The sequence below is a fragment of the Rahnella sp. BIGb0603 genome (genome assembly GCF_024808755.1).
Classification (GTDB): Bacteria; Pseudomonadota; Gammaproteobacteria; order Enterobacterales; family Enterobacteriaceae; genus Rahnella; species Rahnella contaminans.
The window spans coordinates 1-710,724 of the sequence record NZ_JANUEX010000002.1 but is presented as its reverse complement, the minus strand read 5'-3'; the positions used below and the strand labels follow the sequence as shown (position 1 = coordinate 710,724).

Here is a 710,724-nt window from a genome sequence, read left to right as displayed (position 1 = left end):
CAAGCCGGAACGGGCGCAGGGAAGGTAATACCCTTGGGTTATGTACCGTGGATCCTGGTCTGCCCGTTTCTTACGGAGAATTTTATGTTTAGCGGAACGCCAATTGATTACCAGGATGAACCGTTAACGAATGACGGATTTTGGCCAGATTTGAATCTGGCTGATTTCCAGGAACAGCGCAGCATCCCCGCCGATGTAGACGCCGGGACAGTAGCCGAGGCGTTGCTGACGGCGGCCGGGGAGGTGAATGACCTGTTGCAGACCGTCAAGGATGGGTATTTGGCCAAGGGATTTGGCCAGGCCAGCGCGGTGCCGGGTATCGGTCGCCCTGGCGAAAACCTGCTTTGTGCTCGTTACAAAAAAGCAGTGTTTGCCCGCGCAAAGGCCGATTTGATCCCTGAGTTCGCAAGCCAGGGGCGCAGGGAGTCGCACCCAGGACAGGAAAGCGCGGAAACCCGCGCCGGATTACTGGCCGAGGGGTCGATCATCATCCGGGCAATCAAAGGATTGCGCCGCGTGACAGTGAGAAAGATATGAGCCAGCTGGATGCGTTGAGTGATTTCATCACCAAAAGTATGCCCGCCAGGACGTTCAAGGGGGCAGGTTTTTCAAGCTATATGGATGAACTGAGTTTTATCCCTGCGCAACGGGATTTAGGACTGGAACAGTACCGCCTGGCGGTGATCCGTTACAACGCGGTATTGGCCTGGGACAGATTCCCTTACCGGCTGTATGACCCGCGCAACTTGGCGGCGCTGCTGCTGGTGTGGCTGATGGAGTCTGACCGGGAACTGTTTGAAGAATTCGGCATAGACACCGAGTTACCTGATTTTGATATCGATCTGGTGGATGAGGAAACCGCCGTGGTGGTTATCACCTTGCCGATGGTGGAAGCGTTAAACCTGGTGAAGGACGTCAAAGGCAATATCCCCCTGGACGGGGAGCAATGGCGACTTGCGGATCCGACTATTTGGTTTGCCAGTGAAGCCGTGGTGTACGGCGTTGATGAACAAGGCGCACCGCTGGGCAGTGAAAAATGATTATCCGGGGTGAGTTAGACCGGGCGCAGCTCAAGGCGGTACGTAAACAGCTGGACAGCCTGGAATTGCCCCCGGCTAAGCGTAAACGGCTGATGTGGCGGCTGGGGAAATACGGACTGATCCCGGCTGCTAAACGTAACGTCAGAAATCAGGCCAGCCCGGATGGCCAGAAATGGCAGGGACGCCAGACGAAGCGCAAAGGCAAGATGCTGCGCAATATGCCCAAGCTGCTGCATATCCGGGAAATGCCGGAAATCGACGGGGTGCGGATTTACCTGAGCGGCGGCGGTTATCGCAATGGCAAAAAGAGCGTGGCGGCGGGAACGGTGGGTTACGCCCAACAAAACGGCATGAATGTGACGGTCAGCCGTCGTCAAGTTGAACGCAAAGGCAGGGCGGAGAGTTTGCCCGCAAGTCTCAGACAGGCCAAACGCCTGCGGGCGCTGGGGTACAAGGTTAAAAAGGGTAAGCGCTGGCGAAAGCCGCCGTTTAAAGAAATTCAGGAAGGGTTGACGATGGCCAAAGCCGGGCTGTTGATCCGGACATTATCGGGGAAAGCGGCGAAAGCCTCCTGGTCAGTCGATGTTCCATCCCGTCCTTTCCTGGGCATCACGGAAGACGATTTTAATAAAGCGTTAGCGCGGCAACTCCAGGGCATCGGATTTGGCGCAGACGCAGGACACTAAGGGGAAGTTATGGCGTGGCCAAAGGTCGATGTAAATCAGGTCAATCAGCTACAGGGTGAAACAAACGAGATTGAGCGCGTGGTGCTCTTTGTCGGTACGGGGACAATCAACGCTGGTAAGACGCTGGCGGTGAATACCCAAAGTGATTTTGATGCGCTGCTGGGAACACAAGACAGCGTTTTAAAAAGCAACGTGAACGCGGCCATGCTCAACGCTGGATCCAACTGGAGCGGTTATGTGCATGTGCTGGCAGAGGATGCTGGGGAAAATGCCTGGGCGGATGCGGTGCTGGCCGCGCAATCTCTTTGCTCCGTTGAAGGTGTGGTATTGCTGGACGATATCGCCACGAAAACGCCTATCAACAAAGCGGCGGAGCTGCGTGCCAAATTGCTGGCCAGCTTCTCACGCTGGAACTGGTTCATTCTTTCCGTGCAGGCACCGCAGGCCGAGGAAGATTGGGCTGAATATTTGGTTCGCATGGTGGCGTTACAGGAGCAGATTTCTGCCCCGTCCGTGCAGCTTGTGCCGCGTTTGTTTGGTAATGAGCCTGGCATGCTGGCCGGTCGCCTGTGCAGTCGTGCGGTGACTATTGCTGACAGCCCGGCGCGGGTAAAAACCGGTGCGCTGGTATCCCTGGGCAGTGATGAAATGCCCAAAGATGGCACCGGCGCGGCGCTGGAACTGGCCACCCTGGAGGCGTTGCAGGCGCAGCGTTTTAGCGTGCCAATGTGGTATCCCGATTATGACGGCTATTACTGGGCTGATGGGCTGACGCTCGATGCGGAAGGCGGTGATTACCAGGCGATTGAGTACCTGCGTATTGCCGATAAGGCCGCCCGCCGTGTGCGTTTGCAGGCGATTGCCAAAATCGCAGATCGCTCGTTAAACAGCACGCCGTCCAGCATTGCCGCCCACCAGGCGCTTTTTGCCAAGGTGCTGCGTGAAATGTCGGCGGCCAGTCAGATTAACGGCATCACGTTCCCCGGCGAGGTTAAGCCGCCGCAGGATGATGATGTGACGATCACCTGGCAGTCAGCCACCAAAGTGGCGATTTATATCGTGATCCGCCCGTATGAATGCCCGAAAGGCATCACGGTGAGCTTGTTGCTCGATACCAGCCTGACAGGGAGTAATCAACGATGAAACGTATTTCAGGCCAGTCAACCGATGTGCGTATTGATGGTGACCTGGTTCACATTGAAAAGGTCAGTTTAGATATCACTGACAACACGGCGGCGGCATCTACTCAGGGTGTGCCTGATGGCCATGTGTCCGGGGATGTGGCGGCCGAGGGTGAAATTGAAATCTCTACCAAAGTGCTGACGCAGCTGACCGCCATTGCACGGCGTGCCGGTTCATGGCGCGGTATTGACCCGGTGGATCTGATGTTCTACGCCAAGGCCGGTAGTGAAGAGCTGAAAATTGAAGCCTTTGGCTGCAAATTGGTGGTGAGCAACCTTCTGGATAACGATCCGAAAGGCGGCAGCACGCTGAGCCATAAAATCAAATATATGGTCACCAGCCCGCAGTTTGTGCGCATTAACGGCGTGCCGTATCTGGAAGATGAAGATACCCGCAACCTGATTGGATAAGGACATTGCACGGATGCAAGAGCACGAAAAAAGTTTGTTAAGCCTGATCCTGCTGGGCGCACTTATCGCCCTGGGACAGATGTTGGTGAGCAGTGAGCCAATGACCGGAAAGCTGTTTTTTGGTCGCATTATCCTGGGTTCTGCCACCTCAATGGTGGCGGCGGCGGCGCTGATTTGGATCCCGGATATTTCCCCGCTGGCCATTGCGGGGTTGGGTGCCGCGCTGGGGATTGCTGGCCACCAGGCCGTTGAAATCTGGCTACGCAAAAAGGGAAGTCGTTATTTACCAGGGAAAGGAAAACTGAAATGACACTGAGCGAAAAACAACAGTTGTTCACGCAGCTGATTGCCCAACTGATTGAATGGGCAGGTAATCACGGTTACCGGCTGACTTTTGGCGAAGCCTACCGCACGCCGGAACAGGCCAAACTGAACGCCAAAAGCGGCGCGGGAATTGCCAATTCGTTGCACACGCAGCGTCTGGCCGTGGATTTTAATCTGTTTATCAATGGCCAATACCAGACTCGCACCGAGGCATATTTGCCGCTGGGTGAATATTGGGAATCCCTGGGCGGCGTGTGGGGCGGTCGATTCAAAACCCGCCCGGACGGCAACCATTTCAGCCTGGAACATAACGGGGTGAAATGATGGGAAAGCAGCTGGTGATTGCCGCTCTGGCGTTGTTGGCTGCGTTCGCAGCGGGCTGGCAGGTCAATGCCTGGTACAGCGATAGCCTGGAATTGGTGATCAGCAATGTCGCGCACGCGGCGGGGGAAGCCTCCCGCGTTGCCGGTGAGAGGGTGGCCAGTGAATCCGGCCGCAGGCTGGAGGAAAAATTGGAGGCGTTACGCGATGCGCAGCCTACGGAAATTCGAACGGAAATACTTAAACCAGTTTTTATTAATGAGTGTTTGTCTGCTGAGTTTGTCAGCCTGTACAACACCGCCGCCGATAAAGCCGAGCGTGCCTTATCAGGAAAATCTGTTAACCAAATGCCCGATAAAACTCCCGCGCATTAAGGGGGTAACGGGCAAAGATATTGCAGAAACTTTATTAATACTCACGCCGCAATATTCAGAGTGTGCGGCACGTCATAATCAATTAGTCGATGAAATAAACCAACGGAAGGAAATATAACAATGAGTAAAGTTACTATGGCTGTAAATGGCACCGCGCTGACCTTTGAACCAAACGCGACGGCTTATAATAAATTCATTAACGAAATGTCGATGGATAATAAAGTGGCACCGGCAAATAACTACCTGCGCCGTATTGTTCACGTTGAATGCAAAGAAGCGCTGGATACCATTCTGGATATTCCCGGATCTGCCCTGCAAATTTGCAGCTTTGTGAATGACCAGTTCGCACCGAAATTAGAGATTGAACTAAAAAACTAACGGCGCGGGTACGCGCAATTGAAAATAATGGCCTGGAACAATACCTGATTTTACGCCGCCATTATTTACCGCATGAAAATGACGACCCCGAAAACTTAGCCCGTGCCGTGTGGCTGGATAACCGGCATTGGGAGAATCAACGCATAGCTGTAGCAAATGGCATTGCCCTGGCATTTAAAGGCGAATAATGGCTGATTTAGATTTTACACTCAGTTTAATTGACAACATGACGCGCCCCCTTCGCCAGGTGCAATCCTCTGTGAACGGATTCGCTCAGGAAAGCGCGGCCGCTTTTGGCAAAGTGGCCATCGGTGCCGCTGCGCTGTGGGGCGTGGGTGCCTCCATCAAGGCCGCGTTGGATCCGGCCATTCAGATGTTTGACGCCATGCAGGAAGCCAGCGCGCGCGGTATTAGTGATGATGCACTGGCCAAGGTCACGGACGACGCCCTGAAATTCAGCGTGCGCTACGGGGAATCGGCGGTGGAGTTTGTGAAATCCTCCGCGGATATCAACGCCGCCGTGGCCGGGCTGACGAACGCCGAATTGCCCCGCGTTACCGTGGTGGCCAATACCGCCGCCAAAGCGCTGAAAAGTACGGCCGGGGAAGCGTCGGAGTTTATGGGGCAAATGTTTACCCAGTTCAGCGGCTACGCGGCCGAGGTGGGCAAGGTGCAGTTTGCGGAAGAACTGGCGGGCAAAATGGCCTACATGAAAAACCAGTTCGGCACGGACATGGCCACCATTAAAGACCTCATGGAAGGGGCGCGGGGTGTCGGTTCCAACTACGGCGTGGGGATGGATGAACAGCTGGCCGTGTTGGGTGAGTTGCAGCGTTCACTAGGCACGGAAGCCAGCGGCTCTTATGAGGGATTCCTGAGCGGTGCCGCAGCCGGTGCACAAAAGTTGGGGCTGAGTTTCCAGGATGCCCAGGGAAAAATGCTGTCCATGCCTGCCATGCTGGAAAAACTCCAGGGTAAATACGGTAAGAGCATTGAGGGCAATCTCAAGGCACAGGCTGAATTAGATGCCGCCTTTGGTGACAGCGCGGCGGTGATTAAACAGCTTTACGGCAACGTTGATCTGCTGAAACGTAACATTACCGAGCTGGGCAGCAATGACGGCATGAAACGCGCCACGGAAATGGCCGAGAAAATGACGCGCCCCTGGGACAGGCTGACGGCGATCTGGTTCGCCATGCGTGCCGCCATCGGTTCCACGCTGTTGCCGGTGCTGTATCCGCTGGTGAATAAAATTGCGGACGGTGGCGAAAAGCTCACGCGCTGGATGCGGCTGTTCCCCAACATTGCCCGCGTGATCGGTTATGCCACGGTGGCGTTGCTGAGCTTTGCGGCCGTGGGGGCAATCGCCAATATCGTGATGGGCGTTCACGGGTTCGTGATGATGGGCGTTACGCGTTTGCTGGCACCAATGGCCAGGCTGTTGGGGATTAACCGGCTGGCGATGGTGGCCAGTAATGCCGTGACGCAGTTATTCAGTGCCGGATTGCGTGGGCTGCGTGCCACCTTGCTGGCCGCCAGTATTGCCGCCCGCATGGGTTCAGCGTCCTTTCTGCTGATGATTGCGCCGGTGGTGGCCATCGCGGCCGCCATTGCTGCGGTGGTTATTGCGGTGATCAAGTTCTGGCAGCCTATCAAAGCGTTCGTGAGCGGGTTTATCAGCAGGTTCGGCCAGGCGGCCGGTGCGCTGTCGCCTTTCAGTGGCTTATTTTCCGGTATTGCCAAGGCGGTGGGCTGGGTGTGGGACGGCGTGAAAATGCTGGTGGGCTGGTTTGGCAACCTGCTGACGCCGATCCAAATGACGGAAGGTCAGCTGACCAACGTCACCAGCGCGGGCGAAACGTTCGGGCGGATTGTGGCGGGGGCAATCAACATCATTCTGACGCCGTTTGAGCTGGTGTATAACGCGATCAGTCTGCTGATCGATTTGTTCAGCATTGTGATTAAGGGCTGGATTGATGTCGTCAAATCCTTTGATATCAATTCCCCGGTGGAGTCCTTTGAAAAAATCGCCCGCGTGATCGGGGACGTATTCGGCAAGCTGTGGGACACGCTGAAATCGTCTTTCACCGGGACGTACAACTGGATTGTTGAGAAGTTAAATAACATTCCTGGCGTCAATATTGAGCTGAAAGAAGTCCCCGTGGCGGCTACTCCAAAAGGCGTGCCACCGGGTAGCGCGATGCCAAATCCAGTGCCGGGACTGCCATCGGCCAGCGTGTTGCCAAATCCTGTGGCGGCGGCTGGTGCACCTGCGGCCGTACCGCCAGGGTTTAACGGCGTGACAAATCAAATCAACGTGGCAGGCAATAAAAATCCGGTGCTGCAACCGCCGCAGCCGATAGGTAACACTATTTTGACGGGGGGAACGGTCAAAGGGGTGGAGCGTGGCGGATTGAAAAAGGAAATCAATACCAATACGGAAACCACAATTGATAACAGTAAAAAAATCGGCACCGTGAATATTCATCCTTCCAAAGGATTAACACCGGCCGAGCTAATGGAATGGCAGGAATTAAATTAATGACGGATTTGCTGTATGTCGATCTCCTTATTACCGGGCGTGATTTCACGCTGAACGCAGGTAATGAACCGGGCTTGTGTAATAACCGTATCAGCATTGCACAGGATATTGTCCACGCCATTATTGAAAGCGGATTAACCACGTTATTAGTGGCAGAGCGCAGCCCGACATTACGCGCCGATGTGATCACCCAAATGATTCTATTAATTGAAAGTGATGAACGCATTATTCCTGGCACGGTGAATATTGCGGAGGAATCCGCAAAACGTCTGTGGGCAACGGCGGAAACCTATGATTTCGGCAAAATTGAAGCCGGGGTGAATTATGAGTGAAAAACCTACCATTGATTTTGAGGCGGTACTCAAAGAAAGCGGGATGCCGGTCACTCAAGAGGAAATCAGCCAGCAGTTTACGGCCATCGTGAAAGCGGAAGGGATGATTACCAATACGTCCCGCATGTCACCGTTCTGGCGACTCATTACCGCCATTGTGACCACGCCCGTGCTGTGGATTAAAGATGTTTTAGTAAATACCGTGCTGGCCAATATGTACCTGGCCACGGCCAGCGGTGCCATGTTGCGGATGCTGGCCTGGGGCGTAAACCTCACGGCCAAGCCCGCCAGCGCGGCGCAGGGCGTGATCCGCTTTTACAAAGAAACCGCCAGTCAGGCGGTGACCGTGGCGGCCGGAACCCTTATCCAGACCGAGCGAATTAATGGCGTGACCTACGCGGTGGCGGTCGATGCGGATGTGACGCTGGCGGCGGGCGTGGCCAGTGCGCTGATCCCGGTCACGGCGACGGCGGCCGGGAACGCTTTCAACCTGGCACCCGGCTATTTTCGTATTTTGCCGGTGGCGGTGGCCGGTATCAGTAAGGCCGTGAATGAGGATGATTGGCTGTTAGCGCCGGGCGCGGATGAAGAATCCGACGACGATTTACGGGACAGGTGCCGCAATCAGTTCAACCTGGTGGGCAACTATCATACCGATGCGGTGTATCGCAGCATGATTGCGGGCGTGGTCGGGCTGAGCGTGGATCGCATTTTCTTTGTGCATGACGCGCCGCGCGGTGCCGGAACGGCAAACGCCTATTTGCTGCTTGATAGTGGTGAAACGTCCCAGCCGTTTATTGATGCGGTGAATGAGTACATCAATACGCAGGGGCATCACGGCCACGGTGATGATTTGCAATGTATGGCTATGCCGGAAACGCAGCACAATTTGACGGTCACGGTATACGTGACCAACCCGGATAATATGACGGCGGAAGAAAACGCCGCGCTGATTTCTGGCGTCAGCAATCTGATCCGCAGCGCATTCCGGCAAAACGCCGAATATGACGTAAAGCGAACCTGGCCATATTCGCGCTTCTCTTTTTCCAATCTGGCCAGGGAGCTGCATAAGCAGTTTGGTGTGGTGGAATCCCTGTCATTTTCCCTGACCGATATCGTCAGTGAACTGAGCGTGCCGCGTCTGGCCACGCTGAAAGTGGAGGTGAAAGGTGCCTGATTTCGCCACAAAAATGAAAAGCCTGAAATTGCCGTCCTGGATGAACCGGGGCGAACCGGCCAGGTTGCTGAAAGCGGCCGTGAATTTCTGGACGGGTATTGTGGAGTGGGTGACCTGGCCATTACAGCAGTTTGATCCGCTGGCCTGTGCCGAACCGCTGTTAAACCTTCTGGCCTATGACCGTGACATTGCACGGTTTAATGGTGAACCGCTGTCACTGTTTCGCAAGCGTGTGGCGTTCGCGTTTATCAACGCGCAGGACGCGGGTTCAGTTTCCGGGTTTATTGCCATCTTTGAGCGTCTGGGAATTGGTTACGTCGAATTGCTGGAACGCCAGGCGGGCATTGATTGGGATGTGATCATTGTCCGGGTGACCGATAGCCAGATTTCAGACAACGCAGATTTGCTGTTGCAGATTATCCGTCAGTACGGCCGCACCTGCCGCCGTTATCAGTTTGAAGTGATCACCACGTCCGGGATACGCATTCGCGCCGGATGGAACCAGGGCGAATACGTTTGTTATCCCGCCAGCCTGGGTGTGAGTGAAACAGGAACCGCCACGTTTGGCGCAAAGTTATAAGGAAATAACATGTCACAGACCGTGATTACGACTGCGTTTGAGCAGTGGAAAGCCGCGCAGGCCGCCAATGGCCAGGCGGTTGTCCTGGATGAATTTGTTTTTGCCAACGTACCAAATCTGGACGTTAACAAACCGATTGATCGAGCCGAGGGCGTGCCACCTGCCGCGCAAATTGTTTACCGTCAGGCGGTTGAAAAAACCGGTTTGGTCAATCAAAACGCCGTGGTGTATTCGGTGACGCTGGGCGCGGACGTGGGCGATTTCTCGTTTAACTGGATCGGGCTTATCAATAAGGCCACCGGCAAATTGGCCATGGTGGTGCACGCGCCGCTACAAAGCAAAGTGAAGAACGCCAACGGTCAGCAGGGCAACGTGTTAACCCGTTCTTTCCTGATGGAGTACAACGGGGCGGAAACACAGACGTTGATCAGCACACCGGCCGAAACCTGGCAGATTGATTTCACGGCACGCCTGGCGGGCATGGATGAATCTCTGCGCCTGGCTAATCTGGATATTTACGGCGCCGGGGCATTTTTTGATAACGGCTTTTTGGTATCCAAAACCGGTACGCAATTCTTTGTTACGGCAGGATTGGGCTATGTGGGCGGGCTGCGTGCCAGCCTGGCGGCCAAAACCAATATCACCGTGACAACCAAACCAATGAAGGTGTGGGCGGATGTGAGCTATCACGGCACGCTGACCAGCGAATATAAAACGGATATCAAATTCACCCTGGCCACGACGCTGAAAGACTACGTTCAAAGCGGGATTGCGCACTACGTGTTTGCCCTGGCCAGCATCGACTCCAACGGCGTGATCACGGATTTGCGCCCGCAGGGCAGTAGCTTATATCTGCGTCGGGATATGAACCTGGCGGACATTGCCAATGGGGCTGCGGCGCTGGATACGCTGAACGGTGTACCGAAAACGCGCACGGTCAATAAAAAGCCGCTAACCGCTGATATTAGCCTGACCCCGGCAGATGTTGGCGCAATCAGTAATGTTATGCCTAACGTGGATAACACCACGATCACCAAGCTTTATGATCCATCTATCGTGGGATTATCCGGGGGTGTGACATTGGCAGGATATTTTGACGATCATCCGCTTGGGGCAACCTTTCAGGCGGCTGACACGCTGGTGAGCCATCGCCGCTGGTATAACGCCGGGGCGGCGCTCACGCAGTATTTGCATTGCCGGACGGGCACCGTTTACGTGCGTGTCGGAAACGTCAGCACGGCTGATGTAAGCGGCTGGGCTTGGGTGCAGACAGGTGCCACCACGTTACCGTTTGGGTGGAGAAAGCTTTTTGACAGCAGCAGCCTTGAACTGGCCGATTTAACGCGGCTGGGTGTCGCAAGGGCGGGCGATAACACAGATATTGTCAGCATGGGCAAACTAACCAGCATTGCGTCCAGTGTGAAAATGGCGGCCAACCTTGAGGTAGCAAGTTCGATCCAGGCTAATTATCGGGTGGGTATTCTGCGTGCAAATGACTATGAAGCTTATATGTCATTCACAAGCCGCGTAGGCACAATTTCGGCAGATAATTTACCGAGCGTTTTAACCTCAATGGGCAACATGTATTTTCGTGTGACTAACACGCTGACAGATACAGACCCGCACGCAGGGCGTGCCTTAGGTGGCCTTTCCTCTGCCATTTATCCTGCCGGTGAGGGGGTGATGCGCATGGATGCCAGGGATGAAACCGGCGCAATTAAAGCCCGTATTGTCCTTGATGGGCAAACCGATAGCGTACATGTGTCCAACGGTGTTTTACGGCCAGAATGGGGTATGACTCTTAGCTCTACTAATGCCAACTCAGTGATCCGGGGGCGTAATGATGCCGTCATTTTGCGTGATCATAACAATGGCAATATTACCCTGTCCGCCAGTCTGAAAGACGCGGGTACGCAAATTGGCGGGACGCTCTACATTGGGTATAACCGGCCGGAAGCGAATATTTTCACCTCTGCGGTTTCCATCGACTCGCCTGTCACTGTTAACGAAACTATGAAGGTCGTTAAAGATGCCGCTTTTGCCGGTGCCATGACGGTGGCGGGTGGGCTGACATTAAACACCGCGCTGCCTGTTTCCAGCGGTGGCACCGGTGCAAAAACTGCCACCGACGCATTAAAAAATCTGGGCGGATTACCGAGCAACGGCACGGCAGTAGCGGCCACGAAACTGGCCACAGCCCGTAAAATTGCCGGTGTAGCCTTTGATGGCACCAACGATATTGCACTGAATGCGGATAATGTTGGCGCATTTCCCCGCACGGGTGGGGATGTAAATGGTGGCGTTACAGCGAACTTCCTCCGCGCAATAACCCTTCCTCAGCCAGGCAACGGACAAGGGACGTACCTGGGATGGAATGAGAGTAACGGGCAGGGTGAATCTAACTTTGTTAACAACAAAGGGGGCGGTATTGGCGGATTTGTTTTCCGTACCGTTAACGTCAATAACTCGGTGCAAACGGGTTACGTCAGAATTTCCGGAACGGGAGACTTGAGTACGCAGGGGAATTTGTACACTGACGGCGGCGGGATTTATGAGATGGGGCAACGTGTATCCACTCAGAATGATGCGCAAAACCGGGCAAATAATGCGGAAAATAACGCCCGTAACTGGGCTTATGGAAACTGCGTGCAGGATATTCGTTTTGGTGCGTCCACCGAATTTAAAGAACGCAACAACAATGAAAACATGAACGGTGGCGTGATGACGTCCTTCAAAGATGCGGGGAGTTCAAACTATTGGATCCGGATGCGTCCTTTGCAGAAAGCCGTGGGTGGCAACTGGTATACGGTAGGTTATGCATGAAAGCGAAAATATATGAGCAGTTTTCTCTGCGCGAAAATCTGAATGAAGCAGAAACGTTACTGGCTACATCACACGGCGTGATGTTCCTCAGTGATAAGAAAGGAAACGACTGGTACGAGCTGCAAAAGGGTTTTTCGGCCAACACGCTGAAAATTGTTTTTGATGAAAATGGCGTGATTAACTCCGCCAGTTATGACGCGTCTACTCTGTGGCCGCAGTCTTTCAGCCTGGCCGAGGTTGATGTTATTCCCGAAAGCTTTGATATCCGTTCTCGCGGCGATAAATGGGTGTTTAACGGCAAAAAGATAATTGAACGCGTTTATTCAGCCGCTGAAATCACTGAACAGGCCGAGGCGATGAAAGGCAGTTTGCTGGCCACGGCGTCACAAAAAATCAGTCCGTTGCAGGACGCCAAGGAATTAGGAATTGCTACAGATGCCGAGCTGGCACAGCTAAAGCAATGGATGCTTTATCGGGTATTAGTTAGTCGCGTTGATACTGCTCAGGGGAAAGAAATGACCTGGCCAGAGGTGCCAACCGATGTGGCGTAAGGCAACGCTGAGCATCCCGGCAGATATGAGCGCATTAACCTGTTCGGTGCTGCCGGTTCATCCGTGGGTTTACGGCGTTGGCCAGGCCGCGGGTGATAGCAGTTATTTAAGCCCGGTTAACGCCACTGAATACCTGGCCAAAAAACTGGAAAGCGTCAGTGATGAAACCAGCGTTGTGGTGCATATGCTCAATGCCCCAACGCACGCGGAATTTATGACGATGCTGTCCGATTATTCCAGCGTGCTGCCCTTGCCGGTGATTGCCCAGGTGAAGCGCCGGGCAGAGGAAGCGGCCGCACTGGCCATCACCAAAATGCAAATCCCTGCAAAATTATCCGGGGGATTACCGGCAGCGCTGCCGTTGTCCACGTCCACCAATCGCCTGGCGGTAAACGCCCAGCGCATTGCGGCCGCTAAGGCGGAGGCGGCAACCGGTGCCAGTGCGGCCAGATTGCTGTCTGCCCTGAAAGACTTCACAGCGGCGCGGGGATCTGCCCTGGCGGCGGCGGCCGATGCGTTATCCGCCCTGAAAGGCAAAACGTCCCCGGCGTGGGTGTTTACGGCCAAAGGGAACGGCGCGTTCCTGGCCGGTGAGCTGCGCAAAAACATCCCGAATCAGGATTCGGTGTATACCCTGGCCACGTTGTTTAGCGGGGCGGATTTATCCACGTTGGAGGCGATGATCCATGACGATAACCACACTGGCACTTAATGGCGAAGCCATCCCGCTGATGAATCTGAAAGTCACGCCAACGATGCAGTTTGCGGAAAAAGACCAGTCCGGGCAGTCATCGAGCACGGCCAATGCTGAGCAGGGGATTAAGGCCAAAGAATTGCGCGTTTCGGGGACGGTATCCTTTCGGGACGCGGCGACGTTAAAACGGTTGTTTGAGCTGGCAGAGGCAAAATCTGCCAATGGTTCGTTGCAGGTTTACCGCGTGGCTAACCTGATCGCCCAGACGATTAATTTTCGTGAAGGGACTTTTACCGGCGCGATTGATGCACCGCAGCAGGATAATAAAATGGCCTGGCTGGTCACGTTTACCCTGCGCGAAAAAATCAGTGTAGCCGAGAAGAAAGAAGCCCGCGCAGGCAGTAAAACAGCGGCAACAAAACAGGGGGCGGCCGGTGCCAATGGAAGCGGCAACGCGGCGGCCGAAAGTGACGAAAAACTGACGTGGTTTGAGCGTAAAGTGCTGAAACCGGTCAATGAGGCATTGGGGTAAAGGGATGAAACCCATTAAGCGGTTGTATTTGTCGAGCGCGGCCACGCACCTGGTGGACGCAAACCTGGCGTTAGAATTAAATGCCTGCGGTCGGGGATTTATCACCGCGCAGACGGATGAAGATTACACCGGCAAACTGGTGCGCCTGGACGTGGGTTATCACGATCTGGTGCTGCGCTGGTTTACCGGTTTTGTGGAGCGCTCGCAGCCAGCGGAGAACGGCTATCAGCGGCTTTTTGTCCGGGAGCTGGTCGGCATATTTGAGCGTCTTTGGCCGTGCTCTTTTCAGCATCCCACGCTGCGACAAATCACCGGCTGGCTGACCGAGGAAAGCGGGCTGGAATTCACGCTGGCCAGCGGTGCGTCCTACGCCGATACGCCGATCCCACATTTCACCCATTCCGGCACCGGATATCATCTGTTAGCCAACCTGGGCAAAGCGTTCAGTATTACCGATTACGTGTGGTATCAGCTGCCCGATGGTGGCGTTTTTGTCGGTGCGGCCGCTGATGCACTGTTTGCCGGTAAGCCGGTAGAAATTCCCGCCGAATTTAACCAAAGCGTAGCCGGTGGCAATGTCATGACCGTGCCGCTGATCCAGTCTTTACGTCCAGGCGTAGAGGTGAACGGTCAGCGATTGACGAAGGTCAGATTGCATAATGATGATATGGAAATCACCTGGACGCCGCGCAATAAAGCCACCGGCCAGGCATTGCAGAAAACCCCGTTTCAACGCCAGGTTGAAAGCAGTTATCCAGAGCTGGCCAGCGGCTTGCACCTGCCGCAGTTCGCCAGGGTGGAAGCGCCCAGCGAAGATGTGAGCAACGGAAACATTGCCGATCCGTTCAGGCCGCGTTATGCCGTGGACTTGCAGCTGTTAGACGCAGACGGCAATCCGGCAAAAGATACGCCGCTTTATCCGGCCGTGCCGTTGCCGCTGCCAATGGCGGGCGGGGAATCCGGGATGTTCCAATTCCCACCGCCAGGCACGTTGGTAGAAGTCGGATTTAACGGCGGCCGCGCCGATAAGCCGTTTGTCCGTCAAACCCTTGCCCAGGGCAACAGCCTGCCCGCCGTTACGCCCGGCGAACAGCTGCAACAGCAGCGTGATGGCGTATCACAGCGGGTGACGGTGGCGGGCGATTGGGAACGCCAGACGGATCAGGTTATCCGTGAAACGTCCATGAGCCGGGTTGTCACGGCCGATGATGAAACCCGCACGCTGGTGGCCAGAGAAACAACCGTGCAGGCCACGGACAAAACCACGGTGCTGGGCAAGGCCACGTTGTTGGCCGGTGCAATTCAACAGATTGCCCAGGGAGATTACAGCCTGGCCACGCAGGCCAATTATGTGGCCAGTGTCCAGGGCAATGCGGAGACCAACGTGATTGGCCAGCTGATTGAGAAGGTCGGTATGTTACGCAGCAGCGTGGCGGGTGTGCGTCAGGAAGTGATTGCGCCGGTGGTGTGGATTGGTAGCCAGTCGGTCAATGTGTGCCAACTGATGCTTGATACCCTGGACGTGGTGAAACAGCTGGCACAGCTGACAGCCGCGCACACTCACAACAATACCGGCACGCCGCTTAATGCTATGGCGATTACCGACACCGGCACCAAGGCCACCACGCTAAAAGAGAAATACGATCCGGTTATTGGATAAGTATTTCATGCCCACGAAAGCCCGCCGTGTGCGGGTTTTTTATTGCCCGCAGATAACCCGCCTCAATCGCACGCAGTGCCGTGCAGTATCGCATTCAACGCCCTGAACCCTTTCAAAACGATCAAGCCGCCTGAGTGAGACAGCGCGGCCGTGCGTCCACGAAACAAAGCAAGACCAGACGGAAATTGCACTACACCGCACCCGCCTGCGCTTTTTGTGTAGGTAATTTTTTTCAGTTTTAAATTTCTACAAACCAACCCGCCAGGCCGCGCCCTGCCTGGGGTTTTGCGCGTGATCCCAAACTGAAAAGATTGAAAGGAATTTCAGTAAATTTCAGTTTTCTGGATCTGAGAAGGATCGAAGGAAAATCACAACGCCATGAAATAAAAGGTTTTTATTTTATTTTTGTAAGTTCAATAGATCGTTAAGAAGATCAAATTTGCGAGCCAGTGGAATGAGGTGAAGCCAGGCGCGGCACGGGCTGCGCGTAAGTTTAAGCCATTATATAAAACTGAAATTTGTGTAATTGGGATACTGTAATTATGGACAGTTAAATCAATTCAAAGATGGCAGAGCAAAGGCGGCAACTGTCTGGAAAGTTTTCATACATCCTGCAACTCTTGGAGCGGGATGGTTATGATAGCGCAGTTGGTTATTATTGTGATCTTTAGACTGTTTATCGAATATGATAATACAATCGTGCGTGGTTTCTAAAGGACACTTATTATTCTCACCTCTCTGGTTTTAGAATAACCACCGCCTGTTTTTGGATACATATATAATTTGTCTTAGGTGAGTAACTAAATGTATTCTCTCCGTAGGTTGCAATATATCTGAATGGTTCTTTTGTATGATTGGAGCAATCTCCTGAGTCCTGTATCAAAAAACTTCCTATTCCTTTCGATAGCCTATTACCGGACTCCATACCCCAACTAGCTATAAAAGTGGGTAGGAAACAAATGATGAAAATGAAAAATGCTCTATAAAAAAAATTAAAATTAGGTAGAAATTTGTTGAGCACACATAAAGCTAACGAAATTGCGAAAGATGCACCAAAGGCGTAAGTAACACCAGCACTTCCAGTTTGATCGATAGGCCCCAATATCCAGTGGCTATAGGCTATGCATGCGAAAAAAAATAGAACTGATACAATAATTATGAAAATCTGAAATTTGAACTTCGTTTGATAAGATATAGTGTTAAGTGATAATTTACTGTGCCAATCTATTTTGAAAAAGTTTAATAGAAATAGAATTGTTAATATAACAGCAATTATAGGTACTATTGCCGATTTTAAGATATCAGTAGTTGAAGTGAAATAAATAACTTCTCTGATACCAATTGGGAAATTAGACCAAAACCCTGATAAATATGAGAATCCGCACAGTAGTGCATATAACGTAAGACTTGCTGTTACTGACAAATCAAACTTGAGCATCGAATGACCTCTAGAAAAAAATTATTTAGAATGAACTCTTATTGAAAAATTAATAATTAACACGTAGGTCAGCATAAGTTTCAATAGTTGTTAAGAGGGAGAGGGCTTCGCTTTAACTTAAACTCCCTTCTTTGAAGCAGTGCATTTTGGGGAGTTAAACCCCATTAAGAGGCACGGCAGATACGTAATTAGTTAAGTAACACTGTGAGAAAGTTAGCGAAAAGAAACGCGTGGTGCAAATTAGTTTTGGCGCGCTGTCGCCATTTTGTCGCCAATAGGCATGGATCTGTTGCTTAACTGATTGTTTTAAAGGTGTTTTTAAAACAGAAAAGAAAAAACCCGGCAATCTTGAACCTAAAAAGGCGGGATTGACGGGCTCTCCAAATTTGGGGACTTCAAAGAAAAGCAGTGGCACTAATTAAGACTTCGCTCCCCTTTAAAAGTTCGCGCGATGTGGCAAAAATATAAAAAAATTATTGATTTTTTTTTGCCACATTCGGGATCAACAACTTACGTCACGCTCCCGGCCAGATGATGACGATCAGTGTCCCCGCGAGTGTCAGTAATACGTTAGCAATGGCATAGGTTCCTGCATAACCCAGTGCCGGAATGTTGCTGCGGGCGGTGTCGCTGATGATTTCCATCGCCGGTGCGCAGGTTCGTGCGCCCATGATGGCGCCGAACAGTAATGCCCGGTTCATCCTCAGTACGTAGGCGCCGAAGATGAAGCAAATCACCACCGGCACAAGGCTGACAATCAGGCCGGACAGCAACATTTGTCCGCCGACGGCGCCAAGCCCGTTGTTGATCCCCGCACCAGCGCTGAGGCCGACACCCGCCATAAATACCATCAGACCGAACTCTTTGACCATATTCAGCGCACCCTGCGGAATGTAGCCGAAAGTAGGGTGGTTTGCGCGCAGAAATCCGAGCATGATACCGGCGAACAGCAGGCCCGCGGCGTTACCAATCCCGAAGCTGAAGCTTTTGAACTGGAAGGTGATCAGCCCGATCATCAGGCCGACAATGAAGAAGGCGCAGAAGGCGAGTAAATCGGTGAGCTGGCTGTGAACGGAGATAAAGCCGATGCGCTCTGCCACGCTTTTTACACGACGCGCGTCGCCGCTGACCTGCAACACATCGCCTTTGTTGAGCACGATGCTGTCGTCGATCGGCATTTCAATCTGGCTGCGGATCACGCGGTTAAGGAAACAACCCTGATCGGTCAGATTGAGCTGGCTCAGACGTTTGCCGACGGCGTGATTGTTTTTCACCACCACTTCTTCCGTCACGATGCGCATATCGAGCAGGTCACGGTCGAAAACTTCTTTCCCGTTACGGAAACTCGGATCAAGGCGTGAGTGCGCGTCCGGATAGCCGACCAGCGAAATTTCATCGCCGACCTGCAACACGGCGTCACCGTCCGGCGTCGCGAGAATTCCATTACGGCGGATACGTTCGATATAACAACCCGTCTGGCGATAAATCCCCAGTTCACGCAGGTTTTTGCCATCAGCCCAGGCGACCAGTTCCTGCCCGACACGGTAGGCGCGGATCACCGGAAGATAAACTTTTCGCTTACTGTCTGTGTCCAGACCGCGTTCGCGGGCGATTTGCTGCGCACTGGTTGGCAGATCCTGATGTTGCAGTTTTGGTAAATAGCGTGCGCCGAAAATCAGGCTGACCAGCCCGATAAGATACGTCAATGCGTAGCCGAGGCTCAGATTATCCAGCGCGGGGCTGAGCGTATTACTGCCCGCGAGGGTATTGCGCAGCGTGTCTCCCGCGCCCACCAGAACCGGCGTGGAGGTCATGGAACCGGCGAGCATACCGGCGGTGAGACCGATGTCCCACCCGAATGCCTTGCCAAGACCGAGCGCGAGAAGCATCGCGCTGCCGACCATGACCAGCGCCAGCATCAGATAATTTTTGCCATCCCGGAAGAAAATTGAAAAAAAGTTGGGTCCGGCTTCGACGCCCACGCAAAAAATAAACAGCATAAAACCGAGGTTGAGCGCTTCCGTATTAATGCTGAAATGTTGCTGGCCTAAAAGCAGGGAAACCACTAATACGCCAATAGAATTTCCGAGCTGAACGGAGCCCAGGCGAATTTTCCCCAGGCACAAGCCCAGTGCCAAAACCACAAATAATAACAGGATGTAATTCCCGTTTAACAAACTAGCGACGTTTATATTCACAAGGATAACTTATTGTTTACCAACAAATTCTTGATATAGGAGAATGTAAAGGATAAATTCAGATCCAGAAAATTCCTACTTTTTTAAACACCTTTGGTTTCTCAAATCGTGAATTAGAAAAGCAGGTTTCGGGCGTCATTTTAGTCATAGAACGTCTCTTCAGCCAGAGAAAAGCCCGTATAAATCAACTGAACGCTTTTTTTGTGTTTCGCGGGATTGCGGAACGCGTCAGGGAAGTGAGCCGGCAAGGCTCTGTCAGGTAAAAATGAACGCATTGCATGCAGTGCAGACGGCCTGTGAATCTCGCCAACTTTAAGGAGGAAGTCAGATGGCATTTTGGCGAAAGTTAATAGCCCCGCTATTTTGTTGCATTATTTTTATAGTTATTTTTATTTCGTTAAAAAATAGCTGGATAGTTGTTAGAGATATAACACCTGGTCCGGAATATGGTCTGTTATTATTTTTATTGCCGGGTTTGCTGACCGGGCTGATATATCGCGATTCGCCGATATTTTCATCTTTGATAGGTGCGCTGATTTCTGTGCCGGTTTGTACCGCGCTGCGTATGGTATTTTATCCGCGCGTGCGTCCGCTGGTGCAGGAAGTGGCTTACGCAACCAGCGCGATTTTCTGGTGTGTGCTGGGCGCGATGCTGATTCAGCTGCTCTTTACTGCGTATAAACAGTTCAGACAGCACCGGTAAACATTTTCCGATGCCATAAAAAAAGGCGCTCAATGAGCGCCTTTTTGCTGAGTTCAGAAACACTTAGTTGCTGAACAGAGCCAGATGTTCTTTGGCATAGGCTTCAAAATCAGTGCAGCCGCCGATGTGTTTCTGATCGAGGAAAATCTGTGGAACAGTTTCAACAGGTTTACCCACTGTTTTTTCCAGGTCAGCTTTGGTGATGCCTTCCGCATGGATATCGATGTAGCGGAAATTGAAATCATCACGTTCTTCAGTCAGTTTTTCAGCCAACTCTTTAGCACGTACACAATAAGGACAGCCAGGACGCCCGAAAATTACTGCAAACATGGAGACTCCTTTGTTAATACCAGCGAGATAAATGAAAAGGGAGTGACTATTTTTGTTATGCACGTCACCTTTTTGATGCCGCTACTATGCCTGTTGCAAGCCACAAAAAAAAGCAGGAATTACCTGTCGGTCTGATACCTTCTGCCTATCCAAATGATGAATCAGGGATTTTTCGGGTGCGCATATTGTTACAGCATTTGATGTCACAAGCCTTGCAAACAGGGCGCGCAGCATGAATGATTGCAACATCTGTTTTCGCTTTTTCATCCGTTCAGGAATTTTTTTAATGACGCCGACTATCGATCTTCTGCGCTCACACCGTTCCATCCGTTCTTTTACCGGCCAGCCGGTATCCGATGAACAGCGTGAGGCGATCATTGCTGCCGCGCAATCTGCCTCAACTTCCAGCTTTTTGCAGTGTTCATCGATTATCCGCGTTACCGATCCGGCGCTGCGCGAAACGTTGGTGCAGTACACCGGCGGGCAGCAATACGTGGCCAGCGCCGCTGAATTTTGGGTTTTCTGTGCCGATTTCAACCGCAACTTGCAGATTAACCCTGAGGCCGAACTGGGGCTGGCGGAACAATTGCTGCTCGGTTGCGTGGATACCGCGCTGATGGCGCAAAATGCCATGACCGCCGCCGAATCACTCGGGTTGGGCGGCGTATTTATTGGTGGGATCCGTAATCAGGTGGAAGACGTTGTCGCGCTGCTGAAATTACCGAAATTCGTGATGCCGTTGTTCGGTTTTTGTATCGGCACGCCTGCGCAGGATCATCAGGTCAAGCCGCGGATGCCGCAGTCCATGCTGGTTCACGAAAACAGCTATCAGCCGCTGGATAAAGAACTTCTGGCGCAATATGACGAAGAACTCAGCGCGTATTATCTGCAACGCGACAGTAATGCCCGCCGCGATACCTGGAGCGCACTGATTATCCGTACCCTGAAAAAGGAACAGCGTCCGTTTATGCTGGACGCATTACATAAGCAAGGCTGGGCAACACGCTAATCGGCGATGGAGTGTCGGATGAAGATTGCAATTCTTTCCCGTGACGGGTCTTTATATTCGTGTAAACGGCTGCGGGAAGCCGCAGAGGCCCGGGGGCATGAGATCGACATCATTGATCCGCTCTCCTGCTATATGAACATCAATCCGGCCGCGCCGAGTGTGCATTATCGCGGGCGTCAGCTGGATAAATACCAGGCGGTGATACCGCGTATTGGTTCTGCTATTACGTTCTATGGCACCGCGGTATTGCGCCAGTTTGAAATGCTCGGGAGTTTTCCTCTCAATGAATCTGTGGCGATTACCCGGGCGCGCGATAAGTTGCGTTCGATGCAGATTCTGGCGCGTGAAGGCATAGATTTGCCGATCACCGGTTTTGCTAATGCGCCGGACGATACGTCAGATCTCATCGCGCTGGTCGGCGGTGCGCCGCTGGTGGTCAAGCTGGTTGAAGGCACGCAGGGCATCGGCGTGGTGCTGGCTGAAACCCGTCAGGCGGCGGAAAGCGTGATTGACGCCTTCCGCGGGCTGAATGCGCACATTCTGGTTCAGGAATATATCCGCGAAGCTGAAGGGCGCGACATCCGCTGTCTGGTGGTGGGAAAACGCGTGGTGGCGGCGATTGAACGTCAGGCCAAACCGGGCGATTTCCGTTCCAATCTTCATCGCGGCGGAACCGCGACCAACGTCAAAATCACGCCGGAAGAGAAAGAAATTGCGGTGAAAGCGGCGCTGACGCTGGGGCTCGACGTTGCCGGTGTCGATATTTTGCGTGCGCACCGAGGGCCGCTGGTGATGGAAGTTAACGCATCGCCGGGGCTGGAAGGCATCGAAACCACAACCGGCCTGGATATTGCGGGCATGATGATTGATTACATTGAACAGCGGGCGAAGCCGGGATTCAGGCTTAAATCTGGCGGTTAAATCTTAATTACCGGCGCTAATGTGCATCAAAAGGCCTTTGGTCGTAGCGCTGACCGGTAATATTCCGTAAGCTATGACCCCCTTCGTAACGCTGCGGGTGTTGCGAAGGCGTGGTTATTCTCGTTGTTTTGAACTTGTGAGGCATTCTATGGATTCGCTCATCGTCCCTGATTTGGCGCTGCTGCGGCGCTGGCTGGATCAGCTGGGCATTTCTTTTTTCGAGTGTGATTCCTGTCAGGCTCTCCATTTGCCGCATATGCAGAATTTTGATGGCATTTTTGATGCCAAACTCGATATCGTGGACAACGTAATTTTGTTCTCCGCGCTGGCCGAAGTGAAACCCACGGCGCTGATCCCGCTGGTTGCTGATTTAAGCTCGATTAACGCCAGCTCGCTGACCATCAAGGCCTTTGTCGATATTCAGGATGACAATTTGCCGAAACTGATTGTTTGCCAGTCGCTGACGATCGCCGTGGGCGTGACCGAAGAGCAATTCGCTTTCTTCCTGCAACAGGCGGAAGAGCAGATGTCGATGATTATTCTTGAAGCCCACGCCAACGATTTACTGTTCCTTGGCGACGATGAAGAAGGCACACCGGCCGTTTCCGTGAATCTGCCTTTATTGCATTAAACCCTGTTAGTTATTTTTCTCCCTCTGAAGATCCTTTCCTGCGAGCCGTGTTTATTGCGGCTCCGCTGCCTTTATTCGCTTTCGCCATAAGTTATGCTGCGTTTGTGCCGGTGTTGCCAGATATTTCACTTTGTTAAAAGCCAAAATGCCAGACGGTATAGACCAAATCTGCATAAATAATCGATAAACGCCGGTTTTGTCTCAGGAGGCTGGTACACGGGGGTTGCAGGCGCTATGCTTCTGACTCTGCACCACGCGTGATTACGTCGTAAAACCAAACGGTTAATTCGCAGGCAGCGTATGCGTCAGCGTTGAATGCCTATGCAAGTTTAATGGGTGAGCGTTGGCATTGTGTGAAAGGTTTTGTATCAGTCTGAGTGATACAAATTCAATTTATATTCCCCTGTCTTGGAGGTAGTAACGGATGTTCACCCTGCGTAAAAAGTGGTTATCGGGTGTTGTCGCCGGTCTGGTTATGGCCGCGTCCGTCACAGCGTCTGCGGAAGAGAAAACGCTGCATATCTACAACTGGTCCGATTATATCGCGCCAAACACCGTGCCTGATTTCCAGAAAGAAACCGGCATCAAAGTGGTTTACGACGTGTTTGACTCCAACGAAGTGCTGGAAGGCAAACTGATGGCAGGGAGCACCGGTTTCGATCTGGTCGTGCCGTCGGCCAGTTTCCTTGAACGCCAGCTGGCGGCGGGCGTTTTCCAGCCGCTGGATAAGAGCAAACTGCCAAACTATAAAAACCTCGACCCTGATTTGCTCAAAATGGTCGCGCAGCATGATCCGGGCAACAAATACGCGATTCCTTATCTGTGGGCGACTACCGGTATCGGCTATAACGTCGATAAAGTGAAAGCCGTGCTGGGTAAAGATGCGCCGGTAAACAGCTGGGATCTGGTGCTCAAACCTGAAAACTTAGAGAAACTGAAAAGCTGCGGCGTTTCGTTCCTCGACGCACCGGCTGAAATTTACGCCACTGTGCTGAACTACCTGCATCTGGATCCGAATAGTACTAAAGCGTCGGATTACACCGGTGCGGCGAATGATCTGCTGCTGAAACTGCGTCCGAACATTCGTTATTTCCACTCTTCCCAGTACATCAACGACCTGGCTAACGGCGACATTTGTGTGGCGATCGGCTGGGCGGGCGATGTGATGCAGGCGTCTAACCGCGCGAAAGAAGCGAAAAACGGCGTGAACGTGGCGTACAGCATTCCGAAAGAGGGCGCGCTGGCATTCTTCGACGTCTTCGCCATTCCGGCCGATGCTAAAAACCTCGACGAAGCCTATCAGTTCCTCAACTACCTGATGGAACCGAAAGTGATCGCGCAAATCAGTAACACCGTCTACTACGCGAGCGGCAACAAAGCGGCTACGCCACTGGTGAATGAAGATGTGCGCAACAACCCGGGCATTTATCCACCGGCAGATGTGCAGGCCAAACTCTTCAGCCTGAAAGTACAGGATCCGAAAATTGACCGCGTTATCACCCGTTCGTGGACTAAAGTAAAAACCGGAAAATAGTACCCGTTTTAGAAAAGGTCAGGAAGACTACAGCGGCTCCGCACAACCCTGCGGGGCCGCTGGCATTTTGTTCCAGGCCACTTTTGGGCATAGAAATCAGGCACTTTTCCCCCTGACTGTTATGCTTATTTGATACAGCTTTATTTTGATACCGGAGATTCCTCTGAGTGAACGACGCCATTCCACGCCCTCAGCCTAAGTCCCAGAAAGGTTTCACGCCTTTGCTGGAGATCCGCAATTTAACCAAGTCTTTTGACGGTCAGGCCGCCGTGGATGATGTCAGCCTGACCATCTATAAAGGGGAGATTTTCGCACTGCTCGGCGCGTCCGGTTGTGGTAAATCGACACTGTTGCGCATGCTGGCCGGTTTTGAACAGCCCACGCAGGGACAGATTGTGCTTGATGGCGTGGACCTCTCGCAGGTGCCGCCGTATCAGCGGCCGATCAACATGATGTTCCAGTCCTACGCGCTGTTCCCGCACATGACGGTTGAACAAAACATCGCGTTCGGACTTAAGCAGGACAAATTACCGTCGGCAGAGATCAAAAGCCGCGTGGCAGAAATGCTGACGCTGGTTCACATGCAGGAATTCGCCAAACGTAAGCCACATCAGCTTTCCGGCGGTCAGCGTCAGCGCGTTGCCTTAGCCCGCAGTCTGGCGAAACGGCCAAAATTATTGCTGCTCGACGAACCGATGGGCGCGCTGGATAAAAAACTGCGTGACCGTATGCAACTCGAGGTGGTCGATATTCTCGAGCGCGTTGGCGCGACCTGCGTGATGGTGACGCACGATCAGGAAGAAGCCATGACTATGGCGGGGCGTATCGCCATCATGAACCGCGGCAAGTTTGTGCAAATCGGTGAACCGGAAGAAATCTACGAGCATCCGACCAGCCGTTTCAGTGCCGAATTTATCGGCTCGGTGAACGTGTTTGAAGGCGTGCTGAAAGAACGTCTGGATGAGGCTTTAGTGCTCACGTCGCCGGGGCTTTTGCATCCGCTGAAAGTGGATCCGGATGTCTCGGTGGTGGACGGCGTACCGGTGTTTGTCGCGCTGCGTCCGGAAAAAATCATGCTCTGCGAAGACGTGCCGGAAGACGGCTGCAACTTTGCGGTGGGCGAAGTCGTGAACATCGCGTATCTGGGCGACCTGTCGATTTACCACGTTAAACTGCACAGCGGTCAGATGATTACGGCGCAATTGCAAAACGGCCACCGTTTCCGCAAGGGCATGCCGACCTGGGGCGACGAAGTGCGTCTGTGCTGGCAAGCCGACAGCTGCGTCGTGCTGACAGTTTAAGGGGACGATGATGTCTTTGATTTCTGAAGTGACCACCGCGAAACCTCCGGGCGGATTCAAAGCCCTGACCGGACGTCTGCAACAACGTCATGGCCGTAAGCTGGTGATTTTATTGCCGCTGGTGTGGTTCCTGCTGCTCTTTTTACTGCCGTTCCTGATTGTTTTTAAAATCAGTTTCGCCGAGATGGCGCGCGCCATTCCGCCGTATACCGATCTGGTCACCTGGTCAGACGGCATGCTGGATATTGCGCTCAACATCGGTAACTACATCGGGCTCACGCAAGATCCGCTTTATATTGATGCCTATCTGCAATCGCTGGAAGTGGCCGCCATTTCCACGATTCTGTGCCTGCTCATTGGTTATCCGCTGGCGTGGGCCGTGGCGCACAGCAGCAAATCCATGCGTAACATTTTGCTGTTACTGGTGATCCTGCCGTCGTGGACGTCATTCCTGATCCGCGTTTACGCCTGGATTGGCATTCTCAAAGACAACGGTGTACTGAACAACGTGCTGCTGTGGCTGCACGTCATAGACCAGCCGCTGGTGATTTTGCACACCAATCTGGCGGTGTATATCGGGATTGTTTATTCGTATCTGCCGTTTATGATCCTGCCGATTTACACCGCGCTGACCCGCATGGATTATTCGCTGGTGGAAGCGGCGTCCGATCTTGGTGCCCGGCCGATGAAAACTTTCTTCAAAGTGATTATGCCGCTGACCAAAGGCGGGATTATTGCCGGCTCCATGCTGGTCTTTATTCCGGCGGTCGGCGAGTACGTGATCCCTGAACTGCTCGGTGGCCCGGACAGCAACATGATCGGGCGCGTGTTGTGGCAGGAATTCTTCAATAACCGCGACTGGCCGGTGGCCTCTGCGGTGGCGGTGGTCATGCTGTTACTGCTGATCATGCCGATCCTGTGGTTCCAGAAATACCAAAATAAAGAGCTGGGAGAAAAAGAATGAATCAGTTACCGGTTGTCCGTTCGCCGTGGCGAATTCTTATTCTCGTGCTCGGCTTTACGTTTTTGTATGCGCCGATGCTGATGCTGGTTATTTATTCGTTTAACAGCTCTAAGCTTGTTACGGTCTGGGCGGGCTGGTCTACCCGCTGGTATACTCAGCTTTTCCACGATTCTGCGATGATTAGCGCGGTGGGAATGAGCCTGACGATTGCCACGGCGGCGGCCACAATGGCTGTGATTGTCGGTACGCTGGCTGCGGTCGTGATGGTGCGATTCCAGCGTTTTCGTGGCTCGACGGGTTTTGCGTTTATGCTGACGGCACCACTGGTTATGCCCGACGTGATCACGGGTCTGGCGCTGCTGTTGCTGTTTGTGGCGATGGGGCACGCTTTTGGCTGGCCGGCTGAGCGTGGCATGTTTACCATCTGGCTGGCGCATGTGACGTTTTGTAGTGCGTATGTGGCGGTGGTGGTGTCGGCGAGATTGCGGGAACTGGATCGTTCCATCGAAGAAGCCGCGATGGATTTAGGCGCGGCGCCCGTGAAAGTCTTCTTCATTATTACACTGCCGATGATCCTGCCAGCGCTAATTTCCGGCTGGCTGCTGGCGTTTACGCTGTCGCTCGACGATCTGGTTATCGCCAGCTTTGTCGCCGGGCCGGGCGCAACGACTTTGCCAATGCTGGTCTTCGCCAGTGTGAGAATGGGCGTTAACCCGGAAATCAACGCACTGGCAACGCTCATCCTGCTGGTGGTGGGCATCATTGGCATGATTGCCTGGTGGTTTATGTCCAGAGCTGAGAAACAGCGGATCAAGGATATCCAGCGCGCACAGCGTAGCTGAATATAAGATAATTTCAGGGCGGATATTTCCGCCCTGAACGTAAATGGAGATCCCAAACGGATTTATGAAACTGGCATTTATCCCTGTTCCCGTCATGATTGCAGCCTCGGCGATTGTTGCCACGCGCTGCCTTGAGTTTATTTTGCTGTTTGACGCCATGGGTTTTTCAGGGATGATGAGCTTTATCGAAGTCAGCGCAGAGTCGTGGCTGAACTGTTTTATCCTGCTGGCGAGCCTGCTGATTGTGCTGATTGAATGCCGTGCAGCGTACGCGATGATGCGTGCGCGGATTTGGGGGCGCCGGGCGTTTATTGGCTGCCAGGTGATTGTCGTCGGTTACATGCTGCTGGCGTCTTTCGAATGGTTCGGACCGCGTATTTTTCGTTTTGATGTCGACACCCAGGGTGAGTTTCTCACCGCGCTGCTGGTGCAAAAAATCCCCGATATTGTGGTTCTGCTCCTGCTTTTCGTGCCAGCCAGCAGCCGTCGCTACTTTGCGAAACGTAAATAGCACCTGCAGCAGGTGAGCCTTTCAGGCCGTGTGGTGATACACTGCGCGCCAGATTTTTCTCCGTATTCGATGACCGGAATTCTTTCATGCACTGCGCACTTTATACCGCCGGAACCTGCCGCTCATGTCAGTGGCTCGACACGCCTTATTCGCAACAGTTAGCCGACAAACAGCGGGATTTACACTCTCTGCTGGAAGGTTTGCCGGTCGGAGAATGGCGCGAACCGGTGACCGGGCCGGAAAGTGCTTTTCGAAATAAAGCGAAAATGGTGGTCAGCGGCAGCGTGGAGCGCCCGTTGCTTGGCATGGTGCACCGCGACGGCACGCCGGTAGATTTATGCGAATGCCCGCTGTACCCCGCCAGTTTCCCTGCTGTATTTTCAGTGCTTAAAACCTTTATTGCCCGCGCAGGCCTGACGCCGTACAACGTAGCGCGTAAGCGTGGCGAGCTCAAATTCCTGTTGCTGACCGAAAGCCAGAAAGGCGGCGGTATGATGCTGCGTTTTGTTCTGCGTTCAGAGGCCAAACTGGCCCAGCTGCGCGCCGCGCTGCCGTGGTTGCAACAGCAGTTGCCACAGCTGACCGTGATTTCTGCCAACATCCAGCCGGTGCATATGGCGATCCTCGAAGGTGACACCGAAATCCCGCTGACGGACGTGCAACGTCTTGAAGAAGAATTTAACCATGTGCCGCTGTTTATCCGTCCGCAGAGCTTCTTCCAGACCAATCCGCAGGTTGCTGAACGGCTTTACGCCACCGCGCGTGACTGGGTACATGAGCGCGGCAATATTGCCAGCATGTGGGATCTGTTCTGTGGTGTCGGCGGTTTTGGCCTGCATTGCGCCACGCCAGACATGCAACTGACCGGCATTGAAATCAGCGCGGAAGCCATCGCCTGCGCGAGAGAATCAGCCCGCCGTCTGGGGCTGAAAAACGTCGAATTCCAGGCGCTGGATTCCACCGGTTTTGCGACCGGAAAAGGCGACGTCCCGGATCTGGTTCTGGTGAATCCGCCACGGCGTGGCATCGGCAAAACGCTGTGTGATTACCTGAGCCAGATGGCGCCGGACACCATTTTGTATTCCAGCTGTAATGCGCAGACGATGGCAAAGGATCTGGCTTTATTGCCGGGCTACGCCATTGCGCGCGTCCAGATTTTCGATATGTTCCCGCATACCGCGCATTATGAAGTGATGGCGATGCTGACGCGGGAAATATAAGAGTATTAATAAGCTGATGTTATTACGTTTCCCTATTATAGATTTCTCCTAAAAGAAACGGCAAAGAGATCAGCTGTTAATTTCCCCGCCTGTTAAGAAAAAGCTTATATTGCGCGAAATAAATTTGATTCGCTTCACAGAATTTCCTTTTAATCCTTAAATCCATCCTGCGGCACTGTTTTTTATTCTCAAACCGGTTATGTTTATTCCCGGATTGTTACTGCATAGGCAGGCAAAACCTGAACTGAAATTTCCCGCTCCCCGGGAGATATCGGCTCAGGTTTTTTTTTGCCTTTTATAAATGCACCCTGAAAAACATTGGCCTGATGGAACATTCGCTATGGAAAAGCACGCTCTGGCACTGATAACCGGTATTCTTTGTTCACCTTCGCTGGCCTTTGCCGGTATAGATGACCTTGCGGAATCTGGTTTTATAAAAAACAGTTCCCTCGATTTAGGAACACACAATATATGGAAATATCTTGATGAAGGTGAAACAGATAAACGTAATGTCCACTCCGCATGGGGACAGGGGCTTGCACTGGATTATAAGTCAGGCTATTTAGCTGACGTTGTTGGTGTCGATGCCTCTTATTATGGCGTGATTAAACTGGCGGCTGCCGATAATTTCGCGTCAAGAGGGATTTTGTATGATGACGATGGTCAGGCCAAAGGCTTTAATAAACTGGGACAGTTTTTCGGTAAAGCGAAATTCTCGCAGTCAGGCGTCGAAGGCAATCTGTATGGCGGCTGGAAACTCATCAAACTGGGTGTGCTGACCACCTCAATGCGCGCCGCGCCCAATACGTATAATGGCTGGAGCGGCGACCTGACTTATGACGCCTACCGCCTGCGGCTGGCGTATCTGACCAAATCGCTGAACCGTGATTCGCCGGATAAAGTGAATTTCATGACCAGCGACGGCCATGCGATTGACACGATTTACACCGGCGATGTTCAGTTCAAAACAGATAACCTGACGGCGCTTTATTTCTACGGTGAGAGTGAAGACTATTTGCGCAGAAACGGGCTGGAGCTGAATCTGAAACAAAACAAATCGTTGTCCTACGGCGTGCAGATTTATATGACGCAGGCGCTGGATAAATGGGACAGCATGGCGAATAACAAAAAGGACTTCGATCATCGCGCCAATCATTATGCCGCGGACATGACGTGGAAATATAACGGCTGGACAACCAAAGGCGGGCTGGCTTATACCGACGCGAATAAAGAAGGCGGGATCGGCATGTATCCCCGTCATATGAGTAAAAACTCGCGCGGTACGTTTAATTCGATGACCACAGCCGGGCTGGATTATATGCGCGACGAGGAAAAAGTATTGTCGCTGGATGTGGGTTACCACATCACGCCGGAATTAGTCCTGGGCATCAATACGCATTACGGCTTCTTTGATTTCCAGGGACAGCCGGTGAAAGAGGGAGAATTTAACGTCTACACGTTGTGGAAACCGGCGTCAAAAAAACTCAAGGATTTATCTGTTTTCGCTATGATCGGACCCGGCAGAACCTATGAACATAAAGGGACTTCACCGATTGTCGATCATCATGGAAATATCAAAAGCGCCGACAGTTTTGCGGCGGAGTTTCGTCTGGATTACAAATTCAACATATTTTAATCAACACATTAAAAGGACATTATGATGAAAAAAACGCTCTGGAAAACACTGATCTTATTTTTAGTCTTCGGTTTCATCAATGCGCAGGCCGCGCCGGTACCTGCGTCTTCGGCACAGGCGACGGCGGAGAAAGACGTCGTCACGTTTTACATCACGCGTCACGGCAAAACCTTATTTAACACCGCGCACCGTGCGCAGGGCTGGTCTGATACGCCGCTCACGGCAGCCGGTGTTTCCGTGGCAGAAGATCTCGGGCGTGGCCTGAAAGGCATTCCGTTTACCGCCGCCTATTCCAGTGACTCCGGCCGCGCACGTCAGACGGCAAAAATCGCGCTGACCTTCGCCGGGCAGACGTTACCGGTGACGGAAGATGAGCGTCTGCGCGAAACGTTTTTCGGCCCTTATGAAGGTGAGCTTGACGCTGTCATGTGGGCACCCGTGGCAAAGAAACTGGGTTTTGCAGACCTCAGTTCTGTAACGCAGGCGCTCTCAAAAGGGCAGATTACTCTCGAAACCATGATGAATACGCTGGCCGCCGTTGACCCTACGCATACCACAGAAAACGCCACGCAGGTAAAAACCCGTATGCAGGCCGCGCTGCATGATATCGCGCAGAAAACCCTTGCCGAAGGCGGCGGTAACGTCCTGATTGTGTCGCACGGCATGGCCATCATGGCAATGCTGCAAGGTATGACGCCCGAAGAAAACCTGCGCGCACCTTTGCAAAACGCCAGCGTTACGGTGGTCACTTACAAAGACAGCAAATTCACCGTCGGCAAAGTCGGGGATATGCAGTTTGTGGAGAAAGGGACGCGACAAAACTAATCCGCTGCAAACTGATTCATGATCAACACCAGCTTATCCAGGATTTCACTGAACAGATGCTCGCTGAAAGGAGCGAGCATAGGCATCATCAGGCCGATGGCCAGAATGCCAATACTGAGGGTTAACGGGAAACCAATAACAAATACGGAAAGCTGCGGTGTGACGCGGTTTAACAGGCCGAGCGCCATGTTGAGCGTGAGCAGCAGGGTTACAATCGGCAATGCCAGCATCAGGCCACCGCTGAAAATAATGCTGCCTGCTTTCGCCACGGCCATAAAACCTTCGGCGTTGACCGGATTCGGGCTGATGGGAAGTGTGTGAAAACTGTCGGCGAGCAGGGAAATCAGCCAGAGATGAGCGTTGAAACTCAGGAAAAGCAGGACGGCCAGCAGGTTCAGAAATTGCGCCAGAAGCGGGGTATTCAGGCGGTTGCTGGGATCGTAAAACGTCGCAAAAGAAATCCCCATTTGCAGCCCCATGATTTCACCGGCCATCCTGATAGCGGCAAACGCCAGCTGCATTGTGATGCCCAGCGCGGTGCCGATCATGATTTGCTGCATCGCCAGCCACAGCGCAGGCGTGGAAAATATCGGCGTATCGACAGGCGGCAGCGACGGCGCAATCAGAAACGTGATCATCATGCCCAGACCGAGCTTTACGCGGTTCGGGACGGATTTCTCGCTGGTAATCGGCGCGGTGCTGATCAGAGCCAGAATCCTCAGCAGCGGCCAGAAATACATGCTGAGCCATCCGGCAAGTTGCGTGCTGTCGAAGGAAACCATGGGTTAACCGATGATGTAAGGCAGGTTGGTAAACAGCGTACGCATGTAATCGAGCAGCAGATTCAGCATCCACGGACCGGCGATTACGATAGTCGCGACAACGGCCAAAATTTTAGGAATGAAGGACAGCGTTTGTTCGTTGATCTGCGTCGCCGCCTGCAACAGGCTGACGATAAGCCCGGTGACCAGCGCCGCGAGCAACAGCGGTGCAGCAACGGCCAAAGCCACTTTCATCGCCTCATTACCCAATGCCATTACCGATTCAGGAGTCATAAGATTCTCGTAAAATGCGAACCTGCTTGGGCTAGCTCACTTGCCATTTTGTCCTCCGGCAGTGCTCACACTCCTCACGTACTTATGTACGCTGCGGGTGCTCCGCGCTGGCGGCGAACAAACTGGCTGCGACGCTGACGCCCATTAAGTTTGGCGTTTTGAATTAACTGTAAAAACTCTGCGCCAGTGAGCCGAGCAGCAACTGCCAGCCATCGACCAGCACGAACAGCATCAGCTTGAACGGCAGTGAGATGGTGGCCGGTGGCACCATCATCATCCCGAGCGCCATCAGCACGCTGGCGACAACCAGGTCGATAATCATGAACGGAATGAACACGGTGAAGCCAATCTGGAATGCCGTTTTCAGTTCGCTGGTGACATAAGCGGGAAGCAGAATACGCATCGGCACTGCTTCGGGGCCAGCCAGAGGCGGGATGTTTGCCAGACGGGCATACAACGCGAGGTCGCTTTCACGGGTCTGACGCAGCATGAACTGGCGCAGCGGCTGAGCGCCTTTGTCCATGGCATCCTGCATGGTGATTTTGTTTTCGGTAAACGGCTGATAGGCATCGCTGTAGATTTTGTCGAAAACTGGCGCCATCACGAAAAAGGTCAGGAACAGCCCGAGACCCAGCAGAACCTGGTTTGGCGGCGCGGACGGCGTACCCAGCGCATTTCGCAGCAGGCCGAGCACGATAATAATGCGGGTAAAACTGGTACACATCAGCAACATGGCGGGCAGCAGCGTCAGCGTGGTGATGAACACCAGCGTCTGAATTGGCAGCGACCAGTTCTGGGCACCATTGGACATCTGCTGGCTGATAATACCGGGCAACTGTGCGAACGCGGCCGGGCTAATAAAGAGCAGCAGCGGCAGGCACAGGCGGACGACCAGACGAACAGGGCGCTGACGGGCAGCGGTAAAGGCGGATTTCATCAATTGGTTCACGGCGGACTGGGTCATGCCTGCTTTCCCGGACGTTTCAACATTTTCTGCATCAGCTGACGGAAATCCGCAGGCTGACTGTCTGTAGTGCCTGAATCCGGCGTTTGTACTTCCGGCGGCGCGCTCAGCGTGTGCAGCGGGGTGATGTTTTGCGCGGTCACGCCCAGCACCAGCCAGGTATTATCCACTTCCACGATCACCACTTTTTCGCTGCGGCCAACCTGAACACTGGCCGTCACTTTCAGCAGTTTGTTATTTTTTGACTGCGGCGCGAATCCGGTACGTTTGGCCACCCAGCCGATGCACAGGATCAGCAGCAGAATGCCGCCGAGCACCGTACTGACCTGTGTCAGCACAGAACTGGCGGGCAATGCCTGGGCTGAAGTCTGCGTCGTTGCGTGAGTCTGAGCCCCCTGAACGTACGGAGAATCCGTGGCCGCAGTCTGGCTCATCAGCGGCTCAACCGGCGCATACGCTCTGACGGCGTGATGATGTCGGTGATGCGCACGCCGTATTTGTCGGCGACAACCACCACTTCACCCTGAGCAATCAGATAACCGTTGATGAGAATATCCAGCGGCTCCCCGGCCAGGCCATCGAGTGCGACGACGGAACCCTGCGACAGGCGCAGCAGTTCTTTGATGGTCATTTTGGTACGGCCTAATTCAACGGTCAGTTTCACCGGAATATCGAGGATCATGTCGATATCCTGCAAACTGCCCGCTCCGTCCTGGGCACCCAGCGCGGCGAAAACACCCTCGGTTGACGCTTTGGCGCTGCCCGCAGATTGTTGTTCGTTAAACGCATCAGCCCATAAATCGTCAACGTTATCCGATCCGGCGTCAGACGGTTTATTGGTGTCACTCATGGGGCTGTTCCTCATCTAGAGAATTTAAAATTGGGTTGATCAAATGTTCAACGCGCAGGGCGTATTGTTCGTTTATGGTGCCGTACTGGCTGGTCAGCACCGGAACGCCGTCGACGTGTGCAATCAGACGATCCGGTTTTTCAATCGGCAGAACATCACCCGGTTGCAGTTTCAGGATCTGAGACAGGCGCAGCGGGATTTCAACGAAATTCGCCACCAGCTCCAGTTCAGATTGCTGAACCTGATGCACCAGGTTTTCACGCCACTGACTTTCTTCATGACGCGAGTTTTCGACCGGCGGATTGGTCAGCAACTCACGTAACGGTTCAATCATGCTGAACGGAATACAGATGTTGAAATCACCGCTCAGCGCACCGATTTCCACGTGGAACGGCGTGGTGACCACGATATCGTTCGGGGAAGAGGTGATGTTGGTGAACTTGATCTGCAATTCAGCACGGACATATTCCACGCTCAGCTTGTAAACGCCACTCCACGCATCTTCGTAGGCGTCGAGCGCCAGCGTCAGCATGCGTTTGATGACGCGCTGTTCGGTATGAGTAAATTCGCGGCCTTCCACTTTCGTCGGGAAACGGCCATCACCGCCAAACAGGTTATCCACCGCAATGAAGACCAGACTTGGCGCGAACACAAACAGCGCCGTGCCGCGTAAGGGCTTCAGGTGGATCAGGTTCAGGTTGGTCGGCACCGGCAGGTTGCGGGCGAAGTCATGATAAGGCTGGATTTTGATCGGCCCGACCGTGATATCCGGGCTGCGACGCAAGAGGTTAAACAGCCCCATACGGAAGTGACGGGCAAAACGCTCGTTAATGATTTCCAGCGCCTGCAACCGCTCACGCACAACGCGACGTTGCGTCGTGGGGTCAAAAGGTTTTACACCGTCGTCCGACGCTTTGGCTTGTGCCGCGCTTGCCGACTCGGCTGCGCTGTCACTGTCGCCATTAAGCAGTGCGTCGATCTCGGCCTGTGAAAGAATGCTGTCGCCCATAATTTGTTTATCGCAGTATGAAAGCAGTGAAAAGCACGTCGTTGATCACCTGAGGTGGCTGACCTTTGACCAGTGGCGCGTCCAGAACCTGTTTGATGTCCTGCACCAGTTGTTGTTTACCGGTTTCGCTGACGAGATCCGCCGTCTTCTGGCGGGACAGGAGCAGCAGCAGACGGCTGCGAACTTCAGGCAGGTATTCATTCAGAATAGCCCGATTCTGTTCATCGGGCAGACGCAGGGTCAGGCCGATGTACAGCACGCGGTCAGGATCGTTATCCGGCGTTTGCAGGTTAACGGTAAAGGTATCCAGTGCCAGGAAGATCGGCGCCGCAGGTGGCTCGCTCTTCTTCACTTCAGCCGCGCTACCGTTCGCAGGCTGCTGTTTGTGCATCATCCACCAGGCGTAACCGGCCGCACCACAGGCTCCAAGGGTAATGAGTAACAGCAGAATCATCATTAACGGCCGCTTTTTTTTCTTACGCGACGCCGTGAGAGCAGAGTCAGACATGGATGGGGCGATTTCCTGTAAGTATGAGCAGACTGGCGTGAGGAGCACCGGACTGCTGAGTCAATTCTGAGAATGATTATCCCGCTTATCCTGTTGTTCAATAGTCAGAATAGGCGGGATAAATAAGGTCAGCTCTGCCGTTTGAATTAAGGGAGAACTGACCGGCTGCAATTATCTGAAACAATTTTGCGAGGTTTTACGCATCTGCAAAACGCTACGCAAAGATATCCACGCTGTTATTTCCCCCAATCCGCTGCGCAATAGAAGCCGGAACGGGCAGGGCGTCACTGACCGACGTGCTGCTGCCGGAATTAAAAGCCGCCCAGCTTGACGCATCACCCTGAGGCGTGCCGGACTGCGAACTTTGCTGCTGAGCCTGCTGCCATTGCGAACTGTCGCTGCCGACGCTGCTTTGCCCCAGGCTGATGCCGCTGTCGGCCAGCGCGGTTTTCAGCTCTGGCATGGCGGCTTCAAGGGCAGAACGAACGCCACTGTGGCCGGACACAAAGTGCAGCTGCGCCTGATTGTTCTCAATCTTCATGCTGATCTGAATGGAACCCAGATCTTCAGGATGCAGACGCAGTTGCGCCGTCTGTTGTCCCTGACGGTTAAACATCATCACCTGCTGACCGAGCTGTTGCTGCCATTCCGGTGTGCCCAGCTGGGCGTTCAGCACCGGCGTGGACGGCGCGGTGACGACGCTGGTGGTAGTTGGCGTCGTTGGAACTGAAGCAGAAGACACGGCAACGGCGGCGGTATTGAGCTGATTCAATGCCGTTGAATTGCTGTCGAGCGTACGGCTGTCGTTTTGCTGAACGGCTGCGGTGCTGTTTGCCGCCGCGCTCATTGACGCCAGTGCGCTGCTGAAATCAGCGGCATTGGTGGACGCCGTGCTTTTGCTGCTGGCGGCATGCTGTGAAGACGTTGTGGCGACAGAGGCCGCATTACCCGAAGCGGTTGCCGCGGTTTTCGAATCGGTGTCGGTCACCACGGCAGTTTTACCGTCGCCGGTCAGCAGCGATGACGCCGTGACGTTCAGGCCGGAAAGCAGGGTGCTGGCGTTCTGCGCACGCGTGGTGTCGTCGCTGGCCGTCTGTGTTGCAGCCGCGGTCACGGTCTGAATCTGCTGCGCAGGCTGTTGCTGTACCGCCAGCTGGGCGAACAACGCCTGAATGCTGGCATCCGCAGAATCGGCATCTTTGTCTTTGTCACTCAGCGCGATGTCTTTCACCGACGTTCCCTTCAGGCTGCCGGTCGGCAAAACCTGAATGACGGCGATCATTTTGCTCAGATCGCTGTCATCGAGCATCAGACTGCCGTCTTTCTCGCCGGTGGTGACCGCCTGCGTCAGCGTATCTTTATCCACCGTTTCGCCTTTAGCGCTGATTTGCTGCCCGAGTTTCGCCAGCGCGCTGGTGAGTTTCGGATCCAGTTTTGAGCCCAGCTGGGCTTCGAGCTGGCTGGCAAAATCTGCCGGAGACGACGCGGTGCTTTCGCCAATAGCGGTGACATCCGTCGTCGCCGCGCTGGTGGCGGACGAACTGCCGGTCGCTGCGCTCGTGGTCGTCTTTGCCGTGGTAACGGCAGCAGGCAAAATATTCAGATTCATGGATTTTTCTTCCTGTGTGCGCTGCGCTGGGCGAACTCATCGTTCTGTTTTTGATCAATCTTGTTTTCCAGAGAACGTTGCTGCTCGCTGGCACGGGATTGCAATGTCTGGTACGCGTTCAGCCGCTGTTGCTTTTCCTGCCACTGGTGAACGGCGGCATTGAGCCGCTGATCCCACAGTTGTAATTGTTTGCGGTGCTGGTCAATCGCCACTTCCAGCGTGCCGATGAACTGCTGGTAGTTCTGCCAGGTGTTCGCCGCTATGCCGCCGGTCATGGTGGAATTGAGTTTTTCGCGATATTCACGCTGGTAGTTGAGCAACATCGTGAGTTGCTGTTCAGCCTGATTATGCGACTGCCTGATCTGGCCTAAATTGTTGGTCGCCTGATCCAGCGCTTTTTGCGCAAGAGAACAAAGAGTAATTAATGGCGATGAACTTTCCATTCGACCCCCTTAAGTTAATTAACCCGGGAACAACATATTGAGTTCCAGACAGGCGTCTTCGTAAGTGCTGCGTTCCATGATGTCCTGCTGGAGAAAATTCTCCATTTGCGGATACAGCTTGATGGCCCGATCCAACATCGGATCGCTGCCTGCGGCGTAGGCGCCGACGCTGACCAAATCACGGTTGCGCTGGTAGCTGGACAACAGTTGTTTGAAATTACGTACGCGCCCGTACTGGGCGTCATCGATCAGCGATGTCATGGCACGGCTGATAGAAGCTTCGATATCGATGGCCGGATAATGGCCGGATTCGGCTAAGCGGCGTGACAGCACCACGTGGCCGTCGAGGATGGCGCGCGCGGAGTCGGCGATAGGATCCTGCTGGTCATCGCCTTCGGTCAGCACGGTATAAAATGCGGTGATCGAGCCACCACCGGTGATACCGTTACCGGCGCGTTCAACCAGCGCGGGCAATTTGGCAAACACGGAAGGCGGATAGCCTTTGGTCGCGGGCGGTTCGCCGATGGCCAGCGCGATTTCACGCTGCGCCATGGCATAACGGGTCAGGGAATCCATGATCAGCAAAACGTGCTGGCCGCGGTCGCGGAAATCTTCAGCGATGCGTGTGGCATATGCGGCACCCTGCATGCGCAGAAGTGGCGAAACATCGGCGGGCGCGGCGATAACCACCGAACGGGCACGACCTTCGTCACCTAAAATATTCTCGATAAAATCTTTAACTTCGCGGCCACGTTCACCAATCAGCCCGACCACGATGACGTCGGCTTTGGTGTAGCGCGCCATCATGCCGAGCAGCACGGATTTACCGACGCCGGAACCGGCGAACAGGCCCATACGCTGCCCGCGCCCGACGGTCAGCAATGCGTTAATCGCGCGTACGCCGACGTCAAGCACATCGGTGATCGGCGTACGTTGCAGCGGGTTAAACGGCGGAGTGATCAGCGCGGCGCGATAACCTGTATCCGGCGGCGGTAAGCCGTCGAGCGGTTTGGCGCTGCCGTCGAGTACGCGACCGAGTAACTGCGGGCCGAGCGGAAGTTGTTTACCGGCTGTCTGGCCGTCGGCGGCAATCCGGGCATAAACCCGTGCACCCGGCAAAATCCCTTCGACTTCTTCGAGCGGCATCAGAAACAGGCTCTGGCCGTTAAAACCGACCACTTCACTTTCAACTTCCTGCACAACCGGGCCGTCGTGACGTTCAATAAGACAGGTCGCGCCCAGCGGTAACTGCAATCCGGTGGCTTCAAGCACCAGGCCGGTCGCCCGCGTCAGACGGCCGTAGCGGCGAACGGAAGGCGTGCGGGCCATGCGCTTTTCCGCATCATCCAGCGTTTTCAGCAGGCGGCTCAGGCGGGCAGTCATCAGAGATCCCCCGGTGCCGCGAGGCGGCACAGCTCATGCCAGCGGGTAGCCAGCGACGCATCCATATCGCCATCCTCCGCGCTGACTTTGCAGCCACCGGTGTGGATCTGGCTGTCGGCCAGCAAGCGCCAGCCGTTCATGCTCAGGGTGGAACCCAGCTGTTGTTCAACACGTTCGAAATCTGCCGGGTTAACGCGCAGCTGCGGTTTGCCCTTGAACATCGGTTCCTGCTGGATCAGCTGCTGGATCTGGTTGAGCAGGGCAGAACCGTCGCAAATCGGTGCCTGTCCGATGATTTGTTTCGCGGCAGTCAGCGCCATCTGCATCAGGCGCGAGGCGATCACGCTGTCCAGCGCGTCCAGCGTTTGCTGGAAATCGGACACCATGTGCTGCCAGTGTTCGGTCAGAACGGCCTGCTGTTGCTGGCCTTCCTGCATTCCCTGCTGTTGTCCGGCTTCCTGACCCTGCTGAAAACCGGCGGCGTAACCCTGTTTTTGCCCGGCTTCCAGACCTTGCTGGAAACCCTGCTGTTCAGCGCGACGTTGCAGGTTCAGCAACTCATTCTGATCCACCTGAAGTTTTGGCAGACCGTCGTCCTGTTCTTCTTCGCCTTCGGCCAGCAAAGGTTCGTCCGGCGTGGTGAACACCGGCACGGCAAGGTCACCCGGTTTCCAGGGCTGCCACGGCAGGGCGTTGATGCGCTCGGCATTACGCTCTTCGGCGGTTTTCTTTTCCGGCGCGGGCTGGCCGGACATCGGATTATCAGACATAAGAATCCTCGCCGCCGCCAACCATCATTTCGCCGGACTCTGCTAAGCGGCGAACCGTTTGCAGAATCGCTTTCTGTTCGTTCTCGACCAGAGACATACGCATCGGCCCGCGGTTTGCCAGGTCGTCGCGCAGGATATCCGCCGCACGCTGGGACATGTTGCGCAGGAACTTGTCGCGCAGTGGCTGTTCCGCACCTTTCAATGCCACCAGCAACGATTCGCCTTCGACTTCCTGCAACAGGCGCTGGATGCTGCGGTCGTCCACGTCCACCAGGTTTTCGAACAGGAACATCTCGTCGATAATTTTCTGTGCCAGTTCGCCGTCGTAACCACGAACCGCTTCGATAACGGCTTCTTCCTGCTGCGTTTTCATCAGGTTGATGATTTCTGCCGCAGTACGAACACCACCCATCTTCGCGCGCTTGAGGTTCTGGCCGTCGAGCAGGTTGTTCAGTACTTCTGTCAGTTCCGCCAGCGCCGCAGGCTGGACACCGCCGAAGGTGGCGATACGCAGCATTACGTCGTTACGCAGACGCTCGTCGAACAGGGCCAGAATATCGGCAGCCTGACCGCGTTTGAGGTGGACCAGAATGGTGGCGATAATCTGCGGATGTTCGTCGCGGATAAGATCGGCCGCCATCTGCGGTTCCATAAAGTTGAGCGTTTCCATACCGCTGGTGGTTTCGCGCGATTCCAGAATATCTTCCAGCAGGCTGGAGGCACGTTCCTCGCCCAGTGCTTTCGTCAGAACCGAACGCAGATATTCGCTGGTGTTGACGCTCAGCGCGGCGTACTGCTCTGACTCGTCCTCGAACTCATTCAGAACCTCAGCCAGCTGCTTGTTAGAAATCTGATGGATATTCGCCATCGCGCCACTGATTTGCTGAACTTCGCGAGGGGAGAGGTGCTTGAACACCTCCACCGCACGGTCTTCCCCCAGGGTTATCATCAAAATGGCGCTTTTTTCGGTGCCGGTCATAGTCATGATTGTTCGGTACTCATCCATTGGCGGATAACCAGGGCGACGATACGAGGATCCTTATCGGCCAGCTCCTGAACACGTTGGGTCTGAACTTCGACGCTGACTCGCTGCTGAGAACGTTTACGTTTCTCCAGCTCGTCGTTGCTGAGTTTGACCGGCTTGCTGCCTTCAGGCTGTGGCATCGCTGCTGCGATGGCCGCTGCGGCTGCCGCATCTTTCTCTGCCTGCTGTTTGCGCAACATTGGACGAACCATCTTGCGCCACAGCAGCCAGGCAACAATCAGCACCAGCAACCAGCGACCTGCGTTGAGCAGTTGATCGAAGAACGCCTGTTGTTTCCAGAACGGCAGCTCACCGGAATCATCAGCCGCTTCGTTGAACGGTGTATTCACCACGTTCAGCGTATCGCCACGTTCCTGCGAGAAGCCCATGGCTTCACGAACCAGATCATCAATTTTCTTCAGCTGTTCGTCGGTCAGCGGCTTCGCTTTGCCATCTGTCCCGACCTGATAGTTGACGACCACCGCCGCGGACAGGCGTTGTACGGCACCCGCGCTGTGTTGCGTATGGGTGATTGTGCGGTCAACTTCGTAGTTGGTGGTTTCATCACGACGGCTGTTCGACGGAACGGTTGAACGGTTTGCCGTGTTGTTTTGCGCATTGTTCTGTGCGTTGTTACCGGCCTGATTCTGTGCCCCGTTGGCATTGTTCGCCGCAGGAGGATTGGTGACCGGCGCGGTCGCAGCCGGTGCAGGCTGGTTGCTTAATGCACCCGGTACGCCGCCGACGGCAGTGCCACCAATCTGGTCACTGGTGCTCAGCTGGCGTGAACGGACAGCGGCTTTTTCCGGCGTGCCGTTTGGCTGATAATTCTCGTCAGTTTGTTCGCGGCTGGCGTAGTCGATTTGCGCGGTGATTTGCGCGTGAACGTTACCATTGCCGACCACCGGCTGGAGGATAGATTCGATACGACGTTGCAGACGGCCTTCCACTTCGTTGGCGTATTTCAGCTGGGAAGCATTCAGGTCACGTCCATTGTTGTCCGACTGCGTCAGCAGATGTCCGCTCTGGTCGACCACGGTGACGTTGGCAGGTGGTAAACCCGACACGCTGCTCGACACCATATAAACGATGGCGTTGATCTGACCGTCATCCAGCGCACGACCCGGTTGTAAATTCAGGGTCACGGAAGCGGAAGGATTTTTCTGTTCGCGGACAAACAAGGAAGGTTTTGGAATGGCTAAATGGACGCGGGCGCTGCCGACCGGGCCCAAAGTTTCGATAGTGCGGGAGAGTTCACCTTCCAGCGCACGCTGATAGTTGATCTGTTCGCTGAACTGGCTGATGCCGAATTTTTCCTGATCCATCAGCTCAAAGCCGACTGCGCCACCTTTCGGTAAACCGGCGGAAGCCAGTTTCAGACGCGTTTCATACACTTTATCTGCCGGGATTAACAGGGCTGCGCCGTTTTCTGAAAACTGATAAGGGATGTTCATCTGCGTCAGCTGGGTGACGATGGCACCGCCGTCCTGATCGCCCAGATTGCTAAACAGCACCTTATAGGTGGGCTGTTTTGCCCACAGCATCATGACAACAACAATGGCCAGGGCAGCCGCAGCGGCGATGGCGATAGGAATTTTTGGGTTGGCGCGCAGGCGATTAAGCAACGCAGTTAAACCGTTTGGAGAGGTTTCTGCGCCGGCTATTGCGGAACTCATACAAGATCCCTATTTAGCTGTTGAATGGTGATGTTCATGTTGTCTCTTAACAAAACAGACTCCCAAGTGCGCAATCGTTGAAGCGTGACATTTTTCAGTCCTCCGTACAGGCAGGCCTATTTTCTAGGTGAGCCATTATTTGCCGCTAAAGGCAAAGTTAATGGCCCGATAAGCCATGGTTTTTAGGTTCAATTACCGCGTTTAGGAAAAAACTGATGTGATAGGGTGTCATTCCATGAAAGAAGCCCTTTGTTCACCGACACAGCAATAAGCGGAGAAAACATGTCAATTCAAGGCATTGAGAGCGTTTTACAGCAGATGCAGGCCACCGCCATCAAGGCAGGCGCTACCCCTCAGACGGATACGACGTCAGAAGCGGGTTTTGCCAGCGAACTGAAAGCGGCATTAGGCAAAATCAGCGAGACGCAAAACAACGCAAAACTGGAATCTGAAAAGCTGGAGATGGGCGTTCCCGGCGTAAGCCTGAACGACGTGATGGTGGATTTGCAGAAATCATCAATTTCACTGCAACTGGGTATTCAGGTGAGAAATAAACTGGTGACGGCGTACCAGGACGTGATGAACATGTCGGTGTAATACGCTAACCTGCTGAAAATTATAGAGATGAGTGGTTACCTGTGGCCTGAAAGGGCATGGCGGGGACAACGTCATGGTTTTTTGGTAGGAAAAACAAAAATGAAGGTCACTGCGAAGAATTACGCAAAAAAATTAATAATCATCTTCCGAGTCTTTTGCTGCCGACCTGAAGATGAACCAGGCTGCCAACCCGATAATCGCCAATGCGATGAGTACAACAAGAATAATTTTCACTGATATGCCCGCTCCCAATTTTCCGCGATCGTCTCGCGAATAGGCCTGTAATTCCAATGGGTATAACCGATCATTATCACTATTTTGATCGTCAGGACCGATCAATACTGAGAGCATTCACGCCATGCGCGCCATATATTCTTCTCAGTCTGGTTTGTTATCGGACATTACCATGCCAAACATTATGTTTCCGTTACCGTTTGTACAAAGTGATCACCTGCGCTTGTAAAAGAAAACCGTGATTTTCAAAATAAATGTTACCGGTGTCACAAAATTGTCCTTTGCATGTGCAGGTTTATTTGCAAGAATCGCAAAAAAAATCGCTTCACCTGCAAAAGCACCTCCATAAAAAATGATAATCCGTCCTCCGCGTCACTGGTTCTTGCGTTTGTTCGCCTGGCATGGCTCTGTGCTGCCCAGCATTATGTTCCGCCTCAGTCTGAATTTATTGATGTCGCTTGCCGCCATTCTCAGCCTTCCCTGGTATGAGACGCTCGGCGTTAAGCTCACGCTGGCGCCGTTCAGCTTGCTGGGGGTGTCGATTGCGATCTTCCTCGGTTTTCGGAACAGCGTAGCGTATTCGCGCTACACAGAAGCGCGTCAGCTGTGGGGCGGGTTACTGATTGCCTGTCGTACGTTACAAAGTCAGGTAATGGCGGTGTGTCCGGGCGAAGCGCAGCGCGTGACGACGCTTTTGCTGGCGTTCTGTTACAGCCTCAAACATCAGCTGCGCCACAGCGATCCGCGGCCTGACCTCGAACGTCTGTTAGGGGAAGATGCGGAAGATATTCTGTCACGCCGCGCGCCGACCAATATGGTGCAGCTGCGGATGTCACAGTGGCTTGCCGAACGGCGCCGCAGCGGGGATTTGTCGGATATCGTCTATACCCACATGGACACCACGCTGTTGCAACTTTCGCAGGTCGTCGGCGGGTGTGAGCGTATTGTCAGCATGCCGATCCCGTTTGCTTACGGGCTTTTACTGCACCGAACGGTCTATCTGTTCTGTAGCTTATTGCCGTTCGCGCTGGTGGTGGATTTGCATTACATGACGCTGCTGGTTTCAGGTTTTATTTCGTACAGTTTCCTGTCGCTCGATACGCTGGCGGAAGAGCTGGAAATGCCTTTCGGCTATGCCAATAACCATCTGCCGATGGACGCGATGTGTACCAATATCGAAATTAACCTGCGCGAGATGAACAACCAGACGCAGTTGCCGGATACCCCCGTGCCTGATCGCCATTACCGTCTTTCCTGAGTTTTGAACAGGCGCACGGAATGGACATTTTATGCGCTAAAACGTAGCACTATTCTGAAGGTTCACGATACTGTCATAATGATGAAACAAAAGTGAAATAGGATATTCGGGCAAATACAACTCCCTCCATTTTCACGAGGTATTTATGTCAGTCGTTCAGGCCAAATCATTAATCGAAGCCGAAGAGCTGCTTAATTCCGGTATGGTGAAAAAAGTCGAACTGGCTTTTAGTATTAACAGTGATGAGTTTTTCAAACTTGCGCTGGAATGTGGCGACCGCGGTGCCAAGATCACAAAAGGCAAAAAATTCTTCGTTATCACCCTGAAAAAATGGGTTATTCCTTCCAATGAAATTCCTGCATCGAAAAGCAATGTCCTGATGTAATCTGCTTCTCGCGTCTCCATAACCCTGTCACGAGGCAGCGTTATGGAGATATTTTTCTGCATTTCTCCCGGCATTTTCGCACCGTATCAGGCCACCGATTTCATCATATACACGCTAAGCGGATCCGGTGAGAGACGATAATCGCCAAACGCTTCTGTGCGCGCGTACCCCAGCTTTTCATACAGGGTAATGGCTTTTTCCTGAAACACGCCGGTTTCTAAAAACAAATCCCGATAGCCCAATGTTTTCAGTTTGCTTTCCATTTCATCAACCAGCAGTGAAGCAATACCCTGACCGCGGTACAGCGGATTCACGTAGACCCGTTTCATCTCAGCAATCGGTTTTTCATGCCCTTCAGGCCGCGAAATATACAGACATGCGCATCCTGCCCAGTCATCGTCTACCCGCGCCATAAAACAGAAAATTTCACCGTCTTCGAGCGTGGAGACGTTAATTCCCTGAAAGGATTCCGGCGGGTAGAGCGGGTATTGATAAGCATCCAGCTCTGCAATCAGTCGTGTCAGATGCGGATGATTCGCATCGGTTTCAAAAATCTGGGCACTCACAGCGCGGGCTCTCAATGCAACAAAATGGATTCATATTCTTAACCGAAATTACATCGAAAACAAGCGGCTGGGGGAGAGCAACGAAGCCTGTATCCGGCATTCGCCCCGGAAGAGTGTAAAAATTGATGACGTCTTGTGCATGTCTGTCAGAGTTGTCTGATTTGATCAAATATTGATCTTTTTATCGCGTATCTGTACTTCTTTTATGCAACATTTATCGGGAGTGATTAATGTATGTAATGAAATCACTCGGTGTGATTAATAGTTGATGTATGATTACTTCTGTAGGTAAAGCAGTACATTATAAGAGCATGATTGAAAGGATAAAATTATGGCTGTCTATCCTGTTGGCGTTTTTGTCACGCTTACTTTTACACCAGGTTTGTTTGAAGTTATCGCTGTTCTGGATGAGGTAACGCCGGTGCAGTATCAGGTTATTAATGTGGAAACGGGAAATGTGATCCGGGTGAATGAGAATTTCATCCGCGGAATTGTCAAACCGTAGTCACGCGGGTTAAGTCAGGTATCAGGCCGGCAGAGGATACTCCTTTGGCCGGCCTTCTTGTTATCAGTCTGGCATTAAATTGTTAAAATCGTCCTCATAGAGCGCCCGACATTCCTCAATAAATTCCGGGTATCCCAATTCTGACGTCTGAACTTCACGCCCCAGTCGTTTTTGCAAGTCTTCGTGAAATCCTTCGAATTCGCCATGCAGGATCCCGGTAAATCCGGTCAGGATAATGCATTGCTCTGGCGTTAATTTTTTCACGGTGGATCCTTATCAATGGTGTAGAACTACGTTTTTATGCGGCCACGCGAGGACAACAGCGGTGTACGAAACGTCGTTCATAAAAAAAATGCGTAAAGAGAGAAGTGCTTCACGCCGGTATCCGGCAGGACGCGACAACATATTCTATCCTGTAATTAATCCCACTGGAAAACAAGGAGTCACCTATGGATCAGGATCTGTTTGAACAGGCACCACTGCCTCTGCTTACCCGGTTTCAGGTGGGCGATCGCGTAAAATTACTCACTTTCCCGGTGGGCGTTCATCCGGCCAGTTATCAGCTGGATGTGGCGATTACGCAAATTCAGGACGGAGAATTTGAAGGGCAGATTGTCCGTATCGCGCCGCTCGGACGTTTAGGGCACCACGAAGCGCATTTCACGATCGGTGGGCACGTCGCCTTTTACGCCCGAAACATTCAGGGCATGGCCGCCTGAATTCATGGGCTGAATGTCTGACGGCCGAAAACCCTCAGAAAGCAAAAACCCCGCTTAAAAGGGCGGGGTTCGTTTACGATCGTACTTTTCAATTTACTTTTGTTTCTTACATCATCGGCTTAACGTGTTTGGTGAGCGCCTGGGTGGTCAGTTCATCGGCCTGAATTTTCGAACAATTTCCGCAATAACCGACCAGATACCAGTTTCCGTCAGCCCCTTTTTCAGGCTTCACTTTATAGCGCTCGTTCTGTTTACCGTAAAATTCACGTTCTGCACTTTGTGATGCATCTTCCCAAAAACACAACGAAAACTGATGTTGTTTATCAACATGACGTTGTCCGTTGCGGCTTCCACCTATCAATAAATAATGATACTCAGACATGCATCCTCCTTTTCCCAATGGGGGGTAATAATCCTCACTACAGTGTAAAACTCATTTCACCTGGAAAACTCACCCGAAAGACTGCACAAGAAGACAACAAAAGGGCGCGCAAAGGCTGCCCGGCAGAAAACTGTCTTATTCCTTAAAATTATAGAGTACAGACTCAGCAGGGTACTTAAATCCTGAAAAACTGTGACTGCTGTCACTCTTTATTTTTTTACCACTGTGATGCGCTTCTTACAATAAATCCATTTGTTGTGGGTCAGAATTTTTTGATTTTGCTTTCCGCGGTTTAGCGGCTGGCGCGGGCCGCTGCATTTCCTGATGTATCCAGTGCAGGATCACTGCAACCGTATAATCCTGCTGCGTTTGTGTCATCTCAGCGTGTGCCGCAATACGATGCCATTTTTCCAGACATCCGCGACAGCAGGTGGCGGTGGCGTGCTGGGCGATAAACACCGGATGGCCGCGCATCGGCGTCTGCCTGCCGTCGGCCTGAGGTTCCGCAGGCGCGAGCCGCCGGCTAATGAAATCGGCGGCGTGCTGCGCCACGGTATCGGGCCCGTGACTCATACAATATTCGTATTCTTTCGGGCCAAGATGAAAGCGCTGGCGAAAGGGGGAAGACGCCAGACGCTGAAAAACGTCGTCGGTTGAAAACATAGTGATGGTGTCCATGCGCAGGTTAGACGCAGAAATAGCGGGTGTTTTTGCATCAGCTGTCGGCTTTGACCGAACTGTTGCCATGCTAGTCTGGTTTTAATGACTTTCCCACCGACTTTTCACGACAGCAGGAACACGCTATGGCAGAAAAACACGTAGTCGATTTAGTGATGTCGGTTAACAAACATGCCGAAGAAACTGCCATGCAACATCTGATGCTGCGCAATTTTATCATCGTGATGTGCCGCAATATGACGGACGAGCAAAAAACGCAGGTGAGATGGCAGATGCGCCAGATCCATCAGATAACCGATGCCGAGTACCGCGCAGGCGATGTCGAATTGCTCGATAAAGTGCGTCGAGACGTGGAAATTATGCTGGACATGATCAATTAAGTTTCATCTGATAGGCGGCTTTGTTTCCCTGAACTATCATTAACTCAATGATAACCAAAGGGAGATGAACATGGGATTCTGGAGAGTTTTGATCACCATCCTGGTACCGCCGTTGGGCGTGCTAATTGGTAACGGATTTGGCGGTGCTTTTTTGCTGAATATCATCCTGACACTGTGCGGTTATCTGCCGGGTCTGATCCACGGCTTTTGGGTGCAAACCCGCAATTAGCAGCAACGTAAACAGTAGCAACAACAGTTGTACAGAACCCGGCCTGAAAGCCGGGTTTTTTAATGAGCGCAGTTTTACAGCGTCAGAACAGAGAGAAGAGCAGAACGACGGGAAGGCTCATCGGCCAGGTAAACCCGATAATGCCGGACGTTAACAAGCGTATTTTAATCGTGTCGCGGCTCACGAGAAGCGTCACCAGTGCCGCAATACCCAATCCACCCCAATAAATCGTTTTAATCACTTCCCACCAAACGTGCACTGCCAACCCCTGATCACGCGTAAATTAACGGCGTGTATGATATTCGGTTAACATCTGGTAATCAATTATTGTGTGATGTTACTCATGATTTAGCATTGTAGTGCTTAGGAGTTAGTTGTTATAAGTCATCGTTTGTGCTGAGAGGGGGCGCATATGCCCGCGGATCGCGGTAGGCGCGAAGCCAAAACGCTTCCGAAAACGTTCCGCAAAACGGGAGCCACTTTCGTAACCGACCTGATGGGCAATGTTGGAAATCGCCAGATCGGTGCATTGCAGTAACCGCAGTGCCTGTGTCATGCGGACATCAATCATCAGATTGCGCAGGACACAATCCTCGGCCGCCAGCCGGCGGCGAAGCATCACTTCATTCATCATCAGCTGTTCCGCCACTTCTGCGGCGGTAAACGATTTATGCAGATTATCTGTCAGCAATTCGCGCACACGTTGTGCCATGCTTTCGCTGTGTTGCAGCGAATAACGTACACCCAGATGCGACAGCCAGAGCAATTGTTCCAGCATACGATGGCGGGTAATGGGCGCGGGCAGGCCGTGATGCCAGAGAATGGCGCTGTGGGTATCGGTAAAACTCTGTTTAAAAGCCACCGGGATATGCGGAATAACCTGTAGCGTTTCAACGGAAAGCAGTGGGGCTGAAAAGCCCGTGGCATGGAGCCCCGCATCACTGAGCAACTGGTGATCCCAGGCCATAATGGCGCAGCTGAAAGGGCCATTGTCTGAGAGATGGTGGGTGAGACTCAACGTTTGTCCACTGTTGAGCACCAGCATTTCCCCCGCCTGTAGCGAGAATCGCTGTTCCTGGTTAGTAATAGAAAGACTTCCATTCTGCACGAGGATTAATTGCGGCTTATTAATATAGACATCGTGAATAAAAAGCTCACTATGCTGAATAAGTAGCGAAATAGTGCCTATCCCTGGAGTCACTTTTATTTTACGAACCATATCGATGATGCCCGAAATGACGACCGCAACCTGTTGTTTGCTGCCTGATATAAAACTTCCCGCTTATGCCAATACAAACAGGCTGCCGGTTTAGGCGAGTGTTACGGAAGGAGACAGAGAGAATCAGCCCTGGTAGCCGTATGCTCTCTGCCCCTGAAACCTTATTTTTGCACAAGAAATATTGGAAAAAAATAAATCAAAAGAAGTACTTTAATAATTATTGGTGATCGCCAAAAGCAATCGAACGGAGATCAATTTTTCCGTACGTCGTGTTCACTTGTTGTTGTCGGGACGACTGACCAATCAGCTGGGTGAGCGTATTCATCCGAGCCTGTAATAACGTTTTAATCAAATTTTCATTGTCGAGAATGATACGTAAATAACGGCGAATATCATTCTGAACCATTATCGAGGTCTGTTCTGACATCGGTAATTTGGTGGTCGCTTCCACGGCTTTCACATAACTGACTTCGAGCTCGACCAGCTCATCCCATTTTTCATCTTGCGCCAGCCGCAACATCTGCTCGCTTAAAGACAGGATCAGTTGATATTCATTAACCAGATACTGATGTTGATCCATTATATTGGTCCTGCGACGGGTGGTGGTTTGGGCCGATTTGCCGCCAGGCATCGGCGATATTTTCAAGCAAGGCCAACACCTCGGTGATGGCCTCTTGATCGTTGTGTAAATTTGCATGTAATAAACGGCGGACCATATAGGAATAAAGCGCTTCCAGGTTATCCACTAATTCAGGGTCCCCTTTATCACGGCTTAATCCGGCTTTTAATCCGCTGTCGATAATATTAATCGCCATGGACAGGGATTTCCCTTTTTCGGCAATGCTTCCCTGTTGAATGAATATGCGTGCACGGATCAGGGCGCTGCGCGCCCCGTCAAATAACATCGTGACTAACTGGTAAGGCGACGCACTCATGACTGCGCTTTCTACGCCAACCTGGGCGTAGGCCTGTGTTCCTTTAGCGTTATACATAATCTGTTTCCTTACTAGCTTGAACTTGATGAGGACATGGCTTCGAACTGCTGCGTCAGGTATGTCGCCGTGCTGTTGAGCTTTTGAATCGAAACATCAAGTGCAGTGAATTGCGTTTTGTAACGGGCGATGGTGGTGTTGATGCTGTCATTCACCTTGTTGTACTGATCGGTCAGTCCTTTCAGGGTGGTGTTAACCGCCGTTTCTGCGTTAGCAATCGTGCCGTTGGTACTGTTCAGGAACCCGGTATTCAGGTTGCTGATATTGGTCATCACGCCAGTGGTTTTACCGTCGCCGACCATCATGGTCTGCACTGCATTCGGATTACTGGTCAGCGCGGTGCTCAGTTTGGTGCTGTCAATTTCCAGTTTGCCGGTATCCGGGTCGGTCGTAATGCCGATGCTGGATAAAGAGCTGATCGTGCCGGAACCTGATGCTGCAGTGACGGCGGATTTCAGACGCGTCTGAATAGTGCGCAGCGCACTGTCACCCAGTAATGCACCGTTGGTGCTGTCAGCCGTATCAGTATTCGTCGCGGTCGCGGTGAACTTAGTCAGACTGGCGAACGTGTCCTGTAATGAGTTGTAGGCATCAACGAAAGTCTGAATGGCCGTCGTGGCTGTACTGGTATCTTTCGCTACTGTCAGGCTGGCCGCGGTGGAAGTAGTTCCCGTCAGATTTAAGGTGATCCCATCCTGTGCGTCGCTGATGGTGTTGCTCTGACGCTCCAGATCGATGCCGTTGAACGTCAGCTTGGCATTCATTGCCTCAGCATTTTGCGTCATCGCACCCGTGCCGGTAGAAGAGTCATAACCAATAATGTTATTGAGCTGGTCATCACCGGTCACGCTGACGGTCATCTCAGAATTGGTGCCGGTATTGTTGGCGCTCAACACCAGCTTGTAGCTGCTGTCGGTCACTTTAACGATACTCGCCGTGACGCCGCCGCCGGCTTTATTGATTGCATCGCGAACGCCGGTCAGTGAAGTCTGATCGTCCGTCAGTTTAATGCTCAGCGGAGTACTGCCGTCGCCCTGGCTGATGGTCAGCGTGCGCGAGTTACCGGTAGTGGTTGAGCCTAATGCTGCCGTACTGCTGCTTTGCGTGGCAGAGATTAAAGATTGAGATGCCGCCAGCTGTGTCACGTTAACGGAATATTTACCTGCCGCCGCGCCGGTGCTGGTGGTCGCGCTGAATGCCGAGGTGTTGTTAGACGTTGCCGTCGTCGCGCCGTAAGTATTGGTAGACGACAATGCCGTCGCCGCATCGGCAAAGGTTTGTACTGCGCTTTTCAGCGTGCCGTAAGCGGTCAGCTGAGCACTGTAACTGGTCTGTGCCGTGGTGATTGGCGTGAGACGCGCCTTTTCTGCGGTGGTCAGGTTATCCAGCAAAGTGGAGAGATCTAAACCTGAGCCGATACCTAATGAAGAGACAGTGGCCATATGTATCCTTGTACGGGTTGTATAAGAGTCTTTAAGCCCTATCGGCACGACGGAGAAAAAGTTTAATAGATCGCAACAAAAAGTAATGGCGTGAATAGCGCCTATAAGGAAGGGTAATTCTCAAAGTAAGAAATCGGGTTTTTTTGAGAAATAATTCTAAAGGTTGCCGGAGTAGCGCCGATACAAGTTTGGACGGTGATGAACGCCGTGGGCAATAAGCCCGAACCCTTAACCAGATTTGAAGGAATACACTCATGGCTCAAGTTATCAATACCAACACGCTGTCTCTGATGACTCAGAACAACCTGAACAAATCCCAGTCCGCTCTGAGCACCGCTATCGAGCGTCTGTCCTCCGGTCTGCGTATCAACAGCGCAAAAGACGATGCTGCTGGTCAGGCGATTGCTAACCGCTTCACGTCTAACATCAACGGTCTGACTCAGGCTTCACGTAACGCCAACGACGGTATCTCCGTTGCGCAGACCACTGAAGGTTCACTGAGCGAAATCAACAACAACTTACAGCGTATCCGTGAGCTGTCAGTTCAGGCTGCCAACGGCACCAACTCATCTTCTGACCTGACCTCAATCCAGGACGAAATCACTTCACGTCTGTCTGAAATCGACCGCGTATCTGGTCAGACTCAGTTCAACGGCGTGAACGTACTGGCTTCTAACCAGACGATGAAAATTCAGGTTGGCGCAAACGACGGCCAGACTATCTCCATCGACCTGCAAAAAATCGACTCTACTACTCTGGGTCTGAACGGTTTCTCTGTATCAAGCAACGCTCTGAAAACCAGCGATGCTATCACTCAGGTTGGCGCAAGCGGCTCCCTGAAAAACGTTGACCTGTCTGCAGCTGCCACTTCTCTGGGCCTGGACGCAAGCAAACTGTCTCTGAAAAACGTTCAGACAGCAGCAGGCGCAGCCACTGCAACTTACGTTGTTTCTGATGGTACTAATAACTACGCAGCCTCTGTAGATGACGCTACTGGTGCTGTAACTCTGAACACCACTGACGTTTCTTACACTGACACTGACAACGGTGTTACTGCAGGTACTCAGACTGGCAAACTGGTTAAAGTTGGCGCAGACGCGACTGGCGCAGCAGTAGGTTACGTGACCGTTCAGGGTAAAGACTACAAAACTGCAGCAGGCGCTATCACTGACGGCGGCGCTACTGGTACTGCTAACGTGGCAAGCACCATCGGTGACATCTCTGATACAGCTAACACCAACGCTTACACCGGTGTGGCAACTTCTGATCCACTGAAAGCAATCGACGCTGCAATCGCTAAAGTTGACACCTTCCGTTCTTCACTGGGTGCGGTTCAGAACCGTTTCGATTCTGCAATCACCAACCTGGACAACACCACCACTAACCTGTCTTCTGCACAGAGCCGTATTCAGGATGCTGACTACGCAACAGAAGTTTCTGCAATGTCTAAAGCACAGATCTTGCAGCAGGCGGGTACTTCAGTATTGTCTAAAGCTAACCAGGTTCCTCAGTCTGTACTGTCCCTGCTGCAATAATTGTCGCTGGCGACAATATAAGCAGTCCGGTTACAAACAGAACAAACCCCGCTCCGGCGGGGTTTTTTTTAACCAAAATTTACCTTTTTCCACGATTAATGAAACGCATTCGCTGGTATAATTTAGGATAATCTTTATGTTGTGATTGTTTTTTAGGCGATTGCGATCCTGGTAATCCTGCGGGTCTGAAACAGAAAGTGCGAGACATAATCAAAATAACCGCGCTTTTCAGTCCTTATTCAGGCGATTGAATGGGGATTACCACTGGCACAATGATACTGACCCTCAATTTGCCAGGTTACGACAGTGAGCGATCTGTATACCGCCGACGGCGTGATAGACAAAAATTCTTTGTGGCAGCGCTATGTTCCGCTCGTGCGCCATGAAGCCCTGCGTTTGCAGGTGCGGCTTCCCGCCAGCGTAGAGCTTGATGATCTACTGCAAGCGGGAGGGATCGGCCTGTTAAATGCGGTTGAGCGTTTTGATGCGATGCAGGGTACGGCGTTTACCACTTATGCCGTCCAGCGTATCCGTGGCGCGATGCTTGATGAGTTGCGAAGCCGCGACTGGGTGCCGCGCAGCGTCAGACGTAACGCGCGTGAAGTGTCTCAGGCGATGCATAACGCAGAACAAAAATTAGGGCGACCACCGAGTGAAGGAGAGGTGGCGCAGGCACTGGATATTCCCATCGAGGAATACCGGCAGATATTAATGGATACGAACAGTAGCCAGTTGTTTTCTTATGACGAATGGCGCGAAGAGCACGGCGATACTGCCGAGGCATTGATGGAAGGGCACGAAGAGGCCAACCCGTTACATCATCTGTTGGAGGGCAATTTACGCCACCGGGTGATGGAAGCTATCGATGCGTTACCAGAACGGGAAAAGATGGTACTTACGCTTTACTACCAGGAAGAGTTGAATTTAAAAGAGATCGGGGCGGTACTGGATGTCGGGGAATCCCGCGTAAGCCAGCTCCACAGTCAGGCGATTAAGCGTTTACGCAGCCGCCTGGCCAACGACCACTGATCCGCTTTTTCCTGGCCGGTTATACATTTTATATCCCTTATCAGGAATAAATTTATGCCAGCGGGAATCAAAACAAGGCCTTTAAGCCGTTATCTTAAAGATTTTAAACACAGTCAGACTCATTGCTCACAGTGTGCAAAAGAACTCGACAGGATGGCACTGGTGTTTCGCGGGCAAATCATCAATAAAGAGGCCATCGCCAAGATGGACCAGCCTATTGATGATGACGTGTGGCACAACCTGTCGCAGGAACTGACCGCTCTGTGTCGTTTTTGCAGTGAGATAAGCTGTAACAGCCATTCGTCATATTTTGACATCATGGCGTTTAAGCAATATCTGTTTGAGCAGACAGAGATGAACCACAGCACGGTGCGCGAGTATGTTGTCCGCCTCCGCCGTCTGGATGAAATCTTGTCAGCAAATAACTATCCTCTCGATAAGCTTTCAGGGGACAGCATCCACCAGCGGATCATCAGTGATTTGCCGGTGGCGGGCCACGATAACTACCGTATTGCTTTGCGCAAATACGACCAGTATCTGGCCTGGCAGAAATCCGCGTAAGCGGCGCTCTTACAGACTGACACACAAAACGCAAACAGGCTCCTTCGGGGGCCTGTTTTTTTGTCTTGAATCTGTCCGCATAAAGTATTAATTCTTTATATACTTATTTCATAACCATTCTGCGCAAATACATCTGCTTCGACTATCACGACTTCGCCGGCCTTGCGGCTGTGCGTCAGGGGAACACTGTGCCTGCTAAAATTGCTTTGCTTAAAACCCGGCTGGAAGCCTTTGATCGTATTGATTTACTGGGCAACTGCACGCCATTAGAAAAACTCCACCGTCTCTCTGAGTTCACGGGCCGTGACATCTATATCAAACGCGATGACATTACGCCGCTGGCGATGGGTGGTAACAAGCTCAGAAAACTGGAATATCTGGCCGCCGCCGCGCTGGCAGAAGGTGCGGATACGCTGGTGACAGCAGGCGCGATTCAGTCCAACCATGTCCGTCAGACGGCGGCAGTGGCGGCGAAACTGGGCCTGAAATGCGTTGCGTTGCTGGAAAACCCGATTGGCACCACCGAAGCCAATTATCTGACCAACGGCAACCGCCTGTTGCTGGATTTATTCAATGCCGAAGTGGTGATGTGCGATGAACTGCACGACCCGACGGCGCAGCTGGCAGAATTAGCTGAGCGCCTGGAAGGGCAAGGTTTTCGTCCGTACGTTGTGCCGGTCGGCGGCTCGAATGCGCTGGGTGCGCTGGGATATGTCCGGTGTGCGCTGGAGATTGCTGAACAGTCTTCCGCGAGTTTCGTCGATTTCAGCGCAATCGTGGTGGCGTCCGGCAGTGCGGGGACACACGCCGGGCTGGCGGTCGCATTGCAGCATTTAATGCCGGATACACAACTGATAGGCGTGACGGTGTCACGTAAAGCCGGCGCGCAGCGTCCGAAGGTGGAAACCATTGCCCGTGACGTTGCTGCCAGTTTGCAGTTTGATGAAAAAATACCGCAAATCGTTTTGTGGGATGATTATTTTGCACCGCGCTACGGTGAGCCGAATGAAGCGGGAATGGCGGCGGTGAAATTGCTGGCGGAGCAGGAAGCGATGCTGCTGGATCCGGTATATACCGGCAAGGCAATGGCCGGTTTGCTCGACGGCATCGAACGCGGATTATTCCCGGACGAAGGCCCGATCCTGTTCATCCATACCGGCGGCGCGCCGGCACTGTTTGCGTATCATCCGCAAGTGTGATGCCATACAGTACGCTTATGCAATTTTGCACTAAGATTATGAAATTATATTCCTGATAACTCTCGCGGCGGGTGCTACTGTGCGCAAATCGTCAGATATATAACTTTCTAACATCGATAATAACTGAGGTGTATATGGTTTTTTCCACATTGCGTCGTCGTTTACTTCTGGGTGCTGTGGCCGTCAGCCTGACAGCCGGTATGGTCACCAACAGCTTTGCTGATGAAGGCTTACTGAAAAAAGTGAAAGACCGCGGCACGCTGATCGTCGGTCTGGAAGGGACTTACCCTCCGTTCAGTTTCCAGGGTGAAGACGGCAAACTGACCGGTTTTGAAGTGGAATTCGCCGATGCGCTGGCACAGCATATGGGCGTGAAAGCGAAGCTGCAACCGACCAAATGGGACGGCATGCTGGCTTCTCTGGAATCCAAACGTATTGACGTTGTCATCAACCAGGTGACCATTTCCCCTGAACGTGAGAAGAAATATGACTTCTCCACGCCGTACACCGTTTCCGGTATTCAGGCGCTGACCAAAAAAGGTAACGAAGGCTCAATCACCAAGCCGGAAGATCTCAAAGGTAAGAAAGTGGGCGTGGGTCTGGGCAGCAACTACGAACAATGGTTACGCGCGAATGTTCAGGGCGTGGACGTTCGTACCTATGATGATGACCCGACGAAATATCAGGATCTGCGCGTAGGCCGTACCGATGCGATTCTGGTTGACCGCCTGGCCGCGCTGGATCTGGTGAAGAAAACCAACAACACCTTAGCCGTTGCCGGTGCGCCGTTCTCCCGTCTGGAATCCGGTGTTGCGATCCGCAAAGACAACCCTGAATTACTGGCCGCCATCAACAAAGCGATTGCAGAAATGCAAAAAGATGGTTCTTTAGCCAAAATTTCCGAGAAGTGGTTCGGGGCTGACGTCACCAAATAATTATCCGTTAAACCCGGAGCTGATCTTGCTCCGGGTTGTTTCAGGATACACATCCAAAAGGTCTTTATCGGATGCAAGAAAGTATTCAACTGGTGCTGGATTCAGCACCATTTTTATTGAAAGGAACCCTGTTTACCCTCCAGCTGAGTCTGGGCGGTATGGTCTTCGGGTTAATATTAGGCTTTATGCTGGCGCTGATGCGCCTTTCGCATTTCTGGCCACTGTCGTGGCTGTCACGTTTTTACGTCTCCGTATTTCGCGGTACACCGCTGATTGCACAGCTGTTTATGATTTACTACGGTTTGCCACAGTTTGGTATCGAACTGGATCCTATTCCGGCGGCTATGATTGGCCTCTCACTCAACACCGCGGCTTATACTTCTGAAACCCTGCGAGCGGCGATTTCGTCAATTGAAAAAGGGCAGTGGGAAGCGGCGGCAAGTATCGGCATGAACCCCTGGCAGACGATGCGCCGCGTGATTTTACCGCAGGCGGCACGTACTGCGTTGCCACCGCTGGGCAACAGCTTTATCGGATTAGTGAAAGATACCTCCCTGGCGGCGACCATTCAGGTGCCGGAACTGTTCCGTCAGGCTCAGTTGGTCACCTCCCGCACGCTGGAAGTGTTCACCATGTATCTGGCCGCATCCATTATTTACTGGGTGCTGGCGACCGTTTTATCCTTCCTGCAAAACCGTCTGGAAGACCGCGTTAACCGCCAGGATCAGGAGCCTTCATGAGTACCATTGACGTTAAGCAACTGACGAAGAAATTCCACGGCCAGACGGTTTTGCACGGTATCGATTTACAGGTCAATGCCGGTGAAGTCGTCGCGATTATCGGGCCGAGCGGTTCGGGAAAAACGACGCTTCTGCGCAGCATTAACCTGCTGGAGGAGCCGGACGGCGGCACGATCAAAGTCGGCAATATCGAAATTGACGGCAACAAGCCGATCAGCAAACAAAAAAATAAAGTCCGCGAACTGCGTCAGCAGGTGGGCTTTGTGTTCCAGAACTTCAACCTGTTCCCGCACCGTTCTGTGCTCGAAAACATTATTGAAGGCCCGGTGATTGTGAAGGGCGAACCGAAGGCGAAAGCCATCGCGACGGCGCGTCAGCTGCTGGAAAAAGTCGGATTAAGCGGCAAGGAAAACGCTTACCCGCGTCGCCTTTCCGGCGGTCAGCAACAACGCGTAGCGATTGCCCGCGCGCTGGCGATGAGCCCGGAAGTGATCCTGTTCGACGAACCGACCTCTGCCCTCGACCCGGAACTGGTCGGCGAAGTGCTCAACACCATCCGCGCGCTGGCGCTCGAGCACCGCACCATGGTCATCGTGACCCACGAGATGAGCTTTGCGCGCGATGTTGCGGACAGGGCGATCTTTATGGATCAGGGGAAGATCGTAGAGCAGGGGCCTGCGAAGGCGCTATTCTCGAACCCGCAGCATGCGAGGACGAAGCAGTTCCTTGAGAAGTTTCTGGCGCACTAGATTCAGTTTTGTGCACAAGCCGCTGCACAAGGCGGCTTTCAGTCACTGGATCGGGAAGATTTAGGTTTCTCACTTGCAGTGAGGGCTGACAGCTGACCGAGTAAATTTCGGTTTCGGCGGTAGCCGCTGAGCGATCATTGCAATTGAAAAACCGAAACTTTCGCGATCCAGTTAAAACCAGATGCCACGTTGGATGGCAATCCAAAACAATGGTTTTGAGCCGCCAAAGCAGCGGCCTCCTGCTTATTTAATATTCATTGCTTCCCGCATGGTATAGAACAAATCCGTCTGGTCGGTCAGCCCGACGACGTTTGCGGCGTGTGGCCCGAACGCGGCGATCCGCAACTGAGTCCCGGTGTGACCCTGCGAGTCATCCTCGGAATTCCCGTAACTGATGGTCATCGGCGCGCCATCTTTGGTGGTCAGCGTTTGCGTGAGGCCGGGGGCTTTGGCGTCGGCTTCGATAATCTGGCTGGAATGCGCGTGATCGGCGGTCACAATCACCAGCGTATTGCCATCCTGACGGGCAAATTCGAGGGCTTTCTGCACCGCTTCATCCAGATCTACCGTCTCACCAAACTGACCGCAAGGGTTGGCAGCGTGATCTTGCTTATCAATCGACGCACCTTCGACTTGCAGGAAGAAGCCGTTCTGATTGGTTTTCAGCAGGTCGATCGCTTTTTCGGTCATCGCGGCCAGCGTCGGGATCTCTGCGGTGCGCTGCGGATTGGCTTCGCAGGTGACGGCAGGTTTATCGATATTGCCGTGATACGTGGCTTTCGGACCCTGCCAGCGTACCGGCATATTGCCGTCGGCGAATAAGCCCAGCAGCGGTTTTTTCTGGTCGGCCTGTGTGATAGCGTTCAACTGGTCGGCGTTTTCTACCCACACATAACCTTGCGCCAGCGCCTGGTCTTTCAGAGATTTACCGCTGAATTCGCCGGCTTTCGCCAACTGACTGAAGGATTTTTTGCCGCCGCCCAGCGTGACGTCGGCGCGTGCCTGCAACAGCTGTTCAGTGATGGAACCGCGTCCGCCATTTTCCAGCGCGTTGCTGGCGCATTTTTCGGCCGTTTCTTCCGGGCCATAGCATTTACGGGACGTGACATGCGCGATTTGGGCGGCTGGCGTGGCGTCCTGCAATTCTGCCGTCGAGACGTTGCCGGTCGCTTTGCCTGCGGCTTTGGCGATCTCGAGAATGGTCTGGTGATCTTTACCGTTTACGTCCACCCCGATCGCGCCGTTATAGCTTTTTACGCCGGTCGTCCAGGCGGTGGCTGAGGCGGCGGAATCCGTCACATAGCTTGGTTTCTGTGTCTTTTTATCCAGAGAATAATGCGTGTACTGACCGGTCAGCGGCAGGGCATCGATGCCTTTGAAATAACCGCCTGCGCCTTCTGCATAATTTCGTGCGGAAGTGATTTCAGAATCGCCCATTCCGTCGCCAATCAGCAGGATTACGTTCTTCACCGTTTTATCCGAAAGCGAAGCTTTCAGCGCTGCCGTCTGGTCACCGCTCAGACGACGAGCGCCACCCGGTTCAGTCAGCACGCCTTTTGCTGCGCGGTCTGTCAGGGCGTCCGGCTCAGCGGCGAAAGCGCTGGCGGATGTGGAAACCAGCAGGGCGGCAGAGAGTGCGTGGGCAAGCAGGGAGAGAGGTTGTTGCATGGTCAAAACTCCTTTTGATAAACCGTCAGAAATAAAAAAACACAGATTGTTGTATTTTGTTACCGGTAGGTTAAGTCAGAGTTATGACGTTTTAATGACAATTCGGTCTGCTGATAAGCAGTTCGAATATGATCGAGGTGTTTCCTTGTGAAGAAGCCGCGCACATGGCGGCTTTCGGTTACAGGACCAGGAAAGTTTCGGTTTTTTTACTTGCAGTGAGGCACCAGGACTCTGACCGGGAAGTTTCGGTTTTTCAAGAACAGCTATCACTCAGAGGCAGGCGCCGAAACCGACCAAAAGGGGAAAGTGCTTTTCCCCTTTTGGATTTCCCCACGCTTTTTCAACACGCGCTACGCTCGCTGGCCATGTTTCAGCAACTCCGGTTAGTGCCGCAAACGCCGCCGCTGCGCGGTACTCTCACTTCAGGTTCGAACCTGCTTGAAAAAAGACTCTCGCTGTTTCTCACCGTTCATTCGACGTCGTTTTGAAAGCGGCCAGGGGCTTATCTAAATTCAAAAGCAGAATGGTTTATCTTTTAAAAAAGCCTCCAGCCGCTTTCAGAAAGCTTGCCGAGCTAAGTGTTTCGAGACCTGTGGCTCGAAACCGAGTGAGGGTACCGCGCAGCGGCAAGTTTTCGCGGCAATAGCGCTGGCCCCTGAAACATAGCCAGCGAGCGATAGCGCGCAGTTAGAAAGACGCGGAGATTCCAAAGAGGCCCCGTCCTGGGCCTCTTTGGTCGGTTTCGACGCAGCAGGTTAAGTGAACACAGTTATTGAAAAACCGAAACTTTCCCGGTCATAGTTACAGCCCCTCACTGCAAGTGAAAAACCGAAACTTCCCCGGTCAGAGTCCTGGTGCCTCACTGCAAGTGAAAAGCCGCCCAATTGCAGCGGCTTCTGCAATCTATCACCCGATTGTCATCAGACTCGCATTCCCGCCCGCTGCCGCGGTATTCACACTCAGTGAACGCTCATGCAACAGACGCTCCAGCAGGATGTTATCTTCGCCGCGCGCAAACCCTTGTACTGAAATAATCGCGCCAGGGCGCTTGGCGATAAGCTGACAAAGTTCGCGGAGCTGATCGGCGTCGCCGTGGTAAATCACTGCGTCAAATACCGGTGCCTCGTTCTGCCAGTCTTTGGCGAAATCGACACGTTCCTGTACCGCTTGCGGTAACTGGCTGAACAGTTCGCGCTGTAACGGCGCATCCGGCCAGAGAATACGGCAACCGGTCGCGGTGACGGCGGCGAGCTGGGTCAGCGCATCATCCTGATTGTCTGACAACGCCAGAACGCGCTCACGCGGCAATAATGCGTAAGTGTTACGTTCCCCGGTTGGCCCCGGCAGGGTACGCAAAGTGCCGCCCTGACTGGTTTGTGCGAAGCGCTCGCACACGGCAATCAGGTCTTCGCGATGTTTCTGCTCCGTCGCCCATTGTTGCAACGCGCGGTGCGGTGCCAGTAACGCTTCGCGTACAGACGTGTCCAGCGGCAGTTCGCGATCCTGACGCAATAACGTTTGCTGCACGGCGTCCTGCGGGCGGCTGCTCAGCAGGCGGTACAGGTATAGCGGACCACCGGCTTTCGGGCCGGTTCCGGATAAGCCTTCACCGCCAAACGGCTGCACACCCACGACAGCGCCGACCATGTTGCGGTTCACGTACATGTTGCCGACGTGCGCCTGCTGCGTCACGCGGTGGATGGTTTCGTCGATGCGGGTATGGATCCCCAGCGTCAGGCCGTAACCGGCGGCATTAATCTGACCGATCAGCTTATCCAGATCCTGACGGGCATAACGCACCACATGGAGTACCGGGCCGAAGATTTCTTTCTTCATTTCATCGAAGCTTTCCAGCTCGATAAGCGTCGGTTTGATGAAGGTTCCGCGCGTCCATTCCTGCTGATCGGCGGCAAATTCCTGCGTGGCCTGATACACCGTGCGGCCTTTGGCGCGCATGGCATCGATGTGTTTCTCGATACCGGCTTTGGCTTCGGCGTCGATCACCGGCCCGATATCGGTACACAACCGTTCAGGGTTGCCCATGCGGCATTCGGCCATCGCGCCGCGCAGCATTTGCAGCGTATGGTCGGCGACGTCGTCCTGAATACACACCACGCGCAGGGCGGAACAGCGCTGACCGGCGCTGTCGAAAGCTGATGCCACGACATCGGTCACCACCTGTTCGGTGAGCGCGGAGGAGTCCACAATCATCGCGTTCAGGCCGCCGGTTTCGGCGATAAGCGGCGTCGGACGCCCCTGCGGATCCAGACGACCGGCGATGTTGCGTTGCAAAATTCCTGCCACGTCGGTGGAACCGGTAAACAGCACGCCGCGGACGCGTTCGTCGTTCACCAGTTGCGAGCCCACGGTTTCCCCCTGGCCCGGCAACAGTTGCAGCACACCCGTCGGAACACCGGCTTCATGCAAAATGCCCACGGCCAGCGCGGCAATCAGCGGCGTTTGCTCAGCCGGTTTTGCCAGCACGCTGTTGCCTGCGGCGAGGGCGGCGGCAATCTGCCCGGTGAAGATCGCCAGCGGGAAGTTCCACGGGCTGATACACACAACCGGCCCGAGCGGACGGTGCGAGTCATTGGCAAAGTCTTCACGGATCTGGCCTGCGTAATAGTGCAGGAAATCCACCGCTTCACGTACTTCGGCGATAGCGTTATTAAAAGTCTTTCCGGCTTCACGCACCAGCACGCCAAGCAAGCTTTGCAACTGCGCTTCCATCAATTCTGCGGCGCGTTGCAAGATTGCGGCGCGCTCTTCGGGAGGCGTCGCAAACCAGATAGCACCGGCGGCGGTGGACGCATCCAGCGCACGGCTGATTTCGTCCTGCGTGGCTTCACGCACGTAACCGACGATATCGCCGTTTTCAGCCGGGTTAATGACTGGCAGGAATTCGCCCTCATCGGTCTGTGCATCAATCATCGGCTGGGCCTTCACCGGATGGCTGGCGCTTTGCAGCAGGGCGCTGGAAAGCGACGCCAGACGGTGTTCGCTCGACATATCCAGCCCGGCAGAGTTCACGCGTTTGTCGCCGTACAAATTGCGCGGCAACGCGATACGCGGATGCGGTAAACCGACCTGACCTTCGCTGGCGGCCAGCGCTTCGACGGCCAGAACCGGATCGGCAACCAGTTCGTCAATCGGCAAGGTGGCGTCAGCGATACGGTTAACGAAGGAGGTGTTCGCACCGTTCTCCAGCAGACGACGCACCAGATACGCCAGCAGCGTTTCATGCGTGCCGACGGGGGCATAAATGCGGCAAGGGCGGTTCAGTTTGCCCTCGCTGATTTTGCCGACAACCTGCTCGTACAGCGGTTCGCCCATGCCGTGCAGGCACTGGAATTCGTACTGACCGGGATAGTAGTTGTTACCGGCCAGCTGATAAATTGCCGCCACGGTGTGCGCGTTATGTGTCGCAAACTGCGGATAAATCAGGTTGGGCACCGCCAGCAGTTTGCGGGCGCAGGCCAGATAGGAAACGTCGGTGTAAACCTTGCGGGTGTAAACCGGATAATCTTCCAGTCCGTCCATCTGGGCGCGCTTAATCTCGCTGTCCCAGTACGCGCCTTTAACCAAACGGATCATCAGGCGGCGACGGCTGCGCTGCGCCAGATTGGTCAGGTAATCGATGACCATCGGGCAGCGTTTCTGGTAAGCCTGAATAACGAAGCCGATGCCGTTCCAGCCCGCCAGTTCCGGCTCAAAGCAGAGTTTTTCCAGCAAATCGAGGGAGATTTCCAGACGGTCGGCTTCTTCGGCGTCAATATTGATGCCGATGTCATAACTGCGCGCCAGCAGCGTCAGCGAGAGCAGGCGCGGATAAAGCTCTTCCATCACGCGTTCGTACTGCGCACGGCTATAGCGCGGATGCAGGGCGGAAAGTTTGATTGAAATGCCCGGCCCTTCATAAATGCCACGACCGTTTGAGGCTTTACCAATCGCGTTAATCGCCTGCTGATATGACTGCAAATACGCCTGCGCGTCTTTTTCGGTCAGCGCCGCTTCACCCAGCATGTCGTAGGAGTAACGGAAACCTTTTTCTTCATGTTTACGCGCGTTAGCCAGCGCTTCCGCGATGGTTTCGCCGGTCACGAACTGTTCGCCCATCAGGCGCATCGCCATGTCCACGCCTTTGCGGATCAACGGTTCGCCACTTTTGCCGATAATACGGTTCAGGGATTTCGACAGGCTGGCTTCATTGTGTGTCGCCACCAGTTTGCCGGTAAACAGCAAACCCCAGGTCGCGGCATTGACGAACAGCGACGGGCTGCGGCCCAGATGTGAATGCCAGTTACCGTTGCTGATTTTGTCGCGGATTAACGCATCGCGCGTTGGCTTATCGGGAATACGCAACAATGCTTCGGCCAGACACATCAGTGCCACGCCTTCCTGCGAGGACAGGGAGAATTCCTGCAACAGGCTTTGCACCATACCGGCGCGGCCGTTTGCACTTTTCTGGTTACGCAGTTTGGTGGCGATCTCGGCGGCCAGTTTCAGGGCAGCGTCGTTGAGCGGAGCATGCAGACGGGCCTGTTCGAGCAGCATGGAAACGGCTTCCGGCTCCGGGCGGCGATAGGCGGCGGTAATGGCTGAACGACTGACCGACTGCGGCAAAATCTGCTCGGCGAAATCAAGGAACGGCTGATGCATTTCCTGCACCGGCTGACCGGCGGGCTCTTCCGCGTCGCCAGGCGCTGCGCCATTAAGCGCCGGGATCTCCGGCAGCGAATCGCCATTTTCCAGACGTTCCAGATAGGAAAAAATCGCCTGTTTGATCAGCCAGTGCGGCGTGCGGTCAATCTGCTGAGCCGCAATTTTTAGCCTGTCGCGTGTGCCTTCGTCCAGCTTCACGCCCATCGTCGTCATACCCATACGCAACCACTCCATATGAAAAGGTTCAGGTGAATTCATTATCTTTATGGCAAGCAATATCTTCTATGTTGCAACCTTGTGCAACCCTGTTAATGCGCGAAGTATGCCTGATGTGATTTATTTGGCATTTTTAACATTGAATCAACGTAGGAAAGACAGGTTATTCGCGGTAACCGCCTTAATAACCTCAAAGTTAAAGGTGCAACTGAGGGAAATGTAACGTGCAACCCGCTCTCATCATAAATGTGATGCGTCGTAAATTTTACGTATCCAAAATGTTAAAACATTTGAAATGTAGCGATCACTCAACCAGTATCGCGACCGACAGTTAATTTGAATAAAAACCACATTAAGTACGCTGAAAAAGAAAAAAAATGGAGAGTCATGCTGCATCCTTCGCGGGTTTCAGCCATCATCTCGCCCCGGCATGATTTTGGCCGCCTTTTGAAAAAGGTGTGTCAGGACAGACAGATGCCGGCCTGCATTGCAAACACGTATCGCAAAAAATAAGAAAGTGGAGAAGGACATGACAATGAACACACCGATGCTGGTGACGTTTTGTGTTTATATTTTCGGGATGATTTTGATAGGGCTCATCGCGTATTTACGGACCAAAAACTTTGATGATTATATTCTGGGTGGCCGCAGCTTAGGCAGCGTGGTGACGGCACTTTCCGCCGGTGCTTCTGACATGAGCGGCTGGTTATTAATGGGTTTACCGGGCGCGATTTTTCTTTCCGGTATTTCCGAAAGCTGGATTGCCATCGGCCTCACGATTGGCGCGTATCTGAACTGGAAGCTGGTGGCGGGGCGCTTACGCGTTCACACCGAGGCCAACAATAATGCGCTGACGCTGCCGGATTACTTCACGCACCGCTTCGAAGATTCCAGCAAATTGCTGCGTATTATCTCGGCTGTCGTGATCCTGGTGTTCTTCACCATTTACTGTGCTTCCGGGATTGTTGCCGGTGCGCGTTTGTTTGAAAGTACTTTCGGGATGTCTTATCAGACCGCGCTGTGGGCGGGTGCCGCAGCGACCATCATTTATACCTTTATCGGCGGTTTTCTGGCAGTCAGCTGGACTGACACGGTGCAGGCCAGCCTGATGATTTTCGCGCTGATCCTGACGCCAGTGATCGTCATCCTCGCGGTCGGCGGCATTGACAGTTCGATGCTGGTGATTCAGGCGAAAAATCCGGAATACACCGACATGTTCAAGAATATGAATCTGGTGGCGATTTTGTCCCTGCTCGGCTGGGGACTGGGGTATTTCGGTCAGCCGCATATTCTGGCGCGTTTTATGGCCGCCGATTCGCATCACACTATCCGCAGCGCACGCCGTATCAGCATGACGTGGATGATTTTGTGTCTGGCGGGCACCATCGCCGTGGGCTTCTTCGGGATTGCGTATTTCAGCAATAACCCGGCAGTAGCGGGCAATGTGACGCAAAACGCTGAGCGGGTATTCATCGAGCTGGCGAAAATCCTGTTCAACCCGTGGATTGCCGGGATCTTGCTGTCGGCCATTCTGGCGGCGGTGATGAGCACCCTGAGCTGCCAGTTGCTGGTGTGTTCAAGTGCGATTACCGAAGATTTGTACAAGGCGTTCCTGCGCAAAGGCGCAAGCCAGCGTGAGCTGGTGTGGATTGGTCGCGCGATGGTGCTGGTTGTCGCGCTGGTGGCAATTGCGCTGGCCGCCAACCCTGAAAACCGCGTGCTCGGTTTAGTCAGCTACGCCTGGGCAGGTTTTGGCGCGGCATTCGGGCCGGTGATCCTGATTTCCGTGATGTGGAAACGCATGACCCGCAACGGCGCGCTGGCCGGAATGGTCATCGGCGCCGCGACGGTGATTCTGTGGAAAAGTTACGGCTGGGTTGAACTGTACGAAATCATTCCTGGGTTTATTTTTGCTTCGATCGCCATCTGGGTGGTCAGCCTGATGGGGCGTAAACCTTCCGTGGCAGTCGAAGAGCGCTTCAACGCTGCCGAAGCGGAATACAACACTCTCTGATTTTCCCCGCGTTATCGTGATAAACCGGGATCGTCCTGATCCCGGTTTTCTGTTTTTTCGTGCGCATTTCCCCGACAGGTTTCAAAAAAGAGCCCGTCACCTCTTGTATTTCTTTTTCCAGGAATGATAATCAATATCGTTTCTTTTTACCTTTCTTTACAGAGTCCTTACACATCTGTAAGTCTTCAGAATTCAGGGTTCGGGAGTTTCCGCTATGTTCGTTCCGTTTCTCATTATGTTTCGCGAAGGGCTGGAGGCGGCGCTGATTGTCAGCCTGATCGCCAGTTACCTTAAACGGACGCAGCGCGGGCAGTGGCTCGGTGTGGTCTGGATTGGCGTGTTCATTGCTGCAGCACTGTGTCTGGCGCTGGGGCTGTTCATCAACGCCACCACCGGCGAGTTTCCGCAAAAGCAGCAGGAGTTGTTTGAAGGCATTGTGGCCGTCATTGCGGTGTGCATTCTGACCTACATGGTGTTCTGGATGCGCAAGGTGTCGCGTTCCATCAAAGTGCATCTGGAAGGCGCGATTGATAACGCGCTCAATTCCGGTCGCGGTCAGGGCTGGGCGCTGGTAGCGATGGTGTTTTTCGCGGTCGCGCGTGAAGGGCTGGAATCGGTATTTTTCCTGCTGGCGGCGTTCCAGCAGGATGTCGGCATTGAAGCACCCATCGGTGCGTTACTCGGTCTGGGCGCGGCCATCGTGCTGGGTTTCCTGATTTACTACGGCGGCGTGAAGCTGCATCTGGCGAAGTTCTTCAAGTGGACCAGCCTGTTTATTTTGTTCGTCGCGGCAGGTCTGGCGGCCGGCGCTATCCGCGCTTTCCACGAAGCCGGTTTGTGGAACAGCATGCAGGATATCGCGTTTGATTTCAGCGGCACGCTGTCCACGCATTCCCTGTTCGGTACCTTGCTGGAAGGGATGTTTGGTTATCAGGAAGCGCCGACCGTCAGTGAAGTCGCGGTGTATTTCCTGTACCTGATCCCGGCGCTGTTCCTGTTCTTTATGCCTCAGGGAAAATCAGCCGTCACGGCTCCGGCCGGACAAAAAACACAACGCTGATTTTTAACAATATTGTTGTTCATACATTCTCTATTCACACAGTTTGTCACGGAGTGGTACATGTCATATTCATCCCCGCTGTTTCGCCGTAAAGCTTTACAGGTCGCGCTGCTGTCACTGCCCGCTTTTGCGCTGAGCGCTAATGTGCTGGCGGCTGATGTCCGTCAGGTCAAAATTGCTGTTAACGACAAACAATGTGAACCGATGGCGCTGACCGTGCCGGCCGGTAAAACGCAGTTTGTTATCCATAACAACAGCCAGAAAAACCTGGAATGGGAAATTCTGAAAGGCGTGATGGTGGTGGAAGAGCGTGAAAACGTGGCGCCGGGCTTCACGCAGAAAATGACCGCCAATCTGGAGCCGGGCGAATACGACATGACCTGCGGCTTGCTGAGCAATCCGAAAGGCAAACTGACCGTCACGGCGGAAGGCGCGGCGACCTCCGCAAAACCTGACGCCATGGCGCTGGTTGGCCCGATTGCGGAATACAAAGTGTATGTGACGCAACAGGTTGCTGAACTGGTTTCCCACACCAAAGCGTTCACGGATGCGATTAAGAAGGGCGATCTGGCGAAAGCGCAGGCGCTGTACGCCTCTACCCGCGTTTATTACGAACGTATCGAACCGATCGCCGAGCTGTTCTCAGACCTCGACGGCAGCATCGATGCCCGTGAAGATGACTTCGAAAAGAAAGCCGAAGACCCGAATTTCACCGGTTTCCACCGTCTTGAGAAAATCCTGTTCGCCGACAAAACCACCAAAGGCGCTGAGCCTTTTGCTGACAAGCTCTATACCGACACCGTTGATTTGCAAAAACGTATCACTGACCTGACTTTCCCGCCGAACAAAGTGGTCGGCGGTGCAGCAGGCCTTATCGAAGAAGTGGCATCGAGCAAAATCAGCGGTGAAGAAGACCGTTACAGCCGCACTGACCTGTGGGATTTCCGTGCAAATCTCGACGGCGCGCAGAAAATCGTGAACCTGCTGCGTCCGCTGCTGGAAAAAGCCGACAAGCCGCTGCTGGATAAAATCGACGCGAACTTTAAAACCGTGGATACCCTGCTGGACAAATACAAAACCAAAGACGGTTACGAAAACTACGAGAAACTCTCCGACGCTGACCGTAATGCGATGAAAGGGCCGATCACGACGCTGGCAGAAGATTTAGCCAAGCTGCGCGGTGTTTTAGGTTTAGATTGATACTCCTCCCCCTGCGAAGGGGGAGGCTGGGAGGGGGTTTAGCAGACCATACAATGGCTGATGCACACTTCAACTTTTTGATTTTGCTTTAATACCCACCCCAACCCTCCCCTTCGCCGGGGAGGGAGCTTTTAAATTCCTGAGGCATAGCAATGAGCAATAAAAACGATAATAAGTCCGTACAACAGGACGCGACTTCTTCTTCACGCCGCCGTTTACTCAAAGGCGTGGGATTGTTAGGCGGGGCATTTGCCCTCGGCGGCGCGGCCGGTGCGCAGGCAGAAAAAACACCGGGTGCCAAAAAAGAGTACACACCGGGAACCGTTTCTCCCGATGAACGCTGGGGCAAGCAGCCTTATTACGGCGAACATCAGGCAGGGATTTTAACGCCGCAGCAGGCGTCAATGATGCTGGTGGCGTTTGATGTTCTCGCGACCACCAAAGCCGATCTCGAGCGTCTATTCCGTCTGCTCGATACCCGTTTTGTCTTTCTGACTACCGGCGGCACGGCGCCATCGGTAGATCCGAAATTCCCGCCGATGGATTCGGGCGTAATGGGCGCGGAAATCTACCCGGACAATCTGACCATGACGCTTTCCGTGGGCGATTCGCTGTTTGACGAACGCTTCGGGCTGGCCGCTCACAAACCGCTTAAATTGCAGCGCATGGCGCGTTTTCCGAATGATTCCCTTGATGCCAAACTCTGCCACGGCGATTTGCTGTTACAGATTTGCGCCAATAACAGCGACACCGTGGTTCACGCGCTGCGCGACATCATCAAGTACACGCCGGATTTGCTCAGCGTGCGCTGGCGTCGTGACGGATTTATTTCTTCCCACGCCGCGCGCAGCCAGGGCAAAGAAACGCCGGTTAACCTGCTGGGCTTTAAGGACGGCACGGCTAACCCGGATGCCAAAGATAAACCGCTGATGGACAAAGCCATCTGGGTAACTGCCGATCAGGGCGAACCGGGCTGGACGACCGGCGGCAGTTATCAGGCGGCGCGTCTGATCCCGTTCCACGTTGAGTTTTGGGATCGCACGCCACTTCAGGAACAGCAGACGATTTTTGGTCGCCACAAAGCGACCGGTGCGCCGCTGGGCATGGAAAAAGAGCATGATGTGCCGGATTACAGCAAAGATCCGGAAGGGAAGGTGATCCCGCTGGATGCGCATATTCGTCTGGCCAATCCGCGCACCAAAGAAACCGACGACAACCTGATGCTGCGTCGCGGCTACAGCTATTCGCTGGGCGTCACCAATTCCGGGCAACTGGAAATGGGGCTGCTGTTTGTCTGCTATCAGCACGATCTTGAGAAAGGTTTCCTGACGGTACAAAAACGCCTGAACGGTGAACCGCTTGAGGAATATATCCGGCCGGTCGGCGGCGGTTTCTTCTTTACGCTGCCGGGCATCCCGGATGAAAATCACTATCTGGGGCAAACCCTGATCGAAGCCTGATTTGTTTTCCTCCTCCGTTCCCCGCGGGGGAGGAATATTACCGGTCATCTTTTTTACCGTTCGTTACCGAATTCACGCCCTGTTAATACACCCGCGCACTCCTGAAAACGTCAGTAATGTCATGATGATAAATCGTTAACGGCTTTATCACGATGCCTGCCCTGAGACTGCTATGACCATCAACCATTCCCGCAGAAAACTGCTGATTTTCGGCATTGGCCTGTCGCTGGCGACACCGCGCCTGTACGCCGCACAAAAGGCCGTACGCGTTTCAATGATGTCCGATGCGCGCCAGATTACCGTATCCCTGCCCGCCGCCGATAAACGCAGCCGCGTATTCAGGCTCGGCGCACCGGAACGGGTGGTGATCGACATGCCGGTGGCGTCATTTCCGCCTGAACTGGAACATGCGCTGACCGTGGTCCGCCAAAAATTCCCGTGGATTGAGGAAGGGCGCATTGCCCATTTCAGCCCGGACGTGGCGCGTATTGTTCTGACGGTGAAGGGTAAACCGGTGATCACGCGCACCACAGAAAACGGCGTGATGAAGGTTGTCATCACGGAGGAAGGCCTCGCTGCACAAACGGCAGCGCAGGCTTTGCCTTTAGCCACCAAAGCGCCACTGGCGGAAAAACCCCTGCTGGTGATGATTGATCCCGGCCACGGCGGGAAGGACCCCGGCGCGATTGGCAATGAAGGGACCTATGAAAAACACGTGGTTCTGCACATCGCCAAACGGCTGCAAACCTTGCTGGATCAGCAGCACGGTATTCACGCGGTGCTGACGCGGCAGGATGACGTTTTTATTCCGCTTTATCACCGCGTCAGCCTGGCGCATCAGCACGAAGCCGACCTGTTTATTTCTATTCACGCCGACGGATTTACTAACGATCAGGTATCCGGCGCATCGGTTTTTGCGCTGTCAGAACACGGCGCGGGCAGCGCGATGGCGCGGTATCTTTCGCAGAGCGAGAACAGCGTCGACGTGCTGTATGACAATGATTTTAAGACCGACGATGAGTATCTGAAGGAGACGCTTTTCGACCTCGATCAGCACGAAACCATTCACCGCAGCATGGATTTCGGCAGCCATCTGGCGGCGAACATTGTCAAAGTGCATCACATGCACAGCCCGCATCCGGAACAGGCGGGCTTCGCGGTGCTGAAATCCCCGCGCATTCCGTCGGTGCTGGTGGAGACGTCCTTCATCACCAACAAGCAGGAAGAAAAACTGCTCGGCGAACCGGTCTTTCAGGAAAAGATGGCGAGGGCGCTGGCGGAGGGCATTAACAGTTATTTTCTCAACGAAAAGAAAAATAACTTGCTGAGCTGACGTGCGGTTTAACTGATGTTTTGTAAGCTGTTTAGAGAACCCAAACATCAGATATTAATGCGGAGTGCCTGCGTTGAATAATTCCGAAATTTCCAGCCCGTTATGGCGGCTGACGGCAACGACATTGTGTACCGGCGTGCTAGCCGGTCTCGGTGGCATGATGCTGGCGCTGATCCTGCACTACATCCAGCATCTGGCCTTCGGCTACAGTCCGGATTTTATCATCAGCAGTGAAAGCTTTTTGCAGGGCGTCAGCGAAGCCACGCGCAGCCGGCGGCTGATCGTGCTGATTATCTGTGGTGCGGTTGCCGGCGCAGGCTGGTGGGCGCTGTACCGCTGGGGAAAACCGCTGGTGAGCATTGCCGCGGCGGTGAAATCAGAAAATCCGCGTATGCCGTTTGTCAGCACGACGATTCATGCGTTGCTGCAAATTATCACCGTCGCGCTCGGTTCGCCGCTCGGACGTGAGGTCGCGCCGCGCGAAATCGGTGCGGTCAGCGCAAACTGGCTGTCGCTGCGCTTCAGGCTGACGGCGCGCGAAACGCAAATCATGATTGCCTGCGGTGCAGGTGCGGGGCTGGCGGCGGTGTATAACGTTCCGCTTGGCGGCGCAGTGTTTGTGCTGGAAGTGCTGCTCGGTGCGTTCCGCTGGCCGCTGTTGCTGCCTGCAATAGCAACATCTTCTATTGCCGCGCTGGTGGCGTGGACAGGGCTGGGTAACGAATCGCAATATCACCTGATGCAGCTGAACACCACACCCGCCTTGCTGGTCTGGTCGGCGGTCATGGGGCCGGTATTTGGCGTTGCGGCTTACGGGTTTACGCGGATGACCAACCGGGCGAAAGCGCAGGCCCCGCGCGATGCGCGTCTGATTATCTATAACCTGCTCAATTTTGCGTTTATCGGCATTCTGGCGGGCTGGCTCCCGCAATTACTGGGCAACGGCAAAGGCCCGGCGCAGCTGAGTTTTGATAACCAGATTACCGTAGCGTTAGCGGCAACCGTGCTGGTGGGGAAACTGGTGATTACCTGGAGCACATTACGCGCCGGGGCGCAGGGCGGATTACTGACGCCGGGATTATCCAATGGCGCATTGCTGGCCTGTATTTTGGGCGCGCTGTGGAATATTTTCTGGCCGGGAACATCGCTGGGCGCATTTGCCATTATTGGCGCGGCGGCATTTCTGGCGTCCTCAATGAAAATGCCCGTCACCGCTATTGTGCTGATAATGGAGTTCACGCGGGTGGATCATGACTTCTTAATTCCGATCCTTTTTGCCGTCAGCGGGTCGGTCGCCTGCTTTACTTTATGCAGTAAAATCACGGATAAAAAATAACCAGGGCGAGGATAGTAAAAAAGATCCTCATGATCCTATTGACGACAGTCACAAATTTTTTTACATTTTGGTAACGCAAATGTTTCAGCTGTCATTATACTGAAATTATATCGCGGTAGTTTTCAGGATATACGGGATAAGTTTTCACGAGGTGTCCGGCAACTGCCGTTAATAACACTGCGGGGAGCGCGAATGGTAAAGTCCATGTTTGGGCTGTTGATTGAAAATAACATGCTTCACCCACTGACTCGTTGTTGTAGCGTAAAAGCAAACGAGGGTAAGGCCTCCGACTCTCCAATATTAACCAAAACACTTTCAGTATATTCCTACCGCTTTTTAGAGAAGTTATCATCCACGCACCATCAACCCTGTTCTTTAACTGACTCTTTCATCCCTTTTAAAACAACTGCGAAACGCATTGGCTTTTATTCTGGCAATTTCACTGTGCGGGTCAGCGGTTTGTCATTATCGAGGATTTTACTTTCATTGAGAGTTTTATTTTCGGTGGATATGACAATGCCTCCTTGTGAACAGAAAGCAGCCAAAAGATTATCTCATAATCGCTTTGGTCTATTTTCCTCTTCACGATATTCAATGGCTGTACTTGGTCTAAAAGGAGACCAAAACCTCATTTGTTAGTGAAACATAACCGTGCGGGCATTATGCCTTAGCGTTAAGTGAATCAAACTGTAAGGTGCCACTATGGGAAGACAGAAAGCAGTGATCAAAGCTCGTCGTGAAGCAAAACGTGTAATTCGTAATGATTCACGCAGTCACCGCCAGCGCGAGGAAGAATCTGTGACGTCATTGGTACAGATGGGCGGTTTGGAATCGATTGGCATGGCTCGCGACACTCGCGATACGTCCGTCATCGAAGCGCGTACTGAAGCTCAGGGTCATTACTTATCAGCCATAGAGAATAAGCAGTTAATTTTTGCTACCGGCGAAGCAGGCTGCGGCAAAACATTTATCAGCGCTGCGAAAGCGGCAGAGGCATTAATTCACAAAGAAATCGACAGGATTATTGTTACCCGTCCGGTTCTCCAGGCCGATGAAGATCTCGGTTTCCTGCCCGGCGATATATCAGAGAAATTTGCACCTTATTTCCGTCCGGTCTACGACATTCTGTTACGTCGTCTGGGGTCTTCCTTCCTGCAATATTGTTTGCGGCCGGAAATAGGGAAGGTTGAAATTGCGCCATTCGCTTATATGCGCGGGCGTACTTTCGAAAATGCGGTGGTTATTCTGGATGAAGCCCAGAATGTCACGGCCAGTCAGATGAAAATGTTCCTGACGCGTCTCGGTGAAAACGTGACGGTTATAGTTAACGGTGATATTACCCAGTGTGATTTACCACGTGGAGTTGTATCGGGGCTCAGCGATGCACTTTCCCGCTTCGAAGAAGACGAGATGGTCGGCATCATTAAGTTTGATAAACAGGACTGCGTCCGCTCTGAATTGTGCCAGAGAACGCTGAATGCTTATTCGTAATTAACCTTATTCCCACCACAATGCATCACATAATGAAAAAGGCCGCTCCTGTGAGCGGCCTTTCTTATAATGCTTCACCCCTTCGCAGAGATTCGCCGATGTTAAAGCATAATAATCATCATATAGGCGCAGAATAATGCCAGATGCGCCGTGCCGTTCAGGACATTGGTACGGCCTGTCGAGAAGGAAATCTGGCACAAAATCAGCACCGACAGCATGACCACGATGTTCGCCGGGTCCAGCCCGAAAATTAAATTCTGGCCGGTCAGGGTGGCGATAACGGTCACCGCCGGAACGGTCAGAGAGATGGTCGCCAGCACCGAACCGAAGAACAGATTCATGGCGCGCTGTACCTGATTTTTCAGCACCGCTTTTAACGCACCCAAACCTTCCGGGGAAAGAATCAGCAGCGCCACCAGGAAACCGGTGAACTGCGCAGGCGCGTTCAGTTCAGTCAGCAGGCTTTCCAGCGGATTGGCGTTGAATTTGGTGACGGCAATGACCAGCACCAGATGCACCAGCAGCCACAGTGTGTGCGTCAGATTGCTTTTTGAAGAAGGCTTTCCGTGGCCGTCTTCTTCGCCTTCATCTTCATGTTCATAGATAAACAGGCTCTGGTGCGTTTTGGTCTGAATCAGCAGGAATACGCCGTACATGGCGGCGGAAATCACCGCAACAAACAGCGCCTGCGGCGTGCTGAAATTACCGCCCGGTAAGGCTGCGGGCAGAACAAGTACGATCACCGCCAGCGGGAAAATCGCCATCAGATACTGTTTAATGCCGCCGAGATTGACGTATTGCGTCGCAAATTTACGGCCACCCAGCAGCAGGGCGACGCCCACCAGCCCGGCGGTCACGATCATGATGATGGAAAATAATGTGTCACGCATCAGCGCGGGCGCGGCGTCACCGGTTGCCATCAGGGCCGAAATCAGACTGACTTCGAGGATGACCACTGAAAGGCTGAGGATGAGCGAGCCGTAGGGTTCACCTAAGCGGTGAGCCAGGACGTCGGCGTGACGTACAACGCTGAATGCGCTGGCGAGAATACCGACCAGCGCAATTAAATTGATGCCCACGACGGAGGCGAAGTTACTGCTGTTGCCCCAGAGGACGAGAACAATCAGGGCGGCAATAGGGAAAATCAGGGAGTATTCCTGATGGCGGGTTTTGATTTTTGGATGTTCCTGTGACGACACCATGATGATTATTCTCCTTATAAACACTCACGAAGTAACAACCGCCTGTCCCCGGTTGTCAGTAAAATGCATAGCAGCATAAAGATGTAACTCATTAAGTATAGTAGATAAATTAATCTGTTAACAGAAAAAAGTTGATGTTAGTCATTGAAATATCAGTTAGTCAGTATTTGTTGGTGGATAATTTGCATTAACTGTGCTTTTTTCTTTACTTAAATTTTATTGTTAATAAATTAAAGTTATAAATAACAGTTAGTTAGTTTTTGTTATGTGTTTAATGCTGATGATGCGTCAATTTATGTAAATGATTACTATACCCATAAGGTTAGTGCGCAAAAATCAGCTTTTTTTTCCCGAAAGAACAGAAACGCAGACTAATCTGGCAGGATCCATTGAGGGTAGCAGCTAGACTTATTATTGTGCACAGACTGAGCACACAATGAATGTGATGAAGATGAACGTAATGAAAAAGGAGAATAATCATGCCTTATCAGAATCGCTCAGCGCTACCCGATTCCGTGCGAAATGTCCTTCCTGCTCACGCGCAGGACATCTATAAAGAGGCCTTCAACAGCGCCTGGGACGAATATGCAAAAGCCAAAGACAGGCAGGGTGATGATTCGCGTGAGGAAACTGCGCATAAAGTGGCCTGGGCTGCGGTAAAACATGGCTATGAAAAAGGGGATGACGACAAGTGGCACCCCAGGAAATCCTGATATCCCCCGGCAGGCACCCGGACGCCGGGCCTGCCGGACTCCTCCTCCCAAACACTATTTCTCACGCCCGTTTTTTCTGATCCCCTGCTTAAAAGTCAATATTCTTACAATGTTCACAAAATAATCACTTTATTTTCGTTTTGTGATCCCCCGCAACCTTGATTGCAACGACAGAAACGAATAAGGTTTCAACAAACACGGGAATACTAAACTTCCTAAAATTTAAACGGCGGCCTCAGTTAAATGCCGGGCTTGTCCGATAACAGATATCACTCGCACCCACGACAGCGGAGAACACAGCGTTAACAGCATGGCATGTTCAAAAGTAAGTGGTACAGAAGGGGGGAATGAATGTTAACTCGAGATTTCCTGCGTAACGCAGATTGTAAAACAGCATTCGGCAATATCGACGAATCGATGCTACTGACCCCTGAACAACGCGCCGCCTCATTAGGTTGTGCTCTGGCGCGTCGCCCCGACAACAGCCCGGTGTGGATTTTTGGCTACGGTTCACTGATGTGGAACCCGGTCTTTGATTCCGAAGAGGCGCGTCCTGCCACCCTGCATGGTTATCACCGTGCATTCTGTTTACGTCTGACTTCCGGGCGAGGAACCCATGCCCAGCCGGGCCGTATGCTGGCGCTGCGCGACGGCGGAAAAACCACCGGTCTGGCGTTCCGTCTGCCGGAAGACAAACTGCATGAAGAGCTTGAACTGCTGTGGAAACGCGAAATGGTGACCGGCTGCTACCGTCCGACGTGGTGTGAGCTTGAGCTCGACGACGGGCGCAAAGTCACTGCGCTGGTTTTTATCATGGATCCGTCGCATCCGCAGTATGAAGCTGACACTGACTATCAGGTTATCGCACCGCTGATTGCGCAGGCCAGCGGACCGCTGGGCACCAACGCGCAATATCTGTTTGCGCTGGAAAAAGAGCTGAATAATTACGGCATGCGGGATGACTGCATGAGCGAGCTGGTGAAACAGGTGAGAATGCTTCTGTCTGTTTCACCCGGTTTTGATGTTCCCGGCCTGAGCTGATTTTCCTGAAACACGTTTTTCCGCTGCGCGGGCTCCCTGCGCAGCGTTTCCTTTCTCCGCCGTCGTTTTTATCTTTCTGAATTCAAGCGATTAGCCTTAGTTTCCTGCCGTTATGATTTCCGTTTGATACTTAAAACCCCCATTAACATCCTGTTTACTATGATTTTTTAACGAAAAGTCAGTTGCAATTGCAAAACGCCTGAGCATAATCCGAATGGTTTTAATAATTATTCTCATTATCGATTGAACTTTTCAGGGAATCCTCAATGCGCGCTCAACGTGAAATTTTTCACACGCCTGTTTTCGCCCGTAAATTGCTGCCAGTGGTGATCTCTGCCGCACTGGCGGCGGTTACGCTGCCTGCACATGCGGCCACCATCACAACACCTGCGACTGACGCTGTTGATACGGCGTCGTCTAAAACCGGCGACACTATTACTGTCACTGCCGCACAGACCGATTTTAAAGCGGGCGGCGAGACACCGGTGCCGGCATATCTTGACGGCGACGTGGCCAACGGCGGGCGTCTCGGCGTTCTGGGTCAGCAGGACGCCATGAATGTGCCGTTCAACGTCATCAGTTTCACCAACAAACTGATTCAGGATCAGCAAAGCCGCACGCTTGGTGATGTACTTAATAACGACGCCAGCGTTCAGACCGGTTACGGCTACGGAAATTACGCGGAAACCTTCAACATTCGCGGGTTTGCGTTAGACGGCGAAGACATTTCCTACGGCGGCCTGTACGGCGTATTGCCGCGGCAGCTGGTGCCGATGGAACTGGCAGAGCGCGTGGAGCTGCTCAAAGGCTCCAGCGCCTTTCTTAACGGCGTACCGCCGGGCGGCACGGGCGTGGGCGGTAACGTCAACATTGAACCCAAACGCGCCACGGATACGCCAATCAACCGCGTGACTGTTGATTACACCTCATCTTCTCAGGTGGGCGGCGCGGTGGATGTCGGTCGTCGTTTTGGTGATAACAACCAGTGGGGCGTACGTGTCAACGCCGTGAACCGTGAAGGCGAAACGGCTGTTAATGACGAACACCGCCGCCTGACGATGGGCTCCGTTGGCCTCGATTATCGCGGCGATCGTTTCCGCTCTTCCTTTGATTTTGGCGTGACCAAACAGACTGTTCACGGTGGTCGTCCGGTTGTCTATCTGGGCAATGCGACCAAAGTGCCGGATGCGCCTTCAGCGACCAAAAACTACGGGCAGGATTTTGCTTCCAGTAATCTGGAAAATGAATTCGGTATGCTGAAAGCCGAATACGACGTGGCAGACGACTGGACCGTTTACGGCGCGGTGGGTATGAACCATGACCGTGAATACGGTAACTACAGCTCTCCGACGCTGAAAGATGACAACGGCAACGCCACCATGGGCCGTCTCACCGTGCCTTACGTCTCTGACAGCGTTGCCACGCAGGCGGGTGTCCGCGGTAAATTCGACACCGGCTTTATCAGTCACAGCGTGAATCTGGGCATGTCGAGCGTGTACCGCAAATACAAAACCGCGTACACCATGTCGGCATCGTCGATCAATACCAATATTTATGATCCGGTTGACGCCAGCTCTCCGGCCACTTTGTATGCGGGCGGTAGCATGGGCGATCCGGCGCTGCGCAACCGTGTCCAGAACGTCGGCGTGTCGGTTTCCGATACCTTATCGATGCTCGACGACCGTCTGCAACTGATTGCCGGTCTGCGCCGCCAGAACGTCATCGTGAAGGATTACAGCTACACCGGAACCGAAACTGACTCCTTTGAGCAGATGAAAGTCACGCCAGCCTTCGGCCTCGTCGTGAAACCGTGGGAACACGTTTCCTTCTACGCGAATCACATCGAAGCTTTGCAGGCCGGTGAAGTGTCAGGCACCACATACAACGGAAAAGTCGTCACCAACGGTGGTCAGGCTTCCGGCATTGAAACCTCCAAACAGGATGAGGTCGGCGTGAAAACTGACTTTGGCCGTATTGCGGGCACATTGTCTCTTTATCAGATTAAGAAACCGGTCGGTATGTATCGCGCCACCGGCGAAACCTATGAATATGGCACATACGGTGAAGTCCGTAACCGTGGCGTAGAGCTGAACGTGTTTGGCGAACCGGTGCTGGGTGTGCGTCTGAACGGCAGCGTGACCTGGATGAACCCGGAAATGACCCAAACGCAGGACGGTGCTTACAATGGCAAAGATGCGGTGGGTATTCCGCGTTACCAGTGGGTGCTTGGCGGCGAATGGGATATTCCCGGCGGCAGCGGTGTGACGGCGCTCGGCAAAGTGATCCGCTCCGGTTCGCAATATGCCGATGAAGAAAACAGCCTGAAAGTGGACGGCTGGACGCGTCTGGATCTTGGTTTGCGTTACGTGATGCCGGTCGGCCAAAACACGCTGACATGGCGTGCCAGTCTGGAAAACGTCACCAACGAAAAATACTGGGCATCAGCGACGGGCGGTTATCTGACGCAAGGTGACCCGCGTGAATTTAAGCTCTCCGCGACCTACGACTTCTGATTTTAACGCACTCCCTTTCCTGTGCCGGGGAAGGGAGTTTTTTCACGTATTTTGTACAGTAACAATCCCCGGCAAACGCCCGTCCTGACTCATTAATAACCAATCAGATAACGTTATGCAAAATATGCATAACGATAGTATTTATCAGACTTTCTGGTAGGTTGAAGAAACTTTACACTAATAAGACGTTAGCAATTTCGCTACATTGGAGAGTGTTTCTTGATGAAAGCTTTATTACCGTCCGTCCTGTTTACGGCTATTGCGGCCAGCTTCTCTGTTCAGGCTGCCACGCCGCCGGACACACTGGTTATCGCCCAATCCATTGATGACACCTCCAGTTTTGACCCGGCTCAGGGTTTTGAGCTGACGACGGTTCAGGCTTTCAACAACATTTACCAGCGCCTGGTGCAGTCAGACCCGAAAAATCCAATCGATTTAAAACCGACGCTGGCGACTTCATGGGAAGCCGCGAAAGACAACCGCAGCCTGACGTTTACACTGTCGCCAAAAGCGGTGTTCGCCAGTGGTAATCCGCTGACCGCCGATGACGTTATTTTCTCGCTGTCGCGCGTGGTGAAGCTGAATCTTGAGCCCTCATTCATCCTGACGCAACTGGGCTGGACCGACAAAAACGTCGATACCTTCCTGACTAAACTCGATGACCATCACGTCAAAATCAGCTGGACCGCCGACGTCAGCCCGTCATTCGTGCTGAGCCTTCTGTCTGCGCCGGTGTCTTCCATCGTTGACAGCAAACTGGTGAAAACCAATGTTGCCGCTGACGATCTCGGTCACCAGTGGCTGAGCAACCACTCCGCCGGTTCCGGCCCGTACCAGATCCGTAACTATATTCCGCATGAAGTGGTCATTCTTTCCGCGAACCCGACCTCACCCGAAGGCGCGCCGAAGCTGAAAACCATTCTGATTAAAAACGTGCCGGATCCGGCTGCACGCCGCCTGCTGATTGAACAGGGTGATGCCGATATGGCGCGTAACCTCGGCTCCGACCAGATGGCTGCGCTGGAAGGCAAGAAGGGCGTGAAGCCGCTGGCGATCCCTTATGCTTCCCTGTATTTCCTGCAATTTAATGCCAAAGCTTCTCCGGCGCTGGGCAATCCGGCTTTCTGGGAAGCGGCACGTTACCTGTTTGACTACAACCACATCGCGCATGATCTGATGAAAAATCAGTTCCAGGTGCATCAGGCATTCCTGCCGGAAGGCTATCTCGGCGCGGTAAATGACACGCCGTACACCTATGATCCGGCCAAAGCCAAAGCGATTCTGGCTAAAGCAGGTCTCACGAATGTAAGCTTCACGCTCTCCACGTCTAACCAGCCACCGTATCTGGACATCGCGCAGGCCTTGCAGGCCAGCTTCGCGCAGGGCGGCGTGACCGTGAAATTGGATCCGGGCTTAAGCCAGCAGATCTCCACCAAAGTGAAATCACACGATTACGACGCGTACATGTCTTCGTGGGGCCCGGATTACTTTGACCCGAATACCAATGCCTCTGCGTTTGCGTTCAACCCGGAAGATGGCAGCAAAACGCTGGCATGGCGTGCTAACTGGTCAATTCCTGCCCTGAACAAACTGACGCTGGCCGCTATTGCAGAGCCCGATCAGGCAAAACGCGTGGCGGATTATCGTCAGCTGCAACTCGAAGTGCAGAAAAACTCACCGTTTGTCGTTGGTTTGCAGGCCAAAAGCCTGATTGCCGTGCGTGACAACATTAAAGGATATGTTCAGGGCATCAACCCGGACATGGTCTTCTACAGCAAGGTCACTAAGTAATGACAGACAGTTCAACGCCCGCCGGATTCGTCCGGCAGGGTTGGCGCTGGTCAGGCCGTTTGCTGACCGGCGTGATTTCGCTGGCGCTGACATTGCTCGGCTTGCTGGCGTTCACCTTTACGCTTTCCCATCTTGCCCCGATTGACCCGACGTTGCAGGTCGCGGGCGATCACGCCAGTGAGGCCACCTACGCGCAGGTACGTCGCGATCTGGGGCTGGACCAGTCGGTTCCCGTGCAGTTCGCCAAATATCTGGATCACCTCGCGCATGGCGATATGGGGATTTCCCGCATCACCGCGCAGCCGGTCGCCAGCGATCTGATGCGCACCTTTCCGGCGACGGTAGAACTGGCAACCTGTTCCATTTTGCTGGGCGGAACGCTGGGGATTTTGCTGGCGCTGCTGGCCGTGTGGAAACCCGGAAGCTGGCTGGATAACATCGCCCGGTTTGTTTCGCTGCTCGGTTATTCCGTGCCGATTTTCTGGTTAAGTCTGCTCGGCCTGCTGCTGTTTTACGCCGTACTGCACTGGGCGGGCGGCCCCGGACGGCTCGACGATTTGTACATGTACACCATGACGCCGCGCACCGGTTTTGTGCTGATTGATACCTGGCTTTCCGGCGACCGTGACATGTTCTACAACGCGATCAGCCATTTATGGTTACCGGTGACGGTGCTGGCGATGCTGTCGATGGCAGGGATTACGCGCCTTTTGCGTGCGTCCATGCTGGGCGAAATGAACAAAGAATACGTGATCCTGGCGCGCTCAAAAGGTGCGGGCAGGGTGCGCGTGTTGCTGTGCCATGTCTTCCCGAACGTGCTGGGCACGCTGATTACCGTGCTCACCCTTTCTTATGCCAGCCTGCTGGAAGGGGCGGTACTGACGGAAACAGTGTTTGCCTGGCCTGGCGTCGGACGTTACCTGACCACTGCGCTGTTTGCAGCGGATACCCCGGCGATTCTCGGCGCAACATTGCTGATCGGCACCTGTTTCGTGCTGCTCAATGCGCTGGCTGACGCCCTTACTTATTTGCTCGATCCGCGGACCCGGTAGTTTTCGCTTATGACTCAACAAATGATCCCTGAACAACCGGCGCAGGTTGACGCCGGGGCTAACGTCTGGAAGCCCGCGCGCCGTATCACTGCGCTCTCGGTCGGCCTGGTACTGGTGGCAATTCTGGTGCTGACCGCGCTGCTCGCACCGCTGCTTGCGCCTTTTGACCCCAATATTCAGCACATCGAATTACGCCTGCTGCCGCCGTCCGGCGCGCACTGGCTGGGCACTGACGGCTTTGGCCGCGATCTGCTTTCCCGCGTGATTTACGGCGCACGTCCGACACTGCTGCTGGTGTCGCTTATTCTGATCCTGACCATCCCGGTGGGGCTGTTAATCGGCATCAGCGCCGGGTATATCGGTGGCTGGTTTGAGCGAATTCTGATGCGCCTGACCGACATCGTGATGTCATTGCCGAGTCTGGTCATGGCACTGGCACTTGTCGCTATTATGGGGCCGGGGCTGATGAACGGCGCACTGGCGCTGGCCTTCACCAGCTGGCCGCCGTTTGCGCGTCAGGCGCGGGCGGAAACGCTGGCGCTGCGGCGCAGTGATTATCTGGCGGCGGCGAGAATGCAGGGCATCGGCGGTTTGCGTCTGATGTTCGGCCATATTCTGCCGTTGTGTCTGCCCAGCGCGGTCGTGCGCGCGGCGCTCAGTCTGGGCGGAATTATTCTGGCGTCTGCCGGTCTGGGGTTCCTGGGCATGGGCATTCAGCCACCGACCGCCGAATGGGGCTCGATGGTTGCCGAAGGCAGTAAAGTGATTTTCGACCAGTGGTGGGTAGCGGCTGCGCCGGGTGGCGCAATTCTGTTTGCCAGTCTGGCTTTCAACCTGCTGGGCGACGGCCTGCGTGACAAAATGGATCCACGACATGGCAACTGATGCTCAAACGCTTCATCAGCAACACAATCACCAGAAGACGCAGCACACCGACCGGCTGACGGCGAAAGATCTCACCATTTATCTGCCGGGCGAACGCCCGCTGGAACTGGTGAAATCGCTCTCTTTCAGCGTCGGGCAGGAACGTGTGGCGCTGGTGGGGGAATCGGGTTCCGGTAAATCCCTGACCGCGCGCGCCCTGATGGGATTACTGCCGCACCCGTGCAAGCTGCGCGCTTCCGAGCTGACGCTCGGTGACAATGATCTGACCACGCTGAAAGAACGCGAGTGGAGCCGTCTTCGCGGGAACCGTGTGTCGATGGTGATGCAGGATCCGAAACATGCGCTGAATCCGACGCAGAAAATCGGCAAACAGGTGGAAGAACCGCTGCGCCTGCATACGCGTCTTGGCCGCAAAGAGCGGCAGGAAAAAGTCGCCGATATGCTTAACGCTGTCGGCCTGCCAAATCCGGCCTTCCTGCAACAACAATATCCGCATCAGCTTTCCGGCGGGATGGGCCAGCGCGTGATGCTGGCGATTGCGCTGATCAACGATCCGCAATGGCTGATTGCTGATGAACCGACGTCTGCGCTGGATTTCGACATGCGCGAACAGGTTCTCGGGCTGATTGAACGGCTGGTGGAACAGCGCAACATGGGGCTGATTCTGATCAGCCACGACCTGCAACAGGTTGCGCACCACTGCGAGCGCGTGCTGGTGATGTACAAGGGCGAATTGCTGGATGAACTGCCGGCAGACCAGCTGGCGCAGGCGACGCATCCGTATACGCATACGCTGTGGTCATGCCGTCCGAGCAAATTTACGCACGGAGAACGCCTGCCGGTGCTGGATCGCGCACTGCTGGCGTCACTGAAAAAGGAATCTCGCCATGACTGAAATCGTTGCGGAACTGGATAAGCTGAGCGTTTCGCACCGTCAGGGTTACGAAGTGCGTACCGTGGTGCATAACGTCAGCCTGACGATTAACAAAGGCGAATGTTTCGGTCTGGTCGGGCCGTCCGGCTGCGGTAAATCCTCTTTGCTGTGGGTACTCGCCGGGCTGAACGGCAACTGGGACGGCAGCCTGACGCTGCTGGATCACAAAGTGAAACCGGGCAAACCGTTTACCGGCAGCCTGCGCCGCGATGTGCAGATGGTATTTCAGGATCCGTATGCCTCGCTGCACCCGAAACACAAGCTGCTGCGCACGCTGGCGGAGCCGCTGAAAATCCTCAAAGAGCAGGATATTGAACAGAAAATTGCCGAAGGTTTCCGTCAGGTCGGGCTGGATCCGGCGCTGATGAACCGCTATCCGCACCAGCTTTCCGGCGGCCAGCGTCAGCGCGTGGCGATTGTGCGTGCACTGTTGCTTAAACCCAAACTGCTGCTGCTCGATGAACCGACCTCCGCGCTGGATATGTCGGTACAGGCGGAAATCCTCAATCTTCTGAATGACCTGAAAGCGACCAGCGATCTGACCATGATTCTGGTGAGCCACGATGCGGATGTGATTGATCATATGTGTGATCGGGCGGTGCATATGGCGAAGGGGTATGTGCTGAGCTGAAGCTGTTGAGGGTTTTAAGTTCAAATTCAAGGCCATATTTAAGGTCAAATTCAAAACCGCGAGCGTCGGCCCTCAGCGACTTGGGGGCGGCATATCGCCGCCGTTCCTCAGGTCTCCGGCACACTCCGTTCAGCAAGATTTTGAGCGCGCCATAGTGGCTTTATAAAAACCTAGTCTTTTTCATTCCTTAATCTATTTTATTAAAATACATAGCTTTATTTCATTGTTCTTGCCTTGCCGCTGCACCTCTACACTCGGAAAAACTGTCTTTTCACCTGTGGAGATCGACCTCAATGAAAGTACGTGTTCCTTCCCTGTTATTCCTGCTGCTGATGGCCGTGACCCGCGTGGATGCGGCGACGCCAAAAGATACACTGGTCGTCGCAGGTTCGCTCGAAGGCATTATCAGTCTGGATCCGGCGGAAAGTTTTGAAACCGTCAGTTCCGGCAATCTGGTAAACCTTTATCAGCAACTGGTGCAATCCGACCGGCAGCATCCCGATAAGCTCGACCCGGACGCCGCTGCCAGCTGGCAGCCGGGGCCGGACGCGCACAGTCTGATCTTCACCCTCAAGCCTGGCCAGAAATTTTCCAGCGGCAATCCGGTGACGGCCGACGATGTGATTTATTCGTTTACCCGCGTGGTGAAACTCAATAAAAGCCCGTCGTTTATTCTCGGTGAACTGGGCTGGACGCCGGATAACGTGGACGGCAATCTGAAAAAAATTGCTGACGACAAAGTGCAGCTTAGCTGGCCGGCCGATATCGGCAGCGGGCTGGTGCTGAGCATTCTGTCCGCGCCGGTCGCCGGGATTGTGGACAGCAAATTGCTGAAAGAGCATGTCGATCAGAATGATTTCGGCAACAGCTGGCTGCGTTCACGCTCTGCGGGCAGCGGCGCGTTTGAAGTGCGTAACTATGTGCCGCACGAAGCGCTGATTTTCAAACGTAACCCGAACGCTAAACCGCTGGCGAAGATTGAGAATGTGCTGTTTAAAAACGTGGGCGACCCGTCAACGCGCCGTCTGCTGGTGCTGAACGGCGATGCGGACGTGGCTTACGATTTGGGTGCTGACCAGTTCAGCTCGCTGCAAAAAGAGAAGGGCGTTCACGTTGCGCAATTCCCGGCGGCCAAAGTGTTCTATCTGGCGTTTAACGTTGGCGATACCACGCAACCGGCGCTGGCAAACCCTGCGCTGTGGGAAGCAGCGCGCTGGCTGGTCGATTATCAGGGGATTTCTACCGACCTGCTGAAAGGCCAGTACGGTATTCATCAGACCTTCCTGCCGGACGGTCTGGCGGGCGCGATTGACGATCAGCCCTATAAATACGATGTCGCCAAAGCCAAAGCGATTCTGAGCAAAGGCGGGATTGCGCCGGGCACCAAAATCGATTTAATCGTGATCAACCAGCCACCGTATTCTGATATTGCGCAGGCATTGCAGGCCAGTTTCGCCAAAGCGGATATCAATTTAGTGGTACATCCGCTGGTGGAAAGCGACGTGCTTACCCGCATGCGCGCGCACAAATTCCAGTCGATCTTCACTTACTGGGGCGCGGATTACCTCGACCCGAACACTAACGCCAGCACCTTCGCCTATAACGTGCCAAACGGCCCGAAAACGCTGGCGCAACGCATTCAGTGGGTGATCCCGGAAATCAGTAAACAAACGCGCGCAGCCGCGGCGGAATCTGATCCGACCAAACGTAAAGCGCTGTACGCCGATTTACAACGCGAACTGCAAAAAAACTCGCCGTTTGTGGTGGCGCTGCAAAGCAAATTGCTGGTGGCAATACGCGATAACGTGAAAGGTGCAAGCCAGAACGTGGCGGGCAGCCAGTTGTATCTGGATACGGTGACGAAGGAATAAGGGGCTTTATGAACCCGTATTCCTGAGTATTGTGAAAATTTAGGTTTCGCACGAACGGTGATTACTCCGCAACAATGGCCGAAACTGCCCAAAGGAGGAAAGTGCTTTTCCTCCTTTGGATCCCTCCACGCCCGACTTTTTTTGTCCTACTATTACCTCACATCCCATCACTAAGACCTCCATGCAGACTCGATCTACTCGGCAAAAAACCGGTGCGGTGTGCTTCGCCCTCGGCGGTATTCTGTATTTACTGGCGGAAAAAATCAGTTCCACGGGCTGGCGGGATCCTTCCTATTCCTATCTGCATAATTACATCAGCGATTTGGGTATTGCCTCGTGTGGCATGACGCCAGACGGCCGCGACATTTGCTCACCGCTGCATAACGTGATGAACGCGGGTTTCGCGGCCGAAGGCATTCTGTTCTTTATAGCCTGCTGGCTGCTACGCCCGTTATTCAGCGGTCCGGGTCGCAACGTATTTCTCTTATCCGGTTTGCTGCATGCTATCGGCGGTGTGCTGATTGCGCTGTTCCACAGCGGTGGCAGTACGGGCGGCGTGACGGTTCATCAGGCCGGCGCGGTGCTGGCGATTGCGGGCGGCAATGTGTGTTTGCTGTCGGCGGGCTGGATGAAACGTCGCCGCAAAGGATGGCGGGCATTTTCACTTTTCAGCCTGACGCTGGGCTGTACCGGGCTGGTCAGTATGGTGACAATCTCATCCGGCATTCTGCCTACCGGTCTTGTCGAGCGGATGTCCGTTTATCCCATCACGTTTTGGCAGATACTCTCCGGGTACTGGATCCTGACGTCCAGAAAGCAAAGTGCGTGAAAACCAAAAATTTCACCGTTTCGTTGTAAATTGATACTCTTACCCCGCCAATGTTCAGACCACTGAGACCCTATGAGCCTGAAAGCCCTCAATCCTGAATCCCTGCAAAAGAGCGACCTGATTAATTTGCTGATTGCCATACCCGCCGGGATCGTCGCCGCGCTGGTGACTATTGCGTTTCGTGGGGCGATTTCCGGCATCAACGGTCTGATGTTCACCGACGGCAGCGATATCACCAAAGCGTTCAGCGAATACCCGCGAATAGTCTGGCCGGTGATCACCACGGCGGGCGGCGTGATTGCCGGATTCATTTTGCTGTGGGCGCTGCGCCACGAAAGCAGGCACGGCAAGATGCCGGATTATCTGGACGTCATCGATCAGCGTTTACCGGGTATTCCGGTGGTGAGTACCGTGCTGCGCGGGCTGTCGTCGCTGGCCAGTATCGCCAGCGGCGGTTCTATCGGGCGGGAAGGCGCGATGGTGCAGCTTTCTGCGCTGAGCGGCAGTCTGCTCGGGCGGTTCTCGCGTTTTCAGGGCGTTCATCAGTCAGATATTATCGCGATGGCCGCGGCGGGCGGGCTGGCGGCGGTCTATCATGCGCCGTTTGCCGGTGCGCTGTTTGTGGCGGAAATCGCCTTTGGCGTGACTGCCGTTCAGCGGCTGATCCCGCTGTTTATTTCGGCGTCAGTTGCGGTGCTCACGGTCAGATCACTGACGGATTACGCGCCGCTTTATCTGTATTCTTCCGTGTCGTTCAGCCCGTCGTTTGGCGCGATTTTCACTGTGCTGTTTATCGGTGTGGCGACGGGCATTCTCGGGCCATTATTCATCTCGTCTATCGATAAAGTCCGTCAGTGGATGAAACCCATTTCGCATCCGGCGCTGCGGCTCGGGCTGGGTGGCCTGGGCGTCGGGCTGGTGGCGATGATCTCGCCGCTGGTGCTCGGCAACGGTTTTGAAGTGATTGATTTAATACTCAATAACGGCGATTTACAGACGCCGCTGCTGATTTTGCTGGTGCTGAAAATCGTGGCGACGGCGATCACCATCGGTTCCGGTGCGGTCGGCGGTTTGTTTACGCCCTCGCTGCTGATCGGCGCGGCGGGAGGGGCGCTGGTGTGTACTTTTCTGCAATGGCTGGGGTTTGATCCCGGTCCGGTCGGGCTGTATGCCGCCATCGGCATGAGCGCACTGCTGGCGGCGACCAGCCATGCGCCGCTGATGTCGATCATGATGGCGTTTGAAATGACGCTCAACAGTTCGCTGTTATTCCCGCTGATGCTGGCGACAGCGATTTCTTATGTGGTGGCGTCGCGCCTGAAAGTGGGTGGAACCTATCCGGTGCTGGCGCGGCACAACGCGCGCTTTGCCGCAAAAAATGCGTTTGAATACAGCACGGTGGCCTCGCTGATTACGCCGTGCTCAAAAATGTACGTTGACGCCACGCTTTCGGAAGTGGTGAGTGAAGGGCTGAAACAGCGCACGCGGTATGTGTACGTGGTGGACAGGGAGGAACGCTTTCTCGGGGTGGTGCCGACCAACGTGGTCGCCAGCGGGATTATTGACGGCAGCCTGAAAGCCGGCAGCGCGATTGACCCGTTTATCGAACAGGAATTTACCACACTCTTTCAGCACGTCAGCTACGAACAGGCCTGGGCAATGTTCAGCAATTCACCGCTCGAACGCCTGCCGGTGCTGGAAAACGCCGAATCACGCCGTTTGCTGGGTGTGATCACCAAAGCGGCTTTGCTCAGTAAAGCCAAAGACTTTCTGTAACCGCGCAATCCACTAGCCGTCGTCGCGGCGTTTAAACGCGTACCAGCCCGCCAGAAGGGTGAATAACCCGACAATCACCACCAGCAGGATAAAACCGTGGTGATTGCCGGCGAGCGGAATTCCTCCCACGTTCATGCCGAAAAAGCCCGCCACAATGTTGATGGGCAACGCCAGCACGGTAATGACGGTCAGCACGTACAGCGTGCGGTTGCTTTGCTCCATCTGGCGCGAAGTGATCTCTTCCTGAAGCAGGCGGATACGTTCGGTCAGCGCAATCAGGTCATTGAGCACAACGGAAAACTCTTCGGCAAACTGGCGTAAATCCTGCACCACGCCTGGCGCAATCCAGGCCGGAGGGCGATTGAGCAGGCGGAAAAGCGCCGTCGGTTCCGGGGCGAGTAAACGCTGGAAACGCAAAAGCATCCGCCGTAAACGCCCCAGATTGGCGCGGTTCTTTTTGACGTGATGGCTCAGCAGGCGCTCTTCGATGGTGTCCACGTACTGATTGGCGCGACGGACAATCTGCTCAAGCAAATCCTCCTGTTCTTGCAGCAGATGCACCAGCAGCGCCGTCGGCGTGGTGATGTTCAGATGCTCCAGGCGTTTGAATAACTGCTCGATCAGCCGCACCGGTTTGTGGCGCGCGGTAACCACCAGTTGCTGATGACAACTCAGCCACAGCGTCGAGACTTCATCACTGGCTTCATCCGGGCGAAAAATGACGTCGTTGAGCACCGCCAGTAACGTGTCATCGAGCCTTTCGATGCGCGTACTGCGCGAACCTTCACGGATTTCTTCAAAGAAAACCTCGCCGACGCCGAAATGCTTTTTCAGCCATTTTTCGGACATGGCGTGATTAAGATTAACGTGGATCCAGACGAATCCCTGATCGTGGCAGATCTGCTGATACGCTTCCTGAACCTGCTGCGAGGAAACGCGTTCAGCGGGGCGGTGTGGGCGAAAAACGAAGCCGTAAATCATTCCGGTGACTTCATCGTTGAAATTAAGAACGGCGGGTTTTTCTGTCTGCATTAAGGGTTTCTGGTAGCCAAAACGGGTCGCTCCATTACGCCAGACATCGGCGTAAATACAATATCCTCCTGCGTGATTTCACAATACTGTCACATTCAGACTCCCTTACCCCCAATTTTCCTCCTGAGGGCTTCCTCCTCTCATTTTTGTTCTCCTTATGAAATTATTATTTATTAATCATAAAGTTATATGCAATGAATTTTATACCTCTTTGGGGGTATCTGGCGTTATGTAAATAAATACATGACGCGAAGGCGTTGATCGCAATCAAGTAGGCGCGCGTGTGGGGTGCATACCCTGAGGCCAACGTGAGCAATGAAGTTGTATTCCCCGCCATTCACATAATGACAAAGCGCCTCAGGCCTTTGCACAGGAGAGTCCCGGATGAGCAAGTTTCTTGACCGGTTTCGCTATTTCAAACAGCTAGCTGAACCTTTCGCTGACGGCCATGGCCAGACGCTGAATACCAATCGTGACTGGGAAGACGGCTACCGCAGCCGCTGGCAGCACGACAAAGTGGTCCGTTCCACGCACGGTGTTAACTGCACCGGTTCATGCAGCTGGAAGATTTACGTCAAAAACGGTCTGGTTACCTGGGAAACCCAGCAGACAGACTATCCGCGCACCCGTCCGGATTTGCCGAACCACGAGCCGCGCGGTTGCCCGCGTGGTGCCAGTTATTCCTGGTATCTCTACAGCGCAAACCGCCTGAAATATCCGCTGATGCGCAAAAAGCTGATCCAGTTATGGCGTGAAGCCAAACTGAAACACAGCGATCCGGTCGATGCCTGGGGTTCGATTATTAATCAGCCGGAGAAAGCCAAAGAATATAAAGCCGCACGTGGTCGCGGCGGTTTTGTCCGTTCGAGCTGGCAGGAAGTGAATGAACTGATTGCGGCCTCTAACGTTTATACCGCCAAGACTTTCGGGCCAGACCGTATTATCGGTTTCTCGCCCATTCCGGCGATGTCGATGGTGTCCTACGCGTCCGGCGCACGTTATCTGTCGCTGATCGGCGGCGTGTGTCTGAGCTTTTACGACTGGTATTGCGATTTGCCACCGGCTTCTCCGCAAACCTGGGGTGAGCAGACCGACGTGCCGGAATCGGCCGACTGGTACAACTCTTCTTATATTATCGCCTGGGGTTCGAACGTTCCGCAGACCCGTACGCCGGACGCCCATTTCTTTACCGAAGTGCGCTACAAAGGCACCAAAACGGTCGCCATAACACCGGATTACGCCGAAATCGCCAAGATTTGCGACCAGTGGCTGGCACCGAAACAAGGCACCGACAGCGCGCTGGCGCTGGCAATGGGCCATGTGATCCTCAAATCCTTCCATATCGATAATCCGAGCCAGTACTTCACCGACTACGTGCGTCGTTACACCGATATGCCGATGCTGGTGATGCTTGAACCGCGTGAAGACGGTTCGTACGCCGCAGGCCGAATGCTGCGTGCGTCTGATCTGGTGGACAACCTCGGTCAGGAAAATAACCCGCAGTGGAAAACCATCGCCTTTGACGAAAACACTGGCGAGCTGGTGTCTCCGTTAGGTTCCATCGGTTACCGCTGGGGCGAAAAGGGCCAGTGGAATCTGGAGTCCCGCGAAGGGAAAGATCATAAAGACGTCAGTCTGCAACTGAGCCTGCTTGATAATCACGATGAAGTTGTGAACGTCGGTTATCCGTACTTCGGCGGCGCGGTCAGCGAGCATTTCAACAGCGTGGCGCTGGATGAAATCCTGATGCACAAACTGCCGGTGAAACGCCTGCAACTGGCTGACGGCAGCACCGGTCTGGTCGCCAGTGTTTACGACCTGACGCTGGCGAACTACGGCATTGAACGCGGCCTGAATGATGAAAACTGCGCGCAAAGCTTTGACGAAATTAAAGCCTATACGCCAGCCTGGGCCGAGAAAATCACCGGCGTTTCGCAGCAGAACATCGTGCGTATTGCTAACGAATTTGCTGATAACGCCAACAAAACGCATGGCCGTTCGATGATCATCGTCGGCGCCGGGATGAACCACTGGTATCACCTCGACATGAACTACCGCGGCCTGATCAACATGCTGATCTTCTGCGGCTGTGTGGGGCAGAGCGGTGGTGGCTGGGCTCACTACGTCGGACAGGAAAAACTGCGTCCGCAAACCGGCTGGCAGCCGCTGGCGTTTGGCCTTGACTGGCAGCGTCCGCCACGCCACATGAACAGCACCTCGTTCTTCTATAACCATTCCAGCCAGTGGCGTTATGAAACCGTCGCGCCGCAGGAACTGTTATCCCCGCTGGCGGATAAATCCAAATTCACCGGCAGCATGATTGATTTCAACGTGCGCGCCGAACGTATGGGCTGGTTGCCGTCTGCGCCGCAGCTCAACGTTAACCCGCTGCACATCGCGGAACAGGCGAAAGCCGCCGGTCAGTCTCCGGCAGTTTTCACCGTCGCAGCCCTGAAAGACGGCAGCGTGCGTTTCGCCGCGGAACAACCGGACAACCCGCAGAACTTCCCGCGTAACCTGTTCGTCTGGCGCTCCAACCTGCTGGGTTCTTCCGGTAAAGGCCACGAGTACATGCTGAAATATCTGCTGGGCACCGAACACGGTATTCAGGGAGAAGATTTGGGCATTCAGGGCGGCGTGATGCCGGAAGAAGTCGAATGGCAGGCGCAGGGCGGTGAAGGCAAACTGGATCTGGTCGTGACGCTTGATTTCCGTATGTCCAGCACCTGTCTGTATTCCGACATCGTTCTGCCGACTGCGACCTGGTATGAAAAAGACGACATGAATACCTCGGATATGCATCCGTTTATTCATCCGCTGTCTGCCGCTGTGGATCCGGCGTGGGATTCGAAAAGCGACTGGGAAATCTACAAAGGCATTGCCAGAGAATTCTCACGGGTTTGCGTCGGGCATCTTGGCGTGGAAACCGATGTGGTGACGTTGCCAATCCAGCACGATTCTGCCGCCGAACTGGCGCAGCCGCTGGGCGTGGAAGACTGGAAAAAGGGCGAATGCGACCTGATCCCGGGACGCACCGCGCCGCATCTGATGACCGTTGAACGTGATTATCCGAATACCTATGAACGTTTCACCTCAGTCGGGCCATTGCTGGAAAAACTCGGAAACGGCGGTAAAGGCATCAGCTGGAACACTGACAGCGAAGTCGATTTACTGAAAAAGCTGAACTACACCAAGCCGGATGGCACCGCCAAAGGCCAGCCGATGATCAACTCCTCGATTGATGCGGCGGAAGTCATCCTGACGCTGGCACCGGAAACCAACGGTCAGGTGGCGGTGAAAGCCTGGGCGGCGCTGAGTGAAAATACCGGCCGCGACCATACGCATCTGGCGCTCAATAAAGAAGACGAGAAAATCCGTTTCCGCGATATTCAGGCTCAGCCGCGCAAAATCATCTCCAGCCCGACCTGGTCAGGTCTGGAAGACGAACACGTTTCTTACAACGCCTGTTATACCAACGTGCATGAGCTGATCCCGTGGCGCACGCTTTCTGGCCGTCAGCAGCTTTATCAGGATCACGCGTGGATGCGTGCTTTCGGTGAAAGCCTGCTGGTGTACCGTCCGCCAATCGACACCCGCGCGGCGCAGCCGTTGCTGAATGCGAAGCCAAACGGCAACCCGGAGATGGCGCTGAACTTCCTGACGCCACACCAGAAATGGGGCATTCACTCCACCTACAGCGACAACCTGCTGATGCTGACCTTAGGCCGCGGCGGCCCGATTGTCTGGCTCAGTGAAGACGATGCCACAAAACTGGGCATCGAAGATAACGACTGGATCGAAGCTTTCAACGCCAACGGCTCGCTGAGCGCCCGTGCGGTGGTCAGCCAGCGCGTACCGGCGGGGATGACCATGATGTATCACGCGCAGGAACGCATCGTGAATATTCCGGGCTCAGAAATCAGCCAGCAGCGCGGCGGTATTCACAACTCGGTGACCCGCGTTTGCCCGAAACCGACCCACATGATCGGCGGTTACGCGCAGCTGTCTTACGGTTTCAACTATTACGGCACCGTCGGTTCTAACCGTGATGAGTTCGTGATTGTCCGCAAAATGAACCGCATCGACTGGTTAGATGATGAAGGTAACGACTACGTGCAGGACGTAGCGTCACAGGAGAAAGCCAAATGAAAATTCGTTCACAAGTCGGCATGGTGCTGAATCTCGACAAATGCATTGGCTGCCACACCTGTTCCGTGACCTGTAAAAACGTCTGGACCAGCCGCGAAGGGATGGAATACGCGTGGTTCAATAACGTGGAAACCAAACCGGGTCTGGGTTATCCGCACGACTGGGAAAATCAGGAAAAATGGAAGGGCGGCTGGATCCGCAAAATCAACGGCAAACTGCAGCCGCGCATGGGTAACAAAGCCAATCTGCTGCATAAAATCTTCGCTAACCCGCACATGCCGGAAATCGATGATTACTACGAACCGTTTGATTTTGATTATCAGCATCTGCACACCGCGAAAGACGGCAAACATCAGCCGGTAGCCCGTCCGCGCTCGCTGCTGACCGGCAAACGCATGAAGAAAATTACCGGTGGCCCGAACTGGGAAGACGATCTGGGCACGGAGTTCAGCAAACGTTCTGCCGATCAGAACTTCGCCAATATGCAAAAAGAGATGTACGGCGAGTTTGAAAACACTTTCATGGCATACCTGCCGCGTCTGTGCGAACACTGCCTGAATCCGGCGTGTGTGGCGACCTGTCCGAGCGGTGCGATTTATAAACGCGGCGAAGACGGCATCGTACTGATCGACCAGGACAAATGCCGCGGCTGGCGTATATGCCTGACCGGTTGTCCGTACAAGAAAATCTACTTCAACTGGAAAAGCGGCAAGTCAGAAAAATGTATTTTCTGCTATCCGCGCATCGAAGCCGGCCAGCCAACGGTCTGTTCCGAAACCTGCGTGGGTCGTATTCGTTACCTTGGCGTGGTGTTGTATGACGCCGACCGTATCGCCGAAGCGGCGTCAGTCGAAAACGATAAAGACTTGTACGAAAGCCAGATGAGCATCTTCCTCGATCCGAACGACCCGGAAGTGATCGCTCAGGCTGAAAAAGACGGCATTCCGCTTTCTGTGATGGACGCTGCGCGTCAGTCGCCGGTTTACAAAATGGCGATTGAATGGAAGCTGGCGCTGCCGCTGCATCCTGAATACCGCACGCTGCCAATGGTCTGGTATGTGCCGCCGCTGTCTCCGATTCAGTCCGCTGCCGACGCCGGTGCTTTGCCGCACAGCGGCGTGTTGCCGGATGTCGAGAGCCTGCGCATTCCGGTGCAATATCTGGCGAACCTGCTGACCGCGGGCGACACCGCGCCGGTGCTGCGTGCGCTGAAACGTATGCTGGCGATGCGTCACTTCAAACGTGCTGAAACGGTGGAAGGCGTAACGGACACCAGCGCGCTGGAACAGGTCGGGTTGTCTGCGGCGCAGGCCGAAGAAATGTACCGCTATCTGGCGATTGCCAACTACGAAGACCGTTTCGTGGTGCCTTCCAGCCACCGTGAACAGGCCCGGGAAGCGTTTCCGGAAGCCAAAGGCTGTGGTTTCAGCTTCGGTGACGGTTGTCACGGCAGCGATACCAAATTCAACCTGTTCAACAGCAAACGCATTGATGCCATCGACATCGGCGCGAAAACAGAAAGGAAAGGCTAATGAACAGTTTACGCATCATCGGCCTGCTGCTCGATTATCCGTCTGAAGATCTCTGGAACCATAAGATGGAGCTTCTCGAGGCGGTCACACAGTCAGCAGAACTGAACTCAGAGCAGCGCCTGGATCTGGCGCTGTACATCACGGATTTCTGCCAGAAAGATTTACTCGACGCGCAGTCGGCGTACACCGGTTTGTTTGACCGTGGCCGCGCGACATCGCTGCTGTTGTTTGAACACGTTCACGGCGAATCCCGTGACCGAGGGCAGGCCATGGTCGATCTGATGGAGCAATACCGTGAAGCCGGGCTGGAAATCGACAGCCGCGAGCTGCCGGATTACCTGCCGCTGTATCTGGAATACCTCACCACGCGTGATGAAGCTCAGGCGCGCGAAGGGTTGCGGGATATCGCGCCTATTCTGGCCTTGCTCAGTGCCCGTTTGCAGGAACGCGACAGCCATTACGCCGAACTGTTTGATTTACTGCTGGCGCTGTCCGGCAGTGATATCGCCACCGAAACCGTGCGCGAAGGGATCAAACAGGAAGCCCGTGATGACACACCGGCTGCGCTGGACGCGGTCTGGGAAGAGGAACAAATCAAATTCCTCGGTGAGCAAAGTTGTGCGTCGGGTGAAGAAGCCGCGCATCAGAAACGCTTTGCCGGTGCGGTTGCACCACAGTATCTGAACCTTGATGAAATGCCTGCGGGGGAACCACGCAAATGACCGACTTCCTCAACAACTTCTTTTTCAATATTTACCCGTACCTGTGCGGCACGGTATTTCTGGTCGGCAGCTGGCTGCGTTACGACTACGGCCAGTACAGCTGGCGCGCCGGTTCCAGTCAGATCCTTGAGAAAAAGATCCTGCGCATCGCTTCGCCGCTGTTCCACGTCGGTATTCTCGGTATTATCGCCGGTCATGCCTTCGGGATGCTGACGCCGCACTGGATGTACGAATCCTTCCTGCCGGTGCCGGTAAAACAGCAAATGGCGATGATTGCCGGGGGTGCCTGCGGGGTGATGACGCTGGTCGGTGGCGGTATGTTGCTGTGGCGTCGTCTGAGCAACGAGCGCGTGCGTGCCACGTCCAGCTTTGGTGACATCATGATTATCGCGCTGCTGGTTATCCAGTGTGCCCTGGGGTTGAGTACTATTCCGTTCTCTGCGCAGCATATGGACGGCAGCGAAATGATGAAACTGGTCGGCTGGGCGCAGTCTGTGGTGACTTTCCACGGCGGTGCGGCAACCTATCTGGATGGCGTGGCGTTAATCTTCCGCGTGCATCTGGTGCTTGGGATGACCTTATTCCTGCTGTTCCCGTTCTGCCGTCTGGTGCATATCTGGAGCGCGCCGGTGGAATATCTTACCCGTCGCTACCAGCTGGTTCGCAACCGCCGCTGAAAACCGGCTGAAGTTGTGAGCAGTCTGTTTTGACATAAAAATCAGGGGCGCTATTATGCGCCCTTATCATTATTTTTTTGCTCAAGGACGCACTGATGGCCACTCCAAGACAACCTATGACTGTCGCCCGTCGTTTATTACGCAACAGCCTGATTTTACTGGTAATCGGCGTTGTCGCCACGCTTCACGGCCTGATTGTGGGCAGCCCTGAAACCCCGCCGGGTGAAATGGCACCGCAGCTGATGCTCGGCATCTGGTTCATCTTTATTGGTGTGGTGATGGCGCTGATCAGCTGGCTTGTGATCCGCAATAAAAAGAAGAAAGGCGAAATGTGACACCTTCGGGTGACTTTCTGAAAAGCGCTCAACGGAGCGCTTTTTTTATGCGCCGGACACCAGAAACCTGCGTTACGTCAACATCGCCTGCTCAGTTTTCACGCAGTTTATTCCTGTGACTCAGGTAAGCTAATAAAAATCCTATTTCAATTTGGCCAGGAAAAATAACATGACCAGAACGGTATACCTCAACGGGGAGTTTGTTGCCGAGCAGGATGCGAAGGTGTCTGTCTTTGATCGCGGTTTCTTATTTGCGGATGCGGTGTATGAAGTGAGCGCCGTCCTGAATGGCCGGTTGCTGGATAACGCCGCGCATCTCGCCCGGCTGGCGCGTTCGTGTCAGGCGCTGGATCTGCGGCTACCTTGCGCACCAGAAGAAATCGAAATCCTGCAAAACCGGCTTATCGCCGAAAATAATTTGCGCGAAGGGGCGGTTTATCTGCAAATAAGCCGTGGCAACAGCGGCGACCGTGACTTTGATTTTCCCGGCGAAACTGTCAGCCCGACTTTCCTGATGTTCACGCAGGCCCGTCCGCTGATTCATCACCCGAAATCCCAAACCGGCATCCGTATGGTTTCCGTGGATGACATCCGCTGGCAGCGTCGCGACATTAAAACCGTCGGTTTGTTAGCTCCGTGCCTCGCCAAAGAGTACGCGCATAAACACGATGCGGACGACGCGCTGCTGGTCGAAAACGGTCTGATCACCGAAGCCAGTTCCAGCAATGCCTGGATCGTCGATGCCGGGGGCACGCTCATCACCCGTCCGCTGAGCACCCATATCCTGCACGGGATCACGCGTCAGGCGCTGCTCGAACTGGCGAAACAAAACGATCTGCGATTCGAAGAACGTCCGTTCACGCTGGAAGAGGCGCAGTCTGCGCGGGAGATTTTCATCAGTTCGGCCACCACCTTTATCTGGCCGGTGGTGAGCCTGAACGGGAAGGCGATCGGAGATGGGAAACCGGGGGATATTACCGCGAAATTGCGGGAGATATATGTTCGGATGGCGGTTGAGGTAACCGGGGGAGTTGGGCGTTAAATTCAACTTCAACTTCAACTTCAACTTCAACTTCAAGGTCGTGGGCGTCGGCGTCGGCCCACACCGACCAAAGACCCGTTTACGCGCGGGTCTCTGGACTCTGCGCTTTTTTAACTGTGTGCTATCGCCAGGTCGACGGACGTGTTCTGTTATCCCGGCGTGTGGCGCGAAATCTTGCCGCTGCGCGGTGCCTTCCCTGCGGGCTTCGAGCCTTGCGGACTCGAACCCTCGGTCAGCAAAATTTCTGAGCGCGCCAGATTGCCTTTTCTAAAAGATTAAGGCCAGCCTGATTTTGAATTTAAATAAGCCTCTGGTCGGTTCCGGCGCGAAAAGCCATGTGATCACCGCCCGTGAGAAACCGAAATTTTCTCGATCCCGATTAAGCCTTCACCGCAAGTGAAAAACTGAAACGTTCTCACTCCGTTGGGCCCGTTTGGGCGGCGGGCCCATGAACATCACTCTTCCCCCAAGGGCAGTTGATTCCTCTTCATTCCCTCGATCCCGATCAGCATCTGATACAACGGCGCTATGCGCAGAAAATCAGCCCTTAAAATCCCCACCAGTTCACTGCTCAACACCGGCTCCATATCCCTATGGGAACTCATCAGCGCAAAGGATTTTTTGTTGTACCAGGCCGCCAGCGCCGGATCCTGATCTTTAATCAGCGGGCGTTTATAACTGTCGCCTTCGATGGTGAAATTCGGCTCGATGCATTTCGCCATTTCCAGAAACTCTGCGGGCTTTTTCAGAAGCTGCTGGCGGAAAAGGTCCATCGTGGTTTTTGACGCGCTGTAATAACCCAACCCGTAACGCCACCAGTCCTGACCGAATTCAAAGAAGTACACCGGCGCATCGGTCCAGTTTTTGCGGGAACGCTTGAAGGTCAGCCACAAATTGCAGCGGTAGACTGACTTATCGTGAGAAAAACGCGTATCGCGGTGCATTCTGGAAATGGTTTTGCCAATCGCCGGACGCGTTTCAAACAAATCATCAATGATGACCATGTCCTGACTCAAATCTTCGACCAGCTTGCGCATCGGTTCGAGAAGATGTTCCTGATAAATATCACGATTTTCGTCAAACCACTCTTTATTGTTGTTCTGGCGAAGCGCCTGCAGGAAGTTCAGGCCAGACTGCGTAAAACCGGTAAATTCTCCCATGACGTGCCCTTATTCTTTCGCAATGATTGTTTACTGTGTATTTAAACAGTATCCCCGATTTTTGTAACCAGATCAAAAGAGAATGCCGGTTTGCCTGGAACGCGTCTCACACGCAGGCACATAAAATTCTCTGATTGATAACAATTTTCATCTAGACTGGTCGCTTCGCCTTTACAGGCTGGTAATCTTAATTAGAGGATGCATGATGCTCCGCCGTTTTTTCTCTTATTACGCGCCTTATAAAAAACTGTTCTTCCTCGACTTCGGATGCGCAATCCTCGCCGGATTGCTGGAACTTGGTTTTCCGATGGCGATCAAAACTTTCATTGATAAGCTTCTGCCTGCTCATGATTGGGTGCTGATCATCGGCGCGACAGTCGGCTTGTTGCTGATCTACCTGTTTAACACCGCGCTGATGGCGATTGTGAACTACTGGGGCCACGCGCTGGGCGTCGGGATTGAAACTGACATGCGCCGTCAGGCTTTCAGCCATTTACAGAAACTCTCTTTCCGTTATTACGACAATACCAAAACCGGCCATATCATTACGCATGTGACCAAAGATCTGGAAGAGGTCGGGGAAGTCGCGCACCACGGGCCGGAAGACGTGTTCATTGCGGTGATGACTTTCATTGGTGCCTTTATTCTGATGGCTACCGTGCATATGCAACTGGCGCTGATGACCATCATTATTGTGCCCGCGATGACCTGGATGGTCAGCCGTTACGGGGCGCAAATGACAGAAACCTGGCGGCGGCTGTTCGGGCAGGTGGGGAATTTCAACGCCCGTATAGAAGAAAGCATCGGCGGTATCCGCGTGGTGAAAGCCTTCGCCAACGAAGAACATGAGCAAAAACTGTTCGCACATGACAACGATAAATACCGGACGACGAAGCTGAAAGCCTATCAGATCATGACTGCCAGCCTGACGCTGAGTTATCTGAGTACGCGTCTGGTCCAGCTGATCGTGATGGTCGCGGGCACCTGGTACGTGATCAATGACCAGCTGACTTACGGCGGTTTCGTGGGTTTCCTGCTGCTGGTGGAAGTGTTCTTCCGCCCGGTGGCGAAAATCAGCTCGGTTCTGGAAAGCTATCCGAAAGGCATTGCCGGTTTTAAACGCTTCACGCAGCTGATCGATACGGCGCCGGATATCGTTGATCGTCCGGACGCGCAGGTCGTCAGCCATCTGCGCGGCGACATTCATTATGACAATGTGGTGTTCGGTTATACGCCTGCCAGCAAAATTCTGAACGGGATCACGCTGTCGATTAATGCCGGTGAAACGCTGGCGTTTGTCGGGCCGTCCGGTGCAGGTAAAACCACGCTGTGCTCGCTGCTCCCTCGTTTCTATGAAATTGACAGCGGCAGCATCACGATCGATGGCATCGACATCCGTGATATGACGCAAACCTCGCTGCGCCACAACATCGGCATTGTGCAGCAGGACGTCTTCCTGTTTGGCGGCACAATCCGTGAGAATATTGCTTATGGCAAGCTGGATGCCAGCGAAGAAGAAATCCGTCTGGCCGCCAGCCGTGCGCGCCTTGATGATGTGATTGATGCGCTGCCGCTGGGGATGGACACGGTGATCGGTGAGCGGGGTGTTAAACTGTCAGGCGGCCAGAAACAGCGGCTTTCCATTGCCCGCATCTTCCTCAAGAATCCGCCGATCCTGATCCTGGATGAAGCGACCTCTGCGCTGGATACCGCAACTGAACAGGCCATTCAGCAATCGCTGGCCGAGCTTTCCGAAGGGCGAACCACGCTGGTCATCGCGCACCGCCTGGCGACGATCCAGAATGCCGACCGCATTATCGTGGTCGACAAAGAAGGCATCGTCGAGCAGGGCACACACGAATCTCTGCTGTCCCTCCGGGGGCGCTATGCACAACTTCACGCCGCGCAGTTTCGTTAATTAGCGGCCCCCTCCTTTATAGAGAGGAGGGGGCAAAGAGGTATTACTCATCCTCTGTTGTAAAAACCTGCAAATTCCTCCTCCCTTGAGACGACTTCCCTTCGCAGCAAAACAATATTCACAATTTACAAAGCCCGTTTTGAATAAAAAAAGCACAATACGGTCACGAAGGAATAAACATTTTTGTTCAATTCAATCACCCGCGAAATTATTTTTAGATTCAATTTGGCTTTATTTCTCTCAGGTAATTTATTAAAAGTTCGAATGCAGATGAAATTGCGTAGTACAAAAATCTTATGGTCGCATTTTCTATTTATTTGCTAATGAACTTATCAATAAAATAATTACCATGCTATGCACTATTTAAATGCACTACTCATTTTCCTATTGTGAATTCATTAACGATTGTTAACAGTAAAAAACCTTTTGAGAAAGGTGATCCCGCTTGCAACTGCTTTACAAAAGTAAACCTTAAATGCACCAAAATAAGGCGTAGCACCATAATGGTGCAAAATGTTATGCGAAAACCGCATATAATCAGGGGGTTAGAGACTTATAATAGAAATATTTAGTTACATATCTTTACTCAAAAAAGACTTAGTGTGGCGAACTTTTCCATTTTAACTTTTTGTGCTCAGTGTTAAGGTTCAAATCGTTTTACAGACAGACGCATTTAAAAACATGTACAAATACTCAGAGCCCGATATTCAGATATTTAAATAAAGCGGGCATGAGAAATCCTTTATAAAAAATCAAGGAATCTTAAATAATGATGAAGCGCAGTGTGTTGGCCTTAGCGGTCTCTTTAATTGCAGTGGGAACTACCGCAAACGCAACCGAAATCTATAACAAAGATGGTAATAAACTGGACCTTTACGGTCGCGTAACCGCTAAGCATTATTTCTCTGATGACGCTGGTTCTGATGGCGACATGACTTATGTTCGTCTGGGCTTTAAAGGCGAAACACAAATTAATGACACACTGACCGGTTATGGCCAGTGGGAATATAACGTTCAGGCTAACCATGCTGAAAGCCAGGGCACGACCGGTACTAAAACCCGTCTGGGCTTTGCAGGTCTGAAAGTTAAAGATTTCGGTTCTATCGACTTCGGCCGTAACTACGGTGTGGTTTATGACGCACTGGGCTTCACCGATATGCTGCCAGAGTTTGGTGGTGATACTGCTAACTCCGACAACTTCATGGTTGGCCGTGCTAACAGCCTCGCAACTTACCGTAACCAGGACTTCTTCGGTCTGGTGACTGGCCTGAACGTGGCCCTGCAATATCAGGCGAAGAACGAAAACGATGGCCGTGCTAACAACAAAGGCAACGGCGACGGTTACGGCGCATCTATCGATTATGAAGATATCGCAGGTTCCGGTATCGGTGCTGTTATCGCAGGTTCTTCTTCTGATCGTACCAATGGCCAGACTAACTCTCAAATCGGTGGCGGCGATAAAGCTTCTGCATGGGCGACTGGCCTGAAATACGATGCAAACCAGGTTTACCTGGCAGCAATGTATAACGAAACCCGCAACCAGGCGCCGATCACTGTTAACGGCACTGCCGGCTATGCAAACAAAACTCAGGGTTATGAGTTAGTTGCACAGTACCAGTTCGAAAACGGTCTGCGTCCGTCAATCGGTTACGTTCAGTCTAAAGCGAAAGATGTTGGAGGCGTGGGCGATGCTGACCTGGTCAAATACTTCGAAATCGGTGCGACTTACTACTTCAACAAAAACATGTACACCTATGTTGACTACATGATCAACCAGATCGATGACAACAACAAACTGGGCGTAAGCTCTGACGACATCGTTGCTGTTGCACTGACTTACCGCTTCTAAGTTAGTGAACAAAATTATTACCCCATTCTGTGTCTGAAAAAGGTAATCGCAAAGGCAGAGTTCATTGGCTCTGCCTTTTTTTATTGCTGTTTTTCCGTGAATTCCCCGTACTCAGTTTATTTTTCCTCTCTCCCTGTACGTCATAAATAACCCCATAAATTCAATAAACTGAGCCCTATAGCCTGAGGTTATACCCCAGCGCTAAACAAGTATTCGCCGGGTTGTGTCGCCCGTGGAATAGTGACCTCCGGCCTGACTTAAAACACATTCTAAAATTCATTTCCGGAGAAACTGACATGCAGCAAATACCCAAGCCTTACCTGTTATTCCTGGGCGATGTGATGGATCCGCTGGCGGCGAAAACGGCGCGCGGGATACACGTCTGGCGCCCTGAAGCGTGCGTCGGGCAAATTCGTCTGGCGACTGACTCTGTCTCCCTCGGGCTGCCGGATCTGGATATCGACACAGCGGTGGCGCAGGGCGCAAAAACCATGGTGCTGGGTACGGCGAATTCGGGCGGTAAATTACCGGCGCACTGGATTGATTCCATTAAAACGGCGATCCGCGCCGGGCTGAACGTGGCGAACGGTTTGCATCAGGGGCTGAACGATATTCCTGAGCTGGTGGAACTGGCCGCTGAGCATAACGTGCAGCTGTTCGATGTTCGCCATATGCAGCCTGAGCTGGATACCGGTACCGGTAAGAAGCGCAGCGGTAAACGTATTCTGACCGTCGGCACGGACTGTTCCGTCGGCAAAATGTATACCTCGCTGGCGCTCGAATCTGCCATGCGTGAACTGGATTTGAAAGCCGATTTCCGCGCAACCGGCCAGACCGGCGTGCTGGTGGCCGGTGCGGGTATTGCGATTGATGCTGTGATTGCTGACTTTATTTCCGGTGCGGTTGAAGCGCTGGCACCCGCCAATGACGACGATCACTGGGACATCATTGAAGGGCAGGGTTCGCTTTATCATCCGTCATTTGCAGGCGTCAGCATGGGCCTGATCCACGGCGCGCAGGCGCATTTGCTGGTGATGTGTCATGAACTTGGCCGCCCGCACATGCGCCATCTGCCGCATCAGTTTATGCCGACGCTGCGCCAGTGCCTGGACACCAATCTGGCGGCGGCCAGCCTCACCAGCCCGGACGTCAGAATTGCCGGTTTCTCGCTGAACACGTCTGCCGTGAGTGAAGAAGAAGCCAAAATCGCGCTGGCCGAAATCAGTGAAGAATTCGGCGTTCCGGCGACCGATCCGGTGCGTTTCGGCATCAAAAACATCGCGCAATGGATCAGGGATAACGGCTGATGACTCAGATGACTTTCCTGTCAGCCGAACTGCCGCTGGCTAAGCCTTTTGCGATTTCACGCGGCACCCGCACCGCGGTGACGGTAGTACGTGTGACCCTGACGGACGGTGAATTTACCGCAACCGGCGAATGCACGCCCACCGCGCATTATCAGGAATCCCCGCAAAGCGTTTGCGAACAGCTGGATTTGATCCGTCCGCGGGTTGAAGAGGGGCTGACCCGTGAAGCGTTGCAGGAAGTGATGCCGATCGGCTCGGCGCGCAATGCCCTCGACTGTGCAATGTGGCGTCTGGATGCGGCAAAACAGGGCAAAACCTTGTGGCAACTGCTTGATATGCCGAAGCCTGTTTCGGTGATTACGGCAGAAACGCTGAGCCTGGATTCTCTGGAAAACATGGCGAAAGCGGCCGGGATTGCCGTGGCCGGTGGCGCGCAGTTGCTGAAAATCAAACTCGATCGTGAGCAGATTATCGAGAAAGTGGCGGCTATCCGCGCCGCAGCACCGCTGGCGACGCTGGTCGTGGACGCCAACGAAGCCTGGCAGGGTTTAGATCTCGGCAGCCTGTTTCAGGCACTGCACGAATTTAACGTGGCGATGATTGAACAACCGCTTCCGGCAGGCAATGACAAAGATCTGGTGCGTTGTTTGCATCCCATTCCTGTCTGCGCCGACGAAAGCTGTCACGAACTTTCGGATATCGCCGGTCTGCGCGACCGTTACGAGATGATCAACATCAAACTCGATAAGTGCGGCGGGCTGACCGAAGCGCTGGCGATGACCGAAGAAGCCCGCCGTCTGGGGTTGCGGATTATGGTCGGGTGCATGCTCGGTTCTTCTATTGCCATGGAAGCCGCGCTGCCGGTGGCGGTTCAGGCCGAACGTGTCGATCTGGATGGCCCGATCTGGCTGGCGCAGGACGCTGAACCGGCATTGCGCTACGAGAACGGCGAAGTCTGGTTGTAATTTTGCCCTTATTTAAAGGAGACGTTTTTTGATTAATGAACAGCCATCGCCAATCTTGCAGATTAACGATTTGTCGGTCACGTTTTCCGGCCGTCAGGGCAAAACTCAGGCGCTGAAGGGCGTTTCCTTTTCTATTAATAAAGGTGAAGTCGTCGCCGTGGTCGGCGAAAGCGGCTCCGGTAAATCTGTCACGTCGCTCAGCGTGATGGGCCTGTTGCCGGATTCCGCCCATATCAACGGCGGCAGCGTGAATTTTTTCGGGCGCGACGGCACACGCCACGCGCTCAATTCCCTTTCGGCAGAATCGCGGCGCAAACTGCGCGGCCGCGAAATGTCGATGATCTTTCAGGAACCGATGACGTCGCTCAACCCGGTATTACGGGTCGGCGATCAGCTCACGGAAGGGCTGATTGACCACGGGATGGCGACCAAAGCCAATGCACTGACCAAAGCCCGCGAACTGCTTAAACAGGTGCGTATCCCCGACGTTGAACGCATTCTCAAATGTTATCCCCACGAACTTTCCGGCGGTATGCGTCAGCGCGTCATGATTGCGCAGGCGCTGGCCTGCGATCCGGCATTGCTGATTGCCGACGAACCCACCACTGCGCTGGATGTCACCGTGCAGGCGCGCATTCTGCAAATTCTGCGTGACCTGCAACAGGGCACCGACATGTCTGTCCTCTTTATTACGCATGATATGGGCGTTGTCGCCGAAATTGCCGACCGCGTGGTAGTGATGTATCAGGGCAACGTGGTGGAACAGGGCAGCGTGACCGAAATTTTTGCCCATGCGCAGCACCCTTATACCCGCGCGCTGCTGGCCGCCGTGCCGAAACTGGGCGACATGCGCGGGCTCAAATGGCCTCGCCGTTTTCCGCTGCTCAGTGCGCCTAAAAATGATGCGAATAAGCAATCGATTGCAGGTGATGGAGCTCACGTTTCAGTCGCCGACGGCGATCAGAAAACCGCGAATTACGACGCGCCGCCGCTGCTGGATGTGCGCGGGCTGCGGGTCTGCTATCCGATCCGTTCCGGCGTGCTGTCGCGTGTGACCAAAGAAGTTCACGCCGTTGAGCAAATTGATTTTTCAATCTGGCCGGGCGAAACGCTGGCGCTGGTCGGCGAAAGTGGCTGTGGAAAATCCACCACCGGGCGAGCGATTTTGCGTCTGGTCGGCAGCGAATCTGAAAGCATTCATCTGGAAGGCAAAGAAATCACGCTGATGCGCGACACGCCGTTTCAGGCCGTCCGCCGTCAGATCCAGATGGTGTTTCAGGATCCCTATGCCTCGCTGAACCCGCGTCTGACCGTCGGTTTTTCTATTGCGGAGCCTTTATTACTGCACGGCCTGAAAAAATCACTGGCAGATGCCACGCCGGTGGTAAATCAGCTGCTGAAAAGCGTCGGGCTGGATCCCTCTTTTGCGCGCCGCTATCCCCATGAATTCTCCGGCGGCCAGCGGCAGCGTATTGCCATCGCACGCGCGATGGCGTTGCAGCCGCAGGTAATTATTGCTGACGAAGCGGTGTCGGCGCTGGATGTTTCTATTCAGGCGCAGGTGGTGAATCTGATGATGGATTTACAGCGCGACACCGGCGTGGCGTGGCTGTTTATCTCGCACGATATGGCAGTGGTGGAACGCATCGCCAACCGGGTTGCGGTGATGTACAGCGGGCAGATTGTGGAGATTGGTCCGCGAGATGCTGTATTTAGCAATCCTCAACATTCATACACCCGTCGCCTGCTCAGTTCGGTGCCGGTGGCGGATCCGACGCAGCGTGCATTGCGCAATTTTGATGATGTGGAAGTGAAATCGCCGGTGCATCCGGCCGGTGTACAGATAGAAAAACTCAGGTACAGCCAGGTTTCGCCGCACCACTGGGTGGCTGAACAACAGGCATAACGTTAATTTTTTCTTTTTTGGAATACACAGGAGAAGTTCATGCACTCAACGTTCCTACGTAAAAGCCTGCTGGCCGCAGGGCTGGCGCTGTGTTTTGCCGCCTCTGCTCAGGCGAAAGATCTGCGCATTTCCATGTATGCCGACGTGACCGGTTTTGACCCGCACGACACCACGGATACGCTGAGTTATTCCATTCAGAGCGGCATTTTTGAACGTCTGTTCCAGTTCGATAACAAAATGGCCGTCGTGCCAGTGCTGGCGACCGATTACACCAGTAACAGCGACGCCACAGAATTTACTATTAACCTGCGTCACGACGTGACCTTCCAGGATGGCACGCCGTTTAACGCCGATGCGGTGAAAGCAAACCTCGATCGCCTGGCGAATCCGGCCAATCATCTTAAGCGTAACTCACTGTTCAGCATGATTAAATCGGTAGATGTAGTTAGTCCGTACCAGGTCAAAATCACGCTGAATAAACCGTTCGGCGCGATGATCAACACGCTGGCGCACCCGTCTGCGGTGATGCACAGCCCGGCATCGCTGAAACAGTATCCGAATGAGCAGGATCTGAGCGTGCATCCGGTCGGTACCGGTCCGTTTAAATTTGTCGAATGGCAGCAGGGCAAAGACGTCAAACTGGTGAAATACGATAACTACTGGCAGAAAGGCTGGCCGAAAGTCGATTCCGTGACGCTTTACCCGACGCCGGAAGATTCCACGCAGGTAGCAAAACTGAAATCGGGCGGCGTGGATGCGGTGTATCCGCTGCCGTCTGATCTGGTGGAAACCGTGAAAAGTGATCCTAAACTCGATATCGCGCAGGATCCGGGCATCTACCTGTATTACATCGCCTTCAACACGCAGAAAAAAGAGTTCTCTGACGTGCGCGTCCGTCAGGCGATTAACTACGCCATCGACCGTAATCTCTGGCTGAAAGTAGGCTTCGCCGGTTTAGGTTCGCCGTCCACGTCGCCGCTGCCGAAAAACGTTCAGTTCTACCAGAAGCAAACTACGCCGGATTACAGCTACAACATCGCCAAAGCAAAAGAGCTGATGAAAGAAGCCGGGTATGAAAAGGGCTTCGACGTGGAAATGTGGAGTTCCAACAAGACCGACCGTATCCGCAGTGCGCAGTTCCTGAAACAGCAACTCTCACTGATTGGCGTGCGTGTGAAACTGGTGCCGATGGACGCCGGAACCCTGACACAGCGTCTGTGGAGTACGCCGAAACCGGCAGATGCGAAAGTTGAAATGTATTACGGCGCATGGTCGGCCTCGACGGGTGATGCTGACTGGGCGCTGCGTCCGCTGTTCGCGACCGAATCGTGGATCCCGTCGGCGTACAACGTGTCGTACTACAGCAATAAACAGGTTGATGCGGCGATCACCGCCGGGCTGCAAACCGCCGACGTTGAAAAACGTAAAGCGGCCTATGCCGATGCGCAGAAACTGCTGTGGGCCGATGCGCCGATGGCGTATCTGGGCGTACCGGACAATCTGGTCGGTAAGAGCAAAGCGTTGTCCGGCGTCTACATGCTGGCCGACGGTTCTCTGATTTTCAATCAGGCACAGTTTAAGTAACAGAGGTGCTGTTTTACTCCCTCCTTTTTATCGGGAGGGAGTTTACTGAATTCAGGGGATCCCTTTTATGCTGACCTATTTTCTCCGCCGGATATTGGAAATGATCCCCGTTTTACTGGTGGTGTCGTTACTGGTTTTCGGCTTTATCAAGCTGCTGCCGGGGGATCCTGCGCGTATTTACGCCGGTCAGGATGCGCCGATTGAGGCGGTTGAGTCAGCGCGGCAACTGCTTGGACTGAACGATCCGTTGCCTGCGCAGTACTGGCACTGGCTGAACGGCATGATACATGGCGATCTGGGCACGACATACCGCACGCGTCAGCCGGTGTTAAGCGTGATTGAAAGCGGATTTATGCCCACGCTGCTGCTGGCGCTGGCCGGTTTCGCCTGGTCGGTAGTTTTGGGGCTGGTGATTGGCGTGGTCTCGGCGCTGAAACGCGGCAAATGGCAGGACTGGGCGCTGATGAGTATGGCGGTCGGCGGGATTTCCATGCCGCCGTTCTGGCTCGGATTGCTGCTGATTCAGTTTGTTGCCATGCCGTTTGGGCTGTTTGCCGTCAGTGGGTTTAACCAGCCAACTGACATCATTTTACCGGCGATTACGCTTGGTTCTTCGGTCGCAGCGGTCATGGCGCGTTTCACCCGTTCGGCGTTTCTCGATGTCGCGCAGGAAGATTACGTACGTACTGCCAACGCCAAAGGCTTACGGGCGCGGCGGGTGACCTGGAAACACATCATGCGCAATGCGCTGATCCCGATACTCACCATGCTCGGCTTGCAGTTTGGCTTCCTGCTGGGCGGTTCAATTATTGTCGAAAGCGTCTTCAGCTGGCCGGGGCTGGGCTGGTTACTGATCGAATCCATCAAAACGCAGGATCAGCCGGTTATTCAGGCGCTGGTGATGCTGTTTGTGTTTGAATTTATTCTGATTAATCTGCTGGTGGACCTGCTTTATGCGGTGGTTAACCCGGCGATTCGTCTGCGCTAGGAGCTGTAAATGACCGAACCTGTCTCAGTGCCTGGAGAAAACCAACCGGCAGCGGTTGCCCCGCACAGTGATGATATCCGCTCGCCGTGGTACGACTTTTTTCAGACGTTTATCCGTCATCCGATGGCGCTGGTGTCCGGCGGATTTATTCTGCTGCTGATCCTGGTGGCCATTTTTGCGCCGTGGCTCGCGCCTTATGATCCGATGACGCCGGACTGGATGGCGCTGGGCGTCGGCCCGACGCCGGAACACTGGTTTGGCACCGATGATTTAGGCCGCGACGTGCTCAGCCGCATTATTTATGGCGCACGGATTTCCCTCTACGTCGGCATTTTCTCGGTCACGCTGGGCATGATTGCCGGTGTATTGCTCGGGTTACTGGCAGGCTATTATGGCCGCTGGGCCGACATGCTGATCATGCGCGGATCCGACGTTCTGTTTGCGTTTCCCGGTATGTTGCTGGCGATAGCCGTTGTCGCCATTCTCGGCCCCGGCCTGAATAACGTGATTATCGCCGTGGCGGTGTTCAGCGTACCGGTTTTCGCCCGCATCGTGCGCGCGGCAACATTATCCATCAAACAAAGTGCATACGTAGAAGCGGTGCGCTGCGTCGGTGCGCCTGACCGCGTGGTGATTTTGCGCCACATTCTGCCGGGCACGCTGTCGAATGTGATTGTCTATTTTACAATGCGTATCGGCACCAGCATTCTCACCGCCGCCAGCCTGAGTTTTATCGGTCTGGGACCTGAGCCGGACGTGCCGGAGTGGGGGAACATTCTTGCGATGAGCCGTAACATGATGATGGCGGGCAAATGGAATGTCAGCGTTTTCCCCGGTCTGGCGATATTCCTCACGGTTCTGGCGTTTAATTTGCTCGGCGACGCGCTGCGTGACACGCTCGATCCTAAACTGAAGAAGTAATTTCTGACTGAACTCATGACATGAAACGGAAGACTGATGCACCCGCAAGATAATGAAGATGAATTCACGCAGCAGGCGCTGGCGGCCTTGCTGCAACGCTGGCGCAAAACGCGTCAGATCTTCCACCCGCGTTTTCCCTGCGGGCCGGCCAATTCCATCACCGACGTCGCGGGCGTGACCGTCGGCCACAGCACGCTGGCGGCAGGGGATATCCAGACCGGCGTCACCGCGATTGTGCCACCGGGCGATAATCTTTATGAATACCCGTTGCCGTGCGGTGCGGCGGTGTTGAATGGTTTTGCCAAACCGATGGGGCTGATCCAGATAATGGAACTGGGCGAACTGCAAACACCGGTTCTGCTCAGCAATACCTTCGCCACCGGCACCCTGTTCAACGCGCTGGTGAAACGCAGTTGCGAACAGTTTCCGCAAATTGGCCGACCGGAGGCGACCATTAATCCGGTGATCCTCGAATGTAATGACTTCTATCTTAACGATATTCAGGCGATGGCGGTCAGTGAAGACGACGCGCTGACCGCACTCGACGGCGCGACAAAAGCATTCGCCCGTGGCAGCGTGGGAGCAGGGCGTGGCATGAGCAGTTTCGGCCTGAAGGGCGGGATTGGCTCGGCGTCGCGCTGGTGTGAAGAGCTTAACGCAACGCTCGGCGTGCTGGTGCTGGCGAATTTTGGCAAGTTGTCCGAACTGACCCTCGACGGCGTGCGCGTCGGGGACGCCATCGCGCATATCCATCCACAACTTGCTCCGCAGGTAGACGCCGGTTCCATCATTATCATCATGGCTTGCGACCGTTATCTCGACAGCCGCCAGCTCGGACGGATCGCTAAACGCGCCGGTGCCGGGTTAGGGCGTCTGGGCAGCTACTGGGGCCACGGTTCGGGTGATATCGCGCTGGCATTTTCAACAAAACGTGACGGTGTCACGTTGGCGGATGCAAAATTAGAACCACTGCTGGCGTGCGCGGCAGATGCTACAGAACACGCTATTATTGATGCCTTACTGAATGCAGAAACCGTCTGCGGATTCGACGGACATTACCGGCTGGGGCTGAGTTATCTCCTTGATAATCTGGCAAAGTAGTCGTTTGCAAAACCCCCTCCCGACCTCACCTTTACAGGGAGAGGAGCAAATAAACTGAAAGGGAACCCATTATGAAAATCTTTATCTCTGCTGACATCGAAGGTATTGCGGGTGTGATGCGTCCGGAGCAATGCAGCCCGGGCAATGCGGATTACGAGGCCGCGCGGGCGCTGATGGAAGGCGAAGTGAATGCTGCCATTGACGGCGCATTTGCCGGTGGCGCAACCGAAGTCACGGTCGCTGACAGCCACGCCATGATGCAGAACCTGCGTGCGGACAAAATTGACCCGCGCGCCCGTCTGGTTCAGGGCAAACCGCGCGGATTATCGATGGTTGAAGGCCTGCAACAGCAGCAATACGACGGCCTGATGTTTGTCGGCTATCACACCGCCGCCGGAGAAAACGGCGTACTGGCGCATACGATTAATGGCCGCGCCTTCTATCGCGTCAAACTCAACGGCAACGTGGTCGGCGAAAGTGATTTGTATGCCGCCGCCGGTGCCGAACTGAATGTTCCGCTATGGCTGGTGACCGGCGACGATCACCTCGAAACCTGGATCCGCCGCCATTACCCGGAATCCCAGTACGTCTGCGTAAAACGCGCGATTTCCGCCAATGCCGCCGAATCCGACAGCCCGTCAATTGCCTGCGCCAAAATCCGCAAGCAGGCGACGATAGCCGTCAGCAAACCCGCACCGCTCACCGCCGGAAGATTCAGCGGGCCGTACCATCTGGAGCTGATGGCCGCCAAACCGGTTCTGGCCGACTTGTTCAGCCTGATCCCAGGCGTTGAGCGCATCGACGCCGTCACCGTCGGCTATCACAGCCCGAACGTTGCCAATATTATCAGCCTGTTAAGCGCATTTTCTTACCTTGCGACGACGCAGAAATAAATGCGCTTACGCCACATTGAAGTCTTTCAGGCGGTCTTACAGGCGGGAAGCGTCAGCGGCGCGGCGCGCCTGCTCAACGTTTCGCAGCCCAACGTCAGCCGCGTGTTGAACCACGCCGAGCAGCAGCTGGGTTTCACGCTTTTTGACCGCACGCCTCAGGGACTGATCGTCACGCCCGAAGGCCGCCGTCTGATGCCGGAAGTCGAGGCGTTGTTCAGCCATATTCAGGCGATTGGCGAACTGGCAGAGCAGCTGCGTCAGGGCGAGGGCCAGCATGTGCGCATCGGCTCTGCGCACGCGCTGGGGCACAGCGTGATGGCACCGGTGCTGGTGGATTTTCGCCGCCAGACGCCCGGCGGCAGCGTCGAACTGGTGACCGGGCATTTCAACACGCTGAGTCAGGATCTGCTGCAATACAAAATGGATTTTGCGCTGGCGTTCGGCGAGCAGGCCACGCAGGAACTGGTGGCCGAGTCGATTTATCAGGCCAACATGGTGGCGCTATTACCGAAAGATGCTGAGGTCGAAGGCCCGGTATCGCTGGCGTGGCTGTGTGAAAACGACTTACTGATGCTCCAGCAGCAGGATCCGCTCGGGCAGGTGCTCAACCGCGTCCTGCGCGAGAACGGCCTGATGCCGCATTCCGCGTTGTTCATCAAAACCTATTCCGTGATTGCCGACATGGTGCTGGCAGGCGGCGGTGTTGGCGTCGTCGATACGTTTACCGCCCGGCGATACGTCGATCAACTGAAGATTGTGTCCGTCGTGGAAGCATTGCCGTTTGAGGTGATCCTGCTGAGCAGGAGAGATCAGCCGGCTTCACAGGCCGCGTTAAGGTTGAAACAGCTGATTCGGCGGAAATTGTGGGAGCTTGGGGAGGAAAAAGGGGGCTTTTGAATTCCTGAGTTCAACACCTTGGGTTGCCACCCAAACTGGCCTTAAGAGGCGCCTGTCGCCGCGCCTCTTAAGAATCTCCGGCTCTTTTACTGCGCGCGACCGCTCGCTGGCCATGTTTCAGCACCTCCGGCTAGTGCCGCAAACGCCGCCGCTGAGCGATCACTGCCACTAAAAAACCGAAATTTTCTCGATCCTTCTAAAGCGCCTCACTGCCAGTGAAAAACCAAAACCTTCTCAATCAAGCTTATGAAAACGGCTCCTAGGGTAACCCCTAAAAAAATCCCAAAAAAAAGCCCCGAAACAGTTTCAGGGCTTTCTAAGTCAGCAACCAATCAATGTTAGTTGATTTGCACCGGCATACCTGCACGCATCTCGATTGCGCGCTGAACTACAGTCTGGTTAACAGACGGAGACGATGCAACGGTGTTTGCGCTGCCGGTCAGCGTAATCGGAATCGGCTGCTGGGAATCAAACTCTTCCTGGTTGGAAGACAGCGGGTTGTGGATCTCAATATAACGTTTGCCGTCCGGCTCAACGGTGGCTTTCACCGGCTCGTTGATGAACTGAACGCGGGTATCTTGCGGCACATTGTCGTACAGCCATTTGATATCTGCGTCACGCAGACGCACACAACCGTGGCTTACGCGCAGGCCGATACCGAAGTTGGCATTGGTACCGTGAACCGCATACAGACGGCCAACGTACAGCGCGTACAGCCCCATCGGGTTGTCCGGGCCGGCAGGGAAGACTGCTGGCAGGAACTCACCACGGGCGGCATATTCCTGATGCATTTTTGCAGTCGGGGTCCAGGTCGGGCCCGCTTTTTTACGCTGTACAGTCGTCACCCAGTTCATCGGGGTGTCTTTGCCCAGTTCGCCGATACCGATTGGCAGAACGACAACGGTATTGGTGCCTTTCGGGTAGTAATACAGACGCATTTCAGCACTGTTGATGACGATGCCTTCATGTGGCGTTTCCGGCAGGATCAGTTGCTGAGGAATGGTCAGCACGGTGCCCGGCGTTGGCAGGAACGGGTCAACGCCAGGGTTGGCTTCGAGCATGTTGCTCAAACCCATCTGGTATTGCGCTGCAAAATGTTCCAGCGGCAGGCTGCTGCCCTGCGGAACGGTTACCGTAATGTTTTCACCGACCAGACGACCATTGTTCGCCGGAAGAGGATAGACCACAGCAAAAGACGCCTGGCTATATGCAGCAACTGCCAAAACCAGGGTAAGGATTGCGCGAATGCTCATTTTCATATTTTCGTTGGTCGTTAATGCCACACTGGCAGTTGTTGTCAGGATGTTGATTTCCCCCCGATGCGGAAGTTTCCGCCCGGAGGAATAGTGTACTTGCACATAGCTCTTGAAAGGGACTCAGTAACTGTAACGAATCGCATTTCAGGGCCGCCAATTATAAGGATTTATTTCAAACAGGCCAAAGCTTTCTCACCCTGTTCGAAAAGTTCCCTCCGGCAACCGCATTTTTTGCGGCTGCCTGCACAATTGCTTCACATTTCCACCCTCATTTACGGCAAAACGGCACCATCACCAGCGCAGCAATGAACATCCACGCCATGACCTGGAAGATATCGTTGAAAGCCAGCGTCAGGGATTGCGCCGCCACTTTTGCGCCGAACAGACCTTTAGCCATCAGCAACGCGTGTGCGGTGTCCGGCGTCAGGTGGCCGATTTTTTGCGCCAGCGATCCAATCACGTCCTGCGCGTGGTCGCCGTATTGCCCAAGACTTTCACCGAAACGCGCCGCGTGAACGCGCGTCCAGTCCTGCAACCAGGTATTCACCGTCGCAATACCGACAGCGCCGCCCAGATTTCGCATCAGGTTAAACAAGCCTGAGGCATAGCGCAGTTCCGGCCCCTGAAAGGCAGTCAGCGCCATATTCACGCTCGGCACGATGCACAACATAATGAATAATCCGCGCACGACCTGCGGCCAGAAAAACTGTTCCGCGCCCCAGTAAGGTGTGACGGCGGTCGTCAGCCATAAGCTCAGCGCGAAACCGGATAATCCCACAGTGATTAATATCCGGCGATCGATGCGGTTGATTAATCTCGCGGCGATCAGGGTACTGAAAAACTGCCCGACGCCAACGACAAAGACCGTCGTGCCAATTTCCAGGCTGTTGAAATCACGGATACGGCCGAGGAAAACCGGTGTCAGGTAGGTCGAGGCGTACAAACCAAAACCCACGACCAGATTGAATAAACAGGCGAAGGTAAAGGTCGGATCGCGAAAGGGCGTCAGGCGTACAATCGGGTTTTTGGAATAGAAGGAACGTTCGAGAAACAGAACAAAGGCCACCAGCGAAAACCAGGCTGAAATTTGGATCTGCGGATCGCTGAACCAGTTTTTACGCGGGCCTTCTTCGAGCACGTACTCCAGGCAGCCGAGAGCGACGGCCATCGAAAATAAATGCACCCAGTCGATACGTTTGAGCATCGAAAAATCGGCTTTATCGACGTGGATGAACATCACCGCGCCGGTCGCCACCAGCACGCCGGGTAATATGTTGATGAAGAAGATCCAGCGCCAGTCGAGAACCTGCGTCACCACGCCGCCCACGGTCGGCCCAAGCGTCGGTGCCAGCACGCTGACCATCCCGAGGATCGCCGGAATGATCGCCTGCTGTTTGCCCTGAAACATGGCGAAGCCGGTTGCGAAAACCGTCGGCACCATCGCGCCGCCGGTAAAGCCCTGCAACGCGCGGAAGAAGATCATCGACTCAATATTCCAAGACAATCCGCAGCCGATGCTGCTGAGCGTAAACAGGGCGGCGGACGCGCTGAACAGCCAGCGGGTCGAAAGCGCCTGCGCCAGAAATGCCGAGAACGGGATCATCACCAGTTCGGCGATCAGGTATGAGGTTTGCACCCAGCTGATTTCGTCCGGCCCGGCGGAAAGCCCGGCCTGGACATCATTAAGCGAAGCGGCGACGATCTGAATGTCGATCAACGCCAGAAACATGCCGAACGCCATTATGCTGAAAATCAGAAACTTGCGTGATGTCGGGTAATCCGCTGGCGAGATCGCGGCGGGGTGATTCAGGGTGGCTGACATTTTTGTGAGATCCCGGGACTTGTTTATATGATGATCATCATATTAATATGATATCCATCATGCAATGAGGTGCGAGAAAAAATGAGCGAAGCAACAGTGAGTGGTGAGGTTGTCCCCCCGCAGTCAAAAGTGAATAAGCGATCAAAACGTATCTGGGTGGTCAGTGCGGTTGCGCTGGCTGTGGCGCTCGGCGGGGCGGCCTGGCTGCTGGCGGCGCCTTCTTCAGAATCCACCGACGATGCGTATCTGACGGCCGACGCGACCACCGTTGCGCCAAAAGTGAAAGGTTTTGTGTCGCAAGTGCTGGTGCGGCATAACCAGCAGGTTCATGCCGGCGATAAACTGGTGCTTATCGACAGCGAAGAATTTACGGCGCGTCTGGCCGCCGCGCGGGGCGATCTGGATGATGCCCGTGCGCAGGTCGCGCAGCAGCAGGCGGCGCTGCTCAGCCAGCAGGCGCAGGAACAGCTGGCGCTGACGCAAATCGATGCGGCGCGAACCGCCATCCGCTCCTCGAAAGCCGAACAACAGCACGCCGAGGCCGAGCAGCAAAGGTATCAGTCGCTGGCGGTCAGTGGCGCGACGTCCCGTAATGATGCGGATCGCTATAAAACCGTGGCGGTGACGGCGGAACAGACCTCGGCACACGCGGCTGCCATGCTGAATGTCGCGCAAAATCAGGCGGCGGTGACGCACGCGCAGCGCGCTGAAATTGAAGCGGCGCTGGCGCTGGCAAATGCGGCGGTGGTGAAAGCGCAGGCGGCAGAAGATCTGGCGCAGCAGGATCTCAACCATACGACAATTTTTGCGGCGGTGGATGGCGTGGTCGGAAACCGTCAGGTGCAGGTCGGCGATTATGTGACACCCGGCCAGCGGCTGATGGCGCTGGTGCCCGATGAAGGGATTTACGTCACCGCCAATTTTAAAGAGACACAGACCGGCAGAATGCAGCCCGGCCAGAAAGCCGATGTGCAGGTGGATGCGTTGCCCGGCGTGACGTTCCGCGGGGAAGTGGACAGCCTTGCGCCCGGTTCCGGATCAACGTTTGCCCTGCTGCCGTTTGAGCCCGGCACCGGCAATTTCACCAAAATTGTCCAGCGCGTGCCGGTGCGTATTCGTCTGGATCCCGGTCAGCCGGAAGCCAGCGCACTGAGGCCGGGTCTGTCTGTCGATGCGCGCGTTTCGTTAACGGAACCGGTCAGGTAAACTGAGGCAGCAATTTATTCGATTATCAGGGTCTTACTATGCGCTACGAAAGTGAACATAAGCCTAAAATCCGCGAGCGGATTGTGAAGGAAGCTGCGAAAGCCATCCGCGCCAAAGGGCCGTTGCAGGTCAGCGTGGCAGGCGTGATGAGCAAAGCCGGGCTGACACATGGCGGGTTTTATGCGCACTTTGCCTCGAAAGACGCCCTGATCGAAGCCGCCATTCAGCAGATGTTTAATCAGGTGATGCTGCGCTGGGAGAAAAATAATCAGGGACTGACCGCGCAGCAACAACTGGCGGGCTATATCGATTTCTACCTTTCCCCGTGGCATCGCGACAACCGCGCGCAGGGTTGTCCGGTTTCCGCGCTGGCGTCAGAAACGCCCCGCATGTCGGCACCTTGTCAGGCTGAATTTGCACGCGGGATTGAAAGAATCCGCAGCATGATTATCCGGCAGCTGACTGAAATGGGCGTGGAAGATCCGCAGACGACGGCGGTGTCAGTCAGTTCGGAGCTGATGGGCAGTTTATCGCTGGCGCGATGCGAACCCGATCGCGAGGCGTCGGATGCGTTGCTGGAAAGTGCGAAGAAAGCGCTGATGGCGCGGCTAAATTTGCCGGAAGAATAAACTCTCAGAATCGCTCCCTCCCCTGCGAAGGGGAAGGTTGGGGTGGGGTATTAATTTCTAAATCAAAAAGTTAAGGTTTTCTTAAACAAGGTGTTAGCCCTTAAAACCCCCTCCCAGTCTCCCCCTTCGCAGGGGGAGGAGCTGAAAAAGCTATCAGAAATCATAACCGACAGTGGCGACCACGGTACGTTCCTGACCCCAGTAGCAATAGCTGGTGCCGTAACAGGCCGCGACGTATTTCTTGTCGAACAGGTTGTTGGCGTTCAGCTGCACATACGCGCCTTTCAGCTGCGGATTGAACTGCACCAGATTCATACGCAGTGACGCATCAACCAGGGTTGCGGAAGGCATGTGACGGGTGTTTTCGTTATCCGCCCATTGTGTGCCGATGTAACGAACGCCAGCGCCCAGATCCACACCGATTGGCGTGTTGTACTGACCCCAGATGGAAGCCATCTGTTTTGGCGTCACGTACGGCGTGTTGCCGTTGTTTTCCGCCGCGTCGCGGATACGGACTTTATTGTAGGTATAACCCGCCATCACGTTGAAACGCTCGGTGACCTGTTTCTTGGCTTCCAGTTCCAGACCCTGTGAACGGATTTTACCCGCCGGCTCGTAGTAGCTGCCCACAACCACGCGGTTACCCACGTCTTTTTGCGTCAGGTCATACAGCGCCGCGGTGTACATATCGGACGTACCCACCGGCTGGTATTTGATCCCCGCTTCGTATTGCTCACTCTGCATCGGTTTCAGCAGCGTGCCATCTGCGCCCGGCAGGGCAGACGGCGTCATTGCCTGGCTGTAGCTGACGTACGGAGAAATCCCGTTGTCGAACGCATAAAGCAGGGAAGCGCGGCTGCTGAAGTGTTCGTCTTTACGTTCGCTGTTGGAGGTTTGCGCGTAAATACTTTCGTAGCTGCGGCTCGACGTTTTCAGGGTGTCGTAACGGCCGGATAATGTCAGGAACCACTTGTTCCAGTTCATTTCGTCCTGCAGATAAGTCCCCATCTGCTCGTAACGGTTTTTGCCGCGTGAGTGGCTGTAATAATCCAGTGCATCACCGCCAACGCCGGTGTAGGGATTGAGCGTTTCGGCGTAAGCGCCGTCAGATTTCACGTCGTTTATGAAGTGAGAATAGTCAAAGCCCAGCACCACTTTGTGCGCGACTTCGCCGGTGGCGAAATCAGCTTCCAGCTGGTTATCGATAGCAAACGTATCGAGGGACGATTTCTCACCGGAATAGTAACGGTTCATCAGCGTGCGATCCGCGTTCCAGCCTGCCTGATACACCTGATCCAGTTCGGTATTGGAATGGGTGTAGTTGGTGTTCTGGCGGAATGACCAGACATCGTTAAACGTGTGCTGGAATTCGTAGCTGTAAATTTGTTCCCAGCGTTTGAACTGGTTGTAGGTGCTTTCGCCGTCAAAGAAGCCACGGCTCAGTTTCTGGCCATACAGGCTGCCGTCGGCCGGAACGGCGGCGTGATAACCCCCGGACGGATCTTTTTGCAGATACGCGCGCAGCAACAGGGAAGTGTTTTCATCCGGCGTCCACAGCAGTTGCGGGGAGATCGCATAACGTTCTTCGCGCTGATGATCGTACTGCGTGTCGCTGCTGCGGGTCATACCGGTCAGACGGAATGCCAGCGTATCGCTGAGCGCATTGGTGTAATCGAACGCGCCGCCTTTGGTGTTTTGCGTCCCGCCGGAAAGCTGGAAGTGACCTTCTTCGGCAAATTGCGGACGTTTGGTGGTTTCCATCACCACACCGCCGGGGATGCTCTGGCCGTAAAGCGCAGAAGACGGGCCTTTGACCACATCAATACGCTCAAGGAACCACGGATCAACCTGAATGGAGTTGTAGGTCGCGCCGTCGCTCAGAATACGCAGGCCATCAAGGAAAGTGTTGTTGACGTCACCGCCGTGGAAACCGCGCAGGGAGATGGTGTCATAACGCGTTGCACCACCGGCAAAGTTGGTGAAAACGCCCGGCGTATAGTTCAGGGCCGCATTGACGGTCGTGGCGTTCTGGTCAGTCATTTGCTGACGCGTGACCACAGAAACCGCCTGACCGGTAGTGATTAACGGCTGATCCGTTTTGGTCGCGCTTTTACTGGTTTTCGCACTGTAACCCTGCGTCGGAGCATCTGCGGTATCAGCAGGCGCGGCTTTGACAACGACGGTATCTTCGGCTGCAAGAGAAGCTGCCGGAACGGACAGCGCCATAGCGCACAGAAGCACCGAGCGTTTGAGGGGGAAAGCCAACAACATATTCATAGTCCCTATAAATAACCCGATAAATAATCGAGTAATTAATTGATGCGAGTGTATTGATGCGTGTGTGTAAACCCAAAAGCCAACAACGTTCCGTACTAAAGCGCCTGTACAGAAAATGACAGGGATTAACTAAAACGAGACGAATGTTAAACTTAATGATAATTGTTATCATTGTTATTTTACAAATTCAAGTGAACTTTCTGCAAAAAGTGTGAAGTGGCGACATTTTATCCGCATGAAATGAATGGCCTTTTTGTTTGTTTAACGAGCAGAGGGAAAGTTTTGCGGGCTGATGTCTGTTACAAATGTGCGGGAGAACCGGAGGGAACAGGGCCAGTTTTCAAAAGCACCATCCCGGCAGATGCCGGGACGGCAGGAAGTTGAAAGACAGTTTACCGGGCGAGACCAAAGCCAATCTCAAACAACGGTGATTCGCTGTCGTGCGGCATATCCGACTTCTGTTTCAAAACGGCTTCCATCGATGAAGGCAGCTCGAACGGCAGCTTGCCGGTGTAAGCCTCACCGCTGGTGAGGCGGCTGAACAGCACCGCGTCGCTGACGCCGAAGTTACCGATAACCGCTTTCGCTTTGTCATTCACGTTAGTGAGAATGGCCGGGCGGTCGAGATACACCGTCACCACGGTCGGCACTGCTTTGCTGGCTTTCACGATGGCCTGATAATCGGCGTTGTCATCCGTAAAGGCCAGCGAACCTTCGTGGTGACGTTTGCCGAAGAACCACTGTTTATGCGTTTGCTCATAAGGCGCATGGGCGCGGATCAACGCGATATCCGCCTTTTCGGGCGCATCCACCACGATGAAACCTGCGGCCTGTGCGGCTTTCGGGTCAATGCCATACAGCCAGACTTTCTTACCTTTTTTCAGCGGCAACAGGTCACCGGTATTTTGCAGCAAAACCAGGGAGTGACGTTGCGCCGCATCGGCTTCTTTCTGCCAGCTCTCGCGGCCCACGGTTTGCACCGCTTTCTGTGCGTCCACATACGGATTTTCAAACAGGCCGGTCTGGAATTTCTGTACCAGAATGCGGGTGACGGATTCGTCCAGACGTTGCTCTGTCAGCTGTTTCTCATTAACCGCGTTCACCAGCAGTTGCGAATCGGTCACGCCACCGAACTGATCGACACCGGCTTTCACCGCTTTAACAAAACGTTCTTGCGGCGTCAGGTTTTCCACGCCCCACGACATGCCGCCCGGCACCGGTTCTTTTCCTTCCGGCGCACCGTTGAGGCATTCATCGCTGCAATCATTGGTGATCAGCCAGTCGCTGAGGATCACGCCTTTAAAACCGTATTGCCCGCGCAGAATATCGGTCAGTAACTGATGGCTGAATCCGGCACCGACCTGTTCCAGCGGTTTGCCTTCAAACATGGCATTTTTCAGGATGGAATAGGTGGGCATGACGCTGGCGACGTTGGCTTCAAACGCGCCGGTGAACGGGTAGATATGTTCTTTGAGATTATTGCCGGGGAAGACGGCGTTCTTGCCGTAGACATTGTGGCTGTCGTAGCCGTTTTCCGCTGCGCCGTAACCGACCCAGTGTTTGACCACCGAAATGACGCTGCCGGAATTGAGACCATCGCCACCGTTTTGCATCCCTTCAATGTAACCGCGCACCATGTTATGCACGCGCGCCGGGTCTTCGCCAAAAGTTCCGCTGATGCGCGCCCAGCGGGGTTCGGTTGCCAGATCCGCCTGCGGCGAAAGCGCTTCGCGAATACCGACGGCCAGGTACTCCTGACGCACAATATCGGCGTAACGGCGGGTGACTTTTTCATTATTAATGGCCGCCAGCCCGAGCGTTTCCGGCCATTGGGTAAATTTGCCGGAAGCCGTGCTCGCGCCGGTCAGATATTCAAACGAGTTACGCGGGTCACTGCTGATAGTCACCGGAATACCGAGCCGCGTTTTTTCAGCAATCTGCTGCAATTTATTATTTTCTTCGGCCATCAGCGCCGGGTCTTCAGCGGAAAGGCGGGTGATCAGGCTGTTGACCTTTGCCCCGGAAATCATCTTTTCCGCCGCCTTCATATCATAATGCGTACCGGCGCCGATCGGGCTGTCAGCCGTTGGCGCGGAACCGTGCATCATGACACCGGCTTTTTCTTCAAGCGTCATGCGTTTTACCAGATCCGCTGCGCGTTCTTCAGGCGTCAGCCGCCAGTCCTCATAGGGTTCAAGTTTGCCGGTGTGACTGAGGTCTTTGAATTTCAGGCCGTCAACGGTCAGTAACGTGGTTTCACGCTGGCTGAGTTCAGGCTGAGTGTCACTGGCGAAAACGGGCGGGGAGGAAAGTAGCAGGGCACAAACAGCCAGGCTCAGAGGTTTGATCTTCATTATCATCCTTAATGATTGATATATATAGATACTCAATCATCGATCAATAACCTATTTGCGGGCTGGATATTGCGACCGGGTTCGCAAATAAAAATCCTCAGGGGATAGGGGCATTGCGCCCCGTAAAATAATTCAGCCCAGCACCATCCCCAATACCGCGCCCACCGCCAGTACCCACAGCGGGTGAATGCGTTTGTTAAGCGCCATCAGGGTACACAGCGCAATCACACCGGCGAGGGTCATTGTGGTGGCGGAGGCTTTGGCGATTAACAATCCGCTGGAGACTACCAGCCCGACGGTGACCGGCACCAGCCCGCGCTGAATAAGCTGACGCCACGGTTTATCTTTGTAACGCTTCCAGCCGCCCATGACGATAATTGTCACGATGGAAGACGGGCCGAATTTTGCCAGCGAAGAAACCAGCAGCCCGGACCACCCGGCAACCTGCCAGCCAATCAGGGGCACGATCATCATATTCGGGCCCGGCGCGGCCTGCGCCAGGGCAAACAGGGCGCTGAATTCCTGCGCGCTCATCCAGTGATGGATATCCACAACCGCGCGCTGCATCTCGGGGAGAATGGTATTTCCGCCACCAAACGCCAGCAGCGAAAGCTCGGTAAACAGCAGGGCGAGTGAGAGTAAAACGGCCATCAGTATTTACTCCTTGCGCAGATAAAAATACTGACCGGTGCCAGCACCAGCATGACCGGCAGCATCGGGATACGGAACGCGGCGATGGCGATGACGCCCGCGGCGACCAGCGCCAGTTGCAGCCATTTTCCCCACAGCGGCGCGAGCATTTTGAGTCCCGTGGATAACAGTAATCCCGCCGCCGCCGCGGCCATACCGGCGAACAGATGTTCTACCAGCGGCTCATTCTGATAACGCGCATAGACCAGACCCAGCAGCACGACGCAAATCGTCGGCGCGAGAATAAGTCCGAGAATGGCGGAAAGCGCACCGCGCAGCCCGCGAAATTCCATCCCCAATGCGACCGACAAATTGATGATATTACCGCCGGGCAAAAACTGGCACAGCCCGAGCAATTCGGTGAATTGTGCAGCGGTCAGCCAGCGGCGTTTATCCACCAGCATGTGCCGTGCCATCGGCAGTACGCCACCAAAGCCCGTCAGACCCAAAATGAAAAAGCCCATGAAAAGTTGTCCGCAATCGGGTGCGGGCGCAGTCTGGTCTTCGGTACTGAGCATGATTTTTTCCTGCGTGTAATCGGCCATCTCGACACTCTCCCTCAAATGTAATTCAAAGCCGCCAGAGGCGTAAATTTCGTTACGGATCATGCGCGCAGTCGTGACATGATGTCTAATGCCTTTAATAACGCGGATAGATACCCTGTGAGTATGGCAATGATCGAACTGAAACGGCTTAACGCCTTTGTCACCGTGGTGGAAGCCGGCAGTATTACCCGCGCTGCCGAACTATTGTTTATTCAGCAGCCGCCATTGACGCGCCTGTTGCAGGGGCTGGAGCAGGATTTCGGCGTGCCTTTATTGCAGCGTTTGCCGCGCGGGGTGATCCCGACCGAAGCCGGTGAGGTGTTGTTGCAGGAAGCGCGCGCCGTACTGGCGCGGGCGGAGCAACTGAATGCAGCGATGCGCCGCGCGGCACAGGGCGAACAGGGGCGCATCCGGATTGGGTTCACCAGTTCGGCGGCATTACATACGTTTGTGCCCGCGCTGTTACGCCGGTATCGCGAGATTTATCCGTCTGTCAGCACGCAGCTTGAGGAAAGCGGCAGCGGCGAGTTGCTGGAAGCCGTGGTGGCCGGGCAACTTGACGTGGCGTTTGTGCGCATGCCGGTCAAAGACATGCCGGAGCTGGAGATGGAAAAGGTGCTGGAGGAGCCAATGTGGGTCGCTGTTCCCGCCGGACACCGGCTGGCTGCGCGGGTTTCCGGTCAGCCGCTGAAACTCGAAGAACTGAGCAACGAACCCTTTGTGCTTTACCGTCGCCGCGCCGGGCAGGGGTTGTACGATGCGATACTTGCGGCGTATGTCCGCGCCGGATTCAGCCCGCATATTGTGCAGGAAGCGCCACGGCTGACGTCGTGCCTGAGTCTGGTCGGCGCGGGGCTGGGGATTTCGATTGTTCCGGCGTCCATGACGCGGCTCGGCGGCGACGGCGTGGTGTTTTTGCCGCTGGATGCCAGTACGCGGCTCAGCGCGCCGTTATATCTCGCACGGCGGGAAGACAGCCATGCATCGTCTATAATAAGTACGTTTTGTCAGCTGGTCAGAAAGCAGCTGGCCGGAGATTAAAGGTGTTGCTCGGAGATGTGTTTTTGCGTGGATTCGACGGTAATGCCGTCGGATTCGATGGCGCTGAGCAGACAATCGAGCAGGCCGGGGAAGCGGGCGTCCAGATCTTCACGGCGCAGGGAAAGTAAGTTCGCGCGTCCGTCCGGACGCTGCCAGATCACGCCGCTGTCACGCAACACGCGCCAGTGGTGAGTCAGCGTCGATTTCGATAAGCCCTGCAAAAGGGTGCCGCAGGGGTGTTCACCGCCTTTCGCTAAGGTGCGGATCACCGCCAGACGTAGCGGATTTCCCAGCGCAGTCAGCACATTTTCGAGACGGATCTGCTCGCGTTCAGGGTGGTTGGCTATCATCGGACTTTCCTTACTTAGACGTGTGTTAACGCGGCCGCGCAATATAGCCTATCCCTCTGCTGCTGTACAACGCGACGGCCTCTGACCAATTTCATCGATAGAATAAATTAATTGTACGAATATACACGTACAATTGTAGTATACTCTCCGCACTAAGAAGTTTAGTACTCATTACTTTGTGACGGGACGTGAAAACCACTCTCCGCCAACTTAGCCATCAACCAGTAAGGACGTTATATGGCTCGCAAAACGCCAATCGAGCGCTACCGCAATATCGGTATCTCAGCACACATCGACGCAGGTAAAACCACCACCACCGAGCGTATTCTTTTCTATACCGGCATGAACCATAAGCTGGGAGAAGTGCATGACGGCGGTGCGACCACAGACTGGATGGCTCAGGAACAGGAGCGCGGCATTACCATCACGTCTGCTGCTGTCACCTGTTTCTGGCGCGGGATGGATCACTCGTTCGATGAGCATCGCATAAATATTATCGACACGCCGGGGCACGTGGATTTCACTATTGAAGTGGAACGTTCCATGCGCGTACTCGACGGTGCGGTGATGGTGTATGACGCCGTGGGCGGCGTGCAACCGCAGTCTGAAACTGTCTGGCGTCAGGCCAACAAATACAAAGTGCCGCGTCTGGCGTTCGTCAACAAAATGGACCGCCAGGGCGCAGATTTCTTTCGTGTCCGCCAGATGATGGTGGATCGCCTGAAAGCCAATCCGGTACCGGTTGTTATTCCGATTGGTAAAGAAGAGCATTTCGCCGGCGTGGTGGATTTGCGCAAAATGCGCGCCATTTTGTGGGACGACGCGACACAAGGTATGACCTTTACCTATGAAGCGATCCCGGCAGAGTTGCAGGCGCTGGCGGAAGAGTGGCGCGAGAAAATGGTCTCGGCTGCTGCGGAAGCCAACGACGCGCTGATGGATAAATATCTTGAAGAAGGCACGCTGACGGAGGATGAAATTACCCAAGGTCTGCGTCTGCGCACCATCGCCGGGGAAATCCAGCCGATGCTGTGTGGCAGCGCGTTCAAGAATAAAGGCGTGCAGCGCATGCTTGATGCTGTGATTGAACTGATGCCGTCTCCGCTGGATATTCCGCCGGTTGCCGGTACGGACGAGGACGGCAACGAAGTGTTCCGTCATTCCGACGATAACGAGAAGTTCTCGGCGCTGGCGTTCAAACTGATGACCGACCCGTATGTCGGGCAACTGACGTTTGTCCGTGTTTATTCCGGCGTGCTGAAAAAAGGCGACAGCGTCTACAACCCGGTGCGCGGCAAGAAAGAACGCATCGGGCGTATCGTGCAGATGCATGCCAACGACCGCATCGAGATAGATGAAATCCGTGCCGGTGATATCGCGGCCTGTGTGGGCCTGAAAGATGTGACGACAGGTGAAACACTGTGTGACCCCAGCGACATTATCACGCTGGTGCGTATGGAATTCCCGGATCCGGTGATTTCGCAAGCCATCGAGCCGAAGACTAAGGCTGACCAGGAAAAAATGGGCATCGCGCTGTCACGACTGGCATCAGAAGACCCGTCGTTCCGCATCCGGACTGATGAGGAATCCGGCCAGACGATCATTTCCGGAATGGGCGAACTGCATCTGGAGATTATCGTTGACCGCATGAAACGTGAGTTCGGCGTGGAAGCCAACATCGGTAAACCGCAGGTCACGTACCGCGAGACGGTGCGCAAAACGGTGAAAGATGTGGAAGGGAAATTTGTGCGTCAGTCTGGCGGTAAAGGTCAGTACGGTCATGTGGTCTTTACGCTCGAACCCTTGCCGGCAGGCACAGGCTTTGAGTTTGTCGATGCGACTAAAGGTGGCGTGGTGCCGCGCGACTATATCCCCGCTGTAGAAAAAGGGGTCACGGAAGCGCTGAACAACGGCATTCTGGCCGGTTATCCGGTGGTCGATGTCAAAGTGACGCTGACGTTCGGTTCATACCACGAGGTCGATTCTTCGGAAATGGCGTTCAAAATGGCGGCCATCTTTGGTTTCAAAGAAGCAGCTAAACGGGCAGATCCGGTTATCCTCGAGCCGATGATGAAAGTCGAAGTGGAAACCCCGGAAGAGTACGCCGGTGGCGTGATGGGCGATTTGTCGTCGCGTCGCGGTACGGTGCAGGGCATGGAGGAGATAGCAGGCGGTGGTGGGAAAATTATCAAAGCCGAAGTTCCTCTGTCGGAAATGTTCGGTTATTCCACCGTTTTGCGGTCGATGTCGCAAGGTCGTGCAACCTACAGCATGGAGTTCAATCACTATGCCGAAGCACCGCGCAATGTTGCAGAAAACATCATTGCATCGCGTGGTAAATAAGTAAAACCGGCGTAATCTCCGCTCAAGACAAAACGGTCCGCAAGGGCCGTTTTTTTTAGTCGTGGAAAGAGTGCTGAACCTACTAAAGGAGCTTGTGATGAGGTGCTTACGAAAAGGAATGAAAGGCGCACACTTCTGCGCCTTATCTTATGCGTTTATTTAACTGACCAGTTTACTGACAATGGTCGCCACGTGTTTACCCTGATGCACGGCAATCCGCAGCTCTTCTGCACTTGGCTGACGTGAACCGTCGCCACCGGCGATAGTGGTCGCGCCATAAGGCGTCCCGCCGCGGACCTGTGAAATATCGAACAATTCAGGGGTGGTGTAGCCGATTGGCACGATGATCATGCCGTGATGAGCAAGTGTGGTCCAGGTGGAGGTGATGGTCATTTCCTGGCCGCCGCCGGTGCCGGTGGAACTGAATACGCTGGCGACTTTTCCTGCCAGTGCGCCTTTGGCCCACAGGCCGCCCGTTTGATCGAGGAAAGTGCGCATCTGGCCGGTCATGTTGCCAAAGCGGGTTGGTGTGCCGAAAATGATGGCATCGTAATCGCCAAGTTCTGCGGGGGAGGCGACTTCCGCCGTCTGACCGGTTTTGCCACCGGCAGCCTTAAAGGCTTCTTCCGGCATCGTTTCAGGAACGCGTTTTATCGTGACTTCAACACCTGGAACGCTGCGTGCGCCTTCTGCAACACTCTGCGCCATTGTTTCAATATGACCGTACATAGAATGATAAAGAACCAGTACTTTTGCCATTTTAAACTCCTGTTGAGGTGATGTTTTTACCGTAGCCGGACTGGTTTTAGCGCCGGTGATACGGGCGAAAAATTCACTTAAAAATCCCACTTTTACTCCTGCGCCTGTCATGAGTAAGAGAGTTCATCGTCCGCCCAAAACGCATGAGTTACAAACGCAAATTTTTGAACAGGCTCGTCAATTAATTAGGGGAATTAAGCCTGTTTTATACAACACCATTTACCTCCTGGGGCACAGATGGAGCTTAGTTGCTTAGCTTCTGATTCAGCATTGTTACCTGCTCAGCACTGCTTTCCGGCATCCAGCTGCCGTAAACGTTAAACACCATCTGTGCGCTCGATTTACAGTCTCTGGATCAGCCGGACATGGAAACATTGATCGAGGGGGGCGACTTTGAAGGGGAGGAGACAATCATTGTCGGCATTGTTACACATTATCAATGATGCCTCGACAGATGAGTTTGACGATATTCCGTGCATGTGATTATCACCGGATTCATTCTGCCAGTCTCCGACCTTGTGTTTAGAGCGTTATAATTCTGCCCACGAATTCCAGAGTACACCATCTATTTTTATACTCAGCAGTTGGTCTGCCGAAGGAAAATCTCATTTCCTTTTCTTTCCTTTGGCACTCCCTGCTGGCGTCGTTAAGATTCAACCATGTAATCAAGGTTCCAAGAGAGAGTTTGGAATACGAAGTATCTAAGCCAATATTAATATAATCATATGAAATTATTTCCAGACTTTCAGCCTTCATTATTAGCTGAAACGCTACAGGGGAGTCATCTATAAATAGTATGCATCCGAAAATATGAGGCTTTAGACATTCGAGGAAATTTATCAATTCACTTTTGTTCTTCATTTTCTTTGACCTTCTTTTGAAAAACAGTGTGGAGTAAATTTCAACGAGTTCCGATGTGGTGAAGTCTTCAACGCGGTGTACCTTCCCGCCGCTCTCGATGAATTTTTTATATTCTCTTTTACGGCTTTGTCTCGTTTTAACGGAGAGTTTGCCAATATCTTTCGCCACACAAATACGCCTTTTCGCATTAATTGAAAAGGTTGAGTTAATTATATTTGAGCTATGTTTAGACGAGATTATCTTGCTTTTGAATGGCAGTATTATATGGCTGCTCCTACTGATGGGTAAAATGAGTTCATCTTTAGCCACCGGAAGTGCCAATGATTGTGTAAGACGGTCTGAATCGTAGTCATTTGCAAGCATATTTCCATCCCATACACAAATTCCTCCCTGTTTATCTCCTCTGCCATTCGTGCGAATAAAATAACGAGCCCCTAAATTCAACATATCATTTTGGGTTTGGACTGCGTCGGGATGAGTGGAAAAATTACCACCAAACTGCTCATAGCATTCCCTGTATTCTATAATTGAGCCTTCTTCCCATCCTAACAGTTTAGCAATCAGCATCTTGTAAATTTCGCAAGCGGTTAATGTGCGCGAAGATTGACGATAATAGGCACAGTAATCAAATGGGTATTACCGATCGTTTTATTGTTATCGATCGTTTTCACCGATCGTTTGCAATATTGTTAATTTCAGTGTGAATAATTGTGATGATTCATAATGAATGTTAGGCAGCCCGGCAATAGCTAATATCTGTAAAGCATTAAGCTAAAAACGGTTTCGCTAACATCCAAATTAACGACAGAACGGCGGACGAATTTGACAATTTTTTGTGCATTTAAACCCTACACTTCATCAGGACAAAATTGTAATATCGCCACTTAAGTAAAATTAATGTGAGAGGTATTTATGGCTTTACAGGGAAAGTTCGTCATTAACGATGCCGATTATTCGCCGCTGTCGTTTCCGGGTGTTGGAACATTCATGGCGTTTTCTGGCAATGGTGCATACAGAAACCGAGGTGGGTGCGGCAAAATCGCAGGAAATGGTCCGCTCCCCGCCGGGCGGTATTACATTGTAGATCGTGTCAAAGGCAGTATGGCAAACAGGGTTCGCGCCTGGGGGGTGGATACGTATAAAAGCGCATTTTATTATCCAGTGGATCATAGTAAATGGTTTGCTCTGTATCGCGATGATATGGGTATTGACGACTCAACATGGATAGATGCCGTTGAACGAGGCGGCTTTAGGTTACACCCTGGACAAATTTCAGATGGTTGCATCACTTTGCCGCATCAGTCAGATTTTGAGCTACTACGCAACGCAATCCTCAGAACATCAAAGGTTCTTGTTCCATGCATGAAAAATTTAATGACATATGGCGTTATTGAGGTAATAGCTAATGGCACCACTTGCCCGTAAATTCCTGCGTCTATTCGGCTTTCTGGTGTTGTTCTCCGCCATTTCCAAAGGTTTTTATATTCTGTTTGGTGATGCCCCCATAATTAGCAATGAAACTGCGATGAGGGTAGCGGGTTGGATTTCGACACCATCATCACCAGAAGATATTTATGACGTATTTGATTATGCCGTCATTATTCTCAACGCTGTGATATCCATCATTGTTTTTTCAGTGATAGTCCAATTCATACCATTTAAAAAAATGCGAGATAAAACGGCTGGAAAGCATATTACTGAGATAACTAAAGGGATTTTGGGAATGGGGCTGAGAGTTTTGGTCGTGACCGCTCTTTTCTTAATTTTTCTCACTGTCGTGGATTATGACAAATTCCTACCTGCGGACGCCGGTTATAGCATGCCGATATGCGTCACTATAACCATATTGCTTACAGTTTCCGCATATTGGATGCTCTTGCTAGTTGGGCGTTGGTTAAAGGTTAAATATGGGGCATAGCGCCCCATTTGTTATCCACGATCGTTCCAGTCATCGGTGTATTGCACGTTACCATCTACATAACGCCAGGTGATTTTATCGTACATCATGGAAATAGATTCCATGTGGTTGATCTGAGAATTTCCTGACATTTTAGCGTTTGGCATTCCCGGATTCACGCCGGTAATTTTCACGCCTTCGATCGTCATAATAAAATACGCTTCTTCCTGACCCGCGTCATTGATGCGGTACCAGCGGATCTCCGCAGACTTTAAAGTCTGGCCTTTTGCGACAGCTTTGTAGAGATACGGGCTTGAAGAGTCGAATTCCTTCTCGAGCATCATTGGTGAATGAGAGCGAGTACCTGTTATTTTCCCGGTGTTCCCATCAACGGGGATGTTCAGGCCATGGCTAAATCCCACAACCTCAATACTTCCCTCGCGATCTTTTACATCAACTGAACCTTTGATGTCAGCGCCGCCGTCATCTTTAAGCCATAGATAAGCAGGAATTGCCATTTTCAAATCTCCTTATTGAAAGTATGGCTAATGTTAATGCAAGCAGAACGGTACTTACACGGATAATTTGACTTAAGTTTGAATTGCGGCTCGCACAGATTAGTAAACAAAAAGCCGGAGCAGCTTACCTATGATTTGAAATGATGGAGTCTAATTCAGAAGGAACAGTAAATTAATGGAACGAGTTATGGGGCACCCATGGGACAAAAATTAGCGCCAAAGTTCGCCACAGTTCATGATTGAAGATTTTTACTGTTTCTAACTATCTGTTATGCAAAGCGGTCTTTGATGAACTTTATCGAATTTTTAAGTTATTTGGTCACGGTTTCAATATGACCGTAAATAGAATGATAAAGAACCAGTACTTTTGCCATTTTAAACTCCTGTTGAGGTGATGTCTGTTCCGTACTTTGTTCCGGTTTCTGACCGGCAATACGGGCGAACAATCCGCTTAAAAATCCCACATTAACTCCTCCGCCAGCACGGCGGTTGTGGTGAGCAAGAGACTCCATCGTCTGCGCACAGGCAGTCAGTTACAAACGCAAATTTTTGAACAGGCTCGTCAATTAATTAGGGCAATGATGCAGGCAAGGCGTATTTCGCACCTCTACATACTAGGATAGAAGTGCAGTTTTGGCAGGCGCAGGGGGGCATATAAAAGGTAGTCAGAGCGCATTATTCTCTTTCTTTTTCCCAGCTGACAAGTACTGAGACTTCATCCGGTTGAGCGATGAATTTACTGAGTGTGGCGGTATGACCATCTTTCATTATCACCGACACCGCAACGCCAGTGACACCGTGAGACAAGGGTGTTTCTTCAACACGTTGCAACATTTTCAGGCAAGTAAACTGCTGCTCGGGCGCAAGATGTTTGAACTGGTCGGTGTGGTGTTTTTTCATATCGGCGTCCTTCCGTAAATCTGTCCGTTACGCATTAAAACCAGCTTATGGGTACGCTTGTAATAAATCGCTGTGAAAATACCTTTGCGATAAACCTGAGCATCCGCGTTATCTTCATCAAGGTATGCGGCAGTCCCTTCGATGTACCCTTGTTTATCTGCGGGAAAGATTTTGACATCTATCCCCTTAATGCGGGCATGCACAATTTTCTTAGTGGCCTGAGCATATTGCTTCTCCGAGTTTTCCATCGCCTGCTTCAGCGCTGCACTCTGAATTGCAGTCTGACGGTTCTGTTCCGCCATATAACAGGTATCTTTAGATATGCCCTGCGACTGACAGTCCGCCATTCTGGATGCCTGGGTGGAGCAGCCGGCGAGGAGGGTCAGGGCGGCAATGACTAAAAGTTTTTTCATTTTGATTTACCTGAAGAGAAAGAGGGGAGACGAGTCTCCCTGAATTTGTTACCAGCCGACACTCACGCCAGCGCCGTAGCCGACGTTGCTTTGTGAATCGTCAGACACCGACATTTTCACGATAGTTGAATGGCTTGCATGGAATGAAGCACCGACGGACAGTGCATTCTGTGAATCGTAACCACCGACACCGGCACCGACTGCAAATTGCTGCGACTCCTGCACCTGAGGGATGTTGGCCTGAGCCATGGCAGAAGCAGAACCCGCAGCCGCTTCTTTCTTGTTGCCATCAACCTCCGATTTCAGGTTGTTGAATCTTTTGTTGGTGTAATCATTTGCCTGACTCAGGGTATTCGCATCACCCACCGCGCGACGGTGTGATTCAGCCAATACTTCAGAGTGATTTTGTTCGGCTTCAGCATTCAGGGCAGTGATTTGCTTGTCGTAATACGTTGAGCGAACTTCTTGTTTGACAACCGGTCGTTGAGCAGGTGTTGAAGTGACTTGCCGTACGGTCTGAATTGCAGGATTTTTTTCGGAAGAAGGGTCGCTCTGATCACTCACCTGAGTATCTACAGGGATGTCCGTTGGATCATTGTGCTGATAAGTTGCAACTTCAGCAGATTGCTGAGCGACGAACTTTTCTTTTTTCAACTGCAGAGCTCGTTTGGTTGCCTGTGCTTCTGAACTTCCATGGTCGCCGTCAAGGTGCGGAGTTGGTTCGGAAGCATGCTGGTCAAGTTTGTTTCCAAGATCCAATAAAAGATTTTCATGCCCCTCGTTACGAAGCCCTTCACGTACTGTTTCCTGCTGACTTGTGGTCATATTTATCCAGCTGTCAGCAAAACTCTGATATCCCTGTTTTGTGTAATCCTGTAACAGATCAGCATGTGCAGCTGAGGCTGCAGTCATTCCCATCACAATTCCCGCCAGAACTCTCCGTACTGTAGAAGCGGACACACCAAAGTATCGCGCCAATTCCGTTTTATTAATGTTCCCTGCTGTGTAAGCAGCAATGATTTGTGCGTTGCGTTCTGTTACCTGAGCGTTCATGAGTTTTTTCCGACATTGAAATAAGTATCTGTTAGCGACAAATAAGAAGCGTTATCAGAACGCTGTTTTTGTCTCTTTTCGAAAATCATACATGCCGTGAATGTGACTTGCTTCACGCATTCACCGGTCATTTGACTTATGTCAAGAAACGTAAAGTTATAGCGCTACATGAAGATGTTTCACTTAGCGCGCTTATTTGTAGCTAATGGACACAAATCGACGTGTCTGAAATGTAAAAACATAGGGATTTTCGTAGCGAATAGCGACGGGATGAAATATCTACGGGATTCTTGTACAATGTTCGGGGTTTATAAAACGGGAGATAAGTGGATGGCAGATAACGCAAATGACTTCCTGGACTATGTTCAGCGGCTGGGAATCGAACAACCCGCGTTGTGTATTCTGCTGGGGTTGCCACGCAGCACTTTAAACAAGTGGATAAACGGCACAGTGACACAAATTCCTCAGGTGGCCGTAACGGCAATCAGAATGCTATGGTTTATGCGTGAAAGTGACCCTGAGATGTTTGAAAAGTGGGCCATGGTGCAGGATTTTGGTGTGACGGCGGAGTATGCGGTCAACGACAAGGCGCAGGTATTTTTACATACCATCAGGCGCGAACCGAGTGCTCCTATCAAACGGTTACTGACGAAGTAATTTCTGCTGAAGAAACTTGCGTTAAAACGATCATAAAGACGGCCACTCTGACCGTCTTTATCAGTAAAAAGGGTCAGGCACTTTTAGGGACTGTGGAAGGCATTTTGCGTAACTCTTCCATTAATTCGCGGATACTGTTCTTTAATTCGGCGATTTCAATATCTTTCATTGCATCTATTTTTTCATGCAGCGCATAGAGTTCAAGGTCGGTTTTAACGTTGACGTTGGATTCCATTTCGGCGCGGCGACTGTCGTTAATATTCTGGCGTTTCTGGCTCATCATAATTGCCGGAGCCGTATATGCCGCCTGGAATGACAGGAACAGGTTTAATAAAACGAACGGGTAGGGATCGAATCCAGTTTTTTTAATCGCAATATTATAAGTCGTCCAGCCGATGATAATAGCAGTCTGGATGAGTATGAAAGTCCAGGTAGCGATACCGCCGGTAATTGCATCGGCCATGCGCTGACCGAAAGTCTTCTCCTGCTCGCAGTCAGCGGGGTCTGCCAGCAGTTCTTCGTGTTCCTTCTTACTTTGTTTTCTTAATACAGTGAGCTGACGCCGCGATTTTGTATCCATGATGGTGCTTTCATACGGTGATTAGGTTATTTAATCGTAGTCAATAACACCGGATAAAATAGCGCGCAGCCCGCAAAAAAACTTTAATAAGCAGAATAAAGTTTTACAAGGTGTAACCTCTATTCTGACTTATTGTTTTATCGATAAACGTTGACGGCGCGAAGCGTTTTATGTGATGAAAAAATGCCGGTCAGACAACCACGTCAAAAATCATCTTCACCGCTTCGATATTGGTAAAGTTCGCCACGTCTGCCACGAAATCCTCCACATTTCCCTCCATGCCTTTAGCGAAATCTTCCATCGAATGGCAGTAAATATGGCAGGCAGCGATGAACGGGGTATCAGCAGGTGCGCCCGCCTGGATTTTATCGACAGAGTAAGAATGACAATATTCACCCATACGGCTTTTGATCAGCGGCAGATGCACGTCGCGATAGTAATCGTGATCAAAGTAGCCGTTTTCAATGTTTGGGTATAACACGCTGTATTTAATCAATTTCAGTGCAACCTTTTTTCAGGATAAAAATTCATTTTAGCGTACAGGTAACAGACGCGCCGCGCGATTTGTGCCCGATGCACTTTATCTGAAAAATCACCCAGTTGATGACATGTACTAAGCTTAAGAGATCAATACTTATTATGGGTTACGCATGGGATTTTTAGGTTGGACAGCGGCAGTCGGAGGATTGCTCTTGATTATGTCACTGGCGTCGGGATGGATTTCCCGCGGACCGGTGACGACTTTTGGATTGTATCTGGCGGCGGGGATTGTCTGCGGCCCCTGGGTTTTAGATTTACTTCATGTCGATCTGGTAGTGTATTCAACGCTCACCGCGCGCTTTACTGAAATCGCGATGGCGGCTTCGCTCTTTATTACCGGCCTCAAGCTCCGGTTGCCTTTCCGTTCGCAAAGCTGGCGCGTCGGCGCGGTGCTGGCGTTCCCGGCGATGCTGCTGACGGTGTTATGCGTGACCGTGATTACGCATTATATCACCGGAATGTCCTGGCCACTGGCGCTGGCGTTGGGGGCGATTATCGCGCCGACGGATCCGGTTCTGGCGAGCATGATTGCGGTCAACGATGCGAATGACGATGACGGCCTGCGGGTTGCATTGTCGAGCGAAGCAGGAATGAATGACGGCTCGGCGTTGCCGGTTCTGATGCTGGCGTTAATGTTATTTACCGCGCACGAAGGGTTGTCATCAGAAGCCATCTGGCACTGGGCGTGGCGCGATGTGGTCTGGGCACTGCTCGGCGGGCTGGGGATTGGTTTTGCGATGGGGAAACTGGTCGGGCTGAGCGCCACACGTTTTCACAGCAGACAGCGGACGGTTGCGCCGAGTGATTTTCTTGCGCTGGCGCTGATTGCGCTGAGTTATGCCGCCGCGCAAAGCCTTGATGCGTCCGGATTTCTGGCGGCTTTTGCAGCGGGTGTCGGTTTGCGCAGCGCCGAGGTGCGCGTGGTGTCGCTGCATCCGCCGGAAGATCTGGAAGAAGGGCGGCGTCCACCGCCAGCGGAAGGGATGGTGAATCCGCATCAGCGCCACAATATGCAGGCGGAAATGCCGCAAAATTCTATCGGGCTGATGGTTGGCGATGCACTCTCATTCGGCGATACCATCGAACGGTTGTTTGCCGCCGGGATTGTGATGGTGCTGGGGATTACGCTGGCGGAACACTGGGAACCAATGGGCCTGCTGATCGCCGCGATTTTGTTTATCGTTGTCCGCCCGCTGGCCGTTTATCTCACGACGCTTGGCATCCGCGTGCCGCACGGACGGCGGCTGATGATTGGCTGGTTTGGTATCCGTGGGATCGGCAGTATGAATTACATCGCTTACGCCTGGACGCACGGACTGCACGGCGCAGAAGCCAATTACATGGCCAACATTGCCTTTACGGTGATTGTTGCCAGCGTGGTGATCCACGGACTGACGGTGTCGCCGGTGCTGCACTGGCGTCAGGCGAGGCAGGCGGCGAGGGCGCAAAAAGAATAATAAAGAAGATACAAATGAAAACGGACGCTCAGGGCGTCCGTTTTTACAGGCGTTTCTGCAATGATGTTACCGTCAGGCAATCTGCTTTTTGCCGAGGCTGAGCATAAACAGCACGGCGGCGGAAAGCACCACGGACGGGCCCGCCGGTGTGTCGTAGAAAGCCGAAAACGTAAGCCCCGCGGTGACGGCAACAATGCCAATCACAATGGCGACTGACGCCATCTGTTCCGGCGTTTTCGCAAAGCGGCGCGCCGTGGCGGCAGGAATAATCAGCAGCGACGTGATGATCAGCGCACCGACAAACTTCATCGCCAGACCAATTGTCAGCGCTGTGACCAGCATCAGAATAATCCGCGAACGTTGCAGGTTTACGCCATCGACATGCGCCAGTTCCGGGCTGATGGTCATGGACAGTAACGCCCGCCATTGCCAGCAAAGTACCGCAATCACGATGGTAACGCCGGCGGCAATCATCCAGATATCGCTGTACGTTACCGAGAGCAAATCACCGAACAGATACGCCATCAGATCGACGCGAACGCCGGACATCAGGCTGACCACCACCAGACCGAGTGATAATGCGCTGTGCGCCATAATCCCCAGCAGGGTATCGACGGCCAGATGCGGTTTGCGTTCCAGCGCCACGAGTAAAACTGCCAGCAGTAAAGTCACAGCAATGACGGTGTAAAATGGATTAACGTTGAGCAGCAGCCCAAATGCGACGCCGAGCAGGGATGCGTGAGCCAGCGTATCGCCGAAATAGGACATACGGCGCCAGACGACAAAAGAGCCCAGCGGACCGGCGGCAATCGCCAGCAAAACACCGGCGATCCAGCCGGGTAATAACAGCGCGATCATGCGTCACGACCTCCGGTGTTGCGCAAAATAATCTTCCCTTTTAAGTCGTGGCGATGATTATGGTTGTGGCGGTAAATCGCCAGTTGCTCCGCGCCCCGGTTGCCGAACATCGCAATAAATTCAGGATGCGTGGACACCACTTCCGGCGAGCCGGAACAGCAAATATGCTGATTCAGGCACAAAACCTCGTCAGTTTTCGCCATCACCAGATGCAGGTCGTGCGACACCATCAGGACGGCGCAGCCAAGCTCACAGCGCAGGTTGTCGATAAGGTTGTACAGCGCAACCTGGCCGTTGACGTCCACACCTTGCGTCGGTTCATCAAGCACCAGAAGCTGCGGGCTGTTCAGAAGCGCACGCGCCAGTAAAACGCGCTGGTTTTCACCGCCGGACAGTTTTTGCATCGGCTGATCGAGAAGGTGCGCCGCCTGAACGCGCTTCAGCGCAGGCAAAATGTCGCTTTTCTTCACGCCCGGTTTCAGGCGCATAAACCGACTGACGGTCAGCGGCATCGTCGGATCAAGATGAATTTTTTGCGGAACGTAGCCGATCCGTAAACCCGGCTCGCAGGTCATCGTGCCTTCTGTTGGCGCAATCAGGCCAAGCACAACGCGCACTAACGTTGATTTCCCTGCGCCATTCGGGCCAAGCAGGGTCAGTATTTTTCCGGGTTGCAGGCTCAGCGATATGTTGGACAGCACGCGGCGAGAACCGAAAGTTACCGAGATATTTTGAAGCGTAGCTAATGTGGGCATGTCATAGGGTCTTGCAGAACAAATCGGATGTTATAATATTGCGTTTCGCGAAAAATAACCAGTTTTCCCCCAACACGAAGATGAGTTCACCCCGCATGATACAGAAAAAAAGCGTTAAACGGATGTTACTGGCAGCCGCAATCCTCAGTTCCGGTGCGGTTTACAGCGCTCAGGCCGCCGTTCTGGCCTCCGTTCGTCCGCTGGGATTTATTGCCGCCGCCATTGCCGACGGCGTAATGCCGACCGATGTATTATTGCCGGATGGCGCGTCGCCGCATGATTTTGCGCTGCGACCTTCGGATATTCAGCGTATGCGGACCGCGGATCTGGTGGTGTGGGTGGGGCCGGAAATGGAAGCGTTTATGACCAAATCGGTCGCGCAGTTGCCGCCGAACCGTCAGGTGGAAATCGCCGCGCTTCCGGCGGTGAAACCGATGCTGATCAAAGGCAGCGATGATGATGAACATGAACATGACCACGATCATGACGACGGGGACCATCATCACGGCGAATACAATATGCACGTCTGGCTGTCGCCGGAAATCGCCCGTGAGACCGCCATTGTCATCCATAACAAACTCGTGCAGCTCGTGCCGCAGAAAAAGCAACAATTAGATGCAAATTTGTCGCATTTTGAAGAGGGCTTGACAAAAGCTGACAAAAACCTTGGTAGTATTCTGCAACCTGTTCAGGGTAAGGGATATTTTGTTTTTCACGATGCCTATGGCTACTTTGAAAAACACTTCGGCCTTTCGCCACTTGGTCACTTCACGATCAATCCCGAAATACAACCTGGCGCACAGCGTTTACATCTCATTCGAACACAGTTGGTTGAGCAAAAAGCGACCTGCGTTTTTGCTGAGCCACAATTCAGGCCGGCCGTCATAACGGCTGTTGCCCAGGGAACAAAAGTGCGTATGGGCACATTGGATCCGCTGGGGAGCGGCATTGTACTGGGCGCGGACAGCTACGTGAATTTCCTGTCACAGCTGACGAACCAGTATTTGAGCTGCCTGAAGTAAGCTAAAAGGACAGAATTTAAGTGCAGCTGATAGCCCGATCTATCGCTCTGGCGTATAGCAACCTTCCACGGCCCCACCGCATTATGCTGGGGTCGCTGACCGTCGTCACACTGGCCGTCGCCGTCTGGAAACCGTTAGCCTATCACCCGGACAATGACCTTTCCGACACCAAACCGCTGGTTAAAAACATCACGTTAGATAACCAGCAATTGCGTTCGCTGCTTCCCGAAGCCAGTGAACCTATCGATCAGTCGCCTCCGGCTGACGATGATATTCCTCAGGACGATCTGGACGATAAAACTGCGAACGAAGCGGGCGTTCATGAATACGTGGTTTCTACCGGCGATACCCTCAGCAGCATTCTGAATCAGTACGGTATTGATATGTCTGAAATTGCTGCGCTTTCGGACGCTAACCGTGATTTGCGTAACCTGAAAATCGGCCAGCAATTGTCATGGACGTTAAACGATGCGGGCGATTTACAGCGCCTGACGTGGGAGAAATCCCGCCGTGAAACGTTCACATTTGACCGCTCCGGCAATACCTTCAAATCTTCACTGGAAACCCTGAAAGGCGAGTGGAAAGACTCGGTCATTAAAGGCACGCTGAACGGCAGTTTCGTGACCAGCGCCAAAGCGGCCGGGCTCACCAGCGGTGAAGTCAGCGCGGTTATCAAAGCGCTCCAGTGGCAGCTCGATTTCCGTAAATTGCAGAAAGGCGATGATTTCGCGGTGCTGATGTCCCATGAAGTGCTGGAAGGGAAAAACGAGCAGAGCGAATTGCAGGCTGTGCATATGCGCTCCGGCGGCAAAGATTATTACGCCGTGCGTGCCGAAGACGGTAAATTCTACGACCGCACCGGCAGCGGGCTGGCGAAAGGTTTCCTGCGTTTCCCGACCGGTAAACAGTATCGGGTTTCCTCTAACTTTAACCCGCGTCGTCTGAATCCTGTAACGGGCCGTGTGGCGCCACACCGTGGTGTCGATTTTGCGGTGCCTGTCGGCACGCCGGTGCTTGCTGTGGGCGACGGCGAAGTGGTGGTCGCGAAAAACGGGGGTGCGGCCGGTAACTATGTCGCTATCCGTCATGGTCGCCAGTACATGACCCGTTATATGCACCTGCGCAAACTGCTGGTGAAACCGGGCCAGAAAGTGAAACGTGGCGACCGCATTGCGCTTTCCGGTAATACTGGCCGTTCAACCGGCCCGCATCTGCATTTCGAAATGTGGATTAACCAGCTGGCCGTCAATCCTCTGACTGCCAAATTGCCTCGTACAGAAGGGCTGACAGGTAAAGATCGCAGTACTTACCTGGCAACCGTCCGCGAAGTCGTCCCTCAGCTGAAGCTGGACTGAACCTCAGGTTTTACTGATTCGCTGCCGTGATTTATTGCAAAATAACTCACGGCACTTATCATTGAACCAGAATTTGTCATAAGAGCCTGAGCATGCAGCCAGAAAAAGAAAAACGATCATCCGTAGAATTTATTCCGCAATTTCAGAAAGCCTTTTACCATCCGCGCTACTGGGGCGTCTGGCTGGGCGTCGGAGCGATGGCCGGTATGGCTTATCTGCCCGCGAAAGTCCGCGATCCGATTTTAGGCAGTCTGGGCCGTCTGGCCGGAAAGTTTGCCAAAGGCGCACGTCGTCGCGCGCAAATCAACCTGCTGTATTGCCTGCCTGAAACGCCGGAAGCGGAGCGCGAACATATCATTGACGAAATGTTTGCTACCGCGCCGCAGTCAATGGTGATGATGGCGGAACTGGCACTCCGTGACCCCAAAAAAATCACCCAGCGTATCCACTGGCACGGCAAAGAAATTGTCGACCAGATGCAGCGCGAAGGCAAAAATGTGATTTTTTTGGTGCCACACGGCTGGGCTGTGGATATCCCGGCGATGCTGATGGCGGCCAGCGGTCAGCCTATGGCTGCCATGTTCCATAACCAGAAAAATCCGCTGACGGATTATCTGTGGAACAGCGTGCGTCGCCGCTATGGCGGGCGTTTGCATGCCCGAAATGACGGGATCAAACCGTTCATCAGCTCCGTGCGTCAGGGTTACTGGGGATATTATCTGCCGGATCAGGATCACGGCGCGGAACATAGCGAATTCGTTGATTTCTTTGGAACCTACAAGGCGACTTTGCCTGCGGTAGGGCGTCTGATGAAAGTTTGCCGCGCGCAGATTGTTCCGCTTTTCCCGGTGTATAACGGCAAAGAGCAACGTCTGGACATTTTTGTGCGGCCACCGATGGATGACCTGGCGACGGCTGACGATAACCAGATTGCGCGCCGTATGAATGAAGAGGTGGAATTGCTGGTCGGGCCTAACCCTGAGCAATACACCTGGATCCTGAAATTGCTGAAAACGCGCAAACCGGGTGAACCGGAGCCGTATTCCCGCAAAGAGCTTTTCCCGAAAAAGTAAGCGTCAAATATCGGACAGATGAAAGAGGCTGAGCAAATACTCAGCCTCTTTTGTATTTGTTATCCTGCTTTTACCGCGCGTTTCAGAAACAGCGCAATCAGCAGTGTTCCCGCTGTACCGGACAGCAAACCAGCCAGCATGAAAATGCCGTAGCCCTGTGCGAAATAAAGTTGTTTCGCCAGTTCAATCCCTGTCGCAAAAACCACAATGGTGATCAGCCCGAGGGCCGCCGCTACCGTGCCTTTGCCCGTCGGGCTGGAGAACAGCGTCAGCCGGTAAAGCCCGGCATTGACCAGCCCCGAGCCCAGCGCATACAGGCTCAGCCCCGCCGTTATCCAGTACCAGGCATGCACCATAAACAGCGCCGCATAAGCGCTGATGCAAAGTCCGAGCACAATCGGCAAAATTCCCAGCCAGACCGGCGTGCGGATATGCACTTTGCCACTGAGTTTACTCAGCGCAACGTTGCCGGTGATAAGCCCTGTGAATACCGGAACCTGAAGCCAGCCGTATTGTAACGGCGTCATACCCGCGTCCTGAATAAGCAACACCGGCGACTGCGCCACCCAGGCCAGCAGCGGCAACGTGATCAGCCCGATCGATAACGAGCCGGTGACCACGCCAGTATTGGTGAACACTTCGCGGTAATCCGCCAGTAAGCGGCGCATCGAGAAACGCCCGTCACGACCTGACGCCGTTTCCGGCATGCTGCGCCACAGGCCCCAGAATGACAGTGCGGAGATCAGCGCAAAAAGCGCAAACATCGCTTTCCACGGCGCGTATTGAATGAACGCCGCACCCGCCAGCGGCCCGAGCAGCGGCGCGATCAGCGTGATATTGGCCATCAGCGCCATCAGCTTTACGCTCAGGGCTTCGCTGAACGCTTCCTGAATGGCGGCGTAACCTACCGCGCCGATAAAGCACAGACTCATGCCCTGTAAAAAACGCATCAGAATAAATTGTTCGATGCTTTGCGTGAATACCGTGAGAAAGCAGGTGACGGTGAAAAAGGCCACGCCCGTCAGCAAAACCGGCCGGCGCCCCAGCCGGTCAGAGAGCGGCCCGAGCAGCCATTGCAGAAGAATTCCGCCACACAAATAGGCGGTCAGCGAGGTGGAAACCCAATCGGCGCTGGCGCTGAAGTCGCTGATCACCTGCAGCATACCCGGCTGAATCATATCGTGGGCAATATAGGTGGCGAATTCGAACATCACCAGCGACAGCGGAAACAGCCACTGACGCCAGCTCAGCTGAGAGGCGGGTTCAGAAACGGACGACATAGCAAGACTTCTCCATTGCTCAAAAATCAGAAAAGCGCGACCCTCTCAGGCCGCGCTAAAAAACGTGCTTAAGTGCGGGACTCAGTATTTATTCGCATAGGCCGCAATCGGGTTTTCCAGCGTCCCGGCAAACTTGAGGTTTTGCGCCGGATCCGACAGGTTGATCATCTGCTGATTATTCGCCAGTTGCAGACGGTTCAGGCAGGAATGCGTGAACTCGGCGCCAAACATGTCGTAACGGGCAAATTTCTCTGCCAGCTCCGGATACTGAATCTGGTAATCGCGGACCACTTCCGCCACTACCTGCCAGAACTGACCGGCCGGATAATTGCCGTTTTCTTCCAGGATACGGGCGATAAAGCGGAACACACCCGCAAACACGTCGGTGAAGATCGACAGGATTTTCAGCTCTTCCGGCACGTCAACGGCCAGTCGTTTGGCTTTTTCCGGCAGATGCGCATCCGGGTTCATCACGGCAATTTCTTCCGCGATATCTTTCATAAAAGCGTTAACCGGAATGTTGTTTTCGAAACGCAGGATCAGGTTTTCGCCGTGCGGCATAAAGACCAGATCGTACTGATAAAAACAGTGCAACAGCGGGCTGAGGTAAGCGTGCATGTAACGCTTTAGCCAGTCGCCGGTCGCCAGACCTGAGGATTTGATCATCTCAACAATCAGGGCGTCGCCGTGTTTGTCGGTATGTAAAAGCGCGGCCATGGTCATCAGACGCTGGTTCGGTTGCAACTGAGCCACCGGGTTCTGACGCCACAGCGCGGCAAACATTTTTTTATACGCGCTGTCGCCCTTAATCGCTTCTTCGAAATAGTGGTTGTGATAACCCAGTGAAGCCACTTCCTGAAGAATGCTGAAGCCGGTGGATTGCAGGTAGGAATCGTTTTCGACCAGCTCCGCCAGCCATTCGTTGATGCCCGGCGTGGTCGCCATGTAATACGGCGAAAGGCCGCGCATGAAGCCCATATTCAGAATCGACAGCGCGGTTTTCACATAGCGGGCTTTCGGGCGGCTGGCGTTATAGAAGGTACGGATTGATTGCTGCGCGAGATAATTATCTTCGCCCTCACCGAGGTAAATCAGGAACTGGCGGGCGATGTCCGGCGCAAATACCGTCAGTAATTTATTCTGCCATTGCCACGGATGCACCGGCATGAAGTAGTAGTTTTTCGGATCCACACCTTTATCGACCAGATGCTGTGTGAACGCGCAAATCTGCGCATCGCCCAGTTCTTCGGCGATCAGTTTTTCGTAAGGCAAACCTTCCACGCTGGCGAAATGAGCTTTGTCGTGATGCACCGCGACCCAGACCAGTTGCAGCGGATTTGCCGCTTCCGGGGCATAACGCACGTAGTCACCGGCATCAAAACCGATACGGCCATTGTTGGCGATAAAGCTTGGATGGCCTTCGGTCATGCTGGTTTCCACCGTCTGGAAATCAGCTTCAGAAAGTTGTTTTGCGGTCGTGTGATTGTTCGCCAGTTTGTACGCGCTGCTGTAAAGCGTGCTGCTGATTTCTTCCATGTAGGTCGGCAACATCGCCTGTGAAATACCAATCTGACCGGCAAATTCAATGATGAATTTCAGCGCATCCAGCGGTTGCGGCGTGAAGTTATCCAGACGCTGAATGCTGTCGAGATCAATCATCCAGTCGTTCAGCGGTAACTGGCGTGCACGGAAGCGGTATTCAATTTCAGAAGCCGGAACGGCCAGCTGATAATCGGTCCAGGTGCCGCTATTTTGCAGCGCGACCGGCGCGAGCAGGCGTTCGTGCGTCAGCTCAGACAGGCATTTGCGTAACAGCAGGGCATTAGCTTTCGCCCAGATTTCCGGTTGCAGATGCTGGCCGGATTGCAGCTGAGATGAAGTCATGGTGTTTTTTTCCTTCTGGCGGGCCTGCAAAAAATCTTCGCGCTGGCAGAAAGCCAGCCACGCGGTTTTATGAGTCAGTTGAATTTGTTTCTGATAGCGGAAACCTGCGCGCTTATTCAGTTTGTGGATCTTTTCGTTACGCACGTCCGGCTCAACCACCACGCGCGTCACGTCAGGCTGGCTGAACAGATATTCCATCACGGCTGAAAAGACCTGCCAGCTGAAACCGGAAACGGGTTTATCCGCCGGAGACAGCAAAATGTGCATGCCCATATCGCCGGGCTGAACGTCGTAGTGTTCGCGTAATGGATCATCCTGCACCGGATAGCATTCGATCAGAAAACGCGGCTGCCCGTCGATTTCGCCCATCAGCGCGGCCAGCGGTTTTCCGGCAGTCAGGTCGCGGTAGAAAACATCAACGTCGGCCACGCTGCTGTTTTGCATTCCCCAGAAATGCGCGTAAGGCTGCGTCATCCACGCATGCAGGATGGCGGCGTCATTTGCCAGATGCAGCGGGCGTAATGTGAGCTGCCCGGCGTCGCGATGGCAGGTGAACAGGGGGGCGGGTATAAGTTCAGACATGGGTTATTTCTCCGTTATCTGTCTGCAAGGCTGCGGGCGCAGAAAGTCTGGAAGGCGATGGATTTTTCCACCGGATAGACTTCCTCGCCGAGCATTTCGCGAATAATGGAACTGTTGCGGTAACACGCCATGCCCAGATCCGGCGTGACGAAACCGTGGGTATGCAGTTCGGCGTTCTGGACAAAAATCTGATTGTTCGCGTCGATGCTGTAATTGCGGTTGACGGCGTAACGGCCGGCGTCATCCCACTGAATCCGGTTGTAAATACCTTCGATAAACTGCGGCGGCTGATAACCGTAACCGGTGGCGAGCACCACGGATTCCGTCTGGTGACGATATTCCTGCTGCTGTTCGTGGTGAAGCAGCGTCATCTCCAGCTCGCCTTTGCGGTTACCCGTCAGCGCGGTCAGCTCCGAGTGCGTGTAGAGATTGACATTCAGCGGGCCGTCGAGGCGTTTGGTGTACATTAGATCGTAGATGTCATTGATCAGGCTGATGTTGATGCCTTTGTACAAGCCTTTTTGCTCGCGGTTCAGCTGGTCGCGCTTGCTCATCGGCAGGGCATGGAAGTAATCGATGTACTCCGGCGAGGTCATTTCCAGCGTCAGTTTGCTGTACTCCAGCGGATAGAAACGCGGCGCGCGGGTCACCCAGGTCAGGTGATAATCGTACTTGTCGATTTCTGAAAGCAGGTCGTAATAAATTTCCGCCGCACTCTGGCCGCTGCCGACCACGGTGATGGATTTCGAGCGCTGCATCCGCTCTTTGTTCGGCAGGTAGGCGCTGGAATGATGAACGTTGCTGCCCGCTTCCCGGGCACACGCCGGCATCCACGGCGACGGACCGGTGCCCAGCACCAGACGTTTGGCGCGGTAAATCTGTTTATCGCCGCCTTGGGTCGAACGCGCCTGCACCAGGTAACATTGCGTTGGCGCGTCCCACGTCACCAGCTCCACGCGCGTGGAAAATTGCAGGCTGGTCAGCTGTTCGCACGCCCACTGGCAATACTGGTTGAACTCTTTGCGCATCATGAAGAAATTTTCACGGATGTAAAAAGAGTACAGTTTTCCCTGCTGCTTCAGGTAGTTGAGGAAACTATAAGGGCTGGTCGGATCGGCCAGCGTCACCAGGTCGGCCATAAACGGCGTCTGCAAATGGGCGCTTTCCAGCATCATGCCGGTATGCCAGTCAAAGCCGTCATTTTGATCTAAAAACAGTCCGTTCAGCGCTTTTACTGGCTCCGTCAGACAGGCCAGACCGAGGTTGAACGGGCCGATGCCAATCGCAATGAAATCGTAGGTCTGTTTATCTGCATTCAGTTCAGGGGAATTAAGGCTCATGGTGCAACTCCTGTTAGCGGTTCTTCGCGGCGCTCAGCGCGGCGGCGGTCAGTTCTTTACCGTAATGCGTGATAAGGCTGATCACATCGGCGACATCTTCCGTGGTGGTGGTCGGGTTGAGCAGGGTGAATTTCAGGTACTGGCGCTGATGTACTTTGGTTCCGGCAATCACTGCGCTGCCGTCGCGGAAAATGGCTTTGCGGATGTCGGCGTTGATGGCGTCAATTTGCTCCTGACTCATCGACATGCGCGGGACAAAGCGGAACACCAGCGTGCTCAGTTCGGGTTTGTGCAACACTTCAATGTTCGGGTTTTGTTCCATCAGCTGATGGGTTTCGGTGGCGCGTTCCAGCAGCACATCGAAGGATTCACCCAGCGCCTGCTGGCCCATGATGCGCAGCGTCAGCCACATTTTCAGGGCGTCGAAACGTTTGGTGGTCTGGATGCTTTTGTTGACCAGATTCGGCGTGCCTTCCAGTTTTGCACTCAGCGGATTCAGGTATTCCGCGTGGTGAGTGACGTGTTCCAGATGGCGGTGGTCGTTGACCAGAAACGCACTGCAACTCACTGGCTGGAAGAAGGATTTGTGATAATCAACGGTCACGGAATCGGCCAGATGAATACCTTCGATACGCTGGCGATGCTGCGGGGAAACCAGTAAACCACAGCCGTAAGCGGCGTCGGCGTGCATCCAGATTTTCTCTTTGCGGCAGATTTCCGCGATTTCATGGAGCGGATCGATACTGCCGAAATCGGTGGTGCCCGCCGTGGCCACTATGGCAATCGGGATCAAACCTTCTGCGTGACAGCGTTCGATTTCCTGTTTCAGCGCGCTGATATCCATACGGAATTTGTCGTCACAGGCGACCGGCACCACGGCGTCATAGCCGAGGCCGAGCAGGGCGGCGGATTTCTGAATGCTGAAATGGCTGACCTGTGAACTGAAGATGCGCCAGCGGTTAGCTTCCGGCGGCAAACCCTGATATTTGATGCTGTGCTGAGGACGCGTGCGTTTGCAGTGGCTGTCGCGCGCCAGCAACATTGCCATCAGGTTTGATTGCGTGCCGCCGCTGGTAAAAATACCGTCCGACTGTGCGCCAAAGCCAATGCGTGCCAGCGTCCAGTCGATGACCTTTTGCTCAATAAGGGTGCCACCTGCGCTCTGATCCCAGGTATCCACAGAAGAGTTGATCGCACTGATAAAAAGTTCGGCCAGTTGCGACGGAACGACGGTCGGGCAGTTGAGATGTGCGAGGTATTTCGGGTGATGGAAATAAACAGCGTGCTGAAGATATAAATCATCCAGTTCTTCCAGCGCCAGCCGCGTTCCGTCTAATGGTTTGGTTAAATCAATATGGCGAAACTGTTCGGCTAATTCGGCAGGGGAGACACCCGAAAAAGGCTTTTCGGTCTGATTAATATGTGACTTAATTAATTCAATACCTTGCTCAATCTGTGCCTGCCAGTCCGGGGTGCTATTTTGATTAAAGATATAACCCTGATTTCTGCTTAATTTTTCCTGAGCAGGTGTGAGGTTATTCGCGCTGTCCTGCATTAATTCCCAATTATTTATCTGGCTCATTCTGGATCCTTTTAATCTGACCTTTTCATCGGAAGCAGGCGCGGGGCGGCCTCCCGAATGTATTAAGGAAATTTCAGTGAACGTAAGCGTTAGCAGGCAGGGTTTATGCCCACGCCTGTTAAGTGTATGGTTAATTATTTTTCTTTATCAGAAATTGAAGGTTATTTGTCTTGTCTGTTTTCCTTTGTGCGGATTTATACAAGGTTTTAACGATTGGGAATCATTATAAATGCAAATCATTATCATTCAATAACGACATTGAACATTTAGCAAATACCTGTGTTTTTGATGTTTTTATGTGATCTCTATCACATAAAAATGTAAATTTGGCTTTGGATACTCTTAATCCTATGAGAGAAGTCTGTATTTGTTATTCAATTCAGTACTCTCACCTGTGGCATTTAGGATACAAAAAGTTATATTTAGCCATAATAAGTGCAGGTGTAATTTGTTTTTATCACGAAGGTATTGTTGAGATGCAGGGGAGTATTTCCACCAGATGGCAAAATAATGATCAAATTAAGAACGTTAAATGCCTTCGTACGGCGGGGAATAAAAGGAGTCAATGCAGGGAAATAAAAAGGCCGATCATAACAATCGGCCATTACGTTATATTTTATTACATTTAGAGATTAATCAACACGCAACAGGCGGCTGGTATTGGTGGTGCCGATGGTGCTCATGACGTCGCCCTGAGTGATAATCACCAGGTCGCCTGAAAGCAGATAACCTTTATCACGCAGCAAATTCACCGCGTCCTGAGCGGCTGCGACGCCGTCGTTAACGCTGTCGAAGAAGACCGGCGTGACGCCACGATAAATGGCGGTCAGGTTAAGCGTGTGCTCATGGCGGGACATGGCAAAAATCGGCAGGCCGGAGCTGATACGTGACAGCATCAGCGCGGTGCGGCCAGATTCAGTCATGGAGATAATCGCCGAGACGCCTTTCAGGTGGTTGGCGGCGTACATTGCAGACATGGCAATGGCTTCTTCGATGTTATCGAATTCCACGTCCAGACGATGTTTGGAAACGTTGATGCTTGGGATTTTTTCCGCACCGAGACAAACACGCGCCATCGCAGCCACGGTTTCTGACGGATACTGTCCGGCAGCCGTTTCAGCAGAAAGCATCACGGCGTCGGTTCCGTCGAGCACGGCGTTCGCGACATCCATGACTTCCGCACGGGTTGGCATCGGATTGGTGATCATCGATTCCATCATCTGCGTCGCGGTAATAACAGCGCGGTTAAGCTGACGGGCACGGCGGATCAGTTTTTTCTGAATACCCACCAGTTCCGGGTCACCGATTTCAACGCCCAGGTCGCCACGGGCCACCATCACAACATCGGAAGCGAGAATGATGTCATCCATCGCCGCGTCGGACGCGACGGCTTCAGCACGTTCAACTTTAGAAACGATTTGCGCATTACAGCCGGCATCGCGTGCCAGACGGCGTGCGTAGTTAAGATCTTCGCCCGTGCGTGGGAATGAAACTGCCAGATAATCTACGTCCATTTTGGCCGCAGTAATAATGTCTGCTTTATCTTTTTCAGTCAGGGCTTCAGCGGAAAGACCGCCGCCCAGCTTGTTGATGCCTTTGTTGTTGGACAGCGGGCCGCCAACGGTAACTTCGGTGAACACTTTCATGCCTTGGACTTCGAGCACTTTCAGCTGCACGCGGCCATCATCAAGCAGCAGAATGTCGCCCGGCACCACGTCGGCAGGCAGACCTTTGTAGTCGATACCCACTTTCTCTTTATCGCCTTCACCCTTGCTCATGTTGGCGTCGAGCAGGAATTTGTCGCCGACATTCAGGAACACTTTGCCTTCTTTAAAGGTCGATACGCGGATTTTTGGCCCTTGCAGATCGCCAAGAATAGCCACATGGCGACCAAGACGGGCGGCGATTTCACGCACTTTGTTGGCGCGCAGAATGTGGTCTTCAGGGGTGCCGTGGGAGAAATTCATACGTACAACGTTTGCACCGGCGGCAATAATTTTTTCGAGGTTATTGTCGCGGTCAGTTGCAGGACCGAGGGTGGTAACAATCTTGGTTCTTCTGAGCCTTCTGGACATGCCTTACTCCGTTAACTGGTGAAGCAATTATTGTGCAAAAAACAGCGGGTCCACATTGGGTCGAGGTGTAATTGTAATACAAAAGGGTTTCACCTGTGTGACCCGCTGACCTCATGTCTGACATTTGTCCTGCGCACTTTGCGCGTAGATTTTCCGCCAGACTCCCTATTAAATCGTTGGTGCTCAATTAATATGTTTAATGAATGATTTGCTGCCTGCCGCACAGGGTGATGTCATTCAGACAGGTTAGGGACGACAATCCCCTTATCAAAGCGCGATTCTTTCAACGCTTCTTTGACCCGCTTCAGGTTATCTCTGAATTTTGCGCCACGGCGCAAGGTAAAACCGGTGGCGAGCACGTCGATCAGCGTCAGTTGTGCAATCCGCGAGACCATCGGCATATAAACGTCGGTGTCTTCGGGCACATCGAGCAGCAGGGCGAGCGTGGCTTCGTGCGCCAGCGGCGTATTAAAAGAGGTGATAGCAATGACCGTGGCATCGTTTTCGCGGGCAAGGTGCGCGAGTTCCACCAGATTTTTGGTACGCCCGGTGTGAGAAATCAGCACAACGACGTCGCCTTCGCTGGAATTCATGCAACTCATGCGCTGCATAACGATGTCGTCGAAATAGACCACGGGAATGTTGAAGCGGAAAAATTTGTTCATGGCATCATGCGCGACGGCGGCGGAAGCTCCAAGCCCAAAGAAGGAAATCTTCTTCGCCTGTGTGAGTAAATCGACGGCGCGGTTGATGGCGGCGATGTCCAGGGTGTTTTTCACCTGATCGAGGCTTGCCATAGCAGATTCAAAGATTTTGCTGGTGTAAGCGCTGACGCTGTCGCTTTCATCCACGTTACGGTTCACATAAGGTGTACCGTTTGCCAGACTTTGTGCCAGATGCAGTTTAAAATCTGGAAACCCTTTTGTGTCGAGACGACGGCAAAAACGGTTTACAGTAGGTTCACTGACGTCGGCCATACGGGCGAGAGTGGCAATACTTGAATGAATAGCAATGTGCGGCGATGCGAGGATAACTTCTGCAACTTTGCGTTCTGACTTGCTCAGAATGTCAAGGCTGGTCTGGATTTTTTCCAATGTATTCATAAGCATGCCACTCATAGGTTTCAACGATTTCTTTGAAAAGAGGAAATCGTTCTGATTTGATGAAAATATACTACGTGCTTCAGGCCGTTGGCAGCGTCAGTCAGGCGAATTTACGGCTTTTTTTGTCAGAGTTTGACCGAGATCTAACTTTCAGTATGGTAAATTCTGTTCAGTTTTGTCATAAAATTACAGAATGTGGTCGGTTTTAAGCAGGTCTGGAATTCGTATGATAAAAACAGGGTTTTATCAGCAAGTTATCACGCTGTCAGATCAAGGTTTACGGCTTACGGGCAATCAGAGTACATTGTTGCTGAAATAAAATTACAATATGTACCCGAGATAATTCGAGTTGCAGCTCACGCAAAGGCAACCAGAAATAGATTAGGTATTCCTGCATTGAGGAGAAGAACATGGCGGTAACTCAGACAGCCCAGGCTTGTGATCTGGTAATTTTCGGTGCAAAAGGCGATCTTGCGCGTCGTAAGCTGTTGCCTTCCCTGTATCAGTTAGAGAAAGCAGGTCACATTCACCCTGACACCCGCATCATCGGTGTTGGTCGTGCGGAATGGGACAAAGCGGCCTATACCGAAGTGGTTAAAGAAGCACTGACCACCTTCATGAAAGAAAAAATTGATCCGGAACTGTGGGATAAACTCAGTGCCCGTCTTGATTTCTGTAACCTTGATGTCAATGATCTGAAGCATTTCAAAGTGCTGGGCAAAATGCTTGACCAGCAAAACCGCGCCACCATCAACTACTTTGCGATTGCGCCAAGCCACTTCGGTGCAATTTGCCGTGGTCTGGGTGAAGCCGGGCTGAACAAAGAACCTGCGCGCGTTGTGATGGAAAAACCACTGGGTCACTCTCTGGAGTCTTCTCAGGTCATCAATGATCAGGTTGCGGAATACTTCGCCGAATCTCAGGTTTACCGTATCGACCATTACCTGGGTAAAGAAACGGTACTGAACCTGCTGGCGCTACGTTTTGCCAACAACCTGTTCGCCAGCAACTGGGATAACCGCACTATCGATCATGTGCAGATCACCGTTGCGGAAGAAGTGGGTATCGAAGGCCGCTGGGGTTATTTCGATGACGCAGGCCAGATGCGCGACATGATCCAGAACCACTTGCTGCAAATTCTGACTATGATTGCCATGTCGCCACCGGCGGATCTGAGCACCGACCGTATTCGTGATGAAAAAGTCAAAGTGCTGCGTTCCCTGCGCCGCATCGACCAGTCAAACGTGCGCGAAAATACAGTGCGTGGCCAGTACACAGCCGGTTTTGTACAAGGCAAAAAAGTGCCGGGCTATCTGGAGGAAGAAGGCGCGAAAAAAACCAGCAGCACCGAAACCTTTGTGTCTATCCGTGTGGATATCGACAACTGGCAGTGGGCTGGCGTGCCGTTCTACCTGCGTACCGGTAAGCGTCTGCCGACCAAATGTTCAGAAGTTGTGGTGTACTTCAAGAGCCCGGCGCTGAACCTGTTCCGTGATTCTTACCAGCAGTTGCCGCAGAACAAACTGACCATCCGTCTGCAACCGGACGAGGGTATTGAAATCGAAGTGCTGAACAAGGTTCCGGGTCTGGAACACAAACATCGTTTGCAGACAACCAAACTGGACCTGAGCTTCACCGAAACCTTCAACGAGCAACACATCGCTGATGCTTACGAACGTCTGCTGCTGGAAACTATGCGTGGGATCCAGGCGCTGTTCGTGCGTCGTGACGAAGTGGAAGAAGCCTGGAAATGGGTCGACTCCATCATGAATGCGTGGGCAGCGGAAAGTGAAGCACCAAAACCGTATCAGTCCGGTACATGGGGACCGGTGGCTTCTGTGGCCATGATTACCCGTGACGGCCGTTCCTGGAACGAGTTCGAGTAACCGGTCATCCTTTAAAAACGCTGCCTGTGCAGCGTTTTTTTATGACACATCAATTCTTTTAGCAGTTAGGAATAGTAGTATCTCGTCCAATCGGGTGTGGTCGGTTTCTGGCAACGTTTTTTCTTTCTGAAAAGTTGCCAGACCCTGTGGCAGGGGCGCGCCATCAATCACAACGATGCCTGCGGGCATGAACGGAGAACAAGATGAAAAACTGGAAAACAAGCGCGGAACAAATTCTGACCTCAGGGCCGGTTGTTCCTGTGATTGTTATCAACAAACTGGAACACGCCGTTCCGTTGGCGAAAGCGCTGGTTGCCGGTGGTGTGCGAGTGCTGGAAGTGACGCTGCGTACCGCCTGTGCGATGGACGCAATCCGTGCGATTGCCAAAGAAGTGCCGGACGCCATTATTGGTGCGGGTACCGTTCTCAATCCTGAACAACTGGCCGAAGTCACCGAAGCGGGTGCACAGTTTGCGATTAGCCCAGGCCTGACAGACGCTTTGCTGAAAGCAGCCAACGCCGGTTCTATCCCGCTGATTCCGGGCATTTGCACCGTATCGGAACTGATGATGGGTCTGGATGCCGGTCTGCGTGAATTCAAATTCTTCCCGGCGGAAGCCAACGGCGGCGTGAAAGCGTTACAGGCGATTGCCGGTCCGTTCCCGCAAGTGCGTTTCTGCCCGACCGGTGGGATTTCACCGGCGAACTACCGGGATTATCTCGCGCTGAAAAGCGTGCTATGTATCGGTGGATCCTGGCTGGTGCCAGCCGATGCGCTGGAAAGCGGCGATTACGCGCGTATTACTGAACTGGCAAAAGAAGCCGTTGCGGGTGCTGGCGCCGCCGTCTGAATTGATGCGTAAAAACATAAAACCTCCCGCGGGAGGTTTTTTTATGTCTGAAATTCAGCGATTAACGTGCAGCGATAATCTTGATCTCAATTTTGTATTTCGGGTTCATCAGGTTTGCCTGCACGGTGCAGCGAACCGGCGCGTTACCCGGAGACACCCACGCATCCCAGGCTTCGTTCATTGCCGGGAAATCTTCCTTGTGAACCAGAAACAGCGTGGCATCGAGAATTTTGCTCTTGTCTGAACCGGCTTCTGTCAGTACGGCATCGATGATGGCCAGCGTTTCAGCGGTCTGATCTTTTGCATTGGCATCCAGATTTTCCGGCACTGCAGTGTAATAAATGGTGTCGTTGTGGATGACCACATCAGACATGCGCGGCTCAGGTCGGATCCGTTCGATAGTCATACTTTTGTGCTCCTGTTAGTCACTTTTTATTGATGGTGGTAAGGGTAACACAAAGGTTTGCTGCGTTGGATTGGCAGATGGCGGTGGCGGTGAGGGCGTTCGGTTGGCATAATCACTGCTGATCCGTACAGGTAGAGAGACAGAGTGACAGACGATTTCGCAACAGACGGCGCACTGGCGCAGAAAATTGAAGGTTTTAAACCCCGTGAACCTCAGCGTCTGATGGCGCAGGCCGTCAGCAAAGCCATCAGCGGTAAGCAAGGCCTGGTGGTGGAAGCCGGTACTGGTACCGGTAAAACGTATGCGTATCTGGCTCCGGCACTGCGTTCCGGCAAAAAAGTCATTATCTCAACCGGTTCGAAAAACTTACAGGATCAGCTGTATTCCCGCGATTTGCCCAAAGTGGCCAGTGCGCTGAATTTCAAAGGCCGTCTGGCGTTGCTCAAAGGGCGTTCTAACTATCTGTGTCTGGAACGCCTTGAGCAGCAATCACTTTCCGGCGGCGATCTCGCCAGTCAGGCACTCAGCGAACTTGCGCATCTGCGTCACTGGTCGAGCAGCACGGAAGAGGGCGATATCAGCACCTGTACCGTAGTGCCGGAAGATAGCTTTGTCTGGCCGCTGGTAACCAGCACCAACGATAACTGCCTGGGCAGCGACTGCCCGCTGTACAAAGAATGTTTCGTCGTCAAAGCCCGCCGTAAGGCGATGGACGCGGACGTCGTCGTTGTTAACCATCACCTTTTTATGGCTGATATGGTGGTCAAAGAGAGCGGCTTCGGTGAGCTTATCCCGCAGGCCGACGTGATGATTTTCGACGAAGCTCATCAGATCCCCGATATCGCCAGCCAGTATTTTGGCCAGCAGGTAACCAGCCGTCAGTTGCTGGATATGGCGAAAGACATCACCATCGCTTACCGCACGGAAGTGCGTGATTCGGTGCAATTGCAGAAAAGCGCTGACCGCCTGAGCCAGAGCACAATGGATTTTCGTCTGGCACTCGGTGAGCCGGGTTTTCGCGGTAATCTGCGCGACGTGCTCAATCAGCCCGCTATCCAGCGCGCTCTGCTGTTGCTCGATGACGCGCTGGAGCTTTGCTACGACGTGGTCAAACTGTCTCTCGGACGCTCGGCCTTGCTGGACGCCGCCTTTGAGCGCGCCACGCTGTACCGCAACCGTCTCAAGCGCCTGAAAGATGTTTCGATTCCCGGCTACAGCTACTGGTACGAATGTAATTCCCGTCATTTTGTTCTGGCACTGACGCCGCTGTCGGTCACCGATAAATTCAGCGAAATGATGAAAGAAAAGCCGGGTGCGTGGATTTTTACGTCCGCAACGCTTTCGGTGAACGATCAGCTCCACCATTTTACCGAACGTCTCGGACTGGACGAAGCCGAAACGTTGCTGCTGCCCAGCCCGTTTGATTACGCCAAACAGGCATTATTGTGTGTACCCCGTTTTCTGCCTGAATCGAACGTGAACGGCAGTTCGAAACAGCTGGCGCGTATGCTGCGTCCGCTGATCGAAGCCAATAAAGGCCGCTGTTTCTTCCTGTGTACGTCACACAAAATGATGCGTGAACTGGCCGAGGAATTCAGGGCCAGCCTGACGCTGCCCGTTTTATTGCAGGGCGAAACCAGTAAAGGCCAGCTATTAGCGCAATTTGTCGAAGCCGGTAACGCCTTACTGGTCGCGACCAGCAGTTTCTGGGAAGGGGTGGATGTGCGCGGCGATGCGCTGTCCTGCGTCATCATCGATAAACTGCCGTTCACCTCGCCCGACGATCCGCTGCTCAAAGCCCGTATTGAAGACTGTCGCCTGCGCGGCGGCGATCCGTTCAATGACGTACAATTACCGGATGCGGTCATCACGCTGAAACAGGGGGTCGGACGTTTAATTCGTGATACTTCTGACCGGGGTGTGATGGTGATTTGCGACAACCGGCTGGTAATGCGCCCGTATGGTGAAGTTTTCCTCAACAGTTTGCCGCCGACGCCGCGCACACGTGATCTTACACAAGCGATACGCTTTTTACAGAACGTGGAAGAGCAGAAATAGCCTTCACGTTATGTTAGGATAGCGCCCCGAAAAAAGGCCCTAACTTATTCATTTCCCCGCCTGAGGTTTGGCATGTCCACGCGAATTTTAGCAATTGATACGGCGACAGAAGCCTGTTCGGTTGCGCTATACAATGAGGGCGAGACGCTCGCTCATTTTGAACTCTGCGCCCGCGAACATACGCAGCGTATTTTGCCGCTGGTGCAGCAGATCCTCGCCGAAGCGGGCCTGACGCTGAATCAGCTCGATGCTCTGGCCTTTGGCCGCGGGCCGGGCAGTTTTACCGGCGTACGTATCGGTATCGGCATGGCGCAGGGATTGTCGCTGGGCGCTGAATTGCCTTTGCTGCCGGTTTCCACTTTACAGACCATGGCGCAGGGCGCTTACCGCCAGACTGGCGCTGAAAACGTGCTGGCCGCCATCGATGCGCGCATGGGCGAAGTGTACTGGGGCGAATTCTCCCGGAACGCTCAGGGTGACTGGAGTGGTGAAAACACCGAGAAAGTGATCAAACCTGAACAACTCATCGAACAGGCCGGCTCACTGACCGGCCGTTTTGCGACCGTCGGCACCGGCTGGGAAGCTTATCCACATTTGCTGGGTGAATCTCCGGTTGCAGAATTATTTGATGGCAAAATGTTACTACCGCACGCGGAAGATATGCTGCCGCTGGCGCTCCAGCTCTGGGAAAACGGCGTTCGCGTAAATCCTGAAGATGCTGAACCCACTTATCTGCGCAACGAAGTTACGTGGAAAAAGCTGCCGGGCCGGTAAGTTACCGCAACTTGTGTACTTAAAAGTGGTCAAAAAAAAGAGTATGCACAGGAGTCATCGCAATGCGTAAGTGGTCAGCAGTCCAGCAGTTTTCGGTTCAGACAGGTAAAAAATGGGCGTTGAGCGCTGTTGCGCTAAGCGTTCTGGTGTTGTCAGGATGTGTCACCGTTCCGGATGAAATCCGCGGGACCACGGCAACGCCGCAAATGAATTTACAGGCGGTGCAGGGCGCGCCGAGTCTGTATGTCGGTCAGGAATCACGTTTTGGTGGCAAGGTAGTGGCAGTCACCAATTTGCAAAATAAAACGCGACTCGAAATCGCTACAATGCCGCTTGATGACGGGGCACGACCTATTCTGGGCGCGGCGTCGCGTGGCCGCATCATGGCTTACATCAACGGTTTCGTCGATCCGGTGGATTACCGCAATCAGCTCGTGACCGTGGTTGGTCCGATTACCGGCGTTGAAAAAGGCACAGTAGGGCAGTCGTCCTATGATTTCGTGACTATCAGCGTAAACAGTTATAAACGCTGGCGCATCGAACAACAGGTGGTGATGCCGCCTCAGCCGATGGGGCCGTGGGGCTGGGGTTACGGGGGACCGTACGACAGCTGGGGGCGAGGGTTTGGGCCCGGTTGGGGGCCCGGCTGGTATGACATGGGGCCCGCACGGGTCCAGAGTGTCGTCACCGAATAACCGGCACAATTACGGCGCGCCGCCTCCGCACCGGGCTCCACCTCCGGCTGCGATGAGGCCGGCACCGGGACATCCGGTGCCACCGCCGCCGCCGAAAAAGTAAAGACAGACAAGATCGTTGTTAAGGCGGCTTAATTGCCGCCTTTTTCTTTTTAAGCCACGGACGGTTTGGCTAACGAAGGGCGCAGAAAAAGTGACCCGCCTCTCAACCTCGACATTGTTTGAAACACAACTGGTAAGCTGAGTTAAAATATTGTTAAAGACGTGATAAAACTCGTCGAATTGAGATGGCAACAGTACATGATTTCAGGAGTGATACCTTGGAAAAGGTTTGGCTAAAACGTTATCCGGCAGATGTTCCCGAGAACATCGATCCTGACCGCTACAGTTCGCTGGTCGAGATGTTTGAAAATGCCACGCTGCGTTATGCAGACAGTCCGGCGTTTATCAACATGGGCGAGGTCATGACGTTCCGTAAACTTGAGGAACGTAGTCGTGCTTTTGCGGCCTATCTGCAAAACCAGCTAGGGCTAAAAAAAGGCGACCGCGTGGCCCTGATGATGCCCAATCTGCTGCAATATCCGATTGCGCTGTTTGGCGTATTGCGTGCGGGCATGGTCGTGGTGAACGTCAATCCGCTGTATACGCCGCGCGAGCTGGAACATCAGCTCAATGACAGCGGTGCCAGCGCTATTGTGATTGTGTCCAACTTTGCCCACACGCTGGAAAAAGTGGTCTACAAAACACAGGTTAAGCATGTGATCCTGACCCGTATGGGCGATCAGCTTTCTGCGGCAAAAGGCACGCTGGTTAATTTTGTCGTCAAATATGTCAAAAGGCTGGTGCCTAAATATCACCTGCCGAATGCGATTTCCTTCCGCAGTGCCCTGCAATACGGGCGCCGTTTGCAATATATCAAACCCGATATCATCAATGACGATCTGGCGTTTTTGCAATACACCGGCGGAACTACCGGCGTTGCGAAAGGCGCGATGCTGACACACCGGAACATGCAGGCCAATCTGGAACAGGCAAAAGCAGCGTACGCACCGTTGCTGCAACCTGGCCACGAACTGGTGGTAACGGCGCTGCCGCTGTATCACATCTTTGCGCTGACAGTGAACTGTCTGCTGTTCCTCGATCTCGGGGGAAAAAGCCTGCTGATCACCAACCCGCGCGACGTGCCGGGCATGGTGAAAGAGCTGTCCAAATATCCGTTCACCGCTATCAGCGGGGTGAATACGTTGTTCAACGCGTTACTCAATAACGAAGATTTCCGTGAGCTGGACTTCTCGACGCTGCGCCTATCGGTTGGTGGCGGAATGTCAGTTCAAAAATCGGTGGCCGATAAATGGGAAAAACTGACCGGCAAGCATTTGCTGGAAGGTTATGGCCTGACGGAGTGTTCGCCGCTGGTCGCGGGCAACCCGTACGACCTGAAACATTACAGCGGTAGCATCGGTTTACCGGTGCCCTCTACGGAAGTGCGTCTGGTGGATGATAACGGCCAGGATGTTGCGCCGGGTAACCCCGGAGAGCTGTGGGTACGCGGGCCGCAGGTGATGCTGGGTTACTGGCAACGGCCTTCAGCGACCGATGAGGTGCTAAAAGATGGCTGGTTATCGACGGGCGATATCGTTACAGTGGACGAGCAGGGCTTTTTGCGGATTGTGGATCGCAAAAAAGACATGATCCTGGTTTCCGGTTTCAACGTTTACCCTAACGAAATTGAAGAGGTGGTTTCACAACATGACAAGGTGCTCGAAGTTGCCGCCATTGGTGTGCCAAACGAGTCGTCAGGTGAAATCGTCAAAATTTGCGTGGTGAAGAAAGACCCGTCACTGACCAGCGAAGAACTTCTGGCACATTGCCGCCGGTTATTAACCGGTTACAAAGTACCGAAGATTGTTGAATTTCGCGATGAGTTACCGAAGTCAAATGTCGGTAAGATCCTCAGACGCGAACTTCGCGATGAGCAGGCAAAACCGAAGGACGATCCTAAGCAGGATGCGGCGTAACGTTTGCCCGCTGCGCTGTGATGGTCACTCTCAACGCCGGATTTGTCCGGCGTTGTCACGTTATAACGCATTAATATTAAGAGAATTAAGATTTGAATTATCAGTTGATCACGACCAATGACGCGCTGGAGCAGGTTTGTCTTCAGGCCAAAGCGCACAGCAAAATTGCGCTGGATACCGAATTCGTCCGTACCCGCACTTATTACCCGCAACTCGGGCTCATCCAGCTGTTCGACGGTGAACGGCTGACGCTGATTGACCCGTTGCCGATTACCGCCTGGCAGCCTTTTATCGATTTGCTGGTCAATCCTGATGTCGTGAAATTTCTCCATGCCGGCAGCGAAGACCTGGAAGTTTTCCTGAACGCTTTTGGCGTGATGCCTTCTCCGCTAATTGATACGCAAATTCTTGCCGCCTTCAGCGGACGTCCGCTGTCTTGCGGGTTTGCCCGTCTGGTGGCAGAAACGACCGGCGTGGAGCTGGATAAAAGCGAATCGCGCACCGACTGGATTGCCCGGCCTCTGAGCGAAAAACAGTGTGTCTACGCTGCTGCCGATGTCTGGTATCTTCTGCCGCTGGCCGACAAGCTGATGCGTGAAACTGAAGAAGCTGGCTGGATGGATGCCGCGCAGGATGAATGTCTGGCGTTGTGCCGCCGTCGTAAAGAGGTTCTTCAACCTGAACTGGCTTATCTGGAAATCGGCAATGCGTTCCAGCTGCGTCCGCGTCAACTGGGTTGCCTGAAGTTGCTGGCCGCCTGGCGGCTCACTCAGGCACGTCAGCGTGACCTGGCCGTCAACTTTGTGGTGCGTGAAGAAAACCTCTGGCAGGTAGCCCGTTATCAGCCTAAATCGCTGGGTGAGCTTGAAGCGCTTGGCCTGAGCGGCCCGGAAATCCGTTACCATGGCCGCACGTTGCTGGCGCTGGTGGAAGAGTCTGAGGCATTGCCGGAAGACGATTTACCGGCTCCCATTTCGAATCTGATTGATCAGCCGGGTTATCGCAAAGTCTTCAAAGACATCAAAGCGCTGATCCAGACCGTGAGTGAAGAAAGCGGGTTAAGCGTCGAGTTACTGGCCTCACGTCGCCAGATCAATCAGTTATTAAGTCGTCACTGGAAGTTAAAAGAGAAGGAATCACAGCCGGAATTAATCGGCGGCTGGAGAGGAAAACTTCTTGCTGAAAGGCTGAACGAAATTCTCAGTCAATATTGATGAGCTTACCGCGTTCAAAATAACTGAATACGAAAACTTAAATTAAAAGGCGGAGATTTTCTCCGCCTTTTTGTTTTTGGTTAACCGCATATTTAAATAATAGCGCCCGGGAAATGTTCGCGGATGAAATCACATTAAGGATATTAACCGCCAGGCTAAATGGGATGAGTCTTAATCATAATTTTAGATAATAAATAGAGCAGAGCGCGGAACAATCTCTTTAGTGGGGATACATACAGTGGTGTTGCCAGGGGAAATAAGCAGGTGGGCGGAAATCAGGGAAAAAAATTGAGTAGCCCCCTGAGTAAACAGGGGGCGCTATGCTGAAAGAAACACCTGCAGGCAGACTGCTGTCATTTAGGCGCGTCTTCCGATTCTGACTCTGGCAAGGTGACGTTGAGTTCCAGTACGGAAATATCGTCACCTTTTTGCTCGAACTGAACCTGCAACATTTCGGGGTCAATCTTAATGTACTTACAGATGACCGCCAAAATATCACGTTTTAATTCAGGTAAATACGACGGTTCACTATCCCCTCGACGCCGTTCGGCTACGATGATCTGTAGCCGTTCCTTGGCTATATTGGCTGTCGATTTTTTGCGGGACAGAAAGAAATCTAACAATGCCATGGTTTATCCCCCAAAAAGGCGTTTCAGGAAACTCTTCTTCTCTTCCTCAATAAAACGGAACGCACGTTCTTCACCAAGCAGACGGCTAACGGTATCGTCGTACGCTTTCCCTGCATCAGATTCCTGATCCAGAATGACCGGTTCGCCCTGGTTGGACGCACGCAGTACGGACTGATCTTCAGGAATTACGCCGATCAGAGGAATACGCAGGATTTCCAGCACATCTTCCATGCTCAGCATGTCGCCACGGCTGACACGGCCCGGGTTGTAACGGGTGAGAAGCAGGTGTTCTTTAATAGGCTCTAAGCCTTGTTCCGCACGACGGGATTTTGAGGACAAAATGCCCAAAATGCGGTCGGAGTCACGCACGGAAGAGACTTCCGGGTTGGTCGTAATGACCGCTTCGTCGGCGAAATACAACGCCATTAATGCGCCGGTTTCAATGCCCGCAGGGGAATCGCAAACCACGAAGTCAAATTCCATTTCGGCAAGATCGTTAAGGATCTTTTCTACGCCTTCGCGGGTCAGTGCATCTTTATCACGGGTTTGCGAAGCCGGAAGAATGAACAGGTTTTCAGTGCGTTTATCTTTGATAAGCGCCTGATTCAGCGTGGCATCACCCTGGATCACATTGACGAAATCATAAACCACGCGGCGCTCACAGCCCATAATCAGATCGAGATTACGCAGACCGATATCGAAATCGATAACAACGGTCTTTTTACCTTTTTGAGCTAAACCGGTAGCAATGGCCGCGCTTGAAGTGGTCTTGCCAACGCCCCCTTTACCCGATGTAACAACTATGATGCGTGCCATGAATGGATTCCTTGTCGAAAGGGCTTAGTTTAAAGGTTGTATGGTTAACACATTATTTATCAGGCTGAGGCGCGCGGCCTGACCGAGATAATCGGTCGGGATTTGATCACTCAGCCAGTATTGCCCTGCGATAGAGACTAGTTCAGCGCCTAAATGGGTGCAAAAAATCTGACAATTTGCATCACCTGCTGCACCAGCCAGCGCTCTTCCTCGCATCATACCGTAGATGTGGATATTGCCATCGGCAATCAGTTCCGCACCTGCGCTGACACTACTGGTCACGATGAGGTCGCTGTTACGGGCGTAAATTTGTTGGCCGGATCTGACCGGAGAACTGACAATGCGGGTTTTCGCCGGAGCATTGTCGGGCACGACAGGAACCGGTGGTTCTGCGGCGATGCGCTGTGCACGGCCTTCACTCAGCAACGGCAAACCGGTGCGGGAAAGTGCGCGTTTCTGCCCTTCGTCTTTACAACCACTGATGCCCACAACGCGAAAACCTGCAGAAGCGACAGCCTGTTGAATGTCTTTCCAGTTTGCTTCGCCGCTCAGCGAGGCAACGTTGATAACAACAGGGGCATTTTTTAAAAAGGCCGGAGCTTGCTCCACTTTTTCCTGTAATGCCTGATAAATAACCTCCGGTTGTGAACTATGTAAATGAACAACCGATAAGGTAAAACTGCTGCCTTTTAGTTCTATTGGCGATTGTGACATCTATCCTGACTCAGTCTCAGCAACTCTAAATCCCCGGAATACCACTCGGGGGGCGATATTCCGATGTACGTTAAGCATGTTATAGTTACAGTTATATCTAGGCAAGCCACCGTTTCAATAAAATAGAGTTAAAAAAATGCTTTGTGTGATCTATAGAAGTACTAAACGCGACCAGACTTATCTGTATGTCGAAAAAAAAGACGATTTCTCTCGTGTACCTGAAGAATTACTCAAAGGTTTTGGCGTGCCGCAGTTCTCAATGATGCTCAATCTGACCGGACGTGAAAAATTAGCGTCTGCGGATATTTCAAAAGTGCGTCAGGCTCTCGAAGAGCAGGGTTATTATCTGCAGGTTCCACCGCCGGTCGAAAGTTTATTGAATATTCATCTGACTGACGCCAGTAAATAACGTATTCCTGACGTTTGTTTCGGCATTTCACGCACTTTCGGACGTCATGACTTGCAATCATCGCTGGAGTACTCAAAGCTTACAGCGATGATTCAATTGCAGATGTGATAAGGAAGAATTTGATGAAATTGTCGGCACTGGCCGTGTTAACACCGCTGATTATCCTCAGCGGTTGTGCAGCGCAGAAGGCAACCTCAGGACAAAACACGCCGCAGACTGCGGCAACGACACAACCTTCAGCCGCCGCGCCGGCTCCTACGCCCGGTAAAACATCGCTGGCCGAACAGGGAAGAGACCCCGCAGAGTTTCCCGCTTATGTTGAAAAACTGAAAGCGCAGGCTCTGGCGCAGGGCATCAGCCAGCAAACAATCGATGCCACTTTCGCGAACATCCATTTTGTTGACCGCGTGATTAACTCCGATCGCAACCAGCTGGAAAAGAAAATCACGCTTGATGATTATCTGACCCGTGTCTTGCCAGAGTGGAAAATCAAACAGGGCCAGACCCAATATCAGAATAATTTGCCCGCGCTCCAGCAGGTCAGCGACCGTTACGGCGTTCAGCCGCAATACATCGTGGCGCTGTGGGCGATGGAAAGTAGCTTCGGCAAAATCCAGGGCAAGGAAGATGTGTTCTCCGCGCTGGCAACGCTGGCCTTCGAGGGCCGTCGTGAAGCGTTCTTCACCAAAGAATTTATGGCTGCGTTGAAAATTGTCGATTCCGGTCATGCCACCAGCGATATGATGAAAGGATCCTGGGCTGGCGCAATGGGGCAGTCGCAGTTTATGCCGACGTCCTATCTGAATTACGGCGCCGACGGCAACGGCGACGGCAAAATCGACATCTGGAAAAATACCGATGATGTCTTTGCATCTACCGCGAATTATCTGTCGAAAGAAGGCTGGAAACGCGATCAGGGCTGGGGGCAGGAAGTGAAATTGCCAACAGGCTTTGACGGCAGTCTGGCGGGCCTGAAAAACAACCAGATGCATCCGGCTACCTATTGGCAGCAAATGGGCATCACGCAGGTAGACGGTAGCCCGCTGGCATCTGCGGCAACCCGCGCATGGATTATCACACCAGACGATACGCAAGGGCGCGCATTCCTGGTTTACGATAACTTCCGTACGATTATGCACTGGAACCGTTCAACCTATTTCGCACTGAGTATCGGAATGATGGCGGATGGCATTATGGGTTCGCAGGCGCCGGTTATTTCAGGTGAAACCGCACCGGCGGCCACCTCTGCGCCTTCCGTACCGTTAGCGCCAGCCCCGCGTAATCCGTTCAGCGGCTGATTTTTCCAAAAGGAGTGGCTGTATGTATCAACACAGAGACTGGCATGGCGCGTTACTGGATTTCCCGGTGAACAAAGTCGTGTGTGTGGGCAATAACTATGCCGAACACATCAAAGAAATGGGCAGTCAGATTTCCGCCGAACCGGTGGTGTTTATCAAACCGGAAACGGCGCTGTGTGATATCCGTCAGCCGCTCGCGATTCCGAAAGATCTGGGTGCGGTACATCACGAAGTTGAGCTGGCCGTACTAATCGGCACGCCGCTCAAACAAGCCACGGAAGATCGCGTTGCCAATGCTATCGCCGGTTATGCGCTGGCGCTGGATTTAACGCTGCGTGATTTGCAGACGAAATTCAAAGCGGCGGGGCAGCCGTGGGAAAAAGCCAAAGGCTTCGACGGTTCCTGCCCTATCAGCGGATTTATTCCGGTGAGTGAATTTGGTGATGCGCAGCAGGCTGATTTGCAGCTGTTCGTTAACGGTGAAACACGGCAGGAAGGCAATACCCGTAACATGCTGACGCCGCTGTTGCCGTTGATTGCTTACATGAGCCGTTATTTCACGCTGCGCGCGGGCGATATCATTCTGACCGGCACGCCGCAAGGCGTCGGGCCGCTGAAAGCGGGTGACGAAATTGTAGCTACACTTAATGGTAAGTCTGTTTCAACCCGCGTGATCTGAAACAAACCCTCTCTCCGCCGGAGCAGCTTTCCGGCGGCTTTACTTGCATCTGCAGGCTAAAGCGTCTATATAAGCACCCTCATTTTATTTATACCGGATGCACATTATGACTGAACCCGCTTTTTGGCAGCAAAAAACGCTGTCTGAAATGACTGACGAAGAATGGGAAGCATTGTGCGACGGCTGCGGACAATGCTGCTTACATAAGCTGATCGATGAAGATACCGAAGAAATTTACTTCACCAACGTTGCCTGTAACCAGCTCAATATCAAATCCTGTCAGTGCCGTAACTACGAGCGCCGTTTTACGCTTGAAGAAGACTGCATCAAGCTGACCCGCGAAAATCTGACCACCTTTGACTGGCTGCCGCCGACGTGTGCTTATCGTCTGATTGGCGAAGGGCGCCCGCTGCTGCCGTGGCATCCGCTGCTGAATAAAGCCTCTAAATCAGCGATGCACACCGCACAAATCTCCGTTCGTTATATCGCGGTTCGCGAAGACGATGTGGAAGACTGGCAGGATCACATCATGAATAAGCCAAGCTGGGCGAGATAACCCGCTGATAGGAAATAAGAAAGGATTTCAGGCATGAGAGTGTGGGGCAGAGACGGGGTATGGCCCGCTACGTGGAGTTCAAAATCCTTCTGATTCCCTGCCTCTCCCGCGTAACCGGGATGCAATGATTTACTTGAAAATTCCGTAGACTACCATTCCTGCAATAACCCAGAACGCGACACAGGCTGTCACGCAGATTACCCAAACGGCCCAAACGGGGAGTTTGTTTAAACGTTCTAACCCCATATTTGCTATCACCTCTGATTTTAGACATAAAAAAGCCCCGGCGACCGCCAGGGCGTAATTCCTATCATACATTCATTTTTATATTTCTGAATCGGGTCTGACGCCATTTAATGCATTCAGCGCTTCCGCATCCAGTTCCGGATCGGCTTTATCGATCAGTCGCGTAATTTCAATCAGCGCCTGGAATTGTTCAAACAAAAGTGTGGCATCCGATTTAAGCACATCATCTGCGGAATCCAGCACGGAATTGATCGCTTTGTTCACGCTTTCGATGGCTTCCTGCGGACCGCCATTTTTGCCCACGGTAAGGAAAACAGCACTCAGCAAAAGCGACTGAGCCTCAACCTGTGCGGTCAGCTGCTTTGCATCCACCTCCATCCGGGAAATCTTTGCGACCATGCTTAAGATAATATTTTTCATTGCTACCCCTTCAGAGACAAATGTTGAATCGCCTCCACATTTCTACGCCAGGTTCGAAAATCTTCATAATGAAATTTGAAAAAAATGAGCGACCACACAGGCCGCTCACTGATAGGGGTAACCCGGTAGTCGTTTACGATGCGGTTTTATCCGCGTCCGGATGGTTTTTCCCTTCTTCTATAAAGTCTTCGTCAATCATATCGGTATTATTCTGATGCTCACGCCCGGAAAGAATATTCCAGCAGGCGATGAACAGGGCAGCAATCAGCGGACCGATAACAAAGCCGTTGATACCATAAACTTCCATCCCGCCCAGCGTGGTGATCAGAATGAGATAATCCGGCATTTTGGTGTCTTTGCCGACCAGCAGCGGACGCAGAATATTATCGACCAGGCCGATAACCACCACGAAGAAGACGATGAGGAAAATCGCCTGCCACAACATTCCTGAGGCGAAGAAGTAGATCGTCGCCGGTACCCAAATGATCGCCGAACCGACCGCAGGAATAATCGACAGAAACGCCATCAGCGCGCCCCACAGCAGGCTGCCATCGATACCTGCAATGTAGAATGCCAGCCCGCCGAGCGCACCCTGAACGATCGCAACTACCACCGTGCCTTTCACCGTTGCGCGTGAAACGGCGGCAAACTTCATGAACAGATGATGTTTCACATGGCGGGAAAGCGGCAGGGCTTCCAGCGTCAGATTAACCAGATACGCGCCGTCTTTAATCAGGAAAAACAGGATATACAGCATGATGCCAAAACCGACAACAAAGCCGAACGTGCTCTTACCAATCACGAAAACGCTGCCTGCCAGATACTGACTTCCCTGTAATGCGACGTCTGAAAGTTTTTTCTGAATCTCAGCCGTGCTGTCTAAATTGTGATCGGCAAGGAAATGGCGCGCCCATCTTGGTAAATGGTGAATGGTGTCAGACACCAGCGTAGGCAGCTGCGATTCATTACCCTGAAGTTTGGTGTAAACCGTATTGAATTCTATGGCCAGTGAAGAAGTAATAATCGCCAGCGGTGTGAAAACAATCAGACAAATAATCAGCACGGTCAGCAGTGAGATCAGGCCGTTGCGGTCACCGATAAATTGCTTCAGCCGGTTTTTCATCGGATTAAAAATTACCGCCAGAATGATCGCCCATAGAACGGAAGAATAATAAGGCCTTAATACATCCAGGAAGGCCAATGTCACAATAAAAAGGATCATAATGAAGAAACCCTTTGAAAACCCTTTAACCACCATATCTCTTCCTCTGTTGAGCGCATAAGCTCTCGTAGCATAGAACTCATTGACGTTTTTACAACTATCGCTCTTTTTTCGTGCGGCAGCGGTTTTAATTTCCGCTGAAAAACGCCATAAAAAAAAGCGCCCTGAGGCGCTTTTATCGTCGACATGTCTGGAATTAACGACCGAACAAATCACGACGTTTTGGTTTTACGAACTGGGCCAGTAACACCAGGATCCCGATGATCATAAAGACGCTGAAGATAACAACCAGCCACTGAGGCATACCCAGAGACAGAAATTCCCACTGTTTTTCAGCACAATCACCGCTGGCGATGAACATCCACGGGAACCATTTGTCCAGTGGCAACCAGGTCGGGAAGCGGGCTGCAAAATCGCAGGTGGCGAACGGAGAAGGGTGCAACTGAATCATGGTATGTTCCCATGACAGGCGGATCCCTTCATACGCGCTGTAAAGCCAGATAAGGATACCGGCGTAACGCAACCAGGTCGCCGGGGCTATTGCGCCCACCAGACCTGCAGCCAGTATGCCCATCAGCGCACAACGTTCGTAGATACACATGACGCACGGTTTCAGCAACATCACGTGTTGGAAATACAACGCAACCAGCTCAAGCGCCAGAGCGGTCAGAGCCATCAGAAGCCATGCACCGCGGCCTTGCGAGCAACGGTTAAGATATTGCAACATAGAAATTTTTTCCCTGCAGTTAGCTACTGACACGCAGTGTAAACCAATTGGACCCCGCTGCCAGCCTGTCTCCATCAATATTCGATAAATAATTAATATAAATCGGACAATTCGACTTTAAATTCGGCTATTTTCTGAGTCAGAGCTTAGTCACAGAATTACCGACCTGATCCTCGTGCCGGTCAATGTAATGGGGAAAATGTCAGCCATCCCATGTCGGTGTACCACTGCGTCATTTCCGGCAGAAGGAATTGCACACAAAGCAGACCTGCGAGCGTCATCACTATTGTGTATGGCAGTGCCATCCATACCATCCGGCCATACGAAAGGCGGATCAGCGGCGCAAGGGCGGACGTCAGCAGGAACAGAAATGCCGCCTGACCATTTGGTGTCGCGACGGAAGGCAGGTTTGTACCGGTATTAATGGCGACCGCCAGCATCTCAAACTGTTGCAGATTAATGGCACCGTTTTCCAGCGCGGATTTCGCTTCATTGATATAGACCGTGCCGACAAAGACATTATCGGAAACAGAAGAAAGCAACCCGTTGAACAGATAGAACAGCGAAAGCTGATTGGCTGGCGCAGATTGCAGAACGAAATTCACAATCGGGCTGAATAAGTGCTGATCGACAATCACTGCGACAACCGCAAAAAATACCACCAGTAGCGCGGTAAACGGCAGGGAATCCTGAAATGCTTTGCCGATAGCATGTTCGTCCGTCACGCCGCAAAATGCCGTTGCGAAGATAATTACGGACAGCCCGATCAGCCCGACTTCGGCCAGATGAAACGCGAGCGCGATAATCAGCCAGACGCCAATCAGCGCCTGCACGGCCAGTTTGATACGTTCCTGACGGGTGCTGTTTTCGGTGTTTTTCTGGTCGTACTTTTTGAGAACCTCGAAGACCGGTTGTGGCAACCGTGCGCCATAACCAAACAGGCGGAAACGTTCGACCAGCGCGCAGACGATAAAACCGCAAATGAACACCGGCACGCTGACCGGTGACATGCGGATCAGAAAATCAGTGAACTGCCATCCGGCGGCTTTCGCGATGATCAGGTTCTGTGGCTCGCCTACCATCGTCATGACGCCGCCCAGCGCGGTGCCGACGCCGGCATGCATCATCAGGCTACGTAAAAAGGCGCGGAACTGTTCCAGAACGCCGCTGGTTTCGGCATTTCCGCCCTGAGCGGACGCGACGTTGTGATAAATCGAATAGAAACCTACGGAAACGCTGATGACCACGGCAATGACTGTCAGCGCATCCAGGAAGGCAGAAAGGAAAGCGGCGGCGAAACAAAACGCAAGCGAGAGGGCGATTTTATTGCGCAGATTCAGCAGGAGTTTGGTGAAAACTGTCAGAAGCAGCTGCTTCATAAAGTAGATACCGGCGACCATGAAAATCAGCAGCAAAATCACTTCCAGATTGCCCGCCACTTCTTCGCGAACTCTTTCAGCACTTGTCATACCTATCATTACGGCTTCAATGGCCAGCAAGCCGCCCGGTTGCAGCGGATAGCATTTGAGCGCCATGCCGAGCGTGAAGATGAATTCGATCATCAGTAACCAGCCCGCTAAGAAAGGACTGACCAGAAAGAACACCAGCGGGTTAATAATCAGAAAGGCCAGAATGGCTATTTTGTACCAGCCAGGGGATTGCCCGAGAAAGTTTTTAATAAATGCGTGGCGGAAGGTTGTATCCATAATTCCCAGCGGTCCTTTAGGGTTATTTTGCTGCGGTATCAGAAAGATAGAACAGTGTAATACTCCGGTGAAAAATTTTCTCCTGCAGCGGGGTAATATTAAGTCCTTAAAAAAAGGGAAATTCTGCCAACCCCTGCACAGTTTCAACATTAGTTCCGTCCGGGCGCTATAACCGCTGATTTTCATCTGGTATGATGAGCTCAACTATATCCCTGATAAATGCCTCACACGGAACGACAAACACATGGTTATTAAGGCACAAAGTCCTGCCGGTTTTGCCGAAGAGTACATCATCGAAAGTATCTGGAACAGCCGGTTTCCGCCGGGTTCAATCTTGCCTGCGGAGCGGGAACTTTCAGAACTCATTGGCGTAACCCGAACCACATTACGTGAGGTTTTACAACGTCTTGCCCGCGATGGCTGGCTGACCATTCAGCACGGTAAACCGACGAAAGTGAACAACTTCTGGGAAACTTCGGGGCTGAATATTCTGGAAACGCTGGCACGACTTGATCACGACAGCGTTCCGCAGCTCATCGACAATCTTCTGTCCGTGCGTACCAATATCGCGACCATTTTCATCCGCAAAGCGATGCGAACGAATCCCGAAGAAACACAAAAGGTGCTGGCGAAAGCGGCCGAAGTGGAAGATCAGGCCGAAGCTTTTACCGCGCTGGATTACGGTATTTTCCGCGGTCTGGCCTTTGCGTCCGGCAATCCGATTTACGGTCTGATCATTAACGGGTTACGCGGATTGTATACCCGCGTCGGACGCTATTACTTCTCCAATCCTGAAGCACGTAAACTGGCGATCACTTTCTATAAAAAGCTGTCTGACATCTGCCACGAAAAAAGCTACGAGCAGATTGTGGATTGCGTGCGTAATTATGGCCGTCAGAGTGGTGAGATCTGGCACAGCATGCAGGGTACAATGCCGGGTGATCTGACTGAACAGAAACGCTGATTTTTACGGGTTCTGCTGAAATGAGAAAGGGCGCTTAGCGCCCTTTTTTAATGCCTGAACTTGCCTGCTCTGAATGGTACGCCGGTCAGAGCGGCGTTGGCCGCGGCGGGCAACGTTCCAGCAGTTCCACGCTGCCGTCTTCGTTGAGTTGCTCGATAAACACATCGAAGCCCCACAGCCGGTGAACGTGTTTCATCACTTCACGACGGCTCTTGTCCAGCGGCGCGCGGTCTTGCGGAATATAGCGCAGCGTCAGCGAACGGTCACCGCGCAGATCGACATTCCAGACCTGAATGTTTGGTTCGTGGTTACTCAGGTTGTACTGCGCCGACAGTTCCTGACGGATGGCGCGATAACCCTCCTCATTATGGATCGCTGCGATTTCCAGATAGTTATTATGGTCGTCATCCAGCACGGTAAATAACCGGAAATCACGCATCACTTTCGGCGACAGAAACTGGCTGATAAAGCTTTCATCTTTGAAGTCCCGCATCGCGAAATGCAGCGTCGTCAGCCAGTCTGAACCGGCAATATCCGGGAACCAGTAACGATCTTCTTCGGTCGGTTCCTGACAGATACGTTTGATATCCTGGAACATCGCGAAGCCGAGCGCATACGGATTGATCCCGCTGTAATAGGGGCTGTTATACGGCGGCTGATACACTACATTGGTGTGGCTGTGCAGGAACTCCAGAATGAAACGATCCGAGACTTTTCCTTCGTCATACAGATGATTCAAAATGGTGTAGTGCCAGAACGTCGCCCAGCCTTCGTTCATCACCTGAGTCTGTTTTTGCGGATAGAAATACTGGCTGATTTTACGCACAATGCGCAAGATTTCCCGTTGCCAGGATTCAAGCAGTGGCGCGTTTTTCTCCATGAAATACAGCAGGTTTTCCTGTGGCTCAGAAGGGAAGCGGCGCGCCTGTTCAGGGGCATCCACGCTGTCTTTGCGCGGCAGCGTTTTCCACAGCGAATTCACCTGACTTTGCAGATATTCTTCACGACTTTTCTGCCGCGCCAGTTCTTCCTGCAAAGAAATCTTCTGCGGGCGTTTATAGCGGTCCACGCCATAATTCATCAGCGCATGGCAGGAGTCGAGCAACCGTTCGACTTCATCGACGCCGTAGCGCTCTTCACATTCGCTGATATAGCGTTTGGCAAACAGCAGGTAATCGACAATCGAACTGGCGTCGGTCCAGCTTTTAAACAGGTAGTTATTTTTGAAGAAAGAGTTGTGGCCGTAACAGGCGTGCGCCATAACCAGCGCCTGCATCGTGATGGTGTTTTCTTCCATCAGATAGGCGATACACGGGTTGGAGTTGATGACGATTTCGTACGCCAGCCCCTGTTGTCCGTGTTTATACAGTTGCTCGGTTTCAATGAATTTCTTACCGAACGACCAGTGTGTGTAATTGATAGGCATGCCGATGCTGGAATAAGCATCCATCATTTGTTCAGAAGTGATGATCTCGATTTGATGTGGATACGTCTCCAGCCGGTATGACTTGGCGACACGGTCAATTTCTTCGAGATAGGTTTGTAATAACTCAAACGTCCAGTCAGGTCCATCGCTAAGACGTTTGTCCTCAGTTTTTTTCTTTTGGGTCACTGTCGTCATAAGCCGCACCCTCATTCAGTTATGGACGCTACAGAGTGTTTGATTCACAACCTTTTCTTAAGACTTCGCACGTCCTTTGATAATCGTAGCTCAATCTGAGTGTGCTGCAGGATAAACACCATGAATCCATTCCTCATCAAATCTATATCCTGATGGAAAGAGGCTGTCAATCGGTGCGCGATGGAGACCCAAAGCCGCAAAGAACCGGGCTTTGGGTCAGTTTCAGACAGGTGAGGACGGGGTAAACCCGCTATTAACTGCGGATAAACTCTAATAAATCTTCATTAATCTGATCCTTATGTGTGCTGCATAAACCGTGGGATGCGCCCGGATAGACTTTGCCTTTTCCGTGTGGAAGAAGCTTGAGCGCGGCTTCGCTGGAAGAGGCCGGGGGCACAATCTGGTCATCGTCACCGTAGATGACCAGCGTCGGGATAGTCATTTTTTTCAGGTCTTCACGCTGGTCGGTTTCAGAAAAAGCTTTCACGCAATCATAAAGTGCTTTGATTGACGCCTGCATGCCCTGACGCCAGAAACTCTGACGCAAACCTTCTGAAACTTTCGTTCCTGCGCGGTTAAAGCCGAAAAAGGCATCTGGCAAATCCAGGAAAAACTGCGAACGGTCTTTTTGAACACCATCACGGATCCCGTCGAATACAGAAAGCGGCAGACCGGCCGGGTTGAAATCCGTTTTGACCATAATCGGCGGCACCGCACCAATCAGCACGGCTTTGGCAACGCGCGCCGTACCGTAGCGGCCAATATAACGCGCTACTTCGCCACCGCCGGTCGAATGCCCGATATGCACAGCGTCTTTCAAATCTAAATGGCCAGTGAGTTCGGCCAGGTCATCGCCGTACTGATCCATATTGTGCCCGTCCCACGGTTGCGAGGAACGCCCGTGTCCGCGGCGATCATGCGCAATCACACGGAAGCCTTTATCCGCCAGAAACAGCATCTGATCTTCAAATGCATCGCCGGACAACGGCCAGCCATGGCTGAAAACCACTGGCTGGCCGCTACCCCAGTCTTTGTAAAAGAGTTGAGTGCCATCTTTGAGTTTCAGAAAATTTGAGTTATTCACTGGTGACTCCTTATCGCTGAAATGAACGGTACAGTTTATGAAACTTTCGAAGTGTAGGTCACTAATTGAACGATTGCGATATTGCTCACATTTTGAGCTGGCACTGCAGGCGGACAGTTTTGCCAGAATAAACCTGATACTTAGCAGGGTTAAGATATTGAAACCCGGTTTTCAGAGGGGTAGCATTTATCCGCTATTGTTTGTTACTGATGCTGAGGAGGTCAAAAAATGGTAAATACATTTACTTATGACAGATATAGAAACCGGATCGGCCAGGGCACCCGCGTCATGGATGCTGAAACAGGCGTAACGGGTAAAATTGCCGCGTTTCGTGTGCAAAACGGTTCTCCGGAAGAACTTCGCCGGGAAAATTGTGTGGAACTGGTAGGGCAAAAAGGCCTGTTTAAACCTGTTTCACTGATGAGACTCGAAGCCACAACAGCCTGAAAATATCTCTCCTGATGTTGTCCTGCACAGCCAAAGGCCACTGTTAAAAGTGGCCTTCATGTTTTCCGATGATGGGAAAAAATTCTCCCACCCAGACCGTGCGTGAAAAACTCGCTTTATAAACTCCCTGCAAGCATTAAGCCCGTTTCATGTACGGGATATCAGGTAATGTCACACACCGCCTTTATATTAGTGAATTGTGCTGAAATGTTGCTTGTATACAAGAATAAAAGACCACGGCCAAACCCGCCGCGAAAGTGGAGGCGGCTGATGACATCAATGCAGTCATTGCTATCAAAAAACCATAACTTTCTCTCTGCAAAGCCGGAATGTTGCAAGATATCGTTATTTATTTGCAGCTGTTGAAAAAAATGCTGCCATGAACGATAAATAAATGTGAAATAACTCACGGTTATGAACGCCTGTGTTGGCGAATTTTCGCAGTCAGGTTAATTTCCTGTCATCAGAATATTATGCTTTGTTTTGTCGTGGAGTGGAGTCGATATGCGTGTGGTGATTTTAGGCAGTGGTGTGGTCGGTGTCGCCAGTGCATGGTATCTGGCTAAAGCGGGACATGATGTGACGGTTATCGATCGTCAGTCCGGGCCTGCGGAAGAAACCAGTGCGGGGAATGCGGGGCAGATCTCACCGGGCTATGCTGCACCGTGGGCGGCTCCGGGTGTTCCTGTTAAAGCAATCAAATGGATGTTCCAGAAGCATGCGCCGCTGGCAATTCGTCTGGACGGAACCCCGTTCCAGCTGAAATGGATGTGGCAAATGCTGCGTAACTGCGACATGAACCACTATCAGACCAACAAAAGCCGCATGGTCCGTCTGGCAGAATACAGCCGCGATTGCATGAAGGCGTTGCGCGAAGAAACGGGTATTCAGTATGAAGGCCGTCAGGGCGGTACGTTGCAGCTGTTCCGTACGGCGCAACAGTTTGAGAGCGCGGCGAAAGATATCGCAGTGCTCGAAGACGCCGGTGTGCCGTATCAGTTGCTGGAATCCAGCCAGCTGGCGACGGCAGAACCGGCTCTGGCGCAGGTCGCGCACAAGCTGACCGGCGGTCTGCGTTTACCTAATGATGAAACCGGCGACTGTCAGCTGTTCACCCGTACGCTGGCAAATATGGCGCGCCAGGCCGGCGTAAAATTCGAATTCAACCGGACGGTCGATAAGCTGCTTGTTGAAAACGGCGAGATTACCGGTGTGCAGTGTGGCGACGAACTGGTGAAAGCGGAGGCTTATGTGGTGGCATTCGGTTCTTATTCCACCGCGCTGCTTGCGGATTTGGTGTCTATACCGGTGTATCCGCTGAAAGGCTATTCACTGACAATTCCGATCACTGACCCGTCCTCTGCACCGGTTTCTACCGTGCTGGATGAGACTTATAAAATTGCGATTACGCGTTTTGATAATCGTATCCGTGTCGGCGGGATGGCGGAAATTGTTGGTTTTAACCTGAAGCTGGCGCAGGCGCGTCGCGAAACGCTGGAAATGGTGGTTAAAGATCTCTATCCGAACGGCGGCAACGTGGAGGCGGCGACTTTCTGGACAGGCTTGCGGCCGATGACGCCTGACGGCACGCCGATTGTGGGCCGTACGCGCATTAAAAATCTGTATCTGAACACCGGACACGGCACGCTCGGCTGGACAATGGCCTGCGGTTCCGGTCAGCTGTTATCGGACATTATGTCCGGCGTGACACCGGCAATTCCTTCTGATGATTTATCGGTTGAGCGTTACAGCCCTGGTTTTATCGCCCGTCCGGCTGGCCCGCATAAAATGCATCCGGTGTCTTAAACCGGTTTTCCTTCCCCCGCACGGTGACTGACGCCGCGCGGGCGTTACTTTGCACTTTGCCGGAGCTGGTATGCCTCGCCCGATTTCAGCCACTTTATCTCTGTCTGCGTTATCCCAAAATCTCAATGTTATCCGCGGCTTTGCTCCTAACAGCAAAGTCTGGTCGGTGGTGAAAGCCAACGGATACGGCCACGGGATTTCCCGTATCTGGAAAAGCCTGTCAGCTACGGAGGGTTTCGCATTACTCGATTTCAACGAAGCGATATTACTGCGTGAATCTGGCTGGCAGGGGCCGATTCTGCTGCTGGAGGGTTTCTTTTCTCCCGCGGATTTAATCACGATAGACCAATATCGCCTGACGACGTCAGTACACAGCGACTGGCAAATTCAGGCATTGGCGCAGGCAAACCTCAGCCAGCCGGTGAAGGTTTATCTGAAAGTGAACAGCGGTATGAACCGTCTGGGATTTGCACCGGCGCGCGTCAGCGATGTCTGGCATCAGCTGCGTGAACTCAAGCAGGTCGGGGAAATCACGCTGATGAGTCACTTCGCCACGGCGGACAGCGTCGAAGGCGTGGGTGCGCAGATGGTGGCCGTAAATCTGGCCGGGCAAAATATTTCCGGGCCGCGTTGTCTTGCCAATTCGGCGGCGACGCTCTGGCATCCGTCGACGCATTATGACTGGATACGTCCGGGGATTATTTTGTACGGCGCGTCGCCGAGCGGGCAGTGGCAGGACATCGCCCAAACCGGGCTGCAACCGGTGATGACGTTGAAAAGTGAACTGATCGCCGTGCAGGCAGTTCATGCCGGTGACCGCGTCGGGTATGGCAGGCGTTATCGTGCCGGACAACCGCAGCGTGTGGGCGTGGTGGCCTGCGGTTATGCTGATGGCTATCCGCGGCATGCGCCTTCCGGCACACCGGTCTGGGTGGATGGCGTAAGAACAAAAACGGTAGGAACAGTTTCGATGGATATGCTGGCGGTGGATTTAACGCCGTGTCCGCAGGCACAAATCGGTGCGCCGGTTGAACTGTGGGGCAGTAATCTGCCGGTGGATGATGTGGCGACGGCTGCCGGTACGCTGGGCTACGAACTGCTGAGCGCGCTCGCGCCACGCGTACCGGTTATAACCGTCGGATAACGTTTTTTAGCTTTCCAGACGGGTCAGCTGACCCGTCGATTTCTTACTGGCACGACGCGCCAGCATCGCCAGACATCCTCCCGCCAGCATCACCAGCGCAAGGCTCAGCTTAGGTTGTAACGGCAACGCCATCGCAATAAAGCCCAGCAGCGCACCACCGGCCATCTGCACCGAACCGACCAGCGCAGACGCCACACCGGCTTCACTTGAGAACGGCTCCAGCGCATAGCTGGTGGCGGGCCCCATCAGGAACGCTAAACCCGCGCAGGCGCTGGCAACCGGCAGCATATACAGCCACGTCGCGGTTTGTTCTGCCGGTGGCACCAGCGTGATCCCGGCAATCAGCCCCAGACAACCGGCAAACATCAGGATACCGCCGGCTTTCAGACACACCGGCCGTCCCACTTTGCGGATAATACGGTTGGCAATAAAGCTCACCGCCATAATCCAGAAGCCGTTTGCGCCGAACACAATGGAAAATTCTAATGGTGTGAGGCCTGCCACGTTCATCAGCACGGTCGGCGCCAGCGAGACATAGGTCAGCGCCATGCCCATCGCCCCTGCGTTAACCGCGGCGAAAGTGACGAAACGGGGATCCGACAGAATCCGCGCGTACTGGCGAAACGGCAGCCCGGAGTTGGTTTGGGTGTCCGCCGGGCGGGTTTCCGGCAGTTTGAAAATGACCAGCAGCATGACCGCCACGGTGTAACCCGCCAGCGCCCAAAACGGTGCCCGCCAGCCATAATATTGCGCAATCAGGCCGCCAATGAGCGGTGCAAGCGCAGGGATAATATTGAGCGTCCCGTTGAGGAAACCGTAGGCACGGGCGGCGTCGTTGCCGCTCATGCGGTCACGCACACCGCTGAAAATCACCACCGACGTACAGCACACGGCCAACCCCTGAACCACACGGGATAACAGGAACATCCACGGCGCAACCGACATTGCCGCGATAATTGCGCCCGCCAGATAGACGACAATGCCGATAATCGCGATCGGGCGGCGTCCAAATTTATCCACCAGCGGACCGGCGACCAGTTGCCCTAATCCCATCACCAAAATGAATAGCGAAATCGAAGACTGAATTACCGCTTCGGTGCTTTGCAAGCCAAGGGCAATCGCCGGGATGGCGGGCAGGTACAGATCGATACCCAGAGGGCCGAGCAACACCAGGCTCAGCAGCAGAAAAAGGAATTTTTGCATTGGAAACATCACTGTCAGTCAGTCCGGAAGGGGACTAAGGGTAATGATTTCGTTAATGAATGGAAAGGAACTTGTGATTTCAAAGGCGAAAGGGAGAAGCCGGTAGAAAAAACGGACACGCAATACGTGCCCGTTACAGAGATTGCCGTCAGAAATTATTTTTTCTTCCAGAAATCATCGAACACCGTAATCGGTGGCTGACGTTTATGTTCGGTGCGCAGATACCAGCCTTCGATAATCGCCGCGACGCTGTCATCCACTTTTTTGCCTTCAAGATAATCGTCGATCAGCTCGTAGGTCACGCCCAGAGCGACTTCATCCGGCAGAGAAGGGCGGTTTTCTTCCAAATCTGCCGTCGGCGCTTTGGTATACAGATGTTCCGGGCAGCCCAGCGTTTTGAGCAGCGCTTTACCCTGACGTTTGTTCAGGCGGAAAATCGGGTTGATATCCGTGCCGCCGTCGCCATATTTGGTGAAGAAACCGGTAACGGCTTCGGCTGCGTGATCCGTCCCGACGACAACCCCTTTTTTCATTCCGGCAATGCTGTACTGGGCTTTCATTCGCTCACGCGCTTTTTCATTACCTTTAATAAAATCGCTCAGCTCAATGCCAATTTCACGCAATGTCGCTTCGCTTGCCAGCACCGCATTTTTAATATTTACAGTCAGAACCTGATCGGGCTGAATAAAAGTGATGGCGTCCTGACAATCGGACTCGTCAGCCTGCACGCCGTACGGCAAACGCACGGCGATGAACTGGTAATCATCTTCTTTCGTTTCTGCGCGTAATTCGCTAATTGCTGTTTGGCAAAGTTTGCCGGTGAGAGTAGAATCTTGCCCGCCGCTGATCCCCAGAACCAGTGTCCTGATGAACGGATGGGCCAGCAGATAACTTTTGAGAAAATCGACGCTGACACGGATTTCCTGTGCGGCATCGATATGCGGTTTAACGTGCAATGCCTGAATAATCTCTTTTTGTAAAGCCATGACCACTCCTCCTGAAGGCTGCCTTCGAGGAACCCGAGGCAAAAAATAAGATGTTATCAGGATAAAACTACCCCGCATCGCTCAAAAGGACAAGATTCAGCGACGAGTTCGGCGGAAATCTGTACGTCGCCAGCTCGCAAGCTCTCTGACGAGAGCGGCAGGGCAAGAAGTCAGTTTGGCGCACCAGGAATGATTACAGAACTGCATTGAAATAAAAATCAATGAAAGAGAACGTAATGATTTTGTATGTTTCTATTGCCGGAAATATATGTCATTCGGAACTATCTAAAAAAGCCGCTTTATTAAGATATCCCGTGCTGAGTGCGTTATATTTGTTGCGGTAAAAATATTTGTATGTATGTGCCATCGAAACGGAGTTGTCAGGCTTGATTAACGGATCCTAATTAATGGCATAAATCGTGTGGTCTACTCTCGTTATTTGCCTTAAGTCTTATTGGGGAAACAAAATGTTTTTTCGGGTTGTACGTCGTTTACCAGCTTGTGCCGTAATTTGCGGTGCAGCGCTGTTCAGTATTTCAAGCCTTGCAGACACTACCATTTTCACTGCGCTCGATGATCCTGCTCAGGCGAAGAAGCCTTTCGTAGGCAATGTGCAGGCGGGTTACAGTGCACAAACCGGTAACACCAGCAACTCCACGCTGAATGCTGATACCACCATGACCTGGTTTGATACCAACACGGCTTACAGCCTGTGGGGTTCTGCGCGTAATACCTCTTCTTCCGGTGTCCGTTCATCCGAGAAGTATCAGGCGGGCGGTCGTACCCGTTATAATCTGGATAACGCGAACTACGTTTTTGGTCAGGCGAGCTGGTTGAGCGACCGTTATAACGGCTATCGCGCGCGCGATGTCGCAACCATCGGTTACGGTCGTCAGATCTGGAGCGGTCCGGTTCATACGCTGAATCTGGAAGCCGGTCCTGGTGTTCGTCACGATGAATTCGAGCAGGGCGGCCACCAGACCCGTGCTCTGGCATACGGTTCAGGGACTTACGGTTATCAGATCAGCGATACCGCACGTTTCACGCAGGGCTTCTCCGTATTAGCTAACGATGAAACCACACTGAACTCAGAAACTGCGCTGACTGTAGCTATCAATAGCCACTTCTCGCTAAAAGTTGCGTATGACGTAACTTACAACACCAAACCACCAGCCAGTGCGCCGGATAAAACCGACACCGTCACTTCTGTGAATCTGGTTTACGGCATGTAATTTCCTTCGCGAAATTGTCGAAAAAGCCAGGGGAGAGATCCTCTGGCTTTTTTTATGCCCCGATTGGCGGCCGGTGAGTACAAAAAGTAGCAGAAGGAAAAAAACTCAAATGATAACCATTATCACTGTTGATCAGAGTAATCCTAGCTGGTAGTCTTTGTATCGCCCCTCGTAGAGCTAACACCGCTTTCGGGTGAGTGCCGGAGATAAGCGCCGGAAGGGGTTGCTTCAGGATGTGTTTCAAAAATGCAGCGATACAAGGATGTACGCAATTTATATACCAGGCTCAATCCATAAAATAATGACCGGGCCTTATTTTGTATCTGCAAATTAACCTTAAATATAATGACTCACCTGAGTCTCAATCCTTGCCGCGGGAGTTTTAAATTCTTTTGCCAATAAAGCGATAAACGCATCGCGGTCGATATGCTCTATCTTTCCCTCGTGATAAACCTCTGAATACGAAACATAAAGCCCGTCTTCGAACCCGATCTCTACAGGTTCATCTTCAATACGAATTTTTTCCATAATGTATTCCTCAACCCTTTGTTAAAAAAGTAAAAGAAGTCAGCATCACAGGTGATTGGGGTCTTAAATTTATAGAAGATAGTGTGACGGCTGGCGGGAACGTAATCTGTGATCGTGGGCGAATAACCTTATACGTAGCAGGTTATTGTGAGGATGATTCCACAAAAAAGCCGGCGAGGATTTTGCCGGCTTTTTAATTAACGTCGAACATCAACTGTTCTCAGTTTGTTTGTGGAAGAGTTCCCGGAAGACCGGATAAATATCTTCCTGTTCGCGGATATGCTGCATGGCGAAATTATCAAATCTCTCCTGCAACACTTCATATTCACGCCACAGCGTCTGGTGGGCACGGCGGGTGATTTCGATATAGCTGTAATAACGCACCATTGGCAGGATCTTCTGTGCCAGAAGCTGGTGGCACAGAGGGGAATCGTCAGCCCAGTTGTCGCCATCAGAGGCCTGCGCGGCATAAATATTCCACTGCGCTGGGTCGTAGCGTTCCTGAATGACTTCATCCATCAGTTTCAGTGCGCTTGAAACGATGGTCCCGCCGGTTTCCTGCGAGTAGAAGAACTCCTGTTCATCCACTTCTTTGGCTTGTGTATGGTGACGGATATAGACCACGTCGACGTTTTTATACGTCCGGCTCAGGAACAGATAGAGCAGAATATAGAAACGTTTGGCCATGTCTTTGGTTGCCTGATCCATAGAACCGGAGACATCCATCAGACAGAACATCACGGCCTGGCTGGAAGGCTCAGGGCGACGCTCGTAGTTGCGATAACGTAAATCAAAGGTGTCGATGAACGGCGTTTTGGCGATTTTCGCCCGCAACTCGGCGATTTCCTTACGCAGCCGTTCTTCTTCCAGTAATTGTGCCGGTTCACTGTGTTCAACCTCGGTCAGCGTCGATTCCAGCTCACGCAGCTCCCGTTTTTTACCCGCGGTCATCGCCGTGCGGCGAGCCAGGGAGTTTTGCAAAGAGCGCACCACACTGATATTCGCCGGTACGCCGTTAGACGTATAACCGGAGCGGTGGGTTTTGAATTCAGTCAGCTGCTTATGCTGATTTTTTCTCAGGTTAGGAAGCGCCAAATCTTCAAACAGCAGATCGAGATATTCGTCTTTGGAGATCTGGAAAGAAAACTCGTCTTCGCCTTCACCGTCCTGACTGGCTTCGCCCTGACCACTGCCGCCGCCACCGCCCCCTTGCGGTCGTTCGATACGGTCATTCTGCACAAAGTGGTCATTGCCGGGGTGAACACGGTGGCGTAAGCCACCGCGGCCCTGATGGAACATGGGTTCGTTGATATCTGCATTGGGGATCGAAACCGACTCCCCGCTGTCCACGTCGGTAACCGAACGCTTGTTGATGGCCTCGGCAATCGACTGTTTGATTTGCGACTTATAGCGACGCAAGAAGCGCTGGCGGTTCACCGCACTCTTGTTTTTGCCATTCAGCCTGCGGTCAATAAAATACGTCATATTTCCCCCAAACGACGTTGCCAACGATCCCCTGTTACGAGGATTTTCTTACGCGCAGATACCATTCACACAGCAGGCGAACCTGTTTGCGTGTATATCCTTTCTCCATCATTCTGTCGACAAAATCATCATGCTTCTTCTGTTCATCGGTCGACGTCTTGGCGTTAAACGAGATAACTGGCAGTAATTCCTCGGTATTTGAGAACATTTTTTTCTCAATCACCGTGCGCAGTTTTTCGTAACTGGTCCAGTTTGGATTGCGGCCGCTGTTATTGGCGCGGGCACGCAGCACGAAGTTGACGATTTCGTTACGGAAATCTTTTGGATTACTGATCCCGGCTGGTTTTTCAATTTTCTCCAGCTCTGCGTTCAGGGATTCACGGTCAAACAGCTGGCCGGTATCCGGGTCACGGTATTCCTGATCCTGGATCCAGAAGTCAGCGTAGGTGACATAACGGTCGAAAATGTTTTGTCCGTACTCTGAATAGGATTCCAGATAAGCGGTCTGGATCTCTTTACCGATGAATTCAGCGTATTTCGGGATCAGATAGCCTTTCAGGTGTTCCAGATATTTCTCAGCGATGTCCTGCGGGAATTGCTCGCGCTCGATTTGCTGTTCCAGAACATAGAACAGATGGACCGGGTTGGCGGCGACTTCCGCATGATCAAAGTTGAATACGCGGGACAGAATTTTAAACGCGAAACGCGTCGACAGCCCGTTCATCCCTTCGTCCACGCCCGCATAATCGCGGTATTCCTGATAGGATTTGGCTTTCGGATCGGTGTCTTTCAGGCTTTCGCCGTCATAGACGCGCATTTTGGAATAGCTGCTGGAGTTCTCCGGCGTTTTCAGACGCGAAAGAATGGAGAAGCGTGCCAGCGTTTCTAACGTACCCGGCGCGCAAGGAGCATGCGCCAGTTCACTGTTGCTGAGCAGTTTGTCGTAGATTTTCATCTCTTCGGAAACGCGCAGGCAATAAGGCACTTTGACGATGTATACACGGTCAAGGAACGCTTCATTATTCTTGTTGTTGCGGAACGTCACCCACTCAGATTCGTTGGAGTGCGCCAGAATAATGCCGTTGAACGGCAGGGCAGAGATCCCTTCGGTCCCGTTATAGTTACCTTCCTGTGTGGCGGTCAGCAGCGGGTGCAGCACTTTAATCGGTGCCTTAAACATCTCGACGAACTCCATCACACCCTGGTTTGCACGGCAAAGTGCGCCGGAATAACCGTAAGCGTCCGGATCGTTCTGCGCGTGGTTCTCCAGTTTACGGATATCCACTTTCCCGACCAGCGCGGAGATGTCTTGGTTGTTTTCATCGCCAGGCTCAGTTTTGGCTATAGCAATTTGTTCGAGAATCGACGGCCAGACTTTCACGACTCTGAATTTCGTGATGTCACCGCCAAATTCGTGCAGACGTTTTGCCGCCCACGGCGACATGATGGTGCCCAGATAGCGCGGAGGAATGTTGTATTCTTTTTCGAGAATATGCGCATCTTCCTGCGGATTAAACAGGCACAGCGGATGATCGTTTACCGGGCTGCGTTCGCCGTTGGCGCTCAGCACATAAATCGGTACACGTTGCATCAGGGATTTCAGCCGTTCGGCCAGTGACGATTTACCGCCACCCACCGGACCCAGTAAATAGAGGATTTGTTTCTTTTCTTCCAGACCTTGCGCGGCGTGTTTCAGATAGGAGACGATCTGCTCGATGGCCTCTTCCATGCCGTAAAATTCTTCAAATGCAGGGTAGCGTGCAACAACACGGTTCGAGAATAAACGCGACAGGCGTGGTTCAAGCGCGGTATCTACCATCACTGGTTCACCGATTGCCATCAACAGACGTTCCGCCGCATTGACATAAGCACTGCGATCTTGCCGTGCAATGGTAAGAAATTCCTGCAGTGTGAACTCTTCGTCCTTGGCAGCCTCATAGCGCTGGCGATAATGGTCAAATATGTTCATACGATGCCCGTCCTTCGTTATTTTACCTTTCGTTTTGAAGCGTTAGCGCAACCTCAAAGACTTGGGTATAGCACAGGTTAATGAGAGCTAAGCCCCCGGAAGAAAGATCTCCCACCTGAATACAGCAACCCTTATGCCAACTTGCAGAACCCCTTTGACGCTGACAGTGGCGATGATTTGAAAACTGTCATAAATCGGTGGGACGGGCGACTGTTCAGGCTAAGTCTTTCATCTATTTATAAGCGTAGTTTGGCATTAGAAAAATTTCCTCTCTGGTTTTGCCGTTTTTTAAGTCATTTCAATGACTCAGTTGTCCGGAATGCTCTGAAAAGCCTTGCAGGACGTGCCTTGCAGACCGGAAGTTGTTTCTTTAGTCATTTTTATTTCATATTTTGCAGATAAATTGTGCGATCGCTTCGATTTTTCAGGTTAAGGTTTTTTAGAGAACGAGAAATGCTAAGCGGGATACTTACGCTTCATTTACACTACCGACGATTTTTTACTTAATGGAATTAAGACAATGAAGATTTTGAACCTCAAAACACTGTCCATCGTGGGCTCGGCAGTGCTTTTCAGTCATGTAGCTGTCGCAGGAACCTGGTCACTCGGCGCTTCGGCTCTGGCGGATGTGAACGCATACCGTGGTTATGACAATAAAATTTTACCCGTGCCGATCGTGTCTTACGACAGTGACGATTTCTATTTCAAATCACTGACTGCAGGCTACTATCTTTGGAAAGACAGCAGCAATAAATTCAGCGTCACTGCAACTTATATTCCATTCGGTTTTGACCCCGATGACTCTGACGATCACCAGATGAAACGTCTCAACAAACGCCGCGGTACGCTGATGGGCGGTCTGGCGTATTCACATGTTGAAGACTGGGGCACGCTGCGTGCAACGTTTAACGGTGATGTGCTCAATAACAGTAATGGCCTGGTCGCCGATGCGGCTTATCTGTATCCGATTCATCAGGACAACTGGGCGCTGGTTCCTGGTTTTGGTGTTATGTGGAACAGCAGCAACCAGAACGATTACTACTATGGCGTCACCAAAGGAGAATCGCGTCGCAGTGGCCTGAACAGCTATTCTGCCGATGACAGCTTCAGTCCTTACGCCGAGATTTCCGCTCGTTATAACTTTACCCGCGACTGGCAGGGCTTCTTCACCGGCCGTTACATCCGTTTAGCGGACGAAGTGAAAGACAGTCCGATGGTGGATAAATCTTATAGCGCGATTGTCTGGACCGGTGTGACCTACAGCTTTTAATTAAGCGGGCACTTTTCCGGTGCATACTCTGCACATTCATGGGGCGTTTCGCCCCATTTGCACATTTATAGTTCATCACGAGTTCATCACTCATTTTTTGCAGACCCGACAGGAGGAAACAGATGAAAGCGAAAACCGTGCAATTTCCTGATGGCACAAGCGTTCCCGCAATCGGACAAGGCACCTGGTTTATGGGAGAACAACGCAGTGAGCGGCGCGCCGAAGTGGATGCGCTGAAACAAGGGCTGGATGCCGGTATGACCCTGATCGACACCGCAGAAATGTACGCGGACGGCGAGGCGGAAAGGGTGGTCGGCGAGGCAATAGCCGGACGGCGTGATGAAGTGTATCTGGTCTCAAAAATCTATCCACATCATGCCGGAGGGGAGAAGGCGATAACCGCCTGCGAACAAAGTCTCAAAAGATTGCAAACAGATTGTATAGACCTTTATCTGTTGCACTGGCGTGGTTCGATTCCGTTACATGACACCGTTGCGGCGATGGAAAAGTTGCAGCAGTCAGGCAAAATCCGGCGCTGGGGCGTATCCAATCTTGATACCGATGATATGCAGGAATTGTGGAAGATTCCCGGCGGCCAGGAATGTATGACCGATCAGGTTTTATATCACGCCGCTTCACGGGGCATCGAATTTGACCTTTTGCCGTGGTGCGAAGAACACGCTGTCCCGGTAATGGCGTATTGCCCGCTGGCACAGGCCGGAAAATTACGTCATGACGTGCTGGACAATCCGGTGATGCAGAAAATTGCCGCCGTGCGCGGCGTGAGCAGTTCGCAAATCGCGCTGGCTTGGGTAACGCGCACCCGCAACGTGATTGCGATTCCTAAAGCCGTTCAGCCGCAGCATGTCAAAGAGAATGCGGCAGCGTTGGCGCTGTTTGTAACGGATGAAGAAATTGCGATGATCAATGCTGCCTTTCCGGCACCACGCGGGAAAACCTCGCTGGATATGGTCTGAATTCGCTAAATCTGACGCAGACAAAAGGGGCCGGATGGCCCCTTAGTTTTTACGACGGGAAAACTCTGTCCGGTTATTTGCGGATTGAGAATGTCACCGCAAGACGTGCCGGTGCAGCGGCGGTCGAAACATGCTTGTCTGACACCTGCGCCGTTTCAACACAAACCATGGTTTTGTAACCGTCGTCTGGCATATCGGCCATGCTTACGGACAGCGCAGAACCCGGGTTCCACGCCACAACGTCTGCGTTGTTTTCATGCGCAACAACCAGCGTGCGTTTCAGCACCGGATCCACGATTTCACTGGTCGCCTGAGGCTGGGTGTAGATGCGGTCAGTCTGTCCGGTAAAGGTCAGGTCACCAGCTTCTTCTTTAAGTTTCGCGCCATCGACTTTATCAATGAAGCTGGCACCGAGCCCTTTAACGGTGACATCCGCGATATTGCCGATGTTGAAATAGGTGTGCAGGGCGCTGTTGGCTTCGAAGTCACCGGCAGATTCCAGCTCAATGTGGCAGATTTCACCGAGTGTGAAGCGCGCGGTCAGCACAAATTCGTGTGGCCACAATTCCAGACTTTCAGGTGTGCTTTTCAGCGTCAGCGTCAGAACAACGCCTTCAGCGCTTTCTTTGTGATCGGTCAGTGTCCAGGCGAAGTTACGCGCAAAACCGTGAGACGGTTTACCCGCCGGGCCAAACCACGGCCAGCAAATTGGAATACCGCCACGAATTGCGACGCCTTCTTTGAAAGCGCTTGCGCTGCTCATCCACAGCACAGGCGCTTCGCCTTCAGGCTGCCAGGACAATAAATGTGCGCCTTGTAAGGCTACAGCCGCTTTTACTTTGGGATGAGAAACAACGATCACCGGCAGTTCGTCGATCTGACGCTGGCTGATGGTGGTTGAAATTTGGTTTACGACCGGAAGAGAAAAGAGTTGTTCTGTCATTATCTAAAGTCCTGTCAGGGTTTTAACAATTACGAAGATAAGAACCAAGACTACAGATGAACGTGATCATTCTGTTTGATCGCACTCATATGCCTGATAAAAATGTGCGACTGACAGAAAGCAAAAGGGCGACTTGCGTCGCCCTTCAATCAGTTCATCAACATCGCCAATTATTTGGAAACGTGAGAAATCAGATCCAGTACTTTGTTTGAGTAGCCAGTTTCGTTGTCGTACCAGGAAACCAGTTTCACAAAGTTGTCATTCAGCGCGATACCTGCTTTAGCATCGAATACTGAAGTCAGTTTTTCGCCGTTGAAATCGGTAGAAACAACGTCGTCTTCGGTGTAACCCAGAACGCCTTTCAGGTCGCCTGCTTCAGAAGCTGCTTTGATTACTGCGCAGATTTCTTTGTAGGTTGCTGGTTTTTCCAGACGTGCAGTCAGGTCAACAACAGAAACGTTAGGAGTAGGAACGCGGAACGCCATACCGGTCAGTTTACCGTTCAGAGCAGGGATAACTTTACCTACTGCTTTAGCTGCACCGGTAGAAGAAGGGATGATGTTCTGAGATGCGCCGCGGCCGCCGCGCCAGTCTTTGTGAGACGGGCCATCAACGGTTTTCTGAGTTGCGGTAGTTGCATGAACAGTGGTCATCAGCGCTTCAACGATACCGAAGTTGTCGTTGATAACTTTAGCCAGTGGTGCCAGGCAGTTAGTGGTGCAAGATGCGTTAGAAACGATTTCCTGACCTTTGTATTCTTTATGGTTAACGCCCATAACGAACATAGGGGTGTCATCTTTAGATGGACCAGTCAGAACAACTTTCTTAGCGCCTGCAGTGATGTGTTTACGTGCAGTTGCGTCGTCCAGGAACAGACCAGTCGCTTCAGCAACAACATCAACGTTAACTTCATTCCATTTCAGGTTAGCTGGGTCACGCTCAGCGGTAACACGGATGGTTTTGCCGTTAACAACCAGGTGACCGTCTTTAACTTCAACAGTACCGTTGAAACGACCATGAGTTGAGTCGTACTTCAGCATGTATGCCATGTAATCTGCGTCTAACAGATCGTTGATTGCTACGATCTCGATGTCAGAACGTTCCTGAGCAGCACGGAAAACAATGCGACCGATACGGCCAAAACCGTTGATACCTACTTTGATAGTCATATATTCCACCAGCTATTTTTTTAGTGAATAAAAGGTTGGTTGTAAAATTACAAAAACCTTGCTGAGCGTCAAGCGGAATCGTGTCAATTATTGCTGTAAGTCAAAGCGACGACCTACTGTTGCTCGCTTATTGCACGTTCCGTTTTTTTAATCGGCTCACAACAACATGGGGGCGAAAAACAGAATATAAAGGACAAGAAGATCAGGAGTGTGATCGCCATCACAAGTTGGAGCTGGCTAACGCTGATGCCATACAGTTTAGGACAAAACAGGCTGAATTGTTGTTAATTTTTTGTTATTATAAACTGTTAATTTAGTTGTAATTTAAATTCGTCAGAGAACGATAATCATGAGCAATGCATCCAAATCTGCTTCTGCACCCGAACAACTCACTGAAATTCAACGTTATGTCACTCAGGAACACGGAACCGAGCGCCCTTATACAGGAAAACTGCTGCACAACATTCGCCAGGGCATTTATCATTGCGTAGTGTGTAACGCGCCTCTGTTTTACTCCGAGACTAAGTATGAATCCGGCTGCGGATGGCCAAGTTTTTATCAACCTGTTGACCACGATGCGATAAAATATCTCACTGATAATACGCATAATATGGACCGCATTGAGATCCGCTGTTCCAGCTGCGGGGCACATTTAGGGCATGTTTTCCCGGATGGCCCGCAACCAACAGGTGAACGTTACTGCGTAAATTCTGCTTCGATGAGTTTTACCGACAGCAAAAATGGCGAAAAAACGGCCGGTTAGGCTGCGCTGTAATCTTACCGACAAAATCGATTCAGCTATTATTCAAAACCTTTTGAATAATCCTGTTGAACAGAGGTGCTCAGATGGAAATTAATCAACTCATTGATGTAATGACGCCGGAAATCTACGCACGTCTGGCGCTGGCCGTAGAGCTGGGGAAATGGCCCGACGGTGTGGCGCTGACGCCAGAACAAAAAGAGCACAGCCTGCAAGCGGTGATGCTGTATCAGTCACGTCACAACGTGGATGCCCAGCATATGAGCATCGGCACTGACGGGCAGATCGTTACCAAAAGCAAACAAGAGCTGAAACAACAGTTCGCTCAGGATGCGCTGATTAGACTCAAACCGGAGTAATGGGAAGGGGTTTGTCTGAGGCATAAAAAAGGCGCATAACGCGCCTTTAAAAAATAATCGTCAGTGAGTTACGCAATCTGCTTGTAGATCAGGTTATCTGTGCGCTGGTTATAGACAACGCAATCATTAGGAACATTTTTATCTACGAAACTCATCGCACCGATGGTGACATTATTCCCGATGCTTATATCGCAACCGATAATGCAACTGTTCGCACCAATGATGACATTGTCCCCGATATAGATCTTGCCGCTCTGATTGTCATATTTGATACCAATTGTCACATTTTGCTTAATGTTCAGGTTCGAGCCTATTTCGCAACAATCGGCAACCACAATACCAACGAAATGAGAAATCTTCATTCCGGGGCCAATATCAGCGCCCAGATTGATATCGGTACCATATTTATTTCTTAATCTTCTGTTTACCGAAATTGCATATTTTCTGGAAGCCTTGCCGCCGGTTTTATAAAGATAATTAGCGATTCGCCACCAGAAGTAGAATCGCCTGCCGGGGCATTTAATGGCGCGATGCAGCGTGCGGAACCAGGAAAAGTCTTTCTCTGAATCCATCACTTCACGCTGAAGACAGCTTTTTAAAATTTGATATTGGTATTCTTTCAATCTGATAATCCTTAAGGGTTAGCCTGCTCATCCTAAGCTTGAGTTATTCATTTAATAAAAAGCGGCGCCATCTTATTGGTACGGCCACGCATAGTCCATTCATTATTTATCGATAAAAAATAACGGACACATTGCAGAGTCATTAGCGTGGCATGCCAGTCGTAAAATTATCATGGAATACAGCCAGGTGATTAATGATAGTGTGCTATTTATAACGTATTACGCATACCCAAAACGAGATCTATTACGTGAAGTTTTGTAAAAAATGAATTTGTCCGGAATTGAACATCTTACGGCGGGGACATGGAGATAAGCAGTTTTTTTACGCGAAATGTCAGGGAATAAAAAAGGCGCATACGCGCCTTTTTTGCCTCTGAAGAGCAGAGTAATCAGCCGTTCAGGGCGTCTGCCGTCCCGATTTGTGCGCCAGCCTCACGCATTGCTTCAACAGCTTCAGCACTGTCGTGAGGTTCGATGTTCACACCACGGCAGCCATCGGTCAGCAGCGTAACCTGATATCCCTGTGACAGCGCGTCCAGGACCGTGAACTTCACACAATAATCCGTCGCCAGACCCATGACATAAAGATGCGAAATCTTTGAGGCTTTCAGCCAGTCGTTCAGCACGGTAGCGGCGCGGTGGCCGTTATCGAAGAATGCGCTGTAACTGTCGATTTCAGCGTCCGTGCCTTTTTGGACGACAAAATCTAAAAGACGCGTATTCAGTGACGGATGGAATTCCGCGCCGGGTTCGTGCTGAACGCAGTGAACCGGCCACCAGACCTGCGGCAGCCCGTTCAGTTCGCCCGATGTCCAGGCATCCTGATGCGAGTTTGCGGCAAAACTTTTGTGTCCGGCAGGGTGCCAGTCTTGCGACGCCACCACGGGGATATCGCGGCTTTTACACCACAACATCATCTGATTGGCGACGGCAACGGTCGCATCCCCATCATTAACGGCCAGCGCGCCACCGCGGCAAAAATCGTTTTGCAAATCGACCAGCAACAACGCAGATTTCATATCGCCTCTTATACGGTCAACTATTCCGTCAGTTCGCCACGCAGATTCTGCTGCATCAGTTCGCGGATTTCTTCCGGCGTATGTGACTGGCTGAGCAGGTAATGCAGCTTGGTCAGCGCGGCTTCCACCGTCATATCAAATCCGCTGATTACGCCGGAATGCGCAAGCGCATTACCCGTTGCATACCCCCCCATATTGACGCGTCCGGAGATACATTGCGTCAGATTCACGACCACAATGCCGCGCTCAGAGGCGTCCTTCAGCACTTTCAGCAAATCACCTTTTTGCGGGGCATTGCCGACTCCGTAAGAGCGCAGGATCAGCGCTTTCACTGGCTGCATCAGAAAGTTTTGCACAACTTCTGCGGAAATGCCGGGGTAAATAGTCACCACGCCGATAGGCTGCGGGGTGATGTGATGCACTTTCAGCGTCGAAGCAGGAACGACCGGCAGCGAAGGGGTGGACAGACGGCGGATGTGAATGCCCGCTTCCAGCAACGGAGAAAGGTTGGGTGACGCAAATGCATCAAAACCGTCGGCGTGGGCTTTAGTGCTGCGGTTACCGCGATAAAGACGGTTATTGAAAAACAGGGTGACTTCGTTAACCGGATGATTTGCCGCAATATACAGCGAGTTCAGCAGGTTAATCTGCCCGTCAGAGCGCAGGGCTTCCAGCGGGATTTGCGAACCCGTAACGATCACCGGCTTGCTCAGATTTTCCAGCATGAAAGACAGCGCAGAAGCCGTAAAGGCCATGGTGTCCGTGCCATGCAAAATCACAAAACCGTCGTAATCGTCGTAATGCGCCTGAATGTCGTCCGCGATGTGCTGCCAGTCTTCCGGCGTCATATCGGAAGAATCCATCAGTGGCGCGTATTCCTGAATCGTAAACTCAGGCATTTCAGGGCGGTGGAATTCTGGCATCAGCGCCAGCTGGCGTTGTAAATGGCCGGATACAGGAATGTAACCCTGCTCAGAACGCTGCATACCGATGGTGCCGCCGGTGTAGGCAACGTAAATAGATTTTTTAGTCATCGAAGATGTTCTTTTTTTAGAAAGGTGAAAGCAACTGCGCTAAGTATAAAGGCTTCGCCGCCGCTGTCCCACCAGAAAAGGGCGGTGCCACAAAAAAGCCCGGCGCTCTCTGGGAGAAGCGCCGGGCAGATTTTCATGCCGCAGGGGTTAACGCAATTACTTCACGTCACCACACGTCAGGCAAAGTGCGTAACGGTTTTGCGGATCGTTCATGTTGCTGAACAGGTCAGCTTGTGATTTCAGCTCCATCGCCATTTTGCTCACCGGCGCAGGCAGATAGGCCTGAATAGCCGCGGGCAGCATGGCGTGAACGGACACGCTGACCTGGGAGAACAACATATCGCTCAGACTTGGCTCGCTGACATACCAGTTCAACTGCCATTTCGGCAGTTTGGCCAGATCCGCAGCTTTCTTCACGGCGTCATCGAAATCACCCAGTTCATCCACCAGACCGTTGGCCTTGGCGTCAGAACCAATCCAGACGTGACCCTGTGCAATCTGATCAATCTGCTCCGGCGTTTTATGACGGGAATCCGCCACCAGGCCGAGGAAGGTTTTATACCCATTCTCGATGTTCAGCTGCATCATTTGCGAGAATTCCGGCGGCAACGCTTTGGTCGATGCGATATCGGCCAGCGGGGAAGTCGCCACGCCATCAGTATGCACACCGGCGTAATCAAGTGTGTTCTGATACGTATTGATCACACCAAAGATACCGATGGAGCCGGTCAGCGTGCTTGGGCTGGCAATGATGTAGTTCGCTGGCGTTGAAATCCAGTAACCCCCGGAAGCCGCCATGCCACCCATTGAAACTACCACCGGTTTACCCGCAGCTTTTGCGGCGGCCAGTTCAGAGCGGATCACTTCAGACGCGCTGACGCTGCCGCCAGGACTGTTGACGCGGAAGACAATCGCTTTCACTTTCGGATCCAGACGGGCATCGCGAATTTGCTGTGCGGTGGTATCGCCGCCCACCGCACCCGGTTGCTCTTCACCGTCGTTGATGGCACCGGTCGCGAAGATCACCGCGATTTGCGGATCATTGTTATCCGGTTTTGGCTTCGGTGAATAATCGTAAATGCTGGTGTAGTTGAAGTCTTTGGTGGTTTTATTCCAGCCAAATGCTTTCACCATGTCATTGTCTGCGTCGGTTCGTGATGCCAGAGAATCCACCAGTTTGGCTTTCAGCGCGTACTGAGCCATATCGCCGCCGGTGGCCTGCATTCCTGCAAGAATGCCCGCTGCACCCGGGAACAATTGCTCAGGCGTAATCTGACGGTTAGCTGAAACGGTATTGAGGTAGTTACTCCACAAGCCACCAATCCAGCGGCTATCCGCCTCGCGGGCCGCAGGCGACATATCATCACGGATCAGCGGTTCAACGGCAGATTTATACGTCCCGACGCGGAAGATGTTGGTGGTGACCTTCAGCTTATCCAGCAGAGATTTGTAGTACAGATTATTGGTCGCAAAACCGTGCAAATCGACCGCGCCCTGCGGCGACAGATAGATTTTATTGGCGTAGCTCGCCAGATAATATTGCGACTGATTGTAGCTGTCACCGATGGCGTAAATCGGTTTACCGGCATCACGGAATTCACGTAATGCTTTACCGATATATTGCATGGATGACTGATCGGTACCGGTGAAATCGGTCAGTTGCAACACGATACCGGTGACGTTTTTGTCATCTTTTGCTGAACGAAGGGTATCGACCAGATCAAACAGGGAGTTTTCCTGTAACCGGCTGCTGGATGTCCCCAGAAGCTCGCGGCCCCACTGGCGGACTTTATTGTTGACGGAAGGTTTGTCCACCACCGAGCCGCTAAGATCAACCAGCAGCGCGCCTTTGGTGGTTTCAACCGGCTTATCCTGCACGGCATACCAGATGCCGACGCCGGCCAGAATGATCAGAATAAGAAATACGTTGAGAATGAATTCTCTGACGAAATTAAGAAGACGCCAGGTCCACTTAAAAAAACCGGCGATAATTCGCCACAATGTGCGCATGGTCTCTCCAATAAGACGGTTAAGTCTCGCTATCCTAATGACCTGCCGGAGAAATGTCAGCTTTAAATCATTTCAGAATTTGGCGGTGACGCATTATCCGAAAGCCTGCCGGAGGTTGGAAAAATGCGTTGTGCCTATGTTAACGTAAGGTAAATAGCAATTATTCTCAGGAGATTAAAATGGACGCACTGGATTTGTTACTTAACCGCCGTTCTGCATCCCGTCTGGCGGCTCCCGCACCGGCAGGGCAAGCACTGCAAAATATCATCAACGCAGGGCTGCGTGCGCCAGACCACGGTGCGCTTCAGCCGTGGCGCTTCGTGATTGCAGAAAATGATGGTCTGACGCGTTTCAGTGAGCTGCTGCGCGCGGCGGCGATCAAAGACGGCGCGGACGAAAAAGCCATTGAGAAAGCCACGCAGGCTCCGCTTCGCGCGCCGCAAATCATCACCGTGATTGCGGCCTGCAAGGAAAGCCCGAAAGTGCCACAGTGGGAACAATTGTTGTCCGCCGGTTGTGCCGTGCAGGCGATGCAGATGGCAGCGCTGGCTCAGGGGTTCAACGGCATCTGGCGCACCGGCGCGTGGACCGATCATCCTGATGTCCGCAAAGCCTTCCATTGCGGCGAGAACGATAAAATCGTCGGTTTCCTGTATCTCGGCACGCCGCAGCTCAAAGCAAGTTTGCAGGTCATTCCGGTGGACAGTACACCTTTCGTGACGCATTTCTAAGCCATTTCCTCACGACGGACAGACCGGTTTTTCAGCAGAATATGTTCGGTTGAATCTGATAAACCGGTTTTTCGCTGCCTTTGTGAGCGACCGCCATCCCGGATGTCTCTATCCATCTTACTAATTGCGCCGCCAGCGGCTAACATAGCCACCCTGGATGATGAGGACGTTGTGAATGAAGGATGGGATGATGGAAATTCTTGTAGCGATCACACTCGCGGTCACACTTCAGGACGGTGCGATCTGATGCGTCTGTTTATTGCCGAAAAACCCAGCCTTGCCCGCGCTATTGCCGATGTCCTGCCAAAGCCTCATCGCCGCGGCGACGGATACATTGCCTGCGGTAACGACCAGGTGGTGACCTGGTGTGTCGGTCACTTACTGGAACAGGCCCAGCCGGATGCCTATGACAGCCGCTTCGCCCGCTGGGCACTGGCTGACTTACCGATCATTCCTAATAAATGGCAGCTTCAGCCGCGTCCTTCCGTCGCTAAACAGCTTAATGTCATCAAACGTCTGCTGCTTGAAGCCTCTCAGGTTGTCCACGCGGGTGACCCGGATCGCGAAGGGCAACTGCTGGTGGATGAAGTGCTGGATTATCTCGAACTGACGCCGGAAAAACGCCAGGCGACCCAGCGCTGTCTGATTAACGATCTCAATCCGCAGGCCGTCGAACGTGCCATTGAACGCCTGCGCGACAACCGTGATTTTATTCCGCTGTGCGTTTCTGCCCTGGCCCGCGCCCGCGCTGACTGGCTTTACGGCATCAACATGACCCGCGCCTATACTATTTTAGGGCGCAATGCAGGATACAACGGCGTGCTTTCCGTGGGCCGCGTGCAAACGCCAGTGCTCGGTCTGGTGGTGCGCCGTGATGAAGAAATCGAAAACTTCGTACCGAAAGATTTTTTTGAAGTGAAAGCGCATATCGTCACGCCTGCCGAAGAACGCTTCATCGCGCTCTGGCAACCGAGCGACTCCTGCGAGCCGTATCAGGATGAAGAAGGGCGTTTGCTGCACCGCCCGCTGGCCGATCACGTGGTGGCGCGCATTGCCGGGCAACCGGCGATGGTCACCGGGTATAACGACAAACGTGAAAATGACATCGCGCCGTTGCCGTTCTCGTTATCCACCTTGCAGATTGAAGGGTCAAAAGCTTTTGGCCTGAGCGCGCAGCAGATTCTGGATATTTGTCAGAAACTCTATGAAACGCACAAACTGATTACGTATCCGCGTTCGGATTGCCGATATCTGCCAGAAGAACATTTTGCCGGACGTCACGCCGTACTGAATGCCATCGGCGTTCACCGCCCGGATTTAATGCCGCAGCCGGTGGTTGATACCGATTTGCGTAACCGTTGCTGGGACGACAAAAAGGTCGATGCGCACCACGCGATTATCCCGACGGCTCGCAGCAGTAACGTCAACCTGAGCGATGACGAGCGCAAAATTTATGGTCTGGTAGCACGTCAGTATCTGATGCAATTCTGCCCCGACGCGGTATACCGCAAATGCGTTATCGATCTGGATATTGCAGGTGGCAAGTTTATCGCCAAAGCGCGTTTCCTGGCTGAGGCAGGCTGGCGAACACTGCTTGGCAGCAAAGAGCGTGACGAAGAAAACGAAGGTACGCCGTTGCCGGTCGTGGCGAAGGGCGATGAATTACTGTGCGAACGCGGAGAAGTGGTGGAGCGCCAGACGCAGCCGCCGCGCCCGTTCACCGATGCGACATTGCTTTCCGCGATGACCGGTATTGCGCGTTTTGTTCAGGATAAAGAACTGAAGAAAATTCTGCGCGCCACGGACGGATTGGGCACAGAAGCGACACGCGCCGGGATTATCGAACTCCTGTTCCGCCGCGAGTTTTTATACAAAAAAGGGCGTTATATTCATTCCAGCGACACTGGCCGCGCACTGATTCATTCACTGCCGGACATTGCCGCAAGGCCAGATATGACGGCTGACTGGGAATCCACGCTGACGCGTATCAGTGAAAAAAGCTGCCGCTACCAGGATTTCATGGAACCGCTGGTCGCCACGTTGCAGAACCTCATCATTCAGGCCAAAACGAACCGGGTGTCTTCGGCATTCCGCAGCCTGCCTTCTAAGCCCGCTGCGGCGGCGAAAGGCAAAAGCGCACCTAAACGGCGTAAAGCCAGTCCCAAAGGGAAGGAAGCAAGCAGTGATGAATAACGTACTGATGAATAAGAAGTTGATGCATAAAGCGCTGATGGCGTTACTGGTCAGTTCGTCATTGCTGTCGGCTCCGGCTATGGCGGAGCGTTACGGCAACGGCGCGGACGTCGTGGTACCGCTGCCGCCGCAAATCTGGGAAAACAGCGGCAACGGCAATAATAACAGTGCGCCGACCTGCCATAACTGCTGCATCTACAACAACCAGAGCTACAGTGAGGGCGCGGTGGTCACGGCAGACAGCGTGGTGCTGCAATGCTCGCGCGACCCGAACGTGGTCGGCACCAATGAACTGAAATGGGAAGTGCTGAAAAAATAACCCCGCTCTGAACAGCAAAAAGGCGCGGAAACAGTCACCTGTCCGCGCCTTTTTTATGGAGAAGCGTTAAGCGGCGCCGTGGCTACAAGGCCCGCAGATAGGCGTCAATCAGCGGAATATCCGCCGGTGCCAGTTCAAAGGAACGAACCTCCTGCGGCGCAACCCAGCAAACTTCCGAGTGACACTGTAACGAAATCGTTCCTGTAAAACTGCTGACGCGCCAGCCGTGCAGCCGGATCAGGCGTTCCGGCTGGTGCAGTTCGCTGGTCGCGACAAAACCGGCAACCTGCGCGGTGATGTTCATCTCTTCGCGTAACTCACGTATCAGCGCGGCGGGCTGACTTTCCCCGGCTTCGACTTTCCCGCCGGGGAATTCCCATAAACCGGCCTGATCGCTGCTGGCATCGCGCCGGGCGAGGAGTAATTTTCCCTCACATTCAATCAGCGCGGCAACCACATCAATCGTCTTCATCTGTATTACTTCAGGTCGAACGTTGCCCAGATTGGCGCATGGTCAGACGGTTTTTCCATTCCTCGAATTTCGTAATCGATACCGGTTGCTAAACAGCGTTCAGCCAGCGGATTGCTCGCCAGGATCAGATCGATGCGCAGGCCGCGGTTTTCGTCAAAGCCGCGTGAACGGTAGTCGAACCACGAGAATTTATCGGTCGCTTCCGGGTTAGCGGCGCGGAACGTATCAACGAGTCCCCAGCCTTTCAGGCGATCCATCCATTCGCGCTCTTCCGGCAGGAAAGAACATTTACCGGTGCGCAGCCAGCGTTTACGGCTGTCTTCGCCGATACCGATATCCAGATCGGTCGGGCTGATATTCACGTCGCCCATCACAACCACCGGATTATTCACTGACAAACTGGTGTTCAGGTAATCCTGCAAATCGCGGTAGAACTTCTCTTTGGCCGGGAATTTGGTCGGATGGTCGCGGCTTTCACCCTGCGGGAAATACCCGTTGATGACCGTCAGAATGCCCTGGGGCGTTTCAATGTCGGCCATAATGATACGGCGCTGGGAGTCTTCATCGTCTCCCAGGAAACCACGACGTACAGCCACCGGTTCCTGCTTAGTCAGCATAGCCACGCCATAATGGCCTTTCTGACCATGATAGAACACGTGATAGCCGTACTGGCTGACATCTTCCAGCGGGAACATGTCGTCATGAACCTTAGTTTCCTGCAGACCGATCACGTCAGGCTGATGCTGTTCAATAATGGCGGCAAGCTGGTGCGGACGTGCGCGCAATCCGTTGATATTAAAGGAGACGAACTTCATAGTCGGGAACCATTTGGCGATGAAATCAGAAGGGCGATAGTAGCAGAAAAAGGGGGCGATGGCGAAGTCCGCGCACCCGAAAATAACAGCAAAAATCACTGCAAAAGCAAAACGCTTACCCGATCATTGTGGCAAGCGGATTTCCAGCCGGGAATTATTTTGTCAACTTTTCGTGACAGTCTCTTCTTCCCGTGTACATGAAAGAGTATTATCCCTCCAGCGATTTCCGCACCGGCAGAAAAAGGTCAACACTGATGCGTCTGGAAGTTTTTTGCGAAGACCGCCTGGGGCTCACCCGGGAACTACTCGATCTACTGGTTTTACGCAGTATTGATTTACGCGGTATCGAGATTGCCTCGATTGGCCGCATTTACCTTAATTTTTCCCAACTGGATTTTGATACTTTTCGCGCCCTGATGGCAGAAATCCGCCGTATCGACGGCGTGACGGATGTCCGTACTGTCACGTTCATGCCTTCTGAGCGTGAACACCGCGCCCTGCGTGCGCTGCTGGTTTCCATGCCGGAGCCGGTATTCTCCATTGATATGAAAGGTAAAATCGAGCAGGCCAACCCGGCAGCGATGGCATTGTTTGAACTCGATGAAGATAAAATCCGCAACGTCACGGCGGCGAACCTGATCACCGGTTACAACGTCACGCGATGGTTAGAAAGCGATAATGCTCAGCCGCATTCCGAGCGAATTGTCATCCGCAGTCAGGATTTCCTGATGGATCTCACCCCGATCCACATTGAGGATGAAAACGAAAAAGGCGGGATCGCCGGTGCCGTGGTCATGCTCAAATCAGCCGCCCGCATGGGTCGGCAGTTGCAGGATCTGACGGTCAACGACGACAGCGAGTTCGACCATATTGTCGCGGTCAGCAGCAAAATGCGCCACGTGCTGGATCAGGCCCGCAAACTGGCGATGCTGGATGCCCCGTTGCTGATCGTCGGTGATACCGGCACCGGCAAAGATTTGCTGGCACACGCCTGCCACCTGCGCAGCGCGCGCGGTAAAAAGCCGTTCCTTGGCCTCAACTGTGCTTCGCTGCCGGATGATGTCGTTGAAAGTGAACTGTTCGGTTATGCCGCTGGCGCATATCCGAATGCTCTGGAAGGAAAAAAAGGCTTCTTCGAACAGGCCAACGGCGGTTCGGTATTGCTCGATGAAATCGGTGAAATGTCGCCGAGAATGCAGATCAAGTTGCTGCGTTTTCTCAATGACGGCACGTTCCGGCGCGTCGGCGAAGAGCATGAAGTGAAGGTGGATGTACGCGTGATGTGCGCCACGCAGAAGAATCTTGTGGAACTGGTTCAGCGTGGAGAATTCCGTGAAGACCTGTATTACCGTCTGAACGTGCTGAGCCTGACGCTGCCGCCGCTGCGCGATCGTCCGGCGGATGTCATGCCGCTGACCGAACTGTTTGTGGCGCGTTTCTCTGATGAACAGGGGATGCCGCGACCAAAACTGTCCTCGCAGCTGGCAAATTATCTGACGCATTACGGCTGGCCGGGCAATGTCCGTCAGCTCAAAAACGCCATTTATCGTGCGCTCACCCAGCTGGAAGGCGGCGAACTGCGCCCGCAGGACATCGTTCTGCCAGACTTTGATGCCGAAGTGACGATTGGAGAAGAAGCGCTAAACGGTTCGCTCGACGACATCAGCAAGCGTTTCGAACGCTCGGTGCTGACCCGTCTTTATCGCACTTATCCAAGCACGCGAAAACTGGCGAAACGTCTGGGCGTTTCACACACGGCGATTGCCAATAAACTGCGCGAATACGGCCTCAGCGCCCGTCGCGGTGAAACCGGCGAAAGCGAAGAGTAATGCCTGCTGGTCAGTAAATTTTTCATTAAATAAGAAGCAATAAAAAGCAACGGACTGAGCCGTTGCTTTTTTTTCGCCTGTCATCCGAAGATGACAAAACTCAGATCCTTATTTCAGGACAGCCAGCGCAGACTCATAGTCCGGTTCGGTGGTAATTTCGTTCACCAGCTCGCTGTACAGCACGTTGTCCTGACCATCCAGAACGATAACGGCACGCGCAGTCAGGCCAGCCAGTGCGCTGTCGGTGATCGCGACGCCGTATTCAGATTTGAAATCACCGCCACGTAGGGTGGACAGCGTGGTGACGTGGCTCAGTCCTTCCGCACCGCAGAAACGGGACTGTGCGAATGGCAGGTCAGCGGAGATACACAGAACCACAGTGTTCTCAATTTCGCCCGCCAGCTGGTTGAATTTACGCACTGACGTCGCACAAACACCGGTATCAATGCTTGGGAAAATGTTCAGGACTTTGCGTTTGCCCGCGAAGCTGCTCAGGCTGACATCAGAGAGATCTTTAGCGACCAGGCTGAACGGCTTGGCGACATCGCCTTTTTGTGGGATTTTGCCGGCAACGGTGACCGGGTTGCTCTGAAAGTGTACTGTCTGGGTCATGATTATTTCCTATGGACATTGGAGTCAAACGGCTTTCAGTTTAGGGGAACAATTGTAGGTTGGATATAGATTAAATGCTAAATACTTGTATATCTTATATATACCCGTTTGAGTATATACCGAGGAGCCGCTATGAGAAGTGTCCGCTTTTATCCGGAAGCCTGGCCGTTGCATACGACATTTGTGATCTCCCGCGGCAGCCGCACTGAAGCGCGCGTAGTCACAGTCGAAATCGAAGAAAAGGGCATTCGCGGCGTGGGAGAATGCACGCCGTATCCCCGTTATGACGAAAGCGAAACCTCGGTGATGGCGCAAATTGCCAGCGCCGTCACGGCGATTGAACAGGGCGCTACGCGCGAACAGTTGCAACATTTGCTTCCTGCCGGCGCCGCACGAAATGCGCTCGATTGCGCGTTGTGGAATCTTGAAACGCAACTCACCGGCCAGACTCTCTGGCAACTCACCGGCACTGAACCGCTGGCGTCAATCAGCATGGCGCAGACCGTCAGTATCGGCACGCCGGAAGAGATGGCGGAAGCCGCGCTCGCACTGCAACAAAAGGGTGCAACGCTGCTGAAAATTAAACTCGATGACCGGCTGATAGCCGAACGTCTGGTGGCTATCCGCGCCGCCGTGCCCAAGGCGTCTCTGATTGTGGATGCCAATGAAGCGTGGCAAAGCGACGGGCTGGCGGCACGCTGCCAGTTGCTGGCCGATCTCGGGATTTTGATGCTCGAACAACCGTTACCTGCGGGTGAAGATTCTGCGCTGGAGAATTTCATCCATCCCCTGCCAATTTGCGCCGACGAAAGTTGCCATACGATTGAAGGGCTTCCGGCGCTGAAAGGGCGTTATGAGATGGTGAATATCAAACTCGATAAAACCGGCGGCCTGACGGGCGCACTGCGGCTGGCAAAGGCGGCGCGTGAGCAGGGGTTTGAAATCATGCTGGGCTGCATGTTATGCACCTCGCGCGCGGTGCGGGCGGCACTTCCGCTGGCGGCGGGCGCGAAGTTCATCGATCTCGATGGCCCGACCTGGCTGGCGCAGGACGTTGAACCCGCGATGAAGTTTCACTGCGGCGGAATTGACATCGCCGGTTCCGAATAATTTCTCGCCTGGGGCCGTTGTTTTGTGCGCGAAGGCAAATCTGTAACGATTTCCTGTAGGGGATTGCGGTAACAAATGATAAAACTCCTGAATATTTCAGGGCTGGCCCCTTATGTGTTCAGGAGAATTTATGCCGCAGGGAAAATCGTTTCCTCTCTTACCGTATTCCGCCTGTGCCGCGCTGGTGGCACTCATTTCCAGTCAGGCCATGGCCGCTCAGGTTCCCGCCGGTACGCAACTTGCCGCCAGACAGGAAATCGTCCGTCATATCAAAGATGAACCCGCTTCGCTCGACCCGGCGAAAGTCGTCGGCTTGCCTGAAGCGCAGGTGGCGCGTGATCTGTTCGAAGGTCTGGTGAATCAGGACGCTAACGGGAAAAATATTCCGGGCGTCGCCGAAAGCTGGCAGAACCAGAACAATCAGATTTTCCTGTTCACATTGCGTAAAGACGCCAAATGGTCGAACGGCGATCCGGTGACGGCGCAGGATTTCGTATACAGCTGGCAGCGTCTGGTTGATCCGAAAAGCTTATCAACCGGTTCATGGTTTGCGGCGCTGGCCGGTATTGCTAACGCTGATGCGATCATTGCCGGGAAAATGCCGGTTGATAAGCTCGGTGTTACCGCCATCAGCCCGACGCAACTGCGCGTCACGCTCGACCGTCCGGTGCCGTTTTTTGTCAGCCTGCTGGCGAATTTCAGCCTGTTCCCCGTGCATAAAGCCACGGTGGAAAAATTTGGCGATGACTGGACCAAGCCTGGCAATCTGGTGGGCAACGGCGCGTATGTGCTGAAAGAGCGCGTCGTGAACGAAAAACTGATGCTGGAGCCGAATCCGAATTACTGGGATCACGCGCATACCGTGCTGACGAAAGTCACTTTCGTGCCAATCAATAAAGAATCCAACGCCACAAAACGTTATCTGGCCAATGATATCGATATCACCGAATCCTTCCCGAAAGATCAGTACAAAAAACTGATGCACGATATTCCGGGACAGGTCTACACGCCGTATCAGCTCGGCACCTATTATTACGCGTTTAACACCCGTCGTGCGCCGACCGACGATTCGCGTGTGCGTCTGGCGCTGTCGCTGAGTATCGACCGCACCGTGATTGCCGAAAAAGTGCTGGGCACAGGCGAAAAACCGGCGTGGCGCTTTACGCCTGACGTTACCAACGGTTTCAAAGCAACGAAAAGTGAAATGCAGGATTACTCGCAGGAAGAACTGAATGCGCAGGCGAAAGGGCTGCTGGCGGCGGCGGGTTATGGTCCGAACAAACCGCTGCATCTGACCTTGCTGTACAATACCTCCGAAAGCCATCAGAAGATTGCGATCGCGGTGGCCTCGATGTGGAAAAAAAATCTGGGTGCTGATGTAAAACTGGTTAATCAGGAATGGAAAACCTATATCGACAGCCGCAACACCGGCAATTTCGATGTGATCCGCGCGTCATGGGTCGGCGATTATAATGAAGCGTCAACCTTCCTGTCCCTGCTGACGTCCACGCACTCCGGCAATATCAGCAAATTCAGCAGCGCCGATTACGACAAAGTCATCGCTGAAGCCAGCCGTGAAACCAGCGACGCGCGCCGTAACGACGATTACAACAAAGCCGAGCAAATTATCGCCAGCGAGGCACCGATTGCGCCGATTTACCAGTATACCAATGGCCGCCTGATCAAACCGTGGGTGAAAGGCTATCCGATCACCAACCCGGAAGACGTCGCTTACAGCCAGGAAATGTACATCATCAAACACTGATATTTCGTGTCTTCTCAAAATGCAAAAAGCGCCAGTCACGGCGCTTTTTGTTTTTATCTGACGGTCAGCTTTTACGGCTGAACAAACGGACCAGCAGGGCGGCGGCCGCAGCAACGGTGGCCAGCAGAACCACACCCGTCCAGCCACCGGCTTCCAGTGCTTTACTGCCCAGCGCGGCACCGGCGGACATCCCGATAAACACCACGGTAAACAGCAGGGCGTTCAGCCTGCCGCGAGCCGCAGGTTCGAGGCCATAAACCAGTGTCTGATGGGCAACCAGCGTGGCCTGAATACCTAAGTCAAAACCGATGGCACTCGCCACAATCAGCGCAAGTTGCGCATGCGGCGACAACAGCGGCAGCAGGAACATCGCGGCGAATGACACCATCACCAGCGCAGAACCCATTTGTGTGACCCGCGCCGGCCCTTTTTTATCGGCTAATGCGCCTGCCAGCGGAGCCGCCAGCGCACCGGCTGCACCGGCCAGCCCGAAAGCACCGGCCACCGCGCTGCCCAGATGAAACGTATCGTTGAGCATAATCGCCAGGGTTGACCAGAACGCGCTGAATGCGACCGACAGCAAACCCTGAGCCAGCGCCGCGTGGCGCAGCGTTTTATAGTGCTTCCACAATCCGAACATGGAATGCAGCAGTCGGGCATAGCTGATACGCGTGTCCGGTGCGAACCGTGGCAGCACCCGCCACAGCGCAAAACCAATCAGCGCGACGCTGACCGCTGCCAGCTGATACATCACCCGCCAGCCAAAATATTCCGCAACAAAGCCGCTGACCACGCGGGAAAGCAGGATCCCGACAAGCAAACCGGTCATCACCGTCCCGACCGTTTTACCACGCTGCGCCGCCGGAGCCAGATGCGCGGATGCGGGCACGATATCCTGCGCCATAGTGGCGCCGATACCGGTGATCAGGCTGGCGGCCAGTAAGCCGTGAATGCCCGGCACAAAACCGCACAGCAGTAACGCAGCGGCCAGCAAAATACTCTTGAGCAGGATAATGGTCCGGCGGTCGTGACGGTCACCAAGGGGGATCAAAAACAGAATGCCCAGCGCGTAGCCGGCCTGCGTCAGCGTCGGGATAAGCCCGACCGACGTGGTGCTGGCCTGCAAGTTTCCGCCCATAATACCGAGCATTGGCTGGCTGTAGTAAATCGATGCCACGCTCAGCCCGGCACCGGCGGCCAGCGTAAAAATGATTTTGCCGGAAAGCGCTGGTTCAGCGGCGGTTGCAGAGGTTTGGGTGATGTCTGACATGATGTTTTCCTGATGAATACGTGTGTTGTGTGGAGGTCATGGCACGCATTCTTCACCCGAACGGTTATAAGTGGTAGCCTGTACAAAGGTAAAACTGTTATACGTGAGGCGTATGAATACACCACTCACCAGCGGTATTGACCGCATCGACTTAATGCAGACGTTCATTCGTATTGTCGAAAGCGGCAGTTTATCCGCCGCCGCCGCCCAGCTGGGCACCAGCCAGCCAACGGTCAGCCGCCGTTTGCAGTCGCTGGAAAAAATGCTCGGCGCCCGGCTGATTCTTCGCACCACGCACGCCATGAAACTGACCGACGACGGCGAACGGTGTTACGCGCAGGCCAAATTATTGCTCGAACGCTGGGCGTCGCTGGAAGATCAGTTACACGGCGCGGGAGATGAACCGGTGGGCACTCTGCGCGTGCGTGCGCCGCATGCGTTCGGACAGGATCAGCTGATCGGGCCGCTGACCCGCTATTTACAGCGGTATCCGAACCTTACGGTGGACTGGATGCTCAACGACCGCACGCCGGATTTCCTCTCTGAAGATATCGACTGTGCAATTCAGGTCGGGAACGTTGCGGATCCGTCGATGGTGGCGGTTTTGCTGGCCGAAGTGCCGCGTATCGTTATCGCCACGCCCGAATTGCTGCGACAACATCCGGTGACGCAGGTCTGCGAACTGCCGAATTTACCCTGGGTTGCCCTCAGCACCTTTTACCGTAATGAAGTCATGCTGCGCCACGATACCGACGGCAGAATGGAAAGCTGCATGATTGCGCCGCGCATGGCGACTGACAGCTTATACGCCGTGCGCAAGTCCGTGCTTTCCGGTCTGGGCGCGGGCATTGTGTCAGCGTGGGTGGTGCAGGACGATCTTGCGCAAGGGCATTTACAGCGTGTCTTGCCCGGCTGGAACGCACTGCCGTTGCCTGTCTATCTGGTGTACCCGTATTCCAGCTATTATCCGGCGCGGCTGCGTAAATTCCTGGAAGTGATGCGCGGCGTTATGCCGGATCTGGCCGAAATGCAGGCACCGGGCAGTCTGAAATACTCTGGAAAATTGTGAAACAGTAAAGCGGGCGCTGTTTACATTTTTCACGCCCACTCATGGCATGATCGCTTCAGGATATTGAGGTGAAGGGTTTTCACCTGAGTTGTGTTTTGGAACTTCAAGCACTTAACGCTAAACTTAAAACAGATAACGCAGAAAAAGCGAGGAGTATCGTGGAAGTGATAAAGGGAAATGAACTACAGGTTGCCGACGCCGTTTATTCATTCCAGATGAACGGCGAGGGCGGTGTGAACGAAATCAGCCCGCAGTGCGTGGCGAGCGATGAAAAGCCGTGCTGGCTGCATCTGGATTACACGCGGCCTGAAAGCGAACGGTGGATCAGCAATACACCGGTGCTGCCCGATACCGTGCGTGAAGCGCTGGCCGGTGACAGCGTGCGGCCAAAAGTGGTGCGCGTCGGCGAAGGGACCTTAATCACCTTGCGCAGCATCAATCTGAATGCGGATGCACGACCGGACCAGCTGGTCACGATCCGCGTTTATCTGACCGATAAAATCATCGTCTCGACCCGTCATCGCAAGGTGTTCTCGATGGAAGAGATGATCAGCGATATGCAAGCCGGCAGCGGTCCGAAAAATACCGGCAGATGGCTGGTGGAAACCTGCGATGCGCTGACCGATCACACCAGCGATTTCATCGAAGACCTGCACGACAAAATCATTGATATCGAAGACGACCTGATGGAACAACAGGTGCCGGAGCGCGGTCAGATGGCGTTGCTGCGCAAACAACTGATTGTCCTGCGCCGTTATATGGCGCCGCAGCGTGACGTCTTCTCGCGTCTGGCGAGCGAACGTTTGCCGTGGATGAACGACGACGACCGCCGCCTGATGCAGGAAATCTCCGATCGTCTCGGGCGAGGGCTCGACGATCTGGATGGCAGCATCGCGCGTACCGCGGTGCTCTCCGATGAAATCAGTTCACTGATGGCCGATTCCCTCAACCGCCGCACGTACACCATGTCGATGCTGGCGATGATCTTCCTGCCAACCACCTTCCTCACGGGGCTGTTCGGTGTGAACCTCGGCGGGATCCCCGGCAATACGTCGCCCTTAGGTTTCGGGGTTTTCTGCGGATTTCTGATGCTGTTGGGGGTTGTTGTGGCGTGGTGGCTGAAGAAAAGTCGCTGGCTGTAATGTACTAATTGCCTGAAAAAAGGCAAAAAAAAGCCGGTCATAAGACCGGCGTCGTTCGAATTAAATTGTGCTATGCATTAATTCTAAAAATTTGGAAATAAGACAATATGGAGCACAACGCCCATCGCTTGACGTTGCATTCACCTGCGAAATAGATACTGCACCCAATCAACAGTTCTAATGTTGATTTCGCTCAATCTTTTTGAGGTTTATGCCCCGCAAGGTGCATTCACAGGCACTTTTGCCGGAACGATCTCATTTTCGAATACCCAGGAGTCTGTCTTGCACACCGCCGAAATGATTCAAAAAGCGTATGACGACGCGACCCGCAGAACGCTCGAAATCTGGAATTCTCACCCGGAATCCGGCGTTGTCCGCTCTGAACCTTTCTACCATCCCACCCGTCTGGCGATCACCAGCGGTAACCGCGCCGGACCGGCTATGGCAGGGCTGTTATCGGAACTGAAAGCGGTGACGCAGGGCGACCCGCTGGCCGACGTCGCGCCGCCTGACGGCATGCATTTTACTTTTTTTCCCGTCACGCAGGCGCTGTATGACAAACCCGAAGACGCGCCGGGAACCGGTGAATTAATCGCTATTTTCAGAAAGCATTGCGACGGCCTTATCATGCACATCCGCGATTTGCGGCTGATTGCGTTGCCGGATCAGCTGCTGCTTGCAGGATTTCCTGATGAAGAGAGCCAGCGTGTCAGACAATCGCTGGTGGATGATTTGATGAAAACGCCGTGGGCGGAAAAAATCTGCGAGCGGTTTCCTCATACAGAGATCCCGCCGATTTTCTGGCACAGCACGCTGCTGCGTTACAGCGCACAATACCTGCCGGAACCGCTGCGCGTCTGGTTTCATGAAAATCAGCATCGAAACTTCGGAGCACTCAGCCTCCCGGTCAGGCTGGTGATGACCAACTACAACTGGACCGAAACGTTCACGCTGGTCTGAAAAGCAAAAAGCCCGCATCAGCGCGGGCTTTTCAAACGGTGACTTCCGGACGAAATCTTACTTAATTTCCAGCACGTTCAGACGTTCAACCGGCACAGCCGTTTCGTCGTCTTCAGGCTGCCAGCCCGCAGGCTGCATCGGGATCTCTTCACGGTCAAACGCCAGATCGCCGCCATCAACCACTTCACCGCCATGTTTGATCCCTTTGAAATCAAAAAGATTCATGTCGTTCAGATGTGAAGGCACCACGTTTTGCATCGCGCTGAACATGGTTTCGATACGGCCAGGGTATTTTTTATCCCAGTCATTCAGCATGTCGCCGATGACCTGACGTTGCAGGTTTGGCTGCGAACCGCACAGGTTGCATGGGATGATCGGGTATTCGCGCGCAACGGCAAAACGCTCAATATCTTTCTCACGGCAATACGCCAGGGGGCGGATCACGATGTGTTTACCGTCGTCGCTCATCAGTTTTGGTGGCATGCCTTTCAGCTTGCCGCCGTAAAACATGTTGAGGAACAGCGTTTGCAGCATGTCGTCGCGATGATGGCCGAGGGCGATTTTGGTACAACCCAGTTCAGTCGCGGTGCGGTACAAAATCCCGCGACGCAGACGCGAACACAGAGAGCAGGTGGTTTTGCCTTCCGGGATTTTGTCTTTCACGATGGCATAGGTGTCTTCGGTGACAATTTTGTATTCCACGCCCAGCTTTTCCAGATATTCCGGCAGGATATGCGCCGGGAAGCCCGGTTGTTTCTGGTCAAGATTCACCGCCACCAGGGAAAAATTCACCGGTGCGCTTTTTTGCAGATTGCCCAGAATTTCCAGCATGGTGTAGCTGTCTTTACCACCGGACAGGCAAACCATAATACGGTCGCCTTCTTCGATCATACCGAAGTCACCGATCGCTTTACCGACTTCACGGCGCAGGCGTTTTTGTAATTTATTCAGGTTGTACTGAGCTTTTTTATCAACTGATTGAATTTCTGACATTAATAGTAACTCTGACTCAAAAAGGGGCACCAGAAGGGCGTGGTCGTCATAGCGCGAGTTTAGCATTGTGCGTTTCGGTCTGCGCGCAGCTCTTGTCTTCCGGCCGGACGGCGTTGTGGCGCGTATGATACGGATTACGCCGCCGAATGTCAGCGCGTTTTATAGCAGATTAAGAAAGGGAAGGTTTGGCGCTACCGGTGACAGCAAGTTAAAAGCCTGCTGGCTGACCCGTTTAATTGCTCCCCCACAGATTTGTGCTGCATGAATGGTTTTTTCTTGCCCAATCCCTTCATCTAAATTGCCGGCACTTTAGGGCATTGCCGCCGTTTCTCGGTCTGATTTCATAAGGAAAAATGATAGATTGGGATGTTTCTATAACCGAAATTTCTGCTACCCTGAGAGTCTAAACAAGCTCCTTTTGGAAACACCCGATGCTTTTAACTCTCGTTTATCGCAGCCATATCAGTGAACATGTTCACTCTGCTTCACTGATCGACATGGTGTCACAAGCCAATGTTAACAACGAACTTTTGAGCATTACAGGCATTCTGCTTTTCGACGGGATGCACTTCTTTCAGTTGCTGGAAGGGCCGGAAGAGGCAGTGGACGCACTCTACAGTATGATTTGCCAGGATCAGCGTCACCATAACGTGGTGGTTCTCATGCGCGACTATGCACAGTCACGTCGCTTCGGCAATGTAGGGATGGAGCTTTTTGACCTCAGGCATCATCACGAAGATGAGGTGCTTCAGGCGGTGCTGGATAAAGGAACATCGAAATATCGTCTCACTTATGAAGACCGGGCTCTTCAATTTCTGTGCACCTTTGTGCAGGCCCGGGAGAAGGAAAATTATCTCGAAATTCTCCCGGCTGATTCCTGGTCTTTCATCGCCGATGAACCCCTGAAAGCAGAAGTAGAATTTATCTTTCCCGAGATGCAGGACTACAGTTTTGCATTCCAGCCGATTGTTGACCCGCTGAGCCGCGAGATTATTTCTTATGAAGCGACAATCCGCGGGCCGGAAGGTGGCTCAGCGATGGAGTATTACGCCCGGCTGTCCGGAACAACGATCTATGAGGCGGATCTCAAATCCAAAAAGCTGGCTTTTGCCATGGCGCAAAAAATGGGGATCGGCGACAAAACGATTTCAATTAAGCTTTTGCCTATGACACTTGTCATGGTGCCGGATGCTGTGGAGTCTCTGGTTAATGACATCATCGCCGGCGGCCTGGTTCCTGAACAAATTGTGGTGGCAATCACAGAAAACGGCGTTATAACCCGTGAGGACAAGTTTTCAACGGCGATGAAACAACTTAAAGCCTCGGGAATGCGTCTGGCGATTGATGATTTTGGTGCGGGTTCTGCGGGATTATTGCTGCTGACGCAATGCCAGCCGGACAAAATTATGATTGATCGTAATATGATTTGTGACATCCATACCAGCGGACCGAAACAGGCCGTCGTGCAGGCTATCATCAGGTTCTGCTCAGCGTTAGAAATCTCTGTTATCGCGACAGGCGTTGAAAAAACCGAAGAGTGGATGTGGCTGGATGCGGCAGGGGTGTGTAATTTCCAGGGCGAGTTATTTGCTGAGCCAAGACTGAAGGGCACGCCGGTAGTGACCTGGCCGGAAGTCAGCTACGAATATCAGTCTGGTAATCAGGCTCTCTGAAAACTTGCAGGCGGTATGTAAGCTTTAGACGCATGAGCCCGGCAGATAATATTAGCCGGGCTCATGTAAAATGATTTGCTGTGGATTTATACAATATCATCATCAGGTGTGCGGTAAACGACATATTCAAGCGCTTCCAGATAAATATCCTGCTTGTCGGTATCACTTTCCTGCTCAATCTTCTGAATCAGACAAAGAATAATATCTTTGTGAGTAACCACTTCTTTTTGTTTCTTTAAGTTTTTATAAATACGGGTGACCGTTTCGTTTTCAACAAGAAGTTCAGGATCTTCTGTCAGAATATAATCAGCCAATGTCACATGAGTATAAGACACGTCATGCATTTTAATACCCTCCGCGTTTGTATTAAGAATAGATAATTTAAGATCCCGCACCCGGCTGTAATGACCGGGCGGGAAGAAAATAATAAAAAAATGGATCTTTCTTCAAAGATCAGAATACGGAATCATCGGGCGTCATGCCCACCACCATTTCAAGTGCGCCGCGTAAAATATCCAGCTGCACAACGTCTGACGTGGTTTCAAGTTGGTTAATCAGGTGGAGCATGATGGCCTTATTGGTCACCGTACCTTTATTCGCAAGAATAAGACGAATTGCGGCACCCAGAACTTCAGCTTCACTGGAGTAAAGTTCACCGGCTTTAGCGAAATGTTTATAAATGCCAGAGCTATTGACAGTGTCTGACATCGGCTGAGATGGATTTGATACAACCGAGTCGTTGTGACTTAGTACACATTGGTTTGATGTATCAATGTTTTTTCTGGTCATTGGACGGCCCTTCAGCATTGAAAAAGTGTCGTACATTGTCGACGTCCCGGACCTCATAACTGACACGCGCACGCTTATCAGCCTGGTCGTGGCGCATCTCATTGATGATCTGCTCCAGGGCGCTTTTTCGATTTGAGTTTTCAGCACTCGCAGCCATAAACTGTAACTGCTTAATGAGTCTGTCGATTGATAGTAGACTTTTCGATTTAAGTAAGGAGATTACAGCCTCACCAATGAGTTTGTCCGTTAATTTTTCTTCATTACTTCTATACATATTATCAGCCTCTGAATATATGCTGGCCAAAGGTCTGGGCAGAGTAGCTTCAGGTTCAGAGTTATGACTTCATACCGCAGGGTATTACGCTAACGGAAATAAAGCATTGGTTGGCTATGAATTAATCAAGCCCGCATAATATGTCAAACCGAATTTATATGAAGCCCATCTTTACTCTGTGAATTTAATAGATCATGAATCACGTTCAAGAACCAGACGGATAAGCTTCATATAATGCTTTTCCTCTTCTTCGCTGCCAGCGGATTCTACACGATTCAAAAGTTTCGAACACAACGCTTTGCGATTAAGGTTCCTGCCTGCTTCCAGAATTTCGACCACAACGCGCCCCATTGTTTCCTCTTTAGAAAAACCCTGTGTGTAGAGCGAAGGGGAGGTTTCTGGTGACAATCCATCGTGCTTATTCTGACGCATGACATATCCTCTTGTTAATGTGTGCGTAGTTAATGATTACTTGTGTGACTATAAAGTTATACAAGATGTAGAAAGTTGTACAGGTATTTTTAGAAATAAATGACAGGAATACAGAATATTCCTAAACGCTTAACGGCTGAATCGGGACAGTTTGCCACCGGCAGAGGTCCACCGGGCTGAGAAAATTTCCGTTTGTCCTATTTTTCAATGCCTCCGGCAAAAGTGCCTATACTTAACTGACTAATTGTTAAGACAGAACCCCTTTAAGGAGGAAGTGTATGAAGAGGAAAAACCTTATTGCCGCGTCGCTGGCTGCTGTTTCCATTTTATTCGTAGCCGGGTGTGCGTCGAATCAGGCGATTAAAACCACGGACGGAAAAACCATCGTCACGGACGGGAAACCTCAGGTTGACAGCGATACCGGCCTGGTATCGTACAAAAATGCTGAGACAGGAAAGACTGAGCAGATCAACCGCGATCAGGTTAAAAACATGAGCGAACTGGATAACTGAGTTGCTCAATAACCGGTAGACAGGAGAGAAATATGAACAGGACTTTGCTTTTGCCATTAGCCGCATTAATCAGTGTCGCAGCCTTATCGGGCTGTACCCGGACGAGTTATGCTATTCAGACCAATGACGCGAGAACCATCGTCAGCGACGGTAAGCCAAAAGAAGCGCCTACCGGATTGCTTGAGTATACTGATGCCAATGGTGTGAAACAGCAAATCAACAAATCCGAAGTGAAACAGGTAACGGAGTTGCCTAAATAAGCACCGTGTTTCTGATTCAGTTTCCTGATTATTTCTTAAAAACCCGCTGATGAAGGCGGGTTTTTATTTTTGCGCAGCACTTCTCAACTCTTCCCGACTCCCGCCACAGCGACGCCAGATTATGGTATTTTTTAGCGCGCACATTAGTCTCAAACAAAGTCTAAAACAAGGAAAGTCATCATGCGTCAAAGAACCATCGTTTGTCCGTTAATTGAACATGAGGGAACGTATCTGCTGTGTAAAATGGCCTCCGGGCGCGGCGTTTTCCCCGGCCAGTGGGCGCTTTCCGGCGGCGGAATGGAAGCGGGCGAAACCGTTGAGCAGGCGTTATTACGCGAAGTGCGGGAAGAGTTGGGCGAAGCGCTGGAACTGACGCATATCACGCCGTGGACGTTCCGCGATGATATCCGCCTGAAGACGTATCCCGATGGAACTCAGGAAGAAATCTACATGATTTACCTGATTTTCACCTGTCAGGCGAAGAACACTGTGATCACGCTGAACGACGAATTTGAAAGTTACGCCTGGGTACGTAAAGAAGATCTGCTGAAGTTCGATCTCAACGAAGCCACACGCATCACGTTAAAACAGCGCGGGCTGATTTAAACGAGAAACAGGACATTCCATCCAGAATGTCCTGCATCCCTATTACCTATTACGGAATAGTTATCTTCGAATTATAGATGAACAACGTTTTATCTTCATAGGTCAGAACTTCATCAGGAATTCCAACCTGCTGTTTGATCGCGTCTAATCGGCGGTTCATTTCAGAATCTGGCTGCGAATTCTGTATCGCCGGGATAGAAATGAATTGTCTCTGAGGCGCTTTTTCAAAATAAGTTGGTGTTAACCATGTGCTGAATGTTTGAGAACGAACTTCGTCGAACTGAATACGATACGTTTTCTTATCGAATAGAACAGGTGAAATATGTATCTCATTATTCGATAGCCAGTTAACGGTATTAGAGGAAAGCCAGTAATCTGAATATCCAAAGAAGAGTTTGTGCTCTTTTAAAAAATCAATATAAGACAGGGTTTGTTTTTCCTGATCATATAAAGGTGATTTTATTACAGTGTAAGAGTATAGCGAAGAGAAAACAAATAGGGTGAATGCCAGAACGATTAAAATGTTCCTTTTATAACTGAAGCATAATGCTCCAATGACAAAACTGAAACAAATTGCGTTTATAAAGAATCTGGCGCTAATATCCGCGGGGGTGGTGTAACTGATAATAAATGACGAAATAATGCCAGCAATGGTAAGTGCACTGAATATAGCAATGAATGTAGATTCTTTTCCACGCTGCAAACAATCATATATCGAGTATATAACTATCAACGACCAAACGATAAAAGAGCTTACATAAGCAATTTGGGCATCAATAAAGAAAATATTCATACTGCGGCCGATGATTTTCACCATCCATGCAGCATTTTCTGCCCATAAATCAAAGGGGGCAAGCTTAAAGTGCTGAACAGGCAGTCCCAATATTCTGGGGATGACATGAGTCATAGCGAGAATAAATGTTATGCCGAATATTACTGTATTTTTCCAGTTCGATTTTTCCTTCCAGGAGAAATAGATTTGCACCAGCAAAATAGGCAAGAAATAGGTTGCCAAAAACCAGGGGTCGGATACTGCAGATAGAAGCGCTATCAAGCTATATAATATTGTTATTCTGGTAGAGCTTTTCTTAATATTATAGAAACAGAGAGCGAAAGTGAATATGCCAAAAAAATTGGTAGAGTTATGAGAAAAAGGGTGCGCTATAAACCCAAACGTATAGACGTAAGCCGGTAAAAAAATCAAAGCACTCATTGCAAGAAACGAAGCCTTGCTTTTATTTGTCGAGTTCAGTATCCACGTTATGATAATGGCGGAAAGTGAAACGAAAAGAGATGTTGATATTATTAAAGGGATCTTGCCATCATCAGAAAGTACAAAGAAGAAGAAAAAATTGATTGGATAGACAGTAAAGTACCAATTGTCAGGGGTCGGTTTCCAGTACTTAATTACTGAAAAGCCATTTTCCAGCATTTCTCTCCAAACTAGTGGGCTGTTTGCCGCATCTGGCTCGATAGGGAAATAACGTTTTGTGAGAAAATAGGCACAAATAATGCTTAAAATAGTAACTGCAAAATAAATGAACACGTCGGAATTTATTATTTTCTTCACTGCATTTTTCCCTGGCATGGTATTGATCATCATTAATTTAAAACCCTGATGAAGATCAGTTAAGTAAATTCATATTTCAGAATTTTACCAGTGGTGCCCGTCGAAGGAAAGTGTTTGTAGTTTCTAAAAAATGCAGTGCGTTTGCCTCACAATGCGCTGCATTTTCTTGAAATTCGATTTCTATCCGCACGATTACCGCTGTGATGTCGCGATGTTGCGTTTCGCGGCCTTGCCTTCTTTTGCGGCTTTCATGCCTTTCTCCGCACTGCGATGTAAAACCCAGCCGAAGACAAGTATCGACAGCGCGCAAATCAGGAACAGAACGCGGCCCCATAACGGGTTAGGCACCAGCACCATCAGCAGCAAACCGGCCCCCATATACAGGGATATCCGGCCAATTTTATCGCGTTGCAGCCGGTCGAATTCATCCTGTTCGTTATCGGCATACACCGGCGTTTCCATATCGGTGAAAAACTGCTGACGCTGAGTTTCACGGGCTTTCGCATTCTCGCGGTAGAACAGGGTGGTCAGGCAGAAAAACCCGCCGGTGAAGACCAGATGCGAGAAGATATTCCACATAATCGCTACATCCAGCATCTCGCGCGTGGTCAACGTAATACCCAGTAAACGGGCGACATCTGGCGCGGTAAACACGTTAGCGATGATGTAAGACACACATAATCCGAACAACACCGTGGCCCACGCCGCCCAGTCCGGCGTTTTGCGGATGAACACGCCAAGAAACAGTGGCACGATAATCGGTGCCTGCATCAGCGTGCCGACCTTCATCATCAGGTCGAACAGGCTGACGGTCTGCATCGTGTGCATATACTGCGCCACCAGGATCACGAGTACGCCGTTGACCACGCACGTGGCCTGACCGACGCGCAGCTGATACTTGTCGCTGCGTTCTGTGTTGCGGTTAACAATGGGCGTCCAGAAACTGCGTACAAAAATCCCTGAATTACGGTTCAGCGCGCAGTCCATCGACGACATCGTCGCGGCAAATAATCCCGCCATCAGCAGGCCAACGGTGCCCACCGGCATCGCGCGTTCGGCGAAAATCAGATACACCGCATCGGTAGCATTTTTCCCCAGCTCCGGGTGTGCGGTTGCGGCGTCAGGATAAAGAATAGCCACCGCCCACGGCGGGATAAACCAAATCACTGTGCCAGTCAGCATCAGAATCAGCGCAAACAGCGCCGCTTTTTTGGCGTTAAAACTGTCTTTGGCATTCAGAAAACGGTAAGAATCTTGCAGGTTATTAATGCTCTGCACGTTCTTGATAAAGAAAAACAGGAAACAGGCGACCAGCAGGGAAATGTAATGCGGGCCGACGTCCGGGCCGGTGAAAAAGCCGGACGGGAATTCTGTCACCAGTTTGACCGGGCCACCGACCTTGAACAGCGCGACCACCGCACAGGCAATCGAAATAATCGCCACCACCAGCGTCTGCACAAAATCACTCGCCACCACCCCCCATGCGCCGCTCAGTAACGAAATCACCAGTACCACCAGACCGGTGACCCACAGCGTCAGCGTAATGTCGTGCCGGAACACCGCGCTGGCAAACACCGCCAGACTGTTCAGCCATACACCCGCGCTGAGAATGCTCAGCGGAATAATCATCCAGGTGAAAAACTGTTCGTTACCTTTGCCGAATCGATGGTTGATGGCCTCTGTGGCAGTATCGACCCGAAGCTGGCGGAAACGGGCGGCGAACCACCACCATGCCACCAGATAGCCGAACACGTTACCGGCGAACACGCTCACCACGTTGAAACCGTAGCGGTAAGCCTGTCCGGCGGCACCGGTGAAGGTCCAGGCGCTGAACTGAATCATGAACGCGGTGGCGCCCACCATCCACCAGAGCATGCGCCCGCCGCCGCGGAAATAGTGGCTCGACGAGCCGGAAGCCATCTTTTTGAACGCATAACTGATGGCAATCATTAAGACGAAGTAACCGATCATGACCAGAACATTGATATCCATTGTCGTTACTCTCTCGTTTGCAGGGGAGGTTTTTGGTTATGTATTGAGCAAGCGTAGAAGAGGAGATTTAAATTAAAAGTCCGACAAATAAGAAATGCTTAGTTTGTTATCGATTTGTGAGGCTGGTCACTTGTTGGGCTATTTGTGTGCTTTTAAGCCCATTCTGACTGGCGCTTCGAATCATTCATTGCTTTATTTGTATTACTAAAGCGCGCTAACCCTTTTTAATTCCGGAGAAAGCATGACGTTTATTCAGTGCCGTACCGCTGATGTTAAACAGCTCGCCGTCGTGGCGATGATGGCGTTTTGCAGCGCAGGTGCGCTGGCGGCAGAACCGGCATTTCTGAACACGGCGCAGCTGAACGTGGTTCGCCAGCAACTGCATGAAAATACCGCTGCACCGCAAACGCAGGATGCTTACCGGCACCTGCTGGCGGCGGCGGATTCCGCGCTGAAAAAGCCCGACCTGAGCGTGACAGACAAAGGCATGACGCCGCCCTCCGGCTCGAAGCACGATTACCTCAGCCTGAGCGCTTACTGGTGGCCGGACAGCAGCAAAGCGGACGGGTTGCCGTGGATCCGTAAAGACGGGCGCGTCAATCCGGCGAGTAAAAACGAGCAGAGTGACGGCGTGCGGCTGGCGGATTTCACCGCGCGGGTGCAGAACCTGACGCTGGCCTGGTATTTCTCCGGCGAACAGAAGTATGCCGATAAAGCTGCCAGCCTGCTGCGGGCGTGGTTTATTACGCCGGAAACGCGCATGGATCCGAACCTGAATTATGCGCAGGGCGTGCCGGGTATTTCAGCCGGACGAAACGCCGGTGTGCTGGACGGTCGTTACTTCTCCACGCGCATTGTGGATTCGCTGGTTTTGCTGCACGGGAATCGGGCGTGGACGGACAATGACGATCAGCAAATCCGCGTCTGGATGCAGGATTATCTGACCTGGCTTCAGGGCAGCAAAATCGCTAAAAAAGAGGGCCTCACGCAGAACAATCACGGTAACTGGTATGTCACTCAGGTGTCCGGCATTGCGTGGTATCTCGGCGATAAAGCGGTGATCCGCGATATGGCAAAACTGATGGAAAGTAAGCTGGATATTCAGCTCAAGCCCGACGGCACGCAGCCCGCTGAACTGGCGCGCACCCGTTCGTTCCATTACAGCTATTTCAATTTGCAGGCGATCAGCATGATGGCGGTGCTGGCGCAGAAAAACGGCATCGACCTCTGGCACTACAAAACACCACAAGGCGGCGGGCTGCTGACCTCGCTGGATTTTATGGCGCGTTACACGGACTCGTCCGTGCCGTGGCCATATAAAACCATCGACCAGATCCGCGTGCGGCCTGTGCCATTACTATCGTGGGCGGATAACGGCACTGGCGGGCAACGTTACGAACAGCAAATCCGCCGCGCCAGGTTTGAACTGCCGTCTGCCGGTAAACCCGCCGCGGGCGGGTATCATGAAGACGTCACGCGCGGCGCGGTGATGGAGGCGGAACGCGAAACCTGGCTGTTATCGCTGCCGGCGTTTGCGGCCGGTTATGTCGCGCCGCAGGCCTCCGGAGGCAAAAAATGAGCCTCTGGAAACCGCTGCTGATAAGCCCCGACGATGCCCAACAATTACGGGCGCAGAGAGATGCCGAAACGCTGCCGGGCGCGGTGCTTCGCGAAAACATCGCCGCACTGGAAACGTTCATGGCGCAACCGGCGCCGGTACCCGGTCACGGCGAAGCGGGCGGCGCGGAACATCATCAGCACAAACAAAATTACGTCTACATCAATCTGGCCGGACGACTTTTTTTGATCACCGGCGAGCGGCGTTACCGGGATTTCGCGCTTTCACTGCTGAACGGTTACGCCGATATTTACCCGACCCTGGGCAGCGCGACCAGTAAAGACAGCAACGCGCCGGGCCGGATTTTCCATCAGACGCTCAATGAAAATATGTTCTGGCTGTACGCCGTCGAAGGCTATCACTGCCTGATACCGTCGCTCAGCCAGCCTGAGCGTTCGCACATCGAAGACCACCTGTTTCGCGTGATGGCGGATGACGCACTCAGCCGCCATGCGAAAGATTTCGATATTGTGCATAACCACGGGATCTGGTCGGTCGCGGCGGCCGCCATCAGCGGGTACGCGCTGCAAGATGATTCGCTGGTTGAAAAGGCGCTGTACGGGCTGAAAGGCGACAGCGAAAGTGGCGGTTTTTTTGCGCAGCTCAGCCAGCTGTTTTCGCCGGACGGTTACTATATTGAAGGGCCGTATTACCATCGTTTTGCACTGCGTCCGTTGTTACTGCTGGCGGAAGTGATTGATCGCCGGCAGCCGGAATTGCAGATCTTTCAGTTCCGCGACGAGATTATCCGCAAAACCTGCGAAGCATTAATCCTCACCGCGTTCCCCGACGGCACCTGGCCTGCGCTCAATGATTCATCGAAAACGATCAACATCAGCGACGACGGCGCGGTGATTGCTGCCAGCGTCTGTTATCACCGTTATCATCAGGATCCGCGCTGGCTCGCCGTCGCACAAAAACAGCAAACCGTCTGGCTGAATGCCGCCGCGCTGGCGCTTTCCGCTGCGTTATCTGATTCACCTCCGCTGCCCCTAAACCGTGAAAGCGTTGAACTTCGCGACGGGCCGGAAGGGCAACACGGGGGGATCGGGATTTTGCGCAGTGGTGAAGAAAACCAGACCATGGCGCTGATGTGGTACGGACAGCATGGCAGCATTCCGCGCCTGCATTCGGCGCTGAACCACGGGCATTTCGACGGGTTGCATCTGAGCCTGTTTAATCACGGGCGCGAGTTCTTGCGCGACTACGGATTTGGCCGCTGGGTTAACGTCGAGCCGAAATTCGGCGGGCGCTATATTCCCGAGAACAACACTTACTGCAAGCAAACTGTCGCGCACAATACGGTCGTCGTCGACGGTCAGAGCCAGAACGGCGGGCAAAGTCTGCAAGCTGAAAAGCGTTCCGGCCAGCGGCATTTCTTTGTCACGCAGGCTCAGGCCGGGCAGGGCATGAGTGCACGTTTGCACGATTACACCCCTGGTGTTGAACAGCAACGCACCGTTCTGCTGCTTGATTTACCGGAGTTTTCTTCTCCGCTGATCGTCGATGTTTTCCGTCTTACCAGCGACCAGCCGCATCGTTACGATTATTGCCTGCATCATCTCGGCCAGTTTGTGCGCAGCGATACAACGCTGAAAGCCGCTGGTGAACTGAAACCGCTGGGCGAAAACCACGGCTATCAGCATCTCTGGGATTGCGCACGCGGCGCAGTGCCCGCCGGTGATTCTGCGCTGTTCAGCTGGCTGGACGGCGGAACTTACCGGACGCTCATCAGCGCATTCCCCGACGGCGGCGAACTGATCGTCGCCCGCACCGGCGCAAACGATCCGCATTTCAACCTGCGCAGCGAACCGGCGTTGCTGTTGCGCACGCACGGTTCTGATGCAATTTTTGCCAGCGTATTTGAAACCCACGGTTATTTTGACGAAGCGACTGAAACCTCGCTCGACGCAAGAGGGAAAGTCTTACAGGTCCGCGTGGTCAGCCACGACGACCGTCAAACCGAACTGAATATTCTCTGCACCGGCAACCGGACATTAAACGTCCTCATCAGTAACGGTCCGACACCGGATGCGGAAAACGCCTTCAGCGTGGCGTGGCGAGCCGTCTCATCTCTGAACATTCCCGAGTCATAAAGGAGTCATCATGTTTAACGATCTGAAAGACAAGCGAGTTCTGATTACCGGTTCAACGAAAGGCATCGGTCTGGCAGCGGCGCAGGCCTTTGCGGCGGCAGGGGCGAAAGTCGGAATTAACGGTCATCGCCACGATGAGAGCCTCGGTAAACTGGCTGCCGCTATTGCCAAAAATGGCGGCGAAGTGGCGTACTTTGGTGCCGACGTGACGAAGTCTGCGGAATGCGAAGCGCTGGTCGCCAATTTTGTCGAACGTTTTGGCGGCATCGACGTGCTGATCAATAACGCAGGCGGGCTGGGCGGTCGTCAGGGGTTAGAAAATATCGACGACGAATTTTATGACCACGTTATGGATCTTAACGCCCGCTCGGCGCTGATGGTGACGAAATTCGCCATTCCGCATTTGCGCCACGCGGCAAAACAAAGCGGTAAAACCACGTCAGTGATCAGTACCGGTTCGATTGCCGGACGCGAAGGCGGCGGGCCCGGCGCGAGTTTGTACGCGGCGTCCAAAGCCTGGCTCCACAACGTCCACCGCAACTGGGTGAAGGAATTCACCAAAGACAATATCCGCTTCAACGTCATTGCACCGGGCACTATCGACACGGTTTTCCACGCAGATAAAAGTGCGGAGGTGCGTGAGAAAATCGCCGGTTCTATTGCCATGGGGCGCTTTGGCACCAGCGAAGAACTGGCACCCAGCTTTCTGTTTTTTGCTTCCCATGCGTGCAGCGGTTACATCACCGGCCAGATATTAGACGTCAACGGCGGGCAGATGGCGCCATAGCGCACAGTTTGTGAGTTTAGCGCGACGCCCGCATGCAGCGCGGCGTCGCCTGAACTATGATGTCGGCAATCTGCACAGAAAAAGGGAAGCGAATGACGATGCAGTTTGAAACCGCCGCAGGCATGACCCGTGGCCTCAACACCCACATTGCCCGCGATATTGCCCGCAAAATCCTCTCCGGCGAACTGGCACCCGGCGCCATTTTGCCCAGCGAAATCGACCTCGGCGAACAGTTTGGGGTCAGCCGCACCGCGCTGCGTGAAGCCCTGAAACTGCTGACGTCAAAAGGTTTGCTGGAATCTCGCCCGAAAATCGGCACCCGCGTTAAAGAGCGTCCGCAGTGGAACATGCTCGATCCGCAACTGCTGGAATGGATGCAGGGCATGGAAGCCACGGAAGAGGTTTATCATCAGTTTCTTGAATTCCGCAAAGCGATCGAACCACATGCCACGGCGCTGGCAGCGGTGAACGCCAGCAAAGAGCAACGCATTGAGCTGTCACGGATTTACCGCCAGATGTGCCACGTTTCGGAGAATTTCAATGCGCAGGCGTGGGTAAATATCGATACCCAGTTTCACCGGATGATTTTCATCTCCTCCGGCAACTGTTTTTATGTCCCGTTCGGTAATGTGCTGACGACGATTTTTAAATGGTTTTTCGAATACTCGTCGAAGGAAGGCGGCATGTGCCTGAACGATCATAAAAAGATTTACGAAGCGATTATGGCAGGGGATGAGGGAGCCGCGTATTCGGCTTCGCTGGGGTTAATGAAGGGGCATAAGCATCGGCTTCAGCGGGAGTAATTTGGGTTTTCAATTGCAGTGATCGCATCTCATAAATCAAGACCTTGGGTTGCCACCCAAACCGGCCTCAAGGAGCACCTGTCGCCGCACTCCCAAGTCGGTGTGGGCTGGCGCCCACGACCTTGATTTTAAAGACCCAAAACTTACGACTCAGACTCGCTCTTCTTCCCCGCGAGCATCGCCAAAAAGTCATATTTCTGCTGCAATTCCTTCTCCGCCGCGGCATACAACTGCGCCGCCACTTCCGGTTGTTGCGCATTCAGCCTTCTGAACCGCTGCTCATTATTGAGCGTATCGGTCAGCCCGCTGGAAGGCGGCCTTGAATCGAGTGCCAGCGCCGGTTTGCCTTCTTCCACGCGACGCGGATCAAACCGGTACAGCGGCCAGAAACCGGTGGTGGTCAGCTGTTTCATCTGATCATGGCTGAGCGCCAGATCGTAGCCGTGCTCTTCGCACGGGCTGTACGCGATGACAAGCGACGGCCCCGGATAAGCTTCGGCTTCCTGAATCGCCTTCACCGTCTGGTTGAGCTGCGCGCCGAGGGAGATTTGCGCCACATACACATGACCGTACATCATCATGCTCACACCCAGATCTTTACGGGATTTGCGCTTGCCCTGTTCGGCGAATTTCGTGACCGCACCCAGCGGCGTGGCTTTCGACTGCTGTCCGCCGGTGTTGGAATAACACTGGGTATCGAGTACCAGCACGTTGACGTTTTCCGTCAGGCTCAGGACATGATCCAGCCCGCCGAAACCGATGTCATACGCCCAGCCGTCGCCGCCGATCAGCCAGATGGATTTATCCACCAGATAATCCGCGTCGGTCGCCAGCTGACGCGCGTCTGGTGTATCAATGTCGGCCAGAATTTTACGCAGCGCGGTGACGTGGCCGCGTTTAACTTCCGGCGTGGACGTTTCATCGCGAAGGCCGCCCAGCACATCGGCCGGAATATGCGGTTCCAGCGATTCCACCAGACGCAGCACGCGGCGGCGATGCTGATCGACCGTCAGACGGAAGCCCAGCCCGAACTCGGCGTTGTCTTCAAACAGTGAGTTCGCCCACGCCGGACCGCGGCCCTCGGCGTTGGTGGTGTAAGGTGTTGACGGTAAATTACCGCCGTAAATGGACGAACAGCCGGTGGCGTTGGCAATCAGCAAACGGTCGCCGTACAGCTGCGTCAGCAGTTTGATGTAAGGCGTTTCGCCACAACCGGAACAGGCTCCGGAATACTCAAACAGCGGCGTAATCAGCTGCGAGGTGCGGATATCAATGCGTTCCAGCGTAGTTTTATCGATTTCCGGCAGCCTGAGGAAGAAGTCATAGTTGGCGCGTTCTTGTTCCAGGTGCTCAATGCGGTCAGCCATGTTAATGGCTTTAATGGACGGATCCTGACGGTCTTTCGCCGGGCAGACTTCCACGCACAAATTACACCCGGTGCAGTCTTCGGGCGCGACCTGCAATACGTATTTCTGGCCGCGCATGTCACGGGATTTAACGTCCAGCGATTGCAGCGCGGCAGGGGCGTTTTCCATGGCGTCCGGCTGAACCACTTTGGCGCGAATGGCCGAGTGCGGGCAGGCGGCGACGCAGTGGTTACACTGCGTACACAGATCCGGCTTCCAGATCGGCACTTCTTCAGCAATGTTACGTTTTTCCCACTGCGTGGTACCGGTCGGCCAGGTGCCATCCGGCGGGAAGGCAGAAACCGGCAGGGCGTCGCCAAGCCCGGCCAGCATGGTGGCGGTGACGGTTTTGACGAAATCCGGTGCAGCGTCGGAAACAATGGGCGGACGTTTGCGCGGATTTTCCGGAATGGCCTGCAACGGCACGGCAACCAGTTCTTCCAGCGTGGCGGCCAGCGCCATCCAGTTGCGCGTGACCACGTCTTCGCCTTTGCTGCTGTAACTGCGGGCAATCGCGCCCTGCAATTCTTTCAGCGCTTCGTCACCCGGCAGGATTTGCGTCAGGTGGAAGAACGCCATCTGCATGACGGTGTTAATGCGCGCGCCGAGTTTGCACTCGCGGGCAATTTTCGCCGCGTTAATTACGTAGAAACGGGCTTCGCGCTGAATCAGCGTCGCCTGCACTTCCAGCGGTAACCGCGCCCAGACTTCATCGGCGCTGAACGGTGTGTTAAGCAGGAAAATCCCGCCATGACGCAGACGTTCTGCCATCTGATACAGGTCGATAAACTGCCACTGGTGGCAGGCAACGAAATGCGCCTGACTGACCAGATACGCGGATTTGATCGGCTTTTCACTGACGCGCAGATGTGAAACCGTCAGGCCACCGGCCTTTTTGGAGTCGTAGACGAAATAACCCTGCGCATACATCGGCGTGCTGTTACCGATGATCTTGATGTTGTTTTTGGTCGCCGATACAGAACCGTCGCTGCCCAGCCCGTAGAACAGGGCTTCGAGTGAGGCGCGCTCAGGCAACTCTTCTTCAACCACCGGCAGGGAAAGCCCTGTGACGTCGTCATAAATGCCGACGGTGAAGCGCGGACGCGGTTTGCTGAGCGCCAGCTCGCGGAACACTGACAGTACGCAGTCCGGCCCGAATTCTTTTGACGATAATCCGTAACGGCCGCCGATCACTTTCGGCAGCGAATCGCGCTCGCCGCTGTTATAGGCCTCAGCCAGCGCGGTCATGATATCGAGATAAAGCGGTTCAGCCAGCGCTCCCGGCTCTTTGGTGCGGTCCAGCACGGCAATGCTTTTCACGGATTGCGGCAGCACGGCCAGCAAATGTTCAGCGCTGAACGGACGGTATAAACGCACTTTCAGCACGCCAACCTTCTCACCGCGCGCATTCAGGGTTTCGATGACTTCTTCGGCGGTGCCGATCCCGGAACCCATCAGCACGATCACGCGTTCTGCCTGCGGATCGCCGACGTATTCGAACGGCTTATATTCGCGGCCGGTGAGGGCGGCGAACGCATTCATGGCGTCGATCACGTGCTGGCAAGTGGCGTTGTAATACGGATTGGTGGCTTCGCGTGACTGGAAATAAGTGTCAGGGTTGGCGGACGTGCCGCGGATCACCGGATGAACCGGTGACAAGGCGCGGGCGCGGTGTGCGTCAATCTGCGCCTGCGGCAGCATCTGCTGGAGCGTGTCGTCGCTCAGCGGCGCGATTTTATTGATTTCATGTGAGGTCCGGAAACCGTCGAAGAAATGGATAAATGGCACGCGGCTGTTCAGGCTGGCGACCTGGGCAATCAGCGCGAAATCCTGCGCTTCCTGTACGCTGGCGGCAGAGAGCAGGGCGCAACCGGTCTGGCGCACGGCCATAACGTCGGAATGATCGCCGAAAATAGACAACGCGTGCGTCGCAACGGTACGCGCCGCAACGTGCAGGACAAACGGCGTCAGCTGACCGGCCAGTTTGTACAACACCGGGATCATCAGCAACAGACCCTGCGACGAGGTGAAAGAGGTCGACAGCGCGCCGGTTTGTAATGCGCCGTGGACGGTGGAAATCGCACCGGCCTCAGACTGCATTTCCATTACCGTCGGGACATCGCCCCACAAATTTTTCTTCCCTTCGCCAGACCAGGCACCGGCAATTTCGGCCATGGTAGAACTGGGAGTGATCGGGTAGATGGCAATGACTTCGTTGGTGCGATAAGCCACGGAAGCGACTGCGTTATTACCGTCAGTGGTGATCATGGAATACCCTTTGCTTTGCTCACAAAAAGGCCGGAAAACAGTAATTTTCACCGGCAATAATTATAAAAGCTTAGCAGAGGGGGGATTAATCAATTTATCCTGATTGTGTGCAGGGGTTTTTAGCCTTGTTTTTTAGAGGGTTATGAGCAGCGGGGCGGTTTCAGGAATAGTCGTAGCCGCTGAAAGGAATAACCGGAGAGTCAGCGGCGAAATAGGGAAATTCGCGCGGTGAACGGCGTTTAATTAATATCGATGCGTTTTATTCCTTTCACCGACATCAGTGCTTCATAAAGTTTGTCGACACTTTGTTTAGGCCGCAGGATAACGTCCAGAATCAGTTCACATTTGCTTTCATCTTCATCGCGCTGATTGATTTTGATATGGCCGGGGCGAATACGCATCTTCTGTAATGCGACTAAAACCGCAGGCACACTTTCCGGCAATAAACGTATTTCGATTAAATGGTGATGACCGACCCAGTGATTGCTGATCTGGCGAAAAACTTCCAGCACAATTAAGGTCATAAAAGCGCCATATATCCCGATCTCATACAGACCGCTACCAATCACCAGACCGATGGCGGCAGTGACCCATAATCCGGCGGCGGTGGTTAATCCCTTAACAATTTGCTTCTGGATAATGATGGTCCCGGCCCCGAGAAAGCCCATCCCGCTGACCACCTGCGCTGCCACGCGGCTGGGGTCAAAACTGACGTGCGTTTGCATCAGAATATCGGCGAAGCCGTATTTCGACACAATCATAAACATGGCGCTGCCAATCCCCACCAGAATATGAGTACGTAAGCCGGCTTCTTTGGCGCGTAATTGACGTTCGATGCCGATCAATCCGCCCAAAGCACCGGCCAGGGCGATCCGCAGTAAGAAATCTGTCAGCATGTATTGCTCCTTTATCGTTATATTTCCCGTTCTAATTCAGGAGGAAAAGCGGTTAATCACTCTCTATTTTATGAGTCAAAGAAATAACCAGACGAAATAAAATGTGTCGGAGTGTTTAATTTTGGAATTATTTTAGGAAAAAGTTGATGTTATTTCGCCAACAGGCTCGACGCAGGTGAAAAACCTCGGATATGATGGCGATTCGAAAAAATTCCCCGCATTACCCAAAATCATTCAGGAGCAGGACAGATGATCACTGCGTTTCGCGTGTTACTGGCCGCCGGTGTGCTGGTGTTAGCCGCATGCAGCAGCCACGACGATTCGGCTGACGTTCCCCAAAAAGGCAACAGCGTGAATGTCGGTCAGCGTACCGTCAATATGGACAGCCCGGCCTATGCAGCCTGTTCAATGGCGGGCGGGCAACTCAGATTAGCGCCACAGCTCGATGGCAGCCGCGTCGGCATGTGCTCAATGGCGAATGGTCGTCAGTGCTCTGAAGCCGCGTTGATGCAAGGGCGTTGTACTGCGGGTTAAAATAGCCAGACGTGTGTCTGGCTTTTTCATGATTACATCCGGTCTTTCAGGCGGTAAACCAGCGTATGTTTACCCTGTTTCAGGACCATCTTGTTCTCATTCAGGGAAACGGCCGCGCCGTTGTTCAGCACGTCGCTGATCACGTGATCCCATTTGTTCAGGTTCTCGTCCGGACACAGCATCATGGTTGAGGCCAGACCTTTCACCGTCAGCACGTTATTTTCCAGATTGCCCTGACCCATAAAGCGGTTACACATCTGGCCGGAAACATGCAGGTTTGAGCCGAACTCAATTTCCGGAATACGGCCCTGTGCGGCCGGAACCGTCTGACCATCCACACTCAGCAACTCAAAACGATGATGCTGCAAATCAGTTTGCTTCACGCCGGTCTGGCTGCTACATGCGCTGATAGTGATGGCGGCTGCCACAACAAACAGTGACTTCTTCATGTTCTCTCCTGAGAAATATTCCATATGTGTCATACATATCGTTATATTCATCTTAATATATTACGTATTGCATCGCAATTATAGCGCAGGTGAATACATCGTCAGAACACTACCCGATGCCCAAAAAAAGCCTGCGACCTTCCTTTTCAGGATGATCACAGGCTTAGGCTTTTGCGTACTTTACTCAGGCATTACGCCGTATCAGCGTGACGGATGATTCACTTCAACCGGACGCAAATCAAACAGCAACACTTCCGCCTGGTCGCCGTCGGTAAAGGTGACGCTATCTTCATTGCGGATACGCGCGCCATCGCCGGTTCTGAATTCGACACCGTTCACCTTGATGCTGCCGCGGGCAACGTGGATATAAGCATAGCGATCCGCATCGAGGGCAATCGTCGCCTGTTCTGCACCGTCGAAGAAACCGGCGTAGATTTTCATGTCCTGACGCACGGTCAGCGAACCGTCGGTACCCGATGATGAAACAATCAGGCGGAATTTCCCGCGTTTTTCCGCTTCCGCGACGGACACCTGCTGGTATCCCGGTTGGGTGCCATTTTCTGACGGCACAATCCAGATTTGCAGGAAATGCACGTTTTCTTCACCGGAGTGGTTAAACTCACTGTGCGTCACGCCACTGCCTGCGCTCATCAGCTGAACATCGCCGGGGACAATCACTGAACCGGTGCCCATGGAATCTTTATGTTCCAGCGCGCCTTCGAGCACATAGGAGATGATTTCCATGTTGCTGTGCGGGTGTGCCCCGAAGCCGCGACCCGGTGCGACCTGATCATCGTTAATCACCAGCAGGTCTGAGAAACCGACCTGTTTTGGATCCCAGTAATTGGCGAAAGAAAATGTGTGACGGGAATGCAACCAGCCGTGGTCACCTAAGCCGCGTTGTTCAGAGAGACGTTGTTCGATCATGGTGTACTCCTCAGTGTTGTCAGGGGGAAAGTGCGTTTGCGCTTCCGATGAACAGAGAATACACGTAAACCAATTTGCTCAACAATGAGGTAGAATGACTATCACTGTCGCATTTTGGTTGACAATAACAGGTTGTATTCCTCAGGGCGAAACTGACATGCAGATTGAAGATCTCCGTATTTTTGTGGCGGTAGTGAAAGCCGGGAATTTCACCGCAGCGGCCGAACAACTGCTGCTTTCTAAACAATACGTCAGCCGCCGGATGGCCGCGCTGGAAGCTTCGCTGAGCGTCAGGTTGCTCAACCGCAATACGCGCAAACTGTCGGTGACCGAATCCGGCCAGCTTTTTGCACAACATGCGCAGCGTATTCTCGATGATATCGAAGAAGCCGAAAGGGCGGTTTCACCTAAACGCCAGGCGTTGCAGGGCTCATACCGCATCAGTATTCCGATGTCATTTGGCATCAGCCATCTCTCACCGCTGATTGCGGAGTTTTTGCAGCAAAATCCGGAGATTCAGTTTCAGGTGGAACTGGTGGACAGGTATGTCGATCTGGTGGGCGAAGGCTTTGATATTGCCATCCGTATTGGCAATCTGGCGGATTCTTCGCTGGTGGCGCGCCGTCTGGGGCAGCTTAAACGCGTTATCTGTTGCAGCCCCGGTTATCTTGAGCGGCGCGGCACGCCGGAAACGCCGGACGATTTACTCCGGCACGATTGCCTGCGTTATGGCCGCGAAGGGCAAAACGGCTGGGAGCTGGAGCGCCACGGCAAACTGCGGATTTTCGACGTGCGCGGGCCGGTGCTGAGCAACAACGGCGAAGTGCTGCGCGACGCCGCCATTTCCGGGCTGGGCATTGTATTGCTGCCTGAATTTATCGTCGGTCCGGCGCTCGAAAACGGCTCGCTGGTACCCATCCTTGATGCCTTCCAGCCCGGCTCGCTCAGCCTGCATGCGCTCTATCCGCAGCATCGCCAGCGCAGCGAAGTCACCCGCGTGTTTCTCGATTTCTTACAGGAAAGGCTGAAAGCGCAGCGGGTGTCGTAAGCTTTGCCACCCGCATCACATTCCTCTTTGAATCACACAAATATCCAGCTCTTTGTAGGATTTGCATCGTTTATTCCTATAAAAAATGCCGTACTTTTGTGTTGCATAAACGTTAACTGAAGAGGTGGGAAATGATAAATTCATCTGAGCAATACCTGGACGCCCTCGGCGCAACGCAGTCGCTTACCGCAGAACAGACCGCTGAGCTGGAAACTAAGGGTTACGTTATTATTCATAACGTGATCGACAAAGACTGGCTGGAAGATATGCGCGTGACCTTCGATGCGCTGGTGGAAAAAGAGGGTGACAATCTGGCCGTTGAGCATCATCAGGAAGCCACCGCGACGCGTATTGCGAACATGATTAACAAAGGCACGGTCTGGGAAAAAGTGTGGTCGCATCCGCTGATCCTGTCCGTTTGCCGCCACATTTTCCGCGGCGCGTTTAAGGTGTCGAGCCTCAATGGCCGCGAAGCGCTGCACCGTGGCGGACATCAGCCGCTGCATGCGGACTGGAAAAAACCTCGTCCGGATTTCCCCAAAGTGCATCTGGTGAACTCCATCTGGGCGATTGATGATCTCAGTGCGGCAAACGGCGCACCGCGAATTATTCCGGGGACGCATCACCGGCCTGAACTGCCGGAAGATGTTCTGGCGGACGTCGGATTACCACATCCTGATGAAGTGGTTTTCGAAGCTCCGGCCGGAAGCGTGATGATTTATGACGCGCACGCCTGGCACGGCGGCACCAACAATACCGTCGGCACACGCCGGCGCGTGCTGCACAGTTTGTACATTGACCGCGAAGATGCGCAGCAGCAGGATCAGCGCAAATGGCTTAAACCGGAAACCGCCAGCCGCCTGACACCGGCGCAAAAATGGTTGCTGGATGTGTTGTAAATGCCACACCGGTCAAGACCTGGGGCCAGTTTGCGTGGCAACCCAAGGTCTTGACCTTGATGGCAAGATTCAATGCAATTGAAAAACTGAGAGAACGCCATGCTGCCCGTTGTGATAGACACTCTTTTCCGATCGTTTTGTGGCAGTGAAGCGCAGGCGGTGCGCTTTCCGGATAACACACAACCCATGCCCGAACTGGCGTTGCTGGTCAGCTTCCCGCGCATCGAATTTGTGGTCAGAGGCCACGTTCATGACCGCAGTCTTCCGGCTGAAAAGGGCTTGCTCAAAGAGGGCGACGCGCTGTATATCCCTGGAGGAAAATGGAATCTCACCCAGTGGAGCGCGCCCGCCGTGCTGCTGAGCATATTGTTCAGCAAAGAAAAGCTCGGTTTCAGCCTGCAATCCTGGGACGGCAACCGGTTTTCCGAAACGGACAAACAAAGCGTCGCCCGGCTGGGGCCGCGGGTCGGCTCGTTTTTATTGCAGGCCATGAATGAAATCGTTTCAAACCCGGATGACCAGCAAACCGCCCGCTGCGTGGTCGCCGGTTTGCTGAGCCATTGTCAGGAACAGCTGGCGAACCGCACACAAATTCTGACCCGCAGTGGCGCGTTGTTTGAAGTGATGAAAAAATATATCGAGGAAAACGCCTCGCTGCCGCTGACCCGCGAAAACGTGGCAAAGCGTTTCCATATCACGCCGAACTACCTCTCACATCTTTTCCGAAAATCCGGCGATACCGGCTTCAGCGAATACCTTAACCATGTCCGGCTGGAACGGGCAAAACTGCTGCTGAAAGGCTATGAACTGAAGATCAAAGAAGTGGCGAGCAGTTGCGGATTTGTCGACAGCAATTATTTTTGCCGCGTGTTCCGTAAAAGTACTGCGCGTTCGCCTTCGCAGTACCGTAGTCAGTGGCTGAGCCAGCATCCGGACATTAAAAAAGGGTAGTGCTTTGCCCTGATTTTCTGATCTAAATGGTGAGGGTGGAAAGGTATGGAGGAAACGGCCCCTTACGGAGCCAGTGTCTGAAACGCGCGGTTGAAGAAGTCTTCGCTGCCAAAGTTGCCTGATTTCAACGCCAGCGCCATGGGTTGTGCATTGCGCATGGCCAGCAGTGCCGGAACGCCGGTGCTGATTTCTGCGCCAATCACCACCGAACCGAGTTGCAAGCCTTTCACCACCGCGCCGGAGGTTTCGCCGCCGCCGACGACAAGTCGTTTTACGCCCGCGTCTGCCAGAGCAACCGCCAGTGTGGCAAAGAAATCTTCGATGGCGTTCGCCACTTTTTCGCGGCCATAACGTTCCTGTAAAACTGACACGCTGGATACGTCGCCCGAGGTCGTAATCAGCGGTGCGCGGTGCTGGTTTTGTTCAATGAAATCCAGCAGTGTTTCACGGGATACTTTTCCCAGAAGCAAGTCTTCCGCGTCAATCTGCAAAACGGCATGACCGGCGGCGTGCCGGGCAATCTGGCGCAACGTCATCCGCGAACAACTTCCCACCAGAATTGCGCCTTTTCCTTGCACGCCGACGCGCTGTGGCACATTGCCCTGCGCGTCGCCCCGGGCAATGAAATTATGCGGCAACCCCTGCGCGATAGCCGAACCGCCGGTAATCAGCCGTGCTTCATCGCAGGCCGCGCCGAGGGTGATCAGATCGGCGTTCGTGATGCTGTCGGTCACCACCAGGCAGCGGCCTTCTTCCGCCTGCGCCAAAAGCGCATCGCGCACTGACGCGCTGCCCGACTGAACCTGTTGCCAAGAAATAAATCCCGGCGGATTTTCAGACTGCGCGGCCAGCACGCGGCGGATATCCGGGTCGGTCATCGGCGTCAGCGGGTGATGTTCCATGCCAGATTCATTGAGCGGGCTGGAGCCGACAAACAAATGCCCCTGATACAATGTCCGCCCCATATCGGGAAACGCCGGACACACCACCACGCCGCGTGCGCCAAGCCGGTTCGCCAGCGCTTCCGCCACCGGGCCAATATTCCCGGCGGGCGTGGAATCAAACGTCGAGCAATATTTGAAGACAATCTGACAACAACCTTGCGCCAACAGCCATTCGCAGGCTGCCAGCGATTGTGCGACGGCTTCGGCGGCGGGCAGCGAACGGCTTTTCAGCGCAATCACACCGGCCTCAATGTCCGGCAACGCCGCATTTCCCGGCGTGCCCATGTACAGCGCCGTTTTCATGCCGCCTTCGCCCGCCAGGCCTTTCGCCAGCGTCACGCCAATATCGCTGGCGCCGGTGAAGTCATCGGCAATCACACCCATCAACATGATGTCTTTCCTTCATTATGCAAAACGCGCTTTTTCATCTCACTGACCGCCGCCTGCGGAGCCGCCAGAACCGGCACGCAGGTGACGGCCTGCACGGCTTTCAGCGCACGCGAGGTGGAGAAATGCGCCAGCATGATGGCGTCGCAGCCAGTCAGCTGCTGCGCATATTCCGCCACCAGCCGGTGGTGAGTTTCATCGTCACCGGCACGCAGCGCTTCAATCGCACCTTCGGCGCATACCGTCTTCAGTGAGACCGTTTTACCCAGACGCGCGGCCATGTCGCTGAACTCTTTTTCCATTCCGGCGATAGCAGGGCGGAAAGTGGCGATCATACCCACGCGGCTTCCTGCATCGAGTGCGGCTAAAAACATGGCTTCATTGGGTTTCAGCACAGGAATGGTGAGCTGGTCAGCAAGTTTTTCCAGAGCTTCGCCAAACGCGGAGCAGGTCGCCAGAATGCCGTCTGCGCCGGTATCACTGGCGTATTGCCCGAAGCGGATAAAACGTTCGGTGAGTGCCGGTGTCAGCTCAACATTTTTGGCCCGCTCAATGGACAACCCGTCATCGAGCAGATTTACCGGGATGGCGTCGGGCCATAATTCCGCCATTGCGACGCTGACGGGCTGCATTGCCACCGGCGTGGCGTGCAGCAGGACAATCGTTTTAGGCATGTTCTTCTCCTGTGGCTCAGGGGTTAAAACCGGCAATCAAGGCCGAAACGGGCGTAGGCCTCTTTTGAGGCTTCCGCAGTGACAATGTCAATCAGCGCGGCACCTTCGTTTTTTAGCGGGGAGGCGTTGAACAGCGCAATGGAAAACGACGTCACTTTTTGCAGTTCCTCCGGCAGACGACCAGCGATTTCAATGCCTGACACCACCAGCAGTTCGCTGATTTGCTGAACCGCCAGACTGGCTTCGCCGGTGATCAGTTTTTCTGCCGTAAATCCTTCCGGGATCGGGCTGGCTTTGGCGTCCACTTCTGCCTCAATGCCCAGACGGGTGAGCACGGTTTTAAAATGAATGCCGCTTGCGCCGCCGATGGAATAACAAACCGAACGTGTTTCCAGCAAGGTTTTCTTCAGCGCTTCTGGGGTGGAAACGTCTGGTCGGGTGTCGCCCTGTTTTACCGCGAAACCGATGCGCGAGACGATCAGCGGTTTACGGCTGGCGGCGTCCACTACGCCAAGTTCGATCAGCTCATCCATCGCCTGATCGGTCACAATGACTACGTCGCCGGTTAGCCCGCTGGCAATGTTTTTCATTAACACCGTGGTTGGCGTCCAGGTGATATCAATGTCGCCGTGTGACTGGCGGTATATGTCGAGCAGCGTGGCGTCAAACGGCGAGCGGACAACTAACGCGCTGTGCAGCGTAAGGTTTTTTGAAGAAGACATGCGTGACTCCTGGTTTCAGATAAAAGTGATGAACTTCAGGTACAGCGTTAATAATCGTAATCTTGATAATCACAACTACATGGCCAGCCAGATGGTGAGTGGCACGGTGACCACTGCCAGGATCGTGCTCAGCATGATGGCGAAGGCGGCTTTCTCAGGGTGAACGTCCAGCGCTGACGCGACGGCGGCGATGTTGGCAGCGAGCGGATTACAGGCCAGCATGACCATCACCACATATTCATAGTGATTCAGATTAAACAAGCGGAATATCGCGATGATGACCACCGCGTACAACCCTTGTTTCCACAGAATCGAGGCGATGGCGAATTTCCAGTCGGGAATTAATTTATCGAAGCGTGCCAGTGACATACCGATAATCATCATGCCCAGCGTGGAGTAACCGCCGACAAATCCGTCGACGCTGCTTTTAATTACGTCCGGCAGTTCAAAGTGGAAGTATTTCAAAATCAGGGCAAGAATGGCCGCGTGCAGTGTCGGCATTTTCAATACCATGATCAGGCTGTTTTTAATGGAGTACCGGCCACGCGCGGTGATGTAATACGCGGCCGTAAATTCATAAATACTCGAGGCGACTTTGGCGAAAACCACGATGCTGATAGCTGCGGCGCCGTCCGGTGTACCGCCGAGCAAGCCAATGGCCAGTGGTAAGACAAAATAACCGACGTTACCTTGTCCGCCTGCTGCGCCGAATAAATTCGCGCGGTTGTCTTTCCATAATAAACGCCCGACCAGATACGCCAGAAAAGCGGCGATACAGGAGACAACATAAAACACTACCGAATACATGGCGTAATTAATGTTCGCCGGTGAGTTCAGGATAAGTACAAAACAGACTATCGGTGAGAAAATATAAATCAGTAATTTGGCAATATCCTGCGAGTTAACTTTAAACTTCCGTGTTGTATACCACCCCAGCATGGATACGGCGATTAAATAGGCCACCCGCGGCATGATTTCATATGCGGTCATTTTATTTACCTGTAATAGAGTAAGGGTAAGAGATAAATTATTATTATTACCAGTGGCAGCCGAACAGGGCGCACAACTCGTTAATTGCCTCATCCGGCAGCGCAATGACTTTTCTTTCTGACTTTAGCCATAATTTGGCGGTTTCTTCCAGTTCTTCGAGAATATAGCTGGCGTGTGCCACGGAATGTCCCCAGACTACCGGCCCGAGCCGTTCCAGCATCACCCCTTTCACATGATTTGCCAGCGTCGCAACGCGTTCAGCCACCTCCTGCGCGCCGGGGCGGTGATAATTAATCAGCGGGATTTTCCCCACTTTCATCACCTGATACGGTGTGATGGGCGGCAATATGGCCTCCGGAGACCAGACGCCGCGCAGCGTCAGCAATACCAGATAGGTGGAATGCGTATGCGTTACACACTGCGCGTCCGGGTTATTCTGATAAATACCCTGATGCAGTTTCAGGGTTTTCGACGGTTTTTCGCCATTGATCCATTCGCCCTGAAGATTCACTTTGGCTATTTTTGCCGGATCCAGATTGCCCAGACAGGCGTCGGTCGGCGTAATCAGCCAGCCGTCGTCCAGGCGGGCGCTGATATTACCGGAAGAACCGACGGTATAGCCTCTTTGAAAAAGGGATTCCCCCGCAAAGCAAATATCTTCGCGTATTTTATTTTCCGATTTCATTATTTTCTCACATTATAAAATATCGACAAATGTCACTTTGGGTGAGGTCAGGTTTGACAATGTTTGTTTACATTCTTTCGACACTGAATCGGTAATAATCTCATCCACCGTGTTCAGCGGGCAGACGGAATAAAAGCCGTATTTACCATATTTGCTGCTGTCGGAAATTAATATGCTCCGGTTAGCAACAGAAATAACAGTCTGCTTCACTTCGGCTTTGCCTTCATAAGGTGTCGAAATACCGTGTTTTAAATCCCATGAACTGGCGCTGAGAAAAGCCAGATCGATGTTCAGCGCTTTAATAAAATTAGCCGCACTTAGCCCGACGCAGGAATAGTTGCGTTTATCGACCCGCCCGCCGACATGAAATAAATCAATTGCCGGATTATTCATCAGTAACTGGGTGATGGAAAAATCATTGGTCACCACCGTTAACCGGAAATTTGCCGGAATGCAGCAGGCAATCTCAAAGGTGGTGGTGCCCGCATCCAGATAAATAATGGTGCCTTCGGCAATTCTGCGCATCGCGCACTGGCCGAGTTCTTTCTTGATCTTATGGTTCAGGTATGACTTTTCCTGCCATGGCAGTTCCTGATGCAAAAACTCGCTGAGCCGCACACCGCCGTTGACGCGCAGCACTTTCCCTTCACGTTCCAGCAACGTCGCATCGCGGCGGATGGTCATGTGCGACACATTCATCAGCGACGCCAGTTCGTCGTAATAGGCAATCTGGTTTTCGTGGATGTGCCGGTAAATAAAATCGCGTCGCTCATTTGCACTCAGCATGCTGACCACCCGATAAATTGATTAACCTGATGCCTCTCAATGTTTAACAGTGTAGGCATTTCAATTTCACATTAAAAGTTGCGAAATCACAGAAAAATGATTGGGGATATGGCGGAGTATTTTATATATCTTATTTAATTTTAAGGATAATTTTCGGAAAGTGCCGCAAAGAAATTTTCACATCTGCGTGTGAACTGTGATTCTTTATCGCACAACGTCGCAAAGCGGCGAAAACTGAACAGAATCAGGCAAGGATTCAGGAGGACTGTGGCTTGTGGCTTTGAGGGTAAATTCTATAGTGAAGGGGCCACTATCAACTCAGGAGTTTACCGATGAAAACTGTTGGATTTGCAGCGTACGATCCGAAAAAACCGCTGGCACCCTACGCATTTGAACGTCGCGGCCTGCGTGAAAATGATGTTGCAATGGAGATTTTGTATTGCGGCGTCTGCCATTCTGATTTGCATACCGCCCGGAATGACTGGGGCTGGAGCTATTATCCGATTGTCCCCGGCCATGAAATCGTCGGGCGCGTAACGCAGGTAGGTAATCAGGTTTCCCGCTACAAAGTGGGTGACCACGTTGCCGTCGGTTGTATGGTGGATAGTTGTCAGGAATGTGACCAGTGTAAAAAGGGCGAAGAACAGTTGTGCCGCGAAGGGAACACCGGCACATACGCGGGTTATGACCGTTTTACCAAAGAGCCGACGCAGGGCGGATATTCCAAGCACTTAGTGGTGCGTGAGGAATTTTGCCTGCGGATGCCGGAAGGGTTAGATCTCTCCAAAGCCGCGCCGCTGTTGTGCGCCGGTATCACCACCTGGTCGCCGCTGAAAACCTGGAATGTCGGGCCGGGCAGCCGTGTGGGCGTTATCGGGTTGGGCGGGCTGGGCCACATGGCCGTTAAACTGGCCGTCGGGCTGGGCGCGGATGTCACCGTACTGAGCCGTTCCAATGCCAAAGAAGCTGACGCACTGGCGCTGGGCGCGAGCCGTTTGCTGGTCAGCGCAGACAGTGATGCGATGGCGCAGGCGCACGATCACTTCGATTTGATTATCGATACTGTGCCGGTCAGACACGACATCACGCCATACATGCCGCTGCTGGATGTGGACGCGACGCTGGTGCTGGTCGGGCAGGTCGGCCCGATGGAAGAGTTCAACACCGTGCCTCTGCTGCTGGGCCGTCGCCGCGTGGCGGGTTCGCCAATCGGTGGGATCCGCGAAACGCAGGAAATGCTCGACTTCTGCGCTGAGAAAAACATTCTGCCGGACTGCGAGATGATCCGTATGGATGAAATCAATGCGGCATTCGAACGTATGGAAAAAGCGGATGTTCGCTACCGTTTTGTGATTGATATGGCCTCGCTGGAAGCCCCGGCGGCAGTCTGATTGCGTGTGATTTTTGCCAAAAAAATGGCCCTGCAAAGGGCCATTCTTCTTTCAGGCCGATGTCAGCACCGGCCTGCTTCTCAGCGGAACGGTGATGAAAATGAGGCAGGCGACCACCAGCCCGATGCCGGTCCAGCCCATTGCGGGCAGGCGTTCGCCGACAATCAGCACTGCCAGAACCGCCGCCACCGCAGGCTCGAGCAGCGTGATAGTGGTCGCCAGGCTGGCCGGAATGCGTGCCAGCGCATAACCGAAACACACATAACCGGTAAACATTGGGATCAGCGCCATGTAAGCGCCGACCGCGGCGTTATTCCACGAAGCCAGCAATGGCGCGCCGGTCACGAATAACACCGGCATCAGCAACAGGCCACCAAGGCCAAACGTTGCGCCCATCGACACACGCGAAGGAATGCCGCGCTGCATCAGCTGGCGCGCCGCCCACGCATAAAGGGCGTAAGTCAGCCCGGCAACCAGACCGAGCGCCATGCCCGCCAGCGCGTGCGGCTGCTGGCCTGAAAGGGCGTGCGTGCTGCTTTCGGCCAGACATAACAGCACCATTCCGGCCACACCAATGGCCGCGCCCGCCATCCAGCGGCGGGTCAGACGCTGGCCCTCGAGCCAATATTCAATCAGTGCAGAAAGCAGCGGGGCGGAACCAATGGAAATCACCGTACCCACCGTCACGCCCGCAAGGTGCATCGAGGCATAAAAAGCCAGCGGATAGATGCCGACGGACAGGCCGCCGGTCAGTAAGATCCGCCAGTGCAAAGTGAGCGCCCGGCGGTGTCTGAGAATGCCGCGTGCGGCAATGGCCGCCTGCAAAAGGCCGCCGATGCCCATCGCCACTGCGCCAATCGCCACCGGGCTGACCTGCGGGGCGAACGTCGCTGCCGTGCCCGTTGAGCCCCATAACACTGAGGCAAAAACCACGGCCAGAATGCCGAGTAACCGTTCTGCAGGCGAGCTTGTCACGGCGCCTCCATCATGGCGTCGGCCATCGCCATCGCCTGACGTACACAGGCACCGTTGCCTTCCAGTCCGGCGCGGGAAATTGCCCCTTCGAGCAGGAATGAAAAATGCCGCGCCAGTAATTGCGCTTTCGCTTCATCGCCGGCAAACAGCTCCAGCAAATGGGCAGACACAATGGATTCCACCTGTTCCTTGTGGCCGCGCACCGCCAGTCTTCCGGGCGCACCGGCAGGGAGTTCGGCGGCGGCATTGAGCAGCCCGCAGCCGCGAAATCCGCGCTCGTACGAAAATTCAGCGTGATCGTCATACGCGCGGAAAACCGCCAGCACTTTTTCCTTCGGGCCGGATGCTTCCTCCTCGCGGCGTGCATACAGCGCCAGCCATTCGTCGTGGCGAATGGTGATGTACGTCGCAACCAGTTCCGCTTTTGATTCAAAATTGTTGTAGAGGCTTTTCTTCGCCACGCCCGCTCTTTTCACGATGGCGTCAATGCCCGTAGCGGCGATACCATCGTTATAAAACAGGACGCGTGCCGCGCCGAGCAGGCGGTCGCGGGCGCTTTCCGCTGGCGTTTCAGGTTGTGACATAACGTCGCTCATCTTAGTGAATCATTGAGTAGGTAGCCCAGTCTACCTACTCAATTTCCAAAAAGAAAGAAAACAGAAAACCTGACGTTCCGAAAACGCGGAGACATTACCCGTGCCTTTATCAGGGGAAAAGGACATAATCCGGTAAAAGCCGTGAAGAGACAGCAGGTTGAAGTTGTCCGGCGTACCGCATTGTCGTTAACTTTAGAAGGAATAAAACATGCTTCATGAGTGGCTGAACACCCTGCACATTATCGCAGGGATATTGTGGATCGGCGGAATGCTGGCGATGGCGCTGGTTTCCATAACGTTTTCTAAAACCGTCGGAATACAGGATAACGCGGGCAAAGCGGCGTTGCTCGATACTGTCCGTAAATGGAATCGCTGCGTCACCAGCCCGGCGATGATTGTGCTGTGGATTGCCGGGATTGTGATGATTGTCAGCCACGGCCAGATCCCGCACGCGTGGCTGCTGATTAAGATCCTCGTGGTGTTCTTCCTTTCCGCGCTGCACGGGCTGCTTTCCGGCGATTTACGCAAACGCGCCACCGGGATGCCTGCAAAAAATTACGCATTACTGCGCAATGCCGCGGGAATTATCGCTCTCTGCGTCATCATTATCGGGATTCTGGCGATCATCCGTCCTTTCTGAATCACTGACAGCGTTACAACTGATCCACGCCACGGCGTGGATTTTTTTTGCCGGCAGGAGAGGAAAGCGGGCGCGTGAGGCAATTTTGTAAGGTGACTAATAGTTTCGTATGTTTTGTTACACTCTTCAAAAGGGCGCAATCTTCCTGACAGGCTAAAATACTGTTTTAAAATACGCTGAGCTGTTGATTTAAAAATGAAATGGTTAACAAAAAATGCGCTCTTGTTCTCCGTCAAAACCTGTATAGCGGCATTTTTAGCCTTATATATCGCGCTTGAACTCAATCTCGATAAACCTGCCTGGTCAATGGTTTCGGTTTACGTCATTTCCCAGCTCTATTCTGCCTCGACACTTTCTAAAGCCACGTACCGTTTTCTGGGCACGGTGCTCGGCGGGATTTTCATCTTTCTGGTCTATCCGTTTACGGTCACCGATCCGATGCTATTCAGCCTGAGCGTGTCGCTGTGGGTGGCTTTCTGCCTGTATCTTTCGCTGCACGACCGCACGCCGAAGGGGTACATTTTTATGCTGGCCGGATACAGCGCGGCGATCATGGGATTTGCCGACGTCGATACGCCGCTTTCCATCACTTACACGGTAATTTCGCGCGTCGAAGAGATCACGGTGGCGATTGTCTGTAGTTCGCTGATCCACATGCTGGTGTTCCCGGTGCGTATGCGCAATCTTCTGGAGAGCAGCGTCAGTAACTGGTACGACAGTGCCAAAAAACTCTGTTCAGAGTTGCTGACCGTTACGCCCAAAGAGACGTCGCCTGAGCGCGAACACATTCTGGTGCAGATGGCGAACTACCCCATCAGCGTGGAAACGCTGATTACGCATTGCGTGTTTGAGGGCGATTCCGCGCGCCGGTTAATCCGCCTGGTGACCGCGCAGTATCAGCATTTGTCGTATCTGATCCCGACCCTGACGGCGATTGAAAAACGTCTGAGCCTGCTGGGCGAGCAGGGCATTGCGTTCCCAGATTTTGTCTCCGCGACCTTCAGCCAGTTTTTGCTGTGGCTGAACAGCCCGGAGCAAAGCGGCAATGCGAAGGCGATTCAGGACGATATCCGCGCGTCGCAGGAAAGAATTAAAACGTGCTACGAGCGGGGCGAAATGACGCCGGAAGAAGGGCTGTTGTTTATCGGTTTGCTGGAGCGTTTGCAGAATTTCATTCACATTGCGGAATCATACTTTGGCGTGACCGAACGCGTCAGTCAGTTCAGCAAAGAGAAAAAACGCAGCAAACTCAGGCTCATCAGAAAGCATAAAGATGAAGGGATGATCCTGTTATCGGCCTTCAGCGCCTTTGCCGCCACCATGGTCGGTTGTCTGTTCTGGATCGGCACCGGCTGGCGTGACGGGGCTTCCGCGCCGATGATGGCGGCGGTTATCTGTTCGTTCTTCGCCTCGCTCGACAGCCCGATTGCCTCGATCCACGTCTTTCTCAAAGGCGTGCTGATTGCGATTCTGATCAGCATTGTTTATGCCGCCGTGTTTATTCCGCTGACAGTGACGTTTGAATCACTGATTATCTGCCTCGCGCCGGGTCTGCTGGCGCTCGGGCTGGTGATTGCCAATCCTTCCACCAACTTTATCGGCCTGATTATTGCCACGCAGATCCCCGGTTTTATCGGCATGAGCCATGATTTCAAACCTGACCTGCTGGTGATCGTTAACGCAGCGATTTCCACGCTGGTGGGGATTGTGATTGCATTGCTGACCACGGCACTTATCCGCAATAAACGGCCTTCATGGACGGCAAAACGCGCGTTGCGCAAAGGCATTAAAGAGTTATTGCAGTTTACCAATGCGATCAAAATTAACGCGTCGTCACTGCGCGGGCGTCAGCAGTACGTCGCGAGTATGCTCGATAAAGTGAATATTATTTTGCCGCGTAATAAAGTTGATCCGGTGCCGAATGTCGCGCTGGGCGGAAATTTGATTACGGAAATCTGGCTGGGCGTGAATTGCTATGATTTTTATGCCCGCCATCAGGCTATTTTAAAAAGTCATACGCTGGAAACGGACGCGCTGATGTTTGAAATTAATCAGTACATCAAAATGCGGCTGAAAAATATTTATATCGCGCCGCCGCAATCCCTGCTTGAGGAATTAAACCGCGTTTTGTTAAACCTCGAAGCGCTGTGCCGTTCGGACATGACGCTATTTAAACCGCTGTTCCATCTGTTCAATATCCGTATGGCGCTGTACCCGACGGAACGCTGGCCGGAAGGGCTTGCTGCCTGAAATTTCTCTTCATTTATGTATAAAAAAACCACGCCTTGACGTGGTTTTTTCACGATCATATTACTTATTTTTTCTTATACACGTCAGCAGTGCCGTGGATTTTATTGTTGGTATTGCCGGACGTTAATACAAAGACGTCACCGCCTTTTTTATCGGCTTTTTTAGACAAGTCTTCAATTGCGCCTGACTGCGAAGTTTTATTCGACGTAGTGACCGAACCGACTTTGGTATATTGCGAGGCGACTTTTTCAAAATCTGCTTTCTTCAATAGCTGAGCAGAAAATGCGCTAAAGGAAAGACCACCGGTTAACGCCACAGCCAGCAACGCGTGAGATATTTTCATTTTTGCCTCAGAAGTATGAGTACCGGAAATCCGGCGGAAGAACATCGTGATACGCCTGTTTTTTAATTACCCTGTTAAGTAATAAGCCGCTGCAAAAACAGCGGTTTATTACGTGATTTAAGTAATAGACAAGGAACGTGATTATTACAAGGCGGAATCACTATTCTTTGCTGAACCCAAGACTGTGTTATTCACCTGTTAATAACCCCATCTAAAATGTTTCATCGCTAATAATTAACTTTGAACCTGATCACATTTATGGTTTTCACCCGCCGCCACCGATTGTCAGACGCGGAAATCCCTCTGATAATGTTACCGATAACATGTTACCGGTAACATTTTTATTTAAGATCCCGTGCCAGGAGCTGAACCGTGAGCCAGAACCAGAACAACAATCAGAATAACAATCGTATTTATATTTTCATGGGCGTATCCGGCAGCGGAAAATCCGCCGTCGCCAACGCCGTTTCACACCAGTTATCCGCCGGTTTTCTTGACGGCGATTTTCTGCACCCGCGCAGCAATATTTCCAAAATGGCCGCAGGCGAGGCGTTAAACGATGACGACCGCGCGCCGTGGCTGGCCGCACTCAACGACGCGGCGTTCGCGATGCAGCGGACCAATAACGTGTCGATCATCATCTGTTCCGCGCTTAAGAAACGCTACCGCGACCGCTTGCGGGCAGGCAACGGCAATCTGTCATTTATCTATCTGCAAGGCGATTTTCCGGTGATCGAGGAACGCATGGCAGCGCGAAAAGGCCATTTCTTTAAGTCACAAATGCTGATTTCTCAGTTCGCCGCGCTGGAGCAGCCAGGGGTTGAAGAGAGCGATGTCATCACCATCAATATCAACCAGCCGCTTGAAGGTGTCATCGCAGAAACCCTGCAACATATTCAAAGTTTCCAGCAACAGGAGCACTGCGCGTGAATACAGTAACTTTAGTCGGGACAGCGGTCGGGTCGGTTTTACTGCTTCTGTTCCTGGTCATGAAAGTCCGCATGCACGCCTTTGTGGCGCTGATGCTGGTCTCCATCGCCGCCGGGATTTTCTCCGGTATGCCCATTGATACTATTGCCGACACCATGCAAAAAGGCATGGGCAGCACGCTCGGTTTTCTGGCGATCGTAGTGGCGCTGGGCGCGATGTTTGGCAAGATCCTGCATGAAGTCGGCGCGCTCGATCAAATTGCGGCCCATTTACTGAATCGTTTCGGCAAAAACAAAGCCAATTACGCCCTCGGGATTGCCGGGCTGGTGTGCGCGTTGCCGCTGTTTTTCGACGTCGCCATTGTCCTGCTGATCGGCATTGTGTTTGCCGTTGCGCGCCGAACTGACGGCAACATTGTCAGGCTGGCGATCCCGTTGTTTGCCGGTGTTGCCGCAGCCGCCTGTTTCCTGCTTCCGGGGCCGGTGCCGATGCTTCTCGCGTCACAACTTAACGCGGATTTTGGCTGGATGATTGCCATCGGTCTGGTCGCCGCCATTGCCGGCATGCTGATCGCCGGGCCGCTGTACGGCAATTTCATCAGCCGCTATGTGAACTGGCCAATGCCGGTGGAAGAAAATGCGCCGACGCTGAACAAAGACAATCTGCCATCTTTCGGTTTCAGTCTGGCACTCATCTTATGCCCGCTGGTGCTGGTGGGGATGAAAACCATCGGCGCGCGTTTCGTCACTCAGGGTTCTCATTTGCAGCAATGGCTGGAATTTATAGGCCATCCCTTCACCGCCATTCTGATTGCCTGCCTGATTGTGATTTACGGTCTGGCTAAACCGCGCGGCATGACCAACGAACAAACTCTGGCCATCTGTTCTGCTGCCGTACAACCGGCCGGGATCATCCTGCTGATGACCGGTGCGGGCGGCGTGTTCAAACAAATTCTGGTGGATTCCGGCGTCGGCCCGGCCATCGGTGACGCCATGATAGGCACCGGTTTGCCTATCGCCGTGGCCTGTTTTGCGCTGGCCGCCGTGGTGCGCGTGATTCAGGGGTCGGCGACCGTCGCCTGCCTGACCACCGTCGGCCTGGTTCTGCCGGTGACGCATCAGCTCGGGCTGAACGGCGGGCAACTTGCGGCGCTGGCCATCTGTATCACCGGCGGTTCCATCGTGCTGAGCCACGTGAACGACGCCGGTTTCTGGCTGTTCGGTAAATTTACCGGTGCCAGTGAACTGCAAACGCTGAAAACCTGGACCGTGATGGAAACCCTGCTGGGCACCACCGGCGGGATCATCGGCATGATTGCTTTCACGATGCTTTAAGTAAAGGAGAACGAAATGATTAACGAAACAGTCTCGCGCGTCACGCAGCGGATCATTGAACGCTCCGGCCCGACCCGCGAAGCCTATCTGGCGCGTATGGAATCTGCCCGTTCGAAAACGGTTCACCGTGCGCAGCTGGCCTGCGGCAATCTGGCGCACGGTTTTGCGGCCTGCCAGCCGGATGAGAAAAACGCCCTGAAAAATATGGTTCGCAGCGACATCGCGATTATCACCGCCTACAACGATATGCTCTCCGCGCATCAGCCATACGAGCATTACCCGCAGCGCCTGAAAGAGGCGCTGAAATCAGTCGGTGCCGTCGGGCAGGTGGCGGGCGGCGTGCCGGCAATGTGTGACGGTGTCACGCAGGGGCAGGACGGTATGGAGCTGTCGCTGATGAGTCGCGATGTGATTGCGATGTCCGCCGCCATTGGCCTGTCGCACAACATGTTCGACGGCGCGCTGTACCTCGGGATTTGCGACAAAATCGTGCCGGGATTAGTCATGGCGGCGTTGTCATTCGGGCATCTTCCGGCGGTCTTTATTCCGGCCGGGCCGATGAGCACCGGTTTGCCGAACAAAGAAAAAGTGCGCGTTCGCCAGCTGTATACCGAAGGCAAAGTCGATCGTCAGGCGCTGCTGGAAGCGGAAGCCGCGTCGTATCACGGTATCGGCACCTGCACGTTTTACGGCACGGCCAATACCAACCAGATGGTGATGGAAATGATGGGCCTGCATCTGCCGGGCTCGTCATTTGTGCCACCGGACACCGCATTGCGCGACGCGCTGACCGATTCGGCGGCGCGTCAGGTGACGCGTCTGACCGAAACCAGCGGTAACTATCAGCCGCTCGGGCAGATGGTGAATGAGAAAACCGTGGTGAACGGGATTGTTTCGCTGCTGGCGACCGGCGGTTCCACCAATCTGACCATGCACATGGTGGCGATGGCACGCGCGGCGGGCATTATCATTAACTGGGATGATTTCTCTGAACTGTCCGACGCCGTGCCGTTGCTGTGCCGCATTTACCCGAACGGCCCGGCGGATATCAATCAGTTCCAGGCTGCCGGTGGCGTGCAGCTGGTGGTGCGCGAACTGCTTAATCATGGCTTGTTGCATCAGGACGTCAGCACCGTCGCCGGTTTCGGGCTGGAGCGTTACACGCAGGAACCGTGGCTGGATAACGGCGAACTGGCGTGGCGCGAAGGGGCGCAAAGCTCGCTGGATACAAACGTGATCGCCAGCATTTGCGCGCCGTTCGAACATCACGGCGGCACCAAAGTGTTGTCCGGCAATCTGGGGCGCGCGGTGATGAAAACCTCGGCGGTGCCTGCGGATAACCAGATTATCGAAGCGCCCGCCGTCGTCTTTGAAAGCCAGCACGACATCGTGCCTGCGTTCGAAGCCGGAAAACTTAACCGCGATTGCGTGGTGGTGGTGCGTTTTCAGGGGCCGCAGGCCAACGGCATGCCGGAGTTACACAAATTAATGCCGCCGCTCGGCGTTTTAATGGATCGCGGATTTAAAGTGGCGCTGGTCACCGATGGCCGTTTGTCCGGCGCATCCGGCAAAGTGCCGTCTGCCATCCACGTTACGCCGGAAGCGTATACCGGCGGCATGCTGGCGAAAGTGCAGGACGGCGACATCATCCGCGTGAATGGCCGCACCGGCGAGCTGGCGTTACTGGTGGATGACGCCGGGCTGGCGAAACGCACTGCGTACCAGCCGGATCTGAGTGCCGAACATACCGGCTGTGGCCGTGAGCTTTTCGGTGCCTTGCGCAGCCAGCTTTCCGGCGCGGAACAGGGCGCGTGCTGCATCAAATTTTAGCGTCGAAGACGTGAGATAAGAGAAAAAGAACATGAAAAACTGGAAAACAAGCGCTGAACAAATCCTGACATCTGGCCCGGTTGTGCCGGTGATTGTCATCAATAAACTCGAACATGCCGTGCCGCTGGCGAAAGCGCTGGTCGCCGGGGGCGTTCGCGTTCTGGAAGTCACGCTGCGCACCGCCTGCGCGATGGACGCGATCCGTGCGATTGCCCGCGAAGTGCCGGACGCGATTATCGGCGCGGGCACCGTGCTGAATGCGCAGCAGCTGAAAGACGTCACCGACGCAGGCGCGCAGTTTGCGATCAGCCCGGGTCTGACGGATGACCTGCTGAAGGCCGCAACGGCCGGAACCCTTCCGCTGATCCCGGGGATTTCCACCGTGTCCGAACTGATGCTGGGGTTGGATCACGGTTTGCGTGAATTCAAATTCTTCCCGGCAGAAGCCAGCGGCGGCGTGAAAGCGTTGCAGGCGATTGGCGGCCCGTTCCCGCAGGTGCGTTTCTGCCCGACCGGCGGCATTTCACCGGCGAACTACCGGGATTATCTGGCGCTGAAAAGCGTGCTGTGCATCGGCGGTTCATGGCTGGTTCCGGCAGACGCGCTGGAAAGCGGCGATTACGCGCGTATTACCCAGCTGGCGAAAGAAGCCGTGGCGGGTGCAAAACCGTAACGAATAGACGTAGTAATAAAAGGTAAATAGAAAAGCAGGCCCGCAGAGAATCATTTTTGCGGGCCTGCTTTTTTCATTTATAACGCACTTTTTGTTAAAATTGCCTTGCTGATATTAAAGAACACAGCAGTGAATTCTTATTTATGCAGCACTAAACAGGGTTAACGTTATTCTCTGAAAGGGGAATCACATATCGTCAATGAATACGGGTTAATAAGGACGATTATAAAGTAAAGTTTCTGATTTCCCATTGTGCAACTGACCGGCTTTGTACGGTGAATGCCGGAAGTTTTCTGGCATATGAAATATGAACTGTGACTTGCATCACTCTTTTTAAAGCGTGGCCGGTAATCGATAAAAGAGTGTTATTTCAACGTTATCGTAATGTTAGAGTGCAATGTGAAATAAGAAAATTCCCCGCGGATCCTTGGGCGTCTGCACAGTGTTATTTCTATTTTCCTTTCTTATACTGATTCAACCCTCTGAAGGTAGCCTTAAATCACAATCATTGCGTCAACAATACGGGTGAATTAAGGGCGTTATTTACCCAAAAACTGCCAAAAGGATTTTTTATTTTCACAGGGATAGAAAACCTCCGGTTTCTGCATTTCACACGTTGACTGAGATTATTTCAAAGCGTGCTGACGCCGGAAAATGTTACAGAGAGGGATAACATGAGTGTTGAATCTGTGGCGTCAGGAAATAAAAAGACGCATGTCCGTTACATTATTCTGCTGATTATTTTCATTATTACCGCCGTTAATTATGCTGACCGCGTGACATTATCTATCGCGGGAACGGAAGTGTCTAAAAATCTGGGATTAGACGTTGTCGATCTGGGCAAGATATTCTCAGCATTTGGAATTTCTTATCTGCTGATGCAACTGCCCGGCGGCTGGCTACTTGACCGGTTTGGCACCATCAAAGTCTATACTTACAGCCTGTTTTTCTGGTCGTTCTTCACGCTGGTGCAGGGCTTTGTCGGCTGGTTCCCGGTGGCATACGCCGTGGGGTCGCTGTTCCTGCTGCAATTCCTGTTAGGTTTTGCGGAAGCCCCGGCGTTTCCGGCCAACGCCCGCATGGTGGCGGCGTGGTTCCCGACGCAGGAACGTGCCACGGCGTCTTCCATCTTCAATGCGGCGCAGTATTTCTCGCTCGCCATTTTCTCGCCTTTTCTCGGCTGGCTGACCTACGCCTGGGGCTGGGAAAACGTGTTTGTGGTGATGGGCGTGATTGGCTTTGTGCTGACGCTGTTTTGGGTGAAGTTTGTCCGTAACCCGCTTGACCATCCGGGTGTTTCAGCCAGCGAGCTGGAATATATCGAGCAGGGCGGAGCGGTGGTGAATATGGATCAGACGAAATCCAAACAGGGCAAACAAGGCCCTAAATGGAATTACGTCCGCCAGCTTCTGAGCAGCAGAATGATGTTAGGCATTTTCTTCGGCCAGTATTTCCTCAACACTATTACCTGGTTCTTCCTGACCTGGTTCCCGATTTATCTGGTGCAGGAAAAAGGCATGTCGATTCTGAAAGTCGGCCTGATTGCCTCTGTTCCGGCCCTGTGCGGTTTCTGCGGCGGTATTCTGGGCGGCGTGGTGTCGGACAATCTGCTCAAACGCGGCTTTTCATTAACCGCAGCGCGGAAAATTCCGATTGTGTGCGGCATGATCCTGGCGTCAGGTATTATTCTGTGTAACTACACCGACAATAATGTGGTGGTGGTCGGGCTGATGGCGCTGGCCTTCTTCGGCAAAGGCTTCGGGGCGCTGGGCTGGCCGGTGATTGCCGATACCGCACCGAAAGAAATGATCGGCATGTGTGGTGCGATATTTAATATCTTCGGTAACGTTGCTTCTATCGTCACGCCACTGCTCATTGGTTATCTGGTGAAAAACCTGCATTCATTCAACAGTGCGCTGATTTTCGTTGGCTGTTCTGCGCTGATGTCCATGCTCTGCTATCTGCTGGTGGTCGGCGAAATCAAACGCCTCGAATTTAAGAAAGTGTAAGGCCAAAAAAAGGTGAATGCAGGCTTTCTGCATTCACGCTTTTATCTGCAATCCCGCGCCCGGACTATCCGCAATGCACCCGGTTCCTGCCGCGTCTTTTCGCTTCATACATGGCCGCGTCGGCGTCGTTGTACAACGTATCAAAGCTGCTGTTCTGCTTTCCCCAGCTTACGCCCAGGCTCGCCGTGACCAGCTGATTTGGAAGTAAATCCAGCGGTGACGCGTTGAGCAGCGCGTGAATATAACCGGCGACAATCACCGACTGGGCTTTGGTGTAGCGTGGCAGCAGGATGGTGAACTCCTCGCCGCCGACGCGTCCGATACTGCCCAGCTCCGGCACGGATTGCTCAATGCGCCGGATCAACCCGCATATCACCGCATCGCCCGCCGGATGTCCGTACTGATCGTTAATCGCCTTAAAGTGATCGATATCGAGCAAAATCAGCCCGGCTTCTCCCGCGTTCAGCGCTTTCGTAATCTGATCAATGATGGCGCTGCGGTTATAAACCCGGGTCAGCGGATCATGCGTGGCCTCATATTCCAGCCGTTCGTTGAGCTGGTTCAGATCCCGCTCTGCGCGGTCGCTGCGGCGGATCAGGCGGTAAGATTCGTTCATGATCTTCTGATAATGTGCGGTCAGTTTGACCAGTGCGTCGCGGTAGACTTCTGCATCCAGCCCCTGCGTTTCCGCCAGTTCACGGTTGTCTTGCAGGATGGCGCTTTCTGCCGTGAATAACTCATCTAAGCTCGTCATGGTAGCTTTCCGCGTGGAGGTGGAAGGCGATGGCGGGGAAATCAAGGCTCAGTTCCTGGCCGAATTCTTCGGAAATATCATCCTCAGGGTCGTAATACCAGTGCAGCGTGGTGGCGATCCCGGCGGCAGCGGCGTTGTTCACCGCACTTAACAGGCTGAAAAGCATTTTGGTGCTGGAGCTGTTGAAGTAACTCAGCGCGACGTGGAGCGTCAGCGGCGAGCCGGTGCCCTGAGACTGCGCAGGCACAAAGTTTTCCAGGGCGGTGATCAGCGGACGATAAAAAGCCGCGGCATTTTCCGGATAAGATTCACCGGCCAGCGACAGAGTTCGGCCATCAAAATCAAATTCAACTTCCGGCGTGCAGGAAGTCGCAGGGATGCTGATATTGTTCATAGTGATGCGCTCTTTTTAGATTATGGCTTTCAGATGAAAAGTGGACAGTTCAGAGGCTTCCACCTGATGAAAAGTAAATTCCAGCGGTTCACTGGCATCGCGGGCGAGGGTGAGCAGGCCGATGTTGGCGCCTTTACTCCACACCGGGCTTTCCGCACGCAGCGACGCTTTATAGGTGAGTTTGATTTCGTCGGCGCTCATGGTTCTGATCGTCTCCAGATATTCGCGCAGCCGCACAATATCTTCCGGACGGATCAGGTTGGTGCTTTCGCACACGTACCGGCCATTATCAATGCCCAGCGTGACAGATCCGAAACGCATCTCGTCGTCAGCACGTGCCAGCGCACGGCTGTCAGAGGAGTAACGCAGGATGTTTTGCACCATCTCAATAAAGGTGGAAAACAGTTTGCGGCGGGTGCTGGAGGAAGCTTCATGGTGTTCGAGATACAAACGGATCACTTCGCCCATTGCGGTAATATTGTTTTGCGAGAAAAATCCGGTGTACTGCAATGCCACCACGTCGTAATGCGGCGCACTGAACGGTCCGGTAAAAACGGGTTCGCTGGTCATAAATAAACTCTACGGTTGCCGGCCCCTGAGGCCACAATAACGAAAACCTAAAAAGGTCATATCATCGCGACGTTGCTGATTGCCCTGCCAGTCGAGATAGGCCTGCATCATCGCTGCCGACAGCTCGGGCACGGGCGCTAAACGGTGCTGTTCGAGCAGCGTTTTCACCTTTTTCTTCCCGAACATGATGTTGCGTTTACCGCCAACCTGATCGGTCAGGCCATCGGTATAAATAAACAGTAAATCCTGCGCATTGAGCGGGGTTTCATGCAGCGTCCAGCGGTAATCAGCGGGCGTTTCGGTATACCCCACCCCCATCCGGTCGGCACTCAGCGCCACCGCGTCTTCGCCTGCGGCCGGTAACAGGAAACCGGAAAGGCGCGCACCGGCCCAGATCAGCCGCGGATCCTGCGGATCGATAAACGCCGCCATCGCATCGCAGCCGTCGTTGGATGTGGAAGTCTGATTCGACTCTTCGGATTGACCGAGCGTCTGTTTGATAAACTGGTTCACGTGGCCGAGCAGTAAATCCGGGCGGTTGGCCGGGCATTCCTGCAAGGACTTATCCAGCGCCGACGACAGGATCACGGTCATGAACGCGCCCGGCACGCCGTGGCCGGTGCAGTCAGCGACAAACAACAGCCAGCCGCCCTCAACTTCATGAAACGCATAAAAATCGCCACCCACCAGATCCCGGGGCTGCCACACCAGGCTCCAGTCTTTGAGCTGCGCCGTCAGCGTTTTATGTGACTTGTTCAGCATCGATTCCTGGATCACGCGCGCATACTCAATGCTTTGCATGATTTGCTGATGCTGCTGCGTCTGGACGTTCGACACCGTTTTGATGACGTCGATCCCCAGCCCCATGCCGATGTAATGGCCGCCGGTGGTCAGAATAAATCCGTCCGTTACCGAGCGATCGCCGGACTCCACCATCTTCTGCGCCAGTTCATCGAGCGTACTTTCTGAATCAATCACCAGCGGATGCTTATCCATAAACGCGATACAGCTTTTCCGGTCATACAGTTCGCGAAAATAAGGGCGGGCCATCTGGGAAAGAAAGATATGACGGTTGATCAGGCCGAACGGACGGTTGTCCTCGATAACGGGCAGGCTGATCAGCGAATGGTGCCGGGTGAATAATTCCATCACTTTCAGATTGTCACTTTCCGGGGTGACAAAGGGGACATCAATACACAATTCCCGGGCAGTTAAAGAACGGGAACTGGGCGTAAATTGTCTTTGCAAATAGCCTGAGCGTTCCATGTTGACAGATCCGGTCACGATAAAGATGAACAGATTACTGCGGAAATATTTCAGTTTATCGGTGCCATTAAGAAAATTCCGAATAACAGATAATAAAAACATTTCTTTACGGCAAACGCCGACATTCATGCACCCCGAAAGCCCGCTTTAAGAAAACCTTAATGAAACGTCTCTAGGATGATTGTTACCTCGTAATCGTTTTGCCTGTTTTCTCACGGTGCTGACCGCCGGAAATCACCGGTCACATCACGCCAGCGCTTAAAAAATGAAGGGGCATCATCATGGCTTTAAGCACCGCATTAACCGCCACCTTTGGCGGTTTCCTGATTACGCTGCAATTCACCTCTCTGGCAATCGCTTACTGGCGAATGCGCCGGGGCGTCCGGCGGGATGAAACCCGGGAAACTTCAGAATTTATCGCACTGGTACGGCCGCTGTGCGGACTTAACGCCTTTGAAGAGGAAACGCTGCGTTCCAGCTTTCATCAGGATTATCTCGGTTACGAAATTGTGTTCTGCGTGGCCTCGCGGTTTGATCCGGTGATCCCGCTGGTGGAAAAACTGATCGCTGAATATCCGCATCAGCGTGCGCGTTTGCTGACCGGTGATGACAAAATATCGGCGAATCCGAAGGTGAACAATCTCAACAAAGCGTGGGAAAACACCACTGCCGGTATTGTGGCGATGGCGGACAGCAACCTGCTTTTACCGCCGGATTATCTGCGTTCGCTGGTAAATACTTTTGACGCGAAAACCGGGATGGTCAGTTCGCCTGCGACCGGCATTTGCCCGGAAAATATCTGGGGCGCGGTGGAAGCTGCAATGCTCAACACGCATCAGGCGCGCTGGCAGTATCTGTCTGATTTTCTCGGTAACGGTTTTGCACAGGGGAAAACGCTGTGCTGGCGGCGCGAGGTGCTCGATAATGGCGGCGGCATGGCGGCCTTGGGCAGTGAAATGGCGGAAGACGTGGCCTCAACCAAGCTGGTGAGACGCGCCGGGCTGAAAGTGCGTCTACCGGCGCAGCCTTTTGCCCAGCCCGTCGGGCATCGCACGCTGGACGCGGTCTGGAGCAGGCAATTACGCTGGGCGCGTATCCGTCGTGCCGGATTTTTCTGGCTGTTCGTGCCCGAAATTATTATGGGTTTTCTGCCCGCGCTGGCCGCCGTCACCTGGCTGACCGCCGCCGGTGATTTGCCGCTGTTCGCACCGCCAGCGCTGTTTGTGTTGTGGTTTGGCGGTGAATGGGCGCTGGCAAAAGCGCTCGGCTGGCCGCATCAGCTGAGGGATATTCTGGCGATGTGTCTGCGGGATATCATGATGCCCGCGCTGTGGTTAGGGTGCTGGGCAGGGCGCGGTTTTACCTGGCGCGGCAATCCTTCAGGCGAAAAACGCCTCGCCGGTGGAACAACGTTAACCGGTAAAATAAAACTATCAGGTAAAAAACAACCCGTGCCTGTGAGTCAGTCGCCGGGAAAATAAGGACCGCATGTTTGCTCTTGAAACCCTTGAATCACTGATTAAAGCGCACGGATTGCTGTTTCTGACGCCGCTGGCCATTATCGAAGGGCCGGTGGTGACGGTGCTTGCCGGTTATTTTGTCCGCCTCAACTATTTCAGTTTATCCGTAATCTTCGCCGTGGTGATGGCGGGAGAAATTCTCGGGGATATTCTTTTTTACTCGCTGGGGCGCTGGGTGATCGGGCCGGACGGACAACCGCCCGGCTGGCTGGCGCGTCTGGGGCTGACGCAGCCCAGACTGGAAAAGATGGTGCGCAGTTTTGACAGCAAAGGCGGGCGGTTGCTGGTGTTAGCCAAGCTGACCCATTCCGCCGGAGCGCTGGTGCTGACCGGCGCGGGCATTGCGCGGATGTCGCTTATCCCGTTTCTGTTCTACAACATCATCGCCGCCATTCCCAAGAGCCTGTTTCTGCTGGCGATCGGCTGGATGTTCGGCGACATCATCGCGCAGGTGAACAACTGGATCCTGTACGTCTCGCTCGGGCTGCTTATCGTGCTGGTTGCCGCGGGCATCATGTGGATGAGGAGCAAAGAATGATCACCGTCAGTTGCATTATCCCGGCGTGTAATGAAGCGACGCGTATCGGCAAAGTGCTGGATGTCGTGCGCAACCATCCCTTGCTGTTTGAGATTATCGTAGTGGATGACGGTTCAGCGGATAACACCGCAGACGTGGCGCGGGAAAAGGGCGTTCGCGTGGTCAGGCTGGCAAAAAATCAGGGTAAAAGCCACGCGGTGGCGGAAGGCATTGCGGCCGCAAGGGGCAGCCATCTGCTGATGCTGGATGCCGATCTCATGGGGCTGAACGAGTGTGATATCACCCGGCTGGTTCAGCCGGTAATACAAAATCAGGCGGATGTGACTATCAGTCTGAGGCGCAACAGCCCGTGGTTCTGGCGGTGTATCGGGCTCGATTATATTTCCGGCGAGCGGGTGTTTGCGCGTGAACTGCTGGCAACGCGGCTGGACGAAATCCGCGCTTTGCCGCATTTCGGGCTGGAAGTCTGGATCAACCGGTTGTGGATCGCCGCCGGATTTCGCGTACAGGTGGTCAGCTGGAAGGGCGTTATCAGCCCGTACAAAGCCGCTAAAATGGGCTGGCTGCGCGGTTTAATGGCGGATATGTCGATGATGCGGGATATCTTCCGCACCATTACGTTGCGGGAATCTGTACAACAAATCATCAGCCTCTTACGCCGTAGTCAGGCATGACGTTGGCCTGAATGTTAACGATAATTTTCTGCGCCGCTACCTTCACTTTGACGTTTTTCTTCTCTGTTTATTATTTGGTTACAAATAAAGCACTCTTTACACCATATTCTTAATTTCACATTACTCTGTTGCAAATCCTCATACTCCATTTCTTCCTTCCTGTTCGGGCAACTGATATCAATTATCATTAATAATTGATAATGCTTCTTGTTGCCGCGGAGTCAGCCCTTTGTTAGCCACTTTTATTATCGGACTTCGTGAAGGTTTAGAAGCCGCGCTTATCGTCGGGATCATTGCGGCGTTTCTCCGTAAGAATGGCAAAAGTCTGACCGCGATGTGGGTCGGCGTGGTGCTTGCCGTGGTGCTTTCTGTGGTGGTCGGTGTGGCGCTGGATCTGACCGAACGCGCGCTGCCGCAGGCGGGGCAGGAAGGGATGGAATCGGTGATTGGCGGCGTCGCCGTCTTCTTCGTCACCGGCATGATTTTGTGGATGAACACACACGCCCACAACATGAAGAAAGAGCTGGAAAGCGAGGCCGCGCAGGCGATCAGCCAGTCGGGCGCCTGGGCGCTGGCGAGCATGGCATTTCTGGCCGTGCTTAAAGAGGGTTTTGAAACCAGCGTCTTCCTGCTGGCTACTTTCTCGGTGGCGCAGTCGGCGGCCTGGGCTGCCGCCGGGGCGGTTATCGGCCTGCTGGTGGCGGTATTTATCGGCTGCGGGATTTATTACGGCGGCATCCGCATCAACCTTTCCCGTTTCTTCCGCTTCACCGGCCTGTTCCTGATTTTCGTCGCCGGTGGCCTGATTATTACCTCACTGATGACCGCGCACGAAGCGGGCTGGCTCAACATCGGGCAGCAGCGCGTTGCCGATCTCTCCTGGCTGGTGCCGCCGGGCACGGTTCGTTCGGCGCTGATCACCGGCGTTCTGGGCATTCCTGCCGATCCGAACCTGATTGAAACTTTTGGCTGGGTGCTCTACATCGCGATTGTCACGGTGATGATTTACTGGCCCGCAAACCGTCGTCCTTCTCCAAAAGTTGCTGCCCGCACGTTGCTGGCGTCCGCCGCAGTACTGGCGCTGGCGGCCATTTCTCTGTTGCTGTTTTATCCCACTTTTACGCTTCAGGTGCCGGATACCGCGCCGCTGGTCAGCAATGACGCGCAAAACGCCGCAGGGCAGTTGCAGCTTCTGCCGGTGGCCGGAAACGGTTATCAGCTGAGTGTAAAAACGGCCAGCGGCGGTACCACCCTGATTAACCTGCCTGCGGATGCGGCAACGGCGGGCAGCCAGGCCGGAATGCCAGCGGATGAATGGACGGTTAAAAGTACATATTCGCCGCCGGGCGCACCGGCGATTCTGGATCTCGATGCGGTGGTGGCGTTGTACGGCAACCGTATTCCCATCGGGCTGGATCCGGCGCAGCATCCGGGGCCGTATCAGGCGGCGTGGACGCTTCACTGCAACGTTCAGGTTTCCGTGGCGCAGGGCGTTTTGCTGGGGGCCAGCGCGCAGGCCGACGAAGTGATCACGCTTTCAGGCAGCGGCCTGCAATCTCCGCGCACCGTCACGGCGCGCCATCCTACGGCAGCGGCGTCCGACTGTAACTGGCAGGTGAGCGGCGCGTATCAGCAGAGCGTTTCTGACGCGCTGCAACAGATGCAAACTTATCAGGATACTTACCGTTTTTGGGCTGTCATGTTGCCTGTTCTTCTGGTGGCGCTGGCCCTTATTTTTGTCATCTCTGCATTACGGGTTCTCTTGAAACTCCGCAATGAACGGCTTTCTGTTTCGGGTAAAGACGGCCTGTCATTCGGTTCCCCATTACACACTGGCTTGCCAAAAAATAAATAAAGGATAGGAAACTTATGCGCATTAAGACGTTTAAGAAAAAAGAATCTCTGATGACGGCCGCGGGTCTGACGGCATTGCTGATGTTTTCCGTGGAAGCGCCTGCCAATGCGGCATCAGCGGCTCCGGTGAAAAACGGCGTTTCTGAAGTGAATATCACCATGACCAGCGCTGCAGACGGCACCTGCGTAGTGGATCACGATTCTGCGAAAGCCGGCCCGGTGACGTTTAACGTGGTGAACAAAACCGCGACGGCGATCACCGAATTAGAGCTGCTGAGCAACAACCGTATTCTGGGCGAAAAAGAGAACCTCGCGCCGGGGCTGCCAGCGGTGAAATTCACCCTGACGCTCGATGGCGGCAAATACCAAATCTATTGCCCGGGCGCGAAACGTGAACTGATCGACTTCACCGTGACCGGCAAAAGCGCCGCGCAGCCGCAGGGCAGCACCGCCACCATTCTGGCGCAGGGCACCAAAGATTACGCGACCTATGTGAATGGCGTGGTGGACGCGATGGTCGTGGCCGTTAACCGCCTGAAAGCGGATATCGATGCCGGCGATCTGGCGACGGCCAAAGCTGATTACGCCAAAGCGCGTCCGTTCTACGAACGTATCGAATCTGACGTGAACGGTTTTATTCTGCCGGGCTTCAAGGCGACCGATAACGCCGGGAATCTGGATTATCTGATCGACATGCGTGCCTCCAATCTGGATCCGAAAGCGGGCTGGCACGGCTTCCACGCCATCGAACGTGACCTGTTCGGTCAGGGCAAAATCACCGCCGAAACCAAACAAACGGCCACCGAATTGCAGCAGAACGTGGTGCGTCTGGACGCGCTGACCAAAGCGCTGACCTACAAACCGGAAGATCTGGCTAACGGCGCAGCCGACCTGCTGGAAGAAGTGCAAAACACCAAAATCAACGGGGAAGAAGAGGCATTCAGCCACTTCGATCTGGTGGATTTCGCCGGTAACGTCGAAGGCGCGCAGCAGGCATTTGCTTACCTGCAACCGGGTCTGGAAAAAATTGATCCGGAGCTGACTAAACAGGTTGCCGCGCAGTTCGCTGCCGTTCACGACATGCTGGAAACCTATCGTGATCCTAAAGTCCCGGGCGGATACAAATACTACACGGCTGAACTGAAAGCGTCTGATGCCGCCAAACTGAGCCGCACCATTCAGGCGTTGCAGGAACCACTGTCCAAAATCGCTGAGAAAGTGGCGGCGAATAAAGGAGCCTGATGAATGAGCGACAAACTCCATCCGGCCAGGGAGGCCGGTAAGTTTTCTCGTCGTGAATTGCTGAAAGGAGCAGTGGCTGGCGCCAGTGCTCTGGCTATTCCAACGGTCAGCTATGCGCACGGGCAGGCCACGGCCGCCCGCGACCCGGAAGATAAAATTGACCTTTCCCGTCAGTATTCTTTTTACGGTCACGAAGGACAGGTGGGGATCAGCACGCCGCCGCAGCGTCATATCATGTATATGACGTTTGATCTGACAACGTCTGCGCGTCAGGACTTGCAGGTTCTGCTGGCGCGCTGGTCGTCGGCAATTGCGCAGCTGATGAAAGGCGGCACCATCGGTCAGGTTGAACCTGCCCGTGACAGCGGCGTCGGGATGGATACCGGTGAGGCAATGGATCTCGGCCCGGCGTCACTGACGGTGACCGTCGGTCTGGGGCCGCGCGTCTTCACGGACACCTTCGGGCTGACGCAGCACAAACCGGTGCTGATGCGTAACCTGATGCAGTTGCCGAGTGACGATATGCAGCCGGAACTGACCGGCGGTGATTTGTCATTGCAGGCCTGTGCGGACGATCCGCAGGTGGCGTATCACGCCATCCGCGATCTGGCGCGTATTGCCAAAAGCACCGGCGCAGCCCAAACCCGCTGGACGGTCATGGGCTTTGGTCGTGCGTCTGCGGGAAAAGGGCAGTCCACGCCGCGCAATCTGTTCGGCTTCAAGGACGGCACGCGCAACATCACCGAGAAAGCTGATTTCGACAAATATGTCTGGATCAAAGACGGTGGCCCCGCGTGGCAGCAGAACGGCAGTTATCAGGTCGTGCGTAAAATCAAAATTCACATTGAAAGCTGGGACACCGATCGCGTCAGTGATCAGAACAATGTGTTCGGACGCCACAAAGTTTCCGGTGCGCCGTTAACCGGCACAAAGGAATTTGATACGCCTGATTTTAAGAAGAAGGATGCAGACGGAAACCTGATCATTCCGGCGACCGCGCACATCAGTCTGGCGTCGCATGAAAATAATCAGGGCATCAAAATCTTACGCCGTTCTTACAACTACACGGACGGTCTGAATAACATGGCGCAGCTGGACGCCGGCCTGTTGTTTATCAGTTATCAGAAAGATCCCGCGCAGTTTGAAGCGCTGCAAACCCGTCTGGGTTCTTCCGATGCGCTGAACGAATACATTTCCCACATCGGTTCGGGGATCTTCTTTGTGCCGCCTGCGCCGAAAGAAGGGTCGTATATCGGCGCGGAAATGTTCGAATCCTGAAAATTTGCCTCAACGGTTTTACGCTGAACCTCTTGCAATCAGCGTAAAACCGATATCCACCACGCTTTGCGCCACCGGCAATCCTTCAATTTTATCTGCCAGCAACGTGGCGGCCTGCTGTCCGATTTTCAGCTCTGTATTGCTGGCAGCTGACCGCTGACTTTGGGCGGAAAGGTTTCCACCAGCCAGTCGATAAACACGCGCAGGCGATGCGGAACGTGGCGGTTTTGCGGATAGACCACATGGAACGGATAGGGTGCAGGCCGCCACTCTGTCAGGATTTCCACCAGCGTTCCGCGGTGCAGCGCCTCGCAAATGGAATAGCTGAACGTCTGGATAATCCCCAGACCGGCAAGTCCGGCCGCCAGATGGGCGTTGCTTTCATTCACGCCGATACGGTGATCGACCTTAATTTCCGTTTTCCCGCCATCGCGTTCAAAACGAAACGGAAAAGCCCGGCCATTCTGCGGTGAAAGATAACTCACCAGCCGGTGGCCGTTTTTCAATTCATCGGGATAAGCCGGTGTGCCGAAGGCTTTCAGATAAGCCGGTGTCGCACAGGTGATAAGCGTCGCATGGCCGATATTGCGGGCAATCAGCGAAGAGTTGTCCAGCGGCCCGCCGCGTATCACGCAGTCCACATTATCACTGATGAGATCAACCGGACGGTCAGAAACGCCCAGATCCAGACGGATTTCGGGATAACGCGTCATAAAATCAGCCAGTCCCGGGATCAGCACATCGCGTGCCGTTGAACCGCCGACGTCAATGCGCAACAGCCCGCGTGGCTTGCTGCGCACGGCGTTAAAGGCCGTATCGACATCGTCGAGATCGCGCAGAATGCGCGCCGTTTTCTCATAATATTCACTGCCTTCCGGCGTCACCGTCACGCGCCGTGTGGTGCGCTGTAACAACCGCACGCCAAGATGTGCCTCCAGTTCCTGCACCATTTTGCTCAGCGTCGCATTGGGCATATCCAGAGAATTCGCCGCGCGGGTGAAATTGCCCGCCTCAACCACCCGGGCAAACGCCCGTATTGCCGTTAACTGATCCACACGCTTTTCCCGCCGGTTATCCGATGTTTTGATTATACACGCACAGAAATAGTCATTTTCATTTTTCGCTATTTTTCAATAAACCGTCGGGCGCTAAATTACCGCCATGCCTGAGGCGGCCGACAATGGTCACCTACCTCAGGCCACTTTACTTAACCTGATCTGACTTTGAGGAATGAAAAATGACAACTCCACTGAACGGTAAAATTGCACTGGTCACCGGCGGGACAAGCGGCATTGGTTTGGGTACAGCGAAAGAGCTGGCAGAACAGGGCGCGCAGGTCTTTATCACCGGCCGCCGTCAGGCAGAACTGGACGCCGCCGTCGCTGAAATCGGCGCTGCGGCAACGGGTATCCGCGCCGACGCTTCCGTTCTGGCCGACCTTGATGCGGTTTATGCACAAATCGCCAAAACCGCAGGACGTCTGGACATTCTGTTCGCCAACGCCGGTGGCGGCGATATGCAACCGCTGGGCGGCATCACCGAAGAACACTTCGACCGGATTTTCGGCACCAACGTTCGCGGCGTATTATTCACGGTTCAGAAAGCTCTACCGCTGCTGACCGATGGCGCATCGGTCATCCTGACCGGCTCCACTACGTCGGTGCTGGGCACGGCGAGTTTCAGTGTGTACAGCGCCAGTAAGGCCGCCGTGCGTAACTTTGCCCGCTCATGGGCACTGGATCTGAAAGACCGCGGCATCCGCGTCAACGTCGTCAGCCCGGGGCCGGTCCGCACACCGGGCTTAGGCGACCTGGTTCCTGAAGAACACCGTCAGGGCCTGTTCGATGCGCTGGCCGCACAAGTCCCGTTAGGCCGTCTGGGTGAACCGAAAGAAATCGGCAAAACCGTTGCATTCCTGGCCTCTGATGCCGCCAGCTTTATCAACGGCGTCGAACTCTTCGTCGACGGCGGGATGGCGCAGGTCTGAGCATTAAAACGGGAGCGAAATGAACCGGCGGAATAGGGCCGGTCTTTTTGTGTCCACCAACCAAACGGGCATAACCCCGTACAAATCTGTCTAACCCAGGCCCTGCATTCGGGTTGTTACCTTAAGATATACGATATATTCTCTAAGTTCATTTCTTCGCCGGATTTGCACATGACAACTGCCAGACCGCTTCTTGATGTCCGCTCTCTTGCCCTTCATACCGCCGCCGGTTTACCGCTGGTAAAGCAGGTTTCATTGCAGGTAAACCGCCGTGAAATTGTGGCGCTGGTCGGTGAGTCCGGTTCGGGGAAAACCCTGAGTTCGCTGGCACTGATGGGGCTGTTGCCGCCCGGCGTGAGTATGAACGGCGGTGAAATCTGGCTCGATGATCAGAAGATTGCCAGCCCGAACACCCCCTTTGACGCGCCGGTGCGCGGGAAACGGCTGGCGATGATTTTTCAGGAACCGATGACCAGCATGAATCCGCTGCTGAAAGTCGGGGAGCAGATTGCCGAGGTTCTGGTTCGCCATCAGCAGCTGAGCTGGAAACAGGCACATCGCGAAGCGGTAGCATTGCTCGATCGCGTCGGGATTGTGAACCCGGAACAACGGGCAAAGCAGTATATTCACCAGCTTTCCGGTGGGATGCGCCAGCGGGTGATGATCGCCAGCGCCATCAGCTGTAAACCGGCGTTGCTGATTGCGGATGAGCCGACGACGGCGCTGGACGTCACCATTCAGGCACAAATTTTGACGCTGTTGCAGGAACTGCAACAGGAAATGGACATGGGCATTTTGCTGATTACGCATGACCTGAGCGTGGTGGCGCGTTACGCCGACCGCGCTTACGTAATGCATCAGGGATATCTGGTCGAGCAGGGGCCGGTGGCGCAGTTGCTGACGGATCCGCAGGAGCCGTATACCCGCAAACTGATTGGCGCGTCGCAGCCGGAGCCGCGTGAAAAGACCGGTGAAATCAGCGCGGATTCGCCGCTGGTGCGGTTGCGCGGGCTGACCAAAAGTTATCCGCAGGCGCAGCGTTTGCCCTTTGTTCCGGCTAAGCGTCAGACGGTGCTTTTCCCGACCACGCTGGATATCCGCCGGGGTGAAATTCTCGGGCTGATCGGTGAATCCGGTTCCGGCAAAACCACACTCGGGCGCGCCATCATTGGCCTGACGGACACCGACAGCGGCGATATCGAATTTGACGGCGTATCGCTGACACTGGCCAGCCACGGGACGCGGCAAAAAATGCGCCGCCGTGCGCAGATTATCTTTCAGGACCCCTACGCCAGCCTGAATCCAAAAATTACTATCGGCGAGCAGATTGCCGAACCGCTGCGCGTGTATAAACTGCGGCCTGCGGCACTGATACAGGCGCGGGTAGAAGAATTACTGAAACTCGTCGGGCTGGAAGCGCATCACGCCAGCCGCCTGCCCGGCGCATTTTCAGGCGGTCAGCGCCAGCGTGTGGCAATCGCCCGTGCGCTGGCGCTGGAGCCTGAATTACTGGTGGCGGATGAAGCGGTTTCGGCGCTGGATCTTTCGGTACGCGGGCAGATTCTGGCGCTGCTGGATCGCTTACGCCAGCAGCTCGGGCTGACTGTGCTGTTTATCAGTCACGATCTGGCGGCGGTGAAACAGGTGTGCGATCGCGTGGTAGTGCTGTATCACGGGAAAATCGTGGAAAGCGGCGATACGGCGCGGGTTCTGCGTGCGCCGCAACATCCTTATACGCAAACCTTACTGGCCGCCGCGCCCGATATCACGCGGGCGCTGCAACTGCGTCGGGCGGGTTAACAGCCCGTCAGCATCGGCAGTTCCTGGTGTTCCGCCCATTCATGCCATGACCCCACGTACACCGCCAGCTGGTGATAACCGGCCAGCTGAAGTGCGGTGTACACCGTAGCCGCCCGCGCGCCGCGATGACAATAAATGATCACCCGCCGGTCAGGCGATAAGCCCGCGGCTTCTGCCCGCTGACGGATTTCCTCTGCGCTGAGAAATGCGCCGTTTTGCACCACATCTTCCCAGAAAAGCAGTTTCGCGCCGGGGATCCGGCCTGCGCGATGGCAGCATTCATGCGCAAATTCACCGCTGAATTCCGTCGGGCGACGCGCATCCAGAATTTGTGCGCCACTGGCCTGCGCGTTCAGCACTTCATCGCGCGTGGCAGTCAGGTCCTTATGATAAACCGGGGAGTTTAAAGCGTCCGGGCTGTCCGGGCTGACCACCGCGCTGCGTCCGGTGCCGGGCTGTAATTTGCCGCCTGCCTGTACCCAGGCGTCCAGTCCGCCGTCCAGTATCAGCGCATTGTCGATGCCGCCGAACTGCGCAAACCATGCGCCGCGCGGGGAACGCATACCCACCTGTTGTTCGAAGAATACTGGCGTGACGTTGTCACTGATCGTCAGTTGTTGCCATGCCCGGTGGAAGGCATCCGCCATGCCCCGGATGCCTGCAACGGTGCTGTCGGGAATAAAATAATCGTACACGTTGAGATGAAGTGCGCCGGGCAACGTTTCGGCCTGCCACTGTGAGAATTCACGGACGTCAATCAGGGCAAATTCCTGCCCAAGCTGGCGGCGCGACAACAGCTCTGCGGCACCGATCAGCCGCCGGTGATTGAGAACATTTTGTGCGGGTAAAGGATAAACAGCCAAAGTCTTACTCCGGGAAAAGCGATAAAAGCGTGCCCGTTCCGCGTTCGGCGGCGAGTTTTAGTACGCGCGATGCGAGGGCGATGTCAAAAACGTTGAGGCCGAACGGGGAGAAATACACGCTTTCATCAGCCGCCGGTCGCCAGCCGTCGAGCAGCAGATTGCCTAAATCGGCGTCCACGTGTTCGGGCAGGAATTTTCCGGCGCGGTACATCTGAAACAGACTTTTGGCGCTGGTTTCACAGAAATCTCCCCATAAATCAACCAGCACGCGCGTCGAGCGGTTAATCGCTGCGAAGGACACTTCGTGATAGCCAACCTGAATCACCAGACGACCGGCGCGGATCGCTTCCGGCCCGAGCAGCGGTTCGGCGGCGCTGGTGCAGGTGATCACGGCGTCAGCGTCCTGCGCCAGCGCATTGTGAAGATCGGGAACCCGAATCAGCGGCCAGGGGAATTGCGTGTTATCCACCGGCAACGCAGACGCACTGCGATCCCACCAGCTGACCTGGTGCAGATGGGGGAAAAGCTGGCGAAGCATGTGGAGATGCGCCATCGCCTGAACGCCTGCACCGAGCAGTAACACGCGCTGAACCGGACGCGGCGCGGCATGGCGCAGCGCAAGGGCCGACACCGCTGCGGTGCGCGTGGCGGTCAGCGCGCCGCTCTCCACCAGCCCGAGCGGCTGGCCGTTATCGGCGCGGTTAATCAGCGTCAGCGCCATCGCCTGCGGGAACGGGTCCTGAGCATCCGGGCGATGTGCCGTCCATTTTACCCCGGCGGCGTTAAACCGCCCGCCAACGCTGGCGGGCAAGGCATAGGCTTTGCCGCGCGGCGTGCCTAAACTGACGTGAGTTTCCGCAGGCATCTGCGCTGTATTCTGGCGCATCAGCGTGACAACGTCACAGATATCCTCCAGCGCGGCCTGCGGATCGGTGCCGCCCAGCGCCACCACGTCCGCGCGGTTCAGTGTGCGAAAACCGGATGTCATATTCAGTGCTCCAGCAACGTTTGTGCAAACGGATAAAGCGCCGGTGAGCCGCCGCAGTGCACGAAAATCACCCGTGAACCGGCGCTGATTTTGCCTTGCTCCGTCAGGCTGATTAAGCCGTGCATCGCTTTGCCGGTGTAAACCGGATCCAGCAACACACCTTCGGCCTGTGCAACACGGTAAATGGCATCGATACCGCCGTCAGAAGGCACACCGTAGGCGGCGCCGACAAAACCGTCTTCAATCCAGATATCTTCCGGCGTCCAGCTTTGCGGCCACTCGAGCAGGTCAGCGCAATCCTGCGCCATGGCTGAAATGCGGGTCTGAAACCAGTCGGCTTTGGCGCTGACGCTGATACCGACAATTTTGGTGTGCGGCCAGTAACGGCGCGCACCGACGTACAATCCGGCCAGCGTCCCGCCGGAGCCGGTTGGGGCGACGATGACGTCCGGCGCAGGTTCGCCGCGCTCTTTCAGCTGAGCGTTCATTTCTTCGATGGCGCGGACATAACCCAGTGCGCCAAGTGGTGTGGCACCGCCCAGCGGGATAATCAGAGCTTTTTCACCCCGCGCCTGTGCGGCGTCAGCATGGGCGTTCATCGCCCCTTCAATCTGAGTGAAATAGCCGTCCGGATCGAGAAACTCCAGCTCTGCGCCAAAGAGTTTGTCGAGCAGCAGGTTGCCCTGATACGTCCAGGGCTGATTGCCACGCAGCACCAGCACCGGTTTCATGCCGAACTTACGCGCGGCGGCGGCGACCATACGCGCGTGATTTGACTGATGTCCGCCGGTGGTGATCACCACATCCACGTTCTTGCGGCAGGCATCGGCCATCAGATATTCCAGCTTACGGACCTTATTGCCACCGCCGCCGAAACCGGTGTAATCATCGCGTTTGATGTCCAGCGTGACGCCAAGTGAGTCACCTAATGTGGTCAGGCGTTCAAGTGGCGTGGGGAAAAACCCCAGTGAAACTCTTTCAAAATCATCGGACTGTTTCATGGTAAATATCCTGCTGGTTTATTTTTAAAACTTTCCCGGGAGTTGACGCAAAATACCGGCGGCTAAACCGCCGGTGTAGAAAAAGGAGGTTCCACGCTGAACAGAGTGATCCATTCAGTGACCGACTGCTGAAAACGTTCCAGCCCGTGCAGGGTGACGAATTCGTTCACGCCGTGCGCGTTGCCGCCGTGGCCCAGCCCGCCAATCAGAAAGGCCGGTGCCACGCGCGCGAAGGTGTAAGCCGGTGCGCAGCCGGGTGCCCATGGCCAGATCTGCGGCTTCGCGCCCTGTAATTCGTAGCTGGTGAGCAGGGCATCCACGCCGGGGCTGTGATGAGCAAAACGGTGGCCGGGATAACTGTCGTCGAGTTCCAGTTCCACACCGTCGAATTCCGGGCGGGCGAGCGTCTGGCGGATCACGGCCAGCAGGTTCTCACCGTCAATGCCCGGCGGAACGCGCAACGCAATTTCGGCGCTGGCGCTGCGGGGAATGACACCGCGTGACTCCAGCGGATCGCTGCGTATTTCCGAAATATTCAGCACCGCGCCGTTGATCAGCTGTTGCAGGCAGGCCAGCGTATCGCCGCTGACGGATAAGGTTTCACTGCGGCGGAACCGTAATTCATCGGTGATGCTGAACTGCGCGGCAAGTGCGCAAAGCAGCCGGTTGGCTTCTTCATCAATCACCTGCCGGGCAATCACGCCGCTGTTATGCGCGGGCGCGATGGCGTTCAGCGCGGCAACCAGCCGCCAGACGGGGTTGGCGATCCAGTTAGCGTTACTGGCGTGAATCGCCGCGGAGGGGCCGCCCCATTTGCCGCCGCTGACTTTTAACCGTCCGCCGCTCAGCCCGCTGAATCCGAGATAAACGCGCGGCTCGCCGCCACCGTATTCGCACAGCGACGGGAAAAAGACCGCGCTGGCGGTTGAAACCGGGCAAGGATCCTGCGCCAGATAGCGGCGCAGCTGGCCGCTGCCCGTTTCTTCTTCGCCTTCCAGAATAATTTCAATATTGGCGCTGAGTTTTCCGCTGTCGCACAGTGATTTCAGTGCCATCAGCATGCCCGCCAGCGGGCCTTTATTGTTCTCGGCACCGCGCGCAATAAACACTTCGCCAACGCCCGGCCATTCAGATACGCCGCCGCTGAACGGCGGAAATTCCCAGCCCGCGTCATCTGCGGGCATCACGTCATACATGTTGTAAAGTACCAGCGTTTTTTCCGCCTGCCGGTCAATGCACATATGCACCAGCGGCGGGGCGTTTTGCGCGGTTTGTTCACTTACCGCCAGCACCGGCACGCCGCCCAGTTCAGTACGGATCCAGTCTTCCAGCCACTGCGCCAGCGCGCGTTGCTGATCAATCTGGCCTGCAACGCTGGCAAACGGCGTGATGGCAGACAGCAAATCCAGCGTCGGGTAAATCGCGGGCGTAATGGAAATACTCACAGGCGGATCCTCGGGTTCAGTACCACATAGAGCAGGTCGATAATCAGGTTGATGCCGACAAACACCAGCGCGGCCAGCAGCACAATGGCCTGTACCAGCGGGAAATCACGGTTCTGAATGGCCTGTACGGCGAGGCGGCCAATGCCCGGCCAGGCAAAAATGATTTCCGTCACCAGCGCGCCGCCGAGCAGCGAGGCGAAATACATGCCCTGAACGGTAATGACCGGGATCAGCGCATTGCGCAATCCGTGGCGCACTACAATTCGCCAGGCACTCAGCCCTTTGGCGCGCGCGGTACGGATATAATCCTGCTGCATCACGTCAATCAGGCTGGCGCGGATCAGGCGGGCAATTGCGCTCATGTAATACGCGCCGAGGCTCAGTGCGGGCATGATGAGCTGACTGGCACTGCCATAGCCGCCGGACGGTAGCCAGCGCAGGTTCAGGCTGAATACGATAATCAGCAGCAGGCCCAGCCAGAAAACCGGAATTGCCTGACCGCTGAACGCCAGCAGGCGCGACAGCAAATCCCACGCAGTGTTCTGATACAGCGCGCTGACGATACCGAGCAGCAAACCGGCAACCGTGCTCCAGAGCAAAGCGCTGACGGCGAGCAGCAGCGTGGCGGGAACGCGCTGACCAATTAACTCCGTGACCGGCTGGCTGTAGCGCAGGGATTCGCCAAGGTCGCCGTGTAAAACGCCGGTCAGGTAATGCCAGTATTGCCAGATCAGCGAGCGGTCAAAGCCCATACTATGGCGGAAATTTTCGATTTCCTGCTGGCTCGAGCCGGGCGGCATCATGACCGCCGCCGGATCGCCGGTGAGATGCAGGCTGTAGAAAATCAGCAGGGAAACGCCGAACATCACCAGCACGGATTGCCCGAGGCGTTGCAGGATATAACGCAGCATTTCAGTCTAGCCTCGTGTGGGTTTTGCGCAGCAGGCTGTCGCCGAGCAGGTTGCAGCCGATCACCAGCGCGGCAATCACCAGCCCCGGATACAGCACCAGCCACTGTGCGAGCAGCATGTAAGAACGGCCTTCGCCGATCAGGTTTCCCAGCGTCGGCGTTGGTGGCTGAATGCCCATGCCGAGAAAACCAATCGAGGCTTCAAGCACGATGAGCCGCGGGATATCCAGCGTCAGCAGCACAATCAGCGGCGTCATGAGATTGGGTAAAACGTGGCGCAGCAAAATGCGCGGCGTCGAAAAACCCATGGCTTTGACGGATTCGATATATTCCAGCTCGCGAATTTCCAGCGTTTTGGCGCGCGCCACGCGGGCGTAAATCGCCCAGCTGGTGACACCCATGATCAGGATGATGTTGGTGAGCGACGCGCCGAACAGTGCCATCACCAGTAAGATCAGCAGGATAAACGGCACCGCCAGCTGAATGTCCATCAGGCGCATGATCAGCGCGTCCAGCCAGCCGCCCACGTATCCGGCAATCATGCCAAGCACCGAACCGATCACCGCCGCAATCACCGCCGCCAGCAATACCACCATCAGCGAAAGGCGGGTACCCGCCAGAATACGTGACAATAAATCGCGCCCCAGCTGATCGGTGCCGAGCAAATGCTGGCTGCCGGGCGCAGAAAATGCCGCAGCCAGATCGTTCTTCAACGGATCCGGCAAGGGTAACCACGGCGCAAGAAGCGCCGGGATGATGACCAGCAACAGCAAAAGGCCGCCGAGAATACCGTCGCCATAAAAGCGACGACGGGGTTTTCTCTGCAAAACCGAACGCAGTGAAATCATTTAAGCCTCAGGTCGAACAGCGGAATGCGGGAATCGGCGCGGCCTTTGAAGGTCACGTTATCCGCGCTGGCGTACAGGGAATCCTCCTTGTAAAGCGGGATCAGCGGTTGCTGCACGGCTACAACCTGCTGGATTTGCTGCAAAATCTTCTCGCGTTTTGCCGGATCAACCGTGGTGCGGCTGCTGTTAAGCAGGGCATCCAGTTCCGGAGAATTCACTGTCGAATAGGGTTCGCCGGAATGCAGAATCGGATACAGCGCGGCATCGGCGTCCAGCGTCTGTGTGGAACCCCACGCCAGCATGTACAGCGGAGCCTGTTTCTGTGCCGCCACCTGCTGGGTATAAACCGACCATTCAGGGACTTCCAGTTCGGCTTTCACGCCGATCGCCGCCAGATCTTGCACGACTGCCTGTGCCACATCGGCGCTGGCGATATAACGGCGCGGTGCCTGGAACTTCAGGGTAAAGCCCTGCGGATAACCGGCTTCGGCCAGCAGGGATTTCGCCTTCGCCACGTCCTGTGCCGGTGCCGGGATCGCGTCATAGCCAAAATCTTTCGGCCCGGCCATCGTGCCGGTTGGCGTCCCGAAACCGTGCAGTAAATCGCGGGTATACGCCGTGCGGTTAAGCGCCAGAGAAAGCGCCTGTCGTACGCGCACGTCGTTCAGCGGTTTCTGGTCGTTCTTCAGCCCGAGGTAAATCGTCAGGCCGCCGTTTTTGACCTGCTCAAGATGCACGCCCGGTTTGTTTTTCAGCGCCGGAACCAGATCGGCCGGAACGCCATCTACCAGCTGAACTTCACCGGTCAGCAGGGCGGTGATACGTGCGGTAGCTTCAGGAATTGGCCGCCAGGTGACGGTATCGATTGCGGGCTTACCACGCCAGTAATCAGGATTGGCCTGCATCACGACTTTTTCGTCGGGGATAAACGTCTGCAAGATATACGCACCGGACCCGACCGGTTTACGCGCAAATTCAGCCGCGCCCACTTTGGTGACATACGCCGGTGGCACAATGTATGTCGGGTAGCGACTCATACGCGTGGGCAACAGCGGATCCGGGCCGCTGGTGTGAATTTTCACCTGATAATCACCGGTGACTTCCACTGACCTGATTGTGCGGATATAAGAGATGGTCGGCGCATGGTTCGCGGGATCAAGAATACGGTCGATAGAGAATTTGACGGCCTGCGCATTGACCGGCTCGCCGTCGCTGAATTTCACGCCCTGACGCAACGTGAATTCCCAGGTGGTGTCGTCGAGTGATTTCCAGCGGGTTGCCAGCCCCGGCTGCAACTGCATATTGGCATCGCGCAGCACCAGCGTATCAAAGAGGTTGTCCACCAGCGTGGCGGATTCTTTCAGGAAACCCGGATCCATTGCCGTGGCAGAGGTCGTTTGCGCGATCACCAGTTCAGAAGCAAACGCGGCGGGTGTTGCGAGGCCAATGAGCAAAGCCAGTGACGCCAGTTTGAAGGCAGGTATTCTCATTACGGTCATTCCCAAAGTGAAGCCGCCAGAAAGGTTGACGGAATTAAATGAAGTCGGTGCGTTAGAAAAACGTTCAATCAATGTTCAATTCCTTAATACATGATATATCCTATATAATGTATTTTTGGCAAGCCAGAGTTTAAACTGAAAAAGTAAATCGATAATTTTGCTAAAGGAAAGTCACATGTTTGAGATGGAAAAAGCGCAGCGTGTCAGCCTGACGATGCAGGTTGAAGCGAAGCTGAAAGGAGCGCTGATTGTCGGTGTACTCAAGCCGGGCGCGCGACTGGTCACGAAAGAGATTGCAGAAAAACTGGGGACCAGCGTCACGCCGGTACGCGAAGCATTATTGCGCCTGGTCTCCGCCGGTGCGCTGGATGCCACGCCCGCGCAGGCGTTTCTGGTGCCCAAAATTCCCCAGTTGCGCTATCAGGAAATCACGCTGATCCGCAAAAATCTGGAAGGGCTTGCGGTGTCGCAGGCCTGTGAGCGGGTCACCGCAGATCACATCGCGCTGCTGAAAAACCTGAACGTAAAATTCCTGGCCGCCAAAAGAGAAAACAAGGTGGAAGAGGCGCTCGAGGCTAACCGCGAGTTCCGCTTTACGCTTTATGAGATGGCCGGAATGCCGACGCTGATGGCGCTGATCGAGCAACTCTGGGTGCAGATCGGCCCGTGCTTTAATTACCTCTATCCGCAGTCTTCGCCGGTGACGCAGGGCAAGCACAATTATGAGCAACTGCTGCTGGCGCTGGAAACCGGCGACAGCAAACGCTGCGTGAAGCTGATCCACAAGGCGATAGATGACGGTGCGGCTATTCTGGTGGAACACTATTTTTCACAGGAAAACCCTAACGCTATTCAGGACTCATCCCGCCCATAAAAAAAGGTGCACAAAAGTGCACCTTTTTTGCTTATAACGCCGTGGCGTTGATCAGAACATCAGAACCATCCACGGATAGGCAATCAGCATCATGCCGCCGAGGAAGATGGCGCCGAAAATAGTCCCCAGACGCCAGTAATCTTTGGTCGGCAGATAACCGCTGCCGTAGTAAATCGGGCTCGGGCCGGTGCCGTACGGCGTGATAATCCCCATCACACCCAGCGACGTCACCATCATCAGGCAGTAAACCGGCATGTTGATGCCCGGAATGGCAGCGGCGATAGTCAGCATCGCCGGTAACAGCGCGGTGGTGTGCGCCGTGGTACTGGCGAACAGGTAGTGCAGCAGGAAGAACGCAATCAGCAGCATCACAGCGGCGACCTGCGGGTCGAAACCGTTGAGCAACTGACCGCCTTCTTTACCCAGCCAGGCGATGAAACCGACGCGCGCAAGCCCATCGGCCAGCGCCACCAGCGTGGCAAACCAGGCAAAAGTATTCCAGGCCGGTTTGTTGCTGGTAATGTCGTTCCAGTTCAGTACGCCGGTCCACAGCATCAGAACCACCACCAGTAACGCGGCCAGCGCCGGTTCAATCCAGGCGGCGGCAAAAATCCACATCAGCAGGGCGGAACACACGAAGATCAGCAGCAGGATTTCGTTACGCGACAGCTTGCCCAGTTTCTCCAGCTCAGCCTTCGCCCATTTCGGGACTTCATCGTTAATTTTGACTTCCGGCGGATAGAACCAGTACGCCAGCAGCGGCATGGTGAGGATCAGAATCACGCCCAGCGGCAGGAAGGCGAGGAACCACATCCCCCACGAAATGTTGAAACCGATGATACTTTTTACCAGCGCCAGCGCCAGCAGGTTCGGGGCCAGTGCGGAGAGGAACATCGAACTGGTAATACAGGCCGCAGTGATCGCAACCCACATCAGATAGGAACCGATTTTACGTGCGCTCGGGTCGTTCGGTTTGGAACCATACAGCGGCGGCAGGTTGGCGATGATCGGGTAAATGGTCCCGCCGCTGCGCGCGGTGTTAGAAGGCGTGAAGGGCGCGAGCAGCAGGTCGGCGAAGGTGATGGCGTAACCGAGCGTCAGGCTGCGACGACCCAGGTATTTCACCAGAATCAGTGCCAGACGGCGGCCAAACTGCGTTTTGTCATAACCGGCGGCAAACATGAAGGCACCGAAAATCAGCCAGACTGTGGAGTTACCAAAGCCGCTGACCGCCCATTTAAAGGCTTCGGTCGGCATTTTAAACTTCGGATCTGCCAGTTCTGCCGGACTGAATAACAGCCACTGGCCAAACAGCGCGATGACCACCACGCCGGTCAGGCCGATCACCGCACCGGGCAAAGGCTCGAAAATCAGACCGACAATCACCCCGACGAAGACGGCGAAGAAATGCCAGGCATAAGGTTGTAATCCGGCGGGAACCGGCGTCAGCAGCAACAGCACTGCCACCAGAACTGGCAGGAATAGCATGATCAGACGTTTTTTTTGCCCCGCAGAGGCCGGAGCAGCCTTGTTGGGGTCATTCAAAGTCGTTGTGGGTTTCATAGTTTGGTCTGCCCGTGATTGAAAGGAAGCGTTACGCCCTGGTTGTCCATGCGTGATTTCGTATTCGAAAAAGTCATTTTGCTATTTCACTTCGACATCTTAAATCCATGAATTTTTCTTTATCGGAAGCTTGTCACGTATTACAAAAAGATGATGTTTTGAGTAAGAGATGATTAAAAACTAAATATTATCTGTAACCTGCATGACCCCGCGAAGTCATTATTATTTAAATAAAATACCACCGTAAGTTGTGTGGTTATTTTTTGGCAAAAAGTCCTGCTAATGAGAATGTAGAGTAAAATTTCACAAACGCCAGTTTTCGGGTTCAACCTGCTGATTTATCAGGTGAGATTTTTTATGTTAATCAAAAGTTGATTTTTGTCAATCGCTCGATAACAATTGGAGATGGTATTTGATTTAATGTCGGGTAAATAAACAACTCCAGTTCCCTCGAACGTTATAACGACCCACATCGCCCTTTTCTTTATTCGCATAAACAGAAAAGTAAACAAAAAATCAGACCGATTTTTTAAATTCATCACCTGCATCGGATTGCTTAATTTAACGGTAAGTAATGCGGCCACGGAAAATTCAAGACTTTTAAATTGCGGAGTTGATCAACATGAATAAGCTCACCCCGGTCCTTAAGCCACTGACGCTGCCCAACGGCGCGGTGCTGAAAAACCGCCTGCTGATGGCGCCAATGACCACCTGTACGGGCTTTTACGACGGTACAGTCACCAGCGAACTGGTGGAGTATTACCGCGACCGCGCCGGCAGCATCGGGACCGTCATCGTTGAGTGTTGCTTCATTGATCGTTTAGGCCCGGCGTTTCCGGGCGCGATTGCCATCGACAGCGACAACAAAATTCCCGGCCTGAAAAAAATTGCGGATGCTATCAAATCCAAAGGGTCGAAAGCGATCCTTCAGATTTATCACGGCGGCCGTATGGTTGAACCTGAACTGATCGGGGGCCGTACGCCGGTTGCGCCAAGTGCTATCGCCGCGCCGCGTGAAGGTGCCACCACACCGAAAGAACTGACCGGCGAAGAAGTGGAAACCATGATCACCAAATTTGGTGATGCGGTGAACCGTGCGATTAAAGCCGGATTCGACGGCGTGGAAATCCACGGTGCGAACACGTATCTGATTCAGCAGTTCTATTCCCCGAACTCCAACCAGCGCACCGATAAGTGGGGCGGCGACCGCGACAAACGCGCGCTGTTCCCGATGGAAGTGCTGGAAATCACCCATAAAATGGCGAAACGCTTCGCCGACGCCTCCTTTATTATCGGCTACCGTTTCTCGCCGGAAGAGCTGGAAGTGCCCGGCATTCGTTTCGACGACACGATGTACTTGCTGGAAAAACTCGCCGCGCGCGGGCTGGATTACGTGCATTTCTCCGTCGGCCAGCTGCTGCGTCCTTCTATTGTCGATACCCAGGATCCGACGCCGCTTATCACTAAATTCCGCGCCATGCGTTCTGAGACGCTGGCCAAAGTGCCAGTGATTGGTGTGGGCGGTGTGGTGAATAAATCCGATGCCGAAAGCGCGCTGGAACACGGCTTTGATCTGGTGGCGGTGGGCAAAGCCTGCATCGCGTACCCGGACTGGGCTGACCGCATCATTAATAACGATCACCTCGAGCTGTATATCGACAGCCACAAACGTGAAGAGCTGAATATTCCGGAACCGCTGTGGCGCTTCTCACTGGTCGACGCCATGATCCGCGACACCAGCGTCACCGGCCGTAAATATAAGGCCGGCGTTTATCAGGAGAAAGTAGAAGCCGAAGCGCTGAAACTGAAAATCAACGTGGTGCTCGATACTGACCGTATTACCGATATTCAGCTGGTCAAAGACGACTCGCTGGACGTTGATTTCACCACCACGTTCGAAAGCCTGCGTACGCGTATGCTGGTGGCCAACAGCCCGCACGTTGATGCGATTACCGGCGCAACCACGCAGAGTGAGGCGCTGAAAAAAGCCGTTTCACGCGCCATGACAACCTCGAACAAAGAACACGTCATAGATGAAGGCGGTAACCCGCAGGCACCGCAAAACTTTGACGTTGTGGTCATCGGCAGCGGCGGCGCAGGGCTGGCGGCGGCGATTCAGGCGCACGACGACGGCGCACATGTGGTGATTATCGAAAAAATGCCGACCATTGGCGGCAACACCATCAAAGCCTCCGTCGGGATGAATGCGGCAGAAACACGCTTCCAGAAACTCAAAGGCATAGAAGACAGCAAAGACCTGTTCTATGACGAAACGCTGAAAGGCGGGAAGTTTAAAAACAACCCGGTACTGCTGCGTGAGTTTGTTGAACTGGCGCCGGAAGCCATCGAATGGCTGGCGGCGAAAGAGATCGAACTTAACGACATCACCATCACCGGCGGGATGAGCATCGACCGCACGCACCGTCCGGCAGACCGTTCTGCGGTGGGCGGATTCCTCATCAGCGGTCTGGTGAAAAACATCAACAAACGCGAAATCGAAGTTCTGCTGGAAACGTCTGTTTCGGAAATCCTGTTCGAAAACGGCGCAGTCTCCGGCGTGCAGGTGGTCGATGAATACAATGACACCCGTATCCTGAATGCGAAAAGCGTCATTGTTGCCACCGGCGGTTTCAGCGCCAACCGCAACATGGTGGTGAGCTACCGTCCGGATCTTGACGGTTTCGTCACGACCAACCACGCGGGCGCGACCGGCAGCGGCATCGCGATGTTGCAAAAACTGGGCGCAGATACCGTGGACATGGGCGAAATCCAGATCCACCCGACGGTCGAACAAACCACGTCTTACCTGATTTCAGAAGCCATTCGCGGCGGCGGGGCGATTCTGGTCAGTCAGGCCGGTCACCGTTTCTACAACGAAATGGAAACCCGCGACAAAGTCTCCGCCGAAATTATCGGGCTGCCGGAGAAAAGTGCGTGGATTATCTTCGATGAGCAGGTGCGGGCGAATAACAAAGCGGCGGACGAATACATCGCCAAAGGGTTTGTGCTCAGCGCACCGACTCCGCAGGAACTGGCCGTCAAACTGAACATGGATCCGCAGGTGCTGGCCGACACGCTGGAGCGCTATAACCTGTTCGTGGTCGCGAAAAAAGACGAAGACTTTGGCCGTACAACTGCGCTGCGTCACCCGCTCAATCAGGGGCCGTTCTTTGCAATCCGCATCGCACCGGGCGTTCACCACACCATGGGCGGCGTCACCATCAATCCTGACACCGCGGTTCTGGATGCCCAGAAACAAATCATCCCTGGCGCCTGGGCTGCCGGTGAAGTCGTGGGCGGTATCCACGGCGCAAACCGGATTGGCGGCAACGCCGTGGCCGACATCATCATCTTTGGGACGCTGGCGGGGAGGAAGGCGACGGCATTTTCGAAGGCATAAACACTGCGTTGTTTAACCGACAGTGGGATCGGGAAAGTTTCGGTTTTTCAATTGCAGTGATCGCTCAGCGGCTGACGCCGAAACCGACCAAAGAGGCCCGGGACGGGGCCTCTTTGGCATCTCCACGTCTTTTTCAACACGCGCTATCGCGCGCAGTGAAAGAGGCCAGGATTTTCATCGGGCGCGGCGATAGGCGCTCCTTGAAGCCAGTTTGGGTGGTAAACCCAAAATCCCACCCCAGACTTATCCAACTCCCCCATAACGTTATGATAAAAATAGCATTAACATCGATCGCGTAGCGAACACGTTACCGGCATGTTAATGTGAGTTTTGCCTGCCCATTTTTGCCAATAATAAAAGCCTGCTAATAATGAAAAACAATCACGATCTGGCCGTTATGCACTGGGGGACGTACCGCGTCACCACGGACGACGGTGTTTTGAAATCTGTTAAACCGGTGGAATGGGATCGCAACCCGTCTGAAATTGGCCAGTCACTGGTCGGTGGCGTTGACGGTGACAGCCGTATCCGCCGCCCTGCGGTGCGCCTCGGCTATTTACAACACGGCGCGGCCTCGCGTGAAGGACGCGGGAAAGAGCCGTTTGTGGAAGTCAGTTGGGAGACCGCGTTATCGCTTATCGCAGGCGAGCTTCAGCGGGTGAAAACTAAACACGGCAATTCCGCGTTTTATGCCGGTTCCTACGGCTGGTCGAGCGCCGGGCGTTTCCATCACGCACAAAGCCAGATGCACCGGTTTTTCAACCAGTTCGGCGGCTACACCGGCAGCACCAATACTTACAGCCTGGCCGCCGCCGAGCGTTTGCTACCGCACATTATCGGCGACCTGGATGTCCTGCAAAAACAACATACTCACTGGTCGGTTCTGGCCGGAAATTGTGAGCTTTTTGTCGCCTTTGGCGGCCTGCCGTGGCGCAATGCGCAGGTTAACGGCGGCGGTGCGAACGATCACTCCCTGAAATACTGGCTCCAGACCCTGGAGCAAACGGGTACGCGCTTTATCAACGTCAGCCCGGTGAAAAACGACCTGTCTTCGGTGAAATCCGCACAATGGCTTTCCCTCAACCCGGGCAGCGATACCGCGCTGCTGCTGGCGCTAAGCTACGTTCTGATCGACGAATCCCGCTATAACGCCGGTTTTGTTGCCAGCCATACGGTCGGATTTGACACCTATCGCGACTACCTGACCGGCGCGAAAGACGGCAAAGCCAAAACGCCGGAATGGGCAGAATCCCTGACCGGTATGAGCGCGGACAGCATCCGGGCGCTGGCGCGGGAGATGTCGGAAAAGCGCACGATGATCAACATCGCGTGGTCATTGCAGCGGGCAAGGCAGGGCGAACAGACCTTCTGGGCGACGGTGGCGCTGGCGTCACTGCTCGGGCAAATCGGTACGCCGGGCGGCGGGCTGGGTTTTGCCTATGCCTCGACCAATCTCGCCGGTTCTGACCGCCGCACTTTCTCCGGCCCGCGTTTGCCAATGGGCAAAAATCTGGTAAGCGAGCATATTCCGGTCGCACGGCTTTCGGACATGCTGCTCAATCCGGGGGCGGAATATCAGTTTGACGGCAAAAATTGCCGGTACCCGGATATCCGCGTGGTGTACTGGGCGGGCGGTAACGCATTTCACCATCATCAGGATATCAACCGGCTGATCAACGCCTGGCGTAAACCGGACACCGTCGTGGTTCACGAACAGTACTGGACCGCACAGGCGAAATTCGCTGATATCGTGTTGCCGGTGACGACATCGCTTGAACGTGAAGACATCGGCAGCGCCAGCAATGACGGCTTTATGATTGCCATGCGTCAGCATATTCCGCCGTTTGCAGAGGCAAAAAGTGACTACGAGATTTTCGCCGAACTGGCCGCAAAAATGGGCTTTGGCGAGGAATTCAGCGAAGGGCGCGACCCGGCGCAATGGCTGCGCCATATCTATGAAATTTCACGTCCGCGCGCCGAAGCTGACGGCATCGAACTGCCTGACTTTGAAGATTTCTGGCAGCAGGGAAAAATGGAATATGCACGGCCGGACACGCCGCAGATCTTCCTGAAAGCGTTCCGTGATGATCCGCAAGGCGCGCAACTCGCCACGCCTTCGGGCAAAATCGAACTGTTTTCGCAGACCGTCGCCGACTTTGATTACGAAGAATGTCCCGGTTTTCCATTCTGGTTTGAACAGGATGCGCAGGAACAGCAGGCATTCAGCGCCCGCTGGCCGCTGCATCTGCTTTCCAGCCAGCCACGTACGCGTCTGCACAGCCAGTACGATCACGGAGCCGTCAGCCGCGGTACCAAAGTGCAGGATCGCGAACCGTTGTGGTTACACCCGCAGGACGCCGCTGCGCGCGGTATCACAGAAGGCAGCATCGTGCGCGTCTTTAACGATCGCGGGGCGATTTTAGCGGGGGTGCATATCACGGAAGATTTACGCCCCGGCGTGGTGCAGATGTCCACGGGAGCCTGGTATGACCCGCAGGATCCAACGCAGCCGGATTCCATCGATAAGCACGGCAATCCGAACGTACTGACGGAAGATCGCGGGAGTTCGCGCCTCGGTCAGGGGTGTACCGCGCAAAGTTGCTGGATTGAAATTGAACGCTGGGATGCGCCACTGCCGGATGTGACGGCGTTTAAGCCTCCGGTTTTTGTCGCTGCCGACGCGTAAAATGATGACAGTGCGATTCAGCCAAACGCCTCTTTGATCGCATTAGTAAAGCAGCGAATTTTCACAGTTTGCCGCAGCCCGGCCGGTGTCAGAACATGCATCGGCCGGGAAGGGCCGGTGTAATCCGGCAAAATCTGCACCAGCCGTCCTTGCGTAATTTCCTCATTGAGCACATCTTCCGGCCCCAGCGTCACGCCGTAACCTTTCACCGCCGCATGCAGCAAGGCCCGCCAGTCATTGGCGCGTAAACGTCCGGCAGGGTGGACTTCATGTGTTTTCCCGTCCTTGCTGAAAATCCAGCGACACGGATCCTGCGGCGGCCAGATCCCGTAAACCAGACACGAATGCTGCGCCAGGCTGGCAGGCGTATCCGGCACACCGTTCTGCGCCAGATAGCCCGGCGAAGCGCAGGCAATCAGCCGGTAAGGCCGCAGCGGGCTGGCAATCATCGGGCCGTCGGTGAGCTCGCCAATGCGCAAAATCACCTCATAACCGTCCTCGACCGGATCGACCATCCGGTCGGTCAGCGTCAGCTCAACCTGCGTTTCCGGGAATTTATCCAGATATTGCGTAATAAAAGGCGCGAGCGCCGAAGAGCCGAACGTAACCGGCGCATTCACGCGGATAACGCCGGAAGGCGTAGCTTTCATGTCCAGCGCAATCGCATCGGCGGCTTCCGCCTCGGCCAGCACCCGTTTGCAGCGTTCATAATAGCTTCGCCCAATATCGGTGAGATGCTGACGGCGCGTGGTCCGGTTGATCAGTACGGTGCCCAGCCGCGTTTCGAGCCGGGCAATATGTTTCGCCACCATCTGCGGAGAGATCCGCAATGCTTCGGCGGCGGCGGCAAAGGAGCCCAGTTCGGACGTCCTGACGAACACATTCATGCTGGTTAACCGGTCCATGATTCACTCCTTTTTGTTGTTTGTTTATGTCGATGATGGCGATTTATCAACGCTGAGTATCGAATTATTCTTTATCTTTCTGCAACGAAATGAAAGGTGAAATCATGAAAATAGGCATTATTGGCGCAGGATTTGTCGGCCGCGCAGTCGCCAAACTGGCACTTAAAGCGGGGCATCAGGTGATGCTGAGTAATTCACGCGGGCCGCAGACACTGTTCAGCCTGAAACCTATGATTGGTTGTGAAATCGGAACTGCTACGGAAGCCGCAATTTTCGGTGACATCGTAGTGATCGCCGTGCCGCTGACTGCCATCGGGCAATTACCTGCCGCCGGACTCACCGGGAAGCAGGTTATCGATGCCGTAAATTACTACCCGGATCGCGACGGTCAGGTGCCCGTGCTGGATAATCACACGACCACCACCAGCGAATATCTCGCCGGTTTCCTGCCGGGTGCGACCATCACCAAAGCGTTCAACTCGATTCGGATGACCGATCTTGAAAACGAAGGCTTACCGGCCAGCGACCCGCAACGCCGCGCACTCCCGCTGGCCGGTGACAACGCGGAAACGAAAAAGCTGGTGGCCGGTTTATACGATGCTTTTGGTTTCGACGCCGTCGACGCCGGTTCGCTCTCCGAAGGCTGGCGCTTCGAACGCGGCACGCCGACGTATTGTGTGCTGATGTCGAAAGAAGAACTGAAGGTTGGGCTGGAAGGGACGAGGAGGGACGTGCAGTAATACAGATATCAACGCCCGGATGGATGGCCGGGCTTTGATTATCTGAGTGATGTAGCCATATCTTTTTGGGATATCTTTTTGTCTATGCGGTTGTCTGTCCATTCCAGGAATCTTTGTGTATTATATTACCGTTACAATGTTTCCATATAATTGATTCATAGCGTAATTGGATGTTTTCTAAATGTGTTCCTGTCATTCCACCGGGAAACAGATTCGGAGTAATTGCTGTTACTTTTATATTTTCCAAAATAATATTGAAGTATTCGCTTTCTATCCCGGCATCCATGATTTGATACATTTTAAGAATTGCTGATTTGAGTGTTAACCCATTCGTTAAGGCCCGGTAAAGAAAAGGAGTTACTCTGTCAAATTCCTTTTGTAGTGTAATCGGTTCATGAACTCGGGTGCCTGTTAATCTTCCTGTGTGCGCATCCACAGGAATATGCATATTATGACTCAGCGACTTTATTTCAATTGAGCCAATTCTCCCTGTCACTAACGACTCTCCGACAATTGGAGAATCATTTTCGTCATTTAACCAAAGATAAACTGGATTTGACATGCGAGAACCTTTTTAAGTGAATTGTGATGTTTTTCAATTTTTCCCGAAAAACCTATCAATGATATTATATAATCCGTATAGAAAGGCTAGCCAAAGAGCCATACCAATAAACTTCACAGCCCATGGTTCTAGCTTCATCATGCACAGTAGCGAACCTACTATTACCAACAGGGGATATAAAAATTCCAGAGCGTAGTAAACTAAAAACGCCAAAATTTTTCTGAATGTGTTAAGCAGGAATTTCGCAGTTTTGAAAAATGGCTGATTATTATGCATCCAGTTTTATCCTCAATTTTTCCATTATTTTTCTGAATGCAGGAGCTCCCTGTGTAACGCGAACTTGTATCGCATCAACGAAGGGTTGTGTAGAGGCTTCGAATAGGAAATAAAGAAGATCGTAATTTCTTAGCCTTAGCATTTTGTATACGTCAGGGCTCTGTTGCTCCAATCTTTCTGACGTTCTTATCGAACGTTCCATCATGCCGCCGATGAGCAGAACACCAGTCAGCGCGGCTATGGGTCTTGATTTAAAAGTAGCGGTTATAAAAGAAACTCGCTCTAAAACGGCGGCGGCTGTAATCGATATTATTGTATTGGTTCCCATCCTCCCAATGATTGACGCGATGACATTACGATACACTTTATCTTGCTCTGATTCAGAAAGATATTTATTGAACGAATTAAATATCATGCTTACAGCATTGATTATGTTTTCATAATTCAGAATGTCATTTTTAATGGCATCAGCCATTCTTATTCTGGTTGTTTCGTGTCTGTAGTGGGAATCTGTATCAAAAACCCCATACACCAGATACCCGAAATCGAGAGGAACAGTAAGTGCACCATGCACTAATCCCGTTATAGTTTCAGGAGATAAAATAATTTCCGCTATCCGCTCTGCTATATCATCAGTATCTGTCATATTAACCCTTTAAACAGTAAGTTATCACATATTTTTCTAAATTTCCTATCGCTATTCTTTAGCATTTTCTAATGCCCGCTAATATACTCTCGTGGCCTGCGTGGGTATAATGCAAAGAATCTATACGTCATGGATGATGTATAGATTTGAAAAATTATTTGTTCTTCTTAATTATGTGAGTATATATAAGGGGCTGCGCAGTGTCTGAATACAATTTTATTTGCGAGGAGTCAGCTCCCCTGAATCTTTATTTAATGGGTTTGCAAATAAATCGTCCTCTCCCCCTGTGCAGGGGAAGTAAATATACATTAATTAAATTGTATTCCAAAAAAATAACTGGCAAAAATCTCAAACACTCCCTCCGAATTACATAGCCACTCGCCGCTTTCAAAAATCACGCTGAAAGGAGGGGTGGACAAACGCGACTCTTTTCGCGCGGTTTGAAACCCGGGTGAAGGGACCGCGCAGCGGCAGGATTTTGCGGCAATAGCAGAAATTGCTGAAACATGGTCAGCGAGCGGTAGCGCGCAGTTAAAAGCGAGGGTGTCCAGAGGGCGCGCGCTAACGCGCCCTTTGGGTCAGTTTGGGCGGCAACTCAGATTGTTGCCCTTAACGTTTGTTGCCTCAGACCCCCTCCGGTACCCACGCTCCCTGCAATTTCACCTGCGGGAATCCCGCTGTCAGAATTCGCAGTTCGGCGTCACGCGGCGTGTTATCGCCTTGCCCCTGAATGCTGACGATATCCTGCGGGCAGGCGGAGAAGGCGACATAGCAATCCATTTCGGCGCGAAGAATGATGTAATCGCCCGGACGCGTGACGACCGGCAGGGTTTTCAGCGTGCGGCCATCGGGCTGAACCTGAATATTCATGAAGATGTTAAACGACGCCAGATTGCCGTGCGGCAAATGTACGCCCAGCTCCGCCATGCCTTCGAACAGATTGTCGTGGCAGTTGCGGTGCGGTTCGGTGCAGCCGAGCAGTTCATAACGGCGCGCGTCGCAGGCGGCCATAAACGTGTCGTGGACGCCCGGTGACGTGTCGGCCACCAGCGTGAGAATAGGGTGGCGCTGGCTGGTGATAAAGCTGTCGCCGACCTGTGGATTCAGCCGCTGATTCCACACCCGCGTGGCTTCCATACACATATATTCGCCGACATCCGCCGCGTTATACGCCCAGCAATCGACCACCTGCGTCCCGTGTAAATTCACCACCTGCACCGCTTCACCCTTTTTCAGATGCACCGCTTTGCCGTGGCGCGCCGGAATAAGCTGGATGTCGCGATGCTCAAGATCAGCTGACATGTTTTTTTCTCCTGGTTAATGTTGCATGCCGCGACGATAGCGCGTCATGCGAAATTCAATATGGCGCGCCAGCCAGTCAATCAGGCTGTTCAGCACCCAGTAACACAGCGCCACCGTGAGATAAATCTCCAGCGGCGCGTAGGTATCAGAAATCGCCTGTTTGGCGGCGTACATAAATTCCTGTACCGAAACAATCGAAAGCAGCGCCGAATCTTTAATCAGACCGATCATCAGCCCGACCAGCGGCGACAACATCTGCGGCAGCGTCTGAGGCAAAACCACATCGCGCAACTGCTCGGTGCGGCTTAGCCCCAGAACGCGGCAGGCTTCCCACTGGCCGCGCGGCAACGCCTCAACCGCGGAGCGGATCACCTGAGCGATATACGGCGCGTAATACAATGTCAGCGCCAGTACGCCGACCTGCGGCGAAGTGAATGTGATGTCATATTCCGGCAACACGAAATAGAGCAGATAGATGACAATCAGCAGCGGTAACGCCAGCGTCAGGCTGGTGTAAATACGCAGGATCCGCTGCCAGAACGGCGGGGCGCGCATTAACGCGGTCGCCATCAGCGTGCCCCAAAGCAATGAACAAAATGCCGCAATGGCGCAAAGTTTGAGGGTGGCCGCCATGCCGTCGGCCAGCGACGGCAGTGAGCTGAGAATCGCCTGCCAGTCCATTACGCAACCCTCCGTTTCGCTTCCAGATGGCGCACTGCGCTGATCAGCGGCAGCGCAATCAGCAGATATCCCGCGGATACCAGCAGTAAAACTTGTGTCGCGTCATAGGTTCGCGCAATCACAATTTGCCCGGCGTAGGTCAGTTCAGTGAGCGCGACTACCGACGCCAGCGGGGTGGTTTTGAGCAAAATGGTGAACTCGTTGACCAGCATCGGCAGGCTGGCGCGCAGGATTTGCGGGTTAATCACAAACCACCACGTTAGCCACCGGCTCAGCCCCAGCGTGCGGGCGGCTTCGCGCTGGCCTTTAGTGACCAGACTCTGGTTCACACGCAGGATCTCCGCGACGTAAGCGCCGCTGTTCATCCCGATCGCCAGCACGGCGGCGAGCATCGGATGCCCGCCAAGCCCCAGCCGCGGCAGGGTAAAAAACACCACAAAAAGCTGCACGATGGCGGGCGTGCCGCGCATCAGGCTGACATACAGCCGTCCGAACGCGCGCCACGGCCATGCACGGCGAAGCTGGAGAAAACAGACAATCTGCCCCAGAACGATACTGAGCAGTGCCGCGAGAACGGTCAGGATCACCGTCATCAGCAGGCCATGCCCTAACTCGGGAAGTGCGGCGATGACCTGTTCACTCAGCCCCAACATGCGTTACTCCCCGCCGAATGCGGACAGATTTTCCGCTACCGAAAGCCGCAGCGGCGCCGGTTTGTCATTGCCTTCGATGCCGGTACAGCAGGCCGACGCGATAAACAGCGTATCCGCCACCACGCGGCAGGTGATGCTGTCGCCCGGCTGCGTGCGGTTGGTTTCCGGCAGAATTTCGCCTTCGCGCGTCAGGCGGACGTGCATAAACAGATTGATCGGATCCGGCAGTTTCGGCACGTCCATGTTCAGCCGCGCAAGTTCGCCCTGTACGGCTTCAATGCAGCCTTCACCTTCATAACCCTGTTGTGCCAGCCATGCGCGGGTCGATCCCGGCAGCAGCAGATCGTGACGCTTCACGCTGTCTTTCCCCAGCACCATCACCGGACGGCGGCGGTTGTTCACCAGCCGCATCCCTGAACCGAGCAGATAGCTGTTGCTGAATACGCGGGTATGATGCACGGAAAGCCACACAGCAGGATCGGTCAGGCTGAAACCAAACAGCGACGCCACGGCGCCTTCGCCCAGCGCAGTGATGCGCAGCAACTGACCGCGCAGCACGCGGATGGAACCCGCTTCTCCGGCTTTAATTTCGACAGGCGCGGCGAGCGGACGCACGTCGCTTTCGGCCCAGGCCTCACGCATTAACAGCATGCTGACTCTCCCCGTGGTAATGATTGCTGACCTGAATATCAATCGGCGTGACCTGCAAACCGTTGCCGGGAATGATGTCCTGCGGGCAGGAAGACACGGCGCAAATCAGGTCGCACAACGCTTCAAACACAATGCAGTCGCCCGCTTTACTGGTCGGATCGGTGACTTCCATCCGGCCATCGGCGGTCACCGGCCCGTTCTGGAACAGATTGAACGGCTCCGGCAGGCTGAAATACGTTACACCGTGCGCCTTCATACCTTCGAGCAGGTTATCGACGCAGTTGCGGTGGCCTTCCACGCCGAAATCGACGCTAAACCGCGTGCGGTCGCAGGCCGGAACATTGGCATCGTGAATGCCAATGGTGTCAGCCACAATGCGCAGCATCGGGCGGTTTTCACTCGACCACAACGCGTCGCCGGGTTTGAAGAACAGCGAGCGCAAATGCTGGCGCGTATGCACCGGTGAAAGCTTCTCGCGGAGATCGTCCGCATTGACCGCCACAAAGTCGGCGGCCTGTTGCCCTCCGGTGTCTATGACGGTAATAAACTGGCCTTTTTTCACCTCAAAGGTTTTGCCGTGACCGGCAGGCACCGTCAGTGTTGATTGGCACATAACTTACTCCTGAGGGATGAAATCGCTGGCGGGCACGGTAAACGTGGTACCGAGATACTGTTTTTGCAGTGCCGAAAGCTCGCCATCTTTTTGCATCGCCAGAATGTGATCGCTGATGGCTTTGTTCAGGCTGACATCGTCTTTACGCGTGGCCCACGCCATCCACTGCGACGGCCCGGCTTCGCCGACCTGCACGACTTTATTCGGGTATTTTTTGACAATTGGCGCGAGTACCGAGATATCGTCATAAACGAAATCGGCACGTCTGGTCATCAGCGTGCTGACGGTCTGATCGAGCGTATCAACGCTGATAATCGTGATGGGTTTTTTGCCTTCTTTGGTCAGCGTTTCGTTAAAGCCTTTCAGCAACTGCTCCGGCACGCTGGCGCTTTTTACCGCGCCGCTCAGCCCGGAGAGATCTTCAGGCGTCAGCTTTTTGCTGCTGAATTTTTTCGCTTCGCTTTCACGCACCAGCACGCCGTTGACGGTTTTGCTGTAAGGCGTGGTGAAAAGCACTTTTTTCGCGCGCTCGGCGGTCACATTCAGGGAAGAACCTTCGGCATTGAATGACCCTGAAATCAGGCCGGGCAAAATGCCGCTAAATGCCGTTTTCTGAAACTCCAGTTTCACGCCGAGGTCTTTGGCGAACGATTCCATGATCGCCACGCTGTAACCGGTGATTTCGCCTTTATCGTTGGTGAATTCATAAGGTGGGAATGTCGGGTCGATGCCAACGGTGATTTTTCCGCTGCTTTTAATGTCCGACAAAGTATCAGCCTTAGCGGCTGTTGCTGCGCCGAGCGTGAGCAAAGTGGCGATCAGCAGTGCTGTTTTTTTCATTATGGTGTTTCCCTGGTGTTGGTGAAATGTCATTCCTACCAGAGCAGATTCCGTGCCAGTTTTCTGATCGATGAAACGGTAATCTCAGAAGGGAACCCCTTTTTCTCAGTGAATCAATGAGAAACAAGTGTTTCTTTGGCTGTTTATTTAATTTCTCTGGTTTCATATCAATTGAAAAAAAAGCGACGTCCGCAAACGCCGTTGCACTGATTTGGTGAGAAACTACACAACGCGTGCGCCGTAACAGCGCATTATTCCAGCTCGTCGAGACTCTGGTGCAGGGTTTCGATAGAGGCCAGATGGTAGCTACCGGTTTTCCCCATACTGCGGGCGACCAGTGAGCAAAGCAGATTACAGACGCCGGAAAGGGCGACGGTGCTGTCAAAAATCAGGTTCACATCGGTGTGGCAGCGCAATACCCAGTTGGCATGTTTCGCCGGTTTACCTGCCAGCACATCGGAGATATACAGCATCGGCACATGCATTTCGTGCAGGGCGTTCATGGCCGTTTCCAGTGCGGGCATACGCCGGCGCAGGCCCACGCAAATCACGATATCCTGCGGACCCAGCATGGCCAGATGTTCCGCCAGAGAATCCCCGGCGCGCGGCAGCAGCTGGACATCGGGATGAATATGGACGAGATCGCGGTAAATCAGCATGGCGATGGTCTGACTGTGGCGCCAGCCCATCACCACAACGCGCCGCGCGCGGGCAATCGTCTTCACGCAGGCTTCCAGTTGCTCTGTTTCCAGCGAACGGAACGTATTCACCAGACTGGAGACTTCTTTTTCCAGATGATTTTGTATCAATGTATCAAGGGGAGAAGCACTGGGCACAGCCTGAAGATACAACGGGGAGCCGCTGTTTTGCATTTCACGCGCCTGACGGCGGGCGGCATCATAACTTTCATAGCCGATATGGCGGAAAAACCGCGTCGCAGTGGCTTTGGAAACCCCCGCGCTCTGCGCCAGTTCTGTTGCCGTATTCATGGCTAACTGCCCAGGCGCTGCCAGCAAGACATCGGCCAGACGCTGTTCGTGCAAAGAGAGCTGATCCCAATGCTGGCGGATACGGCCTTCTAACGATGCCGTTTTTGCGTTCATGGATGATCCCCGGAAATAAAAATCTGATCCTGCACAGAACGTGCCGGGTTGTCATCAGGTAAATGAAAGGGGGATGTGGGTCAACGCCGGGCTGGCTTTTTAGCAGGATCGAGAAAATCCCGGTTTTCATGTGCGGTGAACGCTCAGCGGCGGGTGCCGAAACCGACCAAAGAGGGCTATGACGAGCCCTCTTTGGGATCTCCGCGTCTTTTTACAACAGGTTTTGCCGTTAAAGGCGGTTTGGGGCGCCCCCCAAAATTCTGACTAAAACTTACTTAATTTCAGTCACAAAATTCTCACGACTTCTGCGTACCTTTTTGAGGTTCACCAGCCAGTCGCCTTCATGCGCACGATAGCCGATTGGCAGGATGATCACGCTGCGCAGGTTTTTCTCTTTCAGGCCGAGGATTTCATCGACGGCGGCCGGGTCAAAACCTTCCATCGGGGTGGCGTCCACTTCTTCGAAAGCGGCGGCGATTAACGCTGCGCCCAGACCGATATAAGCCTGACGGGCAGCGGCCTGATAGTTGGCTTCGGTTCCGCGTTCCGCGACAATTCCCAGCAGCATTTTGCGATAGTTTTCCCAGCCTTCATTGACGAAACCGCGCACATCATTGGTCAGGTCGAACATCATATTTACGCGTTCTTCGGTGATGTCATCCCAGGCGGCGAATACCAGCAGGTGAGAGCTGTCCGTTACCTGCGCCTGATTCCATGCAACGGCGCGAATTTTTTCGCGAACTTCCGGGTTGGTGACGACAAACAGCTCAAACGGTTGCAGGCCGCTTGAGGTAGGCGCAAGGCGGACGGCCTCGATGATGCGTTCAAGCTTGTCAGCCGGTACGCTTTTGGTTGGGTCGAATTTTTTAGTGGCGTAGCGCCATGCCAGTCTGTCGTTTAAGGTCGTCATCATTTATTCCTGAAGGATAAGTTTGGAACCGTGGGCTTAATCGCCCGTGAAGTCATTTCCCCAAATACTTGCTGATATTCGCATTATCCGGTCCTTCGTGTTTTATGGATTTGAGCCCTGCCATAAATTCACACAAGTTGCCGCCAGTAACGCCGTTGGATCAAGGCTTTGGGATAAATGAACTGACGAAACAGCGTCCAGCGCGGGGGGCTCTTCGGTGCAGGCAAGCACCGGTTTGTTCCAGCAACTGCCGGTAGCCAAACAAACCCGCCGAGCCGCCGGTGTGGATGAACACGATATTGTGGTCGGCGCAATAGTGGCCTTTACGGATTAAATCGATAAGACCGGCCATGCCTTTGCCCGAATAAACCGGATCCAGCAAAATCCCTTCGAGCCATGCCAGTAAACGCAGGGCTTCCAGCGTACCCGCGGTCGGCAGGCCATAGCCTTCGCCCACGTAATCACTGTTTACCTGAACGGTTTCACGCAGGAATTCACCGCGCGTTTCAAACATTTCGTGCTGAAAACACCCCCTGATCCACAACTCAGATATTTCGCCGCATAAACTAGAAAATTCTTAGAATATTTGCGGCAAAAAACGCTTTGCGGTTGTTTGTGATCAATTTTGGATGAAATGTGTGGATTTATTGATCGGAAGTGAAAGCGGGAAAGTAATGTCAATCAGACAAAATTTTAAAAGCACGCAAAGATCATAAAGAATAAGACACTGCTTTATCGGGGTTATTACAGTGAATTGTTTCATTTGGTTCGTAATTGATAATCAATTAATGATGAGTTGTAATGGATTCATGGATTTTTATGATATGACCGTAAAAATCCTAACGTGACGCTTGAAATTCTCAAAATATCGACAGGAAAAATATCCCGAATTAAGATTGCGATGCATCAGGGGGCTAAGAATTTCCCCCTGAAAGGGAGATAAACGGAAAGTATTACCAACGGAATGATTAATGAAACAAACAGTGATAATTCACTCAGGTTATTATGAGCGGCTGGCAATTTCGGCAGTTCTGAATCAGCTTGATTTAAAAACACATGCTTTCAGTTCACTGGTTGAATTTTACAATTCAGGAATAGGGACGGGGATCGACAGTATTATTCTCGAGGTTCAGGATACCTCGGATGATTTCAATGCAGTCATGAAATTTATCCGGAGAATGAATTTCCTCTATATTCCTCCTCGGGTCATTGTCGTCACTAAGATTGAGCAGAATGATAAACTGGCGCAACTTTCTGATGAAAACATTGATATGCTTATATCAGAGCAGGAGGAGATCTCCGTACTCAGAAAAATGCTTATTACCGGTGCCTCTGACCTGAATTATCAGCGGGCACTGAGCCCTTATTTTCAGCAAAAGAGAGCGACATCCGCGCAGTCTTCACAAAAGTTTTTGACGGCCACAGAATGGGAAGTTCTGATGGCAATTAAAACCATGAAGACTAATGCCAATGTTGCGCAGAAATTAGGACGGAGCTGTAAGACGATTAGTACGCATAAGCGGAATGCGATGAAGAAACTGGGGCTGAAAAACTCGATTGAGTTGTACAAGTACCTGATGCAATAACCTGGCTTATGTGAAGCCAGGCTGTGGGTCAGAGGGAGTGATTAAGCACCCGGTTGAGGTAGCTGAAGAGTTCTTTAGTATTCTTCAGCTTAAGCTTTTTCATGGCGCTGTATTTATAGTAGTAAAGATTCGACATGGGAATCGACGTGATTTTCTCGATGTTTTTCATAGTCGGATCTTTTGCTAAGCACCGGAGCAAAATCGCTTCGTTTTTCGAGAGAAGATAATCCTCTACAAAAGGGCGTATCGCGTCGTACTTCCCGGTCAGCAGGCTGTCAAAGAAGAAATAACTCTTCGAGAAGGCATGCGCTTTGCATAAATGAAAATCGGCCAGGCGACTGTTTACAATCATATTATCGCTCAGAATAACAAACTTGCTGCTGACCAGACTCATAGACTTCAGATGATAAATAAACTTATCGATATTAAACTCAAAACTCACTTCACCTGGTTCAATTATATAGATGTCGTAGTTCTCATTGCTTTTGTCAAGCGCTTCCTCAGCACTGATTTGATTGAAAGTTATGCCTTTAGGTATATGGGTTAAAGTGAATAAATGCTTTAGCCCGTTATACGTGAATGTGCATGAGTCAATAAGTGCAATGCGCATCATTAATTCATTCCTTTAAATGAACCCGTTCTCCGTAAAGAAATCGCATATGTCCGATAGTTTTCCTCTGTTATTACCATCCAATATGCCTGTGATCATAATATATATTATGGTTCCTATCGTCAACGTAACTCAAAGTTATTAATTTCTTGTAATGTAATTAAATATTCTCAGATGTTTCTTATAACCTATTGAAATTTAATGTTAATTAACATTTACGGCAAGGATTTATGTTACCCGTTTAGGACTATTTTTCGTTTCTATATTTAATACTTAAATAATCCTACACTACTCCATAAAGCTGACATGGCTATACATTAATCGATAAATCTATAGAGAGTTTTGACGCATTTAAAATGCATGAATGAATATTTTTGGCAGCTCACCTTTGACTGATACTCATTTGCGCAGGGGGCTTTCATTTAAAAATGAAAACGAAAGCCGGACGGGGTGATATGACATGGATTTTGTCATGCCAATATAACGCTGTTTCATGCTGCTGTCTTTGTCTCCAAACAGGAACCCGACGATGGCTTTTTACTGGCTTTATTATTAAGACGATCTGTGAACGATAATTCCGCCAGAGCATGAAATTCGCTTAACTATTTTCATGATTATTTTTGCGCTGTTTTTTTCACCTATAGCTGAAATGATTAAGAGGAAAATTCGGGGATTTACACTCAGAATAATCTCACCCAGACAGCGTGTTTTTCGTCCCAAAAACGCAAAATAATGCAAATTCACCCGCATTTATTTGTAAGGATTCCGCAAATTTTCCTAAGAAGTGACCGATTTTTGTAATGTTAATGTCGCTGTTGTAATCAAATTGCCATCCCTCAGACCATTTTTGGTTATCAGATTTTTCCCTTATGTTAGAAAAATAACATCATGATTTTTAAGATTAATCCATACATGTCATGAATGTCTCTAATAGGAATATTCGCCCCTCATCAATGTATTTCAAACGGATTGGGTACTTTAGGACGGCTTTTTCTGTGTCAGGAACATTGCAATAATACCCCTGTAAATCAGATGGGATGTGGGTTCCGGAAACTGTGCGAAGGCTGCACCAGGATGTTTCCGGCAAGGAAAATGACAGGAGTGTCAGATGAAGAATTCAGTCAGAAAAGTCGCAGGAAACTTAAGCGTTTTAACTGTATGCCTGGCTCTGCCATTTGTAACCCATGCGGATGTTACAAAAGGGGGGACAGAATGGGCCTCAGCACCTTCCCTGAGAGGGATGGAGTCTGTGGATCTGAAAACGGCCATCCTACAGGCATTTTCCCGCAGCCCGTCGGTCACACAGCAGGCGTACCAGATGGGGATCGGCCAGGCGCAGATCCGCGAAGCGCAAAGCGCGTGGTACCCGCAGGTAGGGCTGAACGCCAATACCGGTAGCTCCACACAGCAGGATTTCTCTAACAGCCTGAACAACGCGGCCGCCTATGGCATGACGTTGTCACAGTTGATTTATGACTTTGGCAAAACCAATGCCAGCGTGAATCAGCAGAAATCCTCTGAGGAAAGCTACCGCTACAAATTGCTGGCAACCATGTCCGACGTCGCAGAGCAAACGGCCACGGCGTATCTGGACGTGTTGAAATATCAGGAACTGACGCAGGCGGTAGAAGAGAATATCCGCGCGCTTGAAGACGTCAGAAGAATGTCCTCTTTACGTGCTGACGCCGGGTTAACCACCCGTTCTGAGGTCTTGCAGGCGCAGTCGCGTATTTCAGGCATGCGCTCGACGCTGAAACAATATCAGGCGAGTTTATCCGCTGCGAAAGCACAATTGACCGCGCTCACCGGCGTTGACGCGAAGTCCTATAAGCCTTTCGCCGCCAATAAATTCAGTGCGCCGGTGATGCCAAACAATATTGATTATTCCAAAATTCCGACGGTGCTTTATGCACAGGCACAAAAAGAATCCGCTTCTTATGAAGTGAGTAAAGCGAAATCTGATTATCTGCCGACGCTGAGTTTGCAGGCAAACCGTACGCGTTATGAAACCCAGAATAATCCGTACTGGAATAATCAGATTCAGTTACACGTCAGCGCGCCGCTTTATCAGGGAGGCGCGGTATCTGCGCGTGTAAGCCAGGCCGAAGGGCGGAAAAATATCGCCGGAACGGTAGTAGACCAGGCCAAGCTCGATATTCTGCAAAAAGCGTCAGTGGCTTATGCCAATTGGGCAGGAGCCGAAGGGCAGGCGCAGGCCAGCGCCGAACAATTGCAGGATTCTGTACGCTCGCGTGATGTGTACAAAAGCGAATATAAGCTTAACCAGCGCACGTTAAATGATTTGCTGAGCGTCGAACAGGATGTATTCCAGGCGAAGTTTTCACAAATCAGTGCGAAATATGACAGCGGTTATTCGCTGGTAAATTATGCCACCGCCGTCAATGATTTATTACCGCAGTTGGGTATTAATCAGGGCGCGAAGCAATCTTTACCAGACTTGAAATGATTTGTTATTAAATGTTTGTCAATAAACGTTTTGTTATTTAAAAGCCAGTGGCTCGCATAAGCATTGGAATAACACCTATCAGGCATAATAAGGATAAAGGAAAATATCATGAGCAGAGTCATGGATATTATCTCTCGTAAAACATCATTGAAAAATGAGTTTACTGCACAAGGGAATGCAGCTGTCGCAATGAATGAATCCGGCATTGTCGTTATTCATGGCTCGGCAAAAGATGTTGCCAGCTATGAACGTAACGGGAATGACCTGATTATTCACATGAAGGACGGCTCCGTTATTCGTTGCGTAGGATATTTCGAGAATATCGGACAGGACGACGAGAATAAACTGGTCTTTCAGGATGAAAACCAGGGGCTGACGGAAGTCAGTTTCCCGGATGCTGCTGTGGCTCATGATACGCCTGCCTTCGCTCTTCACGCGGTTGAAACGCCGCTGGCGGGTATTGAACCGCTGTTGCTGAGCAGCACTGAAGTCACGGTCGAATGGCCGTATTTGCTCGCGGGCGTGCTCGGCGCAGGTGCCGCTGGCGCATTGCTGGGGCACGGCGGCGGCACGGATGAAAAAACCAAAGTCATTGATAACACCAAAGATGTTGAAGTGGCGCAGCCAACGTTCCTCGTCACCGATACGCAGGGCGACAAGCAGGGTATTCTTGCCGATCGGGACATCACCGACGACGCGCGCCCGACCTTTACCGGTACCGGTTATCCGGGCGCGGATATCTCGATTGTGGACAGCAGCGGCAACATCATTGCTACCGCAGTGGTCGGCGCAAACGGTCAGTGGACCGCCCGGCTGGCGGCGCAGTCCGCCGGTACGCACACTTACATTGTGGTGCAGGAAAGCAACGGTTCCACCACCACGGCGGGCACCATCACGCTGAATGTCGTGACGACCACGGCAGCCCTGACCATTGACACCATCGCCGGTGACAACGTGCTGAATGCCGCAGAAGCGGCGGCAAATGTGACGATTTCAGGCAAAAGTGACAACCTGGCTGCGGGCACCGCGGTTACCGTGACCCTGAATGGCACGAGCTGGCAAACCACCGTGGGCGCAGACGGCTCATGGTCAGTCAGTGTTCCACACGCCAATATAAGCGCGCTGGCGGATGGCGTGCATTCCGTGCAGGTCAGCGGCGTGGATCCCGCAGGCAACACTATCACTTCAAACTCCACCCTGAATGTTGATACTCAGCCTCCTTCGCTGACCATCGGCACACTGGCGGGCGATAACATTCTTAATGCGGCCGAAGCGGGCGCAGACGTTGTGCTGAGCGGTACTTCAACGGCGGAAGCGGGTCAGGTCGTGACGATCTCCCTGAATGGCCAGACGTACACCGCCATTGTCGGCGCAGACGGCAGCTGGTCAGTTAACCTGCCTGCGGCACAGGCGGGCGCGCTTCAGGACGGTAATGTTTCCGTCAGCGCGTCGGTCAGCGATGCGGCCGGTAACAGCACGACTGCGACGCAAGATTTGCGGGTTGATACCACGGTTCCGGTGATCACCATCAACACCATTGCCGGGGATAATATCCTCAACAGCGCTGAACAGACTCAGGCGCAAATCGTCAGCGGCACCAGCACCGGCGCAGAAGCGGGCGACACGGTCACGCTGGTCGTCAATGGTCAGACTTACACTACCACCGTCGCGTCCGATGGCTCCTGGAGCGTCGGTTTACCGTCGTCTGTTTTCAGCTCCGTCGCCGATGGCAGTTACCCGATCAGCGTCAGCATTACCGATAAAGCGGGTAACACCGGCTCGCAGAACACCGCGGTGCTGGTGTCTTCAGAAGTCCCGGAACTGGCGATCAACACCGTTGCGCTTGACGATGTGATCAACGCTATCGGAAAAAGCGAAGCACTGGTCATCACCGGTACCAGCAACAGCGCCGACGGCACGCCGGTCAGCCTGACGCTCAACGGCGTGACTTATTCCGGCACCATTAACGGCGGAAACTGGTCCGTTACCGTGCCTGCTTCCGATGTCTCGAAACTCGGCGAAGCAAACTACACGCTTACCGCCACCAGCACGGACGCCGAAGGTAACACCGGCAACACGACCCACAACGTCCTCGTGGATTCCGCGCTTCCGGTTGTCACTATCGCGGTGACCGCGGGCGATGACATCATTAATGCCACCGAAATTGAAGCCGCACAGATTGTCAGCGGTAAAGTCTCGAATGCCGCAGCCGGTGATGTTGTTACTGTCACCGTGGGCGGAAATTCTTACACCACTACGGTTCAGGATGACCTGAGCTGGAGCGTCAGCGTGCCTTCGGCTGACCTGAAAGGCTTCGGCGACGGCGACCTGAATATCACTGCTACCGTAACCAACCAGAATGGCAATACCGGCACCGTGGATCGCGAAATCGTGATCGACGCCGGTCTGCCGGGCCTGCGTATCGACACGGTGGCGGGCGACGATATCGTCAACAGCATCGAAATTCAGCAGAACCAGATCGTCAGCGGCACCAGCACCGATATCGCGGCAGGCAGCAGCGTGACCGTCACGGTTAACGGCATTGATTATCAGGCGACCGTGGGCGCAAACGGCGCATGGTCGGCGGCTGTTCCGGCGGCAGATGTGGCGAACTGGCCTGCGGGCGCGTTGAATATCAGCGTGACCGGATCGGATGCATCGGGTAACAGCGTAACGATTTCTAATAACGTGACCGTGGATCTGAGCAGCGTGGCGATTTCCGTCGATACCATTGCGGCAGATAACATCATTAATGCAGCGGAAAAAGCGGCAGATCTCACCCTGACCGGCACCACGCAGAACGTGGAAGCGGGGCAGAATGTCACCGTAAACTTTGCCGGTGGCAGTTATTCCACTACCGTACAGGCCGATGGTAGCTGGAGCGTGACCGTTCCTGCCGCCGATCTCCGCACCCTGAAAGAGGGCGACACCACCGTCAGCGTCAGCGTGACCAATGTCGCGGGCAACAGTGCCAGTGCCGCGCAGGATGCAACGGTCGATACTCTCGCGCCGACGATCACAATGAACACCATCGCCGGTGACAACGTGCTGAACAGCGCGGAAGCGGGCGCGGACGTTGTGCTGAGCGGGACGTCTACGGCAGAAGCCGGTCGGACCGTGACCCTCACGCTGAACGGCCAGACCTACACCGCGACCGTTGCGGCGGACGGTACCTGGAGCACCTCCGTTCCCGCAGCGGATGCGGCAGCAATGGCGGACGGCACCTATTCTGTGAGCGCAACGGTTACTGACATAGCAGGCAACGGCGCCAGCGCGAATGGTTCTTTGCTGGTGGATGTGACTGCGCCAACGCTGACCATTAACACGATTTCCGGCGACGACATTATTAACGCGCAGGAGCTTCAGCAGAACCTGATGATCTCCGGCAGCAGCACCGGCGTTCCGGCGGGTGGCCTGGTGACCATTGAAATCGACGGCAAAACCTACACGGCGGCCGTGGATGCTCAGGGCAACTGGAGCACCGGCATTCCGGCTTCGGCGGTCAGTGCGATTACCGACGGCAGCTACACCGTCACCGCCACCGTGAAAGATGCGGCGGGCAACGACGGCGCGGCGTCTCACGCGGTTACCGTAGACACCGTTTCTCCGGTGCTGACGATTAACACCGTGGCGGCAGACGACGTCATTAACGCCGTGGAAAAAGGCGAAGCGCTGACCGTCAGCGGCACCAGCGACGGCGCGGACGGCACAACGGTTACCCTGAACTTCAACGGCCAGAACTACACCGCAACCGTCACGAACGGCGTATGGACGCTGGACGTTCCGGCGGCAGACATCGCAAAACTGGGCGAAGCGGATTACACCCTGGCCGCCAGCAGCACCGACGCGGCGGGCAACACCGGTAACACCACGCACGTTGTGCTGGTCGACAGTTCACTGCCAACCGTGAGCATCAGCGCATTCGCCACTGATAACATCGTTAACGCGACGGAAATCAATTCGGATCAGCTGCTGAGCGGCACCGTCACCAACGCGGCGGCGGGCGATACCGTCACTGTTACGCTGGGCGGAAAAACCTATACCGCTGAAGTGCAAAGTGACCTGAGCTGGACTGTCAGCGTGCCTTCCGCAGACCTGAAAGGCTTCGGCGACGGCGACCTGACAATCAGCGCCAGCGTGACCAATCAGCACGGCAACACCAACAGCAGCGATCGTGAGATCAGCATCGACGCCGGTCTGCCGGGCCTGCGCATTGATACGGTGGCGGGCGACGACATCGTCAACAGCATCGAAATTCAGCAGAACCAGATCATCAGCGGCACCAGCACCGACATCGCGGCGGGCAGCAGCGTGACGGTGACCGTTGACGGCATCGATTATCAGGCGACCGTGGGCGCAAACGGCGCATGGTCGGCGGCTGTTCCGGCGGCAGATGTGGCGAACTGGCCTGCGGGCGCGTTGAATATCAGCGTGACCGGATCGGACGCGTCCGGTAATACCGTCACCATTTCCAGCAACGTGACCGTGGATCTGAGCAGCGTGGCGATTTCCGTCGATACCATTGCGGCAGATAACATCATTAATGCCGCCGAAAAAGCGGCAGACCTGACCCTGACCGGCACCACGCAGAACGTGGAAGCAGGCCAGACCGTGACCGTGAATTTCGCGGGCCACAACTATACCGCGCAGGTGCAGGCAGACGGCAGCTGGAGCGTCAAAGTTCCGGCGGGCGATATGACTGGCCTGAAAGACGGCGATGTGACGGCGACGGCCAGCGTCACCAACGTGGCGGGCAACAGCGCGAGTGCGGCGAATACGGCGGAAGTCGATGCGTCTGCGCCAGCGCTGACCCTCAACGTGATCGCCGGTGACAACGTACTCAACAGCGCGGAAGCGGGCGCGGACGTTGTGCTGAGCGGGACGTCAACCGCAGAAGCCGGTCGGACCGTGACCCTCACGCTGAACGGCCAGACCTACACCGCGACCGTTGCGGCGGACGGCACCTGGAGCACCTCCGTTCCGGCAGCGGATGCGACGGCACTGGCGGACGGCACTTATTCTGTTAGCGCAACGGTTACTGACATAGCAGGCAACGGCGCCAGCGCGAATGGTTCTTTGCTGGTGGATGTGACTGCGCCAACGCTGACCATTAACACGATTTCCGGCGACGACATTATTAACGCGCAGGAGCTTCAGCAGAACCTGATAATCTCCGGCAGCAGCACCGGTGTGCCTGCGGGCGGGTTGGTCACGGTTGAAATCAACGGCGTTTCTTACACCGCAGTCGTGGATGCCAGCGGCAACTGGAGCACCGGCGTTCCGGCTTCGGCGGTCAGCGCAATGACCGATGGAAGTTACACTGTCACGGCGACCGTGAAAGATTCCGCGGGCAATGATGGCTCTGCAACGCATGCGGTTACCGTCGATACCGTTTCTCCGGTGCTGACGATTAACACCGTGGCGGCAGACGACGTCATTAACGCCACCGAAAAAGGCGAAGCGCTGACCGTCAGCGGCACCAGCGACGGCGCGGACGGCACAACGGTTACCCTGAACTTCAACGGCCAGAATTACACCGCAACCGTCACGAACGGCGCATGGACGCTGGACGTTCCGGCGGCAGACGTGGCAAAACTCGGCGAAGCGGATTACACCCTGACCGCCAGCAGCACCGATGCGGCGGGCAACACCGGCAGCGCGACGCACGACATTCTGGTAGACAGCTCATTACCGACCGTGAGCATCAATCCGGTGGCGACCGATAACATCATCAACGCGACCGAAATCAGCGCCGATCAGCTGATCAGCGGCAAGGTCACCAATGCGGCGGCGGGCGATACCGTCACTGTTACGCTGGGCGGTAAAACCTATACGGCTGAAGTACAAAGTGACCTGAGCTGGAGCGTCAGCGTGCCTTCCGCAGACCTGAAAGGGTTCGGCGACGGCGACCTGACAATCAGCGCCAGCGTGACCAATCAGCACGGCAACACCGCCTCCAACGACCGTGAGATCAACATCGACGCCGGTCTGCCGGGGCTGCGTATCGACACGGTGGCGGGCGACGATATCGTCAACAGTATTGAAATTCAGCAAAACCAGATCGTCAGCGGCACCAGCTCGGATATCGCGGCAGGCAGCAGCGTGACCGTCACGGTTAACGGCATTGATTATCAGGCGACCGTGGGCGCGAACGGCGCATGGTCTGCGGCCATTCCGGCAGCGGATGTGGCGAACTGGCCTGCCGGCGCGCTGAATATCACCGTGACCGGCTCTGATACGTCCGGCAACAGCGTGACGATCTCCAATAACGTGACCGTCGACTTAAGCAGCGTGGCGATTTCGGTCGATACCATCGCAGCCGACGACATCATTAATGCAGCGGAAAAAGCGGCGGATCTCACCCTGAGCGGCACCACGCAAAACGTGGAAGCAGGTCAGACCGTGACCGTTAACTTTGCGGGCCATAACTATACGGCTCAGGTGCAGGCTGACGGCAACTGGAGCGTCAAAGTTCCGGCGGGCGATATGACTGGCCTGAAAGACGGCGATGTGACGGCGACGGCCAGCGTCACCAACGTGGCGGGCAACAGCGCGAGCGCGGCGAATACGGCGGAAGTCGATGCGTCTGCGCCAGCGCTGACCCTCAACGTGATCGCCGGTGACAACGTGCTGAACAGCGCGGAAGCGGGCGCGGACGTTGTGCTGAGCGGGACGTCAACCGCAGAAGCCGGTCGGACCGTGACCCTCACGCTGAACGGCCAGACCTACACCGCGACCGTTGCGGCGGACGGCACCTGGAGCACCTCGGTTCCGGCAGCGGATGCGGCAGCACTGGCGGACGGCACCTATTCTGTGAGCGCAACGGTTACTGACATAGCCGGTAACGGCGCCAGCGCGAATGGTTCTTTGCTGGTGGATGTGACTGCGCCAACGCTGACCATTAACACGATTTCCGGCGACGACATTATTAACGCGCAGGAGCTTCAGCAGAACCTGATGATCTCCGGCAGCAGCACCGGTGTGCCTGCGGGCGGGCTGGTGACGGTTGAAATCAACGGCGTTTCTTACACCGCAGTCGTGGACGCCAGCGGCAACTGGAGCACCGGCATTCCGGCGTCTGCGGTCAGTGCGATTACCGACGGCAGCTACACCGTCACCGCCACCGTGAAAGACGCGGCGGGCAACGACGGCGCGGCGTCTCACGCGGTTACCGTGGACACCGTTTCTCCGGTGCTGACGATTAACACCGTGGCGGCAGACGACGTCATTAACGCCGTGGAAAAAGGCGAAGCGCTGACCGTCAGCGGCACCAGCGACGGCGCGGACGGCACAACGGTTACCCTGAACTTTAACGGACAGAACTACACCGCAACCGTCACGAACGGCGCGTGGACGCTGGACGTTCCGGCGGCAGACGTGGCAAAACTCGGCGAAGCGGATTACACCCTGACCGCCAGCAGCACCGACGCGGCGGGCAACACCGGCAGCGCGACGCACGACATTCTGGTCGACAGTTCGCTGCCGTCCGTGAGCATCAGCCCGGTAGCGACCGACAACATCGTGAACGCGACTGAAATCAACGCCGATCAGACCATCAGCGGCACCGTCACCAACGCGGCGGCGGGCGATACCGTCACTGTTACGCTGGGCGGTAAAACCTATACGGCTGAAGTACAAAGTGACCTGAGCTGGAGCGTCAGCGTGCCTTCCGCAGACCTGAAAGGGTTCGGCGACGGCGACCTGACCATCAATGCATCCGTGACCAATCAGCACGGCAACACCGCCTCCAACGACCGTGAAATCAACATCGACGCCGGTCTGCCGGGCCTGCGCATCGATACGGTGGCGGGCGACGATATCGTCAACAGCATCGAGATCCAGCAGAACCAGATCGTCAGCGGCACCAGCACCGACATCGCGGCGGGCAGCAGCGTGACCGTGACCATCAACGGCGTGGATTATCAGGCGACCGTGGGCGCGAACGGCGCATGGTCGGCAGCGGTTCCGGCAGCGGATGTGGCGAACTGGCCAGCGGGCGCGCTCAATATCACCGTGACCGGATCGGATGCATCGGGTAACAGCGTCACCATTTCTAATAACGTGACCGTGGATCTGAGCAGCGTAGCGATTTCGGTCGATACCATCGCAGCCGACGACATCATTAACGCCGCCGAAAAAGCGGCAGACCTGACCCTGACCGGCACCACGCAAAACGTGGAAGCAGGCCAGACCGTGACCGTGAATTTCGCGGGCCACAATTATACCGCGCAGGTGCAGGCAAATGGCAGCTGGAGCGTCAAAGTTCCGGCGGGCGATATGACTGGCCTGAAAGACGGCGACGTTACAGCAACGGCCACCGTGACTAACGTGGCTGGCAACAGCGCGAGTGCGGCGAATACGGCGGAAGTCGATGCGTCTGCGCCGGTCGTGACGATCAATAGCATCAGCGCGGGCGATGTGCTGAGCGCGGTTAATGCCGGTACGGATGTTGTGCTGAGCGGCACATCAACGGCGCAGGCGGGTCAGACGGTGACCATCGTGATGGGCACTGAAACCTTCACCGCGATCGTTGCGGCGGACGGCACCTGGACCACCAGCGTCGCGAATACCGTATTCTCCGGTCTGAACGACGGTGCTTACACCATGACTGCCAGCGTTACCGATATTGCAGGTAACCCGGCGACGGCGACTGGCACCGCGCAGGTTGATCAGACAGCGCCTGTCGTCACTGTCAACGTGGTGGCGGGCGACAACGTCATTAACAGCACCGAGCACGGACAGGCGCAGGTCATCAGCGGCACCGTGACCGGCGTGGACATCGGCACTGTCGTGACCGTGACCATTAATGGTGTGGATTATTCCGCTATCAGCGATGCCAGCGGCAAGTGGAGCATCGGCGTTCCGGCTGACGTGGTCAGCGGGCTGGCGGACGGCAGCTACACCGTTGCCGCCTCTGTTACCGATCTGGCCGGAAATACCGGTTCTGCAAGCCAGAATGTTGTGGTCAATACCACTGCGCCTGTCTTTGTTATCAATGACATGGCGGGCGGCGATAATGTGCTGAATGCCACCGAAGCCCTGACCACACTGACCGTTACCGGTACGGTGACCGGGCTTGCGGACGGCGCGCAGGTGATTGTGACGCTGAACGGCCTGAACTATACGGGAACCGTGAACGGCGGCGTATGGAGTGCCGATATTCCGGCCAGTGCGCTGGCGAATCTGGGGCAGGCGCTTTATCAGGTCAGCGTCAGCGGCACCGACGTGAATGGCAATACCGGTTCTGTTTCGAAAGGGCTGCAAACGGCTTCTGATAATCCTTCCGTCACCATCAATACGGTAGCGGGCGATGACGTGATTAATGCGACCGAAGTGACGCAGGATCAGGTGATCAGCGGTTCCGTCACGCATGCAGAAGCAGGCCGGACTGTCACCGTGACCGTCGGCGGGAAAACCTATACGGCGCAAGTGCAGAGCGATTTCACCTGGAGCATTACCGTTCCTGCGGCCGATCTCGCCGCGATGGGCGACGGCAGCCTGAACATTTCCGCCAGCGTCACTAACGTCAGCGGTAATGAAGGTTCCGGCGATCGCAATATCGCTATCGATGCAGCGCTTCCGGGCCTGCGTATCGGCACGATTGCGGGCGACGATATCGTCAACAGCATCGAAATCCAGCAAAACCAGATCATCAGCGGTACCAGCACCGGGCTGGCGGCGGGCAGCAGCGTCACCGTAACCGTCAATGGCGTTGACTATCAGGCAACGGTTGGTGCAGGCGGTAACTGGTCAGCGGCAGTCCCTGCGGCAGATGTGGCGAACTGGCCAGCGGGCGCACTCAATATCAGCGTGACCGGCTCTGATACGTCCGGCAACAGCGTCACCATCAGCAATGACATCACCGTTGATCTCAGCAGCGTTAGCATTGCTATCGATACGGTTTCCACTGACAACATGCTGAATGCGGCAGAGAAAGCGGCGGATCTGACCCTGAGCGGCACCACGCAAAACGTGGAAGCCGGGCAGAATGTGACGGTGATTTTCGCCGGTCATAGCTACACCGCGCAGGTTCAGACTGACGGCTCCTGGAGCCTGACAGTTCCGGCTGCGGACATGAAAAATCTGAAAGACGGCGACACGTCCGTGAACGTCAGCGTGACCAACACGGCGGGTAACAGCGCCAGCGCTGCGCAGGATGTGACAGTCGATACCCTCGCGCCGACGATCACGATGAACACCATCGCCGGTGACAACGTGCTGAATCTGGCGGAAGCGAGCGCCGACGTCATTATCAGCGGCACCACCACGGCGGAACCGGGCCAGACTGTGACCGTGGCCGGGTATACCTCGGTTGTGGCGGCGGACGGCACCTGGAGCGTGACGATCCCGGCGGCTGACGCGGGCATTCTCACTGACGGCACGTTCACCATCACCGCGTCCGTCAGCGACTTGGCGGGCAACCGCGTCACGGTTGAGCATGATTTGCTGGTGGATATCACGCCGCCAACGCTGGCCATCAACACCATTTCCGGCGATGACGTGATCAACGCGCAGGAACTTCAGCAGAACCTGATGGTCTCCGGCAGCAGCACCGGCGTTCCGGTGGGTGGCCTGGTGACCATTGAAATCGACGGCAAAACCTACACGGCGGCCGTGGATGCTCAGGGCAACTGGAGCATCGGCATTCCGGCGTCTGCGGTCAGCGCAATGACCGATGGAAGTTACACTGTCACTGCTACCGTGAAAGATGCCGCGGGCAATGACGGCTCTGCAACGCATGCGGTTACCGTCGATACCGTTTCTCCGGTTCTGACGATTAACACCGTCGCCGCGGATGACGTGATCAACGCCACCGAAAAAGGCGAAGCGCTGACCGTCAGCGGCACCAGCGACGGCGCAGACGGCACAACGGTTACCCTGAACTTTAACGGACAGAACTACACCGCAACCGTTACGAACGGCGCATGGACGCTGAACGTTCCGGCGGCCGACATCGCAAAACTGGGCGAAGCGGATTACACCCTGACCGCCAGCAGCACCGACGCGGCGGGCAACACCGGTAACACCACGCACGTTGTGCTGGTCGACAGTTCACTGCCAACCGTGAGCATCAGCGCATTCGCCACTGATAACATCGTTAACGCGACGGAAATCAATGCGGATCAGCTGCTGAGCGGCACCGTCACCAACGCGGCGGCGGGCGATACCGTTACCCTTACGCTGGGCGGAAAAACCTATACCGCTGAAGTGCAAAGTGACCTGAGCTGGAGTGTCAGCGTGCCTTCGGCTGATCTGAAAGGCTTCGGCGACGGCGACCTGACAATCAGCGCCAGCGTGACCAATCAGCACGGCAACACCAACAGCAGCGATCGTGAGATCAGCATCGACGCCGGTCTGCCGGGTCTGCGTATGGATACGGTGGCGGGCGACGACATCGTCAACAGCATCGAAATTCAGCAGAACCAGATCATCAGCGGCACCAGCACCGATATCGCGGCGGGCAGCAGCGTGACGGTGACCGTTAACGGCGTGGATTATCACGCAACGGTTGGCGCGAACGGCGCATGGTCTGCGGCCGTTCCGGCAGCGGATGTGGCGAACTGGCCAGCGGGCGCGCTCAATATCACCGTGACCGGATCGGATGCATCGGGTAACAGCGTCACCATTTCTAATAACGTGACCGTGGATCTGAGCAGCGTGGCGATTTCGGTCGATACCATCGCAGCCGACGACATCATTAATGCAGCGGAAAAAGCGGCGGATCTCACCCTGACCGGCACCACGCAAAACGTGGAAGCAGGTCAGACCGTGACCGTTAACTTTGCGGGCCATAACTATACGGCTCAGGTGCAGGCTGACGGCAGCTGGAGCGTCAAAGTTCCGGCGGGCGATATGACTGGCCTGAAAGACGGCGACGTGACAGCAACTGCCAGCGTCACCAACGTGGCGGGCAACAGCGCGAGCGCGGCGAATACCGCCGAAGTGGACGCGTCTGCACCGGCTATCACCATCAACACCATCGCCGGTGCCAACGTGCTCAACAGCGCGGAAGCGGGCGCGGACGTGGTGCTGAGCGGCACCTCGACGGCAGAAGCCGATCAGGTTGTAACGATTACGCTTAACGGCCAGAACTACACCGCGACCGTTGCGGCGGACGGCACCTGGAGCACGTCTGTTCCGGCGGCAGACGCCTCGGCGCTGACCGACGGCACGTACTCCGTCACGGCTACGGTGAAAGACGTCGCGGGCAACAGCTCGTCTGTCAGCGGTTCCATTCTGGTGGATATCACCGCGCCGGTCGTCAGCGTGAATACCGTGGCGGGCGACGATGTGCTGAACGCGGCTGAACACTCGCAGGCACAGGTCATTACCGGCGGCAGCACCGGCACCCAGCCGGGTAACGTTGTCACGCTGGTCATTGGCGGGATCACCTACACCACGGTGGTGGATGCCAGCGGCAACTGGAGTGCCGGCGTTCCGGCAAGTGTGATTAAGGGGCTGGCTTCCGGCGAGAACACGATTACTGTCAGCATCACCGACAGTGCGGGAAACACCGGCAGCAGCGATCACCTGATCACCGTGAATGCCAGTGCGGTCAGCCTGAGCATCGATACGATTGCGCAGGACGACATCATCAATGCGGCGGAAAAAGGCACCAGCCTGACAATTTCCGGCGGCAGTGACATGCTGACGACAGGCACCGAAGTGACCGTGGTGCTGAACGGAAAAAGTTATACCGCAGATGTCGGTGCGAACGGCGCATGGACGCTGAACGTTCCGGCGGGTGATGTGGCGGCGATGGCAGACGGTAATTATACCGTGACCGCAAGTGCCAGTGATACGGCGGGCAATACGGCCAGCGCCACGCACAATGTGGCGGTCGATGCCACCGCGCCTGCGCTGCTGATTAACCCGGTCACCGCCGATGGCATGCTGAATGCCGCCGAACTGGGTCAGCCGCTGACACTCAGTGGCACGTCTACCGCGCAGGCGGGTCGGACGGTCAGCGTGACACTCAACAATGAAACCTACACCACGACCGTGAATGCCAACGGCACCTGGTCGGTGAATGTTCCGGCAGACGACGTGGCTGCACTGACCGACGGCACGCTGACCGTTACTGCCAGCACCACCGACGTGGCGGGCAATCCGGCATCCGCCAGCACGTCTGTGATTGTCGATACGGTTGCGCCAACGCTGACCATCAACACCATCGCCGGTGATGACATCATCAACACCACCGAGCAACTGGCGGGTCAGACCATCAGCGGCACCACGTCGGCGGAAGCGGGACAGATTGTTACCGTGACCTTCAACAACCGCGAATACCACGCCATCGTCACTTCCACCGGTACCTGGAGCGTGAACGTTCCTGCGGCTGACTTTAACGGTGCGGCAGACGGCAGTTACACCGTCACCGCCTCCGTGAAAGATGTGGCGGGCAATCCGGCGGCGACTGATTCGTCAGTCAGCCTCAGCGGAGCGGTGCCTGAAGTCACTATCAATACCTTCGCGCAGGACGATGTGGTTAACGCCGCAGAGCACGGCACGTCGCTGGCCGTTACCGGAACCTCGACGGCTCCGGCCGGTTCAACGGTGACGGTGACCCTGAACGGTCAGAGCTATACCGCGCAGGTTCAGAATGACCAGAGCTGGACGCTGAACCTGAGCGCCAATGCCGTGAACGCGCTGGCGGATGGCGAGAATTACACCATCACAGCGTCAGTGACTAACAGCATCGGCAATACCGGTACGGCGACGCACGAAATTGCAGTCGATACCTCGGCACCGTCAATGACCATTACCATTGATTCGGTCAGCGATGACACCGGCCGCAGCAACAGTGATTTCGTGACCAGCGATACCACGATTACGCTCAAAGGCTCGCTTTCTGCGGCACTGGGCAACGACGAGTCTGCGCAAATCAGCCTGGATGGCGGGTTGACCTGGGTCACATTGACCGTGACCGGAACCACCTGGAACTATGCGCAGGGAAGCGCGCTGACAGACGGCAGCTACAGCTACACCGTGCGGGTGATTGACGCCGCCGGTAATGTCGGGTCTTCCGCGTCGCAGACGGTCGTGATTGACACCGTGGCACCGGACGCCAGCCAGTCCATCAGTATCGATGCGATTTCGCAGGATACCGGGCTGAGCAGCACCGACTTTATTACCAGCGACACCACGCTCAACCTGCGCGGCACGCTTGGCGCTGCGCTGGGTGCGGATGAATACGCGCAAATCAGTCTCGACGGTGGCAACACCTGGGCTGACGTGAGCATCAGCGGCCTGACCTGGACGTACATCGACGGCCGCACGCTGACCGACGGTGATTACAACTACCAGCTGCGTGTGATCGATCTGGCCGGCAACATCGGAGCGACGGCAAGTCAGGTGGTTACCGTGGATACCACGGCACCGGACAGCAGCAAAACCATCACTATTGATGCGATCAGCACCGATACCGGCCTGAGCAGCAGTGACTTTGTGACCAGCGACACCTCGCTGACCGTCACCGGTACGCTGGGCAAAACGCTGGCCGCCGATGAAGTGGTGCAGGTCAGCGTTGACGGCGGTGTGACGTGGTTGAATGCGACCACGATCGGCACCGGCTGGACATTTGCCGATGGCCGCACGCTGACCGACGGGGATTACACCTATAACGTCCGTGTGGTAGATACCGCCGGGAACGTCGGCAATGTGACCTCGAAAGTGGTCACCGTCGATACCGTTGCGCCGGACAGCAGCAAAAGCGTGACCATCGACAGCGTCAGCACCGATACCGGCATTTCTGCCAGCGATTTTGTGACCAGCGATACCTCGCTGACCGTCACCGGATCTATCGGCGCGGCGCTGGGCGCAGGCGAAGTGGTGCAGATCAGCGTCGATAACGGCGCGACCTGGACGACCGTCTCGCTTTCCGGCAGCACCTGGACGTACACCGACGGCCGCACGCTGACCGACGGCCAGACGCTGTATCAGGTTCGCGTGGTGGATCAGGCCGGAAACGTCGGTCAGACTGCGCAGCAGGTGGTGACCATTGACACCACGGCTCCGACGCAAATCATCACCATTGGTGCGATCAGCAACGATACCGGTGATTATGCGAACGACTTCATCACCAGTGATAACACGCTGACAATGTCGGGCACACTGAACGCCGCGCTGGCGACCGACGAAAGGGCTCAAATCAGCCTCAATGGCGGTCTGACCTGGACTGACGTGGTGGTGAACGGGCAGTCATGGAGCTATGACGCAACCGGCACCGTACTGGCCGACGGCAACTACAACGTGCAGGTTCGGGTTATCGATCAGGCCGGTAACACCGGCACGGTCAGCAGCCAGACGGTGGTGATTGACACGGTGAACCCGGAAGCGGTAGCGAGCATCGTTCAGTATTCCGATGACGAAGGTGACCGTAAAGGATCGTTCGGTTCCGGCACTTATACGGATGAAACCGCACCGACGCTCAGCGGTACGCTGAGCAAGGCGCTGGCCGACGGCGAAGTGCTGAAGATCTACCGTAACGGCGTGTTTGTGGGCGTCGCGACGGTGGTCGGACTGGCCTGGACCTTCTCCGATTCCGCGCTGGCGGACGGCACTTACGTGTACGTCGCGAAAGCGCAGGATCTGGCGGGGAATACCACGCCATCGGGCGATTTCACCCTGACGGTGGATACCTCGATTCCGACCACGATTGCCACCGTCACGCCAGAGTCCACGCAGGATACGACGCCGATCATCAGCGGTACGTTGTCCGAAGCGCTGGGCGAAGGAATGTATGTCCAGGTGGTGGTGAATGGCGTGACCTACACGTCCGAAACCGGCGGCGCCGTGGTGGTCGATCCGCTGAACAACACCTGGTATCTGCAGGTTCCGGGTGCGCTGGGGCTGGCAAGTTATAACGTCACGGCACAGGTGCGCAGCAGTGCGGGCAACGGGAACGATGCAGGTATCGAAACCAGCGCCATCATTGTTTATGCCGAAACCGCCGTGGACACCAGCTGGGCGACAACCGCGGGTTCGACGTCCACCAACGCCATGGCGTTCAGCCTGAACAGCAGCGGTTTGTGGAACATTGTCACCGGGATCTCGGATTACACCAGTTCCGGCCTGAACAGCTATTCCGGCACCACGTTAACCAACACCCGCGGCAACATCGTGGTGAGTTACACGCTGGCGGATACCGACCGTAACGGCACGTCCGATATTTATGCGACGGAAACCAACTACGGCGGCAGCATTCAGGGTAAATGGACCGCGAACGCAGACGGCACGTACACCTACGGCCAGCAGGCGATCGGCACCACCATCTGGTACGGCGGCGTGATTGCCTATGACAAAACCGGCGACGGTTGGGTGGATCTGGCGTACGGCGATGCCGGGGGTGACTCACGCAGTTATCTGGTGAACAACAATGGCGTTCTGACCGCTGATGGTACCAACGGCGCGGCGGGTCTGGCGGGTGTGACGTACCGTGAAATCTCCGGGGTGGATATCAACAACGACGGTACGGTCGATATCGTTCAGCACACCAACCGTAATGGCGCGTATGCCCTGACGGTAGTGAGCAACAACGGCACCGGCTCGCTGACGGAAACGCAGAGCATCGCTAACGTGTTTATCCCGAATGCCGCCAACTCGACCACCGCAGTGTCGATGACCTGGGCAGATTTCAACGGCGACGGTCTGATGGACTTGTACATTTCAACAGGTCTGAACACCAGCGGCGGATACAACTACGGCGGCATGATCTACTACAACAACGGGACGGGCGGCTTAACTGCCACGCCAACCGCAGTAGAAACGGCAACCAACAACGCAGCATCTGGCGGTTATCTTTCAGCCGCCGTGGACTGGGACGGTGACGGTGACATGGACATCATTAAGTTCAGCACCTATTCCACCAGCCAGACCGCGACGTTGTACATGAACGACGGTACCGGAAAAGGCTGGAGCAGCAGCCAGCTGGCGTCCGCACTGGTGAACGTGACCGGGATTGCGACCCTCGATTACGACTGGAACGGGACGCAGGATCTGCTGGTCTCGCAGGCCAACGGCAAAGTGGTGTACATCGCCAACAACAACACCATTGCCGACGGCACGGCCATCCACCTGCGCATTCTCGACGGTGAAGGGATGAACGTGTTCTACGGCAACACCGTGCAGCTGTACAACTCAGCCGGCCAGCTGGTGGCGTCGCAGATCATCAACGCCCAGTCGGGTATCGGGATTAACGATGCGTCGGCGCTGGTGAATTTCTACGGGCTGGATCCGAATGAAACCTATTCGGCGGTGCTGGTGCGTAACATCAACGGTGTGTCGTCCAATGAAACCTGGAATGACCTGACCGCGGGCGACGGCACCACCAGCTACTCGTTAACGGCGGATGCAGCGACCGGCGGTACCAGCGGAACGATCACCGGTACCGGCTACAACGATACGTTTATCGCGGAAAACGGCACCTATGTGTACGACGGCTCCGGCGGCTGGAACACCTCGTCAGACCATGCGACATGGAGTGCCACCGGCGGCGAAGACATCGTCGATTTCCGCAATGCCACCAGCGGGATCACCGTGGATCTGAGCAGCAGTAACGCCCAGAACACCGGGTTCAACACGTCTACCTTCAAGAATATCGAAGGGATTGCCGGGTCGAACTACGACGATACGATCACCGGCAGCGCGGGCGATAACGTGTTCGAAGGCCGTGGCGGCAACGACACTTTCAACCTGGGCAACGGCGGGCACGACACGCTGCTGTACAAGCTGATTAACAGTGCCGATGCCACCGGCGGTAACGGTTCTGACACCATCAACGGCTTTACGGTCGGGACATGGGAAGGCACGGCGAACTCAGACCGTCTGGATCTGAGCGAGCTGTTGCAGTCGGGCGGTTACACCGGCACCGGTTCAGCAAGCTACGTCAACGGCGTGGCGACGCTGAACGCCTCGGCGGGCAATATCACCGATTACCTGTCGGTGACGACCGAAGGCAACAACACCGTCATCAGGATTGATATGGATGGCAGCGGTTCAGCACAGTCGATGACCACCATCGCGACGCTGACCAACGTCCATACCGATCTGGCGACGTTGCTGGCGAACCATCAGCTGATTGTTGGCTAATCAGTAGCGGAAAGCGGAGCAGGGGAAACCCTCTGCTCCGCGAATCCGGATGGCCTGTTTATGCTCCGGAATGAGCGTGAAGAAAGACGATTTAGGGAAGAATGATGATGAAAAAAGACACCATGTTAGAGAAAGGCTACACCGCGTGGCTCAGCGCCATGCTTGATATCGCGAAACACTACCGGCTGGATTACTCAGAAGAACACGTGAAAGCCACCGTTGCCTGGGAGATGGGCGCACCGGCAGACGTGATTCTTGATGAGATGGCGAAAAAACTGGGGCTGGGTCGCGTAACGCGTGATTTCCACCCGAACGATCTCGATCCGATGAGCGTGCCGTTCATCCTGACGCTCGATAACGGGCGGCTGGGCGTGGTGACACATCTGGATGCCAGCGGCCAGTGTGCGGTGCAATTCACCGAAGATCAGGGGCTTGAAACCACCCTGACATCAGAACAGCTGGCGGAACGCGCGAAAAGCATCACGCTTCTGCGTCCGCTGCACAGCATTCCCGATGCGCGCGTTGATAACTACATCAGGCCGTACAAGAAAAACTGGTTCTGGGATCTGGCGCTCAAAGACTGGCGTCGTTACAGCGACATCATGCTGGCCTCAATGATTGCCAACGTGCTGGCGCTGGCGGGCATGTTGTTTTCCATGCAGGTTTACGACCGCGTGGTGCCGTCGCAGTCCGTCCCGACCTTATGGGTACTTTTCGGCGGCGTGATGCTGGCGATTACCTTTGAATTCGTGATGCGCATGGTGCGCGTCCATATTTCTGACGTGGTAGGGAAACGCGCCGATTTGCGCATTTCCGACCGCGTCTTTGGTCGTGCGCTGCGCATTAAAAACAGCGCGCGCTCGAAATCCACCGGTTCCTTTATTTCGCAAATCCGCGAACTGGAATCCGTGCGTGAGCTGATCACTTCGACCACGCTCAGCGCGCTGTCGGATCTGCCATTCTTCCTGCTGTTCACGGTTATTTTGTGGATGATTGGCGGCCCGCTGGTGTTTGTGGTGCTGCTGGCGCTGCCTTTGCTGCTGATCCCCGGCATCCTCATCCAGAAACCGCTGGCGAAACTGGCAAACGAAGGGATGCGCGAATCGGCGGTGCGTAATGCCTCGCTGGTGGAAGCGGTGGAATCGCTCGAGGACATCAAACTGATGCGCGCCGAGCAGCGTTTCCAGAACCAGTGGAACCACTGCAACGAAGTGTCCGCCGAAATCAGCATGCGTCAGCGTTTTCTGACCAGCCTGCTGATGACCTGGACGCAGGAAGTGCAGTCGATTGTGTACGCCGTCGTGCTGCTGGTGGGTTGCTATCTGGTGATGCAGGGCGACATGACCACCGGTGCGCTGGTCGGTACGACCATTCTGGCGTCCCGTACCATTGCGCCGCTGGCGCAAATTTCCGGCGTGCTGTCGCGCTGGCAGCAGGCGAAGGTTGCGCGTAAAGGGCTGGACGAACTGATGCAACGTCCGATTGATCAGGAAAACGGCCAGAAGATGGTTCACAAGGCGCAGATCGCGGGTGAATACGCACTCAGTGACGCGGTGTTTTATTACGACGAAGAAGCCAAAGCAGTGAATCTGGCGATTTCACGCCTGAACATCAAACCGGGCGAAAAGATTGCCATTCTGGGCAAAAACGGTGCAGGCAAATCGACGCTCCTGCAAGTGCTGGCGGGCATGCAACAGGTTCAGCAAGGGCAGGTGGTGCTCGATAACGTTAACATCAAACAGATTGACCCGGCAGATTTACGCCGCGACGTGGCGCTACACAACCAGCACGCCCGTTTGTTCTTCGGATCGGTGCATGAAAACATCACCATGGGCCGCCCGCAGGCGACCGACGAAGAAATCCATGAAGCGCTGGTCATCAGCGGCGCGCTGGCATTTGTTCAGCAAAAAGAGGATGGCCTGAACTTCCTCATTCACGAAGGCGGCGTCGGGCTTTCCGGCGGGCAACGTCAGGCGCTGTTGCTGGCACGTAACATCATCATGCAGCCGCAGGTTTTGCTGCTCGATGAGCCAACCGCGTGGCTGGACGAGATTTCCGAATGGAACCTGATTTCCCAGTTATCCACCTGGGGCAAAGACAAAACGCTGATTATCGCCACGCACCGTCTGGCACTGCTGCAACTGGTGGATCGCATTATCGTCATGGATAACGGGCGCATTTCGCTCGATGGTAACAAAGAGGACATCCTGAACAAACACTTCAGGCCGAAAGGACAGACCGCTGCCGCCACTGCAAAACCGGCGGCAAGCAAGGAGGCATCATAATGAAACAGCGTAAACCCACAACCCGCCAGCGGGCTGAAAAATCCCTGCCGCGCTCGACCATTCTGGTCTGGTCGGTATCGCTGATGCTTTTGTGTTTCTTTCTGTGGGCGAATTTTTACACGCTCGACGAAGTCACGACCGGCACCGGTAAAGTGATCCCGTCGTCGCACGAACAGATTGTTCAGTCGCTGGAAGGCGGCATCGTGCACACCATCGACGTGCAGGAAGGCGAAGTGGTGGAACGCGGGCAGCGGCTGGCGCAGCTGGATCGCACCAAAACCGAATCCGGCGTACAGGAAAGCGTGGCGCGTTTGCATGCCGCGCTGGCGACGGCGGCGCGACTGACGGCGCAGATCAACAATACACCGCTGACGTTCCCGGCAGAGCTGGATGACGAACCGGAGCTGGTGAAATCAGAAACCGAGCTGTACAACTCCAGCCGTAACAGCCTGGAGAAACAACTTTCCGGCCTGAAGCAGGGCGTATCGCTTATCCGCCGCGAGCTTTCAATGACCACGCCACTGGTCAAACAGGGCGCGGCCAGCGACGTGGAAGTGCTGCGTCTGCAACGTCAGATTAACGAGATGGAAAGCAAAGCGACCGACCTGGAAACGCAATACAACGTGCGTGCCGGTGAGGAACTCGCCAAGGCCAATGCGGAGATCGAGGCGCAGCGCTCGGTGATTCTGGGGCGTAAAGATTCACTGAACCGCCTGGAATTCTTCTCGCCGGTGAAAGGCATCGTCAAAAATATCGACGTGAATACCGTTGGCGGCGTGATCCCGCCCAACGGCAAACTGATGACGCTGGTGCCGATTGACGACCAGATGCTGGTGGAGGCGCAAATCTCCCCGCGCGACGTGGCATTTATCCATCCCGGCCAGAAAGCCAAGGTGAAAATCACTGCGTACGATTATTCCATTTACGGCAGTTTTGACGGCGAAGTAACAACGATTTCCCCGGACACCATCCAGGATGAAGTCCGCCGCGACGTGTACTATTACCGCGTCAACATCAAAACGCACGCCAACTATCTGGAAAATAAACACAAAGAGAAGTTCTATATTTTCCCCGGCATGATCGCCACGGTGGATATCAAAACCGGCAATAAAAGCATACTCGATTACCTGCTGAAACCGCTGAACAAAATGAACGAAGCGATGCGGGAACGTTAATGACTGAGTTGTGAGAAAGAGAAAACCCACGTGTGAGCGTGGGTTTTTTTATTGGGATTTGCTGCGATAAACTGCCTAAAGCCGGAAGGTAATATTGGCAATATCTCAGTATATTTATCATTGGGGAATCGCATAATTTACCTAAACAGGCCACTTCAGCTACATCACAGCCGTCATTTTTGGTCTTATCGAACACTTTTACGCAGACGTAATTCCTGAAAAAATAGAACAACTGCAACAGTCATGACAATTGCAAAAAAAATAATATTCGAGAAATCATAATTAAAAACAGTTGTGAATCTATCGTTGTTATATAGCTCGTTGTGTCTGTAGGAATATGTAGTGTAAATGGTATCGAATACTTCGCAGAATGACCCGATAGCGATAAAAAAACAGGCCAGGAGATAGTTTGCTGTGTCCTGGTGTCTTTTGCGTCTTTTGGTGAATATTATTAATCCAATAAAGGCAGGGATAAAAAAGGCAATTAAGTCTGTGAAAGTGAAATGTAATAAATTATCCATCGCTAAAAGTCCTTTTGTATTCATAAAAGGCTGGCTACTGTCGAGCCATCACGGAATATCCAGCATGAATGCTGCCGTTTTCCATAACCTGTTTCGGGAACTATTATTATTCATAACAGACTCTTTTTCCTTCTTTTTATGACCAGACATGATCCTTTTGTCTGTATCAAAGCAAGGTGGGGATTGCGATGCATCTTTGCGGCATAAGTTGATGTTATCCCGACGCATTTCCTCCACATCACCCTCAATCCCCATACCGCCTGAACGCCCGCAGCACATTGATTCCTTTTCTCACCATCGCAAACAACGCATTCCTTGAGTGCCCGTCGAGCAGTTTCACTTTTGAAGAGATGCCGATCCGCAGCGGATACTGACTCATTTGCATCGGGTTGATGGAAATGCGCACCGGGATTTTTTGTACGTCGGCGATCCACTTTCCGGCGCTGTTCAGGGGGGGGATCGCGGTGTCGGCGTCGTCATCCCATCCTTCGACCTGTCCATCGAAAACCACGTTGTTGCCGTACATTTCCGTCACAATCGCCGCTTTCTGGCCGACGAGAACGCCGGAAAGCTGTGCGACGGTGAAATTAGCGTTTATCCACATCTGATCGGCAGGCACGATAGTCAGCAGCGTTTGTCCCGGGATGACTGTTAAGCCGGTATGCACGTTTCTTTGCGCGACATATCCGGTGACCGGGCTGCGGATCGCCGTGCGATCCAGCGCCTCACCGGCTTTCTGTAAGGCCTCTCTGGCCTGCAAAATCAGTTTTTGCCGGGCCATATCCGTCTCACGCAGCACCCGTAAATTCCGACGGTATTGCAGGATCGCCGCATCCAGCGAGGCTTTGCTGTTGTTGACGTTTCTGAGGGCTTGCTGGAGATCGTCTTTAGAAATCGCCGCAGGGCCTTTTGACTGTAACCGGCGGTGGTAGTCAATCAGCGCCTGTTGGTAGGTCATCTGGGCATTCAGGATGTGAGCATTATTCTGGCCGTCGGCGATGTAACGTTCCCGTGTTTCTTTTTCCGTTTCCAGCAGCGTTTCTTCGGCCTTTTTATAGCGGAGTATTTCGCCGGAATTATCCATGTGCAGGAGAATATCGCCCTTACGCACGCGGTCGCTGTTGGTTTGTATAACGACCGCCACCCGTCCGTTTATCTCTGAGGATAGGGTGACCGGGTTTCCGGTAATGTAAGCGTCGCTGGTGCTGGGCATTTTGCGTAATGAAAAGTCCCGCCCGAGACAGCAAATAAAATACGGAACGATAATAACGATGACGCAAAGCATTCGTTTTTTAATTTTTGGGTTCGGACGTTCCTTTCCGATATTAGCGACCATGCCGTGAAGTTCTTCCATGAGAAAGTTCATCTGTTCTTTCTAAACAGGAGGTGTTAAGAATATTCAGTCAGATTAATCACCGGTGCGAATTAAATACAGGGGACACATCGGAAACTTTTGCAGGGAATATCCTACACGTGAAGTCCATATGGCAGCACAAGGAATTATTTCCCTTTAAAAACAAGCAATAAAATATCACCTTTACGATTTTTTAAACCTTTCCTTAACGGAGTGATGGCCGGGGAACACGCTTTTCTCTTATGTGATACTATTAGTCTTAATACCCGTGGAAATAAAAATGCGCAAACAGTAGAATTAATCCTTCGGATTACCCCTCATTACGGTACATTATAATTATCGCCGAAACACGTTCATCTTCCTGCAGCACGTTATAATTACGCCATCTGTCATTGGGATGCGCGTTGTTCTGTGCATGACAGTGAGTGAGCCGGGGATCCGAAAATGTTTTTAATAAGGAGCTAAGATGAGTAAAACCAATAAGTTAAATGCTGTCATCGTTGACGATCATCCGCTGGCTCGTATGGCTATTAAAAACCTGCTGGAAAATGAAGGGATCACCGTCGTTGCGGAAGCCGGCGATGGCGCGCAGGCGTTGGATCTTGTCGGCGAACACAGCCCGGACCTGGTTATTGTCGATGTGGATATTCCGGTGATGAGCGGCATAGAAGTGGTGGAGAAACTCCGCAAGCAGGCGTTCAGCCGGATTATTATTGTGGTCTCCGCCAAGAACGATTTGTTTTATGGCAAGCGCAGTGCTGACGCGGGTGCGAATGCTTTTATCAGCAAGAAAGAGGGCATGACCAATATTATTGCGGCGGTCCATGCGGCGCAAAATGGTTACAGTTATTTCCCGTTATCATTGCAGACGTTTATGGGCAGTCTTTCGTCTGAACAGGAAATGTTGCAGTCGCTGTCGAGCCAGGAAATTAAAGTGATGCGCTATATTCTGAACGGTGATGACAATATGAAAATCGCATCAGAAATGTGTATCAGTAATAAAACCGTGAGTACCTATAAAAGCCGCTTAATGGAAAAGCTCAACTGTAAATCGCTGATGGACCTTTTTTCCTTTGCGCAACGTAATGCAATCGGGTAACCGTATGATGACACGGGCCATTGTGGCGCTGTTTCTTCTGTTTGTCGCGAGTGCTCCGGCGCAATCCGCCAGCCCTGAACCCGCGACGCTTCAGCTCGCCAGCGATAATCAGGTGTTTACGCCTGCGCTGCCTTTGGGGCATTACGATCTGTTGTGGCTGGCAGCGAAACGTTCCCTGACGATTGCGGTATACGGGCAGGAAACGCCGCCGCTGAGCATGAATTCAACCACCGGACGTTACCGGGGAATGAACGCGGATTATCTGCTGCTGATGGAAAACTCACTACAAATCAAAGTGGTGATTAAGCATTACGACAGTCTCAGTGCAGCATTAACCGCGCTCAAAGCCGGTGAGGCGGATATAATTCTGACCTCGCCCGCCGGTGAAGCAGATCCGGACCCGGCGTTTGCCGTCTCGCTGCCGCTGATTCGGGCTTATCCGACGCTGGTGACGCGCCAGGCGGATGTCATGAAGCCACTTTCCAACGACAAGGACGACGTTTCGATTGCGATTAAGCAGGGTTATCCGTCCGAACAGTTTATTAAGATGATTTTCCCGAAGGCGCACATTACGTCTTATGCGGATAATTATCTGGCGCTGGCGTCGGTGGCCAATAACGAAAACGACTATTTTTTTGGTAATAATCTGACGTCCAGTTTTATTCTGGTTCGCGATTTTTATCAGTCGCTGGAAATGGTGAAGTTCTGGCGTGAACCGCAGACCGGAAATCATTTCATTGTACCGGCCGGTCAGAAACAACTGCTCGGCATTCTCGACACCTTTATCAGCTCCCTGACTGAACAAACCCATAAACAGATTGCCCAGTCGTGGGTCGATACCGGCAATATTTCTTTTTTAAATAAAGCGATGAAGCTGACGCCGCGGGAAGAACGCTGGATTGCTAAACATCCGGTGCTGCGCGTGCTGATTAACCCGTATTATGCGCCGCTGAGCATGGTGGACGAGCATCAGGAAATTCGCGGGCTGCTCGGTGATATTCTGAATCTGATCCAGCTGCAAACCGGGCTGGTTTTCCAGCCGGTGATCGCCAATTCGAATACGGATATGGTGGATATCATGCGCAAAGGCGGCTGGGATGTGTTACCGACGGCAACATTCAGCGCCGAACGCGAAGAAGAAATGTTGTTCACGCATCCGTTTATCGCCACGCCTTTTGTGCTGGTGACGCGGGCGTCGTCGGAGCAAGACGATTTGCTTTTGCCGGGTTCAAAAGTGGCGATCCCGGCCTACCATCCGCTGACCGATAAACTCAAAAAGAAATATCCGGGCGTGGAATGGGTGATTGCTGAGAACACCAGTACCGCGCTCAGTAAGCTGATGCTCGGGGACGTGGATGCGGTGGTGTCTACGCAGCTCGCGTCGCGGTTTATCATTGATCACTATTATCCGGGCACGATGAAATACACGCGGATTCCGGATGAACCTTCGGCGCAAATCGCCTTTGCGATCCCGCGGGAATCCTCTGAACTGCAAAGTATTCTGAATAAGGCACTGGACGATATTCCCCCGAAAGAGATCCTGAATCTGGCCGGAAAATGGACCAAAGCACCGGACGTGAAAATCGGCACCTGGAATCTGTATAACCGGCCATTTTATCTGGTGATCGGGCTGGCGGTTCTCCTGGTGATTACCAGCCTGCTGTGGGGGGTGTATTTGCTGCGTGCCATCGGTCGGGGCAAGGCCGCGCAGGCGGCGCTGAATTATCAGCTGACGTTCAGCCAGACGTTATCCAATTCCATTCCCGTGCCGGTGTATGTCATCACGCTCGAAGGCGAACTTGAAAGTTACAACAGCGCGTTCAGCGAGTTCTTTATTCCTGATCTGCGCGGTTCGATGAATTATTCCCTGTTTGACCGCCGCAGCCCATTGGCAGACGTTTTTCACGCGGTTCAGCCGGACATTCAGCGCGGCCTGAAACCCGGACATGTGATCACGCATTCGCTGACGCTCAATAATGGCGGCGGGAATCGCCAGATCCTGCACTGGCTGACGCTGTGTCTCATGCCGGAAAACCAGTCTGCGATTTTGATTTGTGGCTGGCAGGACATCACGGAGTCCCGGCAGTTGATGAAAGCCTTGCAGGTTGAGAAAGACAAAGCCATCGATGCGAATCAGGCTAAAAGCCAGTTCCTGACCAGTATGAGCCATGAAATACGCACGCCGGTCAGCTCGATCATGGGCTTCCTGGAGCTGCTGACCACGCGCAAACAAAGCGCGGAAGAAACCCAGGAAGCCATTCAGCTGGCCTACAGCACGGCACAAACCCTGATTGCGCTGATTGGCGACGTGCTGGATATGGAAAAAATTGAGTCAGGCAATTTCACGCTGACGCCGGAATGGGTCGATCTGGAACCGGTGATTAACGCCACGGTCGCCAATTTTGAAGGGCTGGCGCGGCAGAAAAACTTGCGGCTGACGGTCGATTGCCGCCTTGAAGACGGCAAAATGCTCTGGCTCGATCCGCAGGCGGTGAAGCAGGTTTTGTCAAATCTGCTGAGTAACGCCCTCAAATTTACCACCGAAGGCGGCGTGGACGTGATTGCCCACACGCAGGCGATGGGTGAAGAGCGGGTTTATCTCACGCTCAGCGTGCGCGACACCGGCGCGGGGATCAGTCATGACGAACAGCAGCTACTGTTTAAGCCGTTCAGCCAGACCGATGCGGGTAAACGGCAGATTGGATCCGGCCTCGGGCTGGTGATTTGCCGCGAAATGGTGGAGCGCATGGCGGGGCAGATCAGCATTACCAGCCAGCCGGGCATGGGAACCACCATGATAGTGACGCTGGTCACGCAGACCTCGGACAACGCGCCTGCGGTGCCGCTGATTGCCGAACAGGAAGCGACGCGGCCAGCCGCGCTGCGGATTGTGATTGCCGAAGATAACCCGACTAACCGTCTGTTGCTGCGCCGTCAGCTGGATATTCTCGGGTATCACGTCGATGAGGCCGAAGACGGCCTGCATGCACTGAATCTCATCAAAAATCTGGATTACGATCTGCTGATTACCGATCTGAACATGCCCAATATGGACGGCATCACGCTGACCAGGCGGGTGCGTGAGCTGAATCAGAACATGGTGATCTGGGGGCTGACCGCCAATGCGCAGACGGAAGAAAAAGAGCGCTGTCTGGCGGCCGGTATGAATTTGTGCCTGTTCAAACCTATCGACCTGCAACAGCTCAAGGCCGCGCTCAGCGGCGTGAATATGCCGGAGGACGGGCCGCCGCTGGATGCGTTTATCGACATGCCCACGCTGGAAGCGCAAAGCCTCGGCGATAAAAAACTGATGTGTCAGATGCTGGAGCTGTCGCGGATTGAGAACGACAAAGACGTGGCGGCGGCTGTTCAGGCGCTGGCGCGTGAAGAGTGGGAATTGCTGCAACATCATCTGCACCGCATCAACGGAACGATGCAACTTCTGGGCGCGACGGTTTTGTACGAACTGGCTGAAACGCTGGAAAATCAGCTGGCCGCCGGGCTGCATCCGCCTGCGCTGGAAAAAGGTGTATTGCAGCTGGAGCAGCAAATTCAATCGCTGAATGCGGCCATTGAGGCGTATTCCCGTTCTGTCCGCCATTAATGACTGAAGTCCCGGCGGCCACTGATGCCGGTGGTTATGACAAAAGCTCCCCGGTTCCGATGGACGGCACGAAAACCAATCTGCGTACCATCACCACGGAAACGTCATGGTTCGATCCGCGGCTCTGGGTGTTGTGTCGCCCGACGACGTTGCAGGAAGAGAAGGCATTCCCTTTGGGAGATGCCTTTTTTACGGGAGGGGATTCCGTGTGTTTTGGAAAAAAGTGGCTATCTCAACCGGCTTCGAGAAGAAATATCCCTGAAAATGCGTCGCGCCCATTTCGGCCAGTTTCTCCTTTTGCGACGCGGTTTCCACGCCTTCTGCAATGGTCATGCAGCGCATATCCTGCGCGATAGCAATAATGTTGCGCACAATGGCTTCTTTACTGGCATCGGTTTCAATACCCGACGTAAAGACTTTATCAATCTTGATATAGTGCGGGCGAAACTGCATCAGATAGCGGTAATTGGAATTCCCCGTACCAAAATCATCTATCGAAATCTGCACACCCAGCGCGTCGAGCCGTTTACACAACGCCTGAGCAACGTGCGTATCTTCAACAGGTTCCCTTTCCGTAATTTCCAGTCCGATCTGCCAACCAGAAAGCGGCGTTTTTCGCCTGAATTCCCGACATTCTTCCAGTAAATCGTGATTGATAAAATCAGCGGCGGAGACATTAAAAAATAACGTCATATCGCGGGCGGGAATAATGTCAGCGGAGTTGAGTGCGTCCGCTACATGACGTAATCCCGACTGCGTTATCCGGGTAATCAGACCATTTTTTTCCGCCAGCGGAATAAACTGATCAGGGGGAATATGACCCCGCTGCGGATGTTTCCAGCGCATCAATACTTCGCCGCCGACGGTATTACCGCTTTCCGCTTCGATTATCGGCTGAATAAAAGGAATGAGTTCATTTTTATCCAGCGCTTTCTCAAGCATAAACAATAAAGTATTACGCCGGGAAAGTGTTTTAGACGTGAATGTCGAAAGCAGGGCGGAGAGTAAAAACGTCAGGAAAACCCCTGACTTTTCTTCGTGCCAGATGTCTTTCAACAATAAATTCGGGCTAACCGGCGTGACCGGATTTGCGCTGATCTGATACTGATACTCCGGGGAGAAATAGCGCAATGAGGCGGTAGGGTCCCGGTGTGTCAGAACCTGACCCGCCGCGTTAAGCGTCAGGCCATTCAGCGTCATCTGGTAATCCGTACGCCTGTCGTTAATCTTCAGTTTGTATTGCAGATAATAACCGTCGATGCCCACCATCACGCTCTTGCCTGCATGTACGGCGTGGTAAATCAGAAGCGACCGGTAGGGCGTGAGCGCATTGCCGTCCATCAGGGAGAAGCCTGCGGGCGGCGTGCTTTGGGCAGCCAGTCTGAAGTACTGAGCCCCGAAAACAGAGGAGCAATAAATCTCGTTGCCCCTTAGCAGGCTGACCGTGCGGATATCGGGAGTGGTCGCGACGATTTTGCGAATACCGGTTTGCGTGGCTGCATCGCATTGACCGGCCAGAAGATGCGCTGCGGCGTCACTGGCGATCCTGGCATGGGTGAGAACGCGATCAATTTCGTCGCGAATGATAAGAACGTTTTTTTCAGCTTCTTTTTTCTGGCTGCATTTCATCTTTTCTATAACAATCCATCCGCCCGCAAGATTAATGCTGACAAACATAATAAAAGTAATAGAGAGTCGGTTGCTAAGACGCATGTGTTACCCGTTTTAATATTCGGGCGACAGTTGTAAGCTATTTTTCCTAAATAACAAATAAACAATGAGTGGCTTTAACGCTATTTCAGATTGTGGCTACACCTGTAAGAAATCCCCCACGTAATAATCATCTTATGCTGATTTGTTTGCTTGAATTATTATGAAAAAATTAACTTAATCTGTAAATATAAAAACAGGTTAATGACTGACGATCGGGATCGTAAACGGACAGCAAGAAAAAAAAGGAATTACTATGGACTCGCCATGCATTATTTTTTCCGAAGATAATTTTTTCAATGCCGGATTAAAAGCGATGTTTTCATCCAATACGTTTGGCGCCGGTTATGTCATTGTCGACGTGGAGTCGACCCGTCGTTCGCAGGTGGAACAGTGCTTATCTCAGGGTAAGAAAGTTTTCGCTTTTATCGACAACGACTTTGATTATTACGCGTTATGCCATCTGGAGAACGTGATTTTCATCGACAGGCGCAGCGGGATCAGCGAAGTGCTTTCATGCCTGTCGCTGAACCATGCGCATTTCAATTACCGCGTAAAAGCCAAACTTTCCGAACGTGAAGGCGAAGTGTTGTCCTGTCTTCAGGAAGGATTAGATACCCGGCAGATCGGCGAACGTCTGGGCGTGAATATTAAAACCATCTACGCCAGCCGTTCCCGCCTGATTAACAAAATGCAGGCCGGGAACCGCATCTATCTGTACCGGAATATTGCGCGGTTGTGAGGGCGTTACTCTTTCCCGACGCTTTCAAAATTCAGGGACACGGAGTTCACGCAGTGTCTCAGGTTTTTCTCGGTTAAATACTCGCCTTCAAACACGTGGCCCAGATGCGCCTGACACGTGGCACAGACGATTTCGGTTCTGCGTCCGTCAGCATCAGGAACACGTTCAACGGCTCCCGGAATTTCATCATCAAAAGACGGCCAGCCGCAGTGGGATTCAAATTTGTGCTCTGAGGTATACAGCGGCGTTCCACAGCGTTTGCAGACATAGCGGCCTGGCGAAAAATGCTCATTGTAGACTCCCGTGTGCGGGCGTTCTGTCCCTTTGTCTTCAATAACAAAGCGTTCAAACTCGGTGAGGTCATTTTTCATGGAATTCATTCCTGTTAAATTTCGTGTTGCGACTATCATTTTATTTTACAACCGCAACACCCCAGTGACAATGCGGTTTGATCAGGCAACGTAAAAGAATGTTTCCTTGTTAAACCTGGGTCAGACCGCCATCCACGCAAATCTCGGCACCGGCGATATAGCTGCTTTCGTCACTCGCGAGGAACAATGCGGCACTGGCAACTTCATCAGGTTTACCCAACCGGCCCAGCGGGATGGCGTCAGTTAACCCTCGGCGTAATTCCTCCGAGGCAGCGGCCATCATTTCAGTATCGACAGGGCCCGGCGCAACCACGTTAATACGGATGCCGCGTGCAGACAGTTCGCGTGTCCAGGTTCGTGCAAAAGAACGTAACGCCGCTTTACTGGCGCTGTAAACGCCATATCCTTGTGTGCCAATCACATCGGCAATTGACCCCACGAGCACAACGCTGGCACCGGGTTTCATCAGCGGAAGTGCTGCCTGTAAAGCAAAAACCGGCGAGCGCACATTGAGGCTAAAAATTTGTTCAAAATGCGCTGCGCTGATGTCATCAATCGTGGCGTATTCGGACATTCCAGCGTTGATGACCAGCACATCAATCTGGCCAGATTCAGCCTGAATCGTCTGCATAATGCGGGTTAACTCACTTAACTGGCTCACATCTGCGCGCAGCGGGATCCTGGTTCCTGAAATTTTGCCGTCAGCGGCCACAAGCTCTTCTTCACGCCGCGAGGTAAACCAGGTTGTCGCACCTTCGATGGCAAACCGCTGGCTAATCGCCAGACCAATACCTTTCGCACCGCCCAGTACCACGGCCACTTTGTTGTCTAAATTGCCCATCTGTATTCTCCTGTTTGGTTGGAAAACAGATGATATAAAATTTATACTAAATAACAATTACGCACTTTGTTTATATCAGGTATAGAGGAGTATATCGTCTTGGCAGAAATCGATGGTAACAGCTTGAGAGATGTAGGAAAAACGCGTCCGGTGCTTGAACATATCACCAATAAATGGTCGATTTTAATTCTCACAGTGCTCTGTACCAGACCTTCGCGTTTCAACGAAATACGCCGCCGGCTGGATGGCATCACGCATAAAGCGCTGGCGGACGCTTTAAAGCGGCTCGAGCGAAATGGCCTGGTTAATCGTGAAGTGCTGCCCACCTCGCCGGTCGGTGTGGAATACAGCCTTACGCCGCTGGCGCAAACATTGCAGCAGCCATTTATCGCGCTGTATGACTGGGCGCTGGCATACGGCCCGGCTCTGGAAAGAGCACAGGCGGACTACGATCTTGTGCATGCAGATGAGGCCCAGGAGGTTTAAGAAGCGCGGGCGCCCATCGCTTCGCGCCATAACGAAGGCAGCGCGTCAATTAATGCCCCGGTGACGCGTTGTTTCGCCGCGCCGGGTTGCCAGATCGCGACCATCGTAATGTCCAGCCCCTGATTACCCACTTCACATTCCATCGCCTGCACGGTTTTCCAGCGTGAAGCCTGAAAATGTGTCGGTAAGAATCCCCAGCCCTGTGCGTTTTCCAGCAGGTAGCGCAGGGTAGAACGTTCATTGACGTACAACGTTTGCCCGGATATTTGCAGACTGCGGGTGATTTGCTCGTCGTGTGCTTTGTGCATGACGACCTGCGGAATAAGCGAGAGATTCAGCAACGTCAGCGGGCGTTGCTGGTGTTGAAACAACTGTGCGGACGCGTAGAAATCAAGCCCGATGTTGCCCAGCGCCCGCCACTCCATGTCTGTTCCGAGTGCACGGTAATTGGCCTGACATACGGCAACCTGCGCTTTACCACTTTTTAATGCGGCTTCGGCTTCTTCACGGGAAGCGCTCCAGGCACTGAAACACAAGCCTTTTTTAGCCATTTCAACGATCACCGCTTCGATAAATGCCGGCGAAACGAAAGGGTCGTACACCATAACCAGCTCCTGCCGTTCCGCATCCGGTAAGGATTGGGCATAAGATTCAAAAGCCTGCGCCTGACGCAGCAGCAAATGTGCTTGCCGGTGCAATTGCTGGCCTTGTTCGGTCAGGATTAATGTGCGGCCCTGGCGCACAAAAAGCGTATAGCCCAGCGCGTCCTCGAGGTAATCCAGCAGATCGCGCACCGTGGTGCGATCCTTTCCCAGCAAAAGGGCGGCTTTGGATAAACTTCCTGAGCCCGCGACGCAGGCAAAGGCCTCAATTTGCGAGAAGGAATAACGTAAGGCAGACATAAACTCTTCCAGTTCATCAATTTATAGGGGGATTTTCCCCCATAACGTGATTTCTTCAAGGGGTTTTTCCTTTCTATACTCCGGTTTTCTGATACAGGAGTCATTCAATGAAAAACAGACAAACCTTTCTTCCGGCGGTAATGAAACCTCTGGTGCTGGCCGTGGCTTTGGGTTCCGCCTGGTCATTTGTGCCCTCCGCGCTGGCGAAATCCGCGCAAAATTGTGACGGTGTGATGCTCAGCAGTTGCCCGACGCCGCAGGACAAAACGCTGCCTGACCCGAAAAATATGCTGAACTGGGATCAGACCGCGCGCGTCATCGGATTTCGTAATGACTACCGCAATTATGCGGGCGATGTGTTTAAGCACGGTCAGTCCACGCCGTTTCTGCGGGCGGATAAGCCGCTGAAAGAAGCCACGTACAGCGTCAGGGGGAAAACGTATACGTTGCCGGATTACCTCAAACGCCAGAATGCCACCGGAATGCTGGTGCTGAAAAACGGCAAAGTAGCTTTTAAATATCTGGGCGAAGGCAATACTGACCAGACACTGTGGACATCGCGTTCTGTGGGGAAATCCGTGGTTTCAACGCTGGTGGGGATTGCGATTAAAGAAGGGAAAATCAGTTCTCTGGATGACCTCGTCACGCGTTATGAGCCTGACCTGAAAGGCACGGCCTGGGATGGCGTCACGCTAAAACAACTTATTCAGCATACCTCCGGCGTGGCGTGGAATGAGGACTACACAAACCCGCATTCCGATTTTGCCAATCTCACGCAATGTGAGGCCAGACCGGGAACCTATGACTGTGTGCGTAAAATTATTGTTGGCCTGAAGCGTGCGCATCCGGCCGGGCAGTCATGGTCTTACTCCTCCGGCGGCGCGTGGTTACTGGGCGATGTGCTGGAAAAGGCCACCGGAATGCCGCTGGCCGCCTACCTGCAACAGTCCATCTGGCAACCTTACGGCATGGCGAACGATGGTGTCTGGCACTCCTATGAACCGGGAAAACACGATGTCGGCGCACACGGGTTTAATGCCACACTGGAAGACTGGGGACGCTTTGGCGAGTTTGTGATGGGCGGCGGACGTCTGCCGGATGGCAAGAAAATCCTGCCTGAAAACTGGATTGAGCAGGCAGGTAACTGGACAAAAGCAAAAAATTCCGTGTCGGCGGCCCATCCGGACGGCCTTTATGGGTTTGAATGGTGGAATAATGAAGTGCCTGTCAATGCTACAAATGTCATCCCGGCACCTTCGGATTCACTGAAAGGATCGCTGTGGGCGTTAGGGATTTATGGCCAGATTATTATGGTCAACCCGGCTGAGGATCTGGTGATTGTTCAGTGGTCGACATGGCCAAAAGCAGAGCCTGATTTCAGCGCTCAGCCTCTTGAGGCATCGCTCATGTTCAGCGCCATTGCAGAAAAACTTCGCTGAGATTTATTGCGCGAATGAGAATAAAAAAATCCACGCAAGGGCGTGGATTTTTTATTGCAGCAGCGAAGAGATCAGACGTTGAACAGGAAGTTCATCACGTCGCCATCTTTGACAATGTACTCTTTGCCTTCAGAACGCATTTTGCCGGCTTCTTTCGCGCCTTGCTCACCTTTGTAGGTGATGAAGTCTTCGAACGCGATGGTTTGTGCGCGGATGAAGCCTTTCTCGAAGTCGGTGTGGATTTTACCTGCGGCCTGTGGCGCGGTAGCACCGACAGGGATCGTCCATGCACGGACTTCTTTCACGCCAGCGGTGAAGTAGGTTTGCAGGTTCAGCAGCTCGTAACCGGCGCGGATCACGCGGTTCAGGCCCGGCTCTTCTATGCCTAACTCGGCCATGAATTCTTCACGGTCAGCGTCGTCCAGCTCGGCGATATCAGATTCAACCGCGGCGCAAACGGCAACGACAACCGAACCTTCGGCATCTGCGATTTTCCGCACAACGTCGAGGTACGGGTTATTTTCAAAACCGTCTTCGTTAACGTTGGCGATGTACATGGTCGGTTTAAGCGTCAGGAAGCTCAGGTAACGGATGGCCGCTTTGTCTTCTTCGGTCAGATCCAGCGCGCGCAGCATGCCCGCGTTTTCGAGCTGTGGCAGACATTTTTCCAGCGCAGCCAGTTCAGCTTTGGCATCTTTGTCGCCGCCTTTGGCACGTTTCTGTACGCGGTGAATGGCGCGTTCGCAGGTATCCAGGTCAGACAACGCCAGTTCGGTGTTGATGACATCGATGTCGTCAGCCGGATCCACTTTGTTGTTAACGTGAATGATGTTGTCGTTTTCGAAACAACGCACAACGTGGCCAATCGCTTCGGTTTCACGGATGTTGGTCAGGAACTGGTTGCCCAGACCTTCACCTTTGGAAGCGCCTTTTACCAGACCGGCGATGTCCACGAATTCCATGGTAGTCGGCAGGATACGCTGTGGTTTTACGATCTCGGCCAGCTGGTCAAGACGCGGATCGGGCATTGGCACTACGCCGGTGTTAGGTTCGATGGTGCAGAACGGGAAGTTTGCTGCTTCGATACCCGCTTTGGTCAGCGCATTGAACAGAGTGGATTTACCGACGTTCGGCAGGCCGACGATACCGCATTTGAATCCCATGTTTTTCTCACCTTAATATCTTAATTATCAAGCAATTAAACGTAATTGCGCGATGTAATGACCATAATTCCCCGCATTATACACGAGAACGGCATTTTTCTCGATCCGGTTGTGATCGCGATGAACAGCCGCTACATCATTGACCGGATTGATTAAACCTTGCCTCGTTCCGGCCATTTTTAGATACTTGTCACAATTTTTTAACTGACAGGAAGTAAACCGGATGTCTTATGTTTAGCCCGCGTGGTCTTAAGTTGTCGGAAGTGAAGAACGAAACGCTGGCCGGATTTGTTGTTGCGGTGTCGATGATCCCCGAGGCCGTCGGGTTTTCGCTGGTGGCGGGGCTTTCGCCAATTGTCGGCTTGCACACCGCTTTTATCATCGGGCTGGTGACCGCGCTGTTTGGCGGCAAACCGGGTATGGTGTCGGGCGCAGCGGGCTCCATCGTGGTGGTGCTGGTGAGTCTGGCAGCGCAGCACGGTATGGGATACGTGCTGTGGGCGACGATATTTGCCGGTGTGATTCAGATTCTGATTGGCGTATTCCGGCTCGGTAAGTTTATCCGGCTGGTGCCGCTGCCAGCGGTTCACGGTTTTGTGAACGGGCTGGCGATTGTCATTATGCTGGCGCAGCTCCACATGATTGCCGGGCAGGGGCCGCTGATGTACATGCTGGTGCTGCTGGCGATCCTGGTCGTCGTGCTGTTCCCGAAACTGACCAAAATCATTCCGTCTTCGCTGGCGGCGCTGATTGTGGTTTCCGCCGTGGCAATTGGATTTAACCTGCACACGCTGCGGGTCGGGGATCTGGCGGATATCTCCGGTGCATTGCCGCACTTCAGCCTGCCGGTCGTGCCGTTCAGCCTGGAAATGCTGAAAGTGGTGCTGCCTTATGCGGTAGTGATTGCGCTGGTCGGGCTGATTGAATCGCTGCTGACCATGACGGTGCTCGATGAAATGGGCGGCCAGAAAGGTAACGGTAATCGCGAAAGCATCGCGCAGGGTGCGGGCAATACGATTTGCGGTCTGTTCGGCTGTTTCGCCGGTTGTGCGATGATCGGACAGTCGATCATTAACTTCACGTCGGGCGGGCGCGGGCGGATTTCCGGCACGGTCGGTGCAATTTTGCTGATTCTGTTTGTGGTGAGTCTGTCCGGTTACATTGGGCTGCTGCCGGTCGCGGCGCTGGCCGGGATTATGCTGGTGGTTTGCTACAACACGTTCGAATGGAGTTCTTTACGCCGTCTGCGACGCATGCCGAAAGCCGATGCGCTGGTGATGCTGATTGTCACCGTCATTACGATTTTCACCGATCTGGCGGTTGCGGTCATCAGCGGTGTGATTATCTCGGCGCTGGTTTTTGCCTGGCAACAGGCTCGCATCCGCATCCGCGAGAAGAAAACCAAGGGCGCGCTGACGGTGTATAAGCTGGAAGGGCCGTTGTTCTTTGGCTCAGCGGCGTCGTTTTCAGAACTGTTTGAACCGCAGAATGATACGCAAAACGTGGTGCTGGATTTCGCCGGTACGCGGGTGATGGATTCGAGCGGCGTCGAGGCGATTGATAAGCTGACCACGCGGTATCTGGAGGCCGGAAAGACAATACGTCTGCGCCATCTGAGCAACGACTGCGTAAGCCTGCTGAAAAAAGCGGGGCCGTTTTGCAGCCATGAACTGGATGACCCGCAGTATTATGTCGCGGAAGATAACCTCTGACATTCAACAGGTGCCGCTCAAAACGGCACCTTTTTTATTTTGGCTCCGGCACGTTGTCCGGCTCACCGCGTTTTACCGATCTCCGTCTCATCCATAAGAAAGTCCTATAACTCACTCATAAATATCGAAAAGAACCGTGATCCTGTTCACGTTTTGTTCGCATTTCATCATGCTAGGGTTTAATTAGTCCTTAGTTAGGATTAATTAAAAAACCGGCAAGTTTTCCCGCCGGACTTCGACAACGCAAGATTGCCACCGGAGTTAACGATGAACGGGATAGACTATTTTGTCATGGCGCTGTACGCGCTGATGATTGTGATGACCACGCTGTGGGCCATGCGGCGCGTGGGTAACACCAGGGATTTTTTTGCAGCCGGGGGCAAAATGCCCTGGTGGCTTTCAGGGATTTCACACCATATGTCAGGATACAGCGCGGCGGTTTTTGTCGCCTACGCCGCTGTGGCCTATAAGTACGGGCTGACTATTTATTTCTGGTGGGCGTTCCCGATTTCAATTGCGGTTTTCTTCGGGTCACTCATTTTTGCGCCACGCTGGGCGCGACTGCGCATTCATATGAATATCGAATCGCCAATGGAATATCTCGCTACACGATATAACGTGCCGACGCAGCAGATTCTGGCGTGGAGCGGGGTGTTTCTGAAAACCTTCGACGTGGGCGCTAAATGGGCGGCGATCGCCATTATCATTAATGTGTTTACAGGGCTGGATCCGCTGGTCGGGATCGCGATTTCCGGGGTGTTGTGCCTGTTTTATACCGTGCTCGGCGGCTTATGGGCCGACGCCTGTAACGACTTCGGGCAGTTTATCGTCCAGTTTATTGCCGCGGTTGTGATGGTGGTGGCCGTGGCCTTTCATCTGGGCGGATTCAGCAACCTGCTGACCATCTGGGACCGGCTCCCCGCAGGTCATACGGACATTGTGGCCGGGCCGTATTCGATGGGCTTTATTCTGGCGTATTTCGTTATTTATACCCTGAGCTACAACGGCGGCACCTGGAATTTAGCGCAGCGTTTTATCGCCTCTCCGCGCGGAAAGGATGCCCGCAAAGCGGCGTTGCTGTCTTCCGCGCTGTATCTGGTCTGGCCGCTGATTTTGTTCTATCCGATGTGGGCCGCACCGTTGTTATTCCCGGATATCGCCGACCCCTCTCAGTCTTATTCCATCATGGCGATGCAGTTGCTGCCCAACGGCCTGATCGGGCTGGTTCTGGTGGCGATGTTTACGCACACGTTGTCGATGACGTCTTCGGATTCCAACGCGATCACGGCCGTCGTCACCCGCGATATTTTGCCGGTATTGCTGCCGAAACGCTTTGGTCAGGGACAATCTTCGCTGCTGGTGGCGCGCGTCACGGTGGTGTTGTTTATCCTCACCACGTTGCTGATTGCCGTAAATGCCAGCCGTTTTGGCGGCGTGTTGTCGCTGCTGATTGTCTGGTTCGGCGGGCTGGTCGGGCCGATTTCTATCCCGATGCTGCTGGGGCTGTTGCCGTGGTTCCGTAAATGCGGATCGGCGGCGGCGATTACGTCATGGGCAGCCGGCGTTTCGGCCTTCTTCCTGGTGAAATTCGTCGTTCCGGACATGAGTACGGCTCAGGTCGTCGCCATACCGGTGCTGTTATCACTGGCGGTCTTTGTCCTTGGCGGTTTACTTCGCCGCCGCCCGGTCAGCGCAGAGGTTGATGTATTACTGAATGCGCTTAATCAGGATCAGGCAGAGGAGTTGTCTGCGCCGGAAGTCGCTTCCGCTTATCAGACCGAATCCCGGTAACCAGAATCACGTTAAATAAATAACAAAGCAGGTTTTACTATGACATCACCACTGTACGTTACGCAGGCGGGACGCCTGAATGTTGAAGTCTTCACCCGTCGCGAAGACATGGGGCAAGCCGCTGCCCGCGATGCGGCGCTACATTTGCGGCAACGTCTTCAGCAACAGGCGCGCGTGCGGATGATTTTCGCCGCCGCGCCGTCACAGAATGAGTTCCTGGCGCATCTGGCGCAGGCCGCAGATATTGACTGGGCGCGGGTGGACGCGTTTCACATGGACGAATATGTCGGGTTGCCGGAAAATTCTCCGGCGCTATTCAGCCATTATCTGACGGAGCATCTGTTCGATATCGTCAGGCCGGGCGCGGTTTACAAAATTCCGGCGGCGGGTGAACCGGTGCAAAACTGCGCGGAATATGCCCGCCTGCTGCAACAGGCTCCGGTGGATATGGTCTGTCTGGGAATCGGGGAGAACGGGCATTTAGCTTTTAACGATCCGCCGGTGGCGAATTTTGACGATCCGCTGCCCATGAAAATCGTTGAGCTGGATGGGGTATGCCGTCAGCAACAGGTGAACGATGGTTGCTTTCCGTCGCTGAATGATGTGCCGGTGCATGCACTGACGCTGACAATCCCGACGCTGATGGCGGCGGCACGATTATTTTGCATGGTACCCGGCAAGAATAAGCATCAGGCGATTAAGCAGACCCTGGCCGCGCCGCCGTCGGCGGCCTGTCCGGCGACGGTGCTTCGCACGCATCCGGCCTGCACGTTGTATACCGATATCGCGGGTTTCGGGGAGTTAGCGGATGAGTGAAATCACGTTACGCGGCAGGGATTATCGTACACAACAGCCGGTTGAGATTGTGGCGCATAACGGCAATATCAGCCAGATTCGCCCGGTAACGGGTGGTGAAAATCTGCCGCTGATCGCACCGGGTCTGGTGGATTTACAGGTCAATGGTTACGGTGGCGCTGACTTTAACAGTTTTCCTTTCAGCGTCGGTTCCGTTAAGCAGGTGGTGCAGGCGCTGTGGCAGCAGGGCGTAACGACGTTTATGCCGACGGTGATCACCAACGGCGCGGATGAAATTACGGAAATGGTCAGCACGCTGGCGGCGGCTTGCCGCGAGTTTCCGTCCGTCGGGGCATCGGTTGCCGGTATTCATCTGGAAGGCCCTTTTTTATCCGCGCAGGACGGCCCGCGCGGCGCACATAACCAAGCGCATATTCAGGCCCCTGATTATGCTTTATTTCAGCGCTGGCAGACGGCGGCGGACGGACGGATCCGCCTGATCACTCTGTCGCCGGAATGGCCAAATGCGGACGGTTTTATTCGCCAGTGTGTCGCGGATAATGTGGTGGTATCCATCGGCCATACCGCCGCCAGCGCAGAACAAATTGCCTCGGCGGTGAAAGCGGGCGCGCAGATGTCGACGCATCTGGGGAACGGTGCGCATCTGACGTTGCCGCGGCATCCGAACTACATCTGGGAGCAGCTGGCCCAGGATGATCTGTGGTGCGCGATGATTGCCGACGGCGAACACCTGCCGCTCTCCGTGCTGAAAACCTTTATACGGGCTAAAAATGGCAGGGCGCTGCTGGTCAGTGATGTCACCAGCCACGCCGGAATGCCGCCGGGACATTATCATTCGCATATCGGCGGGGATGTGGTGCTGAGCCCTGAAGGACGGCTGTCGATGGCGAACAATCCGGCGCTGCTGGCCGGTTCGGTTCAGGGGCTGTTATACGGCGTCAACACGCTGCTAAAAAATGGCATCGTTCCGCTGCCGGAAGCGGTTCAGATGGCGTCAGTCCGGCCAGCTTCCCGGCTGAATCTTCCGGTCGCTCAGGGGCTTATTCCCGGTGCACCGCTGGATGCCATTCTTCTGCGCGAGGATGAAAGTCACGCACTCCGGCTGCTGGCGACGTACAAAAACGGGGCGGAAGTCTGGCGGGGTGAATAGGTTGACGGGCGGATCCTCAGTCATGTAATAATGCGACGCTACGGTGTAACGCGATGGAAAGTCATGACATGAAAGACTCAGGCAAAGGACCCGCGCTGCTGCGCCAGTACAATGAAAAGCGTGTACTGGCTTATCTTCGCCAGCAGAAAATCAGCTCCCGTCTGGATATTTCCCGGGCGCTGGCGTTAAGTAAAAACACCATTTCCCTGATTGTTGATGACCTGCTGGCGCTGGGCTACGTGGAAGAACAGGGCGTGGCGCAGACCAGCAGTATCGGACGTCCGAAAATTCACATTGCGCTGAACCCGTCGTCAATCAAAGCCGCAGGCATCATGATCGAGCGCCAGCGTCTTCACTGGATGGTTTGTGATTATTTCTCGCAGACCATTGATGAAAAAACCTTTTCCCTCGACACCTCCCAACCGCAGTCCGTGTTGGCGGAAATCATGCGCCATTGTCAGCAGCTACAGCAGGCGTGGCCCGGTCTGGCCGGCATTGGTGTCGGTTTTCCCGGCATCATCGACCATCAGCAGGGCATTTTGCATGTGTCCTCGCATCTGGGCTGGGGCGAAGTCAACCTGCAACCTTTACTGACCTGTGCAGATAACGTGCCGGTCAGCGTCTGGAATAACGTCAAAGCGGCGGCGCTGATTGCCCGCGAAGGCGAAAGCGCCAATGACAATGACGCCCGTTTTTATCTGCGAATTGGCGAAGGGATTGGCGGCGCGCTGTTAACCGGACATGGCGTATATTCCGGCGGAAGCTGGACGGCGGGCGAGGTCGGCCATTTAGCGGTACTGCCTGACGGGCCGTTATGTTCATGCGGTCAGCGGGGCTGTCTGGAATCCCTGATCGGCCTTTCGGCCATCAACCGGCAACTGGAACAGCGTCAGCCGGGGCTGAACTGGGATAACCGCCAGCAGTCGGCTGAAATTGTGAATGAGGTGATGTCGCAGGCAGGGCAACTTCTGGGTAAAGCGCTGAGCCAGATTATTCATTTAATGAATCCGAAAACGTTGCTGATTGATTGCCCCTATAACGTTCATCCTTTATTTGTTGAAAATACGCTGGCCGCAGCGCAGCAATTTACGCTGACGTTTCCGTTCAGTCGCACGCAAATCACCTTTGTTACCGAACGGTTCAATCCCGCGCGTGGCCTGGCGCTGGCGATGTTCCGGCGTTTTGAATCCGTCTCCCTCACGTAATCCCTTCAGACACCAAACCGCCGACAGCGGCTGCGCCTGGCAACCGGCGTGCCGTAAGATAATCGCTTACATTTAGTGGCAAAAAAGCGGCTAAATTCATATCGCCGAAAATTCTGTAATGTTATACGGTTACGCTCGGTTAATTCGACACGAACTGGCGCACAGCCAGCATGGCGGATTATTTTTTCTCCTTTGCCGGAGCGGACATGATTCTAAATAAAGCATCCGGAACGGACGATGCCAGCAAGCTGCTGCGCTTTCAGTCCGCCGCTTCCCACACGCGCTGGCTGAGCGGGCTGATCCACGCCGTGATGGTGATCAGCAGCGTGTTGTATCTGATATTGCTGATGTTGTATCTGGTCACGCCGGAGTCGGTCTGGCCGTGGGTGGTCGGGAATATCATGGCGGCGATGTGGGTTTGCGCTGCCTCGCTGCAATGCGCCCGGCGCATTACCCGCTGGCGCGAGCAACACTTTGCCTCCCGTAACGGCCTGGCCGGGCCGCAAATTCCCCCCGGATTTTCTCAGCGTCTGGCCTCCCGCGCGTGGATGCGCCCGCTATTACGCTATGTCGATGCGCACGTTTTCTTTCAGGCACTTCCCGCATTAGCCGCTTTGCTGCTCATCGCGCTGCTGTGGCAGTTGCCGTTACCGGTCAATGAAACCGGGAATACGGGCTATTTCGCCGGTTCTTTCTTTATTCTTTGCGCCTTCGCCGTGCTGGTGCTTGAGCGTCACTGGACGTTAAAAAATCCGCAGGAATGGCCGGAAGCGGCAAAACTGGCACCGCTGATGCGCATGTTAATTGGCGTCTTTTTGCTGACGGCGCTGGCCCTGATGTTTGCGCGAGGAACCGCGGTATGGCCCGCACACCTGCTGGTGCTCACCGGATTGTTACCGGCGCTGGTGGCGCTGGAGCTTTTCCTGCGGGCGCTGATCGCGGTATTTTCACCGCCGCGAGAAGACAAAGAGCCGGAGTTTATTGCCGGCAGCCTGCTGGCGGCGCAACTCTGCTGGCCGCCGCGTCCGCTACAATTTGTGCAAAACGAACTGCATCAGCACTTTGGTATCGATCTCCGCCAGATTTGGGCGCTCCGCTTTATGCGTCGCGCGCTGTTGCCGCTCGGCGCAATCCTCCTGCTGACCGGCTGGCTGCTGACGGGAATCAGCGAGGTACCGCTGACCCAGCGCGGGATCTATGAATCCTTCGGCAAACCGGTGGCCGTCAGACAGCCCGGTTTACATGCCGGGCTGCCGTGGCCTTTTGGCCGCACGCTGATGGTGGATAACGGCGAAGTGCATGAACTCACCACGGGTTCAGAAGAACCGCTAACCGCCACACCCGCCGCGGTGGCAGACACAGCTGAAGGTCCCGCGCCGGAAAGCGCGAACCGGTTATGGGATTCCGGCCACAGCAGCGACAAATCACAAATCATCGCCAGCGCAGCGAATGACCGGCAAAGTTTTCAAATCATGAATATGGACGTCCGCTTCGTGTACCGCATCGCCATGAATGATGACGCGGCGATGGCGAGCCTGTATCACACCGAAAATATGCCGGTGCTGATCCGCAGTATTGCCAATCAGGTGCTGGTGCATGATTTCTCCTCGCGCACGCTCGACAGCCTGCTGGGCAGCGATCAGACCCGTCTGGCCGGAGATATCGGGCAAAAAGTGCAGGCGCAGCTTGATCATCTCAACAGCGGGGTGGAACTGCTGGCGACGGTGATCGAGTCGATCCATCCGCCTGCGGGGGCGGCGGACGCTTATCACGGCGTGCAGGCGGCACAAATTCTGGCGCAAAGTGCGATTGCCGGTGAGAAAGGTCAGGCCGCACAGCAGCTGAATGCCGCGCAGCAATTTGCCGGGCTGGCGCAGGATGCGGCCACCGCACAAAGCCATGAAAATCTGGATCAGGCGCAGGTCATGGCGCTCTCCTTTAACGCCGAAAATCAGGCGTATCAGACCGGAGGACAGGCGTTCCTGACCGAACGCTATTTCAGCCGTCTGACGCTGGCCATGCAGCAACATCCGAAGGTGTTGATTGTCGATCATCGCATGGGGGGCGGGACGCCGCCGGTGCTGGATCTGAGAAATTTTACCCTGCCATTTACGCCCGGAGCGGATAAAGCGGCGCATTCTGTCAAAGCGGAGACTACCCGGTGAGTGATTCCCAACAACCTGAAGGCCACGGACACGATCACGACGCGCACCACGGGCATCATCACGGTGCCGGTCATCACCATCATTATTCCGGCCCCGCGGCGCCCAAACTCTGGCGACGGGTCACGATTGCCACCGTCCTGGTGGCGCTGATTGCCGCCACGGCCTGTCTGGTGCAGGTGCGTTCCGGCGAAGCCATGGTGATCACGCGCTTTGGCAATCCGGTGCGCGTACTGTTGCAACCGGGGCTGGCGTGGCATCTGCCGGTTCCGCTGGAAACGGCGATCCCGGTGGATTTGCGTATCCGTACCACTTCCAGCGGTTTGCAGGATGTTGGCACGCGCGACGGGCTGCGGATCATCGTTCAGGCTTATACCGTCTGGCAGGTGAAAAACGATCCTCAGCACGTGCAGCGTTTTATCCGCGCGGTACAAAATCAGCCGGATATGGCGGCTGCGCAGATACGGACGTTTATCGGCTCGGCGCTGGAAACGACCACCAGCGGTTTTGCGCTGGCTGACCTGGTGAACACCGACGCCAGCAAAATCCGGCTTTCCGGTTTTGAGCAACATCTGCATGACCAGATCGCCCGCCAGCTGCTCGACAGCTACGGCATCGAACTGGTGCAGGTTGGCGTTGAGCGGCTGACGCTGCCGTCAGTGACCTTAGATGCCACCGTTGACCGCATGCGGGCTGAGCGGGAAACCATTGCTACCGAGCGCTCTGCCGAAGGCAAGCGTCAGGCGGCTGAAATCCGGTCTTCCGCTGAACGTGACGCCCGCGTTATTAAGGCGGATGCCTCAGTCAATGCGGCCAATATCGAAGCGCAGGCACAGGTGCAGAGTGCGGCAATCTACGCCAGGGCCCGCGCCGGTAATCCTGAACTCTACGATCTGCTGCGCTCGCTCGACACGCTGAGCAGCGTCATCACGCCGGGCACGCAACTGGTGCTGGGCACCGATGCGGCACCGTTCCGCCAGCTGGTCGAAGGCCCGCCGGCATTACCCGCTGCCCCGGCTAACGGAACGCGCCCATGAATCCGTTATCCCGTTTTCAGGGAAATGCGTGGTTTCAGGCGGGGCGTCTGGCGTATCTGGCGCTGTTCGCCATGACGCTGATTGCTGCGGCGAGCTGGCTGTTTTCCAACGTCCGGCAGATAGAGCCGGACAAGCGCGCGGTGGTGATGCGGTTTGGTGCCGTTTCGCGCACGGCGGGAGCCGGGCTGTTGCTGGCATGGCCGGAACCGCTGGAACAGGTTGAAATCTTACCCGCGGCCGATCGGGTGATCGAACATCATGTCACCGCCTTGCTGAGAACCGACATTGTGCCCGCATGGAACAATACCGGTGGCGAGAAAAGTGATGCCGTCGCCGGTGCGGGATATTTACTGACCGGAGATTCCGGCGTGGTTCAGCTGGATGTACAGGTGTACTACGTGATAACCGATCCGGTGGCATTTGTGCTGCAAGGCGAACACGTGTTACCGGCGCTTGACCGTTTAACCGGGCATGCGGCGGTGGCGATTTGTGCCTCACGGGATCTCGACACCATTCTGGTCGCCCGGCCGGAAATAGCTGGCAACGGCAGCAATATCGCCGAACGCCGCGAACGGCTGCGCGGCGATTTGCGTCAGGGCATAAATCAGCAACTGGCGGCGCTGAGCGCGGGCGGGAGCAGTACCGGTATCGAAGTCCGCCGCGTTGACGTGCAGTCGTCCCTGCCTCCGGCAGCAGTGGATGCGTTCAATGCGGTGCTGACGGCCAGCCAGCAGGCGGATCAAAACATCGCCAGCGCCAGTAATGAGGCGGCGCGTGTTCATCAGGACGCCGTTCAGTCGGCAGACCGCGCTTTACAGGTTTCCCATGCCAGAGCCAGCGAGCAGATTGCCCGCGCGTCCACCGATACCGCGACCATAGTGCAGCTGGCCGGCGACCATTCGCCGGAATTGCTGTGGCGTTTGTGGCGTGAACGGATGCCTGCGATCCTCGCGCATGCCGGCAGCGTCACTGCTGTTGATCCCCACGACGACGCGCATCTGATCCTGCCGGGGCCAGACCGTCCGACATCTCAACCCTGAGGTATTGCTTCCGTGACTTCTTTTTCCTCTGAAGAACCGCACACGTCGCCCGCAAAAAGCGTGCTGTTAACGCGCCATGAACAGCGAAATATGGCGGTGCAGCTTTTGCTGGCGATGGCCGCATTTGGTCTGTTGCTGTGCGGCTGGCTCTGGCAGTGGCTGTATCCGCAGCAAAGCGACGTCGGGCAAATTCTGTTTGGCGTGGCGTCACTGCTGGTCGCGGTGCCGGTGCTGCGTTCGGCAATTTACAGCTTACGCAGCCCCAGTCTGCACGGCGTGACCGATCAGCTGATTGCCATCGCGATGCTGGGGGCGTGGGCAACCGGCGACCTGATGACCGCCGCATTGCTGCCGGGCATTATGATTTTTGGTCATATTCTGGAAGAGCGTAGCGTGATCGGTTCGCAGGAAGCCATTGACGCGCTGAGCCATCTGACGCGCAGCCGCGCCCGGCGGATTTTGCCTGACGGTGAAATTGAAGAAATCGATAACCACCAGCTGCGAACCGGCGACCGGGTTGAAGTCCGCGCTGGTGACCGGTTGCCCGCCGATGGCCGTGTGTTATCCGGCAGCGCCAGTCTGGATACTGCGCCGATCACCGGCGAATCCGTGCCACAGGAAGCCCGCGCAGGCGATGACGTTTTCGGCGGGGCCATTAATCTCGACGGATTACTCAACGTTGAAGTCACGCGCACCGGCGCGGACGCCACGCTGGGTAAAGTGATTGCGCTGATGCAAAAAGCCGAACACGCCAAACCGCCGATCACCCGTTTGCTCGAACGCTATGCCGGGCAATATCTGGTGCTTATTTTACTGATTGCCGCCGCGACCTGGTTTATCACGCGTGATGCCCATGCCATGCTGGCGGTACTGGTGGCGGCCTGTCCGTGCGCGCTGGTGCTTTCCGCGCCCGCCACGGCCATTGCCGGGATCGCGGTGGCGGCGCGTCACGGGATCCTGATCCGCAGCTCCGCATTTCTGGAAGAACTGGCGGACCTGAACGCCATCGTGGTCGATAAAACCGGCACGCTGACGCACGGTGAACTGCATTTGCAGCGCACGGTGCTGGCCGCAGAGGCGTCTTCGGATGCGGTGTTCCGGCTGGCGGCCAGTTTGGGTGCGGCGAGCAGCCATCCGGTCAGCCGTGCGCTGGCAAAATTACTGCCGCGTGAACAATATTTACCGCTGGACGACGTGTCAGAACAGCAGGGCATGGGCGTGCGTGCGCGTACCGCACAGGGCGATGCGCTGTTAGGGCGCCCGGCATTTTTCAGCCAGAACAATATCCCGGTGAATGACGAACCTGAACACGACGGGCCGCTGGTCGGGCTGGCACTTAACGGGCGTTTTCTCGGCTGGCTAATGCTGGCCGATTCGCTCAGGCCGGAGGCGCAAACGGCGCTGGCTGAACTGCGTCAGCTTGGGCTGCAAAGACAACTTTTGCTGACCGGCGATCGCGCCAGCGTAGCCAACCGTATTGCCGGAGAACTGGGCATCAGTGATGTCGTTGCGCAGGCGTTACCGGAAGATAAACTGCATCAGGTTTCAGCCGAAATCGCACAAGGGTTCCGGCCAATGGTGGTCGGGGACGGTATCAATGATTCTCTGGCGTTAAAAGCGGGCGTGGTGGGCATTGCAATGGGGGCGGGTGGCAGCGATATTGCGCTGGCTTCCGCCGACGTGGTGCTGATCGGCAGCGATCTGCGGCGTCTCGGGACTTGCGTTCGGCTGAGCCGTGCCTGCCGTAAGACGCTCAAAATCAATGTTTTCATCGGGCTGGGCTGGACGCTGGTAGTGATGGCAGCGGCGGCTATGGGGTTACTCGGCGTGGCCGGTGTACTGATTGCCGCTTTATTGCATAACCTGAGTACCTTGCTGGTGCTGGGCAATGCCGGACGCTTACTGCGGTTTGACGAGCCCCTGTAAGTCAGTCAGTGAAAATTAAAACGGGCGCAAAAGTTGCGCCCGTCAGCAGGAATAGCGGTCAGCCTGCGCGGATTAAAGTTCGGCTTTAAACGTGTGCAGACGACGCATGGTTTTTTCCAAACCGTCTTTCATCAGCAATTCAGTGCAGCGCAGTGATTCATCAATCGCATCATCAATCAGCTTCTGTTCACTGGCTGGCGGCTTGCCCAGGACAAATCCCACCACTTTGCTTTTATCGCCCGGATGGCCGATGCCAATGCGCAGACGGTAGAAATTCGGATTACCGCCGAATTTGCTTTGAATATCTTTCAGGCCATTGTGGCCGCCGTTGCCGCCGCCAAGCTTAATTTTCGCCATGCCCGGCGGGATATCCAGTTCATCGTGCGCGACCAGAATTTCGTCCGGCTCAATGCGGTAGAACTGCGCCATCGCCAGAACGGCTTTACCGCTCAGGTTCATGAAGGTGGTCGGCACCAGCAAACGAACGTCCTGACCTGCCAGGGATAAACGCGCGGTATAGCCAAAAAACTTACTTTCTTCTTTTAACTGCTGGTTGTGCTGGCGGGCCAGAAGATCAACATACCAGGCGCCCGCGTTGTGGCGGGTTTGGGCATATTCGGCTCCGGGATTGGCCAGCCCGACGATCAATTTAATGCTGCTCACGGTTTTCGCTTCTTAATCGGGTGAGGTTTAGCGGGGTAGTTTACCTGTCCGTTTTCGCTGTGCCAAATATCCGGCCACGTTATTCCGTTAAATGGGGTCGTTTCTGAATAGTTTCCAAAGTTAATTATTAACTCTCCGAATGTATCTGACTGGAAAACGTAAAGAATTGTCATCTAATGTTCTCTGTCTGTGATCGTGACCGCAAAGTGAACCGGATGGGACGTCTATAGTTAAGGCAGGAAATGACAAGACAGCAATGATGCTAAGACTATCGACAACCGGAGGTGACAGATGAAACGTAAAACCGCAATGAGACTGGGCAATGCCCTGATGGGACTCGGTTTGCTCACAATGGTCGGTGGCGTTGGTTATTCCATTTTAAATCAATTGCCTGAACTGGGATTACCGCAGTTTATGGCTCACGGTGCTGTCGGCAGTATTTTCATCGGGGCTATTTTGTGGCTGGCCGGTGCCAGAGTCGGCGGGCGCGAACGCGTTGCAGATCGCTACTGGTGGGTGCGTCACTACGACTCACGGTGTTCAAACAGTAAGACACATCGCCATTCCTGATTAAACGGCCTGAAAAGAAAAAACCGTTGTCGCTCACGCTTCAACGGTTTTTTGCATTTCTGAATCAGTCAGTTTTTACAGAAAACAAAACGCCCCTGAAAAGGGGCGTTGTGATTAATGCTCGAACATTGCAGAAATGGATTCTTCATTGCTGATGCGGCGGATAGCCTCAGCCAGCATGCCTGACAGGGTCAGGGTGCGTACTTTTTTCAGTGCGCGGATTTCTGCGGACAGCGGAATGGTGTCGCATACAATCACTTCGTCGATGACGGAGTTTTTGATGTTTTCCACTGCGTTGCCGGAGAAAATTGGGTGAGTTGCGTAAGCGAATACGCGCTTAGCACCGCGTTCTTTCAGTGCTTCAGCGGCTTTACACAAGGTGCCACCGGTGTCGATCATGTCATCAACCAGCACACAGTCACGGCCCGCGACGTCACCGATGATGTGCATCACCTGAGAAACGTTGGCACGTGGACGGCGTTTATCGATGATAGCCATGTCGGTATCGTTAAGCAGTTTCGCCACGGCACGGGCACGAACAACGCCGCCGATATCCGGGGAAACAACGATTGGGTTTTCCAGATTTTGTTGCAGCATATCTTCGAGCAGGATAGGGCTGCCGAAAACGTTGTCTACTGGTACATCAAAGAAGCCCTGAATCTGCTCTGCGTGCAGGTCAACGGTCAGAACGCGGTCAACACCGACGCTGGACAGGAAGTCAGCCACAACTTTCGCGGTGATTGGCACACGGGCAGAACGCACCCGGCGATCCTGACGTGCATAGCCGAAATAAGGAATAACGGCTGTGATACGACCAGCGGAGGCGCGGCGTAAGGCATCAACCATGACGACCAGTTCCATCAGGTTATCGTTAGTAGGCGCGCAGGTGGACTGGATAATGAAAATATCTCCGCCACGTACATTTTCGTTAATTTGCACACTTACTTCACCGTCGCTGAAACGACTGACGGCGGCGTCACCAAGGCTGGTGTATAAACGGTTGGCAATACGTTGTGCTAGTTCCGGGGTGGCGTTACCAGCAAAAAGCTTCATATCAGGCACGAGAAGAACCTCAGGCTTGCGTCCAGGGAAGACATTGGCTTTTGGCACCACCGGGCGGTGAGCGGTACCAAAGCATTATGCTCACGATACTTCTAAATCTTACTGCTTAAACAAAAACCGGTGAATAATTCGCTGGCAAAGAACAGACACATAACCGTTGTGACTCTCTACGCTTTGCCCGCAGTTCTCAACCCGGCTTCGCGAAAACGGTGTAACGGTGAAACGTTGACACCGCGTGCAACAAAACCCCGACTCCATGCCGGGATTTCATTTAAAACCTGACGGGCTTCGGATTCGGTGTCGAATTCGGCAAACACACAAGCACCTGTTCCGGTCAGTCGCGACGGCGCGTATTCTAACAGCCAAGAAAGTAGCTGTTCAACCTCGTAAAAACGTTTTCTCGCAATCGGTTCGCAATCATTTGCGTAAGGCGTGTTCAAAAGCACATTTACAGGGCGTTTTGGTGTATTTCTGGTCAGTTCCGGATCGCCGAAAATTACCGGGGTCGGAATGTGAACACCGGGATGAACTACCAGGAACCATTTTTCGTCCGGTGTGACCGGCTGCAAGATTTCACCAATGCCTTCGGCAAACGCGGCAAAACCCATCACAAATACCGGCACGTCCGCGCCCAGCGTGATGCCGAGTTCAGCCAGTTCCGTATCTGTCAGCCCGCAATTCCACAAGGTGTTCAGGGCAACCAGAACGGTTGCGGCGTTAGAGGAGCCGCCACCCAGGCCGCCGCCCATCGGGATCTGCTTTTGCAGGGAAATATCTGCGCCAAGCGGGTTTCCCGTGTGTTTCTGCAAAAGACGAGCGGCGCGCACCACCAAATTTTCGTCGTCTGAAACGCCTTCAACCGGGGTGGTCAGGGCGATAACGCCGTCGGTGCGCACGTTAAAACTCAGGCTGTCGCCGTAATCGAGAAACTGAAACAGCGTCTGCAAATCATGGTAGCCGTTGGCGCGCTGCCCGGTGATATAAAGGAACAAATTGAGTTTAGCCGGAGACGGCCACAATTGCTGCGTCATCTCAGTTTAATGTCCAGTTATCCATTTTCAGCTTGATGCGCTGTTCGCCCTGGGTCATTTCCAGACGTTGCGGCAGGGACGGTTTGGCGTCGTCGTCATAGGCCTGATACACCACGGTGCCGCTCTGACCATTCTGGCTGAACTTAACCTGGGAGAGACGATACTGGCTGTCGAGGGTGAAATCAGTGCCATCACCCGGCAGGCCAAGCATCCACAAACGCAGGTTGGACAGCGGAATCGACATGCCGGTCAGCTTACGGATCATGTCGTCAGGATTGTCGCTGGTGTAATGCTTTCCTTCGTTATTGGTCAGTTGCGCGATACCACTTTGCACTTTCAGCTCCATTTCGGTGCTGCCAAGCGGATTGGTCAGCAGCAGACGGTAGCTTTCCGGGGAGTATTGTTGCCAGAAGAAGCGGGCGTAGACTTTCTGTTTATCGGAAATGTAAGCGAAAGAGCCGCGGGTCTGATAATGCTCGAGTTGTTTGACCTGAGCTTCATGTTCACGCCATTGCGGAGACGTCGGGCTGGTCGCCGGGCCTTTCGGCGCATTAATCGAACACGCAGCAAGCACTAAACTTGCCAGAGGGAGGAGGCGAACAAAATGTGTTTTACGCATTGGCATAACAGGTTAAATCCTTTGTGCTTTGGCGGCGGTGGCTTTTATAAACAGAAAAGGGGCCAGTCAAATACGGCGTGCGCTAGTTTAGCACAGCCAGCGCATCGGGTGATCGGCACCCGGTACAGATGATCGACGATCGGAGAGTTTTGGGACAATACTGATTTGTAAATGGATTTAACGTTAGATGCTGTACGGCTTTTATTGATCCCGCGCATCTTGTAGAATGCGCAGCAGACGTAAACCCATACTATTATAAAGTATAAGTCGATAATCGCTTCCCATATGACCCTGCTTGCATTAGGTATCAACCACAAAACCGCCCCGGTGTCTCTGCGTGAACGGGTAACATTTTCACCCGAGACTCTTAATCAGGCGCTCTCCAGTCTGCTCCAGCAACCGCTGGTGCAGGGCGGAGTCGTGTTGTCTACCTGTAACCGTACGGAGCTCTATCTGAGCGTCGAACAACAGGAAAACCTGCAAGAACAGCTGGTTAAATGGTTATGCGATTATCATCATCTCAGTGAAGATGAAGTCCGTAAAAGCTTGTACTGGCACCATGATAATGACGCCGTCAGCCATCTGATGCGCGTGGCGAGCGGGCTGGATTCGCTGGTATTGGGCGAACCGCAGATCCTCGGGCAGGTCAAAAAAGCCTTCGCCGAATCGCAAAATGGCCGTGCCGTTTCCGGCGAACTGGAACGTCTGTTCCAGAAATCCTTCTCCGTTGCCAAGCGTGTCCGCACTGAAACGGATATCGGCGCAAGTGCTGTTTCCGTCGCTTTCGCCGCCTGTACGCTGGCGCGCCAGATTTTCGAATCCCTTTCTGAAGTGAATGTGTTGCTGGTCGGTGCGGGTGAAACCATCGAACTGGTGGCGCGTCATCTGCATCAGCACAATGTCCGTCATATGATGATTGCGAACCGTACCCGCGAACGTGCGCAGGCGCTGGCAACGGAAGTTAACGCGGAAGTAATCAGTTTGCAGGATATTGATTCCCGTCTGGCCGAAGCCGACATTATTATCAGTTCTACCGCCAGCCCGCTGCCGATTATCGGCAAAGGGATGGTGGAACGAGCGCTCAAAGCGCGCCGTAATCAGCCGATGCTGATGGTCGATATCGCCGTTCCGCGTGATATCGAACCGGAAGTCGGTAAGCTTGCCAACGCGTATTTATACAGCGTTGATGACCTGCACAGCATTATTCAAAACAATCTTGCCCAGCGTAAAGCCGCTGCGATTCAGGCGGAAACCATCGTTGAGCAGGAAAGCTCAAACTTCATGGCCTGGCTGCGTTCGCAGGGAGCCGTTGAAATTATTCGTGATTATCGCTCACGTGCTGATATTATTCGCGCCGACGCACAAGCAAAAGCCTTAGCCGCCATCGCGCAGGGCGCTGACGTCGAAGCGGTGATCCAGGAATTAGCCCACAAATTGACCAATCGCCTTATTCACGCGCCAACCCGTTCTCTGCAACAGGCAGCCAGCGACGGTGATGTGGAGCGTTTGCAAATTTTACGCGACAGCCTCGGGCTGGATCAGCAGTAATTCTCCTTTTCTCACAGGGTTAAACACCACGCATGAAGCCTTCTATTGTTGCCAAACTGGAAGCGTTACAAGAGCGCCACGAAGAAGTGCAGGCGATGCTCGGCGATGCCAGCGTCATTGCCGATCAGGATAAATTCCGCAGTCTTTCCCGCGAATACGCTCAGTTAACGTCTGTTTCCGAATGTTTTCTGGCCTGGCGTCAGGCGCAGGAAGATTTAGAAACTGCCGAAATGATGCTCGACGATCCCGAGATGCGCGAAATGGCGCAGGACGAAATCAAAGACTGCAAAGCTACCCTCGAAGATCTCGAACAAAAATTACAGCTTCTGTTACTGCCGAAAGACCCTGATGATGAACGCGGGTGTTTCCTTGAAATTCGTGCAGGAACCGGTGGTGATGAAGCGGCGATTTTTGCCGGTGATTTATTCCGCATGTACAGCCGTTACGCAGAATCGCGTCGCTGGCGTGTGGAAATCGTGAGCGCCAACGAAGGCGAGCACGGTGGATATAAAGAAGTCATCGCCAAAGTGAGCGGTGAGGGCGCGTACGGCCAGTTCAAATTTGAATCCGGCGGCCATCGCGTTCAGCGCGTTCCGGAAACCGAATCTCAGGGACGTATTCATACGTCAGCCTGTACCGTTGCCGTGATGCCGGAAATTCCGGAAGCCGAATTGCCGGAAATCAACGCCGGTGATCTGCGCATTGATACGTTCCGTTCCTCCGGCGCGGGTGGTCAGCACGTCAACACCACCGATTCTGCCATCCGTATTACCCACATTCCGACCGGGATTGTGGTGGAATGTCAGGACGAACGTTCTCAGCACAAAAACAAAGCCAAGGCGATGTCCGTGCTCGGTGCGCGTATCCGTGCGGCAGAGGTGGCGAAACGTCAGGCGGAAGAAGCCTCTACGCGCCGAAACCTGCTGGGCAGCGGTGACCGTTCTGACCGTAACCGTACCTACAATTTCCCTCAGGGCCGCGTGACCGATCATCGCATCAACCTGACAATTTACCGTCTGGATGAAGTAATGGAAGGCAAACTCGACTCGCTGATCCAGCCGATTGTGCAGGAGTATCAGGCCGATCAGCTCGCAGCACTTTCTGAGCAGGACTAATGGATTTTCAGCGCTGGCTGCGTGAGGCTACGCGCCGTCTGGCTGCGGGTGAAAGCCCGAAGCGTGACGCTGAAATCCTGCTCGGCTTTGTGACTGGCCGGGCAAGAACCTACATTATGGCTTTTGGCGAAACACCGCTGACGGCCACTCAGCTTTTACAACTGGAAACCCTGCTGGCGCGACGCGAGCAGGGTGAACCCGTTGCCTATCTGACCGGTGAACGTGAGTTCTGGTCGTTGCCGCTGTCGGTTTCTCCCGCCACGTTAATTCCGCGTCCGGATACCGAATGTCTGGTCGAACAGGCGCTTGCCCGTCTGCCGTCTGAGCCGGTGAAGGTACTGGATTTGGGGACAGGAACGGGCGCGATTGCGTTAGCGCTGGCCAGTGAGCGGCCTGACTGTCAACTGACCGGTATCGATTTGCAGCCCGACGCGGTAACGCTGGCGAAACACAACGCGCAAAAGCTGAATATCACCAATGCGCGTTTTTTACAGGGCAGCTGGTTTTCGCCGGTCGCCGGTGAAACGTTCGCCCTGATCGCCAGTAATCCGCCGTACATAGACGCCACGGATCCTCATCTTGCGCAGGGTGATGTCCGTTTTGAACCGTCAAGCGCGCTTGTGGCAGAAAATGCCGGTCTGGCTGATCTGGCTCATATTATTCAGACGGCACCCGCGTATCTTCAAAAAGGTGGCTGGCTGTTGCTCGAACATGGCTGGCAGCAGGCGGAAGACGTACAAAAACTGCTGTGCGATGCCGGTTATCAGCAAGTTTCGACGGTGAAAGATTATGGCGGCAACGATCGCGTCAGCCTCGGACAGCGGACTTCGTAGTCAAAATCATTGAATTTAAAACGATAAAAGAAGGAAACAGGCAATGGCGTATGTCTGGATAAAGCATCTCCATCTGGCCACGATCACCCTGAGTATTGCGCTGTTTGTTTTGCGATTTTTTTGGAAATGGTCGGGTTCTGCTATGATGCAGAAACGCTGGGTGAAGATAGTTCCGCACATTGTGGACACCTTGCTGCTTTTAAGCGGCATTTCGCTTATCTTCATCACGCACTTTTATCCGTTCAGCCCACAGGGAACCTGGCTGACCGAAAAGATTTTTGGCGTTATTATCTATATCGCGCTGGGCTTTGTGGCCCTGAGCAAGCGACCTGTTAGCCAGAAAACCCGCTGGCTGGCCTTTATTCTGGCGCTCGCTTGCCTGTATCTGGTTCTCAAACTGGCGCTGACGAAAATACCGCTTCTAATGGGATAACTATGAGTACCCTTGCTGATTTTGAATTTAACACTACCCGGCTCAGTACCGGGGTGATCAAAGTAACGGAATCTGTGCGTTTTGATTTCAATGCGGACGATGTGCGCCAACAGCTGCAAACGCTGGTTGATGAAGCACGCCGCGTGGTTCCTGAGGACCTTGATCAGGATCAGCAGCTTGAAGTGTTGATTGAACTGTTTTACCGCACCTGGGGATTTGGTGGCGCGGGCGGTGTTTACCGCCTTTCGGACGCTATCTGGATCGACAAGGTGCTGGCTTCGCGTCAGGGCACGCCGGTTTCGCTGGGCGTGATTTTCCTGCACATCGCGCATGAGCTGGATTTACCGCTGATGCCGGTCATCTTTCCGACACAACTGATCCTCCGCGCTGACTGGATGGATGAAGAAATGTGGTTGCTCAATCCGATCAACGGCGACACGCTCAATGAGCACATGCTTAACGTGTGGCTGAAAGGGAATCTGGGCGTGACGGCGATTATCGAAGATGATGATCTGGAAGAAGCCGATAACACAATGATCGTGCGTAAAATGCTCGACACGCTGAAAGCGGCGCTGATGGAAGAAAAACAGTTCGAACTGGCGCTGCGGGCGAGTGAAACGGTTTTACAGTTTGATCCGGATGACCCGTATGAAATCCGCGACCGTGGTCTGATTTATGCTCAACTGGAGTGTGACCACGTGGCGATTTCCGATCTCAGCTATTTTGTTGAGCAGTGCCCGGAAGACCCGATTTCAGAAGTGATTAAAGTGCAGATCCACTCGATTGAGCACAAGCAAGTCACGTTGCACTGATTTTAAGTTACCTTACGTTATCACCGGATAAATGCTGATGAGACAACGCGTTGACGCATTTCACGGTGAAGGATTTACCATTAAAAAGGCCAAAGCATGAAACATAAAGTGGTTAGCATTCAGGACATTAAAGTCGCCAACGATCTGCCGTTTGTGTTGTTCGGTGGGATGAACGTACTCGAATCACGCGATATGGCGATGCGTGTGTGTGAACATTACGTCACCGTGACACAGAAACTCGGCATTCCTTACGTTTTCAAAGCGTCTTTTGATAAAGCCAACCGCTCATCTATTCATTCCTACCGCGGTCCGGGTCTGGATGAAGGTATGAAAATCTTCCAGGAACTGAAGAAAACCTTCGGCGTGAAAATCATCACCGACGTTCACGAATCCTGGCAGGCACAGCCGGTTGCAGACGTGGTTGATGTTATTCAGCTGCCTGCCTTCCTGGCTCGTCAGACCGATCTGGTTGAAGCGATGGCGAAAACGGGTGCCGTGATCAACGTGAAAAAACCACAGTTCGTGAGCCCGGGGCAGATGGGTAACATCGTGGATAAATTCAAAGAAGGCGGCAACGATCAGGTTATCCTGTGCGATCGCGGCAGTAACTTCGGTTACGACAACCTGGTTGTCGACATGCTGGGCATGAACGTGATGATCAACGCAACGGGCGGTCACCCGGTGATCTTCGACGTGACTCACGCACTGCAAACCCGTGACCCGTTTGGCGCGGCTTCCGGCGGCCGTCGTGCGCAGGTTGCAGAACTGGCGCGCGCAGGTATGGCGGTCGGTATCGCAGGCCTGTTCATCGAAGCACATGAAGATCCGGCTCACGCGAAATGCGACGGCCCGTCAGCGTTGCCGCTCGACAAACTGGAGCCATTCCTGGTTCAGATGAAAGCCATCGACGATCTGGTGAAAAGCTTCCCGGCGCTCGATACCAGCAAGTAATTTGTGGTTTGAATGTCAGTAAAAAGGCGACCCTCGGGTCGCCTTTGTTGTTTCTACAACAGAAGTTTTAAAGATTTACAGCGCCTCCGCCAGACTCCCGTGGAAGCTCAGGCGGCCTTCGACCGGCTGCATTCTGGCGCGCGCCAGCGTTTTCAGAGGCTGAAAAGGGATTTCTGCAATGCGCAGTTCCGTATCTTCCGGCAGTGCGTCGATGAAATTGCGTAAGGCGTTAACGCCGCCGGCATCAAGAACGGCGACGCGATCCCACAGCAGGACGATCACTTTTTTGCCCCCGGCCCGCGCCTGGAGTTCACTGAAAATGCGCTCGGCGGCGGCAAAGAATAACGGCCCGTTGACGCGCAGAACCAGTGTGTTATCCGGTGTTTCGACGGCAACTTCAGTCAGGCGCGTCAGCCGGGCAATACGGCGCATAAACAGCAGTGAAGCCATCACAATCCCGGCCGTAATCGCAATCACCATATCGAACAATACCGTCAGGCTCATGCAGGTCAGCATCACCAGAATGTCGTCTTTCGGCGCGCGGCGCAGTAAATCCACCACTTTATGCGCTTCACTCATATTCCACGCCACCATCAGCAGCAGTGCTGCCATCGCCGCCAGCGGAAGCCACGAAAGCAGCGGAGCAAGAATGAGCAGGGCAAGAATGACCAGCAGAGAGTGAATAATGGCGGAAACCGGTGATGTCGCACCAGCACGCACGTTCGCCGCCGACCGCGCAATGGCCGCCGTGGCAGTAATACCGCCAAAGAACGGGCTGACCATGTTGCCAATACCCTGACCGATCAGCTCATTATCCGAATGGTGTTTTTTGCCGGTCATGCCGTCGAGCACCACCGCGCACAGCAATGATTCAATCGCGCCGAGCATCGCCATGGAAAATGCGGCGGGGAGCAATGCCTGAACCAGCGACCAGCTCAGGCCGCTGCCGTCAGGCTGTGCCCACGGCAGCGCGAACTGCGGCAGGATCGGCGGAATGCCGTTGCCCTGCGTGCCATCCGGCAAAAGGAAGTGAAAACGCGAACCGATGGTGGCAACCGGATGCCCGGCCTGCATGAAAATTGCCATCACGGCGCAACCGGCGAGTAATGCAGGCAGATGGCCGGGCACGCGCAGCCCGAGCTTCGGCCACAAAATCAGCACGCCAAGCGTGACGATACCAATTGCCGCATCGCCGATATCCAGCGTTGGCAGCGCCATCACCAGCGCGGCAACTTTACTGAGGTAATGTTCCGGCACGCTCGTCATCGTCAGGCCAAAGAAATCTTTGAACTGCATCGTCCCGATGGTGATCGCAATGCCGGACGTAAAACCGAGCGTCACCGGCAGCGGAATATATTCGATTAACCGGCCAAAACGCGCGAGGCCCATCAGCAACAGAATAAACCCGGACATCAGCGTCGCCAGCAATAATCCCGATAAACCGAACTGCTGTGAAACCGGATAGAGAATGACGACAAACGCCGCCGTGGGGCCGGAAACGCTGAAACGCGAGCCACCGAAAATGGCAATAACGATGCCCGCAATTGCCGACGTGTACAGACCGTACTGCGGTGGAACACCACTGCCAATCGCCAGTGCCATCGCCAGCGGGATGGCGATGATTCCCACGGTGACGCCTGCAATGGCATCTTTGAGTAAACGCTGAAGGGTATATTTTTCACGAAAACAGGCGTCTGTCAGGGCGCTGAAAAGGCTGACATGGCGTCTTCCTGAGGTATTCATAGGGCGTAAACCACCTGGAGAAAATATTGAAAAGAACCCGGTCTTCCTTCACCGGAAATTTGTAGCCTACGCCGGTTACACTGATTTTGCATGGACCTAAATCAAAGCAGGGCAATGCAGCCGGATACGGACTTCGCATTATTATGATTGCTGGCAATGTGACGTGTCGCCAGTTATTTCACTGACGCACACGACGGAGGCATTCATCATCTATATTTAAGTTAATACCCGTAAATCGGTCAGGGAAAGCGTGAGAGGGCGCCGTTATCTATGCCGGACATCATGTCACTGGGAAGTTTGTATGGGGATATTTGCGTCACCTACGCCACGCTTTCAATCAGTTTTTTTGTACTGAGCCGCAGTGAACCTTTTACGTTTAAAGGCGCCCACTGGAAACGGCTGGCGTTTGGATTGGTCGCGGGGATCACGGCATTATACCTGCGCGGTAACCAGCTGGTGCTGACCGAAAATCTGTCGTTCAGTTTTGAAATGTTGCCGATGATTTTAGTGACTTTTTTCGGCGGCTGGCTCAGCGGGTTAACCAGCTATTTCGTGGCGTTTCTCTTCAGCGGGATGTTCACGCTGAATAATCTGTTTATGGGCATTATTCTCGGCACGCTGTTTTTATTTCGCGTCTGGCGAAGACGTAAACATCGCGAACTGTATATTACGATCGTGCTGGTCGGTATTTTCCGTCTGGCGCTGGTTTCCGGAATTCACGGTATTGAAGTGCCGTGGACCGAGCTGATTTTTTATCAGGCGATTGCCGCCTGCTGCATGATCCTCTGTTATCACGCGCTGAATTATAAAGAAATCTACATGAATAAAGTCTTCACCATCCGCGTGAAGGCCGCAACCGATGAGCTGACGCAAATCAATAACCGCGCCAGTCTGGATTACTGGCTGGCTCAGCGGCAAATTCAGCGCGAAGCCTGCGGGTTAATTCTGCTGGATATTGATAACTTCAAACGTGTAAATGACACGCTAGGCCATCTGGTGGGCGATCGTGTATTAATTGAGGTAGGACGATTATTACGTCACCTGACGCGCAACGAGGATTTTGCCGGGCGTTACGGCGGCGAGGAGTTTCTGGTGATGACGTCAGCGTATGATCCCGCCACATTACTGGCGATTGCAGAACGTATCCGCAAGGAAGTGGAGGATTGCGTGATTATCCTCGAAGATGGCCGCACGCTGAGAGTGACAGTGTCACTGGGGGTATCGCTATATTTACCCGGCATGATTATCCGTAAATCGCTGAAACTGGCCGATTTTTCGTTATACGAAGCGAAACGGAAAGGGAAAAACTGCGTTGTAGCCAGTTCAATTCTGACGCTGGCCGCGCTCGGCGCTAAACGCCATCCGCAAAGAATGTAAAAAGGAGCCTTTACGGCTCCCTGTTTACCGCTACTTCTGCGTGCCTTCTTCAATTTTTGGCGGATAGGTCAGATCCGCGTTTTTACGCATCTTCGCCACGTCTTTCGCCGTCACCGTTGCGCCTGCCGGATCCCCAAACTGCGTGCTGACATAGTTGCTCAGTGTCGCAATTTGCTCATCATTCAGCTGGTTAGCGAACGAAGGCATCATGATTTCGCCTTTATCCATATGGCGCTGGACGCCATTTAAGATCACCGAAACCTGATTCCGGCTGTCATATGAACCGGTGCTGGTGTGGCTGAACAGCGACGGATAGGCGTGGAATCCTTCACCGCTGCCCGCGCCGCCTTTACCGTGACAGGCTGCGCAGCTGGCGTTAAACAGCGCGGCGGCGGATTCATTCACCGTCTGGCCTTCGGCGCGCAGAGGATACACATCCTGATTCTGTTGGCCCCAGGCATCGCGCGGTTTGGTCTGCTTGTCGTCACCGACAGCCGGTACGGAACGGATATAGGTCGCGATCGCGTTCAGGTCGCTGTCAGACAGATGTTGCAGGCTGTGCTCGATAGCTTCACCCATCGCACCGGACGCTGACGCTTTCCCGGCCACAAAACCGGTTTTCAGGTACGTCACCAGTTCCTGTTGCGACCAGGTGCCGATCCCGGCGTTTTTGTCCGGTGTGATGTTAAACGCCACCCAGGAACCTAAATCACCGCCGGAAAACGCTTTGTCGGTGTCCATGCCCATGGTCAGCGTGCGCGGCGTGTGGCAGGTGCCGCAGTGTTCAAGCGCTTCCACCAGATAAGCCCCACGGTTCCAGTCCGCAGATTTGGATGGATCGTTTTTCAGCTCGCCTTTATCGAAGTTAAATAACTTCCACACGCGCATGCCCCAGCGCTGGTTGAACGGGAAAGACAAATCGGTTTGCGGCCCGGCGGAATGCACCGCAGGCAGCGACATCAGATAAGCTTTCACCGCCAGCACGTCGTCGCGTCTCATCTTAGTGAAAGAGTCATACGGCATCGCCGGATACAACTGTTGTCCGTCTTTGCCGACACCTTCCCGCACCGCACGCACGAACTCATCATCCGTCCAGCTGCCGATACCAAATTCTTTATCGGAGGAAATATTGGTGCCGTAAATCACCCCGAACGGCGAGGCCAGCGGGTAACCGCCGCCAAATTTCGCGGTTTTATCCGCACCCGGTGCCGTATGACACGCGGTGCAGTCACCGGCAGTCGCCAGATATTCGCCGCGTTTGATAAGTTCTGCATTACCGGAGGCGTCATCCGCCCAGGCGCTGGTCGCTGCCACTAACGGCAGCATCGCCAGCATGAATTTCATTTTCATTGCTCAGTCCTCAGAAAATCAATCAGGCCAGGCTTTTCAGCACCGTGTCCGCCATGCGTAATGCCAGTGCTGTACCGGACAGCGTGGAGTTCACCGTGGAGGCCGACGGCATAATGCCGGTACCGGCAATGAACAGGTTCGGGTGGTCATGCGTACGACAGTCGCCATCCACCACGGAATCCTTCGGATCGCTGCCCATAATCATGGTGCCGGTGATGTGCTGGTTGTTGTCGTAAACGCCACGCTTGCTGTACACCACTTCGGTGCCGCCCATCTCTTTGACGATCTTCTGGAAATCGAGCATTGACTGGTCATAGCCGCGATGTACGTATTCCGGGAATTTGTAGTGGACTTCCAGACGCGGAATGCCCCATTCGTCTTTCTCAGTTTTACTCAGCACCACGCGGTTTTCCGGCTCCGGCAGCATTTCCAGCAGGCATTTCAACTGGATAAAACGCTCGGACTGGAACGCCAGTTTGTCGTTCAGCGCTTTGCCGTAATAGCCCTGACGCACCAGCCGTTCCGTGAGATAACGCACCGGAGACGTATTGGCGACGTCGATACGTAACGCGGATCGGTCGCTGCGGAATTCACCGTCGCGCAGGTTATTGATACTGCCCGGACGCATCGGGCCGCGGCCGAAATACACCGGTTCATCGGCATAGAACTCTACCGAGGTGCCGGGGTGATCCATCAGGTTACGGCCGACCATGCCGGAACTGTTGGCGATGCCATCTGGGTATTTATCACTGGTGGACATCAGCAGCAGTTTCGGGCTTTCGATGCCGTTGGCGGTCAGGACGAAACGCTTACCGGTGACTTTGTGCGTGACTTTGTCGGCGTCGAGATAATGCACGGCAACAATCTCGCCGCTGTCGCTGGCTTCAATCTTGTACACCACAGCATTGGCAATCACGCGGACACCGGCTTCGATGGCTTTACGGGCGGAAATGCCGCCGTGGTATTGCGCATCAATCGGGCAGACCGGCATGCAGTTATTGTTGCCGCAGCAGGCAGGGCGGCCATCGTAAGGAATACTGTTGCGCGCCTGCGGGCCGATGCCCAACACATAACCCAGTTTGGCAATACGTTTGCTGATGCGGTCAAAGCCGTAAGGCAGCGGAATGCCCGGCAGCGGATACGGCTGCGAACGCGGGGAATCCAGCGCATCGTCACCGGAAACGCCCATCTGTATTTCGGCTTCGGTGTAGTACGGTTCCAGCTCTTCATAACTGATGGGCCAGTCGCGTCCGATGCCGTACAGCGTTTTGATTTTCATGTCGTTTGGCAGCAAACGGAATGCCTGTCCCGCCCAGTGCCAGGTAGTGCCACCGACGCCGCGCAGGTATTGCGCGGCATACAGATCCGGACCTTTCTGGATCAGATAGTTGTTATCTTTTGGCTGGAATTTGGGTTGCGGAGCCCAGGGTTTTGGCGGATAGGGTTCAGTAAAATCGCCTTTCAGCGGCGACTGACGAAACAGTTCGACTGCTTCGTCACGTTTGATCACCGGGCCGGAATCCAGCATCAGCACGGAAACACCGGCTTTCACCATTTTCAGCGCGGCAAGAGAACCGGCGATACCGGCACCAATGACGACGACGTCAGCATTCAGCGCTTCAGCCATGAGTGACCTCCGGGGAATTTTGTTGCGTTGTGGCAGGTTTGTTAACCCAGAAATTCGGCTCACCCGGCGCATAGCTTGGCGGCAGCAGGTTATTTTTCAGCAGCTGATAGCTGACGATGTTTTCGAATCCGATGCATTTCTGGCTGCCGGGCTGGCCGACAACGCCGAGGTACCAGCCGCTGACCAGTTGCTGATAGAGCTGCGCCAGTTCCGCGGGTTGTTGTGCCAGCAGCTGATGCAGGTCATCGCCGACCACCCCGTCATGTGCGGTGAGCAGCGCGGAAAGGGCGTCGAGCTGGGCATCAAGTTGCTTATCATGCAGCCAGCTGTAGAGTGCCTGGCCGAGATGCGGTTCGAGCGACGCCATGCCGGTCAGCTGTTTTGACAGCGTCATAAACCCGGCGGGCATGGTGATGGCTGAAGCCAGTGGTGGTGCGGCATGCGCCAGTGTGGCAAATACGCCACCGCCAAGCAGCTGGCTGCCAAAACCCGCAGCCAGCACGCCCGCGGTGCCGAGAACCATCCGGCGACGAGAGAGATTGATCATGCTGAAATTCCGTATACGTTCTGAAACGGCCACGGGCGTGACCGTCAACAAGAAGGATTGTAGAAAAGTGCCTGTTATTTCAGGACGCCGGCCGCTTTTTCAGAAGACTGGTTATCAATATCCTGCTTCGGTGTGCTGACGCCCACGGCGCCAACCACTTCGCCGTTCAGGGTCAGCGGGAACCCGCCGCCCAGCGCAACCGCGTGCGGGATCGCCAGCACCGTGGTTTCGCCACCGGCCAGACGCTGCATGAATTTCAGCGACGGCGCGTGATACAGCGCAGAGGTGCGGGCTTTACCGATTGACGCATCGACACAACCGGCCGGGGAACCGTCGAGGCGCTGGAACGCCAGTAATGAACCAGATGCGTCAACAACGGCCACGCAGCCGGTGCTATGTTGTTCGGCCAGCGTGGATTTAACGCTGTCGATCACTTTGGCTGCCTGGGCATTATCGAGCTGAGGATGCCCGGCGGCGAAGGCGGATGTGGCAGAGAACAGCAGTGAGGAGACACAAAGTAGTGTTTTAGCGGTGTGTTTTTTTACAGACATAGACTCATCCCTTGTAACAGTAGCAACAACATTGCCTTGAAAGTGTTTTGAAATAAAAACGCTGAAAATAAATAAGTTAAAAGCCAATAACGTTGTCGGGCTGAGCATTTATCGATGCTTCTTAATGCCACAACGAAGAAAGTGTTATTGCTTTTTGTTTCGTGGATGTTAATTCAATTAACAAAATAGCAGAAGTGACGGTTGCGGCTGGCAACTAATTCTTACAGGGGGTTTGTGGGGGTATTTTCACCAAATCGGGCTTGCAAGCCTTGCAGAATAAGGGTTGAGCATTTTGTGCTGTTATGTACCAAGTGATCCGTTTGTATTAACAAAGTGTGATCCAATTAACAAAAACACCTCCCGTTAAAGAGGTTTTTTGTGATGGCATATGCGCGAGATTTCAGTGCGTCATGGGAAACAGGCTGCCTTCCGGTGAGAGCCCCGCAATGGCGCGATCGCGGTTTTCCAGCCAGGCGATAATACTGCTTGCCGCCTGACGTCCGTCGTCCATTGCGGTCACCACCAGATCCGCGCCGCGCACCGCATCGCCTCCGGCAAAAATCTGCGGATGGCTGGTCTGGTACGGGAAAGCTCCCGCGTGCGACGTGACCAGACGCCCGGCCGAATCACGCTCAACGGCCAGTTCGTTCAGCCACGGCATGGCGTGCGGCTGGAATCCGAACGCCATGATAATGGCATCGGCCTCAAGCAAAAATTCAGAACCGGGGATCGGTTCGGGGCGACGCCGTCCGCTGGCATCCGGTGCGCCGGGGGCGGTGCGTAACAAACGGATCCCGCAAACAACGTTTCAGCCTTGTTAATTAACCACAAATAAATAAAGGTTAATTTTGCGTCCAGATTTTGAGCGAATTTTCAATTGGGCGTCAGCACGGGTTTTCCCGTCAGGAACAGGTATTTTGCAGGTTTTAAGTGAGGTCAACTTCGGGGGAAAATCATTCACCGGACTTGTCGCCACCCCGCATTGACCCGGAATAACCGGTTAACGCGGGGCGGCGGATGTGGCCGGTTTATTTCGTCGTCGGCCAGCTGATACGGCATTCGTCACGACGGAAATTCAGTACACGGCTGCGGTTTGATACCAGCCGGACGCTGTAACCCTGGAAGTAGAGGCAGAAGTTTTTCTTCCACGGCCCGTCGGGGAGTTCGACCAGCAGACGCCCTGCGCCGAGCGACGTCAGTTGCCCGCAGGCGCGTAAAGTGCCGACGCCAATCCTGAGCTGATCGCCTTCGATATCAAACGCGGCTTTGGATTCGGGATGGTACCAGCGCCCCTGAACCATTTTCAGGCAATCATTGGGTACGACTGGCGTGAAATACCGCGATGCATGGCCGATTTCTCCCTGAATTGCTTTGCCGTCCCAGCGCAAACGCATCGGCATGTGTGCGGAAAGCGTAATGGCTTCTTCTGCATCTGCGCCCTGATATAAGTTGTCGGCGGAACCGAGATAGCTGGCGGTACCGTTGCTGACTTTCAGCCAGTACGGCTCGGCGGTGCTGGCGTAAAGACCGTCCGGCAGCGCGTTGCTGCGCGGCGGTAACGGGGAGGCGAGCAGGGCGGACATGACTTCCAGTGCGTGAGTGTACGCGGTGGTGTCTTCACGGTTGGAAACCAGCGCCACGCCGGCGTCCAGCTCAGGATGCAACAGGAAATAGGTTTTGTAGCCGGCATGCGAGCCACCGTGGCCGTAAACCGTATGTTCACCGATTTGTGAAGACGTGGTGCCCAGACCGTAAGCCGACGGAATATCGCCGTGCAGATAACGTTGTTGCGTGAGGGTTTTCAGTACGCCTGCGCCGGGGCCGGTATTGCTGAGTAAGCTTTGCAGCCAGACGCTCAATGATCGCGCGCTGCCGGTCAGGCTGCCGGACGCAGAAAGATGCAGACCTGCGACGGCGGTTTTCCAGCCGGTCGCATCCTGCCAGTAGCCTGGCACCAGCCCGTGGACGATATCAAACCAGGTTTCCGGCGCGTGGAAAGCAATGTCCAGCGGTTGCGCGATATGCTTTTGCAGCAGGTCTTCGAACAGAATGCCTTTTTGTTTCAGGATCTCCTCCACCAGCCGGTAGCCGGTATTACTGTAAGAAATCTCGGTACCCGCCGGGAAATTCAGCGCGCCGTCCTGCGCCAGAAAATCCATGATCGCCACGGCTTCGCTGACGTTATAGACCGATACGCCCAGCAGCGATAAGGTTTCGCGCACGTCCGGCAAACCGCCGGTCATGTCCAGCGCCTGACCTATCGTCACTTGTGCCATCGGGGCTTTTAGCTGGGGTAAATACTGGCCGAGGGTATCGCTGAGGGAAAGTCCTGCATCACTGCGAAGCAGTGCGAGAGCGGCAAAAATATGTTTGGTGACGGAGGCATAACGCACAACGGAATCAACGCTGAAAGGTTCGGTGGTCGTCAGATTCGACAGGCCGCCGGTGGCGTAAGCGCGCAGCGTTTTGCTGTCAAAAAGGGTGATTGCGCCACCCGGTTCACCGGGTTTATTCCATTTTTCAGTTATGCATTTTGCTGTCGTTTCAGCCGCCTGCCACTGTAAAGCAGACTGTGCGGTGGATGTCATTAACATCTCCTTAATTGTCTATCAGTGAATAAGACGGGCAGCCCGGACTGCCCGTGAAAACCGAATCCGCCGCCGGGGCTATTCGGGCTCCTCTAAACTGAGACTTAACGATCTTAACTCTGCTGTGTGCGGATGGGTGACGTTGCCTGTCCGCAAATCGTCTGCACTCAGAAGCTCGACCATTTCACCACCAATCATGACGCCGATGCTGGTGCAAAGATGCGCTACGACGGCCAGATTGTGGCTGACCAGAATATAGGTCAGTTTCCGGCGCTCACGCAGATCGCTCAGCAGGTTCAGAATTTCGGCCTGAACCGAAACGTCCAGCGCCGACGTAGGTTCATCAAGCAGCAGGATTTCCGGTTCTGAAATCATCGCCCGCGCAATCGCCACACGCTGGCGCTGTCCGCCGGAAAGCTGGTGCGGGAAGCGAAAACGCACCGCCTGCGGCAGCCCGACTTCAGCCAGAGCGTCGGTAATGCGCTTTTCGATATTCAGGAAACCGTGAACGATCAGCGGTTCACTCAGAATGCGGTCGATGGTCTGACGCGGATGCAGCGAGCCGTACGGATCCTGAAAAACCATCTGCACACGGCGGAAAAATCGCTTCTGCCGCACCGGCATCTGGTCTTCGCCGCCAATCACCATTTCACCCGACCACGACCGGTTCAGCCCGGCCAGTGCGCGTAAAATCGTGGATTTACCCGAGCCGCTTTCGCCGACAATGCCAAAGCATTCGCCGGGTGCCACGCTGAAGCTGACGCCTTTGACCACTTCCGTATCGCCGAACGCAATGCGCAGGTTATTGAGGATGATTTTGCTGTTATCTAAAGAAGGGGATTCTACTGTCATGAGGTTTTCCAGGCTTCATCACGCACCAGCACCGGCAGTCTGTCACGCGGATGTTTCAGCGACGGCAGGCATTCCAGCAACCCGCGCGTGTAAGGATGTTGGGCTTTCAGCAAATCACCGGCCTGTAACGTTTCGACGATGCGCCCCGCGTACATCACCGCCACGCGGTCGCAGAATTTGGAGACCAGCGGCAAATCGTGGCTGATCAGAATCAGGCCCATTCCGCGGCTGGACACCAGGTCATCCAGCAAACGCAGAATTTCTGCCTGAACGGTGGCATCGAGCGCGCTGGTGGGTTCGTCGGCAATCATCAGTTCAGGATCCGGTGCCAGCATCATGGCAATCATGACGCGCTGGCCCATACCGCCGGAGATTTCATGCGCGTAACGTTGTGCCACTTTATGCGGCTCACGGATTTTCACCTGATCGAGCAGTTCAATGGCAGCATTCATGGCCTGTTTGTTCGAGCCACCCTTGTGTGTCTGCCACGCTTCTGCCACCTGTTTGCCAACCGGCATCACCGGATTGAGCGAGTATTTCGGATCCTGAAGGATAAAGCCGACGCGCTTTCCGCGTATCTGGCGCATCTGTTTTTCACTGGCATTACGCAGATCAATGCCGTCGAAAGAGAGTGTTTCCGCGCGGCATTTCGCGCTGGACGGCAACAGGTTCATCAGACAGCGCGCGGTCAGGGATTTCCCCGAACCGCTTTCGCCCACGATACCGAACTTTTCCTTGCCCAGAGAAAGCGAAACGCCGCGAACAGCATCAAAACTTCCGCTGTTGGTCTGGAAGGTAATATGCAGATCTTTGATATCAACCAGCATCATTTCTCCTTAGGATCGAGGACGTCACGCAGCCCGTCGCCGAGGAAGTTAAACGCCAGAGAAGTCACGAAAATGGCAATCGCCGGGATCAGTGGCACCCACCATTCGCTGAACAGGAAACGGCGTGCGGTCGCAATCATCGCGCCCCACTCCGGCGACGGCGGTTGTGCGCCCATGCCCAAAAATCCGAGGCTGGCGGCGGTGATAATGATCGAACTCATGTCCAGCGTAATGCGCACGACCAGACTTGGCACGCACAGCGGCATGATGTGACGCAGTACAATGCGGGCGGGCGTTGCGCCGGTCAGACGGCAGGCGGCAATGTAATCCGTGCCGCGCACCTGCATGGTTTCGGCGCGCGCCAGACGGGCATACGGCGGCCAGGCGGTGAGGGCGATGGCAAGAATGGCGCTTTCGATGCCGGGCTTAAGCGCCGCCACGAAAGCCAGCGCCAGAATCAGACGCGGGAAGGCCAGAAAGATGTCAGTGATGCGCATCAGAATGCGATCCAGCAAGCCTCCGGCGTAACCCGCGACGCAGCCGATCAACAGGCCAACCGGCGCGACAATTGCCACGACGATAATCACCATGCCGAGCGTGATGCGTCCGCCGTACAAAATGCGGCTCAGCGTGTCGCGGCCCAGTTCATCGGTGCCGAGCCAGTGCAGGGACGACGGTTTCGCCAGACGGTGCGCCAGATCCTGCGTTCCCGGATCATAGCTGGTCAGCCACGGCGCACAGATTGAAATCAGCAGAACCACCAGCACGGTAAACAGGCCGGTGATCGCCAGTGGATTTTTGCGCAGGCCAAGCCAGATACGGTATCTGCGCCCCCAGACCGCTTGCGTGCGGGTGTGAGGCGTATCCGCCAGCAGCCAGGCGCGGCTGCCTGCGCGGGGTTGCGATGTGACAGGTAAAATGCTCATGTTACGCGGGGATCCAATAGTCGGTAGAGAAGGTCGGCCAGCAGGTTAAGCAGCACGTAAATGGCGCCAATCAGCAAGGTGGAGCCGATGACCGGGTTCATGTCGGCGTTCATTAATGACACGGTGAGATATTGCCCGAGGCCCGGCCACGAGAAGACGTTTTCCGTGACCACGGCGCCCTCGAGTAAACCGGCGTAAGTCAGGGCCAGAACCGTAATCAGCTGTACGCCCACGGTCGGAAACGCGTGTTTCCAGATGACACGCTGTGCTGACAGCCCTTTGGCGCGCGCGGTGATGACGTATTCGCCGCCGAGCGCGTTGAGCATGAAAGTGCGGGTCATACGCGTGATGTAGGCCATGCTGAAATAGGCGAGGATCAGAACCGGCTGAGCCATGTGCGCCAGCGCATCCCAAAATGCCCCCATATCCCCGGCGATCAGCGAATCGACCGTCAGTAAACCGGTGACCTGCGGGATCATGTCCTGATAGATGATGTCCTGACGGCCCGGGCCGGGCGCGATGCCTAACGCGGAGTAGAAAATCAGCAGGCTGAGCAGCGCGAGCACAAACACCGGCAGGGAGTGACCGGCCAGACACACCACGCGGATGGTCTGGTCAATCCAGCTTCCCTGACGCGTTGCCGCCCAGACGCCCAGCGGAATGCCGACGATGGCCGCAATAATAATCGCCGCCGTTGCCAGTTCCAGCGTGGCCGGGAAGAAACGCGCGATATCCGTGGTGACCAGATTGGACGTCAGGGCAGACCGGCCTAAATCACCGTGAAAGACCTGACTGATGTAATGAAAGAACTGCATCCAGAGGGGCTGATCCAGCCCCATTTCATGACGAACCCGTTCGACGACTGCCTGCGGTGCATTGTCGCCCACCGCAGCCAGAACCGGGTCCGTCGGCATGACGCGACCGATAAAGAAAGTCACCACCGACAGACCAAACAAAGTAAGACAAACGCTGATGCAGGTACTCAGAAATCCATTGAGTCTCTTGCTCACGCTTTAACAACCTTCTCGTATGGGCTGGTGCTCATTACAGTTAATACCACACCGGAAATCACGTTACGGCAGGCGGCGGTCATGGTCGGTTGCAGCATGATGGCAAACGGGCTGTTTTCCATATGTTTGGTCTGCAACTCTTCGTAGAGTTTGATGCGGGTGGCGGGATCTGATTCTTTCAGCGCCTGAGTGCTGAGGTCAGAGATTGATTTATCCTGCCAGCTGCAACGCCACGCCAGCGTGCGGCTTTTCGCGGCATCGGTGTTATCCGGGTTGCTGCAAAAGGCTTCGGCGTTAGAGTTCGGGTCAAAGTAGTCCGCACCCCATTGAGTCATCGCCAGTTGTTGCTGACGCGCACGCATTTTGGTCAGTACCTGACGGCTTTCTGCCGCGAGCAGCGTCACTTTAATCCCGACTTCGGCGAGGTTAGATTGCAATGCCTGCACGATGTCAGAAGAAGGGGACGCGGAATAATGATCGAGCGTGATTTCAAACCCGTTCGGGAAACCGGCTTCGGCCAGCAGCGCTTTGGATTTCGCCACGTCGCGTTTGTACATGATGGTGTTCACCGCCGCCGGGAAACCTTCAGGCAGGAAGCTCTGATGGATTTTGTGCGTCAGCGGCACGATATGCTGCTGAATGTTTTCGTAATCGATCGCCCATTTGATCGCCTGCCAGACCTGCGGTTTCGCCAGGTTCGGGTGCGCGGTATTGGCGGAAAGCATGAATGTTCCGGCAATTCCTTTCTGAACCAGCGTGAAGTTTTTGTCTTTCAACAGCGGACGCAGCTGTTCGGTGGTCAGGTTACGTGCGATATCGATATCGCCTTTTTGCAACATCAGCAGCTGGGCAGACGGGTCGATAATGTGGCGCATGATGATGCGCTGGATTTTGCCCGCGTGCGGGTTGTTCTTGTTGCTTTCGAGAATGACGGATTCACTGACTTTCCAGTCACGCAGTTTGAAGGCCCCGGAACCGGCGCTGTTTTTCTTCAGCCAGGCGTTACCCAAATCCTCACCGGCCTGATTCGCCAGACAGGCGGATTTCTGCACGATGCTGCCGACGTTGGCGGTCAGGCAATATAGGAGGAAAGATTCGGAAGCCGGTTCAGCGGTTTTGATCACCAGAGTTTCGGCGTCAGTGGCAGTGATCATACTGTCGACGTTGTCTTTGGTATAGCCAAACTGGTTGATGATATACGCCGGGCTCTTGTCGAGTTTGACTACGCGTTGTAGGGAGAACGCGGCATCTTCAGCGGTAACCGGTTTGCCGTCGGCCCATTTGGCTTTCGGATCCAGTTTGAAGGTAAAGGTTTTTTTATCGTCGGAAGCGGTCCATGACAGGGCCAGATCGCCTTCGATTTCATCAGGGGAGGCCAGCTTGGGTTTCACCAGTTGCTGATACATATTGCCGGTAATTTCGCTGCCCACGGACTCGAAGCTTTCATGCGGGTCAAGGCTGGTAATAATGTCGAGTTGGATCGCCATCACCAGAATCGAGGCGGGCGTGGCCGCAAACACGGAATCAAATTTAAGGTATGACAGCACAGGTATTGCAGAAAAACCGGTAACAAATTGACGCCTGGTAACCATAACTACTCCCATCGTGTTGATATATAAAAGTAAAATTAAAAATTACGTTGTCAGACCCTTGACTTAAACTCAGGCAACTGGCTTAAATGAAAAAACGTTGCTTTGCACCTGTCGACGTTTCGTATCGAAAAAACTAATCTGAAGCGTACTGTGTTTGTTCTTCGTTGGTGCAATCGTTCGCAGATGATGCACTTCGTCTGAGCAAATCTCCGTTGTCTTAGTCATGCTTAATCAAAGGTAGACCTTTTTTATGAATAACGTAGCGCACGGAACTGAAGAATTAATGCCAGTATTTGATGGACATAACGATGTTTTGCTACAGCTTTGGAAAGAACATCGTCAAAATCCTGAACGCGCATTCCTTCAGGGACCCGCCAGCGGACAATTAGACCTGCCGCGCTGTCGTGAAGCGGGCTTTGCCGGCGGGCTGTTTGCCGCGTGGGTACCCACTCCAGATATTGATCTAGCAAATAGCGTGCCTGATCGCTCAGTCGACACGCGATTCCTTGCGGAAGGTACTCAAAAACATCCTGATTTTTCTCCGACACCTTCTTTCGATTTTGCACGCGATGTCACATTTGGCATGATGGCGTTTTTGCTCAGAATTGAAGAACAGTCGCAAGGAAAGGTGAAAATTTGCCGTACGGCGCAGGAAATTCGTCAGTCAATAGATAACCATGCATTAGCTGTGGTTATGCATATTGAAGGAGCCGAAGCGATAGATGAGGATTTATATAATCTGGATGTGCTTTACAGCATGGGGTTGCGTTCGCTGGGGCCAGTCTGGAGCCGTCCGAACATCTTCGGTCACGGTGTCCCGTTCAAATATCAAACCTCGCCGGATACCGGTCCGGGGCTGACGGAAGCGGGCGTCCGGTTGGTGAAGGCCTGTAATCAGAAACGCATCATGATTGATCTGTCGCACCTCAATGAAAAAGGCTTCTGGGAAATTGCCGGGCTGAGTGATGCGCCGCTGGTCGCCAGCCATTCCAATGCGTTCAGCATCTGCCCGCAGTCACGCAATCTGATCGACAAACAGCTGGCCGCCATCAAAGAGAGCAACGGTTTCGTCGGTCTGAACTTTGCCGTGCCGTTCCTGCGTGAAGACGGTAAAAGAAGCGACGATACCGGCACCGACATTATGGTGCGCCACGTGGATTATCTGGTGGAACATCTGGGCGAAGACAACGTGGGCTTTGGTTCGGATTTTGACGGTGCGTCAATGGCACCGTTCTTGTCGGATGTGCGCGGTTTGCCTGTGCTGGTCAATGCGCTGCGTGAAGCGGGTTACGGGCAGGCGCTGCTGGAGAAGATTTGCTATAAAAACTGGGTTAACGTTCTGGAAAGAACCTGGGGAAAATAACGTACGCAGAGAACCACGCAGCGACGTGAATTGCAGAAAGTAAAAAGGCAGCTTTGAAAGGCTGCCTTTTGTTTTTTAGCGATAGTCAGACTTATTTGAAGAAGTCTGCGCTCACGGTCAGGTTGCCGCCGCTTTTGTTCTGCCACTGACGGGTAATGTGGTAGAACTTGGCGCCTTTCGCCGCAGCACGGTTCGCCACTTCCTGAGAAACGTCGGTGGTGCTGTTGAAGTGACCGGTGAAAGTCGTGGAATCAAACGGAACCATCTGAGCTGCAGTGACGTCGTTCACTTCCTGAATCTTAGCCCCGTTAGTTGCCGTGACAGTGTAACGCTGACCGGTAGAAGACTGCGTTTCGAAGAAACGGCCTACGGAACGGCTTGGGCTGCCGGAAGAGGCCACGCCCGGAATTTCAACTTTCTTCGCTTCTGCACCGCCTGCCGCCAGCGCCGCTTTACCGGCTTCGGAATCAGCAGGAATGGCATCAGGAGACTGAACAACGCGTTTAGGGGCATCTTTCTTATAAATGAACGCAGTGATGTACTGGTTGCCGCCGCTGTTGGCATCAATCTGGCGCACGATGAAGAAGGAGTAAGCCCCTTTCTGTTTCGCGGCCTGAGTAATAGCATCATTCACGTCTGGCTGGCTGCGGAAGAAACCGCTGACAGTCACGGTATCAAAAGGCTCAAGGCCGTAAGCGACGTCTTTCGGAAGCTCTACAACGCCGTTAATCACGCGGTAGTGCGGGTCATTGCTGACTTCAGGCGCATCTTTTTTATAGATATCTGCAACTACGCGCCAGTTACCGCTATTGTTAGTGGTATTGGTATCTTGAATATAAAAATAATCTGCACCCAGCGTATCGGCACGGCGGGAAACGGCGTCAGACGCGTCGCCCAGCGTGTTAAATCGCCCGGTAATAACAATGCGATCAAAAGGCTTGATGGCGGCTGCTTTCTGCGGGCTAATTTCCTGCGCGGCATGTGCTGCGGACAGCGCAGAAATAGAAAACAGGGCCGATGCGATGATCGTTTTTGTCAGCTTCATAAAAAATCCTTTCACCTTGCGCTGTAATGTTGAAACGTGCTGAATTCTTGATGTGTAACAGGTTAGCGGCCGATTATTGCATGTAACAATGCTGAGTGTCTCAGCAATTTATGGCAATAATGCGAGCGGTATCGAGATATCACACCTCTTTTTTTACTGCCCCTAACTTATATAAGTTTGATGAATAAACCAAGTAGTGAAATAAATGTTAATTATTCACTATTTTCTAACTTTTATGCCCGCGCCGGGCGGGGTAAAGTGAGACTTACCTGAGCGATTGATCCGGTATAAATAGAATTCTCAGGTGAAATAAAGGCCTGTTTCTCACGGTTTGCAGCAGGTTTGCGAGCCCTATCAGTTTTTTTATTATTAATTGCCTGACTATCGCTGCGATACGTAGATTATTGATTAGATATTCAGTAGGTTATACCCAGCCTGCGAAAACAGATTTTCGGTCGTTAATATAACCGACAGGCTGGTAATTGAATTGTTATGTCGATGACACAAATCATCAATGAAAAGGGTGAAGGGAATACTATGCGTATTGGTGTACCAAAAGAGCGGTTGACCAATGAAGCCAGGGTTGCAGCCACGCCGAAGACGGTGGAACAGTTGCTCAAACTCGGCTTCACGGTGGCTATCGAACAGGGTGCAGGTAAGTTAGCCAGCTTTGAAGATTCCGCGTATGAAGAAGCGGGGGCCTCGGTCGTCACTGGCGATGATGTATGGCAATCAGATATCGTTTTGAAGGTCAATGCGCCTGAAAACGATGAAATTGACAAATTACAGGCAGGAACCACGCTGGTCAGCTTTATCTGGCCTGCGCAAAATCCTGAACTGATACAAAAATTGGCCGACCGTCAGGTGACGGCGATGGCAATGGATTCTGTGCCACGTATTTCCCGCGCGCAATCTCTGGATGCCCTGAGTTCGATGGCTAACATCGCCGGTTACCGTGCGATTGTTGAAGCTGCGCATGAATTTGGCCGATTCTTCACCGGGCAAATCACTGCCGCTGGTAAAGTCCCGCCTGCAAAAGTCATGATTATCGGTGCCGGTGTGGCTGGTCTTGCTGCCATCGGTGCAGCAGGCAGCCTCGGTGCCATCGTTCGTGCGTTTGATACCCGCCCTGAAGTTAAGGAGCAGGTACAAAGTATGGGCGCGGAGTTCCTGGAACTGGACTTCGAAGAAGAAGCGGGCAGCGGTGACGGCTACGCGAAAGTGATGTCCGAAGCGTTCATCAAAGCGGAAATGGCGCTGTTTGCGGCTCAGGCGGAAGAAGTGGATATCATCGTGACTACCGCGCTGATCCCGGGACGTCCGGCGCCGAAGCTCATCACCAAAGAAATGGTCGCGTCCATGAAACCGGGCAGTGTGATTGTCGATCTGGCAGCACAAACCGGCGGTAACTGTGAACTGACCGTTGCCGACAAAATCACCACGACCGAAAACGGTGTGAAGATCATCGGTTACACCGATCTGCCAAGCCGTCTGCCAACACAGTCTTCGCAACTGTACGGCACCAACCTGGTTAACCTGCTGAAACTGCTGTGCAAAGAGAAAAACGGCGAAATCGAAATTGATTTCGAAGATACCGTTGTGCGCGGCGTGACCGTGGTGAAAACCGGCGAAGTCACCTGGCCTGCGCCACCGATTCAGGTTTCTGCCCAGCCACAAGCTGCGAAAGCCGCTGAACCTGTAGTAAAAGCAGAAGCTAAACCGGCTAACCCGTGGACCAAATTCATCATCATGGCCGTCGCCATCGTGCTGTTTGGCTGGCTGGCCAATGTTGCTCCGAAAGAATTCCTTTCCCACTTTACCGTTTTCGCGCTGTCCTGCGTGGTCGGTTATTACGTGGTCTGGAATGTCAGTCATGCGTTGCATACCCCGTTAATGTCGGTCACTAACGCCATTTCTGGGATCATCGTGGTGGGTGCCGTGCTGCAAATCGGTCATGGCGGTTGGGTCAGTTTCCTGTCCTTTATTGCCGTTCTGATTGCCAGTATCAATATTTTCGGCGGATTCACCGTCACTCAGCGCATGCTGAAGATGTTTCGCAAGAACTAAGGGGTAACATATGTCTGGGGGTTTAGTTACAGCAGCATATATTGTTGCCGCTATTCTGTTTATTTGCAGCCTTGCAGGGCTTTCAAAACATGAAACGTCTAAGCAGGGTAACATTTTCGGCGTCACCGGGATGGCCATTGCATTAATCGCGACCATTCTGGGGCCAGACTCCGGTAACGTGGGCTGGATCATCGTCGCGATGGTGATCGGCGGTGCAATCGGTGTTTATCTGGCGCGTAAAGTCGAAATGACCGAAATGCCTGAACTGGTGGCTATCCTGCACAGTTTCGTGGGGCTGGCGGCGGTTCTGGTGGGCTTTAACAGCTATCTGGACCACGGCGCTGTACCGATGGAAGGCGTGATGGAAAACATCCATCTGACCGAAGTATTCCTCGGCATCTTCATCGGTGCGGTGACCTTCACCGGTTCGATTGTGGCGTTTGGCAAACTGCGCGGGATTTTTTCTTCCAAACCGCTCGCACTGCCACATCGTCACAAGCTGAATCTGGCGGCGCTGGTTGTTTCTTTCCTGCTGATGGTGACGTTTGTCCGCACGGAAAGCGTCGGCCTGCAGGTGCTTGCGCTGTTAATCATGACCGTGATTGCGCTGGCGTTCGGCTGGCATCTGGTTTCTTCCATTGGCGGTGCGGATATGCCGGTGGTGGTTTCCATGCTGAACTCTTATTCCGGTTGGGCCGCTGCGGCTGCAGGTTTCATGCTGAGTAATGACCTGCTGATCGTCACCGGTGCGCTGGTGGGTTCCTCCGGTGCGATTCTGTCCTACATCATGTGTAAAGCGATGAACCGTTCGTTCATCAGCGTGATTGCCGGGGGTTTTGGAACTGACGGTTCTTCTACCGGTGATGCGGAAGAAATGGGTGAATACCATGAAGCGTCAGCCGAGGAAGTGGCCGACATGCTGAAAAACGCCAGCTCAGTGATCATCACCCCAGGCTACGGCATGGCGGTGGCACAGGCGCAATATCCTGTTCACGACATCACGGCGAAACTGCGTGCGAAAGGTATCAAAGTACGTTTTGGTATTCACCCGGTTGCCGGGCGTTTGCCGGGCCATATGAACGTGCTGCTGGCAGAAGCAAAAGTCCCGTATGACATCGTGTTGGAAATGGACGAGATCAACGACGACTTTAGCGACACCGACGTGGTGCTGGTGATCGGTGCGAATGACACTGTGAACCCGGCCGCGCAGGAAGATCCGCGCAGCCCGATCGCCGGCATGCCGGTGCTTGAAGTATGGAAAGCGCAGAACGTTATCGTTTTCAAACGTTCGATGAACACCGGTTATGCCGGCGTACAGAACCCGCTGTTCTTTAAAGAAAATACGCAAATGCTGTTTGGCGATGCGAAAGAAAGCGTAGAGAAAATCCTGCGCGCGCTGTAATTTTCCATCGGTAATTCAGTAATGAAAAAGGCCAGTCTGTTGACTGGCCTTTGTTTTATCTCTTGTTCAGACGTTATTCGTCTTCATCTTCTTCTTCGTCGTCCGACGTAATAGGGCACTCGAAATCATCGGGTTTGATGGCAAGCAAATCACATTTCAGATGGTCGATCACCTGTTCTGTCGTATTGCCCAGAAACGCCGCAGATAAACCGGTACGCCCGATAGACCCCAACACAACGACACCCGCTTGCAGATGCTCCGCAAGGTCAGGAATGACTTCTTCCGGCAGACCTTTTTCCACGTGCGTGAATTTTTCATCGAGCTGGAATTTCTGGCGTAAAGCTTTCATCGCAATCAGATGCTGACCGCGTATCGCGTCGTTATAAACGCTTGGATCAAAATCTGGAAGTTCGATAGCAATGTTAATGGGTGTGACCGGATATGCGCCGACCAGATGGACTTCGGTCTGATTCACATGGCTGGCGAGTTCGATAGTCTCTTTCACCAGCTTGATGTTGAGCGGGTCGTGATAAGGCTCTTCGCTGGAAAGGTTAACGGCAACCACCGCTTTACCGCCTTCCGGCCACGGCTGGTCTTTCACCATCCAGACCGGGCAAGGGCATTTGCGCAGCAAATTCCAGTCCGTTGGGGTGAAAATAACGGATTCCAGACGGTCATGCTGATGAGCCATTTTCAGAAGCAAATCATGATTTCCGGAAATCACTTCCTGAATAATCGCTTCAAAAGGTTTGTTGTGCCAGACGACTTTGACATCAATCGGAATGCCAGCATCGACATAATAGTGGCATTGCTCTTTGATCCATTCTTCTCTTTCACTGATCACGCTCTGGCGCATGCTGGTTCGCTCATCAGGCGAAAGCATGGTCGTCATTTCGTATGAAAAGTCATAAATGGACAGGAAGGCTTTAATGCGGCCACCGTTACGTTGCACCAGATAAACGGCACGACGCAGTGCGGGTTGGTCATCCTGATTGGGGTCTATAGCAACCAGTAAATTCTGATACTTAGCCATGGGGACTCCTTAACACCTGTAAGAGAACGGCGGTCAGTGTATTAAGTACAGAGTAAACCAAGATTAAGCAATCGGACAGAGGAGAAATTGAGTCGGATCAACAAATTATTCCTTGAATGATCCGACGCCAATCTATTAGAAGAAAATCAAAACGGTCAGGCAGAAACGGGGGCAGACTGTCCGGCTAACTGAGAAAGCATTTCGTGATTCTCAATCGTAATGTATTTGCCTTTAACACTCAGCATTTCTGATTTCTGGAAACGGCCCAGCAGACGGCTGATGGTTTCGACGGTCAGGCCGAGATAGTTACCGATGTCACCACGGGTCATGGTCAGGCGGAATTCGCGCTGAGAGAAGCCACGTTGTGCGAAACGGCGGGAGAGGTTGTAGATAAACGCCGCCAGTCTTTCTTCAGCATTTTTCTTCGACAACAGGAGGATCATGTCCTGGTCGCCTTTGATCTCACCGCTCATCAGGCGCATCATTTGCTGACGCAGATTTGGCATTTTCCCGGAGAGATCATCGAGCGTCTCAAACGGGATTTCACAAACCATGGACGTTTCCAAAGCTTGTGCGAAACTTGGGTGCTGCAAACCACCAATGGCATCAAAACCGACTAAATCGCCTGCCAGATGGAAACCGGTAATCTGTTCGTCACCTTGCTCAGTGATGGTATAGCTTTTAATGGTCCCGGAACGAATGGCGTAAAGGGATTTCAATTCATCACCGGCCTTAAACAATGCCTGACCTTTTTGGATCGGCTTTTTCCTTTCAATGATGTTATCCAGCTGATCGAGTTCATGCTCGTTCAGGGTGAAAGGAATACAAAGCTGGCTGATGCTACAGTCCTGACAATGGATTGCACAGCCACCAGATTGGATACGTCGAATAATACGTTTTTCTGGGATCATGATAGTCACTCTGGCAATATTGATATGGGTCAATTTTAACATCTTTTGCAGCGAGTGATAAGTAGCTGAATGGAGCGAAAAGAGCGAAATGTTAAAAAACCCCGATTTTAAACAGGTTTTTTTCGGAATAGTTTGATCTGAACTGGGAATTAAGTCGAATTGAGAATCAATGAGATTTAAAAAGGCATCAAATTATCTGTGAAAATTATAATTCTATTTTAATGAATTAGCCGTCTGAATCAATTTATAGCAACCTAAGGATATTCTCTGACGGTGAATTATTCGCGGGCGTGGGGAATCAATTTCTCCCCTTAATTCAACGCGCGAGAAGATGGCACAAAATGCCACCTGCCAACGACTTTGATACCCATTCGCTTCGCAACCGCATACAATGCGCAGATTCGTTTAGCTTTCGTTTAATTTTAGGAAAGGTGTAATGCAGTCTGATTCTCTGGGATTCCCATTCGAAACGACCGTGGTTTTTGTTGTCGTGGCCGTCGCCGCGCTGCTGATTGATATCTTCGCGCATCGCAGCCACAAACCGATTGGCCTGAAAAGCGCTTCAATCTGGACACTCTTCTGGATTGCCGTTTCTCTCAGCTTTGCCGGTTTTTTGTATATCCATCATGGCAAAGAAGTCGCCAGCCTGTTCCTGACCGGTTACGCGCTGGAGCAGGTGTTATCCGTGGACAACCTGTTCGTGATTATGGCGATTTTTGCCTGGTTTAAAGTGCCTGATGGTTATCGTCATCGCATTCTTTACTGGGGCGTTATCGGCGCTATCGTTTTCCGCGGGATTTTCGTGGTGATCGGCACCAGCCTCCTGGCGCTGGGGCCGTGGGTTGAAATGGTGTTTGCCGTTGTCATTTTGTGGACGGCGATTCTGATGATGCGTGCTGGCAACGATGATGAAGAGAATGATGATTACTCGGATCACATCGCTAACCGGATGGTGCGCCGCTTTTTCCCGGTGTTCCCGAAACTGGTGGGGCCGCATTTTCTGGTCAGCAGCGAGCAGGTCGAAGCTGAACTGGCGAAACCGGAAAATCAGGGCTTCAGCTTTACCGTGAAGAAGGGCGTACGCTACGCGACGCCGCTGTTGCTGTGTATTGCCGTTGTGGAAATCTCCGACCTGATGTTTGCTTTTGACAGCGTGCCTGCGGTCATTGCCGTCAGCCGCGAACCGCTGATTGTTTATTCCGCCATGATGTTCGCCGTGCTGGGCTTACGTACGATGTATTTCGTGCTTGAAGCGCTGCGTAAATATCTGGTGCATCTGGAAAAATCTGTGATTTTCCTGCTGTTTTTTGTTGCAGCAAAACTGGCACTGAACTCAAGTAATCATCTGTGGCATCACGGGATAGAAATCGAGGCGTTGACCAGTCTTTACGTGGTTCTGGGCGTGCTGGCGCTGGGTATTGTGGCCAGCTTACTTTTCCCTGGCAAAAAAGAATCTGCCTAGCTTCTAATCCGTAATTTGCTGGTCAGTCCCATAAAAAAACGCTGCTATCGCAGCGTTTTTCTTTTCTGTTTTCAGGATCCTCAGAGCGTTACACGTCGCCTTCGTTATCTTTTTCCACCGCTTCATGAATGCGATCCAGCATGTCCGGAAACGCCGACTGCACACGGCTCCAGCTCGGGATAAACGGTTTTTCACTCGGCGTATCCACAAACGCCTGGCCGGCTTCCATGATCGCGCCGGAGAAAAGTTCCACTGCGGATTCTTCACTGTGGCGGTCAAACGACAGGCCATTCATCCGCGCGTCATTCTCAAAACTGTCAATCATATCCAGCGCATTGCGGTAATACGTGGCTTTGAGAATGCGGAATGACTCGCTGGTGATATTCACGCCGAGAATCGCCATCTTACGGTACAGCGCTTTGGTGATATCAATACTCATGCGCTGCAAACCGTTGGTGGCGTCGTCTTCTGACATTGGCTGATGCTTGTGGTCGTAATTATCAGCGATATCCACCTGACAGATACGGCGCGTCGCGGTATTGCGGTGCAGTTCGGACAATACGCCGATTTCCAGACCCCAGTCACTGGGAATGCGCAAATCATTCAGAACGTGCGTACGCATGGCGAATTCACCGGAAAGCGGATAGCGGAAGGTACGCAGATATTCCAGAAAATCCGAATGACCATAAACAATTTGCAGCGATTTAAGCAGCGGGAACACGAGCAGACGCCCGACGCGGCCGTTAAATTTTCCGTCCGCCACACGGGCGTAATAGCCTTTGCAGAAATCGTAATGGAAATTCGGGTTTGCCACCGGATACATCAGCCGCGCCAGCATGTCGCGGCTATAGGTGACAATGTCACAATCGTGCAGCCCGACCACCGATGTGCGGCGCGATGCCAGGGTATACCCGGCGCAGAACCACACGTTGCGGCCTTTGCCCGGTTCATTTGGTGACAGATTTTCTTTTTTCAGCTCTTCATCCAGCGCCTTCAGACGCGGGCCGTCATTCCACAAAATACGATGACGCTGCGGCAGGCGGGAGAAAAACTCGCGGGCAAATAAAAACTGATCGCGATCTGCACGATCTAATCCTATTACGATTTCTTCCAGATAGGGGACTTTTGTCAACTCATCAACAATATGGGTCAGCGCCGGCCCTTCAAGTTCTGAAAACAATGAAGGTAATATTAATCCCATTGAACGGCGGCCTGAAAACACCTGCAAATCGTATTCCAGTTCTTCAACTTTACGGTTAGTCAGGTTATGAAAATTAGTGATTACACCATCCTGATAAAAATCGCTCATACGGTATTCTCCAATTTTAGAATAGATAAAATTATTGGAAGTCTTATCGGTAAAACAAAGAGCAATAAACAATGCAAAACCCGGCATTGAATAAACAATTTTCCCTTTAACGCCTTCCTTTAAGGAAGGGTAATAAAATGATTCAGCCCCTGGCTCCAGCCGTGCGGGCCAAACTCCGTGGTACGAAATACCTGTGAGCCGTTCCCGTCATTCACCGGCATCTGATGCTCGTGATAGCCTTTAATCACTACGGCGTAATCCACGGTCTCCAGCATCGATAAATCGTTCGGTCCATCGCCCAGCCCGATACTGGCGACCGGCACGCCGCGCTGTTGCCGGTACAGTTGCGACAGCCATTGCACCGCCTGACCTTTTCCGGCGTCGGTGCCCATGACATGCCAGAAGCGGCCGCCGCGCGTGAGCGCCAGACCTTCACGGGACAGGCACTTTTTCAGATGTGCAAAATCCAGATCGTTACCAAACCACACCAGCGGTTCGGACGCTTCGCGCTGCATCGCCAGTTCAGCCTGTGCTTCAGATAAGCCCGTCCAGACTGCGACCTGTTTTGGCGTGACGTCACCAAAGCCGCGAAACTCAAAATCATAGCGCTGGCGCAAATCGACCAGCGCCTGACGGATATCGCTGTAACGGGCACCCATGACGTGAACCGGTTCCTGTTCCTGCGTTTGCCAGCCGGGCGGCAGGTGGATAATCGCCCCGTTTTCTGCAATAAAAGGCTGATGCGTTAAGTGCAGGGCGGTCTGTAATGCCGCGACTTCGGCGGAGGTTTTACTGGTGGTCAGAATTAACGGGACATTCGCGGCAGCCAGTTTATCCAGCCACGGCTGCGCGGGTTTCCAGCTGTAATCGTGATGGTCGAGCAGTGATCCATCCAGGTCTGTGAAAATAATCAAGGGATCATCAAGGTACGGCATCTTTTCTCCTCAATTTGACGGGGTTACAGAAGCGCATTGGTCGGAATGGTTTTCTGCCCCAGCAGCTAAGTATAGATTCAAAAATGACTTTTACCGGTTATCCGGCCATTTCAGAATTCTTTACCGGTGTTAATCCGCCGGGACCCGGCTTTACCCGCAGGGCTTTTGCAGGGATAATTTACTCCGGTCCCACCGCTGAAAAAGAGGTAAGCAATGAGCGATGATGATGATTTATTCAGTCAGGAAATGGCGGGTGTGCAGCCTCTGGCGTCGGATAAACGGGTGGTCTACCTCAGGAACTCAGCCACAGGGAACAAACCGGAAACCGGAGATGCCGCCGAAAAGCGTGACAATCCGCTGACCACCGGATTTCTGAATATCCTGCCGTGCGACGAACCCCTGGAATACAAACACGACGGCGTACAGCAGGGCGTGCTCGACAAACTCCGGCAGGGGAAATATCCGCTGGAGGCCAGCCTGAACTTGCTGCGTAAACCGGTCGAACAGTGCCGTCAGGAGCTTTTTGCTTTCTTCTGTCAGGCGCAGGCGGAGAATCTACGCACCCTGTTAATCATTCATGGCCGTGGCCGGAATGACCAAAGCCACGCCAATATCGTGCGCAGCTACGTCGCAAAATGGCTTAAACAGCTTGATGACGTGCAGGCTTTCAGCGTGGCAATCCAGAAAGACGGCGGTGCGGGCGCCTGTTACGTTGCGCTGAAGAAAACAGCGCAGGCCAAACAGGAAAACTGGGAGCGCCACGCCAAACGCAGCCGCTGACCCGAAACCTTTGACAGAAACTTTGTTGCGTCGTGGTTTAAGCGCGACCCTTTAATGTCCTGATACTTTTTCTGCCCGGCGACGGGCACTCAACTGAGCCATTTTCATGTTTTCAAAACCGGTTTATGTAGGTAGCACACTGTTGCTGTGTGCGGTGAGTCTGCTGTCTGCCTGCGATGGTGGCGCATCTGATGCTAAAGATGCGCTGGTGATTGAAGGAAAAACCATGGGCACGTTTTATCGTGTCAGCCTGGCGGGAGTGGATAAAAACCGGGAAGCCCCGCTGCGTGAACAAATCGAAGCGCAGCTCAAAGAAGATGATCACGAACTGTCGACCTACAAAGAAGACTCGGTTTTATCGCGTTTTAATCAGTATCAGGGCAACGTGCCACAACCGGTAAGCGCGGGGATGGCGGATGCCGTGGTGACGTCAATGCGCATTGGTCAGCTGACCGGCGGCGCAATGGACATTACTGTCGGACCGCTGGTGAATCTGTGGGGATTCGGCCCGGATAAACAGCCGGTGAAAATGCCGACGCCGGAACAGATTGCGGATGCCCGTCAGCGCACGGGTTTACAACATCTGAAAGTGATCCAGCAGAGCGACGGGCAATATCTGCAAAAAGATTTGCAGGGGATGTATGTCGATCTCTCGACCGTTGGCGAAGGTTACGCGACCGATCATCTGGCGCGCCTGATTGAAGGTAACGGTATCAGCAATTATCTGGTGTCGGTGGGCGGTGCAGTGGTTTCACGCGGACACAATCCGAAGGGGAATCCTTGGCAGGTGGCGATTCAGAAACCGACGGACAAAGAGACGGCGGTGCAGGCGATTGTCGATTTACAGGGCATGGGGATCAGCACCTCCGGCAGCTACCGTAATTACTATGAGCTGAACGGCAAACGGTTGTCGCACATTATTGACCCGGCGACCGGTTCGCCGATCACCCATAAGCTGGTTTCTGCGACCGTAATTGCGCCGACTGCGCTGGAAGCGGATGGTTGGGACACCGGCCTGATGGTGCTGGGCACCCATAAAGCGCTGGCGCTGGCGGAGAAAGAACATCTGGCGGTGTATCTCATCACCAAAGAGGGCGACACGTTCAAAACCTACATGTCGCCGCAGTTCAAAGCCTACCTGAAAGATCCGGAGTAACCGTTTCACAGGGTTCCGTGCAGTTTCTCCGTCAGGAAATCGAGAAACACGCGTAACGCCGGAGACTGACCTTTGTGGCTGGCATACAGCGCCGAAATCTCAGACGGCGGTGTTTGCCAGTCCGGCAGAAAATAGTGCAGCCTTCCCGACGCTAACTCCTCTTTGCATGCCATTTCCGGCAGCAGTGCAACGCCTAATCCGTCCACTGCGGCCTGACGCAGCACCAGCAGATTATTGCTGATCATCTTCGGTGTTAATTCTACTTTGCGGGCGCCGTCTTGCGGATGCGACAGCTCCCAATGGCCCGCCGCCCACGGCGTTTTGCGCACCAACGTTGGCAGATAACTCAGTTGATCCGCTGAGGGCACGGACGGCAGCGCCGCGATAAACGCCGGGCTGGCAACCAGCACGTAACGAAGCAGGCCGAGCGCTTTACGGTACAAACCGGAATCATCGAGCGGCTCGCTGTGCGAGTGCACGGTGACGTCGAAATTCTCCTCCAGCAAATCCACCGACCGGTTAATGGCCAGAAGCTCCAGTTGTATATCGGGAAAACGGGTCAGAAATTCCGTCATCAGCGGCGCGACCACCATTTCCGCCATCATCACCGGTGTGCACACACGCAGCAGTCCGCGCGGATTTTGCTGCAAATCGTCGATGACCTGCCGCGCTGCCTGCGCCTGTTGCACTAATTTCTGGCATTCAACCGCGTAGCATTCACCCACGCTGGTGACTGAGAAATGGCGAGACGTGCGTTGCAGCAAACGTACGCCGAGGCGGGTTTCCAGCGCGTCAATCCGGCGGCTGAGCAGGGATTTCGACACGCCCAGCGCGCGGCCTGCGGCGGTAAAACCCTGATGTTTCACTACGGCGGCAAACAGCGCCATGTCATTGAGATCTTCCGGCATTGGTGAAGGCTTCCGTCGTTGCATTAATGGGACGATGTGTTGCGATATTAGGTATTTTTCATTATTACAACAACGATTACCCTGTGTTTATGCAAACAAACTTATTGAAACAGGATAACCCGATGAAAATTTTACACCTCGATTCCAGCCCGTTTATCACGGGTTCTGTCTCCCGCGAGCTGTCTGCAATGATCGTCGCCGAACTTTGCGCACGTAATCCCGGCGCAGAAGTTACCTACCGCGATCTGGGCGTCACGCCGCCGCCTCATCTTTCTGCCGCCGCCATGAGCCTGTTGCACAACGCGCAGGACGAAGTGATTACACCGCAACTTCAGGCGGAGCTGGACGGGATTTATCAGTCCATCGAAGAGCTGACGGCCTGCGACGTGCTGGTGATTGGCGCGCCGATGTATAACCACGCGGTCCCCAGCAACCTGAAGGCGTGGATCGACCAGGTCTGTCAGAAAGGGAAAACGTTCCGCTATACGCCACAAGGTGTCATCGGGCTGATCCCCGGTAAAACGGCGTTTATCGCCTCAACCCGTGGCGGCGTTTACAGTACGGAGGAAGGCAAGTTGCATGATTTCCAGGAGCCGTATCTGGCCTCTATTCTGGAACTGATGGGCGTGGCGGATTGCCACATTATTCGTGCGGAAGGCGTGAGCCGTCAGGCAATCGGACGCAAGAAAGGGCTGGCGCAAGGGCGCGAAACGCTGCTTCAGATTTTGAATGCCTGAAGCAGCGCACCGGGTTTAGTGCTTGGCGGTGCTTACCAGTTCAAACAATACGACTGTTCGTGACGTACAGATGTATTCGCGGCCAAACTCAAAGTTATGCTCGTTCACATCATCGGGCTGGAAAGTATCAAGAATATGACGCCAGCCTTCGCCGTGCGCCACGGACGGGAGCGTGAATACGACATCTTTATGCGAGGCGTTAAACAGCAGCAACACCGTGCTTAATGAACCCTGACGTAGCAAACCGGTCGGCTGTGCGCGGCCATCAAGCAGCATTGCGATGCATTTTGCGTGCGGATCTTTCCACGCGGCATCGGTCATTTCCGGCCCTTGCGGCTGGAACCAGCTGACGTCTTTCACACCGAGTTTTTCATGCACCGCGCCGGTCAGAAAGCGGCCACGGTGCAGGATCGGAAAACGCTTGCGCAGGGCAATCAGCCGGTAAGTGAAGAGCAGTAATGACTGGCCTTTTTCCTCAATATTCCAGTTTACCCACGCGATATCGGTGTCCTGACAATAGGCATTGTTGTTGCCGTTTTGCGATCGCGCGAATTCATCACCGGCCAGCAGCATTGGCGTGCCTTGCGAAAACAGCAGCGTCGCCAGCATATTGCGCATCTGCCGCAGCCGCAGTTCATTAATCGCCGGATCCTCCGCCGGGCCTTCCACGCCGTAGTTTGCTGAAATGTTGTTATCGCTGCCGTCTTTGCCGTTCTCGCCGTTGGCTTCGTTGTGCTTGTTCGCGTAAGACACCCAGTCGTTAAGCGTGAAGCCGTCGTGCGCGGTAATAAAGTTCACCGACGCATAAGGTTTGCGTCCCCGGTGATTAAACAAATCTGCCGAGCCGGAAAGGCGGGTGGCAAACTGCGCGAGCTGGCCTTCGTCGCCGCGCCAGAATTTACGCACCGTGTCGCGGAACCGGTCATTCCACTCCATCCAGCCCGGCGGGAAGCCACCGACCTGATAGCCGCCGGGGCCGCAGTCCCAGGGTTCTGCAATCAGTTTGCACTGGCTGAGCACCGGATCCTGACGGCAGGTATCGAGGAAACCACAGCCTTCGTCGAAACCATAGCTTTCGCGCCCGAGAATGGTCGCGAGGTCAAAGCGGAAACCGTCGACCTGCATTTCGGTCGCCCAGTAACGCAGTGAATCCGTCACCATTTGCAGCACACGTGGATGGCTGAGATTGAGCGTATTGCCGGTCCCCGTGTCATTGATGTAATAACGCTTATTGTCCGGCATCAGGCGGTAATAGCTGGCGTTATCAATGCCTTTGAACGAGAGCGTCGGGCCAAGTTCATTGCCTTCCGCCGTGTGGTTGTAAACCACGTCGAGAATGACCTCAATATTTGCCGCGTGCAGGGTGGCAATCATCTGCTTGAATTCATTAACGGTGTGCGTCGCCATATATTGCGGGTGCGGCGCGAAGAAACTCAGCGTGTTGTAACCCCAGAAATTATGCAGCCCTTTATCCTGCAAATGCCGGTCATCGGTGAACGCATGAATTGGCATCAGCTCAACCGACGTCACGCCGAGCGAACGGAGATATTCCACGATGTGCGGCGTACTCATTCCGGAGAATGTGCCGCGCAGATGCTCCGGCACTGCCGGATGACGCATGGTGTAACCGCGTACGTGAGTTTCATAAATCAGCGTTTTTTCCCACGGAATATGGCGTTTGCGCGAACGCGCCCAGGAAAATGCCGGATCGATGACCCGGCATTTAGGCAGAAATTCCGCGCTGTCGCGGTTATCAATATGCAGGTCTTTCTTCGCGCTTTGCATGTCATAGGCAAACAGCGCGTCGTCCCATTTCAGTTCGCCGACAATTTGCTTGGCATAAGGGTCGAGCAGTAATTTGGCCGGATTAAACCGGTGGCCGTCATGCGGCGCATAAGGGCCGTGAACGCGGTAAGCATAAAGCAGACCGGGGCGGGCGTCCGGCAGATAGCCATGCCAGACCTCGTCGGTATATTCGGGCAGTTCAATCACGTCATACTGCTCACCGGCTTCATTAAACAGGCACAGCTCAACTTTTGTGGCGTTGGCAGAAAACAGCGCAAAGTTTACGCCCAGACCGTCCCAGGTTGCGCCGAGCGGGACGGGCAATCCTTCGCGCACGCGGGTGGTGTGTCCGGAATCGAAGCTGCGGACAATTTCGCCGTCGCTGTAAGGATGAATAATGCGGACACCCAAAGCGTCAACGGCGATATCAACCTGTGCATGAGAAGGGACGGTGCGGACTTCGTCCGCCGTAGCTGTGGGTTTACTTGTCTTACCAGATCGGGCCTTTGTCATACTCGACGTCACTCCGTTTCAGGGAAATCTGACAATAAATTACCGAAAGAGGCCTGTCTGCGCATGCACAGGCAATACCAAGGAGTGTAGACCGGACTGGCAAAATTGACCTGAAAACCGCGAAAAGCTGTACAAGCCGAGAGGCTTCGTCAATAGTGAAAATGAAAAGCTAGCCTGCTAGTGATTATAAGAATTCATCCCCGAGGATTTCCTTTATGACCATCGCTTTGCTGAGCCACATCGAACTTGATGCGGGTTACCCTGAACGGTTTGAAGCTGCCGGATATTCCCTGCATTTCGCCACCACGCCGGAACAGCGCGCCAATATTGATCCGGACATCGCACGAACCCTCCGCGCCATTTTAACCATCGGCACCATTGGTGTGAGCGCGGCGGAAATCGCGGCATTGCCCGCGCTGGAAATCATCTGTGCGCAGGGCGTCGGCTTTGAACATATCGACGTGGCGGCGGCAAAACAGCGCGGCATTCTGGTCACACACGGGCCGGGCACCAACAGTTCTTCGGTTGCGGATCATACGCTGGCGCTGGTGCTGGCAATCACGCGGCGGATCCCGCAGTTCGATGCTGCGGTGCGCGCCGGAGAATGGAAAAAAACGCGCTGGAACGTAGACGGAATGGCCGGTAAACGGCTGGGGATTATTGGTCTGGGCAACATCGGTGCGCTGATTGCCCGCCGCGCCGCCGGTGGCTTTGATATGGACGTGGGATATCACAACCGCCGTGCGCAGGAAAACAGCCCGTATCAGTATTTCCCAGGCGTCACAGAACTGGCCGCCTGGGCGGATTATCTGGTTGTCGCCACGCCCGGCGGTGCCCATACCACGCGACTGGTGAATGCGCAGGTGCTGCAAGCACTGGGGGAAAACGGTTATCTGATTAACATTTCGCGGGGCAGTGTGGTGGACAGTGACGCGCTGATTGCCAGTCTGCAACGCCGTGAAATCGCCGGTGCCGCGCTGGATGTGGTTGACGGAGAACCGAAAGTACCGGCAGAAATGCTGACGCTGGATAATCTGGTGCTGACGCCGCATGTGGCCGGACGGTCGCCGGAATCTGTCGAAAATATGATGACGCTGGTGCAGTCAAATCTGGATGCCTTTTTTTCAGGTCAGCCGGTCGTGACTCCGGTGCCTGAATAATCCCCCGGTTTATTGACCCGATAATGAGAGAAAACGCCGCCTGCCGGCGTTTTTTTATGGGCGCTGAAAATCCGGTGAACAGGCTATAGTCGTAAAAAGCATAAGTAACCGCTTTTTCTTATTTGTCTGGCATAGCTACAGATCGTAACAATAGGGCTTTCAGGCAGAACAGAGGCAGACAGCGGTGAATTTTCAACAACTCAAAATTATACGTGAATCCGCGCGATGCAATTACAACCTGACCGAAGTCTCGAACATGTTGTTCACTTCTCAGTCAGGTGTCAGTCGTCATATTCGCGAGCTGGAAGATGAACTGGGCGTTGAGATTTTCATCCGTCGGGGCAAGCGTCTGCTGGGGCTGACAGAACCGGGCAAAGAGCTGCTGGCCGTGGCCGAGCGCATTCTCAACGAAGCGCAGAATATCCGCCGTCTGGCTGATGTGTTTTCGAAAGAAGACGCCGGCGTACTGACCATCGCCACCACGCACACGCAGGCGCGTTACAGTCTGCCCAAAGTGATCAAAGCCTTCCGCGCGATTTATCCGGGCGTACGGCTGGAACTTCATCAGGGCTCGCCGCAGGAAGTGCTGGCGATGTTGCTGAGCGGGCAGGCGGACGTGGCCATCGCCAGCGAAAAACTGATGAACGACCCTGCGGTGGCGGCGTTCCCGTATTACCGCTGGCATCATGCGATTGTGGTTCCGCAGGGCCATCCGCTGACGTTGCAGCATCCGGTCACGTTGCAGCATCTCAGCGAACAACCGCTGATCACCTACCGGCAGGGCATCACCGGGCGTTCCCGCCTGGATGAAGCCTTCAGCCGCGCGGCGCTGAGCGCGGATATCGTACTCAGCGCGCAGGATTCTGACGTGATTAAAACCTACGTCGAACTGGGATTAGGCGTGGGGATCCTGGCGGATAAAGCCTTTGAAGCTGCGCGCGATACCGGCCTTCAGCTGATTAACGCCGAGCATCTGTTCGAAGGCAACACCGTCTGGCTGGGGCTTAAAAAGGCGCAATTGCAGAGAAACTACGTCTGGCGGTTTATCGAATTGTGTAATCCGGGCTTATCGGTGAATGAGATCAAGGAGAAGGTGTTTGCGGTAGGGGATGAGCCGGTGATTGACTATCAGATTTGATGGTATGAGGCGTCATACGGGCGCCTGATAATTCAACTCTCAACTCTCAACTCTCAACTCTCAACTCTCAACTTCAAGACCTTGGGCTCGCCGCCCAAACTGGCCCAAAGGGCGCGTTAACGCGCGCGCCCTCTGGACACCCGTGCTCTTTAACTGCGCGCTATCGCTCGCTGGCTATGTTTCAGGTACCGCAGAGACAGGCTGGAAATCTTGCCGCTGCGCGGTGCCTTCATTTCGGGATTGCAGCCTCAGGTCTGCAACCTCTCATTCAGCAAGCTTTCTGAATCGCCCGCACGATCTCAAAATCAACGGCAGACTGTTTTTCATCTTTTAAAAAGGTTGACTGGCGTGACCAAAATTCAGCTGAACGGAGCGGCTTCGAGACCTGTGGCTCGAAGACCGAGAGAAGGAAGTGCGAAGCACCTGGATTTGCGCCATCCACTAATGCACCAGGACAAGTCCGTCGAGCCTGCGATAGCGCGCAGTGAAAGAGCCCGGGGGGGCTTGGGGGGTGGCGGCGATAGGCCGCCCCCCAAGTCGGTGTGGGCCGATGCCCACGGTGTTGAACTTTGGCCAGTTTGAGTGGCAACCCAAGATTTTGTCATCACTGCAAGTGAAAAATATTCTGAGGGAATAAAAAAACCGGTACTGAGACCGGTTTTTTCCGTCCGCTAAAAGCGAAACCTAGACGGCAGGCTTAGCAATCACATTGCGATTTTCCATGCGAACTTCCGCAATGTTTACGTCAATGATGTCACTCTGACGATAGGCGACTTCGCCTTTAATTAGCACGGTGCCGGTATCTGCACTGCATACCAGCTCGTCGCGTACGCTGTGCAGGAACGGAGCAGGGATGAACGCCACCGCGCCGATGTCTTGCAGGCGCACCCGCAGACCACCGCGGGTCACATCAATGATTTCAGCGCAGAATTTCACATCAGTACCGACTTTATCTTCCAGATAGCGCGCATACAGCCAGTCACCGACGTCGCGTTCGGCCATGCGGTTCGCCCGGCGGCGTTCGGCCAGCTGAACGGTCATGTCGTCCTGAGGTTTCTCAGCAGACTGTTGCAGGATCATCGCTTTCAGAAGACGGTGGTTCACCATGTCGCCGTATTTACGGATTGGTGATGTCCAGGTCGCGTAAGCTTCCAGTCCCAGGCCGTAATGCGGCCCCGGCGTGGTGCTGATTTCTGCGAAAGTCTGGAAACGACGGATGCGGCTGTCGAGGAACTGCGTTGGCAGCGCATCGAGTTTACGGCGCAGGGCGCAGAAACCGGGCAGCGTCAGCAGTTCTTCAGCATTGGCTTCAAGGTCATTGGCGGCAAGCACGGTAACCGCATTTTCAACCAGCAGCGGATCAAAACCGGTATGCACGTTGTAAACGCCAAAACCGAGGCTGTCGCGCAGGGCGATAGCGGCACAGACGTTGGCGGCAATCATGGATTCTTCAACGATGCGGTTAGCGATACGGCGGTGCTCAGCGACGATTTCCAGCACGTTGCCTTTTTCACCCAGTACGAAGCGGTAATCAGGACGATCTTTAAACACCAGCGCGTGTTCGGTGCGCCATGCACTGCGTACGTCACAGACGCGTTTCAGCAGACGGATTTGATCAGCAATCACATCGCTGGCCGGTTGCCATGCGCTTTTCTCATTGGCTTCCAGCCAGTCGGACACATCGTCGTAGGCCAGTTTGGCTTTTGATTCGATGGTGGCGGCGAAGAAACGAATATCACTGCCCAGTGCGCCATCGGTGCCCAGCGTAACAGAACACGCAAGAACAGGGCGGCTCACATCTGGCCACAGGGAGCAGATATCATCAGACAATTCACGCGGCAGCATCGGGATGTTAAAGCCCGGCAGGTAGTTAGTGAATGCGCGTTTTTTAGCAATATTGTCGAGTTCGCTGCCCTCACTGACGTAAGCCGTCGGGTCTGCAATCGCAATGGTCATCAGCAGGGTGCCGTCGCCGTTGTCTTTCACATACAGCGCGTCATCCATGTCCTGTGTACTGCCGCTGTCGATGGTCACAAATGGCAGGGCGGTCAGATCTTCGCGGGTCAGGCCTTCATCGCGCAGTTGTGCGATATCAGATTTTGGCGCTTCGCGTTCGAGATTATGACGGGCCAGCGTGACCCACCACGGCGCGAGATCATCAGTGCCGGTGGTGATCCATTCAGTGATTTCAGCCTGGAAGCTGTGATCGCCTTCTTTCAGCGGGTGGCGGCGCATTTCTGCCACACACCAGTCGCCGTCACTGACTTCGTGATTGATGTTGCGCGCAACGCGACACTGGATCGCATCACGTAATAAAGGATGGTCGGGGATGATAGAAAGACGGTCGTCTTTTTTCGTCACGCGGCCCACAAAACGGCTGAGGAAAGGTTCAACCAGTGTTTCCGGCTGGACGACTTCACGCTCTTTTTCGGTTTGCAGCGAGGCGATTACGCGGTCACCGTGCATGACTTTTTTCATGTACGGAGGCGGAATGAAATAGCTTTTTTGACCGTCTACTTCAAGAAAGCCAAAGCCTTTCTCAGTCCCTTTCACGATGCCTTCGACACGTGGAGTCTGAGAGTGAAGTTGCTGTTTTAGCTGCGCGAGCAGCGGGTTATCTTGAAACATATCGTCCAGAGAATTAGGGTTAATGTGGCTCGATTAGCGGCAGACAGTTTTACGCGATTCAGCCCCTGCGGGCAAGCGGCATCTGCCCCTTTTGCCTCATAACCCTGAAGCAAAAGGGGAGATTTACGGCGCATCCCGCAGAACGGGTTATGCGATACGTTGCAGGTCGACTTTTTGTTCGCAGCGACGGATTGTCACCGGAACGGCTTTAGAAGTTGGCGTGTGCGTCTGGTCACCAAAACTGGACATCGGGACCAGCGGATTGGTTTCCGGATAATAGGCGGCCAGATTGCCGCGCGGAATGTCGTAGCTGACCAGTTTAAACCCGGTCACCTTGCGCTCAATACCGTCGTTCCACAGCGTTTCGATTTCCACCAGTTCGCCGTCTTTCAGGCCCAGATCGGCCAGATCCTGCGGGTGAATGAACAGCACTTCGCGCTGGCCGTACACGCCACGATAACGGTCATCAAGGCCGTAAATCGTGGTGTTGTACTGATCGTGAGAGCGCAAAGTTTGCAACGTAAAGGGTGCATTCTGGTCACCCATTGGGATCAGCACGTCCGGCAACGGCGCAGCGCTGAAATTGGCTTTGCCGCTCAGGGTATTGAAGTTCAGCTCGGCAGCCGCATTCCCCAGATAGAAACCGCCTTTGATATCACAGCGCGCGTTGAAATCCTTGAATCCTGGGATTGTCGCTTCGATATGGTCGCGGATCAGGTTGTAATCGTCGGCCAGCGCCATCCAGTCCAGGTATTTGTCGCCCAGCACGGCGTTGGCGATACCACAGACAATTGCGGTTTCTGAACGCTGCTCTTTCGACAACGGAATCCCCACGCCTTCGGACGCATGCACCATGCTGAAAGAATCTTCCACGGTGATGAACTGCGAACCGGTCGCCTGCATATCCAGCTCGGTACGCCCCAGCGTTGGCAGGATCAGCGCTTCAGCGCCCGGCGTCAGGTGCGTGCGGTTCAGCTTGGTGCTGATTTGCACGGACAAATCCAGATTGCTCAGTGCCTGTTCGGTACGCGGCGTATCCGGCGCCGCTGCGGCCAGATTACCGCCGAGGCAAATCAGCACTTTGGCTTCATGACGCAGCATAGCTTCCAGCGCTTCAACGGTATTGTGGCCGGGAACGCGCGGTGGAGTGAATTTGAAGTGGCTTTCCATGGCATCGAGCAGGGCTTTCGGCGCTTTTTCGTCGATCCCCATTGTGCGGTTGCCCTGCACATTACTGTGACCACGCACCGGACACAAACCGGCACCCGGTTTACCCAGCTGACCGAACAGCAGTTGCAGGTTAGTGATTTCACGCACGGTCGGAACGGAATGTTTATGCTGCGTCACCCCCATCGCCCAGGTACAAATCACGCGTTCAGCATTCATATAAATCGCCGCGGCTTCGCGCAGGTCTTGCTCACTCAGGCCGGACTGTTCAGTGATTTTGTCCCAGCTGGTGTCATCGACGATAGCCAGATACTCGTCCACACCGGCGCAGTTTGCCGCAATAAATTCTTCATCAAACAGGGAAGGCTGGCCGGACGCAATGCGCTCGCGATGCGTCTGCAATAACGCTTTCACGATACCGCGCACGGCAGCCATGTCTCCGCCAAGATTCGGCTGGTAATAAGCAGAACTGATGCGACCGGCTTTCGGTGTGACCACTTCCAGCGGTTTTTGCGGATCGGCAAAACGTTCCAGACCCCGTTCACGCAGGGTATTGAAGCTGACGACTTTTGCGCCGCGGTCAGACGCATGACGCAGGCTGTGCAGCATACGCGGGTGGTTAGTGCCGGGGTTCTGGCCGAAAACAAAAATCGCATCCGCTTTTTCGAAATCATCCAGACGGATGGTGCCTTTACCGACGCCGATACTTTGTTTCAGACCCACGCCGCTGGCTTCGTGACACATATTCGAGCAGTCAGGGAAATTGTTGGTGCCGAACATACGGCCAAAGACCTGATAAAGGTAAGAAGCTTCGTTACTGGCGCGGCCGGAGGTATAGAAATCTGCCTGATCCGGGCTTTCAAGGCCTTTAAGATGGCTGGCGATCAGCGAAAATGCGGCGTCCCAGCTGATCGGTTCGTAATGGTCGGTGGTGCGGTTATAGCGCATCGGGTGGGTCAGGCGGCCCTGATATTCGAGGAAGTAATCGCTCTGCGCGCGCAGTTTGGTCACGCTGTGCTGGGCAAAAAATTCCGGCTCAACCGCTTTGCGGGTGGCTTCCCAGCTGACGGCTTTTGCTCCGTTTTCACAGAAACTGAACGTACTGTGGTTATCATCACCCCAGGCACAGCCCGGGCAGTCAAATCCGCGACCTTTGTTAACACGCATCAGGTTGCGCAGATTGGAAAGGACTTTTTTACTGTCGAAGACGAAACGGGTAGTGGATTCCAGTGCACCCCAGCCACCGGCCGCGCCGTGGTAGGGTTTGATCTCAGTTTTAAATTTCATAGTTATGCTTCGCAGGTGGTTTTTGTCTGGTCTGTAAACAATCAGAACGGTGAATTGTTAATCCGATTGTTAATTTTATGTCACAAGTTTAGGAGGGAGATGAAGCGGCGTCTAATCGAATGCCATGATGGTGTGATTAGATCTGTCTATTGCCCAAAAATCTGCACGAATAACGGATTTTGACCGGCAGAATGCGACGCGCGTTGTGATTATCACACGGAGTTAAAACAGCGGGTTGCGATAAGAAAGGGTGATGACGGCACCGTGTGAGGATTTTGGTCAAATTAAGATCAAGATGTAACAGAACCGTTTCACTATGAAATGGTTAGCAAAAGACTAAGGGTTTTTCTGAGCGACGATTTAGGGCACCCTATGCGGCAAATAATATTCCGTATTTTTTTATCTGCTGGCAGGTTTGCATTTTGCGCCTGCCGGTAAGGCGCGTTTAAGGATGATTCAGTGAAACGTAGTGTAATTAGTGTCCTCTCTTGTGTGTTGATGTTCTCCGCAGGCAGCGTTAAAGCTGTCGCTCCACTGGATTTCCCGGTTGTGCCACCGAGTATCGATGCCGCGTCCTTCGTGCTGATGGATTACGCCAGCGGTGATGTGCTGGCCGCCGGGAACCCGGACGACCGCCGCAACCCGGCAAGCCTGACCAAACTGATGACTGGTTATGTTATCGACCGCGCGCTGGACCACAAAAAAATCACCATGGACGACGTGGTGACCGTTCCTCAGGAAGCCTGGGTGGCCGGTAACAAAAGCCTCGAAGGTTCTTCGCTGATGTTCCTTAAACCGGGCGACCGCGTTTCCGTGCGTGATCTTATCCGCGGCATCATCATTACTTCCGGCAACGACGCGTGCGTGGCGATGGCGGATTACGTGGCCGGAAGCCAGGATTCCTTCGTCGGCATGATGAACCAGTACGTGGTCAGCATGGGCCTGACCAACACGCATTTCGAAACCGTACACGGTCTGGATGCGCCGGGGCAGTTCACCACCTCCTACGATCTGGCAAAACTTTCCCGTGCGATTATTGGCGGCGAGCCAGAGGAATACCGTATGTATGCGGAGAAATCGCTGACGTACGACAACATCACCCAACAGAACCGCAACGGCCTGTTGTGGGATAAAAACCTGCAAGTCGATGGCCTGAAAACCGGTCACACCGAAAGCGCCGGTTTCAACATTATCGCGTCCGCCACGCAGGGCGACCGTCGTCTGATTGCCGTCGTTATGGGCGGGAAAAGTGCAAAAGGGCGTGAAGAACAGGCACGTAAACTGCTGACCTGGGGCTTCCGTGAATACACCAGCAAGCAGATTTTCAAGGCGAATCAGACCGTTTCCAGCGAGCACGTCTGGTTCGGTGCGAATCCTCAGGTGAAAGTCGGTTCCCTGAGCGATGTGTTCATCAGCGTTCCGCAGTCTGACGCCGACAAACTGAAAGCGCAGTACGTGCTGACCAATCCGCAGATTGACGCGCCGCTGAAAAAAGGCCAGGAACTGGGCAGCATTAATATCGTGGATAACGGTAAAGTCATCAAAACCGTGCCGCTGGTGGCGCTGGAAGACGTGGCGCAGGGCGGGATCATCAGCCGTGCCATTGACTACGTGAAACTGAAAATCTAAGTTCTGCTCCTTCCCCTCTCACGAGGGGAAGGTTGGGATGGGGGTGGGTTTACCCCTTGCTAATAAAATTCCTCATAGCTTCACATCAAACTTTCCGGCCTGATAATCCAGAATGGCCTGATTAATTTCCTGCACCGTATTCATTACAAACGGGCCGTGAGAAACCACCGGTTCATTGATTTTATCGGCGTGCCCGAACAGGAATGTGGCGTCATCGGTTGCGGTGATCGTCACGCGGTCATCGCTGTTATCCAGTTCAATCAGATGCCAGGCCTGCGCCAGAATATCATCAATTTTCAGCCGTCCTTTCACCGTATACAGGAAGACCTGTCGTGCCGCTGGCGCATGCAATGTTACTTCGCTACCCGCGCTCATCTGAACGGTCATCAGGGTGACATCGGTCAGTGATTTTATCGGGCCGGTTACGCCTGCAACGCTGCCGGAAATCAGGCTGATTTCGCCGTGTCCTCTGCTCAGCGGAATTTGCGGGATGTCTTGTGCCTGTAAACCGACATAACCCGGCGGCGTCATTTTCAGCTGTGACGGCAAATTCACCCAAAGTTGCAGGATTTCCAGTTCACCGCCGTGGCGTTTGAACGCTTCCGGTGACAGTTCAGAGTGAATCAGACCCGAACCGGCTGTCATCCACTGCACGCCGCCGGTGCCGATAATACTTTCATGGCCACCGGTGTCGCTGTGCGCCAGTTCGCCGCGCAGGATAAACGTGACCGTTTCAAATCCGCGATGCGGATGCGGGCCGAACGGTAAACCAAGATTATCCGGTGCATAAACCTGCGGTCCGTGATGATTGAGAAACAGGAAAGGGTCGAGCTGCTCGAGTTCCGGCCCCGGAACCGGACGGCGGGTTTGCAGATCGCGGATATCATCACGATAGGCTTTGTATTGCTTAACAATTTTTCGGGTCATGGCGAGGTTTCCGTTAAAACACTGGATAATAACGAAGACTAGCGGGTTCAGCGGAGGTTGTCACAGCTGATTGTTAACAAGGTGTAATTTGCGCTGAAACGGTACACAAAACGCAGGCGGCTGGCTCACAACCGCCCGGAAACGCAGTCCTGATGTCAGAAAACTTTCGACGAGAAATCCGTTTTCACTTCGCTTTCTATGTAGGTGTTCAGCCCCCAACCGGCGCGGGCGAGCTCTTTCATTTTTTCGAGATGTTCCGGCCCGGGATGGCGGATATCGTAGAGATAAACGTGATTGTTTTTGAAGCGGACTTTGATCGAGTTGGCATCAATCTGGAAGCTGACAACCTGTGAATCACCACTTTTGTTCGCGTAATTTTCCATGCTGCATCCTGTTAGCTGAGCCTGATGACGGGCGACGTCTTCTATTAACCACGTCTGAATTTTCCGTACAGGGCGGCAGTTCACAGTTTGCGAAACAGAGGGAAAACACGGCTTATCAGTGTGTTATAGCGCACAAAGAGAGAAGGCAAAAATGCAAACACCGGCACGAAGCCGGTGTTTATGAAGGTACGGTAGAAACCGCGTGACGCTATTTCAGCAGGAAAGAATGGTCAAAGGTGCCGGTGACATTCAGCGCGACCGGCAACAGCCCCTGTGCATGATAGAAATCGGCAGTCTGCTGTTGCTGCGTTTCCGTGTCAGCGTCGATGGGTTGCCAGTAGGATTTACGACGTTCAAACGACAGCTTCGCCGCGTCCAGCGGGAAGCCAATAATCTTCGCCAGCTTTTCGCTGTAGGCATCCAGATTTTTATACGCCCAGATCTGCGCGTCGCTCAGCCGTTGCAGGTAATCCGCAATCGCCTGACGTTTACCCTGATCTTTAAGCGCCGTGTCAGTCGCTGCAAGGAAACTGTTCCCTGACCACAAACCGCGCCCGTTCACCAGCACACGCAGATGATCCTGCGTTTCAGCAAATGCGGTGTAGGGTTCCCACGTCGCCCACACATCTACGGAACCCTGCGTCAGCGCCAGTTTCGCATCGCTCGGCGGGAGAAAACGGAACGTGACATCTTTGGCGCTCAGCCCGGCGGAGGCCAGCGCTTTCAGCGCCACGAAATGCCCGATAGAGCCGCGGTTGGTGGCGATGCTTTTGCCTTTCAAATCCGCCGCCGATTTAATCGGGCTGTCGGCTTTCACCAGCAACGCGGTGCCGTAAGCGTCAGATTTGTCGACGGCGATCGCTTTCACCTGCGCGCCCGCCGCTTCGGCAAACAGCAGCGGCGCATCGCCAATAATGCCGACATCCACGGCCTGGGCATTCAGGGCTTCCGCCAGCGGGGCGGCGGCGGGAAATTCTGACCATTCAATTTTGTAGGGCAGATTGTCCAGTTTATTCGCCGCTTCCAGCTGTGCCCGCATATTCCCTTTCTGATCGGCAACGCGCAGGGTGATTTGTTCGGCGCTGGCAGCAAACGTGCCACTGATAAGCGTTGCCAGCAGCAGGAGACTTTTCACATTCACTCGCATCAGGGTTCCTTATACCAGCGTGGTTGCGTCGGTTTTATTGTGTGCCTGCCGTGCAGCGATTTTCTGCTTTGTCAGCGGGATCAGGCTTTTGCCGTATTCAACGGCATCATTAAGCGGATCAAAACCGCGGATCAGGAACGTGGTGATCCCCAGATCGTAATATTTCAGCAGCGCATCGGAAACCTGTTCCGGTGTGCCGACCAGTGCGGTCGAGTTAGAACCGCCGCCAATCAGCCCGGCGATACCGGTCCACAGGCAGGAATCCAGACGGTCGCCTTGTGCCACGGCTTTCAGTAAACGCTGCGCACCCACGCTTTGCGGTTTGGGTGCCAGCGCCGTCCCTTTTTCCGCCTGCTGCGCGGTGGCTTTCGTCAGAATTTCATCCGCCTTTGCCCAGGCTTCTTCTTCGGTATTGCCCAGAATCGGGCGGAAAGAAATGCTGAAATCAATCTCACGCTGATGTCTGGCCGCAGAGGCTTTCACCGCCTCAACAGTTTCCCTTGCGCTGTCCAGCGGTTCGCCCCACAGCGCAAAAACATCGGCCTGTTTACCGGCTACGCGGATGGCGTCGTCAGACGAACCACCGAAAAAGACCGGTAAGCGATTTTGGAAAGGTTTGATGGCGGAGAAGGCGTTTTCCGCCTGATAAAACTCGCCCTGGTGGTTGTAGCCTTTTTCCGAATACCAGCTCTGTTTCAGCACATCGATGTATTCGTCGGTGCGGCGGTAGCGGGAATCTTTCGGCTCGAAATCGCCGTCACGTTTTTGCTCAGCATCGCTGCCGCCGCTGATGATGTGTACCGCCAGACGGCCATCGAGCAGATGATCGAGCGTCGCCAGTTTACGGGCAGCCAGCGTCGGTGCGACAAAACCGGGACGATGCGCCAGCAGGAAATGAATGCGCGAAGTGCTGGCACCGGCATGGGCGGTCACCAGAAATGCGTCGGGTTGGTCAGAAGCGTATGCCACCAGAATGCGGTCAAAACCGGCGTTTTCATGGGCACGGGCGAAATCCGCGATGTATTGCTTATCAAAAATCGGGCCGGTCGGCGGGATGATTTCAGATGCCAGACGATGGCCGATCATACCAATAAATTGCACGCTCACGGGCTGTCACTCCTCGGGTCAGAGGCCAGCGGGATGGTGGCTGCGCTGGCAGGAGTTATCACCATAAACGGGATGCTACTATGTTAAAAATTAATTATATGGATAAGCTAATATAAAAAATGTGCATTGTATGGGGCTGGGCTTTAGCTGTGGGCATGAGTCAAGACCGTGGGTTCGCCGCCCAAACTGGCAAAACCTTGGGTTGCCACCCAAACCGGCCTCAGGCCAAAATCAAGACCTTGGGCTCGCCGCCCAAACTGGCCCAAAGGGCGCGTTAACGCGCGCGCCCTCTGGACACCCGCGCTTTTTAACTGCGCGCTACCGCTCGCTGGCTATTTTCCAGCGGCTCCGGCTAGTGCCGCAAACGCCGCCGCTGCGCGGTACTCTCATTTCGGATTCGAACCTGCTCGAAAAAAGACTCTCGCTGTTTCTCATCACTCATTCGACGTCGTTTTGAAAGCGGCCAGAGACTTTTTAGTTCGTAACCTTACTGCTGATTGTTATTTAAAAAATGCCGCTAAATTTGGATAAGCCTCCGGCCGCTTTCAGAAAACTTGCCGAACGAAGTGTTTCGAGACTAATGGCTCGAAACCGAGTGAGGGAACCGCATAGCGGCAACTTTTCGCGGCAATAACAATAGTTGCTGAAACATAGCCAGCGAGCGGTAGCGCGCAGTGAAAGAGCCCGGGGTTCTCAGGGGTGGCGGCGATAAGCCACCCCTGAGGCCGGTTTGGGTGGCAACCCAAGGTTTAGAATTTGGAATTAAGGCCCGTTTGGGCGGCAATCCCAAGATCCAGCCCCTCTGCCACTGCCGCCGCAAACGCATCAATCGCCGGAACCTGACTCGCCGGGACATTCGGATACACCAGCCACAACTGGCTTCGCGGGGCGAAATCTTTCAGGGCGTAAATTTCAAGCTCATCGCGCAGCGGATGGCGTTCGACCAGCGGTTTAGGCATCAGGCCGAGCCCGCGACCTTCTGCGATCAGCGATAACTGGAGCGTGGTACCAAAGGCTTCGAGATTGATGAGCAGCGGCAAACCCTGCTCAGTCAGTGCGCGTTGCAGGGCGGCGCGAAAACCGCAGCCTTCGGGATTGAGGATCCAGCCGCGCTGATAACAATCTTCCAGCCGCTGCGGCAGGGTGCCGGTGGTTTTCGGGCCGACAACCACCAGGTCAACCGCGCCGAGTGGCTGGTTTTCCACGCCCTCGGGGAATTGCTTGCTGGCCGGAAACAGCACCACGGCAGCTTCCAGTTCCTGACGCTGAATGCGTAACAGCAACTCCTCGCCCCAGCCGCTGGACAGGCGCGGCTGAATATCCGGGAACTGCGCGGAGAGGCTCTTCAGCGCGGGAAGCAGACTGCCTTCGCTCAGGCTTTGTGGCACGGCGAGGCGTAAAAGACCGGAAGGCGGGCTGTCGGCGGCGACCAGATCGTTGAGCGCATCCACTTCACGCAGAATATGACGGCACTGCTGATAAACGCGGTTGCCCATCAGCGTCGGTTTCAGGGGTTTGGTCTGGCGGTTAAGCAGCGGAATACCCAGCGACTCTTCGAAATTCTGCACCCGGCGGGTAATTGCCGGCTGCGTCAGCCCCAGCTCATCAGCTGCAAGTCGCGTTGACTGCAACCGGATAACCGCCACAAAAGCGGTCAAATCTTCAATTTTCATCGGGACTCAGTATCAGAAAGTAAACGTTGTGCGTCTCCACAGGATAAAACAATTCCACCGGTGACGCTGGATCCCACCGCACATTTTTATGTGTGAATTGCATATTAGCTTATCCATAAAATGCATTTTGCTTGAGTTTGACCGGTGTTAGCCTGAGAGAAATCAGGATCGCTTATAGATGAAAGAGGTGAAGGTATGGTGGCTTTACAGGTGGCACCGCTGCGGCAGTTTCTGGCGGATTTTACCCGGCTGGTGCAGGAGCCTCACGGGCAGACCGAAATACTGGCGCAGGGCAGTGCGTTGCTGGAAAAGCTCGTCAGCACTGACGGCTGGCTGCCGGAGGACACCGCGCAGCCGCATGCTGAGCATTATCAGCAATACCTGTTGTATGCCGATCCGCTTTCACGTTTTTCCGTTGTCAGTTTTGTCTGGGGACCGGGGCAGAAAACGCCGGTGCACGATCACCGCGTCTGGGGGCTGATTGGCATGCTGCGCGGCGGGGAAACCAGCCAGAACTATGTCCGCCACAGCGACGGCAGTTTGCATCCTGAAGGCGCTGCCGTGACGTTACAGCCAGGCAATGTGGAAAAAATCGCGCCGGATTTGCTCGATATTCATCAGGTCAGCAACCTGTATGACGACAGGGTTTCAGTCAGTATTCACGTCTACGGCGGCAATATCGGTGCGGTGTCGCGGGCGGTTTATCTGCCGGACGGCACCGAGAAAACCTTCATCTCCGGTTATTCCAATTCGCACATTCCCAATATCTGGGATCTGTCAAAAGAGAACACTCATGTCTGAATCTCATCCGTTACCTCTGCGTCATTTTTCACAACTGCATCAGGCCCTGCGTGACGGGCAGGAAGTGGCTCTGGTTGATCTGCGTGAAGAAGGGGCGTTTGCCACCGGGCATCCGCTGTTTGCCGCCAATCTGGCGCTGTCCAAACTGGAACTGGAAGTGCCGGACCGCATTCCTAACCAGCAGACCGCCATCACGCTCTACGATAACGGCGAGTTTTATGACGAACGCCGCGGGGAACGTAAAACCACGCGCGCGGCGGCGTTGCTGAAATCGCTGGGTTACCGGGATATCGCGGTACTGGCGGGGGATCTGGCAGGCTGGAAAGAAGCGGGCGGTGAGATTTTTATTGATGTGAATGTGCCGAGTAAGGCGTTTGGTGAATGGGTTGAACATCATTATAAAACTCCGTCTCTGACGGCTAATGAAGTTCAGGCGTTACAGGAAAAGGGCGCGAATGTGGCGGTGCTGGATGTGCGCCGGTTCGATGAGTTTCAGGCGATGAGTATTCCCGGTGGCGTGAGCGTGCCGGGCGGAGAACTGGCGCTGCGTTTACGCGACGTGGTGCCTGATAAAAAAACGCAAATCATCATCAACTGCGCCGGTCGTACCCGCAGCATTATCGGTACGCAATCGCTGATCAATGCCGGATTCACGCAGCCGGTTGCGGCATTGCGTAACGGCACCATTGGCTGGACGCTGGCGGGACAAACGCTGGCGCATCAGGAACACGCCCATTATCCGGCGCTGAGCGAAGATTCCCGCCGCATTGCCCTGAAAGGCGCGCAGGCGCTGGCAATTCGTGCGGGCGTGCGCTCGGTGACATTGTCACAAATTCATGAATGGCAGCAGGATCCGCAGCGGACGTTGTATTTGTTTGATGTCCGCACAGCGGAAGAGTACCGTGCCGGTCATCTCACCGGCGCGCGGCATGTTCCGGGCGGTCAGCTGGTTCAGGAAACCGATCATTATGCAACAGTGCGCGGCGCGCGCGTCGTTCTGGCCGACAGCGACGGCGTGCGCGCCCGGATGGCGGCTTCCTGGCTGGCGCAGATGAACTGGGAAGTGTACGTCGCGGAATTCAAAGAAGAAGATTTCGCAGAACAGGGCGACTGGAAAGCACAGGTTGCACCTGCGCCTGCTGTGGAATCCGTCACGCCGGAACAGCTGCGACACTGGCTGGCAGAAGGCAGTACGGGCGTGGTTGACCTCACCACCAGCGCGAACTTCCGTAATCGCCGAATTCCCGGCGCAGTCTGGACGACGCGGGGCAATATTCCGCAGGTCATTGCCGCACAGCCGGAGAAAACGCGCTGGGTTGTGACCTGCACAAGCGGTTTGCTGGCGCGTTACGCTGTCACGGAAGTCGCGGCGCTGACTGGTAAAGAGACGTATTTGCTGGAAAAGGGCACGGTCGGCTGGATTAACGCCGGAGAATCACTGGAGCGCGGCGAGTCGGTATATCTGGAGAACGCGCAAGATCGCTATCAGCGTCCGTATGAAGGCACGGCGGTGAGCGCGCAGGCGATGCAGGATTATCTGGACTGGGAATACGGTCTGGTGGCGCAGCTGGAAAAAGACGGGAGTCACGGTTTTCAGTTGTTGAAGTAAAAGCGGTTAACGCGATGTTCTGAGCTGACCCTCTGCGTAATACACGAAGAGGGTCAGTTTGTTCTTAACGACGGCCGCGCGGATGGGTGCGGGCAGTCCAGTCATAGGTCGCTGAGGTGCTTGGAACCGCTTTATTGCGGCGTTTTTCAGCACGCGCACGCGCGGCCACTTTCTCTTTCTCTTCCATCAGCTTGTCGATGTAGTCATCTTTAATCCGGTTGTTTTCCGAATTAGTCAACTCACGGCCCTGAGCTTTGCGGGCTTTGTCGAGCAACGTTTTCAGCTCGCGTTGTTCGCTTTCCGTCATATCTTGTTGTGTCAGTCTTTTCATCATTACTGCGTCCTGAGAGGAAAGTGGCTACCAGTGTAGTCGAATTACGGGCAGGCGTCGCTGCAAACTGGCGCGTGCGCGTTACCAAACCCTGTAGTAGTGGGCAATCATCACATTGCGACAAATAACGATAATCATTATCATCTCAGCCTTTGTGACGGTTTTTGAGGTGTTATGCGTAAGTTCACACAGTCTCTGCTGGTTTCCTGCCTGTTGTTATCCGGCCTGGCGCAGGCCAGAACCGTGACCGATATTTCTAACCGGACGGTCACCGTACCGGATAATCCGCAGCGGATCGTGGTGGGCGAAAGCCGTATGTTGTATACGCTGGCGCTGGTGCAGGACGGAAACCCCGCGCAGCACGTGATTGGCTGGCCGGGCGACATGGCGCAGCTCGATGCGCAAAGCTGGGCGATGTACGTAAAAGCTTTTCCGGAAATCGCCACCATCCCGCTGCTCGGGCAAAACAACTATACGCAGCTGAATGCGGAGAAGGTGATTGCGCTGAAACCCGATCTGGTGATTTTGCCGGTGTATGCGAAGAAACAAACCGACCGCGATCAGATGGAAATCACGCTGACTAATGCGGGGATCCCGGTGATCTACGTCGATCTGCGCGTGGATCAACTGCATAACACGATCCCCAGCGTAAAGTTGCTGGGCGACGTGCTGAATCATCCGCAGAAAGCGGCGCGCTTTATCACTTTTTATCAGCAGCATATGGATCGCGTTCGTGAACGCATTGCGGCGTATCAGGGCAAAAGACAGACTGTGATGCTGCAATTGCATCTGGGTCGCCGTGAAGGATGCTGCACCACGGTTTCTCACGGCAATCTTGCCGATCTGCTGGCGTTTGCCGGCGGGGATAACATCGCCAAAGGTGCTTTTGGTAGCGTATACGGAGATCTGAACGCAGAGAAAGTGATTATGGCCAACCCGGATGTGTATATCACCACGGGCATGGCGGGACCGGAAGGAAAAAGAGTGTCCAACCTGATGCTGGGGCCACAGGTCACGCAACAGGAAGCGGAGCAAAGTTTCCGGCAGATTATGGATAAGCAGCCGGTGCTTTCGACGCTGAAAGCCGTGCGCGAAGGGCGGGCGTACAGTGTCTGGCATAATTTCTATCTCAGCCCGTATCACATGGTCGCCGTCGAAGTGTTTGCCAAAACTTTGTATCCGCAGCTGTTTAAAGATGTCGACCCGCAGGAAACCATGAAAGAACTGTATACGCAGTTTCTGCCGGTTCCGTTCAGCGGCACCTACTGGAGTCAGTTGCCACCGGCGAAATAATTCTTCCACATCATCCTTTCGGACAGGCAATAAAAAACCGGCACAATCGCGTGCCGGTTTTTGTTTATCGGGCCAATGCTGTAATCAGAAATCCGCCGTTGCAGGGGAGGTAAACCGGCATTACTCGACGGTGGAATATTTCACGTAATGGTTTGAGCAGTTGAAGTGCGCCACATAACCCAGCGTGCCGTTCGGCCCTTTGGCGCTGAAAGGAATGTGGTAAGTGCCTTTGTCTTCTTTGACGTCATCGCTGATGAAATTCAACACCGGCACGGAGGTGCCCATATTGTCTTTATCGTTGCCCCAGTTGGGAATGCGGTTTTGCATGTAATCGCGGGTCACAGTGTCGATGGCGTTATCTTTGGTGATGGTGCTGCATGCGCCTTCAGTCGTGCGCTGCATCCACCACGGATACACATAGACCGAGCCCAACATCAGCACCATCAGGGCAAAAATGACGGAAATGATCCCGATTAAAACGACTTTACTCATAGTGCTGCGACTCCTGAAAATTCTCAGTCAAATCAGAGTTGCCGGGGCATTAGGGGTCAGCCCGGGCACGAAAGCGCGTATGTTACGCCACTTCGCCGGAAGAGGTTAAGTATTATAAGCCCTTCTGTTGCATCTGGTTACAGAAGCCGGTTCCGCCGCAGGGTCTGCGATGATAGCCTTTTGAATACATTTAACGTTTGCACAAGGAGTAAGACATGAGTCAGCAACCTGTAGTCGCGGTGCTCGGTTTGGGGGCGATGGGACATGCATTTGCCACCAATCTGATTAAAAAAGGTTTCACCACCCGCGTGTGGAACCGGACAGCATCGCGTGGTGACGATCTGGTGAAGGCGGGCGCGCAACGCGGCCTCACACCGCGTGAAACCGCAGAAGGTGCCGATGTGGTGATTACCATGTTATCGGACGGCAAAACGTCTCTCGAAGTTTATCAGGGTGATAACGGGCTTCTGGCCGGGCTGAAGCAGGGCGGGATTATCGCGCAAATGGGAACGCTGGGCGTCGATGCCACTGAATCGCTGATTGCGCTCATTAAAGAACAGCGTCCGGACGTGCTGTTCTTTGATGCGCCGGTTTCGGGTACCAAAGCGCCCGCCGAACAGGCGCAAATTGTGGTGCTGGCCAGCGGTGATCGTGAGGCGGGCGCAGCTGTTGAACCGGTGTTTGCCGCCATTTCGAAAGCCACTAAATGGCTGGGTGAAGCCGGTCGCGCGTCTAAAATGAAACTGGTGGTTAACGCGTGGCTGATTGCCATGATGGAAGGCATCGCCGAAAGTACCCAACTGGCCGAAGAACTGGGCTTTACGCCGGATGACCTGTGGGGCGTGCTCGACGGCGGTCCGCTGGCGGCGCCTTACATCAAAGGCAAAATGGCGATGTTCAAAAGCGGCGATTACACCCCGCAGATGCAGCTGACCTGGGCGCTGAAAGATATCAATCTGGCGATTGATGCGGGCAGTAAGCTCGAGTTGCCTGTAATGAAACGCATCAGTGAAACCTGGCAGGCCGCCGTGGATGGCGGTTATGGCGATCAGGATCTGGCGGTGGTTTACCGTTATCTCGGTTCCCGCTGACCGGCGCAGCCCACGGACGGGCGCGTTATAACCGGTTAATATCCCGCGTAGTTTTTCATAACCCCGAAGCATAAACCAGATTATCTGGCTATTGGTCGGCCGCTCCGGCGCTGTGATAGCGTTGACGATTATCACCCATAATCACGGCGGAGTCAGCAATGAGCCAGACATCAACAACTATCCCTTCAGTCGATTTCAGTCAGTTTTCTGGTACGCCAGAAGAGCGTGAATCGTTTTTGTCGCAGCTGCGTTACGCCGCCCGCGAAATCGGGTTCTTCTATCTGAGAAATCATGGTGTAGATGCCACGTTGCTTCACGACGTGCAGCGCGTGGCGCGGGAATTCTTTGCCTTGCCGGAAGAAGATAAGCTGGCCGTCGCCATGATCAATTCTCCGCATTTTCGCGGCTATAACCGCGCTGCGTCAGAGATTACCCGCGGTCAGCCGGACTGGCGCGAACAGTTTGACCTCGGTGCCGAACGGCCAAAACTATCCGTAAGCGCAGAAACGCCTGCGTGGGCGAGATTGCAGGGGCCGAATCAGTGGCCGGAAGCGTTGCCTGAGTTGCGCCCGCTGCTGCTGCGCTGGCAGAGGGAAATGACGGCGATGTCGCTGCGTTTATTGCGGGCTTTTGCGCTGGCGCTGAAACTGCCGGAAGACGCCTTTGATCCTTTGTATGGCGAAAAACCCAATGAGCACATCAAGCTGATCCGTTATCCGGGGCGGGCGGCCGGCGCGGGAAATCAGGGCGTCGGTGCGCATAAAGATTCGGGTTTCCTGAGCTTTTTATTGCAGGATGAACAGCGTGGTTTGCAGGTTGAAGTTGAGGAAAATGAATGGGTCGATGCGCTGCCGGTGGCGGATACGCTGGTGGTGAATATCGGCGAACTGCTGGAGCTGGCCACCAACGGTTACTTGCGTGCGACGGTTCACCGCGTGGTGTCTCCGCCTGCTGAAGGCGAACGGCTGTCGCTGGCCTTTTTCCTCGGTGCGCAGCTGGACGCCGTAGTGCCGCTTTTTCCATTGCCGCCTGAACTGGCAAAAGAAGCTCGCGGCGATGCCAGCGATCCGCTCAATCCGCTGTTCCGCGACGTGGGATTCAACTATCTGAAAGGGCGGCTGCGCTCTCATCCGGACGTTGCGCAGCGCTACTACTCAGATATTGTCGGCTGATTTAGATTTTGGGTGCCTTTGAGGTATCAACACTGACGACCGTGGACATTCCCGGTCGCAGCTGGTCACTCTGCGCCTGATCCGGTTCCAGCTCAATGCGTACGGCGATACGCTGAGAAATCTTGGTGAAATTCCCGGTCGCATTATCGGCTTTCAGTACGCTGAATTCCGAACCGGCGGCCGGAGAAATCCGCACCACGTGGCCTGTAAACGGATGATCGTTCAGCGCATCCACCGTGAAAGACGCGGGCGCACCGACAGCCATTCCCGCCAGCTGGCGCTCTTTAAAATTGGCCGTCACCCAGACTTGTTTTGGCGTGACCGACGTGAGTTGCGTTCCGGCACTGACGTATTGCCCCATGCGGGCGCTGATTTCGCCGAGCTGCCCGTCGGACGGCGCGACAATCTGCGTGTGCTGTAAATTGATTTGTGCCACTTCAACTTTCGCCTGCGCGGCTTTTAATGCCGCGGCCAGCGACGCTTTATTGGCTTCCACCAGCGCGAGACTCTGGCGTGCGATATTTACGGATGCGCGCGCTTTTGCCACGTTGGCCTCCGCCGTCAGTAACGCCGCCTGAAGTTCATCTCCGGTGGTTTTTGACACCAATCCTTTTTGCAGCAATGGCCCGTTGCGACGGGTATCGATTGACGCCTTGCTTTGTGTTGCCTGCGCGCTTTGCAATTCCGCTTCTGCAAGTTGCAGGCTGGCAGCACCGGACGCCCGGTTCTGTTCGAAGTTTTGCAGCGTCACCTGCGCCTGTGCCGCCGCGGCTTCGGCCTGTAACAGCTCCTGCCGGTAAGTGCTGTCATCAATCTCAAACAACACATCGCCTTTTTTCACCGGCATAAAATCCTGCACTTTCACCCCGGTGATGTAACCCGAAACCTGCGGGCTGAGCAGGGTAACGTTCCCCCGGATATACGCGTTATCGGTCGATTCCACCCTGGAGTTAAATGGAAACAGCTGCCAGCTGTACAACACAATCATCACGCCAATAATGCCTAAGCAAAGCACTACAATAATGGATGGATAACGAAAGATATTTTTCATCACTTTGTCCGTATACCTCGTTTTAGTTCGTCAACAGGATCTGTTTATTCAGGCAACCGCTTCGGAGGCTGCGCGTTTTTTTGTCTGGATCCTTCCGGCAATAATGTGTCCGCTGAGCACGACGATACAGCCCAGCGACATATAAAAAACCACTCTAAAAACATCGTTGTAGGCCAGCAGTCCCGCCTGCTGGGTGATCTTCGTGCTCAGTTGCGCCAGACCTTCGGCGCTCAGCTGTGTGCCATCCGTCAGAACCGGTTTCAGCAGGTGGCTGTATTGGGAAATTCGTTCGACCACCAGCGGATTCTGCAAACTGATATGTTCAACCAGAACGGCGGAATGATACTTCTCGCGCAATATCTGAAGGGTGCCCAGGAAAGCGCCGCCGACCTGTGCGCCGACGTTCTGTGTAGACAGAAACACCAGCACGAAACTGATGATCTGGCTTTGCCCGAACTGCAACGCGCGGATAAAACCCAGCCATAAGGACGTCGGCAGAAAGATGGCACCGGCAAACGCAATCATGCCCTGTGTCAGGTAAAACTGTTCCGCGCGGGTGTCCGCAGTGGAATTGGCGTCCATCAGCGAGGCCACGGCAATCAGGGCAATGGAAAACAGATGGATGTAAACGATACGGTTCGCTTTATGAATAATGCTGACGACCACCAGCCCGGCAACGGTGGCGGCCAGAATCACGCAAAACAGCGTTACCAGCTGGTCATTCACCAGGCCGACCAGATTCAGAAAGCCAACCATGCCGGTGGTTTGCTCGGAAAGCAGCATACGGATAAACAGCATCGAACCGGTGAACAGCAGCATTTCAGGCGTCATCAGCCAGCGCAAATCGATTATCGGATTCTTACGTTTGAGTTCGACCATAAAAGACAGGGTCAGCGCAATAATCCCGACCACCAGCACTTCGCCTATCCAGTCTTTCTCCTGCCACCAGTAATAACGGCCCATCGTCAGCACCACGGACATACAGGCGACGGCGGTGGCGATCAGCGGATAGCTGATCCAGTCGATGCGTTCGAATACCTTCACGCGGGGCGGATGCGTCAGCGGCAGGATCCAGATAATTGCCAGACAAATCAGGGAAAGACCGGATTCCAGCATCGTCAGCTGGTGCCAGTGACCGAGATCGAGAAGATGCGGAGAAATAATGCGTGAAACCGGCAGGGCAATCTGGCTGCCCGCCAGCCCGAAACACAGCCCGGCGGTCAGTTTTTTAGCGGGCGGGAAAATCTCGAACATATAAAACAACGCCAGCGGGCCGAGAGAGGCCATCGCAAAACCCATGACGGCGCGAACGGCCAGCGCGGTCTGAAAATCGTGGGTAAAGGTTTGTGCCAGAGACGCCACGGCAAAAAACAGCAGCCCGTATTCGCCGAAACGCCGGAAGCCAAACTGGGTACGGATTTTATAAAGCAGGATCGTGCCGGTGACGCTGGTCGCGGTATAGGCTGCCACCAGCCAGTAACTTTCGACATTGGAAATGCCCAGCGAGCCCTGAATACCCGTCAGGTTAGAGCTGACCAGGTTAATCCCCAGCCCCTGCGTCAGGCCAATAATCAGCGAGGCCAGCGCATAAACTGCAATCCGGCCACGCGGATAGTGCCAGAGCCAGGTGCTGACCCGGACGGCAAAAGGGTGATGCTGTGACGGAGGCACCGAGGCTGGCTGCGGTTTCGGTAATCCTTCAGGCGGTGGTGTGGAGAGTTCTTTTTCTGGTGATGCATCCCGTGTTGTTAATTCACCGGCGTCCTGCCGGACATCTGAATCAGAACGCGTCGTCATCGTTATGCCTTGTAAGTCGTTACCCAACTAGTTTGTAGCTTGCTACATAATGTAATAAGGCGTTTCAGATGTGTCTAGTCCAATTATTCATATTGGTGATATTTACAAACGCAAATAACGAATAACAAATCAGTAACGCAAGTGATTAATGCAGAGGAAAGGGCAAAACGGGAAGGGGAAAACGCCACTAAAGCGCGGCGATATTGGCGGTGATGCTGGCGAGAACGTCGCGGGCGACATCAATATCTTTATCCGGAATGCCTTCCATTACGCGGATCAAAATGTCATCGGTCATGCTGCGAACCTGATTCGCCAGTTCAATTCCGGCGTCGGTCAGCTTAATGTCTTTCGAACGACGGTCGGAATCTCCGGGGCAGCGTTCCAGCAAACCCAGCTCGGCAAGGCTGTCAAACAGGCGGATGGCAGTCGGATGCTCAACTTCCAGCAGGGCGGTCAGCTCTCCCTGAGGCAGGCGACCCTGAGCGGCTTCGAGGTGCAACAGCACCTGCCCGCGGGCGAGCGTCAGCCCAATGGTTTTGAAACGGGCATCACAGTAAGTGCGCAACTGACGGCCGATATGAATGGTTTCCGGGAGGAAACGGAGCCTGGGAATGGATGCTTCCGGGCGGCGGCGTAAAGTGGTCAAAGGTTCCTCACTGTCGGGCGTAAGCAGGTTTTCAGTGGCGTAAGATTAGCACGATCAGCAACATTTACCATTAATGGAGCCGAAGGAATAACGCATTTCATTCAAAGCAGAGATACTTAGTTACAACATACAATTTATTATTCAACACAAAGCGTCTGTCTGAAACAACTGTAAAAACACCGCCTTACGGCGGTGTCTCATTATACTGTCTGTCAGGAAAAGGGAGGCTATAAACCTCTTTTTTCCATCAGCAGCGCCAGATCAACCAGACGGTTTGAGAAGCCCCATTCGTTATCGTACCAGGCCAGAATTTTCACCAGCTTGCCGCCGATAACCAGCGTTGAAAGCCCGTCAACAATCGAAGAACGCGGGTCACCGCGATAATCACTGGAAACCAGCGGTTCTTCACTGTAGCCCAGAATATCTTTCAGCGGGCCAGACTCCGAAGCTTTACGGAATGCCGCATTGATTTCTTCGACCGTGGCTTCACGTTTCAGGTTGACGGTCAGGTCAACAATCGACACAACAGGCACCGGTACGCGCAGGGAATAACCCGTCATTTTGCCATCCAGTTCAGGAATGACTTTACCGATAGCTTTGGCTGCACCACTGGAATACGGAACAATCGACACCGCCGCCGCACGCGCACCGCGTAAATCTTTCTCAGGCTGATCGTGCAACGCCTGACTATTGGTATACGCATGCGTAGTGTTCATCAGGCCATGCTCAATCCCGAAGGTTGAATGCAGAACCTGCGCCGCCGGTGCCAGACCGTTAGTGGTGCAGCTGCCGTTACTGACCACTTTGTGTTTGGCAGGATCATAATCGCCGTCATTTACGCCCATCACGACAGTGATGTCGTCATTTTTGGCCGGTGCGGAAATAATGACGCGTTTGGCGCCGCCCTTGGTGATATGCAATTCGGCTTTGTCTTTTTCAGTGAAGAAACCGGTCGCCTCGATAACGATATCAACACCGACGCTGCTCCACGGAATCGCTGCCGGATCTCTTTCGGAGAAGACGCGGATAGCTCTGCCATCGAGCAACAGTTGCCCTTCGCCAGCTTCGACTTTGGCATTTAAGGTGCCGGAGAGGGAATCATATTTCAGAAGATGCGCGAGGGTTTTACTGTCGGTGAGATCGTTGATGGCGACGACCTGGAAGTCATTACGACCCAGTGCGGCGCGTAAAACATTTCGACCAATCCTGCCGAACCCGTTGATACCAACTTTGACCATGATGAAACTCCTTTATTATCAGACCTGCATGTAATGTAGATCGAAGGAGATTTGGCGTAAATGACAATAAAAGAGCTATTTATGCCAACATGCGTGAGCAGAAGCGTTCCCGGTATTCCGTCGGGGTCAGGTGTAAATTCCTTTCAAAAACACGCCGCAAATTCAGGCCACTGCCGAAACCGGTGACCAGTGCGATTTGCTCGACGCCTTGTGTGGTTTGTTCAAGCCGCTGCCTGGCTGCATTAAGGCGAACTTCTTCAACATATTTGGCCGGAGTGATCCCGGTTTCGCGGGTGAAAACCCGGGTAAAATTACGCGGGCTCATGGCGGCGCGTTCAGCCAGAGCTTCGACGGATAAATCACCGGTGAGATTTTCAGGTAACCAGAGCTGAAGCTCACGGATAGGGCCTTCGCTGGCCTGATTCAAAAGATAGCGGCTAAACTGCGCCTGTCCACCAGGCCTGCGCAGAAACATCACTAAATCCTGTGCAACGTCTCTGGCCAGATTAAAACCCTGATCGTCTTCCACCAGCGCGAGCGTGAGGTCAAAGCCTGAACTGACACCGCCGGAAGTCCAGACCGGGCCATCCTGCACATAGATGGGCCCATGTTCGACGGTGATCTGCGGGAATTCGGCCTGCAACGTGTCCAGTAATCGCCAGTGAGTCGTGGCGTGACGTCCATCCAGCAGCCCGGTCTTCGCCAGTAACATGGCTCCGCCACAAATGGAGACAACACGCCGGGCATGGGGTGCAGCGCGTTTGACCCAGTCAACGACGTCCGAGCCTTCTTCTTCGGTCAGCCCTTTGCCGGTGATCAGGATGGTATCGCGGGGAAGTTCAGGGTCGAGGTCGCAAAGCCGGTGATCCGCCAGCAAATTCAGGCCGGAAACGCCGTGAACCACGCGGTGAGGTTGCGTGGTGGCGACCGTGACCTGGTAAGGCGAATTTGTTCCGCCAGCAGGCATCAGACGATTCGCCTGCATAAGGATGTCGGCGATACCGGCCGCCTCGAATAACATGCCCCCGTCAGGGACGATAATCAGAAAAGTTTTCATGGCATTAAAAATACAATCTGTATTAAATAAGTCAATAAGGCATTCAGGTTAAGCCTGTGAAGATGAAAACGGCAGGGGGTTTGCATTGCGCATTTTTGGCACACGTAAAATGTGAAAAAACTCAATTAAACCATGATACTCAGCGGCGTTAAGGGTATCTTGTCAGCGTCCAAAATGACGCATTCAACCGTGAGATTTCATGAATTCATTACTCAAACAGCCGTCACGGATCAGCCTGCTGATTATGCTGATGATTCTGGCGGGTTGCTCAGGCAAAACGCATTATAAAAAATACGATACCCACGCTTATGACGATGAAATTGAAGATGCGGCGGATAATTACAAAGTCGACCGGAAACTGATTAAAGCAATCATTCAGGTTGAGTCCAGTTACAATCCGGACGCCGTCAGCCCGTCGAATGCCATTGGGCTGATGCAACTGAAAGCCTCGACCAGCGGCTGTGATGCATACCGGTACAAAGGTAAACGTGGTTGCCCGAGCGACAGACAATTGCATGACCCGGAAACCAACATTGATTTGGGCGCGGCATATCTGAGCGGATTACAGCATCAGCAATTAAACTGGATTAACGATCCGCTGACGCGTCGCTATGCTACAGAAGTCGCTTACGCCAACGGTGCCGGTGCTTTATTGCGGACATTTTCCGCAAACCGCCAGACGGCAATCCAGATGATCAATCAGCTGACGCCGGAAGCGTTTAACTGGCATGTTCGTCAGTATCATCCGGCGCCGCAGGCACCACGATATATGGCGAAGGTCGAGAAGGTTTATGCCGGGTTATAGCAGAAACCGGCATAAATGAAGAATGCGCTACGTGAATTCTGCAGCATTATGGTACTGCCATAAATTCAGAATTCACGTAGCGATGTCAGTTTACATTGGCTGAAACCCGCTGAAAGGAGAGTTCGCATGCTGTCCAATTTATTCGCCGGTTTACCGGTTACTGCCAGTGCGCAGGAACACGAAACCTTCGACGCGCTGTTAAACATGCCGGGCTTACGTATCGAGAGAATTGTTTCGACCGGCCAGGCAAGTCCGCCGGATTTCTGGTATTGCCAGACACAAAGCGAGTGGGTCACGGTTCTGCAAGGTTCAGCCGGTCTGCGAATGGAAAACGAAACACAGACGCGGGTAATGCACGCCGGTGACTGCATCAACATTCCGGCGTTATGCAAACACCGTGTGGAGTGGACAGCCGCAAATGAAATCACAATCTGGCTGGCTGTGCATTATGGTGATATTGAAGATCAAAGCGCAGATGAAGAGTCATGAAAAAAGAACAAAATGGCAGGAGAGACGGTGGATTGATGGCGGGTGCGTTAATGGTATTCTTATTTAACATAATATACATTATACGCACTTTGATTATCTAAGAAACCCAGGATGTCCGGCTTTAGTCCGTCACGTCATTCCGTAAAATCTGCCAGTTCTGCATCCTTTCATTCCGGCAGCTTTCACCACTTCACTGACTATCTCAGCCTTTAAACTGTGCCAGCCAGATGGTATGTCCGGCACATGTCGGGTCTTCGGCAACCATCTTCACTTCCCTGAAACCATGTTCATCAAACAGCGCCCGGTATTCTTCCGGAGCCAGACTTGCGTGATACAGATCTTCCCCTTCAAATGTGCCAATCGCCTCGCCGTTGCCGGGACCGCTGGTGAACATCAATGCTGTATCAGGCTTTGCGTGTTTCTCAAAAATGGCAAACATGGCGCGCTGATCATCGCGCGTCAGATGGAAAAAACTGTCCCAGGCAATCAGCCCGTCGAACTTCTCATTCAGCGATAGCAAACGCATGTCGGCAACTTGCCAGCGTTGTTCCGGGAAACGTTCGCGGCAAATCGAAATCATCGGTTCTGAAGCATCGACGCCAGTCACTGAGAAATGACGTTCTATAAAATATTCGGCGATGGGTTTTCCTGCTCCGCAACCGATGTCCAGAATGCGGCCTTCTGACGGGATCAGAGCCAGAAAATCGTCCAGCCACGCCTTTTCATATCCCTGATCTTTACGCAATTTATCCCAGATATCAGCATGTCGCTGATACAGTGAAATGATGTTTTTCGCCGAAATATCGTCCATTTTCTCTCCATTCTGACCGTCATTTGATCGCGCTACGTGAATTCTGAGTGTCTCACGCGACCTCAGCGCCTGTCAGCGAAAGATTTGGATTTGTTACCAATTCATCATTTTTTATCATATTTATCAATGTGTTTATTGATTTTATCGGCATGCTTCGTATGATGTGGCGGACAAGACTTTAACGTAGCGCTGAGAGATAACATCTGATGAAAGACATCACTTTTTACGGTCGTTTCGAGGCCGATATTCTGGCCGGGCGCAAAACGATCACGCTCCGAGAAGCCAGCGATGCGGATTTTGTGGCGGGCGATCGTGTTCGCGTAAGTCGTTATGAAGACAACGTTTTCTTCTGCAATATCGAGATTCTCGACGTTACGCCGGTACAGTTTGACGAGCTGAATAACGCCCATGCCGTGCAGGAAAATATGACATTACCTGAGCTGAAACAGGTGATCAGCGAGATTTACCCGGGCCTGAAATCACTGTTTATGATCGCGTTTCGTCTGGTCTGACAGTTTTTTTTGACAGGAAAACGCACCGGAATCTTGCCCGGTGCGCCCTTTTCTCCTTAACCCTGCCAGCGGGATCCGCGGATCACCGAACAGAAATTGCCTCTGATGAAATCGGGTTCTTTGTCGGCGATGACATCCGCTTTTACGTTGCCAAATGTGGTTTGCGGTCTGTTTTTGATGCCATCATAAAATGCCTGAATGATGTCTTCTTTAAATGCCGGTGTCCGCGGATGCGCATCCACAACCGCATTTCGAACATCGTCTTCGTATCCCTGATAATTAATCCCAAGAACGTCCATTTCCACACCCGCTGTCACCAGCGCTATGACCGGATCCATAAATTCAGGGATCCCCGGCGTGGTATGCAAGGCAATTGCGGTCCAGACTTTATCAATATCCTGCGTGCTGACACCGTGTTGCTGCATAAATTTGCGGGCCGCGTTTGCGCCGTCCACTTCAAAGCGTTTATCGCAGCTACAATTTTCGTGGGTCAGCCCCATGTCGTGGAACATACAGCCGATATACAACAATTCGTGATCGACTTTAAGCTGACGTTGCTGACCGGCAAGCGCCGCCCAGTAATACACGCGGCTGGAATGATGGAACAGTAAATCGGTTTCTGTATCGCGCACCAGTTCGGTGGCTTCGCGCGCCATTTTGCTGTCGGGAATGCGGATGCCCTGAATGTTCAGACTCATAATATTTCTCCGGTTGGGTTGAATGAGTCCAGAATAAGCTTCACTATAAATGTCATCAATCGTCTCAAGATGACGATTAAGGACATAACCGCATTCTGCGACAGGAAATTCTCTCATGCCCAAACACATCATTATCCTGGCCGTGCCCGGCGTTCAGTTGCTGGATGTTTCCGGCCCGCTGGACGTTTTTGCCGAGGCAAATCAACAACGCGGGCGTGAGGTGTATAAACTCAGCGTGATGGCCGTGGCCGATCCGGTCATTGTTTCGTCTTCCGGCGCCCGGCTTCTGGCCGATCTGACCCTCGACGCCCCGCTACCTGACGCACTGGATACCTTCCTGATAGCCGGTGCGCCGGTACTCGACAACTACCTTTCAGACGAAAAGCTGCATGAAAATATTTGCCGGTGGAGCCATCACGCACAGCGTTTCGGTTCGGTTTGTAGCGGCGCGATGCTGCTTGCGGCGGCTGGATTAATCAACGGGCGTCGCGTTACCACACACTGGACTGTCGCGGAACGGCTTCATCAGGAATATCCGCAGGTGAGCGTAGAAGCTGACGCTATTTTTATTGCCGATGGCGAACTTCGCACCGCGGCTGGCGTGACGTCCGGGCTGGATTTGGCATTGAATATGGTGGAGGAAGATCTCGGGCGCGAAACGGCTCTCGTCGTTGCCGCGCAGCTGGTGATGTTTTTCAAACGTCCCGGCGGCCAGTTACAATTTAGCCGCCATGGGCAGGCCTCGTTAAGCGGGCGTTCTGCTTTGCAGGACGTTCAGCGCTGGGTGCTGAATTCTCTGGATCAGCCGCATAATGTGCAAAGTCTCGCCACACATATGGGGATCAGCGCCCGACACATTACCCGTTTATTTAATCAGGAACTGAATCAGTCGCCGGCCGAATGGCTTGAACAGCAGCGTGTATTTTACGCGCGTCAGCTGCTGGAAGCTGGCGAGCTGGCGGTAAAACAAATCGCAGCGGAATGCGGATTTTCCAGCGTCGATATCCTGCGGCGGGCGTTTGTCAGACAACTTTCAGTGACACCGTCACAATATCAAAAGTATCACAGCTCATGATATTTTTTACTTATAATTCAGTAGGTTTCAGGCATCTTCCGCTACCTGAGCACGACGAAAACAGTCGGGATGATGCGTATTGATCAGGCCCGTCGCTTCCATCCAGGCATAGACAATCGTCGGGCCGACGAAGGTAAATCCCCTTTTCTTCAGATCCTTCGAAATCCGTTCTGACAGCGCATCTTTCGTGGGAACCGGGCCAGTGTGCTGAATGGCTTTACCGTCAATTTGCGCCCAAATCCACTCACCAAATTCTTCACCTGATGCCTGCATGGCCAGATATGCACGGGCATTTTTAATCACTGCGGTGATCTTGATGCGCGAACGAATAATGGTGGCGTCGTTCACCAATCTTTCGATATCTTCTTCAGTAAATTCAGCCACTTTTTGCGGGTCAAAATGGTAAAATGCCTGCCGCAAAGCATCGCGTTTTTTCAGTACGATCCGCCATGATAAGCCCGCCTGGAAACCATCCAGCATCAGCTTTTCCCATAAGGCCCGGCTGTCGCGAACCGGTTTTCCCCATTCGCGATCGTGGTAATCGCGCATCATCGGGTCGTTATCACCCCAGGGGCAACGCGGTAAATCATCAGGAAATTCAGAGTTCATGGCAGGCCTTCTGGCGATGTGATGAATAAGCTTACGATAAAGCCGGTCATGTTTAAACCGCCCGTTTTCCCCTGCTAAACAGCATTCAAATCCGCGTATTGTTAAAAAAACTGAAGGTCAGGTGTGCACGGTATTGAATTATGTCATAAACTGTATGTTGTAACTAACTGGAGGATTTATGGCAGATTATGATCTAATTGCCCGGATGAACGGTTGTTTTAACGAACTGGAACTGGCTTTGCACGACCTGGGGAATTTCCTGAATCAGCTGGAGTTATTGCAGGCCAGAGTATTTGCCTTGCCGGAGATTGCCAAGGGCGAAGAACATAATCCTGCGGACAAAATTCAGGTGACCCCTTTTACCGGTGAAGCAGCGCAGCAGCTGGCGTTACAGCATTTTCAGCGTCTCTTTATCCATCATAATAACGAGAATGTGAGCAGTAAATCCGCCGTCCGTCTGCCCGGCGTGTTGTGTTATGCGGTGGACGAAGCCGAGCATCAGTCCGCCCTGTTGCTGATTGAAGAAGTGAATAAATTAAAAGCCGAGCTGGAGAATATTGTCACCGTTGAATCAGGTCTCGCCCGCGAACAGCGCTTTGAATTTGTTCATACTCATCTACGCGGGCTGATTACGCTGAACGCTTACCGCTCGGTCAATTTTCTGAATGATCCGGATTCCGTGCGGTTTGGCTGGGCGAACAAACACATCATCAAAAACGTCACGCGCGATGAAGTGCTGGCTCAGCTGGAAAAGAGCCTGAATGCAGGCCGCGCTGTTTCGCCGTACACACGCGAGCAGTGGATGGAAAATATTAACCGTGAGATGAACGACGTTAAGCGCCTGCCAGAGCATGCGGCGTTGAAATTTAAACGTCCGGTGAAAGTTCAGCCGATTGCGCGCGTGTGGTACCGCAACAGCCAGAAGCAGGTGCAACATCCCTGCCCGCTGCCGCTGATTGCGCTGTGTCTGCGCACGCCGGTCATGCAGGTGCCAAAACTCGGTGAATTGCAGGATTACGATGCGTCGTCGGTAACACACAAATATAAGCCGAAATCACAGCCGCTCAGCCTGTTGATCAAACGTCTTCATTTATATACCGACTATCCGTTATAAAGCGCCGTTACTGAACGCGGCGCGCACAAAAAAGGTCCGGAAATCCGGACCTCAATTTACTTTCTAACATTTAACCGGAAACGATCAGCGCTTCATGCTGCCCACCATGTCTTCCGGACGCACCCACTCATCAAACTGCTCTTCCGTCAGATAGCCGAGTTTCAGGGCTGAGCCTTTCAGCGTCAGGCCTTCGTGGTGCGCTTTTTTGGCAATTTCTGCCGCTTTGTCGTAACCGATATGCGTATTCAACGCGGTCACCAGCATCAGCGACTCGTTCAGCAATTGCGAAATACGGTCACGGTTTGGCTCGATGCCCACTGCGCAATGCTCGTTAAAGCCACGCAGCCCGTCAGCCAGAAGACGAACGGATTGCAGGAAATTGTGGATCACCAGCGGGCGGAACACGTTCAGCTCGAAGTTACCGGAAGCGCCGCCGATATTCACCGCCACATCATTACCCAACACCTGCGCGCACAGCATGGTCATTGCTTCGCACTGCGTCGGATTCACTTTACCCGGCATAATGGAACTGCCCGGTTCGTTTTCAGGGATGGAAATCTCGCCGATGCCGCAACGCGGGCCGGATGACAACCAGCGCACATCGTTGGCAATTTTCATCAGCGACGCGGCCAGACCTTTCAGCGCGCCATGGCCGTGAACCAGCGCATCGCAGGTGGCCAGCGCCTCAAATTTATTCGGTGACGTCACAAACGGTTGACCGGTCAGTTCGGCCAGCGCTTTCGCCACGCGAACGGCATATTCCGGATGCGTATTCAGGCCGGTACCGACCGCAGTGCCGCCCAGCGCCAGTTCGGCGATATGCGGAATGCTGTTTTCGATATGCTTAAGGTTATGTTCCAGCATCGCCACCCAGCCGGAAATCTCCTGGCCCAGCGTGAGCGGCGTAGCATCCTGAAGGTGTGTACGGCCAATTTTGACGATATCGCGAAATGCTTCGGCCTTAGCCTGAAGAGTTTTGTGCAACACGTTCAGCTCAGGGATCAGCTTTTTGCGCAGCTCAGTCACCGCCGCCACATGCATTGCGGTCGGGAAGACATCGTTCGAGCTTTGGCTTTTATTCACGTCATCGTTCGGATGAACTTTGCGCCCTTCGCCGCGTTCGCCGCCGAGGATTTCACTCGCCCGGTTGGCCAGCACTTCGTTCATGTTCATGTTGGTCTGGGTGCCGGAACCGGTCTGCCAGATTGAAAGCGGGAATTCTGTGGTGTGTTTGTCGGCCAGCACTTCGTCTGCCGCCGCAATGATAGCGTTACCCCGTTCGGCGGGTAACAAACCCAGATCGATATTCACACTGGCCGCTGCACGTTTCGTTTGTGCCAGCGCGTGGATCAGAGCCACCGGCATTTTTTCCGAGGAAATACGAAAGTGTTCAAGCGAACGTTGTGTCTGTGCGCCCCAAAGCTTATCTGCCGGAACATCGATAGGCCCCATTGAGTCTTTTTCAATGCGAGTCGCTGCCATTACAGTCTCCTTAGCTTTTTTGCCCGAATGATGAATTCGATTGATAATTGTGGTTTTTTGCAGGTTTTTGAGTGCCGGATGCGGTCCCACGCATTCACGAAGCTATGGGTCGAGTATAGTGTCATATAAGGCAGACGTATAATTCGAATCGATCCTGATTCCGAGTTTTCGCCCTAACCGCACTTTTTGAGGCATCTTAGTTGTAAAGCCCGCTTTGTCATTGTTTACTATGCCCAGAACTTTTCTATTCAGGATGAAGCAATGCAAAAGATGCATAACGGTGTACAAAATTACGCCTGGGGCAGTAAAGACGCACTGACTAAACTCTATGGGATCACCGACCCGCAAGGCCGTCCGATGGCAGAACTGTGGATGGGTGCTCACCCGAAAAGCAGTTCTCAGGTTGTGAATGCCGAAGGCCAGACCCTTTCCCTGCGTGATCAAATCAGCGCTGATCTTGATGGCCAACTGGGTAAAAAAGTCGCCAAACGTTTCGGCGAATTGCCTTTCCTGTTTAAAGTCCTGTGTGCCGACCAGCCGCTTTCCATTCAGGTTCACCCGAGCAAAGGTGCCGCCGAGATTGGTTTTGCGAAAGAAAATGCTGCGGGCATTCCTCTGGACGCCGCAGAGCGTAACTATAAAGATCCGAACCATAAACCTGAGCTGGTTTACGCCCTGACGCCTTTCCAGGCGATGAACGGTTTCCGTGAACTGCGTGACATCGTTTCCCTGCTGCAACCCGTAGCCGGTGCGCATCAGCTGATTGCCAGCTTCCTGAATTATCCCGATGTCGACCATCTGCGTGCCCTTTTTGCCGGCCTGCTGAGTCTGGAAGGTGAAGACAAATCCCGTGCGCTGGACGTGCTGAAATCCGTACTCCGTGAACAGCATGGCGAACCGTGGGATACCGTGCGCAGTATTTCTGAATTCTATCCGGACGATTCCGGTCTGTTCTCCCCGCTGCTGCTCAACGTGATCACTTTGCAACCAGGCGAAGGCATGTTCCTGTACGCCGAAACGCCGCACGCCTATCTTAAAGGCGTGTCTCTGGAAGTCATGGCGAACTCAGACAACGTGCTGCGCGCCGGTCTGACCCCGAAATACATCGATATCCCTGAGTTGCTGGCCAACCTGAAATTTAACGCTAAGCCTGCCGGTGAATTGCTCACCACGCCGGTACAAAAAGGCGCGGAACTCAACTTCCCTATTCCTGTCGAAGATTTTGCCTTCTCGGTTCATGAGATTGCCGCAGAACCACAAACGCTGGAACAGGACAGCGCAGCAATCGTCTTCTGTATCGAAGGCCAGAGTGTGCTGTCAAGACAGGGGGAAACGCTGACGCTGCTGCCGGGCGAATCCTGTTACCTGGCCGCCAGCGAATCACCGGTGACCGTGAGCGGTAACGGTCGCATTGCGCGGGTCTTCAATACCCTGAGCAAGTAAGGTGAGATGAAACGAAGATGAAACAAATTGGGGCTGCGTGCCCCAATTTGATGATTTTTCTGTTGATTCAGCTACACTCAGGAGACTAAGAACGCCGTAAGGCGTTTTTTATTTTCGGGATATTTCATAAGGATAAACAGAGATATGAAGAAGTCGATAGTCGCTGTAAGCGTCATTGTAGTCCTTGGCGCGGCCTGGACAGGCGTCTCGTGGTATACGGGTAAACTTATCGAACAACATCTGGATGAGCAGGTTGCTGCGGCTAACAGCCAGTTGCAAAGCGCTTATCCAAAAGCAGGTCTGAAAGTCAGCTATCAGGATTACCATCGCGGGCTGTTCAGCAGCAACTTGCGTCTTGTTTTGCAACCTGATGCCGCGGCTGCCGCGGCCGGTACCAGCGTGCTGAAAACCGGTGATGAAATTGCCTTTATCGAAACCATCGATCATGGCCCGTTCCCTGCCGCTCAGCTGAAGAAATTCAATCTGATCCCAAGCATGGCATCCGTGCATTCAGAGCTGCAAAACACCCCGACGCTGAAAGGTCTGTTTGACGTCACCAAAGGCAAATCGCTGATCACCGCGGACACGCGTTTGTCTTACAGCGGCGCCAGCGCTTCAGCGATTGATATCATTCCGGTGACTTACCAGAAAGATGAAAGTCAGCTGCAATTCTCCGGCGGTACAATCGATGTTGATGTTGATAAAGACCTGACAGCGATGAAACTGAAAGCCAGCACAGACAGCGCGGCGCTCACCTCTAAAAATCAGTGGGGCCAGCTTGAGAAAGTCACGCTGGCCGGTTTCAGCATGGACAGCGATACCCATCAGGGTAAATTCCAGGTAGGCGTGGGCGATCAGAATCTGACCGTGAAGCAAATTCTGGTGAACGTTGACGGTAAAGACGCAGGTTCTCTGGATAACTTCAAGCTGGTGAGCAAATTCGCTGAAAACGGCAATAACATCACCGGTCAGCAGGATTACACCATCGACGCTCTGAAAGTGCAGGGTCAGGATTTCGGTTCAGCAAAACTGTCCCTCAGACTGGATAAGCTGGATGGTGCGGCGCTGAAACAGTTTGCAGATAACTACAACCAGCAGTCGCGTGATTTGCTGATGAAACAGGGTGAACTGGATCCTGCGGCTTATCAGCAACAGGCAGCTGATTTACTGCTGGCGAACCTGCCATTACTGCTCAAGGGTAATCCGAGCATCAACATCGCTCCGCTGAGCTGGAAAAACAGCAAAGGCGAGAGCAGCTTTACCCTGCAACTGGATCTGAAAGACCCGGCTGCCACACCGGCACAAACGCAGGATCAAATGCTGTCGCAGCTGGTGAATAAAGTGGATGCCAAACTGACGATTCCTCTGCCAATGGCGACTCAGGTAACCACTCAGGTCGCGCAGCTCGAAGGCTATAACGCTGACGATGCCGCAAAACTGGCTCAGCAACAGGTTCAGGGTCTGGCCGCGATGGGTCAGATGTTCAAACTGACTACCGTGAAAGATGACACCATCACCAGCAGCTTCCATTACGCTGACAATCAGGTTGACCTGAATGGACAGAAAATGACGTTGCAGGAATTCGCCGGTCTGTTCGGTATTCTGGGCGGGCCAGCAGCGCCAGCACCAACGCCTGAACAGGAAGCCCCTGCTGCTCCAGCACAGTAGTCATCACAGATTGCCTTAACGGCTTTCTTGGCGGCTCTTGTCCTCACCGGGCGGGAGCCGTTTTTTTGTGGCATTAGCACAACCACCTGCCGAATATTTGAAATCGTTTTAGACCTTCCGCGCCAGCCAATATCACCACAAAGAGTGATATCATTCACACTATCAATTAGTTCTCGCAAGGATCTTCTGAAGTGTCTGACCCCGCTGACCTCCTCCGGCTGAACGATGTTTCGTTCACCCTCAATAATATTCCGCTCCTTGAGCCCGTTTCATTAACCCTGAATCCCGGTGAATTTACCCTCCTGACCGGCCCTTCCGGCAGCGGAAAAAGCACGCTGCTGAAAATCATCGCATCATTACAAAACCCGACCGGCGGCAACCTGTATTTTAAAGGCCAAGACATCAGCCGGATTAAACCTGAAACCTATCGCCAGCGTGTTTCCTACTGCTTCCAGACGCCGTCGCTGTTTGGCGAAACAGTCTACGACAACCTCGCGCTGCCTTACCAGATCCGCAATAAAAAGGTCGATGAAACACAGCTGCGCGCCTGGCTGACCAAAGTAAACCTGGCAGAGGATATGCTGACGAAACGGGTTCAGGAGTTATCCGGCGGTGAGAAACAGCGCGTCGCCCTGCTGCGTAATTTGCAGTTTATGCCCGATGTGCTGCTGCTCGATGAAATCACCAGTGCGCTGGACGAGGAAAATAAGGTCAATATTAATGACATTATTGCCAGCCTGGTCGCCGAAAAACAGCTGGCCGTGTTGTGGGTCAGCCATGACCTGAACGAAATTCGTCACGCCAAACACGTCATTACCCTGACCCGCCACACGCAAGGAAGTCCGGCTCATGAATCAGCATAATATTACCGATCAGTCACTGGCTCTGGCGTTGATTCTGGTAGTCGTCGCCCTGCTGGTCAGCAAGAAAGAAAAACTCGGGCTGGAAAAAGACATCATCTGGAGCGTGGCGCGCGCCATTGTTCAGCTGGTGGTGGTCGGCTATGTCCTGAAATATATTTTTGATATCAATAACAGCTTGTTAACCGTGCTCATGGTGCTTTTTATCTGCGTCAATGCGGCGCTGAATGCGAAGAAACGCAGCAAGAATATCGATAACGGTTTTGTAATTTCGTTTATCGCCATAACAGTCGGCACGGCGCTGACGTTAACGATTCTGATCCTCAGCGGATCAATTGAATTCCTGCCAATGCAGGTGATCCCCATTTCAGGGATGATTGCAGGGAATGCGATGGTGGCAGTCGGTTTGTGCTACAGCAACCTGAATCAGCGCTTTATCGACAACCAGCAGAAAATCCTCGAAATGCTGAGCCTTGGCGCGCCGACAAAAATGGCCTCCGGAAAGATTATCCGTGACAGCATTCGTGCGGCGATGATCCCGACAATTGATGCCGCAAAAACCGTGGGGATCGTGAGTCTGCCGGGCATGATGTCTGGCCTGATTTTTGCGGGGATCGACCCGGTGAAAGCGATTAAATATCAGATTATGGTGACATTTATGCTGCTGGCGACCGCCAGTTTATCGACAATTATTGCCGGTTATCTGGCGTATCAGCGCTTCTACAATGACCGCGCGCAGTTGCGCTCATTGAAATCTTCATAGCTCTCAAAGCGCCTGCCCGCGGATCCGCGGCGGGCGCACGTGACTTGCGGCTACAGATCCGACAGCACCTGACGAAGATTAATTTCTCCCGACGCTTCATCATCCAGATCCAGAACCCTTTCCAGTTCGTTCAGATGTTCCTGCATCAGCTGCACGGCCAGTGCATTATCCCCCCTTTCCAGCGCCTCAATAATCGCCTGATGCTCATCGCACTGGCACGAAGACACGTCGGCGCGCTGATACAACGCCACAATCAGGGAACTGCGCACCATCAGGTTCGCGAGGATTTCACTCAGCACGCTATTGCCCGAGATTTCCCCGAGGATCAGATGAAACTCGCTCAGCTCACGCACAATCACGCGACGATCTTCGGATTTCGCCGCTTCCCGCTCGCTGTCCAGATGCGTCTGAATACGCTGGCGATGCTGACGGATACAGTCCGGGTTAATCCCTTCCACTATCGCGCGTTCAATCGCACGGCGGGCAATGAACACTTCACGGGCCTCTTTCGCCGTCGGCTGTGACACCATCGCCCCGCGGTTAGGTTCAATGGTGACGATGCGCTGCATAGACAGGCGCTGTAGCGCAACCTGCACATGATTACGGTTAGCGCTGAGAGCCTCAACCAGCTGCGACTCTACCAGGCGTGTGCCGGGACGCAGACGTTGCTGTGCGATAGCCTTCGATAAAACGTCGACAATGCGCTGAACTTCCAGCTGCTTGGCGGTTGTAATTTGATTACTCATGGAATGCTAAATAGCCTCTTTATGGCAGTTTTCGTGCAAACTATCACCGGCCGTAAACTTTCGTCATTAGCAAATGAAGTCTGGCCGTGAATAATGCACAAGTCCGCAACAAAACGGCACGTATTATTCATCATAATTATCATTCCCGCACGCATTCCCTAAATTCTTACATGATCAATACGAATCCGGATTCAGGCTGACGAATCAGCGCAGGCTCCCCGCGATGACAGGGAGTGCGGGTCTTTGAAATAAATCTGTTGCTGGATGTGATGAAACGAGGGGAATTACGGCATGGCTCCTGTCTCTGGTTGTGCAATTTGCCCGAACATAAATTTTACCGGCAATTCCGCAACCTGATGAATAAGCGCCAGCAACGGTTCGCAGGGATGTGCATTATCCAGGCCGCGCAGGGTTCGTAAAAAGGTCAGCGCGGTTTCGGGCGTCGGGAATTTATCCTGCTGGGTGAAATACAAATAAAGCGCCAGCACCGCCACCGAACGGCTGCGCCCGCCACGACAGTGAATCAGCACATTTGCCGCGCGGTGTGGCGGATAACTGCGTTTACCGGGGCTGGCCTGTCCCAGTAAACCGTCCAGCGCCAGCACGCCTGCAAGCAGGTGATTTACCGTATTGCCCGCCCCGTCAATCAGCCCGATTTGAGTTCGCCGCAGCCAGGTGCCATCCGGCAGCGCCAGATCACCGAGCTGGAGATTAACGGCCATATTGAGCGCCGAAGTAATGTTGTGCTGGTGTAACAGATAAGCATCCTGTGCCGCCAGGCCATTTCCGAGGTATAACCAGCGGTGGCTTTGTCCGGTAACCGGAACGAGTTTAATGAGTAGCGGTCGGCTGTCTTCTTCTTGTTCAGCGTGTTTACGCGTTTGCCGGGGATCAGTCATTATCATCTTCCTGATATCAGTGAGTTCCGAAACGGTAACACATTCGAAAGCCGCAAACTTTTGCCTGTTTAGCACTTTACCGACTTCCTTAATTCATACCCTCCACGGCAGCACACCTTCCGGCAAACGTCGGGCAAACACCGACGCCAGTAACATCAGCATCAGCACCACACCAATCATCAGGCAACCTGTAGCCGCCGCAAGCGTCGAAGAGCCGCCCTCGTCGAGAAACACAATCATCGGGCCAAGCGTTTGAGTGCCGGACGTCACCAGCAGAACCGACACCTGAATTTCATTAAGCGCCGTCAGGACCACCAGAATCGTCCCTGCCATTGCTGAAGGTGCCGCCAGCGGCATCAGGATATCGCGCATCCGCCGCAGGAAACCGGCACCAAAGATTTGTGCGGCCTCATCCAGAGAACGTTCTATCTGCGCAAAGCCCGCCATCGTGGGCCGCAGAACCAGCGCCATAAAGTTGGAAAGATAGGCCGCGAGAATAATCCACACCGTGCCATACAGGCTGACGTGGATCAGCGGCAGGGGTTTAAGGAAAAACAGAATGGCGGCAATACCCGTGACAATCCCCGGTAACGCATAAGCCAGCTCCGTGGATAACTGTAAAACACGCACCAGCCGCGTGCGCTGCCAGCTGAGAAAATAAGCCAGAAACAGCGAGGCGACGGTCAGGATCACCGCCGTAAGCAGCGTCAGCCCCAGACTGGTGAAAAAGGCCTGGCGGATAGCCGGATACCCGAACAGCGCATTGGCATAATTAGTCAGCGTCAGGCTGCTAAACGTCAGCGCCTGCCCGAATCCCTGCGTCAGTGATGTTGTCAGAAGCGCGGAAAGCGGCAATAACAGGGTCAGGATCATCCAGAGCCAGACGATAATCTCTACCAGTAAACGCCAGCGCCCGAGTGAATGATGTAAAGATCGTGGCGTACCGGTCACACGCACATCCTGACGCCCGCCCAGCCACCGGCTGATCATCAGACCGCCCAGCGTAATCGTGGCAATCAGCAAAGACAGCACCGCCATATCCGCCAGCGCCGATGCACCAAGGGTATTGAGTTGCTGATAAACCAGCGTGATCAATGTGGGAACGCGCCCCGGAATGCCCAGCATCGCCTGAATACCGAAATTACCCGCCGCCGTAACAAACGACAGCGCCGCACCGGCAAAAATCGCCGGACGTACCAGTGGCAAAATGATCGTAAACAGAACCCGCCACGGTTGCGCCCCGCCTGCCCGCGCAGCTTCAACCAGATCGGCGGGCAAACGACGCAGCCCCGCGCGCACCATCAGAAAAACCAGCGGCGCATTGTGCAAACCCAGTAAAAGAAGGATGCCGCTCATCGAATATAACGGCGAAGGGGAACCCGGCGGCAGGCTCAGTCCGAAGAACTGCAAGACCGGGCTGGACGGCGAAAGCGCCTGAACCCACGCCAGCGCCGTCACCTGCGGCGGAATCATCAGCGGCAGGATGAACGTGAAAACCCATGCCTGCTTGCCGCGTAAATTGGTTAACGCGATAAGCAGCGCCGCCACGGTGCCGAGCAACATCGCCAGCAACGTGGAGACAACGGCAATCGTCAGCGTATTCAGCGTGGCGGTCAGCACCCGTCGCGTTCCCAGCAGATGGCTCAACCGCGAGAAATCCGGGATACCCTGCGGTGCCACCGCCGCCCACACCAGTCGCGCCAGCGGTGCTACAGACAAAATGCCAATCAGCAGCGTCAGCCCCCAGAGAACCGCCTTTTCGCTGCCCGGCCAGTAACGCTTGTGCGCTGCCACCGTGCGGCGCTGAATTTCACTCATCACGCTCATCTGCCTTTCCCTTCAGCCATCAGCCGCCGAAGATTTCTGTGAATTTCGCACGTACCTGCTTATCGTCAGCCACGGCTTTGTCAGAATCGAGCGTCAGCAGTTTGATGGAACCCACCGGCGCAAACCCTTCAGGTGCCGGCACGCTGGCATCAATCGGACGGTTACCCTGTTTTGCCACCAGTTGCTGTCCCTGCGGCGAGAGCATGAAATTCACAAACGCTTTGGCTGCCGGCACGTTATGCGCCCCGGCGAGGATGGCTACCGGCTCTGTCACAAATGACGCGCCTTCTTTCGGATACACCAGATCAATCGGGGAGCCTTGTTTCTTTGCACGAATAATATCGGCATCCGTGATCACACCGTATTTCGCCATGCCGCTGGCAACGGCTTTCAGCGCCGGGCCATTTCCACCTTCCGGCGTAATCCCGTTTGCCGCCAGTTTCTGATAAAACGCCCAGCCAATATCCGGCGTGTTAATGGCCGTGTGCAGGTGATAAAGCGCAGCCCCGGAATACAACGGGCTTGGCACCGCCACCTGGCCTTTATTCTGTGCGTCGGTCAGCGCCATCCAGCTGCCGACCGGTTTGGCATTTTTCGTGTTGTAAGCAATGACCGTGGCGATGATTTTTGTGCCGAACCAGGTTTTATCTTTATCGTAAAAATCCGGGCTGATATTACTGACCGGCGCATCAGGATACGCCATCAGCTTGCCGTCTTTTTTCAGCGCACCCAGATTGATGGAATCTGCCACCAGCAGCACATCGGCTTTCACATCTCCGGCCATCATTTCCGTCTGCAACACATTCATCAGCTGCGTGGTGCCGTTACGCGTCCATTCCACCTGAACGTCGGGATATGCCGCTTTAAAGGCATCGACTGTCTGTTGTGCGATTTCCGGTGCCTGAGAGGTATAAATCACCAGTTTGCCCGACGCCGTTTCTGCCGCATTGGCAGAAGTGAACAGCACGGTAGCCAGTGACAGCGTGCAAAAACTCAATCTGATGGTATTAGAAATGTGCATAGCCCTGTCCTTTTGAGAATCAATAGTTTTAAGAATGAGTGAATTGAGAAGGGATCATTGAGGAAGTACCCAGCCGTCCGTGATGATAAAAGTGACGTTGTCACCCGGCTGAACCTCTTTTTTAGAATGAATGGATAATCGGAGTTCCGGCGCGGCATATGGCGTGATGTCTGTCTGGCAGTAGCCGCCGCGATAAATCTGCCGGGAAACCCGTGCGGCAATCCCCGCTTCGCCCGGTTCGGCAAAACGTAAATCCGCCGCGTGAACACATGCCTGCGCTTTTGCCACGGAAGGCTGTGAAACCGCCGTACACAATCTGACGCAGGTGCCAAAAATCGCTACCCGCGCATGTCCGTTGCCGTCCGGCTGAACATCCGTCACCGGAATGACGCGCCCCTCATCGATAAACGTGGCGACCATTTCATTGGCCGGTTCCCGGTACAAAATCTGTGGCGTGGCAAACTGCATCACGCGCCCTTCGTTCATCACCACCACGCGGTCCGCCAGCGACATCGCCTCCTGCTGGTCATGAGTGATATACAGCAGCGTCGCGCCGGTGTGCTGATGAAAACGGCTGAACTCTTCTTCCATCGCCGCCCGCAGGTGTACATCCAGGTTTGCCAGCGGTTCATCGAGCAGCACTACGCCCGGGCGTGTAACCAGACAACGTGCCAGCGCAACACGCTGCCGCTGACCTCCCGATAAATCCGATGGCCGCCGTGTCGCAAATTCGCGTAACCCGACCAGCGTCAGCGCCTCTTGTGTGCGTACGCGCCGTTCATTACGATCCATTCCCACGACTTTCAGGCTGTACGCCACGTTTTCTTCCACCGACATATGCGGCCACAACGCGTAATTCTGAAACACAATTCCCAGCTCACGTTTCTCCGGCTGCACATGCACATCTGGCGATGAAAACAGACGGTCGCCAACGGTGATCGTGCCGCTGTTGACCGGCTCGAACCCCGCCACGGTACGCAGGAGTGTAGTTTTTCCGCAACCCGAGGGGCCCAGCACGGCCACAAACTCCCCCGGCCGGATATGCAGGGAGACATCGTTAAGCACCGGTTGTGTGGCGAAGGATTTACTCAGGTGGGAAATCTGGATGGCAGACATGCGTCGGTGTTTTCCTCAAAGCGGCGATGGCCTGTTCAATGAGAAAACAAATTACTGCGGATTTGTGACTGTTTTATGAACGGGTTGAGAAGGTTTGGTTTGTCTTATGTTTCAGTGATTTATTTCTTGCGAGACATCGCGGAGGAAAAGATCGCCCTTCTGAATTCCCTGCAAATACCCGACAGGATGCGCGGGTGCGATGGCACAACGCGTCGGGTGCGGGAAAGTATGTGAACCCCGTTCCCGTTTAAAAATAATCATAAATGATTACTTCCACTTTGCACAAAACGTAATCATACTCCACCGCAAGGAACGCCATTGTGTACGACGTGACGGTATTACCCGCTGCCATGAAGGAGCTTCGCAAGTTGCCTCCCACGCTGAGTGCCAGCATTGCTGATGCTTTGAAGGAGCTGGAGATCTACGGTGCCGCGTTACAGGATCCGCAGGTCCGGTATGTCGGAAATGGAATACGGGAAGTCCGGGTAACCAGTCTGGAGGGCCTGGGCAGAGCGTTTTATTTTTTTATGCAGGGTCGCCGCATTTATGTCGTGCATATCCTGCATAAGAAAACGGCTAAAACGCCGCTTCAGGATTTAGAACTGGCATTACAACGTATGAAAAATATTAAAAAGGATGAATATGAAAGATTACGATGAAAACAAACTCATTCCCCTCAGCGCAGTTATGGAGGAGATGATGCAGGATCCTGAATTCGCCGCAGCGTATGAGGCCATTCAGGTACACAAAAAAATGGTCGCCGAACTCAAGGCAGCGCGGCTGGCGGAATCCCTGACGCAGGAGGATATCGCGCGGCGCACCGGCATAAAAAAACAAAATATCAGCCGGTTTGAAAACGGTGCCGCATCCCCGACGCTTAATACCGTCAGTCGTTACGCGGTCGCGCTTGGCGGCACTTTTGAATTCAAAAAACTGCACGGCTAGCCTTCAGCGGGTCCGGACAAAAGTCTGTCAGTTAACCGCCTGATTTTGCGCCCCGTACGCCGCGATAAATTCCCCCGCTATCGCCACTGCGATTTCAGCGGGGAGTTTACCCCGCACATCCGGCAGGCCGACCGGGCAACGCATTCTCATCAGTTGCTCGCCGGAAATCCCCTTGCCGGATAAACGATAATCAAAGCGTTTACGCTTCGTCTCAGAACCAATCAGTCCGAAGTAGCGGAAATCACCGCGTTTCAGAATCTTTTCGCTGAGGGCAAAATCCAGCTGATGATCGTGGGTCAAAACCATGAAGTAACTGCCCGCGGGCATTTGCGCCACGGTGCCTTCCGGCTCGTCATCCACCACACAGGTAATCTGCGGGTCAACGTGAACAGGAAATTCACTGGCACGCGCATCCACCCAGGTTATCCGGCACGGTAACGTACTGAGTATGTTCACCAGCGCGCGGCCGACGTGTCCGGCGCCATACACCACCACATGCGGCTGAGGTTGCCCGAGGGGTTCCAGCAAAACGGACGCCATCCCCCCGCAGCATTGACCGAGCCGTGCGCCTAACGAGAAACGCTCTAACCGGCTGGTTTTCGCGCCCTGTTGCAGCATTTCACGGGCAATGGCAGTGACCTGAAACTCCAGATTTCCGCCGCCCAGGGTATAAAACTGGTCACCGGCGGTGATCAGCATTTTACTGCCCGCATCACGCGGCGTTGAACCTTGCTGATCGACCAGCGTCGCCACCACGCAAGGCTCGCCGCGCTGCCGTAGGTCATGTAAACGGGTTATCCAGTCATCGGTACGCATAAAAACCTCCGTTAACCGTTCGCTTTTTCGGTTATTTCGCTGAGGGGTGTTTCACAGCCGTCCCTTGTGACAACGTCACCGTAAAATCTCAGCTGATTAATGCCGTTCAGCACCCTTTCCGGCGTGGCAGGTGCATCGATATGCGGATGAACGCGGTAATCCGCGAGACTGGAAACCGCGTCTTTAATCGCGCACCAGACAGATATTCCGTGCATAAACGGTGGTTCACCCACGGCTTTGGAATGGAAAACCGTGTCTTCCGGGTTCTTTCGGTTTTCCACCAGATGAACGCGCAAATCCTGCGGGATATTACCAATGGCCGGGATTTTGTACGCCGCCGGGCCACTGGTCATCAGCCGCCCTTTGTCGTTCCATACCAGTTCTTCGGTCGTCAGCCAGCCCATGCCCTGAACAAATCCGCCTTCCACCTGGCCGATGTCTATCGCCGGATTCAGCGAATCGCCAACGTCATGCAGAATATCGGCGCGCAGCAGTTTGTATTCGCCGGTCAGCGTATCAACCAGCACCTCGGCGCAGGCCGCACCATACGAGAAATAATAGAAAGGATGCCCGGCTGCCTTGCTGCGGTCATAGAAAATCTTCGGCGTTTTGTAATAGCCGGTGCTGGAAAGCGGCACCTGATTGAGCCAGCACTGGGTGGCGACCTGCTCAAAGCTGAAATACTGGTTTTTGACCCGCACCAGGCCGTTGCTAAACTCCACGTCGCTTTCTGCCGCGTCGTGAACACGCATCAGCATTTCCACCATGCGCGCTTTAATGATTTCGGCTGCATTCTGCGCCGCTTTACCGTTAAGGTCTGCGCCGGAAGAGGCGGCCGTTGGCGAGGTATTCGGCACTTTTCCGGTGTCCGTAGCCGTAATCTGAATGCGGCTGATATCCACCTGAAAAACTTCGGCGACCACCTGTGCCACTTTGGTATTGAGCCCCTGTCCCATTTCCGTGCCGCCGTGGTTGAGCTGAATGCTGCCGTCGGTGTAAACCAGCACCAGAGCCCCCGCCTGATTGAGAAAACTGGCGGTAAAGGAGATGCCGAATTTCACCGGCGTCAGCGCCAGCCCCTTTTTAAGATACGGATTGTTTTGATTGAAAAGAGTGACAGCGTCACGCCTTGCGGCATATTCCGCGCTTTCTTCCAGCTGGCGGGTCATCTCCTCAAGCAGATTCTGACCGACCGGCTGGTGGTAATGTGTGACGTTACGGGTTTCCTGGCCGTAGTAATTGTTTTTGCGCACGGTCAGCGGATCCCTCCCCAGTTCGCGGGCGATGTGATCGACAATATGCTCGATGGCCAGAATTCCCTGTGGCCCGCCAAAACCGCGGTATGCAGTATTAGACGCCATATTGGTTTTACAGCGGTAACCGGTTATTAGGGCGTCGCCGAGGTAATAGGCGTTATCGGAATGGAACATCGCCCGGTCAACAATAGAACCGGAGAGATCCAGCGAATACCCGCAGTTGGCCGCCAGCTTCAGGTCGATACCGTGAATGATGCCGTCATCCGTAAACCCGACGTCGTAGCTGACGTGAAACGGATGTCGTTTGCCGGTGATCAGCATGTCGTCCTGCCGCGCCAGACGCATTTTCGCCGGGCGTCCGGTAAGGTGTGCCGCCAGCGCGGCCAGACAGGCCGTGCCTGCCGCCTGCGTTTCCTTACCTCCAAAACCGCCGCCCATGCGACGCATATCGACCACCACTTTGTGCATCGGTAAATCCAGCACCGAGGCCACCAGTTTCTGGACTTCGGTCGGATGCTGCGTCGAGCTGTAAACCAGCATCGCGCCGTCTTCGCCCGGCATCACCGACGCAATCTGCGTTTCCAGATAAAAATGCTCCTGCCCGCCAATCTCCAGCTCGCCCTGCAGGCGGTGCGGCGCACAGGCCAGCGCCATTCCGGCATCGCCGCGTTTATGCTGATGCGGTTCTTCCACGTAATGCTCAAGTGCCAGAGCCTGTTTGATGGTCAGCACGGCGTCACGGGGCTGATAATCCACTTTCGCCAGCGCAACGGCGGCGCGGGCGGCTTCCGGAGAAGTCGCGGCGACCACCAGCACAATCTGCCCGACGTATTCCACCACGCCCTGCGCCATCAGCGGGTCGCCGTGGGTCAGCGGCGCAATATCAGGATTACCCGGCACATCTTCCGCCGTCATCACCCGCACCACGCCCGGCACGCTGTAACAAGGTCCGGTATCGATATGCAGAATGTCGGCGTGCGCGTGCGGGCTGAGCAGCGGCACCAGATGCAGCTGACGCGGAAACTCCAGCCGGTCATCGGTGTACACCGCTTCTCCGCTGACGTGTTTATCCGCGCTTTCGTGTTTCTGGCTTTTGCCCACGCCGCTTTGAAGTCCGGCACGGAACAACTGTTCCATCTCCTGCCGGGAAAGTGACGGTTTGGTTTCAGACATAATGAGTTACCCGCATCAGCGTTTCAGGAGAAGTCAGTTCGATATGGCAGCGGCGCAGCAGGTTTTTGGCGACCTGCATGCGGTATTCGCGGCTGGCGCGGAAATCAGTGATCGGTGTGAAATCCTTCTCCAGTGCCTGACATGCGTGCTCAAGGGTGGCGGTTTGCCACGGTTGCCCGAGCAGTTGCGCTTCACAATGGGTAGCGCGTTTCGCCACTTCCGCCATGCCGCCGAACGCGATGCGTGCATGCACCACCACGCCGTCGCGGACTTCAATCTGTAGCGCGGCGCACACCGCTGAAATGTCGTCCTCGAGCCGTTTCGACACTTTGTATACCCGCAACTGCCGAGCCTCAGACGTCACGCGCGGGATGCGGATTTGCTCAATAAATTCGCCCGGCTGTAACGCCGTTTTGCGATAGCCGAGGAAGAATTCGTCCAGCGGTAATTCGCGTTGTGCCGCGCCGCAACGCAACAGTAATGACGCCCCCAGCGCCAGCAGAACCGGGCCGCCGTCGCCAATCGGTGAGCCGTTGGCGATATTGCCGCCAAATGTGCCCTGATTACGGATTTGCTGTGAAGCAAAGCGTTCAAGCAATTCGCCGAATTCGGGGAATTCATCGTGTAAGACCGGCATACAGTCGCTCAGCGGTGCCGCAGCGCCAATGTGAATAGCCTGACCGGTCAGCGTAATCATTTTGAGTTCAGGAATATGACTCAGTGAAATCAGTTTCGGCAGACGCTGATAGCGCTGGGTCACTTCCAGCGCCAGATCGGTGCCGCCCGCCACCAGACGTGCATCCGGTTCAGCAAGATAACGTGCGGCCAGTTCATCCATGCTCACCGGCTGGTCAGTGGCAGAAATTGCCCTTAGCTTTTCAAGCGTCTGCTGTGCATCAGCATCAAACTGATCAGGCTGCGGCGCATCACAAATGGCTTTCGCCGCATCCATGATCGGACGATAACCGGTGCAGCGGCAGAGATTGCCGGAAAGCGCGTGCTGAGTATGCTCCACGCTGAAAGCCTGCTGCTGTTTTTCCAGCGCAAACAGCGACATCACAAACCCCGGCGTGCAGAAACCGCACTGCGAGGCGTGGTTATCCGCCATCGCTTGCTGCACGTGATGCAGTTCGCCACGATGTTTGAGATCTTCCACGGTGATCAGCTGTTTGCCATGTATCGCAGGCATAAACGTCAGGCAGGCGTTGACCGTGGTGTATTTCAGCCTGTCGCCCTCTTTTTCGGCCAGCACGACGGTGCAGGCGCCGCAGTCACCGGAGGCGCAGCCTTCTTTGGTACCGCAGCGCCCGGCATCGAGGCGCAGATACTGGAGAACCGTGGTATCGTCCGGCAGATTTTCCGTCTGGATCCTGCCGTTCATCAGAAACTGGATCATGATCATATCCTTCAAAAATCACTGGTTCGCTCTCTACCCTGCGAAGGGGGAGGAGCAAAGGCTTTACAGCCATTCAGAATCAGTGTCGTCACTTCACCAATAATGTGCTCGCGCGCCTGTGTATCGCCCCCGAAATTGCCGTACATATGTTTCACCTGCACGGCGAAATCGGCGTAATACTGCGTCAGCGCCCAGATGTGCATGATGAACAGACGCGCATCCAGCGGGCGGATTTTGCCCTCAACAATCCACTGATGGATCAGGTTTTCTTTTCCGACGATGTTCTGTGTCGCCTGCGGCCAGTACTTCTGCAAATAATGGCCACCGCTCAGCACTTCGCTGGTGAAAATGCGCGAGAGTTCCGGCTGGTCGAACGAAAAACTCAGCTTGTTGCGGATGTAGCGGCTCAGCACGGCTTCAGGTTCACTGAGCGTCGGGTCGAACTGAATGATGTCGCCCCAGACTTTCAGCACTTTCTGCAAGAGTTCTTCGTACAGCTCCTCTTTTCCGGCGATGTAATAATGCAGCTGGGCTTTTTTGATCCCCGCGCGCTGAGCAATGGCCTGAGTCGTCGCGCCCTGAAAGCCTTTTTCGCTAAATTCAGCAATGGCGGCGGCGTGGATATTCTCCAGTGTTCGTTCACGTGCGACGCGGACTTTGCCGCCGGTTTCATTGTTCATCATGCTGAACGTTCCCCCTGCAAAGCATCGCGCGCATAGACCTGTTCGCCATCGACATACGTGCTGTAAACATTGCGGTCGTCGCCCAGCGTCATCAGCACAAACAGCTTTTCGGCAAGCGTATTGCTGTTGGTCGCACGCAGTTTTTGCAGCGCGCTGACCCCCGGCTCGAGCACCACGAAATCGGCTTCTTTTCCTGCGTCAAAATTGCCGATTTTGTCATCGAGATGCAGCGCCCGCGCGCCGCCCAGCGTGGCGTGGTAAAAAGCTTCGAAAGCCGATAACCGGTAACGTTGCAGCTGGCCGACTTTGTAAGCTTCGAGCAACGTTTGCAGCATGTTGAAAGTGGTGCCTGCGCCAACGTCGGTGCCCATCCCCACGCGGATCTGCTTCTGCCAGGTTTTTTGCAGGTTGAACAAACCGCTGCCGAGAAACAGGTTGGACGTCGGGCAAAACGCAATCGTCGAATCCGTTTCGCTCAGACAGTCCCATTCGCTGTCATCAAGATGCAGGCAATGCGCAAACACGCAGCGCTCGCCGGTCAGACCGTGCTGATGATAAACGTCGAGATAATGCTGATGTTCCGGGTGCATTTCTTTTACCCAGGAGAGTTCCGCCACGTTTTCGCTGAGATGGGTGTGCATATACACGTCCGGGAATTCCAGCTTCAGCAGACGGACTTTTTGCAGCAGTTCAGGCGAGGATGTCGGCGCAAAACGCGGCGTCAGCGCGTAGCTCAGGCGCTGACGGTTATGCCAGCGCGCAATCAGTGCGCGCGTATCGGCTTCACTTTGCTCCGGGGTTTCCAGCAGTGCGTCGGGGGCGTTTTTGTCCATCATCACTTTGCCTGCCACCAGCCGCATGTTGATGTCAGACGCTTCTTTGAACAGCGCATCAACGGACTGCGGATGCACGGTTCCAAACACCAGCGCCGTGGTGGTGCCGTTGAGTAAAAGCTGGTTGATGAAGAATTTCGACATGCGCTTTGCGTAATCCGCGCAGTGATATTGTTGTTCTGTCGGAAAGGTATAGCGCGTCAGCCATTCGAGCAGTTGCTCGCCGTACGCGCCGATCATTTCGGTTTGCGGGTAGTGAATATGGGTATCGACAAAACCGGGAACGATCAGTTTGTCGCGGTAATCATCAATTTCCAGCCCGGCGGTTTTTCGCACGCCAGCGAGCTTTGCTTCGCCCTCCAGCCATTCCCCGAGCCAGACGATATGGCCGCCGCTCAGCAGCATCAGGCCGTCTTCGATATAACGTACGCTGGCTTCAAGTTCTTCCGGCCCGGAGACCGGCTGGCGGATATCAAAGAAGTTTCCGCGTACCGCGCGGGTGATAACCTGACTCATGGCATAGTCCTTCTGTGCAACATTCTTATTGATGATTAATAACAGAACGTTTGCAAAGCTTATGCCAAATCTGACCAACCGGTCAGACCGTCTGGTTCTTTTTCTGTGCGTCAGCCAAAACTACTTCAGCAACACCTCATATTGCGGATTGAATTCATCAAAGATCGGCAACGCAGCCGCGCCCAGCGCCGGGGTATCGCTGCCGGACATCCCGATGCGGATCCGCGCACTTTGCGCATACCGGCTGCGCACTGAGCTGTAGAGCGGCGTCAGGCGCCTGATCAGCTTCTCCACCAGCGGTTTCGGCATCGTGCCGCCGATAATCACGCTCTGCGCATCAAACACGCATTCCATAATATTGATAGCCTGAAGCGCCGGTTCGACCGCAGTATCCAGCCATTTATCAAACAAGGCCTCATCGACATTCAGCAAATCTTCCGGCATGGCGGACATCGGATCCAGCCCGCAGGCTTCGTACGCAGCTTGCAAAGAAACGTAGCGTTCGAGGCATCCTTTGTTGCCGCAATAGCATTCGCGACCGCCCGGTTGCACCACAATGTGGCCGACCTCGCCCGCATTATGTGCATGACCGGTGTAAATCCGCCCGTCGGTGAAGATCCCCGCGCCGAGGCCGGTGCCGATATAGAGATACACAAACGAGGAAAGCTGCTTGGCAATGCCGTGAAAACGCTCGCCGATGGCCGCCACCGTCGCATCGTTTTCAAGCGTGACCGGCCAGCCGGTAGACGCACTCAACCGCGCTTCAATATCCACATTATCCCAGCCGTGCAGCGTGGTCGGCCCCTGCGAAGAAATGCCCTCAACGCCAAACGGCCCCGGCATCACCACGCCGACGCCCAGCATTTTGCGCCAGTCGATTTTCACCTGTTGGCGCATTTCTTGCAGTATCTGATCAATCAGGGCCAGCGTGGGCTCAGGCTGAGGTTTCTGTATGTGGATCTGGTGGCGAAAACGCACCGAGCCCGTGAGATCCACCAGCACAATCAGCAGCGACTGATGATCAAGATGGATGCCGATGGAATAGGCGCTGTCAGGATTGAGTGTCAGTGGCGTTGCCGGTTGACCACGTCCGCCCGCACGACGCGGCAGATGGGAAGAGAGTATGCCCGCCTGTTCGAGTTCGGTCGCAATATTGGAAACCGTCTGCGGCGTGAGCGACGTCAGCCGGGCAATTTCCGCGCGGGTCAGCTCACCGTTGAGGCGAATGGCTTCGATGACGACCCGGCGATTGTGCGCGCGGGCATGTTCAAGATTGGTACCAGAAGTTGTTATCACGGCCTTGTACCCAAAGGGGAAACCTGTGGGCAGTATGCGGAGAGTGATTACAGCAATCAAATTGATTTTATAAATATTAGAATATGAATATGACGATGCCATCACAGCTTTCAATGTTATTGGTATGTTAATAATAATCGTCAGTCACTATTCAGTTTGCACCGTTTATAGAATTCGTTTTAAGCCTCAGGTAGCAAGTATCAATCCGGCAGGGATGCAGGGGTTGCCGTCATCAACGGTCATCCCATTTTTTTTAGTCCATTAAAGCAATCAAATTGATTTAATAAACTTAACCCTGTTTCGGAGAATGACGATGAGCCTACGACTTACCCCTGCGGCCACCCTGTGCGCCCTATCTGCCCTCACCCTGGGATATTCGGTGAATGCACTGGCTGAAACCACGCTCAGTGCCGTGTTTATGACTCAGGCGGCGTACAGCGAAGCCGATATCCGCGCCATGACCGCGGACTTCACCAAACAACACCCTGACATCAAAGTGAATCTGGAATTTGTCCCGTACGAAGCGCTGCACGACAAAATCGTGGCCGCCCGCGGCGCCGGTGACAAAGGTTATGACGTGGTGCTGTTTGATGCGATCTGGCCAGCCGAATTCAACAAATACGGCCTGTTGCAGGATGTCACGGCGCGTATTCCCGCAGACGAAAGCAGCAAGATTTTTGACGGCGCGATTTCTACCGTGACCTACAAAGATAAACGCTGGGGCATGCCGTGGATCCTCGACACCAAATATCTGTATTACAACAAAGCGATGCTGGCAAAAGCCGGGATCACCACCCCGCCTGCGACCTGGGCTGACGTGGAGAAACAGTCTGAGATCCTGAAAGAAAAAGGCATCGTTAAATTCCCGCTGGTCTGGAGCTGGTCACAATCCGAAGCCTTGCTCTGTGACTACACCACGCTGGTTTCGGCGTTCAAAGGCGATTTCTACAAAGACGGTAAGCTGAACTTCACCAATACCGGCGCGATGAAAGCCATCAACTACATGAAAGAGACGCTGGATAAAGGGCTGACCAACCCGAACTCCCGCGAATATCTGGAAGAGGACGTGCGTAAGTCGTTTTCCAACGGCGACGCGGCCTTCGCGCTGAACTGGACCTACATGTACAACATGGCCAACGACCCGAAACAGAGCAAAGTCGCGGGTGACGTCGGTGTGATCCCGGCACCGGGCGAAACCGCAGGTGAGGCGTCCGGCGTGAACGGTTCGATGGGTTTGGGCATCGCCAAAGCCAGTGCGCATCCGGATCAGGCGTGGGAATACATCAGCTACATGACCTCCCAACCGGTACAGAACAAATACGCCAAACTGAGCCTGCCAATCTGGAAATCCTCTTATGACGACCCGGCGGTGCAGAAAGATCAGGAAGCCCTGATTGCGGCGGCAAAAGTCTCGTTGAATGTGATGCTTTCGCGCCCGGTGACGGCAGATTACTCACGCTTGTCGAACATTTTGCAGCAAAACATTCAGGCGGTATTGCAGGGTAAAACCCCGGCGAAAGATGGTATGGAAGCCGCAACCACAGCCGCTGACCGTTTACGTTAAGTTTTTTTAAAGCCAACACAATGCCCCGGATACTGCGGTATGCGGGGCAAACCAACACCACGGAAAATTATGCTGACTTTACCGCAACGAGAACGTCGACAGGCCTGGTTGCTCCTTGCGCCCATGTTGTTAATGATGTTTCTGCTGACCGCCTGGCCACTGGCCCGCACGCTGTGGCTCAGTTTCACCGACGCTGGCCTGATTGGCGACGGTTCTGCGCCCAACTGGGTCGGCAGCGACAATTTTATTTATGCTCTGACCGATCCGGATTTTCGCGCCGCACTGTGGCGGACGCTCTATTTCACCGTAGTTTCGGTGAGTTTCGAAGGCTTCATCGGCGTGCTGGTGGCGCTGCTGCTGAACCAGAAATTCCGGGGGCGCAGTGCGTTACGCGTGCTGGTGATCTTGCCCTGGGCGCTGCCGACGATTGTTAACGCCACAATGTGGCGGCTGAACTTTAATCCGGACTACGGCAGCATCAACGCCCTGCTTTCCCAGCTTGGCCTTATCGACACCTACCGCAGCTGGCTCGGCGACCCGTCGTCTGCCATTAACGCCGTGATGTTTGCCGATATCTGGAAGAACTATCCGCTGATCACCCTGCTGGTGCTGGCGGCGCTGCAAACCATTCCTGAGGATTTGTTTGAAGCCGCGCGGCTCGACGGCGCGTCGGCGTTCCTGCGCTTTCGTAAAATCACCTTACCGGCGATTGCGGCTCCGCTGGCAGTGGCGCTGATTTTGCGCACCATCGACGCGTTTAAAGTCTTCGACATCATCTACGTGATGACCCGCGGCGGCCCGCTCGACAGCACCAAAACCGTCAGCTTCTTTGTCTATCAGGAATCTTTCAGCTATCTGCGGGCGGGCAGCGGTGCCGCTTACGCTATTTTCATGACGCTGATTTGCGCCCTGTTAATTCTGGTTTATATGGTCATGCTGCTGCGCCAGCGCCGTTCGGGGAATGCAGAATGAAACAGAAAATCCGGCTCGTTTTACGTTATCTCGCCGCGCTGGTTCTGGCCCTATCCATACTCGCGCCGCTGTTGTGGATGTTCCTGATGAGCGTCAGTTCAGCGGAAGATCTGACCCGCATTCCGCTGGAATGGCTGCCGCGCCACTGGGATTTCAGCCGTTATGCCAGCCTGCTGACGTTGCATGCAGGAACACCAGGCGCGTTGTTCCTGCACGCGCTCGGCAACAGTTTGCTGGTGGCCTGCGGCGCAACGGTGATTTCCCTGCTGCTGGCGATCCCGGCGGCGTACAGCTTCTCACGCTACCCAGGCCGCGACGGCTGGCTGTTTGGCAGCCTGGCAATCTATATGGTGCCGCCGGTGGCCTTCGTGCTGCCGCTGTATTTCATTCTGGAAAAGCTGACCCTGCTGAACACGCATATCGGGCTGATTCTGGTGTATTGCTCGATGATTTTGCCGTTCCTGACCTGGATGCTGAAAAACCAGTTCGACGCACTGCCGGTGGATATCGAACAGGCTTCACGCCTCGACGGATTGCGGTACTGGCAGGTATTGCTGCGCATCACGTTGCCGCTGGCGAAACCGGCGCTCGGCGCTTCGGCGATGTTCGGCTGGCTGCTGGCCTGGGATGAATTTTTCTACGCCCTGCTGTTTACCAACAATATCAACGCCCAGACATTGCCGGTGACTATCGCCGGATTCACCGCCGGGCGCGCCACCGATGACGGGCTGATTGCCGCCGTCGGCATTCTTGCGGCCATTCCGCCGCTCTTTATTGCGCTCTGGCTGCAAAAAACGCTGGTCAGCGGGTTAACCGCCGGCGGCAGCAAAGGCTGAATATGAACATCAGGGAATCTCATCAATGATTACAAGACCTGACACCCGCGCCACGCTGTATGTGGTGGGCAATATTAACGTGGATTTGATCATGAGCACACTCCACGCGTGGCCGGAAAAAGGCACCGAAGCGATGCTCGAAAGCAGCTCTCTGCGCCCCGGCGGCTCTGCCGGAAACTGTGCGCTGGCGCTGTCGGCATTGGACGTCCCGCACCGGCTGGTGGCCAATCAGGGCAACGACCAGTTCACCGGCTGGCTGGCGAGTTTGTTCCCGGAAAGCGCGCCCCACTGGCCGACCTGCGACTGCGAAACGTCGCTGACGTTTGGCGTCACGCATCCCGACCACGAACGGACGTTTTTCAGCAATCAGGGGCATATTGTCCGCCTTTCCATGCAGGACGTTCTGGCTCAGTTACCCGAAAACGCACAACCCGGCGACTGGGTTTTACTGTGCGGAACCTGGTTGTGTACCGCACTTTACGCCGGTTATCCGCTCCTGCTGGCAACGCTGAAACAGCGTGGCTATCAGGTGGCAGTAGACAGCGGCTGGCCGCCGGAAGACTGGAGCGATGCGCTACGTGAACAGGCGTCCAAATGGTTGCCGTATTGCGATGCGCTGCTGCTCAATGAAGTCGAAACGCTCGGGCTGGCCGATGCTCAGTCGCTGGACGCTGCCGCGCAAAAACTGCTGGCGCAGATGGCTGGTAATGCTTTTTACGTCGCGAAATGCGGCCCGGAAGGTGCGCGTCTGTGGAGCGCGGATCAGGCGTTGCATCAGCACGCCGAGCCGGTTGAGGTGGTCGATACTATCGGCGCCGGAGACAGTTTTAATGCCGGATTTTTATCCGCGCTGATTTATGGCCTGCCGCCTGCCACGGCGTTGCAATGGGGTGTCCGCGTCGCCGGTTGTGCGATCAGCAGTTCCCCGCGCCGTTATCCTGACTGGCAATCGCTTTTTGGCCTTGTGGAGAAACTCTGAATGGCTCTGGTAGAACTGGTAAAAGTCGCCAAACACTATGGCAAAGTACAGGTGCTCAAACCGCTGGATCTGACCATTCCCGATGGCAGCTTTACCGTGCTGGTCGGGCCGTCCGGCTGCGGAAAATCCACCCTGCTGCGCCTGCTGGCCGGGCTGGAATCCTTATCCGACGGGGACATTCTGCTCGATAAACAGCAAATCAATAATTTTGACCCGGCGGATCGTGATATCGCCATGGTCTTCCAGAGCTACGCGCTGTATCCGCACCTGACCGTGGCCGAGAACATGGCGTTCCACATGCAGGTGAAAAAGGTGCCGAAAGCCGAACAACAGGCCAAAGTACAGCAAGCCGCGAAGGTGTTAGGGATTGATCATCTGCTGAAACGCCTGCCGAAAGATTTGTCCGGCGGCCAGCGCCAGCGCGTCGCAATGGGCCGCGCACTGGTGCGAAATCCGAAAGTTTTCCTGTTCGACGAACCGCTGTCTAACCTTGACGCGCAGCTGCGCATGGAGCTGCGTGCGGAAATCAAATCCCTGCACCAGCAGTTCCGCACCACCACGGTTTACGTCACGCACGATCAGATTGAGGCCATGACGCTGGCGGATAACATTGTGGTGATGAAAGACGGTTTTATCGTGCAGCAAGGCGATCCGCTGTCGATTTACGACAAACCGGTGAACACCTTTGTGGCGCGCTTTATCGGTTCACCGCCGATGAATTTACTCAGCGGCGTGTTCCAGAGCATCGACGGCAAACCTGGCGTGACCTGCAATCAGCTGTGGTTTGCCCTGCCGGAGAAATGGGCGTTACAGGCGCGACATTCCGAAGGCGAACCGGTCACGCTCGGCCTGCGCCCGCATGATCTCAAACCGGTTCAGCACAGCGCGCAACCCGCCGCCACGCTGCGTCTGCTGGAAGTCACCGGCGAAAGCAGCCTGCTGCATATCGACTGGAGCGGTTTCCCGCTGCACGTCCAGTTCGCCGGCCGCGCCCGCGTCAGTACCGAAAAACCGCTGTACCTGGAAGCTAACAGCGACGCCATTCATCTGTTCGATGCGCAGACCGGGGAACGGCTGGAAGAAACAGAACTCTGAATTAATGTCCAAAATCTCCCCTTTCACCGGGGGAGATCCTCAATCCCGCCGTTGACGCCTTCCCCTGATGCGCTATGCTCAGACTTTCCTTATTTCATTAGCGCGCTTACCTTCTATGAGCTTCTTCTCAAACAAAAAATTCTCGCTGCCGCCGGGATCCGCTTTGCCGTTACTGGTGGCGGGCGCGTTCTTTATGGAAAATCTGGATGCCACGGTGATTGTCACCGCGCTGCCGCAGATGGCGAAAGATTTCGGCGTGCATCCGGTCGATATGAATATCGGCGTGTCGGCGTACATTCTGACGCTCACGGTGTTTATTCCTGCCAGCGGCTGGATCGCTAACCGGTTTGGCACGCGTAATGTCTTTTCGCTGGCGCTGATCCTGTTCACTCTCGCGTCACTGTTATGTTCTGCCAGCGTCAGTCTCAGCACGTTTACCGCCGCCCGCATGTTGCAGGGGTTTGCCGGTGCGCTGATGGTGCCGGTCGGGCGTCTGGTGGTACTGAAAAATACGCAAAAATCAGATCTGATCCGCGCAATTGCGACGATTACCTGGCCCGGGCTGGTGGCGCCGATCCTCGGACCGCCGCTGGGCGGATTCATTACGACCTATGCCTCCTGGCACTGGATATTTCTGCTCAATCTGCCGCTCGGGATTATCGCACTGGTGTTCAGTCGTAAGCTGATCCCGCAGGTTGAGGGGCAGAAAGGAGTGCCGTTTGATGTCACCGGTTTTGTGCTGACCGGCGCAGCGTGTCTGGGGTTAATCTTCGGGCTGGATATGTTTAATCAGGGCACCATTAACTGGAAACCGGTGACGATGGTGGGCGGCGCGGTGATCGTCGGGGCGCTGGCGGTCTGGCATTCCGGGCGGGCAACGCACCCGTTGCTGCCGCTGACGGCGCTGAAAATTAAAAGTTACGCCGTCACGATTTACGGCGGTTCATTGTTCCGCGTGGCTATCGGCGCCCTGCCGTTTTTGCTGCCGCTGATGTTCCAGCTGGGTTACGGCATGAACGCGTTTGATGCCGGGCTGCTGGTGCTTGCCGTGTTCGCCGGTAATCTGGCGATGAAGCCTTTTACCTCGCCGATTTTGCACCGCTTTCGCTTTAAGTCGATTATGCTGATTAACGGCCTGCTCAATTCTGCGACGATATTTGCCTGCGCGTTGCTGACGCCGGACGTGCCGACTGCCATCACGTTGCTGCTGCTGTTCGCCAGCGGCATGACCCGTTCGATGCAGTTCACGGCGCTCAATACACTGGCCTTTTCGCAGGTTCCGGCAGAACAAATGGGTGGCGCGAATACGTTATTTAACACCGCGCAACAGCTCTCTACCGGGCTGGGCATTGCCATCGGCGCGCTTTCCCTGCGCGTCGCAGAACATTTTTTACCGGCCAGCGCCGGGATGCAGACCGGCACGTTCCATATCGCTTTTATTATTATCGGGGTGTTTTCTCTGGCGGGAACCCTCGACAGTCTGACGCTCGACCCTACCGCGGGCGATGAAATACGCCGAAAAAAAGAATCTGTACCGCAACCGGCTTCGTCGCAAAAATAATGACGTTGCTAAACTGAAATTAAGTATCCGATAAATGGAGAAAACCCATGGAATACCGTCTGTTAGGCCATTCCGGCCTGAAAGTTTCAGTTCTCAGCCTGGGCACCATGACGTTTGGTGGTCAGGGCAAATTCGCTAAAACCGGCCAGACCGACGTCAGTGCCGCACAGCGCCAGATCGGTCTGTGTCTGGATGCCGGAATTAACTTATTCGATACCGCCGACGTTTATTCAGGCGGTGAATCGGAAGTGATTCTGGGCAAGGCGCTGGGCAGTCAGCGTCATGACGTGCTGGTTGCCAGCAAAGCCCGCTTCCCGATGGGCGATGGCCCGAACAATCGCGGTTCATCACGTCACCATATTTTGCGCGCCTGCGAAGCCAGCCTGAAGCGCCTGAATACGGACTATCTGGATTTGTATCAGTTGCATGAATGGGATGGTCAGACGCCGCTGGAAGAAACGCTGCGCGCGCTCGACGATCTGGTCAGCAGCGGCAAAGTGCGTTATGTCGGTGTCTCCAACTTTTCTGCCTGGCATGTGATGAAAACGCTGGGCGTGGCAGCAGCAAACCACTATATCCGCCCGGTCAGTCAGCAAATCCATTACACCCTGCAGGCACGTGAAGCCGAATATGAGCTGCTGCCGGTCGCACAGGATCAGGGGCTGGGCGTACTGGTGTGGAGTCCGCTGGCCGGTGGCCTGCTTTCCGGTAAATATCGCCGCAATCAGGCGGCACCGGAAGGCACACGTCATCTGGCTGACTGGGGTGAGCCGCCGGTGCGTGACGAAAATGCGCTGTATGACGTGGTGGATGTTCTGGTGGATATCGCCGGGCAGCGCGGCGTTTCCGCGGCGCAAATCGCGCTGGCATGGCTGATTGCGCGCCCGCAGGTAACGTCCGTGATTGTCGGTGCGCGTAACGACACCCAGTTGCAGGATAACCTGCTTGCGGCAGATTTGACCCTGAATAGCGAAGAAATTGAAAGACTTAATCAGGTCAGCCAGTTGCCGTTGCTGTATCCTTACTGGCATCAGGCTCAGACCGCGCCGGACCGGCTTTCTGCGGCAGATTTATCGCTGATTGCGCCCTATTTGAAAAAGTGACCGCAATAAAATGATACCAAGTCAGACCGGCATCCGCTGCCGGTCTGGTTATTTTTGTGTTAATACTTATAGAGTTTCTTTTTCTGCACGCCGTGCGCGAGCAAACGCGTTCATTTTTGATTCGATTTTTATTTCATTCTATTTATTTAAATACTAAGGAATACCGGGATGATTATTTTTGTGACCGGCGCGACCGCCGGATTTGGTGCTGAAATCGCGCGCCGCTTTGTCAAAGAAGGCCATAAAGTGATTGCCTCTGGCCGCCGTAAAGAGCGTCTGGACGACCTGAAGGCGGAGCTGGGTGACGCGCTGTATACCGTTGAGCTGGATGTGACCAACCGTGCTTCCATCAAAGATGCCATCGACAGCCTGCCTGCCGAATGGAGCAACATCGATGTGCTGGTCAATAACGCCGGTCTGGCGCTCGGTCTGGAAAAAGCCGACAAAGCGTCGCTGGAAGACTGGGACAAAATGATCGACACCAACACCAAAGGTCTGGTGTACATGACCCGCGCCGTCCTGCCGGGCATGGTTGAACGCAACACCGGCCATGTGATTAACATCGGTTCAACGGCGGGCAACTGGCCGTATGCCGGTGGCAACGTGTATGGCGCGACCAAAGCCTTCGTCCGTCAGTTCAGCCTGAACCTGCGCACCGACCTGCATGGCACTCACGTTCGCGTGACCAATATCGAGCCGGGCCTGTGCGGCGGAACGGAATTCTCCAACATCCGCTTTAAAGGTGATGACGAGAAAGCCAGCAAAACCTACGACAAGACTAACCCGCTGACGGCCACCGACGTGGCTGAATCCGTGTTCTGGGTTTCGACATTGCCTGAGCACGTGAACATCAACAGCATCGAGATGATGCCTGTCAGCCAGTCTCTGGCCGGTTTGCAGGTTCACCGCGAAGACTGATCAGACATTGTGATGTACCTGAAAAGCAGCTCCGGCTGCTTTTTTTATTGGGTTTTCACCCGATTTTGAGCATAAAAAAAGCGCGGGAGTCAAACCCGCGCCTTTTCCGACCCGCAGAGCGGTTACGCGCTCAGCCAGCCCAGTTTGATCACGAACAGAATCGACAGAACGATCAGCGCAGAATTCAGTTCACGCCAGCGACCGGTAAGCAGTTTTGCCAGCGTCCAGGTGATGAAACCAAACGCGATGCCGTTAGCGATGGAATACGTGAACGGCATGGTCAGCGCGGTCACGGTGACCGGCGCGGCAACGGTGATATCTTTCCAGTCGATTTCTGCCAGACCTGAGGTCATCAGAACCGCGATGAACAGCAGAGCAGGCGCGGTGGCGAATGCCGGAACGCTGCCTGCCAGCGGTGCGAAGAACAGGCTCAGCAGGAACAGGATCGCGACCACGATCGCCGTCAGACCGGTACGGCCACCGGCGCTCACGCCCGCAGCAGACTCGATATAACTGGTGGTAGTTGATGTCCCTAAGAGTGAACCGAACAGCGCAGCCGCACTGTCCGCGACCAGCGCACGCCCCATTTTCGGGATATTGCCATCTTCGTCCGCCAGACCTGCGCGTTTGGTTACGCCGATCAGGGTGCCTGAGTTATCGAACACGTCTACGAACAGGAATGCGAACACGACGCTGATCAGCGAAACGTTGAATGCGCCTTTGATGTCCAGCTGCATAAAGGTTGGTGCGATAGAAGGTGGCATAGACATCACGCCGCCAAACGGTGAGTAGCCCAGCGCAATCGCCAGAACCGTCACAGCCAGCACGCCAATCAGCACAGCACCGGTCACTTTACGCGCTTCGAGAACCACAATCAGAATGAAACCGAGCATCGCAAACAGCGGACCCGGTTTGGTCAGGTCACCCAGGCCTACCAGCGTGGCCGGGTTTGCAATCACAATACCGGCGTTTTCCAGCGCAATCAGCGCCAGGAATAACCCGATACCGGCCGCAATCGCCGAACGCAGCGGCAGCGGAATACTGCGGATAATCCATTCACGAATTTTGAAAATTGATAACGCGAAGAAGATACACGCGGAAAGGAAAACAGCACCCAACGCGATCTGCCAGGTGTAACCCATGTGCAGCACGACGGTGTAGGTGAAGAAGGCGTTTAAACCCATGCCCGGCGCCAGTGCAATCGGGTAGTTGGCGATAAAGCCCATCAGTGCGGAACCGATTGCGGCAGCAAGACACGTTGCCACGAAAACCGAGCCTTTATCCATCCCCGTCGCGCCCAAAATGGACGGGTTAACGAACAGAATATAGGCCATTGCTAAAAATGTAGTCAGTCCTGCCACAATCTCAGTCCGCACGTTAGTACGGTGAGCTTTTAACTTGAATAGTTTTTCTAACATGAGAAGGAATCTCTTGGTCGCGTGATCACTTCAACCGGGTGATCAAAAGCGCACGCTTGTTATTAGTGTTGTTTTTCAAAACACGCACGCGCGCCAGCAGTACGAATGCCACAATTCGCACCCCTTCTGTCCAAAGAAAAGCGGCTCACGTGCTAAACGTGTTTTGACGAACCCTGTCATTACCCTTTATTGACCTTTTTTGCGCAGAGATTTGCGCATAAAACAATCTGAGGTGATTGTTTACAAAGGCCATCGCACAATCTAGGAAAAATGAGTGATGCAGTCCATAATAGATATCTCACTTATTCACTGCATAAATTAGTACACCTATGTCACCCTTCTCCCGTTTTTCGCAATATTTTACCGAAGTCGCCCGAACAGGAAGTTTGCGCAAAGCGGCGGAAGCGCTGCACGTCTCCGCTTCGGCCATTAACCGGCAGATTTTACAGGCTGAACAGACGCTGGAAACGCCGCTGTTTGAGCGTCTGCCGACCGGCCTGAAACTGACGTCCGCCGGTGAGATTTTGTTCGATGATATCCGTCGCTGGCGTAAAGAATTTTCCCGTACCCGCGAACGCTTTGATGAAATTCAGGGTTTGCGGCGCGGGCACGTCACCATTTCCATTATCGCGGCGCTCAGTGAAGGAATTATGGCGCAGCTGATTGCCGAAGTCGGCGCTGAGCATCCATACCTCACGTTTGATATCCGCATTGAAGACAGCCGGAATATCAGTGAACAGGTCAGTTCGGCTGAAGTGGATTTTGGCCTGCTGCTCGACCCCATTGAACATACCGGTCTGGAAGTACAGGCGTTCGCGGAATTGCCGATTGGCATCGCGATGCCGGTCGGGCATGAACTTTCAAAGCAGGAATCACTGTCGTTCAGCGATATCGCGTCTTACCGGCAGATTATTCCGTCGGAACCACTGATGGTGAATGCCCGCGCGAAGCTGCTGTATAACCGTTATCAGTTGCTGGATACGCCGTCAATTGTCTGTAATGACGTGCGGATGATGCGCGAACTTATCCGCAAAGGGGCTGGCGTGGGTGTGCTGAGTCTGCTCGACGTATTGCCCGATTTGCAGGAAAACCGGCTGGCGTTTGTGCCCTTGCAAGGGCGCAGCGCCAAACCGCTGACGCTCGCGCTATGCGTTGCGCCACGCCGTCAGCTTTCCCGCGCCGCGCAGATTGTGATTCAGAAAGTGATCGTGATGATGGAACAATTGTCGCAGTAACCGTTACGCCGCTTTCCAGCCAGAAATGATAATCAGCATCCCGGCCAGCGCCACACAGGCGCCGAGCCAGTCGGTGGTGCTGAGTTTCACGCCATCGACAAACCGCAACCACAACATCGCCGTCATCACATAAACTCCGCCGTAAGCCGCATACACCCTGCCACTGGCTGCCGGATGCAGGGTCAGCAACCAGACAAACGCCGCCAGGCTCAGCGCCGCCGGGAAAAGCAGCAGCCAGCTGCCGCCTTTGCGCAGCCAGAGATACGGCAGAAAACAGCCGATGATTTCCGCCAGCGCGGTCGCAAAGAACAGTAAAGTCGTTTTGAGCATGTGAATCGCCAGGTTTACAGTCGTAAGTTAAATATGAATTCAACCCGTTAGCAGGCTTTGGGTGACGTGACTCAGGGTGATGTTATAATTGAAAGTATTCGCCTGAGCGATGTGTAAATTAAAAGGATTAACTAATGAATACAACGTTTTTACGCCGTTTACTGCCTGTTGCGCTGCTTGTTATGACCGCAAGCTGGCAGGCACCTGCGCTGGCAGCCACCAACTGTGCGGGCGGAACCTGTGTCTTTGGCGGCAGCGGCAATGATGCCATGTCCAACGAAGAAGCGCGTCAGAGCAAAGAGCAATGGAACGAAACCCAGCGTCTGCGGGCTTTGAAAAACCAGCGTGCTGAGAAGGATTATTCCAAGTACGATAATTCTGTGGATCTGCGTGATAAATGCAACGCCAGCCAGAATATCAACGCGTACTGGGAAGATAACACCCAGCGCTGCCTCGACCGCCGCACCGGCCGTCAGCTGATGGCACCGTAATACCGTAAATAAGTCTTTCCGCCCTTTTCCTGCCCGACAGCGGCGAACTATGCCGCTGTCTCTATCTGCTAAACTCATTAATACACTGTTTCTCATAAAAGGAATGAATGATGAAAAAGACACTCTTAGCTGGCCTTGCGGTCATGATGTTAGCGCCGCTGGCGGTTCAGGCTGCCACCTGTGAAAGCGTGAAAGCGGATATCACCCAGAAAATCGTCGCCAACGGTTTGCCGGAATCCGGTTTTAAGCTTGATATCGTCCCGAACGATCAGGCAGATCAGGCCGGTGGTCAGGTTGTGGGTCATTGCGGGAATGATACGCAGAAGATTATCTACACGAAGACCGCTGGCGCGGAGGATGCGACAGCAGCGAGTCCTAAGACGGGGACAAGCCAGGATTCTCAGTGATACGAACCGGTATCACGCTCGGTTATATTTTGTGCAACCCAGGTCAACACCTTGGGTTGCCGCCCAAGGTCTTGAGTTTAAGGCCAGCCTGGCCAAAAACGAAATTTGTCACCTTTCTCAAAGTGGCTTTCAGGCCGACTCCCTCTCTACCAGCCCCGGTGGCACAATAATATTCTGTGCTTCGAGATTCTGCCCCCCGATCCTCAGCAATAACCGTCTCGCCGTCGCATGACCAATCTCCCGGGCGGAGTTCGCGATTGACGTCAGCGGCGGTTCGGTCAGTTCGGATTCTGGTGCATCTTCCATGCCGATAAGGGCCACTTTTTGCTGGAAGAAACTGTCGACCGCCCCGCCGCCGACTTCTGCGCCGGTGCGCAAAACGCCGAAATAAGCACCGAGCGCGACGGACGATTTATGGCAGACGATGGCGCTGATTTTCGGGTAATGGGTCAGCAGCGTTTCAGCGGCGTCGGCGGCGCATTTCTGCTGGTAATCGCACTCGATAATCCATTCACTGCGAAACGGCAGGCCGTACTGCACGAGCGTGGCGCAGAAACCGCCGAGGCGTTCGGCGCGGGTTAACGAATTACTGAGGCCGCCGAGGTAAGCGATTTGTTTGTGGCCGTGGCGGATAAGATATTCGGTGGCCATTTTGGCGGCGAGCATATTGTCCGGGCGGACAACATCGACGCCTTCAATACCACCGGAACGCGCAGCGCAAATCAGCGGAACGCCCTGTTCATCGGCCTTTTCTTTCAGGCCGGAAATAGAACTGGTGCCACCGGCGATGACAATACCGTCAACGCCGTGGGTCAGCAAAGTGTCGAAACAGCGCATCAGACCTTTGCCTGACGGGCCACTTTGCAGCAGAAATAATACTTTGCCCTGCGCTTCAAACATCTCGCTGAGACCGGCGGTCATTTCTGCATAAAACGGCTCACAGATATCACGCACAATCAGCCCGACCACGCCGGACTCACCGCCGCGCAATGTGCTGGCCTGCCGGTTACGCACAAAACCCAGTTCATCCACCGCACGGTTTACCCGCTCAGCGGTACTCAGGGAAATGCGCCCTTTGCCGCTGAGCACCAGCGACACCGTGGTGACAGAAACACCGGCGTGCTGCGCAACATCGATAATCGTAATTTTTTTATGATTCATCAGGCTATGTCGTTCATTCCAGACTCCATGAAGCGGGATTATGACCCGTTCGTCGGACTTAAGCGTTTAAATCAGTAGCGCGGTCAAACAGTTATACCCGACTCGTCAGATTGAGTAAAACGTTAAACCTCCATTTCACCCTGATGGTGCAGCCATCTTCCAATATTGTGAGTTCCGACACGTATTGTTTTGGTAAAACGTTTTATCTTAGCCGCCATTACCACACAGCCAACACCAAACCACTCAGGGAGCAGTCATGCCTGCAAATAAAAAACAAAAAGTCACACTTTGGGAATTCTTCCAAAGCCTTGGTAAAACCTTCATGTTGCCCGTCGCGTTGTTGTCATTTTGCGGCATCATGCTGGGCATCGGCAGCTCGTTAAGCAGCCACGATGTCGTTACATTGCTGCCTGCACTGGGCAATCCTGTTCTTCAGCTGATTTTCGTGTGGATGAGCAAAGTCGGCTCATTTGCATTCAGCTTCCTGCCGGTCATGTTCGCCATCGCTATCCCGCTGGGTATGGCGCGTGAGAACAAAGGCGTTGCCGCCTTCTCCGGTTTTGTCGGTTTTGCCGTGCTGAACCTGGCAATCAACTTCTACCTGACCGCCAACGGCACACTGCCAACGGTTGATCCGCTGGTTCTGAAAGCCAATAACATCCAGATGATCCTTGGTATCCAGTCTATCGACACCGGTATTCTGGGCGCGGTGATTGTGGGTATCATCGTGTACATGTTGCACGAGCGTTACAACACCATCCGCCTGCCGGATGCGCTGGCATTTTTCGGCGGTACGCGTTTTGTGCCGATCGTCACCACCGTCGTGCTCGGTTTAGTCGGTTTGCTGATCCCGTTAATCTGGCCATTCTTCGCCGCCGGGATTAACGGTCTGGGCCGTCTGATTCAGGGTGCAGGTGTGTTCGGACCGATGATTTTCGGTTCCGGCGAACGTCTGCTGTTACCGTTCGGGCTGCACCACATTCTGGTGGCGCTGATCCGCTTCACCGAAGCCGGTGGCACAATGGACGTCTGTGGCCGCGAAGTCAGCGGAGCCCTGACCATCTTCCAGGCGCAACTTTCCTGCCCGACCACGCACGGTTTCTCTGAAAGCGCGACACAGTTCCTGTCGCAGGGCAAAATGCCTGCATTCCTCGGGGGGTTACCGGGTGCTGCGCTGGCGATGTACCACTGTGCGAAACCTGAAAACCGTCATAAAATTAAAGGTCTGCTGATTTCCGGTGTTGTCGCTTGTGTTGTCGGCGGAACCACTGAACCGATCGAATTCCTGTTCCTTTTCGTTGCGCCGGTTCTGTATGTGATTCACGCAATTCTGACCGGTCTTGGCTTCACCATTATGTCGGTACTGGGCGTGACCATCGGGAATACCGACGGTAACATCATCGATTTCGTGGTCTTCGGTATCCTGCACGGCACAGCCACCAAGTGGTATCTGGTGCCGGTGGTCGCAGCAATCTGGTTCGCGGCTTACTACGTAATCTTCCGCTTCTCTATCACGCGCTTTAATATCAAAACGCCGGGCCGTGAATCTGAAAGTACGCCAGCCGCCGCGGCCGTGCCGTCTTCCAGCAAATCCGGTTACAACGTGCCGGTGATCTTAAGCGCGCTGGGCGGTGCCGGTAACATCATTTCACTCGATAACTGCATCACCCGCCTGCGTCTTTCCGTGGCGGATATGTCGCTGGTCGACGATGCGACGCTTAAAGCCAACCGTGCAATTGGTGTGGTTCATCTCAACGAACACAACCTGCAGGTGGTGATCGGCCCTCAGGTGCAGTCGGTGAAAGATGAGCTGGATTACCTCATCCGTGAAGCAGCCAATCAGCCCGCGCCCGAACCGGCGATGGTATAAACACTGAATCCACAGGGCGACTTCGTGTCGCCCTTTTCTGCTTTCTTCAGGGAGTGAAAAAATGTCCTCAGCTTCTTTTGATTTCTCTACCGTCGTTGATCGTCACGGAACCTGGTGTACTCAGTGGGATTACGTCGCCGACCGTTTTGGCCATGATGATTTACTGCCATTTACCATTTCAGACATGGATTTCGCCACCGCGCCGTGCATTCTGGATGCGCTGCAAAAACGCCTGCAACACGGCGTGCTTGGCTACAGCCGCTGGCATCATGACGATTTTCTCGGTGCCGTTGAACACTGGTATCAGCAGCGTTTTAACAGCCAGATTGACCGCGACTGGGTGGTGTATGGCCCGTCGGTGATTTACATGGTGGCGCAGCTTATCCGCCAGTGGAGCCAGCCGGGTGATGGTGTGGTGACATTCACCCCGGCCTACGACGCGTTCTTTAAAGTGGTTGATGGTAATCAGCGCAACCTGCTGGCTTGCCCGCTGATTAAAAACGGCAACGACTGGTCGCTGGATGTCGAAAATCTGGAAAGCCTGCTGGCGCAGCCGGACTGTTCGCTGTTGTTGCTGTGCAGCCCGCACAATCCGACCGGAAAGGTCTGGACGCGCGAAGAACTGACGCGGATTGCAGCACTTTGCGAGCGCCACAGCGTGCGGGTGATCAGCGATGAAATCCACATGGATATGGTCTGGGGCGGGAACCCACATACGCCGTGGAATGAGGTGGCGCGCGGTGAATGGGCGCTGCTGACGTCCGGCTCGAAAAGCTTCAATATCCCTGCGCTGACCGGCGCGTACGGCTTTATCAGCCATAAAACGCCGCGTGATGCTTATCTGCATCAGCTGAAAGCCTGCGACGGTTTATCCTCTCCGGCGGTACTGGCGGTACATGCGCACGTCGCGGCGTATCACGCGGGCGAACCGTGGCTGGACGCGTTGCGCGACTATTTGCAGGGAAATCTGCATTATGTGGCGGAACAGCTGAACGCCGCGTTCCCGCAGCTGAACTGGCAACCTCCGCAGTCAACGTATCTGGCGTGGATTGATTTGCGTGCGTTAAACATCGACGACAAGCTGCTACAAAAAGAGCTGATCGAACATCAAAAAGTCGCGATCATGCCGGGTTATACCTACGGTGAAGAAGGCAACGGGTTCCTGCGCCTGAACGTCGGCTGCCCAAGGTCGAAGGTAGAAGCGGGGGTACAGGCTTTAATTCTCGCGATTAATACCCTGCTGCCGTAACGTTCAAGAATTTTCCGTTTCGCTCCTTCCTTGTACAGAGGAAGGAGCTTTCTCCTGCCGTTGCGCAACAACGTTTTCTTATCCCCCGATCTGACGTTATAATGCCCCGCACATTTCAATAATAACGAGTGCACCCCATGATCGACACACGCCTTCCCCTGACCGACATTCACCGCCACCTTGATGGCAACATCCGCGCTCAAACGATTCTCGATTTAGGCCGTCAGTTTAACCTGACGCTGCCCGCCAATGAACTTGAAGCCCTGCGCCCGCATGTGCAGGTGATGCACGCAGAACCCGATCTGGTGAGCTTTTTGCAAAAACTGGACTGGGGCGTCAAAGTGCTGGGCGATCTCGACGCCTGCCGCCGTATTGCGAAAGAAAACGTTGAAGATGCGGCCAAAGCCGGTCTGCACTATACCGAACTGCGTTTCTCCCCTTACTACATGGCGATGAACCACAAACTGCCGGTCGCAGGCGTGGTGGAAGCCGTGATCGAAGGCATCCGTGAAGGCCAGAAAAATCACGACATCGATGTGCGTCTTATTGGTATTCTGAGCCGTACTTTCGGTGAAGATGCGTGTCTGCAAGAGCTGGAAGGTTTACTGGCGCACCGCGATGGCATTACCGCGCTGGATCTGGCCGGTGATGAACTCGGTTTCCCGGGCAGTCTGTTCCTCAGCCACTTTAACCGTGCGCGCGACGCAGGCTGGCGCATTACCGTTCACGCCGGTGAAGCCGCAGGCCCGGAAAGCATCTGGCAGGCAATTCGTGAACTGGGCGCTGAGCGTATCGGCCACGGCGTGAAAGCCGCGCAAGACCCGGCGCTGATGGATTTCCTGGCGAAGCACCAGATTGGGATTGAGTCCTGCCTGACGTCGAATATTCAGACCAGCACCGTCTCCTCGTTTGAACAACATCCGCTGGCGACCTTCCTGCGCCACGGCGTTCTGGCGTCAATCAATACCGACGATCCGGCCGTTCAGGGCATCGAAATTGCCAACGAATACAACGTTGCCGCGCCAGCCGCCGGTCTGACTCAGAATGAAATCCGCAAAGCGCAGGAAAATGGCCTGACAATGGCCTTCCTGACCGGCGCAGAAAAACAGGCGATTCGCGACAAAGTGTCTGCGTAACGTTTTCTGAAAACCGTTCCCTGAGCGCAAAAAAAAGGCGGGATTCATTCTCGCCCTTTTCTTTTCAATCAATCCGTTATGCCGATTTGATTTCTTCTTTCACGGCCAGTTTAGCGGCTTCTTCACGTGCAACACGTTTCGCGTAACGCGACGCCAGAACCGCGCACACCATCAGCTGGATCTGATGGAAAATCATCAGAGGCAGCACCATCGCCCCCACCGCAGACGCCGGGAACAGCACGTTCGCCATCGGAATACCGTTCGCCAGACTCTTCTTCGAGCCACAGAAAACAATGGTGATTTCGTCTTTGGTATTGAAACCAAATAGCCGCGCCATAAACGTATTGATGATCAGCACAATGGTCAGCAGCACAATCGAACAACCCAGCACCGCCAGCAGTGACCAGCCATCAATCTGATGCCAGATGCCTTCCACCACTGCCGCACTGAACGCCACGTACACCACCAGAAGAATCGACGAACGGTCTGTAATATTCACGATCTTCTTATGACGCTGCACCCAGCCGCCAATCAGAGGACGACACAAATGCCCGATGATAAACGGCACCATCAGTTGTAAAACAATCGAGCCGATGGCGTGCAGCGTATCGCTGGTTCCGCCCTGCGTATGCATCAGCAAACCCACCAGCACCGGCGACAAAAACACGCCGAGAATACTGGACGCCGACGCGCTGCAAATCGCCGCCGGGATATTCCCGCCCGCCACCGACGTATAGGCAATCGCCGACTGCACGGTAGCCGGCAGCGCACACAAATACAGAAAACCGTAATACAGCGTCGGTGTCAGAATACCGACCGGCACCAGCCATTTCATGCCCAGCCCCAGCAGCGGGAACAGCGCAAACGTGCTGAGGAAAACCACAACATGCAAACGCCAGTGGCCGATCCCCGCCATAATCGCCTCACGCGAGAGCTTCGCGCCGTGCATAAAAAACAGCAGCGCGATGGCAGCGGTGGTCAGATGTTCGAAAATCGTTTTATAGATCCCTTCACAAGGGAAAAACGACGCAACCACGACCACACAAATCAGAATCAGCAAAAATTTATCGATTTTTAACCAGGACATGAACCTTCCTTGCCAGTTGAACGAGTAAAAGAGAATCGGGTTAACGGCGGCTTATTTTTTTACTTTCAACGTCGCCTGTTGTTCTGAAGATTGCATGCCCAGCTCAATCATTTCCATTACGCGGATAGCATCCGATGCCGGAACCGGATTTTCGCCGTTACCGTTAATCGCATCGCGCACACCCGCGTAATACGCAGGATAGTTCCCCGGAATGGTCAGCAACGATTTCTCTGCCAGCACACCCTCGTGGCTCAGCGTGATCACGCCGTCACGTTTGTCGTATCCCCAGTCTTCCTGCGGCAGACGTTCGCCCGCTTTCAGGCGATCTTCCTGCGGATCCAGACCAAATTTCACATAGCTGCCGGTTTCGCCCTGCACGATAAAGCGGGCCGTTTCCGCCACGGCGTACACAGTGCTGTGCAACACCACGCGGCGGCGCGGATACGTCAGCACGGCATTGAAATAATCCACCGCTTTACCGCCCGGACGCAGCACGGCCAGGTCAGCCTGTAACGAATCCGGCGTACCAAACAATTGCAGCGCCTGATCCAGCAGATGTGAACCTAAGTCGTACCAGATGCCGCTGCCCTGCGCATCGCTTTCACGCCAGCGCTGTAGCACCTGTGGTTTGTAGCGATCGTAATGCGATTCGAAATACACGATCTCGCCCAGCGATCCTTCTTCGATCAGCGCTTTCACGGTCTGGAAATCAGAATCCCAGCGACGGTTATGGAACACAGAAAGCACTTTGCCTTTTTCACGCGCCAGCGCGTCCAGCTCGCGGGCTTCTTCGAGTGTCACGGTGAACGGTTTATCGACAACAACGTGTTTACCGGCTTCCAGCGCCAGCTTCGCCAGCGGGAAATGCGTGGTGTTTGGCGTAGGAATCACCACCAGATCGATGGACGGATCGGCAAGAAGCTTCTCCGGGGAATCAACAACCGTGACATTTGGCCAGTCGGCATGGACTTTTGCGGCATCACTGCTCGACACCACAGCCAGCTCAAGGCCCGGCGTGCCGTCAATCAAAGGTGAATGGAAAGTTTTACTGGCGAAGCCATAGCCGATCAGGCCAACGCGGAGAGTCTGGGACATGGGATTTTCCTCTGTTTAACGGTCTTGCCCGTCAGGACGCTAATCACCTGATTTGACACCAGCTTACAGAACGGGACAAGTAAAAATTTGGTTCGGGCCAACAGGGCCCTGGGCTCACCGCCCAAACACCCCCTGCACATCAGGCAAATTCTCCATTTCCATCCCGCTGTTCCAAATCCTCTCCGCACCCGCCACCGAAATCATCCGGGTTGCCAGTGACACAAACTTCTCCTTAAGCTGCTCATCCGACACCGGATTCCCCGGTGCGCCCAGCGCGACATCCACTCGTAAGGTTTTTGATTCGCCGGTTCGGATGAAAACCGTCACATCCGGCTCGCTGTCGGAACTCATCGTGGCATCTTCCGTCAGCACGATCCGGGCGATCATCGCCAGCAAATCCGGATCCTTCCGTTGCGCCGCACCGTAAGCGTCCAGCCCGGCGTGGCCGAAAACGACACGCGCCGCGATGGCGTAACGCAGGCTCATCTGTGCCGCCGCCAGCGTGGCGATTTCATTATCTCCGCACATTCCGTTGAGGAACGGGCACAAACGGACGACGATTTTTTCGATATCACCGGCGGTCGCGTGCATTTCCTCAAGCAAAATGCCCGTCGCGTCGATCGCGGAATGCGTACCACGGCACGAGGCGTAAGGCTTGATGGAACAACGCTCCAGCTTCCAGATTTCACCCAGACTGGCCGTCAGCATTTCGGGCATTGCACTTTGCGGTGCCAGCGTTGAGAGGAATCCGCCCCACTGATCTTCGAATAACTGCGCAGGCCCGATGATGCCCTGCCGGGCGCTGAGCGCGGCGAGAACTCCGCCTTCTGCGGCGCGGCCTGCGTGCAGCTTCTTGCTCTGCGAACCGTCATGGATAAACGCCCACAGGCCACCGCTGAAACTGCCGGAAATGCCCAGTGCAGAGCTGATCTGTCCTGCACTCAGGCCGAGAATTTTCCCCGCGGCCGCTGCTGCGCCAAATACGCCGCAGGTTGACGTGGAATGCCAGCCCGCCCGATTGTGCGGGGAATAGCCGCCACAGGCTTCCAGCACGCGGCGCGCCACGTCGTAACCCATAACGACTGCCGTGATAAACGCTTTGCCGCTGACCGGTTGCGGGCACAGCGGCAACACCGCCAGCACGGCGGGAATAACCACCGCGCCGGAATGATCGCAGCCGCCGGTGTCATCGAGTTCCAGCGCGTGCGCCGCCACGCCGTTGAGCAGCGCAGCGTTGCGCGCAGACGTCAGCTCGCGGTAGCCCCAGACCGGGGAAAGCGGCAATGCGCCTTCACCGAGGATCATCGCGGCCACGTCTTTTGCCACGTCGCTGATCGCACCCACCAGCCCCGCGCCAATCGTATCGAGAATATGCCGTTTGGTACGTTCCACCAGCCGTGGCGGCAAATCGTCGAAATGGATATTCACCACAAATTCGCTCAGAATTTGCTGCTGCGAAAGCTTACTCATGGCTGACTCCCGGCGCGGTATGTTGCATCCAGATCTGCGCCGGATGGGACGCCTCGTTTTGCGGCTGATTCTGTGACCACCAGTCGGCCACCTCGCTGGCGCTGGCGACCCAGACATCCGGTTTTGACGTGATGTAGTCCAGCAGTTCAGCCAGCACGCCAATGCGTCCGGCGGTGCCGATCACTTCCGGATGCAGCCGCAGCACATAGCACAGGCCAAAACGGTAGAAACCGTCGAAATCCATCTTCATGTTGCCCAGCGTCTGGCTGTAGGACGCAATGCGTGACTGCGCCGGGGGCACCGCCGGGCTGAGGTTAAAGGCGAAATACGGCTCGTCTTCCATCTCATAATGCAGCGGCAGTTCCACCAGCCGCGACGGCAAGCCATCCTGCATGGGCTGGAAATACGGCAAATCATCGCCGCGCCAGCCGGAAGTCCAGCTGAAACCTTCATCCGTCAGCACATCCGCAAAACCCGGTGCCCAGTTTCCTGCGGGCAGACGAAAACCGCGCGGCACCTTGCCGGTCAGGGCTTTTAGCGCCGCTTTGCCCCGTTGCAGGCTGTCAGTTTGCTGCGCCAGCGTCAGCCCGTCGAAATGCGCAAATTCATAGCCACAGGTCGCCAGCTCGTGACCGGCGCGGTCGATTTCGCGGATTTTCTCCGGGTTTTCGTCCGCCACAATGCCCGGCACACACCAGGTGCTGCGCAGGTTTTTTTCATCCAGCAGCGCCAGCAAACGGTCGATGCCGCGCAGCGTGCCGTATCGCCAGACCGACAGCGTTTTTTCGCGGCCAGCCACGGCGGGAACCTGGCTGAGAATGCCGTGAATATCGTTGAAATCCACCGTAATAATCACCGCGCAGCGATAGCCCTGCGGCCAGTTTTGATTAGTCATTGGCATGCTCCTGCATCCACCAGTGCGCCACGTCGCGGCAGCGCGCAAACCACACGTCGTCACGCGCTTTCAGGCGGCTGAAAAATTGATCAAGCAGCATGATGCGTCCCGGTTTTCCGCTGATTTTCGGATGGAACAACGTCGTCAGGCTCAGCCCTTCATTCATCGCGCCGTCGTATTCACGGCACCAGTTGTCGAGCGTCAGCGCGTAACTGGCGGTGCGATCCAGCCCCGACGGGAAATTCGGCTCGCGGGTGTAGGCCAGAGACGCGTAATCGTCCATTTCCCAGCGGCCGGGAATTTCCACCAGCGGCCGTTCATGGCCGGGCACGGTGATCAGGTAGGGCCGGTCGTCGCCGCGCATACTGCTGGAATACGTCACGCCCGCGTCGAGCAGCATCGCCGGTGTTTCCTTGTGCCAGTCGCCTGACGGCGTGCGGAAACCTTCGGCGCGTATCCCTAAAACCTGCCAGAAAATCTCGCGGGACTTCTCCATCACCTGGCGCTGTTTTTCGGCGCTGATGGCGTAAAAAGACTCATGACGATAACCGTGATACGCCACTTCATGGCCGCGCTCGACAATCGCCTGACACTGTTTCGGCCAGTTTTCCACCACCCACGCGGGAATGAAAAACGTCGCCGGAAGCTGATGTTCACTGAGCAAATCGAGGATCCGCCCCAGCGCCCGGTAAGGGCCGTAAGCGCCGAAGGTAAAGTAATCCGCTTTCTGCCAGATTGTGCCGTTAAGCATCGCGTCGCCGGTCGGGCCGTCGAGATCAAACGCCAGCGCCATGCAGCCGCGTTTGCCTTCCGGCCATAGACTGGCCGTGTGTTGTGCTGAAATCGTCATGAGTCGGTCCGTTACCTGAGGTTATTTGCCTTTGTTGATGGTGACTTCCGAAATTGCACCGTCCTGCAGGCCCCATTTGGTGAGAATTTTCAGATACGTACCGTCGGCAATCATGCCGGTCAGCGCGCCTTTCACCGCGTCAATCAGCGGCTGATCGTCTTTGCTGATCCCCATGCCGGTGACCTGATACGCAAAGGCTTTGCCCAGCGGTTTATAGGTGTCTTTTTCCAGATTCATGATGTACGGCAGAGTTTCGCTGCCCTGCACCACACCTTCGATTCGCCCCTGACGCAGCTGGGTACGCGCATCCGCCGTGCCTTCCGCACCAATCACCACGATGGCCGGTTTGCCTGCCGGCACGCAGTTTGCTTCGCTCCATGCAGCGATTTCAGCCGGGAAAGTGGTGCGGCGGCTGGTACCGACTTTCTTGCCGCAGAGATCTGACAGGGTGTTGATTTCTTTGTGCGCGACGGTGGTGTAGAACTGCGGCCCGCTGTTGTAGTAATCCACAAACGTGGCGATATCCTGGCGAGGCTTGGTGTCAGTCATGCCGGAAAGGATCATGTCCACGCGATGCGTGGCGACGGCGTTCACCATCTGTTCGAAGCCGATTTCCTGCCAGCTGATTTTGCGGTTCAGGCGCTTGCCGAGTTCCATGCCCAGATCGTAATCCATGCCAGTCAGCTGGCCGGTGGCCGGATCCTTGAATTCCAGCGGCGGATAGTTCGGCATCATCGCCACTTTGATTTCGTCTTTTTGTTTCAGCTCAGCGGCGCTGGCGACAGGAACCGCGCCCTGCAACAGAACAGCCGCAGTAATAAGGGACAACAGTGTTTTTTTCATGAAGGCATTCCCATAGTCAAAAGTTAACGGCAAAAGGGTCAAATGAGGACGGCAGAGATAAAGTTCTGCGTCCGCGGGTTTTGTGGATTAAGCAAAATGTCTTCCGGATTACCACTTTCTATAATTCCGCCCTCATCCATGAAGACCACGCGGTTAGCGACTTCCCGCGCGAAACCTAATTCATGCGTGACCACAATCATCGTCATCCCTTCAGCGGCCAGACCGCGCATCACCGCCAGCACTTCGCCGACCATTTCCGGATCGAGCGCCGACGTCGGCTCATCAAACAGCATCACTTTGGGTTTCATGGCCAGCGCACGGGCAATCGCCACGCGCTGTTGCTGACCACCGGAAAGCTCCAGCGGATACGCATCGCGTTTATGCGCCAGCCCGACGCGTTCGAGCAGCGCCATGGCTTCCTGCGTCGCCTCTTTCACCGGCCGCAGCAGAACCTGACACGGCCCTTCGATAATGTTTTCCAGCGCCGTTTTGTCCGGGAACAGATTGAAACGCTGGAAAACCATGCCGGTTTTCAGCCGCTGGCGCGCAATCTGCCGGTCATTGAGCGGGTAAAGTTTCTTGCCGTCCATGCGGTAACCGACCAGTTCGTCATCCACCCAGACGCCGCCGCTGTCGATGCGCTCAAGCTGATTAATACAGCGCAGAAACGTACTTTTCCCCGAGCCGGATGGCCCGATGATGCACATCACTTCGCCGTGTTTAACTTCAAGATTGATGTTTTTCAGCGCCTGAAACTGGTCAAAGTACTTATTGACGTTGACGGCTTTGATAATACTTTTCATGGTCTGGCTCCTCAGTGGCTGGTGCGGCGGCGGGTGCCACGACCGAAATAGCGTTCCAGACGGTTCTGCCCGAGCGACAACACCGTCACCACCACCAGGTACCAGATACCGGCGACAAACAGCAGTTCCATCACCCGCGCATTGGCGAAGTAAATGGTCTGCGCGTTATAAAGCACTTCGGAATATTGGATCATGCTCGCCAGACTGGTGGTCTTCACCATGCTGATAAATTCGTTACCAATAGGCGGAATAATCACCCGCATGGCCTGCGGCAAAATGATCCGCCGCAGCGCATGCAGACGCGTCATGCCGATGGACTTCGCCGCCTCGTACTGCCCGAGATCGACCGAAATCAGCCCGGCGCGCACCACTTCCGAGGTGTACGCGCCCTGATTAATACTCAGCCCGAGCAGTGCGGCGGTGAATGGCGTCATGATGTCCACGGTCTGAATACTGAACAGGCCGGGAATGGAAATGGTCGGGAAAATCAGTGCCAGGTTAAACCACAGCAGCAGCTGTAAAATCAGCGGCGTACCGCGAAAAATCCACGTGTAGCCCATCGCCACGCTGCGCAGCACCGGGTTTTGCGACATGCGCATCACTGCGATAATCACCCCGAACACAATCCCCAGCGCCATCGCCAGCACCGACATCACAATGGTGTTGCCCAGCCCGAACAAAATCGCTTTGGCGGTCAGAAACTGCGCCACGTACTGCCATTCGATTTTGCCGTGCGCAAAGGCGTTCACCAGCAAGGCCAGCAGCACCAGGATCGCGACCGAGGCAAAAATCCGGCCGTAATAACGCTGCGGCACATAGTGGTATTCGCTGAGATCGATATCAGCGGTTTTCACGTTTTCAGACGTCTTCTGATACAAAGTCATTCGCCGCTCCCCGCGAGGTGTAGAAGTTATGCAGACGTTATAAAGACAGGCCGGTGTAGGCCGTTGCCCAGGCCGACTGCCCGGCCAGACGCACTTTCAGCCGCTCAATCTGCTCGGCCACGCGCACCGGAGACGTACCGCCCCAGCCGCTGCGGGCATTCACCGCGGCTTCTAACGTCAGGCAATCGCGCACGTCAGCGCTCAGACGCGGATCCACGGCCAGCAGCTGTGCGTCGCTGAGTTCATGCAGCGCCAGATTGTGTTGCTCGCAAACCTGCACCAGCTGGCCGGTGATTTCGTGCGCTTCCTTAAACGGCACGCCGCGGCGGGAAAGCCAGTCCGCCACTTCGGTCGCCAGCGTGAAACCTTCCGGAGCCTGTTCGCGCAGACGTTCAACGTTCACCTTCATGGTGTCGATCATTCCGGCCATTGCAGGCAGCACCAGCAACAGCTGGTCAACGGTGTCCATCGCGTTGCGTTTGTCTTCAATCAGGTCGCGGTTATACGAAAGCGGCAGCCCTTTCATGGTGGTCAGCATCGCCGTCACGTTGCCAATCAGACGGCCACTTTTGCCCCGCGTCAGCTCGGCAATGTCGGGGTTTTTCTTCTGCGGCATGATGGAACTGCCGGTGGCGTAACCGTCGTCAAGCTCGACCCAGCGGAACTGGCGCGACGCCCACAGACAAACTTCTTCGCAAATGCGCGATAGGTTGACGCTCAGCATGCTGCCGGCAAACAGGAATTCAGCGACGTGGTCACGGCTGGCAACGGCGTCAATGGAGTTTTCACACGCGCCGTCGTAGCCCAGATCTTTAGCGGATAATTCCGGGTGCATCGCGATGGCAGAACCGGCCATCGCCGCCGCCCCGAGCGGGGAAAGTGCGCAGCGTTTATCCCAGTCACGCAGGCGTTCAACGTCGCGGTAAAACGACTGCGCATGCGCCATCAGCTGATGACCAAACACAATCGGCTGCGCCTGTTGCAGATGCGTAAAACCAGGCGCGAGGGTATGAATATGCTGTTCCGCCTGTTTGATCAGCGCGGTTTGTAATTCCAGCAGCGCAACCACGATTTTGCGGGTGTTATCGCGCAGGTACAGACGCAAATCGTTGGCGGTCTGGTCGTTACGGGACCGTCCGGCGCGCAGTTTGCCGCCAAGTGCGCCCAGCCGTTCGGTCAGGCTGCGTTCGATAAACGTATGCACATCTTCATCGCCCTGAACCGGCGTCACGGTTCCGGCGCGAAAATCGGCGGCCAGTTGCTCAATGGCCTCAACCATCTGACGGGTTTCATTCTCATCAAGTAAACCGGCGCGCTTTAATTCATAAGCGTGTGCGCGGCACCCTTCCAGATCATATTCAGCAAGTGAAAAATAATATTCCGGGCTGCGCGATAAGGCGCTTAACGCCGCGGCTGGCCCGTGTTTGAAGCGGGCTCCCCAAAGAAGTTCTGGCTGCTGGGACATGATCGTTTCCTTTTATGGCATAGATGTTGCAAACCTGAATCCAGCGTATTGTCTGACGGCGTTTAAATAAATTTCAGCCGACAGTATTTCGAATGACACTGAACAATCTGAGGCTTACAGCGTAATAACGAGTGAGGCTAAGTGAATTTGATGTTGTAGATTTTTAGAGCGGGGGTAAATATTTATTATGGAAAGTCCACTTTCCAAATCAGGAAACACATCACCCGCAAAAAGTGATATTAACCAGCACAGCCTTGGCGTCGCAGATTTAAAACTTTTGCGCGTCTTTAAAACCGTGGTAGAGGCCGGTGGATTTACCGCAGCCTGTAATGAACTGAATATTGGCCTGGCGGCAATCAGCAAACAAATATCGGATCTGGAGATCCGCTTTGGGATGAAACTTTGTACGCGCGGGCGTGAGGGGTTTTATTTAACCGAACACGGAAAAGTCGCGTATCAGGCGTGTCTGGATTTATTTTCTTCCATCAACCTCTTTCGCGACAAACTCAATCATGCGCGCCACGAACTGTTCGGAGAGCTGAACATCGGCATTATCGACAACACCATTACGGATCCGCAATCGCCCGTCGTCTGTGGCTTAGGCGAGGTTTACCGTCAGGCGCCAAAGGTGAACATCCGCCTGCACGCCACCCAGCTCGACGAGATCGAACGCGGCGTGATTGATGGCCGTTTTACCTGCGGCATCATGCCGGTCTATCAGGAAAAACCGGAATTTGATTACTTTTTCCTGTATCACGAAATGACCTATCTTTATTGCGGCGATAAACACCCGCTCTTCTCCGTTCCGGCTCAGGAAATTAAAGAATCACAAATCAAATCCTCGCAAATGGTGAATCACTTTTACGCCAATCACAGTAAGAAAAATATCTTCTCCGACGTCACGACGCCGCACGCCATCGCCGTACAGGTCGAAGCGGTCACCATGTTACTGATGACCGGTAATTATCTCGGTTTTTTACCGGAACATTATGCCAGTGCGTTCATGGACGGAAATAAACTCAAAGCGCTGATGCCGGACAATATTGAAATCGCCACTCCCTTCAGCCTGGTGGTTAAAAAAGGTGCCCCGTTTAATTCCGTGCTGAATTTATTCTTTAATGCTCTCAAACAGGCACTCATTCCCCGGCCTGAAGCGAAAGCCAGCTGATTCGATTAAGCGGGAATATTGCCGGCTCCGTCGTCTTATGCACCGGCGCAGAGCAATGAAAGTCATATTGTGGTGCAGGTTATCACTTTTAATTATAAATTCGTTTACCTCCTTCTCATTAATTATCAAAAAATGTATAACATCAATGCCCTGCCTGATTTCCTTCCGTGATTTCAACTGTGGCGTAGTAATTGCTTTACTCACTTGTCTATACAGGGTTGCACATTAGGATTTCTATTAGCCGTCTTTCTCTCCTTCAACACCATGCGAGGATCACCATGTCACCGACTCAGACCTTAAACGCCTTAAAAAACAAAGTTGCGCTGGCCTGTTGCATTGGCGCGCTCACGACATTCAGCCTGAGTGCTGGCGCGGCAACGACAGCGCCGGAAGCCGGTACCTTCAAAATGGGTATCGAACCCTGGCTGGGCTACGGGCAGTGGCACGTCGCACAAAGTCAGGGCATTTTTAAACAGCAGGGGCTGGAAAAGGTCGACATCATTAACTTCGCCGAAGACAAAGACATCAACGCCGCGTTAGCCAGCGGGCAGATTGACGGCGCAAACATCGCCACACACACCGCCATGGCAATGGTTTCCGCCGGATTGCCGGTGAAAGTCGTCCTGCTGCTCGATCAGAGCGAAACCGCCGACGCCCTGCTGGTCGGCAAAGATATCGCCACGCTGAAAGACCTGAAAGGTAAACAGGTGGCGTTTGAAGAAGGCACCACCAGCGACATTCTGCTGCACAGCGCCGTCAACTCGGCCGGGCTGAAGTGGAGTGATATCACGCCGGTTCCGATGCCTGCCGATTCCGCAGGCAGCGCGCTGATTGCCAAACGCGTCACCGCCGCCGTGACTTACGAGCCGTACATTTCTGCCGCCAGAAAACAGGATCCGTCGCTGAAAATGCTCTACAGCGGCTCTTCCGATCCGGGCCTGATCGGCGACGTTCTGGTGGTTCGCGATTCCGTATTGAAAGAAAAACCGGGCCAGATTGCCGCGCTGATTAAAAGCTGGGACGCCGCCCTGACCCATTATCAGGCCAATACCACCGCCGACCGCGCCCTGATCGCCAAAGCCGTGGGGGCCACACCGGCGGACCTGGAATCAGCGTTTGACGGCGTGAAATACTATTCGCTGGCCGAAAACAAACAGGTGCTCAGCCATTCGTTCTCCGACCAGACGTTTGCGCATGTGCTGAAAGCCGCCACCGCCGCCGGGCTGATCCCAAAACCGGTGACCGCCGCGCAGGTGATTGATGCCAGCTTTGTGAACAGCCTGCCATGAGTTCGCGCCGTAAACCGCTCAACCTGATGGTGATTGGCCGCCTGCCCTCGCGCAAATTGTTCGTCGGCATCGCCGTGGCGCTGTTCGTTGTCCTGTTTCTGGCGTGGGGGCTGGCGACCCGCAGCGGCGCCATTCCGCCGATTTTTCTGCCAAAACTCACCGATGTGTGGCTGAAAATGGTTTCACTGGCGCAGGACGGCACGCTGTGGAGTGACGTCAAAAGCAGCCTCTACCGCATCAGTATTGCATTCGCCATTTCCTCGGTGATGTCGATTGTGATTGGCGTGCTGGCAGGCTGCTACGGTTTCTTCAAAGCCCTGACCGAACCGCTGGTGGATTTCATTCGTTACATGCCGGTGGTGGCGTTTGTGCCGCTGACCATTTTATGGACCGGTACAGACGACGTGCAGAAATTCCTGATTATATGGATCGGCACCTTCTTCCAGCAGGTGTTAATGGTGATCGACGCCGTGAAACGCGTACCGGGCGATTTCGTCGGTTTAGGCCGCACGCTCGGCATGCCGGATCGCAAAATTCTCTTCCGCATCGTTTTACCGGGCGCGCTGCCGGGAATCTGGGACGCACTGCGCATCAGTCTCGGCTGGGCGTGGACGTGGCTGGTGCTGGCCGAACTGGTGGCCTCCACCTCCGGGCTGGGTTACCGCATCGTCGTTTCCCAGCGCTTCTTCCAGACCGACACCATCATCGGTTACATCCTGCTGCTGGGGATTTTGGGGTTAATCAGCGACCAGATTATGCGTGCCGCCGAGCGCGTACTGTTCCGCTACAACAAGAGGCGTGCGTAATGTCGGTTTTAACCATTTCTCATTTGCACAAAAGTTTCCAGGTCGGAAAACAGACGCGCGAAGTTCTGCACGACATCAGCCTGACGCTGGCGGACAACGAATTTGTCTCGGTCGTCGGCACGTCGGGTTGCGGCAAAAGCACCCTGCTGTCCATCGCGGCAGGCCTTGAGGATTACGACAGCGGCGACGTGCAGGTTGACGGGCAAACCATACGCGGCGCGGGCATCGACCGTGGCGTGGTGTTTCAGTCCTATACTTTATTACCGTGGCTGACGGCGCGGCAGAACATCGAATTTGCGCTCAAAGCCGCCGGGTTCAGCCGGGCAGAATGCCGCGAAAAAGCCGATCAGCATCTCGAACTGGTTCAGCTGACGGCGTTTGCCGATGCCTGGCCGTCCGAGCTTTCCGGCGGTATGAAACAACGCGTGGCGATCGCGCGCGCGTTGTCCTATCGTCCGAAAATATTGCTGATGGATGAACCTTTCGGCGCGCTCGACGCCATGACGCGCCACCAGATGCAGGAACTGCTCACCGGTATCTGGGAGCAACACCGGCTGACGGTGATGTTCGTCACCCACGATATCGAGGAAGCGGTTTATCTTTCCGACCGCATCGTGGTGATGGGACCGGGCACCATTCAGGCAACGTTTGATGTGCCGTTGCCGCGCCCGCGCCGCGAAGAACTGACCGCCAGCCCTGAATTCACTGACCTGCAACGTCAGGTTCTCCACACTATCCGCAGCGGCCACCCCCGCGCCGCGCTGGCCTGATCACCGGAGATTTACCATGTCTGCACCTTTTCAATCTGTGACTTTTCATGACCTGAGCGATTCGACCGACCTGCCACCGGCATTATTCCAGCGCACCGAAGCGGATTTATCCTTTTTCATTGAGCGTGTGGCACCGATTATCGACGCCGTGCGCACCGATGGCGACGCCGCCCTGCAACGCTTTGCCCGCGATTTCGACGCGGTCACCGCGCCGGAAATGAGCATCATGGCGGAAGATTCTGAGTTCGCCACAGCGTTTGAACGCCTTGATCCACAGGTCATCGAATCCATCCATTTCTCGGTGGAAAACATTCGCGCATTCCACGAAGCGCAGAAACCCGAAGACATGTGGATGAAAGAAATCCGCCCCGGCGCATTTGCCGGTGACCGCCATGTGCCAATTGACTCCGTCGCCTGCTACGTGCCGCGCGGCAAAGGCTCGTTCCCCAGCGTCTTTCTGATGACCACGATCCCGGCGGTGGTGGCTGGCGTCAAACGCGCCATTGTCATCACCCCGCCGGGGCCGGACGGCAAAGTGGACGACGCCACGCTGGTCGCCGCAAGGCTGGTGGGCATCACCGAAGTGTATAAATGCGGCGGCGCACAGGGCGTGGCGGCCGTGGCATTCGGCACTGAAACCGTGCCGAAATGCCTGAAAATCGTCGGACCGGGCAGCCCGTGGGTCGTGGCGGCAAAACGCCAGTTATCAAACCTTATCGATCCCGGGATTCCCGCCGGGCCCAGCGAAAGCTTAATTCTGGCCGATGACAGCGTGGACGGTGCGCTGGCAGCCTTAGATCTCATCATCGAGTCCGAACACGGGCCGGACTCCTCGGCTTATCTGGTAACAAACAGCCGCCGCGTGGCCGAAGAAGCCATTGCCGCCTTGCCCGGCTACTGGGCGCAAATCGGTGAAAAGCGCGCCGGTTTCTCGCAGGCGGTTCTATGCGGAACGCACGGCGGCGTGGTGCTGACGCCAGATTTCGACACTGCCGTTGAGTTTGTAAACCAGTACGCGCCGGAACATCTGGAAATCCTTGCCGAAGAACCGATGGCCGTAATGGGCAAAATCCGCAACGCCGGAGAAATCTTGCTCGGCAACTACACGCCTATCACATTGGGGAATTTTGTGCTCGGCCCGAACGCTGTCCTGCCGACCAACGGTGCAGCGAAAACCGTCGGCCCGCTCTCAGTTTTCGATTACATGAAACGCATTTCAGTCGGCTACGTGACCCGCGAAGGCTACGCACCGCTGGCTGAAAAAGCACACGCGTTCGCACTGTACGAGGGCTTCCCCGGCCACGCGCTGGCGGTATCGGCATTACGCACTGAGATCCTCAACAAAAAAGGCCAATAACGATGAGCAATTTGACGGGCAGTGAACCGCTGGCCGCGCAGGCGCGTCAGTTAGTCCACGCGGGAGAGTGGCAAAAAGCGGCGGATGCGCTGCGACAGCTGATTGGCGAAGTCACCGGCGTGAAGGCCGGTCAGCTGACCATCAACCGTGACCAGTACAGCCTGAATTCCCTCAACGGTACGGTGACGCTCGACGATGGCCGCGCCCTGTTCTTCAAATATCACAATGAAGAAGGCGAAGATAAAACCATCGAAGAGTATTACAACGCTGAATTGCTGCGTGAAAGCGGCTTTCGGGTCGATGTGCCGGTGTATGCCTGCGGCGAACCGGGGCGGCAGATTCTGATGTATACCCTGCGCCACGACCGGCGTATGGCAGATGTCTGCCGGGATATCGAACAGCAACAGGCATGGGATCAGGAAGCTGAAATCGAAGAAGCCCAGCGCCGCGCTGACCGCGATATCCTGACAAATACGCTACCGACGCTGAAAGCCGGTTCGGTGGACGGCGTTTCCGCAGAACCCATCCATCAGCTGTTCCATCACCGGCTGGTTTCCCCGGACAACCCGGAGATCCCCGCCGGTTTCGGTGGCCGCGTCGCGCGTTTTTACGTCGGCAAAACCTTCCAGCTCGAAGACGAACAACTGGAATGGCAAACGCTGAGTAACCTGCGCTGGGTCATCAACGGTGTGGCGTATGAACACAGCCTGCGGCAATTATTCGCCGAAGCGGGAACGCGTCTCGCGCCCGCCGCACTGGCCGACCACGGCGTCATCACAGCACACGGCGACGCGCACAACGCTAACGTCTGGTACGACACGTCGGAAGAAATTCCGCAACTGGTGAGTTTCGACCCCGCTTTCGCCGGGCGCAACATTCCGGCGCTGCTGGCGGAAATCAAAGCCACCTTCCACAACATTTTTGCGCATCCGCTGTGGTTGTACGAACCCGCACGCTGCGGCGAACTGTACAAAGTCACGGTGATGCGCCGTGGCGATACGCTGTTTGTGGATCACAACTGGCAGCTGACGCCGCTGCGCGCCGCCTTCCTGCGCGACAAAGGCGAGGAATACTGGCAGCCGTTGCTCGCCCAACTCGCCCGCCGTGGCTGGTTGCCGCCGCACTGGCAGCGGATTTTCCGCCTCGGCATGTTCTGCTGCCCGACGCTGGTTCTGGATCTCCGCGCAGGCGGTTTCAGCGGGCATACCCCCACCAGCTCCGCCCTCGGTCTGGCGATGTCCGTCATGCTGGGCAGCCAGCCGGTGGAAGATCTCGACGAATTCAGCCAATGGCTGGCCGGGATCAGCCCGGCGGAGAAACCGAATGACTGACCAGTTCTCGCTGCAAGGCAAACGGGTGCTGATCACCGGCAGCTCACGCGGCATCGGTAAAGCGCTGGCGATAGGCATGGCAAAAGCCGGTGCCAGCGTGATCGTCAGCGGGCGTGACAACGTCACGATAAACGCCGTCTGCGGGGAAATCCGTCAACTTGGCGCGGAGGCCTTTCCGCTGGTGCTCGACGTCACGCAACCCGCCACCTTCGACGCCGCGCTGGCCAGGCTGCCCGCTCCGCCTGACGTGCTGGTCAACAACGCCGGAACCGAACACCTTTGCCCGTCACTGGACGTTGACGAAGCGCTCTGGGACACCATTCTCACCACCAACCTCAAAGGCGCATTTTTCTGCGCACAAGCCGCCGCACGGCTGATGGCCGAAAATGGCGGCGGCAGTATTCTCAACCTGTGCTCGCTCACCAGCCAGGTCGGCGTTCCGGGTGCCGCAGCATACGGTGCATCGAAATCCGCCATGGCTGGTCTGACCCGCACGCTGGCGACGGAATGGGCCGTAAAAAATATCCGCGTTAACGGCATCGGTCCGGGATATTTCAAAACCGATCTGACGGCAGAGTTTTACGAAAACGCCGACTGGTGCCAGCAAATGCAGGGGAAAATCCCGCTCGGGCGTTTCGGAGAACTCGACGACCTCACCGGCGCGGCAGTATTTTTAAGCAGTGACGCCGCACGCTATATCACCGGACAGGTGTTATATGTGGATGGGGGATATCTAGCGGGGATCTGATGTCAGACCGGCCATCTGGCGGTTTTTCACTTGCAGTAATCGCTCAGGTCAAGACCTTGGGGCTTTAAGGTCAAAACCTTGGGGTGCCACCCAAGGTCTTGATTTTGAATTTGAAATTAAATTTAAAACCCTTCAGGTCGCTACCCCAAAACTCGCAGGCTTGGGCTGCAAGCCCAAAAGATCAAATCAGATCTGCCATTGCCTCTACCCGCGAAATCGCCTCATACAATCCCCCTGCCGTCACATGCCCCGGCATATTCTCCATATCCGGTGCGTGCAGCGATGCCTTCACGATGCTGTCGAGTTCTTCGGCGTTCAGTTCGGCGATTTCACTCAGACGCAGCGGCACGGCGCAGGCGTGGGCGAGTCTGATGGCTTCCATCAGCTCTTCGTCGCTGCGGTTTTCCAGCGCCAGCAGGCAGAGATTACCGAAGCCGACCAGCAAGCCGTGGCCAAATTCACGCGTTTTATCGCAAACAGTGAAGCCTTCGTAAATGGCGTGGGAGGCGGCGGCGTGGGCCCCGCTGCTCATCAGCGAGGTCAGACCGGCAAACATGAAAATGGCGTCCAGCACCTGATCCAGTTCGGCGTTTGGTTTACCCGCGCGCACCGCGTCGCAGGCAGCCGGGCCACAGGATTCAATCAGGTCATAACAAATCCGGCTGTTGGCGCTTGAAGATCGCGCCACGCCGCTTAACTGACCGTGATGGCTGCTGATGGCGCGGAATTCGTACCATTTTGCCAGCGTATCGCCCAGCCCCGCAGCCAGCCAGCGCAACGGCGCGGCCGCCAGAATGTCGCTGTCGATAATGACCGCCGCCGGGGCCTGTGGCAGCGGGAATAAATCGCGAAAATGTCCGTCATCGTGATAACGGATAGTCAGCGGCGTCACGGCAGCGCAGGTCGCGGCGATGGTAGGAATGGTCACGACCGGCACGTTGGTTTCCACGCCAACGGCCTTGCAGGTATCGAGAGATTTCCCGCCGCCTACGCCAATCACGATGTCGGCCTTTTTGTCTTTCACTACTTTCGCCAGACGCGTGATATTGCCTTCGCTGCTTTCACCGCCAAACCATTCGCTGCCCACCAGTTCCACCGCACAGCCTTCAAGCTGATGACGAATTTTATCTCCTGCCGCCATCAGGGCCTGATGCCCGCCAATAACCAGCGCGCGTTTACCGAGCAACGCACAAATATCGCCAAGCTGAGAAATAACGCCGGGGCCGCGCAGAATTTGCGCCGGGAAGATAATGTTCTGTGCCTGCATAACTGCTTCTCCGTGATGCTTGTGTTTGACTGATTCAGGTTAAAAATTCTGAGGATGTTTACTGTTTTTACTTTGTGCAAATTAACGCTCAGGGCGCAGCAAATGCGGCCCCAGCTGATTCACCGACGTACAACCAAGCTGCGCCAGCGTGCGGTCTACTTCCTGCAAGATAATCTCCAGCGCACGTTGCGCGCCCGCTTCGCCCGCCGCCGCCACGCCGTAGAGCATCGGGCGGCCAAGCAATACGGCATTCGCGCCCAGCGCCAGCGCTTTCACCACGTCGGTACCACGACGAAAACCGCTGTCGATAAGAATAGTGGCATCCGCGCCGCACAACTGGCGAATTTCCGGCAGGACTTCCATCGCGCTGACCGAACCATCGAGCTGACGGCCGCCGTGATTGGACAGCACAATGCCGTCTGCGCCCGCGTCCAGCGCCCGTTGCGCATCGGCCGGTGCCAGAATGCCTTTAATCAGCAACGCGCCCTGCCACTGGCTGCGGATCCAGGCAAACGTTTCCCAGTTCAGGCGGGTATCCATCTGCTCAGAGAAATAGCTCGCCCCACCCGCGCCACGCTGTTTATCCGCAGACACGTAAGGTTTTAAATTGCCAAAACCGGGCATACCCGCCGGTTTCAGCGTCCGCCACACCCAGCCGGGATGCAGCGCGACATCCACCAGGCTCGGCAACGAAAGCTTCATTGGCCGCCGGTAGTTGCGTTTGTCTTTTTCGCGATTACCGAAATGGACGGCATCGACGGACACCACCAGCGTGGTGCATCCGGCAGCTTTCGCCCGCTCCAGCAGGCCGGTTGTCACCGCGCGGTCTTTTAATACGTACAGCTGAAACCAGTGCTGCGGCAGGTTTTCCGCCGCGATTTCTTCAATCGATGCTGTGGACACTGTGCTCTGGATATACCCGATCCCGGCGCGTCTGGCGGTACGGGCCAGCATGGCGTCTGCGCCAAAACGCAGCATGCCGTTGTAACCGGTCGGTGCAATCAGCAGCGGCGCAGAGAGCGTCTGCCCGCAGAGCGTGACAGATAAATCGCGCTGGCTGGAATCCGTCAGTACCGGCGGAATAAAGCGCCAGCGGGCAAAAACCTCACGGTTATCTTTCAGCGTTTGTTCATCATCCGCCCCGCCTTCCACATAGCTGAAAGCGAAACGCGGCAACGCGCGCCGGGCCTGACGGCGCAATTCTTCAATGTTTAACGCAGCACGCTTCACGCGGCTTCCTCCGCCAGAATGTGTTTCAGGCTTTCCATAAACTGCCGGTTATCCTGCTCGTTACCGACTGACACGCGGATCCAGTTTTCATAGCCGGTTTCGCGCCACGGCTTAATAATTACGCCAAAGGTAAGCAATCGCTGTGCCAGTTCCGCGCTCGGCTGGCCGCAATCAAAGAACAGGAAATTGGCGTGCGACGGCGCAACGGTAAAGCCCAGAGCCATCAGCTCTGCGGCCATTTTTTCACGCTGCGCGGTGACCAGCGCAATGCTGTCACGCACGTGCTGTTTATCCTGCAAAGCCGCAACGGCGGCAGTTTGTGCCGAGCGGTTAATGTTAAACGGCGTCCGGACACGGTCGAGCAGATTCACCAGTTCAGAATGGCTGGCTAAACCATAGCCAATGCGCAAACCGGCCAGCCCGTAAGCTTTGGAGAAGGTACGCAACACAATCCACGGACGCGGCTGCTCAGCCAGAACGCGCAGGCTGTCTGGATAATCAGGCTCGTTTTCGCAATATTCAAAATAAGCTTCGTCAATCACCAGAATGCAATTCTGCGGGGCGGCATCGATAATTCGGGCGAATCCTTCGCGACCCAGCATGCAGCCCACCGGGTTCGACGGATTGCTGAAAATCACCATTTTTGCAGGTGTGGAAAGCGCCCGCTCCCAGGCCTCAATATCGAACTGCTGCTGCGCGCTGACGCCCACCAGCGTGACCTCAGCCCCCATCATGCGCGGGAAAATTTCATGCAAACCAAAAGACGGGATCAGCGTGACGACGCGGTCGCCAGGGTTCAGAAAGGCCAGCGCCAGCATGTGTAAAATGTCTTCAGAACCGTTGCCGGCCACAATGTTTTCCGCGCTGACGCCCGTTTCTTCCGCCAGCACCGCACGCAATGCCGCACTAGATGCATCAGAATAAATCGCGCTGAAACGGGCATCAGCTTCAAGCGCCGCAATCACTTTCGGGCTGGCCCCCAGAGGGTTTTCATTACTCGCCAGTTTGGCGATACGGGCTGCGCCATATTTTTGCTGTACAGCGTCGGCTGAAAGCCCGGCGTTATACACGCCCAGCGCCCGTGATGCGGGCCTTGCCAGATTTTTCAGGCACTCTTTTGCTGCATCAAAAGCTGTCGGATCTGAAGCCATCTTTTACCTCGTGCTGTGAAGATTCTGTTCCCGAGTATGCCGGAAGTCCGCGCGGTTTTACGCCACTTTTTAACGCATTTTCAGATTATTTTAGAAACAAAAACGGGCAGCGACCTGCGCCACTGCCCGCTGATTTTGTTCAATTTAATTGCCGCTGTATTCATCACTTACCCTAACGGGCTTCATAGCATCGGCAGGTTCAGGTCATTGCGTTCCGCACAGGCTTTAGCCTGCTCATAACCGGCATCAGCATGACGCATCACGCCGGTTGCCGGGTCATTCCACAGAACGCGCGAAAGGCGTGCATCGGCCTCTTTAGTGCCGTCCGCCACAATGACCATGCCCGCATGTTGCGAGAAGCCCATGCCGACGCCGCCGCCGTGGTGCAGGCTGACCCAGGTTGCGCCGCCCGCAGTGTTGAGTAACGCATTGAGCAGCGGCCAGTCGGAAACCGCGTCGGAGCCGTCTTTCATGGCTTCGGTTTCACGGTTTGGCGAGGCCACAGAACCGGTATCCAGATGGTCACGACCAATGACAACCGGCGCTTTCAGCTCACCGTTGCGCACCATTTCGTTGAAAGCCAGCCCGGCAATATGACGCTCGCCCAGACCGAGCCAGCAGATACGCGCCGGTAAACCCTGGAAGGCGATGCGCTCGCGTGCCATGTCCAGCCAGTTGATCAGGTTGGCGTTATCCGGGAACAGCTCCTTGAGTTTGGCATCCGTTTTATAGATATCTTCCGGGTCACCGGAAAGCGCTACCCAGCGGAACGGGCCTTTGCCCTCGCAGAACAGCGGACGGATATACGCAGGGACAAAGCCCGGAAAATCAAAGGCATTGGTCACGCCTTCGTCTTTCGCCACCTGGCGGATATTGTTGCCATAATCCACGGTCGGAATGCCCATTGCGTGGAAATCCAGCATCGCCTGAACGTGTTTTGCCATCGAGGCTTTTGCGGCCTTCACCACAGATTGCGGATCCGATTTACGCGCTTCCTGCCATTTTTCCAGGCTCCAGCCTTCCGGCAGATAACCGTTCAGCGGGTCATGCGCCGAGGTCTGATCGGTGACGATATCCGGGCGCAAACCGCCTTCTTTCGCACGCGCAACCAGCTGCGGCATCAGTTCCGCGGCGTTGCCCAGCAGGCCGACGGAAATGGCTTTTTTCTCCGCGCAGGCTTTTTCAATCATCGCCAGCGCTTCATCAATGCTGTGCGCCTTGTAATCGACATAACGGGTGCGCAGACGGAAATCGATACGCGATTCCTGGCATTCAATCGCCAGCACGCACGCCCCGGCCAGAACGCCCGCCAGCGGTTGTGCGCCGCCCATACCGCCCAGACCGGCGGTTAAAATCCACTTGCCGCGCAGGTCGCTGTTGTAGTGCTGACGCCCCGCTTCGGCGAACGTTTCGTAAGTGCCCTGAACAATGCCCTGCGCACCAATGTAAATCCACGAACCGGCGGTCATCTGGCCGTACATCATCAGCCCGGCTTTATCCAGCTCATGGAAATGCTCCCAGTTTGCCCAGTGTGGCACGATATTGGAGTTGGCAATCAGCACGCGCGGCGCATCGGTATGGGTACGGAATACGCCGACCGGTTTGCCGGATTGAACGAGCAGCGTTTCGTCTTCACGCAGCTGGCGCAGGCTTTCCAGAATGCTTTCAAACGCGGGCCAGTTACGCGCCGCTTTACCAATCCCGCCGTAAACCACCAGATCTTCCGGGCGCTCAGCGACATCCGGATCAAGGTTGTTTTGGATCATGCGGTACGCGGCTTCAATCAGCCAGTTCTGGCAGCTCAGTTCAGTCCCGTGCGGCGCACGAACAACGCGGGCTACAGCCGTTTTTTGTGGAGCGTTCATCGTCGGTTCCTTCTCTCAAATAGGGTGTTTTCAGGTTCAAAATTTCAGGCAAAGCTTGTGTTCAGGCGAAGCTTTCGATCAAACAAAGCTTGGCAGCAGCGCTTCAATCGCCGCGGGCCAGTGTTCACGGGAAGCCCAGAGACGCATCATTTCGACGTCCGGTGCCATCAGGCGATCCTTTTCAAGAAACGCGACGTTTTCACGGATGGCCTTCATTTCGTTTTCCAGCGTCACAGAGCTTTGCAGCGGACGATGGAAATCAATCCCCTGTGCGGCCGCCATGGCTTCGATGCCCACGACGACGCTGGTGTTAAAGCACATGTCCCCCAGACGGCGTGCGGCGTAAGTCGCCATTGAAACGTGGTCTTCCTGATTCGCTGACGTTGGCAGGCTGTCGACACTGCCCGGATGTGCCAGCGATTTGTTTTCTGACGCCAGCGCGGCTGCCGTCACCTGGGCAATCATGAAACCGGAGTTCACACCGCCGTCGTTCACCAGGAACGGCGGCAGGCCGGAAAGACCGGTATCGAGCAGCAGCGCCATGCGGCGTTCTGAAATCGCACCGATTTCTGCCACCGCCAGCGCGATGATGTCCGCAGCAAACGCCACAGGTTCCGCGTGGAAGTTACCGCCGGAAATCACATCACCATTTTCAGAGAAGACCAGCGGATTGTCGGAGGCGGCGTTGGCTTCGATGCGAAGAATACGCGCCGCGTGATGCAGGTTATCCAGACAAGCGCCCATCACCTGAGGCACGCAGCGGATGGAATACGGATCCTGTACACGCCCGCAATCGGCATGCGACGTGACAATGTCACTGCCTGCCAGAATAGTTGAAAGCGCCGCCGCAACGCCAATCTGGCCCTGCTGACCACGCGCTTCGTGAATGCGTGAATCGAGCGGTTTTACCGACCCTTTGATGGCTTCCAGCGACAACGCGCCTGCCACCAGCCCGGCAGAAAATACGCGCTCCGCTTCGAACAAACCGGAAAGTGCCAGAGACGTTGACACCTGGGTGCCGTTAAGCAGCGCCAGCCCTTCTTTCGGGCCAAGTTCAAACGGCACCAGACCGGCGGTTGCCAGCCCGGCGATGGCCGACATTTTTTCACCTTTCGCCGTGACCTGACCTTCACCAATCAGCATCAGAGAAAGGTGCGCCAGCGGTGCCAGATCGCCGGAAGCGCCGACCGAACCTTTCTCCGGAATACACGGATACACGCCCGCATTAAATAAAGTAATCAGCGCATCAATCACTTCAATGCGGATCCCGGAATGGCCGCGCGACAGGCTCAGGACTTTGGTTGCCATGACCAGACGCACCACGTTATCCGCCAGATCCTTGCCGATACCGACGCTGTGCGACAGCACCAGATTACGTTGCAGCTCAGCCAGCCGTTCAGCAGGAATGCGCGTTTGCGCCAGTTTGCCAAAACCGGTGTTGATCCCGTAAACCACTTTGCCCGACTCAACGATGCGGGTGACCGTTTCCTGCGAAGCCAGTACGCCAGCGCGCGCCTCTTCAGCCAGTTCAAGACGGACGTTGCCTTGATAAATTTTGCGCAGCATCGGCAGGTCAACATGGCCCGGTTGCAGGCGGCAAAGGGTTAAAGCGGTGGATGAAGAAGCCATAATCTATTCCTGTATAGACAAGTGAAACGGGAAGTAAACCCGGCTAAGGCCTCAGCCCGCCGGGTTTTTATGCAATACCTGACACAACAACGTTAAATGTTTACCCGCAGGGAGAGATCAGTGATCCATCGTCTGCATTGTTTCGGTACGGATTTCTTCCGTCACCCGCGCTTTCAGCGCCATAAAATCCGGTGACGTTTTCAGGGTGTAATCACGCGGATGCGGGAAATCAACGGCTATTTCTGTCTTAATCCGCCCCGGCCGCGCACTGAAAATGGCCACTTTGTTCGCCATGAAAATCGCTTCGTCGATATCGTGCGTCACGAACAGCACGGTTTTACGCGAAGATTCCCAGATCGACAGCAGCAGTTCCTGCATCATTACGCGGGTCTGGTTGTCGAGCGCACCAAAAGGTTCGTCCATCAGCAAAATTTTCGGATCATTCGCCAGCGCTCGGGCAATCGCGGTGCGCTGCTGCATGCCGCCGGACAACTGACGGGGAAAATGCTGCTCAAATCCGCGCAGCCCGACCTTATTAATGAAATAGTCGCTGCGCTCTTTTTGCGCCGCTTTGCTGACACCGCGTTCCTGCAAACCAAAACGGATGTTTTGCTCCACCGTCAGCCACGGAAACAGGGTGTAGCTTTGAAACACCATGCCCCGGTCAGCGCCCGGCCCGTCAACCAGTTCGCCATCAAGCCAGACTTCCCCGCGCGTCGGCTGATCCAGCCCTGCCACAATGCGCAAAAGCGTGGATTTGCCGCAGCCCGATGGCCCGAGAATGGTGATGAAGTCATTTTCGTTAACCTGATAATCCACCGGCAACAGCGCCTGCGTTTTCTCGCCTTTCGGGCCGGTGAAAATACGTTCCACCTGCCGGATACTCAGTTTCGGATGGCTCATCACAGCGAACTCCAGACAAACAGGCGGCGGTTTGCCGCTTTAAATAACAGGTCAGAAAGCAAACCGATGCAACCAATCACGATAATGCCGAAGATCATTTGCCCGGTATTGAGCAGCGCCTGACTGTTAACAATCATATGGCCGATGCCACTCGATGAACCGATAAGCTCCGCCACGATGACGTATGTCCACGCCCAGCCCAGCACCAGCCGCAGCAGCTCGGCAATTTCAGGCGCGGCACCCGGAATAATCACCCGGCGAACCACGCTCTGATTCGTCGCACCCAGCGTGTACGCGGCTTCGACCAGATCACGTCGCGCAGCGCCGACCGTCACGGCCACCATCAGGGTTATCTGGAAGAAGGAGCCGATGAAAATTACCAGAATTTTCTGCATTTCACCGATACCCGCCCACAGGATCAGCAGCGGAACAAACGCTGACGCAGGCAGATAACGGCAAAACGACACAAACGGCTCAAAAAACGCTTCAATCAGTTTGTACGACCCCATCAGAATGCCCAGCGGCACGGCAATGGCGCAGGCCAGAACAAAACCGCCCAGCACGCGCATCACCGTCATGCCGATATCGGTAGTGAAATCGAAATCGGTAAACAGTAAAACGCCTTCCTGCAACATGCTGGCCGGGCTGGCCAGGAACGTCGGTGACACGAATCCGGTAAACGTTACCAGCGACCACAGGGCGAAAAACAGGACAAAAAAACAGAACCCGAGGAAACCGCGTCGCCTTGCTGCGACCGGGCGCAAAGGCACCATCATCGGGTTATGCCAGATTTTTTTGCTTGCCGGCAACGGGGCCGGCTCGCGTAAATCTGACTGCGCGTTAACGGGATGTACGGCTGCCTGAGTGACAGAACTGTTCATGTCTTTGTCCTTCATGGCTATTTCACGTACTTCGCGTCATATAAGGTATTGATGTCCGGCGTTTTACGCAGGATTTTCATCTCGGTCAGCAGGCGCGCCGCTTCGTTGGTGAAGGTGACGATTTCACCGCTGAAGAATTTCTTGTTGGCATCGCGACCCTGCCAGCGCAGATAACTGGATTCTTCCGCAAACTGTTTGCCGGTTTCTTTTACCGCAGCACCCATGATTTCGTTGGATTTTTCAGGGTCTTTCTTGATCATATCCAGCGCTTCAAAGTAGCTGTTTACCAGCGCCTGTGCGGCTTTCGGGTTTTTATCCAGCCATGCAGGCGTACAACCCAGCGTATCCATCACCATCGGATAATCGAGCGTCGTGGCAAGGATTTTGCCTTTGTCCGGGCTCTGGCGGATGGTGGAAAGGTAAGGCTCGTACGTTACCGCCGCATCGTTTTGCCCGGCGATAAACGCATGTGCGGCTGCGTCCGGCCCCAGCGTCGCGAGTTTGACGTCTTTCATCGTCATGCCGTTTTTATCGAGGATCCACGCCAGCAGGAAGTAAGAAGAGGTACCCGGCGCATCGACGCTGACGGTTTTCCCTTTCAGGTCGGTAATTTTGTTAATCCCGCTGCGCACGGCAATACCGTCCGCACCGTAGGATTTATCAAGCTGCACGATCTGTTTAATCGGCACGCCGCTGGCGTTCCAGGTTAAATAGGTTTCCACCGTGGTCGCCGCGCACTGCAATGAACCGGAAGCAATCGCCAGATGACGGGACTGCTGCGGCACCATTTTCAGCGTGACTTCAAGGCCGTTCTTTTTGAAGATCCCGGCTTTATCCGCCAGCGTCAGGGGGGCAAAACCTGTCCACCCTGAGATACCAATAGCTACCGGTGTATCTGCCGCCTGCGCCGCACTGACAGCCACGCTGCCCATCGCTACAGCCAGCCCTAACAAAGACAACGAACGTTTCAGTACAGCCCTGGAAATCATGTTGCTCATCTGCCACTCCTGCCAAAGTACCTGTCGGGGGAACGCCTGAAGCGGTGAAAAACCTCAGGCAAAATACGCTACTGTATATTCTTGTCTATACAAGTCAGTCGACTGTATTAAAGCAAGCTTTGTGCCAGTTCCGGCAGAGGCCATTTTACGTCGTTTTCTGTATCACACTGCCCGTTGGCCCGGCAGCAGATGAATCAATTCGGTGCGTCGCACGCTCTTTTTTAGCGCACGGTTAACGCGTGATTTTTGCCCAGAGCAGAAGGCCGTTGTCTGAAAGCGCCGTGATTTCCACGCTTTCCCCACCGTGGTGCGCATCAGCAAGAGCGGCGTTGAAGAACCCTTCTCCGCCACCAAACTGGCGACCATCCGGCCATTGCCATGTTCCGCGGATGGCATACAGCACGCCACCATCGTTAAGAGAAACACAGGGACTTTTAGCGGTGGAAATCACCTGCGCAGAACACCGGTTGCGGCGGGTCATGATATTGAAATCTGTCGTTGTTCCGCCCGGTAAGCTCGCATTCAGCGCGATGTCCCCGCTGAATGCGAAAGGCGTACCCGCTTCAATGAGATGATGATTAATTTCCGGTTCGCAAAGCAGGTGAACGCCCCCGCCGCTCAGCAACGTGATAGAGCGGTCAACGCCGGGAAATGCGGAAAACGGGCCGTCCTGCGCAATGGTGGCAATGCTGGCGCGCCAGTCGAAATCGGCTTCACCCGGTGGCCAGCTGAGGATTTCACGGGTTTCGCCGCCGCCGTTTCGCCACGGGCTGACCGGTAAGTTCTCGAAGGAGAAATGCTGCCAGCTCGTCATGCGACCTCCTCTGCCAGCTGATTAAGCAGGTGCAGGAAATCTTCCGCCGCTTCCTGTTGCTGTTCATGCTGCCCGCCGATAATGCGCGCGACGCCGCCAACGAACACATCACGGATTTGCCCGATATTTCCGGCAAACAACCAGCGGTTAAGCAACTCGCTGTCTCTGGCAGATGAAAGATAAGGATCCTGCCCGTCAAGCACCAGCCAGTCGGCGCGATAGCCTGCGGATAACTGCCCGATTGCCGCACCGCACGCCTGTGCGCCCCCCAATAAGGCCCGTGTATACAGCACATCGCCGACGGAATTTTGCGAGGTTGTGGTCAGACGGTTCCGGCGCTGGTCACGCAGGCGCTGCCCGTATTCAAACCAGCGAAGTTCTTCCACCACGTTGAGGGAAACGTGGCTGTCGGAGCCAATTCCCCAGCGGCCAGATTGCACGAGGTAATCCACCCCGTGGAAAATGCCGTCACCAAGATTGGCTTCTGTCGTCGGGCAGAGTCCGGCAACTGCCCCGCTGTTCGCCATGCTCGCCAGTTCAAAGCGGTCGGCGTGAGTGGCGTGGATCAGGCACCAGCGGGCATCGATGTCGAGATTGTCATACAACCAGGCGATCGGACGCTGTCCGCTCCAGCCCAGACAATCGTTCACTTCTTTTTGCTGCTCGGCGATATGGATATGCACCGGCGACTGTTTATCGCCCGCCGACAGCACCTGCTGCATTTGTTCGAGCGAAACGGCGCGCAGCGAATGGAAGCACAACCCCTGATTTTGCAGCGGCTGGTTTTTCATCTGGCTGCGGATTATGTCCTGCTGTTGCAGATAACCGTCGGCATCCTGAATAAACCGTTTTTGCCCGGTCTGCGCGGGCTGAGCGCCGAAGCCGGCGTAGGTATAAAGCACTGGAAGCATGGTCAGACCGATACCGGTTTGTGCGGCCGCATGGCTCAGATGCGCGGCCATTTCACCGCGGCTGGCATAAGGATTTCCGCTGATATCGTTGTGGAGATAGTGGAATTCGGCGACTTGTGTATAGCCACCTTTAAGCATTTCGATGTACAACTGACGGGCGATAACGCCAACCTGTTCTGGCGTCAGGCGCTGTACCATGCGATACATCAGGTCACGCCAGGTCCAGAAGCTGTCCTGCGGATCACCGGCAACTTCAGCCAGCCCCGCCATTACCCGCTGAAAAGCGTGAGAGTGCAGGTTTGGCATACCCGGCACGACCGGGCCGGAAAGGCGGATACAGCCTTGCGGATCACCACCGGGCGTCACGGCGCTCAGTGTTCCGGCGGCATCAACGTCCAGACGCACATTGTGCGACCAGCCGTGGGCAAGTAAGGCGCGTGAAGCAAAATAAGCAGGCATAACAGCGTTCCTGATCAGCAATGATAAACATAAACGCAATTTTATAGAAACAATTGCAAAACTTTTAAGCGACTTGTCTATACATATACATATGCCTGATTGCGCTGTAAACTTGCAACAATCCTTTTTTTATAAATTTAGTTTTCCGTCACGCCTTTCCGTTTCTTTTCCTTAAGGGAAACTGGCGGACATTCCGGGAAACTTTCCAGATACCTGTGTATTTTTTGAGAGGTCAGAGACATGTCGGAGCCCACACCACTTTCTTCGCAAAGTGCAGCGCAACAGGGAGTGTCTCAGCAGACATTGTCCGAACTGGCTGCGGCCATGAGCGACACGCCCGCGCCGATTTATCAGCGCGTGAAACAGGCGATCATCGGGCAGATCCGTGCCGGTGTCTGGAAACCGCATCAGCGCGTGCCTTCTGAAAGTGAACTGGTCAATGAACTGGGCGTCAGCCGCATGACCATCAACCGTGCGCTGCGCGAACTGACCAGCGAGGGTTTTCTGATTCGCATGCAGGGCGTCGGGACGTTCGTTGCCGAAGCCAAGGCCTACACGCCAATGCTCGAAGTGCATAACATCGCCGATGAAATTGCCCAGCGCGGGCACCGCCACGACAGCAAAATTCTGGTGTGCGAAGCCCGTCTGGCCGACGCAGAACAGGCGCTTCAGTTGGGTATTGCACCGGGCGCCATGCTGTTTTACTCGCAGATTGTGCACTATGAAAACAATGTGCCTGTGCAGATTGAAGACCGTTTTGTAAACCCGGAAACCGCGCCGGATTACCTTCAGCAGGTGCTCAATAAGCAAACGCCTTACACCTATCTGATGGAAATCGCACCGCTGACTGCCGGTGAACACCGCGTTGAAGCCATCGGTGCCAGCGATGAACAGCGCGAACTTTTGCAACTCAGCGAGCATGAGCCGTGCCTCTTAATTCATCGCCGTACCTGGAGCGGCAGCCGCGTGGTGACTTCTGCGCGCCTGATTTATCCGGGCTCCCGCTACCAGCTGTTCGGACGTTTCACCAGCCACGGCTGATGCCCTTTCATGCTGCCATACCCTAATCGCGGCCGTTCCGGGCCGCTATGCTTTCGTTTAAATTTTGGAAGACGTCTCGTAATAAGAAAAAACTATCGCTGGCCGCCTTGCCGGTTCCGCGGTTATGCGTTAGGTTGACTTTAGTTGTCTATACAAGATGAATTCAGCCTGGAGCCTGTCATGCCGGTAGCACTTTCCCCCCGTTTGTCTTCCGAACCGCCCACTCACTGTGACAGCGTATGGCGCGGCGCGGCGCTCGTTACCATGAAAGACGGGCATTACAACCTGATCGAAAACGGCGCGATTGCCGTCACCGGCGGCAAGATTGTCTGGACAGGCAGTGCCGCGGATTGCCCGGCCTTTTCTGATGCAAAACAGCACGAGTTTGACGGCGGCATCATCACGCCGGGTTTTGTCGACTGCCATACGCATCTGGTGTTCGGGGGCGATCGCAGCGCTGAATTTGAACAGCGTTTGAACGGTGTAAGTTATGCAGAAATCGCGGCAGCAGGCGGCGGAATTATCTCGACCGTCAACGCCACGCGTGACGCCACAGAAGATGAACTGCTGGCGCAGGCGTTATTTCGCCTCAAACCGCTGCTGGCTGAAGGCGTTACCTGCGTTGAGATTAAATCCGGCTATGGCCTGAGCGTGGAAAGCGAGCTGAAAATGCTGCGCGTGATCCGCAGGCTGGGCGTGATATTGCCGGTTGAGGTGAAATCCACCTGCCTTGCCGCGCACGCCCTGCCGCCTGAATTTAAGGGCCGCGCCGATGACTATATAGACCTGATTTGCGACACGTTACTGCCGGTGGTCGCCAGCGAAAACCTGGCCGATGCGGTGGATGCGTTCTGTGAGCATCTGGCGTTCTTGCCGGATCAGGTTGAACGGGTATTTAAGGCTGCTGCGGCACTGGGTTTACCGGTCAAACTGCATGCGGAGCAACTTTCTTCGCTCCACGGCAGCGCGCTGGCAGCCCGGCATCACGCACTCTCCGCCGATCATCTTGAATACGCAACGGAAGACGACGCCAAAGCCATGGCCGCCAGCGGAACGGTCGCCGTGTTACTGCCGGGTGCCTATTATTTGCTGCGCGAAACGCAGTGCCCGCCGGTAGCGCATTTCCGCCAGCATAACGTGCCGATGGCGCTGGCAAGCGACGCTAATCCGGGAACCTCTCCGGCGCTTTCGCTGCGTCTGATGCTCAATATGGGTTGCACGCTGTTTCGTCTCACACCGGAAGAGGCGCTGGCCGGGATCACCTGTCACGGCGCGAGGGCACTGGGATTACAGGAAACGCACGGCACGCTGGAAACGGGCAAAGTCGCTGATTTCATCCACTGGCCGCTGTCGCGACCGGCAGAACTGGTTTACTGGCTGGGCGGGCAGTTGCCCTGCACTATCGTTTATCGCGGAGAAATCCGGGGAGAATTTTGTTCATGAGCCTTTCAGCAGCTAACCGCATCACCGATCCTTACCATTTCATTCCCGGCACAGCACCAATACTGATCAGCATTCCCCACGCAGGCACACACCTGACGCCGGAAGTCGCCAGCGGGCTGAGTGATGCCGCGCTGCCGCTTTCGGATACCGACTGGCATATTCCGAAGCTGTATGACTTTGCCCGCGCGCTGGGTGCCAGCATTCTGGTCGGCCAGTATTCGCGTTTCGTGATTGACCTGAACCGCCCTTCCGACGATAAACCGCTCTACACCACTGCCACCACCGGTTTGTATCCGGACACATTGTTTGACGGGCGCGCCACCTTTAAACCGGGAATGATGCCGACTGACGCTCAGCGTCAGCAATATCTCGATGAAATCTGGCAACCGTATCACCAGAAAATTCAGTCAGAACTGGAGCGGATGAAACAGGAATTCGGCTATGCGCTGCTGTTTGACGCCCATTCAATTGCCTCCGTGATCCCGCGTCTTTTCGACGGCCAGTTGCCAGATCTGAATCTCGGCACCAACAGCGGTGAAAGCTGTGCACCCGAGCTGAGTGAAATCCTCGAAAAAACCTGCCAGCAGCAGACGCGTTTCACCCATGTTCTGAACGGCCGCTTTAAAGGCGGGTACATTACGCGGGCTTACGGCCAGCCGGAAAACGATGTGCATGCCGTTCAGCTGGAACTGGCACAGGTGAATTACATGGAGGAAATTGAGCCGTTCAGCTATTCAGAGGACAAAGCCTCTGAGCTCCAGGCTTTGTTGAAGCCATTGCTGGCGGGGATGGTGTCGTGGGGATCGGAGAGGTATAAACAGGGCGCTGTTTAATCACGCTTTTTATCGCTGACGCTTGGTTTGATTGGATTGTATCAGGTGTAAGTTTCGGTTTCTCAATGGCAGTTATCACTCAGCGCCGGGTGCCGAAACCGACCAAAAGGGGAAAGTGCTTTTCCCCTTTTGGATTTCCCCACGCTTTATCAACACGCGCTCCGCTCGCAGTTTAAGAGCCCGGGCTTCTCAAGGGGCGCGGCGACAGGCGCTCCTTGAGGCCCGTTTGGGCGGCAAGCCAAGGTTTTGAACTTGACCTAAAGCCAGCTCGGGCGATTAGCGCCCAATGCCCGCTCCGGCATTACTTAAAGTCCGCGTACGGCACCAACGGCTCCGGCGGCATATCCAAATCCCCCTGCCATCCGCTTAATGAATATCTCGCGTAGAGCAGATAGTGACTCGGCGTGTAATCTTTAGCCTGCTGGATGTCGATCCCGGCACCCACCGTCCAGTGGGAACTGACACGGCGTTCGACCAGCGCCTGAACCGTGTAACCAAACCCGGAACCGCTGCTGCCGGTTTCGACAGCGCCTTTGTCCGGCAGAGAATCAGGTATGAGATTCTGGATCGGATACCGCTTTTCATCGCTGGTGGATGAACGTGACCACGAAACCGAACCGCCCAGCTGCCATGACCAGTTTTCGGTGCGCTGGCGGTAATTCACCGGTACCGATAAAGAGAAATACTGCTGCGGACTGTAGTAACCACCTTGCCCCAGCGTGTAGCCGCTGAGATCTTTCTGGTAATGCCACAGCATGGAGCTGAGGCCGACGGTCGCGCGGCGGTTATCTTCGTTGATAACTTTGTAGTAATAGCCCCCCATCAGGCGTTCGCGGGTGTTGTCTTCGACGTTTTCACCCGTCAGCTGATGTGCGCTGACGTCTGCCCAGACGCCGTTTGCCAGCCCCTGATCGTAGCTCAGGCCCAGGCTGGCACCGGTCGCGCGTACGCCGCCCCAGGTGGTGCCGGTTCCCGGATCTTTTGCACCGGCAAAGGAAAGCAGTGAGCTTGAAACCGGACGGCGTGAAACGGCGGTCGTCCAGCCGATATCACCCCAGTCTCCGCTGTAGGCCAGCCCGCCGACCCAGTCAACGACAGGGAAGCCCAGCGGCGTAGTGCCCAGATCCCCTTTCCATTTGTCGTTTTCCCAGCCCGCACCAAGGCTGACGCCGTTGGCCGTCTGGCTGCGGTAGCTCCGGCAATTCTGATCACTACAGCTCCCGAAACTGGCTTCGTAGTTGCCGTTTTCGTTGTCAAACGTTCCCGCGTCCATACGCACCCAGTCGGCACGCAGGAATCCACGCCCCTGATAAACCGGCATATCCGCCTGGAACATGGTGGTATTAGCGGTGAGGTCGGATTTCCCCGGCGTCCCGCTGGAGGTCCAGGAATCGGTGTCCACCGTGAAGTTCACATCCTGCTGGCGGTAGAGGTCATGCGCGTCCGAGCGGATACCACGTTTCAACCAGTCATCGCTGTCGTTGTTACGGGTCAGACGGGTGTAACTGTCGTTGTCCTGCGGCTGTTTGTCGGTGATCCCGCTGGCAATCATCGCCTGTTCGTAATCCTGACGCGCCAGTTGCGGCTGACCGAGCTGTTGTTCTACGTTTGCCGCATTGCGGTAAATCAGCGCTTTGTCCTGCCCGGCAGGTTGAGTTCGTGCTGCGGTTTTCAGCGGTTGTAACAGTGCGGCGGCGCGTGAGGTTTCGCCCACATCCAGCCACGCCATCGCGACACGCCGCTGCTGATTCAGGCTCATGCCTTTCAGATCGGCGGCTTGCAGCCGTTGTTTCGCCTGCGATTTGTTACCCGCCGCTAACGCGGTATCAATGCCGGTGAGGGTTTTATCGAGCTGAATGCGCTGCGCCATTTCGCGCATGTTGTCGTTCCACTTCGTTTCCGGCAGCGTATGCAGATGGCGAAGCGCCGCGTCGTCGCGGTCAGAACCGGAAAGATAAAGTGAATATGCGTAAACCTGTTCCGCATCCGCCGGGCGTTTTGCCGCAAGATGTGCGAAAGCGGCGTCTGCCTGTGCCGGTTCTCCGGCTTCACGCAGCGCATTGGCGTAGTGGTAGGTCGTCCAGACGTCATCCGGATTGAGTTTCAGGGCTTCGGCATAACGGTTCGCCGCCTGATTCCACTGGCGGTGAGCAACGTACTTTTCGGCCTGTGCAGTGACAATGTCACTTTGTAATCCACGTTGTTTATCAATCAGTTTGGCCTGAGATGCAGCCGGTAACGAATTGAGGTAATCGAGCGCTTTTTGCGATGACTGACGCTGATAAATATTCACCAGCCCGCGCTGGGCGCTGCTGTTATCACGTTCCAGCCGCAGCGCATGCAAATAAGCCTGCCCGGCCTGCGGGTCATTTTTGCGCGCCACGGCGACATCACCGAGGCCAATCAGCGCCCACGGATCGCGTGAGTCGATGCGCTGCGCCTGTTTGTACGCCGCTTCGGCCTGCTCAAGCCGGTTGGCTTTCAGCGCGTTATCGCCCTGACTGATTTTCAGCCAGTAACTGTTGGTCTGGATCAGACTGGTCCATTTACCGGAATTATAACCGTCAGTTTCGGCGGCTTTGGCCCGCTCGAAAAGATTCAGCGCCTGCTGGCGGTTACCGGCGCGGGAATACGCCAGCCCCATTGCGCCCAGCACTTCGGCATCATTCGGTTTGGCCTGCAACGCCTGTTTAAGCGGAGCGATCGCGCCGGTTGAACCGCCGTTGCTGACCTGCGCCAGCCCGCGAACGCGCGCCTGATAATGAGGATCGGCCAGCAAACCCTGCTGACGCTGAAGTTCCTGCTGTGCCGCAATCACCTGCGGGCCGGTATCAAACGTGGCAATAAACTGTTGCAGCGCGTCAACGCTGGCATTGCTTACCGGCTGATCTTTGATTTTCGCCAGCCACAAATCAGCGGCGGGTGAACGCCCTTCATTGGTGGCGGCAATCTGTTTCACCAGAACCACGGCTTTGGCGTTATCGCCTTGTTCAAAGGCCATCTGCGCCAGCTGCAAACGCAACTGCACATCGCCTGGATACTGGTTATTCAGCGCCAGTAACTGCGCCTGTGCACGCGCTTTTTGCCCAGGAAGGCGGGCAACCAGTTGCCAGTATTCCACGGCCAGATCTAAGGTTGGCGGCTGGCCATCAAAGAGCTGATCGTACTGCGCTTTCGCTTCATCCAGACGCCCTGCCGTGGCCAGCAAACGCGTCTGCTGGAGTTTTTGCTGCATCTCCGGCGAGGCGATCTTCAGGCTCAGCTGCGCCTGACGGTATTCGTCAGAACCCGGCGCCACCTCTTTAATTCTTTCCAGCTGTTGCTGCGCTTTAACCTGGTCGCCTTCCCGCAGGGAAAGGCGAAGACGTGCGGACAACACTTTTGGATTTTTTGGATCCATTAATTCCAGACGAAACAGCGACTGACGCACCAGATCGTCCTGATGGCTGGCCTCCCCGACGCGGACCTGTTCCAGCAACCACTGCTCGGGGGAAACCACCGGCGCCGAAATTGACGGCGCGGCGAGCAGAGCAAGCCCGAGCGTCAGGGCCAGCCGGTTGAAGATAAACGGTATTCTACGACGCGTGTTCACAAGCCTATTCCTGGTCATCATCAGACAGACGACGACGCGCCAGAGAACGCAGGCCGGTCCACAGTAAGATTGCAGCAAGAATCACCACAATAACCGCCATCAGTGCCAGCAAGGCCGGATGGTTTGCCAGCGCATTCCACACGCGTTCCCACCACGGCAGATGGCCGACATAGTAGGTATCGCCGACTTTCAGGCTGCTCACGCCGGAATCGCGCACCACGGTCACAGAACCAAAGACCTGCGCCCGTTGTTTCGCATCCTGCATTGAGGTGTTCAGCATCTCAAAGCCTTTCTGACCGTTGGCCATCAGCGCCACAACGCTGCGCTGGTCAAAGTAAGGGGACTGCAAACCGACGATGGCCGCAATCGGCCCCTGCGCACTGATCTGCGTACTGGTATCGACGCGCGCATCGCTGGCCGGTGCAGTGTTGTCCGGTAACGCAGCCTGACGGATTGGTGTATTGACCGCATCGCGTGCGGCATCCAGCAGCAGGTTGGCTTTTTTGTCATCACGCAGGGTGTCGTCGCGCATGCCCGCTGGCAGGTTGCCGATAACCAGTAAATCTGCGTCGGTGGTTTTCGCTTTTGCCGCGTCTTCCGTGAGGCTAACGCCAAGTGACGGATAACCGGTCAGTGCGCCGATATTACCCATCGCATCCAGTAATGTGGTGAGCTGAACCGGCTGCGGCTGCGGCTGAACCAGTACCAGCGTCTGTGACAAATCGGCCATGCGGCTGAACGGGAAACCGGCGTTGGCAAAAGCGCGCAAATCCGGCATCGCCATAAAGTGACGGTAACCGGAGAAGTCGATGGTGGAACTGTCGTCGATCACGACGTGGTTTGGCACGGTGGTGTAGGTTTCGCAGCGCCCTTCCATTCCGCTCGCCAGCAGCGAGGTGTAATCGAAGTCAAAGCGCATCTGGTTTACCGCGCCGAGTTTAAGCGCCGGAATGTTCAGATCTTTGCTGCCGTCCAGCAGCCCCTGCAACAGGGACAAATGCAGAAGCTGCGATTCTTCGTCATGACCGGCTTTCAGGGTCAAATCCTGCACAAACTGGTTATTCAGGCTGATGCTCAGACGGGAGGTATTTTTCAGCTGCGGCGAGGTGTAGCGATATTTCAGGCGCATATCGATACCGGTGCTGTTAATCAGGAACAGGTCTGGCGGCAGATTGATGTTCATGGTAATCGGGTTCGGCTGGAGGCCGTCCGACTGCAACTGTTCCGCGTACTGTTTAAGCTCGCCGAAGTTCATCGGACGGTCTGTCCGCACCCAGTTTGGCGCGTCGTAAGGCTGGCGAGGCTGGATATGATCAACGTTATCCACGCTTACGGTTTCGCCACGGAACAGGATATTGCCCTGCGAAATGCCTTTTACGGCAGTCAGCAAATCGTTGTCATCGCGCCCCAGAATCAGCAGCATTTTGACGTAAGGATTGTCCGCGCGGCTGACCATCTGCACGACCGGCCCTTTCACCGGCGGCATGTCTTTCAGGAAATCAGGACGTTTGTCGTTGGTGGCAAACACTACGGCGTGGTTGTCCGGCAGCTGGTTGTACAGCGTCGGGAAAGACTGCCCGCGCCACTGCGCTTTAGCACCAAACCACGACGCCAGAATGGCGGCCGCCTGTTGCTGGCTGGCGTCCGGAGACGCGGCAAATACCATCGGTAAATCCAGCGGACGGCTGTCGCGCGCATCAAAGAACGGCACCGGGAAATGCGCCAGATCGTTGCTGAGCGGCAGTTTCTGGTATTGCAGACTGAGCGAACTGCCCTTGCCGATTTCCAGCCACAGCGTGGTGTTGGCCGGATTTTCACAGACGTTCTGATAATGGCCGATAAACTCCAGCCGGATGCGGTTGAAATCGGTGATGTAGCGCGGATCAATGACCATCTGTAAGTGATTTTTCTTGCCGAGCTGGTCTTTATCAATCACTTCAACGCCCATCAGCTGGTCGTTGAGATATACCTTGAGGTGCGACTGCACCGGAATTAATGACGGCGACGGCGTGAATTCTAGATTCAGGGTGGACTGCGTCACGACTTCGTCACTGCGCACACCAAATTCGATTTGCCCGTTGGGCTGAATACCGCGCAGGGTAATCGCGCCCGGCGTCGGAGCGACATCCGCAAACGGCAGCGTCACGTTGCGTACCGGCGCACCCGGAATAATCATCGGATTGACCGCCGGCGCAACCACCGGCAATAGCACCTGCGGCGCAGGCGTATTTTGTGCAGCGTCAGGTGCCGGTGCATTGCCCGCGCGCGCCGGTGCCTGCTCGCTGAACGCCGGAGCCGCTGAACCCAAAGCCAATGTCATCAATGCGGATGCCATTAAAGTCGTCAAAGGAAGTCTTTTCATTGTTTAGTCATCATCAGGTTGGATTCATCAGGCTGAGCAGACAGCGGCGGATTGCGTGGGGCAAAGGACAGCAACCAGCAGCAAAACGCCTGGGTGCCGGAGGCCAGAGGGCGATATTTTTTCGGGGCAATGTCCAGCATCCGCAGATAACCGCGAATACCCAGCCCCATCACTTCGCGCAGGCTTTCCATAGGTTTGTCTTCCGGGAAATTGTCTTCACGTAATACCCAGCTGTCAGCGCGGGCAAAGGTACATTGAATGAAATCGATATGCTGTTGTGTGGTTAAAGGCTGAAGCTGCATGCCGATGCTTTTGCCAAATACACGGCTGATTTGCATCGGGAATGTATACTCCTGCTGACCACGATGAAGCAGTAACGTGACGTTGTCACCCGGCTGGAACTGGCTGGCACTCTCGGTTTCCAGCCCGACACCATTATCGGAGTAGTCCTGCACGGTACAGACATAAATATGCCCGTCCGGGCGCATTAATGACGCCGGCATTTTGGCTTCCACGCGGTGAGCCTGACGCACCTGTTTGGATTCGAATGCCACCGCGATCGCCCCGCCCAGAATAATCATGTTGTAAATCACCCATGCCATACTCACCAGCACGGTAAGAATTTCGTCGGTGCGGCCATACATCACGCGGTAAATCCCAAAGAACAGACCGGCCAGATTAAGCAGCATCAGCACCTGATACGGGCGGCTGATTTTCCAGTCGACATACGCATGTTTGTTCAGGCCGCCTTTTGCCGTGACGTTAAAAGTCCCGGCGTGCGGATTAAACAGCGCGATGGTCGTCGGCCTGGCGATATACCACGCCAGCACGGTTTCGTAGATTTCATTCCAGAAGGAGTGGCGGTATTTCCCCTGCACCCGCGAATTGGTCAGGCTGGCGTGGATCATGTGCGGCAGCACGTACAGCGCGATGGCCAGTGCAGGCGCGTAAATCACGTAAGCATGCAGCAGCAGGAACGCCAGCGGCGCAGTCAGGAAGATCAGCCGCGGAATACCGGCCAGAAAGTGCATCATGGCGTTGGCATAACACAGCCGCTGCGCCAGTTTCAACCCTTTGCCAAACAGCGGGTTATCTAGGCGGAAAATCTGCACCATCCCGCGCGCCCAGCGGATACGCTGGCTGACGTGCGCTGACAGGCTTTCTGTCGCCAGACCGGCGGCCTGCGGAATGCGGATATATGCCGAGCTGTAGCCGTGGCGGTGCATCCGCAGCGAGGTATGCGCATCTTCAGTGACGGTTTCCACCGCGATGCCGCCGATTTCATCGAGCACGTCACGGCGTAACACCGCGCATGAACCACAGAAGAAACTGGCATCCCACAGGTCGTTACCGTCCTGCACCAGCCCGTAGAACAGCTCGCCTTCATTTGGCGTGCGGCGCATGCGGCCAAGGTTGCGTTCGAAAGGATCCGGCGAGAAGAAGTGATGCGGCGTCTGCAACATGCTGAGATTTTTATCTTTAAAGAACCAGCCGACGGTCAGTTGCAGGAAAGATCGCGTCGGCACGTGGTCACAGTCAAAAATCGCCACCAGCTGGCTTTTGGCATATTTCAGCGCGTGGTTGATGTTCCCCGCTTTCGCGTGTTCGTGCGTTTCGCGGGCAATATACTGAACCCCGATTTCATGCGCAAAATCGGCGAACTCCTTGCGGTTACCGTCATCGAGCAGGTAAATGGTGAGTTTGTCGCGCGGCCAGTCCAGCCCTAGCGCGGCATACAGCGTCGGTTTCACCACGCTCAGGTCTTCGTTATAGGTAGGGATCATCAGATCCACCGTCGGCCACGTCGATACATCCGCAGGCATCGGCACCGGTTTACGGTTTAGCGGCCAGATGGTCTGGATATAACCGAGCACCAGCACCGTCCAGGAATAGGTTTCCGCACCCAGCAGCAGCAAGCCACAAATCAGGCTAAGCGGATCATCCCAGTTTAACGTCGAGGTGTAACGCCACCATAAATAGCGGCAGGAAATGGTCAGAGAGAGAACTATCAGCATCAGCGCGGGGAATCGCCCCGGGATCCGCCGGATAATCATCGCAATGCTCCACAACAGCACCACGAAAACAAACTGCGCGATATAGCCGAAAGGCTGCGAAATACAGAACATCGCCAGCGTAATCGCTACCAGACTGGTCAGGGTTATCAGTACGCGTTTGCCGAGGCGGTTCATTTTACCAATGCGGCGTGTGACGCGAATTTCCAGCGGGTTCTGTTTCACCTGTTTCGGCAGCGATTCCAGCCACAGAATGACTTTCTCGCGTAAACGTTGCGGCCATCGGGTGTAAACGATGCGTTCGCGCAGGCCGTCCGATGGAATAATCACCAGCAACCACAGGCTCTGAACCAGATAACGCAAAGGATCGGCCAGACGAGGTTTTGACGGTGAAAATTGCGGATACCAGCGGGTGCGCCGGGCTTGTACATTTTGCCAGGAAGGTGATTCAAAACGCAGAAACAGCCAGCATACAGCGATACAAAAGACCATCGTTCCCGAGGCCAGCCGTGAAGCACGACTGGCGCGATACCGCCGGTAGCGGTCTTGTAATTCAGACACCACCGGTGGCACGAGGAAGAGGTTCAGCAGGCGGTTCATTTTATCGGACTCCGCGCAAATTCAGCAGGAACCAGTTCGCCAGCGTATTAATTTCGCGGCTGATTTTACTGTTTCCTTTCCACTCGCCGACCGGCTGTTTGGCCGCCAGGGATTCGGCCATCGCTTCGTCGCGGTGTAAAATAACCGGGATCATGGTCGGCAAGGTTTCCTGCCACAACAGCAAAATGTCTTGCTGCAACAGGCTGGACGGCACGAACTGATTCACCAGATACCGGCCATTCGCCGGTAAAGCGCGCTGATGGAGTCGTATATGAGATTGCGAGTCGGCGTGGAGTAAAACGAGCGTGCTGTCGGCGATGGCCTGTGCCGGCAGCGGATCGGCGGCGGGAGAATCAATCAGGATCCAGTCATAAACGCCGCTGTTTTTGAGCTGCGTGATGGCTTTATTCCAGTCAAATGCAGGCGACACCTCGCTTTGTGCGCGGGCACTTTCAGGACCGACATTACCGTAAGGTAAAAAGTCCAGATGAGAATGATAACGCATGGCGGATTTTTGCCAGGGTTCGCCGGCATTAAAGGCTGAACGCCAGCCGCGCGTCTGTGTGAAAGGCATTCCGAAATGCAGACGCAACAAATTTTCCGGTGAAAAGTCGATCACCAGAACCCTTTCATTGAGTTGCGCGAGCCCCCAGGCCAGCGCTGCGGTGACTGACGTCGTCCCCGTGCCGCCACGAAATCCCTGTAACGCAATGACAGACATATTAGTTTTTCTCCGCGCCGTGTTTATCGTATTGCGCCAGCTCAGCCAGTAACGGCCAGCGTGACATTAGTTGCGGAATTTTTTCTTTACGGGCGACATCCACGTAATTTAATTCAGTTAAAGAAAAAAGGTGACTCAGCGCAAAAAAATCATCATCTTTTGACGGCTCGGATTCTTCCGAGCCTACAATATTGGGCCCCACCGTTCTTCCTCCCTGCTTCAATGAAAATGCTAGCGGTCTGGCACGGAAAAATTACCGCTCACATAGCGGCATTTTAGTATCAAACATAATTGTGAAGTATTATGATTATTTAATGTAGCAATGATAGAATTTATTATACTCACATTTATCAGTGTGTCCCAAGCAGACTTTTTATCTAAAACGAATACAAGCAGATTAACTATATGGCACTCTCCTTTTCATTGGGCATGAAGCAATACTGGAATGGATTAGCCCAAATGCAGGCCCGGGGGCTTTACTGGGTCAACGCTGACAAGCAGGAAGCCGCGTATCACCTGTGCGGACAGGCTCTTGAGGCTCAGCAGGGCGAAACACCTGTCACTGTATTTTTCCCACAGCACAATTTAATTTGCACTGAAGAAGAAAATAGACTAGACGACGACCACATTCTTCTCTCTCATTTGAAGAAACACCCCAGGCAAACGTTTTATTACCAGTTAGCCGACGGCAAGAAAGCGTTTCTTGGATTGCCAGGTGATATTAATCGTTTGCCTCGTCATCCTGCGTTATTAATGATCTTATTACTTCCTGTTACCTCCTGGCAGATGCTTAATGATAAACAATTTGCCCATTGGGTGAGTGAAATGCGTACCAGCGCGAATAGTAAAGAGGCAACAATCCTTATTATCTGCTACGGCGCGGGTATTAATGGGGTTAAAACTCAGCTGCATTTATATCATCGCAATATATATGGTCTTGCTGATTTAAAAACCGATACCCTCCCGAATCAGTGGGGCATTTCCTGGTGGCACGACGGATTAGGGGCGGAAGCCAACACGCTCTATCCGCTGACACCACGCCAGACCGGCTGGGAACTTCAGAAAAATGTACCCGCCTCAGTGGCCGAACAGGCCGGTGACGATCAGTGGATGTTGCTGGCGGAGCGGTCGGTGCTGGAAGGCGCACCGGCGCTGTCCGAGCGTTGGTTCCTGTTTGACAGCAATGAAGAGCTGGCAGAAAGAGCCCTGCACGCCCGCTCGGCGACAGTTATTTTTGCCCTGAGCGGCAATGACGCCGTGGAAGTGATGGCACGCCAGATCCACCGTCTGCGTATGCAGCGCGGTACGGGTTTGAAAATTGTGGTGCGTGAAATGAACTCTTCCCTGCGCTATGTTGACCAGCGTTTATTGCAGGCTTGTGGCGCAAACCTGGTAGTTCCGCACGCTGCGCGGCTTTCTAATTTCCTGACGCTGCTCGACGATCTGCAAAACCTCACGTTTACCCGCCACGTGCAGGATGATATTGAAACCCTGCTCGACAGCCGGCTACCGACGCACCATAAAGGCTATCTGCCGCTGCCGGTTTTTTGCAGCGTCATGAACGATATCTGGAACCATGCTTCACTGGCCACCGAATCACGCGGTTTACTGATTTCGCTGCGCCCTGCCGCCGGGATCAGCCCGCAGCAGGCGATGTCGCTGTGCTCACTGCGCCGCGACGGCGATATTCTTACCGTGACCGAACGGCATCTTTATTTGTTCCTGTCGAACTGTCAGGTTAGCGATGTCGGGAACGTTCTGGCCTTTCTGTTTAATCTGCCGGTGAAAGACGTTTTCACCAGCCAGACATTCTGGAGTCAGGAGCTGGATATTCAGACCGAAGTCCGCCGTCTTGCGGCTAAACCGCCGATGGCAAAAGCCGTGACCGGCCCTGAAACGTATGTGCCACAAAAAACAGAACCGCTGAAGCGCGCGCAGATCCACGCCCCTGTGCCGGTGACGCTCGTGTTAAACGACACGCCTGTTCAGCGGCAGCCGGAGTAAGCGAAATGGATATCCAGGACATCATTGAGATTTTTATTCTGGCCGCGGTGATATTCATTCCGCTGGGATATGCTTTGCGCAGCCGCCTTCCCGGCTGGAAAAACCGTCTGGCGACACGTTTTCTTTCACCCCGTTATTTAACTCCGATGACAGCCAGCATGATCAGTAAGAACCGCAAACGTTCCGACGCGCTGACTGAAGTTTCTCCGGTTACAGGGAAATCCAAGACTCCACTATGAACGAACCGAATTCTTCTTCACCGCGTTTGCGGATCTGGCAATCCTGGCGCGGACTTGGCGCCTGGAACTACTATTTCTTACTTAAATTCGTTCTGCTTTCACAGGGTTATCTGAATTTCGACGCGCTGAGCAATCTGGTGTTTGCCGCCGTATTATTATTCCCGTTGCCTTCGCTGCGTCTGCATCGCTGGCGTCAGTGGATGGCCCTGCCGTTTGGTCTGGCGCTGTTGTACCACGACACCTGGCTGCCGGGCTGGCGCTCAATTATGAACCAGGGCGCGGACGTCGCCGGTTTCAGCGTGAGCTATCTGCTTGAACTGGCAGACCGCTTTATAAACTGGCAGTGGATTGCCGTCGGCTTTGCGCTGCTGGTAGGTTATCTGTTTATTTCTCAGTGGGTGCGCCTGACCACGTTCACGGTTATCGCACTGCTGTGGGTGAATCTGAGCGGGATGATTACACCGTTTTTCGCGCATTCTCCGGCGGCCGCGGTGGCACAAAACACCGCCGCTGTGCCTGCTGCCATTTCGGCGCAGCCTGCCGGTGACAACACCGTTAACGGCCCGCCGACCAATGCCAATCTGAGTGCTTATCTGGAGCAGTTCTACCAGAACGAAAGCCGCAAGGCGACGAAGTTCCCGGATGCGCTGCCTGCGGATGCCCAGCCTTTCGACCTTCTGGTCATCAACATCTGTTCGCTGGCCTGGTCGGATCTGGACGCCGTGAATCTCTCCAGCTCTCCGCTGTGGTCACGTTTCGATTTCGTGTTCAGCAATTTCAACTCAGCGACTGCCTACAGCGGCCCGGCGTCGATTCGCCTGCTGCGCGCCAGTTGCGGCCAGACATCGCACCACAATCTTTACCAGCCTGCCGGTCAGCAATGTTATCTTTTTGACGATCTGGCACGTCTGGGCTTCACCAATCAGCTGGCGATGGACCACACGGGCGTGTTTGGTAATTACATCGGCAATCTGCGTGACGATGCTGATATGAAAGCTCCGCTGATGTCACAGGCCGGTCTGGGTTATGAACTCACGTCATTCGACGGCTCACCGATTTTCAACGACGGGCAGTTGTTCTCCCGCTGGCTGGAAAATCAGGAAAAAGCAGGCACGGCGCGTACCGCCACCTTTTTCAACCTGATCCCCCTGCACGATGGCAACCGCTACGTGGGCAGCAATAAGGGCGCGGATTACCATAACCGTGCACAGACCCTGCTTAGCCAGCTCAATACCTTTATGGATCAGCTGGAGAAATCTGGTCGTAAAGTGATGCTGGTCGTTGTGCCGGAACACGGCGCGGCGCTGGTCGGCGATAAGATGCAGATTTCCGGCCTGCGCGACATCCCGAGTCCGGGCATTACGCACATTCCGGTCGGCGTGAAATTCTTCGGTATGCAGGCTCAGCACGCTTCAACACCGATGAAAATCGACAGCCCGAGCAGCTACATGGCGATTTCCGAAATGGTTTCCCGCGCTGTTGATGGCAAAGTCTTCACCAGCCCGACGATGGACTGGAAAACCTTCGCCTCCAACCTGCCGCAGACTCCGCTGGTTTCAGAGAATGAAAACTCGGTGGTGATGGAATATCAGGGGAAAATTTATATCCGGTTAAATGGCGGAAGCTGGGTGCCGTACCCGAGCTGACGATTTGTTTGTGGGCTCGCCCCGCCCACACACTCAGTTCCCAAACTGGCTTTAAGGTCAAGACCGTGGGCGTCGGCCCACACCGACCAGAGACCCGGTAACGCGCGGGCCTCTGGACTCCGCGCTTTTTTCACTTCGCGCTGTCGCAGGTGCGACGGACATGTTCCGCAGCAATAGTGAGTGGCGCAAATCCAGGTGCTTCGCACTGCCTTCTCTCGGTCTTCGAGCCTATGGTCTCGAAGCCGCTCCGTTCAGCTGAATTTTGAGCACTCCAATCAACTTATCTAAAAGATAAATCCATTCCATTTTTGAATTTAAGATCGTGCGGGCGATTCAGAAAGCTTGCTGAATGAGAGGTTGCAGACCTGAGGCTGCAATCCCGAAATGAAGGCACCGCGTAGCGGCAAGATTTCCAGCCTGTCGCTGCGGCTGCTGAAACATAGCCAGCGAGCGACAGCGCGCAGTGAAGAAGCGCGGGAGTCCAGAGGGCGCGCGCTTACGCGTCCTCTGGGCCAGTTTGGGCGGCGAGCCCAAGGTGTTGGTGTTGAATTTAAAAGCCGCCTGTGTCCGGCATTGACACTGTCATTCCGCAAATAACTGGTCATACACATGCTGTAAATGCCGGCTCATTCTTGCCTTCGCCCCTGCACCATCTTTCGCCAGAATGGCGTCCAAAATCCCCTGATGGTCAGCATTCATTTCACGGGCGAAATCGACTTCGGTGTAATGGCTTTCAAGCCGCATAAACCGGCGGGAACGGCGTTTGTCCCACAGGTATCCCATCATGTCGTGCAGGACTTCGTTGCCGGTCATTTCGCTAATCATCAGATGAAACCGACGGTCGGCTTCCAGAAACGCGTCGTTGTTGGCATTCAGGCTATTTAGCTCATCGGCGATTTCTTTCAGTTTGGCCCGCTGATCATCCGTGCCGTTCAGCGCGGCCAGTTCGGCGGTCATTGATTCGTAAATCTGCCGCGCCCTGACCAGCGATTGCAGGCTGAACTCTTCTTCCGACGACATCACCGGCGTAGCGGGGGGCGCTTGCGGGAGCGGGTCGTTGACGTAAACGCCGGTGCCTGTGCGGATTTCCACCCAGCCGGTGATCTCCAGCGCAATCAGCGCCTCGCGGATGGAAGAACGGCTGACGCCCAGCTGTTTGGCCAGATCGCGCTCTGAAGGGATCATCGCTCCCGGCGCGAACTGGCCGGTATTAATGCAATTAATCAGTACATTAGAAATCTGGCGATAGAGCCTTTCGACTTTCAGGGTCGGCAAATCCATTATTTTCTCCATGCAGGTGCTGGATCCCAAATCTGTTATCCCGATCACATTAATGATCGGTTCGATGCTGAATCATATGTCGGTCTGATGGCCTGACCAGCAGACCACCTGACCAGACCGCGCATTAAGATTGAACTTATCACCGGCCATGCGTCAACTACATTCAGATGTCAGATAACACTTTTAAGGAAAACACATGGAACAGACTTGGCGTTGGTACGGCCCGAATGACCCGGTTTCACTCGATGATGTGCGTCAGGCTGGCGCGACCGGCGTGGTGACCGCCCTGCACCATATCCCGAACGGTGAAGTCTGGCCGGTGGATGAAATCAAAAAACGTCAGGCACAGCTGGAAGCGAAAGGTCTGGTGTGGTCAGTGGTAGAAAGTATTCCGGTGCATGAGGAAATCAAAACCCGCAGCGGAGATGTTGAGAAGCACATCGCCAATTATCAGCAATCTATCCGTAACCTGGCGGAATGCGGCATCGATACGGTCTGCTACAACTTCATGCCGGTTCTGGACTGGACGCGCACGGATCTGGGTTATTTATTGCCGGACGGTTCCCGCGCCCTGCGTTTTGACCACATCGCGTTCGCCGCTTTCGAATTGCATCTTCTGAAACGTGAAGGCGCTAAATCCGATTACAGCGCGGAAGAGCAAAAACAGGCTGCGGATTACTTTGCTGCGATGACACAGGCGGAAAAAGACCAGCTGGTGTCTAACATTATTGCCGGTTTACCGGGCGCGGAAGAAGGCTATACGCTGGATCAGTTCCGTGCGCGTCTCGCCACTTACGACGGCATCGATAAAGCCAAACTGCGCGAAAACATGGCGCACTTCCTGCGCAGCATCGTGCCGGTAGCCGAGCAGTGCGGGATCAGTCTGGCGGTTCACCCGGATGATCCTCCGCGCCCTATCCTCGGCCTGCCGCGCATTATCTCCACCATTGAAGATATGCAGTGGCTGAAAGAAGCCGTCGACAGCATCCACAACGGTTTCTGTTTCTGCACCGGTTCATACGGCGTTCGCGAAGACAATGATTTAGTGAAGATGATGACGACCTACGCCGACCGTGTTCACTTCATCCATCTGCGCGCCACGCAGCGCGAAGAAGTCCCTGGGAGCTTCCACGAAGCCGATCATCTGGACGGCGACGTGGACATGGTTGCAGTTATCAAAGCGATTCTGACCGAAGAGCAAACCCGCCGCAAAGCCGGTAAGCTGCGCGCAATCCCGATGCGTCCGGATCACGGCCATCAGATGCTGGATGATTTGCATAAAAAAACCAATCCGGGATATTCGGCGATTGGCCGCTTACGCGGATTAGCAGAGCTGCGGGGTGTGGAGCGGGCATTGAAACAGAGCTTCTTTGCCGAGTAAACTCGCGGGATAAATTAACTTCCGACTGAGATAATTTCGGTTTCTTAATAACGGTTATCACTCGGCCTTTCGCGCTGAAACCGACCAAGAGGGAAAAATGCTTTTTCCCTCTTGGATCTCCCTTCGCTTTTTCAACACGTGCTAACGCTCGCTGGCTATGTTTCAGTGACTGCAATGACAGGCTGGAAAGCTTGCCGCTGCGCGGTGCCTTCATTTCGGGATTGCAGCCTCAGGTCTGCAACCTCTCATTCAGCAAGCTTTCTGAATCGCCCGCACGATCTTAAATTCAAAAATGGAATGGATTTATCTTTTAGATAAGTTTATTGGCGTGATCAAAATTCAGCTGAACGGAGCGGCTTCGAGACCATAGGCTCGAAGACCGAGAGAAGGCAGTGCGAAGCACCTGGATTTGCGCCACGCACGATTGCGTCAGAACATGTCCGTCACACCCGCGATAGCGCGCAGTGAAAAAAGCGCGGAGTCCAGAGGCCCGCGCGTTACCGGGTCTTTGGTCGGTGTGGGCCGACGCCCACGGTCTTGACCTTAAGCCCGCTTGGGTGGCAACCCAAGGTCCTGGTGACCTTAAACGGCCGCCCCTTTTGCAGCGGCCTACTCTGCAAAACTCAAAAATGATAGGCCACGGCGTTTTCCTGCTCCGGCCACGGCTGCGATCTGTACGGTTTAGCCGGATAGTTGATCTCCACGCTGCGTCGGCGGAAATCACTCGGGCTCACCCCTACCCGCTTGCGGAAAACACGCGAGAAATACAACTGATCGTCATATCCCACCACGCGGCCAATCGTCGCAATGGATTCCTGGGTAGTTTGTAACAGCAGTTTGGCGCGGATCACCCGCTGATCTTCACGCCAGCGCAGAATGTTGATACCGACCTGTTCGCGGAATAAATGCGCCAGCCGCGAAGGTGACAGGCAGACGTGGCGCGCAACTTCGTCAATGCGCAGTTCTCCGGCCAGATTGCCGGTAATAAACTGGCAGGCTTCAATGACGCGCGGGTCCATAATCTTTTGTGGACTCTGCGGATCTTCTTCCATGGCTCGCAGCAACAGGCGTTCCAGCAGATTCATCCCTAATTCTTCGCAGAAACGACGACCTGATTTTTGGGTTTGCTCAATATTGGCAAAAAGGCGGTCGAACTCCAGCAATAAGGTGTTGTTCGGTAAAGAAAGACGCCCTACGTCGCGGGTCTTGGTATGCCATTCCAGCCAGTCAGCCCAGTAGGCGCGCGGGCGGAAATACACCCAGCGGTGATACCAGGAATCGGCATTGGCCGAGCGGCTGTATAAATGGCGCGCTTTCGGCGGGAACAACAACAAATCACCGGGATTGCAGTAAAACGTATCTTCACCGTCAAAGACTTTCCCCTGCCCTTTGACCGTCAGGTTAAGAATGTAACCTTTCATCCCGCCCGGACGATCGATGGCGAAATCCAGTGGCCCGTCAGCGAGGATCGGTGTCATACCGGCGACCAGATAGGCGTTGAAACTGTAACCCGGTAACAGCGGATTTTGCTGCTGATCCTGAATCATACGGTGATACATCGAACCTCCTGAAACTTCACTGGGCTATGGACTTTTCATCTATTCTAATCGGCGGTGAAAGCGCTGCCAGTAAAGGTTACTAATTTGTGAACAACCACGCGTTTTTACGGCATTTAACCGATGAGAGCGTTAAATGCCGTGGGGTAACACTGTGAAAGCGTTATCACAGAACAGGGTTAAACCGTCTTTTTAGCTTTCTGTTTGTAGCGGTCGAAGATGACTGCCGCCAGCAGGATCAGACCACGTACGACATATTGCGAGAACGGAGAAATGTTCAGCAGGTTCATGGCATTTTCTACCGTGCCCAGGATCAGGATCCCCGATACCACGTAAGAAATTTTACCGATGCCACCTTTCAGCGACACGCCGCCCAGCACGCAGGCAGAGATAACGATCAGTTCAAAGCCCAGCGACGTCATCGGCTGGCCGCTGGTCATTCGCGAAGCCAGAATGATCCCCGCCGCCGCCGACACCAGCCCGGAAAGCACAAAGATGATAATTTTAGTACGAACGACCGGCACACCCGCCAGTCGCGCCGCATCTTCATTACCGCCAATCGCCAGCGTGTTGCGGCCAAACGTGGTTTTGTTGAGCAGCAGGCCAAAGATAATCAGACAGCCGACCGTCAGCCAGATTGGCGCGGGCAGCCCGAACCAGTTGGCATAGCCGAGCGCGAAGAAACGTTCGTCTTCGATACCGACCGCTTTACCGTCAGAAATGATGTACGCCAGACCGCGCACAATCTGCATGGTGGCAAGTGTGGTGATCAGCGCGTTGATTTTCAGACGGGCGATAACAAAGCCGTTGAGCAAACCGGTCAGCATTCCGAGCAGCAAACCGGCGGCGACGCCAATCCACAGGCTTTCGGTCATGTTGATGACCACTGCCGTGGTAACACCGGCGCAGGCAATCACCGAGGCGACGGACAGGTCGAAGTCGCCGGATGCCAGACAGAACAACATTCCGCAGGCCACCATGCCGGACATTGAAATCGCCAGCCCCAGCCCTTTCATGTTGATGAAGGAACTGAAGTTCGGCACAAAAATCGTACAGGCGAGAAACAGCACGGCGAAGACCACCAGCATGCCGTAGCTGTCCCAGATTCGCATCAGGCCTTGCCCGCTGCGCGATGCAGCAGAAGGTTGATCCGGTTTGGCTGAATTGGTTGTCATACTCGACATAATATTTTTGCTCCTCAGTCAGGCAGCGTCAGGGGCAGAATCAAGATCTGGCGTCCGCAACATGGCGAGCCCCAGCGCTTTTTCTTCGGTAGCGTCGTCGTGCAACAGTTCGCCGGAGATGGCGCCTTCGCGCATCACCACAATTCTGTCCGCCAGACCCAGCACTTCCGGTAAATCACTGGACGCAAACAGCACGGCAATGCCCTGTTTCGCCAGTGAGTAAATCACGTTGTAGATTTCATGCTTGGCGCCGACGTCAATACCGCGCGTCGGTTCGTCGAGCAAAATGACCTTCATTTCTTCCGACAGCCAGCGGCCAAGAATGGCTTTTTGCTGATTACCGCCGGAAAGGTTCATGATCAGCTGCTGGTCGCTCGGGGTTTTGATGTTCAGCGCTTCGATATGCTTGCGCGCATTTTTGGCTTCCCAGGCGTTGTTGATCAGGCACCCCGCTTTCACCGTTTTGCGGCGGGCGCTGATGTTGATATTGTCGCGCACCGAATGCACCGGAATGATGCCGTCGGCCTTGCGGTCTTCCGGGCACAGCATGATGCCGAGGCGGATGGCGTCAGCCGGTTTACGGATATTCAGTGCTTCGCCGTCCAGCCTGACGGTGCCGCCGGTAATGCGCGTGCCGCCGAACAGGCCTTTCATCAGCTCGCTGCGCCCTGCGCCGACCAGCCCGAAAAGACCGACAATTTCCCCCTGACGCACGGTCAGGCTGACCGGCGTTCTCACGCCTAGTGCTTTGACGTCGTCCAGTTCCAGACGGATTTCGCCGTGCGGACGCGGCGCGTAACCGTAGATATCATCCAGATTGCGGCCGACCATAGCCTGCACCAGCTTGCTGTTATCGACCTGCGTCATGTCGTCGAAGGTCCGCACGTAACGGCCATCTTTGAAAACAGTGACAGCGTCACTTAATGCAAAAATTTCTTCCATACGGTGTGAAACATACAAAATGACGCGCCCTTCGGCACGTAACTCGCGGATAACGCGGAACAATTGTTCAATTTCACGGGCAGACAGCGAGCTGGTCGGTTCGTCGAACGCAATGATTTTGGCGTTACGCGCCAGCGCTTTCGCAATTTCCACCATCTGCCACTGGCCGATGGAGAGATATTTCAGCGGCGTGTCCGGGTCGATATCCAGCCCGAGATGTTCCAGCTGGATTTTGGTTTCATAGCGCAGCAATTTGCGGTTCACGAACCCGTGTTTACTCGGCAACTGCCCGAGATAAATGTTTTCTGCCACCGTCATTTCCGGCACCAGATGCAGTTCCTGATAAATGATCGCCACACCGGCATCGAGCGCATCGGTGGTGTTGTTAAATGCTACCGGCTGGCCTTTGATGTGAATGTTGCCCTGCGACGGCTGGTAGTTTCCGCTGAGGATTTTCAGCAGCGTGGATTTCCCCGCGCCGTTCTCGCCCATCAGCGCATGGATTTGCCCGGCATAACAATTGAAAGAAATACCGTCCAGCGCTTTCACGCCCGGAAAAGTTTTGCCAATGTCATGGAATTCCAGATACGGCGTGGCCGCATCAAACTCCGTCAGCGACGGTGTCAGCAAAGGCGTCTTGTTTGAAGATTGCTGAGTCATAGTGGCTACCTGGAAAAATATGTGAAGGATTTCAAACCGATTACTGCACCACAGAAAACAGTCGCACTTCTTAACCGTCGTCCGTGGTGCAGTAACGCAATTCAGATCAGGCAAAAGTTACATTAAGCCTTTCTTCTTCAGCTCTTCTTTGAAGTTGTCGCGGGTGATCAGCACAACGTCGGTCACTTCGGTGAATTTCGGCGGTTCAACACCTTTGGTCACCCACTCATTCAGCATCTGGATACTTTTGTAACCGTGGATATCCGGGCTCGGTAACAGGGAACCGTAGAAGCCGGTTTGCGCGCTTTTTGACAGCTCATTCACCGCGTCAACCCCGTTGATGCCGATGCCGATCACGTTCGCCGCTTTAAAGCCCTGACCTTCTGTTGCACGCACGCCACCCAGAACGGTGTTGTCGTTCATGCCGATAATCAGCCAGTTTTTCACTTCAGGATGTTGCACCAGCAGGGAGTTACCGGCGTCCAGTGCGCCCGGGATATCGTTGGATTTTGTCGGCACTTTATAGATTTGTTTTTCAGGGAAACCGGCGGCTTTCAGCGCATCCATAGAACCGCTGGTGCGGCGGCGTGCGGTATCCAGCTCATCCGCGGTAATCGCCATTACGCCGGTATCAGCCACTTTCCAGCCGCGTTTTTGCATTTCCTTATACAGTTCCTGCCCCTGACGTTCGCCGATTTTGGTCGCCGCCATCATGACCAATGGCACTTCTTCCATCGGTTTGCCTTTGGCATTCACAAACTGGTCATCCACCTGGATCACTTTCATGTCATAGCTGCGGGCTTTGGCCATGATGGCAGGCCCCAGACGCGGATCCGGCGTACAGATAACAAACCCTTTCGCGCCGTTCGCCGCCAGGCTGTCGATGGCATTCAGCGTTTTTTCGCCATCCGGCACGGCAATTTTAATGACCTCGAAATTCAGGTCTTTACCGGCCTTATCAGCGAACCGCCATTCAGTCTGGAACCACGGTTCTTCCGGTTGTTTAACCAGAAAACCCAGCTTCGGATTGTCTGCTGCCATAGCTGAATGTGACATAACAGCCGCTAACCCGACCGCCGCCAGCGCCTTAGTGAATTTATGCATGATGTTCTCCGACTTTTATTGTTGTTTTTCACGATTCCGGCCTTAATCCGGGTGGCTGTCCGCAATCATGAAAACGTTATCATTGGCGTAAGGAAACAAAATCAGAGCGCGGCGAAGTCCGGTTTATAGCGGATTTGCGTCACGCTCTGTTGTAAGACGCAGTAAGTTTTAGCGGTAATTTTGCAGCGGAATGTAGAGCGCTATCACACGGCGGGAAAACAGCAGGTTTGTACATAGATATAGCGATTTTAGCCAAACACTAACATTTGACCAACCTCACAGAAACATCATGGGGAGCAGATTTGTGCATACTTCCAGCTAACGCCTCCTCACTCACTTTTTGCCATCCTCCTACTGTTAGAGCAATTCGATTCGCCGCCGTAATGACTACGGCAAACCTGAAGGAGTGAGAAAGAATGACGCAAGGTGCGATTGCTCTTGGTCTTGATTTTGGCAGCGATTCCGTCCGCGCACTGGCCGTTGATTGCCAGACCGGTGCCGAAATGGAAACCGACGTGGTTTACTACCCGCGCTGGAATGAGGGCCGTTACTGTGATGCGGCAATAAATCAGTTCCGCCACCATCCCCTTGATTATATTGAAGCGATGGAACAGGCGATTAAAAACGTCGTACAACGTCTTGGCAACGAACGCTCAGCGCGCGTGGTCGGTATCGGCGTGGATTCCACCGGTTCCACACCCGCACCGGTCGATAAAGACGGCAACATTCTGGCACTGAATCCTGAGTTCGCCGAAAACCCGAACGCCATGTTCGTGTTATGGAAAGATCACACGGCGATAGAAGAAGCCGAAGAAATTAACCGTCTGTGCCGCAGCGGTGATTTCCCCGACTATTCCCGCTATATCGGCGGCGTCTACTCCTCCGAATGGTTCTGGGCCAAAATTCTCCATGTTTCCCGCGCCGACCCTGCTGTCACCAAAGCCGCCGCCTCCTGGGTGGAATTATGCGACTGGGTGCCCGCCCTGCTTTCCGGCACCACCGCGCCGGATAAAGTCGTACGTGGCCGTTGCAGCGCCGGACACAAAATGCTCTGGCATCCGTCGTGGGGCGGCCTGCCGCCAAAAGATTTCTTCGCCGCGCTCGATCCTTTGCTGGTTGAACACCTGCCGTATCCGCTGTTTACCAACACCGTCACCGCTGAACAGGCTGTCGGCACGCTGACGCCTGAATGGGCAGAACGCCTCGGCCTGCCCGCCTCCGTCGTGCTTTCCGGCGGCGCATTCGACTGCCATATGGGCGCAGTCGGCGCGGGCGCACAGCCTTACACGCTGGTCAAAGTGATCGGTACCTCCACCTGCGACATCCTGATTGCCGATAAAGAACGCGTTAACGACCGCGCCATCGCCGGAATTTGTGGTCAGGTGGAAGGCAGCGTGGTGCCGGAGATGATCGGCATGGAAGCCGGACAATCCGCGTTTGGCGATATGTACGCGTGGTTCAGCCGCCTGCTGAGCTGGCCGCTGATTCAGGCCGCTAAGGCGCATCCGGAACTGAAAGAACAACTCACCGCCTTGCAAAAAAATCTGCTGCCCGATCTGACCGCCGCGTGGGCCGCCAATCCGAAGCTGGATCACCTGCCGCTGGTGCTCGACTGGTTTAACGGACGCCGGACACCGTTTGCCAATCAGCGTCTGAAAGGCGTCATTACTGACATCAATCTCGGCACCGAAGCACCGGAACTGTTCGGCGGTTTCATTGCGGCTACCGCCTTTGGTGCGCGCGCGATTATGGAGTGTTTCGAACAACAGGACATTCCGGTTGAAAACGTTCTCACGCTCGGCGGTATTGCCCGTAAATCGCCGGTCATCATGCAGGTTTGTGCCGACGCCATGAACCGTCCGTTGCAGATTGTCGCCTCCGATCAGTGCTGCGCGCTGGGTGCCGCCATCTTTGCTGCCGTCGCCGCCGGAGAATTCAAAGACGTCCCTGCCGCCCAGGAAAAAATGGCGTGCAGCATCGAACGCACGTTGCTGCCGGATCCGCAGCGCGTCGAACAATACCAGCGTCTGTACGAACGTTATCAGCAATGGTGTGCAACCACTGAACCGCTGTTTGCAGCGAAGACAGCACACTGACTATTTTTTTCGAAAACGGTTTTTTCAAACATCTGAAATTCAGGAGTGATTAATGGACGCGTTTAAACATCTCGAAGTGTGGTTCGCTATTGGCAGTCAGCATCTTTACGGGCCGGAAACGTTACGTCAGGTAAAAGAGAACGCCGAGAAGGTAGTCAATGGCCTGAACGCAGAAGCCGGATTGCCGGTCAAACTGGTGCTCAAACCGCTGGTCACCACGCCGGATGAAATCACCGCACTTTGCCGCGAAGCTAACTATGCGAATTCCTGCGTCGGCCTGATTACCTGGCTGCACACCTTCTCTCCGGCCAAAATGTGGATTGCCGGTCTGAGCATCCTGCATAAACCGCTGTTGCAGTTCCATACACAGTTCAATGCTGAAATTCCGTGGGATTCCATGGACATGGACTTCATGAACCTGAACCAGACCGCACACGGCGGCCGTGAATTCGGTTTCATCGGCGCGCGCATGCGTCAGCAACATTCCGTGGTCGCCGGTCACTGGCAGGATGGCGAATCGCACCGCCGCATCGCTCAGTGGATGCGCGTTGCCGCGGCGAAGAATGAAAGCCAGCATCTGAAAGTGGCGCGTTTTGGCGACAACATGCGTGAAGTGGCGGTGACCGAAGGCGATAAAGTGGCCGCGCAAATCCAGTTCGGCTACAGCATCAGTGCCTATGGTATCGGCGATCTGGTCAGCGTCATCAACGAAGTCAGCAAAGGCGATATCGATACGCTGGTGGAAGAGTATGAATCCACTTACCGCCTGACGGATGCCGTGAAACTCAACGGCGAACGTCGTGAAAACCTGCTGGACGCAGCAAAAATCGAACTGGGGATGACCCGTTTCCTGGAGCAGGGGAAATTCGGCGCATTCACCACCAACTTTGAAGATCTGCACGGCATGAAACAACTGCCGGGGCTGGCGGTACAGCGTCTGATGCAAAAAGGCTACGGCTTTGGCGGCGAAGGCGACTGGAAAACCGCGGCCCTGCTGCGCATCATGAAAGTGATGGCCAGCGGCCTGAAAGGCGGCACGTCGTTCATGGAAGACTATACGTACAACTTCAAGCCGGGCAACGATCTGGTAGTTGGCTCGCACATGCTGGAAGTGTGCCCGTCGATTGCCAAAGAAGAAAAACCGCTGCTGGATGCGCAATATCTGGGCATAGGTGGCAAAGCTGATCCGGCGCGTCTGATTTTCTCCACCCCGGCAGGCCCGGCGGTCAATGCCAGCGTCATCGACATGGGCGATCGCTTCCGTCTGCTGGTCAATCAGGTGGATACCATCGAGCAGCCACATCCGCTGCCAAAACTGCCGGTTGCCCGTGCAATCTGGAAAGCCCAGCCTTCTCTGGCAACGGCGGCTGAAGCCTGGATCCTCGGCGGCGGCGCGCACCACACGGTGTTCTCTCAGGCGCTGGATATCGATGCACTGCGGTTGTATGCGGAGCTGTCCGGGATTGAGTTGCTGGTGATTGATAACGATACGACACTGGCGGACTTCAAGAATCAGATCCGGTGGAATGAAGTTTATTACAAATTGTGCAGTCGCTGATTTGCTTGCAGAAGGCCGCTGCAATGGCGGCTTACACTGCTAAAGCAGATCGAAAACATTTCGGTTTTTCACGTGCGGTGATCACTTAACGCGCTGCGCCGAAACCGCCCAAAGGAGGAAAGTGCTCTTCCTCCTTTGGAATCCTCCACGCTTTTTCCAACAAGCGCTTCGCTGGCTGGCAATGTTTCAGGGACTTTTGCTGTTGCCGCAAAATCCCGCCGCTGCGCGGTTCCTTCCAGTCGGATTACAAATCGCGCGAAAAGATACGCGGTTTTCCACCTCTCCTTCCAGCGTGATTTTTGAAAGCGGCCACGGGCTATGTAATCCGAAAGATGGATGCTGGCTGGTTTTTATTTACTCCGTCCCCTCTCACGAGGGGACGGAGTAAACCAACTCGTTGTTATTTTTGAGAAAATTGAGATGGCGCGCTCAGAAATTTTGCTGACTGAGGGTTCGAGACCAATGGCTCGAAGCCCTCGGGGAAGGAACCGCGCAGCGGCAAGATTTCGCGCCACATTAGATTGTTCCAGAACATGTCCGTCGGCCCAGCGATAGCGCGTGTTGTAAAAAGACGCGGAGATTCCAAAGAGGGCTCGTCATAGCCCTCTTTGGTCGGTTTCGGCACCAGACGCTGAGCGGTCACCGCACGTGAAAAACCGAAATATTCCCGGTCATCCGTAAGCCGCCTGCAAAGGCAATTTGGTCACCTTTCTAAAAGGTGTCACACCCCGGTCACATTCCCCCTTTACCCTCACCAGCACTAATAAATCCCAAAGAGGATAGTACAACCATGATCATTCCAGCTCATACCGGCGGGAATGCGCCGTCGCGCACCTGTCCCGCTATCGCTATCCATCAGGTTTCCCATTTCTTCGGGAGCAACCCGGTACTCAATCACGTCAATTTATCGGTGCCGGAAGGCACGATCCTCGCCCTGCTCGGCCCTTCGGGCTGTGGGAAAAGTACGCTGCTGAAAATGCTGGCAGGCTTACTGCATCCCGCATCGGGACAGATCAGTTTCGACGGCGAAATCGTCGCCAGTGGCTCGTTCAGTCTGCCGCCGGAAAAACGTAATCTCGGCATGGCGTTTCAGGATTACGCGCTCTGGCCACACATGACCGTTCGCCAGAACGTCGCGTTTCCGTTGCAGATGCGCGGAATTCGTGGCGCGGCGCAGCAGGAAAAAGTGATGGCGGCGCTGGAACGCGTCGGGCTGGCGGATTTTGTCTCGCGCCGCCCTTCTGAGCTCTCCGGCGGGCAGCAACAACGTGTGGCACTGGCCCGCGCCATCGTCGCCGAACCCCGCATCCTGCTGTTTGATGAACCGCTGTCGAATCTCGACCGAGATTTGCGCGAAAGCCTGTGTGAAGAAATGGCGGTGTTGTTGCGCCAGCTCGGCACCACCGCAGTTTACGTCACGCACGATCAGCACGAAGCCCACGCGCTCGCCCATCGTATTGCCCGTATGGACAAGGGCGCGATTGCCCGTATTGACACGATTGATCCTTCCGTAATTTCACCTTTTGTTGCTTAACCTCTGATGGGATAAAAATGATGAACCGCACAGTCAGCACTTTTCGTAAGAACAGCACAACGTTTTCCCGTACTAAAACAGGCGTAATGACCGCAATGACTCTTTCTCTCGCAATGGCAGCAGGCAGCGCGCAGGCGCTGACGCTCTACACCGCCGGGCCGGGTTCTCTGGCAAAAAAACTGGCGGCAGGTTATGAAAAACAAACTGGTGTGAAAGTGGATGTTTTCCAGGCCACCACCGGCAAAGTGATGGCCCGCCTGGACGCCGAGCAGGCCAATCCGCGCGCTGACGTTCTTATCTCCGCATCCTGGGATACCGCAACCGATCTCGAAAAACGCGGCTGGCTGCTGGAATATCAAAGCCCGAACGCAGAGCAGGTTCCGGCGCAATTCAAAACGCCATACTACGTCGCGCAGGGAATTTCCGCGCTGGGCATCGTGTGGAACACCAAAAGTGGTACCACTGAGCCAAAAGACTGGGGCGATTTAGCCAAACCGGAATTTAAAGATAAAGTGACCACGCCTGACCCTTCGCTTTCCGGTGCGTCGCTGGATTTGCTGATCGGGTTACAAAATGCCCACGCACAGCAGGCGTGGAAGCTGTTTGAGGATCTGAAAGCCAACGGCATGATTATCGCCGGGCCAAACGCACAGGCGCTGACGCCAGTGTTGCAGGGCGCGAAAGCCGCCGTGTTTGGCGCGGTGGATTATGTCTCTTACGCCAGTGTGCAGGACGGCGAATCCGTCAAGGTGATTTTCCCGGTCAGCGGTACCGTGATCGCCCCGCGTCCGATGATGATCCTCAAATCCAGCCAGCAGCAGAAAGAAGCCAAAGCGTTTATCGATTACGCGCTTTCGCCTGAAGGCCAGAAACTGGTAGCCGATGCGTGGCTGATGCCCGCGCGCACCGATATCGACGCCAAACGTCCGTTGTTTAAATCACTGAAACTGTTGCCGGAAGCCTCTCAGGCCTCGGCGTCGCGCAAAGAAGTGCTCGAGCGTTTCGCAAAACTGTTCGGTCAGCAGTAAGTCAGTCACGGGCTGCGAAGGCAGCCCGTTTCCCCTCCCCGAACAACGACGACAAATACCATGAACAGAAATGCTTTTTTGCCCGGCGTAACGGGCATTGCGTTGTTATTGCTGGTCGCCGTGCCGGTCAGCTTTGTGATTTTACAGGCGGTTTTCCCGCATCTCGATACCGGTGCTTATTCCGCACCGTTCAGCGTATTTACCCGCGTGTTCGCCGAACCTCAGCTGCGTGAACTGTTTTCCACCACGATCAAAGTCGGGCTGGGCGTCGCGCTGTGCAGCGGATTAATCGGTATTCCGCTCGGCGCGCTGCGTGGCCTGTTTGCCCTGCCGGGTGCGGCGTTGTGGGATGTTCTGTTTCTGGTGCCCTTTTTGCTGCCGCCTTATATTGCCGCCCTGTCGTGGATGCTCGCGCTGCAAACCCGCGGTTATGTGCAGCAACTGGTGCCGTGGCTGCATCTCAACGATTTCCTGTTTTCCATACCGGGCATGGTTGTGGTCATGACGCTGAACGTCTTTCCGGTGGTGTATTTCGCGGTGTCGCGCAGCATGGCCGCCAGCGGCAGCCGTCTGGCAGACGTGGCGCGTATTCACGGCGCTGGCCCGTGGCGCGCCTTTTCCCGCGTGACATTACCCATGGCACTGCCCGCTATGGCATCAAGTTTGCTGCTGGCATTTACGTTATCCATCGAAGAATACGGCGTGCCGGGCGCGCTCGGTTCGCGCAGCGGCGTGATGCTGCTGACCACCGGCATCGAAGCGCGCCTTGCCGACTGGCCGATTGATTTACCCGGCGCGGCGGTGCTTTCACTGATGCTGGTGGCGATCGCGCTGTGCGCTTACAGCGTTCAGCGCGCGGTGGTGGCGGGCAAAAATGTGGAAAGCATGACCGGCAAACCCGCCGATATCACACAAAAACGGCTGAAAGGCTGGACGATCCCGGTGCTGGCATTATTCACGCTGGTGACGGTGATTGCCGTGGCGCTGCCGATTTTATCGACGCTGGCTACAGCGTTTTCCGGCACGCTTTCTGGCGGACTTTCGCTGTCGAACCTGACATTACGTCACTTCGGCGCGCTGTTTACCGCACACGGCGACGCGATCAGCGCCCTGTCGACCAGCCTCAGTCTGGCGCTCGGCACGGCATTCATCGCGGGCGCGACGGGCTTTCTGGCGTCGTGGCTGGTAGTGGTCAGGAAGATCCGCGGTTCGGCGCTGATTGACGGATTGTCTTTGTTACCGGCGGCGCTGCCGGGGATCGTGGTTGGTGTCGGGCTGATCCTGGCGTGGAACCGCAGCTTCTGGCCGGTTACACCTTACAACACCTGGGTGATTTTGCTGCTCGCCTATTGTTGCCTGCTGCTGCCTTATCCGGTGCGTTACGTCAGCGCGGCGTTAAAGCAGATCGGCGGAAATCTGGATGCGGCCGCGCGGGTGCATGGGGCGACGGCAGCGCAAACGCTGCGGCTGATCCTGCTGCCGCTGGTCTTTCCCAGCCTGCTGGCGTCGATGATGATGGTGTTTGCCGTCGCCTCGCGCGAGCTGGTGACGTCGCTGCTGCTTTCACCGGCAGGCGTGCAGACCGTATCGGTGTATGTATGGCGGCAGTTTGAACAGGGATCGGTAGGAGATGGCATGGCAATGGCGTCAGTTGCGGTGTTACTGAGCCTGACGCTGATGCTGGCAGCCGTCAGGCTTCAACGAAAACCGCTGGCTTAGCTCTCCCGCTGCGGTTCGGTGTGCGGGCGGTCGCCTGCCGGAATTAACAGACCGGCGGCGACCGCCAGTACGGAAATAATCGCGGAAACCATAAAGACCCAGTGCAGGGACGCCGCCACACTTTCGGTCAGCGCCGCCAGATGATGGCTTTCCATCGCATTGCGCGTGGCTTTTTCCATCAGTTGCTGAACCGGATCGTTCACCTGAGGCAGGCGATATTGCAGATTGAGATTCAGCGTTGCGCCCAGCACGGCGGTGCCGATTGCCGAGCCTAACATGCGGGTAAATAAGGTGGATGCGGTCGCAATCCCGCGGATTGCCGGTTCCGCATTATTCTGCACCGACACAATAAACGTGGTATTCGCTAACCCCATTCCCGCGCCGATTGAAAACGCCGCCAGACGCGCCACCCACAGCCCGGAATCTGGCGAAAGAAACAGCAGCGCCACACTTCCGCCCAGCAGTAAAACGCCGCCCAGGACCGCTGTCGCGCGGTAAGACGTCGCCTGCATCAGACGGCTGCTGAGCATGCTCGCCAGTGGCCAGCCGATGGACATCAGCGCCAGCGTGGTGCCTGCTTCCAGCGGCGTGCCGCCGAGAACGCCCTGCACGTAGGTCGGCAGAAACGCGCTGATCCCCATCATCGTCGCGCCGATAATCAGGCCGCCAATGTTACCGGCAATAATCACTTTGCTTTCCCACAACGCCAGCGGGAACAGCGGCTCAGGCGTTTTGCGCTCCTGGCGGATCAGCAAATATCCGCTGACCACCGCCAGCACAATCAGCGCCAGCGCCCAGTAGCCCAGCACTTCGGCCTGAAGCAACGCCAGAAGCAGCGCCGCAACGGAAAGCGTCAGATAACCGGTTCCGGCCAGATCCAGTTTATGTTGTTTACGCTGCCCGTCCGGCGGCAGGTATTTAACCAGAATTGCCATCGCCACCAGACCGATCGGCACGTTAACCCAAAACACGACGGCCCACGGGAAATGCGAAACGATAAATGCCCCCATCAGCGGGCCGACAATCGCCGAAACACCCCACACGCTGGACAAATAGCCCTGCGCTTTCGCACGTTCCTGCGGGCCATAAACATTGGCAATCAGCGTGGTCGCAATCGGCGTAATCGCCCCTGCGCCCAGACCCTGCAAGGCACGGAAAGCAATCATCCAGGCCAGTGAGGGCGCGAATCCACACAATACGGAGCCGATGAGAAACAGCGTCGTCCCGATGAAAAACATTTTCCGGCAACCGTACAAATCTGCAAGCCGGCCATAGATCGGCACGGTAATCGCCTGTGTCAGCAGATAGACGGCAAAGACCCAGCCGAGCAGCGAGAAACCGCCGAGATCACCGATGATGGTCGGCATCGCGGTCGCCACAATTGTGACTTCCACGGCCGCCATAAACATCGATAACATGCAGGCAGTGAGAATTAAGGGGCGGTGTGATGATTTTACAACGGGAGTCGTGACGGCCATGTTCTCTGTTTTCGTTAGATTATGCGCTCAGGCAGATAGGCAAACTATACACAAACTATAGACAAAAAAGCGGCTCAGGGTTTGGCACTCTGAGCCGCTTTGTTTCGATGGTTACGTGACAACGTCACGAATCAGACTTTGGTCAACGTTTTCAGCTTCAGGCTGGACAGGTCAATAAATTTGGCCATATCGCGGCTTTCCGCACGAGGTAAATAAGGAATTTCACCCAGCAGCGGCGCGGAAATATTGGCACTGATCGCGTCAATAGTTTCCTGATAGTGGGCAAGGCACGGGTTAATTCGGTTTGCAACCCAACCCAGCAGCGGTAATCCATCGGCGATAATCGCCTGCGCCGTTAATAGCGCGTGGCTGACACAGCCTTCCTGAATACCGACCACTAATACGACCGGCATATTTTGCTGGCGAACCCAGTCTGAATATAAAAGGTGCGGAGTAATCAATGTTCTCCAGCCATCGCACCCTTCTACGACCACTGAATCTGCCTCTTCACGCATGAAGTTGAGGCCACTGGTCATTATTTCAAAAATATTCTCAGGAACCTGGCTGGCATAAATATCTTCGTCAGCTAAGGCCAGAGGGGTTATTCTATTAAAAGGATAAGCAATAGAAGATGACTGCTGGAGAGTTACCGCATCTTTATTTCGAACCCCGTCGGCCAGCTCCTGGCTGCCAGTTGCAATAGGTTTATAGCCTAAAACGCAGCGATCCTGCGCGGCTAAGGCCTGAAGCAAGGCACGTGTGACAATGGTTTTACCTACACGGGCGTCCGTACCCGTGACGAAAAAGTGCGTTAACATGAAATTCAGGCTCCGGGATCTCTCCGTCTTATTGAAAGATAGCCTCCGGTAAGAAAAAGCCGCCAGAGACAAAGTAACAGCTGAAAGTCTAGGCGATGAGAGATGAGAGCGGTTTGCGTTAGCGCAATGTTTTGTTGACTGGACTGTAAGGAATACGCATAAGGTTATAAGAATTTATTTAATGTCATAACCTGAGGGAATATAAGTAATTAAAGTAACCGGCGGACAAACCACATCCTGTGAGCGTCAGATTTATGGCATTGCTTGCTGATACAGATCAATAAACGTCGCCACACCGAAGAATATAGCCCGCTAAGTGTATTAACCCTGTAATAATTTAATCAGTAAGGAGCCGCTATAAAGCGCATCCTTAACTAATGCCGCGCCGGGCATCGTTCCCTGATTATAAAATTGCGTGGATTCCAGTTTGATATTTTCGCTATATACGGGAAGTGATTGCTGCTGAATACAGGACATTATCGCGGGATGAAGAATATCCTGAGATAAATTAAGCGGTGAGCCGATCAGCACTTTTTCCGGATTAAACAAATTCACCATGATCGCCAGAATACGTCCTACGCTTTGCCCCACGCTGATAATCACATCACGCGCCAGCTGATCGCCCCGGTTCGCGGCGTCACACACTGCTTCAATCGTCAGAGACACGCCGTGCAGCAAACTGGCAGGCACCGGCACCGTGAGTCGCTGACGTACTAAATCCAAAATACTGTCGGTACTGGCAACGGTTTCCAGACAACCGTGATTGCCGCAATAACAGCGTTTCCCGTACGGATCAACCTGCGTGTGCCCGATTTCGGCCACGCTGCTGCTGCCTGCGTGCAAAACGCGCCCGCTGGTAATCACCCCGGCGCCGACGTTGTGGTCAATCACAATCTGCACCACATTTTTGCAGCCGCGTGACGCACCGTACAACGATTCTGCCAGCGTCCACGCGCCGATATCATGCTGAACGTACACCGGCAGGCCCGTATGTTCCGAAAGCGTATCGCCAAGCGGCATATCGAAAACGTCATGATAAAACGGCATGCGGTGAACAATGCCCCGGCGCGCATCAATCATGCCCGGCAGGGTAATCGCGATGGCGGTCAGGCGCTCAAGTTTGCGCTGATGGCGGATAAAGAACTGATCGATTTCAGAAATGATGCGTTTAAGCAGCGGCTGATGCGCCTGCTCCGGCAGCGGAAGCACTTCTTCTACCACCAGTTTGCTGCTCAGATCCCGTAAACCGAGAGTGATCGACCCCAGGCTGATACGTGCCGAAAGGTAATGCCAGGCCTGAGTATCCAGGGCTAAACCAATGGCGGGACGCCCGCGGCTTCCCGGATCCTGAAACTCAGTTTCAAGTACCAGATGTGCCTGTAAAAGTTCACGGACAATCTTGGTAATACTGGCCGGAGCGAGTTGAGCTTTTTTAGAAAGTTCTATGCGCGAAATGGGACCAAACTGATCTATCAGGCGGTACACAGCACCGACATTGGTTTGTTTAATCTGATCAATATGTCCGGGTTGCCCGTCGGGGATCACTCAAGGAACTCCTGTTATTTTCGCGCTTCAAAATAAAGATTAGGGCTATGTTGGGGTTTTTGTCATATGTCGTCAACTATTTGATTCGTTATGTGATTTGGTGCACAAATTGTGTGAAAAGCCTCTCAGAATTGACTGGAAATACAGCAGGTTTGCCCCCAGTTGCACAGTCAGTTCTCCCGGAGCAGTAAATCGATAAACGCCCGCGTGGCCGCGGTCATCGGGCGACGCGCGTGATTCACCAGCCAGAGCTGCGTGGTACCTTCTGCTTTTCCGAAACGCAAATAACGCACGCCATCGACCTGAATGCGCAAATACGACGCCGGCAATATCGACACGCCTAAACCCGCCGCCACCAGCCCGATAATCGTCAGCGGCTCGCCCACTTCCTGGGTGATAAAAGGCGTTATTCCCTGTGTTTTGAGCTGACCGAGAATATCGTCATACAGCGACGTGCCCACGTCTTTGGAGAAGAACACGAAAGGCTGATCGGCCAGATGCTGAAACGTCAGTTCGCCGTCAGGCAGCGCGTTCAGCGGATTGTCTTTGTGAACCACGGCAATCAGCGGTTCCGACAGGATCAGATGATGCGCCAGCTCTTCCGGCAACTCGCCGTTGCGCATAATCCCCAGATCCAGCTTACCTTCCAGCAGCGGTTCGATTTGCTGTTTACTGTTGAGCTGCTCGATCCGAATATTGACGCCGGGATAGGTCAGCCGGAAATGATGCAGCGTGCGGGAAACGCGACGCATAAAAGGCGCGGAAGACGTCAGCCCGAGCGTCAGATTCCCTGATTCGCCGCGATGAATTCGTGCCGCCTGCGCCGCTGCTTCATCAACACGCAGCAAGATCTGCCGTGCTTCCTGCAAAAATGCCTGTCCGGCCTGCGTCAGCCGCACGCTGCGGTTGTTTCGGTAAAACAGCGTCGCACCGACGTGAGTTTCCAGCGCCTGAATCTGCTGGCTGAGCGGCGGCTGAGAAATATGTAACCGCTCAGCGGCACGGCCAAAATGCAGCTCTTCGGCGACCGCGATGAAATACCGCAAATGACGCAGTTCAATGTGGCTCATGGTTTAGATCAATTTATCCTCATTGATATGTTTAACGTATCGTTCTTGCGAAATTAATATATTAGACAATATATCGGCCACTGTTAAAATTTTCATACATTTTAAAATTTAGTTTTACAGCTCATCGCGTTAAGGAATTCCAGTGAAAACCTCCCGGCGGATTTCCGCTGCACCAGCCAATGACTCTGTTAATGACGACGAATTAAATCCTGAAAGCCCCGTCGCCCGTTCCGGCCTGAAAACCCCTTTTATCAAACGCGGAACACCGCAGTTTATCCGCGTCACGCTGGCTTTATTTTCAGCGGGTCTGGCGACGTTTGCCCTGCTCTATTGCGTTCAGCCAATTCTGCCGGTGCTCTCGCATGATTTCGGGGTATCGCCTGCGACCAGCAGTTTATCGCTGTCGTTATCCACCGGTCTGATGGCGGTTGGCCTGCTTTTTACCGGCCCGGTATCGGACGCCGTGGGGCGTAAATCGGTGATGGTGGTGGCGCTGTTACTGGCCGCGGGTTGCACGCTGGTGTGTTCCTTTATGCAAAGCTGGGACGCCATTCTTATCATGCGCGCGCTGATTGGTTTGTCGCTGAGCGGCGTGGCGGCGGTTGCCATGACGTATCTGAGCGAAGAAATTCACCCGAGTGTCGTGGCGTTTTCGATGGGGTTATACATCAGCGGGAATTCCATCGGCGGGATGAGCGGACGTCTGGTCAGCGGCGTTCTGACGGATTTCTTCTCATGGCGTATCGCTATGGCGGTCGTCGGTTTCTTCGCGCTCGCCGCAGCGATCATGTTCTGGCGCATTCTCCCGCCTTCAAAGCATTTCCGCGCCAGTTCGCTCAAGCCGCGCAAATTGCTGATTAACTTCAAACTCCACTGGCGGGACAGCGGCCTGCCGCTGCTGTTTGCCGAAGGTTTCCTGCTGATGGGCAGCTTTGTGACCATGTTCAACTACATCGGTTACCGCCTGCTCGCCACGCCGTACAACCTGAGCCAGGCCATCGTCGGTATCCTGTCGATTGTGTATCTGATGGGCACTTACAGCTCGCCGAAAGCCGGTGTGATGACCGGTGTGTATGGCCGCGGCCCGGTGCTGATTGGTTCAACGGCCATCATGCTGGTGGGGATTTTGATCACCGCCTTCTCACCCGTCTGGATGATTTTCATCGGAATGATCCTGGTCACCGGCGGATTCTTCGCCGCCCACTCGGTTGCCAGCGGCTGGATCGGCCGCCGCGCACGCCGCGCGAAAGGACAGGCGTCGTCACTTTATCTGTTCAGCTACTACGCGGGATCGAGCGTCGCCGGGACTCTGGGAGGATTCTTCTGGCACGCCTACGGTTGGTACGGAATTACGGGGTTTATCAGTCTGATGTTGGTTGTTGGGGTCGGTGTCGGGATCCGGTTGATGCGGCTTTCTGAGGCAAAAGCCGCTTAATGCCATTTTAAGAACCTGGGTTGCCACCCAAACTGGCCCAGATGGCGCGCAAACGCGCGCGCCCTCCGGACACCCGCGCTTTTTAACTGCGCCAGCCCGAATCACTCACCCAGTTTAGAAAGCCTCCTCTGGCTGTCAGCCTCAAATAACTGCATCCGCGCAGTATCAATCTGCACCCAAACCCTGTCCCCCGGTGCGGCACCGGATCTCACCATGCTGTAAACACTCAGCCGTTCTCCACCGAATGTACCGTGGATAAGCTCACTCAGGCCGGTGGGTTCGATGAGCGTAACGTCCAGAGGAACCGCGCCAGGCGCGCCCTGTTCGCACAAGACAATGGCTTCGGGCCGCACGCCGCAGGTGACTTCTGCACCACTTTTCAGGTTCATAATCTGCGGGTCAACCGGCAGCGTCTGGCTGGCATTGATGCGCAGCTGCGGAGCGGAATCACCCAGTTCGATTGTGCCGTTAATGAAGTTCATTGAGGGCGAACCGATGAAGCTGGCGACGAATTTATTGGCGGGTGTGTCGTAAAGTTCCAGAGGAGTGCCGACCTGCTGGATGACGCCGTGGTTGAGCACCACGATGCGGTCGGCAAGCGTCATGGCTTCGACCTGATCATGGGTGACGTAAACAATGGTGTTGCGCATGCGCTGGTGCAGGCTTTTGATTTCAATGCGCATCTGCCCGCGAAGCTGAGCGTCAAGGTTGGAAAGCGGTTCATCGAACAGGAAAACCTGCGGTTCACGCACAATCGCCCTGCCCATTGCCACGCGCTGACGCTGGCCGCCGGAAAGCTCTTTCGGACGACGGTGCAACAGCGCCGTCAGCCCGAGAATATCCGCCGCTTTGTTCACGGCCGCGTCGATTTCGGCTTTCGGGCGTTTTTGCACTTCAAGGCTGAAACCCATATTCCGCGCGACGGTCATATGCGGATACAGTGCGTAACTCTGAAATACCATCGAGATATCGCGGTCCTTTGGCGCGACCTGATTCATCAGGCGCGTGCCGATGTGAATGTCCCCCGCCGTCGCCAGTTCCAGCCCGGCGATGGTGCGCAGCAAAGTGGATTTTCCACAGCCCGAAGGCCCGACTAACACCACAAATTCGCCGTCCTGAATCGTCAGGTTGATATGACGCAGCACTTCGACATTTTCGTAACGTTTTTGAAGATCGGAAATCGTAATCTGAGCCATAAAATTATCCTTTAACCGCGCCAGCCGTCAGCCCCTGAACCAGGTAACGCTGAATGAATGCAAAGAAAAGACAGGCGGGGATCAGCGCCAGCACCGCCGCCGCCATCATGTCGCCCCAGGAAACCGCGAATTTCGACACAAAACTGAGCAGCCCGACCGGAAAAGTCATCACCTCGTTTTTGTTGATAAGCATCAGCGAGAACAGCAGTTCACTCCACGCAGCGGTAAACACAAACCCCAGCGTGGCGGCCATCCCCGGCAACGTCAGCGGTATAATGACTTTGCGCAGCGCCATAAAACGGCTGCACCCTTCGAGCATCGCCGACTCCTCCAGATCTTTCGGAATACTGTCGAAAAACGACTGCATCAGAAAAGTGGCGAACGGCACGTTGAACGCGGTGTAAATCAGGATCAGCCCCAGCAGGCTGTTGGTCAGCCCGAGCGGTGCCATCACTTTGTAAATCGGCGCGAGGATCATCACCAGCGGGAACATTTGCGTGAACAGCAGCAGCGCCGCCATCACGGTTTTGCCACGAAAGCTGAAGCGCGAAAACGCAAAACCTGCACCGGCGGCGATCACGGTCGTCAGGAATGCGGTGCCGAATGACACAATCAGGCTGTTAAAGAAATACAGCGGAAACTGGCTTTCGGTAAACACGCGCTGGAAATGCACCAGCGTCAGTTCACTGGGCCACATCCGCACGCCTTCGCTGTAGAGCAGTTTGTCCGGTGTAAACGAAATCTTGATCAGCCAGTAAATCGGAAACAGCGCGAACAGCAGGTAAAAGAGGATCCCCAGCCGGTGTCCCCCTTTACGGAGCCACAAATTTAACGAGAGTACGTTCATCGGATTCTCCTTATTTCAACAGCTGGTGGCGGATACGCAGTAAAACCAGTGCGTACAGCGTCATCAGAACCAGCAGGAATACCGCCATCGCCGAAGCATAGCCAAAGTCGAGTTTCCGGTAGGCCGTGGTGAAAATGAAACTTGACAGAATCGACGTCGAATTTGCCGGGCCGCCGTCGGTCATGACCACAATCAGGTCGGCAAAATTGGCAATCCAGATGGTGCGCAGCATGACGGTAATCGCGATCATCGGTGCCAGAAACGGCAGCGTGACTTTGCGAAACTGCTGCCAGCCGGATGCGCCGTCCATCGCCGCCGCTTCATACAAATCTTTTGGGATCGACTGCAACGCCGCCAGCAGCGTGATGGCAAAAAACGGAATGCCGAACCAGACATTCGCCAGCACCGGGCCGTAAAGCGCCAGCGTCGGATCCGACAAAATGTTGTAAGGCTCAGAAATAATGTGCAAATCCGTCAGCCAGTACGGCAGAACGCCGATCACCGGATTCAACAACCATGCCCAGGTCAGACCGGAAAGAAACGCGGGCACCGCCCACGGCAGAAACACCAGCGCCTGGACCCAGCGGCGGCCGGGGAATTCACGGTTGAGCAGCAGCGCCAGACCGAGCCCCAGCGCGAACTGTAAAACCAGCGACGTGGCCGTCCAGTTAAAGGTGTGACGCAGTGCGGCGTAAAAATGCCGATCATCAAACATTGTGCGGAAGTTATCCAGCCCGACCCAGCCGGTATCAAACGGGTTAAGCAGCTGAATATTCTGGAAAGCATAAGAAATGCCGATCGCCATCGGTACAAAAATAAACAGGCCAATCAGCACCATCGTCGGGCTGAGATAAACCCAGGGTTCAAGCAGCGCCCGCAAACGGGGAAAGCGCGGCGCGGCAGCGGTGTCTGGCGGTGAAACTTCCAACATCATGACGCGTCTCCAGTTGTAAAAGGTGTTAACTCCGGCACCGCGTGCCGGAGCCGGATGCTTACTTCTGCGTAGCCAGCCACGCCTTTTGCTCTTTGGTGAGGTATTTCGCCCAGTCTTTCACCATGCTTTCTGTGTCGTTCTGGCCGAGCAGCGTCTCCTGCGAGCTGTCTTTCACAATCACCGAGTTAAAATAACCCCAGCCTTTAAGGTGTGTCGGCATGGTCAGCGGAATGTAATCCGGACTGTTCAGCTCGGCAAACCAGCCGGCGAACTGCGGCGCGTGGTAATACGCATCCTGCTCAGCGCCTTTGTAAATCGGCAGCGTGCCGACGAATTTCGACCACGTCAGGTTGTTTTCTTTGTTGCTGAGGAAGGAAATCAGATCCCAGCTTTGATCCTGATTTTTACCTTGTTTGAACATCGACCAGCCGGTGTAACCGATGGTCGGATAGGCTTTGCCGTTGGGCCCGAGCGGCATCGGCGCGACCGAGAAATCGTCCGGGTTCATGCTGTTTTTGATGGCGATCAGCGCGTCCGGATCCTGATCGAGCATCGCGCATTTTCCGGAATAGAAGCCGGAGACAATTTCGTTAAAGCCCCAGTTGACGCTGTCTTTCGGCGCGTAACCTTTCTGGTACATGTCCACCAGGAACTGCGCCCCTTTAATTGCGCCCGGATGCGTCAGCGTGCTGTTGCCGTCTTTGTCGAAAAAGTCCGGCGAGCCGTTCATCGCCGCCATAAACATCATCCAGGCGTTAGTGCCACCGACGCCACCGCGCATGCAGTAGCCGCTGATGCCGTTGCCCAGCCCGCTGATTTTCTTCGCATCGGCCATAAACTCATCCATGGTTTTCGGTGGCTCAGTCAGCCCGGCCTGCTGGAAGAGTTTTTTGTTCCAGAACATCGCCCGCAGATAGAAACCGTAAGGGATCATGGTCGCCGTGCCGCCGGAAGAGCGCGCCATCGTCAGCGTTTTATCGGTGAGATCCGGCGTGCCGCTCCAGCTTTTCAGGCGCGGTTCGAGATCGGCCAGCATCCCGTTGCTGGCGTACAGCCCCTGCCAGGTATCAGGCATTTCCACGACGTCCGGATATTGCCCGCTCTGAATCATCGTGCCGAGTTTTTCAAACGCCTGCCCCCAAGGCAGTGACACCACTTCAATCTCGACATCCGGATGTTGCGCCTTGTACGCGGTCAACATTTTTTGCAGCATTTCGGTACGCGCCGGGCTGGTGATCACTTCCACCAGCGTCAGTTTGGTGGCGGCAAAACCGGCACAGGAAAACAGGCTGACGCTGAGGGTCAGCGCGCTGAGCAAAGCATGACGTTTCGGGTGTCGCATAATCTTGATTCTCCACGGAGCTAAGGGTCGGATCACAGGAACAGTCGTTGATGTTTTTACCGGGTTAAGGAACAGGCGCTTTCGATGGCGTTTTTCAGGTCGCGCCACAGATCGCCGGTGTCTTCAAGGCCGATAGAAACGCGGATCACACGTGGCGATACGCCAAAATCAATCGCCGAGTTAAATTCACCCGCCTGATTCAGCACGGAAATGGCGGGCATCACCAGGCTTTCAAATCCGCCCCAGCTCACGCCCATCCGGAACAACTTCAGTGCGTTGCAGAATGTCGGAATGTCGATGCCCTCGCTGAGTTCGAATGAAAACAGGCCGCTGTAACCGGTCAGCGTTGACGTCGGCAGCGGGTCTAAACCGGGATGATTCACCTGCGTAATGCGAGAATAGCCCTGTAAACGTCGCGCCAGTTCCAGCGCACTTTCGTGATGCTGACGCATACGCAGCGGCAAAGTCCGGAGGCCGCGCAGTAAAAGCCAGGCTTCGTTAGCCGACAATTTCCCGCCTAAAAACGGGCTGATATGACGGGTAATCGCACCGATGCGTTCCTGACTGGAGATGACCAGACCGGCTACGACATCGCTGTGCCCGCTGATGTATTTGGATGCGGAATGGATCACCAGATCGATACCGGCCGCCAGCGGTTTCTGGAAAACCGGCGATGCCCAGCTGTTGTCGATCATCGTGATCACGCCGTATTTTTTTGCCAGTGCGGCAATCGCTTTCAGATTCTGCTCGCCCATCACCCAGCTGTTCGGGCTTTCCAGATACAGCAGTTTCGCGCCCTGAATCGCCTCTTCCAGGGCAGGAAGTGAACTGCCATCCACGAACTGAGCCTCAATCTGAAAACGGGTGCAGAACCCGCGCAGGAAGCGGTAGGTATCCGGGTAAACGTGATTCACACACACGACTTTGTCGCCCGGCCCGGCCACGCTCAGAATGGAATTGCTGATCGCCGCCATGCCGCTGCCGAAGGCCAGACAGGCTTCGCCACCCTCCAGTTCCGCGACCTTTTTCTGCAATTCCACTACCGTCGGGTTATCAACGCGGGAATACAGCGCGTGATCGCTGTCACCGCGAAAACGGGCGATCATGCTGTCATAATCGGTGAAACTGAATAATGATGACTGATAAATCGGCGGCGAAATCGCGCCGCGATCATGGCGTCCGTCGTGGACTAAACGGGTGTATTCGTGCAACTCATCGTGCGGGCTTTTATCATCTTGCTGCATTGATCACTTCCTTCATGTCACGTTCAGTTATGTTCAGAATGTCGTTGCTCAGCCTGCGTGCGGTTTCCGGCTCGCGCCGCGCAATGGCTTCAAATAAGGTCCGGTGCAGCGGAAAAGAGTCGCTGAACAGCGCCTGTTCCGGCGGTGATTCGAAAAAGGCGTGCAGCAGGTCGTAGATGCCGCCGACCATTTGCAGCAGCAGCGGATTGTGCGCGGCGGTGTAAATCGCAGCATGAAACTGCCAGTCTTCGGCTCCGGCAGAACCGACGCTCAGATGCACTTTTTCCATCACACCGAGCTTTTGTTCGATAAACAGCAAATCGCTTTCCGTCGCCCTGACTGCTGCCAGCGCCGAGGCTTCGCATTCAATGATCCGGCGGACTTCCAGCGCGTGAAGCATGGTGGCGGAGTCGTTTTTAAAGCGCAGGGACAGAAAGCTGTCGTTAGCGGTGACTTCCGATTGCAGGAAAGTGCCGCTGCCTTTTTTTCGCACGATAATGCCCAGCGCTTCCCAACGTTTCAGCGCCTCGCGGACGGTATTCCGGCTCACCGCCAGCCCTTCCGCCAGCACGCGCTCGGGCGGCAATTTTTCACCCACGCGGGTGCCGGACTGCGCCACATAGCGGGTCAGCGCATCAAGCACCAGCGTGTCACTTTGCTGAGGAGCAATCGGGTGCAACAAGTTCAGTTCACCGTGCATATTGTTCTCCGCGCATCGGCCAAAATTGGCCCAACAACTCAACCTGTGAACCACTTTGCAATTTGTTTGCCAGTTTTTAGATAAAGCACTAACTCAATGATTTCCCTTCAAATAGCGTATTTACGCACTGGTCCGGGTAACAAAACCGCGATCGCCGTGGTGCAAAAATCACCGGTTTTGTTATGTCACTGTGCAGGATATGTTCAGACTTGTAGCACGCAATGGATTGACGCTCGTTAGCGCAAATGATAATTGTTATCATGTAAATTCATTTCATCAGGCAGGTTTGTATGACCACGAACACTGACCGCGCGTCTGTCGCCACCGTTTGTATTGTTGGCGGCGGCCCAGCCGGACTAATGCTGGGCTACCTGCTGGCCCGCCAGGGAATTGACGTGACGGTGCTGGAAAAACACCGGGATTTTCTGCGTGATTTTCGCGGCGACACCATTCACCCTTCGACGCTGGACATCATCTGGCAACTGGGTTTTCTCGATGAGTTTCTCGCCCTGCCGCATCAGCGCGCCGAGAAGCTGTACGGCGAAATCAACGGCAAAGAAACCACGCTGGCGGATTTCACTCATCTGCCGACGCAGTGCAAATTCATCGCTTTTATGCCGCAATGGGATTTCCTGAATTTCATCGCCAGCAAGGCCGCGCTGCTGCCGAATTTCCGGCTGATCCACAATGCGCAGGTGCTTTCGCTGCGGGAGAATGAATCCCAGATAACCGGTGTTCTGGCGGATGTGAACGGCGAAACGCAGCATTTCGACGCCGATCTGGTGGTGGGTTGTGACGGCAGAAATTCAATTGTGCGCGAGCAGGCCGGGATGGAAATCCGCCGTTTCGGCGCACCGCGTGACGTGCTGTGGCTGAAAATCAATAAACGCACGGACGACCCGCAGTGGTCGATGGGGCATCGCGGGCCAAAGAAAAACTTCATCATGATCGACCGCGGCGATTACTGGCAGTGCGGTTATTCGATTCCAAAAGACAGCCTCGACGCGCTCAAAGCGCGCGGCATCCCGCCTTTTCTGGATTTGCTGACTGAAGTCTCACCGTTTGAGCGTGAGCGTCTGGGCGAAGACATTCAGAGCTGGGACGACGTGCGCCTGCTGGTGATCCGCATTGACCGCCTCAGAGAATGGGCTAAACCCGGCCTGTTATGCATCGGCGACGCCGCCCACGCGATGTCCCCGATTGGCGGCGTCGGCGTAAATCTGGCGATTCAGGATGCCGTCGCGACCGCAAATATTATCGCGCAACCGCTGAAAGCCGGGCGTCTGACGCTCCGTCACCTGAAACGCATCCAGCGGCGACGGACATTCCCGACGTGGGCAACGCAGACGTTACAGATTATGATCAGTAAGGCCGGGCAAAAACCCCGCAAGCGCGCCCCTTCCCGGCTTGAAAGCTGGCTACGGGGGAGGAAGTTCATTCCCTTCCTGTTCGGACGGCTGATCGGAGTCGGGTTTTATCGGGAGATCCCGAAGTTATGAGCGTGAGACGCACAATGCGTTTGCAAGCGGACTGAGTAGGTTTCGGTTTTTCAATTGCGGTGATCGCTCAGCGGCTCGCGCCGACACCGACCAAAAGGGGAAAGTGCTTTTCTCCTTTTGGATTTCCCCACGCTTTTTCAACACGCGCTCCGCTCGCTGGCACTGTTTTAGTAACGCCTCTTATTGCCGCGAAAACTTGCCGCCACGCGGTGCCTTCGTTTCGGTGTTCGAGCCTTGGGTCTCGAAACTCTCACTCAGCAAGCTTTCAAAAATCACGCCGTATGAGCACCGCAAAAACCGTCTGGTGATGTCGGTCATACATCACAAATATCAATCCTCTCCCCTATTTCATCACCGATAATTGACAAGCGTCATTACGCCGGAACGGTTAATTGTTCAAAGTGCCCGCCTTTCACTTGGATCCAAATTTAATCTCGGGGAATACATGTATGACAGAGTTATTGATAGGTCTGGTGGTGGCCGTGTTTGTCGGGCGGTACATCATCAAGGGGTATTCACCCACCGGCGTACTGATGGTTGGCGGGTTAATACTGCTGATTATCAGTGCGTTAATGGGCCACAGCGTGTTGCCGGAAGGCACGAAGAGCACCGGCTGGAACGCCACGGACATCGTGGAATACGTCAAAATCCTGCTGATGAGCCGCGGTGGCGATCTCGGGATGATGATCATGATGCTGTGCGGTTTCGCGGCGTACATGACGCACATCGGCGCTAACGACGTAGTGGTCAAACTCGCATCACGTCCGCTACAGATGATTAACTCGCCATACATTCTGATGGTCGCGGCCTATATTCTGGCGTGTCTGATGTCGCTGGCGGTGTCTTCCGCGACCGGTCTCGGCGTACTGCTGATGGCGACGCTGTTCCCGATTATGGTGAACGTCGGCATCAGCCGCGGCGCGGCGGCGGCGATTTGTGCGTCGCCGGCGGCCATTATTCTTTCCCCGACCTCAGGCGATGTGGTGCTGGCGGCGCAGGCGGCCAACATGCCGCTGGTCGATTTTGCCTTCAAAGTCACCCTGCCGATTTCGATTGCCGCTATTGTGGCGATGGCCGTCGCGCATTTCTTCTGGCAGCGTTATCTGGATAAACGCGATACCGCCGTGGTAGATAGCGTGGATTCCAACAAAGATGACGTCATTGAAACCAACGCCCCGGCGTTTTACGCCATTTTGCCTTTCACGCCGATTATCGGGGTGCTGATTTTTGACGGTAAATGGGGCCCGAATCTGCACATCATTACTATCCTGGTGATCTGCATGGTGCTGACTGCACTGATTGAAACAGTAAGAAACCGCAACGGGAAAGCCGTGTTTGCCGGGCTGGACGTCGCGTATCGCGGTATGGCGGATGCGTTTGCCAACGTCGTGATGCTGCTGGTTGCGGCTGGCGTTTTCGCGCAGGGTCTGAGCACCGTCGGCTTTATCAGCAGCCTGATCGGGCTGGCGCAAAACTTTGGTTCTGGCAGCATTATTATGATGCTGGTGCTGGTCACCATCACCGTCCTTGCGGCCATGACCACCGGCTCGGGCAATGCGTCGTTTTATGCGTTCGTGGAACTTATCCCGAAACTGGCGGCGAAAATGGGCATCAACCCGGGATATCTGGTGATCCCGATGTTACAGGCGTCCAACCTTGGTCGCACCATTTCACCGGTCTCCGGCGTCGTGGTCGCCGTGGCAGGTATGGCAAAAATCTCCCCGTTCGAAGTGGTAAAGCGCACCTCCGTGCCGGTTCTCGTGGGGCTGATAGTGGTTATTGTCGCCACAGAAATTCTGGTTCCGGTTCACTAATTCCCCTCCTTTTCTAATGCTGAAATCATTTGCGCTCTATCAAGGCGGCAACTGAGCAAATCCCCGGAAGCATACAAAAGTATGTGACCGGGGTGCGCGAAGGAAGCCAACGCCGAGACAGCGTGAAGGATGAAAGTATTGATCACATAAATACGATATGGGCTAATACCAACTCAGGTTAAGCTACTGCGCCTTGAAGGTCGGGGAAAAAGCCCCGTCTGAGTGATGGCGAAATCCGCGTAATATAGGCTTTTTATGTCGAATAATCCGGGCTACAAACGAATCGGCGGGTGGTTACTGGCCCCGATGGCGTATCTGATTGTCACGCTGCTGAGCGTTGTATTAATGCTGTTCCTGTTTTCAATGGCCATATTTATGCCGGAATCACGCGAATATTTAATCACCAATTCGCAGGCCTTTACGCTGCAATGGTATTTCTCCGTGGTAACCACGTTAGCGATGGGGTTATTTACCGTTGCGGTTCTCTGGCAATTTTGTAAGCGTGCCAGAGCGTTACCAAAAATGTATATTATCTGGTTGTTGTGTACGGTATTGCTGGCGGTAAAAGCCTTTGCATTCTCGCCGGTTACCGATGATCTGGCCGTGCGTAACTTACTGTTACCCTTATTGGCTGCTGCGGTGTTTGTGCCTTATTTCAAGCGCTCACTGCGGGTGAAAGAAACCTTCACGGAATAACCCTGAAGTTTTAATGTTTATTATGTCCGGGCAATTGTCATGACCTCTTACTTATTACTGTTTGTCGGCACCATGCTGGTGAATAACTTTGTTCTGGTGAAGTTCCTCGGACTTTGCCCGTTTATGGGCGTGTCCAAAAAACTGGAATCCGCCATCGGCATGGGCCTGGCGACCACGTTCGTGATCACCTTGTCGAATATCTGTTCGTGGATGGTCAACACCTTCATTCTGATGCCGCTGGGCCTGGTGTACCTGCGCACCATGGCGTTTATCCTGGTGATCGCTGTCGTCGTACAGTTCACCGAAATGGTCGTGCGTAAAACCAGCCCGTCGCTGTATCGCCTGCTGGGTATTTTCCTGCCGCTTATCACTACCAACTGCGCCGTGCTCGGCGTGGCGCTGCTTAACATCAACCAGCAGCTGAATTTCATGCAGTCCGCGCTCTACGGTTTTGCCGCCTCACTCGGTTTCTCGCTGGTGATGGTGCTGTTCGCCGCCATTCGTGAGCGCCTGGTTGTCGCTGACGTGCCTGCACCGTTCAAAGGTTCTTCGATTGCGCTGGTCACGGCGGGCCTGATGTCACTGGCCTTTATGGGCTTTACGGGTCTGGTGAAATTCTGATGTTTGAATTATGGGTAGCGATTGGTGCGCTGACCGCACTGGCTCTGGTGTTTGGCCTGCTGCTGGGTTACGCCTCGCGTCGTTTTGCCGTGGAAGGCAACCCGGTTGTCGATCAGATTGACGATATCCTGCCGCAAAGCCAGTGTGCGCAATGCGGTTATCCCGGTTGTAAACCTTACGCCGAAGCCGTGGCCAATGGCGACAACATCAACAAATGTGTGCCGGGCGGCGAAGCGGTCATGCTCAAGCTGGCCACCCTGCTCAACGTCGAGCCGCAGCCGATGGGCGAAGACGTCGCCGCCGCCGTGCCGGTGCGCAAAGTGGCGTATATCGACGAAAGCAACTGTATCGGCTGCACCAAATGCATTCAGGCCTGCCCGGTCGATGCGATTGTGGGCGCAACCCGTGCCGTGCATACCGTGATTACCGATTTATGTACCGGCTGTGACCTGTGCGTCGCACCGTGCCCGACGGACTGCATCGAAATGCTGCCGATCAAAACCACCACCGCAAACTGGAAGTGGGATTTGCAATCCATTCCGGTTCAGGTCATCCATGCGGAGTAACATGTTTAATCTGTTTGCCGCGCTCAAAAAAGACAAAGTCTGGGACTTCGACGGTGGTATTCATCCGCCGGAAATGAAGACGCAGTCGAGCCACGTTCCGCTGCGCAACGTGCCGTTGCCTGAGCGCTTTATCATTCCCCTTCAGCAGCATCTTGGCCCGGAGGGCGAGCTGTGTGTGAAAGCCGGTGACCGGGTTTTAAAGGGCCAGCCGCTGACGACAGGCCGTGGCCGCACCGTGCCGGTACACGCGCCGACGTCTGGCGTGATCACCGCCATCGAACCACATATCACCGCGCACCCTTCCGGCCTGAAAGAACTCTGCGTTCTGATTGAAGCCGACGGGCAAGACACCTGGTGCGAACGCAACATTGTGGCCGATTACCGCCAGCTTTCTGCCGGAGAGCTGAACCAGCGCATCAGCCAGGCCGGTATCGCCGGATTGGGCGGCGCAGGTTTCCCGACCGCCAGCAAACTCGCAGGCGGCCTGACGTCCACGCGCACGCTGATCCTCAACGCCGCCGAATGCGAACCCTACATCACCGCCGATGACCGGCTGATGCAGGAACACGCGGATCAGATCCTCGAAGGCACGCGCATTCTCTGTCATATGCTCAGCCCGGAACGCGTTCTCATCGGCATCGAAGACAATAAACCGGAAGCCATTGCGGCGTTTAAAACTGCGATTAAAGCTACGGCTCAGCAGGATCTGGCTAACGGTATCCGCTTCGAACTGCGCGTGGTGCCGACCAAGTATCCGTCCGGCGGAGCCAAACAGCTGACCAAAATTCTGACCGGCCTCGAAGTGCCGAAAGGTCATCACTCGTCGTCAATCGGCGTGCTGATGCAAAACGTCGGGACGGTTTACGCGATCAAACGCGCGATCCTCGACGGCGAACCGCTGATCGAACGTGTCGTGACGCTGACCGGTGAAGCGATGGCGAAACCCGGTAACGTCTGGGCACGTCTGGGTACGCCGGTTTCGCATCTGATGCAGGAAGGCGCGTTACAGCCGCAGGGCGATAAAAAGATGGTGATCATGGGCGGGCCGCTGATGGGCTTTACCCTGCCGTCGCTCGATGTGCCGGTCGTTAAGATCTCCAACTGCCTGCTGGCTCCGTCCGAATCGGAACTTGGCCAGCCTGAGCCGGAAGAAGCCTGTATCCGTTGCAGCCTGTGCGCGGAAGCCTGTCCGGCCGGTTTACTGCCGCAGCAGCTTTACTGGTTCAGCCGCGGCGAAGAACACGAAAAAGCGCGCAACCATAACCTGTTCGATTGCATCGAATGCGGCGCCTGTGCTTACGTCTGCCCGAGCAACATTCCGCTGGTGCAGTATTATCGTCAGGAAAAGGCCGAAATCCGTGCCATCGACAGCGAAACCGCCCGTGCGACCGAAGCCAAAGCGCGTTTCGAAGCCAAACAGGCGCGTATGGAACGCGACAAAATCGCCCGCGAAGAGAAACACCAGAAAGCCGCCGTTAAGCTGAGCGAAACGCCGGTGGACGACGCCCCGGTCGCCGTAGCCGCGGCTGAAACGGCGGAAGTGGATCCGCGTCAGGCCGCACTGGCCGCCGCCATTGCCCGCGCCAAAGCCAAAAAAGCGGCTGCCGCGCAGGAAATCCCGGTCGCGTCTGAACCGGTGCCTGAAACGCCGCCGACCGCAGAAGACGATCGCAAAGCCGCCGTGGCTGCCGCTATCGCCCGGGTAAAAGCGAAGAAAGCGGGAAATGGCGTGGTGGTGGAAGCCACCGACAGCGAGCTCAATGTGACTCCGCCAGCACCGGCAGAAGACGACCGCAAGGCCGCCGTAGCCGCGGCGATTGCCCGCGTGAAAGCGAAGAAAGCCGCCGCCGCTCAGGCTAATACTGACGAAGACGTGACAACGTCACCGGCTGAACCTTCTGCTGACGACAAGCGTAAAGCCGCTGTCGCCGCCGCCATTGCCCGTGCGAAAGCTAAAAAAGCGGCGGCGCAGAGTGACGCCGAAGAGTCCGCTGCGGACAACGACGCATCTTCAGAACCAGACACAACACAACAAGAAAGCGATCCACGCAAAGCCGCCGTGGCTGCTGCGATCGCCCGAGTTAAGGCCCGTAAAGCCGCTCAGACAATGTCGAACGAGGAATAGATGGCCTTCAGGATCGCAAGTTCACCTTTTACACATAACCGCCAAAATACCAGCACCATCATGATGATGGTGATTCTGGCGTGTATTCCGGGTCTGATCGCTCAGATTTGGTTTTTCGGCTACGGAACACTGGTTCAGCTCGCCCTGGCTATCGTGATTGCTTTACTGGCGGAAGGTGCCGTTTTGCAACTGCGCAAACAGCCGGTAAAAAAACGTCTGGGCGATAACAGCGCCCTGCTGACGGCCATTTTGATCGGCATCAGCCTGCCGCCGCTCGGCCCGTGGTGGATGGTGGTGCTTGGCACGTTTTTCGCCATCATCATCGCCAAACAGCTGTATGGCGGTCTGGGGCAAAACCCGTTTAACCCGGCGATGGTGGGTTATGTCGTGCTGCTGATTTCGTTCCCGGTGCAGATGACCACCTGGCTGCCGCCGGACGCGCTGCAACATCATCACATCAGCTTCACCGATACACTGCTGACCATTTTCACCGGCCACAGCGGGCAGGATCTGACCGCCTATCAGTTGCAAATGAACGTGGATGGCGTGACGCAGGCGACGCCGCTGGATGCCTTTAAAACCGGCTTACGCTCCGGGCATACAACCGATCAAATTCTGGCAACACCGCTGTTTGGCGGCACGCTGGCGGGTCTGGGCTGGCAGTGGATTAACCTCGGTTTTCTGGCCGGTGGCCTGTTCCTGATGTGGCGTAAGATCATCAGCTGGCACATTCCGGTGGCAATGCTCGGTATGCTGGCGTTCTGCGCCGCCATCGCGTGGGGGCTGTCACCGGAAAGCTATTCTTCACCGCTGGTCGGCCTGTTCTCCGGTGCGACCATGCTCGGTGCCTTCTTTATCGCCACCGACCCGGTGACGGCGTCCACCACGCCAAAAGGCCGTCTGGTTTTCGGTGCATTAATTGGTTTACTGGTGTGGCTTATCCGCACGTACGGCGGGTATCCTGACGGCGTGGCCTTTGCCGTTTTACTGGCCAACATTACCGTGCCGCTGATTGACCACTACACTCAACCACGTGTTTACGGGCATCGCTGAGGAAGAATTATGTTAGCTACAATGCGACGCCACGGCCTGATCCTGGCTTTCTTTGGCGCACTGATGACCGGCATGACCGCCATCGTAAACCTGCTGACCAAGCCAACGATTGAACATCAGGCGCTGTTACAGCAAAAAACGCTGTTTGATCAGGTGATCCCGGCCAGCGTTTACGATAACAACATGCAGAACGAATGTTACAACGTCACCGATGAATCACTCGGCACCGCTACGCCGCACCGCCTGTATCTGGCGCGCAAAGGCGGTGAACCGGTGGCTGCCGTGGTGGAAACTACCGCGCCAGACGGTTATTCCGGTGCAATCCAGCTGCTGGTTGCCGCTGATTTTCATGGCAAAGTCTACGGTTCCCGCGTGCTCGAACAGCATGAAACGCCGGGGCTGGGTGACAAAATTGAAGTGCGTATATCTGACTGGATCAAGCATTTCGCCAACGAAACCGTGAACGGCCCCAGCGACCCGCGCTGGGCTGTGAAGAAAGATGGCGGCGTGTTTGATCAGTTTACCGGCGCGACCATTACCCCGCGCGCTGTCGTGCGCTCGGTGAAACGCACGGCGTTATTTATCGGGACGGTGCCGTCTCAGCTTTCCCACCTCACCCCTTGTGGAGCCCGTGATGAGTGAAGCCAGAAAGATAATCGTTCAGGGTCTGTGGACCAATAACTCCTCGCTGGTCCAGCTGCTGGGGCTTTGCCCGCTGCTGGCCGTGACGTCCACGGCGACTAACGCCTTAGGTTTGGGGCTGGCAACCACGCTGGTGCTGACCTGTACTAACGGCATGATTTCCGCGTTCCGTAAGTGGATCCCGGATGAAATCCGTATTCCGATTTACGTGCTGATCATCGCATCGGTGGTCAGTACCGTTGAAATGCTGATCAATGCGTATGCCTTTGGTTTGTATCAGGCGCTGGGGATTTTCATCCCGCTGATTGTGACCAACTGTGTGGTGGTCGGACGTGCGGAAGCCTGCGCCGCGAACAGTCCGGTGCATCTGGCGGCGCTGGACGGCGCCATGACCGGCCTCGGGGCGACGTGCGCAATGTTCGTCCTCGGTTCGATGCGTGAAATTCTCGGCAGCGGCGTGTTGTTTAACGGCGCAGATTTGCTGCTCGGCGGCTGGGCGAAAGTGCTGCGCGTTGAAGTGATTCATCTGGATAACCCGTTCCTGCTGGCGATGCTGCCGCCGGGCGCGTTTATCGGTTTGGGCCTGCTGCTGGCGGCTAAATACCTGATTGATCAGCGCATGAAAGCGCGAAAAGCGGTGCAACACGTTGCCGCCGAAGACAGTTTGCCAAAGGGAAGTGTTCATGAATAAGGAAAAGCGCATTGAGATCCTCAGCCGTTTGCGGGACAACAACCCGCATCCCACAACCGAACTGGTGTACACCACGCCGTTCGAGCTGCTGATTTCGGTGTTACTTTCCGCGCAGGCCACGGACGTCAGCGTGAACAAAGCGACCGCGAAACTTTATCCGGTCGCGAACACGCCGGAGTCCGTTCTGGCGCTCGGCGTGGACGGTGTGAAGGAATACATCAAAACCATCGGCCTGTTTAATTCGAAAGCCGAAAACGTCATTAAAACCTGCCGGATTTTGCTGGTAAAACACAACGGCGAAGTGCCGGAAGACCGCGCCGCGCTGGAAGCCCTGCCGGGCGTCGGGCGTAAAACCGCCAACGTGGTGCTCAATACCGCTTTCGGCTGGCCCACCATTGCCGTCGATACGCATATTTTCCGCGTCTGTAACCGGACGAAATTCGCGCCAGGTAAGACCGTCGATGACGTGGAAGAGAAATTACTGAAAGTGGTGCCGAAGGAATTTATGCTCGATTGCCATCACTGGCTGATTTTGCACGGTCGCTATACCTGTATTGCGAGGAAGCCGCGGTGCGGATCGTGTTTGATTGAAGATTTGTGTGAGAGTAAAGAGAAGGTCTATGCGGAGTGAAAGGGAGTGCCGCTGCGCGGTTCCTTTTCCCGGTGTTACTCAGCCTGCGGCCTCACCCTTCCGACCTCCCCCTTCGCAGGGGGAGGAGAAAGTCAAAATCAAATAAACGACTTCGCCTGCTTGAGCACCACATCACACGCTTTGGTTTTCACTTTCTCTTTCACCTGCGTCAGCCCGCTGCCGAGATTATTCAGGTCAACGCTCTGATCTTTACCGGTTTTCAGCAACCCGCCCAGCCCCTGCTGGTAGTCCTTGCTTTCAGCACCAGACGCGCTCTGGATCCCCAGTTTGTTCAGCAACTGATCTTTCACGTTTTCGGTGCTGGCTTTAGAAAGTACGTTGTTTTTCACGCAATACTGCAATACACCGGCGACGTTGGTCGCGCTGGTGGAGGTCAGCGCTTTATCGCCGCCGTTGAGCAGTGAAGTCAGTGATGATGTGGTTCCCGTCCCTGAGGTTGTTCCCGCACTGTTCAGCCCGTCGGTGGCGGCCTGTTGCAGTTGTCCCAGCAGGTTATTTGATGCCTGTGCGGAAGCTGCCACTAACAGGCTGCCCGCGACGATGGCCAGAACGCCAGCTTTTAATGCTTTCATGTGCTACTCCATTCATTTCACTTATATATTGCGGGAAAGCTTGGTCTTAAATGATGAATTCATCAATAGGAAAATGGGAGAGAAACCGGCAATGCCGGTTTTATTTGATCGTCGACGGGGGGGCAAGCGGTTGTTGCTGCGTCAGCCACAGACCTGCGGCGGTAAAAAAATGCTGCGCCAGCGCCGTCGCCCTGCCCGGTTCGGCCACTACCAGCGCCGCGTGGCGGGTCATAGGGGTGATGTCCAGCGGGCAGCGTTTCAGTGCCGGATGCATCTCGTCTATCAGATGCCCGCTCGGCACTAACGCACAGCCGATGCCGACAAACACGCCCTGCATCAGCTGAAATATCGAGGTACTTTCCAGACGTGGATGCAGTTCGAGTCCGGCCTGACGGAAGAAATTATCCAGATAGCGGCGGAAATAACGGCTCGGCTCGGATAGACACAAAGGCAACGCCGCGGCCTGTTCGGCGGTCATCAACCCGACATTGTCCAGTTCGGGGAAATGGTCCGGGTGATACACCACGTCCACGCCGCCATCATCAAGCGACACCAGCTGGAAACGCAGTTCGTTGAGGGTCGAAAATTCGAAAAAGCCGATGCCGACATCCACGGAATGGCTGCTCAGCGCTTCAATCAGCTGATCGGCGCTGACTTCCGAGACGCGGTAATCCAGCCCCGGATGCGCCTGGCTCACCGCTTTAATCAGCCGCGCCAGCGAAACGCTGCACTGTGGCATAACGCCGATGCGTAACGTCCCGCTCATGCCCTGCTTGAGGGATTCCACCTCCAGCTTCAGGCCTTCGTAAACCGCCACTATTTCGCGCGCCCAGCTCAGCACACGCAGGCCTTCGGCGGTGAATCCTTCGAAATTGTTGCCCCGGTTGATCAGGTTCAGCCCGAGTTCTTTTTCAAGATTTTTGAGCCGCATCGACAGCGTCGGCTGGCTGACAAAACTGGCTTCCGCCGCCCGCCCGAAATGACGTTCCCGTTCAAGATTGCAGAGATAAATAAGCTGTTTGATGTCCATTTTATTGAATATTCATTGAGTTACAGTGATTAATTCAGAACACAATGTGAACGGAATTGCCCGCGAAAAGCCACGTCCCGGATGACGCATACCGCATGATATCCCACATTCACGAAATTTGTTTTTCGGGATACGCGGGAAATCATGCCGGAATCACATTTACTTATCTTATAACTCGCAGATTATTCATACGGGCAGATTATTCAATAAAGACCGGGCGCTTTTCGCGAAGGGACTTCAGCCCTTCCCGCACCAGAATCAGCGCCATTTTCCCGTCGTGGCCCGTGACCTGTGTTCCGGTGTCGTGACGGATGGCGTCGATAAAGGCTTCGGCTTCGCGCACGTAGGCTTCCTGATATAACTTCGTCCAGGACGGCATGGATTGCGCCTGAATGGTTTTGTCTTGCGTCACCACTTCAACATTATTGCTGTTCTGCCGGCCAACTTTGACAATGCCATGCGTGCCGAGAATTTCCGCGCGGGCATCGTAGCCGTAACGGACGTACTGCGCGCCGTCGATCATGCCGATGATGCCGTTGGTGAACTGCATCATGACGGCGCAGGTATCATAATAGTCGGGGTATTCCGCGGCTTTTTCCGGTGACCGGAAATTATGGCCGATGACGTGGATCATGCTCACTTCGGCTCCGGCGTACCACCTGAGCGTATCGAGATCGTGGCTATTCACTTCAGCAACCGGCCCGCCACTTTTGGAAATATCGAACATCCACTCTTTAGGCTCGCTCGGCCCATGGGTCAGTGATTTTAGTAACGTCACTTCGCCGACAGTTTTATTTTCAATCACCTCCTTGCCCGTTTTAAAATTCTCATCAAAACGGCGCATAAAACCTAATTGTAATTTGACGTTATATTCCCGGCATGCGTCGATCATGTCGTTGCATTCTTCTTCCGTTCCGGCCATCGGCTTTTCGCAGAATATATGTTTTCCGGCTTTCGCGGCGGCAACCACAATATCGCGGTGTAAATGCGTCGGTGTCACCACCACAATGGCATCAATATTTGCGTTTTTCAGGGCTTCGCGATAATCGGTATATTGATATTCCACCTGAAGTTCTTTCTGCACTTCCGCCAGATTCCCCTCGTCGGGATCGCATATTGCAATTAACCGGGCATGACGAAGATTACCGTTATAATTCCGGGCATGAATCATCCCCGCGCGGCCACAACCAATCAGACACACATTAATCATTTTATTCATTTTCAGCCTCAGTCAGGGCATGTTTCGTTATTTACCGGCCTGTATCACAGGCCAGTTTTCTGAATACTATTTGGCAGCGAGAAGTTCATTAACGATTTTTATTCCGGCAGAGCTGCCCAGACGCGTTGCGCCTGCATCAATCATGGCAAGCGCGTCGCTCAGCGTGCGAATTCCACCCGCAGCTTTAACCTGAACGTGTTCGCCCGCGTGTTCTTTCATTAATTTGACGTGTTCAGCCGTTGCGCCCGCAGTGCCGAATCCTGTGGAGGTTTTAACAAAGCCCGGTTTCACTTCAGCAGCGATTTTGGCGACCTGAATAATTTCATCTGTCGTCAGGTAACAGGTTTCGAAAATGACTTTCGACACAATCCCGGCTTTATTGGCGACAGCCACCATCGCCGCCATTTCTTCTCTGATATAAGCGTAGTCATGCTCTTTGACTTTGCCGACATTCAGCAGGTAATCGAATTCCTGCGCGCCATTATTAACGGCGTCCTGTGCTTCAAACACTTTGGCGGCAATGGTCATCTGCCCCAGCGGGAAACCAATCGCCGCGCCGGTCAGCACGGATGAACCTTCCAGCATTTGACGGCAGGTGGCGACTGGCCAGGAGTTGATAGCAACAGACGCAAAACCGTATTCCTTCGCTTCATCACACAGTTTTTGGAAATCTTCTTTGGTCGCATACGCATGCAGATTGGTATGGTCAAAGAATGCGGCCAGTTTTTCAGCAGAGTATTTCATTTTCTATTCCTTAATCAGGTTTCAGTATTCAGGGAGTTGCCTGCCGGCAAATAAATTTATGGATTACGACAAAAAGGGATTCAGCCCGCTTCTTCCACCAGCGTAGATAAATACTGGCTTAGTATTTCGCTGGCCTCTTTTTCCTGTTCGCCTTCGCAGAGTAAAGTAATTGCTGAATTATGAACGATGCCGAGTTTCATCAGTGCCAGCATACTTCTGCCATCGGCCTCTTTTTCTTTATTCACCAGCCTGACATTACAGTCGAATTTCTTCGCCATTTTCGAAAATGTTGCGCAGGGACGACTGTGAAATCCCATGGGATTAATAAAGCGTATTTTCGATGCAATCATAACGTTCTGCCTCCTTATTAATGTTTTTAAACAGCCAGCGCGGATTTATTAAATTTCGCCTTTCGGTATAATCCGTAAATAATTCCACCGGTCAGTCCGCCGCTGAGAATAGCAATTACCCAAAGTAAACCGTGCGTGACGAGCGGAAGAATAATCAGCCCGCCGTGCGGGGCTGGCACCGCGACTTTAAAGAAGAAGGTCAGCGTGGCACCGATCGAGGCGCTCAGCATGAGTATCGGGATCACACGCAGCGGATCTTTTGCAGCAAAGGGAATCGCGCCCTCGGCAATAAACGTCGCACTGAGAATAAAGTTCACCAGCCCGGCGGCCTGCTCCTCTTTTTCGAAATACTTTCTGAACATCACAGTCGCAAAGGCAATCACCAGCGGCGGCACCATGCTGGCGGTCATGACGCCGGCCATAAATAATGCGTTGCCCTGCTCGGCCAGCAACATCGTTCCCGTCACATACGCAGCTTTGTTCACCGGGCCACCGAGGTCAAACGCGCTCATACAGCCAATCACAATGCCGAGCAATAACGGGTTCGCGTGTTCCAGCCCGGCCAGCCACACCATCATGCCTTTATTTAAAGCCGCGATGGTCGAACCGGCAGAAAGCATGAAGACGCCGACCACCAGAACACCAATCAGCGGCATCAGGAAGATAGACTTGAAACCTTCCAGCGAACGGGGAAATGAACGGGTGATATGCAGCATCCATTTCATGAAATAACCGGCGAAAAAGCCCGCGATAATGCCACCAAGAAAGCCCGCGCCGATATCGGTCGCCAGCAGGCCGCCGACGAATCCGGCTACAAAACCAGGGCGGTTCGAAATGGAGTACGCGATAAACGCGGTGAAGACCGGCACCATTAATGAAAACGAGAGTTTACCGAGTTTAAACAGGCTGGCGGCAATCGGGTTATATTGCGCGCTGGTCGGGTCAAATGAGTAAATCCCCCAGAAGAAGGAAATGGCGATTAACACACCGCCTGCGACCACAAACGGCAACATGTTCGACACGCCGTTCATCAGGGAAATATAGACAGACCGCCCCGCGCCCTGGCGCTCTGCTTTTTCGGCGGCAGGTTTTTCATTATCAGGCGTTGCGGTTTGTTCGTGCCGGTAAACGGCTTCTTCACCGGCCATCGCCCGGGCCACCAGTTCAGTGGCTTTTTTAACGCCGTGGCCGACCGACGCGCGGATTAACGGCTTACCGTCGAATCGTGCCATTTCCACCGCCTTGTCGGACGCCAGAATCACCATATCGGCCCGGGCGATTTCTTCTGCCGTCAGCGCGTTTCCAATGCCCACGGCCCCGTTGGTTTCAACGCGGATCCCCGCACCGGCTTTTTTTGCGGCCTTTGTCAGCGCGGCTTCCGCCATAAACGTATGGGCGATCCCCGTCGGACATCCCGTTACTGCGACAAAAAACTTTTCTCTGGTAGACATGATTCTGGCTCCATAAGGGTGATTTCTCCGATCTGTCATTTACTGCTGATTTACCCTGTTAATTATCGTTTACTATCGATATCAGTTAAATGCAGGTCAGAGCAGAATGTGAAGAGGTTAATCAACGTAACGGGTCATAATTTCAATGACCTGCGCTTGATCCTTTGCCGCAGCAATCGGGTCACGGAAATCATCTTCCATAATCGCGCCAGCGAGTTTCATCAGGATCCTGATGTGTTCATCACCCGCGCTTTCTTCCGGAACGGCAATCATGAAGACGTACTGCGCGCGGTCATTTTCTTCGGCATCCCATAACACCGGCTTCACCAGTCGTGCAAAAGCGATAACCGGCAATGTAACCGCGTCACTCTTGCCGTGCGGGATTGCGAAGTCGTGGCCGACTGCCGTTGAGAACTCAACTTCTCTTTTACGGATGGCCGCCATGAAGTGATCGAAACCGCCCGGTTTCAGGCACCCGGTCGCTTCTATCTTTTTGCCCATCTGCCGCAGAACGTCGTCTTTATCCTGAACATCCAGATCCAACATCACGGTGTCTTCTGAAAAAATCCTCATACTGGCTTTCCCTTTTGCTGTTAATTATCGTTTGTTATCGTTTATGCGTACATCAAGAGCAAAGCGATAATAAACGATTGACATCGGTAATTGCATGACTAAACTCACAAGAATTCACATTGAGTCGATTTTTTGATCAACACCCCGTTTAGCAAAAGACGCTCCGTCCTGTAACCATTGAGAGGCTGTTATGAAAGCAATTCAGTTATTTGCCAAAGGTGAACTCCGTTTAACCGACCTGCCAGAACCCGAAATCGCGCCAGACGAAGTGCTGCTGGCTTGTAAAGTCGGGGCGATTTGCGGTACCGATTTGCGGATGTTCGCCAACGGCCATCGCCAGTCGCCACAGGCGCTAACGCTGGGGCATGAATTATCGGGCATCATTGAGAAAACCGGGGCGAACGTCAGCCCTGAATGGCGTGTGGGAATGCGCGTGGCGGTTGCCCCTAACTACGGGTGCGGCACCTGCGACAGCTGCATAAGCGGCAATACGCAAACCTGCAAGGAATTCCAGGCGTTGGGTATTCAGAAAAACGGCGCGTTTGCCCGTTATGTGGTGATCCCCGCCCGCGCCGTGCAGCAGGGAAATATCGTGGCGTTGCCGGATCACGTTTCGTTTGAAGAAGGCGCGCTGATTGAGCCTTTCTCCTGTGTTTATAATGCCTTTGAGCGCTGCCATACCCGCGTCGGCGATACGGTTCTGGTGATTGGCGCGGGGCCAATTGGCCTGATGCACGCCATGTTGCATAAAGCGGCGGGTGCCGGAAAAGTGCTGATCAGCGACATCAACCCGGAACGGCTGGCGATGGCGTGTCATTTTGATGCGGATTTTGTGCCCGTGAGCGGTACCGATACGCTGGCGGACGTCATGCGTATTACGCAAAATCGCGGCTGTGACGTGGTGATTACGGCGGCGTCGAGTGCGGAAATTCAGTCGCTGGCGTTTGAACTGACGGCGCTGAATGGCCGCGTGCTGTTCTTCGGCGGTTTGCCGCACGGTAAAGAAATGGTCAGCCTGAATACCAACATTATTCATTACCGGCAGATCACGGTGACGGGCATGAGCGGGCAGAATTTACGTCAGTATCGGGAAAGCCTGAGAATGATTTCCAATGGACTGATAAATCTGAAAGAAATCTTGACTCACAAGTACACTCTTGAACAATATGACGAGGCTTTCAGCGCCGCCCGTTCAGGACAGGCGCTGAAAGTGGCCTTCGTATTATAACCCGCCGGACACTGAGAAAAATCATGAACGATCATTCGGAAGATAAAGTTTTTTCACTCGAACGCCAGCAGGCCATTCTGGCGTTTGTGGAGGAAAACAAGAAAGCCACGGTCGCCGAACTTTGCCAGATCTTTAAAGTCTCGACTTCCACGATCCGTAATGATCTTCGTGAAATGGAAAAGAACATGCTGGTCACGCGGACGCACGGCGGCGTGCTGATCCGCAGTAAAACCGGCGTGGAGATGATGTCCACCGAAAAAGAAGTCTGCAATCATGATGCGAAAGTCATGGTTGCACAGCTCGCACTTGAGCAGATTGAAGACGGCGATACGCTGTTGCTCGATACCGGCACCACCACGCTGGAACTGGCGAAAATTCTGGGTGAACGCCAGCAACTGACGGTGATCACTAATGATCTAAAAATTGCCCTGACGCTGGAAGATTCGCCGGGCGTGGTAAATCTGTTCTTTATTGGCGGCGCGGTGCGCAAGCAACTTCATTGCGTGATCCCGTTTAGTAACGACAACAGTTTGTCTGATCTGATCATCGATAAAGCCATTATGGGCACCAACGGTTTTACGCTAAAAAATGGCGCGACAACCCCAGATGTGCGTCAGGCCGCGTTTAAAAAGAAGATGATTACCTGTTCGACCAGCGTGATTTTGCTGGCAGATTCAACCAAAATCGGCCGTGACGCATTCGCCAAATTTGCCGATATCTCCGATATCCATATTTTCATCACTGACAGCATTAAAGATGACGTGCGCTCAGGGCTGGAAGCACAGGGAATGCTGGTCTGCGACGGCTCAGCGAAAAACCGCGGGTAATATTGCTATTGGGTAATCCTCCTAATTGTGCCATGCCGTTGTGCGCGAAACCGGCAGACATCAGGTTTTACGACTACGCTTAAAAACTGACACAAACAAAGGAGCACTAAAATGTCATCTCAAGAATTCGATAATGATGCAGATCGTCTGGCTGATAAGGTTGAAAACAAAGCGAACGAGTTTGCTGGCGAAGCGCAGAAGCAATTTGGGGACTTTGTGGACTCACCTAAACATCAGCTGAAAGGCGCGGCGCGAAAATACTCTGCTCAGGCAAGTGATGCGGTTTCAGATGTTGCAGAAAAGATTAAAGAAAATCCGCTGTCAGGATTGATCGCCGCTGGCGCTATCGGCGTTGTGCTCGGTTTGCTGCTTGGCCGCAAATAAGCCTTACGGTTAACTCGTGTTAAGCTTCAGCAAAAGAAAGCCCGTCGGGCTTTCTTTGTTTTATTGCCTCGTGAATCCCCCGCCGGTTCCCTCCCTTACGACTACGACGTCAGCCCGATAACACCGTGTACGCCCATATAAATTCCGACAACGCCAATCAGTACGCTTGAAAAATACGGTGCGCGCCGGGCAAGCGTATTGAATCCGCTCCAGCGTTTGGCAACCTGACGGACACTCACCGCCGCCCCCACACCCACGGTCACCAGCGTTAACGCCAGCCCGAGGCTGAAACAGACCACCAGCGCGGCACCCAGCGCCAGCGCTTTCAGCTGAATGCAAATCAGCAGCACGGTAATCGCCGCCGGACACGGGATCAGCCCGCCGGTCAGGCCGAAGAACAGAATCTGCCAGTTGGTGACTTTCTGGGTCGCAAACCGCCGCGCGATATCTCCCGCATGCGCCCTTTCGTGTGCGTCCTGATATTCCTGCGCTGCGACGTTAACGCGAAACCCTGTCAGGCTCGCCGGTTTGGTGTGAATCGCATGAGGTACGCTGGCCGCCTGAAGAATTCCGTGACCGTGATGGTGGTCATGTTGATGATCGTGAGGGTGATCATGAGCGCCGTGATTATGGGTATGCCGCACGCCGTTTTGCTGCTGTTTCCATGTGCTTTCTCCGCGATAAGTGCGCCAGAACATCCATGTGGCCGTCCCGACGATAATCATAGCCGAGATCAGCTGAAGCCAGGGTTCCGCCGATTCGGCAGTAAAACGGTGACTGATAACCATCCCGCCAAACGCAATCAGCCAGACGATAACGGTATGCGAAACCGTAGCCGCCAGACCCAGCATCACAGCCTGCCGGACAGTCCCTTTGATCGCGATGATGAATGCCGCCATCATCGTTTTCGAATGCCCCGGCTCCAGGCCGTGCAAAACCCCTAACAATATAGCGCTGGGAATAAATACCCAGGCATTCCCCTGCTGCAACAATGTGGCAAAGTCGTTCATCTTTATCATTCTCAATGGAAGTGGCGCAGACGATTGTACTCCCCCCAGTATATTATACTACCCCCCAGTATCCTGAGGATGTTATGCTGTCCGCGTATTCACGGCCATCAGGGAGTTAACATGTCACATACGATTCGCGATAAACAGAAGCTGAAAGCGCGTACCAGCAAGATTCAGGGACAGGTTGTGGCATTAAATAAAATGCTGGATGAACCGCACGAATGTTCAGCGGTTTTGCAGCAGATTGCGGCAATCCGGGGCGCGGTCAACGGGCTGATGCGCGAAGTGATCAGGGGACATCTGACCGATCATCTGGTGCATGAAGAGGATGTGGCGAAGCGCGAGGCCGATCTGGATGTCGTGCTGAATGTGCTGAATTCTTACGTGAAGTGAATTGCGCCCATGAAAAAAGGGGCCAAAGCCCCTTTTCATTAGTGTCTGTCAGTCTTTATTTTCTGACCTGTTTGGTCGCAAAACCTTTGTTCAGCTTACGCCAGTACACCAGCCAGGTGATCAACGCGCACACCACGTAGAATACCAGGAAGACTTTCATCGCGCCCGCCGGTGAACCGGTCAGTGCCAGAGACGTCCCGAAGGCTTTCGGAATGAAGAAGCCACCGATCGCACCAATCGAAGAGATAAAGCCCAGTGCCGCCGCCGTGTCCGTGACGGCTTCACGCAGCGCTTCGTCGTCGGTTGCACCGCGCGCTTTCGCCTGATCGGTGGTGATTTTACGGAAGATCACCGCAATCATCTGGTAAGTCGAACCACTCCCCAGACCGGCCGTCAGGAACAGCACCATGAAGACGGCGAAGAAGGCCGGGAAGTGACCACCCGCGCCGTTCACCGGCAGGGTCAGGAACAGCAAACCGGCGAAAACAGCCATCAGAATGTAGTTCACCAGCGTCACGCGGATACCGCCCAGACGGTCAGACAGCATGCCGCCCGCAGAACGAGCCAGTGCGCCAACAAACGGACCGAAGAACGCGTACGAAATGATGTTTATTTCCGGGAACTGGGTTTTGGTCAGCATCGCAAAACCGGCAGAGAAGCCGATGAACGAGCCGAATGTCGCCAGATACAGCACGCTCATGATCCACAGGTGACCGCGCTTGAGTACCGGCAGTTGCTGGCGGATAGACGCTTTAGACGTCGCCAGGTCATTCATGCCAAACCATGCGGCAATCGTGCCGATAATCAGGAACGGTACCCAGATCCACGCCGCATTTTGCAGCCACATGTCAGCACCGTTCGCCAGCGTTTGTTTGTCACTGAACGCAGCAAACACGCCGAGAGAAATCACCAGCGGAGCAACCAGCTGCATTACGCTGACGCCCAGATTACCCAGACCGCCGTTAATACCCAGTGCGCCGCCCTGCTTCGTTTTCGGGAAGAAGAAGCTGATGTTGGACATGCTTGACGCGAAGTTTGCGCCGCCGAAACCGCACAGCAGTGCGATAATCAGGAACGTGTTGTAAGACGTACTGACGTCCTGCACCGCGAAGCCCAGCCATGCGCACGGCAGAACCAGGAAGATAGTGCTGAGCGCCGTCCAGCGACGGCCGCCAAACAGCGGGATCATGAACGAGTACGGAACGCGCAGCAGTGCGCCGGAAACGGAAGGAATGGCGGTCAGCATGAACAGCTGATCGGTGGTGAAGTTAAAGCCGACTTTGTTCAGGTTTACCGACACCAGGCTGAACAGCATCCAGACGCAGAAACCCAGTAACAGACAAGGCACTGAAATCCAGAGATTCCGGCTCGCCACTTTATGCCCGGTTTTTTCCCAAAATGCCGGATCTTCCGGCCGCCATTCCTGTAACAGGCGTGACGGCTTTTCCGTTGATGGAGCAGATGTTTGTGACATAAGTACCTCGTGTAGCAGCGCGTTATCGTTGTAATGACTGAGTTGTGTCGCACACACTAGGTAGAGCACCGCTTCCGCATGTTGATGCAAATCAACGCAACGGCAGGTGAAAAAAGGCGAAAAAAAGACCACGGATCCTTTGTGAGTATCGGGCGGGTTTCAGATAAAGTGCTAAGATTCATTGCGTTGGTCATTCAATCTCCCTTGAATTATCAGGGGCATCACTCCGATGGAAATAAAGGAGTAATCACAAAGAGGTATAGGGAAACTCCCCCTGATCATAAAAAATGCCACTCCGTAATTATATCGTTTCAGCTTTTCACGGTATTCACCGCTTCCGACACAGATCTAGGAACCCAGTTATGTTTAAACGCGCTTTGCCTTCTCTGTCGCTGGTCAGCCAGATCACCATGCTGATGCTGCTGCTCGGCCTGCTGGGCATTGGCGGAATGAGCATGGCAGCGTGGATGGCGGGAAGTATTGAAGGTAACGCCCACGCCATTAATAAAGCCGGTTCACTGCGCATGCAGAGTTACCGGTTATTGTCCGAAGTGCCGCTGAACGGCAAAAGCGCCGCGTATATCCGCCAGATGGAAATTGACCAGAACAGCGCCGATTTATTGCAGGCCGTCGAGCGTGAAAATCTCCAGCCGCAATTTTTTGCCCTGCGCCATTACTGGCAGACCACTTTGCGCGATCAGGTTCTGGCGGCGAAACATCCGCAGGACGTCTCCGCGAATATGGCAGTGTTTGTCAGCCAGCTCGATACGCTTGTCGCCGAGCTGGAACATAAAACCGAATACCATTTACAGCAGATTGCGCTGATCCAGCGCGGCCTGGTGGCTTTCACCCTGATCCTGCTGGCGCTGACTATCTGGTTCCTGCGCCGCCATCTGCTGACGCCGTGGCGCAGCCTGCTTTCTCAGGCCAGCGCGATCACCGCCGGTGACTTCACCCGCCGCTATGAACGCAAACGCGTGGCGACCGGCAATGCGCATAACGAGATGGATATACTCGGTGATTCGCTCAACAGCATGTCGGTGGCGCTGGGTGAAATGGTCGATAACCTGGCGCAGCGCGTGGCGGAGAAAACCGCCGATCTGCAACAAAAAAACCGGGTGCTGGATTACCTGTACCGCGTCAGCCGCCAGCTGCACACCAGCGCACCGCTGGAAATGCGGATGCAGCCGGTGCTGAAAGAGTTGCAATCATTGACGCCGCTCAGTGGCGTGCAGGTGCGGCAATACGAAAATAACGGCGCGGAAGTGTTTAATGAATTCAGTCATGCGTCACCACGCCACCCGGTCAGCCCGAAAGTGGGCGAACATGCGGGCGAAACCGGGGAATCCCTGAGCTGGAGCCTGCGCGATGAGCGCGAAAACTACGGCGTTCTGCTGGCGCAGCTGCCGCCGGGGCAACATCTTAATGACGATCAGCAACAGCTGGTGAATACGCTGCTTGAACAGCTCACCAGTACATTAATGCTGGCGCGACAGGCTGAAGATCAGCAGCAGCTGATGCTGATGGAAGAACGTTCGGCCATCGCCCGCGAGCTACACGATTCACTGGCACAGTCCCTCTCCTGCCTGAAAATTCAGGTGGCCTGTTTGCAGATGCATCAGGAAAGATTGTGTGAGGAGGATGCGGCGCTGTTACAGCAGATGCGCGAGGAACTGAGCACCGCGTACCGACAGCTGCGCGAACTGCTGACGACGTTCCGCCTGACGCTCAACACACCCGGCCTGCGGGCTGCACTGCAACATACGGTGGACGAATTCTCGCGTCGTATGGGGCTGGCGATAGATTTCGATTACCAGATACCGCCGCGATCGGTTCCGGCGAATCAGGGCATCCACCTGTTACACATCGCCCGCGAGGCGCTGAACAATGCCTATAAACACGCGAAAGCGACGCAGGTTTCCCTTTCGCTGCACGCCAGCAAAGGCGAAATCACCATGAGCATCTGCGACAACGGCGAAGGTATTTCCCCGGACGCAGAACGGCAAAATCATTACGGCCTGATCATCATGCAGGATCGCGCCAGCACATTACACGGCCAATGTCGGGTTGCCCGACGTCCGGACGGTGGCACAGAAGTCACGGTCCGTTTCCGTCCGGAAGCGTTACCCATTAATCCCCAGGAGCAAGTATGAACGACATCACCCCTTCCACCATTTTGCTGATTGACGATCATCCTATGCTGCGCAACGGCGTGAAACAGCTGATTGCGCTCGACGCCAGCCTGCAAGTCATTGGCGAAGCCAGCAACGGCGAACAGGGTGTCGAACTGGCGAAACAGCTCGACCCGGACCTGATCCTGCTGGATCTGAATATGCCCGGTATGAACGGGCTGGATACGCTCGACAACATGCGTCAGACCTCACTGTCTGGCCGCGTGGTGGTGTTCAGCGTATCCAATCATGAAGATGACGTGGTGACGGCGTTAAAACGCGGCGCGGACGGCTATCTGCTCAAAGACATGGAGCCGGAAGATTTACTGGCCGCCCTGCACAACGCCGCCGCGGGCAAAATGGTGCTGAGCGAAGCGCTGACGCCGGTGCTGGCGGCAAGTTTGCGTGAAAGCCGTCCGAGCGGCGATCGCGATATCCAGTCCCTGACGCCACGCGAACGCGACATCATCAAGCTGATTGCCGAAGGTTTGCCGAACAAGATGATTGCCCGTCGCCTGAACATCACCGAAAGCACAGTGAAAGTTCACGTGAAGCATTTGCTGAAAAAGATGAAGCTGAAATCCCGCGTCGAAGCGGCAGTTTGGGTATTGCAGAGTAACGTGATTTAACGTTTAGAAATTCAGCCCCGCGTCATCGCCGTATTGCGGTTGCGCCGTCAGCGGTGGGGAAACGGTCAGCGTGATCCAGTTTGACGTTACTTTCTGCGATTTACTGTCTTCCACCGTCACCGATAAACGGTAGCTGTTGGTGGCGCCCGGCGAATTGTCCCATTGCGGCACGATCACGCTCCAGCCTTCCGCGTTACGGTTATTAGCCGGCGGTGTCAGGCTCAGCGCCTGCGTATCGCCCTGCCAGCTCAGCGCGACAACGGAATTGAGCGCTCGCAGTTGCAGTTTCAGCGGCACCGTTTCGCCCGCTTGCAATGACCACGGCGGCGTCGCCAGATATACCGACAGGGTTTTCCGCTGTTTAAACTCCATCACCGGCATGTTATTGCGATCGACCCTATCAAACCGGCTGCCGCGCAGTGAACTCGCTGCGGCTACGTTGCGCGATGACAACTGCTGATCCAGCGGCACGCCCAGACGATAATTGAGCGTCAGTTTCACCACATCCTGATTATCGCCATCCTGTCCGGCCTGATGTTCTGCCATCACGGTCACCAGCGGCACCGGCGTGTAATTCAGCCCGAACGAAACCGCCGAAGGATTGCTCTGGCGCGTACCGTTGCCGAACAAATCCACCTGATTGCCAAAATACTGCTCGTAGCTCAGCGATGCCCCAAGCTGGCGGTAAAACGGCAAATAGCCTTTGGTGGTGATGTCGTAACCGCGCGCCTGACGCCGCAGTTGTGCAGACGTGCTGCTGTCCGCGCGATACGAGGTCAGCGGATGGTAATAGTTGGTGGAAAATCGCAGATAATCCGTCCAGGCTTCCGCGCCCAAACTTCCGCGTGTCAGCTGATGGTCGAAATCATTATCGATAAACGCGTTATAGCCAAGCATCCACGCGCCGGTATTAAAACGCTGGCCCAGACCGAAATTCCCCACCGTGGCATCCGCCGCGCTTTGCAGACCGATCTGGCTGTAGACCAGATTATTCTCTGAATTGTACAGCGGGCTGAAAAGCTGGCCGGAGCTGCCATCCAGATTATGACCGGTGACATCCAGCGTCGTGCTGACAGTGCCCAGCGGCGAAAGCAAACTGCTGGTTTCTTTTTGCACCAGTTTGGCGGCCTGGCTGAGCGCAATATTTTCCGCCTGCAAACGCAGCGGATCGTCGCTGTCTGATGTGGTCGTGCCGAGTTCTTTCAGCGTGGTGGCGAGCTGTTTTTCCGTCGCGCTCGGCGCATTGTCATTTTTAATGTACTGACTGCCGAGGCTGGGTAACACATTGGATTGCCGGATGTTTCCGGTATTGAAGGCGGACTGTTCATCACCCGCAGGCAGGAAACCGGAGAGATCATACGAAAGCCCCCGGGTGCCGGAAGCAACTTCAGAAGGGTCTGCCGTCAGCGCAGAGGCACTTCCAGCATAGAAAGCCAATCCCCCTGCCACGAGCAGAAAGAAGCAGGTTGAGCCCGCATAACGCTTCAATAAATAGGAAAAAAAATCTGTGACCTTTGTCATGCCTTACACATTTTAAACGTAAGGTTTGATCTTACCTGACAAACGACATATTTCAACCTTCATGCCATGAATGGCCACATAACCCTTTTCATAAAGTGGAATTATGCGGGGGTATTCCCTGCAATATGTACGGTTAAAATCCACGCACATCACAAAAAAACGTCTAAAATTACAACATTAAAAACCATTAGCACACATTTCATAACATTTTTAACAAATTAACCATTTATCTTTACAGGTCATTTTCATTTATCCTTAGCAGGTTAACGATTTATTCCGGTGCCACCCGACTGCTTTTGCAGAGCGCACCTGAATTCTGACCGGCATTTTTAATGGCAGCCGTCAGGCCGTAAAAAATGCTTCTGCACGCGTCCCTCTCCCCTTTTCTTCCGCCCGGAAGACGACGGGATGTGCGCCATTTATAGCTGCATACTGCTACATAAAAAACAGGGAACATCAATGAGCAAAAAAACGTTACCGGGCGTCACCCGCAGGCAAATTCTCTCGTTCACGGCAGCCTCCGCAGTATTGGGCGCGGCCAAGGCCGCAAACGCGGTAACCCTCAAAGGAACCCCCGTGTGGAGCCCCTTTGACGCCAGCCCGCCTCCGCAAATTGATATCGATGGCTGGGCGTTCTTCACCGACGCCGAAGCCGCCGCCATGGAAGCCATTGTTGACCGACTGGTACCCGCCGACAATCTGAGCGTCGGAGGTAAAGACGCCGGATGCGCAGTGTTTATCGACCGCCAGCTGGCCGGTTTCTACGGCACCTACGCCCGCCTTTACATGGAAGGCCCGTTCCAGGACGGCACACCGGAACAGGGCGACCAGTCTCCATTAGTTCCTCAGCAGCGATATCGTCTCGGCCTGGCCGCGCTGGATAAATATACCCGGTCTCAGCACCAGAAGTTGTTCAAAGACTTGCCAGGTGACCAGCAGGATCAAATTCTGTCCGGTCTGGAAAACGGAAAAATTGCTCTCGATGGGATCGATTCCAAACTGTTCTTCGCCATTGCGCTCAAGAACACCATGGAAGGTTTTTTCGCTGATCCGATTTATGGCGGTAACCGCAACATGGTGTCGTGGAAAATGCTGGGCTTCCCCGGCGCACGCTACGATTACCGCGAATATGTCGGCAAACATAACCAGAAACTCGATCTGGAACCGCTGAGCATTTCAGGCGGCGACGCATGGAAAATGAAGAGCTAAGGGCAGAAAAACATTATGGCAAAGAAATTACCTAAAACCGACGTGGTGGTTATCGGGCTCGGCTGGGCCGGCTCGATCATCGCCAATGAACTGTGTGACGAAGGCCTCAACGTTGTGGCTATCGAACGCGGCCCGTGGCGTGATACGGCGCGCGATTTTAACGTAGCCACCGTCGCCGACGAACTGCGTTACAACTCCCGCCAGGAACTGATGTTACGCACGCGTCAGAACACTATTACTATCCGTAACAACCCGGCACAAACCGCCTTACCGATGCGTGAATGGGGCTCATTCCATCCGGGCAACGGCACCGGCGGCGCAGGCAACCACTGGGCGGGCATTACTTTCCGCTTCCAGCCGGACGAATTTCGCCTTAAAAGCCATCTGACCGAACGTTACGGCGCAAAAGCCATTCCTGAAGAACTGGTGTTGCAGGACTGGGGAACCGACTGGGAAGAAATGGAGCCGCACTACGCCTCGTTTGAACGCATCGCCGGGGTTTCCGGTAAAGCCAGCAACGTGAACGGCGAGCATCGCGACGGCGGTAACCCGTATGAAGGCATGCGCTCGATTGAATATCCGACCCGCCCGATGGATCAGCCTTACGGCCCGACGCTGTTTGCCGAAGCCGCACGCAACATGGGTTACAAAGCGTTCCCGGTCCCCTCTTCGCTGATTTCCGAGCCTTACACCAACCCGCTCGGCGTCAAAATGGGGCCGTGTACATTCTGCGGTTTCTGCACCAACTACGGTTGCGCCAACTACTCTAAAGCCAGCGCCATCACTACCGTATTGCCGGCGCTGATCCGCAAAGAGAATTTCGAAGCCCGCACCAACTGTGAAGTGATGCAGGTGCTGAAAGATTCCACCGGCAAACGCGCGACGGGCGTGGTTTACATCGACTCTTCCGGCGACGAATGGGAACAGCCTGCCGATCTGGTGATCGTCAGCGCCTTCACCTTTGAAAACGTCCGCCTGATGCTGCTTTCCGGCATCGGTAAACCTTATGATCCGGTCACGTTAGAGGGCACTACCGGCCGTAATTACGCGTATCAGACGGCCAACGGCGTGCAGCTGTTCTTCGATGACAAGAACTTCAACCCGTTCATCGGCGCAGGTGCGGTCGGGATGGGCATTGATGACTTTAACAACGATAACTTCGACCACAGTGGCCTCGGATTCTTCGGCGGCGGCAGTATCCGCGTCACGCCAATCGGTGGCGCGCCCATCGGCTACCGCCCTGTTCCGCCGGGAACGCCTAAATGGGGTTCCGAGTGGAAAAAAGCCACCGTGGCCAACTATCTCAGTTCGATGTCTATCGGTTGTGAGGCCAGCAGCTACACCACCAAAACCAACTATCTGTCACTCGATCCGAACTACAAAGACCGTCTGGGTCGCCCGCTTCTGCGTGTCACATTCGATTTCCCGGAAAACGATTTGAAAATGGCAGCGTATTGCACCGGTAAAGTGGCAGAAATTGCGAAAGCGATGAACCCGCGTCAGCTTGTTGCCAACCCGATGAAAGGCCACTGGAACGGTACGCCGTATCAGTCGTCTCACGTCGTCGGCGGATTTGTGATGGGTGCAGATCCGTCCACCAGTTCCGTGAACAAACACCTGCAAGTCTGGGACGTGCCGAACCTGTTTGTGGTCGGCGCATCGGCCTTCCCGCAGAACCCGGGATACAACCCGACCGGCACCGTTGGCGCACTGGCGTTTAAAGCCGCTCATGCGATCCGTAACTATTACCTGAAAAAACCGGGAGAGATGATCGCATGAAAAAGTTAACGTCATTCTCACTCGGCTTGCTGGCACTCAGCGTTTCCGGCCTGACACACGCCGCCGGTGACGGCTCTTTCGAGCAGGTTGAACGGGGGCGCTATCTGGCCACCGTCGGCGACTGCGCGGCCTGCCACACTGCCTCAACGCCAGATGCCAAACCGTTCGCCGGTGGCGTGCCGATCGAAACGCCGTTTGGCCGTTTAGTCGGTGCCAACATCACGCCGGATCCGGAAACGGGTATCGGTAAATGGTCTTTCGATGACTTCCAGCGCGCGATGTCCGAAGGCGTGGGCCACGGCGGTAAACGTCTGTACGGCGCGATGCCGTTCACGGCGTACACCAAAGTGACCCGCGAAGATAACGCCGCCATCTGGGCGTATCTGCAAACCCTGCAACCGGTGCATCACGAAGTGGAAACCAATCAGTTGCCGTTCCCGTTCAACGTGCGCGCCAGCCTGATGGGCTGGAACTGGCTGAACTTCAAAAAAGGCGAATTCAAACCGCAGATGGATAAATCCGCGGAATGGAATCGTGGCGCGTATCTGGTTGAAGGGCTCGGCCACTGCGGCACCTGCCATACGCCGAAAAACATGATTGGCGGCGATAAAGACAGCGAGTTCCTGCAAGGCGCTGTGGTGGAAAACTGGGTTGCGCCGGACATCACCAGCAATAAACACACGGGTATCGGCAACTGGACGCAGGAAGATCTGATGCAATATCTGAAAACCGGTTCTAACCGTTTCGATATTGCCTCCGGCCCGATGGCAGAAGAAGTGACGAATTCGTCGCAGCACTGGACGGATGCGGATCTCAAAGCCGTCGCGGTTTATCTGAAAGACAGCGGTCACGACAGCGGCAGCACCGCGCCTTCTCCGGTCAAAGCCGAAGACAGCGCGATGGTCGCCGGTAAAAATATTTATGCCGACCGCTGTTCCGCCTGCCACACGCCGTCCGGCATGGGTCAGGAAGGGTTGTTCCCGCGCCTTGCCGATTCCGCGCTGATCAACCAGCCAAACGCGACATCCCTGATCCGCGTTGTGCTGGCAGGCAGCCGTCCGGTAGCGACCGACAGCAAACCGACCGCGCCGTCTATGCCGTCATTTGATGCCAATATGAGTGATACGGACGTGGCGAACGTGCTGACTTACATCCGTAACAGCTGGGGAAATGCCGCGGCACCGGTTTCGGCAAGCGATGTGAAAGATTTACGCGCAGAGCTGAAGAAATAACCCGGACGTCAGACAGGACAAAGGCCGCGAAAGCGGCCTTTTTTCTTACAGACGTTTGAAGATTTTGGCGCTGAACGGTCAGTGCTGAGAAGGCATCTGCATAATCTGCACTAACAGGTGATCGTTGTTCTGACTCAGCTGTACCAGATGTTTGCATTCCACTTTGATAGCGGTGAGCTGGTCGTCGGTCAGCGAGTACGGCAGGTTGATATCGATGCTGTACATATTTTGCTGCTCTGCCAGTTCAATCAGCCGGACGATGTTCGTTTCGTCACTGACCTGCGTGGAAACCACCTGCAACGCGAGTGCCCGCAAGGCTTCCTGCTTCGATTTATCTTTTTTTGAACGGGATTTCAGAACCATGCCGAAGAACGGCATCACGCCATAAATAGCGTCGACAAAACTCCATTTCTTTTTGCAGGATGCGGACAAATATTCCATGTAGTCAAAGGACGCTTTTTGACTGCGCGCATCGGGTACCAGGCGATTTTCATTCATCCCCGTTTCCTCTTCCTGGTCAGGGCCTGTTCATTTGAACGTCTGTACAGAACGTGCGAAGGTGTGCTCAGTGCTCTGCCTGCTGACAAAGAATCTGCCGGCAGATAGATAATGCAGATCAATTTATGAAGCTAAATTTATTCGTCTGTATAATGGCATAATTCAACAACACTTTGCCAGTCGGTTCAGGCGCTTTCCGTCACTGAAACGCACTTTGCTAGCATTTCAGAATTATGCCAAAGTATTTAGCGGATATGGAATTTATGCCGCAAAAATGTCACGTTCTATTACGCTACCGCGATAGCGTCAGCAGACGTGTCACGCTATGCTACTCACCGGATTTCTTATAACAGCAAGCCAATGAATAGAATCGTTTTTGTAGAAGATGATGCAGAAGTCGGCAACCTGATCGCCGCCTATCTGGGTAAACATGATATCGATGTGCTGGTCGAGCCCCGTGGTGACACGGCGCAGGCGCGTATTGAGAAAGAAAAACCCGATCTTGTCCTGCTGGATATCATGCTGCCGGGCAAAGATGGCATGACGTTATGCCGCGATTTGCGCCCTATTTTCCCCGGCCCGATCGTGCTGCTGACCTCGCTCGACAGCGATATGAACCACATTTTGTCGCTCGAAATGGGCGCCAGCGATTACATCCTTAAAACCACGCCGCCGGCCGTTCTGCTGGCACGGTTACGGCTGCATTTGCGCCAGAACCCGGTGCAATCCACGCAAAATGAACAACCGGTTCAGACGCTGAAAAGCGGCAACGCCCTCCACTTCGGCCAGCTGTGCATTGATCCGGTGAACCGCGAAGTCACGCTGGTGGATGAAACCATCATTCTTTCCACCTCAGACTTTGATTTGCTGTGGGAACTGGCGACACACGCGGGACGCATCATGGATCGCGAAGCGTTGCTGAAAAACCTGCGCGGCGTGAGCTATGACGGGCTGGATCGCAGCATTGACGTGGCGATTTCACGCCTGCGCAAAAAACTGTACGACAATACCCTCGAACCTTTCCGCATCAAAACCGTGCGCAATAAAGGGTATTTGTTTGCTCCGAACGCCTGGGAGTCTCTGCAGGAATGAGAAAGCTTTTCGTTCAGTTCTTTCTGTTACTGCTGGTCTGTTTCCTGGTGATGGCGATGCTGGTCGGCCTGGTGTACAAAGTCACCGCCGAACGCACCGGTCGTCAGTCCATGAACGACCTGATGAAAAGCTCGCTTTACCTGATGCGCAGTGAGCTCAGGGAAATTCCGATTAAAGACTGGAACAAGACCATCAACACGCTGGATCTGAACCTGTCTTTCAAACTCCACATTGAACCGCTTGGAAAGCGCAAACTCAGCCCGGCGCTGGATCAGCGCCTGAAAGACGGCGAGATTATTGCCCTCGACGACGAATACACCTTTATCCAGCGTGTCCCGCGCAGCCATTACGTGCTGGTGGTCGGGCCGATCCCGTATCTGTTTTACATGCACGAAATGCGGCTGCTCGACCTGGGATTACTGATCTTCATCGGCCTGTCTCTCGCGCTGCCGGTTTTCCTGTGGATGCGTCCGCACTGGCAGGATTTGCTGCGGCTGGAAAACTCCGCGCTGCGCCTCGGTAACGGTCATCTCGACGAACGCATCGATTTTGATTCGACCTCCAGCCTCAACCGGTTGGGCGTCGCATTTAACCAGATGGCGGACAATATCAGCACGCTGGTCGCGAGTAAAAAACAGCTCATTGACGGCATCGCCCACGAACTCCGCACGCCGCTGGTACGTCTTCGTTACCGGCTGGCCATCAGCGAGAACCTGCCGGAGTCCGAACAAAACGCCATTAACCGCGACATCGGGCAACTCGAAGCACTGATTGATGAGCTGCTGACCTACGCCCGTCTGGATCGCCCGCAGGTGGCGCTGAATCTGGAAAAAGTGAATCTGGCGCACTGGCTGGAAGACAAGGTGGATGATTTCCGACTGATCAACGCCGAACGCTCTATCCTTTATCAGGCGCCGGAAAACCTCGATTTCGGCGGCGTCGATTTACGGCTGATGGAGCGCGTGCTCGACAATCTGGTCAACAACGGCCTGCGTTATTCTCAGGAAATGCTGCGCATCAGCCTGTGGCTCGATGGCGAAATAGCCCATTTGCAGGTCGAAGACGACGGCCCCGGTATTCCGGAAGAAGAACGTGTACGCATCTTCGAACCCTTTGTCCGCCTCGATCCAAGCCGCGACCGCGCAACCGGTGGCTGCGGGCTCGGGCTGGCAATCGTCCACTCTATCGCCGTGGCGTATCAGGGACGCATTGCGGTTGAAAGCAGTTCACTCGGCGGAGCCAGCATGCGTTTCAGCTGGCCGGTAAAACCCCTATTCAATCTGGCTGTTGAACAGCCTGACCAAAACCAGGAAGGGAGCTAATAATGACCATCGCGTATAAAAAATTGCATGACACCTTCGCCCGTTTATCCCGCTTCGGCCATTTATCGGCGATTGCAGGCTGGGATGCAGCGGCCATGATGCCTCCGCAAGGCGGCCAGGCGCGCTCCGAAGCGCTGGCTGAACTGAGCGTGCTGACGCATCAGATCCTCACTGCGAAACAGGTCGGCGAATGGCTGGAACAGGCCGGTGGCGAGCAGCTGAACGATGTGGAACAGGCGAACCTGCGTGAAATGCGCCGTCATTATCAGCAGGCAGCACTGTTGCCGGAAAGTCTGGTACAGGCAAAATCACTGGCTGGCGCACGTTGCGAACAGGCATGGCGTATTCAGCGCAAGTCCAACGACTGGGAAGGTTTCTCCGATAACCTGAAAGAAGTCGTAAAACTGAGCCGTGAAGAAGCCAAACTGCGCGCAGAGGCCGCGGGTATCAGCCGTTATGACGCCCTGCTCGATTTATACGAACCGGGTATGACTTCGCAGAAACTCGACGCTCTGTTCGGCGACCTGAAGACCTGGCTGCCGGACCTGCTGCAAACCGTGGTGGAAAAGCAGAAAACCGAATCCCGCATTGCGCCGCAAGGCCCGTTTGACATCGAAAAACAGCGTCAGCTCGGCCTGAAAGTCATGGATCGTCTGGGCTTTAATTTTGATGCCGGTCGTCTGGACGTCAGCGCTCACCCGTTCTGCGGTGGTGTTCCGCAAGACGTGCGTATCACCACGCGTTACAACGAAAATGAATTCCTCAGCGCCATGATGGGGGTGATCCATGAAACCGGTCATGCACGTTATGAGCAAAACCTGCCGAAAGAATGGCTGGGCCAGCCGGTTTCCAACGCACGTTCAATGGGCGTTCACGAATCGCAAAGCCTGTTGTTTGAAATGCAACTGGGTTGCAGCGAACCATTCCTGAAGTCGGTATATCCGCTGGTTATTGAACAGTTCGGTCAGCGTCCGGGGCTGGACGAGAGCAACTTCATCAAGCTGAACCAGCGCGTCCAGCCGGGCTTCATCCGCGTTGACGCCGATGAACTCAGCTATCCGGCGCACGTCATCCTGCGTTATGAAATTGAAAAAGCGCTGATGGAAGGCGAAATCGAAGTCGACGATATCCCGGCCTTGTGGAACAGCAAGATGAAGGAATATCTGGGTATCGATACCGTGGGGAATTACCGCGACGGTTGTATGCAGGATATCCACTGGACCGACGGCGGTTTTGGTTACTTCCCGACCTACACGCTCGGCGCAATGTACGCCGCACAACTGTTCCAGTTCGCCAACAAAGCGATCCCCACTTTGCAGGAAGATATCGCCCGCGGCGACCTGACGGCGTTGTTCCAGTGGTTGCAGCAGAATATCTGGCAACACGGTAGCCGGTTCTCGACGGATCAGCTGATTAAAAATGCCACCGGGGAGACACTGAATCCGGGGTTCTTCAGGGCACACCTGGAGAATAGATACCTGTAAGGCAGCAGCCTGGCATTGAATTTGAATTCAAATTCAAGACCTTGGGTTGTCACCCAAACGTGCCTCAGGGGTGGCTTATCGCCGCCACCCCTGAGAACCCCGGGCTCTTTCACTGCGCGCTGCCGCTGGCTGGCTATGTTTCAGGTGCCACAGCTATTGCCGCGAAAACTTGCCGCTGCGCGGTCCCCCTTTTGGTCGGTTTCGGCGCGAGCCGCTGAGTGATAACTGTTATTGAAAAACCGGAACTTTCTCGGTCCAAATAATGTTAAGCCGCCAGTGCCGCGGCAACGGCACATGAAAAACCAAAATTTCACCTTTCTAAAAGGTACCGAACCGCCAGCGCTGCGCCCCATCGCATAACTCACTGATTTCCCTGAAATCCCCAGTTTGTACATTCCGTTACACGCCGAAACCAATCACTCACGGACTTCGTGAGTGAACCCGCCTAGTATTCTTCATACCGGCCCCGCAGTGGGGTGGACACTTAAACGAAATTCCGAGGAATTAAAGATGAAAAAAGTATTAGCTCTGGTTGTAGCCGCTGCAATGGGTCTGTCTTCTGTCGCTTTCGCTGCTGAAACTACAGCAACTCCAGCGCCAGCCGCTGCTGCAACGACTACTGCTGCTCCAGCGCATGCTGCTAAGCACAAGACTCATAAGAAAGTAGCTCAGAAAGCTCAGGCTGCTAAAAAACACAAAAAAGCCGCTAAGAAAGCTGCTCCGGTAGCTCAGAAAGCGCAAGCTGCTAAAAAACACGTGAAACACGCTAAGAAAGCTGCTCCGGTAGCTCAGAAAGCGCAGGCTGCTAAAAAACACGTGAAACACGCTAAAAAAGCTGCTCCGGTAGCTCAGAAAGCGCAGGCTGCTAAAAAACACGTGAAACATGCTAAGAAAGCTGCTCCAGCTGCAAAAGCAACTCCAGCAGCATAAGTCGTAAAGAAGTCTTTGTGAGCGTATCTACTCACCATTATCAAGACTGATGACTTAACACCCGGTTCGCCGGGTGTTTTTTTCTCCGGTTCTTTATCTTGAGGTACTGATGGAAGATGCTGCGCCGCTACCTGTTCGAAATCACCCTGTGCTCTCTGATCCTCTGCGGTCTGATCACCCTGTTCTTCTACTTCTGATGTCATTGTGAAGTACCCTGAGATGGCACCCGCCGTCTGCTCAAAAGATTGAGTTATCAGACAAATATATCCATCAAGAAAGATAACCGTCTATAATCGTTCCATAATAACTGGTTCACGGGTTCTCCCTGTTTCAAGGTCAGAATGTTATGCGCATCGCGTTACCGCTGTTTTTGTGCTTTTTCTGTTTTACCGCCAGCCCTCTCGTTCATGCAGATTCTCCGGATGATGCAGATAGCGACGCACCTGCTATCAGCCTTAAAGAAAAAACCGCCCTGTTCTTCGGACACGATCAGCGCACTCCCGTTGCTGCCGCCGCACACTGGCCGTGGCAGGCAATCGGTCAGATTGAAACGGAAAGCGGCAATTTATGTACCGCAACCTTAATTTCTAAACATCTGGTTCTCACCGCAGGCCACTGTGTACTGGCGCCACCGGGGAAAATCGACAAAGTGATCGCCCTGCGTTTCATTTCGCATAACCAGAAATGGCGTTATCAGATCACCGCATTACAAACGCTGGTTGACCCTAAACTGGGCAAGAAACTAAAGGCTGACGGCGAAGGCTGGATTGTGCCACCGAAAGCGGCACCGTTTGATTTCGCGCTGATCCGCCTGACGGATGAAAAACTTGCGCTGCCGATCAAGCCATTACCACTTTGGGAAGGTTCGCGTGACGACCTGACCGCCGTGCTGAAACAGGAAGGCAGAAAGGTGACGCAGGCCGGATATCCGGAAGATCATCTGGATGATTTGTATGTCCATCAGGACTGTCAGATCACCGGCTGGGCGCAGCCTGGCGTGCTTTCGCACCGTTGCGACACACTGCCGGGCGACAGCGGTTCTCCGCTTCTGATCAAAAATGCAGAAGGCTGGTCGCTGATTGCGATTCAAAGCTCTGCACCAGCGGCGCAGGATCGTTATCTGGCTGACAACCGCGCGCTGGCCGTGCCGGCAATACGCGACGCCCTGAGCACACTGTCTTCCGGTGTGATCAGCGCCAGCTCCCCTGCTGCCCCTGCTGCCCCTGCCGCCCCTGCCGCCCCTGCCGCCCCTGCCGCGCAATAGTTTATTGAATCCGAAAACGAAAAAGGTCGCTGAAAAGCGACCTTTTTGATTTTTTAACTGGTCTAATCACTTAAATACCGTGCTATTTATGCAGCTTACTCACGAATGAGATTTTTGCGCAGAGGGTATGATGGTTCTGTTCTGCCCTAACAAGGTTTTCGAATACTGATGTCGTCTTGCCCGCACTGGTTGCGGGCTTTTTTTTGCCTGCAATTTGATACAGTTTAAAGCCCTTTACTCACCAGCTGCGCGGCCTTGACGAAGACTTCATCCTCAACGCCGTCGCCTTTCTGACGGCCAAGCTTTTGCAGTTCTTCAATCAGACTTTCGCGGTTTATGGGTGTCTGACCGGATATCAGCCCCATCACGGCGGCGCCGATCGCCAGACCAATTAAACCGGTTTGTTCTTTTTCATCAATCACAATATTCACCCTGGTAATAAGCCCGTTTCAAAATTAGCAGAAATTTTAAGCTTTTCACCAGGGTTGCATTCCGAATCCCATAATTTCCGACCCGCTGTTCCATTGTCTGCAATTTTGGATGTCCCTTTTCATGCTTCCGGAGTGTCCCTATTTTATCCGCCGGAACCTCGCTTTCAATCATGGCTGGCAAGCAATAATAAACTTCTGAAATATCCTCCCCAGCATTCGATTCATTGCTCTCTCATATCTCCGGGCGTACGTTTATTCAAATTTTCATAAACTCAAGGAAATTTTCGACTGCTCAAGCCCCTATATTTACAAGGCTGTGGCAACAGGCCAGAACCTCGAATCAGCTGAGATTAAGTGGTACCGCATTAATGATGCCGGTCAGGAAGTGGAATATTTCAACATGCTTTTGGAGAAAGTGCGGATAGTTGCGATTTCTCCGGCAATGGCTGCCAGCGATAACCCTCAGGATAACCATCTGGAAACCGTAGAACTGCGGTATGAGAAAATCACGTGGAAGCATAACGACGGCAATATCATCTTTGCCGATTCATGGAATGACCGTCAGACAGCTTAGTTTGAGAGGGACGAAAGTCCCTTTCTTTAATCATCGTAAAACCATCGCCCAACTTTAACAGCTTCAATAATCATTTCGACAGTTAGCGGTTTTAACTCTCGTTGTGGCAGTTTCTTTTGCCAAAAGGCTCTCTCCGCTTCGTAATAATTTAGCATGTCAAAATCTAAATAATCGACGCTGTACTTAGTGAAAACGTCCAAAAGCATGTCTTCGGCGTCTTCAGGAAGTAAGTTAAATTCCCCTTCGTTTATGCCCCAGTGTTTTTGAACAGGAACAATTTCAGGGTCACGCCAGCTCTTTCTGAAACCATAATGCTTGGTCAGATATTCACAAATTTCCGTTTCAAAATCCCTCTCGTCCATTAGAAATACGTCCATGCGATTCGGTGTTCAGGTCTTGCGATGAGGTTGTATTTGTTTCTGGTACTCCTGCCAACCATTTCAAGCATGATGACAATCTGCGCGTATCCCAACCACGGAATCCAGCGACCAATAAAAGGAGCCATCTTGCTAGTTGGAACAAGTTTTATTTTTGCTCCTTTTCCCATAGGAGCTGAGAGTCTTAAACCGAAAGGTATTCTTTTCTCTTTAAGTAAGGCGCGTGCCAGCTTAGATACAACGCTTGTTCCAGGTGTGTTGTTTATCGCGGAAAGTTTCCCCGATACAGGAATCCATGGCTGGCCACCTAAAAGCATCGCTGTCGTGGTTACATCTAAACCAAGGTGTTCTGATAACCGTTCGACGTAGATGAGCAAGAATAATTCCTGAGCAGTTACATTCGCATGACCATGGTAGAAATAAGTTCCACTCAACTCTTCGGTAGTATCCATTCTCAATATCCATTTGATTAGAATGGGTTTAAGAATACGCCGCGCTTAAACCACTTTCAATAAATCGAATGAACGTCTCCATGTCTGGCTCATCAAGAGACTGCAAAAACAGCGATGAATGAAATGATAATGCGAAGGTCAAACTACTCGATGCAAAAATGGCACTATGAGGCATCAGCCCCAGAGTGCCACTAAGGGAAAACCGGTAATTTTAAAGTCAATAAATACAATTAATTACCGACTAACTGTTCCATCGTCTGCAAGATTCGTTTATCTGAAATCGGGTACGGCGTGCCCAACTGTTGGGCAAAATAGCTGACGCGAAGTTCTTCAATCATCCAGCGGACTTCCTTCACATCCTCGCTTTGCTGACGAACCGGCGGCAATTTGTTCAGCCATTGCTGCCACTGCTGCTGGATATTTTCGACTTTCAGCATCTGCGCGCGGTCGCGGTGAGCATCCATCGCCAGCTTGTCCATCCGCCGCTCGATAGCCTGCAAATAGCGCAACGTATCCGGCAGCCGTTTCCAGCCGTTTTGCGTGACGAACCCGCGATAAATCAGGCCGGACATCTGCGCTTTAATATCAGAAAGCGCCAGCGCCATCGTGATATCAATCCGCCCTTTCAGCCGTTTATTGATGTTAAAGACCGTCGTCAGGATCTGCTCAACCTGAATCGCGATTTGCACCACGGTGTCATTGAGATTAGCGCGCACATGTTCGTGGAGCTTCGCGAAATCTTCCTCACGCCACACCAGCCCGCCGGATTCCGCGATCAGTTTATCGATACCGCAGGAAATACAGTCGTCAATCAGATCCAGCACTTTGCCATAAGGGTTGAAATACAGCCCCAGCTTGGCTTTATTCGGCAGCTTTTCATGCAGGTATTTCACCGGCGACGGGATATTCAGCAGCAGCAAACGCCGCAATCCGGTGAGCATCGCCTGTTGCTGTTCCAGTTCGCTGTCAAACAGGCGGATCGCGACGCTGTCTTTCTCATCGACAATCGCCGGATACGCTTTCACTTCATAACCGCCGCGCTTTTGCTCGTAGCGTTCCGGCAGCGTGTCGAAACTCCAGACATGCAAATCACGCTGCTCAATGCCATCATCCGCTACAGCAGACAGCGTCTGCTGTACCTGCTCTTTCAGGCCAGACTTCAGCGCTGTCAGATCCTTGCTTTCGCGCAGCGTTTTGTTTTTCTCATCAACAATGCGGAACGTCATTTTGAGATGATCGGGTACCTGATCCAGATGCCAGTCTTCACGGTCGATGGTCACCCCGCTCATCTTGCGCAGCTCTTTTTCCATCGCATCAAGCAGCGGCATTTCGAACGGTTTGATGCGTCCGAGCAGCGCATCGGCATAATTTGGCGCAGGCACAAAATTGCGGCGAACCGGTTTAGGTAATGACTTGATCAGCGCCATAATCAGCTCGCGGCGAATGCCGGGGATCTGCCAGTCAAAACCTTCCTCGTTCACCTGATTGAGCAGCGGCAACGGGATATGCACCGTGACCCCATCGGCGTCAGTGCCCGGCTCAAACTGATAGGTCACACGCAGCTTGAGATTGCCCTGATGCCAGAAGTTCGGGTAATCGTGAGCGCTGATGTTGCCCGCGCCCTCTTTGATCAGCATGCTTTTTTCGAAGTTCAGGCTGTCCTGCGGCTGCTTTTTCCACCACGTATCGAAGTGCTTCGCCGACACCACTTCCTGCCCGATACGCTGCTCGTAGAACAGGAACAGCGTCTCGTCATCGACCAGAATATCGCGGCGACGTGATTTGTGTTCCAGTTCTTCGACTTCGGTACGCAGACGCAAATTGGCACGGAAAAACGCATGACGCGTCTGCCAGTCGCCTTCCACCAGCGCGTGGCGGATAAACAGCTCGCGCGAGACCACCGGATCAATCGTGCCGTAATTCACCCGGCGCGCAGCGACCACCGGCAGACCGTACAGCGTGACTTTTTCCGTCGCCATCACCGCGCCCTGCGCTTTTTCCCAGTGCGGCTCGCTGTAACTGCTTTTTGCCAGATGTTGCGCCAGAGGCTCAATCCATTCCGGCTCAATGCGGGCGGCGATACGCCCCCACAGGCGGCTGGTTTCGACCAGTTCAGCCACCATCACCCATTTCGGCGGTTTTTTGAATAAACCGGAACCCGGGAACACCGCGAAACGGGCGTTACGCGCGCCGGTATATTCCTGTTTATCCGCGTCTTTCTGCCCGATATGCGACAGCAAACCGGTCAGCAGTGCGCAATGCACCTCGCGGTATTCCGCCGGTTCACTGTTCACCGGCAGCCCGAGTTCTTTCACCACCTGACGCAGCTGAGTGTAAATATCCTGCCACTCACGCACGCGCAGATAGTTGAGGAAATCACTGCGGCAAAGCTTGCGGAACTGCGCCGAAGACAGCTCTTTTTGCTGCACTTTCAGGTGATCCCACAAATTCACGAACGCCAGGAAATCAGAATCTTTATCCGCAAAACGGCGATGTTTTTCATCAGACGCCTGCTGTTTATCCATCGGACGCTCACGCGGATCCTGAATCGACAGCGCGGCGGTGATGATCATCACTTCACGCACGCAGCCATTTTTCTGCGCTTCCAGCACCATGCGCGCCAGACGCGGATCGACCGGTAACTGCGCCAGCTGGCGGCCCAGCGGCGTCAGCGAGTAACGGCCATCGACCGCATTATTGATGGCGTTCAGCTCTTCGAGCAGGCGCACGCCGTCCTGAATATTACGTTTGTCCGGCGCTTCCACAAACGGGAATGCCGCGATATCGCCCAGCCCCAGCGACGTCATTTGCAAAATTACGGAGGCTAAGTTGGTACGCAGAATTTCAGGATCGGTAAATTCAGGGCGCGACAGGAAATCCTGCTCCGAATACAGACGGATACAGATACCTTCGGAAACGCGTCCGCAACGGCCTTTACGCTGATTGGCCGACGCCTGCGAAACCGGCTCAATCGGCAGGCGCTGCACTTTGGTACGGAAACTGTAACGGCTGATACGCGCGGTGCCAGGGTCAATCACATATTTGATGCCCGGCACGGTCAGCGAGGTTTCCGCGACGTTGGTCGCCAGCACGATACGGCGGCCGGCGTGTGACTGGAACACGCGGTTCTGTTCGCTGTTCGACAGCCGTGCGTACAACGGCAAGATCTCGGTATGCGGCAAGTCCAGACGGTTCAGCGCATCGGCGGTATCACGAATCTCCCGTTCACCGCTCATGAAGATCAGGATATCGCCCATGCTTTCGCGACCCAGTTCATCCACAGCATCGAAAATCGCCTGCAACTGGTCGCGGTCAACGTCGTCCGCATCATCCACAATCGGGCGATAACGCACGTCAACCGGATAAGTACGGCCGGAAACTTCAATGATCGGCGCGTTATTAAAGTGACGGGAGAACCGCTGCGGATCGATAGTCGCAGACGTAATAATGACTTTCAGATCCGGACGTTTCGGCAGCAACTGGCGCAGATAACCGAGTATAAAGTCGATGTTCAGACTGCGTTCGTGCGCTTCATCGATGATCAGCGTGTCGTACTGCATCAGCATACGATCCTGCTGGATCTCCGCCAGCAGAATGCCGTCGGTCATCAGCTTCACCAGCGTGTTATCGCTGACCTGATCGTTAAAACGAACTTTATAACCGACGGTATTGCCGGGCGTGGAATCCAGCTCATCGGCGATACGGTTGGCGACAGTACGCGCCGCCAGACGGCGTGGCTGCGTATGCCCGATAACACCTTTAATACCGCGCCCGAGTTCCATACAGATTTTCGGGATCTGCGTGGTTTTACCGGAACCGGTCTCACCGGCGACAATCACCACCTGGTGGTCACGGATGGCTTTAAAGATGTCATCTTTTTTCTGGCTGACCGGCAGATTTTCCGGATAGCTGATTTTTGGCCGCGATGCTTCACGGGCAGTGACTTTCTTCAGGCTTTCGGAAATGGCGTTCTGAAGCTCAGCCGTTAATGCTTCAACGGCCTGAGGGTTGGTGTTCTGATCAAAAGTCTTTTTGGCACCCTGCAAACGACGTTGCAGGCGTTGCCGGTCACGTAGCATCAGCCCGTCTAACTGCGCTGATAATGCCGCGAGCGGTGATTTCACGTTCGATATTCCTTGTTGCAAGTCAGCGGACTGAATGAGCAAAGCATCCGTCATCTGAAGTAGAAATGATTTGAGGCGGGTTCATACGAGCCTGTTTGCCAATATGTTAACACAAGCTATTGAGGATGAAGAAAGTTCGACGTTTTTAGCCTTTCGTGTCTTGTTCAAAAATACTGAACGGAGGTCTCGAAATATTGCGCTATCACTGAATAAGCTTTGTGAATAAAGTAAGTTCCATTCCGGGGAGGTTCAGGTTAAAAAATCTGCTCCCCTATGTTCACACAGTTAAGGAACTCAATAATGAGCAAAGTACTCGTTCTGAAATCAAGCATTCTGGCTAACTTCTCTCAGTCTAACCAACTGGCCGATTACCTGGTTGCACAGTATCAGGCCGCTAACAGCGGTTCTACCGTAACTGTTCGTGACCTGGCTGCTGACCCGATCCCTGTTCTTGACGGCGAGCTGGTTGGCGCACTGCGTCCATCCGACGCGCCACTGACTCCACGTCAGGAAGAAGCACTGGCACTGTCCAACACCCTGATTGAAGAACTGCAAGCGCATGACGTGATCGTTATCGCTGCACCGATGTACAACTTCAACATCCCTACTCAGCTGAAAAACTATTTTGACCTGGTTGCTCGTGCTGGCGTGACCTTCAAATACACCGAGAAAGGCCCTGAAGGTCTGGTGAAAGGCAAACGCGTTATCGTTCTGACCAGCCGTGGTGGCATCCATAAAGACACCGCAAGCGATCTGGTTGCCCCTTACCTGTCTCTGTTCCTGGGCTTCCTGGGCATGAGCGACGTAGAATTCGTTTACGCGGAAGGTATTGCTTACGGTCCTGAAGTGGCGACTAAAGCACAAACCGACGCGAAAGCAGCGATCGATGCAGCTATCAAAGAACTGGCTGCTGCATAACATCTGTTATCACAATCTGAGCCATCATTCATTTTAGAATCTTTCAGACCCGCTCAGATGAGGTTGTGATAAAACACTTGCGCGCCGAAAGGCGCGCTTTTTTTTCGGGCCACGTCTGCCCTGCTTTTACTTCTGCAACCACTTCCCGTTAATGCCGCGCACGTACTCACCTGATGCGGCTCTGGCGACCAGTTTTTGCCCGGCGAGCCTGGCGACGTCGTCGGTGCTGACGTTATTATCCTGCGCCACCTGCTGATATTGCTGTTTGCGCGCATCGTTGATTTTTGCCGCCAGCGCGACGCTTTCTGCATCCTGCTTCACAGGCGCCAGATAGCCGGAAAGCGTTTCGCCCACGCGCCCCTGCTGTTTGGCTTCATTGAGCGTTAACGCAAAAGCCTGGCTGCAAAACAGTAATCCGCTGGCCAGGATCATCAGGCTGAATCTTTTGAACAATACTCCGGACATACAGGCTCCTAGAACAAATCGCTTTGATTTTTCAGCAGGTTCTCGACATCCTTGTCAACTTTGATATGAATTTCATGCTCGATTTTAACGTTCATGTTTATCGTGATCGGCTCTTTCGGCGCCGCCAGCTCGATGCGCGGAACACAGCCGCTGAGCATCATCACGCTGAGCGCCAGAGATGGCCCGACGAGTCGCAGTTTCATTGTTCCTTCCTCACTGTTTGTTCCTTTTTCTGTCCGGCAGAAACCGGACCTTTCGACAGCGCATCAGCAGGCAATGACACCTCCTGTTGCAGCCAGTCCTGAAGGTTGTCGCCAAAACGCAAACTGCGCCACAGCTGGTAAATGTTTTCCTGATGGGTGTAATTGAGCACGATTTCTCGCTTTTCCTTATCGCCGCCGTGAGTCGTATCGGTGTAGTTCACGCCATCGACTTTCGCCGCCATCGTCAGCATGCCCAGATTATCGAGGCTAACCTGCGCGTCGGAACGGCTGATTTCCATGTAGCGCAACAGACTCACCACCATTTTATTGGCAAAATTACCGCTGGCCATTGCATCGGCAAATTGCGGATCCAGACGCAACGTCAGGCCGCCGTCATTTTTGATCCACCCGTTCTGAATGATCCATTTTGGATTCTCAACAAACAGCGGCAGTTCGCCGTAAATCACGCCGGACATCGCCAGTTGTTTGGGTTTCAGCGCCGTAAAAAGCTCGCTGAGATTGATTTTTTCCAGTTTCAGCACCGCCGCATCGTGTTGCGGCATTCTCAGCGCCGACAGGCTCAGATGCCCGCGCAGCATATCCACGCCCAGATTGGTGAGCGTCAGCGGTTTGCCTTCGCTCCACGGATAATGACCCTGTAAATCGGCGGTGATATTTTTCATCGCCACCAGATTATTAACCTCGCCAATACGCAGCGTGACGGGCTTTTTCACGCCGAGCTGCCAGACGGAATCCTGCAAACGGTACGGCAGACTGAAATCCAGTCCGCTCAGGTCGCCATCTTTCATCCACAGCCCGCCATTTTTCACCACCCAGTGACCACCTGCGACAAAACCCTGACCCCGTGCGGCGGAAAACGCCGACTGCGCGTAGAAACTCCCATCGCGCAGTTTGATGTTGAGATCTGGCGTCAGCAGTGTCTGGAAAGACGTCAGTTGCTGCTTCGGCCACCAGGCCTCACCGCGCAGACGCTCGCCGTCCCAGCGTCCGGTCAGCCGGATCGGGCCAATCGGTCTGGCGTCCAGCATACCGCGCATGCCAAAACGATCCGGGCTGTCGCCGCTGAGCTGCAATACCAGCGTCGCAGGCGGCAGATAACCGCCGTTGGTGAGCGCAATTTTCTTCGCCACCAGTTTGATGTCGCCTTTGAATACTGTCGGTAAATCAGGATATTGCGGTTTGAATCGCGCAGCCGGTGGGCGCAGCCAGACCAGGGGTTTATCCAGCGTCAGGCGCGGCGCTTCCACGTCGACCAGGCCGTAGTGCAGACGGTCGAAACCGGTCGAAAGGCTGTTAATGCTGATCCGGTTATCGTGCCATTGCCCTTTGCCGGACATATCCCAGCGACCGCTGAGCGGAGGCAGATGCCCGTTACCCCAGTAGTTGAAATCCCACTGCCCGGCGTCCGGCCAGAATTCCTGCGATTTGCCGCTGAGGTGCAGATCGAATTTCCCCCAGAAGCGGTGGCTGGCTTTCAGAATCGCCTGCAACGGCCCGCTCACGCCCTGCGCCGACACTTTCACACCCGCCAGCGGCCAGCGCGCGTCGCTGATGGTCAGCTCCGGCGTCGGTTTTCCCCAGGCGCGCAGAAGCGAACCACTGCGCAGTAACAGGGTCGGGTTCAGCACGGAACCGCTCAGTTCGCCGGGCAATGAGGCGCTCAGAGACGTCGCCTGCAAATTCGCCTGCCCGGTCAGCCGGAAACCTAAATGGCTGTCGAGCAGCCCGATGCGCCCCGGCCCCATACTCAGCACTACGTTGGCTTTACCGTTGTGGCCCTGCGTCAGCACGTTAAGACGTGCGGTGATATTGGTCTGATCAAACGCCGGTGACCAGTCGCTGAGCGTCAGGTTAACGCCACCGGCCAGCGGCTGCGCGGCATACGGCCAGCGCCACTGCCCTTGCGAAATCTGCAATGCATTGCCGTTGAGTTTCCACGGCAGAATCGCCAGCGGCTTATCGCTGCCTTTTTCCGTCAGCGTCAGTTCGCCTTCCGTTGTCTGCCAGCTGAGAAGAATGTCCAGCGGAGAAGGAACCTGCGCGGTTTGAATTTCTGCATGAAGCTCGCCGGATTCCGGCAGCTGATCGAACGTGGCGGGCAGAAGAAGTTTGCCGCTGAGCGTGACAGGTTGTTCGCTGCCGGGCGGGATCAGGCTAAACGAATGGATCGCCAGCGTACGGTCGGCACCGAGTACGGCGTCGAGTTTCAGCGCGTCGCCGCTCACGGTCAGATGCTGTACGCCGCCTTCGCTGCTGAGCTGAACTTGTCCCGCATAACGCTGCCAGGGTGTAACGGAAAGTTGCGTCACGTTGACGCGCCCGTCGGGCAGCAGATGTTGTAAATCCGCCACGGAGAGCGGCGTTGAGGCGTCACTTTTTGGCAGTTGCGCCAGACAGGCGGTATCGACTTTCAGCGCATCAATATTGAGCGCCCAGTGCCCGCCTTCTTTGCTCAGGCGTGCATTTTCCGCAGTCACCAGCGCGCATTCACCGGCGGAATAACGCAGCCCCGGCAATTGCAATACGCCGTCCGACCAGTGCGGCGCACCGCTGAGCGTCAGTTGTGTTCCTTTCGGGAGCCAGTGGCTGGCAACCGGCGGCAGCCAGCGCGGCACCGTTTTCCATAACCCCCACATCAGCAGCGCGAGAATCACCACTATACTCAGGATAATTTGCGCGCTTCTCTTCAGTCCGTTCCTCATGACTTGCCTTGTTTTGCACTTAATCGTCTGACCGCCCGCAAGATATCATAATTAGCGTAACAACTGATGGTTGAAATACCAGTATCCGGCACCCAAATAGCACAGGAAAAATTGTCGGCACCCCGATGCTCTGTTAGTTTGGTGGCATATTGCGAATTGTTTCTGAAAATGTTTATTCCTTATAAAACAGTCGGAAACGGTTTCGTCAGAGATTCAAACTCACTGCGGAGAAACACCATGAAAGTGGCTGTCTACAGTACTAAAAATTACGACCGGAAATATCTGGAACTGGTCAATGAACATTACGATTATGAACTGGAATTTTTCGATTTTCTGCTGTCCCCGCAAACTGCAAAAACCGCAGCCGGTGCAGATGCCGTCTGTATTTTCGTCAATGATGACGGCAGCCGTGAAGTGTTGCAGGAACTGGCTTCTCTGGGGATAAAAACGCTGGCGCTGCGCTGCGCGGGCTTTAACAACGTCGATCTTGAGGCGGCGAAAGAACTGGGCATTTCCGTTGTGCGCGTTCCGGCCTATTCACCGGAAGCCGTCGCAGAACACACCGTCGGCATGATGATGTGTCTTAACCGCCACATTCACCGTGCTTATCAGCGCACCCGCGAAGCCAACTTCTCACTCGAAGGGCTGATTGGTTTTAATATGTACCAGCGCACCGCCGGTATCATCGGCACCGGTAAAATCGGCGTGGCAACAATGCGGATTCTGAAAGGTTTTGGAATGCGGATTCTGGCTTTTGACCCGTATCCAAGCCCGCTGGCACTGGAGCTGGGCGCAGAATATGTCGATCTGGATACGCTTTACGCAGAATCCGACGTCATTTCCCTGCACTGCCCGCTGACGCCGGAAAACCATCATCTGCTTAACGCTCAGTCCTTTGCCAAAATGAAAGACGGCGTGATGATCGTGAACACCAGCCGCGGCGCTTTGCTGGATGCAACGGCCGCCATTGACGCGCTGAAAAAACAAAAAATCGGCGCGCTGGGTATGGACGTGTATGAAAACGAGCGCGATTTGTTCTTCGAGGACAACTCAAACGAAGTCATCCTCGACGACGTTTTCCGCCGCCTGTCTTCCTGCCACAACGTGCTGTTCACCGGCCATCAGGCATTCCTGACCAGTGACGCGCTGACCAGCATTTCTGAAACCACGCTGATGAACATCGATCAGCTGATCAAAGGGCAGAACTGCCCGAACCTGCTCACGGCGTAGCCCTGTCATGATGTTCAAAGCCCGCTAAGGCGGGCTTTTTGCTTGTTACAGAGACTCAACCTGGCGGCTCAACACCCTGCTCACCTCTGGCCCGTATCCAGTGATTGTCAGAACTTCGCCGTTCAGCGTGACGGATGAAAATGGCAGGCTGCTTTCCCCGTCCACCATGCCTTTGAGCGTAATAAAATCGGTGTTTTCCACCCGGTCATAGCCCCCGCGGTGATCGTGCCCGGCGAAATACGCGCGCACGTTATAGCGGCAGAGCAATTCCACCAGCGTTTCGCAGTTCCACAGGTTATGCGTGTTCACCGGCGTCAGCGGGTAATGGCCGAACACCAGCACCGTTTCACCCTGCGCACGCGCCTGTTTCAGGTTTTGCTCAATCCATTCCAGCTGTTTACGCCCTACCGCGCCATTCCACGGCTGCGCCTGCGACTGCTGGCATTCGGTCAGTTCATCGAGCATAAATTCTGCCAGCTGACGGTCTTCGCCGTTGGCATGATTGCAGTACAAACTGACGTCGTTGCCGTCAATGACCAGAAAACGGTAGCCCGGCAGGCTGAACTGGTAATAGCTTTTCGGCAATCCCAGCGCAGGAGACTGCGCCGCCAGATGTTGGGAAATCACCTGCGCATCGTGGTTACCAATGAGCACGGCGTGCGGATGGCGCAACGCTTCGTAGCGCGCCAGCACCGCCTGATAACTGCTCCAGTCGCGATCCACCAGGTCGCCCAGCGTAACCACGAAATCGAGCTTTAAATCATTCAGCTCATTAATCGCGGTCGCCAGTTTATTCAGGCTGTTGCGGTAATGACGCTCTTTTTGTACATCGGCATCGGCGTATTGCGGGTCCGCTATCAGCCCGAAACGCAGCCTGACGCCTGAAACTGCCGCGTCATGCATATCCGGCAGCTGATACAAAGCACTCACGTTGCCCAGAGCCCGTTCCTGCGCTTGCGATAACAAAGGGGATGAGGTGATGACGGTCATAAGATGCTCCGGTTGTTCTTAACGAATCCCAGCCCGCATGAAGGATTGAACGAACTGACGTTGAAAAATAAGGAATAAGGCCAATAACGGCAGCACCGTCATCAGCGTTGCCGCGCCGATCAGCGCCCACTGCACGCCCTGTTCCGGCGCGGAAAACAGCTGAAGCCCGACGGTAATCGGCCGAACTTTTACGGAATCGGTAATGACCAGCGGCCAGAGGAAATCGTTCCAGTGAAAGCTTACCGACACCAGCGCAAACGCCACGTACACCGGTTTCGCCAGCGGGATATAGATTTTGCGCAGAATGTAAAAACGGCTGGCCCCTTCCACAATCGCGGCTTCTTCGAGCACCAGCGGAATGCTGCGGAACGTCTGGCGCAGCAGGAAAATGGCAAACGCCGAGGCGAAATACGGCAGCGCTATCCCGAGGAGGCTATCGCGCAGGCCGAACGCGCCAATCGTTTTGTAGTTGTTGAGGATCAGAACGTCGGGGCTGATCATCAGTTGCAACAGTACCAGCGCAAAAATGATCCCCGCGCCTTTAAGTTTAAACCGTACCAGCGCGTAGGCAGCCAGCGTCGCTAAAATCAGCTGGCACACCACAATCATCAGCACCAGCAGCGTGGTATTGAGAAAATAGCGCCCGAACGGCGCGGCTTGCCAGGCGTTGATAAAATTCTGCAACGTCAGCGGTGCAAACAGGGAAAAACTCCCCTGTTCAGATGCCGGATGAATCGCGACCCAGACCGACACCAGCACCGGCAAAAACCACAAAAACGCCGCCAGCCAGATGGCAATATTCAGGCACAGGCGGCCTGCGGAAAACGTCCGCACCGGCGTTAACGTCATCGTCAGGCTGCTCATTGATAGTGCGTCCTTTTATCCAGCAGATTGAATTTGATCAGCGCAATCGTGGCAAGAATCGCCAGCAACACCACGGTCATCGCCGAGGCGTACGGCAAATCCCAGTAGCTGAACGCGGTGCGGTAGATATAAAACAGCAGCAGACTGGTGCTGTTATTCGGCCCGCCGTTGGTCATCGCAATCACCTGATCCACGATGCGGAAGGCGTTCATCGATGCATTGATCAGAATAAACAGCGTGGTCGGCATCAGCAGCGGCCACTGCACGCGGCGGAAAAAGTAGCGGCGCGACGCCCCTTCTATTTCGGCCGCCTCAGCCAGACGCGGATCGATTTGCTGCAACGCCGCGAGATAAAAAATCATAAAGAACCCGGCTTCGCGCCAGACGGAAACCACCATCAGGCTGTAAAGCGCGGTGCCCGGTTCACCGAGCCAGTTAACGGCGGGCAGCGAAAACAGCGCCATCAGTTTGTTAAGCAACCCGAGTTGCGGCGTATAGAAAAACAACCAGAGGTTGGCGATCGCCACCATCGGTAATAAAGAAGGAATGAAAAACGCTGCGCGGACCATCGCGTTACCGCGCAAACGGCGGTTGACCGCCAGCGCCATCATCAGCGCGAGCGCGACCGACAGCGGAATGGTGATCACCGCATAAAGCAGGTTGTTGCGCAGCGACAACATAAAGGTGTCGTCATCAAGCAGCGCACGGTAGTTATCCAGCCCGACAAACTGCGCCGGATGCCCGTTGCGTGCTGCGCTGAATACGCTTTCCCAAATCGTTGCCAGCGCCGGATAGTGGGTAAACAGCAGCAAAAAACCGAGCGCGGGCAAAATCAGCAGATAGCCGTAAATCTGCAAAGACAACCCGCGTGTGCGGGCTGCCGGTGCAACAGCGTGAAGCGTGCTGTGAGGAATGCTCATCCGCGAGCCTTACTGATACGGTTTCAACAGACGGTCCGCCTGTTTTTGTGCAGAACTGAGCGCATCGGCTGGCGTTTTCGCCTGCGTCACCGCCGCTTCAATCGCATGGTTCATCAGCTCCTGAATCTGCACGCTGTTGTACGTCGAGAGTTCCGGCTGTGAATATTTCAGCTGCTCACGCGCCACCAGTGCCTGCGGAACCTGTTTCACGTAATCCTGCATCACCGGCGTTTCCCACGCGGCAGGCGACGTCGCAACATAACCGGTCGCGATGCTCCAGCGCGCCGCCTGTTCCGGGGCGGAAACCCAGCGGATAAACTCCATCGCCGCTTTCTGCTGCTCAGGCGTCGCGTTTTTGAACACATACAGATTGCCGCCGCCGGTCGGGCTGCCGCGCTGGGTTTTCTCCGGCAACATCGCTACGCCGAACGGGAATTTGGCGTTGTCACGCACCGTCGTCAGGTTACCGGTGGTGGTCACCATCATGGCCGTTTTGCCGTCAATGAAATCCTGCGGCGTGGTGCCCCAGGCAATCGCGCCTTTCGGGGAAACCGCGTCTTTCTGCGCCAGATCCGTCAGCCATTGCAGCGCTTCCACGTTGGCTGGCGTGTCAAACGTGACGGCGGTGCCTTTGCCGTTATCCAGATGGCTGCCGTTAGTGGCGGCGATGCCCTGGAAATTCCAGTAACCGTTTGGCGTAGAAGGGATTTCTATGCCCCACTGTTTGACGTCGTTGCCGTCACGCACCACCAGTTTTTTACCGAAATCCACCACCTGCTGCCAGTTGGCCGGAGGTGTGTCGCCGTTCAGACCCGCTTTCTCAAACGCCTGTTTATTCCAGTACAACACCACCGTCGAACGCTGGAACGGAATGCTCCAGACTTTGTCCTGAATGTGACGGATAAAGGCCGGATAGAAGCCGTCGATCCACTTTTTCCCTTCCGCGTCATTAGCGAGATCGCTCACCGGCACGATCGCGCCCGCATCAATCAGTGAATAGGCCTCAATGTCACCGATCACCGCCATTTGCGGCGCGTTGCCTCCGCGAAACGCCGTCAGCGCTTTCGTTACCGTCGTTGCATAATCCCCGGTATACACCGGTTGAATACTGATATCCGGGTGCGTTTTCTGAAAATCTTCCACCAGCGTGTCGACCGTATGGCTGATTTTTCCGCCCACGGCAATCGGGTAGTACATCTGCAATTTCACCGGCTCCGCCGCAAAAGCAGAGGTTCCGGTGATCAGCAAAACAGCGGTAGCAAGGCGTGAAAAGCGATGAACAAGTGACATGATTTTCCCTTCGGCAAGTGTTGTTGTAAGTGTAGAAAAATGAATTCACGACGATAAATGGCCGTCAGACGGCGACTCTCTGGCCGGAGGGCAAACAAAATCCCTCCGCGTCATAACAGCGCTTCCCGCCCGTCGTGAAGAAAAAATATTGTGCGCTGGACAGCCATTGCAGCCCGACCGGCTGGCCTTCGGCAAAACGTTTCATGCCGGCCACTTTTACGGTCAGCGGCTCTGCGGCACCGGCGATGGAACATACCACCAGCGTGTCGGCACCCATATATTCGTGGCTGATCACCTGCGCCGTCAGCCCGGCCTGCGTGGCGTCGGTCAGCTGAATATCTTCGGCGCGCAGCCCCAGGCTGAGCGAGGCGTCACCCGGCATTTCCACCACCGGAACCGGCATAGTGGCGAGATAATGATGTTCACCGCGACGCGTCAGCGGCAGGATATTCATCGGCGGCGCACCGATAAATTGCGCCGCAAAAATGCTTTCCGGGTTGTTGTAGAGATTGTCCGGCGTGTCGTGCTGTTCGATGCGCCCGTCGTTTAGCAGAATGATTTTGTCCGCCATGCTCATCGCTTCGGTCTGATCGTGGGTGACGTACACCATCGTCAGACCGAGTTTTTTCTGAATCGCCCGGATTTCGCGACGCATACTCTGGCGCAGTTTGGCGTCGAGATTGGACAGTGGCTCATCCATCAGGCACAGCCGGTTATTGGCGATCACCGCCCGCCCGAGCGCTACGCGCTGTTGCTGACCGCCGGAAAGCTGCGCAGGCAATCTGTCCAGCAGCGGCTCCAGCTCCATCAGCCGGCTAACATCCGCCAGCCGCGAAGCAAATTGCCGCTTATCTTCGCCACGCGCCCGCAGCCCGAACAGCAGATTTTCCCGCACGCTCATGTGTGGAAATAAGGCATAAGACTGAAACACCATCGACAACTTACGTTGCGACGGCGTCAGCGCGGTGACGTCGGATTGCTGGAAATAAATCGCTCCGCTGTCGGCCGATTCCAGCCCGGCAATCGTGCGCAGCATGGTGGATTTTCCGCAGCCGGAAGGGCCCAGCAGCGCAATAAATTCGCCCTCTTCCACATCAAAACTGATGTCATTGAGCGCAACTTTATTGCCCCAGGTTTTGTGTATGTGATGGAGTGATAAATAACTCATGTCCGTTGCCCGTCTCTGACCGGTGATGGGCATAACCTAGCGGGGTTAAGTGACGCTTTTATGAAATGTGGTTTTTTTTCAATTGCATTGATGGCGGGATCGAGAAAGTTTCGGTTTTCAATTGCATTGATGGCGGGATCGAGAAAATTTCGGTTTCTCAATTGCGGTGATCACTTAACTCACTGCGCCGAAACCGACAAAAGAGAGGCCAGACGGCCCCTCTTTTGAATCTCCGCGTCTTTTTAACTGCGCGCTATCGCTGGCTGGCCATGTTTCAGCCGCCACCGTTATTGCCGCGAAAACTTGCCGCTGCGCGGTACCTTCATTTCGGTCTTCGAGCCTTTCGGTCTCGAAACACTCATTCAGCAAGCTTTCTGAAAGCGGCTGGAGGCTTTTCAATTCAAAATCAGCCTGCATAAATCTTCCGAATTACATAGCCTCTAGCCGCTTTCAAAACGACGTTGAGTGAGTGGTGAGAAACGGCGAGAGTCTGTTTTCGAGCAGGTTCGAGCCCGAAGCGAAAGTACCGCGCAGCGGCGACGTTTGCGGCAATAGCCGGAGTTGCTGAAACATACTTTACAAGCGATAGCGCGCAGTGAAAGAGCCCGGGGGTCTTGGGGGCGGCGGCGATATGCCGCCCCCAAGTCGGTGTGGGCCGACGCCCACGACCTTGAACTTGAACTTGAACTTGAACTTAAACCTGACGTCCCCCCCGTACGGGCACCAACCCACAGGTTTACCGGGCTAAAGCACCGGGCTTAACCGTCCGCACGCTGTCGCAATACGCCGCCCGGCCTCAATCACCGTGGCGTTGTCTGTGGCAATCGACAGCCGGAAGTATGGCGACAAGCCGTACGCACTGCCCCCCACACCTGAGACGCCGTTTTCCAGCAGATAGTCCATCACATCGGCTTCGTTTTCGATTTTCGCGCCGCCAGGGCGGTAACGCCCGATCAGCCCCGCACAGCGGCAGAAGACGAAGAAACCGCCCTGCGGCTGTATCAGTTCCAGCCCGTCAACGCCGGAAAGGATGCCCGTGATGTCATCGCGCCGCCGCTGATAGGCCGCCACCTGTGGCGCGAGGAAATCCAGCCCGCCGGTGTACGCCGCCAGCGCCGCGGCCTGGCTGACAGAACTCGCGCCCGAACTGATTTGCGACTGCACCACAGTCATCGCGGTGATCAGATCTTTTGGCCCGGCACCGAAACCGATACGCCAGCCGGTCATGGCGTAGGTTTTAGACACACCACCGACCAGCAAACTGCGCGCCTGAAAATCGCCTGCCACATTCAGCAAATTACGGTGTTCGCGGCCATCAAACAGAATGTGTTCGTATAAATCATCGAGCATAACCCGCACCTGCGGATGTGCACGCAGCACAACGGCCAGCGCCTGTAATTCTTGCGCTGAATACACCGCACCGCTCGGATTCCCCGGATGATTGAGCACCAGCCAGCGCGTACGCGGCGTAATGCTGGCCGCCAGTTGCTCCGGCGAAAGTTTATAACCCTGCTCCAGATGGCATTCCACAAACACCGGCGTGCCGCCGTTAAAACGCACGCTGTCCGGGAACGTCGGCCAGTACGGCACCGGCACAATCACTTCATCGCCGTCGTTTAACGTCGCCGCAAACGCGTTGAAAATGACCTGCTTCGCGCCGTTGGCAATCATCAGATTATCAATGCCAAATTCCAGGCGGTTTTCATGCTGCAATTTTCGCTGCACCGCCTCTCGCAGTGCACGTATCCCGGGCGTTGGCGTGTATTTGGTCTCCCCGCGTGCAATCGCCTCATACGCCGCCTGCTTGATGTGCTCCGGCGTATCGAAATCCGGTTCACCGGTGGTGAGATCCAGAATATCGACACCGGCCTTTTTCAGATCATTGGTGCGCTGCTTTGCCGCCGCGTTGGCCGAAAGCGAAACGCGTTGCACGCGCTGTGACAACGAAATCGTCATACCGTTATCCTTATATCAGAGCGCGGGCAAACCCAGGTTTTCGCGCAATGTGCTGAATTCATACTCTTCGCGGAACAACCCGCGACGGCGTAATTCCGGGATCACCCGCTCGACAAACAGCGAAAGCTGCTCCGGCATGATGGCCGGCATAATATTGAAACCGTCCGCGCCGCCCAGCTCCAGCCAGTGCTGGAAATCATCGGCGATATCTTCGGCGGTTCCCACCAGCACGCGGTGTCCGCGTGAACCGGCAGCAATCGCGGCCAGTTCACGCAGGGTCAGATTTTCGCGGTAGGCCAGATCGGTCAGCAGTTTCACACGGCTCTGATTGCCTTCTCCGGCAGGCACATCCGGCACCGGGCCGTCGAGCGGGAACTGGCTGAGATCCATATTAAAGCGGGTCGAAAGCTGACGAATGCCGTTATCGATATCCACCAGCGAGTTGAGTTCACGCCAGGTTTCACGCGCTTCTTCCCGCGTGCGCCCCACGATCGGCATCACACCGGGCAGGATCAGCACATGATCCGGATTGCGCCCTGCGTCTTTCACCTGCTGTTTCTGCGAACGGTAAAACGTCTGCGCTTCTTCCAGCGTCGCGGCGGCGGTAAACACCACTTCGGCGGTGGCGGCCGCCAGCTTCTGGCCGTCAGCGGAAGAACCGGCCTCGATAATCACCGGACGTCCCTGCGGTGAACGGGTGATATTCAGCGGCCCCTGCACCTGGAAATATTTCCCGCGATGATTAACCGGCTGAATTTTTTCATTCACGAAATACTGGCCGCTGTCTTTGTCCGGCGCGACGGCGCCTTCCTGCCAGCCTTCCCACAGCTTAAACGCCACGTCGAGAAACTCGTGCGCGACGGCGTAACGCTCGGCGTGCATCGGCATATCTTCACGACTGAAATTGCGCGCCACGTCGGTGGAAAACGATGTCACCACGTTCCACGCCGCACGGCCATGACTGATGTGATCCAGCGACGAAAAGCTGCGCGCCAGATTAAACGGATCGGTAAACGTGGTAGAGGCCGTTGCCGCCAGCCCGATATGACGGGTCTGCACTGCCAGCGCCGCCAGCAACGTCAGCGGCTCGAGGCGCGCCATAGTAGAAGGCAGGCGGTAAACGCTGGTCGCCAGCGCGTCACCGATGAAAAACATATCGAACTTGCCTTCTTCGGCTTTTTTGGCGATCCACGTCAGCCATTCAACGTCCGTGGGCGAACCGAGCTGTCCGGTTAAACGCCAGCCGCTGACGTGATGCCCGAGCGGTTGAACAAACAGGCCGAGGCGCAGCTTTCTGGTGTTTTCTGAAGAAGAAGTCATGAAATGTTCCTAAGAATAATGTTGATTTTCTGTCGCCCGCAGGGCTTTTTCGATGTGTTCAGCGGCCATGGAAAACGGCAGGCGCGCCGCGTTTTCGGCGGAGAACTTCACTTCACGGGCAATAGATGAAAGGATTTCATCGCGGTTACCGTTGAATTCCGGCAGCGCCAGCGGCGCATCGTACTGCCGCAGCAGCGCCAGCAGTTCCGGCTCCGGTTCACCGTTGTCACTTTCCATCAGCGACTGCACCAGCAGGCCGAGACCGACCTTCTCGCCGTGCAGCCAGTCGTGCAGTTCAGGCTGATGGGTAAAACGGTTGTGAATGGCGTGCGCCACGCCCGGTGCAGGCGTTTCATCGCGCATGCTGTTTGCCATGCCCGCCGCCGCGATATTGGCGTCGATCACTTTAATCAGCGCCGGTGTCACTTCATGGCGGGCGTTATCAAGCACCGCCTGCGCCCCGTATTTCTCAAAGGTTTCCACCGCCAGTTTTGCCGCCTGAATTTTGAGATTCAGCGCCAGGCTGTCGTCGCTTTTCTGTTTATACGGCCGGAATTCGTACCACTTCGCCAGTGCGTCCACGATGCCCGCTTTCAGATAACGGACGTCGTTTTGCGCGATGACTTCGCTGTCGACCAGCACCATCAGCGGCATACGCGATAACGGCTGACTGCGGACGTGCCCGCCGTGCGCGTTGTAAATAATGCTGACCGGCGACCAGGCGGCGCAGGTGGCGGCCACCGTCGGCAGCGTCACCAGCACAATGTCATCAATCAGATTCGCGATGGCTTTCGCGCAGTCCAGCACGCGTCCGCCGCCGATACCCAGCACCAGCGTGGCGTTTTGCGCCCGTACGGCGTTGAGATGCGTTTCAATCGCGGCATCGGTGCATCCGGTGGTCAGGAAATTCACCTGCCAGCGGATCCCCGCCTCACGCAGGCTGTTTTCCAGCTGCGGATTCACCGCCTGCCAGGCTTTCGGGCTGGTGATAATGGCGATTTCATTCGAGTGAACGGCAAGAAGTTCGCCGGTGCGGGCACGCAGCCCCGGCTGATGGTGATAGGTTTGCGGTGATTTTATAGCGAACACGATGATGCCCTATTCTCTGGTCAGTAATTGAATAAACTGCCTGCCCGTAATAAACAGGAATTCGGATATTGAATATATTAAGTCGTTATATAAACATCGTACGAGAATTGAAATAATAAACAAAGTTCTGATTGCGGATCCTTATTCACTAATTCGCAATAGAATAGATGAATTTTAGCTATAGCATCAAAACCCCTTGCATCCTGTGCTGGATCAAAGAAATGATAGCGCTGTAAAGGGTTAATTTAATAAACAAAAACAGAAATATCGGCAACGGTATTATCCCGGTATTTATTATTGTTTTTGCCAAACTCATTAATTAACCCTCAGAAAAACAGAGATTATTATGGCCTCACATCCGATTGATTTTCTTTTACTTGGCAATAATTTTGGCACACCGGAAATGCGGGAAATCTGGTCAGAGAAAAATCGTCTGACGCAGCAAATAAATGTCGAAGTGGCGCTGGCATTAGCCGAAGGCGAACTCGGGGTGATCCCGCAACAGGCAGCACTGTCGATAGCGGAACTGGCCGACCCCAGCCAGCTGAATATTGACGACATCGCCGCGTCCGGTGCGCAGATGAAACATTCGCTGATGCCGGTGCTGACGGCGCTGCAAAAACAGTGCGGCGATGCCGGGGAATACATTCATTACGGCGCGACCACGCAGGATATCGTCGATACCGCCACGGTTTTACAGCTCGCCCGGACAATGAAAGTGATCGTGCGTGACGCCACCGCGCTGGCGGACGTGCTGAAAAATCTGGCGCGTGAGCATCAGTACACCCTGATGGCGGGCCGCACCCACGGAATGCAGGCGCTGCCGACCACGTTCGGCTTTAAAGTCGCCGTCTGGCTGGATGAATTTATCCGCCATCTCGACCGCCTTCAGGCCATCACGCCGCGTCTGCTGACCGGCAATCTCAGCGGCGCGATCAGCACATATGCCGCGCTCGGCGAAGCAGGCCCGGAAGTCGAACGCCGCACGCTGGCACGCCTGAACCTGAATACGCCGAATATCGGCTGGCAGGCAGCGCGCGACCGTTTTTCCGAATACGCCAGCACGGCGGTGCTCATCAGCGGCACGCTGGGCAAAATCGGCAACGAACTTTATAACCTGATGCGCACCGAAATTAATGAAGTCGAAGAACCGTTCAGCGCGGGGAAAATCGGCTCGACCACCATGCCGCATAAACGTAACCCGGCCGCCATCGAAGGCTTAGCCAGCCTGACCGCCCCGCTTTTACACAGCGCGTCGCTGATTTATCAGTCGATGCACGTCGAGCACGAACGCGATGCCATGAGCTGGCGCGCGGAGTGGATCTCCCTGCCGGAAATCTCGATTTACCTTTCTGCCCAGCTGCAAAATGCCCGCGCTATTTTATCCGGCCTGACGGTCAATAAAGCCCGCATGCTGGCGAATTTGCAGATGCAGGACGGCCTGCTGCTGTCGGAAAAGGTCATGTTTGAAGCCGGTAAAAAACTCGGCAAACAGACGGCGCATCATCTGGTTTACGAGTGCGCTATGCAGGCGTTCGAGAACCGTCTATCTTTTAAAACCGTGCTTTTAGCACACCCGGTTCTGGCCGCCAGCATCTCAGAAGAAGATCTGGACCACTGGCTGGATCCGGCAAATTACATCGGCTGTGCGCCGCAAAAAGTGGATGACGTGATCCGCTTCGCCGAACAGTCCGGTCATTTATCATCCCCGGAGAAACCTGCGATATGACCCCACATTTCCGGCGGCTCAGTTCAGACGACAGGCACGAATATCTGTCGCTGATGCTGGCCGCATACGCCCCGATTAAAGCCCTCGGCATTCAGTTTGATGCGGCCACCGCCGATCTGGCGCGGGTGACGAAACATCTCGATGAACATGCGGTATTTGGCCTGTTTGACGGTCAGCGCATGGCAGCCTCGGTCACTTTGCGTTTCCCGTGGGGCACCCTGCCGGGCCCGATGGGTCTGCCGCATATTGGCTGGTTCGGCACGCACCCGGAATACACAGGCCAGAATCTCGGTAAACGGCTGCTGGAATGGCTGGAAGACCACATTCTTATCGGCGAACTCAAAGCCCCGGCGTATTCGCTTGGCACCGCCACCAGCCATCCGTGGCTGCGCGAAATGTATATCAAACTGGGTTTTCAGCCGGTCTTCGAAAGAGACCTCGGCAAAGGCCATATCACGCTGTATCTGAAAAAGATCCTCGACGAAGAACGCCATGCCGGATGGCTGGCGCGTCAGCCCGCTTAAGGAGTTTTACATGTTGAATACCGGTCAGGAACATCAGGCGCTGGCGAAATTCATTGAGGATTTTCGCCATCACATGCACCGCCATCCTGAGCTTTCCAATCAGGAATTCGAGACCACGGCGCGCATCAAAGCCGTGCTGGAAAGTCATCAGATCCGCGTTCTGAATCTGCCGCTGAAAACCGGTCTGGTGGCCGAAATTGGCGGCCAGAAAGCCGGTAAGCAGGTGGTGTTACGTTCGGATATCGACGCCCTGCCGATCGAAGAAAAATCGGGCGTGGAATACACCTCGGAAAACCCCGGCGTCATGCACGCCTGCGGCCATGACTTCCACACCTCGGCGGCGCTCGGCGCGGCGATTTTACTCAAAGAACGCGAGGAAACGCTTGCCGGCACCGTGCGCATTTTATTCCAGGCAGCAGAAGAAACCGGCCACGGCGCACCCGCGCTGATTGAAACCGGCGCGCTCGACGACGCCGCCGTCATCTTTGGTATTCACAACGACCCGACGCTGCCGGTCGGCATTATCGGCAGCAAAGACGGCGCACTCACCGCAGGCGTTGACCGTTTTGCCATCACCATTTCAGGCACCGGCAGTCACGCCGCCCGCCCGCATGAAGGCAATGACCCGATTATTATTGCCGGGCAAATTATCGGCGCAATGCAGACGCTGATTGCGCGCAACGTGCCGTCAGATCACAACGCGGTGGTGTCCGTCACGCAGGTTCACAGCGGAAGTACGTGGAACGTGATCCCCGATTCTGCCTGGCTCGAAGGCACGGTGCGCTCGTTTAATCAGGACACCCGCGAGCTTATTGAACGCCGTTTACGTCAGGTGCTCAAAGGCATCGCCGGTGCCTTTGATACGCAAATTGAACTCGACTGGCAGCCCGGCCCGCCGTCGGTGGTGAATACCGCTGAATGGGTGGATTTTGCACTGGCGCAGGCCGCCGGTTCGGGCTTTGAAGCGCGTCGCGTGGAAGCCAGCCCGATTGGCGAAGATTTCGCCTTCTATCAGCAAAAACTGCCCGGCGCATTCCTGATGATCGGCTCCGGCGGCCGGTTCGCACTGCACCACCCGGAATTTCGCGTCGATGACCGCGCGCTCTTCCCGACCGCACATTATCTCGCGCAGCTGGCCGTTAACGCCCTTGAACACCTCCGCCCGCAGGCCTGAAACAGGAAAAAAACATGACACTGACTTCATCGCTGGCAAAGCTTATTGTCAGTGCGCGTCCCTCCGCCGAAGCGCGTGAAAATGCCCGCGAAGGATTGCTCGATTTTCTGGCCGTCACCCTGCCCGTTGTGCGCGGCGAAGCCGGCGATTCCGGGCTGAAAAGTTTGCAACAGGTTTACCGTGCAGACGATGCACAGACGCGCGCCGTGTTACTGGGTTACGCCGGACATGCGCTGGATTTCGATGATTTTCACCCGGACTTTCGCGGTCATCCCGGCGTGGTGATTTTGCCTGCTTTGCTGGCGCTGGCGGCCGGGCGCCCAGACATCAGCGGCGAGCAGTTTCTCAATGCCTGGGTGACGGGCGTGGAAACCGCCGGTCGCCTCGGGCTGGCCGCCGGTTCGCAGCATTACAAACTGGGTTTCCACAATACCGCCACGCTCGGCACGATTGCCGCGGCGGCGGCCTGTGCGCGGCTGGCCGGCGCCAGCGAACCGGAAACGGCCCTTATTCTGGGGACGGCGGCTACGCAGGTGGGCGGTTTACGCGCGCAGTTTGGCAGCGCGGTTAAACCGCTGCACGCCGGGCTGGCGGCGCAAATTGCGGTCACGGCCACCCTGCTGACGCTGGCCGGTTTTCACGGTCAGTCAGAAAACGTGCTCGACAGCTTTTTCACTGCTTACTGCGCCGGTCAGCAGCAGCCGGAAAAACTCACCGAAAGCTGGGGCGCGCCGTGGCGTATCGTCTCACCGGGGCTGGAATTCAAACCATATCCGACCTGTGGCGGCACGCACAGCGCCGCCGATGCCGCACGGGCTATCCGCCATGAATGGCTGCAACAGGGGGAGCCGCTCAGCGACCTGATAAATGCGGTGGAGCGGATTGAAGTGTCTTTCCCGCCGGGCGGTGATATTGCAGCGTCAGTGCGCGAGCCGTCGAACGGTATCGAGGCACGTTTCAGCCTGGAATACGTAATTGCCGCCAGCCTGCTGCGCGACGCCTTGCTGATACAGGATTTCTCAGAAAACCCGCCGGATGCCGAAATTGCCGCGCTGGCCGCCCGTGTCACGCGTCATCCGGATCTTAGCGCCCCGCCGGATGAGCTCAACCCGGCTGCGCGTTTTCATCAGGTTACGGTATTTTTACGCAACGGAGAAACGCGGCAAAAACGCGTTACGCGTCAGCAAAGTCTGGCGATTGCGTTCGATTTACCGGGGAAGTTGCGCGCCTGTTTACCGGATATGACGGAAGCACAGCGGGCCAATATTGTGGCACTGAGCAGGCTGGAAAGCCGCGACAGTTTGCCGCAGCTGTGTGATTTACTTTTCAGAGCAGACTCTACAATACGGTAGACAGAAAATTGCGGACACGGACGTTCTCCGCTTCATCCAGCACGGCTTTCACCGGCCCCGACGCCACGATTTTTCCGCCTTCCATAAAGATCACGTTATCGGCGACTTCACGCGCAAAGCCAATTTCGTGCGTCACGATCACCATGGTGATCCCCGAATGCGCCAGCTTTTTGATGACCTGCAACACTTCGCCCACCAGTTCGGGATCGAGCGCCGATGTCGGTTCATCAAACAGCATCACTTCCGGATCCATCGCCAGCGCACGGGCAATCGCCACGCGCTGCTGCTGCCCACCGGAAAGCTGCTGCGGCCAGTCATCTTCGCGGCTGGCTAACCCCACCTGCTGCAACAGTGCACGGGCTTTGGTCAGCACCTGCTGACGGTTTTGTTTCTTCACGCGCAGCGGCGCATCGGTAATGTTTTGCAGCACCGTGCGGTGCGGGAACAGATTAAATTGCTGAAACACCATACCGGTACGGCTGCGCTGAGCGGCGATTTTCCCGCTGCTCAGTTCATAAAGCGCATTGCCTTTTTGCCGGTAGCCGACCAGTTCGCCACCGATACGGATGGTGCCGCCGTCGAGTTTTTCCAGATGATTAATGCAGCGCAGCAACGTGGATTTCCCGGAACCGGATGGCCCTAAAATCACCGTCACCGAACCCGCCGGAATATCCAGGCTGATTTCGTCGAGAATGGTGTTTCCTGAAAAACGTTTGGTGACTTTCCGAAACTCAATCGCCTCACCCATGGCTGGTTTCTCCTGCATTCAGGCCGGTATTCACCGCCCGCGGCGTCTCGTCACGCGGTTTAGATTTACGCTTCACCTTGCGCAAACTGCTGCGGCTGAAATGACGCTCGACGTAATACTGAATCACCGAAAGCAGCGACGTCAGCACCAGATACCACAGCGTCGCGACCAGCAATAACGGGATCACTTCATACGTGCGCTGATAAATAATCTGCGCGGAAAACAGCACGTCTTGCAGTGAAATCACCGACACCACCGCAGTGGTTTTCAGCTGACCGATCACTTCATTACCGGCTGGCGGCAGAATCGCCCGCATCGCCTGCGGCAACACGGTATGGCGGAATATGGAAGCAGGCCGGTAACCGAGGGCACGCGCGGCTTCAATCTGGCCGGTGCCCACGCTCTGGATCCCCGCACGGATAATCTCAGCGGCATAGGCCGACTGGTGCATCACCAGCGCAATCACGGCGGCGCTGAACGGGCTGATTAATGAGTTGGCCGACGCACTCCAGATTTCCCCTACCCAGGGCAGTGAAAACGAAATGGTGGGATACAGGGCGGCAATGTTGTACCAGAGAAACAGCTGAACCAGCATCGGCACGCCGCGGAAAAACCAGGTATATCCCCAGCTCACGGCGACCAGCACCGGATTGGACGATAACCGCATCAGCGCCAGCACGGTGCCACCGGCAAAGCCGAAAATCACCGAAATGGCAGTCAGCTGCAACGTCATCAAAACACCCTGCAAAATCGACGGACCGGTGAAGTTTTCTGCAATCACTGACCATTCAAAACGCGGGTTGTTGAGCATTGAATGGGCGGCAGCGCCCAGCACCAGAACGACGATCAGGGCGCTTATCCAGCGCCCGATGTATTTCTTACCGACGATCCGCAGCTCTTCCGGCTGCTGACCGTGTGTTTCAGTGCTCATCCGAAAATCTCTTCATTACGCTTGGATTCTTTCACTGCGCCAAAGCCAATCGACCATTTATCGAGGATCTTCTGATATGTCCCGTCTTTAATCAGCGAGTTAAGCGATGCCTGAACGGCCTCTTCCAGCGCAGATTGTTTCGGGAACGCAACCGAAACCGGTGCGTCATCCACATGAATGGTGCCGGAGAGCGCCAGCGGTTTCACCTGGCTGACCTGATACGTCAGGCCTTCATACGGGCCAAAGAACATCGGCACGCGACCACTGACCACGGCCTGCACGCCCGACGGACGGTCCGGGAAAACGGCAATTTTGATTGGCTGCTTGCCTGCATCCGTACAGGTTTTGCTGGCCGCTTCGAGACGTCCGATTTGCGTCGTGCCCGCACCGGCACCGATTTCCTGCCCGCAAACGGCATCAAAAGACGTAAACGGCGCGATATTGGCGTCTTTACGGGAGATCACGCCCAGACGCGACGCATCGTAATAGCTGACAAAATCGACCTGCTCGAGGCGTTTTTTGGTGGCGTTGATATTGGAAAGCGCCACGTCATAGCGGCCTGATTTCAGTCCGGGAATAATGTTGTCGAAACCGCCGGTATCCTGCCAGCGCACTTCCACGCCCAGACGTGCCGCAACGGCATTCATCACGTCAATTTCGCGGCCCGCGAGGGTTTTATTGTCTTCCTGGAAAAACGTGGTTGGCGGGGTATTCGGGTTGGTGCCCGCGACAATATATCCGCGTTTGGCAATATCGGCTGGCAGTTTACTTTTCAGCGATTCATCGGCGGATACATGGAAAGTGGTAGCAGACGGAACAATTTGCCCGGCTGCCCATGCAGTCGATAAATTCCCGGCAATCAGCAGCGGGAGCAATAACTTGGATAATGTCATGACGGGACCTTTTTCCTGGTGTAATACCTGTGAAAAACCACAAATATAATGTGGTAAAAGCGACAAGGTCATTGCTGTTTATATTTCATATCTGAATTAACGCCCGACCTGCCGATAGAACTGATTTTGCGGGTATATACCTTTTGGTGACAAATGAGAAAATGAGATAAGGATTTCACAAATATGGGAATGGTTATTACGCGGGCGCGTGGGTAATTCAAAGCCTTGGGTTTCCCCACAAAAACTTCAAAACCTTGGGCTCGCCGCTCAAACTGGTCCAGAGAGCGCGTTAAGCGCGCTGCCGCTGGCTGGCACTGTTTCAGGTGCCACAGCTATTGCCGCGAAATCTTGCCGCTTTCAAAACGACGTTGAACCTGAACCTGACGTAAACCCCTTACGGGCGGCGAACCCACAGGTTTTCCAATTTCCGCAACTCCATAGCTACTATTGTTCTTTTACATCCCTTCCCCCTGACTTTAATAATCGTTGTTAATGATGTGTTGCGATTACAAGGGAAAACGATGGGATACCGCATAAGTTTGCTGGAAAAAAGTCCGCTGGATGAACATGAGGATGCCGCCGGGGCGCTGCGCCGGACGTTGGAACTGGCGAAGCTGGCGGAACGCTGGGGCTATCACCGGTTCTGGCTGGCGGAACATCACAACACCGACAAACTCGCGATCTCCTCGCCGGAAATTGTCATCGCCTGGATCCTCGCGCATACGCAAAAACTGCGGGTCGGCTCAGGGGGCGTGATGCTGCAACATTACAGCCCGTATAAAGTCGCCGAGAATTTTAATCAGCTGGCGTCACTCGCGCCCGGTCGTGTCGATATCGGTATCGGCAAAGCGCCGGGCGGATTGCCCCTTTCTACTCACGCGCTGCAATACGCTGTCAATCCGGCGCGCAAAGGCGAGTTTGCGGATCAGCTGCGTCAGCTCGATGACTGGCTTTCAGTGCCGGTTCGCGGGCGCGGCGTGGATTCCCTTTCGGCCACGCCACTACCGCCGCAGTCGGCATCGCGCTTTCTGCTTGGCGCGAGCGAACAAAGCGCCCGGCTGGCAGCCAGTCTCGGCTGGGAATTTGTTTTTGCGGCGCACCTTAATGCCGACGAACGCGATATTTCCAGCGCCCTTTCCGCTTATTCCTACGACAGCAACGGGCGACGCGCCCTGCTCGCCGTGCCGGTGATTGTCGCCGACACCGCCGCTCAGGCCGCGCGTCTGGTGGATAACACCCAGCGTTACCGTGTGACCGGCAGCGACGGCCAGAGCGTAAATGTCGGCAGTCTCGAACAGGCGGAAACGTATATCCGGCAATCCGGCGCAGCGTCGCATCAGATTGAAGAACGCCAGTCTGACGTGCTGCACGGCACCGGCGAGGACGTTCACCGCCAGTTAGAAGCGTTGCAGGCCCGTTACGGCGTGGAAGAATTCATTATCGACACACCGGTCGCACAGCCACAGGCGCGCCTGCGTTCACTCGAACTGTTAGCCGCGTCCAGCATGGCGCTGGCATAAGGAACCGAACATGAGCCATCTGATCCGCCTTGCCCAGGAATCTGAAGCCGCGGCGCTGCATTCGCTGCTGCAAAAAGCCTATGAACCGCTGCTCGAACACGGCATCCATTTCACTATCACCCGCGCCAGTGTGGAGGATGTGCGGGATGTGATCCGCAATGAAACCACTTATGTACTGGAAAAAGACGGCGAACTGACGGCCACGCTGACGACCCGTTTTCTGTGGACACCGGCGAAAAATCATCTCGCGCCCTGGCCTTTTGTTCACTGGTTTGCCGTGGCGGAACATGCCAAAGGGCAAGGTTTTGGCAGCGAGATTATCCGTTATGTCGAAGAGACCTTTTTGCGCGACACGCTGAAATCCCCCGCCGTGTATCTGGCGACAGCCATCAAACACCCGTGGCTGACGGATTTGTATCAGCGCCGGGGTTACGAGCCGTTTCATACCGCGACTAATCCGCTGGGCGTCGAGCTGGTTTATCTGCGAAAAGTGCTGATTCAGCAGGCTTTCGACGCGCAGGAACAGGCCCCGCTGGTGCGCTCCATCGCGGAATTACGCACGCTGGTGTGATCGCGTATCAACGCTATTTAATTCATCAATGTTCTATTTCCAAGAGCCGTCCATTAAAGGGAAAGAAAATGACTCAAAAACAAAAGATACGTCTTGGCGCTATTATTCAGGGTGCGTCGGGAAATATGTCCGCATGGCGGCATCCGGATGCCATTGCCGACGCCAGTATTAATATTCAGTTCTGCCAGCAATTAGCGCAAAAAGCCGAACAGGCAAAATTTGATTTCTTATTTGTGGCTGACGGTTTGTTTATTACTGAGAAATCGATTCCGCATTTTCTTAACCGTTTTGAACCGATTACGTTGCTTTCCGCGTTGTCGCTGGTGACACAAAAAATCGGACTGGTCGCCACGCTTTCCACATCGTACAGCGAGCCGTTCACCGTCGCGCGCCAGTTCGCCAGCCTCGATCATCTCAGCGGCGGCCGCGCAGGCTGGAACGTCGTGACTTCTCCGCTGGAAGGTTCTGCCAAAAACTTCTCACGCGACAAACACCCGGAACACGACGAGCGTTACCGCATTGCCAGCGAATACGTCAGCGTGGTCAAAGGCTTATGGGATTCCTGGGAAAAGGACGCGTTTGTACGCAACAAAGCCACCGGCCAGTTCTTTGCGCCGGACAAACTGCATACGCTTAATCACCACGGCAAATATTTCTCGGTACAGGGCCCGCTGAACGTGGGGCGTTCTCCGCAGGGGCGTCCGGTCGTCTTCCAGGCCGGTGCTTCCGAACAGGGAAAAGCGTTTGCCGCTGAAGCTGCCGACGCGATTTACACCCGTCAGGAAACGCCGGAGCTGGCACGCGAATTCCGCGAAGATGTCCGCCGTCAGCTGGTCAAAAATGGCCGCGACGCCGACGACATCCGCGTCTTTCAGGGCATCAGTGTCATTATCGGTGACACCGTCACGGATGCCGAGCGTAAATATCAGGAAACCGCGCAACTGGTGACGCTGGAAAGCGCGCTGGATTATCTGGGCCGTTACTTTGAGCATCATGATTTCGCGCAGTACGATCCGGATGCGCCGTTCCCGGACATCGGCGATTTAGGCCAGAACAGTTTCCGCAGCACTACCGATGAGATCAAACGCAATGCGAAAGAGCGCGGACTGACATTACGGCAAACCGCGCTGGAAGCTGCCACGCCGCGCCCGACATTTTTCGGCACCGCCGAACACGTCGCCGACGGGCTGGAGCACTGGTTTACATCAGGAGCAACGGACGGGTTTATCGTTCGCGGTGGCACGCCGACGGCGTTTGATGACTTCACTGACTCCGTCATTCCAATTTTACAGGCACGCGGGTTGTATCGTACCGAGTACGAAGAAGGGACGCTTCGCGGGAATCTGGGGTTACGGGAGCCGGAGAATCAGTTTGCTGAGGTTGTGCATTCCGATGCACTGACGGTTTAAATTTTTGCTGAGACCGCAGCAAAAGGCGGTTTTTCACTTGCAGTGAGGGGCAATAAATTGATCGAGAAGATTTCGGTTTTTCAATTGCAGTGATCGCTCAGCGGCTGACGCCGAAACCGACCAAAGAGAGGGAAGTGCTTTCCCTCTCTTGGATCTCTCCACGCTTTTTCAACAAGCGCTATCGCTCGCTGGCTATGTTTCAGGTGCCGCAGCTATTGCCGCGAAAACTTGCCGCTGCGCGATCCCCTCACTGGGTTTCGAGCCACAGGTCTCGAAACACTTCGTTCGGCAAGCTTTCTGAAAGCGGCCGGAAACTTTCTAATTCACAACCTCACTGCTGAATAATGCAGTTGAATCTAGATAAGCCTCCAGCCGCTTTCAAAACGACGTTGAGCGAGTGGTGAGAAACAGCGAGAGTCTTTTTTCGAGCAGGTTCGAACCCGAGGCGAGAGAACCGCGCAGCGGCGGCGTTTGCGGCATTAGCCGGAGTTGCTGAAACATAGCCAGCGAGCGGAGCGCGAAGTAAAAAAGACGCGGAGATTCCAAAGAGGGCTCGTCATAGCCCTCTTTGGTCGGTTTCGGCGCAGTGAGTTAAGTCATCACAGTTATTGAAAAACCGAAACTTTCTCGATCTTTCGACATAGTCACACTGCAAGTGAAAAACCGAAACTTTCTCGATCTCTCGACAGCCTCACACTGCAAGTGAAAAACCGAAATCTTCTCGATCAACGATCAACTGTCAGCCCTCACTGCAGGTGAAAATCCGATTTTAAAGCGGTCCGGGCAAACCAAGATTTGCCCGAAAATCCCCCCCGTTGTAATCGCGGTCGATTAGCTCCCGTTTCCGCAACTCCGGCAATAACCCGTTCAACAGTAAATCCTCCTGATCCGCCTGACCCAATCCATGTAATGAAATCACATCCAGCACACCCGCGCGGTAGCGCTCTTCTATGGCGTCCGCCAGCGATTCCGGCGTTCCGGCGACAAACCAGTGGCCGGTTTCCTGTGCCTGGATGATCAGTTCGCGCAGCGTCAGCCCCTGTAAGGCGAAACGTTTGAAGATTTCCGCACGCCCGCGACGGCGGTTGACCTGTTCGACGTCCGGCAGTAACCGCAGCGGGATCGGCTGATCCAGCGGGGAATCGCGCAGGTCTATTTCGCCGCCCAACATATCCGCGACTTTGAGCCGCCCCTGCTGATAATCAATCCGCTCGTGCTTTTCGAACAGACGACGCGCCACGTCTGACGGGCTTTCGCCGATGATCGAATGGAACGAGTTCATGATCAGTGGCCGGTTTTCGCGGCGGCCAGACGCATCGGCGTGATGATGCACGCGCTCAACAAAGGCTTTGGCATCTTCCAGCGTCGGCTGCGAGGTGTAGATCACTTCGGCGTATTTCGCACCGAGTTTCAGGCCTTCTTCGGATTGCCCGGCCTGAAATTGTACCGGCCTGCGCTGTGGCGGCGGCGGTACATTCAGCGGGCCCTGTACGCGGAAAAAATCCCCGTGATGATTAATCGGGTGCAGTTTACGCGGGTCAATTTTCACCGAACCGTTCTTATTGCGCGTCACCGCGTCCGGCTGATTGGCGTCAAATAAGGCATTGATGACCTGAATAAATTCCGTCGCGCGGGCGTAACGCACTTCCGGCGCGGGGAGCTGAATGTCACCAAAGTTTTCCTCACCCACCGAGGATGTCACGGCGTTCCAGCCCGCCCGGCCACCGCTGACGTGATCAAGCGTGCCAATCAGTCGCGCCAGATTGTACGGGTGCTGATAAGTGGTTGAAACGGTGGCGATCAGCCCGATTTGTGACGTCACCTGGCTGAGCGCGGCGAGTGTGACAATCGGATCCTGACTGCCGGTTGAACCGGAAAGCCCGTCGGGATCCGCCTGCAATAAATCGGCGGTGAAAAGCGCAGTGAATTTCTCTTTCTCCGCTTTTTTAGCCAGCGTAACAGCACGGGAGATACCGGTATCCGGGCGCGGATCATCAGAGGCGTAGATCGCGCTCCCTGCTCCGGCCAGGGTTTTTAAACGTCTGCGGGATGAACTGGTCAAACTGATCTCCTTTATCGGGAAAAATAAACCTGCGTTAAAAATAGAGAACAGAGGTGATTAAGCCACGAAGAAAAAAGCATTTCATAATCCTGAATATGGATAAGCCGGATTTTGCTGATTATTCCCTGGTTGATCAAAAAAATAATTTTTCGCTAAGTCATTTATTTTCGCTGATAAGCAAATATTGTGATTTTACAACTTAGTAACCTGCCCTTAATAATTCCTTTCAGCCGCCGGTTAATAGCGCGGCATCCTTATTATTTATGCGCTTATTCAAATAATTCATGATTAATGACCTGACGGGAAATGTATGAAATCTTTTGCTGGTGTGCGTTCTCTTTCTGCTTTAACACTTCTGGTGCTTTCTTCCGGGCAGTCGCTGTATGCCGCTGAACAACCTCAGCAAGGCGGAAGCCTGACGTGGGGCGTCGAAACCGAGCCCAATACGCTGAATCCGCAGTTAAACGGGCAATCCAAAGCCGAGCTTATCCTGCGCGTTGCCTATGAATCACTGCTGGCGCGCACGCCGGACGGCGCGTATATCCCGTGGCTGGCGACCGGTTATCACGTTTCCGGTGACGGCAAAACTTACACCTTTACCCTGCGCGATGACGTGAAGTTTTCCAACGGGGAAAAACTGACGTCCACCGCCGTGGCAGAAAACTTCCGACATGCACAGGATCCGGCGTACTGCGCGGGTTCGAGTATTTGTGCGCTGGCCGGGCGAATCGATACCATCGCCACACCGGACGAGCACACGGTTACCCTTACGCTGAAGCAGGTTTACAGCCCGTTCCTCTCCTTTGCTTCCGGCCTGAAACTGATCTCACCGTCGTCGTGGACATCGCCGCAACTGAAAGCCGGTGGCACAGATATCGCAGGCACCGGCCCGTTCATTCTTAAGCGTTATGAGAAAGGCCAGCAGATTGAATATGTGCGCAACCCGGATTACCACTGGGCGTCGTCGAATGCGAAACATCAGGGCCCGGCGTATCTCGAAAGCGTCACGTACCGTTTCCTGCCGGAATCTTCCGTTCGCACCGGCGCGCTGCTTTCCGGTCAGGTGGATGTCATTGAAGGCGTGTCCGGCAACGATGCGGGCGAATTCAAGGACAACGCGGATTTCAGCTATCAGCACGCGCTGAACACCGGCACGCCGTATTCGCTGTTCCTGAATGTGCAATATGGCCCTACGCAGGAAGTGAAAGTACGACAGGCGATTTTACAGGGGCTGGATATTTCTCCGATCCTTCAATCGATTTATCGCGGCGAACGCACGCGCGTCTGGGGCATTACGTCGCCGGTTGATCCCTTGTATGACGCCAGCCTGACCGGCAAATACGGCAATAATCCAGCGCTGGCGAACCAGCTTCTGGACGAAGCAGGCTGGAAAACCAAAGGCGCTGACGGCATCCGCACCAAAGACGGCAAGCCACTGAGCATCGAAATTATTCAGGCACAGGCCACCGTGCGTGACCAGCGTGACGTTCTGTTGCAGGCCTTGCAGGCACAGGCACGGCAACGGCTGGGCGTGGATCTGAAAATCCGTTACGTCGATTCCGGGACCTATACCGAAGTCAGAAAAACCGGTCAGTTTGGCTCAATTGCCAACTCCAATACCGACACCGACGGCATCGATATCGAGAACCATTACCTGCCGGTCAATGCCGGTGGCTCGATCAACTACAGCCGCACCGATGCACCGGAAATCATTCCGCTGCTGAAAGGCGCGTCGCAAACGCTGGATAACGCAGAACGTAAAACCTTCTACAGCCAGTTGCAAAACTTTGCCGTATTGCAGCAGGCGCTGGCGATCCCGCTTTACGAGCCGGAAGACCAGATTGCGGCGGCGTCTTACGTTCACGGCGTGGGTTTCAGACCGTTCAAACAGATGCCGGAAAACGCCTACGACGTCTGGCTGAGCAAGCATTAATCAGAAGTAAGGAGCTTTATTATGTCGGCTGAAAGTACCTTTATTCCCCCGCAGCGGCCTAAGTCAGCGCCTTCATGGTGCGGTCGCGTTGTCCGGCGGTTGCTGAGCGGCATGCTGGTGCTGTGGGCCGCGGTCACGCTGTCTTTTATCAGCGTGTATCTCGCGCCGGGCGATATTGTCAGTTTGCTGATGGGCGAACAGGTACAAACACCGGCGATTGAAGCGGCGATCCGCGCCGAATGGGGGCTGGATCAACCCTTGTATATGCAATATCTGCACTATCTCTGGCGCGTTTTGCACGGTGATTTTGGCCGTTCTTATATGCTCAATACCGACGTCAGTTCGCTGGTGCTATCGCAGCTGTGGCCGACTCTCAAACTCACCGGACTGGCGCTGGTCGTCAGCCTGGTGTTTGCCGTGGTGATGGCAGTGACGACCGCGCACCGTCGCTGGGGGCAACGCATTGCGGGCGGCATCGAGCTGGTTCTGGCCTCGACGCCCTCTTTCTGGCTCGGCATCGTGCTGCTGTTTATCTTCAGCTTTACGCTGCGCTGGTTCCCGGTGGCGGGCGACCGCAGTTTTTCCTCGCTGGTATTACCGGCGTTATCCCTCGGACTGGCGCAGGGCGCGGTGGTTTCTCAGGTATTGCGGCGCGGGCTGGAAGATGCGCTCGACGAACCCTTTGTGCTGACGTTGCGCGCGTGGGGGCTGGGCAACCGCATTATCCGTTTACGCCACGCGCTGCGCCACGCCGCCCTGCCCGCCGTCACGCTGACCGGCTGGCTGATTGGCGGTTTGCTCAGCGGCGCGGTGATCACCGAGCAGGTGTTTGGCCGCCCCGGTTTGGGCAAAATCACCGTCGATGCCGTTCTGGGTAAAGACCTGCCGGTGGTGCTGGCGGTGGCGATTTTCTCCGCGCTGGTGTACGTCGTGCTCAGTACGCTGGTGGATATTTTATATCTGTTTATCGACCCGCGCCTGCGGGATAACGGCCAGAATGACGGAGAAAAAGCATGAGCCAGTTGCTGATTTCAGGCGGCGTGAAGCGCCGGTTTTCCACCGGTTACCTTCTCGCTGCCGTGTATTTGCTGCTGGTCGCTTTGGCGGTGATTTTCCCCGCGTGGCTGACGCATTTCGACCCGCTGAACGCCGATCCGGTTAACGCGCAACTTCCACCTACCGCTGAACACTGGCTGGGCACCGACCAGCTCGGGCGCGACGTGCTGGCGCGCATCATTTACGGCAGCCGGTATTCCCTGCTGATCAGCCTCGCGGCGATGGCCGTGGCGGTCAGCATCGGCAGCCTGCTCGGCTTACTCGCCGGATTATTCAAAGGCCCGCCCGATGAGCTGATCAGCCGCGCCGTGGACGTGGTTTCCGCGTTCCCGGATTTACTGCTCGCACTGATGCTGATTGCGTTCACCGGCCCCGGCACCACCAATCTGATCTTCGCGCTAGGCGTCGCTTCTGTGCCGCGTTTCACCCGCGTAGTGCGGGCACAAACCTTTGTGGTGATGTCCTCCGGTTACGTGGAACAGGCGCGCACGCTGGGCCTCAAACGCCACGTTCTGGTCTGGCGACATGTGCTTCCGCACGCTATCGCGCACGTTCCGGCGCTGGCTACGCTCGGGCTGGGCACCGCAATTATCGGCACGGCAGGTTTAAGTTTTCTCGGCATGGGGCCGCAACCGCCGACCGCAGAATGGGGGCTGATGCTGGCCGAAGGCCGTAATTATCTGCGCAATGCGTGGTGGATTGGCGTCTGGCCGGGCGTGGCGATCACCCTGACGGTAATTTCTGTGAACACGCTTGGCCGCTACTGGCAGGCCACTTTTGAAGGGAAACAGCCATGAGCGACGCACTGTTTATTGATATCCGCAATCTTTCGATCACCTTTCCCTCAGCAGACGGCGAAAAACCGGCCGTCAGCGGCCTGAATTTACAGCTCAGACGCGGGGAATCCATCGCGTTCGTCGGCGAGTCCGGCTCAGGTAAAACCGTCACCGCCCGCAGCCTGCTGGGGCTACAGGACGCCAAAGCGCATATCACCGCTGACCGTTTTGTGATCGACGGGCAGGATATGCTTGGCGCCAGCCAGCGCCGCTGGCGTAAAATTCGTGGCAGCAAAATTGGCTATGTCTTGCAGGATGCGCTGGTGTCGCTTGACCCGTTGCGCCGCATCAGCCAGCAGCTACGTGATGCGTTGCAGGCGAACCGTGCCGGTAAGCCGCACGAGCTGCATCCGCAAAGCATTTCGCTGCTCCAGTCGGTGGGTATTCCTGATGCTGAAAACCGGCTGACGGCGTATCCGCATCAGCTTTCCGGCGGGCTTCGTCAGCGTGTGCTGATTGCCACCGCGCTGGCCGGGAAACCCGGTTTGCTGATTGCCGATGAACCCACCACGGCGCTGGATATGACGGTGCAGAAGCAGATTCTGGATCTGCTGCAACAGCGCCGCGACCGGGGCGAAAGCCTGCTGCTGATCAGCCACGACCTTTCCGTGGTCGGGCAACTCGCCGACCGGATCCTGGTGATGCATCAGGGCAAAGTGGTGGAAGAAGGCACGGGCGAAAAACTGCTGAGCAGGCCGGATCACCCGTATACCCGCCAGCTGCTCGCCTCCATTCCCGGCCCTGCCACGCGCGGGCTGAAACTCTCCGGCCAGAGCGGCAGGCCGCTGCCCGTCAAAAATATCGCCACCGGCGAACCGGTGCTGGACGTGCGCAATCTGAGCAAGCATTACGCGGACAAAGCCGTGGTTAACCACGTCAGCCTGACGCTGGCGGCGGGCGAAACGTTGGGGATTGTGGGTGAATCCGGCTCGGGGAAAACCACGCTGGCCAGAATGGTGCTCGGCCTGACTGAACCCGGTTCCGGTACGATTACTATTCAGGGGCAGCGCTGGAGTCAGATCCCCGAATCCGTCCGCAGACTGCAACGCCGCGGGATTCAGCTGATCGCACAAGATCCGCTCAGCTCTTTTGATCCGCGTTATAACGTGGAAAAAATCATCGGGGAAAGCCTCGACAGCGTGGGCATTTTTGGCGATGAACGACGTCGCCGTATCCTTCAGTTGCTCGATGAAGTGCAGCTCGGTGAAGGATTTTTACGGCGGTATCCGCGTGAACTTTCCGGCGGCCAGCGCCAGCGTGTTGCGATCGCCCGCGCTTTTGCGCCGAATCCTGCATTACTCGTGGCCGACGAGCCGGTGAGCGCGCTGGACGTTTCCGTACAGGCGCAGGTGCTGGATTTACTGGCCGAAATGCAGGCGGAACACCGCACCGCGCTGCTGTTTATTTCGCACGATCTCGGCGTAGTACATCATCTGGCGGACAGGGTGATGGTGATGAAAGACGGCAGCGTGGTCGAGCACGGACAGGTCGATGACGTCTTCCACCACCCTGCTCATCCGTGGACCCAAAAGCTGATTAATGCCCTGCCGGTGGTGAGTTCAAACCGGCAAACGGCGGCAGCATTTTAAACACCGTTCAGACAAGCCGCTTTCCGTCTTTATCCACAACGCGTTCGCCGTCTTCTTGGGTGAACGCGCCTTTCTGCGCGTCCGGAAGAATATCCAGAGCCTTCTCTGACGGGCGGCACAGCGCGGCCCCGAGCGGCGTCACCACTACCGGGCGGTTCATCAGGACTGGATGCAAAAGTATCGCATCAATGCGCTGCGCATCGGTGAAGTCCGGATTATCCAGCCCGAGTTCGCCATAAGGCGCGGTGTTAACGCGTAGCAGTTCCCTGACAGAAATGCCCATCGCGGCAAACGGTTTCACCAGTTCTTCACGCGAAGACGGCGTTTCCAGGTACTGTCAGCGAGGTAAAGAAGCTGGAAAATCTTGCGAAAACAAATTCAATAAGTTCAGAAGCGGGCTTTCTATCAAGGTCAGGAACGTTATTTAACGCTGATTCATCGGGTAAGACAAGGCTACCCGCATTTCAGGGTGGCCATGTTTTCTTTGCCTTCTAAGCTAGTCAATGGCATCACACACAGCGCAATTCTTGGAACTCATCTGTTGTAGGTTACCGCAAAAGAAAGGAAAGCCATCAGGAACTCTCTGCCCGTGTGAATCAGGCGAAAATATGAGATTTCACAGATGGCTTAATGGTCTGTTACGCCCGCAATGCCTGACGGCGTTTAATCGATTTGCCCGCAACATACGCCAGCGATGCGCACAGCAGGTAGTACATCAGGCCGACAAACAGGAAGATCTCTGCCGGGTAGATTTGCACCCGGTTATTCACCTGCCCCGCGACGGTGGTCAGCTCCGGCACATTGACGATAAACGCCAGCGAGGTGTCTTTCACCAGCGAGATCAGCAACCCGAGATACGACGGCAACAGGTTCGGCCACGCCTGCGGCAGCAGGACATTAAGCAAAACCTGGCTGTAACTCATGCCGGACGCAATCCCCGCTTCGGTTTGCCCGCGCGGCAGTGACTCCAGCCCGGCCAGCGTGGAGTGCATCACCGCCGTCGAGGTAAACCAGGCAAGTGCGATAATCACCGTCAGCGGGCCGGGGATCGAGCCGCCAAACACCACCGGCAGCAGGAAATACAGCCAGAAAATCACAAAAATCAGCGGGATGCCGCGTATAAACGACGCCCACAAAAACAGCAATTTTCGCGTCCAGCCACCGAAACGCCAGGCTAACGCGGCCATTGCGACGCCCAGCACTAACGCCAGCACGCCAGCAGAAACGGCCATGATCAGCGTGAGTAAAACGCCGCCCGGTTCGCCGTCGGCCAGCCTTCCCCACAGCATGTAGGTGAAGTTATCGTGCAGAACCGACCAGTCAAATTCCATCGTTCACCTCCGCCTGCGGCCTTTGTTGCGGGCGTTTCGGGCCAAATACTGTCATCAGCCCGCCAAGGATCATCCCCAGCGCCAGATACAGCAACGTGCCGACCGCAAAACCTTCAAAGGCGTGCGCGTTGTAACTTTCAATCTGACTGACCTGATACGTCAGCTCGGAAAATCCGATGCCGGTCGCCAGCGAGGAAAGCTTCATCAGGTTGAGATATTGCCCGGTGATCGGCTGCCAGGCGTTAGTCAGCGCCTGCGGTAACAGGATCGAAAGCAGCAACGTTTTGCGGCTGAAGCCCTGTGAAATCGCGGCTTCGGTCTGGCCTTTCGGCACCGAATTCAGCCCCGCCTGCACTTCTTCCACCAGAAACGCGGCGGCAAATAATCCCAGCCCCCACGCGGCGCACACAAATTCCGGTGTGAGCCACGCAATATTGCCGGGGAATACCGCCCACGCATGGGTATCGCCGATGTAAAAACGCCAGCTTTGCGGCAGTGCGCCATACGCAGCGAAATACCAGAAAAGCAGCTGAACCAGCAGCGGCGTGTTGCGGAAAACCGACACAAACGCCGCTACCGCACCGCGCGCCAGACGCGACTGACTCAGGCGCAGCGCGATCAGTAACACCACCAGAAGTGTCGCCAGCACACTGCCCGCCATACTGACGTAAAGCGTGGTGAGAAAGCCGGAAATAATCCACTGCAAAGGCTGGCCGGTGAGCACGCCAGCCCAGTCAGGATGCCAGATCATTGCCCCGCTCCTGTTTCAGGATGCAGCGGGAACAGGACTTTTTGCAGAAAACGTTGCGCACGCGGATGCTGCGGCCGCAGGAAGAAATCCTCCGGTTCCGCCTGTTCCAAGATCTCGCCGCCGTCCATGAAAATCACCCGATCGGCAATTTCACGGGCAAAACTCATTTCGTGCGTCACCACAATCATCGTGATGCCGCTTTTCGCCAGTTCCTGCATAACCAGCAGGACTTCGCCGATCATCTCCGGATCCAGCGCCGACGTCGGTTCATCGAACAAAATGATGTCCGGATCCGTCACCAGCGCCCGGGCAATCGCCACGCGCTGCTGCTGTCCGCCGGAAAGCTGCTCGGGATAATGCTGCGCTTTGTCCTGCAAACCGACGCGGGTCAGGAGCGCCAGCGCCTTCCCGCGTGCATCACTTTTCTTCCAGCCGTGGACTTTAATCAGCGCGAGGCTGACGTTGTCCTGCGCGGTCAGATGGGCGTACAGGTTGAACTGCTGAAACACAAAACCGATGTGCGTACGTAATTCGCGTAGCGCGGGTCCGTTCAGGCCGCGTGTCGGTTTGTTGTGGATGAGAATTTCGCCATCAGTGACGGTTTCCAGCTGATTAATCAGGCGGATGAGCGTGGATTTCCCCGAGCCGGACGGCCCGCAGACCGCCACCACATCGCCGCTGGCGACGCTCAGACTGACATTCCGGATCACGGGGTGATGACCGAAAGATTTACTGACCTGACGAAATTCAACCGCCGTGGTTTTAGCGGCGTTTGAATGTGAAAAAACCGCAGACGTCGCTGCGGTTGATAAGGAGTCTTGCTGCATGTGCATTACCTTGCATAAAGCGGATTATTTGGCTTCAATCTTGAACAGACGTGGCTGCGGAGATTTTGTCTGCGGGCCAAACCAGACGTTATAAATGCTCACCGCCTGACCGTTTTTCTCCAGATTCAGCAGCTCGTCATTCACCACTTTCAGCAGGCTGGTTTCGCCTTTTTTCACGCCAACGCCAATCTCTTCTTTGCTCAGTAATTCAGGCAAGACTTTGTATTTTGCCTTGTCCGGCGCGCCATCCAGCAATCCGGCCAGAATGGTGCTGTCCTGCGTAATCGCCTGCACGTTGCCGTTACGCAGCGCAGAAAGTGCCAGAGGTATATCGTCGTAAGACAACACGCGCGATTGCGGGAAGCGGTTATGCAATTCCTGCTCGCCGGTGGTGCCTTTCACCGCGCCGATACGCGCCGTGGCGTAGGCGTCGAGTTTATCCGGTGAACTGGCCGGCACCAGGAACTGCTGGCCGGTCACGAAATAAGGGAGGGAGAAATCGATCACTTTCGCGCGTTCCGGCGTGATGGTGATATCCGCCACAATCAGATCGGCTTTGCCGGACTGCAATAACGGAATACGGTTCGCCGGATTGGTCGGCACCAGTTGTAATTTTACGCCCAGCGTTTTCGCCAGCGCTTTCGCAAAATCAACGTCATAACCGACGATATCGTGCGTTTTGGCATCCACAGAACCGAACGGTGGATTGGAATCAAACGTAGCCACTTTCACCACGCCGGCTTTTTTGATATCAGCCAGCTGATCTGCATGGGCTGCAAAAGTTGAAACTGCGCTGAGCGCCAAAAACAGACCGGCGGAAACAACGCTTTTATTGAATTTATTTTTGATTACTGAAGAAGCAGCCATAGTTTTTCCTTATAAGTCATCTTAAGAGGGCTCGCGCCCTAAATTTATAATCTGGCAGGTAAATAACGTTTTTGTTTTGTAGGTCAGAGAATTGCATATAGGAACGGGCGGCTGCCACTAACAAAAAAGGATATAGATGGATGATTAATGCATAAGGGTTCGATCTGAGTGGCAAGATGCGGGGGCGCATCTCTGGTCAAAGCCTGGGCTCGTGGCCAAAACCCATAAAAAAAAGCGTCCTGTTAGCGCTCAGCAACCTGAACGCTAACGGACGCCTTCATCCGTAATCTCTCTGTACTGACGTATTTCACTCATGTCATAAAAGCTAATGCAGCTTGTATGCCAACTTAACCGTCCTAACAAATTCAGAACGTTAGCCAGGAAAAATTTTAGTACTGGTGATTTTTTGCACCAAAAATGTCCGTTATGCCCTGCCGGAAGGCAATAATTCCCCCGGTTGCTGAGGCTCTTCGAACACTTCACCGGATTTGCGGCGTTGCTCGAGAATGGCCAGCACTTCAGCGTGTTTGTCTTCGGTGAAATCGAAGAACCACATGAAGCCAATGCGGATTAATGAGCCGATTGCGGGCAACAGGCTGATACCGAAGAACAAGCCATTCATCACGCTTTCCGTCTGGTGAGCGGCCTGCGGAACGTAATGAATCGCGGTCAGGAATATCCCTACCAGCCCGCCGCCGACCGCAACGGACATCTTCCCGGTAAACGTCTGGCCGGAGAACGTAATCGCCGCGCAGCGTTTATTGGTTTTGTATTCGGCATATTCGATGGTGTCGACAATCATCGCGGAGGTAAACAGGTTGCTCATCATGACAAATACCGTGCTGAGGCCCAGCAGAATAAACAGCCAGGTCATGTTGTGATATCCGCTGAACCACAAGATGACGCGCACCACAATATCCAGTGCGCAAAGCACAATAAACAGGGAACGTTTTTTATAACGCCGCGTTAATAACGGTGCAGTCAGACAGGCAATCGCCGCTAATATTCCCATCACTCCAATTGCCGCCTGTAATGCACCATCGCCCATATTATAAATAAAGAAATAGATGTAAATGCCGTTGGCAATATTGTGCAGGACACAGAAAAAGAATGCCGCCAGAACAAAGAACAGTGGCCGGTTATTTTTCAGGTTATGAAACGTATCGCGCATGGTGACTTTTTCACTGCTTGGCGGTACACGTTCTTTGATATTCCAGAACCCGTTAATCATCAGCAGCAAGCCGATCACCATCATCACCACAGTCGCCATAAAGTAACCGTGATCGCCGGAGCCCGGCGCGAAAAATGCCGTCAGCCGCGGGAAGAAGATCGACGCGCAAGCGATACCGGCGTTCACGCCCAGCACGGCAGCGGTGACCGCTTTGGTGCGCTCTTTCGGCTCCGAGCTCATCACCGAACTCATCGACCAGAAAGGAATATCCGAAATGGCGTACAACGTGCCCCATAATATATAAGTTGCACCGGCGTAGAGAATTTTCGTCCCCATCGGCGCATCAATATTATAAAACGACGCCAGCGTGACCAGCGTAATCAGGAAAGGCGCCAGCAACATAAAGTGACGAAATTTCCCGAAGCGGGTTTGGATGGTGTCCATGACGCTGGCAAATAACGGATCGTGTATGGCATCCCACGCGCGGGCGACCAGAAATATCGTGCTCGCCGCCAGCGCGGAAATACCCAATACATCGGTGTAGAAATAGTTAATAAAGGAACCCACTAATCCGAAACTGAAGCATTGCCCCAGCCCGTAACCAAAATAAGACCACAATTCCCTGGACGGGATTTTCATTGAAATCGTCATTTTTATTCAGCCTCGCACTTCCCTGTGCAACATGTTGAAGGGTTATTTCATACGCGTTAAACGGCGGACAAGATCCATTTCAGCGCGGCGGAACGGGATACCGTATTCGTCCAGCACATCGTGGAACCACAAATGGGCGTAATCATGATTGCCCTTACGCACTACCGGCCACGGCAGCGTGGTCTGGGTTTTTCCGCGCACCAGCCCCCACTGATAACACCCGGCGTTGAAGGCGCTGAACAGCGGCAATTGCTCTTCGAAAACGCTGCCGACGTGGCGCGCCAGCCATTCGGTACACAGCATCGGGCGGTTGAATTTCTGCCAGAAACGCAGCGCCTGCAGAAGTTTTGGCGTGGCGACGTAGGCATGAAAGCTGATGACATCAGACAGTTTTGCCGCTGCGACATCAATCGGGTGCGTAAAAAACTCACTTTCCGGCTGATCCAAATCCTGCGAGAAATGCCACGCACCGACGGTCAGCGGTTGCTGCGGGTCTTCCTCACGTGCCCAGACAAACGCCTTTTGCATCAGATCGAGCGCGAAAACTTCCAGCTTTTCGTCATACAACACTTCTTCCAGCCCGGTCGCAAACGTGCCGCGGTTACCCGGTTCGTTGTACAAATCCCAGATAGCGATACGGGTGTCAGTGCGAAAATGGCGGATGAGGTCGCGCACATAATCCTCAATCTGCGGCCACATTTCGCGGTTACACACCACGTCGCGCCCCGGACTCGCTGCCGCCTGGCTGTTATGTTTTCCCGGCTCCGGCGCTTTTTGCGGCCCGAGATACGGCTCATCGCCCGAAAAACCGCAGTCGTCCATCAGCGTCAGCATCACTTTTATCTGATGACGTGCCGCGATACTCAGGAACTGATCGATGCGCGCCAGCAACCCGTCGCGGTCAACCTGCCAGACAATAAACGGCAAATTGATGCGCAGCTGGTTGTAACCGGCGTCGTGCGCCCAGCCCAGTTCCTGATCGATAGTCGGCACATCGAATGTTTCGCGCTGCCAGAGTTCCGTCCAGTTCACCGCCGTGCGCGGTAAGTAGTTGAATCCGCAAATCCATCCCTGCTGTTGGCTCCACTGTGCTGCCTGCTGTTCATTCCATTGCTCTTTCATCGTTTTTTCCTCGCATTATCGTTCATTGACTAATATTATTAGCTAATGTTTATTACCTGACTGGCATTGCTGCAAATCCGTCATGCGGGTTCTGCTGGTGAGATCACACTCTTTTTAGCCAGACTGCGTGGTGGTCGGGCAAAAAAGACCGCTGTGATATAGTGAAAAAGGAGAGATAAATGGCAGACGGGAAAAGGGAAATGGAGAAGAAAAACAAAGTCACGATGAGTGATATTGCGCGGGAAGCCGGGGTTTCGCAGGCCACCGTTTCACTGATTTTAAACAATTCACGTTCCGTCAAACTCAGCGAAGAAACCCGTGAACGCGTGTTTAATACCGCGCTCTCGCTGGGTTACAAAAAAATGCCAGCCCCCCACCGGGACAACGGTCAGGAAGAAATTGCACTGCTGATCAACGGGATGCCCAGCTATGACCCGTTTGTTGATGCCCTCAGCGAAGCCCGGGAAGCCGCGTGGCGGCATGATACGCTGCTGACGATTTACGATTACGGCGACGACGCAGAACTGGCCGTGCGGATCATCGCACAACTCAATCAGCGGCGTTGTGCAGGCATAATTATTGCGTCGCCCGTTACGCAGTCCATTGATTTCTCACCCTTTGTTAACCAGACGACGTTACCGGTCGTCCTGCTGAATGTATACGACCGCGCGTATCCGCTGCTGCCCACTTTCCTGCCTGACGACCGGGCAAACGCGTTGCAAATTACACGCCATCTTATTGATCAGGGGGCCACCCGAATCGCACACATCATGGGTGATAACTGGATGGAAGCGTGTGAAAAGCGTCTCGAAGGTTACCGCGAAGCCCTGACGCAGGCGGGAATGCCGCCCGACGACCGGCTGGTGCAGGCCACCAACTGGTCACTCAATGAAACCTATCGCGCAACGTTGCAACTGATGGATCAGCCCGAACCACCGGATGCGATTTTCTGCTCCAGCGACTGGATGACCATCGGTTGTTATCAGGCGCTGACCGAACTGCATCTGCGAATTCCGCAGGACATTCTGGTCGCCGGATACGACGATCAGCGCATCGCCGATCAGATGACGCCAAAACTCACCAGCGTCCAGTTGCCGTATAACGAATTAGGCCGGATGGCGGTGGAATATTTGTGCTCCGGCGAAGACGCCGCCACGCGCGTTATTATGGCGGGGAAATTGAAGGTTCGGGCGAGTACGGTCAGGTAAATTATCTGTTTTAATGACGATTAAAGTATGACATTGATAATAGTCAGAAAAACAAACTAAGGGGTTCAATACCCCTTTCACTAAATAATACTGATTACATACTTTGATAAATCAGAACTTAGCATACCCCATAAAATATTATCTTATGCGCGTTATTGTGAAATCAGGCATGTTTTATTTTAGTTAGAAATAATAATTTACCTGCCCAGTCAGAATGACTTTATAAGAAAATATTTTATGTCATGGAATAAAACGGCTGCCGTTGCACACGCACGCTGGCGTGCAGGCTCGACATCTACAGGTAATTGCGCGACATTTACACGAGAAGCCATTGAAGCCGGTGGCGTCAATATCGGACATACTCACGACGCCAGAAACTATGGAAGCCTGCTTGAAAGTGCAGGATTCAGACCCTTAGGTTCCGGTGAGGATCCACGGGAAGGTGACGTTGTGATCATTCAGCCTTATGCAGGAGGGCGTCCCGAAGGACATATGGCAATCTTTGACGGACAAGTCTGGTATTCTGATTTTCGTCAAAGGGATATGTGGGCCGGTCCGGGTTACAGAAACGCCCGCCCACACTATGTTATTTACAGGAAAAACTAATGCGCTCCTTTATTTTAATGATAATGCTCAGTCTTGCCGGTTGCGCTACGCACCAGAGCGCAGAACAGCGAGTTGAAACTTTTTACAGGCAGCATCTGAATAGCTTAGTGAAACCTGATCAAGACATGAACATTAATTCACCACTGAATGATGAATATATCGCTGTCGATACACGCCATCGAATTTCTGAAATACTCGCCATTCCCGAACAGGAAATCATAAGCTCCGATTATTTCACTTATACTCAAGATTATGCGCCCGGATGGATTGATAAACTTAGCGTGACTAACATTCATGATTTTATGGGCGGCAAGTTGGCCGATGTGAATATAGGTATTGAAGAAGGCAAAACGCTAAAACTAGCTGTGTACCTTAAAAAAGAAGATGAGGAATGGAAAATATATCGCGTGCGCAATGTCAGCGATGATGACGAGCAGAATATCTTTGATGATTACGCCATTTCATCTGCCCGGCATTATGCGGATAACAATTAAACAATCGTCATCTTTTGAATTTTAAAGGCCAGAGTATTCTGGCCTTTGACGTAATAACTACTCCAAATCCCCCCCGTTACTGGCTATCACTTTTTTGTACCAGTAAAACGATTTCTTACGGGTTCTTTCCAGCGTGCCGTTGCCACTGTCGTCACGGTCAACGTAGACAAAGCCGTAGCGTTTGCTCATTTCGCCGGTGGAGGCGGAAACCAGATCGATGCAGCCCCACGAGGTGTAGCCGATGACCGGGATGCCGTCGGCGATGGCTTCGCCCATTGCTTTGATGTGTTCGCGCAAATAACTGATGCGGTAATCATCGACGATTTCGCCCTGCGCGTTGATTTCATCTTTTGCGCCGAGGCCGTTTTCCACCAGGAATAACGGTTTCTGGTAGCGGTCGTACATCATGTTCATGGTGATGCGCAGGCCAAGCGGGTCAATGCCCCAGCCCCATTCGCTGGCTTCTATATGCGGGTTTTTCAGTGATTTTACGATGTTCGCCGCGCTGCTGTTGTTGTCGTTCATGTCAGCGGACGCACAGCGCGAGGCGTAATAACTGAAGGACACGAAATCGACGGTGTTTTTGAGAATGTCGTCATCGCCCGGCTGTTTATCGATGACGATGCCTTTTTCAGCGAATACGCGGCGGGTGTAGGACGGATAAGCGCCACGCGCCTGAACGTCGATAAAGAACAGGTTTTCGCGGTCTTTTTGCAGCGCCGCCCAGACATCTTCCGGCTTGCAGGTGCGCGGATAGAAATTCCCACCCGCCAGCATGCAACCGATCTGATTTTCAGGGTTCACTTCATGGGCAATTTTCGTGGCCAGCGCGCTGGCAATCAGCTCATGGTGCGCCGCCTGATATTTGACCTGCTCCTGATTTTCGCCCTCTTCGAACACTAAACCCGCGCCGGAGAACGGGCTGTGCAACAGGATATTGATCTCATTAAACGTCAGCCAGTATTTCACCAGCCCGTCGAACGCTTCAAAACAGGTGCGCGCATAACGGGCGAAAAACTCGACCATTTTGCGGTTTCGCCATGAACCGTACTCAATCACCAGATGCATCGGCACATCGAAATGACACAGCGTAACCAGCGGTTCGATGCCGTATTTTTTACACTCGGCAAAAACGTCACGGTAGAACGCAATGCCTTCCGCATTCGGCGTTAGCTCATCGCCATTAGGATACAGACGGCTCCAGGCAATTGAAGTACGGAATACGGTGAAGCCCATTTCGGCCATCATCGCGATGTCTTCTTTATAACGATGATAGAAATCAATCGCCTGATGACTCGGGTAAAACTCTGTCGCGTCCAGACGGAAGCGCTTTTCCTGACCGGTTTTTACCGCCAGACGGTGCGCACCGTGCGGGATCATGTCGACCGTCGTCAGGCCTTTGCCGCCTTCAAAACTGGCACCTTCGGCCTGGTTTGCGGCAATCGCGCCGCCCCATAAAAAGCCGTCAGGAAATAAAGATGCTGCCATGAATTACTTCTCCTTTAATGTGAACGCGCTGCGTCGGCTGCCACCGGCAACGGCGCAGGCGTTGTGATCTCTGCCGTTTTGCCCTCTTTCGGCGTCACGGTTTCCACGGGAATATCTTCAAATCCGAGTAACAGGGTGATGACAAACGAAAGCACCACCGCGAGGATCATGACGCCCGCCACCCAGACAAGGGTCATCGGATTGGACGGGTCGAAGAACTGGACGCTGGTAAACAGGCCCGGCGACGCCATCGAATGGCTGGCGAGGCCGCCTAAACCGGCAATACCGCCGCAGATAAAACCGCTGATTAAGCAGGCGATGAGCGGACGTTTAAGCCGCAGCGCCACGCCGTAAAGCGCAGGTTCTGAAATCCCGGCCACAATCGCGGAAGCCGCCGCTGCCAGCGCGGTCTGGCGCAGCTCCGGGTTTTTCGTCCGCCACGCCACGGCCAGCGATGAACCGCCCAGTGACAGGTTTGCGCCGATTTCTGACGGCATCACCATGCCTTCTTTGCCGGTTTCAGCAATGGTCTGAATAATGGTTGGCGTGAACACGCGGTGCATGCCAGTCATCACCAGCAGCGGCCAGGCCGCGCCCATAATCGCCACCGACAGCCAGCCGAGATAGCTGTGAACGGTGTACACCACGGCGGAAATACCGGTACCAATCCAGATGCCCAGCGGCCCGATCAGCACGATGGCGATCGGTGCGGCAATCAACATGATCAGCATCGGCTTGAGGAAGTTTTTGGTGACGACCGGCGTAATGCGATCCACCCATTTTTCGATGTAGGACAGCAGCCACGTCATGCACAGCGCGGGGATCACGGTGTAGGTGTATTTCACCGCCGTGACGGAAATGCCGATGAATTCAACTTTCTGCCCCTGCGCGGCTTTCGCCATCAGGTCGATAAATGCCGGATGCACCAGGATCCCGGCAATCGCAATCGCCAGCGACATGTTGGTTTTGAATTTCACCGCCGCCGACGCGGCCACCATCACCGGCAGGAAGAAAAACGCGCCGTCGCCGATGGTATTGAGGATCACCAGCGTTGAAGCGCCCTTTTCAAACACGCCGGTCATATCCAGAATCATCGCCAGCAGTTTGACCATCGAACCGCCGATAATCGCCGGGATCAGCGGCGACATGGTGCCAATCAGCGCATCGATAATTCCTGCACCAATCCGCTTGAGCGTAATTTTGTTTTTGGCAGGTGCATCGCTGGCCGCCGCAAAGCCTTCCGGAAGCAGTTTCAACACTTCGGCGTAAGCCTGCGACACGTTATTGCCGATGATCACCTGGCACTGTTTTTCATTGCGCACCACGCCCATCACGCCGGTGATGGATTTCAGCGCCGCCGCGTCCACGACGGATTCGTCGTTCAGCACGAAGCGCAGGCGCGTCATGCAATGCGTAACCGCAACCACATTATCCGCGCCGCCGATGGCATCGACGATTGACCTGGAAATTGCTGCAAAATTTTTAGCCATGAGTGATAACTCTCTCGGATTCATAGGGTTATGAATAATTATCTTTCCGGGAAGCCTTTTTTATGAAACGTAGCGGGCTTTTTCCGAAACAGTAGGTAACCGGTTTCACACGAGAATGTTCAGTTCTTCTTCTGACTTCAATAAATAAATACAACACCGTTTCATTTTTGTGATGACGATCTCCTTGCGAAGTGAAATCGTCTCAGCACGCGCGGAATGTGTAGAATGGCGAATAATTTTTCTCATCCGGAAGGTGCCTGATGTCGACAATGCAGGAAGTTGCAGCCAAAGCGGGCGTCTCGAAAGCCACGGTTTCCCGTGTGCTTTCCGGCAAGGGTTATGTGAGCCAGGAAACCAAAGATCAGGTCTATAAAGCCATTGAGGAAGCGGGCTACCGGCCCAATTTACTGGCAAGAAATCTGGCAACCAGCAAATCGATGTGCATCGGGCTGGTGGTGACGAATACGCTGTATAACGGGCATTATTTCAGTGAATTAATTTCTCAGGCTGCGAAAAAACTTGACGCCAACGGACGCCAGCTGATTCTGGTGGATGGTAAACACAGCGCGGAAGAAGAACAGGACGCCATTCAGTTTTTGCACGATTTGCGCTGCGACGGCATTATTATTTATCCGCGTTTTTTATCGGTCGATGAAATGGATTTGCTCATCGACAAATATAAAAAACCGGTGATGGTCGTGAACCGCAAATTACGCAAACATCAGAGCCACTGTATTTATTGCGACCACAAAGGGTCGAGTTTTAATGCCACACAGGCGCTTATTGAACGCGGACACCGGGATATTGCGTTTATCACCGGTTCGATGGATTCCCCGACCGCCATTGAGCGGCTTTCCGGTTATCGCGACGCGCTGACGGCATCCGGTTTACCGGTAAAAGAATCGCTGATCGTTAAGGGAAAATGGTCACCGGCCAGTGGCGCGGCGGCGGTGGAAACGTTGTTGTCGTCCGGGCTATCCTTCACCGCCCTGCTTACCAGCAATGACGAAATGGCGATCGGTGCGATGAAGCAGCTCAGCATCGCCGGAATTGCCGTGCCTGCGCAGGTTTCGGTGATCGGGTTTGATAATATTCCGACCGCGCCTTTTCTTATTCCGGCACTGTCGAGCGTGAAAGATCCGGTGAGCGACATGGTCAGCGAAGTCATCAGCCAGATTATTTCCATGCTCGATGGCGGCTATTTATCCGAAAAGAATAAGTTTGTGTCTGAGCTTATTTTGCGCGAGTCAGTGACCGACGGCCCTTATAAAGTCGTGCAGTAATTCCCGAAAGTTTACCGGCGCGCTTGCAGGAAATACCGTAAGCGCCCTGCACTTCCCTCAGCTTTACGTAAACGCAGTTTAAATTTTCCGTTAAACCCCCTTTATTAAGCCTTATCCGAATTGTCGTTTTCCCGTTTGCCCCGCAAAGTCTGTGTGTTATCAGAAAACACCGTCAAAACGGGAACGGGGAATACAATGATTAAGTCAGGAATAGTTGTTCTGTGTGCGTTGCTGGCGACCGCCAGCCTGAGTGCTTACGCTGAAGGCCCGCACAACGGGCCGGTCAGTCAACCGCAGCCGGTTCATAAAGTTCACAAGCCTGTCGTGAAACACAAAAAACCGCATCATCAGGTTAAACCTGCGCCGGTTCGCCCTAAAGCGAAGCCAAAACCACCGGTGAAGCACGAACCCAAACCGCCGCGTCCGTAACCAAAATTTAACAGGCCGCAATTGTTTGCGGCCTTTTTATTTAACACATTGGATCCCCTCATATTTCCCTTAGCTTTTTATGCCATTCCGCTAAAGTTTCATTCCTGTTGCGCCGATAACGAATCTGGTCACTCAAACTCAAAAGTGCAATTTAACTTAAGTCCGATCTTTTAGCTAAAAACGCTTAATTTTAAGCATGTTAGAAGCAAAATTTGGCGAACTAAGAATTATCTTATGCTAACGTTTCATGAGCACATCACAGCAAAAATGCGTCGGGACAGGCGCACTATTTAGCCGCACTCTGATTTGGACGGAATCCGGGCAGAGACGGCAGGCTACCAGGCAAAAAAAATGAGCGAAGATTCTGATGTACTGTATCGGTTGCTGGTTCAACGCGTAGAAGATTACGCCATCTATATGCTGACACCGGACGGCACCATTGCGAACTGGAATGCCGGCGCGCAGCGGGCAAAAGGCTATACGCCTGAAGAAGTCGTGGGGAAGCATTTTTCATGCTTTTACACGGAAGAAGATAAGAAAAGTGGCTGGCCGCAGCACGGTCTGGAGACCGCGCGTTCAACGGGCCGCTATGAATCTGAGGGCTGGCGACAGCGCAAAGATGGCTCGCTTTTTTGGGCGCACATCATTATTGAAGCCCTGCGCGAAGCCGGTGAAATCATTGGTTTTGCCAAGATCACCCGTGACGTAACGCAAAGGCGTGAAACTGAAAAAGAGTTGCTGAAGGCCAAAGAACTGGCCGAATCCAACAGCGAACAGCTCTCTTCTTTATCGCAATTTCTGAACACGGTGATCGCCAATATTCCCTCTTCCGTGATCGTTGAAAATGCCGTTTCGCGGGAAATTCTGCTGGTGAACCGTCAGGCCGAACGCCTGCTGGGGATTTCGCGCGAGAAAATGCTCGGCAAACGCCCGCAGGATTGCATGGGATTCGGGCTCAGCAACTTTATTAATAAGCAGTCGGACGAATGTCTGCGCGCTGAAGGTGTGCATAAAAGCGAGCAACAACTGCTGACGGCCATCGGCGACCGTACGCTGCAAACCACCAGTTCGGTGATCCGCGGGCACGATCCTCAAACCAGTTATGTGATGATGATTGCTGACGACGTGACCGATCAGCAGGCCGCGCATGCACGTATCCATCACATGGCGCACCACGATAATCTGACCAGCCTGCCCAACCGCATTCTTTTCAGCCAGCGTCTTAACGAAGCGTTGCAGCGCGACAGCTATACGCACAGCCACACGGCTACATTGTGTCTGGATCTGGATAATTTCAAAAACGTGAATGACGCGCTCGGCCATCAGGTCGGCGATGAACTGCTGCGGGCGATTTCCAAACGTCTGCGGATGACGCTGCGCGATGACGACACGCTGGCGCGCATCGGTGGTGACGAGTTTGCCGTCGTGCTGCCCGGCCTGAAAGATATCTCCGCGGCGCATCAGATTTCCAAACGCCTGATTGAATCCGTGCGTCCGCCGGTCATTATCGACGGTCACTCGCTCTCGGTCGGCCTGAGTATCGGCATCGCACTGGCGGATTCCACCGAGAACACGCCGGATCAGCTGCTGCGTTGCGCGGATATGGCGCTGTACGAAGCCAAACGTAATGGCCGCAACCGGTACGAAGATTTCCGTATTGAAATGGACGCCGCCGCCCGCAAACGCCGCGTGGTCGAAATGGACTTGCGCGACGCGATTACCTGCAATCAGCTGCGTCTTTACTACCAGCCCATTACCGATGCCAAACACGATGCGGTCATTGGCTATGAGGCGCTGATGCGCTGGCATCACCCGCAAAACGGGCTGATTATGCCGGTAGATTTCATCCCGATTGCCGAAGAAACGGGCCTGATCCACAGCCTTGGATCTTTTGCGTTACACGAAGCCTGCCGTGAAGCCACAACCTGGACCGGCTCGCAGACCGTCGCCGTGAACCTCTCACCGATTCAGTTCAAAAACAGCGGACTGGTTTCTGTGGTGGAATCCGCACTTGAAGCGTCCGGGCTGGATCCGTCACGGCTGGAAGTGGAAATTACCGAGTCCGTATTGCTCGACAATACGCTGGGCAATATCGATACCCTGCGAAAACTGAAAGCGCTGGGCGTGCGTATCGCGCTGGATGATTTCGGCACCGGTTATTCGTCGCTGAGTTATCTGCGCTCGTTCCCGTTCGACAAAATCAAAATCGACCGCTCGTTCATCAACGATATGCAGGACAGCCGTGAAGCGCTGGCGATCATCCGCGCCATCACCGGCATGAGCCGCAGTCTGGATATTCAGACCACGGCAGAAGGCGTCGAAACCCCCGAGCAGTTCAGGCGTCTGAAAGAAGAAGGTTGTAGTTTGTTCCAGGGATATTATTTTGGACGGCCTCAGCCCTCAGAATCCCGCCTGACTGGGTTTACACCTCTCTGATGATAGGCATTAGACAGGGTATTTGCCGGAAATGATCGCGGGAAAAAGGGCGCAAAAGGCTATTATTTCTGACGATTGTTTTTACTCTTCCCCTTCGCCGGGGGAGAGTAAAGAGCAAAACCATAATGCCCCGGCAATTCCCTCCCCTTCGCTGACCTGAATCCACTCATCTCCACTTGCGACACTCTCGCCATAATTCACAAACTTGCAGACGATCTGACTGCCCGTGCCTGCCGCGACGTGCGAATTATTCCTTAATACCCGTCCCGACCCTTTCCTTCTTTCGTGAAGCAACGATATAGCGAACCATTAGCCCACTTATTACGCTTATTTGATCTACTTCTCATACCGCAGAATCACGCACCATTACGATCCGTTAACATTAATTTAACGCACCACACCTGTGCATATCAGCGCAATATCAATACGTTATGAATACGAAAACCGATCTTCCGTTTAAAGAGCGTATTTTTTATTCGTTTGAAATTAAAAACAAAATCTTCTTTCTGCAAAACTTTTTCACGAACCATTACAAAATTGGTTCAGAAAATGCAAAGGACTGATTAACGAGTTAATACCCAGCGGGAAACTGAACAATGCCAACAAACGCCGGGGCGCTGCCCCCTTCTAACGGAACGTCGAATTCAGCGCTGGAACAGCTGCGACAACTGATACAGCAGCATCCGGATCAGACTCAGCCACTGCCGGCAGAGCGCGATCTGATGCAGATGTTTGATGCCGGACGCCGTGAAATTCGCCGTGCGCTGGATGTGCTGGAAGAGGAAGGCCGCGTGTGGCGCAAACAGGGGAAAGGCACGTTTACCGGCCCGAACGGTCCGGCGCAGCCGCTGAGTTTACAGGCGCTACCGAAACAATCGAATTTGCAGGAAGTGATGGAAGCCCGTCTCCAGATTGAGCCGGGGCTGGCGAAATATGCCGCCCTGCGCGCCACGCCGGAGCAAATTCAGCTGATGCGCCGTTTGCTGGATCGCGTTAACAGCATTTCCCGCGATGACGCGGATCAGATTGAACTCTGGGACAGCGCGTTTCACCGTGCGATTGCCGATGCTGCCGGTAACCGTCTGCTGCTCGGGCTTTTCGACGCTGTCGATGCCATACGCCGTGATCCGAGCTGGCAGGCGGTACGTGATGCAGCGCGAAATCAGGAACGTCTGAGCCGCTACGACGATCACCATCACCGCATTGTTGAACACATCGCCGCGCGCCAGCCCAAAGAAGCTGCGCGCGTGATGCGCGAGCACCTTCTTGCCCTGCAACAGGCATTCCTTTCCACCCTGAATGACGATGAGGATTTCACTGATGACTGACCCGGACGGCTCCGTCACGCCGCTGTTACAGATCGACAATTTACAGGTGCAGTTTTCCGGCTCTCCGGCCACAGTCCTGGACGGTATTTCCCTGCAACTGGAGGCCGGTAAAACGCTGGCGCTGGTGGGGGAGTCCGGTTGCGGAAAAAGCGTGACGTCGCTGGCGCTCATGGGATTATTGCCCGCCAGCGCGAACGTGTTACACGGCGAAATTCACCTGAACGGGACGTCCCTGCGCGGGCTTTCTGAGCGTCAGTACGCGGATTTGCGCGGTGAGGAACTGGCGATGATTTTTCAGGAGCCAATGACGTCACTGAATCCGGCGCTGCGGCTGGGCGATCAGCTGGCGGAAGCTGTGATGCGTCACCAGAACACCGATAAAAAACAGGCGCGTGCGCAGGCGCTGGAGATGCTTAAAAAAGTACAAATTCCGGCACCGGAACTGCGGATGGATGCCTATCCGCACCAGCTTTCCGGCGGGATGCGTCAGCGCGTGATGATTGCGATGGCGCTGATCAACCGCCCGCAGCTGCTGATTGCCGATGAACCGACCACCGCGCTGGACGTCACGATCCAGGCGCAAATCCTCTCTTTGCTTAACCGGATCCAGGAAGAAACCGGCAGCGCCCTGCTGCTGATCACTCATGATCTGGGGGTGGTCGCCGAAGTGGCTGACAGTGTGGCGGTGATGTACGCCGGACAAATCGTGGAACAGGGCGCGGTTGAAGCTATTTTTAACAATCCGCAGCACCCTTACACCATCGGGCTGATGGGGTCGATGCCCTCGCTGGCATCGCGTCAGGGCGCACTTTCTACCATTCCCGGCGCGGTTCCGCTGCCACGCGATATGCCAAAAGGCTGCCGTTTTTCGACACGCTGCCCGTTTGCGGATACCCGTTGTCATCAGGAAAGGCCGCCTTTGCGCGCGCTGCATAAGTCTCCTCACCGCGTGGCCTGTTTCTACGCACCGCTGGAAAACTTTTTCGCATTATCAGCGGAAGGAGCCTGCGCATGAGTCCAGTACCTCGCCCCATTCTGGAAGCCGCCGGGTTGAGCAAAATCTTCAAAGGCCCGGCGTCAGTGTTCAGTAAACCTAAAATTGTTCAGGCGGTCGATCGTGTTTCGCTGCGCGTCTGGCACGGTGAAACGCTGGCGATCGTCGGGGAATCCGGTTCCGGGAAATCCACACTCGGCCGGTTGTTGTTGCAGTTACTCAGCGCCAGCGAAGGCGACGTTTTTTATGAAGGCAGGAATCTGCGGCAGTTTTCTACCGAACAGATGAAAAACCTGCGCCGTGATTTACAGATTATTTTTCAGGATCCGTTTGCGTCACTTAATCCGCGCATGACGGTGGAAGAGATCGTCGGCGAACCGTTGTGGCTGCACAACATTGTCAGCGGTAAAGCCGACCGTCAGGCGCGGGTGCGCGAGTTGCTGACTACTGTCGGCCTGCCCGCCGCTTTCAGCAACCGTTATCCGCATGAGTTTTCCGGTGGCCAGCGTCAGCGTATTGGTATTGCCCGCGCACTGGCCTCTTCTCCGAAACTTCTGCTCGGCGATGAGCCGGTTTCTGCGCTGGATGTCTCGGTGCAGGCGCAGGTCGTGAATCTTCTGGAAAACCTGAAACAGCAGTTTGGCCTGACGATGATTGTCGTCGCCCACGGTCTGGCGGTGATCCGCCACATGAGCGACCGCGTGGCGGTAATGTATCTCGGGCAAATCGTCGAACTGGCCAGCACGGACGATATTTTTGATCAGCCGCTGCATCCTTATAGCCAGGCGCTGATTGCTTCTGCACCGCTGCTGACGCCCGGCGTAAAACGCCCGGTGCCGCTGCTTCAGGGGGATATGCCCAATCCGTCCAGTATGCCTTCCGGTTGCCGGTTTCATACCCGCTGCGCGTACGCCACCGACGAATGCCGGCAGGTCGAACCGCCGCTGGAAACTGTCAGTGTTAACCGTATGGTGGCCTGCCACCGCTGGAGCGAATTACAGCGCGACCGGACTTCCGCGCTGGTTCCTCCGCCGTCTGCCGCTTTTATCTTACGGCGTGCGCTGTTTGAACAGGCGAGCCAGTCACGGCTTTCATCCTCCGATCCAACTTCAACATTAACTTCAACTCTGGGAACCCGACCATGAAATTTGCACCCCGCTTAAGCGCCTGCATTCCGGCGTTACTGTTGCTGACCACCGCCAGCCTTGCGCATGCGGAAAGCACCTTGCGCATCGGTCTTGGCAGCGATCCGGACATGCTCGATCCTGCCACAGCACGCACCTATTACGGGCGTTTTGTGTTCAGTGCGATGTGCGAACGGCTGGTGGATGTCGATCAGCATCTGCAAATCGTGCCGGGCCTGGCGAAAGACTGGACGTTCAGTGATGACGGTAAAACGCTGACGATGAATCTGCGCGAAGGCGTGACGTTCCATGATGGCGAAAAATTCGATGCGGCAGCGGTTAAATTCAATATTGAGCGCTATCTGACGCTGCCGGGGTCCCTGCGCAAAAGCGAGCTATCTTCGGTGGATTCCGTGGAAGTGACGGCGCCGTACACCGTCGTTTTCCACCTGAAAACCGCCGATGCCGCCCTGCTGATGCAACTGACCGACCGCGCAGGCACGATCCTCGCACCTGAAGCGACGGCAAAAGGTAACGTGGCCGCGCATCCGGTGTGCTCCGGCCCCTATGAATTCGTCAGCCGCGTGCAACAGGATCGCATCGTATTAAAACGCTTTGATAATTACTGGAACAAAGGCGCCTATCACTTCGACAAAGTGGTGTTCCTGCCCATCCCGGATGCGTCCGTGCGTCTCGCCAACCTGCGCGCGGGCGATCTGGATATCACTGAAGGGATTGCCGCCAGCGATACGGCGACGGTCAAAGGCGACAGCAATCTGCAACTCGCCAGCACCACCGGCCTCGGTTATATGGGGCTGACGATTAACGTCGGCAATGGCACCGCCAATACCAATACGCCGCTGGCGAAAGATGCCCGCGTGCGTCAGGCGCTGTCGCTGGCGATTGACCGCGACGCCATCAATCAGGTGGTTTTCCAGGGGCAATATACCCCGGCGAATCAGGCATTTTCGCCTGCCAGCCCGTATCACGCCGATATTCCGGTTCCCAAACGCGACATTGAAAAGGCCAAAAAATTACTGGCCGAAGCCGGGGTGAAGACGCCGCTGACTATTGATTTCCTGGTGGCGAATAACCCGACGTCCCAGCAGGTCGCACAGGTACTTCAGGCGATGGTCAGCGAGGCGGGCATCAACCTGAATCTGCAAATGACCGAATACGCCACGTTGCTTGACCGCCAGCAAAGTGGCGCTTTCCAGATGAGTATGTCCGGCTGGTCTGGCCGTCCGGATCCTGACGGCAATATTTTCTCGTTCCTGAGCACCAAAGGCGGCCTCAACGATGGCAAATACAGCAACCCGAAAGTCGATCAATGGTTGCAGGAAGCGCGTCTGACCAGCGATGTGGCGCAGCGTAAAGCGCTATACAAACAGGTGGTTGAGCAGGAAAACATCGACGATCCGCTGGTGTATCTGTACTTCGAACCGCGCATTTTCGGTATCAGTAAGAAAGTCACCGGTTTTGTACCTTACGCCGACGGTCTGATCCGGTTGCAGGGTCTGGCACTGAACAAATAATTGCCGAGGATTTGCGATGTTAGAACTGGTGGTTAAAAGGCTGATATCAGCCGTACCGACGCTGTTTCTGGTCACGCTAATGGTTTTTTCGATGCAGAAATTACTGCCGGGCGACCCGATCACAGCGATGGCGGGCGAGGAACGTGATCCGGCGGTCATTGCCCAGCTGCGCGAGCAATACCATCTCAACGATCCGATCCCCAGCCAGTATTTCCACTGGGTTGGCAACGCGCTTCGCGGTGATTTTGGCACGTCGCTGCGCACGCAGGAACCGGTGTTGCAGCTGATTGCCAGCAAACTGCCGGTGACGCTGGAACTGTCGATGCTGGCGATGATTGTCGCGCTGATCATTGGCATTACGATGGGCGTGCTGGCGGCGGTCAATAAAGGCACCTGGATTGATAACGGCACCAACTTTCTGGCGCTGTCGGGGATTTCGATCCCCCATTTCTGGCTGGGGGTGCTGCTGATTATGTTCTTCTCGGTCAAGCTGCACTGGCTTCCGGCGTCCGGTTATGTGCCGTTCTCGGAAGACCCGCTGCAAAACCTGAAAACCATGCTGCTGCCTGCGGCGGTGCTCGGCACAGGGCTTTCCGCCACGCTGATGCGCCATACCCGCGCGGCGATGATTACGGTTCTGAAAGCGGATTACATCCGGACGGCGCGCGCCAAAGGGTTGTTGCCGAAAAAAGTCATCATGAAACACGCACTGCGTAATGCGCTGGTACCGATCATTACGCTGACGACATTGCTGTTCGGCGAACTGCTGGGCGGCGCGGTGCTCAGCGAGCAGGTTTTCACCATTCCCGGCTTCGGCAAGATGATTGTTGATTCCGTTTTTAACCGTGATTACGCGGTGGTTCAGGGTGTGGTGATGGTCGTGGCGGTCGGTTTTCTGCTGATGAATCTGCTGGCCGACGTGCTGTATGTTCTGGTTAATCCACGTATGCGGAGAGCCTGAAATGAGTGTTTCCGTTATTTCCGTGACAACGTCACTCAGCACCCGCGAGCCAAACCGCGTTCTGCGTAAGTTTTTGCGCAATAAAAGCGCGGTCATCGGCGCGATCCTTGTGCTGACGTTCGCTTTGCTGGCACTTCTGGCACCGTGGATATCACCGTTTGATCCGATAAAAGCCAATTTCATGGAGGTGCGAAAAGCGCCTTCCGCCCTGCACTGGCTGGGCACCGACGAACTGGGGCGCGATATTTTGTCACGTCTGTTCTGGGGCGCTCGCACGTCGCTGATGGCCGGTTGCGTGTCGGTGATTATCGCGATTGTGATTGGCGTTCCGCTGGGGTTGATTGCCGGTTACTGGCAGGGCTGGCTGGACGGGATTATTTCACGCGTGGTTGAGGCGCTGCTCTCCTGCCCGTTTCTGGTGCTGGCGATTGCGCTCGGCGCATTTCTCGGGCCAAGCCTGGGGAATGCGATGATTGCCATCGGGCTTTCTGCGATGCCGATTTTTGCCCGTCTGACACGCGCGCAGGTCATGAGCATCCGCAATGAAGAATACATCGAAGGCGCGCGGGCGATTGGCCTGCCTGACCGCTGGATTTTGCTGAAATATGTGCTGCCCAACGTGCTGTCGCCAATTCTGGTGCAGGCCACGCTGGCGGTGGCGTCGGCCATCATTACCGAAGCCAGCCTGTCGTTTCTCGGGCTGGGGCAGCAACCGCCGGACGCCTCGTGGGGCGCGATGCTTAATACCGCGCGCAGCTTCCTCGAACAGTCGCCGTGGATGTCGATTTTCCCCGGTCTGGCGATTTTTATGACGGTACAAGGTTTTAATTTGCTGGGTGACGGGCTGCGTGATGCGCTCGATCCCCGCTCTGAATAACGCGTTTTCTAAAAGGAATAATGATGTCTGAGAATTACGATTTTAACGCCGCTTATCCTACCCTGCGCCCGACGATGATGGGGGCCAATGCAGTCTGCGCCTCCCAGCCGCTGGCAGCACAGGCCGGGATGAAAATGCTGATGCTCGGCGGAAACGCGGCCGATGCGGCCATCGCCACCGCCATCGCGCTGACCGTGCTGGAACCCAGCGGTAACGGCGTGGGCAGCGACGCTTTTGCGATTATCTGGGACGGTAAAAAAGCTCACGGCCTGAACGCATCGGGCCGCTCACCGGCGGCGTGGACGCCGGAGTATTTCGCCTCTAAAGGCTATGAAACCGTGCCGACCTATGGCTGGGACGCCGTCACCGTGCCGGGCGCGGTTTCCGGCTGGGTGGCGCTGGCAAAACGTTTTGGCACCCTGCCGCTGACCACGCTGGCACAACCGGCGATCGATTACGCCCGTAACGGTTTTCCGGTATCGCCGCTGATTGGCCGCCTGTGGGAAATTGCGGTGAAAAAACTGCACAATCAGCCGGGTTTTATGGAATGTTTCGCGCCGGAAGGTCGTGCGCCAAAAATCGGCGAAATCTTCCGTAATCCTCAGCTGGCCGATACGCTGGAGCTGATCGCCAAAACCGAAGGCGAAGCGTTCTACCGCGGCGAGCTGGCCGATAAAATGATCGCCCACAGCCGGGAATTTGGCGGTGCGATAACCCACGATGACCTGGCGAATCACAAAGCCGACTGGGTGGAAACCCTGCAACAATCGTTCGCAGGCGGTTCGGTTCACGAACTGCCGCCAAACGGTCAGGGTATCGCCACCCTGATTGCGTTGGGCATTCTCGGTAAGCTTAACATCGGCGATAAACCGGTGGATTCCGTCGAAACCACGCATCTGTGCATCGAAGCAATGAAACTGGCGCTGGCCGATTTGGATCAGCACGTCACCGATAACGACCACATGCAGTTCGACCCGCAACTGTTCCTGAACGATGCGTATCTGGAAGAACGTGCGCGCCTGATTGACCGCACTAAAGCCAGCGACGTGACCTACGGCGCACCGCGTCCGGGGGGCACGGTTTACCTCACCACCGCCGATTCCAGCGGCATGATGGTATCGTTTATTCAATCCAACTACATGGGTTTCGGTTCCGGCGTTGTCGTACCGGGAACCGGCATCAGTATGCAAAATCGTGGCTGCGGCTTTACGCTCGATCAGCAGCACGCCAACTGCGTCGCGCCGAATAAACGCACGCTGCACACCATTATTCCGGCGTTTGCGCAGGACGGCGAAGGCAAACCGCTGATGTCCTTCGGCCTGATGGGCGGCCCGATGCAGGCGCAGGGACATCTGCAACTGGCGCTGCGTATTATGCTGTACAAGCAAAATCCGCAGGCCGCCATCGATGCGCCGCGCTGGCGGATTAACGGTGGCCGTCAGGTCGCGATGGAAGCCACGTATGACCACAATACGCTGGCCGCGCTGCGGGCGATGGGGCATGAGCTGATTGTCGAAGATCCGCTTGGCGGCCATTCGTTCGGCGGCGCACAAGTGATTGTGGTGAATCCGGCAGGCGGGTATCTGGCCGGGACGGAATCCCGCAAAGACGGTCAGGCGCTGGTGATGTAGTTTTGGCTTTACCTTGTTCATCCCCCTGCAAAGGGGGATGTTCAGACCGGACACATCATGAACGTTAGCGACTGCGTGTACGGCAGTGAACCAGGCCAAAGCGGTCGTTCTGTGTCACCGTGTTTTCTAAGCTGCCTGTGCGGCAGTGAACTGCGGGATTAAGCGTTACCCTGTCATTGTGATTTTCTAAGCTGCCTGACCGGCAGTGAACTACTTAGCCAGTCCAGCGTGCGCGGGCTGGTCTTTCTAAGCTGCCTGACCGGCAGTGAACATAAAAACCCCAACAATTGAATTTGTGGTTTATTTCTAAGCTGCCTGACCGGCAGTGAACGATAGCGACGTCCTTAAGTATTTTGGCATCATTTTCTAAGCTGCCTGACCGACAGTGAACGCGGTGCAAAGCTTGCTATTTGTTCTGTGTGTTTTCTAAGCTGCCTGACCGGCAGTGAACGTGCTCAATGAGAGCGCCGCGCGTGGCCCGCATTTCTAAGCTGCCTGACCGGCAGTGAACTGTTAGGTTTTGGGGTTTAGGCTCTGAACTACTTAAGATTATTCCTCTTTGGGAAGAAATACCCTCTATTTTTGACGGGGTTGGCGATTCATTAAAATCAATAGGTTAGCGAAAGTGCAAAAAAGAGGGTCATTTCGGAGATGGCATTGATACCCCACTTTCCTTAGCGGAAAGCGGAGCCGAACGGGCTTTTTTGCTCCTCCTCCTGCGAAGGGGGAGGACGGGAGGGGGTTTTAAGGGCTGACGCCTTATCAAAGCAAACTTCAACTTATTGATTTTTCTTTAATACCCCATCCCAGCCTTCCCCTTCGCAGGGGAAGGAGCCGTTCTCAGTTGTATTTAATTTCGGTATACCTGCTCGGCCAGATGGTTTGCAGTAAGTTGCAAGCGACTGCCTGTTCGGCAGTGAACAAGCACTACGGCATCAAGGCTGTCCCCGCGCTTTTCTAAGCTGCCTGTGCGGCAGTGAACACGAAGTCAAAACTGGCGGCCAGCACCGTGCCTTTCTAAGCTGCTTGTGCGGCAGTGAACCAATTCGGGAACCTGGGCGGCATCTCAAAACATTTCTAAGCTGCCTGTGCGGCAGTGAACATATGCCGCTATTTTTCCGCGTACTGTTTCATTTTCTAAGCTGTCTGTGCGGCAGTGACCCCTATTGCGTCTGCGGTAATGGTGCATACAGTTTCTAAGCTGCCTGTGCGGCAGTGAACATCAGTCTCTTTACCGACCGCCGTGCCGAGTCTTTCTAAGCTGCCTGTGCGGCAGTGAACTGTTAGGTTTCGGGGTTTAGGCTCTGAACTGCCAAAGATTATTCCTCTTTGGGAAGAAATACCCTCTTTTTTTTGACGCGATAAGTGATTCATTGAAATCAATGAGTTAGCGAAAGTGCAAAAAAGAGGGTCATTTCGGAGAGGGCATAGATACCCCACTTTCCTTAGCGGAGAGCGGAGAGCGGAGCCGAACGGGCTTTTTGCTCCTCCCCCTGCGAAGGGGGAGGACGGGAGGGGGTTTTAAGGGCTGACGTCTTATCAAAGCAAACTTCAACTTCTTGATTTTTCTTTAATACCCCATCCCAGCCTTCCCCTTCGCAGGGGAAGGAGCCGCTCTCAGTTATATTTAATTTCGGTATATCTGCCCGGCCAGATGGTTTGCAGTAAGTTGCAAGCGACTGCCTGTGCAGCAGTGAACTTGAATCCGTTGAAGCGTCGACCGCCGATGACTTTCTAAGCTGCCTGTGCGGCAGTGAACATGCACTTATTTTTGATGGCGCTGATGCAAATTTTCTAAGCTGCCTGTGCGGCAGTGAACTGGAGGTCGAAAGCACCGTCTCGCCCGGTTGTTTTCTAAGCTGCCTGTGCGGCAGTGAACGCATCCCGCTGGACTTGCTTGGCGTAGTCGTGTTTCTAAGCTGCCTGTGCGGCAGTGAACCAGGCCGAGCGTCACGCTCCAGGCGTCGGACGTTTCTAAGCTGCCTGTGCGGCAGTGAACTGTTAGGTTTTGGGGGTTAGGCTCTGAACTGCCTAAGATTATTCCTCTTTGGGAAGAAATACCCTCTTTTTTTGACGGGGTTGGCGATTCTTTAAAATCAATAGGTTAGCGAAAGTGCAAAAAAAAGGGTCATTTCGGAGAGGGCATTGATACCCCACTTTCCTTAGCGGAGAGCGGAGCCGAACGGGCTTTTTTGCTCCTCCCACTTCGCAGTGGGAGTTAACTCCCTCTTTGTGACTCCCCTTCCAAATCTTCGCTAAAACGATGTAATTCGATCCCATCGCTATAAAAATTTGAAACGCCGTTCTATAAATGGAGTGTTGAGTGCTTTGCACTTTCATATGGAGAACGAATATATGACCCGTCCACTGTTTCATGGCGTGATCCCACCAGTCGCAACAATCCTGAATGAAAACGAACAGCTTGACCGTCAGGGCATGGCGCGACTGATTGATTTTGCGATTGAAGGCGGCGTAAACGGCCTGTTTTTCCTCGGCAGCGCGGGAGAATTTGCGCATATGTCCCGCGAACTGCGGCATGAAGTCGCCGAATTTTGCACCAGACACGTTGCCGGACGCGTGCCGGTGCTGATCGGAGCTGCGCATCCCGGCACGGCGGAAACGCTGGCGTTCGCACAACACGCTAAAAGCGTCGGGGCGGACGGCGTGGTGCTGGTGAATCCCTATTACAATCCGCTGACCGAAGAAGCGCTGTATCTGCATTACCGCACCCTTGCTGAAAACGCGGGTCTGCCGGTGATTCTGTATAACTATCCGGCGCTGACAGGTCAGCCGATTCCCGTCAGTCTGATTAAACGCCTGGCGCTGGATTGCCCGAACATCGTCGGACTGAAAGACACCGTCGACAGTCTCAATCATATTCGCGAAACGATACAGGCCGTGAAACCTGAACGCCCTGATTTCGCGGTATTTTCCGGTTATGACGAATATCTGTTCGGTACGCTAATCCTCGGCGGGGACGGTGCTATTCCCGCCAGCGCCAACTTTGCGCCGCACCTCACTTGCGGAATTTACCGCGCTTTCAGAGAGAAAGATTTCGCCACTGCGGTAGAACTGCAACAGCGGTTATCTTTCCTGCCGCCGCTCTACACGCTGGATACGCCCATTTACAACGTCATCAAATACGCCATCTCGCAGGTCGGTATCGACGTACCTGTTTATTCGCTGAAACCGGCGTTGCCACTGAGTAGTGATAAACAAAAAACTGTGCGTGATATTTTGAAACAAGCCGGCGTCAGTGTCGCCGGTTAAGCCCTCTGCGCCTCCCCCTTCGTAACGGGAGGCGAAAACCCTCAATCTAAATCGAAATCATTACTATTCCGCTTTAATATTCGATACTCTATTCCCATGATTTACAGAGCCGAATGACGTTTATAACGCAATGATGCAAACACTCCTCGACAGTTTCCGCGAAACGCCGGTCAGCTGGGTTGCCGATACTTTCAAACCTATGTCGCCGCTGGTGACGAATGCCGTGCCGATGTCGCACCTCACGACGGCGGAAGGCTGCGCCAGCGTGCTCAAACGCTATCTGGACGCCAATGCGGCCGATGCCGCAAAGTGCGATACCCGCCGCGCACGTATCTCGATGTGGTCACAATGGTATTTCGCTACCCTGCTGCCAAGCTGGGTAATCGTTTCCCTGCGCCACGGCTGGCAGTTACCTATCGCCGCTGAAAATGTCTATCTGTGTATGCAGGAAGAAGGCTTACCGGCGCAGATTTATCTGGATGGCGAAGGCGAAGCGCTGATTTCACAGGAGCCCATGGCGCGATTTGACGTGATGATCGAGCAGCAGCTGCGCCCGATTTGCGAAGCACTGGCAGAATTCTCCGGGCTGAAACCGGGTATTTACTGGAGCAATGCGGCGATACGCGTTGGCTGGGGCGTGAAACAGGCGGAACTGGTTGATGCTGATATTTCTGACGGTATGACGTTGATGGAATCACGCGAGCTGCGCTACGGCGGCAAAAACCCGTTGTTTCAGCCGATGCGCGCCGAAGACCCTTCCGATCCTGACAGCCCGCAGTATCGCAAACAATGCTGTCTGCGCTACGATCTGGCCGATCACGCCATGTGCCCTTCCTGCCCGTTATTGCTAGCAGAACGCAAATCCGGCAAAAGACGTAAAACTCTCGCGGAGTAATTTGCAAATCTGCCAGCCACTTACAAAAGCTGAATAAACTTAGCGTAAAAAATGATTGGATCTTAGCAGCGGATAAATATATGAATTGGGTTATATAGACCAACGAGGTATTCATCATGACAATGAAAAAACCTAAGAGCTGGCCAACCGCTCTTAACTCGCTGGCCTCAGAGGTGATTGATACTCTGGCGCAACCCGTTAACCGCGTATGGAACACGTTAACCGGCAATCAGCAGCCGCTCAGAGCAAGGATTGTTCATCGTTATGCGATTCCGTCTACCCGCACCATCAGCGTAACGGAAGGGTTCTTCGGATTTATTCCGGTAGAATCTTATGAAAACGAACGTTTTATTCTGGAAGTCGCCTACGCCGACAAACAGTATCAGGTAGAAGTCCCGCGGGCTTATTACCAGAAAAGTAATATCGGCGACGGTATCGATATCCACACGCTGTAACGCCCTCTTCTTTAAACAGGCTGCACCTTCACGGGCGCAGCCTTTTTTTATGCCCTGAACTCTGCCGTTTCTGCCAAAAAATCTGCCTTACCCCACAGATTCCGCTTTTATTTTGTTCAAAACATGAAAATTATTGACATAATAATCACCTGAATTTAGAAAATTATTTACATTCTATTCCCGCCGTTTCTCTCCTTTTATGAGGTTAATGATGACCCGCACCGGACAGCTTTCCCCTGCCTCTGCCAGCCAGTCACGCCGCGCGTTAGTCGCCGGTTCAGTGGGCAACTTTATCGAATGGTACGAATTTGGCGTTTACGGTTATCTGGCGACACTGATCGCCGGTAACTTTTTCACGCTCGAAGGCCAGACCGGCATGACCGGTTTGCTTCTGACGTACGCGTCGTTTGCACTGGCCTTTTTCTGCCGCCCGATTGGCGCCATTATCTTTGGCCGCATCGGCGACCGCATTGGCCGTAAGCCCACGCTGATTGCCGTGGTATTACTGATGACCCTCGCCACCGCCATCATCGGTATCCTGCCGACTTACGCACAAATTGGCGTCGCCGCGCCGCTGTTACTGACGCTGATGCGCATGTTCCAGGGCCTGTTTGCAGGCGGTGAATTTGGCGGCGCGGTTTCGCTGATGACAGAGTTCGCCCCGAAAGGCAAACGCGGAATTTACGGCGCGTGGCAGTCTTTCACCGTTTCACTCGGCCTGCTGACCGGCGTGGCGCTGGTGGCCATTCTGGTGCAGTGGCTGCCGGATGCTGAAATGAAAGCCTGGGGCTGGCGCATTCCGTTCCTGCTGGCCCTGCCGATGGGGCTGGTGGCGCTTTATCTGCGCCTTAAACTTGACGAAACACCGACCTTTATTGCCAGCCAGAAACCGGAAAAAAACGCGCCGCGCACGGCGGAAGAAAAAGCCTCAACGCTGGCAACCGCCAAAGCTATCGCGCTGGGGATTGGCCGCATGATGGGCTGGTCGGCGGGCGGTTACACCTTCCTGGTGGTGATGCCGTCGTATCTGCAAACCTCGCTTCACGCCACGTTTTTGCAGGCGCTGGTCGCGACCGTGCTGGCGAACGTCGGTTTCGCGATTGCGATCCTGCCATCGGGCTGGCTGAGTGACAAAATCGGCCGCAAAAAAGTGATGATGATTGCCGTGCTGGCGGTGATTATTCTCAGCTTCCCGCTGCTGCATCTGCTGCAAAACCCGGAAAGCAGCCTGCTGGCAAAAGGCGTCGCCGTGCTGATTGCCGGTGTAACCATCGGCATGATTGCAGGCCCCGGCCCGGCGATGCTGGCGGAAATGTTCCCAACCCGCGTGCGCTATACCGGCCTCGGGCTGTCGTATTCATTGTCGAACGCCGTGTTCTCCGGCTGCGCGGGGCTTATCATCACCGGCCTGATTAAAGAAACCGGGAATCTGGATATTCCGGCGTATTACGTGGTGGCAACCTGCGTGGTCAGCCTGTTTGCGCTGATGACGCTGCGCAAAGACGACCATCTTCGCGAACTGGAAAAATAACCGATGAATCTGCAATCGCGTTTACAGGCTTTGCAGGGCAGCTTTTCACCGGCTGAAAAACGGATCATCACCCTCATTATGCTGAGCCCGCCGGATGTCGCAAAATTGAGCGTAACGGCACTGGCGCAGCTTGCGCAAACCAGTACCGCCACGGTGGTGCGAACCAGCAAACGATTAGGGTTTGAGGGGTACCCCGCGCTGCGGCTGGCGCTGGCGGCAGAATTACCCCTTGCGCTACCGCACGCTGAATCGCCACTGGCGGCAGACATTAATGAAACCGATTCGCCGAAGCAAATCCTGTATAAGCTGCTGGCGTTTGAGGTGGAAGGCGCGACGGCGACGGCGCAGTTGCTGAAAGGCGAATCGCTGGAAGAAGCCGTTGCGGCGCTGGCTAAGGCGCGACGGATTGACGTCTACGGCGCAGGCGCGTCTTCGCTTGTAGCACAGGATTTTTGCCAGAAACTGCGCCGCATCGGCCTTATCGCCCAGACGTTCGGCAGCACCGATGAAAGCCTGGTGAGCGCCTGTCAGTTAACGGCGGCGGATGTCGCGCTGGCGATTTCCCATTCCGGCGAAACGGCGGGCGTGCTGGACGCCCTGCTGCATGCGAAAAACGCCGGTGCGGCAACGCTCGCCATCACCGCCAATGGCCGGTCACCGCTGGCGCGCAAAGCCGACATTGTGCTGCTCACCAGCAGCCGCGAACTGGGTTTCCGCGCCGCCGCGATGGCGAGCCGCACCAGCCAGTTGCTGATTATCGATTGCCTGTATATCGGCGTTGCGCAGCGTTTACCCGGCGCGCGGGACGCCTTACGCAAAACCCATGACGCCGTGCGCCAGCGCCGCCGCTGATATTCCGGCACTTCACCACGCGCCTTCTATACTTCATGAAACACCCCGTTTTATGCGTTTATCTGAGGGCAGCCATGTTCACCCACCGTTTGGTTTTTCCTGCCAGCGTGCTTCGCGGACGCGGAGCGATTAAACATTTAGGCGCAATGTGCGGACGTCTCGGCCAGCGGACGTTATTGGTCGGCGGTAAACGGGCAATTGCCAGCGTGGAAACCAAAGTCGCCGATCAGCTCGAACAACAGATGGTCAGTTATCTCGGCAGTGAAATCTTCAACGGCGAATGTTGCCAGCAGGAAATCAACCGGCTGGCGGACGTTTTCCGCACACAGGGCGTTGAAGTGATTATCGCCACCGGCGGCGGAAAGGCGCTGGATACTGCCAAAGCGGCGGGCGTCGCCTGCAATATTCCGGTCGTCACGTTACCGAGCATCGCGGGCACCTGCTCCGCCGTCACCTCGCTGGCGTTTCGTTATCATGAGGACGGCGAGTTCCGCGACATGGTTCCGCTTCCCTGCGGCCCGGCGGCAGCGGTGATCGACGCTGATTTGCTCGCAGCTTCTCCGCTGCCGTGGCTTTCAGCCGGTATCGGCGACACGCTGGCAAAATGGTACGAATACCGTGCCATCAGTGACCTGACCCGGCTCACCGGCCTTGCCGGTGTTGCGAGAACCAACAGTGAACTTTGCTATACGCTCATCGAACACTTCGCCGCCGACGCCTGTTTCGCGGTGCAGGACGGCAAAGCCAATAACGCGCTCGAACAGGTTCTCGATGCGATTTTCCTCTACGCCGGACTGACGTCCATTATGAGCAACGGCGCACACACCGGCGCATCCCACGCGTTATACGAAGGTTTCACCGCCTGCGCTAAAACCCGCCACGTCGCCCACGGTCTGCTGGTAGGCTACGGGAATCTGTGCCTGCTGGCACTCGAAGGCCGCAGCGATGAAGAGCTGCAAACCGCTTTAGCCCTGGCGCGTGCCAGCGCGATCCCGACGCAGCTTTCACATATCGCGCAGGGCCTGACGGAGCAGGATCTGGCAGTGATTATCGACCGGAGTCTGAGTACGCCGGATATGGCAAACATGCCGGGGGATGTCTGTTTCGCAGATGTGAGGGGGGCGATTGAGAGAGTTGAAGGGCTCGCCGCCCAAACGGGTCTTGGTTTTAAATAACCGAAACTTTCTCAGTCCGCCGACAGCCCCCGCTGCAAGTGAGAAACCGAAATCGTCTCGAACGGCTATTGAAACCACCTCCAGGTCGCAACTGTTATACCTGATTATCACAATACTGTTCCTGTTATACCCACTCCCCTTCATGGTTAAATCCCCTTTCATCATCTGCTATAAAAATAGGTCCTCTCATGTTGGGTTTAGATGCCTTCGAACTGGCGCGTATACAGTTCGCTTTCACCGTTTCTTTCCATATAATTTTCCCCGCCATCACCATCGGGCTGGCCAGTTTTCTGGCGGTGCTTGAAGGGATGTGGCTTAAAACCAAAAAAGAGGAATATCGCGACCTCTATCATTTCTGGTCAAAAATCTTTGCCGTGAATTTCGGCATGGGCGTGGTTTCCGGGCTGGTGATGGCGTATCAGTTCGGGACTAACTGGAGCTTTTTCTCATCATTTGCAGGCAGCATTACCGGCCCCCTGCTGACTTACGAAGTATTGACCGCCTTCTTCCTTGAAGCGGGTTTTCTGGGCGTGATGCTGTTCGGCTGGAACCGTGTCGGCCCCGGTCTGCACTTTTTCGCCACCTGTATGGTCGCGCTCGGCACGCTGATGTCCACTTTCTGGATCCTCGCGTCTAACAGCTGGATGCAGACGCCGCAGGGGTTTGAGATCGTCAACAATCAGGTGGTGCCGGTGGACTGGCTGAAAGTCATTTTCAACCCGTCGTTTCCCTACCGTTTGCTGCATATGACCACCGCCGCATTCCTGTCATCGGCGTTTTTCGTCGGCGCGTCTGCCGCCTGGCATCTGCTTAAAGGGCGCAATACCCCGGCGATGCGCACCATGCTGTCGATGGCAATGTGGATGGCGCTGATCGTTTCTCCGGTTCAGGCGCTGATTGGCGACGCACACGGGCTGAACACGCTGAAATATCAGCCCGCGAAAATCGCGGCAATTGAAGGCCACTGGGAGAATAAAAACAGCGAGCCGTCGCCGCTGATTCTGTTTGGGTATCCGGATAAGGAACGCGAGGAAACGCGTTATTCGCTGGAAATCCCCTATCTCGGCAGCCTGATCCTCACGCACAGCCTGACGCAGCAAATCCCGGCGCTGAAATCATTCCCGAAAGAAGACCGGCCTGACCCGACCATCGTTTTCTACAGTTTCCGCATTATGGCCGGGCTCGGCATGCTGATGATCGTGCTGGGATTGTGGAGCCTCTGGCTGCGCTGGCGCGGTAATCTTTATGAAAACAGAGCGTTTTTGCGGTTTGCATTACTGATGGGGCCGTCTGGTCTGATTGCCCTGCTGGCGGGCTGGTTTACCACTGAAATTGGCCGCCAGCCGTGGGTGGTTTATGGTCTGCTGCGCACGAAAGACGCCGTTTCCAGCCACGGCGAGATGCAGATGAGCATCAGCCTGCTGCTGTTCGTGGTGATTTATTCCTCGGTGTTTGGCGTCGGTTATCTCTACATGATGAAGCTTATCCGCAAAGGGCCGCAGCCGCATGAGGGTCTGAGTCAGGATCACGGCGGACCGGGGCAACATCGCACACCGGCGCGTCCGCTGTCGGCTATTAAAGAACCGCTGAACGACGAAGGAGTCTGAAAATGGGTATCGATCTTCCGCTGATTTGGTTTTTGATCATCGTCTTTGGCGTGATGATGTACGTGGTGATGGACGGCTTTGATCTGGGCATCGGCCTGCTGTTCCCGCTGGTGAAAGCAGAGCATGAGCGCGATGTGATGATGAACACCGTGGCGCCTGTCTGGGACGGTAACGAAACCTGGCTGGTACTCGGCGGTGCGGCGCTGTTTGGCGCGTTTCCTCTGGCGTATTCCGTGGTGCTCGACGCGCTGACTATTCCGCTCACATTAATGCTGTTCGGCCTGATTTTCCGCGGCGTGGCCTTTGAATTTCGCTTCAAAGCCAGTGCGGCAAAGCGCCACGTCTGGGACAAATCGTTTATCGCCGGTTCAGTGCTGGCAACGTTTTGTCAGGGCGTGGTGCTCGGCGCGGTCGTCGGCGGCATTCCGGTGGCTAACCGCGCCTATGCTGGTGGCGCGCTGGACTGGCTGACGCCGTTCAATCTGTTCTGCGGCTTCGGGCTGGTCGTGACCTACGCCCTGCTCGGCTGTACGTGGCTGATTATGAAAACCGAAGGCCGCCTGCAGGAAAGCATGCACCGCTGCGCAAAACCGCTGCTTTTCACCTTTCTGATCGTGCTGGTGATCATCAGCATCTGGACGCCGCTGACGCACGCCGCCATCGCCACGCGCTGGTTCAGTGTGCCGAATCTGTTCTGGTTCCTGCCGGTTCCGGTGCTGGTGTTACTGGTGGCGTTCTGGATGTTGCGCGCGGTAAACCGTCAGGCACACCACTCGCCGTTCCTGCTGACGCTGGCACTGATTTTCCTCGGATATACCGGCCTTGGGATCAGCATCTGGCCGAACATTATTCCCCCGTCCGTCTCCATCTGGGAGGCGTCTGCTCCGCCGCAAAGTCAGGGATTCATGCTGGTCGGCGCGCTGTTTATTATCCCGATTATTCTGGTTTATACCTTCTGGAGCTATTACGTGTTCAGAGGGAAAGTGACGCCGGAACAGGGCTATCACTGAGATGCGGAGGAGTAAATGAAGAAGCTCATCAGGGAAATGGATGATGAAACCGTTATCCGTCAGCCTTTCTGGAAACGCGTCGGCTGGATGGCGGCTATCTGGCTGGGCAGCGTACTGGCGCTGTTTGTTGTCGCCTCGGTGTTTAAATTGCTGATGGCCGCAGCGGGAATGCGCACGCACTGATTTATTGACGTTTATCCAAACAAAAAACCTCCGTCAAATTTGGCGGAGGTTTTCTTTATTGCAGATAACGACAGCGGATAACGACAGCCAGTCAGCGCAGCAGGTTATCGAGACGATCGTCGTCGATGCCGTCCGGCTCAAGGTGCGCCGTCACATCGGCAAACTTGAACAATTTGCCCACCGCCATTTCGGCCGCGTCGCCGATATCGTGCCCGATATCCACGCTCAGGTTGCCGTCAACTTCCACATGGAACTCCACAAAAACGCGGTCGCCGCCGTTACGGGTGCGGATATCATGCACGCCTTTCACGCCGGTCACGCTCAGCACAGCTTCTTTGACGCGTTTACGGTCATCGGCGCTCAGCTCCCGGTCCAGCAACTGCGTCAGCGCATCCGCCGCCATGCCGCGTGCATTCCAGATCATATAGAAAGAAATCAGCAACGCGCCGATGGAGTCAGAACGCGTCCAGCCAAAATAGCGTTCGAAAATCAGCGCCAGCAGCACGGCGATATTCACCGCAACGTCGGTGATGTAATGCGCGCGATCAGCGGCAATCGCCGTGGAACCGGTGCGCTTCACCACGTACGTTTGCATCAGCACCAGGCCGGTCGCCGCCACACAGCTGATGATAATGACCCAGATCCCCAGCCCGAGTTGCGCCAGCGGCGCCGGGTTAATAATGCGTCCGATGGATTCCCCGCCGAGCACCAGCCCGGCTGCACCCAGCAACAACGCCTGAACAAAAGCGGCGACGGCTTCGGCTTTGCCGTGCCCGTAACGGTGCCCTTTGTCGGCAGGACGCAGCGCGTAACGCACGCCAATTAACGTCACCATGGACGCAAGTACATCGACCAGCCCGTCTGCTGCCGACGTCAGCAAAGCAATAGAGCCCGTCGCCACCCATGCCCAGACTTTGATGCACACCAGCACCAGCGCCACGCAGACAGAAACCAGAGAAGCGATACGCGTCAGCCCTTTATAGGAAGGGGCCGGGCGACTCATGAATGGCTCCGGACAAGCCGGTTTTTTTGAGAATTATTCACAGGAATTCCTGAAGCTGAGGATCAACTAAATTTGATAAATACAAATACCAGTCCGGCATTATAACCCATTTTCATTTTTTAAGACCTTCCCTATGGTTTGGATCTTCGTGCCCTGACTAAGGTTTATTGACCTATATTTACTTGCATTTACATCAATACAATCTAGCTTAAAACAAGATTTCTTTGTTCCGGCGCGCGGTCGCCGATAACCAGAAGAGCACTATGACAAACGATAACAATGCAAAACCTTCCGCGTCAGATGACGCACGTTCCGAACAGTCAGAACTCGACTCCAGCCAGGTGAAATCAGGAGAAGGCCACACTCAGGACAATAAATCTTCCCATAACGACGCCGGAGAACCGGACGAGAAACGCAAAGGCCCCGGCAAAAAGCCGCTGATTATTCTCGGTATTGTTGTAGTTGTCATGCTGGTCGTGGCGCTGGTTTGGTGGCTGATGACTAAAGATCAGATCAGCACCGACGATGCCTTTACCGAAGGCGACGCCGTGACCATCGCGCCGAAAATCGCCGGTTATGTCACTAATCTGGCGGTGAAAGATAACCAGTTTGTACATAAAGGCGATCTGCTGGTCGAAATCGATCCCCGTGATGCCACCGCGCAGCGCGATGCCGCGCAGGCGCAGCTTGGGCTGGCGGTTGCCCAACTGCATCAGGCGCAGGTTCAGTATGATCTGGCGAAAGTGCAGTATCCGGCGCAGCTGGCGCAGGCAAAGGCTCAGCAGACGCGTGCGGAAGCCAACTTACTTAACGCTACGGCAGATTTCCGTCGTCAGCGTGGTGTCGATCCGCGGGCGACCACGCAACAGAATATCGATACGTCCAACGCGCAGGTGCGTTCAGCCGCCGCAGACCTGGAAAATGCCAAAGCGCAGGTGCAGGTCGCCGCGCAGGTTCAGCTGAATATTCGTCAGGCCGAAACCAACGTTGAAGCCCGTCAGCAACAGGTTGAACAGGCCAAAGCGCAGCTCGAAAACGCCACACTGAATCTCTCGTATGCGCAGGTTCGCGCACCGTTCGACGGCTACGTCACCAAACGTAATGTGCAGCTCGGTACGCTGGTGCAGGCCGGTTCGTCGCTGTTCTCGGTGGTGTCGAAAGAGATCTGGATCGCCGCCAACTATAAAGAATCGCAGCTTGAGCGCATGCGTCCGGGCAATAAAGTTGAAATCACCGTTGATGCGTTCCCGGATATCAAACTTCATGGTCACGTCGACAGTATTCAGCAAGGCACCGGCTCGCGCTTCTCGGCCTTCCCGGCCGAAAATGCCACCGGTAACTATGTGAAAATTGTGCAGCGCGTTCCGGTCAAAATCGTCATCGACAGCGGCCTGGATGAAAATCATCATCTGCCGCTCGGCCTGTCTGTTGAACCGACGGTGACCGTCGAATGAATGAAGATCGCAGCTACTGGAAACCCAAGGCCAATCCATGGGCAGTTGCCGCCGTCGTAACCATTGCGGTGTTCATGGAAATCCTGGACACCACCATCGTTAACGTGGCGCTGCCGCACGTCGCCGGTTCGCTGTCCTCCAGTTATGACGAATCGACCTGGGTTTTAACATCATATCTGGTGGCCAACGGCATTGTGTTGCCGATTTCCGCGTTCCTCAGCCGCGTGATGGGCCGCAAAACCTACTTTCTGATCTGTATCGCGATGTTTACCGTTTGCTCTTTCCTGTGCGGTATCGCCACTGAGCTGTGGCAGATGATTTTGTTCCGCGTGTTGCAGGGGTTCTTCGGCGGCGGTTTACAGCCGATCCAGCAATCGGTGCTGCTGGATTATTTCAAGCCGGAAGATCGCGGCAAGGCGTTTGGCCTTTCATCGATTGCCATCATCGTGGCCCCGGTTGTCGGGCCGACGCTCGGCGGTTACATCACCGATAATTTCAGCTGGCGCTGGGTGTTTCTCATCAACATTCCGGTGGGGATTATCGCCCTGCTGGCGATTTATCAGTTGCTGGAAGATCCGCCGTGGGAGCGTAAAGCCAAAGGCAAACTCAGTATTGATTACATCGGTATCGGGCTGATTGCGCTCGGGCTGGGCTGTTTGCAGGTCATGATGGACCGCGGTGAGGACGACGACTGGTTTAAATCCGGCTTCATCGTCACCTTTGCGGTGCTGGCGGCAACCGGCATTGTCGGCGCGATTTACTGGCTGCTTTATGCCAAAAAACCGGTGGTCGATCTGCGCTGTATGAAGGATAAAAACTTCGCGGTCGCCGGTTTACTGATGGCCGGTATGGCGATGATTTTGTACGGCAGTTCGGTGGTGATTCCGCAGCTGGCGCAACAGCAGTTAGGCTATACCGCCACGCTCTCCGGGCTGGTGATGTCGCCCGGCGCGGTGCTGATTGTGTTGTCGATCCCGCTGGTGCTGAAACTGATGCCGATTGTGCAGACGCGTTACATCATTGCTTTCGGCTTCTTCCTGCTCGCCGCGTCGTTTATCTATTCTGCCACTCTGACGCCGGACGTCGATTTCACAACGCTGGTGATGTACCGCAGCGCGCAGTCGATCGGGCTGGGCTTCCTGTTTGTGCCGCTGACGACCATCGCGTTCATCACTATTCCGCAGCGGATGAACGCCGACGCCGCCGCGCTGTTTACCATGTTCCGTAACGTCGCAGGCTCGATCGGGATTTCGCTGGCAACGGCCGGTGTGACCGAACGAACGCAGGCACACAGTGCACACATGGCGCACAACATGTCGCCGCTGAATGAACAGTTTAATCAGGCCGTCAGCAAAAGTGCCGCCGCGATCCGCGATTTCGCCCACGTCGTCGGCGACCCGATGCAGCTCGCCACCGTGAAGATGTATCAGGAAATGATCTCGCAATCGCGCATCCTGGCTTACATCGATGTGTTCGGCTATTGCGCCATCGTCGCTGTTATTTTGATCCCATTTTGTTTCCTGCTTTCGCCGGTTAAGAGCGAAGGTAATGCCGGAGCACATTAAGTTGAATACGACCCGGAAGTTAAATAAGACCACGCTGTTTACCGTTTCGGCTCTCACGCTGGCGCTGGCGGGCTGCTCAGTGGGCCCTGATTACCAGAAACCGAATCCGGTCACGCCGGGCGCTTATAACGACATGACGAAGCCGAAAGACGCCGACGGCGCCTCTATCGCCCTGCCGTCAGAGCCGAATCCGTTATGGTGGAAAGCGTTTAACGACCCGCAGCTCGACAGCCTGATCACCCGTGCGATTGCCGGGAATATCTCCCTGCAACAGGCGGTGCTGCGCATTGCCGGTGCCCGCGAACAGGTCAAACAGGCAGAAGGCGCCTGGCTGCCGTCGGTTCAGGGCAGCGCGAAAGCCACGCGTCAGCAGCTTGGCCTGAAGGGCATTCTGGATTCCAGCGGGGCTTCACAGCAGCTGAACGATCTCAGCCCGGAAGCGTCCAGCGCCATTGATACGGCGACACGCCCGGTCAATCTGTATCAGGGAAGTTTCGATGCCAGCTGGGAGCTGGATCTATTTGGCGGCACGCGGCGTCAGGTTGAGGCCGCGAATGCGCAGACGCAATCTTCCGTCGAACAGCGTAACGATGCGCTGGTGTCGCTGGAAGCCGAAGTCGCCCGCACGTATCTGCAACTACGCGGTGCGCAAAGTGTGACGGCGGCGATTCAGACACAAATCGACGTGGCGCAGCAGACGCTGGATCTCACGCAAAACCGCCAGAAGAACGGCCTTTCTCCACAGCTGGATGTCGAAAATGCCCGCGCACAGCTGGGTTCATTGCGCGCCCAGTTGCCGCAGTATCAGGCGCAGGAGCGTCAGGCGATGAACGGGCTGGCGGTTCTGCTCGGCCAGACGCCGGGCTCGCTGGATGCCGAACTGACCGCACCAAAACCGATGCCTGCCCTGCCCGCCGCCGTCCCGGTTGGCGTCCCGTCGCAGCTGGCGCGTCGTCGCCCGGACGTGCGCAAAGCCGAAGCCGATCTTCACGCGGCGACGGCCAATATCGGCGTCTCCGTCGCGCAGATGTTCCCGAGTATTTCCCTCACCGGTCAGTTCGGGATGCGTAACACTGACGTCAGTTATCTCGACAACTGGAGCAGCCATTTCTACTCCTTTGGCCCGCAGGTCACGCTGCCGATCTTCCAGGGCGGACGTCTGGTTTCCAGCGTGCATCTTTCCCGTGCGCAGCAGGCCAATGCCGCGCTGAATTATCGCCAGACGGTGCTGACCGCGCTTCAGGACGTCGATAATGCGCTGGTGAATTACCGCACGGATCAGGATCAGGTGAACGGATTAGACCAGACGACCGAAGCGTTACAGACGGCGTTTGATCTCGCCAGCGACAGTTACCGTCAGGGACTTTCGACGTTCATCAACGTGCTCGACGCCCAGCGCCAGCTCGCGCAGGCGCATCAGCAATCCGCCGAAGCGAAAGTGAAAACCAGCACCGATCTGGTGTCACTGTACAAAGCCCTCGGCGGCGGCTGGGAGCCCTACCAGAACGTCGATTTACCGACCTACACCGTGTTTGGTCCGGCGGCAACGACGGATGTGAAAGTCAAAACGACGTCGGGGATAACGCCGTAAAGGCGGTTTAATGTGACGAGATAAAATCCGAAGGCGTGACCGGGGCAGGTAAAGAAAAATTCTGCCTCATTCGCTCAACTTCGTTTACCGGCGTCAGCCCGAATAAACGTTTAAATTCGCGGCTGAACTGAGAAACGCTTTCGTAACCCACCTGCACACCCGCTGCTGAAGCCGTGAGATTATTGCGTAACATCAGTAATCTGGCCTGATGCAGACGGGTGGATTTCAGATACTGCATCGGCGACGTATCGGTAATGCTTTTGAAATGACTGTGGAAAGTCGGCAGGCTCATTCCCGCCTCTTTCGCCAGCGCATTCACATCCAGATGCGTAGCGTATTCTGTATGCAACTTTCGCAGCGCCTTCATCACTTTGCCGAACTGCCCCTGCATCCTCAGCGCACTGCGCAGCGCGCCGCCCTGCACACCGGTCATCACGCGATAATACAGTTCACGCAGCATCGCCTTTCCCAGAATTTCTGCATCCTGCGGGCACGCCATTATCTGTAAAAAACGCAATACGGACGCGCGCATAGCTTCATCCATCGGGCTGGACACCATACTTTTTGGCGATTCCACCGGTTGATACGGATATGCTTCCAGCTGCAACAAAATATCTGCCGCCAGGCTGAAATCTAGCCGCATGTAAATCGCCAGCATCGGCTCATCTTCACTGGCATCGGTTTCCATGGTAAACGGCACGGGCACCGCAACCATCAGATAATGCTGCGCATCATACAAATAGACATCATTCCCGAGAAATCCCCGTTTTCTTCCCTGCACCACAATCACAATTCCCGGCTCATATAAAACCGGCGTGCGCATCAGCGGGCGGTTCGAACGCAGAAAACGCACGTCGGGCAGAGACGTGAGATTGTAGCCCTCCCGCGGCGTCAGCTTATCGAGAAGCGCAACCATCTGACACGTGGTTGCGGATAATGGGATTGTCATGTTTCCCCCGGAGGTGAACAGAAAAGTCACAACAGTGTGGCAGCGGGCGATATTCCCGTCCAGACGTCTCATAGGATCAGGCAAACATTCGAGAGGATCCGGGCTACGGATTTAACACCCCGCGCCCTACTCTGGTTTCCCGTTACTGAGGAGCATTTTATGAGCCATTCAAAACTCTTTTTTATTACCGGCGTCAGCAGCGGCTTTGGCCGTGCGCTGGCAGAAGAAGCGCTGAAAGCCGGTCACCGTGTCGCAGGGACTTTGCGAAACCAGCAGGCCAAAGAAGAATTCGACGCAATTGCCCCCGGGCGAAGCTTTGGACATATCCACGACGTGACTGATTTTGCCGGCATTTCGGCGCTGGCGGATACCATTGAAAGCGAAACCGGCCCTGTCGATATCCTCGTCAATAATGCCGGATACGGACATGAAGGAATTATGGAAGAATCGCCGCTCAGCGAGGCGTTACACCAGTTTGACGTTAACGTGTTTGGCGCGGTGGCCGTAATCAAAGCGTTTCTGCCTTACTTTCGTGCCCGCCGCCGCGGCCATATTCTCAATATCACGTCCATGGGCGGCTTTATTACGATGCCGGGGATCAGCTATTACTGCGGCAGTAAGTTTGCATTGCAGGGGATTTCCGAGACGCTGACCAAAGAGCTGAAACCTTTTAATATTGCCGTCACCGCCATTCAGCCGGGATCTTTTCGTACCGACTGGGCGGGACGTTCAATGGTGCGTTCACCTCGAAGCATTCCGGATTATGACGACACTTTCGGCCCGATCCGCGACACACGTGAAAAACGCAGCGGCCATCAGCCCGGCGATCCGCTGAAAGCCGCTGCGGCCATTTTGTCGCTGATTGACAGCCCCGCGCCACCGGCCTCATTGCTGCTGGGCAGCGATGCTGTCACGTATGTGAGGGAAAAACTGCTACAGATGAATGCGGATATTGATGCGTGGGAAACGCTCAGTCGCTCAACCGATGGCTGAAAAACCTTTTTCAGAATTCCCGATAAACGCATTTCCATCAGACTGCGCTATTCTGTTCAGACATTGAAAACAATCCTGCCTGCGGGCGGGATTTTCGTCTGAATAACAATCGGGTAAAAAATGAACGACATTTCTAACGAAGATAAAAAACCCAGCTGCGATTCAGTAATCAACAGCGTTGCCTACCGTGACGGCAAGCGGTTGCAGGATGTCACCGTCGAAGACATCAGCGAAGTGCTGAAAGAGCCGGACACCTTTGTGTGGCTCGGTTTGTGGCAGCCGGAAGATGCGTACATGCGCAGTATTCAGGAGGAATTCGGGCTGCATGACCTGGCGATTGAAGATGCGCTGACCGCCCATCAGCGGCCGAAAATCGAGCAGTACGGCGAGTCGCTGTTTATTGTCACGCACACCGCGCAAAAGGTGAATGAAACGATCGAGTATGGCGAAACGCATCTGTTTCTCGGCAAAAATTTCCTGATCACCATCCGCCACGGCGCGTCGTCAAGCTACAAGCAAATCCGCAAACACGCCGAAGAACGCCCGGACATGATGAGCAAGGGACCGGCTTACGCGCTGTATTGCGTGCTCGATTCCATCGTTGATAACTATCTGGAAATTCTGCACCGCTACACCGAAGAGTTCGACGCCATCGAAAAGCTGATGTTCCAGAACACGTTTAACCAGCAAGCCGTGCAGCAGGTGTATAAACTGCGCCGCGATCTGCTCTCGCTGCGCAACGCCGCCGTGCCGATGGAGGATATCTGTAACCAGCTCAGCCACCATTATGAAGAACTGATGCCGAAAAGCCTGCGTGCCTATGTGCGTGACGTGCAGGATCACGCGAATCAGGTGATCCGTACCACCGACGATATGCGCGAAATGCTCTCGAACGCCATGCACGTGAATCTGGCGCTGGTGTCGGTGCATCAGAATGAAGTGGTGCAACGTCTCGCGGGCTGGGGGGCAATTCTGGCGATCCCGACCGTGGTATTCAGCCTGTACGGCATGAACTTTAAAAACATGCCGGAGCTGGACGACTGGTGGGGATATCCGGTCACGCTGGGTGTCACGATCGCCGGTTGTGCATGGTTATACTGGAAACTCAAAAAATCGGGCTGGCTCTGATATTATCACCTGAAGCCACACGTTAATTAACATGCGAATAACAGAAGTCGCTGTTATTCGCTCTCTTTAATTATCCTGACAAATTTACCGCAGACTTATTCTATTTCCCCTTCCCTCTGTGCGTTATTTCCTTATATACTCGTTCGCATCTTTCCTTCCGGAAATAACCTTAATATGTCAGTGCGCTCCGCGATTTCACAGTTTATGCATTCACTGCGCTTGCCCGGCAAGCGGATCAGTGCGTTGCTGTTCGCCTTGTGCTGGCTGCTGTTGAATTCTCAGCTGGCCCTCGCCAGCCATCAGTGCGACATGCGCCCGCCGGTGGAAAACACCACGATGTCGCACAATGAATATATGCAAATGCCTGATTCACCTGAGCATATGCAAAGTCAGTCAGTGCTGTGTGAAAAGCACTGCGTACCGGAAAGAACCCAGACAGACAACGGAAATGTGCCCATTTTAGCGCTTCCGGTTGTCCCGGCACTCGCCGTCATTACCCTCGATGCCAGCGTGGCGGTCACCACCGCCGACTGGGTGGCTCCACAAGTCACAGCCCCGCCTGCTGAAGTTCAGTTCTGCCGATACCGGGAATAGCCCCTGCTGTCAGAGGATGCATCTCCTTGCATCTGAATAATCTTATTTATCTGCCGTAATAACGGCTTTTATCTGATATGACAGTATTGGAGTTATTCCCATGCGTACAATTTTAAATAGTTTTGTCTTTAGTCTTTTCTTTATTTCCGCTTATTCCTTTGCAGAAACGATGCAAATGGATGGCCACACTATGGCGATGGAAAACGTTCAGACCTATGAATCTGAAGGTGTGATCACGCAATGGCAATCCGACCGCGTGGGAATTTCTCATCACGCCATTCCTGCCCTTAAATGGCCCGCCATGACCATGAATTTCCGGTTACCACCGGAAATCGCCGCGAACTCCCTGCCCGCCGGTACGCCGGTGGCGTTCAGCTTTGTCAAAACGGACACGGCTTATCAGTTGCAGACACTGACACCGCTGAAACGCTAACCGGGAGAAACACCATGTTGAATTTACCGCGTCACCCTTGGGTGACGTGGCACTGGCTGCTGGCTTTTATGCCGGTCAGCGCCTTTGCCACACCCGTTTCTCTTCCGCAGGCGCTGGTGGCCGCGCAGGGATATTCGGCTGAGCTTTCTGCCAACCGCCATCAGATTAACGCGCTGGAAAACCGGGCGGATTCCGCCATGCAATTGCCGGATCCGAAGCTGAAATTCGGGATTGAAAACCTGCCCGTCGGCGGCAGTAACGACCAGCGTTTCACCCGCGAAGGCATGACCATGGAGCGGATTGGCATCATGCAGGATTACGTGAGCAGCAGTAAGCGCGAGCGTAAGGCCGGTACATTGCGCGCCGAATCCCGGCAGGCGGCGGCGAACGGCCAGAGCATTCGTGCTCAGCTACAGCGCGATACAGCGCAGGCCTGGATGGAACTGGCCATTGGCAATGAAACCGTAAAGCAGCTGAAGGCGCTGGTGGATGAAAGTCAGCGGCAAATTGGCGTGCAGCGCGGCGGCGTCAGCAGTGGCAGCGCCTTGCCTGCGTCGGTGCTCGACGCACGTCTGACGCTCCTCAGCATGCAGGACAAACTCACCGAAGCCGGACGCGACGTGCAGCTGGCACGCACACGGCTGAGCCAGCTGACCGGCATCGATCAGCCCGAAATTCTCGGTGCCATTCCACCGGTCAGCGAACTGCCCGCCGAAGCCACACAGGCCGACAGCATCAGCCAGCATCCTGAAATTCTCCAGGCGCGGCGCGAGGCGGAAGTGGCGCAGGCAAAATCGTCAGAATCAGCGATTGCAGCACTGCCGGATATCGGCGTTGAAGTCTATTACGGTCGCCGCGCCGACAATTATGACGACCTCGCGGGCGTGATGGTCACCGTTGATTTGCCGCTGTTTACCGCATCACGTCAGGACAAAGATCACGCCGCCGATCAGTCGATGGCTATGGAAAGTAATGACCGGCTGGCGCAGCTCATCCGCACGCATCAGGCGCAACTGACCACGCTGCTCGCGCAATATCAGGCGGCCAATACCCTGTGGCAGCGGCAGAAAAATGATGTTGTTCCGCTGCAACAACAACGCGTCAGCGTGATTCAGGCGCAATACCGCGCCGGAAAAAGCAGCCTGAATGACGTACTGGAAGCCCGCCGCAGCCTGCTCGACAGCCAGATTACCCAGCGGAATGCCGAACTGGACGTCGCCCGCTATTGGGTCGCCCTGCGCTATCTGGCACCTCAGGAGAACAACTGATGACTACCGTTAAAACTTACAGCCTGCTGGCGCTTTGCGTCGCGGCCGCGCTGGCCGTGGGTTACCAGGCCGGACGCCATAATGCGCCTGCTGAATCAAAAACGGCGACTGCGACTGCCGGACGAAAAGTGTTGTACTGGTACGACCCGATGACGCCGGATCAGCGTTTTGATAAACCGGGCAAATCGCCGTTTATGGATATGGATCTGATGCCCCGTTACGCCGACGAAGTGGCCAACGACGGCGGCGTCACGGTCAGCGCCCGTCAGCAGCAGAATCTCGGAATGCGCAGCGCGAAAGTTGAGCGCCGCGTCATTTCCTCCCCGCTGAATGTTTACGGCACGGTCACAGCCGACGAACGCAGCCTGCGCACGGTGGCAGCCCGCGCAGGCGGTCTGGTGGAAAAACTCTACGTTGCCGCCAGCCAGCAACAGGTGAAAAAAGGTCAGAAACTGGCGACGTTGTGGATCCCCGACTGGACCGCCGCGCAGCAGGAATATCTGGCGGTGCGTCAGCTCGGTGACCGCAGCCTGAGCGCCGCCGCCCGCCAGCGTCTGGCACTGCAATTTATGCCGGAGGATATTCTCAGACGTATCGATAAAACCGGCCAGCCACAGACGCGCATTGACGTCGTGGCACCGGAAGACGGTTATCTCAGCCAGCTGAGTGTGCGCGAAGGCGCGCAGGTGGCCGCCGCGCAGCCGTTGTTTGAGCTGACCAGCCTGAAACAGGTGTGGATTGTGATGGATTATCCGCCGTCCGCCGCCGGGCAGGTTCAGGTCGGCAGCCGGGTCAGCGGCAACAGCGACAGCCAGCCGGGCGACGTATTTCGCGGCGTGGTCAGTGAATTACTGCCCGACGCCGACGCCGTCAACCGCACGCTGAAAGCCCGCGTGGTGATTGATAATCCGCAGCAAAAGCTGCGCCCCGGCATGTATCTCACCCTGACGCTGGATGCACCGGCACAAACGCCGGTGCTGGCAATCCCGCAGGAAGCGCTGATTCAGACCGGCACCCGCAATACCGTGCTGCTCGACGACGGCAACGGGCATTTCACGCCGCAGACGGTCACCGCAGGGGCAACGCGCGACGGCTGGACGCAAATCCTTTCCGGCCTCAGCGAAGGCCAATCTGTCGTGACCTCCGGCCAGTTCCTGATTGATTCAGAAGCCAGCCTGCGCAGCGCGCTCCCCGCCGCTGCCGGTGCTGAAACCACGCCAGACGCGCATCAGCACGGGAGCCATTTATGATTGCCACCGTGATCCGCTGGTCGCTGCGCAACCGGCTTCTGGTGCTGCTCGCCGCCCTGATGATGGCGGGCTGGGGCATCTGGTCTTTACAAAAAGCCCCGCTCGACGCCCTGCCGGATCTCTCCGACGTACAGGTGATCGTGCGCGTCAGTTATCCGGGCAAAGCGCCGCAAATCATTGAAGATCAGGTGACGTATCCGCTGACCACCACTTTGCTGTCGGTGCCCGGCGCGAAAACCGTGCGCGGCTTTTCGATGTTCGGCGATGCCTACGTTTATGTGCTGTTTGATGACGGCACTGAGCCGTACTGGGCGCGTTCCCGCGTACTGGAATACCTCAGTCAGGTGCAGTCCTCGCTGCCACCGGGTGCAAAAGCATCGCTGGGGCCAGATGCCACCGGCGTCGGCTGGATTTATGAATACGCACTGGTCGATAAAACCGGTAAACACAGCCTGGAACAGCTGCGGGCGTTACAGGACTGGACGTTGCGTTACGACCTCAAAACGGTGCCCAACGTTTCTGAAGTTGCCAGCATCGGCGGCATGGTGCGACAGTATCAGGTGGTCGCCGACCCGCAGCGGATGCGCGCACGCGGCGTGACGCATCAGCAACTGGTCAGCGCCCTGCAAAGCGCTAATCAGGAAAGCAGCGGATCGCTTCTGGAAATGGGCGAAGCCGAATATATGGTGCGCACCTCCGGTTACCTGAAAAGTCTGGGCGATTTCAACAACGTGGTCGTGGCCGTTAACAGCGGAATTCCTGTGCTGCTTTCTGACGTCGCGACAGTGCGCACCGGCCCGGAACTGCGGCGCGGCGTAGCGGAACTCAACGGCGAAGGCGAAGTGGCGGGCGGCGTTATCGTCATGCGCTCGGGAAAAAATGCGCTGGAAACCCTGAAAGCGGTAAAAGTTCGCCTGAACGCCCTGGCCCGCACGCTGCCCGCCGGTGTGGAAATCGTGCCGGTGTATGACCGTCAGCCGCTGATCGAACACGCCGTCGAAACGCTGTCGCACAAACTGGTGGAAGAGTTCATCGTCGTGGCGGTGGTCTGCGCACTGTTTCTGTTCCACTTCCGCTCGGCGCTGGTGGCGATCATTACGCTGCCTCTCGGCATTCTCGGCGCGTTTATCGTCATGCATTATCAGGGCGTCAGCGCCAATATTATGTCGCTCGGCGGCATTGCGATTGCCATCGGTGCGATGGTGGACGCCGCAATCGTAATGATTGAAAACATGCACAAAGTGCTCGAACAATGGCGGCATGATCATCCCGGCCAGAAGCCGACATCCGCGGATTACTGGCAGGTTTCTGAACGGGCTGCCATCGAAGTCGGGCCTGCACTGTTTTGCAGTTTGCTGATCATCACGCTGTCGTTTATTCCAGTGTTTTCGCTCGAAGCGCAGGAAGGCCGGATGTTCTCGCCGCTGGCGTTTACCAAAACCTACGCCATGGCCGTTTCCGCCGGCCTTGGGATCACGCTGGTACCGGTGCTGATGGGCTATTTTATTCGCGGCAAAATCCCGGATGAAAATGCCAGCCCGATCAACCGCTGGCTCATCAGCGCTTACCAGCCGGTGCTTTCTGCGGTGCTGAAACGCCCGAAAACCACGCTGGTATGCAGCGGCCTGTTTTTGCTGGTATCGCTTTATCCGCTGTCAAAACTGGGCAGTGAATTTATGCCGCCGCTCGACGAAGGCGATTTGCTGTATATGCCGTCCACGCTGCCGGGGATTTCCGCCCGCGAAGCGTCGAGATTATTACAGCAAACCGACCGGCTGATCAAAACCGTGCCGGAAGTCGCCAGCGTGTTTGGCAAGGCCGGACGCGCCGACAGCGCCACCGACCCCGCGCCGCTGACCATGATTGAAACCACGATCCGCTTCAAACCGCGCGACCAGTGGCGGCCCGGCATGACGCCCGACAAACTGGTGACGGAGCTGGATAACGCGGTGAAATTACCGGGCATTGCCAACGTCTGGGTGCCACCCATTCGCAACCGGCTGGACATGCTGGCGACCGGCATTAAAAGCCCGGTGGGCATTAAGGTGAACGGTAATAATATCGCGCAAATTGAGCAGGTGGCGCAGCAAATCGAGCATATCGTGAAGCAGGTTCCCGGCGTGACGTCGGCGCTGGCCGAGCGTCTCGAGGGCGGCCGCTACGTGGACATCGACATCAACCGGCGTGCAGCTGCGCGTTACGGTGTCACGGTTGCCGAATTGCAGTCGCTGGTTTCAACGCTGGTCGGGGGCGAAAATATCGGTGAAACGCTGGAAGGCCGCGAACGGTATCCGATCAACCTGCGTTATCCGCGTGAACTGCGTGACAACGTGCAGGCGCTGCGTGATCTGCCGGTGCTGACCGCGTCCGGCGCCCAGGTGCCACTGTCAGCGCTGGCTTCGGTCAATGTCACCGACGGGCCGCCGATGCTGAAAAGTGAAAACGCGCGCTTGTCAGACTGGATTTATGTCGATTTGCGCGGACGTGACCTGAAATCTGCGGTGGAAGATATGCAGCAGGCGGTGAATCAGCAGGTGAAATTACCGGAAGGCGTCACCGTCAGCTGGTCGGGGCAATTTGAGTATCTGGAACGTGCGACGGCAAAGCTGAAAATCGTCCTGCCGGTCACGCTTCTCATCATTTTTGTCCTGCTCTATGTCACTTTCAGCAGCGTGCGCGATGCGGCACTGATCATGGCGACGCTGCCGTTTGCGCTGACCGGCGGGATCTGGCTGCTGTATCTGCTTAATTACAATCTCTCCGTCGCCGCCGCCGTCGGCTTTATCGCGCTGGCCGGCGTCGCCGCTGAGTTCGGCGTAATTATGGTGCTGTATCTGAATCAGGCCGTGCAGCGCCAGCAAAAATCCGGCCAGTCGCTGACCGAGGAAGAACTCTGTGACGCTATCCACCACGGCGCGGTTCTGCGCGTCCGGCCAAAAGCCATGACAGTTGCGACGATTATGGCGGGATTACTGCCGATTATGTGGGGCGGCGGCACCGGTTCAGAAGTCATGCAACGTATCGCTGCGCCGATGATTGGGGGGATGCTGAGCGCACCCTTGCTGTCGATGCTGGTGATCCCGGCGGTGTATTTGCTGGCGCACAGGAGGCGGAATTAGCACTTGCAGTGCAGGCCTGGTCGAGAAAGTTTCGGTTTTTCAGTTGCACTGAAAGCTGATCGAGAAAATTTCGGTTTTTCATGTGCAGTGCTCACCTGACGCACTGCGCCAAAACCGCCCAAAGGAGGAAAGTGCTTTTCCTCCTTTGGATTCCTCCTCGCTTTTTTACTTCGCGCTTCGCGCTTCGCCCGCTGGCCATGTTTCAGTTACCTCTGTGACAGGCTGGAAATCTTGCCGCTGCGCGGTGCCTTCATTTCGGGATTTCAGCCTCAGGTCTGCAACCTCTCATTCAGCAAGCTTTCTGAAACGCCCGCAGGATCTTAAATTCAAAAAAATGATGATTTTAGTCTTTTAGAAAAGTTGATTGGCGCGCTCAAAATTCAGCTGAACGGAGCGGCTTCGAGACCTATGGCTCGAAGACCGAGAGAAGGCAGTGCGAAGCACCTGGATTTGCGCCACTCACCAATGTGCCGGAACATGTCCATCGTCCCGGCGATAGCGCGCAGTGAGGAAGCGGGAGTCCAGAGGGCGCGCGCTTACGCGTCCTCTGGGCCAGTTTGGGCGGCGAGCCCAAGGTGTTGAATTTGAATTCAAATTTGAAGTTGAAGTTGAAGTTGAAGTTAAAACGGCAAGTGGGACCGTAATCCCACCCCGGTCACTCCTCTAACGGAGCAGCCCTCTCCGCCGGTTTTTCCAAAATCATCGTCTGAGTCTGACTGAGACTGATCCCCGCTGCACGCAGCATTTTGAGGATTTCATACAACAAATCACTCCGCGTCCCGCTCACAATGCGCGGGCTGCTCACGTAGCCGGTCACGCTCAGGATGATGCCGGTCGGTCCCAGTTCTTTAAAGCTGACGGACGCCGCAGGCGTATCGAGGATTTGTTCGTGCGCGTTGTAAGCGTCGAGCAGCAAACTGCGTACCTGTTCCGGGTCGATGTCGAGCGGGAATGTCAGCGCGATGGTCGCCACGCCCTGCGCGTTACCCATAGTGGCGTTACGCACGTTCTGAGAAATCAGCTGGGAGTTCGGCACAATCACGGTGGATTTATCGCTGAGCTGGATTTCAGTCGCACGGACGTTGATCCGGCGGATATCCCCTTCCACGCCGCTGATGCTGATTAAGTCGCCCACTTTCACCGGACGCTCGGTCAGCAGGATCAGGCCGGAGATAAAGTTCTTCACAATCTCCTGCAGGCCAAAACCGATACCGACCGACAAGGCGCTCACGATCCACGCCAGTTTGTTCCATTCGATACCCAGTGACGACAGCGTCAGCAGGATGATCAGTACGTAACCGACGTTGGTAAACAGCGTCACCAGAGAGGCGCGCATCCCGCGATCCATCATAGTTTTCGGCAGGAAATCATTATCCAGCCAGCGACGTGCGGAACGCAGGACGTACCACCCGATCACCAGACACAGCACCGCGTTTACCGCGTGCGCCGGAATAATGTTGACCCCTTCGAGACCTTTACCGCCCCAGATATCGACAATTTTCGCCAGCAATTCCAGCGGTGTCGTGGAGCCGAACGTCCCGTTGAGCAGTGCAACGGCGGCAAACAACAGCAGCGCAGTTTTCCCGATGGCCGAGAACAGCGTGGCCGCCAGCGACAGATGGCGGTCATTGACGCTCAGGGTGCTTTTGATGATTTTGCCGCTGTGCGTACCCGGCGCGAACAGGCTTTCGAAGAAATCCACCACGAAGTGGATCAGCAGATACAGGCAGCTCAGCACCAGCCCAATCCACAGCAGTTCGAAGGTGACGAAACGCGCCAGCGGGATATAACCAATCAGCAGCGCGAGCATGATAACGACAGCGGTAATGCTGATCACCAGATGGATCAACCCGGCCAGCGTGGAGCGGGCCTCGGTTTGCTCGCCGTCGGCTTTCATTTTGCGACGCATTCTGTTGACGCGAACCGGCGCAATCAGGCAGTTCAGCGCCACCAGTAACGCAGCCAGACCGTTACCGAATAACGTTGCGGCAACGCTGGCACCGACCAGGTTATTCAGTTGCTCGATGATGCCGAACAGGAAAATAAAGGTCGCCAGCAGCACCGGAAACGAGGCCAGCGTTTTGGCCAGCGGATCGGCAATGCCCGGCAAGCGCCAGGACGGATGGTTGTTCGACAGCAGCGCAATCCCCAGCCCGGCAATCAGCGCGGAGAAGTACGTCAGCTCGACCAGCTGTTCGGCGAACTCATTCACCCACGCGGAGGTATCCGGCAGACGGGTAAAGATGTAGCCGATGAGCTGAACGCTGAAACCCAGCGTGAGGGTGGTGCTCAGCGTGGTGAAACAGGCGAGGAAACTGCGGCGGAAGCGGCCCTGCGGCAACCAGCGCGGCAGGATCCAGTTCATCGGTTTATCCAGCACGCGGCGGCCAAAAATGCCCAGTACCAGTGCCAGCAGGAGATAAATGCCCGAGCCGGCGCGCCATTCCGGGCTCCACGCCTGCGTCCAGGCATCGCTCACCTGCGAGCCAAAATCGCTGAAGCGTGTAGAATCGTCATCGTTAGGCTTGAACAACGGTGCCCAGAAATTCCCGCCCAGAATGCTGCCGGTGTTCAGGGCAATCTGGGTTTTCAGCGCGTCACGGCGCAGCCCGGAAATCTGTGAAGACAGGTTCCGCGCGCCCACGCCGATGGCTTTGGTCTGTTCAATCTGCGTGGTGAGAAGGGTTTTGCTGTTGTTGAGTTTATTACGCTGGCTGATCACCTGAGGCGTTTCGGTCAGCGTACCTGGCGCAGGCGCGGGGCCAAGGACATCGAGCTGTGCCTGAACCTGCGTCAGATCGGGCGCGAGCGCCGCCGCCAGTTTATCGGCGTCTTCGGCCAGTGCCTGCGCGGCATCGGTCAGGCCGGTGAATTTTTTGTCGGTTTTCGCCGAAGAGACCTGCTGTTTCAGCTGATCCAGACGTTTTTGCAACGCCGGTAGCGCGGTGCTGGCGTTAACTTTGACCGGCTGTTCGGTGGCAGATCGACCGGTGCTGTCATCGGCCTGACTCAGCGCAGGCGTTAACAGCAGACATGACAACAATGCCAGTAACAAAAACGGCACTCTAAACATTTTTTGCATAGAAGGATGGTTCCGGGAGCTCGTTATTTTTTACGAAACAAAAGTGTTTTAGATGAACGGCGTAAGAATACCCTTTCCTGTTAAGAAGAATAGTAGGGATTGTCTGTTTATGTTGCCGTCAGGCCGCGCCGGGCTGCACGTTCAGACGCGCAGCCCGGCGGGAGATTCAGGGTTTCGCACCCAGCATCTGTCGCAAGATTGCCGCCGAGTCTGCCGGTTGCAGTGCAAGAATACCGGAATACAGGCTGATGGAAATCTCGCAAACTTTCTCGCGATCGACGTCCGGCTTGGTCAGGTCGCTGAACATCTGCAACTGCTCGCCGTACATGTTGCCCAGTGCCTCACGCACCGGGGCCATCATGGCGATCACGCGTTCAGTGCTGACCGCTGCGGGTTGTTCAGTCTGCCCGCTGCCGGTCGCCAGAAGCAGGTCATTCATGGTATTGAGATCTTTTTGGAACAGTTCCGGCGGCAGAACCTGCGCGGTATTAATACCACCGCTGACCTGCGGATACAGGAACTTAAAGCAGCTGCCGTCCTTGCGCGCCTGCAAGGTTTGCATCTCTTCCAGATTCACCTGCATCGCCTCATTCACGTTGGCATCCGGCGCATGGCTGATGCGCTGTGTCAGCAACACGGAGACCATCGGTTTCACCGTATTAATGGCGTCCTGCTGCGATTTACCTTCTTTGCGAAGCTTGAGAATATTGCTGCGAATCTGCGCATAGAGCGCCGGTTCCTGCGATTTTATCGTGGTGTAAAGCGGCAGTTCAGCCAGCGCCTGATCGACCTTTTGCTCTTCACTGTTGCTGACAAGATGCGGCTTTACGACCGCGCTCCACAGCAGATTGCCACCGATAAACAGCACCAGAAACACGATCACCGCAGGCACACGGCTCAGAACGCCTTTTTTATGCAGCAGGCCGATCAGTAAGCCTGTTACGACGGCACTGACGCCCCACACCACCCCTTCAGTCCAGTTCATTCCTGTTCCTTTTTATAAACGGTTAAAGACCGATTTGTGCGACTGCATCACGGCTGGCGTCGGCGCGCTCCTGCCCGTGCAGTTCTTTCAGTTTGCCCTGACGCATTTCCAGCAAACGATCGGCGTGTTCAAAATAGTGGTCATCGTGGCTGATTGCCAGCACGGTTTTGCCCATATCGCGCAATTGTGGCAGCAGTTCGCGGTAGAACGTCCGGCGGAATTGCGGATCCTGATCTGCCGCCCATTCGTCGAGCAGCAGGAAGTCGCGCCCTTCGGCCGCCGCCAGCAGTAAGGCCACGCGTTTTCGCTGTCCGGCGGAAAGCTGAAGGTTGGTCACTTCGTTGCCGGTGAACTGAAGTTTTTCTTTCATATTCAGGCGTTGCAGCCAGTCTTCCACCAGCAGCGGATCCGGCTGTTTGCCCTCCGGGCCGATAAGCTGGCCGAACAGGTGGAAATCGGTAAAGACCGCCGAGAAAAGCTGGCGATACTGTTCGGCGTTTTCCGCCGTGACCGGCACACCGTCCAGCAGGATTTGCCCGGAGCGCGGCTGATACAGCCCGGTCAGCAACATCGCCAGGGTGGATTTTCCGCTGCCGTTACCGCCAATCAGGAAGACCAGCTCGCCACGGGAAATCCGGAGGTTCAGCGGCCCGATACCAAAACCCGCCCCTTCTTCTTTTCCGGCATAGCTGAACGTCAGGTCACGCAACTCCAGCGTCTGCCAGTTTTTCGCAGCAACCGCAGGCGTGAATGCGTCATGGTGTTCGGCCAGTTTCAGCGCTTTCAGTTTGCCAAAAGCCACCTGCGCGCTGAGCAGCGTCGGCAATGCGCCCACGGCCTGCAACATCGGCGTACGCAGAAACAGCAGCGTCAGCGAATAGGTCGCAGCGACGTCCGTATTCGACCAGCCGAGCGTGTTCGCCATGAAAAACACCAGGCCAATCGCGCCCAGCATCATAATATTCGACCAGTTCACGGCGCTGAGATGGAAGGTATCGGCGCGGATAATATGATGGCGGTATTCTTCGGCGTCCTTGCGGTAGACGTCATCAAACAGATGGCGCGCACGTTCGCGGTTCAGCGCCAGCTCTTTGCGCCCTTCAATCACTTTCTGGTAATCCGTTTGCAGCTTGTCTTCGGCATCACGCACTTTCGCCAAATGGCGGTAAACGTGTGAGACCAGTTTGAAACCACCGAAAATGGTGATCAGCAGCCAGATAACGGTGACCAGCAGCATTTCCGGGGAAAGCCAGGCCAGATAGCCCGCACAGCCGATGGTCAGAATGATGCCCTGCACCAGTTCCGGTAAACGCACGAAGGCCAGCGTGATATTGCGGATGTCGCTGCCGAGGCTGGCGAGCAGTTGCGCATTACCGATTTGCTCGATGCGTTCGATGTCCGTATCCAGAATACGTTTGATGAATTGCCCGCGCAGGCGGTAGATAAAGTGGTGCCCGAGCACGGTGAGCGCCAGCTGAGAGCCGAGGGTAACAGCCATCAGCAGCAGTAATAATCCGAGAAACTGCGGCAAAACCATCAGGGAACCCTGCGTAGTTTCAATCAATTTAAGATTGATGAACGCGATCAGGCCGATGCCCAGTACGGCGCTGAGCAGACTCAGCGCCATTACGCCTAAAAACGGCCAGCGATATTGTTTAAATACAACGCGTAACAACTCCATGAATTGGTCTCATTCTGAATGCAGGGGAATAATGCTGCACGCAGTTTAATGACACACCTTGTCATATCAAGAACAATTCTCATTTTAGGCGCGGTTCCGGCTTCATTCCGAAATAAAAGCCGCAGACAAGAAAAAAGCTGACAGCCTGCCTGACGCTTCCTAAACTGAGCTAATGGATAAAGAACAAGAACTTCGCCGAAGTAAACGTAACGCGCTCGGGCTGCTGCTGATTGCCGCCGCCCTGTTTGTCATCACCCTTTTCCTGCCGCCTAACTTCTGGGTTTCCGGCCTGAAAGCCATTTCCGAAGCCGCGATGGTCGGTGCAATGGCGGACTGGTTCGCCGTGGTGGCCCTGTTTCGCCGCGTGCCGGTGCCGTTTGTGGCGTCACACACGGCCATTATTCCCAGGAACAAAGACAAAATTGCCGACAATCTGGCGGTGTTTGTGCAGGAAAAATTCCTTGCGCCCGCGACGCTCATCAATCTTATCCGCCAGCACGATCCGGCGCGGATGCTCACGGACTGGCTGAACGCCCCGGACAACGCACAGCGTTTCGCGAAATACGCGGTGAAGATGATCCGCGGTTTTCTCGATGTCACGGACGATCAGCGCATCGCGCAACTTATCCGCCGCGCGCTTTACCGCGTCATTGATAAAATTGACCTGTCCGCGTCGGTTGCCACACTGCTGGAAAGCCTGACCAAAGGCGGCCGCCATCAGCAACTGCTGGATCAGGCGATGGATCAGCTGGAAATCCTGCTGGCAAAAGACAGCACGCGGCAGTTTATTTCCGCGCAAATTGTCGGCTGGATGAAACGCGAACATCCGCTGACCGCCAAACTTCTGCCCACCGGCTGGCTGGGGCGAAACGGTGCCGATCTGGTGTCGAACGCGGTGAATTCGGTGCTCGATGATATGGGCAATGACAAAACCCATGCTTTCCGCAAAGGCTTCGACCGTTCGGTACAGAACTTTATCTGGAAGCTGCAAAACGACCCGGAAACCGCGCAGAAAGCCGAAGAGATTAAGCAGTATCTGAAAGATGACGAGAAGCTGAATGTTTACGTGTTGCAGTTGTGGGGCGACATGCGTAACTGGCTGAAAGAAGATCTGGAAAGCGAAGATTCGCGGGTATTTGCGAAAGTCACTGAATCCGGCCAGTGGCTGGGAAACGCGCTGGCGCAGGACGAGAAATTGCGCTCTTCGCTGAATCAGCAAATGGAAACCATCGCAGAGAAAATGGCACCGGACTTCGCGCAATTCCTGACACGTCACATCAGCGACACGGTAAAAGGCTGGGATCCGCGGGATATGTCGCGGCAAATCGAGCTCAATATCGGGAAGGATTTACAGTTTATCCGCATCAACGGCACGCTGGTCGGTGCGTTTATCGGGCTGGCGTTGTATCTGCTGTCGCAGCTGCCGGTGGCAATCCCGTGGGTGATGGCGCGGATTTAGGGTCAAAATCAGCGCGTAAAAAAGGCCGGATAACCGGCCTTTTTACTTTGCGTAACCTTATTTCACGGTTTTACTGAACGCGTCGACGGCCAGAATCGCATTCGCGACATCTTCGGCAGACAAGTTGCGGTTAAGGTTGCCGAGGGTATCGCCCTCGCCGCCTGCCAGCGCACCGATTTTCACCAGACTGGCGAACGATTCGTTTTCCAGATGCATCTCTTTAAGCGTGGTCGGCATTTTGATGGAACGGTAGAAACGCACATACCGCGCGATTTCTTCGTCCGGACGCTGCTCAAGCACCATCTGTGTCAGCGTGCCATACGCCACCTTTTCACCGTGCGTCAGGTGGTGAATGTCACCGGAAATCGCCGTGAAGCCGTTATGGATGGCGTGCGCACCTGCCAGACCGGCGTTTTCAAAACCGAGACCGGAAAGCAGCGTGTTGGCTTCCACGACGGCTTCCACGGCCGGTGTCACCAGTTTCTGCTCAACCGCCGTGTACGCGCTGTAACCGTACGTCAGCAGCGTTTTCTCACAGGCTTCGGCAATCGCCATACCGGCAATTGTCGGGTCACCGCCGACCATGGATTGCGAATGAGAACGCAGCACCGCCTGCGCTTCCACAAAGGTCGCCAGACCGTCGGCAATGCCGGAAGCAAACAGACGAACCGGTGCCTGTGCGCAAACGTGGGTATCGACCAGCACCAGATCCGGGTTTTTGTGGTAGAAACGGTAGGATTCAAAAACGCCGTTGTCAGAATAAATCACCGACAGCGCACTGCACGGCGCATCCGTAGACGCCACGGTCGGCACAATTACCACATTCTGTTTCAGTTCATCGGCAATGGCTTTGACGGTATCGAGCGTTTTACCCCCGCCGAGACCGACCACGACGTGTGTTCCAGCCTTACGGGCAATTTCCGCCAGACGGGTAATCTCGCTGGCAGAGGCTTCACCGTTAAAACGTTCGAAATGGAATTCAACCTGGGCTTTTTTAAGCGACGATTTCACGCGATCGCCGATAATTCCCCAAACGACATCATCAGCTATCAGAAATGATTTTCCGCCTAACGCAGGCAGATAATCACCCAACTCATCCAGAACACCGCTGCCCTGAACGTATTTTCCTGGCGAAGAGAAGATAAATTTACTCATGATAAAAACCTCTTTTCGTTGATAATGATCCGTGGATAACTTCCCTGAGGGTACCCCAGCAGGTTGTAAAGCCCAACCCTTTTAATTCACATTAACAGCATGACTCGCAAAGAAATTTTATCTTTCATAAGGTTGAACCTTTCGCCACGCAAGATAGCCATCCGATGAATTAATCACCAGAAATGACTATTCAGATAGGCAATCAAAAATCCTAACTAAGTTAGGTTTTAACTATTGAATGCATAAACAACACCAACTTTCACTTATCAATCTTTTCCGTAGAATGCATTGCATTGGCAGCACGTCGTAAGCAGTGGTTATAAGCCAGCTCGCTGTTCGCCATCCCGTTAATATTTTTTTGATTAATAAGGAACTGACAGCATGTATAACTTCCAACGTTACAACGCCAAAGAACTGGCCCTGGCCTACATGAGCGGCAAATCACACGATTTCTCGCCACAAGAATTCTTACAACAGTTGAAAGAGATCGAGAGATCCTTCGACGCGGCGCTGAAAAATCCTCAGCAACAACCGCAAAACGGAATGCTGGTGAAGGCGTTTTGATTGCCATCTTGGCCTTCAGCAGTTGAGTACCGTGCGTTACCCTTGCTTTACCCTTTGAAGTATTTTGCAAGTTCCTGTGTCTGGTTCACCTGCAAATGACAGATAAACAGAAAAGTAAGAAAGCAAAAGCCCCGACGAATCGGGGCTTTTTGTTTTTTGATCTTTCGATCCTCAAAATCCTTCAAGTGGCAGGCAGGCGGCAAGCGAGTGAGCTGATATACGTCAGTGATTCGGGTGAACGACGGCAGCCGACACCCCTGCGGCCTGAAGGACGAAGAAGATTATTTCGTCATCTGACGGTCATCGATATATTTGCGTTTATCCGGCGCTGGCGGGAAATACTGATACAGCCAGGTTTCCGACAACGCTTTCTGGCCGGAACGCAGGAACATGCGCAGTTCAACCGGCGCGACGGAATCGCTGTCCGGATACCAGTCGAACAGGATCCGGTAACCGTCGAACGGTTGCACATACAAAATTTCGATGTTTTTGATCTTACCCGCCGAGACGTTAATCACCGGCTCGATGCCTTTATCGGCAAAGGCTTTCAGCTCGCCGCCGACAAAATCAATGGCGAAACGACGCGCCCAGACTTGCGGATAATTCTCGCCCGGTGCCCAGCCTTCAGGGAAACCGCCCATACCGGTGCGGGTCGCCAGTACGTTAGCCATCGGGCTGCGGTGCGGTGGCTCGCCACTCCAGTAAAGTTTGTAGCTGAAATTGAATTCAGAACCGGCCTTCACCGGGGTTTCCGGCTGCCAGAAGCAAACGACGTTATCGAGCGTTTCGCCGGTGGTCGGGATTTCCATCAGATTGACGGCCCCTTTCCCCCAGTTTCCGACCGGTTCCACCCACAGGCTCGGTCGTTTGTTATACCAGCCAATCACGTCCTGATAATTATTGAACTCATGGTCGAGCTGCAACAGGCCAAATCCTTTCGGATTGTTATCGCTGTAGGCGTTAAATTGCAGACGCTGCGGGTTATTCAGCGGACGGCAAATCCATTCGCCGGTGCCGGTCCACATTTGCAGGCGGTCAGAGTCGTGGATCTGCGGATGAATCGTGTCGCAGCGCCCACGTTCGTTGGTGCCACAGCTGAACATGCTGGTCATCGGAGAGATACCCAGCTGTTTGATGTCCTCACGGGCATGGAGGTGGTTTTCGATTTCCATCACGACGCGGGTCGGTTCGCAGTGGATCACGAATTTATAGGCACCGGTAATGCTCATGCCGTCCAGCAGCGCATACACAGTAAAGGTGGTATCGCCGGGTTTCGGCGTATCAAACCAGAAAGCGGTGAAATCCGGGAACTCTTCCGGCTGGTCGGTGAAGGTATCCACCGCCACGCCGCGCGCTGACAGGCCGTACTGATAAGTGTCGTCTACCGCACGGAAGTAGCTGGCACCCAGGAATGACACCACGTCGCGGCGCGTCAGTTCCGGGGCTTTGTTGACTTTGAAACCGGCGAACCCGAGATTCGAGAAGCCTTCCAGCTGTTTGGTATCAACACCGGCGTCGTGATAATTGAACAACTCCGGGCGGAAATGAATTTCGCGCGCAAGATGTTTCACCGGATCGACAGAGTACATGCGCACACGGCGGCGGAACCCCATGCCGACGTGGAATAATTCGACGTCAAGCTGGCGGTCCGGCAGGCCATTCCACAGGGAATGCGCGTGATCGTACTGAATGGCGTTGTAAGCCTGCGGCGTCAGTTCAGCCAGCGTTTTAGGCAAAGGTTGCGGCGCGCCACCATAGGGCTTATCCGCGAGATCTTTCGCCATTTTCTTCAGCGCATTGAAATCAAACGGCAATTCGCCGCCGTCTGCCACATTCGCCTCTGCCGCTTCTGCGGAACGGGTGAACAGTGTGGACATAGCCGGCACACCACACCAGGCGGCGAATGCCATTGATGCTTTAATAAATGCTCTTCGTTCCATGCCAGAATCGTTTCCTGTACTGGGCAAAAAAATCTGGGGACTACGTCACAAAAACGCAGTCCCCGCGTATTCAAAATTTTCGACCCCAAGGCTAACGTAAAATTCACAAGCCGAGTACCAGAAATTGAAAGCATTCAGCTAATATTTTACTTGAAAAAGTCAACGCATATGACTGCGCTCATTCCCCGCGTGACAGGGGCTGAGAGGTTTTTTGGAAAGAAGGGATTGCGCGGTAATGGTTCCCCTGATGGCGTGGCTAACGCTGAGCGGACTTTAGGAGCATTCTGTTACCAGTAAGTTGCACAGCACTGCGTGACAGTGTCACTCATCGATTTCCTACATTGCCTCAGAGATGTTATAAATTTGTGAAGCTTTGATGCCTCACACCGGAGTTAACGCATGTCAGATGATCCTATCCAGCAGAAAGCACGGGCACTTTTCGTTCAGCTCACCGGCGGGATTTCACTTCCCTGCCCGCTTCATATTGAGGGTGCAGGGAATTTGCCTTCCTATTATCCGGTCACACCGCTAATCACCGCGTCAGTGGCGCTAGCCGGAATGACTTTGTCGCGATTACTGGCGATAAAACATGGCGAGTATGAAACGGTTACCGTTAACCGGCGGCTGGCGTCGCTTTGGTGCAAAACGAGTATTAAACCAGAAGGTTGGGAAATCCCGCCGGCGTGGGACAGTCTGGCAGGCGACTACGCCACGGCCGATGGCTGGATCCGTCTGCATACCAATGCACCTGCGCACCGCAAAGTGGTGGAATCCCTGTTTGGAAAAGCGGTAAGTCGCGAAATTCTTGCACAGCAGGTGATGACCTGGAAAAAGGCAGAACTGGAGCAGGCGGTGGTACAGGCGGGGGGATGCGCCGCGCAGATGCTCAGACCGGATGAGTGGCAGCAGCATATGCAGGGTAAATCCCTGCACAATGAGCCGTTATTTCAACGCGCATTGACGTCGCCAGCAGCAATTCCTCAATGGGCGTTATCTCGCGAAAAGCCGCTGGCTGGTATAAGAATTCTCGACCTGACACGGATTATTGCCGGGCCCGTCGCCACGCGTTTTCTGGCCGGACTGGGCGCCGATGTGTTGCGTATCGATCCTTACGGCTGGGATGAAACCAGTCAGGAAGCCGATGTCACGTTGGGGAAACACTGTGCGCGGCTGAACCTGCATAACCCTCAGGACAGGCATCGTTTCGAGGAATTATTGCGTGATGCAGATGTGGTCGTGCACGGCTATCGTGCCGGTGCGCTGCATAAACTCGGCTATGGCAGCGAGCAGCGTCGTGCCATGGCGCCGGGTCTGGTGGATGTTTGCCTCAATGCCTACGGGTGGAGCGGTCCCTGGCGAGAGCGGCGCGGTTTCGACAGTCTGGTGCAGATGAGTTGCGGTATTGCCCAACAGGGAATGGCACTTTCAGGCAGCAACAAACCGGTGCCGCTGCCGGTACAGGCGCTCGATCATTCCACCGGATATCTGATGGCAGCAGCGGTGTTGCAAGGTTTAGCACAGCGTGTGGAAACCGGTCAGGGCAGCGAAACCCGTCTGTCACTGGCACGTACTGCCTCAGAACTTATGGCCGGTGGTGCATCCGCGCCCCAACACGAACCGCTGATTGGATCCGCAGAACAAACAGACTTCTCAGCACAAGCGGAAATCACAGTCTGGGGAAATGCCCGGCGTTTACTTGCGCCCGTCTGGCTGGAAAACACGACAATGTACTGGCATTTACCGGCGTCGCCGCTCGGTTCAGGTGCAGCCAGCTGGCAGTCAGACCCGCAGGAAAAATGAATTTAGAAATGAAAATATGTCAGTTTGTTGCTTGTGACTGATCAGGTAAGTTAATCAACCTTTACAATCTTTTGAGCGATAACGGAATTCTATGCACCCACTGCTTCAGCACGATCTGGATACCCTGCCTGAAATCCTGCGTCAGGCCTGCGACACGGCGGTTTCTTTCCTCGAAACGCTGCCGGAGCGTTCCACCTGCCCGCCCGCCAGCGCGCAAAATCTGCAAGATGAAGACGACCGGTTACCGGAAAGTGGCATCGGCGCGCAGGCCGCGCTGACGCATTTCTGGAACCGGTACGCCAGCGGAATGTCTGCCAGTGCGGGCCCGCGTTATTTCGGTTTTGTGACCGGCGGCGGCACGCCCGCAGCACTGGCCGCTGACTGGCTGGTCAGCACGGTGGATCAGAATGCGCAACTGAATTTCGACACCATTGCTCCGGCCATTGAACTGGCAACCGTTGCACAACTGAAACAACTGTTCGGTCTTCCGGAGTCGCTGTGCGGTACGTTTGTCAGTGGCGCGACGATGGCAAACTTTGTCAGCATGGCGATTGCCCGTCAGTGGCTCGGCGAACAGCGGGGAATTGATGTCGCACAGCAGGGTTTGGCTGCGCTCGGCCCGGTGCGGGTGCTTTCTGCTTCTGCCCATTCCAGCAGTGTGAAAGCCCTGAGTATGCTGGGTCTGGGTCGCGATGCGCTGGTTAGCGTCGCCACATTACCGGGCACCGAAGCTATCGATCCCGCTGCACTGGAGCAAATACTGTTAAGCGCCCCTTCGGTGCCGACGATGGTGCTCGCCAGCGCAGGGACGGTAAACACCGTGGCGTTTGATGATTTGCCTGCGCTGCTGAAATTGCGTGAAAAATACGATTTCTGGCTGCATGTGGATGCCGCATTTGGCGGCGTGGCGGCGGCATCAAAGCGTTATGCGCCGCTGCTTGCAGGCTGGGAGCAGGCCGATTCAGTGACCATTGATGCGCATAAATGGCTGAACGTTCCCTATGACAGCGCGCTTCAGTTCACGCAGCAAAAGCACCTGGCTCTTCAGGTTCAGGTGTTCCAGAATCATTCGCCCTATCTGGCGCTGCCTGCTGTCCGCCCTGACAATTATCTGCATCTGACACCCGAAAACTCACGGCGTTTTCGTGCGCTGCCGGTCTGGATGGCGCTGAAAGCCTATGGTCGTGACGGTCTGGCAGAAGTCGTGGATCGTAATGTCGCGCTGGCCAGACTGCTCGGTGAGCAGCTGACAAACACGCCCGGATTTACCCTGCTCGCACCCGTGAATCTGAATGTGGTGTGCTTCGCGCTGGATACCACTGACAGTACACCGCGGGCCCTTGAGCAGCGTAATCAGTTTCTGAAATTACTGGATAATGCGGGCGTGGTACGCTGTACCGCCACGTCACTTAATGGAAAGCCTGGCATGCGCGCTGCGCTGGTAAACTGGATGACCCGTGAATCGGATATTCGTCTGGCACTGGATTCCCTGAAAGCCTGCCGCGCAGAGGTTTGAGGCGTTCCTGACCGTCTTATGACAAGAGTGAAAATGCCGCCTTGCGATATTGCAGCGGCGTTTTTCCGATCATTTTCTTGAACCGGGTGATGAAATACGGTGCATCTGAAAAGCCGCATTGCAGCCCGATCGCTTCGACCGAACGGTCGGTTGAGCGCAGCAGTTCACAGGCACGTTTTACCCGCCGCGTGGCCAGATAATCCTGAATCGAGCCGCCCGTTTCCTGTCCGAAGACCCGCGACAGATAACTTTCTGAAAGCCCCAGTGCAGCCGAAAGATCGGCCAGCGCAAACTTCTGCACGTAGTTTTCTTCGATCCACTGCATGACTTTGGAGGCCGTTGTCCGGCTGATAGTTTTCGGCTGCCCGTCTTCCTCGGGCATAAACACCATCAGTTGCAGGATAAGCATGGCGATTTCTTCCCACTGATCCGCCTGCGGTTCCGGCAATTGATTAAACTTTTCCAGAATGAGTTCGATATGGCTGGCGTGGGCGCTCAGGTCAAAAATATGCGCAGCACGGTCAGCATCCCACAAACTGGCAAATCGCCGGCGACGCTGCGGGAAAGATTGCAGACAGCCGTCCAGCAACTGATGATCGAGATGAATGGTCGTACGCAGATAGGCATTTTTCTCATCGGCTTCGACAAACACTTTGTGCAATTTAAAAGGCGGGAAGACAAACATCCGGCCTGGCCGCAGCGTGTATTGCTGGTTATCGACAATCACAATGCCATAGCCCTGACTGACAAAAAGTAATTCCAGACACTGATGCCAGTGAAAATAATTGGCACTGCCGCGGTTCATCCGGTTAAACGAAACCTGACGTTCGTTAAGGGCAATACGTTCGAGATAATCTGATGCCGGCATTATGGCGGGTTCCTCTTAGTGTATTTCTGCGTCTTTTTTATCCAGGACAACAAAACACAATTTTCAGTCAGCTTTTTATAATTTAAGCCGTTTTACCGCCAATTTAATAATCACAATTTCAAAAATCACCGCATTCTGTGAAGCAGGTAACAATCAGAGATCGCCAGTTCTCTATATTTCATTCGCGACACAAAGAACTGAAATAATATTTCAAATTAATAAACCCTTATTTTCTGGTACCCATCACGTCACCGGGAGTCCCTTTATGACGCTGAAAAAAATAAATACCGGCAATCCGCTGCGTACCCGCGGCGATGTACAACACCTGCTAAACGATCTGCTGTCCGCCGTTTCGCCCTACACCGAAGAAGGCAAAAGTGGAATCGACCTCGGCAATACCACCACGCATTACGGTAAAGAGATTGCCAAAATGGAAGCACTTTCACGCATGCTGTGGGGGATTTTCCCGCTGCTGGCCGGTGGCGGTGAATGCCCGGATTTGCCGTTTTACATTAATGCGATCCGCTTCGGTACCGATCCGCAGCATCCGCAATACTGGGGAGAAATCCGCGATTGCGACCAGCGTTGCGTAGAAATGGCGGCGTTTGGCGTCGGGCTGGCCCTGATGGATAAGCGCCTGCTGACCCATTTCTCTGCGCAGGAACAGCAAAATCTGGCTGACTGGCTGAATCAGGGACGCGACGCCGTTATTCCTAATAACAACTGGAATTTTTTCCCGATCATGGTGCAGATGGGCTTCAGGCAGGCCGGAATGCCGTGGGATAAATCCGCCGTGGCTGCACGTTTTGCGCTGATGGAAACCTATTACCTCGGCGACGGATGGTATTCCGACGGACCGGGACGCCCGCGTGATTACTATATTTCGATGGCCTTTCATTATTACGGTCTGATTTACGCACAGAATATGGCCGACGTGGATGCCCCGCGCGCCGCCGTGCTCAGGGAACGCGCACGGCAATTTGCTCAGGATTTCATCACGATGTTTTCCGCCAGCGGTGCCGCCGTGCCGTTTGGCCGCAGCCTGACTTATCGGTTTGCCGAAGCCGCTTTCTGGAGCGCTGCCGCCTACAGCAAACTGGACGTGTTCACACCGGGCATCGTGAAAGGGGTGATTTTGCGCCATCTGCGGCACTGGCTGAAAGAGCCTATTTTTGACCGTGACGGCGTGCTGAGCATTGGCTATCACACGCCAAATCTGGTGATGGCCGAAGACTATAACGCGCCGGGTTCTCCCTACTGGGCCTGCAAACTGTTTCTGGTACTGGCCTTGCCGCAGGACGATGCATTCTGGCAGGCAGAAGAAGCGCCGCTGCCCGACATTCCGGCCACACACTGTATTGCGCACGCCAGCCAGATCCTGACGCGCGACGCACAGGGCCAGCACGTGGTGATGCTCACGTCCGGGCAAATCGAACTGAATAATTTCGTTAATACCGAAGCCAAATACACCAAGTTCGCCTATTCCAGCCAGTTTGGTTTCACCCTCGACCGTGGCCGCTACGGGCTGAATCACGCCGGTTGTGATTCGATGCTGATGTTCTCGGAAGACGACGGTTATTACCGCGGACGCCGCGACTGCGCAGAAACACACATCACAGAATCGATGATTTATTCCCGCTGGCTGCCGTGGCACGACGTCACGGTGTGCACCTGGCTGATCCCCTGCGGCGACTGGCATCTGCGCGTTCACCATATCGAAAACCGGCGGCCACTGACCTCGGCGGAAGGCGGTTTCGCGGTGATTCAGGAAACGGCAACGCGCACAGAGATGACAGCGGACCAACGTGCCGTCACCGTCAGCGCATGCAACGGCGTCAGCCGGATTGTGTGTCTCGACGAGGCCACACCGCGCGACGCCGCCACCGTTATCACTCCGCCGAACAGCAGCATTATGTTTGCCGAAACTGCCTCCGTTCCGGTGCTGACCGGCGCACTTCCCGCCGGTTCACACTGGCTGATCACCGCCGTTTGTGCCTCCGCCACACAGGATATCTGCGCGCAAGGTGTACCGGAAGTGATCCGCGAGGGGCAGCAATTACGCTGGCACTATCAGGGGCACAGCGGGCAAATCACGCTGCGTTAAGAGCCACCGCGCTATACCGTCAGGGCTGCCAGTTCAGTCTTCAGGAGTCATTATGAAAGCGATAAAAACCGCCAGTAAACCGGCGTATTACAAAATGAGTGGCTTTTTATTTCTCTACTTCTTCACCTGGTCTTCCAGCTTCGGTCTATACGCCTTGTGGCTCGGTCAGAAAGCCGGGCTGGACAGCGTCACCATCGGCACGGTCTTCGCGGTCAACGGCGTGTTCGCGGTGATCATGAAACCGGTCTACGGCTACATCATGGATAAGATCGGCATGAGCAAATCCCTGCTCTATTTTGTTGTGCTGATCTCCGCCCTGATGGCGCCCTTCTTTATCTTCGTGTATCAGCCGCTGCTCGACAGCCATCTGATGACCGGGATTATCGTCGGCGCGCTGTATCTGAGCCTGGGCTGGTACGCCGGTGTGGCGGCGTCGGAATCCTACGCCGACCGCTTCAGCCGCCTGTATCACATGGAATTCGGCCAGGTACGTATGTGGGGCTCACTTGGCTGGGCGCTGGCTGCGTCGTTTTCCGGCGTGCTGTTTAATTTGTCCCCGGCCTGGAATTTTGGCCTGAGCAGCGCGACATCGCTCGTGATGCTGGCGGTGCTGCTGTCACTGAAAATTGGTGATGAAGAACTCAAAGACAACGATGTGATTTCCCAGCAAAAAATCATGTTCAGCGATGTGATTTTACTGCTTAAAAACCGCAAGTTCTGGATGTTCTCGCTGTATGTCGCCGGTGTCGCGTGGATGATGTTTGTCGCCGAACAGCAGTTCTCGCGCTACTTCGTCACCTTCTTCGATACCAAAGAGCAAGGCAACGCATGGTACGGCTATCTGAGCACCGTGCAGTCCGGTCTTGAGTTTCTGATGATGATGGTGATCCCGTTACTGGTGAACTATTTCGGTGCCAAAAAGAGCCTGCTGCTGGTCGGCGGACTTGTCGGGCTGCGCCTGCTTGCGTCCGGGCTGACCAGCGATCCGCTGCTGATTTCCATTATCAAACCCTTCTACGGGCTGGAAATCGCGCTGCTGCTGGTGTCGGTGTTCAAATACATCGCAGAGCATTTCAGCAAACGCGTGAACGCCACCATGTACCTGCTCGGCTACCAGGCGATGATTTACGTCGGTTCCATCGTCGTCGCCCCGCCTGCAGGATATTTCTACGACCGCATCGGATTTGAACACACTTATCTGTTTATGGGCGGTATTGCGCTGTGCTTTACGCTGATCTCCGCCTTTACGTTATCCGCCTGCCAGAGCCTGCGTAACGGCTCACCGGCCCCCGCTGAAACACGTGAAAACAGCCCTGAACTGGCACCGTTAAAACGCTGAACACATTAAAAAGGAAGAACTGATGACACTGAACATCGCTAATGAAAAGTTACGCCCTGTAGAACTTAACCAGCTGGACCGGATTGCTTTCGCGCAAAAAATGCAGCGCGCCCGCGAGACTGTGCTGAGCAAAATCTCGCGCAATCTGGATAAATTCGGCGATAAATTCCCGGCGGAAAACTGCGAGAAAGGTCATTATCCGCTGACCGGCAATGTGGAATGGACCACCAGTTTCTGGACCGGACAGCTGTGGCTGGCGTGGGAAATGACCGGCGATGACCGTTATCGTTCAGCGGCCGAAAAACAGGTGACCTCTTTCGGCAACCGTATCGCCAACCGGATTGATACCGCGACGCACGATCTCGGTTTTCTTTACAGCCTCTCGTGCGTGAGCGCCTTTAAGCTGACCGGTAACCGTCAGGCGCGCGGTTTTGCGCTGCTGGCCGCCGAAGCGCTGATGGAGCGTTTCAACACAAGAGCCAAAATCATTCAGGCCTGGGGAGATTTGAACGATCCGGAACAAGCCGGGCGCATGATTATTGACTGCAATATGAATCTGCCGCTGCTGTACTGGGCCAGTGAACAAACCGGCGAACTACGCTTTGCCGAGGCCGCGCGGGCGCATGCGGAACAGGCGGCGAAGTATATCGTTCGCCCGGATGCCTCGACGTATCACACGTTTTACATGGACACGGTGACCGGCGAGCCGCGTTTCGGCAATACACATCAGGGTTATTCCGACGATTCCTGCTGGTCGCGCGGTCAGGCGTGGGGGATTTACGGATTCCTGCTCAGCTACCGTTACACCGGCGATGCGGAGCAGGTCGAGCTGTCACGCCGTCTCGCGCATTACTTCCTCAATCGCTTACCGGAAGACGATGTGTGTCACTGGGATCTGGCGTTGCTCGGCACCGATGCGGTGCGTGACAGTTCGGCGGCGGCGATTGCGGTTTGCGGATTGCTGGAACTGGCCATCGCCCTGCCCGCCACCGACGATAAGCGCGCTCATTATGAAGAGATGGCGCTGCGCATCATGGATTCGCTGACAGAGCGTTATCTGGCGGGGAATCAGGAAGATTGTGACGGATTGCTTAAGCATTCTGTCTATCATATGGGCAGCAGAAAAGGCGTGGATGAATGTTGCAGCTGGGGTGATTACTTTTACGTTGAGGCGCTGGCACGCCTGACGCAGTGCTGGCAATCCTACTGGTGAGTTTTCAGACGCAGTGTTTACACGCTGCGTCTGGTTTTGTTGCCATTTTTCATTCGTGAATTATTTTAAAGGATAATGTGCCTCATCATTTTACTGCGAACAGTTCCCTCGTGTTACGGTAACACCCCTGTAAACAAACACTTCTTGTATGTCATTACATCCATTAGGAATAGTCTTAATTTACGTTAAAATTTTGATCAGTATCAAAATCAAACGTGACATAAATCAAATTAATCTAAGCGCATCTCCCCGTTAGTCCTCAAAAAATAAGACTTCCACACTGACGTTTTTCATGCAAAAAGTAGATTCAGCACGCTGTATGAAAAATTTGTGCTGACCCTATCGCGTCCAATCATTATGCAGAACAAAGACGTCCTATGAGGACTTACTATGCAAACGATAATCTTGGATCCATGCCGGTATACCCGACTCGGCCTGCAACAATTTCTCACCAGCGAACGGGAGATCACTGACGTTGATCGCTTCGATCAGCTTCAGGCGGGATGTGCAAAACTCAATCCCTCCGTGGTATTCATTAATGAGGATTGCATGTCTTCGCATCCGGACAGCAAAGAACGGCTGGGTGCACTGATCGCCGAATACCCTGATACGTTGTTTTTTATCTTTATGTCACGCACGCGTATTCATTTTGAAGAATATATTTTCGTTCGTAAGAACGTCATTATCACCTCGAAATCCATTAAGGCGGAAACGCTCAAACAGCTGTTAAATCACCCGTCATTGCCTCAGGCGCAAAACCCGGCCAGCTGTGCCGTGCTGGATATCCGGCCGGTCATGCTCAGCCGCTCTGAATCCGCAATGTTGAAAATGTGGATGTCAGGCGACGGGACCATTGAAATATCCGATAAACTACAAATCAAAACCAAAACGGTGTCTTCATACAAAGGAAATATTAAAAGGAAGATTAAATCACCGAACAAACACATTATTTATCACGTCGTCCGTTTGTGCGACCAGCTCAATAACGGCATCTACGCGATTTGATACTCCCACCTCTGGTTTTCGCTACAGGCTGAGCGCGCACTTCGCCTGTAGCGCCCCACATAAACCCTAAAATGCGATCCAGCTCTCATATATAAATTGAATCCCTGCGGCGAAATGCCGATGTCCTTTATATGGCGTTTTCTTTTCGTCACGGCCGGACTTGCCCCGCTGGCAATGCCTTTATCGCTGTTTATCACCGCCGGGAACAGGCGGTATGCAGGATCAATTGAGCGGAACAAAATAAAATGGATACTCCTACATTCTCTACAACGCGCACCTCTTTTATCAGTAATATCCGACTTATCACCCTGATTAGTCTGATTCTCACCGGGATCCTCTTTCTGTTCGCCCTGTCCATCGGGTCATCCAGTTTCTTTTTAAAACAAAGTAATGCAGCGCTGGCGAATGCCACGCAGGAATTGCAAATCCGTCTGGCGCTGTCGAACAGTTCTAATCATTTGCGCACCGCAAGACTGTTGCTGATTCAGGCGGCAGCCGCGGCGCGGATCGGCGATCAGGACGTCTTCAAACAAAACCTGACGGATGCGGCCAGCCGGATTAAACAATCGCAGTCGAGTTTTGACAGTTATATCAACCGCCCGAATAAAACAGACAAAGATCTGGCGCTGGATGAACCACTGAAAAAAGCCTACACCGCCTATCTGACCAAAGGCATGGCGCCGATGCTGGAATCCGCGCAGCAGGCGCATTTCGAAGAAGTGATTTCACAGGAAGCGGAAACCGTACGCGGGCTGGATCTGGCCAACAACGTTCCGCTGCTGGCGGCGATTGCGTACCGTACCGAAACGGCTAATGCGATTAATGACAAGGCGCAGCGCAATGCGGTACTCGGCTATATGCTGATGAGCGGAGGGTTTGTGATTGCGCTGGTGCTGACGTTCATCACTTATCTGGTGATGCGCAAAGTCATTATCAATCCGCTGAACCGTCTGGTGACGCGTATTCAGAAAATCTCTGAAGGCGATCTGACCCAACCGGCAGAAAGCTATGGCCGCAATGAAATTGGCGTGCTGAGCAGTAATGTCGAGCAGATGCAAAGCTCGCTGTCTTCAACGGTCAGAACCGTGCGCGAAGGCGCGGTGTCGATTTATCAGGGTTCTACGGAAATTGCGTCGGGAAATACCGACCTTTCTTCCCGTACCGAACAGCAGGCCGCCGCGCTGGAAGAAACCGCTGCCAGCATGGAACAACTGACCGCAACGGTAAAACAGAACTCCGAGAACGCCCATCACGCCAGCAAACTGGCCGCGGATGCCTCGAACAAAGCGCAGAAAGGCGGCGATATTGTGGCAGACGTGGTGACGACTATGGATAAAATTTCGCGCAGCTCCTCTAAAATCGCTGAAATTACCAACGTCATCAACAGCATTGCGTTCCAGACCAACATTCTGGCGCTTAACGCCGCCGTCGAAGCCGCCCGTGCGGGCGAACAGGGCCGCGGGTTTGCCGTCGTCGCCAGCGAAGTGCGCAATCTCGCGCAGCGCAGCGCACAGGCCGCCAAAGAAATCGAAGTGCTGATTGAAGAATCGGTAGATTACGTCGGTGAAGGCTGCATTCTGGTGGGCGACGCCGGGGATACGATGTCAGAAATCGTGACAGCCGTTAGCCATGTGACAGATATTATGGGCGAAATTGCATCGGCGTCTGATGAACAAAGCCGCGGGATCAGCCAGGTAAGCCAGGCAGTTTCAGAAATGGACGGCGTGACCCAGCAGAACGCCTCGCTGGTGCAGGAAGCCTCGGCTGCCGCGGCCTCACTGGAAGAACAGGCCGCACGTCTGACGCAGGCTGTTGCAGTGTTCCGCCTCGACGCGCATGCACAAAATTCTTCTGCAAAGCGCCAGCCACCCACGCGCGCACTCACATCCCCTTCTGCCCGCGCGTCTAAAAATGTGAACGAAGAGCCAAACTGGGAAACGTTCTGATGTGTTATCACGCCGGTTAACCCGGTTTGAAGACAAAAAAATACCGGTACATTGACTACCGGTATTTTTTTATTCAGGATTTGTGCGGGTATGCGATTTACTCAGAACCTTCGCGCGGTTCAACGAACGTGCCGTCTTTGGTATCGCCTTCATTGAAGAACCATATCCCTGCCGGATAATCTTCCAGCGACACCAGATACATGACGCCTTCGTAAAATTCCTCTACGGCTAACACTTTCCCTTCACGACGCGGGCCGCCGTCGGTTTTCACTGTCACAAGATCATTAACTTTCATCAGGTTATCCCATGGTTTTCAATTATCTTTATTGTAGTACAGACCGCCCCACAAAGGCACCGCGCAAGCTGAAAGTCGGGCTGAAAATCAGAAAATGACCCTGCGTTACTAATTTGCATTTTCTTAACATTTTGATGCCAGAATCCTGACTTTCACTTCTTTTATACTGCCTGCGTGCTCACCCCCGAGGGAGTACATAATGAATGTCATAAGAAATATTTTTGCCCGCCTCTATGCGGGCATTTTTTTGCCTGCCATTCAGGGAATTTTATCGAGATGGGGATGATGCGGGGAGTTATGGCGGGCTTCAGAACGGATATTCACAAACTATAGTTATTCACAAACAACCTTTCACAAACAACCTTTCACAAACAACAGACGTAAAAAAACCCGCGCATGCGGGTTTTTGTCATCTTTGCAATTATCGCTGAAACAGCGAGAAAGCAAGATTAGATAGCGGTAACGTTAGCCGCAGACGGACCTTTAGCACCGTTCTCGATAGTGAACTGTACGTTCTGGCCTTCAGCCAGGGTCTTGAAACCTTGATCCTGGATAGCGGAGAAGTGTACGAACACATCTTTGCTGCCGTCAGCAGGAGTGATGAAGCCAAAGCCTTTAGACTCGTTAAACCACTTAACCTGACCTTTCATCATTGACATAGGAATTACCTTTTAAAAATAAATTTCGCCACCATGGGCATGTTATAGCCGGATTTCAGTCGTTACTTATGGAGGCACTAAGAAGGAAATTCGTCAGAGCAGGGTTATCATGGATAACGCTTTAAATTGGAACAACTTTACTCAGGATGTCGTGCATAAATAGGTCTGTACCACAGGCCGGTATGTATTTACTCATGACTGCCCTTTAATAGCAACTCTTTTTAATGCAATGCGCGAGTAAAGTCCGAAATTAGCCAGTTTATGTACCATGTAGTACAATTTGCGTACAATTAACGGGCTATTTTTCAATAGGTTGAGAAGTTTCCGAGGACAGAACCGCGCCACAGTGCGCACAAAATTTCGCGTCAATTTCATGGCCGGAATGCAGACAAGTCTGACAAGAACGGGCGGCACGCCCTTTATCCAACTCTTGTGACATATAAGCCGTTAAAATCCCGGTCGGCACGGCAATAATGGAATAGCCCAGCAGGATGAGTACAGACGCCAGCATTCTGCCGATCGCCGTATGCGGCGTAATATCGCCATATCCCACCGTGGTCAGCGTCACTACCGCCCAGTAAACGGACGCGCCGAGCGAGGTAAATCCGTCCTTCCCGCCTTCTGCGGCAAACATCAGCCCGCCAAATAAACACAAGATGATCGCCACAAAGCCAAAAAAGATGCCCAGTTTGCGTTTCGCCCGCATCAGGCTGCGCCACAAAATCCCGGCGTCGCTCATATATCGCAGCAGTTTCAGCACCCGCAGAACGCGTAGAATCCTCAGCAACCGTATCAGCACAATCAGATCCGTGGCAGTGCCAAAGGACGGGATCAGCCAGATGATGTACATCGGCAAGATGGTCAGCAGATCGATAATGCCGAAAAAGCTCAGCGGATAACGCGTTTTGCGCGGGGATGAAAACACCCGCAGTAGGTATTCCACGGTAAACAGCGCAGTAAAGGCCGCTTCGGCCAGACCGAACCGCCAGAGAATATCCGGCGTGTCGGGAAATAAATCGGTGGCGCTGGATTCGAAGAAAAGAATAAACACGCTGAGCAGTGACGCCACAATCCAGAACGTCTCCATCCGGCGGCCACTGCGTGTGCGGTGCTCAAATAAAAGCGCGTAACATCTGCGCCGTGGGGAAGCCAGAAAACGAAAGTCCTGTGACATAGTCAGCACCCGCAATAAAGATATCCTGAAGAATAAACGCTTTTTGCTGCGCCGCCTATCGCAGCTGACGCCAAAAAAAACGCCGGTCACACAATGTCTTGTAAGACGTGGTGTGACCGGCGTTTGTTGAAACGTGATGTGCTGGTGGAATATTAATCCATCAGCTCAGAGACAGCATTGCGGACGTAAGCCGTAATCTGCGCGACGTCTTCGGCGTCAGCGCTGCCGCCGCCAATGGACCGCACCGTGCTCTCCAGATGGCCGATATCCTGCTCAACTTTCTTCGCAATCTGCACTTTAACAATGGTGTCGACTGAAGAGATAAAAGCCCGCATCACGGCTTTCAGGGCGAAAATTTCACCGAAAGAGTCGTACGCAGGTTTGTCAGCAGCTGTTGGTTGAGCTGCCCGTGGTGGCAAGTTTTTCAGCCTGTCCACATGTTCAATCATCAGATCCATGTCTCTGATGAGTTCATCAAAACTCTTAGCCACTGGTTTTCCTTCGCCCGGCGAAAGGCAGCAGGATACCACCGCGCTTACAAGCCGAGAAGCCACAGAAATGCGTAAAGAGTAAATTTCGTCACAATGCGCCCGCCCTGCCGTTCACAATGAACACCGGGAAAGGCGCATCAGGTCGCTATTTAATCAGATGGCTGATTATCCGGCGTTTTTCAGTGAGGCCATGTCAACAACAAAGCGGTATTTCACGTCGCTTTTCAGCATACGTTCGTAAGCGCCATTGATGTCCTGCATGTCGATCATTTCAACATCACAAGAAATGTCGTGTTCAGCACAGAAATCCAGCATTTCCTGAGTTTCTGCAATGCCGCCGATCAGAGATCCGGCAACCGTTTTGCGGCCCATGACCAGTTTACCGCTGTGCAGCGCTGGTTCGATTGGCTCAATCAGGCCAACCAGAATATGCGTACCGTCACGTTTCAGCGTATCCAGATACGGGTTCAGGTCATGTGGATTCGGCACGGTATCAAGAATGAAGTCAAAGTGGCTTTTCACCGCAGCCATTTGTTCTTCATCGGTAGACAGCACAACGTGGTCTGCGCCCAGACGGTATGCTTCCTGCTCTTTACCTTTAGAACGCGTGAACAGGGTGACATCTGCGCCCAGCGCTTTGGCAAATTTCAGCCCCATGTGGCCCAGACCGCCCAGACCGACGACCGCGACTTTGTGGCCTTTACCGACTTTCCAGTGCATCAGCGGAGAGTACGTGGTGATACCGGCGCACAGCAGCGGTGCGGCAGATTTGATGTCCAGTTTTTCAGAAACACGAAGGACGAATTTTTCTGAAACAACGATTTGTTCGGAATAACCGCCGTAGGTCATCATGTTGTCATGACGATCATGGCTGTTATAGGTCATGGTCGCGCCTTCTTCACAGTACTGTTCCAGGCTTTCCGCGCAGGATTCACAGTGCTGACAAGAATCGACCATACAGCCTACACCGACGGTATCACCCACTTTGAAGCCGGTAACTTTCGCACCAACCTGCTTCACGCGGCCGATAATTTCGTGCCCCGGTACCATCGGATAAATGCTTTGATGCCATTCATTACGGGCCTGATGGATATCTGAGTGGCAAACGCCGCAATACAGAATGTCGACAACAACGTCGGTATCACGCGGGTCACGGCGAACAAAATTATGAGGCGCAAGAGGCGCATCCGCTGAAAGTGCAGCGAAACCACGAACGTTAAGAGTCATTTTTTTCTCCTGATAGGCTAACGGAATACAGCATGCCAGCAGAAACTGGCATCGCGAAAGTATGCCCCTTTACGATGACAGACGGGTATAACGATTCTCGCCATTACTTGCCTGAATCTGTTTTTTTCAGGATTTTTGGCGAATGGGAGAGAATGTTGCAATGAGATGACAAAGAAAGGATAAACCGTGACACCGTGAGAGTACGGCGCCACGTTCGCGCAAACTCAGATCAGGCCCGCGTCTTTCAGTTCGCTTTTCAGATACGCGTAATAGATAGGTGCAGCGACCACACCGGGAATGCCAAATGCGGCTTCGAACACCAGCATCGCCAGCAACACTTCCCAGGATTTCGCCTTGATACGGCCGCCGACAATCCGCGCATTCAGGAAGTATTCCACTTTATGAATAATGATGAGATACGCCAGCACCAGCGCACCGACCCAGAGTGACAGCGAAAGCCCGACGATAAAAATCAGCGTATTCGAAATCAGGTTCCCCACCACCGGCAGCAGACCACAGACAAACGTCACGACGACCAGCGTTTTCGCCAGCGGCAGATGAATACCGAACAGCGGCAAAATCCCGAACAGGAAAATGGCGGAAAGCGCGGTATTAATCAGGGAAATCTGGAACTGCGCAAACACCACATTTCGGAAAGCGTCACTCAGTAAACGTACGCGCTGAAGCAGCTCTTTTTTCAGCGGCGCGTGGTGCTCGCCCTGCGTGTGATGCTGAAGTGAAATAATCGCGCCAAGGATCATCCCGATGAGCATGGTAACGAAAACGTGCGCGGCGTTTTTACCGAAGGTCTGGATCATCACGATATGTTCACGCAGCCATTGCAGGAAACTGCGCTGCAACTCTTCGATATTGGCCGGAAGGTAATGCAGGAGTACCGGCGACAAGCGGCTTTGCGCATCCGTCAGCAGCCGCGACACCATCGCGTTAAACGCCACCGGATTCTTCATATCCTCCATCAGGAAATCGGCCAGTCCGGCAACGGCAATAGTCAGGAAACTCACCACCACCGTGCTGATAAACGCCACCACCACCCAGCGCGCCCTTTCGCCGCTGATGATTTTCTGAAAATAAGGCGTCAGTCCGTTGACCAGTTCATACACCAAAAAACCGGCAATAAAACATGCCAGTAAATGAAGAGGAAGAACCAACAAGAGCCCGCCCATCACAATGAATACACTGAGCCAGCGAATCTGATTCGATCTCACTATTTGCATTGCCTGCATCCTTAATCCTTTGAGTACCGGTCATAACCCTGATGAATCACATCATAGCACCGAACGGCAGAGCACAATCCGCCACAAACTTAAACAGTTAACTAATTTTTGACAGTCCCGCAGGATCTTCTATTATCCCCGATGAACATTACATAAAGAAAATCTTAGAATCTGGTGAACAGTATGTCTGAATTACTCCGTGAAAAACTCGAACTTCCCAAAGGTCACGATAAGTTATTGCTGCACTCCTGCTGTGCGCCGTGTTCGGGGGAAGTGATGGAAGCCATTCAGGCGTCGGGGATCGACTACACGATTTTCTTCTACAATCCAAATATTCACCCGCAAAAAGAATATCTGCTGCGCAAAGAAGAAAATATGCGGTTTGCAGAGCAGCACGGCATTCCGTTTATCGATGCCGATTACGACACGGATAATTGGTTTGCGCGCGCAAAAGGCATGGAAAATGAACCTGAACGCGGCGTGCGCTGCACAATGTGTTTCGATATGCGTTTTGAACGCACGGCGTTGTACGCCTGGGAACATGGCTTTAGCGCAATGACCAGTTGTCTGGGTATTTCTCGCTGGAAGGACATGAAACAAATTACCGGCAGCGGCGAGCGCGCCGTCGCGCCTTATCCGGGCATGGTTTACTGGGATTACAACTGGCGTAAAAAAGGCGGCTCCTCGCGCATGATTGAAATCAGCAAACGTGAACGTTTTTACCAGCAGGAATATTGCGGCTGCGTTTACTCTTTGCGCGACAGCAACTTACACCGAAAATCCCAGGGGCGCGGGCTGATCAAACTCGGCGTCAAATATTACGGTGACGAAGACGACGAATAAACCCGGTTTATTCCTCCTCCTGCTTACCCGCTTTCTGTCGTTTGTTTTCATTATACCCGGCCAAATTGCCGGGTTAATTATTCTGATGTTCCCCGCCACGCCCCGTCAGATTCTCCGGAAATAAATCACCCGCCAGTGGTTTATTTTGTCCGATAACAAGGCCTCTGAATAATAGAATAATTTCCTATGACGCCCTTTTGCTTTGCATCTTGCGTTCACAGTTAACGCTTGTTACTTTCCGCCTCACGCATTTTTATGCTAATTAGCACTAACTTATTACACGCAGTAATTACCTGCGTATTTTTAACGCCGATATTCACCAAAAAATAAAGCAAACACAACATTATTGAGGGACAAATCATGTGGGTTTTAATTGGCATTCCGATCGTCGTGCTGGGTTTTGCGCTGCGGTTCAATCCATTATTAGTAGTCACCGTGGCGGGTATTTCCACCGGCCTGGCGGGCGGTATGCAAACCGTCGAGATTATCAGTGCTTTCGGAAAAGCGTTCACCGATAACCGCTACATGGGCCTGATCTGGCTGACATTGCCGGTCATCGCCCTGCTCGAACGCAGCGGGCTGAAAGAACAGGCCAGACACCTGATTTCCAAAGTGCATGCGGCGACCACCGGCCGCGTGCTGATGTTGTACTTTTTCCTGCGCCAGATGACCGCCGCGCTGGGGCTGAACTCTCTGGGCGGACACGCGCAGATGGTGCGTCCGCTGATTGCGCCGATGGCCGAAGCCGCCGCTACCACCAAATACGGCGATTTGCCTAACGACGTGCGTCAGAAGATCCGCGCGCACGCTGCCGCTGCCGACAACGTCGCGGTGTTTTTTGGCGAGGATATCTTTATCGCCGTGCAGTCCATCCTGCTGATTAAAGGTTTTCTGGATCAGTACGGCATTAACGTCGAACCCCTGCACCTTTCCGTGTGGGCGATCCCAACCGCCATTGCGGCGCTGATTATCCACTTTATCCGGCTCTGGCTGCTCGACCGCTCGCTGGCAAAACGCTTTGATACCCAACACGGGAGTGCCGCGAAATGATCACTTTGCAAACCGTGTACATCCTTGCCGGGCTGATGTTCTGCGCCTACGCCTTCTTTAACCTGCGCGATAAAAGCAATGCACGCCGTTATGTCAACGCGCTGTTCTGGGGCGTTTACGGCATCACTTTCCTGTTTGGCGGCGAGTTACCGCATTTCGTCACCGGCTGCATGGCCATTTTGCTGGCGGTCATTGCCGGAACCGGCAAGCTCGGCAAAGGTAAATCTGACAGCGAACAGCCGGAACTGGTGGAAAAACGCGAAGCCGGTGCGAAGCGTTTCGGCAATAAGCTGTTTGTCCCTGCCCTGCTCATTCCGATTGTGACGCTGATTGGCACGCTGACGCTGAAATACACGCCGCTGGTGGAAGCCAAAAACGTCACGCTGATTTCGCTGGTGATCGGCACGCTGGTGGCGTTTATCGTCGCGCTGGTGATGCTGCGTGATTCGCCGGTAAAAGCCATTAAAGCAGGCGGTCAGACGATGGATACCGTCGGCTGGGCAGCCATTCTGCCGCAGATGCTTGCCGCACTCGGCGCGCTGTTTGCGCTGGCAGGCGTCGGTGGCGTGGTGTCGGAGCTGGTCAAAAATATTATTCCGCTCGGTTCACCGCTGGCGATTGTAGTGGCGTATACCTTCGGCATGGCGTTGTTCACGATGATTATGGGCAACGGCTTTGCGGCATTCCCGGTGATGACTGCCGGTATCGGCCTGCCGCTTATCGTCAATCAGCTCGGCGGCAATCCGGCCATTATGGGCGCCATCGGCATGTTGTCCGGCTTCTGCGGTACGCTGATGACGCCGATGGCGGCCAACTTCAATATCGTGCCTGCGGCGTTGCTCGAATTGCAGGATAAAAACGGCGTGATCAAGGTGCAGTGGAAAACCGGCGTGTTACTGCTGCTGGTTAACACCGCGTTCATGTACCTGTTTGTGTTCCGCTTCTGATAAGGAAATGAGATGACGATGACAACTTCACTGACGCCGGAAATGGCGTCGCGCTTTGCCTCGCTGGCGCTGAATCATTTGACGCGTGAGTTTCCGAATAAACTGATGCACGCCATGAGCAGCGCCGCCGATGCGCAGACGCCACGCCAGCTGCACCCGATTTTTTACGGCAGCTACGACTGGCATTCCTGCGTCCACGGCTACTGGCTGTTATTACGTTTGCTGGATCGCTTCCCGGATTTACCGGAAGCCGGTGCGATTATTGCCGTGGTCAGCGCGCATTTCACCGACGAGAACGTAGCCGGCGAGATGGACTATCTGCGCCAGCCGCAGCACGCCGGATTTGAACGGCCTTACGGCTGGGCCTGGTTTCTGGCGCTGACGCAGCAGTTGAACGAAATGGCGTTGCCGCAGGCGGCGCAGTGGGCAAAAACGCTGGCACCGATGAGCCGGTTCTTTGAGAAAAGTTTTGCGAATTTCCTGCCGAAAGCCACCTATCCGCTGCGCGTCGGCAGCCACTTCAATACGGCCTTTGCGCTGGCACTGACGCTCGGTTACGCCCGCTGCGTGAAGCATTACAAACTGGCGGAACTGATTGAAGAAACGGCACTGCGCTGGCATCTGGAAGATGTCCATTGTCAGGCGTGGGAACCGGGCGGCGATGAGTTTCTTTCGCCGTCGCTGATGGAAGCAGAACTGATGCGCCGCGTGCTACCGGGCGATGCGTTTGTGACATGGTTCGGGCGGTTCCTGCCGGACTTAGCGCACAGCCAGCCGGCGACGCTGTTCACACCGGCCACGGTCACCGACCGCAGCGACGGGAAAATCGGCCATCTTGACGGGCTGAACCTCAGCCGCGCCTGGTGCCAGCGTTCCCTTGCAGCGGCATTACCGGCAGGCGATCCGCGTGCGGCGCTGCTGCGTCAGACCGCAGAAGCGCATCTTCACAGCGCGCTGGATCACCTTGACAGCACCTATATGGGTGAGCACTGGCTGGCGACGTTTGCGCTTTTGGCACTCGAAGCCTGACGCCTTCATTTCACCCGTTCAGCGAATAATACCGCGCGCTGAACGGGTGAAAAATTCATTAAAATGGCGCAATAAAGGATATTCCTGACTGAGCCGTTCAATCTCCTGCTTCACCCCGTCGACCGCCGCCTGCTGGTGATACAGCAAATCGTACAAATGCCTGATCACCTTCTGCTGCATCACATCGCTGCCGAGATATGCTGCCGCCTGTTCATGAATGCCCTGCGGCACGGCGCGGTTGCCAGCGGCCAGCACGTAAGGCGGCACATCCTGCACCACGCAAGTACTTTGCAAAAGGCGTGCGCCCGCGCCAACAATACAGAACTGATGCACGGCGCACATGGCGTCGATCCGTGCTTCGTCGCCCAACGTGACGTGCCCCGCCAACCCGCTGTTTTCGCCGATAAACGTGTCGTTACCCACCTGGCAGTCATGCCCGATATGCACACCGCCGTCGAAAATATTCCGGTTACCAATCCGCGTGAACCCGCCGCCCTGCGCGGTGCCGCGGTGGATCGTTGCGTGACGGTCAATCCGGTTGTCGTCGCCGATTTCCAGCCCGGCAGTTTCCCCGGCATATTTCAGATCCTGACTGACTTCCCCGATTGAAGATTCCGTTCCTATCATGTTGTTACGCCCGATGCGGGTGTTGCCGTTAATCACGACGTGGGAGGCAATGTGCGTCCCTTCACCGATGTGAACACCGGCGGAAATAAAGCAGAAAGGCCCGATAACCACCTGCGGGCCGATAACGACACCGGGTTCAATGATACTGCTGGCCGCAATGGAGGCCGAAGATGAAATCAACGCGTACATCCTTCTGATAGCTGAGGCGCTACCAGTAGTGAATTAAGCCTGTCGGGATTAATCAGGGAGGGAAGTCAAAATGAGCGGAGGAAACGCACCCAGAAAGGTTTAAACGAAGCGGTTATTTTTTCGCCACACACTTCGCCATGCCGCACAGCATAAGGGTTTCAGGCCGCTAACCCAGCCTGTTATATTTTATTTATTTTCTGAACCTTTTCTATAAATGTAAACGGTAAGGAAAGGATCAGTATTTTGTTACAGCAGCATTAAGGCTTTCTTAAGCTTGCAGTTATATGATTCGCGCAAAATCATTTCTGCACGTTATGTTTCCATCACATTAACGCCCGCGACCTCAGCATGTTGGGAGTTTTCATTGCGCTATATATTGCCGAAGATCAGCTATTTCAAGCTGACTTTACTGTTGACACTGTATTTTACTTTTGTCGTTAATTTGCCGATTTTATTGCACTTTTACCGCATTCTTCATGCGTTGCCTGCCTACAATCTTTTGTTCGCGCTGACCATTCCGGTGGTGCTTTTTGCCGCGCTGAACTTTGTGTTCACGCCATTCACTTTCCGCCCGCTGCTTAAGCCTTTCTTTATCATTGTGCTGCCGGTCAGTGCGCTGGCCAGTTTCGCGATGATGACCTATCAGGTGGTGTTTGACCGCGGCATGATCGAAAACATTCTGGACACCCAGTCTGCCGAAGCGGCGTCTTACCTGAATTTGAAAGTGTTGCTGTGGTTTGTCTTCACCGGCATCCTGCCCGCGATCCTGCTGTTTTTAACCCCCGTCACCTATGAAAAAACCGTGCTGCGCCGTCTGGGTGTACGTCTCGTGTCGATGGTGATTTCCCTGCTGGTGGTCGCGTCCATAGCCGGTGTGTTCTACAAAGATTACGCTTCCGTGGGCCGTAACAACCGCACGCTGAATCTGGAAATCGTGCCGACGAATTACCTGTACAGCGCCTTCCAGTACATGAATCACCGTTATTTCACGCCAAAAGTGCCGTTCCAGACGCTGGGTAACGACGCCAAACTGGTGCAGCAGCCGGGGCAGAAACCCAATCTGGTCTTCCTGGTCGTGGGTGAAACCGCGCGTGCGCAAAATCAGTCGTCGAACGGTTACGCCAAACCGACCAATCAGTACACGCAGGCAATCCCTGATGTGGTGTATTTCAACAAAATGACGTCCTGCGGGACGGCGACGGCGATTTCCGTTCCGTGCATGTTCTCGAATATGAAACGCACCCACTACGACGCCAACCGTGCGCGTAACAGCGAAGGATTGCTGGATATTCTGCATAAATCCGGGGTTTCTGTTTTCTGGAAAGACAACGACGAAGGCTGTAAAGGCGTGTGTAACCGCGTGCCGAACGTCATTATCGACACGAAAAAAGACGGCAAATATTGCGATGGCGATACCTGTTACGACATGGCGCTGATGCAGAATATCGACGACGACATCCGTCCGGACGGTAAAAATACGCTGATTGCGCTGCACCTGATTGGCAGCCACGGCCCGACGTATTACAAACGCTATCCGCCGGAATTCCGCAAATTCATGCCTGATTGCGAGCGCAGCGATATCGAAAACTGTTCGCAGGAACAGCTGGTGAATACCTACGATAACACCCTGCTGTATACCGATTATCTGGTATCTCAGGTGATTGAAAAGGCGAAGCAGTATCAGGATAAATACAACGTGGCGGTGATTTATCTTTCCGATCACGGCGAATCGCTGGGTGAAAACGGCCTGTATCTGCATGGTACGCCATACAGCGTGGCACCTGCCCAGCAGACGCATGTTCCGATGCTTTTCTGGCTGTCTGACGGCTACACCAAAGCGCAGGGCATCGATCTGCAATGCCTGAAGGCCAATGCGGCGAAAGACGATGTGTCGCAGGATAATCTGTTCCACACCGTGCTCAGTGTCATGAATGTGCAGACTACGGAACGTGACCCGCAGCTGGATATTCTTGCAGCCTGCAAAACCCCGCACGCCTGACTTTCGTTTTAACCTGAGGGTTTGCTGCCTGCTTCAGGGCAGCAAACCACATTCCGCCACAATGCTTTTTGCCAGCGCGCTGACGGTCTGATCAAACCGCTCCGACTCATTATCCAGCATCATATACAGCGCCGTTTGCCGCACCGTTCTGGCCGATAACGCCAGACGACTCAGTTGCCCGCTATCCAGCGCACTTTGCACACTTTCCAGCGGCAGCCAGCCGTATCCGACTCCCACCGCAATCGCCTCCATCGCTGCGCCAACGGTGGTAAATGTCCAGTTAGCAATCGTCCCGGAAGAGTGATTATCGGTGCGCGGCATAGGCCGGTCCGCGACGCTGATCAGCGGGAAGCGTGCCAGATCCTGCGCCGTCAGAGGAACGGGAAGTTGTAGCAACGCATGATCGCTTTTCGCCACCGGCACGAAATCGACATCCAGCAAAAAGCGCCCGTGGATTGCATTCTCCGGCGCCAGCGTGGTGATGTACAAATCCGCCGACCGCTCGTTAAGCTGTTCAATGCTTTCACCGCGCAGGATCTCCGTCAGATGGACGCGCGTATCGGGAAAAAGCTGCTGGAACGCTTTCAGCGCACGAAACAGGCGATTTTTCGGAAACACGCTGTCCACCACCAGACTGAGTTCCGTGCGTACGCCGTCTTTCAAACCGGCGGCGCGATGCTCCAGTTGCAAAAACGCGGTGATCAGCGGGCTGGCCTGAACCAGCAACGCGCGCCCCTGTTCGGTCAGCACTGCCTTACGTCCGTGGATTTCCAGCAACGACAGCCCGAGGCGTTCCTGCAAACCACTCAGTGCGTAACTGACCGATGACTGGCTGCGGTTAAGCACCTGCGCCGCCTGAGCATAACTGCCCTGCTCGATAACCGTTTGTAAAACCACCCATTGTTCCAGCGTTGTACGCGGAAGTGCCATAAAGTTTTCCTTGCCGAATGCGTTTTTCAGCACATAACCGTTCTGATTTTCAGATGATTTACATCGAAAATCAGCGTTTTTATATCTGATTTGTGAAGTGTAATCTTCTTCTCAACGAAACGAAACGTTTCATCCCAACACTGAGTTAAGGAGAATTACGATGAGCAGCTTTGATAAACATGACCTGAGCGGTTTTGTGGGCAAACACGTTGTTTACACTTACGACAACGGCTGGAACTACGAAATTTATGTGAAAAACGCCGAAACGCTGGATTACCGTATTCACAGCGGCCTGGTCGGCAACCGTTGGGTGAAAGACCAGCGCGCTTATATCGTCCGCGTGGCGTCCGACGTCTACAAAATTTCATGGACTGAACCGACCGGCACCGACGTCAGCCTGATTGTGAATCTGGCCGACAACGTGTTCCATGGCACCATCTTCTTCCCGCGCTGGATCATGAACAATCCGGAAAAAACTGTCTGCTTCCAGAACGACCATATTCCGCTGATGAATTCTTACCGCGATGCTGGCCCGGCATATCCGACCGAAGTGATCGACGAATTCGCCACCATCACTTTTGTACGTGACTGCGGCGCGGATAACGATACCGTCATCGACTGTGCCGCCAGTGAACTACCGGCCAACTTCCCGGATAACCTGCGTTAATTCATGTCATTAACACAATAAAAAAGCCGCAGCGCGTGATGTGCTGCGGCTTTTCTTTCTGCTGAGTTTCTTTAAATCAGCGCGCCAGCGTTTTCAGCAACGCGGCGTTGAATTTCTCCGGTTCTTCCATCTGCGGCGCGTGCCCTAATCCGGCAAACTCAATCAGCTTCGCGTGTGGGATCAGCTTCGCAGCCTGTTTACCCAGCACTTTGTAATTGCCGATTTTCGCTTTCACCGCAGGCGGCGCGATATCACTGCCAATCGCCGTGGTATCGGACGTCCCGATCATTAAGGTTGTCGGAACGCGGATATTTTTAAATTCGTAAAACACCGGCTGCGTGAAAATCATGTCGTAAATCAGCGCTGAGTTCCACGCCACCAGTTTATGCCCCGGCCCGTTATTCAACCCTGCCAGCATATCAACCCAGCGGTCGTATTCCGGTTTCCACTTATTCACATAATAGGTTTTCAGCTCGTACTGTTTAATGCTGTCCGCCGAGGTTTTCAGCTCGCGGTCATACCACTGATCGACCGTGCGGTAAGGCACGCCTTTGGCTTTCCAGTCTTCCAGGCCGATCGGGTTAACCAGCACCAGTTTTGACACTTCCGGCGCAAACATCAGACTGTATCGGGTCGCCAGCATCCCGCCGGTGGAATGCCCGACAATTACCGCTTTCTTAATATTGAGGCTTTTCAGCAGGTCATGCGTATTGTTCGCCAGCTGCTGGAAACTGTACTGATAATGCCCCGGCTTGGTGGAGGAACAGAACCCAATCTGATCGGGCGCAATCACGCGGTAACCTTTCACCGCCAGCGCGCGGATGGTATCGCCCCAGGTCGCGGCGCAGAAATTCTTGCCGTGCATCAGCACCACCGTCTGGCCATTTTTATGCCCGGTCGGCGCGACGTCGAGATAGCCCATTTGCAGCGGCGCACCCTGCGAGGTAAAGGAATATTGTTTGATCGGATAAGGGTAATCAAAACCCTGTAATTGCGGACCGTAGGAAGGCGCATCGGCCGCAAAAGCGGGCGCGGTGACACAAAGGGATAAAGCAGCAGTGCAAAAGAGCAATTTCAAACGGGAAAACATCGTTCAGTCCTATTGTCGTTTATCGGACAGGCGGCTTAAAGCCTTATGCTACAAACTTTAAGCCGCCAGTAAAACCCGATAAAACCGAAACAGCACGAACTGGTTTTAGTCTTTAGAGGCCAGAATACAGCGGTAAATCAGGCCGCCGGTCACACCGCCCACAATGGGCATCAGCCAGAACATCCACAGCTGATCCAACGCCCAGGTTCCCTGGAAAATCGCCACTGCGGTACTGCGCGCCGGGTTAACAGAGGTATTGGTCACCGGAATGCTGATCAGGTGAATGAGTGTCAGCGCAAGACCAATCGCGACCGGAGCAAAGCCCGCCGGTGCGCGTTTGTCGGTTGCGCCGTGGATAACGATCAGAAAGATAGCCGTCAGAACGCCTTCCGCCACCATCGCCGCCGCGAGACTGTAGCCGTCCGGTGAGTGTTCGCCGTAGCCGTTGGAAGCAAAGCCGCTGGTCGTTGCGTCAAAACCAGAATGGCCGCTGGCGATAACGTATAACACCGCCGCTGCTGCAATCCCGCCAATCACCTGCGCGATGATGTAAGGCATCACGTCGCGGCCAGGAACGCGTCCGCCCGCGAATAATCCGAGCGTGACCGCCGGGTTAAAATGACCGCCGGAAATATGGCCGACGGCGAAAGCCATGGTCAGAACGGTCAGACCGAATGCCAGCGCCACGCCTGCAAAGCCAATCCCCAGGCCGGGAAAACCCGCCGCGAAAATCGCACTACCACACCCACCAAATACCAAAACAAATGTGCCGATAAACTCGGCAGATAATTTCCTGAACATGACAAGATCCCTGTTAGAATAATCTGATAAATTCACCTTTAACCATACTAAATAGCTTAATCTAAGGTGATCGGCGGGATAATACTCTTGGCAATTCGGAAAGACACTAATATTTGGAAACAGTGAAGCGTTCATGATTTACATCAAATGCAGGTTAATTATCAGGGCGGCAAATATCTTAAAAGTGTGGTGTCACAGAGGATTGAGTCTTTATAGGTTATTATTAACCTAACGAAACTTCTCTCTGTGGCGCTCACTGGTGGAACTCCCTTTGGCCTTAAACTGGTTAAACCGACCGTATATCCGGATTTGCCTTTCCGTTCTGGCATTTTTCATTGTGGCTGCACTGGGTGTACTGGCCATTTCCTGGCAAACCTCACAGGGATTACGCCGCGATACCGCCGCCAGTCTGGCGCAATCTGTCCGCCTTGTGGATATGACGCTCAACAACGCCTCGACCGCTGCCGATTCCGTCCAGCATCTGGTCGGTCATGACTGCGATCAGGACGTCATTCAGGCCTTACGCTGGGAAGTCGCACGCGTGCCGAACGTCCGGACCGTCAACCTTTATCGCGGCGATACCATTTACTGCACCTCGCTGTTTGGTAAAAAGATAGACTACGTTTCCACCAACAAATACGCAGGCGAAACCTTACTCCTCATGAGCGGTAATCCTGTCACACCGGGCCATCCGCTGATTGCTTATCGTCGCGATATTAAGGGCAACGGCATACTGATTGGCGTGGATGGCTATTTCCTGCATAACATCCTTGAATTGCTCAGCACGCACGCTTACCTGATTCTGCAGGTCGGCGATCAGTGGATGGACAGCAAGGGCAAAATTCATCAGGGTGAAGGCTGGCCGGATGGAACAAAAATGGCGCTGGCGTCGGTGCGTTATCCCTACAACATGCGGCTGGTGATCCGTAACAGTGACCAGTGGCGATATGTGTTTGATTACGCGGCTGTCAGCCTGGTGTTGTTCCCGTTGGTCAGCATTTTCATCGCGTTGATGACCTACATGTTGCTTGGCCGCGTGGGTAGCCCGATCTCCACGCTGAAAGATGCGCTGGCGAAAAAGCAGTTTGTTCCGTTCCTGCAACCGGTGGTGGACGGCACAAATCACCGGCTTACCGGCGGCGAAGTGCTGATGCGCTGGCAGCATCCGCAATCGGGCCTGATCCCGCCGTATCATTTCATTCCATTAGCCGAAGAGAGCGGGCTGATTGTGCCGATGACCCGCCTGATGATGGCGCAGGTGCGCGATCAGTTTGGGCCGATTGCCGCGCAACTGCCGGATGATTTCCATTTCGGTTTCAACATCTGCGCCGGACATTTCAAAGACCTGACGCTGATCGAAGACTGCAAAGCGTTCCTGCATGCGTTCAAAGATAAACCGATCCGCCTGGTGCTGGAGCTGACCGAACGCGAGCTGATTGAATCGAGTGAAATCACCCACAGTCTGTTCAGTGCGCTGCGCAGAATGGGCGTGCTGATTGCCATGGACGATTTTGGTACCGGCCACTCCAGCCTGACGTACCTGCAAAAATTCCACATCGATATCCTCAAAATCGACCAGAGCTTTATTGGCCGCATCGGTACGGACGCGCTGGCCGGGCATATCGTGGATAACGTAATTGATCTGGCGAAGCGTTTGCAGTTGATTATTGTGGCGGAAGGCATCGAGACTCAGGAGCAGATCGACTATCTGACGCCCTTCCATCTCGACTATTTTCAGGGTTATTTTTTCGGAAAGCCGGTGCCGGCAACAGAATTTATGGAAAAATGGCTGTAACGATAACAGCCTTATATTCTGCGACTAGAATAATAACGTGAGCTACGTCTTATAAGATGCGTGCGCTTTTTGCTAAAAATCCGCCGATGTGTAACATCCACACAGACTCAGCCCGGCAGAGCGGCTAACTTGTTGAAGTTACATGTATTGACGTAGTCAGTCAGTAAACTCTGCTGAAAATTCGAATGATCACTTTGCGAGCAAGATGATGATTAAGTGGCCGTGGAAAGCGAATGACCTGAAAATTGAAAAATCGGACGCGTGGAATGACGCTCTGAATATCCCGCTATTATCTTCCCTAAACGAGGAGGAGAAACAGCGGCTAATTCAGGTCGCCAGTCAGCTGCTGACGCAAAAGCGGCTGGTTCCGTTGCAGGGCGTCGAACTGACAGAACAGATGCAGGCGCGCATCGCCTTGCTGTTTGCCCTTCCGGTGATGGAACTGGGCGCATCGTGGCTCGATGGTTTTCATGAGATTCTGCTTTACCCTTCCCCTTTCGTCGTCGATTCCCCGTGGCAGGATGAAAACGGGCTGGTTCACGCCGGTTCGCAAATCCACGCCGGACAAAGCTGGGATCAGGGTCCGATTGTGCTGAACTGGCAGGACATCGAAGATTCGTTCGACAACTCCGGTTTCAATCTGGTGATCCACGAAGCGGCGCATAAGCTCGATATGCGCAACGGCGGCGAAGTCAGCGGGATCCCGCCAATCCCGCTGCGGGAAGTGGTCGCGTGGGAACATGATTTGCAGGCCGCCATGCAAAATCTGCAAGATGAGATCGACACCGTCGGCGAAGAAGCCGCCAGCATGGATGCCTACGCCGCGACCGATCCGGCAGAATGCTTTGCGGTATTATCGGAATACTTTTTTAGTGCGCCAGAACTGCTTTCAGAACGTTTTCCGCTGGTATACGGTCATTTTGCCCGTTTTTATCAGCAGGACCCGCTGGCAAGGCAACTTCGCGGCCAGCGCTGCGATTGTTAACACGCGTGATACACGGCGATTTTCAGTGGAAAAGTCCTGTTTTATCGCCGCATTGATTAGTTGCTGAGCAGTCGGAAGGTTTTCGTAATTTTAGCGTTGACACTCTGCGCCCCTCTGGATAACATGCGCCCCGTTCACACGATTCCTCTGTAGTTCAGTCGGTAGAACGGCGGACTGTTAATCCGTATGTCACTGGTTCGAGTCCAGTCAGAGGAGCCAAATTTAGAAAAGCCCGCTTAAGGAAACTTAAGCGGGCTTTTTGGTTTTGTGGAAACAGGTTGCCGTAATGACTGGCGGCATACGCCGGAAGGTCAGCACGCTAAACCGGTGCCGGCAGAACATCCAAGCGCGTTGTAAATCTCAACGATCACCTGCCTCGTTGCGTCTTCAATCGTTCCTTCATTACGGCATAAAACCCAGCCCTGACCGGCAATTTCCCGCTCGAACGCTTGAGTACAAGCGACATGTTCTTCCAGATTATGAATCACCGTACTACTCAGCCCACGCGTCCGCGCCGCGGCTCTCGCCCATGAAATATCCGGCGCAGTAACAACCCCGACATGCAGGTCTGGCGTTCTCACATTTCGTTCAATATTAAGCTGCAAAATCTCTGCGAATGGCACCATCCTGCGAAACGCGGCATCCGACGGGTACCAGCGATCCATCAAGATAATGCTGTCCGGTGGCTGTTTAGTCAGCACTTTCCGGGAAATCCATGCACGACTATCCGCAAAGCGCGCACAAACCTCCAATTCTAAATCCAGGGAGGGATTTCTTGCGAGCCGGTTAACGATAGCCATTGTTTCCCCCCTGAAGGGATCACTTTTTTTCTCGCAAAGTCGGATTACCTTCTTGTTGTCTGCCCTGAGTACTTTCGTAATGGCTTCCAGCAGAGTGGTTTTACCGGTTCCCTTAGGCCCGTCCAGAGAAACAAACAGTTGTCGATTCATGCTTGTGAAGACGATTGATATGCGGTTTTTGTAAAACCTGAATCTGGCAAAAACATCTTATTTCCTTCATATAAATAGCGGGCCACCCTGTCGTTCATCAGCGATGAAGCAGATAAAGGGATTGTAGTGGTTTACTGAATTTGGCCACCTGAACAGAGGTGATATGCTCACCCCAGAACAACACAGGTGCTCCAATGAAAAGAAGAAATTTAGTCCTGAATTCAAACGCGCACCCTCTCAGTAGGTTGTCGACCAGAATTACACCGTCTTTGACGCTGCTGAGGGCTATGAAAGTTGGCCTTTCCACGATGACGAAATGGGTCAAACAACTGCGTGCTGAGCGTTAGGGTAAAACACCAAAATCTTCCCCGATAACTCCGGAATAAATCAAGATATGTGAGCCAAAGAAACTACATCGCATTAATAGTAAACAAAATATTAAACATGCTGATGATTGCAATCGATTTGAGCCGTTTGTCTGTCTCAGCACAAACGAATGAATACCCGCCCCTCCGCAAATACCCCAGCAGACCGATGGGGGAAGTATCAACCCCCGGTCACAGTGATGAGCATGACAGGAAGCAACACAAGGCGTGTCAGCCCACCTCCTCGCTCAGTTTCTCACGCATAAATTCAATAAACACCTGAGTTTTCGCGGGTAGCAGCCGTGTTTCAGTCAGAGCATAAATCGTGACCGCGTCCGCCTTCCATTCAGGCAATATCCGGGTCAATTTATTGTCCGCAACGTCTTCACCGACAATTTTGTCAGGTAAAATCGCGATGCCTGCTCCCATTGAGGCAAAACGACGCATCATACCAATGCTGTTCATCTGAAAGCGTCCGGAAATTTTAAGGCTAATCCGGCTTTCTTCGCGATGTAAGTGCCAGTAACCGGGCTTATCCTGCCGCATACCAATACATTCATGATCCGTCAGCTCATCTGGATTACCCGGATTGCCATTCTGAACTAAATAGTCGGGGGACGCGTAAAGACTGCGCGAAAGCGACCCGAGCTTGCGCGCAATAAGTCCGGAATCGGGCAGACTCCCCATGCGAACAGCCAGATCATAGGGCTCCGATACCAAATCAACGTTTCTCGGCGTTAAGTCGAAATCGAAGCTGATACCAGGATAACAGTCTGAAAATTCTTTAATAAAGGGAGCAAGAATAATCACCGCAAAATCGGCCGGTAAAGAGACCCGCAGCATGCCCTGTGGCTGAGCCAGGAGAGAACCCAACTGTTCATGCGCCAGACGCGCTTCATCAATGATACGCCGGCTTCGTTCGTAATAAATCTGACCGGCTTCGGTCAGTTCAATCTTACGTGTCGTCCTGTGTAACAGCCTCAGGCCGATAAATTTTTCAAGCTCGTTTATTTTACGGGACAGCGTGGAATTAGGCATGCCGAGCGCCTCAGCAGCACCACGAAAACTGTGTGCTTTGACGACCTCGACAAAGTAAGACATATGGTTAAGTAGTTCCATGTTAATTGTGCCAATGATGGAATATTCAATTCTGATATTAGCTATTTATACCAAAAAGTAACAGGCTATACTTTAATCATTCGCAGGAGAAATGAATAAAACCCTGCCTTGATTCTGATAAAAGTTTCAATTTATCAGGTGTTTAACCATAACTTACAGGATAGATATCATGAGCTTTGAAAAATTCACCGCTGACAACGCTGCCATGCTGTTAATTGACCATCAGGTCGGCACTATGGGCTGGGCAAAATCCATGCCTTTTGAAGAGTTAAAACGTAATGCGCTGATGCTGGCCAAATCTGCTGCAATTCTGAATATGCCGGTGGTGCTGACCTCAAGCATGGAAGAGTATGCCCAGGGCCCGCTGGTTGAAGAACTGAAAACCATTCTGCCGGAAGAGTTTGAAGCACGAATCAAGCGCCTGGGCATCGTTAACGCCATGGACGATGAGAACTTTGCCGCCGCGGTTAAAGCCACCGGCAGAAAGAAACTGATTATTGCGGGTGTAACCAATGACGTCTGTACGGTATACCCGGCACTGACACTGGTTGCAGCAGGCTTTGACGTGCAGGTCGTTGCTGACGCCGGTGCCTCGCCAACCAAAATGGCTGATGACATTGCGCTGCGCCGCATGGACAAAAATGGCATTACGCTCACCACAACCAACCAGCTGATTGCTGAGCTGGCAGGAAGCTGGGCAACACCTCAGGGCGAGAAACTGGTCCAGGTATTGATGGAGTCCTTCCAGTAATGAATGAGCCAGCAGGCTCGTGCGGAAGCGATTTTACGCCTTCCGTGTGAGTCTGCCCTCCCGGACAGGAGAGTAACGACAATGCTTAAAATTGAAAACAGCAGTAAACATCAACATGGTTCTGGCGGTTTCGGCATCGATATCCTCTGGCCGGGTATGGTGCAGAATTCATACGACAGCGGTATAGGTGCAATTGGTCGTATTGACCAGGCGAACGTAAAAGCGGGAACGGTAATTCCAATGCATCCTCATAAGGATGATGAAATTCTCACTTACATGCGTAAAGGCAGAATGCTGCATCTGGACACGGTCGGTAATGAGGAAGAGATTACTGATACCCGACTGATGCTCATGAACGCCGGACATACCTTCCAGCATGAGGAACGCATTCTGGGTGAAAAAGGTGAATCAATGCAATGTCTGCAGATTTTCATTCGCCCCTCAGAAACCAACCTGACACCTCAGGTGCAGTTTCATGATTTCGGCACGCCTTACAGTGACAATAACTGGCGGCTGATTGCCGGCCCTGAAAATGCGCCGTTAACTTTCCGTTCTCAGACGTGGATACAGGACACACGACTTGCTGGCGGTGGTGAGCTGACGCTACCGGCTGTTCCGAACGATAGCGTAGTGCGCCTGTTATATGTATTTGAGGGCGCGGCCCGAATTGGTGAAACTGCCCTTAGTACGGGTGAAAGCATCCTTATCGAAGACAACGAAGTTCACACTATCACCGCGATGGAAACCACTGATATGGTACTTTTCACTACTGACCCGGCTGCAAAAGTGTTTCGTGGCGGTATGTTCAGTGGAAACATGCGCCCGCGCCTGTAAGGGTGTTTCTAAAATATTACGGGCTGAACAGTATTCTTTCCAATTACCGGAGAAATACAATATTTTAATTTTTCAAAAAAACACGCCGGATGTTTTATCACCCTTTTATCGGGAATGTTTTTATATTAATTCGACATTATAAATAAAGTGTCTTTGAATTTATTTATATGTTTTGTCAGCGTGCTGAATATCTACATTATTGTTACTTTTTATTAATGCAGCATATTTCAACGACATAACTTATTATTAGGCCACAGGAAATTAAAAATGGATAAAATATTTACACCATTCAAACTCGGGAAATATATATTGAACAACCGTCTGGTGATGGCCCCAATGACCCGCAGCCGTGCAGAATATGACGGCACACCGGCTGACCTTGCGGTTGAATACTATACACAGCGCGCCGGGGTGGGGCTGATCGTTGCAGAAGGGACGCAGCCCAGCGATGACGGGCAGGGTTACTTAATGACTCCCGGTATTTACACCGAAGCACACGTGGCCGGCTGGAAAAAAATCACCTCAGCCGTTCACAATAAGGGCGGCCATCTATTCATCCAGCTTATGCATACGGGCCGCATGAATCATCCTGACAATACGCCACACCATCGTCAGGGTGTGGCGCCTTCAGCCATTGCTCCCGGCGTACAGATGTTTACTGCAAGCGGAATGCAGGATATTCCGGTGCCTCGCGAACTGACAACGGAAGAAATCCACAACACAGTTGCTGATTTTCGCTATGCGGCACGGCGTGCTGTTGAGGCCGGTGCTGACGGCGTGGAGATCCACGGCGCTAATGCCTATCTGATACATCAGTTTTTAGCACCGAGCGCCAACCAGCGCTGCGATGAATATGGCGGCTCCATAGAGAACCGTGCCCGTTTTGCGCTGGAGGTTGCGGCAGCCATTGCAGGTGAGATTGGTGCGGACAAAACCGCGATCCGTCTTTCCCCGGGCAGTCAGATTTGGGGTATTAATGAAGGTGAAGAAGGTCCGGCGCTTTATCGTTACCTGGTTGCTGAACTGAATAAGCTAGGACTGAGTTACCTGCACATTATGCATATGGGCAATGAGGTACTGCTGGGTGAGCTGCGGGCATTATGGACGCAGCCGCTGATATTGAATCGCCCTGGGAAAAGCAGAGAAAACATCGGTGATGATCTCCAGTCCGGACTTGCCGAACTGGAATCTTACGGCCAGATGATTCTGGCTAACCCGGATTTCACCTGCCGTATTAAAACAGGGGCCGAAATGAACAGTGCCGATCCGGCGACCTATTATGGCGGCGGCGTCGAAGGTTACACTGATTATCCAGTAATGCAGTAATGCAGTAATGCAGTAATGCAGTAATGCAGTAATGCAGTAATGCAGTAATGCAGTAATGCAGTAATTTAATATGCCAATAAAGAGGATAAACGTTTAGGTATATCCTCTTTTATTTTCATCGCACTACCATACCTAAACCCCAGTTTAGAATGTTTCCAATTAATCATGCCCTGCCCTTAACCAATACGTTACTTTATATGCTGACGGCTTGAGCTAATGCTGACGACCGTTTTTGGCAAGGAGAGAATAGACTAACTTAACCAAGGTCTGCATTGAATGAAGAACGGAAATTATTCACATCGTTTGCATAATTGCCTAAGAGAGTAACGCCCCTTTTTGGGTTTGGTTTAGACATGTCGGTTTAGCAATCTTGTTCTGGCTAATTAGGACAAAGTCCTGTCGGGGCTTTTATCGGGCCACAATCACCAAAGTCATACACTTTGTATCCCTTTTGATTCATGCAGCTCAGAATGTGATTACGCCTGGCATCAAAACGCTCCATTGTCTCTCCGGGCTCTATGCGATTCAAGCTCCAGTGACCACCATCAAGGTTTGCACTGGGGTTAACACCACAGCTATACAGATCGGCTTTACGCTGCGCAACATTGGTTAAGCCAGAAGCCTCCGGTTTCTGAAATACCTGGACCCAGGGAACATAATCGTAATTAGAGGAGTCCATATCGGCAACCACACACCCTGTTAACACCACTACACTCGCTAAAACCATCTTTTTGATCTTCAAAATGTTCCCTCAGATAAAGTGACCACCGGATATCAAGTAAACACGATGTTCAACCAGCAGGCAACTTCAGCTCCTGGCACTCAGCTAACGTTCAGGCCCATCAAGGTTCCTGCTTTGCTGGCGGAAGCAATTTTTTAGCTTCATGAATGAGCTTTTCGATCTCTTTCAGAGGGATGCATCCTTCGTAGCAAGAAAAAGAGAACTCATGAGTTACATCGGAATAGAAGACTTCAGCAATTTGCCGGAAGGGGGATGTTCCAGCCTCAGATAGTTCGAGGTACATCCCATCACGGATGTGAATCGCCACGGATAATCTAGACACTTCCGAGCCGTTGATAATACTGCTTTTCATATTCTGTCGGTGACATCTGATTGCTCGAACCATGCCGAC

At 54.3% G+C, this 710,724-nt stretch carries 613 protein-coding genes, 1 tRNA gene, 8 pseudogenes and 3 CRISPR repeat arrays; of the genes and pseudogenes, 333 read left to right on the top strand and 289 right to left on the bottom strand.

Going from position 1 to position 710,724, the window contains the following annotated elements:
- Window positions 1-84: 84 nt before the first annotated feature.
- From M2403_RS08315 to M2403_RS08230, 19 genes and pseudogenes are all read left to right on the top strand, one after another.
- The gene (locus M2403_RS08315; RefSeq protein ID WP_259228917.1) at window positions 85-537 is read left to right on the top strand and encodes a head completion/stabilization protein; all 453 of its coding nucleotides are present in this window, start codon (window positions 85-87) and stop codon (window positions 535-537) included.
- Complete coding sequence (locus tag M2403_RS08310) at window positions 534-1,040, top strand: phage tail protein (protein ID WP_218522411.1); 507 nt, start codon at window positions 534-536, stop codon at window positions 1,038-1,040. Before M2403_RS08315 ends, M2403_RS08310 begins: the two co-directional genes overlap by 4 nt.
- Window positions 1,037-1,726, top strand: coding sequence for a phage virion morphogenesis protein (locus tag M2403_RS08305; protein ID WP_259228908.1), 690 nt, complete (start codon window positions 1,037-1,039; stop codon window positions 1,724-1,726). The genes M2403_RS08310 and M2403_RS08305 overlap by 4 nt, the downstream gene beginning before the upstream one ends.
- A 9-nt stretch (window positions 1,727-1,735) precedes the next feature.
- Entirely contained in the window at window positions 1,736-2,869 is a 1,134-nt protein-coding gene (locus tag M2403_RS08300) for a DUF2586 domain-containing protein (protein ID WP_259228907.1), read from the top strand.
- Window positions 2,866-3,318 (top strand): phage protein, encoded by a 453-nt coding sequence (locus tag M2403_RS08295; protein ID WP_218522408.1) that lies wholly within the window; start codon window positions 2,866-2,868, stop codon window positions 3,316-3,318. Before M2403_RS08300 ends, M2403_RS08295 begins: the two co-directional genes overlap by 4 nt.
- A gap of 13 nt (window positions 3,319-3,331) precedes the next feature.
- Entirely contained in the window at window positions 3,332-3,628 is a 297-nt protein-coding gene (locus tag M2403_RS08290; RefSeq protein WP_129952933.1) for a phage holin family protein, read from the top strand.
- A complete protein-coding gene (locus tag M2403_RS08285; RefSeq protein ID WP_259228906.1) occupies window positions 3,625-3,966 on the top strand; it encodes a M15 family metallopeptidase in 342 nt (113 codons plus the stop codon). The genes M2403_RS08290 and M2403_RS08285 overlap by 4 nt, the downstream gene beginning before the upstream one ends.
- Window positions 3,963-4,337 carry a hypothetical protein gene (locus M2403_RS08280; protein ID WP_259228905.1) on the top strand — a complete coding sequence of 125 codons (375 nt, stop codon included), beginning with the start codon at window positions 3,963-3,965 and terminating at the stop codon, window positions 4,335-4,337. Before M2403_RS08285 ends, M2403_RS08280 begins: the two co-directional genes overlap by 4 nt.
- 120 nt (window positions 4,338-4,457) lie before the next feature.
- Window positions 4,458-4,715: a putative phage tail assembly chaperone gene (locus M2403_RS08275; protein ID WP_259228904.1), complete on the top strand. Its 258-nt coding sequence runs from the start codon at window positions 4,458-4,460 to the stop codon at window positions 4,713-4,715.
- Between the two features lie 17 nt (window positions 4,716-4,732).
- Window positions 4,733-4,903: a DUF6890 family protein gene (locus M2403_RS24930; RefSeq protein WP_405047815.1), complete on the top strand. Its 171-nt coding sequence runs from the start codon at window positions 4,733-4,735 to the stop codon at window positions 4,901-4,903.
- Window positions 4,903-7,257, top strand: a complete 2,355-nt coding sequence (locus M2403_RS08270; protein WP_259228903.1) for a phage tail tape measure protein — start codon at window positions 4,903-4,905, stop codon at window positions 7,255-7,257. The genes M2403_RS24930 and M2403_RS08270 overlap by 1 nt, the downstream gene beginning before the upstream one ends.
- Window positions 7,257-7,589, top strand: coding sequence for a DUF2590 family protein (locus tag M2403_RS08265; RefSeq protein WP_259228902.1), 333 nt, complete (start codon window positions 7,257-7,259; stop codon window positions 7,587-7,589). Before M2403_RS08270 ends, M2403_RS08265 begins: the two co-directional genes overlap by 1 nt.
- Window positions 7,582-8,766 (top strand): baseplate J/gp47 family protein, encoded by a 1,185-nt coding sequence (locus M2403_RS08260; protein WP_259228901.1) that lies wholly within the window; start codon window positions 7,582-7,584, stop codon window positions 8,764-8,766. Before M2403_RS08265 ends, M2403_RS08260 begins: the two co-directional genes overlap by 8 nt.
- The gene (locus M2403_RS08255) at window positions 8,759-9,346 is read left to right on the top strand and encodes a hypothetical protein (protein ID WP_259228900.1); all 588 of its coding nucleotides are present in this window, start codon (window positions 8,759-8,761) and stop codon (window positions 9,344-9,346) included. Before M2403_RS08260 ends, M2403_RS08255 begins: the two co-directional genes overlap by 8 nt.
- Before the next feature lie 9 nt (window positions 9,347-9,355).
- Window positions 9,356-10,258: pseudogene (locus M2403_RS24925) on the top strand (phage tail protein); the annotation flags it as partial.
- Between the two features lie 1,907 nt (window positions 10,259-12,165).
- The gene (locus M2403_RS08245) at window positions 12,166-12,720 is read left to right on the top strand and encodes a tail fiber assembly protein (RefSeq protein WP_310503625.1); all 555 of its coding nucleotides are present in this window, start codon (window positions 12,166-12,168) and stop codon (window positions 12,718-12,720) included.
- Window positions 12,710-13,432, top strand: coding sequence for a hypothetical protein (locus M2403_RS08240; RefSeq protein ID WP_259228899.1), 723 nt, complete (start codon window positions 12,710-12,712; stop codon window positions 13,430-13,432). Before M2403_RS08245 ends, M2403_RS08240 begins: the two co-directional genes overlap by 11 nt.
- Window positions 13,407-13,946: a hypothetical protein gene (locus M2403_RS08235; RefSeq protein ID WP_259228898.1), complete on the top strand. Its 540-nt coding sequence runs from the start codon at window positions 13,407-13,409 to the stop codon at window positions 13,944-13,946. The genes M2403_RS08240 and M2403_RS08235 overlap by 26 nt, the downstream gene beginning before the upstream one ends.
- A 4-nt stretch (window positions 13,947-13,950) precedes the next feature.
- On the top strand, window positions 13,951-15,606 hold the full coding sequence (locus tag M2403_RS08230; RefSeq protein WP_259228897.1) for a hypothetical protein: 1,656 nt from the start codon (window positions 13,951-13,953) through the stop codon (window positions 15,604-15,606).
- A gap of 1,953 nt (window positions 15,607-17,559) precedes the next feature.
- Here the strand turns inward: M2403_RS08230 and M2403_RS08225 are convergent.
- Window positions 17,560-19,242: an aspartate:alanine antiporter gene (locus M2403_RS08225; RefSeq protein ID WP_152326953.1), complete on the bottom strand. Its 1,683-nt coding sequence runs from the start codon at window positions 19,240-19,242 to the stop codon at window positions 17,560-17,562.
- A 328-nt stretch (window positions 19,243-19,570) separates the two neighbouring features.
- On the opposite strand from M2403_RS08225, the gene ybjM reads away from it, so the two are divergent.
- Window positions 19,571-19,945 carry an inner membrane protein YbjM gene (gene ybjM / locus M2403_RS08220; protein ID WP_152326954.1) on the top strand — a complete coding sequence of 125 codons (375 nt, stop codon included), beginning with the start codon at window positions 19,571-19,573 and terminating at the stop codon, window positions 19,943-19,945.
- Window positions 19,946-20,008: 63 nt separating this feature from the next.
- Here the strand turns inward: ybjM and M2403_RS08215 are convergent, their stop codons facing one another.
- Window positions 20,009-20,275, bottom strand: coding sequence for a GrxA family glutaredoxin (locus M2403_RS08215; protein WP_013575818.1), 267 nt, complete (start codon window positions 20,273-20,275; stop codon window positions 20,009-20,011).
- 286 nt (window positions 20,276-20,561) lie between these two features.
- Between M2403_RS08215 and nfsA the strand changes: the two genes are divergently transcribed.
- The 11 genes from nfsA (at window position 20,562) to M2403_RS08160 (ending at window position 31,669) form a co-directional block, all read left to right on the top strand.
- Window positions 20,562-21,284, top strand: a complete 723-nt coding sequence (gene nfsA / locus M2403_RS08210; protein ID WP_165057895.1) for an oxygen-insensitive NADPH nitroreductase — start codon at window positions 20,562-20,564, stop codon at window positions 21,282-21,284.
- 18 nt (window positions 21,285-21,302) lie between these two features.
- Window positions 21,303-22,205 carry a 30S ribosomal protein S6--L-glutamate ligase gene (gene rimK, locus M2403_RS08205; RefSeq protein ID WP_165057894.1) on the top strand — a complete coding sequence of 301 codons (903 nt, stop codon included), beginning with the start codon at window positions 21,303-21,305 and terminating at the stop codon, window positions 22,203-22,205.
- Window positions 22,206-22,353: 148 nt separating this feature from the next.
- The gene (locus M2403_RS08200; protein WP_152326957.1) at window positions 22,354-22,836 is read left to right on the top strand and encodes a YbjN domain-containing protein; all 483 of its coding nucleotides are present in this window, start codon (window positions 22,354-22,356) and stop codon (window positions 22,834-22,836) included.
- Window positions 22,837-23,260: 424 nt separating this feature from the next.
- Window positions 23,261-24,370: a spermidine/putrescine ABC transporter substrate-binding protein PotF gene (potF, locus tag M2403_RS08195; RefSeq protein ID WP_152326958.1), complete on the top strand. Its 1,110-nt coding sequence runs from the start codon at window positions 23,261-23,263 to the stop codon at window positions 24,368-24,370.
- Between the two features lie 167 nt (window positions 24,371-24,537).
- Window positions 24,538-25,671 (top strand): putrescine ABC transporter ATP-binding subunit PotG, encoded by a 1,134-nt coding sequence (gene potG / locus M2403_RS08190; protein WP_152326959.1) that lies wholly within the window; start codon window positions 24,538-24,540, stop codon window positions 25,669-25,671.
- Between the two features lie 10 nt (window positions 25,672-25,681).
- Window positions 25,682-26,635: a putrescine ABC transporter permease PotH gene (potH, locus tag M2403_RS08185; protein WP_152327191.1), complete on the top strand. Its 954-nt coding sequence runs from the start codon at window positions 25,682-25,684 to the stop codon at window positions 26,633-26,635.
- Complete coding sequence (potI, locus tag M2403_RS08180; protein ID WP_152326960.1) at window positions 26,632-27,477, top strand: putrescine ABC transporter permease PotI; 846 nt, start codon at window positions 26,632-26,634, stop codon at window positions 27,475-27,477. The genes potH and potI overlap by 4 nt, the downstream gene beginning before the upstream one ends.
- Window positions 27,478-27,541: 64 nt before the next feature.
- Window positions 27,542-27,988 carry a YbjO family protein gene (locus tag M2403_RS08175; RefSeq protein ID WP_259228896.1) on the top strand — a complete coding sequence of 149 codons (447 nt, stop codon included), beginning with the start codon at window positions 27,542-27,544 and terminating at the stop codon, window positions 27,986-27,988.
- Window positions 27,989-28,074: 86 nt separating this feature from the next.
- Window positions 28,075-29,208: a 23S rRNA (uracil(747)-C(5))-methyltransferase RlmC gene (gene rlmC / locus M2403_RS08170; protein ID WP_259228895.1), complete on the top strand. Its 1,134-nt coding sequence runs from the start codon at window positions 28,075-28,077 to the stop codon at window positions 29,206-29,208.
- A gap of 340 nt (window positions 29,209-29,548) precedes the next feature.
- Window positions 29,549-30,844, top strand: a complete 1,296-nt coding sequence (locus M2403_RS08165) for an OprD family porin (RefSeq protein WP_259228894.1) — start codon at window positions 29,549-29,551, stop codon at window positions 30,842-30,844.
- A 21-nt stretch (window positions 30,845-30,865) separates the two neighbouring features.
- On the top strand, window positions 30,866-31,669 hold the full coding sequence (locus M2403_RS08160) for a histidine phosphatase family protein (protein ID WP_208951540.1): 804 nt from the start codon (window positions 30,866-30,868) through the stop codon (window positions 31,667-31,669).
- On the opposite strand, the gene fliR is transcribed toward M2403_RS08160, so the two are convergent.
- From fliR to fliF, 13 genes are all read right to left on the bottom strand, one after another.
- The gene (gene fliR / locus M2403_RS08155; RefSeq protein WP_152326965.1) at window positions 31,666-32,451 is read right to left on the bottom strand and encodes a flagellar biosynthetic protein FliR; all 786 of its coding nucleotides are present in this window, start codon (window positions 32,449-32,451) and stop codon (window positions 31,666-31,668) included. The two genes, M2403_RS08160 and fliR, sit on opposite strands and share 4 nt — an antisense overlap.
- A gap of 3 nt (window positions 32,452-32,454) precedes the next feature.
- The gene (gene fliQ / locus M2403_RS08150; RefSeq protein ID WP_013575807.1) at window positions 32,455-32,724 is read right to left on the bottom strand and encodes a flagellar biosynthesis protein FliQ; all 270 of its coding nucleotides are present in this window, start codon (window positions 32,722-32,724) and stop codon (window positions 32,455-32,457) included.
- 163 nt (window positions 32,725-32,887) lie between these two features.
- Complete coding sequence (fliP, locus tag M2403_RS08145; protein ID WP_244370666.1) at window positions 32,888-33,661, bottom strand: flagellar type III secretion system pore protein FliP; 774 nt, start codon at window positions 33,659-33,661, stop codon at window positions 32,888-32,890.
- A 23-nt stretch (window positions 33,662-33,684) separates the two neighbouring features.
- Window positions 33,685-34,122 (bottom strand): flagellar biosynthetic protein FliO, encoded by a 438-nt coding sequence (gene fliO / locus M2403_RS08140; protein WP_195814649.1) that lies wholly within the window; start codon window positions 34,120-34,122, stop codon window positions 33,685-33,687.
- Complete coding sequence (gene fliN / locus M2403_RS08135) at window positions 34,122-34,538, bottom strand: flagellar motor switch protein FliN (RefSeq protein WP_104922229.1); 417 nt, start codon at window positions 34,536-34,538, stop codon at window positions 34,122-34,124. Before fliN ends, fliO begins: the two co-directional genes overlap by 1 nt.
- Window positions 34,531-35,547, bottom strand: a complete 1,017-nt coding sequence (gene fliM, locus M2403_RS08130) for a flagellar motor switch protein FliM (RefSeq protein ID WP_152326967.1) — start codon at window positions 35,545-35,547, stop codon at window positions 34,531-34,533. Before fliM ends, fliN begins: the two co-directional genes overlap by 8 nt.
- A gap of 7 nt (window positions 35,548-35,554) precedes the next feature.
- Window positions 35,555-36,055: a flagellar basal body-associated protein FliL gene (fliL, locus tag M2403_RS08125; RefSeq protein ID WP_165057887.1), complete on the bottom strand. Its 501-nt coding sequence runs from the start codon at window positions 36,053-36,055 to the stop codon at window positions 35,555-35,557.
- Between the two features lie 214 nt (window positions 36,056-36,269).
- Window positions 36,270-37,664, bottom strand: coding sequence for a flagellar hook-length control protein FliK (locus tag M2403_RS08120; RefSeq protein ID WP_259228893.1), 1,395 nt, complete (start codon window positions 37,662-37,664; stop codon window positions 36,270-36,272).
- A complete protein-coding gene (gene fliJ, locus M2403_RS08115; protein WP_259228892.1) occupies window positions 37,661-38,107 on the bottom strand; it encodes a flagellar export protein FliJ in 447 nt (148 codons plus the stop codon). The genes M2403_RS08120 and fliJ overlap by 4 nt, the downstream gene beginning before the upstream one ends.
- Before the next feature lie 18 nt (window positions 38,108-38,125).
- Window positions 38,126-39,490: a flagellar protein export ATPase FliI gene (fliI, locus tag M2403_RS08110; protein WP_152326971.1), complete on the bottom strand. Its 1,365-nt coding sequence runs from the start codon at window positions 39,488-39,490 to the stop codon at window positions 38,126-38,128.
- The gene (gene fliH / locus M2403_RS08105; RefSeq protein WP_193333184.1) at window positions 39,490-40,245 is read right to left on the bottom strand and encodes a flagellar assembly protein FliH; all 756 of its coding nucleotides are present in this window, start codon (window positions 40,243-40,245) and stop codon (window positions 39,490-39,492) included. Before fliH ends, fliI begins: the two co-directional genes overlap by 1 nt.
- Window positions 40,246-40,252: 7 nt before the next feature.
- Window positions 40,253-41,248, bottom strand: coding sequence for a flagellar motor switch protein FliG (fliG, locus tag M2403_RS08100; RefSeq protein WP_193333183.1), 996 nt, complete (start codon window positions 41,246-41,248; stop codon window positions 40,253-40,255).
- On the bottom strand, window positions 41,242-42,960 hold the full coding sequence (gene fliF / locus M2403_RS08095) for a flagellar basal-body MS-ring/collar protein FliF (RefSeq protein WP_165057884.1): 1,719 nt from the start codon (window positions 42,958-42,960) through the stop codon (window positions 41,242-41,244). Before fliF ends, fliG begins: the two co-directional genes overlap by 7 nt.
- Before the next feature lie 282 nt (window positions 42,961-43,242).
- Here fliF and fliE point away from each other — a divergent pair, with 282 nt between their 5' ends.
- The 3 genes from fliE to M2403_RS08080 all read left to right on the top strand — a co-directional run bounded on the left by fliE (window position 43,243) and on the right by M2403_RS08080 (window position 45,434).
- Window positions 43,243-43,557 carry a flagellar hook-basal body complex protein FliE gene (gene fliE / locus M2403_RS08090; RefSeq protein WP_152326975.1) on the top strand — a complete coding sequence of 105 codons (315 nt, stop codon included), beginning with the start codon at window positions 43,243-43,245 and terminating at the stop codon, window positions 43,555-43,557.
- A 586-nt stretch (window positions 43,558-44,143) separates the two neighbouring features.
- Window positions 44,144-45,049, top strand: coding sequence for a bestrophin family protein (locus tag M2403_RS08085; protein WP_152326976.1), 906 nt, complete (start codon window positions 44,144-44,146; stop codon window positions 45,047-45,049).
- A 145-nt stretch (window positions 45,050-45,194) separates the two neighbouring features.
- On the top strand, window positions 45,195-45,434 hold the full coding sequence (locus M2403_RS08080; RefSeq protein WP_152326977.1) for a hypothetical protein: 240 nt from the start codon (window positions 45,195-45,197) through the stop codon (window positions 45,432-45,434).
- Between the two features lie 86 nt (window positions 45,435-45,520).
- Here M2403_RS08080 and M2403_RS08075 read toward each other — a convergent pair whose 3' ends face one another.
- Entirely contained in the window at window positions 45,521-46,000 is a 480-nt protein-coding gene (locus M2403_RS08075; protein ID WP_259228891.1) for a GNAT family N-acetyltransferase, read from the bottom strand.
- A 331-nt stretch (window positions 46,001-46,331) separates the two neighbouring features.
- Here M2403_RS08075 and M2403_RS08070 point away from each other — a divergent pair, with 331 nt between their 5' ends.
- Window positions 46,332-46,505: a hypothetical protein gene (locus M2403_RS08070; RefSeq protein WP_165057865.1), complete on the top strand. Its 174-nt coding sequence runs from the start codon at window positions 46,332-46,334 to the stop codon at window positions 46,503-46,505.
- A 63-nt stretch (window positions 46,506-46,568) separates the two neighbouring features.
- On the opposite strand, the gene M2403_RS08065 is transcribed toward M2403_RS08070, so the two are convergent.
- On the bottom strand, window positions 46,569-46,769 hold the full coding sequence (locus tag M2403_RS08065; protein WP_152326979.1) for a hypothetical protein: 201 nt from the start codon (window positions 46,767-46,769) through the stop codon (window positions 46,569-46,571).
- Between the two features lie 185 nt (window positions 46,770-46,954).
- Here M2403_RS08065 and M2403_RS08060 point away from each other — a divergent pair, with 185 nt between their 5' ends.
- Window positions 46,955-47,224, top strand: coding sequence for a hypothetical protein (locus tag M2403_RS08060; protein ID WP_259228890.1), 270 nt, complete (start codon window positions 46,955-46,957; stop codon window positions 47,222-47,224).
- 106 nt (window positions 47,225-47,330) lie between these two features.
- Here the strand turns inward: M2403_RS08060 and M2403_RS08055 are convergent, their stop codons facing one another.
- The gene (locus M2403_RS08055; protein ID WP_152326981.1) at window positions 47,331-47,606 is read right to left on the bottom strand and encodes a hypothetical protein; all 276 of its coding nucleotides are present in this window, start codon (window positions 47,604-47,606) and stop codon (window positions 47,331-47,333) included.
- A 237-nt stretch (window positions 47,607-47,843) separates the two neighbouring features.
- Window positions 47,844-48,269, bottom strand: a complete 426-nt coding sequence (locus M2403_RS08050; RefSeq protein WP_259228915.1) for a DUF4186 domain-containing protein — start codon at window positions 48,267-48,269, stop codon at window positions 47,844-47,846.
- A 140-nt stretch (window positions 48,270-48,409) separates the two neighbouring features.
- On the opposite strand from M2403_RS08050, the gene M2403_RS08045 reads away from it, so the two are divergent.
- Together M2403_RS08045 and M2403_RS08040 are read left to right on the top strand one after the other, a co-directional pair.
- The gene (locus M2403_RS08045) at window positions 48,410-48,664 is read left to right on the top strand and encodes a hypothetical protein (RefSeq protein WP_259228889.1); all 255 of its coding nucleotides are present in this window, start codon (window positions 48,410-48,412) and stop codon (window positions 48,662-48,664) included.
- Window positions 48,665-48,734: 70 nt separating this feature from the next.
- Window positions 48,735-48,893 carry a YqaE/Pmp3 family membrane protein gene (locus tag M2403_RS08040; RefSeq protein ID WP_152326983.1) on the top strand — a complete coding sequence of 53 codons (159 nt, stop codon included), beginning with the start codon at window positions 48,735-48,737 and terminating at the stop codon, window positions 48,891-48,893.
- Window positions 48,894-48,975: 82 nt separating this feature from the next.
- On the opposite strand, the gene M2403_RS08035 is transcribed toward M2403_RS08040, so the two are convergent.
- The 5 genes from M2403_RS08035 to fliD all read right to left on the bottom strand — a co-directional run bounded on the left by M2403_RS08035 (window position 48,976) and on the right by fliD (window position 52,546).
- Complete coding sequence (locus M2403_RS08035) at window positions 48,976-49,152, bottom strand: GhoT/OrtT family toxin (RefSeq protein ID WP_095922224.1); 177 nt, start codon at window positions 49,150-49,152, stop codon at window positions 48,976-48,978.
- Window positions 49,153-49,263: 111 nt separating this feature from the next.
- Window positions 49,264-50,001: an AraC family transcriptional regulator gene (locus tag M2403_RS08030; RefSeq protein ID WP_259228887.1), complete on the bottom strand. Its 738-nt coding sequence runs from the start codon at window positions 49,999-50,001 to the stop codon at window positions 49,264-49,266.
- A 328-nt stretch (window positions 50,002-50,329) separates the two neighbouring features.
- The gene (fliT, locus tag M2403_RS08025; protein ID WP_152326985.1) at window positions 50,330-50,692 is read right to left on the bottom strand and encodes a flagella biosynthesis regulatory protein FliT; all 363 of its coding nucleotides are present in this window, start codon (window positions 50,690-50,692) and stop codon (window positions 50,330-50,332) included.
- The gene (gene fliS, locus M2403_RS08020) at window positions 50,667-51,104 is read right to left on the bottom strand and encodes a flagellar export chaperone FliS (protein WP_152326986.1); all 438 of its coding nucleotides are present in this window, start codon (window positions 51,102-51,104) and stop codon (window positions 50,667-50,669) included. Before fliS ends, fliT begins: the two co-directional genes overlap by 26 nt.
- A 14-nt stretch (window positions 51,105-51,118) precedes the next feature.
- The gene (fliD, locus tag M2403_RS08015; RefSeq protein WP_152326987.1) at window positions 51,119-52,546 is read right to left on the bottom strand and encodes a flagellar filament capping protein FliD; all 1,428 of its coding nucleotides are present in this window, start codon (window positions 52,544-52,546) and stop codon (window positions 51,119-51,121) included.
- 254 nt (window positions 52,547-52,800) lie between these two features.
- Between fliD and M2403_RS08010 the strand changes: the two genes are divergently transcribed.
- The 7 genes from M2403_RS08010 (at window position 52,801) to tcyN (ending at window position 59,294) form a co-directional block, all read left to right on the top strand.
- Window positions 52,801-54,081: a FliC/FljB family flagellin gene (locus M2403_RS08010; RefSeq protein WP_152326988.1), complete on the top strand. Its 1,281-nt coding sequence runs from the start codon at window positions 52,801-52,803 to the stop codon at window positions 54,079-54,081.
- A gap of 306 nt (window positions 54,082-54,387) precedes the next feature.
- On the top strand, window positions 54,388-55,110 hold the full coding sequence (locus M2403_RS08005) for an RNA polymerase sigma factor FliA (RefSeq protein WP_101076714.1): 723 nt from the start codon (window positions 54,388-54,390) through the stop codon (window positions 55,108-55,110).
- 54 nt (window positions 55,111-55,164) lie between these two features.
- On the top strand, window positions 55,165-55,671 hold the full coding sequence (gene fliZ / locus M2403_RS08000) for a flagella biosynthesis regulatory protein FliZ (protein ID WP_095922218.1): 507 nt from the start codon (window positions 55,165-55,167) through the stop codon (window positions 55,669-55,671).
- Window positions 55,672-55,859: 188 nt separating this feature from the next.
- Window positions 55,860-56,870: a D-cysteine desulfhydrase gene (locus M2403_RS07995; RefSeq protein WP_259228886.1), complete on the top strand. Its 1,011-nt coding sequence runs from the start codon at window positions 55,860-55,862 to the stop codon at window positions 56,868-56,870.
- A 134-nt stretch (window positions 56,871-57,004) separates the two neighbouring features.
- On the top strand, window positions 57,005-57,805 hold the full coding sequence (gene tcyJ / locus M2403_RS07990) for a cystine ABC transporter substrate-binding protein (protein ID WP_152326990.1): 801 nt from the start codon (window positions 57,005-57,007) through the stop codon (window positions 57,803-57,805).
- Window positions 57,806-57,876: 71 nt separating this feature from the next.
- Complete coding sequence (gene tcyL / locus M2403_RS07985) at window positions 57,877-58,545, top strand: cystine ABC transporter permease (protein WP_101076710.1); 669 nt, start codon at window positions 57,877-57,879, stop codon at window positions 58,543-58,545.
- The gene (gene tcyN / locus M2403_RS07980) at window positions 58,542-59,294 is read left to right on the top strand and encodes an L-cystine ABC transporter ATP-binding protein TcyN (protein ID WP_152326991.1); all 753 of its coding nucleotides are present in this window, start codon (window positions 58,542-58,544) and stop codon (window positions 59,292-59,294) included. Before tcyL ends, tcyN begins: the two co-directional genes overlap by 4 nt.
- A gap of 243 nt (window positions 59,295-59,537) precedes the next feature.
- On the opposite strand, the gene phoA is transcribed toward tcyN, so the two are convergent.
- The gene (gene phoA / locus M2403_RS07975; protein ID WP_259228885.1) at window positions 59,538-60,962 is read right to left on the bottom strand and encodes an alkaline phosphatase; all 1,425 of its coding nucleotides are present in this window, start codon (window positions 60,960-60,962) and stop codon (window positions 59,538-59,540) included.
- A gap of 128 nt (window positions 60,963-61,090) precedes the next feature.
- On the opposite strand from phoA, the gene M2403_RS07970 reads away from it, so the two are divergent.
- The gene (locus M2403_RS07970) at window positions 61,091-61,450 is read left to right on the top strand and encodes a hypothetical protein (protein WP_259228884.1); all 360 of its coding nucleotides are present in this window, start codon (window positions 61,091-61,093) and stop codon (window positions 61,448-61,450) included.
- Window positions 61,451-61,868: 418 nt separating this feature from the next.
- On the opposite strand, the gene putA is transcribed toward M2403_RS07970, so the two are convergent.
- Window positions 61,869-65,843: a trifunctional transcriptional regulator/proline dehydrogenase/L-glutamate gamma-semialdehyde dehydrogenase gene (putA, locus tag M2403_RS07965; RefSeq protein ID WP_259228883.1), complete on the bottom strand. Its 3,975-nt coding sequence runs from the start codon at window positions 65,841-65,843 to the stop codon at window positions 61,869-61,871.
- Window positions 65,844-66,369: 526 nt separating this feature from the next.
- Between putA and putP the strand changes: the two genes are divergently transcribed.
- The 8 genes from putP to phoH all read left to right on the top strand — a co-directional run bounded on the left by putP (window position 66,370) and on the right by phoH (window position 75,734).
- Window positions 66,370-67,854: a sodium/proline symporter PutP gene (gene putP / locus M2403_RS07960; protein ID WP_259228882.1), complete on the top strand. Its 1,485-nt coding sequence runs from the start codon at window positions 66,370-66,372 to the stop codon at window positions 67,852-67,854.
- 214 nt (window positions 67,855-68,068) lie between these two features.
- Complete coding sequence (gene efeU / locus M2403_RS07955) at window positions 68,069-68,914, top strand: iron uptake transporter permease EfeU (RefSeq protein ID WP_152326996.1); 846 nt, start codon at window positions 68,069-68,071, stop codon at window positions 68,912-68,914.
- A 60-nt stretch (window positions 68,915-68,974) separates the two neighbouring features.
- Window positions 68,975-70,114 (top strand): iron uptake system protein EfeO, encoded by a 1,140-nt coding sequence (efeO, locus tag M2403_RS07950; RefSeq protein WP_152326997.1) that lies wholly within the window; start codon window positions 68,975-68,977, stop codon window positions 70,112-70,114.
- A 152-nt stretch (window positions 70,115-70,266) separates the two neighbouring features.
- The gene (efeB, locus tag M2403_RS07945) at window positions 70,267-71,574 is read left to right on the top strand and encodes an iron uptake transporter deferrochelatase/peroxidase subunit (protein WP_152326998.1); all 1,308 of its coding nucleotides are present in this window, start codon (window positions 70,267-70,269) and stop codon (window positions 71,572-71,574) included.
- Window positions 71,575-71,746: 172 nt separating this feature from the next.
- Window positions 71,747-72,907 (top strand): N-acetylmuramoyl-L-alanine amidase, encoded by a 1,161-nt coding sequence (locus tag M2403_RS07935; protein ID WP_217153206.1) that lies wholly within the window; start codon window positions 71,747-71,749, stop codon window positions 72,905-72,907.
- 73 nt (window positions 72,908-72,980) lie between these two features.
- The gene (locus M2403_RS07930) at window positions 72,981-74,243 is read left to right on the top strand and encodes a chloride channel protein (RefSeq protein ID WP_259228881.1); all 1,263 of its coding nucleotides are present in this window, start codon (window positions 72,981-72,983) and stop codon (window positions 74,241-74,243) included.
- Window positions 74,244-74,435: 192 nt separating this feature from the next.
- Entirely contained in the window at window positions 74,436-74,882 is a 447-nt protein-coding gene (locus tag M2403_RS07925; RefSeq protein WP_259228880.1) for a hypothetical protein, read from the top strand.
- A gap of 63 nt (window positions 74,883-74,945) precedes the next feature.
- Window positions 74,946-75,734: a phosphate starvation-inducible protein PhoH gene (phoH, locus tag M2403_RS07920; protein ID WP_152327001.1), complete on the top strand. Its 789-nt coding sequence runs from the start codon at window positions 74,946-74,948 to the stop codon at window positions 75,732-75,734.
- A 101-nt stretch (window positions 75,735-75,835) separates the two neighbouring features.
- Here phoH and chaA read toward each other — a convergent pair whose 3' ends face one another.
- Complete coding sequence (gene chaA, locus M2403_RS07915; protein ID WP_152327002.1) at window positions 75,836-76,936, bottom strand: sodium-potassium/proton antiporter ChaA; 1,101 nt, start codon at window positions 76,934-76,936, stop codon at window positions 75,836-75,838.
- A 479-nt stretch (window positions 76,937-77,415) separates the two neighbouring features.
- On the opposite strand from chaA, the gene chaB reads away from it, so the two are divergent.
- The 11 genes from chaB to M2403_RS07860 all read left to right on the top strand — a co-directional run bounded on the left by chaB (window position 77,416) and on the right by M2403_RS07860 (window position 90,972).
- On the top strand, window positions 77,416-77,649 hold the full coding sequence (chaB, locus tag M2403_RS07910) for a putative cation transport regulator ChaB (RefSeq protein WP_165057850.1): 234 nt from the start codon (window positions 77,416-77,418) through the stop codon (window positions 77,647-77,649).
- Window positions 77,650-78,000: 351 nt separating this feature from the next.
- Window positions 78,001-78,690, top strand: coding sequence for a gamma-glutamylcyclotransferase (locus M2403_RS07905; RefSeq protein ID WP_152327004.1), 690 nt, complete (start codon window positions 78,001-78,003; stop codon window positions 78,688-78,690).
- A 266-nt stretch (window positions 78,691-78,956) separates the two neighbouring features.
- Window positions 78,957-81,203 (top strand): TonB-dependent siderophore receptor, encoded by a 2,247-nt coding sequence (locus tag M2403_RS07900; RefSeq protein WP_259228879.1) that lies wholly within the window; start codon window positions 78,957-78,959, stop codon window positions 81,201-81,203.
- 222 nt (window positions 81,204-81,425) lie between these two features.
- The gene (locus tag M2403_RS07895) at window positions 81,426-82,994 is read left to right on the top strand and encodes an ABC transporter substrate-binding protein (protein ID WP_152327006.1); all 1,569 of its coding nucleotides are present in this window, start codon (window positions 81,426-81,428) and stop codon (window positions 82,992-82,994) included.
- Entirely contained in the window at window positions 82,994-84,046 is a 1,053-nt protein-coding gene (locus M2403_RS07890; protein ID WP_152327007.1) for an ABC transporter permease, read from the top strand. The genes M2403_RS07895 and M2403_RS07890 overlap by 1 nt, the downstream gene beginning before the upstream one ends.
- Before the next feature lie 21 nt (window positions 84,047-84,067).
- Window positions 84,068-84,931 (top strand): ABC transporter permease, encoded by an 864-nt coding sequence (locus M2403_RS07885; protein WP_374101303.1) that lies wholly within the window; start codon window positions 84,068-84,070, stop codon window positions 84,929-84,931.
- Complete coding sequence (locus M2403_RS07880; protein WP_235937314.1) at window positions 84,921-85,826, top strand: ABC transporter ATP-binding protein; 906 nt, start codon at window positions 84,921-84,923, stop codon at window positions 85,824-85,826. The genes M2403_RS07885 and M2403_RS07880 overlap by 11 nt, the downstream gene beginning before the upstream one ends.
- The gene (locus M2403_RS07875) at window positions 85,819-86,496 is read left to right on the top strand and encodes an ABC transporter ATP-binding protein (RefSeq protein ID WP_152327009.1); all 678 of its coding nucleotides are present in this window, start codon (window positions 85,819-85,821) and stop codon (window positions 86,494-86,496) included. Before M2403_RS07880 ends, M2403_RS07875 begins: the two co-directional genes overlap by 8 nt.
- 293 nt (window positions 86,497-86,789) lie before the next feature.
- Complete coding sequence (locus M2403_RS07870; RefSeq protein WP_217153203.1) at window positions 86,790-88,367, top strand: ABC transporter substrate-binding protein; 1,578 nt, start codon at window positions 86,790-86,792, stop codon at window positions 88,365-88,367.
- Window positions 88,368-88,548: 181 nt separating this feature from the next.
- The gene (locus M2403_RS07865) at window positions 88,549-89,196 is read left to right on the top strand and encodes a DUF998 domain-containing protein (RefSeq protein ID WP_259228878.1); all 648 of its coding nucleotides are present in this window, start codon (window positions 88,549-88,551) and stop codon (window positions 89,194-89,196) included.
- 72 nt (window positions 89,197-89,268) lie between these two features.
- Window positions 89,269-90,972, top strand: a complete 1,704-nt coding sequence (locus tag M2403_RS07860) for a chloride channel protein (RefSeq protein ID WP_259228877.1) — start codon at window positions 89,269-89,271, stop codon at window positions 90,970-90,972.
- Window positions 90,973-90,984: 12 nt separating this feature from the next.
- Here the strand turns inward: M2403_RS07860 and M2403_RS07855 are convergent, their stop codons facing one another.
- Window positions 90,985-92,004, bottom strand: a complete 1,020-nt coding sequence (locus M2403_RS07855; RefSeq protein ID WP_208951997.1) for a transporter — start codon at window positions 92,002-92,004, stop codon at window positions 90,985-90,987.
- A gap of 384 nt (window positions 92,005-92,388) precedes the next feature.
- On the opposite strand from M2403_RS07855, the gene M2403_RS07850 reads away from it, so the two are divergent.
- The 6 genes from M2403_RS07850 (at window position 92,389) to M2403_RS07825 (ending at window position 100,461) form a co-directional block, all read left to right on the top strand.
- Window positions 92,389-96,153 (top strand): nitrate reductase subunit alpha, encoded by a 3,765-nt coding sequence (locus M2403_RS07850; RefSeq protein ID WP_259228876.1) that lies wholly within the window; start codon window positions 92,389-92,391, stop codon window positions 96,151-96,153.
- Window positions 96,150-97,685 (top strand): nitrate reductase subunit beta, encoded by a 1,536-nt coding sequence (gene narH, locus M2403_RS07845; RefSeq protein WP_259228875.1) that lies wholly within the window; start codon window positions 96,150-96,152, stop codon window positions 97,683-97,685. The genes M2403_RS07850 and narH overlap by 4 nt, the downstream gene beginning before the upstream one ends.
- Window positions 97,685-98,407, top strand: coding sequence for a nitrate reductase molybdenum cofactor assembly chaperone (narJ, locus tag M2403_RS07840; RefSeq protein ID WP_165057839.1), 723 nt, complete (start codon window positions 97,685-97,687; stop codon window positions 98,405-98,407). The genes narH and narJ overlap by 1 nt, the downstream gene beginning before the upstream one ends.
- Window positions 98,404-99,084 (top strand): respiratory nitrate reductase subunit gamma, encoded by a 681-nt coding sequence (narI, locus tag M2403_RS07835; RefSeq protein ID WP_208952000.1) that lies wholly within the window; start codon window positions 98,404-98,406, stop codon window positions 99,082-99,084. Before narJ ends, narI begins: the two co-directional genes overlap by 4 nt.
- A 95-nt stretch (window positions 99,085-99,179) precedes the next feature.
- On the top strand, window positions 99,180-99,419 hold the full coding sequence (locus M2403_RS07830; protein ID WP_152327018.1) for a hypothetical protein: 240 nt from the start codon (window positions 99,180-99,182) through the stop codon (window positions 99,417-99,419).
- Window positions 99,420-99,588: 169 nt separating this feature from the next.
- Window positions 99,589-100,461: a D-amino-acid transaminase gene (locus M2403_RS07825; protein WP_152327019.1), complete on the top strand. Its 873-nt coding sequence runs from the start codon at window positions 99,589-99,591 to the stop codon at window positions 100,459-100,461.
- A 455-nt stretch (window positions 100,462-100,916) separates the two neighbouring features.
- Here the strand turns inward: M2403_RS07825 and M2403_RS07820 are convergent, their stop codons facing one another.
- Window positions 100,917-101,621, bottom strand: a complete 705-nt coding sequence (locus tag M2403_RS07820) for a DUF2461 domain-containing protein (protein WP_152327020.1) — start codon at window positions 101,619-101,621, stop codon at window positions 100,917-100,919.
- 205 nt (window positions 101,622-101,826) lie between these two features.
- Between M2403_RS07820 and M2403_RS07815 the strand changes: the two genes are divergently transcribed.
- The 11 genes from M2403_RS07815 to M2403_RS07765 all read left to right on the top strand — a co-directional run bounded on the left by M2403_RS07815 (window position 101,827) and on the right by M2403_RS07765 (window position 115,950).
- Complete coding sequence (locus M2403_RS07815; protein WP_208952010.1) at window positions 101,827-103,539, top strand: ABC transporter ATP-binding protein; 1,713 nt, start codon at window positions 101,827-101,829, stop codon at window positions 103,537-103,539.
- Window positions 103,540-104,308: 769 nt separating this feature from the next.
- On the top strand, window positions 104,309-105,388 hold the full coding sequence (locus tag M2403_RS07810; protein ID WP_276529189.1) for a porin: 1,080 nt from the start codon (window positions 104,309-104,311) through the stop codon (window positions 105,386-105,388).
- 296 nt (window positions 105,389-105,684) lie between these two features.
- Complete coding sequence (gene dgcN, locus M2403_RS07805; RefSeq protein ID WP_152327022.1) at window positions 105,685-106,695, top strand: N-acetyltransferase DgcN; 1,011 nt, start codon at window positions 105,685-105,687, stop codon at window positions 106,693-106,695.
- Window positions 106,695-107,660, top strand: coding sequence for an N-acetyl-D-Glu racemase DgcA (gene dgcA, locus M2403_RS07800; protein ID WP_165057833.1), 966 nt, complete (start codon window positions 106,695-106,697; stop codon window positions 107,658-107,660). Before dgcN ends, dgcA begins: the two co-directional genes overlap by 1 nt.
- Window positions 107,661-107,688: 28 nt before the next feature.
- Window positions 107,689-109,566 carry an ABC transporter ATP-binding protein gene (locus M2403_RS07795; RefSeq protein WP_259228874.1) on the top strand — a complete coding sequence of 626 codons (1,878 nt, stop codon included), beginning with the start codon at window positions 107,689-107,691 and terminating at the stop codon, window positions 109,564-109,566.
- A 39-nt stretch (window positions 109,567-109,605) separates the two neighbouring features.
- Complete coding sequence (locus tag M2403_RS07790) at window positions 109,606-111,150, top strand: glutathione ABC transporter substrate-binding protein (protein WP_165057831.1); 1,545 nt, start codon at window positions 109,606-109,608, stop codon at window positions 111,148-111,150.
- Window positions 111,151-111,217: 67 nt separating this feature from the next.
- Window positions 111,218-112,138 (top strand): ABC transporter permease subunit, encoded by a 921-nt coding sequence (locus tag M2403_RS07785; RefSeq protein WP_152327025.1) that lies wholly within the window; start codon window positions 111,218-111,220, stop codon window positions 112,136-112,138.
- 9 nt (window positions 112,139-112,147) lie between these two features.
- Complete coding sequence (locus tag M2403_RS07780; protein ID WP_165057829.1) at window positions 112,148-113,059, top strand: ABC transporter permease subunit; 912 nt, start codon at window positions 112,148-112,150, stop codon at window positions 113,057-113,059.
- A gap of 36 nt (window positions 113,060-113,095) precedes the next feature.
- The gene (locus tag M2403_RS07775; protein ID WP_259228873.1) at window positions 113,096-114,160 is read left to right on the top strand and encodes a P1 family peptidase; all 1,065 of its coding nucleotides are present in this window, start codon (window positions 113,096-113,098) and stop codon (window positions 114,158-114,160) included.
- 71 nt (window positions 114,161-114,231) lie between these two features.
- Window positions 114,232-115,053 carry a M55 family metallopeptidase gene (locus M2403_RS07770; protein ID WP_152327028.1) on the top strand — a complete coding sequence of 274 codons (822 nt, stop codon included), beginning with the start codon at window positions 114,232-114,234 and terminating at the stop codon, window positions 115,051-115,053.
- Entirely contained in the window at window positions 115,054-115,950 is an 897-nt protein-coding gene (locus tag M2403_RS07765; RefSeq protein ID WP_152327029.1) for a LysR family transcriptional regulator, read from the top strand.
- 338 nt (window positions 115,951-116,288) lie between these two features.
- On the opposite strand, the gene M2403_RS07760 is transcribed toward M2403_RS07765, so the two are convergent.
- Window positions 116,289-117,209 carry a L,D-transpeptidase family protein gene (locus M2403_RS07760; protein ID WP_152327030.1) on the bottom strand — a complete coding sequence of 307 codons (921 nt, stop codon included), beginning with the start codon at window positions 117,207-117,209 and terminating at the stop codon, window positions 116,289-116,291.
- Window positions 117,210-117,474: 265 nt separating this feature from the next.
- Entirely contained in the window at window positions 117,475-119,028 is a 1,554-nt protein-coding gene (locus M2403_RS07755; RefSeq protein WP_259228872.1) for a DHA2 family efflux MFS transporter permease subunit, read from the bottom strand.
- A gap of 81 nt (window positions 119,029-119,109) precedes the next feature.
- On the opposite strand from M2403_RS07755, the gene M2403_RS07750 reads away from it, so the two are divergent.
- The gene (locus M2403_RS07750; RefSeq protein ID WP_259228871.1) at window positions 119,110-120,234 is read left to right on the top strand and encodes an HlyD family secretion protein; all 1,125 of its coding nucleotides are present in this window, start codon (window positions 119,110-119,112) and stop codon (window positions 120,232-120,234) included.
- A 38-nt stretch (window positions 120,235-120,272) separates the two neighbouring features.
- A complete protein-coding gene (locus M2403_RS07745) occupies window positions 120,273-120,863 on the top strand; it encodes a TetR/AcrR family transcriptional regulator (RefSeq protein WP_259228870.1) in 591 nt (196 codons plus the stop codon).
- A gap of 153 nt (window positions 120,864-121,016) precedes the next feature.
- Here the strand turns inward: M2403_RS07745 and M2403_RS07740 are convergent, their stop codons facing one another.
- The 4 genes from M2403_RS07740 to M2403_RS07725 all read right to left on the bottom strand — a co-directional run bounded on the left by M2403_RS07740 (window position 121,017) and on the right by M2403_RS07725 (window position 126,729).
- Window positions 121,017-123,134, bottom strand: coding sequence for a TonB-dependent siderophore receptor (locus M2403_RS07740; protein WP_152327034.1), 2,118 nt, complete (start codon window positions 123,132-123,134; stop codon window positions 121,017-121,019).
- 398 nt (window positions 123,135-123,532) lie between these two features.
- A complete protein-coding gene (locus M2403_RS07735; protein ID WP_259228869.1) occupies window positions 123,533-125,494 on the bottom strand; it encodes a glycoside hydrolase family 3 protein in 1,962 nt (653 codons plus the stop codon).
- Window positions 125,495-125,626: 132 nt separating this feature from the next.
- Window positions 125,627-126,145, bottom strand: a complete 519-nt coding sequence (locus tag M2403_RS07730) for a chromate transporter (protein ID WP_152327036.1) — start codon at window positions 126,143-126,145, stop codon at window positions 125,627-125,629.
- Window positions 126,145-126,729, bottom strand: coding sequence for a chromate transporter (locus M2403_RS07725; RefSeq protein WP_152327198.1), 585 nt, complete (start codon window positions 126,727-126,729; stop codon window positions 126,145-126,147). The genes M2403_RS07730 and M2403_RS07725 overlap by 1 nt, the downstream gene beginning before the upstream one ends.
- Before the next feature lie 123 nt (window positions 126,730-126,852).
- On the opposite strand from M2403_RS07725, the gene M2403_RS07720 reads away from it, so the two are divergent.
- The gene (locus M2403_RS07720; RefSeq protein WP_195815358.1) at window positions 126,853-127,770 is read left to right on the top strand and encodes a LysR family transcriptional regulator; all 918 of its coding nucleotides are present in this window, start codon (window positions 126,853-126,855) and stop codon (window positions 127,768-127,770) included.
- Here M2403_RS07720 and M2403_RS07715 read toward each other — a convergent pair.
- On the bottom strand, window positions 127,767-128,120 hold the full coding sequence (locus M2403_RS07715; RefSeq protein ID WP_152327037.1) for a helix-turn-helix transcriptional regulator: 354 nt from the start codon (window positions 128,118-128,120) through the stop codon (window positions 127,767-127,769). The two genes, M2403_RS07720 and M2403_RS07715, sit on opposite strands and share 4 nt — an antisense overlap.
- A 237-nt stretch (window positions 128,121-128,357) precedes the next feature.
- Here M2403_RS07715 and fusA point away from each other — a divergent pair, with 237 nt between their 5' ends.
- Window positions 128,358-130,463, top strand: a complete 2,106-nt coding sequence (fusA, locus tag M2403_RS07710) for an elongation factor G (protein ID WP_259228868.1) — start codon at window positions 128,358-128,360, stop codon at window positions 130,461-130,463.
- Between the two features lie 159 nt (window positions 130,464-130,622).
- On the opposite strand, the gene wrbA is transcribed toward fusA, so the two are convergent.
- Together wrbA and M2403_RS07700 are read right to left on the bottom strand one after the other, a co-directional pair.
- Window positions 130,623-131,222, bottom strand: coding sequence for an NAD(P)H:quinone oxidoreductase (gene wrbA / locus M2403_RS07705; RefSeq protein WP_015689874.1), 600 nt, complete (start codon window positions 131,220-131,222; stop codon window positions 130,623-130,625).
- 522 nt (window positions 131,223-131,744) lie between these two features.
- Complete coding sequence (locus M2403_RS07700) at window positions 131,745-132,650, bottom strand: antimicrobial resistance protein Mig-14 (RefSeq protein ID WP_259228867.1); 906 nt, start codon at window positions 132,648-132,650, stop codon at window positions 131,745-131,747.
- A 345-nt stretch (window positions 132,651-132,995) separates the two neighbouring features.
- Here M2403_RS07700 and M2403_RS07695 point away from each other — a divergent pair, with 345 nt between their 5' ends.
- Both M2403_RS07695 and M2403_RS07690 read left to right on the top strand, forming a co-directional pair.
- A complete protein-coding gene (locus tag M2403_RS07695; RefSeq protein ID WP_259228866.1) occupies window positions 132,996-133,508 on the top strand; it encodes a DUF2778 domain-containing protein in 513 nt (170 codons plus the stop codon).
- Window positions 133,489-134,001 carry a hypothetical protein gene (locus tag M2403_RS07690; protein WP_208952469.1) on the top strand — a complete coding sequence of 171 codons (513 nt, stop codon included), beginning with the start codon at window positions 133,489-133,491 and terminating at the stop codon, window positions 133,999-134,001. The genes M2403_RS07695 and M2403_RS07690 overlap by 20 nt, the downstream gene beginning before the upstream one ends.
- Window positions 134,002-134,012: 11 nt before the next feature.
- Here M2403_RS07690 and M2403_RS07685 read toward each other — a convergent pair whose 3' ends face one another.
- From M2403_RS07685 to M2403_RS07665, 5 genes are all read right to left on the bottom strand, one after another.
- Window positions 134,013-134,498 carry an Hcp family type VI secretion system effector gene (locus M2403_RS07685; protein WP_259228865.1) on the bottom strand — a complete coding sequence of 162 codons (486 nt, stop codon included), beginning with the start codon at window positions 134,496-134,498 and terminating at the stop codon, window positions 134,013-134,015.
- A 311-nt stretch (window positions 134,499-134,809) separates the two neighbouring features.
- Window positions 134,810-135,010 carry a hypothetical protein gene (locus M2403_RS07680; RefSeq protein ID WP_259228864.1) on the bottom strand — a complete coding sequence of 67 codons (201 nt, stop codon included), beginning with the start codon at window positions 135,008-135,010 and terminating at the stop codon, window positions 134,810-134,812.
- Window positions 135,011-135,173: 163 nt separating this feature from the next.
- Window positions 135,174-135,398, bottom strand: a complete 225-nt coding sequence (locus tag M2403_RS07675; RefSeq protein WP_152327044.1) for a hypothetical protein — start codon at window positions 135,396-135,398, stop codon at window positions 135,174-135,176.
- Window positions 135,395-135,811, bottom strand: coding sequence for a hypothetical protein (locus M2403_RS07670; protein WP_152327045.1), 417 nt, complete (start codon window positions 135,809-135,811; stop codon window positions 135,395-135,397). Before M2403_RS07670 ends, M2403_RS07675 begins: the two co-directional genes overlap by 4 nt.
- A gap of 48 nt (window positions 135,812-135,859) precedes the next feature.
- Window positions 135,860-136,864 (bottom strand): YadA C-terminal domain-containing protein, encoded by a 1,005-nt coding sequence (locus tag M2403_RS07665; protein ID WP_259228863.1) that lies wholly within the window; start codon window positions 136,862-136,864, stop codon window positions 135,860-135,862.
- 330 nt (window positions 136,865-137,194) lie between these two features.
- Between M2403_RS07665 and M2403_RS07660 the strand changes: the two genes are divergently transcribed.
- Window positions 137,195-137,521: a hypothetical protein gene (locus M2403_RS07660; protein WP_152327046.1), complete on the top strand. Its 327-nt coding sequence runs from the start codon at window positions 137,195-137,197 to the stop codon at window positions 137,519-137,521.
- Between the two features lie 73 nt (window positions 137,522-137,594).
- Here M2403_RS07660 and M2403_RS07655 read toward each other — a convergent pair whose 3' ends face one another.
- On the bottom strand, window positions 137,595-138,101 hold the full coding sequence (locus M2403_RS07655) for a DUF1003 domain-containing protein (protein ID WP_152327047.1): 507 nt from the start codon (window positions 138,099-138,101) through the stop codon (window positions 137,595-137,597).
- 190 nt (window positions 138,102-138,291) lie between these two features.
- Entirely contained in the window at window positions 138,292-138,597 is a 306-nt protein-coding gene (locus M2403_RS07650) for an EthD family reductase (protein ID WP_259228862.1), read from the bottom strand.
- A 154-nt stretch (window positions 138,598-138,751) separates the two neighbouring features.
- Here M2403_RS07650 and M2403_RS07645 point away from each other — a divergent pair, with 154 nt between their 5' ends.
- On the top strand, window positions 138,752-140,098 hold the full coding sequence (locus tag M2403_RS07645; protein ID WP_259228861.1) for a sodium:proton antiporter: 1,347 nt from the start codon (window positions 138,752-138,754) through the stop codon (window positions 140,096-140,098).
- 72 nt (window positions 140,099-140,170) lie between these two features.
- On the opposite strand, the gene znuB is transcribed toward M2403_RS07645, so the two are convergent.
- Together znuB and znuC are read right to left on the bottom strand one after the other, a co-directional pair.
- Entirely contained in the window at window positions 140,171-140,956 is a 786-nt protein-coding gene (gene znuB, locus M2403_RS07640; RefSeq protein WP_152327050.1) for a zinc ABC transporter permease subunit ZnuB, read from the bottom strand.
- Window positions 140,953-141,711 carry a zinc ABC transporter ATP-binding protein ZnuC gene (gene znuC, locus M2403_RS07635; protein ID WP_104921747.1) on the bottom strand — a complete coding sequence of 253 codons (759 nt, stop codon included), beginning with the start codon at window positions 141,709-141,711 and terminating at the stop codon, window positions 140,953-140,955. Before znuC ends, znuB begins: the two co-directional genes overlap by 4 nt.
- Before the next feature lie 95 nt (window positions 141,712-141,806).
- On the opposite strand from znuC, the gene znuA reads away from it, so the two are divergent.
- From znuA to lpxM, 3 genes are all read left to right on the top strand, one after another.
- Window positions 141,807-142,733, top strand: coding sequence for a zinc ABC transporter substrate-binding protein ZnuA (znuA, locus tag M2403_RS07630; RefSeq protein WP_259228860.1), 927 nt, complete (start codon window positions 141,807-141,809; stop codon window positions 142,731-142,733).
- 20 nt (window positions 142,734-142,753) lie between these two features.
- Window positions 142,754-144,088 carry a murein DD-endopeptidase MepM gene (gene mepM, locus M2403_RS07625; protein ID WP_259228859.1) on the top strand — a complete coding sequence of 445 codons (1,335 nt, stop codon included), beginning with the start codon at window positions 142,754-142,756 and terminating at the stop codon, window positions 144,086-144,088.
- Between the two features lie 92 nt (window positions 144,089-144,180).
- Window positions 144,181-145,161, top strand: a complete 981-nt coding sequence (lpxM, locus tag M2403_RS07620) for a lauroyl-Kdo(2)-lipid IV(A) myristoyltransferase (protein ID WP_259228858.1) — start codon at window positions 144,181-144,183, stop codon at window positions 145,159-145,161.
- A 59-nt stretch (window positions 145,162-145,220) separates the two neighbouring features.
- Here lpxM and M2403_RS07615 read toward each other — a convergent pair whose 3' ends face one another.
- The 6 genes from M2403_RS07615 to M2403_RS07590 form a co-directional block, all read right to left on the bottom strand.
- Window positions 145,221-146,441, bottom strand: a complete 1,221-nt coding sequence (locus M2403_RS07615; protein ID WP_259228857.1) for an MFS transporter — start codon at window positions 146,439-146,441, stop codon at window positions 145,221-145,223.
- Window positions 146,442-146,522: 81 nt separating this feature from the next.
- Window positions 146,523-148,907 carry a GNAT family N-acetyltransferase gene (locus tag M2403_RS07610; protein WP_259228856.1) on the bottom strand — a complete coding sequence of 795 codons (2,385 nt, stop codon included), beginning with the start codon at window positions 148,905-148,907 and terminating at the stop codon, window positions 146,523-146,525.
- A 14-nt stretch (window positions 148,908-148,921) separates the two neighbouring features.
- Window positions 148,922-150,247 (bottom strand): lysine N(6)-hydroxylase/L-ornithine N(5)-oxygenase family protein, encoded by a 1,326-nt coding sequence (locus M2403_RS07605; protein ID WP_259228855.1) that lies wholly within the window; start codon window positions 150,245-150,247, stop codon window positions 148,922-148,924.
- Window positions 150,248-150,260: 13 nt separating this feature from the next.
- Window positions 150,261-151,829, bottom strand: a complete 1,569-nt coding sequence (locus M2403_RS07600) for an aspartate aminotransferase family protein (protein WP_259228854.1) — start codon at window positions 151,827-151,829, stop codon at window positions 150,261-150,263.
- A gap of 632 nt (window positions 151,830-152,461) precedes the next feature.
- On the bottom strand, window positions 152,462-153,904 hold the full coding sequence (pyk, locus tag M2403_RS07595) for a pyruvate kinase (RefSeq protein ID WP_152327058.1): 1,443 nt from the start codon (window positions 153,902-153,904) through the stop codon (window positions 152,462-152,464).
- Window positions 153,905-154,137: 233 nt separating this feature from the next.
- Entirely contained in the window at window positions 154,138-155,007 is an 870-nt protein-coding gene (locus tag M2403_RS07590) for a MurR/RpiR family transcriptional regulator (RefSeq protein WP_152327059.1), read from the bottom strand.
- 410 nt (window positions 155,008-155,417) lie between these two features.
- On the opposite strand from M2403_RS07590, the gene zwf reads away from it, so the two are divergent.
- Complete coding sequence (gene zwf, locus M2403_RS07585) at window positions 155,418-156,893, top strand: glucose-6-phosphate dehydrogenase (RefSeq protein ID WP_152327060.1); 1,476 nt, start codon at window positions 155,418-155,420, stop codon at window positions 156,891-156,893.
- 203 nt (window positions 156,894-157,096) lie between these two features.
- The gene (locus M2403_RS07580) at window positions 157,097-157,744 is read left to right on the top strand and encodes a bifunctional 4-hydroxy-2-oxoglutarate aldolase/2-dehydro-3-deoxy-phosphogluconate aldolase (protein ID WP_152327061.1); all 648 of its coding nucleotides are present in this window, start codon (window positions 157,097-157,099) and stop codon (window positions 157,742-157,744) included.
- Between the two features lie 61 nt (window positions 157,745-157,805).
- On the opposite strand, the gene M2403_RS07575 is transcribed toward M2403_RS07580, so the two are convergent.
- Window positions 157,806-158,150, bottom strand: coding sequence for a RidA family protein (locus M2403_RS07575; protein ID WP_101080008.1), 345 nt, complete (start codon window positions 158,148-158,150; stop codon window positions 157,806-157,808).
- 144 nt (window positions 158,151-158,294) lie between these two features.
- Here M2403_RS07575 and M2403_RS07570 point away from each other — a divergent pair, with 144 nt between their 5' ends.
- From M2403_RS07570 to rnd, 5 genes are all read left to right on the top strand, one after another.
- Entirely contained in the window at window positions 158,295-160,208 is a 1,914-nt protein-coding gene (locus M2403_RS07570; RefSeq protein ID WP_259228852.1) for an ATP-dependent DNA helicase, read from the top strand.
- Window positions 160,209-160,280: 72 nt separating this feature from the next.
- Window positions 160,281-160,982 carry a tRNA (adenosine(37)-N6)-threonylcarbamoyltransferase complex dimerization subunit type 1 TsaB gene (tsaB, locus tag M2403_RS07565; RefSeq protein WP_152327063.1) on the top strand — a complete coding sequence of 234 codons (702 nt, stop codon included), beginning with the start codon at window positions 160,281-160,283 and terminating at the stop codon, window positions 160,980-160,982.
- Window positions 160,983-161,044: 62 nt separating this feature from the next.
- The gene (locus M2403_RS07560) at window positions 161,045-161,677 is read left to right on the top strand and encodes a Slp family lipoprotein (protein WP_152327064.1); all 633 of its coding nucleotides are present in this window, start codon (window positions 161,045-161,047) and stop codon (window positions 161,675-161,677) included.
- 320 nt (window positions 161,678-161,997) lie between these two features.
- Window positions 161,998-163,695, top strand: a complete 1,698-nt coding sequence (gene fadD / locus M2403_RS07555; RefSeq protein WP_217153183.1) for a long-chain-fatty-acid--CoA ligase FadD — start codon at window positions 161,998-162,000, stop codon at window positions 163,693-163,695.
- Window positions 163,696-163,787: 92 nt separating this feature from the next.
- Complete coding sequence (rnd, locus tag M2403_RS07550) at window positions 163,788-164,909, top strand: ribonuclease D (protein WP_259228851.1); 1,122 nt, start codon at window positions 163,788-163,790, stop codon at window positions 164,907-164,909.
- A 353-nt stretch (window positions 164,910-165,262) separates the two neighbouring features.
- Here the strand turns inward: rnd and minE are convergent, their stop codons facing one another.
- Genes minE through minC form a run of 3 tightly spaced genes read right to left on the bottom strand, consistent with a single transcriptional unit; the run spans window position 165,263 to window position 167,068 of the window.
- Window positions 165,263-165,538, bottom strand: coding sequence for a cell division topological specificity factor MinE (minE, locus tag M2403_RS07545; RefSeq protein WP_152327067.1), 276 nt, complete (start codon window positions 165,536-165,538; stop codon window positions 165,263-165,265).
- 3 nt (window positions 165,539-165,541) lie between these two features.
- On the bottom strand, window positions 165,542-166,354 hold the full coding sequence (gene minD / locus M2403_RS07540) for a septum site-determining protein MinD (protein ID WP_013575324.1): 813 nt from the start codon (window positions 166,352-166,354) through the stop codon (window positions 165,542-165,544).
- A 24-nt stretch (window positions 166,355-166,378) separates the two neighbouring features.
- The gene (gene minC, locus M2403_RS07535; protein WP_152327068.1) at window positions 166,379-167,068 is read right to left on the bottom strand and encodes a septum site-determining protein MinC; all 690 of its coding nucleotides are present in this window, start codon (window positions 167,066-167,068) and stop codon (window positions 166,379-166,381) included.
- Window positions 167,069-167,204: 136 nt separating this feature from the next.
- Here minC and M2403_RS07530 point away from each other — a divergent pair, with 136 nt between their 5' ends.
- The 4 genes from M2403_RS07530 (at window position 167,205) to M2403_RS07515 (ending at window position 170,010) form a co-directional block, all read left to right on the top strand.
- Window positions 167,205-167,477 carry a YcgL domain-containing protein gene (locus M2403_RS07530; RefSeq protein ID WP_152327069.1) on the top strand — a complete coding sequence of 91 codons (273 nt, stop codon included), beginning with the start codon at window positions 167,205-167,207 and terminating at the stop codon, window positions 167,475-167,477.
- Between the two features lie 122 nt (window positions 167,478-167,599).
- The gene (locus M2403_RS07525; protein WP_259228850.1) at window positions 167,600-168,775 is read left to right on the top strand and encodes a lytic transglycosylase domain-containing protein; all 1,176 of its coding nucleotides are present in this window, start codon (window positions 167,600-167,602) and stop codon (window positions 168,773-168,775) included.
- Window positions 168,776-168,797: 22 nt separating this feature from the next.
- Entirely contained in the window at window positions 168,798-169,454 is a 657-nt protein-coding gene (locus M2403_RS07520; RefSeq protein WP_259228849.1) for a fumarylacetoacetate hydrolase family protein, read from the top strand.
- A 106-nt stretch (window positions 169,455-169,560) separates the two neighbouring features.
- Window positions 169,561-170,010 (top strand): YcgN family cysteine cluster protein, encoded by a 450-nt coding sequence (locus M2403_RS07515; protein WP_101080018.1) that lies wholly within the window; start codon window positions 169,561-169,563, stop codon window positions 170,008-170,010.
- 324 nt (window positions 170,011-170,334) lie between these two features.
- Here M2403_RS07515 and iraP read toward each other — a convergent pair whose 3' ends face one another.
- From iraP to nhaB, 4 genes are all read right to left on the bottom strand, one after another.
- Window positions 170,335-170,676 carry an anti-adapter protein IraP gene (gene iraP, locus M2403_RS07510; RefSeq protein ID WP_152327073.1) on the bottom strand — a complete coding sequence of 114 codons (342 nt, stop codon included), beginning with the start codon at window positions 170,674-170,676 and terminating at the stop codon, window positions 170,335-170,337.
- Window positions 170,677-170,809: 133 nt separating this feature from the next.
- Entirely contained in the window at window positions 170,810-171,934 is a 1,125-nt protein-coding gene (locus M2403_RS07505; protein WP_152327074.1) for an AI-2E family transporter, read from the bottom strand.
- A gap of 160 nt (window positions 171,935-172,094) precedes the next feature.
- The gene (dsbB, locus tag M2403_RS07500) at window positions 172,095-172,625 is read right to left on the bottom strand and encodes a disulfide bond formation protein DsbB (protein ID WP_152327075.1); all 531 of its coding nucleotides are present in this window, start codon (window positions 172,623-172,625) and stop codon (window positions 172,095-172,097) included.
- Window positions 172,626-172,807: 182 nt separating this feature from the next.
- A complete protein-coding gene (gene nhaB, locus M2403_RS07495) occupies window positions 172,808-174,331 on the bottom strand; it encodes a sodium/proton antiporter NhaB (protein WP_152327076.1) in 1,524 nt (507 codons plus the stop codon).
- A gap of 244 nt (window positions 174,332-174,575) precedes the next feature.
- Here nhaB and fadR point away from each other — a divergent pair, with 244 nt between their 5' ends.
- Window positions 174,576-175,295, top strand: a complete 720-nt coding sequence (fadR, locus tag M2403_RS07490) for a fatty acid metabolism transcriptional regulator FadR (protein WP_165057781.1) — start codon at window positions 174,576-174,578, stop codon at window positions 175,293-175,295.
- A gap of 85 nt (window positions 175,296-175,380) precedes the next feature.
- On the opposite strand, the gene M2403_RS07485 is transcribed toward fadR, so the two are convergent.
- Both M2403_RS07485 and M2403_RS07480 read right to left on the bottom strand, forming a co-directional pair.
- Window positions 175,381-176,916: a SpoVR family protein gene (locus M2403_RS07485; RefSeq protein ID WP_152327078.1), complete on the bottom strand. Its 1,536-nt coding sequence runs from the start codon at window positions 176,914-176,916 to the stop codon at window positions 175,381-175,383.
- A gap of 253 nt (window positions 176,917-177,169) precedes the next feature.
- Window positions 177,170-178,000, bottom strand: coding sequence for an alpha/beta fold hydrolase (locus tag M2403_RS07480; protein WP_259228848.1), 831 nt, complete (start codon window positions 177,998-178,000; stop codon window positions 177,170-177,172).
- Between the two features lie 228 nt (window positions 178,001-178,228).
- On the opposite strand from M2403_RS07480, the gene ydfZ reads away from it, so the two are divergent.
- A complete protein-coding gene (gene ydfZ, locus M2403_RS07475) occupies window positions 178,229-178,447 on the top strand; it encodes a putative selenium delivery protein YdfZ (protein WP_152327080.1) in 219 nt (72 codons plus the stop codon).
- 161 nt (window positions 178,448-178,608) lie between these two features.
- On the opposite strand, the gene M2403_RS07470 is transcribed toward ydfZ, so the two are convergent.
- Window positions 178,609-178,857, bottom strand: coding sequence for a hypothetical protein (locus M2403_RS07470; RefSeq protein ID WP_259228847.1), 249 nt, complete (start codon window positions 178,855-178,857; stop codon window positions 178,609-178,611).
- Between the two features lie 94 nt (window positions 178,858-178,951).
- Here M2403_RS07470 and M2403_RS07465 point away from each other — a divergent pair, with 94 nt between their 5' ends.
- Window positions 178,952-180,253 carry a D-amino acid dehydrogenase gene (locus M2403_RS07465; protein ID WP_259228846.1) on the top strand — a complete coding sequence of 434 codons (1,302 nt, stop codon included), beginning with the start codon at window positions 178,952-178,954 and terminating at the stop codon, window positions 180,251-180,253.
- A 70-nt stretch (window positions 180,254-180,323) separates the two neighbouring features.
- Entirely contained in the window at window positions 180,324-181,397 is a 1,074-nt protein-coding gene (dadX, locus tag M2403_RS07460) for a catabolic alanine racemase DadX (RefSeq protein ID WP_259228845.1), read from the top strand.
- Between the two features lie 6 nt (window positions 181,398-181,403).
- Here the strand turns inward: dadX and M2403_RS07455 are convergent, their stop codons facing one another.
- Window positions 181,404-182,600: a multidrug effflux MFS transporter gene (locus M2403_RS07455; RefSeq protein ID WP_152327083.1), complete on the bottom strand. Its 1,197-nt coding sequence runs from the start codon at window positions 182,598-182,600 to the stop codon at window positions 181,404-181,406.
- A gap of 155 nt (window positions 182,601-182,755) precedes the next feature.
- The gene (gene nadE, locus M2403_RS07450) at window positions 182,756-183,586 is read right to left on the bottom strand and encodes an ammonia-dependent NAD(+) synthetase (protein WP_152327084.1); all 831 of its coding nucleotides are present in this window, start codon (window positions 183,584-183,586) and stop codon (window positions 182,756-182,758) included.
- Between the two features lie 467 nt (window positions 183,587-184,053).
- Here nadE and M2403_RS07445 point away from each other — a divergent pair, with 467 nt between their 5' ends.
- A complete protein-coding gene (locus M2403_RS07445) occupies window positions 184,054-184,818 on the top strand; it encodes a YdiY family protein (protein WP_152327085.1) in 765 nt (254 codons plus the stop codon).
- 336 nt (window positions 184,819-185,154) lie between these two features.
- On the opposite strand, the gene M2403_RS07440 is transcribed toward M2403_RS07445, so the two are convergent.
- The 3 genes from M2403_RS07440 to yeaG all read right to left on the bottom strand — a co-directional run bounded on the left by M2403_RS07440 (window position 185,155) and on the right by yeaG (window position 188,800).
- The gene (locus M2403_RS07440; protein ID WP_259228844.1) at window positions 185,155-185,346 is read right to left on the bottom strand and encodes a hypothetical protein; all 192 of its coding nucleotides are present in this window, start codon (window positions 185,344-185,346) and stop codon (window positions 185,155-185,157) included.
- Between the two features lie 210 nt (window positions 185,347-185,556).
- Complete coding sequence (locus tag M2403_RS07435) at window positions 185,557-186,831, bottom strand: YeaH/YhbH family protein (RefSeq protein ID WP_152327087.1); 1,275 nt, start codon at window positions 186,829-186,831, stop codon at window positions 185,557-185,559.
- Between the two features lie 34 nt (window positions 186,832-186,865).
- A complete protein-coding gene (gene yeaG, locus M2403_RS07430) occupies window positions 186,866-188,800 on the bottom strand; it encodes a protein kinase YeaG (RefSeq protein ID WP_165057771.1) in 1,935 nt (644 codons plus the stop codon).
- Between the two features lie 520 nt (window positions 188,801-189,320).
- Between yeaG and M2403_RS07425 the strand changes: the two genes are divergently transcribed.
- Window positions 189,321-190,070: a MipA/OmpV family protein gene (locus M2403_RS07425; RefSeq protein WP_259228843.1), complete on the top strand. Its 750-nt coding sequence runs from the start codon at window positions 189,321-189,323 to the stop codon at window positions 190,068-190,070.
- A 122-nt stretch (window positions 190,071-190,192) separates the two neighbouring features.
- Complete coding sequence (locus M2403_RS07420) at window positions 190,193-191,047, top strand: aldo/keto reductase (protein WP_259228842.1); 855 nt, start codon at window positions 190,193-190,195, stop codon at window positions 191,045-191,047.
- A 73-nt stretch (window positions 191,048-191,120) separates the two neighbouring features.
- Here the strand turns inward: M2403_RS07420 and M2403_RS07415 are convergent, their stop codons facing one another.
- On the bottom strand, window positions 191,121-191,990 hold the full coding sequence (locus M2403_RS07415) for a D-hexose-6-phosphate mutarotase (RefSeq protein WP_152327091.1): 870 nt from the start codon (window positions 191,988-191,990) through the stop codon (window positions 191,121-191,123).
- A 170-nt stretch (window positions 191,991-192,160) separates the two neighbouring features.
- On the bottom strand, window positions 192,161-193,159 hold the full coding sequence (gene gapA, locus M2403_RS07410; RefSeq protein WP_165057765.1) for a glyceraldehyde-3-phosphate dehydrogenase: 999 nt from the start codon (window positions 193,157-193,159) through the stop codon (window positions 192,161-192,163).
- Between the two features lie 349 nt (window positions 193,160-193,508).
- Between gapA and msrB the strand changes: the two genes are divergently transcribed.
- Both msrB and M2403_RS07400 read left to right on the top strand, forming a co-directional pair.
- Window positions 193,509-193,922 carry a peptide-methionine (R)-S-oxide reductase MsrB gene (gene msrB, locus M2403_RS07405; RefSeq protein ID WP_259228841.1) on the top strand — a complete coding sequence of 138 codons (414 nt, stop codon included), beginning with the start codon at window positions 193,509-193,511 and terminating at the stop codon, window positions 193,920-193,922.
- Window positions 193,923-194,005: 83 nt separating this feature from the next.
- On the top strand, window positions 194,006-194,278 hold the full coding sequence (locus M2403_RS07400; RefSeq protein ID WP_195823172.1) for a YeaC family protein: 273 nt from the start codon (window positions 194,006-194,008) through the stop codon (window positions 194,276-194,278).
- A 68-nt stretch (window positions 194,279-194,346) separates the two neighbouring features.
- On the opposite strand, the gene M2403_RS07395 is transcribed toward M2403_RS07400, so the two are convergent.
- From M2403_RS07395 to sppA, 4 genes are all read right to left on the bottom strand, one after another.
- The gene (locus M2403_RS07395) at window positions 194,347-194,901 is read right to left on the bottom strand and encodes a serine acetyltransferase (protein ID WP_152327095.1); all 555 of its coding nucleotides are present in this window, start codon (window positions 194,899-194,901) and stop codon (window positions 194,347-194,349) included.
- A gap of 389 nt (window positions 194,902-195,290) precedes the next feature.
- Entirely contained in the window at window positions 195,291-195,920 is a 630-nt protein-coding gene (pncA, locus tag M2403_RS07390; RefSeq protein WP_152327096.1) for a bifunctional nicotinamidase/pyrazinamidase, read from the bottom strand.
- A gap of 20 nt (window positions 195,921-195,940) precedes the next feature.
- Entirely contained in the window at window positions 195,941-196,954 is a 1,014-nt protein-coding gene (gene ansA, locus M2403_RS07385; protein WP_165057761.1) for an asparaginase, read from the bottom strand.
- A 156-nt stretch (window positions 196,955-197,110) separates the two neighbouring features.
- Entirely contained in the window at window positions 197,111-198,964 is a 1,854-nt protein-coding gene (sppA, locus tag M2403_RS07380; RefSeq protein ID WP_152327098.1) for a signal peptide peptidase SppA, read from the bottom strand.
- Between the two features lie 179 nt (window positions 198,965-199,143).
- On the opposite strand from sppA, the gene M2403_RS07375 reads away from it, so the two are divergent.
- From M2403_RS07375 to M2403_RS07365, 3 genes are all read left to right on the top strand, one after another.
- A complete protein-coding gene (locus M2403_RS07375; RefSeq protein ID WP_152327099.1) occupies window positions 199,144-199,695 on the top strand; it encodes an NAD(P)H nitroreductase in 552 nt (183 codons plus the stop codon).
- Between the two features lie 246 nt (window positions 199,696-199,941).
- Entirely contained in the window at window positions 199,942-201,888 is a 1,947-nt protein-coding gene (locus M2403_RS07370; protein ID WP_165057759.1) for a DNA topoisomerase III, read from the top strand.
- A gap of 22 nt (window positions 201,889-201,910) precedes the next feature.
- Window positions 201,911-202,207 carry a DUF1496 domain-containing protein gene (locus M2403_RS07365; protein ID WP_193333189.1) on the top strand — a complete coding sequence of 99 codons (297 nt, stop codon included), beginning with the start codon at window positions 201,911-201,913 and terminating at the stop codon, window positions 202,205-202,207.
- A gap of 82 nt (window positions 202,208-202,289) precedes the next feature.
- Here M2403_RS07365 and M2403_RS07360 read toward each other — a convergent pair whose 3' ends face one another.
- Window positions 202,290-202,679, bottom strand: coding sequence for a pyrimidine (deoxy)nucleoside triphosphate diphosphatase (locus M2403_RS07360; RefSeq protein ID WP_152327100.1), 390 nt, complete (start codon window positions 202,677-202,679; stop codon window positions 202,290-202,292).
- Window positions 202,680-202,684: 5 nt separating this feature from the next.
- A complete protein-coding gene (gene xthA, locus M2403_RS07355) occupies window positions 202,685-203,494 on the bottom strand; it encodes an exodeoxyribonuclease III (RefSeq protein WP_259228840.1) in 810 nt (269 codons plus the stop codon).
- Window positions 203,495-203,748: 254 nt separating this feature from the next.
- Between xthA and tyrR the strand changes: the two genes are divergently transcribed.
- Window positions 203,749-205,323, top strand: coding sequence for a transcriptional regulator TyrR (gene tyrR / locus M2403_RS07350; protein WP_165057758.1), 1,575 nt, complete (start codon window positions 203,749-203,751; stop codon window positions 205,321-205,323).
- Window positions 205,324-205,431: 108 nt separating this feature from the next.
- On the opposite strand, the gene tpx is transcribed toward tyrR, so the two are convergent.
- The gene (tpx, locus tag M2403_RS07345) at window positions 205,432-205,935 is read right to left on the bottom strand and encodes a thiol peroxidase (protein WP_152327103.1); all 504 of its coding nucleotides are present in this window, start codon (window positions 205,933-205,935) and stop codon (window positions 205,432-205,434) included.
- A gap of 132 nt (window positions 205,936-206,067) precedes the next feature.
- On the opposite strand from tpx, the gene ycjG reads away from it, so the two are divergent.
- The gene (ycjG, locus tag M2403_RS07340) at window positions 206,068-207,045 is read left to right on the top strand and encodes an L-Ala-D/L-Glu epimerase (protein ID WP_259228839.1); all 978 of its coding nucleotides are present in this window, start codon (window positions 206,068-206,070) and stop codon (window positions 207,043-207,045) included.
- A gap of 208 nt (window positions 207,046-207,253) precedes the next feature.
- Complete coding sequence (locus M2403_RS07335) at window positions 207,254-208,810, top strand: ABC transporter substrate-binding protein (protein WP_235937345.1); 1,557 nt, start codon at window positions 207,254-207,256, stop codon at window positions 208,808-208,810.
- Between the two features lie 64 nt (window positions 208,811-208,874).
- Here the strand turns inward: M2403_RS07335 and M2403_RS07330 are convergent, their stop codons facing one another.
- Entirely contained in the window at window positions 208,875-210,080 is a 1,206-nt protein-coding gene (locus M2403_RS07330) for an MFS transporter (RefSeq protein WP_152327106.1), read from the bottom strand.
- Between the two features lie 112 nt (window positions 210,081-210,192).
- Between M2403_RS07330 and M2403_RS07325 the strand changes: the two genes are divergently transcribed.
- The 3 genes from M2403_RS07325 (at window position 210,193) to M2403_RS07315 (ending at window position 213,251) form a co-directional block, all read left to right on the top strand.
- Entirely contained in the window at window positions 210,193-211,149 is a 957-nt protein-coding gene (locus tag M2403_RS07325) for a LysR family transcriptional regulator (protein WP_259228838.1), read from the top strand.
- A gap of 158 nt (window positions 211,150-211,307) precedes the next feature.
- Window positions 211,308-212,291 (top strand): zinc transporter ZntB, encoded by a 984-nt coding sequence (gene zntB / locus M2403_RS07320; protein WP_208952256.1) that lies wholly within the window; start codon window positions 211,308-211,310, stop codon window positions 212,289-212,291.
- 282 nt (window positions 212,292-212,573) lie between these two features.
- On the top strand, window positions 212,574-213,251 hold the full coding sequence (locus tag M2403_RS07315; RefSeq protein ID WP_259228837.1) for a hypothetical protein: 678 nt from the start codon (window positions 212,574-212,576) through the stop codon (window positions 213,249-213,251).
- 57 nt (window positions 213,252-213,308) lie between these two features.
- On the opposite strand, the gene ttcA is transcribed toward M2403_RS07315, so the two are convergent.
- Window positions 213,309-214,244: a tRNA 2-thiocytidine(32) synthetase TtcA gene (ttcA, locus tag M2403_RS07310; RefSeq protein ID WP_152327110.1), complete on the bottom strand. Its 936-nt coding sequence runs from the start codon at window positions 214,242-214,244 to the stop codon at window positions 213,309-213,311.
- Window positions 214,245-214,675: 431 nt separating this feature from the next.
- Here ttcA and M2403_RS07305 point away from each other — a divergent pair, with 431 nt between their 5' ends.
- The gene (locus tag M2403_RS07305) at window positions 214,676-215,917 is read left to right on the top strand and encodes a diguanylate phosphodiesterase (RefSeq protein WP_152327112.1); all 1,242 of its coding nucleotides are present in this window, start codon (window positions 214,676-214,678) and stop codon (window positions 215,915-215,917) included.
- A gap of 86 nt (window positions 215,918-216,003) precedes the next feature.
- Here the strand turns inward: M2403_RS07305 and M2403_RS07300 are convergent, their stop codons facing one another.
- From M2403_RS07300 to ycgZ, 4 genes are all read right to left on the bottom strand, one after another.
- A complete protein-coding gene (locus M2403_RS07300; RefSeq protein ID WP_152327113.1) occupies window positions 216,004-216,261 on the bottom strand; it encodes a biofilm development regulator YmgB/AriR family protein in 258 nt (85 codons plus the stop codon).
- 109 nt (window positions 216,262-216,370) lie between these two features.
- Complete coding sequence (locus tag M2403_RS07295; RefSeq protein WP_165058706.1) at window positions 216,371-216,625, bottom strand: biofilm/acid-resistance regulator YmgB/AriR; 255 nt, start codon at window positions 216,623-216,625, stop codon at window positions 216,371-216,373.
- A gap of 61 nt (window positions 216,626-216,686) precedes the next feature.
- A complete protein-coding gene (locus M2403_RS07290) occupies window positions 216,687-216,980 on the bottom strand; it encodes a hypothetical protein (protein WP_217153133.1) in 294 nt (97 codons plus the stop codon).
- Window positions 216,981-217,172: 192 nt separating this feature from the next.
- Window positions 217,173-217,412: a regulatory protein YcgZ gene (ycgZ, locus tag M2403_RS07285; protein WP_152327116.1), complete on the bottom strand. Its 240-nt coding sequence runs from the start codon at window positions 217,410-217,412 to the stop codon at window positions 217,173-217,175.
- A gap of 278 nt (window positions 217,413-217,690) precedes the next feature.
- Here ycgZ and M2403_RS07280 point away from each other — a divergent pair, with 278 nt between their 5' ends.
- The 3 genes from M2403_RS07280 to nudI all read left to right on the top strand — a co-directional run bounded on the left by M2403_RS07280 (window position 217,691) and on the right by nudI (window position 218,790).
- A complete protein-coding gene (locus M2403_RS07280) occupies window positions 217,691-217,924 on the top strand; it encodes a YgdI/YgdR family lipoprotein (RefSeq protein WP_152327117.1) in 234 nt (77 codons plus the stop codon).
- Between the two features lie 32 nt (window positions 217,925-217,956).
- Window positions 217,957-218,184: a YgdI/YgdR family lipoprotein gene (locus M2403_RS07275; protein ID WP_152327118.1), complete on the top strand. Its 228-nt coding sequence runs from the start codon at window positions 217,957-217,959 to the stop codon at window positions 218,182-218,184.
- A 180-nt stretch (window positions 218,185-218,364) separates the two neighbouring features.
- Window positions 218,365-218,790, top strand: a complete 426-nt coding sequence (gene nudI, locus M2403_RS07270; protein WP_152327119.1) for a nucleoside triphosphatase NudI — start codon at window positions 218,365-218,367, stop codon at window positions 218,788-218,790.
- A gap of 49 nt (window positions 218,791-218,839) precedes the next feature.
- Here the strand turns inward: nudI and M2403_RS07265 are convergent, their stop codons facing one another.
- Window positions 218,840-220,393 carry a hypothetical protein gene (locus M2403_RS07265; RefSeq protein ID WP_259228836.1) on the bottom strand — a complete coding sequence of 518 codons (1,554 nt, stop codon included), beginning with the start codon at window positions 220,391-220,393 and terminating at the stop codon, window positions 218,840-218,842.
- Between the two features lie 159 nt (window positions 220,394-220,552).
- On the bottom strand, window positions 220,553-222,352 hold the full coding sequence (locus M2403_RS07260) for a sodium:solute symporter family transporter (protein WP_259228835.1): 1,800 nt from the start codon (window positions 222,350-222,352) through the stop codon (window positions 220,553-220,555).
- A gap of 241 nt (window positions 222,353-222,593) precedes the next feature.
- Between M2403_RS07260 and M2403_RS07255 the strand changes: the two genes are divergently transcribed.
- From M2403_RS07255 to M2403_RS07240, 4 genes are all read left to right on the top strand, one after another.
- Window positions 222,594-223,931 (top strand): alginate lyase family protein, encoded by a 1,338-nt coding sequence (locus M2403_RS07255; protein WP_405047811.1) that lies wholly within the window; start codon window positions 222,594-222,596, stop codon window positions 223,929-223,931.
- The gene (locus tag M2403_RS07250) at window positions 223,928-226,066 is read left to right on the top strand and encodes a heparinase II/III family protein (protein ID WP_259228834.1); all 2,139 of its coding nucleotides are present in this window, start codon (window positions 223,928-223,930) and stop codon (window positions 226,064-226,066) included. Before M2403_RS07255 ends, M2403_RS07250 begins: the two co-directional genes overlap by 4 nt.
- A 10-nt stretch (window positions 226,067-226,076) precedes the next feature.
- The gene (locus tag M2403_RS07245; RefSeq protein WP_152327123.1) at window positions 226,077-226,853 is read left to right on the top strand and encodes an SDR family NAD(P)-dependent oxidoreductase; all 777 of its coding nucleotides are present in this window, start codon (window positions 226,077-226,079) and stop codon (window positions 226,851-226,853) included.
- Window positions 226,854-226,945: 92 nt separating this feature from the next.
- A complete protein-coding gene (locus M2403_RS07240) occupies window positions 226,946-227,656 on the top strand; it encodes a FadR/GntR family transcriptional regulator (RefSeq protein ID WP_259228833.1) in 711 nt (236 codons plus the stop codon).
- A 143-nt stretch (window positions 227,657-227,799) separates the two neighbouring features.
- Here the strand turns inward: M2403_RS07240 and nifJ are convergent, their stop codons facing one another.
- A complete protein-coding gene (gene nifJ, locus M2403_RS07235) occupies window positions 227,800-231,330 on the bottom strand; it encodes a pyruvate:ferredoxin (flavodoxin) oxidoreductase (RefSeq protein WP_259228832.1) in 3,531 nt (1,176 codons plus the stop codon).
- A 239-nt stretch (window positions 231,331-231,569) separates the two neighbouring features.
- On the bottom strand, window positions 231,570-232,226 hold the full coding sequence (locus M2403_RS07230) for an MgtC/SapB family protein (RefSeq protein WP_152327126.1): 657 nt from the start codon (window positions 232,224-232,226) through the stop codon (window positions 231,570-231,572).
- Between the two features lie 249 nt (window positions 232,227-232,475).
- Here M2403_RS07230 and M2403_RS07225 point away from each other — a divergent pair, with 249 nt between their 5' ends.
- Window positions 232,476-232,760, top strand: coding sequence for a DUF333 domain-containing protein (locus M2403_RS07225; protein ID WP_152327127.1), 285 nt, complete (start codon window positions 232,476-232,478; stop codon window positions 232,758-232,760).
- Between the two features lie 32 nt (window positions 232,761-232,792).
- On the opposite strand, the gene hslJ is transcribed toward M2403_RS07225, so the two are convergent.
- Both hslJ and M2403_RS07215 read right to left on the bottom strand, forming a co-directional pair.
- On the bottom strand, window positions 232,793-233,209 hold the full coding sequence (hslJ, locus tag M2403_RS07220) for a heat shock protein HslJ (RefSeq protein WP_259228831.1): 417 nt from the start codon (window positions 233,207-233,209) through the stop codon (window positions 232,793-232,795).
- A 201-nt stretch (window positions 233,210-233,410) separates the two neighbouring features.
- On the bottom strand, window positions 233,411-234,136 hold the full coding sequence (locus tag M2403_RS07215) for a pirin family protein (RefSeq protein WP_208952485.1): 726 nt from the start codon (window positions 234,134-234,136) through the stop codon (window positions 233,411-233,413).
- A gap of 157 nt (window positions 234,137-234,293) precedes the next feature.
- On the opposite strand from M2403_RS07215, the gene M2403_RS07210 reads away from it, so the two are divergent.
- From M2403_RS07210 to M2403_RS07200, 3 genes are all read left to right on the top strand, one after another.
- Window positions 234,294-235,184, top strand: a complete 891-nt coding sequence (locus tag M2403_RS07210; RefSeq protein WP_208952487.1) for a LysR family transcriptional regulator — start codon at window positions 234,294-234,296, stop codon at window positions 235,182-235,184.
- A gap of 131 nt (window positions 235,185-235,315) precedes the next feature.
- Window positions 235,316-236,083, top strand: a complete 768-nt coding sequence (locus M2403_RS07205; protein ID WP_165057732.1) for a phytanoyl-CoA dioxygenase family protein — start codon at window positions 235,316-235,318, stop codon at window positions 236,081-236,083.
- A 99-nt stretch (window positions 236,084-236,182) separates the two neighbouring features.
- Complete coding sequence (locus M2403_RS07200) at window positions 236,183-237,034, top strand: AraC family transcriptional regulator (RefSeq protein ID WP_165057731.1); 852 nt, start codon at window positions 236,183-236,185, stop codon at window positions 237,032-237,034.
- 62 nt (window positions 237,035-237,096) lie between these two features.
- Here the strand turns inward: M2403_RS07200 and otnK are convergent, their stop codons facing one another.
- From otnK to M2403_RS07170, 6 genes are all read right to left on the bottom strand, one after another.
- Complete coding sequence (otnK, locus tag M2403_RS07195; RefSeq protein WP_259228830.1) at window positions 237,097-238,368, bottom strand: 3-oxo-tetronate kinase; 1,272 nt, start codon at window positions 238,366-238,368, stop codon at window positions 237,097-237,099.
- Window positions 238,362-239,039, bottom strand: a complete 678-nt coding sequence (locus M2403_RS07190) for an aspartate/glutamate racemase family protein (protein WP_259228829.1) — start codon at window positions 239,037-239,039, stop codon at window positions 238,362-238,364. Before M2403_RS07190 ends, otnK begins: the two co-directional genes overlap by 7 nt.
- A gap of 23 nt (window positions 239,040-239,062) precedes the next feature.
- Complete coding sequence (locus M2403_RS07185) at window positions 239,063-239,761, bottom strand: substrate-binding domain-containing protein (RefSeq protein ID WP_208952482.1); 699 nt, start codon at window positions 239,759-239,761, stop codon at window positions 239,063-239,065.
- 75 nt (window positions 239,762-239,836) lie between these two features.
- Window positions 239,837-240,751, bottom strand: coding sequence for an AEC family transporter (locus M2403_RS07180; RefSeq protein WP_208952481.1), 915 nt, complete (start codon window positions 240,749-240,751; stop codon window positions 239,837-239,839).
- 46 nt (window positions 240,752-240,797) lie between these two features.
- Window positions 240,798-241,436, bottom strand: a complete 639-nt coding sequence (locus M2403_RS07175) for an aldolase (RefSeq protein ID WP_208952480.1) — start codon at window positions 241,434-241,436, stop codon at window positions 240,798-240,800.
- 12 nt (window positions 241,437-241,448) lie between these two features.
- Complete coding sequence (locus tag M2403_RS07170) at window positions 241,449-242,222, bottom strand: DeoR/GlpR family DNA-binding transcription regulator (RefSeq protein WP_235937313.1); 774 nt, start codon at window positions 242,220-242,222, stop codon at window positions 241,449-241,451.
- A 332-nt stretch (window positions 242,223-242,554) separates the two neighbouring features.
- Here M2403_RS07170 and M2403_RS07165 point away from each other — a divergent pair, with 332 nt between their 5' ends.
- A complete protein-coding gene (locus M2403_RS07165) occupies window positions 242,555-243,613 on the top strand; it encodes an NAD(P)-dependent alcohol dehydrogenase (protein ID WP_165057721.1) in 1,059 nt (352 codons plus the stop codon).
- A gap of 51 nt (window positions 243,614-243,664) precedes the next feature.
- Here M2403_RS07165 and M2403_RS07160 read toward each other — a convergent pair whose 3' ends face one another.
- Both M2403_RS07160 and M2403_RS07155 read right to left on the bottom strand, forming a co-directional pair.
- Window positions 243,665-244,588 (bottom strand): DMT family transporter, encoded by a 924-nt coding sequence (locus M2403_RS07160; RefSeq protein WP_259228828.1) that lies wholly within the window; start codon window positions 244,586-244,588, stop codon window positions 243,665-243,667.
- On the bottom strand, window positions 244,585-245,172 hold the full coding sequence (locus tag M2403_RS07155) for a TetR/AcrR family transcriptional regulator (protein ID WP_165057717.1): 588 nt from the start codon (window positions 245,170-245,172) through the stop codon (window positions 244,585-244,587). Before M2403_RS07155 ends, M2403_RS07160 begins: the two co-directional genes overlap by 4 nt.
- A 220-nt stretch (window positions 245,173-245,392) precedes the next feature.
- Here M2403_RS07155 and M2403_RS07150 point away from each other — a divergent pair, with 220 nt between their 5' ends.
- A complete protein-coding gene (locus M2403_RS07150) occupies window positions 245,393-245,824 on the top strand; it encodes a CopD family protein (protein WP_165057715.1) in 432 nt (143 codons plus the stop codon).
- 195 nt (window positions 245,825-246,019) lie between these two features.
- On the top strand, window positions 246,020-248,074 hold the full coding sequence (locus tag M2403_RS07145; RefSeq protein WP_217153117.1) for an FUSC family protein: 2,055 nt from the start codon (window positions 246,020-246,022) through the stop codon (window positions 248,072-248,074).
- A 64-nt stretch (window positions 248,075-248,138) separates the two neighbouring features.
- Here M2403_RS07145 and yahO read toward each other — a convergent pair whose 3' ends face one another.
- Complete coding sequence (gene yahO / locus M2403_RS07140) at window positions 248,139-248,417, bottom strand: DUF1471 family periplasmic protein YahO (protein WP_101076551.1); 279 nt, start codon at window positions 248,415-248,417, stop codon at window positions 248,139-248,141.
- 372 nt (window positions 248,418-248,789) lie between these two features.
- On the opposite strand from yahO, the gene gntK reads away from it, so the two are divergent.
- From gntK to M2403_RS07115, 5 genes are all read left to right on the top strand, one after another.
- Window positions 248,790-249,347 carry a gluconokinase gene (gene gntK, locus M2403_RS07135; protein WP_259228827.1) on the top strand — a complete coding sequence of 186 codons (558 nt, stop codon included), beginning with the start codon at window positions 248,790-248,792 and terminating at the stop codon, window positions 249,345-249,347.
- Entirely contained in the window at window positions 249,344-250,681 is a 1,338-nt protein-coding gene (gene gntU / locus M2403_RS07130) for a gluconate transporter (protein ID WP_152327143.1), read from the top strand. The genes gntK and gntU overlap by 4 nt, the downstream gene beginning before the upstream one ends.
- A gap of 15 nt (window positions 250,682-250,696) precedes the next feature.
- Window positions 250,697-252,511 (top strand): phosphogluconate dehydratase, encoded by a 1,815-nt coding sequence (gene edd / locus M2403_RS07125; RefSeq protein WP_259228826.1) that lies wholly within the window; start codon window positions 250,697-250,699, stop codon window positions 252,509-252,511.
- A 31-nt stretch (window positions 252,512-252,542) separates the two neighbouring features.
- The gene (locus M2403_RS07120; RefSeq protein WP_152327145.1) at window positions 252,543-253,184 is read left to right on the top strand and encodes a bifunctional 4-hydroxy-2-oxoglutarate aldolase/2-dehydro-3-deoxy-phosphogluconate aldolase; all 642 of its coding nucleotides are present in this window, start codon (window positions 252,543-252,545) and stop codon (window positions 253,182-253,184) included.
- Window positions 253,185-253,858: 674 nt separating this feature from the next.
- The gene (locus tag M2403_RS07115; RefSeq protein WP_152327146.1) at window positions 253,859-255,193 is read left to right on the top strand and encodes an MFS transporter; all 1,335 of its coding nucleotides are present in this window, start codon (window positions 253,859-253,861) and stop codon (window positions 255,191-255,193) included.
- Between the two features lie 64 nt (window positions 255,194-255,257).
- On the opposite strand, the gene M2403_RS07110 is transcribed toward M2403_RS07115, so the two are convergent.
- From M2403_RS07110 to M2403_RS07095, 4 genes are read right to left on the bottom strand one after another with little or no spacing between them, the layout of a single operon-like run.
- Entirely contained in the window at window positions 255,258-255,947 is a 690-nt protein-coding gene (locus M2403_RS07110) for a GGDEF domain-containing protein (RefSeq protein ID WP_152327147.1), read from the bottom strand.
- On the bottom strand, window positions 255,931-256,341 hold the full coding sequence (locus tag M2403_RS07105) for a DUF1987 domain-containing protein (protein WP_152327148.1): 411 nt from the start codon (window positions 256,339-256,341) through the stop codon (window positions 255,931-255,933). The genes M2403_RS07110 and M2403_RS07105 overlap by 17 nt, the downstream gene beginning before the upstream one ends.
- A 15-nt stretch (window positions 256,342-256,356) precedes the next feature.
- Window positions 256,357-256,911, bottom strand: coding sequence for a SiaB family protein kinase (locus M2403_RS07100; protein WP_259228825.1), 555 nt, complete (start codon window positions 256,909-256,911; stop codon window positions 256,357-256,359).
- Between the two features lie 9 nt (window positions 256,912-256,920).
- Window positions 256,921-258,177 carry a SpoIIE family protein phosphatase gene (locus M2403_RS07095; RefSeq protein WP_217153114.1) on the bottom strand — a complete coding sequence of 419 codons (1,257 nt, stop codon included), beginning with the start codon at window positions 258,175-258,177 and terminating at the stop codon, window positions 256,921-256,923.
- A 281-nt stretch (window positions 258,178-258,458) separates the two neighbouring features.
- Between M2403_RS07095 and M2403_RS07090 the strand changes: the two genes are divergently transcribed.
- The 6 genes from M2403_RS07090 (at window position 258,459) to efeB (M2403_RS07065) (ending at window position 265,283) form a co-directional block, all read left to right on the top strand.
- Window positions 258,459-259,658, top strand: coding sequence for a ceramide glucosyltransferase (locus M2403_RS07090; RefSeq protein ID WP_259228824.1), 1,200 nt, complete (start codon window positions 258,459-258,461; stop codon window positions 259,656-259,658).
- A 7-nt stretch (window positions 259,659-259,665) separates the two neighbouring features.
- Entirely contained in the window at window positions 259,666-260,235 is a 570-nt protein-coding gene (locus M2403_RS07085) for a DedA family protein (RefSeq protein ID WP_259228823.1), read from the top strand.
- Window positions 260,232-260,909, top strand: a complete 678-nt coding sequence (locus M2403_RS07080; protein ID WP_259228822.1) for a glycosyltransferase family 2 protein — start codon at window positions 260,232-260,234, stop codon at window positions 260,907-260,909. Before M2403_RS07085 ends, M2403_RS07080 begins: the two co-directional genes overlap by 4 nt.
- A 229-nt stretch (window positions 260,910-261,138) precedes the next feature.
- Window positions 261,139-262,764 (top strand): iron uptake transporter permease EfeU, encoded by a 1,626-nt coding sequence (gene efeU, locus M2403_RS07075; RefSeq protein WP_259228821.1) that lies wholly within the window; start codon window positions 261,139-261,141, stop codon window positions 262,762-262,764.
- 14 nt (window positions 262,765-262,778) lie between these two features.
- Window positions 262,779-264,005, top strand: a complete 1,227-nt coding sequence (efeO, locus tag M2403_RS07070; RefSeq protein WP_259228820.1) for an iron uptake system protein EfeO — start codon at window positions 262,779-262,781, stop codon at window positions 264,003-264,005.
- A gap of 3 nt (window positions 264,006-264,008) precedes the next feature.
- A complete protein-coding gene (efeB, locus tag M2403_RS07065; protein WP_208951658.1) occupies window positions 264,009-265,283 on the top strand; it encodes an iron uptake transporter deferrochelatase/peroxidase subunit in 1,275 nt (424 codons plus the stop codon).
- A gap of 18 nt (window positions 265,284-265,301) precedes the next feature.
- Here efeB (M2403_RS07065) and M2403_RS07060 read toward each other — a convergent pair.
- Together M2403_RS07060 and M2403_RS07055 are read right to left on the bottom strand one after the other, a co-directional pair.
- Window positions 265,302-265,409: pseudogene (locus M2403_RS07060) on the bottom strand (GntR family transcriptional regulator); the annotation flags it as partial.
- A 2-nt stretch (window positions 265,410-265,411) separates the two neighbouring features.
- A complete protein-coding gene (locus M2403_RS07055) occupies window positions 265,412-266,338 on the bottom strand; it encodes a LysR family transcriptional regulator (RefSeq protein WP_259228819.1) in 927 nt (308 codons plus the stop codon).
- A 182-nt stretch (window positions 266,339-266,520) separates the two neighbouring features.
- Here M2403_RS07055 and M2403_RS07050 point away from each other — a divergent pair, with 182 nt between their 5' ends.
- Together M2403_RS07050 and M2403_RS07045 are read left to right on the top strand one after the other, a co-directional pair.
- On the top strand, window positions 266,521-267,270 hold the full coding sequence (locus tag M2403_RS07050; protein ID WP_152327158.1) for a glucose 1-dehydrogenase: 750 nt from the start codon (window positions 266,521-266,523) through the stop codon (window positions 267,268-267,270).
- 171 nt (window positions 267,271-267,441) lie between these two features.
- Window positions 267,442-269,070 carry an ABC transporter ATP-binding protein gene (locus tag M2403_RS07045; protein ID WP_259228818.1) on the top strand — a complete coding sequence of 543 codons (1,629 nt, stop codon included), beginning with the start codon at window positions 267,442-267,444 and terminating at the stop codon, window positions 269,068-269,070.
- Here M2403_RS07045 and M2403_RS07040 read toward each other — a convergent pair.
- From M2403_RS07040 to M2403_RS07010, 7 genes are all read right to left on the bottom strand, one after another.
- Window positions 269,067-269,933: a sulfurtransferase gene (locus M2403_RS07040; RefSeq protein WP_259228817.1), complete on the bottom strand. Its 867-nt coding sequence runs from the start codon at window positions 269,931-269,933 to the stop codon at window positions 269,067-269,069. The genes M2403_RS07045 and M2403_RS07040 overlap by 4 nt on opposite strands.
- Window positions 269,934-269,937: 4 nt before the next feature.
- Entirely contained in the window at window positions 269,938-270,921 is a 984-nt protein-coding gene (locus M2403_RS07035; RefSeq protein ID WP_259228815.1) for an ornithine cyclodeaminase, read from the bottom strand.
- A 2-nt stretch (window positions 270,922-270,923) separates the two neighbouring features.
- The gene (locus tag M2403_RS07030) at window positions 270,924-271,922 is read right to left on the bottom strand and encodes a 1-aminocyclopropane-1-carboxylate deaminase/D-cysteine desulfhydrase (RefSeq protein ID WP_259228814.1); all 999 of its coding nucleotides are present in this window, start codon (window positions 271,920-271,922) and stop codon (window positions 270,924-270,926) included.
- A 62-nt stretch (window positions 271,923-271,984) separates the two neighbouring features.
- On the bottom strand, window positions 271,985-273,367 hold the full coding sequence (locus M2403_RS07025) for a M20/M25/M40 family metallo-hydrolase (RefSeq protein WP_259228813.1): 1,383 nt from the start codon (window positions 273,365-273,367) through the stop codon (window positions 271,985-271,987).
- Window positions 273,364-274,278: an ABC transporter permease gene (locus M2403_RS07020; protein WP_101076528.1), complete on the bottom strand. Its 915-nt coding sequence runs from the start codon at window positions 274,276-274,278 to the stop codon at window positions 273,364-273,366. Before M2403_RS07020 ends, M2403_RS07025 begins: the two co-directional genes overlap by 4 nt.
- A 1-nt stretch (window position 274,279) precedes the next feature.
- Window positions 274,280-275,125: an ABC transporter permease gene (locus M2403_RS07015; protein WP_152327164.1), complete on the bottom strand. Its 846-nt coding sequence runs from the start codon at window positions 275,123-275,125 to the stop codon at window positions 274,280-274,282.
- Window positions 275,122-276,615 (bottom strand): ABC transporter substrate-binding protein, encoded by a 1,494-nt coding sequence (locus M2403_RS07010; RefSeq protein ID WP_259228812.1) that lies wholly within the window; start codon window positions 276,613-276,615, stop codon window positions 275,122-275,124. The genes M2403_RS07015 and M2403_RS07010 overlap by 4 nt, the downstream gene beginning before the upstream one ends.
- Before the next feature lie 184 nt (window positions 276,616-276,799).
- Here M2403_RS07010 and M2403_RS07005 point away from each other — a divergent pair, with 184 nt between their 5' ends.
- Entirely contained in the window at window positions 276,800-277,498 is a 699-nt protein-coding gene (locus M2403_RS07005; RefSeq protein ID WP_152327166.1) for a GntR family transcriptional regulator, read from the top strand.
- A 51-nt stretch (window positions 277,499-277,549) separates the two neighbouring features.
- On the opposite strand, the gene M2403_RS07000 is transcribed toward M2403_RS07005, so the two are convergent.
- Complete coding sequence (locus M2403_RS07000) at window positions 277,550-279,061, bottom strand: anion permease (protein ID WP_152327167.1); 1,512 nt, start codon at window positions 279,059-279,061, stop codon at window positions 277,550-277,552.
- A gap of 622 nt (window positions 279,062-279,683) precedes the next feature.
- Here M2403_RS07000 and M2403_RS06995 point away from each other — a divergent pair.
- Entirely contained in the window at window positions 279,684-282,461 is a 2,778-nt protein-coding gene (locus tag M2403_RS06995; RefSeq protein WP_152327168.1) for a flavocytochrome c, read from the top strand.
- A 370-nt stretch (window positions 282,462-282,831) separates the two neighbouring features.
- A complete protein-coding gene (locus M2403_RS06990; protein WP_259228811.1) occupies window positions 282,832-285,147 on the top strand; it encodes a molybdopterin-dependent oxidoreductase in 2,316 nt (771 codons plus the stop codon).
- Between the two features lie 17 nt (window positions 285,148-285,164).
- Here the strand turns inward: M2403_RS06990 and M2403_RS06985 are convergent, their stop codons facing one another.
- Entirely contained in the window at window positions 285,165-286,052 is an 888-nt protein-coding gene (locus tag M2403_RS06985) for a LysR family transcriptional regulator (protein ID WP_217153102.1), read from the bottom strand.
- Window positions 286,053-286,156: 104 nt separating this feature from the next.
- Between M2403_RS06985 and M2403_RS06980 the strand changes: the two genes are divergently transcribed.
- Window positions 286,157-286,792 (top strand): NADPH-dependent F420 reductase, encoded by a 636-nt coding sequence (locus tag M2403_RS06980; RefSeq protein WP_152327171.1) that lies wholly within the window; start codon window positions 286,157-286,159, stop codon window positions 286,790-286,792.
- An 82-nt stretch (window positions 286,793-286,874) separates the two neighbouring features.
- On the opposite strand, the gene M2403_RS06975 is transcribed toward M2403_RS06980, so the two are convergent.
- The 11 genes and pseudogenes from M2403_RS06975 to M2403_RS06925 form a co-directional block, all read right to left on the bottom strand.
- Window positions 286,875-287,354 carry a type VI secretion system tube protein TssD gene (locus M2403_RS06975; protein WP_259228810.1) on the bottom strand — a complete coding sequence of 160 codons (480 nt, stop codon included), beginning with the start codon at window positions 287,352-287,354 and terminating at the stop codon, window positions 286,875-286,877.
- A 268-nt stretch (window positions 287,355-287,622) separates the two neighbouring features.
- Window positions 287,623-288,276 carry a hypothetical protein gene (locus tag M2403_RS06970; protein ID WP_259228809.1) on the bottom strand — a complete coding sequence of 218 codons (654 nt, stop codon included), beginning with the start codon at window positions 288,274-288,276 and terminating at the stop codon, window positions 287,623-287,625.
- Window positions 288,277-288,900: 624 nt separating this feature from the next.
- Window positions 288,901-289,578 carry a DUF1989 domain-containing protein gene (locus tag M2403_RS06965; protein WP_208952208.1) on the bottom strand — a complete coding sequence of 226 codons (678 nt, stop codon included), beginning with the start codon at window positions 289,576-289,578 and terminating at the stop codon, window positions 288,901-288,903.
- A gap of 15 nt (window positions 289,579-289,593) precedes the next feature.
- Window positions 289,594-290,259, bottom strand: coding sequence for an amino acid ABC transporter permease (locus M2403_RS06960; RefSeq protein ID WP_259228808.1), 666 nt, complete (start codon window positions 290,257-290,259; stop codon window positions 289,594-289,596).
- Window positions 290,259-290,912 (bottom strand): amino acid ABC transporter permease, encoded by a 654-nt coding sequence (locus M2403_RS06955; protein ID WP_152327177.1) that lies wholly within the window; start codon window positions 290,910-290,912, stop codon window positions 290,259-290,261. Before M2403_RS06955 ends, M2403_RS06960 begins: the two co-directional genes overlap by 1 nt.
- A gap of 3 nt (window positions 290,913-290,915) precedes the next feature.
- Window positions 290,916-291,563: an urea carboxylase-associated family protein gene (locus M2403_RS06950; RefSeq protein ID WP_195823243.1), complete on the bottom strand. Its 648-nt coding sequence runs from the start codon at window positions 291,561-291,563 to the stop codon at window positions 290,916-290,918.
- Window positions 291,547-292,176 carry a DUF1989 domain-containing protein gene (locus M2403_RS06945; protein WP_152327179.1) on the bottom strand — a complete coding sequence of 210 codons (630 nt, stop codon included), beginning with the start codon at window positions 292,174-292,176 and terminating at the stop codon, window positions 291,547-291,549. The genes M2403_RS06950 and M2403_RS06945 overlap by 17 nt, the downstream gene beginning before the upstream one ends.
- A gap of 3 nt (window positions 292,177-292,179) precedes the next feature.
- Window positions 292,180-293,016: a transporter substrate-binding domain-containing protein gene (locus tag M2403_RS06940; protein ID WP_152327180.1), complete on the bottom strand. Its 837-nt coding sequence runs from the start codon at window positions 293,014-293,016 to the stop codon at window positions 292,180-292,182.
- A 251-nt stretch (window positions 293,017-293,267) separates the two neighbouring features.
- A complete protein-coding gene (locus M2403_RS06935; RefSeq protein WP_165057656.1) occupies window positions 293,268-294,119 on the bottom strand; it encodes a MurR/RpiR family transcriptional regulator in 852 nt (283 codons plus the stop codon).
- Window positions 294,120-294,390: 271 nt separating this feature from the next.
- Window positions 294,391-295,029 carry an NAD(P)H-dependent oxidoreductase gene (locus tag M2403_RS06930; protein WP_152327206.1) on the bottom strand — a complete coding sequence of 213 codons (639 nt, stop codon included), beginning with the start codon at window positions 295,027-295,029 and terminating at the stop codon, window positions 294,391-294,393.
- 232 nt (window positions 295,030-295,261) lie between these two features.
- Window positions 295,262-295,528: pseudogene (locus M2403_RS06925) on the bottom strand (pyridoxal-phosphate dependent enzyme); the annotation flags it as partial.
- A 472-nt stretch (window positions 295,529-296,000) separates the two neighbouring features.
- Between M2403_RS06925 and M2403_RS06920 the strand changes: the two are divergent.
- Entirely contained in the window at window positions 296,001-296,615 is a 615-nt protein-coding gene (locus tag M2403_RS06920) for a LuxR C-terminal-related transcriptional regulator (RefSeq protein ID WP_152327182.1), read from the top strand.
- 28 nt (window positions 296,616-296,643) lie between these two features.
- Here M2403_RS06920 and M2403_RS06915 read toward each other — a convergent pair whose 3' ends face one another.
- The gene (locus tag M2403_RS06915; RefSeq protein ID WP_165057654.1) at window positions 296,644-297,228 is read right to left on the bottom strand and encodes a LuxR C-terminal-related transcriptional regulator; all 585 of its coding nucleotides are present in this window, start codon (window positions 297,226-297,228) and stop codon (window positions 296,644-296,646) included.
- A 1,237-nt stretch (window positions 297,229-298,465) separates the two neighbouring features.
- Between M2403_RS06915 and M2403_RS06910 the strand changes: the two genes are divergently transcribed.
- The 4 genes from M2403_RS06910 (at window position 298,466) to M2403_RS06895 (ending at window position 321,242) form a co-directional block, all read left to right on the top strand.
- Complete coding sequence (locus tag M2403_RS06910; protein ID WP_259228807.1) at window positions 298,466-299,692, top strand: TolC family outer membrane protein; 1,227 nt, start codon at window positions 298,466-298,468, stop codon at window positions 299,690-299,692.
- 108 nt (window positions 299,693-299,800) lie between these two features.
- Window positions 299,801-317,782, top strand: coding sequence for an Ig-like domain-containing protein (locus tag M2403_RS06905; RefSeq protein ID WP_259228806.1), 17,982 nt, complete (start codon window positions 299,801-299,803; stop codon window positions 317,780-317,782).
- A 107-nt stretch (window positions 317,783-317,889) separates the two neighbouring features.
- Entirely contained in the window at window positions 317,890-320,067 is a 2,178-nt protein-coding gene (locus M2403_RS06900; RefSeq protein ID WP_259228913.1) for a type I secretion system permease/ATPase, read from the top strand.
- Complete coding sequence (locus M2403_RS06895; protein WP_152326317.1) at window positions 320,067-321,242, top strand: HlyD family type I secretion periplasmic adaptor subunit; 1,176 nt, start codon at window positions 320,067-320,069, stop codon at window positions 321,240-321,242. Before M2403_RS06900 ends, M2403_RS06895 begins: the two co-directional genes overlap by 1 nt.
- A 765-nt stretch (window positions 321,243-322,007) precedes the next feature.
- Here the strand turns inward: M2403_RS06895 and M2403_RS06890 are convergent.
- A complete protein-coding gene (locus M2403_RS06890; protein WP_259228805.1) occupies window positions 322,008-323,117 on the bottom strand; it encodes an efflux RND transporter periplasmic adaptor subunit in 1,110 nt (369 codons plus the stop codon).
- Window positions 323,118-323,583: 466 nt separating this feature from the next.
- Between M2403_RS06890 and evgA the strand changes: the two genes are divergently transcribed.
- Complete coding sequence (gene evgA / locus M2403_RS06885; RefSeq protein WP_165057646.1) at window positions 323,584-324,216, top strand: acid-sensing system DNA-binding response regulator EvgA; 633 nt, start codon at window positions 323,584-323,586, stop codon at window positions 324,214-324,216.
- A 4-nt stretch (window positions 324,217-324,220) separates the two neighbouring features.
- The gene (locus M2403_RS06880) at window positions 324,221-327,820 is read left to right on the top strand and encodes a response regulator (protein WP_259228804.1); all 3,600 of its coding nucleotides are present in this window, start codon (window positions 324,221-324,223) and stop codon (window positions 327,818-327,820) included.
- Between the two features lie 189 nt (window positions 327,821-328,009).
- Here the strand turns inward: M2403_RS06880 and M2403_RS06875 are convergent, their stop codons facing one another.
- A complete protein-coding gene (locus M2403_RS06875; protein WP_259228803.1) occupies window positions 328,010-329,533 on the bottom strand; it encodes an EAL domain-containing protein in 1,524 nt (507 codons plus the stop codon).
- A gap of 253 nt (window positions 329,534-329,786) precedes the next feature.
- Between M2403_RS06875 and M2403_RS06870 the strand changes: the two genes are divergently transcribed.
- Window positions 329,787-330,272, top strand: a complete 486-nt coding sequence (locus M2403_RS06870; RefSeq protein WP_152326311.1) for a helix-turn-helix transcriptional regulator — start codon at window positions 329,787-329,789, stop codon at window positions 330,270-330,272.
- A gap of 5 nt (window positions 330,273-330,277) precedes the next feature.
- On the opposite strand, the gene M2403_RS06865 is transcribed toward M2403_RS06870, so the two are convergent.
- The gene (locus tag M2403_RS06865) at window positions 330,278-330,643 is read right to left on the bottom strand and encodes a methionine-R-sulfoxide reductase (protein WP_152326310.1); all 366 of its coding nucleotides are present in this window, start codon (window positions 330,641-330,643) and stop codon (window positions 330,278-330,280) included.
- 109 nt (window positions 330,644-330,752) lie between these two features.
- Entirely contained in the window at window positions 330,753-331,484 is a 732-nt protein-coding gene (locus tag M2403_RS06860) for an SDR family NAD(P)-dependent oxidoreductase (protein ID WP_259228802.1), read from the bottom strand.
- A 99-nt stretch (window positions 331,485-331,583) separates the two neighbouring features.
- Here M2403_RS06860 and M2403_RS06855 point away from each other — a divergent pair, with 99 nt between their 5' ends.
- Complete coding sequence (locus M2403_RS06855) at window positions 331,584-331,970, top strand: helix-turn-helix domain-containing protein (RefSeq protein WP_165057634.1); 387 nt, start codon at window positions 331,584-331,586, stop codon at window positions 331,968-331,970.
- On the opposite strand, the gene M2403_RS06850 is transcribed toward M2403_RS06855, so the two are convergent.
- Window positions 331,967-332,872, bottom strand: a complete 906-nt coding sequence (locus M2403_RS06850; protein WP_152326307.1) for a LysR family transcriptional regulator — start codon at window positions 332,870-332,872, stop codon at window positions 331,967-331,969. The genes M2403_RS06855 and M2403_RS06850 overlap by 4 nt on opposite strands.
- A 140-nt stretch (window positions 332,873-333,012) precedes the next feature.
- Here M2403_RS06850 and M2403_RS06845 point away from each other — a divergent pair, with 140 nt between their 5' ends.
- Window positions 333,013-334,311: a serine hydrolase domain-containing protein gene (locus M2403_RS06845; RefSeq protein WP_405047814.1), complete on the top strand. Its 1,299-nt coding sequence runs from the start codon at window positions 333,013-333,015 to the stop codon at window positions 334,309-334,311.
- A gap of 71 nt (window positions 334,312-334,382) precedes the next feature.
- Here the strand turns inward: M2403_RS06845 and ychF are convergent, their stop codons facing one another.
- A complete protein-coding gene (gene ychF / locus M2403_RS06840) occupies window positions 334,383-335,474 on the bottom strand; it encodes a redox-regulated ATPase YchF (protein WP_101079643.1) in 1,092 nt (363 codons plus the stop codon).
- Window positions 335,475-335,704: 230 nt separating this feature from the next.
- Between ychF and M2403_RS06835 the strand changes: the two genes are divergently transcribed.
- From M2403_RS06835 to M2403_RS06795, 9 genes are all read left to right on the top strand, one after another.
- Window positions 335,705-337,186: a SulP family inorganic anion transporter gene (locus M2403_RS06835; protein WP_259228801.1), complete on the top strand. Its 1,482-nt coding sequence runs from the start codon at window positions 335,705-335,707 to the stop codon at window positions 337,184-337,186.
- A 267-nt stretch (window positions 337,187-337,453) separates the two neighbouring features.
- Entirely contained in the window at window positions 337,454-338,977 is a 1,524-nt protein-coding gene (locus M2403_RS06830; protein ID WP_259228800.1) for a sodium:solute symporter family protein, read from the top strand.
- 39 nt (window positions 338,978-339,016) lie between these two features.
- On the top strand, window positions 339,017-339,793 hold the full coding sequence (locus M2403_RS06825) for a 6-phosphogluconolactonase (protein WP_259228799.1): 777 nt from the start codon (window positions 339,017-339,019) through the stop codon (window positions 339,791-339,793).
- Entirely contained in the window at window positions 339,786-340,943 is a 1,158-nt protein-coding gene (locus M2403_RS06820) for an N-acetylglucosamine-6-phosphate deacetylase (RefSeq protein WP_259228798.1), read from the top strand. The genes M2403_RS06825 and M2403_RS06820 overlap by 8 nt, the downstream gene beginning before the upstream one ends.
- Window positions 340,944-341,011: 68 nt before the next feature.
- A complete protein-coding gene (locus M2403_RS06815; RefSeq protein WP_152326301.1) occupies window positions 341,012-342,148 on the top strand; it encodes an ROK family protein in 1,137 nt (378 codons plus the stop codon).
- A 206-nt stretch (window positions 342,149-342,354) separates the two neighbouring features.
- On the top strand, window positions 342,355-344,313 hold the full coding sequence (locus tag M2403_RS06810; protein ID WP_259228797.1) for an SPFH domain-containing protein: 1,959 nt from the start codon (window positions 342,355-342,357) through the stop codon (window positions 344,311-344,313).
- Window positions 344,310-345,347 (top strand): protease modulator HflC, encoded by a 1,038-nt coding sequence (hflC, locus tag M2403_RS06805; protein WP_152326299.1) that lies wholly within the window; start codon window positions 344,310-344,312, stop codon window positions 345,345-345,347. The genes M2403_RS06810 and hflC overlap by 4 nt, the downstream gene beginning before the upstream one ends.
- Window positions 345,344-346,387, top strand: a complete 1,044-nt coding sequence (gene hflK / locus M2403_RS06800; RefSeq protein ID WP_165057617.1) for a protease modulator HflK — start codon at window positions 345,344-345,346, stop codon at window positions 346,385-346,387. The genes hflC and hflK overlap by 4 nt, the downstream gene beginning before the upstream one ends.
- Before the next feature lie 12 nt (window positions 346,388-346,399).
- Window positions 346,400-348,313, top strand: a complete 1,914-nt coding sequence (locus M2403_RS06795) for a cation-translocating P-type ATPase (RefSeq protein ID WP_259228796.1) — start codon at window positions 346,400-346,402, stop codon at window positions 348,311-348,313.
- Between the two features lie 72 nt (window positions 348,314-348,385).
- Here the strand turns inward: M2403_RS06795 and pth are convergent, their stop codons facing one another.
- Window positions 348,386-348,976, bottom strand: a complete 591-nt coding sequence (gene pth / locus M2403_RS06790; protein WP_192938081.1) for an aminoacyl-tRNA hydrolase — start codon at window positions 348,974-348,976, stop codon at window positions 348,386-348,388.
- 291 nt (window positions 348,977-349,267) lie between these two features.
- Here pth and ychH point away from each other — a divergent pair, with 291 nt between their 5' ends.
- The gene (gene ychH, locus M2403_RS06785; protein ID WP_152326296.1) at window positions 349,268-349,546 is read left to right on the top strand and encodes a stress-induced protein YchH; all 279 of its coding nucleotides are present in this window, start codon (window positions 349,268-349,270) and stop codon (window positions 349,544-349,546) included.
- Window positions 349,547-349,660: 114 nt separating this feature from the next.
- On the opposite strand, the gene prs is transcribed toward ychH, so the two are convergent.
- The 3 genes from prs to lolB all read right to left on the bottom strand — a co-directional run bounded on the left by prs (window position 349,661) and on the right by lolB (window position 352,264).
- On the bottom strand, window positions 349,661-350,608 hold the full coding sequence (gene prs, locus M2403_RS06780) for a ribose-phosphate diphosphokinase (RefSeq protein ID WP_013575591.1): 948 nt from the start codon (window positions 350,606-350,608) through the stop codon (window positions 349,661-349,663).
- A 167-nt stretch (window positions 350,609-350,775) separates the two neighbouring features.
- On the bottom strand, window positions 350,776-351,639 hold the full coding sequence (gene ispE, locus M2403_RS06775; protein WP_259228795.1) for a 4-(cytidine 5'-diphospho)-2-C-methyl-D-erythritol kinase: 864 nt from the start codon (window positions 351,637-351,639) through the stop codon (window positions 350,776-350,778).
- Between the two features lies 1 nt (window position 351,640).
- Entirely contained in the window at window positions 351,641-352,264 is a 624-nt protein-coding gene (gene lolB, locus M2403_RS06770; RefSeq protein WP_152326294.1) for a lipoprotein insertase outer membrane protein LolB, read from the bottom strand.
- Window positions 352,265-352,543: 279 nt separating this feature from the next.
- Between lolB and hemA the strand changes: the two genes are divergently transcribed.
- The 6 genes from hemA to kdsA all read left to right on the top strand — a co-directional run bounded on the left by hemA (window position 352,544) and on the right by kdsA (window position 357,950).
- Window positions 352,544-353,806, top strand: coding sequence for a glutamyl-tRNA reductase (hemA, locus tag M2403_RS06765; protein ID WP_217153087.1), 1,263 nt, complete (start codon window positions 352,544-352,546; stop codon window positions 353,804-353,806).
- Window positions 353,807-353,838: 32 nt separating this feature from the next.
- Window positions 353,839-354,921, top strand: coding sequence for a peptide chain release factor 1 (prfA, locus tag M2403_RS06760; RefSeq protein ID WP_152326292.1), 1,083 nt, complete (start codon window positions 353,839-353,841; stop codon window positions 354,919-354,921).
- A complete protein-coding gene (gene prmC / locus M2403_RS06755; RefSeq protein WP_165057612.1) occupies window positions 354,921-355,754 on the top strand; it encodes a peptide chain release factor N(5)-glutamine methyltransferase in 834 nt (277 codons plus the stop codon). Before prfA ends, prmC begins: the two co-directional genes overlap by 1 nt.
- Before the next feature lie 43 nt (window positions 355,755-355,797).
- The gene (locus tag M2403_RS06750; protein ID WP_152326290.1) at window positions 355,798-356,187 is read left to right on the top strand and encodes a SirB2 family protein; all 390 of its coding nucleotides are present in this window, start codon (window positions 355,798-355,800) and stop codon (window positions 356,185-356,187) included.
- Window positions 356,188-356,189: 2 nt separating this feature from the next.
- Window positions 356,190-356,999, top strand: a complete 810-nt coding sequence (sirB1, locus tag M2403_RS06745; protein WP_152326289.1) for an invasion regulator SirB1 — start codon at window positions 356,190-356,192, stop codon at window positions 356,997-356,999.
- A 96-nt stretch (window positions 357,000-357,095) separates the two neighbouring features.
- The gene (kdsA, locus tag M2403_RS06740) at window positions 357,096-357,950 is read left to right on the top strand and encodes a 3-deoxy-8-phosphooctulonate synthase (RefSeq protein WP_152326288.1); all 855 of its coding nucleotides are present in this window, start codon (window positions 357,096-357,098) and stop codon (window positions 357,948-357,950) included.
- A gap of 75 nt (window positions 357,951-358,025) precedes the next feature.
- On the opposite strand, the gene dauA is transcribed toward kdsA, so the two are convergent.
- Window positions 358,026-359,693, bottom strand: coding sequence for a C4-dicarboxylic acid transporter DauA (gene dauA / locus M2403_RS06735; protein WP_259228794.1), 1,668 nt, complete (start codon window positions 359,691-359,693; stop codon window positions 358,026-358,028).
- A 270-nt stretch (window positions 359,694-359,963) separates the two neighbouring features.
- Here dauA and M2403_RS06730 point away from each other — a divergent pair, with 270 nt between their 5' ends.
- Window positions 359,964-361,070 carry a GGDEF domain-containing protein gene (locus tag M2403_RS06730; protein WP_254303039.1) on the top strand — a complete coding sequence of 369 codons (1,107 nt, stop codon included), beginning with the start codon at window positions 359,964-359,966 and terminating at the stop codon, window positions 361,068-361,070.
- 30 nt (window positions 361,071-361,100) lie between these two features.
- Here the strand turns inward: M2403_RS06730 and M2403_RS06725 are convergent, their stop codons facing one another.
- The 11 genes and pseudogenes from M2403_RS06725 to M2403_RS06675 all read right to left on the bottom strand — a co-directional run bounded on the left by M2403_RS06725 (window position 361,101) and on the right by M2403_RS06675 (window position 372,940).
- Window positions 361,101-362,420 carry a cytochrome c gene (locus M2403_RS06725; RefSeq protein ID WP_259228793.1) on the bottom strand — a complete coding sequence of 440 codons (1,320 nt, stop codon included), beginning with the start codon at window positions 362,418-362,420 and terminating at the stop codon, window positions 361,101-361,103.
- A gap of 22 nt (window positions 362,421-362,442) precedes the next feature.
- Window positions 362,443-364,047 carry a GMC family oxidoreductase gene (locus M2403_RS06720; RefSeq protein ID WP_259228792.1) on the bottom strand — a complete coding sequence of 535 codons (1,605 nt, stop codon included), beginning with the start codon at window positions 364,045-364,047 and terminating at the stop codon, window positions 362,443-362,445.
- Window positions 364,040-364,594, bottom strand: a complete 555-nt coding sequence (locus tag M2403_RS06715) for a sorbitol dehydrogenase family protein (RefSeq protein WP_217153090.1) — start codon at window positions 364,592-364,594, stop codon at window positions 364,040-364,042. Before M2403_RS06715 ends, M2403_RS06720 begins: the two co-directional genes overlap by 8 nt.
- Window positions 364,595-364,668: 74 nt before the next feature.
- Complete coding sequence (locus M2403_RS06710) at window positions 364,669-365,145, bottom strand: heme-binding protein (RefSeq protein WP_152326282.1); 477 nt, start codon at window positions 365,143-365,145, stop codon at window positions 364,669-364,671.
- A gap of 400 nt (window positions 365,146-365,545) precedes the next feature.
- Window positions 365,546-365,947 (bottom strand): annotated as a pseudogene (locus M2403_RS06705) (FAD-dependent oxidoreductase); the annotation flags it as partial.
- Window positions 365,948-366,173: 226 nt separating this feature from the next.
- Complete coding sequence (locus M2403_RS06700) at window positions 366,174-367,733, bottom strand: serine hydrolase (protein WP_259228791.1); 1,560 nt, start codon at window positions 367,731-367,733, stop codon at window positions 366,174-366,176.
- Window positions 367,734-367,811: 78 nt separating this feature from the next.
- Window positions 367,812-368,585 (bottom strand): ABC transporter ATP-binding protein, encoded by a 774-nt coding sequence (locus tag M2403_RS06695; RefSeq protein WP_152326279.1) that lies wholly within the window; start codon window positions 368,583-368,585, stop codon window positions 367,812-367,814.
- Window positions 368,582-369,412, bottom strand: a complete 831-nt coding sequence (locus tag M2403_RS06690; protein WP_165058700.1) for an ABC transporter ATP-binding protein — start codon at window positions 369,410-369,412, stop codon at window positions 368,582-368,584. The genes M2403_RS06695 and M2403_RS06690 overlap by 4 nt, the downstream gene beginning before the upstream one ends.
- Window positions 369,412-370,338, bottom strand: a complete 927-nt coding sequence (locus M2403_RS06685; protein ID WP_152326278.1) for an ABC transporter permease — start codon at window positions 370,336-370,338, stop codon at window positions 369,412-369,414. The genes M2403_RS06690 and M2403_RS06685 overlap by 1 nt, the downstream gene beginning before the upstream one ends.
- On the bottom strand, window positions 370,335-371,348 hold the full coding sequence (locus M2403_RS06680) for an ABC transporter permease (RefSeq protein ID WP_152326277.1): 1,014 nt from the start codon (window positions 371,346-371,348) through the stop codon (window positions 370,335-370,337). Before M2403_RS06680 ends, M2403_RS06685 begins: the two co-directional genes overlap by 4 nt.
- On the bottom strand, window positions 371,345-372,940 hold the full coding sequence (locus tag M2403_RS06675; RefSeq protein WP_208950729.1) for an ABC transporter substrate-binding protein: 1,596 nt from the start codon (window positions 372,938-372,940) through the stop codon (window positions 371,345-371,347). Before M2403_RS06675 ends, M2403_RS06680 begins: the two co-directional genes overlap by 4 nt.
- Before the next feature lie 250 nt (window positions 372,941-373,190).
- Between M2403_RS06675 and M2403_RS06670 the strand changes: the two genes are divergently transcribed.
- Window positions 373,191-374,303 (top strand): dipeptidase, encoded by a 1,113-nt coding sequence (locus tag M2403_RS06670; RefSeq protein WP_259228790.1) that lies wholly within the window; start codon window positions 373,191-373,193, stop codon window positions 374,301-374,303.
- A gap of 91 nt (window positions 374,304-374,394) precedes the next feature.
- Here the strand turns inward: M2403_RS06670 and ydgH are convergent, their stop codons facing one another.
- Window positions 374,395-375,348, bottom strand: coding sequence for a DUF1471 family protein YdgH (ydgH, locus tag M2403_RS06665; RefSeq protein WP_152326274.1), 954 nt, complete (start codon window positions 375,346-375,348; stop codon window positions 374,395-374,397).
- A gap of 537 nt (window positions 375,349-375,885) precedes the next feature.
- Here ydgH and pntA point away from each other — a divergent pair.
- A complete protein-coding gene (gene pntA, locus M2403_RS06660) occupies window positions 375,886-377,415 on the top strand; it encodes a Re/Si-specific NAD(P)(+) transhydrogenase subunit alpha (protein WP_165058698.1) in 1,530 nt (509 codons plus the stop codon).
- Between the two features lie 10 nt (window positions 377,416-377,425).
- Window positions 377,426-378,817, top strand: coding sequence for a Re/Si-specific NAD(P)(+) transhydrogenase subunit beta (gene pntB, locus M2403_RS06655; RefSeq protein WP_217153094.1), 1,392 nt, complete (start codon window positions 377,426-377,428; stop codon window positions 378,815-378,817).
- 73 nt (window positions 378,818-378,890) lie between these two features.
- On the opposite strand, the gene uspE is transcribed toward pntB, so the two are convergent.
- Both uspE and M2403_RS06645 read right to left on the bottom strand, forming a co-directional pair.
- Window positions 378,891-379,850 carry a universal stress protein UspE gene (gene uspE / locus M2403_RS06650; RefSeq protein ID WP_259228789.1) on the bottom strand — a complete coding sequence of 320 codons (960 nt, stop codon included), beginning with the start codon at window positions 379,848-379,850 and terminating at the stop codon, window positions 378,891-378,893.
- Window positions 379,851-380,005: 155 nt separating this feature from the next.
- On the bottom strand, window positions 380,006-380,761 hold the full coding sequence (locus tag M2403_RS06645; RefSeq protein WP_013575564.1) for an FNR family transcription factor: 756 nt from the start codon (window positions 380,759-380,761) through the stop codon (window positions 380,006-380,008).
- Between the two features lie 436 nt (window positions 380,762-381,197).
- On the opposite strand from M2403_RS06645, the gene M2403_RS06640 reads away from it, so the two are divergent.
- A complete protein-coding gene (locus M2403_RS06640; RefSeq protein ID WP_259228788.1) occupies window positions 381,198-382,223 on the top strand; it encodes a TerC/Alx family metal homeostasis membrane protein in 1,026 nt (341 codons plus the stop codon).
- A gap of 88 nt (window positions 382,224-382,311) precedes the next feature.
- Here M2403_RS06640 and M2403_RS06635 read toward each other — a convergent pair whose 3' ends face one another.
- Window positions 382,312-383,532, bottom strand: coding sequence for a glycosyl transferase (locus tag M2403_RS06635; protein WP_152326270.1), 1,221 nt, complete (start codon window positions 383,530-383,532; stop codon window positions 382,312-382,314).
- Window positions 383,533-383,651: 119 nt separating this feature from the next.
- Window positions 383,652-384,467: a mannosyl-3-phosphoglycerate phosphatase-related protein gene (locus tag M2403_RS06630; protein ID WP_208950727.1), complete on the bottom strand. Its 816-nt coding sequence runs from the start codon at window positions 384,465-384,467 to the stop codon at window positions 383,652-383,654.
- 213 nt (window positions 384,468-384,680) lie between these two features.
- Between M2403_RS06630 and smrA the strand changes: the two genes are divergently transcribed.
- Entirely contained in the window at window positions 384,681-385,247 is a 567-nt protein-coding gene (smrA, locus tag M2403_RS06625) for a DNA endonuclease SmrA (protein ID WP_152326268.1), read from the top strand.
- A gap of 106 nt (window positions 385,248-385,353) precedes the next feature.
- Window positions 385,354-386,403, top strand: a complete 1,050-nt coding sequence (apbE, locus tag M2403_RS06620) for an FAD:protein FMN transferase ApbE (protein ID WP_152326267.1) — start codon at window positions 385,354-385,356, stop codon at window positions 386,401-386,403.
- 5 nt (window positions 386,404-386,408) lie between these two features.
- Here apbE and M2403_RS06615 read toward each other — a convergent pair whose 3' ends face one another.
- The gene (locus M2403_RS06615; protein ID WP_259228787.1) at window positions 386,409-387,311 is read right to left on the bottom strand and encodes a LysR substrate-binding domain-containing protein; all 903 of its coding nucleotides are present in this window, start codon (window positions 387,309-387,311) and stop codon (window positions 386,409-386,411) included.
- 122 nt (window positions 387,312-387,433) lie between these two features.
- Here M2403_RS06615 and M2403_RS06610 point away from each other — a divergent pair, with 122 nt between their 5' ends.
- Window positions 387,434-388,048: an FMN-dependent NADH-azoreductase gene (locus M2403_RS06610; protein ID WP_259228786.1), complete on the top strand. Its 615-nt coding sequence runs from the start codon at window positions 387,434-387,436 to the stop codon at window positions 388,046-388,048.
- Window positions 388,049-388,063: 15 nt separating this feature from the next.
- Here M2403_RS06610 and glgX read toward each other — a convergent pair whose 3' ends face one another.
- Window positions 388,064-390,346, bottom strand: a complete 2,283-nt coding sequence (gene glgX, locus M2403_RS06605; RefSeq protein ID WP_152326264.1) for a glycogen debranching protein GlgX — start codon at window positions 390,344-390,346, stop codon at window positions 388,064-388,066.
- A 215-nt stretch (window positions 390,347-390,561) separates the two neighbouring features.
- On the opposite strand from glgX, the gene M2403_RS06600 reads away from it, so the two are divergent.
- Both M2403_RS06600 and cbl read left to right on the top strand, forming a co-directional pair.
- Window positions 390,562-391,506: a 2-hydroxyacid dehydrogenase gene (locus M2403_RS06600; RefSeq protein WP_259228785.1), complete on the top strand. Its 945-nt coding sequence runs from the start codon at window positions 390,562-390,564 to the stop codon at window positions 391,504-391,506.
- 184 nt (window positions 391,507-391,690) lie between these two features.
- Window positions 391,691-392,644 (top strand): HTH-type transcriptional regulator Cbl, encoded by a 954-nt coding sequence (gene cbl / locus M2403_RS06595; protein WP_152326262.1) that lies wholly within the window; start codon window positions 391,691-391,693, stop codon window positions 392,642-392,644.
- A gap of 684 nt (window positions 392,645-393,328) precedes the next feature.
- Here cbl and M2403_RS06590 read toward each other — a convergent pair.
- On the bottom strand, window positions 393,329-395,272 hold the full coding sequence (locus tag M2403_RS06590; RefSeq protein WP_217152301.1) for an exoribonuclease II: 1,944 nt from the start codon (window positions 395,270-395,272) through the stop codon (window positions 393,329-393,331).
- 147 nt (window positions 395,273-395,419) lie between these two features.
- Complete coding sequence (locus M2403_RS06585; RefSeq protein ID WP_165057589.1) at window positions 395,420-397,726, bottom strand: FdhF/YdeP family oxidoreductase; 2,307 nt, start codon at window positions 397,724-397,726, stop codon at window positions 395,420-395,422.
- 459 nt (window positions 397,727-398,185) lie between these two features.
- Here M2403_RS06585 and M2403_RS06580 point away from each other — a divergent pair, with 459 nt between their 5' ends.
- Window positions 398,186-399,355 carry a serine hydrolase gene (locus tag M2403_RS06580; RefSeq protein ID WP_152326259.1) on the top strand — a complete coding sequence of 390 codons (1,170 nt, stop codon included), beginning with the start codon at window positions 398,186-398,188 and terminating at the stop codon, window positions 399,353-399,355.
- Between the two features lie 72 nt (window positions 399,356-399,427).
- On the opposite strand, the gene M2403_RS06575 is transcribed toward M2403_RS06580, so the two are convergent.
- From M2403_RS06575 to M2403_RS06555, 5 genes are all read right to left on the bottom strand, one after another.
- Entirely contained in the window at window positions 399,428-400,282 is an 855-nt protein-coding gene (locus M2403_RS06575; protein ID WP_152326258.1) for a pirin family protein, read from the bottom strand.
- A 155-nt stretch (window positions 400,283-400,437) separates the two neighbouring features.
- Entirely contained in the window at window positions 400,438-400,665 is a 228-nt protein-coding gene (locus M2403_RS06570) for a hypothetical protein (RefSeq protein ID WP_015697366.1), read from the bottom strand.
- A gap of 208 nt (window positions 400,666-400,873) precedes the next feature.
- The gene (locus tag M2403_RS06565; protein WP_152326257.1) at window positions 400,874-401,812 is read right to left on the bottom strand and encodes an ABC transporter substrate-binding protein; all 939 of its coding nucleotides are present in this window, start codon (window positions 401,810-401,812) and stop codon (window positions 400,874-400,876) included.
- Between the two features lie 9 nt (window positions 401,813-401,821).
- Window positions 401,822-402,919: an LLM class flavin-dependent oxidoreductase gene (locus M2403_RS06560; protein WP_152326256.1), complete on the bottom strand. Its 1,098-nt coding sequence runs from the start codon at window positions 402,917-402,919 to the stop codon at window positions 401,822-401,824.
- A 749-nt stretch (window positions 402,920-403,668) separates the two neighbouring features.
- The gene (locus M2403_RS06555) at window positions 403,669-404,592 is read right to left on the bottom strand and encodes a LysR family transcriptional regulator (protein WP_259228784.1); all 924 of its coding nucleotides are present in this window, start codon (window positions 404,590-404,592) and stop codon (window positions 403,669-403,671) included.
- Between the two features lie 195 nt (window positions 404,593-404,787).
- Here M2403_RS06555 and M2403_RS06550 point away from each other — a divergent pair, with 195 nt between their 5' ends.
- Window positions 404,788-405,393, top strand: coding sequence for a cysteine dioxygenase (locus M2403_RS06550; protein ID WP_259228783.1), 606 nt, complete (start codon window positions 404,788-404,790; stop codon window positions 405,391-405,393).
- On the top strand, window positions 405,386-407,002 hold the full coding sequence (locus tag M2403_RS06545; protein ID WP_259228782.1) for a rhodanese-like domain-containing protein: 1,617 nt from the start codon (window positions 405,386-405,388) through the stop codon (window positions 407,000-407,002). The genes M2403_RS06550 and M2403_RS06545 overlap by 8 nt, the downstream gene beginning before the upstream one ends.
- Before the next feature lie 64 nt (window positions 407,003-407,066).
- Here M2403_RS06545 and M2403_RS06540 read toward each other — a convergent pair whose 3' ends face one another.
- Entirely contained in the window at window positions 407,067-407,333 is a 267-nt protein-coding gene (locus M2403_RS06540; protein ID WP_095922033.1) for a DUF3811 domain-containing protein, read from the bottom strand.
- A gap of 174 nt (window positions 407,334-407,507) precedes the next feature.
- On the opposite strand from M2403_RS06540, the gene M2403_RS06535 reads away from it, so the two are divergent.
- Complete coding sequence (locus tag M2403_RS06535; protein ID WP_259228781.1) at window positions 407,508-408,626, top strand: ABC transporter substrate-binding protein; 1,119 nt, start codon at window positions 407,508-407,510, stop codon at window positions 408,624-408,626.
- Window positions 408,627-408,746: 120 nt separating this feature from the next.
- On the opposite strand, the gene M2403_RS06530 is transcribed toward M2403_RS06535, so the two are convergent.
- Window positions 408,747-409,118: a protein YebF gene (locus M2403_RS06530; RefSeq protein WP_104922019.1), complete on the bottom strand. Its 372-nt coding sequence runs from the start codon at window positions 409,116-409,118 to the stop codon at window positions 408,747-408,749.
- Between the two features lie 215 nt (window positions 409,119-409,333).
- Here M2403_RS06530 and M2403_RS06525 point away from each other — a divergent pair, with 215 nt between their 5' ends.
- Both M2403_RS06525 and M2403_RS06520 read left to right on the top strand, forming a co-directional pair.
- Window positions 409,334-410,209, top strand: coding sequence for an NAD(P)-dependent oxidoreductase (locus tag M2403_RS06525; protein WP_259228780.1), 876 nt, complete (start codon window positions 409,334-409,336; stop codon window positions 410,207-410,209).
- Between the two features lie 158 nt (window positions 410,210-410,367).
- A complete protein-coding gene (locus M2403_RS06520) occupies window positions 410,368-411,381 on the top strand; it encodes an isopenicillin N synthase family oxygenase (protein WP_217152295.1) in 1,014 nt (337 codons plus the stop codon).
- A 1-nt stretch (window position 411,382) separates the two neighbouring features.
- Here the strand turns inward: M2403_RS06520 and M2403_RS06515 are convergent, their stop codons facing one another.
- The 5 genes from M2403_RS06515 to M2403_RS06495 form a co-directional block, all read right to left on the bottom strand.
- Entirely contained in the window at window positions 411,383-412,432 is a 1,050-nt protein-coding gene (locus tag M2403_RS06515) for an HlyD family secretion protein (protein WP_152326249.1), read from the bottom strand.
- Between the two features lie 48 nt (window positions 412,433-412,480).
- The gene (locus M2403_RS06510) at window positions 412,481-414,229 is read right to left on the bottom strand and encodes an MFS transporter (RefSeq protein ID WP_259228779.1); all 1,749 of its coding nucleotides are present in this window, start codon (window positions 414,227-414,229) and stop codon (window positions 412,481-412,483) included.
- A 187-nt stretch (window positions 414,230-414,416) separates the two neighbouring features.
- A complete protein-coding gene (locus M2403_RS06505; RefSeq protein ID WP_152326247.1) occupies window positions 414,417-414,875 on the bottom strand; it encodes a MarR family winged helix-turn-helix transcriptional regulator in 459 nt (152 codons plus the stop codon).
- Between the two features lie 227 nt (window positions 414,876-415,102).
- Entirely contained in the window at window positions 415,103-416,113 is a 1,011-nt protein-coding gene (gene gap / locus M2403_RS06500; RefSeq protein ID WP_259228778.1) for a type I glyceraldehyde-3-phosphate dehydrogenase, read from the bottom strand.
- Between the two features lie 79 nt (window positions 416,114-416,192).
- Window positions 416,193-417,170, bottom strand: coding sequence for a GlxA family transcriptional regulator (locus tag M2403_RS06495; RefSeq protein WP_259228777.1), 978 nt, complete (start codon window positions 417,168-417,170; stop codon window positions 416,193-416,195).
- A 199-nt stretch (window positions 417,171-417,369) separates the two neighbouring features.
- Between M2403_RS06495 and M2403_RS06490 the strand changes: the two genes are divergently transcribed.
- Together M2403_RS06490 and M2403_RS06485 are read left to right on the top strand one after the other, a co-directional pair.
- Window positions 417,370-417,975, top strand: a complete 606-nt coding sequence (locus tag M2403_RS06490) for a transglycosylase SLT domain-containing protein (protein WP_152326244.1) — start codon at window positions 417,370-417,372, stop codon at window positions 417,973-417,975.
- A gap of 126 nt (window positions 417,976-418,101) precedes the next feature.
- Window positions 418,102-418,464: a cupin domain-containing protein gene (locus M2403_RS06485; RefSeq protein WP_165057564.1), complete on the top strand. Its 363-nt coding sequence runs from the start codon at window positions 418,102-418,104 to the stop codon at window positions 418,462-418,464.
- A gap of 202 nt (window positions 418,465-418,666) precedes the next feature.
- Here M2403_RS06485 and M2403_RS06480 read toward each other — a convergent pair whose 3' ends face one another.
- Complete coding sequence (locus M2403_RS06480; protein ID WP_259228776.1) at window positions 418,667-419,275, bottom strand: class I SAM-dependent methyltransferase; 609 nt, start codon at window positions 419,273-419,275, stop codon at window positions 418,667-418,669.
- 203 nt (window positions 419,276-419,478) lie between these two features.
- Here M2403_RS06480 and yqfB point away from each other — a divergent pair, with 203 nt between their 5' ends.
- On the top strand, window positions 419,479-419,787 hold the full coding sequence (yqfB, locus tag M2403_RS06475; RefSeq protein ID WP_208951163.1) for a N(4)-acetylcytidine aminohydrolase: 309 nt from the start codon (window positions 419,479-419,481) through the stop codon (window positions 419,785-419,787).
- A 56-nt stretch (window positions 419,788-419,843) separates the two neighbouring features.
- Here the strand turns inward: yqfB and M2403_RS06470 are convergent, their stop codons facing one another.
- Window positions 419,844-420,485 (bottom strand): HD domain-containing protein, encoded by a 642-nt coding sequence (locus M2403_RS06470; RefSeq protein ID WP_152326240.1) that lies wholly within the window; start codon window positions 420,483-420,485, stop codon window positions 419,844-419,846.
- Between the two features lie 115 nt (window positions 420,486-420,600).
- Here M2403_RS06470 and M2403_RS06465 point away from each other — a divergent pair, with 115 nt between their 5' ends.
- A complete protein-coding gene (locus M2403_RS06465) occupies window positions 420,601-421,560 on the top strand; it encodes a GlxA family transcriptional regulator (protein ID WP_208951153.1) in 960 nt (319 codons plus the stop codon).
- Window positions 421,561-421,587: 27 nt separating this feature from the next.
- Here M2403_RS06465 and M2403_RS06460 read toward each other — a convergent pair whose 3' ends face one another.
- A complete protein-coding gene (locus M2403_RS06460; RefSeq protein WP_165057559.1) occupies window positions 421,588-422,169 on the bottom strand; it encodes a DNA-3-methyladenine glycosylase I in 582 nt (193 codons plus the stop codon).
- Between the two features lie 178 nt (window positions 422,170-422,347).
- Here M2403_RS06460 and tus point away from each other — a divergent pair, with 178 nt between their 5' ends.
- Window positions 422,348-423,283 carry a DNA replication terminus site-binding protein gene (gene tus, locus M2403_RS06455; RefSeq protein ID WP_152326237.1) on the top strand — a complete coding sequence of 312 codons (936 nt, stop codon included), beginning with the start codon at window positions 422,348-422,350 and terminating at the stop codon, window positions 423,281-423,283.
- Window positions 423,284-423,367: 84 nt separating this feature from the next.
- Here tus and fumC read toward each other — a convergent pair whose 3' ends face one another.
- Window positions 423,368-424,765, bottom strand: coding sequence for a class II fumarate hydratase (gene fumC, locus M2403_RS06450; RefSeq protein WP_259228775.1), 1,398 nt, complete (start codon window positions 424,763-424,765; stop codon window positions 423,368-423,370).
- Between the two features lie 261 nt (window positions 424,766-425,026).
- On the opposite strand from fumC, the gene manA reads away from it, so the two are divergent.
- From manA to fetB, 4 genes are all read left to right on the top strand, one after another.
- A complete protein-coding gene (manA, locus tag M2403_RS06445; RefSeq protein WP_152326235.1) occupies window positions 425,027-426,208 on the top strand; it encodes a mannose-6-phosphate isomerase in 1,182 nt (393 codons plus the stop codon).
- Window positions 426,209-426,352: 144 nt separating this feature from the next.
- The gene (locus M2403_RS06440) at window positions 426,353-427,876 is read left to right on the top strand and encodes a YdgA family protein (protein ID WP_259228774.1); all 1,524 of its coding nucleotides are present in this window, start codon (window positions 426,353-426,355) and stop codon (window positions 427,874-427,876) included.
- 191 nt (window positions 427,877-428,067) lie between these two features.
- Window positions 428,068-428,739: an iron efflux ABC transporter ATP-binding subunit FetA gene (fetA, locus tag M2403_RS06435; RefSeq protein WP_259228773.1), complete on the top strand. Its 672-nt coding sequence runs from the start codon at window positions 428,068-428,070 to the stop codon at window positions 428,737-428,739.
- Window positions 428,726-429,499, top strand: coding sequence for an iron efflux ABC transporter permease subunit FetB (gene fetB / locus M2403_RS06430; protein WP_152326232.1), 774 nt, complete (start codon window positions 428,726-428,728; stop codon window positions 429,497-429,499). Before fetA ends, fetB begins: the two co-directional genes overlap by 14 nt.
- Before the next feature lie 50 nt (window positions 429,500-429,549).
- Here fetB and M2403_RS06425 read toward each other — a convergent pair whose 3' ends face one another.
- The 5 genes from M2403_RS06425 to M2403_RS06405 all read right to left on the bottom strand — a co-directional run bounded on the left by M2403_RS06425 (window position 429,550) and on the right by M2403_RS06405 (window position 435,108).
- Window positions 429,550-430,245, bottom strand: coding sequence for a GntR family transcriptional regulator (locus M2403_RS06425; RefSeq protein WP_259228772.1), 696 nt, complete (start codon window positions 430,243-430,245; stop codon window positions 429,550-429,552).
- A gap of 284 nt (window positions 430,246-430,529) precedes the next feature.
- The gene (locus M2403_RS06420) at window positions 430,530-431,144 is read right to left on the bottom strand and encodes a dual specificity protein phosphatase (protein ID WP_259228771.1); all 615 of its coding nucleotides are present in this window, start codon (window positions 431,142-431,144) and stop codon (window positions 430,530-430,532) included.
- Window positions 431,145-431,237: 93 nt separating this feature from the next.
- Window positions 431,238-432,971 (bottom strand): iron ABC transporter permease, encoded by a 1,734-nt coding sequence (locus tag M2403_RS06415; RefSeq protein WP_259228770.1) that lies wholly within the window; start codon window positions 432,969-432,971, stop codon window positions 431,238-431,240.
- A 19-nt stretch (window positions 432,972-432,990) separates the two neighbouring features.
- Entirely contained in the window at window positions 432,991-433,992 is a 1,002-nt protein-coding gene (locus tag M2403_RS06410; RefSeq protein WP_259228769.1) for an ABC transporter substrate-binding protein, read from the bottom strand.
- Between the two features lie 54 nt (window positions 433,993-434,046).
- Window positions 434,047-435,108, bottom strand: a complete 1,062-nt coding sequence (locus M2403_RS06405) for an ABC transporter ATP-binding protein (protein ID WP_259228768.1) — start codon at window positions 435,106-435,108, stop codon at window positions 434,047-434,049.
- A gap of 320 nt (window positions 435,109-435,428) precedes the next feature.
- Here M2403_RS06405 and M2403_RS06400 point away from each other — a divergent pair, with 320 nt between their 5' ends.
- Window positions 435,429-435,767, top strand: coding sequence for a type II toxin-antitoxin system RelE/ParE family toxin (locus M2403_RS06400; RefSeq protein WP_255562213.1), 339 nt, complete (start codon window positions 435,429-435,431; stop codon window positions 435,765-435,767).
- On the top strand, window positions 435,751-436,053 hold the full coding sequence (locus M2403_RS06395; protein WP_259228767.1) for a helix-turn-helix transcriptional regulator: 303 nt from the start codon (window positions 435,751-435,753) through the stop codon (window positions 436,051-436,053). The genes M2403_RS06400 and M2403_RS06395 overlap by 17 nt, the downstream gene beginning before the upstream one ends.
- A gap of 27 nt (window positions 436,054-436,080) precedes the next feature.
- Here the strand turns inward: M2403_RS06395 and xdhC are convergent, their stop codons facing one another.
- The 6 genes from xdhC to M2403_RS06365 form a co-directional block, all read right to left on the bottom strand.
- On the bottom strand, window positions 436,081-436,869 hold the full coding sequence (gene xdhC, locus M2403_RS06390) for a xanthine dehydrogenase accessory protein XdhC (protein ID WP_208951144.1): 789 nt from the start codon (window positions 436,867-436,869) through the stop codon (window positions 436,081-436,083).
- 11 nt (window positions 436,870-436,880) lie between these two features.
- The gene (gene xdhB / locus M2403_RS06385) at window positions 436,881-439,298 is read right to left on the bottom strand and encodes a xanthine dehydrogenase molybdopterin binding subunit (protein WP_259228766.1); all 2,418 of its coding nucleotides are present in this window, start codon (window positions 439,296-439,298) and stop codon (window positions 436,881-436,883) included.
- Complete coding sequence (gene xdhA / locus M2403_RS06380) at window positions 439,291-440,694, bottom strand: xanthine dehydrogenase small subunit (protein ID WP_259228765.1); 1,404 nt, start codon at window positions 440,692-440,694, stop codon at window positions 439,291-439,293. The genes xdhB and xdhA overlap by 8 nt, the downstream gene beginning before the upstream one ends.
- A gap of 11 nt (window positions 440,695-440,705) precedes the next feature.
- Window positions 440,706-441,377: a TetR family transcriptional regulator C-terminal domain-containing protein gene (locus M2403_RS06375; protein WP_259228764.1), complete on the bottom strand. Its 672-nt coding sequence runs from the start codon at window positions 441,375-441,377 to the stop codon at window positions 440,706-440,708.
- Entirely contained in the window at window positions 441,374-442,726 is a 1,353-nt protein-coding gene (gene guaD / locus M2403_RS06370; RefSeq protein WP_259228763.1) for a guanine deaminase, read from the bottom strand. Before guaD ends, M2403_RS06375 begins: the two co-directional genes overlap by 4 nt.
- A 120-nt stretch (window positions 442,727-442,846) precedes the next feature.
- Window positions 442,847-444,019 carry an ROK family transcriptional regulator gene (locus tag M2403_RS06365; protein WP_193333141.1) on the bottom strand — a complete coding sequence of 391 codons (1,173 nt, stop codon included), beginning with the start codon at window positions 444,017-444,019 and terminating at the stop codon, window positions 442,847-442,849.
- Between the two features lie 316 nt (window positions 444,020-444,335).
- On the opposite strand from M2403_RS06365, the gene M2403_RS06360 reads away from it, so the two are divergent.
- The 8 genes from M2403_RS06360 (at window position 444,336) to ydfG (ending at window position 453,050) form a co-directional block, all read left to right on the top strand.
- Complete coding sequence (locus M2403_RS06360) at window positions 444,336-445,586, top strand: extracellular solute-binding protein (RefSeq protein WP_259228762.1); 1,251 nt, start codon at window positions 444,336-444,338, stop codon at window positions 445,584-445,586.
- Between the two features lie 69 nt (window positions 445,587-445,655).
- Complete coding sequence (locus tag M2403_RS06355) at window positions 445,656-446,558, top strand: carbohydrate ABC transporter permease (protein ID WP_259228761.1); 903 nt, start codon at window positions 445,656-445,658, stop codon at window positions 446,556-446,558.
- The gene (locus M2403_RS06350) at window positions 446,555-447,394 is read left to right on the top strand and encodes a carbohydrate ABC transporter permease (protein ID WP_259228760.1); all 840 of its coding nucleotides are present in this window, start codon (window positions 446,555-446,557) and stop codon (window positions 447,392-447,394) included. The genes M2403_RS06355 and M2403_RS06350 overlap by 4 nt, the downstream gene beginning before the upstream one ends.
- A gap of 25 nt (window positions 447,395-447,419) precedes the next feature.
- Entirely contained in the window at window positions 447,420-448,373 is a 954-nt protein-coding gene (locus M2403_RS06345) for a carbohydrate kinase family protein (RefSeq protein ID WP_259228759.1), read from the top strand.
- Window positions 448,374-449,468, top strand: a complete 1,095-nt coding sequence (locus M2403_RS06340) for an ABC transporter ATP-binding protein (protein ID WP_259228758.1) — start codon at window positions 448,374-448,376, stop codon at window positions 449,466-449,468.
- A 115-nt stretch (window positions 449,469-449,583) separates the two neighbouring features.
- Window positions 449,584-451,029 carry an MFS transporter gene (locus M2403_RS06335; RefSeq protein ID WP_259228757.1) on the top strand — a complete coding sequence of 482 codons (1,446 nt, stop codon included), beginning with the start codon at window positions 449,584-449,586 and terminating at the stop codon, window positions 451,027-451,029.
- Window positions 451,030-451,076: 47 nt separating this feature from the next.
- Complete coding sequence (locus M2403_RS06330; protein WP_152326214.1) at window positions 451,077-452,132, top strand: aldo/keto reductase; 1,056 nt, start codon at window positions 451,077-451,079, stop codon at window positions 452,130-452,132.
- A 168-nt stretch (window positions 452,133-452,300) separates the two neighbouring features.
- On the top strand, window positions 452,301-453,050 hold the full coding sequence (ydfG, locus tag M2403_RS06325; RefSeq protein ID WP_152326213.1) for a bifunctional NADP-dependent 3-hydroxy acid dehydrogenase/3-hydroxypropionate dehydrogenase YdfG: 750 nt from the start codon (window positions 452,301-452,303) through the stop codon (window positions 453,048-453,050).
- 122 nt (window positions 453,051-453,172) lie between these two features.
- Here the strand turns inward: ydfG and M2403_RS06320 are convergent, their stop codons facing one another.
- Window positions 453,173-454,468, bottom strand: coding sequence for an NCS2 family permease (locus M2403_RS06320; protein WP_104922061.1), 1,296 nt, complete (start codon window positions 454,466-454,468; stop codon window positions 453,173-453,175).
- Window positions 454,469-454,797: 329 nt separating this feature from the next.
- Here M2403_RS06320 and M2403_RS06315 point away from each other — a divergent pair, with 329 nt between their 5' ends.
- The gene (locus M2403_RS06315; RefSeq protein WP_217153571.1) at window positions 454,798-455,703 is read left to right on the top strand and encodes a LysR family transcriptional regulator; all 906 of its coding nucleotides are present in this window, start codon (window positions 454,798-454,800) and stop codon (window positions 455,701-455,703) included.
- Between the two features lie 3 nt (window positions 455,704-455,706).
- Here M2403_RS06315 and M2403_RS06310 read toward each other — a convergent pair whose 3' ends face one another.
- Window positions 455,707-456,033, bottom strand: a complete 327-nt coding sequence (locus M2403_RS06310) for a YnfA family protein (protein ID WP_152326211.1) — start codon at window positions 456,031-456,033, stop codon at window positions 455,707-455,709.
- Between the two features lie 134 nt (window positions 456,034-456,167).
- On the opposite strand from M2403_RS06310, the gene M2403_RS06305 reads away from it, so the two are divergent.
- Both M2403_RS06305 and M2403_RS06300 read left to right on the top strand, forming a co-directional pair.
- Window positions 456,168-456,524, top strand: coding sequence for a DUF1283 family protein (locus M2403_RS06305; protein WP_152326210.1), 357 nt, complete (start codon window positions 456,168-456,170; stop codon window positions 456,522-456,524).
- A 110-nt stretch (window positions 456,525-456,634) separates the two neighbouring features.
- A complete protein-coding gene (locus M2403_RS06300) occupies window positions 456,635-456,931 on the top strand; it encodes a DUF1161 domain-containing protein (protein WP_259228755.1) in 297 nt (98 codons plus the stop codon).
- A 129-nt stretch (window positions 456,932-457,060) separates the two neighbouring features.
- Here M2403_RS06300 and malI read toward each other — a convergent pair whose 3' ends face one another.
- A complete protein-coding gene (malI, locus tag M2403_RS06295; protein ID WP_152326208.1) occupies window positions 457,061-458,092 on the bottom strand; it encodes a Mal regulon transcriptional regulator MalI in 1,032 nt (343 codons plus the stop codon).
- A 256-nt stretch (window positions 458,093-458,348) separates the two neighbouring features.
- Here malI and malX point away from each other — a divergent pair, with 256 nt between their 5' ends.
- The 3 genes from malX (at window position 458,349) to add (ending at window position 462,347) form a co-directional block, all read left to right on the top strand.
- The gene (gene malX, locus M2403_RS06290) at window positions 458,349-459,962 is read left to right on the top strand and encodes a maltose/glucose-specific PTS transporter subunit IIBC (RefSeq protein WP_217153573.1); all 1,614 of its coding nucleotides are present in this window, start codon (window positions 458,349-458,351) and stop codon (window positions 459,960-459,962) included.
- Between the two features lie 61 nt (window positions 459,963-460,023).
- Window positions 460,024-461,211: a MalY/PatB family protein gene (locus tag M2403_RS06285; protein ID WP_259228754.1), complete on the top strand. Its 1,188-nt coding sequence runs from the start codon at window positions 460,024-460,026 to the stop codon at window positions 461,209-461,211.
- Between the two features lie 137 nt (window positions 461,212-461,348).
- Complete coding sequence (gene add, locus M2403_RS06280) at window positions 461,349-462,347, top strand: adenosine deaminase (RefSeq protein ID WP_152326205.1); 999 nt, start codon at window positions 461,349-461,351, stop codon at window positions 462,345-462,347.
- A gap of 76 nt (window positions 462,348-462,423) precedes the next feature.
- Here the strand turns inward: add and M2403_RS06275 are convergent, their stop codons facing one another.
- The 9 genes from M2403_RS06275 to argH form a co-directional block, all read right to left on the bottom strand.
- The gene (locus tag M2403_RS06275; RefSeq protein WP_259228753.1) at window positions 462,424-463,434 is read right to left on the bottom strand and encodes a bile acid:sodium symporter family protein; all 1,011 of its coding nucleotides are present in this window, start codon (window positions 463,432-463,434) and stop codon (window positions 462,424-462,426) included.
- 51 nt (window positions 463,435-463,485) lie between these two features.
- Window positions 463,486-464,529: an oxidoreductase gene (locus M2403_RS06270; RefSeq protein ID WP_152326203.1), complete on the bottom strand. Its 1,044-nt coding sequence runs from the start codon at window positions 464,527-464,529 to the stop codon at window positions 463,486-463,488.
- Between the two features lie 114 nt (window positions 464,530-464,643).
- Window positions 464,644-465,999, bottom strand: coding sequence for an MmgE/PrpD family protein (locus M2403_RS06265; RefSeq protein WP_259228752.1), 1,356 nt, complete (start codon window positions 465,997-465,999; stop codon window positions 464,644-464,646).
- Window positions 465,992-466,894 carry a polysaccharide deacetylase gene (locus tag M2403_RS06260; protein WP_259228751.1) on the bottom strand — a complete coding sequence of 301 codons (903 nt, stop codon included), beginning with the start codon at window positions 466,892-466,894 and terminating at the stop codon, window positions 465,992-465,994. Before M2403_RS06260 ends, M2403_RS06265 begins: the two co-directional genes overlap by 8 nt.
- Window positions 466,887-467,744, bottom strand: a complete 858-nt coding sequence (locus tag M2403_RS06255; protein ID WP_259228750.1) for a polysaccharide deacetylase — start codon at window positions 467,742-467,744, stop codon at window positions 466,887-466,889. Before M2403_RS06255 ends, M2403_RS06260 begins: the two co-directional genes overlap by 8 nt.
- A gap of 21 nt (window positions 467,745-467,765) precedes the next feature.
- Window positions 467,766-468,587 carry an ABC transporter substrate-binding protein gene (locus M2403_RS06250; protein WP_165057496.1) on the bottom strand — a complete coding sequence of 274 codons (822 nt, stop codon included), beginning with the start codon at window positions 468,585-468,587 and terminating at the stop codon, window positions 467,766-467,768.
- A gap of 38 nt (window positions 468,588-468,625) precedes the next feature.
- Entirely contained in the window at window positions 468,626-469,390 is a 765-nt protein-coding gene (locus M2403_RS06245) for an amino acid ABC transporter ATP-binding protein (protein WP_101079700.1), read from the bottom strand.
- Window positions 469,391-469,401: 11 nt separating this feature from the next.
- Window positions 469,402-470,274, bottom strand: coding sequence for an amino acid ABC transporter permease (locus tag M2403_RS06240; protein WP_152326198.1), 873 nt, complete (start codon window positions 470,272-470,274; stop codon window positions 469,402-469,404).
- Window positions 470,275-470,311: 37 nt separating this feature from the next.
- Window positions 470,312-471,739, bottom strand: a complete 1,428-nt coding sequence (gene argH / locus M2403_RS06235; RefSeq protein WP_152326197.1) for an argininosuccinate lyase — start codon at window positions 471,737-471,739, stop codon at window positions 470,312-470,314.
- A 187-nt stretch (window positions 471,740-471,926) separates the two neighbouring features.
- On the opposite strand from argH, the gene M2403_RS06230 reads away from it, so the two are divergent.
- The 7 genes from M2403_RS06230 (at window position 471,927) to M2403_RS06200 (ending at window position 479,208) form a co-directional block, all read left to right on the top strand.
- Window positions 471,927-472,907 carry a LysR family transcriptional regulator gene (locus M2403_RS06230; protein ID WP_165057494.1) on the top strand — a complete coding sequence of 327 codons (981 nt, stop codon included), beginning with the start codon at window positions 471,927-471,929 and terminating at the stop codon, window positions 472,905-472,907.
- Between the two features lie 278 nt (window positions 472,908-473,185).
- Entirely contained in the window at window positions 473,186-474,196 is a 1,011-nt protein-coding gene (locus M2403_RS06225; RefSeq protein WP_165057492.1) for an ABC transporter substrate-binding protein, read from the top strand.
- Window positions 474,193-475,002, top strand: coding sequence for an ABC transporter permease (locus M2403_RS06220; RefSeq protein ID WP_101079695.1), 810 nt, complete (start codon window positions 474,193-474,195; stop codon window positions 475,000-475,002). Before M2403_RS06225 ends, M2403_RS06220 begins: the two co-directional genes overlap by 4 nt.
- Window positions 475,002-475,772, top strand: coding sequence for an ABC transporter ATP-binding protein (locus tag M2403_RS06215; RefSeq protein ID WP_259228749.1), 771 nt, complete (start codon window positions 475,002-475,004; stop codon window positions 475,770-475,772). The genes M2403_RS06220 and M2403_RS06215 overlap by 1 nt, the downstream gene beginning before the upstream one ends.
- A gap of 16 nt (window positions 475,773-475,788) precedes the next feature.
- Complete coding sequence (gene hisD / locus M2403_RS06210; RefSeq protein WP_259228748.1) at window positions 475,789-477,129, top strand: histidinol dehydrogenase; 1,341 nt, start codon at window positions 475,789-475,791, stop codon at window positions 477,127-477,129.
- 2 nt (window positions 477,130-477,131) lie between these two features.
- On the top strand, window positions 477,132-478,460 hold the full coding sequence (locus M2403_RS06205; RefSeq protein WP_259228747.1) for a hypothetical protein: 1,329 nt from the start codon (window positions 477,132-477,134) through the stop codon (window positions 478,458-478,460).
- Complete coding sequence (locus M2403_RS06200; protein ID WP_152326190.1) at window positions 478,453-479,208, top strand: SDR family NAD(P)-dependent oxidoreductase; 756 nt, start codon at window positions 478,453-478,455, stop codon at window positions 479,206-479,208. Before M2403_RS06205 ends, M2403_RS06200 begins: the two co-directional genes overlap by 8 nt.
- A gap of 181 nt (window positions 479,209-479,389) precedes the next feature.
- On the opposite strand, the gene M2403_RS06195 is transcribed toward M2403_RS06200, so the two are convergent.
- From M2403_RS06195 to M2403_RS06150, 10 genes are all read right to left on the bottom strand, one after another.
- Entirely contained in the window at window positions 479,390-480,475 is a 1,086-nt protein-coding gene (locus M2403_RS06195; protein ID WP_152326189.1) for an iron-containing alcohol dehydrogenase family protein, read from the bottom strand.
- 81 nt (window positions 480,476-480,556) lie between these two features.
- A complete protein-coding gene (locus tag M2403_RS06190) occupies window positions 480,557-481,705 on the bottom strand; it encodes an alpha-hydroxy acid oxidase (RefSeq protein WP_259228746.1) in 1,149 nt (382 codons plus the stop codon).
- Complete coding sequence (hisC, locus tag M2403_RS06185; protein WP_259228745.1) at window positions 481,702-482,856, bottom strand: histidinol-phosphate transaminase; 1,155 nt, start codon at window positions 482,854-482,856, stop codon at window positions 481,702-481,704. The genes M2403_RS06190 and hisC overlap by 4 nt, the downstream gene beginning before the upstream one ends.
- Before the next feature lie 182 nt (window positions 482,857-483,038).
- On the bottom strand, window positions 483,039-484,721 hold the full coding sequence (hutU, locus tag M2403_RS06180; protein WP_208951123.1) for a urocanate hydratase: 1,683 nt from the start codon (window positions 484,719-484,721) through the stop codon (window positions 483,039-483,041).
- 78 nt (window positions 484,722-484,799) lie between these two features.
- Window positions 484,800-486,350, bottom strand: a complete 1,551-nt coding sequence (gene hutH, locus M2403_RS06175) for a histidine ammonia-lyase (RefSeq protein ID WP_152326185.1) — start codon at window positions 486,348-486,350, stop codon at window positions 484,800-484,802.
- Between the two features lie 117 nt (window positions 486,351-486,467).
- Window positions 486,468-487,253, bottom strand: a complete 786-nt coding sequence (locus tag M2403_RS06170; protein WP_259228744.1) for an ABC transporter ATP-binding protein — start codon at window positions 487,251-487,253, stop codon at window positions 486,468-486,470.
- On the bottom strand, window positions 487,253-488,134 hold the full coding sequence (locus tag M2403_RS06165) for an ABC transporter permease (RefSeq protein ID WP_152326183.1): 882 nt from the start codon (window positions 488,132-488,134) through the stop codon (window positions 487,253-487,255). The genes M2403_RS06170 and M2403_RS06165 overlap by 1 nt, the downstream gene beginning before the upstream one ends.
- 17 nt (window positions 488,135-488,151) lie before the next feature.
- Window positions 488,152-489,132 carry an ABC transporter substrate-binding protein gene (locus M2403_RS06160; protein WP_208951121.1) on the bottom strand — a complete coding sequence of 327 codons (981 nt, stop codon included), beginning with the start codon at window positions 489,130-489,132 and terminating at the stop codon, window positions 488,152-488,154.
- Between the two features lie 232 nt (window positions 489,133-489,364).
- On the bottom strand, window positions 489,365-489,946 hold the full coding sequence (locus M2403_RS06155) for a HutD family protein (RefSeq protein WP_259228743.1): 582 nt from the start codon (window positions 489,944-489,946) through the stop codon (window positions 489,365-489,367).
- Window positions 489,943-491,316 carry a formimidoylglutamate deiminase gene (locus M2403_RS06150; RefSeq protein ID WP_259228742.1) on the bottom strand — a complete coding sequence of 458 codons (1,374 nt, stop codon included), beginning with the start codon at window positions 491,314-491,316 and terminating at the stop codon, window positions 489,943-489,945. The genes M2403_RS06155 and M2403_RS06150 overlap by 4 nt, the downstream gene beginning before the upstream one ends.
- A gap of 240 nt (window positions 491,317-491,556) precedes the next feature.
- Here M2403_RS06150 and hutC point away from each other — a divergent pair, with 240 nt between their 5' ends.
- From hutC to hutG, 3 genes are all read left to right on the top strand, one after another.
- Window positions 491,557-492,357, top strand: coding sequence for a histidine utilization repressor (hutC, locus tag M2403_RS06145; RefSeq protein WP_152326179.1), 801 nt, complete (start codon window positions 491,557-491,559; stop codon window positions 492,355-492,357).
- Between the two features lie 180 nt (window positions 492,358-492,537).
- A complete protein-coding gene (gene hutI / locus M2403_RS06140) occupies window positions 492,538-493,800 on the top strand; it encodes an imidazolonepropionase (protein ID WP_405047810.1) in 1,263 nt (420 codons plus the stop codon).
- On the top strand, window positions 493,797-494,633 hold the full coding sequence (hutG, locus tag M2403_RS06135; RefSeq protein ID WP_259228741.1) for an N-formylglutamate deformylase: 837 nt from the start codon (window positions 493,797-493,799) through the stop codon (window positions 494,631-494,633). The genes hutI and hutG overlap by 4 nt, the downstream gene beginning before the upstream one ends.
- 301 nt (window positions 494,634-494,934) lie before the next feature.
- Here the strand turns inward: hutG and M2403_RS06130 are convergent, their stop codons facing one another.
- The 5 genes from M2403_RS06130 to bcsR are packed head-to-tail and all read right to left on the bottom strand — an operon-like array spanning window position 494,935 to window position 504,122.
- Window positions 494,935-498,243, bottom strand: a complete 3,309-nt coding sequence (locus tag M2403_RS06130; RefSeq protein ID WP_405047813.1) for a cellulose biosynthesis protein BcsC — start codon at window positions 498,241-498,243, stop codon at window positions 494,935-494,937.
- Complete coding sequence (gene bcsB, locus M2403_RS06125) at window positions 498,230-500,587, bottom strand: cellulose biosynthesis cyclic di-GMP-binding regulatory protein BcsB (protein WP_259228739.1); 2,358 nt, start codon at window positions 500,585-500,587, stop codon at window positions 498,230-498,232. The genes M2403_RS06130 and bcsB overlap by 14 nt, the downstream gene beginning before the upstream one ends.
- Window positions 500,584-503,199, bottom strand: coding sequence for a UDP-forming cellulose synthase catalytic subunit (bcsA, locus tag M2403_RS06120; protein WP_165057464.1), 2,616 nt, complete (start codon window positions 503,197-503,199; stop codon window positions 500,584-500,586). The genes bcsB and bcsA overlap by 4 nt, the downstream gene beginning before the upstream one ends.
- A 1-nt stretch (window position 503,200) precedes the next feature.
- Window positions 503,201-503,920 (bottom strand): cellulose biosynthesis protein BcsQ, encoded by a 720-nt coding sequence (bcsQ, locus tag M2403_RS06115; RefSeq protein WP_152326172.1) that lies wholly within the window; start codon window positions 503,918-503,920, stop codon window positions 503,201-503,203.
- Between the two features lies 1 nt (window position 503,921).
- Window positions 503,922-504,122 (bottom strand): cellulose biosynthesis protein BcsR, encoded by a 201-nt coding sequence (gene bcsR, locus M2403_RS06110; protein WP_152326368.1) that lies wholly within the window; start codon window positions 504,120-504,122, stop codon window positions 503,922-503,924.
- A gap of 203 nt (window positions 504,123-504,325) precedes the next feature.
- Between bcsR and bcsE the strand changes: the two genes are divergently transcribed.
- Genes bcsE through bcsG form a run of 3 tightly spaced genes read left to right on the top strand, consistent with a single transcriptional unit; the run spans window position 504,326 to window position 507,809 of the window.
- Entirely contained in the window at window positions 504,326-505,924 is a 1,599-nt protein-coding gene (gene bcsE, locus M2403_RS06105) for a cellulose biosynthesis protein BcsE (protein ID WP_259228737.1), read from the top strand.
- 5 nt (window positions 505,925-505,929) lie between these two features.
- On the top strand, window positions 505,930-506,163 hold the full coding sequence (gene bcsF / locus M2403_RS06100; protein ID WP_152326170.1) for a cellulose biosynthesis protein BcsF: 234 nt from the start codon (window positions 505,930-505,932) through the stop codon (window positions 506,161-506,163).
- Window positions 506,160-507,809 (top strand): cellulose biosynthesis protein BcsG, encoded by a 1,650-nt coding sequence (gene bcsG / locus M2403_RS06095; RefSeq protein WP_259228736.1) that lies wholly within the window; start codon window positions 506,160-506,162, stop codon window positions 507,807-507,809. Before bcsF ends, bcsG begins: the two co-directional genes overlap by 4 nt.
- Window positions 507,810-508,391: 582 nt before the next feature.
- Here bcsG and M2403_RS06090 read toward each other — a convergent pair.
- Window positions 508,392-509,090 (bottom strand): FadR/GntR family transcriptional regulator, encoded by a 699-nt coding sequence (locus M2403_RS06090; protein ID WP_208952568.1) that lies wholly within the window; start codon window positions 509,088-509,090, stop codon window positions 508,392-508,394.
- Window positions 509,091-509,286: 196 nt separating this feature from the next.
- Here M2403_RS06090 and uxuA point away from each other — a divergent pair, with 196 nt between their 5' ends.
- On the top strand, window positions 509,287-510,471 hold the full coding sequence (gene uxuA / locus M2403_RS06085; RefSeq protein ID WP_259228735.1) for a mannonate dehydratase: 1,185 nt from the start codon (window positions 509,287-509,289) through the stop codon (window positions 510,469-510,471).
- A gap of 623 nt (window positions 510,472-511,094) precedes the next feature.
- Here the strand turns inward: uxuA and araC are convergent.
- From araC to M2403_RS06065, 4 genes are all read right to left on the bottom strand, one after another.
- Entirely contained in the window at window positions 511,095-512,030 is a 936-nt protein-coding gene (araC, locus tag M2403_RS06080) for an arabinose operon transcriptional regulator AraC (protein ID WP_152326165.1), read from the bottom strand.
- A 176-nt stretch (window positions 512,031-512,206) separates the two neighbouring features.
- A complete protein-coding gene (gene araH, locus M2403_RS06075; RefSeq protein ID WP_371819794.1) occupies window positions 512,207-513,214 on the bottom strand; it encodes an L-arabinose ABC transporter permease AraH in 1,008 nt (335 codons plus the stop codon).
- 15 nt (window positions 513,215-513,229) lie between these two features.
- Entirely contained in the window at window positions 513,230-514,813 is a 1,584-nt protein-coding gene (gene araG, locus M2403_RS06070; RefSeq protein ID WP_259228734.1) for an L-arabinose ABC transporter ATP-binding protein AraG, read from the bottom strand.
- 117 nt (window positions 514,814-514,930) lie between these two features.
- A complete protein-coding gene (locus M2403_RS06065) occupies window positions 514,931-515,917 on the bottom strand; it encodes an arabinose ABC transporter substrate-binding protein (protein ID WP_152326162.1) in 987 nt (328 codons plus the stop codon).
- A gap of 416 nt (window positions 515,918-516,333) precedes the next feature.
- Here M2403_RS06065 and M2403_RS06060 point away from each other — a divergent pair, with 416 nt between their 5' ends.
- From M2403_RS06060 to M2403_RS06040, 5 genes are all read left to right on the top strand, one after another.
- Entirely contained in the window at window positions 516,334-518,013 is a 1,680-nt protein-coding gene (locus tag M2403_RS06060) for a ribulokinase (protein ID WP_259228733.1), read from the top strand.
- A gap of 52 nt (window positions 518,014-518,065) precedes the next feature.
- Window positions 518,066-519,571 (top strand): L-arabinose isomerase, encoded by a 1,506-nt coding sequence (gene araA / locus M2403_RS06055; protein ID WP_208951769.1) that lies wholly within the window; start codon window positions 518,066-518,068, stop codon window positions 519,569-519,571.
- A 790-nt stretch (window positions 519,572-520,361) separates the two neighbouring features.
- The gene (locus tag M2403_RS06050) at window positions 520,362-521,105 is read left to right on the top strand and encodes an ABC transporter ATP-binding protein (RefSeq protein WP_259228732.1); all 744 of its coding nucleotides are present in this window, start codon (window positions 520,362-520,364) and stop codon (window positions 521,103-521,105) included.
- Between the two features lie 86 nt (window positions 521,106-521,191).
- On the top strand, window positions 521,192-522,133 hold the full coding sequence (locus tag M2403_RS06045; protein ID WP_405047812.1) for an ABC transporter substrate-binding protein: 942 nt from the start codon (window positions 521,192-521,194) through the stop codon (window positions 522,131-522,133).
- Window positions 522,134-522,193: 60 nt separating this feature from the next.
- Window positions 522,194-523,852, top strand: a complete 1,659-nt coding sequence (locus M2403_RS06040; RefSeq protein ID WP_259228731.1) for an iron ABC transporter permease — start codon at window positions 522,194-522,196, stop codon at window positions 523,850-523,852.
- Here the strand turns inward: M2403_RS06040 and M2403_RS06035 are convergent.
- The 4 genes from M2403_RS06035 to M2403_RS06020 all read right to left on the bottom strand — a co-directional run bounded on the left by M2403_RS06035 (window position 523,849) and on the right by M2403_RS06020 (window position 528,763).
- Window positions 523,849-525,330: an MDR family MFS transporter gene (locus M2403_RS06035; RefSeq protein WP_152326157.1), complete on the bottom strand. Its 1,482-nt coding sequence runs from the start codon at window positions 525,328-525,330 to the stop codon at window positions 523,849-523,851. The two genes, M2403_RS06040 and M2403_RS06035, sit on opposite strands and share 4 nt — an antisense overlap.
- A 131-nt stretch (window positions 525,331-525,461) precedes the next feature.
- Entirely contained in the window at window positions 525,462-526,148 is a 687-nt protein-coding gene (gene bioD, locus M2403_RS06030) for a dethiobiotin synthase (protein ID WP_259228730.1), read from the bottom strand.
- Window positions 526,149-526,469: 321 nt separating this feature from the next.
- The gene (locus M2403_RS06025; RefSeq protein WP_259228729.1) at window positions 526,470-527,693 is read right to left on the bottom strand and encodes an ROK family transcriptional regulator; all 1,224 of its coding nucleotides are present in this window, start codon (window positions 527,691-527,693) and stop codon (window positions 526,470-526,472) included.
- 170 nt (window positions 527,694-527,863) lie between these two features.
- Complete coding sequence (locus M2403_RS06020) at window positions 527,864-528,763, bottom strand: LysR family transcriptional regulator (protein WP_152326154.1); 900 nt, start codon at window positions 528,761-528,763, stop codon at window positions 527,864-527,866.
- Window positions 528,764-528,905: 142 nt separating this feature from the next.
- On the opposite strand from M2403_RS06020, the gene M2403_RS06015 reads away from it, so the two are divergent.
- On the top strand, window positions 528,906-530,198 hold the full coding sequence (locus tag M2403_RS06015) for an MFS transporter (RefSeq protein WP_152326153.1): 1,293 nt from the start codon (window positions 528,906-528,908) through the stop codon (window positions 530,196-530,198).
- Window positions 530,199-530,299: 101 nt separating this feature from the next.
- Here the strand turns inward: M2403_RS06015 and M2403_RS06010 are convergent, their stop codons facing one another.
- The 6 genes from M2403_RS06010 to M2403_RS05985 are packed head-to-tail and all read right to left on the bottom strand — an operon-like array spanning window position 530,300 to window position 536,461.
- Window positions 530,300-531,394, bottom strand: coding sequence for an ABC transporter ATP-binding protein (locus M2403_RS06010; RefSeq protein WP_165057422.1), 1,095 nt, complete (start codon window positions 531,392-531,394; stop codon window positions 530,300-530,302).
- Window positions 531,395-531,398: 4 nt separating this feature from the next.
- Window positions 531,399-532,241, bottom strand: a complete 843-nt coding sequence (locus tag M2403_RS06005) for a carbohydrate ABC transporter permease (RefSeq protein ID WP_152326151.1) — start codon at window positions 532,239-532,241, stop codon at window positions 531,399-531,401.
- Window positions 532,242-532,251: 10 nt separating this feature from the next.
- A complete protein-coding gene (locus tag M2403_RS06000; RefSeq protein ID WP_101078854.1) occupies window positions 532,252-533,175 on the bottom strand; it encodes a carbohydrate ABC transporter permease in 924 nt (307 codons plus the stop codon).
- 58 nt (window positions 533,176-533,233) lie between these two features.
- Entirely contained in the window at window positions 533,234-534,517 is a 1,284-nt protein-coding gene (locus M2403_RS05995; RefSeq protein ID WP_152326150.1) for a sugar ABC transporter substrate-binding protein, read from the bottom strand.
- 56 nt (window positions 534,518-534,573) lie between these two features.
- Entirely contained in the window at window positions 534,574-535,761 is a 1,188-nt protein-coding gene (locus M2403_RS05990; RefSeq protein ID WP_259228728.1) for an aminotransferase class I/II-fold pyridoxal phosphate-dependent enzyme, read from the bottom strand.
- Complete coding sequence (locus tag M2403_RS05985; protein WP_165057420.1) at window positions 535,748-536,461, bottom strand: FadR/GntR family transcriptional regulator; 714 nt, start codon at window positions 536,459-536,461, stop codon at window positions 535,748-535,750. Before M2403_RS05985 ends, M2403_RS05990 begins: the two co-directional genes overlap by 14 nt.
- A gap of 290 nt (window positions 536,462-536,751) precedes the next feature.
- Between M2403_RS05985 and M2403_RS05980 the strand changes: the two genes are divergently transcribed.
- The 10 genes from M2403_RS05980 (at window position 536,752) to nth (ending at window position 546,799) form a co-directional block, all read left to right on the top strand.
- Complete coding sequence (locus tag M2403_RS05980; RefSeq protein WP_259228727.1) at window positions 536,752-537,960, top strand: FAD-dependent oxidoreductase; 1,209 nt, start codon at window positions 536,752-536,754, stop codon at window positions 537,958-537,960.
- Between the two features lie 449 nt (window positions 537,961-538,409).
- Window positions 538,410-539,774 carry an anaerobic C4-dicarboxylate transporter DcuC gene (gene dcuC, locus M2403_RS05975; protein WP_259228726.1) on the top strand — a complete coding sequence of 455 codons (1,365 nt, stop codon included), beginning with the start codon at window positions 538,410-538,412 and terminating at the stop codon, window positions 539,772-539,774.
- A gap of 255 nt (window positions 539,775-540,029) precedes the next feature.
- Window positions 540,030-540,470 carry a DUF2569 domain-containing protein gene (locus tag M2403_RS05970; protein ID WP_152326145.1) on the top strand — a complete coding sequence of 147 codons (441 nt, stop codon included), beginning with the start codon at window positions 540,030-540,032 and terminating at the stop codon, window positions 540,468-540,470.
- 39 nt (window positions 540,471-540,509) lie between these two features.
- A complete protein-coding gene (gene rsxA / locus M2403_RS05965) occupies window positions 540,510-541,091 on the top strand; it encodes an electron transport complex subunit RsxA (RefSeq protein ID WP_101078861.1) in 582 nt (193 codons plus the stop codon).
- On the top strand, window positions 541,091-541,657 hold the full coding sequence (gene rsxB, locus M2403_RS05960) for an electron transport complex subunit RsxB (protein ID WP_152326144.1): 567 nt from the start codon (window positions 541,091-541,093) through the stop codon (window positions 541,655-541,657). Before rsxA ends, rsxB begins: the two co-directional genes overlap by 1 nt.
- Window position 541,658: 1 nt before the next feature.
- Window positions 541,659-543,782, top strand: coding sequence for an electron transport complex subunit RsxC (gene rsxC, locus M2403_RS05955; protein WP_259228725.1), 2,124 nt, complete (start codon window positions 541,659-541,661; stop codon window positions 543,780-543,782).
- Window positions 543,783-544,835, top strand: coding sequence for an electron transport complex subunit RsxD (gene rsxD, locus M2403_RS05950; protein ID WP_259228724.1), 1,053 nt, complete (start codon window positions 543,783-543,785; stop codon window positions 544,833-544,835).
- 9 nt (window positions 544,836-544,844) lie between these two features.
- On the top strand, window positions 544,845-545,477 hold the full coding sequence (gene rsxG / locus M2403_RS05945; protein WP_165057413.1) for an electron transport complex subunit RsxG: 633 nt from the start codon (window positions 544,845-544,847) through the stop codon (window positions 545,475-545,477).
- Window positions 545,470-546,168, top strand: a complete 699-nt coding sequence (locus M2403_RS05940) for an electron transport complex subunit E (protein WP_152326140.1) — start codon at window positions 545,470-545,472, stop codon at window positions 546,166-546,168. Before rsxG ends, M2403_RS05940 begins: the two co-directional genes overlap by 8 nt.
- Window positions 546,161-546,799, top strand: coding sequence for an endonuclease III (gene nth, locus M2403_RS05935; protein ID WP_259228723.1), 639 nt, complete (start codon window positions 546,161-546,163; stop codon window positions 546,797-546,799). Before M2403_RS05940 ends, nth begins: the two co-directional genes overlap by 8 nt.
- Before the next feature lie 98 nt (window positions 546,800-546,897).
- On the opposite strand, the gene M2403_RS05930 is transcribed toward nth, so the two are convergent.
- The 7 genes from M2403_RS05930 to M2403_RS05900 all read right to left on the bottom strand — a co-directional run bounded on the left by M2403_RS05930 (window position 546,898) and on the right by M2403_RS05900 (window position 552,759).
- The gene (locus M2403_RS05930; RefSeq protein WP_101078869.1) at window positions 546,898-547,392 is read right to left on the bottom strand and encodes a DUF2501 domain-containing protein; all 495 of its coding nucleotides are present in this window, start codon (window positions 547,390-547,392) and stop codon (window positions 546,898-546,900) included.
- A gap of 100 nt (window positions 547,393-547,492) precedes the next feature.
- On the bottom strand, window positions 547,493-548,422 hold the full coding sequence (locus tag M2403_RS05925) for a LysR family transcriptional regulator (RefSeq protein ID WP_152326137.1): 930 nt from the start codon (window positions 548,420-548,422) through the stop codon (window positions 547,493-547,495).
- A 199-nt stretch (window positions 548,423-548,621) separates the two neighbouring features.
- Window positions 548,622-549,641: a Gfo/Idh/MocA family oxidoreductase gene (locus M2403_RS05920; RefSeq protein WP_152326136.1), complete on the bottom strand. Its 1,020-nt coding sequence runs from the start codon at window positions 549,639-549,641 to the stop codon at window positions 548,622-548,624.
- Between the two features lie 66 nt (window positions 549,642-549,707).
- Window positions 549,708-550,385 carry a deoxyribose-phosphate aldolase gene (gene deoC, locus M2403_RS05915; RefSeq protein WP_217154111.1) on the bottom strand — a complete coding sequence of 226 codons (678 nt, stop codon included), beginning with the start codon at window positions 550,383-550,385 and terminating at the stop codon, window positions 549,708-549,710.
- Window positions 550,386-550,465: 80 nt separating this feature from the next.
- A complete protein-coding gene (locus M2403_RS05910; protein WP_152326134.1) occupies window positions 550,466-550,735 on the bottom strand; it encodes an HPr family phosphocarrier protein in 270 nt (89 codons plus the stop codon).
- Between the two features lie 26 nt (window positions 550,736-550,761).
- The gene (locus tag M2403_RS05905) at window positions 550,762-552,186 is read right to left on the bottom strand and encodes a PTS fructose transporter subunit IIC (RefSeq protein WP_217154110.1); all 1,425 of its coding nucleotides are present in this window, start codon (window positions 552,184-552,186) and stop codon (window positions 550,762-550,764) included.
- 117 nt (window positions 552,187-552,303) lie between these two features.
- Window positions 552,304-552,759 carry a PTS sugar transporter subunit IIA gene (locus M2403_RS05900; RefSeq protein WP_217154109.1) on the bottom strand — a complete coding sequence of 152 codons (456 nt, stop codon included), beginning with the start codon at window positions 552,757-552,759 and terminating at the stop codon, window positions 552,304-552,306.
- A 190-nt stretch (window positions 552,760-552,949) separates the two neighbouring features.
- Between M2403_RS05900 and M2403_RS05895 the strand changes: the two genes are divergently transcribed.
- The 3 genes from M2403_RS05895 (at window position 552,950) to M2403_RS05885 (ending at window position 555,198) form a co-directional block, all read left to right on the top strand.
- Window positions 552,950-553,987 carry an alcohol dehydrogenase catalytic domain-containing protein gene (locus tag M2403_RS05895; protein ID WP_152326131.1) on the top strand — a complete coding sequence of 346 codons (1,038 nt, stop codon included), beginning with the start codon at window positions 552,950-552,952 and terminating at the stop codon, window positions 553,985-553,987.
- Between the two features lie 23 nt (window positions 553,988-554,010).
- The gene (locus M2403_RS05890; protein ID WP_217154108.1) at window positions 554,011-554,814 is read left to right on the top strand and encodes a DeoR/GlpR family DNA-binding transcription regulator; all 804 of its coding nucleotides are present in this window, start codon (window positions 554,011-554,013) and stop codon (window positions 554,812-554,814) included.
- A 111-nt stretch (window positions 554,815-554,925) separates the two neighbouring features.
- On the top strand, window positions 554,926-555,198 hold the full coding sequence (locus tag M2403_RS05885) for a YqjD family protein (protein WP_101078878.1): 273 nt from the start codon (window positions 554,926-554,928) through the stop codon (window positions 555,196-555,198).
- A 101-nt stretch (window positions 555,199-555,299) separates the two neighbouring features.
- On the opposite strand, the gene M2403_RS05880 is transcribed toward M2403_RS05885, so the two are convergent.
- Window positions 555,300-556,208 (bottom strand): nickel/cobalt efflux protein RcnA, encoded by a 909-nt coding sequence (locus tag M2403_RS05880; protein WP_259228722.1) that lies wholly within the window; start codon window positions 556,206-556,208, stop codon window positions 555,300-555,302.
- 120 nt (window positions 556,209-556,328) lie between these two features.
- Here M2403_RS05880 and rcnR point away from each other — a divergent pair, with 120 nt between their 5' ends.
- Entirely contained in the window at window positions 556,329-556,601 is a 273-nt protein-coding gene (rcnR, locus tag M2403_RS05875) for a Ni(II)/Co(II)-binding transcriptional repressor RcnR (RefSeq protein ID WP_152326127.1), read from the top strand.
- 55 nt (window positions 556,602-556,656) lie between these two features.
- Here rcnR and M2403_RS05870 read toward each other — a convergent pair whose 3' ends face one another.
- Window positions 556,657-558,075 carry a NarK family nitrate/nitrite MFS transporter gene (locus tag M2403_RS05870; protein WP_259228721.1) on the bottom strand — a complete coding sequence of 473 codons (1,419 nt, stop codon included), beginning with the start codon at window positions 558,073-558,075 and terminating at the stop codon, window positions 556,657-556,659.
- Between the two features lie 362 nt (window positions 558,076-558,437).
- Here M2403_RS05870 and narX point away from each other — a divergent pair, with 362 nt between their 5' ends.
- Window positions 558,438-560,228, top strand: coding sequence for a nitrate/nitrite two-component system sensor histidine kinase NarX (narX, locus tag M2403_RS05865; protein ID WP_259228720.1), 1,791 nt, complete (start codon window positions 558,438-558,440; stop codon window positions 560,226-560,228).
- Entirely contained in the window at window positions 560,225-560,875 is a 651-nt protein-coding gene (gene narL / locus M2403_RS05860) for a two-component system response regulator NarL (protein ID WP_152326124.1), read from the top strand. Before narX ends, narL begins: the two co-directional genes overlap by 4 nt.
- A gap of 3 nt (window positions 560,876-560,878) precedes the next feature.
- On the opposite strand, the gene M2403_RS05855 is transcribed toward narL, so the two are convergent.
- The gene (locus M2403_RS05855; RefSeq protein WP_254303161.1) at window positions 560,879-562,312 is read right to left on the bottom strand and encodes a YchO/YchP family invasin; all 1,434 of its coding nucleotides are present in this window, start codon (window positions 562,310-562,312) and stop codon (window positions 560,879-560,881) included.
- 543 nt (window positions 562,313-562,855) lie between these two features.
- Between M2403_RS05855 and M2403_RS05850 the strand changes: the two genes are divergently transcribed.
- The 3 genes from M2403_RS05850 to M2403_RS05840 are packed head-to-tail and all read left to right on the top strand — an operon-like array spanning window position 562,856 to window position 566,616.
- Window positions 562,856-563,605: a gluconate 2-dehydrogenase subunit 3 family protein gene (locus M2403_RS05850; protein ID WP_152326122.1), complete on the top strand. Its 750-nt coding sequence runs from the start codon at window positions 562,856-562,858 to the stop codon at window positions 563,603-563,605.
- A 15-nt stretch (window positions 563,606-563,620) separates the two neighbouring features.
- On the top strand, window positions 563,621-565,384 hold the full coding sequence (locus M2403_RS05845; RefSeq protein ID WP_165057389.1) for a GMC family oxidoreductase: 1,764 nt from the start codon (window positions 563,621-563,623) through the stop codon (window positions 565,382-565,384).
- A complete protein-coding gene (locus tag M2403_RS05840; protein WP_152326120.1) occupies window positions 565,381-566,616 on the top strand; it encodes a cytochrome c in 1,236 nt (411 codons plus the stop codon). The genes M2403_RS05845 and M2403_RS05840 overlap by 4 nt, the downstream gene beginning before the upstream one ends.
- A 78-nt stretch (window positions 566,617-566,694) precedes the next feature.
- Here M2403_RS05840 and M2403_RS05835 read toward each other — a convergent pair whose 3' ends face one another.
- On the bottom strand, window positions 566,695-567,114 hold the full coding sequence (locus M2403_RS05835; protein WP_104922006.1) for a hypothetical protein: 420 nt from the start codon (window positions 567,112-567,114) through the stop codon (window positions 566,695-566,697).
- Window positions 567,115-567,474: 360 nt separating this feature from the next.
- Here M2403_RS05835 and rstA point away from each other — a divergent pair, with 360 nt between their 5' ends.
- From rstA to M2403_RS05810, 5 genes are all read left to right on the top strand, one after another.
- The gene (gene rstA / locus M2403_RS05830; RefSeq protein ID WP_165057385.1) at window positions 567,475-568,206 is read left to right on the top strand and encodes a two-component system response regulator RstA; all 732 of its coding nucleotides are present in this window, start codon (window positions 567,475-567,477) and stop codon (window positions 568,204-568,206) included.
- Window positions 568,203-569,528 (top strand): two-component system sensor histidine kinase RstB, encoded by a 1,326-nt coding sequence (gene rstB / locus M2403_RS05825; protein ID WP_152326118.1) that lies wholly within the window; start codon window positions 568,203-568,205, stop codon window positions 569,526-569,528. Before rstA ends, rstB begins: the two co-directional genes overlap by 4 nt.
- A 2-nt stretch (window positions 569,529-569,530) precedes the next feature.
- Complete coding sequence (locus tag M2403_RS05820) at window positions 569,531-571,012, top strand: carboxypeptidase M32 (RefSeq protein ID WP_165057383.1); 1,482 nt, start codon at window positions 569,531-569,533, stop codon at window positions 571,010-571,012.
- Window positions 571,013-571,522: 510 nt separating this feature from the next.
- On the top strand, window positions 571,523-571,942 hold the full coding sequence (asr, locus tag M2403_RS05815) for an acid resistance repetitive basic protein Asr (protein WP_259228719.1): 420 nt from the start codon (window positions 571,523-571,525) through the stop codon (window positions 571,940-571,942).
- A 346-nt stretch (window positions 571,943-572,288) separates the two neighbouring features.
- Complete coding sequence (locus tag M2403_RS05810) at window positions 572,289-573,206, top strand: serine protease (RefSeq protein ID WP_259228718.1); 918 nt, start codon at window positions 572,289-572,291, stop codon at window positions 573,204-573,206.
- Window positions 573,207-573,430: 224 nt separating this feature from the next.
- Here the strand turns inward: M2403_RS05810 and M2403_RS05805 are convergent, their stop codons facing one another.
- On the bottom strand, window positions 573,431-573,628 hold the full coding sequence (locus tag M2403_RS05805; protein ID WP_165057377.1) for a hypothetical protein: 198 nt from the start codon (window positions 573,626-573,628) through the stop codon (window positions 573,431-573,433).
- Between the two features lie 292 nt (window positions 573,629-573,920).
- Between M2403_RS05805 and tssD the strand changes: the two are divergent.
- A pseudogene (gene tssD, locus M2403_RS05800) lies at window positions 573,921-574,211 on the top strand (type VI secretion system tube protein TssD); the annotation flags it as partial.
- Window positions 574,212-574,237: 26 nt separating this feature from the next.
- Here tssD and M2403_RS05795 read toward each other — a convergent pair.
- The 3 genes from M2403_RS05795 to hrpA form a co-directional block, all read right to left on the bottom strand.
- Complete coding sequence (locus M2403_RS05795; protein WP_165057375.1) at window positions 574,238-574,573, bottom strand: DUF1493 family protein; 336 nt, start codon at window positions 574,571-574,573, stop codon at window positions 574,238-574,240.
- Window positions 574,573-575,040, bottom strand: coding sequence for an STM2901 family protein (locus tag M2403_RS05790; protein WP_259228716.1), 468 nt, complete (start codon window positions 575,038-575,040; stop codon window positions 574,573-574,575). The genes M2403_RS05795 and M2403_RS05790 overlap by 1 nt, the downstream gene beginning before the upstream one ends.
- 230 nt (window positions 575,041-575,270) lie before the next feature.
- Window positions 575,271-579,164 (bottom strand): ATP-dependent RNA helicase HrpA, encoded by a 3,894-nt coding sequence (hrpA, locus tag M2403_RS05785; RefSeq protein WP_259228715.1) that lies wholly within the window; start codon window positions 579,162-579,164, stop codon window positions 575,271-575,273.
- A 300-nt stretch (window positions 579,165-579,464) separates the two neighbouring features.
- Here hrpA and M2403_RS05780 point away from each other — a divergent pair, with 300 nt between their 5' ends.
- Window positions 579,465-580,082, top strand: coding sequence for an FMN-dependent NADH-azoreductase (locus tag M2403_RS05780; RefSeq protein ID WP_152326109.1), 618 nt, complete (start codon window positions 579,465-579,467; stop codon window positions 580,080-580,082).
- Window positions 580,083-580,208: 126 nt separating this feature from the next.
- Here M2403_RS05780 and M2403_RS05775 read toward each other — a convergent pair whose 3' ends face one another.
- The 3 genes from M2403_RS05775 to M2403_RS05765 are packed head-to-tail and all read right to left on the bottom strand — an operon-like array spanning window position 580,209 to window position 583,473.
- Window positions 580,209-580,547: a YdbL family protein gene (locus tag M2403_RS05775; protein ID WP_235937309.1), complete on the bottom strand. Its 339-nt coding sequence runs from the start codon at window positions 580,545-580,547 to the stop codon at window positions 580,209-580,211.
- A gap of 8 nt (window positions 580,548-580,555) precedes the next feature.
- The gene (locus tag M2403_RS05770) at window positions 580,556-580,750 is read right to left on the bottom strand and encodes a YnbE family lipoprotein (protein WP_152326108.1); all 195 of its coding nucleotides are present in this window, start codon (window positions 580,748-580,750) and stop codon (window positions 580,556-580,558) included.
- Window positions 580,747-583,473 carry a YdbH family protein gene (locus M2403_RS05765; RefSeq protein WP_259228714.1) on the bottom strand — a complete coding sequence of 909 codons (2,727 nt, stop codon included), beginning with the start codon at window positions 583,471-583,473 and terminating at the stop codon, window positions 580,747-580,749. The genes M2403_RS05770 and M2403_RS05765 overlap by 4 nt, the downstream gene beginning before the upstream one ends.
- 237 nt (window positions 583,474-583,710) lie before the next feature.
- Here M2403_RS05765 and M2403_RS05760 point away from each other — a divergent pair, with 237 nt between their 5' ends.
- Window positions 583,711-584,703: a 2-hydroxyacid dehydrogenase gene (locus M2403_RS05760; protein ID WP_152326106.1), complete on the top strand. Its 993-nt coding sequence runs from the start codon at window positions 583,711-583,713 to the stop codon at window positions 584,701-584,703.
- A gap of 45 nt (window positions 584,704-584,748) precedes the next feature.
- Here M2403_RS05760 and M2403_RS05755 read toward each other — a convergent pair whose 3' ends face one another.
- The 9 genes from M2403_RS05755 to M2403_RS05715 form a co-directional block, all read right to left on the bottom strand.
- Window positions 584,749-585,693: a metallophosphoesterase gene (locus tag M2403_RS05755; protein WP_259228712.1), complete on the bottom strand. Its 945-nt coding sequence runs from the start codon at window positions 585,691-585,693 to the stop codon at window positions 584,749-584,751.
- Window positions 585,694-585,711: 18 nt separating this feature from the next.
- A complete protein-coding gene (locus M2403_RS05750; RefSeq protein WP_193333125.1) occupies window positions 585,712-586,557 on the bottom strand; it encodes a carbohydrate ABC transporter permease in 846 nt (281 codons plus the stop codon).
- Window positions 586,554-587,477 carry a carbohydrate ABC transporter permease gene (locus tag M2403_RS05745; RefSeq protein WP_152326104.1) on the bottom strand — a complete coding sequence of 308 codons (924 nt, stop codon included), beginning with the start codon at window positions 587,475-587,477 and terminating at the stop codon, window positions 586,554-586,556. Before M2403_RS05745 ends, M2403_RS05750 begins: the two co-directional genes overlap by 4 nt.
- Before the next feature lie 9 nt (window positions 587,478-587,486).
- Entirely contained in the window at window positions 587,487-588,767 is a 1,281-nt protein-coding gene (locus M2403_RS05740; RefSeq protein ID WP_259228711.1) for an ABC transporter substrate-binding protein, read from the bottom strand.
- 64 nt (window positions 588,768-588,831) lie between these two features.
- Window positions 588,832-589,935 (bottom strand): ABC transporter ATP-binding protein, encoded by a 1,104-nt coding sequence (locus M2403_RS05735; RefSeq protein WP_259228710.1) that lies wholly within the window; start codon window positions 589,933-589,935, stop codon window positions 588,832-588,834.
- Window positions 589,936-590,109: 174 nt separating this feature from the next.
- Complete coding sequence (locus M2403_RS05730) at window positions 590,110-590,352, bottom strand: hypothetical protein (protein ID WP_259228709.1); 243 nt, start codon at window positions 590,350-590,352, stop codon at window positions 590,110-590,112.
- A 327-nt stretch (window positions 590,353-590,679) separates the two neighbouring features.
- Window positions 590,680-591,891 (bottom strand): aminotransferase class I/II-fold pyridoxal phosphate-dependent enzyme, encoded by a 1,212-nt coding sequence (locus M2403_RS05725; protein ID WP_259228708.1) that lies wholly within the window; start codon window positions 591,889-591,891, stop codon window positions 590,680-590,682.
- Window positions 591,892-591,906: 15 nt separating this feature from the next.
- Complete coding sequence (locus tag M2403_RS05720; RefSeq protein WP_152326100.1) at window positions 591,907-593,211, bottom strand: LLM class flavin-dependent oxidoreductase; 1,305 nt, start codon at window positions 593,209-593,211, stop codon at window positions 591,907-591,909.
- 9 nt (window positions 593,212-593,220) lie between these two features.
- Window positions 593,221-594,300, bottom strand: a complete 1,080-nt coding sequence (locus tag M2403_RS05715) for an iron-containing alcohol dehydrogenase family protein (protein WP_152326099.1) — start codon at window positions 594,298-594,300, stop codon at window positions 593,221-593,223.
- 346 nt (window positions 594,301-594,646) lie between these two features.
- Here M2403_RS05715 and purB point away from each other — a divergent pair, with 346 nt between their 5' ends.
- The 4 genes from purB to M2403_RS05695 are packed head-to-tail and all read left to right on the top strand — an operon-like array spanning window position 594,647 to window position 599,079.
- A complete protein-coding gene (purB, locus tag M2403_RS05710; protein ID WP_259228707.1) occupies window positions 594,647-596,029 on the top strand; it encodes an adenylosuccinate lyase in 1,383 nt (460 codons plus the stop codon).
- Window positions 596,026-596,553, top strand: a complete 528-nt coding sequence (locus M2403_RS05705; protein ID WP_152326097.1) for a GNAT family N-acetyltransferase — start codon at window positions 596,026-596,028, stop codon at window positions 596,551-596,553. Before purB ends, M2403_RS05705 begins: the two co-directional genes overlap by 4 nt.
- Window positions 596,554-596,563: 10 nt before the next feature.
- Complete coding sequence (locus M2403_RS05700) at window positions 596,564-597,727, top strand: amidohydrolase (RefSeq protein ID WP_259228706.1); 1,164 nt, start codon at window positions 596,564-596,566, stop codon at window positions 597,725-597,727.
- A 14-nt stretch (window positions 597,728-597,741) separates the two neighbouring features.
- A complete protein-coding gene (locus tag M2403_RS05695) occupies window positions 597,742-599,079 on the top strand; it encodes an MmgE/PrpD family protein (RefSeq protein ID WP_259228705.1) in 1,338 nt (445 codons plus the stop codon).
- Here M2403_RS05695 and M2403_RS05690 read toward each other — a convergent pair.
- From M2403_RS05690 to M2403_RS05680, 3 genes are read right to left on the bottom strand one after another with little or no spacing between them, the layout of a single operon-like run.
- Window positions 599,066-599,827, bottom strand: a complete 762-nt coding sequence (locus M2403_RS05690; protein ID WP_152326094.1) for an amino acid ABC transporter ATP-binding protein — start codon at window positions 599,825-599,827, stop codon at window positions 599,066-599,068. The genes M2403_RS05695 and M2403_RS05690 overlap by 14 nt on opposite strands.
- Entirely contained in the window at window positions 599,820-600,758 is a 939-nt protein-coding gene (locus M2403_RS05685) for an amino acid ABC transporter permease (RefSeq protein ID WP_228389045.1), read from the bottom strand. Before M2403_RS05685 ends, M2403_RS05690 begins: the two co-directional genes overlap by 8 nt.
- Complete coding sequence (locus tag M2403_RS05680) at window positions 600,755-601,651, bottom strand: ABC transporter substrate-binding protein (protein ID WP_217154093.1); 897 nt, start codon at window positions 601,649-601,651, stop codon at window positions 600,755-600,757. Before M2403_RS05680 ends, M2403_RS05685 begins: the two co-directional genes overlap by 4 nt.
- A 521-nt stretch (window positions 601,652-602,172) precedes the next feature.
- Here M2403_RS05680 and M2403_RS05675 point away from each other — a divergent pair.
- The 3 genes from M2403_RS05675 to M2403_RS05665 all read left to right on the top strand — a co-directional run bounded on the left by M2403_RS05675 (window position 602,173) and on the right by M2403_RS05665 (window position 605,151).
- Complete coding sequence (locus M2403_RS05675; protein WP_259228704.1) at window positions 602,173-603,171, top strand: LLM class flavin-dependent oxidoreductase; 999 nt, start codon at window positions 602,173-602,175, stop codon at window positions 603,169-603,171.
- A 10-nt stretch (window positions 603,172-603,181) separates the two neighbouring features.
- A complete protein-coding gene (locus M2403_RS05670; RefSeq protein WP_152326091.1) occupies window positions 603,182-603,742 on the top strand; it encodes a GNAT family N-acetyltransferase in 561 nt (186 codons plus the stop codon).
- Between the two features lie 68 nt (window positions 603,743-603,810).
- Window positions 603,811-605,151: an LLM class flavin-dependent oxidoreductase gene (locus tag M2403_RS05665; protein WP_152326090.1), complete on the top strand. Its 1,341-nt coding sequence runs from the start codon at window positions 603,811-603,813 to the stop codon at window positions 605,149-605,151.
- A gap of 769 nt (window positions 605,152-605,920) precedes the next feature.
- On the opposite strand, the gene M2403_RS05660 is transcribed toward M2403_RS05665, so the two are convergent.
- Window positions 605,921-607,213, bottom strand: coding sequence for an NtaA/DmoA family FMN-dependent monooxygenase (locus M2403_RS05660; protein ID WP_152326089.1), 1,293 nt, complete (start codon window positions 607,211-607,213; stop codon window positions 605,921-605,923).
- Between the two features lie 310 nt (window positions 607,214-607,523).
- Between M2403_RS05660 and M2403_RS05655 the strand changes: the two genes are divergently transcribed.
- The 4 genes from M2403_RS05655 to M2403_RS05640 are packed head-to-tail and all read left to right on the top strand — an operon-like array spanning window position 607,524 to window position 612,627.
- Window positions 607,524-609,146, top strand: a complete 1,623-nt coding sequence (locus M2403_RS05655; protein WP_152326088.1) for an ABC transporter substrate-binding protein — start codon at window positions 607,524-607,526, stop codon at window positions 609,144-609,146.
- 21 nt (window positions 609,147-609,167) lie between these two features.
- Window positions 609,168-610,163, top strand: coding sequence for an ABC transporter permease (locus tag M2403_RS05650; protein WP_259228703.1), 996 nt, complete (start codon window positions 609,168-609,170; stop codon window positions 610,161-610,163).
- Window positions 610,160-610,999, top strand: a complete 840-nt coding sequence (locus tag M2403_RS05645; RefSeq protein ID WP_165057340.1) for an ABC transporter permease — start codon at window positions 610,160-610,162, stop codon at window positions 610,997-610,999. Before M2403_RS05650 ends, M2403_RS05645 begins: the two co-directional genes overlap by 4 nt.
- Window positions 610,996-612,627, top strand: coding sequence for an ABC transporter ATP-binding protein (locus tag M2403_RS05640; protein WP_259228702.1), 1,632 nt, complete (start codon window positions 610,996-610,998; stop codon window positions 612,625-612,627). The genes M2403_RS05645 and M2403_RS05640 overlap by 4 nt, the downstream gene beginning before the upstream one ends.
- A 7-nt stretch (window positions 612,628-612,634) precedes the next feature.
- Here M2403_RS05640 and M2403_RS05635 read toward each other — a convergent pair.
- The 7 genes and pseudogenes from M2403_RS05635 to M2403_RS05605 form a co-directional block, all read right to left on the bottom strand.
- Window positions 612,635-612,961, bottom strand: a pseudogene (locus tag M2403_RS05635) (ArsC/Spx/MgsR family protein); the annotation flags it as partial.
- A gap of 304 nt (window positions 612,962-613,265) precedes the next feature.
- Entirely contained in the window at window positions 613,266-613,958 is a 693-nt protein-coding gene (locus M2403_RS05630) for an amino acid ABC transporter permease (RefSeq protein WP_259228701.1), read from the bottom strand.
- Window positions 613,948-614,709: an amino acid ABC transporter permease gene (locus M2403_RS05625; protein ID WP_259228700.1), complete on the bottom strand. Its 762-nt coding sequence runs from the start codon at window positions 614,707-614,709 to the stop codon at window positions 613,948-613,950. The genes M2403_RS05630 and M2403_RS05625 overlap by 11 nt, the downstream gene beginning before the upstream one ends.
- Window positions 614,706-615,536: an amino acid ABC transporter ATP-binding protein gene (locus M2403_RS05620; RefSeq protein ID WP_152326082.1), complete on the bottom strand. Its 831-nt coding sequence runs from the start codon at window positions 615,534-615,536 to the stop codon at window positions 614,706-614,708. Before M2403_RS05620 ends, M2403_RS05625 begins: the two co-directional genes overlap by 4 nt.
- 24 nt (window positions 615,537-615,560) lie before the next feature.
- Window positions 615,561-616,403, bottom strand: coding sequence for an ABC transporter substrate-binding protein (locus M2403_RS05615; RefSeq protein ID WP_259228699.1), 843 nt, complete (start codon window positions 616,401-616,403; stop codon window positions 615,561-615,563).
- Window positions 616,404-616,827: 424 nt separating this feature from the next.
- Window positions 616,828-618,225 carry an MFS transporter gene (locus M2403_RS05610; RefSeq protein ID WP_152326080.1) on the bottom strand — a complete coding sequence of 466 codons (1,398 nt, stop codon included), beginning with the start codon at window positions 618,223-618,225 and terminating at the stop codon, window positions 616,828-616,830.
- A 42-nt stretch (window positions 618,226-618,267) separates the two neighbouring features.
- Window positions 618,268-619,347, bottom strand: coding sequence for a cellulase family glycosylhydrolase (locus M2403_RS05605; protein WP_259228698.1), 1,080 nt, complete (start codon window positions 619,345-619,347; stop codon window positions 618,268-618,270).
- Between the two features lie 200 nt (window positions 619,348-619,547).
- On the opposite strand from M2403_RS05605, the gene M2403_RS05600 reads away from it, so the two are divergent.
- From M2403_RS05600 to M2403_RS05590, 3 genes are all read left to right on the top strand, one after another.
- Entirely contained in the window at window positions 619,548-620,555 is a 1,008-nt protein-coding gene (locus M2403_RS05600; RefSeq protein WP_259228911.1) for a LacI family DNA-binding transcriptional regulator, read from the top strand.
- 237 nt (window positions 620,556-620,792) lie between these two features.
- Window positions 620,793-621,161 (top strand): hypothetical protein, encoded by a 369-nt coding sequence (locus tag M2403_RS05595; protein WP_152326078.1) that lies wholly within the window; start codon window positions 620,793-620,795, stop codon window positions 621,159-621,161.
- Window positions 621,161-621,655: a YbjP/YqhG family protein gene (locus tag M2403_RS05590; RefSeq protein WP_259228697.1), complete on the top strand. Its 495-nt coding sequence runs from the start codon at window positions 621,161-621,163 to the stop codon at window positions 621,653-621,655. The genes M2403_RS05595 and M2403_RS05590 overlap by 1 nt, the downstream gene beginning before the upstream one ends.
- A 57-nt stretch (window positions 621,656-621,712) precedes the next feature.
- Here M2403_RS05590 and M2403_RS05585 read toward each other — a convergent pair whose 3' ends face one another.
- Both M2403_RS05585 and ascF read right to left on the bottom strand, forming a co-directional pair.
- On the bottom strand, window positions 621,713-623,143 hold the full coding sequence (locus M2403_RS05585) for a 6-phospho-beta-glucosidase (protein ID WP_152326076.1): 1,431 nt from the start codon (window positions 623,141-623,143) through the stop codon (window positions 621,713-621,715).
- A 14-nt stretch (window positions 623,144-623,157) separates the two neighbouring features.
- Entirely contained in the window at window positions 623,158-624,633 is a 1,476-nt protein-coding gene (gene ascF / locus M2403_RS05580; RefSeq protein ID WP_259228696.1) for a PTS cellobiose/arbutin/salicin transporter subunit IIBC, read from the bottom strand.
- 260 nt (window positions 624,634-624,893) lie between these two features.
- Between ascF and M2403_RS05575 the strand changes: the two genes are divergently transcribed.
- The 19 genes from M2403_RS05575 to M2403_RS05485 all read left to right on the top strand — a co-directional run bounded on the left by M2403_RS05575 (window position 624,894) and on the right by M2403_RS05485 (window position 648,209).
- Entirely contained in the window at window positions 624,894-625,916 is a 1,023-nt protein-coding gene (locus tag M2403_RS05575) for a LacI family DNA-binding transcriptional regulator (protein WP_152326074.1), read from the top strand.
- A 195-nt stretch (window positions 625,917-626,111) separates the two neighbouring features.
- Window positions 626,112-626,345: a hypothetical protein gene (locus M2403_RS05570; RefSeq protein WP_259228695.1), complete on the top strand. Its 234-nt coding sequence runs from the start codon at window positions 626,112-626,114 to the stop codon at window positions 626,343-626,345.
- A gap of 351 nt (window positions 626,346-626,696) precedes the next feature.
- Window positions 626,697-628,781 (top strand): EAL domain-containing protein, encoded by a 2,085-nt coding sequence (locus M2403_RS05565; protein WP_165057322.1) that lies wholly within the window; start codon window positions 626,697-626,699, stop codon window positions 628,779-628,781.
- Between the two features lie 596 nt (window positions 628,782-629,377).
- On the top strand, window positions 629,378-630,109 hold the full coding sequence (locus tag M2403_RS05560; protein ID WP_152326071.1) for a FadR/GntR family transcriptional regulator: 732 nt from the start codon (window positions 629,378-629,380) through the stop codon (window positions 630,107-630,109).
- Window positions 630,102-631,124, top strand: a complete 1,023-nt coding sequence (locus M2403_RS05555) for an ABC transporter ATP-binding protein (RefSeq protein WP_152326070.1) — start codon at window positions 630,102-630,104, stop codon at window positions 631,122-631,124. Before M2403_RS05560 ends, M2403_RS05555 begins: the two co-directional genes overlap by 8 nt.
- A complete protein-coding gene (locus M2403_RS05550; protein ID WP_259228694.1) occupies window positions 631,121-632,248 on the top strand; it encodes an ABC transporter ATP-binding protein in 1,128 nt (375 codons plus the stop codon). The genes M2403_RS05555 and M2403_RS05550 overlap by 4 nt, the downstream gene beginning before the upstream one ends.
- Window positions 632,245-633,762 carry an ABC transporter substrate-binding protein gene (locus tag M2403_RS05545; RefSeq protein WP_152326068.1) on the top strand — a complete coding sequence of 506 codons (1,518 nt, stop codon included), beginning with the start codon at window positions 632,245-632,247 and terminating at the stop codon, window positions 633,760-633,762. Before M2403_RS05550 ends, M2403_RS05545 begins: the two co-directional genes overlap by 4 nt.
- 16 nt (window positions 633,763-633,778) lie before the next feature.
- Window positions 633,779-634,723 carry an ABC transporter permease gene (locus M2403_RS05540; protein WP_152326067.1) on the top strand — a complete coding sequence of 315 codons (945 nt, stop codon included), beginning with the start codon at window positions 633,779-633,781 and terminating at the stop codon, window positions 634,721-634,723.
- Between the two features lies 1 nt (window position 634,724).
- Window positions 634,725-635,600: an ABC transporter permease gene (locus tag M2403_RS05535; RefSeq protein ID WP_152326066.1), complete on the top strand. Its 876-nt coding sequence runs from the start codon at window positions 634,725-634,727 to the stop codon at window positions 635,598-635,600.
- A 23-nt stretch (window positions 635,601-635,623) separates the two neighbouring features.
- On the top strand, window positions 635,624-637,231 hold the full coding sequence (locus tag M2403_RS05530) for a gamma-glutamyltransferase family protein (RefSeq protein WP_152326363.1): 1,608 nt from the start codon (window positions 635,624-635,626) through the stop codon (window positions 637,229-637,231).
- A 123-nt stretch (window positions 637,232-637,354) separates the two neighbouring features.
- Window positions 637,355-637,742: a CRISPR direct-repeat array (repeat unit 28 nt; unit sequence TTTCTAAGCTGCCTGTGCGGCAGTGAAC).
- A 442-nt stretch (window positions 637,743-638,184) separates the two neighbouring features.
- Window positions 638,185-638,512: a CRISPR direct-repeat array (repeat unit 28 nt; unit sequence TTTCTAAGCTGCCTGTGCGGCAGTGAAC).
- 449 nt (window positions 638,513-638,961) lie between these two features.
- Window positions 638,962-639,230: a CRISPR direct-repeat array (repeat unit 28 nt; unit sequence TTTCTAAGCTGCCTGTGCGGCAGTGAAC).
- Window positions 639,231-639,586: 356 nt separating this feature from the next.
- Entirely contained in the window at window positions 639,587-640,501 is a 915-nt protein-coding gene (locus M2403_RS05525) for a dihydrodipicolinate synthase family protein (RefSeq protein WP_259228693.1), read from the top strand.
- 130 nt (window positions 640,502-640,631) lie between these two features.
- The gene (gene fhuF / locus M2403_RS05520; protein ID WP_152326064.1) at window positions 640,632-641,396 is read left to right on the top strand and encodes a siderophore-iron reductase FhuF; all 765 of its coding nucleotides are present in this window, start codon (window positions 640,632-640,634) and stop codon (window positions 641,394-641,396) included.
- A gap of 116 nt (window positions 641,397-641,512) precedes the next feature.
- Entirely contained in the window at window positions 641,513-641,851 is a 339-nt protein-coding gene (locus tag M2403_RS05515; protein WP_152326063.1) for a hypothetical protein, read from the top strand.
- 211 nt (window positions 641,852-642,062) lie between these two features.
- A complete protein-coding gene (locus tag M2403_RS05510; RefSeq protein WP_152326362.1) occupies window positions 642,063-643,382 on the top strand; it encodes an MFS transporter in 1,320 nt (439 codons plus the stop codon).
- A gap of 3 nt (window positions 643,383-643,385) precedes the next feature.
- Window positions 643,386-644,234, top strand: coding sequence for a MurR/RpiR family transcriptional regulator (locus M2403_RS05505; protein WP_259228692.1), 849 nt, complete (start codon window positions 643,386-643,388; stop codon window positions 644,232-644,234).
- 74 nt (window positions 644,235-644,308) lie between these two features.
- Window positions 644,309-645,409: an iron-containing alcohol dehydrogenase family protein gene (locus M2403_RS05500; protein ID WP_259228691.1), complete on the top strand. Its 1,101-nt coding sequence runs from the start codon at window positions 644,309-644,311 to the stop codon at window positions 645,407-645,409.
- Window positions 645,410-645,597: 188 nt separating this feature from the next.
- Window positions 645,598-647,016 (top strand): cytochrome ubiquinol oxidase subunit I, encoded by a 1,419-nt coding sequence (locus tag M2403_RS05495; protein ID WP_259228690.1) that lies wholly within the window; start codon window positions 645,598-645,600, stop codon window positions 647,014-647,016.
- 2 nt (window positions 647,017-647,018) lie between these two features.
- Window positions 647,019-648,026, top strand: a complete 1,008-nt coding sequence (gene cydB / locus M2403_RS05490) for a cytochrome d ubiquinol oxidase subunit II (RefSeq protein ID WP_259228689.1) — start codon at window positions 647,019-647,021, stop codon at window positions 648,024-648,026.
- 36 nt (window positions 648,027-648,062) lie between these two features.
- Window positions 648,063-648,209 (top strand): DUF2474 domain-containing protein, encoded by a 147-nt coding sequence (locus M2403_RS05485; protein WP_259228910.1) that lies wholly within the window; start codon window positions 648,063-648,065, stop codon window positions 648,207-648,209.
- A 91-nt stretch (window positions 648,210-648,300) separates the two neighbouring features.
- Here M2403_RS05485 and M2403_RS05480 read toward each other — a convergent pair whose 3' ends face one another.
- Complete coding sequence (locus M2403_RS05480; RefSeq protein WP_152326058.1) at window positions 648,301-649,212, bottom strand: cation diffusion facilitator family transporter; 912 nt, start codon at window positions 649,210-649,212, stop codon at window positions 648,301-648,303.
- Window positions 649,213-649,475: 263 nt separating this feature from the next.
- Between M2403_RS05480 and M2403_RS05475 the strand changes: the two genes are divergently transcribed.
- From M2403_RS05475 to M2403_RS05465, 3 genes are read left to right on the top strand one after another with little or no spacing between them, the layout of a single operon-like run.
- A complete protein-coding gene (locus M2403_RS05475) occupies window positions 649,476-650,666 on the top strand; it encodes an HlyD family secretion protein (protein ID WP_152326057.1) in 1,191 nt (396 codons plus the stop codon).
- Window positions 650,663-652,231, top strand: coding sequence for a DHA2 family efflux MFS transporter permease subunit (locus M2403_RS05470; RefSeq protein WP_195824628.1), 1,569 nt, complete (start codon window positions 650,663-650,665; stop codon window positions 652,229-652,231). Before M2403_RS05475 ends, M2403_RS05470 begins: the two co-directional genes overlap by 4 nt.
- Complete coding sequence (locus tag M2403_RS05465; protein WP_152326055.1) at window positions 652,215-653,822, top strand: efflux transporter outer membrane subunit; 1,608 nt, start codon at window positions 652,215-652,217, stop codon at window positions 653,820-653,822. The genes M2403_RS05470 and M2403_RS05465 overlap by 17 nt, the downstream gene beginning before the upstream one ends.
- 7 nt (window positions 653,823-653,829) lie before the next feature.
- On the opposite strand, the gene M2403_RS05460 is transcribed toward M2403_RS05465, so the two are convergent.
- Window positions 653,830-654,771 (bottom strand): AraC family transcriptional regulator, encoded by a 942-nt coding sequence (locus M2403_RS05460; protein ID WP_259228688.1) that lies wholly within the window; start codon window positions 654,769-654,771, stop codon window positions 653,830-653,832.
- Window positions 654,772-654,930: 159 nt separating this feature from the next.
- Here M2403_RS05460 and M2403_RS05455 point away from each other — a divergent pair, with 159 nt between their 5' ends.
- From M2403_RS05455 to M2403_RS05425, 7 genes are all read left to right on the top strand, one after another.
- The gene (locus M2403_RS05455; protein WP_259228687.1) at window positions 654,931-655,764 is read left to right on the top strand and encodes an oxidoreductase; all 834 of its coding nucleotides are present in this window, start codon (window positions 654,931-654,933) and stop codon (window positions 655,762-655,764) included.
- A 120-nt stretch (window positions 655,765-655,884) separates the two neighbouring features.
- The gene (gene corA / locus M2403_RS05450) at window positions 655,885-656,892 is read left to right on the top strand and encodes a magnesium/cobalt transporter CorA (protein ID WP_152326052.1); all 1,008 of its coding nucleotides are present in this window, start codon (window positions 655,885-655,887) and stop codon (window positions 656,890-656,892) included.
- A gap of 174 nt (window positions 656,893-657,066) precedes the next feature.
- A complete protein-coding gene (locus M2403_RS05445; protein WP_165057292.1) occupies window positions 657,067-657,486 on the top strand; it encodes a hypothetical protein in 420 nt (139 codons plus the stop codon).
- Window positions 657,487-657,661: 175 nt separating this feature from the next.
- On the top strand, window positions 657,662-657,919 hold the full coding sequence (locus M2403_RS05440; RefSeq protein ID WP_259228686.1) for a copper-binding protein: 258 nt from the start codon (window positions 657,662-657,664) through the stop codon (window positions 657,917-657,919).
- Window positions 657,920-657,933: 14 nt separating this feature from the next.
- On the top strand, window positions 657,934-659,187 hold the full coding sequence (locus M2403_RS05435; RefSeq protein WP_259228685.1) for a TolC family protein: 1,254 nt from the start codon (window positions 657,934-657,936) through the stop codon (window positions 659,185-659,187).
- Window positions 659,187-660,437 (top strand): efflux RND transporter periplasmic adaptor subunit, encoded by a 1,251-nt coding sequence (locus tag M2403_RS05430; protein WP_259228684.1) that lies wholly within the window; start codon window positions 659,187-659,189, stop codon window positions 660,435-660,437. The genes M2403_RS05435 and M2403_RS05430 overlap by 1 nt, the downstream gene beginning before the upstream one ends.
- Window positions 660,434-663,556: an efflux RND transporter permease subunit gene (locus M2403_RS05425; protein ID WP_259228683.1), complete on the top strand. Its 3,123-nt coding sequence runs from the start codon at window positions 660,434-660,436 to the stop codon at window positions 663,554-663,556. Before M2403_RS05430 ends, M2403_RS05425 begins: the two co-directional genes overlap by 4 nt.
- 655 nt (window positions 663,557-664,211) lie before the next feature.
- Here M2403_RS05425 and M2403_RS05420 read toward each other — a convergent pair.
- The 3 genes from M2403_RS05420 to M2403_RS05410 all read right to left on the bottom strand — a co-directional run bounded on the left by M2403_RS05420 (window position 664,212) and on the right by M2403_RS05410 (window position 669,304).
- Window positions 664,212-666,638, bottom strand: a complete 2,427-nt coding sequence (locus tag M2403_RS05420; protein ID WP_259228682.1) for a DUF3772 domain-containing protein — start codon at window positions 666,636-666,638, stop codon at window positions 664,212-664,214.
- A gap of 166 nt (window positions 666,639-666,804) precedes the next feature.
- Complete coding sequence (locus M2403_RS05415; RefSeq protein WP_259228681.1) at window positions 666,805-667,623, bottom strand: hypothetical protein; 819 nt, start codon at window positions 667,621-667,623, stop codon at window positions 666,805-666,807.
- A 22-nt stretch (window positions 667,624-667,645) separates the two neighbouring features.
- Entirely contained in the window at window positions 667,646-669,304 is a 1,659-nt protein-coding gene (locus M2403_RS05410; RefSeq protein WP_152326045.1) for a multidrug ABC transporter permease/ATP-binding protein, read from the bottom strand.
- 172 nt (window positions 669,305-669,476) lie between these two features.
- Between M2403_RS05410 and M2403_RS05405 the strand changes: the two genes are divergently transcribed.
- Window positions 669,477-670,763, top strand: a complete 1,287-nt coding sequence (locus tag M2403_RS05405) for a DUF445 domain-containing protein (protein ID WP_152326044.1) — start codon at window positions 669,477-669,479, stop codon at window positions 670,761-670,763.
- Between the two features lie 57 nt (window positions 670,764-670,820).
- Here the strand turns inward: M2403_RS05405 and M2403_RS05400 are convergent, their stop codons facing one another.
- Window positions 670,821-671,918 carry a glycerol dehydrogenase gene (locus tag M2403_RS05400; RefSeq protein ID WP_259228680.1) on the bottom strand — a complete coding sequence of 366 codons (1,098 nt, stop codon included), beginning with the start codon at window positions 671,916-671,918 and terminating at the stop codon, window positions 670,821-670,823.
- 381 nt (window positions 671,919-672,299) lie between these two features.
- On the opposite strand from M2403_RS05400, the gene M2403_RS05395 reads away from it, so the two are divergent.
- A complete protein-coding gene (locus M2403_RS05395; protein ID WP_152326042.1) occupies window positions 672,300-672,482 on the top strand; it encodes a hypothetical protein in 183 nt (60 codons plus the stop codon).
- 281 nt (window positions 672,483-672,763) lie between these two features.
- Here the strand turns inward: M2403_RS05395 and M2403_RS05390 are convergent, their stop codons facing one another.
- On the bottom strand, window positions 672,764-674,422 hold the full coding sequence (locus M2403_RS05390; RefSeq protein WP_152326041.1) for a glucan biosynthesis protein D: 1,659 nt from the start codon (window positions 674,420-674,422) through the stop codon (window positions 672,764-672,766).
- 399 nt (window positions 674,423-674,821) lie between these two features.
- On the opposite strand from M2403_RS05390, the gene M2403_RS05385 reads away from it, so the two are divergent.
- Both M2403_RS05385 and M2403_RS05380 read left to right on the top strand, forming a co-directional pair.
- A complete protein-coding gene (locus tag M2403_RS05385) occupies window positions 674,822-676,222 on the top strand; it encodes a CoA transferase (protein WP_259228679.1) in 1,401 nt (466 codons plus the stop codon).
- 91 nt (window positions 676,223-676,313) lie between these two features.
- A complete protein-coding gene (locus M2403_RS05380; protein WP_259228678.1) occupies window positions 676,314-677,738 on the top strand; it encodes a pyridoxal-dependent decarboxylase in 1,425 nt (474 codons plus the stop codon).
- Between the two features lie 16 nt (window positions 677,739-677,754).
- Here M2403_RS05380 and M2403_RS05375 read toward each other — a convergent pair whose 3' ends face one another.
- Window positions 677,755-678,606: an AraC family transcriptional regulator gene (locus tag M2403_RS05375; protein ID WP_165057271.1), complete on the bottom strand. Its 852-nt coding sequence runs from the start codon at window positions 678,604-678,606 to the stop codon at window positions 677,755-677,757.
- Between the two features lie 265 nt (window positions 678,607-678,871).
- Here M2403_RS05375 and M2403_RS05370 point away from each other — a divergent pair, with 265 nt between their 5' ends.
- The 5 genes from M2403_RS05370 (at window position 678,872) to M2403_RS05350 (ending at window position 686,213) form a co-directional block, all read left to right on the top strand.
- Window positions 678,872-680,710, top strand: coding sequence for a DUF2264 domain-containing protein (locus M2403_RS05370; RefSeq protein WP_259228677.1), 1,839 nt, complete (start codon window positions 678,872-678,874; stop codon window positions 680,708-680,710).
- A 52-nt stretch (window positions 680,711-680,762) separates the two neighbouring features.
- Complete coding sequence (locus M2403_RS05365) at window positions 680,763-682,049, top strand: oligosaccharide MFS transporter (RefSeq protein WP_152326037.1); 1,287 nt, start codon at window positions 680,763-680,765, stop codon at window positions 682,047-682,049.
- A gap of 22 nt (window positions 682,050-682,071) precedes the next feature.
- On the top strand, window positions 682,072-683,262 hold the full coding sequence (locus M2403_RS05360; protein ID WP_259228676.1) for a glycoside hydrolase family 88 protein: 1,191 nt from the start codon (window positions 682,072-682,074) through the stop codon (window positions 683,260-683,262).
- Between the two features lie 390 nt (window positions 683,263-683,652).
- On the top strand, window positions 683,653-684,267 hold the full coding sequence (gene rcsA, locus M2403_RS05355) for a transcriptional regulator RcsA (protein WP_152326035.1): 615 nt from the start codon (window positions 683,653-683,655) through the stop codon (window positions 684,265-684,267).
- 245 nt (window positions 684,268-684,512) lie between these two features.
- Window positions 684,513-686,213, top strand: coding sequence for a methyl-accepting chemotaxis protein (locus M2403_RS05350; RefSeq protein WP_152326034.1), 1,701 nt, complete (start codon window positions 684,513-684,515; stop codon window positions 686,211-686,213).
- Between the two features lie 97 nt (window positions 686,214-686,310).
- On the opposite strand, the gene dsrB is transcribed toward M2403_RS05350, so the two are convergent.
- The 6 genes from dsrB to M2403_RS05320 form a co-directional block, all read right to left on the bottom strand.
- On the bottom strand, window positions 686,311-686,508 hold the full coding sequence (gene dsrB / locus M2403_RS05345; protein WP_015697634.1) for a protein DsrB: 198 nt from the start codon (window positions 686,506-686,508) through the stop codon (window positions 686,311-686,313).
- A 449-nt stretch (window positions 686,509-686,957) separates the two neighbouring features.
- Window positions 686,958-687,167 carry a transcription antiterminator/RNA stability regulator CspE gene (gene cspE / locus M2403_RS05340; RefSeq protein ID WP_013575246.1) on the bottom strand — a complete coding sequence of 70 codons (210 nt, stop codon included), beginning with the start codon at window positions 687,165-687,167 and terminating at the stop codon, window positions 686,958-686,960.
- A gap of 298 nt (window positions 687,168-687,465) precedes the next feature.
- The gene (locus M2403_RS05335; protein WP_152326033.1) at window positions 687,466-688,341 is read right to left on the bottom strand and encodes an ion transporter; all 876 of its coding nucleotides are present in this window, start codon (window positions 688,339-688,341) and stop codon (window positions 687,466-687,468) included.
- Window positions 688,342-688,493: 152 nt separating this feature from the next.
- Window positions 688,494-688,832 (bottom strand): hypothetical protein, encoded by a 339-nt coding sequence (locus tag M2403_RS05330; protein WP_152326032.1) that lies wholly within the window; start codon window positions 688,830-688,832, stop codon window positions 688,494-688,496.
- Window positions 688,833-688,997: 165 nt separating this feature from the next.
- The gene (locus M2403_RS05325) at window positions 688,998-690,059 is read right to left on the bottom strand and encodes an NAD(P)-dependent alcohol dehydrogenase (protein ID WP_152326031.1); all 1,062 of its coding nucleotides are present in this window, start codon (window positions 690,057-690,059) and stop codon (window positions 688,998-689,000) included.
- 224 nt (window positions 690,060-690,283) lie between these two features.
- Complete coding sequence (locus M2403_RS05320; RefSeq protein ID WP_259228675.1) at window positions 690,284-691,294, bottom strand: AI-2E family transporter; 1,011 nt, start codon at window positions 691,292-691,294, stop codon at window positions 690,284-690,286.
- A gap of 183 nt (window positions 691,295-691,477) precedes the next feature.
- On the opposite strand from M2403_RS05320, the gene M2403_RS05315 reads away from it, so the two are divergent.
- The 4 genes from M2403_RS05315 to M2403_RS05300 all read left to right on the top strand — a co-directional run bounded on the left by M2403_RS05315 (window position 691,478) and on the right by M2403_RS05300 (window position 695,163).
- Window positions 691,478-692,137, top strand: a complete 660-nt coding sequence (locus M2403_RS05315; protein ID WP_152326029.1) for an epoxyqueuosine reductase QueH — start codon at window positions 691,478-691,480, stop codon at window positions 692,135-692,137.
- Window positions 692,138-692,497: 360 nt separating this feature from the next.
- Window positions 692,498-693,187 (top strand): DUF969 domain-containing protein, encoded by a 690-nt coding sequence (locus M2403_RS05310; RefSeq protein ID WP_152326028.1) that lies wholly within the window; start codon window positions 692,498-692,500, stop codon window positions 693,185-693,187.
- A complete protein-coding gene (locus M2403_RS05305; RefSeq protein ID WP_259228674.1) occupies window positions 693,184-694,134 on the top strand; it encodes a DUF979 domain-containing protein in 951 nt (316 codons plus the stop codon). The genes M2403_RS05310 and M2403_RS05305 overlap by 4 nt, the downstream gene beginning before the upstream one ends.
- 12 nt (window positions 694,135-694,146) lie before the next feature.
- Window positions 694,147-695,163, top strand: a complete 1,017-nt coding sequence (locus M2403_RS05300) for a DUF2891 domain-containing protein (protein ID WP_259228673.1) — start codon at window positions 694,147-694,149, stop codon at window positions 695,161-695,163.
- 18 nt (window positions 695,164-695,181) lie between these two features.
- Here the strand turns inward: M2403_RS05300 and lpxA are convergent, their stop codons facing one another.
- Complete coding sequence (lpxA, locus tag M2403_RS05295) at window positions 695,182-695,970, bottom strand: acyl-ACP--UDP-N-acetylglucosamine O-acyltransferase (RefSeq protein ID WP_259228672.1); 789 nt, start codon at window positions 695,968-695,970, stop codon at window positions 695,182-695,184.
- A 373-nt stretch (window positions 695,971-696,343) separates the two neighbouring features.
- Between lpxA and M2403_RS05290 the strand changes: the two genes are divergently transcribed.
- Window positions 696,344-697,978: a phosphoethanolamine transferase gene (locus M2403_RS05290; RefSeq protein WP_259228671.1), complete on the top strand. Its 1,635-nt coding sequence runs from the start codon at window positions 696,344-696,346 to the stop codon at window positions 697,976-697,978.
- 33 nt (window positions 697,979-698,011) lie between these two features.
- Here M2403_RS05290 and M2403_RS05285 read toward each other — a convergent pair whose 3' ends face one another.
- A complete protein-coding gene (locus tag M2403_RS05285) occupies window positions 698,012-698,908 on the bottom strand; it encodes a LysR family transcriptional regulator (RefSeq protein ID WP_259228670.1) in 897 nt (298 codons plus the stop codon).
- Window positions 698,909-699,068: 160 nt separating this feature from the next.
- Between M2403_RS05285 and M2403_RS05280 the strand changes: the two genes are divergently transcribed.
- Window positions 699,069-699,575, top strand: coding sequence for a phenolic acid decarboxylase (locus tag M2403_RS05280; RefSeq protein WP_152326023.1), 507 nt, complete (start codon window positions 699,069-699,071; stop codon window positions 699,573-699,575).
- Between the two features lie 76 nt (window positions 699,576-699,651).
- Here M2403_RS05280 and M2403_RS05275 read toward each other — a convergent pair whose 3' ends face one another.
- Both M2403_RS05275 and aqpZ read right to left on the bottom strand, forming a co-directional pair.
- Window positions 699,652-700,665, bottom strand: a complete 1,014-nt coding sequence (locus M2403_RS05275; RefSeq protein WP_152326022.1) for an alpha/beta fold hydrolase — start codon at window positions 700,663-700,665, stop codon at window positions 699,652-699,654.
- 105 nt (window positions 700,666-700,770) lie between these two features.
- Entirely contained in the window at window positions 700,771-701,466 is a 696-nt protein-coding gene (gene aqpZ, locus M2403_RS05270; protein WP_259228669.1) for an aquaporin Z, read from the bottom strand.
- A gap of 259 nt (window positions 701,467-701,725) precedes the next feature.
- On the opposite strand from aqpZ, the gene M2403_RS05265 reads away from it, so the two are divergent.
- From M2403_RS05265 to M2403_RS05255, 3 genes are all read left to right on the top strand, one after another.
- Window positions 701,726-703,261 carry an EAL domain-containing protein gene (locus tag M2403_RS05265; RefSeq protein WP_259228668.1) on the top strand — a complete coding sequence of 512 codons (1,536 nt, stop codon included), beginning with the start codon at window positions 701,726-701,728 and terminating at the stop codon, window positions 703,259-703,261.
- A 208-nt stretch (window positions 703,262-703,469) separates the two neighbouring features.
- Window positions 703,470-704,246, top strand: a complete 777-nt coding sequence (gene mtfA / locus M2403_RS05260) for a DgsA anti-repressor MtfA (protein ID WP_152326358.1) — start codon at window positions 703,470-703,472, stop codon at window positions 704,244-704,246.
- Between the two features lie 143 nt (window positions 704,247-704,389).
- Window positions 704,390-704,465 (top strand) — tRNA-Asn (locus M2403_RS05255).
- 92 nt (window positions 704,466-704,557) lie between these two features.
- Here M2403_RS05255 and M2403_RS05250 read toward each other — a convergent pair.
- Window positions 704,558-705,196, bottom strand: coding sequence for a dTMP kinase (locus tag M2403_RS05250; protein ID WP_259228667.1), 639 nt, complete (start codon window positions 705,194-705,196; stop codon window positions 704,558-704,560).
- A gap of 163 nt (window positions 705,197-705,359) precedes the next feature.
- On the opposite strand from M2403_RS05250, the pseudogene M2403_RS05245 reads away from it, so the two are divergent.
- Window positions 705,360-705,579: pseudogene (locus M2403_RS05245) on the top strand (transposase); the annotation flags it as partial.
- A gap of 54 nt (window positions 705,580-705,633) precedes the next feature.
- Here M2403_RS05245 and M2403_RS24875 read toward each other — a convergent pair.
- Together M2403_RS24875 and M2403_RS05240 are read right to left on the bottom strand one after the other, a co-directional pair.
- Window positions 705,634-705,753 (bottom strand): annotated as a pseudogene (locus M2403_RS24875) (alpha/beta hydrolase); the annotation flags it as partial.
- 39 nt (window positions 705,754-705,792) lie between these two features.
- Window positions 705,793-706,662: a LysR family transcriptional regulator gene (locus tag M2403_RS05240; RefSeq protein ID WP_204902589.1), complete on the bottom strand. Its 870-nt coding sequence runs from the start codon at window positions 706,660-706,662 to the stop codon at window positions 705,793-705,795.
- A gap of 187 nt (window positions 706,663-706,849) precedes the next feature.
- Between M2403_RS05240 and M2403_RS05235 the strand changes: the two genes are divergently transcribed.
- The 3 genes from M2403_RS05235 (at window position 706,850) to M2403_RS05225 (ending at window position 709,591) form a co-directional block, all read left to right on the top strand.
- Window positions 706,850-707,431, top strand: coding sequence for an isochorismatase family protein (locus M2403_RS05235; RefSeq protein ID WP_152326018.1), 582 nt, complete (start codon window positions 706,850-706,852; stop codon window positions 707,429-707,431).
- Between the two features lie 81 nt (window positions 707,432-707,512).
- Window positions 707,513-708,265, top strand: coding sequence for a pirin family protein (locus tag M2403_RS05230; RefSeq protein WP_152326017.1), 753 nt, complete (start codon window positions 707,513-707,515; stop codon window positions 708,263-708,265).
- A 267-nt stretch (window positions 708,266-708,532) separates the two neighbouring features.
- On the top strand, window positions 708,533-709,591 hold the full coding sequence (locus M2403_RS05225) for an alkene reductase (RefSeq protein ID WP_259228666.1): 1,059 nt from the start codon (window positions 708,533-708,535) through the stop codon (window positions 709,589-709,591).
- Window positions 709,592-709,970: 379 nt separating this feature from the next.
- On the opposite strand, the gene M2403_RS05220 is transcribed toward M2403_RS05225, so the two are convergent.
- Window positions 709,971-710,333, bottom strand: a complete 363-nt coding sequence (locus tag M2403_RS05220) for a hypothetical protein (RefSeq protein ID WP_310503616.1) — start codon at window positions 710,331-710,333, stop codon at window positions 709,971-709,973.
- Window positions 710,334-710,433: 100 nt separating this feature from the next.
- A partial coding sequence (locus M2403_RS05215) for a hypothetical protein (RefSeq protein WP_259228665.1) occupies window positions 710,434-710,724 on the bottom strand: 291 nt, incomplete at its 5' end.

Excerpts from the sequence above, each read along its gene's own strand:
- M2403_RS08315 (WP_259228917.1), top strand. The coding sequence starts at position 85 with ATGTTTAGCGGAACGCCAATTGATTACCAGGATGAACCGTTAACGAAT.
- M2403_RS08310 (WP_218522411.1), top strand. The coding sequence starts at position 534 with ATGAGCCAGCTGGATGCGTTGAGTGATTTCATCACCAAAAGTATGCCC.
- M2403_RS08305 (WP_259228908.1), top strand. The coding sequence starts at position 1,037 with ATGATTATCCGGGGTGAGTTAGACCGGGCGCAGCTCAAGGCGGTACGT.
- M2403_RS08300 (WP_259228907.1), top strand. The coding sequence starts at position 1,736 with ATGGCGTGGCCAAAGGTCGATGTAAATCAGGTCAATCAGCTACAGGGT.
- M2403_RS08295 (WP_218522408.1), top strand. The coding sequence starts at position 2,866 with ATGAAACGTATTTCAGGCCAGTCAACCGATGTGCGTATTGATGGTGAC.
- M2403_RS08290 (WP_129952933.1), top strand. The coding sequence starts at position 3,332 with ATGCAAGAGCACGAAAAAAGTTTGTTAAGCCTGATCCTGCTGGGCGCA.
- M2403_RS08285 (WP_259228906.1), top strand. The coding sequence starts at position 3,625 with ATGACACTGAGCGAAAAACAACAGTTGTTCACGCAGCTGATTGCCCAA.
- M2403_RS08280 (WP_259228905.1), top strand. The coding sequence starts at position 3,963 with ATGATGGGAAAGCAGCTGGTGATTGCCGCTCTGGCGTTGTTGGCTGCG.
- M2403_RS08275 (WP_259228904.1), top strand. The coding sequence starts at position 4,458 with ATGAGTAAAGTTACTATGGCTGTAAATGGCACCGCGCTGACCTTTGAA.
- M2403_RS08270 (WP_259228903.1), top strand. The coding sequence starts at position 4,903 with ATGGCTGATTTAGATTTTACACTCAGTTTAATTGACAACATGACGCGC.
- M2403_RS08265 (WP_259228902.1), top strand. The coding sequence starts at position 7,257 with ATGACGGATTTGCTGTATGTCGATCTCCTTATTACCGGGCGTGATTTC.
- M2403_RS08260 (WP_259228901.1), top strand. The coding sequence starts at position 7,582 with ATGAGTGAAAAACCTACCATTGATTTTGAGGCGGTACTCAAAGAAAGC.
- M2403_RS08245 (WP_310503625.1), top strand. The coding sequence starts at position 12,166 with ATGAAAGCGAAAATATATGAGCAGTTTTCTCTGCGCGAAAATCTGAAT.
- M2403_RS08240 (WP_259228899.1), top strand. The coding sequence starts at position 12,710 with ATGTGGCGTAAGGCAACGCTGAGCATCCCGGCAGATATGAGCGCATTA.
- M2403_RS08235 (WP_259228898.1), top strand. The coding sequence starts at position 13,407 with ATGACGATAACCACACTGGCACTTAATGGCGAAGCCATCCCGCTGATG.
- M2403_RS08230 (WP_259228897.1), top strand. The coding sequence starts at position 13,951 with ATGAAACCCATTAAGCGGTTGTATTTGTCGAGCGCGGCCACGCACCTG.
- ybjM (WP_152326954.1), top strand. The coding sequence starts at position 19,571 with ATGGCATTTTGGCGAAAGTTAATAGCCCCGCTATTTTGTTGCATTATT.
- M2403_RS08215 (WP_013575818.1), bottom strand. The coding sequence starts at position 20,275 with ATGTTTGCAGTAATTTTCGGGCGTCCTGGCTGTCCTTATTGTGTACGT.
- nfsA (WP_165057895.1), top strand. The coding sequence starts at position 20,562 with ATGACGCCGACTATCGATCTTCTGCGCTCACACCGTTCCATCCGTTCT.
- rimK (WP_165057894.1), top strand. The coding sequence starts at position 21,303 with ATGAAGATTGCAATTCTTTCCCGTGACGGGTCTTTATATTCGTGTAAA.
- M2403_RS08200 (WP_152326957.1), top strand. The coding sequence starts at position 22,354 with ATGGATTCGCTCATCGTCCCTGATTTGGCGCTGCTGCGGCGCTGGCTG.
- potF (WP_152326958.1), top strand. The coding sequence starts at position 23,261 with ATGTTCACCCTGCGTAAAAAGTGGTTATCGGGTGTTGTCGCCGGTCTG.
- potH (WP_152327191.1), top strand. The coding sequence starts at position 25,682 with ATGTCTTTGATTTCTGAAGTGACCACCGCGAAACCTCCGGGCGGATTC.
- potI (WP_152326960.1), top strand. The coding sequence starts at position 26,632 with ATGAATCAGTTACCGGTTGTCCGTTCGCCGTGGCGAATTCTTATTCTC.
- M2403_RS08175 (WP_259228896.1), top strand. The coding sequence starts at position 27,542 with ATGAAACTGGCATTTATCCCTGTTCCCGTCATGATTGCAGCCTCGGCG.
- rlmC (WP_259228895.1), top strand. The coding sequence starts at position 28,075 with ATGCACTGCGCACTTTATACCGCCGGAACCTGCCGCTCATGTCAGTGG.
- M2403_RS08165 (WP_259228894.1), top strand. The coding sequence starts at position 29,549 with ATGGAAAAGCACGCTCTGGCACTGATAACCGGTATTCTTTGTTCACCT.
- M2403_RS08160 (WP_208951540.1), top strand. The coding sequence starts at position 30,866 with ATGATGAAAAAAACGCTCTGGAAAACACTGATCTTATTTTTAGTCTTC.
- fliR (WP_152326965.1), bottom strand. The coding sequence starts at position 32,451 with ATGGTTTCCTTCGACAGCACGCAACTTGCCGGATGGCTCAGCATGTAT.
- fliQ (WP_013575807.1), bottom strand. The coding sequence starts at position 32,724 with ATGACTCCTGAATCGGTAATGGCATTGGGTAATGAGGCGATGAAAGTG.
- fliP (WP_244370666.1), bottom strand. The coding sequence starts at position 33,661 with ATGAAATCCGCCTTTACCGCTGCCCGTCAGCGCCCTGTTCGTCTGGTC.
- fliO (WP_195814649.1), bottom strand. The coding sequence starts at position 34,122 with ATGAGCCAGACTGCGGCCACGGATTCTCCGTACGTTCAGGGGGCTCAG.
- fliN (WP_104922229.1), bottom strand. The coding sequence starts at position 34,538 with ATGAGTGACACCAATAAACCGTCTGACGCCGGATCGGATAACGTTGAC.
- fliM (WP_152326967.1), bottom strand. The coding sequence starts at position 35,547 with ATGGGCGACAGCATTCTTTCACAGGCCGAGATCGACGCACTGCTTAAT.
- fliL (WP_165057887.1), bottom strand. The coding sequence starts at position 36,055 with ATGTCTGACTCTGCTCTCACGGCGTCGCGTAAGAAAAAAAAGCGGCCG.
- M2403_RS08120 (WP_259228893.1), bottom strand. The coding sequence starts at position 37,664 with ATGAATCTGAATATTTTGCCTGCTGCCGTTACCACGGCAAAGACGACC.
- fliJ (WP_259228892.1), bottom strand. The coding sequence starts at position 38,107 with ATGGAAAGTTCATCGCCATTAATTACTCTTTGTTCTCTTGCGCAAAAA.
- fliI (WP_152326971.1), bottom strand. The coding sequence starts at position 39,490 with ATGACTGCCCGCCTGAGCCGCCTGCTGAAAACGCTGGATGATGCGGAA.
- fliH (WP_193333184.1), bottom strand. The coding sequence starts at position 40,245 with ATGTCCGGCCAGCCCGCGCCGGAAAAGAAAACCGCCGAAGAGCGTAAT.
- fliF (WP_165057884.1), bottom strand. The coding sequence starts at position 42,960 with ATGAGTTCCGCAATAGCCGGCGCAGAAACCTCTCCAAACGGTTTAACT.
- fliE (WP_152326975.1), top strand. The coding sequence starts at position 43,243 with ATGTCAATTCAAGGCATTGAGAGCGTTTTACAGCAGATGCAGGCCACC.
- M2403_RS08085 (WP_152326976.1), top strand. The coding sequence starts at position 44,144 with ATGATAATCCGTCCTCCGCGTCACTGGTTCTTGCGTTTGTTCGCCTGG.
- M2403_RS08080 (WP_152326977.1), top strand. The coding sequence starts at position 45,195 with ATGTCAGTCGTTCAGGCCAAATCATTAATCGAAGCCGAAGAGCTGCTT.
- M2403_RS08070 (WP_165057865.1), top strand. The coding sequence starts at position 46,332 with ATGGCTGTCTATCCTGTTGGCGTTTTTGTCACGCTTACTTTTACACCA.
- M2403_RS08060 (WP_259228890.1), top strand. The coding sequence starts at position 46,955 with ATGGATCAGGATCTGTTTGAACAGGCACCACTGCCTCTGCTTACCCGG.
- M2403_RS08055 (WP_152326981.1), bottom strand. The coding sequence starts at position 47,606 with ATGTCTGAGTATCATTATTTATTGATAGGTGGAAGCCGCAACGGACAA.
- M2403_RS08050 (WP_259228915.1), bottom strand. The coding sequence starts at position 48,269 with ATGTTTTCAACCGACGACGTTTTTCAGCGTCTGGCGTCTTCCCCCTTT.
- M2403_RS08045 (WP_259228889.1), top strand. The coding sequence starts at position 48,410 with ATGGCAGAAAAACACGTAGTCGATTTAGTGATGTCGGTTAACAAACAT.
- M2403_RS08040 (WP_152326983.1), top strand. The coding sequence starts at position 48,735 with ATGGGATTCTGGAGAGTTTTGATCACCATCCTGGTACCGCCGTTGGGC.
- fliT (WP_152326985.1), bottom strand. The coding sequence starts at position 50,692 with ATGGATCAACATCAGTATCTGGTTAATGAATATCAACTGATCCTGTCT.
- fliS (WP_152326986.1), bottom strand. The coding sequence starts at position 51,104 with ATGTATAACGCTAAAGGAACACAGGCCTACGCCCAGGTTGGCGTAGAA.
- fliD (WP_152326987.1), bottom strand. The coding sequence starts at position 52,546 with ATGGCCACTGTCTCTTCATTAGGTATCGGCTCAGGTTTAGATCTCTCC.
- M2403_RS08010 (WP_152326988.1), top strand. The coding sequence starts at position 52,801 with ATGGCTCAAGTTATCAATACCAACACGCTGTCTCTGATGACTCAGAAC.
- fliZ (WP_095922218.1), top strand. The coding sequence starts at position 55,165 with ATGCCAGCGGGAATCAAAACAAGGCCTTTAAGCCGTTATCTTAAAGAT.
- tcyJ (WP_152326990.1), top strand. The coding sequence starts at position 57,005 with ATGGTTTTTTCCACATTGCGTCGTCGTTTACTTCTGGGTGCTGTGGCC.
- tcyL (WP_101076710.1), top strand. The coding sequence starts at position 57,877 with ATGCAAGAAAGTATTCAACTGGTGCTGGATTCAGCACCATTTTTATTG.
- tcyN (WP_152326991.1), top strand. The coding sequence starts at position 58,542 with ATGAGTACCATTGACGTTAAGCAACTGACGAAGAAATTCCACGGCCAG.
- phoA (WP_259228885.1), bottom strand. The coding sequence starts at position 60,962 with ATGCAACAACCTCTCTCCCTGCTTGCCCACGCACTCTCTGCCGCCCTG.
- M2403_RS07970 (WP_259228884.1), top strand. The coding sequence starts at position 61,091 with ATGATCGAGGTGTTTCCTTGTGAAGAAGCCGCGCACATGGCGGCTTTC.
- putA (WP_259228883.1), bottom strand. The coding sequence starts at position 65,843 with ATGGGTATGACGACGATGGGCGTGAAGCTGGACGAAGGCACACGCGAC.
- putP (WP_259228882.1), top strand. The coding sequence starts at position 66,370 with ATGACAATGAACACACCGATGCTGGTGACGTTTTGTGTTTATATTTTC.
- efeU (WP_152326996.1), top strand. The coding sequence starts at position 68,069 with ATGTTCGTTCCGTTTCTCATTATGTTTCGCGAAGGGCTGGAGGCGGCG.
- efeO (WP_152326997.1), top strand. The coding sequence starts at position 68,975 with ATGTCATATTCATCCCCGCTGTTTCGCCGTAAAGCTTTACAGGTCGCG.
- efeB (WP_152326998.1), top strand. The coding sequence starts at position 70,267 with ATGAGCAATAAAAACGATAATAAGTCCGTACAACAGGACGCGACTTCT.
- M2403_RS07935 (WP_217153206.1), top strand. The coding sequence starts at position 71,747 with ATGACCATCAACCATTCCCGCAGAAAACTGCTGATTTTCGGCATTGGC.
- M2403_RS07925 (WP_259228880.1), top strand. The coding sequence starts at position 74,436 with ATGGTAAAGTCCATGTTTGGGCTGTTGATTGAAAATAACATGCTTCAC.
- phoH (WP_152327001.1), top strand. The coding sequence starts at position 74,946 with ATGGGAAGACAGAAAGCAGTGATCAAAGCTCGTCGTGAAGCAAAACGT.
- chaA (WP_152327002.1), bottom strand. The coding sequence starts at position 76,936 with ATGGTGTCGTCACAGGAACATCCAAAAATCAAAACCCGCCATCAGGAA.
- chaB (WP_165057850.1), top strand. The coding sequence starts at position 77,416 with ATGCCTTATCAGAATCGCTCAGCGCTACCCGATTCCGTGCGAAATGTC.
- M2403_RS07905 (WP_152327004.1), top strand. The coding sequence starts at position 78,001 with ATGTTAACTCGAGATTTCCTGCGTAACGCAGATTGTAAAACAGCATTC.
- M2403_RS07900 (WP_259228879.1), top strand. The coding sequence starts at position 78,957 with ATGCGCGCTCAACGTGAAATTTTTCACACGCCTGTTTTCGCCCGTAAA.
- M2403_RS07895 (WP_152327006.1), top strand. The coding sequence starts at position 81,426 with ATGAAAGCTTTATTACCGTCCGTCCTGTTTACGGCTATTGCGGCCAGC.
- M2403_RS07890 (WP_152327007.1), top strand. The coding sequence starts at position 82,994 with ATGACAGACAGTTCAACGCCCGCCGGATTCGTCCGGCAGGGTTGGCGC.
- M2403_RS07885 (WP_374101303.1), top strand. The coding sequence starts at position 84,068 with ATGATCCCTGAACAACCGGCGCAGGTTGACGCCGGGGCTAACGTCTGG.
- M2403_RS07880 (WP_235937314.1), top strand. The coding sequence starts at position 84,921 with ATGGCAACTGATGCTCAAACGCTTCATCAGCAACACAATCACCAGAAG.
- M2403_RS07875 (WP_152327009.1), top strand. The coding sequence starts at position 85,819 with ATGACTGAAATCGTTGCGGAACTGGATAAGCTGAGCGTTTCGCACCGT.
- M2403_RS07870 (WP_217153203.1), top strand. The coding sequence starts at position 86,790 with ATGAAAGTACGTGTTCCTTCCCTGTTATTCCTGCTGCTGATGGCCGTG.
- M2403_RS07865 (WP_259228878.1), top strand. The coding sequence starts at position 88,549 with ATGCAGACTCGATCTACTCGGCAAAAAACCGGTGCGGTGTGCTTCGCC.
- M2403_RS07860 (WP_259228877.1), top strand. The coding sequence starts at position 89,269 with ATGAGCCTGAAAGCCCTCAATCCTGAATCCCTGCAAAAGAGCGACCTG.
- M2403_RS07855 (WP_208951997.1), bottom strand. The coding sequence starts at position 92,004 with ATGCAGACAGAAAAACCCGCCGTTCTTAATTTCAACGATGAAGTCACC.
- M2403_RS07850 (WP_259228876.1), top strand. The coding sequence starts at position 92,389 with ATGAGCAAGTTTCTTGACCGGTTTCGCTATTTCAAACAGCTAGCTGAA.
- narH (WP_259228875.1), top strand. The coding sequence starts at position 96,150 with ATGAAAATTCGTTCACAAGTCGGCATGGTGCTGAATCTCGACAAATGC.
- narJ (WP_165057839.1), top strand. The coding sequence starts at position 97,685 with ATGAACAGTTTACGCATCATCGGCCTGCTGCTCGATTATCCGTCTGAA.
- narI (WP_208952000.1), top strand. The coding sequence starts at position 98,404 with ATGACCGACTTCCTCAACAACTTCTTTTTCAATATTTACCCGTACCTG.
- M2403_RS07830 (WP_152327018.1), top strand. The coding sequence starts at position 99,180 with ATGGCCACTCCAAGACAACCTATGACTGTCGCCCGTCGTTTATTACGC.
- M2403_RS07825 (WP_152327019.1), top strand. The coding sequence starts at position 99,589 with ATGACCAGAACGGTATACCTCAACGGGGAGTTTGTTGCCGAGCAGGAT.
- M2403_RS07820 (WP_152327020.1), bottom strand. The coding sequence starts at position 101,621 with ATGGGAGAATTTACCGGTTTTACGCAGTCTGGCCTGAACTTCCTGCAG.
- M2403_RS07815 (WP_208952010.1), top strand. The coding sequence starts at position 101,827 with ATGCTCCGCCGTTTTTTCTCTTATTACGCGCCTTATAAAAAACTGTTC.
- M2403_RS07810 (WP_276529189.1), top strand. The coding sequence starts at position 104,309 with ATGATGAAGCGCAGTGTGTTGGCCTTAGCGGTCTCTTTAATTGCAGTG.
- dgcN (WP_152327022.1), top strand. The coding sequence starts at position 105,685 with ATGCAGCAAATACCCAAGCCTTACCTGTTATTCCTGGGCGATGTGATG.
- dgcA (WP_165057833.1), top strand. The coding sequence starts at position 106,695 with ATGACTCAGATGACTTTCCTGTCAGCCGAACTGCCGCTGGCTAAGCCT.
- M2403_RS07790 (WP_165057831.1), top strand. The coding sequence starts at position 109,606 with ATGCACTCAACGTTCCTACGTAAAAGCCTGCTGGCCGCAGGGCTGGCG.
- M2403_RS07785 (WP_152327025.1), top strand. The coding sequence starts at position 111,218 with ATGCTGACCTATTTTCTCCGCCGGATATTGGAAATGATCCCCGTTTTA.
- M2403_RS07780 (WP_165057829.1), top strand. The coding sequence starts at position 112,148 with ATGACCGAACCTGTCTCAGTGCCTGGAGAAAACCAACCGGCAGCGGTT.
- M2403_RS07775 (WP_259228873.1), top strand. The coding sequence starts at position 113,096 with ATGCACCCGCAAGATAATGAAGATGAATTCACGCAGCAGGCGCTGGCG.
- M2403_RS07770 (WP_152327028.1), top strand. The coding sequence starts at position 114,232 with ATGAAAATCTTTATCTCTGCTGACATCGAAGGTATTGCGGGTGTGATG.
- M2403_RS07765 (WP_152327029.1), top strand. The coding sequence starts at position 115,054 with ATGCGCTTACGCCACATTGAAGTCTTTCAGGCGGTCTTACAGGCGGGA.
- M2403_RS07760 (WP_152327030.1), bottom strand. The coding sequence starts at position 117,209 with ATGAAAATGAGCATTCGCGCAATCCTTACCCTGGTTTTGGCAGTTGCT.
- M2403_RS07755 (WP_259228872.1), bottom strand. The coding sequence starts at position 119,028 with ATGTCAGCCACCCTGAATCACCCCGCCGCGATCTCGCCAGCGGATTAC.
- M2403_RS07750 (WP_259228871.1), top strand. The coding sequence starts at position 119,110 with ATGAGCGAAGCAACAGTGAGTGGTGAGGTTGTCCCCCCGCAGTCAAAA.
- M2403_RS07745 (WP_259228870.1), top strand. The coding sequence starts at position 120,273 with ATGCGCTACGAAAGTGAACATAAGCCTAAAATCCGCGAGCGGATTGTG.
- M2403_RS07740 (WP_152327034.1), bottom strand. The coding sequence starts at position 123,134 with ATGTTGTTGGCTTTCCCCCTCAAACGCTCGGTGCTTCTGTGCGCTATG.
- M2403_RS07735 (WP_259228869.1), bottom strand. The coding sequence starts at position 125,494 with ATGAAGATCAAACCTCTGAGCCTGGCTGTTTGTGCCCTGCTACTTTCC.
- M2403_RS07730 (WP_152327036.1), bottom strand. The coding sequence starts at position 126,145 with ATGGCCGTTTTACTCTCACTCGCCCTGCTGTTTACCGAGCTTTCGCTG.
- M2403_RS07725 (WP_152327198.1), bottom strand. The coding sequence starts at position 126,729 with ATGGCCGATTACACGCAGGAAAAAATCATGCTCAGTACCGAAGACCAG.
- M2403_RS07720 (WP_195815358.1), top strand. The coding sequence starts at position 126,853 with ATGGCAATGATCGAACTGAAACGGCTTAACGCCTTTGTCACCGTGGTG.
- M2403_RS07715 (WP_152327037.1), bottom strand. The coding sequence starts at position 128,120 with ATGATAGCCAACCACCCTGAACGCGAGCAGATCCGTCTCGAAAATGTG.
- fusA (WP_259228868.1), top strand. The coding sequence starts at position 128,358 with ATGGCTCGCAAAACGCCAATCGAGCGCTACCGCAATATCGGTATCTCA.
- wrbA (WP_015689874.1), bottom strand. The coding sequence starts at position 131,222 with ATGGCAAAAGTACTGGTTCTTTATCATTCTATGTACGGTCATATTGAA.
- M2403_RS07700 (WP_259228867.1), bottom strand. The coding sequence starts at position 132,650 with ATGCTGATTGCTAAACTGTTAGGATGGGAAGAAGGCTCAATTATAGAA.
- M2403_RS07695 (WP_259228866.1), top strand. The coding sequence starts at position 132,996 with ATGGCTTTACAGGGAAAGTTCGTCATTAACGATGCCGATTATTCGCCG.
- M2403_RS07690 (WP_208952469.1), top strand. The coding sequence starts at position 133,489 with ATGGCACCACTTGCCCGTAAATTCCTGCGTCTATTCGGCTTTCTGGTG.
- M2403_RS07685 (WP_259228865.1), bottom strand. The coding sequence starts at position 134,498 with ATGGCAATTCCTGCTTATCTATGGCTTAAAGATGACGGCGGCGCTGAC.
- M2403_RS07680 (WP_259228864.1), bottom strand. The coding sequence starts at position 135,010 with ATGGAGTCTCTTGCTCACCACAACCGCCGTGCTGGCGGAGGAGTTAAT.
- M2403_RS07675 (WP_152327044.1), bottom strand. The coding sequence starts at position 135,398 with ATGAAAAAACACCACACCGACCAGTTCAAACATCTTGCGCCCGAGCAG.
- M2403_RS07670 (WP_152327045.1), bottom strand. The coding sequence starts at position 135,811 with ATGAAAAAACTTTTAGTCATTGCCGCCCTGACCCTCCTCGCCGGCTGC.
- M2403_RS07665 (WP_259228863.1), bottom strand. The coding sequence starts at position 136,864 with ATGAACGCTCAGGTAACAGAACGCAACGCACAAATCATTGCTGCTTAC.
- M2403_RS07660 (WP_152327046.1), top strand. The coding sequence starts at position 137,195 with ATGGCAGATAACGCAAATGACTTCCTGGACTATGTTCAGCGGCTGGGA.
- M2403_RS07655 (WP_152327047.1), bottom strand. The coding sequence starts at position 138,101 with ATGGATACAAAATCGCGGCGTCAGCTCACTGTATTAAGAAAACAAAGT.
- M2403_RS07645 (WP_259228861.1), top strand. The coding sequence starts at position 138,752 with ATGGGATTTTTAGGTTGGACAGCGGCAGTCGGAGGATTGCTCTTGATT.
- znuB (WP_152327050.1), bottom strand. The coding sequence starts at position 140,956 with ATGATCGCGCTGTTATTACCCGGCTGGATCGCCGGTGTTTTGCTGGCG.
- znuC (WP_104921747.1), bottom strand. The coding sequence starts at position 141,711 with ATGCCCACATTAGCTACGCTTCAAAATATCTCGGTAACTTTCGGTTCT.
- znuA (WP_259228860.1), top strand. The coding sequence starts at position 141,807 with ATGATACAGAAAAAAAGCGTTAAACGGATGTTACTGGCAGCCGCAATC.
- lpxM (WP_259228858.1), top strand. The coding sequence starts at position 144,181 with ATGCAGCCAGAAAAAGAAAAACGATCATCCGTAGAATTTATTCCGCAA.
- M2403_RS07615 (WP_259228857.1), bottom strand. The coding sequence starts at position 146,441 with ATGTCGTCCGTTTCTGAACCCGCCTCTCAGCTGAGCTGGCGTCAGTGG.
- M2403_RS07610 (WP_259228856.1), bottom strand. The coding sequence starts at position 148,907 with ATGTCTGAACTTATACCCGCCCCCCTGTTCACCTGCCATCGCGACGCC.
- M2403_RS07605 (WP_259228855.1), bottom strand. The coding sequence starts at position 150,247 with ATGAGCCTTAATTCCCCTGAACTGAATGCAGATAAACAGACCTACGAT.
- M2403_RS07600 (WP_259228854.1), bottom strand. The coding sequence starts at position 151,829 with ATGAGCCAGATAAATAATTGGGAATTAATGCAGGACAGCGCGAATAAC.
- pyk (WP_152327058.1), bottom strand. The coding sequence starts at position 153,904 with ATGTCCAGAAGGCTCAGAAGAACCAAGATTGTTACCACCCTCGGTCCT.
- M2403_RS07590 (WP_152327059.1), bottom strand. The coding sequence starts at position 155,007 with ATGAATACATTGGAAAAAATCCAGACCAGCCTTGACATTCTGAGCAAG.
- zwf (WP_152327060.1), top strand. The coding sequence starts at position 155,418 with ATGGCGGTAACTCAGACAGCCCAGGCTTGTGATCTGGTAATTTTCGGT.
- M2403_RS07580 (WP_152327061.1), top strand. The coding sequence starts at position 157,097 with ATGAAAAACTGGAAAACAAGCGCGGAACAAATTCTGACCTCAGGGCCG.
- M2403_RS07575 (WP_101080008.1), bottom strand. The coding sequence starts at position 158,150 with ATGACTATCGAACGGATCCGACCTGAGCCGCGCATGTCTGATGTGGTC.
- tsaB (WP_152327063.1), top strand. The coding sequence starts at position 160,281 with ATGTCCACGCGAATTTTAGCAATTGATACGGCGACAGAAGCCTGTTCG.
- M2403_RS07560 (WP_152327064.1), top strand. The coding sequence starts at position 161,045 with ATGCGTAAGTGGTCAGCAGTCCAGCAGTTTTCGGTTCAGACAGGTAAA.
- minE (WP_152327067.1), bottom strand. The coding sequence starts at position 165,538 with ATGGCATTGTTAGATTTCTTTCTGTCCCGCAAAAAATCGACAGCCAAT.
- minD (WP_013575324.1), bottom strand. The coding sequence starts at position 166,354 with ATGGCACGCATCATAGTTGTTACATCGGGTAAAGGGGGCGTTGGCAAG.
- minC (WP_152327068.1), bottom strand. The coding sequence starts at position 167,068 with ATGTCACAATCGCCAATAGAACTAAAAGGCAGCAGTTTTACCTTATCG.
- M2403_RS07530 (WP_152327069.1), top strand. The coding sequence starts at position 167,205 with ATGCTTTGTGTGATCTATAGAAGTACTAAACGCGACCAGACTTATCTG.
- M2403_RS07525 (WP_259228850.1), top strand. The coding sequence starts at position 167,600 with ATGAAATTGTCGGCACTGGCCGTGTTAACACCGCTGATTATCCTCAGC.
- M2403_RS07520 (WP_259228849.1), top strand. The coding sequence starts at position 168,798 with ATGTATCAACACAGAGACTGGCATGGCGCGTTACTGGATTTCCCGGTG.
- M2403_RS07515 (WP_101080018.1), top strand. The coding sequence starts at position 169,561 with ATGACTGAACCCGCTTTTTGGCAGCAAAAAACGCTGTCTGAAATGACT.
- iraP (WP_152327073.1), bottom strand. The coding sequence starts at position 170,676 with ATGAAAAATATTATCTTAAGCATGGTCGCAAAGATTTCCCGGATGGAG.
- M2403_RS07505 (WP_152327074.1), bottom strand. The coding sequence starts at position 171,934 with ATGGTGGTTAAAGGGTTTTCAAAGGGTTTCTTCATTATGATCCTTTTT.
- dsbB (WP_152327075.1), bottom strand. The coding sequence starts at position 172,625 with ATGTTGCAATATCTTAACCGTTGCTCGCAAGGCCGCGGTGCATGGCTT.
- nhaB (WP_152327076.1), bottom strand. The coding sequence starts at position 174,331 with ATGGATACAACCTTCCGCCACGCATTTATTAAAAACTTTCTCGGGCAA.
- fadR (WP_165057781.1), top strand. The coding sequence starts at position 174,576 with ATGGTTATTAAGGCACAAAGTCCTGCCGGTTTTGCCGAAGAGTACATC.
- M2403_RS07485 (WP_152327078.1), bottom strand. The coding sequence starts at position 176,916 with ATGACGACAGTGACCCAAAAGAAAAAAACTGAGGACAAACGTCTTAGC.
- ydfZ (WP_152327080.1), top strand. The coding sequence starts at position 178,229 with ATGGTAAATACATTTACTTATGACAGATATAGAAACCGGATCGGCCAG.
- M2403_RS07465 (WP_259228846.1), top strand. The coding sequence starts at position 178,952 with ATGCGTGTGGTGATTTTAGGCAGTGGTGTGGTCGGTGTCGCCAGTGCA.
- dadX (WP_259228845.1), top strand. The coding sequence starts at position 180,324 with ATGCCTCGCCCGATTTCAGCCACTTTATCTCTGTCTGCGTTATCCCAA.
- M2403_RS07455 (WP_152327083.1), bottom strand. The coding sequence starts at position 182,600 with ATGCAAAAATTCCTTTTTCTGCTGCTGAGCCTGGTGTTGCTCGGCCCT.
- nadE (WP_152327084.1), bottom strand. The coding sequence starts at position 183,586 with ATGGCTTTACAAAAAGAGATTATTCAGGCATTGCACGTTAAACCGCAT.
- M2403_RS07445 (WP_152327085.1), top strand. The coding sequence starts at position 184,054 with ATGTTTTTTCGGGTTGTACGTCGTTTACCAGCTTGTGCCGTAATTTGC.
- M2403_RS07440 (WP_259228844.1), bottom strand. The coding sequence starts at position 185,346 with ATGGAAAAAATTCGTATTGAAGATGAACCTGTAGAGATCGGGTTCGAA.
- M2403_RS07435 (WP_152327087.1), bottom strand. The coding sequence starts at position 186,831 with ATGACGTATTTTATTGACCGCAGGCTGAATGGCAAAAACAAGAGTGCG.
- yeaG (WP_165057771.1), bottom strand. The coding sequence starts at position 188,800 with ATGAACATATTTGACCATTATCGCCAGCGCTATGAGGCTGCCAAGGAC.
- M2403_RS07425 (WP_259228843.1), top strand. The coding sequence starts at position 189,321 with ATGAAGATTTTGAACCTCAAAACACTGTCCATCGTGGGCTCGGCAGTG.
- M2403_RS07420 (WP_259228842.1), top strand. The coding sequence starts at position 190,193 with ATGAAAGCGAAAACCGTGCAATTTCCTGATGGCACAAGCGTTCCCGCA.
- M2403_RS07415 (WP_152327091.1), bottom strand. The coding sequence starts at position 191,990 with ATGACAGAACAACTCTTTTCTCTTCCGGTCGTAAACCAAATTTCAACC.
- gapA (WP_165057765.1), bottom strand. The coding sequence starts at position 193,159 with ATGACTATCAAAGTAGGTATCAACGGTTTTGGCCGTATCGGTCGCATT.
- msrB (WP_259228841.1), top strand. The coding sequence starts at position 193,509 with ATGAGCAATGCATCCAAATCTGCTTCTGCACCCGAACAACTCACTGAA.
- M2403_RS07400 (WP_195823172.1), top strand. The coding sequence starts at position 194,006 with ATGGAAATTAATCAACTCATTGATGTAATGACGCCGGAAATCTACGCA.
- pncA (WP_152327096.1), bottom strand. The coding sequence starts at position 195,920 with ATGAAATCTGCGTTGTTGCTGGTCGATTTGCAAAACGATTTTTGCCGC.
- ansA (WP_165057761.1), bottom strand. The coding sequence starts at position 196,954 with ATGACTAAAAAATCTATTTACGTTGCCTACACCGGCGGCACCATCGGT.
- sppA (WP_152327098.1), bottom strand. The coding sequence starts at position 198,964 with ATGCGCACATTGTGGCGAATTATCGCCGGTTTTTTTAAGTGGACCTGG.
- M2403_RS07375 (WP_152327099.1), top strand. The coding sequence starts at position 199,144 with ATGGACGCACTGGATTTGTTACTTAACCGCCGTTCTGCATCCCGTCTG.
- M2403_RS07370 (WP_165057759.1), top strand. The coding sequence starts at position 199,942 with ATGCGTCTGTTTATTGCCGAAAAACCCAGCCTTGCCCGCGCTATTGCC.
- M2403_RS07365 (WP_193333189.1), top strand. The coding sequence starts at position 201,911 with ATGCATAAAGCGCTGATGGCGTTACTGGTCAGTTCGTCATTGCTGTCG.
- M2403_RS07360 (WP_152327100.1), bottom strand. The coding sequence starts at position 202,679 with ATGAAGACGATTGATGTGGTTGCCGCGCTGATTGAATGTGAGGGAAAA.
- xthA (WP_259228840.1), bottom strand. The coding sequence starts at position 203,494 with ATGAAGTTCGTCTCCTTTAATATCAACGGATTGCGCGCACGTCCGCAC.
- tyrR (WP_165057758.1), top strand. The coding sequence starts at position 203,749 with ATGCGTCTGGAAGTTTTTTGCGAAGACCGCCTGGGGCTCACCCGGGAA.
- tpx (WP_152327103.1), bottom strand. The coding sequence starts at position 205,935 with ATGACCCAGACAGTACACTTTCAGAGCAACCCGGTCACCGTTGCCGGC.
- ycjG (WP_259228839.1), top strand. The coding sequence starts at position 206,068 with ATGAGAAGTGTCCGCTTTTATCCGGAAGCCTGGCCGTTGCATACGACA.
- M2403_RS07335 (WP_235937345.1), top strand. The coding sequence starts at position 207,254 with ATGGCCGCTCAGGTTCCCGCCGGTACGCAACTTGCCGCCAGACAGGAA.
- M2403_RS07330 (WP_152327106.1), bottom strand. The coding sequence starts at position 210,080 with ATGTCAGACATCACCCAAACCTCTGCAACCGCCGCTGAACCAGCGCTT.
- M2403_RS07325 (WP_259228838.1), top strand. The coding sequence starts at position 210,193 with ATGAATACACCACTCACCAGCGGTATTGACCGCATCGACTTAATGCAG.
- ttcA (WP_152327110.1), bottom strand. The coding sequence starts at position 214,244 with ATGTCAGAAATTCAATCAGTTGATAAAAAAGCTCAGTACAACCTGAAT.
- M2403_RS07305 (WP_152327112.1), top strand. The coding sequence starts at position 214,676 with ATGCTTTTAACTCTCGTTTATCGCAGCCATATCAGTGAACATGTTCAC.
- M2403_RS07300 (WP_152327113.1), bottom strand. The coding sequence starts at position 216,261 with ATGCATGACGTGTCTTATACTCATGTGACATTGGCTGATTATATTCTG.
- M2403_RS07295 (WP_165058706.1), bottom strand. The coding sequence starts at position 216,625 with ATGTCAGACACTGTCAATAGCTCTGGCATTTATAAACATTTCGCTAAA.
- M2403_RS07290 (WP_217153133.1), bottom strand. The coding sequence starts at position 216,980 with ATGTATAGAAGTAATGAAGAAAAATTAACGGACAAACTCATTGGTGAG.
- ycgZ (WP_152327116.1), bottom strand. The coding sequence starts at position 217,412 with ATGCGTCAGAATAAGCACGATGGATTGTCACCAGAAACCTCCCCTTCG.
- M2403_RS07280 (WP_152327117.1), top strand. The coding sequence starts at position 217,691 with ATGAAGAGGAAAAACCTTATTGCCGCGTCGCTGGCTGCTGTTTCCATT.
- M2403_RS07275 (WP_152327118.1), top strand. The coding sequence starts at position 217,957 with ATGAACAGGACTTTGCTTTTGCCATTAGCCGCATTAATCAGTGTCGCA.
- nudI (WP_152327119.1), top strand. The coding sequence starts at position 218,365 with ATGCGTCAAAGAACCATCGTTTGTCCGTTAATTGAACATGAGGGAACG.
- M2403_RS07265 (WP_259228836.1), bottom strand. The coding sequence starts at position 220,393 with ATGATGATCAATACCATGCCAGGGAAAAATGCAGTGAAGAAAATAATA.
- M2403_RS07260 (WP_259228835.1), bottom strand. The coding sequence starts at position 222,352 with ATGGATATCAATGTTCTGGTCATGATCGGTTACTTCGTCTTAATGATT.
- M2403_RS07255 (WP_405047811.1), top strand. The coding sequence starts at position 222,594 with ATGACGTTTATTCAGTGCCGTACCGCTGATGTTAAACAGCTCGCCGTC.
- M2403_RS07250 (WP_259228834.1), top strand. The coding sequence starts at position 223,928 with ATGAGCCTCTGGAAACCGCTGCTGATAAGCCCCGACGATGCCCAACAA.
- M2403_RS07245 (WP_152327123.1), top strand. The coding sequence starts at position 226,077 with ATGTTTAACGATCTGAAAGACAAGCGAGTTCTGATTACCGGTTCAACG.
- M2403_RS07240 (WP_259228833.1), top strand. The coding sequence starts at position 226,946 with ATGACGATGCAGTTTGAAACCGCCGCAGGCATGACCCGTGGCCTCAAC.
- nifJ (WP_259228832.1), bottom strand. The coding sequence starts at position 231,330 with ATGATCACCACTGACGGTAATAACGCAGTCGCTTCCGTGGCTTATCGC.
- M2403_RS07230 (WP_152327126.1), bottom strand. The coding sequence starts at position 232,226 with ATGCTGACAGATTTCTTACTGCGGATCGCCCTGGCCGGTGCTTTGGGC.
- M2403_RS07225 (WP_152327127.1), top strand. The coding sequence starts at position 232,476 with ATGATCACTGCGTTTCGCGTGTTACTGGCCGCCGGTGTGCTGGTGTTA.
- hslJ (WP_259228831.1), bottom strand. The coding sequence starts at position 233,209 with ATGAAGAAGTCACTGTTTGTTGTGGCAGCCGCCATCACTATCAGCGCA.
- M2403_RS07215 (WP_208952485.1), bottom strand. The coding sequence starts at position 234,136 with ATGATCGAACAACGTCTCTCTGAACAACGCGGCTTAGGTGACCACGGC.
- M2403_RS07210 (WP_208952487.1), top strand. The coding sequence starts at position 234,294 with ATGCAGATTGAAGATCTCCGTATTTTTGTGGCGGTAGTGAAAGCCGGG.
- M2403_RS07205 (WP_165057732.1), top strand. The coding sequence starts at position 235,316 with ATGATAAATTCATCTGAGCAATACCTGGACGCCCTCGGCGCAACGCAG.
- M2403_RS07200 (WP_165057731.1), top strand. The coding sequence starts at position 236,183 with ATGCTGCCCGTTGTGATAGACACTCTTTTCCGATCGTTTTGTGGCAGT.
- otnK (WP_259228830.1), bottom strand. The coding sequence starts at position 238,368 with ATGTTGATGGGTGTGATTGCCGATGACTTCACCGGCGCCAGCGATATT.
- M2403_RS07190 (WP_259228829.1), bottom strand. The coding sequence starts at position 239,039 with ATGCCTAAAACGATTGTCCTGCTGCACGCCACGCCGGTGGCAATGCAG.
- M2403_RS07185 (WP_208952482.1), bottom strand. The coding sequence starts at position 239,761 with ATGTCTTCTTCAAAAAACCTTACGCTGCACAGCGCGTTAGTTGTCCGC.
- M2403_RS07180 (WP_208952481.1), bottom strand. The coding sequence starts at position 240,751 with ATGACCGCATATGAAATCATGCCGCGGGTGGCCTATTTAATCGCCGTA.
- M2403_RS07175 (WP_208952480.1), bottom strand. The coding sequence starts at position 241,436 with ATGAAATCGGAAAATAAAATACGCGAAGATATTTGCTTTGCGGGGGAA.
- M2403_RS07170 (WP_235937313.1), bottom strand. The coding sequence starts at position 242,222 with ATGCTGAGTGCAAATGAGCGACGCGATTTTATTTACCGGCACATCCAC.
- M2403_RS07165 (WP_165057721.1), top strand. The coding sequence starts at position 242,555 with ATGAAAACTGTTGGATTTGCAGCGTACGATCCGAAAAAACCGCTGGCA.
- M2403_RS07155 (WP_165057717.1), bottom strand. The coding sequence starts at position 245,172 with ATGTCACAACCTGAAACGCCAGCGGAAAGCGCCCGCGACCGCCTGCTC.
- M2403_RS07150 (WP_165057715.1), top strand. The coding sequence starts at position 245,393 with ATGCTTCATGAGTGGCTGAACACCCTGCACATTATCGCAGGGATATTG.
- M2403_RS07145 (WP_217153117.1), top strand. The coding sequence starts at position 246,020 with ATGAAATGGTTAACAAAAAATGCGCTCTTGTTCTCCGTCAAAACCTGT.
- yahO (WP_101076551.1), bottom strand. The coding sequence starts at position 248,417 with ATGAAAATATCTCACGCGTTGCTGGCTGTGGCGTTAACCGGTGGTCTT.
- edd (WP_259228826.1), top strand. The coding sequence starts at position 250,697 with ATGATTAACGAAACAGTCTCGCGCGTCACGCAGCGGATCATTGAACGC.
- M2403_RS07120 (WP_152327145.1), top strand. The coding sequence starts at position 252,543 with ATGAAAAACTGGAAAACAAGCGCTGAACAAATCCTGACATCTGGCCCG.
- M2403_RS07115 (WP_152327146.1), top strand. The coding sequence starts at position 253,859 with ATGAGTGTTGAATCTGTGGCGTCAGGAAATAAAAAGACGCATGTCCGT.
- M2403_RS07110 (WP_152327147.1), bottom strand. The coding sequence starts at position 255,947 with ATGACGAGCTTAGATGAGTTATTCACGGCAGAAAGCGCCATCCTGCAA.
- M2403_RS07105 (WP_152327148.1), bottom strand. The coding sequence starts at position 256,341 with ATGAACAATATCAGCATCCCTGCGACTTCCTGCACGCCGGAAGTTGAA.
- M2403_RS07100 (WP_259228825.1), bottom strand. The coding sequence starts at position 256,911 with ATGACCAGCGAACCCGTTTTTACCGGACCGTTCAGTGCGCCGCATTAC.
- M2403_RS07095 (WP_217153114.1), bottom strand. The coding sequence starts at position 258,177 with ATGGAACGCTCAGGCTATTTGCAAAGACAATTTACGCCCAGTTCCCGT.
- M2403_RS07090 (WP_259228824.1), top strand. The coding sequence starts at position 258,459 with ATGGCTTTAAGCACCGCATTAACCGCCACCTTTGGCGGTTTCCTGATT.
- M2403_RS07085 (WP_259228823.1), top strand. The coding sequence starts at position 259,666 with ATGTTTGCTCTTGAAACCCTTGAATCACTGATTAAAGCGCACGGATTG.
- M2403_RS07080 (WP_259228822.1), top strand. The coding sequence starts at position 260,232 with ATGATCACCGTCAGTTGCATTATCCCGGCGTGTAATGAAGCGACGCGT.
- efeO (WP_259228820.1), top strand. The coding sequence starts at position 262,779 with ATGCGCATTAAGACGTTTAAGAAAAAAGAATCTCTGATGACGGCCGCG.
- efeB (WP_208951658.1), top strand. The coding sequence starts at position 264,009 with ATGAGCGACAAACTCCATCCGGCCAGGGAGGCCGGTAAGTTTTCTCGT.
- M2403_RS07050 (WP_152327158.1), top strand. The coding sequence starts at position 266,521 with ATGACAACTCCACTGAACGGTAAAATTGCACTGGTCACCGGCGGGACA.
- M2403_RS07045 (WP_259228818.1), top strand. The coding sequence starts at position 267,442 with ATGACAACTGCCAGACCGCTTCTTGATGTCCGCTCTCTTGCCCTTCAT.
- M2403_RS07035 (WP_259228815.1), bottom strand. The coding sequence starts at position 270,921 with ATGACATCCGGTTTTCGCACACTGAACCGCGCGGACGTGGTGGCGCTG.
- M2403_RS07030 (WP_259228814.1), bottom strand. The coding sequence starts at position 271,922 with ATGAAACAGTCCGATGATTTTGAAAGAGTTTCACTGGGGTTTTTCCCC.
- M2403_RS07020 (WP_101076528.1), bottom strand. The coding sequence starts at position 274,278 with ATGCTGCGTTATATCCTGCAACGCCTCGGGCAATCCGTGCTGGTGATG.
- M2403_RS07015 (WP_152327164.1), bottom strand. The coding sequence starts at position 275,125 with ATGATTTCACTGCGTTCGGTTTTGCAGAGAAAACCCCGTCGTCGCTTT.
- M2403_RS07010 (WP_259228812.1), bottom strand. The coding sequence starts at position 276,615 with ATGAGAATACCTGCCTTCAAACTGGCGTCACTGGCTTTGCTCATTGGC.
- M2403_RS07005 (WP_152327166.1), top strand. The coding sequence starts at position 276,800 with ATGTTTGAGATGGAAAAAGCGCAGCGTGTCAGCCTGACGATGCAGGTT.
- M2403_RS07000 (WP_152327167.1), bottom strand. The coding sequence starts at position 279,061 with ATGAAACCCACAACGACTTTGAATGACCCCAACAAGGCTGCTCCGGCC.
- M2403_RS06995 (WP_152327168.1), top strand. The coding sequence starts at position 279,684 with ATGAATAAGCTCACCCCGGTCCTTAAGCCACTGACGCTGCCCAACGGC.
- M2403_RS06990 (WP_259228811.1), top strand. The coding sequence starts at position 282,832 with ATGAAAAACAATCACGATCTGGCCGTTATGCACTGGGGGACGTACCGC.
- M2403_RS06985 (WP_217153102.1), bottom strand. The coding sequence starts at position 286,052 with ATGGACCGGTTAACCAGCATGAATGTGTTCGTCAGGACGTCCGAACTG.
- M2403_RS06980 (WP_152327171.1), top strand. The coding sequence starts at position 286,157 with ATGAAAATAGGCATTATTGGCGCAGGATTTGTCGGCCGCGCAGTCGCC.
- M2403_RS06975 (WP_259228810.1), bottom strand. The coding sequence starts at position 287,354 with ATGTCAAATCCAGTTTATCTTTGGTTAAATGACGAAAATGATTCTCCA.
- M2403_RS06970 (WP_259228809.1), bottom strand. The coding sequence starts at position 288,276 with ATGACAGATACTGATGATATAGCAGAGCGGATAGCGGAAATTATTTTA.
- M2403_RS06965 (WP_208952208.1), bottom strand. The coding sequence starts at position 289,578 with ATGTCAGCTGATCTTGAGCATCGCGACATCCAGCTTATTCCGGCGCGC.
- M2403_RS06960 (WP_259228808.1), bottom strand. The coding sequence starts at position 290,259 with ATGGACTGGCAGGCGATTCTCAGCTCACTGCCGTCGCTGGCCGACGGC.
- M2403_RS06955 (WP_152327177.1), bottom strand. The coding sequence starts at position 290,912 with ATGTTGGGGCTGAGTGAACAGGTCATCGCCGCACTTCCCGAGTTAGGG.
- M2403_RS06950 (WP_195823243.1), bottom strand. The coding sequence starts at position 291,563 with ATGCTGTTAATGCGTGAGGCCTGGGCCGAAAGCGACGTGCGTCCGCTC.
- M2403_RS06945 (WP_152327179.1), bottom strand. The coding sequence starts at position 292,176 with ATGTGCCAATCAACACTGACGGTGCCTGCCGGTCACGGCAAAACCTTT.
- M2403_RS06940 (WP_152327180.1), bottom strand. The coding sequence starts at position 293,016 with ATGAAAAAAACAGCACTGCTGATCGCCACTTTGCTCACGCTCGGCGCA.
- M2403_RS06935 (WP_165057656.1), bottom strand. The coding sequence starts at position 294,119 with ATGAACGCAAAAACGGCATCGTTAGAAGGCCGTATCCGCCAGCATTGG.
- M2403_RS06930 (WP_152327206.1), bottom strand. The coding sequence starts at position 295,029 with ATGACGACCTTAAACGACAGACTGGCATGGCGCTACGCCACTAAAAAA.
- M2403_RS06920 (WP_152327182.1), top strand. The coding sequence starts at position 296,001 with ATGAAACAAACAGTGATAATTCACTCAGGTTATTATGAGCGGCTGGCA.
- M2403_RS06915 (WP_165057654.1), bottom strand. The coding sequence starts at position 297,228 with ATGATGCGCATTGCACTTATTGACTCATGCACATTCACGTATAACGGG.
- M2403_RS06910 (WP_259228807.1), top strand. The coding sequence starts at position 298,466 with ATGGAGTCTGTGGATCTGAAAACGGCCATCCTACAGGCATTTTCCCGC.
- M2403_RS06905 (WP_259228806.1), top strand. The coding sequence starts at position 299,801 with ATGAGCAGAGTCATGGATATTATCTCTCGTAAAACATCATTGAAAAAT.
- M2403_RS06900 (WP_259228913.1), top strand. The coding sequence starts at position 317,890 with ATGAAAAAAGACACCATGTTAGAGAAAGGCTACACCGCGTGGCTCAGC.
- M2403_RS06895 (WP_152326317.1), top strand. The coding sequence starts at position 320,067 with ATGAAACAGCGTAAACCCACAACCCGCCAGCGGGCTGAAAAATCCCTG.
- M2403_RS06890 (WP_259228805.1), bottom strand. The coding sequence starts at position 323,117 with ATGGAAGAACTTCACGGCATGGTCGCTAATATCGGAAAGGAACGTCCG.
- evgA (WP_165057646.1), top strand. The coding sequence starts at position 323,584 with ATGAGTAAAACCAATAAGTTAAATGCTGTCATCGTTGACGATCATCCG.
- M2403_RS06880 (WP_259228804.1), top strand. The coding sequence starts at position 324,221 with ATGATGACACGGGCCATTGTGGCGCTGTTTCTTCTGTTTGTCGCGAGT.
- M2403_RS06875 (WP_259228803.1), bottom strand. The coding sequence starts at position 329,533 with ATGCGTCTTAGCAACCGACTCTCTATTACTTTTATTATGTTTGTCAGC.
- M2403_RS06870 (WP_152326311.1), top strand. The coding sequence starts at position 329,787 with ATGGACTCGCCATGCATTATTTTTTCCGAAGATAATTTTTTCAATGCC.
- M2403_RS06865 (WP_152326310.1), bottom strand. The coding sequence starts at position 330,643 with ATGAAAAATGACCTCACCGAGTTTGAACGCTTTGTTATTGAAGACAAA.
- M2403_RS06860 (WP_259228802.1), bottom strand. The coding sequence starts at position 331,484 with ATGGGCAATTTAGACAACAAAGTGGCCGTGGTACTGGGCGGTGCGAAA.
- M2403_RS06850 (WP_152326307.1), bottom strand. The coding sequence starts at position 332,872 with ATGTCTGCCTTACGTTATTCCTTCTCGCAAATTGAGGCCTTTGCCTGC.
- M2403_RS06845 (WP_405047814.1), top strand. The coding sequence starts at position 333,013 with ATGAAACCTCTGGTGCTGGCCGTGGCTTTGGGTTCCGCCTGGTCATTT.
- ychF (WP_101079643.1), bottom strand. The coding sequence starts at position 335,474 with ATGGGATTCAAATGCGGTATCGTCGGCCTGCCGAACGTCGGTAAATCC.
- M2403_RS06835 (WP_259228801.1), top strand. The coding sequence starts at position 335,705 with ATGTTTAGCCCGCGTGGTCTTAAGTTGTCGGAAGTGAAGAACGAAACG.
- M2403_RS06830 (WP_259228800.1), top strand. The coding sequence starts at position 337,454 with ATGAACGGGATAGACTATTTTGTCATGGCGCTGTACGCGCTGATGATT.
- M2403_RS06825 (WP_259228799.1), top strand. The coding sequence starts at position 339,017 with ATGACATCACCACTGTACGTTACGCAGGCGGGACGCCTGAATGTTGAA.
- M2403_RS06820 (WP_259228798.1), top strand. The coding sequence starts at position 339,786 with ATGAGTGAAATCACGTTACGCGGCAGGGATTATCGTACACAACAGCCG.
- M2403_RS06815 (WP_152326301.1), top strand. The coding sequence starts at position 341,012 with ATGAAAGACTCAGGCAAAGGACCCGCGCTGCTGCGCCAGTACAATGAA.
- M2403_RS06810 (WP_259228797.1), top strand. The coding sequence starts at position 342,355 with ATGATTCTAAATAAAGCATCCGGAACGGACGATGCCAGCAAGCTGCTG.
- hflK (WP_165057617.1), top strand. The coding sequence starts at position 345,344 with ATGAATCCGTTATCCCGTTTTCAGGGAAATGCGTGGTTTCAGGCGGGG.
- ychH (WP_152326296.1), top strand. The coding sequence starts at position 349,268 with ATGAAACGTAAAACCGCAATGAGACTGGGCAATGCCCTGATGGGACTC.
- ispE (WP_259228795.1), bottom strand. The coding sequence starts at position 351,639 with ATGACGCAGCAATTGTGGCCGTCTCCGGCTAAACTCAATTTGTTCCTT.
- lolB (WP_152326294.1), bottom strand. The coding sequence starts at position 352,264 with ATGCCAATGCGTAAAACACATTTTGTTCGCCTCCTCCCTCTGGCAAGT.
- hemA (WP_217153087.1), top strand. The coding sequence starts at position 352,544 with ATGACCCTGCTTGCATTAGGTATCAACCACAAAACCGCCCCGGTGTCT.
- prfA (WP_152326292.1), top strand. The coding sequence starts at position 353,839 with ATGAAGCCTTCTATTGTTGCCAAACTGGAAGCGTTACAAGAGCGCCAC.
- prmC (WP_165057612.1), top strand. The coding sequence starts at position 354,921 with ATGGATTTTCAGCGCTGGCTGCGTGAGGCTACGCGCCGTCTGGCTGCG.
- M2403_RS06750 (WP_152326290.1), top strand. The coding sequence starts at position 355,798 with ATGGCGTATGTCTGGATAAAGCATCTCCATCTGGCCACGATCACCCTG.
- sirB1 (WP_152326289.1), top strand. The coding sequence starts at position 356,190 with ATGAGTACCCTTGCTGATTTTGAATTTAACACTACCCGGCTCAGTACC.
- kdsA (WP_152326288.1), top strand. The coding sequence starts at position 357,096 with ATGAAACATAAAGTGGTTAGCATTCAGGACATTAAAGTCGCCAACGAT.
- dauA (WP_259228794.1), bottom strand. The coding sequence starts at position 359,693 with ATGAATACCTCAGGAAGACGCCATGTCAGCCTTTTCAGCGCCCTGACA.
- M2403_RS06730 (WP_254303039.1), top strand. The coding sequence starts at position 359,964 with ATGCCGGACATCATGTCACTGGGAAGTTTGTATGGGGATATTTGCGTC.
- M2403_RS06725 (WP_259228793.1), bottom strand. The coding sequence starts at position 362,420 with ATGAAAATGAAATTCATGCTGGCGATGCTGCCGTTAGTGGCAGCGACC.
- M2403_RS06720 (WP_259228792.1), bottom strand. The coding sequence starts at position 364,047 with ATGGCTGAAGCGCTGAATGCTGACGTCGTCGTCATTGGTGCCGGTATC.
- M2403_RS06715 (WP_217153090.1), bottom strand. The coding sequence starts at position 364,594 with ATGATCAATCTCTCTCGTCGCCGGATGGTTCTCGGCACCGCGGGCGTG.
- M2403_RS06710 (WP_152326282.1), bottom strand. The coding sequence starts at position 365,145 with ATGTCTGTAAAAAAACACACCGCTAAAACACTACTTTGTGTCTCCTCA.
- M2403_RS06700 (WP_259228791.1), bottom strand. The coding sequence starts at position 367,733 with ATGACATCCACCGCACAGTCTGCTTTACAGTGGCAGGCGGCTGAAACG.
- M2403_RS06695 (WP_152326279.1), bottom strand. The coding sequence starts at position 368,585 with ATGACAGTAGAATCCCCTTCTTTAGATAACAGCAAAATCATCCTCAAT.
- M2403_RS06690 (WP_165058700.1), bottom strand. The coding sequence starts at position 369,412 with ATGCTGGTTGATATCAAAGATCTGCATATTACCTTCCAGACCAACAGC.
- M2403_RS06685 (WP_152326278.1), bottom strand. The coding sequence starts at position 370,338 with ATGAGCATTTTACCTGTCACATCGCAACCCCGCGCAGGCAGCCGCGCC.
- M2403_RS06675 (WP_208950729.1), bottom strand. The coding sequence starts at position 372,940 with ATGGTTACCAGGCGTCAATTTGTTACCGGTTTTTCTGCAATACCTGTG.
- M2403_RS06670 (WP_259228790.1), top strand. The coding sequence starts at position 373,191 with ATGAATAACGTAGCGCACGGAACTGAAGAATTAATGCCAGTATTTGAT.
- ydgH (WP_152326274.1), bottom strand. The coding sequence starts at position 375,348 with ATGAAGCTGACAAAAACGATCATCGCATCGGCCCTGTTTTCTATTTCT.
- pntA (WP_165058698.1), top strand. The coding sequence starts at position 375,886 with ATGCGTATTGGTGTACCAAAAGAGCGGTTGACCAATGAAGCCAGGGTT.
- pntB (WP_217153094.1), top strand. The coding sequence starts at position 377,426 with ATGTCTGGGGGTTTAGTTACAGCAGCATATATTGTTGCCGCTATTCTG.
- uspE (WP_259228789.1), bottom strand. The coding sequence starts at position 379,850 with ATGGCTAAGTATCAGAATTTACTGGTTGCTATAGACCCCAATCAGGAT.
- M2403_RS06645 (WP_013575564.1), bottom strand. The coding sequence starts at position 380,761 with ATGATCCCAGAAAAACGTATTATTCGACGTATCCAATCTGGTGGCTGT.
- M2403_RS06640 (WP_259228788.1), top strand. The coding sequence starts at position 381,198 with ATGCAGTCTGATTCTCTGGGATTCCCATTCGAAACGACCGTGGTTTTT.
- M2403_RS06635 (WP_152326270.1), bottom strand. The coding sequence starts at position 383,532 with ATGAGCGATTTTTATCAGGATGGTGTAATCACTAATTTTCATAACCTG.
- M2403_RS06630 (WP_208950727.1), bottom strand. The coding sequence starts at position 384,467 with ATGCCGTACCTTGATGATCCCTTGATTATTTTCACAGACCTGGATGGA.
- smrA (WP_152326268.1), top strand. The coding sequence starts at position 384,681 with ATGAGCGATGATGATGATTTATTCAGTCAGGAAATGGCGGGTGTGCAG.
- apbE (WP_152326267.1), top strand. The coding sequence starts at position 385,354 with ATGTTTTCAAAACCGGTTTATGTAGGTAGCACACTGTTGCTGTGTGCG.
- M2403_RS06615 (WP_259228787.1), bottom strand. The coding sequence starts at position 387,311 with ATGCCGGAAGATCTCAATGACATGGCGCTGTTTGCCGCCGTAGTGAAA.
- M2403_RS06610 (WP_259228786.1), top strand. The coding sequence starts at position 387,434 with ATGAAAATTTTACACCTCGATTCCAGCCCGTTTATCACGGGTTCTGTC.
- glgX (WP_152326264.1), bottom strand. The coding sequence starts at position 390,346 with ATGACAAAGGCCCGATCTGGTAAGACAAGTAAACCCACAGCTACGGCG.
- M2403_RS06600 (WP_259228785.1), top strand. The coding sequence starts at position 390,562 with ATGACCATCGCTTTGCTGAGCCACATCGAACTTGATGCGGGTTACCCT.
- M2403_RS06590 (WP_217152301.1), bottom strand. The coding sequence starts at position 395,272 with ATGTTTCAAGATAACCCGCTGCTCGCGCAGCTAAAACAGCAACTTCAC.
- M2403_RS06585 (WP_165057589.1), bottom strand. The coding sequence starts at position 397,726 with ATGAAATTTAAAACTGAGATCAAACCCTACCACGGCGCGGCCGGTGGC.
- M2403_RS06575 (WP_152326258.1), bottom strand. The coding sequence starts at position 400,282 with ATGACCCGAAAAATTGTTAAGCAATACAAAGCCTATCGTGATGATATC.
- M2403_RS06570 (WP_015697366.1), bottom strand. The coding sequence starts at position 400,665 with ATGGAAAATTACGCGAACAAAAGTGGTGATTCACAGGTTGTCAGCTTC.
- M2403_RS06565 (WP_152326257.1), bottom strand. The coding sequence starts at position 401,812 with ATGCGAGTGAATGTGAAAAGTCTCCTGCTGCTGGCAACGCTTATCAGT.
- M2403_RS06555 (WP_259228784.1), bottom strand. The coding sequence starts at position 404,592 with ATGAAAATTGAAGATTTGACCGCTTTTGTGGCGGTTATCCGGTTGCAG.
- M2403_RS06550 (WP_259228783.1), top strand. The coding sequence starts at position 404,788 with ATGGTGGCTTTACAGGTGGCACCGCTGCGGCAGTTTCTGGCGGATTTT.
- M2403_RS06545 (WP_259228782.1), top strand. The coding sequence starts at position 405,386 with ATGTCTGAATCTCATCCGTTACCTCTGCGTCATTTTTCACAACTGCAT.
- M2403_RS06540 (WP_095922033.1), bottom strand. The coding sequence starts at position 407,333 with ATGAAAAGACTGACACAACAAGATATGACGGAAAGCGAACAACGCGAG.
- M2403_RS06535 (WP_259228781.1), top strand. The coding sequence starts at position 407,508 with ATGCGTAAGTTCACACAGTCTCTGCTGGTTTCCTGCCTGTTGTTATCC.
- M2403_RS06530 (WP_104922019.1), bottom strand. The coding sequence starts at position 409,118 with ATGAGTAAAGTCGTTTTAATCGGGATCATTTCCGTCATTTTTGCCCTG.
- M2403_RS06525 (WP_259228780.1), top strand. The coding sequence starts at position 409,334 with ATGAGTCAGCAACCTGTAGTCGCGGTGCTCGGTTTGGGGGCGATGGGA.
- M2403_RS06520 (WP_217152295.1), top strand. The coding sequence starts at position 410,368 with ATGAGCCAGACATCAACAACTATCCCTTCAGTCGATTTCAGTCAGTTT.
- M2403_RS06515 (WP_152326249.1), bottom strand. The coding sequence starts at position 412,432 with ATGAAAAATATCTTTCGTTATCCATCCATTATTGTAGTGCTTTGCTTA.
- M2403_RS06510 (WP_259228779.1), bottom strand. The coding sequence starts at position 414,229 with ATGACGACGCGTTCTGATTCAGATGTCCGGCAGGACGCCGGTGAATTA.
- gap (WP_259228778.1), bottom strand. The coding sequence starts at position 416,113 with ATGGTCAAAGTTGGTATCAACGGGTTCGGCAGGATTGGTCGAAATGTT.
- M2403_RS06495 (WP_259228777.1), bottom strand. The coding sequence starts at position 417,170 with ATGAAAACTTTTCTGATTATCGTCCCTGACGGGGGCATGTTATTCGAG.
- M2403_RS06490 (WP_152326244.1), top strand. The coding sequence starts at position 417,370 with ATGAATTCATTACTCAAACAGCCGTCACGGATCAGCCTGCTGATTATG.
- M2403_RS06485 (WP_165057564.1), top strand. The coding sequence starts at position 418,102 with ATGCTGTCCAATTTATTCGCCGGTTTACCGGTTACTGCCAGTGCGCAG.
- M2403_RS06480 (WP_259228776.1), bottom strand. The coding sequence starts at position 419,275 with ATGGACGATATTTCGGCGAAAAACATCATTTCACTGTATCAGCGACAT.
- M2403_RS06470 (WP_152326240.1), bottom strand. The coding sequence starts at position 420,485 with ATGAGTCTGAACATTCAGGGCATCCGCATTCCCGACAGCAAAATGGCG.
- M2403_RS06465 (WP_208951153.1), top strand. The coding sequence starts at position 420,601 with ATGCCCAAACACATCATTATCCTGGCCGTGCCCGGCGTTCAGTTGCTG.
- M2403_RS06460 (WP_165057559.1), bottom strand. The coding sequence starts at position 422,169 with ATGAACTCTGAATTTCCTGATGATTTACCGCGTTGCCCCTGGGGTGAT.
- tus (WP_152326237.1), top strand. The coding sequence starts at position 422,348 with ATGGCAGATTATGATCTAATTGCCCGGATGAACGGTTGTTTTAACGAA.
- fumC (WP_259228775.1), bottom strand. The coding sequence starts at position 424,765 with ATGGCAGCGACTCGCATTGAAAAAGACTCAATGGGGCCTATCGATGTT.
- manA (WP_152326235.1), top strand. The coding sequence starts at position 425,027 with ATGCAAAAGATGCATAACGGTGTACAAAATTACGCCTGGGGCAGTAAA.
- M2403_RS06440 (WP_259228774.1), top strand. The coding sequence starts at position 426,353 with ATGAAGAAGTCGATAGTCGCTGTAAGCGTCATTGTAGTCCTTGGCGCG.
- fetB (WP_152326232.1), top strand. The coding sequence starts at position 428,726 with ATGAATCAGCATAATATTACCGATCAGTCACTGGCTCTGGCGTTGATT.
- M2403_RS06425 (WP_259228772.1), bottom strand. The coding sequence starts at position 430,245 with ATGAGTAATCAAATTACAACCGCCAAGCAGCTGGAAGTTCAGCGCATT.
- M2403_RS06420 (WP_259228771.1), bottom strand. The coding sequence starts at position 431,144 with ATGACTGATCCCCGGCAAACGCGTAAACACGCTGAACAAGAAGAAGAC.
- M2403_RS06415 (WP_259228770.1), bottom strand. The coding sequence starts at position 432,971 with ATGAGCGTGATGAGTGAAATTCAGCGCCGCACGGTGGCAGCGCACAAG.
- M2403_RS06410 (WP_259228769.1), bottom strand. The coding sequence starts at position 433,992 with ATGCACATTTCTAATACCATCAGATTGAGTTTTTGCACGCTGTCACTG.
- M2403_RS06405 (WP_259228768.1), bottom strand. The coding sequence starts at position 435,108 with ATGTCTGCCATCCAGATTTCCCACCTGAGTAAATCCTTCGCCACACAA.
- M2403_RS06395 (WP_259228767.1), top strand. The coding sequence starts at position 435,751 with ATGAAAGATTACGATGAAAACAAACTCATTCCCCTCAGCGCAGTTATG.
- xdhC (WP_208951144.1), bottom strand. The coding sequence starts at position 436,869 with ATGCGTACCGATGACTGGATAACCCGTTTACATGACCTACGGCAGCGC.
- xdhB (WP_259228766.1), bottom strand. The coding sequence starts at position 439,298 with ATGTCTGAAACCAAACCGTCACTTTCCCGGCAGGAGATGGAACAGTTG.
- xdhA (WP_259228765.1), bottom strand. The coding sequence starts at position 440,694 with ATGATCCAGTTTCTGATGAACGGCAGGATCCAGACGGAAAATCTGCCG.
- M2403_RS06375 (WP_259228764.1), bottom strand. The coding sequence starts at position 441,377 with ATGATGAACAATGAAACCGGCGGCAAAGTCCGCGTCGCACGTGAACGA.
- guaD (WP_259228763.1), bottom strand. The coding sequence starts at position 442,726 with ATGAGTCAGGTTATCACCCGCGCGGTACGCGGAAACTTCTTTGATATC.
- M2403_RS06360 (WP_259228762.1), top strand. The coding sequence starts at position 444,336 with ATGAGCCTACGACTTACCCCTGCGGCCACCCTGTGCGCCCTATCTGCC.
- M2403_RS06355 (WP_259228761.1), top strand. The coding sequence starts at position 445,656 with ATGCTGACTTTACCGCAACGAGAACGTCGACAGGCCTGGTTGCTCCTT.
- M2403_RS06350 (WP_259228760.1), top strand. The coding sequence starts at position 446,555 with ATGAAACAGAAAATCCGGCTCGTTTTACGTTATCTCGCCGCGCTGGTT.
- M2403_RS06345 (WP_259228759.1), top strand. The coding sequence starts at position 447,420 with ATGATTACAAGACCTGACACCCGCGCCACGCTGTATGTGGTGGGCAAT.
- M2403_RS06340 (WP_259228758.1), top strand. The coding sequence starts at position 448,374 with ATGGCTCTGGTAGAACTGGTAAAAGTCGCCAAACACTATGGCAAAGTA.
- M2403_RS06335 (WP_259228757.1), top strand. The coding sequence starts at position 449,584 with ATGAGCTTCTTCTCAAACAAAAAATTCTCGCTGCCGCCGGGATCCGCT.
- M2403_RS06330 (WP_152326214.1), top strand. The coding sequence starts at position 451,077 with ATGGAATACCGTCTGTTAGGCCATTCCGGCCTGAAAGTTTCAGTTCTC.
- ydfG (WP_152326213.1), top strand. The coding sequence starts at position 452,301 with ATGATTATTTTTGTGACCGGCGCGACCGCCGGATTTGGTGCTGAAATC.
- M2403_RS06320 (WP_104922061.1), bottom strand. The coding sequence starts at position 454,468 with ATGTTAGAAAAACTATTCAAGTTAAAAGCTCACCGTACTAACGTGCGG.
- M2403_RS06315 (WP_217153571.1), top strand. The coding sequence starts at position 454,798 with ATGTCACCCTTCTCCCGTTTTTCGCAATATTTTACCGAAGTCGCCCGA.
- M2403_RS06310 (WP_152326211.1), bottom strand. The coding sequence starts at position 456,033 with ATGCTCAAAACGACTTTACTGTTCTTTGCGACCGCGCTGGCGGAAATC.
- M2403_RS06305 (WP_152326210.1), top strand. The coding sequence starts at position 456,168 with ATGAATACAACGTTTTTACGCCGTTTACTGCCTGTTGCGCTGCTTGTT.
- M2403_RS06300 (WP_259228755.1), top strand. The coding sequence starts at position 456,635 with ATGAAAAAGACACTCTTAGCTGGCCTTGCGGTCATGATGTTAGCGCCG.
- malI (WP_152326208.1), bottom strand. The coding sequence starts at position 458,092 with ATGAATCATAAAAAAATTACGATTATCGATGTTGCGCAGCACGCCGGT.
- malX (WP_217153573.1), top strand. The coding sequence starts at position 458,349 with ATGCCTGCAAATAAAAAACAAAAAGTCACACTTTGGGAATTCTTCCAA.
- M2403_RS06285 (WP_259228754.1), top strand. The coding sequence starts at position 460,024 with ATGTCCTCAGCTTCTTTTGATTTCTCTACCGTCGTTGATCGTCACGGA.
- add (WP_152326205.1), top strand. The coding sequence starts at position 461,349 with ATGATCGACACACGCCTTCCCCTGACCGACATTCACCGCCACCTTGAT.
- M2403_RS06275 (WP_259228753.1), bottom strand. The coding sequence starts at position 463,434 with ATGTCCTGGTTAAAAATCGATAAATTTTTGCTGATTCTGATTTGTGTG.
- M2403_RS06270 (WP_152326203.1), bottom strand. The coding sequence starts at position 464,529 with ATGTCCCAGACTCTCCGCGTTGGCCTGATCGGCTATGGCTTCGCCAGT.
- M2403_RS06265 (WP_259228752.1), bottom strand. The coding sequence starts at position 465,999 with ATGAGTAAGCTTTCGCAGCAGCAAATTCTGAGCGAATTTGTGGTGAAT.
- M2403_RS06260 (WP_259228751.1), bottom strand. The coding sequence starts at position 466,894 with ATGACTAATCAAAACTGGCCGCAGGGCTATCGCTGCGCGGTGATTATT.
- M2403_RS06255 (WP_259228750.1), bottom strand. The coding sequence starts at position 467,744 with ATGACGATTTCAGCACAACACACGGCCAGTCTATGGCCGGAAGGCAAA.
- M2403_RS06250 (WP_165057496.1), bottom strand. The coding sequence starts at position 468,587 with ATGAAAAAAACACTGTTGTCCCTTATTACTGCGGCTGTTCTGTTGCAG.
- M2403_RS06245 (WP_101079700.1), bottom strand. The coding sequence starts at position 469,390 with ATGAAAAGTATTATCAAAGCCGTCAACGTCAATAAGTACTTTGACCAG.
- M2403_RS06240 (WP_152326198.1), bottom strand. The coding sequence starts at position 470,274 with ATGACTTTGTATCAGAAGACGTCTGAAAACGTGAAAACCGCTGATATC.
- argH (WP_152326197.1), bottom strand. The coding sequence starts at position 471,739 with ATGTCCCAGCAGCCAGAACTTCTTTGGGGAGCCCGCTTCAAACACGGG.
- M2403_RS06230 (WP_165057494.1), top strand. The coding sequence starts at position 471,927 with ATGGAAAGTCCACTTTCCAAATCAGGAAACACATCACCCGCAAAAAGT.
- M2403_RS06225 (WP_165057492.1), top strand. The coding sequence starts at position 473,186 with ATGTCACCGACTCAGACCTTAAACGCCTTAAAAAACAAAGTTGCGCTG.
- M2403_RS06220 (WP_101079695.1), top strand. The coding sequence starts at position 474,193 with ATGAGTTCGCGCCGTAAACCGCTCAACCTGATGGTGATTGGCCGCCTG.
- M2403_RS06215 (WP_259228749.1), top strand. The coding sequence starts at position 475,002 with ATGTCGGTTTTAACCATTTCTCATTTGCACAAAAGTTTCCAGGTCGGA.
- hisD (WP_259228748.1), top strand. The coding sequence starts at position 475,789 with ATGTCTGCACCTTTTCAATCTGTGACTTTTCATGACCTGAGCGATTCG.
- M2403_RS06205 (WP_259228747.1), top strand. The coding sequence starts at position 477,132 with ATGAGCAATTTGACGGGCAGTGAACCGCTGGCCGCGCAGGCGCGTCAG.
- M2403_RS06200 (WP_152326190.1), top strand. The coding sequence starts at position 478,453 with ATGACTGACCAGTTCTCGCTGCAAGGCAAACGGGTGCTGATCACCGGC.
- M2403_RS06195 (WP_152326189.1), bottom strand. The coding sequence starts at position 480,475 with ATGCAGGCACAGAACATTATCTTCCCGGCGCAAATTCTGCGCGGCCCC.
- hisC (WP_259228745.1), bottom strand. The coding sequence starts at position 482,856 with ATGGCTTCAGATCCGACAGCTTTTGATGCAGCAAAAGAGTGCCTGAAA.
- hutU (WP_208951123.1), bottom strand. The coding sequence starts at position 484,721 with ATGAACGCTCCACAAAAAACGGCTGTAGCCCGCGTTGTTCGTGCGCCG.
- hutH (WP_152326185.1), bottom strand. The coding sequence starts at position 486,350 with ATGGCTTCTTCATCCACCGCTTTAACCCTTTGCCGCCTGCAACCGGGC.
- M2403_RS06170 (WP_259228744.1), bottom strand. The coding sequence starts at position 487,253 with ATGAGCCATCCGAAACTGAGTATCCGGCAGGTGGAACGTATTTTCACC.
- M2403_RS06165 (WP_152326183.1), bottom strand. The coding sequence starts at position 488,134 with ATGAACAGTTCTGTCACTCAGGCAGCCGTACATCCCGTTAACGCGCAG.
- M2403_RS06160 (WP_208951121.1), bottom strand. The coding sequence starts at position 489,132 with ATGAGCAACATGATTTCCAGGGCTGTACTGAAACGTTCGTTGTCTTTG.
- M2403_RS06155 (WP_259228743.1), bottom strand. The coding sequence starts at position 489,946 with ATGACGAGCTGGCAGCATTTCTCCTTCGAGAACTTACCGGTCAGCCCG.
- M2403_RS06150 (WP_259228742.1), bottom strand. The coding sequence starts at position 491,316 with ATGCCTGCTTATTTTGCTTCACGCGCCTTACTTGCCCACGGCTGGTCG.
- hutC (WP_152326179.1), top strand. The coding sequence starts at position 491,557 with ATGTCGGAGCCCACACCACTTTCTTCGCAAAGTGCAGCGCAACAGGGA.
- hutI (WP_405047810.1), top strand. The coding sequence starts at position 492,538 with ATGCCGGTAGCACTTTCCCCCCGTTTGTCTTCCGAACCGCCCACTCAC.
- hutG (WP_259228741.1), top strand. The coding sequence starts at position 493,797 with ATGAGCCTTTCAGCAGCTAACCGCATCACCGATCCTTACCATTTCATT.
- M2403_RS06130 (WP_405047813.1), bottom strand. The coding sequence starts at position 498,243 with ATGACCAGGAATAGGCTTGTGAACACGCGTCGTAGAATACCGTTTATC.
- bcsB (WP_259228739.1), bottom strand. The coding sequence starts at position 500,587 with ATGAAAAGACTTCCTTTGACGACTTTAATGGCATCCGCATTGATGACA.
- bcsA (WP_165057464.1), bottom strand. The coding sequence starts at position 503,199 with ATGAACCGCCTGCTGAACCTCTTCCTCGTGCCACCGGTGGTGTCTGAA.
- bcsQ (WP_152326172.1), bottom strand. The coding sequence starts at position 503,920 with ATGTCTGTCATTGCGTTACAGGGATTTCGTGGCGGCACGGGGACGACG.
- bcsE (WP_259228737.1), top strand. The coding sequence starts at position 504,326 with ATGGCACTCTCCTTTTCATTGGGCATGAAGCAATACTGGAATGGATTA.
- bcsF (WP_152326170.1), top strand. The coding sequence starts at position 505,930 with ATGGATATCCAGGACATCATTGAGATTTTTATTCTGGCCGCGGTGATA.
- bcsG (WP_259228736.1), top strand. The coding sequence starts at position 506,160 with ATGAACGAACCGAATTCTTCTTCACCGCGTTTGCGGATCTGGCAATCC.
- M2403_RS06090 (WP_208952568.1), bottom strand. The coding sequence starts at position 509,090 with ATGGATTTGCCGACCCTGAAAGTCGAAAGGCTCTATCGCCAGATTTCT.
- uxuA (WP_259228735.1), top strand. The coding sequence starts at position 509,287 with ATGGAACAGACTTGGCGTTGGTACGGCCCGAATGACCCGGTTTCACTC.
- araC (WP_152326165.1), bottom strand. The coding sequence starts at position 512,030 with ATGTATCACCGTATGATTCAGGATCAGCAGCAAAATCCGCTGTTACCG.
- araG (WP_259228734.1), bottom strand. The coding sequence starts at position 514,813 with ATGACTCAGCAATCTTCAAACAAGACGCCTTTGCTGACACCGTCGCTG.
- M2403_RS06065 (WP_152326162.1), bottom strand. The coding sequence starts at position 515,917 with ATGCATAAATTCACTAAGGCGCTGGCGGCGGTCGGGTTAGCGGCTGTT.
- M2403_RS06060 (WP_259228733.1), top strand. The coding sequence starts at position 516,334 with ATGACGCAAGGTGCGATTGCTCTTGGTCTTGATTTTGGCAGCGATTCC.
- araA (WP_208951769.1), top strand. The coding sequence starts at position 518,066 with ATGGACGCGTTTAAACATCTCGAAGTGTGGTTCGCTATTGGCAGTCAG.
- M2403_RS06050 (WP_259228732.1), top strand. The coding sequence starts at position 520,362 with ATGATCATTCCAGCTCATACCGGCGGGAATGCGCCGTCGCGCACCTGT.
- M2403_RS06045 (WP_405047812.1), top strand. The coding sequence starts at position 521,192 with ATGACCGCAATGACTCTTTCTCTCGCAATGGCAGCAGGCAGCGCGCAG.
- M2403_RS06040 (WP_259228731.1), top strand. The coding sequence starts at position 522,194 with ATGAACAGAAATGCTTTTTTGCCCGGCGTAACGGGCATTGCGTTGTTA.
- M2403_RS06035 (WP_152326157.1), bottom strand. The coding sequence starts at position 525,330 with ATGGCCGTCACGACTCCCGTTGTAAAATCATCACACCGCCCCTTAATT.
- bioD (WP_259228730.1), bottom strand. The coding sequence starts at position 526,148 with ATGTTAACGCACTTTTTCGTCACGGGTACGGACGCCCGTGTAGGTAAA.
- M2403_RS06020 (WP_152326154.1), bottom strand. The coding sequence starts at position 528,763 with ATGAGCCACATTGAACTGCGTCATTTGCGGTATTTCATCGCGGTCGCC.
- M2403_RS06010 (WP_165057422.1), bottom strand. The coding sequence starts at position 531,394 with ATGGCTCAGATTACGATTTCCGATCTTCAAAAACGTTACGAAAATGTC.
- M2403_RS06005 (WP_152326151.1), bottom strand. The coding sequence starts at position 532,241 with ATGAACGTACTCTCGTTAAATTTGTGGCTCCGTAAAGGGGGACACCGG.
- M2403_RS06000 (WP_101078854.1), bottom strand. The coding sequence starts at position 533,175 with ATGATGTTGGAAGTTTCACCGCCAGACACCGCTGCCGCGCCGCGCTTT.
- M2403_RS05995 (WP_152326150.1), bottom strand. The coding sequence starts at position 534,517 with ATGCGACACCCGAAACGTCATGCTTTGCTCAGCGCGCTGACCCTCAGC.
- M2403_RS05990 (WP_259228728.1), bottom strand. The coding sequence starts at position 535,761 with ATGCAGCAAGATGATAAAAGCCCGCACGATGAGTTGCACGAATACACC.
- M2403_RS05985 (WP_165057420.1), bottom strand. The coding sequence starts at position 536,461 with ATGCACGGTGAACTGAACTTGTTGCACCCGATTGCTCCTCAGCAAAGT.
- M2403_RS05980 (WP_259228727.1), top strand. The coding sequence starts at position 536,752 with ATGACCACGAACACTGACCGCGCGTCTGTCGCCACCGTTTGTATTGTT.
- dcuC (WP_259228726.1), top strand. The coding sequence starts at position 538,410 with ATGACAGAGTTATTGATAGGTCTGGTGGTGGCCGTGTTTGTCGGGCGG.
- M2403_RS05970 (WP_152326145.1), top strand. The coding sequence starts at position 540,030 with ATGTCGAATAATCCGGGCTACAAACGAATCGGCGGGTGGTTACTGGCC.
- rsxA (WP_101078861.1), top strand. The coding sequence starts at position 540,510 with ATGACCTCTTACTTATTACTGTTTGTCGGCACCATGCTGGTGAATAAC.
- rsxB (WP_152326144.1), top strand. The coding sequence starts at position 541,091 with ATGTTTGAATTATGGGTAGCGATTGGTGCGCTGACCGCACTGGCTCTG.
- rsxC (WP_259228725.1), top strand. The coding sequence starts at position 541,659 with ATGTTTAATCTGTTTGCCGCGCTCAAAAAAGACAAAGTCTGGGACTTC.
- rsxD (WP_259228724.1), top strand. The coding sequence starts at position 543,783 with ATGGCCTTCAGGATCGCAAGTTCACCTTTTACACATAACCGCCAAAAT.
- rsxG (WP_165057413.1), top strand. The coding sequence starts at position 544,845 with ATGTTAGCTACAATGCGACGCCACGGCCTGATCCTGGCTTTCTTTGGC.
- M2403_RS05940 (WP_152326140.1), top strand. The coding sequence starts at position 545,470 with ATGAGTGAAGCCAGAAAGATAATCGTTCAGGGTCTGTGGACCAATAAC.
- nth (WP_259228723.1), top strand. The coding sequence starts at position 546,161 with ATGAATAAGGAAAAGCGCATTGAGATCCTCAGCCGTTTGCGGGACAAC.
- M2403_RS05930 (WP_101078869.1), bottom strand. The coding sequence starts at position 547,392 with ATGAAAGCATTAAAAGCTGGCGTTCTGGCCATCGTCGCGGGCAGCCTG.
- M2403_RS05925 (WP_152326137.1), bottom strand. The coding sequence starts at position 548,422 with ATGGACATCAAACAGCTTATTTATCTCTGCAATCTTGAACGGGAACGT.
- M2403_RS05920 (WP_152326136.1), bottom strand. The coding sequence starts at position 549,641 with ATGAATAAAATGATTAATGTGTGTCTGATTGGTTGTGGCCGCGCGGGG.
- deoC (WP_217154111.1), bottom strand. The coding sequence starts at position 550,385 with ATGAAATACTCTGCTGAAAAACTGGCCGCATTCTTTGACCATACCAAT.
- M2403_RS05910 (WP_152326134.1), bottom strand. The coding sequence starts at position 550,735 with ATGATTGCATCGAAAATACGCTTTATTAATCCCATGGGATTTCACAGT.
- M2403_RS05905 (WP_217154110.1), bottom strand. The coding sequence starts at position 552,186 with ATGTCTACCAGAGAAAAGTTTTTTGTCGCAGTAACGGGATGTCCGACG.
- M2403_RS05900 (WP_217154109.1), bottom strand. The coding sequence starts at position 552,759 with ATGAGGATTTTTTCAGAAGACACCGTGATGTTGGATCTGGATGTTCAG.
- M2403_RS05895 (WP_152326131.1), top strand. The coding sequence starts at position 552,950 with ATGAAAGCAATTCAGTTATTTGCCAAAGGTGAACTCCGTTTAACCGAC.
- M2403_RS05890 (WP_217154108.1), top strand. The coding sequence starts at position 554,011 with ATGAACGATCATTCGGAAGATAAAGTTTTTTCACTCGAACGCCAGCAG.
- M2403_RS05885 (WP_101078878.1), top strand. The coding sequence starts at position 554,926 with ATGTCATCTCAAGAATTCGATAATGATGCAGATCGTCTGGCTGATAAG.
- M2403_RS05880 (WP_259228722.1), bottom strand. The coding sequence starts at position 556,208 with ATGAACGACTTTGCCACATTGTTGCAGCAGGGGAATGCCTGGGTATTT.
- rcnR (WP_152326127.1), top strand. The coding sequence starts at position 556,329 with ATGTCACATACGATTCGCGATAAACAGAAGCTGAAAGCGCGTACCAGC.
- M2403_RS05870 (WP_259228721.1), bottom strand. The coding sequence starts at position 558,075 with ATGTCACAAACATCTGCTCCATCAACGGAAAAGCCGTCACGCCTGTTA.
- narX (WP_259228720.1), top strand. The coding sequence starts at position 558,438 with ATGTTTAAACGCGCTTTGCCTTCTCTGTCGCTGGTCAGCCAGATCACC.
- narL (WP_152326124.1), top strand. The coding sequence starts at position 560,225 with ATGAACGACATCACCCCTTCCACCATTTTGCTGATTGACGATCATCCT.
- M2403_RS05850 (WP_152326122.1), top strand. The coding sequence starts at position 562,856 with ATGAGCAAAAAAACGTTACCGGGCGTCACCCGCAGGCAAATTCTCTCG.
- M2403_RS05845 (WP_165057389.1), top strand. The coding sequence starts at position 563,621 with ATGGCAAAGAAATTACCTAAAACCGACGTGGTGGTTATCGGGCTCGGC.
- M2403_RS05840 (WP_152326120.1), top strand. The coding sequence starts at position 565,381 with ATGAAAAAGTTAACGTCATTCTCACTCGGCTTGCTGGCACTCAGCGTT.
- M2403_RS05835 (WP_104922006.1), bottom strand. The coding sequence starts at position 567,114 with ATGAATGAAAATCGCCTGGTACCCGATGCGCGCAGTCAAAAAGCGTCC.
- rstA (WP_165057385.1), top strand. The coding sequence starts at position 567,475 with ATGAATAGAATCGTTTTTGTAGAAGATGATGCAGAAGTCGGCAACCTG.
- rstB (WP_152326118.1), top strand. The coding sequence starts at position 568,203 with ATGAGAAAGCTTTTCGTTCAGTTCTTTCTGTTACTGCTGGTCTGTTTC.
- M2403_RS05820 (WP_165057383.1), top strand. The coding sequence starts at position 569,531 with ATGACCATCGCGTATAAAAAATTGCATGACACCTTCGCCCGTTTATCC.
- asr (WP_259228719.1), top strand. The coding sequence starts at position 571,523 with ATGAAAAAAGTATTAGCTCTGGTTGTAGCCGCTGCAATGGGTCTGTCT.
- M2403_RS05810 (WP_259228718.1), top strand. The coding sequence starts at position 572,289 with ATGCGCATCGCGTTACCGCTGTTTTTGTGCTTTTTCTGTTTTACCGCC.
- M2403_RS05795 (WP_165057375.1), bottom strand. The coding sequence starts at position 574,573 with ATGGACGAGAGGGATTTTGAAACGGAAATTTGTGAATATCTGACCAAG.
- M2403_RS05790 (WP_259228716.1), bottom strand. The coding sequence starts at position 575,040 with ATGGATACTACCGAAGAGTTGAGTGGAACTTATTTCTACCATGGTCAT.
- M2403_RS05780 (WP_152326109.1), top strand. The coding sequence starts at position 579,465 with ATGAGCAAAGTACTCGTTCTGAAATCAAGCATTCTGGCTAACTTCTCT.
- M2403_RS05775 (WP_235937309.1), bottom strand. The coding sequence starts at position 580,547 with ATGTCCGGAGTATTGTTCAAAAGATTCAGCCTGATGATCCTGGCCAGC.
- M2403_RS05770 (WP_152326108.1), bottom strand. The coding sequence starts at position 580,750 with ATGAAACTGCGACTCGTCGGGCCATCTCTGGCGCTCAGCGTGATGATG.
- M2403_RS05765 (WP_259228714.1), bottom strand. The coding sequence starts at position 583,473 with ATGAGGAACGGACTGAAGAGAAGCGCGCAAATTATCCTGAGTATAGTG.
- M2403_RS05760 (WP_152326106.1), top strand. The coding sequence starts at position 583,711 with ATGAAAGTGGCTGTCTACAGTACTAAAAATTACGACCGGAAATATCTG.
- M2403_RS05755 (WP_259228712.1), bottom strand. The coding sequence starts at position 585,693 with ATGACCGTCATCACCTCATCCCCTTTGTTATCGCAAGCGCAGGAACGG.
- M2403_RS05750 (WP_193333125.1), bottom strand. The coding sequence starts at position 586,557 with ATGAGCAGCCTGACGATGACGTTAACGCCGGTGCGGACGTTTTCCGCA.
- M2403_RS05745 (WP_152326104.1), bottom strand. The coding sequence starts at position 587,477 with ATGAGCATTCCTCACAGCACGCTTCACGCTGTTGCACCGGCAGCCCGC.
- M2403_RS05740 (WP_259228711.1), bottom strand. The coding sequence starts at position 588,767 with ATGTCACTTGTTCATCGCTTTTCACGCCTTGCTACCGCTGTTTTGCTG.
- M2403_RS05735 (WP_259228710.1), bottom strand. The coding sequence starts at position 589,935 with ATGAGTTATTTATCACTCCATCACATACACAAAACCTGGGGCAATAAA.
- M2403_RS05730 (WP_259228709.1), bottom strand. The coding sequence starts at position 590,352 with ATGCAGGCTGATTTTGAATTGAAAAGCCTCCAGCCGCTTTCAGAAAGC.
- M2403_RS05725 (WP_259228708.1), bottom strand. The coding sequence starts at position 591,891 with ATGACGATTTCGTTGTCACAGCGCGTGCAACGCGTTTCGCTTTCGGCC.
- M2403_RS05720 (WP_152326100.1), bottom strand. The coding sequence starts at position 593,211 with ATGACTTCTTCTTCAGAAAACACCAGAAAGCTGCGCCTCGGCCTGTTT.
- purB (WP_259228707.1), top strand. The coding sequence starts at position 594,647 with ATGGCCTCACATCCGATTGATTTTCTTTTACTTGGCAATAATTTTGGC.
- M2403_RS05705 (WP_152326097.1), top strand. The coding sequence starts at position 596,026 with ATGACCCCACATTTCCGGCGGCTCAGTTCAGACGACAGGCACGAATAT.
- M2403_RS05700 (WP_259228706.1), top strand. The coding sequence starts at position 596,564 with ATGTTGAATACCGGTCAGGAACATCAGGCGCTGGCGAAATTCATTGAG.
- M2403_RS05695 (WP_259228705.1), top strand. The coding sequence starts at position 597,742 with ATGACACTGACTTCATCGCTGGCAAAGCTTATTGTCAGTGCGCGTCCC.
- M2403_RS05690 (WP_152326094.1), bottom strand. The coding sequence starts at position 599,827 with ATGGGTGAGGCGATTGAGTTTCGGAAAGTCACCAAACGTTTTTCAGGA.
- M2403_RS05685 (WP_228389045.1), bottom strand. The coding sequence starts at position 600,758 with ATGAGCACTGAAACACACGGTCAGCAGCCGGAAGAGCTGCGGATCGTC.
- M2403_RS05680 (WP_217154093.1), bottom strand. The coding sequence starts at position 601,651 with ATGACATTATCCAAGTTATTGCTCCCGCTGCTGATTGCCGGGAATTTA.
- M2403_RS05675 (WP_259228704.1), top strand. The coding sequence starts at position 602,173 with ATGGGATACCGCATAAGTTTGCTGGAAAAAAGTCCGCTGGATGAACAT.
- M2403_RS05670 (WP_152326091.1), top strand. The coding sequence starts at position 603,182 with ATGAGCCATCTGATCCGCCTTGCCCAGGAATCTGAAGCCGCGGCGCTG.
- M2403_RS05665 (WP_152326090.1), top strand. The coding sequence starts at position 603,811 with ATGACTCAAAAACAAAAGATACGTCTTGGCGCTATTATTCAGGGTGCG.
- M2403_RS05655 (WP_152326088.1), top strand. The coding sequence starts at position 607,524 with ATGAAATCTTTTGCTGGTGTGCGTTCTCTTTCTGCTTTAACACTTCTG.
- M2403_RS05650 (WP_259228703.1), top strand. The coding sequence starts at position 609,168 with ATGTCGGCTGAAAGTACCTTTATTCCCCCGCAGCGGCCTAAGTCAGCG.
- M2403_RS05645 (WP_165057340.1), top strand. The coding sequence starts at position 610,160 with ATGAGCCAGTTGCTGATTTCAGGCGGCGTGAAGCGCCGGTTTTCCACC.
- M2403_RS05640 (WP_259228702.1), top strand. The coding sequence starts at position 610,996 with ATGAGCGACGCACTGTTTATTGATATCCGCAATCTTTCGATCACCTTT.
- M2403_RS05630 (WP_259228701.1), bottom strand. The coding sequence starts at position 613,958 with ATGGAATTTGACTGGTCGGTTCTGCACGATAACTTCACCTACATGCTG.
- M2403_RS05625 (WP_259228700.1), bottom strand. The coding sequence starts at position 614,709 with ATGATCTGGCATCCTGACTGGGCTGGCGTGCTCACCGGCCAGCCTTTG.
- M2403_RS05620 (WP_152326082.1), bottom strand. The coding sequence starts at position 615,536 with ATGCAGCAAGACTCCTTATCAACCGCAGCGACGTCTGCGGTTTTTTCA.
- M2403_RS05615 (WP_259228699.1), bottom strand. The coding sequence starts at position 616,403 with ATGGCTGCTTCTTCAGTAATCAAAAATAAATTCAATAAAAGCGTTGTT.
- M2403_RS05610 (WP_152326080.1), bottom strand. The coding sequence starts at position 618,225 with ATGACGATTTCAATGAAAATCCCGTCCAGGGAATTGTGGTCTTATTTT.
- M2403_RS05605 (WP_259228698.1), bottom strand. The coding sequence starts at position 619,347 with ATGAAAGAGCAATGGAATGAACAGCAGGCAGCACAGTGGAGCCAACAG.
- M2403_RS05600 (WP_259228911.1), top strand. The coding sequence starts at position 619,548 with ATGGAGAAGAAAAACAAAGTCACGATGAGTGATATTGCGCGGGAAGCC.
- M2403_RS05595 (WP_152326078.1), top strand. The coding sequence starts at position 620,793 with ATGTCATGGAATAAAACGGCTGCCGTTGCACACGCACGCTGGCGTGCA.
- M2403_RS05590 (WP_259228697.1), top strand. The coding sequence starts at position 621,161 with ATGCGCTCCTTTATTTTAATGATAATGCTCAGTCTTGCCGGTTGCGCT.
- M2403_RS05585 (WP_152326076.1), bottom strand. The coding sequence starts at position 623,143 with ATGGCAGCATCTTTATTTCCTGACGGCTTTTTATGGGGCGGCGCGATT.
- ascF (WP_259228696.1), bottom strand. The coding sequence starts at position 624,633 with ATGGCTAAAAATTTTGCAGCAATTTCCAGGTCAATCGTCGATGCCATC.
- M2403_RS05575 (WP_152326074.1), top strand. The coding sequence starts at position 624,894 with ATGTCGACAATGCAGGAAGTTGCAGCCAAAGCGGGCGTCTCGAAAGCC.
- M2403_RS05570 (WP_259228695.1), top strand. The coding sequence starts at position 626,112 with ATGATTAAGTCAGGAATAGTTGTTCTGTGTGCGTTGCTGGCGACCGCC.
- M2403_RS05565 (WP_165057322.1), top strand. The coding sequence starts at position 626,697 with ATGAGCGAAGATTCTGATGTACTGTATCGGTTGCTGGTTCAACGCGTA.
- M2403_RS05560 (WP_152326071.1), top strand. The coding sequence starts at position 629,378 with ATGCCAACAAACGCCGGGGCGCTGCCCCCTTCTAACGGAACGTCGAAT.
- M2403_RS05555 (WP_152326070.1), top strand. The coding sequence starts at position 630,102 with ATGACTGACCCGGACGGCTCCGTCACGCCGCTGTTACAGATCGACAAT.
- M2403_RS05550 (WP_259228694.1), top strand. The coding sequence starts at position 631,121 with ATGAGTCCAGTACCTCGCCCCATTCTGGAAGCCGCCGGGTTGAGCAAA.
- M2403_RS05545 (WP_152326068.1), top strand. The coding sequence starts at position 632,245 with ATGAAATTTGCACCCCGCTTAAGCGCCTGCATTCCGGCGTTACTGTTG.
- M2403_RS05540 (WP_152326067.1), top strand. The coding sequence starts at position 633,779 with ATGTTAGAACTGGTGGTTAAAAGGCTGATATCAGCCGTACCGACGCTG.
- M2403_RS05535 (WP_152326066.1), top strand. The coding sequence starts at position 634,725 with ATGAGTGTTTCCGTTATTTCCGTGACAACGTCACTCAGCACCCGCGAG.
- M2403_RS05530 (WP_152326363.1), top strand. The coding sequence starts at position 635,624 with ATGTCTGAGAATTACGATTTTAACGCCGCTTATCCTACCCTGCGCCCG.
- M2403_RS05525 (WP_259228693.1), top strand. The coding sequence starts at position 639,587 with ATGACCCGTCCACTGTTTCATGGCGTGATCCCACCAGTCGCAACAATC.
- fhuF (WP_152326064.1), top strand. The coding sequence starts at position 640,632 with ATGATGCAAACACTCCTCGACAGTTTCCGCGAAACGCCGGTCAGCTGG.
- M2403_RS05515 (WP_152326063.1), top strand. The coding sequence starts at position 641,513 with ATGACAATGAAAAAACCTAAGAGCTGGCCAACCGCTCTTAACTCGCTG.
- M2403_RS05510 (WP_152326362.1), top strand. The coding sequence starts at position 642,063 with ATGACCCGCACCGGACAGCTTTCCCCTGCCTCTGCCAGCCAGTCACGC.
- M2403_RS05505 (WP_259228692.1), top strand. The coding sequence starts at position 643,386 with ATGAATCTGCAATCGCGTTTACAGGCTTTGCAGGGCAGCTTTTCACCG.
- M2403_RS05500 (WP_259228691.1), top strand. The coding sequence starts at position 644,309 with ATGTTCACCCACCGTTTGGTTTTTCCTGCCAGCGTGCTTCGCGGACGC.
- M2403_RS05495 (WP_259228690.1), top strand. The coding sequence starts at position 645,598 with ATGTTGGGTTTAGATGCCTTCGAACTGGCGCGTATACAGTTCGCTTTC.
- cydB (WP_259228689.1), top strand. The coding sequence starts at position 647,019 with ATGGGTATCGATCTTCCGCTGATTTGGTTTTTGATCATCGTCTTTGGC.
- M2403_RS05485 (WP_259228910.1), top strand. The coding sequence starts at position 648,063 with ATGGATGATGAAACCGTTATCCGTCAGCCTTTCTGGAAACGCGTCGGC.
- M2403_RS05480 (WP_152326058.1), bottom strand. The coding sequence starts at position 649,212 with ATGAGTCGCCCGGCCCCTTCCTATAAAGGGCTGACGCGTATCGCTTCT.
- M2403_RS05475 (WP_152326057.1), top strand. The coding sequence starts at position 649,476 with ATGACAAACGATAACAATGCAAAACCTTCCGCGTCAGATGACGCACGT.
- M2403_RS05470 (WP_195824628.1), top strand. The coding sequence starts at position 650,663 with ATGAATGAAGATCGCAGCTACTGGAAACCCAAGGCCAATCCATGGGCA.
- M2403_RS05465 (WP_152326055.1), top strand. The coding sequence starts at position 652,215 with ATGCCGGAGCACATTAAGTTGAATACGACCCGGAAGTTAAATAAGACC.
- M2403_RS05460 (WP_259228688.1), bottom strand. The coding sequence starts at position 654,771 with ATGACAATCCCATTATCCGCAACCACGTGTCAGATGGTTGCGCTTCTC.
- M2403_RS05455 (WP_259228687.1), top strand. The coding sequence starts at position 654,931 with ATGAGCCATTCAAAACTCTTTTTTATTACCGGCGTCAGCAGCGGCTTT.
- corA (WP_152326052.1), top strand. The coding sequence starts at position 655,885 with ATGAACGACATTTCTAACGAAGATAAAAAACCCAGCTGCGATTCAGTA.
- M2403_RS05445 (WP_165057292.1), top strand. The coding sequence starts at position 657,067 with ATGTCAGTGCGCTCCGCGATTTCACAGTTTATGCATTCACTGCGCTTG.
- M2403_RS05440 (WP_259228686.1), top strand. The coding sequence starts at position 657,662 with ATGGATGGCCACACTATGGCGATGGAAAACGTTCAGACCTATGAATCT.
- M2403_RS05435 (WP_259228685.1), top strand. The coding sequence starts at position 657,934 with ATGTTGAATTTACCGCGTCACCCTTGGGTGACGTGGCACTGGCTGCTG.
- M2403_RS05430 (WP_259228684.1), top strand. The coding sequence starts at position 659,187 with ATGACTACCGTTAAAACTTACAGCCTGCTGGCGCTTTGCGTCGCGGCC.
- M2403_RS05425 (WP_259228683.1), top strand. The coding sequence starts at position 660,434 with ATGATTGCCACCGTGATCCGCTGGTCGCTGCGCAACCGGCTTCTGGTG.
- M2403_RS05420 (WP_259228682.1), bottom strand. The coding sequence starts at position 666,638 with ATGCAAAAAATGTTTAGAGTGCCGTTTTTGTTACTGGCATTGTTGTCA.
- M2403_RS05415 (WP_259228681.1), bottom strand. The coding sequence starts at position 667,623 with ATGAACTGGACTGAAGGGGTGGTGTGGGGCGTCAGTGCCGTCGTAACA.
- M2403_RS05410 (WP_152326045.1), bottom strand. The coding sequence starts at position 669,304 with ATGGAGTTGTTACGCGTTGTATTTAAACAATATCGCTGGCCGTTTTTA.
- M2403_RS05405 (WP_152326044.1), top strand. The coding sequence starts at position 669,477 with ATGGATAAAGAACAAGAACTTCGCCGAAGTAAACGTAACGCGCTCGGG.
- M2403_RS05400 (WP_259228680.1), bottom strand. The coding sequence starts at position 671,918 with ATGAGTAAATTTATCTTCTCTTCGCCAGGAAAATACGTTCAGGGCAGC.
- M2403_RS05395 (WP_152326042.1), top strand. The coding sequence starts at position 672,300 with ATGTATAACTTCCAACGTTACAACGCCAAAGAACTGGCCCTGGCCTAC.
- M2403_RS05390 (WP_152326041.1), bottom strand. The coding sequence starts at position 674,422 with ATGGAACGAAGAGCATTTATTAAAGCATCAATGGCATTCGCCGCCTGG.
- M2403_RS05385 (WP_259228679.1), top strand. The coding sequence starts at position 674,822 with ATGTCAGATGATCCTATCCAGCAGAAAGCACGGGCACTTTTCGTTCAG.
- M2403_RS05380 (WP_259228678.1), top strand. The coding sequence starts at position 676,314 with ATGCACCCACTGCTTCAGCACGATCTGGATACCCTGCCTGAAATCCTG.
- M2403_RS05375 (WP_165057271.1), bottom strand. The coding sequence starts at position 678,606 with ATGCCGGCATCAGATTATCTCGAACGTATTGCCCTTAACGAACGTCAG.
- M2403_RS05370 (WP_259228677.1), top strand. The coding sequence starts at position 678,872 with ATGACGCTGAAAAAAATAAATACCGGCAATCCGCTGCGTACCCGCGGC.
- M2403_RS05365 (WP_152326037.1), top strand. The coding sequence starts at position 680,763 with ATGAAAGCGATAAAAACCGCCAGTAAACCGGCGTATTACAAAATGAGT.
- M2403_RS05360 (WP_259228676.1), top strand. The coding sequence starts at position 682,072 with ATGACACTGAACATCGCTAATGAAAAGTTACGCCCTGTAGAACTTAAC.
- rcsA (WP_152326035.1), top strand. The coding sequence starts at position 683,653 with ATGCAAACGATAATCTTGGATCCATGCCGGTATACCCGACTCGGCCTG.
- M2403_RS05350 (WP_152326034.1), top strand. The coding sequence starts at position 684,513 with ATGGATACTCCTACATTCTCTACAACGCGCACCTCTTTTATCAGTAAT.
- dsrB (WP_015697634.1), bottom strand. The coding sequence starts at position 686,508 with ATGAAAGTTAATGATCTTGTGACAGTGAAAACCGACGGCGGCCCGCGT.
- cspE (WP_013575246.1), bottom strand. The coding sequence starts at position 687,167 with ATGTCAATGATGAAAGGTCAGGTTAAGTGGTTTAACGAGTCTAAAGGC.
- M2403_RS05335 (WP_152326033.1), bottom strand. The coding sequence starts at position 688,341 with ATGTCACAGGACTTTCGTTTTCTGGCTTCCCCACGGCGCAGATGTTAC.
- M2403_RS05325 (WP_152326031.1), bottom strand. The coding sequence starts at position 690,059 with ATGACTCTTAACGTTCGTGGTTTCGCTGCACTTTCAGCGGATGCGCCT.
- M2403_RS05320 (WP_259228675.1), bottom strand. The coding sequence starts at position 691,294 with ATGCAAATAGTGAGATCGAATCAGATTCGCTGGCTCAGTGTATTCATT.
- M2403_RS05315 (WP_152326029.1), top strand. The coding sequence starts at position 691,478 with ATGTCTGAATTACTCCGTGAAAAACTCGAACTTCCCAAAGGTCACGAT.
- M2403_RS05310 (WP_152326028.1), top strand. The coding sequence starts at position 692,498 with ATGTGGGTTTTAATTGGCATTCCGATCGTCGTGCTGGGTTTTGCGCTG.
- M2403_RS05305 (WP_259228674.1), top strand. The coding sequence starts at position 693,184 with ATGATCACTTTGCAAACCGTGTACATCCTTGCCGGGCTGATGTTCTGC.
- M2403_RS05300 (WP_259228673.1), top strand. The coding sequence starts at position 694,147 with ATGACGATGACAACTTCACTGACGCCGGAAATGGCGTCGCGCTTTGCC.
- M2403_RS05285 (WP_259228670.1), bottom strand. The coding sequence starts at position 698,908 with ATGGCACTTCCGCGTACAACGCTGGAACAATGGGTGGTTTTACAAACG.
- M2403_RS05280 (WP_152326023.1), top strand. The coding sequence starts at position 699,069 with ATGAGCAGCTTTGATAAACATGACCTGAGCGGTTTTGTGGGCAAACAC.
- M2403_RS05275 (WP_152326022.1), bottom strand. The coding sequence starts at position 700,665 with ATGTTTTCCCGTTTGAAATTGCTCTTTTGCACTGCTGCTTTATCCCTT.
- aqpZ (WP_259228669.1), bottom strand. The coding sequence starts at position 701,466 with ATGTTCAGGAAATTATCTGCCGAGTTTATCGGCACATTTGTTTTGGTA.
- mtfA (WP_152326358.1), top strand. The coding sequence starts at position 703,470 with ATGATTAAGTGGCCGTGGAAAGCGAATGACCTGAAAATTGAAAAATCG.
- M2403_RS05250 (WP_259228667.1), bottom strand. The coding sequence starts at position 705,196 with ATGAATCGACAACTGTTTGTTTCTCTGGACGGGCCTAAGGGAACCGGT.
- M2403_RS05240 (WP_204902589.1), bottom strand. The coding sequence starts at position 706,662 with ATGTCTTACTTTGTCGAGGTCGTCAAAGCACACAGTTTTCGTGGTGCT.
- M2403_RS05235 (WP_152326018.1), top strand. The coding sequence starts at position 706,850 with ATGAGCTTTGAAAAATTCACCGCTGACAACGCTGCCATGCTGTTAATT.
- M2403_RS05230 (WP_152326017.1), top strand. The coding sequence starts at position 707,513 with ATGCTTAAAATTGAAAACAGCAGTAAACATCAACATGGTTCTGGCGGT.
- M2403_RS05225 (WP_259228666.1), top strand. The coding sequence starts at position 708,533 with ATGGATAAAATATTTACACCATTCAAACTCGGGAAATATATATTGAAC.